The organism is Luteibacter pinisoli, assembly GCF_006385595.1.
Lineage (GTDB): Bacteria > Pseudomonadota > Gammaproteobacteria > Xanthomonadales > Rhodanobacteraceae > Luteibacter > Luteibacter pinisoli.
This window is the reverse complement of record NZ_CP041046.1, coordinates 2731160-3645279: the sequence shown is the minus strand read 5'-3', so window position 1 is coordinate 3645279 and position 914120 is coordinate 2731160. Positions and strand designations below refer to the sequence as shown.

The window sequence follows — 914120 nt, the reverse complement described above, 5'->3', positions numbered from 1 at the left end:
GGACTGGACCTCAAGGCCCACTCGGACGGTGGCGTGCTCCGCGCCACGCTGGCCGACGACGGCGACGGCTCGCTGGCCGTGGACGCACGCGTGGCGGGCTCGCCGCTGGGCTGGCGCCTGGATGGCGCGCTGGTGCCGCGGATCCGCGACACGGCCCTTACCCACCTGATCGCCCGTTTCGGCCCCGTGCGGCCCGACGGTTCTGTTTCGCTCGCCCGCAAGGTCGGGCTCGCACCGGCAGCCGCGCCATGACCGATACGCTCGACAAAGCCCTTTCCGCCGCCCGCGATGCCGCGGGTGCCGCGGCGGACATCATCCAGCACTACTGGCGTGCCGGTGTCGACGTGATCACCAAGGGCGATGACACCCCGGTGACCATCGCCGACCGCGAAAGCGAGCTGGCCATCCGCGAGATCCTGGCGCGCGCGCTGCCCGAAGCCGGCATCTACGGCGAGGAATACGGCGCCGACGACACCACGCGCGAATGGCTGTGGCTGGTCGATCCGCTCGACGGCACCAAGAGCTTCGTACGCCGCACGCCGTTCTTTTCCACGCAGATTGCGCTGATGCACCACGGCGAGCTGGTCCTCGGCGTGTCGTCCGCGCCGGTGTATGGCGAGCGGATGTGGGCCGTGAAAGGCCGCGGCGCGTATCTCGATGGCGAGCGCGTGCACGTGGCCGACACCGCCACGCTGGCCCAGGCGTCCATCTCCACCGGTAACGTGAAGACGCTCACCGCGGATGCCCGCTGGAACGTGCTGGGCGAACTGATCCGCGAAAGCAACCGCATCCGCGGCTATGGCGACTTCTGCCATTACCACCTGCTGGCGCGCGGCGGGCTGGACCTGGTGATCGAATCCGATGTCAGCATCCTCGACATCGCCGCGCTGGCCGTGATCGTGCGCGAGGCGGGCGGTGTCTTCACCCAGCTGGATGGCGGCGCGCTGAGCTTGGAGACCCGTAGCGTGCTGGCCGGGACGCCCGGCTTGCATGCCACGGCGCTTGCCCGGCTCCACGGCGCTACAATGGCGTGATGAACAAGCGCCCGACCATCCTCGCTACGCGCGACGCGCCCGACAGCCACCTCCGCAAGGCGGAACAGGTGGACCTGGAGTTCTCCAATGGTGAACGACGCACCTACGAGCGCCTGAAGGGCAGCGGCTTCGGCGCGGTACTCATCGTTGCCATGCGCGATCCGGAGACGGTGTTGCTGGTGCGCGAATACGGCGTCGGCGTGGATCGCTACGAACTCGGCGTGCCGAAAGGCCGCCTGGACCGCGACGAAACCACCGAGCAGGGCGCGGACCGCGAGCTCAAGGAAGAGGTGGGTTTCGGGGCGCGCAAACTGAAGATCCTCGGCACGCTCTCGCTCTCGCCGTCGTACATGACCCACCTGGCCCATGTCGTGCTCGCGGAAGACCTCTACCCCGAGCGCCTGCAGGGCGACGAACCGGAAGAACTCGAAGTGGTGCCCTGGCGCATGGACAAGCTGCACGAGCTGCTCGCCCGTGACGACGTGACGGAAGGACGCTCCATCGCCGCCCTGTTCATGGCCCGCGAGTACCTCGCCGGCCGCTACAAGCCCGCGTGAGCACGCTCCGGCCCGAGGCTTGCCTGGACGAGGTCTGCGCGATCGCGCGCGAGGCGGCCGACGCCATCCTCGCGATCTACGCGCAGGATTTCGAAGTCATCCAGAAGGCCGATTGCTCGCCGGTGACCACCGCCGACCTCGCCGCGCAGGCGGTGATCGCGCACCGGCTGCAGGACATCGCACCCGGCATCCCGGTGATCTCCGAAGAAGCGCTGGCCGCGCCCTGGGCGGAGCGCCGGACGTGGCGCCGCTACTGGCTGGTGGATCCGCTGGACGGCACGCGCGAGTTCATCAAGCGCAACGGCGAGTTCACGGTCAACATCGCCCTCATCGAAAACCATCGCAGCGTGCTCGGCGTGGTGCTGGCGCCGGTCTCCGGCGACCTCTACGCCGCCGTGCACGGGCAGGGCGCCTGGCGCCAGCAGACGCCCGGCAGCCCGCGCGAAACCATCCGCACGCGCGCTGCCGAAGGCGTGCTGCGCGTCACCGGCAGCCGCTCGCACACGGGCATCCGCCCAGCCACCCTGCTGGAGCGCCTGGGCGAACACGAGACGTTTGCGCTCGGCTCGTCGCTGAAGTTCTGTGTCATCGCGCGCGGTGATGCGGACGTCTACCTGCGCCTGGGCGCCACGTCCGAATGGGACACGGCCGCCGCGCAGTGCGTGCTGGAGGAGGCCGGCGGCGCCGTGCTCGACCTGGCCGGCCGCCCGTTCCGATACAACACGCGCGATTCGCTGATCAATCCCGAATTCATTGCCTGCGGCGACCCCAGCGTGGACTGGTCCTCCCGCCTCCTCGACCCGGACAACTGACGCATGGCCCGACCCATCGACGACCTCATCGCGATCATGGCGCGCCTGCGCGATCCGGAGAACGGTTGCCCCTGGGACGTGAAGCAGACCTTCGCCACGATCGCGCCCTACACGATCGAAGAGGCGTACGAGGTGGCCGATGCGATCGACCGCAGCGACATGCACGACCTGCGCGATGAACTGGGCGACCTGCTGCTGCAGGTGGTGTTCCATGCACGCATGGCGGAAGAAGCCGGCGAGTTTGGTTTTGGTGATGTGGTGGAAGCGATCTGCGACAAGATGCGGCGCCGGCATCCCCACGTGTTCGCCGACGTCACGCACGCCAGCGACGCGGCCCGTTCACGCGACTGGGACCGGCTCAAGGCCGAAGAGCGCAAGGCGAAAGGCGGCGACGACGCCAGCGCCCTGGCGGGCATCTCGCGTGGCCTGCCCGAATGGCAGCGCGCGGTGAAACTGCAGAAGCGCGCGGCGAACACCGGTTTCGACTGGCCGGATTACAAGCCCGTGCTGGAAAAGCTCGCCGAGGAACTCGACGAAGTCCGCCATGAGTTCGAGCAGGGTGCCGACGACGAACGGCTGGCGGATGAAATCGGCGACCTGCTGTTCGTCGCCGCCAACCTTGCACGCCATGCGAAGGTGGATGTGTCGCGTGCACTACGGGGCGCGAACCAGAAATTCGAACGGCGTTTCCGCGGCATGGAAGCGCTGGCGGAAAGCGAAGGGCGGACGTTGTCGGCGTATTCGCTTGAGGAGCAGGAGCAGCTCTGGATCCGCGTCAAGCGCACGGAGCCAAAACCGTAGGAGCCCACCCTGTGGGCGACAGCTTTCGCGGGGAAGGAACAGGGCCTGCGGCTCTTTCGCGAAAGATGTCGCGCACAGGGTGCGCTCCTACATTTACCTTATTGCGCGCCTGCGCTACGCGCCTGCATGCGCTGCTTGAACGCCTCCATCTCCTGGTGACGCTTCTGGTCGTTGGCCAGGCTTTCGTCGAGGCTCTTCTTCATCGTGGCGATGGCGGCGTCGACATTGGTCGGGGCCATCTGGGCGCGGGCCAGGTGACGGTAGGCGTAGTCACGCACCATCGGGTTCTGCGACTTGGCCAGCACGTCGTTGTACAGCGCCGGCAGTTCCTTCGCGCGGCCGCTCATGATGTAGAGACGCTCGAGACCACGCAGGTCACCGATGACGCCGCCCATCTCGCGGCCGTGGCCGTGGCCCCACTGGCCGTGTTCACCGCCGCGGCCGCCCGGGCCACCATGGCCCCACTTCGGGCCACCGTCGCGCTGCGGGCCCTGCTGGGCTGACTTGGCCGCGGGGGCGGCCGGGGCCTTGGGGGCGGCATCCTGCGCGTAAGCGAAGGCGGCCGAACCGGCAAGGATGAGGGAGGCGGCGCTGACGAGCAGGGTCTTGCGTGACATGGGTGGTTCTCCGGGTTGGGCTTGCAGGGGGAAAAACGCCGCTGGCCGTTCGCGGTTGACGACCCTGTTGCCGCATAGTCAGTTTCGTGTGAAAACACGAATGCAACCTTCCGCGCCCGGGAGGCATCCATAGCCGGTGTACAGGACTACCAACGGAGGGCACTACCCATGCGTCACCTGATTTTTGCCGCGCTGCTGCTCGCGCCGGCGGCCGCGATGGCCGATGAACCGCAGTGCAAGTTCCACGCGGACCGCAACCTGGACCTCGATCTGTCCGGCGTGCATAGCGTGCGCTTCGTCACGAATTCCCACGACCTGACGGTCGACGGCGCGGCCGGCGGCAAGCCCGGCGTCCATGGCCGTGCCTGCGCGTCCAGCCAGGAAGCGGCGGACAACCTGGTGGTGGAACAGTCGAAGCAGGGCGACACCCTGGTCGTCGAGCTGAAGAACAAGAACGAAGGCAACTGGCACTTCGGCATGGGTAGCAACTACTCGTACCTGAAGGTCTCGGCCAGCGTGCCGGGCAACCTGCCGATCACCGTCAACGTCGGTTCGGGCGACGCGCACGTTCGCAACGTGGCCTCGCTGGACAGCGCCGTGGGTTCGGGTGATCTCGACGTGGACGGCGTGAAGGGCAACGTCAGCAGCACGGTCGGCTCGGGCGATCTCAAGATCCGTCGCAGCGGTTCGGTGAAGATCGACAGCGTCGGCTCCGGCGACCTCGAAGCCAGCGACATCACCGGTGGCGTCCATATCGGCACCGTCGGCTCGGGCGATGCGAAGCTGAAGGACATCACCGGCGACGTCGAGGTGGGCACCATTGGTTCGGGCGATCTCGACGTGGACGGCGTGAAGGGCAATCTCACCGTGCGCACGCTGGGCAGCGGCGACATCGACAAGAAGGGCGTCACCGGCAAGCTCGACCTGCCGAGCAAGGCGGACTAAGCGACGGTTCGACCACATAGGGACCGGATATCATCCGATCGACTGCTGGCTGGATTCGATCGGATGACCTGGTTGCCTGAGTCGCTGCGCCACCTGCGCCGCGATGTGTTTTTCCTTGTGCTCCTTGGCGTGGCCATCGTTTTCGCGGTGGCCATGCCTTCGCGCGTGGCGAGCTGGCCCGCGCTGGTCGACTGGCCGACGATCGCCGCGCTGACCGGCCTGCTCATCCTCACCAAGGCGGTAGAGCAGAGCGGCGCGCTGGCGCATGCCGGCCAATGGCTGATCGACCACACCGCGACGCGACGGCTTGCCGCGCTGGGCCTGGTGGCCGCGACGGCGCTGCTGTCGATGCTGCTGACCAACGATGTCTCGCTGTTCGTCATGGTGCCGCTGACATTGAGCATGTGCCGTATCGCGCGCATGCCGGCCACCCGGCTGGTGGTGTTCGAAGCGCTGGCGGTGAACGCTGGCTCGATGCTCACGCCCATCGGCAATCCGCAGAACCTGTTCCTCTGGCAGCAGTGGGGCGTCAGTTTCGGCGGCTTCGTGTGGGCGATGTTGCCGGTCGTCGCCATCGCGCTGGCGTTGCTGCTGGCGCTCACGGCCTGCGCCTTTCCGTCAACGCCGCTGCAGGTGCATGAAAAGGCCGAGGGTGGCCTCGACAAGCGCCTGCTGGTCATCGCCGCGGTGCTCTACGTGCCGTTCCTGTTCCTGGCCGATGCGCATCACGTGGCGTGGGGCCTGGCCGGTGTCGTGCTGGTGTTCGCGTTTGTACGCCGGACGATCCTGGCGGCGATCGACTGGGGCCTGCTGCTCACCTTCGTGCTGATGTTCATCGACCTGCGCATGCTGGCTGGCCTGGACATCGTGAGGGGCTGGCTGGGCGCGCTGGACCTGCATCAGCCGCTGCACCTGTTCGCCACCGGCGCACTGGCATCGCAGGTGGTGAGCAACGTGCCGGCGGCGATCCTGCTGGCGGAGTACTCGCACGACTGGCGCACGCTGGCGTGGGGCGTCAACGTGGGTGGGTTCGGTTTCATCCTGGGCTCACTGGCCAATCTCATCGCGCTCAGGCTGCTGGGCGAGAAGAAAGCCTGGGGTACCTTCCACCTGTGGTCGGTACCCTTCTTCCTGGTGATGGGCTTCGTTACCTGGCTGCTGCTGTAGATCAGCCCTTGCGGATGCCTTTCTCGCCGGTGTTGCTGTTGCCCTTGTCGTACGCGCGGATGAAGTCACGCACGTCCGGGTAGACCACGTCGCGCCAGCGGCGGCCGCTGAAGATGCCGTAGTGGCCCGCGCCTTCGATGGTGATGTGCTTCTTGCGCTTCTTCGCGATACCTTTGCACAGGCCATGCGCGGCTTCGGTCTGGCCGAGGCCGGAGATATCGTCGAGCTCGCCTTCGATGGTGAGCAGGGCGGTGTCCTTGATCTTCGCCGGCTGCACGCGCTCGCCGTGGACGTCCCACGTGCCCTTCGGCAGGCGGTGCTCCTGGAACACGGTTTCGATCGTATCCAGGTAGTACTCGGCCGGCATGTCGAGCACGGCGTTGTATTCGTCGTAGAACTTGCGATGCTGCTCGGCGTCGTCGAGGTCGCCCTTGCGCAGGTTCTCGTAGAAATCCCAGTGCGACATGACGTGGCGGCTGGGGTTCATGGCGAGGAAGCCCGCGTGCTGCAGGAAACCGGGGTACACGTCGCGGCCGGCGCCGGGGTACTGGTACGGCACCTTATGGATCAGCTGGTTGCGGAACCACGACAGCGGACGCGTGGTGGCCAGGTTATCCACGCTGGTGGGGCTCTTGCGCGTGTCGATCGGGCCGCCCATCAGCGTGAGGGTGGTCGGCGTGGCTTCGCCGCGCGCCGCCATCAGCGACACGGCGGCAAGCACCGGCACGGTCGGCTGGCACACGGAGACCACGTGCGCGCGATGCACGCCCACGTGGCGGATGAAGTCTTCGATGTAGGAGACGTAGTCGGCCAGCGAGAACGAGCCGGCGTCCAGCGGCACCATGCGCGCATCCACCCAGTCGGTGATGTACACCTTGTGGTCGCGCAGCAGCGTGCGCACGGTATCGCGCAGCAGCGTGCTGTGGTGGCCGGAGAGCGGGGCGACGACCAGCACCGCTGGGTCGTGCTTCATCGTGTCGACGGTGGCCGGGTCGTCCGAGAAGCGCTTGAAGCGCTTCAGCGTGCAGAACGGCTTGCTCATCGCCACCTGTTCGACGATGGCCACGTCATGCCCGTGGGCATGGACGGTATGGATATCGAATTCGGGCTTTTCGTACGCCTTGCCGAGCCGGTACATGAGCTCGTAGCCGGCAGCGGCGCGATCGGCCCCGGGCATCCGGGCAAACGGGCTGGCCATGTCGCCAAACATCTTGGCGCCAGCTTCAGCCCAGTAAGACAACGGGCTGAGCATGGAGCGCTGCCATTCGTGCATCAAATAGAGCATGCCGCTTCAATCCGGGGACGGGGAGGGTGGCGCATCATAACCAGTTGCGCCGCGCCATGTGTAAAGCCCCTGTTTTTGCTCGATTTAAGTCCCGGCCTTGCGGCAGACCAGCAGGACTTCGTCCACCCCGGGGGCCGGATCGAAGCCGGGTTTGAAGTCCAGCGGCTTCTGGAAGCGCATGCCCAGCGGCATGAATACCCGGTTGTACCACCACATGGCGCGGGTGCGCTGGTGGGTGAGGAACCACTGGCCCAGGTCCAGCAGCTTCGAGGATTTGGGCTGCATGCCGTAGACGGCGCTGCGTTCGATGGTGAAACCGTGCCGGGCTAGCAGGGCGCGGATGGTCTCCGGCTCATAGCGGCGGTAATGGCCGACGAAGTCATCGAAGGCCGTCCACGCTTCCGGATGCAGCGGCACGGACAGCAGCAGGCTGGCGCCCGGGGCGGCCACGCGGGTCAGCTCGCCCAGCGCGCCCTCGTCATCCACCACGTGCTCGAGGATGTCGAACGCGCAGACGAAATCAAAGCTCGCGTCCTGGAACGGCAGGGCGCCGATCATGGCATTGGCCACGCGGGCCCCGTGGCGGCGCAGCTCGGCCAGGGCCGGGCGCGATAGGTCGACGAACTGCGTGTCCGTCAGCGGCAGCCGCGGGCGCAGGCCCGGGGCCACTTCCAGCCGGCGGGTGGTGCGTGCCGCCAGCTCGGCCACCAGCGGCCAGGTGTTGAAGCGTTCGGGCGGGCACAGGTGGGCGTCAGCCCACAGCGCGTCGTAAAAGCGCTTGTTGCCGGCGATCAGGTCGGCGTCGGTTCGCGTGGCGGGCTGGCCCGAGGTGAACGATGCAGTGGACATGCGGTACCTCGGGGACGGGGACGGGGTGTGGCTTAGCGCAGGCGGGCCAGTTCGCGCAGCAGGGGTAGCCTGCGCACGCGCACCGCGGTGGCCCGGAACACGGCGTTGGCAAGCGCCGGCGCCGCGGACGGCACGCCGATGACGCTGGCACCCGTCGGTTCCACCGTGGAGGGCACGATCACCGTCTCCACCTCATAGGGCATCGGCTGGGTGGCCGCTACCGGGTAATCCTTGAAGCCCACCTGCTGCACCTTACCGTCCTTCACCGTGATGGCCAGGTTGAGGGCGGTGGAAAGCGCATCGAGGGTGGCGCCCTCGAGCTGGGCGGCAAGGCCCAGCGGGTTGATCGCGCGGCCCACGTCCGCCACGCAGACCACGCGCTTGATGTCGATGCCGTCGGCGGTGGGCGCCACCTCGATGGCATGCGCTACATAAGCGCCAAACACGTAGGCACAGGCGATGCCGAGGCCGTTCTCGCTGCGCAGCCAGCGGCTCCAGTCGAGTTTGTCAGCCGCCAGCTTGAGCACGTTGGCCAGCCGCGCCGTGTCGATCGGGCCACCGCGGCCGTTGTACGGCAGCTGGCGGGCGTCGCCGAGCAGCTTGAGGCGGAAATCCAGCGGATTGGCCTTCACCGAGTGGGCGAGTTCGTCGATGAAGCTTTCGCTGGCGAAGGTCGGCGTCACGTGCGGCGAGCCGCGCCATTCACCGCGCGCGAGCAGGGAATCCAGCGGGTAGTAGTCGCTGCGAAAGTTTGGCACCAGGCCCGCCGGCAAGGCATCGGCGACGAGCTCGGACTGCCACAGGCGATCTTGTGGTGTCGCCCGGCCGACGAGGGCCGAGGGGCTGGCCATGCGCTGGTGCCAGCCGACGATGGCCTGCTTGCGGTCCAGCGAGGCGTTGAGGCGATGCACGGCCAGCGGACGGTAAAAGTCGCGGGCCAGGTCGTCGTCGCGGGTCCACAGCACGCGCACGGAGCGGTTCTGGATTTCCTGCGGCTTCTTCGCCATCGCCACGGCGACGGCCTCGGCGATGTAATCCTGCTCCAGGCGGCGACCAAAGCCGCCACCGCCGCGAGGCACCCGAATGTCGATCTGGTCGGGGCGGAATCCCGTCATCCGCTGCACCACGGTGTACGCCTGGCGCGGCGACTGCGAGGCCGCGATGACGGTGATGCGGGTGTCCGGATCCAGCCGGACCAGGCAGTTCGGCGTTTCCGCGGTGGCGTGCGCCATCCACGGCTGTACGTAGGTGGCTTCCAGCGCGCGTGCCGCCTTCTTGCGCGCGGTGGCGATGTCGCCATCGTTGCGCACGGTGGTCGGCGTCGCGGTGTCGTCGTCAAAGAGCGCGAAGGCTTTCTTTTCGAGGTCGCCGTTGTTCGGTTCCGTCGTGGCGCCGGGCTTCCACGTGGCCTTGAGGGCTTCACGGCCTTTCAGGGCGGCCCAGGTATCGGCGGCGATGACGGCGAGCGCGGGCGCCTGCACGGCCATGCCCGCGGCCTGGCCCGTCTCGGGGGTGATATCGACGACGGCGAAGACGCCCTGGACCTTGCTGGCCGCATCGCGGTCGGCGGTGTCCAGCGTGCCGCCCGGATACGGGCAGCGGGCCAGCACGGCCACGACGGGTTCGCCGATCATTTCGTCCGCCGCGTAGCGCAGCGTGCCGGTGACGACCGCGCGTGCGTCGACATCGCCCGCGGGCTGGCCGATCAGCTGGTAGCGCTCGGCCGCCTTCACGGGCGGCGCGCTGGTGGGCGCGTCGATGCTGGCGGCGGCCGTGGCGAGGTCGCCGTAAGGGATGCGGCGGCCATCGGCGGCAATGGCCATGCCGCTTTCGCCGCGCAACTGTTCGGCCGGCACGCCAAGGCGGCGCGCCGCGGCCTGCAGCAGCAGCCAGCGGGCGAGGGCGCCCGCCTGGCGCAGGTCGGCCCACGCGGCGGGAATGCTGGTGGCGTCGCCGCTGCGCTGGCGGCCGTAGATGAATTTCGGTTCGCCGTTGCCGGCTTCGACACCCAGGCCGAGGTTCTCCACCACGACGGTGGCCCAGTCGGCGTCCATTTCCTCGGCGATGATCCGCGCCAGCGACGTGGCGGTACCTTCGCCGTTATCCGGATCGCGCACGCCAATGAAGATGCGGCCGTCCTGCGCCACGCGCAGGTAGGGGCCCACCTGGGACCATGCGTCGCCGAGCAGGCTCAGCGGGACCGGGCGCTCGGCGGCTTCGGCGCTGCCGATGCCAACCATCAGCGCACCCGCCGCGCCCACGGCGTAGGTCAGGAAGCGACGGCGGGAGAGACGGATCTCGCCACTCATGCCTTTTTGTCCTTCATGGTGCCCGCGGCGCGCTTGATCGCCTTGCGGATGCGGCCGTAGCTGCCGCAGCGGCAGAGGTTGCCGATCTTGTCGATGTCGGCATCGGAGGGATTCTTCTGGCGGTTGAGCAGGTCCACCGCGGCCATGATCTGGCCGGGCTGGCAGAAGCCGCACATGATCGCGTCTTCGTCGACCCAGGCCTGCTGCACGGGGTGCAGGGTGCCGTCCTTGTCGGCGAGGCCCTCGACGGTGGTGACGCGCTTGCCCGACATCCCTTCCATCTTCGTCTGGCAGCTGGCGACGGCCTTGCCGTCGACGATGACCGTGCAAAAACCGCAGTCGCCCTGGTCGCACCCGTATTTGGCGCCGGTGAGGCGGAGCACGTCGCGCAGGTACCACAACAACGGCATCGCCGTGTCGCCGGTGTGGCGGAAGCGCTCATTGTTGACGATCAGGTCGATGCCTTCGCGTACGGGCTTGGGCGGGACGTCAGTGGCGCCCTGCTTGGTGGGAACGGGTACGGGAGACGTCGGGCCTTGCTGTGCCATCTGCTTTCCTCAGCTTAACCGGGCCATTGTGGCATCCGGGCCCTCGTTCAGCGAGCCACTTTACTGAACAGGCGTTGCCAGACGGCGTAGACGGGCAGGCCCGCGACCACCACGGCGCAGACCACGCCCGCGCTCAGCGGCTTGGAGAGCGTGTAGGCGATGACCACGCCGATCACCGTGGCCATGAACAGCAGCGGCAGCAGCGGATAGGCCGGGGTGACGAAGCTGGGCCGCTCCTTCACGTGGCGGCGATACCAGAACAAGGTGGCGATGGTGACCGCATAGGCGGCCCAGTCACCGAACGCAGCGAAATCGAGCAGCTGGCCGTAATTGGCCAGCAGCACCAGCACGATGGCCCAGCCCGAGAGCGCCGCCAGCGCGATGTTGGGCGTGCGGTGGCGCGGATGCAGGCGGGCCACGCTGGCGAAGAAAAGCCCGTCCTCGCCCATGACCTGCAGCACGCGGGCACCGGCCACCAGGGTGATATTGCAGAAGCCCAGCGTCGAAATGGCGATGCCGATGGCGATGATCTTCGCGCCCGCGGCGCCGAACACGCGGCTCATCACATCCGCCGCCGGGGCCTGGCTGGCGGCCAGGCCGTCGTGGCCGAGCACCGCCAGGTAGGCGTAGTTGGTGAGCACGTACGCGGCGATGACGATCAGCATGCCGAGCACGAGCGCGCGGGGCAGGGTGCGTTGCGGGTCGCGCACTTCACCGGCCAGGTTGTTGAGGTAGCTGAAGCCGGAGAAGGCGAACAGCACCGGGAGCAGGGCGCCGGCCAGGTCGCCCGTGACGGCGCTGGGGCTGGGCGCCATGGCTGCCGACGTACCGGCGCCGGCGAACGCCAGCCCCGTCACCACCAGCACGGCGATGGCCGCCAGTTTCAGGATCGCGAACACGTTCTGCACCTGCGCACCCAGGCGGATGCCGAACAGGTTGATGCCGGTGACGAAGACCAGCGCGCCCACGGCCAGCGGCTTCACCAGGTCGGGCGGCAGGCCGAACACCGAGGTGGCGTAGCTGCCGAAGATGGTGGCCACCGCGGCGCTGCTGCCGCTGTAGATCACCAGCAGCATCGTCCAGCCGAAGAGGAAGCCGGCGAGCTTGCCGAAGGCCTCGCGCAGGTACACGTAGCTGCCGCCGGCCTGGGGGCGGCGGGCGCCGAGTTCGGCGTAGCACAGGCAGCCGACCAGGGTGAGCAGGCCACCCGCCACCCACAGGGCCAGCAGCATCCAGCCGGAACTCGTGCGCTGGGCGGCGATGCCCGGATTCAGGAAGATGCCGCCGCCGATGATGCCGCCCACCACGATAAGTGCGGCGTCCATGAGATTGATGCGGCGGGCGTATCCGGGATTGTCCATGGGTGGCTCAGGCGACGGGAGGGTTGCAGCGTTGCCTTTTTTCCGTTGCGGCGCAACACTCCGGGGGATTTCCCCACCAACCGCATAAAGAGAACCGTGAGCGAAAACGCAATCGCGCCGTTGCCCGTCAACGCGCCCTGGATCGTCATGAAGTTCGGCGGTACGTCGGTAGCTACCGCCGCCCGCTGGCAAAACATCCTTGAGCTGGCCGCCAGCCGCCGCGCCGAAGGCGCACGCGTGCTGATCGTGGTCTCGGCCCTGTCCGGTATCACCGACGGCCTGAAACAGCTTTGCACGCACACGGAACCCAAACGCCGCTCGGATGCGGCCTCCGCACTGGCCGATCGCCACCACGCCCTCCTCGGTGAGATGTCGCTCTCCTTGCCGGAAACCCTTGGCGAGCGCCTGGCCGACCTGGCCCGCCTGGCCGAGACCGGCGCGGCCGACCTCGGCGAGCTGGCCTGGCAGGCGGCCGTGCAGGCGCACGGCGAGCTGATGTCGAGCGCGCTGGGCGCGGCCTTCCTCAGCGCGAACGGCCTGCCGACGCGCTGGCTGGATGCGCGCGAGTGCCTGCACGCGGTGGCGTTGCCCAACCAGAACGAGCGGACCCGCCTGCTGTCGGCCATGGTCGAGCCGCACCCGGATCCCGCGTTGTCGGCCACCCTGGCCGAGCGCGGCGAGGTGTTCATCACCCAGGGCTTCATCGCCCGCGACGACGCCGGCCGCACGGTGCTGCTTGGCCGTGGTGGTTCGGACACGTCCGCGGCGTACTTCGGTGCGTTGCTCGCGGCATCGCGCGTGGAAATCTGGACGGACGTGGCCGGCATGTTCACGGCCAACCCGCGCCAGGTGGCCGGTGCCCGCCTGCTGCAGCGCCTGGACTACGAAGAAGCCCAGGAAATTGCCTCCACCGGCGCCAAGGTGCTGCACCCGCGCTGCCTCTCGCCGCTGCGCGAGCCGCGTGTGCCGCTGCTGGTGAAGGACACCAACCGTCCGGAACTGGAAGGTACGGTGATCGGCCCCGAAGTGCGCGAACACGCGCCGAGCATCAAGGCGATCAGCGCACGCAAGGGCATCACCCTGGTGTCGATGGAATCGGTGGGCATGTGGCAGCAGGTCGGCTTCCTTGCCGACGTGTTCGACGCGTTCAAGCGCCACGGCCTGTCGGTGGACCTGATCGGCTCGGCGGAAACCAACGTGACGGTGTCGCTCGACCCGACCGAAAACCTGCTCGATTCCGACGCGATCGCCGCACTCGCCGCCGACCTGGCACGCGTGTGCCGGGTCAAGGTCATCGCGCCGTGCGCGGCCATTACCCTGGTCGGCCGCGGCATGCGTTCGATGCTGCACAAACTCTCTGCCGTGCTGGCGGAATTTGGCCAGCTGCGCGTGCACCTCATCTCGCAGTCGTCGAACAACCTCAACCTCACCTTCGTGGTGGACGAGGACGTGGTCGACGAGATGCTGCCGCGCCTGCATGAACTGCTGATCGGCGCCGGTGCGTTGCGCACCGACGACAGCATGGTGTTCGGCCCGGCGTGGCAGACGCTCTACGGCAGCGGTGAAGTCGCGTTGCCGGCGAATGCCTGGTGGCACGCGGAGCGCTCGCGCCTGCTGCAGCTGGCGGAAGAGCGCACGCCGCGTTACGCCTACCACCTGCCGACCGTCCGCGCGCAGGCGCGCAAGGTGAAGGCGCTGCGTGCCGTGGATCGCGCGCATTACGCGGTGAAGGCCAACACCCATCCCGGCATCCTCAAGGTGCTCGCGGAAGAAGGCTTCGCGTTTGAATGCGTGTCGCCCGGCGAGCTCGAAGCCGTTTCGGCGGCGGTGCCCGAGAGCGCGCCGCTGCTGTTCACGCCCAACTTCGCCGCACGCCGCGATTTCGAGGCGGCGCTGAAAACCCGCGCCACCATCACCATCGACGCGCTGCATCCGATCGAGCACTGGGGCGACCTGTTCCGTGGCCGCGACATCGTGCTGCGCGTGGACCTGGGCCGCGGCCTGGGCCACCACCAGAAGGTGAAGACCGGCGGCACCGGCAGCAAGTTCGGCGTGCCGATCGAGCAGGTGGACCGTTTCCTGCGCCTGGCCGACGATGCCGGCGCGCGGGTCATCGGCCTGCATGCCCATCTGGGCTCGGGCATCCTCGATGCGGCGCACTGGGGCGAGGTCTACTCGCAGCTCGCGGCGCTGGCCGAGCGCATCGGCACCATCACCGTCCTGAACATCGGTGGCGGCCTCGGCGTGCCCTCGCACCCGGGCGAAACCGAACTGGACATGCTGGCGCTTGATCGCGTGCTGATGGCCGTGCGCCAGGCCTACCCGCAGTTCCAGGTATGGGTGGAGCCGGGCCGCTTCCTGGTGGCCGATGCGGGCGTGTTGCTGGCCAAGGTCACCCAGGAAAAGGAAAAGGGCAGCCAGGTGCGCTACCTGGGCCTCGATACCGGCATGAACAGCCTGATCCGCCCCGCGCTTTACGATGCGTGGCACGAGATCGCCAACCTGTCGCGCTTTGGCGAGGCGGCCACCACGATGTACCAGGTGGTGGGCCCGATCTGCGAGTCAGGCGATATCCTTGGATCCGACCGTCGGCTGCCCGAATCGTTTGAGGATGACGTGATACTTATTGCACAGGGAGGCGCCTACGGCGCCGTGATGGCGTCGCGCTACAACCTGCGCGACGCAGCCGACGAGGTGCTTTTGCCGTGACCACCGTGCTCGCCGATCCACGCGAAAGCCAGCGCTTTCGTTTCGTTCGCCACGCCTACGCCGATGGCGTTGCCGAGCTGGCGTACGCGTTCGACGACGGCCCGGAACTGGTGGAACGGATCACCTTCCCCGGTGCGCCGGCGATTCCGGCCGGGCGCGAGGCCGCCTTCGCGGCTGCCCTGCGCCTGCTCCACCTGGTCGCGGGTGTCAGCTACTACAAGGCCGGTATTCCGCCGTCCATCGTGGTGGAAGGCGCACCGCTGGACGAGGAGGGCGCGTCGATGTTCGACGCGCTCTACCTGCACGGGCTGGCCGAGTTCGCCTACCGCAACAAGCTGGACCTGCGCAGCCGCATCCGCTTCCCGCACAACGGCGCGGCACCGGGCAAGGCGCCGGCCATCGGCCTGCCGAAGCGCTCGCTGCTGCCGATCGGTGGCGGCAAGGATTCGGTGGTGGCGGTGGAGGCGGTGAAGTCCATCGGCGCCGACGCCACGGCGGTGTGGGTGGGTAATTCGCCGCTGATCGCCGAGTGCGCCGCGCGCACCGGCCTGTCCACGCTGAACATCTCGCGCGAGCTGGCGCCGGGCCTGTTCGAACTGAATCGCCTGGGTGCGTGGAACGGGCACATCCCGGTCACCGCCATCAACTCGGCCATCCTCGTCGTGGCCTCGGTGCTTTACGGCTACGACTCCATCGTGTTTGCCAACGAGCGGTCCGCGTCGGTGGCCACGCTGGAATACGAAGGCCAGGAAGTGAACCATCAGTGGAGCAAGGGCTTCGGTTTTGAGAAGACCTTCCACGATTACGTGCACTCGCACGTCGCCGCCGACCTTGATTACTGCTCGCTGCTGCGCCCGTGGTCCGAGCTGGCTGTGACCAGTGCGTTCGCGCGGCTGGGCGGCGAGTACTTCGGTGTGTTTTCCAGCTGCAACCGCAACTTCCGCATCCTCGGCCCCAAGCCGGCGGACCGCTGGTGCGGCCAGTGCCCGAAGTGCCACTTTGTCTTCCTCGCGCTGGCGCCGTTCATGGCCAAGCCGCGCCTGGTGCAGATCTTCGGCCGCAATCTTCTCGATGACGAAGAGCTGGCCAGTGCGTTCGACGCACTGCTCGAGTTCCACGATCACAAGCCCTTCGAATGCGTCGGCGAAGGTGCCGAGGCGCGTGCGGCCATGTACGCGCTGTCGGGCAAGCCGGATTGGCAGGAAGACGCCCTGGTGGCGCGCTTCCGCCGCGAGATCCTTCCCCAGCTGGATGTGTCCGAACTGGCCCTCGAGCCCTGGCTGAAGCCGGGCGCGTCGCACCTGGTGCCGTCGCGCCTGCTCGGAGCGCTGGATGCTCTGGGCTGATCTTGCCGGCAAGCGCGTCGCGGTCTGGGGTTTTGGCCGCGAAGGCCGCGCTGCGCTCGATGCGCTGGCGCTGAGGCTGCCGGGGCAGGGCGTCGATGTGTACCTCGGCGCGGACGAGGCGGAGTCAGCGCGCGCGGCGTATCCGCATGCCGTCGTCCATGCCGTCGCCCCCGATGCCGTCGCCTTGTCGTCCTACGACATCGTCATCAAGTCGCCTGGTATTTCGGCCTACAAGCCTGAACTGCTCGGCGCGCAGGCCGCAGGTACGCGCTTCACCTCGGGCACGGCATTGTGGTTCGGTGGCCATGCCGGTACGCGTTCGGTCGCCGTGACCGGCACCAAGGGCAAGAGCACGACGTCGGCGCTGATCGCGCACCTCGCCCGTTCGCTGGGCGTGCGCACCGCGCTGGCCGGCAATATCGGCTTGCCGTTGCTTGAACTCGACGACGGTGAAGCGGATCTGTGGGTGATCGAGCTGTCGAGCTTCCAGACCAGCGAGGCGCTCGGCGTCGACCTCGGTGTCGTCACCAGCCTGTATGAAGAACACCTCGACTGGCATGGCTCGCGCGAGCGCTATGTCGACGACAAGCTGAAACTGCTCGCCGCTTCCGCGCGCGTGTTGGTCAACGCGATGCAGCCGGCGCTGCTGGCGCGCGCGGCCGACCATCCGGGCCTGAATACGTTTGATGACGCGGCGGGCTGGCACGTGGCCGATGGCTGGATTCGTCGTGGCCCGGTCGATGTACTGGCCGTGGATCGTGTCAGCGCGCCGGGGCTGCATAACGCGATCAACGCGTGCGCCGCGCTGGCGGCGCTGGAATTGATGGGGCTTGATGCGCTGGCTGCCGCGCCGGCGCTGTCCACGTTCGTGCCGCTGCCGCATCGCCTGCAGCCGCTGGGCGAGCGGGGAGGCCTGCGCTGGATCAACGACTCCATCAGCACCACGCCGCTGGCGAGCCTCGCCGCGCTGGAGAGCGTGCATGACGCGCATGTCGCGCTGATCGTCGGCGGCCATGACCGCGGGCTGGACTGGACGGTGTTCGTCGAGGCCATGCGCGTGCAGGCGCCCGACGCCATCCTCTGCCAGGGCAGGAATGGCCCGCGCATCGCCGATGCACTGGAAGCCGCAGGCGTCGCCAACGTATTCCGCGCCACCGACCTTGCCGCCGCGGTGGGCGTCGCGCGGAATGCGCTGCAGGGCCAGGGCACCGTGGTGCTCTCACCCGGCGCACCCAGCTTCGATCAGTTCAAGGATTACGCAGAACGCGGCAAGCGCTTCGCCGAACTCGCAGGCTTCGAACCCCGAGCCGCCACCATCCAGGGCCTAGGCATTTTGTAGGAGCCCACCCTGTGGGCGACATCTTTCGCCCCACGCCCGCCTAATCGTGCGTAGCGTTAAGCAACGTCCCCACCACCGCCGCCAGCGCCGCATACAACTCCTTCGGCACATCCTCGCGCAGGCGAACCGCCGCCAGCAGCGTGGCGATCTGCGGATCCAGCTGCGGCGCAAGGCCGAGGGCCTGCGCGCGCTCGAGCAAGGCTTTCACACCGTCGGCGTCGATGCGCTGGGTGTTGCCGTTGCTGCTGGGCGTGGCCAGTCGCAGCGTCACGCTGCGCCGGGGATTCGGAAGGGACTGGGTCATGCGCGTGCTTCGAGAAGGACCGAGCTGTAAGCGCTGGTCGGTACCGGCAAGCCATGCATGCAGGCGAAGTGGTCGAGCTGCAGGTTGCTCTTCTCGAGCACGCGGCGCAGCGTATTGAATTCGTTTTCCAGGCGCCCGACGGTTTCGGCGTACTGCGCCCACAGGCGCACCGAGACACGCATGCCACGCAGTTGCACTTCGCCCTGCACGGCGCCCAGCGTCGGCGGATCGATGGCAAAGCCCACGGTCCACATGCCTTCCGGTTCGCCCGGACCGGGCTTGCCTTCCTCGATGCGCAGTTGGAGCACGTCGTAGCCACGCACGCCGGTCAGCGGAATCTCGACCATCCACAGGCCAGCCTGCGGCTGCGATTCCAGCTGGCCGATTTCAACGCGGGCCACGGCGGCGCGCACATCGGTGCGCAGATGCGATACCAGGCCGTCCGCGTCGGCCTCTTCGGCGAGCAGTTCCTCGGCGCGCGGCTGCGCCACGAGGGCACGCTGGGCGAGCGGGGGCGGGGTGTCGGTAAACGGACGCGACGGGGCCTGGATCATGGCCTGGCGCGTCTGCGGAATGTCGGTGAGGGCGCGGCGCAGGTTCAACAGCGCCGCCTTGAAGTCGTCGGTGGCCGGCGTCTCGTGGTGCGGCTCGGCCAGCTGCGCTTCGAGGAACGCGCCACTCTTGGCGATCGCCTGCTTCATGCCGTCCGGCGTGCTCACGTCTTCCGGCTTGCTGATCGATGCTTCCAGCGTGGCCAGGGCCGTACGCAGCGGCTCGGGCAACACCCGGGCCACCGGCCGGCGGGCCAGCGCGGAAAGCACGCTCAAAAGCTGCGAGTAGCCGTTCTGCTGGGGCAGGCGCTCGCGCAGGCCCTGCATGGCGACTTGTTCGGTCTGGTTGCCCAGCATCACTTCCAGCTGGGGCTGCGGCCCCTGGGTCATCACCCGCACCTGGAACTGCTGGGGCAGGGAGGTGCCCGTGGCGTCCGCTTCCACCGGCATGCCGCCGATATCGAGGAGGATCTTCCCCGTGTCCATCTGGCCCAGCAGGCGGGCAGACAGCAACTGCCCCACCGCCCAGGTCTGGGTGGCAGCGGCCGTTACCGTGGTACCCGCGGCCGCACCGGCCCAAAGCTGGGCGGCGAGGCTGGTCGGCTGGATGATCAAGGGCAGGTCCTCCGGGGGCCTGGGCGGCACCCTGCATTGGGTGCGCTCCTGTGATCGTAAGAATCGGCTGACACGGGAAAAGCTTTAGGTGAGGGCCCCTCGGCCAGACGGGTTAGAATGGTTGGATGAGTAACCTCCCTTTCGAACTCCTCGCCACCGATGGCGCGGCGCGGCGCGGGCGCCTGCGCTTCGGCCGTGGCACCGTGGAAACCCCGGCCTTCATGCCGGTGGGCACCTATGGCTCGGTCAAGGCCATGACCCCGCGCGATGTCCTGGACACCGGCGCCGAGATCATCCTTGGCAACACTTTCCATCTCTTCCTGCGTCCCGGCCTGGATATCGTCGGCAAGTTCGGCGGCCTGCATAAGTTCATTGGCTGGAACAAGCCGATCCTTACCGATTCCGGTGGCTTCCAGGTCTTTTCGCTGGCACATAAGCGCAAGATCACCGAAGAAGGCGTCACGTTTGCCTCGCCGGTGGATGGTTCGAAGGTGTTCCTGTCGCCCGAGGTCTCCATGGAGATCCAGACGGTGCTGGATTCGGACGTGGCCATGATCTTCGACGAGTGCACGCCGTATCCGGCCACGGAGAAGGTGGCCTCGGACTCGATGGAGCTCAGCCTGCGCTGGGCCGAGCGTTCGCGCCGGGCGTTCAACGACCTGAAGAACCCGAACAACCTGTTCGGCATCGTCCAGGGCAGCACGTTCGAGAACCTGCGTCGCCGTTCCGTCGAGCAGCTGGTCGATATCGGCTTCGATGGCTACGCCGTGGGTGGCCTGGCCGTCGGCGAGCCCGAGGCCGAGCGCAACCACACGCTGGACTTCACCCTCCCGCTGCTGCCGAAGGACCGCCCGCGCTACCTCATGGGCGTCGGCCGGCCGGAAGACATCGTGGAGGCCGTGCGCCGTGGCATCGACATGTTCGATTGCGTGATGCCGACACGTAACGCGCGCAATGGCTTCCTGTTCACCGACGAAGGCACCTTGCGGATCCGCAATGCGAAGTTCGCCACCGACACCCGGGTGATCGAGGAAGGCTGCGACTGCTACGCCTGCGCCAACGGCTTCAGCCGCGCGTATCTACGCCATCTCGACCGCTGCAATGAAATCCTCGGCAGTCAGCTGGCCACGATGCACAACCTGCGTCACTATCAGCGGCTGATGAGCGGCCTCCGTGGCGCCATCGAGGCCGGCACCCTCGACGATTTCGTGGCAGCGTTCTATGCCGCACGCCGCAAGGCGGAAGTCGACGGGCAGTAAGGCCTTGCAGGGCGCCCACGGCGCCCCCAAAGCCTTGGACGGGTGCGGTACACCGCCGCCGGGGGGCGTGGCATAATCCACGATCTTTTTACGTGAACGGTCGCTTTTCCTAGACCGTTCCATGACTTGCGAGAAATCTGATGAGCCCTGTGACTTACGCCGCCATTGCCCAGGCCGCCCCGGCTGCCGCCCCGCAGGGCGCGTTTGGCCTTTCCCCGCTGATCATGATGGCCGTGCTGTTCGGCATCTTCTATTTCATGATGATCCGCCCGCAGATGAAGCGTCAGAAGGAGCACCGCGCCCTCCTGTCCGCCCTGGCCAAGGGCGACGAGGTGGTGATGAACGGTGGTCTCGCCGGCCGCATCGAGGAAGTGGGCGACGCCTTCGTCAAGGTGGAAATCGCACCGGGCGTGGTCGTCCAGATGCAGAAGGGTGCCGTCACCCAGGTGCTGCCGAAGGGCAGCCTCAAGAAGAACTGAGTTTTGTCTCAGACGCGTCAGCCGCGGCCGCGAGTCGGCCGCACCCATGGAATGTAAGGCATGAGTGATTTTCCACGCTGGAAGTACGCGCTGGTCTTGATCGTGTTGCTCGTCGGCATCGTCTACGCGCTGCCGAACGTCTTCCCGCCCCAGCCGGCGGTGCAGATTTCGGGCAACCGTGGCGCGGCGGTTGACGCGACCCTGAAGAGCAAGGTCGACACCCTGCTGGCCACCGCGAAGGTGCCGGCATCGTCTATCGATGTGAATGAAAAGGATGGCCGCCTGTTGGCGCGCTTCGGCAATATCGATCAGCAGGCCAAGGCATCCGATGCCCTGCGCACGGGCCTGGGCGACGACTACACGGTGGCGCTGAACCTCGCTTCCACCGTGCCGTCGTGGCTGCGTTCGCTCAACGCTAACTCGATGCCGCTGGGCCTCGATCTGCAGGGCGGCGTGCACTTCCTTATGGAAGTGGACCAAAACGCAGTTATCGATACGCAGGAGACTCGCTACACGGACGATATCCGCGCCCTGCTCCATGACAAGGGCGTTCAGTACGATGCCGTCTCGCGTAACGCGCGCGGTCAGGGCGTGAACGTGGTGGCGCGTACCGAGGCCGATCGCCAGAAGGCGGCTGCGCTGATTGGTGCCGACTACCCGGATCTCGTCGTCAACGATGGCGAATCCAGCGGTAATCGTTTCGTGCTGAATGCCGTGGTCAAGCCTGCAAAACTGCGCGATCTAGCGCAGGGGACCATTACCCAGAACGTCACGACGCTGCGCCAGCGCGTGAACCAGTTGGGTGTGTCCGAGCCGCTGATCCAGCAGCAGGGTGCCAACCAGATCATCGTCGAACTCGCCGGCGTGCAGGATACTGCCGAGGCCAAGAAGATCATCGGTGCCACCGCTACGCTGCAGTACCGTGCGGGCTTGTATACCTCGCAGCAGGCGATGGATGCAGCCCGTTCGGGCAGCGTTCCGCCTGATGCCAAGCTGTATTTTGACCAGGACCATATTCCTCGGTTGCTCAGCAAGAAGGTCATCGCAAGTGGCGACGAGTTGGTCACTGCCGTCTCCGGGCGTGATACCCAGAATGGCACGCCAAATGTCCTGGTCACATTGAATTCCGCAGGCGCTCGCAAGATGCAGGAATTCAGCTCGGACAACATCGGAAAGCCGATGGCGGTGCTTTATATCACCCGCACGCTGGAATCGAAGGTTGTTGACGGAAAAGAAATAAAGACGCCCAAGATTAGCGAAGAGGTGATCAGTTACGCGACGATTCAAGGGCCTCTTGGCAAGCAGTTCCAGACCAATGGTCTTCGTTCGGATGCAGAAGCCTCCGAATTGGCGCTGCTCCTGCGAGGCGGCTCACTGGCCGCTCCGGTCGATATCGTCGGTGAAAGCGTCATTGGCCCGAGCCTCGGCGCGGACAACATCGACAAGGGCTTCAAGGCTGTGATGCTGGGCCTGGGTCTTGTGCTCGTCGCGGCCGCCATCTACTACAAACTGTTCGGCATCGTCGCCGACATCGCCCTGTTCCTCAACCTGGTGCTGCTCGTGGCCGTTATGTCGGCTATCGGCGTCACCCTCACCATGCCGGGTATCGCCGGTATCGTGCTGACGTTGGGTATGGCGATCGATGCGAACGTGCTGATCTGCGAACGCATCCGAGAGGAGCTGCGCAACGGCTCGTCGCCGCTGGCGTCCATCCGCACCGGTTACGACAAGGCGTGGGCGACCATTCTTGATGCGAACGTGACCCACCTGCTTGCCGCGCTGGGTCTGATGACCATGGGTTCGGGTCCGATCAAGGGCTTCGGCGTCACCCTGTTTATCGGTATCCTCACCTCGATGTTCACCTCGGTGACCGTCACCCATGCCATCACGGCGCTGATCCACGGCGGCCGCAAGCTCAAGACCCTGTCGGTCTGAGGGGGAATACGCCATGGAAATTTTCAACCACAACGCCAATTTCAACTTCCTCGGCCTGCGCAAGTTCTCGATCGGGCTGGCCGTCCTGCTGATGGTCGCCTCGATCGCGCTGATCGTGACCAAGGGCTTCAACTACGGACAGGATTTCGTGGGCGGCGTCGCCGTCAACGTGGCCTATGCCAACCCCGTCGATACCAACGACGTGCGCCAGACGCTTGAGAAGGCGGGCCTCGAAGGTCCGCTGGTGCAGGCGGTGGGCGGTACGCGCGAAGTCACGGTGCGCATGCAGCCCAAGGATGACGTGGGAGCCGTCGGTACCAAGCTGACGGGCGACGAAGCCGCCACCAAAGTGTCCAACGACATCATGGCGGCGCTCAAGGCCGTGCGCCCCGATGCCACCATGAAGAGCAAGTCCTTCGTCGGCCCGCAGGTCGGTGAAGAACTGCGCTCCGATGGTATCTACGCGGTGATTTTCGTCATCGTTGGTATCATGGGCTACCTGTGGATCCGCTTCGAGAAGCGCTTCGCCATTGCGGCGCTCGCCACCGAGGTGCACGACGTGCTGGTCACCCTGGGAATCTTCGCCCTGACCCAGCGCGAGTTCGACCTCACGGTGCTGGCCTCGGTGCTGGCGGTGGTCGGCTACTCCATCAACGATAAGGTGGTGGTGTTCGATCGCGTCCGCGAGCTTTTCCGCTCCAGCCGCAATGCTGCGCCGGAAGAAGTGCTAAACCGCTCGATCAATAGCACGCTGTCGCGAACCATCATCACCTCGCTGTTCACCGGCATCACGATGGCGGCCCTGTTCTTCATCGGCGGCCCGGTAGTGCATGGCTTCGCCATCACCATGCTGATCGGCATCCTGGTGGGTACGCTGTCCTCGATCTTCGTGGCCAGCCCGATCCTTCTGTGGCTTGGTGTTTCCAAGCAGGACCTGATGCCCCGTTCGAAAGAGGATCCGGCGCTGGAACGCAGGCCGTAAACAGTGCTGGCCGGGAATCCCGGTCGACTCCCTACGATGCTCCATCGGTGCGCGCGCCCGCGCATGCCGGTGGGGCATTTTTTTTGTCTTTCACCCTTTACCGGCGAAGGCGGTTCGGGCCTCCATCTTCGCACTTCGAGGTCGAAGCTGGTATTCATGTCTGTCGGAACGGCTTCGATTTTTGCGAATCAGTTAGGATCCGCCGCTTCGAAAATCGGCCGCACGGATGCGTCCTTCGTCGAGCCACAGGATCTGCCGGGGGGCATCGCGAACGACGCTGGCTTACCGATGACCATTGTGTAAGGCAAGCCGGTTCATCACCAGACGCCGTGAACCGGACATCGCCACCACGTGTTCAGTAAGCAATCGCTCGCACCAGTGCGTCACTCGCCGAACCATGCGCCGGGTCAGCTGTGCGTGGCGGTCCAGTCATGACACGGCCCCAGACCGCTCGGACTTCCGCGAAGCACCGTGTACTTTGAAGTCTCGTGATGAGCCTCAAATCACTCGAATGTACAAAATCGGCGAAATATGAGCTGCCGACTAGAGATATCGAGCGCGGGCATATGCGTATAAAGTTTGATCGTCGTCACAGTTTGACTTCCCGTCGAGCTTCCATGAATGCCCTGGCTCCCCATTTCCCAATACCTGTGGCGGGCGCGTCACCACAACATCGATAATCTCGATATTGACATTGCCTTGGCATTCGCCGAGATTCGGCAACGCCTTCTACGAAATATCTCAATTCGAGATGTCGTTCGTAGCGGATGTTTCCAGACTTGGGCGAATTTATGGATGATGTCGCGGTTCCGGCTCTTGCCCGCTGTGCCAGCGTGGCGCCGATCGAGTACGTATATCAGTTCAATCCCCCGCAGCTTGTTTTCCTCTGCCAATTGCTGGCAGACGTACAAAGCGTCACCGGGAACCTCGTTGAGGTAGGTTGCGCACACGGGCATTCCACCCTGTTCTTCAACCGCTACCTAGATGGCATCCGTTTCATGCGGAAGAAATATTTCGCCATCGATACCTTTGCAGGTTTCGTTGCGGAAGATATCCAGTACGAGGTGGCGCGCAGGCACAAGACCGCAGAGATGTACGATGCGTTCCAAGACAATAGCCTGGATGCCTTTGAGGCATCGATGCGAAAGCACGCTGTGTCGCGTGTCGAGGCAATCCAGTGCGACGTCAACGCGTACGATCTCGAATCGCTCGGCCCGCTGTGTTTTGCCCTCTTGGACGTCGACCTCTACCGTCCCATAAAGAAGGCGTTGCCTGAACTCTATGCTGCGCTGTCCCCAGGAGGCGTCATCGTCGTCGATGACTGCAATCCGATGAATTTTTACTGGGACGGAGCATACCAAGCGTACCGCGAGTTCATGCAGTCGCAGGGTATGACGCCAAAGGTCGTCCACGGCAAGTTGGGGCTAATTACTAAGGCTTGAGACCTGCGTTCAGCTGCCTAACATCTGCTTCGATATCTTGAGTAGCTCGCGAACAAGGACCCCCTCGAGCCTTCCATGCTTGCTGAGTTCCTTCAGCTTGGCATGCGTTGCACGCGACGCGCTCGTAAGGGGAGAGTCGGTGAATTTGATGCTGAGCTGTATACGCACGCCATCTTCATGGAAGCCACGATGGATATCGTTTTGATAGAAAATCGCCGCGTCGCCAACCACGGGTGCGTCGATCGTCTCGACATAAAGATCTCCCCGCAATGCTGCAACGGAATCGCCCGTCGCATGGCGAATGAATACGAAGTCGGCACTGTCAGCCTGCAACTGTTGGAGGACCTCAGGAGCGCGTTCTCTTGTGTATATGCCGAGCGGAAGCCTTGCGTCGCCGAGACAGGCGTAGAGCTCGACGTTTTTCTCGCGCGGTATAACAGCGAGACCCGTGCTCGCCCCGCTGACGTAGAGCGGTATCCAGGTGTTGAAGCAATCAACGCCGTGACCTGCATCGGTGGTGCTTCCATCGATGTGCCAACCATCGCTTGCATCAGACGAGACGGTCTCCATCGTCGTCTCGGTGGCGACGAAAAGAAACGCCTTCCAGTAATACAGGGGGCGTCCCACGGCGCGGGCGGCGATGTCACGCAATTCATCGATGGCGGCATGGTCCATGAGCTCGATATTGGTGCTTTGAGGGTCATATGACGAAAGGGTGTCGTCGATGAGCTTTTCGACGAGGCTGCTATCAAGCTTATGGAGGATTGGTTTCATGTCAGGAAAGCCTCATTCGCTTACAAAAGGACGTGATTCTTGAAGGATTGGAACGTGAAGCGTTACCGGCTTGCTGCATACCTTACAACGGTATTCGTGTTGTCGTTTACCGTCGCAAGCGTCTTTGTGCACACCATGCTAGGTGGTGGGAGCGTGGCTCGGTGGCTTCCCATGTTGCTTGTCAGTGCGATCGCCGCGAGCCACGTTGTGGTTATGGTGGTCAATGCCATCGCCTTACGTCTAGTCGTTCCTCTGCCGATCGCTCGCGCCAGCGATACGGTTCTCTTAATGGAAGCGTCCGTCCTGGTGGTGGTTCCCGTTCTTCTTTTTGCGGATACGGACCTTGATGCGCTGGTCGAGGCACAGTTTGCGCGGTACTCCGCCAACAGGGATGTAAATGCCAGTTACTGCCTACTTGTCGATTTTTCAGACGCGTCCGAGCGCATAAGTGCGGCGGAGTGCCGCGTGCTAGGAGATCTCGCGGCGCTTCTAGTAGATCGAAATCGCATTGCCCCGGTGTTCTCCCTCGTCTTTCGTTCGCGAACGTTCAACGAATATGAAGGCACATGGCAAGGGTGGGAGAGAAAACGAGGGAAGCTTGAGCAACTCAACCAACTAATCATCAGTGGTCGAAGCGATGCGCTAGAGGTCCTTGTGGGCGCGCAAGCGGACATCTGCGCGGCCCGATACATTGTGGTGGCAGATGCCGATACCGGGATGCCCAAAGGGACGGTACGGGCATTGATCGCGATAGTGGCCCGTCCGCTCCGCGATGCGGCATCGACGACACGTCGTGAGTTCGGCATCGTGCAGCCGCGGATGCGTCAGGTAGCAGGCGACGGTCCGATGACGAACTATCAGTGGATCTATGCGAGCGTGCCTATGGGCGGGGCTGCATCGGCACCGACGGCTGATCTCTTTCAGGACGTGTTTGGTGCTGGGTCGTTCTACGGAAAGGGGGTGTACGACGTAGATGCTTTCAGTGCGGCGATGCAGGGACGCATACCTGATGGACTGCTTCTCAGTCACGACCTTATCGAGGGCGAGTTCGTTGGCTGCGCCACTGCCTCGGACGTCGAGATGCACGAAGTTTGCATCGCCTCGCACGAGGCGGAGATGCGTCGTCGCCACAGGTGGATAAGGGGCGACTGGCAATCGTTGCCGTGGCTGCTCGACCATGTACGTGATCAAAAAGGGGCGGTGGTACGCAATAAACTTTCGTCACTGTCCCGCTGGAAGATCTTCGACAACGTCCGTCGGAGCGTGACAACGATTGCCTTGGTCTGCATGCTCGCGAGCGTCTGGCTGGCTGGCAATTGCATCGCCATCCTAAGTCTGGCGATGGTTGGGCTGGTGATGCCGGGAGAGATCGTCGCACTTGCGCAGTCCTTGCGAAAGCGGAGGTGCGGAGATCCGTCTTGCATTTCGAGAGCATGGTGCACTCTGGCATTCAGAGCGTGTTTCTTGCTTGACGAGGCCGTGGTTCATGCATCTGCCGCTGCCACGGCGTCTTACCGGATGCTGGTGACTCACAGGAATTTGCTTGAATGGTCGCCGGCGTCGCTGCGACGGAGCCCGTCGCCGACGAGCCTGTGGAGTCGCACCGTCGGGATGCGTCACAGTCTCGGAGTAATCGTCCTCCTCGGCGTCGCGGTTGCGTGGCTGAGACCGACAGGACTCCTGTTCGCCGCACCATGGTTGTTTTGCTGGTCGTGCGCGCCGTGGCTCTCCGCCTGGAGTGGTCGTACCCGAACATTCTCTCACTCCAAGGAGGCAAGCGATGACACTTCCTCTGTTCAGGCCTGAGGCCGTCCGTGCCTCGCGTACGGCCGACTATCCGTCCATGAGGCTGCCTTTGTCAGGAAGGTTGGATGTGACTATTGCGTTGTTGATAGTTCTTCTCGTGGGCTCTTGCATTTTCCTCTTTGATTGTACTTACGTTGCTGAGCGCGCGTGCAGGGCGACTATCCTCGAAGGCGTGGGCGCATCCGCCGATGGTAGTGTGACGCTGATGTTCCGTGTGCCGGACGATGCGACGGATGCTGCTCAGGCAATGAAAACCGGCGCGCCTCTGGTGCTTCGGACGAAGTCCTCGGAAGGGCTGCGCGAACTACCAGGACGCCTGGTAGCCCTGGGTCGAGAGGCGGGAGGAATGGTAGGCATCGTACGGGCATACAAACCGACGGCGGTAGGCCTGCGCGCAGCTATCCCGGCGGAAGTCTATGTCGTTATCCCGGTAGGAAAGGTGCGCATGGTTGACTGGGTCGCATCGTTCCTTCACGGCAGGCAATCCGCGCCATGAAGGCACGCTTTCGCAGTGGCCGCAGGCGCCTTCCAATGGTCTTTCAGGCGGAAGCCACGGAATGCGGTATGTCTTGCTTGGCAATGGTCGCTGGCTACTACGGCCAGGGAACAGACCTAGTTGGTATGCGCGTCCGCTTCCGCATGCCTTCACAGGGCGTATCCTTGCAACGCATGGTCGAGATTGCCAGGGATCTTGGTCTAAGTGCCGAGGCGGTCCGCCTGGAGCTGGACGACCTTCGTGATGTACCGACGCCGGCGATACTGCATTGGCGCATGTCCCACTATGTCGTGCTCAAGTCGATCAAGCGTGGCGTCGCGACGATCCACGATCCATCGGTAGGCATCCGAAAGGTGCCGCTGTCGGTGGTTTCCGACGGCTTTACTGGCATAGCGCTACTTCTTGAGCCTGGGGCTACCTTCGTTAGACGATCGACTCCGCCACGCATGTCGATTTGCGCGATGCTAGCTTCGGTCAATGGTCTGGGTCGGGCGCTAGGCCAGGTGGCCGTGCTTGCCGTGCTTCTCGAGCTGGCAACGATCGTGGCGCCACTGTTCATCCAGATCGTTACGGATAATGTTGTACAAAAGGGCGACTACGCTTTGTTGGGTGTCGTCGGCGCCGCCTTCGTCGCGCTTAGGTTGTTCCAATCAGTCGTCGCCGCAATACGATCGTGGGCCGTGGTGCGCCTAAGTGCCAATCTTGGGTGGCTTTGGTCGACAAATACCTTTGCCCATCTGATGACATTGCCTGAGGACTTCTTCCAGCGAAGGAAGCTCGGTGAGGTACTTTCGCGATTCGGATCCATTTCGCAAATCCAGCAGACCGTGACGTCACGTTTCGTTGAAACCATCCTTGATGGGATCATGGCCGTGGCGACGACCGTAGTCATGTACCGGTATGAGCCAACGCTTGCAAGCCTCACGCTGCTCGTCGTCATGGCATACGCCGTGCTTCGTTACGCCAGCTATGGCATGTTTCGCGAAGCAGGCCTGTCGCAGTTGGCCGCCGACGCGCACCAGCAATCGGCACTTCTCGAGAGTCTTCGTGGCGCAAGAGCAGTGCGCTTACATAACATGGCCATCGTGCAGGCCATGCGCTTCGCCACCATGGCTTCAGAGTCGATGCGAAAGTTCGTAACCGTGCAGCGTCTCGGAATTGGCTCCACCTTAGTAGGCTCGCTGCTTCTCGGTGCGCAAAGCATAGGGACCTTGTGGATTGGCGCTAAGTACGTGCTCGATGGAAGTCTTACGGTCGGTATGCTCGTCGCGTTTGTCGGTTACAGCAGCCAGTTCACGCAGCGGTGTACGAGTGCTGTCGACTACCTTTCGAACCTGCGGATGCTGAGGATGCACACCGAGCGGCTTGGCGATATCGTTCTCGCCACTCCGGAAGCGGATATGGATGGTGCGGGCATACTCCTGGGGGATGCTCTTGGCATTGAGCTAGTAAATGTTAGCTTTCGTTATTCCGAAGATGAGCCTTGGATTATCAAGGATTGCAATCTTAAGATAGATCCGGGTGAGTCGGTCGCCATCGTCGGTGCGTCTGGTTCGGGGAAGACGACGCTGATGAAAATCATGCTTGGATTGCTCGAGCCACAATCAGGTGAGGTGTTGGTCAACGGCAGCTGCCTTGCCAGGGTTGGCAAAAAAGCTTTTCGCGACCGGCTTGGCGTGGTCATGGAGGATGATGAACTCTTCTCCGGAACACTTGCCCAGAACATCTCATTCTTCGACCCGGCGGCGACGATTCCCACAATCCAGGTGGCTGCAGTTCGAGCGGCGATCCACGAGGACATACGGCGCATGCCGCTAGGTTACGACACCCTGGTCGGTGACATGGGCAACACTCTTTCGGGCGGCCAGCGACAGCGCATCCTTCTCGCGCGCGCTCTGTACCGACAACCCTCCATGCTCTTGCTAGACGAAGCAACAAGCCGACTCGATGCAACGAACGAAAGTCTCGTGAGCGCAGTCATTCGAAAGCTCAATATCACGCGAGTACTGATCGCACACCGAAGGGAGACGATCGATAGCGCCGATCGTCAAATTCATGTCGCAACCGGCGGTGTCGTTTCGTCGGTCAATGCCGAGCCAGTCACCTGATCAAGGAGAAGAAGGTCCATGACGATTCTCGTAATGTCACAGCGTCTCGATTATCACGGTCGTGCGGTTACTTGGGGATTGCATCAGATGGGGTGCAAGGTGCATTGGTGGGACCGGTCCATCTATCCTGGCCAGCAGCAGCTTTCGCTTTCGTTAACCGACGATGGTGGGTGCCATATGGTTTCGGACGGTGGTGATTGGCCCGTGCCGTCCGGAGGGTACGTGGCGATATGGGAGCGGCGCGGAAAGGTTCCCACGCCTTCGCCAGGGTTGTCCGCCGTAGACCGACGCGTTGCAAGTAACGAGTCGAGAAAGTTCCTCTGTGGCCTGGTCAGCATCTTGGAGGTGCAGAACCCAGATGCCCTTGTGACCAATCCGGCCTGGGCGCAAGAGCGGGCGAACGAGAAGGCCTTGCAGCTCCATGTCGCTAAGCAGGTAGGCATGGATATCCCAAGTACGCTGATCTCGAATGAACCTCGGCGTATTCGTGACTTCTATCGGATGCACGGCGGGAAAGTCATAACGAAACAGCATTTTCCGTTTTCTTGGCGCCAGCCCAACGGCGATCTCTTTCTTTCCGGCACGTTCATCGTACCGCCAGAAGCCATGGAATCCGATGCCATGCTCGAGGCGAGCCCGATGATATTCCAGGAGGCGCTCGATATTAGCGGTGAGCTTCGGATCATTGTATTTGGCCGCACCGTCTTCGCTGGCCTGCAACCTCGCGCAGCGGAAGGTATGCCTGGGTTCTCGGACATACGTCTGGAGCCGCGCAACGAACTTAGTGTGATCGACCTGGATCCGGGGCTGAGGGACAAGCTCTTCGCGTTCATGGAGCGTATGGGTCTCAACTATGCAGCCTTTGATATTGCGAGAACCCGCGATGGTCGTGAGCTTTTCCTCGAGGCAAACGAAGCGGGCCAGTTCTTGTCCCTGGAATCACTCGATCCGACATGCCACATGCTCGATGCGTTTTGTCAGTACCTGGCCTCAGGGGACAAGGCATTCGAGTACAAAAATCCCTCGGGGCTTCGCCTGACTTCCTTTGAAGACAGTAGCGATGGTCGTCTATTTCGAGAGGAGTTCGACCATCACATGAAGTTCGAGTACAAGGCGCAGCCATTCGAACTAAGCGAGGCTTAGCCTTGCGAAAGGAGCATGACCGCACAGTTCTGCGGTCAAGCGTTGGGCCGAAGCCTTCGGCTATCTAGTAGTCAACCAAGGAGATGTTTCATGAATAACGAAGCAGCGATTGATTCGGGCGAAGCCCGCGTGCTTTCTCGTTTCCTGGCGCGCAAGCTGTCGGCTGAAGAGCTTGAGATGATCAGTGGCGGCAGTTGTGGCTGGCCGACCGCCTCTACGTGTAGCGCTTCGGACCATAACCCATGCGATCTCGATAACTGCGACATGGGCAACTAAGTACCGGAGATTGGCGGGCCCTGCCTTCGGGCAGGGCCTTTCGGTCGGTTACTACGGAGGATCACATGCAGGTAGAGAAGCACATGTTCCTTGACTGGCTGGCAGAGCGAGGTTCCAGTCTTGCCTGTCCGTATTGTTCCAATGATGAGTGGAATCTTATCATTCATGATCCCGTTGACCTTGCGGACCAACGACTTATCGACTTCACGATGCTGTCAAAAACATTAGCATTCCCAGTCGTTGCCATGTCATGCACGCGATGCTCCACCGTCCGTACGCATGCCACCGCAGCGGTTCTTGGCATCGAGTGAATTGAGGGTGAGGATGTGAAAAGCATTTCAATCGCGGGCGTCGATGCGAAGGATGGCCAGGTGCAGGAGTGGATGAGCTCAGCATTCAAGGCGCTTCCTTGCCCGTACTGTCGGCACGAAGGGTGGAAAGTTCTGGGTGACGACACACTCAATGGTGAGTTATCCGCAGACATTTTCGCGCTAATCTCAGTAACGAGAGCGCATCCCTATGTTGCGTTATGTTGCGAGAACTGCGCATTCATACGGGCCGTTGCGCTACCCGTAGAGAGTGAATCGTGATGATGCACGGTATTAGAGAGCTTGACCGAGAAGAGTCAGCAGATCGTCAGAAGCGGTTTGCGGAGCATCTGGGCAGGATTGTCGTGCTGTACGCGGATAGTGCCGTAAATCACTATCCCATGTTTATGCTCAAACGCTGGCTGTTTCCAGCGCTTGACCAGGGTCAGTATGCGATCTTTGCTGACGAGGACGATCGCGTCGTTGCCATGGTCTCGTGGGCATTCCTTGATGCCCGTCGGTCACGCGATATGGCCGAAGGTGACATCGGCATGCTGCACCCGAGCGAATGGAGCGAAGGTCTTAACCTGTGGGTCGTTGATTTTGTCGCGCCATATGGGCATGCGCGCGCTGTAACACGATATCTACGCGACGTCATATTCCGGGAAAAGAAGCTTTCGTTCGGTGTCAAGCGAAATGCCGAAGGTGAGGTGATACGGACCAGGCAATTCTCCCGCCAATCAGGTGGGCGTGAAGCCGCCGGATTCGTCGGTCGCCTGTAGTCCCATTCAGAGTGGGCACTTAATCGAAGGCCTGGGAGCACCCATTATGATTCTTGGATCGCTTATAGGCAGGGCAGGGAGAGAGCTCAGTGCGCTCGGAAGCCACATAACTGTCCCGTTTGAAGTTCGACGCTTGGCGAAGGCACGCGTTGTATGGATCAATGCGCGATGGTTTGCACGGCACGGGATTGACACTGCTGCTGACGATGCGCGTCGTGAACTTGAGCAAGAGCTTCTTGACGCGTTCGCCGTGAGCGTCCCGCGTGGAAACGAAGGCGACGAATTTTTTGCAACCGACGGTGACTCAACCTTGCGCGCTGATCGCTACGGTTCACCCGGTGGCGCGAATCACGGAGGGAGCGGGCGGTGCGGAATGCGGGGCTTTTTCAACGCGAAAGGGATTGGTCCCACGCCGCTTGCGGCGACGTCGACGGACTGGTATCACCAACATGGCTGCATGTGGCTCGAGGAAGCGATACGCGAGGCAATCCTCGGCGAAGTGGCTAACGCGGAGTTTCCTCACGGTGCCGTTCCCGCTGTTGCGATCATATCCGTTGACGGACGTGTCTCCGATCGACTTGGCATGCGCGTGGAAGATCGCCGCGGCATCCTCGTGAGGCCCAACTTCGTGAGACCGGCGCATCTCGAGAGGGCTTTTCTTTTTGGTCACGGTGGCGACGAGGAGTCGCCGCAGTATCTTGATGCGGTGCGAACTCGGGAAGCCATTGCGTGGTTCGACGAGCATGCGACGATACGAGAATCGGCCCCCGGTCTGGTAAATCTGTGTTCGCGACTTGGTGAGCAGGTCGGCTTTGGGTGGGCGCATCGTCTCTTCCACGGCGCGTATGTATCCGGGAACATGACGATTGACGGTGAGCTCGCGGACTTCGGTTCATTCCGGGCGCTTCCATCCTGGCATGCCGCCAAAGTGGTTGATGGCGCCTATCCATTTGGCAAGGATGTCTACGCGCTGGATACGGTAACGAGGTCGCTCGCGTTCTATCTGCGCAAGTTCTCACTCCGGCAGCATCCGTCGGGAAGCGCTGGTTTTGATATCGCGCTGACGGCTGCAAAATCGGCATTCAGGCGCGAGGCTCTCGCGCTCTTTGGGATCACGGAGGATACGGAAAGTTCCGTCGTGAACAGGGTGGGCGAGGCTATCAATGATTATTTTGTCCGTCAGCAGCGAACCTTCGTCAATTATTTCAAAGGTGATCACCGCGAACGTAGACCGTGGTTGTACGAGGCACTCATCGGCCTTATCCGTGGTGCTTCGGCGGATTCAGACGAGGCAGTGTTGATTGACGTTCTGGCCGCCATGCTTCCGGCTTCGTTCGGTGCGAAGGAGGACGCATCTACCTTGAGTCGATATCGCGCGGCAGCTTTGCGAACGCTCAAACCTCGCCAGCTGTTGTATCGAGAGAACTTGCAGCGCCTTTGTCAGTATGCGACGCGAGATGTGATGGCTGACCAGGCGCAGTTTGGCGAAAGTGTGGAGCGGCTTATTGATGGCGTGGTAGGTCGCACTCGAAGGCTCTGGCCTCAATTGCCCGCTGACTTGTTGATTGTCGGACAAGTCGTCCAGGGGAGCGCAGCGGCTCTCTACTGTCGCACGGAAGGTAATGGCTCAAGCGTGCTGTGGATTGAAGCGCAAGGAGTCGACGGGGTGGTGAACCTCTTCGGGAGTCGGGTCGACGTCGGGGCCATTGCACACCACCAAATATCGATGGCGGAAGGCGGGCTGGGCCGATGGCGACTCGCTGTCGACGATCTTCCGCTGGGAAAATCGTTGGCGCTGACATTGGCCGAAGGCATTGTCGTCTGTTTTCCCCGTGCCCAAATCACGTATCGCACGGTTGCAGCGGTGGGAGCGACACGACGAAACGACGGTGGGTTCATGTCCCGCCGAACCACGCATGATCGGGCAGTTGCCGATCTCGCACGGGGCGAGTTGTCGTCCCGTTCATTCGAAGATGGAGTTGTCACATGAATGATGCAGATTTGGGTACCGTCGGGCAGGAGAGAGTCCTCGCTCGCTTCCTGGCGCGCAAGCTCACCGCGGAAGAGCTGGAAATGGTGAGCGGTGGCGGTTGCGGCGACTCGGGATCGAGTTGCAGTGGATCAGACCATAGTACGTGCGATCTGGACAATTGCGATCTCCACTCCTAAGAACGCAATGAAAAACCAGTCCCACTGAGCGGCACCCCAGAAGTTGGAAACCCGTCCAATTTCTGGGGTGTTTTTCATGGCGAAGTACGACGAGCAAGCGACGCCGGTTTTGCACTTCAAGGGCATTGCCGAGATAACACGACGATGCAGAGTTTATTCGGAATGCTCAAGGCGGAGTTTTTCCATTTCAACCACTTCGCGACCGTTGACGAACTCAGGCGGGGGCTCGACCGTTAGATCCACCCCCACAATCACCATCATCAGGCTCAAACGGAAAGGCCTGAGTCCGGTGAAGTACCGGACTCAGGCCCTTAGTGCCTAGCTCAAACCGTTCAACTTTATGGAGTCAGTTTAAGGGCGATTTTTTCATTCACCGGTGTGTCCCGGCCCTGGGATCAGAAATCTTCGCTGTCCTCGTTGGCACCTTCCGCATCGTTCGCAAGCGTAACGACAACGTAGGCTGAGCCCACGAGCGAACAGCAGAGCCAGGCATAAACCATCTGGATCGCCGTCTTCGGGATGGCGGCCGCGACGCGCGGTGCCAGAGCCAGGCCAATGATGCCGGCCAGTGCGAGTACGGTTGCGACGGTCCACGCCAGGCGCCGCGACGGCGTCGTGGTGGTGATAACGTTCATGATGCTGCTGCCCCTGCTTCCCCTGTTTCGCGGCCGTCGTGAAAACCATGTGAGGCCGCTTGATGTAGGAAATACCCTACAAGATTCGACGAAGCAAGTGCCGGAATCCTGAACGCATTCCTTGACGTGGTGAGGGCTTGCATGCAAGAAGACACCCAAACCCCGGCGTAGGCTAGACTTTCCCGCCCAGCGAAGACCGATGGCCATGGCAGAACGCGAGTTTCCCAATTTCACCCTGCGTACCGGCGCCGCCCGTGAAGGCTCCCGCTTCACGGCGCTGATCGTCTCGCACCCGGCGGACGGCAGCTTCCCCAGCTATTTCGCCGTGTACGAGAACCGTAGCTTCCGCGACGAAGACAGCGCCGCCGCGGCCGCGGAGAAGGCCCTGGGGCTGGTCATGGGGGTGGAAGAGGACGGCGCGCCCGTATTCGCCGAAGGCGAAACCGGCTTTGATGACGACCGCAAGGCCGAGCCGGCGATCGACGAGGCGGACGAGGCCGAGGCGGAATAACCCGCCCGGCGATTCACTGGTGGAACGCGTCACCCACGGCGGTCAGCAACGAGCGGCGGTCGTAGGGCTTGGCCAGGAACTGCGCGAGGTCGCCCAGCCGTTCCGCCGCATGCATGGCGTCACCCGACACCACGACGCAACGGACCGGATTCCCGGACCGGCGCAGCTCGCGCACCAGGTCGATACCGTCCATCGCCCCCGGCATGTTCACATCGGTGAGGACGAGGGCGATTTCAGGATGCCCTGACAGCACGGCCAGGGCTTCGTCGGCGTTGGTGGCCGTCATCACGGCGTAGTCTGCCGACTCCAGCACGTATCGGGTGATGTCGCGGACATCGCGGTCGTCTTCAACGATCAGGACCGGTCGTTTTGCTGGGGCATGGGTCACAAGATGTCCTTCGCTGCATTCGTCCCCACTGTCGGCTCCCGGCCGTGCGTGTCGCGTGACAGATTCGCCTTGACAGGAGCGCCCCGTGCGGTGCGTCATACTGGAGTTCAAGGCCATCCGACCGGCCAGGGGCAGCGGGCGATGAGTGACGGGGAGGGGCGGTACCGACAGTTCGTCGAGGCATCCGCCGACTGCATGAAAGAACTGGACCGTGACGGCGTGATTCGCTTCGTCGCGGGGCTTGGCTGTACCTCACTGGCGCCCGAAGGCATCGAGCGTCTGGTAGGCACGCGCTGGCTGGACCTGTGGCCCCGGGAGGCGCGCGACATGGTGGCGAGGGTGCTCGACCGGGCATCCCAGGGCGAGCGCGTGGAGTTCGTGAGCCCCCGGCAAACGGCCTCAGGCACATCCCGCTGGTGGGAGGTGATGGTGGCGCCCGTGGTGGCCGACGACACCCTGGACCACTTCATCGTCATCAGCCGCGACGTGACCGAGCGCGTGGAGCTGCAGTCGGCTCTGGAAGCGATCAACGAACTCCTGCAGGACCGCCTCAACGAGACAGTCGCCCGGTCCGTGAGTGCCACGACCCAATACGGCACCCTGCTGGAACGTTTCGAGAGCGAGCACGGCGCGCGGCGCGACGCGGAAAGCCAGCTCACCAGCGTGAGCGAGCAGCTCGACATGGCCAGCCGGGCCCGCGAACTGGCCGAGGCCTCCGCCCTGCAGGCGCAGAAGCAGCAGGCCATCGGCCAGCTGGTCAGCGGCATCGCCCACGACTTCAACAACATGCTGCAGACGGTGATCGTGAGCCTGTCGGGCCTGCAGGACGAGGCGGACGAGCTGACCCCGCACCAGCGCCGGATGCTCACCTATGCCGTCGAAGGGTCGAGGCACGCCACGGCGCTCACCCGCCGCCTGCTGGCCTTCGCCCGCAACCAGCCCACCCGGCCCGAGCCGATCGACCTGGGTGACCTGGTGGAGAGCTTTGCCGACTTCGCCCGCCACGGCATGGGTGGCCGGATCGGCATCGAGGTGCTCCGCCAGCCCGGCACCCTGCCCATCTGGGTGGACCGGCACGGCATCGAGCAGGCGCTGATGAACGTTTGCCTCAATGCCCGGGATGCGATGGAGGGGGTGGGGTCCATCGTGATGCAGGTGGGAGACCGGGTGGTCGATGAGGGGTCCGTGGACATGCTGCGCGAGGCCAGCCCCACCCACCAGGTGTTCGTGTGCGTGGGTGACACCGGCGGCGGCATGCCCGATGAGGTCCGCCAGCGCCTGTTCGAGCCCTATTTCACGACCAAGCCCGGGGGCTCCGGCCTGGGCCTTGCCCAGGTGTACGGCACCGTCGCCCAGGCGGGTGGGGGCGTGGAAATCGAGAGTGATGCGGGTATCGGTACGCGAATTCGGCTGGTCTTCCCACGCTATGCGGGGAGCTTTACCAGCGCGGCCTGAATCGTATACAAAATGTGACGAAAGTCCTCAACTTCGCGCCTCGCTGGCCGATAGCTTTTTCGACTGGGAGGAAGTGAAGTCATGTTGGTCATTATCGGTTCGATCATCGTCCTGGTCTCGGTGCTGGGCGGTTACGTGCTCTCGCACGGTTCCATTGGCGCCCTGTGGCAGCCCTATGAATTGCTGATCATCTTTGGCGCGGCCATTGGTGCGTTCATGAGTGCGAACTCCATGGACATCGTGAAGGGCGCTGCCCGCGACATGGCCGGCCTGTTCAAGGGCCCGAAGTACAAGAAACAGGATTACGTGGACCTGCTGTCGCTGCTCTACGACATCTTCGTGAAGATGCGTAAAGACGGCCAGCTGGCCATGGAAGAGCATATTGAAAACCCCGAGAACAGCTCGCTGTTCACGGCGTACCCGCGCCTGGTCGCGGAGCACCACCTCGTCGATTTCATCACCGACTGCCTGCGCCTCATCGTCGGCGGCAGCATGGATCCGCACGAGCTCGAAGCGCTGCTCGACGTGGAGCTGGAAACGCATCACCACGAGGCCCTCGCACCGGCGCTCGCCGTACAGAAGATGGCCGACGCGCTGCCGGGCTTCGGTATCGTCGCCGCGGTGCTTGGTATCGTCATCACGATGAAGTCGATCGACGGCGATGCCGCCGTGATCGGTGAGCACATCGCCGGCGCGCTCGTCGGTACCTTCCTCGGCATCCTGCTCTCGTACGGCTTCATCGGCCCGCTGTCAGCCGCGATGGAAGCGCGCGTGAATGCGGACGGCCGCGCCTTCGAGTGCGTGAAGGTGGGCCTGCTGGCCAACCTGCGCGGTTACAACCCGATGGTGGCGGTGGAGTTCGCCCGCAAGTCGCTCACCTCGTCCAGCCGCCCGAGCTTCCAGGACCTGGAAGGCCACCTCAAGGCCGCCCGGTAAGCGACCATGAGCGACCTCAAGCAAGTCATTGTCATCCGCAAGAAGAAGAAGGGCGGCCACGGGCACCATGGCGGTGCCTGGAAAGTGGCGTACGCCGACTTCGTCACGGCGATGATGGCTTTCTTCCTGGTCATGTGGCTGGTGGGCGCGGGCACCAAGCAGCAGCGCGCCGCCATCTCCGAGTACTTCAAGAACCCCAGCATGACCCAGGGCCAGTCCACTATGGCGCCCTCGGGCAAGATGGGCCCGGGTGGTGCGAGCACCAGCATGATCAAGCTCGGTGGCGCGATGGACCTGCCGAAGGGCCCGGGCGACCAGCAGGCGTTTGCCAAGCCGACCACCGCCGCCGACGCGGAAAAGCAGGCCAAGGCCGAAGAGAAACGCCGCCTCGAGCAGCTGATGAAGGACCTGAAGGACGCCATTGCCAGCAGCCCGGCGATGGCCCCCTACAAGGACCAGCTGCTCATCGACATCACCTCGGAAGGCCTGCGCATCCAGATCGTGGACAAGCAGAACCGCCCGATGTTCGACACCGGCAGCGGGGCGCTCAAGCCGTACACCGTGCAGATCCTCCACGAGCTGGCGGGCTTCATTAACCAGGTGCCGAACCAGATCAGCATCTCCGGCCATACCGACAGCGCGCCGTACATCCGCGCCGACAGCCAGTACGGTAACTGGGAGCTATCCGCCGACCGCGCCAATGCCGCTCGCCGCACGCTTACCGACGGTGGCATGCAGGCGGACAAGGTCGCGCGCGTGGTGGGGCTGGCTGCCTCGGTGCCGTTCGACAAGGCTGATCCGTCCTCGGCGATCAACCGCCGCATCAGCATCGTCGTGATGACCCACGACGCCGCGAAGGCCGTGCTATCCAACGAAGTCGCCATGACCGGTGCCGCCAACTAACGGCTTCACGTGCTTTTCCATCCCGATGCTTGACATTTGTCATCCGGAAATGGAAATCACTTGAAAGAGTCACGAACCCCGGTCAGTATCGAAGTATCCCAGGGGGGAGGAAAAGTTGGTGGAAAATCACAGCAAGTTCCGGGTTGTCGCTCGCGCGGTCAAACATAACGGCGTCGCGGGTGAGCAGTTCTACCGGTCGAGTTATCGGATCCTTGATCACATTGGTGAAGAGATCGAGGCGGGCAACGGCACCATCGATTTCATCGACGTGACCAGCGCCTACAACGAAGCCTTCGCCCTCGGGCGCGAACGCCTCCGCGAAATCGCCTCCGAAACCATCCAATAACAATCCGGCATCGCCGCTCACGTATACATCCGCGCTCCATGTAGGAGCGCACCCTGTGCGCGAAAAGCCAACAGAGCGGCGAAGCTGTACCTACCCAACCTCCCCGCGCAACGCCTCCAGCTGCGCGGCGTTCCCAACGTTTCGCCAAAAACCGTCATAACGCTCACCGGATAGCTTCCGCTGTGCGATCGCCCGCCGATACATCGGTGCGAGCTTGAATTTCCCTGGCGCTTCGCCAGCGACGATCTCCGGCCGATAAATCCCCACGTTGCCGAACGTCAGCCGTTCTGCGGGCGCCGGCGCATCCTCGTCGTAAAGCTGTCCATCCAGCAGCGCGAAATCGCCTTTGGGATGGAAGTCGGGATTGGGCACCATCACCAGGTGGGCCACGCCGGCGGGCTGCCAGGGCAGGGCGGCATAGTCGATGTCACTCCAGATATCCGCGCTCACCACGATAAATGGATCGTTACCCAGCAGCGGCAAGGCCTTGAGCATCCCGCCGCCGGTTTCGAGCGGCGTCGGCCCTTCGTACGAATAGCGCAGGCGCACGCCCCAGCGCGACCCATCGCCAAGCACGTCGGGAAACTGATCGGCCAGGTGCGAGGTATTGATGGCGATGTAGTTGACGCCGGCGGCGGCGAGCTTTTCGATGTGATGCACGATCAGCGGCTTGCCGTGTACCTCAAGCAGGGGTTTCGGCGTGGTATCGGTGAGCGGACGCATGCGCTCGCCTAGCCCGGCGGCGAGGATCAGCGCATGCTTCATGCGGCCACCGGCACGCGGATATCCCGGTCGCCGATTTTCGCGACGATGAACTCAGCCAGTGGCGCGGTATCGACATGGCGACGCGCGATATCCAGCACGTACTGCAGCACGCGCGGCAGGTCGTTCAGGTATCCCGCCTTGCCGTCGCGGTAATACAGGCGGCAGAACAGGCCGAGGATCTTGATGTGGCGTTGCAGGCTGGCCATGTCGAACCAGCGGCGGAAGCGGTCGGTGTCGACGGTTTCGTCGAGCAGCCGTGCATCGAGCAGGCGAAGGCGATACGCCTCCACCCAGCCTTCCACGCGCTCGTTATCCCACACCACGTACGCGTCGCGCAGCAGTGAGGCGAGGTCGTACGTGATCGGGCCGGACATCGCCCCCTGGAAGTCGATGACGCCGGGCGAACGCTCGGTGGTGATCAACAGGTTCCGGCTGTGGTAGTCGCGGTGCATGAAGGCACGCGGCTGTTCGGCAATGGCATGGAGGATGACGCTGAACGCGCCCTCGACGATGTCCCACTGCTCGCACTCGACGAAAACGCCAAGGTGCTTCTGCAGGAACCATGTCGGCATGATCTCCATCTCCATTACCTGCCACTCGCGGTTGAACGCGGGCAGGCCGGAAGGATCCACATGCATCTGCATGCGCAGCAGCGCGTCCAGGGCGTCGCCATAAAGCGCATCGGCCGTGGCGTCATTGAGCTCGGGCAGGTAGGTGCGCGTGCCCAGATCCTCGATGAGCAGGAAGCCTTGCGCCAGGTCGGCCAGCATGACGGTGGGCGTGTGCAGGCCGGCGTCGTGCAGGCGCTTGCCGATCTCCACCCAGGGCGCTGGATTCTCCTTGTCGGGCGGCGAGTCCATGATGATGACGGGCTGGCCGTCGACATACCCGCGCCAGTAGCTGCGGAAGCTGGCGTCGGCGGAGGCGGATTCGAGCGCCAGGTCGGGCTGGCCGGTGGCGTGGCGGGCCCAGGCAAGGCGGGCGTCGGCGCGGTCGGAAGGAGAGGTCATGCAGGGATTCGCGTGGATCGGTTCGAACCAGCTTAGCACCAGCCCGGTGCAGGCCAGACGGCATGTTGTTGTGCGCTGCAACGTGTGGTTACTCTGTGCCATCGGGGCAGCTAAGGGGCAGTGGCATGGGGAGCGAGTCCGTACCGGCGTCGATCAGTCGACGGGATCTTCTACGCATGATCGGCGTGGCCGGTGGCAGCGCACTGATGTACCAGGCGATGTCCAACCTCGGCTTTGCCGCGGAGTCCACGTACCGACGACCGCCACCTCTGCAAGGCACGGGCAAGGGCACCGTCCTGATCCTCGGCGCGGGGCTGGCCGGCCTCGTTGCGGCATACGAGCTGGGCAAGGCGGGCTACAAGGTGCAGGTGCTCGAGTACAACGCCCGCGCCGGCGGCCGTAACTGGACCCTGCGCGGCGGCGATACCTACACCGAGCTTGGCGGGCATACCCAGCACTGCGAGTTCGACAAGGGCCTGTATTTCAATCCCGGCCCCTGGCGCATTCCCTACCACCACACCGGCGTGATCGATTACTGTCACCAGTTCGGCGTGCAGCTCGAGCCGTTCGTACAGGTAAACCACAACGCTTACATGCACAGCCCCGATGCGTTCGGTGGCAAGCCGCAGCGACTGCGCGCGGTGCAGGCTGACTGGCATGGTGGCATCGCCGAACTGCTGGCAAAGGCCACCGGCAAGGGCGGCCTCGACGACACGGTGAGCAAGGAAGATCGCGAGATCCTGCTGGAATCGCTGCGCCAGTTCGGTGGCCTCAATAAGGATTTTCGCTACACGACCGGGCGCGAGAGCAGTGAACACCGCGGTTACGCGAAAGAGCCCGGCGGTGGTCCGGACGGCAAGCCGGGGCTTTCCCAGCCCGTCGGCATCTCGGAAATCCTGAAGTCCGGCCTGTGGAAGCAGCTTGGCGTCAGCGAACTCTACGAATACCAGACGACGCTGATGCAGCCCATCGGCGGCATGGACGCGATCGGCAAGGCCTTCGTCCGCGAGCTTGGCCCGCAGGTGATCCGCTACAACAGCAAGGTCACCGCCATCGCGCAGGATGATCGCGGAGTCACCGTGACCTACGAGGACACCGGCAAGCCAGGCGTTGCACAGCAGGCCAAGGCTGACTGGTGTGTCTGTACGATTCCGCTGTCGATCCTTAGCCAGATTCCGATCCAGGTCTCTGCTGAGAAGAGCGCCGCGATCTCGGCCGTGCCTTACCTGTCGTCGGCGAAGGTGGGCCTGCAGTTCAAGCGACGCTTCTGGGAAGAGGATGACCGCATCTACGGGGGCATCAGCACCACGGACACGCCTATCGGCATGATCGGCTACCCAAGCCACGGCATCGGTTCAAAGAAGGGCGTGTTGCTGGGTGCCTACGCCTTCTTCATGGAGGCCTACGAGTTCACCTCGCTCGATCCGGCCACGCGCATCGCGAAGGCGGTGGAATTCGGCAGCCTCATCCATCCGCAGTACAAAACCGAGTACGAGAACGGCATGACGGTGGCGTGGCATCGCGTGCCTTCCACCATGGGCTGCTTTGGCTGGTGGACGGACGAGGCGCGCGAGCAGCACTACGCCAACCTGTGTTCCATGGACGGGCGCATCGTGCTCGCCGGCGAGCACGCGTCGTACCTTCCGGCCTGGCAGGAGGGTGCGATCACGTCCTCGCTCGCCGCCATTGACCAGCTGCATCGCAGGGCGGTGGCAGGGGGTGCGGCATGAAGGCGCTTCTATCTGCCATGGTGGCGTTATCGATGGCCTCAGCGGCCGCCGCGCAGTCCAGTGACACGGCGTTCCTCCAGGCGAAAGACGCTGCGCACGTGACCGGCGAGCAGATCTTCACGCACATCTGCCAGGGCTGCCACATGCCCGATGCGAAAGGCGCCGTAGGGGCGGGCCATTACCCGGCGCTGGCGTCGAACCCCAAGCTGGCGTCCTCGGCCTATCCGGTGGTGATGCTGATGCACGGCCGCGGCGGCATGCCATCGTTCGCCTTCCCGCTGACCGACCAGCAGATCGCCGACGTGGTGAACTATGTGCGCACGCATTTTGGTAACCACTACACCGACGCGCTCACCGCCGAGCAGGTGAAAGCGTTCCGTCCGCCCCCGCCGAAACCCGAGGATGCCCGATGAAGACGTTTCGCCACAGCCTTGCCCTGGCCGCCATCGCCGCCTTCCCCCTGGTGACGCCGGCGTTCGCCGCCGACGTCGTCCGCCACAAGATCCCGAACAGCACCTTCCCGATCGCCGCGGCCGTCGAAGTGCCGGCCGGAAAGACCCTGGTGTTCCTCAGCGGCGCGGTGCCCCCGGTGGCCGACGCCAATGCGCCGAAGGACACGCCCCAGGCCTACGGCGATACAAAGACCCAGACCGTCGGCGTGCTCACCTCGATCGACAAACAGCTCAAGGGCCTCGGCCTGACGATGGGCGACGTGGTGAAGATGCAGGTCTTCCTCGTCGGCGACCCCGCCAAGGGCGGCAAGATGGACTTCGCGGGCTTCATGGCGGGCTATACGCAGTTCTTCGGCACGAAGGAGCAGCCGAACCTGCCGTCGCGTTCGGCGATGCAGGTGGCGGCGCTGGCGAGCCCCAACTTCCTCGTCGAGATCGAAGTCACCGCTGTCCGCCCCTAAGGCATAAAAAAACCCGGCTTGCACACCGGGTCGAGAACACCTCGAAAGAGGGGAGGTGCGCCGCGCGGTGGGAGGGCCACGCGGCGCTATTTGCGATTACAGGTCGTAGCGAACCGAGAAACGGAAGTAGCGCGGATCGCTGTACGAATTGGCACGCTTATAGGTAGCTACCGGAACGCCGACGGCGTTTTCGCCGACTTCGATGACGCTGGTTTCGCGCTGCTGGCTGAAGACGTTGAACACGTCCACGTTGAAGCCCAGCTTGTGGCTGGCGAACGCGGGACGCCATTCGGCACCGATATTCAGCTGCTCCGTCCACGGCAGGCGTCCACGCGAACCGCGCTTGGAGAGCTTCCCGTCGCAGTAAAAGTACGCCGCGCCGTACTGGATCGGGTCGCCAGGGGCCATGCCGATGCAGTTCACCGGCCGCCCCGAGGCGACGACCAGGTTGGCGCTGAACAGCCACTCCGGGGTCATCTGGTAGAACCCGTACGCCTTGAACTGGTGCTTGCGGTCATTCGGTAGGGGGCCATTGCCGCCCACCATGATTTCGGGCGCATCCCAGTCCTGCGTGACCGACGGGTCACGCTGGCCGATATCCGACTTCAGCATGCCCTCGGAATTGCCGTAGCTACGCGAGAATACGTAGTCGAACTTGGCGTACCACTTCGTATCGAACTGCTTTTCGGCATACAGGTTAAGGGCGTAGTACTTGCGCTTGAGATCCGGAAAGCCGATGCCGTTGTTGGTGAAGTCGGCCTTGGTCAGCGTCACGTCACGGAAGCTGCCCTTGCCGTCCATGTCCACCTGAAAGGTGTTGTTCTTGCCCGGGTTGAACAGGTAGCAGCCCGAGATGACGGCGTTGCTCATGTCCACGCCGTTGCGTTCACCCCAGTTGCTGAAGGCGCGCGAGTCGCAGAAGTCGTCGATCGAGCTCTTGAGCTTGCGATGCGTGGCCTTGGCACCCACCACCCACTCACTGCCCAGCTGCTTGTCGAAGCCAAGGATGTACTCGTCCTGGTAGTACGCATCCATGCCCTTGGCGGCGATGGTGCGCGAATCCGGGTTGCTGCCGTCGTGCCCGTTGGACGCGTACTCGCGGCCGTTCGGCACGAAGCCCACCGGGATGCCGGTGACCGGGTCGATGCTGTCGAAGGTGCCGAACTGGCGCAGGAAGTACGAACCCGAGGCGGCGCGCACGGCCACGTTGGAGGGGATGGCCAGGTGATAGCGGCCGGCATTGCCGTACACCTTGAGGGACGAATCACCGAACACGTCCCACGTGAGGCCCAGGCGGGGTGCCAGCTGGTGGCGCTGCTTCACGTAGACGTCGCCGGCGCCATTGATGTTCTTGAACTGCTCATTGCGCAGGCCGAGGTAAGCCAGCCAGCGATCATTGACCTGCCAGTGGTCTTCGATGAACTGGGCTTCCTGGATGGTTTTCACGCTGGAGGCAGCGTAGTAGTACACGCGCTGCGCATAGCGGCCACCGGGCGGGAGGGCCACGTCGGGGAAGCCATTGACCTTGCCGTCCTTCGACGCGTCGCCGTACACCCAGTAGTAGGAACCGCCATTGGCGCGGCCCGAATCCGGGCCTTCGTACGCGTTGCCCGAGAACGATGCCAGGGTCTGGTTATCCAGGCCGGCACGCAGGTCGTGGTCGCCGAGGCGGTACTCGACATCCAGGCGCCAGCCGTGGGTCTTGTCCTGGGCACCGGGGGCGAGCAGCTGGCCCTGCAGGTAGCAGTTGGGCGGGAACGTCGCCTTGCCGTTCTCAAGGAAGCTGCCGGAGACGAGCGGGCATTCGCCACCCGCCGAGTCCACCGTTTGCGCGTGTCGCGTCACGCTGTTGCCATACAGGGCATTCACCGTCAGGTCGTCGGTGAGGTAGCCGGTGTACTTGCCGATGTACACGTCGCCGCCGGGCGTGGCACCCGCCGTGCCGTAGTTCTTCGTGTAGAGCGAGCCGCGATAGGCGCCGCGCGTGCCCGTTGCGTAGTCGTAGCCGTAGATGTCGTTCTGCTCGGTGGTCTTGTCGCTGAAGCCGGTGAGTTCGAGCAGGTGGTTATCGCTGATGTTCCAGTCGATCTTCGCCAGGTAGCGGTTGGTCTTGTTCGTGTAGTTGGCGTCGGTGGCGTTCGACGTGTTGCCGCGCGTGAAGCCCTCGGTGCGGATGAAGTCACCCGTGGCGTAGAGGAACAGCTTGTCCTTGATCAGCGGGCCGCTGATGTAGGCCGAGTACTCGGTCGTCCAGCTCTTGTTCTTGTGGCGGTCGCGGAAGATCTGGCCGTTGGTCAGGTAGATGTCGCGGGGCGAATCGCGCAGGGCCTCGGGCGTGTAAATCACCTGGCCACCGGCCTTCCAGGTGTTGCCGCCGCGCTTGGTGATCATGTTGACCACGCCACCGGTGGATCGGCCGTATTCCGCGCCGTAGCCGCCAGTGAAGATCTGCTGCTGCTCGATGGCGTCGTACGGGAGGCTGATCAGGCCGAGGCCAGTCAGTGCGTTCGTCACCGAATAGCCGTTGATGTAGTACTGGTTCTCGGCGGCCGAGGCACCACCGAACGAAGCGACATTGCCGTAGCGCGAATCACCGCCCACCGCGCCCGGCGCAAGCAGGGCGGCCGACGTGACGTCTCGCGCGATGGGCAGCTTCTGCAGCTGCTCCGCCGTGAGCACGGTGCGCGAGTCCACCGACGACACGTCGATGGCGGGCAGGGTGTTGCCCGTGACCTGGATGCCTTCGAGCGTGGCCGCGTTGGCCGCCGTCGCCGCGTCCGTCACGAAGGAGACGTCGGTGCCGGTACCGACCTGCACGGACACGCTCTCGCGTGTGCTGACGGTGGCGCCGTCGCGCATCAGCGAGACCGTGTAGCGGCCGACGGGAAGCGACGCGGCGCGATAACGGCCTTCCGCGTCAACGGCGATATCGCGGCTCAGGCCGGTATCGACGTTCTGAAGGTGGACGGTGCTGCCCTGGCCGGCGGAGACGCGACCAAAGACGACGCCGGAGGCATTCGATTGCGCCTGGACACTGCCGGCGGCAGCAAGGCCCAGGGCGAGCGCGAGTGCCGTGGGACGCAGGAACAGACGGGCGGAGTGATTTTTCGACATGCAAAGCCCCTACCGGGCCCTTGTGGGAGGGCCCCTTGGTGGATGACGGGTTGTGCGAATTCGTGGGGAGAACTCGCGTAGATCGCCCGGCGCGCGGCCCTTTCGCCATTCCCCTGCGAAGGTCCGCCCGGTGGCGGGCGAGCCCCGGTTCTAAGGCGGCGACTTTCGGGAGTCAAAGCTGGCGTGACCGCGAGCCGCTCGTGCCGTGCTCAGTTAATCCCGTTACATCAGCGGCTTAGATGACAGTTTCGCGTCGTGAAAAAAAATCGTCGGGAGGCCGTGCGCCGGACACCGTCCCTCGCTGCGGCATGAAGAAATTCGCAAGCCAAAAACAAAGAGCCCGACCTGGGTCGGGCTCTTTGTCCGTCACGATGTGATCAACCTCAAGAAAGGTTGTAGCCGCGCTCCTCGTGCAGCGCGAGATCCAGGCCCACCTGTTCCTGCTCTTCATCCACGCGCAGGCCCATGGTCACGGCGATGCCCTTGAAGATGGCGTAGCTGAGCACCGCGCTATATACGACGGTGAAGCCCACGCCCTTGAACTGGATCCACAACTGCAGGCCAAGATCCGTCACCGTGCCGAAGCCACCGAGCATCGGTGCGGCGAACGGGCCGGTAAGCAGCGCACCAAGAATGCCGGCCACGGCGTGCACGCCGAACACGTCCAGTGAGTCGTCGTAGCCGAGCTTGCGCTTCAGGCGCGTGGCGCAGAAGAAGCACACGATGCCGGCGGCGAGGCCGATCACCAGCGCGCCGCCCGGTCCACACGTGCCCGCGGCTGGCGTGATGGCCACCAGGCCGGCGACCGCGCCCGACGCGATGCCCAGCACGCTCGGCCGGCGGTGGGTCAGCCACTCCACGGCCGTCCAGCCGATGGCGGCCGCGGCGGTCGCGATCTGCGTCACCAGCATGGCCATGCCCGCACTGCCGTTGGCGGCGACCGCCGAGCCGGCATTGAAGCCGAACCAGCCCAGCCAGAGCATGCTCGCGCCGACCAGGGTGTAGCCGAGGTTGTGCGGGGGCATCGGGGTGTTGGGATACCCGCGGCGCTTGCCGATGACCAGGCAGCCGACAAGGCCCGCGATGCCCGCGTTGATGTGGACGACGGTGCCGCCCGCGAAGTCGAGCACGCCCAGGTCGCCGAGGAACGAACCAGGGCCGCCCCACACCATGTGCGCCATCGGCAGGTACACGACGGTGAACCACAGCGCGGTGAAGACCAGCAGCGCTGAAAACTTCATGCGCTCGGCGATGGCGCCGACGATGAGCGCAGGCGTGATGATCGCGAAGGTCATCTGGAACATCACGAACACGGCTTCGGGGACGGTGTTGTAGAGGCTGCCCGGGGTGAGGCCCGCCAGCATCGCGTGGCCGAAGCCACCGACGAACGAATGCCACCCGGTGGTACCGGCAGCCATGCCCTGCGTATCGAAGGCCATGGAGTAGCCGAAGACCACCCACAGGATGGTCACCAGTGCGGTGATGGCGAAACACTGCATGAGGACCGAGAGCAGGTTCTTCGCCCGGACCATGCCGCCGTAGAACAGTGCCAGGCCGGGAATCGTCATCAGCAGCACCAGCATGGTCGCGGTGAGCATCCAGGCGGTGTCGCCACTGTCGAGTTTGGCCGGTGCGGCTTGCGCGAAGGCGAGGGCAGGCGAGGCGGCCACGAGGGCCGCGAAGGCACGGAGCGGCTTAGAGCGCATCGCCGTCCACCTCCTGCGTGCGGATACGGATGGCCTGTTCCAGGTCGATCACGAAGATCTTGCCGTCGCCGATCTTCCCGGTGCGTGCCGCGGTGCTGATCGCTTCGATCGCCCGCTCCAGTTGCTCGTCGGTGACCGCGATCTCGATCTTCAGCTTGGGCAGGAAATCCACCACGTATTCCGCCCCGCGATACAGCTCGGTGTGGCCGTGCTGGCGGCCGAAGCCTTTCACCTCGGTGACGGTCATCCCCTGGACGCCTACCTCGGCCAGGGCTTCGCGGACATCGTCCAGCGTGAACGGCTTAATGATCGCGTTGATCCACTTCATGTGCCGTGCGTCCCCATCTGGTTGGATAGGGGGATAAGGCACGATGCGTGCCACGGGCATCGAGGCGTCCGAAGGCCATGCGGCACAAGGGCCTGGCGGTCACGCGGTCAACAGGACGCCCGGCAGATTGCACCACAATGGAGCGAGCTGCCGTCCATCATGGTGCCTTTTCCGCATCCTCACTTGTCCGGCGAGGTCAGGTGCGCATCGGCGGCGTCCACGATGAAGACGGCCAGCAGCTTCGCCGGCTCGGTCGCGCTGCCATTGCGGCTGACCTGGTGGTGCGAGCCCGGGTTCTCATAGAAGCTCTCACCGGCCTTGTAGGTGCGCTCGCCGCCGCCGTCGACCTCGCTGACGATGCTGCCCGACACGACGTAGGCATAGATGAAGGCGGATCCGGCATGGCGATGGGCTGCCGAGGCCGCGCCCGGCGGATACACCACTTCGACTGCCGTGAGCTTCTTGCCGGGTACGTTCGGCAGGTCGCGGGAGAAGTTCACGCTCACGGTTTCACCGGGAGCGTGGGGTGCGGAAGGCGGCATGGCCGCGCAGGCCAGGGGCAGGGCGAGGGCGAGCAGGGCACTGAGGCGAAGGTTCATGGCGTGGCTCCAGAAAGGAGATGCCAGCATGCGCCGTTGTTGGACCAGCCTACAGCACCAGGAATCGGCGCTTTCGCTATACCAAGCGCTGGAATTGCAAAATCGGCCTCGAAACAGTACCATTTTGGTCCGGTTTCCCAAGTCCCCCTCCCGCCGATGCTTCGCGTCAGCCGACTCACCGACTACGCCACCGTGGTGATGACCGTCATCGCCACGCACCCCGCCGACGTTCTGAGCACCGCCCAGATCGCCGATGAGGCGCGCCTGGAACTTCCCACGGTGAGCAAGCTGTTGAAGCTGCTGGGCCACGCTGGCCTGGTGGAGTCGTTTCGTGGCGTCAATGGCGGTTATCGCCTGGCCCGTCCCGCCGAGGCCATCAGCCTCGCGGACATCGTCGAAGCGCTGGAGGGCCCCATCGGCCTGACCGAATGCAGCATTGCCCAGGGCCATTGCGAGCGGCAGTCCCAGTGCGGCGTCAGCGGCAGCTGGCGGTCCGTTTCCGGGGCCATCGATGGCGTGCTGCGCGGGATGACCCTGGCACAGATGCTCGCCGCGCGCCCCTCGGCGCCGGCTTCAGGCGCGGCTAACCCCGCGCAGGCAAACGCATGAACGAGAGCGAAAACATGACACGCGACGTGGCAGACCCCGTGCGCGACAACGCTGAAGTCGTGGAGGCGCTCAACCGCCGCTACGAAGCCGGCTTCGTCACCGACATCGAATCCACCAGCCTCCCGCCGGGCCTCAGCGAGGACATCGTCCGCCAGCTGTCGGCCATCAAGGCTGAGCCGGAGTGGATGACCGAGTGGCGCCTGGCCGCCTATCGTCATTGGCTGACCATGCCGGAGCCGGACTGGGCCAAGCTCGACATCGCGCCCATCGACTACCAGGCGCTCAGCTATTACTCGGCGCCCAAGGCGGGTCCGAAGTCGCTGGACGAAGTGGATCCCAAGCTGCTCGAAACCTACGAGAAGCTCGGCGTGCCCCTGCACGAGCGCGCGAAACTCGCGGGCGTTGCCGTGGACGCGGTGTTCGACTCCGTCTCCGTCGGCACCACGTTCCGCAAGGAGCTGGCCGAGGCCGGCGTCATCTTCTGCTCTATGTCCGAGGCCATCCGCGAGCACGGCGACCTGGTGCGCGCGTACCTCGGCAGCGTGGTGCCGGTGGGCGACAACTACTTCGCCGCGCTGAATTCGGCGGTGTTCTCGGACGGCAGCTTCGTGTTCATCCCCAAGGGCGTGCGTTGCCCGATGGAGCTGTCCACCTACTTCCGCATCAACGCGATCAACACCGGGCAGTTCGAGCGCACGCTGATCGTGGCCGAGGACGACAGCTACGTGTCGTACCTGGAAGGCTGCACCGCGCCGATGCGCGACGAGAATCAGCTGCACGCCGCGGTGGTTGAACTGGTGGCGCTCGACCGCGCACAGATCAAGTACTCCACCGTGCAGAACTGGTACCCGGGCGACGAGAACGGCGTCGGCGGCATCTACAACTTCGTGACCAAGCGTGGCGATTGCCGCGGCGTCTCCTCGAAGATCAGCTGGACGCAGGTGGAAACCGGCTCGGCGATCACCTGGAAGTACCCCAGCTGCGTGCTGCGCGGGGACCACTCGGTGGGCGAGTTTTATTCGGTGGCGCTCACGCACCATCGCCAGCAGGCCGACACCGGCACCAAGATGATCCACATCGGCATGGGTACCAAGTCGAAGATCGTGGCCAAGGGCATCAGCGCCGGCCGCAGCTCGAACAGCTACCGTGGCCTGGTGAAGATCGAGAAGGGTGCCGACGGCGCGCGCAACTACACCCAGTGCGATTCGCTGCTGATCGGCAAGAAGTGCGGCGCGCACACCTTCCCGTACATGGAAGTGAAGAACCCGGGCGCTATCGTCGAGCACGAGGCCACCACCTCGAAGATTTCCGATGACCAGCTGTTCTACTGCCTCTCGCGCGGCATCGGCGAAGAAGACGCCGTGTCGATGATCGTGGACGGCTTCTGCAAGCAGGTGTTCCGCGAGCTGCCCATGGAGTTCGCCGTGGAAGCCAAGAAGCTGCTGGAAGTCTCGCTCGAAGGGGCGGTGGGCTAAGCCGTGGGTATCGTTGGTTCCGCTCCGGGCCTGGCCGACCTGCGCGCCTTGCTGGCTGCGCTGGATCCGGACCTGGACCCGGTGCCGAAGCGCTTCATCCACGTCTCGCACGAGCGCGCCCGCGAGCGCATGCTCGACGCGCTGATGATGTTCCGTGAAGCCGAAGGCACCACCCTGATCGTCGATGTGAACGAAGACGATGCCAGCGGTGACCGCATGCTGTGGGCACGGATCACGCTTCGCGTGCAGTCCAGCCTCACCGCGGTGGGCCTGATGGCTGCCGTTTCCGCCGCGCTCGCGAAGCGCGGCATTCCCTGCAACCCCGTATCCGCGTTCCTGCACGATCACCTGTTCGTGCCGTGGGACCGACGCGACGAAGCACTCGATGCGCTCTCGCACCTGACACCTTGATGGACAGCACCGCCATGCACATGCTCAAAGTCGAAAACCTCCACGCCCGCGTCGAAGGCAAGGAGATCCTGAAAGTCCTCTCGCTGACGGTTAATCCGGGCGAAGTGCACGCCATCATGGGTCCCAACGGTGCCGGCAAATCCACGCTCGGCAACGTCCTCTCCGGGCGTGACGGCTACGAAGTCACCGAAGGCAGCGTCACCTTCGACGGCCGCGACCTGTTCTCGCTGGAGCCGGAAGAGCGCGCCGCGGTGGGCCTGTTCCTCGCCTTCCAGTACCCGGTGGAAATCCCCGGCGTGAACAACACCTACTTCCTGCGTGCCGCGCTCAACGCGCAGCGGAAGTTCCGTGGCGAGGAAGAGCTCGATTCCATGCGCTTCCTCAAGCTGGTGCGCGAAAAGCTGAAGATCATGCAGATCTCCGACGAGCTGCTGCATCGCGCCGTCAACGAAGGCTTCTCGGGCGGCGAGAAGAAGCGCAACGAAATTTTCCAGATGGCCGTGCTCGAGCCGAAACTCGCCATCCTCGACGAAACCGATTCGGGCCTCGACATCGATGCGCTGAAGCAGGTGGCCGAAGGCGTGAATGCCCTGCGTTCGCCGGATCGTTCCTTCATCGTCGTTACCCATTACCAGCGCCTGCTCGACTACATCGAGCCGGACTTCGTGCACGTGCTGGCCGGTGGCCGCATCGTGGAGAGCGGCGACAAGTCGCTGGCGCTCAAGCTCGAAGCCGAAGGCTATGCCTGGCTGGCCGACAAGCACCCGCACCTGCGCAAGGCCGACCTGGCCGGAGTGCCGGCATGACCACCGCGCCGTCCCCGTTCGTGCGGGCGGCACTGGATGCCGCCTCGGGCGTACCCGCCTCGGGCATCGCGTGGCTTGACGCCGCGCGCGGTGAGAACCTCGATGCCTTCGCTGCCACCGGCCTTCCGGAAGGTCGCAACGAGGCGTGGAAATACACCCCGCTGCGCGCTCTTTCCCAGCGTGCGCTTGCCCTGGCCGACACGGCCACCGCCGCCGGCGCCGACGTTCCGGCGTCGCTGTTCGCGCTGCCGGGTGTCGATGGTCCGCGCGTGGTCCTCGTCGATGGCGTGTATCGCGCGGATCTCTCCGTGCCCGACGCCGGCCATGGGGTAACGCTCGCGCCGCTCAGTGCCGCGCTGGCCAGCGAGCCGGAGCCGCTGCGCTTCGCGCTGGCCAACCGCTACCGCCGCGGCGCCGCTGATGCCTTCGCCCATCTGAACGCCGCGCTCGCCAGCGAAGGCGTGGTGCTGCGCGTGGCCGATGGCGTGCAGGTGGCAAAGCCGCTTCATATCGTCCATGTCACCAGCGGCATCCAGCCGGACACGGCGTGGCATGTCCGCGTCCTGGTGGAAGTAGGGAAGGGCGCGACGCTGGATGTCGTCGAGCACTTCGTCGCCGGCGGCGATGCGCCGCAGCTCGGCACCGTGGTCGCCGATTACGTGGCCCGCGACGCGTCCACGCTCGGTGTGGTCATCCTCCAGGATGCCTCGTCCGGCACGACGCTGATCCGCCGCGGCCACGTTCGCCTGGATACCGAAGCCAACGTCACCGTCCATGCGGTGGAGCTGGGCGGCGCCCTCGTGCGCCATGAGCTCACCGCCGACGTCGTCGGCGACCGGGCGCGCTTCAATACCCGCGGCGTGTTCGCGCTGGCCGGCCGCCAGCACGTAGACACCCAGCTGGAAGTGCAGCACAAGGCACGCGACACGGCGTCCGAAGCGCTGTGGCGCGGTATCGCCGACGGCCGTTCGCGTGGCGTCTTCCGCGGCGCCATCGTCGTGGCCGAGGGTGCCGACGGCACCGACGCCTCGCTGAGCAACAAAAACCTGCTGCTGTCCGCCTCGGCCGAGATCGACACCAAGCCGGAACTGGAAATCTACGCTGACGAAGTGAAGGCCGCGCACGGCGCGACCATCGGCCAGCTCGACGAACGCTCGCTGTTCTACCTGCGCTCGCGTGGCATCCCGCTGGTGGAAGCACGCAACCTGCTCACCCTGGCCTTCTGCCGCGCCGCGCTCGAATCGCTGCCGAACGAAGCCCTGCGCGAACACCTGGGTGACCTGCTGGTGGCACACCTGCCGACCAGCGTGACCACCGACTAAGTCCGGAGCCAAGCCATGAACGCCAGGGCCGAGACCGCCCCCCTTCCGCTCGACGTCGAACGCATCCGCGCCGACTTCCCGTTGCTGTCGCGCACGGTGCACGGCAAGCCGCTGATCTACTTCGACAGCGCCAACACCAGCCAGAAGCCGGCGTCGGTGATCGAGGCGGTGGACCGCCACTATCGCGAGCACAATGCGAACGTGGCCCGCGCGGTGCATACGCTGGGCGAAGAGGCGACGGCGGCCTATGAAGGCGCGCGCGATGCACTGGCCCGCTTCATCAACGCGCCGTCGCGCGACGAAGTGATCCTTACCTCGGGCACCACCCAGGCCATCAACATGGTGGCCTATAGCTACGCGCTGCCGCGCCTGAAGCAGGGCGACGCCATCGTCACCACGATGATGGAGCACCACGCCAACATCGTGCCGTGGCAGCTCGTGGCCGAGCGCACCGGCGCCACCGTCAAGGCGGCACCGATCGATGCGAACGGTGAGCTGATCCTCGAGGAATACTTCAAGCTGCTCACCCCCGAGGTGAAGCTCGCTTGTGTCACCCACGTCTCCAACGTCCTCGGCACGGTAAACCCGGTGCGCGAGATTGCCCGTGAGTGCCGCAAGCGCGGGATCCCGCTGCTGGTCGACGGCTCGCAGGCCGCGCCGCATCGCAAGGTGGACGTGCAGGCCCTGGGCTGCGACTTCTACGCCATCACCGGCCACAAGATGCTCGCGCCCACGGGCACCGGCGCCCTGTGGGCGAAGCGCGAGCACCTGATGGCCATGCCGCCGTTCTTCGGCGGTGGCGAGATGATCCGCGAGGTGCGCTTCGAAGGCACTGTGTTCGCCGATCCGCCGCATCGCTTCGAGGCCGGTACGCCGAACATCGCCGGCTTCGCGGGCATGTCGGCGGCCATCGACTACCTTGAAGGGCTGGGCGCCGACCGCGTCAAGGCCCACGAGCAGGACCTGCTGGCCTACCTGACCCAGGGCATCGAGAGCCTGCCGGGCGTGCGGATCTTCGGAACGGCCCGGGAGAAGGAGCCGGTGGTGTCCTTCCTGCTCGAAGGCGCTCATGCCAACGACATGGCGACCCTGCTCGACCTGCAGGGCGTGGCCGTGCGCTCCGGCCACCACTGCGCCCACCCGCTGATGCAGTGCTTTGGCGTCCCGGCCACCCTCCGTGCCTCCCTGGCGTTCTACAACACGAAGGCCGAAATCGACGCATTCATCGAGGCCGTCGGCAGGGTCCGCAAGCTGCTGCTTTGATCTTACAATCCGGGCCATGACGCCCAAACATACCTTCCGCGCCGCTACCCAGGCCGATGCCGCCGTCATCGCCTCGCTCGTCGAATCCGCCTACCGTGGCGATGCCAGCCGCGCCGGCTGGACCACGGAGGCGGACTTCCTGCATGGCCGCCGCACCGACATTACCGAGATCGAAGAGCTGCTGACCGGCCCGAACGGCCGTTTCGTGCTGTTCGAACGGGATGGCCTGGTGGCCGCCTCGTGCTACATCGAGCACCAGGGCGCGGTCTGCTACTTCGGCATGTTCTCGGTCCATCCCCCGTTCCAGGGCACCGGCATCGGCCGCCTCGTCATCGAGGAAGTCGAGCGCATTGCCCGCGAGGAATGGCAGTGCGAGCGCGTTGAGATGACGGTGATCGACATCCGTGACGAACTGATCGCCTGGTACGAGCGTCGTGGCTATAGCCGGACGGGCCGGACCAAGCCGTTCCCCTATGGCGACGAGCGCTTCGGCCTGCCGCAGCGGGACGACCTGCGCTTCGAATACCTGGTCAAGGCACTCGGCGCGTGAACGGCTGGGTGAAGGTCGGCACGCGCGGTGAGTTGCTTCCGGGCGAGTACCGCGTGGCCTGGGACGGCGATACCGCCATCGCCGTCTACAACATCGATGGGCAGCTGTATGCCATCGAAGACGTCTGTACCCATGATGGTGGGGAACTCGCCGGTGGCCCCGTCGTGGGCTTCGAGGTGGAATGCGTGCGCCATGGCGCGCGATTCGACCTGCGGTCCGGCGAGGTCACCTGCCCGCCGGCCTATGAGCCGGTCACCGTCTTTCCCGTGCGCGAAGCCGATGGCTTCATCTGGACGCGCGACGACCGCTGAAGGCGGTGGTTTGAGGCATCTCTGAGGCTGTCGTTGCCAGGCACTGCGTGTCAGGCAATTGCCCTGCGCACGTAAGGCAAAGTCCTACATAGGGTTGCGAATAACCCTATTGAATCACACCCCATGCGTGGCAAAAACTTCCGGCTCGTTCTCGCCGGATGGAGTGTCATGCGTACAGGGAAGTGGTTGGCCGGTTGGGCCATCGCGTTGGGTGTCATTACGTCGGCGCCGTGGCTGTCGGCGTACCTCACGGGCGTCCTGCTGCAGATCGAGATGCCGCTGCCGTGGTGGCGCGCGTGGTGGGCCTACTACCAGCACATCCACGATCCGCTGTATGCGCCCTACGCCTGGCGGATCTGGCTGGCAGGAGGGCTTGGCGCTGGCGTGCCCCTGCTCGCAGGCGCCATGGCGCTGGGGTTGCTCGTCCGGGCGCCGGCAAAGACCCTCCACGGCAGCGCCCGCTTTGCGTCGAATCGCGACCTGGCGCGCCAGGGCATGTTCAGGCGTTCGCCCACGGCGCTGGTCATCGGCCGTCGTGGCCGCCGCCTTGTCCACATGTCGGGCCAGCAGTTCGCGATCCTTGCGGCGCCCACGCGCAGCGGCAAGGGCGTCGGCATCGTCGTGCCCAACCTGCTGAGCTACGAAGGCTCGGTGGTGGTCCTCGACATCAAGCAGGAGAACTTCGACCTCACCAGCGGCTGGCGCAAAGCGCAGGGGCAGGACGTCTACCTGTTCAACCCATTCGCCGAGGACCTGCGCACCGCGCGGTGGAACCCGCTGCACTACGTGTCGGATGGCGTCTTCCGTATCTCGGACATCATGGCGCTCGCTGAGACGCTATACCCGGACGGCGCGGGCGAGCAGGGCTTCTGGGTGAGCCAGGCACGCAATGCGTTCGTGGCCTTCACGATGTTCCTGTTCGAGCGGGATGACGCCCAGGCGGGCGGTAGCCGACTCCAGTCGTCCCGCGAGCCCACCCTGGGCGAAGTGTTCCGCATCTCGACGGGCGACGGTGATGACCTGAAGGCGTACCTGCAAGGCCTCGCCGCCCAACCTTTCCTTTCCGGGATCACGCAGAACGCGTTCGCCAACCTGCTGTCCCAGGCCGAGGACACCTTCGCATCGATCATGGGGACGTTCCGCGAGCCGCTGAACATGTTCCTCAACCCGGTGCTTGATGCGGCGACCAGCGGCAACGACTTCCTGCTCACCGATGTCCGCAAGAAGAAGATGACCATCTACATCGGCATCCAGCCCAACAAGCTGGCCGAGAGCCGGATCATCATCAACATGTTCTTCAGCCAGCTGGTGAAACTCAACACGCGCGAACTGCCCGCGCAGAACACGGCACTCAGGCACCAGTGCCTGCTGCTGATGGACGAGTTCACGGCCATGGGCCGCGTCGACATCCTCGCCAGCGCGGTGTCGTTCATCGCCGGATACAACCTGCGCCTGCTGCCCATTATCCAGAGCCTCTCCCAACTTGATGCGGTCTACGGCCCCGACACCGCGCGCAGCTTCGTCACCAACCACGCCCTGCAGATCGTCTACACGCCGCGCGAACAGCGCGACGCCAACGACTACTCCGAGATGCTCGGATACACCACGGTTCGCCAGAAAAACGTGACGCGCGGCCAGGGTGTAAGCGTCAGCCACAGCGACGAACGCCGCGCGCTCATGCTGCCGCAGGAACTCAAGGCCATGAGCCCGGACAAGGAGGTCTTCCTCTACGAAGGCATCCCCCACCCGGTGATGGCGGACAAGATTCGCTATTACCAGGACAGGTACTTCACCCGGAGGCTTTTGCCGAAGGTTGAGGTGCCGAAGATTGCAATCAGACATGCCCGCGGCGAGCAGAAGAAAGCTCGCTCAATTCACATGGAGGAAAGGAGATGACTTCAAAGCGAAGTATTAGTGGTGACGTATTTTCGGCAGTGGCTCTGCGCCGCCTATCTCTGGTCTCTACGTAATGGCGAGAGTCCAATTGCCCGCAACGATGATGTGCTTTCTTCTTGCGTCCTGCTCGGCTGTTCCAGCAGAAAACGGGGCGCGCAACGCCGTGCATTTCAGTAGTCATTCGATTTCGACGGCGTGCGCGGGCACGTTTGGATGCAAGATTTCTTACGCCAATCGGATACAGCGGAGGGAAGATGATCGAACGAAGAGTCCTCCGCTGCGTCACGACCTACTGTCGGCCTCGATGAGTGGGCAGATTGGAATTTCGAACTTTCCAGCGCCGGCGGAAATCACGTGGAGATCATCCGGCGGCCAGCCGCTTAGGGCTTCCGTGGACATCGCATCCATATTCAAGAGGCAAGTTTTTTTTCACTCGGTACCGGAGTCCGACATATTTCGGATAGAGCCGTCACCAGAGATCCTCATCGTCGTTGACGACAGGACGGTGCGTGTCTACATCAAGACGTTCATACATTTGAACTACGAGCGGGAGCCTGGGAATAAGTACAGCGATTACCGTGTGGATGCCTTGCTTGCCTACGAAAAGAAATACTAAATGAGGAAATCATGTGACTTACTGTCTTAATTGCTTTCATAGGTTTGCGGCGACGTGATGTCGTGGTCTCTTGGATTAACGAAGTGCGTGGTCGCAGCGCTTTTTTTCATGATGGCCGGGTGTGTGCAATCGGTAAGTAAGCCCGCTGTAGAGCGACGTGGCGTTCGATTCGATGCAGCCCACTTCAAGTGGCACGCGTTCTATTCTGAATGTGGACAGACGCTCGGATGCACTGTTCTCTACGCCAATAGAGTGCAGCGTAGGGACGATGACAAGGTTATGACTGGTCGACTTAGAGAGGATGTTCTCACGCGAACGCCGTCTGTCGAGATTGGAATTCGAAATTTTCCCGATCCGGCAGTCGTTACATGGACTTCCAAGGACGGCACGAATCATCGTGAAGTGGTCGATATCAGGCAAATCTTCAGGGACGAGGTCGTCATGCACCGCGTCCCATCCAGCGACGTAGACGGTGTCACGGAAAGTCCGGTCATCCTCCTCATCGTGGATGACCGAACGATACGCATATACATGAAGGTCAGGGTGCGCCTGAAGTACGAAGAGGTTGTTGGAAACCCATATAGCAAGTATCGCGACGAGCTTACGCTTGCGTTTCAGAAGACGTATTAACAAGGAGGAAGTAGAGTGAAGGAGAATCACAAGAGGGACGGGAACGGTCGATATCTCGACGGCGTCGACACGGTTTTCACTGGAAGCAATGTTTTACGATCGTTCGATGTGGCGCGTGGTCAGTTGGGCGCCTTTTCAGCCCCATCATTGCTTGAAGTTGGCGCCGAAAGACAGAGGCTGTTCGTCGCCAACTTCGATGGGACGGGTAATCACGCTGGCACAGATACAGATCACATCACGAACATCGGGCGCATCGCTGGAGCGATCGCGGGGAGTGGTGATTCGCGAGTCGCCCAGGCCTATGTAAATGGGCCTGGAACCGATGGTTCAGCGCCTAAGAGACTCGCCGACAACGCGTGGGGGATCTCACATGACGAACGCGTCCGTCGCATGTACGAAATGTTTGCAGAGAAAGCCGAAGAATGGCTGCGTAGTGATCCAAAAGCCGACATTCGCGTCTTGGTGACGGGCTTCAGTCGAGGCGCGGAGGAGGCCGCAAGCTTTACGCGCATGCTTCACGAGCGTGGCGTTGAGATTGAAACAGATTCGGGAAGACTGCGACTCCGGGAGGGTGGTTCGATTCCCCAGGCTGTAGTCCTGTACGACCCAGTGGGAACAGGGCATCCACGTGCACACGATCGGCGGCTCCCTCCATCCGTTGTGTCTGGGATACAGATCGTTGCCGCCGATGAGCGCCGCACTCAGTTTCCGTCGTCGACGATTATCCGGCGAGGCATTTCCCGCGACGGCCGTTTCCTTGGCGTGACGGTTCCTGGGTCGCATTCGGATGTTGGTGGCAGTTATCACACGGACGGTTTGGCCCGGGCTACGGAGGCGCTGGTCTCGGACTACATCAACTCACTGACCGAAGATGGATTCGTAAGCCGCCCTGAGCTGTCGCGGTTAGTCGCCGACTACGATATGCACAAGTCCGAACAACACCAGCCGTTCTACACCACCGGCGCCTTCGAACGCCTGGGAACGCGCGACACCCGAGGTGCCGAAGCCCATCCCAGCCATTGTCGCCTCGTTGACGACTGCGCTCCTCCCGAACCCGCTGACGTGGCCTTGCTTGAGCGCATGGGTCCAACGCATCCGGCAAGGTGGGTCAAACACCGCTCGACGCTATCGGTCGCGAAGTCGCCATCGAGCCGGCGCCGTTACCCGCGCATGTCCACTATGAGCAGGCGCAGCAAGCCGCTCGCGCCGAGGCGACGCGTGCTGACATCGGGCGTCGCCAGCTGGATCCGGAGGCATCGTGGGCGGACCACTATCAGTCCCTCCGTCCGTCGGCTGAAGAGCGCGACCACAAAATCGATTTTTCGAAGTTCCCACCCCTCGGGGTCGAAGGGGATCCCACCAGCCCCTCCCACCCCCACCACCGCGACAACGCCCTCTACCAATCCGTCCACGACCAGCTCAACGCCATCCACGCCGAGGAGGGCATCACCCTGACTGACGAGCAGATGGAGCGCCTGGCGCATTGCTCGGTGGCGCAGGCGAAGCGTTGCGGAATGACCGAGGTCACGCACATGGCGCTGGGCCAGGATCGGCAGGGGAACCTGGAGCCGGAGGTGCACCTGTACCAGGCGTTCCGCGACAACCTTGACGACCCGCGGACGAAGTGGGGGAAGGTCGATGCGCTGGAGGCGTTCCAGACACCTGTCGTAGCAGCTTCCCAGGATCTGCAGGCGGCGAACCAGCAATGGGACCAGATGCAGCAGGATCGCCAGGTGCAACTGGCCCAGCAGCCGGAGCCGGGGATCTCGATGTCGCGCTGAATTTGCCGGCTGACCTATGGCGCGCAACGGCTTCCGGCCCTAAGCTTGGCCCCGCGCCATCCTTACCGGGGAATTCATGCCTGCTGTCGACCGCAAGCGCGTCGTCATCGCGTTCGTTGTGCTGTGTGCCCTCTACAACCTGGGAGAGGGCATCGGCGGGCATGTGTTCCACAGCCTGGCCATCGTCGGCGCGTGTCTCGTCGCCATGCTGGCCGCCGCGTGGCCGCTGGGTCGCTGGCTGGGCTTCAAGGGCTACGACGCCTATGCGCTGGAGTGGCGGCGGAGCACGTTCCTGCTGCTTTCCGGCGGCCTGGTGATGGCCTTGCTGCTGAAGTACACGGCGGTTTGCGTCGGCATGGCGCTCGGCGTGTACACGGCTCGGCCGCCGGAGACCGCCGCCGCGGCCGCCATGTCGTTTGCGTCATCACTGCCCTGGGCCCTGGTCGTCACCTTCGTACCCTCGATGGCCGAGGACCTGCTCACCCGCGGCTTTCTCTACCGCGCCATGCGGGTCCAGTGGGTCTCCTGGGTCTTCGTCGTGGTCAGTGCCGTGTTCTACATGGTCAACCACGTCTATCGCATGAGCGCCGGGGTCGGTGAGTGGCTGATGCTGTTCTGCTTCGGCCTGGCTTACGCCACGGCCGTCGTCCGTGCGGGAACGCTCTGGCTGGCCGTCGGCCTGCATTGGGGCTGGAACCTGGCCAACCAGCTGATCGATACCGTGCTGCCGTATGACATCGCGCTGCCGGCGTGGTCGCCGATCCTGTCGGCGGCGGCGCACGTGGTGATGCTGGGCGTGCTCTTCGCGGTGCCTACGAATCTCGAAGGCGACGACCTCCACGCCGACCCGGCCTGAGCCGGGGTCAGAAGTGGACGACGAAGGCCAGGGTGGTGGTGACCTGGCGGCGCGAACCGAAGTCACGCACCAGCGGGCTGTCCGACGCATTGCCGTACAGACGCCCATAGTTGAGCGCCACGGCGAAGCCGGTATGCACTGACGTCGGTACGAAGGCGTCGTATTCGAGGCTGGCTGAGTGCCAGCCGGCACCCGGCTGGTAGGGCGCGGTCCCGATGGCCTGCGCTTCGGTGGGCGTCACGCCATAGAACCGCCGCATCCCGGCGCCATTCATGCCTTCCACCTGGAGTTCCAGCGAGTGCTGGATATACCAGACGTCCGGCAGCTGCCAGTCCCCATACAGTGCGGCATAGGCACCGGCGCCGCTCGTGTCATGCGCCACATGCGTGCCGACGCTGAGGCGTTTGGTGAAGGCGTATTCCAGGTAGCCGCCGCCCTGCCAGCGCGGTGACAGCGATGCCACCTTGCCGCCGAGCTGGGGGCCCAGCTCGTTGTGCGTGCGGCCCCACAGCCAGTTGCCGTAGAGGCCACCGTGCCAGTGCTCGCCATGGATGAGGTCGATGGTGAGGCCGTCGGTGGTCGAAAGTTCTCCCACGCCCGGAAGCTCAATGTCGATATACGGCACCGGCTGGTTGCGGGTGTCTTTCGAACCCTGCCATGCAGGCATGCGTTGCACGCCAGCGCCAAAGGCGTAGGTTGGTGCGTCGTCATCGGCGTGCGCGGCAGCACATGCAGCTAGCGCTATGAGCGGGGCGAGGCACGTACGGCGCATGCGGGAAAGGGTTTTGTAAGGAGGGCCGATGGTGCCACAAAGTCCTTACGATCCGCTTTCAGCACGGGAAAGGGCCTCGAAAGGATTTGCCCCTAGCCTTCGCAGCATCTCGGAAACCGGCTGCCTGGCTCGTGCTTACATCGCCCGAATGGAACATCCTCTGCGACTTCGACGGCACCATCGCCGTGGAAGACGTCATCGATTCGCTGCTCGATCGCTACGGCCGCCCGGGTTGGGAAGTGCTTGAGCGTGACTGGCGCGAAGGTCGCATCGGTTCCGCCGTCTGCATGGCCGGGCAGGTGGGCTTGCTCGACATGAGCCACGATGAACTCACCGCGCATCTCGGTGGCCTGCACATCGACCATGGTTTCGCCGCGTTCGTGCAGGCGACCATCGATGGCGGTATCCCGCTGGAGATCGTGAGCGACGGCCTGGATCATGCGATCCACGCCATCCTCGCCAACCACGGTATCGACAGCCTGCCGACCGTGGCGAACAAGCTTCGCCAGGTCGCGCCGCGTGCGTGGAACCTCACCTCGCCGTTCAGCGCCGACGGCTGCCGCAGCGGCACGTGCAAATGCGCGCGTGTTGAGGTCGCCCGCCAGCGCGGCGGCAAGACCTTGCTGATCGGCGACGGCGCATCGGATTTCTGCGCAGCCGATCGCGTCGACTTCGTCTTCGCCAAGAACCGCCTGATCGAACATTGCCGCGCCGCGGGCATCCCGTACGCGCCCATCGCCAGCTTCGACGAAGCCCTGGAACTGCTCCCCGCTCTTCTCGACGGCCGCCTGCCGCCGAAAACCGTGCTGCCCACCTCCGTGCCGAACACTGTGGAACTGCCTGTATGAATATCCTTTCCCGTACCCCCGATATCGTGATCGACGACGCGGACCTGCTCGCCGACGAAGCGAAGTACTGCTCCTTTGGCGACACCGTGCACTACGTCGATCCGCCGAAGATCTTCCGTCATGCGGAAGGCAGCTACATCTACGACAGCGAGAACATCCCGTTCCTCGACCTGCAGATGTGGTACTCGGCCGTGAACTTCGGTTACGGCAACAAGCGCCTCAACGATCGCCTGAAGTCGCAGATCGACCTCCTGCCGCAGGTGGCTAGCCAGTACCTGCACCAGGGCAAGATCGAGCTCGCCAAGACCATCGCGGTGGATGCGAAGCAGAAGTTCGGCATCGATGGCCGCTGCCATTTCAATGTGGGTGGCGCGCAGGCGGTGGAAGATTCGCTCAAGCTCGTGCGCAACGCGCGCGGCGGCAAGAGCCTGATGTTCGCCTTCGAAGGCGGTTACCACGGCCGTACGCTCGGTGCTTCGTCCATCACCTCGAGCTACCGCTACCGTCGCCGCTTTGGCCACTTCGGCGAGCGCGCGCAGTTCATCCCGTTCCCGTACCCGTTCCGCCGCCCGAAGGGCATGACCCCGGAAGAGTATTCCGACGCGTGCGTGCGCCAGTTCGAGCGCCTGTTCGAAACCGAATACAACGGCGTGTGGGATCCGAAGGTAGGCGAGGCCGAATACGCCGCGTTCTACGTCGAGCCGATCCAGGGCACGGGCGGCTACGTCATCCCGCCGAAGAACTTCTTCATCGACCTGAAGAAGGTGCTCGACAAGTACGGCATCCTGATGGTGGTCGACGAAATCCAGATGGGCTTCTGGCGCACCGGCAAGCTGTGGTCGATCGAGCACTTCGGCGTCACGCCGGACGTCCTTGTCTTCGGCAAGGCGCTGACCAACGGCCTGAACCCGCTGTCGGGCATCTGGGCGCGCGAAGAGCTGATCAATCCGACGATCTTCCCGCCGGGCTCCACCCACTCCACGTTCAACTCCAACCCGCTGGGCACCGCGCTCGGCCTGGAAGTCATCCAGATGGGTTACGAGCTGGACTACGAGACCAAGGTGGCGGAGAAAGGCAAGCACTTCCTGGACGGCCTGCGCGACCTGCAGAAGCGCCACAAGGAAATCGGCGATGTCGACGGCCTCGGCCTCGCCCTCCGCGCCGAAATCTGCACGGACGATGGCTTCACGCCGAACAAGGCGCTGCTCGACCGCATGGTCGACATCGGTCTGGCCGGCGGTCTCACTCACGAGGGCAAGAAGATCGGGCTCGTGCTGGACGTGGGCGGCTGGTACAAGAACGTGATTACGTTCGCGCCGTCGCTCGACATCAGCCACGACGAAATCGACCTCGCCATCGCGTTGCTCGACCAGCTGCTAACGCTGGCCAAGCGCGGCTGACATTCCGGGTTGGTCTGCCGGTGGCACTCGTGAACCAGCTCGAGCCGGATGCGCTGCTCGGGCACTTCGAGCGCCATCCACCCCACGGGTTCACCCCGTTCCGTGCGGTGGATGGTGCTCCACTTTTCTCCACGAGTTTCGACCTGCTGACCACGGCGGATGACGCGACGCGCCACGGCGTGTCGCGCCTGCCGTTGCAGGGACTCATCAAACGCCTGCTCACCGTGCGGACGTGCTTCGTCGGCACCACGGTTTCCGAGTACGCCCTGTTCCACGCCACGAATCCGGTGACCCTCGCGGCGGACTGGGCCGAGCGTTATGGCCGGACGCATCCGCTGCTGATCGTGAAGGACCTGGCGGTGGATTCCCCGCTCACGTCTGCGAGCGAGCGGTGCTGGACGTCGCGGTTCATCGATGCGGCCCGTGATCGTGGCTACCTCATTCTCGAAGGACAGGCGCTCGCCTATGTGCCGATCGACTTTGCGTCGGTCGACGAGTACCTCTCCCGTTTATCCTCATCGCGCCGCAAGAACCTCCGCCGCAAGCTGCGTTCGCGTGAGGCGATGGACATCACCTGCGAGGTGACGGGCGATGCGTTCGCGGATGACGCGGTAGTGGATGCCTACTATGCGCTTTTCGAGAACGTCTACGCGCAGAGCGAAGTCCACTTCGACAAGCTGTCCCGTGCGTTCTTCGCATCCGCGTTCCGCGGGCAGGGCGGTGTGGTCTTCTCGTATCGCCACAAGGGCGAACTCATTGGCTGGAACCTGTGCTACGAGCATCGGGGGAAGCTTCTCGACAAGTACGTCGGGTTTTCGTATCCGGCGGCGCGCGAGCTGAACCTGTATTTCGTCAGCTGGTTCGTCAATCTTGAATACGCGATGTCGCGCAAGCTGACGCATTACGTGGCCGGCTGGACGGATCCCGCCGTGAAGGCTGAGCTCGGGGCCCGATTCCACATGACCCGGCACGCCATCTACATCCGTAATCCGGTGCTGCGTGCGGTGGCGGCCCGGCTTTCCCATCATTTTGAATCCGATAGCCAGTGGGCCACCGATGACACCGCGACCGATCGTCCTTGACCTCGACGGCTCCGTCGGCGAGCTGCCCGAAGGGCTCGTCCTTCCCCTGCGTGGGTACGAAGAGGGTGTGCGCTTCGGCTGTTCGCAGGGACGGCTGCGCCGGCTCGGGGCGATCCTCGATGCCTCGCTGCCCGAGGTGCATGGCACCGTGTTCATGGGCAGTGGTGACTTCCACCACCTGACCTGGCCGCTGGTCACCCGCGTGCCAGGTCACCAGGCCTTCCAGGTGGTGGTGCTCGACAATCACCCGGACAACATGCGCTTCCCCTTCGGCGTGCATTGCGGCTCATGGGTGCGCCGCGTGGCGATGCTTCCGCGGGTGAGCCATGTCCACGTGATTGGCATCACCTCGCAGGACATCGGCAAAGGCCATGCGTGGGAGAACTACCTCGGGCCCCTGAAGGCCGGGAAGCTCACTTACTGGTCGAATGGCGTGGATACGGGATGGGCCGGCAAGCTCGGCCTCGGCAATGCGTTCCGATCGTTTGCCGATGCAAGCGCGATGGTGGATGCCTTCGTCGCCGGCCAGACGCGCGCCGGCCTGCCTACGTACCTGTCCATTGACAAGGATGCGTACGCGCCCGACGTGGCGATGACCAACTGGGACCAGGGCAGCCTGAGCGAGGCGGGCGGTGAAGCGATCATCCGCAGCCTCCGGGGCCGCATTATCGCCAGCGACGTCACCGGTGACATCTCCCGCTACACCTACAAAACGTGGTGGAAGCGCCGCCTCAGCGCCATGGACGAACAGCCCGACATCGACCCGCTGCGCCTGCGCTCGTGGCAGCAACAGCAGCACGCGTTGAACCTGCGTTTACTAGACGTTATCCACGGATAGCCGTTGGCCGGCAACGCCCAGGAGGGCCTCAGTCTCCGCAATGCAGGTTGAGGCGACTTCAGCGCTGATGGGGTCGCCGGAGTAGTCGCTCAGGTTTCGTTGCTTTCTGAGTGCGTCGAGGGTGATCAGGGTTTCCTTGGGCACACCCATCGACCAACCAAGGCACTGGATTGCCGTCTGATGGTGTCCCGGCTGATTCTGCGATGTTCGGAAACCCTTCGCAGCGAGGCTGGCCATGGCGATGCGATGGATGCACTTATAGGCAAGGTCGAAGCGGGTGTCGGGACCGATGCCGCTGGTCTCGACTTCGGCCAAGCTACGCCTCGCCGCCATGGTGAGCCGCGTGATGAACTCACGATCAATCGGTGTTCGCTGCAGCCGTCCGATGGACACGAGGTTGTCTAAGGTCATCATCGCTTCCCAGCACGAAGAGCTTCGGTTGAGCGATGACCTCCTGGAGGAACGTATCGCCGACCGCCAGCTTCGTCTGGAACTCACGTACACCGTAGAGGCACGGATTGATTTCTCGTGTCAGCGTCGTCTGAACGTCATGAAGGGCGGCGACGACACTGCGAAATCCAACGTCGCCGATGATGCAAACGTCGATGTCGCTGTGCGCGTGCTCGGTTCCACGCGCGAATGATCCGTACACAAAGGCGGCATGGATATCAGCGGCTAGCGGTTCGAGAGCGCTGCGCAACGTGGTATGGACACCGGCGGTCTTGCGGAAAAGCGATGCGAGCTCGGGGAATACCGGGCAGTCGGGGTTGGCGCGGTATCTGACCTGATTGCCGTGCACGATTCGGCTCAAAAGACCGGATGCAGCAAGCTTTGCAAGTTCGCGATGTAACGATCCCGCGTGGGCGCCGGTCTCGCGCGCAATCTCCCGTACGTGCACGCTTTGCTCGGGGCGGAGGTAAAGGAACGCTAAAGCAGTCTGGCGCCGACCACCGAACAGGGCATCGAGAATGTCACTCATGTAGCCGATTTTGCTACAACCGTAACAATTCTGGCTACATTTGCGATGGGCGCGCAGCGCAAGCACCGCGTTCAGCCCGCCGAAGGCGAGGGAGTTTGACAGAGCGGCATGGATGGCAAGCGAACGCGCGGAGCCGGTGACGATGTCGAGGTCGCACGCAGGGTCGTGATCCAGCAAGTTGGCGGTGGGTGGGACGATGCCATCGCGCATCGCCGCCAGTGTGGCGACAAGTTCGAGGGCGCCCGCTGCGCCGAGTGCGTGGCCGTGAACGGCCTTGGTTGATGTGATGGCGATCCGGTCGGCGTGCGCGCCGAAGGCATCGCGGATGGCACGGGTTTCCGTCACGTCGTTCGCCGCGGTGCCGGTGCCGTGCGCATTGATGTGGTCGATATCCGACGGTTCCATGCCCGCATCGGCCAGCGCGGCGGACGCGCCTTCTGAAGAAGGCGCAACGATGTCACCCGCATCCGACGTCATGCCGACGCCGGCAAGCTCGGCGATCACGGTAGCCCCGCGAGCATGGGCATGGGCGCGCGACTCAAGGACGAACATCCCTGCACCTTCGCCCAGGACGAGACCCCGGCGCTGTCGGCAGAAGGGGCGGCAGGTGTCGTCGGCCAGTACACGCATGGCCTCCCACGCGCGAAGCACGCCATAGCTGAGGCAGGCTTCGGCACCGCCAGCCAAGGCGATGTCGGCCATGCCTGATCGGATCAGCAGCGCGGCTTGGGCGATGGCGTGGTTGGTCGAGGCACATGCGCTGCTCACGGCAAACACGGTGCCGGTGGCGCCGAACGCTCTCGCCACGTGGCTCGCCGGCGCACTGGCCATGCTGCGCACGATGCTGAAAGGATGGACGCGCTCGGCCTTCTCGGCATACAGCCGGCGGCATTCCTCATCGCGGCTTGTTTCGCCGCCGGTACCGGTGCCGATGATCACGGCGATGCGTGGCCCGGGCGTGGACGAAGGTATCCAGCCCGATTCGGCCACGGCCTCTCGCGCAGCGACGACGGCAAACTGCGAGACGCGATCCAGCAGGCCCATGCTGCGTTCGTCGAAATGCCGGGCAGCGTCGAAGTCGCGTACCTGTGCCGCGACGCGCACGCGCAGGTCGGCGGCGCGGGGATGCTGCAGCGGCGCGATGCCGGAGCGCCCGGCTTTCACGGCGTCCCAGAACGATGGCGCATCGTGCCCGACGGCACTTATCACGCCCATGCCGGTGATGACGACCGCCTGGTCAGGCGCGCGCGCCATGGTGTTCAACTATGTGCCTCGTGCGATCAGGCCGCCGGTGCCGCGCTGGCGTTCTGCGCGAGCGCCGCTTCCACGGCGTCGACCAGATGCTGCAGGGAATCCGTGCCCGGCTTGGCATCGTCGTCGGCGAGCTGCACGCCAAAGGCTTCCTCGATTTCGAAAACAATTTCGATCGCTTCGAGGGAATCGACCTGCAGGTCCTGCAGGGTACTTTCGACGGTTACCGTGGCGCGGTCGCGTCCGCTTTGTTCCGCAACGATATCCAGTACGCGTGTTTCGATAGCTGCATTCATGGCGATCTCCGGGTCACGCGGCACCAGGCCCCGATGTGGGGCCCGCGGTTCCGGTAGCGATCAATCTAGACCGCTCGCCTTTGCGGTGGCTTTCGTCGAAACGCGCTTACCAGCGGCCGATCAGGTGCTGTACCAGCAGGCTCGTGAGTGCGACGGCGGCCCACGTACCGAGACCGAGAAGAATGGGGCGGGGGCCGGTTTTTGCCATGCGGCGAAGGTCGGCCGACAGGCCGATAGCGGTGAGCGCGACGATGATCAGGCACTCGGCGATGAAGTGGATCGTCGGCAGGATGGCTTCCGGGACGAGGCCCGCCGTGCGCACGGCGGACGCGACGAGGAACCACAGGATGAACCAGGGAAAGATCTTCGCGAGGCTGAAGTCGCTTGCACCGCCGCGCTTCTGCCGCCACGCGACGATGAACGCGATGGCGAGGCTGATCGGAATGATCAGCGTCGCGCGGGTGAGCTTGACGATGGTCGCGTAATTGCCCGCGGCGTGGCTGTAGCTGTAGCCGGCCGCGACGACCGACGAGGTGTCGTTGATCGCCGTGCCGGCCCACAGGCCGAAGCCCAGATCGGAGAGGCCCATGGCATGGCCAAGCAGGGGGAACAGCAACACGGCGACGAGGTTGAACAGGAAGATGGTGCTGATCGCGAACGCGGTGTCGTGGTCGTCGGGCTTGATGATGGGCACGACGGCCGCGATGGCCGAGCCGCCGCAAATGGCGGTACCGATGCCGATCAGCACCTGCAGCTTGTCGTGCACGCGCAATACGCGGCCGAGAAGCCACGCCGTGAGGCCCGCGGCGGCGACGGTGGCCAGCGTCACGGACAACGATTCGAGGCCCGTCTTCGCGACCTGGTTAAGGCTGAGGCCGAAGCCCAGGGCGATGATCGACCACTGCAGGATCTGCTTGCCGGCAAAGCGAATGCCGGGTTGGAAGCGTGCCGACGGCGCGGCGAAGTGTCGGACAAGGATGCCGAGGACGATGCCGCAGACCGCGCCACCCACCAGTGGCATCAGCCGGCCGAGCCCGAACGCCACGGCAGCGACGGCCAGTGCCAGCAGGACGCCGGGAAGGCGCGAGGATTCAGCGGGCGGGGTGGTGGTGATGGCGGACACGGGCGGAGCCTCTGGCGCTGGGACATGCGTATTGTCCCTGCTCCTTGCCTATAAGCACATTGAAAATACCTGATCGCAGTAATAAGGTTTGCTTATGCATGCGATCAGCCCCCGCCAGCTCGACGTCTTCGTGGAGATCGCGACCACCGGCAGCGTGCGCGCCGCCAGCGAGCGGCTGTTCCTCAGCCAGCCGGCCGCCTCCATGGCCCTGGCCGAGCTGGAACGGCAAATCGGTGAGCCGCTGTTCGACCGCGAGCGTGGACGCCTGCGCCTGAACGACCGTGGACGCGACCTGTTGCCCCTGGCGCGCGAACTGGTGGAGCGGCATGCCGAGTTCGGCCGCCGCGCAACGGGAGCGGTGACGGCGCTCTCCGGCGAACTGCGCGTCGGCGCGAGCAACACCGTCGGCAATTACCTCGTGGGTGATCTCGTCGGCCCGTTCGTCGATGCGTTCCCTTCCGTGTCGCTTCGACTGAGCGTGGCCAACACCGACCGCATCGCGCAGGGCGTGCTCGACCACGATGTCGATATCGGCTGCGTGGAAGGTCCTGTCGCGCATGCTGCCATCGAGGCGCGGCCATGGCGCGAGGATCGGCTGGTGGTCTGTGCGCGGCCCGGGCATCCGCTCACCGCGCGTAAGCGCCTCAGGCGAACGGACTTCGCCGGCGAAGGCTGGGTCCTTCGTGAGCGCGGTTCGGCGACGCGCGCGCTGAGCGAACGGGCCCTGGCGGAATTGCCTGAGGGTCGCACGGTGCTGGAACTGGATCAGTCGGAGGCGATCAAGCAGGCGGTGATCGCCGGGCTGGGTATCGCCTGCCTGCCCGAGGTAGCGGTCGCCGATGCGGTCGCGACGGGGCGGCTGGCGGTGTTGCCTACGCCGTTCCTGGACCTGCGTCGTACACTCTCGGTCTTGCTGCATCGGCAGAGGTACCGCGGGGCGGTACTGGACGCATTCCTGGCGACGCTTGACGCCGCGATGTAACGACAACGAGGTGCATGGATTGATTCGTCCTATCTCACGCGCGCGTTGGCTGGGTCCCCTGGCCGTCGCGATGCTCTGGGCTCCCCCGGTGCTGGCCGCGCTTTTGCTCCTCATGCCGAACGCCGGCCTGTCGTTCGGTGATGCGATGGGCGTGGCCACGATGCTGTTCGTCGTGGCCGCCGCGCTGCTCGCGGCCGGCGTGGTCCTTTTCGCAATCTACGCGGCCTTCGCGAGGCCGCGGCGCCCCGGCTACCTGTGGCTCGGCGGCGTGGCGCTGTTGCTACAGGTGCTCGCGGGCATCGTTCTCTCGATGTGACGCTACCTGAGGACGCAACGGTTCTTGCCCCCACGCTTCGCCTCGTACATCGCCTCGTCCGCCGTCGACACCAGGCGGTCGTAGACGTCGCCCGGCTGGTACATCGTCACGCCGATGCTTGCGCCGATCTTCGCGGGGATGCGCAGGTCGGCGACCGTGAGTGTGTACGGCTCGGCGATCGCGTCGCAGAGTGCCTGGCAGCGGACCAGTGCGGCGGGGCCATCGGTGGCGTCGTGCATCAGCACCGCGAACTCGTCGCCGCCGAGGCGGGCGACGGTGTCGCTGCCGCGCGTGCGAGCATCGACGCGCGCGGCGATCGCCTTCAGCAGCTCGTCGCCCGCGGCATGGCCGTGGCCATCGTTCACGCCCTTGAACCCGTCGATGTCGATGTAGGCGAGGGCGAATGACGCACCGCCCGCGTTACCGGCCGCCAGGGCGGCTTCCAGCCGCTCGCGGAACAGGACGCGGTTGGGCAGCCCGGTGAGCGCGTCGTGCGTGGCCTGGTGGCGCACCAGCTGCTCCATGCGCGTGCGCTCGGCCACTTCCGTGGTGAGCTGCTGGTTGCGCACGGAGAGTTCGTCCAGTGCGTGCTGGAGTAGGGCGCGTGCCCGGTAGAGCTCGAGGAAGATGCGCACCTTCGATTGCAGGATCGCATCGTTGATCGGCTTGGCGATGTAATCCACCGCGCCGGCCGAGTAGCCCTTCATCCGGTTGAGGTCATCGGCATAGGCGGCCGTGACGAAGATGATGGGGGTCTCGCGCAGGTGCTCGCTTTCACCGATGAGTTCAGCCACCTCGAAGCCATCCATGCCGGGCATGTTGACGTCGAGGAGGATCAGCGCGAACTGATGGTCCAGGCACAGCGCGAGCGCGTCGTTGCCGCTGGAGGCTTCGAAAATGTCAGCGTCCGCGCGTGCCAGCAGGCGCCGCATGGCGACGAGGTTGGCGGGCGTATCGTCGACGACGAGGATCTTGGGGCGAATCGGTGTCATGGTCTGCAAAGTTCGTTAAGTCGTAAGGCAATCTGGTCGAGCGAGAGGCACGCGTCGGCACCGGCGATGGCCAGGCCGGCGCGCGGCATCACGTCGGAATCCGCCGTGGCGGGATCCTGCACGATGGCGAAGCCGCCGGCGTGGCGCACGGCCTTCAGGCCTTCGGCACCGTCGGAGTTGGCGCCGGTCATCAGCACGGCGACGAGTCCATCGCGCCACGCATCCGCGGCACTCTCGAAAAGCACATCGATGGACGGGCGGGCGTAGGTGACCCGTGCGTCCACGCTGAGCGAAAAATGGGCATTGGCCTCGACCAGCAGGTGATAGCCGCTGGGCGCCACGTGGACCACGCCCGGGTCCGCGGGTGCGCGCTCGGCCGCCTCGACCACCGGCAGGGCCGATACGCGGGCGAGCAGCTCCACCAGTAGGGAGACGTCGGAGGATCCGGTGTGGCAGCAGACCACCACGGGCACGGCCAGTTGCCGGTCCAGCGCGGGCAGGATGCGCAGCAGGGCGGCCAGGCCGCCTGCGCTGCATCCCATCGCGATGGCCGTGCGCGGGCTCATCGTGCCAGCGGCCTGCCGGCGGTGGCGCCGGCCTGGTAGATGCGCAGGGCGTTGTCGACGTCGCCGAAGGTGGCCGCCGACGGGGAGAAGTCCACGTTCTCACGGGTGCCCAGGCAGAGGAAGCCACCGCGCACCAGGCTGTCGCGGAACAGGCCGAGCGTGCGGTCCTGCAGCGCGTTGTTGAAGTAGATGAGGACGTTGCGGCAGAGGATCAGGTGCGCCTCGCAGAACACCTCGTCCGTCACCAGGTTGTGGTTGAAGAAGGTGACGTTGCGGCGCAGGCGCTGATCCAGCTTGATGAACTCGTAGCGCGCGCTGTAGTAGTCGCTGAACGAGTGCAGGCCGCCGGCCTCCAGGTAATTGCGCGACCAGTCGCGCGCATCGCGCGTGGCGTAGATGCCTTCGGAGGCCATCTGCAACGCGGCGTCGTTGAAGTCGGTGGCGTAGATGCGCGTGCGGTCGTACAGGCCGGCTTCTTCGAGGAGGATGGCCAGCGAATAGACTTCCTGGCCATGGGCGCAGCCGGCCTGCCAGATGTTGATCTCGGGATACGAGGCCAGCACCGGCAACACCTTGTCGCGCAGGGCGCGGAACACCAGCGGGTCGCGGAACATCTCCGATACCGGCACGGAGAGGCCTTCGATCACGCGCGTGACGAAGCCCTCCTCATGCAGCACGCGACGGTTCAGTTCGCTGATCGTGCCCGTGGCGTGGGAGCGCACCAGCTGCTGCACGCGGCGCTTCAACGATGCCGGCGCGTACTCGCTGAAGTCGTAGCCGTGGCGCAGCTGCATGGCGCGTACGAACAGCTGGATTTCAATGTCCTCGACGTCCACCTCAGGTCCTGGCCGGCAGCCACACGCGGATCATCGACAGCAGGCGGTCGACGTCAATCGGTTTGGAAAGATAGTCGTTGGCACCGGCTTCCAGGCACTTTTCGCGATCGCCACGCATCGCCTTGGCGGTGAGCGCGATGATCGGCACGTTGGCCACGGCGGGCTTGGCGCGGATGGCACGCATCGTGTCGTAGCCGTCCATCACCGGCATCATGATGTCCATCAGTACCAGTTCGAGCGCGGGGTCGCGGTCCAGCGTGTCCAGCGCTTTCTGGCCATCCTGCGCCATCACCACGTCGATGCCCTTGCCACGCAGCACCTTGGAGAGGGCGAACAGGTTGCGCATGTCGTCGTCCACCAGCAGCACGCGACGGCCGCGCAGGCTCGCCTCGTCCATGCCGCTGGCGGCGGTGGGACGCTCGGCGGAGGCCGCGGCACCGCCGTGGCGGATCGAATGCAGGAACAGGCTGACTTCGTCGAGCAGGCGGTCGGGCGAGCGGGCGCCCTTCACCACGATGCTGTCCGTGTACTGGCGGATCTTCATGCTCTCCTCGCGGGAGAGGTCGCGGCCCGAGTACACCACCACCGGTGGCGTGTGCCCGGACTGCGACAGCAGCTCAAGGAACTCGAGCCCCGAGATGCCGGGCAAGCCCAGGTCGAGGACGATGCAGTCGTAGGCTACCTCGCGGGTCTTCTCCAGCGCCTGTTCGCCCGAGGCGGCATCGTCGATCACGACGTTGTCGTCCTTCAGCAGCGTGCGTACCGCGGCGCGCGCGCTCGCGTCGTCGTCCACGACCAGCAGGTGGCGCGTGCGGCCCTCGGCGAAGTGCAGCAGGCGATCGAAGGCGGTGGCGATGGACTCGCGGCTCACCGGCTTGGTGAGGAAGCCCACGGCGCCCAGCTCCATGCCGCGGCTGGCGTCGTCGGTAGCCGAGATGAAGTGCACCGGGATGTGCCGCGTGGCCGCGTCGTGCTTGAGGCGGTCGATCACGGTCCAGCCATCCATGCCCGGCAGCATCACGTCGAGCAGGATGCCCGTGGGGCGGAACTGGCGGGCGAGGGCGAGGCCCGTCTCACCGTCGGCTGCCGCGAGCACGCGATGGCCCTTGCGGTGGACCATGTCGGCAAGGATGCGCGCGAAGGCCGGGTCGTCTTCCACCACGAGGATGATGGTGTCGCCGGGCGCGAGCAGGGCGCGGTCGTCGTCGATGGCATCGGCGATGAGTGCCGGCGAGAGCGGCAGCGTGGCCTCGGCGGCAGCGCGCTCGCGCGGCATCGGTTCCGCGGCATCGCCTGCATGCGCCGGCGCTTCCTCGGGCAGGAGGATGGTGAAGGTGCTGCCCTTGCCCACTTCGCTATCGAGGGTGATGTCGCCGCCGAGCAGCATGGCGATGCGCCGGGAGATGGCGAGGCCAAGCCCGGTGCCGCCGTACTGCCGGCTGGTGCTCGCGTCCACCTGCTCGAAGGCGTGGAACACCCGCTGGAATTTCTCCGGCGGGATGCCGATGCCCGAATCGGTGACGGCGATGCACAGCGCGTGCGCGGCCTCGAGGCCGGCAGGCAACGTGGCATCCGCCGCCGGGCGGCTGATGTGGACGCGGACGCTGCCCGCGGCGGTGAACTTGAAGGCGTTGCTCAGCAGGTTGTTGACCACCTGTTCGAGCTTGCCGCCGTCGGTGCGGATACTCGCCGGCAGGCCCGGGTCGAGCTTCACCTCGAAGGCCACCTTCTTTTCCTGGGCCACGTGGTTGAACGTGCGGCCCAGCGTGCGGGCCAGGTCGGCCAGGGGCACGGTGTCGACCATCAGCTCCATCTTGCCGGCCTCCACCTTGGAGAGGTCGAGGATGTCGTTGATCAGGCGCAGCAGGTTGGAGCCGGCATCGTGGATGATGCGCGCGGATTCGACCTGTTCGCCGCTGAGGTTTTCTTCGTCGTTGTCGGCCAGGCTGCGCGACAGGATGAGCAGGCTGTTCAGCGGCGTGCGCAGCTCGTGCGACATGTTGGCCAGGAACTCGGACTTGTACTGGCTGGCGCGGGCCAGTTCCTCGGCCTTCTCGTGGGTTTCCTTCTGCAGCGCTTCGAGCGAGTCCTTCTGCTGGTTGAGCGTGAGGCTCTTCTCGCGCAGTTCTTCGTTGGACGCGTGCAGTTCTTCGGTCTGCACGCGCAGCTCTTCTTCCGATGCGATCAGGCGCTGCGACTGTTCCTGCAGTTCCGCCGTCTTGGTATGCAGTTCGCTGTTGGTGGCCTGCAGGGCGTCCTGCTGGCGGCGCAGCGCCTCTTCGGAGGCGCGCAGCTCGTCGGCCTGGCTCTGGGTCTGCTCCAGCAATTCAAGCGCACGCAGCTCGCGGGCGAGGTTTTCGAGCGACAGGGCGACGATCGGCATCAGTTCGTCGATCAGGCGTTCTTGCAGCGCGGTGAGGTGCTCGAAGCTGGCGATCTCGACGACGCCCAGCAGGACGTCGCGGGAGAGCAGCGGCACGACCACCACGCTGCGCGGTGCGGCTTCGCCTGTACCGGAGTGGATCCGCGTGTAGTCGTCCGGGACGTCCTGCAGCACGATGGTCTGGCGGTTGGCGGCGGCCTGGCCGACCAGTCCCTCGCCCACGGCGTAGTCCGTGGTGACGTGGCGGCGCTGGCGGAAGCCGTGGCTGCCCGCCAGTTCGAGGCGCTGGCTGTCTTCGCGGTAGAGGTAGAACACGCCCACGCCGGCCTTCAGCGTGGTGACCAGTTCGGTCACCAGCGTGTCGGCGAATTCGCGGTACGTGGTGGTTTCCTGCAGGCGGTTGGACACGGCGGTGACGCCGGACTTCAGCCAGGTCTGGCCGGCCGTCTCGATGGCCATTTCCTTGAACACGTGCAGGGCGCGGGCGATCTCGCCGATTTCGTCGCGGCGGGCCAGCTGGCGCACCTCGATGCTGTGGTCGTGGTTGGCCAGGCGGGTCATCAGCTCGGTCATGCGCACCAGGGGGCGCGTGATCAGGCGGAAGGTCATGGCGATGACGACGCCACCCATCAGCAGGCAAAGCACCAGCGAGAGGATGTCGATGGTCCGCGTGGTCGAAAGGGTCTTGTCGAGCGCCGCGTTGCGCTGCTCCAGCAGGCTATGCTCGGTGGCTGCCATGTCATCCACCAGCTTGCGGACGTCGGTCATCAGCACGGTGCGCCGGGCGAAGTAGTCGCGGCGGATGCCATCGCGCGCCTGCGCGCCTTCGGGGGTCACGGCGTTGCCGATCGCACGCATCGGCTCCAGGCCATTCTTCAGCGCCTCGACCCTCCAGCGATCCAGCATGTCCTGCAGGCGGTCGATGCGGCCCTGCTGGAGGGGGTTGTCGGCGGTGAGGCGGCGCAGGTCGGTCACGCTCCGGCCCAGGTCGCGGTCGGCGGCCTCGAAATCCGCGTACTCGCTATCGGCCTGGTTCAGCATGAAGCCGCGGGCGGCCACCTGTCGTTGCTGAGCATCCGCGCCCACGGTGTCCAGGGTGAGCAACACCACGTAGGTGTGCTCGGACCACGCCCGTGTGTCGTTTTCCCGCCCCAGCGACACCAGGTTGGCGATGCATGCCGCCACGAACAGGGCCAGCAGGGCCCCGATGGCGATGATGATCTTGCGCTGCAGGGGCTGGTCAGCCAGCCAGTGATGCTGCTTATCGGTGGAGGACATGCGTTAACCGGTAGTGGCGGGGATGGGGCGGCCTTCCATGGGTTTACAACGAATCGGTGCCGGGCTTCCATGGCCCCGGGCACATTATCGGCAGGCTTATGCCGTGGCCTTAGCCGCGCGACGGCGCCAGAACGGCGGCACCAGGCTGCCTCGCCGGACCGCCACGGCGAGTAATACGGCGGTTAGGGTCGAACAGATGCAAAGGGCGACCACGGAGGCCTCGGCGCCGAACTCGCCACCGGTGAGCCAGTCCGGCCCCTGCATGTGCGAGGCCAGCCAGCCCTTCTGTTCGAAGCCGGAGACGGGGATGCCATAGAACGGGCCCTGGGCCACGTTCCAGGCCGCGTGCACGCCCATACACAGCCACAGCGAGCGGGTGACGTGGTAGATCAGGCCGAACAGCAGGCCAGCCTCGAGGGCGATGGCCAGGGCGCTCCACGTGGTGGCGTGCGGGTTCCAGATGTGCGCGCAGCCGAAGAAGGCCGCCGAAATGAGCAGGGAGATCCACGTGCCCAGGCCCTCCTCGACGATGCGGAAGAGCACGCCGCGGCTCACGATCTCCTCGCCGACGCCGGCCCCCACGCCCAGCACCAGCACCAGGCCGAGCCAGGGCACGCCGGTGTTGGTGCCGTCGACGACATAGGCACCCAGTGCGGCGAGGCAGCCCACCACCAGGGAAAACAGCACGAAGCCCGCGACCAGGCCGAGCAGCACATGGGGGACGAGCTTGCGCGCGGCCAGTTCATCCACGTGGCGGCGCTCGATGAAACGCACCAGTAACCAGTAGGCCAGCACAATGGGCAGCAGGCGGAACAGTTCGATCAGCGGCGTGACCTCGCCAAAGGGAATGGCGCCGTGCGGCAGCCCGAGGGCCTTGTACGCCTGGGTGCAGCCCATCCCGATGAGCCAGGCCATGACGGCAAAGGCCACGATGCGCCCCACGGGCGAGCGCAACAGGCGAAGGGGCAGGGCGGGGCGCGGGACGGCAACATCGTTGCTGGACATGGGCTCAAGGGCTCGCTGTGGATGCGGGGTGCAGTCTACGCAGGCATGATGGTGCTCCGATACAAGATCGTCGCTGGGCCTCCGGGTATCGTCCTCGCCCGGGGGCGCACACAGGCCCGAAACCACCGGAACGAACGATGTCGATCCCGCAAAACAACGATCCGTCGAGCCCGATGAACCGCACGGCGCAGACCTTTCCCCGTCTTGATGACGAGATGGCGGCGCGACTGGTCCATTACGGGGTGGAGGAGTTCGTGCCCAAGGGCACGGTCCTGTTCCAGCGCGGCCAGCGCCGGGTGGATTACTTCTTCGTCCTGGAGGGGTCGATCGAGGTGTACGACGTGGGCAGCGACGGCACGCAGAACATCGTGGTGACCCACGGGCGCCACCAGTTCACGGGTGAAGTGGACCTCTTCAGCGGCCGCGAAACCATGGTCAATGGCCGCGCCGGCAGCGATTCGCGCATCGTCCGCGTGGCCCCCGCGCAGTTCCGCCGGCTGGTCGCGGGCGAGCCGGATATCGGCGAGATCATCATGCGGGCCTTCATCCTGCGCCGGGTGGGCCTGATCCAGAGCGGCCAGGGTGGCGTGTGGCTGGCCGGCTCCGCGCATGCGGCGGATACGGTGCGCCTGCGCAGCTTCCTGATCCGCAATGGCTACCCGCACAAGCTGCTCGACACCGATATCGACGAGGACGCCCGTCATCTGATCGAAGGCTTTGGCCTCCAGCCCGACGAATGCCCGGTGGTGATCCTGCCGGACCGTCGCGTGCTGCGTTGCCCGACCACCACCGAACTGGCCGACGAGCTGGGCATCACCATCGAGCTGGACAGCGAGCACGTGTACGACGTGGCCGTCATCGGCGCCGGCCCCGCCGGGCTCGCCGCCGCCGTGTACGCGGCCTCGGAAGGCCTGGATACCGTGGTGCTCGAGGCGCTGGCGCCCGGCGGCCAGGCGGGCACCAGTTCGAAGATCGAAAATTACCTGGGCTTCCCTACCGGTATTTCCGGGCAGGCGCTGGCCGGACGGGCGCAGGTACAGGCGATGAAGTTTGGCGCGCACATGGCCATCGCGCGCGAAGTGAAGACCATGGATTGCGGCAGCCATCCGTACCGGCTGCACCTGGACAACGGCACGCAGGTGACGGCCCGTTCCGTGGTGATCGCCACGGGCGCCCGCTACCGCAAGCTGGCCCAGGTGGATTACGAGCGCTTCGAAGGGCAGGGCATCCAGTACGCCGCCACGGCGATGGAGGCCACGCTGTGTGCGGGCGAGGAAGTGGTCGTGGTGGGTGGCGGCAACAGCGCCGGCCAGGCCGCGGTGTTCCTGGCGCGCACGGCCTCGCATGTGCACATCCTCGTGCGTGGCGAAGGCCTTGCCGCGACGATGTCCGATTACCTCGTGCAGCGCATCGCGCAGTCGCCGCGGATCACGCTGCATCCGTACTGCGAGATCGACCACCTGGACGGTGACGCCTACCTGCGCGAAGTGGGCTGGTACTGCGTGAAAACCGAGAAGCAGGAGCGCGTGAAGGTGGCCAGTCTGTTCGTGATGATCGGCGCAGAGCCGAACACCGCCTGGCTGCAGGGCTGCCTCGATCTCGACAAGAAGGGCTTCGTGCTCACCGGCCGCGATGCGGACGGTTACGCCACGCCGTCACCGTATGCGACGACCCTGCGTGGCGTGTTCGCCGTGGGCGATGTGCGCTCCGGTTCGGTGAAGCGCGTCGCCGCCGGCGTGGGTGAGGGCTCGGTGGTGGTGCATGCCATCCACCGCTTCCTGCACCCGTCGCCGGTGTAAGGGCTTACACCTCGACCGAGGCCGCGTGCTCGCGCGTGGCCGAGAATCGCACCTGCGGCCAGCGCTCGATGGCCAGCTGCAGGTTCACGCGGGTGGGGGCGAGGTAGACGAGCTCGCCCGCCGCGTCGATGGCGAGGTTGGATGCGTTCTTTTCCTTGAACTCTTCCAGCTTCTTCGCGTCGTCGCAGTGCACCCAGCGCGCGGTGGCCACGCCGACCTGCTCGAACGACGAATCGACGTTGTATTCGTCCTTCAGGCGGTACGCCACCACGTCGAACTGCAGCACGCCGACCGCGCCGAGGATCAGGTCGTTCGACATCAGCGGGCGGAAGAACTGCGTGGCACCTTCTTCGGAAAGCTGCGCCAGGCCTTTCTGGAGCGCCTTCATCTTCATCGGGTCGCGCAGCCGCGCACGACGGAACAGTTCCGGTGCGAAGTTGGGGATGCCGGTGAACGACAGGCCTTCGCCTTCGGTGAAGGTATCGCCGATGGTGATGGTGCCGTGGTTGTGCAGGCCGATGACGTCGCCCGGATAGGCGCGCTCGACGATTTCGCGATCGCTCGCCATGAACGTGAGCGCATTGGCGATGCGCACTTCCTTGCCCGTGCGCGTCTGCTGCATCTTCATGCCGGCGGTATACGTGCCGGAACAGATGCGCATGAAGGCCACGCGGTCGCGGTGCGCCGGATCCATGTTCGCCTGGATCTTGAACACGAAGCCGGTGAGCTTCTCCTCGGCCGGCAGCACTTCACGCGTGAGCGTGTTGCGCGAACGCGGCGAGGGCGCGTGTTCGACGAAGAACTCCAGCAGCAGTTCGACGCCGAAGTTGTTCACGGCCGAGCCGAAAAACACCGGCGTCTGCTTGCCTTCGAGGTACGCGTCGATATCGAACGGATTGGACGCGCCGAGCACGAGTTCAAGCTCGTCGCGCACCTCGGCCAGGGCTTCCGCACCGATGCGCGCGAGCAGGTCGGGATTATCCAGGCCCTTGAAGATCGTCGAGTCCTGGCGGGTGAAGTTCTTGCCCTGCTCGAAGATGTGCACTTCGTCGAGCAGTACGTGGTACACGCCCTTCAGGCGCGAGCCCATGCCGATCGGCCAGGTGACTGGCGCGCAGGCGATGCCCAGCACCGATTCCACTTCGTCGAGCAGTTCGATCGGCGAACGGCCTTCGCGGTCGAGCTTGTTGATGAAGGTCATGATCGGCGTGGCGCGCAGGCGGCACACTTCCATGAGCTTGATGGTGCGCTCTTCCACGCCCTTCGCGCAGTCGATGACCATCAGGGCCGAATCCACCGCGGTAAGCACGCGGTAGGTGTCCTCGGAGAAGTCCGCGTGGCCCGGGGTGTCCAGCAGGTTAACGATGGCGTCGTTGTACGGGAACTGCATCACCGACGACGTCACCGAAATACCGCGCTCCTTTTCCAGCGCCATCCAGTCGGATGTCGCGTGGCGGGCGGCCTTGCGGCTCTTCACCGAGCCGGCCATCTGGATGGCGCCGCCGAACAGCAGGAGCTTTTCGGTCAGGGTGGTCTTGCCGGCGTCGGGGTGGCTGACGATGGCGAAGCTGCGCCGGCGCTGGGTTTCGCTGAGGTGCGAGGACATGGAATGGGGTCGCGTCGAAGGGCTAACCCCGTATTCTAGCGCGGATTTACCAGCGCTGATTTACCCGGGGAAGGCCGCTGCCAGCCAGTCCGGCACGGGGATCCCCTTCTCGCGCAGGAAGGCCGGGTTGAACAGCTTGGCCTGGTAGCGCATGCCGCTGTCGCACAGGACGGTGACCACCGTGTGGCCGGGCCCCAGGTGGCGGGCCAGGCGGATGGCCCCGGCGATATTCACGCCGCTGGACAGGCCGACGCAGTAGCCCTCGTCCCGCAGCAGGCGGTGGATTTCGGGGATGGACTCGGCATCCGGGATGGACCAGGCCATGTCGATCGGCGCGTCCAGGAAGTTCGCCGTGAGCCGGCCGTTGCCGATGCCCTCGGTGATCGAGTTGCCCTCGGCCTTCAGTTCCCCGGTGAGCACGTGGCTGGCCAGGGCCGAGCCGGCCGGGTCGGCGAGGGCAATGGCGATGCCGGGGCGGCGGGCCTTCAGGGCCCGCCCCACGCCGGCGATGGTGCCGCCCGTGCCCGAGGCGCAGGCGAACCCGTCGACGTCGCCACCGGTCTGCTCCCAGATCTCCACCCCGGTGGTGGCCTCATGCCAGTCGCGGTTGGCCAGGTTGTCGAACTGGTTGGCGAACCAGGCGCTGCCGGGCTCGCTGGCGTTCATCTCGGCGGCCAGGCGGCGGGCCGTGGCGGCGTAGTGGTTCGGGTCGGTCCAGGGGCCGGCCGGCACGAGGCGGACGTCCGCGCCGGCGGCGCGCAGGGCGTCGATCTTCTCGCGGCTCTGGGTATCCGGCATGACGATGAGGCTGCGGTAGCCCCGGCTGTTGCCCAGCAGGGCCAGGCCGATGCCGGTATTGCCGGCCGTGCCCTCCACCAGGGTGGCACCCGGGCGGAGCAGCCCCTGGCGCTCGGCGTCTTCCAGCAGGCCCAGGGCGGTCCGGTCCTTCACCGAGCCGCCCGGGTTCAGGAACTCGGCCTTGGCCAGGATCTCGCAGCCGGTGGCCTCCGAGGCGCCGCGCAGGCGCAGGAGGGGCGTGCCGCCGATGCCGGCGCTGAGGGTGGGGTAGGTAGCCATGGGGCCAGATGTTAACCCGGACGGCACGGGGCCGCTAAACACGCGATACGGGTCACGGTTTCGCAAGGTTTTGGAGGTTTAGACGTCTAGACGGCTGTTGACACACCATGGATCGGCGCGTATCGTCGATTCCACTCATCGAGACCGGCTGAGGGACAGGCCCTTTGAAGCCGGGGCAACCTGCGGATTTCCGCGACGGTGCCAACTCCTGCGGTGCGTGGTTCGCCACGCAACCCGATAGATGGGAATGTCCGGTCCGGGCGCGCTTCCAGCGCACCGCGCCCTGGCAGTCCGGCTACAGGTATCCGCAGGGCTCGATCCCGACAGGAACCCGGACATGCCAGCAGAGCCACTCACCGTGATCCCCCTCTCCGAAGCAGCTGTCGCCGCCGCGCCGCGTGGCGCCGCCGATCTCACCGAACAGCGTGGAACCCGCCGCGTGTCCTTCCTGCCCAAGTACGGCAGCGAGGCGGTCACGGTGGACGTCCATTACCTGTGGTGCGGCGCGGCCCATGCGCCCACGGTGATCGTGCAGGGTGGCATCTCGGCCAGCCGTGACGTCTGCGCCGGGCGCGATCGCCAGGGCTGGTGGCAGGAGCTGGTGGGCCACGGCGCGGCCGTCGACCTCACCCATTGCCGCGTACTCTCGATCGACTGGCTGGTGCCGGGCGACATCGAGGGCGTGGAGTCGGTGTCCAGCGAAGACCAGGCCGCCGCGCTGGCCGCGCTGGTGGATGAGCTCGGCATCGGCCGCGTCCAGGCCTTCATCGGCTCGTCCTACGGTGCCATGGCCGGGCTCGCCTTCGCCGCCAACCACGCAGACAAGGTCGCCTCGCTGATCCTGCTGGCAGGCGCGCATCGCCCACATCCGCTGTCGACCGCGCAGCGCTCCGTGCAGCGCGGCATCGTCCGCCTCGGCATCGAGTCGGGCCGCACGGACGAAGCGCTGGCCCTGGCCCGCCAGCTGGCGATGACCACCTACCGTGGCAGCGAGGAATTCTCCCGCCGCTTCGCCGCCGGCCCGGAGCTGCGCGATGGCCGCTTCTACTTCCCCGTGGAAGATTACCTGGAACACGCCGGCCGTCGTTTCGTCGAACGCTTCGACCCGGTGCGCTTCCTCGCCCTCTCCGAGTCGATCGACCTGCACGACATCGCGCCGGAACGCGTGCATGCGCCGACGACGCTGGTGGGCTTCCCTTCCGACCGCCTCGTGCCGCTGTCCGACCTGTGCGAACTGCAGCGTCGCATCGGTGGCACCGCCACCCTCGAAGTCGTGGATTCGCCGTATGGCCACGACGCCTTCCTCAAAGAAACCGTGCAGCTCGCCCCCGTGCTGCGTCACGCACTCAACGACTGTTACGGAGCTCGTTAACCATGACTCGTGAAACCCGCCTGTGTACCCGCGCCGTCCGCGCCGGCATTGAATCCGACACCCAGCACGGCGCCGTCGTGCCGCCGCTGCACCTGTCCACGAACTACGCGTTCGAAGGCTTTGGTCGCAAGCGTGCGTATGATTATTCGCGCAGCGGCAACCCCACGCGCGACCTGCTGGCGGAAGCCCTCACCGACCTGGAAGAAGGCGCGGGCGCGGTCGTGACCAACACGGGCATGTCCGCCGTGGCGCTGGCGCTTGAGCTGGTGCCGGCCGGTGGCCTCGTCCTCGCCGCGCATGATTGCTACGGCGGCACGTGGCGCCTGCTGGATGCATGGGCGAAGAAGGGGCGCTTCAGCGTGCGCTTCGTCGACTTCACCGACCCCACCGCGCTGGCCGATGGCCTGGCTGCGAAGCCGGGCCTGGTGTGGATCGAAACGCCGTCGAACCCGCTGCTGCGCATCACCGATGTGCGCCACGTGGCGCAGGCCGCGCATGCGGTGGGTGCGCTTGTCGTGGTCGACAACACGTTCCTGTCGCCGGCGTTGCAGCAGCCGCTGAAGCTTGGCGCCGACGTCGTGCTGCATTCCACCACCAAGTACATCAACGGCCACAGCGACGTCGTCGGCGGCGCGGTGATCGCGGCGGATCCCGCCGTGGCGGAAACGCTCAAGTGGTGGGGTAACTGCAACGGCCAGACCGGCTCGCCGTTCGACAGCTTCCTCACCCTGCGTGGCGTGCGCACGCTGGCGGTGCGCCTGCGCGCCCATGAAGAGAATGCCCGTCGCGTCGCCGAGCGCCTCGAGGCGAACGAAGCGGTGTCGCGCATCTACTACCCGGGCCTCGCATCCCATCCGGGCCACGCGCTCGCGCAGCGTCAGCAGAAGGGCTTCGGCGCGATGCTCAGCTTCGAGCTCGCTGGCGGTGACGAAGCCATCGAGGCCTTCGTCGAAGGCCTGCACTACTTCTCGCTGGCCGAGTCGCTCGGTGGCGTGGAAAGCCTCGTGGCGCATCCGGCCACCATGACCCATGCCGCCATGGCCCCGGAAGCCCGCCGTACGGCCGGCATTGCCGACAACCTGCTGCGCCTGTCCATCGGCATCGAGGACGGCGACGACCTCATCAGCGACCTTGAAGCCGGCCTGGCGCGTGCCGCTGCCGTCGCCCGCGGTGCATCGAAACGCAAGGTCGGCGCATGAGCGCGGTGGTGGCTCCCCTGGCGCCAGAGGCGCCGCACACCGCCGTGGTGTTGCTCGGGACGGGTGTGGTGGGCCGCGCCCTGCTGACGCTGCTGGGCACGCCCTCGGCGAGCACGCTGCGCCTGGTGGGCGCGGCCAACTCGCGTCGCCAGCATGTGCTGGCCGATGGCCTGCGTCCGGCGGATGTCGCGGATGCGCTGGCGAAGGCGCGCGACGGCCGCGACAACGGCCCGCTGCTGGCCGCGCTGGACGCCACGGGGGCGGCCCGCAAGGTGCTGATCGACGCCACGGCCTGTGCCAACGAGGCGAGCCGCCATGCGGAATACCTCTCGCGCGGCTACCACGTGGTCACCGCGAACAAGGCGCTTGCGGGTGGCCACCTGCAGGGCTGGCGCGCGCTGCAGGCGGCAACGGCCGGCACGTCGGTGTATGGCGATGCGGCCACCGTCGGCGCGGGCTTGCCCGTGCTCTCCACGCTGCGCCGGCTGCGTCGCTGTGGCGACAGCCTGCTCACCCTCGAGGGCGTCTTCTCCGGCTCGCTCTCGTGGCTGTTCAACCAGTACGACGGCTCACGCCCGTTCTCGGCCTTGCTCGCCGACGCACGCCGCCTCGGGTTTACCGAGCCTGATCCGCGCTCCGACCTCTCGGGCGAAGACGTGGCGCGCAAGCTGCTGATCATCGCGCGCCATGCGGGCTTTGCCCTCGGCAGCGATGAAGTCGAAATCGAGAGCCTTGTCCCCGAGGCCCTGCGTGGGGTCGATACCAAGGCCTTCCTCGAACGGCTGGAGGAACTCGATGCGCCGCTCGCCCAGCGCCATGCCGAAGCGAAGGCCAAGGGCAAGGTGCTGCGCTACCTCGCGCGCCTGAACCAGCGCGGCCGGGCACGCGTCGGCCTGGTCGAGGTCGGCCCGGAGCACCCGGCCTCGCGGCTGTCCGGCACCGATAACCAGTTCGCCCTGACCACCACGCGCTACCACTCGACACCGCTGGTGATCCAGGGGCCCGGCGCCGGGCCGGAGATCACCGCGCAGGCACTCCTCGGGGACGTGCTCTCGCTGTAAAAAATAAGGCGCCCGAGGGGCGCCTTATTCGTTTAGCGGTGGCCGGTGGCGGCCTTGGCTTCGTCCGCGCTGGGCGGCACCACCGGTTCGCCCGGCTCATCATCGTGATGGAAGCGCGCGGCCTCCACCATCGGCGTGCGCCAGCCCGAGGCCACGCCCCAGAAGTAGAACACCGCACCGATGACGGCGACGACCGCCAGATCCCAGCCGTACGGGATGTAGTCGTGGCCACCGAAGGTCTTGCTGCCACCCCACGAGACGGCCGCGATCACCGGCAGGTAGACGACCAGCCACCAGGCGCCCTTCATGTGGCGGGCGAAGTCTTCCCAGCCCGTCTTTGCCGTGTAGTAGAAGTACAGCGGCAGCGCGACGACCATCAGCAGGATGATCTCGCCGGTGAGCGGCCACTTCGCCCAGTACAGCAGTTCGGTGGCGAAGATGAAGGCGAGGGCGGCGAGCACCGGCAGGCCGGGGATGCGCAGCGGACGCTTCATTTCCGGCGCCGTGCGGCGCAGGGTCATGACGCTGACCGGGCCCGTGAGGTAGGAGATGATCGTCGACACCGAGATCACCGCCGCCAGCGTGCCCCAGCCGCGGAAGAAGAACAGGAAGATGAAGCTCACCACCAGGTTCAGCCACATGGCCGGACGCGGGATGCCGAAGCGCGGGTGGATGGAGCCAAAGATCTTCGGCAGCTGGCCGTTGCGCTCCATGGCGTAGATCATGCGCGCCGTGGTCGCGGTGTACGTGGCGCCGGTGCCGCTGGGGCTGACGAAGGCATCCGCGTAAAGCAGGATGGCCAGCCAGTTGATGAACAGGGCGGTGGCGAGCTGGGCGAAGGGCGAGGCGTATTCCAGCGCGGCCCAGCCGTTGGCCAGCTGGTCCGGCGGCACGGCGCCGATGAAGGCGACCTGCAGCAGCACGTAAACCACCGTGGCCAGCAGGATCGAGCCGATGACGGCCACCGGCACGCTGCGGCCCGGGTTACGCGCCTCACCGGCCAGGTTCACCGGGCTCTGGAAGCCGTTGAAGCTGAAGACGATGCCCGAGATGGCCACCGCGGTGAGGATCGACGAGATGTCGATGGCATGCGTGCCGCCGTGGGCGCCGATGTGGAAATTGCCGCGGTTGAAGCTGGTGTACATCAGGGCGATGGCGGTAGCCGCCGGCACCACGAGCTTGAACACCGTGATCGCCGTGTTGCTCTTGGCGAACAGCTTCACGCTCCAGAAGTTCAGGAAGAAGTACACGAAGACCAGCACCACCGCGATGGCCAGGCCGGGCGGGGTGAGCTCGCCGTGGCCGGCGGTGACGACGTAGAGGCTCTTGGTCCACTGCGCCCATTCCCAGGGCCACGAGGCCATGTACTGCACCGATGCCTCGGCTTCCACCGGGATCACCGAGACGATGGCGATCCAGTTGGCCCAGCCGGCGATGAAGCCCACCAGCGAACCGTGCGAGTAGTGGCCGTAGCGCACCATGCCGCCGGATTCGGGGAACATGGCGCCGAGCTCGGCGTAGGTCAGGGCGATGAACAGGATGATGACGGCGCCGATGATCCAGGCGTAGATCGCACCGGGGCCGGCGAGCTGGGCGGCGTGCCAGGCGCCGAACAGCCAGCCAGAGCCGATAATCGAGCCCAGGCCGGTCAGCATCAGGGCAAAAGCGCCGACATCGCGACGAATATGGTGGTGGGACATGGGAACTCCGGTCGGACGGGCCGGAAATTCCGGGCCCAGGGCGGCACAAGGGCCGGATGATGACAGCCCCGGGCCCCCCTGTCAGCCAGCGCCCCCCTACGCAAATGATGGGCACATCGATATACACTGACCGATGCGGTAAGGAAGAAGGGGTTCGGATGCGATCGAAGGTAGTCGTCAACGGCATATGGCTTGTCGCCATGTCGGCATGCGGCATTGCCGCAGCCGAGACGCCGTGGAGCGACAAGGGCCGGCTGATCGATTCGGAGTCATATGATCGTACCGCCAAGGGTTTTTACTTCACCCTGTACCCCGGCGAAGACCCGGTCGAATCGGTGCGGCGCTGCGCCATAACCATGCGCGAGCTGGGCCACCTGGCCTCGGTTTCGTGCTTTGCGTACACCAGCAAGCAGCGTTTCGACACCCGCAAGGGCAAGCTGCGGATCTGCTACACGGCCGTCGCCAACTGGTGGGGACAGGACGAACCGGTGCGCGTTGAGACGGTCGAGCGCCTCCCGCGCACCTGTCCTACCAGATAATCAGCACTCGATCACGTTGACGGCCAGGCCGCCGCGCGAGGTTTCCTTGTACTTGTCCTTCATGTCGCGGCCGGTGTCGCGCATGGTGGCGATGACCTTGTCGAGCGAGACGTGGTGCTTGCCGTCGCTCTTGAGGGCCATGCGGCTGGCATTGATCGCCTTCACCGCGCCCATCGCGTTGCGCTCGATGCAGGGGATCTGCACCAGGCCGCCGATCGGGTCGCAGGTGAGGCCCAGGTTGTGTTCCATGCCGATCTCGGCCGCGTTCTCCACCTGGGTGACGGTACCGCCCAGCGCGGCGGCCAGGCCGCCGGCCGCCATGGAGCAGGCCACGCCGACTTCGCCCTGGCAGCCGACTTCGGCGCCGGAGATCGAGGCGTTTTCCTTGTAGAGGATGCCGATGGCCGCCGCGGTCAGCATGAAGGTGATGACGCCTTCTTCCGAGGCACCCGGACAGAAGTGGCGGTAATAGTGCAGCACGGCCGGCACGATGCCTGCGGCACCGTTGGTGGGCGCCGTGACGACGCGGCCGCCGGCGGCGTTCTCTTCGTTCACCGCCAGGGCGTACAGGTTGACCCAGTCAAGGATGGTGAGCGGGTCGCGCAGCGCGGCTTCGGGCTGGGCGCGCAGTTCGGCGGCCATGGCCGGCGCACGGCGGTTCACCTTCAGGCCACCCGGCAGGACGCCGGGCGAGCGCAGGCCACGGGCCACGCAATCCTGCATCGCCTGCCAGATCGTCAGCAGCCCGGCGCGGGTCTCGGCCTCCGGTCGCCAGATGCTCTCGTTGCGCATCATCAGCTGGGCGATGGTGAGATTGTTCTCAGCGCAGAGGGCCAGCATCTGGTCGCCGGTGGAGAATGCGAACGGCTGTTCGCTGGTATCGGCCACGATGCGGTCTTCCGCCGCCTCGTCGGGATTCACCACGAAACCGCCGCCCACCGAGTAGTAATCGCGGGTGGCGAGCTCGTTGCCTTCGGCGTCGTAGGCGGAGAAGCGCATGCCGTTGGTGTGGAACGGAAGCTTCTGGCGCTTGTTGAAGACCAGGTCGGCCTTTTCGTCGAACGCGATCTCGTGGCGGCCGAGGATGCGGATGCGCTTGCTGGCGCGGATGCGCTCCAGGGTGGCCGGGATGGCGTCCGGGTCGACGCGGTCGGGCCATTCGCCTTCGAAGCCCAGCAGCACGGCTTTGTCGGTGCCATGGCCGCGGCCGGTCATGGCCAGCGAGCCGAACAGCTCGCAGCGCACGCGGGCCACGCGATGGAGCACGCCCTTTTCTTCGAGCCAGTGCTCGGCGAAGCGGGCGCCGGCGCGCATGGGACCCACGGTGTGCGAAGAAGACGGGCCGATGCCGATCTTGAAAAGGTCGAAAACGCTGACTGCCATGGCTGGACGTGGGGTTGGCTATGGGGAATAGCCGGCTATTCTACGCCCCACGGCCCGCTACCCCATACACCCCCGCATGTATGCATTCACCTTGTACCAGCGCGACGACTGCCACCTTTGCGACCAGGCGCTGGATCTGCTGGCGAGCGTGCGTTTTCCGGACTTTTCATCGGTGTGGATCGACGATGACGATGCCCTGGAAGCGCGCTACGGCGCCCGTGTGCCCGTGCTGCAACGCAGCGACGGCGTCGAACTGGACTGGCCCTTCGACGCGGCGGCGCTGGCGCTTATTTGCGCAGCCGCCTGAGGATCTCTTCGCGCGCTTCGCGCAGGATGGAGTCGCGATCGAGCGAGGCGACGATGTCGGCGACGGCACGCTTGGCCCCGTGCTCGCCCCATGACTTGCCCGAAACGAGGTAACGCTCGGCGGCGCGGCCAATCAGCACGGTGGCGTACCAGCCGAGCGCGCCCTGTGCCGCGGCGGTGACGACGACCGACAAGCCGCCGCTCAGGCCTTTCAGTGCCGACGCCACCAGCTGCACGCCCCATACCGCGCCCATCAGGGCCGCCAGCTGGGTACTGATCACGACCACCAGCCGTCCGGATTCGGCACGCGTCAGCGGCAAACCGTAGACGCGGCTGAGCTGCACCACCATCGCCGCATCCAAGCCGCCGGCGAGCAGCAGGTCGGCGACCGGTACGGGATTCAGCGCGACCGCCACGGATTTCGCGATGCAGTACTGGCGGATGACGCCCGAGGCGACGTCGCGCCGCGCCCCCGCGATGCGCGCGTTGACCTGGTCGGTGAGCTTGCCCGCGAACAGGCCGGCATGGATCGCGGCAAGCGCCTTGCCCTCGCGTTCGGCGATGGCGATCAGGCGCGCCTTCAAGGCCGCGACATCGGCGGGCCGTGGTTCGCTTGTACGGTGTTCGACGCCGCGCGCGTCGCTTTCGATGACCACGCGTGGCGCAGGGCGGGCCGCCACGGCGAGGACGTCTTCACGGCGTACCAGGCCCGCGGCGTGTTCGCGCAGCCGTTCGAGCAGGCCATCGCGCTCGTCGTCGTTGTAGCGGTCGGATTTGTTCAGCACCAGCAGCAGCGGCCGCGCGGTCGCCGCCAGTGTGCGCAGGGCGTCGCGCTCGTCACGGGTGAGGTCACCATCGGCCACGAAGACGATGAGGTCGCTGACTTCAGCGACGTCGAACGCGAGTTTTTCGCGCGCCTCGCCGCCGAGTTCGTTGATCCCCGGTGTATCGATCAGCACCAGGCCGGCATGCGCGGCTTCGTCGAGGCGTACGGCGTCGGCTTCCGTCGTCGTGCCATGGAGCACGCCCATGGCGAACGCATCGCGGCCGAGCAGGGCGTTGCCCAGCGCCGATTTGCCTGCGGAGACACGACCGAACACCGCGACGTGCAGTTCTTCGTGTTCGATGCGCTCGAGCATCGTTTCCACGCGGCGAAAGTCCGAGGCCATCGCCGCGCGGACATCCGCCGGGATGGCCGGATCGTCGAGCAGGCCGCGCAGGCTGGCGCCCACCGCCCCGCCCCTCGTGTCCACCGCCGCTGCGTCGGGCGCAGCACGGTGGAAACGACGGGTCAGGCCGCGCAGGCGGTCACGCCAGCCGTCGGTCACGGCTTACTTCGGCAGCAGGTTCAGCGTGCCGTTGACCAGCACGTCGTCGGCGATGGTGCTCGTGTCCTTGTACTGGCCGCTGCCCACGCCGAAGTCCAGGCGCTTCAGGCTGCCGGTGACCGAGAGGCGTGCACCGCCAGCCGCCGGGTTGAAGACGACCTTGAGCTGCACCGGCTTGGTGATGCCGTGCAGGGTGAGGTTGCCATTGGCGACGATGTCGCCCTTCGCATTCTTCGCAAAGCCCGTGGTGACGTAGTGCGCTTTCGGGAATTTCGAGGCGTCAAAGAAATCGGCGGTCGGCAGGGCACCGTCGCGGTCGCCGTCGCCGGTTTTCGCCGTGGCGACATCCACGGTCACGTCGAACTTCGCCGTGGCCAGGTTGGCCGGGTCGTAGCTGATGGCCGCGTCGAACTTGCCGAAGGAGCCGTCGAACTGCTGGCCCTGGAACTTGCCGCTGAAGCCCAGCGTGCTACCCGGGCCGACCTTGTAATCCGCCGCGGAGGCAGCGAAGGGCAGGGCAAGGGCGAGTGCCAGCGCGGAAAGGCGGCGGGTGGACAAGGTCATGGCGTGTCTCCGGGAGAGGTGGGGGCATTCCGCCGTGCGCGTCCAAACGGGAGCATGCGGCGGAGGGTGTCGTCGCGATCAATGAAATGGTGCTTCAGCGCGCCACCCACGTGGGCGACGAGCACGAACAGCAGAAACCAGAACAGATACACGTGCACGGTGCCAAGCGTATTGGAAAGATCTTCGTTCTTTTCCACCAGTGCCGGCAGGTTGAACTGCTTGAAATACTGCAGGGGGAAGCCGTGGGCGGAGTTGAACGCCCAGCCGCTGAGCGGGATGGCGACGATAAGCAGGTAGAGCAGCCCGTGCACGGCATGCGCGGCGACCTTCTGCCAGCGCGGCGCGGGCACGTCCGGCGGACGCCTGTCGGCCATGCGCCACGCCAGGCGCAGCACGAACAGCGCCAGCACGGTCAGGCCGATCGACTTGTGCAGCGCGAACATGTTGATCTTGTTCAACGAGGGCTTAAGGCCGTCCATCCAGAAGGCGAACAGGCCGTTGCCGAGGATCAGCAGCGCCATGAGCCAGTGGAAGGTCTTGGCAACGGTGCTCCAGCGGGTGGGTTCACTGCGCACGGGCATCGGGGGTTTCCTTGTCAGCAGCGGCAGGGCCGTCGCCCGTGCGGATCGCTTCGATTTCCAGCCATACCGACACCTGGGTGCCGATCGAGCCGGTGTTGGAGGTCATGCCGAACTTCGTCCGGTCGAGGACGAGGTTGGCGGAGAAGCCGGCCGTCGTATGCAGGCCGTAAATCGTCTTGCCGACGCGGTTCACCCGGAACGGGATGTTCACCGGCAGGGTGACGCCGCGCAGCGTGAGCTTGCCGTGCAGCACGCCCTCGTCGTCGTTGCGCTTCTCCACCGAGTCACTGGCGAAGTGCGCGGTGTGTTCGTGGTCCGCGTCGAGCAGGCTGCTGCCGCGCACGGCCTTGTCCCACTCGGCGTCGCCCATGCTGACCGACGCGAGGTCGATGGTGGCGTCCACCGACGAGGCCGGCCAGTTGGCGGGATCGAAGCGAAGGGTGCCGTCGGTGATGCGCAGGCGGCCGAACGAGCGGGAGAAACCGTTGTGGTCGACGTTGAACACCACCGTGCTGTGCACGGGGTCGATCCGCCAGGCCTGGGGTGCCGCGTGGGCGGCGCCCGCCGCGGTGAAGGCCAGGGCGAGGATGCCGGGAAGGAGGACGCGTCGCATCAGGGGAGGTGCTCCATCACGGGCCGCGCGAGCAGCCGATGGGAAAGAGTGTGGCCGACGGCGCCGGCCTTGTCAGCCCGTGCGCCGCGAACGGATTGTTCACTCAGCGATCCCGCAGGGCATCGCTGGTGAGTTCCGCCAGGTGGCGCAACCGGTTGCCCCGGGTGTCTTCCAGCAGGCTGCGCATGCGCTCGCCCGCCTCGGCGTGGTCCAGCTGCTGGCGCTCGGCCAGGGTAGTGGCCAGGGCCTTGCCGAAGCTGTCGAACACCAGCGCGTAGGCGAAGGCGTGGAGGACGCCGCCGCCCAGCGTGCCCAGGCCGGGGAAAGCCTTAAGCGCGTTGCCGGCGACGGCCAGGACCACCGAGGTGCCCGTTCGCAAGGTCATGCGCACCTGGCGCAGCAGCGCTTCGATCTCCACCTCGGACACCTTCACGCCGTAGAGTCCGGCCAGGGCCCGGACCAGGCCGGCGGCCAGCGCGCCCTGGATCACCAGGTCGGTGCCGGGCGCGACCGCGGCCATGGCACCCACGATGGCGCGCCGGGCGTAGCGCGCCACGATCCGCTCGGCCTCGGCCGCGCGCTGGGTTGTTTCCAGCAGCGAGGTCCGCTCGTGGAGGCCAGCGAGCACGGCGTTTTCGCGGGCGGGCTCAAGGGCACCGGCGCCGGGCGCCGTAAGGCGGCGCAGGGCGGTGGTGAGCTCATCGATGTCTGGCTTGCGCTGGCGGCGCACCTCTTCGCTGCTGCCATCGGCGAGGCGTCGGGTGAACTGCTCTTCGCCGCCGGCGCTGATCAGCACCACCGCATCGGGCAGGCCTTCGGTACTGGCGCGCAGGCGCTGCGCGATGTGCGCGCGTTCGCCGGCGTCCCACTGGTCGGCCTTGTTCACGGCGAGTACGAGCGGCTTGCCAAAATCGCCCAGCCAGCGCACTTCGTTCGCCTGCGCGCGGGTGAGGTCACCCGCGCATACGTACACCACGGCATGCGCACGCAGGGCTTCCTCGCGGGCCATGCGTTCGCGTGCATCGCCGTCGGCCTCCGCCGTGCCCGGCACATCCGCCACGATCCACGTCGTGCCATGGGCGTCGCGGCCTTCGTAGTGCGTCACCTCGCGCGTGGTGCCGCCGCGTGCATCACGCGCCACGACGGTGCCCGGCACGAGCGCGGCAATCAGCGTGGATTTGCCGGTGGAGATTTCCCCGAACACGGCGACGTGTACCTGGCCGCTGTCACGGCGGCGGTCAAGTTCGCTGAGTTCGCTACGGAGTTCCTCAACGTCGGCATCGGAATCACGCAATGCCGCCACCCGCGTTTCCAGCGATGGACGGTCGGGAGCCTGAACGGGCGCACGCGGTTTTCGCGGGCGCAGCCACCACACGCCGATGGCGAGGCCCGCGGCGAGGACGGCGACAAGCAGCAGGCCCACCAGCCAGCGCAACCCTTCGGGCAGGCTCATGAAGCGCTGGGCCAGTGCCAGGCCACGCTCAAGCGTGGCTAGCAGCAACCAGGCGAGGGCGGCGATACCGATGGCCGCGATCAGCAAGCGAAGTCGGCGTGACATGCCGGGCATTCTACGGGCAAGCGGGTCAGGCTTGTCCTACATGAACACGTGGCGCCCACCCAGTCGGCGCGCGCTTGCCTGCGTGGCATCATCGCGCCGAACTAGGAACCCGGCGTATGCAACGTCCATGCACGGCGAGATGGATTCTCGCGGCGGCGGCCTTGGCCACCGTCTTTGTCACTTTCCCCACGCGTGCCGGCATGCCGCCCGTGCCCACGCCGCAGTTTCGCAGCTACGGCCTGCACGAGGGCCTGCCCAGCAGCAAGGTCCACGCGGTGGTGCAGGATCCCCAGGGTTTCGTCTGGGTCGGCACGGCGTCCGGCCTGTCCCGATTCGACGGTGTGTCGTTCAGTACGCCCTCGCTTGGCCCGGATCGCACGCATCCGCTGCCGGCCATGGCAGTGACCGCCCTGCTGGTGGATCGCGACGGGCGCATCTGGATGGGCGGCGCCGAGCTTGGCCTGGCTCGCTACGACCCGACGACGGGCGGCTTCGTGCACTGGCGCGACGGCCTGGTGAACGGCGACGTGCGCGCGCTCGCGCAGGCAGCCGATGGCTCCCTCTGGGTGGGCACCGCCGATGGGCTGGATCGCATCCGGGCGGATGGCAGCCAGCCGGAACACGTGGGCGCCGGGCCGTACAGCCTGTCGTCCACCGCCATCCATGCGCTGCGCGCCGATGACGCGGGCCGGGTCTGGGTCGGCACCGATCGCGGCATCGACATCGTGCAGGCCGACGGCAGCATCGTGCATGCGCCCTTTGAAGACACCGAGGCGCCGCGTGTCCTCGGCATCGATGTCCTCGGCAACCACATCACGGCGGCCACGATGCGCGGCCTCTACCGGCGCGCCGCCGACGGCACGTTCCGACGCGACCGGCGTGTGCAGCCGATGCCGGTCTACGGCGTCCTCGGCGATAGCCACGGCACCACCTGGATCGCCAGCCTCGACGGCCTGCTGATGCTGGATCGCCACGGCCGCGTGCATGCGGTGGCTGGCGCCTGGACGGCCCAGGGCGGCCTTCCCGGACGGTCGGTGCGCGGGCTGATGGAAGACGGCGAACACGGATTGTGGTTCGCACTGAACGATGGCGGCCTGGGCTACCTTGGCCCGAGCTGGGAGGACTTCACCCGCTTCGCGCACGTGGCGACGGATCCCCTCAGCCTGCCGGGGCGCACGGTTACCGCCGTTTCCGAACACGGCGATGGGCAGCTGTGGGTCGGCGGCCTTCGCGGCTGGGTACGCTCGTTCGACCCGTCCACCGGCCGCACGGGGCGTGCGTACGAGTTCGGTAGCGCGCGCATCCAGTCGTTGCTGGAAACGCAGGCGGGCGACCTGCTGGCCGGTACCGTGGATGGCCTGACCCGCGTACACGCGGGCCGTGCGTCGCCGTGGTTGCGCGACGCGATCCGGCGGCCGGTGACGACGATGACGCAGGCGCCCGATGGCACGGTCTACGTGGCCGCGGTGGGTGAAGGCGTCTTCGCGCTGGATGAACGCCTGCGCCGTGCCGTGTCGCTACCGTTCGATGAGCTTCGCCGGGGCGTCTACGACACGCGGCAGATCGAGATCGTCGGTGGCGACCTCTGGCAGGCCAGCGTCGCTGGCCTGGCGCGTCGCCGCCGGAAAGACGGAACGATGGCGTTCATCGACGGCGTGGCGCCCGGACGGGTGAACGCCTTCGAACCCGACGACGACGGTTTCTGGCTGGTGCGGCCTGGGCTCCTCGAGCACTACACGTGGGATGGCGAGCGTGCGGTGCTCGACCGCTCGCTCGGTGGAAGCCAGGGATTCCCTGCGGCCGACGTGCTGAACATCCGCCGCGATGCCACCGGCCGCCTGTGGCTGTATGGGCAGACGGGCGTGTGGCGATTCGATCCGCGCGACGCCACCTTCCGCCCCTTCGGCCTTGCCGATGGGCTGGCGAACGGCGAGTTCACCCATGCGACGACCGTTCGCCTCGCTGACGGGACCACGTACGGTGCCACCCTCGGCGGACTGGTCGGCTTTCGCCCGGACCGGCAGCGCGATCACTCACGTAAACCCGGCGTTGCGCTGCTCGGTGCCAGCGTGCTGCGCGGCGGTGTTCGCACCGCGTTGCCGATCCGCGACGGGACGCTACACCTGGCGTGGGATGACCGCGAACTGATGGTGCGTGCGCGTGCCCTCTCTTACGTCAATCCGGACCGGAACACGCTGCAGTTCACGCTCGGCCGGGGCGAGGCGACCACCGTGGTGCGCACGGGGAAGGAGGGCGAGGGGCAGTTCGCCGCGTTGTCGCCGGGGCGTTACGCACTGGTGATCCGCGGGCGTGGTCGCGACGGCGTCGACGGTGAATTGATCGAGCCGCTCGTGATCGACGTGCAGTCGCCGCCGTGGCTGCGCTGGTGGGCATGGCTCGGCTACGTGCTGGCCGCCATCGCGCTGGCGGCGGCGGCCTTGCATGCCGCGCGCTCGCAGGTGCGCCAGTCCATGCGCATGCAGCTTGCCGAGCAGCAGCGCCGCCTTGCCGAAGAGGCGAATGCGGCGAAAACCGAATTCATGGCGACGCTGGGCCACGAGATCCGCACGCCGATGACCGGCGTGCTCGGCATGGCCGAGCTCATCGCGCGCACCCCGCTGGACGAACTCCAGCGCTCCTACGTCGAGGCCGTGCGCCATTCCGGCGCGATGTTGCTGCGCCTGGTCAACGATGCCCTCGACCTCACCCGCATCGAAGCGCGCCGGTTGCCGCTCGAGCCCGAATGCGTCTCGCCGCGTGCCATCGCCACCGCTGCCGTCGAACTGGCCTCGGCGGCAGCTCGGGAGAAAGCCCTGTCGGTGTCACTCGTGATCGATCCGGGCGTGCCGCGTGCCGTGCGCGCGGACCCGGTGCGCCTGCGCCAGATCGTGCAGAACCTCGTGAGCAATGCGGTGAAGTTCACGGAGCGCGGCGGGGTCACCGTCGAGGTGCAGCCTGCGCAGGGTGGCCTCGTGATCGTCGTACGTGACACCGGGCCCGGGATGGATGACGCGCTGATGGGGCGCCTGTTCGAGCGCTTTGAACAAGGCGGCACGCGACAGCGCGGCGAAGGATCCGGCCTCGGCCTGGCGATCTGCCATGAACTGTGCACGTTGATGGGCGGCGCCATCGCCGTGGCCAGCGAGCCCGGCCAGGGCAGTGCGTTCACCGTGACCTTGCCGCTGCCCGCGTGCGATTGCCCGGGCAGCGTGTGCGCGGCCGGCGTCGAGTCGACGGTGCATGGCGCCGGCCGTCGCGTGCTGCTGGTCGAAGATGACGCCGTCGTCGCCGATGTCATCGCCGGGCTGCTGCGCCAGCGCGGTCACGACGTGGAGGTGGTGGGCGACGGGCTGCTCGCCCTGGCCGAGCTCGTACGGCGGCCGTTTGACGTGATGCTGCTCGACCTGGACCTGCCGGTGATGGACGGCTTCCAGGTGGCGCGGATGGCAAGACGCATCGAGCGCGCGGCCGGCATGCCGATGGTGGCGGTGACCGCCCGATCGGCCGGCGACGAAGGCGAGGCGGTGAGGGCGGCGGGCATGGACGCGCTGCTGCGCAAGCCGCTCACCGGCGATAGCCTGGCCGCCGTGCTCGATAGCGTGGCGGCCCGCCCTGGTTCGCTAGCCGAATCGTCGGAAGTAGGCGAGGGCGCCCGCCACCAGCAAGGTGGTGGGTAGCAGGTTGGCCAGCAGCGGCGGCAGGCCGTACACGGTGCCGAAGTTCACCATGGCGCCCTGCAGGAAGTACCAGCCGATGGCGAGGATGATGCCGATGAACAGCCGCTTGCCGAAGCCGCCCGAACGCAGCGAGCCGAAGGCGAAGGGCATGGCGCACAGCACCAGCACCAGCACGTTGATCGGGAAGATGGCGCGGCCCCAGAACGCCACCGCATAGGCCCCGGGATTCTGGCCGTTGTTCTGCAGGTAGCGCATGTTCCGGCGCAGGTCGGACATGGACAGGTATTCGGGATGGATGATCGACTGTTCCAGCACGTGCGGGTTCAGTCGCGACGCCCATGTCTGGGTGGGCGCGGTGATGCTGTGGATGCCGGCGTCGTCGCGCGTGCTGGTGCGCACGTTGGTCATCACCCACTGGTTGCCGTCGTGGACGGCGCTGTCGCCGTGCGAGAACTCCGCCACCTGGCCGTCCGGCGTGAAGGTGAACACGCGCACGTCCACCAGCTTCACGGTGGTGAGGTCGCCTTCCTGGATCGCGATGGCCGACTTGGCGTTGATGATCTTGCCCGCGTCGCGCGCCCACAGGCCGCTGCTGGTCGAGCCCAGGTTGCTTGAGCGCATGCGCACCTGGATGGCCTGGGCGTGCTGGTCACCGTAGGGGCCAGCGGTTTCGCCCATGATCACCACCAGTACGGTGAGAACCGCGATGACACCCGCCGCCGACATGGCGATGCGCAGCTTGGACATGCCCGCGGCACGTAGCGCCGTGAGCTCGCCGGTGGCTGCCAGGCCACCCAGGCCGAGCAGGCCGCCGATCAGGGCCGCGTTGCTGAACATCTGGTACAGGCGGCGCGGCACCGTCAGCATGATGTAGGCGATCGCGTCGTACAGCGTGAAGCCGTTCTTGCCGATATTGCCGAGCTGGCGGACGAACTGGGTGAGGGCGTCGAAGCCGGTGAGCACCAGCCACACCAGCAGCAGGGTGCCCAGGACGCTGGCGCCGATGAGGCGGTCGGCACGCTTGATCGTCAGCGAGGCCATCAGCGGGCCACCTTCATGCGGCGGGCGGTGTTCTGTCGCCAGAAGAACCAGGCGGCCACGGCGAACACGATGATGTGCAGTACCCAGATCGGCGCCGAGGTATGCAGGTTGCCCTTGATGATCTGGGCGCGGGCGATCAGCTGCCACACCACGTAGAGGAAGTAGCTGAGCACGGCCACGAGCAGGCGGCCGTAGCGCGCGTCGCGCGGTGCCTGGCGGGACATCGGCAGCACCATCATCATCAGCACCAGGGTGGAGACGGGGGCGGCAAAGCGTGACACCAGCTCACCGAGCGCGTCGGCCGTGCCTGCCTTGAACAGCTGCGTGGTGGTCGATTCGTGGGCCGGATCGCTGTCGTCATCGTCATCGCTGATGTTGGACAGCGAGACATCGTTGCGCACGTACTTCATGCGCCGCCAGTTATCGCCACCCAGGGGGATTTCGAACTGCCAGCCGTCGTAGAGGGCCAGGAAGCGGTCCGACCCATTGCTCTCCTGGTACATCTGGCCGTGCTTCGCATTCACGACGCGGACCTGGGGGTTGCCATCGGAATCCACCCGGTCGGTGGCCAGGAAGGTCTTGCCCAGCACCGTGCCATCGCGGCTGAGGGTGTCCACGAAGATGATGCCGCCCTTGCCCGGCAGCTCGGTGAAGCGGCCGGCGTCGAGGCCGGCGGCGATCACGGACTTGTTGGCCGTGGCGATCACCTGGTCCGCCGTGCGCGAGGACCACGGCCCCAGCCACAACGACAGCGCTCCCACCAGCACCGTCGAGACCACCGTCAGCAGGACCACCGGGCGCAGCATGCCGCGCGGGCCCATGCCCGAGGAGGCCAGGACGTGCATCTCGCTCTCGCGGTACATCCGGCCCAGGGCGATCAGGGTGCCCAGGAAAGCGGCCATGGGCAGCAGGGTGGAGAGCAGGTCCAGCATCTGCAGGCCGAGCACCTCGAACATGATGCTGGGCTGGATGCTGCCGTTGGCGACCTTCTGCAGGACCCCTGCAAACGCGCCGCCAGCGAAGATGACCAGCAGCACAATGGCCGTCGCCAGGATGCCGTAGGCAAGTTCGCGCAGGAAGTAACGGTCGAGGATGCTGAGCATTTGGTAGAATTCGCGGTTGGAGCCGCGTCAGTCCCGGCCGGCAAACCTTAAGTCTAGCCTGTCCGCGCCCCGGACGGCTTTCGCAGGACAGTAAGTCATGACGGTTCAGTTCAGCCTTGGTTCCAACGCTCCCGACGCCAGCGCCACCCCCGTGGCCGTGGTCGGTGTCTATGAGAATGGTGTCCTGACCAGCGCCGCGGCCCGGATCGACACGGCCGCCGGCGGCGTGATCAAGCGCCTGGTCGAGGCCGGCGACATCACCGGCAAGGTCGGCACGGTGGTCACCCTGCTGCAGCCGGCCGGCATCGCCGCCGCCCGCGTGCTGGTGGTGGGCCTGGGTGCCCAGAAGACCTTCGACGCCGCCCGCTACCAGCGGGTGAACCTGGAAGCCGCCCGCGCCATCGGCCGCCTGCCGGTCACCGAGGCCGCCAGCTGGCTCACCGAAGTGGACGTGCCGGGCCGCGACGCCGCCTGGAAGCTCCGCGTGGCCGCCCTGGCCACGGACCACGCCGCCTACCGCTATACCGCCACCGTGAAGCCGCGCGACAAGGCCCAGCCGGACCTGGCCGCCATCACCTTCGCCGGTCCGGCCGACGGTGAGGCCGGCCTGGCCCAGGCCCGCGCCATCGCCGACGGTGTCCGCTTCGCCCGCGAGCTGGGCAACCTGCCGCCGAACATCTGCAACCCGAACTACATTGCCGAGCAGGCCCGTGCCTTCGCCGATGCCCACGAGGGTGTCTCCTTCGAGGCCCTGGACCGGGCCGACATGGAGCGCGAAGGCTTCGGTTCCCTGCTGGCCGTGGCCCGCGGCTCGGCCAACGAGCCGCGCCTGGTCATCCTGCAGTGGAACGGCGGCAAGGCGGGTGACCGCCCGTATGCCTTCGTCGGCAAGGGCATCACCTTCGACACCGGCGGCATCAGCATCAAGCCGGGCCCGGGCATGGAAGAGATGAAGTTCGACATGGGTGGCGCCGCAGGCGTCCTCGGCGCCTTTGTGGCCGCCGTGGAGATGAAGCTGCCGGTGAATCTGGTCTGCGTCGTCCCGGCCGTGGAAAACATGCCGGACGGCAATGCCTACCGCCCGGGTGACGTCCTGACCAGCCTGGCGGGCATCACCATCGAGGTGCTGAACACCGACGCGGAAGGCCGCCTGATCCTCTGCGACGCGCTGACCTACACCGGCAAGCGCTTCGACCCGCACACCATGATCGACGCCGCCACGCTGACCGGCGCCTGCGTCGTCGCCCTGGGCAAGCACGCCTCCGGCCTGATGACCAAGGACGAATCGCTGTCGGCCGAGCTGCTGGCCGCGGGCGAGGACACCCTCGACCGCGCCTGGCGCCTGCCGCTGTGGGACGACTACCAGTCCCAGCTGGAATCGGGCTTCGCGGACGTGGCGAACATCGGCGGCAAGTACGCCGGTGCCATCACGGCCGGCTGCTTCCTGGCGCGCTTCACCGAAGGCCGTCGCTGGGCGCACCTGGACATCGCCGGCACCGCCTGGGACGAAGGCCGCAAGGGCATGGCGACGGGCCGTCCGGTACCGCTGCTGGCGCAGTGGCTGCTCGACCGCGTGGCTGGCTGATCCGACGCCGATGCCGCGCGCCGACTTCTACCTGATCGACAAGCCGCGCTTTCGCGAGGATCCCCTGCTGCTGGTCTGCGAGCTCACCCGCCGGGCGCACGCGGCCCAGCAGCCGACCCTGATCCTCACCCGTGATTTCGAACAGGCCGAGATGCTCGACGAGTACCTGTGGTCGTTCGATGCGGATGCCTTCATCCCCCACCAGCTGGCCGGGGATGACGACGACGAGAACACGGCCGTGCTTATCGTGCCGCCTGGCGTGGAAACCGCGGACCGGCCGATGGTGATCAACCTGCGGGACGTCTGCGCCCCGGGCCAGTTCGACCGGGTACTGGAAGTGGTGGCGGCCGATCCGGCCGAGCGCGAAGGCTCACGCACGCGCTGGGCCGAATACAAACGCGGCGGCTTCGACGTCACCAAGCACGACATGTAAAAAAAAGCCCCGCGATGAGCGGGGCTTTTTTCATGCCGCCACGAACGCTTACGCGCCGAGCTTGAGGGCCTGCTCGCGCATGGCATCGGCTTGGCGCGTCCAGTCGGTGATGCGCTGGCGTTCCTGGTCCACCACCTCGGCCGGTGCGTTGGCGACGAAGTTGGCGTTGCCGAGCTTGGCTTCGCACTTGCGGATCTCACCCTCGACGCGGGCGATTTCCTTGGCCAGGCGCGTCTTCTCCGCACCGACGTCGATCAGGCCTTCCAGCGGGATCAGCGCACGCATGCCGCCGATGACCGCCACCGCGGCGGCCGGCTCCTCGCCGTTCACCCACACCGGCGTCTCGACGCGGCCGAGGAAGGCCACCTGCGCGGCGAACTTCGTGGCGCGCGAGCGATCCGCGGCGTCGCCGTCGGCGAGGAGCAGGGGAATGACCTTGCCCGGGGCGATGTTCATTTCCGCACGGATGCGGCGCACGCCGGTGAGCAGGTCCTTCACCCATTCGATCTCCGCCGTGGCGGTGGCATCGCCGGTGATCTCGTCGGCCTCGGGGTAGGGGCGCAGCATGATCGTCTCGCCCTCGATGCCGAGCACCGGGCGCACGTTCTGCCAGATTTCCTCGGTGACGAACGGGATCAGCGGATGCAGCGCGCGCAGTAGCGTTTCCAGCACGTGCACCAGCGTGTAGCGGGTGGACGCGATGGCCGCCTCGTCCGTGCCATTGAGCGCCGGCTTCGACAGCTCCAGGAACCAGTCGCAGAACTCGTTCCAGGTGAACTCGTACAGCGCCTGCGAGGCGAGGTCGAAGCGGTAGAGCGCCAGCTGTTCCTTCACCGTGACCAGCGTGTGCTGCAGGCGGGTGAGGATCCAGCGCTCGGCTTCGGTCGACGGGGCCACCTTGTGCACCGGGCCCTCGCCCAGGTTCATCAGCACGAAGCGCGAGGCGTTCCACAGCTTGTTGACGAAGGCCTTGTAGCCCGCGGCGCGCTCGAGGTCGAACTTGATGTCACGGCCGTGCGTGGCCAGCGAGGCAAACGTGAAGCGCAGCGCATCGGCGCCGAAGGCGGGGATGCCCTCGGCGAACTCCTTGCGCGTGGACTTCTCGATCTTCTCGGCCATCTTCGGCTGCATGAGGCCGCGGGTGCGCTTCTCCAGCAGCTCGTCGAGGGTGATGCCGTCGATCAGGTCCAGCGGATCGAGCACGTTGCCCTTCGACTTCGACATCTTCTGGCCATCCTTGTCGCGGATGAGGCCGGTGACGTAAACGTCCTTGAAGGGCACTTCGCCGGTGAAGTGGTCGGTCATCATGATCATCCGGGCCACCCAGAAGAAAATGATGTCGAAGCCGGTCACCAGCACGTTGGTCGGCAGGTAGCGGTCGAAGCCGCGCTCGGCCTGCGCCTGCGGGTCGGGCCAGCCCAGCGTGGAGTGGCTCCACAGCGACGACGAGAACCAGGTTTCCAGCACGTCGGCATCGCGGCGCAGCGCGCCGGTATAGCCCTGCGCGGCAGCGAGCTTCGCGGCACCGGCTTCGTCGTGGGCGACGATGACCTGGCCGTTGTCCATGTACCACGCCGGGATCTGGTGGCCCCAGGTGAGCTGGCGGCTGATGCACCAGTCCTGGATGTTGCCCAGCCAGTGGCGGTACGTGTTGATCCAGTTTTCCGGCACGAACTTCACATGGCCCTGTTCCACCAGTTCCATGCCGCGCGCGGCCAGTGTGTCCATCTTCACGAACCACTGCCACGTGAGGTACGGCTCAATGACCTGGCCGGTGCGGTCGCCACGCGGCACCTGCAGCTTGTGCTTCTTCGTCTCGACCAGCAGCTCCTGCGCTTCGAGGTCGGCGAGCACGGCCTTGCGTGCGACGTAGCGGTCCATGCCGCGGTACTTCGCCGGCGCCGCGTCGTTGATCGCCGCGTCGTCGGTGAGGATGTTGATCATCGGCAGGTTGTGGCGCTGGCCGATGGCGTAGTCGTTGAAGTCGTGCGCGGGCGTGATCTTCACGCAGCCGGTGCCGAAATCCTTCTCGACGTACTCGTCGGCGATGATCGGGATCTGCCGGTCGGACAGCGGCAAGGCCAGCATGCTGCCGATGAGGTGCGCGTAGCGCTCGTCTTCCGGATGCACGGCCACGGCGACGTCGCCCAGCATGGTTTCCGGGCGCGTCGTCGCCACCACCAGCTCACCCGAGCCGTCGGCCAGCGGGTAGCGGATGGACCACAGCGAACCGTCTTCTTCTTCGCTCACCACTTCCAGGTCGGAGATGGCGGTCTTCAGCACCGGGTCCCAGTTCACCAGCTTCTGGCCGCGGTAGATCAGGCCTTCCTCGTGCAGGCGCACGAAGGTTTCGACGACGGCCTTCGACGGGCCTTCGTCCATGGTGAACACTTCGCGGCTCCAGTCACCCGACACGCCCATGCGGCGCATCTGGCGGCCGATGGTGCCGCCGGATTCCTTCTTCCACTCCCACACGCGTTCGATGAACGCATCGCGGTCGAAATCGGCGCGCTGCTTGCCTTCGGCATTGAGCTGGCGGGTCACCACCATCTCGGTGGCGATGCCGGCGTGGTCGGTGCCGAGCTGCCACAGGGTGTCGTAGCCACGCATGCGGTGGTAGCGCACCAGCGTGTCCATGATGGTGTGCTGGAACGCATGGCCCATGTGCAGCGTGCCCGTGACATTGGGCGGCGGCAGCATGATCGTGTAGGGCGTGCCCTTGCCGGACGGCTTGAAGTAGCCGTTGGCTTCCCACTGGGCGTACCACTTCGACTCGATCTGGCTGGGCTCGAAACTCTTGTCCATGCGTAGGTTCCCGGCGCGCACCCTGTAGGCGCGCGGATTGACAGGCGAAAAGAGGGTCATTGTAGGCGATACTGGCCACATGACTGAACACGATGTGGCCGCGATCCTGGGCGCGGAGGGCGCGTTTGCCCGTGAAGTACCGGGTTTCGCGCCCCGCGAGGCCCAGCAGATCATGGCCGGCGCGGTGGCGCGGGCCATCGACGAGCGCGACGTGCTTATCGCCGAGGCCGGTACCGGCACGGGCAAAACCTTCGCTTACCTCGTACCGGCCCTGGAATCGGGCCGCAAGGTCATCGTATCCACGGGTACCAAGGCCCTGCAGGACCAGCTGTTCTTCCGCGACCTGCCGCGCGTCCACCACGTGCTGGGCAGCCGGGCCAGGGTTAGCTTGCTGAAGGGCCGTTCCAATTACCTGTGCCTCTACCGCCTGGACCAGTCCGTGCGCGAGGGCAACCCGGACCGGCAGCTGGCCACCCAGCTCTCGGCCATTCGTGCCTGGTCCGCCCGCACCCGCCGCGGCGACCGCATGGAAATGGCTGATATCCCGGAGGATTCCCCGGTCTGGCCGCGGGTCACCTCCACGCCGGAGAACTGCCTGGGCAGCGAGTGCCGGTTTTTCGAGGACTGCCACGTGGTCAAGGCCCGGCGCGAGGCCATGGAAGCCGACCTGGTGGTGGTGAACCATCACCTGCTGATGGCCGACCTGGCGCTGAAGCAGGAGGGGTTTGGCGAGATCCTGCCTGGCGCGGATGCGTTCATCCTCGACGAGGCCCACCAGATTCCGGAGCTGGCTGGCCAGTTCTTCTCGCAGAGCGTCGGCTCGCGCCAGCTGGTGGACCTGGGCCAGGATGCACTGGCCGAAGCGCAGGGCGTCACGGGCGCCACCAGCCAGCTGCTGGAGCCCGTGGAAGCGGTGCAGGACCTGGTGAAGCGCCTGCGCCTGGCGATGGAGCCGATGCCGGCCAGGGGGCCGTTTGGCGCCCTGGAGCGCGATGGCACCGCGCGCGACCTGCTCAGCGAGCTTCGCGACGTGGTCGCTGCAATGTCCGACCTGCTGGCCGGGCTGGCCGAGCGCTCGCGCGGCTTGGCCAACGTGCATGAGCGGGCACAGATGCTCAGCCTGCGCCTGGACCGCATTGCCGAGGAACACTCGGCCGCCGACGTGCGCTGGTATGAAACCTGGCCGCGCGGGTTCGCCCTGCACGCCACGCCGCTCGACCTGGCGTCGCCGCTGCGCGCCATGCGCATGGCCACCGACGCCGCGTGGATCCACACCTCGGCGACGCTGTCCATCGCCGGCGACTTCCAGCACTTCGCCCGCCAGCTGGGCATCGAAGACCCGCGCACGCTGCAGGTGGAAAGCCCGTTCGATTACGGGCGCCAGGCGCTGGCCTACCTGCCGAAGGATCTCCCGGACCCGTCCGCGCGTGACCACACGGACAAGGTGGTCGCGGCGATCCTGCCCGTGCTCGAAGCCTCGGACGGACGTGCGTTCCTGCTGTTTACCTCCCACCGCGCCCTGCGCCGCGCGGCGGAACTGCTCGAGGGGCGGGTGCCATGGCCGCTGTTCGTGCAGGGCACGGCGCCGCGCCATCGCCTCCTCGAGGAGTTCCGCGCGAGTGGCCGCGGCGTGCTGCTCGGCGCGGCCAGTTTCTGGGAAGGCGTGGACGTGGCCGGCGAGGCGCTCAGCGTCGTCGTCATCGACAAGCTGCCCTTTGCCATGCCGGATGATCCGGTGCTGCAGGCGCGGCTCGAGGCGCTCGAGGAATCCGGGATCAACCCGTTCATGGGCTGGCAGGTGCCGACGGCGGTCATCGCGCTGAAGCAGGGCGCGGGCCGGCTCATCCGTGACGTCCATGACCGCGGCGTCCTGGTGCTGTGCGATCCGCGCCTGACGACCAAGGGCTACGGCCGGCTGTTCCTGGCCAGCCTGCCGCCGATGCCGCGCACGCGTGAGCTGGCCGATGTGAGCGCCTTCTTCGCGGCCTGAGCCCGGCCCGCTCCCCCGGCTTGCCCGCAAACACCTGCGAACGGGCCGATCCCGTGCCGCGCACGCGCCGCAGCGGGGGCAACGATCAGTCTGCCTATCCCGGGTTTACGCCATACTGTTCAACAGCCAGACGGAAACGCCATGAACTTCCTTGCCATCGAAACCTCCACCGAAGCCTGTTCCGTCGCACTGGTCCACGGCGACGAGGTGATCGAACGCAGCGAAATCGCACCGCGTCGCCATGCCGAACTGGTGCTGCCGATGGCCGACGCGTTGCTGGCCGAGGCGGGCCTCTCGCGTGCTGCCTTGCAGGGCATCGCCGTTGGCCGTGGCCCGGGTGCCTTCACCGGCGTGCGCCTCGGCGTGTCGCTGGCCCAGGGCATGGCCATGGCGCTCGATATCCCCGTGGTCACCGTCTCGTCGCTTGAAGCGCTGGCGCTGGAAGCACCGGAAGACGACGCAGCGATCCTCTCCGTCATCGACGCGCGCATGGGCGAGATCTACGTTGCCGCGTGGCGTCGCGAAGACGATGGCAGCGTCAGCCTGATCGATCGCGAGCGCGTGGATACGGCGGCCGCGTTGCTGCTGCCCGAGGTCTCGGCCTGGCATGTCGTTGGCACGGGCTGGACCACGTACGAGAACGTGCTGCGCGAACGCATCCACGCGCCGATCCGTTCGGCCGAGGGCGCGCGTTATCCGCAGGCGCGGCACGTGGCGGAGGTGGCCGCGCGGCGCTTCCGCCATGGCGACGCCGTGGCGCCCGAACTCGCGCTACCCGTGTACCTGCGCGACAAGGTGGCACTCACGCTCGTCGAGCAGGGCCGGGCCTAACGCGAAACGACCGTGGCTTCGATCACGGCGCAGACGTGTTCGAACGACGCATCGTCGAGCCACGGGCTATTGGTGACGGTAAGCGTGCGCGCGGCGAAATCCCGCGCGTGCGGCACGTTCTCACCACCGGCCATCGTGCCGAGGTAGGGGTAATCCGGCAGGGCGTGCACGAACATGCGCGCCACGCCGTGCCGCGATGCCCACAAGCGATGCAGGACGGCATCGCGCGTGGCTTCGTCAGGCAGGCGCAGCATCAGGTAAGGCCACGTACCGCCTTCGTCAGAGAACACGTGCACACCCGGAATCGAGGCAAGGGCGGGCAGGCGCGCGCGTGCCTGCGCCGTCGTCCGGCTGATGAAGTCGGGAAGGCGATGGAAGGCTCGCGCACCCACCGCACGCCGCCAGCGCCCGACGCGATGCAGCGGAAAATCGGCATCGAAATATTCGCCGGCGGCGCCCAGCATGTCGCCCCGGCGTAGCGCGCGACGCAACGGATGGCCATAGGCCATGCCCAGCCCGCGCGGCCGGTACAACGCGGCATAGCCGGCCAGCTCCAGCGTCCGGCGCAGCTCCCAGCCGGGTTGCCAGCGCGCGATGCGCCGTGCGGTGCGGCGCAGGCTGTCGCGGAGCACCGGGTCGCCCGCCACCAGCAGGCCGCCTTCGAAGATGGACAGGCCCTTGCCGGCGGCGAGGCTGAAAAAACCGACGTCGCCATGGGTCCCGGCGGCGCGGTCGTCGATGCGCGCGCCCAGCGCCTGCGCGGCGTCTTCGACCACGTACGCGCCGACGGAGCGCGCCACGGCCGAGGCCATCGCGACATTGGCGGTACGCCCGCCCAGGTGCGTGGGCACCACGGCGAGCGTGCGCTCACTGCAGGCCTCGGCCAGCCGGTCGGGATCCATGTCGAAATGGCCGGCGCGCAGGTCGACCAGGCGTGGCTCTAGTCCCGCGCGGCGGATCGCCAGAGGCACCAGGGGGCAGGTGAACGCAGGTATCGCTACTTCGCGGCGGGTGCGCGCGTGGCCGGCCAGCGCGGTCAGCGCGACGGTGAGCGCCGCGGTGCCGGAGCATTCCAGCTGCGCCTCGTCCATGCCCAGCCACTGCGCGGCCAGCGCCGTGAGGGGCGCAGGCACGGCGCCGCCGAGGTCGGCGAGGCCCAGGGGCAGGCCCGCGGTGGGCGGTGCTTCACGCTCAGGCCGGAACCACATCGCCCGTACCCTCGTCACCCTCGGCGAAAGCCAGGCAGACGATACCCGCCACGATGGCGAGGGCACCGATCACCTGCGTCGGTGTCACCGGTTCGTTGAACACCCAGTACGACAACGCCATCACGCTGACCACCTCGAGGTGGGAGGCGGCGAAGGCCGGCCCGATCGGCGCGTGCTTGAGCAGGCTCATCCAGCTGACGAAGGCACCGATGTAACCGGCGATGGCACCGTAGATCCACGGCGAGGACAACACGCGCGCGAGCCATGCCGCACTCATTTCCACGGGCAGCGCATGCGTGCCCGCCAGCTTGAAACAGACCAGGTTCAGCGTGTCGAAGCCAAGCAGCAGCGCAAAACCAATGACGTAGAAGCGCTTCATCCACCGGCTCCGACAATGGCCACGCCCACGGCCACCAGCAGGATGCCGGTGACGCGCATGGGGCTGAGGCGGTCGTGGAACAGGAAGCGCCCGGCAATCATGATGGCGACGATGTTGATCGAGCCCAGCAGCACGCCTTCGGAAAGCGGTACGAGGGACAGGAATGCCACCCAGACCACGAACTCCACGACGTAGCAGCAGATGCCCGCCCAGATCCACGGGCGGCGCAGCATGTATTTCCAGCGGGCGATGCCATCGCCGGCGCGTTCATCGCTGGCCGCCGCCTTGAAGGCGAGCTGGCCGCCGGTGTCCAGCAGCAGGTTGGCCAGCCACAGCGTGAAAACGAGGCCGTTCATGCTCAGGCCGCCATGCGCGCCGGCCGCGCCTCGCGCGCGACGCGGGCGAAGAAATCCGCGCTGCGCTCGATCAGCGTGCGCCGTTCGCGGTCAATCGTAATCATGTGGTAGCTGTCTTCGAGCAACAGCATCTCCACCGGGCCACGCACCCCGCGGGCCACGAGGTCGGCGTTCGCGGTGCTGGCCACGTCATCGTCGGACGCGTGCGCGATAAAACACGGCGCGACGACATCGGGGAGGCGGCGGCGTACGTCGCGGGACAGCCAGACCATCTCGGCCAGCGCGTGCCACGGGTTGCCGGGCAGGCCGGCCGCGCCGCTGTCGCCGGAGAACATCGCCGCGCTGATCTGTGCGCGCAGGCGTTCGTCGCGGATGCCGTAGGGCGGCTGCTCGATGAAGCTGCGGGTGCGGCCGATGCCCAGCCGCTTGAAGATCGGCAGAAGGAACGACAGGTGGCGGCCGGTCCAGGGAATGGACCAGCCGTCGTACTGGAAGGTGGCGCCAAAGACGCCCACGCCGTCGACCCACTCCGGGCGTACGGCGGCCAGGCGCAGGGCGAGCACCGCGCCCATGGAGAGGCCGGCAACGAACAGGCGGTCCACCTTGCCGCGCAGCTGCTCGGCGGCGGCTTCCACGCTGGCGTACCAGTCCTGCCAACGGGTGGCGAGCAGGTCGTCCTCGCTGCCGCAGTGCCCGGCCAGGCGCACGCCCACCACGGTGAAACCGGCCCGGTTAAGGCCCTTGCCCAGCATGCGCATTTCGGTGGGCGTGCCGGTAAGTCCGTGGATCAGCAGCACGCCGTCGCGCCCGCCTTCGAACTGGAATTCGGTTGCGTCGCTCACGCCATGGCCTCGCGCTTTTGCTGTCTCATGGCGGCCATGCTCGCGCCTCGTGGTTTCAGCGGGCTTTCCGCCGCTAAGTTCCTGCGATCTGGGGCAGCCTGAGCTCCACCCGCAGGCCGCCCAGGGCGGAGCGCCCGAAGCCCACCCGCGCCGCGTGGCGCTCGGCGATGCTTTCGACGATGGCCAGGCCCAGGCCGGTGCCGTCCTCGTCCACCCCGGGCACGCGGAAGAAGCGCTCGCCCAGCTGGTCGAGGAAGGCCTCCTCCACGCCGGGGCCATCGTCGTCGACGGCCAGGACGGCGTCGTCGCCCTCGCAGCTGACCGAGACGGTGACGGTGTGGCCGCGGCCGGCGTAGTGGAAGGCGTTGTCCACGAGGTTGTCGATCACCTCCTGCACCTGCAGCGCGTCACCGCGGACCAGGCATGGCGTCTCGCCACCTTCGTAGCCCAGGTCCACGCCCAGGGCCAGGGCCTGGTGCACGCGCATGCTGACGGCCTCGGGCACCACCTGAGACAGGTCGATCACCGCCATGCCGTCGTGGTCGGGCAGGTCCGGCGACTGCGTGCGGGTGAGGGCGAGCAGCTGCGCCGAGGTGCGCGCGGCGCGCATCGCCAGGCGCTGGATGTGTGCCACGGCGTCCGCCTGCTGGGCGGGGTCCGCCGTGTTGCCCACGCGCTCCACATGCAGCTGGATGCCGGCCAGCGGCGTGCGCAGCTGGTGCGCCGCGTCGGCGATGAAACGTTCCTGCAGGCCAAGCATGTTGCGCATGCGGGCGAACAGGTCGTCGATGGTGCGGGTGAGCGGCAGGATCTCGACCGGCACGTCTTCCTCGCCGATCGGGCCCAGGTCGTGCCCACGGCGGCCCAGACGGGCGGTCAGCGGCTCGAGCACGCCAAGCCCATGGCTGACCCCGAACCACACCAGCGACAACACCGCGATGATCAGGAGGGCCTGCATGGGCAGCGTCAGCAGGAGGATCTCGCGGGCGCGCTGGTGGCGATCGCGCAGGCTCTCGGCCACCTTGATCGTGAGGGTGTCGCCGTCGTCGTGGCGGTTGGCCACGCGCATCACGGCACCGCGCAGGGGCTTGTGGCCGAGCTCCGTGTCGTACAGCCGCGGCGCCGCGTCGACGTCGACCGGGCGGCTGTCGGGCAGGGCCAGTTCCGCGTTACCGATGAGGCGGCCGTGGCGGTCGCTGATCACTTCGTAATAGTTGCGGCCGTCCGGGTCGTACTCGAGCAGGAAGCGGGCCTGCGCGGTGAGTTCGCCGCGCAGGGCGTCGCTGCCGATCATCTCGGCCAGGGTCAGCGCCGTGTCGGAGAGGTCGGCATCGTGGACGCGGTTGGAATACGCCAGCGCGACGAAGTAGCCAACCACGGCGTCGACCACGAGCACGCCGAGCACGGGCACGAGCAGGAAGGTGAGGAGCCGCCGGCGCAGGCTGGGTCGCGCCGGCCGGCGCGCCGCATGGCGGCGTTCAGGCATCGGCCGTTTCTTCGAGCAGGTAACCCAGGCCGCGGATCGTGCGCACGTTGGTGCCCGAGCCCTGGAGCTTCTTGCGCAGGCGGTGCAGGGCGATGTCCAGGCCGTTGTCGGTCAGGTCCTCGTCCCAGTTGCACAGCGCTTCGACGAGCTGCGCGCGGCTGGTGACCTTGTCCGCGCGCGTGGCCAGCGCCTCGATCAGGCCAAACTCGCGGGCGGTCAGGTCCAGCGGCGATTCGCCGATCCATGCCCGATGGCCGGGGATGTCCAGGCGCAGGCGGCCGATGCGGAATTCCGGGGCGCCATGGCTGGCGCGCCGGCGGAGCAGGGCGCGCACGCGCGCTTCGAACTCGGCCAGGGCGAAGGGTTTCAGCAGGTAATCGTCGGCGCCCAGGTCGAGCACGCGCACGCGTTCTTTCAGGCCTTCGCGCGCGGTCACCACCAGCACGGGAAGGTTGGCACCGCGCTTGCGTGCGCGGCTCAGGACCTCGCTGCCGTCGATCTGGGGCAAGCCCAGGTCGAGCACCAGCAGGTCGTAGTCGTGGTCGCGCAGGGCGTTATCGGCACTGGCGCCATCGGTCACGTGATCAACGGCGTGCCCGCCCTGCTGGAGGGCGGAGCGAACCGCGGCGGCGATGGAAGCGTCGTCTTCGGCTAGGAGTATGCGCATGGGGGGCAAGCATACGCTCGGTCGTGGGGTGGTCGCATGCTGTCGCGGCAGGCTTTCGGATCCCTTTCTTCCAATTGCGAACGATTCGCATTGAGGTTAAGATCGCCGGGCTACCGGAATAAAACAGGGCCAGGACAACGCATGCGCGATACCGTCGACCGGACACGCCGTGCGTTCTGGCTGAAACACCTGCACCGCTGGCACTGGATCAGTTCGGCGGTGTCGCTGGTGGTGCTGGCGATGTTTTCCATCACCGGCTTCACCCTGAACCACGCCGCGCAGATCGAGGCGACGCCGCGCGTTGCCCGGCACGCCGCCACGCTGCCTGCCGCCCTGCTCAGGCAGCTGGCCGATCCGGGGCGCAAAGCGGCGCCCGTCGATCCCGCCGTCGCCCGTTTCGTGCACGAGAAAACCGGCGCGGAGATCAGCGGCCGCGACGGTGACTGGAGTGATGACGAAGTGCTCGTCTCACTGCCCCGGCCCGGCGGCGACGCGTGGGTGAGCATCGACCGCGAGACGGGCGAGGTGCAGTACGAGACCACCGATCGCGGCTGGCTCGCCTGGTTCAACGACCTGCATAAAGGCCGCAACACCGGCGCCGCCTGGCGCTGGTTCATCGACCTGTTCGCCCTGGCCTGCGTGGTGTTCGCGGCCACGGGCTTGCTCCTTCTCAAGATGCATGCCGGCCAGCGCGGCATGACCTGGCCACTGGTCGCGCTGGGTTTCGTGCTGCCGCTGGTACTTGCCCTGCTTTTCATCCACTGACCCAAAGGACTGCCATGCGCCGGACCCTGCCGCTCGCGCTCTGCTTCCTCGCTGCTCCCGTCGCGGCCGCGGACATGAACCTCACCGTGGAAATTCCCACGTTGAAGGTGGCCGAATACCACCGCCCGTACGTGGCCGTCTGGATCGAGCGCGAAGACCACAGCGTCGCCGCCAACCTCGCCGTCTGGTACGACGTGAAAAAGGCCAGCGGCGAAGGCACCAAGTGGCTGAAGGACATGCGCCAGTGGTGGCGCCGCAGCGGACGTGACCAGACCATGCCTATCGACGGCGTCTCCGGCGCGACGCGCCCGGCCGGCCAGCACCAGCTGCGCTTCACCGATGGCAAGGCGCCGCTGGGCACGCTGGCCCCGGGGCATTACGAACTGATCGTCGAGGCCGCCCGTGAAGTCGGTGGCCACGAGACCCAGCGCATCGCGTTCGACTGGCCCGTGAAGGCACCCGCGCACCTCGCGGCCCAGGGCACCGACGAACTCGGCCAGATCACCCTTGACCTCAATCCCTGAAGGGAGTCTTCCATGAAGCACCTGTTTGTTCGCGCTGCCCTCGTCGCCGCGCTGGTTCTCCCGTTCGGCGCCCAGGCGCACAAGATGTGGATCGTTCCGTCGTCCACCGTGGTCTCCAGTGACGATGCCTGGGTGACCGTCGACGCTGCCGTCTCCAACGACCTCTACTACCCCGACCACTTCCCGGCGCAGCTCGACCAGCTCGCCATCACCGCACCCGATGGGACGCAGGTGAAGCCGGAGAACCCGTGGACGGGCAAGTACCGCAGCGCCTTCGACCTGCCGGTGCCGCAGAAGGGCACCTACCGCATCGCGCTGGTGAACCAGGGCCTGTTTGCGAACTACGAGCTGGACGGCCAGAAGAAGCGCTGGCGTGGCAAGGCCGATGAACTGAAGACGGCCATTCCCGCCAACGCGAAGAACGTGCAGGTAAGCGAGATGGCCTCGCGCGTGGAAACCTTCGTGACCCAGGGCAAGCCGGGCGGTAACGCGCTGAAGCCGACGGGCAAGGGCCTGGAGCTCGCCGCGGTCACCCAGCCGAACGATCTGGTCACCGGCGAAAAGGCGACGTTCCAGCTGCTGCTCGACGGCAAGCCGGCGGCCAACCTGAAGGTCACCGCCATCCAGGGGGCGACGCGCTACCGCAACGCGCAGGATGAGCAGGATACGCAGACCGACAAGGACGGCCGCTTCAGCTTCACCTTCAACAACCCGGGCATGTACTGGGTGAATGCCTCCACCGAAGACGACAAGACCTCGGTGAAGGAAGCGAAGCAGCGCCGCCTGGCTTACACCGCCACGCTGGAAGTGCTGCCGCAGTGACGGCACGGCACCTGCTCGCGCTGTGCCTGTGCGTCGTCGCCACGTCGGTCGCCGCGACCGACGTGCGCCGGTTCGAAGGCGAGACGATGGGCACGACGTGGTCGGTGAACGCGGTGCTTCCGCCGAAGGCCGACGATGCCGCCGTGGAGCGGGGCATCCAGGCACAGGTGGATACCGTGGTCGCGCAGATGAGCACGTATGAAACGAACTCGGACCTGAGCCGTTTCAACCGCGCGGCCGCAGGCACGTGGCAGGTCTTGCCTGCCGAATTCTACGGCGTGCTCCGCTATGCGCTGTCGCTGGCAAAGGATTCCGGCGGCGCGTACGACCCCACCGTCGGCCCGCTGGTGAACCTGTGGGGCTTCGGGCCGGACAAGCGTCCGCACGATGCACCCGACGCGGCCGCTCTCGCCGCCGCGAAGGCCCGTGTCGGCTGGCAGCGGATCCAGCTGGACGATGCAGGGCACCGCGCCCTGCAGCCGGGCGGTGTGTACGTGGACCTGTCGTCGGTGGCCAAGGGCTTCGGCGTCGACCAGGTGGCCCGCTTCCTCGATCGCCAGGGCGTGCACGACTACCTCGTGGAAGTGGGCGGTGAATTGCGCGCCCACGGCAGCAAGCCGGATGGCACGCCCTGGCATGTCGGTATCGAGCGCCCGGGCGCGGCCTCGGGTGCCGTCGACAACGTCGACGAGGTTGGCCGGATCGTCTCGCTTCACGACAAGGCGATCGCCACCTCCGGCGACTACCGCCACTTCTTCGAAACGGGTGGCCGCTTCTATTCACACCACATCGACCCGCGCACCGGTTACCCGGTGGCGCACAAGGTCGCGTCGGTGAGCATCCTCGCCGACGATTGCATGCATGCGGATTCGCTCGGCACGACGATGACGGTGCTTGGTCCCGACGAGGGCATGGCCTACGCGAAGCAGCACGACGTGGCCGTGCTGTTCGTCCTGTACAAGGACGATGGGACCTTCGAGGAACGCATGTCGCCGGCGTTTGCGAAGGCCGTGCGTTGAAAGCGATGGCGGGCCAGCTCGGGATCGGTGCACTGCTCGTGCTTGCCGCCGTCCTGTTCGCCCGTTGGCAGGATTTCTCGGGCACCCACCTGGGTTCGCCCACCCACGCAGCGATGGCTGGCGCTGCCCTTGCCGCGTGGACCGGCTGGGTGGTGGTGGCAGCATGGCCACGCCGGCCAGCAGTGCCACCGCGCGATGCGGGCGCCATCCTCGTGGTGCACGCGTCGCAGACGGGCTTTGCTATCGAGCTCGCCGAACGCACGGCGGCACTCCTTCGCGACGGCGGTGCGGAGGTCGACCTCCGCCAGGTCAGCACGCTCACCGCCGGCGATCTCGTTTCCGCGCGGCGTGCGCTGTTCATCGCCAGCACGACCGGCGAGGGCGATGCACCCGATATCGCTACCGGCTTCCAGCGCGAGGTGATGCGCGCCGGCGCCGACCTGCACGCCTTGCGCTACGCCGTGCTGGCGCTGGGAGATCGCGACTACGACGACTTCTGCGCCTTCGGCCGTGACCTGGACCGCTGGCTGCGCACGCACGGCGCCATACCCTGGTTCGACCGCGTGGACGTGGACAACGGCGACGAGGGCGCGCTGCGTCACTGGCAGCACCAGGTGGCCCAGGCGATCGGCGCGGCGGACCAGGCGGACTGGTCGAGGCCGGCATACCAGCCCTGGCGGCTGCACGAACGGGCCTTGCTCAACGAAGGGAGCGTGGGCGGCCCGTGCTTCCACGTCGCACTGGTACCGGAGGACGACGCGCACCTGGCCTGGCATGCCGGCGACGTCGTCGAGATCGGCCCCCGTCGCGCGCGCGGGCACGACGAGCGCCTCCCGCATCGCGAATACTCGATTGCCTCCGTGCCCGCGGACGGGGCGCTCCACCTGGTCGTCCGCCAGCAGCGCCATGCCGATGGGACGCTGGGTAGCGGCTCGGGCTGGCTCACGGCGCTGGCGCAGCCGGGCGATACGATCGACCTGCGCGTGCGCCGCAACCCGGGCTTCCACGCACCGGCCGATGACCGTCCCGTGTTGCTGGTGGGCAATGGCACCGGTATCGCCGGGCTGCGCGCGCTGTTGAAGACGCGCCTGGCGCGCGGGCATCACCGCAACTGGCTGCTGTTCGGCGAGCGCCACGCCCAGGCCGATCGCCTGCACGTGGATGAGCTGGAGCACTGGCACGGGGCCGGGATGCTCGAGCGGCTCGACCTGGTCTGGTCACGGGAGTCGCCCGGGCCGCGTTACGTGCAGGATCGCCTGCGGACGGCGTCCGAGACCGTGCGGCGTTTCGTGGCGGAAGGCGCAAGCATCTACGTCTGCGGCAGCCTCGCCGGCATGGCGCCGGGCGTTGACACGGCGCTGCGCGAGATCCTCGGCGACAGCGCGATAGAGCAACTCGCCGCGGCGGGCCGGTACCGCCGCGACGTGTACTAGCGCGGCTGGCGCGGGCGGCGGAGGCGCCGCATCAACAGCCACGTGGCCGCGACGGGGCCGGATAGCGCGTAGGCCACCAGGTACGCATACACGGACCACGGCGACAGCCAGATCGAGCCCACGACGAAGATCGCGCCGATCACCACCGTGGTCGCGTTCAGGCGCAGCTTCAGCGATTTGCTGCTCAGGTAGCGGAACGGGCTGATCATGGATGCGGCCAGCACGAACAGCATGACGTTGATCACCATCTGCATGGTCGCCGGGGGCCAGTCCACCCCGCTGTAGCGGCCGATGACGATCAGCAGCACCACGAGCGACGCCGCCGACGGCGTATTCAGGCCCAGGAAGATCGATTTGTCCTTCTGCACGTTGAACAGCGCCAGGCGTACCACGGCGCAGGCGCAGAAGGCGATCTGCGCGGGCAGGAAGGCGCTGGCGCCGATCGAACGCAGGTAAGTGTCAGCGACCACCACCGGGACGACGCCGAAGGCGATGGCGTCCGAAAGGCTGTCCAGCTGCGTGCCGAGATCGCTGGACTTGCCGGTCTTGCGAGCAACAAAGCCGTCCGCGCCGTCACACACCAGGCAGGCGATGAACAGCGTGCCCAGGTACGCGAGTTCGGCGGAGAGCGCGCGGCTGATGATCAGGATCGCGCAGGTGAGCGACGACAGGGTGATGACGTTCGCTGCCGTCAGCAGGTTTTCGTAGGGCGCGCGGAGCTTCATGCCGCGACCACGCGCAAGCGCACCTTGCCCTCATGCAGGCCATCGAAACGCAACGCGGTGAGGTCACTGATGCGTTCCACGCCGTCGGGTACCTCGTGCGAATGCGCATCGGCGATGGCGATGACCCGTGCCCCGGCGGCGCGTCCGGCGTCGATGCCGGCCTTCGCGTCTTCGAACACCAGGCAGTCGGACGCCGGTGCGCCGAGGCGGCGCGCGCCCAGCAGGTAGCCTTCGGGATGGGGCTTGCCGTCCGTGACGATCTCGCCGGTAACCATGAGTGGCGGGGGCACGATGCCGGCCGCGCCGAGGCGTGCTTTCGCCAGTACCGTGTCGGCCGACGTGACGATGGTCCAGCGGTCGGGCGGCAGCGTGGCCAGCAGTTCAAGCGCGCCCGGGATCGGCACGATGCCGTCGACGTCTTCGACTTCTTCGCGGTAGAGGCGCTGGTAGACGGCGTCGACATCCATGCCCTTGGGCGTGAACATCTTCACCGAGTCGTACATGCGCACGCCGTGCAGGCGGGGCAGGACATAGTCCCAGTCGAGGCCGACTTCGTCGCACCAGCGTTTCCAGATCTTCTCGACGACGACGCGCGAATCGATCAGCGTGCCGTCCATGTCGAAGAGCAGGGCCTGGGCGTCGATGGCCAGGCCGGGTTCGAGCTGCATGTTGCCTCCGGGGAATTCGCAAGGGGCACCGCGTGGCGCGGTAAGCCCCTCACGATACCGGAGCGCGACGCCTGCGTCAGTCGACGCGGGCTAGCGCATGGTTGCGGCGTGCCTCGGCGATCACCGCTTCCACCTTCTCGTTGGCACGGCGCGCGGCTTCCGCCTGCTGCTGGCCCCACTCCGCCTGGTGGCGGCCCTGCTCGGCGCGCACCTGGCCAATCGCCGCCATCTGCCGGCCGATCTCGGCCTGCTCGCGGCTGATGGCGGCTTGCCCCGCCGAGTAGGCGGCGCGGTCCGTGGCACGCTGCGGATCCGAAGCTTGCGCGGCGAGTGCGACCTGGCGTTCGGCGAGCTTGTGCATCTGGTCGTTCAGCGCGCTCTGCTGGCGGTCCAGGTCTTCTTCACGCTTGCGGTCCATGCCGCGCGGCTCGGCCGGCACCGCCTTGAACGCTTCCTTGTAGATGGCGTGGATGCGATTGACGTAGGCGGGGTCACGCAGCTCCCAGCGGCCGTCTTCATTGGCGATGGTGATGTAGCCGGTCTTGTCTTCGATGTTCTGGAAACGCGACGGGCCGTGGTCGTCGATGGTCGTGTACGTCGTGCGGCTGTGGCTGAGCGACGGGGCGGGCGGCGCAGGCGGCACGGCGGGCGGGGCCGGTGCGACGAGTGCGGCGGGCGCTGCCGGCGCCGCCGGCGTGGCAGGCGTTGCCGGGGTGGGCGGCGTGGGCGGTGTCGGCGGTGTTGCAGGGGGCGACGGCATCGACTGCTTGTCGACGATCATGGCGACGGCAGGTGCGGCGGCGGGAGCCGGTCGTGCGGCGGGTGCCGGCGCGGGCGTGTCGGCGGGCGCCGCCGAAGGCAGCGGTGCCGTGTTCATCTGCTGGTCGGCAGCGACCACGCGCCAGTGCAGCGCGGCGGCGAGGGCAAGTGAAGCGACGAGGAGCGTGGTGATGACGCGCGGACGCGCGTCCTGCGACTGGCCAAGCATGTCGAGTCTCCGTTTCAGGATGCGGAAGGTGGGTGATGCGCCGGGCAGGGCGTGGTGCGGATGCGGGGCCACGCCGAGACGCAGCAGCAGCCGTCCGTACGTGCCCGGTGCCAGGCGGCCGCGATCGACGGCCAGGGCATCGCAGGCGGCCTCGCGGCACAGCGCGTATTCACGCACCGCGACGTGGGCCACGGGATGGAAGAAAAACAGGGTGCGGGCGAGGGCCGGGACACCGCCGAGCAGAAGGTCGCCACGACGCACGTGGGCAAGTTCGTGCATCAGCGCCATCTCCCGCTCCTCGTCACCGAAGGTGTCGTCGAGCGGCAGCAGGATGGTCGGGCGCAACAGGCCGACGACCTGCGGTGAATCCACTTCGGCCGAGACGGCCAGGCGCGGCGAACGGCGCAGGCCGAGTGCATGGGCACGCCGGGCGCACAGCGTTTCAAGGCGCACGTCGTCATGCGGAAGCGCGCGCGACACGACGCCGGCCAGGCGGCGCCAGCGGACGAGGCCGATGGCCACCTGCACGCTGACGAGGACGGCCCAGGCGGCGAGCAGGAGGCCGGTCCATGACCATGACCACGCGACGGTCGCCGCACTCGCCGGCACGTCGACAAAGGTGACGGCTGCCGACGGGGCGGCGGTCGCCGCCACGGCCGGGGCAGGCGCGGGCAGCAACGGCAGGTCGATGCTGCCGGGGATGCACAGGCCCAGCACCATCTGCGCGCCGACCAGCCACCACATCCACGAGCGCGTCGCTGCGCTCAGCGACGGCATCAGGCGGCACAGTGCCCAGATAAAGGCGGCGAAGAGCACGGTTTGCAGGGAGGCCGCGGCCAGCCGGGAGAGCAGTGTTTCGATGACGGTATCCATGCTCAACGTCCCTTCCGTTTGGATTGCAGCTGGCCGACGAGGACCTCGAGTTCGGCCAGTTCGGTATCGCTCACCTGGCCGCGTTCAGCCATCCAGGCGACAAACGGCGAGACCGATCCCTGCAGCGTGCGTTCGACAAAGCGGGAGACGGCGCCGCTCATGACGTCACCGGATTCACTGGTGACGCTGTAGCGGAACGCGCCGTCGGCTTTCCGACGCGTGAGGTAACCCTTGGCGCGGAGGCGTTCCATCATGGTCAGCACCGTGGAGCGGGCCAGGCCGCGCGCTTCGCCATATGCGGCACACACCTCGGCGACCGAGCTCTTCGGCGCTTCCTCGATGTGTTGCAGCAAGGCGAGTTCCTGGTCGCCGATGGATTTCTTTGCCATGCCACGCTCCTGACTACAGATGTAGGCAAGACTGCGCCTGACGACAACTGTAGTCAAGTGCCTCGCGGCATAAAAAAAGCCCCCGCACGGGGCGGGGGCTTTTGGGTACCTCGTCGATCCGCAGCGGCTTACGCCACCGCGAAAGATCAGGCGGCCGCGTCCTTGAGCTTCTTGAGCGGACGAACCTTGACCTTGACCGAGGCGGGCTTGGCAGCGAACCAGCGCTCTTCACCCGTGAACGGATCCTTGCCCTTGCGCTTCGGCTTGGCGGCCACGGCAACGGAGGTGATCTTCAGCAGGCCCGGCAGCGTGAACGTGCCAGCGCCCTTCTTGTGGACCGAAGCGCTGATCGCGCCTTCGAGCGAGGCCAGGACGGCCTTCACGCTCTTCGAGTCCACGCCGCTCTGCTCGACGATGTGCGAGACGAGCGACGACTTCGACAGCGGATCCTTGATCGGCTTGAGCGCGGCAGGCGCCTTCGCAGCCTTGGCAGCAGCCTTGGCGGGAGCCTTGGCAGGAGCCTTCTTCGCCGCCGTTTTGGTGGTCTTGGCCATGATATTCCTTGTCACATTGATCGAATGAGGCGGCCCTGGAGAGCCGGTGCCCAGCGGGCGACTCACTCTAGCGTTGCTTTGGTCCGCTGAAAATAGGGTCCGCGAAGATTTTTTGCATCCGGGGCACCTTTTTTTCAGTGTCCGCGTGATGCGCTGCGGAAAAACAGCTCATCCAAGGCGCCCTCACGTGAACTCTGGCAGGATGTGCGCATGTCCCCACTCATCGACAGCCACGGCCGTACCAAGCGCAAGTTGCGGATCTCGCTGACGGATCGCTGTAACTTTCGCTGTACGTATTGCATGCCGGAACACCCGGACTGGCTGCCCCGCGCGAGCCTGCTCGACGGGGGCGAAATCGTGCGGCTGGCCGGCCTGTTCGTGGACCAGGGCATCGACCAGATCCGCCTGACCGGCGGCGAACCCTTGCTGCGCCGCGACCTCGTGGCCTGCGTCAGGGCGATCAACGGGCTGCGCGAGCGCGGCCTGCGCCGGCTGTCCATGACGACCAACGCGTCGCGGATCGCGCCGCTGGCGGCGACGCTGGTGGACGCCGGCATCGACGACTTCAACGTCAGCCTGGACGCTGTCGACCCGGCCGTCTTCCAGAAGATGACCAAGCGCGAGGTAGCCCCGGTACTGGATGGCATCCACGCCCTGATGGACGCTGGCGCGTCCGTAAAGCTCAATGCCGTCGTGGTGCGCGGCGACAACGAGGGCGAGGTGGTGCCGCTACTGGATTGGGCCATGGCGCGCGGCCTGCCACTGCGCTTCATCGAATACATGCCGCTGGATGCGCCCGGCCACTGGCGCCGCGATGCCGTGGTCAGCGAAGCGGAGATGCTGGCGGCCATCGGCGAGAGGCATGCGCTGGAAACGCTGCCGCGTGGCAGCGACCCGGCGTCACCGTATCGGGTGGACGGCCATTACCCGCTGGGCATCATTTCCACGGTGTCACATCCCTTCTGCGCCAGCTGCGACCGCCTGCGCCTGACCGCGACGGGCGAGCTGTTCACCTGCCTGTTCTCGCCCGTGGGCACGCCCCTGGGCACGCGGCTTCGCGAAGGCGTTGACGATGAGACGCTCACGGCCACGGTGCGCCGCGCGGTGTGGCTGAAGGACGCCGGCTACGCGTCACGTCCCGGCCCGGTGGAGCGGACGATTACCATGCACGCGATGGGCGGCTGAACCGCCCGAGAGAGCCCATGATCCCGATCGTTTTTGAACTCTATGCCAACCTGGCGCGGCTGGCCGGCACGGCGGAATACCGACTTGAGGTGGCCGACGGCGCGCGCACCGTGGGCGATGCCGTGGCACTGCTGGGGCAGGCGCGACCGGAACTGGCGTCGTCGCTCGACCGCTGCGCCTGCGTGTCCGGCGACAGCATCGTGCGCCGGGCGGACGCGCTGCCGGCCGATGGGCGCATCGCCCTGCTGCCGCCCGTGGCGGGGGGCTGAACATGGACCATCCCGTGCTCTCCCATGAGCCGGTGGCCGTCGAGCCGCTGCTGGAGCTGCAGTCGCATCCGGAATGCGGCGGCCTCGCGCTCTTCGTCGGTACCGTGCGCGACCATCACGAAGGCCAGTCGGTGAAGCACCTCGCGTACACGGCGCACGAGCCGATGGCGGCGAAAGTCATTCGCGCGGTGGAAGCCGACACGCGCGAGCGCTTCGGCGTGCCCTATGTACGCATCGTGCATCGCCTGGGCGACCTGGCGATCGGCGATATCGCCATCGTCTGCGTGGTGCGCGCGCCCCACCGCGCCGAGGCCTTCGAGGCGTGCCGTTACGCGGTGGACGCCGTGAAGCACGGCGCGCCGATCTGGAAGGAAGAGTTCTATACGGACGGCAGCAGTGCCTTCGTCGAAGGCTGTTGCATCCGCGACGACCTGGACGAGTCTGCATCGCCGCGGCCGCACCGCCACCACTCGCACACGAGCCACGGATGAAAGACGTCAGCCAGAAGCCGGATTCCAAACGCGTCGCCCGCGCCACCGCCACCCTGCACGCCCCCGCGCACTGCATCGCGCTGCTGCGCAGTGGTGAAACGGAGAAGGGTGACGCCCTGAAGACGGCGCGCGTCGCCGGCATCCTGGCGGCCAAGCGCACCGATGAACTGATTCCGCTGTGCCACCCGCTGCCGATCCACCGCGCGGATGTCACCTACGAACTGGGCGAGACGTCGGTGCGCGTCATCGCCGAGGTCGAGACCATCGGCCCCACCGGCGTGGAAATGGAGGCGCTGACGGCGGCCAGCCTGGCGGCCCTCACGCTCTACGACATGCTCAAGCCCTACGCCGAGCCGGACGAGCTGCACATCGACGACTGCCGACTGGAGCGCAAGCTGGGGGGCAAGTCGCATTACCGCCGCACGTTGGCACGGCCGCGCAGCGCGGCGGTCCTGGTGTTGTCCGACACCGTCGCCAGCGGTGCCAAGCCCGACACCGCGGGCGTCCTGGTCCGCGACGCGCTCGAGGCTGCCGGTTTTGCGCCGGTGGAATACACCATCCTGCCGGATGATGCGCCCGTGCTCGGCGGCGTGCTGCGCGCGCTGCGCGAGCGCAAGGTGGAGCTGGTGATCACCGTCGGTGGCACCGGCCTTGGCCCCCGCGATATCACGGTGGATACGGTGCGCCCCATGCTCGACGTGGAAATCCCCGGGATCATGGAAACCGCGCGTGCCTTTGGCCAGCAGCGGATGCCCTTTGCGATGCTCTCACGGGGCGTGGCGGGCTACGCAGGCGATACGCTCATGCTCACCTTCCCGGGCAGCCGCGGCGGCGCTGGTGACTCCCTGGCGGCCACGCTGCCGGGTCTGATCCACCTCATCGAGACAGGCCGCACCGGTGGGCGTCATCCGGGCGGTTACGGGGAGGCGGGCTGACATGGCCTTGCTGCCGCTCGCGGAGGCGTTCGCGCGTTACAAAACCTCGCTGGAGCCGCTGGGCACGCAGCGGGTGCCGCTCGAACTGGCGCTCGGCGCGGTATTGGCCGAGGCCCCGCGCGCCCGGATCGCGCTGCCGCGTTTCACCCAGAGCGCACTGGACGGGTACGCCGTGCGTAGCTGCGACGGGCAGGCGCCGCGCCGCGTGGTGGGCCTGTCGGCGGCGGGCGAGCCGTCGACGGCATCGATCGGCGCGGGCCAGGCCATCCGTATTTTTACCGGCGGCTTGCTGCCCGATGGCGCGGACAGCGTGGCCCGGCAGGAGATCGTCGACCGGATCGACGACGAGATCACGCTGAATGACGTCGTGGCGGCAGGCGAAGGCGTGCGCTACGAAGGGGAAGAGCTCAGCGAAGGCACGGCGATCGCCGAGGTGGGCCAGCGGATCAGCGCCGGCATGCTCGCGGCGATGGCGATGGCCGGCGTGGATAGCGTGGTGGTGCGCCGCCGCCCGCGCGTGGCCGTGCTGGTCACGGGCGACGAAGTGGTCCGGGTGGGCGACCCGTTGCCCCCGGCCAAGGTCTACGACGCCAATGGCCCCCTGCTGCGTGCCTGGTTCGTGGAAAACGGCTATGGCGAGCCGATGGTGGCTTACGTGCGGGACGATGAAGCCGCCCTGGAGGAGGCCATGAGCGCGGCGCTGGACAGTGCCGACCTGGTGGTGACCAGCGGTGGCGTGTCAGTGGGTGATCGCGATTTCGTGCCCGTGGTGGCCGACCGGCTGGGCGTGCACAAGGTCTTCTGGAAAGTGGCGCAGAAGCCCGGCAAGCCGCTGTGGTTTGGCGTGCGCGAAGGCAAGGCCTTGCTCGGGATGCCCGGTAACCCGGCCGCGGTGCTGGTGTGCCTGGCGGTACACGCACGGGCGGTGCTTGGCCATCTGGAAGGCGAGACGTCCGTTCAGCCGGCGTGGCGGCAGGGCGTTCTGGAGGGGGCGGTGGAGGCCGACGGCGAGCGCGACCGGCTGGTGCGGATGCGCCTGGACATGGGCGATGCGATGGCGCGGCTGTCGCTACTCCCGAGGCAGGAATCGCACATGCTCAGCAACCTGGCGTCAGCGCATGCTCTGGTCTGGCTGCCCTCGCGCGACCGCGCGTTCGATGCTGGCGAGAAAGTCGCCTGGATCGCCATCTGAACGAACACGCGGCGGGCACCGTTCGGGTGCCCGCCGCGCTTTAGCGTCTTACCAGGCCTTCACGTCGGAAACGACGACGGTGTAGTCCTGCATGTCCGGGGTGTAGCGGAACAGGCGGCCGAGGTCGAAATCGACGCTCTTGCCCGGTTCGATGTTCGAGGTGCCGGCCGGCCAGCCCTGCTTGCTGGCGATGACCTTGCCCGTGGAATCCTTCGCGTCGATGCGCACCTGCGCGGCGGCGGCTTCGCCGCACTTGTTCACGAGGTTGCCCTTCATGCTGAAACGCGGCTGGCCGGAGCCCTGCTGCAGTTTCACGGCAAAGCCGTCGATGGAGAAATCCTTGGCGGCGCACGCGGCCTGCGCGGACAGCGGGGCGGCGAGCATCAGCACGGCGGCGATGGCGATCTTCTTCATGGTGGTCCCTGTTTCGATGACTAAGGCAGACACCCGGGGAGGGGCGTTACCAGAGCTATCGGCCGTGCCGACAGAGACTTTAGGGATTCAGCCGACGACCGCGAACAGATCGCCGATAGGCGCCTCGGCGGCCTCGGGCTCGAACCAGCGCTTCACCGGGGCGAAGCTGCGCCGGTGGGCGTCGCAGGGCCCCAGCCGGCCCAGGGCATCCAGGTGCTCGGGGACGCCGTAACCCTTGTGCTTCGCGAACCCATAGCCCGGATGCAGCAGGTCGAGCGCCTTCATGTGCCGGTCGCGGCTGACCTTGGCCAGGATGGAAGCGGCACTGATGGCCGGCTCGGTGGCATCGCCGCCGATGACGGCCTGGGCCGTGCAGGGCAGGGTGCGCGGCAGCCGGTTGCCGTCCACCAGTGCCATGGTGGGGGCGAGCGACAGGCCCATCAGGGCACGGGTCATGCCGACCATGGTGGCTTGGAAGATATTGATGGCATCGATCTCTTCGCGCTCGACGAAGACGATGCTGTAGGCCCGCGCCCGTTCGATGATCCGCGCGTACAGCTTCTCGCGCGTGCCTTCGTCCAGCTGCTTGGAGTCGTTCAGGCCGCGGATGACGCGCGCCGGATCGAGGATGACGGCGGCCACGACCACCGGCCCGGCCAGCGGGCCGCGGCCCGCCTCGTCCACTCCGGCGACCACGAGGTCCGGGCTGAGCTGGCGGGTGATGTTCGGCTTGCGGGGCATGCGCGGTTACGCCTTCGGCGCCTTCACGAAATCGGCGATCGCGTCGGCCGCGTGGTCCGCCGCGTGGCCCTCGAGGCCGCCGCGCAGCGCGTCATGCAGGAACTCGAAAGCCGCGACGATGCGGCCGCGGCGCTCGTTGTCGGCCAGCAGGGCCTGCGTGGCCGCGACGAGGTTCTCCGCGGTGCAGTCGTCCTGCATGAACTCCGGCACCAGGCGCTCCTGGCCCAGGCCGCAGGCCCGCGCCAGGATGTTCGGAAGGCTATACACATCGGTTTTCAGCATGCGCATCAGCTTCGCGATGCGATAGCTGGTGGGCGATACGCGATAGCCGACCACCATCGGCCGCTTGGCCAGCATGGCTTCCAGCGTCGCCGTGCCCGAAGCAAGCAGGACCACGTCGGCCGCCAGCATCGCCTCGTGCGAGTGCCCGTCGGTGAGCAGCGGCGGGGTGCCCGGGAAGCCCGCGAGCAAGGCCGCCAGGCGCGCGTGCACCCGCTCGTTGGCCGCAGGCACCACGATCCGCAGGGTCGGCATGGCGCCGGCCAGCTGCCGGGCGGCCTCGATGAAGATCGCACCGAACCGCTCAATCTCGCTCGGCCGGCTGCCTGGCAGCACCGCGAGCACGGGGGCATCGTGGGGCAGGCCCAGTGCGTCGCGGGCACCCGTGCGGTCGGAGACCATGGGGAAGGTGTCGGCCAGCGGGTGGCCGACGAAGCGCGCGTCCACGCCGTGCTTCGCGTAAATCGGCGGTTCCATCGGGAACAGGCACAGCACGCGGTCGGCGGACTGGCCGATCTTCTCCGCGCGCTTCTCGCGCCAGGCCCACACGGATGGGCTCACGTAGTGCACGGTGGCGAGGCCAGCGGCCTTCAGCCGGCGTTCCACGCCCAGGTTGAAGTCGGGGGCGTCGATGCCGATGGTGACATCGGGGCGCGTCTCGAGCAGGCGGCGCATCAGCGCCTTGCGCAGCTTCAACAGGCGCGGCAGGTGCTTCACCACCTCGGCAAAGCCCATGACGGAAAGCTCGCGGATGTCGAACCAGGATTCGAAACCGCGGGCCATCATGCGGCGCCCGCCGATGCCGACGAAACGGGCGCCCGGGTAACGGGCGCGCAGCGCGTCGAGCAGGTCGGCACCCAACTGGTCGCCGGAATCTTCGCCGGCGATGAGCGCGATGGTGGGTGGGTTGGACACGGGCGTCAGCGGGCGAGCGAGCGCTCGCTGTGGTCCAGGAATTCAAGCATCTGGCGCACGTCGTCGCTGGTTTCGGCCAGCCCAACGAGCTGCTCGCGCGCTTCGGCCAGCGGCAGGCCGGCCATGTACAGCGTGCGGTACGCGCGCTTGATGGCGGCGATGCGGCTGGTGTCGAAACCGCGGCGCTTCAGGCCTTCGCTGTTGATGCCGCGCGGGCGGCCGCGCGTTTCGTTGGCCATCATCACGAACGGCGGGACGTCCGAGCCGACGAGGCAGCCCATGCCGATGAATGCATGCACGCCCACCTTGCAGAACTGGTGCACGCCGGAATAGCCGGACATGATCGTCCAGTCGCCGATTTCGGCGTGGCCGGCCAGCGCCGAATAATTCGAAAACACCACGTGGTTGCCGACCTGGCAGTCGTGCGCGATGTGCACGTAGGCCAGCAGCCAGTTGTCGTTGCCCACGCGGGTGAAGCCGCCACCTTCGCCGGTGCCGCGATTGATCGTGACGAACTCGCGGATGAGGTTGCGGTCGCCAATGACGACCTCGGTGCGCTCACCCTGCCACTTCTTGTCCTGCGGCGGGCCGCCGATGGAGGCGAACTGCAGGATGCGATTGTCGCGGCCGATGGTCGTCGGCCCCTCGATCACCACATGCGGGCCAATGCTCGTGCCTTCGCCGATGACCACGTCCGCACCGATGATGCTGTAGGCACCGATGCTGACGTTGTCTGCGATCCGCGCGGACGGATCGATCTGCGCGGTCGGGTGAATCATTTGTCGCTCCTGGCGGCGCACATCAGCTCGCAGCAGGCCACGACCTTGCCGTCCACCATGGCGGTGGCTTCAAACAGGCCCATGCCGCGGATGAGGCGCTTCAGCGAGACCTTCATCACCAGCTGGTCGCCCGGGGCGACGACGGCGGAGAAGCGCGCGTTGTCCACCTTCACCAGGTAGAACAGCGGGCTGCCGGCGGCGCCATCCACCTGGCTGGTGATCTGGGTAAGCAGGCCGGCGGTCTGTGCCATGGCTTCGACAATGAGGACGCCCGGCATCACCGGGTGGCCGGGGAAATGACCCTGGAAGAACGGCTCGTTGATCGTGACGTTCTTGATCGCCGTGATGGTCTTGCCCGGGTCGATCTCCGTCACCCGGTCCACCAGCAGGAACGGGTAACGGTGCGGCAGCAGCCGCTGGATCTGTTCCACGTCCACCGGCAGCGTCACGGCAGCTTTCATTTCGGTCATTGCCTTTTGTCCTTTTCCAGCGCCGACAGACGGCGCGCAAACTCGTCAAGGTGCTTCATACGCGCCGCATTGCGCCGCCACTGGCGGTTTTCCTGCAGCGGGGAGCCAGACGAGTACTCGCCCGGTTCCCGGATGGATGCCGTTACCAGGCTTTTCGCCGTGATGGTAACCCGGTCGGCCAGTTCAAGGTGGCCGAGGATGCCCGCGTTGCCGCCAATCAGGCAGTAACGGCCGATTTTCGCGCTGCCGGCGACCGCCGAGCAGCCCGCCATGGCCGTATGCGCGCCAATGTGCACGTTATGGGCAATCTGGATCTGGTTATCGAGGCGAACATCCTCCTCGAGCACCGTGTCTTCAAGGGCGCCACGGTCAATCGTCGTATTGGCGCCAATTTCGCAGTCGTCGCCGATGCGGACGCCGCCCAGCTGGGGCAGTTTCACCCAGTGGTCCCGGTCAAAAGCGAGGCCGAAGCCGTCCGAGCCGATCACGGCGCCGGGGTGGACCAGGACGCGCTTGCCCAGGGTCACCCGGATCACCAGGGTGACGCGGGCGACCAGGCGGGAGCCGGCGCCGACCACGCAGCCGGGGCCGATCGTGCAGTGCGGGCCAAGGATCGCGCCCTCGTCGACCACGGCGCCATCTTCGATGACGCAGCAGGGGCCGATGCTGGCCGTGGGGTGGATGCGGGCGGACGGCGCCACCACGGCGCTGGCGTGGATGCCGCGCGGGGCGTCCGGCACGCGCTCGAACAGCGCGGCGATCTTCGCGTAGGCGACGTAGGGGTCTTTCGCCACCAGGGCGGCGCCGTTGCGCAGGGGCAGGGCATCCGCGTTCAGCACCACGATGCCGGCGTGGCTATCCGCCAGCTGCGAGGTGTACTTCGAGTTCGACAGGAAGGTGAACTGGGTGGCCGTCGCCGTGGCCAGGGTGCCGACGCCATCCACGCGGGTGGCCGGGTCGCCATGGGCTTCGAGGCCGAAGCGCTCGGCGAGCTCGGCCAGGGTGTACTGGGGGTTGCCGCTCACGGGGGGGGGACTCCCAAAAAGAAAAGGGGCGGCCAGGCTGAGCCAGGCCGCCCCGGGATTGTACAAACGATTCTTAGAACTGGTTACCGAACGTGAACTGGATGCGCTCAACGAAGCGGTTGTCGCCGTCCTGCTTACGGAACGGCACCGCGAAGTTGATGATCAGCGGGCCGATCGGCGCCTGCCACTGCAGGGACAGACCGGTCGAGGCACGCAGTTCGCTGGCCTTGAACGAGCCGAAGTCCTGGTACACGTTGCCGACGTCCATGAACCACGACACGCGGGCGGTGTTCACGTCCTTCAGGAACGGCAGCGGCAGGAAGACCTGCGCCGTACCGAGGGTCTTGAACGCGCCACCGACCGGCTGGCCGTAGCTGTAGTAGCCGCCCGAGCACTGGTTCTTCTTGTCCGGGACGGAGCTGACGCTGCCGCCGTCGCAAAGGCGGGGACCCAGGGTGTTGTCCTGGAAGCCACGGACGTCACGCACACCGCCGGCGTAGTAGTTCTCCCAGAACGGGAACGCCACCTTGTCGCCCTTGCTGTAGATCTTGACCGGGTTGCCGTTCGAATCCACGCGGATCTGGCCCGTGCTCGGGTCGATGTCGTAGCCGTTGTTGTCGTACGTCTGGCCGTAGGTCTTGCCGTAGCCCACCTGGCCATCGAGATAGAGCACGAAGCCCTTGCCGATCGGCCAGTAGTGGTTGGCTTCGCCGAAGATCTTGTAGTACTGCACCGTGGAGCCGGGCAGGGCGCCCGAGATCGACAGCGACAGCTGGCCGCCGCGGGTCGGTGCCCAGTAGCTGTTGCGGGTGTCGTGGGTGTAGCCCAGGCTCGACGTCCACGAGTGGATCGTCTTGTTGCCCAGCGCATCCTGGTAGGCCACCAGCTGGCGCGGGGTGTAGAACGAGCTGTTGATCAGGTTCGAGCTGATGCCCAGGCTGGTCGAGAGCGAGTCGAAGTCCGTGATCGGGAACGACAGCGTGGTCTCGAACGACTTGGTGCTGTAGGTGTAGTTCGCGAGGTCGGTATCGCCGTAATCGAGCTTGCTGTAGCCGAGGTTGTAGCCCAGCGAGATGCCCGAGTCGGTGAGGTACGGATTGACGTAGCTCGCGTTGACGCGCTTGTAGTACGTGCTGGTTTCCGCGCCGATGGAGAAGCGGTCACCCGTACCCATGAAGTTGTTCTGCGACACGGACGCCGACAGGATGATGCCGGAGTACTGCGAGTAGCCCACGCCGAACATCAGCGAACCGGCGGACTGTTCTTCCACCTTCGCGGTCAGGTCCACCTGGTCGACCGTGCCCGGGACCAGCTGCTTGTCGATGTCCACGGTCTTGAAGTAGCCAAGGCGCTGCAGACGGGTCTTCGAACGGTCGATGGCGCCCTGCGAGTACCACGCGCCTTCGAGCTGGCGCATTTCGCGACGCAGCACCTCGTCTTCCGTGCGGGTATTGCCCTGGAACACCACGCGGCGCACGTAAACGCGCTTGCCCGGCTCGATGAACAGGGTGAGGTCGGCGGTGCGCTTGTCCTTGTCCAGCTTCGGCACCGGGGTGACCTTGGCGAAGGCGTAGCCGATGTTGGCCAGGATGGCCTTGATCGAATCGCTCGAGGCCTCGATGGCGCCGCGGTTGAAGGTGTCGCCCTTGTGGATGTAGACCAGCTTGCGCAGGGTCTCTTCCGGCAGGATCAGCTCACCGAGCAGCTTCACGTCGGAGACGGTGTAGACCTCGCCTTCCTTGACGCTGGCGTCCACGTACATGGCGCGCTTGTCCGGGCTGATGGCCACCTGCGTGGAATCAATACCGAAGTCGGCGTAGCCGCGGTTCATGTAGTAGTTGCTGAGCTTTTCCAGGTCGCCCGAGAGCTTCTCGCGCGAGTACTGGTCGTCCTTGGAGTACCAGGACAGCCAGTTGGTCGTGTTCGATTCGAAGCCGTCGCGGATCTGCTTGTCCGTGAACGCCTTGTTGCCGACGACGTTGATTTCCTTGATCTTGGCAGCCTTGCCTTCGCGGATTTCGATGTCGATGGCGACGCGGTTGCGGTCCAGCTGGGTGACGTGCGGATCGACCGACACGTTGTACTTGCCGCGGTTGTAGTACTGGCGGATGAGTTCCTGCTGCACGCGGTCCAGCGAGAGGCGGTCGAAGGTTTCACCTTCGGACAGGCCGATCTCCTTCAGGCCCTTGCGCAGGTCGTCTTCCTTGATGTCCTTGTTGCCACGCAGGGTGAGCTTGGCGATAGCCGGACGCTCGACGACCTTGATCACCAGGATGTCGCCCTGGCGGTCGATTTCAACATCGCTGAAGAACTTGGTCTGGTACAGGGCACGAATGGCGGCCTGTGCCTTGTCGTCGCTGACGGTATCGCCCTTCTCGATCGGCAGGTAGCTGAGCACCGTGCCCTGCGCGATGCGGGTCAGACCATCGATACGAATATCGGAAACGACAAACGGCTCGAAGGCAAGCGCATTGGCGGACAGGGAGGCGAGCAGGATCAGGGCGGCGATACGCTTCATCGTCGATTCCAATGGGTTAAGTCCAGTCGCAGGCGGACGAGGCCGGCGACCGAAGAGGAGCACGTGCCGGGCTCATGCCCGGCATCGTTTTGCCCGTCACGAGACGAGCATGCGCTGGATGTCGTTGAAAAAAGCCAACCCCATGAGGGTGAACAGCAAGGCGAGGCCGACGTACTGGCCAGCGATCATGGTGCGTTCGCTGACCGGGCTGCCTTTGATCAACTCAATAAGGTAATACAGCAGGTGTCCCCCGTCCAAGACAGGGATGGGGAGCAGGTTCAAGATGGCCAGGCTCAGCGAGACCAGGCCGAGGAAGTTCAGGAACCACCCCAGGCCCTGGTTGGCCGCGCTGTTGGCCACCTGTGCGATGCCGATGACGCCGGAGATATTCTTCGCCGAGGCCTGGCCCGAAAGCATCTTGCCGATCATGCCCAGGGTGGACGTGGTGCCCGTCCAGGTGGCCTTGAGCGACTCGGTGAACGCGCGCACGGGGCCGAAACGCAGGGTGGCGGCTTCCAGCGGCTGGTTGGCGATGCCGACCAGCCAGCGGGTCGGCTGGCCCTGCTCGGATTTCATGCGGGCGGTGACGGCAACGGTGCTGGCCTGGCCACCGCGCTGGATGCCGATGGCAAGCTGCGGGGCCTTGGCCGCCTGCACCTGCACGAGCTTGGTGAAGCTGGCGAAATCGTCCACCTTCTCACCGTTGACGCTGGTGATCTTGTCCCCTGCACGCAGGCCCGCGAGCGCGGCCGGATCGCCCGGGACCACCTCGTTGACGACGGCGGGGGGCGATTGCAGGTCGAGGCCAAGCTCGTGGAAGCGCTTGCCGGCATCGCCGAAGGCGAGGCCCTGCACCGGCAGCACCACGTTGCGCTCGGTACCGTTGGTGCCACGCACGTGCACGGGGACGGGCTCGTTGCCGAGCAGGCCGTTGAAGAGGACGTCGGTGGCGTCGCTCCAGGTGCTGACGGCCGTGCCGTCGACAGCGAGGAGGCGGTCGCCCGGCTGGATGCCGGCTACCGCGGCGGGCGTACCCGGCGCGGCGGTGATGATCGGGGCCACGTCAGGGCGGCCCACCATGTACATGGCCCAGAACGCCACGATGGTGAAGACCAGGTTGAACACCGGGCCGGCGGCGACGATGGCGATGCGCTGCCACACCGGCTTGCCGGTGAATTCGACGCTGCGCTCGCTCTCGGACACGTCGCCTTCGCGGGCGTCCAGCATCTTCACGTAGCCACCCAGCGGGATGGCGGCAATCTGGTATTCGGTACCGTCCTTCGCGACACGGCGCCATAGCGGCCGGCCGAAGCCCACCGAAAAACGCAGCACGCGCACGCCACAGCGGCGCGCGACCCAGTAGTGGCCAAATTCGTGGAAGGTCACCAGGACGCCAAGCGTCACCAGCAGCCAGAACACGGAACCGAGGAATGGGCTCATCAGGGGAGGCGGGTCTCGAAAAAACGTTTGGGTTGAACGAGTTTAGCAGTAAGCGCGATGGAGAACGCCCCGGGCCGCCCGCCGGGCTTCAGCGTCGCGCCCCACAAGCGTCTGGACATCGACCACCGGAATCGGCGGCAGTTCCTCAAGAACGCGTTCAACCACCTCGGCAATCGCGAGGAAGGGCAGGCTGCCGGCCAGGAAGGCGTCCACGGCCACCTCGTTGGCGGCGTTCAGGATCGCCGTGGCGTCGCCCCCGGCGCGCAGGGCGGCAAAGGCCAGCGCCAGGCAGCGGAAGGTGTCCAGGTCGGGCTTCTCGAAGTCCAGGCGGGCATGGGCCGCCAGGTCGAGGGGTGCCACGCCGGCCTCGATCCGCTCCGGCCAGGCCAGGGCGCAGGCGATGGCGGTGCGCATGTCCGGGTTGCCGAGCTGGGCCAGCACCGAGCCATCCACGTAATCGACCATGGAATGGACGAGGCTTTGCGGGTGGACGACCACGTCGATGACATCCGCCGGGGCGCCGAACAGGTGGTGGGCCTCGATGACTTCAAGGCCCTTGTTCATCAGCGTGGCCGAGTCCACCGAGATTTTCCGGCCCATCGACCACTTGGGATGGGCACAGGCTTCGTCCGGGGTGATGGCGCCGAGCTGGGCGCGCGTGCGGCCACGGAACGGGCCGCCGCTGGCGGTGAGGATGAGCCGGCGCACGCCGCTGGGGCCCAGCGCAGGGCGGCCCCCGGGCAGGCACTGGAAAATGGCGTTGTGCTCGGAATCCACCGGGATCAGGTCGCCGCCGCCTTCGCGCAGCGCCTGGAGCAGCAGCTCGCCGCCCATCACGATGGACTCCTTGTTCGCCAGCAGCAGGCGCTTGCCGGCGCGCGCGGCGGCCAGGGTGGAATCCAGCCCCGCGGCGCCGACGATGGCGGCGACCACCGTGTCGCAGAGCGGGCCCGCGGCGGCCGCGGTGACCGCGTCGGCGCCGGAGGCAATGTCGCAGGTGACGCCGGCCGCCGCCAGGCGACGGGCGAGGTCGGCTTCCATGGCGGGGTCGGCGACGATGGCGAGGTCGGGGCGGAAGCGCTCGCAGAGCTTCGCCAGCGCTTCGGTGCCGCGGTTGGCGACGAGCACGCTGGCGCGGAAGCGATCAGGGTGGCGGGCGATGACGTCGAGCGTGCTGGTCCCGATCGACCCGGTCGCCCCCAGGACCCCTACCTGGCGAATGGCCATGGCTTAGAGACCCAGCAGGAGCTTGCCGGCCGCAAAGACCGGCAGGGCGGCGAAAACGCTGTCGAGGCGATCGAGCAGGCCGCCGTGGCCCGGGAACAGGTTGCCCGAATCCTTGACCGTCGCGTGGCGCTTCATCAGGCTTTCGAACAGGTCGCCGACCACGGCCACCGCCACGGTGACCACGCCCAGGATGACCAGGCCGATGAGCCTGGCGCCGCTTTCCACGCCGAGCAGCAAGCCGCCCACCCAGGCCACGAGGGCGCCGGCGACCAGGGCGCCGTACACGCCAGCCCAGGTCTTCCCTGGGGAAATCCGCGGGGCGAGCTTGCGGCGGCCGAAGAAGCGGCCGCTGAAGTAGGCACCCGTGTCGGCGGCCCACACGATGACCAGGGCCAGCAGCACCCACCAGTGGCCGCGATCACTCGCGTGCATGTCGGTGGCGGCGGCCAGTGCCGGCACGATCACCAGCAGGCCGGCGCCGAGCTTGAGCATGCGGTTTTCGCTGCTGGGGGCGGCGGCAAACGTGAAATGGCGAAGCCAGAAGCAGCAACCGACCCACCAGGCCACGCCGGCGAAAGTCAGGGCGGCGAGCAGGCCGTGCGTACGCACCAGCAACAGGACGGCGAAGATGACCACGGCGGCGGCCGTGACGATGCCGCGCCCCACCGGCGTGCGGTAGCCGGCCAGCAGGGCCCATTCCCACGCCGCGCCGGCAAAGGCCACGGCGACCAGCGACGCGAAGAAGCCCGTCGGCGGCAGCAGGATGAGGGCGAGTACGAGCGGGATCAGGACCGCTGCGGTGATGATGCGTTGCTTCAGCATGGGGGTCCGGCGTTAGCCCGTGGCTACCTGGTCGCCGGTGCGGCCGTAACGGCGCTCGCGGCGGGCGTAGTCGTCCAGCGCCCCGGCCAGGCAAGCCTGGTCGACGTCCGGCCAAAGGGTGTCGGTGAAAAAGAGCTCGGCGTAGGCAAGCTGCCAGAGCAGGAAGTTGCTTACCCGGTGTTCGCCACCGGTGCGGATGAACAGGTCGACCGGCGGCTGGTCCGCCAGGCAGGTGTAGCCGTGCAGGCGCTTTTCGTCGAGGTCGGCCAGGGCGAACTCACCCCGCGCCGCCGCTTCGGCCGCCAGGCGGGCTGCGTTGGCGATATCCCAGCGGCCGCCGTAATTCACGGCCACGTTCATGGCCAGGGCGGTGTTGCCGGCCGTGCGCTCCATGGCCCCGAGCATGCGCTTGCGGAGTTCCGGGGCAAACCCGTCGAGGTCGCCCACGAAGCGGATGCGCACGCCGTTGCCGTGCAGCTCGTCCACCTCGCGGTCGATCGCCTTCAGGAACAGCTCCATGAGCGCGGAGACCTCGCCCTCGGGGCGGGCCCAGTTCTCGCTGGAGAAGGCAAACAGGGTCAGCGAACTGACACCCGCCCGCAGGCAGAACTCAACGGCCTCACGCACGGCCTTCTGGCCGGCGTGGTGGCCGAACGTCCGCGGGCGAAGACGCTTCTTCGCCCAGCGGCCGTTACCATCCATGACGATGGCGATGTGGCGGGGAACCCGGGCATCGGGTGTCGCGGCCATGGGCGCGGACCGATGGCGCGTCAGAGCGCCATCAGCTCCTTTTCCTTGTCCTTGACCACGTCATCCACGTCCTTGACGAACTTGTCCGTCAGCTTCTGGATGTCGTCGTCCGCACGCTTCTTGTCGTCTTCCGTGATCGTCTTGTCCTTGAGCAGCTTGTCGATGTGCTGGATGGCATCACGACGGACGTTGCGCACGGCGATCTTCGCCTGCTCGCCTTCCTTCGCCACGCTCTTGGCGAGCTCCTTGCGGCGCTCTTCGGTCGGCGGCGGGAAGTTCAGGCGGATATCCATGCCCATGGTGGTCGGCGTGATGCCGAGATCGGACGCCATGATGGCCTTCTCGATCGGGCCGACCATGGCCTTGTCGAACGGCTTGACCGCCAGCGAGCGGGCGTCCGGCGTGGTCACGTTGGCGACCTGGGCCAGCGGGGTCGGCGTGCCGTAATAGGGCACGACGATGTTGTCGAGGATCGACGGGTTGGCGCGACCGGTGCGGATGGACTTCAGGTCGTGCTTGAGCGATTCGATGCTCTTGCCCATGCGGGTCTCAGCATCTTTCTTGATGTCATTGATCATGGGCGTATTTCCGGTGAATCTGGTCAGCAGGCGAGTATAGCAGGGCGGCCGGAGGGCGGTTCAGCCGGCGTCGACGAGGGTGCCCACGGGTTCGCCGTGCATGATTTTCATCAGGCTGCCCGGCTGGGTCATGTCGTAGATGCGCAGCGGCAGCTTGTTCTCGCGGCACAGGGCAATGGCTGCCGTGTCCATCACTTCGAGGCGGCGCTCGATCACCTGGTTGTAGGTGAGGTGCTCGTAGCGGGTCGCATCGGGCACGCGCTTCGGGTCGGCGCTGTACACACCGTCCACCTTGGTGGCTTTCAGCAGCAGGTCGGCGCCCACTTCCACGGCGCGCAGCGCAGCGGCCGAGTCGGTGGTGAAGAACGGGTTGCCGATGCCGGCGGCGAACAGCGCGACGCGGCCTTTTTCCAGGTGACGGATGGCGCGGCGGCGGATGAAGTCTTCGCAGACCTCGTTGATCTTGATGGCGCTCATGGTGCGGGCTTCGCCGCCGAGCTTTTCGATGGCGTCCTGCATGGCCAGCGCGTTCATTACGGTGGCGAGCATGCCCATGTGGTCGCCGGTGACCCGGTCCATGCCGGACGCGGCCAGGCCGGCGCCACGGAAGATGTTGCCGCCGCCGATAACGACGCCGACCTGGACACCGGCGTCATGGACTTCGAGGATTTCCTTGGCGAGGCGGCCGATGACCTTGGGATCGATGCCGTAGTCTTCGGTGCCCATCAGGGCTTCACCGGAGAGCTTGAGCAGGATTCGGCGGTGTTTCAGCGGGGTGCTCATGGGGATTCTCCGAATTGTGTGGGGCAAAACGCGCGCATTGTAGCGCGCGATCTTTATGACAGGCAGATTAAAAACGTCGCGGGCGGTAAAAGTCGAGCCGTCAGCCTGTTGTCGGCGCAAAAAAAAGGCCGCGATTGCTCGCGGCCTTTTTCGTCAGCGGGGTGGGGTGGCTTACGCCAGGCCCGCCTGCTTCATCACTTCGGCGGCGAAATCGTCCACCACCTTCTCGATGCCTTCGCCAACCGCCAGGCGCTGCACGGAAACGATCTCCGCGCCGGCCTTCTTGAGGGCTTCAGCCACCGTGACGTCACCGTCCAGCACGTACGGCTGGCCGACCAGGGTCACGTCGGCAAGGATCTTGTTCACCTTGCCCGAGACGATCTTCTCGAGGATCTCGGCCGGCTTCTGCTTTTCCTTGTCCGACATCTTCGACAGCTCGATTTCCTTTTCCTTCTCGAGGAAATCGGCCGGGACGTCTTCGGCCTTGATGAACTTGGGATTCATCGCTGCCACGTGCATGGCGATGCCCTTGGCCAGCTCTTCCGAGCCACCCTTGAGGGCCACCAGCACGCCGATGCGGCCGCTGTGCGAGTACGCGCCGATCGGGCCGGCGTTCTCCACCTGGGCCATGCGGCGGACTTCGAACTTCTCGCCGATGGTGAGGGTCAGCGACTTGGCGGTGTCTTCCACGGTGGAGTCGCCGAGCTTGGCGGCCTTCAGCGTGTCGATATCCTTGGCGCCGGTCTCGAGGGCAACCTTGGCGACATCCTTGGTGAACTGGATGAACTGCTCGTTGCGCGAGGAGAAGTCGGTTTCGCTGTTGACTTCGACCAGGACGGCCTTGTCGGCGTTGCTGGCGACGGCGATGAGGCCTTCGGCGGCAACGCGGTCGGCCTTCTTGTCAGCCTTGGCGGCACCGCTCTTGCGCAGCGCTTCCATTGCCGCTTCGATATCGCCGTTGTTTTCGACGAGTGCCTTCTTGCACTCCATCATGCCGACGCCAGAGCGCTCGCGCAGGTCCTTGACGAGGCTTGCGGTGATCTCAGCCATGGTAGTTCCTCAATGGTTTTGGAGGGCGCCGCGGCGGTGATGCCGCGGCGCCGGATGAAACAGAAGAGCAGGTTACGGGGGTGGGGCGCTTACGCGCGGCCACGACCACCGTCACGGCCGCCTTCGCGACGCGGGGCACCCTTCTTGGCCGGGGCGCCACGACGGTCGCCGCGCGGGGCGTCGTCCTTGGCGACCGGGTTGCCTTCCTCGTTCAGCTCCACGAACTCGTTGGCATCGCCACGGGCGGCGTGCTGCGGAGCGGCGGCCTTGCCTTCCAGGATGGAATCGGCAGCGGCGCGGGCATAGAGCTGGATGGCACGGATGGCGTCGTCGTTACCCGGGATGGCGTAGTCGACGAGGGCCGGGTCGTAGTTGGTATCGACAACGGCGACGACCGGGATGCCGAGCTTGCGGGCTTCCTGGACGGCGATGTCTTCGTGGCCGATGTCCACGATGAACAGGGCGTCCGGCAGGCGGTTCATGTCCTTGATGCCGCCCAGCGAGTTCTGCAGCTTGTCGCGCTCGCGACGACGGGCCAGCACTTCGTGCTTGACCAGGCGGTCGAACGAACCGTCGGTTTCGGCGGCTTCCAGTTCCTTCAGGCGGGCAACCGACTGCTTCACGGTGCGGAAGTTGGTCAGCATGCCGCCGAGCCAGCGGGCGGTGACGAACGGCTGGTTGGCGCGGCCGGCTTCTTCAGCCAGGGCTTCGCGGGCCGAACGCTTGGTGCCGACGAACAGGATGGTGCCGCCCTTCTGGGCCAGGCCCGAGAGGAAGTTCATCGCGTCGTTGAAGAGCGGAAGGGTCTTCTCGAGGTTGATGATGTGGATCTTGCCGCGGGCGCCGAAGATGTACGGAGCCATCTTGGGGTTCCAGTAGCGGGTCTGGTGGCCGAAATGGACGCCGGCTTCCAGCATCTCGCGCATGGTGACTTGTGCCATGGAATTACTCCTGGGCGAACCGCACGAGGCGGTTCTATGGGGGTTGGGACCTCCACGCATCCCCGGCTTCGACCCTGGCCTTGCCGCGGAGCCTTTCGCTCGTCGACGGCTGGCAGGGCACCCCGAAGGCGGTGCCGATGCGTGTGTGGCGTTAAATGCGATGGCCTCGCGCCGGGCCCATAGTGGCCCCGAGCGGTTACAATCGCGCTTCGATTTACCGCCGTGGCCACGCAAACGTGGCTTCGCCGGACAGCAAAACTCGCTAATTGTAGCCTCCGGGTACCGCCCTCCGCAAGACAAGGGTGGAATTCCGGCAGGGCCGCCGCCACGTCCGTGGTAGGCCCCATCCCCCTGGGGGCAAAGGAAAAAGAGAGAACCCACCATGGCAGTCGTACCGAAGACCCCCGAAGAGATCCAGTCCATGCGCGAGGCCGGCCGCCTGGCCGCCGAGGTGCTGGCCATGCTGGTGCCCCACGTGAAGCCGGGCGTCAGCACCGAGCAGCTCGACCGCCTCGCCCACGACCATATCGTGAACGTGCAGAAGGCGATCCCGGCCAACGTCGGCTACCGGGGCTTCCCGAAAACCGTGTGCACTTCGGTCAACCATGTGATTTGCCACGGTATTCCGACCGAGACCAAGATCCTGAAGGACGGCGACATCGTCAATATCGACGTCACCGTCATCAAGGATGGCTGGCACGGCGACACCAGCCGCATGTATTTCGTCGGCACCCCGAGCGTCCTGGCCAAGCGCCTGGTCGATACCACCTTCGAAGCCATGATGAAGGGCATCGAGGCGGTCAAGCCGGGCGCCACCCTGGGTGACGTCGGCGCCGCGATCCAGAAGCACGCCGAAGCGGCGGGTTTCTCGGTGGTCCGCGAGTACTGCGGCCATGGCATCGGCAAGGTCTACCACGACGAACCGCAGGTGCTGCATTACGGCCGCAACGGCACGGGCCTGGAGCTCAAGCCGGGCATGACCTTCACCGTCGAGCCGATGATCAACGCCGGCAAGCCGCAGACCAAGTCGCTGCCCGATGGCTGGACGGTGGTCACCAAGGACCATTCGCTTTCCGCCCAGTGGGAGCACACCGTGGCCGTGACGGAAGACGGTTTCGAGATCCTCACTCCGTGGCCGGACGCTGCCTGACGCTCTGACGATCCACCACGCGCCAAGGGGCCCTGACGTGACGCTTCCCCCGCTACCACGCCTGCCCGCCGTCGTTCCCCGTTCGGGCGTCTCGCCCGAGGCACGGCGTTCACTGCGCCAGCTGCTCGGCGACGCCGACCGCGCGCTGGATACGGCCTTCCGCGACGGCGAGGACGCCTCGGCCCTGGCCCGGCGCCGGGCGGAGATCGTCGAACGCGTGGTGGTGCATGCCTGGGGCGCCTGCCTGGGCGATATCGCCGCCGCCGCGCTGTTTGCCGTCGGCGGCTTCGGCCGCGGCATGCTCTTTCCCAGTTCGGACGTGGACCTGCTGGCGATGGTCGGCGAGGCCTCGCCGCCGTTATCCAGGGCGCTGGAGAACTTCTTTTCCTGCCTTTGGGACATCGGCCTGAAGCCGGGCCACGCGGTACGCACCGTGGAGCAGTGCCGTGAGCTGGCCGCCCGCGACGCCAGCGTGTTCACCAGCCTGCTGGATGGCCGCCGCCTTGCCGGCTGGCCCATCCTGGCCGAGCAGCTGCGCGGCATCCTCGATGACCCGGCGCTGTGGCCGCCCCGCGAGTACCTCGCCGCCCGCCTGGCCGAGCGCGACGCCCGCCACGCGCGTTACGACGACACCGCGCAGAACCTCGAGCCGAACCTGAAGGATGGCCCTGGCGGCCTGCGTACGCTCGATGCCCTGCGCTGGCTGGGCCGGCGCCTCGCCCATGCGCCCGATTTCGACGCCATGGTGGCCGAAGGCCTGCTTGAACCCGTGGAGGCCGCCAAGCTCGGCCGCGCGGAAGCGACCCTGCGCCGCTATCGCTACGCGCTGCACCTGGAAGCCGGGCGTGCGGAAGAGCGCCTGCTGTTCGACTACCAGCGTGCGCTGGCCACGCGGCTGGGCTTCGAAGACGAGCACGCGAAGAACCTGGGTGTCGAGCAGTTCATGCAGGGCTACTACCGGGCCGCCACGCAGATCGAGCGCTCGGGTACCCAGCTGGTGGAGCGTTTCGAGGAGATGCTCGATCCGTCGGCGGAACCACAGCCGGTGGGCAGTGATTACCTGCGCTACGGGTCCCGGATCGCCATGCGCAACCCGCACTTGTTCGCGCGCCGGCCGGCCGCCCTCGTTGAGATTTTCATCGCCCGCCTCGACGAGCCGGGCATCACCGGCTTCACCGCCGAAACCATGCGGCGCATCCAGCATGCGGTGTCGTTGCATGGCGAGGGGCTGGCCGATGACCAGGCCGTGCTCGACGCCTTCCTTGCGCTCCTGCGCCGGGGTGCGCCGGCCGTCGACGCCCTTTGGCGGATGAACCGCCACGGCCTGCTCGCCGCGATCCTGCCGGCGTTCGGCAAGGTGGTCGGGCGCATGCAGTACGACCTGTTCCACGTGTATACCGTGGACGAGCACACCTTGCGCGTGCTGCGGAACGTCGCGCGCTTCGCCGATCCCGCCGCGCGTCGCGAGTTCCCGCTCGGCTGCGAGATCTGGCCGCATATCGAGCGGCCGGAGCTGATGCTGCTGGCCGCGCTGTTCCACGATATCGCCAAGGGCCGCGGTGGTGACCACTCCGCCCTCGGCGAGGAAGACGCGCTGGCCTTCTGCCGGCGCCTGGGCCTTCCCGAAGAGCAGGTGCTGCTTGTGGCCTGGCTGGTTCGCCAGCACCTGCTGATGAGCACGACGGCGCAGCGCCAGGACATCACCGACCCCGACGTGGTGCATCGCTTCGCCGCCGTGGTGGGCGACTGGGAGCACCTCGATCATCTCTACCTGCTGACCATCGCCGATATCATCGGGACCAGTCCGAAGCTGTGGAACGCCTGGAAGGACCGGCTGCTGTCCGACCTGTACACGGCGACGCGCTTTGCCCTGCGCAGCGACGTCAGCCACGCCACCATCGTGGGCTCGCGTGTGCGCGAGTGTCGCGAGCGTGCCCAGGGCATGCTGGTGGCCGAGCGCTTCGCGGTCAGCGATATCGAAAAAGTGTGGGCGGACTTTCCCGACCTGAGCTTCCTCCGCCACCGCTCCGAGCAGATCGCGTGGCAGACCGCGGCCATCTTGCGCGCGCGCGGCGCGACGCCCCTGGTCGAGGTCCACCCGTTCTCGGTGCGTGGCAGTACCGAGCTGTTTGTGTACGCGCCGGATCGCGACGGCCTGTTCGCCACCGTGACCGCCGTGCTCGATCGCCTGCGTTTTTCGGTGGTCGAAGCCCGCATCCTCGTGTCGAACACCGGCATGGCGCTGGACACCTTCCTCCTGCTTGAATCGGAAACACAGGCGCCGGCCTCGTCGCAGCGCGCGGAAGAACTGCGCCTGCGCCTGGTCCGCGCGCTGGACCACCCCGAAGGCCACAGCGCGCCCAAGCGCGGCATTTCGCGCCACCTGCGCCACTTCCAGATGACGCCGCGGATCGCGTTCAATGCCATCGGCGAACGCACGCAGCTGTCGCTGGTATGCACGGACCGCCCCGGCCTGCTTGCCGCCGTGTCGCAGGCGCTGGCCGAAGCGGAGGTGCGCGTGCATGATGCGCGTATCGCGACGTTCGGCGAGCGCGTTGAAGACTTCTTCCAGCTCACCGACCGCAATAACGCGGCGCTGTCCCCGGCGCGCCAGGAGATCCTGCGCGAATGCCTTCTGCGCCACATCGGTTTTGAATCCCCCAGGAATGCCCTGAATGCAAATGCAAACGCTTGAATCCGTGATCGATGACGCCTTCGAGCGTCGTGCGGACCTGAACCAGAACGAGATCGAGGGTGGCCTGCGCGATACCGTCGACCAGGTGCTGGACCTGCTTGAATCGGGTGAGCGCCGCGTGGCCGAACCCGATGGCAAGGGCGGCTGGGTGGTGCATGCGTGGCTCAAGAAAGCCGTGCTGCTGTACTTCCGCATGAACGGCAACCGCGTGATGGACGGTGGCCCGTCCAGCGCCTTCGACAAGGTGCCGCTGCGCTTCACCGACGGCGACGCCACCGAGTACGCGAACCTTGGCGCCCGTGTCGTGCCTGGCGCCCTGGTGCGTCGTGGCGCGCACATCGCGAAGGATGCGGTGCTGATGCCCAGCTACACCAACATTGGCGCCTACGTGGGCGCCGGCACGATGGTCGACACCTGGGCCACGGTAGGTTCCTGCGCGCAGGTTGGCGCCGGCGTGCATCTCTCCGGCGGCGTCGGCATCGGTGGCGTGCTCGAGCCGCTGCAGGCCAACCCCACGATCATCGAAGACAACTGCTTCATTGGCGCGCGCTCGGAAGTCGTCGAGGGTGTGATCGTGGAGAAGGGTTCGGTCATCGGCATGGGCGTGTTCCTCGGCCAGTCCACGCGCATTTACAACCGCGCCACGGGCGAAGTCAGCTACGGCCGCGTGCCGGCGGGCAGCGTCGTCGTCGCCGGCAGCCTGCCGTCGAAGGACGGCAGCCATAGCCTGTATGCCGCCATTATCGTGAAGCAGGTGGACGAGAAAACGCGCTCCAAGACTGGCATCAACGAACTGCTGCGCAGCGGTGAGTGAGCCCATGGCGCTGACGGTCTACGGCTTGCCCAACTGCGATACCTGCAAGAAGGCGCGCAAGTGGCTTGATCGCTTCGGGGTCGCCTACAGCTTCGTCGATTACCGTGCCAACCCGGTGCCCCCAGCCACGCTCAAGGCGTGGTCGCAGGCGCTCGGTGGCTGGGAGAAGCTGGTCAACAAGGCGTCCACCACGTGGCGCACCTTGCTGCCGCAGCGCAAGGACCCGCGCACCGACCCGGAGTGGACGCTCCTGCTGAAGGAATACCCGGCGCTGATCAAGCGGCCGGTGGTGGTGGAGGGCGACGATGTGTCGGTCGGCTTCACCGATAACGCCTTCAAGAAACGCTTCGGTAAATAACATGTCGGCCGTCCTCGAACTTACCCGCGACCTGATGGCCCGCCGCTCGGTCACGCCGGATGACGCGGGCTGCCTGCCATCGATTGCCGCGCGCCTCCAGCGCGTTGGCTTCCGCATCGATCACCTGCGATTCGGTGACGTCGACAACCTGTGGGCCACGCATGGCGGCGAAGGCCCCGTGCTGGCGTTCCTCGGGCACACCGACGTCGTGCCCAGCGGCCCGGAAGAGCACTGGACCACGCCACCCTTCGAACCCACCGAGCGCGACGGCATGCTTTACGGTCGCGGTGCCGCGGACATGAAGGGTTCGGTCGCGGCGATGGTCGTGGCGCTTGAGCGGTTTGTCACGGCGCATCCGTCCCACGCAGGCACCGTGGGCTTGCTGCTTACGTCCGACGAGGAAGGCGTGGCGCTGCATGGCGTGCGCGAAGTCGTGGATTACTTTGCTGCCGTCGGCCAGCGCATCGACTACTGCGTGGTGGGCGAGCCCTCGGCGAAGGAGCGCCTCGGCGACCTTATCCGTGTCGGGCGGCGTGGCTCGCTGTCCGGCACGCTGACCGTGCACGGCGTGCAGGGCCATGTGGCCTACCCGGAGAAGGCGAAGAATCCGATCCACGCGTTCGCACCGGCGCTGGCGGCACTGGCGGCGGAGCGCTGGGATGAAGGCAACGCGGACTTCCCGCCCACGTCGTTCCAGGTCTCCAACATCAACGCGGGTACGGGCGCGAACAATGTCATCCCGGGTGAGCTCGTCGCCCTGGTGAACTTCCGGTTTTCGACGGCCAGCACCGCGGACGGGCTTCGCGAGCGCGCGGAAGCCATCCTGCGCGCCCATGGCGTCGATTTTGCGATCGACTGGCATCTGTCGGGGCATCCGTTTCTCGCAACCCCTGGCGGGCGTCTTCGCGAGGTGGTCGCCGGCGTGTGTCGCGACCTGTGTGGCATCGACCCGGAGCAGAGCACCGGCGGCGGTACCAGCGATGGCCGCTTCATCGCGCCGATGGGTGCGGAAGTGATCGAGCTCGGCCCCGTAAACGCGACGATCCACAAGGTGGACGAGTGCGTCTCCCTTGCCGATCTGGATGCGTTGCCTGGCCTCTACGAGGCGATCTGCCAGCGCATGCTGGCCTGACGTTTACCGTCGGGTTAATGCGGCGCGGTCTGGGGCTCGATGGTCAGCGTGTGTTTCGACGCTCCCGGCAGTAGCGGTGTCAGGTGGCCCTGGGCCCACTGCTCATGCCCCGCGCCGTGGAACGGCGACAACGGATGGCCACTCTGGCCGCCGGGCATCTCCAGGTAACTCTCGTCTTCATGCCCAGGCGAGATGGCGAAGCGTTCGGAGGCACCGAACGCGGGCGCCTGGACCCGCGGCATGTCGGTATCGCCCGCAAGCGGTTCGGCCGGCATGTCGAGAAAACGCGACAGCCAGCGGGGCAGGGCGGACGAGAGCGGATGCATGATGTGCGCGGTGTTGAGTTCGCCCCAGGTGCGTGCCTCGATGCCACCCGCGCCTGCGTTGAGCTCATCGGAGGTCTTGCGTGCGGCCGTGGCCAGCAAGTCATCCCAGCTGGCGTAGGCGGGGTCGAGCAGGTTCATCGGGCGCAGGGTCAGCATCTGCCACACCGCGCCTTCTGCCGTCGTGCCACGCGGCCAGCTGAAGTCGGGGAAACGGGCCTTCGCCCTTGCGATGAACGGAGCGAGGACAAGGTCGCGTACGTGCTGTCGGAAGGTGCGCACGGCACGGTAGTCCACGCTGTCCACCGCGGCGTGGCCGGCCCATGTCGCGGTGGCCTGGCGCAGCGGATCCAGCGTCGCATCCTTCGTGCGCGACAGCGTGGCCTGGAGCAGATCGTTCCAGCGCGAAAGAAACAGCGCGCGGTCGTCGAGCTGGATGGAGAGCATGTCGCCCGGGACGAAGTGCTCGCGGGCCTGGAGGTCGTCGCGAATCTGCTGGGCGCGTGCGCCCAGGTCATGGCCGCCATTGCCGAGCAGGGCCAGCGCGTCACCGCCGACGGTGCGATTGTTCGCCGTCCACAGGCGGCTGCCGGCCGGGTCGGCGATGCGCGGGTAACGCGAGGCGTCGGCGAAACCCGTCCAGCCGGGGACGCCGGGCTGGCGCAGCGGCACGGCATTGCCGATCAGGGTCCACGCGATATGGCCGGCGCGATCGCCCACCAGCAGGTTCTGCGGCGGCATACCGGCATGCGGCGCGACGTCGAGGGCGGCGCCCACGTCGTTCGCGCGTTCCAGGCCCATGATGCCGAGGTTGAAGGCGTCGGGACGGTGTGCGATCCAGGCCAGCGCCAGCGGCGTGCCGTCCGCGTCGGTGGCCGCCAGCGGACCCCACTGCGTGTCTTCCACGCGCAGGTGGCGTGCTTCGCCGCGCGCGACCTCGACCACCTCGTCGTGCACATCGAACGCCGCACTGCCATCGGGCGTTACGTAGCGCGACGGGTTGGCGTGGTCGCGGGTCACGCGTACCCAGTCCATCCAGTCGCCGTAGCTGTTGGTGAACGCCCATGCCACCTGGCCGTTGGAGCCGGCGACGAGCGCGGGCGTGCCGGGCAGGGTCACGCCGTTGAGGTCACGCGTGCCACCAGGCGCCGTGGCATCGGGAAAACGCAGGCGCGCGCGGAACCAGATATCGGGTACGCGCAGTCCAAGGTGCATGTCGTCGGCCACGAGGGCCGCGCCGTTATCGGTCAGCGCGCCACCCACGGCGAAGCTGTTGCTGCCCGGCAGTGCGTCGACGGGAACGCGCGTCGGTGCCGAGGCCACCCTGGGCTGGCTGCGCAGGTCGAACACGTCGGCGCCGGGCAGGATCACCTCCGGCGAACGCGAGCCATCCAGCGGCGCTTCCCAGGTGGGGTCCGGCGCGGTCAGCGCGTCGGCCACGGGGGCCGGTAGCGTCGCGCGAAGGCGCGCCAGGCCCAGGTCACGCCCGTTCGTGCCGTCTTCGTTGAGGTCCAGGTACATCGCACCCAGCACCAGCAGGCTGTCTTCGCCCTGCCAGGGTTGCGGCGTCTGGCGAAGCAGCAGGTACTCCCATGGCCTTACCCGAAGCTGGCCGAGGCCGGCGTTCACGCCATCGCGGTACGCATCGACGAGGGTGCGCTGGTCCGGCGGCAGGAAGGCGTAAGCCGCCTCGGCCACGGCGCGCAGGCGGTGTACGCGGTGGCGCATGTCCACATCCACCGCGGCCTCGCCGACCAGCGCGGCGAGTTCGCCGGCCGCCACGCGACGCAGCAGGTCCATCTGGAAGAAACGATCCTGGCCATGCGCGAAGCCGAGCGCCCACGCCGCATCACGGCGATTGGCCGCCTGCACCGTCAGCGTGCCCAGCGCATCACGCTGGAGCGTCACCGCTGCGGATGGGCCGTGCAGGGCAAGCGAGCCGTCCAGCCGGGCGAGGCTGCCTGACAAGGCGAGGTATCCCACCGCGAGCACGAGCACGATCAGCAATAGCAGAGCGGCAAGCAGGCGGCGGGCGAGGCGCATCCGTGGTCAGCGCCGCTTGGGGAAGACAGCGACCATACCCGCGTAGGGCTTGGTCATGAAGGCCGGCGCGCCGGCGTAGCCATCGCCCGGCGTCCAGGCCTGCGAGATGGTGCCGTCGAGGAACAGGGCGTCGCGGCAGCCGAGGTTGTCACGGAACAGGCGCGCGAAGGCATGGAAATTCACCGGCGCGCGGCTGACCACGAAGACCACATCGTGCGCGGTCTTGGCGCAGACACCGCTGCGCCACTTCATGCTGTCGGAGCCGTTGTCGAACTGCGTGTTCACTTCGCCGTCCACGACCAGCATGGGTCCGGACTGCGTCGCCCAACGCGGCTTGCGCGCCGACGCACGGAAGGCATCCGTGCTGCGGACCTCGGCGGTACCGTCGTCGTACACGGCGAAGACGCCGTTGGGCAGCAGCGAGAAATTGCCGGATCGCGGGTTGCCGTGGGCCAGGTTCAGCGGAACGATGGCTTTGCCATCTTCGACATACAGCCCCAGCGGGCGGAAATCACGATCGTAGATGCCGGCGTTGGTGGCGAACGCGAGGGTGCGGCCCTTGCTGGCCGTCCACGCCTTCAGCGATTCGATGGTGGCGAAGGGTTCGCTGGTGTCCGGGTTGCGCCAGAACAACTCGATGTCTTCGCGGCGGGTATCCACCGTGACCACGAAATACGACTGGCTGTCGAACACGACCTCACGGCCATCAACGGCATCGGCAGGCTCGGCGCAGCCGATGGACAGGCCCGCGAGGCCAGCCAGGGCGAGGGTGCGGAGAAGGAAGCGGGTGGCCATGGGGCGGAAACGGCGGTGGGGCATCCACCGATGTTCGCCGGGCAGGCGGGGTGGGTGCAAGGGCTGGTGCAGGGCGTAAACTCCGTGGTTTACCTTATCCCCTCCACGCCATGCCCTATACGCCTATCGTCGCCACCCTCGGCTACGTGCTCTCGCCCGATGGCCAGCGCGTGCTGATGATCCACCGCAATGCCCGCGAAGACGACCAGCACCTGGGCAAGTACAACGGCCTGGGCGGAAAAATGGAGCCGGGCGAGGACATCGCCGCCTGCATGCGCCGGGAAATCCGCGAAGAGGCCGGCATCGAATGCACCCGCATGAGCCTGCGCGGCACCCTGAACTGGCCGGGCTTCGGCAAGCAGGGTGAAGACTGGCTCGGCTTCATCTTCGTCATTACCGCCTTCGAGGGCGAGGCGTTCACGTCCAACCCCGAGGGCACCCTGGAGTGGGTGTCCGTCGAGGATCTGGATGCGCTGCCGATGTGGGAGGGCGACCGCCACTTCCTGCCGCTGGTCTTCGACCAGGACCCGCGGCCCTTCCACGGCGTGATGCCTTACAAGGACGGCCGGATGGTGTCCTGGGACGTCACCCGGCTCTGAGCTCAGCCGCTGGTTTCGATGCGTTCGACGCGGCGCAGGCCGCGCGGCAGCACGCCGCCACGCGTGGCGCGGCTGCCGCCGTACTCCACGAGGTCGGCCCACTTTAGCGTGAGCTTGCGGGCACCGGCGTACATCGTGACCTCGCCCTTGCCCTCGGTGACGACGGCCACGCCGACCACGCGCTCTTCGCCGGAAGCCAGCTTGGCCTTCGGGATCTCGATGAGCTTGTTGCCCTTGCCCTTGTCCAGTTCCGGCAGCTCGGCCACCGAGAACATCAGCAGGTGGCCCTCGCTGGTGACGACCACGATGCGGTCGCGTGACGGATCCGGCGTGATGGCCGGGGCCAGCACATGGGCGCCATCGCTGAGCGAGATGATCTGCTTGCCCGCCTTCTGGCGGCCGGTCAGCGCCTCGAAGCGCGTCACGAAGCCGTAGCCGAAGTCCGTGGCCAGGATGATCCGGGTGTCGTTCTCCGCGGCCACCAGCGCGTCAAAGCGCGCGCCCGCCGGCGGGCTGAAGCGCCCCGTGAGCGGCTCGCCGTTGCCGCGTGCCGAGGGCAGCGTATGCGCCGGCGTGGCGTAGGCGCGCCCGGTCGAATCGATGAAGGCAACCTGCTGCGTGGTACGTGCGCGGGCGATGCCCTGCAGGCTGTCGCCTTCGCGGTACGACAGCGCCTCGCCGTCCACGTCGTGGCCCTTGCCGGCGCGCACCCAGCCCTTCTGCGAGAGCACCACGGTGACCGGCTCGGACGCCACCAGGGCGCTTTCGTCCAGCGCCTGGGCGACGCTGCGCTCGATCAGCGGTGAACGGCGCTCGTCGCCGAACTTTTCGGCGTCGGCGCGCAGTTCTTCCTTGATCAGGCCCTTCAGCTTGGCCGGCGACTTCAGCAGCACGTTGATCCGGGCGCGCTCTTCCTCGAGCTTGTCGCGCTCTTCGGTGATCTTCATTTCCTCAAGGCGCGCCAGCTGGCGCAGCTTGGTCTCGAGGATGTAATCGGCCTGCTCCTCGTCGAGGCGGAAACGGGCGATCAGCACCGGCTTCGGCTCGTCTTCGGTACGGACGATGCGGATCACCTCATCCAGGTTGAGGTAGGCGATGCGCAACGCCTCAAGCAGGTGCAGGCGGCGCTCGACGCGGCCGAGGCGGTGGTTCAGGCGACGGGTGACGGTATCGGTGCGGAAACGCAGCCACTCCGACAGCACCGTCTTCAGGTCCTTCACCTGCGGACGGCCATCCAGGCCGATCATGTTCATGTTGATGCGGAAGCTCTTCTCCAGGTCCGTCGTGGCGAAGAGGTGCTGCATCATTTCGTCGCCGTCCACGCGGTTGGAGCGCGGCACGATGACGAGGCGGATGGGGTTTTCGTGGTCGGACTCGTCGCGCAGGTCTTCGATCATCGGCAGCTTCTTCGCGCGCATCTGCGCGGCGATCTGCTCAAGGATCTTCGACGGCGACACCTGGTGGGGCAGGGCCGTGATCACGATGTTGCCGTCGTCGCGCTCATAGATCGCGCGGGCACGGACCGAGCCGGTACCGGTGTGGTACATCGCCACCATCTCGCGGCGCGGCGTGATGATCTCGGCGGCGGTGGGGTAATCCGGGCCCAGCACGTGCTCGCACAGGTCGGCGATGGTGGCTTCCGGGTCGTCGAGCAGGCGGATGCAGGCGCTGGCCACCTCGCGCAGGTTGTGCGGCGGGATATCCGTGGCCATGCCCACCGCGATGCCCATGCCACCGTTCAGCAGCACATGGGGGACGCGCGCCGGCAGCCAGGTGGGCTCGTCCATCGTGCCGTCGAAGTTCGGCGACCAGTCGGTGGTGCCGTGGCCCAGCTCGGAGAGCAGTACCTCGGCAATCGGCGTCAGGCGCGATTCCGTGTAGCGCATGGCCGCAAAGCTCTTCGGGTCGTCCGAGGAGCCGAAGTTGCCGTGGCCGTCCACCAGCGGGTAGCGGTACGAAAACGGCTGGGCCATCAGCACCATGGCTTCATAGCAGGCCGAGTCGCCGTGGGGGTGGAACTTGCCGATCACGTCGCCGATGGTGCGAGCGGACTTTTTCGGCTTGGCCTGGGCGCCCAGGCTCAGTTCGCTCATGGCGTAGATGATGCGGCGCTGGACCGGCTTCAGGCCGTCGCCGATGAACGGCAGGGCGCGGTCCAGCACCACGTACATGGAGTAGTCGAGGTAGGCGCGCTCGGCGTAGTCCTTGAGCGGAATCTGTTCGTAATTGGCTTGCAAATTCATGAATTTAGCGATCCGGCAGCGCGCCACGGCGCGACATTAACCGGACGATGTTGCCAGAAAGACGTCTCAGGAGCGAAGACTGGCGTCAGTGCCTGCCGGCGTCGGTGTCCTTCAGGAACTTGATCAGGCCAGTGAAGTACGTCTGCTGGTCGTCATACATGGCCAGGTGCGCGCCCTTGGGGCAGAGCAGGAAGTGGCCGTCGGGCAGCTTCTTCGACATGGCTTCCATGTATTTCGGATCCATCGTGTCGTACGTGGCGCCGATGACCAGGGTCGGTACCGTGATCTTCGACAGGTCCTTGCTCCGGTCCCAGTTCAGCAGCTTGCCGCTGGCACCCAGTTCGCTCGGGCCCTGCATGGACACGTAAATCTGCTCGTTGATGTGGCCGAACGATCGATTGACCGGCTCCGGCCACTGGTCGGCGGGCATGCGCAGCACGTGCTGCTGGTAGTGCATGGGTACGAGGATGGCCATGTAGGCCGGGTCATCGGTCTTTTTCTCGCGTTCCATGCGCTGGACTTCGGCGAGCTTTTTCTGGTCCATGGCCGGCATCAGCACGTTCTTCGCGTACGCGTTGTACGCCGGGATGCTGTCGACCATGTTGGAGATGATGAGGCCTTTCAGGTGCTGCTGGTACTTCAGCGCGTACTCGATCGCCAGGACGCCGCCCCACGAATGCCCCAGGAGGTAGAAGTTGTCCTTGTCCAGGTGCAGCGCCTGGCGCACCTGCTCCACTTCCTCGACGAAGCGCGGGATCTCCCACAGCGATTCGTCCGTCGGCTTGTCGCTGAACGCGGAGCCCAGCTGGTCGTAGTAGTAGTACTCGATGCTGGCGCCGGGGAAGTAGCTGTCAAAGGCTTCTAAGTACTCGTGCGTCGCCCCGGGGCCGCCGTGGAGCAGCAGCACCTTGATGGTGGGGTTGTTGCCGACGCGCTTGGTCCAGACCCGGAATTTTCCCTTCGGCGTGTCGATGGTGATCATCTTCACGCCGCCGGAGAGGACGTCGTCGTGGCCGGCGTGGTCAAAATAGGTCGACGCCGGCGGCGAGGGCGGCGGCGCCGCCTGGGCTACGAGGGCCGTGAAGGCCAGCAGCAACAACGTATACAGACGGCGCATGGCGTGAACCCCTGGAGACAGTACGCGGACTATCGCGTCCTCCGGCCCGGCCCGCAAGCGGGGCCGGAGGCGCGTGGGTCAAAGCGTGAAGTCGGCCTGCACCGGGAAGTGGTCGGACGGGTAGTGGCCGTCCTTCGACACGGTGATGGTGCGCATGCTCTGCACCGTCACCCCGCGGTAGAGGATCCAGTCAATCCGCTTGGTCGGCTTGCCGGTGAAGCCGTGGAAGGTCTCCTCCGGGCCGTCCTTGACCGGTGCGGTGCTCCACGCATCCTTGAACGAGGCCGTGAGCGCCTTGTGCGATTCGCTTTCCGGCCCGGTGTTGAAATCCCCCGTGATGATGACCGGCACGTTGGACGGCAACTTCGCCGTCCATGCCGCCATCTCGCGGGCCGAACGCGACCGCGCGTCTTCATCGGTATCGCGGTAGGGGAAATGCGTGTCCAGTAGGTAGAACTGCTTGTGGTCCGAAAGCCGCTCGAAGAGTGCCCAGTTCACCATGCGCGGGAAGATGTTGCCCCACGTAATGCTCGCCACCTTGTCGGGCGTGTCCGACAGCCAGAAGTCCCCGGACTTCACCAGCTTCAGCCGATCCTTACGGTAGAAGATGCCCATGTGTTCGTCCTTGTGGCCGCCGAAGCGGTCGCGGCCGAACCAGGTGAACTTCGGCAGGCGGGCCACCGTATCGTCGCCCTGCTGTTGCCCCAGCTCCTGCGTGCCGATCACGTCGGGATCCATCTGGCGAATAGTGTCAGCGAAGAGATCCTTGCGCATGTCCCAGCGATCCGGGCCATCGGGTCCGGTGATGGTGCGGACATTGAAGGACATCACCTTCAGGTCTTCGGCGGCGACGGGACCGGCGAGGACCGCGGTCATCGCAGCGAGGAGGGCGAGGTTGCGCAGAGGGGTCATGCGAGTCGGCTTCCCTGGGAGAAGCGTTCGACTATAGCGACGTAACGTGGCGGGCGCGTGTTACGTGGGTCGCGTTACGGGTGGTGGGGCATATCGTCGCGAAGGCCGGCAAGGTGCCGTGCGATCCCCCCGGCTGGGGCACAATGGCGGCCTGAGCCCTTGCAGGAGCCCGTCGATGGCGGAGCAGACCCCGAATGCGCGCCCGGCCGGCAACGGCAGGCGTACCGTGATAGCCGTCGTCGGCATCGCCTTCCTCGCCTCGGTGACCACGCTGATCCTGGCGCTCTCCGCGTCCCATGGCGCACGGCAGCGTGACGCCGCGGCGATCGCTGCGGACAGCAATGATCTGCACGGCGTCGTCAACGACTGGCAAGCCCAGGTCCGGACGGCCCAGCAGGCATCGGCGCAGCAGCGCGACGCGTCGCTGGCACTACTCCGGACGCGGGCTGACGCGGCCAGCGCATGGAAGCCGCGCACGCCGTGCGGACAGGAAGCCCGGGATCGTCTTCGTGCGGCCATGGACACGCGGATTACAAGCCTGACGCGCAATACGCCCGGCACGGTCCAGGACGAAACGGCCATCGTGGATGAGGCGCTCCGCACGTGCGCCGCGCAGGCGGGCCAGGACGTGCAAGGCTGACCAGGGCGCTATCTAGCCGAGCCACCGGGCCAGTGCTTTCGCACCACCTTGCCCGAGCCAGCCCACCAAGCCGCCCGTGGCGGTTCCGGTGGCAGCCGCAACGACGCCAAGCGATTTCCACGTCGGCAACACGCATACGTGCTTGTCGAGCACATTGAGCTGCTGCTCGACGCGGGTGACCCGCGTGCCTAGCTCTTCGGTGGTTGCGGAAAGCGTTTCCACTTTCGCATCGACGACGGCAATCGCGACGTTCATAGTCCCCAGCTTTGCGTCGACGGCATCGAGCCGGGCGTCGGACGCCGCTGCCTTTGCATGAAGGTACTCCAGCGACTTGTTGATGCCGGACAGGTCCGCGCTCAGGCGTTTATCCATGTCGTGCGCGTGGCGTTCCATGCCTTGCATGCGGGTCTCCATGCCTTGCATGCGGGTCTCCATGCCCTGCATGCGGGTCTCCATGCCCTGCATCCGTTCCCCCAGCTCCTTCATCTGGTCACTCATCGTTCGCAACATTAATTCGATCATGGAGTCGGTCTCTGTAGTGTCTTGATCGCCGCCCGGGGCGTAGAGGCTCGCCGACGGCGACGTCATGAGAGCGTGGGACATCACGGTATGGTTTCCGTCGTTCATGGGTTGCCTTCCCGATGAGGTCAGCCGCCGAGTCGCGACGCGAGCGCATCGATATAGGGCTTCGCCAGGTATTGGATAGCCACCCACATGACGCCGATCACGGCGGCCGAGGCCACGGCGAACGTTCGCCAGAGGTCGGCTTTGGTAGGCATGTGGGCCACCTTCTCTTCGATGGCCGAGACCTTTGTAGCGATAGCGCCGAGATCGATCTCGAGGCGTCCGACCCGGACGGCCAGGTCGCGCAGGAATTCACCGGTCATGCGTGGAGCTCCGTGTCTGGTGTGTTGGCGTGAAAATGTGCCATGCCACCAGGGAGCATGTATGTAGGCGCGCACCGCTGCATTCGTGGGAGTGCACGCACAAAAACAAAGCCCACCGCGAGGGTGGGCTTTGTTAGGAATAGTGGTGGCTCGGGACGGAATCGAACCGCCGACACGGGGATTTTCAATCCCCTGCTCTACCAACTGAGCTACCGAGCCACGAGTGCCTGCAAGCGAACTTGCGGCCAGTGGAGCCGCGTATTAAATCGGGTGACGCGCCCGGCGTCAAGCCCTTTCATCCGGGGGCACGTAGCCGACGGGCTGTACGACCTCTCCGCCGAAGAAATACTTCTCCATCTCGCCGGAGAGGAAGCTGCGGGTCTTCGGATCCAGCGGCGACAGGCGCATCTCATTGATCAGCATGGTCTGGTGCGCCAGCCACTGGGCCCAGGCCTCCTTGGAGACGTGCTCATAGATGCGCTTGCCAAGCTCGCCGGGCCAGGGTGCGAAGTCGAGGCCTTCGGCGTCGCGACCGAGTTTTACGCAGGAAACCATGCGCGTCATGGGAGGATCTCCGGAAGATTGTCGAGCAACGTGCGTACCGGTGCCGGCAGGCCAAGGGTGGCCAGGTCGCCGGGGGCGCACCAGCGCCGGTCGGCGCGGTCGGACACGCGGTTGAGCGGGGCCGCATGGTCGAACAGGATGGGCGAAACGTCCAGCCGGTAATGGCTGAACACATGGGTAAAGGCCGGCAGGGCGTCGGGCTTGCCTACGCGGGCGAGGCCCGCCGCCGCCGCCGGCGCGCTATCGGCATCGCTCGCCTCGGGCAGGCTCCACAAGCCCGACCAGACGCCCACCGGGCCGCGCCGTTCGAGCAGGATGCGGCCCCTGGCGTCACGCAGCAACAGCATGGCCAGCGAACGCGTGGGAATTTTCTTTCCCGGCTTCGCGGTGGGCAGGGTCGCGGTCAAGCCATCGCGATGGGCAATGCAGGAAGCCGCCTGGGGGCAGAGCGTGCAGGCCGGCTTGCTACGCACGCACACCGTCGCGCCGAGGTCCATGATCGCCTGCGTGTAGTCCGCCGTGCGTTTCGCGGGCGTGTGCTCGTCGGCATGCACCCACAACCGCTTCTCGATCGCGCTCTCGCCCGGGAAGCCGGCGATCCCGTGATAGCGGGTCAGCACGCGCTTCACATTGCCGTCGAGAATCGGGAAACGCATGCCATGCGCCTGCGCAAGGATCGCCCCCGCCGTCGAACGGCCGATGCCGGGTAGCGCGGCCAGCGCATCGAGGTCGCGCGGAAGATTGCCCCCGTGGTGTTCCACGCACAGTTGCGCAGCACGATGGAGGAAGCGCGCCCTGCGGTAGTAGCCAAGCCCCGACCACAGGGCAAGCACCGTGTCTTCGTCAGCGTCGGCAAGTGCGCGCAGCGTCGGCAGGCGCTCGACGAAGCGCTGGAAGTAGCCGATGACGGTAACCACCTGCGTCTGCTGCAGCATGATTTCCGACAGCCACACGCGGTAAGCATCGCGCGGGTGCTGCCACGGGAGGTCCTTGCGCCCGTGGTGGTCAAACCAGCGGAGCAGTTCGTCGGCGAAACGGTTCACGGCGAAGCGCCAGCTGCGGAGGCCGCCGACGAGGGGACCGCCACGTTGGGCGTCGCCCGTACGCGCAGGCCCTTCACCTGCACGCCGCCGATATCCAGTGCCTGCACATCCGCGCTGCCAAGCAGCGGCGGCAATGTCGGCGCACCGCTGGCCTGCAGGGCAGCCCACCAGTCGGCAAGGGCGATCGGCGGCACGCGAAGGTCCGCGTGCCCGGCATCGCCGTCCAGCTTGAGCCCGATGTAGAGCGGGTCGTCCTGGTTGGCCGGGGTCACGTTAAGCACCATGTCGAACGGCGGCGACGCGGGGCGGTTGAGCTTGCCTGCCAGCGAGGCACCCATGTCGGCGGCACCGCGCCAGGTGGCGTTGCCGCGCAGGCTCGCGTCGAAGTGCGCGTCGGAGGCGACATCCAGGGAGACGTCCTCCAGGGTGAGCACGCCATCGCGCAGCGTCGGCAGCGTGGCGAGGACGATCTGATAGGGGCTACCGTCCGCGGTATTCGCAGCGAGCGAGAGCGAGAAGCGCCGCCCGCTGGCGAGGCGGCCCGCGTCCACTTCGACGTCCGAGAGGATCAGGCGGTTGCCGCGCAGCAGCGTGCCACGGGTGATGCGGAAGCCCGCGTCGATCGTGGGCAGCGTGGCCCCCTCGGTGGTCGAGCGCCGGGGCAGGGTATCGAGGTACGCGGAGACCGCATCCACGTCGATGCGCGCGCCTTCCACTTCCAGTCGGGAGATGCTGGTGTCACGGCCCATCAGGGTGCGCCACGGCAGCACGAGCTTGCCTCGCGCGGCGACGATCAGTGGCGTTCCACCATGGGGGCCGCGCACCGTCACCCCTTCCAGTTCCAGCCCCGGTTTGGGCCAGATCGTCGGCGTGGCGGGGCTGGCCAGCGAAAGCGACAGGCCGGCCGCACGGGCCTGCGCCTGCAGGAGCGAAGTAAAGCGGTCGGGCTGGAGGATGACGTACGTGGCGATGACCAGCGCGATGACCAGCGCGGTCACGAAGCCTCCGGCGGCCAGCAGGAAGGTGCGCCAACGTAACTTCATCGTGCCGGCGGCCGTCGCCGTCAGCCGCCGAGCGCGGCCGGCAGCAAGCCGTCCACGAACGCTTCGGCGTCGAAGACGCGAAGGTCGGTGGCGGTCTCGCCGAGGCCGACGTAGCGAATGGGGAGGCCAAACTCACGCGCCAGCGCAAACATCACGCCGCCCTTGGCCGTGCCATCCAGCTTCGTCACCACCAGCCCGGTCACGCCGGCCGTGTCACGGAACTGGCGCAGCTGGCTGATGGCGTTCTGGCCCGTGGTGCCGTCGATCACCATGAGCACCTCATGCGGCGCACCGGCATCGAGCTTCTTCATCACACGGCCGATCTTGCCCAGTTCGTCCATGAGGCCGCCCTGGGTGTGCAGGCGTCCGGCGGTGTCGGCAATCAGTACCTTCGTGCCGCGCGAGCGTGCCGCCTGCAGCGCATCGAAAATGACGCTGGCCGCGTCCGCGTCCTGGCCCTGGGACACCACGGGGACCTTGTTGCGATCGCCCCAGGTCTTGAGCTGCTCGACGGCCGCCGCACGGAAGGTATCGCCGGCCGCCAGCATGACGCTGCGGCCTTCGTCGCTGTAGCGGCGGGCCAGTTTGCCGATGGTCGTGGTCTTGCCCACGCCGTTGATACCCACGGTAAGGATGACAAACGGTGTCTGGGTGCTGACGTCGAGGGGTTTCTCCACCGGCTTCAGCAAGTCGATCAGTTCCTGGCGCAGTGCGGCCAGCAGGGCGCCCGCATCCGCGAACTCGCGTTTGTGCATGCGCTTGCGCAGGGCTTCCACGAGCTTCGTGCTGGCTTCCACGCCCACGTCGGCCGTGATCAGCGCGGTTTCCAGTTCGTCGAGCAGGTCGTCGTCCAGGCGCGCGTTGCGCACGAACAGCGAGGTGAGGCTCTTGGCGAAACCGCTGCCGGACAGGCGTTCGCGCCAGCTGCGCTTCACCGGCACCGCGGCCTGGGCCTCGGCGGCGATGGCGGCTTCCTCGGCCTCCGGCTCAACCTCGGGCAGGGCGGGCTCGGGCGCAGCGGTTTCGGCCAGGGCCTCGGCAAGGGCCGGCGTGCTATCGAGCGCGACCGGGTCCGCTACCGGTTCCACGCGCTCGTCGGCGGGCGGCGCGGCCGGGGTCGCCGCGGGTTCGGCAGGCTTCTTCTTCCAGAACTTGAGCATTGCGCAGGGGATTCAAAGACAATAGGCGAATGCTAGCACCCCCGCCCCCTCTGGCCGCTGAGCGATGAGCTCCACCGGCCATATCCGCATCATTGGCGGCTCCCTGCGCCAGTCACGCCTGGATGTCCCCGACATGCCGGGCCTCCGTCCCACGCCCGATCGCGTGCGCGAAACCCTGTTCAACTGGCTGCAGCCGGTGATCGGGGGTGCGCGTTGCCTGGATCTGTACGCTGGCACCGGGGCCCTTGGCATCGAGGCCCTGTCGCGTGGCGCGGCGGTGGTGACCTTCGTCGAGCGCGACCCGAAGCTTGGCGCCGCGCTGAAGGCGAACCTGGCCCGGCTGAAGGTCCAGGCCGCAGTGGTGGGCGATGATGCCGCGCGCTGGCTGAAGGCCGGCGGCAAGCCGTTCGACGTGGTGTTCATGGACCCGCCGTTCGCCGATCACCTGTGGGATGCCGCGGCGGCTGCGCTCGAGGCGCACGGCTGGCTGGCGCCCTCCGCGTGGATCTATGTGGAGGCACCGACGGGCGTGACGCCGGAGCTGCCGGAGGCATGGCAGTTGCATCGCCAGGGCCACGCCGGGGGGGTGACCTACACCCTCTATCGCCGCATCCCGGTTGATCCGCTAAGCTAGCCCGCGTTTTCCCCGACCCGTGCATCCATGACTCCTCCGCCGGTCAATCCGCGCCTCGCCGTCTACCCGGGTACCTTCGACCCGATTACGAACGGCCATGCCGACCTCGTCTCACGGGCGGCGCCGCTGTTCGACCGTATCGTCGTCGCGGTGGCCGAGAGCCGTAACAAAGGCCCGGGCTTCAGCCTGGGCGAGCGCATTGCGCTGGCGCGGCTGGCCCTGGCCGACCTGCCCAACGTGGAAGTGCGCGGCTTCGACAGCCTGCTGGCCAATTTCGTCACCGAAATCGGCGCGGGCGTCATCCTGCGTGGCTTGCGCGCCGTGTCGGATTTCGAATACGAATTCCAGCTGGCCAGCATGAACCGCCATCTCATCCCCGGGGTTGAGACGCTGTTCCTGACCCCGGCTGAGCAGTACAGCTTTATCTCCTCGTCGCTCGTGCGTGAAATCGGTCGCCTGGGTGGCGATATCTCCGGCTTCGTGCATCCCGCGGTGCAGCAGGCCATGCGCCAGCGCTGGCGCAATTCTTAAACCAAAGGTGATCATCATGCGTAAGTTCGTCCTCGCCGCGTCCGTGGCCCTGACCGCCGCCCTGGCCCTGTCCGCCTGCAACAAGTCCGAGGATGCCGACCAGGCCGCCTCGACCCAGGAAGCCACGGTGGCCAAGCCGACCAACCCGACCGACACCAAGGCGTGGAGCCAGTACTTCGGCCAGATCGTGCGGAAGAACATGCAGGGCATGACGGCTGACCGTCCGTTCCCGTACTTCGTGCCGGCTGGCGACGACCAGGCGGGCCAGGACGGCCGCGCGCGCCAGCTTGAAAACGTGCAGGGCACCGTTGCTCGCGGCGTTACCCCGGGCAATATGCTGGTGTTCGGCGGCCCCGAGTCCGCCAAGACGGCCGACCTGATGGTTGAGGCCTTCAAGGGCGCCAACGCCGGCTCGTTCAAGAACGTGATCATCCTGTTCATCGGCGACCAGGCCGACCAGCAGCGCGTGGGCGATGCCCTGGCCCCGACCGGTGCGACCTACCGCTTCGTGGCCATGTAATACCCACCGGCTACCGCTGGTACAGGAAAGGGCGCCGCGAGGCGCCCTTTCCGTATGCGCCGGCTCGAAACAGGCTAAAATCGGCGCATGTCCCTCCTGATCATCGATACCTGCGTCAACTGCGACGTCTGCGAGCCCGTGTGCCCGAACAAGGCCATCTCCCTGGGCGAGCAGTACTACGTCATCGATCCGGACCTGTGCACCGAGTGCGTGGGCCATTTCGATAACCCGCAGTGCGTCGAGGTGTGCCCGGTGGAATGCATCCCGCACGACCCCGACCACGTCGAGACCCACGACCAGCTCATGCGCAAGTACGAGCACCTGATGGCCAAGGCCGCCTCGTAAGACCTCGGCGCCCCGATCGGGTAACCTCATGGGTTGAGATCATCCCCATGAAGTGAGACCCCCATGGTCCATGTCCCATCGTGGCGCGTGCTCGCCGCGAGCCTGTTCCTTGTCGCCGGTTCCGGTGTGGTCGCTGCCGACCAGCGCCCGCTGCCCACCTCCCAGGCCGGCACCGTGCGTGGCCCCGGCCACGCGGCCATCGCCAGCGCCAACTACCTGGCGACGAACGCGGGCCTCGAAGTGCTGGCGAAGGGCGGTAACGCCTTCGACGCCGCGATCGCGGTGTCGTCCACGCTGGCGGTGGTCGAGCAGCAGAGCTCGGGCCTTGGCGGCGGCTTCATGGCCATGCTCCATGTGGCGAAGGACAACCGCGACGTCTTCATCGACGCGCGCGAAACCGCGCCGAAGGCCGTTGACATGAAGGTCTACCTCGGCAAGGACGGCAAGCCCAATCGCGACGTCTCCACGCACGGGCCGCTATCGGCCGGCATCCCGGGCGAGCCCGCCGGCCTGGCCTGGCTCGCGTCGCACTACGGCAAGCTGCCGCTGGCGCAGTCGCTCGCCCCGGCCATCCGCGTCGCCAGCGAGGGCTACCAGCCCGACGCCCGCTTCATCGGCACCATCGCCGAGAACCAGGACGTCCTGTCGCGCTACCCGTCGTCCGCCGCGGTGCTGCTGCCCGGCGGCAAGGTGCCCGCCCAGGGCTGGACGCTGAAGCAGCCGGACCTCGCAAAGACGCTGCAGCGCCTTGCCGGGAAGGGCGCCGAGGGCTTCTACAAGGGCGACACCGCGAAACTCCTCGTCGACGCCTCGCGCAAGGCCGGCGGTAACTGGAGCCAGGCCGACCTCGATGCCTACAAGGTGAAAGAGCGCGAGCCCCTGCGCATCGACTACAAGGGCTATCGCATCGTCACCGCGCCGCCGCCGTCATCCGGTGGCGTCGCGATTGCCGAAGTGCTCAACATCCTCGCTGGCTACGACCTGGGCAAGCTGGACGTCGCGCATGCCACGCATCTCACCATCGAGGCCATGCGCCGCGCGTTTCGCGACCACAACGAATACCTGGGCGACCCGGACTTCGTGAAGATGCCGCTGGACATGCTGCTCTCGCGCCACTACGCCGATGGCCTGCGTGCCACGATCTCGCCCGACAAGGCCACGCCGTCCGATCTTCTTCCCGCCGCCATGGCGTCGGAGCCGGGCATGCACACCACGCATTTCTCGGTGATCGATGCGGACGGCAACATGGTCGCCTCCACGCTTACCGTGAACCTCGAGTTCGGCTCGGGCTTCATCGCCGACGGCACCGGTGTGTTCCTCAATGATGAAATGGACGACTTCGCGCTCGTCCCGGGCCAGCCCAATGCGTTCGGCCTGCGTGGCGCCGAGGCCAACAAGCCGGAGCCGGGCAAGCGCATGCTGTCGTCCATGTCGCCGAGCTTCGTGTTCGGCGCCGACCGCACGGCGGTGATTGGTTCGCCGGGCGGCTCGACCATCATCACCCAGGTGCTCGAGGGCATCCTGGCCTTTATCGACGGCAAGGGCGCCAGCGCGATCACCGCGCAGAAGCGCTACCACCACCAGTACCTCCCGGACCGTGTCGATGTGGAGGACGGTGTGTTCGATGCCGCCACGACGAAGACGCTGACCGACATGGGTTACGCGCTGCATCCGCGCTCGCCGTGGGGCTTCATGAACGTCGTCACCTGGGATCACCGCAGCAACACGCTCGAGGCGGCCAGCGATCCGCGCCGGCCTTCGGGCCTCGGCAAGGTGCAGTAAGGTAACCGGCATGAAACTCTGGTCGCTCATCGGTAATTCGCAGAAGCTCGACGGCGGGGCCATGTTTGGCAATGCGCCCCGTGCGCTGTGGTCCCGCTGGATCCAGCCGGACGACGAGAACCGCATCCCCTTGGCGTGCCGCTGCCTGCTCGCCACGGACCTCGACGGCCGCAACGTGCTGTTCGAGACGGGTATCGGCGCGTTCTTCGATCCGGCGATGCGCGAGCGCTACGGCGTCGTCGAAGACCGCCATGTGCTCCTCGACTCGCTGGCCGAGGCGGGGCTCTCGCATGAAGACATCGATGCCGTCGTCCTCTCGCACCTGCATTTCGATCACGCCGGGGGCCTGCTGGCGCCGTGGGAAGAAGGCCAGCCCGCGCGGCTGCTGTTTCCCAACGCGCGCTTCCTCGTGGGCCGCGAGCACTACGAGCGCGCCCGCCATCCGCACCCGCGCGATCGCGCGTCGTTCATCCCGGAGATCATGGCGCTGCTCGACGCATCCGGCCGGCTTGAACTGATAGAACCGGGCAAGCCGTCGTCGCTCGGCGATGCGGTGCGCTTCGAGTTTTCGGAAGGCCATACGCCTGGCCTGATGCTGGCGGAAGTCGGCGGCGTCGCGTTCTGCGCGGACCTGATCCCGGGGCGTGCCTGGGTGCACCTGCCGGTCACGATGGGCTACGACCGCTGGCCGGAGAAGCTGATCGACGAGAAGAAGGCCTTCCTCGACGACAAGCTGGCGCGTGGCGTACGGCTGTTTTTCACGCACGACCACGATTGCGCCATGGCGTCGGTGGCTCAGGACGATAAAGGCCGCTACCACGCGGCCGATACCCATGCGACGCTGGTCGGGTGGGCACAGGGGGCTTGATGAGGTCGACGAAGACAAACGAGGGCAGTCGCCTGGCGCAGGGCGCAAAGCTGGCTGGCGCCGTGCTGCTGCTGTGCGGGCTGGGCCTGATTGCCTGGAACGAACGCCGGGTGATGGATTACACGGCCGCCCTGGCGCGCCACGGTGCGCCGGTGCTGGATCTCGGTGCCGCGGGGCGGCCGGGCGCCGGCCAGTACGGTTCGGTCACGCGCGTGAGCGGGATGCCGCAGGTGGTCGACGCACCGCACGACAACGAGTTCAACGTGCGCAGCGATTCCCCCGTGCTGATTCGCCACGTCGAGATGTTCCAGTGGCGCGAAATCACCGTAGGTGGCAATACCCACTACGAAATGGACTGGGTGGATCGACCGATCGACGCCACGAGCTTTGCCAAGCCGGCCGGCCACGTGAATCCGGGCGCCTTCCCCGTGCAGGGGCGGCAGTTCGAGGCGGGCGAAGTGAAGCTGGGTAACTTCCGGCTGTCCACGGAGATCGTGCGTGACTTCCCGGGCCGCGTGGCGGTGGCGGTGGACGGCAAGACGCTGCCGCCTAACCTGGCGGCCACCTTCACGGCACACGATGGCGTCCTGTTCACCAGCAGCAAGCCCGAGCGCCCGCGCCTGGGCGACCTGCGCGTGAGCTGGGAGGCCGTGCCCTTGCAGGACATGACCGTGCTGGCGCGGATCGACGGCGACGCCCTCGTCCCGGGCAAGCCGGCCCGGCCGGGCGATACGGGTTTTGACGTCCAGGTAGGCGAGCGCAGCCTCCTCGATGTACTACCCGCGCTGCCCGAGCCGCCGATGGCGCCGGTGGCCGTGCGCGCGGCGGCATATGTGCTGGCCATCCTGGGGGCGTTGCTGCTTGCCGCCGGCGGCCGCTTCGGCCGGGATATCCTCTTCGGCATCGGCATGGGCGTCGTCGCGGTGTCCGCGGTGGCTGGCGCCATGTGGCTGGCTGGCGACGCGATGGCCGCGAGCGTATGGTTGCTTTTCGCCGTCCTCGGGGGCGGTTTGGCCATCTGGCGCGTGCAGCAGCACGCCGCGCGCGCCTCCCACTGACACGCCAGGATTTCCCATGCGCATCACCGGCATTTACGCCGCCTTGCTTGCCCTGCTGATGATCGGACTCGCCGTCCGGGTGATGCTCTTGCGCAGGAACACAAGCATTGGCCTGGGTGACGGTGGCAACCGTGTGCTCGCCTGTGCGGTGCGCGCCCATGGCAACGCCATCGAGTACGTGCCGCTTGGCCTGATCCTGTTGCTCGTGCTTGAGCTCAACCAGACGCTGCCGCTGCTGTTGCACGTGTTCGGCATCGTGCTGGTCGTGGGCCGCATCGCCCACGCGCTGGGCCTGTCGTCCACGCCGGGCATGTCAGCCGGCCGCGCGGTAGGCGCGGCACTGACGCTGGTGGTCCTGGTGGCGATGGCGCTGATGTTGATCTGGCAATACGTGGTGATCCACGTCATTGCCCCCACGCTCACCTGACTTACGCGGCGGCGCTGCCGTCGGCGAAGGCGTAGACGTGATCGGCCCAGATGGTGGCTTCCAGGTAGAGCGCCGCCAGCTGGTGCACGTGCTCTTCGCGGAGGGCCGCATCGCTTTCCAGTTCGCCCTGTTCCCAGTGGCGCACCTGGTCGAGGATGGGGGCGAACGGGCCGGTGCCGTCCAGCAAGGCCTCGCGGATCTCGATGGCCAGCGGAAGGTGTTCCAGCACATAGGCCATCGACACGTTCATCAGCGCGTCGAGCAGTGAGAACAGGCCGGCCGTGAAGGCCATTTCCTGCAGCTCCGGCTTGATCCGGCGCGCGAGTTTTTCGCACATGTGTGCGCGAATCAGCGCCTGGCGCAGCAGCTCCGGCGGACGCTCATCCATGCCCGACATGGCCATGGTGAAGATCCAGTTGCGCATGCGGTTGACGCCGAAGAACACCGCCGCCTGTTCCACGGATTTCAGCTGGCGGGGCAGGGCGAAATACGCCGAGTTCACGCAGCCGAGCAGCTTGTAGCTGAGGATGGCGTCGTCGCGCACGATCTTGCCCAGTTCGACCGGGCCATTCTCCGGATCCTGGAGGGCACCCATCAGGCGCAGCACGCCCAGCTTGCTCGGCGAAAGGCGCGGCATGTCCACGCGCTCGGGGCGCAGCAGGTACTTGCCCTGGAAGCCGTCCACGTCCTGGTCGGCGTAGTCGGCAAAGACTTCGTGCGTATCGATGCCGGTCACGATGACCTTGACGCCGAACGCGTGGACGTAATCCATGTGCGCGCGTGCCGCGACCGGGTGGCGATGGCTCACCGCGACCTTGGCGAATTGCACGATGCGCAGCAGCGCGTCGACGCCGGCGCGGTGCGCGGGGTCGGCGGGCAGGTTGAAGTCTTCGAGCATCAGCAGGCAGCCGTGGCTCTTCAGCTCACGGAGCTTTTCCAGCAGTTGTTCGTCGCCGCCGATGTCGGCGCTGATGCTGGCGCCCAGGCGCGCGTTATGGCGCAGGATGTCCGCGTGCTCGAGCAGAAGTTCGCGGGACATGTGCAGGAAGGCGCGGTTATCGCGTACCAGGCGCTTCAGGCTGCCATCGGCGATGGCGCTCAGCGTGGCCTGGGTATGGGCCGTGGCGGCCGTGTCCACATCCACGCCCGCCTGGCGGGGAAAGAGCAGCTCGTAGGCGAACAGCGCCTGCTTCCGGTCAAGGACGGGAACACGGACGATCGGAAGGATGCCGTCGTCGTTCACCGCTGCCGCCTGGGGGGTCACTGCCATTGCTGTTCTTCTTGGGCTAAACGAGGGCGGGGAGGGTGTCTTGGTGGGTCAGACCTGCGCGAGTATGCCCGAGCGTAGCCTGACCTGGGTGCTGCCCCGCGGCCCGTACGTAGCGGCCGCGCCGCCGGTGGAATCGCCCGAAATCAACGCCAGTGCCTGGCGCACGTGGCCGATCCGCTGGCTGACGATGCGGCCGTTGGTTTCGTTGATCTGGCGGCACTCACCGATGCGCGAAAACGTCGGTGCCCAGCGTGGGTCGTTGGCGCTGTCGATATTGCCCGCGGCGCCCAGCTGGCGACGTTCGCTGTCCAGCCGGTCGATGCGGTCCAGCAGGCTGCCCTTGCTGCGGGTGATGGTCTGCAGCGCATCGCTGTTGGCCTGGTCGAGCGCCATGCGCTCGTCAATCAGGCAGGCGTGCAGCGCATCGACCTCACGGGCGAGGTCGCCCATCACGGCGCTGAGGGCGCTGTCGAAGTCGCGGCTGCCCGCATTCATGCCTTGCCACCCATCTGGGCTTCCATGGCCGCGAACTTGCTGGCGATGGCCTGGGCGTCCGGCTTGTAGGTGCCGTCGGCCAGCTTGGCGCGGATTTCATCCACGCGCTTGCTGTCGATGCCGTCCGAACGGCTGGCGGCGTCGAGCGCCTTGGCCGAATCGGTGATGTTTACGCTGTCGTCGGTCGTGCGCACGCTGGCAGCGCCACCGGCCTTGGCGGAACCGCCCGTGGCCTGGCTTTGCGAACGCAGCTGGACTGGCGGCTGCTGGGGCTGGATGCCCGGTTTGATCGTCGTCGTCATGGGTATATCCCTCGGAACGTGTGTCCCTCGAAGCCTGTATCGGCCTTCGGGGGCCAAACTTTAACTGCCCTTATCCGGCAAAGTGTGACCGGATGCATAGTTCTTTCATGGCAGGACGGCGACAGATCCCGGCCCGCTGACGACAGCGTCCAGGATCTTCCCTGAGGACGCATTGCGAACCTTGACCCTGGCACCGGTATCGCCGGCACCCATCGCCACGCCATCGGCGTGGATCACCACGCCGTCCACACTGGCCTCCATGCTGACGGCATCGCCCACGCGGACGGCCTGCCGGCCCGCGAGCATGCCCGGCGTCAGCACCGTGCCGGCATTGATCGGCCGCGCCAGGGCACGGCCGCCTACCTGGTCCAGCGCCGCCACGTAACCGTAGGCGAGGCTGGCGACGTCACGCTCCTCGAGGCGGACATCCGCCGCCCCGAGGCCGTCGCCGCGCGCCAGTGGCCGCGTGGTGACGAGGACATTCATGAACATTTTTACCCGCACGGGCACGCGGGCGGTCCAGCCACCCGGCACCGGGCAGTGGACCACCACGCTGACCCGCGCGCTGACCGGACGGTTGCCCGGCAACGAAACCTCGAGGGGTGCCGTGCACTCGGTCAGCCGCAGGCGGCTGTCCAGGGGATCGGCCTCGGCGACCATGCGCGCGTCGGGCAAGGTGCGGTGTTGCTCGAGCCAGCTCACCGCCGACGTGCGGATGGCCGCCAGCGACTGCTCCGCCGCCGCGGCGAGCGGGCAGGCGGCCAGGCTGGCCATCACGGCGGCAGTGGCAAGGCGACGGATCAAGCGGCGTGTACCGACAGGGCGACCGAAAGCCCCTGGGTGATCGTATCGATCTCTTTCAGCAGGCCCGCCACCATGTGGCTGGCGTCCGCGTGGCGGCCTTCGCCGAGCGTGATGGCGTACTGCGAGGCCTGCGTGGAGAAGCGCTCCGCGGCGGCCTGCACGGCATCCGCCGAGCCATCGGCGCGGCGCACGCGCAGCTGCGCGATGCAGCGCATGAGCGGGGTGGTATCCAGCCAGCGGCGGTCCAGCCCGGCCGGATCACGCGCTGCCAGTTCCACGGCAAAGCGCAGGCCCTGGCAGGCTTCGCGAATCATCTGGCTGAGGGTGGCCGCGTCGAGCGCGCCTTCGGTTTCGAGCTTGGCCAGGCCAAGGCGGTGCGCAAGCACGGTGGCGCGGGCGGCGGCGTCCGCCTGGCGGCGGGTTTCGTTGGCCACCCGGGCAAGCGATGCCTGGCCCGACTGCACGGTGGCAACCCGGCCCTGGAAGGCGGCGAGGCCCTGGCGGGCGGCATCGAGGCTGCCGCGCGCGCCGCGCACGGCGTCGTCGATGCGGCCCATGGCGGCCTGCATGCCAGCCACGCCGGCCTGGGTGGTATCGAGCCGGCGCAGGCTGCCCTGCACGGCTTCGTCGAGCTGGTGCGAGAACTCGCCAACGGTGTGGGTCACCTGGTCGATCTCGGCGGTGGCCTGGGTGGTCTTCTCGGCCAGCTGCTTGACCTCGTCGGCCACCACGGCGAAGCCACGCCCGGCTTCACCTGCGCGGGCGGCTTCGATCGCGGCGTTCAGGGCTACGAGGTTGGTCTGGTGGGCGATGTCCTGCACGGCCGCCGTCAGCTTGCGGATGGCGGTGAAATAGTCGGCGAACTGAGCGTGGTTCTTGCTCATCCCGCCCAGTGCGCTGCGCAACAGGCGCAGCTGGCCGTCGAGGTCGCCCGCGGTGGCGACACCCTGCGTGCCTACGTCGCCCATGGAGGCGACGCCGGTATGTGCCCGGTCCACCGCCGTCGAAATTCCGGCGCTGGCTTCCGTCAATCGACTGGCGGCTTCACGGCCGGCGTCGACGGTGGTGCCCAGTTCCTGCAGCGTGGCGCCCAGCGCCTGGGCGCTGGTCAGCGCCATGCCCTGCTGCTCGATCGCCTGGATGGTCGTGGCCGTCGCGGTACGCGGCTCGGCCTTGGGCGGCGTGAGCAGGGCGCCCAACGCGCTGGCGGCGGCCGGGTACTGTGCCGAAAGGGCGCGCACACGCGCCGCATCACCGCTAGCGGCGGCGTGGGCGAGGAGGCGGACGTGCTGGCTCCAGAGCAAGGTCATGTCGTGCGTACGCTCATCAATAAGGGTTGCCCCCACTACATCGGTCAGGGGCCTCGGGACTTGAGCCAAGCAATCGCCGTGCCATGGCCGAAGGTAAAGAACCGGGCCGGGCCGCCGATACCCGGGAAGACCCCACACGCAGTCCTTCGCACCATGGCCCGTCCGCTCCTCGATACCGTGGAAAGCTTTACCCGCCTGGCGGGCCACAACCGCGTGGCCATGCTGCTGTTCCGCCTGGGCGACAGGCAGGCCTTCGGCATCAACGTGTTCAAAGTGCGCGAGGTGCTGCGCCGCCCGCGCCTCGAGCGGATGCCGAGCATGCACGAGCTGGTCTCGGGCAGCTTCGACTACCGCGGGCAGACCATTCCGGTGGTCGACCTCGCTGCGGCCATGGGCTATCCGCCGCTGGCCAGCGTGGACACCGCGCACCTGATCGTCACCGAGTTCAGCCGCTCCGTGCAGGCCTTCCTGGTGTCCGACGTGGACCGCATCGTCCATGTGGATGGCGGGCAGATGGCCGCGCCGCCGCCGGCACTGGGCTACGGCGCCCGGGTGAACGCCGTGACCCGCCTGGACGGCGACCTCATGGCGGTGGTGGACGTGGAGCAGGTGCTGGCGTCGATCAATCCGCAGCAGGTGGAAATTTCCGACAAGCTCCAGCAGGCCGCCCACGGCCAGCACGGCGGCACTCGCCGCGTGCTCGTGGTCGACGATTCGCTGGTGGCCCGCACCCAGCTGGCCGACCTGTTCCGCAAGCTGGACCTGGAATGCCTGCTGGCAAAGGACGGCGCCGAGGGCCTGGAACTGCTGCAGAAGCTGGCCAGCGGCCCGGCTGCCGAGCGGGTGAACCTGGTGGTGTCCGATATCGAAATGCCCTCCATGGATGGCTACGCCCTGACCCGTGCGATCCGTGAAGACGCCCAGCTGCGCGGCCTGCGGGTGCTCTTGCACAGCTCGCTCAGCGGCGTGTTCAACGAAGCGATGGTGGCCCGCGTCGGCGCCGACCGCTTTATCGCCAAGTTCCAGCCGGAAGTGCTGGCCACGGCGGTGCTGGAGCTGCTTCCCGCCTGACGGCCAGCGCCGGTGTAACGTCGCCCTGGCACCCCGGGGCGGCGTCGGAAAACCGGCACCGCGCAACGCGGCCTCGGGAAAATACTCAACAAACGGCGCTGCGGCGCCGTTTCGCGTTTCAGGGCAGGGCGTGGCACGCCTCTTGCTGATCCCTTCGGGCCAAGACCCACGAGGGGGCCACGCCCATGATCGACAAACCGGATCCGCTGCTCGGCATGCACCCGCAGGCACTCAGCCTGTGGCAGCGCCGTGCGGAAATCATTTCGTCGAACCTTGCCAATGCGGACACCCCGGGCTTCCTCGCCCGGGACGTCGACTTCCGCAAGACGCTCACCGCCGCCACCGGCGCGGTGGACGGCGACCACCTGGCCATGGCCGCGACCGAGTCCGGCCATATCGGCGGCAACCCGGCGTACGCCCTGGCCGATGCCGACAAGCTCGCCTATCGCGTCGCCACCCAGCCGTCGATGGACGGCAACACGGTCGATACGCAGATCGAGCAGGCCCAGTTCGCCAGCAACGCCATCCACTACCAGGCGTCGCTGAGCTTCATCACCGCGCAGATCCACATGATGCGCACCGCCATCACCGGAGGCAGTTCATGAGCCTGCTCAGCATCTTCGACGTCGCCGGCTCCGGCATGGCGGCGCAGTCCGCACGACTCAATACCACCGCCAGCAACATGGCCAACGCCGACAGCGTGGCCAACAGCGAAGCGGGGGCGTACCGCGCCAAGCAGCCGATGTTCGCGTCGGTGCAGTCGCAGGTGAACGGCCAGATGGAAAACCAGGGTGTTCGCGCCCTCGGTGTCACGGAGAGCCAGGCCCCCGTGCAGTCGCGCTACGAGCCGGCCAATCCCATGGCCGACGCCGACGGCAACGTGTGGCAAAGCAACGTCAACCCGGTCGACGAGCTGGTCAACATGATCTCCGCGTCGCGCTCCTACCAGAACAACGTCGAAGTCATGAACAGCGCAAGGCAGCTCATGCAGAAGACGCTCGACCTCGGCAAATAAGGCCACGCCATGACCACCGTCAGCGGTACCAGCAGCACCAGCAATACGTCCGGCACGTCGACCGCCTCGCAGCTGCAGTCGCAGACGCTGGACCAGTCGGACTTCCTGAAACTCATGGTCACCCAGATGACCAACCAGGACCCGACCAAGCCGATGGACGCCAACGACATGGTGGCCCAGATGGCGCAGTTCTCCCAGGTGGCTGCCACGCAGCAGCTGCAGACCTCGTTCGACACGCTGTCGTCCAACCTCACCGGCGACCAGTTCGTCCGCGCGGCCTCGCTGGTCGGCACCGACGTGCTGATCCCGTCGTCCGCCGTGAAGCTGGCTGATGGTGGCAGTGTCGACGGCGCGGTGAACGTCCCGCAGTCCGGCACGTACGTCAACGTGACGGTGAAGGACAGCGCGGGCAACGTGGTTCGCACCATTCCCATGGGCCAGCCCGACGCCGGCCTCCAGCAGTTTTCCTGGGACGGCAAGTCCGACGACGGCACGCCGCTCGCCGCCGGCGTCTACCAGATCTCCGCCACCTCCGGAACGACGGCAGCAGACACGTTCGTGAAGGGCAAGGTGGAAGGCGTCGGTTCTTCCGGAACCGACGGTACGTACGTGCAGGTGGCCGGTTACGGCGGTGCCCTGCTCAGCCAGATCGCACAAATCCTGTAATCCCACCGAGGACACGCCTCCATGCCTTTCGATATCGCACTCAGCGGCATTAATGCCGCTTCCACGGACCTGGAAGTCACCGCCAATAACATCGCCAACACCAGCACGGTGGGCTTCAAGGGCTCGCGCGCCGAGTTCTCGCAGGTGTATTCGGTGGCCGGCCAGAACCTTTCCGCCACGGCCGCCGGCAGCGGCGTGCGCGTCACCAACATCGCCCAGCAGTTCAGCGACGGCAACACCACGCAGACCGGCAATTCGTACGACATGGCCATCAGCGGCACGGGGTTCTTCACCCTGCGCGACGGCTCGGGCTATTCGTACACCCGCGCGGGCAACTTTCATCCGGACGACAACAGCTTCATCGTGAACTCGACCGGCCAGCACCTCCAGGTGTATCCGCCGACCGCGTCGGGCGGCTACGACCAGAGCGCGCTGCAGGATCTCCAGCTCACCTCGGGCACCTCGGCCGCCAAGGCCAGCTCGGCCATCGGCATCACGGCCAACCTCTCGGCCAGTGCGGCGGCGCCGGCCAACGCCACGTTCGATCCGAAGGACGACACCTCGTACAACTCGATGTCCACGTTCCAGGCCTACGATTCCTTGGGCGCGGCGCATACCGTCAACGTTTACTACGCGAAGGACGCCACCGGTTCCAACACCTGGAACGCCTACATGACCGTGGACGGTACCCAGGTCGGTGGCGCCCAGCCGATGGCCTTCAGCAGCGGCGGCGCGATCACCACGCCCGCCAATACCAAGCTGAACTTCGGCGCGGTGTCGCCCAACCCGGGCGCCAATCCGATCAACCTCACGCTGGACATGAGCAAGGTCACCCAGTTTGGCGATGCCTCCTCGACCACGGCCACCACGAACGACGGCTACGCGGCCGGCAAGTTCTCGGCCATCGACGTCTCGTCCGAAGGCGTGGTATCGGCCAAGTACACCAACGGCGTGTCGATGCCGCTGGGCCAGGTGGCGCTGGCGACGTTCGCCAACCCGCAGGGCCTGCGCCAGCTGAATGACACCAACTGGGCCGCCTCGGCGGATTCGGGCCAGCCCGTGCGCGGCTCAGCCGGCTCCGGCGACATGGGTTCGATCCAGTCAGGCCAGCTCGAGGCCTCGAACACGGCCGACCTGACCGCCCAGCTGGTGAACATGATCAAGGCGCAGCGCAACTACCAGGCGAACGCCCAGGTCATCTCGACCGACAACCAGCTCACCCAGACGATCATCCAGATCCGCAACTAAGCGCCTGAAGGAAAGTCGCCATGGACCGTTCCGTATACATCGCCATGACCGGCGCCACGCAGACGATGCGGGCGCAGGCCGAAGTCGCGCACAACCTGGCCAACGCCAACACCACCGGCTTCAAGGCCGAGCTGTCGGCGTTCCAGAGCCTGCCCGTGCAAGGCGATGGTTTGCAGACGCGGATCAATGGCGTGGCCCAGGGCATCGGCTTCGATGCCACCCAGGGTAACCAGATGGCCACCGGCAACGATCTGGACATTGCCGTGCAAGGCAATGGCTGGATCGCCGTGCAGACGCCGGACGGCGCCGAAGGGTACACCCGCGCCGGCAACCTGCGCATCGACGCCGACGGTCTTTTGACGGACGCGCGCGGGAATGCCGTCATGGGTGGCGGCGGCCCGATCACGGTGCCGCAGGCATCCAGCGTGAAGATTGGCGGGGACGGCACCATTTCGGTGGTGCCGCTCGGCCAGGCGCCGAATACGCTCACCACCACCGACCGCATCAAGCTGGTGAACCCGGACAGCGACCAGCTGCAGGCGGGCAGCGACGGCCTGATGCACATGAAGGACGGCAGCCAGCCCGAAGCGGATGCCAACGTCCGCGTCGTCTCCGGCACGCTGGAATCCAGCAACGTCAACCCTTCCGACGTGCTCGTGAAGATGATTTCGCTCTCCCGCGAATACGAAATGCAGGTCCGATCGATCAAGTCGGCCGACGAAAACGCCCAGTCGGCATCGAAATTGCTACAGGTGGGGTAACCACCGCCGCGCGACGCAAAACCGTCGCGGCATAGCAGGCGCCAAGCGCGCAGGAGTCACAGATGTTCACGTCCCTCTGGATCGCCAAGACCGGCCTCGATGCGCAGCAGACGCGCATGGATGTCGTCTCGAACAACCTGGCCAACACGAACACCACGGGCTTCAAGCGCGCCCGCGCCGAGTTCGAAGACCTTGCCTACCAGAACCGCGGGCAGGCTGGCGCCCAGACCACCGAGCAGACCACCTCGCCGACCGGCCTGATGATCGGTACCGGTGTGCGCGTGGTCGGCACCCAGAAGATGTTCGAGCAGGGCGGTTCGCAGCAGACCGACAACCCGCTGGACGTCCGCATCGATGGCCGCGGCTTCCTCCAGGTCACCATGCCGGACGGTACCGTCGGCTACACGCGCGACGGTTCGCTCAAGCGCGACCAGGACGGCCAGGTCGTCACCAATGACGGTTACCCGATCGAACCGGCGATCAACATCCCGGCGAACGCCACGGCCGTCACCATCGGCACCGACGGCACGGTCAGCGTCACGACCCAGGGCTCGGCCGTCTCGCAGACGGTCGGCCAGATCCAGCTTGCCGACTTCGTCAATCCCGCGGGCCTGGAGCCGCGCGGCGACAACATGTACCTGGAGACCACCGCCAGCGGTACGCCGCAGACCGGCACGGCCGGCCTCAATGGCCTTGGCACGCTCCAGCAAAACGCCCTCGAATCGTCGAACGTCAACGTAGTCGAGGAAATGGTGAACATGATCGAAACCCAGCGCGCTTACGAGATGAACTCGAAAGCCGTCTCGGCCGCCGATCAGATGCTCCAGTTCATCACCCAGAAGACCTGAGACACGTCGTCATGAAGCATCCGTTTATCCGCCTTGCGCTTGCCGCGCTGCCGATCGCCACCCTCGCCGGTTGCGCCATCGTGCCGCCCACGCCGAAGCCCATGTACACCGCCACGCTGCCGGTGGCGCCGCCGTCGCAGCCGCAGGCCACCGGTTCCATCTACGCCGACCAGCAGTCGATGGAACTGTTTGCCGACCCGCGCGCGCATCGCGTCGGTGACATCCTCACCATCACGCTGGTGGAGAGCACGCAGGCCACCAAGAAGGCCGCGACCAGCACCAGCAAGAAGAACGGCAACAACATCACCGCGCCGTCGATCCTTGGCCATGGCCTGAAAGTGGGCGGCAACGTCGCCGATACCAGCCTTGCCAGCAACAACTCGTTCGCCGGTGACGGTTCCTCCAGCCAGAGCAATGCGCTCACCGGCGAGATCACGGTCACCGTGGCGCAGCGCCTCACCAACGGCGCGCTCATCGTGCAGGGCGAGAAGTGGCTGACGATCAACCAGGGTGAAGAACTGGTACGCATCTCCGGCATCGTCCGCCCGCAGGACATCGGCAACGACAACATCGTGCTGTCCAGCCGCGTGGCTGATGCGAAGATCGAATACGTCGGCAAGGGCACCCTGGCCGATTCGAACACGCGTGGCTGGCTGTCGCGCTTCTTCGATTCGAAGTGGATGCCGTTCTGATGAAGACCATCCTCCGCACCGCCGCCGCCGTGCTTGCGCTGTTCGCGCTCCTGCCGGCGCATGCCGACAAGATCCGCGACCTGGCCCAGGTCGGCGGCGTGCGCAGCAACCAGCTGGTGGGCTACGGCCTCGTCGTCGGCCTGGATGGCAGCGGCGACCAGACCAGCCAGGCCCCGTTCACCACGCAGAGCCTGGAAAACATGCTCCAGCAGTTCGGCGTGAACGTTCCCGCCAACGTGCGCCCGCAGCTGAAGAACGCTGCGGCCGTCACCATCACCGCCGAAATCCCGCCGTTCGCCAAGCCGGGCCAGCGCATCGACGTGACCGTGGCCTCGATCGGCAACGCCAAGAGCATCCGCGGTGGCGAACTGCTGATGTCGCCGCTGAAGGGTGCCGACGGCCAGATCTACGCCATTGCCCAGGGCAGCGTCATCGTCGGTGGCGTCAGCGCCCAGGGCAAGAGCGGTTCCAGCGTGCAGGTGAACATCTCTGCCAGCGGCCGCATCCCCGGTGGTGCCAGCATCGAGCGCAGCGTGAACACGTCCTTCGACAAGGGCGGCGACATCATGCTCAACCTCAACACCGCCGATTTCATGACGGCCAACCGCGTGGCCCAGGCCGTCAACCAGAACTTTGGCGCGGGTACGGCCAACGCCATCGATTCGGGCTCCATCGCCGTGCGCGCGCCGCTGGATCCCTCGCAGCGCGTGTCCTGGCTGGCGACTATCCAGGCCCTCGATGTCACCCCGGGGGACGCACCGGCCCGCGTCATCGTCAATTCGCGCACGGGCACCGTGGTGATCGGCTCCGACGTCAAGGTCGGCACCGCCGCCGTGGCCCACGGTTCCATCCAGGTCACCATCAGCGAGCAGCCGCAGGTGAGCCAGCCGGGTGCGTTCAGCCGTGGCCAGACGGCCGTCGTGCCGAGCAGCCAGGTGGCGGTCAGCGAGAACGGCGGCCACATGTTCAAGTTTGGCCCGGGCACCAGCCTCGATTCCATCGTGCGCGCGGTGAACCAGGTGGGCGCCTCGCCCAGCGACCTCATCTCCATTCTCCAGGCCCTGAAGGAATCCGGCGCGCTGCGCGCGGAACTGGTGGTGATCTGACATGGCTACCGCGGTCGACAACCAGCGCCTTGGCACTTACACGGATATGTCCGCGTTTGCCGGCCTGCGTACGGCCGCGCAAAAGGATTCCAAGTCGGCCCTGCCGGCGGTCGCCAAGCAGTTCGAATCCATCTTCACCCAGATGATGCTGAAGTCCATGCGCGACGCCAGCGCCGCGATGGGTGGCGACGATCTCATGGGCTCCACCGGCGCCAACTCGTACCGCGACATGCTCGACCACCAGCTCTCGGTCACCCTCTCGCAGGGCAAGGGCATCGGTATCGCCGACATGCTGATTCGCCAGCTGGGCGGCACCACGGGCACGACCAACGATGCCGCGGGCAATGGCCTGTTCACCGGCGTCACGGGCTCGGCATCCACCTCGGATGCGGTGTCCTCGCCGTCGGATGCCAGCAGCGGCCTGATGAATTCGCTCGAGCACATGCTCAGCAGCGCTGGCCGCGCCGTGGGGCAGGGCGCGACGGCCGTGGCCGACGCCGTGGGTTCCATCGGCAGCCCGCAGGAATTCGTCGAGAAGTTCGCACCGCACGCCATCGAGGCCGCCAAGAAGCTGGGCGTGTCCGTACGTGCGCTGCTCGCCCAGGCCGCGCTGGAAACCGGCTGGGGCAAGCACATGCCCGCGCAGGGCAGCACGGCCAGCAACAACATGTTCGGCATCAAGGCCGGCAGCAGCTGGGACGGCAAGCGCGTGAACGTGCCGACCCTGGAATACGAAAACGGCGTGGCCGTGCGCAAGCGGGATAGCTTCCGCGCCTACGACTCGCCGTCGCAGTCGTTCAGTGATTACGCCGACATGGTCGCCAGCAGCCCGCGTTACGCGCAGGCGATCGGCCGCGGCGACGATATCGCCGGCTTTGCCCATGCGCTCACCCAGGGCGGTTACGCCACGGACCCGAGCTATGCGCAGAAGCTGACCGATATCGCCAATGGCCCGGTGATGAAGCAGGCGCTTGCCGCCCTGAAGACCGTCGCGGCAGAACTGTAAAAAGGAATCGAGATGGCTGACCTGCTTTCCACCGGTATCTCTGGCCTGCTTGCATCGCAGGTAGGCCTGTCCACCGTTGGCAACAACATCAGTAACGTGAACACCGTCGGCTACAGCCGGCAGACGACCACGTTCAACGCGCGCGCACCGCAGTTCCAGGGCGGCTACTACGTCGGCCAGGGTGCGGACGCCGTCAGCGTGCAGCGCGCGTACAGCCAGTTCCTGACGCAGCAGGTGTGGTCGGCGAACTCCGGGCAGAGCCGCGCGCAGCAGTACGCCAGCCTCACCGCGTCGGTGAACAACGTGGTCAGCGGTTCCACCAACCTGCAGAGCTCGCTCGACAGCTTCTTCGGCGCCCTCAGCGACGTGGCCAACGCGCCCGTGGACACCGCCAGCCGCCAGGCCCTGATCGGCCAGATGACCTCGCTGGTCTCCACGTTCAAGTCGCTGTCCACGCAGTTCCAGTCGCTGGACACGCAGACGAACCAGCAGATCAGCAGCGCGGTCGACAACATCAACACGCTGGCGAAGAACATCGCCGACCTCAACGGCCAGATCCAGAAGGGCTACGCCAACGGCGCCGAGCCCAGCGAACTGCTCGACCAGCGCGACCAGGCAGTGGCCCAGCTCTCGCAGATCGTCGGCGTGAGTGTCACGCAGACCAGCGACCACATGTACACGGTGAGCGTCGGCAACGGCCTGCCGCTGGTCAACGGCACGAGTTCCACCAAGCTCGCCACGGTCACGAACCAGTACGACTCGTCGCGGCTGGAGGTGGTGGACCCGCAGGGCACCGTGATCTCGAACCAGCTGGGTTCGGGTTCGCTCGGCGCCACGTTCGATTTCCGCACCAATGTCCTGGACCCGGCGCGCAACCAGCTCGGCCGCGCCGCCATTGCGCTGACCAGCGCAGTGAACAAGCAGAGCGCGCAAGGTATCGACCTGAACGGTGATGCCGGCGGCAACATGTTCAACATCGCCGACCCCGCGGTGTTCAACAGCACGAAGAACACGGGCACGGGCACGGTCTCGGCGGTCGTCTCGGATGTCTCCAAGCTTGGCAGCTCCGATTACGTCATGCGCTTCGACGGCGTGAACTGGTCGGCGACGACGACGGCCGGTGTTACCGTGCCGATGACCGGTGCCGGCACGGCCGCCTCGCCGTTCGTGGTCGGTGGCATGCAGGTCACCGTCACCCCGGGCGCCGCGGCGGGTGATTCGTTCCAGATCCAGCCGACGCGCAACGCCGCGTCGTCCATCAGCGTGGCCGTCAGCGACACCAACAAGATTGCCGCCTCCGGCCCGCTGGCCGCGAGCAAGGCCTCGACCAATACCGGCAGCGGCGTGCTCGGTGGCCTGACGGTGACCGATGCGACCAACGCCAACTTCAAGACGCCGGTCAATATCGTTTTCACATCGGCGAACACCTACAGCGTCAACGGTGGGCCGGACCAGAACTACACCTCCGGCGACACGATCACCGGCAACGGCTGGTCACTGAAGCTCACCGGCAAGCCGGCGATCAACGACACCTTCAGCGTCAAGCCGGCCTCGAGCGCAAGCGGTGACAACGGCAACGCGCTGGCCATGGCCAACGTCGCCAACGTGGGCGTGCTCGATGGTGGCGTGACCAGCGTCGGCAAGGCCTACAGCCAGCTCGTCGCCCAGGTGGGTACGGCCGGTGCCTCGGCCAACACGGCACTGAGCGCGCAGCAGAGCATCCTCGACCAGGCCACCGCCTCACAGCAAAGCGTCGCTGGCGTGAACCTCGACGAGGAGGCCGCCAACCTCCTTAAGTTCCAGCAGGCCTATTCGGCGTCCGCCCAGGTGATCACCACGGCGAACTCCATCTTCCAGTCCCTCCTTTCCGCCGTGCAGAGCTGATCATGCGCATCTCCACTACCTGGCAGCAGCAACAGTCCGTCAACCAGATGCTGAACCGGCAGTACGAGCTGTCGCAGACCCAGCTCGCGCTCGGCAACGGCAAGGCCATGCAGTCGCCGTCGGACAATCCCGCCGCCGCGGCGCGTGCCGTCGACGTCAATTCGGCCAGCGCGCAGAACGATCAGTACACGCGCAACATCAACATGGCCAACACGCGCCTGTCGGTGGAAGAGCAGTCGCTTAACAGCGCCTCCGATGTGCTGGATCGTATTCGCACGCTTGCGCTGGAAGGCAGCAACGGCACGCAGACCGACGAATCGCGCAAGTCCATCGCTGCCGAGATGCGCCAGAACCTGCAGCAGCTCGTCGCGATCGCGAACACGAAGGACGGGCAGGGCGAGTACGTGTTTGCCGGCAGCCGCACGTCGTCGCAGCCGTTCACGCAGTCGGACCTTGGCGTCACCTATTCCGGTGACCAGGGCCAGCGCATGGTCGCGGCCGGCGCCGGCATCCAGGTGGCCACCGGTGACAGTGGCGATGACGTGTTCATGGCCATCCGTGGCGGCAACGGTACGTTCCAGACCGCCGCTGCCACGACGAACACCGGTACCGGTGTCGTTGGCGCCACCTCGGTCACGGATGCGTCGGCATGGACGGGTGGCAGCTACACCATCACCTTTACCGATGCGTCGAATTACGAGATCCATGACGCCGCGAATCCGACCGGCGCACCGATCAGCACCGGTACCTATACCGGCACGTCGGGCGTCATCAATTTCAACGGCGCGCAGATCAACCTGACCGGTGCGCCGGCCGCGGGTGATTCGTTCTCCGTCACGCCGTCATCGTCACAGGATGTGTTCTCCGCCGTCGCGGGGCTCATCACCGCCTTTGAAACGCCCGGCGGCGGTGCGCCGATGAACAACGCGGTGAACGCCCAGTTGCAGAACATCGACCAGGCCGCAGGCAGCTTCCTCAATACGCGCACGCAGATCGGCGCGCGCATGAATACGCTCGACCAGCAGGCCAGCCTGGGTTCCGACATGAAGCTGCAGTACGACAGCACGCTGTCCGATCTGCAGGACCTGGACTACGCCAGCGCCGCCAGCAAGTTTTCCCAGCAGCAGTCGGCCCTGGATGCCGCGCAGCAGGCGTACGTGAAGATGCAGAACCTTTCGCTCTTCAACTACCTGAAGTAATCCGTTTTCAAGCAAGGCAGGGTTGCCGGCAAGGGGGCAGGGCCGGATTTCCTCACACGGAGGTGAAAAATGATCCTAAACCCCGGCGCGCCCGTGCCGATACCTACCTCGACAGCGGCTGGGCAGGGCCTCTTTCCCCGCTCCGTCAAAAAATAACTGTTGACAGGTAGAAAAAGTTCTCAAGTTTCCTCCCGGCGTGCCGTAAACCTCCTTGAGGCGGACGGCTTTCCTAAACGGAACCCCGCCGGAATACGCCGCAACTACTCCGGCAATCGGTTCCGCTACCAAAGGATTAATACGATGTCTCTGACCATCAACACCAACATCATGTCGCTGAATGCCCAGCGCAACCTGACCACCTCGCAGACCAAGCTGTCCTCGGCCATCGAGCGTCTGTCGTCGGGTAACCGCATCAACAGCGCCAAGGACGACGCCGCGGGCATGGCGATCTCCACCCGCATGACCACCCAGATCAACGGCCTGAACCGCGCTGTGCAGAACGCCAACGACGGTATCTCGCTGGCCCAGACCACCGAATCGGCCCTGGACGAAGTCACGAACAACCTGCAGCGCATCCGCGAGCTGGCCGTGCAGTCGACCAATGCCTCGAACTCGCCGAGCGACCGCCAGGCCCTCGACGCCGAAGTGCAGCAGCGTCTGTCGGAAGTCACGCGTATCGCCACGCAGACCAACTTCAACGGCATGAAGGTCCTCGACGGTTCGGCCAAGAACCTCAGCTTCCAGGTCGGTGCCAACGTCGGTGAAGTCATCACCGTCGGCCTGAACCAGGGCATGAAGGCCAACCAGGTGGGCGAGCTCGCCACCGGTGCGGTCGACCTGTCGTCGCAGTTCAAGAGCGCGGGTGGCCTCACCCTCGCCGCTGGCGACCTGAAGGTCACCAACGTCACCACGGGCGTTGCCACCAACGTCGCCGCCGGTAACTACACGGACGCCGCCGCCCTTGCCTCGGCCATCAACACCGCCGCTGGCGGCACGATCGCCGCCAAGAACGCCACCACCGGCGAACTGGACCTGACCAACGCCAGCACGACGAACGACGCCGTGTTCAGCGGTTCGGCTGCATCGACGCTCGGTCTGGGCACGGTCGCCAAGAACAACGGCACCGTCAACGGCACCGGCGTGTCCACCGGCGTCAAGACCGCTGTCACGGCTCCGGCTGGCTCCCCGCAGAGCCTCACCCTGGGCGCTGGCGACCTGACCGTCCAGGTCGGTTCGGGCACCGCGATCAAGATCGAAGGCACCTTCAAGTCCACCCAGGACGTCGCTGACGCCATCAATGCTCATTCGAGCGAAGGTGTGACGGCTTACGTGGGTACGGACGGCAAGCTCAACATGTCGTCGGCCCAGGCCCTGACGGTGGGCGGCACGAAGGCGACGACGCTTGGTTTCGCGGCCAGCTACACGGTTGACAGCACGAAGACCCTGGCTGATTCCAGCGTCTCCACGGTTGACGCCGCCAACGACACGATCAACCGCATCGATGCCGCCCTGCAGTCGGTTTCCGACCTGCGCTCGGACCTCGGCGCCGTGCAGAACCGCTTCGATTCGACCATCTCCAACCTGTCGAACATCTCGCAGAACCTGACCTCGTCGAAGTCGGCCATCACCGACGCCGACTTCGCCCAGGAAACGGCGAACATGTCCTCGGCGCAGATCCTGCAGCAGGCCGGTGTCTCGGTGCTCGCCACCGCGAACTCCTCGCAGCAGATCGTCACCAAGCTCCTCGGCTAATAACCGCGGGACACCGCCAGCCCCGGGCGTTACCGGGGTTGGCAGGGTAATTGCTTAAGTTGTCACGGGTGGCCCTGCATGCACGGCCACCCGTCGACAAATTGGCGCCCAGGGCAGTGGAGCGTCTTCAAGGAGAGCTTCATGACGACCAATCCGGTGACCCTCGGTTCCAGCTCGATCGACGTCGCGTCGATCGTTTCCAACCTTGTGGCGAACAAGCGCGCGGCGAAAGACAAGCAGCTTTCCGACGCCAGCACTGCCAACACCACCCAGATTTCAGCGATCGGCAATTTCTCGTCGTCGCTCACCAGCCTGCAGAGCGCCATCAAGGCGCTGACCGACGGTTCCGCATTCACGACGCAGAAGACCTCGGTAGGCGATTCCACGATTCTTTCGGCCTCCGCCGATAGTACGGCCGTTCCGGGCAGCTACAACCTCGTGGTGAGTAAGCTCGCCGCCGCCCAGAAAACCACGTCTACCGCCATTTCGAGCTCCACCGCGGCTGTCGGCACCGGCACCCTGACCATTGCGGTGGGTGGCAAGTCGATGAGCCTGGATATCGACTCGTCGGCGAACTCGTTGCAGGACATCCGCGACAAGATCAACAAGGCTTCGGATAACCCCGGCGTCTCCGCCAGCATCGTGACGGGCACGGATGGCGCACACCTTGTGCTGAATTCCACCTCCACGGGCGCAGCCAATGCGTTCACGGTCACTGCTAGTGGCGGCGATGGCGGCCTTTCCCAGCTGGCATTCGATCCTGCGACCGGCACGCCGACCACCAAGGCCCAGGACGCCGAGTTCACCATTGACGGCACGGCGGCGACCAGCCCGACTAACACCGTGGCCTCCGCCCTTGATGGCGTGACCCTGACGCTGACCAAGGAAGGCAGCAGCAGCGTCAACATCACCACCGATACGTCGGCGGTATCCACGGCCATGCAGAGCCTGGTCACGGCTTACAACTCGTTTGTCTCCACCTACCAGACCCTCACCAAGTACGACTCGACCAACAACCAGGTCGGCGCCCTGATCGGCGACGCCACGGTCATGTCGCTCAAGAGCCAGGTCACCAACCTGCTCGGTTCGCAGGGGGTGTCGTCGAATGGAGGCCCGAGCTCGCTCAGCGATCTTGGCGTCTCGTTCCAGGTCGATGGCACGCTGAAATTCGATTCCACCAAGCTCACCAAGTTCATGGCCTCCAATCCCAAGGAGACCCAGAACCTGCTCAGCGGCGACAACGGCATCGCACCGAAGCTGGACAAGCTGATCACGAGCTGGACCTCGAGCTCCGGCATCCTGACCCAGCGCACGAACAACCTGAACCAGAAAGCCAAGGACATCACCCAGCAGCAGTCGGACTACGACGTGCAGATGCAGGATTACACCAAGCGTCTGACCACGCAGTACACCGCGCTGGACACCATGATGACCAAGCTCAGCAGCACGAGCAGCTACCTTCAGCAGCAGTTCGACTCGCTGAACAACTCGAATAAGTAAGCCCGGCAGGAACGATAAGACATGGCACTGGGATACTCCCGTGGCGCAGGCGCCTACCAGCAGATCCGCACCGGCGGTGGCATCGAATCCGCCGACGCGCACGGCCTGATCACCCTCCTGATGGATGGCGCCCTGGAGCGCATCCGCCTGGCGGTGGCGTGCATTGCCACCGGCAACGTTGCGTCCCGCGGCGAGGCCATTTCCAAGGCCATCGAAATCATTGGCGGCCTGCAGGCCGCGCTGAACCACGACGTCCAGACCACGCTGGTCGAGCGCCTCGATGCGCTGTACGACTACATGAGCCGCCGCCTGTTGTTCGCCAACATGCATGCTGACACGCTGGCGCTGGACGAGGTCGCGACCCTGCTCGGCCAGGTCCGTGACAGCTGGGTGGCCATCCCGGCGGAAGATCGCCAGGTGGCGGGGGCCGGGGCATGAACGCGGCGGCTTTCTGCGACCTTGACCGCGTGCTGACCCTGACCGAAGCCATGCACCACGCGGCCTCGGAAGGGCGCTGGGATGACCTGACCGAACTCGAGGCCGAGCGTGACCCGGTGCTGCGCGCCGGCACCATGCGCCCGGCGCCGGAAACGCTCGAATCGCTTAAGTCCATCATGCTTATGGATAATCTGATCAAGGATCTGGTTTCCGCCGCCCGCGATGAGACGGCCCTGGCGCTGGATTCGTCGCGCCGGGTCCGCCGCGCCGTCGCTGCGTATACTTCGTTCTGATCTTCTTCCCAACGGTGGCAGGCCCATGAGCGAAGACACGTGGAACGCCTTTTCCGAGCGCGTCACCTGGGATGCCCGTTTCCACGCCACCTGTGAAACCGGCGAGCGCCTGGCCCCGGCCGCGCTGGCCTCGGTCAACGACCGCAACGCCAACGTCCTGGTGGCCGTCGCCGCCCTGATGGACCGCCGGGTGGACACGGGCGAGGACGACAACGCCCTCAGCCAGGAAGTGGCCCGGCTCGACGCCAAGCTCAATGTCCTCATGGAAATCGTCAACCGGCTGCTGCTGCCGCAGTCGTCGCTGCCGCCCCGCATGTCCTTGCGCTTTAACGCCCTCGGCGCCGTCCTGCCGTGGGACTGCCTGCCGCCCGTCGGCCAGCCGGTGCTGCTGAAGCTGCACTTTGACGTCTGCCGGGCCTTGCCCCTGGAACTGCCGGGCACGCGCCAGGCCGGGCCCACCGATGGCAAGGGTTTCGTGGCGTTCGACGGCGTTTCCGAGCCGGTCCGCGACGAAATCGAGCGGCTGGTTTTTCGCCAGCACCGCCGTCAGGTGGCCGAGGCCAGGGCCCACGCCGCCCAGGGGTGACCTTTTACGTCACGTGACGTAAGAACGTCGCGTGGCATCTTGCGTCACATTCGTGACGCGTGTCGTCAGGATTGACGCTGACGCTCACCTTCACGTTTTAACCACTTGCCGAAAACGTTTCCCTTACACGGCGACGAGCCGTTCACTGACGCGGTTTTCAGATTTCTTCCGCCAGTTTTCCGGCGTTGGCACGCTCCTTGATTGATACCTTGCAACGAAGGCGACGGGATTCCAGCACGGACCCGCCGAGGGGCCTTCGATCCCGTTGCCATGCGAGGTATTTCCGGTGAAGTCGTCCAACTTTCTCGTCGTCGAATCCGACCCGACCCGCGCTGATGCCATTGGCTCGGCACTCGCCTTCCTGGGCTATCGCCCGGTGCTGGCCAGCCGCATGCACTCGGCCGACGCGGGCGAGGGCTGGCGTGGTGCCTACGTCGGCACCGTCGATGACGAGGGCGAGCTGGAGAGCTACCTGGCACCGCTCGGCCGTCAGGGCCGCGACCTGCCGATGCTGGTGGCCGCCGATTCGCCGATCGCCACCGCGCTGATCGCGGACGACTCCGCCCAGAACGTCGAACTGATCGACATGCCGCTGCGCTACGAGCGCCTCTCCGAGGCCCTGCGCAGCCTGCAGTCGCGCATCCAGCCCGCCCAGTCCAGCAACCTGCGTTTCGTCGGCCAGTCCGGCCCGATGCAGCGCGTGAACTCGCTGATCCGCCAGGTGGCCCCGTTTGATTCCAGCGTGCTGGTGCTCGGCGAATCCGGCAGCGGCAAGGAGCTGGTCGCTCGCACCATCCATGACTGCTCGCCGCGCCGCGACAAGCCGTTCGTTGCCATCAACTGCGGCGCCATCCCGGCCGAGCTGCTCGAAAGCGAGCTGTTTGGCCACGAGAAGGGTGCCTTCACCGGCGCCATCAGCTCGCGCAAGGGTCGTTTCGAGCTGGCCGAGGGCGGCACGCTGTTCCTCGACGAAATCGGCGACATGAGTCTGCCGATGCAGGTGAAGCTGCTGCGCGTGCTGCAGGAGCGCGTGTTCGAGCGCGTCGGCGGCAGCCGGGCCCAGCGTTGCGACGTGCGCATCATCGCCGCCACCCACCGTGACCTGGAAGGCTCGATCGAGCGCGGCACGTTCCGTGAAGATCTCTTCTATCGCCTCTCCGTGTTCCCGCTGGAAATGCCGCCGCTGCGCCAGCGCCTGGAAGACCTGCCGGCGCTCATCGCCGAATTCAACCAGCGCCTGGTCCAGCGTGGCCTGTCGTCCATCCGCTTCACCCCGAGCGCCATGAATGCGTTGTGCCAGCATCCGTGGCCGGGCAACGTGCGCGAGCTCTCCAACCTGGTCGAGCGCATGGCCATCCTGATGCCGCAGGGCGACGTCCGCGCGGCGGACCTGCCCGAGAAGTACCGCGGCGCCACCCCGGTGGAAGAAGTCAGCGGCGCCGCGCTCATCGCCATGATGGAAGCCGAGCCGGAAATCACCGAGACCTTCCGCTACGGCGGTGAAGGCGATCCGTCGGTGCTGCCGCAGGGCGGCCTGGACCTGAAGGATCACCTCGCCGGCATCGAGATTGGCCTGATCCGCCAGGCCCTCGACTCCGCCAACGGCGTGGTGGCCCACGCAGCCAAGCTGCTCCGCGTCCAGCGCACCACGCTGGTTGAGAAGTTGCGCAAGTACGGCTTGTCCGAGGCGGCGCAGGCGGGCTGAACCTGCTGATCGTTGGCATGGGTCGTGCTTGAAGTGTCGGTAAGACGAATACGCGTTGGAAAACCGTCATGACCACGATCGACGTCAACAGCCTCTTGCTCCAGATGCGCCGCATCAGCGCGCAGACCGAGATGCCCGCCATGCGCGGCGTGGGCGAAGCCGCCCCGGCCCAGAAGGGCGCCTTCGGTGACCTGCTCAAGCAATCGATCAACAGCGTCAACGAGACACAGCAGAAGGCGGGTCAACTTTCCGCCGCCTTCGAACGCGGCGACCCGGGCATCGATCTTGCCCAGGTGATGATCCAGGGCCAGAAAGCCGATCTCGCGTTCCGCGGCATGACCGAAGTGCGCAACAAGATGGTCGATGCCTACAAAGAAATCATGAACATGTCGGTCTGACCGGCGTGACACGACCCACAGGACTGAATTCTCCCCATGGCTGATAACGGCGTCGCTACCACGGACAGCAGCACCGCATCGCGCATGCACTCGCTGAAGTCGCTCTCGCAGACGCCTGCGGCGCGCCAGCTGATGATGCTTGCGGGTATCGCGGGTGCCGTCGCCATCGGCATTGCCGCGGTGATGTGGTCGCGTGCACCGAACTACGGCCTGCTTTACGGCGGCCTTGAGCAGAAAGACGCGGCCGCCGTGACCCAGGCGCTGCAGACCCAGAACGAGCCGTACACCCTTAGCACCGACGGCAGCTCCATCTTCGTGCCGGTGGCCGACGTCGCCGCCGTGCGCCTGAAGCTCGCCGGCCAGGGCCTGCCGCAGGGCAGCGCCAGTGCGCAGCCGGCAACGGATTCGCCGTTCGGCATGAGCGACATGGCCGAGCGCTCGCATTTCCAGTCCGCCCTCGAAGCCGACCTGGGCAACACCATCGCCGGCCTGCAGTCGGTCCGCGCCGCGCGTGTCCACCTCGCCCTGCCGAAGCCTTCCGCCTTCATCCGCGACAACAAGCCGGCCAGCGCGTCGGTGGTCGTCACCCTGTATTCGGGCCGTCAGCTCGACGCCGGCCAGGTGGCCGCGATCGTCCATCTCATTGCCGCCAGCGTGCCGGAACTCGACGCTCGCAACGTCTCGGTCATCGACCAGGGCGGCAACCTGCTTACCCAGAACGATCCGGACAGCCCGGCGGCCATCGGCGACAACCGCCTGCGCCTGTCCAACCGCATCGAAGCCACCTACACGCAGCGCGTGGAAGACCTGCTGTCCCCGCTGGTCGGCGCCGGCAAGGTGCGTGCGCAGGTGTTCGCCGACCTCGACTTCTCGTCCACCGAGAAGGCCAGCGAAACCTTCAACCACGACAACCCGGCGCTGCGCAGCGAGCAGACCAGCAGCGACACGCGTACGGATCCGGCCACCAATGGCGGTGTCCCGGGTGCGCTGAGCAACCAGCCGCCGAACACGGGTGGCAACGCGACCGCCGCCAACCCGGCCGCGGGCAAGCCGGCCACGCCGGGCCAGTCCGCCGCCACCCAGACCGCACAGAATCCCTCGCAGCAGACGCAGAGCGCCACGCGTAACTATGAGCTGGACCGCACCGTCAGCCACGTGACCGATCCGGCCGGAAAGGTCGCGCGCCTCACCGTCGCCGTCGTGGTCGATAACAAGACCGTGGCGGACAAGGACGGCAAGACCAAGAGCGTGCCGTTCACCCCGGAAGAACTGCAGCGCCTCACCGAACTGACCAAGAACGCGGTGGGTTTCAGCACCGCGCGCGGCGACAGCGTCAGCGTGATCAACGAAGCGTTCCACGGCATCACGGCCGACGATGCGCCGCAGAGCCCCGCCTTCTGGGAACGCCCTGGCATGCTCGACCTGATCAAGCAGGGCCTGGGCGTGATGGTGGCACTCATTGTCGGCTTCTTCGTGCTGCGCCCGATGCTCAAGGGCCTGCTGAAGCCGGCGCCGATGATGGAGCAGGGGATGGCACTGGCCGGCCCGATGCCGACGGTGTCGGTGATGGTCGACGACGATGACATGACCCCGGATCGCGTCCAGGTGAACCCGAAGGCCCAGCTTGGCGCACCCGCGCTGCTGGCCTATGAACAGAAGGTGGGTCTTGCCAAGCGCATGGCCGCCGACAATCCGAAACAGGTGGCGCAGGTCGTGAAGAGCTGGGTATCCGACGATGGCGGCTGAGTCGAAAGAAGCCCTGACGGGCGCGCAGAAAGCCGCGATTCTTCTGCTCACGCTGGGTGAGGAGGACGCCGCGTCCATCCTCAAGCACCTGGGTGCACGCGATGTGCAGGCCGTGGGTACGGCGATGGCGCAGCTGAAGAACGTCTCGAAGGAGCAGGTTGAGCTGGTGCTCAACAAGCTGCAGGAAGACGTGGGCCAGCACACGGCGATTGGCGTGGGCACGGAAGACTATATCCGCCGCATCCTGGTCAACGCCCTGGGCGAAAACAAGGCCGGCGGCCTGATCGATCGCATCCTCCTGGGCCGCAGCAGCAAGGGCCTGGAGTCGCTCAAGTGGATGGAGAGCCGCGCCATCGGCGAGATGATCGGCCAGGAACACCCGCAGATCATCGCGCTGGTGCTGGCCCATCTGGAGCCGGACCAGGCCGCCGAAGTCATCGGTTACCTGGCCGCGCGTACCCGCAGCGACGTCATCATGCGCATCGCCACGCTGGACGGCGTGCAGCCGCATGCGCTGAACGAACTCGATGAAATCATGGAGCGCCAGTTCTCGGGCAACTCCAACAAGCTGAAGTCGGCCACGGTGGGCGGCCTCAAGGCGGCAGCCGACATCCTCAACGCGATGGAAACCTCGCGCGAAGCCGAGTTGATGGGTGCCATCCGCGGCATCGATACCGGCCTGGGCGATCGCATCGAAGAACTCATGTTCGTGTTCGACGACCTCGCCGAACTCGACGACCGCAGCATGCAGGTGCTGCTGCGCGAAGTGCCGTCCGCTCGCCTGATCACCGCGCTGAAGGGCGCCGATGCGGCGATTCGCGAGAAGATCTTCGCCAACATGTCCAAGCGTGCGGCCGACATGCTGCGCGACGACCTGGAAGTGAAGGGTCCCGTCCGCCTGTCCGAAGTGGATGCGGCGCAGAAAGAAGTGCTGGCTACCGCGCGCCGCCTGGCTGACGCCGGCCAGATCAATCTCGCCGGTGGCGGGGAAGAATTCGTCTGATGAGCCTTACCTCGATCCTCTCGCGCGAACGCATCGACCAGTTCGAGCGCTGGGAGTTGCCGATCGTCGGCGGTTCCGACGTGCAGCATGCCGCGGACGCGGAAGAGGACGACACCCCGCATCGGCCCACCGTGGCCGAGATCGAGGCGATCGAGCGGCAGGCACGCGAAGAAGGTTTCAATGCCGGCCTGAACGAAGGCCGGGCCATGGCCAGGCGTGAACTCGCGGCGCAGGTCGCGCGCCTGGATGCGCTGTTCGCCGCCGTGGAGCGGCCGTTTGCCGAGCTCGATAGCGACGTGGCGGGCGACCTCGCGGTGCTGGCCACCGTGATCGCCGAGCGCGTGCTCGGCTACGAGATCGCCACGCGCCCGGAAAAAATCCTCGACGTGGTCCACCAGGCCATCGATGCGCTGCCGTCGGCATCGCGCCATATCAAGATCCACCTGAATCCTGCCGACGCGGCGCTCGTACGCGAGCACCGTGCGTCCACCGACCACGAAGGCACGGTCGTCGACGACGCCGCGCTTGAGCGCGGTGACGTCCGCCTGGAAAGCGAGCAGTCGCGCCTCGATGCGCGCGTACGTACGCGCCTCGCGTCCGTGATCGACAGCGTGCTGGACGGCCAGGCGAGCGACGAAGACGTCGCTGGCGACGAGTCGGTCGAGTCGTGAGCACCGATAACCACAAGGCCACGCGCACCGCGCACTGGCGCGAGGCCCTTGCGGTGCAGCGCGCCAATGTCGAGCGCGTGCGCCCGCTGCAGGCCGAAGGCAAGCTGCGCCGCGTGGTCGGCCTCACCCTCGAGGCCGTCGGCTGCGAGGCACCCGTCGGCTCGCGCTGCATGGTGGCCGGCGCCGATGGCAAGCAGCTGGAAACCGAAGTGGTCGGCTTCTCCGATGGCCGCCTGCTATTGATGCCTACCGGCGAGATGCATGGCGTGCTGCCCAATGCGCGCGTCACGCCGGTCGCTTCCATCTCCGGCGTACCCGTGGGCGATTCGCTGCTGGGCCGCGTGATCGGCCCGGACGGCGTGCCGCTGGATGGCATGGGCCCGCTGCTGGCGCGTGATCGCGCGCCGCTGCGCCGTGGCCCGATCAACCCGATGTTGCGCCAGCCGATCGACACCCCGCTCGACACGGGCGTGCGCGCCATCAACGCGCTGCTGACGGTCGGGCGCGGCCAGCGCATCGGCCTGTTCGCCGGTTCCGGCGTGGGCAAATCCACGCTGCTGGGCATGATGACCCGCTTCACCAACGCCGACGTGGTCGTGGTGGGCCTGATCGGTGAGCGTGGTCGCGAAGTCAAGGAATTCGTCGATCACACGCTGGGCGAAGAAGGGCGTCGCCGTGCCGTGGTCGTTGCCGCGCCGGCGGACGCACCGCCGTTGTCGCGCCTGCGCGGTGCGCAGGTGGCAACGGCCATCGCCGAGCACTTCCGTGATGAAGGCAAGCGCGTGCTGTTGCTGATGGATTCGCTCACCCGCTATGCCCAGGCCCAGCGCGAAATCGCCCTGGCCATCGGTGAGCCCCCGGCGACGAAGGGCTACCCGCCGTCGGTGTTCGCCATGTTGCCGGCCCTGGTGGAGCGCGCCGGCAACGACGCGGAAGGCCGCGGTTCGATCACGGCGTTCTACACCGTGCTTACCGAAGGCGACGACTACCGTCATGACCCGATCGCCGACTCCGCGCGCGCCATCCTCGATGGCCACATCGTGCTCTCGCGCGACCTGGCCGAAGCAGGCCATTATCCCGCCATCGATATCGAGGCCTCGATCAGCCGCGTGATGCCGGCGGTGGTCAGCAAGGACCATATGCGCGCCGCGCAACGCTTCCGCCAGGTCTACTCGGCGTACCGCCAGCAGCGCGACCTGATTGCCGTGGGCGCCTACCAGAAGGGCAGCGATCCGCGTACGGACGAAGCCATCGCGCTTTATCCCACCCTGTCGGCGTTCCTCCAGCAGGAAACCGACACGCCTGTTTACCTCGACGAGGCCGAATCCGGCCTCGTCGATGCGGCGAAGGCTAACTGATGCCCTCGCGCGCAGACCGCCTGCAACCCGTGGTGGACCTCGCGGCCGACAAGGCCGAGGACGCCACGCGCGCACTCGCCACGCAGCAACGCGCGGTGGCCGACGCGGAGCACCAGCTCGCCGAGCTGCGCCGCTATCGCAACGAATACGCCGAGATGCCCTCGGGTATCGGCGTCGCCGAGCTCCTGAACCGGCAGCAGTTCCTGCAGAAAATCGACATGGCCATCGTCCAGCAGCTTGGCGAGGTGCAGCGCCGCGAGCGCGCCCTCGAGCGTGCGCGCGTGGATTGGGCGGAAGCCCGCGGCCGTGCGAAGGCCCTGGATTCCGTCACCGCGAAATACCGCGAGCAGGAGCGTAAGTCGCAGGACCGCCGCGAGCAGGAACAAGCCGACGAACGCTCCCAGTACCGCCGAACGACCTCATCGAGCCCCACCCATGAATAACGCCTCGCTGCTTCTCAACGCCGCTCGCCCGACGCCGCCGGCGCCCAAGCCGTCGACCTCGCCGTCGCCTGCGTCGCCCGACGAAGCGGCGCCGTCGGCATCGCACGGCTTCGACCATGCGATGTCGGCCGCCCACGCGAGTGCCAGCAAGCCGGCCAGCAGCCAGCACGGCCACGACACGACGGGTGCATCGAAGGCCGCCGACAAGGCGCCGGCCAACAAGGCACCCGACGCGAAGGCCGCGGGCCAGAAAGACGCCGGCAAGAAAGCCGATGCGCAAAAAGACAAAGACACAGCGAAGGACGATGACGACAAGACGACGGACGACACGTCCATCGCCGCGTCGATGCTCGCCCTCATCGGCGTCCCCGTGCAGGCCACCCAGGTGGCCATGAAGGCGCTCGGCGCCGCGAAGGACGTGGCCACGGGTAATCCGGCCGGCGCGCTTGCCGCCCTGACGGGCACGGGCGACGCCGCTGCGGCGACGAAGGACGCCGGGCTCAACGCGGTGGGCCTCGCCACGGCCGCGGCTGCCGACGGCAGCGCCGCCGTCGCGACGCCGGCAGTCGCCCCGTTTGCCGCGCTGCTCGCCAAAGAGGCAGGCGTCGCCGACGCAGGCAAGGACGACAAGGACGGCGTCGACCCGGCGTCGCTCGGCAGCATGCCGTTCGCGCATGCGCAGGCGGCCGGCCACCTCGATGGGCCCATGCAGCTGCAGGCCACCCAGCCGGTGACCTCGCCGCAGTTCTCGCAGGATCTCGGCGAGCAGATCGCCTGGATGAGCTCGGCCGCGGGCAACGTCAAGGAAGCGCGGATCAAGCTGCATCCGGAAGAACTTGGCAGCATGGATGTGCGCGTGAGCATGGACGGCGGCAAGGTCAACGTGGCCATCATGGCCCAGCACCCGGCAGCCGTGCATGCCGTGCAGCAGACGCTGTCCAACCTGGACGCCATGCTCGCCCACCACGGGCTGTCGCTGGGCCAGGCCGAGGTCAACCAGGGCGGCGCACAGCAGAACCAGGGTGGCCAGGACCAGGGGCAGGGCGGGTCGTCCGCCCAGGCCGATGGCGCGGGTGACGCCATGGTCAGCGCGGCTACGTCGCGCGTGTCGCGCGGCCTGGTCGACGAAGTCGCCTGACGCCACGCGCGACGTCATACCGTCGCGCGTCAATTTTCCGGCTCAGTCGCCCGCGGGCCCATCTGGCCGAAAACCCCTTTAAATGCGGCTTCCGCTGGTGCACCGCCTGCTGTGCGAGATGGCACGCCGCTTGCAACAATACACAGCATCCGCATCAACGAGGTTTCACCGGCATGGCCACGGCAAAGAAAGAAGGCGAAGAAGGCACGAAGAAGAAGGGCAAGGGCAAGCTCCTTGCGATCCTGGCCATCGTCGTGCTCGCTGCGGGCGGCGGTGGCGCGTTCTTCATGCTGAAGGGCGGCCACCCGAAGAGCGCCGAACAGGCTGCCGTCGAGGCCGCCAAGGCCAAGCCGGCGGTTTACCTGCAGCTGGACCCGGCCTTCGTGGTCAATTTCCAGGACGACACGGCCCTGCGCTTCCTGCAGGTGGGCGTGAACGTCATGTCGCACGATCCCGAGGCGATCAATGCCGCCAAGGAATCGGATCCGGAAATCCGCAACGCCCTGCTGATGCTGTTCTCCGCGCAGGACGTGAAGACCCTCTCCGACGTGAAGGGCAAGCAGAAGCTGCAGGCCGCGGCGCTGGCCGAAGTGCAGCGCGTGCTGAAGGAAAAGATCGGCCGCCCGGGCGTCGACGCCCTGTATTTCACCAGCTTCATCATGCAGTGACGGGCGTCCAGCCATGAGCGACATCCTCACCCAGGAAGAAATCGATGCGCTCCTGGCGGGCGTGGAGGGCGGCGCCGTCGAGACGGAGCTCGAGCCGCCACCGCCGCCGGGCTCGATCCTCGATTACGACTTCACCCAGCAGGACCGTATCGTCCGCGGCCGCCTGCCGACGCTGGAAATGGTCAACGACCGTTTCGCCCGCTACTTCCGCGCCAACCTGTTCAACGTGCTGCGCAAGTCGTGCGAAGTGTCGGTGCTGGGCGTGAAGATGACCAAGTTCAACGAGTACGTCCACTCGCTGGCCGTACCGAGCAACCTCAACCTCGTCCGCATCAAGCCGTTGCGCGGCACCGCGCTGATGATCTTCGAGCCGCGCCTCGTGTTCACGGTGATCGACAACTTCTTCGGTGGTGACGGCCGTTTCCATGCCCGCATCGAAGGCCGCGACTTCACGCCGACGGAAAACCGAGTGATCCAGATCGTCCTGGCCGAGGCGTTCAGCGCCATGGCCGAGGCCTGGGCGCCGGTGCTGAAGATGCAGTTCGAATTCCTGAACTCGGAGATCAACCCGCAGTTCGCCAATATCGTGAGCCCCACCGAAACCGTGGTGGTCTCCCGCTTCCACGTGGAGCTGGATGGCGGCGGTGGCGAAATCCACCTGACCCTGCCGTACTCCATGGTGGAGCCGATCCGCGAGCTGCTGGATGCGGGCGTGCAGAGCGACCGGGCCGAGCGTGACGACCGCTGGATCCAGAACCTCCACGAGGAGATCCTGGATGCCGAGGTGGAGGTCACCTCCATGCTGGCCGAAGCGCGCCTCACCATTGGCGACTTCCTGCACCTGCGCAAGGGCGATGTCATCCCCATCAGCATGCCGGACCTGGCCACGGTATTTGCCGAAGACGTGCCGATTTTCCGTGGCCGCATGGCAAACGCGGCCGGCAACAAGGCTGTGCAGTTCGAATCGCACATGCGCCGGCCGTCCATGAAGACGCACCGCCCGACCAGCGCCGAACCGGTCTGAGTTACGGCGTCAACTGACCGACACGGTGACTAACTGCCGTCGAGCGTCAGCTTTCCGGCAGGCAGGGTGGGTGGCCGAATAAGGGCCTTGGGTAAGTGGCTGAAAGTTCGCAATAAATCGCACTTTCAGCCCGCGTCGGATCCATGGCACGCCGTTTGCATTCACGGTGATGTCATCCCAGCAACGCACGGATCCACGGCCATGAACGAACCCACCATCCTCGAACCTGTTGACGGCGCCGCCGACCTGACCAAGAACATGGGCCTGGGTAGCGACGTCAACCTCGACGTCATCCTCGACGTCCCGGTCACCATGGCCATGGAAGTCGGCCGTACCAAGATCAGCATCCGCAACCTGCTCCAGCTCAACCAGGGCTCGGTGGTCGAACTCGACCGCGCCGCCGGTGAGCCGCTCGATGTCTTCGTTAACGGCACGCTCGTCGCCCACGGCGAAGTGGTGGTGATCAACGAAAAGTTCGGCATCCGCCTGACCGACGTGATCAGCCCCGCCGAACGCGTCCGCAAGCTCCGCTGAGGGCATCCCATGCGCCGTAGCCTTGCTGCCCTCGCGGGCGGTCTCCTTCCCTGTGCCCTGATGGCGGCCCCGGTGGCCACCGCCCCGGCGGTGGACTCGGGCGCGGAAATGATCCGCGTCCTCGTCAGCCTGCTGGGCGTGGTCGCGCTCATCTTCTTCGTCGGCTGGCTCAGCCGCCGCGCGCAGGCCCGGGTCAGCCCGGGTGGCCGGAAGATCCGCGTCATCGAATCCATGCCGGTGGGTATCAAGGAAAAGGTGATGCTGCTCGAAGTCGGCGGCACCCAGTTGCTGGTGGGTGCCTCGCCGACGGGCGGCCTGCGCACCCTGCATGTGCTCGATACCCCCGTCAACGTCGATGCGCCGCCGTCCGACCCCACGGCGATCCGCGGTTTCCGCGACATCCTCTCCCAGTGGAAGCGTCCATGAAGTACGTGAAGTGGGGCCTGTTGCTGCTCCTCCTCATCGCCCCGTTTGCCGCGTTCGCGGCCGAACCCCCGGGCATCCCGCTGGTGAACGTCCAGCCGGGCGCCAATGGCGGCCAGCAGTGGTCGCTGTCGATCCAGATGCTCGCGCTGATGACGGCGCTGACGGTCCTCCCGGCGATCCTGCTGATGATGACCTCGTTCACCCGCATCATCATCGTGCTGGGCTTCCTCCGCCAGGCGCTGGGCACCAACAGCACGCCGCCGAACCAGGTGATCCTGGGGCTGTCGCTGTTCCTCACCCTGTTCGTGATGTCGCCGGTGCTGAACAAGGCCTACGACGCGGGCCTCAAGCCGTACATGGATGGCCAGATGAGCGTGCAGGACGCGCTGCCGGCTGCCGCCGCGCCGTTCAAGCATTTCATGCTGGACCAGACCCGCGAGCCGGACCTCCAGCTGTTCACCAAGCTGGCCGGTGAGCAGCCGTATGCCGACAAGGAAGCGGTGCCTTACCGCGTGGCGCTGCCGGCCTTCGTAACCAGCGAGCTGAAGACCGCGTTCCAGATGGGCTTCCTGCTCTTCATCCCGTTCCTGATCATCGACATGGTCGTCGCCTCCGTGCTCATGTCCATGGGCATGATGATGCTCTCGCCGATGATCATCTCGCTGCCCTTCAAGATCATGCTCTTCGTGCTGGTCGATGGGTGGACACTGTTGCTTGGCACCCTGGCCGGGAGCTTCTACCAATGACGCCCGAATCGGTCATCGGCTTCGGCCAGCAGGCCCTGCACATCGCCATGCTGATTGGCGCGCCGCTGCTGCTCACCGCGCTGGCGGTGGGCCTCATCATCGGCATGGTGCAGGCCGCCACGCAGATCAACGAACAGACCCTCAGCTTCATCCCCAAGCTCATCTGCATGGCCCTGGTGGCGATCATCACCGGCCCGTGGATGCTGCGCACCATGGTGGATTTCACCCGCAACCTCATCGAAACCCTGCCCCAGGCGGTGCGTTGATGCCGCTGGAGCTCAGCCAGCTTGAAGGGTGGGTGGGCAGCGCATGCTGGGCGATGGCGCGCATCTCCGGCCTGGTGATCATGTCGCCCGTGCTGGGTTCGAACATGATCCCGCAGCGCATCCGCCTGGGCCTCATCGTGATGCTCACGGTGGTGCTCACGCCGCTGGCCCCGCTGGACATCCGCCCGCTGTCCGCCGCGGGCGTCGCCACGCTGGCGCAGCAGCTGCTGATCGGCGCCGCGCTCGGCTTCGTGCTGAAGCTGGTGTTCGAGGCGGTGTCGTTTGCCGGCCAGTTCGTGTCGCAGGCCATGAGCCTGGGCTTCGCCGAAGTGGTGAATCCCGGCGTCGGCGGCACCACGCCGGTGATCAGCCAGTTCTACACCATGCTCGTCACCCTGCTGTTCCTGGTGATGAACGGCCACCTGCAGCTCATCGACCTGCTGGCCGAAAGCTTCCGCAGCATGCCGGTTGGGCAGGCGGGCATGGGCACCGACGGCCTCTGGGCGGTGCTGACCTTCGCCACGCACCTGTTTGCCGGCGCCGTCCGCGTCGCCTTGCCTGCGCTCACCGCGCTGCTCGTGGTCAACCTCGGCTTTGGCGCCATCAGCCGTTCGGCGCCGTCCATGAACCTGTTTGCCGTCGGTTTCCCGATCACCATCTGCCTTGGCCTGGTCGCGGTGTGGCTCGCCCTGCGCGGCCTGCCCAGCGCCTTCGATTCGCTCACCACCGACGCATGGGGAACCATGCGCCAGCTCATCGGGAGGTAGGCCATGAGCGAGGGTGCGGATAAGGAAGACAAAACCGAAAGTCCAAGTGACAAACGCCTTCGCGAAGCCCGTGAAAAGGGCGAGCTGCCGCGCTCGCGCGACCTGTCGACGGCCATCGTGGTGTTCTCCGGCGTGGCCATGCTCATTGCCTCGCACGAGCAGATGGCCATCCACGCCGCGAACATCATGCACGTCGGCCTGCGCTATGGCCGCGAAGACCTGTTTGCCGCCAACGGCCTCAATCGGGCCCTGATGACGGCGGTGATGGAGGCCCTGCGCATGCTCGGCCCGCTGTTCGCCGTGCTGATGGCCGCCTCGGTGGCCGCCCCGGCGGTGATGGGCGGCCTCAATTTCTCGCTGGAAGCCCTGGTACCCAAGTTCGACCGGCTGAACCCGATCCAGGGGTTCTCCCGCCTGGTGTCCAAGAACGGCCTTGTGGAGCTGGGCAAATCCCTGCTCAAGCTGCTGCTGATCGGCGGTGCGCTGGCCTGGTACCTGCGCAAGAGCACCTCGGAAATGTATGCCGTCGGCACCGGCCAGGTGAACGAGGGCATCGCCCATGCCTTCGGCGTGTTCGGCAGCGCCTCGCTCATCTTCGCCCTGGCCCTGGGTGGCATCGCCCTGGTCGACGCGCCGTGGCAGAAGTACAGCTTCACCACGAAGATGAAGATGACCAAGCAGGAAGTGAAGGACGAGCACAAGGAAAACGAGGGCTCGCCGGAACTGAAGTCAAAAATCCGCCAGATGCAGCACCAGATGGCGCGGCGCCGGATGATGGAAGACGTGCCCACGGCCGACGTCATCGTGGCCAACCCGAGCCACTTCTCGGTGGCCCTGAAATACGACGAAAACCGCATGGGAGCGCCACGCGTGGTGGCCAAGGGCATGGATGTAATGGCCCTGCAGATCCGGCAAGTCGGCACCGATGCGAAGGTTCCGGTGGTGGAAGCGGCTCCGTTGGCACGAGCCTTGTATCACACGACGGAGATCGGACGCGAAATCCCCTCGGCCCTGTACGTGGCCGTGGCCCAGATCCTGGCCTACGTGTTCCGTTTGAAGCAGGCGATCGCCGTTGGCGACGTCCCGCCTGACATGCCCCAGCAGGATATCGATCCGGAGCTGATGGGCCCTTACCGCATGGACAAGTGAGACACATGGCAGCTTCCACCAACCTGATGGGCACCTTCCGGCAGATCGGCCGCCGTGGCGTCGCCGCACCGGTCGCCATGCTGATCATGCTCGGCATGATGATGCTGCCGCTGCCGCCGTTCATGCTGGACCTGCTGTTCACCTTCAACATCGCGCTGTCGCTGGTGATCCTGCTGGCCACCATGTACGTGATGCGGCCGCTGGAGCTGGCCTCGTTCCCGACGGTGGTCCTGTTCGCCACGTTGCTGCGCCTGGCCCTGAATATCGCCTCCACCCGCGTGGTGCTGCTGCACGGCCATAACGGCCCGGGCGCGGCCGGCAAGGTGATCGAGGCCTTCGCCGAGTTCGTCATCGGCGGCAACTTCGCCGTCGGCTTCGTGGTCTTCGCCATCCTCACCATCATCAACTTCGTGGTGGTGACCAAGGGCGCCACCCGCGTGTCCGAAGTGACCGCCCGCTTTACCCTCGACGCCATGCCCGGCAAGCAGATGGCAATCGACGCCGACCTCAACGCCGGCCTGCTCACCCAGGAACAGGCGCGCGAGCGCCGCCAGGAAGTCCGCGAGGAAGCCGACTTCTACGGCTCGATGGACGGTGCCTCGAAGTTCGTCCGCGGCGACGCCACCGCCGGCATGCTCATCCTCGCGATCAACATGCTGGGTGGCTTCTTCATCGGCATGTTCCAGCATGGCCTGTCGGCTAGCGAAGCGGCCCGTACCTACACGCTGCTGACCATCGGTGACGGCCTCGTCGCCCAGGTGCCCGGCCTGATGCTCTCCATCGCCACGGCGGTGATCGTCACCCGCGTGTCCAAGTCGCAGGAGATGGGCAAGCAGGTGTTCGGCCAGCTGTTTGCGCAGCCGAAGGCGCTGGGCGTGGCCGCGGCGGTGCTCGGCGTCATGGGCCTGATCCCGGGCATGCCGAATATTCCGTTCCTCCTGCTGGCGGGCATCGCCGGCTTCGCCGCGTTCAAGCTGCACCAGGGCAAGCAGGCGCCAGCGACCGGCACGCCGGGCGCGCCGGGCACCGAGCTTGCCGCGCTGGAGGCCGCGCCGCCGGCCGAGCGCCTCGAACTGTCGTGGGAAGACGTGGCCCAGGTGGACACCATCGGCCTCGAAGTCGGCTACCGCCTGATCCCGCTGGTGGACAAGGCGCAGGGCGGCGAACTCATGGCCCGCATCAAGTCCGTGCGGCGCAAGCTGTCCCAGGAGCTGGGCTTCCTGGTGCCGTCCGTGCACATCCGCGACAACCTCGACCTGGCACCGCATGGCTACCGCATCTCCCTGATGGGCGTGCCCATGGGCGAGGCCGAGATCCATACCGAGCGCATGCTCGCGATCGACCCGGGCCGGGTGCACGGCACCATCAACGGTATCGCCACGCGCGACCCGGCCTTTGGCCTGGACGCGGTGTGGATCGAGCCGGGCATGCGCGAACACGCGCAGACGCTGGGCTACACCGTGGTCGACCCGGCCACCGTCATCGCGACGCACCTGTCGCACATCCTGCAAAACCACGCCCACGAACTCATTGGCCACCAGGACGTCCAGCAGCTGCTCGACCGCCTGGCCCAGCAGACCCCTAAGCTGGTGGAAGACCTGGTACCCAAGCGCCTGTCGCTTGGCGCCGTGGTCAAGGTGCTGCAGAACCTGCTGGCCGAGCGCGTGCCCATCCGCAACTTCCGCGGCATCGTCGAATCGCTGGCGGAGCATGCGGGGCAGAGCCAGGATCCGGGCGTGCTCGCCGCCGCGGTGCGCGTCACCCTCGGTCGCCAGATCGTCCAGGAAATCGCCGGCCTGGGTTCGGAAGTGCCTGTCATTACTTTGGCGCCGGAGCTCGAACAGATCCTGCTGCAATCCCTGCAGGGTGGTGGCCCCGCCGGCGCGGCCGTCGAGCCGGGCCTGGCCGATCGCCTGCAGAAGAACGTCGCCGAAGCCGCGCGTCGGCAGGAAGCGGCGGGTGAACCGGCCGTGCTGCTGGTCTCGCCGGCCCTTCGTCCCTGGTTGTCGCGCTTTACGCGCCATGTGGCCCAAAACCTGCATGTACTTGCCTACAACGAGGTTCCGGATAACCGCCGCGTCAAGTTGGTGACGGCACTGGGACGCTAGACATGACGTACCGCGCGACAAGAACAGGATCGATCGCATGAAAATCAAACGATTCGTTGCTTCCGATATGCGCCAGGCCATGCGCCAGGTGCGTGACGAGCAGGGTCCGGACGCCGTGATCCTCTCCACGCGGCGCATGGACGACGGCATCGAGATCATCGCTGCGCTCGACTACGACGAGGCCCTGGTCCGCGAGGCCGGCTTTGCGTTCGACGAGCCGCAGGCGGAAGAGAAGCCCGGCATCATGCGTGCGGTGCGCGATACCCGCGAAGCCGAGCGCCTGGCCCGCGTCGACCAGGCCCGCGCCGCCACGGCCGCCGCCGTCGAGCGTGCCGCGAAGGCCGCGCCGGCCAACCCGAACGCGCCGCAGCGCCAGTCGTCCTCCGCGCTCGCCGCCAGCGTCGCCGACGTGGTGCGCGCCGCCACCGTCAGCGCGCCGCAGAACGACACCGCGGTGAACGGCATGCGCGCCGAAATCAACAACCTGCGCGAGATGCTGGAAGTGCAGCTCTCCGCGCTGGCCTGGAACCAGATGGACCGCGAGCAGCCGCTGCGCGCCCGTGTCCTTCGCGAGATGACCCGCCTCGGTATCGACGGCGACGTGGCCCGCGCCCTGTGCGCCGAACTGCCCGCGGACATGACCGTCGAGCAGGCCCGTTACCTGCCGCTGGGCATCCTCTCGCGCAACATCCGCACCAGCGGCCGCAACTTCGACACCGTCGGGGGTGGCATCACCGCCTTCGTCGGCACCACCGGCGTCGGCAAGACCACCACCATCGCCAAGCTTGCCGCCCGCGCGGTGCTGCGCCACGGGGCTTCCAACGTCGCGCTGATCAGCGCCGACCAGTACCGCATCGGTGCTGGCGCGCAGCTGGAACACTATGGGCGCCTTCTGGGCGTGCGTGTGTATAACGCCCACGACGCCGCCAGCCTGCGCACGGTGCTGCTGCAGCTGCGTGGCAAGCACACCGTACTGATCGACACCGCTGGCCTGGCCGGCAACGACCCGAAGCTGCAGCAGCAGTTCGAGACGCTGCGTGCGATGGCCGACGTCCGCGTGTGCCTGGTGCTCGCCGCCAACGCCCAGGCCCAGGCCATCGACAACGCGGTGCGCGCCTATGCGCCGCTGAAGCCGCAGAGCGCCATTCTTACCAAGCTCGACGAAACCCCGCTCCTGGGTGGCGCGCTGTCGGCGGTGATCCGCCACGGCATGCCGCTCGACTACACCACGGATGGCCAGCGCGTTCCCGAAGACATCGCCACTGCTGACGCACGCAAGCTGGTCTGCCTCGCCGCCCAGATGCTCAAGCAGCGCAACGACGAACCGGATGACGCCATACTTGCCGACCGCTTCGGCTTCGCGTCTTCACCGGCCCTGGCCTGATCGCAGATTCTGACGAACGTGACCCCGGCAACCGCATCCGCAACCTCTTTCACGGCAGTGAACTCCTTCATGACCACACACGTCGACAATTCCCAGGCCGCCACGCTTAACTGGCTAGCCGACCGCCGCCCCACGCGGAGCATCGCGATCGCGGGCGGCAAGGGCGGCGTGGGCAAGACCACGGTGGCCGTGAACCTCGGCATGGCCCTGGCCATGGGCGGGCGTGACGTCCTCCTGCTGGACGCCGACCTCGGCATGGCCAATATCGACGTGCTGCTCGGTCTGCAGCCCACGCGCCATCTCGGTCACATGCTCGAAGGCGCCTGCGCCATCGAAGACCTGGTGCTGGAAGCGCCGCATGGCCTGAAGGTGATCCCGGCCACCTCCGGTACCCGCCGCATGGCCCAGCTGCCGAACATCGAGCATGCCGCCGTCATCCGCGCCTTCGACGAATACCCGCTGGCGCCGGAGTACCTGATTGTCGACACCGCCGCGGGCATCTCCGATAGCGTGTCGATGTTTGCCGCCGCCTCCGACGAGGTCGTGGTGGTGGTCTGCGACGAGCCGGCCTCGCTCACCGACGCCTACGCACTCATCAAGGTGCTGTCGCGCGAATTCGCGGTGAACCGCTTCCGCATCGTGGCCAACATGGTTCGCCACGCGCAGGAAGGCCGCCAGCTGTTCGAAAAGCTCTCCCGGGTGACCAATCGGTTCCTCGATGTGTCCCTGGATTTCATGGGCATGGTTCCGCACGACGAGTACCTGCGCCAGGCCATCCGCCGCCAGTCGGCGGTGGTCGAAGCCTGGCCCAGCAGCCGTTCGGCGGTGGGATTCAAGAATATGGCCAGGTCGGTCGATACATGGGGTGAACCCGAACCCCGTGGTCAGGGTCGGATCGGCTTTTTTGCCGGCCGCGAGCACGTGGGGGGAGGGCTGCCGTTGTGAGCGTCGCGAGCGAATACCTTGAAATCACTAAGGTTCCGGCCGATCAACTGGTAAAAACGCACGCGCCGCTGGTGCGCCGGATTGCCTATCACCTGATGGGCCGCCTGCCGCCCAGCGTCGATGCGAACGACCTCATGCAAGCCGGGATGATCGGCCTGCTTGAGGCGGCAAGGAACTATTCGCCGACTCGCGCGGCCAGCTTCGAAACCTATGCGGGCATCCGCATTCGTGGCGCCATGCTGGACGAACTGCGCAAGACGGACTGGACCCCGCGCTCCGTGCACCGAAAGTTGCGCGAAGTGGCGGAAGTCACCAGGCAGATCGAGAACGAAACCGGCGGCGACGCCAACGACGTGGAAGTGATGAAGCGTCTTGGCATCGATGCCATGGAGTACAACCAGATCCTGGCCGACGCGGCGAGTGCGCGGTTGCTGAGCCTGACGGCGCCGGAAGGCGACGAAGGTTTCGCGATCGACGTGGCCGACCCGGACGCCGCGGGCCCGGACGGCCTGTTCGAAAAAGACGGCCTGCGCCATGCGCTCGCCGACTCGATCGACGGGCTTCCCGAGCGCGAAAAGCTGGTGATGTCGCTGTACTACGATGAAGAACTCAACCTGAAGGAAATCGGTGCGGTGTTGGGAGTGAGCGAATCGCGCGTGTGCCAGATCCATGGCCAGGCCCTGATCCGACTCCGTGCACGCATGTCAGGTTGGAAAGACAAACACTAAGAACGACGCGGCAGTAAGGCGGAGAACGTTTTGGACAAGAACATGAAAATCCTCGTGGTGGACGATTTCTCCACCATGCGGCGCATCGTCCGTAACCTGCTGGTGGAGCTGGGTTTCACCAACACGCTCATCCAGGAAGCGGAAGACGGCAACGCGGCGCTGGCGCTGCTGCGCTCGCAGCCCATCGACCTGGTGGTCACCGACTGGAACATGCCGAACATGACCGGCATCGACCTGTTGCGTGCCATTCGTGCCGACGCCGCGCTGAAGAAGCTGCCGGTGCTGATGGTCACGGCCGAGAACAACCGCGACCAGATCATCGCAGCCGCGCAGAGCGGCGTGAATGGTTACGTCGTGAAGCCGTTCACGGCCGTCACGCTGAAGGAAAAGCTCGACAAGATCTTCGAACGACTCGCTGCGGCCGCGGGCTAAGGGACTGACCATGAACACGATGATTTCCGCTGGCCAGGACGTGGCCCCCGAACTGCGCGAGCTGCTCGACGCCGACGATAGCGTGGCTTTTGAAAAGGCGCTCGACAGCCTTATCCGCAGCCGCGAGCAGCACCTGTTCATGGCGCTGGGCCACCTGGCGCGCGACCTCCACGAATCCGCCCGCCGCCTTGCCGCCGATATCTCCAGCGAAGGCATCCCGGGCACGATGAGTGACGCGCGCAAGCACCTGCGTGACGTGCTCGAAATGAGTTCGCAGGCGGCCCACCGCACGCTGGATTTCAGCGACAAGTTGCGCCCGCAGGCGCAGGCCCTGGCGAAAGAGGCCGACGAGCTGCTCGTGCTCGACCAGGCCGACCCCGTCTTCAACGTCAACGCGACGGCCCTGGCCGTGCGCGTGGGCGATTTCGCGCAGAGCTGCGACATCGGCTTCGGCGAAATGGTCGAAGCGCAGTCCTGGCAGGATCTGTCCGGCCAGCGCGTCGCCCAGGTCGAAGCCTTCATGGCCAAGGTCGAGTCCTCGCTGATCGAGCTGGTGCGCCTCACCGGTTCGCTCGCGGGTGGCAACACGCCGGCCGCGGACAAGGTCAGCCAGGACGAAGTGGATCGCCTCCTCAGCGAATTCGGGTTCTGAGCCCGGCATGAGCGTGGAGCTGGACAACGAGCTGCTCAACGTCTTCCTGATCGAGGCGCGCGAACTGCTCGAGACCCTGGGCGAACAGCTCGTGGACCTCGAGGCCTCGCCGGAAGACAGCGAGCTCCTGAACGCGGTATTCCGTGCGTTCCATACCGTAAAGGGCGGTGCGGGCTTCCTTGGCCTGAACGCCATGGTGGAACTGTGCCACCGCGCGGAAGACCTGCTCAACGAGGCGCGTAACGGCGCCATCGTCCTCAACGCCGGCCTGATGGACGCGTTGCTGGAGTCGCTCGACCTGCTCAACGACATGATGCGCGCGGCCGACGCCGGTGTACCCGCCGAGCCCGCGCCGCGTTCACTGCTTGATCGCCTGGTGATCCCGGGTCGTGCCGCTTCTGCCGCGCCGGTGGCCCTGGCGGTGCCAATCAGCGCCCCACGCCAGCCGGCGCCCGCCGCGGCGCCGGCGAAGCCTTACGATCCGATCGAAGACGAATTCGAGGCCCTGCTCGACGCCGCGCGCGCCGACCGGGCGCCCGCGCCGGCATCCACCGGCACCATTTCCGACGACGAATTCGAATCGCTGCTGGATTCGCTTTACGGCACGGCCGCTCCCGGCGCGTCCATCGACGCCGATGTGCCCAGCGCATCGGTTGCCGATGCGCCCGCGGCGGCCGACAGCAACGCCATCAGCGATGACGAGTTCGAAGCCCTGCTGGACCAGCTCTACGGTACGGCTGCGCCGGGTGACGCCGAACTGCCGACGCAGGCCGCTCCCGTCGCCGTTGCTGTTGCCGAGCCAGTCGCGCCGGCCGTGGCACCGATTGCCGCGCCGGTGGCTGAAAAGCCCAAAGCGGCTAGCGCGCCGAGCGAAAAGCGCCAGCCGGCCGCTGCCGCCGATACCACCGTGCGCGTTGATACCCATCGCCTCGACAGCCTTGTCGACGCCGCGGGTGAGCTCGTGCTGGTGCGTAATCGCCTGACCAATCTCGCACCCCGCGGCACCAACGACCCGATGGAACGCGCCATCGGTGAGCTGGAGCGCGTGGCGGAAGACCTGCAGAACGCCGTGCTGCGCATGCGCATGCAGCCGGTGGGCAAGCTGTTCTCGCGGTTCCCGCGCATCGTGCGCGACCTGGCCCGCCAGCTCGGCAAAGAGATTGAGCTCGTCACCGAAGGCGAAGACACCGATATCGACCGCACCGTGGTGGAGGCCCTGGCCGATCCCCTGGTGCATCTGCTGCGCAACGCCGTGGACCACGGCATCGAAATGCCTGACGTCCGCGAAGACGCGGGCAAGTCGCGTTCCGGCACCGTGCGCCTCGCGGCCGGCCAGTACGGCGACCGCATCGTCATCACCGTCACCGATGACGGCAAGGGGATGGACCCGGAAGTCCTGCGCCGCAAGGCGGTCGAGAAGGGCCTGATGGATGAAGAGCAGGCCGCTCGCCTCGACGAGCGCGAATGCTACGAAATCGTCTTCCGCCCCGGGTTCTCCACCGCCAGCCAGGTCTCGGATATTTCCGGCCGCGGCGTCGGCATGGACGTGGTGAAGACAAAAATCGTTGAACTTGGCGGTACCCTGTCGATTGATTCGCGGGTGGGCCATGGCAGCACGGTGCGCCTCTCGGTGCCGCTGACGCTCGCGATCCTGCGCGTGCTGATGGTGCGCGTGGGCAACCGCCTGCTGAGCCTGCCGATGTCCAACGTCGCCGAAGTGTTCGAGCTCGCCGAAGGCCAGGTCCAGGAACTGGACGGCCGCGTGGTGGCCGCGCACCGCAACCGCGCGCTGCCGCTGGCCGACCTCGGCAACTGGGCGGGCGCGCAGGGCAGGGGTGGACACGTCGTCGTGGTGCAGATCGGCCACCAGACGCTGGGTTGCCTCGTCGACGAAGTGCTGGGCCGTGAAGATGTGATGGCCAAGCCGCTCGGTCCCTTCCTGAAGGGCGTGCCCGGCGTGGCCGGTGCTACGATCACCGGCGATGGACGTATCTCACTCGTACTTGACCTCGCGGGCCTGGCCGATGACAGCGGCCAGGTGCTGCCCAGCCTGAGGATGGCTGTCTGATATGGATATCGTGAGCGTTGTCGGCACGATCCTGGCCTTCCTGGTCATCATCGTGGGGACCATCCTCAAGGGCTCGAGCCTCGACGCCCTGTGGAATCCTGCCGCCTTCGTCATCGTCTTCCTCGGCACCTTCGCCGCGCTGCTGGTGCAGACCCCGGGCCCCGTGCTCAAGCGCGCCTGGGCCATGCTGCCGTGGGTGTACCGGCCACCCGATATCGAATCCGAGAATCTCGTCACCCGCATCGTCGGGTGGAGCGAGATCTCACGACGCACGGGCCTGCTGGGCCTGGAGCCCGCCATCGAGCGCGAACAGGACCCCTTCATCCGCAAGGGGCTTCAGCTTTTGGTGGATGGCACGGAGCCGGACGCCATGCGTTCCGTGCTCGAGGTGGAAGTGTTCACCCGCGAACACATCGACATCGAAGCGGCCAAGGTGTTCGAGAACGCCGGCGCGTATTCGCCGACCATGGGCATCATCGGCGCCGTCATGGGCCTGATGGCCGTGATGCAGAACCTCGCCGATCCCAGCAAGCTGGGCCATGGCATCGCCGCCGCTTTCGTCGCCACGATCTACGGTATCGGCCTGGCCAACCTGCTGGCGCTGCCGATGGCGGCGCGCCTGAAAGGCCTGGCCCGCGCGCGCTCGCAGATGCGCGAAATCCTCGTCGAAGGCCTCGTCTCGATTGCCCAGGGCGATAACCCGCGGCACATCGAGAGCAAGCTGCAGGGGTTCCTGCAGTGAAGCGCCGCCATCACGAGGAACACATCAACCACGAGCGTTGGGCCATCCCCTATGGTGACCTGATCACGTTGTTGCTGGCGCTCTTCGTGGTGATGTACGCCGTGTCCGCCGTGAACGAAACCAAGTTCCGGGTGATGGCGCAATCCATCAATGAAGCCTTCAACGGCACCGGCAAGGTGATCGAGCCCACCCGCGACAGCACGCCTGCGGTGCAGGTGCCGCTGCCGAACCAGTCGCGTGCGCCGGCGGCCAGCCCGATCGCGAAGATCGACGTGCCGATTCCGCCGCGCAACCTGCCGCTGCCGGGCCACGAAGGCGCGGCCGCCGAGCGCCAGCCCGGCGAGAAGCGCCAGACGGCGCCGGCCGACAATGCCTCCGTGGGCAAGGTCGAGCAGCCCAGCCTCAGCCAGATTTCCGACGAAGTGCAGCGCGCGATGAAGCCGCTGATCGACAAGAGCCTCGTGAGCGTGCGGCAGACGCCGGACTGGCTTGAAATCGAAGTGCGCACCGACATCCTGTTCCCGGTGGGCGTGGCGAAGCTGCAGCCGGCCGCGCAGGACGTGCTGCGCAAGCTAGCCGGCATCCTCGCGCCGTTCCCCAACACCATGCGTGTCGAGGGCTACACCGACAACACGCCGATCGCGACGTCCACGTTCCCGTCCAACTGGGAGCTGTCGGCAGCGCGTGCGGCCACCGTGGCCCGCCTGCTCACCGAGCAGGGCGTGGACCCGCACCACGTCGGCATCATGGGCTTCGGCGAATTTCGTCCCACGGTATCCAACGCGACCGACGAAGGGCGCAACCGTAACCGCCGCGTGCTCATCGTCGTGATGGGCGACAAGGTGGAGAACACCCACGTGATCAGCGATGCCGACCGGGTCTCCGCCGCGGCAGCCGCCAGCGCACCGACGACGGGGGCACGCTGATGCAGGTCTGGGCGATATCCAACCAGAAGGGCGGCGTGGGCAAGACCACCACGGCGATGTCGCTGGGCAGCATGCTGGCCGCCGATGGCAAGCGCACGCTCCTGGTCGACATGGATCCGCATGCCTCGCTTTCGGGCTACATCGGTGTCGAGGGCGGGGCGCATGGGAGCGTCTACGACCTGTTCGGCGTCTCCAGCCTGCCGTTGCCGGTAGGCACCCTCGTGCATGCCACGCAGTGGGATCGCCTCAGCGTGCTGCCAGCGTCCGCCGCGATGATCACGCTCGATCGTCACCTCGGTACGAAGCCGGGCATGGGCCTCGTGCTCAGCCAGGCCCTCGCCGAACTGGCGCCGGATTTCGACCACGTACTGCTGGATTGCCCGCCGACCCTTGGCGTCCTGATGGTGAACGCACTGGCGGCGAGCGATCGCCTGCTCGTGCCCACGCAGACCGAGGCACTGGCCCTGGCAGGCCTGGAGCGCATGCTGCGCAGCCTCTCCATGATCGAACGGTCGCGGGGCAAGCCCATGCCGCGGACCATCGTGCCGACGCTGTACGACGCGCGCACGCATGCATCGCGCGCGTGCCTGGCCCAGTTGCGCGAAAAATACGAGGGGATCGTCAGCGAGGCGGTCATCCCCACCGATACACAGATTCGGGAAGCCAGCGCGGCGGGCGTGCCGCTCGCCTCGTGGCCGGCGTCCCGTCGCGGCGGCCAGGCCTATCGCCAGCTGCTGGCGGAACTGCTGGCGATGTCCTCGTCGTCCGTGACGGACGCCGCCGCATGATCGGCAACATGAGCGACGCCGAGCAGATCGTCGCCGGCTACCTGGCCGAACTGCTGACGCCCGCGCCTGTCACCGCGGACGCCTCACCCGCGCAGGTGACCGTCGTCGCCATCGAATCCTGGCGGAACACGGCAGCGCAGCCTGCGCCTGAAACGCCGACGGTGCCGCCGCGTTACCTGCTGTGCGTCGCCGCCGGCGTCCGCGTCGCCGTGTCGATGGCGGATGTCACGCACATGCTGCCGATGCCGCCGTTGACGCCGCCACGTAACGCGAGCCCGATTTGCCTGGGCCGCTGGCGCCATCCGAGTGGCGAGGCCCGTGTCGCCGATCTCGCGGCGATCCTTTCGCCCGACATGGCGGGCGCGCCCGCGCCGACGCTGGTGCTGCTCGGCGACCGCCGCTGGGCGCTCGCGTGCGAAGTCACCGACGAACCCGTCGAGATCGACGCGGCCCACGTGCAGTGGCGTGATGGCGCGACCACGCGCCCGTGGCTGGCGGGCATGTCCAAAGAACCGCGCTGTGGTGTCATCGGCACCGCGGCATTGATTGCATGGCTGGAACAGGAACTTGGCCCGTGAGTGATAGCAAACGCGAAGGCCGCGACCTCTGGCTCGGCTTCTCCCTCAAAGGGCAGCGCTACGCGGTGTCCCTGGCCGCCGTGCGCGAAGTGATCCGCCCCGGCGACATCACGCCGGTGCCGGGTGCGCCGACCGACGTCCTGGGTATCGTCAACCTGCGCGGGCAGATCGTGCCGGTGCTGGACGGCCGCCGTCGCTTCGGCCTCGATGGCCAGGTGGCGGTGGAGGAACTCGACGCGCAGCGCGTCATCGTGTTCGACGATTCCGGCACCACCGTCGGCCTGCGCATCGACGTCATCGGTGACATGCTCCAGTTCGACCCCGCGGAAGTCAGCCCGCCGCCGCCCGGCCGCGCCGAGCGCCGCGACGATCCCGTCAGTGGCGTCATTGCCCGCGATGATGGGTTCATCGCCCTGGTCGATGTGCCGCGTCTCTGCCGGGCCTGATGGGCTAGATTTAGATAAACAGAAGCTGAATAAAACCGTCGCGAAAAACCATCTTCCGACAAATCAGCTGTAGGCTGCTGTCCAACAAAGAGTTTTCACTCGACCTCTTGCGACAGACAGGGCCATCATGTCCGCCATTACTGATGCGCTGAACCGCCGGGGCGCGCTGCCCGCGGCCGACCTGTATCGCCAGGTCGCGGAGGACGTTGGCACGGAGCGCAGCTTCCAGCGCGCCATCAAAGCCGAGCCCCGGGTAGTCGCCCTCGGGCAAACCAGCCGCCGAGCCTACGCGCTCTCGCGCCCCGAGATCGCTCCCGTCCCCATTTTGCTCCGGGATGAAAAGGGAGTAGACCACGAGGTCGCCCGGCTCGTGGCCCTCGTCGCGGGGCAATGGTGGGTCCAGCCATCCGCCGCCGCGCCGGCCTGGATGCGCCTTGGCGAACGCGAGGGTACCCCCGGCGTGTTCCAGGGCCTTCCCTGGTTCCTGGAAGCCTTCCGACCAGCCGGATTCCTCGGGCGCGCCTGGGTGCGCGAACACGCCCACGCCCACGGCTGGACCTTCGACGTCAATGCCTGGACGGAGGACCAGGTGATCACCGCAGCCCTCCAGCAACCGTGGGACTGGCGAGGCAACCTTGGCCTCGCGCGTCTGGTCGACGGCGACGGCGAGCCGTTGATCGCCGACGGCCGCAGGGCGATCTACGCAGAACGTGCCGCACAGGTGCTCGATGGCGTCATGGTGGGGGCTTCCGCCGATGGCGAGCAGCCGAAGTTCACGGCCGTGGTCAACGATGGCGTCGGCTATCCGCCGCGGGCTGTGTTGGTGAAGTTTTCTCCGCCACTCACGAACGACCCCGCTGCGCAGCGGTGGGGTGACATCATGATTACCGAAGGGATTGCAGCGCAGGTAATGATGGCCCATGGCGTCCACGCGGCGCCGACACAGGTCTGGAAGCATGACGACCGCATCTGGCTGGAGACCGACCGCTTTGATCGTATCGGCGACCATGGCCATAGAGGCATGGCGTCCTTGCGTTCGCTCGCGCAGACGTTTGGCTACATGGGGCCGCAAAACGGCTGGGTCGGCGCGGTCGAGCATCTTGAGCGCCGTGGTGCCGTCGACGAACAGCAGCTGGCCAGGGCGCGCCAGCTCGCCTCGATTGGCCATCTGCTCGCCAATACCGACATGCACATGGGTAACCTTTCGTTCCTTCTTTCGGACGATCGCGAACCGTTGCTTACGGTCGCGCCTGCCTACGACATGACGCCCATGCGCTGGGTACCGGCTCCCAACGGCAACGTTCCCGTGCTGGTGTCCGAGCCACTGCCGCGTGTGGATGATCCAGGCGCACATGCGATCGCTCGCGACATCTGGGACGAGACGGCACGCCACGAACTGGTCAGTGCGGCGTGGGCGGAGTGGGCGGCGCACCGGGCAACCCAACTGGCAGCGCATACCCCATAAGCCTGTCCCTGTGGGCCATCCCTAGTGCGCCACACCCCGATGCGCTACCGTACTTCCGCTACCCCGGAGCCTCGCCCGCATGAACGCTGCCATCATCGGCTACGTACTGATCGCCTTAGCCGTCCTGAACCTCATCGGCCTGCTGCTGCTTTTCCGCCGTCTGGCGGGCACGCCGGCGGCGCCCGCCGCGGTGGCAGCGCAACCGGTGGTCATCGACGAATCGCCGGAGCCTGACCTGGCCCCGGTGACGCCGGCCATCGAGCCGGACCAGCTGGCCAGCATGCTGCGCCGCCTGGAAAACCGCCTTGGCGACATCGAAGACCAGGTGCGCCGCACGCCCACGGTGTCTGTCGCCTCCGAACCCGGCGCCACCACCGATCGCGCCCTGGCACTCGCCCAGCGTCTCGCGCGCCAGGGGGCCACGCCGCAGGATATCGCCGATACCTGCGGCATCTCGCTCACGGAAGCCGAGCTCCTGCACCGGCTCCACGCCGCACGCTAGCCCGCGCGCGTTGACGTCATCAGGCGTCGGCATCGAGCACAGCGACAGCTAGCGCAAACATCCCGTGGATGAGGGCGATGGCAACCCCCAGGGCAATCACTAGCGCCGAAAAAATGTAGTCCTCGCTGAGATACGCGGCAGCGCCCAGCGCCGTGTATCCGAGCAGCCAGACGACAGGCGTAAGCCATCTCGTAGACCAGTGCCTGCGCCGACAGGCGCTCTCATCACGGTGTGGTTGCGCGTCCTTGGCCGCCATGCGCTATCTCCTCGGTGTGCGAGGAGATAGGGTGTCGTCCGCGACGCATGACGTCTGTAGGTGAAGGCTGACGCTCTCGTGAGCCGATGCCGAAAAACCGATGCCTAATCGACCGTCAGCGTTCGAGGCGGTAGTTGAGACTCGCACGGCTAAAGTCCGTCGCGTTCTGCGCTTCGAAATTCCAGCGGTGGCTGAAGAGGTAACGCAGCGTGATCACCTGGCCGGGGTCGAACAGGCCGACGCCGTAGCTGAGGTAGAGGCGCGGCGAGAGGTACTTGCCGACGGTGAACGCGGAGGTCCCACCCAGGGCGTCGTTGTTGCTGACGCCGATGTCGTCCACGCCGATCTTCGAGCCCACGCTCTTGGCCAGCAGGTCACCCGCGGCGGAGCCGAGTGCCTGCGCGGCCGCGCCGACCATGTTGCCTTCGCCGCCCTTTACCTGCGACAGCGGCTTGCCGGTGACAAGGTAGGAGAGGGCGTCGGACTGTTCCATCACCGGATTCGAGAACACGGTGAGGATCGGGCGGCGAGCGGTGCCGGAGACGTACAGGCCGACCTTCTGGCCATCGTCGATCGTCGCGTTCGGATTCAACGTGCGGGCTGCGCGGATATTCAGGCCCGGGTTGTCGATGGGCGTGGTGGCGAACAGCAACTGGCCCTGTTCGATGCGCAGGTCCTGGCCGTAGGCCTTGTAAGTACCGTCGACGGTGACCTGGCCCTGGCCGGTGGTCGCGCGACCGGGGCGCTCGCGCACATCCAGCGTGCCGGTGATCCGGCCGTCGATACCGAAGCCGACCAGGTGCAGTTTCTGGCCGAGGTCGACGCGGATGTCAGCGCTGATCGGCGACGCTTCCGCGGCCGCTTCCTGCGCTTTGTCGTCAACCACCACGACGTCGGCGGAGGCCTTGGTCGCCCCCGAGCCGGGCAAGCGTTCCACGTTGACGTCGGCCAGGTCGATGCCGACCTTGCCGGTGACGTTCATGCCCTTGGCGTCCTGCACGATCGTCAGGTCCGGCGACACGATCGCCTTGGCCGCTGGGATATCCACGGCGGTGAACTTCGAGCCCTGGATGCCCAGGCGCACCTGCGCGCCCGCGCCCAGCGCGGCGGTGCCCTTGATGCCGAGCGTGCCGTCACCGGAGCGGATCGTGCCGTCGACGCTGTAGTTAGTGGCGTCCGTCGTGCTGACGCTGATGCGGCCATCGTGCAGTTTCAGGCCCGCACTCGGCACTTCGGCAGCAAAGCCGCCGAGCAGGGCCTGGCCGGTGATGGCCGGTGCCGCCACGGTGCCACCAAGGTTGAAGTTCGCATCGAGCGCGCCCTTCACCGCATCGACTTCGGTGGTGAACAGTTCGATGACCGAGAGGTTCTTCAGGTGCAGCGCGACGTTGCCGCCAAGCGCCTGTTGCGCACCGGTGAGCGAGACATTGCCAGCGAGCGTGCCGCCATCGTTCAACGTGGCGTTGACGGTGACGCGCTGGTTATCGGGCGCCAGCTGCGCGTTGATCGCCAGGTTGTTGTACACCAGCAACGGCTGGTCACTGCGGTCGGGGTAGACGATGGAGCCGTGCGGCGACGTGATGTTGGCCTGGCCGCTGAGCGCACCCGCGGCGGTGCGCCGGATACTTCCGTCGCCCTCGAGCGTACCGTCGGCGCGCATGGGCGTATTGCCGGCTTCCGCCGCCGTCATGATCAATGCGAGCGGCACCTGGCGCAGGCGATAGCTTGCGTCGAGGTTGCCTGCCTTGTCCTGCTTGCCGTTGACGCAGAGCAGGGGATCCCCGGCCGTCAGGCACAGGTCGCTCATGCTCATCGCGCCGTCCTTGAACGCGAGTTGGCTGGCGTTCTGCAGGCGGAAGCGCGGCAGGCCCTGGAAATCAATGTTCAACGCGGACAGCGTGCCGTTCCATGCGTTGTCCTTGTACGCGCCCGACAACTGCAGGTTCGTGGTGAGCGGCTTGCCGTGCGCGTCGATCGACAGCTGATGACGCTCCTGCGTGCCGTTGGCGTTCACCGCGATGCGATCGAATGCCAGGCCGCCGGTGTTCGCACCGGTGGCGACCACGTCCACCTTGCCGCCTGGCGCGCTGATGTCGGGGACATCGGCGTTGATCGACAGCGCGTCGACCTTCTGCCCCGCGTAGACGATGGCATTGCCGCGGATATCGGCCTTGACGGCCAGTTTCGGCACGGTGCCCTTCGCATTGATCGTGCCCTGCACGCGGCCGCCGGCATCCGGCAGCCAATCGCCCAGCGAGGCAATGGCAAGCTTCAGCTGCGCGTCGTTGGCGGTATCGCCCTTCGCATCCAGGGAGATGGTGCTGCCCCCCGAGGCGAGGTCGAGCTTGCCGTTGACGACTTCGTGCGGTTTCAGCTCGAGCTTGCCGCTGCCGCGCAGCGGGCGCTGACGCAGGGTGCCGTCCAGCTTGCGCAGTTCCAGCGTGCCAAGCGGCTCGTCGTTGACCAGGCGGCCTTCCGTCGAGAGGTCGAGGTTGAGGGCGCCGGCCCATTCGGCCAGCAGCTGGCCGGGATCGAACTGGTCGCCCTTGACGTCGAGTTTCCACGCGATGCCCGGCTTCAGGGTGACGCTACCGCTGGCGGCCAGGTCGCCCTTCGGCTGCTTGAGTTCCAGCGTGTGGATCGTGATGACATCGGGCTTGCCGTTCACGTCCAGCGTGAACTTGCCGACGTGGTCCGGCGGGCCGATATCGACGTCGCCGAGGGCGTGGTAATCCTCCGCGCCGCCTTCGAAGGTGAGCTTGCCCGTGCTGGCCAGCACTTGGCCGGCCACGTTCTCGGGCACCAGCACGTCCTTCCATTGCAGCGAGAGGTTGGCCGTGAGGGGTGTCGCGGCGATCTCGACGGTGCCCTTCGCGGTCAGGGCGCCCTTGACCTGCGGCGAGCCGACGGTGAGTTCGTTGAGGGTGAGGCGCTTGTACTCGTGGTCGAACGACGCGTCGATGGGCGCGAGGTGCACCGCGTAGGCGTTGAGGTCGACGTCACCTGTCAGTTTCGCGCTGTAACGGTCGCCCGAGCCGCGCAGGGCGAGGCCCAGTGACTCAAGGCTGCTGTCGCCGAGAAGCGGCTTCGGATTGAAGCGCGGCGCGTCGATGGAGGCCGTCCAGGCGAAATCGCCGCTTTGCACCAGGTTGGCATCGACCTGGGCGACGAACGGCAGGCGCAGCTTGATGAGGGTGTGCGCCTTCGCCCCGTCGCTATGCGCTTCGAGGTCGCCGGCGTACTCGACATCGCCGACCTTCCACTGGAAGCCGGCCTTGCCGTCGCCCATGTAGCCCTTGCCGACGGCAAGGTTGCCGGCGAGGTCGGCGTGGCCGTCCGGTGCACGCAGGGCGAGGCGGCTGACGGCAATGCCTTTGCCTGTCCACGACCCGGCGAGGTCCAGCGAGTTGGATTCGAAGACAGGCTGGCCGGCCTGGGTGATCTTCACGTGGCCGACCTTCACGTTGTCCAGGACGACATCGAGCGGCGGCTTCAGCGTGAGGGGTTCGCTTGGCTCGTTGGTGTCCGGCGCAGGCGGCGCCAGGGCGACATCCACGCCATCCACCGTAAGCGTGTAAACGTGCGCTTGCTTGCGCAACAGCGCGCCAAACGAGAAATCGACATGCGCTTTGGCCACGCGCACGTCCAGGCCTTTTCCGTCGACATAGCGCACGCCAGCCAGGTCCAGCGGGCCGGCGAGCCGTCCTTCGGCGGAGGCCACGGTCAGCGCGTTGTCGGTGGCGCTCGTCGCGCGAGCCAGGGCGAAGCGCAAACCCGACGCCGTGCCGACCAGCCACCACACACCCAGTGCCACCACGACGAGAAGCACGCCAAGCGCGATGCCGATGCGGATGAACCATTTCATGCCCGCGCTCCTCACAGGTCCGGCCCGATCACGACATGCAGGTGGATGCCGTGTTCGTTCTTGTCATGCACGGGCACGGCCACGTCGAAGCGGATCATGCCCACGGGCGACAGCCAGCGCACACCCAGGCCCGTGCCGACGCGCGGTCGGTAGTCGGTGCCCGTGAAGGCGTTGCCGGCGTCGACGAAGGCGGCCATGCCCCAGTTGCGCGTGAAGTAATGCTCCACTTCGGTGCTGCCCACCAGCAGGCTCTCGCCACCGATGACGCGATCGTAGGCGTTGCGCGGGCCGATGCTCTCGAAATCGTAGCCGCGCACGCTGCGGTCACCACCGGCGAAGAAGCGCAGCTGTGGCGGCAGGGCACTGAAATCGTTGGTCCAGGTCTTGCCGGCGCTGCCGCGCAGGATCAGGCGATTGCGGCCCCAGAACGACTGGATCCACTTTGCATCACCCATGATGGTGGAGAAGCTGGCATCGGAGGCCAGCGTGCCGACGGTGCTGCGCGCGGTCAGGGTCAGCGACCAGCCGCTGCGCACGAAGGTGGGGTTGTCGCCCTTCTTCTTGCTCAGGCTCACTTCCGGGTAGAGCAGGGTGCTTTGCCCGTGCTCGAGGCCTTCGGCGTTATCTCCTTCGCCACCGCGCTTGCCGACGGTGAACGTGCCGGTGAGCACGTTCACGCCGACGGTGCGTGTCCACCCGTGCCACAGCCGTGTTTCGTTGGCCACCAGCTGCAAGGTGCGCGATTTGGAGGTCACCGTGTTCGCATCGCGGTAGTTGGCGCCGAAGTTGAAGCTGCGCTGGTTCGGGCCGGGCATGGGAATCTGGTACAGCGTCGACAACGTCTTCAGCCGTTGCGCCACCACCAGTTCGTTCTTCCACTTGTGCCCGCGGTCGTTGATCCAGCGCTTCTCGATGCCGCCGCGCAGGCCGGCGCCGGTATCGGTGCCGAAGAACGGGCCGCCCGTGTACACCGTGCGCTTGGCCGGGGCCAGCTCCACGTTCACGTCGACGGTGCCGTCCTTCGCGTTGTCGGTATCGGGAATGACGTTGACCACGGCGAAGTAGTCAGCCCCATTCAATGCCTGCTGAAGCTGCAGCAGCTGGTCCTGCGCGAAATAGTCGCCGCTCTTGAACGGCAGGTAGCGGTCGAGGAAACCGTCACGGAATTGTGAATTCTTGAAGTTCACATGGCCGTAGCGGTAGCGCTGGCCGGCCTCCCATTTGAGGTCCACTTTCGCGGTGTGCTCGGCGCGGTTCACTTCCACGCGGTGGGTGACCAGGCGCGCATCGAGGAAGCCGGTAGCGGTAAGCGCGCCGCTGACCGCATCACGGGCGGCATCGTACTGCCCGTCGTTCATCGGCTTGTCTTTCAGGTTGTCGAGGCCGCGCATCGCCCTGCGCACGGCGGGCACCTTGGACGCGGTGTCGTCGATCACCGCGCTCACCGTCGTCACCTTCACCGGCGTGCCGGGCACCACGTGCAGGGTCACCTGCCAGTTGTTGCCCACCTGCTTGAGGTCACCCGTGGCGGTGGCTTCGTAATAACCATAGGGCCGCAGGGCGGCCTGCACCTGGTCGGGGGCATTGGCATAGAGGCGGCGGATCTGCGCGTCGGTGACATCGCGCGCGGTGTACTGGCTCAGTTCCACGCCAGCGACCACGGCGTTCTTCAGCGTATCGTCCACGCCGTCCACGGTCACGACGACGCCCGCATGGGCGACCGCAGGCAGGAGGAACCACGGCAGAAGCAGCAGTCCATGGCGTCTGGTTAGGCGCATGAGCGTCCTTCCGAATCCGGCGTTCCCAGGTATTGCCGTAACTTACCGCGCGTTGGCGATCAGGTCGATAGAGGGGTCGTGACGAAGCTGAACAGCTTGCTTCGTCACGACGCCTGGTCAGCCTGCTTCGTCGCCCGACTGGTGCGCGATCCAGGCGCCGACCATGGCTGACACGTAAGGAATGGATTGCGCGGCGAGGATGAAAATCCACAGCGTGCTTTCGATGTACTGCGTGCCGTAGTGCAGTGCCATGCCGACGATCGCAAGTGCCAGCGCGACCGCCATGAGGACTTCCTCACGCACGGGCGCGAACGCCGCAAATCCGCTGCCACCCATGCGCCGGCTCTTCGCCGTGACAACGAAGGCCGTTTTCTCGCGCGTGAGGCCGTGCAGGATGCCGCGTGCGATGGCATGCGACAGGCCCATGCTCGCCACCGACGCCATGATGGTGTCGTACCAGCTGCATGGGACGCGCGCGCGGTACAGCACCACGCCGAAGATGGCCTTGGCGAAGAAGAAGCCGATGACCGGGATGAGGAACAGCTGCATGGGCAGGTTGAAGTAGTCCGGCGCGGCGATCATGCCGGCGGTCCACAACAGGCCCATCATGGTGAAGATGTAATGCAGCGCATCGGCGAACCAGCTGAACCAGCCCGTGAGGAAGTGGAAACGCTGGCCGGCGGTCAGCGGGCCCTTGCCCGTCATCCAGTGCCAGCGACCCTTGAGGATCTGCATCGCGCCGAACGCCCAGCGATAGCGCTGGCTCTTGTATGCCTTGAAGTCGGCCGGGGTGAGGCCCTTGCCCATCAGTTCATCGACGTACACCAGCTCGTAGCCGGCGTGCATCAGGCGCAGGCCAAGCTCGGCATCCTCGCAGATCGTCCATTCCGACCAGCCGCCCGTGCCTTCCAGCGCGGACCGACGGACCATGGTCATGGTGCCGTGCTGGATGATGGCGTTGCGCTCGTTGCGATGGTGCATGCCGATGCGGAAGAAGCCGTCGTATTCCCACGCCGTCATGCGGCGGAAGCGGTTCTTCTCGAACTCACGGTGCGCCTGCGGGCACTGCACCACGGCCACCTTCGGATCGTGGAAGTAGCCGGTCAGCGTGGACAGCCAGTCTTCGCGCACTTCGTAATCGGCATCGATGACGGCGACGACATCCGCGCGCTCGTCCGTGGCCGTCAGGCCGAAGTTGAGCGCGCCGGCCTTGTAGCCGGGCCACGGTTCCAGGTGGAAGAAGCGGAACTTCGGGCCGAGCTGCTCGCAGTACGCCTCGACCGGCTTCCATACCGCCGGATCCTTGGTGTTGTTATCCAGCACCAGGACTTCGAAGTTCTCGTACTGCAGCCGTGCCAGCGAATCCAGGGTGATCTGGACCATCTCCGGCGGCTCGTTGTGGCAGGCCAGGTGGATGGATACGAACGGCTGGCGCTCCACCGGGTCGGGCGGCAGCATGCCGGCGTAGCGCACCCACTTGCGGCGCCACAGCACCTCGGTGAACTCGAAGCCGTTGATCAGCAGGATGCCGAGGATGGCCAGCTGCGCCGGGAACAGCAGGATCAGCATCGCCCAGTCGAACGGGCCGAGGTAGAAATTGAAGGGCAGGGTGGCCGACCACACGATCAGGCCGCAGGCCAGCTGCACCAGGGCCATGAAGAACAGCAGGCCGGCCAGCTTGAAGCGGCGGAAGGCGATGCCGAACCACAGCATGGGGATGAAGGCGAGCGCCGAGGCGGCAATGGCCTTCCACGGCCAGTGGATGTCTTCGGTGACCGGGCCCTTGAAGGGGAACTTCAGCTGGCGGTCGGCGTTGAACATGCCCCAGTACGCGCCGGTGCGACCTTCGCCCAGGTTTTCCTTCCACGGCTGGTCGATGGCTTCGAGGACGTAGTAGTCGTCGATACCGTTGGCCTTGGCGTCGTTGAAGAACGTACGCAGGAAGATCGCTTCGTTGGAGACGCTCGGGTCGGCGCGCTTGAAGCGGTCGCCGTTGGACGGCCAGCCGATTTCGCCAATGGTGATGTGCTTGCCCGGGAACTGGGCCACCAGGGCCTTGTAGCTCGCGATGGCATCGCCCACGCCGTCACGGGCCGTGATGCCGTTCCAGTAGGGAAACAGATGGACGGTGATGAAGTCGACGTGGTTGGCCAGCTCGGGGTTCTGCAGCCAGATGTGGAACGGCTCGGCGATGGACACCGGTTGCTTCACGGCGGCGCGGACGCGGTCGAGGTAGCCCATGACCTGCTCGGGCTTGAGGTCGCCGCGGAACAGCACCTCGTTGCCGACGATGACGCGGGTGATCGTCTTCGGGTAACGGCGGGCCTGGGCGATCAGCGCGTCGATCTCGCGCTCGTTGTTTTCCAGGCGGGTGTCGATCAGGGCGCCGGCCATCAGGTCCAGGCCTTCCTTGTCGGCAAGCCGGGCCACCTGCGGGTTCTCCAGCACCGAGTAGGTACGAATGCGCGGCGAGTACCGCTTGATCAGGCGCAGGTCGCTGTCGATTTCGGGGTCGGTCGAGACGTCGCCCTTCATCGGGTTCTGGTACCGCTGGTAGGCGGTGAACGCAAAACCGGGGACTGGAGCGTCCCAGTCCTTGGGGCCGTTGGGCAGGTTGGCGACAAGCCACAGGCCGATATTCAGCGCGGCCACGAGGATCGCGAGGATCACCGCGACGAGGATGGGGTGGTTCCGGTCGGTCGTGCTGGTAGCGCTCAAAACATTCCCCGGACCGGTCGGCCCCCAAGTGGCATCAGTGAGGTAACCCGGGGAGCTTAACGAACGGTGGGGGATGGCTCAATGTGAGACTGAACGGCCGGTCAGGCTGAACTCAGTCAGTGACCGGCCTCCAGGGGGCTCGAACCCGCTTATTTCAGCAGCGAGCGGAGCATCCAGGCGGTCTTCTCGTGGTCCTTCAGGCGGCCGGTCACCATGTCGGCGCTGCCTTCGTCACCGGCGGCTTCGGCGGCCCGGATCACCTCGCGCGAGGTGGCCGCTGCGATTTCATGGCCTTCCACCAGCTGGGCCACCATCTCCTTCCACTCCGGCACGCCCGCCTCTTCCTTGATCGAGGTCAGCTTGCCGAACTGGCCGTAGGAGCCCGGGGCGAAGACGTCGAGGATGCGGATGCGCTCGGCGATCTCGTCCGCCGCCAGCCACAGGGCGTTGTACTGCACCTCGAACATGGCATGCAGGCTGTTGAACTGGGGGCCGGTCACGTTCCAGTGGAAGCTGTGGGTCTTCAGGTAGAGCGAATAGGTGTCGGCCAGGAGCTTCGAGAGCTCCGCGGCGACCGCTTCGCGGTCCTTCTTGGCAATGCCGATATCAATGGCCATGTTCCGACTCTCCGTGGTTTCCAGTGGTATGGGCGAAATGTTAACGACTGCGGCCACGGCCGTGAAATGAAACGTTCTGATCCCCTTGATAGACGCACGCTATCATTAGCGTTCCCATGAGTACCCCAACGACCCCCTCGCGCCATCCGCCCGCCGATCCGCGCCTGACCGAGCTGCGCGACGCGCTCCAGCGTGTCTCCAGCCGTGATTTCGGCCGCCTGATGGGCCGCTGGCGTGGGCTGTCGCGCAAGCCGGACAGCGCGCGCATCGATCAGCTGGCCCAGGACATCGCCACGTCGATGGCCCGCCGTGCCGCCCGTGCCGCCTCGAAGCCGCCCATCAACGTCGACGAATCGCTGCCTATCGCGGCGCGCGCCGACGACATCATCACGCTGATCCGCGAGCACCAGGTGGTGGTGATCGCCGGCGAGACGGGCTCGGGCAAGACCACCCAGCTGCCGAAGCTGTGCCTGGCCGCCGGCCGGGGCGAGGCCGGGCTGATCGGCTGCACCCAGCCGCGCCGCCTGGCCGCTCGCTCCGTGGCTACCCGCGTGGCCGAGGAGCTGCAGACGCCGCTGGGCGACAAGGTGGGCTTCCAGGTGCGCTTCACCGAGAAGGTGTCCGACCAGGCGCTGGTCAAGTTCATGACCGACGGCATCCTGCTGGCCGAGACCCAGGGCGATCCCTGGCTGTCGGCGTACGACACCATCATCATCGACGAGGCCCACGAGCGCAGCCTCAACATCGATTTCCTGCTGGGCTACCTGAAGCGCCTGTGCGAGCGCCGGCCGGACCTCAAGGTGATCGTTACCTCGGCCACCATCGACACCGGGCGCTTCGCCGAGCACTTCGGCAACGCCCCCGTCATCGAGGTGGAAGGCCGGACCTACCCGGTGGAAGTGCGTTACCGGCCGCCCGGCGAGAAGGGCGAGGGCAATGTCGCCCAGCAGATTGCCGATGCCATGGACCAGATCACCCGCGAGGATCCGCGCGGCGACGTGCTGGTGTTCCTGCCGGGCGAGCGCGAAATCCGTGACACCCACCTGCTGCTCTCGCGCCGGCAGTACCGCGAAACGGAAGTGCTGGCCCTGTACGCGCGCCTCTCCGCCAACGAGCAGGATCGCGTCTTCCGCCCCGGCACCAAGCGGCGCATCGTGCTGGCCACCAACGTGGCGGAAACCTCGCTGACGGTGCCGCGCATCCGCTACGTGGTCGATCCGGGCACGGCGCGGGTCAAGCGCTACAGCCAGCGCGGGCAGATCGAGCGCCTGCACATCGAGCCGATTTCGCAGGCCGCCGCCAACCAGCGCAAGGGCCGCTGCGGCCGCGTCGGCCCGGGCATCTGCTATCGCCTGTACGACGAGCAGGAATTCCTCCTGCGCCCCGAATTCACCGACCCGGAACTGCTCCGCTCGTCGCTGGCCAACGTCATCCTGCGCATGCTGGCGCTGGACCTGGGTGGGGTCGAGGATTTCCCGTTCCTGGAAGCGCCGGACCCGCGCGTGGTGGCCGACGGCTACCGTCGCCTCGCCGAGATCGGCGCCATTGGCGACGACCGCCGGCTGACCGAGATCGGCCGTACCGTGGCCCGCCTGCCGATCGACGTGCAGCTGGCGCGCATGCTCGTCGAGGCGCGCCGCCTCGGCAGCCTCGCCGACCTGATGACCATCGTGGCCTTCCTGTCCATCCAGGATCCGCGCGAGCGCCCGCCGGAAGCCCGTGGCCAGGCGGACGCCGCCCATGCGCAGTTTGCGGACCCCAAGTCCGATTTCGTTGGCGTCGTGAACCTGTGGAAGGCGTATCTCACCGCCGCCGAGGACCTCACCTCGTCGAAGCTGCGCGACTGGTGCTCCCGCCACTTCCTCAGCTTCATGCGCATGCGCGAATGGCGCGAACTGCACCGCCAGCTGGCCCTGGTCACGCGCGACCTGGGCTGGGACAAGGCCGCACCGGCCCAGGGCACGGGCCGCAAGGCCACGGTGGGGACGCTCGAAGGCGAGGCCCTGTTCGAAGCCATGCATCGCAGCCTGCTCGCCGGCCTGCCCACCCAGGTGGGCCACAAGGACGACAAGGGCGTGTTCCGCGGCCCGCGCGAGCGGCGTTTCCAGGTGTTCCCGGGCTCCGCGCTGGCGAAGACGCCGCCGGCCTGGATCTTTGCGGCGCAGATCCTCGATATCGGCGGCCGCGTGTGGGCCATGATGAATGCCCGAGTGGATCCGGCCTGGATCGAACAGCAGGCCAGTCATCTCGTGCGCGCCACCGCGCGCGATGCGCACTGGTCGCGCAAGCGCGGCACCGTGGTGGCCTATGAGCAGGTGACCCTGTTCGGCCTGGTGCTGGTCGAACGCCGCCCGGTCACGTTCCACAAGCAGGATCCGCGGCTCGCGCATGAGATCTTCGTGCGTGAAGCGCTGGTGCGCGCGGACATCGACAGCCGCGCCGACTTCGTGCGCGCCAACCAGCGCGTGCTGGAGCAGGCGCATGACATCGAAGCCAAGCAGCGCCGTGCCGGCCTGTTGCGCGCCGAAGACCAGCTCGAGGCGTTCTTCGACGGCAAGCTGCCCGAGTCCATCGCGGACACCCGTGCGCTCGATGCGTGGTATCGCAAGGCCTCCCCCGGTGAACAGGCTGCGCTGCGCTGGACCCTCGCCGACGTGATGGACACTGGGGCGGGCCTGGACCCGAAGGCCTTCCCGGCATCGCTGGACATCGGCCAGCAGCGTTATCGCCTCGAATACCGCTTCGTCCCCGGCGACCCCGCCGATGGCGTGACCTTGAACGTGCCCCTGGCCTTCCTCAACGCCGTGCCCTCCGCGCGCGGCGAATGGCTCGTGGGCGGCCTGCTCGCCGACAAGGTGGCGGAGCTGATCCGCGGCCTGCCGAAGGCCCTGCGCCGCAACTTCGTCCCGGCGCCCGATTTCGCCCGCGCCTTCACGGAAGCCGAAGCGCCGCGTGACGAGCCGTTGGCGAAAGCGCTGGCGGCGTTCCTCAAACGCACCACCGGCGTGGACATCGACGCGGCCGCCTTCGCCGATGCGGAGATCCCGCCGCACCTGCTCATGCGCTACCGCGTGCACGACGACAACGGCCGCACCGTCGCCGACAGCCGCGACCTGGCCGCCATCCGCGCGCAATGGGAAGGCCAGGCCCGCGAAGCGTTCTCGCGCAAGACGGACATCGAACTCACCCGCGAGGACATCCTCACCTGGGACTTCGAGTCGATCCCGGCCGAAGTGCGCTCCGAGGCAGGCCTGAAGGCCTATCCGGCCCTGGTGGACCTGGGTGAGGCGGTAGCCCTGCGTGTGTTCGAACGTGCCGACGAAGCGGCCGAGGCGCATGTCGGCGGCGTCGAGCGTTTGTTGCGCGGCGCTCTGGCCCCCGAGTTCAAGCGTGCGCGGCGCCAGTTGCCCATCAGCAACCCGCTGTCACTGAAATACGCGCCGCTCGGCAGCGTCGATGGCTTGCGCGACGACCTCGTCGAGGGCGGCTTCGCCGACCTGCTGGCCGATGCGACGCTCAACGTGCGGACGCTCGCCGATTTTGAACACCTCAAGAACGAGTTCGGGCGGGCGCTGTTCGGCGCGGCGATGGCGCGGCAAAAGCTCGCCGAACCCATCATCGAGGCCCAGGCCGAGCTGAAGCCGTGGATGGAGCCGCCGCTGATGGGCTTCGCCAAGGCCAGCTACGACGACCTGCGCGAACAGCTCACGGCGTTGCTCCAGCCCGGTTCGTTGCGTGAACTGCCCACGGCGCGGCTTGCGCACCTGCCGCGTTATCTCAAGGCCATGCGCCTGCGTGGCGAACGCCTGCGCCAGGACCCGCAGCGCGACCAGTCGCGTATGCTGCAGGTACTGCCGTACTGGCGGGCCCTCCTCAATGCAGGTGGCACCGCGCTGGACGCGGAGGCCTGGGCGGAGTTGCGCTGGCTGATTGAAGAGTGGCGCGTATCGCTGTTTGCCCAGGAACTGAAAACCGCCGAACCCGTTTCGGCCAAACGCCTGGCCAAGGCGCTGGAAGCCGCACAGGCCCGTACCGCATGAAGAGTTCGCCGCCCAACGCAGGATCGGACACCGCGCCCGAGGCGCCCACCGGGGCGTCGCGGCAGCCGTTGACCGAGCGCGCGCGCGACGCCAGCGCCGTGTTGCCGGTGGCCGCGCGGGCCGAAGCGGAAACGATTATCGAAGTGCTCCGCCTGCTCGGCTGCGATGACGAAACCTGCGCCGCGGCGCTGTGGTATTCGCTGATGCGCGGCATGCCCGGCGCGGCGGATGCCGATGCCGCCACGTGGCCGGCATCGCTCAGGCGCCTGGTCGATGGCCAGGGCGAAGCCGAAAAAGTGTGGGCGCTGCATGCGCAGCGCGGGCCGGTCACCGGCTCGGAAGGGCTGCGCCGCCTGCTGCTGGCGATCATCCGCGACCTGCGCGTGGTCTTCGTGTTGCTGGCGCGGCAGCTGGCGGCCATGCGCACGGCCATGTCACTGCCCGATGCCGAACGCCGCGAACTGGCCCAGCTCACCGCCGACATCCATGCGCCGCTGGCCAACCGCCTGGGTATCTGGCAGCTCAAGTGGGAGCTGGAAGACCTGGCCTTCCGCTACCTGGAACCGGATACCTACCGTCGCATCGCCCGCCTGCTCGACGAGCGCCGGGCCGATCGCGAGCGCTTCATCACCGAAAGCCTGGCCGAACTGGGCACGGTGCTCGGCGAGGCCGGCATCGACGCCGAGCTGGCCGGCCGTCCGAAGCACATCTTCTCCATCTGGAAGAAGATGAAGAAGAAGGGCCTGGAGTTTTCCGACCTCTACGACATCCGCGCGGTGCGCATCCTGGTGGGCTCGGTGGCCGATTGCTACGCGGCGCTGGGCCTGGTGCACAGCCTGTGGCCGCACCTGCCGGGCGAGTTCGACGACTACGTCGCTCGCCCCAAGGGCAACGGTTACCGCTCGCTGCATACCGCGGTGATCGGCCCGGAAGGCAAGACGCTGGAAGTGCAGATCCGCACGCACGAGATGCATCGCGCCAACGAACTGGGCGTGGCGGCGCACTGGCGCTACAAGGAAGGCGGTGGTGCCGACGCCGAGTTCGAGGCGAAGATCGCGTGGATGCGCAAGCTCCTCGAGCCGCGCGGCGAAGAGGATGCGGAGCTGGCGGCCGGGTTCGCCACCGAACTGATGGAAGACCGCGTGTACGTGCTGTCGCCCAAGGGCGAAGTCATCGACATGCCGCGCGGTGCCACGGTGCTGGATTTCGCGTACCACATCCATACCGACGTCGGGCATCGCTGCCGTGGTGCGAAGGTCAACGGACGCATCGTCCCGCTGACCACGCAGCCGCGCAGCGGCGATCGCGTCGAGATCCTCACCACGAAAACCTCCGTGCCCAGCCGCGACTGGCTGTCGGCGCACCATGGCTACCTGGCCACGTCGCGCGCGAAGGAGAAGGTGCGCGCGTGGTTCCGCCGCGAAGCGCACGAAGCCAACATCGGCGCCGGCAAGATCACGCTGGAAAAGGAACTGCGCCGGCTGGCGCTGGATAACGTCGACCTCGCGGCCGTCGCTGCGCATTTCCGCCTGAAAAGCGTGGAAGACCTCTACGTCACCGTTGCCCTGGGTGAAGTGTCGTTGGGGCAGATCGCCCGGCACCTGCAGGAGCCGACCGAGCCTGCCTTCACCCAGTCGGCCGCGCCGGTGGTCGCACGCGGCGCGCAGCACGATCGCGGCGCGCTTTCCATCGAAGGCATCGGCAACCTGCTGACGACGCTGGCGCGGTGCTGCCAGCCGCTCCCGGGCGATCCGGTGCGCGGCTTCATCACCCGCGGCCGCGGCGTGTCGGTGCATCGCGCCGATTGCGCGTCGCTGGCGCGCCTGGCCCGCAAGGATCCGGACCGCGTCATCGAGGTGAGCTGGGGCAGGGTGGAGGTGCAGAACTACGAGGTGGACATCGAACTGCGTGGCTACGATCGCAAGGGCCTGCAGAAAGACGTCGCCACCACCATCAGCAACATCGGGCCGCATATCGTGGCTTCGTCCAGCCGGGTGAACACCCGCACTAGCGAAGTGGACATGCGCTTTACCCTGCGCGTGCGTGATTACGAGCAGCTGTCGATGCTGCTGGGCAGGCTATCCGCCCTGCCCAACGTCACCGACGCACGCCGCCTCGGCAGCCACTAGCCGCTTACATGCCCATCAGCAGGCGGCCGCCGAGATCCTGCAGCGGTTGCGCCACGAGGATCCGGGCCAGGAACAGGCCAAGGAGGACCACGGTGGGCGAGAAATCCAGGCCGCCGATGGTCATGCGGCCACGCAGCGGGCGCACCAGCGGCTCGGCCACGGCGGTGACGAAGCGCGCGACCGGGTGGTAGCGGTCGGTCGAGAGCATGCTCATCAGCGACCAGACGAACACCACGACGATCCAGGTCAGCAGGAAGAAGTCGAGCATCTCGGCCAGGCCCATCACCAGCAGGCCGACCACGCCCACCGGCAGGCCGGCCAGCAGGACCACCAGCAGCACCTTCACGCACTCCAGCACGAACACCACCAGCAGCGCGGCGAGGTTGATCCGCCGCACGCTCGGCAGCAGCTTGCGCAGGGGCGACACCACCGGGTTGGTGAAGCGGTACAGGAACTGGCAGATCGGATTGTTGAAATCCGCGCGGTTCGCTTCGGCCAGCACGCGCAGGACAAACAGGGCGATGAGCGCCCCAAAGACGACATTGAGCAGCAGGCCGCCCGCGTTGGTCAGGTAATTCACGAGTTCGATTCCATCTGTTCAGAGAGTTCCGCGCCGCGACGGCGGGCGGCATCCACCGCGCGCGCCACGATGGCGGGGAAGTGGTCGGCCTTGAAGCTATCCAGCGCGGCCTGGGTGGTGCCGTGGGGCGAGGTCACCTTCTGGCGCAGGGTAGCCGCGCTTTCATTGCCCTCCACCAGCATGCGCCCGGCGCCGAGGGCCGTCTGTTCGGCCAGCGCCCGCGCGGTTTCACGCGAGAGACCCTGGGCAAAAGCGGCGTTTTCGAGCGCTTCGACCAGCAAAAAGAAATAAGCCGGGCCGGAGCCGGAAAGGGCGGTGACGATGTCGAGCTGGTCTTCCTCGGGCACCCACACGGTAAGGCCGGCGGCATCCAGCACGTGCTGGGCCTCGGCCCGCTGCGGGGCACTGACCCGGCCATTGGCGTAGAGGCCGGTGGCACCGGCGCCAAACATGGCCGGGGTATTGGGCATGCAGCGGACGACGGGCAGGGCGGCGTCCAGCCAGCGTTCCAGCTGGGCGATGCGGATGCCGGCGGCGATCGAGACCACCATGGGCCGGTATTGCTGGACCACGGCACGCAGCCCGCGGCAGACCTCGGCCATCATCTGCGGCTTCACCGCCAGGACCAGCAGGGAGGCGCCCTCGGCGGCCGCGGCGTTGTCGGTATAGGTAGCCACGCCGTACTGGCGCGAGAGCTCCTGGAGGGCCTCGGCGCGCGGCTCGGCCACGGCGATACCGCCGGGCGGGGCGCCATGGCGGACCATCCCCGCGATCAGGGCCGTGGCCATGTTGCCGCCACCGATGAAGGCGATCCGGTTCATGCGGTTGTTTGCTCCATTCGAGACGACTTTCACAGACCCACAAAGCATATATGGTGCGCCGCCTTGCGCCGACCCCTTGGGGTGGTTACCTTTGGCCCACAAAGAAAGGGGACCCCAATGGATATCGCCGAACTCCTTGCCTTCTCAGTGAAGAACAAGGCCTCCGACCTGCACCTTTCCGCAGGCCTTCCGCCCATGATCCGCGTGGACGGTGACGTTCGGCGCATCAACATCCCGGCGCTGGAACACAAGCAGGTCCATTCGCTGATCTACGACATCATGTCGGACAAGCAGCGGCGCGACTATGAGGAATTCCTTGAAGTCGACTTCTCCTTCGAGATTCCCGGCCTGGCCCGCTTCCGCGTCAACGCCTTCAACCACAACCGTGGCGCGGGCGGCGTGTTCCGTACCATTCCGTCCGAAGTGCTCACCCTGGAAGACCTCGGCGCGCCGAAGATCTTCCGCGAGCTGATCGAGCAGCCGCAGGGGCTGATCCTGGTCACCGGCCCCACGGGTTCGGGTAAGTCGACCACCCTGGCGGCCATGGTCGACCACATCAACAAGAACGAATACGGCCACCTGCTGACGGTGGAAGACCCCATCGAATTCGTCCACACCTCGCAGAAGTGCCTGGTCAACCAGCGCGAAGTCCACCGCGACACCCACGGCTTCAACGAGGCGCTGCGTTCGGCGCTGCGCGAAGATCCCGACTACATCCTGGTGGGCGAGCTTCGCGACCTGGAAACCATCCGCCTGGCCCTGACCGCCGCGGAAACCGGCCATCTGGTGTTCGGCACCCTGCACACCTCGTCCGCCGCCAAGACCATCGACCGAATCATCGACGTGTTCCCCGCCGGCGAGAAGCCGATGGTGCGCTCGATGCTCTCCGAGTCGCTGCGTGCCGTTATCTCGCAGTCCCTGCTGAAGAAGGTGGGCGGTGGCCGTATCGCGGCCCACGAGATCATGGTGGGCATCCCGGCCATCCGTAACCTGATCCGCGAGGACAAGGTGGCCCAGATGTACTCGGCCATCCAGACCGGCCAGCAGCACGGCATGCAGACCCTGGACCAGAACCTGTCCGACCTGATCAAGCGGGGCCTCATCACCCGCCAGGAAGGCCTGATGTACGCCAAAAACAAGGAAGGCTTCCGCTAAGGGACCGTGAAGGGCGTCGCTACGCCCTTCATGTCGCAGGTATATGATCGGCCCAAGGGATGCCGGCCCATTCCGGCAGCGGGGATCCAGGCCATGAGCGAGTTCGATTTCACCTCCTTCCTTAAGCTGATGGTGCACAAACAGGCGTCCGACCTGTTTATCACCGCCGGCGTCGCGCCTTCCATGAAGGTGCAGGGCCGTATCGTGCCCATCACCCAGAGCCCCCTGTCGGCGCAGCAGTCGCGCGACATGGTGCTCAACGTGATGACGCCCACCCAGCGCGAGGAATTTGAAAAGACCCACGAATGCCAGTTCGCGATCAGCGCGTCGGGCGTGGGCCGTTTCCGCGTGTCGTGTTTCTACCAGCGCAACTGCGTTGGCATGGTCCTGCGCCGCATCGAATCGAAGATCCCCACGCCGGAAGAGCTGAACCTGCCGCCGATCATCAAGCAGCTGGCGATGACCAAGCGCGGCATCATCATCTTCGTCGGCGGTACCGGTACGGGTAAGTCCACCTCGCTCGCGTCGATGGTCGGCTACCGCAACCAGAACTCCACCGGCCACATCATCACGATCGAAGACCCGATCGAATACGTGCACCGCCACGAGGGCTGCATCATCACCCAGCGCGAGCTGGGCATCGATACCGACAGCTGGGACAACGCGCTGAAGAACACCCTGCGCCAGGCGCCCGACGTCATCATGATCGGCGAAGTGCGTACCCGCGAAACGATGGAACACGCCATCAACTTCTCGGAAACCGGCCACCTCTGCCTGTGCACCCTGCATGCGAACAACGCCAACCAGGCACTGGACCGCATCCTGCACTTCTTCCCGGAAGACCGCCGCTCGCAGCTGCTGATGGATCTGTCGCTGAACCTGAAGGGCATCGTCGCCCAGCAGCTGATCCCCACGCCCGATGGCAAGGCCCGTCGCGTTGCGGTCGAAGTTCTGCTCGGCACGCCGCTGGCCCAGGATTACATCCGCCAGGGCGACGTACACAAGCTCAAGGAGCTGATGCGCGACTCCAACCAGCTGGGCATGCGCACGTTCGACCAGAGCCTGGTGGAGCTGTACCACGCCGGCGAGATCTCGTACGAAGACGCCCTGCGCCACGCCGACAGCTCGAACGAAGTGCGCCTGCGCATCAAGCTCGCGCAGGGCGGCGACGCACACACCCTGTCGCAGGGCCTGGAAGGCGTCGAGATCGACAAGGCCAACGACAAGAGCACATTCGGCGGCATGCTTAGCCGATAAAAAAAAGGGAGCCCTTCGGCTCCCTTTTTCGTTACCCGCTGTAAGCAGGATTACTTGGCGGCGGCAGACACGGTCAGGCCGCTGGCGTCGACGCTCTTCACGCCCTTGACGGCCTTGGCGATCTTCTCGGCGCTGCTCTTTTCCTTCGCGGTCGACACGGTGCCGGTCAGGGCAACGACGCCTTCCGTGGTGGTCACCGAGATATCGGTGCCCTTCACGCTCTTCTTGGTGGCGAACTCGGACTTCACCTTGGTGGTGATCCACGTATCGTCGGCCTTGCCTGCGACAGTCTGGTTGTCAGCCTTGGCGGCGGCCGGCGTGGAGTCCTGGGCATACGCCGAGGCAAACGGGGCCGTGCCGAGACCGGCGACGAGGGCGGCAGCGAACAGGGCCTTGCGGATGTTGGCGTTGTTCATGGGGAACTCCTTATCTGGCATCTGTTGTGGGGCGACGACCGGCGCCACGCGCTGTGGGCTGCCTTGGTCGCGGGGCCAATATCACCAGCGCTTCCGTGAATGATTTGTGCCCGGAAAATCGCTTGGTTCAGCTTTGCCGAATACGTCTTCACATGGCGTCTGACGTTGAAAGCGATTGCAAAAGTTGAGGTCATTCGCTGTCGCAAATGCGTGTCTTGTGCGGCTTGCGCCGCCTAGCTTTGGTATGTGTTCGCAAAGGAGCCCTGGGCGCCCACCCTCGCTGCTCAGACCACGCTCTGCGTTCGAAAGGGAGAGCCGCTACGCGGCCGTAGGCCAAATTGAAAAACCGGCCGCGTAGCGGCCCACCTTTTCGAACGCTGGAGTCGATGTCTGAGCAGCGAGGGTGGGCGCCGAGGGCTCTAGCTCGACAAGCCACAAGAGCTGAGCGGCGTAAGCCGCACAAGACACGCATTCGCGCCAGCGAATGAACCGATAAAAAAAGGGACGCCGAAGCGTCCCCTTTTTCTATCGCGATTCAGAGCTGCTTACTTGTATTCAACAGCACCCGAAATCACCAGGCCCTTCTCATCCATGTGAGCTTCACCGCCCACCTGGACCACGCGTGCAGCCTGCGCCTTCATCGCATCAAACTGCGCCTTCGAACGCTGCGCCGCCGCCGTATCCGACGCCTGGTCAGCCGGCGCGCCATCCGCCGTCGCGGCCTCAGCCATCGCCGAAGCGTACGCCTGCGCCTTCTCCGACATCACATCCACCCACGTGCGATACATATCGCCGTTGAGGTGCAGGCGGCTCAGGCGGCCAGCGTCGCCCGTGCTACCCATCAGCACGTCGTCCAGCTTGCTGTCTTCACCCGCGCCCAGGCCGATGGCAATCGCCTGGCCATTCATTGCCGCCCAGCCGGGCATGCCCAGCGACTGCGTCAGGTTGGCCGGCAGTGCTGCCGGCTTGCCGTCCGCTGCGAGCTTGAACTCGCCGCCCAGCACCGCCTGGCTCATCGCCAGCAGGCCGGCCGGGTTGCGCGTCGCGAGCACGATGCGGCCGGTGATCTGCGGGATGACGGCGCCCGGGGCACCCGGCTTGTACGAATCCACCACGATGCGCACGCCACGGATGTCGCCGAACGGCGGGATCGCCGCCTGTTGCATCGTGGAGCCCATCTTGGCGAAGCTGTCGTTGAGGCTGGCGAAGGCGGGGCAGGTGAACGGCTTGGCGGCCACGGCTTCCGACTGGGTCGTGAAGAACGTGCGCAGCTGTTCCACCGGCAGCGCGATGCTGGCGTCGAACGGGCCCGTGGCATCGCTGCCGAGGCCCGGCAGTTCCACCTTCAGGCCCGAGAAGGCGCTGGTGATGTCGCTGGCCATGGCCACGTCCACGCGCTGTTCGACGTGGTGCAGGTCGAGCTTGGTGTAGCCGAAGCTGAAGGACGGCACGCGTGCGGCGACGCGGCTGGCTTCTTCCTGGCAGCTGGCCGGGATCTGCGGGGCAGGCTCGCCGGTCTTCTGCGACTGGTGCTTGAGGAAGCTGGCGAACAGCGGATCCTTGCCGGCGGCCACGAGCGGCAGCAGGCGGGCGAGGTCCACCTGGCCAACCACGTAATCCTTGTAACCCTTGTCCTTGGCGAGGTCGGCGAGGCGACCGTCGTCCTGGAGGTTCTTCTCCGGGCGATCCACGCCGAGCGTCTGGCGGACCAGCGGCTGGGCGGCATCGGCCGGGAGCAGGGCGGCGACGGCATTCTTGCCGACGGTGGCGATGATCAGCTGGGTGCCGCTGTCGCCAAGGGTGACGTGGCGATAGGCCTGGCCACCGGCATCGGCGGTGTCGAGCTTCTTGCCGTAGGCGGTTTCAAGGCGGCCGACGAAGGCGTCCCATGCTGCCGGGTCGGCCAGCGCGGCGCGCGCGACGGGGCTGAGGCCCACGCCGTAGATCGCCGAGCCGGTCTTGAGGTCCACGCCGACGTTCTTGAGCACGGTTTCAGCGTTCTTGCCGTCCAGCTCGGTGACCAGCGCGCGGATCAGGCGGGCGGCATCGGCGTTGCCCTTGGCGTCGAACTCCTGGGCGTACGACTTCAGCTGGGCCACCTGGCCCGGGGCTTCGTTATTGAGCTGGGCGAGGACCGCCTGGTACGTATCGTCGTCCAGCTTGTCGAGGCTGGCGACAACGTACGGCGTATCGGCCGGCACGAAAGCCAGCGGGGCATCCTTGTCCTTGTGGCCGCAGGCCGCCAGCAGCACGCTGGCGACGCCGAGCGCGAGAAGTCGCTTCGTCGGTCGCATTCTGTATCCCGTTGATTGATCCCTTGGAACCGCCATTATGCCGGAACGCGCGCCGTGGCGCGGCCCCGCATGGTCTTCACCGGCCCATCACTTCACACAGGACGGCCATGCGCACGAACACGCCGTTGCCGACCTGCTCCAGGATGCGCGACTGCGCCCCGTCGGCCACGTCCGAGGCAATTTCGATGCCGCGGTTGATCGGGCCGGGGTGCATCACCAGGGCACCCTTGGCGGCGCGGGCGAGGCGCTTGGTGTCCAGGCCGTAGCGTTCGAAGTAGGCGGCTTCGTCCTGCAGGTCGGTCGATGCCATGCGCTCTTTCTGAAGGCGCAGCATGATCACGACGTCGACGCCTTCGATGGCTTCGTCGAAATTCTCGTGCAGGGTGACGCCTTGCAGCTCGCCTTCGGCGGGGAGCAGGCGCGCCGGGCCCACCACGCGCACATCCTTTGCGCCCAGGGCGGTGAGGACGTGCACGTCGGAGCGGGCCACGCGCGAGTGGCGCACATCGCCGCAGATGGCGACCTTCAGCTTACGAAAATCCGGATGGTGGTTGCGGATGGTGAGTGCATCGAGCAGGCCCTGAGTCGGGTGCGCACGGTTGCCGTCACCGGCGTTCACCACGGCCACGCCACTCATCGCATGCCTGACCAGTTCTTCCGGCGTACCCGACACCTTGTGGCGGACGATGATCGCGTCCAGGTGCATCGCTTCGAGCGTATGCAGGGTGTCGAAGAGCTCTTCGCCCTTGCTGGTCGAGGACAGCCCGATATCGAAATTGATGACGTCCGCGCCCATGCGGCGTGCCGCCAGTTCGAACGACGTGCGGGTACGCGTGGAGGGCTCGAAGAACAGGTTGAGCACGGTACGGCCAGCGAGGATGTCGAGCTTGCGCGTGCCGTGCGCGGACGCGTCGCGCAGGGTAATCGCCTTGTCGAGCAGGCGCTCGATCGTTTCGCGCGGCATGTTCTCGAGGGTGGTCAGATGGCGCAGGCGGTTTGACATGACATCCTCAAGCTAACGGTGGATAGTTTTCGGTTACGACTGCAGGAGATACGACTCGAGGATGACGGCGGCGGCCTCGGCATCGATGGATTTGGCATCCGATCGCTTGCGCGTGCCCGCGGCCCGGCCGGCGGCGAAACGCCGGGCGGCTTCCTGCGAACTCATGCGTTCATCGGCAAACGCCACGGCGATGCCGTAGCGCTCGGTGAGTTTCTGGGCAAAACGGCGCGCGGTGCGCGTCATCGGTTGCTCCTGGCCCTCGTTGTCCAGCGGCAGGCCGACCACCAGTTCCGCGGGCAGCCAGTCGCGACGCAGCTGGTCCAGCGCCTGCCAGTCGGGCGCGCCGTCGCGCACGGGCAGGGCAGCCAGCGCGCGGGCCGTGCCGGTCAGGCGGTTGCCGACGGCGACGCCGACCACCTTGGTGCCGACGTCAAATCCAAACAGGCAACTCATGGATCAGGCGTGGCCGGCGTAGCCAGCGAGCTGGGAGGGGTCGCTCACCCCCAGCTTGCGCGTGGCGGCCACCCAGCGTTCGTCGATGGGGGTGTCGAAGACGATGTGCTCATCGGCGCGGGTGGTGAGCCACGCGTTCTCCATCACTTCCTGTTCGAGCTGGCCGGCTTCCCAGCCGGCATAGCCGAGGGTGACCATCGCGCGGCGCGGGCCTTCGCCGTGGGCCATGGCCACGAGGATGTCGCGCGAGGTGGTCACGGACCAGTCGTCGTTGATCCGGTAGCTTGAATCCCAGTGGCCGTGTTCGCGATGGAGCACGAAGCCGCGCTCCTGCTGCACCGGGCCGCCGATCAGCACGGGGTAATCGGCGATCTCGATGTCTTCGCAGGGCAGCTTCATCTGCGCCAGGACATCGCCAAGCCGGTATTCGGAAATCTGGTTGATGAGCAGGCCGACGGCGCCGTCCTCGCCATGCTGGCAAAGGAAGGCAACACCACGCGCGAAAGGCGGCTCCGCGAGGGAGGGCATCGCGATGAGGAACTGGCCGGCGAAGGTGTTGGCGATACTCATGGCTTTATTGTAGCCGCAGCCGATGAAGGGCGTGCGGAATTGTTCAGTCCGGCACGCGTACCTTGTGCGCCGGTTCACATGGAGGCAAGTCATGCCGAAGATGATGTTTGTTAAGGGTTTTGTGGGGGCTTCCGTGGTCTTCGGCGCGTTCGCCGCGCACGCATCCGCACCCTCTGCCTGGAAGGACTATGACCAACGGGTGACCAGCGCGTGCCTCGCGGCCAGCGGCCTGAAGGATGTGAAGCCCGTCGGCGGCCTCGTGACGTACGACGACCGCGTGCCGGTCACGGCGCTGGTGCTGGCGGGGCGCTACCCGCAGAAGCACATGAAAAATGCGCCGGGCCGTGAGCTGTGCGTGTGGGATCGCAAGGCAGAAAAGGCCTACGTCAGCGAAGCCGACCAGCTCCTGCCGAAGGCGCCTCAATAATTCCGCAACACATTCCCCGGCAAGAACTGCCACGTCCGCGTGATGTAAAGCTCATCCACCTTCTCCTTGCTGTCGCGCGGCAGCGTGGGGAAGGGGGCGGCAAGGCGCACGATGCGCTGGGCCGCGTCATCGAGCAGCTTGTGCCCGGAGCTCTTGATCACGTCGATGCTCTTGATCGAGCCATCGCGGTTCAGCCCCACGGTGAGCACCAGCTCGCCGTAGACGCCCTGGCGGCGTGCCTCGTCGGGGTAGTTGAGGTTGCCCACGCGCTCGACGCGGTTCACCCAGCCCTTCATGTAGGCGGCGTAGGCGTACTCGCGGGTGTTCGACGAGATGTACTTCTTTTTCGGGCGCTTGGCGTAGGCCTCGGACTCGTCACGCACTTCGGCCGCCAGCTTGGCCATCTCCAGCTTGCGCTGCACGTCCTTTTCCGAAGGCGGCAGCGGGCGATCCTTCTGTTCGGTCTGCGCCTGGGTGGTGTCGACATGGAAGCCTGTCTGGCCGGCCGTGGTCAGCACCTGGTCGGGCGTGGCCTCGCGCGGCGAGGGCGCCTGGGCCTCCTCCACCTCCGGGGCCTGGCCCTGGTTACGCGTGGGCAGCGGCCCGCTCACCGGTTCGGACGGGCGCGAGGCCTTGTCGCGGTCGCCGCCACCGGCATTGCTTGCCTGGGCGAGGAAGTCCGCCTTGTCCGGCTGCTCCTGGTTGGCGACGTCCACGAGCGTGACATCCAGCGTGGGAACGCTGGGGGCGGGTTTTTCGGCCTGGAACGTGACGCCAAGGATGACGACACCGTGCAACAGCAGCGAAAACAGCAAGGTCGCGCCGATCAGGTCGGCGCCGGTGGTACGGGTCGTCATCGGGCCTCGAGAGCGTCGAACAGCAGCCCCGCGATGTTAATGCCGAACTGGGCATCCAGCTCGCGGATGCACGTCGGAGATGTGACGTTGATCTCGGTCAGGTAGTCACCGATGACGTCCAGGCCGACGAAGCGCAGGCCGCGGCGGACCAGTTCCGGCCCCACCTGCGCGGCAATCCAGCGGTCGCGGTCGGAGAGGGGGACGCCCACCCCGCGGCCACCGGCGGCCAGGTTGCCGCGGAACTCGTCACCCTGCGGGATGCGGGCCAGCGCGTAGGGCACCGGCTCGCCGTCCACGAGGAGGATCCGCTTATCGCCCGCGGTGATCTCGGGGATGTACTTCTGGGCGATGGTGAACTGGTGGCCGCCGTCGAGCAGGGTCTCCAGCATCGAATTGAGGTTGCTGTCGCCAGCCTTCACCCGGAAGATCCCGCGCCCGCCCATGCCGTCCAGCGGCTTCAGCACCGCCTCGCCGTGCTCGGCCACGAAGGCCTTGAGCTGGTTGCGGTCGCGCGAGACAAGGGTAGGGGAGGTGCACTGCGGGAACTGCAGGGTGAACAGCTTCTCGTTGCAGTCGCGCAGGCTGCGCGGGTCGTTCACCACCCGGCAGCCGGCTTTCTGGGCGGCTTCCAGCACCATGGTGTCGTAGATGAACTGGGCGTCCACCGGCGGATCCTTGCGGGCCAGCACGATGTCCACCTCGGCCAGGGGGCGCCATGCGGCCTCGCCCAGGGTAAACCAGCCGCTTGGGTCGTCCTTCACGGTGAGCGGCTTCAGGCGGGCCCAGGCCTCGCCGCCGCGCAGTTCCAGGTCGCCTTCTTCCATGTAAAACAGGGCGTGGCCCCGGCGCTGGGCTTCCAGCAGCATGGCGAAGGTGGAATCCTTGGCGATCTTGATGGCACGGATCGGGTCCATCAGGACGGCGACGGAGAGCGACATGGCGGGGGCCTTGGCGAGCTGGAAAGGTGTCAAGTTTAGTGGAGCGTTGCCGATGATTTCACAAGGCATTGTCCCTTTAGGAACAATTCATCTTGACGGGACACCCGGCCACCCATTAAACAGCGGGGCATGGGCCGCCGAAGAGCGGTGACCGGCACCGGGGGTGCCGGGCTTTACGACCTGGCGCACGGATACCCTGGCGTGATCGGGCTATCCTGTTGGCAGGACTTGCAGTTTTTTCGTGTGACGGGGGCTCAGTGAACGACAACGGACGCGGTACGGACCTGGCCGGCTTGCGGGTCATGGTCATCGACGACTCGAAAACCATCCGCCGTACGGCAGAGACCCTGTTGAAAAAAGAAGGCTGCGACGTGCTGACCGCCGTCGACGGCTTCGAGGCTTTGGCCAAGATCTCCGACCAGAAGCCGAACATCATCTTCGTCGACATCATGATGCCGCGCCTGGATGGTTATCAGACCTGCGCGCTGATCAAGAACAATGCCCAGTTCCGTGGCACGCCCGTGATCATGCTGTCCTCCAAGGACGGCCTGTTCGACAAGGCGCGCGGTCGCATCGTGGGCGCCGAGCAATACCTCACCAAGCCGTTCACCCGCGACGAACTCCTCGGCGCGATCCATCGCTATGCGACGGCCGGCTGACTAACCGTTTTAGCAGCGTCCAGGGGGACGTGTGGCAAATATCCTCATCATTGACGACTCGCCCACCGATGTCCGCGTGTTCACCACGCTGCTCGAGAAGGCGGGGTTCTCTGTATCCAGCGTCGATAACGCCGAGGCTGGCCTCGACCGTATCCGCGCAAGCAAGCCGGACCTGGTGATCATGGACGTGATCATGCCGGGCATGAATGGCTTCCAGGCCACGCGCACGCTGAGCCGCGACCCGGCCACGGCGGACGTGCCGGTGGTGATGATCACCACCAAATCGATGGAAACCGACCGCGTGTGGGGCCTGCGCCAGGGTGCGAAGGCCTTCATCACCAAGCCGGTGAACGAGAAGGAACTGCTCTCGACCATCGCCGACCTTTTGCCGAAGCAGAACTAAGAGGGGCATGCCATGAGCGAGAACGCGGCACTGACCCCCTTTGAACTGCTCGCCCATTACGAACGCGCCTGCCTGGCGCACTCGGCGGGAACGCCCGAGCGCGTCGCCAACCTCGGCCTCTGGCGCGGGATCGGCTTCCGCGTGGGCCGTCGCGCCTTCGTGAGCGGCATCGACGAGATCAACGAACTGATGGCCGTGCCGGCGCTCACCAACGTCCCGGGCACCCAGCCCTGGCTGATGGGCGTGGCGAACGTGCGCGGCAACCTGGTGCCTGCGATCGACCTGGGCCGGTTTCTTTTCGACGAACGTACACCGTCGTCCGAGCGTACGCGTTTGCTCCTGGTACGCCAGCACGGCGGCACCGTGGGCCTGCTGGTGGACGAAGTGTTCGGCCAGCGCACCATGGACGAAGACCAGCGTGGTGAAGGCCATGACGAACTGGACCCGCGCCTGGCCCGCTTCGTCACGGAGAACATCCAGCTCGGCGAGCAGGCGTTTGGGTTGTTCAGCATGAACCGCCTGGTTCGTGCGCCAGATTTTCGGCAGGCGGCGCTGTAAGGCGCCCAGCAAGGGGGACGGGACGGCCGGATGGCCCTCCCGCACAGGATAAGCGGGGCCGGCCAGCCGGTGCCGCAACGGGAATGAGGGGGTGGCCTTGTTGGGCCACTCGTCTGCCGGGGGCTGCCAGAAGCCTCGGTCACCAGGTTTTGTTTGGGTGAGGTGGATATGAGCACGACTACAGGGGGCGCAGGCCGTGAAGGTGGCTACACGATGGTTATCGTGTTCCTGCTGCTATCCATTGGCCTGGCGTCGGTCGACTTCTGGCTGCTGAACAGCAAGAACGGCGAAGACCGCGAAGCGATCGCACTGACGACGCAGGTACAGGTGCTTTCGCAGCAGACGGCGAAGTACGCGCTTGAAGCCTCGGACGGCAACCGCGATTCCTTCCGCGAGCTGTCGGCCACGCGCAACACCATCGATTCGGCGGTGCAGCGCCTGGTGGCCGGTGACGACAAGACCGGCATGCCGGCCTACGCGCAGCAGGCAGGCGGCACCGGCCGCGCCATCGCCGCGCTGGCCAACGCCTGGCACCAGCTCGACGCGGACATCGGCAAGATCCTGTCGAACAAGGAACTCGTGCTCTCCTCCGGTGAGCGCGCCGACCTCTTCGGCAAGCAGATGCCGCTGCTGAACGCCCGCACGGACGAAGTGCTCAACATCGTCCAGCAGAAAAACGCCTCGGTGGAGCAGACCTTCACCCTCGCGCGCTGGATGCTCATGTCTGACCGCATGATCCGCCGCGTGCAGGAGATCCTGCAGGGTGGTGACGCCGCCCAGTCCGCCGCCGACGGCCTCTCCCGCGACGCCCAGCTGTACGGCTCGGTGCTGAAGGGTCTGGTGGAAGGCAACCCGGATGGTGGTGTCCGCGCCATCTCCGATGCCAACGCGCACAAGATCCTGCTCGAAATGCAGACCTCGTGGGGCGACCTCGTGGATCCCGTGGGCCAGCTGGTCACCGCCTCGCCGAACCTGCAGGACGTGAAGCGCGCCGGTAACCAGGCGTCGCTGGATTCGCAGACCGTGCTGCTGCGCGCGAACGAGTCCGCCGACCAGATCGCCAAGCTACCGCTGACCCGCCTGTTCCCGAACGTGTGGGCCGGCCTGCTCGGCGCCATCGCCACGGTGGCTTTCGCCCTGGTCCTCGTCTTCAGCCTGGTCCGCGACCAGCGCCGCCGCCTGGAAACCACCAGCGAACTGAACCAGCGTAACCAGACCGCGATTATGCGGTTGCTGGACGAAATGGGTACGCTGGCCGAAGGCGACCTGACCATCAAGGCCACGGTGACCGAAGACATCACGGGGGCCATCGCGGACGCGATGAACTCCGCGGTGGACGAGATGCGCAACCTCGTCACCACGATTAACGAGACCGCCGTGCGCGTCTCCGCCGCGGCACAGGAAACCCAGGCCACCGCCATGCACCTGGCCGACGCGGCCGAGCAGCAGGCGCAGCAGATCACCTCCGCGACCTCCGCGATTAACCAGATCGCGACCTCGATGGATACCGTGTCGAAGGACTCGGCCGAATCCGCCGACGTGGCGCAGCGCTCGGTGCAGATCGCATCGCACGGTGCGGAAGTGGTGCGCGAAACCATCCAGGGCATGGACTCCATCCGTGACCAGATCCAGGAAACCTCCAAGCGCATCAAACGCCTGGGTGAGTCCTCGCAGGAAATCGGTTCCATCGTGGAACTGATTAACGACATTGCCGAACAGACCAACATCCTCGCGTTGAACGCGGCCATCCAGGCGGCCTCCGCCGGTGAAGCCGGCCGCGGTTTCGCGGTGGTGGCGGACGAAGTGCAGCGCCTCGCAGAACGTTCCGCCAGCGCGACCAAGCGAATCGAAACGCTGGTGCAGGCGATTCAGTCCGATACCAACGAAGCGGTGAGCTCGATGGAACAGACCACCGCGGAAGTGGTGGCCGGTGCCCGCCTGGCCGAAGACGCCGGTACGGCACTGGGTGACATCGAACGCGTGTCGAACGATCTGTCGGCGCTGATTCAGAACATCTCGGCCGCAGCCCGCCAGCAGTCCGCTGCAGCAACGGATACCTCGGCCACGATGAACGTCATCCAGGAGATCACTTCGCAGACGTCGCTCGGCGCGAGCCAGACGGCCGAGTCGATCGGTAACCTGGCCCAGCTCGCGAACGACCTGCGCCTGTCCGTCGCGAACTTCAAGCTGCCGGGCTGATGCAGTGAGACTTCAAGACCATACTGATTTCACCACGCTGCACTGGGTCAAGGCGGAGCTCGACGACGCCCTGTCCAAGGCACGCCAGGCGCTTGAGTCGTACGTCGAGGATTCCCGCGACGCCTACGTCATGCACACCTGCGCCGCGGACCTGCACCAGGTGCACGGCACGCTGCGCATGGTGGAGCTCTACGGCGCCGCCATGGTGGTGGGCGAGATGGAGCAACTGGTCGCGGCGCTGATCAGCGACCGCGTGGCCAACCGCGACGAAGCCTATGCGGCGCTGATGCGCGGCATGATGCAGATGCCCGATTACCTCGAGCGCCTGCAGAGCGGCCACCGCGATGTACCCATCGTGCTGTTGCCGCTGCTCAACGACCTGCGCGCCAGCCGTGGCGAGCAGTCGCTGGACGAGTCCGCGCTGTTCACCCCCAACCTGGACACCCCGCTGCCGCAGGGCGCCCCGGGCGCTGCCGATCCGGCGGCTGCCGAGGCCCAGCGTGGCGAACTGCCCGAACTGCGCGCCCGTTTCCAGCAACAGCTCCTGGCATGGTTCCGCGGGCAGGGTAGCGATCGCCAGCTGCTCGGCATGCGCGCCACGCTCGATAGCATTGCCACCCGTTGCTACACCATCGCCGGCCGTCGCCTGTGGTGGATTGCGGCCGGCGTCCTCGAAGGCCTGGAACGCGGCGTGCTGCGTTCGCATGAAAAGGAAGTGCGCCAGCTGATCGGCCGCGTCGACCGTTCCATCCGCGAACTGGTGGACGGCGGCGAAGAGGCGATGCTCACCGGTGATTCGGACGAGCTCGCCCGCAAGCTTCTGTATTACGTGGCCCAGGCCAAGCCGGGTAGCGAGCGCATCGACGAGCTGCGCGAGGCCTATCGCCTCGAGGGCCTCCTGCCGCGCGCCTCGGAAGTCGAACATGCCCGTGGCTCCATGTCGGGCCACAACCGCGCGCTCCTCGATACGGTCTCGGCCGCCATCAAGGAAGACCTGCTGCGCGTGAAGGAATCGCTCGACCTGTTCCTGCGTCGCCCCGATGGCGACCCGGGCCAGCTCGGGGCCCAGGCCGACGTGCTCGACCGCGTCGGTGACACCCTCGGCATGCTGGCGCTGGGCGTCCCGCGCCGCGTCGTTGGCGAACAGCGCCGGATCCTCGGCGAGATCGCCGCGGGCACGCGTGCACCGGACGAAGAATCCCTGCTGGACGTGGCCGGCGCGCTGCTCTACGTGGAAGCGTCCCTGGACGACCACATCGAGCGCCTCGGTGCCGAAGGCGAAACGCCGATCTCCGAAAGCGGCCCCTCGCCGCTGCCGCGTAGCGAAGCACGCCATATCCTGACCGCGCTGATGCGCGAAGCCACCGCGAACACCTCGAAGGTGAAGGACGCGATCGTCGCCTTCGTCGAGTCGCAGTGGGAACACGAACAGCTGGCGGGCACGCCGGAACTGATGGCCGAGATCGGCGGTGCCATGCGCATGCTGGGCGCGCCGCGCCCGGGCGAGCTGGCCGACGGCATTGGCCTGTTCATCCACCGTGAACTGCTCGGCGACCGCCGCGTGCCGAACGGCGCGCAGATGGACCGCCTGGCCGACGCCGTGGCCGCACTCGAGTACTACCTCGAGGCGGCGCGCGAGCACCGCGGTGGCCTGGACCACATCCTTGATGTCACCCAGCAGAGCCTGGCCGAACTCGGCTACTGGCCCGTGCCGGTGGACGAAAGCAACGAGGCGCTGGGTGCGGAAGCGCTCGGCGACATCGAAGCCGAGGCCGTCGAACACATCGCCGTGCCGTCGAGCAGCGTGGATGCGGATGAAACCGTCTCCTTCGCCGACAGCTTCGACCTCGTCGACGAACCGCCCACCGACGAGGAACTCGCCGCGCCGGTCGCGAACGTCGCCGCTCCGGCGCCGATCCATCCCAGCGAAGACTGGGTCGAGATCGAGGAAGAGATCGAACAGGAAGTCGGCGGTGATTCCGGCGTCTCCGAGTTCGCCGGCTTCCAGATCACCGTGGACGGCATCGACGACGAGATCCGCGAGATCTTCCTGGAAGAGACCCAGGAAGAGATCGACAACCTCCGCGCCTCCGTGGCGCAGTGGCTGGCGGATCCGGAGCGCAGCGAGTCGCTTACCCCGATCCGTCGCTCCTTCCACACCTTGAAGGGCTCCGGCCGCCTGGTCGGCGCGCGCCTCCTGGGCGAGTTCGCCTGGAAGGTGGAAAACATGCTCAACCGCGTGCTGGACGGCTCGATCGCCCCGCACGAAGGCGTGCAGGCGCTCGTCCGCCACGCCGTGGATGCCCTGCCGCAGCTCAAGTCCGCGCTGGAAGGCGATACCCATGTGACGGCGCCGCTTGCCGCGATCATGGAAACCGCCGACCGCCTGGCGATGGGCGACATGGCGTTCGTCGAAGAAGTGGCACGCAACGCGACGCAGAAGGTACGCACGAAGGTGAAGCGTCGCGTCTTGCGCGACACCATCGCCGCCGTGCCGACCGCCGCGTTCGCCAGCTACGGCCAGGCCGCGCCGGCCGAGCCGACGCCGGTGCCGGCCGAGGAGCCGGTGTACGTGGCGCCGCCGCTGCCGCCGGTGGATGCCGTGCTGCTCGACATCCTGCGCACCGAAGTGGCGCAGTACCTCAACATCATCCGCGCCAACCTGGCCCGCGCCGGCGACGGCGAGCTGCCGGTGGACGATGGCCTGCTGCGTGCCGTGCATACCCTGCACGGCGCCATCGGCATGGTCGACATCCCGGTGCTGATCCAGGTGCTGGCACCGCTGGAAGGCCTGATCAAGCGCGTGCGCGCCTCCGGCGTGCCGTTGCGTCCGCTGGGCGTCGATGCACTCACGGATGCGGCCGACCTCGTCGACCACGTCATGGACCTCTTCGACACTGAAGATCCGCGCGTGCCCGATGTGTCCGCGCTTGCCGCGCAGATCATCGCCCTGCGCGACGAACAGCCGGAAGCCACGGTCGCACACATCCTGTACGAGCCGGATCCGCTGCCGCTGGACGACGAGCCGGCGGTTCACGCCGAGCCCGTCGTGGACGAGCTGCCGGTGGTTGAACCGGTGGCCGAGACGCCCGTGGCCGAGACCCCAACCGTCGAGTCGCTTTCGGAACTCGACGAAGCCGAACTCGAAGCGTTCATCAACGAAGAAGCCCACTTCGACGAAGAAGTGCGCGAAGCCGAGGCCCACCTGGCGGCAGATGCGGCCAGCGAAGCCGCGCACGACCACGAGCATGCCCACGACAGCCTCGTCCACGACGCGGCGGTACAGGCATCGCTCGAGGCCGAACTGGAAGCCATGCTGGACGGCGAACTCGCCGAGCTCGAGGCCGCCGCACCGGTGCACGCGGAAACGCCGGCCGCCGAGCCGGTGGTGGCCCCGCCGGCCGACGACTACGAGGAAGCCCTGGCCGACGAGGCCGCGGCGCCGGAGATCGAGCACACGCCGATGGCGTTCACCGAAAGCGAGCCTCTCGAAAGCGATCTCGTCGAGAGCGAGCCCGTCGCTAGCGAGCCCGCCCAGGTTGAAGCCGCGCACGTCGAGTCCGCGCTGCCGCCGATCGAACTGGCCGACAGCGAACACGACCTGACGGCCGAACTGCTGGCCTCGCTGGAAGGGTTCACCGTCGAGCCGGCGAAGATCGACGTCCAGCCGATCGCGCAGTACGACGTCAACGAAGAAGCCGCCTGGCGCACCCTCGTCAGCGAAGCCGAGGCGGAAGGCGCGCCTGCCGTCGCCGACGAAGCCCCGGCAGACGTCGAAGCCGAGCTCCCGCAGCCGATGTCCCACGATGGCGACGTCCTGCACACCGACGACGGCATCCTCGCCGAAGAGCCGGTGGCCGACCTCGTTGCCTTCGAGGCGGAAGAGGAAACGGAAGCCGAAGACGAAGTCGAAGCCGAAGCCCCGGTCGTCATCGAAGACCAGGCGCACGAGCCCGTCGCCGAGCCGGTGCACACCCCGGTGGAAGACGTCGCCCCGGCCCTCGTGCCGGAGCTCTCGCCGTACGCCGACATCGACCCCGACCTGCTCGAAGTCTTCGTCGAAGAAGGCCGCGAGATCCTCGACCAGGCCGATGCCTCGCTGGCCGCATGGCGCGCCGACCCGCAGCAGGGTGAGCACGTCGCCGCCCTCCAGCGCGACCTGCATACCCTCAAGGGCAGTGCACGCATGGCCGGCCTGCCGCCGGTGGGCGATTTCGCCCATGCGATGGAAGCCGTGCTCGACGCCGTGGCCGGCGGCCAGCGCGACAGCGACAGCGCCGCGATCGAAGCGATGGAGAACGGTTTCGACCGACTGCATCGCATGATCCTGGCCATCGCCAAGCACCAGCCGATCAGCCTCAGCGAAGCCGACATCGAGCCGTTCGCCCGCCTCGCGGGTGCACCGATCGCGCCGGACACGCTGACGGCCGAGAGCTACCGCGAAGAGCGCGAAGCTGCGACCCAGCCGGAGGCCTATGCGCCGCCGGCACCGCAGCCCGAGCCGATCCCGGTCCTCGACCGCGCCTTGCCCGACCTGCTCCCGGAAATGGAGGAGGAAGAGCTCCAGCGCGCCTCGCAGGAACAGATCCGTGTCCGCGCAGACATGCTCGACACGCTGGTCAACCACGCCGGCGAAGTGTCGATCTACCGTTCGCGCCTGGAACAGCAGACCGCCAGCTTCCGTTCGGCGCTGACCGAACACGAACAGACGGTGAGCCGCCTGCGCAGCCAGCTGCGCATGCTGGAAATCGAAACCGAAACGCAGATCATCGCGCGTTACCACCAGGAGCATCGCGACACCGCGGGCACGTTCGATCCGCTCGAACTCGACCGCTTCTCGCAGCTCCAGCAGTACTCGCGTGCGCTGGCCGAGTCGGTCTCGGATCTTGTCTCCCTGCAGACCATGCTGGACGACCTGACCCGCCAGACCGAAACGCTGCTGCTCCAGCAGCAGAAGGTCAACGCGGAGCTGCAGGAAGGCCTCATGCAGACGCGCATGTTGCCGTTCGATGCGATGGTGCCGAACCTTCGCCGCACGCTGCGCCAGGCCGCCTCCGACGTGGGCAAGCGCGCCCAGCTGGTGGTGGAGGGTGCCAACGGCGAAATGGACCGCAACATGCTCGACCGCATCAAGGCGCCGTTCGAGCACATGCTGCGCAACGCGGTGGCCCACGGTATCGAAGCGCCGGGCACCCGCGAAGCCGCCGGCAAGAACCCGGAAGGCACGGTGCGCATCCAGGTGGCTCGCGAAGCCACCGAAGTGGTGGTGCGCCTCTCCGACGACGGTGCCGGCATGGACCGCGACGCCATCCGCGAGAAGGCGATCGAGCGCGGCCTGCTGCGCCCCGATGCCCGTGTCTCCGACGACCAGATCTACCAGCTCACCCAGGTACCGGGCTTCTCCACCGCGGAGAAGGTCACCCAGGTGGCCGGCCGTGGCGTCGGCATGGACGTGGTCGCCAACGAGATCAAGCAGCTCGGCGGCACGCTGGGCATTGAATCGCAGCGCGGCCAGGGCACCACCTTCGTGATGCGCCTGCCGTTCACGCTGGCCGTCACCCAGGCGCTGATCGTCCGTATCGGTGAAACCAACTTCGCCATCCCGATGACGTCGGTGCACGGCGTGGCCAAGGTCGAGCCCAACGAACTGGCCCATCGCATGGCCGACACCGACGCGCAGTTTGAGTACGCCGGTGAGGACTACGCGATCCACGACCTCCCGCAGCTGCTCGGCGTGCATGTCATCGCCTCGCCGGACGAAGGGGATATCCCGCTGCTGCTGGCCCGTTCGGGCGACCTGCGTGCCGCCATCCGCGTGGATGCGGTGCTGGGCTCGCGCGAAATCGTGGTCAAGCCGGTCGGCCCGCAGGTCAGCTCGGTGCCGGGTATCCTCGGCGCGACGATCATGGGCGACGGTTCCGTGCTGATGATTCTCGACCTCGCGCCGCTGGTCCGCCACGGCGTCGCCCGCACCGCGTTCGAAGCCGAAGCGGCGATCCCGCAGGCCCCGCGCAAGCAGGACGAAGTGCGCGTGAAGCCGCTGGTGATGGTGGTCGACGATTCGATCACCATGCGCAAGGTGACTGGCCGCGTGCTGGAACGCCACGAGTTCGAAGTGATGACGGCGAAGGACGGCGTGGACGCCCTCGAGAAGCTCAACGAGCGCGTGCCCGACCTGATGCTGCTCGATATCGAGATGCCGCGCATGGACGGCTACGAGCTCGCCACGGCCATGAAGGCCGACGAGCGACTGGCAGGCGTGCCGATCATCATGATCACCTCGCGTACCGGCGATAAGCATCGCCAGCGCGCCTTCGACATCGGCGTGGACCGCTATATCGGCAAGCCGTACCAGGAAAACGACCTGGTCGCGCAGATCAACGGTGTGCTCGGAGTAACCCATGGTTGAACACGAGCCGGCCGTCGCGCTGCTCTTTGACGACGCGAGCCTGTCGGCCCACCTGCGCGACGCCCTTGTCGCGCACGGTGCGCGGATCGTCTACGAGTCGGACCTGAGGGCGTTCGCTCCCGCGGAACTCGTCGGCTCTTCTGCCGACGTGGTGGTGGTGGACCTCGACGACCCGAGCGATGGCGACCTGGACCGCCTCTACGAAACCGTGGAGGGCGGCCATCCGCGCCTGGTGTTCAACGACGCCGACGCCAGCCGTAACCTGGCAGGCTGGGATCGCGCCCGCTGGGCCCGCCACCTGGCCGCCAAGCTGGTGGGCACCTCGCCGCTCGATCCGCCGCGTCCCGACGATGCGCGCGTGATCGAACCGCGGCTGGCTGCGCTGGCCAGCGAGCCGGCACCCGCCGAAGAAACGCTGGACGAGCCGATCACCGACGAGCTGTCGATCACCGGCGTGCATGGTTATGCCGACACGCCGATGCCGGCCGCCGATACGGACGCTGATCCGGTAACCGAGGCGGACACGGTCGACGAGCTGGCCTTCTCGACCACCCTCGTCGATTTTGACGACGAAGGGCAGGGCGCGGCTCCTGAAGACCTGGCCGCCGAACTCGAAGCCGTGCTGGCTGAATCCGGCGCCGCCAACCTGCAGGGCAGCGATGGCATCGACGACCTGCCGTCCATGCCGCTCGAACTGACCGACCTGGCCTCGCTCGATCTCTCCGGGTTCGAAGTGGTCGATGACGAACCGCTGCCCACCGCCCAGGTGGAAAGCGAATTCGACGCCAGCCAGTTCAGCCTCGCGCCCGTTGACGAAAACATCCCCACCCCGCCGCCGCTCGAGATCACCTCGCGCGCGACGGAGTACGCGCCGCCGCCGGCGCCCGAATGGGACCTGATCGACCACGACACCATCGTGGCCGAGGCGACGCCGCGTGATAACGCCGCTGACTTCGGCATCGAGACCATCAGCGCGGTGGAATACCTTGCGCACGACGTGGTGGACGACGGCAGCGTCGCGATCGAGTCGGGCCTCAAGCTGGAACTTGTTTCCCTGGAAGAGGCCATTGCGCCCGATACCACGGGCAAGTTCAGCCACGAAATGATCCTGGGCACCGCCACCCGCGCGGTGCGCCGCGTGGTGGCGCTGGCCGGCACGGCCGACAGCGAAGACGCCATCCGCCTGTTCCTGGCCGCCATGCCGGGCCGCTTGCCCGCCACGATCCTGGTTGCCGCCCACCATAGCGGCGACACCGCGGCGTTCGTCCAGCGCCTTGGCCGTGGCCGCGTGGCCGCTGACGGTGTACCGGCGAGCCATGGCGACGTGCTCGTCGTACCGCGTGGCGCCCACGTACAGATTCGTCGCGACGGCAGCGTGGCCGTGCGTGACGACGGCAGCGCCGTGACCTCGTCGGGTCCGTCCATCGACGGCATCCTCAGCACCCTCGCCGGTGGCTTTGGCGCCGACGCGCTGGCCATCGTCTTCGCTGGCCGCGGCAACGATGCCGTGGCAGGCGCGCAGGCCGTGTATGACGGCGGTGGCCGCGTCTGGGTGCAGTCGGTCCCGCCCGAGGACGAAGCCGGGCATATGGTCACCGGCGTCCGCGAAGAACGCGTCGCAGGCTATGCGGGCGACGTCGCCGCGCTGGCGAAGAAATTGAACGAGGAATTCCCATGAGCGAGCCGTTACCGCGCGAAATCCGCTGCGTCCTGATTCCCAGCGGCGGTATCCGCCTCCTGCTGCCCAACGCCTCGGTCGCTGAAGTGATTACCCTGGCCGGCGTCGAGCCGATCGCCGACGCCCCTGAATGGCTTGCCGGCCGCATCGAGTGGCGTGGCTGGCAGATTCCGCTGGTGAGCTTTGACCACGTGGCGAAGCTGGCCGAGGACACCGCACCGCAGGCCGCGCGCGTGGCCGTGCTCAAGGCCATCGGCAACCGCACCGACATGCCTTACATCGCCGTGCTCACCCACGGCTTCCCGCGCCTGACCACGCTCAACGCGGAGCTCCTGCTGCCCACGCACGACGGCAACGAGCTGCCGTTCGGCGTCCGCGCCCGGGTGCTGGTGCGCGACGATACGGCCGTGATTCCGGACCTGGAGGGCATCGAAGCCGCCCTCGTCGGCATGGCCGAAGCCGCCTGATACGGCATCTGTCAGCCCTATGCCGGAAATAGGGCTTGACGCGTAATTGAGAATCATTATCATCAACTCCGCACCCTCACTTGCGGAGCGTTAGCCATGTTGATGAGAAGCCTTCCGATGAACGACACCGCTCGCCGCGACACGGTCGTTCCCCTGCGCGCCGCCATGGCGGCCCCCGCGCGCCGCGTTGAAAGCAAGAACCTCCTCGACGGTTCGCGCGAGCTCGTCATCGAGCACCAGGGCGCCGAGTACCACCTGCGCCTGACCCGCAACGACAAGCTCATCCTCACCAAGTAAGCCGGTTCCCTCTCCCCGACGCCAAGCCACGCGGGTCTCCCCTCGCCGCCAGCCAGGCATCCCTTCCCACGGCCGTCACCGGGAGACGCCCTCATGTTCGGTTGGCTCGCATCCTTTGGCGTGCAGTCGCGCGCCCGCACCGGTTCCACCACCCGCTGGCTCGCGGTGTCCCCGCGCACGCTGGTGGAAGGCCTTGGCCAGCTCGGCGGGGTGCTTTATCTCGCGCCGCGTCCGACGTCCTGCCCGGCCAACGTGCTGCCGCCGGCGGGTTGCCTGGTCGAGAACGCCGACCTCGCCCCGTTGCTGTCCACCGCCTGCGTCGGCCTCACCTGCGCCATCACGGCGGAGGGCCCGCGCGAATGGCTGGACTGCGTCAGCAGGGAAGGGGACACGCTCGCGCGCATCTACCTCCTGCCCGACACCGACTACCTCGCGTGGGACGGCCTGTTCGCCGACGCCATCGCCATCGAGGCGCCGGATCGCCGCGCGCCGGATCGCGAATGGCTGCGCGCCAGCCGCGCCCGCGTGCTCAGCTTCCAGCGCCGCCGCCTCGTCGGCTTCGACGTGCTTGGCGCGCGAGAGGTGCTGATTTCCACGCTCGGCCGTGGCGTCGCCCGCGACATCGCGGTGTCCGAATCGGTGGCCATCACGTCCTGAACGGCCACGGCCACTGTCCGGACGGATGTCCGCGGACACGTAAGCCTGGTCGCTGAGACGACGTAAGTGGCGGAAAAACCTAAGCTTCCCTGATTGGCACGCGCCTTGCTGAAGTCATCAGCAAGTTCTTCAGGGAAGCCATCATGATTCGAGATACCTCCGCCCAGGATCGCCTTGTCGCGGTCGCCCCGAACCGCAAGCGCAAGCTGATCCTCGCCGGCGCCGCGGTGGCCGTGCTGGTCGCCATCGGTTTCTCCGTACCGAAAATCGCCACGATGTTCTCCGCCGACACCTCGGTGAGTGCATCGCGGCTCACCTTCGCCACCGTCACCCGTGGCCCCTTCGTGCGTGACATCGCCGCCGAAGGCAAAGTGGTCGCCGCCGTGAGCCCGACGCTCTACGCCCCGTACGGTGGCGCCGTCGTCATGCAGGTGCATGCTGGCGACGTGGTGAAGAAGGGCCAGGTGCTCGCCATCGTCACGAGCCCCGAGCTGACCAACAAGCTTGCGCAGGAGCAGTCTGCCGCGGATGCCATGCAGGTCGAATACCTGCGCGCCCAGGTGGATGCCAAGAAGAAGCGCTCTGAGCTGCAGAAGGCCTTTGACAACGCCGTGGTCGACCAGACCGCCTCCGAGCGCGACCTGAAGCGTTACCAGGGTGCGTTCGAGAAGGGCGCCGTGCCGGTAGCCGATGTCGACAAGGCCAAGTCCGCCCTCGACAAGGCCGCCATTACGCAGAAGCACGCGCAGAGCGACCTCACCGTCGACAACGACAGCCTCACCTTCGATATCCAGGCCAAGAAGCTGGCGCACGACCGCCAGGTGTTGCTGGTGAAGGACCTCCAGCGCCAGGTCGAAGACCTCAACGTGAAGTCGCCGGTGGATGGCCAGGTCGGCCAGCTGTTCATCGCCGAACGCGCCACGGTGGCGAAGGACGCGCAGCTCGTCAGCGTCATCGACCTCACCGCGCTCGAGGTCGAAATGAAGGTGCCGGAAAGCTTCGCTCGTGACCTCGCCATCGGCATGCCCGGCGAGATCACCGGCAACGGCAAGGAATGGAAGGGCAAGGTCAGCGCCATCTCGCCGGAAGTGGTCAATGGTGAAGTGGCCGCCCGCCTGCGCTTCGATGGCCAGTCCCCGAGCCAGCTGCGCCAGAGCCAGCGTCTCTCCGTGCGTATCCTGCTCGACAGCCGCGCCAACGTGCTCACCGTGCAGCGTGGCTCGTTCGTCGACGAAAGCGCCGGCCGCTACGCCTATGTCGTTAACGATGGCATGGCTGATCGCCGTGACATCCGCGTCGGTGCCAGCAGCATCGACAAGGTAGAAATCCTGGACGGCCTGAAGGAAGGCGACTCGATCGTCGTCTCCGGTGCCGACACCTTCGGCGACGCCAAACACGTCGCTATCGCCCGCTGACCGCCCAACCACTTTCCAACGAGGGATCCGCCATGTTGAAGATGAACCACCTCGCCAAGGTCTACCGCACGGAAGTCGTCGAGACCTACGCGCTCCGCGATTTCAATATTGATGTGAAGGAAGGCGAGTTCGTCGCCGTCACCGGCCCCTCGGGCTCGGGCAAGACCACCTTCCTGACCATCGCCGGCCTGCTCGAAACCTTTACCGGTGGCGAATACCATCTGGACGGTATCGAAGTGAGCCAGCTCAACGACAACGCCCGCTCGAAGATCCGCAACGAGAAGATCGGCTTCATCTTCCAGGCGTTCAACCTGATTCCCGACCTCAACGTGTACGACAACGTGGAAGTGCCGCTGCGCTATCGCGGCATGAAGGGCCCGGAGCGCAAGCAGCGCATCATGGATGCCCTCGAGCGCGTCGGTCTGGCCTCGCGTGCGCGCCACTACCCGGCGGAACTCTCCGGCGGCCAGCAGCAGCGCGTCGCCATTGCCCGTGCGCTGGCCGGCTCGCCGCGCCTGCTCCTGGCCGATGAGCCCACGGGTAACCTGGATACGCAGATGGCCCGCGGCGTCATGGAACTCCTCGAGGAGATCCACCGCGAAGGCGCGACCATCGTCATGGTCACGCATGACCCGGAACTGGCCGCGCGCGCCCAGCGCAACGTCCACGTGATCGATGGCCAGGTGGTGGATCTCTCCGAAGAGCCGCGCTTCCACGCGCATCCGCACCACGCCGTCCGTTCCTGACCCCACGCCAAGACACGGTGACGTCCATGTTCGCCTACTACCTCCAGCTTGGCCTGCGCAGCCTGCGCAAGAACCCGATGCTCACCGCCCTGATGGTGATGGCCATCGGGTTCGGCGTGGCCGCCTCGATGACGACCTATGCGGTCTACCGCGCGACATCGCGCGATCCGATCCCGCAGAAATCCAGCGTGCTGTTCAACACGCAGATCGATGCCTTCGGCCCGGAAAACCTCGAGAACGGCGAGCCGCCGCCGGCACTGAGCTACACCGACGCCACCGCGATCCTGCGCGCGCACAAGGCGACGCACCAGGCCATCGTCTATCCGGTCAACGTCTCGGTGATCCCGGAGGATCCCTCGCACCTGCCGATGCGCCAGACGGCGTACGCCAACGGCGCCGACATGTTCGGCATGTTCGACATGCCGTTCATCCAGGGCCGGGCGTGGACGCGCGACGACGACGAGAAGCACGCCAGCGTCGCCGTCATCACCCGCGACCTCAACGACAAGGTGTTCAATGGCGGGCAGAGCGTCGGCAAGCAGCTCAACCTCGATGGCCGGCTGTTCACCATCGTGGGTGTCATGGACAACTGGAACCCGCAACCGCTGTTCTTCGACGCGCCCAACACGGGCGGCTTCGTCGATGAAGGCGCGACGGTGTACATCCCGTTCACCCGCGCCATCGACCTGCAGCTCGGGACCAACGGCAACAACAACTGCGTGAAGGAACCCGAGCAGGGCTGGGACGGCTACCTGCGCTCGGAGTGCATCTGGCTGGCCCTGTGGACGCAACTGGATAGCAAGAGCGAGGTGGACGCCTACCGCAGCTACCTCAATGGCTACGCTGCCGAGCAGCAGCGCGCCGGCCGCTGGAGCTGGGCGCCGAACGTGAAGGTGCGCAACGTCGTCGACTGGCTGGACGTGCAGAAGGTGGTCCCGAAGGAATCGACCATCTCGCTGGTCGTGTCGCTGGGCTTCCTGGCCATCTGCCTGGTCAACACCGTCGGCCTGCTGCTGGCCAAGTTCATGCGCCGCGCACAGGAGATCGGCGTACGTCGCGCCCTGGGCGCCTCGCGGGCCACGATCTATGCGCAGTTCCTGATCGAAGCCGGCGCCGTCGGTATCGCAGGCGGTGTGCTCGGGCTGATCCTGACGGGGCTGGGCATGCTGGGCACCTCGCTGGTGTTCCCGTCGGATATCGCGCACCTGGCGACGCTGGATCCCACGCTGATCTTCCTCACGCTGCTGGTGTCCATCGCCGCCACCGTGATCGCCGCTTTCTATCCCACGTGGCGCGCCGCTCAGGTGCAGCCGGCGTGGCAGCTGAAGTCCAACTAAGGGCACGCTGGCATGAATCTCCAGATCAAACCCATCCTCTCCGCCCTGCGCCGGCACAAGGCAGGCACCATCCTCATCGCGCTGCAGATCGCGCTGACCCTGGCCATCGTGTGCAACGCCCTGTTCATCGTCCACCAGCGTATCGAGCGGTCCAACCGCACGACGGGCATGGATGAGAGCAATGTCATCGCGGTGCAGAACCGCTACGTCGGCAAGCCCGAGACGTTCATCCCGCTGATGCAGACCGATCTCGCAGCGATCCGCAACGTGCCCGGCGTGGAATCGGCCTACATCACCAACGCGTTCCCGTTGCGTCGGGGTGGCTGGTCCACCGGCATGCAGATCGACCCGAACAAGACCAAGGACAGCCTGCCGAGCGCGTTGTACTTCGTGGACGACCAGGCGCTGAAGACGCTTGGCGTCAAGCTCATCGCTGGCCGTAACTTCACCCCGTCCGAAGTCGTCAACCTGCCGCCGCAGAGCACGCCGGCGCCGGCACAGGTGATCATCACCAAAGCGATTGCCGACAAGCTGTTCCCGAAGGGCGATGCGCTGGGCAAGACGATCTATTACGCGAAGAACAAGCCGTCCACGGTCATCGGTATCATCGAGAAGCTCACGGTGCCCTGGATCGAGTTCGACCACATGGACAACGTCACGCTGATGCCGGTGCGCTTCGACAGCAGCTACCAGCACTTCCTCGTCCGCACGCGGCCGGGACAGCAGGATGCCGTGTTCAAGGCCATTCCGACGGCGCTCTACAAGGTGAGCCGCATGCGCGTGCTGCCCGAGAAGTACGGCCTGCGTACGTTCGAGACGGTGCGTGCCAACGCCTACGAGGCGGACCGCGGCATGGCGATCCTGATGACGGTGGTCTGCGCCGTGCTGCTGGCGATCACGGCGGCGGGCATCGTCGGCCTGTCGAGCTTCTGGGTGGGCCAGCGTCGCAAGCAGATCGGCGTGCGCCGCGCGCTGGGTGCCCGTCGCTCGGACATCCTCAGCTACTTCATGACGGAAAACTTCCTGATCGCGCTGGGCGGCGTCATCGTCGGCACGGGGCTGGCCCTGGGCCTGAGCCAGTGGATGCTGAAGTACTTCGAGATGCCCCGTGTTTCGCCCACGTACGTCGGTGTCGGCATCGTCCTGTTGCTGGCGCTCGGCCAGGCGGCCGTGTTCGCCCCGGCGCTGCGCGCCTCGAAAGTTTCGCCGGTGGAAGCGACGCGCAGCGTCTGATTCGTCACGGAAGGAGTGGTCATGTTTGGTTATTTCCTTGAGCTGGCCTTGCGTAGCCTGAAACGCAGCAAGGCCCTCACGGCGCTCATGGTGCTGGCGGTGGCCATGGGCATTGGCGCCTGCATGACCACGCTCACCGTCCTCCACGTGGTGTCGGGTGACCCGATCCCCGGGAAGAGCCAGAAGCTGTTCTACCCGCAGATCGAACCGCGCGACGAAGACAACGGCTTCTACACGAAGGGCGAGCCGCCCGAGCAGCTGTCGTGGCGCGATGCCATGGCGCTGCTCAAGGCCGGCCGGGCCGATCGCCAGGCCGTGATGACCGGCGGCATGGCCCCGGTGCAACAGGCCGATACCACGCAGGACCCGTTCTTCGTCCGTGCCCGTTACACCACCGCTGATTTCTTTGCCCTGTTCGACGTGCCGCTGAAGTACGGCCATGCGTGGTCGGCCACGGAAGACGACCGGCGCGAGCGCATCGCTGTCATCAGCAGCAGTCTCAACGACAAGCTGTTCCACGGCGAGGACAGCATCGGCCGCACCGTGCGCTTTAACGGCGCGGACCTGCGCGTCGTCGGCGTCATCGAAACCTGGCGTCCGCATCCGCACTTCTACGACCTCAACGCCGGCAACTATGCCGAGGGTGAGGACGTGTTCCTGCCGTTGGGTACCTCCCGCGACATCCACGCGCCGCGTTCCGGCTCGCGCGATTGCTGGGGGAAGGGCCACCAGGTGGAGGAAAATACGCTGGAGACGGCGGATTGCGTCTGGGTCCAGCTGTGGGTGGAGCTCGACACGCCCGCACGCGTTGCCGATTACAAGGCCTTCCTCGTGCACTACTCCGAGGAGCAGCTGGCGGCTGGCCGGTTCCACCTGCCGGTGAACGTACGCCTGCGCAACGTCATGGCATGGCTCGATTCGCAGAAGGTGGTACCGAAGGACGTGCATCTGCAGGTCTGGCTGGCCCTCGGCTTCTTCGTGGTCTGCCTGGTGAACACCGTGGGCCTCATGCTCGCGAAGTTCATGCGCCGATCCGCCGAAGTGGGCGTGCGTCGCGCGCTGGGTGCCTCGCGCGGCGCCGTGTTCGCCCAGCTGGTGACCGAGGCCGGCATGGTGGGCCTTGCGGGTGGCGTCGCCGGCCTCCTGTTCGCCGTGCTCGGCCTTTGGCTGGTTCGTAAGCAGCCCGATCAGTACGCCTCGCTCGCGCACCTGGACCTGCCCATGCTGGCGGCCACGTTCGGCATGGCCATCGGGGCCACCGTCGTGGCAGGCCTGCTTCCGGCCTGGCGTGCCTGCCAGATCACCCCCGCCCTGCAGCTGAAGAGTCAGTGATGCTCGATATCCGACCCATTCTCTCGACCCTGCACCGGCACAAAGTGACGGCGGTGCTGCTCGTGCTGGAAATCGCACTCACCTGCGCCATCGTCTGCAATGCCGTCTTCCTGGTACGCCAGCGGCTGGACTGGATGCAGATGTCGTCGGGTGTCGACGAAGCCCACGTCGTGGATGTACGCCCGGTCGCCATGGGCGGCACGCTGGAGTCGCACGGGCGCATCGAGGAAACCCTCGCGAGCCTGCGCAACATCCCCGGGGTGGAGCAGGTCAGCCTGATGAACCAGATCCCGCTCGGCAAGGAGTCGTGGAACGCGGGCATCAAGCTGGACCCCAACGTGGTCGCGCCCGCCATGCATGTGGCTAACTACTATGGCGACAACGCCATCCCGACGCTGGGTGGCCAGATCGAAGAAGGGCGTGATTTCCGCCCCGACGAATACGCCTGGCTCGACGACATCACCAGCGGCCGCACCGATGTGGTGATCCCGCACGTGGTGATCGTCACTCGCTTCGTCGCGGACCAGCTCTTCCACGGCCACGCGCTGGGAAAGGTGCTGTACCTCGATGACATCCCCATGCGCATCATCGGCGTCACCCGCAACATCGTTCGCCCCAACGTGTTTGATCGCGCCACCACCTACGGCAGCATCTTCCTGCCGGTGCACATGACCGAAGGCCTCGGCGCTACTTACGTGATGCGCACGAAGCCGGGGCAGGGCGACAGCGTGATCAAGGCCGCGGCGGCGAAGCTGCGCGAGCTGGATCCCAATCGCGTGATCCTCTCCAAGCGACACTTCAGCGAGGTGCGCGATGCCTTTTTCGCCAGCGATCGCGCCATGGCCAACCTGCTGGTCGGCGTCTGCGTCGCGCTGCTGGTCATTACCGCGCTGGGCATCGTGGGCCTGGCGAGTTTCTGGGTGTCGCAGCGTCGCCGGCAGATCGGCGTGCGCCGCGCGCTGGGCGCCACCCGGCGCGACGTGCTCCGCTACTTCCAGACCGAGAACTTCCTGTTGGCCACCATGGGCATCGCCCTGGGCATGGTGATGGCCTATGGCATCAATATCGTGTTGATGGTGCACTACGAACTTCCCCGCCTCCCGGCCGCGTACCTCCCGATGGGCGCGATCGTCCTCTGGGCGCTGGGCCAGATTGCCGTCTGGGCACCCGCCCACCGCGCTTCGAATGTGCCACCTGTTGAGGCCACCCGTGGGAATTGAGTTCGGTTATCACCTGGAAATGGCGGTACGCAGCCTGCGCCGCAACCCGATGCTCACCACCCTGATGATCGTCGCCGTGGCGCTCGGCATCGGTGCCTGCATGACGACGCTCACGGCCCTGCACGTGCTCAGCGGCGACCCATTGCCCGGGCGCAGCCAGCAGCTATACATGCCGCGCCTCGAGCCGCGTTCGAAGGATAGTGGCGAAGAGGTGCTGCCTTACCAGCTCACCTGGACGGACGGCATGGCGCTGTTGCATGCGGCACGCGGCACCCACCAGGCGCTGATGCTTGGCGGCTCGGCCACGATCTATCCGGACGACCCTGCGTCGGATGCGTTCATTGCCCCGGCACGCTACACCAGTGCGGACTTCTTCCCGATGTTCGACGTGCCCCTGCAGTTCGGGCAGGGCTGGGCGGCCGCCGATGATGAGAACCGCGCGCATGTCGCGGTGATCAGCGACGCGCTCAACCAACGGCTCTTCGCGGGCGAAAACAGCGTCGGCCGATCGATCAAGGTGAACGAGACCTCGTTCCGCGTCATCGGCGTGATGTTGCCGTGGCGGCCAATTCCGCACTTCTACGACCTGAGCGTGGGCGACTATGCCAAGGCCGAAGACATCTACCTGCCGCTGACGTCCGCGCGCACTGCCCACCTGCCGCGCGACGGCGGTATCGAGTGCTGGTCGGGTGGCAGTGGCGATGAAGAGAACATGGAAGCCGCACCGTGCGTGTGGCTGCAATTCTGGGTACAGCTCGATGACGCCGCCGCCGTCGCGGCGTACCGCACCTTCCTCGATGGCTATGTGCGGGAACAGCACGCGGCGGGACGCTACGAGCAGCTGGTGCCGACAGCCCTGACCGGCGTGCGCGGGCTGCTGGACGAACGCAAGGTGGTGCCGGGTGACGTGCGCCTGCAGTTCTGGCTGGCCGCCGCGTTCTTCGTGGTCTGCCTGGTGAATACCGTCGGCCTGATGCTGGCGAAGTTCATGCGCCGCGCGGGCGAGCTTGGCGTGCGTCGTGCCCTTGGCGCATCCCGTAGGGACATCTTTGCGCAGCTGGTCGTCGAGGCAGGCATCATCGGGCTCGCCGGCGGCGTGCTCGGCCTGGGCCTGGCCTGGGTGGGCCTGCTGCTCGTGCGGATCAACCCCGACCGCAGCGCGCAACTCGCCCATCTCGACGTCCCCATGCTGGTCACCACCTTTGTCCTGTCGATCCTGGCGTCGATGCTCGCGGGCTTGTTCCCCGCGTGGCGCGCATGCCAGGTACCGCCCGGCCTGCACCTGAAGAGCCAGTGACATGCGCATGGACATAGCCCCCATCCTCGCCGCCCTGCGTCGGCACCGGGTCACCTCGGTACTGCTGGTGCTGCAGATCGCGCTCACCTGCGCCATCGTCTGCAACGCGGTGTTCCTGGTGAACGATCGCCTGCGCTGGATCCATACGCCCAGCGGCATCGACGAAGATCGCATAGCCGCGCTGGACACCTCGTCACCCGGCAAGGGCGTGGACATCCACGCGCGCACGGCGGCAGACCTTGCCGCGCTGCGCGCGGTGCCGGGTGTCGAGGCGGCCTCGGTCATCAATTCGCTGCCCTTCGGCAGTCGCTCCTGGAGCAGCGGCATACGCCTCAGCCTCGAGGAGAAGGTGCCACGTGCCAGTATCGCGATGTACTACGGCGAAGCCGTCGGCGAGACGCTGGGTGCCCAGTTGCAGGAAGGCCGCTGGATGCGCCCCGATGAGTACCAGTGGGTCGACGACGTGCAGCTTAAGCGCGTCGCCTCTGCGCATGTGATCGTGGTCACCGCGCCGGTCGCGGAACGGCTGTTCCCGGGGCAAGGCGCGCTGGGCAAGACCCTCTACATCGGCGATGAGCCCTACCAGATCGTCGGCATCATTCGCTGGCTGGCGCGCGCCGCCGGTGGCCGGGGAAGCATCGGTGAGGCCATCCTCGTACCGTGGCGCATGGTGCCCACGTACGGCGCAGGCTTCATCATCCGCACGGGGCCGGGCCAGGCCGGCGCCGTGCTGGATGCGGCCGCCGAAGCCTTGAAGAAGGTCGATCCGCGCCGGGTCATCACCGACAAGTCCACCTTCAAGGACGTCCGCTCCGACTTCTTCTCCGGCGACCGCGCGCTATCCGCCATGCTGGTGGGCGCCTGCGTGGTGCTGCTGGCCATCACCGCCCTGGGCATCGTCGGCCTGGCCAGCTTCTGGGTGGCCCAGCGGCGCCGCCAGATCGGCGTGCGCCGGGCCCTGGGGGCCACCCGTCGCGACGTGCTGCTGTACTTCCAGACGGAAAATTTCCTGCTGGCGAGCATGGGCATCGCGCTGGGGATGGTGCTGGCCTATGCCATGAACATCGTCCTGATGGTCCATTACGAGATCCCCCGCCTGCCCTGGGGTTACCTGCCGGCGGGCGCGCTCACGCTGTGGCTGCTTGGGCAGCTGGCCGTGCTGGCGCCGGCCCTCCGCGCCGCGTCGGTTCCCCCGGTGGAGGCCACCCGTGGCTAGAATGGGCATTGCAACCTTTTTCGGGGGAGGGGCATCCATGACGGCATGCGAAGGAACACGATGCGCTGCGTATTGATCATTGACGACAACCCCGCCGTGGGCGAGGCGTTGTCGCTTGCACTGAGCCTGCACGATATCCGCCCGCTGGTGGCGCTCACCCCGGAAGAGGGGCTGGCCACGCTGGCGCGCGAGCGCGTGGATGTCGTCATCCAGGACATGAACTTCACCGCCGACACCACGTCGGGCGAGGAGGGCGCCGAGCTCTTCAAGGCCATCCGCGCCCGGCATACCGACCTGCCGGTGATCCTGCTGACCGCCTGGACCCACCTGGAGACCGCGGTGGAGCTGGTGAAGGCGGGCGCCTCGGACTATCTCGCCAAGCCGTGGGACGACACCAAGCTGCTGGCGACGGTGGAAAACCTGCTCGAGCTTTCCGAGACCACGCGCGAAGTGACCCGGGCGCGCAACGAGCGCCGCCGCCGTCGCGAGGCGCTTGAGAGCAAATACGACCTGGACGGCCTGGTGTTCAGCTCCGAAGCCATGAGCCGCACCGTGGAACTGGCCTGCCAGGTCGCGCGTTCCGACGTGCCGGTGCTGATCACCGGCCCCAACGGCGCAGGCAAGGAGCGCATCGCCGCGATCGTGCACGCCAATTCGCCGGTGCGTCGCGGCGCGTTTATCGCCGTGAACTGCGGCGCGCTGCCGGGTGAACTGATCGAGGCCGAACTGTTTGGTGCCGATGCCGGTGCGTACACGGGTGCCAACAAGGCGCGCGAAGGCCGCTTCGAAATGGCCGACGGCGGCACGCTCTTCCTCGACGAGATCGGCAACCTGCCGCTGCCCGGCCAGATGAAACTGCTGCGCGTGCTGGAAACCGGCCAGTTCGAGCGGCTGGGTTCGGGGCGCACGCGGCAGGTGAAGGTGCGCGTCATCAGCGCAACCAACGCGGACCTCAAGGCGATGATCGCCGCGGGCACGTTCCGCGAAGACCTGTACTACCGCCTCAACGTCATCGACGTGAACCTGCCGCCCTTGTCCGAGCGCAGTGACGACATCCTGCCGCTGGCGGAGTTCTTCCTCGACGGAAAGGCCCACCTCAGTGAGGATGCGCGCGAGGCCCTGCTGGCGCATGCCTGGCCGGGTAACGTGCGTGAACTAAAGAACGCCATGGCGCGCGCGGCACTGCTCGCCGCGGACGGCCGTATCGAGCCCGTGCACCTGAACCTGCCGGTGCCGCAGGCCAGCACCACCCGCAACCTGGACGAGCCCAGTCGCGAATCCGTCGAAGCGGCGCTGGCTACGGCAGGCGGCGTGGTCAGCCGTGCGGCGAGCACCCTGGGCCTGTCGCGCCAGGCGCTGTACCGGCGGATGGAACGCTACGGCCTGGCCGTCTGAGGCGTTTGCCGCCATGAAGCGCTTCTCGCTTGAGGGCCGGATGGCCATCGTCGTCGGTGTGTCGGCGATCATTGGCGCGCTGGTGTTCGCCGGCGTCGCCATCTGGCCGTTTCCGCAAGCGATGGCGTGGCTGAACGAACTGTCGAAGCATCCCGGCCAGCCCGTCGTCGCGGGCCCGCCGGAACCGGTGGATACACGCACCGCGCTGATCATCTGCCTGCTGTTGCTCGTGCCGCTCTCGGCGTGGATGGCGCACGTGCTGGTGGAGCCGATCCGGCGCCTGATACGTGCGCTGGAAAGCGCGGTGGCCAGCTATCGCGACGGCGACTACAGCATGTCGATCGGCACCGATCGCATGGACGAGCTGGGCGACCTGATCCGCATGCATAACCAGCTCGGCAGCATCCTGCGCGAGCAACGCCAGCACCTGGCCCAGCGCGAACTGCTGCTGGATACCGTGGTCCAGAACACGCCCGTGGCGCTCGTCCTCACGGACGGGCAGGGCAAGGTCACCTACGCGAATATCGCCGCGCGTCATCTGTTCAACGAAGGCCGTGCGCTGGCGGGGCTGGATTTTTCCTCGGTGCTGGAGGTGATGCCCGAGAACCTCCGTGCCGCCGCCGCTGCTGGCGAGGACGCGTTGTTTACCGTCGAAATGGAAGGCAGCGAAGAAACCTTCCATCTTTCCCAGCGCGGCTTCCGCCTGCAGGGGCGCCCGCACCGGCTGCAGCTGTACCGGCGCATGACCCGCGAGCTTTCGCGCCAGGAAGTGCATACCTGGAAGCGCGTGATCCGCGTGATCAGCCACGAACTCAACAACTCGCTGGCGCCGATTTCGTCCCTGTCGCATTCCGGTGCGGAACTGGCCCGGCGTGGCGACCTGGCGCGGCTACCGGGCGTGTTCGCTTCCATCGGTGACCGCGCGAAGCACCTGCACGGCTTTATTTCCGGCTACGCGAGCTTCGCCAAGCTGCCCACGCCGCAAGCCCGCGAGATCGCGTGGGGCCCGTTCCTCGATGCGCTGGCCTTGCACGCCCGCTTCCGCCTCAGCGCGCTCCCGCCGGAGCATCCCGGCTGGTTCGATCCCACCCAGATCGAGCAGGTGCTGATCAACCTGATCAAGAACGCCCATGAGGCGGGTGGCGACGAGGAAGAGGTGACGCTCGGCGTCCACCTGGTCGGGCGCGATTGCCTGATTGACGTCTCCGATCGCGGCCCCGGCATGAGCGAAACCGTGCTGGCGCAGGCGCTGCTGCCGTTCTACTCCACCAAACGCTCGGGTACGGGCCTCGGGCTGGCGCTGGCTCGCGAAATATCTGAGGCCCACGGCGGCCGTATCGCGCTGTCCAACCGCGATGGCGGTGGCCTGCGCGTCACCCTGGTGCTCCCTGCGGGCCCGCACTAAGGCGCTTCGCCTATACTCCCGGTCAATCAAGCCAAAGGGAGTAAGGCACCATGGGTAGCATCGTCGCACTGGTCGTGATCATCGTCGCGATCACCGTCCTCGCCAAACTGATCCGCATCGTGCCGCAGGGCTACGAGTGGACGGTGGAAATGTTCGGCAAGTACACCGGCACGCTGTCGCCCGGGCTGCATTTCCTCATCCCGTTCGTCTATAGCATCGGCCGCAAGATGAACATGATGGAGCAGGTGCTCGACGTCCCCTCCCAGGACGTGATCACCAAGGACAACGCGGTGGTCCGCGTGGACGGCGTGGTGTTCTACCAGGTGCTGGACGCGGCCAAGGCCGCCTACGAGGTGGCCAATCTGGAGATGGCCGCGCTCGCCCTGATCATGACCAACATCCGTACCGTGCTCGGCTCCATGGACCTGGACGAGAGCCTGAGCCAGCGTGATGCGATCAACGCCAAGCTGCTCACCGTCATCGACGAAGCGACCCACCCGTGGGGCGTCAAGGTCACCCGCATCGAAATCAAGGACATCTCCCCGCCGCGCGACCTCGTCGACGCCATGGCCCGGCAGATGAAGGCCGAGCGCGAAAAGCGCGCCAACATCCTCGACGCCGAGGGCTTCCGCCAGGCCGCCATCCTGAAGGCGGACGGCGAGAAGCAGTCCGCGATCCTCGAGGCGGAAGGCAAGAAGGAAGCCGCGTTCCGCGAGGCCGAAGCCCGCGAGCGCCTCGCCGAAGCGGAAGCCAAGGCCACAACCATGGTCTCGCAGGCTATCGCCGGCGGTGACGTCAACGCGCTCAATTACTTCATCGCCACGAAGTACGTGGACTCGCTGAAGGAAATGGCCAAGAGCCCGAACCAGAAGACCCTGCTGCTGCCGATGGAATCGGTCGGCATCCTCGGTTCGCTGGCCGGCATCGCCGAGCTGGCCAAGGATTCGCTCACCAGCCAGCGCGCGAAAGAGCAGCCCGCGCCGCAGCCGCCGCGCACGCCGCCGCTGGCGCGCTGACCGGTGATCGGGGACATGGCCATGCATTACATCTGGTGGATCGTGGCGCTGCTGCTGATCGGCGGTGAAGTGCTGATGCCGGGATACTTCATGTTGTGGATCGGCATCGCCGCTGCCGCCATGGGCATCGTGATGTTTGCGCTGCCCGACCTGGGGCCGTTGGCGCAGGCGGTGCTCTTCGCACTGTTCACCTTCGTCTCGTGCTTCGTGTACTGGAAGTTCGTCCGGCCGCGCCTGGCGCGCGTGCCGTCGGGCAACGAGCGCCTCAACCGCCGTGGCGAACAGCTCATCGGCCAGCGCTTCACCCTGTGCGACGCGATCATCAACGGACGCGGCAAGGCACGCGTGGGCGACGGCATGTGGCTGGTGACCGGCCCGGACCTGCCCGTGGGCGCCACGGTGGAAGTCACCGGCATCGATGGCACCATCCTGCGCGTGAAGGCGGTGGAGGTTGGCTGAGGTCCTGCCGCAGGCGGTGCCGGTCCCGGTGAGCTTTGCCACCACGGCGATCAACACCCGTATCGCCTTCCTTACCGAGCTGGCCCGCCGCCTGCACCAGTACGGCACCACGGCGCCGCGCCTGGAAACCGCCATCGCCAAGTCGGCCCAGCGCCTGGGCCTGTCGGCCGAGGTGTGGTCCAGCCCGACCGCGATCATCGTTTCCTTCGCGGATCTGGGGCAGGGCGAGGATGGCGTGGCCCAGGTCACGCAGGTGATGCGCCTGCCGCCGGGCGACGTGAACCTGGCGCGCCTGGTCGAGGCCGACCGCATCGCCGATATCGTCATCGACGGCCAGATGGAGCTGCGCGAAGGCTTCCACCTCCTGCGCAAGCTCGGTGCACCCGAAACCTTCCGCGCCGAGCTGGGCGTCATCGCCAGCTACGGCCTGTGCGCCGCCAGCGTCGTCGCCCTGCTGCTGCACAGCGCGTGGCCCGACCTGATCACCGCCGGCATCATCGGTATCGTCATCGGCTGCATCACCGTCGCCTCGGGCAGCCGCCCGCGCCTGGCGGCCGCCAGCGAGGCGATCAGCGCGATGGTGGCCACCATCATCGCTACCGTCGTCGCGGCGTACATCGTGCCGCTGGCGTTGAAGTCCGTGATCCTCGGCAGCCTTATCGTGTTGCTGCCCGGCATGGCCCTCACGACCGCCGTGCGCGAGATCTCCAGCCAGCACCTGGTGGCAGGCGTCGCGCGCATGGGCGGTGCCGTGGCCACGCTGCTCAAGCTCACCTTCGGCACCGTGGCGGCGACGCAGCTATGCGAGGCGCTGGGCATCATCCCGCACGATTACGCGCTGCCACCGCTGCCGTCCTGGGCGGACTGGCCGTCGCTGGTGCTGGGCGCGTTCTCGTTCGCCATCCTGTTCCGTGCGGCGCGGCGGGACTGGCTGGTGGTGATGGGCTCGGTGGTACTGGGTTACCTGGCCACGCGCTGGGGCGGGCAGGTCTCGGGGTCGATTCCCGGTGCGCCGTTCGGCGTGTTCATCGGCGGCGTGCTGCTGGGCTCGCTCAGCAATGTCTACGCGCGCTACGCACAGCAGCCGGGAGCGGTGGTCCGCGAGCCCGGCATCATCCTGCTGGTGCCGGGCTCGGTGAGCTTCCGCAGCGTGTCCTACCTGCTTGACCGGGACACGTCGCTGGGCATGGACACCGGCTTGCTCGGTGTCACGCTGCTGGTGTCCCTGGTGGCGGGCCTGCTGTTTGGCGACCTGATCGTCGCGCCACGCCGCTCGCTGTAGCAGACGCTTCAGGCGTAGGGCATCTCGCCGTTGCCGAAGGACCAGTTCTCCTTCTTGACCTCGACCAGGTTGATCAGCACGTCGCCGGGCTTCACGCCGGGCGACTTGCCCATGTTCTCGACGATGGCCTTGTACAGCTGCCGCTTCTGATCCTGCGTGCGGGTGTCGTTGAAGGTGATCTGCACGAAGACGATGTCGTCGGTGCGATGGATGCCGAGGTAACCCGGGTCGTACACGAGGCCTTCGGAGTCGTACTCGGCAATCACCTGGAAGCGGTCGTCCTTCGGTGCGCCAATGGCGACGAGGGCGTCATGCACCGCCTGTCCCAGCGCGGTGCGATAAGCGGCATCTTTGCCGCGACGGACGTCAATGCGAACGAGTGGCATGGGCATGGCCTGGTGGGTGGAATGCCCACCATCATAAACCCGGATAAAGCGGTGGAGCTTTTATCAGGCCAGCATGTCTTTTTCTTTGACGCCGGTTTTCAGCGCATCGTTGAACCAGCGCGGGCGCTTGCCGCGACCGGACCAGGTCTGCTCGGGATCGGTGGGGTTGCGGTATTTGGCGGCGACGCTGACACCGGCGCGCTTGGAGCGCGGGGGACGCTGGCCGAAGACGTCGTCAAACGTGAGGCCTTCGGCTTTGATGAGGGCGTTGATCTTGTCGCGCAGCTCGGTGACCTTGGCTTTCTGCAGCTCGGTCTGGCGAGTCTGCGCCTTGGCGATCAGCTCGGTGAGCTGGTTATGGTTGAGGTTTTTGATGTCGACGGCCATGGCGTCCTCCCGATGGTTGGTTTGCGACGGGCCATTACGCGGGCGGGGGTACCGGCTTTGCTAATGGCGATTTTTGGCCATTGTGGCGCAATTAAATGCCCATGGGGAGGGATTTGATTATCTTTGTCTTAATATCAGAAAAACCCTACAAGGGGTCGGGGTAATCCCCGTCATTGATTATCGGGGTTTTCTCAAATATCCCCGGGTGGGCTCGGCTTTGCCTTCGCCGGGGGGTGCTCGCCTTCGGCGTCGCAGCGGCGCTCGGACGTGGCCGCAGTGGAGCCCTGGGTGCCCACCCTCGCTGCTCAGACAACGCTCTGCGTTCGAAAAGGAGGCCGCTACGCGGCTGTTTACCTATGGGCCTACGGCCGCGAACCGGTGGCTGGGCGGGGGTTTTCGACACGACATTCCCTGTCGTGGCGAAAACGGTGGGCCCTCCATGGCCCACCCCCTGCGGGCCTGATCCTTCCAGCCCCCTCGCGACACTAAACTCGCCTCGAGGGTGGGCACCCAGGACTCCCGTCATCACAGAGGCGCCTTGGTGGAAGGCCAGCGCCCGCAACGTGCGAGTCGTCGGGGACACTGGGCCGCATAAAAAAGGCCGCGATTGCTCGCGGCCTTTTCTGACACAGGAAGTGGAGGGCTTAGCCCTTCAGCATCGCCAGCAGTTCCTCGCGGGTGACGTTGCGGGCTTCGGCGTCGGTGCGGGCGCGGTATTCGAAGGTGCCGGCTTCGAGACCGCGGCCGCTGACGACCACGCGGTGGGGGATGCCGATCAGTTCCATGTCCGCGAACATCGGGCCCGGGCGCAGGCCGCGGTCGTCGAGGACGGTGTCGATGCCGGCCTGGGTCAGTTCCTGGTAGAGCGAGTCGGCCGCTTCCGCCACGGCCACGTCGTTCTTCGGGTTGATGATGCAGACCGCCACGCGCCAGGGGGCCATGGCGTCCGGCCAGATCATGCCGGCGTCGTCGTGGCGCTGTTCGATGGCGGCGGCGACGATGCGGCTGACGCCGACGCCGTAGCAGCCCATGAACATGGTGCGCATCTTGCCCTGGTCGTCGAGCACGCCGGCGCCCATGGCTTCGGCGTATTTCTGGCCGAGCTGGAAGATGTGGCCGACTTCGATGCCGCGGGCGAGGCGCAGGGTGCCCTTGCCGTCCGGCGAGGCGTCGCCGTCGACGACCTTGCGGATGTCTTCGACGCGGGTGACGCGTGCGTCGCGGTCCCAGTTGGCGCCGGTGTAGTGGGTACCGTCCTGGTTGCCGCCGCAGACGAAGTCCGCCAGCACGGCCGCGCTGCGGTCGACGATGACGGGGATGTTGTCCGGCAGGCCGACCGGGCCGATGAAGCCGGGGCGGGTGCCGGTGGCGGCGAGGATCTGCTCTTCGCTGGCCAGCTCCGGCTCGTCGCCGAGTTCGGCCAGGTGGGAGACCTTCACCTCGTTGATTTCGTGGTCACCGCGCAGGCACAGGGCGACGAGGCCCTCGGCGCCGCGGACCAGGATGGTCTTCACCGTCTGCGTGGCCGGCACGCCCAGGAACGCGCTGACCTCGGCAATGGTGCGCTGGGTGGGGGTGTCCACGCGCTGCAGCGCGGCCGACGGGGCAGGGCGTTCGGTGGTCGGGGCAAGGGCCTCGGCCTTCTCGATGTTGGCCGCGTACGGCGAGGCATCGGAGAAGGCGATGTGGTCTTCGCCCGAATCGGCGAGCACCTGGAACTCATGGCTGGCGCTGCCGCCGATGGCGCCGGTGTCGGCGTCCACCGCACGGAACTCCAGGCCCAGGCGGGTGAAGATGCGGCTGTACGCGTCGTACATCACCTTGTAGGTCTCGCCGAGCGATTCCGGGGTGAGGTGGAACGAGTAGGCGTCCTTCATCAGGAACTCGCGCGCACGCATCACGCCGAAGCGCGGGCGGATTTCGTCGCGGAACTTGGTCTGGATCTGGAAGAAGTTGAGCGGCAGCTGCTTGTAGCTCTTCAGCTCGTTGCGCGCGAAGTCGGTGATGACTTCCTCGTGCGTCGGGCCGTAGCAGAACTCCTGCTCCTTGCGATCCTGGATCTTCAGGAGCTGGCCGCCGAACTTCTCCCAGCGGCCGGTTTCTTCCCACAGCTCGCGCGGCTGCACCGACGGCATCAGCACCTCGATGGCGCCGGCACGGACCATTTCCTCGCGGACGGCGGCTTCCACCTTGCGCAGGACGCGCAGGCCCAGCGGTGCCCACGTGTACAGGCCCGACGCCAGCTTGCGGATCATGCCCGCGCGGAGCATCAGCTGATGGCTGGAGATTTCCGCGTCAGCGGGCACTTCCTTGACGGTGGCGAGGTGGAACTGGCTAAGGCGCATCAGGCGATATCGTCGGGGAAAAGCGGAATTATAGGGCGGTTACGACTTGCAGTAGAGGGTCATCTGCGCCTGGTTGGTTTCCACCTGGCGTGCGCGGCCGGCATCGTCGAGCTGGGTCTGGCCGCCCTTGCCATCGTCCATGGACACCACTTTCTCCTTCTGGAGGACGTCCATGTTCTTCTTCAGCTGGTCGCACAGCTTCGCCCGGTTGGCCGGGTTATCGGCCACGGCGGTGCCCGGCGGCGGGGCGGCGGTCGCCGCTTTGGCCGGCGCGGCGGGGGTGGCCGAGGCCGGTGCGTTGACGCCACCCTTCATCGTGATGGTCTCCACCTTGGCGCTGTTGGCCGGGGGCGGGGTATCGGAAAGGTGGGTCACGCCCTGGGCGTCCTTCCACCGATAGGCCTGGGCGAGGGCCAGGGGACAGACGGCGACGAGCAGGAGGAGGGCGATGCAACGGCGCATGCGGCGGTTCCCAGGCATAGGGTGAATGAGGCGAACACATCTATCACCCGCCTCGAGGGCACGCAAGCGACCTGCGTCCCGCTTTGTGCCGGGAATGCGCGGACTGACGGTTCACGGCGGCTAGGCTAAACTGGAATCCCAAGTGACGACTGAGCCCATGAGCGATCCGATCCAAGCCCGGGGGCCGCGCCATCGCGGTATCTACCTCCTGCCGAACCTGTTCACGACGGGCGCGATGTTCGCCGGTTTCTACGCGATCGTGTCCGCGATCCATGGGAATTACGCCACGGCCGCCCTGGCGGTCTTCGTCGCCGGCATCCTGGATGGCATGGACGGTCGCATCGCCCGCCTGACGAATACCCAGAGCGAGTTCGGCGTGCAGTTCGACTCGCTGTCGGATCTGGTGAGCTTCGGCCTTGCCCCGGCGCTGGTCATGTACACGTGGTCGCTCTCGTCGCTGGCCGACTATGGCCGCACGTGGGGCAAGATCGGCTGGGCCGCGGCGTTCATCTATGCCGTATGCGCCGCGCTGCGCCTGGCCCGCTTCAACACCCAGGTGGGCGTGGCCGACAAGCGCTACTTCCAGGGGCTGGCCAGCCCGGCGGCTGCCGCGCTGTGCATGTCCTTTGTCTGGACGATGACCAAGTTCGACATCCCCGGCCCGGACGTGGCGTTTTTTGCCATGCCGCTGGCCGTGATCGCCGGCCTGCTGATGGTCAGCAACGTACGCTACTACAGCTTCAAGGCGTGGCCGAAGGGTGATCGCGTGCCCTTCATCATGCTGATCGTGGCCGTGCTCATCGTGGTGCTTTTGCTGATCGATCCGGCCCGCGTGCTGTTCGCCGGGACGATGATCTACACGATCTCCGGTCCGATCATGACCCTGTGGGGTCGCGCCGCCCATCGTCGCCGCGTGCGTCGCCACGCGAAGCCGGCGGAATAAGCCATGCCTGCCGTCTCGCCCGATCGTCGCGAACGCCTGCTCAAGGTCATGGGGGTCACCCCGTGGCGCCTGCGCAGCGCGGATGCCTCATCGGCGGCGATGGCAGGCGCGGTGAACGATGCGGTGCCGGGCGAGGGCGTGGCCTGCGTGGTCGTGTTACCCGCCGGTGCCAGCGAGCGCGAGCTTGACCTGGTCGGCCGCGCGCTGCGTGCGTTTGGTCCGGTCACCGGCCGCGCGGCGCGGCTGGAAGCGGGTGAGCGTGGCCTCGGCCACGTGCCCGTCGCGGCGAACTACCTGGTGTTTGGTGAAGCGCAGGCGCGCGCCCTGGGCCATGAATTGCCGGCCGCGGTGATGAGCGCCGCGCAGATCGTGCTGGTGGACACTCCGTCGGCGCTGTTGGCCGATGCGGCCGCCAAGCGTCGCCTGTGGAACGGCCTGCGTGCCCTGGGCCGGTCTTTCGGCAGGAGCTGATCCGATGGTCGCCGTCGCCCGCCCCTCCACCGAAGTGCGCGCCATGCGCCGCGAGGATATCGACACGGTGGTGGCCATCGAGCACGCCTCGTACGAATTCCCGTGGAGTGCGGGCATCTTCCGTGACTGCCTGCAGGCCGGGCATAACTGCTGGGTCATCGCCCACGACGGCGAGATCGCGGGCTACGGCATCCTTTCCGTCGCTGCCGGCGAAGCCCATGTGCTCAACGTCTGCATCGGCGATGCCCATCGCGGCCTCGGTTACGGCCGCCGCATGATGCGCCGCCTCGTGGACCTTGCCCGCTGGTACGGCGCCGAGCGCATCTTCCTCGAAGTGCGCCCGTCCAACCCGGTCGCGCATGCCCTGTACGAATCCATGGGCTTCACCGAGATCGGCCGCCGCCCTGCCTACTACCCGGCAAAGAACGGCCGGGAAGAGGCGATCGTGATGGCGCTGGAAATGCACATCTCGGATTAGCCTTCGCGCAGCAACGCCATCGGCGAGGTGCGCAGCACGCGACGCGTGCCGAGCAAACCGATAAGCATCACGACGAAGGCGGCGAGGGCGGCGGCACCAAACAGCGGCCACAGGGGCGGGATGAAATCCTCGAGGCGGAATACCGCCTTGCCCAGCCAGAAACCAGCGCCGGCCGCGCCTATCGCCGCGGTGAGGCCGGCGACGAGCCCAAGCAACGCGAACTCGCAGGCGGCCGCCGCGCGCAGCTGTGCCCGCGTGGCGCCCAGCGTGCGTAGCAGTGCGGCTTCCTTGCGTCGTTCCTGGGCACTGGCAGCGAGGGCCGCGGTGAGCACCAGCGCACCCGCAAGCAGGCTGAAGCCGAGCACCCAGCGCACGGCGCCACCGACCCGGTCGACGATGTCACGCACGCGGTCGAGCAGCGCATCGACATCGATGAGGCTGAGGTTGCCGTAATCGCGCGAGAGTTTCGCCAGCTGGTCGCCGTGGCCACGCGGGAGGTAGAAGCTCGTGAGCCAGGTGTGCGGGATATCGCCCGCGTGCGCCGGATCGACCATGAGGAAGAAGTTCACGCGGAACGACGTCCAGTCCACCTTGCGCACGCTGGTCACCTTCGCATCCAGCGTGCCTTCGCCCACTTCGAAGCGCAGGGTGTCACCGAGCTTCAGGTGGAAGCGATCGCGCCAAGAGGTATCCACCGATACCTCGGCTTGCGCAGGCGATGCGCCCGGCCACTGGCCGGCCACCACTTCATTCGAAGGCGGCAGACCGGCCGTCCACGACAGGCGCAGCTGGCGGTCGGCGGCGTCGCGTGCTTCGTCGTTTTCAAGGAACGGCAGCTTGTCGACGGGCGTGCCATTGATCTGCGTGAGCTTGCCCACGGCCAGCGGCATCATGTTGGTTTTCGTGGCGCCGATGCGCTGCAGCTGCGCGTTGAAGGCGTCGCGCTGGTCGTCCTGCAGGTTCAGCGCAAACCAGTTCGGCGTGTCGGCCGGCAGCTCGCGACGCCAGCCTTCGAGCAGCGACGGGGCGATGACGGCGAGCAGCAACAGCGCGCACAGGCCCAGCGATAACGCGGTGGCTTGCACCAGCGACAACCCACGACGACGGGCGAGGGCGGCCAGGCCCAGGCGAAGCGCAGGGTGCGCCCCCGGGGCGACGCGCCGCGCGACGACGAGAAGAAGCGCCGCCAGGCCCGCGGCGATCGCGGCGACGCCGCCCAGGCTTACCGCGAGGATCCCGGCCAGTTTCGCCGAGTCGCTTTGCAGCCAGAGCAGGCCGATCGCCGTGGCCAGCGGCACCAGGTACAGCACGTCGAAGCGGCGCAGGCGGCGCTGCATGGATTCGCGGAAGACGGCCACCGGCGGCACTTCGGCCAGGCGCACCAGCGGCGGCAGGGCGAAGCCGGCGAGAACGGCAAGGCCCATCGCGGCCGCGGCGAACGCCGGCCCGAAGGGGAGGGTGGTGGGGATGTTGTCGAACAGCTGGCGCGCGAAATACCACGCGCCTTCGGTGAGGCCCAGGGCGATGACGATGCCGACGGCGGCGGCCGGCAAGGCGAGCGCGGCCAGGGTCATCACCAGCAACGAGGCCACCTTGCGGCGCGGCGTGCCGAGCGCGCGCAGCAGGGCCACTTCGCCCGCCTTGCGCCGCGCATAGCGCGCGGAGGCCAGCGCGATGGCCACGCCGGAGAGCAACGCCGAGAGCAGTGCGGTGAGGCGCAGGAACGCGCTGGCGCGGTCGAACGCGCTGCGCATGCGTTCCTGCATCTTTTCCGGCGTGATCAGGTCCGCGCCGGCGGGCAGGCTGCCGCCTTCCACCGATTCGCGCCAGCGCGCGACGGCCGAGGGGGCGCCCGATACCAGCAGGCGATGCCGCGCACGGCTGCCGACGCCCAGCAGGCCGGCGGCGTTGGCATCGTCGAGATTCATCACGGCGCGCGGCGCGAGCGCGAACAGCTCGCCGCCGTCGGGCTGGCGCACCAGCTCCGCCGACGCGACGAGGTCCTGTCCGCCAATCTGCACGCGCTGGCCGGGTCGGATGCCCAGGCCCACCATGGCGCGATGGTCGAGGAACACTTCGCCCCGCGGTGGCCCGTGCGATACATGGCTGCGTGCGTCGGCACCGCTCACTTCCAGCGTGCCGCGCAGCGGATAGGCGTTGTCCGTGGCCAGCACGTCGAGCAACTGGCTGTGCTCACCGACGAAGGCCACGCTGCGGAACTGCGCGCCACGGGTCATCGCCAGGCCGTCCTCGCGGGCCGAGGCCGCCATGGCCTCGGGCAAGGGCGCCGGCGCGGAGACGCCGATGTCGCCGCCGATCAGCTCGGCCGCGCTGGCCAGGATGCCGCGCTCGATGCGGGTGGAAAGGGTGGCGACGACGCCGAGGGCCACCACCGCCAGCACCAGCGACGCCGCCAGCGTGCGCAGCTCCACCAGGTGCCACTCGCGACGCAGCGTGCGCAGGGCCAGCCGCGTCACATTCATGCGGGCACCCCGAGGCGGCCTTCGCGCAGCTCGGCCTGGCGGGCGCAGCGCGCGGCCAGGCGCGGGTCGTGCGTGACCAGGATCAGCGTGGTCTGGTACTGGCGATTCATCTCAAACAACAGATCGCCCACGTGCTCGCCGGTGTGCTGGTCGAGATTGCCCGTGGGCTCGTCGGCGAAGAGGATGCGCGGCCGATGGACGAAGGCGCGGGCCAGGGCCACGCGCTGCTGTTCGCCGCCGGAGAGCTGGGCCGGGTAGTGGCGGCGGCGGGCAGCAAGGCCCACGGCGTCCAGCGCGGCGTGCGCCCGGGCGCGGGCGTTGTCGTCGCCCTCCAGTTCCAGCGGGAGCATCACGTTCTCTTCGGCCGTCAGGGCGGGCAGCAGGTGGAACGACTGGAAGACGAAGCCGACCAGGCGACGACGCACCGCGGCCCGGGCTTCCTCGTCCAGCGCCTCCAGGGCCTGGCCGTCCATCCGGATCGAGCCGGACGTGGCGACGTCCAGCCCGGCCAGGAGGCCGAGGAGGGTGGTCTTGCCCGAGCCCGAGGCGCCGACGATGGCAAAGCTTTCGCCCGCCGCCACCGCCAGGTTCACGCCGGACAGGATATCCAGCTGGCCCTCCGGTCCGAAAACCGACTTGCTAACATCCGCCACTTCAAGAAGAACTCGGGAAGAATCGCTCATGCGTCGTAGCCTGGTCCTGTTGCTGCTTATGGTTTGCTGCGCCATCGCCCACGCGGCGGGTGCGCCGCGCAAGGTACTGGTGCTCGGGGACTCGTTGTCGGCGGCGCACAACATCCCGGTGGAAGCCGGGTGGGTGAGGCTGCTGGATGCTCGCACTTCGAACATGGCGACGCCGTGGACGATGGTCAATGCCAGCATCAGCGGTGAAACCTCGCTCAGCGGCCGCAACCGCCTGCCCGCGCTATTGAGCAAGGAAAAACCGGGCGTCGTGGTGATCGAACTGGGCGCAAACGATGGCCTGCAGGGACTTCCGCTGGGCAAGCTGGCCGAGAACCTCGAGGCGATGGTCACCGCCGCCAAGGCCGCCGGGGCCAAGGTGCTGCTGCTTGGCATCGAGCTGCCCGTGAACTACGGCCCGCAATACCGGGACGGCCTGCGCAAGGTGTACGCGGACATCGCGGCCCGCCAGGGCACGGCCCTGCTGCCCTTCCTGCTCGATGGCGTAGCCCTCGACCCCGCATTGATGCAAGATGACGGCCTTCATCCTACGGCGAAGGGTGAACCGCGGGTGGCAGAGAATGTGTGGAAAACGCTTTCGCCCCTGCTGAAGTAATCGACGGCACGTCGACATTGGCCTAACCAAAATGAATGCTTGTTTTCGGTCTTCACAGTGTTCTCACCGGCGCGGCCGTTAACTCTTCACATTTGTGAATCACAGAAAGGAGAGTGGAGCGATGAGCAACCGCGACGAACAAGCTGGCCTGATCCTCCTCGTTGAGGACAACCGTCAAATTGCCGAGATGGTGGGCGAGTTCCTTGAACGCCGGGGCTACTCCGTCGACTACGCTGCCGACGGCGTGAGTGGTCTCCACCTTGCGGTTTCCAACAGCTACGACGTCATCGTGCTCGACCTGATGCTTCCGGGCATGGACGGCCTCGATGTGTGCCGCAAGCTGCGCAAGGACGGCAAGAAGTCCACCCCGGTGCTGATGCTGACCGCCCGCGACACGCTGGAAGACAAGCTTGTCGGCCTCGAAGCTGGCGCCGACGACTACCTCGTCAAGCCCTTCGAAGTGCGTGAACTGGAAGCCCGCCTGCGTGCACTGATCCGCCGTGACCGCCGCCAGGTGTCCTCGGAAGTGCTCAACGTGGGCGACATGACCCTCGACACCGCCACCCTGCGCCTCACCCGTGGCGGCCAGGAACTCACCGTGTCGCCGATCGGCCTGAAGCTGCTGGCCATCCTGATGCGTGAGTCGCCGCGCGTGGTAAGCCGCCGCGATATCGAACGCGAGATCTGGGGCGATACGCTGCCCGATTCGGACACCCTGCGTTCGCACCTGTACAACCTGCGCCGCGTCATCGACAAGCCGTTCGACCGGCCGCTGCTGCACACCATCCATTCGGCGGGTTATCGCCTCGCTGACCTCGATTCCGAGGTTGCCGCCTCCCAGACGGCCTGAGCAGGTGTGTAGCGGACGTAACTGATGGAAGGCAGCACATCGCAGGGGACTCGGCGAGGCGGGCGCGGAACATTCGGCGCCCGCATCGCCGTTATCTTCGGACTCCAGATGCTGGTCGTGGTCATCGCCTCGTTGATGACCGCGTACAACGTCGCGCCCCTGGGGGCGACGCTGGCCATCATGCTTTGCTCCGGCGCGCTGGCGTGGCTGGCGGTGTCGCGTGCGTGGGCGCCCATCGCCGCGCTCGCCAAGCTGCTCAACGGCTGGGATCCGGACCACCCCGACATGCAGGGCCTGGAGGCCGAAGGCGGCAAGCGTTCGAACGCGGATGTGTCGTCGCTGATCCGCGGACTGCATGGCCTGGCCTCGCGCATCGAGGGGTTTGGCGATCGCGAACGCAACTTCACGCGCGACGCCAGCCATGAACTGCGCAGCCCGCTCACCGTCATCAAGATGTCCTCGGACATGCTGGCGGACGAGACGGACCTGTCCGAGTTCGGCCATCGCTCGCTGGAACGCATCCGTCGCTCCACGCGTGAGCTGGAATCGCTGGTGGAAGCGTTCCTCATCCTGTCCCGCGAATCCGACCAGGGGCTGGCCGAGGAAGACTTCATCGTCAACAAGGTGCTGCGCCAGGAAGTGGATTACGCCCGCGAGCTCATCGCCGGGCGCCCGGTGGAGCTGATCCTGGATGAGCCGGCGGCGTTTGCGCTGCACGCGTCACCGCGTGTGTTCGCCGTGCTCTGCGGGCAGCTCATCCGACATGCGCTCCAGCAGACGGACCAGGGCACCATCGTGGTTACCGTGATGCCTGGCAGCGTGAGCGTGATCAATCCCGCGGTGGATTCGCCGGAGCCCGGCAGCCGTCGGCACGCGGCGGTGGACCGGCATGGCTTCGACCTCGCCATTGCCCGTCGCCTGTCCGATCGTTTCCAGTGGCCGCTGGAACTGCGTGCGTTGCCCGGCGCCTCGCGCGTGGCGAGCGTGCGCTTCCCCAACCCCCAGCCGGTCGAAGCCTAGAGCAGGTCGGCGACGCGTGCGGGCGTGAGCGCGCCGCTGACGGCCTTGCGCGACCCGTCCGCATGGATCACCAGTGTGCGCGGTGTCTCCCCGCCCCACGATGGGTCGATCATGAAGTTCAGTCGATCCGGCGTGGCATCGGCGTACGCGCGTGAGGTCACGTCGTCCACCCCGGCCCGCTTCAGCCGGGCCTCCAGTGCGTCGCGCTGGTAAGCCGGATCCGTCGCGACATAGATGAGTTCCACGTCCGGATGCTGGCGCTGGTACGCGCGCAGCGCCGTGAGGTTCTCCTCGCAATACGCGCAATCCAGCGACCACAGCGCGAGCACCTTGATGCCCTTCGCGGGTGGCGCCACCAGCGCTTTGACATCGGCGGACGCCAGCGGCTGCGGTGGTGCGGCGATGGCGGATGTGGCGACGGCCATCAGGCCGGCCAGCAGGTAGCGTTTCATCGCAGGGCCTCGATCGGCACCAGGCGGAACTGCCCACCCGGATTCCACGCCACGAAGGCCCGGTGGTCATGAAGCACCAGCTTGGGCCAGCCGGAGGGGCCATCGGTATGGGCGATGGCGCGCGGTTCGTCGAAGGTGGTGCCGCCGTCGGTGGACTCGCGCAGCATCAGCTGGAGGCCGTTCGCGGTCATCTGGTGCCAGGCGATCCACACGTGCTTGCCGTCCACGGCGAGGTCCGCGTGGGACGCACCGTTGCCGGCCACGGTGAACTTGTGCAGGGGCGGCTTGCCTGGCTGCAGCTGGCCGTAGCTGATCATCGGCTTGCCGTCCGCCGCGCTGAACCACACCGCGTGGCGCGTTCCCGCGGCATCGATCGCCAGCGAGGGCCCATGGTGCGGGCAGCCTTCGATATGCCATTGCGTGAACGTGGCGCGCGACACCAAAGGCGCGCTGCCGCCGGCCGGCAAGGTGGCATAGGCGTGGTCGCGGATGTTGTCGCCATAGATGGCGCGGAAGAACGCATCGATGGTGCCATCGGGCGCGCGGGCCAGCGCGATGCGGCAGCACTCGCAGCTCTGGTCGACGATCTTGCGCTCTGGCGCAAACGTCGCGCCGCGGTCCGTGGACCAGCTGTAATAGGTAGCGGCACCGAGGTAGGGGGTGTGCGCCTTCGTCGCGGCCTCGAGGTCGCGCTTGTCGATCCAGGCCACGATGAGGTTGCCCTTGCCGTCCACCGCGAGGGAGTCGAAGCGATGGGTGATCTCGGCGCGGTCGGTGTGCACCGTCTTCGGTGCATCGAAGTGCGCGCCGCCGTCGAGCGAGCGGGAGAAGCGCACGAAGCCGGTCCACGGCGCCTTGCGGGGCTGCGACCAGGTGACGTACAGCTCACCCTTCGGCCCCAGCGCGATCTTCGGCCGGTTTTCGCCTTCGGCGTAGATCGGTTCGCCCGTGGGGTTGACGATGGTCGACAGCGCGAACTCCCGGCCCATGTCGTCGGAGCGACGCACGCGCACGTGCTCGCCCACGGTATCCACCACCCAGAGGTGGCCGCCGCCATCCATGGCCGCATCGAATCCGAGCGGGGCTTCGTGGCCCATGGCCATGCCGTGCATGTCGTCGGCATGGACGGCCGTGGCGCCCATCAGCAGGGCAAGGGCAAGGACAGCGCGCATATCAGTTCTCGTCAGGGCGCTCGCGCACGGGGTGTTTGCTCAGCTTGCGCTGCAGGGTGCGGCGATGCATGCCGAGGCGGCGGGCCGTCTCGGAGATGTTGCCTTCGCATTCGGTCAGCACGCGCTGGATGTGTTCCCACTCCAGGCGGCGCAACGGCAGCGGGGCGTCGGGTGCGTCGGCGAAATCGTCGCCATCGGCCGGGCCGGCGTCGCCATCGAGTAGCGCGCGCACCACGGCATCGGCATCCACCGGCTTGGCCAGGTAATCGTGCGCGCCGCGCTTGATCGCTTCCACGGCGGTGGCGATCGAGGCGTAACCCGTCAGCAGCAGCACGCGGATGTCGGGTACCAGCGACTGCAGCTCGGGAATCAGGCGCAGGCCGTTCTCGTCGCCCAGCTTCAGGTCCAGCACGCAGTAGCGCGGCTGGTGGCGGCGGGTGAGGGCGCGCGCATCGTCCGCGTTGTCGGTGCTGATCACCTCGAAGCCGCGCGAGCTCAGCGCGCGGCCCAGCACGCGGGCAAACGTGGCGTCGTCATCGACGATGAGCAGCGGACGGCCGCCAGGCGGGACAAGATCGTTCATGCGTGGTCTCCAATGACCGAAAGAGGCAGGCGCAGGCGCATCTGCGCCCCATGCCCGGTGTTGCTGGCGGCCAGTTCGCCATCAAGGCGTTCCGCGGTGGCCTCCGCGAGGGCCAGGCCGATGCCCAGGCCGGTCGCCTTCTGCGACAGGCCAAGCGTGCCCAGTTCATCCACTTCGTCGAAGCCGGGGCCTTCGTCGGTGACGGTCAGCACCAGCCAGGGGCCATCGACGCGGATATCGAAGCCGACGAACGCACTGTCGTTCATCGACGACGCATCCACGGCATTGTTCAGCAGGTTGATCAGCGCATGGCGCAGGCCGGGCGGCGAACGCAGGGCGAGGCGCTCCGCACCGGGCTCCACGCTCAGCGCCACGTCGGCTTCCGGGCGCAGCAGCTGGAAACGCTCCATGCACACGTGCACGAACTGGCCCACGCTCAGCCGCTCGGGCTCCTGCGACAGCTGCGCCTGGCCGAAGGCCACCATCTCGCGCAGGATGGTCCGGCAGCGTTCCACCTGGCCATCGAGCAGGTCCAGGTCGTCGCCCAGCGCGTTGTCGCCCGCGTGTTCGCGGCGGATCTCCGGCAGCAGCGTGCGCATGGTGGAGAGCGGGGTGTTCAGCTCGTGCGCGGCACCGGCGGCCTGCGTGGCAATGGCCAGGATGCCTTCATCGCGCAGCGCACGTTCGCGCACGCGCTGCACTTCGTCCTGTTGCACGCGGATGGCCTTGGCGAGGTTGCTGATGAACACGCCCAGCAGGATCGCCATGATCACGAAGTTGACGCCGAGCCCCGCCACGTAAAGGTCGAAGTCGAGGCTCTTGTTGCCCAGCGTGGGCAGCGGCAGGTGGTACGGCACCAGCAGCACGTAGGCCACGCCGGTGAGCACCGCCACCAGGGCCACGCCCACGATGGAGAGCGCCGCCGCGGACAGCGCGATGGGCACGAGGAGCAGGGTGACGAAGGGGTTGGAGGCGCCGCCGGTGAAATACAGGAGGTAGCCGAGCACCAGCGTGTCGAAGGCGATGTGCACGATGGCCTCGCCCTCGGTGATCTTCCACGGCATGCCGAGGCGGAACGAGGCGGAGGCGGCGAACACCGCCAGCACGCACACGCCGATCATCAGCGGCAGCAGCGGTACGTCGAGCTTGAGCAGGGTGACGCAGGAGAGGATCGCGACGCTCTGGCCGGCAATGGCGCAAAGGCGCAGCCAGGCGAGGGTACGTGCCAGGACAAACGGACCGGAGCGTGACTTGGGGCTGTGAAGATGGTCGCTCATGGTCTCTATGAAGGCGAAGGGCCGCCCCGCGAGGGGCGGCCCCGGCCGCGTTTACAGGTCTTCGTTATGAACCGGCGGTACCGGCTGGACATCGGCCAGTGCGTGATCAAGCGAGAGCTTGCGCATCAGCGGCAGCATGGCCACGGCCAGCACCGTGCAGCCGATGCCGACGAAACCGAGCTTGTTGAACAGGCTGGTGTAGATCGGCAGGGACTGCAGCGGGTCGGTGATATCGCTGGGGATCGCGGCGTAGTTCGCGACCACGCTACCCAGGTACTGGGAAACGCCGACCGCCACGTAGTAGGCGCCCATCATGAAGCCACCCATGCGCGCCGGCACGTAGCGGGCGATCATCGCCAGGCCCAGGCCGCTCACCAGGATCTCGCCCAGCGAGTACAGGCCGTAGCCCCACACCATGTACCAGGAGGAGATCTTGCCGTCGACGGCGGTATGCGCGCCCAGGCCGTACATGAAGAAGCCCGCGGCCACGGCGACGAAGCCCAGGGCGAACTTGGCGGCGACCGGGAAATCCTTGCCGTGCTTGCCCAGCGCGTTGTACATCCAGACAAGGATCGGCGAGAGGATCACGATCCAGATGGCGTTGAGCGACTGGAACTGCTCGGGGATCCAGCGGAAGATCTCGAAGCCGAAGAGGCCGAACGAGAGATCGACGTTGCGCTGCGCGAACAGGTTCAGCGACGTCGACATCTGCTGGTAGAAGATGAAGAAGAAGATCGTCTGGATGGTGAGCACCAGCGCGGCGATCAGCCCGGCGCGCTCGCTCTGCTCCACCGAGCGGATGAGGTGGGCAAAGATGAACAGGATCAGCACGCCAGCGGCGTAAACGCACATCTTGGCGATGGTCTGGTTCTGCAGGATGGCGGCCGACACACCGATGATGACGAGGCCGCCGACGATCACGCCGACGACGTTCTTCATCGGCGGACGGGTTTCGTCCGGCACCGAACCGATGTGCGCCAGGGTGTGGCGCATGAAGTAGTAGTTGACCAGGCCAAGGATGAGGCCGATCGAGCAGACGCCGAAGGCGGTGTGCCAGCCCAGCGCATCACCGTAGTGCTCGCCGACGTAGTCACGGATCCACGGGGTGAGCAGCATCGAGATCGTCGAGCCGACGTTCACCGCCATGTAGTAGATGGTGAATGCGCTGTCGATCTTGACCGCGTCACCTTCGTAGATCTTGCGCACGAGGTTGCCGGCGTTCGGCTTGAACAGGCCGTTGCCGAGGACGATGACGCCCAGGGCGACATACAGGAACAGCGCGTTGTCGGTGGGTACCCACAGCAGGGCATAACCGATCATCAACACGACGGCACCGCTGAGCATCGTGCGGCGGGTACCGAGGAACTTGTCGCCGATCCAGCCGCCGATGGCGGGAGTGGCGTAGATCAGGGCCGCGGCGGCGCCCCAGACCAGGTTGGAGTCGGATTCGGCGAAGCCGAGCTTCTTGACCATGTAGGTGACCATCAACACCTGCATGCCGTAGAAGCCGAAGCGCTCCCACATCTCGATAAGGAAGACCGTGCTGAACGACTTGGTCTGTGAAACGGGCGGGTTCTGAATTGCCATCTAGATTCCGGAAACTTGGGATACAGCGAACGGCCACGAAGGGCTCGTTCCCGCGCCACGACCCTGAACGAGTCATAACCTTCCAAGGTTAATACAAATGGTCCGCCGGGTTGTGCTGCAGCGCCAGAGGGGCGCGGCGATACGCCACAAGGAGGCCCCTAAGCCCGCCCGAAGGCCGCCTGTGGCATCATAAGCGGCTCATCCATACCCTCCGGCCCGCGTCCATGCCGCAGCGCACCCACATCCTGAGCTCCGTGGCCCCGCGCCCGGCCGCCACCCGGCAGGGCTGACCGCCATGGCATCCAACGTTCGCCGCGGCCCGCGGCAGATCTACGCGGCCTTCCAGTGGTCCATGAAGGGCCTGAAGGCCTGCTACCAGTTCGAGGCCTCGTTCCGGGCCGAAGTGTCCCTGGCCATCGTCGTGGTCCCGCTGGGCCTGTGGCTGGGTCAGGGCGCCATCGAAAAGATCATCCTCATCACCTTCCCGGTGCTCACACTGGCCACCGAGCTGCTCAACTCGGCCATCGAGGCCGTGGTGGACAAGGTGAGCCCCGAGTTCCACGAGCTGGCCGGCCGGGCCAAGGACATGGGTTCCGCCTCGGTTTTCCTCATGATGATGATGTTCCTGCTCACCTGGGGCCTGATCCTCATTCCCCGGCTGTTCTGACCTCCGATTCTTCTGAGCGCCGGACGGTGCGGCTTTGGGGTAACGTGTGCCTCGCACACCCTCCAAGGACTCGCTGCCATGAAGACATTCCTCCGCGCCTTTGCCCTCGTCGTGTTCGCCGGTTTCCTCTCCGGTTGCGGCTATAACGCCATCCAGCGTGAGGACGAGGCGGTGAAGGCCTCCTGGTCCGAGGTGCTGAACCAGTACCAGCGCCGCGCCGACCTGGTGCCCAACCTGGTCAACACCGTGAAGGGCTACGCCCAGCACGAAGAACGCGTGCTCACCGAAGTCACCGCCGCCCGCGCCAAGGTGGGCCAGGTGCAGCTCTCGCCCGAGCAGGCCAACGATCCGGAAGCCCTGGCCAAGTTCCAGGCCGCCCAGGGCCAGCTCTCCGGCGCGCTCTCCCGCCTGCTCGTGGTCAGTGAGAACTACCCGCAGCTGAAGGCCGACGGCTCCTTCCGCGACCTGCAGGCCCAGCTGGAAGGCACCGAAAACCGCATCACCGTGGCCCGCAAGCGCTACGTCGATGCCGTGCAGTCCTACAACACGCTGATCCGCAGCTTCCCCAATAACCTCACGGCCAAGGTCATGGGCTACCAGGTGAAGCCGAACTTCAGCGTCGAGAACGAGAAGGCCATCTCCACGGCGCCCACGGTCGACTTCAACAGCGCCCCGGCGCCGGCTGCCTCGGCCGCCCACTGATGCGCCGGTTCGCGGCGCGGCTGCTGCTTGCGCTGGCCCTGCTGGCACCGCCCCTGGCGGTGCTGGCGGACGACGCCGCGGTGCCGAAGCTCACCCGTCACGTCACCGACCTGACGGGGACGCTCACGGCCGACCAGGTCAACCAGCTGGATGCCCGGCTGGTGGATCTGGAAAAGACCAAGGGCGCCCAGGTCGTGGTGCTGATGGTGCCCACGACCGAGCCGGAAGACCTCGAGAGCTATTCGCTCGCCGTGGCCGAGGCCAACAAGGTGGGCCGCAAGGGCTCCGACGACGGCGTGTTCCTGCTGCTGGCGAAGAACGATCGCCACGTGCGCATCGAGGTGGGTTACGGCCTGGAAGGGGCGCTGCCGGATGCCATCGCCGCGCGGATCATCCGCGAGTACATGGCGCCGAAGCTGCGCACCAGCGATTACTACGGCGGTATCACCGAAGCCCTCAACGCCATCACCCAGATCGTGCAGGGCGAAACCCTGCCGCCCCCGGTGAACCCGGACGACGCGCACGAGCGCCGCGGTAACGGGGGAGGGCACTTCCTCATCCCGCTGCTGTTCGGCGTGCTGTTCCTGCGCGGTGTCCTCGGCCGTGCGCCGCTGGGCGTGCGCGCGCCCATTGGCGGCCTGATCGCCGGCGGGCTTGGCTGGCTGCTGCTCAACTCCCTGTTCTTCGGCGTGCTCGGCCTGGTCGGCGGCGCGCTGCTCATGGCCATCCCCATGGGCGCTGGCCGCTCCATCGGTGGTGGCGGCTGGGGCGGCTGGGGTGGTTTCGGCGGCGGTGGCGGGTTTGGCGGTGGCGGCTTCGGGGGCGGCGGCGGAGGCGGTGGCTTCAGCGGCGGTGGCGGCAGTTTTGGTGGCGGCGGTTCGTCGGGGAGCTGGTGATGGAGATGCAACGGATCACCACCAACCTCTTCGGCGCCTGGTTCCAGATCGGCAAGCAGTTCCCGAAGAGCGCCCTCGACGCCATTGCCGCCAGCGTCGCGGCCGGCGAAAAGACGCACCGTGGCGAACTTCGCGTGGCGGTGGAATCGCGGCTGCCCTTCGCCGCCGTCACCGATGGCGTCACGGCGCGCGACCGTGCGGCGGACCTGTTCGCCCACCTGCGTGTGTGGGACACCGAGGAAAACTGCGGCGTGCTGCTTTACGTCCTGCTGGCCGAGCACCGCATCGAGATCGTCGCCGACCGCGGCATTGCCCGGAAGGTGAGTGCCGCCGAGTGGGAAGCGATCACATCGCACATGCGCGACGAGTTTGCGAAGGGGCACTACCGCGAAGCGGTGGTCACCGGCGTGGATGAAGCCGGGGCGTTGCTGGCCCGGCACTTTCCGGCCGACGGCACGCCACGAACCAACGAACTTCCCGACCAACCCCTTCTGCTCTGACTAACCGTAGCGTCGGCTGCCACATCCAGCCGTTTAGTCGGTTCATTCGCGTTCGCGAATGCTTGCTTTCAGCGGCTTGCGCCGCCCGGCGCTGGTAGGGCGGCGTCGTCGGCAGCGGCCAGGCCCTTGGGGCCGACATAAGCGGAGGGCCGCTAAGAGCATCGATGTTCGACGTGAGGGCGCCTACGGCCCGGTCCGAAGGTCCGCGTCTGGCGGCCCCAAGGGCTTTCCCGTCCCCGACATCGATACCGTTCACGGCTATCCAGCGACCGCGAAGGCAAAGCCGAGCCCTCTCGAAACGGACACAAAAAAAAGGGCCGCCCAAACGGGCGACCCTCTCATGTCCAGCTTGCGATGAATTACAGGCTGAAGTCGTACTGGACCATCAGGCGCAGGTAACGCGGCGTCTGGTAGTAGGTCGGCACACGGTAGGTCGTACCGTAGTAGTTCGAATCCGAACCGTTCTCGCCGATCTCGTTGATGGCCGTCTTCTTGTCGTTGTTGAACAGGTTCAGCACATCCAGCTGCACCGTCACGCCCTTGGCGTAAGCCGGGGTGTAGACGACGTTCGGGCTGAGCGACCAGTTCCACGGCAGGCGCTTGGCCGTGCCGCGCGGCGAGATCTTGCCGTCGCAGTAGAAGAACTCCGAGTTGTAGCTCGGGATGCCGCCCACGGTCTCGTCGCCGCCGCCGAAGCAGCTGGTCGGACGACCGGACTCAAGCAGGCCATTCACGCCAACCTGCCATTCCGGGGTGATGCGCCAGCCGCCGTACACCTTGAAGCTGTGGCGACGATCGTTGGGCAGGTAGCCGGTCGCGCCGACCATCAGTTCCGGGTAATCGAACGCGCTGGTCGTGCCGGTGTCGTCCTGGCCGTTATCCGACTTCACGAGGCCTTCCGTGTTGCCACGGTTCTTCGACCAGGTGTACGACGCATTGACGTACCAGTTGTCCGTGGCCTTCTCGGCCGACAGGGTGACGGCTTCGTACGTGCGCTTGGCCTTCTCGCCGAACGCCTTGCCCGGGATGGTGACGTTGCGCAGCACGCCGCTGCCATCGAGGTCGACGTCGACGGAAACCTTGCTGCCCGGGTTGTAGATGAAGCAGCCCGGCATCGAGGACGGCGGGGTGAACTGGTCGCCGTTGGCGTCCATGTCCAGGCCGATCGACTTGCCGTACGCGTAGAACGGACGCCAGTCGCAGGTGTCGTCGATCGCGTTGTTGAGCTTGCGGTAGGTTGCCTTGGCGCCGACCACCCAGTCGTTCAGGAAGTCGTTGTCGCTGGTGACGCGGTGCTGGATACCGAGGATGAACTCATCCTGCGAGTACGGCTTCAGGTCCTTCGTGGCGACCGAGCGCGGATCCGGGGTGGAACCGTTCTCGCCGTTCACGATCGACTTGTCGGTCAGCGGGGCGCCGAGGGTCGGCACGCCGGTCACCGGGTCGATGGCCGAGTACGAGAAGTTCTGGATCGTGTAGTACGAGGCCGTGGCGGCGCGCAGGGCGACGTTCGCGGCGATCGGCAGCGAGTAGCGGCCGGCGGTACCGAAGACCTTGGTCGACGAATCGCCGAACACATCCCACGAGAAGCCCAGGCGCGGCTGCCAGATGTTGCCCTGGCGGACGAAGTTCTGGCCGGCACCGTTCTGGTTGTTGAACGAGTCGTTGCGCACGCCGATGTAGGCGAGGACCTTATCGGTCACCTGCCAGTTGTCCTGCAGGTACCAGGACTTCTGGTCGATCGCGACCGAACCACCGGTGCGGTAGTTGTACTCGGACACGTAGTCCTGGCCCGCACCGTTCGTGCGGTAGTAGTACAGCGCGCCGCCGGCGTAGCTCTGGCCCGAATCCGACTTCCACTTCTCGCGCGAGAAACCGCCCGACAGGTCGTGGTCGCCCACCTTCCAGTCGAGGTCCACGCGATACGCCGTGCGCTGGTCTTCGCCGTTGAAGCGGTCGATGGTGCTGGCCAGGTAGCACGAATGGACCGGATCGGTCAGGCCGCTCTGCGTGCTGCTGCGGCGATCGATCACGTACGGGCAGCCCTGGTTCGGGCTGTTGATGTTGCCGTCGTACTTGGTGACGGTGCCATCGGCCGAGGTGTAGTCCGAGGAGTTCTTGGACTTCATCTTGCCCCACTGCGCGGTGGCAGTCAGGTCGTCGGTGATGTAGCTGGTGTACTTGAACACGTTGACCGCGCCGCCCGTCTTGACGTGGCGGTCACCCAGGTAATCGGTGGTGGACGGCTTGCCGTCGGTGCCGATTTCCTGGTTGTAGTACTGGTTGGTCGTGTGCTTGGTGTTGTTCATCCCCGTCCATTCGAGGATGTTCGAGTCGTTGATGTTCCAGTCCATCTTGATGAGATAGAACGGATCACTGTACTCGTTGCGCTCAGCCGGAGCCGACGACGTCGCGCCCTGATAGGCGGTCTGCGATTCCTTGTGCGACTGGAAGATGCCGTAGAAGAACAGCTTGTCCTTGATCAGCGCGCCACCCAGCCAGGCCGAGTACACGTTGTCGTTGTCGCTGTTCTTCTGGTACGTGCGGTACAGCGCGCCATCCTTGGTGTAGGTGGTCGGCTGCTGCTCGCGGCCCCATGCCGGGGTGTAAACCCACGACGCGCCGCCCTTCCATTCGTTGGTGCCACGCTTGGTGATCACCGAGGTCACGCCGCCGGTCGAGAAACCGTACTGCGCGCCGTAGCCACCGGTCTGCACGTCGAGCTGCTGGATGGCCTGGAACGGCACTTCCGAGAACGACAGGTTGTTGTACAGGTTGGTGACGTTGAAGCCGTTGACGTAGTAGCTGTTCTCGGCGACCGAGGCGCCACCGAACGACGGCAGGTTGCCGAACGCGGAGTCACCCTTGACGGTGCCCGGGGTCAGTGCGGCGACGTCGACGACGTTGCGCGGCACCGGCAGCTTGTCGAGCTTGTCGGCGGTGAAGCTGGTGCGCGACTCCACCGAGGCGACGTCGATGGCGGTGAGGGCGTTGGCCGACACGGTGACGGTGTCGAGGGCCTGCGCGCTGCTGCTGCCACCGGCGGCCGAAGCGAAGTTCAGCTGGGCGGACTGGCCGGCGACAACGTTGATGTCGCGGGTCGACACGGTCTGGCCGTTCTCCACCACGTTGACGCGGTAGCTGCCAATCGGCAGCGAGGAGGCGCGGTAGTGGCCGTCCTGGTCGGCGGCGACGGTGCGCGTGGTGCCCGAACCCAGGTTCTGGATCTGGATGGTCTGCGAGGCAGCAGCGGTACCGTAGATGTCGCCAACGGTGCTCTGGGCGAATGCGGTACCGGCCAGCAGGCAGGCGCCGAGCGCAGAGACGAGCGCAGTGCGCTTCAGCACGCGCGAACGCGTGAGCAGGGTGGTGCTTGTCATGAGGTCAAAAACTCCCTGGCCCTGCATTTTCAGCAAGGCTGAACAGCTTGTAGTAGCGCCGCGGGACGGCACTCGTTTGTGGGTGTGTGAGGCATGCGGTGTGGGGACACCGACGTCGCGCCCACCTCAGGGCGAATGGCGACGTAACACGAACATAACGCCGTCGTCATATGACTGCAAGCGTTTACTGGGTATCGCAGACTGCTGCGACTGAGCGTAAATGCGAGCGGTTCTCAGAACCGCTGCTGATAGCCGATATAGAAATAACGGTCGATATCGAAGGCCGGGTTATACGGCGGGCTGCCGCCACCGGCGCTGGAAACGTTGTAGTACAACGGCCCCTTGCGGGCGAAAACATTGTTGATGCCGACGCGGATACTGCCGTCCCACGGCGTCATCCAGCGGAACTGCGCATCGTTGAAAGCGACGCCGCCCTTGCGGCTCACGCCGGTGACGCCGCTGATGACATTCAGCGTATCCGGCTCGTTGCATTCCTCGGTCGAGGACCAGCAGGAGTCCTTCAAACCCGAGTAATAACGCACGGTCCAGGTCGCACCAAATCGCCGCCAGCTCCAGTCGAGCGACAGATTGGAGCGCACGCGATAAAGCCCCTGCACGCCATTCATGTAACCGGCGAGCTGACGCGGTTCCGCGCTGGCGCTGCTGCGCTGGGTGTAGTCCTTGAGATAGGTGCTATCGGACAACAGCGCGAACTCGCCGAAACGGGTTTGCGGGAAACGGTAATGCAGGCCGAGGTCGTAACCTTCGGTGCGCAATGAGCCGAGGTTCACCAGGCTTTCGTCCAGCGAGGTGATGCGGCCATCGGCCGCACGGGTAAAGCGGCCGCAATAGGTTGGATCGTTGCGGACGTAACAGAAATTGAGAATATCCCCAGCGAGAATCGGGGTAATGACGTCGTGGATATCGACCTTGTAGTAATCCAGCGTGATGTCCATCCCGTCCAGGTACATCGGGCTGTACACCAGGCCCGCCGTGCGGGTGATCGACGATTCCGGTTTCAGGCGCGGATTGGCGCCGGTGCGGAACGCCGACGGATTCTGGCCACCGGTATTCGAACTGATCTGCGCGCCGGACTGATCGACCTGGCGATAATTCGCCGGCACGCCCGCAGCGGCGCAACGCGAACGCACGGCGGCGTCCGTGGCCGACGCGCCAAAGGCGCTGTCGCAGGGATCGAGGAAGCTCTCGAAGCTTTCCGACGAGCCGGCGTAAAGATCCGCCACCGTCGGCGCGCGGAACCCCTGCGCGTACGTACCCCGCAGCAGCAGGTCGTCCAGCGGCTTCCAGCGGAAGCTGTACTTGTTATTGGTGCGGCCACCAAACGCGCTGTAATGCGAATAACGCGAGGAGGCATTGACCGCCAGCTCGCGCGCGAACGGCAGGTCGTTCAGTAGCGGGATGTCGAACTCGAGGTAGGCCTCGTTGACGTCGTAACCGCCACGGGTCGGGTCGCTCGCCAGCTGCGTGGTCAGGCCGGCGGAGTCGGCCGCGTCCGGCACGTAGCGGCCATCCTCGCTGCGGTGTTCCAGCCCGCCCGCCACCTTCAGCGTGCCGGCCGGCAGGTCGACGAGGCCGCCGGTGAGGTTCGCCATGACGTCATTGGTGCGCGTGGTTTCGTGCGCCGTCGTGGTCGAGGCCACGTAGTTCCACACCGCATCCGGCGTGCCGCCGGGGCCGGCCAGGATATTCCAGGGCACGCACCCGTCGGCCCGGTCCTCGGCATTGGCGCAGGCCAGCTGGCCGTTGATCGTGGTCGTCGGGCCGAGTGCCTTGCGTGCGTTCACCAGGTTGATGTTGCCGCTGGTGGTGCGGCTGGCCCGGTCCTCGGAGTACGCGTAGGTGACGTCCCAGTTCCACGCGTGGTTGATCCACTCGAACGTGCCCTCGGCGCCGACGTCGGCGTGGAACACCTTCGACTTCGCCCAGTCCATGCGCGGCAGTTCCACGGTGCGGCGGAAGAAGGACGTGCTCTCGCCGGGGAACGGGTTGTAGGCGTTGGCCGGGTCGATATACAGGCCATCCGCACGGCCCGTGGCGCTCTGCAACGGGTAGCCGGAGGCCTGGCTGCGCGTGTCGCGCACGCCGTAGTTGGCCATCCCGCGCAGGGTGATGTCGTCGGTGAGGTTGTAGCGGCCCGTCGCAAACAGGTTGCGCAGCTTGCTGCCCGCGCGGAAGCTCATGTCGCGCTGGGTGTTGTACTTGTCAGCGATGCTGTTGGGATCGTACAGGTGGTAGTTGGCGAGGTCGGCGGTATTGCCCACGCCGCCCGCGCCACGGTTCACCACGTACGCGGTACCGGGCGCGTTCGGATCCACCACGCCGCCGTACGGGCCCATGTTGTAGCCATCCAGCGGATGGCGCGGGCCGTAGGCCGTGGAGGTCAGCGAGCGCTTGGCGTCGTCCAGCGTGTCGCCGTCTTCGTAGCTGGCGCCAAGGATCACTGACGAGCGTTCGGTGCTGCGCCCCCAGGTAAACGTACCGTTCTTCTGCGCGCCGTCGCCCTTGCCGTTGACGCCGTAGAGCACATCGGCCGAGGCGCCTTCGAAGCGGTCGGTGGTGATGATGTTGACCACGCCGCCGATGGCGTCGGAGCCGTAAAGGGAGGAGGCGCCGTCCTTGAGCACCTCGATGCGTTCGACGATCGACACCGGGATGGTGGAGAGGTCGGTGAGGCCGCCGAGGCTGGTGGTCCAGCGGCGTCCGTTGACCAGGACTAGGGTACGCACGGCGCCGAGGTTGCGCAGGTTGACGTAGCGCCCGCCCGCGTCGTTGCTGGAGGAGAGGGTGTCCTGCGGGGTGACCTCGGGCGTGCCCGCCGAGGGCATGCGCGCCACGATATCGCCCAGGCTGGTGAGGCCCGTGGCGCGGATGGCGGCACGGTCCATGGTGAAAACGGGCTGGGCGGTTTCGACGTCGATTCCGCGGATGCGCGAGCCGGTGACGGTGACATTGACCGGGGCCAGCATTTCCGCCGGCGCCGTGCTGTCCTGGGCGAGCAGGGGGCCGGACGCAAGGCAGCCGAGCAGGGCGACGGCAAGCACCGCCCGCCGCGCCGCGACGTGGCGCTTCTGCCCACTACTGACGACCATACCCCGCAAACCTCCCGATCCCCGCCAGGCACCACCCGGGCCCGACGATCACGCGAACATAACGCTTGCGGCCGCAAGGGGCAACCGCCACCCGTCACAGGTGGCGGTTGCGTGCCCTCAGGGGGCCGCTGACTTGCTGCTTGCGCCGTCGCCGATATTACGGTCCAGGAAGGCGGCGAGCTTGTCGAAGAGCTCCTCCACGTTGGCCGGTTTGACGAAGCCATGCTTCTCGTCCGGCTTGGTCAGGGTCTCGTACGGCTTGTGCGCCGCGTCCAGCGCGGCCTTCATGGCCTTGAACTGGGCGAACGGGGCGCGCTCGTCGTCTTCGCCGTGCACCAGCATGATCGGCAGGTTCAGCTTGTCGGCCATGCGGTCCGGGGAGTTGGCCACGAGCATGGCCGGGTCGGTGCCCAGGGTCATTTCCAGTTCGCTCTTCAGGCGCTTGTTCTGCTGGATATCACCCTTCTCGTACATCATCGGCAGGTCGTAGATGCCGGCGTAGCCCACCGCGCACTTGAACATGCCCGGCTCGCGGATCGGCGCCATCATGGCGGAGTAGCCGCCGAAGCTGCCGCCGAACACGCAGACGCGCGAGGCATCGGCGAAGTTCTGGCCGATCGCCCACTTCACGCCATCGATCAGGTCGTTCTGCAGCAGGCCGCCCCACTCGTGGTAACCGGACGTGATGAAGTGCTTGCCGCGGCCATCGGAGCCACGGAAGTTCACCTGCAGCACCAGGTAGCCACGGCTGGCGAGGAACTGCGAGGTCTCGTCATACGCCCACGTGTCCTTTTCCTCGAACGGGCCGCCGTGGGGCATCAGCACCATGGGCAGCTTCGATTCCGGCTTGCCCTTCGGGAAGGTGAGGATCGCCTCAAGCTCTTCGCCATCGCGCGCCTTGAAGTGCAGCGAGCGGCGCTCGGCCATCTTCGACGGGTCGATCCACGGCGCCAGGGTGAACAGCGGCGTGACCTTGTAGGTTTTCGTATTGATCAGCATCACGCGGCCCGGGTCGCGGTCGCTCCAGATGCTGAACATCAATTCGCTGCCGTCCTCGCTGAAGGAATTGAAATCCAGGGCATAGCCCGGGAATTTCTGCGAGATCGCCATGTGCAGCTTGGCGGTGGGGTCCTGCGGATCGACGTAGGTGACGGTCGGCAGGCCGGTTTCGGCGCGGGTGGCGAAGGGACGGTAGGGCTGCGCCGTCCACAGGCCGGTCGACGACACCTGGCTGAAGGAATCCTTGCGGATGACGCGCACATTGCCGCCGGTGTCATCCTGTTCCACGAGCGCGCCGCCCACGCCATCCGGACTGTACTCGGCGTAGATGCGCGTGCTGCCGGCCACCTGGGCGATCGGCGAGAAGCGCTGGTGCTCGCGGTCCATCTCGACCTTGGCCCAGCCGCCGTTCGCGTCGCGGCGGAATACCACCCACTTGTGCTCGTTGTTCACGCCGTAGGTAAAACGCGGCACGCCCTGCGGGTCCACCATGAACACCATGTAGCCGATGCCGATATCGGCCATCTGCCGGCGCGCGCTGGTCTGTGCGTCCACGTCGTACAGCGTGCTGCGGTCCTGGTCTTCCCAGGAGACGCTGCGCATGTAGAAATGGCCATTGGCGACCGGCGGCTTGCCGTCGATGAAACCCCAGCCGCGGTCGAGGGCGCGCGTGGCAACGCGCTTGCCCACGGCCTCGAAGCCGTACAGGTAATCGGGCTTCTTGCCATCGATATCCACGGCCATCAGCTCGCCGGTGGTGGTTTCGCGGCCGATGGAGCCGTCCACCTTGCCGCGGGCCACGACCAGGCGCGTGTTGCTCGTCCACATGATGTCGGCGGGCATCTCATACGGCGGCATGCGGATCAGCGTGATCGGCTTGGTCATGTCGCTGATGCTGAAGATGGCCAGGCCGTGGGTCTTGCCGTCGGGGTCGTGGTAGGCCACGGAGACGTGCTGGCCGTCGGGCGAGAGCAGCGGGTTGGTCAGCGGCGCGTGGCGGGCGAAGTCGGCCGTCGGGATCAGGTCGGCGGCGGTGGCACCGGTGGTGCACGCGGCCAGGCAGAGCGCGGCCAGCAGCGGCCGGGCAAGGCGTAAGGTCATGCGGTTTCTCCCCTGTGTAGCATCCATGTCCGCCATCTCCCCAGACGGCGTTCCGGCAGGCTCTATAGCGTATCCGGCAGGGGTTCCACAAGGCGGCGTGCGGCAAGCGGGGGCGGTACACTGGGGAATCGCCCCCGCCCTGTGCTTTTCCATGGCCACTCCGTTCGTCGTTCAGTTCGATCCCGTCGCGTTCCACCTCGGCCCTGTGCTGGTCCACTGGTACGGCCTGATGTACCTGGGCGGGTTCCTCGGCGGCTGGGGGCTGGGCGAATACCGCCGCCGCCAGGGCCGCCTTCCGGTGAACGCCGACCGCTTCAGCGACCTGATGTTCTACGCCATGATGGGCGTGGTGGTGGGTGGCCGGGTGGGCTACATGCTGTTCTACACGGCCATCAACTGGATCTGGACCGACCCGCTGGCGCTGTTCCGGGTCTGGGACGGCGGCATGAGCTTCCACGGCGGCCTGCTCGGCGTCCTGGCTGCCGGCCTGTGGTGGTCGCGGCGCAACCACGTAAAATTCTTCGATGCGGTGGATTTCGTCGCCCCGCTGGTGCCCGTGGGCCTCGGCCTCGGCCGCCTGGGCAACTTCATCAACGGCGAGCTGTGGGGCAAGCCGACCGACCTGCCCATCGGCATGATCTTCCCGCACGCCCCGGACGCGCTGCCGCGCCACCCGAACCCCCTGTACGAATTCGCGCTGGAAGGCGTCGTGATGTTCATCGTGCTGTGGGTGTTCTCGATGAAGCCGCGGCCGCGCTATGCCGTCTCGGGCCTGTTCGCCCTGATGTACGGCGTGTTCCGCTTCATCATCGAGTTCGTCCGCGTGCCGGATGCCCAGCTGGGCTACCTGGCGTTCGGCTGGCTCACCATGGGCCAGATCCTGTCGCTGCCGCTGATCGCGGTGGGCATCCTGTTGCTGGCGATGTCGCGCCGGGCGCCGTACGCACCCGTGGCCGCGCCCGCGGCCGCCACCGCCTCCTGATAACGTAGACCGACCATGCAGCCCTACCTCGAACTGCTCCGCCACGTCCTCGACCACGGCGCCGAGAAGGCCGACCGTACCGGCACCGGCACGCGCAGCGTGTTCGGCTGGCAGATGCGTTACGACCTGGGCAAGGGCTTCCCGCTGGTCACCACGAAGAAGCTGCACCTGCGCTCGATCATCCACGAGCTGATCTGGTTCCTGCAGGGCGATACGAACATCGCGTACCTGAAGGAAAACGGCGTCAGCATCTGGGACGAGTGGGCCGATGACAACGGCGACCTCGGCCCGGTGTACGGCCGCCAGTGGCGCGCATGGCCCACGGCCGACGGCAAGGTGGTCGACCAGATCGCCTGGGTGGTCGACGAGATCAAGCGCAACCCGGACTCGCGCCGCCTGATCGTATCCGCATGGAACGTGGGCGAGCTGCCGAAGATGGCGCTGATGCCGTGCCACACGATGTTCCAGTTCTACGTGGCCAACGGCAAACTCTCCTGCCAGCTGTACCAGCGTTCGGGCGATATCTTCCTCGGCATCCCATTCAACATCGCCAGCTACGCGCTGCTCACCCACATGATCGCCCAGGTGACCGGCCTGGAAGTGGGCGACTTCGTGCACACGCTGGGCGATGCGCACCTGTACTCCAACCACATCGAGCAGGCGCAGAAGCAGCTGTCGCGCGAGCCGCGTGCGCTGCCGAAGCTGGTGCTGAATCCGGAAGTGAAGAACATCTTCGACTTCCGCTTCGAGGATGTGTCGATCGTTGATTACGATCCGTATCCGGCGATCAAGGCACCCGTGGCGGTTTGATCCAGGCACCGTGCTGCAAAGCGGTCGATTTCTTCCCGGAAGCGCTCGGGCGCTTCCAGGGGAAGCAGGTGGCCCGAATCTGCAATCACGCTTGAGCTGACGATGGCGGAGCGTACCGGCTCGGCGAGGAGCCGTTTGTGCGGAGAGCGGGCACCGAAGATCAGCCCGGTAGGCGTCTGACGCATGACCTTGCTCACGGCGAGCTCGTAGTTGGGCGTGACGGTTTCCAGCAAGATCGAGCGTGCCATCTGATGCAACGCGGCAGCGTCCTGATAGCGGAGCCAGTCCCCCATGCGGGTGAGGTTCACTTCGGTAATGGGCACGCCGTCCGCCCGCAGTAACCGTGCGGGGTCGTTGCGCATGCGGCCGAGCCAGTCCTGGACATCGGGCAATGACATCGGGCCTAACCTGGCCGCCAGGAACGCGTCGCTGGCCGCGAGATTGCCCTCGGCAATCAGCAGCGCGGCGATGCGCGACGGATGCAGTTGCGCGAGTCGGATGGCGATCGTCGCCCCGGCCGAGTGAGCGACCACGAGAACCCGTGCGTTCCCCATCGCCCGATCGATCTGATCCATCACGTGGTCGACCTGCGCACCCACGTTGATAGCCGAGGCGGGGTAGTCGCGGAACCTGCCGTAGCCGAGAAGGTCCGGCGCGAACAGACCGGTGTCCCCATGCCGGCCCACGGACTGCAGATGGCCGATGAAGCCATGAACCAGGACGATGGGTAGGGCGGACGGTTGAACGGTCATATCCCGGTATCGGCCGCGACGCACCCGTCTTGAGCGGGTCAGGATCCATCTTCACGCGCGGCCCGAACCGTTACGTCGCGTTCGGTCAACCTTCACGCCCCGCACCACCGATGCGGGCCCATCCTCGGGGAAACCCCAAACGAGGATGGCGCCATGACCGACCGCACACTGCAGGATCTCGCCAAGGCCATGGCCGATATCGACTTCGCCATGCTGCAGACCCATACCGCCCGCGGCGAAATTGCCGGCCGGCCGATGAGCAACAACGGCGACGTGGACTACGATGGCGATAGCTGGTTCTTCGGCGATGACAAAGCGCACTTCGTGGCCGAGATCGAAGCCAACCCGGCGGTAGCGCTCTCCTTCACGGGCGCAAAGTCACTTTTTGGCAAGCCGCCGCTGTTTGTGGCCGTCGAGGGTCGCGGCGAACTGATACGCGACAAGGCCCTGATGCAGGCGCACTGGCACAAGGCGCTGGATCGCTGGTTTGAGCAGGGTGTCGACACGCCGGGCATCGTGATGCTGAAAGTGCAAGCCACGCGCATCACCTGGTGGGACGGGATGGAGGAAGGTGAAATCGTGCCCTGACCGTTCCGGCGTCCCCTATGGCCGGTTACACTCGCCGGTCAAGGGGGAACACCATGCTGATGGACATCGAGCCAACTGAGCCTCGGAAAACCGGGCACCACAAGCTAGACCTCATTCTGGCTGGGTCAGCCGTCTTTCTTTCGCTTGTATCGCTGGGCGTCGCTGTCCTCCACGGACATACGATGGAACGCATGGCGGAGGCGAACGCCCAGCTTGTGCAGGCGAACTCGTGGCCTTTCCTTCAGACCGACTCGGGTAACCAGTCCGGGTCTGGCGAGCAGAAGATCACGCTGTCCGTTTCGAACAGCGGTGTCGGTCCGGCGAAGATCTACGCGGCCCGCGTGCTCTACAAGGGGAAGACGGTCCAGAACTGGGACACGTTCCTCGCGGACTGCTGCTCTGCCCCAGGCGAAGCTGCGTTGCCTTACTCCGCCGCGATTGCGAGCCCCGTGGTTCTGAGGGCCGGCGACAGCGTGAACCTGCTTAGCGTGCCGCATCCGGGCGGTGGCTCCCAGGCGTGGGACAAACTCAATATCGAACGGGGCAATATCTCGTTCGAGTTCTGCTATTGCTCGGTGTTCGACGACTGCTGGCAAACCGACGGTCGAAGCCTCCAGCCGCGACCGGTGGATAGCTGCCCTGGCGCCTCGGAGGTTGTATCCAAGCGGCGGTGAGGTAGCTGCAATCCTTCACGCCTGTGCAGGTGGGTTCACCGCTTGCGGACATACCCCTTCCAGCCATCCGGCCATGGTGACGGTTCACTCGCTCGAGGGAATCGTCATGAAAGCACTCGTCTACAACGGTCCAAAGGATGTCGTCGTCAAGACGGTGCCCGATGCTCGCATTGAAAAGCCTACGGATGTGCTCGTACGCATCACCACGACGAACATCTGCGGCTCAGACCTTCACATGTACGAAGGGCGCACGGACGTTGAGCAAGGGAAGATCCTTGGCCACGAGAACATGGGCGAAGTCATCGAGGTGGGTCCCGCCGTCGACAGGGTGAAGGTCGGCGATCGGGTCGTCCTGCCATTCAACATCGGCTGTGGCTTTTGCCGGAATTGCGAGGCGGGGCTGACTGGCTTCTGCCTCACGACCAACCCCGGAAGCGCAGGCGCTGCCTATGGCTTTGCGGGCATGGGGCCCTACAGCGGAGGGCAGGCTGAACTGCTCCGCGTGCCTTATGCCGACTTCAACTGCCTGGTTCTGCCGGAGGATGCGCAGGAGAAGGAGCTCGACTACGTGCTCCTCTCGGACATTTTTCCCACCGGATGGCACGCCACGGAGCTTGCCGGCCTGCAGCCCGGCGAGAGCATCGTTATCTACGGCGCGGGCCCGGTGGGTCTGATGGCCGCACTCTCCGCCTGCGTGAAGGGCGCGGCGCAGGTCATCGTCGTCGATAGACACCCCGACCGGCTGAAGCTGGCGCGGAATTTCGGCGCCACGACCGTTGACGATTCGAAGGGTGACCACGTCGCCCAGATTCTCGAACTGACCAAGGGCGGGGCCGACCGAGGCTGCGAATGCGTCGGCTACCAGTGCCACGATCATCACGGTCACGAGCGTCCGAATGCCACCATGAATGACCTTGTCGCTTCCGTGCGTCCCACGGGTGGCCTTGGCGTTGTCGGTGTCTTCGTTCCCAAGGACCCCGGCGCTGAGGATGCCCTCGCCAAGGAAGGCAAGATTGCCTTCGACATGGGCACGTTCTGGTTCAAGGGACAGTTCATGCGCACCGGCCAGGCCAACGTGAAGCACTACAACCGCCGGCTACGTGAGTTGATTCATCGCGGCAAGGCCGCACCGTCGGAAATCATTTCCCACCAGCTCTCACTCGATGAGGCGCCCGAGGCTTACCGCAACTTTGACGACAGGAAGGACGGCTGGACGAAGGTGGTTCTGCATCCGGGTAAGTGAGCAATCACCTTGACTCGACGCGGCCGCCTGCATCGTTTCGCGCTGTGAATTCGTTGAAGTCTGTTGAGGCACCGATGGCGTTGATCCGCATTTTCGTCATGTACCCCGCTGGCACCACCTCCACGTGGCACGTCTCCGTGGATGGTGCCGACGGTAGTTCCCACAGCGACGGCCTGCTAGCCATCCAGGCGGCGGTGGAACGCGCGCAGGCCCTGGAACAGCTCGGCCACGAGGTCATCGTCAAGCAGGAAGGCGCTGACGGCAGCTGGCAGATCCTTCGGGAGTGAGAAATCCCGCAGTCGGTGTGTGGTCAGTCGACCTCTGAAAAGTGCAGTGCATGCGTCGATTCGCGTTTGCGGCTCTGTGCTCCCAGCCCCTACAGACAACGCAAAACGCATTTGCTAGGGTTCATCTGTCGCCTCGCCAGTCACGAACTCCGAGGCGACCACCGCTAAGGCGGTGAGACGCGAGCCAGGTGTGGTGGAACACACCTGACCCGCTAACCGCAACCAACTTATCGAGAGTTGATTATGGCTACCCTTGATCATACGGCACCCGCTCGCCCGCCGAATCCCCCCGGCGACACCTCACCGGTCCACGGGCCGCCTGCATAAGCCGCAGGCACGGTTGAAGAACTGCGGCGAAGCCGTTTTTTTGAGGCAATTCTTGATCGGATGAGGCAGGCGTTACGCCTGGTGCGCCTCTTCGACGGTTGTCGTCGCATCCACTTCGTCAATCAAGCCACCCGGCGTCCGGTCACGGGCAGCCGGTGAACCCGCGATCCTATGGTCCGTGGCACGGCAGGCGTGTGTTTGTCTGTCGTGCCACGTCAGGAAAGCGGGCTGACAAGGAGCGAAAACAATGAATGCAATGGATGAGAAAACCGCGTGCCCGTCCGCAGGCACTCCCGTGGACGACGAACCGTCGATTCATGACCTGCTCAATGAGGCGAGGCTGTGGTTGCAGTACGCGCACGGCGTCACGACCACATTGGCAGACTTGGTACACGAGTCGGACGAACTTGATCCCAAGCAGCTCAGCTTGTCCCTGGAAGCGATAGCGGCCATGACGCAAGCCGGGTTGGAGCGCATGGGCGAGGCGCACGTGCAGTGGGCGTGGCGCGGCGAGCCGTGACCTCGGGTGCCTTCCGCGATACATTGCGGGCACGCGGGTTCGCCCGAGGGGCGGTTTGGGTCACTGACGACAGGACGGGGGCATCACTGATGGCCGGGTTTCTCTCATTCGACTTCACGCCGTTCCAGGCACTGATGATCGCCTGTGCGGTGATCGAAGCGGGGCTCATTTTTGCCCAGTTGCGCTACGTGCCAAAAACCCCGCAAACGCGCCGCCTTCAGACGGCCGCCCTGGGCGTTGGCTTCGTCGTCATCATCGGCGCGGCGCTGTTCAAGCTTCGGCTGGTCGCCTGACGATTCAACCCGGGCGCCCGGGCCCCTGGATGACCCAGCGCTCACCGGCGATAGGCAAAGCGGCAGGGCCATCCTCAACCGGAAACGCGATCAGCCGTGTTGGCGCAACACGCAGTGCCGCCCCTGGCGCGAGGTCGTAACGCGCGAGGTCCTCGCTGGCGATATCGACCTCCAGCGTCTGGTCTATGTCGGGCACGTGGATATCCAGGTGGGCCACGCTGCCTGCCAGGTAGACGTGCCGCAGGCGCGCGTCCCATGCGGGTTCGTCGTCGGGCACGGAGAGGGAGAGGTGTTCCGGCCTGACGTAGGCCACGGCTGAGCGGTGCGAGCTGCCTGGCGGGCCTGCTTCTGTCGACCAGCTGCCGGCACGCCACGCGTCATCGGCACGCTGGAGCACGATCCGATTCGTCCGCCCCACAAACTCGCAGACGAACGGCGTAGCGGGGTCGTGGTAGATCGCATGCGGCGGGCCGACCTGCTCGATGCGCCCCTTGTTCATCACCGCGACGCGATCGGCGAGCTCAAGCGCCTCTTCCTGGTCGTGGGTGACGAACACCGTGGTCAGGCCGAGTTCTTCGTGCAGCTCGCGCAGCCAGCGACGCAATGCCGTGCGCACCTGCGCATCGAGGGCGCCGAAGGGTTCATCGAGCAGGAGCACATCCGGTTCCACCGCGAGCGCCCGCGCCAGGGCGACACGCTGGCGCTGGCCGCCGGAAAGCTGGCTGGGGTAGCGTCCGCCGAGGTCACCCAGCTGCACGCGTTTCAGCAGGGTATCGACGCGGGTGCGGATCTCTTCGCGCGATGGCCGGCGCTTGCGCGGCCGTACCCGCAGGCCGAACGCCACGTTCTCGCGTACCGTCAGGTGCCGGAACAATGCGTAATGCTGGAAGACGAGGCCGACGTTACGCTCGCGCGCACTCGCCGCCAGGAAGTCCTCGCCGTCCTGGGTGACGCCGCCCTTATCCGGATAATCGAGGCCGGCCAAGATGCGCAGTAGCGTGGTTTTCCCCGATCCCGACGGCCCGACCAGGGCGAGGAATTCGCCCGGCGCGATATCGATGCTCACGTCGTCGAGCGCGGCGAGGCCGGCGAACTGACGCGATAGCCTTTGCACGGCAAGTGTCATCGGTGGCCCTCGGCGGCGTTGTGGTAGCGCCATTCCAGGGCCGCTTTCACGGCGAGGGTCAGCAAGGCCAGCAGGGCGAGCAGTGAGGCGATGGCGAAGGCTCCGACGTAGTTGTATTCGTTGTAGCGCATCTCGACTTCCAGCGGCATGGTGGTGGTGAGCCCGCGGATATGGCCGGAGACCACCGACACGGCACCGAACTCGCCCATGGCGCGCGCGTTGCAGAGCAGGACGCCGTAAAGGAGCGCCCAGCGGATATTGGGCAGCGTCACCCGGAAGAACATCTGCAGCCCGCTGGCGCCGAGCACACGTGCCACTTCTTCTTCTTCACTGCCTTGCGCCTGCATCAGCGGAATCAGTTCGCGTGCGACAAACGGCAGCGTGATGAAAATCGTGGCGAGGACGAGGCCGGGCACGGCGAAGATGATCTTGATGTCGTGCGCCGCCAGCCACGGGCCGAACCAGCCCTGCGCGCCGAACATCAGCACGTACAGCAGGCCGGACACCACCGGTGACACGGAGAGCGGCAGATCGATAAGCGCACCCAGCAGGGCCTTGCCGCGGAAGGTGAAGCGGGTCATCGCCCACGCGGCCGCCACGCCGAACACCACGTTGAGCGGCACGGTGATCGCCGCGACGAGCAGCGTCAGCAGGATGGCGGCCATGGCTTCGGGCTGGTCCAGGCTTTCGACAAACGCGTGGGTGCCCTGGCGGAAGGCCTCGACGAACACCGCCGCCAACGGCACCAGCAGGAACACGCACAGGAACACGCACGCGACGACGATCAGCGCCAGCCGGCCGAGCTGTCGCCCGGTGCCGACGCGGCGGCGGGGGGCGTGCGCCGTCATCGCGGCACCTCTGCCCAGCGTCGGGTCCAGCGCTGCAGCGCCGACACCAGCACCAGCAGCACGAGGGAGAACGCCAGCATCACCACGCCCAATGCCGCCGCCGTGGCGTAGTCGAACTCCTCGAGCCGCTGCACGATGAGCAGCGGCGCGATCTCCGAGCGCATCGGGATATTGCCGGCGATGAAGATCACCGAGCCGTATTCGCCCACCGCACGGGCGAGGGCCAGGGCGAAGCCGGTGAGCAGGGTCGGCACCAGGGTGGGGAGGATCACCCGCAGGAAGGTCTGCAGCCCCGTCGCCCCGAGGCTTTCGGCGGCGTCTTCCACGTCCTGTTCGAGCGACTGCAACACGGGTTGCAGCGTGCGCACCACGAAGGGGAAACCCACGAACACCATGGCCAGCAGTACGCCGAGCGGCGTGTAGGCGAACGAGATGCCCAGCGGCACCAGCCACCGGCCCAGCCAGCCATTGGGCGCATAGACGGCCGTCAGCGCGATGCCGGCCACGGCGGTGGGCAGGGCGAAGGGCAGGTCGATGAAGGCGTCGAGCACGCGGCGCCCGGGGAAGCGATAGCGAACCAGGGCCCAGGTCACCAGCAGGCCGATGAAGACATTCACCGTCGCGGCGAGCAGGGCGCCGCCGAAGCTGAGCTTCAGCGCGGCCAGCGTGCGCGGCGATGACAGCAGGCGCAACAGGCCCGCAAATCCGACATCGGAGGCCTTCCACGCCAGGGCCGCCAGCGGCAGCAGGACGATGAGGCCCAGGTACGTGACCGTGTAGCCAAGGCTCAGGCCGAAGCCGGGCAGCACCCGCCGACGCATGCCTAGTTGCCCGGGCCGATCTGGTCGAAGAGGGCGCCCTCGGCAAAGAACTTCGCCTGGGCCTTGCGCCAGTCGCCGAACACCTCGGCGAGGGTAAAGGTTGCAACCTTCGGGAACTGCGCGGCGTACTTCGCGGCCACCTCGGGAGAGCGCGGGCGATAGAAATTCCGTGCCTCGATGTCCTGCGCCTGGGGCGAATAAAGGAACTTCAGGTAAGCGTCGGCGACCTCACGCGTGCCGTGTGCGGCCGCGTTCCTGTCGACGACGGCGACCGGCGGCTCGGCCAGGATGGTGATGGACGGCACGACGATGTCGAACTGGTCGCCGCCGGGTTCTTTCTTCGCCAGCAGCGCTTCGTTCTCCCAGGCGATGAGGACATCGCCGATGCCGCGCTGGGTGAAGGTATTCGTCGCGCCACGCGCACCGGTATCGAGGACGGGCACATGCTGGAACAGCGTCTTGACGAAGGCCTTCGCCTTATCGTCGTTGCCGCCGGGCAGCTTCAGTGCGTAACCCCACGCGGCGAGGAAATTCCAGCGCGCGCCGCCGGAGGTCTTCGGGTTTGGTGTGACCACCTGCACGCCGGTCTTGACCAGGTCGCCCCAGTCGCGGATGCCCTTCGGGTTGCCCTTGCGCACCAGGAACACGATGGTGGAGGTGTAGGGCGATGCGTTCTCGGGCAGGCGCGTCTGCCAGTCCTTCGCCAGCAGGCCGCGGTCGGCGATGGCGTCGATGTCGTAGGCCAGTGCGAGGGTCACGACGTCGGCGGGCAAGCCGTCGACGACGGCGCGCGCTTGCTTGCCCGAGCCGCCGTGGGACATCTGGATGGTCACGGTGTCGCCGTGTTTGGCCTTCCAGTCGGCGATGAAGGCGGTGTTCACGGCCTTGTAGAGCTCACGGGTGGGGTCGTACGACACGTTAAGCAGCGTGACGTCCTTGCCCACCGCAGGGAGGGCAAGGGCGGTGGCCGCAAAGGCCCATAGCAGGGGACGAAGCTTCATCGAGCCGCTCCTTCAACAGGGCGAAAGGGGATGCGTTGATGAAGCTGGTCAGGATGTCGTCGTAACGTGAAACGCGAGGGTTTTCCCTGCCCGTTTACGCGCGCATCGGCGCGTAGCGTTCCAGCCAGTGGGCGTACGACGGCGGCAGGGTCCACGATGCGCGCGGCACGCCCAGGGCCATGGCCGCCTTGTACGGCCAGTGCGGGTCGGAGAGGTGCGCGCGGCCGACCATCACCAGGTCCATCTGTCCCTCGGTGACGACGCGGTTGGCGGCGAGCGGATCGTCGATGCCCCAGGCCGCGGCGACCGGCAGGCCGGCCTCGCGACGGACGCGTTCGGCGATGGGGCCGAGGAAGGCCGAGCCCCACGGAATCTTCGTTTCCGCAATGGTGAAGCCGACGCTGACGTTGAGCAGGTCCAGCCCGCCTTCGCGCATCTTGCGCACGAGGTCGATGGATTCGGCGAGGGTCTCGTCGTCGCGGCCGTCGTATTCGAGCACGCCGAAACGGGCGGTGAGCGGCAGGTGCTCCGGCCACACCTCGCGCACGGCGGCGAGGGTTTCCAGCAGGAAGCGGCCACGGTTTTCGGCGTTGCCGCCGTAGCGGTCGTCGCGCTGGTTCGAATGCGCGGAGAAGAAGCTCTGGGCGAGGTAGCCGTGCGCGAAGTGCAGCTCCAGCCACTCGAAGCCGGCGGCCAGCGCACGCTTCGCGGCGGCAACGAAGTCCGCCTTAACGCGGGCGATGTCGTCCAGGGTCATGGCGCGTGGCGTGCGGGGCAGGCCGTGGCCGTAGGCGATAGCCGAGGGGCCGATGGTCTCCCAGCTACGCGGGTCCGCGGCGTCGATGTGGTCGTCGCCGTCCCACGGGCGCTCGGCGCTGGCCTTGCGGCCGGCGTGGGCAATCTGGATGCCCGGCACGGCGCCCGCGCTCTTGATCGAGGCGGCGATGCGGGAAAGACCGTCCACGTGGGCGTCGTCCCAGATACCCAGACAGGCCGGGGTGATGCGGCCGTCGGCCGAGACGCCGGTGGCTTCCACGATGACCAGGCCAGCACCGCCGCGGGCGATGGCGGCGTAGTGCACCTGGTGCCAGTCGTTGGTGAAGCCGTCGTCGGCGCGGTACTGGCACATCGGCGGGATGGCGATGCGGTTGCGGAGGGTGACGTCCTTCAGGGTGAAGGGGGTGAACAAAGCGGACATCGAGGAGCCTTAAGGAAAATCGTATGCCAGCAAAGATAGGGGTCTGGACCTATAATAAGAAGAGCACATTCCTAATCGTTTTTATAAGAATTCGTTATGGTCAATCCCGCCTGGCTTCGTTCCTTCCGTGCCCTCGCCGCCGAGGGCACCTTCACCCGCGCCGCGGAATCGCTGGAGCTGACCCAGGCCGCGGTCAGCCAGCACATCCGCCAGCTGGAATTGCAGTACGGGCCGCTGCTGATCCGCCGCCCGCGCCGCGTGGAGCTCACGCCGGCCGGTGAGGCGTTGCTGGCCTACTGCGATGAGGTGGAGCGCGCCGGACGCTGCCTGGCCTCGCGCCTGGCTGACGCCGACGCGCTGCAGGGCGCGGTGTCCATCGTCACGCCCGGCAGCGTCGGCCTGTCGATCTACCCGAAGCTGCTTGAAATCCAGCGCCGCACGCCCGGCCTGGTCATCCGCCACCGCTTCGCTCCCGACGAGGAAGTGCTCGCCGCGGTGCTGGATAACCGCTACGAGATGGGTGTGGTCTCGCGCCGGCCGGATGACGAACGCATCGCCGTGCAGCCGTTCTGCGAGGAAGCGCTCGAGCTCGTGGTGCCCGCCGGTGCCGCGGTGAACGGGTGGGAGGATCTGGTCCGCCTCGGCTTCATCGACCACCCGGATGGCCAGGCCATGGCGACGCGCCTGATGTCACGCTGGTACCCGGGCAAGCGCAGCATGGCCGACGTACCGGTCACCGGATTCACCAACCAGATCGGGCTGATCCTCGAGCCCGTGTCGCGGGGCCTCGGCTTCAGCGTGGTACCGCGGCATGCGCGCCAGGCCTTCCTGCGCCCGGAGAGCATCCGCGTGCTGGAGGAGTGCACGCCGGTGGTGGATGCCCTGTGGCTGATCCATCGCGCCGAGTGGGCGCTCTCGCGGCGTGCCCAGTACGTCATCGATGAACTGCACCGCGACCTCGTCAAACCCTGATTCGCTGCACGGGCGGGGGCTTGCGTAGCGCAGGCCGGTTTCGCGCCATGCCTTCACACTCGTCCGCTTGCGCGCCCTCCGGCGGCAGGGGAGAGTGGGCCTGACCGCCAGGACGGGCCGGTCCGGGGAGGTGGCATGGATAGGCGTTGCATGGGTTGGATCGTGCTTGGCTGTGTATCCGCCGCGTATGCCGGCGATGCCGACGTGCCCGCCCCGCGCAGCGTGGCGTCGGTACTGGAAGACACGCATGCCGCGGCGCTGGAGATCATCCGCAACGCGGGCGGCGGGTTCAGCATCGGTGCGTTTGTCGCGCGGCAGAACGCGGAATTGCTGGTGCCCGAACTGGCGGCGATGGCGGCCGCCACCGAAGGCAAGGCGGTGGGCGACCTCAACGACGTGCAGCAGTCATTCCTCGGCGGCACCTTGAACGCGGCGGACGACATGCGCCGCAGCGAGCGTTATCCCCGGCGCAAATCCGCCGCCATGCTCGCCCAGGCGGATGCCCTGCTCAGCACGTTGTCGGCGACGTACCGTTTTCCTCGCGTGCTGGATTTCAGCCCGCGTTACGTGGTCGCGCCGGCCACGCCGACGGCGGTTGACGTGGTCATCAACGGACACGCGCTCGATGCGCACACGCCGGCGCTATCGCTGCAAGGCAAAGCATGCGAGGCACGCGGTGGCAATGCGGAGCAGCTGCACTTCCATTGCATGTTGCCGGCGGCCACGGCCGCGCCCACGCTGAGTTACCTCACCTTGTCTCTGGCGACGTATCCGCCACGCCCCTGGTGGGCGTTCGCCGTCGACTGGCTGCGCGATGACCCCGAGCCCGTGCGTTACACGCTGGCGCTGGCGGAACTGCCGCGCACCGTCGGCGGCTTCGACGCCACGGCGCGAGTCAGCACCAGCGATCCCGGTTCCGAAGCCAGCGTGACCCTGCCGGTGGGCGAGGTCGCCTGGGGTGGTACGCGCGACATCGCCTTGCCCAATGGCGCCATCTTCGTCACCCTGCGCGGCCGCCAGGCCGACGGCCGCGTGTTTGAAGACACCAGCAGCGCGGCCAGCGCGCATCCCTGGTACGCCACGACGATCGACCTCAAAGCGAGGCGCATGGTGATCCGGGCAAGGGGACTCGACGAGGCTTTGGCCCAGCCCTGAGCGCGTGAGCCGGGCAGGCATCGCCATCTTCAAACGCCTGTTTTGTTCCACCATCACATTCCTAGGACTACTATCTGCATCGCACGGGCCGCTTTGCGCCCGGATCCTCAAGAAATCGCGAAAGGAAGTTCCATGGCCGTCCATCTGGTTGCCGCGCTCGACGAAAACTTTGCCATCGGCAAGCAGGGCGGATTGCCCTGGCACCTTCCCGACGACCTTAGTTATTTCAAGGCCCTGACCACCGACAAGTCCGTGCTGATGGGCCGCAAGACGGCCGAATCCATTGGCCGAGCCCTGCCGAACCGGACCAATTACGTGCTCACCCGCAAGGGCGAGGCGCCGTATGAAGGGCAGATCACCGTGCGTTCGATTGCCGAAGCGCAGGCCAGCTGCAGCCACACCGGCCTGATGGTGATCGGTGGCGGCGAAGTGTTCCGCGAAGCGCTGCCGTACGCCCGGACGCTGTACCTGACCTGGGTCTACGCCGCCGTCGACGGCGCCGACGTGTTCTTCCCGGGCATCGATTTCAAGGAATGGACCGAGGTCTCCCGCGTGCACCACAAGGCGGACAAGACCCACGCGCATCCGTTCGACATGGTCGAATACGTCCGCAACGTATGATGCATGTGCTGGCCGGCGTCCTCGTCGATGGCGCCGGGCGCATCCTCATCGCACAGCGTCCGCCGGGCAAGCACCTGGCGGGCATGTGGGAGTTCCCGGGTGGCAAGGTGGAGCCGGGCGAGGCGCCGATGGCCGCGCTGGAGCGCGAGCTGGACGAAGAACTCGGCATCGCGGTGGATCCGCTCTCCTTCGAAGACCTGATCCGCGTCCCGTGGAACTACGGCGAGCGCAGCATGCTGCTCGAAGCCGTGGTGGTGCGTGCCTGGACCGGCGAGCCGCAGGCGCTGGAGGCCGCCGCCATCGACTGGCGGCTGCCGCGCGATATCGACCCGGCGATGCTGGCCCCTGCCGATCGCCCCATCCTGGCCGCCATCTGGCTGCCCGAGCATTACCCGATCACCCCTGCCGATGCCTCCGTGGCGCATGCGTCCACGCTGGTGCGCGCGGCGCTGGCGCGCGGTGAGCGGCTGTTGCAGTGGCGCCTGCCTGGCGTGCCGGTGGACGAGGTGCGTGCGGGCGCCGCCGCACTGCTGCCGGAGGTCCGTCGGTTTGGCGCGCACCTGCTGTTGAGCCGCGATATCGAAGGTGCCCGCGCACTGGGCGTGGGTGTCCATCTCTCATCCGCCCAGGTGCGCGAGCTTGGCGAGCGGCCGCTACCGTTGGGTTCGCTGGTGGGGGCGTCGTGCCACGATCCGGACGAGCTGGCGCTGGCGTCGGCGCTGGGCTGCGACTTCGCCACGCTGTCGCCGGTGGAACCGACCCAGAGCCACCCGGATACGCCGCCATTGGGATGGCCGCGCTTTGCGAAGTGGGCCGAGAACGCATCGCTGCCGGTGTACGCCCTGGGTGGGCTGGCGCCCGCCGAGGTGCCGATGGCCCGCATGCATGCAGGCCAGGGTATCGCCGGGATCCGCGGCTTCTGGAACAACGCCACGGATCCCGCCTGATCGATCCCGCGTAAGCCTCAGGCCTTCGCCTTGAGGCGGGCCACCAGGGCGTGCAGCACTTGCTGGGTTTCGTCGGCGAAGAAGTCGTCGATGAAGCCCGGGTCGAGCAGGTTCGTCGTGTCACCCCACACGGCCAGCAGGTCGGCGCGGGCGATGGCGCGGGTGCGCAGCATGGCCTTCGGCGGCGCCTTCAGTAGTTCCGTCAGCCACTGCACCGAGCGCTGTACCACCTGTTCCACGGTGGCGAGTTCATCGACCAGGCCCAGCGCATGGGCGGTATCTGCATCCACCATGGTGCCGGCGACCAGCAGCCGCTCCGCGCGGTAGTTGCCGACGATGCGACGCATGGCGAACTGGATGGGCTCGGGGACCGAGAGGCCCACCTGCACTTCGTTCAGGCCGATCTTGTACATGCCGTGCGCCATGACGCGGTAGTCGGCAAACAGCGACATCACGGCACCGCCGGCCGGGCTATGCCCGGTGACAGCGGCGACGACAGGCACCGGCGACGACGCGATGACGCCGCACAGGGCGAAGAAATCGTTCCAGTACCCCTGCACGCCGGCACGATCCAGCTGAAGCAGGGCAGGGACGTCGACGCCCGCCGAGAATAGGCCCTGGGCGCCCGACAGCACGATGCCGCGCGCGCCGTTTTTCGGTGCATCCGCCAGCGCATCGCGCAGCGCATGCACCAGGGCGGTATTGAGCGCGTTGACCGGCGGCCGCGCCATGCGGATTTCGACGATGTCGCCGTCGTGGGGAAGAATGTCCAGCATAGGTGTGCCTCGGGTCAGGGTCAGCGGGGGCCGATCTCGGCGTCGGTCCAGGTATAGCGTACGGCGAAGTCGAGGTTGGTGCTGCCGTGGGCGGGCACCTCTACCTTGAACTCCAGCTGCTCGGAAGTGCTCTTCGTCGGCTTCACCGACGAGGACACCAGCGACCACACGCGCCAGCGGCTCGGGTTCTCGCGCACGGTGATCACGCGGCTGCTGTCACCGGCGTTGGTCAGGGTGATCCGCGTGCCTTCGTCGATCTGGTGCGGGGCGGCGGTGAACGACGTCTGCTCGCGCTTCGCACGCAGGTCGAAGGCGTTGCCGAGCTGGAGGATGGCATCTTCGTTCTTCGCCGTGTCGTTGAGGCGGCCTTCGGCCAGCAGCTCGGCGTTGCCGTCGCGGTCGGCCAGCATCACGCGGACGTAGCCGGCGGGCAGGCTGTCGAACGCCTTGAACTTCATGCTGGTGCTGACAGGGATGCCATCGGGCGGGAACAGGTTCATGTTCCGCTCGACATTCGGCGCATTGCCGTAGAAACGCGCGCCGGTCTCGTAGGTGGCCTCGCGCTCGCAGGCCAGCGTGCGGCTGTCGTAGAGCGGGGTCTGGGTGACGCTGCCGTCGGGCAGGTCCACCGGCGTGCGCAGCGTGTAGGTGCGCAGGTCGCCCAGCGTGGCGGGCGTGGGGTTGCTGGACGCCTCCGAGAATCCCATCGCCGCCGGTGCGGGTGCCGCCAGTGCCATGCGCCGCGGGGCGGGCGCGGACTTCGCGCGGCGGGCGTCGCCGGCGACGAGCTTCAGTGATACATCCTTCCAGTCACGGCCGCTGCGGTTGGCGATGCTCGCATTGGCGTCGAACGCCATGCTGCAGCCGTTACCCGCTGCCAGGGTGGCGACGTAGGCACCGCGCCAGCCGAGGCCGGAGGTCGGGTAGTCGAGCTGGGCCGTGCTGTTGCCGGCGGAGCCGCCATCCACGCGCACCTGCAGCGTCGAACCACGCGCCACGGTGTCCACGCCGGTGACGCGCAGGGCGGCGTACTCGCGGACGATGGTCAGCGCACCGGTCTTGTCACGCAGCACCATCGGGTTGCCGCCTTGTACCAGGGTGCCCCAGGCCAGATCCTGGCCGCCGGGGCCGACCACCTGGACGGTCTGGCCGACGAGGCCAGCCACGGCACCGTCAAAGCCCTGGCCGAGCAGGAGACGCTGCGACACCACTCGGGTGCCCTTGCCGGGGAAACGGAGGGTGAGTGCTTCGCTGTCCAGTGCGGCGGGCAGTCCGCCGATGGAAAGATCCTGCGTGCCGCCCTTCAGGTCGAACGCGCGGCGCTCGTGGACCACGGCGTAGCCGTCGGGCGATACCGCGTCGCCATCGGTCTGGAACAGCTGGTCGCTGTCGGCGCGGTAAAGGGTAAGCGCCGTGCGCTCATCTGCCGCGAAGGCGGGCAGGGCGACGGCGCAGGCAATGGCCAGTACGAGGGTGCGGCGCATGGGTCTCTCTCCGTGTAGATCGCAGCCGGATCATACCGGGACGACCTGAACGAGAAACCTGACGCGACCCCCGTACCGGGCTTGCTTAAGGCAGGGCGTCGCGGATGGACTGCGGCAGGGGCACCGGGCGACCGGTCTTGGTGTTCACCCAGACCATCGTGACGCTGCCGTCCGCGTGGATGCGGGTGGCGTCGTCGCTGTCCACGATGCGGTGGCCGACCGTCATCGAGCTGGTACCGATGCGGTTGGCATACAGCTCGATCTGGATGTCCGCCGGCCATTCGATCGGCAGGCGGTAGTTGATCTCGCTGTGCGCCATCACCGGCGCCGCTTCCGGCGTGTACCACTCGCCCGGCAGGGTGAGCAGCCACTTCAGGCGCGCTTCCTGCAGGTACACCAGGTAGTTCGAGTTGTTGACGTGGTTGTACGCGTCCAGGTCCTGCCAGCGCACGTCCATCGGCGTGATGAACAGGGGCTCGGGAGCGCGAGTCGGCGAGGCGTCGGTGATCATGCGGTCTTTTTCTTCTTTGCGGTGCTGGTGGTTTTCGCCGGGGCCTTCGCCGCGGCTTTCTTGGTGGCAGGCTTTGCCTTCAGGTGCGGCAGCAGGAAGCGCCCGGTGTGCGAGGCCTTGGTGTTGGCCACGGTTTCCGGCGTGCCGCTGACCAGGATGCGACCACCGCCGGCTCCGCCTTCGGGGCCGAGGTCGACCAGCCAGTCGGCGGTCTTGATCACATCGAGGTTGTGCTCGATCACGACCACCGTGTTGCCGTGTTCGACGAGCGTGTGCAGTACGTCCAGCAGCTGTTCGATATCGTGGAAGTGCAGGCCGGTGGTCGGCTCATCCAGGATGTACAGCGTGTTGCCCGTGTCGCGCTTGGAGAGTTCCTTCGACAGCTTGACGCGCTGCGCCTCACCGCCGGAAAGCGTCGTCGCGCTCTGGCCCAGCTTGATGTAATCCAGGCCCACCGCGCGCAGCGTTTCCAGCTTGCGGGCGATTACCGGCACGTTCTCGAACAGCTTGAACGCGTCTTCCACCGTCATGTCGAGCACGTCGGCGATGGTGTGGCCCTTGTAGAGCACTTCCAGTGTTTCGCGGTTGTAGCGCTTGCCGTGGCAGACATCGCAAGGCACGTACACGTCCGGAAGGAAGTGCATCTCCACCTTGATCATGCCGTCGCCTTCGCAGGCCTCGCAGCGGCCGCCGCGGACGTTGAAGCTGAAACGGCCCGGCGAATAGCCGCGCGAACGCGATTCCGGCACCTGCGAGTAAAGGTCGCGCAGGGGCGTGAACAGGCCGGTGTACGTGGCCGGGTTCGAGCGCGGCGTGCGGCCGATCGGCGACTGGTCGATATCCACGACCTTGTCGAACAGGTTCAGGCCTTCGATGGATTCGTACGGGGCCGGCTGCTCGCCCGCGCCATTCAGTTCCATCGCGGCGATGCGATAGAAGGTGTCGTTGACCAGGGTGGACTTGCCCGAGCCGGACACGCCGGTGACGCAGGTGAACGTGCCCACGGGGATACGCAGGTCCACGTCCTTCAGGTTGTTGCCGGTGGCGCCCTTCAGCTCCACCCACTGGCCATCCAGCGCTTCGCGGCGGGTCTCGGGCACCTTGATGCCGCGTTCGCCGCTGAGGTACTTCGCCGTCACCGAGGTGGGCGACGCCATCACCTGGGCCAGCGTGCCTTCGCCGACGATCTGGCCGCCATGCACGCCGGCACCCGGGCCGATGTCGAGCACGTGGTCAGCCGCGCGGATGGCGTCCTCGTCATGCTCCACCACGATCACGGTGTTGCCGAGATCGCGCAGGCGGGTCAGCGTGCCGAGCAGGCGCTCGTTGTCGCGCTGGTGCAGGCCGATGGACGGCTCGTCGAGCACGTACATCACGCCCACGAGGCCCGCACCAATCTGGCTGGCCAGGCGGATGCGCTGGGCTTCGCCACCCGAAAGCGAATCGGCCTGGCGGTCCAGCGTGAGGTAATTGAGGCCGACATCGTTGAGGAAGGTCAGGCGCTCGCGGATTTCCTTGATGATCTTGACCGCGATTTCCCCGCGCCAGCCGCTGAGCTTCAGCGTGGCGAAGAAATCCAGCGCGTGGTCGATCGCCAGCCCGGTGATTTCCGGGATGGCCTTGTCGGCGACGAACACGTTGCGCGCGGACGGATTCAGGCGCTGGCCACCGCAATCGGGGCACGGGTGGTCCGCGATGTAGCGCTGCATCTCCTCGCGCACGGCCGCCGATTCGGTCTCGCGGTAGCGGCGCTCGAGGTTGTTCAGGATGCCCTCGAACTTGTGCTCGCGGGTGACCTTGCCGCCACGGTCCGTGATGTAACGGAACGGGATGAGTTCCTTGCCCGAGCCGTAAAGCACGGCAGTCTGCTGCGCCTTGGTCAGGTCGCGCCATGACGTCTCCGGGTCGAAGCCGTAATGCTTCGCCAGGGAGATGATCATCTGGAAGTAATACGCGTTGCGACGGTCCCAGCCACGGATCGCGCCACCGGCCAGGCTCAGTTCCGGGTGGCCGACCACGCGCGCGGGATCGAACACCTGGGTGACACCCAGGCCGTCGCAGGTGGGGCAGGCGCCCACGGGGGAATTGAACGAGAACAGGCGCGGCTCGAGTTCCGGCAGCGAGTAGTCGCACATCGGGCAGGAGAAGCGCGAGGAGAACAGCTGCTCGTCGGCCTTGGCGTCGTCCATGTCCACCAGGATGACGATGCCGTCGCCCAGGCGCAGTGCCGTTTCAAACGACTCGGCCAGGCGCTGCTTGATGTCGTCACGCGGGCGGAAACGGTCGATCACCGCCTCGATGGTGTGCTTCTGGCGCAGGGTGAGCGGCGGCACGGCGTCGAGGTCGTACACCTCGCCGTCCACGCGGGCACGCACGAAACCCTGGGCACGCAGCTGCTCGAACACCTGCACGTGCTCACCCTTGCGCTCGCGGATCACCGGGGCCAGCAGCATCCAGCGCTTGTCGGCATCCAGGGCCAGGGCGGAATCCACCATCTGGCTCACGGTCTGCGCTTCCAGCGGAATGCCGTGGTTCGGGCACCGAGGCGTACCCACGCGTGCATAAAGCAGGCGCAGGTAGTCGTACACCTCGGTAATCGTGCCGACGGTGGAGCGGGGGTTATGCGACGTCGACTTCTGCTCGATCGAGATGGCCGGCGAGAGGCCTTCGATGGTGTCCACGTCCGGCTTTTCCATCATCGAGAGGAACTGCCGGGCGTAAGCCGACAGGGACTCGACGTAGCGACGCTGGCCTTCGGCGTAAATGGTGTCGAAAGCCAGGGACGATTTACCGGAACCGGACAGCCCCGTAATGACAATCAGCTTGTCACGGGGCAGGTCGAGGTCGATGTTCTTGAGATTGTGCGTGCGGGCGCCGCGGATGCGAATGCTGTCCATGTGCCAACAGAAATGGGGGAAGAAGGGGACTATACCAAGGGCGTCAAGCCTTCATTCCGCCTCCACTTGTGACGGTTCATCACAGGCCTTGTGTCCGGACGGACGCCACCCGGCTACCATGGCCGGGCCCCCTGGGCGGGGGTCGGTTATTCCCACTGTGAAGAGGACTTATGCATGCGTAACTGGAAAGGGATCGCCGCCGGCCTCGTGCTGGCGACATGTGCAGGGCAGGCCATGGCCGCGCCGCCGAGCGAGGCTCAGGTACGGCAGCTGATGGACGCGGTGGGAATGGGCCGGATGCTGAGCCAGATGAACAGCCAGATGGCCGGGGTGATGGCCAGCGCGCTGCCGTGCGTGCCGGCCAGCTACTGGCAGGGCTTCGTGGACGCCAACGCCACCAACCAGCTGATCGGCCGGATGGTGCCGGTGTACCAGAAGCACTTCACGGCCGAGGATATCGACGGCCTGCTGAAGTTCTACAAGTCGCCGCTGGGCCAGAAGGTGATCACCCAGATGCCGGCCACCATGGCCGAGGGCATGCAGGTGGGCAAGCAGTGGGGCCAGGAACGCGGCCAGCAGATGATTTCGCAGCTGCAGGGGCAGGGCACCCTGAACGCCCAGGGCCAGTGCCCGGCGACGGCCGCGCCCAAACCGCCGGCCCCGGCGCCGGCGCCGGCTCCTGCCAAGAAGAAATAACGATTGAGGCTAAGTCGTTGATTTTACCGGGAACGGCTTTCGCAGCCGTTCCCGGTCGCGGTGTTAACCAACTGATTGACCTTGGCTTTTCGGCTCCGCTATAATTCGCGGTTCGTAACACCCGCAACACCCTAAAAAGAACTACATAACCAGTAACAGGAATAACCATGAGCTACGCAGTCATTAAGACCGGTGGCAAGCAGTACCGCGTTATGCAGGGCGAAGTCCTGCGCGTCGAGCTGCTCCCCGCCGAAGTCGATGCGACCTTCACGTTCGAGGAAGTGCTCCTCGTCGGCGAAGGCGAATCCATCACCGTGGGTGCCCCGCTGGTCGCCGGTGCCACCGTTAGCGCGAAGATCCGCGCCCACGGCCGCGCCGACAAGATCCGCATCATCAAGTTCCGTCGTCGTAAGCACTACAAGCGTACGCAGGGACACCGTCAGCATTACACCGAAATCGAGATCACGGGCATCAACGCCTGAGTCGCCGGAGGATATTGAGTCATGGCACATAAAAAAGGCGTAGGTTCCAGCCGTAACGGTCGCGATTCGAACCCGAAGTATCTCGGTGTGAAGATCTACGGCGGCCAGGCTGTTGAAGCCGGTAACATCATCGTTCGTCAGCGTGGCACCAAGTTCCACGCTGGCGTGGGCGTCGGCCTCGGCCGCGACCACACCCTGTTCGCGCTCGTTGATGGCACCGTTGCCTTCAAGGTTCGCGGCGACAAGGGTCGCAAGTTCGTCGACGTCGTCCAGGCGTAATCCGCCGCGACGTGACAGCGAAGGCCCCGCCCAACGGCGGGGCTTTTCGTTTGTAAGGCCCCCTATTCTTATTCCCAGGTTGCTCCATGAAATTCGTCGACGAAGCGCAGATTCGAGTCACGGCCGGTAGCGGCGGCAACGGCTGCGCCAGCTTCCGCCGCGAAAAATTCATCCCCTTCGGCGGCCCTGATGGCGGCGACGGCGGCGATGGCGGTTCCGTGTGGTTTGTTGCCGACGAAGGCATCAACACCCTCGTGGACTTCCGCCACATGCGCCAGTTCAAGGCCCACCGCGGCCAGAACGGCATGGGCAGCCAGATGTACGGCAAGGGTGGCGAAGATATCGACATCCGCGTCCCCGTCGGCACCGTGGTGACCAACGTCGACACCGACGAAGTCATCGGTGACCTCACCGCCCACGGCCAGCGCCTGAAGGTGGCTGAAGGTGGTCGTGGCGGCCTGGGCAATATCCACTTCAAGAGCTCGGTGAACCGCGCGCCGCGCAAGGCCACGCCGGGTACCCCGGGTGAAGTGCGCGATCTCAAGCTTGAGCTGCGCCTGCTGGCGGACGTGGGCCTGCTGGGCTTCCCGAACGCCGGCAAGAGCACCTTCATCCGTGCCGTGTCGGCCGCGACCCCGCGCGTGGCGGACTACCCGTTCACCACGCTGCACCCGAACCTGGGTGTCGTGCGCATCGGTACCGACCAGAGCTTCGTCATCGCGGACATCCCCGGCATCATCGAGGGTGCGGCGGAAGGCGCCGGCCTCGGCATCCAGTTCCTGCGCCACGTCTCGCGCACCAGCCTCCTGCTGCACGTGGTCGACATCCGCCCCATCGACGGGTCCGACCCGGTGGAGCAGGTGCAGACGATCGAGCGCGAACTGGCCAACTTCGATGCCGAGCTGGTCGAGCGCCCGCGCTGGCTGGTGATCAACAAGATGGACGTGTTCGACGACGAAGACGAACTCGAAGCCGCGGCCAACGACATCGTCGCACGCCTCGGCTGGACGGCCCCGTCCTTCCTCGTCTCCGCCGCAGGCCAGCAAGGCACTCGCGAAGTCTGCCTCCAGGTCCAGCAGTTCTTCGACGCCGAGCGCGCCGCCCGCAAGACGGAGACGGAAGTCTCCGACGACGTGCGTATGCGCACGGAGTAACGGGCCTCGCCTGTTGCAGGAGTCCGCATACCGGGCTTCTGCAACAGAACGTCAGGACAACAAAAAAGCCGGCTTGCGCCGGCTTTTTCGTGAACAGCGATGTCGCGCAGGCGTTAAGCCAGGTCGCGGATCTTCGCGTTCAGGCGGCTCTTGTGACGAGCAGCCTTGTTCTTGTGGATCAGGCCGCGGGCGGCGTAGCGGTCCATGACCGGCACGGCGACGGCGTAAGCCGTGGCAGCAGCTGCCTTATCCTTGGCGTCGATCGCCTTGACGACCTTCTTCAGTGCGGAACGCACCATGGAACGCGCGCTGACGTTGCGCAGCCGGCGCTGCTCCGACTGACGCGCACGCTTCTTCGCGGACTTGATGTTGGCCAAGGTAAAGCTCCAGTGATTCGGTGGGTTTTAAGAAAGACGCCCATTTTGCGGCCAAACTGGGGCTGCGTCAATAGGTTAGCCCCCGCACGGGAGCCGGGCGGGTAGGGACGGCCCGGGCTGCCCGGGAAAATCCAGAAAGAGAACTGTCCGCTGCCTGCCAGCCTTTGTCAAACTAGGGGTTTACCGGTAACCCCAGGCACGGATGAAAACCCCCAGTCTCCTCCGCGGCGTGCTGTCCTTCAGCGGCATGACCATGGTTTCCCGCGTGCTCGGCCTGGTCCGTGACATGGCCATCAACCACTCGTTCGGCGCCAATGCGGCCACCGACGCCTTCTGGGTGGCCTTCCGTATCCCGAACTTCATGCGCCGCCTGTTTGCCGAGGGCTCGTTCTCCACGGCCTTCGTCCCGGTGTTCACCGAGGTCAAGGAAACCCGCCCCCACGCGGACCTGAAGAACCTGATGGCGCGCACCGCGGGCACCCTGGGCGGGGTGCTCCTGGTGGTGACGGCAATCGGCGTGATCTTCGCCCCCCAGGTCACGGCGCTGTTTTCGCCGGGCGCGGTGGAATCGCCGGACAAGTTCAGCCTCACGGTAAACCTGCTGCGGCTGACCTTCCCGTTCCTGCTGTTTGTGTCGCTAACGGCCCTGTGTGGCGGGGCGCTCAACAGCTTCCATCGCTTCGGCCTGCCGGCGCTGACGCCGGTGATCCTCAACCTGTGCATGATCGCTGGCGCGCTCTGGCTGGCGCCGAAGCTGCACACGCCGATCATGGCCATGGGCTGGGCCATCCTGGTGGCGGGCATCCTCCAGCTAATGTTCCAGCTGCCCACGCTGCGCCAGCTCGACCTGCTGGCCCTGCCGCGCTGGGGCTGGAACTCGCCGGACGTGCGCCGGATCATGCGGCTGATGGTGCCGACGCTGTTCGGTTCTTCCGTCGCGCAGATCAACCTGCTGCTGGACACGATCATCGCCTCGCTGCTGATCGCCGGCTCGCAGAGCTGGCTGTCCCAGGCGGATCGCTTCCTCGAACTGCCGCTGGGCGTGTTCGGCGTGGCGCTGGGTACCGTGATCCTGCCGTCGCTTTCGCGCCACCACGTGGCCACGGACCACGATGGCTTCTCGAAGGCGCTGGACTGGGGCCTGCGAATCACCCTGCTGATCGCCGTGCCGGCGATGTTCGCGCTGATGATCCTGTCGTTCCCGCTGGTGGCGACGATTTTCCAGAACGGCGCGTTCACCGCGTTCGACACGAAGATGGCCTCCATGTCGATTTCGGCGCTGAGCTTCGGCCTGCCGGCGTTCGCCCTGGTCAAGGTGGTGCTGCCGGCGTTCTATGCCCGCAAGGACACCAAGACCCCGGTGCGCGCGGGCGTGGCCTCGCTGGTCTCGAACATGGTGCTGAACGTGCTGTTCCTGGCGCTGCTGTTCTTCCTCTGGGCCTCGCCGGCGCAGAAGGCCGGCTCCTGGATGGAGGGCATCGCCCACATCCCGGGCCTGCACATGGCGCTGGGCATGGCCAGCGCGCTGGCCAGCTACATCAACCTCGGCCTGCTCTGGCGCTGGCTGGGCAAGGCGGGCGTGTACGAGGCCCAGCCGGGCTGGGCGCGGCACCTGGTTCGCCTCGCCGTGGCCTGCGCGGTCATGAGCGCGGTGCTGCTGGGCGGCCTGTACCTCTGGCCGGAGTGGAGTGACGTCAACCACGGGTTGCGCGTGGTGCGGCTGGCGGTGCTGGTGTGTGCCGGTGGCGGCGCCTACCTGGCGGCCCTGTTCGCCATGGGCTTCCGTCCTTCGGATCTGCGCGCCCGTTAAGGGCGCGCCGCATTGTGCGGCGCAATGGGCCCGTTATACTGGCCCGATGGCTTTTCTTCCCCATCGACCCCAAGGCGGCCGCGCATGACGCTGCGACTCCATCGCGACGTGGATGGACCCTGCCTCGCGCCCGAGGGTAGCGTGGTGGCGATCGGCGCCTTCGACGGCCTGCACCTGGGCCACCAGGCGATCCTGTCCGAGGTGCGCCAGCGCGCCGAGGCGAAGGGCCTGGCCGCTGCCGTGATCAGTTTCGACCCGCTACCCCGCGCCTTCTTCTCGAAGGAGCCGGTGCCGCGCCTGTCCGGCGTGCGCGAGAAGGCCGAGGGCATGACCGCCGCCGGCATCCGCGAACTGCTGTCGCTGCGCTTTGATGAAGCGCTGACGTGCATGTCCGCGGAGGACTTCGTCCGCCAGGTGATCGTTGGCCGGCTCGCCGCCCGCGAAGTCTGGGTGGGCGAGGATTTCCGTTTCGGTCACCGCCGCGGTGGCGATTTCGCCCTGTTGCAGTCAATGGGTGCCGAGCTGGGCTTCACCGCCCACGCCGTGGCGCCCGTGCTGGTGGACGGCGAGCGCGTCTCTTCGTCGAAGGTGCGCACGCTGCTCGCCGAAAGCCGCTTCGCGGATGCGGCGGTGCTGCTCGGCCGCCCGTTCGTCATCGACGGCCACGTCGAGCACGGCAAGCAGCTGGGCCGCGAGCTGGGCTATCCCACGGCCAACGTGCACCTGCGCGACCGCGTCAGCCCCATCCAGGGCATCTTCGCGGTACGCATCGGCATGGGCGATGGCCCGTGCAGCTGGCCCGGGGTGGCCAGCCTGGGCTTCCGGCCCACGGTGAACGAGGTGCGCGAGCCGCTGCTCGAAGCCCATCTGTTTGATTTCTCCGGCGACCTCTACGGCCAGCGCATCGGCGTGGAGTTCGTCCGCAAGCTCAGGGACGAGGAAAAATTCGACGGCCTGGACGCCCTGACCGCGCAGATGCGCCAGGACGAACGGGACGCCCGGCAGGCACTTGGGATGAATCCCATCCTTGCCGATGCATGACACACCACGGTTGCCAGCGATGACCCAGGACTACAAGAACACGATCAACCTGCCGCAGACGGAATTCCCGATGCGCGGCGACCTGCCCAAGCGCGAGCCCACGTGGCTGGCCGGCTGGGAGCGCATTGGCCGCTACCAGCAGATCCAGGAGCAGACCGCCGGCCGCGACAAGGTCTTCGTGCTGCACGATGGCCCGCCGTACGCCAACGGCGCGATCCATCTTGGCCATGCGGTCAACAAGGTGCTGAAGGACGTCATCGTCAAGTCCAAGCTGATCGCCGGCTACCGTGCGCCGTACGTGCCGGGGTGGGATTGCCACGGCCTGCCGATCGAAATCGCCATCGAGAAGAAGTTCGGCAAGGCGGGCGACAAGCTCGACGCCGCGGCGTTCCGCCAGAAGTGCCGTGAATACGCGCTGGCGCAGATCGACCTGCAGCGCACGGATTTCAAGCGCCTCGGTGTCCTGGGCGATTGGGAAAAGCCGTACCGCACGCTCGATTTCACCTACGAAGCCGACATGATCCGCGCGCTGGCGCGCATCGTGGATAACGGCCACGTGGTGCGTGGCGCCAAACCGGTGTACTGGTGCTTTGATTGCGGCTCGGCCCTGGCCGAGGCGGAAATCGAATACGCCGACAAGACCTCGCCCGCGGTGGACGTGGCGTACGACGCTGTCTATCCGAAGGAAATGGGTGCCGAGTTCGGCGTCGAGGTGGGTGACGCCATCGTGGCCGTGCCGATCTGGACGACCACGCCGTGGACGCTGCCGTCCAGCCAGGCCGTGTCGCTGGGTGGCGAGCTTGAATACGCCCTCGTCGAAGGCCCGTCGCGTGACGGCAAGCGCGTGCTGCTCGTCATCGCCTCGGCCCTGGTCGAGAAGGCGCTGGCGCGTTACGGCGTGGAGGGCGTCACCGTCCTCGGCCGCGTGCAGGGCGCCGCGCTGGAAAACCAGCAGCTGAAGCACCCGTTCTACGACAAGCACGTGCCCATCATCCTCGGCGACCACGTCTCCGACGAAGACGGTACCGGTGCCGTGCACACCGCGCCCGACCACGGCGCGGAAGATTTCGCCGTGGGCCAGCATTACGGCATCGGCACGCTCAATTATGTGGACGGCCGCGGCGTGTATCGCAGCGACCTGCCGCTGGCCGGCGACACCACCTTCGCCGGCATGCACATCTGGAAGGCCAACGACGCCATCGTCGACCTGCTGCGCTTCCGTGGCGTGCTTCTTGCCTCGGCGAAGCTCTCGCACAGCTACCCGCATTGCTGGCGCCACAAGACGCCGGTGATCTTCCGCGCCACGCCGCAGTGGTTCATCGGCATGGAGCAGGCCGGCCTGCGCGATACCGCGCTGACCTCGATCAAGTCCGTGCGCTGGGTGCCGGGCTGGGGTGAAGAGCGCATCCGCGGCATGGTCGATGGCCGCCCGGACTGGTGCATCTCGCGCCAGCGGACCTGGGGCGTACCGATCACCCTGTTCGTGCACAAGGACACCCACGAGCCGCACCCCGATACCGTCCCGCTGATGGAGAAGGTGGCGCAGAAGGTCGCGCGCGAAGGCATCGACAGCTGGTTCACGCTGGATGCCCGCGAGCTGATCGGCGACGACGCGGACACCTATGAAAAGGTGACCGACGTCCTCGACGTGTGGTTCGACTCCGGCGTCAGCCACTTCGCGGTGGTGGGCCAGCGTCCCGAGCTGCAGGCCGGCGGCGCCAGCGAGTACAAGGTGATGTACCTGGAAGGTTCCGACCAGCATCGCGGCTGGTTCCAGTCCTCGCTGCTCACCTCGGCCGCCATCCACGGCCGCGCGCCTTACGACCACGTGCTCACCCATGGCTTCACCGTGGATGCGCAGGGCCGCAAGATGTCGAAGTCGCTGGGCAACGGCATCGAGCCCCAGGAAATCATGAAGACCCTGGGCGCGGACATCCTGCGCCTGTGGATCTGCTCCACCGACTACCGCAACGAAATGGCGTTGTCGGACGAGATCCTGAAGCGCGTCTCGGATACGTATCGCCGTATCCGCAATACCGCGCGCTTCCTGCTCGGCAACCTCGACGGCTTCGACCCGGCGAAGGACCTGCTGGCGACCGACGCATGCCTGCCGCTGGACCAGTGGGCCGTGCAGCAGGCGGCCGATGCGCAGGCCGCCATCGTCGCCGCGTACGAGCGTTACGACTTCCCGGAAATCGTCCAGCGGGTGCAGAACTTCTGCACCACGGAACTGGGTGCGCTGTACCTGGACGTGACCAAGGATCGCCTGTACACGATGCCGACGGAAAGCCTGGCCCGTCGCAGCGCGCAGAGCGCGATGTACCGGATCGCCGAGGCGATGGTGCGCTGGATCGCGCCGATGCTGAGCTTCACCGCCGAAGAGATCTGGCAGCACCTGCCGGGCACGCGCAGCGAATCCGTGTTGTTCGAGACGTTCTACGACGGCCTCGAGGTACGCCAGGATGCCGAGACGCGCGCATGGTGGGGCAAGCTGCTCGCCATCCGCGAAACGGCGTCGCGCGTGCTCGAAGGCATGCGCAAGGCGGGCCAGATCGGCGCGTCGCTGGATGCCACCCTCACGCTGCACGCTGACATCGCCACGCAGTCCGCCCTGGCGGCATCCGCCGGCGAGCTGCGCTTCTTCTTCATCACCTCGGACGTGGCCCTGGCCCCGCTCGACGGCCGCCCGGAGACGGCGGAGAAGGTGGAGCTGGACGAGGGCGAGGTGTATGTCTCGGCCGCCGTCACGGACTGGGCCAAGTGCATCCGTTGCTGGCAGCACCGCCCGGACGTGGGCCACGACCCGGCCCATCCCGAGATCTGCGCCCGTTGCGTGGAGAACGTCGCTGGCCCGGGCGAGGACCGCCGCTGGTTCTGACCCGCGTGCCCCGAAGTTAAGGATTGATCCAACGCATGACTGCACGCCCACGCCCCAACGCCCTGGCCTGGCTCTGGCTTACCGCCGGCCTGATCGCGCTCGACCAGCTCACCAAGTGGTGGGCCCTGGTCGGGCTGCAGCCGGCGGAAACGCCGCACCCGGTGATCCCGGGTGTCCTGAACTGGACGCTCACCTTCAACACCGGCGCGGCGTTCAGCTTCCTGGCGGACAGCGCCGGCTGGCAGCGCTGGTTCTTCGCCTTGCTGGCGGTGGGCATCAGCACCATCCTCGGCGTGTGGCTCTCGCGCACGCCGCGCCGTGACTGGCGCACGGCCGTGCCGCTGGCCATGATCATCGCCGGTGCGCTGGGCAATCTCATCGACCGCGTATACGCCGCCAAGGTCACGGACTTCATCCAGGTGTTCATCGGCAGCTACCCGTTCCCGGTGTTCAACGTGGCTGATTGCGCCATCAGTGTCGGCGCCGCCGGCCTCATCGTGTTCAGCCTGTTCCAGCCGACCCCCAAAAAAGCCTGAGCCCAGCCGTGCGATAATCGGCGGGTATCCCCACCAGCGGCCTCATGGCCGCCACGAGGCCATTCTTGGACATCCTCCTCGCCAATCCCCGCGGCTTCTGTGCCGGCGTCGACCGGGCCATCGCCATCGTCGAACGCGCGCTTGAGTCGTACGGCGCACCGATCTACGTGCGCCACGAAGTCGTCCACAACCGCTACGTGGTGGAGCGCCTGCGCGCCGACGGCGCGGTGTTCGTGGAAGAACTGGACGAGGTACCGGACAACTCCACGGTCATCTTCAGCGCCCATGGCGTGCCGAAGGCCGTGCGCGAGGAGGCGGACCGCCGCAGCCTGCGCGTGTTCGACGCCACGTGCCCGCTGGTCACCAAGGTGCATATGGAAGTGGCCCGTCTGGGTCGCGCCGGCCACGACGTGGTGCTGATCGGCCATGCCGGGCACCCGGAAGTGGAAGGCACCATGGGCCAGTGGAACAGCGCCAACAGCGGCAGCATCTACCTGGTGGAATCGGTAGAGGACGTCGAGGCACTCGTGCCGACGCAGCCGGACAAGCTGGCGTTCGTCACCCAGACCACGCTCTCGGTAGACGACACCATCGCCATCATCAACGCGCTGCGCGCGAAGTTCACGGCCATCCATGGCCCGCGCAAGGACGACATCTGCTACGCCACGCAGAACCGCCAGGATGCCGTGCGCCGCCTCGCCGATGCCGTGGATCTCGTGCTCGTCGTCGGCTCGGTGAACAGCTCCAACTCCAATCGCCTGCGCGAGCTGGCGGAGAAGCAGGGCGTGCCGTCGTTCCTCATCGACGGTGCCGAGCACATCGAAAAGAGCTGGATCGAAGGCAAGGCGCGGATCGGCGTCACCGCCGGTGCGTCGGCCCCCGAGAAGCTGGTGAAGGAAGTGATCGCCCGCCTGCAGTCGTGGGGCGCCGGCTCGGTGCGTGAGCTGGATGGCGAAGCCGAAAGCATCACGTTTGCGCTGCCCAAGGAGCTGCGCATGGCCTCCTGAGGCCTTGCGCGAGGGGCTCGTGTCCCCTAGAATTCGCCGTCTCGCCGGGATAGCTCAGTTGGTAGAGCGCGTCATTCGTAATGATGAGGTCGTAGGTTCGATTCCTATTTCCGGCACCACATACTTCCCCGTTTGCCGTGGCGCGTTCGTGGAAGCACTGGAAAAACCCGCCAAGGCGGGTTTTTTTTTGCGCCACTCCCGCGCCACATGGGGAAACGCATGAATGCCACCCAGGACATGGGCATCGAGACGGCGCGCCTGCGCCTGGACCGGCTCGACCCCGCCGATGCGCCCGCGCTGTTTGCCTACCGCGGCGACGAGGCCGTGGCCCGCTACCAGGGCTGGAAGCCGGCGGACGTCGCCGACGCCGAGGCCTTCATTGCCGGGCAGATGGCTTTGCCCTTCGGCACCAAGGACGCCTGGTGCCAGCTGGCCGTGCGCGACCGTGCCACGGGCGAACTGGTGGGCGACCTCGGTATCCACTTCCCTGGCTCGACCCTCGATGCGATCGAGTTTGGCGTTTCCTTCCGGCCGGAAAAGCAGGGCAGGGGCTACGCCCGCGAGGCCGTGGGGGCAGTGCTGGACCTGGCGTTCGGGGAGTGGGGCTACCGCCGTGCCGTGGGCTCGGTGGACCCGCGTAACGTGGCCAGCGTCGCGCTGCTGCGTTCACTCGGCTTCCGGCAGGAGGCACACCACGTCGAAAGCTATTTCTTCCGTGGTGAATGGGCCGATGACGTTATCTTTGCGCTGCTTGCACGCGAATGGGACCCTCGAGCCTGAACGGCAGGTGGTGCCCGATCGGGAAAGTGAGCACGAATTCGGCAGGGATATACGTTTTCTTCATGTAGTGACGACGCTTATGCGGAAGAACCGGCGCGGACAGGCAGCGTCCCGGTCCTGAATCCCCGCATGGAACCGTCATGGACCACCCAGTACACCGTTATCGGGATCACGAAATCCTGTGCAGTCCGTCGGGTTACACCGTCCTGCATCGCGGGGTGGAAGTGCTCGTGGTCGGGACGTCGGACGCCGGCTCACCGCTGGCGGACTGTGAGCACATCGACCATATGCTTGAGCACGCCGAGCGGGCGATCGATCGCCTGATCGCCGATCAGGTCAGCTGAGCTCAGGCCGCTGTCGCGAGCCGTGCCATGGTGGCCGCCGTGGGCGGGGCCAGGTGGGCGAGGGCGGCGGCCGGCAGGAAGCGCCAGTCGACCAGGCGGCGCGGCAACCGGGCCAGGGGCTGGCTGTCGCGCAGGCTGCGCACGGCCTCGTCGGCCGTGTCGAACCGGCCGATTTCCTGCTGATCGCGTAGCGCACGCCAGCGGTGTCCGTGGCTGACGATGCGGTAGAGCGCCTCGGACGCGGTGTGGACGTATTGGGCTTGCACGGGGAGCCACTCCTTGGGGACCTTCGTATTGTCCCGGTCGGGTCGTGACCGCCGTGTTATCCCATGACTACGAGTCTGTGTCGGGCTTCCCGTCCCACCGCTCGTCGGCACATTCCGACCGTACGTCGGGTGTCGCTTGCCCCCCTTCCAGCGCCCGCCCATCCTGATCATGGGTAGGTGGACTGTGGTTCCCAGGGGGAAAAAGTGGCTCAACTCATGTCACGGCGCGCCGCGGCCGGCGTCTCGCTTATCGAGGTCATGGTGGCGATCCTCGTGTTCAGCATCGGCATGCTGGGCCTCGCGCTGCTGCAGATCAAAGGCGCGCAATACACCCGTGAGTCCAGCTCACGCAGTACGGCCGTCGGTCTGGCACGGAGCCTGGCGGAATCCATGCGCGCGAATCCGGATGGCGCCCTGCCAAAGAGCGGTACCAGCGCCTACATCTATGACGGCTCTACCACCTACACGACCACCCAGTGCAACGCCACGGACCTGAGTTCGCCCGCCAAGATCGCCACGCGTGACCTGGCGTGCTGGTCGCTGTCCCTTGCCAAGTCGCTGCCCCCGCCGCCCTCCGGCGGCACGCTTGCCACGGTCACGCAGGACACGTCGCTGGGGACACTGGTGATCACCGTCTCCTGGGCCGGCGTGGCGAACGGCGGCCCGAACGCCGACAGTCAGTCTTACAGCTTCACCTACCTGCAATGAGAACTGCCTCCATGGCTCACCTCAAAAGGCGCCAGCTGGGCGTCTCCCTCGTGGAACTGATGATTGCGCTGCTGATTGGTCTCGTCGTGACCGGCGGCCTCGTCGCCGTGCTGACGGCGACGCGCCAGGCGTTCACCATCCAGCAGGGAAATAACGCGAATCAGGAAAGCAGTCGCTTTGCCAACGCGCGCCTTGCGTGGTCGTTGCGCATGGCCGATTTCTGGGGCGGCATCAAGCCGACCGCCATCACCACGACCACCAGCGTGACGGGGTTGGGTGGTTCGGGTGACTGCACGGGGGCGTGGGTCGTCAGCGTCGGCCCCACGGGGCAAAACGGATTACGCGGGTACAAGGGCGGCTCGGATTTTCCGATTACCAACTGTGTCGACCCGGCGAACTACGTCAAGAATTCGGATGTCGTCGTGGTTCGCTATGCCGACACGCGCGGCTACGATCCGGCCAAGGCGTCATCGGCGCTGCCTGCGTTTGACTCGACGACGCCTGGCGCGGTGCCGAATCGCACCAGCGTGTTCATCCTTGCGGCGATCGAGCAAACGGGGACCATCTTCCGGCAGGGAGCGTCGGTGCCTTCAAATCCGTTGGGCTCGACGGCAGGCCGCTACGTTTATCCGTTCCAGTTCGAGATGTACTACCTGCGTCCCTGCGCCGACCCTGGCGCGGACGGCGTGTGTGGTACCACCGACGATGGCGATGACAAAGCCAATCCACAGCCCTCGCTCGTTCGCATGCGCATGGATACGAGCGGCGCGCTGGTCTCCGAAACCGTCATCGAAGGCATTGAGCAGATGCAGCTTGAATATGCCCCGCCCGCCGGTGCCTTCCAGGCGGCTGACAAGGTCAGCAGCTTCGATGCCATCACGCAGGTGCGCGTGGGCCTCGTGACGCGCGCCCAGGCCCGCGACGTCTCCCAGCCCCATCCGGGTGACTTTACCGTGCTCGGCCACTGCGTTTACTCGGTGAGCACTGCCGGCGCCATCACGTATGGCACCGCGAGCAGCGGCACGAATCAGTGCAGCGGCTCACCGGCAGCCAACTATGGCGACAAGCCACAACAGTTCACCCGCCTGGTCTCAACCCAGGTCGTCGTGTTGCGTAACCGGGTGAGGGGATGAGCATGCATAACCGTCGCTTACCGGCCAGCCAGCGCGGTATCGCGCTGTTCCTGGGCTTGGTCTTCCTGGTGGTCCTGTCGGTGGTTGCCGTGATGGCCATGCGCGGGACGCTTGTCGAGATGCGCATGACAACCAACGTCGCACGTCACGAGTCGGCCTTCGAGGCATCCGAGACGATGCGTGCCGTGCCGGTGAACATGTTCGACCAGCATGTCTTCGAGCGCGGTTGGCCCACCTCGTTCGGCGGAGCGGTGCCTGACAGCCTGTTTACGTACAGCCAGGATTTCACGCCGACGATGCTGACCAAGATCAAGTCGTCCATCCAGAACGACTGTGCGGGTAACAAAGTCCTTCTTTACGGCAGTCTCCAGGCGGCATGCGGGACGGTGCCTGCGGAGACGCTTTTCGATGTTTCCACGTGGCGCCCGGACGTCGTGCTGGCCATGTGCGACACATCGAGCGCGTCGTGCTCCGCCAACGTGAGCGCCAACGTGGCGGTGGTGCCCGATGGCTCGGTGCTGGCCGAAGGGGCGGGTGGCGCGCAGTCCGCCGGCTACCGTGGGCTGGGCATTGGCGCCGCGGGCGGCGGCGCAGATCTCCTCTTTGAAGTACGCAGCGTATCGGCTGCACCGGGCGGTGGCGTCGCGACGACGCAGACGCAATATCACCAGCAGATCCGCAACTGACAGCGACAAGGAACCTTCGATGAAGCGCTTTCATTTCCATCGTACCGGGGCCCTGTTCGGCTTGCTGGTCGCCGCCGTGGCCGGTACGTTCGGCGCGCCGCTGGACGTGCAGGCGGCTGCGCTCTCCACGCAGACCGCAGCCAACTTCCAGATCGATCCGCCGCTGGGCGTGGCGGGTGCCGCGCCGTTGGTGATGCTCAATCTTTCTCGAGATCACCAGCTGTTCTACAAGGCCTATAACGACTTCACGGACATCAACAACGATGGTGTCCTCGACACAACTTACACCAACGATCCGTTGCTGCATCCCTACGTCGGGTATTTTGATCCGACGAAGTGCTACGCCTACGATTCGGGTGCGTTCGTGCCGCAGGGAAGCCTTGACGCAACCAATTACTGCACCGCCCAGTGGTCGGGAAATTTCCTGAACTGGGCGACGATGACGCGCATGGACGAGGTGCGCAAGATCCTTTACGGCGGTATGCGTTCAACGGACACCAAGAAGAAAACGATTCTTGAGCGCGCGTACCTGCCGACGGATGCCCACTCGTTCGCGAAGTTTTACAACGGGAGCGATATCGCCAAGCTGACGCCTTTCAGCTATGGCAACACGCGGCCGACGGCCACCGGTACGCCCGCCGCTGTGGTGTATGACCAGCAGGGCTACAACGACAACGGCAGCAACAACAGCCCCTATGTGCTGCTGCGCCTGCAGTACATTCCGAACTCCCTGGGCGTGCAGTTGGGCGACCAGATCCAGATCGTCGCCAATAACAGCACCAGCGCACCAGCAACGCTGACGGCGCCTGTCCGTTACCTCAACTCGGGCGGGTACGGCAATGATGGCATGAACAACCGGGTGGAGCTGCGTGTGCAGGCGGGCATGTTCGCGAACATGCCGGGCTGCGGTACGGTGGATCAGTGCGTTACGCAGTTCCGCAGCTACGCGCAGTGGACGGCGACCAACCTCACGCGTACGGGTATCACGCTGTGCAATACCACGATGCAGGCTGGCTCGGATCAGCTCTCGCAGAACAATACGGCAGCGCCGAAGATCCGCGTGGTTCCCGGCGACTATGCCCTGTGGGCCGCGAACGAGAAGCTGCAGTGCCAGTGGTATAGCGAGCAGAATACGCTGCAGAGCGGCTTCATTGATGGCTTCATGAGTAACGGCAATCGTGCTGCGTTCTCAGGACTGGGGTCGTCAGGCGAGAACCCGTCAAGCAGCCTGGGCAATGAGTACATTGCCCGCGTACAGGTCTGCGTCAGTAAAGCGCTCCTCGGCACCGAGAACTGCAAGCAGTACCCGGACGACAAGACGGCCAGCAACCCTTACAAGCCGATCGGCCTGCTTCAGAAATATGGTGAAACGGGCAATATCAAGTTCGGCCTGGTCACCCCCACGTTTGACCACAACGCCTCAGGCGGCGTGCTGCGTGCTGCGCTGCCGGGCCCCGGTACGAACGACGGCGACTTTGTCAGCAACGAGATCAACTCGTCCACGGGCCAGTTCATTACCGGCGCGGCGGGCGCGGGCATCATCAGCAACATCAATGCGCTTCGCATTTACGGCTACAAGTACGAGGCCGGCAACAACTACGGCGATGGCAACGGGTGCAGCTACCAGCAGACCGGCATCACAACGGGTAAGGCCGGCGGAACCCTGGTGAGCGAAGGCAATTGCTCATCGTGGGGCAATCCGATGGCCGAAAGTTACATCGAAACCCTCCGGTACCTCGCGGGCCAGACGCCGACGTCGTCCTTCGCGTCCGGTACGGAAGATGCGGCCCTTGGCATGAGCGTGGTCGCTACCTGGAATGACCCGATCAGCCCGGCCAACTTCTGCGCGGCGCTGAACGTCATCAATTTCAACGCCAGCTCGCTCAGCTATGACACCGACGCGGTTTCCGGCTTCGACGACCTGAACACGGGGCGTACCGTGTCGGCGTGGACGGATCTTGTCGGCACCGGCGAGGGGATCCCGGGTAAGAGCTGGTTCGTGGGTAATTCGAGCAGCACGTATGCGGACACGGACAAAGACCTGTGCTCGGCCAAGTCCGTGGCGAACTTCTCCGATCTGCAGGGCATTTGCCCCGAGTCGCCGGCTCTCAAGGGCGGCTACCTGATGGCGGGCGCCGCTTACGGCGCGCACGTGAAGCGCATTCGTGACCTCGGCCTGGATACCAGCAACAATCCGGTGGTCGCGACCTCGGACAAGACCTCGCTGAAGGTCAATACCTTCGGTGTGCAGCTCGCCACCAATACACCGCAGATCCGCGTCGCCGTGCCGGGCTCGACGAACAAGTTCGTCACCATCATCCCGGCCTATCGCCTCGTGCTCGACAGCGGCGTGGGCGGTGGTGCGCTCGTGGACTTCAAGGTGCTCTCGCAGACCGTGTCTGGCGGGACGGCCACGGGCTCCTTCTACGCATCGTGGGAGGACAGCTTCGCTGGCGGTGACTACGACCAGGACATGTGGGGCATCATCAGCTATGAGATCACGGCGACCAAGGTCAAGGTCACCACTCGTCCCGTCGCCGCCTCGACGAGCAACGGACAGGGCTTCGGTTACATCGTCAACGGCACCACGAAGGACGGCCCGCATTTCCATTCGGGCATCTATGGCTTCAAGTATACGGATGCCACCAACCCCGATATCTACAACACGGCGGGCACGCGCATCAATAACAGTGGCACCACGAACGCCAGCGGCGGCTGCAATGGCTGCACGGTGAGCGACGGCGCGACGACGGCAATCTATGATGTTGGCGCATCGAATGCGGGCACCTTGCAGGATCCGCTCCTGTACGCGTCGAAATGGGGCGGCTTCCGCGTTGATACGACCAAGCCGGACGGTACCGACACCCCGGTGAACGATGCGAATCCCGCCGACAACAGCAAGTGGGCTTCGTCCACGCGCGGGGCCACGCCGGATAATTACTTCCTGGTGACCGACCCGGGTGCCCTGGAGGCTTCCCTCGACGCATTGTTCCGGAAGATCCTGGCGAAGACGGCGTCCGGTACGGCCGCGGCCACCGTGGCGACCAGCGCGAACGGCGTGGGCGTGACGTACCAGGCCCTGTACGAGGCCGAGCGCACGGACAACTCCGGTGACCGCGCCACCTGGATCGGTTCCATGAGCTCGCTCTGGACCGACAAGTACGGCTACCTGCGCGAAGATGGCAATCACAACAACCAGCTGGACGACTACGCCACCGACCCGGTGATCAAGTTCGAGTACCAGGCGAGCAACCAGCGCACGGTGGCGATGCGTTACACCACCACGAGTTCCGATCCGACGATCTTCACCCAGGGTGCGGGCGTGCCGGTTGAGCTGACGGACATCAATAGCATCTGGAATGCACGTCAAGGCCTCTGGGATCCCACGCTCAAGACGGATAGCGCCAGCCAGCGCACGTATACGTCGGCGTTCAGCAATGCGAATGGCCGCTACATCTTCACGTGGATCGATGCCAATAACGACGGCAAGGTGGATACGGGTGAAATGCAGCCGTTCATCTACGACACGACCGGCACGACGGGTTTCAACTCGACCAACTATCGTCGCCTGAACACCGACAGCACCACCGAGGCGGCGAACATCGTCAACTGGATTCGCGGTAGCGAGATCACGGGGTTGCGCAGCCGCACCGTGGACTACGGGACCACGACCGCCCTGGTGGGGCGTGTCACGCGACTCGGCGATATCGTCAACTCGACCCCGCTGGCGCTGAGCGCGCCCGCTGAGTCGTATGACCTTCTGTATAACGACCAGACCTACGCCGCGTTCCGTACGAAGTACCGCGACCGTCGCCAGGTCGTGTACGTGGGTGCGAACGACGGCATGATCCATGCGTTTAACGCGGGCTTCTACAACGCAAGCTGCCAGCGATTCACGACCCAGCCCAACAACGCGACCTGCACGGCGACGACGCCCAACGCGACGGGAACGGCGAGCAGCACCCCCACGGCGCATCCGCTCGGCGCGGAGTTGTGGGCCTACGTGCCGAAGAACCTCCAGGCGCATCTGCGTTGGCTGACGGATCCGAACTACCGTCACATCTACTACGTGGACGGAAGTCCTATCGCTGTCGACGCGAAGATCTTCACCGCCGACACCGATCATCCGAATGGCTGGGGCACCGTGCTCGTGGTGCCGTTCCGCCTTGGCGGTGGTCCGATCAGCGTGAACATCGCCAACAGCGGCACGGCCTCGAACCAGGGCTCCGATTCGGCCTACGTGATCATGGACGTCACCAATCCCGAGGTGGCGCCGAAGGTCATGGGTGAGGTCACGCTGCCCAACACCTGGACGACGTCCGTGCCTGCGGGTGTGATGGTGCGCGACGCCACCACGGGTTCGCCCAGCAAGTTCTTCCTGGCATTCGGCTCTGGCCCGACCGACCAGAAGAAAGTGGCTTCCACGGCCAACCTCAAGGTCAGGGTGTACGACCTCGCCGATTTCGTCGGGGCGAGCGCGGCGCCGACGCCGGTCACCTTCGACCTGGGCACCGGCACGCAGGGCAGCTACGGCAAGAACAGCTTCGCCGGCGACCTCATCGCATCGGACTTCAACCTTGATGGCAAGTCGGAAGCCCTCTACTTCGGTAGCGTGACCGGTGATGGCACCTCCGCCGAGTTCGGCGGGAACTTCTACCGGATCTTCGTCAACGGCAATCCCGATCCGAACCAGTGGGACGCATCGAAGCCGGTCATGCTGGCGTTGAACACGACAGCCATGCCCAACGGTATGCCGGTGACGATCCGGCCCACGCTCGGTCGTAACCTGCGTGGTGCCCCCCTGGTCTACTTCGGTACCGGCCGCCTGTTTACCACCGCCGACAAAGCCACGTCGGGTCAGCAGCGGATCTTCGGCCTGATCGATACCGCCCTGTTGCCTTCCACCGACGCGCAGTACTCCACCTCGATCACGCAGAGCAAGCTGATTAACGTGACGGGTATCGACGTTGCCACGGACGCGACACAGGCTGTCAGCGGCTTGCCTTCCGGGGTGACCGCGCTCAATGGCGTCACCAACTTCCCGGGGCTCACCGCGGCATTCAACGCCGCTGGCGTGGCGGGCTGGTATCGCGACCTCTCGACGAAGACGAACAATCCGTCGGAGCGCGTGGTCAGCTCTCAGACGCTGCTGGGCGCGTTGCTGCTCACCGCGGCCTACACGCCGGGCACGGCGATCTGCACGGGGTTGGGTACGTCACAGCTGTACGGGCAAAACTACGCGACCGGTACGGGCGACCCCTCGGGCTTCTTCGGCTCGTCGGGCGGCAAGGCGGTGGTTACCAGTGACCTGGGATCGGGCCTGCCTGCGCCGCCGGCCATGCATGTCGGCGACGGAAGCAGCCTGCCCGGTGGTGGCAAGACCGTGACGGCGTGCACGCAGACATCGACCGGCGCCATCGTCTGCAAGGATGTCGCCACGCTCAAGCCTGTGACCAGTGGCGAGTCGTCCTGGCGCGAACCCCTGGGGAACTGACGCATGCATGCCAAGATGAAACGATCGTCCGGCTTCACCCTGATCGAGTTGATGGTGGTCGCCGCCATCATCGCGATCCTGATGGCCATCGCCATCCCGTCGTACCGGCGCTACGTGGTGCGCGCCAACCGGACGGATGCCCAGCGGGCCCTGATGGATCTTTCAGCACGACAGGAGCGCGCCTTCTACTCGAACAGCAAGTACGTGGACCTGGCGACGCTTGGCGCCAATTCGTCGGTAGCGGGGGCCAACTACACCATGTCGGTCGTGGCCTCCTCATCGTCGAGCGCGTACACGCTGACGGCGGCGGCCATCGGGACCCAGAAAACCAGCGACAAGCAGTGCCAGACCTTGACCGTCACCAATACCGGGGCGCAGGGATCGACCGGCACGACCGCTAACGATCCAGCCTGCTGGAGCAAATGATGACCACGCGCCTGTTTGCCTGCTTCGTGCTCGCCGCCCTTTCCATGGGCGCTCACGCGCAGTCCGCTACGTACTATCGCTGGAAGGATGCGAGTGGTGCGACCCACTACGGCGATGCGCCTCCTGCTGGCAGCAAGGCAGAGGCCGTCAGCGTCAAGACGGGGCAGGGCGTATCTCGGCCGGCGGCGCCGCCGGCCGATCCGGCCACGCATGCGTCGAATGCGGCAACGGGCGCGCTGGCGGCAGCGGATGTCGCAGCCAAGGCACGCAATTGCGACGCGGCGAAGCACAACCTCGCCATCGTCGGCTCGGGTGGCATGTTGGTTGATAGTTCGGACCCGGCGAACGCGAAGCGGTTATCGGCGGAGCAGGTAGAACGTGCGCGCCGGTCAGCGCAGGACGACGTCACTGCCTACTGCAGCGGAGGTGCAAACTGATGCCCATGAGAACTGCACGTGGCTTTACCCTGATCGAGCTCATGGTCACCGTAGGCGTCCTGGCGATCCTCGCCGCGATCGCTGCACCGGTGATGAGTGATTTCATTCGTCGCGGCAACGTCACGGCACAGACGAACGAGCTGATCGGAACGTTTCGGTTCGCCCGCTCAACGGCCGTGACCCGTTCTGTCATCGTATCCATCTGCCCCTCCACCAATGCGACGACCACGTCGCCCTCGTGTGCGTCGGGTAATGTGTTCAATACAGGCTGGCTGGTGTACACGGCCAAGGCGTCGAACACAGCCTATGATTCGGCCAAGGGCGAGGTGCTGAGGGCTGAAACGGACCTGCCCAATGTGTCGATCCAGGCGCCTACGGGCATGTCCATCGTATCGTTCGACGGCCGCGGTTCGTCCATGTCGGGCGCCATGGCGTTCCTGCTGTGCGCCAAGGCCGCTGGAGACACCGTGGGGAAAAGCTCGCCCCGGTCCCCCGGTCAGCTGATCACCCTTCAGGCAGGGGGCCGTGCGGGCGCGTCGGCATTGGCTACGGCCACGGACAGCTCGACCGCCACCGCCAAATGCAAGCCGGCGACCTAGCCTCAGGCGGGCAGCCTGCGGGGGGTTGTTGACTGAGGGCGGGAGGGTCCTTAGAATGCACGGCTCGATGGGCGGTTAGCTCAGCGGTAGAGCACTGCCTTCACACGGCAGGAGTCACAAGTTCGATCCTTGTACCGCCCACCATCGAATGCTTTTAAAAACCCGGCCATGCGCCGGGTTTTTTTTTCCTTGCCTTCCCGTAAGGCACCCGCAACGCGGTACGCCTTAGAATCGGCGGACGCACGCCAAGGACCCCGCCATGCACGAAGCCCTTACCGAGCTCCACCTGATCACCCTGACGCCATGGAAGATCATCGGCCTGCTGGGCACCTTGCTCTTCACGGCGCGCTGGTTCGTCCAGTTCTACGCCACGAAGAAGAACAAGCGGGTGACCGTGCCGATGTCGTTCTGGTACCTGTCGGTGTCCGGCAGCATCCTGACCCTCGCTTACTTCATCTGGGGCAAGAACGACTCGGTGGGCATCATCCAGACGGCCTTCCCGATGCTGGTGTCGTTCTACAACGTGTTCGCCCACCTGAAGAACCGGGACCACAACGAGACCGTGAAGCCCGGCGGTCCCGAAGAGACCTGAGACCGGGTCAGTCCGGGTCGTAGTCGAGGTTGGTGGCCAGCCAGCGCTCCGCGTCCTGGCGGCTCCAGCCCTTGCGCTTCGCGTAGTCGTCCACCTGCTCGCGGGAAAGGCGGCCGACCACGAAGTACTGGCTGTCCGGATGCGAGAAGTACCAGCCCGAGACGGCGGCCGTGGGATACATGGCCATGCCCTCGGTCAGCTCCACGGTGGTGTGCTTCGTGGCATCAAGCAGCGCGAACAGCGTGCGTTTTTCGGTGTGCTCCGGGCACGCCGGGTAGCCCGGGGCAGGGCGGATGCCACGGTAGGCCTCGGCGATCAGTGACTCGTTATCCAGCGCTTCCTCGGGCTCGTAGCCCCAGTATTCCTTGCGTACGCGCTCGTGCATGCGTTCGGCGAAGGCTTCCGCCAGGCGATCGGCCAGGGCCTTCAGGATGATCGCGGAGTAGTCGTCGTGCGCGGCTTCGAAACGCGCGACGTGCGTGTCGATGCCGATGCCGGCGGTCACGGCGAAGCCGCCCACCCAGTCCCGTACGCCGCTGTCCTTGGGCGCGACGAAGTCGGAGAGGCAGAAGTCCGGTCGTTCCACCGGCTTGTCCACCTGCTGGCGGAGGTGGTGGAGCACGGCCAGCGGCTTGCCCTTATCCGCGGCATCGTCGTCATACACCTCGATATCGTCACCGACCTGTGCGGCCGGCCAGAAGCCGATCACGCCCTTGGCGGTGAGCCATTTCTCAGCGATGACGGTGTCGAGCATGGCCTGCGCGTCGTTGAACAGTTCAGTCGCCTGCGTGCCGACAATCTCGTCGCTGAGGATGGCCGGGTATTTGCCCGCCAGCTCCCAGGCGTTGAAGAACGGCGACCAGTCGATGTACCGGCGCAGCTCGGCGAGGTCGTAATCCTCGAACACGGTGATGCCCGGCGTGCGCGGGGCCGGCGGCGTGTAGGCCTCCCAGTCGCCCTTGAAGCGCTGCTCGCGGGCCTTGCCCAGCGATACCAGGGTCTTGCCCGTGCCGCGGCCACGGTGGCGCTCGCGGACCTCGGCGTAATCGGCGCGGACCTTGGCCATGAAGTCGTCGACGAGGTCCTTGCTGACCAGCGACTGCGCCACGCCGACGGCGCGCGAGGCGTCCTTCACCCACACCGTGGGTGACTTGTAATGCGGCTCGATGCGCAGCGCGGTATGCGCGCGCGAGGTGGTGGCGCCGCCAATCAGCAACGGCACGTGGAAATCCTGGCGCTGCATCTCACGCGCCACCTGGCTCATTTCTTCCAGTGACGGCGTGATCAGCCCGGAGAGGCCGATGATGTCCGCCTGCTCGGACTTCGCGATATCCAGGATCTTCTGTGTCGGCACCATCACGCCGAGGTCGATCACCTCGAAGTTGTTGCACTGGAGCACGACGCCGACGATGTTCTTGCCGATGTCGTGGACGTCGCCCTTCACGGTGGCCAGCACGATCTTGCCGTTGCTGCGCACGGCCTCGCCGGAGCGGAGCTTCTCTTCCTCGATAAAGGGGATGAGGTGCGCCACGGCCTTTTTCATCACGCGGGCGGATTTGACCACCTGCGGCAGGAACATCTTGCCGGCGCCGAACAGGTCGCCGACGACGTTCATGCCCGACATCAGCGGACCTTCGATCACATCCAGCGGGCGCGTCGATTGCTGGCGCGCTTCTTCGGTGTCTTCCACCACGAACTGGTCGATGCCGTGGACCAGTGCGTGGCTGAGGCGGTCCTGTACATTCTTGTCGCGCCACGCGGCGGATTCCACCGCGACGGCGCCCTTGCCACCCTTGTACTTGTCGGCGATGTCGAGCAGGCGCTCGGTGGCATCGCTACGACGGTTCAGCACCACGTCTTCGACGCGCTCGCGCAGTTCATCCGGCAGGTCGTCGTAGATCGACAGGGCGCCGGCGTTGACGATGCCCATGTCCATGCCCGCCGCGATGGCGTAGTACAGGAACACGGAGTGGATCGCTTCGCGCACCGGGTTGTTGCCGCGGAACGAGAACGAGACGTTCGAGACGCCGCCGGAGATATGCGACGCGGGGAAGCGCTTCTTGAGCTCACGGGTGGCCTCGATGAAGTCCACGGCGTAGTTGTTGTGCTCTTCGATGCCGGTGCCGATGGCAAAGATGTTGGGATCGAAGATGATGTCTTCCGGCGGGAAGCCGATGCCGTCCACCAGCAGCTCGTAGGCGCGCGAGCAGATCTCGACCTTGCGTTCCTTGGTATCCGCCTGGCCCTGTTCGTCGAAGGCCATCACGACCACGGCGGCGCCGTACTGGCGTACCTTGCGCGCGTGTTCGAGGAACAGTGCCTCGCCTTCCTTCATGGAGATGGAATTGACGATGCCCTTGCCCTGCAGGCAGCGCAGGCCGGCCTCGATGACGCTCCACTTGGAGGAATCGACCATGACCGGCACGCGGGCGATATCCGGCTCGGACGAGATCAGGTTCACGAAGCGCGTCATCGCGGCTTCGGAATCGATCAGGCCTTCGTCCATGTTGATGTCGATGATCTGCGCGCCGCTTTCCACCTGCTGGCGGGCGACCTCCACGGCCTCTTCGTAGCGGCCTTCCTTGATCAGCTTGCGGAACTGCGCCGACCCGGTGACGTTGGTGCGCTCACCGACGTTGATGAAGTTCAGGTCCGGCGTGAGGACCAGCGGCTCGAGGCCGGAAAGGCGGGTATAGCGAATGCTCATGCGGCTTCGGCGGTGCTCTTGGGGGCGCGCGGCGCGTAGGGGGCCACGGCCGCGGCGATGGCGGCAATGTGCGCGGGCGTGGTGCCACAACAGCCGCCGACGATGTTGATCAGGCCGTCGGCCGCGAAATCGCGAATCGTCGCGGCCATGCTCTCGGGGCTCTCGTCGTATTCGCCAAACGCGTTCGGCAGGCCGGCATTGGGATGCGTGCTGACGGCGGCATTGGCGATGCGGGCGAGCATGGCCACGTGCGGGCGCAGGTCTTCCGCGCCCAGGGCGCAGTTCAGGCCGACGGACAGCGGCTGGATATGTTCGACCGAGTAGAAGAAGGCTTCGGCCGTCTGTCCCGACAGCGTGCGGCCGGAACGATCGGTGATGGTGCCGGAGATCATCACCGGCACGCGTGCGCCCAGTTCGTCGAACAGCTCGGACAGGGCGAACAGCGCCGCCTTGGCGTTGAGCGTGTCAAAGATGGTCTCGACCATGATGGTGTCCGCGCCACCTTCGATCAGGGCGCGGGCGGCTTCAACGTAGTTGGCCTTGAGCTCTTCGAAACTGATGTTGCGAAAGCCCGGGTCGTTCACGTCGGGCGAGATCGATGCCGTGCGGCTGGTGGGGCCGAGCACGCCGATGACGAAACGCGGCTTTTCCGGGGTCTTCAGCGTCATCGCATCGCAGACTTCACGGGCGAGGCGGGCGCCTTCGCGATTCAGCTCCGGCACCAGGTGTTCGAGGTGGTAGTCGGCCTGGCTGACGCGCGTGGCGTTGAACGTGTTGGTTTCGATGAAGTCGGCACCGGCCTCGAGGTATGCCTGGTGCACGCCCTGGATGATCTCCGGCTGGGAGATCAGCAGCAGGTCGTTATTGCCCTTCAGGTCGCATTCGCCGGGATGATCGTGGCCGTGGTCGTGCGTGCTGTCGTTGCCACCGGCAAAGCGCTCGCCGCGGTAGCCGCTCTCATCCAGCTTATGGTTCTGCAGCATGGTGCCCATGCCGCCGTCGAGGATCATGATCCGCTTGGCGAGGCCCTTCTGGATGAGGGCTACGCGCTCGGGGTGAAGCCAGGGAAGGTTGCTCATGGTGTGTCTCCTCAGGCCTTGCGGGCGAGCAGGCTGATGACTTCGAAATGCGGGGCGCGCCGCTCGCGGCTCAGGCGGTCGCAGCTGACCACGTCCAGGCCGGCACCACGCGCCATCGCCGTGAGGCTGTCGCAGCTGAAGCCGAGGTTGCGGTGGTCGAACGGCTCGACGACGGCGCGATGGTCGTGCTGGCCCAGGGTGACCGCGAGGACGCGGCCGCCTGGCTTGAGCACGCTGGCGACCTGGTTGAACACTTCCGCGGGATGTTCCGCGTAGGTGAGGGCGTGCATCATCAGGACAAGGTCGAAGCGGCGCTCGCCCAGGTCCAGGCGGTGCATGTCACCCTGGCGGACTTCCACGTTGCGGAAGGTGGATACGCGCTGGCGGGCGGCTTCCACCACGCGCTCGGAGCTGTCGATGCAGAGGATGGACCGCGCGTGGGGTGCGAGCAGCTCGGCGGTGACACCGTCGCCCGAGGCGATATCCAGCACGTCACCGGTCTCCAGCAGCTGGAGCAGCGAGCGCGCGAGGGTTTCCCAGGTGCGTCCGGGCGAGTAATGGCGCTCCATGTCGCCGGCCACGGTGTCGGCCCAGCCTTCGGTGCTGGCACGCTGGGCGAGCACGGCGGGCAGGCGCTCGAAATCCTCGCGGAGCAGGGCGTCGCTCAGGGTGTCGCGCAGCGTGGCCACCAGCGCCACCAGCGTGGGATCGGCTTCGGCATTGGCCCGGTAATAAGCCGAGACGCCGGCGCGGCGGTCGCGGACTAGCTCGGCCTCCTTGAGCTTGGCCAGATGCGTGGACACGCGTGGCTGTGCCAGGTGGAGGACGGCGGCCAGCTCGGCCACGGTCAGTTCCTCACGGTCGAGCAGGGCGAGCAGGCGGACGCGCGTGGGGTCGGCCAACAGCCGCAACACGGTCGAGGCGGTCGACAGATCCATCCCACATCCTTATATCGCGATACAGAGATACTAAGGATGCGGCCCAACGGCCCCAAGGTCAAGGGCGCATGTTGCGGTGCAGGGCGGCAAAGCCTCGAACGACCGTTAGAATGGGGAGATTGCTTTCCCTCCCCAAAGACTAGCCGAGCCGCCTGTCGGCCCGAGGTATGACCCATGGATTTCCGCTTTACCGACGACCAGCTGTCGATCCAGTCCATCGCCCGTGACTTTGCCCAGAAGCGCATCGCGCCCGTGGCCGCCGAGTTCGATGCGAAGGGCGAGTTTCCGCTCGAGAACATCCAGGAGATGGGCCAGCTGGGCCTGATGGGTATCGAGGTACCGGAAGAGTACGGTGGCGCGGGCATGGACCCGGTGGCCTACGTGCTGGCCATGGTCGAGATCGCCGCGGCCGATGTCGCCACCTCCACGATCATGTCGGTGAATAACTCCCTGTTCTGCAACGGTATCCTCAAGAGCGGCACCGAAGAGCAGAAGCAGAAGTACGTCCGCGCCATCGCCTCGGGCGAGGCCATTGGCGCCTACGCGCTTACCGAGCCGCAGTCGGGTTCGGACGCCTCTAACATGCACACCCGCGCCATCAAGAATGCCGACGGCGACTGGGTCATCAACGGCAAGAAGAGCTGGATCACCTCCGGCCCGGTGGCGCGCTACATCGTGCTGTTCGCCGTGACCACGCCGGGGATCGGTGCCAAGGGCGTCTCGGCCTTCATCATCGACACCAAGCGCCCCGGCTTCCTCGCCGGCAAGACCGAGCCGAAGCTGGGCATCCGCGCCTCGGCCACCTGCGAGATCGAATTCCACGACTACGTGTGCCCGAAGGAAGACCTCCTCGGTGCGGAAGGCAAGGGCTTCGGTATCGCCATGGGCGTGCTGGACGCTGGCCGCATCGGCATCGCCTCGCAGGCCGTGGGCGTCGCCCGCGCGGCGTACGAGGCCACGCTGCAGTGGTCGCGTGACCGCAAGGCCTTCGGTACCCCGATCGGCACCTTCCAGATGACGCAGTCCAAGATCGCCGACATGAAGTGCAAGCTGGACTCGGCCCTGCTGCTGACCCTGCGCGCCGCATGGACGAAGGGCCAGGTCGAAAGGACCGGCGGCCGTTTCGGCACCGAAGCGTCGATGGCCAAGCTCGTTGCCTCCGAATCCGCCATGTGGATCACCCACCAGGCCGTGCAGATCCACGGTGGCATGGGTTACTCGAAGGAAATGCCGCTGGAGCGTTACTTCCGCGATGCCAAGATCACCGAGATCTATGAGGGCACGAGCGAGATCCAGCGCATGGTGATTGCGCGCGCCGAGACGGGGTTGCGCTAACCGAGCCCGCTGCTGCGACGACGGAAAGCCCCGGCGGAAGCTGGGGCTTTTTTGCGCCTGGGGATCGGGAAGATTGATCGACGCCTTTGTGCAAAGTGAGGCTTAGGGCGCGTTGTTCGACGGCGCAAGCAACGTGCGTCCCAGTAAAGGGATGCCCTCGTCAAACGCGCAGAGCATTCGCTCAATAGCCGGGTCACCGCGACCGGAAGCTACGAGCTGCCTCGCGCGCTCAATCGCCCACGTTGGCCGGTACCATGTTTCATCGGAGATCCGTTCTGGCTCATCGCTAAAGTCGATGGGGCGGTCGTCGAGGGCATTGAGCTCCGCGATGGCCTCTTCGCTTATCGGCGCATCGAGATCAAGCGTGTAATAGACGGTTATTCCAGTATCTGGTGAATTCATGTCGAGCAGCCTTTCGGGCTGAGATCAGGCGGATGGACTCGCCGCGAGGTGTAAACACAACAAACAGCGTTTGTCGGTTCGCAACCCCGATGGCGATGTGACGATGCTCGCTGTAGTCGCGATCATCAGGTTCCTCTAACACCCAGGCATCTTTGAACACCTCGGCTGCACTCGTGAACGTGATTCCGTGCTTGGACAGGTTCTTCCGGGCTTTCTCATCGTCCCACTCGAAACGCGGACCCGTCACGGTATGCAGCGACACATGTAGACATACACGCGGTCGCGAAGCAAACCACAACGAGTTGTTCCAAGCATGAGCGGGCGCCTCGAAGACGGAATGCCATCGTCTTTGAAGCGCCTTCTTAGCTATGCAGGCGTGTTACTCGATCGAACGTAGGCATCGCCCACGCGCTTTTGTGAGATGCGCTAAGGGGTGCGAATGTACTCAAGTCGGAAGGGTGGGAGGCGTCCAATTACCACCGATAAGCGACCCGCGTATACAGATACCGCCCGCTATACCCAAACGGCGAATAGTCCGGATATGGCCACGTGCCACCCACCGCCCCATCGCTGCCGGCCTTGTACTTCTGCGGGTACACGTTGGTGAGGTTGTCGACGCCCGCGGTGAACGTCCATCCATCGACGGCGTAGCTGGTGGAGAGGTCGAGCAGCCAGCGCGCGGGGAACCACTGGTCGTAGCCAGGGTTGCTTACGGGATCCTGGTTCTGCAGGAACGTGCCGTAGCGGGTCAGCGTGCCGTGTGCGCTCCAGTTGCCCCATGTGTAGTCCGTGCCGAGGGCGATCTTGTCGCGCGGCGCGCCATTGGTGATGTAGCCCTGGGCAATGTGGCCCACGCGCACGAGTTCAAGGCCGTTCTGGGCGAGTGCCGGAGGGTTTGGCGCCACGGAAAGGATGGTCGTGTGGTTGCGGTTGTACGCCGCGGTGAACTGCAGCAGCCCGGCGTCGCCGAGGTTAAGCCGATAGCCGCTGCTGAAGTCGACGCCGCGCGTGCGTGTCTTAAGCGCATTGGTGAAGTAGCTGCCACCCTGGATGTTCGCGTAGCCCTGGCTGGTCAGGTACGCGCGCACATCATCGCCCACCAGGTTCTCTGACGGCACGACGCGATCGCCGATGGTGATCTGGTAGACGTCGAGCGAAAACGTCCAGTCGCCGGGCAGGTAGGTCGCGCCGAGGGTGTAGTTGTGCGACTTCTCGGCCTTCAGCGGTTCCGCGCCCAGCGCACGCGCTACCGGATCGCTCACGGAGAAATTGCGGATCTGCGTCGGGATGCCTCCAATGACGTTCGTGGAGGTCGTGGTGTAGAACTGCTGCGCCAGTGACGGTGCGCGGAAGCCGGTGCCTGCCGTGCCGCGCAGGGCGAAGGTATCGGTGAAGTCGTACCGGCCTGACAGGGTGCCGGAGGTCGTGTTGCCGAAGTCCGTATAGTCCTCATGGCGCACCGCGAGCGAGCCGCTCAGCTTGTCGGTGATCTGGTTCTCGAGGCTGATGTATTCGGCGACATCGTGGCGCGAGTGGTAACCCGAGTCGCCCGGCGTGAAGCCGGGAAAGCCCTGCGATCCCGTCCCGAAGTACGACGCCGGATCACCCGCTTCGATCCCGTAGCGCTGATAGAGGTACTCGACCCCGAACGCCAGCGTCACCGGATTCTGCAGCCAGCCGACCGACAGGTCCTTCGCGATGTCGACGTCGAACGCCTTTTGCGTGGACACCAGCCTTCCCGCATTGAAGCGGGTGGGGCTGGCGGCGCCCAGGTCGACGTTCAACGTGTGGATCGGGTCGATGCTGACGTGGTCGCGGCCGTAGTTGCCGCTGATGTCCCAACGCCATCCGCTGGTCGTCGTGCCGCGCACACCGGCCACCAGGGCGCTGTCGATCGACCGCACATCGTTGAGCGGGAGAAAGCCTTCGGGATAAATCGACGGCACGTTGCGCGTGCTGTTGTAGGCGCGGAACAGGGCGGGCGACGTGCCTTCGCGGCTGCTCGTGCTGCCAAAGGCATAGAAATCGGCATGCGCTGCCAGCGCGTACTGCACATTCAGCAGGGCCTGGTGCGTGCTGATATCCGGCTCACCAATGCGCTGCGTGCGCTGGCCGTACACCGGCGAGGTCGGGTCACGGTAGTCGAGGCCGCCACGGTTCGTCGCATCCGCATGCCCCTGCACCACGCTCAGGCGCGCCCAGCCCTTGTCACCGCCGAGCGGTACGCCGAGGCTGGCCTCGCCCTGCCATTGCTTGCCGTCGCCGGCGCTGTATCGGCCGGCGGTGATCGACGCTTCATTGCTGCCCGGCTTCGCCGCCCCCTTGAGCACGATGTTGATCACGCCCGCGATGGCGTCGGAGCCGTATTGCGCCGACGCACCATCGCGCAGCACTTCGATGTGATCAATCGCGGAGATGGGAATCGAATTGAGGTCGGCTGGCGCCGAGCCGCGGCCGAGGGCGCCCTGCAGGTTCAACAGCGCGCTGGTGTGCCAGCGCTTGCCGTTGACGAGCACCAGGGTCTGATCGGGCGACAGGCCGCGCAGGGCGGCGGGACGCACGATGCCTGAGCCATCGTTCCCGGGCGCGCGGGGGAAGTTCAGCGATGGCACGAGGCGCGATAGCACGGCGCCCAGCTGGGTGTCGCCCGCCGTCTGGAGATCTTTCGCGGTCACGATGTCGATGGGCGAAAGCGAGCTTTCCTGGCTGCGGTTGACCGAGCGCGTACCGGTGACGACCACCTGTTCGAGCTGGGTAGGTGGCTTGCCCTGGGCATCGGGGGGCGTCTCCTGCGCGCTTGCGACAGGCATGCCGAGGCTGGCGGCGATCATGGCGGGGAGGGCAAGGCGACGGAACGGAGCGTGCAGCATGGGGTGCGATCCTCATGGGGGAGCGATGGATAAGCGACGCCATTCGCAAAAACGCACGCGAACGACGCTAGCTCGCCATTGGGGCGATGGCTTGGATAAATGGGAGGGGGATTGGCGGAACGGGAGGCGCGCCTAAGGGAGGCGCGCGGGCGAGATCAGCCCATACAGCGGCAACAACACGCCGCGACCATCAGGGTGGTCGGCAGGGAGAGCGTGTTGATGGGGTGCTGCGCGGTCGGGATCACGGATGCCTCTTGATGGTGGCCCGGTGAGACGTCTGGACGGCCAGATCGTTTTTTCATGCTGTGGCATGCCGCCAGGGATGTCAACCGCACAAAAAAAGAGCCCGGCGTTAGCCGGGCTCTTTCGTCTTACGTCCGATCGGTGCCCCGTCGGGGGTCCGAGTCGAAGGCGTGCACGTCGCCGATGTTCGGTGCGTGCGGCGCCACGTTCACGGCCGGGCTGCCACCGCCGCTGCCGTGCGGGTCGCTGCCGCCGCCGTGCGGGCCGTCATGGCCGCCGTCGTGATCATCGCCGTGGTGGCGAATGGTCTTCGAGGCTTCGTCCAGCTTGTCACCCAGCATGCGACGCACCACCACGTAGAACACCGGGATGAGCAGCAGGCCGAGGAACGTAGCGAACAGCATGCCGCCGATCACGCCGGTACCGATCGCGTGGCGGGAATTCGCACCCGCACCCGTGGAGATCGCCAGCGGCAACACGCCGAGGATGAACGCCAGCGAGGTCATCAGGATGGGGCGCAGTCGCAGGCGAGCGGCTTCCACCACCGAATCCTTGAGCGTCTTGCCCGCACCCTGCTGTTCCACCGCGAACTCGACAATCAGGATCGCGTTCTTCGCGGCCAGGCCGATCACGGTGATCAGGCCGATCTTGAAGAAGATGTCGTTCGGCAGGCCGCGCAGCATCGAGAACACCACCGTGCCGAGCAGGCCCAGCGGCACCACCAGCAGCACCGCCACCGGGATCGACCAGCTTTCGTACAGGGCGGCCAGGCAGAGGAACACGATGACGATGGAGAGCAACAGCAACATCGTGGACGAGTTGCCCGCCAGGATTTCTTGGTAGGACTGGCCGGTCCAGTCGTAGCCGAAGCCCTTGGGCAGCTTGTCGTTCACCATGCCTTCGACGATGCCCATGGCCTGGCCGGTGGAATAACCCGGGGCCTGGTTACCGACGATTTCCACGGCCGAGTAGCCGTTGTAGCGGGTGAGGCTGGGCGACGCGTTGATCCACTTGGAGTGGACCACCGTCGACAGCGGGATCATGTTGCTGTCGGTCGACGTCGTCGCGCTGCTGACGCTGCTCGTGGAACTCGAGCTGGTCGAGGCCGAGCTGAGCGTGCTCGGGGTAAAGATGTGGTCGAACGCATCCGTACCCATGCGGTACGGGGCGTCGGCCTGCAACATCACGCGCTTCACGCGGCCGCCGTACTGGAAGTCGTTGATGTACACCGGCGCCAGCGTGAGCTGGATGGCGGTGTAGATATCGCTGACCGACAGGCCCATGGTCTGCGCCTGGGTACGGTCGACGTCCAGCTGCAGGGTGGGCGCATCTTCCAGCGTGTTCGGACGGATACCCACCAGGCGCTTGTCCTGTGCGGCCGCGCCGAGCAGCTGATTGCGAGCCTGGGTCAGTTCGTCACGCGACTGGCCGGCACGTGCCTGCAGGTACATGTCGATACCGCCGAACTGCGACAGGCCGCGGATGGTCGGCAGGTTCACCACGAAGATCGTGGCGTTGGTCACCGACTGCAGCTTGCCGTTCATCGCACCGATGAACTGGGTGGCCGTCACGTCACGGTCCGACCAGTCCTTCAGGCGGATGAAGTCCATGCCGACGTTTTCACCCTGGCCCAGGAAGCTGAAGCCGGAGATCTGGAACACGCCGTCCACGGCCGCATCCTTGAGGATGACGGCGCGGATGTCTTCCTGCGCCTTCTGCGTGCGCTCCAGGCTGGCGCCCGGCGGCAGCTGCACGATGGCCAGCGCGTAGCCCTGGTCTTCGTCGGGGACGAAGCTGGTGGGCAGGCGGGTGAACAGGAAGCCGCAGAGCACCGTGATCAGCACGAACACGATCATCCAGCGCGGCGCATGGCGCACCGCCGAGGTGATGTGGCCGGCGTAGGTGTGCGTCGTCCAGTCGAAGACCTCGTTGAACTTGCGGTAGACGATGTTCTTCTTGCCCTGGCCGTGGTCGTGCTTGAGGATCGTGGCGCACAGGGCAGGGGTGAACGACAGCGCGAGGAAGGCCGAGAAGCCCATCGACACGGCGATGGTCAGCGCGAACTGCTTGTAGATGATGCCCGAGGCACCCGGCTGCAGCGCCGAGGGCACGAACACCGCCGCCAGCACCACGGTGATCGCCACGATGGCGCCGGTGATCTGGCCCATGGCCTTGCGCGTCGCCTCCTTCGGCGTCGCGTTTTCCTCGGACATGATGCGTTCGACGTTTTCGATAACGACGATCGCGTCATCCACCACGATACCGATGGCCAGCACCATGCCGAACAGGGTCAGCTGGTTGATGGTGAAGCCCAGCGGCGACAGGCCCAGGAAGGTGCCCAGCAGGGCCACCGGGATCACCAGGGTGGGGATGATCGTGGCGCGGAAGTTCTGCAGGAACAGCAGCATCACGAGGAAGACCAGGATGATCGCCTCGACGAGGGTGTGCACCACTTCCTCGATGGAGATCACCACGAACTTCGTCGTGTCGTACGGGGCGAACCAGGTCACGCCATCCGGGAAGCTCTTGGCCAGGTCGGCCATCTTCGCGCGCACGGCGTTGGCCACGTCCAGGGCGTTGGCGCCCGGCAGCAGCTGCACACCGAAGGCGCCCGTGGGCGTACCGTTCCATTCCGTGGCAAAGCCGTAGCTCTGCGGGCCCAGTTCCACGCGGGCGACGTCCTTCAGCTTCACCACGGTGCCGTCGTTATTGGCACGCAGGATGATGTTGGAGAACTGTTCCGCGGTGGTGAAGCGGCCTTCGGCCGACACGGTGGCGCTGAAGCCCTGGCCATTGCTGGCCGGGTCGGTACCGATCGAGCCGGCGGCGAACTGCACGTTCTGGGTCGACAGGGCCGACTGCAGGTCGGTCGCCGAGAGGCCGTAGCCACGCAGCTTGTCCGGGTTCAGCCACACGCGCATGCCGTATTCGGCACCGAGCTGGCGGGTGCTGCCGACGCCGGGGATGCGCGCCACCTGGTCGAGCACCTGCGACGACACGATATCCATCAGGCGATGGCTGTCGATGGCCGGGTTGGTCGAGGTGAGGGCGACGAACATCAGGAAGTCGGGGTTGGACTTGGCCACCACGACGCCCTGCTGGGTCACTTCCGACGGGAGGCGCGGCGTGGCCAGCGAGACCTTGTTCTGCACCTGCACCTGCGCGATGTCAGGATCGGTACCGGTTTCGAAGGTCAGCGTGACCGTGGCCTGGCCCGACGAGCTGGACGAGGAGCTGAAGTACAACAGGTGATCGATACCGGTCAGCTGCTGCTCGATCACCTGCGTCACGGTCTTTTCGGTCGTATCCGCACTCGCACCCGGGTAGGTCGCCGTAACGACGACCTGCGGGGGCGCGATGTTCGGGTACGACTCGATGCCCATGTTCAGCAGGGAGATCGTGCCGCAAAGGCTGATCAGGATCGCCACGACCCACGCGAAGATGGGGCGGTCGATGAAGAAACTCGGCATGACGGAACTCCCTTACTGCTTGCCGGCGGGGGCGGCAGCGGTGCCTGCCTTCGCCGGGGCCGCGCCAGCGGCGTCCGGCTGCTTCGCCGGCTGCGCGTTGACCGGCGCGTTGTCCTTCGCCTTGGGCACGCCCTCGACGATCACCTTGTCACCCGGGTTCAGGCCGCTGGTCACCACCCAGTTCGTGCCGCTGAGGCGGTCCGTCTGGATCTGGTGGCGGACGGCAGCCGACTCGATGGTCTTCTCCTCGCCCGACTGCGGGTCCTTCATCTTGGCGGTGCCGACGACCATGACGTAGGCCGAGTTGGCGTCGCGGAGCACGGCGGGCTGCGGCACCAGGTACACGTTGTGCAGGTCACCCAGGGTGGCCTTCACGGTGACGAACTGGCCCGGCAGCAGGCGCTGGTTGGTGTTCGGCAGCAGGGCGCGCAGGTCGGTGGTGCCGGTCTGCGGGTTCACGGTGGCCGACGAGAAGTCGAGCTGGCCGGTCTCGCCGAAGTCCGAACCGTCCGGCATCTGGATGCGGACCTGCGACTGGTCGGTGGCGGACAGCGTGGCCGAGCCCTTGGCGGCGGCCGTGCGCATCGTGTCCAGGTCGGAGACCGACATGCTGAAGTTGATGTAGACCTTGTCCAGTTCGTCCACCTGGGTGAGCAGGGTGGTATCGCCCTGGCCCACCAGGGCGCCCTCGGTGACCTGCTGCTTGCCGGCGCGGCCGGAGATCGGCGAGCGGACATCGGTGAAGCCCAGGTTGATGCGCGCCGACTGCACGGCGGCCTCGGCCTGCTTCACGGCGGCGTTGGAGGTGCGCTCGGTGGCCTCGGCGGTGTCGAGGTCGGCACGCGAGACGTAGTTCTTGCCGATGAGGCCGCGGGCGCGATCGGCCTGGGCCTTGCTGTTCACGGCCGTGGCCTTCGCGGACGCCAGGTTGGCCACCTGCGCGTCAAGTTCGGCCTGCAGCGGCGCCGGGTCGATCTTGAACAGCGACTGGCCTTCCTTCACGTCCGTACCTTCCGTGTACAGGCGGTGCAGGAGGATGCCGGGCACGCGGGCGCGCACATCGGCGGTGCGGAACGCGGAAACGCGCCCGACCTGGTCCTGGACGAGCGGAACGTCCTGCGGCTGGACGGTGATGACACCCACCTGCGGCGGGGGCGGCTGCTGGGGGGCTTCCTGCTTGTGGCAGGCGGCCAGCGCGACGATAAGGCCGGCCGACAGCAGGGTGGTGCGCAGGGGCAGGGGATTCATGAGAACTCCGTTCCTTTTCCAGGTTTCTTGTTTGTTCGCGTCCGGCCATCCGGGAGGATGTCGTACGCATGCATAAATACTGTTACCGCATGCCGGGCCCAGTCGTCCTGTGCCTTGGGCCCCCGGGCACGCAGGCCAAACAGGCGGCGGTCCCCTTCCAGCCCATGCAACATGGACAGGAACAGTTCCGCCGCCACGGCCGGGTCTTCCCGGCGCATATCGCCGTTGTCCATCGCCTCGGCCATGCAGCTGGATAACCGCACGGCCACCGTTTCGATGGCCGTGCGGAAAAAAGTCCGCGCCGCCGCCGGAAAGCGGGGCGCCTCGGCGATCAACATTCGCCCGAGGGCGACGTTTTCGTGATCCATCACGTGGGTCTGGTGCGCCTGCGCCAATGCGAGCAAGGTGGCTGCCAGGCCGCGGCGCTCCGGGGACAGGCTCGCGTGGAGCGGCAGGACAAGTTGTTCGACGGCAGCGTGGAAAAGGTTGTCCTTGTTCTCGAAATGCGCGTAAACGGTTTGCTTGGACACCCCGGCCTCGCGAGCCACGGCGCCCATGCTGACGCGGTAACCATCGCGCAGGAACAGGGCACAGGCCGCCTGGAGCACCCGCTGCTGCCGATCTGACGCGGGGCGGCTCTCCAGGTGAGACATACCTATACCTGCTGGACTATACCGTCCAGTTTAGAATCTCCCCGTCGCCAGCGTCAACGGTCATGACGCCCATTCGCACGCGAATTGTTGCGACGCACATGTCGTGCCAATCCACCCTGCGTGCCCAGTGCGTCTTTACTAACGGATGAATTGCCGCGCTGCGGTGAAAATCACTTGAATCGCATATGCGATCGGTGTGGCTCTATGACACGTACGAGAGCTATGCTTTTACGGTTTTCCCAACTATCCCCACATCGATATCTGCCCATGAATGCGATTCGCGCGGCCGAAAACGGCCAGTTCCAGACGCTCGTTTTCGATGAACTGAAGAAAATCGACTTCCCGACCGGCCGCCTCAATGAGGCGCGCTTCTTCATCGAGGCCTTCTTTGAACGCATGGCGCAGGCGGACCATGCCCTGCACACCCCGGACCGCTGGGCGGCGCTGATCGCCGACCTGCTCGACTTCGCGCGGGAGCGCCAGCCGGGCAAGGCCAAGGTGCGGGTGTACAACCCGGGCGTCTCCGGTACCCGTGCGGTGATCGAGGTGGTCACCGACGACATGCCCTTCCTCGTGGACACCGTTTCCATGGTGGCTGCGGCCCATGCCGACATCCACGCCATCATCCACCCGGTGGTGCCGGTGACGCGTTCGGCCGCCGGCCAGATGGAAGCCATGGGCACCGGCGACCACGCCGAGTCGATCATGCGCTTCGAGATCGACCGCATCGACGACACCGAGCTGGACACGGTCAAGGCCAACCTCGAGACCGCGCTGGCCGACGTGCGCGAAGCCGTCACCGACTGGAAGGCGATGCGCGCGAAGATGCAGGAGGTCGCCGCCGACCTCGGCAAGCGCTCCCTGCCGTACACCGGCGAGGAAGTCCACGAGGCCGCCGAATTCCTGAACTGGGTGGCGGATAACCACTTCACCTTCATGGGTTACCGCGAATACGAAGTCGCCGCCGACGCAGGCGACGAAGTGCTGCGCACGGTGGAAGGCTCGGGCCTGGGCATCCTGCGCACGGCCGAGCGCTCGCTCGCGCCGCGTTCGCTGCGCACGCTGGCCGCCAGCGAGCTGCCGCGCTCCGGTGCCACCGACGCGATCATCCTGACCAAGACCAACGCCCGCTCGCCGATCCACCGCGCGGGCTACATGGATTACATCGGCGTCCTGCGCTTCGACGGCAACGGCCGCCCGGTGGCCGAGCAGCGCTTCCTGGGCCTGTTCTCGTCCAACGCCTACATGGCTCACCCGCAGCACGTGCCGCTGGTCCGCGACAAGTGCGAGGCCGTGATGGCGCGCTCGGGCCTGAAGCGCGATTCGCACTCGGGCAAGGCGCTGCAGCACATCCTCGACACGCTGCCGCGCGATGAGCTGTTCCAGTGCAGCACCGATGAGCTCTTCGCGCTGGCCTCCGGCCTGCTCGAGCTGGCCCAGCGTACGCGCACCCGCCTGTTCATCCGCCGCGACAGCTACGGCCGGTTCTTCTCCTGCCTGGTGTTCATCCCGCGCGATCGCTTCAACACCACCGTGCGCGAGCGCGTCGAAGCCGTGCTTCGCGAAGCGTTCCATGGCGAGCACGTGGATTCCGCGGTGCTGATGGGTGAAGCCGCCCTGGTGCGCCTGCATGTCGTCGTGCGTCCGCGCATCGGCGACCATCCGGTGTACGACGCCGCGGAGATCGAGGCCAAGATCACCTCGATCGCCCGCAACTGGTATGACGAATTGCGCGACCAGCTGGTGGAAACCGCCGGTGAGCAGCAGGGCATCATCCTGGCCAACCGCTATGGCAAGTCGCTGCCGGCCGGCTACGTGGACGAAGTGTCCCCGGCTGTCGCCGCGGCCGACGTCCGTTCGCTGGCGGGCCTCGATGGCCCCGATGCGATCAGCATGTCGTTCTACCACCCGCCGCACCGTCCGGAAGAGCTGCGCTTCAAGGTCTACCGTTCGGGATCGGACATCGCGCTCTCCGAAGTGCTGCCGCAGCTGGAGAACCTCGGCCTGCGCGTGCTCACCGAGCACATGTACGAAGTGAAGGTGGGCGAAGGCTCGCTGTACATCCAGGATTTCGAAGTGCAGCCGGTGGGTCGCCTGGCGTTCGACGTCTCGCAGGTGGGCACCATCTTCGAAGACGCCTTCGAGCAGATCTGGCGCGGCAACGCGGAGAACGACGGCTTCAACCGCCTCGTCCTCGGCGCCAAGCTCAACTGGCGCCAGGTGGCCGTCCTGCGCGGCTACTGCAAGTACCTGCTGCAGACCGGCGTCGCGTTCTCCCAGGCGTACATGGAAGACGCCCTGAACCGCTACCCGGCCATCGCCGGGCTGATCATCGAAATGTTCAACGCGCGCTTCGATCCACGCCGCGAGAACATGAATGAGAAGGAGCGCGCTTACGCCGAGGGCATGCTCTCGCACGAGATGCACGCCCTGATCGACCAGGACACGCTGGCGACGCATCCGGCGCTGATCGGCAATCTCATTGCCGCTCTCGCCCTGCCGCGCGACCAGCAGGCCGCGGCCGTCGAGGAGGCGATCAACGCGCTGCTCGACAACGTCTCCAGCCTCGACGAAGACCGCATCCTGCGCAGCTTCATCTCGCTGGTGCATGCCACCCTGCGCACCAGCTTCTTCCAGGCCTTTGACGGTGCATACCGCGCCTATATCGCCTTCAAGTTCGACAGCCACCAGGTGCCCGAGCTGGCCAAGCCGGTGCCGTACCGCGAGATCTTCGTGTACGCCCCGCGCGTGGAAGGCATCCACCTGCGCTTCGGTTCCGTCGCGCGCGGCGGCCTGCGCTGGTCGGATCGCCGCGAGGATTTCCGTACGGAAGTGCTTGGCCTGGTGAAGGCGCAGATGGTGAAAAACACCGTCATCGTGCCGGTGGGTTCGAAGGGCGGCTTCTTCGTGAAGCGTCCGCCGGTGGGCGGCGATCGTGACGCGCAGCTGGCCGAGGGCATCGCGTGCTATCGCATGTTCATCAACGGCCTGCTCGACATCACCGATAACCTGGTCGAAGGCAAGGTCGTCCCGCCGCACGACGTGGTCCGCCACGACAACGACGATCCGTACCTGGTCGTCGCCGCGGACAAGGGCACGGCGACGTTCTCCGATATCGCCAACGCGATCTCCACCGAGCACGGCTTCTGGCTGGACGACGCGTTCGCATCGGGCGGCTCGAACGGTTACGACCACAAGGGCATGGGCATCACCGCCAAGGGCGCGTGGGAGTCGGTCAAGCGCCACTTCCGTGCCATGGGCCGGGATAGCCAGACCCAGGACTTCACGACCGTGGGCGTGGGTGATATGTCCGGCGACGTGTTCGGCAACGGCATGCTGCTCTCCGAGCACATCCGCCTGCTGGCCGCGTTCGACCACCGCCACATCTTCCTCGACCCGAATCCGGATGCGGCGAAGAGCTTTGTCGAGCGCCAGCGCATGTTCGCGCTGCCGCGTTCGTCGTGGGAGGACTACGACAAGTCGCTGATCTCCGCGGGCGGTGGCGTGTACCCGCGCAGCGCCAAGTCCATTCCGGTGTCGGCCGAGGTGAAGGCGGTGCTGGGCATCCGTGCCGACGCCACCCACATGGCGCCGAACGACCTGCTCTCGGCCATCCTCAAGGCGCCGGTGGACCTCCTGTGGAACGGCGGCATCGGCACCTACGTGAAGGCCACCAGCGAAACCCATGCCGAGGTCGGCGACCGCGCGAACAACGCGCTGCGCGTCAACGGCAATGAGCTGCGCTGCAAGGTGATCGGCGAAGGCGGCAACCTGGGCATGACCCAGAAGGGCCGCATCGAGGCCGCGCAGGCCGGCGTGTTGATGAATACGGACTTCATCGACAACTCCGCGGGCGTGGACACCTCCGATCACGAGGTGAACATCAAGATCCTGCTGAACGACGCCGTGCAGCGTGGTGAGCTCACCTTCGAAGGCCGCAACAAGCAGCTGGCCGAGATGACGGACGAAGTGGGCCGCCTCGTGCTCTGGGATAACTACCGCCAGAACCAGGCCATCACCGTCATGGAGCACCAGTCGGTGCGCCGCCTGGGCTCGATGGCGCACTTCATCAGCACGCTGGAGGCCGAAGGGCTGCTCGACCGTGCCGTGGAGTCGCTGCCCACCGCCGCGGAGCTTGCCGAGCGCAAGCAGCGTGCCCAGGGCATGACCCGTCCGGAACTGTCGGTGCTGCTCTCGTACGACAAGATCCGCCTGTTCCAGCAGCTGCTGGATTCGGACGTGCCGGAAGATCCGTACCTGTCGCGCGAGCTGGTGCGTTACTTCCCCGTGCCGCTGCACGAGAAGTACGCCGAGCACATGCAGCGCCATCGCCTGAAGCGCGAGATCATCGCCACGGCGGTGACCAACTCGACGATCAACCGCATGGGCGCCACGTTCATGATGCGCATGCAGGAAGACACGGGCCACGGCCCGGCGTCCATTGCCAAGGCGTACACGGCGGCGCGCGAAATCCTCGATGCCCGCGATCTCTGGGCTGAGCTGGAGGCGCTGGATGGCAAGGTGGCCGAAGACACGCAGATCGACGCGATCCTGCAGATCTGGTCGCTGCTGCGCCACCTGACCCGCTGGCTGCTCAACCGTCCGGGCGGTTCGCTGGATATCGCGGCCAACGTCGACCGTTACGCGGCCGGGGTAACCACCCTGCGCAAGGCCCTGCCGGACGCGCTCACCGACACCGGTCGTGGCGATTTCGAAGCCAGCCAGGAAAAGTGGGAAGGCTTCGGCATCCCCACCGAACTGGCCGTGCGCCTGGCCCGGGTTCCGGTGCTGCGTGCGGCACTCGACATGGTCGAAGTGTCGAAGCAGAGCGGCAAGGACATCGCCACGGTGGCCAAGGTGTTCTATGAACTGGGCGAAGCCCTGGACCTGGAATGGCTGCGCGGTCAGATCGAGGCGTTGCCGGTGGAAGGGGCGTGGCACGCCCAGGCCCGCGGTTCGCTGCTGGACGAGCTCAATGCCCAGCATCGCGCCCTGGCCCTGCAGGTGCTCTCCATCGCCGGTGACCGCACCGACGTGAGCCCGGTGAAGGCCTGGCTGGAACGCGACGATGCCACGCTGAAGTACACCCGCAGCATGCTCGCCGAGATCCTCACCCAGAACGCCGACTACCCGATCGCTTCGGTCGCCGTCCGCCGCCTGGCCCAGCTGGCGCAGATCCCGGTGTAACGAACAGGGGCCCCGCTTCGGCGGGGCCTCTTGCTGCTAAGCTCCGGCTTGGTCCTTTACGCAGCCCGCCATGCGCCTAGCCTTTGTTGCCAGCGAAACCGATGTCGCCCAGCGCGCCCGCGTGGTGCTCGACAAGCGCTACGGCGGTGTTGAGCCCGCCGATGCCGAGATCATCGTCTCGCTCGGTGGCGACGGCTTCATGCTGCGCACCCTGCATGCCCACCGCGCCCTCGGCATTCCGTTCTACGGGATGAAGCTGGGCCGGCTTGGCTTCCTGATGAACAAGCACGAGCCTGAAGGCCTGGTCGAGCGTATCGAGCGGGCGCATCCGGCCGTCCTGCACCCGCTGGAGATGCATTGCATCTGCTGCGATGGCGTGGAGCACCGCGCGCTTGCCTTCAACGAAGTGGCCCTGCTGCGCCAGAGCAACCAGGCCGCCCATCTGCAGGTGCGCCTGAACGGCGAGGTGAAGCTGGACGAACTGGTGTGCGACGGCATCCTTGTCGCCACGCCGGCCGGGTCCACCGCCTACAACCTGTCGGCCCACGGCCCGATCCTGCCGCTGGACGCCAACGTGCTGGCGCTCACGCCAATCAGCCCGTTCCGTCCGCGACGCTGGCGCGGCGCCATCCTGCCGCACGCGGCCAAGGTGGGCTTTGACACGAAAGACCCGAACAAGCGGCCGATCAGCGCCACCGCCGATTTCCACGAAGTGCGTGACGTGCGCACGGTGGACATCCGCCAGAGTCGCCGCCACGGCGTACGGCTGCTGTTCGACCCGGAACACAACCTGCAGCAGCGCATCCTCGATGAGCAGTTCGCGCTGTAGCCGATACCCACGGACCGCCACGCCATGAACGCCCCCGACGAAACCCAGCCCAGTAGCGCCCACGCCGAATCATCCGTCGGCGATAACCGCCTCGTGGTGGCGATTTCGTCGCGCGCGCTGTTCGACATGGGGAGCAGCCATGAGCTGTTCGAGCGCGACGGCCTGGATGCGTACCGCACGTACCAGATCGAGCACGAAGACGAGCTGCTCAAGCCCGGCGTCGCGTTCCCGCTCGTGCAGAAGCTGCTGGGCCTGAACAAGCTCTCGGGCGACCTGCCCGCGGTGGAAGTGATCCTGCTTTCGCGCAATTCCGGTGATACCGGCCTGCGCATCTTCAACGCCATCCAGCATTACGGCCTGGGCATCTCGCGTGCGGCCTTCACCAGCGGCGCGCCGACCTCCGATTACATCGCTCCGTTCAAGGCCGACCTGTTCCTGTCGGCCAACGCCGAGGACGTGGGCCGCGCGCTGCGCGCCGGCGTCGCGGCGGCGACGATCCTGCCCTCCATCGCGCCGCCCCGGTCCACCGAGCAGCTGCGCATCGCCTTCGACGGTGACGCGGTGATCTTCGGCGACGAGGGCGAACGGGTGTCGCAGGAGCAGGGCCTGGATGCGTTCCACCGCAACGAGACCGAACTCTGGGCCGAGCCGCTCTCCGGCGGCCCGTTCCGTGGCTTTCTCTCGGCGTTGCATCGCCTCCAGGCGGCGTTCCCCGCCGAGACCTCGCCGATCCGCACGGCCCTGGTTACGGCACGCTCCGCGCCCGCCCACAAGCGCGTGATCCTCACGCTGCGCCGCTGGGGCGTCCGCATCGACGAAGCGCTGTTCCTCGGTGGTCGCGACAAGGGTCCGTTCCTCGACGCCTTCGGCGCCGACATCTTCTTCGACGATAGCCCCGCCAATGTGGAATCCGCCCGCCGTGTCGTGGCCACGGGCCACGTGCCGCACGGCGTCAGCAATTCATAGGCATACTCGCAGAAAATAATGCGTAAACCCTTGATTTGAGGCGATTCGTATTGACGGTATGGCGTTACGGGGCTAAAGTACGCGGCAGACGCCAAAGCCGGATGGCCAAAAGCCAGCGTCGCCTGCCACCCAGTGGCTCCGCCCGGTGCGGACGCAAGAGGTTTTCGGACTAAGAAGCCCCGCTATGCGGGGCTTCGCTTTTTCTAGCGTGGTGGATGAGGTTGTGTCCCACGAAGGGCGTGGCCCAGGAGGGCGTTGAACGCAATTCGCCCAGTGGTTGGCATGCCCTTTCCCTGCTCAAGGGGATAAGCGCTTTGGACAACGAGCAGTAGTGCCGATGGACCCTCCCGGTGCCAACGCCTGACGTTGAAGAAGACCGCATATCTGCTCGCCTCTTCGTTGGCCGCGTTAGCGAGATCCACCGTCACATAGTTGTCGTGTCTGCCGAAGGCGCATGGCCGCTCGTGGAGCGTCGTGACGATGCCTGGAAGCCGCGTCGACAACCGGTACCGTTCGGGATCGAACTCACGCGTTTCGCGTTTGTCGCGATACGTATCGACCCGTTCGGTCGTTGGGCTGCACTTACGGGTGAAGCAGTGGAGACCGAAGCCTACGTGGACTGTGACAATCGCCTCGGGTCGGTTGTTTGTTGCCTTCAAGGCGTGGACGAATCGGATCGGGTGAAGATGATCCAGCGTATGACGTTCTCCCATCGGGTCGACATGCGGTCGCCACCGCATGAGCCCGGCGTTCCAGTGAGTCCCCATGATGTGCGCGTCGTTTCAGGAGCTGCGCGGCAGTGGGGAGGAAGACGTCGGTGTGGCGCGCATGGTCGGCTCCAAATAGGGAGCCGACATAGTTTCGAATACGGTAAGGGCAACGAATCAGGGATTGCTGACTCTTGCGTGGGCGATTCTCGTGACACACGTCGGATTCGCTCACGCACACACCGTCAACCATCGGATCCCGTGATTCCTTTTTTGCGAAGGCCCGCGTTGAGGGGATTCGGATTGACTCACGTCGCAATATGGGTAGCGTTCGTCCCAGGCGTCAAAGTCGGATGGCCACAAGCCAGCGTCGCCTGCCACCCAGTGGCTCCGCCCGATGCGGACGCAAGAGGTTTTCGGACTACGGAGCCCCGCACTGCGGGGCTTTCGCTTTTATTAGTTCAACGAACCGACGCCGCTTTGAACCGCGACACGAGCAAGGTCATCGTCGTGTCGCCGCCTTCGATGGTGAGCAGTGCGCGTTCGCCCATGCCGCCACGGCGTGTCGGCGCGCGCCTTCAATCGACGGCGTGCATCAGACGATATTCGTCCAGCGCCACCAGTCGGTTTTCTTTTCTTCGCGGACGAAGGTGAACAGGCCGGCGCCGAGGATGAGCACGATGCCGATGAGCATCGGCCAGTCCAGGTGGTCGTGGAAAATGAGGTAGCCGAACAGGATGGCCCACAACATCTGGCTGTACTGCGTGGGCGCCACGCGGTTGGCCGGGGCGTTCTGCGTCGCAAGCATCAGCAGCACGGCACCGGCCGCGGCAAAGAGACCGTAGCCGAGCACCAGGAACCACTGGTGCGCATCGGGCCAGACGAAGTGCGGCAGCATCATGATGAAGCCGGCGATCATCGGGCCGATGACGCCGGCGCCATACAGCGTGATGCGCTTTTCGGTGGCGCCCGCCATGCGCAGGGCGATGATCGACAGGGCGCCGGTGATGCCGCAGATGATCGCCGCGACGTGGCCGGTGCCCAGGTGGCGGAAACCCGGGCGAAGGACGACGAGCACGCCGAGGAAGCCCACCAGCACCGCCGACCAGCGCCGCCAGCCCACGTGCTCGCGCAGGAAGATCACCGAGAGGATGGTGACGAAGATCGGTAGCAGGAAGATGAGGCAGAACGCCTCGGCCATGGGCAGGGCGGTGAACGCCATGACGGCGGTGACGTTGCCGATGGCGCCGGCCATGGCGCGCAGCAGCCACAGGCCGGGCAGCTTCGAGATGACGATCTCGCTCCAGCGGTCTTCCTTTTTCTTCAGGAAGGGCAGGGCCGCCAGGGCCAGCACCGCGCCGAAGAAGACGGCCTCATACGCGGGCAGGGTGCCTTCCAGCGACTTCACGAAGGCATCGCTCCACGCGTAGGCCGCGTAGCAGGCAAAGCCCAGGATCACACCTTTGAACATGGACATAGCGCGGGAGCCCGGCGTCAAAGGCCTAATGTAGTCCAAGGGCCGCCCCACCGGGCGGCTCGAAGGCCCTCCCAGCCGCACCATGGGGTTTGCTGCGCCCCGGCATGACCCGGTCTTCACACGGGTCTACAATCAGGGGCTTTCCGGTCCCCGCCCACGAGTATCCGCATGGCCCACCGTCTCGACCCGCTCGATCTCTATGACGTCCGTTCGCTGCTGACGGATGAAGAACGCATGGTGCAGGATGCCGTCGGCCGCTTTGTCGACGAAAAGGTGCTGCCGATCATCGGCGACGCCTTTGACCAGGCCCGCTTCCCGTCGGAACTCGTGCCCGAGATTGCCGCCCTGGGGCTGCTCGGGGCGACCCTGCCCGAGGAATACGGCTGCGCCGGCATGAACGGTGTCAGCTACGGCCTGATCTGCCAGGAACTCGAGCGCGGCGATTCCGGCCTGCGCAGCTTCGCCTCGGTGCAGAGCTCGCTGTGCATGTACCCGATCTTCGCCTACGGCTCGGAAGAGCAGAAGCGCGAATACCTGCCGCGCATGGCGGCAGGTGAAGTCATCGGCTGCTTCGGCCTGACCGAGCCGCACGGTGGTTCGGATCCGGCGAACATGAAGACCCTGGCGCGCCGCGATGGCGACGACTGGGTCATCAACGGCGCCAAGATGTGGATCACCAACGGCAACCTCGCGCACATCGCCATCGTGTGGGCGCAGACGGACGACGGCATCCAGGGTTTCATCGTGCCGACCGATACCAAGGGCTTCGCCGCCCAGGTGGTGCACAAGAAGATGAGCCTGCGCGCCTCGGTGACCTCGGCGCTGTTCTTCGACGACGTGCGCGTGCCCGACAGCGCGCGCCTGCCCAAGGTGAAGGGCCTGAAGGGCCCGCTCGGCTGCCTTACCCAGGCCCGCTACGGCATCACCTGGGGCCCGATCGGTGCCGCCCAGGCCTGCCTGAAGGAAGTGCTCGACTACTCGTCCCAGCGCATCCTGTTCGGCCGCCCGCTGGCCGCCAACCAGGCCGTGCAGGTGCGCCTGGCCGACATGGCCCGCCGCATTACCGCCGCGCAGCTGATCTCGCTGCAGCTGGGCCGCCTGAAGGATGCAGGTCGCCTGCAGCCCACCCAGGTGTCGCTGGCGAAGTGGAACAACGTGCGCATGGCCCTGGATATCGCCCGTGATTGCCGCGACATCCTCGGTGGTGCCGGTATCACCACGGAGCATTCCGCGATCCGCCACGCGCTGAACCTGGAATCGGTCATCACCTACGAAGGCACGGAAACCGTGCACCAGCTGGTGGTCGGCCGCGAGCTCACCGGCATCAACGCGTTCTGATCCGGGCCATGCACGGACCGCGCATCGAGACCGACCGGCTGATCCTTCGACCCACGGCGGCGGAGGATTTCGACGCGTGGGCCGCCTGCATGGCCGACCCGGAAGTTAATCGCTTCCTGGGCGGGCCGCAGCCGCGCGCCGTGGCCTGGCGCAACTTCATGACCATGGCGGGCTCGTGGAGCATCCTCGGCTTCGGCATGTTCTCGGTGATCGAGCGCGCCTCGGGTCGCTGGGTCGGTCGCCTCGGGCCCTGGCATCCGGAAGGCTGGCCGGGGGATGAGATTGGCTGGGGCCTGCTGCGTGAGACCTGGGGCAAGGGCTACGCCACCGAAGGCGCGGCAGCGTCCATGGACTGGGCGTTCGACACGCTGGGCTGGACCAGGTGATCCATTCGATCAACCCGGACAACGTCGCCTCCATCAATCAGCGTGGCGAAGAAGCTGGGGTCCACCTTGCTGGGCCCAGGCACGCTGCCGGCACCGTTCGAGGGCGACGTCGTCGACCTGTGGGGGCAGACGCGTGAGCAATGGTTCGCGCGTCGCCGCTGATCCTTCTTCGCCGGAGTACATCGTGAGCCAGAGCACACCTTCGATTCCCACCGTGTACGGCCTGCGCTCGTCGGGCAACTGTTACAAGGTGCAGCTCCTCCTGGAACTGCTCGGGCAGCCTTACCGCTGGGTGGACACCGACAGTACGCAGGGCGCGACGCGCACACCCGAATACCTCGCCCTTAACCCGAACGGAAAGGTGCCCCTGCTGGTGCTCGACGACGGGCGGCGGCTTGCGGAGTCGAACGCGATCCTCTGCTATCTCGCGGAGGGCACGCCTTACCTGCCGGCGGATGCGTGGGATCGCGCGCGCACGCTGCAATGGCTGTTCTTCGAGCAGTACAGCCATGAGCCGTACATCGCCGTGGCGCGGTTCGTCCGCCGCTGGCTGCCAGGCGACCATGCACGGCAGGCCGAGGTGCCGCGCCTGATCGAGCGCGGCGCACAGGCGCTGGACGTCATGGAGCAGCACATCGGAAGCGAATCCTTTTTCAGTGGCGGCGCCTTTGGCGTCGCCGACATGGCGTTGTTCGCCTATACGCATTGCGCCGCCGATGGCGGCTTCGACCTGTCCCGATGGCCCCGTGTCACCGCCTGGCTGGAGCGCGTGCGCTCACAGCCGCGCTTCTCGGCAATGGCCGCCTGACCTTTTTTCGCAGAGCACATCATGTCCGTCCCGCATTCCATCGCCGCCCGCCACAAGGGCTTCAACCGCGCCGAGATCGTTGACCAGAACTTCGTTGAATTCGTGCAGTTCTGGCGCGGCGACGTGGCCACGCCGCCGCGCGACGACGAGCCGGTACTCCCGGGCAGCACGCTGGATGCGCGCGGCTTTCGTGAACTGCTCGAATCGCAGCTGATCAGCCGCCACCTCGACCTGATGGCACGCGTCCTGCGCGTGCAGAACAAGGTGTTCTACACCATCGGTTCGTCCGGCCATGAAGGCAACGCGATGGTGGCCCGCGCCACGCGGCACACCGATCCGGCGTTCCTGCATTACCGAAGCGGCGGCTTCATGGCCGAGCGCTTCCGCAAGCTGCCCGGCATGGATCCGGTGATGGATTCCGCGCTGTCGTTCGCCGCCAGCAGCGAAGACCCGGCCTCGGGTGGCCGTCACAAGGTGTGGGGGAGCAAGCCGTTGTGGGTGCTTCCGCAGACATCCACCATCGCCTCGCACCTTCCGAAGGCGTTGGGTACGGCGATCGCCATTGAACAGGGCAAGCGTATCCGCCATGCGCTGCCGATCCCGGACGATTCGATCACCATCTGCTCGTTCGGTGATGCCTCGTCGAACCATGCCACCGCCCAGACGGCCTTCAATGCCGCTGCCTGGACGGCTTACCAGAAGCTGCCCGCACCCGTGCTGTTCGTCTGCGAAGACAACGGCATCGGCATTTCGGTGAAGACGCCGTCGGGCTGGGTGGCCAGCAACTTCGAGCGTCGCTCCAACCTCGATTATTTCTATGCGGATGGCCTCGACCTCGCCGGCGGCTACGCTGGCGTGCAGCGTGCCGTCGAGCATTGCCGGACGACGCGACGTCCCACGTTCCTGCACCTGAACACCACGCGTGTGATGGGCCATGCGGGCACCGATTTCGAGATCGAATGGCGCTCGGTGGAAGAACTCGTGGCACTGGAGGCCACCGACCCGTTGCTGCGTAGCGCCACCATCGCGCTCGCCTCGGGCCTGTACGATCGTGAAAGCCTGCTCGGCCTGTACGACAGCATCCGCAAGCGCTGCTTCGAAGCCGCCGAAGATGCCGACCGCCGTCCGCGGCTGACCCGCCTCGACGATGTGATGAAGCCGCTGGCGCCCTACACGCCGGATGCGGTGCGTGCGGAAGCCCAGCGTGCCGGTGATGCGGCCGAGCGCGAGCGCGTCTTCGGTGGTGCGGAGAAGCTCCCGGAGAAGCAGGCACCGCGTCATCTCGCCATCCAGATTGGCATGGCGCTGCACGACCTCATGGCGAAGTATCCGGAGAGCCTTCTGTTCGGTGAAGACGTTGCCCAGAAGGGCGGCGTGTACACGGTGACGAAGGGCCTGCACAAAGCCTTCCGCAACACCCGCGTGTTCAACACGCTGCTGGATGAAACGATGATCTTGGGCCTCGCCCAGGGTTACGCCAACATGGGCATGCTGCCGCTGCCCGAGATCCAGTACCTGGCGTACTTCCACAACGCCTGTGACCAGATCCGCGGTGAAGCGGCCTCGCTGCAGTTCTTCTCCAACGACCAGTACCGCAATCCGATGGTGATGCGTGTGGCCTCGCTGGGTTACCAGCGTGGTTTCGGCGGCCACTTCCATAACGACAATTCGATCACCGCGTTGCGCGACATTCCCGGCCTGGTCGTGGGCTGCCCCAGCCGCGGCGACGACGCGGCGATGATGCTGCGTACCCTCGCGGCACTGGCCAAGGTCGACGGACGCGTTACCGCATTCCTCGAGCCCATCGCGCTGTACATGACGAAGGACCTGTACGAGGCCGGCGATGGCCAGTGGCAGTTCGCCTACCCGGCCCCGGGGGAGGCGCTCGCCCTGGGCGGAGGGCGTGTCTATAACGACGGCGCGGACGACCTGGTGATCTTCACCTTCGGCAACGGCGTGCCGATGAGCCTGCGTGCGGCGCGGCGCATCGAAACCGAGCGCGGCTGGAAGGTCCGGGTGATCGACCTGCGCTGGCTCGTGCCGCTCAACGACGCGTTCATCGCGGCCCAGGCGAAGGGCGCGAAGCGCATCCTCGTGGTGGATGAAGGCCGCAAGAGTGCCGGCGTGGGCGAAGGCGTGATCACGGCGATCGTCGAAGCCGGGCTCGGTGCCGTGCCGCTCCGCCGCGTCGTGGGCGCGGATACGTTCACCCCGCTGGCGGGGGCCGCGTTCCTGGTGTTGCCGGGCGACGACGACGTGGTCGCCGCGGCCAGCGAACTGGCCTGATTCCCGCCTACTTGGTGGGGACGGCCTTGCTGCGGACCAGGGTAGGGGCCGTGGGGCCGGAGCAGACGACGCGGTTACGGCCGCCCAGTTTGGCCGCGTACATGGCCTGGTCGGCGCGCTCGATCAGTGACTGCACGGTATCCGCCGGCGTGCGCATGGCAATGCCGATGGATACCGTGAGCATCTCGTTGCCACCCACGTGCACGTCGAGCCGGCTCACGCGACGGCACAGGCGCGTCGCGATCTGCACGGCGTGCTCGCGCTCTGCGCCGCGGAGCAGTGCCACGAATTCCTCGCCGCCATAACGGCCCAGCAGGTCGCTCGGGCGCAGTTCGTGGCGCAGCGCACCCGCCATCGCCACCAGGGCGCGGTCGCCGGCGGCGTGGCCATGGCGGTCGTTCAGTGACTTGAAGTGATCCAGGTCGAGGAACAGCAGCGCCACGGGGCGTCCCATGCCTTCCTCCAGCGTGGCGAGCGCGGCGTCGGTCCATGCGCGGCGGTTCAGCACGCCGGTGAGCGGATCGGCATCGGCGAGCTGGCGCGCCTTGTCACGATCATGGCGAATCGTCAGCGCGCGATCGGAAAGGCCGATGGACAACACGATGGCCTCGAACGCGCCCATCGCGATGGCCGCGTCGGGAAGCCACGGAGCCCCGGCAAACATGCCTTGCAACTGCGCGCCGCACAGCGCGGTCAGCAACAGCAGGGGCGTCCAGCCGACGAGGAAGAACCACGCATGGCGGGAGCCGCGCGCCGCGGCGATCGCGCCGGCCACGAGCAGGAGCACCGCGCCGAGAAGGAGCAGGGGCTGCAGCAGCAGGTGCGCGGTACTCACAAGGATCGACACGCCCGTCATCTGCAGGGTGGCGATCACCGGCATGCCCAGGGCGAAGGCGAGCACGGGCGTGCGTAGCAGCGGTACGTAATCGTCCGCTTTGCAGAACCGCAGCATGAACAGGGCCGCGAAGGACACCGACAACGCCGTGGCCGCGGTGCCCAGCGAATCGCCGAGCCCAGCCAGCATCTGCAGTTCCAGCGGATGGAAAACAAACCCGGACTTCAGGCCCTGGATCAGCGCGTAGCAGACCAGGTACGCGGCATACCAGCCGAATGTCATGTCGCGCAGGATCAGGGCAAAGCACAACGCCATCAGTGCCATGGTGAGCATGATGGCGAAACACGCCGTGGCGAAGACCAGCCAGGTCGCATCGTCGCCCAGGTAATCCGGCCAGCTATCCACGCTGATGGTGACGGCGCCGGGGGCCTTGTCGCTGGGCTCGAACTTCAGCAGCAGCGGGCGTGAGTCGGGGATGGAAGCGGGGATGGCGAAGGCCACGCGACCGTGGCCATGCAAGGGTGGGCCGAAGTCGTCCAGCGCCGTGGTCACCCTGTCATCGGGCGCGTAGTAAAGGCTCACCTTGCCCGCGCCCGGGTTGTGGATGCTGAGCACGCGCTCGCCGGTGGTCCACGGCGGCAGGGCGCGCACGATGACCCATGTACCGGCGCCGCTGGTGGGGAATAGCTGCATCCGCGCGGGATCAAAGGCGGGCAGGGGGGCTGTCCAGGCTTCGGCGAGCACCTTGGCGGGCTCGTCACCGGGGTGCACGTCCCGGTAGTTGCCGCTCAGCGTGGGAGCCGCATGGGCGATGCCCGCCACGGCAAAAAGGACGCAGCAAGCCACCGCCCCCAAAAGGCGGAAAGCCCAAGAACGCTGCCCCTGCTCAACCATGCCCGAATCCTGCGAAGACACCGCGGCGCGCCCATGGCGCGCGGCCTGGATCCGATGCAATCAGATGATGCGCCGTCTCCCCTCAACAGCACCTACATTGTGCACTGCTGCCGAAAGTGTGTCTGCTCTGCCGTTCGGGCTAGGTGAAGGCCCTAGGGCCGCACGGGTGGCAGGACGGTGAGCCCCCCGAAGCGTTCCAGCAACTGGGCCTGGGCGTCGCGCACCGGGGCCCCCGGGGACGGCTGCGGTAGAACGTATGTCCCATCCGGCTGTTGCATCCAGGCCGAGTGGTTGTCCGCCAGGTAGAGATCCAGCTCCTTGCGAACGCGCTGGCGCAGCTTCTTCCCCTCGATCGGGAAGCAGGTCTCGACGCGGCGGTCCAGGTTGCGCTCCATCATGTCCGCGCTGGCCAGGTACAACGCCGGCTCGCCGTCGTTGTGGAACCAGTAGACGCGGCTGTGCTCCAGGAAGCGGCCCACTACCGAACGCACGCGGATATTGTCCGACACGCCCGGCACGCCGCCGCGCAGACAGCACATGCCGCGCACGATCAGGTCAATCTTTACGCCGGCCTGGCTGGCGCGGTACAGCGCACGGATGATCTTCGGGTCGGTGATGGCGTTGAGCTTGCACACGATCTCAGCCTTCTTGCCCGCCAGCGCGTTGGTGGCTTCGCGTGCAATGAGGTCGAGCAGGGTCTTTTTCAGCGTGAACGGCGCATACAGCATGCGCTTCATCTTCAGTGCCTTGCCCATGCCGGTGAGCAGGCGGAACAGCTTGTGCACGTCATCGCACAGGGCTTCGTCCGACGTGAGCAGGCTGTAGTCGGTGTAAAGGCGCGCATTGCCCGAGTGGTAATTGCCCGTGCCCAGGTGCGCGTAGCTCACCAGCTTGCCGTTCTCGCGGCGCTGCACGTAGGCGAGCTTGGCGTGCGTCTTCACGCCGACCACGCCATAGGTCACCACCGCGCCGGCCTGCTGGAGGCGCGAGGCGAGGCTCAGGTTGGATTCTTCGTCGAAGCGGGCACGCAGTTCCACCACCGCGGTCACTTCCTTGCCCGCGCGCGCCGCTTCCACCAGGGCGTCGACGATCTCGGAATTCGCGCCGCTGCGGTACAGCGTCTGCTTGATGGTGAGCACCTGCGGGTCTTTCGCCGCCTGGCGCAGGAAATCGACCACCGGGGAGAAGGACTCGAACGGGTGGTAAAGCAGGATGTCCTGCTTGCCAATCACCGAGAACATGTCCTCGGCATCGGCCAGCGCCTTGGGCAGCGCCGGCACGAACGGCGGGTACTGCAGCCGCGCGTACTCCGGCTTCAGCGTCATCTCGAACAGGCGCGCGAGGTTCACCGGGCCATTCACTTCGTAGAGTGAATCGGCGTCCAGCGCGTACTGCTTCAGCAGGTAATCGACCAGCGGCTTGGGGCAGTTGTCGGCCACTTCCAGGCGCACCGCATCGCCGTAGCGCCGCGAGAAGAGTTCGCCGCGCAGCGTGCGCGCAAGATCCTCGACGTCTTCCGGGTCGATGGAAAGATCCGCGTTGCGGGTCAGGCGGAACTGGTACGAACCCAGCACGCGCATGCCGGGGAACAGATCGTCGGCGTGGGCGTGGATGATCGACGACAGCAGCACGTAGTTGTCGCCGTCTTCGCACACCTCGTTCGGCAGGCGGATGATGCGCGGCAGGATGCGCGGCGCCGGCACGATGGCCAGGCCGGAATCGCGGCCGAAAGCATCCGTGCCTTCCAGCTGCACGATGAAGTTGAGGCTCTTGTTGACCAGGCGCGGGAACGGGTGCGTCGGGTCCAGGCCGATCGGGGTGATCAGCGGCGCGACTTCATGGCGGAAATAGCGGCGCACCCACATTTTCTGCTTCGTCGACCACTGGTTGCGGCGGACGATGCGGATGCCCTGGTCGGCCAGCGCGGGAAGAATTTTCTCATTGAGGATCGCGTACTGCCGCTCAATCTGGCGATGCGCAATCTCAGAAATTTCTGTAAGGACGCGACGCGGCGGGATGCCGTCAGCGCCGATGACTTCGTGGTCAAAGGCAATCTGCTGCTTGAGGCCGGCAACGCGGATCTCGAAGAACTCGTCCATGTTCGACGAGAAGATCAGCAGGAACTTCAGCCGCTCGATGAGCGGTTTGGATTCATCCAGGGCCTGGTCGAGCACGCGGATGTTGAACTGCAGCTGCGCCAGCTCGCGATGGATGTACAGCGACGGGTCGTTCAGGTCGATCGCCGGGACGTCCGGTGCCGCCGGTGGGACCTTGGCGGGAGGCGTCTTCGCAGGTGCGGTCGATTCGGGGGCGGTCGTCATCGTGTCCAAGCATCAGTCCTCGTCGCGGCGCGCGACGCCCTCGATGGTACGCCGCCCGGGGAGGTTATGACCGTGCTTTTACAGGGTCGTGACATCCCAGCCGGGCCATCAGACGATGAGCGGCTCCGGTTCTAGCGTGATGCCGTACTTCGCCTGCACACCGGCGATCACCTTCTGCGCAAAGGCCCACAGCTGCGGGCCCGTGGCCTTTCCGTGGTTCACCAGTACCAGGGCGTGGCGGTGGGACATCCCCGCGTCGCCGTCACGTTCGCCCTTGAAACCGGCGCCTTCAATCAGCCAGCCCGCGGAAATCTTCGCGGTGTTGCCCGCGTGCGGCCACACCGGCAGGCCCGGGTGGGCGAGGGCGAGCGCCTCGGCCTGGGCCTGGCCGATGACGGGGTTCTTGAAAAAGCTGCCCGCGTTGCCGATCACCGCCGGATCCGGCAGTTTGCGCGAACGCAGCCTTACCACCGCCTCCGCGACGTGGTACGGCGTGGGCCGGGCCACGCCCATTTTTTCCACTTCCTCGCGGATCCCCGCATAGTCCAGCGAGAGCGGGCGCTCGCGCGGCAACGCGAAGGTCACGGCCACGACGATCCAGCGGCCGGCCTGCTGCTTGAAGCTGGAATCGCGATACGAGAAAGCACACGCGGCCTTGTCGAGCACCACGAATTCACCCGCGTGCGTGTCGTACGCTTCCACGGTGTCGATAAACTCGGCCACTTCGACGCCGTACGCACCGATATTCTGGATGGGCGCGGCGCCCACGGTCCCGGGGATCAGGATCAGGTTTTCCAGGCCGGCGTAGCCGTTGCCGAGCGACCAGCGCACGAAATCATCCCAGCGTTCGCCGGCCGCCACGCGGATCAGCACGCGGTCGTCGCGCTCGAACGTCTCCACGCCGGCATTGGCCATGGCCAGCACGGTGGCATCGACATCGCCCTTGATCAGCATGTTGCTGCCTTCGCCCAGCACCAGCACCTTGCCGGCCTTCACGGCCGGGTAGGCGAGGATCTCGGGGATCTTCATCGGGTCGTGCACCTCGGCCAGCAGCTTCGCGCGCGCATCCACGCGCAGCGTATTGCGGCCGCCCAGCGGGGCATCCGAGGCCAGGGTGAAGCCGCCCATATCGACGGGCGCGTTGTTCAGGGTCATGCGAGGATTCCACGGCGACGGATTTCCGCGACCGCTTCGTTGATCAGTTGGGGGCCGCGGTACACGAGGCCGGAATACACCTGCACGAGCGAGGCGCCCGCTTCCATCTTGGTCGCCGCGGTGTCGCCGTCGAGGATGCCGCCGACGCCGATGATCGGCAGGCGGCCGTTGAGCCGCCGGGCCATGCCGCGCAACACGGCGGTGGATTTCTCGAAGAGCGGCTTGCCGGACAGGCCGCCGGTCTCGCTCGCAAAGCGGTGGCCGGCCACGCTTTCGCGGTCGATCGTGGTGTTGGTGCAGACGACGCCGTCGATGCCGGAGGCCAGCAAGACCTCGGCGATAGCGTCCAGCTCGGTCTCGGACAGATCCGGGGCGATCTTCAGCAGCATGGGCTTGCGCTGGCCGTGCTGGCTGGCCAGGCGCTCCTGGGCATCGCGCAGCGTGCCGATGAAGCGGCGCAGCGTTTCCTCTTCCTGCAGGTCACGCAGGCCCTGCGTGTTCGGCGAGGAGATGTTCACGGTGATGTAGCTGGCCAGCGGATACGCGCGCTCAAGGCACAGCAGGTAGTCGTCGGTGGCACGCTCGTTCGGCGTGTCCTTGTTCTTGCCGATGTTGATGCCGAGCACGCCGCGGAAGCTGGCTTTCTCCACGTTGCGTACCAGTGCATCGATGCCGCCGTTGTTGAAGCCGAGGCGATTGATGACGGCTTCATGCTCGGGCAGGCGGAACATGCGCGGACGCTCGTTGCCCGCCTGCGGGCGCGGCGTGACGGTACCGATTTCGACGAAGCCGAAGCCAAGCGCGGCCACGCCGTCGAGGTGTTCACCGTTCTTGTCCAGGCCGGCCGCGAGGCCCACCGGATTGGGGAAGGTGATGCCGAACACGGTGGCCGGCAGGTCGGCCGGCGGCTTGTTGACCAGGCTGGAAAAGCCGCTGCGCTGGGCTACGTCGGAGGCATACAGCGTAAGGCCGTGCGCCGTTTCGGCGTCCAGCTTGAAGAGCAGGGGGCGGATCAGGTCGTACATCAGGCGTCCGGACGGCCCGCGAAGACGCGGGTGTCGTAGTCAAAATCGATGGTGCCGTCGTCCTGGGTCGCCTCGAATAGCGAACGCAGGGCCTTCAGCATGGGCTCGTGGTTGGTGTGGCCGGGCTTCGGGGCGTACGAGGACGACATCAGCCGGCCGAGCAGCGCGTCGTAGTCCAGCTTCTGGCCGTGCGGGAACGAGGCCATGCCGCGATAGCCGTGGCCGAACCAGCGGGCCATGGCGTCGTCGTCCGCGTAGCGCTCGGCCACGCTGACATAGTCCACGCCATAGTCGTGCAGGAGGCGCTCGTAGCCTTCCAGGAACGGCGTGCCGACGAGGCGGCGGGTATTCCAGAACACGGCCACGAGGCCGCGGGCGGAAAGGATCCGCCGCGCTTCCGCGCGCATCGCCGCCTGGTCGAACCAGTGGAAGGCCTGGGCCGCCGTGACCAGGTCCACTGAGCCATCGGCCAGGCCGGTCACCTCGGCGGTGCCGTCCACGGCATGGAACCGGCCCTCGGCGCCCAGCCAGTGGCTGGCCGCCTCACGCATGGCCTGGTTGGGCTCCACGGCGGTGACGCGGTGGCCGGCATCCAGGAACAGCTTGCTGGAAATGCCGGTGCCCGCGCCGATGTCCGCCACGGCCCAGTCGGGTTTCACGCCCAGGCCGTGCAGCCAGTCGACCAGCGCCCGCGGGTAGTCGGGCCGGTAGCGGACATAGTCCTCTACGCGGTCAGAGAAACGTTCCGTGGAGCGCAGGTCGGCCATGGCGTTGCCTTGTCAGCTCAGAACTCGAACTTGATGCCCTGGGCCAGCGGCAGCGCGTCCGAGTAGTTGATGGTGTTGGTCTGGCGGCGCATATACACCTTCCAGGCATCCGAGCCGGACTCGCGACCGCCGCCGGTTTCCTTCTCGCCACCGAAGGCGCCGCCGATTTCCGCGCCGGAGGTACCGATATTGACGTTGGCGATGCCGCAATCCGAACCCGCCGCGGAAAGATACTGCTCTGCCGCCTTCAGGTCCTGCGTGAAGATGGCTGACGACAGGCCCTGCGGCACGGCGTTCTGCATGGCCACGGCGTCGTCCAGCGTATCGAACGGCATCACGTAGAGGATCGGCGCGAACGTTTCGGTCTGTACCACCTCATCGTCATTGCTCAGGCCGGTGACGATGGTGGGCAGCACGAAGTTGCCCTTGCGGTCAGCCAGCGCCTTGCCGCCGGTGCGCACGGTGCCGCCGGCCGCCTTGGCTTTCTCGATGGCGGCGAGGAAGGCCTCGACGGCTTCCGGACTGTTTAGTGGGCCCATCAGGGTGGTCGCCAGGGTCGGATCGCCGATCTTGTGCTCCACCTGGCCGTAGGCCTTCACCAGCGTATCGACCACGGCATCGTGGATCGACGAGTGCACGAGGACGCGGCGGGTGGAGGTGCAGCGCTGGCCCGCGGTGCCGACGGCGCCGAAGACGATGGCCGGGATGGCCAGCTTCAGGTCGGCTGACTTGTCCAGGATGATGGCGTTGTTGCCGCCCAGCTCAAGCAGGCTGCGGCCCATGCGGCGCGCGACGCGCTCGCCGACCATGCGGCCCACCTTGGTCGAGCCGGTGAAGCTGATGAGCGGGATGCGCTTGTCGTCGACAAACGTCTGCGCCAGCTCGGTGCCCGCATCGTTGAACAGGAAGAAGATATCCGGGAAGCCGGCTTCCTTCAGGGCTTCGTTGCAGATCTTCATCGTCGCGATGGCCGAGAGCGGCGTCTTCGGCGAGGGCTTCCAGATGCAGATATCGCCGCAGATGGCGGCCAGGAAGGCGTTCCAGGCCCACACGGCCACCGGGAAGTTGAAGGCGCTGACGATGCCGACCAGGCCCACCGGGTGCCACTGCTCGTACATGCGGTGGCCGGGGCGCTCCGAATGCATGGTGTAGCCATAGAGCATGCGGCTCTGGCCCACCGCGAAATCGGCAATGTCGATCATCTCCTGCACTTCGCCGTCACCCTCGGGCTTGATCTTGCCCATCTCGAGGGCGACCAGCGAACCGAGGGCATCCTTGTGCTTGCGCAAGGCTTCGCCGCACAGGCGAACGGCCTCACCGCGGCGCGGGGCCGGGGTGGTGCGCCAGATGGCGAAGGCTTCCTGGGCGCGCTGGACGATCGTCTCGTAATCCGCTGCGCTGGAGGCGTTCACCGTCGCGAGCACCTCGCCCGTGGCCGGGTTGGTCGGCGAGACGGTACCGGCGTCGGTGGTGGCGGCCCACTCGCCGCGGCCGAGGTAGGTGCCGGACTCGGTCGCGTTGAGGCCGAGCGCTTGCAGGATCTTGGCGGACATGAGGAATTCCTATGGCAGGGGCGGACACGGCGTCCACGGCCCGGGTGAAAACCGGGATTCTAGCAAACACCCCCTTCACCTCTTGTTGTGCGCCGCGGGACGGACGTCACGATGCCGTGGACGCCGTATGCTCTTGCGGGGACGGTGCGACGACAGCCGCAAGTGCATGGTCAGGCTGTGTTTGTCGAAAAAAGTGGAGTTTGACCATGGCACACGTCTACGAGGTCCCGTATTTCCCTGAGGATGATCTGGGCTGGCCAGTGCGCATGGGCGGGCGGATCGTGACGCGCTGTGAGTCGCGGATCGACGCCCTGGCGGCCGCCGTGACCCGGGCCGCGGCCGAGGGCGGCGGTGCCAGCATCGGCATCGAGGGCGCGGATGGCGTGTGGCGGCCGTTCGGCAGCGACGCCAAGCGCCCCAGCCTGATTCCGGCCTTGCCTCCCCGGCGCTTCTCCGTAGTGCGGTAGAGGGCCCCGCCGCCCACGCAGCCCGGTGTCGTCAAGCGCCGGGCGAGCGGTTAATCTGACGCCCTTTGCTTCCAGCCGTGGGCCCGGGCGTGGCTAATGAATAACGTGAAAATCGCCGTGGTAGGCCTTGGCTATGTGGGCCTGCCCCTCGCGGTGGAGTTCGGGAAGATCCTTCCCACCCTTGGCTACGACATCGATGCCGCGCGCATCGCCGCCCTCCGTGAGGGCCGGGACCACACCCAGGAGACGTCGGCCGAAGAGATCCGGGCCGCGTCGCAGCTTGAGGTGACGGCGGACCTCGCCGCCATCGCCGCTGCCAACGTCTATGTGGTGACCGTTCCCACCCCCGTGGACGAGCACAAGCGCCCTGACTTCGGCCCGCTGATCCGGGCCAGCGAGGCCATCGGCACCGTGCTGAAGCGCGGCGATACCGTGATCTACGAATCCACGGTGTATCCCGGCGCCACGGAGGAGATCTGCGTCCCCGCGCTGGTGCGGACCTCGGGGCTGGCCTTCAACGTGGATTTCCACGTGGGCTACAGCCCTGAACGCATCAATCCGGGTGATCGCGAGCGCCGTCTGACGACGATTCCCAAGATCACCTCCGGGTCGACCCCGGAAACCGCCGATTTCGTCGATGCCCTGTACCAGCGAATCATCGTCGCCGGCACGCACAAGGCGCCGTCACTGAAAGTGGCCGAAGCGGCCAAAGTCATCGAGAACACCCAGCGTGATGCGAATATCGCGCTCATCAACGAGTTTGCGCTGATCTTCCACCGTTTGGGCATCGACACCACCGACGTGCTCGCCGCGGCGGGCACGAAGTGGAACTTCCTGCCGTTCAAGCCCGGCCTGGTCGGTGGCCACTGCATTGGCGTGGATCCGTACTACCTGATCCAGAAAGCCCAGGCAGTAGGGTATTTCCCCGACATCCTGCTGGCCTGTCGGCGCATCAACGATGCGATGGGCAGCCACGTGGCCAGCGAGGTCATCAAGCTGATGATCGGCAAGGGCCATGCGATCCGGGATAGCCGCATCCTCGTCCTCGGCCTGACCTTCAAGGAAAACTGCCCGGACCTGCGCAACACCCGCGTGGTCGATCTGGTCCGTGAGTTCGAAGGCTACAGCGCGCGCGTCGACGTATACGACCCATGGGCCAACGCGGAGGAGTGCAAGGTCGAGTACGGCCTTTCCCTGCTGGCCGAGGTGCCCGGTGCCGGCGAGTACGATGCGATCGTCGTGGCGGTGGCCCATGATGAATTCCGCCAGATGGGCGGGGCCGGCATCCGCGCCCTGGCCAATGGCCGCGCGGTGGTCTATGACATCAAAGGCATATTACCTAAGGAAGCCATCGACGGCCGGCTGTGAATGCTAAGGTAATTATTTAAGGGCGTTTTCCCATGAAAGTACTGGTTACGGGCACGGCCGGGTTCATCGGCTCGCATGTCGCCATGAAGCTGCTCGCGCGCGGTGACGATGTCATCGGCTTCGACAGCATGAATGATTACTACGACGTGACGCTGAAGCAGGCCCGCCTCGCGCGCTTCATCGACCACCCGCGCTACACGCACGTCCAGGGTGACCTGGCCGATCGCGATGCGGTGGAGCGACTGTTCGCCGAACACAAGCCGGAACGTGTCATCCACCTGGCGGCACAGGCCGGCGTGCGCTATGCCGCGCAGAACCCGCACGTGTACGTGGCGAGCAATGTCACCGGCTTCCTGCATATCCTGGAAGGTTGCCGCCACCACGGTGTGCAGCACCTGGTTTTCGCGTCCACCAGTTCGGTCTACGGCGCCAATCGCGCGATGCCATTCTCGGAGCACCGCTCGACGGAACATCCGCTCACGCTGTACGCGGCGACGAAGAAAGCCAACGAGCAGATGGCGCATAGCTACGCCCACCTCTATGGCGTGCCGTGCACGGGCCTGCGCTTCTTTACCGTGTATGGCCCGTGGGGCCGTCCGGACATGGCGCTGTTCCTGTTCACGAAGAACATCATCGACGGCAAGCCGATCGACGTGTTCAACCACGGCCACCACAAGCGCAGCTTCACGTACATCGATGACATCGTCGAAGGCGTGGTCCTGGCGATGGACAGCCCGGCCGTTGTTGATGTGGCGTGGGATGCGATGCAGCCCGACCCGGCCACCAGCGGGGTTGCGCCGTACCGGATCTTCAATATCGGCAACGAGCATCCGGTGGAGCTGCTGACGTACATCAAAACGCTTGAGAAATCGCTCGGTCGCGAGGCCGTGATGAACCTGCTGCCGCTCCAGGCCGGTGACGTACCCGATACCGAGGCCGACGTCACCGATCTGCGTGAGCAGCTGGGCTATGAGCCCAAGGTGGCGGTGGAAGAGGGCGTCGCCAACTTCGTCGAGTGGTACCGCGCCTATTACAAGGTTTAAGCGCAGACGGTATCCTTAGCGCCCATTGCCCCGTAGCTCAGCTGGATAGAGCGTCCCCCTCCTGAAGCCTCACGACATCGTTCGCGCCGGCGACCACCCGTGACGAGCACCTCCATCTGGCTGTGGCTGCCTGATGCCTTTATCTGCGAATCCATGATGAGAGGATAGTGTCATGCGCATGGGGAATTGGCCGGGAAAGATGCTCGGGGCCGTTTTGCTGCAGCTGTCGCTTTGCGCTGGCGCCGTCGCCGGATCAGTCGACACACCGCCCGACGATTACGTCGCGATCTGGAAGACGCTTTGTCCGGTGGCCGGTTACCGGCATGGCTTCGTTGGATTCGACGACCTCCCAGGGCTGATCGATGTGCATGCCGATCGTCCCATATCGATCGATCCATGGACCCGGATATGGACCCGTACTTTCGACGGGCAGGGGCGCTTCACCGTTCGGCTCGAGGTTTCGCGTTTCGACCAGGGCAGGACGTCCGGTTGGATCGCCCAGGTTCCGCTCGACAAGCGGATGGCGTTCCGTTCTGACCTGCGTATTGACCTGCTGCCGTTCCGGCGCCAGCTGGCGCTGGCCTCGGTTGTGACCGATCTGAACCTGCTGGGCTACGAGGAGGTCGGCACCCGTTCTCCCAAGGGCGGCGGTATCGGGGAGAAGACCTATCTTCGAAGGATGTTCGGTGACGAGGTACGTGTGCGATACACCGAGGGTGTGGAATCCGCGCCGAGCGTTGCCGGTATCACCGTGATCGGCTATCGCTTCGACGGACAGGCGGTCGTGGCTGGGGTGGCGCGCGCCTGTCGATGACGTTGGAAGCGTGGACTTTGTCGGTTCGCTGTCTCGGGCCCTACGCGTCACGTGACCAGCGCGTAGGGCGAAGCCTTCTGTCCGCCCGGGCTGGTAGGGTATCCTTCCCAGTCGCAGGCCCCGTAGCTCAGCTGGATAGAGCGTCCCCCTCCTAAGGGGAAGGTCGCCCGTTCGAATCGGGCCGGGGTCACCATTCAAGCGCCCCTCACGCCTCAGTGCGTGTACTTCGCGGCCGTAAACGCGAGCGTGGCGAAGACCAGGGCGGTGCCGACGAACCACTTGATGAGTTCGGACCGGATCGCTTCTGCGCGGATGCCCTGGGTGCTTATCTCATGCTTGAGCTCCGCCAGCACACGCGCTAGTTCGCTGGTGGTGCCAGCTATGTGCTCCACCGTCGTCTCAATCCGCGTGAGACGTTCGCGGATATCGCTGACGTTGTGTTCCAACGCCCCGACGCGCACGTCAATGTTCCTTTCACCGGCCGCGCAAAGGCGCGTGCTCCCGTGGTTCGCGTAGGCCCGCTGATTCATCGAAGATCCTTTCGTGCGTTGGGTATGGGTGACGATAATGGGCTGTCAGTCCGGGTGGTATCGGCGAATGCCGCGTCGCTCAGCTGTCTTGCGACTACAACGCGTAGGCCGCGCTGGAGAGGTTCGCTGCAAGCCAATCGTGGCGGCACGTTGTATTCAAGCTAATCACCTCATCATGGCCCCATCCGACAGGAGTGCCCCATGTCCCGTTCGTTCGACGCCATCATCGTAGGAGCGGGCCAGGCAGGGCCGGCGCTTGCCGGCCGACTCACCGCGGCGGGCAAGACCGTCGCGATCATCGAGCGGCACCTTGTCGGCGGTACCTGCGTCAATACGGGGTGCAAGCCCACCAAGACGCTCGTGGCCAGTGCCTACGCAGCGCGTGTCGCGCAACGCGGCGGCGAATATGGCGTGCAGTACGCGGCCGACCCGGGGCCCATCCGTTTCCATCTTCCGACGGCGGCGGCGCGGGCGCAGAAAGTCATCCTGAACTCGCGCAAGGGCAACGAAGACTGGCTGGCCTCGATGCCGAACCTCACGCTGATCCGGGGCCATGCGCGCTTTACCGGGCCGCGGCAGATCGAGGTCAACGGCGAAACGATCGAGGCGCCGCAGGTTTTCCTGAATGTCGGTGGTCGCGCGAATGTCCCCGATTTTCCGGGGCTCGTCGACGTGGACTACCTCACCAACAGCACGATCATTCCGCTGGAGGTGCTGCCCGACCACCTCATCGTGGTGGGGGGGAGCTACATCGGTCTGGAGTTCGCGCAGATGTACCGCCGCTTCGGGGCGAAGGTCACCGTGGTGGAGCAGGGGCCCCGGCTCGTCGGCAAGGAAGACGAGGACGTTTCTGCCGAGATCCGTACGTTTCTCGAGGCCGAGGGTATCGAGGTGCGAACCCACGCCTGCTGCATTCGCCTGGGCAAGCGGGGTGACCAGGTGATGGTCGGCGTGGATTGCGACGAAGGCGCGCCGGAAGTCACCGGATCGCACGTTCTGCTGGCGGTAGGGCGTCGGCCGAATACGGACGACCTTGGGCTTGAGCTGGCGGGCGTCGCCGTCGACGAGCGTGGGTACATCACCGTGGATGACCACCTCAAGACCACGGCGGAAGGGGTCTGGGCCATGGGCGACTGCAATGGCAAGGGCGCCTTTACGCACACGGCGTGGAACGACTACGAGATTGTCGCCGCCAACCTGCTCGACGGCGCGGATCGCAAGGTGAGCGAGCGCATCCTTGGCTACGCGCTATACGTGGACCCGCCGCTTGGCCGCGTGGGCATGACCGAAGCGCAGGCGCGACGCAGCGGCCGTCCGTTGCTCGTGGCGAAGCGGCCGATGACCCGGGTGGGCCGGGCGGTGGAGAAGGGCGAAACGTGGGGTTTCATGACCATGGTGGCCGATGCCGAAACCCGCAAGGTCCTCGGCGCCGCGGTGCTGGGCACCGGCGGCGACGAAGTGATCCACGGCGTGCTCGACATGATGAACGCGGGCGCGACGATCGATACCTATCAATGGGCGGTGCCGATCCATCCCACGGTGTCCGAACTGATTCCTACCCTGATCGGCAGCCTGCAGCCCGCGGCGTGATCCGCGGGCTAGACGTCGCGCATCACCATCAGGCGGATCTCGCTCATGTCCTCGATGGCGTAACGAACCCCTTCGCGGCCGATGCCGGATGATTTCGCGCCACCGTAGGGCATGTTGTCCACGCGGAAGCTCGGTACGTCATTGATGATGACGCCGCCTTGTTCCAGGGTGTCCCATGCGTGCATGGCATGGCGCAGGTCGTTGGTGAACACGCCCGCCTGCAGGCCGAAGTCGGAATCGTTGACGGTGGCCAGTGCTTCGTCGAACGTCATGAAGCGATCAAGGATGGCCACAGGGCCGAAGGCTTCCAGACGCTGCAGTTTGGCGTCACGAGGCACCTTCTCAAGAAGCGTCGCCTGCAGCATCGCGCCCTTGCGCCCGCCGCCGCACAACAGGCGCGCGCCGGCCCTGGTCGCTTCGCCTGTCCACCCCTCGAGGCGTTGCGCGGCGGCCTCGTCGATCATCGGCCCGAGGAACGTGCTTTTCTTCTTCGGGTCGCCGGCTTTCAGCGTCTTGACCCTGGCGACAAGCTTGCGCTTGAGCGCGTCGTAAACATCGTCATGGGCGAGGATGCGCTGCACGCTGATGCAGCTCTGGCCTGACTGGTAAAACGCGCCGAAGACCAGCCGCTCAACCACCGCGTCGAGGTGATCGGCCTGGTCGGCATCCACGATGCAGGCCGCGTTGCCGCCGAGTTCCAGCGTCACCTTCTTGTGCCCGGCCTGTGCCTTGAGATCCCAGCCGATGATCCCGCCGGTAAACGACAGCAGCTTCAGGCGCGGGTCGGTGACCAGGGGCGAGGCAGATTTGCCGTCCAGGGGAAGGATGGAGAACGCGCCCTTCGGAAGGTCCGTCTCGGCGAGGATATCGCCAATGATCAGCGCACCCAGCGGCGTGCGCTCGGACGGCTTCAGGACGAACGGGCAGCCTGCGGCGATAGCTGGCGCCACCTTGTGGGCGACGAGATTCAGCGGGAAATTGAACGGCGTGATGAAGGCGACGGGGCCCACCGGCACCTTGCGGGTAAAGCCCTGGTAGCCGTTGGCCCGTTCGGAAATCTCCAGGTTGATGGTTTCGCCATTGATGCGTACCGCTTCTTCGGCGGCGATCTTGAACGTCTCGATCAGGCGGGTGACTTCGCCATGTGCATCATTGATGGGCTTGCCGGCCTCGACGCAGAGCGCGTAGGCCAGTTCATCCTTGCGCTCGCGAAAGCGCGCCACGCAGTGTTCCAGCACGGCCTGGCGTTGCCAGGGCCGGAACGCCTTCATCGCACCGGCGGCCGCCGTGGCGGCGGCGATCGCCTTCTCCAGTGCGTCGGCGTCCGGCAGGGCCACGCGGGTGGCCACCTTGCCGGTGTACTTGTCGATCACATCGAGTTTCGCCCTGGCCTTCACGGCCTTGTTGGCGAGGTAGTAGGGGTAGCTCTTCTCGAGCATGGCCATCGGGCTCCTCAGCGGGCATGCCGCCCATGATCCGGCGGCAGGCGTTCAGTGGTCGTGAGGCTAGTCGTCGCGCTTCAGGCGCAACTCGCCCTCGCCAAGCATGACGCGGACGCGCTCGCCCACGGCCACGTCAGCCGCACGGCGCACGATGCCGTCGCGCTGGTCGAAGACGATGGCGTAGCCGCGCTCAAGCGTTGCCAGCGGGCTCACGGCGTGGAGCGTGCGGCCTTGCTGCTGCACGCGCAGGCGGTCGCGTTCGATGCGGCGCTCCATGCTTCGCGCCATGCGCTGGCGCAGTTCGCCAATGCGCAGGCGAATCGGGGTAAGGCGCAGGCGCGGATGCTGCGCGGCAAGCCGGGCCTGCAGGCGATCGAGCCGGGCGCGGCGAAGGGCGTTGGACTGCGTGGCCGCGGTGTGCAGCCGCCGGCGCAGGGCCTCCAGGCGCTGCGCGTCACGCGCGAGGCGAGCCTGGGGCCGTTGGGCGTTCAGGCGCGCGTGCAGGTGATCGGCGCGCTGGGCGGACGACTGCAGGCGGCGCGTCACCAGGGTGGCCATGCGCTGGCGCAGGCGCTCCAGCTGGCGGGCCAGGTCGGCGCCGTCCGGTACGAGCAGCTCGGCGGCCGCCGACGGGGTGGCCGCGCGCAGGTCGGCCACGAAATCGGCAATCGTGAAGTCCACTTCGTGGCCGACGGCGGACACGACGGGTACCGCGCTTGCGTAGATCGCGCGGGCCACCTGTTCGTCGTTGAACGCCCAGAGATCCTCGAGCGAGCCACCCCCGCGCGTGACCAGCAGCACGTCGTAGCGGCCGCTTGCCGAGGCCCGCTGCAGCATGGCCGCGATGGCCGGCGGCGCTTCACGGCCCTGCACGGGTACGGGAAGCACCTCGACCTCGGCCAGGCCCAGGCGCCTGCCCAGCACGCTGAGCACATCGCGGACGGCGGCGCCGGAGGGTGACGTGATGACACCGATGCGACGCGGTAGCGCGGGCAGCGGACGCTTGTGGTCCTGGTCGAACAGCCCTTCGGCGCCAAGGCGTGCCTTCAGCTGCTCGAACTCGCGCTGCAGCGCGCCTTCGCCGGCGGGCTCCATGTGGTCGGCGACGAGCTGGAACTCGCCGCGGGCTTCATACAGGCCCACCTTGGCCCGCATCAGGACATGCATGCCGTCCGTCGGGCGAAAGCGCAGGCGTGAGGCCGCCATGCGGAACATGGCGCAGCGCACCTGGGCGCTCGCGTCTTTCAGCGTGAAGTAGATATGCCCCGATGCCGGGCGCGAGACGTTGGAGAGCTCGCCCTCGATCCAGACACCGACCGGCAGGGCATCTTCCAGCAGATCGCGCACCAGTCGGTTCAGGCCGGAGGGCGTGAAGATCTCGGGAGCCGCGCGGTCGAAGGTATCGGACATGGACCGGCGAGATTATCACGCCGGTCGCCAATGTCGATTTCCCGTTACATCCGGAAGACGCCGAACCGTCCCTGTTCGATGGGCGCGTTCAGCGACGCCGACAGGGCGAGGCCCAGGACGCGGCGGGTATCGGCCGGGTCGATGATGCCGTCGTCCCACAGGCGCGCGCTGGCGTAATACGGATGGCCCTGGCGTTCGTACTGGTCGCGCACCGGTGCCTTGAAGGCTTCCTCGTCCTCCGCGCTCCATGTGCCGCCGCCGGCCTCGATGCCGTCGCGGCGGACGGTCGCCAGCACCGAGGCGGCCTGCTCGCCGCCCATGACGCTGATGCGCGCGTTCGGCCACATCCACAGGAAGCGGGCGCCATAGGCCCGGCCGCACATGGCGTAGTTGCCGGCGCCGAACGAACCGCCAATCACCACGGTGAACTTGGGCACGTGCGAACAGGCGACGGCGGTCACCATCTTCGCGCCGTCCTTCGCGATGCCGGCGTTTTCGTATTTGCGGCCGACCATGAAGCCGGTGATGTTCTGCAGGAACACCAGCGGTACGTTGCGCTGGTTGCACAGCTCGATGAAATGCGCGCCCTTCTGCGCACTTTCGCCGAAGAGGATGCCGTTGTTCGCCACGATGCCCACGGGATAGCCGTGGATGTGCGCAAACCCAGTGACCAGGGTCTTGCCGTATCGCGCCTTGAACTCGTGGAACTCGGAATCGTCGACGATGCGCGCGATGACCTCGCGGATATCGAACGGCCGGCGGGTGTCTTCCGGGATCACGCCATAGAGCTCTTCGGCGGCGAAGCGCGGTTCAAGCGGCGGGCGAACCGCCAGCGGCATCTTCTTCATGCGGTTGAGCGAGCCGACGATATCGCGCGCGATCGACAGCGCGTGGGCATCGTTCTCGGCGAAATGATCGGCCACGCCGGATACGGACGTGTGTACGTCCGCGCCACCCAAGGCCTCGGCATCCACCACCTCGCCCGTCGCCGCCTTCACCAGCGGCGGGCCACCGAGGAAGATGGTGCCCTGTTCGCGCACGATGATCGTCTCGTCGCTCATCGCCGGCACGTAGGCGCCGCCGGCGGTGCACGAACCCATCACCACGGCAATCTGCGGAATGCCCTGCGCACTCATGCGCGCCTGGTTGTAGAAGATGCGGCCGAAGTGCTCGCGATCCGGGAACACCTCGTCCTGCAAGGGGAGGAAGGCGCCGCCGGAGTCCACCAGGTAGATGCAGGGAAGGCGGTTTTCCATCGCCACTTCCTGCGCACGCAGGTGCTTCTTCACCGTCATCGGGAAGTACGTGCCACCCTTCACCGTGGCGTCGTTGGCCAGCACCACGACCTCCTGGCCCATCACCCGGCCGATGCCGGCGATAACGCCTGCGGCGGGCGCGGCATCGTCGTACATGCCATGGGCGGCAAGCGGCGCGAGCTCGAGGAACGGCGAGCCGGGGTCGAGCAGGGCGCGGATACGTTCGCGCGGCAGGAGTTTGCCGCGTGCCACGTGCTTTTCGCGGGCCTTCGCACCACCGCCCTCGGCGGTGCGCCTGAGCGTTTCGCGGAGGTCGTCGGTCAGCGCGCGAAGGCGCAGACTGGCCGCCTGGAATTCGGGGGAGCGGGTATCGAGCTGTGACGTGAGGATAGGCATCGGACCATGATAGCCGTGTGCCGCGATGGGAAAACGCTGCGCTGCCGCAGGCGGCAGGCAAAAAAACGGCCACCCGGGGGTGGCCGTTTTCCAGAAGCCATCCGAAGCGGATTACTTCTTGGTGGAGTCGTCCTTGGCATCCTTGGCGTTGGACGCAGCGTCCTTGGCCTGGTCAGCGGACTTGTCAGCCTGGTCAGCAGCGTTGGACGCAGCGTCCTTCGCGGCTTCCGGCGTGCCACCGGCGGTCGAGGCCGAAGCGGCGTTCTGGGCCTGGGCGGCAGCGTCCTTGGCCTGGTCAGCCGACTGCTGGGCCTGGTCGGCGGCCTGCGTGGTCGCGGCATTCTGCGACTGGTCCGCAGCCTGCTGGGCCTTGTCGGCCTGCTGCTGGGCGTCAGAAGCGGACTTCTGTGCGTCCTGCGCCGAATCCTGCGCGCCGTTGCTGCAAGCTGCCAGAAGCGCGACGAGCCCGGAGGCGAGTAGGGTGCGCGTAAAATTCATTGTGGTTCTCCTTAGCCGTGGAATGCCGTTAGGCGGGCACATTAATAGCTCAGATATCCAGGCACCGCCACCGAACGCGTGCTTTCGCTTCAGGGGGCATTAAACCCCATGTATTCCGCGTGACGATGGCGCTAAATGCGCCCGATCCTTCGACGTTAGCTTCACACCAGTTCGATGGCGATCGCCGTTGCCTCGCCGCCACCAATGCAAAGCGAGGCGACGCCCCTTTTTGCCCCACGCACCGTCAACGCATTGAGAAGAGTCACCACGATGCGCGCGCCGCTGGCACCGATCGGATGGCCCAGGGCGCAGGCGCCACCGTTGACGTTGAGCTTGTCGTGCGCCACGCCCAGCTCGCGCATGACGGCCATCGGCACCACGGCGAATGCCTCGTTCACCTCGAACAGGTCCACGTCGTCCACCGTCCAGCCGGCCTTTTCCAGCACCTTGTGGATCGCGCCCAGCGGCGCGGTGGTGAACCACTCCGGCTCCTGCGAATGCGTGGCATGGGCCACGATGCGGGCCAGCGGCGTCGCGCCCTTCGCCTTCGCGTCATCGGCCGACATCACCACCAGCGCCGCGGCGCCGTCGGAGATGCTCGACGAGCTGGCCGCCGTGATCGTGCCGTTTTCCTTGCGGAACGCGGCGCGCAGGGTCGGGATCTTGGCGGTGTCGGAGCGGCCGGGCTGCTCGTCTTCGATGAAATCCTGCGGGCCCTTGCGGCCCTGCACCGTCACCGGGACGATTTCGTTGGCGAACGCGCCGGCGGCCTGCGCGGCCTTTGCGCGGTCCACCGAGGCGATGGCGTAGGCATCCTGCTCTTCGCGGGTGAAGTGGTACTTGTCCGCGCACTTCTCGCCGAAGACGCCCATGGACTGGCCGTCGTACGGATTGGTCAGGCCGTCCCACGCCATGTGGTCCACCAGCTGGCCATCGCCGTAGCGGATGCCGGTACGCGCATTGACCATGTGCGGCGCGTTCGTCATGGATTCCATGCCGCCGGCGACCACCACGGACGCCGAGCCCGCCTTGATCAGGTCGTGGGCCAGCATGAGGGCCTTCATGCCGGAACCGCACACCTTGTTGATGGTGGTGCAGCCCGCGCTGATCGGCAGGCCGGCTTCCAGGGACGCCTGGCGAGCCGGTGCCTGGCCCAGGTTCGCGGGCAGCACGCAGCCCATGATCACTTCGCTCACGTCAGCCGCGGCGACGCCCGACTGCTCCAGGGCCGCCTTGATGGCGATCGAGCCGAGCTTCGGCGTGGGCACGCCGGTGAACTGGCCGAGGAAGGAACCAATGGCGGTGCGCTTGGCACCCGTGATGACGATGTCGGACATGGGAACTCCGTGCTACTTCAGATGGCCGGCCCCGGGGGGACGGAAACCTGCGGAGTATCGCAGTGGCTCCCCGGCCCGGGCAATGCGCACTGCGGCAACGCCGGTGAAGGGTGCCTAGGCAGGAAATGCCGATTCGGTACGAGATTTTCCGCACGTTCGTGTGGCAACATGCCTCCAGCGCCACCGGATGTGGCGCGCAAGACATTGATGTCAAAGACCTTGGGGGAACAATCTGTGAACGGCACGAATCTGCTTGGCCAGCGCAAGGTTGCGCTGGCGGTGTGCGTCAGCCTTGCCCTGGCCGCCTGTGGCGGCGGTGGTGGCAGGTCCAGCAACGTGGGCACGGGAGGCGGTGGCGGAGGCGGCGTGATCATTCCGCCGACCAATCCCACGCAGCCGACCCAACCGACCCAGCCGGCACAGCCCCCGATCGATGCGCAGCTTGGCCTGACCAATGTCCGCGCCGCCCAGTCCGCCGGTTTCAACGGCCAGGGCGAGACCATCGGCATCATCGACACCGGCGTGACCCGCCTGCACCCGGCGCTGTCCGGTCGCGTCACGGCGAATCTCAATTACGTCGATCCGTCCACGAATAACCTGGCCATTGACGACGTCGTGGGCCACGGCACCGCCGTCGCCGAGATCGCGGCGGGCGTACCGTTTGGCAGCTTCGTCGGTGGCGTGGCGCCGCAGGCGAACATCGTCTCCGCGCGCATCATCAACGACAAGGCACCCACGGACGACGGTTCGGGGCAGGGCAACCAGGCCACCACGGCCGACCCGCTCGGTACCGTCAACGCCGACGTGGCCGCGCGCGGCGCGCACGTCTTCAACAACTCGTGGGGCGGCATCTACTGGTCCGCCACCGATGCAGCCGCCACGAAGAGCTTCCATGACGCGTATGCGCCGCTGGCAGCGGATGGTTCGCACCTGTTCGTGTTCGCCGCCGGCAACGATGGCAAGGCGGATCCTTCCGATATCGCCGCGTTGCCGAACCGTGCACCGGATGTCGAAGCGGGCTGGCTGACCGTCGTCGCGCTGGACAGCAACAATCCGTCGCAGATCGCGTCGTATTCGAACCGCTGTGGCATCGCCAAGGACTATTGCCTGGCGGCACCCGGCGACGTCGTCGTGGCGTCCGCCGGTTCGACGACCACGGCCAATGCCACGTACCAGATCTGGGAAGGCACCTCGCTGGCCGCGCCGCAGGTGTCGGGTGCCGCGGCGGTGGTGCACAGCGCGTTCCCCACGCTGAATTACGACGCCGTGCGCCAGATCATCCTGGGTACGGCCGACGATCTCGGCGACCCGGGCCCGGACGCGATCTACGGCTACGGCCGCCTGAACGTCGGCCGCGCGGTGATGGGTCCGTCGCGGTTCGACTGGGGCGATTTCCATGCCGATACCGGCGGCAGCGTGGTGACCTTCAGCAATGACATCAGTGGCGCCGGCGGCCTGCAGGTCAATGGTTCGGGCCAGCTGATACTTACCGGCACCAATACGTATACCGGCGCGACGACGGTGATGGGCGGCACGCTGAATGCGATGCATGACATCCCCGGCGAACTGATCGTCAACCCGACAGCCCTGGCTGTTCTCCACGGGAATGTGGACGGCTCGCTGACCGCCGCTGGCGTGGTGGCAACCGATGTCACCTCGGTGCACGTCAAGGGCAACCTGGTGATGCCGGCTGGCGGCGGCCTGTTCCAGGTACTCGGCGCACCGCTGATCGTGACCGGAACCGCGCAGGTTGCCGGCCAGTTCCGCATCCTCGGCGCCGTGCCGAATTACACGACGACGCTTCACCAGCAGGTGCTCACCGCGTCGAGCGTGTCGGGACACTTCAGCGACTTCACCAGGGCCAACGGCGTTTTCCTGACCTCCATGCTGCAGTACGGCCCCACGGAAATCTGGCTCGATACCACCTCGCTCAGCATCACCCAGGTGGCGGGTACGAGCATGTCGCAGTCCCTCGCCGCGCAGTCGTCCGCGCAGCGCGTGGACGGTGCCATGACGCAGATCAGCAGCAGCCTGGCGCCGGGCGCCACGTCTGTCCAGCCCGTCAACACCGCCATGATCATCGCGGCTGGCCAGATCCAGCAGGCGGGTTCCACGCGTACGGCGCAGGCCTCGCTCGAATCACTTTCCGGCCAGCTGTACGCCGCGGGCACCGCCGTGACCCTCGCCGGCATCGATGCCGGCAACGACGCGCTGATGCAGCACCTCGATGCGATGGGCAAGGGCGGTGCCTGGATGCAGTCGCTGGATGCGCAGGGTGGCCTGAATCGCAGCGGCTTCGGCAATGTCGGATTCAACATCGGCGGCAGCATGATCGGCAACGACGTGCGCCTGGGTAACAACGGCTTTGCCGGCCTGGCCGTGGCGCAGATGCGCAGCAGCGGGCAGCTCTCTGGCAACTTCGACCGCCAGCGTAACCGGGCCACCGAAGGCTCGCTGTACGCGGGTACGCAGGGAGCGAACTGGTACAGCGTGGGCCGCTTCGGCTTCGGCAGCTATCGCGGCGACACGCAGCGCCTGCTGCGCTTCGGTGACGAAGGTGGCGCCTTCACCGGCGGTGACGTCAGCGGCCGCTATAACGTGGCCTATGGCGAAGTGGGCTACCGCACGCACGCCGGTGCATTCGATTTCACCCCGTATGCCGATGTGCAGTACGCCAGCATCCGCCGTGACGGCTTCCAGGAGCTCGGTGGTGACGGCTTCGGCCTTGCCGCGGATGGCCACACCACCTCGCGCTGGCAGGCGGGCCTCGGCCTTCGTGCGGGCAGTTCGTGGCTCACCACGTATGGCAAGTTCCGCATGGACATGAAACTGGGCTGGCAGAACGCGTTCGCCACGCGCGGCGAAGTGTTTTCCGCGCGCTACACCGGGCTGTCGCAGTGGGCGCCGGTGGAAGGCATCGGCCTGTCGAAGCAGGCGGCGACGCTGGGCCTGAACGCGGGGATGGATCTCGGTTCGCGTACCCAGCTGGCCTTCGGCGTCGACCAGCGATTTGCCAGCCGCGATCATTCGCGGTCGGCGACGGCGAGCGTGAAGATCGCCTGGTAACCGGGTATCACCGTAGGAGCGCACCCTGTGAGCTCCTACGGTTGGTTTACGTGGTTACGACTTGCCGTGGAACAGCTCGCGGCCGATGAGCATGCGGCGGATCTCGTTGGTGCCTGCGCCGATCTCATAAAGCTTGGCATCGCGAAGCAGGCGGCCCGCCGGGAACTCATTGATGTAGCCGTTGCCGCCCAGCGCCTGGATGGCTTCCAGCGCCACCTTCACCGCGTTCGTCGAGGCATTGAGCAGGCACGCGGCCGGATCGATGCGCGACTTCACGCCGTTGTCGAACTGCTCGGCCACCATGTACGCGTAGCCACGCGAGGACTGCAGCGCGGTGTACATGTCGGCCACCTTGCCCTGCATCAGGCCAAACGTGCCGATGGGCGCATTGAACTGCTTGCGCTCGCGCACATACGGCAGCACGAGATCCACGGCGGCCTGCATGATGCCGATGGGGCCGCCGGAGAGCACGAGGCGCTCCGTATCGAGGCCGCTCATCAGCACGCGCACGCCTTCGTTCACCTCGCCCACGATGTTCTTGGCCGGGATCTCGCAGTTCTCGAAGACCAGCTCGCAGGTGTTGGAGCCGCGCATGCCCAGCTTGTCCAGCTTCTGCGCGGTGGAGAAGCCCGGCATGCCCTTTTCGATGATGAACGCGGTCATGCAGCGGCTGCCGGCGGCGCGCGGCGCGGTGCGCATGTACACCAACAGCACGTCGGCATCCGGGCCGTTGGTGATCCACATCTTCGTGCCGTTGGCCACCCAGGTGTCGCCGACGAGCTCCGCGCGGCAATTCATCGAGCCGACGACGTCCGAGCCGGCACCGGGTTCGCTCATCGCCAGCGCACCGATCCATTCGCCGCTGGCGAGCTTGGGCAGGTAGGTGCGGCGCTGTTCGTCGGTACCGTTGTGGTAGATGTTCTGCACGCAAAGGTTCGAGTGCGCGCCGTAGGAGAGGCCCACCGACGCCGAGGCGCGCGAGATTTCTTCCATGGCCACCATGTGCGCCAGGAAGCCCATGTCCGAGCCGCCGTATTCACCCGGGATGGTGATGCCGAGCAGGCCCATTTCACCGAGCTTGGCCCAGAGATCTTCCGGGAAGTGGTTTTCGCGGTCGATGCGATCGGCACGCGGGGCGATCTCCTTCTCGGCGAACGCGCGGACGGTATCGCGCAGGAGGTCGAGGTCTTCGCCAAGGGAAAACGGACGCATGGGTGCAACTCCGGGGAAAAAGGCGGGGAAATCACCGCCATGCTAGCGTTTTCGCGTCGCCGAGCCACGGCGCGTCGCAGCAATCAGCCCTGCGCGATGGCCGCGATGCGGTCGTGCACCCGCATCAGCAGCAGGCATTGGCGATCGACCAGGCGCCGCGTCTCACCACCGGGAAGGCTCCGTAGCGAGGTTTCCACCGTCACGGCTGGCGTGCTCAGCATGGGCGCGGGCGTGCCCGCGCGAAGGTGCTCGGCAAGGGCATCGAAGCCGTACGCCACCCGATGAGCCGTGGCATCCACCGCGGCCGCGTCCTCGCCCGCCAGTGCCTGGCGGTGCGTGCCCAGCGTGGAAAGGTGGGAGAGCGCGGCCTGCAGGGCGGTCAGCAGGCGCAGGGCCCGCTCGCCCTGGCCCGGTGCGTGGCCCGGTTCGCCAAGCAGTTCGGCGACGTTGCCCGCGACGACCGCCTGGGCCGCGTGTGCGTCACGCCGGGCGATGCGGTAGCCCAGGTCGTCCTCGCGGCCGGCGCTGTACTGCGCGGCGATACGCACGAGGTAACGGCCGTAGGCCAGCAGCGCGTCCGCGACCAGGTCGTCCAGGCGGCGCACCCGCCAGTCGGGCAACACGTAGCGAATGACCAGCGCCGCGGCGGCGGCGCCCAGCAAGGTGTCGAGTAGGCGCGGGCCAATGGCGTCGTAGCCGGCGCCGACACGGTCGAAGCAGAGCAGCACGAACAGCGTGATGGCGCCCGTGGCCAGCGCATAGCGGCGCAGCCGGAAGGCGAAGAACGCCGCCCCGGAGGCCACCAGCACGGGCAACCGCCAGTCGCCGCCTGGCAGGGCGCGTAGCAGTGCCCAGCCCACCACCAGCCCGGCGGTGGTACCGACGATGCGCTGGACGAATCGTCGTCGCGTGGCGCCGTAGCCCGGCTGGCAGACGAACAGCGTCGTCAGCAGGATCCAGTAACCATGTAGGGGGTGCAGCGCGAGCATCACCAGGTACCCGCCCAGCATGCCGATCGCCAGGCGCATGGCATGGCGGAAATGCATCGAACGCCGGTTCAGGCGAAGCCGGACGCGGCGCAGCGCGTCGCCCATGGACGACGGCTCGTTGCCCTGCAGCGCGATGTCGCTGTCGTCACGCAGGCTGCCCTCGTCTTCGATGAGCAACTGCAGGCTCTCCATGTTCCTGAGCAACGCGGCCAGTGCATCGGCCAGCGCATCCTCCGGCGGCTGTGTGCGAAGATGGAAGGCCATGGCCTCGCGCAGGTCGTCGAGGGCCGCGTGCGGCAAGGCGATGGAGTGCAGCGGCTCAACGCGGCGGATGGCATCGGCGCGTTCCCGGCAGGCCTGCGCCTGCAGGCGCAGAAGGCGTCCGAATCGGAACATGAGGTCGCTGTGATACAGCGCGCTCGCCAGTTCGTCGTACGGATAGTGCGATGAGGTAATCCGCTCGTGGATGTCCTGCGCCACGAAGAACATGGCCAGGCGCGAGGCGGCGCGCCCTCTCGGCTGGCGTCGGCCAATGCGGTCAATCAGCGCCACGCGCGCATCGGTCAGGGCCTGCACCGTGCGCTGGTTGCGGCGTGAAAAGTCCAGCGCCAGCGCATCGTGGTCGAGGCCCCGCACCGGTTCGAACTGCGCGGCCTTGGCGTCGATCAGCGCGGCCAGGGATTCGAACAGGCGGGCAAGGGCATGCCGCACGGCGCGCTGCGGGGCCAGCGCGCTCCACAGCAGCGAGAGCACCCCGTACCACGCCGCACCGCCGACGAGGGCCAGCGTGCCGGCCGTGCCACGGCCGCCCGCGGCGTCCGAGGCGATCATGGTGTACACGGCGAGGATCAAGGTGGCGGTGGCGATCGTGGCGTAACGACCACTGGCGGCGCCAAGCATCACGAGCAGGAACGTGCCGACCGGAAGGAGCAGGGCGAAGCCCTGCGGCGTGCCGATGGTGGCCCTGACCGCCGTCGCGGCGAGGGCGAAGCAGAGCAGGGTGACGAGGAGCCCACGGAGGCGGCCACGCCAGGCGTCATCCGTTTCGGCCAGCGCGCAGGCGATGGCGCCAAGCAGGGCGGGGACGATGGCATCGGCGGGGCCGTAGAGCGTGCACCACGCGGTGATCCCGGCAAGCGCGAGGAACACGCGCAGGACGTCCGCGAAGCGGTCGGATTCGGCGAGATGGCGCAAGGACATCATTCGCCCAGTCTACCTGTGGCGTGTCAGCAGAGGCCGCCGTTCACCGCCAGCACCTGGCGGGTGATGTAGCTCGCTTCCGGGCTGACCAGAAAGCGCACGGCTGCCGCGACTTCTTCCGGCGTACCGCTGCGCTCCATCGGGATCACCTTGAGGATCTGCTCCACGGGCACTTCCGGCTCGAGCATGTCGGTATCGACCAGGCCCGGCGCCACGCAATTCACGGTGATCTTGCGCTTGGCCAGTTCCACGGCCAGCGCCTTCGCCGCACCGATGACACCCGCCTTCGATGCGCTGTAATTCACCTGCCCGCGGTTGCCGATAAGCCCCGATACCGACGTGATGCAGACAATGCGACCGGCAGCACGACGACGAATCATCGGCATCACCAGCGGGTGCAGCACGTTGTAGAAGCCGTCGAGGTTGGTGCGCAGTACCTGGTCCCAGTCCTCGGAGGTGAGGCCGGGGAACGCACCATCGCGCGTGAGGCCTGCATTGCACACCACGCCGTAGTAAGCGCCGTGAGCGGCCACATCCGCTTCAAGGGCGGTGGCGGTGGCAGCGCGGTCGGCGATATCGAACTGCAGCACGCGTGCGTGCCGGCCCTTCGCGACGATCTCGGCCTGCACGGCCTCGGCGTCGTCGCGGCGCGAACGGCAATGCACCACCACATCGTAGCCGGCGTCCGCCAGGTTCAGCGCGATGGCGCGGCCGATGCCGCGGCTGGAGCCGGTAACGAGGATGGTGTCGGTCATGGTGCGTGTCCCGTGGGGTCGAGGCTGGTGCGTGGATCAAGGAAAGGGGTGGGGTCGGGCGGGCTGAACACCGTGAGGCGCGCTTCCGCCTGGAGCGTTCCCGCGCTGATGCGGCAGGCGAACGAGGCCATGCCTTCTTCGTCGTGGAACGTCCGCGTCGCTTCCACAAGCAGGCTGCTGCCTACCGGGAAGGCGTCGACGTCCGTGCGGTAAGCGCGCGTTCCGAGCAGGAAGCCCGGCCGCACGGTGCCGCCGGCGGAGAGCACCTGGCAACCGTTCCACGCGGCGATGGCCTGCGCCATCAGCTCGATGCCGGCCCACGACGGGAGCCCTTCCGCGGTGACTTCCAGGTCGCCCTGGCGCACGGCGCGCGCGCACACGATGTGTTCCTCATCCCACTCCACCACGCGGTCGAGCCACACCATGCGCCCGGCGTGGGGCAGCAGTTGTTCGATGGGCCAGAGGATCATGGCGTCGTGTCGTCCTGCGCCAGGCGGCGCTCGACGTCGGCCAGGAACACGGCGGGCGAGACCAGCTGCATCTCGCCATCGGCGACGCGCACGGCGACCTGGATGGTGCTGGCGCGGGTGAGGCGCTCGCCGGTGGCGGCATCGCTGACGGTGTAGTGGATCTTCAGCCGGTTTTCCCACTCCACCAGCTCCGCGCGCACGCGCAGCGCCTGGCCGAACCGCGCGGCTCGGGCGTAGCGCAGCTGGAGATCGATGATGGGCCACGCGAAGCCCGTGGCCTTCATGCGCACGTAGTTGTGGCCGAGGTCGTCGAGCAGTGCACAACGGGCGATTTCCAGGTATTTCACGTAGTGGCCGTGCCACACGATCTCGAGCGAATCCACGTCGAAGAACGGCACCAGCACATCGATCTCGGCGGCGAGCACACCCTTACTGCGCATGGATCGTCCCCGGTACGGTACCGACGCGAAGATGCGCCGATGAGCACGTGGCGTCGCCCACGCGGTAGGCGAAGTGCAGGCGGCCGGCGGCGGCGTCGTAGCGCAGCGTGAGCTGCACCTGGTCGCCCGGGCGCAGCAGGCGCTGGAACTTTAGCTGGTCCATGCCGCGGCAGGTGGTGCTGGTGCCGAAGCGCGGCGCGGCAAAGGCCAGCGCCCAGGCAATCTGCAGCACGCCGGGCAGCACGGGCGCTTCCGGGAAATGCTCGGCGAAGCAGGCCAGGTCCAGCGGCAGCTCAAGCGAGAGTACGTACGTGTCGTTCTCGAGGCGCTCGGAAAGCACCGTTGCCGTGGTCGGCAGCGGTGCCTGCAGAAGGAGGTCGATACGCGCCGCTTCCGGCATCGCGTCGACAAAACGCCAGCCCAGTGGCGTGGCGAGCGCGTCATCGCCCGCGGCGTGCTGGCCGAGTTCGCTCACCAGCCCGGCGCGTCCGTGCCGGAGCAGCGCTATGCGCCCGGACGCGGTGAGGGCCACGACCATGCCCGGAGCCGGTGCGCCAGCGTGGCTGCCCACGGCGGCCGCGACCCACGGGTGCGAGTTGAGGCGCTGTGCGGCGGCGTGCATCGGCGCCCGGCGGATGCGCCGGCGCATCCTCTGGCGGAACAGCCATTCCACGGCGAACAGCGTGCCCATGGCGGCATAGGCGATCACGCCGTTGTAGAAGGTCCACCACGAGAGCGGGCCCCAGCCGGCCAGCACCGCCGAACACGTGCCGTTGATGGCGAAGAAGGCGACCCACACCCAGGTGACCTTTCGCGTGTAGGCAATGGCGGCAGGCGGCAGGTCGGGCTCGAGCAGGCGCGCGAACCGTTCGATCATCGGCGGGCCAAAACGCAGGCTCAGCGCAAACGCCATGAACAGCACCGCGCAGATGATGCTCGGGTACCAGCGCAGCAGCTTGTCGTGGCCGCCCATCGCCAGCACGGCGCAGTAGGCGAGGGCGATGCCCAGCATCCAGCGGCCGCCCGGCTGCTGGATGAGGGCGGGCGCACGCACCAGCCACAGGGCGCCGAGGATCAGGCCAAAGACCGGCGCGGGGATGGCGTCGCCGCCGAGGTAAACGATGAACGGGTACAGCACGCCGACGACCACCAGCAGGAGGTTGGCCAGCTTGCGCGAGGGCTTGTCGTTGCCATGCCCGATCACGCGTGCAGCTCCGCGGCGTACAACTGGTGCAGGTGCTCGTTGAGTCGGCGCGACGCGATCGGCGCTGGCGCGGCATCGCGGAACGAGGCTACGTCGATGTCCTCACCCACGCGAAATACCATGTGCACGCGGCGATGGGGCACGCGATACCACGGTTCGGCCTTGGTCAGCGTGGTCGGCACCACCGTGATGAACACGGGCGTCACGATCTCCGCCCCGCGGATGGCGATGGCCGCGCCGCCACGATGGAAGACGGGCGCGTGCCCAGGCGTTGTCCGGGTGCCTTCGGGGAAAACGATAAGCGTCTGCCCCTCGCGCAAGACCCCGGCGGCGCGATCGAGCATGTCGGCACTGCCGTCATTGCTGATGTATTGCGCGGCGCGCACCGGGCCACGCATGAACGGGTTTTCCCACAGGCTGTGCTTCACCACGCAATTCGCGTCGGGCACGTGGCCGATCAGGAACACCACGTCGATCAGCGACGGGTGGTTGGCGACGATCATCTGCCCCGGCCGGCCAAGCCGTTCCAGCCCTTCGAACCGGTAGTCGATGACGCCGGTGCGGTACATGAATTGCGAGTGCAGCCAGAACGCCTTGCCCACCGTGCGCCGCGCACGGCGCCGGCGTACGGCGATCGGCGCTGGCCAGTTCAGCACCACCGGCAGCACGAGGCCGCGCAGCACCAGGCCGCCAAGGCCGAAGAAGCCGAAGGAGAGGGCGGTGAACACGAAGCGCCAGGCCCAGGCGTCGGCGCGGCGATTCGTCGTGTCGGCTACGAGATGCATGCGGGCGGTCAGGGCTGGGCCGGGTCGGGTTGATGGTAACGCCGGATCACCAGCGCCGCGCAGCTTCCGCCGAAGCCGAAGCTGTTGGAAAGGATGGCGTCCACCTCGGCCGCGCGTTCGCTGTCGAGCAGCGGCGCGTCGGCAAACGCGTCGTCCCGGTGCCGGGGCGGGCTACCGGCCAGCAGCAGGCCGTGCTCGATCATGCTGATGGCGGCGATGGCATCCAGCGCGCCGGCCGCAGCGGGTGCGTGGCCGATGAGCCCCTTGATCGAGGACATCCAGGGCACGGCATGGCCGCGCTCGCCAAACACCCGGCGCAGCGCTTCCCACTCGGCAAGGTCGCCCTGCACCGTGGCGCAGGCATGGGTATTCACGTAATCGGGTAGCACGCCCGCCAGGTCGATGGCCTGGTGCATCGCTTCCGCCATGCCATCGGCGTTGGGGCTCACCATGCCCTGGGGGTCGGAGGCGGCGCCGTAGCCCGCGATCTCGGCCAGGATGGTGGCCCCGCGGGCCAGCGCATGGTCCAGCGATTCAAGCACGAGCACGCCGGCGCCGCCGGCCAGCACGATGCCGTCGCGGTCCGCTTCATACGGCGTGGAGACGCGCTCACCCGCCGTGCTCGTCGTGGTCAGGGCGTTCATCACGTCGAAGCACATGGAGGCTTTGTCGTGCAGTTCTTCGGCACCGCCGCAGATCACGATCTCCTGGCGGCCCAGCTGGATCAGCTCCATGGCCTGGCCGATGGCATGCGTGGCGCTGGTGCAGGCCGAGCCCACGGTGAACGCGCGGCCGCCGAAGCCAAACGCATGGACCAGCGTGGCGGCGATCGCGCTGCCCATGCTGCGCGGGACGATGAACGGCGACAGCCGCCCGTAGCCCTTGGCCTGGAACACGTCCAGGCCCGCCTCGTATTCCGACAGGGCGGTCGCGCCACCCATGAGGATGCCGACATCGCGCTCGCGTACGCGCGTCTCGTCGAGGCCGGCTTCGGCCAGTGCTTCGCGGGTCGCGTGCCACGCGTATTCCGCGGCCTGCGGGAAATAGCGGCGCAGCTTGCGCGGCGGCGGTTCCAGCGTGCCCATGTCCACCGGGGCGGCCGTCCGGCAACGCATGCCAAGCGCGGCGTAGCCGGGCATGTCACGGAAGCCCGCGCGACCCGCGCGCAGGCCGTCAAACAACGCGGCGCGCCCCGGCCCCAGGCAGGAGACCGCGCCCATGCCGGTGACAACGACGCGACGCATCACTCGTGCGCCTTGAAGATCAGCGAGGTGTTGATGCCGCCGAATGCAAAGTTGTTATTCATCACGTAGCGCGTGCGGATGTCACGGCCCTCACCCGCCACGTAATCCAGCGGGGCGCATTCAGGGTCTGGCGTTTCGAGGTTCATGGTCGGCGCGAACCAGCCGCCGCGCATCATCTCGATGATCCACCACGATTCCAGCGCGCCGCAGGCGCCCAGCGTGTGGCCGACATAGCTCTTCATGGAGCTGATCGGCACGTTGCCGCCGAGCACATCGTGCGTGGCGTGGCTCTCGGCGACGTCGCCACGGTCCGTGGCCGTGCCGTGAGCGCTCACGTAGCCGATGGCGGCCGGTTCCAGCCCGGCATCGGCAAGCGCCAGGCGCATGGCGGCCGCCATGGTTTCCCGCGTGGGCTGGGTGATGTGCGCGCCGTCGGAATTGGTGCCGTAGCCGACCACTTCGGCATAGATGCGCGCGCCGCGCGCCACGGCGTGTTCGTATTCCTCGAGCACCAGGGTCACGGCGCCTTCGCCGACTACCAGGCCGTCGCGCTTGCCGTCGAAGGGCCGCGGGGTCAGCTCAGGCGTGTCGTTGCGCGTGCTGGTGGCAAACAGCGTGTCAAACACCGCGGCGCCCGGGCCGGACAGCTCCTCGGCGCCACCGCAGAGCATCAGCTGCTGCTTGCCCTGCTGGATCGCTTCGTAGCCGTAGCCAATGGCCTGGCTGCCCGAGGTGCACGCGCTGGAGGTGGTGATCACCCGGCCCTTCAGGCCGAAGAACACGCCGACGTTCACCGCGGTCGTGTGCGCCATCATCTGGATGTAGCTGGTGGCCGTCACGCCTTGCATGGAACCGGTTTCAAGCATGCGGCCCACGGTGCGCGCCGGCTCGATGCTGCCGCCGGAGGAGCCGTAGGCCACGCCCATGCGGCCATCGCGGATGGATTCGTCGTGCAGCAGGCCCGCGTCGTCGAGCGCGCGTTCGCTGGCGGCGGTGGCCAGCAAAGCGACGCGGCCCATCGAACGCATCTGCTTGCGCGACCAGTGCGCCGGCGGCGTGAAGTCATCCACGGGCGCGCCGAGGCGTCCGTTCAAGGCGTCGAAGTAATCCCATTCACGCATGCGGCGCACGGCATTGCGGCGCTCGCGCAGGCGGGCCTCGATCGTGGCCCAGTCATGGCCCAGCGGCGTGATGCCGCCGAAGCCGGTAACGACAACGCGTTTCATCGCGCGATCTCCCGTGGTGCAGGGGCGCTCACCGGCGCGAGGAGGGCGGTAAAGCCGATCCCCAGCAACAGGGTGAGCCCAAAATGTTGCAGGGCGGGCATGCTGCTCAGGGCAAGCAGGCCAAAAGAGAGCAGGGCGGTCACTGCCGAAAGCAGCACGCCCGCGTACGCCGCGCCGGGCGTGTGCGCGGAGTGCGGCTCGCCTTCCCGCAGGAACACGGCGTAATTGGCGCCCACGCCCAGCACGAGCATGAGCGCCATGAGATGGAACAGCGTCAGCGGCTGGCCGAGATACCCCAGCGCCGCCACGCAGAAGACGATGCCGGCGAGCGGCGGCATGAGGACGCGCAGCGCGCCACGCAGGCCATAGCGCCAGGCGAATGCCAGGCCCACGAGGACCATGGCGGCACCCAGCCACAGGCTGGCGAAACCGCGGTACTCGCCAAACAGCGTGGAGATGCTCGCCGGCTTGTCGATCACCGACACCCCCGGCAGGCCGGCGGCGAGCGCACGCATGCGCGCCACGTCCACGTCGCCCTGGGGCACCACGATGCTGCCCTTGTCCATCCACAGGTACTGGAACGGCATGTACGCCGGCACGGCTTTCCAGTCGGCCAGCGTGAACGGCTTGCCCGGAAACGCGGTGGCGTAGGCATCGGCCGTGGCCGGCTTGAAGCCGGCCGCGACCATGTCGTCGCGCAACGGGCCCAGCGCCTTCATGGCCGCGAGGTTTTCCGCCTGGCGCTTCTGCGACGGCAGCATCGCGGTCATGCCCGTCCAGGCGACGTGGTCGTGCTGGAGGCGATCGGTGAGGGCTTCTTCGTGCTGCAGCACGGCTTCCGCGTCGGCGCCTTCCACCAGCCAGAACTGGCTTCCGCCCCCAAAGCCGGCGATGTCGCGGATGGCGTTGGTCTGCGCTTCCAGCGACGCCGGCGGCGAGATCAGCAGGTGGATGTCGTCGTCGTGGCCCAGCTTCAGCCACCCCGGGATGGCGGCGAGGACGAGGACGCCGATCACCACCAGCGCACGGCGGCCAGAGGCGACCCGCTGCCAGGCCAGTGCGACGAGGACGAAGGGCTTTGCCAGCGGCGCATGCGCGGGGCCGCGCAGCAGGGCAGGCAACAGCCAGAACACGCTCACGCACGCCACTGCCATGCCGGCGATGGCAAACACGGCCATCTGGCGCAGCGCGGGGAAGGGAACCAGGGCCAGCAGCGCGTAGCCGAGCAGCGACGTCGCCAGGGCCAGCAGGAGCGCCGGACGGACCTGGCGCACGCCGCGCATCGGTTCCCACGCCGGGCCGGCATTGGCACGGGCGCACAGGTACTGGATGGAATAGTCCACCGCCTCGCCTAGCAGCGCCGCGCCGAACACCAGGGTCAGCAGATGCAGCTGGCCGAAGACCAGGATTGTCGCGACGGTGGCACCCACCACGCCGAGCGCGGTGGAAAGAAAGGCGATGAGCAGGGGGCGCATCGAGCGGAACACGAACAGCAACAGGATCGCGATGCCCACGGTGGAAGCGATGCCGACCACATGAGTATCGCGCTCGGCCCCGGCGCGCGCCGCGGCAGCGTAGAAGATGGCGCCGGTGCGCAATACACGCGTGCCGGGGTAGGCCGCCAGGACCTCGCGCTCGGCGGCGTCCAGCGTACTGATCGCGCGGCGCTGCACGCCGTCGTCGTACGAGGAGCCCTGTAGCGTCGCCACGACGAGCACATAGCTGCCGTCATCGCGATGCGCGGTGAGCATGTCGTCTTCCGGCACCAGGGTCGCGCGGTTCCACGGCTGCCCGTCCAGCCAGTGCTGCAGCACGCCAAACGGATCGTCGCCCAGCTTCGGCCCCACCGTGGCGCCGAACGGCTCGTTGAGGCGGCGCTTCAGCGCATCGGACGCACTGAAGCCCGGGGCCTGCAGCGCGAGGCGGTCGTCGTTGGTCAGCAGGTGGAAGCGGTACGGCAGGAACGGCGTCACCAGCTGGTCGAGATCGAACGGCGGAAGCTCGGCCAGCACATGGGCGAAGACCTTGTCCTTGCCCAGCGCGGCGCCCAGCTCACGTGCCGCGTCCTTCGCCGCGCCATCGTCCTTGTTAGCCACGAGGAGGATCATGCGATCGCCGCTGGCGCGCGCCAGGCGCTCGACGGCATCTTCGGCCACGGCGTTTCGTTCGGTGGCCGGCAGCATCGCGAGCAGGTCGGTCTGCAACGGCGAGGTGCCCCGGCCAAACAGCAGCCACGCACCCAGCGCGCAGACCAGCAGCGACACCGCGGCGAACACGGCCGCGCGGAGCGTGGTCGGCGACGGCTTCATTTGACGCCGAGGACCCGGGCTTCCACCGGCGTCAGTTCGCCCGCGTCATGGGTGTTGGCGAAGGTGATGGCCGTGCGCTCACCGCTGGCCAGGTTCACGTCGATCGATTGCAGGAACGCGTCACCCTTCAGCGTGATGCCGGCGAGCACCTTGGCCACGCGCGCCTGCTTGGGCACGAAACGCAGCGTCCACTGGTCCACCGTGCCGTCGGCCGTGATCGTGAACTGGCGGGCGGCTTCATCCGTCTTGCCGGCGAGCAGGCCCTGCAGCATCCCGGACACCTGGCTGACGCCGCGGTTGCCGTCACGCACACGCTCGAGCTGGCCCTGTGCGTTGAGGCGGCGGGCATCGCCGGAGGTCAGCACCAGCGTGTCGTCGAACGGCTCGCGCGTATGCCACACCATGCCCTTGCCGACGACGAACAGGAGGTCGCCCTTGCTTACCTGCGGTTCGGCGAGGTCCGGGTTCTCACGGCTCTGGGTGAAATCGGCGCGCACCTGCTGGTGCTTGCCCAGGTGGGCCAGCACGTCGTCGACGAGCGAGGGCGACTGGGCCTGCGCCAGCGGGGCGCAACACAGCAGGGCAAGCAGGGCGATCAATTGGCGCATCAGTCTTTTTTCCGGGTGAGCTTGCGGAGGATCAGGCGCGGTGCGCGCGGCAGCATGCCCAGCAGGAGGCGGGTATGCATGGCCGTGATGCGCGCGTTGTCGCGCCACATGCGGAAATGGGAGAGGCCGTCTTCCGGGTAGATCACCCGGGTGGGCACGTTGCGCACGGGCACGCCACGCCAGTACAGGCGCACCGCCACTTCGGTGTCGAAGTCCATGCGCGGTGGGAAAGGCTTGCGGTCCATCTCCTCGCAGGTCGCGGCCAGCGGATACAGGCGGTAGCCCAGCATCGAGTCCCGGATGTCGAAGGAGAGTGTTTGCAGCCAGACACAGGCGTGGGTGAGATAGCGCCCATAGAGGCGCGCCTTCGGGATCGACTCGTCGTACACCGGGCAGCCGCAGATCATGGCCTCCGGGGCGGCCTCGGCCTCGGCGAGGAAGCGCGGCACATCGGCAGTATCGTGCTGGCCGTCGGCGTCAATCTGCAGCACATGGGTGTAACCCGCGGCGTGCGCGGCGCGGAAGCCGGCGGAGAGCGCCACGCCCTTGCCGCCGTTGCGCGGCTGGCGGATCAGGCGCAGGTCGTCGCGCCCGGCGACCAGGTCGTCGAGGATGCGTCGGGTGTCGTCACTGGAGCCATCGTCCACGATCAGCACGGGCAGGCCGTGCGCCGCGAGGGCATTGGCCGTGGCCGCGATGGTGCGGCCATGGTTGTAGATGGGCACGACCGCGCAGGGTGCGAAGGTGCGTTCCGCAGCTTCGCGCGGTCCGGTCGGGCCCACCATGCCGCGTCAGCGCGCGACCAGCTGCTGCACGGTGGCGACCACGTCGCCCACGGTGCGCACGCTCTTGAAGTCCTCGGGCTTGATCCGGGTGCCGGTCATGTCCTGCACCTGGATGGCCAGGTCGATCGCGTCGATGCTGTCCAGCTCGAGGTCGGTGAACAGGTTGGCGTCCGGGGTCACTTTCGCCGGATCGATCTCGAAGGTCTCGTGCAGGACGGACTTCAGGCGAGCCAGGATGTCAGCGTCGGTGAGGGTGTCAGCAGGGATCGCGCTCATAACTCGGTAAGTCCATTTCATCCCCGACAAGCGTGCCGCACCGTCCACCGAGGACAAGAGCTGGGCAACGCCGCCAGGGCGACGAAGGTCGTGATCTTGAATTGGGTGTCCGCCCATGCGGCGGTGGATCCCCTTGCACCCAAAAGCTTCGTGTAGGCAAAGCCTTACAGGAGGCTTGGGCGGGGAAAGTGTAACAGATCAGGGCCTCCGGCAAAGGGCGTCGGCAAATTCCTGCGCGGAATCCGGGTGCATCCGCCCCGGTGGCCGCCCAAGCCGCGCCGCAGAGCCATTTCACATCTTCTGGCGGGCACAAAAAAGGCCACCGGATCGCTCCGGTGGCCTTTTTTGTGAACGAGCAACGAGCGCGGGTTTACTGACCGCGCATGCGGCCCTGGAAGCGCGGGGCGCTGTTGCCCATGTGCGGCAGGCGGATCTTGCCGATGGCGCTGATGCGCTCTTCCGCCATGCGGTCCGCGGCCTTGTAGGTCGGGATGTTGTCACGGCCGGAGATTTCGAAGATGCGACCGACGTTGTAGTAGATCGTGCGCATCATGCGCATGGCGCGCTCGCGGTTGTAACCGTCGATTTCCAGCGACACGTTCATGACGCCGCCGGCGTTCACGGCGTAATCCGGCGCGTACAGCACGCCACGGCGGGCCAGTTCGTCACCGATGGCGTCGGTGGCCAGCTGGTTGTTCGCCGCGCCGCAGATGATCTTCGCCTTGATGCGGTCGATCGTCTGCTCGTTGACCGTGCCACCCAGGGCGCACGGGCTGTAGACGTCGGCGTCGACGTCATAGATTTCGTCGAGGCCGACGGCTTCGCAACCCAGCTCGTCGACGCAGCGCTGTACCGCATCCTTGTTGATGTCGGTGACGAACACCTTGGCGCCCTGCTCGCGCAGCAGCTTGATGAACTCGCTGCCGACGTGGCCGCAGCCCTGCACGGCGTAGCTGTACTTGCCCACGTCTTCGTTGCCGTGCTTGGCCTGCAGCGCGGCCATCAGGCCCTGCAGCGTGCCGAACGCGGTGAACGGCGACGGGTCGCCCGAACCACCGTGCACCTGGTGCACGCCGGTGACGAATTCGGTTTCGCGGTAGACATATTCCATGTCGTTCACGTCGATACCCACGTCTTCCGCCGTGATGTAGCGGCCGTTGAGCGAGTTGACGAAGCGGCCGAAGGCGCGGAACAGCGCTTCGGACTTGTCCTTGGAGGGGTCGCCGATGATCACGGCCTTGCCGCCGCCGAGGTTCAGGCCGGCCACCGCGTTCTTGTACGTCATGCCGCGCGAGAGGCGCAGCACGTCGTTCACGGCGTCCTGCTCGGTCTTGTACGGCCACATGCGCAGGCCGCCCAGCGACGGGCCGAGCACCGTGTTGTGGATCGCGATGATGGCCTTCAGGCCCGCGTCCTTGTTATGGCAGAACACGACTTCTTCGTGGCCCGTGTTGGCGATGGTTTCGAAAATCATCGAACGCAAACTCCAGTTTTCATGATTAGCAGCCCGCCCCCCTGTGGGGCGAACCGGCAGCCGGGGCCACCGGTGGGGGAAATGACCTTCCAAAAAAATCGCCCCAGCCTTCGAGGCGGGGGCGAGATGTCGTGTCAGCTGCCTAGTTTAAACCGTTATTCGCGAGTTGGTAGATGCGCCGCAACACGCAAATGTTAAAAAATCAGCGGTGCCAGTGCGGGTCGCGCACCCAGGTCTCGCGTTCATAGTGGTAACCGCCGCGATACGGGCGCCAGCCGGGGCCGCGGTAGACGTAACCCGGGCGACCCGCGGCCCACCGGCCACCGACCCAGACGTAGCGGCCGCCGTACCAGTTCCAGTAGCCAGGCGCCCACACATAGCCGACGCGGGGCGGCGGCACGCGCTCAAAGCGCGGCGGCGGCGGGGCGGTGCGGATCACGACGACTTCCCGCGCGGCGGCCGGCGGGGTGTAGCTGGCGGCGCCAGCGGCCATGCCCAGGGCGGCCACGGCGGCGAGAGTGCGGGTAAGGTGGCGCATACGCTGTCTCCTTGGCATCCGCGTAAGTGCGGACTCGTGAGGAAAAACGGAGACGCTGTCATCGGGTTGACCCTGCCTCCGTGAGATGTTCAGCTTCGTGAAAGCTATCGCACAGGGAACCTTGGCAGCATGAGGCGGCTCAAAGACCCGATGCAAAACCGGAAAACCCGCGCCATCGCCATGAAACCCGCCCGTCGCTTCGGCGCCCGCACCGTCGCCACCCTGCTCGGTATCCGTTTCGCCTATCGCTTCGGCAGCCGGCTGGCGCCCGGGCGCACGGTGGCGCACGCCGCGCGGGTCTTCCAGACGCCCTTGCCGAGCAGCCGCGAGCGCGCCGCGCAGGCGCTGGCGACCACGACGGCCCGGCGCGAGACCATCAACGTGGGCGGCGAACAGATCGCCACCTACGTGTGGGGCGACCCGACCACCCAGCCCTACATCCTGCTGGCCCACGGCTGGTCCAGCATGGGCCTGCGCTGGCAGAGCTGGGCGGCGCAACTTCTTGCGCGGGGCTGGGCGGCGGTCGCGTTCGACCAGCCAGCCCATGGCCACAGTGGCGGCACCCTCTGTACCTTGCCCGACTTCGTCCGCACGGTGACGGCCGTGGGCCGTCACTATGGCGATGCGGAAGGGGTGGTCGCCCATTCGCTGGGCGGCGCGGCCGTCACGCTTGCCCTGGGCGATGGCTGGACCGCGAAGCGTGTGGTGCTGATTGCGCCCGCGGCGGATCCCGAGGCCGCCACCTCGCGCTTTGCCCGCTTCGTCCGGCTCGCCTCCCACCTGCGCGGCCCGTTGCACGACACTTTGTCCCGCCGCACCGGCGTGGCGATCGGCGACCTGCACATCCGCCACCACGCGCCGAACCGCACGCAGCCGGCCATGATCATCCACGACTTCTTCGACCGCGACGTGCCGGTGGAGGAGGGCGAGCTCTACGCCAACCTGTGGCCAAACAGCATCCTGCTGAGGACCCGCCGCCTCGGCCACCGCCGGATCGTCGACGACGAGGCCGTGCAGACCGCGGCCCTGACCTTCCTGTCGGGCGTCGATTTCGGCTGAACCACCGGCTTCGCTGCACCGCGTCAGAGGCCGCGCGAGGCCCGGCGGTAGAATCAGCGGGTTCCCCACCCGCATTGGTTCTACCCCCGGAGTTTCCATGAGCTCGCAGCCCAAGCACATCCCCGCCAGCAGCACCGACGTGGAGGCCACGCCGCTGCGCTTCGTCACGGCGGCGAGCCTGTTCGATGGCCACGACGCGGCCATCAACATCATGCGTCGCATCATCCAGAGCCAGGGCGCCGAGGTGATCCACCTGGGCCACAACCGCTCGGTGGAAGACGTGGTGCGCGCGGCGCTGCAGGAAGACGCCGACGCCATCGCGCTGTCGTCCTACCAGGGCGGCCACGTGGAGTACTTCAAGTACATGGTGGACATGCTGCGCGAGCGCGGCGCCTCCCATGTGCGCGTGTTCGGCGGCGGTGGCGGCACGATCACCCCGGAAGAAATCCGCGAGCTGCAGGCCTACGGCGTCGAGCGCATCTACCATCCGAACGACGGCATGAAGCTCGGCCTCGTCGAGATGATCGAAGACGTGATGACGCGTACCCGCAACGCGCAGAAGGCGCGTGCCGAGGCGGTACCGGCGGTCGCCACGATCGAGGACGAAATCTCCATCGGCGGCATGCTTTCGGCCATCGAGGAAGACACGATCCCGGCCGTCGAGCTGGAGCGCCTGCGCAAGGAATGGAAGCTGGCTGGCGGCAAGACTCCCGTGCTCGGCCTCACCGGCACCGGCGGCGCCGGCAAGTCGTCCGTGGTGGACGAACTGCTGCTGCGTTTCCTGCACGCCTTCCCCGAGATGCGCATCGCCGTGCTCGCGGTGGACCCGACCCGTCGCCGTAGCGGCGGTGCGCTGTTGGGCGACCGCATCCGCATGAACTCGCTGCGCAGCCATCGCGTCTACATGCGCTCCATGGCCACGCGTCGCCAGCACGCGGCCACGTCGATCGTGCTGCACGACTGCATCGATTTCCTGAAGGCGCAGGCGTACGACCTGGTCATCGTCGAAACCGCGGGCATCGGCCAGAGCGACTCGGAAATCGTGGATCTCGTCGACTTCCCGGTCTACGTGATGACCAGCGAATACGGCGCCGCCAGCCAGCTCGAAAAAATCGACATGCTCGATTTCGCCGAGCTCGTGGTACTCAACAAGTTCGACAAGCGCGGCGCCGAAGACGCCCTGCGCGACGTGCGCAAGCAGTGGAAGCGCAACCGCACCGCCTTCAGCCTGGCCGACGACAAGGTGCCGGTGTATCCCACCATCGCCAGCCAGTTCAACGATCCGGGTGTCACCTGGATGTTCGACAACCTGTGCCGCCTGATGCGCGAGAAGCTCTCGCTGCCCGGCACGGGCTGGACGCCGGACCTCGACACCAGCCTGCGCGAGCCGCGTGCCACCGTGCTCATCCCGGGCAGCCGCGTGCGCTACCTGGCCGAAATCGCCGAGCAGGGGCGTGGCGTCAACGCCTCCATCGCGAAGCAGGCGGAAGCCGCGGCGAAAGCACAGCATTACTACGAGTCCCTCAAGGACATCGGCGACGCATCCCTGCCGCGCGCGTTCGACCTGTACGACCACGCCCAGCTCACCGTGGACGGCGACCGCTCGCTGGCCACGCTGCGCCAGCGCTACAACGAAACCGTGCGCGAGCTCTCCAGCGAAGCGATCCACCTGCTGCGCGAATGGCCCGTGCGTTTCGCCTCGGTCACCGCCGAGTACAACGAGTACACGGTGCGCGACAAGGTGATCCGCGTGGAGAACTACCGCGAATCGCTCAGCCACCAGAAGATCCCGAAGGTGTCGCCACCGAAGACGAAGGACTGGGGTGAACAGCTTTCGTTCCTGATGCGCGAGAACCTCCCGGGCTACTACCCGTACACCGGCGGTGTGTTCCCGTATCGCCGTGCCGGCGAAGACCCGACCCGCATGTTCGCGGGCGAGGGCACGCCCGAGCGCACCAATCGCCGCTTCCATTACCTCTCGCTGGGCGGTGCCGCCGCGCGCCTGTCCACCGCGTTCGATTCCGTGACGCTGTACGGCGAAGACCCGGCGCCGCGCCCGGACATCTACGGCAAGATCGGTAACTCCGGCGTCTCCATCGCCACGCTGGACGACATGAAGAAGCTGTACTCCGGCTTCGACCTGTCGGCGCCCAGCACGTCGGTGTCAATGACGATCAATGGCCCGGCGCCGATCATCCTCGCCATGTTCATGAACACGGCGATCGACCAGAACATCGAGAAGTACCTCAACGAAGAGCCGGCGCGCTGGGAGACGGTGAACGCCCGCATCGCCGAGCTCTATCCGGACGGCAATCGCCCGGCGTATACCGGCGAGCTGCCGGCGGGCAACAATGGGCTGGGCCTCGGCCTGCTCGGCGTGTCCGGTGAGGAAGTGGTCGACGATGCCACGTATGCGCGGATCAAGGCCTACACGCTGGCCACCGTGCGCGGCACCGTCCAGGCCGACATCCTCAAGGAAGACCAGGCGCAGAACACCTGCATCTTCAGCACGGAGTTCGCCCTGCGCATGATGGGCGACATCCAGCAGTACTTCGTGGATCACAAGGTCCGCAATTTCTACTCGGTGTCGATCTCGGGTTACCACATCGCCGAAGCCGGCGCGAATCCGATCAGCCAGCTGGCCTTCACGCTGTCCAACGGCTTCACCATCGTGGAGTACTACCTGGCCCGCGGCATGAAGGTGGATGACTTCGCGCCCAACCTGTCGTTCTTCTTCTCCAACGGCATGGACCCGGAATACACGGTGATTGGCCGCGTCGCCCGCCGCATCTGGGCCCGCGCCATGCGCGAGCGCTACGGTGCCAGCGCGCGCAGCCAGATGCTGAAGTACCACATCCAGACCTCCGGCCGTTCGCTGCACGCGCAGGAGATCCAGTTCAACGACATCCGCACCACGCTGCAGGCGCTGTACGCGCTGTTCGACAACTGCAACAGCCTGCACACCAATGCGTACGACGAAGCGATCACCACGCCGACCGAAGAAAGCGTGCGCCGCGCGGTGGCCATCCAGCTGATCATCAACCGCGAGCTCGGCCTGAACTTCAACGAGAACCCGTGGCAGGGCAGCTTCATCGTCGACGAGCTGACCGACCTGGTCGAGGAAGCGGTGTACAAGGAGTTCGAGGCCATCAGCGAGCGCGGTGGCGTGCTCGGCGCCATGGACACGATGTACCAGCGCGGCAAGATCCAGGAAGAGTCGATGTACTACGAGCACAAGAAGCACGACGGCTCGCTTCCGCTCATCGGCGTCAACACCTTCCTGCCCAAGGACCACGGTGGCGAAATCGCCACCGAGATCGAGCTCATCCGCTCCACGCCGGAAGAAAAGGGCCAGCAGATCGACAACGTGCAGCTCTATGGCAAGGCCCGTAACGGCCTGGCCCCGGACAGCCTGCGCATCCTGCAGAACACCGCCCGTGACCGCCGCAACGTCTTCGAGCAGCTGATGGAGGCCGTGAACCACAACAGCCTCGGCCAGATCAGCCATGCGCTGTACGACGTGGGTGGGGAGTACCGGCGCAATATGTAAGCTGCCAGACCCGCCCGCTTGCGGGCTTTGCGGCTTTCCTCTATTGCCCCGCTTCCACAACGCGGGACCGTGCGTCACCGTCCTGCCCCCGGCGGCATCCTGCGGCGGCAGGGCGCCGCTGAATTCACCACGGCTCGAGCTAGGGAGGCGCCTGTCTGCTCGATTGCAAGTGCAGTAGCATCAAGCTGCACACCCGCCGACGGACGAGGTGAGCATGCAAGGTGTCGGTCTAGTAAGCGTAAGAAGCGGCTTAATCCTTGCCAGGGTGGCGCTCCCCGGTTGAAATTACGACGGATGGCTGGTAGATAGCTTCAGGCCGCACTGGCCTCGTCTTTGAACAGGGGTGTTCATGATTTCTGAGCAGGAGCTGGACAATCTTTTGTCCTCGACCGATAAGCTTTTCTCAAACATCTACGCGTTCTCGCTGGATCCGTGTGATTTCGGTGGAAAGTCCCATTCCGGATGCGCTATCGCGCACCAGGATCTCCTAGAAAGGCGTGTAGATTTTCTTCGAGAGCTAAGAAATACCATGTCCGCGTGGGTGTACTCGAAGAACAAGTTCGCGGCCTTATTCAACGAAGCTCTTGCCAATCGAAACTTAGACCTACAGAACGCCACTGCTCAGCTGAATGAGCTCGTTAGGTCGAAGTTTCGCCGAGGGTATCCCGCAGGGCAGTTCGGCGAGCTTCTCTTGTTCAATCTGCTGCAACGCTTCTATAAAGCACCCCCAATTCTTCGGAAGATGCCCTTAACCACTAATCCTAAGATTGAGCGTCACGGAGCCGATGCGATTCATTATCGCCGATCCGGCAATCTGAACATTGTGTACTTGGGCGAGGCGAAAACATACTCCTCGAAAAACTCATTCAGCAAGGCCGTTGGCGACGCAATCGAAAGTACGTACGGCTCGTATCTTGGGTTCCAGAACGAGCTCAATCTCTACGTCTATGACGATCTAGTGGCAGATGAACTTCTTCCTGTAGCGAAAGCTGTCAAGGAAAATGCGCTTGACGACTTTGTTCTCGAGGCCGTCTGCATTATTTCCTATGACGAACAAACTCAGAAGGTCGGAGAGACTGAGGCCGATCTTCATGATTGTATCGAGGCGCTCGTTGCGAAGCGTCTTGCGGCGCTTAAGACAAAGCACGGCGATGGGGTCAATGGTCCTATCTTCCGCCGAATGCACTTCTACTTCCTTCCATTCTGGGGCCTTAAAAATCTTCTTGAGGAGTTCGATAAGTGATGGCCGAGGGACCGCTCCAATTCGGCAAGGTCGTCGCAGAGTTATACGCCTTGGAACATCGTCAGTTTGCGCGGCGCCTCGGTTTGCTTGGTGGTACGCAAGAGTTCGTAACGGACGAGGTGCTGAGGGGCGCTATCACAGTACTTGATGATCTGACAATGTCTCGCGAGGGCGTGGACGCGGTTTCGGCGATTGTGGCTCTTCTCTGGGAGTACGCGTCGTCCGATCAGCGACTACTTATTCGTTCATTCTTAGTTCTCGCGCTCACCAGAGTTGGTCTCAGTCCTTCGACTTTCCTAGTCGACGGGCAAATAGTTGACGATGCTGGCGAGGATCGGCGCGTTTATAGCGAAGCCTCGTTGCGGGAAGAGATTGCGATCACGTTACTGCAGGCCGACTCGGAAATTCGCGTTGGAAGCGAGACCTTTCTCCTGTCTTCGTTTCAGAAGCGTCTGCTGGCTACGATCGAAGTCGCCCCGTTGGTGTGTGTGTCAGCGCCAACGTCAGCGGGCAAGTCGTTCGCGTTAAATCTAGGTATTGCTCGCTACGCACACGCAGCGCAGTTACCGGTTGTCTACGTTGTTCCGACAATTAGCCTCGTGAACCAGGTAACTGCCGATATCCGTGCGGTGATGCGTAAGCAAGGACTGGTTGATTGGAAGGTTTCGACGTCGGGCCAGAATATTGAGAATCGGCACATCTACGTGCTCACCCAAGAGCGCGCAATAGGGATCTTCGCCGAAGGTGGTTATTCGGGGCGTATCGGGATGTTGTTGATTGACGAAGTGCAAAATTTAGAGCGCGTCGGTCATGAAGGTGAGCTCAGGTCAAAGATACTATTCGACTTCATGCGCGATGCGCGTTCATATGCAGACAAGATCGTCATATGCGGGCCGCGGCTAGACGAAATTGGAATGACGGGTGAGTCGGTGTTTGATATTGAAGCCGTCGAGCTCGACACCAGGGTTTCGCCCGTCGCTAACATTACTTACTCAGTCAATCGTCGTGGTGGTGTCGCCTTTCTTACTCAGTACCGCTCGATTCTTCGAGACGAGGTGTCGCTGAGACTGTCCGACGCAAGTATCGTTCAAGGACAGGGGCAGTCCCGGTACACGGATGCGTTCTTCAGCTATCTGGGTCATCTGATCGAAAGCCTTGGTGATGAGTCGCGGAACATAATCTTTTCTCCGACCTCAGACCAAGCGAGAAAGACGGCAAATGCTCTCGCCGGATTTAGTTCACCCGGAGATGGTGCCGGGGCGCGATCAGCGTTGGCCAAGTTCTTGGGTGAGTACGTACATCCCGAGTACGAATTGGTGTCGTGTGTGGCGCGTGGCGTTGCATTTCACAGCGGCAAGGTTCCACCGCATGCACGCCTTGCTATTGAACAGGCGTTCACGGCCGGCCATTTGAAGGATGTAGCTTGCACCACGACATTGATGCAGGGCGTAAATCTACCGGCAACGGTCGTTCTTATTCGAAATCCGCGGCTAGCTATCAATCAGCGTTCGGGTTCGGAGGGGGCTGCCGCTTTGTCGGCGTACGATTTTGCAAATCTGCGTGGACGTGCCGGCCGTCTGTCGAAGGACTTTATCGGTCGCACGGTCGCCTTGGATGAGGAATCCTTCGTCACTACCGTGCAGGAGGATCTCTTTTCAGATGGGCGGAAGTCCCTCAGGCCAGGTTACGGAGAACTGTTCGGGAGCGTCCGCGAGCGCGTCATTTCAGAGCTTGGTAGTCCTCAGTCTGGTTCGACAGGTACTGAAAAGTTTCTTGCTGGTTACATTAGACAGGCAATTGTTCGTCACGGAGGGGATGCCGGGGCGCATCTGGCATCGATAGGTATTTCGCTTTCTCTGGGCGAGCTGTCTGAGGCAAGAGCGGTCGTGGAGGATATCCGGCTTGATCGCGGCATCTTAATGGCACATCGGTATTGGGATCCGGTCGACCTTCAGTACTTGTCGGACACATTCTACGCTTCGTCTATAAAGTTGCCGACCGAAGTGTGGGGCCGAAGGCTGGCCGAAGACTTAGCTGACGCGCTGAATTTTATGGCTACGACGATGCCGTACTACTACGAGCGTCATCTGGGCGACCGAAGTTCGGGTGCGGCGATTTCGTCGCTAGCAAGGGCTGCTCAAGGGTGGTGTCGGGAAATATCCCTCCGTAGCATGATCGACGCGAGTCATTTTTCTCGCGACGAGGCTGGGCAGAAGATCAATGACAAAATGGGATTGATCTTCAAAGAGGTGTCGTTCGGTCTTCCAGCGCTACTTCGACCGCTTTATTCTGTTGCTGACATCAATGGCGGCTTCCTCACTTCTATCGAAGCGGGCGCATACAATCCCGTAACGTTTTGGCTGATGTCGTTGGGTTTGTATCGTGAAATAGCTGTTTCGATGCGATTGATGTTTGCTCCAGAGATATATGATCTCAACGAGTCCGCAAAGCTAGAGATATTGTCGCGGATCGCTAGAGGTTCTTCATCGCTAAACACGTGGCTGCGTATGCAGGTTGCGCCGATTTTCGAACATTTGGAGGTTTGAGTATGGGGCGGTCCATCCCGGTGCAAATTGGCGACACCTTATTCGGCTCAAAGAAAGCTGCCAAGGATCACTTTAAGGCGATGCTCGGGCGGTACGATATCGGCGACCGGGTGTCGGAAGATGATGCGAAGCAGCTACGCGAGCTTCTCAAGCGTCACGGTGAGTACGGAACGAAGAAAGGTGTCGGGGTTGCCCACTTTGAAGTATTGGGTGCGGATTACGGCTCCCGTTGCTTTCATGTGGTGCGGATTGACGGAAGTTTCGAGGACTTTTCGTATCCATACTGTGTGGATCAGCGTTAGATTCTTTCTTCTTAGCCTCCGGCTGTTGAGTTCCTCGTGATATTGGCCAATGGCTTATGAGACCTTCTCGTAGGTAAAGCAGTCATCCACACGGTGTTTTCCACATCTATTACCGGAACACGTATCAGGTGCCTGGCAAGCTACGCGCGTTCATTGACCATGTTCGCGCCGCCAACTGGCAGGTGCCCGGTTGACTGACACACACGGAGGTACACCGTGCGCCACTGGTTCGTTATGTTGCTCTTTCTGATGCTATCCGCCACCGCATATGCCGCCGACTCGTCCCGGCGCATCCTGTTCATCGGCAACAGCCTCACCTACGTCAACAACCTTCCGTCGGCTACTGCATCACTGGCCCCGCCCGATGTCGTCGTGGACGCATTCGCGATTCCTGGTGCCTCACTCGTGGACGATGCGCCGAAGCCCCGCGTTAGCGAATTGCTGGCCTACGGGCCACTACACGGATGTCGTTTTCCAGGAGCGCGGCGGTGACGCCGTGTGCATGGGGCAGGGCTGTTTCGATGGGGACGAGTTCAGGGCGACCGAGCGTGCGAGCAAAGCGCTGGCCGAAAAGGCAAAAGCCGGCGGAGCGCGCGTCTTCTACCTCGGCACGTACCAGCCGAACCCGGCGATCGCTCCTGTGCTTGTCGCAGGAGAGCGGCGCATCGCCACGCTCATGGGTGCCCGCGATATCGAGATCGGCCAGACATGGAGTGGCCTCCGCCAGGCCGACCCCAAGACAGCCTGGCTACATAGCGATGGCCAGCACCCCGGCCACGCCACCACGGCCCTGATGGCCATCCGCGTCTGGCAGGCCGTGTCAGGTGAGCGGGTGAGCAAGGCACCGTGCGTTGGCGGTGAGCTTTACTACCACGCGCCCAGCGAGGACGGCTTCTTTCATGTCGACCGGCAGGCGACGCCCGTGACATGCCTCGTAGCCCCCTCGGTCGCGGAAGGCTTCGCGAAGCTGCCCTGACAGGCAGGTGCTAGTCGGACGCGAAATCGACGCCGGTGACGCCGTGGGCCCTGGCTAACGCCAGCACGCGGGCGACGTCTTCGTACGACGCCTCGTCGCGTGCATGGAGTTCGACGTGCGGTATGCGCGTGGCGTCATCGCGGCCCCGGGCGGACGCGACGTCCAGCTGCGTGGCTAGCGTGGCATCGCTCACCAGTGTGCCGTTGAGGAACACCATGCCGCCCGGGTCCACCGTGATCCGCAACGGATCGGGGCGCCTGGCCTCCGAGGCGGACGGGGAGGGCAGGTCGATGCGGTTCTTATGCGCAATGACCGGTGCCGAGATCATGAAGATGATGAGCAACACCAGCAGCACGTCGACGAGTGGGGTGACGTTGATGCCGGCGAACGGGGACGACTCGACCTTTGCAGAGAAAGCCATACTTCCTCCCGACGGTTTCGATGTGGGAATGCCCTGATGCCGGGGCAATGGGGGATCCCCGGCGGCCCGACTATGCCGTGACCAGGGGGACTTCCCGCAAGACCCGGCGTGGGTGCATCATCGGCGGATCAGAGGGAGCGGCATGGATACCGAATTTGAGAAGGAGGCGGTGGTGGTGACGCCAGCCCCGCTGGCTGCCATGTGGCGGCGCTACGTAGCGTTTCTTGCAGACTGGATCATCCTCTCGCTCGGCGGCTACATCGTCGGCATGTTGCTGTTTGATCCCCTCGTTCGCCTGGGCCTGTGGACCCGCGTCATTGGCGTCGTGATCGCCACGGTCTATTTCGGCATCTTCGATAGCGGCTGGGGTGGTGCGAGCTCGCCCGGCAAGAAGATGCTCGGCATCCGCGTCGTCGATGACGGCGGCCGCGTCCTCGGACCGATCCGGTCCGTCGTTCGCGCCGCGCTGATCTGCGCGCCGTTCATGCTGACCAACCTGTTCCCGATGGAAGGCGAGCGCCCCTGGGGCGCACTGGCGCTCAACGGCCTGATCGGCGGCTGGATGTCCGCCACGCTTTACCTGCTCGCCTTCAATCGCGGCACCAGGCAGGGCCTGCACGACCTGGCGACGCGTAGCTTCGTCGTCCACGGCCGGGCAACGCGCCAGGGCCTCGCAACCTACACCTTCTGGCAGCCGCACATCGTTATTGCAGTCGCCTTTGTCGCGCTATCGGTACCGGCCGGCATGGCCGGGCTCCCGATGTACATGCACTTCGCGCCTGGCTCGGTCAGCCCGGTCACGTCGACGACGACGGTGCCCGATACCGGCCCCGTGCAGGTGCTGGGCTCCCGCCTGACGTGGAAGCTGAAAACGGCCCACGACAAGAACCCGCCGGAGTGCCTGACCGCCTGGTTCCACCTGGCGGGCACCGGCGTCGACGACGAATCCGTGGCGAGATCCCTCGCCATGCGGATGGTTGCGCATTACCACTGCCGGGTCGTGACGAACCTGACCGTGCGCATGCAATACGGCTTCGATCTGGGTTTTTCCAGCGGTACGCGCTTCCGCGATTTCGTCATCGATGAAGCGGACCTGACCCGGTCGCCTTGAACCAACCCGGCGATTCGTAGTCCCATGGGGGCTGGTTTCACCGGAGTTGAGTACGTTGAGCAGTCAGTCGTCGGGTTCGAAGTGGTTGGCAGGCGTGTTGGTCGTCGCCATCGTGGGCTTGGGTGGAGTGTTTCTCTACCGCGAGAAACAGGCGCGGGATGCCGCGCAGCCGCCGCAGCCTGTCGCGGCCGCCTCGGCAGCGTTGCCATCGACGGCCGTGCACGACACCGCCCTGCCTCAGCATCCGATCGGCCCGGCTGGCGCCTCCACCGCGGCGCTGCCAGCGCTGGACCAGAGCGATGACGCCATCCTCGCCGGCTTGCTGGCGCTCACCAGCGATGGTGCCCTGAAGACCTTGCTGCGCCCCGAAGCCATTGTGCCGCGCATGGTGGCCACCATCGATGCGCTGCCGAAGGCCAACGTCGGCATGAACGTGTTGCCGCTGCGCACGCCCACGGGCCGCTTCCAGGTCCAGTCGGACGACGGCATGTTCGTCGAGTCGAAGAAGAACCTCGACCGCTACGACACCTACATGTACGTGGCCGACCACGTGAACCCCAAGGCCGCCGCGGCCTGGTACAAGCGCAACTATCCGCTCTTCCAGCAGGCTTACCGGGACCTGGGCACGAGCGGCTATTTCAACGACAGGTTGATCGAGGTCATCGACCACCTGTTGGCGGCGCCGGAACCCAAGGGCACGCTACAGCTGATTCCTGCCAAGGTCGGCTACATCTACGCCAACGACACCTACGAGCAGCTATCGGCCGGCCAGAAATTCATGATCCGTGTCGGCGCGGAGAACGAGGCAAACCTGAAGGGTAAGCTGAGAGCGCTACGCGAGGCGGTCGTCTCGGATAGGTCTGCAGAGGACAAGTGATAGGACTGGCGGGGAACGGTGTAGCGGTGGGCGTACGCTCGCTCAATAACGCCTCAGTTCCATGTTGACGACTTCACCTTCCTTGATACCGGCGCTCGTGACGCTGATGGTGTCGTCATATTCGTCTCCGCCAATCGCATCGGTCAACATCATCCTGGCCACATCGAAACGGGGGTCCATCTGGGAGATCCTTGCCTTTATGAGCTGCATGGTATCGGCGCCGTCGACGTCGAGGCTGATCACATTCGATAAACCGTTGACGGTCATATTTACGTCGATCTTCATGTCCATCTCCATTAAGCGTCTTGGTGGTGTCCTTTGGTATATCGCGCGCGCGCCGATGCCCGCTGAATGGCTTCGTCGTGGCGGCAACTGAGTGCCTCACGGCTGATTCGGTTGGAGTTTTTCCGGTTTTCAGGCTGCATGAAAAAAGAAGGGCCACCCTGTTAAATGGCCCTCATGCCTTAGCGATTCGCCTGTCGTGAGGATCGCTCGCGGGCGCGCTCCAACGAGATTTGTTACTTCTTCGACGGATCTCGCACCGGCACGCTGATATTGCACAGGTCGATCTTCCCCGCCGGGCGGGTGTAGAAGTCGTCCCTGCGATTGCGCTTGGCATCGACCACGGCCGCGAAGGTCTTGCTGTCCGTGCGCAGCACCTGGATCGGCGTGCGTTCGGCTTCCGGCACATCGGCCGCGATGCGCACGCTCTTGATCGTCACGCGCTGCTCGGGCTTGTCGTAGAAGCCCATCGGCTCGCCGCCGCGCGGGTAGGCCGAGAGGAACTCCATCCCCTTGATGACCTTGCCGGCCACGGCCAGGTTGCGGTCGAGGTTGCGCGGGGCCTGGCCGATGATCGCGTACAGCGAGCTGCCATTGCCGGTTTCCGCGCCAGTGTCGCGGGCCACGCCCACGGTGCCGTAGCAATGCGCGATCCAGGCTTCGCCGGCCTTCGGGTCACGCGCCACCGGGAAGCCGTCGGAGAAGCCGACTTCCGGCGCATAGACGTCGCCATCGTCGAGCTTTGTGAACGGGTAGGCCTTGCCGCCCTTGCGGGTGAACTCCGGCGTCAGCGTCTCTTTCGCCGTGCCGATGCTCTTGGCCTTCTTCTTGTCGTCGCCGTCGGCATCGCCCCACTGGGTGACGAAGTTGTCCTGCACGCGGATCACCTGCGTGCCATCGAAGTAATGCTCACGTATCAGGGTGCGGATGTTCGCGGCATGCGCCGGCGTCCAGTCCTGGGCCAGCTCGATGATGACGCGGCCCTGCGGCAGGTCCATGTACACCAGGTTCTGCGGATCCGGCGTGCGCCACTCGGTGGGAGCGGCCTTGGCCAGCAGCTCCTTCGGCGTGGGCGACTTCTTCGCGTCGTCGGCGAGGGCGGGCAGGGCCACCGCGGCGGCAAGGGCGAGCGCGAGGCAGGTACGTGCGAGCATGGGATCCCCAGGGTTGGTATGGCCCCCGAAAAATAGCATGCCCGCACCGTGCCGTAGATCAGAGGCCAATGATCGCCTTCGGCTCCAGGTAAGGCTCCAGCCCCAGCACACCGTTCTCACGCCCCAGGCCTGACTGCTTGAAACCGCCGAACGGTGCCTTCGGCTCGTGGGTCAGCGTGTTGACCATCACGCGGCCCGAATCGATGCGTGCGGCAACGCGGGCACCGCGGGCCAGGTCCGTCGTGGCGATGTACGCCGAGAGGCCGTACGGCGTGTCATTGGCGATGGCGATGGCCTCCTCTTCGTCGTCGTACGCGATGATGGCCATCACCGGCCCGAAGATCTCGTCGCGGGCGATCACCATGTCGTTGCGCACATCGGTGAAGAGGGTAGGCCGCACCAGCCAGCCACGGGTGTTGCCTTCCGGGCGTCCTTCGCCGCCAGCGAGCAGCCGTGCGCCTTCGGCGATGCCGGTGCGGATGTAGCCCTGCACGCGGTCCCACTGCTTCTGGCTGACCATCGGGCCAATCGTCGTTTCCGCACGGGACGGATCGCCCGACACACACGCGTTCACCGCCGCCGTCGCCAGCGTTTCGAACTCGGCGAGGCGCGAGCGCGGCACGAGCAGGCGCGTACCGGCGATGCATGCCTGCCCGCTGTTCATGAAGCCGGCCTGGATCGCCATGGGCACGGCGGTGGTGAAGTCGGCATCGTCCAGGATGATCGTCGGCGACTTGCCGCCCAGTTCCAGCGTCACGCGCTTCACGTCGTCCGCCGCTGCGCGGAGGATGCTCTTGCCCACGGCGGTGGAGCCGGTGAAGGAGATCTTGCGGATGTCCGGGCTTGCCGTCATGGCCACGCCGACGACATCGCCGCGGCCGGTCACGATATTGAACACGCCGGCCGGTGCGCCCGCCTCATGCAGGGCTTCCATCACGACGCGCGTCTGCAGGGCGCTCATCTCGCTGGGCTTGATCACCGCCGTGCAACCCGCGGCCAGTGCCGACGCCAGCTTGCCGGTGATGAAGCTCGCGTTGCTGTTCCACGGGGTGATGAGGCCGACGACACCCACGGGCTGCATGACGACGTGAGCGATGCCCATGTCGCGCTCGAACTCAAAATGCTCCATGGCATCGATCGCGCCGAGGAACACCTGCGCGGCGTACTGGGCCATCCACCGCGTGCGCGAGACCGGCGCGCCGTACTCCTCGGTAATGGCGGCGCACAGGGCATCCTCGCGCGCGGCGATCGCGTCGTGCATGCGGCGAAGCAGGGCGGCACGTTCCGCCAGGCTCGTCCGCGACCAGGCCGGCAGCGCGCGCTTTGCGGCGGCGATGGCCAGGCGGGCGTCCTCGGCGTCGGCCAGCTGCACGGTGCCGATAACGGCCTCCGTGGCCGGGTTGAAGAGGTCGAAGCGCTCGTCGCCATGCGGGGTGACGAAGGCGCCGTCGATGTAAATCTGGTTGAGGTCGTACATGGCGAATCTCCAGCGGGGAAAGGGGGCTTGCTCCCCACCAAGGATGTGGCCGGAACACTGGCCTGATAAGCTGGACAAATCCGAATGCGGTATGAAGCAGGAGCGGACAATGCGCAGTGGCCTGACCGAACTCGAAGCCGTGCTGGCCGTGGCCCGGCACGGCAGCTTCCGCGCCGCGGCGGCGGAGCTGGAAATGTCCACCTCGGCCTTGAGCCAGTCCGTGGCCGCGCTGGAGGCCCGCATCGGCACCCGGTTGTTCCATCGCACCACCCGGAGCGTCCGCCTGACCGACGCCGGCATGCGCTTCGCGGACGACGTGGGCCCCGCCGTCTCGGGGATCCGCGACGCCATGGCCCGGGCTGGCGAGGCCAGCGACGAGCTGGTCGGGAGCTTGCGCCTGAATACGTCCGCCGGGGCCGCGCGCCGCCTGATGCAGCCGCTGCTCGTCCCCTACATGCAGCGCTACCCGCGCGTGCAGGTGGAACTGGTGACCGAGGCCAAAATGATCGACATCGTCCGCGACGGGTACGACGCGGGCTTTCGCACCACCGATATCGTCCCGGGCGACATGGTGGCCGTGCCGCTGGGTCCGCACATCCGCCACCTCGTGGTTGGATCGCCGTCGTATTTTGCGAGACATGGCCGTCCGGACAACCCGGGCGACCTGGCCCGCCACGTCTCGGTGCGCGCACGGATGGCCTCGGGCCATATCTACCACTGGGAGTTCGAGCGCCACGGCGAGGCGCTCAGCGTGGACGTGCCCGGCGTGGTCACCCTCGACGAACCGCACCTGCTGCGCGAGGCGGCGCTGGCGGGGCTGGGCCTGGTCTACCTCAGCGAGTACGACGTCGAAGCCGACATCGCCGCGGGGCGGCTGGAAAGCGTGCTCGGCGAGTGGACCCCGCCCTTCGAGCGGCTTGCCCTGTATTACCCCGGGCGCCGCCACGTGCCCGCCACATTGCGGGCTTTGGTCGACCTCATCAGGGAGCGAGCCTAGGCGCCTGTGCCACCGGTCATGGCAAACCTTTGCGATCCGGCAGGCATCCTAGGCGCAGGAATTCACGAATGGACCCCGCATGCGCTGTCGCTTCGCCCTCTTTCTGGCGGCCCTGGCCCTCGCCCCGATCGCCAGCCATGCGGAGACCGCCACGTCCGGGCAGGTGGTGATCGATGGCCACATCGACCCGGCCGAGTGGGCCGGCGCCCGGCGCATCACGGATTTCAGGGACACGCAGCCGCGCACCGGCAAGCCTGGTAGCCAGCCGACGGAAGCGTGGGTGCTGTCCACCCCGAAAGGCCTGGCGGTCGCCATCCGCGTCACCCAGTCGCCGGATATCCCGCGCTCGCGCCAGGCCACGCGGCGTGACGAAGACGCCCTGGTCGATCGCATCAACGTCATGGTCGATTTCGACGGCGACGGCCGCACCGGCTTCGATTTCGAGGTGAAGTCCACCGGCGGCATCGCGGACGAAGTGATCACCAACGAATCCGATTTCAGCTACGACTGGGACGGCATCTGGGAACACGCGGTTTCCGAGGACGCCGAGGGCTACAGCGTCGAAGTGCTGATCCCCTGGTACGTGGCGCAGATGCGCAAGCCCGAGGGCGATACGCGCACCATCGGCCTGTACATCGACCGTGTCATCGCCAGCACCGGCGAGCGCATGGCATGGCCTGCGGTGAGCTTCGACCAGGGCCGCTTCCTGTCGATGTTCCAGAAGGTGCAGCTTCCCGCGTACGAGCAATCCCTGTTTGCGGTGACGCCGTATGTCGTCGGCAAGGTGGAGCACGGCCACGGCGGCGCGGCGTTTGAACAGGGCGCCGATATCCTGTGGAAGCCGAACGGGCAGACCCAGCTGACCGCGACGATCAACCCCGATTTTGGCCAGGTGGAAAGCGACGACCTGGTCGTGAACTTCTCCCCGGAAGAAACCTTCTTCACCGACAAGCGCCCGTTCTTCACCGAGAACCAGGGCATCTTCGATTTCAGCCTGCTCGATGACTACACGCAGCTGGTGTACACGCGCCGCGTCGGTGGTGAATCGGACGACGGCCACGGCCCGGCGGATATTTCAGCCGCCGTGAAGGTCAACGGCAGCGTGGGGCAGACCAGCTACGGCATCCTTACGGCGCAGGAAAAGGGCGACGCCGGGCGCAGCTTCGGCGCCCTGCGCCTGCTGCGCACCGTGGATACGCAGAGCTTTGGCATGCTCGCCACGCGGGTGAATCATCCCTACGAAGACCGCGACGCCAACGTGCTTGGCTTCGACCATCGCTGGCAGCCGAACGAGGCGTTCAACATCACCAGTAACGTGGTGGGCAGCAAGATCGACCAGCCGCAGGCGAACAGCACCGGCATGGGGGCCACGTCCATCGCGTACTGGCAGATGAACGATACGTGGGCGCAGCAGTGGCTGGGGATGTACTTCGGCAAGCGCCTGGACATCAACGATTTTGGCTACCTACCGCGCAATGACATGGCGTACTTCCACTACGAAGTGCGCCAGCGCGTGACGGGTATGGCGGCGGACTCGACGTATAGCTCGCTGCTGTGGCGCTATCGCATCTCCGAGCTCAACAACACCGAAGGGCTGCGGATCAGCCGCCGCTTCCGCGTGCAGCTCAACGGCAACCGCCGGGATGGCAGCAACGAGCAATGGCGCCTCGACGGCTTCACTGCCTCGTACGACGACCTGCTCACGCGTGGTGGCAACCCCGTGCGCAACCCGCCGACGGCGAAGCTGCAGTATGAGCGGACGCGCCCGCGCATCGGCCGCTGGAGCTGGGAGGCGGAAGGCTATGTGAGCGGCAACGAGCTCACCGGCTTCCATCGCCTGGGGTACTACTTCAAGTTCGTGCCCACGTACTTCATCACCGACGCGTTCAGCGTGTTCGCCGGTGCCAGCTACGAGTGGGACCCGAACTGGCTGATCTGGCAGCACGACAACCTGGTCGGCTCCTACGATGGCCGCACCGTCGGCATCGACAGCGGCGTGAACTGGAACTTTGGCAGCCGCCAGGAACTGCGCGTGAAGCTGCAGACCCTCGCCGTGGGGGCGACGCTGCGTGGCGCCTACGAGATCGACCGCAACGGCCGCGCCGTGCCCAGCAACGAGCCCGTCGATGGCCTGGGCGTCGCCAACCTCGGCTTCCAGGTGCGCTACCGTTACGAGATCGCGCCGCTCTCCAACCTCTACATCGTGTACAACCGCGGCGGTTACGAGCAGGACACCAACGACGAAGTCGACTCCCAGTTCCGCCACGGCTTCTCGCTGAAGGACGTGAACGAGGGGCTGGTCAAGGTCGCTTACCGCCTGGAGTTCTGAGCGACCTTCGCGCGTCAGGCCAGTTCGAAGATGTCTTCGACGGCGACGCCGAGGGCGCGTGCCAGCTTCAGGGCAAGCAGGGTCGACGGCACCATGCGGCTGGCCTCGATGGCGTTGATCGACTTGCGCGTGGTGGCGACCAGGTCCGCCAGGTCGGCCTGGGTGAGGTTGCGTTCCGCGCGCAGTACCTTGAGCCGGTTGGTGAGGGCGGGATCGCTCACGGCGCACGGTCCATGACGAGGAACGTGACCAGGAACGTCGCCGCACCTATGACGACGAACAGGGCCAGCAGCACGGCGACGGGGCCGGGAAATGGCAGCGCCTGGGAAAGCAGCGCGTACGCGGCCATGGGAGCGAGCGTGGCCACCAGCGCGTAGCGGCACGCGCGGTCGATCGCGGACTGCCGCCCTTCGTCGCGGCGCACGGCCTCCCGCTTCGCGACGAAATCCCTGCGTCCCCACAGGGTACGGCCCACGGACCACGCGATGGTCAACGGTATCGCCAGTGCCGCGCCGAAGAAGAACGGTGCGGTAGCGCGTATGGGCGCCTGCATCCACACCATCGCGGCGCCGATAAGCAGCACAAGCATGAGCAAGAGCGCGCCGGTGATCCCACGGCGCTCGCGGCGAATCAGCAGGTCGGTCGTATCGAGCGGTTCCTTCATCGCGGCACCCTGTTCCGTTTGATGTGGTGGCGGGAGCGTATAACGCATCGGTGTCTTTATGCAACCTATCGGTTACATGCTGCTGTTCTGCAGGCCCGGGCCATTCCGCTTCCTCTTCACACCGGCCGTGTCATTGGTTGCGCATCACGAGTACCGGAGTACGTGCGTGCCACATCAAGCGAATCCGGTCCCCGGCCGGACGATCGGCGAGCACGGCATCGTCGGTGACCTCGACACCGCGGCGCTGGTGGCCACCGACGGTACGGTGGATTTCATGTGCTGGCCGCATATGGATAGTCCCACCATCTTTGCCGCCTTGCTGGATCCGGTGCAGGGCGGCGAATTCAGCGTCGAGCCGGCGCTGGACGATCCGCGCCGCATGCAGCTCTACGTGCCCGAGACCAACGTGCTGATGACCCGCTGGATGTCCGAGGCGGGCAGCGTGGAACTGACCGATTTCATGCCGCACCCGGAGGCGGGCGTGCGCGTACCGCGTGCGCTGCTGCGCTGTGTCCGCGTGCTGCGGGGCAGGGTGGATATTCGCGTCGGTTGCCGGCCGCGCTTCGATTACGCGCGCGACGTGCCTGATGTCGAGGCGTACGGTGACAGTGCGGTGTTTCACGCAGGCAAGCACTCGCTGCGCCTTGCCGCGACCGTGCCCCTGACGATCGGCGACGGCGAAGCCGAGGCGCGCTTTACGCTCGGTGCGGGCGAGCACGCATGGTTCATGCTTGGCGACGAATCGCACGATCCGCTCACCCCGGAAGAGTGCGAGGCTGCCTACACCGCGACAGCGGAGGCATGGCGCCGCTGGACCCGCCGCTCCACGTACCGGGGCCGCTGGCGCGAACGGGTTGATCGTTCCGCCCTCGTGCTCAAGCTGCTTACCTCGCATAAGCACGGCTCCGTCGCTGCTGCCGCGACGTTTGGCCTGCCTGAGGCGACGGGTGCCGGGCGTAACTGGGACTACCGCGCGACGTGGATGCGCGACGCGTCGTTCACCGTCTACGCCTTCATGCGCCTCGGCTTCGTCCAGGAGGCCGAACACTTCCGCCAGTGGACCGAGGACCGCCTTGCCGCGCTGGATAAGCACGATGCGTTGCGCATCATGTATTCGCTGGACGGCAGCGAGGCGCGCGCGGAATCCACGCTGGACCACCTCGCCGGCTATGCGCAGTCACAGCCCGTGCGCATCGGCAATGCCGCGCGCACGCAGACCCAGCTCGATATCTACGGCGAGCTGATGGATAGCCTGTACCTGGCCAACAAGTACGGCACCGCGTCGAGCCACGCCGGCTGGCGCCATGTGCGACACATGGTGGACCACGTGTCGCGCCACTGGAGCGATGCCGACGAAGGCATCTGGGAGATCCGCGACAAGCCGCGGCATTTCCTGCACTCGCGGCTGATGTGCTGGGTGGCGCTGGATCGCGCGATTCGGCTGGCGGGCAAGCGCTCGCTGCCGGGCCCGATCGTCGAATGGGCGGCGGAGCGCGACCGCATCGCCGAAGACATCTGGGCGAACTTCCGCCATCCGGAAAAAGGCCACTTCGTACAGACCGAGGGCGGCACCGACCTCGACGCGTCGCTGCTGATGATGCCGCTGGTCCGCTTTGTATCGGCGACCGATCCCGTGTGGCTGGCCACGCTGGATGCGATCCGCGACGAGCTGACGGACGATGGGCTGGTCTTTCGCTACCGCAACGCGGACGGCCTGGAAGGCGGCGAGGGCGCGTTCACCACCTGCACGTTCTGGTACGTGGAGTGCCTCGCCCGCGCGGGGCGCCTGCACGAGGCGCGCGAGATCATGGCGCGCGGCGTGTTGTATTCGAATCACCTGGGGCTGTTCTCCGAGGAGCTCAGCCTGCGTGGCGATCCGCTCGGTAATTTCCCGCAGGCGCTGGCCCACCTGGCCTTTATCAGCGCGGCGTTTTACCTCGACCGCCAGCTGTCGCATCCCGGCGGCCAGACCTGGCAGCCCTGATCCTCGGGGCTGCGATCACACCAGCTGCAGGTCACGCGGTTTCGCCGCCGGGAACACCGTGCCCAGGTCGCTGGCGGAGAGGCCATACATGCGCTGCATCAGGCCGCCGAGCACGTCACGGTAGTTGTTGAGCACGGGGTAGTCGCGGTTCTGCAGCAGGCTGCCGGCGTTGATCGCCACCTGGTTACCGGCCACCCGGCCGCCGTGTACCTTGCCGCCGAGCACCCAGTACGTCGTGCCGTGACCGTGGTCCGTGCCCTTGTTGCCGTTCTCGCGAAAGGTGCGGCCAAACTCGGAGACGACCACCACCACGGTGTTGTTCCATTCGGCATCGCCCAGGCCGTCGGCAAACGCCGCGAGGCCCTGCGAGAGGTTGTCGAGGTTGTTGGCCAGCTGCCCATCGGCGCCGCCCTGGTTCACATGGGTATCCCAGCCGCCGACGTCGACGAAACCGAGGCGGAAGCGATCCTTCATCAGCGTGGCCATGCGTTGGCCCTGCTGCGCGAAACCGCGTGCGTTCACCGCGCCGCGGCTCGCGGCGACCATTTCGCTTTGCAGGTCCTGGGCCACCTGCTGGCGCAGTTCCAGGCCATCGGTGGCCGCGGCCTGCAGTGGCGTGCCCTCGTACATGCTGGCCAGGATCTTCGACTGGCGATCGTCGAACACCGCCTTGCTGCCGCCCTTGAGCGAAATGTTCGGGACATCGCCGGTGCCGTGGAAAGAAAGCGGGAGGGCATCGGTGAACGCGATCGGCGGCACGCCGCGCAGCACGCCGCTCAGGCGGCCCATGAAGCCCGAGGCATAGCTGCGCGCGTCGCCCGCTTCGCCGGACTCGATGTTGTCCTGCGTTTCGAAATGGCTGCGCGAGAGGTCATCGGTACCGGCGAACGGGATGAAGGCGAGCTGCTTCTTGTCCCATAGCGGGCCCATCGTCTGCGCCACCGCAGGCGCCAGCCCCCAGTTCGCATCCAGCGCTCGAACGGACTTCGGATCACCGGGCGTCGGCCTGGCCAGCGCCAGCGTCGGCCGTGACTCGTAGTAGAAGTCGCTGCCGTAGGGCACCAGCAGGTTATTGGCGTCGTAGCCGCCGCGCAGGAAGACGAGCAGGAAGCGCGGCGATGTCGCTGGCGCGGCGAACACCTTGCCGCCCAGGGTGAGGGCGGGCACGGTGGCGGCAAGGGTGAGCAGGAACTGGCGGCGGTCCATGGCGGAACCTCAGCGATAGTTGAATTCGGGCGAGGCGAGCAGGAAGGTGTTCCATTCCTGCTGCGACGTCGCTTGCGAGAGTGCGTTGCGGGTCTTCGGGCCCAGTGACGGTTCGATCGTCGCGTAGTAGGTCGGCGTGGTGAGTTGCGGGAAGCCACCCACGGAACGCGTGCCGTCGTCGTCCAGGTCGAACAGATGGTTGGCGCCGCTGCCGATCGCGCGCGCGATCTCGAAGCGCTTGGCGACCTGCCCCGAACTGGACCATTCCGAATCCGTGCTCGGCCATCCATCCGGCGTGATCCGCCCGAACGGCGCCTGGCCGAGCTGGTTGATCCAGTTCACCAGCGGACGCGGATTCTGCACGGGCTTGCCGTCGTAGGCCAGGCGCATCGTCGAGACGAGGAACTGCGTGGGATCCTTGTAACGCTTGCCCAGCGACGCGGTGAACTCCTTCGACGTGAGCATCGTTTCCATCACCGCGGCGATATCGCCGTCCGTGTGGCGGAAGGTCTTCGCCATGGCCGCGATGAGCGACGGCGGCGGATTGTCGGCGACAAAGTATTTTGCCAGCGAGGTGGAGACGAAGGTCGCGCACGCCGGCTGGCGCACGATCAGGTCCACCGCCTTTTCCACTTCGTCGAAGCCGCCGCCCTTGATCGTCGTGCCGAGCAGCACCTTGTCGCCGAAGTCGTGGCGGTTCGGGTTGAACTCGAACACGCCTTCCTGCAGGTAGTACGGCTGCATGTCCGGGCGCAGCCTGCGCGGCTGGCCATCGAAATTCACACCCACGCCGGTGAGCACGCGGGCCAGGTTCTGCACATCGCCCTGGCTGTAACCGCTGTTCACGCCAAGGGTGTGCAGCTCCATGAGTTCGCGGGCGTAGTTCTCGTTCACCTTGTCGCGCGCGTTCTGCGCGTTGTCGAGGTACTCGAGCATGGCCGGGCTTTTCAGCGTCGCCATCACCAGGTCGCGGAACTTGCCCAGCGCATGGGGGCGAATCGTGTTCTGTGCGTAGTCGCCCACCAGCCAGCGCACGCGCCCCTTGTTCTGGAACACGCTGAAGTGGTTCAGCCAGAACCACACCATCTGTTCGCGAAGCTGGTTCTCGTCGTAGATGGCGCGCAGGAGTTCGGCGGCCTGGGCTTGCTGGGCATACTGGTTGCCCTGCTTTTGCATAGCCTTGCGCGCCTCCTGCTTGGCGTCGCCGTCGGGCATGTCCTTGATGTCGCGGTACTGGTCGCGCATCTGCGCCAGCAAGGTGGCGGTCGGCGTCTTCATGGCATCGAAGCCGGCGATCTGTGCCTGGATCGCCTGCGGCAAGCCATCCGTGCGCGGATGCAGCTGCGCTTCGAGAAAGCGGCGCCTACCCAGGTCGCGGTAGCTGGCCACCGTGGCGCTGTCCACGCCAAAGGTGACCCGATCCAGCCAGGCGGCGTCTTCGGGCGTCAGCGGCTTGTCCGCGGCGCTGGCCGCGGCGGGAAGGCAGAGCAGGGCGGCCAGGCAGGCCACGTGGGCTGAACGCATCGGGGTCTCCGTTCGAAGCGCGATAACCTTCAAACGGAGCAGCATGGAAGGCGGTTTACCGCCGGGGTTTGCGGCGGTTCACATTTCCGCACCCGTTCAGATCTCGTTTTCGTCCGGATACACGAATTCGATGGCTGCTTCGCGCGTGCCGGCGGTTTCTTCGGCCACTTCACGCACCCGCTCGCCGACCTTGTCGTTGGGCACTTCGATCTCGACCGTATACGTCCGTGAAGCGACGTCGTCGGACAGGTCCAGGGAGCTGGAATCGTCACGGATATCGCTGCCGAAATCGTCGATCTCTTCCACGTATTCGATCCGGTCCAGGCCGTGGATCGCGTTGATCACGTCATCAAACACGTCGCGGTCGCCGGTGATGCGAAGCTGGATGCGGGGCATGGGACTCTCCTGTTGCGATGGGTCAACGATGCGTCGGCGGGCGTGTGCTGAAGGTGTACGCCCGCTACCATGGGCGTTTCCGGTGGGACGCGCGCCATGCCCAAGACTTACGACCAGGCCTACTTCGACAAGTGGTACCGCAGTGCGGGCCATGCCGTGCGCTCCCCTGCGGAACTCACCCGCAAGGTCGCCATGGTGCTGGGCCAGGCCGAGTTCTATCTTGGACGCCCCGTCCGCAACGTGCTCGACATCGGCTGTGGCGAGGCCCCCTGGCGGGCCGTGCTGCGCCGGCTGCGCCCCGGCATCGAATACCGTGGCCTCGAGGCCAGCGAATACGCGGTGATGCGCTATGGGCGCTCGCGCAACATCGGTTACGCCCGGTTCGGCCAGCTGGCCGAGCTGCGCTTCGACACCCGCTTCGACCTGATCGTCTGCACCGACGTGCTGCACTACCTGAAGCCCGCCGAGATCCGTGCCGGGCTGACCGGGATCGGCGAGATGGCCGAGGGCCTGGCGTTCCTCGAGGTGTACACCCGCGAGGACGACCCCGGCGGCGACCGCGAGGGCTTCTTCAATCGCTCCGCCAGCTGGTACCGCAGCCAGTTCGACGAGGTGGGGCTGATTCCGGTCGGCTCGCAGTGTTACGCCAGCCCCCGGCTGGCGCGCAGCGTGGCCTCGCTGGAGCGCCTCTAGCTAAACCAGGCCAGCGTCGCCAGCGAATTGTTGGCGGCGTGGCAGACAAAGCCGGGCCAGAGGGAGCGGGTGCGTACGCGCAGCCACGCGCAGAAGGCGCCAACCAGGATCAGGTTTGGCACGGCGTACCAGACCCCGCCCAGGTCCGGCAGGTGGATCACCCCGAAGATGACGGCGGAGATGGCGATGCCCCAGCCGTCGCCCAGCCGGGTGCGCAGCACCGCGAGCAGGGCGCCACGGAACAGCACCTCCTCGACCAGCGGGCCGACCAGCACGGCGACGGGCAGCAGGGCGATGCGCATGGCGATGTGGGCGTTGTCGGCCAGCTCGCTGACGGACTGGCTCACGGGGTGGTCCCCGGCCAGCATCTGGGTCAGCAGCCCGCCGGCGACGGGTGCCACGATGCCCATCAGCGCGCCGAACAGGATCTGGCCGCCGGTGGGCTCGGTGAAGCCGATGCCACCCGGGCCGCCGTCGCGGAGCAGGGGCCCCCAGCGTTTGGCCACCAGGGCCAGGGTGATGGCGGCCGCGCCGGCCAGGGTCAGGATCACCACCGCCACCAGCCGGTCCGCCGCGCCCGGCACCACGTCCGGGAACGCCTTCGCCAGCGTCTGCGAGAGCAGCGCCAGCGCACCGCCCAGGGCGAACTGAAGCGCGAAATACGCGACCAGTATGAGAATTGTCTCGCCCCAGCCCGGGCCGGGGCGTCGGGACGGGCCGGCAGGCAGGCTATGGGCGGGGAGGGGCGGAAGGGCGTGTTCGTCGGGCATGCACCACCGTAGCGGAGGGGGTTCCACCGGCGCAACGCGGCTTCCGGCACAGGCTTTCACAAAGGGCCTGTATAGTTACCCGTCCCTGACAGGAGGAAAGGTGGCGCCCCCGGCGCCGACCCATGTTCGCATTCGACTGGCTAGCCGACCCTTCGGCCTGGGCGGGTCTTCTCACGCTGATCGTGCTGGAGATCGTCCTCGGTATCGACAACCTGGTGTTTGTCGCGATCCTCGCCGACAAACTGCCCGCCCGGCAGCGCGACCACGCGCGGCTGATGGGCCTTGGCCTCGCGCTGGTGATGCGCCTGTGCCTGCTGGCCGCCATGTCCTGGCTGGTCACGCTGACCCAGCCGCTGTTCCAGTGGAACGGGTTCGCCCTGTCCTGGCGCGACATCATCCTGCTGGTCGGCGGTGCCTTCCTGTTGTTCAAGGCCACGCTGGAGCTGCACGAGCGGCTCGAGGCGGGCGACGAGCATGACGGCAAGGCGCAGCGCCGGGTCAGTTTCTGGCTCACCGTGGCGCAGATCGTCATCCTCGATGCGGTGTTCTCGCTCGATTCGGTGATCACGGCCGTCGGCATGGTCGACCACCTGTCGATCATGATGGTCGGCGTGGTCGTCGCCATGGCCCTGATGATCACCGCGAGCAAGCCGCTCACCGCGTTCGTCAACGCGCGGCCGACGGTGATCATCCTGTGCCTGTCCTTCCTGCTGATGATCGGCTTCAGCCTCATCGCCGAAGGCTTCGGCTTCCACATCCCCAAGGGTTACCTGTACGCCGCGATCGGCTTCTCGATCATGATCGAGGTGTTCAACCAGACGATGCGCCGCAACCGCCGCCGCTCGTTGCTGCTGGGCGGCCGGATCATGCGCGACCGCACCGCGAAGGCCGTGCTGCGCCTGCTTGGCGGCACGGTGGACGAGGAAGGCGAGGGCAAGAAGGCGCCCGATACCACTCCCACCGATCCCGCCGTGTTCGGCCGCGACGAGCTGGAAATGGTCCAGGGCGTGCTCGACCTGTCGCAGCGCCCGGTCCGCTCGATCATGACCCCGCGCACCGAGATCGTCTGGGTCGATCCGTCGGACGACTTGCCGAACCTGCTTAGCGAAGCGCGCGAGTCATCGCATCACTGGATGCTGGTGGCCAACGGCGACCTTGATGAGCTGATCGGCGTCACCTCGTCCCGCGACCTCCTGGCCAGCCTCACCGAGCACGGCCGCCTGGTCACCGAAACCGCGGTGCGCAAGCCGATCACGGTGCTGGCGTCGCTCAGCGTCCTGCGCCTGATCGACGAATTCCGCCGTGCGCCGCTGCAGGTGGCCCTGGTGGTCGATGAGTACGGCAGCATCCTCGGCCTGGTCACGCCGGCCGACGTGCTGGAAGCCATCGCCGGTGAATTCCCGCACGAGAGCGGGGAGGGTGACCCGTCGGCGGTCAGCGAGCCGGACGGCGCGTGGCTGCTGGACGCCAGCCTGGACGTGCGCCGGGTGGAACACCTGCTCGGCCACCGCCTGCCCGGCGCCAGCGATGGCAACTTCGCCACCCTGGCCGGCTTCGTGCTGCAGCGGCTGGGCCGTCTGCCTGGCGTGGGCGACACGTTCGAGAGCGAGCGCCTGGCCTTTGAGGTCACCGCGATGGACGGCGCCCGGATCCAGCGCGTGCGCGTGGCCGAGCTCCCGCCCGAAGAGGATTAACCCTGCTGCGCGGCGTCCTCCGCGGGCGCCGCGTTGTTCTCCATGATGGCCATGCCGATCCCGCCGGCGGCCATCAGCATCAGCACGCCCCAGGCCAGCATCGATACCAGGTAGCCCGGGCCGCGGCGCGAGGCATCGCGCAGGTAGGAGACGGCGTACCAGATGCGGCCAGCGAGCCAGACCAGGCCGGCGATACCCGCCCACAGCGGATCCACGTACTGGGCCGCCAGCCACAGGGCCGGGATGAACATCACGGCGTTCTCCAGCGTGTTCATCTGCACCCGCCAGGCCCGCTCGAAGGCCGGATCGCCGGAAATGGCCGGCGCCTTGATGCCGTAGCGGCTCCGGGCCCGACCCACGCTGTAAACCGTGAAAAACATCAGGAGCAGGGTGAGCAGGGTGACGACGGCGGGGAGCTGACTATTCATGAAACGATCCGGGGGACGACGCAAACCCCGGAGTTTACCGGCAACCGTCCGTGCGATCATGCCGACGGTGTCTCGGCCGGGACACGCGGGAAGGGAAAGGAGGGCGCCATGCTCTGGGACAAAGGCCGTAGAAGCGACAACGTGGAAGACGCCGGCGACAGCGGCGGCGGTGGCGGCCCCTCGTTTGGTGGCGGCCGGGGACTGGGTATCGGCGGCATCATCCTGCTCGCGATCCTGGGCCTGGTGTTCTACAAGGACCCGACGGCCCTGCTGAGCCAGGATGGGGCCGGCGCGCCACCCCAGGCGCAACAGCGACAGACACAGCCCGCGCGGCCCGCCGCGGCCAACGACCCGCAGGTGGACTTCGTCCGCGCCATCCTCGGCGAGACGGAAGACACCTGGGGCGAGATCTTCGCGGCCAATGGCCAGGAATACACCCAGCCCAAGCTGGTGCTGTTCCGCAACGGCGTGCGCACGGCCTGCGGTTCGGCCTCGTCGGCGGTGGGCCCGTTCTATTGCCCGGGCGACCAGCGCGTCTACCTGGATCTCGGCTTCTTCCAGCAGATGCAGCAACAGTTCCACGAATCCGGTGACTTCGCCCGCGCCTATGTGATCGCGCACGAAGTGGGCCACCACGTGCAGAACCTCGTCGGCGTGTTCGCCAAGGTCAACGAGGCGCGCCGGCGTGGTGCGCGCATGGAAGGCGCGAACGGCCTTTCGGTGCGCCAGGAGCTGCAGGCCGATTGCTTCGCCGGCGTGTGGGCCAACCACTCGCAGCAGCGGCAGCACTGGTTGCAGGCCGGCGATATCGAGTCGGCGATGAATGCGGCGACGGCGATTGGCGACGACGCATTGCAGGAGCAGGCGCAGGGCCGCGTGGTGCCGGATTCGTTTACCCACGGCACGTCCGCGCAGCGCGTGCATTGGTTCAAGGCCGGCTTCGACTCCGGTGACATTGGCAAGTGCAACACTTTTTCAGGTTCGATCTGACGTATGACACACCCTTGCCTGCGCTGCGGCGCATGCTGCGCGACGTTCCGCGTCGCCTTTCACTGGCTGGAAACCGATGTGGCCGGCGGGATCACGCCGGCCGCGTTGACCGAACACCTGGATCCACACCGGGTGAACATGCACGGCACGAACGCTTACCAGCCGCGCTGTAAGTCGCTGGTGGGTGAGGTGGGCGTGGCCGCGCATTGCGGCGTGTATGAGGTTCGCCCGTCGCCGTGCCATGAACTGAAGCCTGCGTGGGAAGACGGCACGCCCAGCCCGCAGTGCGACAAGGCGCGGGTGAAGCATGGGATGCAGCCGCTGACACCGGCGGACTTCGCCTGACATGAAGCCGGGCCCTTCGAACAGGCCCGGCTTCGCTTCCATCACGGCGCGATAAAGCCGCCCAACACGGTGAGGTTGGCGAAATCCTGCACGCTCACCACGCGCACGTACCAGGTGCCCGCCGTGGGCACGGCCTGGACGACGGTTTCGCTATTGCCCGGCTTCACCGAACGGAAGTCGGCATCGCTGCCATCCGCGGCAGGTACCGCGCCGCGCTTCACGAACAGGCTGACATCCCCCGTGCCGCCGTAGCTGCGCAGGCTGAGGCCACGCGCACCCGCCGGGACATCGATCGCAAACAGCAGGCTGTCGCCGGCATAGCCGACGAGGCCCGGCACGGCCGTGCCGTTGATCAGCTGCTCGGCGGTGACGGTGCCGGTGGCCGGATCCATCGCCTTCACCACGGCGGCGTAGGCGTCGAGGATGCCGCCGCCGATCGGCTGGTCGGGCTTGCCCGGGAAAGCGCGGGCGGTGCTGACGAGGACGCTGCGCACCTGCTGCGGTTTCAGCGCGGGAAGGGCGAGGGCCTGGCGCGCGGAGGCGATGAGCGCCACCGTGCCGGCGACGTGCGGCGTGGCCTGCGAGGTGCCGGCCATGCCGATGTAGCCTTCGCCCTCGGGCTCATGCGCACCCAGGTTGCCGGCCGACCACACCACGCCGGCGTACACCTGCTGGCCGTAGGAGGCATCGTCGGCAAACACGCCGCCACCCGGTGCCGCGATGCTCACGCCACTGCCGTAATTCGAGTAGAACGCCCGCTTGCCAGAGATGCCGTTCGCGCCCACGGCGATGACACCCGGGCAGCTGGCCGGCGTGACGTTGGCGACGGGCTGGTTTTCATTGCCCGCCGCGACCACGACGGTGACGCCACGCGACAGCGCGCCCGCGATGGCCTGCCCCGTGACATCGGTGGCGGCACATGCGCCCTGTCCGCCGAGGCTCATGCTGATGACCTGCACGGGCGTGGCATTGTCGGGCACGCCATCCACGTGGCCGCCGGAGGCCCAGGTGATGCCGTCGGCGATATCGGAGGTATAGCCGCCGCAGTGGCCCAGCACGCGAACCGGAAGGACGCGTGCGTTGTGTGCCACGCCGGCCGTGCCGATGCCGTTGTTGGTCAGCTCGGCGATCGTGCCGGACACATGCGTGCCGTGCCAGCTGCTGTCTTCCGCCGCGGAGGGGTCGACGCAGCCGGTCGACGGGTCGGTGTACTTCGCGTCCGTCGTCCAGTCCCCCAGGTCCCAGCCGCCCGACACTCGGCCGTCCGTGCTGCGACCGGAAACGAACGCATCGGTGATGAAGTCGTAGCCGAGGTCGGCGAGGCTCAGGTCGAGGTCGGAGTGGTGGGTGATGCCGGTATCGAGCACGGCAACCGTCACGCCCTGGCCATCGGCCAGGTTCCACGCGCGGGCCACGTTGGCCCCGCCGAGGTTGGCATAGGCCGTGGTGTCGTTGCCGATGGTTTCATATGTGCCATCGCCATCGCGCATGTCCCACTGCCAGGTGGCGAACTTCGGATCGTTCGGTATCACCGGGTCGTCGACGAAGGGATGCATCAGGACGTCCGGCTCGACGCGCAGCACGGCCGGGTTGGCGGCGAGCTGGTTCATCAGCGTGGTCGCCTCGCTGGCGCTGAGCTTGCGCGAGACGCGGACGAGATCCGCGCCGATGCCGAGCTTGCGCTGGTAAGTCGTGGCCAGCGCGGCGCCACGCGTCTTGCCGTTGAGGCCGGCACGCGTCACCGCTGACGCGACGCCGTTCACGGCGGCCGTGGCGTTGCTGCGCTCCGCGCTGCCCGCACGGTAGGTGATGATGAAGCGATCCGCGCGCGTGTCCGCTTTCAGCGTGGTCGCGTTGACCTTCGCCGAGAGGGCATCCGCGGCGTGGGCCGCGGGCAGGGCGAGGAGCAGCGCGGCAGCAAGGGCCGCGCGGGAGAAACGGGTGGTCATGCGTAGGTTCCTCGAAGGAAGGGATGCGTGGATCACCAGCCGAAGCTGACGCCGACGGTGCCGCTGGATTCACCGCCACCGGCCAGTGAGCCGCCGACGAGCAGGCTGCTGGTGTCGGACAGACGCGTGGTGTAGCCGACGGCGACAGCACCCTGGCCGTGGTATCCACCGACAGCGGCGCTCACGCGGTTCGGTGTCCCGGCGGCGCCAGCGATGGCACCGGCCATGCCCGCCATCGCCGTGCCCATGGCGCCGACACGATCCAGTCGCGTGTTCACCGCATGGAACTGGTCGTTGACCTGGCTGCGGTAGGCGTCGAAGTCCGTGCGCGACACGGCATTCGCGAGCTTCGCGTCGGCATAGGCCTTGGCGTCACCCAGCGTCTTCACGTCGCCCGCGTCGGCGTAGTTCTGTGCCGTGACCACGGCGTCGTGCAGCTGGCCCACGTTCGCGGCATCGGTATCCGCCGTGCCCGCGGCCACGTTGGTCACCTGGCGCTCGTTGCCGGCGCTGCCGACGGAAACGGTATTCGCGCGGTTGGCGACGGAACCGTCGCCCAGGGCGACGCTGTTGGCGGCGCCGACATGCGCACCGTTGCCCACGGCCGTGTCGTTGCTATCGGTCGCCACGCTCCCTGAGCCAATCGCGAGACCGTTGCCGCTGCCCGTCGTGACGTTGCCGACGGCCATGCCTTCCACGCGGTTGGACAAGCCGGTGAGTGCACCATCGAGCGCACCGAACGCGTCGGCAACGGTACCGTAGTTACTGCCCTGCACCTGGAACACCGGCGCGACGAAGCCGGATGGGCCGAAGCCGGCGCCGCCGCCGAGCACCGCGGCCATGGCACCACCCATGTCGCCGCTGCCGGCGATGACGGCATCGAGCTGGGCCTTGTTCACCGCGTCGGTGGCTTCGGTGCCTGCCGCGACGTTGGTGATCTGCCGTGAAATAGCGTCGTGCACCGTGCCGGCGGAGTCGGTCCACGCGGCGGAAGCACCCACGGACACGGCATCTGCGCGGTCCGCATACGAGCCGCTGCCGAGCGCGACGCTGTTGGTGGCGTCCTTGGTCGACCACGCGTTGGAGCCCAGCACCGTGGTGTTGGTGGCCTGCGCGTAGCTGTTGTAGCCGAGTACGCTGGCGCCGTCTTCCGTCGCCCACGCTTCGGAACCGATGGCGGTGGTGTACATGCCCGTGGTGACGCTGCTCGTATCCGTGCCGGCCAGCGAGTTCATGCCAAAGGCGCTGGCATTGACACCGCCACCATAGGCGCTCGCGCCCACCGCCGTGCTGTGATCGCCGTACGCGCTCGCGCCACCACCGAAGAAACCACCGACGCTGCCGACGGCGACGCCACCCTGGCCGGCGGCGCTGGATTCCGCGCCGACCGCGACGGCGTAGCCGCCCGTCGCCGATGCGCTCGCGCCCACGGCGGTGCTTTCCCATGCCTTGGCGTAGGAACCGGTGCCGACGGCGGTGGCCTGCCAGGCGCCCGCGAGGGAGAAGCCGCCGAGCGCCACCGAGAAGGGGCCGTCGGTCTGCGCCGCGCTGCCTACGGCGGTGCTGAGGGCACCGTTCGCCGTGGCGTTGGCACCCACCGCCACGCCGTTCGAGGCGTTGCTGACGGCGTTGATGCCGACGGCGGTGGCTCCACCGTTCGCCATGCTGCCCGCGCCCACGGCGGTGCCGCTCTGGTCGGCCCAGGCCAGGTCGCCCACCGCGACGGCCTCATCGCCCACGGCCTGGGCATTCACGCCGTAGGCCGTACTATTCGCGCCCTGGGCGAGGGCGGCGTAACCGGTGGCCGTGCTGTAGGTGCCCACCGCGCCCGCGCCATTGCCGAGCGCCGTGGCGCCGTCAGCCAGCGCGAAGCTGCTGCCACCGAAGGCGCTGGCGTATTCACCCATGGCGTACGCCTGGTCACCCGCCGCCGTGGCTTGCGTGCCATAGGCGCCGCTGTTGGTACCCACCGCGATCGCGCCGTCACCGTCGCTGTCGCCGGTATCCACGTCGGCGGCCAGGGCCTGCATCCAGGGCACCGGCGTCAGGTAAGCCGTGGTGGCGCTCGCGGCATGCGGCGTGGCCGCGAGGGCCAGGAGGACGGCGGCGCTGAGGCCGCGGCGGGCAATAACCATCCGCTGGAGCGCGTGGCTCCAGTTCTTGCTGTGGCTCATGTTTAAACACTCCCCGATGGTGGAACGGCGCGGCCGGGCGGCACCTGGCCCGCGCAAGCGTGTGTTTCCCCAGCCACGGCCCCTGCCCGGGTGCGGCGCATTTGGACGTCCATCTGTCCGGTCGATGATGTCGACCCGCCAAGGATTCGCCTTGCGTGGGGTGGAAGTCACGCACGGTTGCTTGCGCGTCCTTGCGAAAGTTGCGTAATCTTTCGAAAGCTCACGGGGGAGGGATGGCCCACGTGCGTGGCATATCAACGCGCCCGGGGAGATCCGCGTGGTGAAGCGGTTGTGGTTGAAAATTCGGGCCTGGCTCGAAGGGGTTCCCGTTGCCGATCCGGTGGAGCGTCGCAACGCGCCCCTGGTCCAGGCCATCCTGCTGGCGATGGGCGTGCTGATGCCGCTCAACAAGATCGTGCATCTGTATTTCGCGTCGTTCCGCGCGAGTCTCTCGGCGCCGGGTCTTGTCGCCGACATGATCACCGACGTGGTGATGACGGCAGCGGCATGGGCAGGCTTGATCCTCATCCGGCGCGGCCAGTTTCGTCGCGGCGTGATTCTCTATCTCGGCGTGATGCTTGGTTGCGCAGCCTTCGCGTACGCCAGCATCGGCCTCGAGCGCCTCTCCAACGATCCGTTCCCGCTGCTGATGCTTGGCATGGGCGGCCTGATGCTCGGCCGTCGTTCGCTGTGGACGATCTATGCCGCCTTGATGGGCGTGTTCTGCCTCGGCACGCTGGGCGATGTCCTCCAGCAATGGCCGCACGGCGCGATCGACTGGCAGGTGGGGCGCAAGGTATCGATGGCGATGAGTTACGCCGTGGTCGCCATCGTCCTTGACCGCACCATCGCCGCGCTGCGCGACAGCCTCGCCGAATCCAACGCGCGCGGTGCGGAACTCGCCCGCAGCAATACCTTGTTGCAGGCCGAAATGGCCGAGCGGGAACGCGCGCAGTCGCAGCTTGTGCACGCGCAGAAGATGGAAGCCGCGGGGCACCTTGCGTCAGGCGTGGCGCACGATTTCGACAACGTGCTGAACGTGGTGCTCGGCTACGCAAAACGCCGCGAGCGCGATGCGGACAAGGGCACCGATGCCTTGCTCGCGTCGATGGAAGGCGTCGAGGTTGCCGCGCGGCGCGCGCTGTCGATCAGCCGGAAACTGCTGGATTTCTCGGGAAAACGCGTGATCCAGTGCGAGCACTTCGACGCCGGCGACGCGCTGCGCGATGTCGCGCCGATGCTTCGGCAGATCTTCGACGGCACGGTGCGCGTGCGCATCGACGCCCAGGGATGCCCCGCCACGGTAGCCATGGACCGTGCGCAGTTCGAACTGATGCTGTTGAACGTGGCAGCCAATGCGCGCGATGCCATGCCCACCGGTGGCGCGTTCGACGTGGTGCTGCGCTGCCGTGGTGACGAGGTCGAGCTGTGCATGGTCGACGACGGTTGCGGCATGGCAACGGACGTACGCGACCGCGCGTTCGATCCCTTCTTCACCACCAAGCCCGCTGGCCGTGGCACCGGCCTTGGGCTTGCGACGCTGCGCGACACCGTCGTCGCCGCGGGTGGTTCGGTGTGGGTCGACAGCGCGCCCGGCAACGGCACGCGCATCGGCGTGCGTTTGCCGATGGTGTCAGGACAGCCCCAATCAGGCGTTAGCGAAAAGGTAGCCTGACCCGCGCGAGGTCAGCAGGGGCAGGGTGCCCGCCCCGGCATCCGTCGCCTTCCGGCGCAGGCGATGCACCAGCATGTCCAGCCGATGCGGATCAAACGCATAGACGTCCGTGCACAACGCAGCGATCAGCGTCTCCCGGCTCACCGGCTGACCCTGCGCATCCACTAGCGTCTGCACCAGGGCCCGCTCCGGTGCCGTCAATGCCAGCACCGTCCCGTTCGGCGCCATCAGGCACCAGCCCTCCGCATCCAGCCGCCAGTTGATCGCCGCCGCCTCGGCAGGCACCGGCCCCTGTCGCAGGCGGCGGCCCAGCGCGTGCAGCGTGCCCGCCAGGATATCGACGTCCACCGGCTTGGCCAGGAAGGCATCCGCACCCAGCTGAAGCGCATCCAGGTGGTTACGGCGCGCATTGGAGCCGGTGAGCATCACGATGCCCATGTCGCCCATCTGGCGTAGGTGCCGGGCGACGGTGAGCCCGTCTTCGTCCGGCAGCCCGATGTCGAGGACGGCGATGTCGAAGGCATGGTGGATCATCCCCCGGTACAGCTCGGCGGCACTGCCGGCCGTGAACACATCAAAGCCAAAATCCCTGAGCCCGGCGGCAATCACCTCTTCACGGAGCGTGGCGTCGTCTTCAAGCACGGCGATCCGCCGGCCAGGAGTCGCCTGTGGCGCGCGATGGGTTGCGTTCATAGGGGCGCTCCACGGTTCATATGCCCATGAACATAGCAAAAGCTGGCGTTCGTGGGTGTCGCGGCGGGGCGGGGGCGGCAAGGCCCCTGGGGCCGTCGGACGCAATCCTTGCGGAGCGGGCCGTAGTTCCCGTATCGCGAAACGCGAATGCTTGGCGGCCCTCTGCTTACGTCGGCCCCAGGGGCCTTGCCGCCCCCGCAACCACCCATCCAGCGGATTGCCGCACAAGCCACCGCAGCACTGTAGGGGCGCACCTTGTGCGTTTACGCCCTTCAGGGTGCGACATCTTTCGCACAAACGCCACAGGGCCCGAGCTCTGGTGGTGGCTTTCCTTCACGGCCCCTCAGTGCTGAAGAGAGCCCTCGGTGCCCACCCTCGAGGCGAGTTTAGTGTCGCGAGGGGGCTGGAAGGATCAGGCCCGCAGGGGGTGGGCCATGGATGGCCCGCCGTTTTCGCCACGACAGGGAATGACGTGTCGAAAACCCCCGCCCAGCCACCGGTTCGCGGCCGTAGGCCAATAGATAAACCAGCCGCGTAGCGGCTCTCCTTTTCGAACGCAGAGCGTTGTCTGAGCAGCGAGGGTGGGCACCGAGGGCTCTCCCACGGCTCCGTCGCCAGAGCGAGGCGGCGTCAGCCGCACAAGACATGCATTCGCTTCAGCGAATGAACCGCAAAAAAAACCCGGCGCGATGGCCGGGTTTTTCGTCGATCAGAACTCGCGCTTGCGGCGCGGCGGCTTGCCGCCACCGGGGCCACCCGAACCACCCGGACGACCACCCTGCGGGCGGAAGTTACCGCGCGGACGCGACGCACCCGGGCCGGGGCCCGAACCGCTCTGCGGCTTCTCCGTGCCATCCCACTCGCTGATCTTCAGCTGCTGCTGGGCCACCCACACCTTCTTCAGGTGCACGAAGGTCTCAGCCGGCATGCCGTCCGGCAGGTCGATCAGGCTGTAGTCGTCACGGATGCTCACCCGGCCGATGAACTTGGCTTCCACGCCACCCTCGTTCGCAATGGCGCCCACGATGTTGCCCGGCTTCACGCCGTGCTCGTGGCCCACTTCGATGCGATAGGTGCGCTTGCCCGCTTCCGTCGCGTGCGGACGCGGCTGGCGCATGCCCTCGCGTACCGGGCGACGATCGTTGAAATCGCCACCCTCGCGCGGGCCGCGGTCGCGGTCGAAGTCGCGCTGCGGGCGCTCGCGATCGAACTCACGCGGCGGACGCTCGGTGTACTCACGCTTGGCCGGCGGCTCAAGCAGCAGCGGCTGGTCGCCCTGGGCGATCTTGGCCAGTGCAGCGGCAATCTCGATCGCCGGCACGTTCTGCTCCTGCTCGAACTTCTCCACCAGCTGCTGGAACAGGCCCAGGTCGCCGGAGGCCAGCGTATCGGTGATGCGCTGGTTGAACTTGTTCACGCGCGTGTCGTTCACCGCCTCGATGGTCGGCAGCTGCATCTGCTCGATCGGCTGGCGCGTCGCGCGCTCGATCTGGCGGAGCAGGTTCTTCTCGCGCGGGGTGACGAACAGGATCGCCTCGCCGTTGCGGCCCGCGCGGCCGGTGCGGCCGATGCGGTGCACGTACGACTCGGTGTCGTGCGGGATGTCGTAGTTCAGCACGTGGCTGATGCGCTCCACGTCGAGGCCGCGGGCGGCCACGTCGGTGGCGATCAGGATGTCGAGCTTGCCGTTCTTCAGCTGCTCGATCACGCGCTCACGCTGGGCCTGCGCCATGTCGCCGTTGATGGCGGCGGCGGCGAAGCCACGTGCCTGCAGCTTGCTGGCCAGTTCTTCGGTGGCCGACTTGGTGCGCGCGAACACGATCATCGCATCGAAGCTTTCGGCTTCGAGGATGCGGGTGAGGGCATCGAGCTTGTGCACGCCGCTGACCCACCAGTAACGCTGGCGGATGTTCGCCGCGGTGGTGGTCTTGTTCTTGATCGTGATCTCGACCGGGTCTTTCAGGTACGTCTGGGCGATGCGGCGGATCGGCGCCGGCATGGTGGCCGAGAACAGCGCGACCTGGCGGCCTTCCGGCGTGGCCTGCAGCAGCTTCTCGACGTCGTCGATGAAGCCCATGCGCAGCATTTCGTCGGCTTCGTCGAGCACCACGAACTTCAGGGCGGAGAGATCGAGCGTGCCCTTGTCCAGGTGGTCGATGATGCGGCCGGGGGTACCGACCACGATCTGCGCGCCGCGCTTCAGGCCCTGCAGCTGCGGACCGTAGCTCTGGCCGCCGTAGATCGGCAGCACCTGGAAGCCCGGGAGGTACGTGGCGTACTTCTGGAAGGCTTCAGCCACCTGGATGGCCAGCTCACGGGTGGGTGCAAGCACCAGCGCCTGCGGCTTGCCGGGGCGCACGTCGATGCGCGACAGGACCGGCAGCGCGAACGCCGCGGTCTTGCCGGTGCCGGTCTGGGCCTGGCCAATCACGTCGCGGCCTTCGAGCAGCGGCGGGATGGTGGCGGCCTGGATGGGCGAAGGGGTCTCGTAGCCTACGTCGATCAGGGCGCGGACGACTTTTTCGTCGAGCGCGAGCGCGCTGAAACCGGGCAGGGCCGGAGCGTTATCAGTATCGGGGGATGTCATGGCAGCCTCGGGGAGGGGCGCGACGGCGCAAGTTGGCGCCGGGCAGTAACAGTATTGTAGCAGCGATCAGCAGCTTACGTCGTGGGTCGTGGCTGTTTGTCACGTCGGCGTTACACTCCTTAGTCAGCTTCCAGAGGGATAACGGGCATGTCGGCGATCGAGACAGTATCGGAGCAGCGCTGCTTCGGCGGTACCCAGGGCTTTTATACCCACGTATCGGAGGCTTGCGGCGGCCCGATGAAATTTGCCGTTTACCTGCCTCCTGCCGCGGAAAACGGCCCCGTACCGGTGCTCTGGTACCTGGCGGGCCTGACCTGCACGGCGGAAACCTTCACCATCAAGGCCGGGGCCCAGCGCGTGGCCTCGGAGCTTGGCCTGGCCCTGGTCATGCCCGATACCAGCCCGCGGGATACCGGCATCGCCGGCGCCACGGGTGACTGGGAGTTCGGCGAGGGCGCCGGATTCTACCTCGATGCCACGGAAGCGCCGTGGGACCAGCGCTTCCGCATGTACAGCTATGTCGTGGACGAGCTGCCCCGTCTTGTACAGGAACGCTTCCCATTCGACATGGGGCGGCAGGGCATCTGCGGCCACTCGATGGGTGGCCACGGTGCGCTGACGCTGGCGCTGCGCAACCCGGGCCGTTACCGCTCGCTGTCGGCCTTCGCGCCCATCGTCGCGCCGACCAACGTGCCGTGGGGCCAGAAGGCCTTTCCGCGTTACCTCGGCGACGACAAGAAGGCATGGCGCAAGCACGATGCCACGGCGCTCGTCGCCGATGGCGCGCGCTTCAACGGCAGCATCCTCATCGACCAGGGCGAGGCCGACAACTTCCTGGTGAACCAACTGCAGCCGCAGCGCTTCGAAACCGCCTGCGAAGACGCGGGGCAGGCCCTCGAGCTGCGCATGCATCCGGGTTACGACCACAGCTATTACTTCATCCAGTCCTTCATCGAAGACCACCTCCGCCACCACGCGAAAGCCCTTGCCGCATGAGTGAACCGGTACGGATGCGCACGCCGCGCCTGCTCATCCGCCTCCTGGATAGCGAGGAGGCGGAGCTGCTGTTGCGCTACCGCCTGGATAACCGCGACCACCTGCGCCCGTGGGAGCCGCTGCGCAACACCACGCACTACACGCTGGAAGGCTGCCGGCAGACCATCGAAGCCGGGCTCGAAGCCTCCCGCTCCGATCGCGGTTTCCCGTTCGTGATGCTGACGCCGGACGCGAGCGAAGTGGTGGGGACCTTCACCTTCGCCAACGTGGTGCGTGGCGTGTTCCAGGCCTGCCACCTCGGTTACGGCATTGGCCGCCGGCACGAAGGGCAGGGCCTGATGTTCGAAGCCTTGGACGCCGCCGTGCGCTATGCGTTTGGACCGCTGGACTTCCATCGGGTGATGGCGAACTACATGCCGCGCAACGATCGCAGTGGCCGCCTTCTCGAACGACTGGGCTTCGAGAAAGAAGGGTATGCGAAGCGCTACCTGAAGATCGACGGCCTGTGGGAAGACCACGTGCTCACGGCGAAGATCAGATCGCAGGGCTGAACGGCGTGCGGCCGCGTTTCGGCGGGTTATTGGCGTCCGCAGCGAACAGCGTGGCCCACGTGGCGCGCTCTTCCCACGCCAGCCAGAGATAGATGCCGAGCACGAGCACGTGCGGGCCAAAGGCCTCGCCTTCCGTGACGAAGTGGTAACCGAAGATCACGACGACAGGCGCGGCCAGCAGGAGCAGGGCCAGCGCGGCCATGCGGTGGGCGATAAGCGCCACGCCCGCGTAGGTGAACAGCACGCCGAGCAGCGGCATGATGAAACCGCTGCCATCCAGGCCGGCGATGAGCGCGCGGCCCGCCGCGGTGTGCGGCGCGGGCGGCTGCCAGAACGCAAAGATATGGTTGAGGCCGGAGAAAACGAAAAACGCACCGAAAACGGTGCGCAGGACGTGGGACGTGTAGCGATGGAAACGGGTCATGCGGGGTGGTACCTACATCAGTGAGCCTGCCAGGCCCCGCATGATCCCGTGTGCCGGATGGGCGCACCACTGCCCATCCGGCTAGGCCATCAGGCCTTGTTGGTGGCCGGGCCGCGACGCTGGCGGCGGCGCTTGTGGTTACCCGTGTTCTCACCGGTGCCGGCGGCCGAATGGCCGTGCGGGCGGTGCGAACGACCTTCACCACCGGAACGCGGGCCCTGGCCGCCACCGGCGGAGCGCTGGCCACCCTGGCCCTGGCGCTGGCCGCCACCGCCCTGCCCACCGGCCGAGCGCTGCTGCTGCTTCGGGCGCGGCGCACCGGCATCCAGGCGCAGCGGGGTGGTCGGCTCGAAGCCGGCCACGTTCACCAGCTCGAGGTCCGACTTCAGCAGGCGGCGGATGTCGCGCAGCAGGCCGGATTCGTCATGGCTCACCAGCGACACGGCCTGGCCTTCGGCGCCCGCGCGGCCGGTACGGCCGATACGGTGCACGTAGTCTTCCGCCACCATCGGCAGGTCGAAGTTGATCACGACCGGCAGCTGGTCGATATCGATGCCGCGAGCCGCGATATCGGTGGCGACGAGCACGGTGGTGCGGTTGGTCTTGAAGTCCGACAGCGCGCGCGTACGGGCGTTCTGGCTCTTGTTGCCGTGGATGGCGGCCGCGCGGATGCCGGCGCCTTCCAGGTAACGGACGAGCTTGTCGGCACCGTGCTTGGTGCGGCTGAACACCAGCGTCTGCCGGCGGCTGTCTTCGGCGAGCAGGTGCAGCAACAGGTCGCGCTTCTTCGCCGCGTCCACCGGGTGCACGCGGTGCGTCACGGTGTTGGCCACGGTGTTGGCCGGCGCCGTCGACACTTCACGCGGCTCACGCATGAACTGCTGGGCAAGTGCCTTGATTTCCGGGGCGAACGTGGCCGAGAACAGCAGCGTCTGGCGCTTCTGCGGCACGGCCGAGAGGATGCGCTTGAGTGCCGGCAGGAAGCCCATGTCGAGCATGCGGTCGGCTTCGTCGAGCACCAGCACTTCGACCTTCGAGAGGTCGACCGAGCGCTGCATCATGTGGTCGATGAGGCGGCCCGGGGTGGCGACCACGACTTCGACGCCGCGACGCAGGGCGTGCAGCTGGTTACCCATGCCGACGCCGCCGAAGATCACCGTGCTGCTGACGCGCACGTGCTTGGCGTAGTCGGTGAGGTTGTCCTGCACCTGCGCGGCGAGCTCGCGGGTCGGGGTGAGGATCAGCACGCGGACGGGGCGACGGCCTTCCATCATCGGCGTGTTCACCAGGCGGTGCAGCACGGGGAGCAGGAAGGCGGCGGTCTTGCCCGTACCCGTCTGCGCGGCGGCCATCAGGTCGCGGCCGGCGAGGACTTCGGGGATGGCTGCGGCCTGGATCGGGGTCGGCTTCTCGTAGCCGGCTTCTTTAAGCGCGCGCAGCAACGCGGGCGCAAGGCCCAGCGAATCAAAGGACATTTGGGGTGACTCCTGTGTGCCCGAGCGTTCCCTGGAACCGCGCTGCGGACGATGAATTCGGCGGCCGCGCGTGCCAAGAAGGGCTACGGGCTGGCCGGTGTCGTGCGCGCTGTTCGGGGGTGGGGGAGAGGCGGGGTCCTGGCTTCAGGACCCGCGCCCGAGCTCCGCAAGGGAGTCGATAGCGACGGCACGACTCGCCGATTCTAGCACGTTTTGCGGCGCAACATGCGCCGCGGGCAAATCAGCGGCTTTTGGCCATGTAAGCCCGGTATTCCTGCTCGTCCACGTGGCCGTCGCCGTTCACGTCGGCCTCCTTGAAGTGCAGGCGCAGGCTGGCCAGGGTCTTGTCGTCCTTGGGGACATCGCTGCGGTCGAGGTAACCGGGGTGCTTCTTCACGATATCGACGAAGGCCGGGGCGTCGGTGCCGCGCAGTTCCGGGCTGTTGGTCTGGGCGCGGGCCGGTGGCGCCCAGCTCGCGCCGGTGTGCTGGGCAAACGCGCTACCGGCAAACAGCACGCCGGCGGCGGACAGAACGATAAAGCGCGTGCACTTCATGTGGTTCTCCCCTGTGGTGGTTACCTGCCGCGGCAGTTATACCGCCTCACGCGGCCTGGCGCGAGGCGGTCATCAGCCAGCTGTTATAGGGGGTGCGGCCGAACAGGGGGCGGAAGCGGACGTGGATGCCGCGGGGTTCGAGCACCCGGCGGATGTCACCTTCGGTGGGGAAGTACTGGGCGCCGGCCGGGATCCAGCCAATGGCCTTGATGAACTTCTCCTCAAGCACCGTGGCCCGAAAACGCCAGGAGCCGTCGCGGATGACGCTGCGCAGGATCAGCACGCCATCGTCGGCCAGGTGGTCCACGGCGTGGGCGAGCAGCTCGGACTGGCGGTCCTCGGGGAGGTAATGCAGCACGTCGAGCAGGGCGACATGCCCACGCACGCCCGGCGGCGCGGTGGCGTCGGATTCGCGCAAGGTCAGCGCCGAGGCCAGGCCGGCGCGTTCGGCGGCCTCGCGGGCCATGGCGATCTTGCGTGGGTCGTTGTCGAGGCCGACGTAGCCATCCAGCGCGTTGCATGCGTGCAGGTAATGGCCGAGCAGCCCCAGGCCACAGCCGATGTCGAGCAGCGGAAGGTGCGTGCCTGCGATGGCATGCACGCAGGCCGCATACACCGGATCGGTGGCCAGCTTGCCGTGGATGTAGATGCGGTCGCCGCGCCCGCTGAAGCGGGAGGCAATGCGTTTCCGCACGTGTCGGTCGGGAATCATCGGGTGGTCACCATCCGTGGAGGGGCGGGGCAACGAGCATGCCCCGCCACCGGCGTATCAGTCACTGCTCTTCGCGGCGCCCTTGCTGACGTAGGCGTTGTACTCGGAGGCGTCGACGCGGCCGTTGTGGTCCTGGTCCGCTTCGTTGAAATGCGCGCGAAGCGGCTTCAGCTCCTCGTTGTCTTTCGGCACGTCGCTGCGCTGGATGTAGCCCTTGCCCGCCTTGTCCAGCTCGGAGAACGCGGGGGCGCCCGTAGGCGTGCCCGCGGCCTCGCCGGAGGCGCCAGGCGTTGAGGTGTGCGCGCTCTGGCCACTGGACTCGACTTGCGGGTGCGCCGCCGGATGGGCGGCGGGCTGCGACGCAGACTGGGCAAACGCGGTGCCCGCGGCGAGCGTGCCGGCAAGGGCGAGTGAAACGATCAAGCGTGGGTACGGCATGGCGTCCTCCGTTGTCGTGATGGCACGAACCAGTGTAACGGCGCGGTGTCGTCGGCTCGTGAGCCACATGTTGCGGTTTCGCCCTGTGCTAGCCTCTGCCGCGACCTGTCTTGAGGAATTTCTGATGCCGTTACCCGCCGCGCTGCGCGAACTGAATCACACCCAGCGGCACACGGTCATCGCCAGCTTCCTCGGCTGGACCCTCGACGCCTTCGACTACTTCCTCCTCACCTTCGTGATCCTCGCCGTCGCGCACGAGTTCAACGTGCCGAAGACGGAGGTCACCTATGGCCTGTTCCTGACGCTGGCGGCGCGGCCGATCGGCGCGCTCATCTTCGGCCGGCTCGCCGACCGCTACGGGCGCAGGCCGGTACTGATGTTCGACATCGTGCTGTTCTCGGTACTCGAGGTGGCGTGCGCATTCGCGCCAAGCCTGGCCATCCTGCTGGGCCTGCGTTTCCTGTTTGGCGTGGCCATGGGCGGCGAGTGGGGTATTGGCGCATCGCTGGCGATGGAGTCCATCCCGGCCAAATCGCGCGGCTTCGTCTCCGGGCTGCTGCAAAGCGGCTACCCCTGCGGTTTCTTCCTGGCGGCGCTGGCAAACTGGCTGCTGGTGGATCACATCGGCTGGCGCGGCCTATTTATCGTCGGCGCCCTGCCGGCGCTGCTGGTGCTGTACATCCGCCGCAAGGTGCCGGAATCGCCGGTGTGGGAGCAGCGCAAGGCGCAGCCGCGCGAAGGCCTGCTGGCCTCGATGCGCGGGCACTGGAAGCTCTTCATCTACCTGATGCTGCTGATGGCCGCGTTCAACATGTTCAGCCACGGCTCGCAGGACATGTACCCGACCTTCGTGCAGGAGACGCTGAAGATCCCGGCGGGCTCGGCGACCGCCTTCATGCTGACCGCGTTGCTGAACCTCGGTGCCCTGGCCGGTGGCCTCACCTTTGGCTCGCTGTCGGAGCGGATCGGCCGCCGCAAGGCCATCATCATCGCGGCGCTGCTCGCCATCCCGGTGATTCCGCTGTGGATGTACGGCGGCTCGCTGCTCTTCCTGGGCATCGGCGCGTTCTTCATCCAGGTGATGGTCCAGGGCGCCTGGGGCGTGGTGCCCACCCATCTCAACGAACTCTCGCCGGATGCCGTCCGCGGCACCCTGCCGGGCTTTGCCTACCAGATGGGCAACCTGCTCGCGGCCATCACGGCCACGGCGCAGACCTGGCTGGCCGACCAGCGCGGGGGCGATTTTGCCTTCGCCATGTCGGCCTGGATCGCCGCGGTGGCCGTGCTCCTGGCCGTCCTCACCTGGCTGGGGCCCGAGGCCCGGGGCCGGGGCTTTGGGCGGGACCGCGAGGCGGCGTGACGGCAGGGCCCGCGCCAGCTAAAATGTGACGTTTTCATCCGGTAGAAACCATCATGCAGGCTGGCAAGGGCAAGGTCATCTCGTTCCATTACACCCTCAGCGTCGACGGCCAGAAGGTCGAATCGTCGCTCGAAGGCGGCGACCCGTTGTGGATCCTGCTCGGCCACGGCCAGCTGATCCCGGGCATGGAAGCGGGCCTGGAAGGCAAGTCGGCCGGTGACAAGTTCGACCTGGAAATCACCCCGGACCAGGGTTACGGCGAGCGTCGCGAGGGTGCGACCCAGCGCGTGCCGAAGAAGTACTTCCCGAACCAGGGCAAGGGCCTGAAGGCCGGCGATACCACCGTGCTCAGCCTGAAGGAAGGCGGCAACCAGGCCGTGGTCGTGCAGAAGGTCGGTTCCAGCGTGGTCGACATCGACACCAACCACCCGATGGCCGGCAAGACCCTGACCTTCAACATCGACGTGCAGTCGGTGCGCGATGCGTCGGAAGAAGAGATCTCCCACGGCCACGCCCATCCGAACGGCGACGGCGCGCACTGATCCTTCAGTGACGTGGAAACAAAAAAGGCCGCGAGTGATCGCGGCCTTTTTTATGGGCTTATCGATGTGGTCTTGCATTTTCAGCCGACCTTCGGCCACCGCCAGGCGGTCACCACCGTGGCCAGGCTTAGCGCCACTTCAATCACGCCCAGTGTGAGATAGAAGGTGGGGGCGCCAGGCATCGTGAGCACCATGATCGCCGCATAGGCCAGGCCCAGCACCACGTTCGCCCATTTGCTGGCCGCCGCCGGCAAGGCCATCGAGCCGAACACCATCAACGCCGGCACGGCCATCATCAGGCTTACGCCGACAAGGACGCCAGCTGTCGTCGGCCCGAGCGGACCGAAGCTGCCATCCATCATCTCCTGCAGTTTGCCCTTGCCGTAAAGGCCGAAGTAGTCGCCGTACACGTAGCAGAACATCAGCGACGTCCACAGCCCTGCAAGGCGCAGGCGAACCGGAACCTTTATGTCTTGAAGCGCGGCCATTACGCGATCTCCTTGCTGCGGAAGCCGGGGCGTGCGCCGAAGGCGAGCAGCCAGAAGGCGAAGACGATCTCGCCGAACTGGATGGGGGCGCAGACCGAAGAAAGAGTGGGTGCGATGGACGGCCATCCGAACCCGACCACGCACTGCGCGATGTAGGCGAAGCCGTTGATAAGCAGCCATGCGCCGAGAAGCCGGGGCAGGAAGCCGGCGTGCCACACCAGCATCGCCAGCGGCAGCAGCCAGAGTCCCCAGAACAGCTCGGCGGCGACGACCATGCGGCCATGCAAGGCCAGGAAGAGTTCGCTGAGTCCGAAGCGCTGGGCTTCCGTAAAGGCATCCAGGAACGGCGCGCCACGGGCAAGGAGGATGGCGGCGGCATCGTTGCCGACGTTCACGACATACAGGGCGGCGGGAAGGATGCCGCCAAGGATTACCAGCGTATTCGCCATGTCGCGATGCACGCCGATCAGCAGGCGGCGCAGGGCGAAGGTCAGGAACAGCATCGCCACGCCCGACAGGAGGTCGGTGAGGATGCCGATGCGGAAGAGCAACAGGTGGTCGAGTACGTCCTGGGCCGACCCGTCGGGAACGACGACAAGCCGCACGGGGGCGGCGAGGATCACGTTCAGAAACCAAAGCCCGGCGATGCGGGCCTGCTTGCCCAACGGTGTCATGCCCCATCCCCGTACGGTGGCGATGGCGCACTGTGCACGTCGGCGGCGGACATTCCCTGTGCCGGAAGAGGGGGGCGGCGAGGCGCCCCCCTCCGGTCAGACCTTACGCAACAGCCTTGCCGTTGACGGTGATCTCGACATCGATATTGCCGCGGGTAGCGTGCGAGTACGGGCAGACCTGCTCGTGGGCGGTCTTCACGATGTCATGCGCGGTCGCGTCGTCGACGCCCGGCAGGGACACCTCGAGCTTGGCATTGATGGCGAAGCCGGAGCCTTCACGCGGGCCGATGCCCACCGAGCTCTTCACCGAGGCGCCGTCGACCTTGACCTTCTTCTGGCCGGCGACGAAGCGCACCGCGCCTTCAAAGCAGGCGGCGTAGCCGATCGCGAAGAGCTGTTCCGGGTTCGTGCCACCACCGTTGCCGCCCATTTCCTTCGGCAGGCGGAGGTCCACCTTGACCTGGCCATCGCTGGTTTCGCCATGACCTTCGCGGCCACCGGCGACTTCGGCGTGGGCGGTGTAGAGGACCTTTTCGATTTTCGACACGTTGCTCATGGGGGCTTTCCTTTCTGCTGAGAGGGGAGGAAGCGCCGGGGTCATCCCGGGCCGTGGAGCTAGTAGAGCACGCAATTAAATAGCGCGCAATCTAATTCATCGACGAACGCGATCATGTTGCCATCCATTCAGTTTAGGACGCGTCGACCGTAGACGAAATTTTCCTTCCAGTACGCCCCGTCGAGCTCGTCCAGGCGAACGGTGCCGCCGGAGTTGGGCGCATGGACGAAGCGGCCTTTGCCGACATAGACGCCGACATGGCTGACATGGCCACGGCCGAAGAACACGAGGTCGCCACTGGCCAGGTCGGACTCGCTGATCCGCGGCTTATCGAGCGCTGCCATCTCCGTGGAGGTGCGCGGGAGGCGCAGGCCGGTGGAGGTCAGGTAGATGTAGTTGACCAGGCCGCTGCAATCGAAACCGCCGGCCGGCGTATTGCCACCCCAGCGGTACGGGGTGCCGACCAGGCCGATGGCGCGGAACAGCACATCGTTGGCCGCATCGGCCGGCGGCGCCGCGGCGGGCTTGGTCGACCAGTTGAGGTTCTTCGCCAGCGGCACGGCGGATGCCGGGTTATTGCGCTGGGACGAGGAGGGGCGGCGCGGACTGCTCCCACAGGCCGCCAGCAGGGCCAGCACGGCGGCCAGCGCCACGATGCCAGTGGCACGAAGCGGGCGATGAGGCGAAGCGGTGTGGTGCATCGGGCGTTTCCCCTGTCAGGAGCGGCACAGGGAGGTTATCAAATCAATAGGTTGCGTGGAATACCTCGAACCTGCTCGAATTTATCGCCCGGACAGCCGTTCCGCCGCGTTTTGCCCGGTTAGAATGGCCGGATGGAACGATCCCGAAGTGACGTGCTGATCATGGGCGGGGGCGTGATCGGGCTGTCCTGTGCGCTCTATCTGTTGAAAGCGGGCGCCAGCGTGCGGGTCCTGGAGCAGGACACGCCGGGCAGCGGTAGCTCGCATGGCAACTGCGGCACCATCACCCCCAGCCACGCCGGCCCGCTGACCATGCCGGGCATGGTGGGCACCGCCCTGCGCTCGATGCTGCGCAAGGACGCCCCGCTTTACGTGAACCCCCGGCCGGACCCGGAACGGGCCCGCTGGCTGCTGGGCTTCGCCCGCCACTGCACCTGGCGCGACTACCAGCTTGCGGGCGAGGCGCGCGGCGCGATCCTGGCCCGTTCCCGCTCACTGATTGGCGAACTGGTTGCCAGCGACGAGCTGGACTGCGAATTCGAGGACGTCGGCGAGCTGTACGTCTATCGCGACGAGCGCACCCTGCAACGCGACCGTCCCCATGTGGAACTGCTGCATCGGCTGGGCATGGAGGTTCGCGTCCTGCTCGGCGACGACGTGCTGGCGCTCGAGCCGGCGCTGCGCGAAGGCGTCGTTGGCGGCTTGCTGCATCCCGGTGACGCACGCCTGCGTCCTGACCGCTACGTGGCCGAGCTGGCGCGCCGCGTGCGTGAGCTGGGCGGCGCCATCGAAACCGGCGCGCGCGTCGACTCGTTCGTGACCGACGGCGCGCGCATCACCCACGTGCGCACCACCGGCGGCGTCTTCAGCGGCGAACGCGTGGTGATGGCGCTCGGCGCCTGGTCGCCGCTGGTCAGCAAGCTGCTCGACATCCGCCTGCCGATGCAGCCGGGCAAGGGTTATTCGCTCACCTGGACGCAGCCGCCGGTGAATGCGCCGACGCACTCGCTGGTCTTGCGCGAGGCCGCCGTCTGCGTCACGCCATGGACCTCCGGTTATCGCCTTGGCAGCACCATGGAATTCTCCGGCTTTGCCGAAGGGCTGAACGATGTGCGCCTGCAGGCGCTGCGTCGCGGCGCGGCGGCGTACCTGCACGAGCCCGAAGGGCAGGGCGAGGTCACGCCGTGGTGGGGCTGGCGGCCGATGAGCGTGGACGAACTGCCGATCATCGGGCCCAGTGCCCGCTGGTCCAACCTGGTGTACGCCACGGCGCATGGCATGCTCGGCATCAGCATGTCGGCGGCGACGGGCGAACTTGTCGCCAGCCTGCTTGCCGGCCCCGCGCCGACGCTCGACGCGGCGCCGTACACACCCGCGCGCTTCGCCCTCTAGCCGCGCGACGTATTCACACGCACGGGCGTGGCGACTTTGCTACGGTGTCGCCACCCTTGTTCTTGCTGGAGCTGCGCATGTCCGATGAAGCCTTCGACCTGATCGTCATCGGTGGAGGCTCTGGCGGCCTGGCATCGGCGATCCGCGCGGCGAAGCACGGCGCGCGCGTGGTCCTGATCGAACCCAGCGACCTTGGTGGCCTCTGCGTCAACCACGGCTGCGTGCCGAAGAAGGCCATGTGGTACGCGGCGCAGATGGCGGAAGCCCAGTACATCGCCCACGACTATGGCTTCACCGACAAACCCGGCAGCCTCAACTGGCCCGCGTTCATCGATCGTCGGAATGCGTACATCGAGCGCATCCACGGCAGCTACCAGCAGCAGCTGGACAAGGTGAACGTGACGCTCGTCCACGAGACGGCTCGCTTCCTCGAGCCGCACCGCATCGCCGCGGGCGACCGCGTGCTGACGGCGCCGCACGTGGTCATCGCGACCGGCTCGGCGCCGAACCGGCTGGACAAGCCCGGCTTCGACCTGGGGGTGTCGTCCGATGGTTTCTTCGACCTGCGCGAATGCCCGAAACGCACGGCCATCGTCGGTGGCGGCTACGTGGCCGTGGAACTGGCTGGCGTCCTGCGCGCGCTGGGCAGCGAGGTGGACATGTACGTGCGCGATCGCCTCATGGGTGGCTTCGATGAAGAGATGGCCTACCAGCTCGGCGACGAGATGAAGAAGCACGGCATCACGATCAACTACGCATGCCAGATCGAAGCCGCGCACAAGGAAGGCGATCTGATCCGCCTGGATTGCGACAAGGGCCTGACGCCCGGTCCCTACGACATCCTGATCTGGGCGGTGGGCCGGCACGGCAACACGGCGTCGCTCGGCCTGGATTCCATCGGCCTGGGCACCAATGCCGAGGGGCAGATCGAGGTCGACGATTACCAGGAAACCGGCGTGCCGGGCGTGTATGCGGTGGGCGACGTGACACAGCGCCTGGCGCTGACGCCGGTGGCGGTCAATGCGGGCCGCAAGCTGGCCGATCGCCTGTTTGGAAAGAAGCCCGGCGCGAAGATGGACTACCACAACATCCCCAGCGTGGTGTTCTCGCACCCGCCGCTCGGGACCATCGGCATGAGCGAACGGGAGGCGCGCGATGCCTATGGCGACGACGTGCACCTGTACAAGCAGACCTTCGTGCCCATGCAGCTGGCGCTGGCGCACCGGCCCATGTTCGTGCGTTTCAAACTGATCTGCGTGGGCGAGGATTCGCGGATCGTCGGCATGCAGATGCTGGGGCCGGGCGTGGACGAGATCCTGCAGGGCTTCGCGGTGGCCATCAAGATGGGCGCCACGAAGGGTCATTTCGACGACACCATGGCCATCCACCCGACCTCCGCCGAGGAAATGGTGACCATGGGCGATCGCGTCCCCGGTTGAGCGTTACACTTCCCCCATGACCCCGTATAGCCTGCATCGCGGCACCGCGCCGCTCCTGATCAGCCTGCCGCACAACGGCAGCGTCATCCCCGATGAGATCGCCGCACGCATGAAGCGGCCGGCACGCCGCTCGCCCGATACGGACTGGCACGTGGGCGAGCTCTACGACTTTGCCAAGGGCATGGGCGCCAGCATCATCCGGCCCGTGGTCTCGCGCTACGTCGTCGACCTGAACCGCCCCTCGGACGGCCACGCGCTGTACCCGGGCAAGAAGGAAACCGGGCTGGTCCCGACCATCATGTTCGACGGCCACGACATCTACCGTGGCGGCGCGGAGCCGGACGGCGCGGAAGTGCTCGACCGGGTAAAGCACTGGTGGAAGCCCTACCACCGCGCCCTGGCGGAAGAGCTGGCGCGGCTGAAGGCGCAGCACGGCCATGCGGTGCTGTGGGACGGCCATTCCATCCGCAGCCACGTGCCCATGCTCTTCGAGGGCAAGCTGCCGGATTTCAACCTGGGCACCGCGGACGGCGTCAGCTGTTCCACCGAGTTGCAGGCGAAGGTGGCTGCCATCCTGGCATCGCAGAGCGACTACTCGTTCGCGGTGAACGGCCGCTTCAAGGGCGGTTACATCACGCGGAACTACGGCCGCCCGGAAGACGGCATCGACGCCATCCAGCTCGAGCTGTCGCAGATTACCTACATGGACGAAGACAGCTTCGAGTACCTGCCCAAGCACGCCGCGCGCGTGCAGGTGCTGATCAGCGACATGCTCAACGCCTGCCTCACCGCGCGCTCATGAAAGCTGCGCGGTGCACTTGAGTTCAATGGCGATCGGCGTGGGCAGCGCGGTGATGCCGACCGTCGTCCGGCAGGCGTCCACGCCAGCGAAGGCTTCGGCGTAAAGCCGGTTGTACGTGGCAAAATCGCGGGCCATGTCGGTGAGGAAGACGGTGACGTCCACCAGGTCTTCCCAGTGCGCGCCGCTGGCTTCAAGCACGGCGCGCACGTTGGCGAAAACCTGCCGGCACTGCGCCTCGATGTCGTAGGCGACGAGCGCGCCATCCGGCCCCATCACGTTGCCCGGCACGCTGTTCGTACCCGGCGTGCGCGGGCCGACGCCCGACAGGAACAGCAGGTTGCCCACGCGACGCGCATGGGGATAGGCACCCACCGGCGCGGGTGCGCTGTCGGTGCGGACGATGTCAGAGTCCGTGGTCAATGCAGACATTCCTGGCTTCGGTGAAGAAACGCATGGCGTCGACGCCGCCTTCGCGGCCCACGCCCGATTGCTTGCTGCCGCCGAACGGCGTGCGCAGGTCGCGCAGCATCCAGCAGTTGATCCAGACGATGCCGAAATCCAGCTTCGCAGCCATGCGGTGGGCGCGCGAGATGTCGCGCGTCCACAGCGAGGCGGCCAGGCCGTAGGGCGTGCCGTTGGCGATCGCCAGGGCTTCGTCCTCGGTATCGAACGGGATAAGCGTCACCACCGGGCCGAAGATCTCTTCCTGGTTGGTGGCGGCGTCGAACGGCAGGCCCTCGATGACGGTGGGCGCGACGAACCAGCCGGCTGCACAGCGGCCGTCGACCTGTACCTGCTCGCCGCCGACGAGCACCTTGCCGCCTTCGGTGCGGGCGCGGTCGATGCAGCCCATCACCTTGTCGAAGTGCGCCTTCGACACCAGTGCGCCTAAATCGCTGGAGGCGTCCTCGGGGTCGCCCACGCGCAGGGCGCGCACGCGTTCAAGGTAGGCCTCGCGGAAGCGTTCGTAGATGCCTCGCTGCACGAGCAGGCGCGAGCCGCACAGGCAGATCTCGCCCTGGTTGGCGAAGCCCGAGCGGACGATGGTGGCCATCGTGCGGTCGTTGAACTCAAAGTCGTCGAACACGATGGCGGGATTCTTGCCGCCGAGCTCCAGCGAGACTTTCTTCAGCCGCGGCGCGGCGGCCGAGGCGATGGCCACGCCGGTGCGCGTGCTGCCGGTGAACGAAATGGCCTTCACCGCGTCATGGGTCACGATGGCCTCGCCCACCGCGGGCCCGGTGCCGTGGACGATGTTGAAGATGCCGTCCGGGAAGCCCGCCTCGCGGACCAGCGTGCCGAGCAGCCACGCCGTATGCGGGGTGATTTCCGAAGGCTTTGCCACCACGGCGTTCCCTGCGGCGAGGGCCGGGGCCACCTTCCACGTGAACAGGTACAGCGGCAGGTTCCACGGACTGATGCAGCCCACCACGCCGAGCGGCAGGCGCAGGGTGTAATTGATGGCCCCGTGTTCCATGGCATGCGATTCGCCCGCGAACTGCGTGGCTGCGCCAGCGAAGAAGCGCAGGTTGGCGATCGCGCGCGGGATGTCGAGCGAGCGCGCCAGGGCCAGCGGTTTGCCGCTGTCGCGCGATTCCGCCGCGGCAAACTCTTCCAGCCGCGCTTCGATCAGGTCGGCCAGCCGGTGCAGGCAGCGGGCGCGCGCGTCGGCCGTGAACGTGGACCAGCGGAGCAGGGCGCGTGAGGCGGCATCCACGGCATCGGCGACGTCGTCCGCGCCCGAATCCGGGCAGCGCGCGTAAGGCTGGCCCACGGCTGGATCGATCACATCGAGATAGCGGCCACCGCGCGGCGCGCGTGGCTCGCCATCAATCAGGTTGCTCAGCGTCAGCATGGGTGGCCCTTAGTTGAGGCTGCGCGTGCGGCCGCCGTCCACCGCCAGGCTCACGCCGTTGATGTAGCCGGCGGCCGGGCTGGCCAGGAACGCGATGACCGCGCCGACTTCCGCCGGGTCACCAAAGCGTGCCGCCGGGACGCTGGCCAGCAGGCCGCGCTCCACTTCGTCGCGGCCACGGCCCGCCTTGACGCTGGATTCCACCAGCGCATCCAGGCGCGGCGTGCGGGTGTAGCCCGGCAGCACGTTGTTCACGGTAATGCCGTCGTGGGCCACTTCGGCGGAAAGGGTCTTCGCCCAGCCGGCCATGGCGGCGCGCACGGTGTTGGACACGCCCAGGTTCGGGATGGGTTCCTTCACCGAGGTGGAGATGACATTGACGATGCGGCCGTAGTGGCCGGCGCGCATGCCAGGCAGGCAGGCCTGGGCCAGCACCTGGGCGCTGATGATGTGCTGGCGGTAGGCGGTGAGGAAGGCCTCGGGATCGGCCGCGTGGATTGGGCCGGGCGGTGGGCCACCGCTGTTGTTGACCAGGATATGCACGGCGTGGTCTTTCACCACGCCACCCACCGCGGCCGCGAGGGCGTCGGTGTCGAGCATGTCCACGGCGAGGTAGTCGTGCTTCTGCCCGGCATGGGTCGCGGGCAGTTCCGCGGCCAGGGCTTTCAGGGCATCGGCGGAGCGGGAGAGCAGGGTGACGCTGGCGCCCAGTTCGGCCAGCTCAAACGCCGTGGCCCGTCCAATCCCTTGCGAGGCGCCGCAAACCAGGGCGTGACGTCCGGTGAGGCGAAGATCCATGCGGCGCTCCTTTGGTGGGGGTGGGCGGTCAGCCCTGTTTCATCGCCCACCACTGTATCGCCATCGCGGCAAACCAGCACGGCCAGGCCAGCCATGGGGCAAACCGCCAGCAGCGCTGCCAGCGGGTGAGGCTGGCATCGTTGAACAGCGCCGGGGCGTCCGAGCGGAGCACCCGGCGGATCCGCAGCCAGTTGGCCATGCCATTGGGCCGACCGGTGTCGGCCTCGGTAATGGTCTGCCAGTGCTGCGGATAACGCTTCTTCAGCAGGGTGGAGAAGCGCCACTGCGCCACGATGTGCAGCACGAAAAACACGACGGCGCCGAGCAGCAGCAGGAGGTAGACGTAAACCGCGGTGACCATGGTGCTTAGCTACCCTTTTCCTTCTTCTGCACGTCCTTGCCGAGCAGGTCGGTGCTGACGACATCCTTCAGGGTGTTGATCACACCGTTGCCGGGCGCCGCCTTGGAGCACACCGCATTGCTGAGGGCCTTGCGGTAGGTGTCGTTCTGGATGCCGACGAAGAGCACGCCGTCCGGCCCGTGCGCCACCTTGAAGTTACCCGCGGAGTTCATCTTGATCGGCGCTTCGGCGGAGAACGTGGTGGGCGACTGTTCCCAGTACGTCTGGCTCTGCTGCTGCTTGGCCGAGGAGTACACCACCACGTAGCGGGCGCGGTCGTCTTCCACGTTGAACTTGCCGAATGCCCCCGTCGTCTCGCTGGTCCAGCCGATGTACTCGCACAGCTGGATGTCTTCGGCGTGCAGCGGCTGGAAGGCGTCGTCCAGGATCACCACGGTGGGCGCGAACAGGTAGCTGGAGCTGAGCCAGCGGCCGTTCAACTCCGCTTTCATGGCGATGGTGTAGGGCGTGCTGGCGCCCTGCGGCAGGCGGAAGGCCAGGAAGTAGCTGCGGTCGCCGTTGAGGTTGGCGACCGGCGTGTCCTTGGTCAGCTCAAAGCGCTTCGGCTGCCAGGGCAGCATGTCCTGGTAGGACAGGTCGGCGAAGCTGCCGCAGCAGGGCTCGGCGGCGTCCAGCGCCTTGCGGGCGAGGTCCACGGTAACCGAGGGATTGTCCGGCGGCCGGAAGTTCGGCGGCACGATCGTCTTGCAGGCGCCCAGGGTGACCAGGGCGACGGCAAGAGGAAACAGGCGGGTAAGTATCGGGGACATGGTCTCTGGGGGTGGGATTAAAACTCGGCGCTCCCTGCGGCGCGGGGGTAGGGGATGGCATCGCGGATGTTGCCCAGGCCGCAGACGTACACCAGCAGGCGCTCGAAACCGAGGCCAAAGCCGGCGTGCGGCACGGTGCCGTAGCGGCGCAGGTCGCGATACCAGTTGTAGGTATCCTTATCCAGCTTGAACTGGTCCATGCGGCGGTCCAGGTAGTCAAGGCGCTCTTCGCGCTGGGCACCACCGATGATCTCGCCGATGCCCGGGGCCAGCACGTCCATCGCCGCCACGGTCCTGCCATCGTCGTTCAGGCGCATGTAGAAAGCCTTGATCTCTTCCGGGTAGTTCATCACGACCACGGGACGGCCCACATGTTCCTCGGCGAGGAAGCGTTCGTGCTCGGTCTGCAGGTCCACGCCCCAGGCCACCGGGTGCTCGAATTTCTTGCCGGACTTCTGGAGGATGGTGATCGCGTCCGTGTAATCAATGCGCTCGAAGGGTTTTGCGATGAAGTCTTCGAGGCGCTTCACGGCCCCCGGCATCACGCGCTCGTCGAAGAACGCCATGTCGTCGGCGCGCTCGTCCAGCACGGCCTTGAAGATGCCCTTGAGGAACACTTCCGCCAGGTCGGCGATGTCGGAGAGGGTGGCGAAGGCCACTTCCGGCTCGACCATCCAGAACTCCGCCAGGTGGCGGGTGGTGTTGGAGTTTTCGGCGCGGAAGGTGGGCCCGAAGGTGTACACCTTGCTCATCGCCATGGCATAGCCTTCGACGTTGAGCTGGCCGGACACGGTGAGGAAGGCTTCGCGGCCGAAGAAATCCTTCTTCCAGTCGATGCCGCCCTTGTCGTCGCGGGGCAGGTTGGCCAGGTCCAGCGTGGACAGGCGGAACATGTCACCGGCGCCTTCGGCGTCCGAGGTGGTGATGATCGGGGTGTTGATCCAGAAGAAGCCCTGTTCCGTGAGGATGCGGTGGATCGCCATCATCATGGTGTGGCGTACGCGGGTGACGGCGCCGAACAGGTTGGTGCGCGGGCGCAGGTGCGCCACTTCGCGCAGGAACTCCATGGAGTGCTGCTTGGGCTGGATCGGGTAGGTGAGCGGGTTCTCGACGAAACCGGTGACCTCGATCTTCGAGGCCTGTATCTCGAAGGCCTGGCCCTTGCCCTGCGAGGGCACCAGCTTGCCGGTGGCGATGACGCCCGCGCCGGCCGAGAGGTGCTTTACTTCCGTCTCGTAGTTGGTGAGATCGGCGGTGGCCACGACCTGGATGGGAGCGAAGCACGAGCCGTCGCTTACGTTAACGAAGGAAAGGCCGCCCTTGGACTCGCGCAGGGTGCGCACCCAGCCACGTACCGTGACTTCCTGATCCGCCGCGGCCGTGCCGCCGGCGAGGGCCTGCTTGACGCTTACCACCGTCATCGATTGAAACTCCAGAAAGGGCGCCGCATATCGGGCGCGTAGGAACGCGACCCTGCATGATAATGTAAGGGTCGCGTGAACGGCACCGTTCATGGGTATACCACGGCCAGAAAACGTTTTTATGAGCATCCAGATCACTCCCGCCGCCTCCGACCGCATGCGCGCCTTTCTCGCGAAGGCCCCTGATGCGGCGGGCGTCCGCTTTGCCGTCAAGCGCATGGGCTGCTCTGGCTTCGGCTATGTCGTGGACCTCGCCGGCGCCGTGGGCCCGGACGACCAGGTGCTCGATATCGACGGGATCCGCGTCGTCGTCGACCCGAAGAGCCTGCTGCTGGTCGATGGCACGGTCATCGACTTCCAGCGCCAGGGCCTGAATGCCTCGTTCGTGTTCCATAACCCCAATGCCACCGGGGAATGCGGATGCGGCGAGTCGTTCACCGTGTCTTGACCTAACTCCCTCTTTCTCCTTAAAATGCGCGGCTACCTCTCCGTCCGGAGGGGTTTCTTGCCTCACCGGTACGCCCGGGAGGCTGCCATCCCCGCAAGGGGTGCATCCACAAGGAGCCACCATGCGTCATTATGAAGTCGTGTTCCTGGTCCACCCGGACCAGAGCGAACAGGTGCCGGCCATGATCGAGCGTTACAAGGCGCTGATCGAAGGCGACAACGGCAAGATCCACCGTCTCGAAGACTGGGGCCGCCGCCAGCTGGCGTACCCGATCGAAAACCTCGCCAAGGCTCACTACGTGATGCTGAACATCGAGGTTTCCCAGAGCGCCCTGAACGAGCTCGAGACGGGTTTCCGTTTCAACGATGCCGTCCTGCGTCACCTGGTGATCCGTCGTGACGAAGCCGACGCCGAGCCGTCGTTCATCCTGAAGAGCAAGGAAAAGGATGAGCAGAAGGGTTCGCGTCGCCGTGACGACGACAACGACGACCGTGGCGCTCGCGACAGCGACAGCGACCGCGACAGCGACGACTAATCGGGGAATATAGCCATGTCCAAGTTCTTCCGCCGCCGTAAGTTCTGCCGTTTCACCGCTGAAGGCGTGAAAGAGATCGATTACAAGGATCTCAACACCCTCCGCCAGTACATCACTGAGAACGGCAAGATCGTCCCGAGCCGCATCACCGGCACGAAGGCCCGCTACCAGCGTCAGCTGGCGACCGCTATCAAGCGCGCCCGCTTCCTGTCGCTGCTGCCGTACACCGACAACCACGACGTCTGATCGGCTGGCGCCTTACCCTGACGGGCAGGGCGCCGGTTTCAGGCAACATTTCGGACAACCGTCCTGGCTGCGCGGGCCACACCCGTGCTAACGAAAGGAATACCCCATGGAACTCATTCTTCTTGAGAAGGTGAAGAACCTCGGTAACCTCGGCGACAAGGTCAACGTCAAGCCGGGTTACGGTCGTAACTTCCTCCTCCCGACCGGCAAGGCCGCTCGCGCCACCGCCGCCAACCTGGAAGCGTTCGAAGCGCGTCGCGCCGAGTACGAAGCCAAGGCGAAGGAACAGCTGTCGGGCGCCGAAGGCCGTGCTGCCAAGCTCGAGAACGCCGAAGTCACCATCGAAGTGAACGCTTCGCCGGAAGGCAAGCTGTTCGGCTCGGTCACCCCGCGTGACGTGGCCGAAGCGCTCACCGCGAAGGGCCTCGACGTCGACAAGAGCGAAGTCATCCAGGCCGAAGGCCCGTTCCGCAACACCGGCGAGTACGAAGTCACTGTCGTCCTCCACGCCGATGTGCAGCAGACGGTCAAGGTCAAGGTCGTCGGCGCGTAAGCTCCGCACTACCTGCTGTATCTGGAAACGGGCGCCCCATGGGCGCCCGTTTTCTTTTTGCGCCCGACCACTCCTACATTTCTCAGGTCCTCGCGTGCGTGTGACGCATTGCCTGCCGCTTGCAGGCCGCGCCACACAAGGGCTGCCCTCCCGTTGCCTTGGCGCGCCGGCGCTCATCTGCCTACATTCGCCGGTGACGCAGGCAGGATCGATGGGCAATGAAACAATGGTGGTGGCGGTCGTGCATGGGCATGGCCGGAAGTTCGATGGCGGGGATGTCCGCCTTTGCGGCCGAAGGGCCCCCGGAAAGCGCGCCGTACATCGAGACGCGCTACCGCTATAGCAACCTGCATTCGGATGGGAAGCCGCGGCGCGGCCACGCGAACACCCAGCGACTCCAGCTCGGCTACCTGTGGCGCATCAATGAGCAGTGGAGCGCTTACGGCGAGGGCATCCGCACCTGGTCCCTGTTCGGGCAGCAGTACGACGACGGCTCCGCCCGCATCACGCCGTATCCGACCGAGGCGGACCCGGCGTCCACGGGCATCACAAACGCATGGGTCCAGTACGGCCAGGGCGATGTCGCCGTGCGCGCCGGCCGCCAGTACGTGCGGCTGGATAACGGGCGCTTCTTCAGCAACAACCCGTGGCGGCAGAACCTGCAGTCATTCGATGGCATCCACATGGCGTGGAAAGCCTGGCAGGGCGCGATGCTGGACTACTACTGGCTAGGCCGGGTCAATCGCACGGTGGGCGCCGATTTCCGCGATCGCGACCAGCGCCGCTGGCAGCTCGACGCCCACCTGCTGCACGCCGACCAGCAGCTGCCGGTCGGTACGCTCACCGCCTACGGCTACTTCGTCCGCAACGAGACGGTGTCGGCCAACTCCGTGAAAACGCTTGGCATGCGCTATACGGGCACGCAGTCCCTCGGAAGCGAGGGTTTCGCCGTTAGCTGGACCGCCGAGGCGGCGCGGCAATACGACTACGCCAACAATCCCGGCCGCTTCAGCCTCGGTTACCACCTGCTTGATGCGACCATCGGCTACAGAGCGCTTTCAGCGCGCGTGGGTGAGGAAAAGCTCGATGGTGACGGCCGCCACGCCGTGAACGTCGCCTACGGCGCGGCGCGCGCGTTCAACGGCTGGGTGGTGGCTTTCCGTATTCCCAACAGTGGCTTGCGCGAGCGCTACGTCGGCTTGCTGGGCCGCGTGGACGTGGGCCGGCCGGTGAACTGGCAGGTGACCTACCGGCATTTCCGGCCCGTGCAGGGACGCGCCATGCTGGGTGACGAAGTGGATGTGGGCGCCCTGGTCGATCTGGGGCGTGGGTTTACGCTGGAGCTGCAATACGGTGATTTCCGCGCCCATCGTCACGGCGTGGATGAGCGGAAACTGTGGCTGATCGGCGAATATCGGTACGGCAAGGCCCCGAAATAGGCTGGCCGCGGCGTTTCCCACAAGTTATCCACAGACTTATCCTCTCAACGCGTGCGACCCCTGCGCGTATCATGCCCATACGGCGACCCGGACCCGGGTAAGCGCCGCCTGCATGACGAGGTAATCCATGTCCTTCAATCCCGAGCGCGGCAACCGCGGCGAACGCGGTGAGCGCGGCGAACGCCGCCGCCGCGAGCCTTCCGCCTTTGACGCCCTGCGCGTTCCACCGAACTCCATTGAAGCGGAGCAGGCGGTGCTGGGCGGCCTGATGCTCTCGCCGGATGCGCTGGACAAGGTGGCCGACAAGCTCAACGACGAGGATTTCTACCGCAAGGACCATCGGATGATCTGGCGGGCCATCAACGAGCTGGCCGGCAAGGGCATGCCCTGCGACGCCATCACGCTCGGCGAATGGTTCCAGTCCAACGGCATGGACGAAATGATGGGCGGCCCGGCCTACCTGCTGGAGCTGGCCAACTCGACGCCGAGCGCGGCCAACATCGCCGCCTATGGCGACATCGTTCGCGAGAAATCCGTGCTGCGCAAGCTGATCGACGCCGGCACGGCCATTACCGAAGATGGTTTTCGCCCCGAGGGCAAGAGCGTCCAGGAAGTGATGGAGCTGGCCGAGCAGCGCGTGTTCCGTATCGCGGAATCCGGTGCGCGCGGCAAGAAGGACATCGTCTCCATGCGTGAGGCCGTCAGCGATGCGTTCCGCATGCTGACCGAGCGTTACGAAAATCGCGGCCAGCTCACCGGCCTTTCCACCGGCTTTACCGACCTCGACGAACTGACGGCGGGCCTGCAGCCCTCCGACCTGATCATCGTCGCGGCGCGTCCGTCGATGGGTAAGACCGCGTTCGCGCTGAACCTTGCCGAAGCCGCGGCCATGCGCAGCAAGAAGGCCGTCGCGGTGTTCTCGATGGAAATGTCCGCCTCGCAGCTGGCCTTCCGCCTGATCTCCTCGCTGGGCCGCATCCATGCGCAGCACCTGCGTAACGGCGACCTCGCCGAGGAAGACTGGCCGCGTGTCACCTCGGCAATCACCATGCTTTCCGAGGCCAAGATCTTCATCGATGACACGCCGGCGATGTCGCCGGTGGAAATGCGTTCGCGTTCGCGTCGCCTGCAGCGTGAGCACGGCCTCGGCCTGATCGTCATCGACTACCTGCAGCTGATGCAGGTGCCGGGCAACAGCGAAAACCGCGCGACGGAAATCTCGGAGATCTCCCGTGGCCTGAAGGCCCTGGCGAAGGAACTGAACGTGCCGGTGATCGCGCTTTCCCAGCTGAACCGCTCGCTGGAGCAGCGTGCCGACAAGCGCCCGATGATGTCCGACCTTCGCGAGTCGGGCGCTATCGAGCAGGATGCGGACGTCATCATGTTCATCTACCGCGACGACTACTACAACAAGGAGTCGCCGGATAAGGGCCTGGCCGAAATCATCATCGGCAAGCAGCGTAACGGCCCCACCGACACCGTGAAGCTGGCCTTCCTCGGCCACTACACCAAGTTCGAAAACTGGACCCCCGACTCCTACGTGGGCAGCTTCGACTGATCGGCGTAACCTCCGTCATGGCGACGGGGGTTGCGCATGAGCACCGAGCACTTCGATGTCCTGATCATCGGCGCCGGCCTGTCCGGCGTCGGCATGGCGTGCCGACTGGCCATCGTCTGCCCGGGGAAGCGCGTCGGCATCCTCGAGCGGCGCCAGGCCATCGGCGGCACCTGGGACCTGTTCCGCTACCCCGGGGTACGGTCCGATTCCGACATGTTCACGTTTGGCTTCGGCTTCCGGCCGTGGCATGACCTGAAGGTGCTGGCGGACGGGCCGTCGATTCGTGATTACGTCGTGGCCACCGCCCGCGAATACGCGATCGAAGAACGCATCCGCTTTGGCGTGCAGGTGGTCCATGCGGCCTGGTCCTCCGCGGCGGCCATGTGGACGGTGGACGCGCGTGACGATGCCGGGGCCGTGCACCGGTTCAGTGCCAGCTTCGTGGTCGGCTGCACGGGGTACTACGCCTACGACCAGGGCTACGTGCCCGACTTCCCGCAACGCGAGCGCTACGAAGGGCGCTTCGTCCATCCCCAGCACTGGCCGGCCGACCTTGACTGGCGCGGCAAGCACGTCGTGGTCATCGGCAGCGGTGCCACCGCGATCACCCTGGTACCCGCACTGGCACGGGAGGCGGCGCACGTCACCATGGTGCAGCGCTCGCCGGGGTACGTCATGTCGGTGCCGTCGCGCGATGCCATCTCGGCGGCGTTGCTGCATGTGCTGCCGAAGCGCTGGGTGTACGCCATGGCGCGCTGGCGCAATATCAAGCTGCAGCGCCTGCTCTATCGCGCGGCCATGCGCTGGCCGGCGCGCGTGCGCGCGTTGCTCCTTGCCGGCGTCCGCCGTGGCCTGCGCGGCGAGACATCGATGGCGGACTTTTCGCCCGGCTACGATCCATGGACACAGCGACTCTGCGTCGTTCCCGACCATGACCTGTTCGAGGCGCTGCGCGAGGGCAGGGCATCGGTGCGCACGGACACGGTGGCGGGCTTCGAGGCGGGCGGCGTGCGCCTGGCGTCGGGTGCGACGATCGACGCTGACATCGTCATCGCCGCCACCGGCTTCCAGCTCCAGGTACTCGGCGGCATGACGCTCGACATCGATGGCGTGCCCTGCGAGCCGGGCCGCCTGTTGACGTACAAGGGCGTGCTGCTGGAGGGCGTGCCGAACATGGCCGTGCTGTTCGGCTACATCAACGCCTCATGGACGCTGAAGGTGGACCTCGCCGCGCAGTACGTCTGCCGCCTGCTGCAGCGGATGGACGAGCACGGTGCGCGCGTGGCCGTGCCCCGTGCGCCGGCCGCGGAGGCACTGGCGACGTGCATCATGGATGCCCTGCATGCCGGCTACGTGCTGCGCGGCGAGGCCCAGCTGCCCCGGCAGGGCCGCGAGGGGCCGTGGCGGGTCACCCACCAGTACGAGACGGACCGCCGTGTCCTGGTCACAGAACCGATCGACGATCCCGCGCTAGACTTCCGCTGACATCCCACAGGAGCACTACCGTATGCCGCGTCAGTGGATCATGGTCCTGGTTCTCGTCTTCATGGGTGGTTCGGCACTGGCGTCGGAACGCCAGACCGTCCCGGAGCACCTCACCCCCGACCAGCGCGCCGATATCGAAAAGCACCTCAATGACTGGCCGCAGCTAGGGCGTTATGCGAAGGACGACGAAGCCGTGCCGCCGCTGAAAGCCGGCGAGAAGCGCGTGGTGTTCTACGGTGATTCGATCACCGACAACTGGGGCCGTTCCACCGGCGAGTTCTTCCCCGGCAAGGGCTATATCAACCGCGGCATCAGTGGACAGACCACGCCGCAGATGCTGGTGCGTTTCCGCGCCGACGTCATCGACCTGAAGCCTGCGGTGGTCGTCATCCTGGCGGGAACGAATGACATTGCCGGCAACACCGGTCCGTCGACGCTGGCGATGATCGAGAACAATCTCATGTCGATGGCCGAGCTGGCCCGCGCCCACGGCATTCGCGTGGTGATCGCCAGCCTGCTGCCGATCAGCAACTACACCGACGCGACGTCCAGCGAGCGCCGGCCGCCGGCGACGATCCTGGCCTTGAATGCGTGGATCAAGGACTACACCACGCGCGAGAAGCTCGGTTATATCGATTACTTCAGCGCGACCGTCGACAGCACGGGCAGCTTGCGTGCGGACCTTAGTGGTGATGGCCTGCATCCGAACGCAGCGGGCTACACGATCATGGCACCGCTCGCGCAGAAGGCCATCGATGCGGCGCTCGCTGAAAAGCCGGCGACGAATGTCAGCATGCGCTGACGCGTCGCACTGGCTAATTCGCACGCACTTTTAGGAGTAGTCCTAGCCCAGTCCTTGCGTGATGACCGATAGCATTTCCCGGTCTCACGACAGCCTGTCCGCCCTGGCGCCCACACCTCGGGCAGGTTCTTTTTTTCGGGCGCGCAAGGACAGGGATTACTCATGGAACGCTTCAACAAAACCGCCGCGATCGTCGCGGCGGCTATCAGCGCCTCGTTCGCGCTGTCGGCGTGCAACGCCACGAACCCGCTGGTCACCAAGCAGCAGCGCGAGCACGAGGCGAAGGTTCAGGCCATTCCGAAGTGCGGCAAGAAGCTCGGCAGTATTTCCGTCGTCGAACCCGAAGGCAATGTGCACTGGTGGACGGAACAGCAGCTGCCTTCGCCCACCCGGCTCATCAAGGTGTTCGTGCAGAAATCCGGCTGCTTCACGCTGGTGGATCGCGGCATGGGCATGGGTGCCGCGATGCGCGAGCGTGAGCTGGCTGCCGGTGGCGATCTGCGTGGCGGCTCCAATCTCGGCAAGGGCCAGATCAAGGCGGCCGATTACGTGATGGTGCCGGACCTCGTGGCGAGCAACCGCGACGCGGGTGGCGCCGCTGTCGGCGCGCTGGTCGGCGGTCTTATCGGTGGGTCCGCTGGCCGCCTCGCCAGCAGCATCACGCTGAATTCGAAGACGGCCGACGTGGTGCTTACCGTCACTGACGTGCGGTCCTCCGAGCAGGTGGCCATGGTCGAAGGGCACGGCGAGAAGAACGATATCGGCTTCGGTGGTGGTGGCGGACTGTGGGGTTCGGCTGCGGGTGGAAGTGCGGCGGTCGGCGCCTACGCCAGCACCACCCAGGGCCAGGTCATCACCGCAGCCTATCTCGACGCGTACACGAAGCTCGTCGACGAACTGGGTGGCCTGCCGTCGAACGCGGCAGCGGCGAATACGCGCCAGACGGGCACCGTAAGCCGGGCGACGGCCATGCGCACGACCACCCAGCCGACATCGAAGATCGTTCGCTCCCTGGAGCCCGGTATGACGGTGTACCCCACCGGCCAGAAGAGCGGCCTCCTCTGGGAGGTGGAAGACGAGCACGGCAATCGCGGCTGGCTCTCGTCCGAGCACTTCAACCTGGCGAAGTAATGCCACGGGCAGGCGACGCGCCGTCGCCTGCCTCTTTCGCGCCATGCGGGTGCCCGGGCTGAGCGGCTATCCTAGGCGTTCGTGATATCGAAGTGCTGTTGCCCATGAGCCGTACCACCGTTGCCACCATCCACCTCGGTGCCCTGCGCCATAACCTGGCGCGCGTGCGCGCCCTGGCGTCCGGCGCGCGCGTGATGGCCGTGGTGAAGGCTGATGCCTACGGCCACGGCCTGGAGCGTGTGGCACGGGCGCTGGATAGCGAGGCCGAGGCGTTCGCCGTCGCCGCGATCGCCGACGGCCTGCGCCTTCGTGCCGCCGGGCATCGCCAGCGGATCGTCGTGCTGTCGGGGCCGGATACGCCGGCGGATATCGCCGAGATGCAGCGCCTGAAGCTCGAAGCCCTGATCCACCACGATGCGCAGCTTCCGTGGCTGGCCCGGGCCGATGCCGCGCGGGGCGCGCTTACGGTCTGGATCAAGGTGGATACCGGGATGCACCGGTTGGGCTTCGCGCCGGCCCGTGCCCGCGAGGTGCACGCCCTGCTCACGGCCATGCCCGCCATCGCACCGGAGGTGGGCCTGATGACCCATTTCGCGTCGTCGGAGGAATTCGAGGGGCGCGATACCGCGTTGCAGATCCAGCGATTCCGCGAGGCCACCGACGGGCTCGAGGGCCCGCGTGCCCTGTCCAATTCCGCGGCCGTCCTCGGCTGGCCGGATGCGCGCGGTGACTGGGTGCGCACGGGCGGCCTGCTCTACGGTCTCTCGGTGGTGGAGGGCCGCAGTGGCGCCGATTTCGGTTTCCGTCCCGCGATGACGCTCACCACGCGCCTGGTGGCCATCAACCAGCTGGCCAGGGGCGAGCGTGTCGGCTACAACGGCACGTACACCTGCCCCGAAGACATGGCCGTGGGCGTGGCCGCGATCGGCTACGGCGATGGCTACCCGCGCAGCGCCGTGCAGGGAACGCCTGTCCTGGTGAACGGGCAGCTGGCGCCGCTGGTCGGGCGCGTATCGATGGATCTGATTACCCTCGACCTGCGTGGCGTCCCCGATGCCCGCGTGGGCGACCGGGTCACGCTGTGGGGTGCCGGCCTGCCGGTGGAGACCGTGGCCGCCGCCGCGGGGACAATTTCGTACGACCTCACCTGTGGCATGACCCGCCGCGTGCTCTTCGTCGACGACGAAGGCTGATCCGCCGGCTGGTATCGTGGCGTGCGACGCACCTGCGCTATACCTTCCGCCAGCTCCCCATCGAACACGGATACCCATGGCCAAGGCCAAGACCGCCTACGTCTGCACCCAGTGCGGCGCCGAACACAGCAAGTGGCAGGGCCAGTGCGCCGAATGCGCCGAGTGGAACGTGCTCACCGAATTCGTCCTGCAGCCGGCCAAGCCGAACGCCGTGGCCACGCCGGGTGCGCGTCGGGGCGGCTACGCGGGCGCCGCGGCAGGCGCACCGCAGATCACGCCGCTGACCGAAGTGCTGCTGACCGCGGAAGCGCGCACGAACACCGGCATCGGTGAGCTCGACCGCGTGCTCGGCGGTGGCCTCGTCGACGGATCCGTCGTCCTCATCGGCGGCGACCCGGGCATCGGCAAGTCCACCCTGCTGCTGCAGATGCTGGGCACGTTGGGCGCCGTGTTGCCGAGCCTGTATGTCACCGGCGAGGAATCACTGGCCCAGGTCGCCGGCCGCGCCCAGCGCCTCGATTTGCCGCTGGCGCCGCTGCATGCCCTGGCGGAAACCTGCATTGAGCGGATTCTTGAACAGGCCGCGTCGGCGCGTCCGCGCGTGCTGGTCATCGATTCCATCCAGACCATCTGGACGGAGATGCTCACCGCCGCCCCGGGCTCGGTGAGCCAGGTGCGCGAATCCGCGGCCAAGCTCACGCGCTTCGCGAAGGAAACCGGTACGTCCGTGTTCCTCGTGGGCCACGTCACCAAGGAGGGCGGCATCGCCGGCCCGCGCGTGCTCGAGCACATGGTCGACGCGGTGCTGTATTTCGAAGGCGAGTCCGGCAGCCGCTTCCGCGTGCTGCGCGCCTTCAAGAACCGCTTCGGCGCGGTGAACGAACTCGGTGTGTTCGCGATGTCCGAAAAGGGCCTGCGCGAAGTGCCCAACCCATCGGCGATCTTCCTTTCCTCCCATGCGGGCCCGACGCCGGGCAGTGCGGTCATGGTCACCCGCGAAGGCACGCGGCCGCTGCTGGTGGAGGTACAGGCGCTGGTCGATCAGTCCTCGCTCAGTAATCCGCGCCGCGTGGTGCTGGGCCTGGAGCAGAATCGCCTGGCGATGCTGCTGGCCGTCCTGCACCGCCACGGCGGTGTCGCGGCGTACGACCAGGACGTGTTCGTCAACGTGGTCGGCGGCATTCGTGTGCAGGAAACGGCCTCCGACGTGCCGGTGCTGATGGCCGTGCTGTCCAGCCTGCGCGACCGGCCGTTGCCGGAGAAAACCATCGCCTTCGGCGAAGTGGGCCTGTCGGGTGAAATTCGCCCGGTGCCCAACGGCGAAGAGCGCCTGAAGGAAGCGGCGACGCACGGTTTCCGTCGCGCCGTGGTGCCGGCGGCCAATGCGCCCAAGCGCGGTCGCGTCGGCGACATGGAAGTGATTGCGGTGGACCGGCTGTCCCAGGCGATCGACGCGAGCCGCGAATAAGCCGTCAGGCGGTGCGGTGCAGGATCAATTCCAGCACCAGCTTGGTGCCGAAGAACGCCAGCAGCAGGATGCCCATGCCGGTGAGCGTGAGATTCACCGCGCGGATGCCGCGCCAGCCGTGGCGCCAGCGGCCCCACAGCAGCACGCCGAACACCACCCAGGCGACGATCGAGAGCACCGTCTTGTGCACGAGGTGCTGGCTGAACAGGTCGCCGACGAACAGTGCGCCGGTGACCAGGGTGAGGGTGAGCAGGATGAACCCGGCGCCGATCAGGCGGAACAGCAGCACTTCGGTCAGCGTCAGCGGGGGCAGGGCGCGCAGCCAGTGGCCGAAACGGCTGCGCCGCAGGGCCCGCTCCTGAATCGCCAGGAGGATGGCCAGCGCGGCGGCAATCGACAGCAGGCCGAACGCGAACACCGCGATCGTCACGTGCATCTCGATCTGCCAGGTCATCGCCATGGGCGCGGTGCGCGGGGCGAGGAACGCGTCGACCGCCACGAAGGCGGCCGTGAGCGGGAAGATCAGGATGCCCAGCCCGGCCACCGGGCGCGAGAGGTTCACCAGCAGGGTGAGGGCCGACGCGATCCACGCCACCAGGGACAGCGCCGCAAAGAAGTGCAGGTCCAGCGTCCCGCGATGGGCACCGAGCAGGACGGCGGCATGGGCCAGGGCGGCGACGCCCGCCAGCGCCATGCCCACCCGCCGCAACGGCTGCCCGCCCGTGGCCAGCGGCCGGGCGAGGACGCCGGCAGCGGACAGGTACAGGACGATGGCGGCCAGCGAAAGGGAGACGATCATGGGCGCGCAGTGTGGCATAGCGGGGCAGGGGAGCGGAATGCGACACAGTGGCATTTGTGCCCGGCTCTCTTATGCGACGGTAACCAGCTATAATTCGTCGTTTACGGCATCCCCGACGGCTCTCGCCATGTTTGAATCGCTCAGCCAACGCCTATCCGACACCGTTAACCGCCTGCGTGGTCGCGGCCGGCTGACCGAAGAAAACATCCGCGAGACCCTGCGCGAAGTCCGCATCGCCCTGCTCGAGGCCGACGTGGCCCTGCCGGTGGTGAAGGCGCTGGTCGAGCGCGTGAAGGTCCGCGCTGTCGGCCAGGACGTGCTCAAGAGCCTGTCCCCGGGCCAGGCGCTGGTGAAGGTCGTCAGCGACGAGCTCACCGCCGTCATGGGCGCCGCCAACAGCGAGCTGAACCTCGCCGCCCAGCCGCCCGCCGTGGTCCTCATGGCCGGCCTGCAGGGTGCGGGTAAAACCACCACCGTCGCCAAGCTCGCCCGCTTCCTGAAGGAGCGCAAGAAGAAGCGCGTGATGGTCGTCAGCTGCGACGTCTACCGTCCGGCGGCGATCGAACAGCTGCGCACGCTCGCGTCCCAGGTCGAGGTGTCGTTCTTCCCGTCCGAAGCGGGCCAGAATCCGGTGGACATCGCGAAGGCCGCCGTGGCCGCCGCCCGCCGCGAAGTGATCGACGTGCTGCTGGTGGATACCGCCGGCCGCCTGCACGTCGACGCCGCGATGATGGACGAGATCAAGGCCCTCCACGGCGCCCTGGATCCGATTGAAACCCTGTTCGTCGTCGATTCAATGACCGGCCAGGATGCCGCCAACGTCGCCAAGGCGTTCGCGGACGCGCTGCCGCTCACCGGCGTCGTGCTGACCAAGACCGACGGCGATGCCCGTGGCGGTGCCGCCCTGTCGGTCCGCTATGTCACCGGCCGCCCCATCAAGTTCCTGGGCGCCGGCGAGAAGACCGACGCGCTGGAGCCGTTCCATCCGGACCGCGTCGCGCAGCGCATCCTCGGCATGGGCGACGTCCTGTCGCTGGTCGAAGAGGTCGAGCGCAAGGTCGATCACGAGAAAGCCCAGAAGCTGGCCGAGAAGGTCATGAAGGGCAAGCGCTTCGATCTCAACGACATGCGCGACCAGCTCGAGCAGATGAACAACATGGGCGGCCTGGCCGGCCTGATGGACAAGCTACCCGGCGTCTCCAGCCTGCCTGAGAACGTCAAGTCGAAGGTCAACGACGGTGAGCTGAACAAGATGGTCGCCATCATCGGCTCGATGACCAAGAAGGAGCGCCGTCACCCGGATCTCCTGAACGGCTCGCGCAAGGCCCGTGTCGCACGCGGCTCGGGTACCCAGCCGGCGGACGTCAACCGCCTGCTCAAGCAGTTCATGCAGATGGAAAAGATGATGTCCAAGCTGTCCAAGGGTGGCAGCAAGGGCCTGATGCGCCAGATGCGTGGCGCGATGAAAGGCATGGGCGGCATGGGCGGGATGATGCCGCCCCGCTAAATCGGCCGTAAGGCCACGGAAGTGCCCGCAGGTACTTCCATTTCTGAAAACTTTAGCTAAAATGTCCGGCTTTACCGCGCCCGCTTCTCGCGCGCGCTTTGCCGGCATCCGGCACTCTGGAGCACGTAACTTATGGTCAAGATTCGTCTTTCGCGCGGTGGCGCCAAGGGCCGTCCGTTTTATCACATCGTTGTGACCGACCAGCGCAGCCCGCGCGACGGTCGTAACATCGAGCGTGTTGGCTACTACAACCCGGTCGCTTCGGGCGCTGATAAGCGTCTCGAGCTCGACGTCGCCAAGGTCAACGCCTGGGTGGCCAAGGGCGCTCAGCTGACCGATAAGGTCCGCGCGCTCGTCAAGGAAGCCGGCAAGCTGGCTGCCTGATGTCGACTGAGCCTGGCAGGCGCGTCCGCGTAGGGCGCATCGTTGGGCTCCATGGTGTGCAGGGCCAGGTCAAGCTTGAAAGCTGGACCGAGCCCCGCCTCCAGATCTTCCGGTACCAGCCCTGGCTGCTGACCGCGCCGGGCGTGGAACGGGAGATGAGCGGGATCCGCGGTAACGCGCAGGGCAAGGGCATGGTTGCCTCCCTGCCAGGTATCGAGGATCGCGACCAGGCGGCCACGCTGGTCGGTTGCGAAATCACGGTTTCGCGCGATCTGCTGCCGCCGCCCGCCCCGGGCGAGTTCTACTGGGTCGATCTCGAAGGTCTTGAGGTCGTCACCACGGAATCCGTCCTGCTCGGCCGGGTAAGCCATCTGTTTTCCACCGGCGCCAACGACGTCATGGTGGTCAAGGATGGTGAGAGGGAGCGTCTGGTTCCGTTCGTCCAGGGCCCCTACGTGCAGTCCGTCGATTTCGACGCTGGCCGCATCGTGGTGGACTGGGACCCCGAGTTTTAAGCAGCGGTAGCCGGGTCATGCGCATCGACGTGGTTACTCTGTTTCCTGATTTCGTCCGCCAGTCGGCCGGTATCGGGGTGGTGGGAAGGGCGCAGCAGCGCGAGCTGCTCCAGGTGGAAACCTGGAATCCGCGCGACTTCGCCACCGACAATTACCGCACCGTGGACGGCCGCCCGTTTGGCGGTGGGCCGGGCATGGTGATGCTGATCGATCCGTTGCGGGCCGCGCTCGCAGCCATTCGTGAGGCGGCACCGGAGCCGGTGCACGTGATTTACCTCAGCCCGCAAGGCGCGCGGCTGACGCAGAAACGGGTGGAAGCGCTGGCAAACATGCCGCGAATTGCCCTGATCTGCGGACGTTATGAAGGTGTGGACGAACGCCTGGTCCAGCACGAGGTCGACGAAGAGCTCTCAATCGGCGATTATGTGCTGTCTGGCGGAGAGCTCGGCGCAGCGGTGGTTATCGATGCGGTGGGTCGTCTGCAGGACGGTGCGTTGAACGATGCACAGTCCCACCAGCAGGATTCGTTCTCGGACGGCTTGCTGGATTGCCCGCACTACACCCGTCCCGTGCAGCACGATGCATGGGGTGGCGTGCCGGAGGTGCTGCTCTCTGGTGACCACGCGGCCATTCGCCGCTGGCGCAGGAAGCAGTCGCTAGGTCGAACCTGGCTGCGCCGGCCGGATTTGCTAACGCAGCTGGTCCTGGATGATGAATCCCGGGCTTTGCTGGATGAGTTCCGCCGTGACTATGCACGGCCAAACGCCGCGGCCGGCGACGACCGCCGTAACAAAAATTAACAGGTGTGTGCCATGAACAAACTTCTCCAACAGTTCGAAGCCGAGCAGATCACCCGCCAGCTGCCGGATTTCGGCCCTGGCGACACCGTGGTCGTTAACGTCAAGGTCAAGGAAGGCAACCGCGAGCGCGTCCAGGCGTTCGAAGGTGTCGTCATTGCCAAGCGCAGCCGCGGTCTGCATTCCGCCTTCACCGTGCGCAAGATCTCGCACGGCACCGGCGTCGAGCGCGTGTTCCAGTCGCACAGCCAGGCCATCGACTCGGTCGAAGTGAAGCGTAAGGGCAAGGTTCGTGGCGCCAAGCTGTACTTCCTGCGTGGCCTGGAAGGCAAGGCTGCCCGCATCAAGGAAGACGTGGCTGCCGCCGCTGCCGCCAAGGTTGCGAAGAAGGCTGCTGCCGCCGCTGCTGCCGCCGAGTAATCGGCTGCTGCAAGGCACACAAAAAAGCCCGCGAGCGATCGCGGGCTTTTTTGTGGGTGACGTTCCTGCCGGCGATAGTTCAGACCGGCAGGTATTCCTCGGCGAGCACCTTGGCCGGCTCCTGCAGGAAATTGCCCTGCACGAAGTCCACGCCGCAGGCGAACAGCAACGAGGTGCTCACGGCATCCTCCACCCATTCGGCGACCGTCTGCTTGCCGGTGGTATGGCCTTCCTTGCAAATCTCGGAAATGCGCTTCTGGTTTTCCGGATGCTGCGGCAGGTCGATCATGTAGCTGCGGTCGATCTTCAGGAAGTCCGCTTCCACGTGGGTCAGCATCTGGAACGAGTTCAGGCCCGAGCCGAACTGCTCGATGGCGAACTTGCCGCCCGACTGGCGCCAGCCTGCCGAGAACTCCTGCGCCTTGCGCAGCATGGAAAGCACCTTCGATTCCGGCATCTCGATGACGAGCGTGCTGCGGCGAAGCTTTGCCGTTTCCAGGCGACGCTTCAGCCACGGCAGCAGGTCCGGATCTTCCAGCGACTGCGCCGTGATCTTCACGAAGTAGGTGGTGGTCAGGCCGTCGTTCTCGCGGTGGGCGAGGGCGTCGATGGCATGGCCCAGCACCCAGCGGTCAATCGCCGGCAGGAGGCCGTTACGCTCGGCCACCGGGAAGAAGTAGGAGGGCAGCACGTCGCCCTTCGGGCCGCGCATGCGCACCAGGATTTCGTAGAACTCGCCGGCGGCGTCCTGCAGGCTGATGATCTGCTGGTGGTAGAGGCGCAGGCCGTCCTGGGCGAGGGCTTCGCGGACGAGGTCCAGCCAGTACTGCTCGCGCTCGGCGTCGGCCTTCTCGCGGGCCGCCGGATCGTGCAGCTCCACGCGGTTGCCGCCCTGGTTCTGGGCGTTGCGCAGGGCCGCGCTGGCCTGGTCGAGCACCGTTTCGGCGTTGGCGTTCTTCTCGGCCAGCAGCGTGCCGCCCACCGTCACGGTGACCGTGAACGAGCGGGTGCCCGCATCGACGATGGCTTCCGCGATGGTCGAGCGCAGGCGCTCGGTGAGGGCGGCATGCTCCAGGTCGCCACGCGGCGAGAGCACGATGCCGAAGGTGTGGTCGCCCAGCACGCCGGGGACGTCTTCCTCGTCCAGCGTCTCCTTGATGCGCTGGGCGAGCGTGGCCAGCACCTGGTCGGCGTTGGCGATGCCGGCGGTGGCCACCAGCTCCTTCCAGTTGTCCGGCTCGATCAGGACCACCGCCTGGCCGGAACGGCCGGCGGCAGCAGCCGCCACGGCTTCGTCGATGTGCTCGAGCGTGCGGGCGCGGTTGAACAGGCCGGTGACCGGGTCCTGGTAGAGCTGCGCCACCAGCGCCGCGTCCACGGTCTGTTGGCGGAACACGATCTGCAGGCAGGCTTCGCCTTCAAAGGTGGCCTGGGCGAATTCCACCAGCGCCTTGAAGGTGCTGCTGTCGTCGCGGCGGGCCAGCAGCTCCATCGGCGGCGGCGATTTCTCGCCCTTGGACACCCCACGCAGCGCGGTCTTGAAGTCGTCGGCGTGCGTACCCGAGATCAGGTCAAGAATCGGCAGGCCGATGATGTCGTCGTATTCCTGGAAGCCGAACGCCTCCAGGTAAGCCTGGTTCACGCGGACATGCATGCCCTCGTGAACGTAGGCGATGGCGTCGCGCGAGGAATCCAGCAGCGAGTCGCAGCGGCGCTCGGTTTCGCGCAGGGCCGTTTCCAGCCGGCGCACCTGGCGCCGCGTGGACAGGGCCTGGAATTCGCGATGCACCGTGGCCAGGATCTGGTCATGGCGCTTGCGCAGGGCCACGCCGTTGGCGCCGCCGGACAGCAGGTCCGAGACGGCGTCGTCGTCGAGGTGGTCCAGCACGGCGATGGCGGCCAGGTCGCGGCCGCTGGCATCGAGCTGGCGCAGCACGCGCACCGCATCGAGGCCGGGCACGTCGGGATTCATCAGCACCAGGTCCGGCGCCTGGTCGTCCAGGCAGGCCTGGATTTCCTCGGCCGTGGTCGCGCGCGTCGCACGCACGGCGATACCGCCGTTGCGCAGGACATTGATCAAGAGCTCCGCCTCTTCCACCGAGGATTCGATGAAAAGGACGCGAATGACGTTGTCGTGTTTCATGTTTTAACTTTGATGACCGCAGTTCCCACCCGGTGCACCGGATACCGGCGCACTCCCCCTTCTCGCGGTCCCACCGGCCAGGGGTCGGCGGGATGTGCCCATACTAGCGCGCGAAATCGGCAATAGGACGCTTTGAAGGGTCGCCGGGCAGCTCGCGAACGAGTTTTGGGACGAGGTACCCGGGTAAACGTGCGCGCAGCGCCTCCACCAGCGCAAGGGCCTCGGCGTCGGCAACTTCAAAATGTGCGGCCCCCGTCACCTTGTCCAGCTGGTGCAGGTAATAAGGCAGCACGCCCGCGGCAAAGGAGCGCTCGCACAGGGCCGCCAGGGCGTCCGCGTCGTCGTTCACCCCGCGCAGGAGCACGGACTGGTTGAGCAGGGTGGCGCCCGCCTCGCGCAGGCAGGCACAGGCCGCGTCCACGGAGGCGTCAAACTCGTTGGCGTGGTTGGCGTGCAGCACCACCACCTTTTGCAGGGGCAGGGCGGCCAGCCACGCGGTAAAGGCGTCGTCCACGCGCTCCGGCAGCACCACCGGCAGGCGCGTATGGATGCGCAGGCGGATGACGTGGGGCATGGCGGCCAGGCCGCGGGTGAGCTCCTCGAGCTTGTGGGTGGCCAGGGACAGCGGATCACCACCGGAGAGGATCAGCTCGCGGATCGAGGTATCGGCCGCGACGTGGGCCAGCGCCTCGCGCCAGCCGGCCGCCGCCGCGATCTCCTCCCCGTAGGGAAAATGCCGGCGGAAGCAGTAGCGGCAGTTGACCGCGCAGGAGCCGCTGGCGATCAGCAGGGCGCGCCCGTCGTACTTGTGCAGCAGGCCGTGGCCGGCCTTGGCGGCCATGTCGCCCACGGCATCCACGCTGTAGCCGGGCGCCTCGGCGTGCTCCGCCTGCTGCGGCAGCACCTGCAGGAGCAGCGGGTCGCGCGCGTCGCCCTGGCGCATCCGCGCCACGAAGCCGCGCGGCACGCGCAGGGGGAAGCCCGCGTCGTCGGCCGGCAGGAGGTCCGGCCGGTCCGCCAGGCCCACCGCCGCGAGCAGTTCGCGGGGGTCGGTAATGGCGTCGCGCCAGGCCTCGCGCCAGCCGGTGGCGGGCGTCAGTAGGCGGGAAGTGGGGCTTGCGGTTATCATGGTGGGCCTTGGGGCGGGCCCTGCGGCCCGTAACAGACCCCTATTTTAGCCGCCCGGCGGGCGGATTCACCTCTGGAGCATGCAACACATGGCGACCCTTGGCCTCAATGACGTCAAAACGGGCAAGAAGATCATCCACAACGGCGATCCCTGGATCATCACCGAAGCGGATTTCGTCAAGCCGGGTAAGGGCCAGGCGTTCACGCGCATCCGCATCCGCAACCTGAAGGACGGCCGCACCACCGAGCAGACGCTGAAGTCCAGCGACTCCTACGAAGAAGCCGATGCCGTCGACACCGACGCCAACTTCTCGTACATCGAGGGCACCGGCGCCGACCGCGAGTGGATCTTCATGCACACGGAGACCTTCGAGCAGCACCGCGCCAACCTGGCCGCCATGGGCGACGCCTGGAAGTGGCTGAAGGGTGACGAGGAATGCGTCATCACCCTGTTCAACGGCAACATCATTGCCGTGCAGGCGCCGAAGTTCGTGGAACTGAAGATCGTCGAAACCGATCCGGGAGTCCGTGGCGACACCTCGGGCGGCGGCGGCAAGCCGGCCACGCTGGAAACCGGCGCGGTCGTGCGCGTGCCGCTCTTCGTCAACCAGGACGAAGTCATCAAGGTCGATACCCGCACCGGCGAGTACGACAGCCGCGTCAAGTAAGGCGGCTTCGCTCGACGCACGCAACGGCACGGCCGCCCTTCGGCGCCGTGCCGTTCGCTTATCAGGCGCAAGGAAAACGATATGGGCTCCAGCGAAACCAAAGCGATCGACCTCCTCATCGAAGCCCGTTGGGTGGTTCCCGTGGAACCGCACGGCGTGGTGCTCGACGATCACGCGGTGGCGATCCACGATGGCGAAATCATCGCGATCCTCCCGGCCGACGAAGCGCGCACGCACTACGCACCGCGCGAGCGCATCTCGCTGGGCGAGCACGCGCTGATCCCCGGCCTGGTCAATGCGCATACGCATAACCCGATGACGTTGCTGCGTGGCCTGGCCGACGACCTGCCGCTGATGACCTGGCTGCAGGAACACATCTGGCCGGCCGAAGGCCGCGTGATGGGCCCGGATTTCATTCGCGACGGCGTCGAACTGGCCGTGGCCGAAATGATCCGCGGCGGCACCACCTGCGCCAACGAGAACTACTTCTTCCCCGACGTGATCGCGGCCACCTATCGGCAGATGGGCTTCCGCGCCGTCATCGGCCTGCCGGTGATCGATTTCCCGACGCCGTGGGCGAAAACGTCGGACGAATACTTCGAGCGCGCCGTGGAAGTCCACGACAGCCTCATGGGCGAGCCGCTGCTGAGCACCGCCTTCGCGCCGCACGCGCCGTACACCGTCTCCGACGAGAACTTCGAGCGCATCCGCGTGCTGTCCGAACAGCTGGATATTCCCGTGCACCTGCACACGCACGAGACCGCGCAGGAAGTGGAAGAGGGCAAGGTGAAGGACGGCGTGCGTCCGTTCCAGCGCCTGCAGAAGCTCGGGCTGGTGAACGAGCGCCTCATCGCCGTGCACATGACCCAGCTCACCGACGGCGAAATCGCCGCATGCGCCGCGGCCGGCGTGTCGGTGGTGCACTGCCCGGAATCCAACATGAAGCTCGCTTCCGGGTTCTGCCCGGCGGAAAAGCTGCGTGCCGCGGGCGTCAACCTGTGCATCGGCACCGATGGCTGCGCGTCCAACAACGACCTGGACATGTTCGGCGAGATGCGCACCGCCGCGCTGCTGGCCAAGGCCGTCGCGGGCGATGCCGCGGCCTTCGATGCGGCCAGCGCGCTGCGCGCCGCCACGCTCAACGGCGCGAAGGCGATTGGCCTGGGCGAGAAGATCGGCTCCATCGAGCCGGGCAAGCGCGCGGACCTCGTGGCCGTGCGTCTCGACGACCTGGAAACCCAGCCGCTCTACCATGTGGCTTCCCAGCTGGTGTATGCCACCGGCCGCCACCAGGTCAGCGACGTGTGGATCGACGGCAAGCGCAAGCTCGCCAACAAGGCTTTGATCGGCGTCGACGTCGAGGCCATCCGTGACAAGGCGCGCCGCTGGCGCGAACAGATCGCCGCGGGCGACGCCCAGTGAACGAGGTTAGTGCGATGCAAGCCAACACCAATGTCAGCGCGGAAGAAATCGCGCGCTTCGAAAAGCTCGCCGCGCGCTGGTGGGATCCCGATGGCGAATCCCGCCCGCTGCACGACCTGAATCCGGTGCGCTCGGCGTACATCGCCGGCCGCGCCAACCTGCGGGGTGCGAAGGTGGTCGATGTCGGCTGCGGCGGCGGCCTGCTGAGCGAAGCGCTGGCGCGCGCCGGTGCGAACGTCACCGCCATCGACCTTGGCGCCAAGCTCATCGAGATCGCGAAGCTGCACCTGTTCGAATCGAACCTGCAGGTGGACTATCGCGTCCAGTCTTCTGAGCAGCTTGCCGCGGCCGAGCCGGCGTCGTTCGACGTCGTCTGCTGCATGGAGATGATCGAGCACGTGCCCGATCCGCTGGTGCTGATCCGCGACCTGGCGGCCATGCTCAAGCCGGGCGGCCAGCTGTTCCTCTCCACGCTCAATCGCACGCCCGCCGCGTTCGGTGCCGCGATCGTCGGTGCGGAGTACCTGATGCGCCTGCTGCCGCGCGGCACGCACCATTACGCGCAGTTCCTCAAGCCCTCGGAAGTGGCCGGCATGCTGCGCCAGTTCGGCCTGGAGCTCGAGGACATTTCGGGCCTGGCCTACAACCCGCTGACCCGCAATGCCCGCCTCGCGTCGAACACCGCCGTGAACTACGTGCTGGCCGCAAGGAAGCCGGCGTGAGCACCTTGCCGTTCAAGCCCGAGGGCGTCTTTTTCGACCTCGACGGCACGCTGCTGGACAGCGGCCTGGATCTCCACCACGCGCTGGTGCTGCTGTGCGCGGAAGAGGGCGTACCGCCGCCGGCGTATGACGATGTGCGCCCGGTGGTGTCGCGCGGGTCGCGCGCCATCATCAGCGTGGGCTTCCCCGAGCGCGACGACACCGGCGTGCTGCATCTCGTGCCGCGTTACCTCGCCCTGTACGAAGCCAACATGGCCGCGCACACGGTGCCCTTCGAAGGCATCGAGCCGATGCTGGCCGGGCTGGACGCGGCGGGTATCCGCTGGGGCATCGTCACCAACAAGCCGGGCTTCCTTACCGACGGCTTGCTGCCGCAGGCCGTGCCGCACTGGCATCCGGCCGCGGTGGTTTCCGGCGACACCTTGCCGGTGAAAAAGCCCGACCCCGCACCCGTGCGCCTGGCCTGCGACACGGCCGGCTGCGCGCCGAAGCGCTCGGTGTTCGTTGGCGACGATCGCCGCGACATCATCGCCGGCCACGCCGCCGGCCTGTTCACCGTCGCCGTGCGCTGGGGCTATCTCGATGGCGGCGACCCGGATACCTGGGGCGCCGACGCCGTGGTCGATCACCCGAACGACCTGGCGGCGCTGCTCGGCGTGGGCGAGGTGGCTGCATGACGGACGGCGCCATCCAGAGCTATGTCGACAAGTGGCTGGCCGTGCAGCCGCAGCAGCGCGTGGCGCTGGGCTTCGTTGACCCGGCCGTGCGCGATGAGCGCGTGGCCCTGGCGGCGCTCGAGCAGGAACTGATTGCCTCGGCCTACGGCATCCGTGAGCCGCAGGTGGCCGCGGCCAAGCTGCAGTGGTGGGCCGAGGAACTCTCCGGTGCCGCCGCCAGCGGTGGCCGGCATCCGTTGACCAAGGCCCTGTTCTCACGCGAGCGCGCGCGGTCGATCCCTTCGCCGCTGTGGCTTGCCCCCGTGCTGGCGGCGATGGCCCAACTGGAGCAGGGCACGCCGTCGGACTTCGCTGCGCAGGTCACCGCTTCGCGGAACATGCATGGCGCCCTGGCCGCGCTGGAGACCGCGTGGTGGTTCGGCGCCGACGCGCCCAGCGACGCCGCGGCGCGCATCGCCACGCTGTCGCACCTGGTCTTCGCGCTGTCGCGGCTGGAGCTGGATGCGGATCGCGAGCGCCTGGCGCTGCCCATGTCGCGCCTGGCCCGCCACGGCCTCAGCCGCGGTCAGCTCAAGGACGATTCGCCGGCCCGCCGGGAAGCGCTCAAGGCGCAGCTGGGCGACCTGGCAGGCGGCCTGCGCGAGGCCCTGGCCCTGGGCCAGCCGCTATCCACCTTCCGCGGCCTCGAGGGCCGTACGGCGCTGTCCACGGCGCGTGGTGCCGCCCGCGCCGCCGAGCCCTTCGCCGAATTGCACAAGCGCCAGTCCCGCACCGGCCCGGCCACCGCCTTCCGCGCCTGGCGCGCGGCGCGGCAGGCTGTGCCGTTGGGCTGAACGCAGCGTTTCCGGGCACTCACCATTGAGCCATGGGCCGTGGCCCCCATCTCGTGGCGAACGGCCGGAAACGACCCCCGTCCCAAGGAACCCCTGATGTACATCCAAGATTCCCCGACCCGCCTGCTGCCCGACGTTGCGTCGCAGGAGCACGCCCTGTCCATTGGCACGCTCGACTGGGTCGGCATGGATGGCATGGAAATGCCCGTGGCGTTCGATGCCGGCGACGGCGACGTGCGTTCCACCGGCGCCCGGGTGGGCGCGTTCGTGAACCTCACGCAGCCGGAGAAGCGCGGCATCCACATGTCGCGCCTGTACCTGCTGGTGTCCGAGGCGCTGTCGGCCGGCCCGCTGACCATCGGCGGCATCCGTGCGCTGCTGGGTGAGTTCCTGTCCTCGCATGAGGGCCTCTCCGACCACGCGCGCATCACAATCGGCTTCGAGCACCTCGTGCGTCGTCGCGCCCTGCGCAGCGACAACAGCGGCTGGCGCGCTTACCCGATCACCATCGACGCGACGCTGCGTGGCAACCAGTTCCACCTGGAGGTCACCACGGACGTGGTGTATTCCTCCACGTGCCCGGCGTCCGCGGCGCTTTCGCGCCAGCTCATCCAGGACAACTTCGCCAAGTCGTTCCCGGCGGAGCAGGCGCTGGATCGCGAAACGATCCTTGCCTGGCTGGGCACGGAGCAGGGCATCATCGCGACGCCGCACGCCCAGCGCAGCACGGCAACGATCCGGGTGGCGCCGAAGGGCGACCAGGTGTTCGACCTGATCGGCATGATCGACCGCGTGGAAGCCGCGCTGGGCACGCCCGTGCAGACGGCGGTAAAGCGTGCCGACGAGCAGGCCTTCGCGCTGGCCAATGGCAGCAACCTCATGTTCTGCGAGGACGCGGCCCGCCGCATCCAGAAGACCCTTGAGGCCGAGCCGGCCGTGGCCGACTTCCATGTCCGCGTGGCCCATCACGAAAGCCTGCACCCGCACGACGCGGTGGCCTTCGCCAGCAAGGCGCGCTAACGCGCCTTGCCGTGCTTACTGGATGCCCGGCAAGAGCAGGGGATCCAGGCGCATGCCAAACCAGTTGAAGCCCCAGTGCACATGGGGTCCGGTCGCGCGCCCGGTCTTGCCGGCCGCGCCGATCACCTGGCCCTGGCGCACGTGCTCGCCCACCTTCACGTCGATGCGTGACAGGTGCAGGAAGTTGGACGACAGGCCGAAGCCGTGGTCCAGGAGCACCGTGCCGCCGGTGAGGTAAAGGTCGGGCGCCGCGAAGGTGATGATCCCGTCGGCCGGTGCCTTCACCGGCGTGCCTTCCGGCACCGCGATGTCCATGCCCGAATGCGGGGCCTTCGGGTCGCCGTTGTAGATGCGCTGGTTGCCGAAGCGGCCGCTGATCCGCCCGGTCACCGGCCAGATGAAGCCATGGTTGAAGTCTTCGCGGCTGTCGTCGCGGTTACGTGCCGTCACGACGAGGGCCTGCTCGCGCTGGATGCGTGCGGCGATCTCCGGCGGCGGGTTCACGGTCTTCGGCGGCACGCCTTCCACGCGCTCGATGGGCCAGTCCCGGGGTGTCACGGCCACGCGGAACGCGCGGCCACCGATTTCCACGGCGACCGGCCCGGTGTCGTCACGCCCGGCGCCGAAGACGAACACGCCATCGGCCCCGACATGCACCGGCTTGCCGCTCACGCGAACGGCGGCACCGGGTGGGGCGTGCGCGATGACCAGGGCGCCCTGCGACATGGTCGACGGCAGGTCGGGCGCAGCGGCAGGGGCGACGCCGGCAAACGCCAGCGCCGCGCCCAGCAGGATCGGGCGCACGCGCGCCTCTACGAAATTACTCATCGATCAAAGGTCAGCCGTTCGCCACGGTTGGACTTGTCCACCGTCTTGCCATCCCACACGCGCTTGCCGTTGACGAAGGTGGCCGCGATGCTGCTGCTGAAGGTGGTGCCCTCGAACGGCGACCAGCCGCACTTGGACAGCACTTCCTCGCGGGTCACGGTGTGCTTCTTGTTCGGGTCGACGAGGACAAGGTCCGCCGAATAGCCTTCGCGCAGGAAGCCGCGATGCTCCACGCTGAACAGCTTCGCCGGGTTGTGGCACACGGTTTCCACCACGCGCTCCAGGGTGAGCTTGCCTTCCGTCACGCGCTCCAGCGCCGCCTGCAGGGCGAACTGCACGAGCGGCAGGCCCGACGGCGCCTTGTCGTACTTCTGCGCCTTCTCTTCGAGCAGGTGCGGTGCGTGGTCGGTGGCCAGGACATCGAGGCGGCCTTCGGCCAGCGCCTTCGTGATGGCGTCACGGTCCGCCTCGTCCTTGATCGCCGGGTTGCACTTGATCAGGAAGCCCTTCTCGTCGTAATCCGCCTTGCCGCCGAAATGCAGGAAGTGCACGCAGGTTTCCGCGGTGATGCGCTTCCCTTCGATCGGGCCCGGCTCGAACAGGGCGAGTTCGTCGGCGGTGGAGATATGCAGGACATGCAGGCGGGTGTTGTGCTTCTTCGCCAGCGAAATGGCCAGGCGCGTGGACTTGATGCAGGCCTCGCGCGAGCGGATGTGCGGGTGCTCCCACGCGGGGATGTCCTCGCCGTACTTCTCGTGGGCCTTTGCCAGGTTGGCGTCGATCATCGGCGTGTCTTCGCAGTGCGTGATGATCGGCACCGGCGTGTCGCGGAAGATGCCGTCGAGCGTTTCCGGATTGTCCACCAGCATGTTGCCGGTGGAGGCACCCATGAACACCTTGACGCCCGGCGCCGCCTTGGGATCCAGGCTACGGATTGCCTCAAGGTTGTCGTTGCTGGCGCCCATGTAGAACGCGTAATTGACCACCGATGAGCCGGCGGCGATGGTGTATTTGTTCTCGAGCGACTCACGGTCGAGCGCCGGCGGCTTGGTGTTCGGCATTTCCATGAAGCTGGTGATACCGCCCGCGGCGCAGGCCGCCGATTCATGGGCGATGTCCGCCTTCTGGGTGAGGCCGGGCTCACGGAAATGCACCTGGTCGTCGATCATGCCGGGCAGCAGCAGGAGGCCGCTCGCATCGATCACTTCTTCATCACGCTCTTTTACCAGTCCCTGCGCGATGGTCGCGATTTTTCCGTCGCGGATACGGACGTCGGCCTTCCACCGCTTGTTTTCGTTTACCAGTTCGGCGTTCTTGATCAGCCAGGCGTCAGTCATGGGTATGGACTCCTTGGGCGCCGCATCGGCGCAGGACAAATTGGTCGGGGACGGGGTCGTGGCCACCTTCGCACAGGGGCTGGCAACGCAGGATGCGCCAGCCGCCAAGCAGGCTGCCTTTGAGCGGGCCAAAGCGGGCTATGGCAATCCGCGTGTAATCGGAACAGGATGGATGGAACCGGCAACGGGCCCCTAGCAGAGGGCTAAGCCACCGCTTGTAGAGGGACAGCAGGAAGAGGAGGAAGCGTGTCACGTTCTCGAAAAGCCAGGTCGTTTCAGGCATCGGGCATTTGACAGTATCCCAGAAGATAGGTTGCTGGGGTAACGCATCTGGGCTATAACACCCCGCCGCCACGGCCACCGAGGTGAAGGAAATGGCGAAAAACGCTCGTAGTTCCACCGTTGCCAAGGCAGCCGCCAAGAAGGGCGGGGCAGGTGACGCGACGAAGACCAGGACGGTTGCGGCCGGGGGCAAGGCGCCGGCGAAGACGGCAGTGCGCGCGGCGGCCAAACCCGCTGCGAAAACCGCGAAGCCCGCCGCCAAGGCGGCTCCGGTGAAAGCCGCGGCGCCCGTGAAGAAGGCAGCCGCGAAGACAGTGGCGAAACCTGCCGCCGTCGCGAAGAAGACACCCGCCAAGGCGGCGCCCGTGACCAAGGCGGCGGCCCCCAAGGCACCCGCGAAGGCCGCGGCGAAGGCAGCAGCTCCCAAGGCCGCGCCCGCGCCGGCCAAGAAAACAGCCCCGGTGGTGGAACCTTCCGCCGCCAAGGCCGCTCCCAAGCAGCAGGTGAAGGCATCGCCGGCACCTGCGCCGGCGCCGGCGGCGAAAGCTGCCAGCCCCGCTGTCGGACGCAAGGCGTCCGCAGTGGGCGGCGCTACCCCATCCAGAAACGAGAAGTCCGCGCAAGCCAGCATGAACAGCACCACACTTGAAAACGGAATCACGCGCGAAGACGGCAAGTACGCCCTGCCGGCTTCTACCATCATCGACCTGCCGAAGGGCTACAAGCCCGGCAAGGACGAGGAGTACATGAATCCTCGTCACCTGGCCTACTTCCGCAACAAGCTGAAGGATTGGCGCGACCAGCTGGTGGAAGAATCCCGCCAGACCATGGACAACCTCCGCGAGGAAGTCCGCGACGTGGGCGACGAAGCCGAGCGCGCCACGCGTGAAACGGAAAACTCGCTGGAACTGCGTACCCGCGATCGCTACCGCAAGCTCATCTCCAAGATCGACAAGGCCCTGCGCCGGATCGAGGAAGGCCGCTACGGTTTCTGCGAAGAGACCGACGAGGAAATCGGTGTGGATCGCCTTGACGCGCGCCCCATCGCTACCCTGTCGCTCGACGCGCAGGAGCGCCGCGAGCACCTGCAGAAGCAGATGGGCGACTAAACCCTCCCGTCATGCGCTTCGACGAAAGCCCCGCCCATGGCGGGGCTTTTTGTTGGGAGGCGTACACTGGCCGGCGCCAAGGAGACCGCATGTTCCCGCACCTGCAGAACCTCATCCTCAATACCGACAGCTACAAGGCGAGCCACTGGTTGCAGTACCCGCCGGGCACGGACGCCACGTTCTTCTACGTGGAATCCCGTGGCGGCCTGTACGACCGCACGGTGTTCTTCGGCCTGCAGGCCATCCTGAAGGGATGGCTGGCCCATCCGGTGACCCACGCCGACGTCGACGAGGCCCGCGAGTTCTTCGCCGCCCACGGCGAGCCGTTCAACGAGGCAGGCTGGCGCCATGTCGTCGACGTGCACGGCGGCCGCCTGCCGATGCGCATCCGCGCCGTTGCCGAGGGCAGCGTCGTGCCGACGCACCAGGCCCTGGTCACCATCGAATCCACCGACCCGCGCGCCGCGTGGGTGCCCAGCTATGTCGAGACCCTGTTGCTGCGCCTGTGGTACCCGGTGACGGTGGCGACGCTGAGCTGGCAGGTGAAGCGCTGCATCGCCACGTTCCTCGACAAGACCAGCGACGACCCGGCCGGGCAACTGCCGTTCAAGCTCCACGACTTCGGCGCGCGTGGCGTTTCCAGCGCCGAGTCGGCCGCCCTCGGTGGCATGGCTCACCTGGTGAACTTCCGTGGCACGGACACGGTGCAGGGCGTGCTCGCGGCACAGGCCTTCTACGGCGAGCCAATGGCCGGCTATTCCATCCCCGCCGCCGAGCACAGCACCATCACCAGCTGGGGCCGCGAGGGCGAGGCGGAGGCGTACCGCAACATGCTGCGCCAGTTCGCCAGTCCCGGCTCGCTGGTCGCGGTGGTCTCGGACAGCTACGACATCTTCCACGCGATCCGCGAGCACTGGGGCAAGACCCTGCGCGACGAGGTCATCGCCTCGGGCGCCACGCTGGTCGTGCGCCCCGATTCGGGCGATCCGGTCGAGGTGGTGCACCAGTGCGTCACCTTGCTGGACGAGGCCTTCGGGCACACGGTGAACCGCAAGCGCTACAAGGTGCTGAACCACGTGCGCGTCATCCAGGGCGACGGCGTGAATCCGCAGAGTATCCGGGCGATCCTGGAGCGCATCACCGGCGCCGGGTACGCGGCCGACAACATCGCCTTCGGCATGGGCGGGGCGCTGTTGCAGAAGGTCGACCGGGATACGCAGAAGTTCGCGTTGAAGTGTTCCGCCGCGCGCATCGATGGCCGCTGGGTGGAGGTGTTCAAGGCGCCGGTGACCGACGCCGGCAAGTTCTCCCAGCGCGGCCGGCTCACGCTCACCCGCCATCGCGAGTACGGCACGTGGAAAACGGTATCGATTCCCGATGGCGTGGCGCGCGCCGAGGACATGACGCTCGACGCCGGGTGGGAGCACGCGATGGAGACCGTCTGGGAAGACGGCCGGCTGCTGAAGGACCAGGCCTTCGCCGACGTCCGGGCGCGCGCCGACCTGTAGCGGCGGTTACTCGGCCAGGGTGGCCGCGGCGAAGGCCTTGATGCGGTTGAGCATGGCGACGAGGCCATTGGAGCGGGTGGGCGAGAGGTGCTTGGCCAGGCCGATCTCCTGGATGTAGGTCGGCTCGGTATCGACGATCTCGCGCGCCGAGCGGTCCGAGTACACCCGCAGCAGCAGGGCGATCAGGCCCGAGACGATGGCCGAATCGCTGGTGGCCTCGAAGTGCAGGCGCGAGGCATCCCCGGAGGGGATCAGCCAGACCATGGACTGGCAGCCATGGACCCGGTTTTCCTCGTTCTTCTCGGCATCCGGGAACGGCGGCAACTGCCGGCCCAGGTCGATCAGGTACTGATAGCGCTCGGTCCAGTCACCGAAGAACGCGAATTCCTCGGCAATGGCGGCCTGCGCCTCGGCGGCGGTGGGTTCCTGCGGTTCAACGAGTTCGTTCATGCCTTCACTACGCTCCAGCGCGTGCCCTGCGCGCTGTCTTCAATGGTGACGCCCAGGGCCTTGAGCTGGTCGCGGATGGCATCGGACCGGGCGAAATCCTTCCCCGCGCGGGCGGCGCGGCGTTCTTCGAGCAGGGCCTCCACCATGGCGGCGTCCACTTCCTCGCCGGGATTGCCCTGGCGGAACCAGGCTTCCGGATCCTGCTGGAGCAGGCCGAGCAGGGCGCCGCCGCCGACCAGGGCGGCCTTGGCGGCGATGCGGTCGTCGCCAGTGGCACGGCGCGCCGCATCGGCCAGCTGGGAGAGTTCGGCCAGCGCCTGCGGCGTGTTCAGGTCGTCGCACAGGGCGGCTTCCACGGCCGCCGGTACCACCGGTGCGCTCGCCGAGACGTCGGCCAGGTCGCGGAGCACCCCATACCAGCCGTCCAGGGTGCGCACGGCCTGGGTCAGCGCGGCGTCGGACCAGTCCAGCGGCTGGCGGTAGTGGCCGCGCAGCAGCAGCAGGCGCAGGGCCTCGCCGGGGTGCTTCTTCAGCAGTTCGTGCAGCTGGAGCACGTTACCCAGTGACTTCGACATCTTACGGCCGTCGAAGGTGAGCATGCCGTTGTGCAGCCAGAATCGGGCGAAGGGCTTGCCGCCGTGGGCGCACACGCTCTGGGCAATCTCGTTTTCGTGGTGCGGGAACGTCAGGTCCACGCCGCCGGCGTGGATGTCGATGGTGTCGCCCAGGTGGGCCTCGCTCATGGCCGAGCACTCGATGTGCCAGCCGGGGCGGCCACGGCCCCATGGGCTGTCCCAGCCCGGCAGGGTCTCGTCGGAGGGCTTCCACAGGACGAAGTCCCCGGCGTCCTTCTTGTACGGGGCCACCTCGACGCGGGCGCCGGCGATGAGCTCGTCCGGGTCGCGGCCGGAAAGGGCGCCGTAGGCGGGGTAGGAGGCGACGTGGAAGAGGACGTGGCCCTCCGCCTCGTAGGCGTGCTTCGAGGCGATCAGGCGCTGGATCATGGTGATGATCTCGGCGATATGCGCCGTGGCGTGGGGCTCCACGTCCGGCGGTGCCACGCCCAGTTTGGCCACGTCGTCCCGGTAGGCCTGGGCGAAGCGGCCGGTGATCTCGGTGATCGGCACGCCGGCGGCCGCGGCGGCGTTGTTGATCTTGTCGTCCACGTCGGTGATGTTCCGGGCGTAGACCAGGTTCGGGTAATGCCGGCGCAGCAGGCTGGCCAGGACGTCGAACACCACCGGTGGCCGGGCGTTGCCGATATGGATGTAGTTGTAGACCGTGGGGCCGCAGACATACATGGTGACCCGGCTCGGATCGAGCGGGACGAACGCTTCCGTGCGGCGCGACAAGGTGTTGTAGAGCGAAATCGTCATCGTGTGTCCGTGGGCGGGCCGGCGGCCGGGGCCGGTCTGAAATAGTAGCAAGGCCGGGGTGTCCCCGGTGCACGCGCGAGAAGGGGAACGGTTGACAGCGGGCCGTGAATTTCTTGAGAGAACACCTAAGCGTGGATTCAGCGTGATCTTGATGAAATGGCCACCACTAGGCGCGCTCGTGCGCCTGGCCGGAGGTTCTCCTACATGTCTCGCCTGCTTATCCCCGCGCTGATCCTCGCGGTTTTCGCTACCAGTGCCAGCGCCCAGGACCGTTATGGGCCCCCGCCCCCGCCGCCGCAGTCGGCCGGGCCGGATGACAATACCCATTTTGGCTGGGCCGACGTGCTGCGCGTCGACCCGGTGTACGGCGTGTCCCGCGTGGAAACCCCGCGCCAGGAGTGCTACGACCAGCAGGTGGTGACCCGCCAGCAGGGTAGCGGCAGCGCGGCCGGGACGATCCTGGGTGCCGTGGTCGGCGGCGTGCTCGGCAATACCGTGGGCAAGGGCGACGGCCGCAAGGCCGCGACCGTGGCCGGCGCGGTGGCCGGTGGCGTGGTCGGCAACAACGTCTCCCGTAGTGGCGACCAGGTCTACCAGGGCACGGAAACCCGCTGCCGCGACGTCAGCTCGGTGACCGAGCAGCGCCGCATCGCGGGCTACGACGTGGAATACCGCTACCGCGGCGAGGTCTACGTCTCGCGCCTGAACTACGACCCGGGCGAGCGCCTGCGCGTCCGCGTGAGCGTCTCCCCGGCGGACTGACCGATTCCGGCAAGGCAGACAGGAGGGGCCGCGAGCGATCGCGGCCCTTTCTTTTTGCGACCCCCTCCCGGGCAGTTGCGCACCGCACCAATCCACGGCATTATCGACGCTTCACCTAAAAAGACCCCACCGTGTCCCACGCCGACTACACCGCCACCGTCTATACCAGCGCCCGCATGGCCGCAGGGATGACGTCGCGTGCTCGTCGACCGTACATCGGATATTCGGCCGGGTAGGCTGTCGCGCGCGTTTCATACGTACCGACTAAAAAAACCCGGCCCTGTGCCGGGTTTTTTCGTTTCGGATTTCCCTTTCTTCCCACGGCCCCGACAGGCCACCGACCGTTCTGGACCGCCATGACCGTTCGCCACTTCCTCAACACCACCGATTACAGCCGCGCCGAGATCGACGCCCTGCTGGCGCAGGCCGCCGAATTCAAACGCTCGCCGCAGGGCAGGCAGCTGGCCGGCAAGTCCATCGCGCTGATGTTCTTCAACCCCTCGATGCGTACCCGCACCAGCTTCGAGCTGGGCGCGTTCCACCTGGGTGGCCATGCGGTGGTGTTGTCGCCGGGCAAGGACGCGTGGCCCATCGAGTTCGATATCGGCACCGTGATGGACGGCGATACGGAAGAGCACATTGCCGAAGTGGCCCGGGTGCTGTCCCGCTACGTGGACCTGATCGGCGTGCGCGCCTTCCCGAAGTTCCAGGACTGGCAGGTGGATCGCCAGGACAAGGTGCTGAAGGCCTTTGCCCAATACGCCACCGTGCCGGTCATCAACATGGAAACCATCACCCACCCCTGCCAGGAGCTGGCCCACGCGCTGGCCCTGAAGGAACACCTGGGTGACCTGCAGAACAAGAAGTACGTGCTGACCTGGACGTACCACCCGAAGCCGCTGAACACCGCCGTGGCCAACTCGGCGCTGCTTATCGCGACGAAGATGGGCATGGACGTGACCCTGCTGTGCCCGACCCCGGAGTACGTGCTCGACGAGCGCTACATGGAGTTCGGCCGGCAGAACGCGAAGGAGAACGGTGGCTCGCTGCAGGTGTCGCATGACATCGAAGCCGCCTACAGCGGCGCGCACGTCATCTACGCGAAGAGCTGGGGCGCGCTGCCGTACTTTGGTCGCTGGGAGCAAGAAAAGGCTATCCGCGACGCGAAGAAGCACTTTATTGTCGACGAGGCCAAGATGGCGCTCACCGACAATGGCCTCTTCAGCCACTGCCTGCCGCTCCGCCGCAACATCAAGGCGACGGACGCGGTGATGGATTCCGCGGCCTGCATCGCCATCGACGAGGCGGAGAACCGCCTGCATGTGCAGAAGGCCGTGATGGCCTCGCTCATGGCTTCTTCCTGATTCGCACGACTTCCCAGACCTTCCTTATTTCCGGAGCCAGCATGTCCAGCAAAGATATCGTCCTCGCCTTCTCGGGTGGTCTCGACACCAGCTTCTGCGTCCCCTACCTGATGGAGCGCGGCTACGCCGTGCATACCGTGTTCGTCGACACGGGCGGCGTCTCGGCCGAAGAGCGTGAGTACATCGAGCAGCGCGCGCATGAACTCGGCGCGGCCTCGCACCGCACCGTCGATGCCTCGCAGGCGATCTGGGACAGCTTCGTCACCCCGCTGATCTGGGCCGGCGAGTTCTACCAGGGCCAGTACCCGCTGCTGGTCTCGGACCGCTACCTCATCGTGCAGGCCTCGCTGGAGCGCTGCGACGAGCTCGGCACCAAGCTGTTCGCGCATGGCTGCACCGGCATGGGCAACGACCAGGTCCGTTTCGACCTGACCGTGAAGGCCCTTGGCGACTACACCATCGTGGCGCCGATCCGCGAGATCCAGCGCGAGCACACCCAGGTGCGCGCCTACGAGCAGAAGTACCTCGAAGACAAGGGCTTCGAAGTCCGCGCCAAGACCAAGCACTACACCATCAACGAGAACGTGCTCGGCGTGACCATCTCCGGCGGCGAGATCGATGCGTGGGAGATCCCGGAAGAGGGCGCCGTGGCCTGGTGCGCACCGCGCGCCGAATGGCCGTCCGAACCGCTGCGCATCGAGCTCGGCTTCGAGAAGGGCACCGCCACCTCGCTGAACGGCAAGGCGGCCAGCGGCCCGGAAATCCTCGCCTTCCTCAATCGTGAGCTGGCGAAGTACGGCGTCGGCCGCAGCCTGTACACCGGCGACACCAACATCGGCCTGAAGGGCCGCATCGTGTTCGAGGCACCGGCCCTGACCGCGCTGCTCACCGCGCACCGTGCGCTGGAAGAAACCGTGCTCTCGAAGCAGCAGAACCGCTTCAAGCCGGAAATCGGCCGCAAGTGGACGGAAGTGGCCTACGAAGGCTTCTTCAACGACCCGATCAAGGCCGACCTGGAAGCCTACCTGGTGAGCACGCAGCGCAAGGTGGACGGCAAGGTCATCATCGAAACCCGCGGCGGTACGGTGTACGCGGTGAAGGTGGAATCGAAGAACCTGCTGCACTCGAAGAAGGCGACCTACGCACAGGCCGCGGACTGGGGCGTCGCCGAAGCCGAGGGCTTCATCAAGCTCTACGGCATGAGCTCGACGATCTGGGCCGAAGTCGACCGAGCCAACGGCGGGAAGTGATCGAGACCCCATGGAAACCCTTCTGAAGGACACCCTCGATCACCTGCGCGCGCTCGTGTCGTTCGACACGCGCAATCCCCCGCGCGAGATCAGCACCGGCGGCATCTTCGATTACCTGCGCGCGAACCTCCCGGGGTTCGACGTGCAGGTCACCGATTTCGGTGCTGGCGCGGTGAACCTCTACGCCGTGCGCGGCACGCCGAAGGTGCTGTTCAACGTGCACCTGGATACCGTGCCGGACAGCCCGCACTGGACCGCCAGCCCGCATGAGCTGCGGGTGACGGAAGACCGTGCGATCGGCCTGGGCGCCTGTGACATCAAGGGCGCCGCGGCCGCGCTGGTCGCCGTGGCCAATGCCTCGCAGGGCGACATGGCCTTGCTGCTCTCCACCGATGAAGAAGCCAACGATGCGCGCTGCATCGAGGGCTTCCTCAAGGACAAGCCGGCCTACGACGCCATCATCGTCGCCGAGCCCACCAGGGGCGAGGCGGTGCTGGCGCATCGCGGCATCCACTCGGTGCAGATGCGCTTCCAGGGCCGTGCCGGCCATGCCTCGGGCGAGCAGAAGCCCTCCGACAGCGCGTTGCACCAGGCGATCCGCTGGGGCGCCGCCGCGCTGGACCACGTGCAGGCGCTGTCGCACGAGCGCTTTGGCGGCCTGACCGGCCTGCGCTTCAACATCGGCAAGGTCGAGGGCGGCATCAAGGCCAACGTGATCGCACCGACCGGCGATGTACGCTTTGGCTTCCGTCCGCTGCCGTCGATGGACGCGGACGCGCTGCTGGAAACGTTCCGCACGCTGGTCGAGCCCACGCCCGTGGAATACGGTGAAACCTTCCGCGGCGATTCGCTGCCGGCCGGCGACACCGCCACGGCCGAGGCACGCCGCCTCGCCGCGCGCGACCTCGCCGACGAACTGGACATCCCGGTGGGCAACGCCGTGGATTTCTGGACCGAAGCGGCGCTGTTCTCCAAGGCCGGCTACATCTCCTTCGTCTATGGCCCTGGCGACATCGCGCAGGCCCACACCGCCGACGAATGGGTTGCCCTCGACCAACTGGGCCAGTACGCCCAGACCATCCTCCGGATCGTCGAACGTGGAATCTAACAAGCACACCCGCAAGACCATCGTCCGCCTGCTCTCCGCCATGGGCAGCGCGCGCGAGATCCAGCAGTACCTGAAGCGCTTCTCCCAGCTCGACGCCGCGCGGTTCGCGGTGGTGAAGGTGGGCGGCGCCGTGCTGCGCGACGAACTGGCCGACCTCACCTCGTCGCTGTCCTTCCTGCAGCAGGTGGGCCTCACGCCCATCGTCCTGCACGGTGCCGGCCCGCAGCTGGATGAAGAGCTTGCCGCCGCCGGTATCGAGAAGAAGACCGTCAATGGCCTGCGCGTCACCTCGCCGGAAGCCCTGGCCATCGTTCGCCGCGTGTTCCAGGCGCAGAACCTGCGCCTGGTCGAGGCCTTGCAGGAAGTCGACACGCGCGCCACCTCGGTGCCGTCGGGCGTGTTCACCGCCGACTTCCTCGATCCGGACCAGCTCGGCCTGGTCGGCAAGGTGCGCGCGATCAACCTCGCACCGATCGAGGCCAGCCTGCGCGCGGGTTCCATCCCGGTGATCGCCAGCCTGGGCGAAACCGACTCCGGGCAGATCCTCAACATCAACGCCGATTTCGCCGCCAACGAACTCGTGCGCACGCTGCAGCCGTACAAGATCGTGTTCCTCACCGGCACCGGCGGCCTGCTCGACGGCGATGGCCACATCATCGATTCGATCAATCTCTCCACCGAGTACGACCAGCTGCTCCAGCAGCCGTGGCTGCATTCGGGCATGCGCCTGAAGATCGAACAGATCAAGGACCTGCTCGACGACCTGCCGCTGACCACCTCGGTGTCGATCACCCGCCCGGCGGACCTTGCGAAGGAACTGTTCACGCACAAAGGCTCGGGCACGCTGCTGCGCCGGGGCGAGCGCGTGCTGCGGTTTGATTCGTGGGAAGGCGTGGACCTGCCGCGCATGCGCACGCTGATCGAATCGAGCTTCGGTCGTGGCCTCGTCGACGATTACTTCGCGCGGACGGACGTCTACCGCCTGTACGTCTCGGAGAACTACCGCGCGGCCATGGTCCTGACCATGGAAGACGGTTTCGCGTACCTCGACAAGTTCGCCGTCCTCGACGAAGCGCAGGGCGAAGGCCTTGGCCGCGCCGTGTGGCAGGTGATGCGCGACGAGAACCCGAAGCTGTTCTGGCGCTCGCGCCATGGCAACGCGATCAACCATTTCTACTACGCCGAGTCGGACGGCTGCTTCAAGCAGGCCCGCTGGAAGGTGTTCTGGTACGGCCTGGACAACTTCGCCGACATCGAGCGTTGCGTGGCGCATTGCGCCACGCGCCAACCCACCTTGCAGGACTGAATACGCCCATGGCCAGCAAAACCATCGGTATCGTCGGCGCGCGCGGCCACACGGGCGCCGAGCTGATCCGCCTGATCGCACGGCATCCGTCGCTGGAGCTCGCGTTCGTCTCGTCGCGCGAGCTCGACGGCCAGCGCCTCGCGGACCACAACGACGTGTACAAGGGCGACCTTGCCTACACCAGCCTCGACCCGGCCGCCGTGGCGGCGCAGGGCGCGGACGTGGTGATCCTGGCCCTGCCCAACGGCAAGGCGGCGCCGTACGTCGAGGCTATCGACCAGGCGGGTGGCGACACCGTCATCGTCGATCTCTCGGCGGATTACCGCTTCGACGAGCGCTGGTACTACGGCTTGCCCGAGCTGTACCGAGATCGCTGGCGCGGCGAAAAGCGCATCAGCAACCCGGGGTGCTATGCCACCGCCATCCAGTGCTCGATCGCCCCGATCAAGGACCTGCTCGCCGCGCCGCCCGTGTCCTTCGGCGTGTCGGGTTACTCGGGCGCCGGCACCACGCCGTCCGACCGCAACGATCCGGACAAGCTGCGCGACAACCTCATGCCGTACTCGCTGACCGGGCACATGCATGAGAAAGAGGCGAGCCGCCACCTGGGCCTGCCGGTGGAATTCATGCCGCACGTGGCACCGCATTTCCGTGGCCTCACCGTCACCACCAACCTGTACCTGGCCAAGCAGGCCAAGCGCGAAGACATCGTGCGCCGCTACGAGGCACGCTTCGACGGCGAAAAGCTCATCCATGTCGTGGACGAAGCGCCGTGGGTGAGCCACGTCGCCCACAAGCACCATCTGGAGGTGGGTGGTTTCGCGATGTCCAACGACGGCCGCCGCGTCGTCGTGGTGGCGACGCTGGACAACCTCCTGAAGGGCGCGGCCACCCAGGCCATGCAGAACGTCAACCGCGCGCTGGGCTTCGACGAGCTCACCGCCATTCCGCTCTGAGCGACAAGGACACTGAATCATGACCCAGCCGCTCTGGCAGAAATCGGACACCCAGGTCGACGCGAAGATCATGCGTTTCCTCGCCGGCAACGACGTGGTGCTCGACCGCGAGTTCTTCCTCCATGACATCACCGCCAGCAAGGCGCACGTGGAAGGCCTGGCCAACATCGGCGTGGTCTCCGCGGATGAACGCGATGCGCTGAAGCGCGAGCTCGATGCACTGGCGGCGGATTTCTCCGCCGGCGCCTTCGTCCTGGACGACCGCTTCGAAGACGGCCACTCGGCCATCGAAGCCCGCCTCACCGAGCGCCTGGGCGATGCGGGCCGCCGCGTGCACACCGGCCGCAGCCGCAACGACCAGATCCTGGTGGCGACGCGCCTGTGGCTGAAGGAGAAGCTGGCGACGCTGGAAGCGCTGTGCCGCCGCATCGCCGAGGTCTGCCTCGAGCGTGCCGCGGGTGATGCGCTGCCGATGCCGGGATATACGCACATCCAGCGTGCCGTCGTCTCGTCCACGGGCATGTGGTTCGCCGCCTTTGCCGAAGCCTTCATCGACAACACGCTGCGCGCCCGCCAGGCGCGCGTGCTGATCGATGCCAACCCGCTGGGCACCGCGGCCGGCTACGGCGTGAACGTGGGCCTGGACCGTGCGCACACCACGCAGGCGCTTGGCTTTGCGCGCATGCAGGTCTCGCCGATCTACGCCCAGCTCTCGCGCGGCAAGTTCGAGATGGCCGCGCTCGACGCCGTCGGCACGGCGCTCCTCGACACACGCCGCCTCGCGTGGGACCTGTCGCTGTTCACCACGGCCGAGTTCGATTTCGTAAAGCTGCCGTCGGAGTACACCACCGGCTCGTCGATCATGCCGAACAAACGCAACCCGGACGTCGTGGAGCTGCTGCGTGCCAGTTACGCCTCGGTGGCCGCCGCGCGTACGGAGATCGAACAGCTGCTGTCGCTGCCGTCGGGCTACCAGCGCGACCTGCAGTTCTCCAAGGGTTCCCTGTTCCATGGCTTCTCCATGGGCCTTGGTGCGCTGGAACTGTTGCCGGACATGCTGGCCCGCTTCGAGTGGAAGGCCGACAGGATGCGCGCCGCGATCGAGCCGGCGATGTATGCCACGGACGTGGCCATCGAGCAGGCGGTCGCCGGCGTGCCGTTCCGCGACGCCTACCGGGCCGCGGCCGAAACCGCGGCGTCCGCCGGCGAAGGTCGTTCGCCCGAATCCAGCCTCGCCGCCCGCACGTCACCCGGTGCAGGCCACGACCTGATGCTGGATACGCTGCGCGAGCGTCTCGCCAACATGGCCTGACGTTCCACGCGAGCCGAGGGAGGTGCGATGGCAGCGGGCTTCACCGAACAACCCCTACCCACGTGGCGCCGTGCGGTGCTTAAGGTCGGCAGCAGCCTGCTGACGACCCCGGACGGCGCGCTGACCGGCCGGCACGCCGATGCGCTCGCGGCATTTGTCGCCGCGAGCCGCCGGGCGGGCAGGGAAGTGGTCATCGTGTCCTCCGGCGCCGTCGCCGCCGGCCGGGGCCTGGCGACGCCGGAACGTGGCGCGGGGCTCACGGGCCGCCAGGCGCTTGCCGCCCTCGGCCAGACCCGTCTTATCGCCCTGTGGCAAACCTTCTTCGATGCCCCCGTGGCCCAGGTACTGCTCACCCACGACGACCTGCGCAACCGGCGGCGCTACCTCAACGCGCGCAGCACCCTGCGCGAGCTGCTGGCGATCGGCGCCATCCCGGTCATCAACGAAAACGACACCGTGGCCGTCGACGAGCTGAAGCTCGGCGACAACGACAACCTCGCGGCGATCGTGGCCGCGCTGGTGGATGCGGACGTGCTCTTCATTGCCTCCGACATCGCCGGCCTTTACACCGCCAATCCGCGTACCGATCCCGATGCCGCCCCCGTGATGGAGGTGGCCGAGGTCACGCCCGAACACCTCGCCAGCGCGGGCGGGGCCGGCACCGTCGCAGGCACCGGAGGCATGCGCACGAAGCTCGACGCCGCGATCAAGGCGGCCGCGGCGGGCATCGAGACGGTGCTGTTCGATGGCCGCGATGCGGCCTGCCTGGGGCGTCTGGCCGACGGCGCCCTCGTCGGTACCCGCCTGCGTGCGCCACGCTCACGCCTGGCGGCCCGCAAGTACTGGCTACGCCACGCGCCGTCGGCAGGGCGCGTGACGGTGGACCCAGGCGCCGTGGACGCCCTGCGTGGGCGCGGCGCCTCCCTGCTCCCCGGTGGGGTCGTCGACGCCGTGGGCGACTTCGCCCGCGGCGATGTCGTCGAGATCCTCGCGGGCGGTGAGCCGTTCGCCCGCGGTATCGCCCAGTACGGGGCGACGGACGTTCGTCGCATCGCCAGGCGCCACACCCGTGACATCGAGGCCGTGCTGGGCTACAGCTATGGCGAGACCATCGTCCACCGCGACGACCTGGTCGTCCTCCCCGACGCCGCGAGGTTGCCGTGACCCTTCTGCGAGACCAGGCGCTGGCCTGCCGCGACGCCGCACCGGCGATCGCCGCGCTCGATACCGCCGCGAAGCAGCGCCTGCTTCATCGCATGGCAGATGCGTTGCTCGCCGATACGGCGCTGGTGCTGGCGGCCAACGCGATCGACATGGCCGCCGCGCAGCAGAACGGCACCAGCACCGCGATGCTCGACCGCCTGCGCCTCGACGCGGGCCGGCTCACGGCGGTGGCCGAGGCGATGCGCCATGTCGCCGGACTGCCGGATCCCGTTGGCCTCGTCACCCGCCGCGAAACTCGCCCGAATGGCATCACCGTCGAGCGCGTGCGCATCCCGCTGGGGGTGATCGCGATGATCTACGAGGCACGCCCCAACGTCACCGCCGACGCGGCCGCGCTGTGCCTGATGGCCGGCAACGCGGCGATCCTGCGCGGCGGTTCCGACGCCATGCATTCCAATCTCGCCATCGCCGCCGCGTTGCGCCGGGCCCTGCGCGAGGAGGGACTGCCCGAGGCCGTCGTCACCGTCATCGATGACCCGGGCCGGGATGCGATGGTGGAACTGCTGCAGCTCACCGATATTGTCGACCTCGCCATACCGCGCGGCGGCGAAGGCCTGATTCGCTTTGTCGCCGAACATGCGCGCGTGCCCGTGATCAAGCACTACAAGGGTGTGTGCCACCTCTACGTCGACAGGGATGCCGACGAGACGCTGGCCCTCGACCTGCTCATCGATGGCAAGACCAGCCGCCCCGGCGTGTGCAACGCGCTAGAGACGCTACTCGTCCACCACGACATCGCGGCGTCGTTCATCCCCAAGGCCGTCGCCGCGCTGCACGCGCGCGGCGTGGAGGTGCGCGGTGACGACGCCACGCGCATCCTCGCCCCTGAGGTCCGCGTTGCGACCGATGACGACTACGCCGCCGAGTTCCTCGATCTCGTCATCGCCATGCGCGTGGTGCCGGATATCGACGACGCCATCACCCACATCCGCCGCTTCGGTTCGGATCACACCGAAGTCATCGCCACCTGCGACAGCGCCGCCGCCGATCGCTTCGTGAAAGCGCTGCGTTCGGCCGTGGTCATGGTCAACGCCTCATCGCGCTTCAGCGATGGCGGCGAGCTGGGCCTGGGCGCGGAAATCGGCATTTCCACCACACGCCTGCACGCCTACGGGCCGATGGGCGCCGAGTCGCTGACCGTGGAGCGGTTTGTCGTGCGCGGGGAAGGGCAGACGCGACATCCCGTGTAACGCGTTCGGCGTTCGCCTACACACCCAGGCGACATCCCCTGATGCCGGGCCTCGTCCGCTGACGTCACCATGGCGCCTGCGAAGGATGCACGGATGAACCGAAGTGATGTACGCAAGGCTGCTCGTAGCCGCGGTGGCGCTCACGGCCACGCCGTCGATGGCGCGCGGCGTCGACCTGCTTGACGTGTACCGCCTCGCGCTGGCGAGCGATCCCGTGGTCGCCCAGGCCAGGGCCGATCATAGGGCTGCGTTAGAGCGTGCGAGGCAAGGCTCGGGATTGTTCGCGCCGCAGCTTTCCTTGCAGATGTCATGGCAGCAGAAGCAGCCTTACCCTTCGCCTGTGCACGGGCGGGCCACGGGGCTCTATCGCCAACGTTCCCTTGCGTTGACGCTCAACCAAAGGATCATCGATAGGCCAGCACAATGGGATGGCGCGGCAACACGCGAGGAGGCGGCCGCCGCAGCGGTGCAGCTGGAGGCGGAGACGCAGAAACTGAGGCTAAGGGTCGCCGAAGCGTACTTCGCCGTCCTGGCCACCGAGGACGCACTGCGGCTGACGGAAGCGAAGGCTCGCGTGATGAAGGATCAGGTCGATCTCGCGGCGCGGCGCGTTGACGTGGGTCTGGCGGCGGTGACTGAATCCTACGAGGCAGGCACCGTTTACGCCGCGGCCGCCGTCGACGTGACGAACGCGAGGATCGCCGCGGCGGATTCGCGCGAGGCCCTGATCCAACTCACGGGAAAGGATGTGGGTGCCTTGAAGGTGCTGGGACCCCACGACCCTGCCGACGAGCGCATGGTTTCGGTGCCCGTTGCGCGCTCACCACGCGTCGCAGCGGCGGAGCATCGCGTTGCCGCTGCACAGCATCGTTTGGCCGGTGCGCGCGCGGGCCGGCTACCAACACTGGGCTTTCAGGCCAGCTACGGTGGGACAACCGCCTGGGCGGTCCATGCACCGCTCGCGGCGCTGCCTCGCCACAACGGCCGTCGGGCCCTGACGGTGCGCCTCACGCTGAAGGTGCCGCTGTTCGGCGGAACAGCCGACGCATCGCGTGTGAGCCGTGCCATCCATCAACACGATGTCGCACAGAGCGCCCTGGAATCGATGCGACGCGACGTGCTGCGTGGCACCCGTAGCAGCCTTCGCGCCGTGGATGTCGGCCGCCTGCGCGTCGACGCCCTCGCGGCAGCTGTCGCCTCCGCCGAAACGGCTTGCGAGGTGACCCGCGCCGGGCTTGCCGTGGGTACCCGGAATTTCGCGGATGTACTCGCGGCAGAGACACGCCTCGCGGCGGCGAGGATGACGTACTCAAAAGCGCGGCATGCTTCGGCGGCGGACACGTTGCGCGCGGCCTACGAACAGGGCTCTCTCACGGACCTCATGCTTGCCGACGCGTCGCGGTAACGTCGCGTGGGCTTAAGCCAGCGTCCCCAGCCCCGCAAGCAACCGACCCGACACATCACGCATCACGGCCCACGACTGCTTCAACGCGTCCAAGAACTGGCTTCGATCCAGTGCCAACGTCTCCAGTCGCCCACCTTCCTCCGGCGCAAACTCCACCAGCAACCGCTCGCCGTCGATCCACGACTGCGTGCCGACGAAGAACTCGGGGTCGTCGTACTTCGATGCCCCTACGCCGCGAGGCATGGCAAACGCCGTCCGTCCCTCGCGCGGTGCGTGGGTCAGAAGGTCCACGGCGACCTCGTACGAGCCATCACCCGGGTCGAGGTCCAGGGGGACGCGGTCGAGCTCACGGCCGAGGAAGAGTTCGATGCTCCCGTGGATGGCGACGTGCTTCGCGTGGTCATCCATGCGCGCGGCCTTGTTCGCCAGGACGCTCCGAAGATTGGCGGCGTACTGATCGGTGATCCCGGGGTGGTCCTGCAGCCAGCGGCTACTGACGTCGACCAGCGCGACGCGGTGGCCTGCGTTCGTCGCCTCGATGCCGGGGTGGCGGACGCCGTCGGGGAGGTCAGGCAGCTGGACGGGCAGGCCGCCGGCCTGGATGCCGAACAGCGTGCGCCCGGGCACGAGGCGCAACCAATGGGTCGTCGCCTGCATGGCAAAGCCGTCGCCGCGTTCGACGTAGGGCGGTGCGTAAAGGTCGCCGGCGCTCATGCCTGGCTCGCGCGCCAGGCCTCGATGGCTTCCACGGCGCCGAGGCAATCGGCATAGCGGTTGTACAACGGCGTGGGCGAGAGGCGGATGACATCGGGTTCGCGCCAGTCGCCGATGACGCCGTTCTGCTCGAGGTAGGTGAACAGCGCACGCCCGGCGTCACGGCCGGCACGCACGCGCACGGAAAGCTGCGCGCCGCGCTGGGCGGGATCATTCGGCGTGACGATATCCAGCGTGTCGTCCAGCCGCGTGCGGATCAGCCAGTCGAGGTAGGCGGTGAGGCGCCGGCTCTTTTCCACCAGGCGCGGCATGCCGGCGCGGGTGAACACATCCAGCGACGCGCGCAGCGGCGCGAGCGCCAGGATCGGCGGGTTGGAGAGCTGCCAGCCGTCGGCGCCCGGCGTGGGCACGAACTGAGGGCCCATCTGGAAACGCGTGGACTTGTCGTGGCCCCACCAGCCGGCGAAGCGCGGCACGTCCGCCTGGGCATGGCGCTCGTGGACGAAGGCGCCGGCGACCGCGCCCGGGCCCGCGTTGAGGTACTTGTACGTGCACCACACGGCGAAGTCGGCGCCGGTGTCGTGCAGGGTGAGCGGCAGGTTGCCGGCGGCATGCGCCAGGTCAAACCCGACCATGCAGCCCGCCGCGTGGCCGAGCTCGACAATGCGGTTCAGGTCGAAGACCTGGCCGGTGCGGTACTGGATGCCCGGCAGCAGGATCAGCGCCACGCGCGAGCCGTGCTCCGCGATGGCCGCTTCGATGGCGTCCATCGACAACGTGCCGCCCGGGCCATCCGGCTGCAGTTCGATCAGGTCGGTGGCGGGGTCGAAGCCGTGGAAACGCACCTGCGATTCGAGGGCGTAGCGGTCGGTCGGGAACGCACCGGCTTCCATCAGGATGGCGGGGCGCCCCTTTGTCGGCCGGTAGAAGCTGACCATCATAAGGTGCAGGTTCACGCCCAGCGTGTTCATCGCGACCACTTCGAGCGGCTTCGCGCCGACCACCTCAGCCATCGCGTCGCGCACGTACTCGTGGTAGTGCATCCACGGCGAGCGGCCGCGGAAATGGGCTTCGACGGCCAGCTCCGACCAGTCATGCAGTTCGGCTTCGATCGCCGCGCGTACACCCTTCGGCTGGAGCCCCAGCGAGTTGCCGCAGAAGTACAGCGTGTCCGCGCCGTGGTGCGGCGGAATGTGGAACTCGTCGCGGAAGCGGCGGAGCGGGTCGGCGGCGTCCTGGGCATCGGCCCAGGCGCGGGTGGCTTCAAAACCGTTCATTGCGGTACAACCTGGCGCTTTTAGTTAGGCAAGGAGCTGGCGACGTCCGCACAACCCTTGTCGAAGGTAGCACTGAACTTCGCATCGCCGTCGGGGCGGATGCAGCGCACCTGGATGGCATAGCCGTTGGTGAAGAGATAGCGCTCGTAGTAAGCGAGCTTCGTCGTGCCTTCCTTCGCGGAATAGATGTTTTCCGTCGGCGACTTCGGCGTGCCCGGCGCGTAATCCTTCAGGCTGGTGGCGCGGCTGCGCATGTCACCGGAGAACTGCTGGAAGGCGCGCAGGTCGGGCACTTTCTTCAGCGTCACCGTGACGCGCGACAGGGTGGCGTCGGCATGGCTGGAGCCCGGCACCTGGAATACCTGCGATTCGGTCTCGCCGCTGGACTGCATGATCATGGTCCAGCTTTCCGGCACGCTGAAATGGATCACGCCATCGGCCATGGCCACGTCGGTAGCGCCGGCGGCGGGCGCCGCCAGGACGAGCGCAAACGGAAGAGCACGCAGCAACTTGCGAAGCATCGGTCGGTATCCCCCTGGAAGTCTTGCCATTTTGGCATATCGGCCGTGACCCGGCCGCGACGGCGGTGTGCGCCGCGTCACGCCACGGCAGCAACAGGCTGGAATCGGCTGAGCGGAACGCCCAGCCACTCCAGCGCCGTGCCGTGGAACAGGCGGGCGCGGGTGGCGTCGTCCAGGCCGAGGGCCTCGATGCCGCTGCCGGGCTCCTGCTCGCCCAGGGGGAAGGGGTAGTCGGTGCCCAGCATCACGCGTTCGCTGCCCACCGTATCGAGCAGGAAGCGCAGCGCCGCGTCGTCGTGCACGCAGGAGTCGAAGAACAGCCGGCTGAAGTAGTCGCGCGGGTTGCGTGCGTTGTCCGTGGCGACCAGGTCCGGGCGCATGCGGAAGCCGTGTTCGATGCGGCCGATGGAGTAGGGGAAGCTGCCGCCACCATGGGCGAGCATCACCTTCAGGTCCGGCAGGCGTTCAAGCACGCCGCCGAAGATCAGCGAGCAGGCCGCGCGCGACTGCTCCGCCGGCATGCCCACCAGCCATGGCAGCCAGTACTTGGGCATGGTGTCGGTGCCCATCATGTCCCACGGGTGCACCAGGACGGCGGCGCCCAGGTCGGCAGCGGCCTCGAAGAACGGGAAGAGCTCCGGCGCGTCCAGGTTCCAGTCGTTGCAATGCGAACCGATCTGCACGCCCTGCAGGCCCAGTTCGCCGATGCAGCGCTCCATCTCACGGATGGCGAGGTCGGGCGATTGCAGCGGGACGGTGCCGATGCCCGCGTAGTGGCGCGGTCGCGCTTCGCAGGCGGCGGCCATGTCGTCGTTGAGGTGGGTGTGCAGCTCCAGCGCCTGGTAGCCCTTGGCCCAGTACGAGAACATCACCGGCACCGTCGACACCACCTGGACGCCGACGCCGAAGCGGGCGTAGTCCGCGATCCGGTGGTCGATGTCGAAGGCGGATTCCCAGACTTCGCGGAAGAATTTGCCGCCGCGATAGATGCGGTGGTGGCCGCCGCTGTGCGTCATGACCGGAAAGCGGTCGTCGCCGAAGCGAGAGGCCAGATCGGGCCAGTCGCGGGGCAGGATGTGCGCGTGGGTATCGATCTTCAGCATGGCCCGAGTGTAGGGCTGGCCGGGGCGGGACGCCTCTGGCAGTGCAGCAACTCAGGCCGGGGCGGTGCTGCGGCGGGTGACCACGTGGGCGATGGTGTCGACGTTGTCGGTGAGCCGGTCGGTGAGGCGGGCGACGGCGTCGGCCAGCGCGCGGTCGGGCGTGCGCGCCAGGGCGTCCACCAGGGCGCGCTGGTGCTCGCGCAGGCCGGGCGGCGTGGTCACCGGCTCGGCGTGGGTCAGCGCCTGGCCCTGGCGGCGCAGTTCCTGTGACGCCTCCCTGATGAAGGGGCCGACATGCTCCCACTCCGGCGGCGTCTCCCCGGATTCGATCAGCGCTTCGAGGGTCATGCCGGTACGGGCCACGCGGTTGCCGTTGGCGTAGAGGGTCTCGGCCAGTTCCTGCAGCACGGCCGGCGTGCCCGGTTCGGCACGCATGCGGTCCACCGACGCCTGGGCATTGGTGCGTGCGGTGCGCGTGGCGCTGCGTACTTCCTGGCGTCGGCGCGGATCGGCCGGCGCGACGAGGGCGTCGAGGTAGTCGGCATAAGCGCACAGCATTTCCGACAGGGCCGTGCGTGCGCGGTGCCGTTCCCACGAGGGCCACAGCACGTAGGCGAGCAAGGCCATCGCGCTGCCGAGTGCCGTATTCAGCACGCGGTCGCTCATCGCATTGAACGGGTCCACGCCTTCGAAGGAGAGCAGCACGACGACGGTGCCGGTCAGTGCCGCGACGGCGATCCCGTAGTGCGCCCCGGCCAGGTAGCGGAACGCGACGCAAAGCAGGGTCATCACCGTGAGATGGGCCCAGACCACGTCAGGCGTCAGCCGCAGGAGGAAGGTGGTGAGCATCAGGCCCAGCACGGTGCCGACGACACGCAGCAGGCCGAAGTTGAACGTGGCAGCGAAGTCCGGGCGCAGCACGATGGCGGCCGTCATTGGCAGCCAGTAGCCGTGCGGCAAGGCGAAGTACCGCGAGACGACAACGGCGAGGGTGAGCACCACCGCGCAGCGCACGGCATGCCGGAAGGCCACCGAATGCGGCGTCAGGTTGGCGCGGATCGTCGCCAGCGGCGAGGTACTGCGCAGTGTTTCCGGCAGGATGGTTTCTTCGCGTTGCGCGCGTTCTTCGCCGCGGCTGCCGGCCCAGTTGGTGTTACGCACCACGGCGGCGAGCTGGCCGGAGAGCGCCTGGATGTGGGCGGTGAGGCCCATGCCGGTGGCGCCGGCGGAGAGCAGGGCGCGCTCGCTGGCCTGCAGGGTCGCCAGCGCACGCTGCGCGCGCTCCGGCGGCTCGGCGGCATCCAGCGCGGCGGCGGTGGCGCGGAGCACCCGCGCGGCATCGGTGCGGAACATCTCGCCCATGCCGTCGCGCCGGGTTTCCAGTTCGGCCATGGCAACGAGTTCGAGGCGCACGCGCTCGGCCAGTTCCAGCAACACGCGGAACGCTTCCATCGCGCGGCCGCGTGCGTGGTGCCGGCCGAGCAGGGTGGTCTGCAGGTCGTTCATCGCCTCGGTGAGTACGGGCGCTTCGCCTTCCTTCAGCGGCTGGGCCGCCAGGTCGGCCAGGCCGCGATAGACGCTGGCCAGGGCCCGGCGCTCGGGCAGGTAGCGTTGCAGGGGCCACGCGGCGATGGAGAACACGGCCAGCAACATGCCGCCGGCAAAAATCGAGGCGAACCCGCCGAGGGCGCCACGCCAGTCCGTGGGGACGGCGGCGCAGATGACGAGCAGCAGCATGCTGGTCATGCCGACGCGCGCGAGGTCCGGCCCGAACACGACGAGCAGGCCGCCGAAGAAGCCGCACACGATGCAGGCGAAGGCCATGGGCACGACGTGGCTGCCGATGAGGAAGCCCACCAGGCCGGCGACGCCCGCCGAAAGTGCCGCGAGGAACAGCCGGCTCAGCCGCTGCTGGTACGGGCCGGGCTGGTCGGAAAACATGGTGTCGAGCGCACCGGCGGCGATGCCGATGCCGGCCTGCGGGTAGCCCGCATAGATGCCGATGGCGAGCGGCAGGATCACCGCCGCGGTGTTGCGCAAGGCCACGCGCACGGGGACATCGGGACGCTTCGTCCGGATCAGCGTATCGATGACGCTGGCGCGAAGCGAATAACCGTTACTCATGATGGCGTGGGCTTGCCTTCCTCACAACGCGGGGCGGAAGGCATGACGCATTCCGCCCCGCGGCGATCACGAGGCGCGGCCCGAGAATTCACCGGTGAGGGTGTTCACCGTCACCTTCTCGCCGTTGGTGATGTACTCCGGCACCTGGATCTCGATGCCGGTGTTGAGCCTGGCCGGCTTGTTGCGCTTGGTGGCGCTGGAGCCCTTCATTTCCGGCGCGGTGTCGACCACCACCAGCACGACGCTGCTGGGTACCTGCAGGCCCACCGGTGCATCGTCGATGACCTGGATGTAGTAGCCCTCGGCATCTTCGACCACGTAGCCGGAGTTGTCGCCGACGACGGCGGCGTCCAGCGTGTACTGGGTGTAGTCCTCGTCGTCCATGAAGACGAAGGCCTCGCCATCCATGTACGAGAACTTCGCGGCGCGGCGGAGCAGGTCGACTTCCTTCAGTTCATCGTCGGCACGGATGCTGAGGTCGAACTTGCGGTTGCCCGGGACACTGTAGAGCGTGAAGCGGTAGGTGATGTTGCCGCCGCGCGCGCTGGGCGAGCTGCGTTCGATATCACGCACCTGGTACACGGTGCCGTCGTTCTCGACGACATTTCCCTTCTTTACGTCGGATGCTTTCATGGCTTCGATGCTGTTTTTTTTTGAGGAGATTATTTCGGGGCGAGACGCACGGCGCCATCGAGGCGGATGGTTTCGCCGTTGATATAGCGGCTGGTGACGAGGAAGGCCACCGTGTCGGCGAACTCTTCCGGCTTGCCCAGGCGCGACGGGAACGGAATGGAGGCGGAGAGCGACTCCTGCACCTGCGGCGGCATGCCGTCGACCATCGGGGTCCAGAAGATGCCCGGGGCGATGGTGTTCACGCGGATGCCGAAGCGCGACAGCTCGCGCGCCATCGGCAGGGTCATGCCGACGACACCACCCTTGGAGGCGGAGTAGGCGGCCTGGCCGATCTGGCCTTCGTACGCGGCGACCGACGCGGTGTTGATGATCACGCCGCGCTCGCCGTCGTCACCGGCGGCGTTCGCCTGCATCAGCTGCGCCGCGGCCTTGGCCACGTTGAAGCTGCCGACGAGGTTCACCATGACGGTGGTGGCGAACGTGGACAACGGCATCGGGCCTTCCTTGCCGAGCACGCGGCCGGCACCGAGGATGCCCGCGCAGTTCACCACGACGTTGAGGCCACCCATGGCCTGCGCCGCGGCGGCGACATTGGCGGCGACGCCTTCTTCGGAGGTGACGTCGGTGCGCTGGAAGGTGGCGTGTGCACCGAGGGCGGCGGCAGCGGCCTGGCCCTTCTCCTCGTTGACGTCGAAGAGGGCGACCTTGCCGCCGGCGGCGACGAGGCGCTGGGCAACGGCATGGCCGAGACCGGATGCGCCGCCGGTGATGACGGCCCTGACCTGTTCGAGCTGCATGAAAACTCCGGGGATGACGGGGTAAAGGCGCTCAGTTTAGCGGAGCGGCCGGGCAGGGCGCTGCCGCAGTGCCGCAAAACAGCGCGCTTATCCGTGGCGGCCGAGGAGATCGGCGAGGCCACCTTGTTCGGCGAGGCCGGCAAAGGGCACGACCGGCGTCGGCGGCACCGCCGGTTCGCTCATGAACTTGCTCCACACGCCCACGTCCCACCAGCGGCCGAGTTTGTAGCCGGCCTTGGGCCAGACGCCCGCGGGGGCGAAGCCCATGGCCTCGTGCATGGCCACGCTGGTATCGCCGGGGAGGGTGATGACGCCCACGGCCTGGTTGATGCCCTGGCGATGCATGGCCTCGAGCAGTACGCCGTAAAGCGTGCGCGCGATGCCGCGGCGACGGGCTTTTTCGTGCACGTAGATCGAGGTCTCGGCGATCCAGTCGTAGGCGGAGCGCTCGCGGAAGCGGCCGGCGTAGGCGTAAGCCACGACCTCGCCCTGCTCCTCCCACACCAGCCACGGATGGTTCTGCAGGCGCGCGCGGATGCGTTCGCGCATCGCGGCTTCGCCGGGCAGTTCGGTTTCGAAGGTGATGACGCTGGATTCCACCACCGGTGCGTAGATGGCGTGGCAGGCGGCGGCGTCGGCGTCGGTGGCAATGCGGATCACAGGGGTTTTTCCATGAAGATGCTTCCGGGGTGCGCGCGATGATCGCCGAAGGGCGGGCAGCGCCGATAGCCCGAACGCTCATAAAGCTCGATCGATTCCAGCTGCGCCGTGCCGGTTTCCAGCCGCACGAGGCGGCCGCCGGCGCTGCGCACCTGTTTCTCCAGCGCTTCCAGCATCTGCTTGCCCAGGCCCATGCCGCGGCAGGCCGGCAGCACGTACATGTATTTCAGTTCCACGTAGTCGCCCAGGTCCAGTCCTGCGCCGCAGGCGAGCGCGGTGCCGTCCACGCGGGCGGTCATGAAGGTGACGTGCGGGCGCTGCAGGCTTTCCACGGTGACCGACGGCGGCACGGGCTGGCGGTCGAGGTCGGAAAGGTAGCCGTGGAACTGCTCGATCAGCGGCAGCACGTCGGCGCGCGCCGGGTCGTCGATGGCGAACGCGAGCGAGGGTGGCTTGGGCGCCACGATCAGGTCGCCATCATTGAGGCTGCGCAGGTAGAAGCGATCGCAGCTGAAATGGCCGGTACCGCCCATGGGCGCGTCGATGCGGGTGAATCCATGGCGCAGGTACACGGCCTGCGCCGCGTCCATGCCGGTCAGCGTTTCCAGGTAGCAGCGGGTGAAGCCTTCGCGACGCGCGGCGTCCAGGCACAGCCGCATCAGGCGCGAGGCGGCCCCGGTGCCACGTGCCTGCGGCAGGAAGTACATCTTGCGCAGCTCGCAGGTTTCCGCGTCGCCGCCTTCCAGCGGTGCGATACCCGCGCCGCCGACGACACGGCCGTCGAGCTCCACTACGAAATAGGCCTTGCGCCCGCCCGCGTACGCGGCGGACATGGCGTCGACTTCCGGATCGTGGATGGCGAAGCCAGGGCCGTCGGCGCCGAACTCAGGCATGACGGCGCGGATGACCGCGGCGACCTGGGCGTCGTCACGCGGTTCGATGGGGCGGAGGAGGGGTTCGTTAGCCATGCCGCTGATGCTGCCACGGCGAAGGGCGGGACGGAACCTCAGGCTGCGGCGGTGCGGGCCCGCGTGACGCGGCTGGCCGTTTCCTTGCCCAGCTGGGTGGCGAGCCACGCACCGGTGGCGACCAGGCGATCGAGGTCCACGCCGGTGGACATGCCCATGCCGTGCAGCATGTACACCACGTCTTCGCTGGCGACGTTACCGGTGGCGCCTTTCGCGTACGGGCAGCCGCCGGTGCCGGAGACGGCGCTGTCGACCACGCGCACGCCTTCCTCGAGGCAGGCCAGGATGTTGGCCAGGGCCTGGCCATAGGTGTCGTGGAAATGCACGGCCAGCGCGGCCATCGGCACCTCCGAAGCGACGGCGCGCAGCATGGCGCGCGCCTTTGCGGGCGTGCCGACGCCGATGGTGTCGCCCAGCGAGATTTCGTGGCAGCCGAGCTCATGCAGGCGCCGGGCTACGCGCACCACGTCGTCTACCGGCACCTCGCCCTGGTAAGGGCAGCCCAGCACCGTGGATACATAGCCGCGCACGGCGACGCCATCGGCGCGCGCGCGCTCCATCACCGGGACGAAACGGTCGATGGATTCGTCAATGGACGCGTTGATGTTCTTGCGGTTGAAGGCCTCGGAGGCCGCCGTGAACACGGCCACTTCGGTGGCGCCCACCTCGCGTGCGCGCTCGTAGCCCTGGAGGTTGGGCACGAGCACGGGATACACCACGCCCGGCGCCTTGCGGATGGCGGTGAACACCTCCGCGGCGTCGGCGAGCTGGGGCACCCATTTGGGACTGACGAAGCTGGTGGCTTCGATGGTGGCCAGGCCGGTGTCCGACAGGCGGTTGATCAGCTCGATCTTCACCGCGGCGGCGAGCATGGCCTTTTCATTCTGCAGGCCATCGCGCGGGCCGACTTCAACGATGCGAACGTGATTCGAGGTGTTCATGGTGGGGTCCTTCAGGCCGTCTCGGCAAAACGCACGAGGACGCTGTCGGCGTCCACGAACTCGCCCTGCACGGCCGAGATGGACTCGATGCGGCCGGCGCGGGGCGCCTTCAAGGCCAGCTCCATCTTCATCGCTTCCATCACCAGCAGCTCCTGGCCCTCCTCAACCGTATCCCCTACCGCGGCGCGCACCAGCACGATGCGGCCCGGCATCGGCGCCACGACGTGGCGGGCTGTGTCGCCGGCGGCACCGGCCCAGGCAAAGGCCGGGGCGCGCTCGAAGACCCAGCGCGCGCCTTCGGCGTCGTGCACCGTCGCACGCGTGCCGGCCAGGGTCAGCGGGACGCGTCGGGCATGGTCGTCGAAGCGGGCGGACAGCACGCCGTCGGCAAGGCGCGCACCCGCGACCGTGCAGGTCACGTCGCCCTGGTGCAGCACGTAATGCCCGGCGTGGCCGTGCGCATCGATCTCGTGCCGCGTGTCCCCCTCCATCAACGCCACCACGCGCTTGCCCGGATGGCCCAGGCGCCACGCATCCGCGCCACCCCACGGGGAGTGCGGGTCGTGCGGCGGGTTGGCGTGCCGTGCCTCGTCGGCCATCAGCACCGCGACGGCGGCGGCAAAGCGCTCCGTGTTGCCTGCTTTCGCCGTACCGGCGAGGAACTGGTCCAGGTGACGGTCGAGGTAGCCGGTGTCGATGCGCCCTTCGACCACCACGGGATGGCGGATGAGTCTTTCGAGGAAGGCGACATTGGACTTCGGGCCGACGATGTCGGTGTGTGCGAGGGCATCGCGCAGGCGTTCCAGCGCGTCCGCGCGGTCGTCGCCATAGACGATGAGCTTGGCGATCATCGGGTCGTAGAAGATGGTGACCGTGTCGCCGGCGACCACGCCGCCGTCCAGGCGCACGTGCCGCGATGGCGTGGGCAGGGTCAGGGCCAGGAGCTTGCCGGAGCCGGGGAGGAAGTGGGCTTCCGGGTCCTCGGCGTACAGGCGCACTTCCATCGCATGGCCGTGGGCCTTCACCTCAGCCTGCGCCAGCGGGAGGGTTTCACCGGCGGCGACGCGCAGCTGCCATTCGACGAGGTCCAGCCCCAGCGTTTCCTCGGTGACCGGGTGCTCGACCTGCAGGCGCGTGTTCATCTCCATGAAGAAGAACTCGCCGTCCTGGGCCACGATGAACTCGACCGTGCCGGCGCCGACGTAATTCACGGCGCGCGCGGCGGCCACCGCGGCGGCACCCATGCGGGCGCGGCGCTCGGCATCCAGGAAGGGCGAGGGGGTTTCTTCCAGCACCTTCTGGTACCGGCGCTGCGCGGAGCATTCGCGCTCGTTCAGGTGGATCAGGTTGCCGTGGGTGTCGCCGAACACCTGGAATTCGATGTGTCGCGGGTGCTCGACGTAGCGTTCCAGGATGACCCGGGTGTCGCCGAAGGCGTTGGCCGCCTCGCGCTGGGCCGAGGCCAGGGCGTCGGCAAAGGCGCCGGCATCGCGGACGATGCGCATGCCCTTGCCGCCGCCACCGGAGGCGGCCTTGATCATCAGCGGGAACCCGGTGCGCGCGGCTTCCGCGGCCAGGTGGGCCGGGTCCTGGTTGTCGCCGTGGTAGCCGGGGACGAGCGGCACCGCGTGGGTTTCCATCAGCGCCTTGGCCGCGGCCTTCGAGCCCATGGCGTCGATGCTTTCCGGGCGGGGGCCGATGAAGGCGATGCCGGCGGCCGCGCAGGCGCGGGCAAAATCAGTATTTTCTGAGAGAAAGCCATAGCCCGGGTGGATCGCCTGGGCCCCGGCCTTCAGCGCCACCTCGATGATCGCGTCGCCACGCAGGTACGACTCCGCGGGGCGCGGGCCGCCGATGGGCCAGGCCTCGTCAGCGAGGCGCACGTGCTGCGCGTCAGCGTCGGCACTGGAGTACACGGCCACGGTACGGATGCCCATGCGGCGGCAGGTCCGGATCACGCGGCAGGCAATTTCACCGCGATTGGCGATCAGAATGCAGTCGAACATGGGGCTCCCGGTGACGCGACGAGGGGGTGGGGGAAAAGCGGGGAAATTAGCAGATCACGGCGTCTTGGCGGGTTGCGGCGCACCATCCCGAGGCGTCCGGATTTGCACCAAGGGGGTCTCTCCCCTAGCCTTGCAGGGCGTCGAAGACGCCCCATGTCTTCCATCCCCACTGTCAGAGCGAGAATTTCATGCAGATTGGCCACAATAGCGTCGTTTCCTTCCACTACACGTTGACCGATGACCAGGGCAACGTCATCGACAGCTCGGACGGCCGCGAGCCGCTGGCTTACATCCATGGCGAAGGCCACATCGTCCCGGGCCTCGAGAAGGCGCTGGAAGGCCGCCAGGCGGGTGACCAGTTCAAGGTCGACGTGGTGCCGGAAGAAGGCTACGGCGTGCGCCACGACGAGCTGATCCAGGTCGTGCCGCGCGAGGCCTTCCAGGGCGTGGAAGACCTGCAGCCGGGCATGCAGTTCCAGGGTCGCAACGACCAGGGCAGCATCAACGTCACCGTGTCGAAGATCGAAGGCGACAATGTCACCGTCGACGGCAACCATCCGCTCGCCGGCCAGACCCTGCACTTCGCCGTGGAAATCACCAGCGTGCGCGAAGCCAGCGAAGAAGAGCTGTCGCACGGCCACGTGCACGGTGAAGGCGGCCACCACCACTAAGGTGGTGCGTTGCTGATGCGCTGGCAGGGCGGGCTCCTGGTGAGCTCGCCCTGCCAGCGTCACGTGGATCAATACCAGTCGAGCAGCGACACACCCACGCCCAGGTACGTGGCCCGGTGGTTGTAGTCGATCATGCTCTCGCCGTACCCGTTGAAGACTTCCAGGTACCCGCGCAGGTTGTTCACCACGGGGAAGCTCCAGGTCCCGCGCAGGGAACCATGCGAGCGGTCGCCGGTGCGGAACGAATGGCGCGCGGTCAGGCCGAACTCGTTGCGGCCTACTTCATGCACCACCTGGATCTCGCCGCGGCCCATGTAATCCTCGATATCCGGATTATCGTCGTCCTTGCGGGCTTCGGGGATGCGCCACCACGGGCGCAGCATCACCGTCCATCCTTCCCTCTCGAAACCCACGTCGGCGACGACGCGGTTCCAGCTGCGCGATAGCGGATCCGCGCGGCCGTTTGACTGATGGTTGATGCCGATGTCGGCCAGGCGACCCGACCAGCCGAGGATGTCGTAGTGCGTCGCGAAGACGAGCAGGGCCTCCGGCTCGTAGTTGGTTTCGCGGAACGGGCGTGAATTGTCCTTGTTGTAAACCTGCCAGCGCGAGGACTGGGTATAGCCGACCCAGAGGTCGCCGTTGTCGCCGAACAGGTTCTCGAACGCCTTGGTCTTCAGGCTGATCTGGAACTTGGCCTCGACGTTATCCAGCTCCTGCGGAGTGGACACCGTGTGGTCCGGCGCGGGGCTGTGCGGCGTGTCGTTCTGGTTCGTCGTGCCGAAGAAGGGAAGCACGTACGTCGGCTTGTAGCCGCGCAGGTTCAGCGTGCCCAGCTTCGATTCCGGCGAGAGCTCCCAGCGGCTGTCCAGGAGCGACAGCGGGCGGGCGACGTTGCCGGAGTCGCGCGTGGCGAGGTCAACACTGATCGAATGCCCCTTGGCATCTTCTTTCTTCACCGCCTGCGGCATCTGCGTGCGGCCGGTGGCCTTGTCGTAGCACAGCAGGCGCTGGGCGTCGGTTTCGATGGCCGCGCAGGCGCGGATGTCCATCGGGCTGGGATTCTGCGCGAGGGCCTGGGCGGCGTGCAGGCAGGCAAGCGCGCCAAGCGCGCCCACGGTGTGGAGACGTTTCATGCGGTGATACTCCTTGGCCGACGACCCTGACGGCGAACGGGGAGTGTATCTGCCGCAAATGTGTGAAGAACGTGCAAACCTGCGCACGTTCAGCAAGAAAACATGGAAGGCTGGGAAGCGTCCCCGCTTCCCAGCCTTCCCAAGCGTGCCTACGGCTTACGGCGTACCCGCACCCGAGTGGGCCACCCACTTGGTGTACTCGGCCTTGCTGATCTTCCCATCGCGGTTGCTATCGGCGTACTGGAAGTCGTTGGCCAGCAGCGGATAGGCCGAGGCCTGGGTCGGCGTGATCGAACCCTTGCCACCGGAAAGCGTGGCGAAGTCCGGGGCCGGGCCCGCGGGTTTCGGCGCGGCCGGGCCGCTATTGACCTGCACCTGGCCCTGCGGCGTCGGCATGGACGTGCCGCTGGTCATGCCGGCGGTACCGCTGTCACCCGGGGGCGGCGGAGGCGGCGGCATCGGGGCGCCCGGCGGGGCGGCGGGGGGCGGGGAGGCGGCGCATTGCCGGCCGGCGGCGGCATGCCAGGCTGGGCCTGCGCCGGCATCGTCGCCGGATCCGCCGGAGGCGGAGGCGGGGTCGCTTCGCCCGGAGGAGCGGGTGGCACGGCAGGGGTGACCGGAGCCGGCGGCGGAGGCGGCAGCGCCGGATCGGACTGGGCCGACTGGGCAAGTGCCCCGCCTGCCAGTAGCAGTGATGCGCCGAAGGCAACGGCGCGAACGTGCATCTTCATCGGTAGCCTCCTCTTACGTTGCGTGGTGGGTATCGCAGCAGCAGGCCACGACCTCATTGCCCACGCTAGCAAGGGACGATTTAATGGTGGCCCAACTGCGGAAAGGCCTCCACCGTGCCATCACGCGTATCCGACGAGACCTCCACGAACGACGTGCTCCGGCTCTCGCACCGCTCGGCGCAGCTCCTTCACCTCGCCGCGCAAGGCCTCCTGAAAGGCGCGACGCGCAAGGCACGAAAGGCCGACGTGGGCAGCACGATCGCGCGCATGGGTATCCTGCAGATCGACACCATCAACGTGGTCGCGCGTAGCCCTTACATGGTGTTGTTCTCGCGCATGGGAAGCTACCGCAACGAATGGCTGGACGACGCGCTGGCCGACGGCCACCTCGCCGAAGCATGGGCGCACGAAGCGTCCTTCGTTCCCGCCAGCGAGTTCCATTACCACCGCGATTATCGCCTTGGCCGTGCCGGCCACTGGGCGCAGAAAATGGCCGAGCGCACGCATGCGGACGCACGCGCCGACATGGATGCGCTGCTTGAACGCATTCGCAGCGAAGGCCCGTTGCGTGCCATCGATTTCGAGCGCGATGCGCCGGCGAGCAAGGGGTGGTGGGGATGGAAGCCCGAGAAGAAATGGCTCGAAGCATGGTTTGCGCTCGGCAAGCTGATGGTGCTTCGTCGCGAGCGCTTCCAGCGCGTGTACGACCTGGCGGAGCGTGTCGTCGCGCGTTGGCCGGAACCGCCGCCGGCCGGTGTGCTCGATGAGGCGTCCGTGCGCGAACACTTCATCGTGCGCAGCGTGCAGGCCCTCGGCATCGCGCGTGCTCGCTGGATCGCCGACTATTACCGGCTCAAGCCACGCGTGACCGATGCCGAACTGGAACCGCTCGTTGCGCGCGGCGTGTTGCGACGCGTCGAGGTGGATGGCTGGGATGATCCGGGCTACGTCCACGCCGACCATGGCGAGCTGCTGGCCCAGGCCGCATCGAGCACGCTACGCGCCACCCGCACGACGCTGCTCTCGCCCTTCGATCCGGTGGTGTGGGACCGCGCACGCGCGCAGGACCTGTTCAACTTCGAATACACCCTGGAGTGCTACACGCCCGCGGCGAAGCGCCGCTTTGGTTACTACGCGCTGCCGATCCTGCATCGGGGGCGCCTGGTCGGGCGCGTGGACGCAAAGGCGCAGCGGAGCGCGGGCCTATTCCAGGTACTGGGCGTGTGGCTGGAGGAGGACGTGGTGCTGACACCCGCCCTCGTCGAGGGGATCGCACTGGCGCTGTGCGAATGCGCGGCGTGGCATGGCACGCCGCGGGTCGCCATCGAGGGCGCCAGCCCGAAGGGGCTGGCGGCCCAGCTCAACAAGGCCTGCCGTGGCTGATCAGCGCGTGGAGGCGGGCGCCGGCGTATCGGCGCACGACTTGCCGTGCAACGCATCCTTCAGCTGGCTGGCCAGCGAAGTGCAGCGATTGGGCAGCTGGTCGCGCATGTCAGGGTCCTGCGACTGGCGCAGCAGGCTCTCGCGCATCATTTCGTAGCGCGGCTCGATCTGGTCGCGGGAGAACACCCCGGCGGCCAGGTGGCAGCTCTTGTAGCTGGCCAGGTATTCATCGCAAGCCGCGATGCCCGTGCTGGTCGGCAGCGGACCCGACTTGGCGGCGGCCGCGGCGGTGCTGGTGCCTGCCTTCTTGCCGGCCGGGACACTGGTGACGCTGGTGGTATCCGTGCGCGACGTCGAGCTGGTGGTCGGGCTGGCCGTGACCGTCTGGGTGGTCGTCGGTTTCGGCTTGTGGTCCGAACAGGCGGCGAGGGCGATGGCGCACAGGGCCAGCGGGGCGAGGCGGTGGAAGCGGGTTTTCATGATGGTCGTCCCCCTTGCGGAGCGTGGATCGGTGGTGGAGTCAAATCGCACAGGGAGTGCGACGCGACAACGATTTGCACGATTGTGGGTGAATGCCGCGTTAGCGAAAACCGATCCATCGCTATTTTCCGCTGGGGCGGGTATGATTCGCCCGCTGTGTTTGCCGGGGTCATAGAGTTCCGTTGACCCGATGCCGCTGATCACGGATCTGCCACATCGCTTCGCTCCTCGCGTTTCCTTGCACACCAGTAAGCCGTAATTTCATAAGAAATTGCTGGTTATTCAATTAGTTATTACGTTTGGAGTGTTACATATGTCGGATCGTGAAATCGGCACCGTTAAGTGGTTCAACGACGCGAAGGGCTTCGGCTTCATCTCGCGTGAGAACGGTCCGGACGTCTTCGTCCATTTCCGCGCTATCCAGGGCAACGGCTTCAAGTCGCTGGCCGAAGGCGAAAAGGTTTCCTTCAAGGTCGTGAACGGCCAGAAGGGTCTGCAGGCTGAGGAAGTCAACAAGGCCTAAGCCTTTTTGATCACTCGCTGCAGGAAAGAGCCCGGCATTCGCCGGGCTTTTTTTTTGCCCATGAAAACGGGTGTTTTCCTAGGAAATGGCCTGATTTCTCATTTCCTTCACGCCTGCATGCGTGATCGGCGTCAAATAAACGTCCTATGTAGGCATTCCCCTACAGAATCTTCTCCGAATATGGTTATGATCCACCCTACTGTGTCTGCGCGGTCACGCGAGTGGCCCGATGTGCGCGCGTTCGATGATCACGCTCCGTCGCCTCACCCGGTCCTGCATTCATAGTAAGTCGCCGGCTGCGAGCCGGGTTTTCGAGTGCTGGTATAGAGGTGTGTGTGATGGCAACAGGTACGGTCAAGTGGTTCAACGATGCGAAGGGCTTCGGCTTCATCACTCAGGATGAGGGTGGCCCGGACGTTTTCGTGCATTTCCGCTCCATCCAGGGCAATGGCTTCAAGTCCCTGCAGGAAGGCCAGAAGGTCGAGTACACCGTGACCCAGGGCCAGAAGGGCCCGCAGGCCGACAACGTCGTGCCGAAGTAAGGCTTTTGCGGCTGGCACGTCCGGCCGCTTTGCAAGAACCTTGGCTCCTCCGGCCCCTGTCGCCGGGGGAGCCTTTTGCCATATGGGCCCCGAAAACGCATGAGTGATCCCCTCCTGGACGCAGTGCGGGCGGTGATGCCGCTGCGCATGGCCGATGGCGCCCGCGCCGACCTCTTGTTGTTCCGCCCCGCCGGCACGCCTCGTGCCGCCTTGCTGTGGGTACCCGCCCTGGGCGTTGCTGCCCGCCACTACGAACGCTTCGCCCTGGCCCTGGCCGGGCTGGGTATTGCCGTGGGCGTGCACGAATGGCGCGGCCACGGGTCCAGTGACCAGCGGGCCAGCCGGCGGAACAGCTGGGGCTACAAGGCCCTCCTTGGGGATGACCTCCCGGCCAGCGCCGCGGCGCTCGCCAGCGCGTTCCCGGGTACGCGGCTGTGCGTCGGCGGCCATAGCCTCGGCGGCCAGCTCTCCACCTTGCTCGCCGCCACCACGAGCCAGCCCGTCGCGGGCGTGGTGCTGGTGGCCAGTGGCGCGCCGTACTGGCGGCGCTTTCGCCCGTGGGTGGCCCTGGCCTACGTGGGTGCGCCGCTGCTGGCGAGCCTGGTAGGCCGCTTGCCCGGTCGTCGCATCGGGTTCGGCGGGAACGAGGCGCGTGGTGTCATCAGCGACTGGTCACGCAGCGGCCGTACCGGCCGTTATGCCGCCCGCGGCATGCCCGTGGACTTCGAGGCCGCGTTGCGCACGCAGCGCGCACCGGTGCTGGCGCTGCGGCTGCGCGATGACTGGCTCGGTCCCGCATCGTCGGTGGCGTTCCTGTTGGACAAGATGCCGGACGCGCCGCGCACCCTCGGCGTCATCACTCCGGACGATCTTGGCGGCGAGCCGGCCGACCATTTCGCCTGGATGAAGATGCCCGCGACCCTTGCGGCGCGCATCAGTGACTGGCTACGTTGACACCCACGGAGTAACCCCATGACCACCGACTTCATCGACGGCAAGCAGAAAGACCTTGGCGATGGCTTCAAGGTGCGCCGCATGTTGCCGCACCTGAAGGCGCGCCACGTGGGCCCCTTCGTCTTCTTCGACCAGATGGGCCCGGCCGATTTCGCCGGCGATACCGGCATGGACGTGCGTCCGCATCCGCACATCGGCCTGGCCACGGTCACCTGGCTTTTCGATGGCGCCATTCGCCATCGCGACAGCCTGGGCAGCAACGTCGACATCCATCCCGGTGACGTGAACTGGATGACCGCGGGACGCGGCATCGTCCATTCCGAACGGACACCGCCCACCGAGCGCCACGACGGCCAGAAGCTGCACGGTATCCAGGTGTGGGTGACGTTGCCGAAGTCGCATGAAGAGATCGCGCCCGAGTTCCACCACCACGCGGCCACCGAACTGCCAAAGGTGGACGTGCCCGGCGGGCGCCTCGTTGTCATTGCAGGTGATGCGTTTGGCGCGGTGTCGCCCGTGCGCGTCTTCGCGCCGATGTTCTTCGTCGAGGCCCGCCTGGAAAAAGGCGCGCGCATCCCGATGCCGGCGCAGCACGCGGAATGGGGTGCGTATGTGGTGGAAGGCGCCGCGCGCTTTGGCGGGCTCGACCTGAAGGCACTGGACATGGCCGTCGCCCACGATGGCGAGCCGCCGACGCTCGAAGCGCTTGAGCGGTCGCTGGTGATGCTGTTCGGCGGCGCGCCGCTCGATGGCGAGCGCCACCTGTGGTGGAACTTCGTGGCAAGCTCGAAGGAGCTGATCGAAGCGGCCAAAGCCGACTGGTCCGCGCAGGCGGGCCGTTTCCCGGTGGTGCCCGGCGATGAGCACGAGCGTATTCCCCTGCCCACGTACTGACGCGGAGCTTCCATGGCCAGCTTTGCCACCTTTCGCGAGTTCTATCCGTTCTACCTCGGCGAGCATGCGGACGTGCGCTGCCGGCGCCTGCATTTTGCCGGCAGCCTGCTCGTCCTTGTCGCGATTGTCCTGGCGGTATCCACGGGGCATCTGGCGTGGTTGTGGCTTGCGCCGGTGGGCGGGTACGGCTTTGCATGGATCGGCCACTTCGTCTTCGAGAAGAACCGTCCCGCCACGTTCCAGCATCCGCTTTACAGCCTGATGGGCGACTGGGTGATGTTCTGGGACATCCTGCGCGGGCGCGTCACGCTGCGCTGAGCGCAACGGACGCGCACCGCGCATCCTCAGGCCACTTCGCTCGCCGCGCTGCGAGCCTCCTCGCGGCGCAGCCGGCGGCTGGCGCTCCACTCCGGCAGGGACAGCTCGGCGCGTGCCGTGCGGCAGGCGTCCAGCAGGTGCTGCACGGCGCCGTCGTCCATACCCGCGTTCAACGTCAGGCGCAGCAGCGAGCGGTTCACCGTGGTGGCCGGTGCGCTGAACACGGAGCCGAACACGCCATGCTTCTCCATCACATCGCGCACGGTGCCGGTAAGGATTTCCTGGCCCGCTTCAAACGCGATGATCTGCTCGGTGCCGTCACCAATCGGGAAGCCCATCGCCGTCAGTTCCCGGCGCACGTGGCGGGTCACCTCGCGCAAACGCTGGCGGCGCCAGGTTTCGGTCTGGATCACCCGGTGCGATGCCGAGAGCCCGGCCAGCTCGTGGGGCAATAGCGAGGAGCTGAAGATGGCCGGCAGCGCTTCGCAACCGAAGTAGTCCTTGAACCGCGTGGTGCACGCGATGAATCCCGCACGCGAGCAGTACGCCTTGGCGAGGCTGGCGGTGATGAAGTGCACGCGGTCGTTCAGGCCGAGGCTGGCGACGAGACCTTCGCCGCGTGCGCCGTGCGTGCCGAGTGAGTGCGATTCGTCGACGACCAGCACGCAGCCATGTTCAGCAGCGAGGTCCGCGATCGGGCGAAGAGGGGCCAGGCTGCCGTTCGTGCTGTACACGCTATCCACCACGATGACGCCGGGCCCGTTGCGCAGCAGCTGCTTTTCCAGGTGCTGCACGTCGTTGTGGAGGATGGACACGGCCTTGGCACCGGCGCTGCGGATGCCTTCCCACAGCGATGCGTGCGCCAGCATGTCGACGTAGACCGGGACACGTTCCCCGGCGATGGACTGGATAAGGCCCACGTTGGCGGCGAAGCCGGACTGGGCGAGGATGCCATCCTGCGTGCCGACGGCGCGGGCCAGCTCGGCTTCCACGCGGTGCAGCGGCTGGTCGGCGTCCTGCTGGAACAGGGCGGACATCATCATGCCCAGGCCACCGCTGGCGAGTGCGCTGCGCTGGGCTTCGACGATCGCAGGGTGCCCGGCGATGGCGAGGTAATCGTTGCTCTGCAGCATCAGGTCGCCCGCGACTGGCTTGCGGCCGCGCAAAATGTGACGACCGCCCCAGTCGATGGCAACGCGTTCGAGGTGAAATCGTTCCACCCTGCGCTGGACGAAGTCGGGCAGGGCCGGCGCCTTGGCGATGGGGTGCAGATGGCTGAGGTTTTCCATGGGTTCTCTCTCTCTCTCTCTCTCGGTGGTGAGGGATGGGCGATGTCCACGGCGCCGTCCACGGGACGACGCGCGCACGCCTGCCTCGCCCGGGCAAGCGAAAAACGAGAGAGGCAATCCCCCTGGTCGATGTGACGCCAGGCGCGGGCCCTGCCTAACCTGGAGAGAGGTCGCGCGGAAAACGTGCTCGCAGCGACGGCATGCCGAGCATACGACCACGGGCGCCCCACGACGCCGGGGATTCCGGCATTCGCAGGGGCCTAAGCCAGTGGGTCAGCGTTGGGTCAGATAAAGCGCGGGCGGCTATCGGCGGACAGGCTCAGGTCCTGTTCGCGCAGCCAGCTGCGGTACGACTTGACGTGCTGGAGGCGGAAGCGCTCGACGTCGTCGATGAGGGCGTAGTAGTACCACTGCTCGCCGGAGACCGCCGTGGCGGGGTACATATGCCCCTCCGGGTTCTCCACGCCCTTGTGGTAGAAGCCGTCGCGGGAGTTGAACCAGGGCAGGGCTTCGCCGCTGCGCAGGGCTTCGAGCACGCCGGCGGGCGCACCCAGGTCCGAGGCGATCTCGTAATGCGTGCGCAGGTCTTCGTCGGTCTGCACCAGCAGGAAGCGGCCGATGCCCCACGCGTCCACCAGGAGCAGGCCGGTCGGGTTGCAGTGGACGTAACACTCCACCGGCTGGAAGGTGGCCGTCACGCTCTGCAGCACGTCGCGGAACGCCGGGTCGCGCAGGAAACGGAAGTTGCCCAGGGCCAGGGTTTCCGCCACGAAGGCGCTGGCGCGTTCGAAATAGCGGCGCTGCAGCTCGACGATGGCCGTTTGCAGCTTTTCGATGGCCAGGGGGTCGTTCTTGCGGATGAAGCGGTCGATCACGCCCGAATTGAAGGCGTCGATGGCCGTGGCGTCGTCCGCCCGGCCGGTCAGCAGGATCTTGCCGATATGCGGATTCGGCAAGCGCTTGCAAAACGTAATGCCGTCCATTTCCGGCATGGCCTGGTCCACGACGACCACCGAGATCTCGGCGAAGCGCTCCGGGTCGTACACCACGCGATGGATGGAATCGATATCCAGCGCCACGAGCTCCTGGGTCTCGGAGGGGCGGTCCTTCCAGCGATAGAGCCAGCCGCCACCCGGCACCGGGCGGCTGCCGTTGTTGCCCAGCGTGGCCAGCGCGCTGCGCGGCGAGCTGAACGTGCGCACCCGGACCATGGGGTCGAGCAGCAACGGGACGACGTCGAGGTATTCCTCGTGGTCATCCACGAGCACCGTGGTCGTCGGAAAATGAAAGGGCTGGATATCGCCCTGCGAGTTCAGAGTCATCACTGCCGGACCCCGGCCTCCGTAATCGGGAAGGTGAGGGTGAACTCTGTGAATTCACCCAGATTGGTACGGCACATGATGCCTCCGCCCATATGCTCCATCGCCGCGCGACAAAAAGCGAGACCTATCCCCAGGCCGGTGATGTTGCCGGTACCCGCGCTGTCGCTCGAATACGAGTAAAAACGATTGAAAATACGGGGAAGTACGTCCGGTGGTATGCCCGGGCCCGTATCGTGGACCCGGATGTGATTGCCGTTTTCGCCTGCTTCTATATACACCCGGATCTCCCCCTTGCCCGCCCGGTCGGTATGAAACAGGGCGTTACGCAGGAGATTGAACAGGATATGGACCACCAGGGTCTCCTCCCCGAGCAGGGGGAAGTCGCCGGTGGGCGACAGGGTGATCCGCTCGCGTTCGGCCCGTGACCCATAGGGGAAGCGGCGCAGGGCCTGCTCCACGCAGTCGCGGGCACCCAGGGTGGTGAGCGGCACTTCGCCGATGGCCCGCGCGGAGAGCAGCAGCATGTCGATGATGGTATTGGCGTACGTGACCTCGCGCTCCATCACGCCGATGCTCCGCTCCAGGGCATGCAGGTTCTGCGTGCGCATCTCCGGCACCGCCAGGCCCTCGCTCTCGGCCAGGCGGTGGCTGCGGATCAGGTCGGGCATATAGCGGGCCACGGCCCGGGCGGCAATGCGCAGGGAACCGAGCGGGGTGCGCAGCTCGTGGGCAATGTTGTTCGAGGCGGCCGTCAGGGCGTCGATCCGGCTTTGCTCGGCCATCGTGGACGACACCGTACAGGTGGCCCCGCCGACGATCCCGAACAGGAGCAGGGGGACGTATTCCAGCATGGTCTGGCCGTGCAGCACCGCCCCGGGCGACAGCGCGAAGGCGACCCCGGCCAGGAGGCTGCCCGTGGTGAACACCAGCAGGAAGCTGGCGATGTCGAACAGCATCATCAGCAGCATCACGCAGGCCATGTGGGTCATCAGCCACGGTGGCGTCGCGTTGCGCAGGGTCATGTAGCCGACGAAGAAGGGCATCGCCACGGTCATGGCGAAGTACCAGTACGTCGGCAGGTAGGCCCTCAACCGGCGCGGCCACCAGGGCAGCAGGGCCAGCGGGATGAAGGTGGCGCTACACGCCAGCCGCATCGGCAGGTTTTCGTAGGGCTGCGGGAACAGGTAGGCCCACACCGGGTAGTACACCGCCAGCGAAAAGCTGCCCACGACACCGATGGCCACCATCTTCGGCTGCGAGTAGCGGGTGCGCAGCCACATGGTGGTTTCGAACCGGGCCAGCGCACGCAGCAACAGCCACAGCTGCAGCCGCAGGTAGGGCTGGCGCGGGGTGGGTTCGTCGTCGGGGGCGGGCATGGTCATGGCAGGCGCGTGGTTCAGCGGTACTGCTGGTGGCAGGCCGAGCAGGCCTCTCCGACCGGCTTCAGCGCCGCGGCGAGGGCCTCGCACGTGGCGGGTGCGGCGGCTACCGCGCCATCGAGTGCGCTGGTGAGCTTGCCGGCGGCCTGGTCAAAGCCCACCTCCATGCCCGTGAAGGCCTCGCCGATGTCCCCTGACGCCTGGCGCAGGCGCACGAGGTGGCTGGCGGACGCCTTGGCATCGCAATGCTTCGCCCGCACGTTAGCGCGTAGCACGCCGATGTGGTGCTGCATCACTGCCATCACGCCATCATGGAAGGGCGTGGCCTGGCGCAGGGCCGACATCGCGGAGATGGCGCCCATGGCGCCTATCGCAAGGCCAAGGACGATGAGAAGCAGCGCGCGCATCGGTTTTCCATGGCTTAGCGTGGCGGTCAGCATAGCCGACAGGCCTCCCGATTCAATATGTGATAATGCACACCCAAATTCCCACCGAGTCCCACGTGAGCACGGCCCAGGCCGAACGTTTCGCCGGCATCGAGCGGCTGTATGGCCGCGGCACCCTGGACCGCCTCGCCCACGCGCACGTCTGCGTCATCGGCATTGGCGGCGTTGGCTCGTGGGCGGCTGAGGCCCTCGCGCGCAGCGGCATCGGCCGGCTGACCCTGATCGACGGCGACGACGTCTGCCTGTCGAACACCAATCGCCAGCTGCATGCCCTTGAGGGGCAGTACGGCAGGCCGAAGGTGGGCGTCATCGCCGAGCGCGCGCACGCCATCAACCCGACCATCCGCCTCGAGGCCATGGAGCGCTTCCTCACGCCCTCGACGCTGGACGAGCTGCTCGACCGCAACTACGACGTCGTCATCGACGCGTGCGATGCGATGAAGGTGAAGCTCGAGACCATCGTCTGGTGCCGGCGCCGCAAGGTGCCGCTGGTGACCGTGGGCGCCGCCGGCGGCCGTACCGACCCGACCCAGATCCGCGTGCGGGACCTCTCGCGCACGGAGCACGACGCCATGCTCAGCATGATCCGCAAGCGGCTCCGCCAGGAGTACAACTTCCCGCGCAACCCGGATCGCTTCTTTGGCGTGTCCGCGGTGTATTCCATGCAGAACGTGCAGTACCCGCAGGCCGATGGCAGCGTGTGTGGCGTGCGCCCGGCGGGTAGTGATCCGCTGAAACTGGACTGCGGCGGTGGGCTGGGTGCAGCAACGCACGTCACGGGCGCCTTCGCGTTCGCGGCGGTGGGCAAGGCGCTGGAAAAGCTGACCCAGGCGAAGAAGGCCTAAAGCACGCTGGCCAGCGTGGCCAGCGCCTGCTCAAGCCGCACCGGGCCTTCCTCGGCGCCCAGGCACACCCGCAGGCCACGGCCCGGGCCACCCTCGGCATTGAAGGGCACGGGTGGCGTCACCAGCACACCGGCGTTCCGCGCGCGTTCGTACACCGCGTCCGCGTCGTCGCGCGGCAGCCATGCGTGCATGCCGCCGCCCGTGCGCAGCGCCTCGCCGAGGATCTGCCGGGCGAGCACGTTCCGGTCGCGCATGGACACCGCCAGCGTATCGAGCAGGCCGTCCGCGGTGCCGTCGGCCATCCAGCCGCCCACGATCGCGGGCAACAGGGGTGGCAGGCCGTCGGTCGCCAGCGTGAGGGATTCGGTGATCCGCTGATGGCTCGCATCGTCCGGTGCCAGCAGCCAGCCCATCCGCAGGCCAGGCCCCAGTACCTTGCCCATGCCGCCGGCATGCAGCACATGCCCGGGGGCCAGGTCGGCCAGGGCCGGCAGCGGGTCGTCGTCCTGCCAGCGGAGCGCGGAGTAAACATCGCCCTCGATCAACGTCAGCCCGTGCTGGCGCGCCACGACGACGATAGCCTCGCGGCGGCCCAGCGACATGGTCGCCGTCGTCGGGTTGTGCAGGGTGGGCTGCACATACACCACGCGCGCGCCGGTGCGACGCACCGCTTCGTCCAGGGCATCGGGCCGCATGCCCTCGTCATCCACGGCCACCGCGGCGGGCCGTACGCCATGGGCGAGCACGCCAAGGCGGAAGCCATGGAAGGTGGTCTCTTCCATCAGCAGGGTGTCGCCCGGGGCGCAGGCGTCCTCCAGCGCAAGCACCAGCCCGTGCCGCGCGCCCACGGTAAGCAGTAGTCGCCGGGGGTCCACGGCCATGAAGCCGTTGTGCCGTCGCATCCAGCCGGCGATGGCTTCGCGAACGGCCATGCCGCCCTCGGGGGCGGGGTAGCCCAGCAGGCCATCGTCCAGCGGGAAGCTGGCCAGGGCTTCGCGCAGCCGGGCGGTCGGCGCGGCGCGCAGCGGCAGGTTCACGGCGAGGTCGTAGCTCATGGGGGCATTATGCTGTGTCCATGTGGTACGTCTATCTCATCGAATGCCGTAACGGCTGCTGGTACGCTGGCATCACCAACGACGTGGAAGCGCGCTACGCGGCGCACGCGGCCGGGAAGGGCGCGCGCTACACCCGCGCCAACCCGCCCGTGAAGCTGCTGGGCGCCCGGCCCTTCGAGGACCGCTCCGCGGCTTCCCGCGCCGAGTACGCGCTGAAGCGGCTGGCCCGGGCGAAAAAGTTGGCCTGGCTGCTGGATGGCCCGGCGCCATGCACAATGGAGCCATGCAGACCCGACGACACACCAAGGTAACGCCCGACTGGCACCGCTGGATCGGCGAGGCGCTGGCCAATGGCAGCGCGCCTGCCGAGCTGCTTGCCACGATGAAAGAGCACCAGTTCGACGAGCGCGTGGCGCGCGAGGCCATCGCCGATAGCGTTTTCGGCGGCGTGGCGCCACCGCCCAGCGGCGACGCACAGGCCAGCGACTTCGTAAGCCGCCTGCCCGCGGGCCACGTCATCCACACGCCCGATCGCGACATCCGCGTGCTCGTGCGCGTGGCCCGGCCGGTGATCGCGGTGCTCGACAACGTGCTCGATGCGGCCGAATGCGACGGCATGATCGCGCTGGCCCGCTCGCGGCTGGCGCGCTCGGCGGTGGTCGCGCCCGATTCGGGCAGCAACACGGTGATGGATATCCGCACCAGCGAGGGGGCCTACTTCCATCGCGCCGAGAGCGAGCTGGTCCAGCGCATCGATGCGCGCACGGCGGCGATCATGCAGCTGCCCGAGGAGCACGGCGAAGGCCTGCAGGTGATGCGTTACGGCGTGGGCGGCGAATACATGCCGCACTACGACTACTTCGCGCCGGACCAGAAAGGCAGTGCGCCGCACATCGCCAGCGGCGGACAGCGGGTCTCCACGCTGATCATGTACCTGGACGACGCGCAGGCCGGCGGCGAGACGATCTTCCCGCGCATCGATTTCAGCTACGTGCCGCGCAAGGGGCAGGGCCTGTACTTCGAATATGCCGCGGCCGACGGCTCGCTCGATCCGCTCTCGCTGCACGGCGGCGCGCCGGTCGTGGCCGGCGAGAAATGGATCGTCACCAAGTGGATGCGCGAACGCGCCTTCGCCGGTTGAAAGCTTGACTAACACCCGTGACCTCTGGCCTATATCGGGTCCGTGACACGTCCAGCAATCTCGCTGGATTACAGGGGAGGGTGGAACATGCGCCGCGAGGCAGCCAGGGTTGTACGTCTTGTCATCGCGGGCGCCATGTCGTGTGCCACTGCCGCGTGGGCCCAGAGCCCGCCGGCCTCCGCGCCACCACCGGCCAGGCCCGTCGCCACCGCGCCGGCGGCCAGCGCACCGTCCGCCATGGCGCCGGCAGGCGCAAGCAGCGTGGCCGCGCCGGTCGTGCCCGTCGAGATTCCGTTCGCCTCGGCCCATGCCGGGCTGATCCGCACGCCGAGTGCGCCGACCGCCTGGGGTGGCCCGCGCACCGGCAGCGAAGCGACCTTGTCGGATCGCGTGGTGTCCTACCGCATCCAGGCCACGCTCGATCCGGAGAAACATACGGTCGATGGCCAGCAGCAGCTCACCTGGCGCAACCGCAGCGACCGCCCCGTGTCGGCGGTGTTCTTCCACCTGTACCTCAATGCGTTCGAAAGCGAGGGCAGCACGTTCTTCACCGAGCGCAACGTGCTGGCGCCCGAAGGCGGTTCGCGCGGCCTGGGCAAGGTGAAGAAGGGTGAGTGGGGCTATATCGACCTCGGCCACATCGACCAGGACGGCGCCCCACTGAAGTGGCGCTACGTGCATCCCGACGGCGGCCCGGCCACCGACCACACCGTCATACGCGTCGACCTGGCCCAGCCCGTGCCCGCCGGCGGCAGCGTCACCCTTGACATGGCCTTCCACAGCCAGCTGCCGCGGGTGATCGAGCGCACCGGCTACGTGGGCAAATTCCACCTCGTCGGCCAGTGGTTCCCGAAGATCGGCGTGCTGGAGCTCCCGGGCGAACGGGGTGCCACCGAGCCGCGCTGGAACGTGCACGAGTTCCACTTCAACAGCGAATTCTTCGCCGACTTCGGCGAGTTCGACGTCCGCATGACCGTGCCCAAGGCCTACACCGTGGCGGCCGTCGGCGAGCAGCAGGGCGATCCGGTGCCCGAGGGCAACGACCTCATCTGGCACTTTATCCAGGCCGACGTGCACGACTTCGCCTGGATGGCGGCGCCGGACTTCAAGACCGTCGAGACGACCTGGCAGGGGCCGGGCAGCCCCACCGTGAAGGTAAAGGTGCTTTACCCGCCGGAATACGAGGCCGACGCCCAGCCGGTGCTGAAGGCCACCACCGACTCGCTGACCTACTTCTCCAACACCCTCGGCCCGTACCCGTACAAGACGATCACCGGCATCGTGCCGCCGTTCAACGCCAGCGAGGCGGGCGGCATGGAGTACCCGACGTTCTTCACGTCGGACAACGCCAAAAAGGTGAAGCCGAAGACGTTCTCGGAATGGTTCATCGATTTCGTGACCATCCACGAGTTCGGCCATGGCTATTTCTACGGCCTGCTGGCGTCGAACGAGTTTGAAGAGCCCATGCTGGACGAGGGCATGAATGAGTACTGGGATGACCGCATGCTGCGTGAGCGCAAGCAGGACATCTGGCTCACCACGCCGCTGTGGCAGTTCTTCGGCGTCGAGCCGCCGCTGAGCGTGTTCGGGTTCGAGCGCATGACGGCGATCCTCAGCCACCCGTCCGATCCGCTCGGGCAGAACTCGTGGGACCGCCTCTCCAGCTCGCAGTACGGCACCGTCTATTCGCGCACGGCCACGGCCATGCACGACCTTGAAGAGCGCCTGGGCAAGGACGTCACCGAGAAGGCCTTCCGCCAGTACTACGCCACGTGGCATTTCCGCCACCCGTCGCTCGCCGACCTGCAGGCCACGCTTTCGGAAGTGTCGGGTAAGCCGGAGGTCGTCGCCGATGTATTCGACCATTACATGTACGGCACGGACCGCATGGACGACTCGGTGAGCGCCATCACCAGCGACGAAGTCCTCCCGCAGGCGGGCGTGTCGATCAAGGACGGCAAGCGCGTCGAGCTGTCCAGCGACGACAACGACGAGGCGATCGAAAAGCAGCGCGACGCGTGGGAAAAGGCCCACCCGGATGCGAAGCCGGGCACCGGCCCGTTCCCGTTCAAGACGACAGTGACGGTCTGGCGCGATGGCATTGCCACGCCGCAGGTGCTCAAGGTGACCTTCGCTGACGAGTCGGTGGAGACGGTGCACTGGAATGACCAGCGCCGCTGGGCACGCTTCGTGTTCACCAAGCCGGTGAAGGCCACGTCGGCCGAGCTCGATCCTGAGCAGAAGATCTACCTCGACAGCAACAAGCTCAACGACAGCCGCACGGTGGAAGCGAACCATGCCGCCACGCGTCGCTGGACGTCGGATTTCGCCGCCCTGGTCCAGGGCATCTACAGCATGCTGGTGACGCTATGAACGGCCAAGTGAAACGTTCCGCCCTTGCCGCGCTTGGCGCGGGCGCCATCGGCGGCCTGCAGTGGCGGGTGATGCTGCTGTGGGTCCTGGTCACGCTGCTGCCGACGATGGTCGTGGCGCTGCCGCTGTGGTCACTGCTCGACGACATGCTCGGCCACAACGTGCGTGCCGACTACTACGCCGCGCACTTCGACGCCCTGCTGCTCTCGGACGTGATGAGCGGCCTGCAACGTAACCACGGCACGGGGATGGCCTTCGCGGCCGGCCTCCTGCTGACGCTGGCGATCTCACCGTTCCTCACCGGGATGATCGTCGCCGGCGGCCGTGCGGGCCGCGCGCTGAGCTTCGGTGGCCTGCTCCAGGGCGGCGCCACCGAATACGGTCGCATGCTGCGCCTGCTGATCCTGTCGCTGATCCCGTACGCGCTCTTCGCCATGGCCATGAAGGGCCTGTCGGCGTTTGGCGACGACAAGGTGGACGCCGCCTTCCTTGAGTCGACCGCGGACCTCTGGCAGCACGTGGCGCTCGGCCTGACGTTACTGGTGTTCGTGATCGTCCAGTGCATCGTCGAGTCGGCGCGTGCGGCGTATATCGCCGATATCACGCTGCGCTCGGCGTTCCGCGCCCTGGGTCGTGGTTTCATGGAGTTCCTGCGCCGTCCGTTCGCGACGCTGCTGGTGTACATCGTGATCACCGCGGTGGGCGCGGTGCTTGCCGTGTTGATCGCGTCGTGGCGTGGCCACACCACCGCGGTGGGTGGCGGCACGCTGGTGGCGTTCCTGATCGTGCAGCTGGGCGTCGTCGTGGTGGCGTGGATGCGCACGGCGCGCTTGCTGGCGCTGGCGCGATTGTCCAATGCGAATCCACATCGTCGTCGCCGGACGGATTTCGCACCGGCGCTCTGACATAAAAAAAGCCGCGACACGTCGCGGCTTTTTTCTTCGCTGTCGGCCGTGGCGCGCTCAGCTCGCCCGGCGGACTTCGCGGTGGGGCGGGTAATACGCGAACAGGTGCGTCGCGCCGCCGAGGAAGTCGATGTTGTCGATGTGCTCGCCACCCAGGCGCTCGGCCACGTGGTCGGAGGCTTCGTTGCCGATGCGCACCAGGCTGATCACGCGCTGTGCGTGCATCTGGTGCCAGGCGAAATCGAGGATGGCCGAGCCCGCTTCCGTGGCATACCCGTGGTGGCGGTGCTCCGGCTTCAGCATCCAGCCGAGCTCGAGGTCCGGCCAGCCTTCCGGCTTCATCAGGCCAGCACGGCCGATGAACTCGCCGGTGTCCTTCAGCTCGATGGCCCACATGCCGCAGCCGCGCAGGGCCCAGTGGCCAAGCAGCATGGCCATGGAACGCCACGCGTTCATGCGGTCGAGGGGCTGGCCGTCACCCACCCAGCGCGTGCTTTCGGCGTCAGCCAGCATGCTGGCGTAATCGTCGAAATGGCGTTCGGTCAGGGCGGTGAGCCGCAGGCGCGGCGTTTCCAGAACGGGAATATCTGCAGTTGCCATCGATGTGACCAGAGGTTTCAACCGAGCAGGGCAGCGAGAGCACGTGTGCTCAGCCGGAGGCTGTCCTGCCAGGACAAGCCGGTTATTTTCTCACCACTTTGGGCATCGGCAAAGTCCTCTTCCTGGCCGGGCGCCAGAAGATGCCGATAATCTACTGTGATTTCAGTGCCTTGCGGTAAGTCGTTCAAGGCAAAAATAAATCCGAGATGCCACAGGCCGGTCGGCTGGAAGCTGTGGTTGACGTAGCACTCGTCGGGCCAGTCGGGCGAAAGCGTGTAGCGATCGGCGAACCAGCGGGCCGCGGCATGCATCTGCCCGGAGGCCTGGACCTCGGCCCAGGCGTACGTCTTGTCGATCTCATCGGGCGCGGTGACGATGCGGCCGGCGGCGACGAATTCGTCGACGAACAGCCCTTTGCCGGCCCCCTTGATGGTCGACTCGGCGATGCGGTAACGCGGAAGGATCATTGGATCTTCTTTGCCCCAGGTCCGATACCTGGCCCCCCGGCCCGGCATGGGGCGGGAGTGTAGCGCGTCCATCGGAGAGTGGAAGAGGCCGCCGCCGGGGACGGCCCCGCGATCAGCCCCGCGATCAGCCCTCGTCGTCCGCCGGCGCGCCCTTCCTGGGCTTGGCGGCCTTGGCCGGGCGCGCTTTCGCGGCCGCCTTGCCCGCGTCGAACTGAATGGCATCGCGGTTGCGGTCGACCAGCGCGGGCCCGATGCCCTTCACTTCAGTGAGTTGGTCCGCGGAGGTGAACGGGCCATTGGCCTCGCGCCAGGCGACGATGGCCTGCGCCTTGGCAAGGCCCACGCCATCCAGGGACTGGGCAAGCGTGCCGGCGTCGGCGGTGTTGATGTTGACGGCCGTGGAGGCGAAGGCGGGTGCCGCCAGCAGTGCGGCGACGAAGACGAGATGGCGAAGAGACATGGTTTGATTCCTTGGCATAGGCGCCGGATGGCGCACGGGCACTGTGCCCCGTGGCGGCCCGCCCGCTAAGCGGCGGCATGGAGCGCAGGGGGTGGGCCTGTGCGCCCGCGCGGCGTGGGCGTTCGCTGACACGCCAGAGCCGCCAGGCAGGCGCTGTTACAATCGCCCTTTGACTCGACGACCAAGGCTCGCCATGGACACCTCTCGCATTACTTCCTTCGTCAGCGGCCTGTGGGACCAGGAAATCGTCCCGCAACTCATGGACTACATCCGCATCCCGAACAAATCGCCGATGTTCGATGCGCAGTGGCGCGAGCACGGTTACATGGAGCAGGCGGTGACCCTGATGGAAACCTGGGCACGCTCGAAGCTGCCCGCGTTCCAGGGCGCCACGCTGGAGGTGGTGCGCCTTGAAGGCCGCACGCCGCTGATCTACATCGACGTGCCGGCGCAGGGCGTCAACGGCAGCGGCACGGATGAAACCGTCGTGCTCTACGGCCACCTCGACAAGCAGCCGGAGATGACCGGCTGGGCGGACGATCTCGGCCCGTGGACCCCGGTGCTGAAGGGCGACAAGCTCTACGGCCGCGGCGGCGCGGACGACGGTTACGCCATCTTCGGTTCGCTGGCGGCGCTGCTCGCGCTGCGCGACCAGGGCGTGCCGCATGCGCGCTGCGTCATCATGATCGAGGCCTGCGAGGAATCCGGCAGCTACGACCTGCCGTACTACGTGGACCACCTTGCCGAGCGCATCGGCAACCCCGCGCTGGTGGTGTGCCTGGATTCCGGCTGCGGCAACTACGACCAGCTGTGGCTGACCACCTCGCTGCGCGGCATGACCGGCGGCAACCTCACCGTCCAGGTGCTGGAAGAGGGCGTGCATTCCGGTGACGCCTCGGGCGTAGTCCCGTCGAGCTTCCGCATCCTGCGTGACCTGCTCAGCCGCCTGGAAGACGAAGAGACCGGCAAGATCCTTCCGAAGGAGCTGTACGTCGATATCCCGGCGCAGCGCGTGGAGCAGGCCCGCAAGTCGGCGGACGTCCTGGGCACGGCCGTGTACGACAAGTTCCCGTTCGTGGAAGGCATGCAGCCCGCCGCGGACGACCTCACGGAGCTGGTGCTCAACCGCACCTGGCGTCCGCAGCTGTCGGTGACCGGTGTCGGCGGCATGCCGGCCCTGGAGAGCGCGGGTAACGTCCTGCGCCCGAAGACCTCGGTGAAGCTGAGCCTGCGCGTGCCGCCTACCCTGAACGGCGCCGAGGCAGGCAAGTTCCTCAAGCAGCTGCTCGAGAAGGATCCGCCGTACGGCGCGAAGGTCACCTTCGCCCTGGAGAAGGACGGCAGCGGCTGGAACGCCCCGGCCCTGTCGCCGTGGCTGGAAGAGACCGTGGCCGAGGCCTCGCAGGCTTATTACGGCCAGCCGGCGGCTTACATGGGCGAGGGTGGCAGCATCCCCTTCATGGGCATGCTGGGTGAGAAATTCCCGAAGGCGCAGTTCCTGATCACCGGCGTGCTTGGCCCGCATTCCAACGCGCACGGCCCGAACGAGTTCCTGCACATCCCCACCGGCAAGCGCGTGAGCATGGTGGTGGCCAACGTCGTGGCCCGGCACTTCCAGGAAGCCGCCAGGGCATGACGGACGACCTCGCCACGCTGGCAGGCCGCCTCGCCGCCGCGCGGGCGGGCATCGACGCGGCCTGCCATGCGACGGGCCGCGATCCGTCCGGGGTAGCCCTGCTGCCGGTGAGCAAGACCTTCGGTGCCGACGTGGTGGCCGAGGCGGCCGGCCTGGGCCTGCGCCGCTTCGGTGAGAACAAGGTGCAGGAAATCCAGGCCAAGGCCGCCGAGCTGGCCCCCCTCGGCCTGGACTGGGTGGTGATCGGCCACTTGCAGACGAACAAGGCGAAGGCCGTGGCGGCCCTCGCCTCCGAGGTGCAGTCGCTGGACCGCCTCGACCTCGCCGTGGCCCTGGACAAGGCCCTGCAGGCGCAGGGCAGGGCCATCGACGTGCTGGTGCAGCTGAAAACCTCGCACGAGGACAGCAAGACCGGCCTGCCGCCCGACCAGTTGCTCAGCTTCCTGGGCGAGCTGCGGGCGTTCCACTCCCTGCGGGTGCGCGGCCTTATGACCATCGCCGAGCACAGCGAGGATGAGGCCGTGGTCCGGGCCAACTTCCGGCACGTGTATCAGTGCCGTAACAGCGCCCGCGACGCGGGCTTCGAGGTCGAGCGGCTGTCCATGGGGATGAGCGGCGATTACGCCCTGGCCATCGCCGAAGGCAGCACGGAAGTGCGCATCGGCAGCGCCATTTTCGGTGCACGGAATTACAAGCACTAATCAGTTCAGTTAATGCAATTCGGCAAGCAGGCGCCGGTGACGGCCCCTTTTCCTGCTCACATACGTGAAGCAAGTGCCTAAATCTGTTCAGTATTGTGATTGGATCCGCGTTATTTATTGCGGATTCTCTGAATATTTCCTAGGAATGGCCGTTTTTAACTTTATGCCAACAACAGGGCTAATGGGGTTTGCTAACTTCACCACTCGTTCACGGTCGTCTCACCTTCACGGCGGCTTAACCCAACACGGAACAGGCCTTCTCGCTCATGCATTTCAAGCGACTGACCGCTCTCGCGTTTGCTAGCTGCTGTATCGCCGCTGTAACACCTGCCATCGCCGACACCGTCCAGGCTCCACAAGGCCTTGACCAGTCCGCGACGCTCCTTCTTACCGACCTGCCGGTGTTTGCCCCGGCCTCGGGCCTGGCCCAGTCCATCATCCCGGACAGTGCCACGCTCATCGCCCCGAAGGCCGCCGTGGCCTCCGTGCAGGACACCCAGGAAGCTGACGCGCTCGACGCCGACGACGAAGACGACAGCCTCGTCGCCGCCGCCACGGCCCGCCTCGCTGGCCATGTTGACGGCCACGCCCGCGAAGCCCTGCTCTCGTTCGCCATGAAGCTCCGCGACATCCGTTACCACCGCGGCGGCCGCACGCCGACCGCCGGCTTCGACTGCAGCGGCTTCGTCCGCTACGTCTTCGCCAAGAGCATCGGCCTGGACCTGCCGACCAACTCGGCCAGCCAGTTCCTCGCGGGGCTGTCGGTCAAGCGCACCGAAATGAAGACGGGCGACCTGGTGTTCTTCCGCACCCGCGGCAAGGCCATCTCGCACGTCGGCATCTACATCGACAACGGCCAGTTCATCCACTCCCCGTCGGCTGGCAAGACGGTGCGCGTGGATAGCCTCAACGAGGCGTACTGGTCCAAGCACTTCGCAGGCGCCAAGCGTCCCGAAGGTATCGCCAAGATCTGACGGGTCCCTTCAACGACTTTTCCGAAACGGCATGCCTCGGCATGCCGTTTTTTTTTGGCTGCGCGCCTTACTTCGGGAGCAGGCCGCGGCCGACCAGCCACTGCTCCAGCAGCGCCGGCCACACCCGCAGCGCCGGGTACGTCGCGCCCAGTCCCGTGCCGTGCGGCCCCTTCTCGAAGACGTGCAGCTCGGCGGGCACGCCAGCGCGCTTCAGCGCCTGGAAGTACGCGACGCTGCCTTCGACGGGAATCGTTTCGTCTTCCGCCGTGTGGAAGATGAAGGTCGGCGGCGTGTTTGCCGTGACATGCCGCACGGGCTGGTAGCGCTCGAGGTAGGCGGGAGTGCAGGTCGACGGTGGCACCTTCAGCGTCACGCAGTAGGCCAGCGCGCTGCGCTGGTCGCTGTCGAACATGGAAAACGCGGGATAGCCGAGCACGACGAAGTCGGGGCGCGGGTCGGTCCGGCCGATCGCGTCGTCGGCGCCGCCGGCGACCACGCCCGCCTGGGTCTCCAGCGTAGCGGCGAGGTGGCCGCCCGCGGAGAAGCCCATGAAGCCCACCTTGCGTGGATCGATCCCGTAATCCGCCGCGTGCGCACGGACCACCTGCACGGCGCGCTGCGCGTCCATGAGCGGCACCGGCAGCGGGTAGCGTTCGCCCAGGCGGTATCGAAACACGAAGGCGACCACGCCGCGGCTGGCGAACCAGTCGGCGACTTCGCGGCCCTCCAGGTCGCCGGCGAGGCCGCGGTACGACCCGCCTGGCGCGATGATCACCGCGGTGCCGTTGGGCGTGCCGATGGGCGGAAAGACGGTGAGGCCTGGCGTGTCGTCGAGCCCGTGGCCCTTCGCACCGGGCACGGTGTCGTAGAGCGGCATCGTGCCGAGGTGGAGCATCGGGTCCCCAAGGCTTGCCTGCGCCTGCGCATGGAGAAGCGGGCTGGCGGCGAGCGTGCACAGGGCGAAGAGCGCGGCTTTCACGTGGGTGCGTCCTTACGGGTGGGCCAAGGGGAAGTAGAGCACGTTATCCTTTGCGGATGCCCGCTCGCCCTCGTACCCCCACGTTTGGTCTCGCACGCGTCTTGTCCAAGCGCGGCATCTGTTCGCGCAGCCAGGGCGAGAAGCTCGCCCGCGAGGGCAGGGTGCGCGTGGATGGGCGCGTCGTCCGCGACCCGGAGTTCCCGATCCGTGGTACGGAGCGCATTGAGGTCGACGGCGGGGGCGCCACGGAAGCGGCACCGGTCTACCTTGCGATGAACAAGCCGCGCGGCATCGTCGTCACGGCCGCCGACGAGCGCGGGCGCGATACGGTGTATTCGTTGCTCGAAGGCGCGGGCTTGCCGTGGCTGGGGCCCGTGGGGCGCCTGGACAAGGCGAGCGAAGGCCTGCTGTTGCTCAGCAACGACACCGTGTGGGCGGCGGGCATCACCGATCCGGCCACGCACGTGCCGAAGACCTATCACGTGCAGGTGGCAGGGCATCCGGACGCATCGACGCTGCAGGCGATGCTCGCGGGTATCGTCGACGAGGGCGAACAGCTGAAGGCGGCCGCCGCGTCCCTGTTGCGCCAGGGCGAGAAGAACGCGTGGCTGGAAGTGACGCTGGACGAAGGCCGCAACCGGCATATCCGCCGGCTGATGCAGGTGCTCGGATTTGATGTGCAGCGGCTGGTGCGCGTCGCGATCGGCGAGCTGCCCCTCGGCACGTTGCCGAAGGGCGCCTGGCGGCATCTGAGCGATAGCGAAGTCGCCGCACTAAGGCGGCGCTGACATCAGGCCTTGAGGACGCCGAGCTTTTTGGCCACCTTGGTGAACGCGGCAATCGCCTTGTCCAGGTGCTCGCGGGTATGTGCGGCGCTCATTTGCGTGCGGATGCGCGCCTTGCCCTGCGGCACCACCGGGAAGAAGAAGCCGGTGACGTAGATGCCTTCGTCCAGCAGTTCCGTCGCCATGGCCTGCGCCTGCTTCGCGTCGTAGATCATCACCGGCACGATCGGGTGCTGGCCCGGGCGGATGTCAAAGCCGGCCTCGGTCATCTTTTCGCGGAAGTAACGGGTGTTCTCCTTCACCTTCTCACGCAGGTCGCCGGCCGCGTCGAGCATGTCGAACACCTTGCTGCCCGCGGCGACCACGTGCGGCGGCAGCGAGTTCGAGAACAGGTACGGGCGCGAGCGCTGGCGCAGCATCTCGATCACTTCCTTGCGCCCGCTGGTGAAGCCACCCAGCGCGCCGCCGAGGGCCTTGCCGAGGGTGCCGGTGAAGATGTCGATCTTGTCCAGCACGCCGTGGAACTCGGCCGAGCCGCGGCCGGTATCACCCAGGAAGCCGGTGCAATGGCATTCGTCGATGTGCACCAGGGCGTTGTACTTCTTCGCCAGCGCGGTGATCTCATCCAGCGGCGCGATGAAGCCGTCCATCGAGAACGCGCCGTCGGTGGTGATCAGCTTGGTGCGCGCGCCGGCGGCATCGGCGGCCTGCAACTGCGCTTCCAGGTCGGCCATGTCGCAGTTGTTGTAGCGGAAGCGCTTGGCCTTGCACAGGCGGATGCCGTCGATGATCGAGGCGTGGTTGAGCGCGTCGGAAATGATGGCGTCCTCTTCGCCGAGCAGCGGCTCGAACAGGCCGCCGTTGGCGTCGAAGCAGGCCGCGTAGAGGATGGTGTCCTCGGTGCCGAAGAAGCGCGAGATCTTCGCCTCGAGTTCCTTGTGCAGGTCCTGCGTGCCGCAGATGAAGCGCACGCTGGCCATGCCGAATCCGTGGGTGTCCAGCGCATCCTTCGCCGCCTGGATCACCTCGGGATGGTCGGCCAGGCCCAGGTAGTTGTTCGCGCAGAAGTTGAGCACCTTGCGGCCGCCTTCGAGCTCGATCTCGGCGGACTGCGGCGACACGATGATGCGCTCGGCCTTGAACAGGCCCTGCTCGCGGATGGAAGCGAGTTCGGCGGCGAGGCGGTCCTGGGCGGGATAAGACATGGGGCGGCTTCCGGGGACGGGAAAACCCCGATTCTAACGCGCCGTTCAATGCAACCCAAAGTCCACCCGCGTGGTCTTGCCGCCGTCGTCGATGCCCTTGGGGTCGAGCCTGGGCGCCAGGACAAACACCCGTTTGTCGTCCACCTTGCCCTGCAGCCACTGGCGTACCGCGTTGGCACGGCGCTCCGCGAGGTGGCGCAGCGCGTCCGCATCCACGGGCATGTTGGTTTCCATCAGGGTGCGCATCTCGTCCGGTGGCTGCGACTTGGTCAGGCCGATCATGTTTTTCGGCTTGGGGAACGAGGCATGGCGGTAGGCGCGCTCCAGGTATTTGTCCTGCTGCTCCTGGGTGGGTGGCGTGGTGTCGTCGCCCTTGTCGTTCACCTGCTCCTGGTGGACCAGGTCGTCCACCATCACTTTGCGCAGCCCGCTTTCGTCCTTGCTGGTGTCGATGCGGCCGATGATGTCCAGGCTGATGGAGGGTTTGTTCGTAAGCACCTTCACCAGTTCGCCCAGCTTCGTCTCCGCGGCCGGATCGAGTACGGCGGAGCCTGGAGCGAACTCGACGTAGCCGAGATCCTCGCGGCCGCCGCCCGCCGACGCCAGCAGGCGGAACGGCGACGTCACCGCCTTGACGATGAGGTTGCCGATGGCGCGCCATACCAGGCCGCCAACGCTGAAGTGCGGATCGTCGAGCGAGCCGGTGACCGGCACGTGCACGTCGATGCGCCCATCGCTGTCACGCAGCAGTGCCACGGCGAGCTTCACCGGGAGGTGGCTGATGCCTGGCCCTTCGATGCGGTCGCCGAAGGTGAGCTGGTCGATGAAGATGTGGTTGTCCGCGTTGAGCTTGCGCTGGTCCAGCGTGTAGTGCACATCCACGTTGAGGCGGCCGCGGGTAATCGGATAGCCCGCGTATTTGCCCGAGTAGGGCGACAGGTTGGTCAACTGGATGCCTTCTGCCTTCGCCGTGATATCGAGGAAGGCCACCGGCGCCAGCGGGTTGATCGTGCCTTCGATATCCACCGGCGCGTTGCCGTCGAGCTGGCCCTGCAGCGTGATCGGTGCCGGCGGCGCACCGGCGACGGTACCGAAGCCACCGATCTTGCCGGTGAGGTCCATGACGTCGGCGGTGTAGTTCGGCTTGATGAAGTTATCGGTGTAGTTGAGCCGCCCCTTGGTGAGCGTGACCTGGCCAATGCGGATATCGGCGTCCGGTCCCGCCGCTGCCGGTACGGGGACGGGCTCGTCGGCTGGTTTAGGCGCGGGGTTGGCTTGTGCCTGCGTCACCGAGACGGCACCCGGCGCTTCCGGGCTGGCGACGACGTCCTGCAGGTTGAGGCGGCCGGTCGCGTTGACGATGACGCGGGCGTAGAAGTCGTCGAGCGCGAGGCCACCGATGTCGACCCGTGGCACGCCGTCACCCAGCGCAAGCGCCATGTTCGTTGCGCTCAGGGAGTTCCAGCGCAGGAAGTCGTCGTTGGTCACCTTGTCCTGCACGCGCACGCGGCCAAGCGTGGCCTTGCCGCGATAGCCGATGCGCGCGGCATCCTTCCCGCGATCCGTGTAACGCGCCTGCCCGTCGAGGCTGAGCAGGCCGCTGGCCACCGTGACGTTCAGCGGTACGGTGACGAGGGTCTGCAGCGGCGCGATATCCAGTCGCGTGGCCTGCAGCGTCAGGTCCGCGTCGAGCGGCGTGGGCCGGACCTTGCCGGTGACGGCGAACGTCCCGTCACCCAGCGCACCTTTCAGGTCCAGCGTGATGGGCTTGCGCAGGTCGTCGGAAAGGCCGTCTATCCCGAACGCGCTGGCGGTGAGGTTGATGCCGTTGCGCTTGCCCGGTGCCTTCGCATCGCGCAGCGTCAGCTTGCTGTCGCTCAGCCCGACATGGCCGACACTCCAGTGCCAGTCATGGCCCGCGGGATGCGCCGCACTCGCGTTGGCGGGGAGCAGGCTGAGGACATCGAGGTTGCCGTTGGCGAGCCGCTTCACGTCGAGTGCGAGCCCTTCAAGCAGTAGCGTATCGATGCGCGCTTCACTCGTGGCCATGTCCACCGTGGCGATGGTGGCCGTGAGCGACTTCCACGTGATGGGCGAGGCCCGGCCGCCATGCGGCACCAGGTTGAAGCCCTCGAGCCGGGCCTTCGCCCGTTCCAGGCGCACCGTGGCCGCCTCGTGCCAGTCGGCCTTCAATGCGCCATCGGCCGTAAAGCTGCCGCCGGTGATATCGGCGTCGAGCATGGGCGGCGTGAGCGGCATCAGCGGTGCCAGCGACACCTGCCGGATCTCCAGCTTGCCGTCGTAGCGGCTTGCGGCCAGGTCAAACGCGCCGGTGGTCGACAGCGAGCCACCGGCCAGGTTGGCGGAGACGTTGAGTGCGGCCGGCGGCGCTTTCACGGTGCTCAACCCGCGCAAGGTACCCGCGAGGTTCTCAAGGGTGAGGTGTGCCGGCGCAGGCGCGGCCAGGTCGGCGTAATCGATGCGCGTGCTTGCCAGCGTCAGCGTGTCGATCCGCACGTCCGTCGGCACGGCCTTGGGATCGGGTTTCTCCGCGCCACCCATCAGCGCGTCGAAGTTGCTCTTGCCGCCAGGCAGGCGCGCGTAGCGCAGGGCGGCATCCTTGATCGTGACCGCGCCGAGGCGATAGCGCGAGGTGATCGGGTCCAGCACGGCAAGTTCCGCCTCGCCATGGCCGATCGCGAGCAGTGCGCCGCCATCCTTGCCGGTGACCTTGAGCCCATCCAGCCCCAGCCGGCCCTTGATGCGCACCGTCGGCTGCTTCTCGCCCATGGCGAAATCCACCATGAGCACGCCGGACAACTTGCCCTCGGGGACGCTGACCGGCAACGGCGTGGGGATGAAGCCGATGTAGCGGGGCAGGTCGAGCTGGTCGAGGTGGAAGGTGATGGTCGATTCGCGGCTGCTGGCGAAGGGCTTGGTCTGGCCCTGCGCCCTGAACGGGCTGCCGTCGATAGTCATGGCCAGCAGCGGCTGGACGAAAATATCGGTGTCGCTGGGGAGGCTGGCGATGAACGGAATGCCGAGTTCAAGGTGATCCACGCGGTGCTTCGCATCGAGCACCCGATCATCGAAATCGATTTGCCCGCCGTGGATGGCGATGTTGGACAGCGCGAAGCGGGCAGGGCCGGTGTCGGGCGCGGCCGGCTGGCTCTTGAAGCGCTGGAGGATGTCGGTGAAGTTGAACTGCTGCGGCGCGCTGCGCTGCAGGTGCACCTGCGGGTTGTCGATCCGCAGCTCGTCGAGGATCGGCGCCGCGCGGAACAGTGACGCCCACGACGCGTCCGCGATGATCCGCCCCACATCGACGAAAGCCGTCTTGCCGTCCGCTTCGGCCACGTGCACGCGGTCGAGGGTGAGGCGCAGGGTAAACGGGTTGAAGCTTGCATCGCCCACGGTGACCGGCCGGCCCAGGGCGGCGCTGGCGCGCGTAGCGATCTGGGAACGGATGATCGAGGGGGCGGCGAGGAAGCCGAGCAGTGCGAAAAGGACCAGGGCGATGCCCAGGCCGAGGGCGATGCGCCGGGCCCGGCGCGACCGGTAGGTAGCGAGGGCGCGGTCGCGCGCGTCCCGCCAGGGGAGGCTCCGCCAGCTTTTGCGAGTGTCCATACCAACGACCCCTTTCGACGCGTTACCCCCGGCGGAAAGTGTACTCGTCGGGGGCGCGCAGGGAAGGTGGCGAAGTCTTAAAAACGACGACGGGAGCCCACGCCGTGGGCTCCCGTCCGGTGACTCAGGTCCAGCTGCAGACGACCTTGCCGCAGACGCCCGCGTCCATCAGGTCGAAGCCCTTCTGGAAATCGTCGATGGCGATCTGGTGCGTCAGCACCTTCTGCAGCGGGAAGCCGGTGAGCACCATCTGGGTCATCTTGTACCAGGTCTCGTACATCTTCCGGCCGTAGATGCCCTGCAGGGTCAGGCCCTTGAAGATCACCTTGTCCCAGTCGATGCCGGCGCCGCGCGGCATGATGCCGAGCATGGCCACCTTGCCGCCGTGGTACATGCACTCGAGCATGTCGTTGAAGGCGCGCGGGTTGCCGCTCATCTCCAGGCCGACGTCGAAGCCTTCGATGTGCAGGTCCTTCACCACGTCCTTGAGCGACTGGTTGGCGACGTTCACCACGCGGGTGGCGCCCATGTCGGCGGCCAGCTTGAGGCGGTAATCGTTGACGTCAGTGACCACGACGTTGCGCGCGCCCACGTGCTTGGCGATACCGGCGGCGATGATGCCGATGGGGCCGGCGCCGGTGATTAGCACGTCTTCGCCGATCAGGTCGAACTCAAGCGCGCAATGCGCCGCGTTGCCGTAGGGGTCGAAGAAGGCGGCCAGCTCGGATGGGATCTGGTCCGGGATCGGCCACAGGTTCGAGGCCGGCATGGTCATGTATTCAGCGAACGCGCCATTGCGGTTCACGCCAATGCCCACGGTGTTCGGGCACAGGTGCTGGCGGCCGGCGCGGCAGTTGCGGCAGTGGCCGCACACGATGTGGCCTTCGGCCGACACGCGGTCGCCCACCTTGTAGCCGGTGACGCCCGGGCCGATCTCGGCAATGCGGCCCACGAACTCGTGGCCGATCGTGAGACCGGGCTGGATCGTGCGCTGGGACCATTCGTCCCACTTGTAGATGTGCAGGTCGGTACCGCAGATGGCGGTTTTCTCAACCTTGATCAGCACCTCGTTGGGGCCAACCTGCGGCACCGGCACTTCTTCCATCCAGATGCCCTGTTCCGGCTTGCGCTTTACCAGCGCCTTCATCGTCTGCTGCATGGTCTTCGGGGATTCTCGTGGGGAGGGGCCGCGTGGGCGGGCCAAACCACCATTATAAGCCGTGGCAGGTAGCTTGGCTTGTGCGCCGCGACATTGCCAAGGGCGGTCGGCGGCCTCTAGGGTGGGTCAGCTTTGGAACCCATAGGGGCAAGTGAGACGATGCGTATCCGTACGGTCATGTTGGGAGCCGCCATGGCATTGGCGCTGGAGGCGAAGGCGGACGAGGGGATGTGGCTTCCCTCCCAGCTGCCTTCGATTGCGAAAAACCTCAAGGCGGCGGGCTTCCATGGCGACGCCGCGGCCCTGGCGGACCTGACCCGGGCGCCCCTGAACGCCGTGGTCCGCGTCGGTGGCGGCACCGGCTCCTTCGTCTCGGCCGACGGCCTGCTGGTGACCAACCACCACGTGGCATTCGGCGTCATCCAGTACAACTCAAAGCCGGACCGCGACCTGATCACGAACGGCTACGTCGCGGCCGACCGCGCCGGCGAGCTTCCGGCCAACCCGGACTACCGGGCCCGGGTCACCGTGGGTTTCGACAAGGTCACCGACCGCATCCTCGGCCAGGCCAGGGGCGAGACGGGCAGGGCGTACTACGACGCCGTGGACGCCGCCAGCAAGGCGCTGGTCGCCGAGTGCGAAAAGGCCGACGGCCTCAAGTGCAGCGTGGCCACGATGTTCTACGGCCGCGACTTCTACCTGGTGAAGCAGCTGGAACTGCGCGACCTGCGCCTGGTCTACGCGCCGCCGCGCGCCATCGGCAATTACGGCGACGAGACCGACAACTTCATGTGGCCGCGTCACGCCGGCGACTTCACCATCCTGCGTGCCTATGTCGGCCCGGACGGCAAACCGGCCGACTATTCGCCGGATAACAAGCCCTACCACCCGCCGTCACACCTGCAGATCGCGACCGATGGCGTGGCCGAGGGTGATTTCGTGATGCTGGCCGGCTATCCGGGCATCACCTACCGCCACCGCACCGCGGCGGAATTCGCCGACCAGGTGCAGTGGCGCCTGCCTACGTCCGTGGCCGTGCTGAAGGGCTTGCAGGATGTGATCGAAGCCCAGGGCCATGCTTCGCAGGACGCCGCCATCCGTTACGCCTCGCAGCTGCAGTCGCTGAAGAACGGCATCAAGCGCTTCAGTGGCGAACTCGAAGGGTTGCAGCGCAGCGACGCCGTCGTCGGCCGGCGCGAGGACGAGGCGGCGATGCTCGCCTGGCTTGCCACGCAGCCCGAAGCGAAAACGCTGAAGCCCGACATCGACCAGGCCATGGCGCTGATTGCGCAGGGCAAGGACGTGCGTGAGCGCGACCTGCTGCTCGGCCTGCTGTCGAGCCAGACCCAGCTGATGCGTGGCGCGCTGAACGTGGATCGCCTCGCGGTCGAGCGGCCGAAGCCGGACGCCGCGCGCGAAACGGGATACCAGGCGCGCGATGAGGAGCTCATCCAGGGCCAGTTGAAGCAGATCCAGCGCCGCTACGATCCGAAGGTGGAGAAGGCACTCGTCACGTCACTGATGACGCGCTACCAGCAACTCCCGCCGGCGCAGCACCTGGCTGAGGTCGACAAGGTGTTCGGCACGACGCCTGCCGCGCTGGCCAAGGCGCTCGACGCCATCTACGGCGCGACGAAGTTCGGCGACGAAGCCGAGCGCAACCGTTTGTTTGCAGCATCGCCGGCCGACGTGGAAAAGAGCACCGATGCCATCCTCGTGGCGGCCCGCACACTGCGCCCCGCGTTGCTGCGCATCGAGGATGAGAAAAAGGGACGCGACGGCGACCTCCTGCGCCTGCGCCCGGCCTACATGCAGGCCTTGATCGGTTACCGCGAGAAGCAGGGCAGTGCGGTCTACCCGGACGCGAACTCGACCTTGCGCGTCAGCTACGGCAAGGTCACCCCGCTGCTCGCCCGCGATGCGGTGACGTATGCGCCGCTCACCACCGTGCAGGGCATCGTCGAGAAGAACACCGGCAAGGTGCCGTTCGACGCGCCGCAGCCGCTGCTGGACGCGATCCACAAGGGTGACTTCACCGGCTACGCCGACCCGAAGACCGGCGCGATGCCCGTCGACTTCCTCTCCAACCTCGACACCACGGGCGGCAACTCCGGCTCGCCGGTGCTGAATGCGAAGGGTGAGCTGGTCGGTCTTAACTTCGACAGCAACTGGGAAGCCGTCAGCGCGAGCTGGAAGTACGATCCGCGTTACAAGCGCGCCATCCACGTCGACATGCGCTACATGCGCTGGTTGATGGACAAGGTGTATCCGTCGCCGGCGCTGCTGAAGGAGCTGGGCGTGCCCGCGCGATAAGCGGGCGGGCTCCTGCTGCGTTACGCTTGCGAACGTTTCGACGTTTGCCTAGTGATGACCAGCGATACCCGCCCCTTAGCCGTTTTCCTCATGGGCCCGACCGCATCGGGCAAGACCGCGCTTGCCTGTGAATTGTCCGATCGGTTCCCGCTGGGCCTGATCAGCGTCGATTCCGCGCTGGTCTACCGTGGCCTGGATATCGGCTCGGCGAAGCCCGACGCGGCGACGCTGGCGCGCTATCCGCATGAGCTGATCGATATCCGCGACCCCGCGGACCCGTATTCGGCGGCGGATTTTGCGGCGGACGCGACGGCGGCCATGGCGCGTGTGGCCGCGCGTGGCCAGGTGCCGCTGCTGGTCGGTGGCACCGGCCTGTATTTCCGCGCCCTGCAGCGCGGCCTCTCGGAACTGCCTGAAGCCGACCCCGCGGTGCGCGAACGGATTGGCGCCGAGGCGGCCGAGCTCGGTTGGGCGGCCCTGCATGCCCGCATGGCGGCGGCCGACCCGCCGGCAGGCATCCGCATCCGGCCGGGCGACGCCCAGCGAATCCAGCGCGCCCTCGAAGTGATGGAGCTCACCGGGCGTCCGATCACTGAGTTGCAGAATGCGCCGCGCAAGCCGTTCCCCTGGCGCGTGCTGAAACTGGCGCTGCTGCCCGACAGCCGCACCGCGCTGCACGAGCGCATCGCGCGGCGCTTCGACGCCATGCTGGCCGACGGCTTCCTGGACGAAGTGCGCGGTCTCAAGGCCCGCGGCGACCTGCACGCGGACCTGCCGGCCATCCGCGCCGTGGGCTACCGACAGGCGTGGGAATTCCTTGATGGACAAGGAGATGCCCAGAACTTCCGAGACCGTGGTATCTATGCGACGCGGCAACTCGCAAAACGCCAGATCACCTGGCTGCGGAGCGAGCTCGACGCACGGACGTTCGACCCGGATCAGGGGGATCCGTTGCCGGAAGCGTGCATGGCAGTCAGGCAGTTCCTCGGAATGCCGGATTCGTCACGCTGTACGCTTCCAGCCGGCGTTTAAAAGCAGTTAAGATTCAAAGCACTTGGGCCGGGGCGCCGTCTGGCGTTTTTTTACCCGGACCCGTACGAGAGGCGTAGGGGAGAAGAAGAAATGTCCAAAGGGCAATCGTTGCAAGATCCGTTTCTGAATGCGTTGCGTCGTGAACGCGTACCCGTCGCCATTTACCTGGTGAACGGCATCAAGCTGCAGGGCACGATCGAGTCGTTCGACCAGTTCGTGGTGCTGCTGCGCAACCAGGTGAGCCAGATGGTGTACAAGCACGCCATCTCCACCGTCGTGCCGAGCCGGAATGTCCGGGTCGGTGGGCATGAAAGCCACACGGATGGAACAAGCGGCGACGTCGAGGGTTGAGGGGCCCGCGACGGCACCCATATCGGTAAGGACAAGGTCGGGCAGGCCAGCGATGGCCTGCCCGTCCCTTTCTCCATCCATGAGGTGACACCCCTAAGTGTTCGATAGGCAAAAGAAAGGCGACCGGGCCATCCTGGTGCTTCCGCATTCGCGGGGCGAGGGCGACGCGGTGCGCCGCGGCGAGGAATTCGCCGAACTGGTGGCTTCGGCAGGCGCCGAGGTCCTCACCAGCATCACGGCGCGCGTCGCCACGCCCAATCCCCGTTTCTATATCGGTACCGGCAAGGCCGACGAGGTCGCCGAGGCCGTGCGCGCCCTGGAGGCGGACCTGGTCCTGGTGGACCACGAACTCACGCCGGTGCAGGAGCGCAACCTCGAAAAGCACCTGAAGACCCGCGTGGTCGACCGCGCCGGCCTGATCCTGGACATCTTTGCCCAACGCGCCCGTTCGCACGAAGGCAAGCTGGAAGTGGAGCTGGCGCAGCTCAAGCACCTGGCAACCCGCCTGGTCCGTGGCTGGACCCATCTGGACGCCCAGCGCGGCGGTGCCATCGGCAACCGCGGCCCGGGTGAAACCCAGTTGGAGACCGACCGCCGCCTGCTTGCCGAGCGCGTGAAGATGCTGAGCAAGCGCCTCGAGAAGGTGAAGGTCCAGCGCGACCAGCAACGCCGCGCGCGGCTGCGTAATACCGTGCCCCGCGTGGCCCTGGTCGGCTATACCAACGCCGGCAAGTCCACGCTGTTCAATGCGCTGACCACCGGCGGCGTCTACGCGGCCGACCAGCTGTTCGCCACGCTGGACCCGACGGTCCGCAAGATCGACAACCTGTCCTGCGGCCCGGCCGTGGTCGCGGATACCGTCGGCTTCATCCGTGAACTGCCCCATGACCTCGTGGCCGCCTTCCGGGCGACGCTGGCCGAGGCACGCGATGCCGACCTTCTCCTGCACGTCAGCGACGCGGCGGACGAGGAGCGCGAGCTTCTCGGCCGGGTGGTGAATGCGGTCCTCGAGGAGATCGGCGCCGGGGATGTCCCCCAGCTGATGGTCATGAATAAGATTGATCTCATCGAGGACGCGCTGCCCCGGGTGGATCGGGGCGACGACGGCAAGCCGCGCCAGGTGTGGTTGTCGGCCCATTCCGGTGCCGGCGTCGACGGCCTGCGCGAGGCCCTCGGTGAGCTGCTCGGTGGTGAGCGCATCCGCGCCGGCGTACGCCTGCCACTCAGCGCGGGCCGGCTGCACGCCCGGCTGAAGGCCGCCGGTGCCATCGCAGGGGAGGCCGTCGATGAACATGGCTGGCAGCTCGATATCGATGCCCCGCGCTCCGTCCTGGCCCCGCTCGTGGGCGACGATATCCATGGTTCGCCCCTGCGCGAACTGATCGATCCGCCTCACGCCGAGCACTGAGCGATCGTCCTCTGGTAGAATTAACGGCGTTTGCGCGCCCATTTGGGCGCGCCTGAAGGCTTTCCAGCCGCCCACCCTCCGGTCCCCCAAGGAGACTGTCGACCATGCCCTGGAACGAACCCGGCAACGGCCAGAAGGACCCCTGGAACCGCAACCGGCAGGGTCAGCGCAAGTTCGACCTCGACGGCCTGCTCAAGCAGTTCACCTCGCGGTTCGGCCGCTTTGGTGCTGGCAGCGGCGGTTTGCTGGCCATCCTCCTGGTGTTCATCGTCGCCTGGCTGCTGGTCTCCAGCTTCACGGTGATCGACGCCCGCCAGGTCGGCGTGGTGCTGCGCTTCGGCCAGTTCTCCCGCGTGCTGCCCCCGGGCATGCACCTGAAGGCCCCGAACCCGATTGAGACCGTGACCAAGGTGGAAACCACCCAGGTGCGCACGGTCTCCGACACGGTGTCGATGCTCACCCGCGACGAGAACATCATCGCCATCGACTTCAACGTGCAGTACCAGGTCTCGGACGCGCGCAAGTTCCTGTTTTCCAATGCGGATAACGCTGAAAACATGCTGAAGAACGCCGCCGAGGCGGCGGTGCGCTCGGTCGTGGGCGCCAACGCCATGGACAACATCCTGACCACGCCGGGCGCCGATGCCCCGGCGGACCCGTCCGCGGCCGCCGACGCCAGCCCCGAAGCCAAGGCGAGCCTGCAGCAGCAGACCCGCGACATCCTCCAGTCCACCCTGGACATGTATGACGCCGGCATCGCGGTCACCGGGGTGAGCTTCCAGAGCGTGTCGCCGCCGCGCGAGGTCAAGGACGCCTTCGACGACGTGAACGCCGCCCGTGAAGACCGCCAGCGCGCCGAGAACGAAGCCCTGGCCTACCAGAGCAAGATCCTCCCCGAGGCGCGTGGCGAAGCCGCCCGCATCGCCGGCTCGGCCGAGGCCGACCGCGTGGAGCGCATCGCCGTCGCCACAGGCGACGCCGACCGCTTCAACCTGCTGCTGAAGGAATACCGCGGCGCGCCCGATGTCACCCGGCGCCGCCTGTGGCTGGAAACCGTCGAGGACGTGATGAGCCATAACCCGAAGGTCGTGGACGGCACGAACGGCAAGAACCTCATCCAGCTGCCGGTGGAAGCCGGCAACACCAGCGTGCGCAACGTGCCCGGCGTGGGCACCGTCGTCCAGTCCGCCACCACCGATGCCGCACCGGCCACGCAGGGAGGCAACCCGTGAAGATCATTTCCGGTCTTGTCGCCGTCGCCCTGGTCCTGCTGGGCTTCAACAGCGTCTTCGTGGTGAAGGAAGGCCAGAACGCGCTGCTGCTGCAGTTCGGCCGCATCGTGCGTTCGGATTACCAGCCGGGCCTGCATTTCAAGGTACCGCTGGCCCAGCAGGCCGTGTTGTTCGACGACCGCATCCTCGGCCTGGACGCGCCGCCGGAGCGTTACTTCACCAAGGAAAAGAAGACGGTCGCCGTCGATTTCTACGTGAAGTGGCGTATCGCGGATAACGCGGCGTACTACCGCGCCACGGCCGGTGATCCCACCGCCGCGATCGGCCGCCTCACCCCCGTGGTGAAGGACGCCCTGCGCGACGAGTTCAACTCGCGCACGCTCGAAGACCTGATCAGCGGTGGCCGCAAGGACATCACTGGCCATGTGCGCCAGCGCACCGACGATATCGCGCGCAAGACGCTCGGCATCAGCGTGGTCGACGTGCGCATCAAGCGCATCGACCTGCCCGAAGAGGTGAGCGGTTCGGTGTACAAGCGCATGCGCACCGAGCGCACGCGCCTGGCCAACGAGCTGCGTTCCACGGGCCAGGAAAACGCCCAGAAGATCCATGCCGAGGCCGACCGCCAGCGCGCCGTGATCCTGGCTGACGCCAACCGCGACGCGACCTCGGTGCGCGGCGATGGCGACGCCAAGGCGGCGGCGATCTATGCTTCCGCGTACGGGCAGGACCCCGAGTTCTTCGCGTTTTATCGCAGCATGGCGGCGTACCGTAAGGCGTTCGCCGATGGTAAATCCACGCTCGTGCTCAAGCCCGATTCCGAATTCCTGCGCTACCTCAACGACGGCCCCGGCCGCCAGCGCTAACCCAGCCTCCACATCGCCCCCGCGGGCACAAGCAACCTAAGAGAACCACCATCATGGGTAAGTCAGTCGTTATTCTCGGCGCGCAATGGGGCGACGAAGGCAAGGGCAAGATCGTCGATCTGCTCACCGAACGCGTCGGTGCCGTCGCTCGCTTCCAGGGCGGCCACAATGCCGGCCATACGCTGGTGATCAAGGGCAAGAAGACCGTCCTGCACCTGATCCCCTCGGGCATCCTGCGTGACGACGCGCTCTGCCTGATCGGCAACGGCGTGGTGCTGTCGCCGGCCGCACTGATGAGCGAAATCGCCGAGCTCGAAGCCCAGGGCGTCGACGTGCGTCCGCGCCTGAAGATCTCGCCGGCCACCCCGCTGATCATGCCGTACCACATCGCTGTGGATAAGGCCCGCGAAGTGGCGTCCGGCGCAAAGGCCATCGGCACCACCGGCCGCGGTATCGGCCCGGCGTACGAAGACAAGGTGGCGCGCCGCTCCATCCGCGTCGCCGACCTGATGTACCCGCACGAGCTGCCGGAGAAGGTGCAGGCTGCCGTCGAGTACCACAACTTCGTGCTCACCCAGTGGCTGAAGGCCGAGCCGGTCGACTACCAGACCGTCCTGGACGAAGCGCTGACCTGGGGCGAGTACCTGCGTCCGATGGTCGACGACGTCGCCACCATCCTGCATGACGTGCGTCGCGAAGGCGGCAACATCCTGTTCGAGGGTGCGCAGGGCGCGCTGCTCGACATCGACCACGGCACCTACCCGTACGTCACCTCGTCGAACACCACCGTTGGCGGCGCACTGGCCGGCACCGGCGTGGGCGCGCGCGATATCGACTACGTGCTGGGCATCTGCAAGGCCTACGCCACGCGCGTTGGCGGCGGTCCGTTCCCGACGGAACTGAACGACGAGATGGGCGAGCTGCTGCGCAAGAAGGGCAACGAGTTCGGCGCCAGCACCGGCCGTCCGCGTCGCTGCGGCTGGATCGACCTGGTGGCGCTGAAGCGTGCCGTGCAGATCAACGGCATCGACGGCCTGGCCATCACCAAGCTCGACGTGCTCGATGGCCTGGAAAGCATCAAGGTCTGCATCGCGTACGAATACCGTGGCAAGCGCCGCGAACTGGCCCCGCTCGATGCGGACGGCTGGGCCGAGTGCAAGCCGGTGTACCTGGAGTTCCCGGGTTGGGAAGAGTCCACCGCGGGCATCCGCGACTGGAACAAGCTGCCCCCGGCGGCTCGCGCCTACCTGCGCGCCGTGGAAGAACTCTCCGGCTGCAAGCTGGCCCTCGTGGCCACCGGTGCGGACCGCGACGACACGATCATCCTGGACGACCCGTTCGGCGGTTCGGACTGCTGATCGCGGTTTGTGACGAGACGAAAAAGCCAGCCTAAGGGCTGGCTTTTTCGTGCAGCGCATGCAAATCGATATCCGCAACGGGTATCGGTCGGTAATCCTCGGTAAACGCTACTTCGCCAGGGCGCCAGCCGGCCTTGCATGTCACCGCGCCCCAGAAGCGTCGGAAGGCCGCCCAGTGCAATCCGGCCAATCCCTTTTCATTATCCGCATCGACCATCGGGTCGCCTACGCCGGTCGGCCGGATCGGTTCACCGTGCAAGGCCGTGCCGAACAGCGAGTCCCATAGCGAGAAGACCTGGCCGAAGTTGCAGTTGTGCAGGGCAGGGCGATCAGGGTCGACCACCATGTGATGCAAACGGTGGAACGTGGGTGAGACGAGCAACCGGTCGCCAACCGGCCCGAAGCGAATGCGCACATTGGCGTGCGAGAAGTTCTGTACCAGCTCGCCGAGCAGTACCAGCCAGGCAAAATCCGTCGGCGCCACGCCAATGACGACACCCACGCCCGCCAGCACCATCGACTGCAGGAAGCCGTCGACCAGGCTGCCGCGATCGTTGGTCCAACAACTCATCTGCCGGGTGCTGTGATGCATGCTGTGCAGCGCCCACCACCATGGCAGGGCGTGCTGGAGCCGATGCATCCAGTAATAGACCAGGTCGTAAATGACGTAGTAGATGACGAACAGGATCACCGGGTGGGATGCCAGCGCGGGTACCCAGTGCACGATGCCGAGCAGCGATGCGTCACCCGGCCCGGTGTCGGCGCCACCGAAGTAGTTGCTGATCGGTGTAAGGACGAGGTAGCTGAAGACGGGAAAGATACCCAGCAGCATCATCAGGGTGTACTGCAGGTCCACGCGGGTGAGCTTGCGGTGTTCCCAGCGCTCCGCTGGCCATATCGACTCCATCGGGCGGAAGATGAAGGCGATGATGCCCACCTGGCAGAGCGAGATGAGGATCGCCTCGGCGATCTCTCGCGGGTCGCCGGCCAGGTTGCCGAGGTGCAGCCAGGCAAGGAGTGGGGCGATGGCATGGACGCTTGTCCACTCCACCAGAAAGGACCATGGCGCGAACATGACGGGCCTCTGACGACGCGTACGCCCGGCGCACGTGCGCGCAGGCGGCCCGGATATTAAGCTTCACCGCTCTTTCGTTGAGCTTTCCGTCATGCCGGACACCCCTCCCGCCCGCGTCAGTCGCACTCTCGATGAGTGGCTGGCTTACCAGGAAACCACGAACGTGCGCGATATCGAGCTTGGCCTCGATCGCGTCCGTGCCGTGTGGGAAGCGATGGGCGCGCCACGACCGGCACCCATCGTGATCACGGTGGGCGGCACCAATGGCAAGGGCTCCACCGTTGCCCTGCTCGAAGGGATGCTCCGTGCGGCCGGGTACCGCACGGGCACCTACACCTCGCCGCACCTTCTTCGTTACAACGAGCGCGTGCGCATCGACGGCGCGGACGCCGCCGATGCGGATCTCGTCGCTTCCTTCGAGCGCATCGAATCTGCGCGGGGTGCCATCCCGCAGACCTATTTTGAGTTCGGCACGCTGGCCGCCATCGACGTCATGGCGCGCGCCGGCGTGGATGTCGCCATCCTTGAGGTGGGACTCGGCGGCCGGCTCGACGCCGTGAATATCATCGATGCCGACGGGGTGGTGATCACGACGATCGACCTGGATCATCAGGCATGGCTCGGCGACGACCGCGACAGCATCGGGCGTGAGAAGGCGGGGATCGCCCGGGCGGCGCGGCCGGCCGTGGTCGGTGAACTCGATCCGCCCGAAGGCCTGCTGGAAGCGCTTCGCGGCGTGGGTGCCATGATCGAGCGCGCCGGCTCGTCGTACTGGTGGGAAACCGGCACGGCGCCGACGTGGCGCTGGCTGCACACCGACGGCGCGTCGCTCGAGCTGCCCCGGCCGGCGCTCGCGGCACCCGTGCAGTTCGCCAATGCCTCGGCGGCCATCGCCGCCCTGCATGCGCTACGCCCGGTCTTGACCGTGCCGCTGGCCGCGATCGCGTCGGCGCTGGCCCAGGTCCGTGTCGGCGGCCGCCTGCAGCGGATCGGCGAGCGGCCGCTCACGGTGGTGGACGTCGGCCATAACCCGCAGGCCGCCCGTGCGCTGGCCGAGTGGCTGGATGCGCAGCCGCGGGCAGGCCGGGTGTTCGCCGTGTATGGCGCGCTGGCCGACAAGGATGTGGCGGGCGTGGTCGCCGCCGTCGGTCGCCGCGTGGACCGCTGGTTCCTGGCGGGGCTCGACCAGGACACGCCTCGCGGGCTGCCCGCCGCGGTACTGGATGCCGCCGTCGCCGCGGCGTTGCCCGAGGCGGAGCGCGCGGCATTCCCCGGCGTCGCCCCGGCCTGGCAAGCCGCTCGCGAGGCGGCGGGCGAGGACGACACCGTGCTGCTTTTCGGCTCGTTCTTCGTGGCGGGCGCCGCGCTCACCACGCGGGTGTGAACGACGACACGGGGAGGGCACCGGGCCCTGCCCATTGCCGGTTATAATCGCGCTGATCCGCACTGCGTCGGTCGAATGGAGCCTTCCTTGAAAACACGCCTGCTGGGTGCCGCCGTCCTCATTGCCCTGCTTGTCCTGATCGTGCCGATGCTGTTCTCCAGCACGCCGCCGAAAAGTGACACCGACCAGACGGTCAGCCTTGAGATTCCGCCGGCACCGGATCGCGAACTGCAGTCGCGCACGCTGGATGTCTCCCCGAACGGCACGGCGACGCCCGCCGCCGCGCAAGCCCCGGCCACGCAGGCGCCTGCCGCCGCGCCTGGCGCGCCCGCCGGCCAGCCGGCCCAGGCGCCGTCCGCCGCCCCGGCCGCCCCTGCCGGCCGCTGTTACCCCGGCCCCTGGCACGGGCAGCCGCCTTGCGTCGGTGGATATCGCCTCACGCAAGCCGCCGGAAGCCCTTCCGGAAGATTTCGCCACGCCAGCCGCCACGCCAGCCAAGCCCTCGAAGCCCGCGCAGGCTCCTGCGCTCGCCACGCCTGCACCGGCGCCGGCCGCCGCCGTGCCCGTCGGTACCGCGGCGCGCGGCAGCTTCACGATCAACCTCAGCGCTTACGCCGATCGCAGCAAGGCCGACGCGGTCGTGCAGAAGGTGCGCGCCCTCGGTTACCCGGTGGCGACGGCCAGCCTGAACCAGGCCGGCAAGGCGCTGACCCGCGTCACCGCGGGCCCGTTCGAAACCCGTGCCGCGGCGGAAGCCGCGCGCCTGAAGATCACGGCCGCCGTGCCGGGCGCGCCCGCTTCGCTGTCGTCAAAGCCGGAGGCCCAGTCGGCCGATGTGCCGGCGCCGCCCAAGGTCGCCGCGCCCGCCGCCCCGCCGGCCCAGGCGGCTGCCGTGCCGGCCGCCGCGCCGCGCGCCGGTGGCTTCGCCGTCCAGGTGGCTGCGGTGAGCAGCGAGGCCGAGGCGACCCGCCTGCGCGACAAGCTGCGCGCCGCCGGCATCGCCGGCTATGTCGACAGCATCGCTTCCAGCAGCGGCGCGAAGCTCTGGCGCGTCCGCGCCGGGCCGCAGACGCAGCGTGACGACGCGGTACGCCTGAAAGACCAGATCAAGGCCAAGGTCGGCCTCGATGGCGTCGTGGTGTCGGCCCCGTAAGGGCGCCGGGCCACGCGACATCGCCACATGGGGAGCAGCGCAGTGAATTGGGCCGATTACGTCATCCTTGCGGTGTTGTTCATCTCGGTCTTGATCGGCCTGGCGCGCGGCCTCATTTCAGAGGTCTTGTCGCTGGTGATCTGGGTGGCCGCGTTCTGGGTTGCCTGGGCCGTCGGTCCGCAGCTGGCGCATTACTTCGAAGGCACGGTGTCGAATGCCACCGCCCGCGTGGGTATTGGCTACACGCTGGCGTTCGTGGCCGTGCTGGTGGTGGGCGGCGTCATCCGGTTCCTGGTGTCGCGCCTGGTGGCGAGCACGGGGCTGGGCGGCACGGATCGCCTGTTCGGCATGCTTTTCGGCCTGGCGCGGGGCGTGCTCCTCGTCAGCCTCGTGGTGTTCATCCTCGGCTTCACGCCGTTGCCGAACGACCCCTGGTGGCGTGAATCCACCATGATCCAGCAGTTCCAGGCACCGGCCGCATGGATTGGCCAGCAGATTCCGGCCAATGTGCGCGATTACATGCATCCGCCGGAAGCGTTGAAGAACATCAAAATGCCCGACGTCACGCTCCCCAGCAAAGACGATCTCATGAAACTGCGCGACCTGCCGATCCCTGGGCAAACGCGCGACAATAGCCAGGCTCACCCTGCTGCCCCCTCCACGGCAGCCTCTTCGTAGAAGGCAACACCATGTGCGGACTTATCGGCATCGTCGGTACCACGGAAGTGGCATCGGCCCTGTATGACGGCCTGACCGTCCTGCAACATCGCGGACAGGATGCCGCCGGTATCGCTACCGTGGATGGCGCACGCCTGCGCCTGCACAAGGGCAACGGGCTGGTGCGCGACGTCTTCAACTCGGCGGGCGTCGGCAAGCTGCGCGGCCGCATCGGCATCGGCCACTGCCGCTATCCCACGGCCGGTTCGGAGGGGACGGAAGAGGCCCAGCCCTTCTACGTGAACTCGCCCTACGGCATCGCCTTCGCGCATAACGGCAACCTCGTGAACACCGAGGAGCTGCGCAAGGAAATGTTCGAGGACGACCGTCGCCACATCGACACCGACTCCGATTCCGAAGTGCTGCTCAACGTGCTCGCGCACGAGCTGCAGATGGAAGACCGCGGCGACCTGACCCCGGAACACGTGTTCCAGGCGGTGTCGCGCGTGCACGCCCGTGCGCGTGGCGGTTATGCCTGCATCGCGCTGGTGCTGGGCTATGGCCTCATCGCCTTCCGTGACCCGAACGGCATTCGCCCGCTGGTGCTGGGCGAGCGTACGTCGCCGGAAGGCCACGAGTACGCCGTCGCGTCCGAGTCGGTGGCACTCGACGTGCTCGGCTTCAAGCGCGTGCGCGATATCGCGCCGGGCGAAGCCGTGATCATCACCGAAGGTGGCCAGCTCTTCTCGCAGCTCTGCGCCGAAGGCGCGGTGCATGCGCCGTGCATCTTTGAATACGTGTACCTCGCCCGTCCGGACTCGATGATCGAGGACGTCTCGGTGTACAAGGCGCGCCTGCGCATGGGCGAGAAGCTCGCCGAGAAGATCCTGCGTGAGCGCGGCCCGGACCACGGCATCGACGCCGTCATCCCCATTCCCGACACCTCGCGCACGGCGGCCAGCTCGCTGGCGCAGGCGCTGGGCGTGCCGATGCGCGAAGGCCTGGTCAAGAACCGCTACATCGGCCGTACCTTCATCATGCCGGGGCAGGGCGAGCGCGTGAAATCCGTGCGCCGCAAGCTCAACGCCATCGACCTGGAATTCCGCAAGAAGAACGTGCTGCTGGTGGACGATTCGATCGTCCGCGGCACCACGTCCAAGCAGATCATCCAGATGGCGCGGGACGCCGGCGCGAAGAACGTTTACTTCGCCTCGGCCGCGCCGCCGGTGCGCTACCCCAACGTGTACGGCATCGACATGCCGGCCGCGAATGAACTGATCGCCGCGGGCCGCACGGTCGAGGAAGTCGAGAAGCTGCTCGGCGCCGACTGGCTGATCTACCAGGACCTGGACGATCTGGTCTGGGCCGTGAGCGACGGCAACGAAGACCTGACGCATTTCGATACCTCGTGCTTCTCCGGCGAGTACGTCACCGGCGTGGACTCGGCGTTCCTCGAGCAGCAGGAAGCCCTGCGTTCGGACAACGCCAAGACCGAGCGCCGCACGGCCTGATGGCCCGCGCGGCACGCCCGGCGTGCCGCGCCCCTTGCGATGCAGGATCTCCACGCCGCCGCCCGCCGCTGCCTTGATGCGGCGGACCCCGCTGAAAAGGTCAGGCTGACCTTCGACACCTTCGCTCGCCTCACCGCGGGCGAGCTTGCGCCGGACGCCGCTTCGGCGCCTGCCGGGCTCATTGCCTTGCCCGGCCGTCCCGCGCGGCCGCGCCTGGTGTCGACCCGCCAGCTCTCACAGCGTGGCCTCGGCACCGCGGAAGGTCGCGCGGCCCTGGTCCGCGCCATCGCCCATATCGAATTCAACGCCATGGACCTCGCCTGGGATGCGGTGTATCGCTTCCGCGGCATGCCCGAGGCGTATTACCGTGACTGGGCCTCCTGCGCGAACGACGAAGCCCGGCACTTCATGATGCTGCAGGGCCGCCTCGGCGAACTCGGCTACACGTACGGCGATTTCGACGCCCACAACGGCCTGTGGGAGATGGCGGAAAAAACCGCCCACAGCGATACCGCGCGCATGGCCCTCGTTCCCCGCGTGCTCGAAGCGCGCGGCCTGGATGTCACGCCGGGCATGATCGGCCGCCTGCGCCACCAGAACGACGATCGCACGATCGCCATCCTCGAAGTGATCCTGAGCGAAGAAGTGGCCCACGTCGCCGCGGGCACGCGCTGGTTCCACTGGTGTTGCGCGCGCGACGGGATCGAGCCGGAAGCCACGTTCGCGCAGCTGCTCAACGACTACATGAATGGGTCGCTGCGTGGGCCGTTCAACCTCGAGGCGCGGCGTGAGGCAGGCTTTTCCGAGTCGGAACTGGCCTGGCTCGTCACCCTTTGACGTCAGGGCAGCTTAAGCCCGCGTAGCGCGACGCCATCCGTCTCGATGCGCAGCACCGAGCCATGGTCGTACCAGTCACCCAGCACGATGCGCTGGGCGTGGGTTTCGTCGAGGTCAAAGTCGTGGATCGCCGGGCGGTGCGTATGCCCATGCACCAGGCGGGTGACGCCCGCGTTCCGCATGGCCGCTTCGACGGCGCCCTGGTTCACATCCATGATCGTCTCGTCGATGCGGCCGGTGCGTGACTTGCTGTCGCTGCGGGCCTTCGCGGCAAACGCGCGGCGCGCTTCCAGCGGCATCGACAGGATCTGCTGCTTCCATGCGTCCGTGCGCACCTGGGCGCGCACGGCCTGGTATTCGGTGTCATCCGTGCACAGCACGTCGCCGTGCATGAGCAGGGTCGGCACGCCTTCGATGGTGTGCACCGTGCCATCGTCCAGCAGCGTCATGCCCGCGCGCGCGGCAAAGGCCTCGCCCAGCAGGAAGTCGCGGTTGCCGACCATGAAATACACGGGCACACCGGCATCGCTCAGGCCCTTGGTGGCCGCGGCGATACGCGAGGGCAGTTCGGCATCGTCGTCGTCGCCGATCCACGCTTCCACCAGGTCGCCCAGGATGTAGAACGCCTTCGCGCTGCGCGCCTCGTCCGACGCCAGGTACTGCTCGAAGAGGGTGGTGATCTCGGGGCGGGCGTCGTCGAGGTGGAGGTCGGCGATGAACAGCGTGGTCATGGCGTGGTCTTGGCAGCCGGCTTCTTGTCGGTCTTCTTCGGCGCGGCGGCCGGCGCGGGCGCCGGTGCCGCCGCCGCGGGCTTCGCCGCGGTGGACGACGCGGCCGGCACGGCCTTCTCTTCACCCACGACCTGGGCGGAGTTGATGATCACCAGCGGGTTCGGCACGTCGCCCACGAAGGGGCCCTGCGCCTTGGTCGGCAGCTTGGCGATCTTGTCGATGGTATCCATGCCCTGGGCCACCTTCGCAAACACGGCGAAGCCCCAGGTGAGGCCGCTCTGGTTGCTCACGTAATCCAGGCGACGGTTGTCGACCAGGTTCACGAAGAACTGCGAGGTGCCCGAATTGGCATCGGCGCCACGCGCCACGGAGACCGTGCCACGCAGGTTGGAGAGGCCGTTGTCGGCCTCGCTGGCGATCGGTGCGCGCGTGCGGCGCTGGGTGAGGTCGCGGCTGTAGAGGCCGCCCTGCACCATATAGCCGTCGACCACGCGGTGGAATACGGTGCCGTCGTAGAAACCGTCGCGCACGTACTGCAGGAAGTTGGCCACGCTCTTTGGCGCCTTCTCCGGGAACAGCTCCAGCGTGAAGTCGCCCTGGGTGGTGTGCATCACCACGCGGGGGTGGTCCACGGGGCCGGGCGCAGGGGCCGCCGGCTTGGCCTGCTGGGCCAGGGCGGCCACGGGCAGGGCGAGGAGGAGGCTGGCGAGGGCGGCTTTGAGCATGGGCAACCGGTTCGTGCGAAAGGACAACCCGACCATGATACCCCCTTGGCGGGGGTGGTCACGGTTATTCCGTAACGATCTCAAGCTCGAGGCCCAGATCGGCCAGCGGCTCGCGCTCCTGCTCCAGGTCCGCCTCGGTGAGCGGGTGCTGGTCGAGCCAGTCCGCCGGAAGGGTGAGGCGCAGGCGCTGGCGCGTGGCGTTCACGCGGATGCGTGGCAGCGATTCCGCACGGCGGGCACGGCGGAACAGCACCGCCAGGCGCAGGATCGCGGTGATGTGCCGGGCAAGCGGGCGATAGCGCACGGGCAGGGCGTTGATCACCGGCTTTTCGGGCTTGCGCCGGTGCGATTCGACGATGGCGGCCAGCAGCTGCTGTTCCTGGCGGGAGAAGCCGGCCATGTCGGCGTGGCGCAGGATGTACGCGCCATGCCGCTGGTGCTGGCTGTGGGCGATCGCCAGGCCCACTTCATGGACGCGGGTCGCCCAGGACAGCCATTCGCGCGAGTCCTCGTCCAGCTTCCATGCCTTGGCCAGCTGGTCGAACAGCGACAGCGCGGTGGTTTCGACGCGGCGGGCCTGGGCCCGGTCCACGCCGTAGCGGGTGGCCAGGGCCTCGATGGTGGCCATGCGCGGGTCGGTACCCGCGGAACGGCCGATCAGGTCCCACAGCACGCCTTCGCGCATGGAGCTTTCGGACACACCGAGGCGCTCGATGCCCAGCGCCTCGAAGGCGGCCTCGAAAATGGCTACGCCACCGGCGAACACCTCGGCGCGATCCTCCGCCAGCCCCGGCAGCTTCAGCGGCGCACCGGTGGCTCCCTGTTCGATCAGGGCCTCGCGCACGGCGGCCAGGGCATCGGGCGTGATGCCATCGTCGGAGAGCTTCATGGCGCGTACCACCGAGCCAATGGCCTTGGCGGTGCCCGAGGAACCGTACGCGTCGGCCCAGCCGGCCTCGCGATAATCCTCGGAGAACTGCTGCAGGAGGACGCCGATTTCGCGCCGCGCCTTCTGCCAGCGCTTGCGGGTGATCTTGCCGCCGGGGAAGAAGCGCAGCGTCGAGGCGATGCAGCCCACCTGCACGCTCTCGGTCAGCAGCGGCGACGTGCCACGGCCGATGATGAATTCCGTACTGCCGCCGCCGATGTCGATCACCAGGCGGTGATCGCGCGAGGCGGGCAGGTCGTGCGCGGCGCCGAGGAAGATCAGGCGGCCTTCTTCACGGCCCGAGACGATTTCCACCGGATGGCCCAGCGCGGCCTCGGCGGCCGACAGGAAGGCGTGCGGCGAGGCCAGGCGACGGACGGTGTTGGTGGCCACGGCGCGCACGTGCAGGGCGGGGATGCCCGCGATGCGCTGGCCGAAGCGCGCGAGGCTGCCCAGCGCCGCGGCGCGATGGGCCGCGTCGAGCGTGCCATCCGGGCGCAGGCCCACGGCCATGCGTACCGAATCGCGCAGGCGGTCGATCACGCGCGGCTCGCCGTGTTCGTAGCGCGCGACCACCATGTGGAAGCTGTTGGAGCCGAGGTCAACGGCAGCGAGGAATTCGCCGTCGTTGATCTGCGATTTACCTGATGTGGCCAAGGGTGATGTCCGCAGCGGCGTATCGGGGAATTTTGTCACGCATTTACGTCTTAGGGGAAATGGTCGCGCGCGATTTCGGCATCGCCGACAGGGCAAACAGCAGGATGCACAGGAAGCCGAACACCCAGTAATCCGTAGGCGCAGGCCCCCACCAATGGCGGTGCCACGGCACGTTTTCCGGGGTGAACCGCGCCAGGCCGAAGGCCGGGTTCAGGATGAACCACAGGCCGTCCTCGGCCACCCAGAACAGCATGACGCAGGCGATGACACGAACCTGTGCACGCCAGCTCCAGTAGCCCTGGAACACCATGGGAAAGTGGAAGAACAGGGCGATGAACGGGAACACCCAGGCGTGGTACCCGGTCATCGGCCGGCCGCCCCAGAGCAGGTCGAGCAGCCAGTGGTTTTCGATCCGCCACGTCGGCAGGCTGGTGGCCCAACCGTGCGGTCCTTCGATTTCCACCTCGACGTGGGCGAAGAAGAAGGCCAGCAGGAAGGCGAAAGCGGCGGTGGTAAACGCGGCGATGACACGGCGCCGTGGCGAATGACTCATCCGTGGCCCAACTGCGCGAGAACGATGTCGAGCACATCGCGCGCGGCGTGCGGCCGGCCGATGGCGCGTGCGCGTGCAGCCATGCCGGCGAGGTGCGCGGGGTCGTCCTGCAGCGCATTCACGCGCCAGGCGAGTGCGACGCCGTCGATGGCTTTCCACGCCGCACCCTGTTCCAGCAGGTAGTCGGCATTGCGTTCTTCCTGGCCGGGGATCGGTGCGTTCACGATCATCGGCAGGCCCATCGCCAGGCACTCGGAGGTGGTGAGGCCGCCCGGCTTGGTGATCGCCAGGTCGCAGCAGGCCATCAGCTGCTCCACGTGTTGCGTATAGCCCTGCGGGAACAGCCGGCCGGCATGTTTATCGCGTGCCAGCCGCTGCAGCCGTGCCAGCATCTCCGCGTTGCGGCCGGCCAGGACCACGAGCTGGAAATCACCGCCCGCGCTGAGCAGCGTATCGGCCAGTTCATCCAGCGCGCCGACGCCGGCGCCGCCGCCCATCACCAGGTAGGCCGGACGGGCAGGATCCATGCCGAAGCCGCGTGCAAGTACCTCGCGCTGCAGCGGCTGCGCAAAGGCGGGCATCACCGGGATGCCGGTGGTGTGCACGCGCGCGGGCGGCAGGCCCACCGCGTGCATGCGGTGGGCGATTTCCGGGCTGGCGGCGAAATAGCCGCTCATGCCCGGGATGACCCACATGCGGTGCAGGTCGAAATCGGTGACCTGCAGGTACACGGGCACCGTGACACGACCCTTGCGAATCTGCCGGGCCAGCATCTCCGCCGGCAGGAAGTGCGTGCAGATGATGGCGTCGGGAGCGAACTCGGCGATCGCCGCGCGCAGGCGCCGCGTGTTCACGCGTTCGATGGTGCGTCGCATGCGCTGGGTGACGGCGTCCGGGTGCGCGTCGCCGGTGATGCGGTAGAGCATTCCCCACAAGCGCGGGTAACGCGTGATCAGGCTGAGGTAGAAATCGGCGTAGATCCGCCGGAAGCTCGACGGCACGTAGTCCATCGCGTCGAGGTGGCGGGCCTCGACGGCGCCGCCATCCGCCGCGAGGGCGGCCACGGTGGCCTCAAGCGCATCCGCGGCACGCACGTGCCCCGCGCCTGCGGACACCGACAGGAGCAGGATGCGCCGCTTCACCCGCAGTACTTGGATAGCAGCGCCTGCTGCGCCGAGTGGGGTGCTTCGCCCGCCGCGGGGTGCCGGCGCGTATAGCGTCCGTCCGCGCCGAGCATCCAGGCCTGGGTGTTGTCGCTCAAGTAATTCTCCAGCGTCTCTTCGTAAACGCGGCGGCAAAGGGCCGGTTCGAGGATAGGCACGCCCACCTCGATACGGCGCATGAGGTTGCGTTCCATCCAGTCGGCGCTCGCGCAGTACAGCTCCGGGTCGCCGTCGTTACCGAACCAGTACACGCGGCTGTGTTCGAGGAAGCGGCCGATGATGGAGCGCACGCGGATGTTGTCCGACACGCCCTTGATGCCCGGGCGCAGCGTGCACGCGCCGCGGATGATGAGGTCGATCTGGACACCGGCTTGCGAGGCGCGGTACAGCGCTTCCACCACGTGGGCTTCGTTGAGCGCGTTGAGCTTGGCGACGATCCGTCCGGGCCGGCCATTCTGCGCATGCGCGATCTCGCGTTCGATCTTGCCCATCACGCTGCTGTAGAGCGTAAACGGCGAGTGCAGCAGCCGCTTGAGCTGGATCATCGGACCGAGCCCGGAGAGCTGCTGGAACACCTTGTGGATGTCCTCGCCGATTTCCGCGTTCGACGTCATCAGGCCGATATCGGTATACCCGCGGCTATTGCCCTGGTGATAGTTGCCCGTGGAGAGGTGCACGTAGCGGCGCAGGCCACTGCCTTCGCGGCGCACGATGAGCAGCATCTTCGCGTGGGTCTTGTAGCCGACCACGCCATAGACGACCTGTACGCCCGCTTCCTGCAGGCGATTCGCGAGGCCGATATTGGCTTCCTCGTCAAACCGCGCGCGCAACTCGATCACCACCGTGACATCCTTGCCGTTGCGGGCGGCCTCCACCAGCAGGTCCACGAGCGGCGAGTCCTTGCCGGCGCGGTACAGCGTCTGCTTGATCGCCAGCACGCCCGGGTCCTGCGAGGCACGGCGCAGCAGTTCCACCACTGACGCGAACGACTCGTAGGGGTGGTGCAGCAGGACGTCGCGCTCGCCGAGCACGTCGAATTCGTTCACGCCCTTGGCGAAGGCCGGCGACAGGCGCGGCGTGAAATGCGGGAACTTCAGTTCCGGGCGGTCGAGCTGGTCGTAGATCACCCCGGCGCGGATGATGTTCACCGGGCCGTCGCAACGGTAGATGTCGGCGTCTTCCAGCTGGAAGTTGGCCATCAGCATGTCGGTGATGGCACGCGGGCAATCGGCGCCCACCTCAAGGCGAACCGGGCGGGCGTAACCGCGGCCGGCCAGCTCTTCGCTGAGCGCACGCGCAAGGTTTTCCACCTCGGCCTCTTCCACCACCAGTTCGCTGTTGCGAGTCACCCGGAACTGGTACGCCGCGCACACCTGGAAGCCCGGGAAGATCTCGTCCGCGAAGCTTTGCAGCACCTCGGCAAGGAAGACGAAGTCGCCGTCGCTGTCCGACACGGCGGCGGGGATGTGGATGATCCGCGGCAGCGAACGCGGCGCGCGAACGAGGGCCATGTGCCCCTCGCGGCCAAACGCATCGCGGCCCTTGAGCACCACGGCCAGGTTCAGCGTCTTGTTGAGGATGCGCGGAAACGGGTGCGCCGGATCGAGGCCCAGCGGCGACAGCACCGGCATGATCTCGTTCTGGAAGTAGCCCTGCAGCCAGCGGCGCTGCTTCTCCGACCACTTGTCGCGGGTGACGAAACGGATGCCGTCGGCGTTCAGCGCGGGGCCGAGTTCGTCGTGCCAGATGCGGTAGATCTCGCCCACCAGCTCCAGCGTGCGTTCGCGGATGCGGGCCAGGATCTCGGCCGACGACAGGCCATCCGCACCGGGCGTGGCGGCACCCAGGGCATGCTTGTGCTTGAGCACGGCCACGCGCACCTCGAAGAACTCATCGAGGTTGTTGCTGACGATGGTCAGGTAGCGAAGGCGTTCCAGCACCGGCACGTCCGGATCGCTGGCCTGGGCCAGCACGCGGAAGTTGAATTCCAGCGCGGCCAGTTCCCGGTTGATGTACAGCTCGGGAGCGCCCAGGTCGACCTTCGCGCTCTTGCGTTCGGTGGTTCGTTTCATAGCCGCCGATGTTGGACCATCGCCGGCCACCGCGGAAAGGGGCAGCGCAGCACCTTGTCGGCCACGGGCTGCCATGTGTTCAGGCGGGCGCGCCGGCCACGTCGTGCAGGCGGCTGCCGTCGAGCAGGCGGTCGCTGCCGAACACGCAGGCGAACGTGGAGCCCTTGCCCGGCTCGCTCTCGATGGCGAGGCGGGCCTGGTGCAGGTTCAGCACGTGCTTGACGATGGACAGGCCCAGGCCCGTGCCGCCGGAATCGCGCGAGCGGCTGGACGAGACACGGTAGAAACGTTCGGTCAGGCGGGCGATATGCGCCGCCGGGATGCCGAAGCCGGAATCCTGCACCGAGAAGCGCGCGCCGCCGTCGAACGGTGCCCAGCGAATGGCGATCTTGCCGCCGGTCGGGGTATAGCGCACGGCGTTGCTGACGAGGTTGCCGAAGGCGCTGTGCAGGTCCTTGATCGAGCCGAGCAGGTCGGCGCTGGTGGCGACATCCAGCGACACCGTGTGCCGACCCTGGCTCAGGGCTTCGGCTTCCTTGCGCAGCGAGGCCAGCAGCGGTGCCATCGGCACGTGCTCTTCCACCAGGTGGTCCTGGGTCTCCAGGCGCGAGAGGGTCAGCAGGTCTTCGACGATCTGGCCCATGCGCTTGGACTGCGCGCGCATTTCGTCCAGTACCGGCGCCAGCTCAGGGACATCTTCCGGGTCAAGCAGCTCGAGGTAACCGTGGATGACCGTCAGCGGCGTGCGCAGCTCGTGCGACACGTTGGCCACGAAGTCGCGGCGGATCTGTTCCAGCCGCGTCAGGTGGCTGGTGTCGCGCGCCAGCAGCAGGCGCTGGCGGCTGCCAAAGGGAAGCAGGGTGGCGGTGATGTGCCGGTTCGGATGGCCCGGGGCGGCGGCATCGGTGAGTGGCTCACGCGCACCTTCTTCCAGCCATCCCGCCAGCTCGCTGTTCTTCAGGGCTTCGCTCAGGAAACGACCGCGGTCGCGCGGACCCTTCAGGCCGAGCAGTTCCTCCGCCGCATGGTTGAACCAGCGGATGTGCTGCGAATGGTCCAGCAGGACGACGCCATCGGGGAGTGAGCCGGCCGCGCTGCGCAGGTCACGCAGGCGGGAGGCAATTCGGCGGGTGCGGGTCATGAGACGGTCATATTCTGGGTGGGGTGTTGCAGGCGTTTGCAACATTGGCCCGGACTTGTGACGGAACAGCGACAGCAGTACGACGATTTCGACCAGCGAGACAACGGTGACGCCGGCCAGCGTCGAACCTGCAAGCGCGCCCGCTGCGCCACCCGCGATGAGCAGGGCGGCACAGGTCACGGGCATTCGCCAGGAAGTCAGGAAACGGGGTGGCATAGCGGGTTAGCCGGCGGTCTGGTGGAGGGCACCATAACGCGACGAGCCCGCGTTAGCCTAGGTGTTGGCGGAGAAGCGGTAGCCCGCGCCGCGCACGGTCTGCACCATGTCGTCGAGCTTCCACGGCTCCAGCGTCTTGCGCAGGCGGCGGATATGCACGTCCACCGTGCGTTCTTCGACGTACACGCTGCCGCCCCATACATGGTCCAGCAACTGGGCACGCGAGTAGACGCGCTCCGGATGGGTCATGAAGAAGAACAGCAGGCGGTATTCCGTGGGGCCGATGGGCACCGCGTCGTCGCCGGCGAACACGCGATGGGCGGGGCCATCGATGCGCAGGCCACCCAGCTCCACCACGCCCGAACCGTCGTCACCCTGGCTGCGGCGGAGCACCGCCTTGATCCGGGCGATGAGCTCGCGGGTGGAGAAGGGCTTGATGACGTAATCGTCCACGCCGGCCTCCAGGCCGTTCACCCGGTCCATCTCCTCGCCGCGGGCGGTGAGCATGATGATGGGGATTTCGCGGGACAACTCCTCGCGACGCAGGCGGCGGGCCAGTTCCAGGCCGCTGGTGCCCGGGAGCATCCAGTCGAGCAGGATCAGGTCCGGTACGCGCTCGGAGATAGCCATTTGTGCGGCGCGGGCGTCAGCGGCGTGTGCCGCGTCCATGCCCGCCTTGCGAAGCGCGAAAGCGACCATGTCGCGAATCGAAGCTTCGTCTTCCACGATAAGAATGCGTTTGTGCACGCTTGGGGCCGCTCGTTGGCTGTGACCGTCATATTGCAGCCGTCGCGTGTTACAGGGCAATGACAACGGTCACATTCGCGGGAGGCTACTGCTGGGTGCGGCCGTCCGGATTGTCATCCGTGGCGACCCGGCGCTTGCGCAATTCCAGCAACAATGGCGTCAAATCGGCAATCCGGGACTGGATCCGTGAGCGCTGGTAATAATCCAGGTCGTCGCGCTTGAGCAGGCGGCGCAGCTGCTCCATGGCGTCGAACGGCCGGCCCGCGAGGTACGCACTGTCCGCGTAGGCCTCGGCGGAGCGGACGCTGTCGCCCGCGCGCTCGGTGGCCTGGGCGTAGGTCCGGTAGATCTCCGGGTCGTCGCTGTTGTCGAGCATCGGCTTCAGCAGCGCGGCGGCCTGCTGGGCGCTCCCCCGGTTGCCGGTGCCGGCCAGCGCCTTGGCGTAGCCCAGGGCCACGGCCACGTTGCGCGGCGAGTTCTCGTGCAGTGCCTTGTAGATGGCCATGGCGTCGCCGGAGCGGCCGGCGTCCATGTACGCATCGGCCATGGCCAGGCGCAGCACCACGCTGGCGGGCTGGGTGGCGAGCAGCGGCTGGATCTGGTCGACGGCCTGGGCGCCGTGGTTGGTACGGATCAGCGCCACGGCATAGCCGTAGCGATTGGCGGCCGTGTCGAAGTCTTTCCGCTTGAGGTTGGTGGCGTAGTACGACGCCAGCTTGCCCGCGTCGCCCGAGAGCACGCGTACCCGCTCGCGCATCAGCGCGTAGGTGTCACCCGCACTGTCCTTCGCGACGGCCTGGCCGGTGCTCACCAGCGTCGTCGGGTCCTTGACATAGATGACCGGCGCGGTGCTTTTTTCCCAGTTGGCCTTGTCCAGCGTGGGTAGCTTGGGCCGGTTCTTCATGCTGGCTTCCAGCGTGCGCGCCCGGGCGCGGGCTTCGCTGATGCGGTCCAGGGTGACCGGATGCGTCTGCAGCAGCGCGGGCAGGGCGTCTTCGCCTTCGCCCACGCGCAGGGTGTCCTGCATGCGGCCGAAGAAATCGGCCATGGCCTCCGGGTCGAACCCGGCGTTGGACAGGGTCTGGATGCCGACGCGGTCGGCTTCGATTTCATCCTTGCGGGTGAAGTTGATCTGCCGCTGCAGCAACAGGCCCTGGCCACCCAGCAGCACGCCCGCGGCGGCATCACCGCCGGCGCCGCCCGCACCCGCGGCGATGGCACCCAGCAGCACGAGGGCCAGCAGCGGCGCATCCTTCTTCGATGCCTCGAACGCGCGGTACAGGTGGTTCTGGGTGATATGGCCAATTTCGTGGGCGATCACGCCGGCCAGTTCGCTTTCGTTCTGGGTGATGTTGATCAGGCCGGCATTCACGCCGATGTAGCCGCCGGGGGCGGCGAAGGCGTTGATCTGCGTATCGCGGACGATGAAGAACTGGAAGTGGTCCTTCGGCCGGTCGCTCCACGCCACCAGCCGGTAGCCGAGGTCGTTGATGTACTGGTCGAGCAGGGCATCGTCCAGGGTCAGGTCCAGGGCGTGCATCTGCCGCAGCATCTGGGCGCCGTAATCGTCGGCCTCCCGGGGGCTGATCAGGGCGTTGGCCGAGCTGCCCAGGTCGGGCAGGCGGACGGCGTCCTGGGCGCCTGCCACGAAGGTGACGGCGGCCATGGCGGCGACGAGCGAGAGGCGGGGAAAGGGCAGGCGCATAAGTGTGAAGACGATACCATCACGGGGCCGGGCAGGGCTTGGACCACGGGGCCCGGCGGGGGTTCGCGGGGTTGTAGAATAGGCGCAAGGCCGCCATATCGCGGTCATCAAGTCTTTGGAGACACGGTTCCATGAGCACCCCCGACATCACCATCTATTCGACCGCGGTATGCCCGTACTGCGTGGCCGCCAAGAACCTGCTCAAGGCCAAGGGCCTGGCATGGAACGAGGTGCGCATCGACATGGATCCGGCCCAGCGTGATGCCATGCTCGAAAAGAGCGGGGGGCGCCGCACGGTGCCGCAGATCTTCATCAACGGCACCCACGTGGGTGGCTTCGACGACCTGGCCGCTGCGGACCGTAGCGGCCGCCTGGCCGAGATCCTCGAGGCGGCGCACTGATGGCCACCGACAAGACCCGCGTCGAGGAATTCACCGCCTTCCGCAAGCGCATGAACGAGCGGATCCTGGGTGAAGACAACCAGGTGGTGCGCCGCTTCTTCGCCCTGGACACCCAGACGTACCGCGAGGGCGCGCTGGATGTGAAGACCAAGGAGATGCTGGGCCTGGTCGCGTCCATGGTCCTGCGCTGCGACGACTGCATCAGCTACCACGTGGCCCAGTGCAAGGAAGCCGGCGTGAACCGCGACGAGTTCTTCGAGGTGTTCAGCGTGGGCCTGGTGGTCGGTGGCTCCATCGTTATCCCCCACCTGCGCCGCGCCGTGGACTTCCTGGACTCGCTGGAAGGTGAGACCGAGGCCGATGCGGCCGCCTGCGCGGACCACGCCAACGCCTGAGTGGCCGCCGCCTCGCGCGGCATCCTTGATGGAAGCGGGCGAAATCGCCGATAATTGGGCGATTTTTCTTCCCCAGCGCACGTTTTGAGTGCGTCTTCGACCCGCTTCCTTCCAGGAGTTACCCCCCATGAGCAAAACCATTGCCGTGATCCCCGGCGACGGCATCGGCCCCGAGATCATGGACGCGACCATCCGCGTCCTCGACGCCCTGGACTGCGGCCTGGCCTACGACTACGTGGACGCCGGCATGGTCGCCCTCGAGAAGCACGGCGACCTGCTGCCGCAGGCCACGATCGATGCGATTGCCAAGCACACCGTCGCACTCAAGGGTCCGCTCACCACCCCGATCGGCGGTGGCTTCACCTCGATCAACGTGACCCTGCGCCGCAAGTTCGACCTGTACGCGAACGTGCGCCCGGCGATCAGCTTCCCGGGCACCAAGGCGCGCTACGAGAACATCGACATCATCACGGTGCGTGAAAACACCATGGGCGCGTACATGGCCGAAGGCCAGACCCGCGAAGGCAGCGGTGCGGAAGAAGTGGCCGTCTCGGTCATCCGCAACACCCGCCCGGGCATGGAGCGCATCTGCCGCTACGGCTTCGAAATGGCCCGCACGAAGGGTCGCAAGAAGGTCACGGCCGTGCACAAGGCCAACATCATGAAGACCTCGTCGGGCCTGTTCCTGGACGTGGCGCGTGAAGTGGCGAAGGATTTCCCGGACCTCGAGTTCCAGGAAATGATCGTCGACAACGCCTGCATGCAGCTGGTGATGAACCCGTACCAGTTCGACGTGATCGTGACCACCAACCTGTTCGGCGACATCCTGTCGGATCTGTGCGCCGGCCTCGTCGGCGGCCTGGGCCTGGCCCCGGGTGCGAACATCGGCAAGGACGCGGCGATCTTCGAAGCCGTGCACGGTTCGGCCCCGGATATCGCGGGCCAGAAGAAGGCTAACCCGTGCGCACTGCTGCTGGCCGCCGCGGACATGCTGGACCATCTGGAGATGGTGTCGAAGGCGACCCGCCTGCGCAAGGCGATCAGCGACGTGATGAACGCGCGCGACCGCACCACGCCGGACGTGGGTGGCACCGGCACGACCGATACCTTCGGCGACGCGATTGTCGAGCGGATCAAGGCCACGGCGTAATCGCTTTGGTTTCAGCGTTGGCGAAAAAGCCCGGCACATGCCGGGCTTTTTTTATGCCAATGGCGAACCGGTCCTTACCTGGCGTCGGCCACTTGCGGCCCCGCGCCATGGCCGATGTCGCTGTTCTGCAGTGCGCTCTGGCAAACCGCAGCCTGCGCCGGGTAACGATCCACGCAGTAGGCCACCCACTTACGCGTGCTCTTCGCCCGCTGTGACGGCAACAAGTGGCCTGTGAGAGGCGCGCGCGAGTAACCCGTCAGTTCCTTCAGCACGGCCAGCAGGCCGTCGTGGACATACCACGGGTGATACTGCGTGTCAGAGCGGCCGGTAGGGGCCTGCACCCAGATCGATTGTTCCGCCAGTTTGCGGCTGTCACCCAGGTGGGCGATGACGTAAGGCACGGCGGGCCTGCCGAGGCCCATCAACAACCGGAAGGCGCGTGCCTGGCTGACGGAGTCCTTCGTGGTGTCGTCCACGAGGCGGGCAACCAGCGGCCCCAGGTCCGGCGGCGGTGGTGGCGTTGCGGCCATGCCCGCCGTGGGAAGCAGTAAAGCGACTAACCGGCCATACCTTTTCATGCCCTTCTCTCCGTCCAGGCTCACCCCGGCTGGAGTATGGTCCTGTCCGGGCCCGGCACGTGTGAAAGCTTTTTTAACCCCGGAAGAAGGGGTAGGGCGCCAGGAACACCAGCCAGACCATCAGGACGATGCCGATGTACTTGAGCACCCGGAACAGTTTCGGGTTGGCCTTCTTGAACTTGCGCGTGCGGGCGCGGCCGCGCTGGTTCAGGGCGAACATGCGATTGACGAAGCCCACCTGCTCGTTGCCGTTGTCGTCGTTCGGCGACGCCGTGATCGAGCCCATGAAGGCGCCGACCCGCTTGTTGATCGCTGTCATCAGGCCGGACTTCAGGGGGCGTTCCACGTCGGCGAACAGGATGACGCGGGTTTCGTTGGTCCGGTTTTCCGCCCAGTGCACGTAGGTTTCGTCGAACACGACGTCCTTGCCGTCGCGCCACGCGTGCATTTCACCGTCGACGAAGATGCGGCAGTCGTCGGAGTTCGGGGTAATCAGGCCAAGGTGGTAACGCAGCGAGCCGGCAAACGGATCGCGGTGCGGGTTAAGCCGGCTGCCCGGCGGCAGCAGCGCGAACATGGCCGCCTTCACGCTGGGGATCGAGTTGAGCAGCTTGACCGTTTCCGGGCACAGCGCTTCGGCGGAGGCGAGCGGCTCGCCGTACCACTTCAGGTAAAAGCGCTTCCAGCCCTGCTTGAAGAACGAGTTGAACGACGCGTCGTTGTGCTTCTCCGCCGAACGGATAAAGCCCTCGTCGAACAGGTGCATCGCTTCTTCGCGGATCTTTTGCCAGTTGTTCTGCAGCAGGTCGAGCTGCGGGAAGCCGCTGCGGTCGAGGATCGGGCGGGCCGGTACGGCCGAAAAGGCGTACATCAGCAGGTTGTACGGCGCGAAGATCGCCGAGTGGTCGACCAGCTGGCGGTCAAAGCGCAGGCGCGAGCGGCCGCGCAGGTGCACCAGCAACACGCACAGCGTGAAGAGGATCAGCACGTACAGGACGATGAAGCGGGGCCCGAGGAGATTCATTGGGTTGGACTCGAATGGACGGGCGATACATGAGGCCCGCCGGGGCCTGTATCAACGCGCATAGGATACTCCGGCGTCAGTGCGCCAGCACGTGCACGGCCCCGCCGCCGGGCCGCCAGGCACCGCGGAACGCCTTGTCCAGCCACGAAATGGCCGCGCGGACCGCCGCATGCGGCGATTTGCCCCGTGCCAGCTGCGCGGTCACCGCCGAGGCGAGGGTGCAGCCGCTGCCATGGCCCTCGAACGGCAGCCGGGGGTGGCGAAACGCCAGCACGCCATGGGCATCGTAGTAGCGATCGACGATCTCGCGTCCGCCTGCGTGGCCGCCTTTCAGCAGGACGCCACGCGCGCCGAGTGCGAGCAGGTCCGCACCGGCCTCGTCGAACGCCTTGCCGATGCGCCGGCCCAGCAAGGCTTCGGCCTCGGGAAGGTTGGGCGTGAGGATGTCGGCGAGCGGAATGAGGCGGGTGGTCAGCGCGTCCAGTGCGTTCTCGTCCAGCAGGCGCGCGCCGCTGGTGGCGATCATCACCGGATCGACGACCAGCCAGGCAGGCTGTCGCGCGGCCAGCTCCTTCGCCACCAGGCGCGTGATGGCGGCGCTGCCGAGCATGCCGGTCTTCACGCCGGCCACGGGGAAATCCGCGAAGACCGCTTCGATCTGGCTGCGCACATGGGCCAAAGGCACGGTGTGCACGGCCGTGACGCCGCGGGTGTTCTGAGAGGTCACCGCCGTGATCGCGCTGAGCCCATGCGTGCCCAGCGCGCGGAAGGTTTTCAGGTCGGCCTGGATCCCCGCACCACCGCCGGAATCGGATCCGGCGATGGTGAGGGTGTTGGGTTTCGCCTTCGTCACAAGGCTTCGGAGGCGAAATCGGCCAGTCGCGAGCGCTCGCCACGCTTCAGCGTGATGTGGCCGGAATGGGCCCACATCTTGAAGCGGTCCACGGCGTAGGTAAGGCCCGAGGTGGTCTCCGTGAGGTACGGCGTATCGATCTGCTCCACGTTACCCAGGCACACGATCTTCGTGCCGGGGCCGGCACGGGTGATCAGCGTCTTCATCTGCTTCGGCGTGAGGTTCTGCGCCTCGTCGATGATGAGGTAACGGCTGAGGAAGGTGCGGCCGCGCATGAAATTCAGCGAGCGGATCTTCACGCGGGAGGCGAGCAGGTCGTTGGTGGCCTGCCGGCCCCACGATCCGCCTTCCTCGGGATTGGCGAGCACTTCCAGGTTATCGGTGAGCGCGCCCATCCACGGCGTCATCTTTTCCTCTTCCGTACCGGGGAGGAAGCCGATGTCTTCGCCCACCGATACCGTCGCGCGGGTCATGATGATTTCGCGGTAACGCTGCTGGTCCATGACCTGGGCCAGGCCGGCGGCCAGCGCGAGCAGGGTCTTGCCGGTGCCCGCCGTGCCCAGCAACGTGACGAAATCCACGTCCGGGTCCATGAGCAGGTTCATGGCGAAGTTCTGTTCGCGATTGCGCGCGGCGATGCCCCATACGCCATGCGCGGCGTGGGTGTGGTCATCAAGCAGCACGAGCTTTGCCCGCTGTGCGTCTTCCGGGCCGGTCAGCTCGAGGACGCGGAGCTCCACGTCGTTCTCGCCCGGCATGTACAGGCATTCGTTCGGATACCAGTGCTCGTCCTCGCGCACGTCCACTTCATAGAAGGTGCGGCCGCGTTCGTTCCACGAGCGGATCTCCGGATGGCGTGTCCAGAAATCCTCCGGCAGCTCGTCCGAGCCGGTGAACAGCAGGGCGAAATCATCGAGCGCGCGGTCGTTCTCGTAGTCTTCCGCGGTGATGCCGTAAATCGAACCCTTGATGCGGAGGTTGATGTCCTTCGTGACCAGGATGACCGGGCGGTCCGGGAACTGGTCGCGCAGGTCGATCACCGATGACAGGATCTGGTTGTCGGCCTTGCCATTGCCATGGCTGGCGCGTTGCTGGAAGTACAGGCGGCCCACCGCGCCGCGCTTGAGCTTGACGCCCTGGGGGTTGACCAGTTCCAGCCCTTGCTTCAATCCATCGACGCCGCCGCGTTCGATCAGCTCGTTGATGAAGCGGCTTACCTGGCGGGCATTGCGCGAAACTTCGGACCCGCCTTTCTTCTTGTCGTCCAGTTCCTCCAGCACCGTCATCGGTATGAAGACATCGTGTTCCTCGAAGCGGAACAACGAGGTCGGATCGTGCAGCAGCACGTTGGTGTCGAGGGCGTAGATGCGCTTGCTTCCGGTCATGCGGAAGTGACCTCATGCGGAGGTGGCAAAACCCGGCTACGCGGCCGTGGCCGGGGGAAGGAGCCGCGTGGCGCGGTGTCCGTCACGCGGTGGGAACACTCTCAAGGACAGCCTGCGCATGGCCCGGGATTTTCACCCCGCGCCATTCCGCGAACAGCTTGCCGTCCGGGTCGATCAGGAAAGTACTGCGCACGACACCCATGTAGCGCTTGCCGTACAGCACTTTCTCGTGGATGACGTCGAAGGCCTGGCACCAGGCTTCGTCGGCGTCAGAAACGAGGGGGAAGGGGAGTTCGTGCTTCGCCGCATAGTTCGCGTGCGAGCGCACGGAGTCGCGAGAGACGCCGATGACTTCGGCGTTATGGGCCTGGAACTGTGCGTAATGGTCGCGAAAATCTTTCGCTTCGTTGGTGCATCCCGGCGTGTTGTCCTTCGGGTAGAAGAACACCACCACCCACTTGCCGGAGAGGGAGGCCAGCGCCAGCGTCGAACCATCGCCGAGCGTGCCCGTGAGTTTCGGAATCTTCTTACCCTTACCGATCATGCGATGTGCTTTTTTCCTGGGTCAGAATTTCACGGGGTCCATGATGGCATCGAGATTAAGCCCATCGCACAGTTCAAGGAAGTCGTCCCGCAACGCGGCGATGTGCGTCTCGGCCGGAATGCCGATGGTGATCTGTGCCTGGAACATTTCAGCACCCGTCTGCATGGCCTGGTAGCGCATGGACGAGAGCTGTTCCACGCTGATGTCGCGGCGTGAAAAGAATTCGATGATCTTGACCAGGATGCCCGGACGGTCGGCGGCAATCACTTCCACCAGGTATGGCAGGAGGTGCGCGGTCGGCTCGCGCGGCGTCGTGCGGTAATGCACGATCTGCAGTTCCTCGTCGCGCGACAGCTTGCCCAGCGCCGTTTCCAGCTTGGCGACGGCATCCCACGAGCCCGAGGCCAGCAGCATCACGGAGGTGTCGTTGCCGATGGTGGAGACCCGGGCATCGGCCAGGTTGCAACCGGAATCGGCGATGCGCTTGGCCAGGGCGAGGATAGGGGCGCGGTGCGCCGGCGACAGCGTCGAGATGAGCAACTGGTTATCGGTGGCGCCGTTGCGTGCTACAGAACGGTTCAAGGCCTTCACTACCCATGGCGCGACCCGCGGGGCGCGGGGCGTCGCTGTTGGCCCGAGCTTAGCGGGCGCCGTCGGACACTAGCAAGACACCACGAAGCGCCCTGGCCGGCGAATGGACTCCCCGGAAACGCCCCGGTAACATGCGAAGGGCTGGTTCCTTATTGGGTTTCACCTTGGATATCTCCGGAAGCATCACCGCATTGGCGACGCCGTTCGCCGCCGACGGTTCCCTGGATCTCAACGCCTTCGGCCGCCTGCTCGACCAGCAGCTGGCTGGCGGCACGCAGGCCGTGGTGGTCGCAGGCTCCACGGGCGAGTCGCACTTCCTCGAGCACGACGAATTCAAGCGCCTGCTTGCCTTCGCGGTGAAACACATCGACAAACGCATCCCGGTCATCGCGGGCACCGGTGAGGCGGGCACGGCGAAAACCATTGCCACCACCCGCCTGGCGAAGGAGCTGGGTGCGGATGCCGCCCTCGTGGTGGCGCCGTTCTATGTGCGCCCCACCCAGGAAGGCATGCGCCGCCATTTTCTTGCGGTGGCGGACGAGGGCGGCCTGCCGGTCATCCTTTACAACGTGCCCCCGCGCACCGGCAGCGACATCGCCGTGGAGACCGTGGCGGCCCTTCGCGACCACCCCGGCATCATTGGCATCAAGGAAGCCCGCGGCGACGCGGAGCGGATCCAGGCCCTTGCGGAACTTATCCGCCCGGATTTCGTCTACCTCAGCGGCGACGACGGTTCGGCCCACCAGGCCATGCTGGCCGGCGCTGCGGGCACCATCTCGGTGGTGGCCAACCTCGTGCCGGGGCCTTTCCGTGAACTGTGCGACGCCGCCCGCTCGGGCAGCGCCGAACGCACGGCCAGTGCCACGGCGCGGCTGGCCCCCCTGATCGACGCGCTGAACTGCGCGCCGAACCCGATCCCCGTGAAGGCCGGACTGGCCTTGCTGGGGCTGGGCTCGGCGGCGCCGCGGCTGCCGCTGGTCGAGCTGGAACCCGGCCCGGCGCTGGCAAAAGTGCGCGAAACGCTCTCGGCTCTGGCACCATTGGCGACTGCCGCCTGACGCCCACCCATTCAACGGATCCAAACGGAACCTTAGTTCATGAAGAAAACCTCGTACGCGCTGGTCGTCCCGGCACTGCTCCTTTCCGTCCTGGTCGTTTCCGGCTGCGGCGCGTTCCGCTCCACGAAGCAGTGGGAAAAGGCGAAGCAGGAAGCCCCGCTTGAGATTCCGCCGGGCCTCGACACCCCGTCGACCAGTGCTGCCCTGGTGATCCCGGACGCCGGCTCCGGCGCGGACAACGCCTCGGGCACCGCTCCGGCGGCCGCCCCGGTCTCGGATGGCTTCATCCTGGGCGATGCCCCCGACGCCGCCTACAAGCGCATCGGCGAGGTGCTCGCGGTGGGTGATGTCGGCACCGTCACGGCGCATGACGACGATACCCATACCTTCCAGATCGCCGCGACCTCCGGCGCGCCGGAGCAGAAGCGTGGCTTCTTCAAGCGCATGTTCGGCGGCGGCGACAAGAATGCCGACGCGGCCATCGAGGGCGGCCCGCAGGCGACGCAGGGCGGCAACAAGCACCCGGTGGTGCTCACGGTGAATGCCAGCGGCGCCGGTTCGGAAGTGCGCGCCCAGGGCGGCGCCGGCGGCGTGCGCCGCGTGATCGACGCGCTGAAGGCTCGCCTCGGCGTCAAGTAAGCCCGCAAGCCGGGAGACAAAAACGCCGCCCTCGGGCGGCGTTTTTTTTGCCCTCTATCCGTGGCAGGGGCGAAAAAAAACGACCTTCCGGTCGTTTTTCTCGAGATCAGCGCTGGATAAGCTCGATCTTGTTGGGCTTGCCTTCCCACTCTTTCGCGTCGGGGAGGCCGTCCTTCCGTTCGGTGATGACCGGCCAGTCCTTCGAGAGATCGGCGTTCAGTGCCACGAAGGCCTCCTGCCCGGCGGGGACGTCGTCCTCGGGGTAGATGGCATTGATCGGGCATTCCGGCTCGCAAAGGGTGCAGTCGATGCACTCGTCCGGATTGATCACCAGGAAGTTCGGGCCTTCATGGAAGGCATCGACCGGGCAGACCTCGACGCAGTCCGTATATTTGCACTTGATGCAGTTGTCGGTAACGACAAAGGTCATGCGGACGGTTCGGCGCCGAGAAGGAAAAGTGGTGCTCCCTACGAGGTTCGAACTCGTGTTCCAGCCTTGAGAGGGCCGTGTCCTAGACCACTAGACGAAGGGAGCGGGTCGTACGGAGAGTACGAAGCGCGCTAGTATAGCCGAATTCGGCTGGCTGGCAACGCCTTGGGCCCCTGCTCGTCGGATGCCATCTAATTCGTTACATTTGGCCCGTTCATCCCGACACCGGCTATCGGTGGGGGCAGCCACTTGACCGGACGCGAGCGCGCCCGCCAGGACACAGACCGCTTGAATTCTGAAACGAGGAGCGATGCTCCGCACGGCATGCGTGTCATTCCGCGCGAACAGCACTCCATCTCCCGCAAGAACATCAGCAAAGCCGCGCTACGCGTGCTTTACCGACTGCATGACGCCGGGTTTGCCGCCTACCTGGTGGGTGGCGCCGTGCGCGACCTTCTCCTGGGCGGCCATCCCAAGGACTTTGACGTGGCCACCGACGCCACGCCGGAAGAGGTGAAAGGCCTGTTCCGCAACTGCCGCCTCATCGGTCGTCGCTTCCGCCTGGCGCACGTGGTGTTCGGCCCCGAGATCATCGAGGTCGCGACCTTCCGTGGCACCGGCGAAGTGGGTGTCGAGAACGACGGCGACCGCCACATCGTCGACGGCCGCATCGTCCGCGACAACATCTGGGGCACGATCGAGGAAGACGCGGTGCGCCGCGATTTCCGGGTCAACGCCCTGTATTACGACATCGCCGATTTCAGCGTCCGCGATTATGTCGGCGGCATGCAGGACCTGACCGACCGGACGATGCGCCTTATCGGCGATCCGGAACTGCGTTACCGCGAAGACCCGGTGCGCATGCTGCGTGCCGCGCGCCTTGCCGCGAAACTCGGTTTCACCATCGATGCGTCCGCCGCGGCGCCCTTCAAGAAGCTCGGTCACCTGCTGACCGAAGCCTCGCCGGCCCGCCTGTTCGACGAGTCGCTGAAGCTGTTCCTGGCCGGCCACGGCCTGAAGAGCTTCAAGATGCTCGAAGCCTGCGGCCTGCTGGAATTCCTGTTCCCGGCCACCGCCCGCGCCCTCGAGCGTGGCGACAATGCGCTGCGTGCATTGGTCGAGCAGGGCCTGGCCAACACCGACGCCCGCATTTCCGAAGGCAAGTCGGTGACCCCGGCCTTCCTTTACGCCGTGCTGCTATGGGGCGAGGTGCGCGACCAGGCGCACGGCTGGATGGCGCAGGGCTTTGAAATGAACGAGGCATGGCAGCGTGCTGCCGTGCACGTGGTGGGCGAGCAGTGCCAGCGGGTGGCGATCCCGCGGCGCTTCACCTTCACCATGGAAGAGATCTGGTCGCTGCAGCCGCGCTTCGAGCAGATCCACCGCAAGCGCGTGTTCCGGCTGATGGCGCACCCACGCTTCCGCGCGGCCTTCGATTTCCTGCTGCTGCGTGCCCACGAGTCGCAGGGCATGCGGGAACTGGGTGAGTGGTGGGCGCATGCCCAGCTGCTGCCGCCGGAAATGCTCGCGGCCGCCCTGGGCGGCGGTGGCGTGCCCGCGCACGAAGCGCCGACGGCGTCGGCCTCCGCGCCGGTCCGCAAGCGCCGGCGTCGGCGCAAGCCTACCCGCGGCAAGGGCGATTCGGGCGGGGCGTGAGCGTCACCGCCTTGATCGGCCTGGGCGGCAACCTGGGTGACGTCCGGCCGCGGCTCGACGCCGCGATCGACGCGCTGGGTGCCCTGCCGGGCGTTCGGGTGCTGGCGCGGTCGCGCTTCTACCGGACCCCGCCGTGGGGCAACGTGGACCAGCCCGACTTCGTCAACGCGGCCATCGCCGTGGAGACCTCGCTCCCGGCCCATGGGCTGCTTGACGCCATGCTGGCCACGGAGCGCGCGTTTGGCCGGCTACGCGATGGTGAGCGCTGGGGCCCGCGTACGCTGGACCTGGACCTGCTGGCCTACGGCGACGCAGTGATCGATGACGCCCGGCTGACGGTGCCGCACCCGCGGATCGCCGAGCGCGCCTTCGTCCTGCTGCCCCTGGCCGATATCGCCGCCGACACGGTCCTTCCCGGACTCGGGCGCGTGGCCGATCTGCTGGCCGCCATCGACGCGGCTGAATGCATCCCGCTGGCGTGACCCGGGTTCCTTGAGCCCCGGGCCAATCAGGCGGACAATTCCGGTTTCACCCAACGAGGCGACCTGAGCGTGTACGTGGAAAAAACGAGTGCACCGGCGCGCAAGCCGGTGACCGTGCCGGGCCTGAAGGCGATGAAAGCCGACGGCCGGAAGATCGTGATGCTCACCGCCTACGACGCGAGTTTCGCCGCACAACTGGAATCCGCCGGGATCGACGTGGCGCTGGTTGGCGATTCGCTGGGCATGGTGGTGCAGGGCAGGGCGAGTACGCTGCCTGTCACGGTTGACGACATGGTCTATCACACCGCTGCCGTGGCTCGCGGGCTTTCCGCGACGTTGCTGGTGGCCGACCTGCCTTTCATGAGTGATCGCGACGTGCCTTCGGCCATGGAAGCCGCCACGCGGCTCGTGGCACAGGGCGGTGCGGCCATGGTCAAGATCGAGGGCGCGGGACGGATCTGCGAGGTGATCACCGCGCTGGCCGAACGCGACATCCCCGTATGCAGCCACCTGGGCCTGACGCCGCAGTCGGTGAACAAGTTCGGTGGCTACAAGGTGCAGGGCAAGACCGACGCCGCTGCCGACAAGCTGTTCGCCGACGCCCAGGCAGTCGAGGCCGCCGGCGCGGACCTGCTGGTGCTGGAGTGCGTGCCGTCGGCCCTGGCCGAGCGCATCACCCGTGCCCTCAGCATTCCGGTCATCGGCATCGGCGCAGGTGTCGCGTGCGACGGCCAGGTGCTGGTGGTCTACGACATGATCGGCCTGACCCCCGGCAAGCGGCCGAAGTTTTCCAAGGATTTCCTCGCGGGACGCGACTCCATCCCGGCGGCAATCCAGGCCTACGCCGACGACGTCAGGGCAGGGACCTTCCCCGGCCCGGAACACAGCTTCAGCTAACGAGCACCCCATGCAGACCGTAACCGACGCCGCCGCCCTCCGCGCCACCATCCGTGGCTGGCGCACCTCTGGCCAGACCGTGGGCTTCGTCCCAACCATGGGCAACCTCCACGAGGGCCACCATTCCCTGTTGAAGCTGGCCCGTGCCCGCGCCGACCGGGTGGTCGCGTCCGTGTTCGTCAACCCGACCCAGTTTGGCCCGGGTGAGGACTTCGAGCGCTACCCGCGCACGCTCGTCCAGGACCAGGTCGGCCTGGCCGAGGCCGGCTGCGACGTGCTGTTCGCCCCCGAAGTGGCCACGCTGTATCCGTTCGGGCCGGCGGGCAGCGTGAGCATCCACGTGCCGGGCGTGACCGAAACCCTCGAGGGCGACCATCGCCCCGGCCATTTCGATGGCGTGGCGACGGTGGTGTCGAAGCTCTTCCACCTCGTGCAGCCGGATTTCGCGGTGTTTGGCCAGAAGGATTTCCAGCAGCTGAAGGTCATCGAGCGGATGGTTCGCGACCTGTCGCTGCCGGTGAAGATCATGGCCGGGCCCACGCTGCGCGACGAGGACGGCCTGGCCAAGAGCTCGCGCAACCAGTACCTGTCGCCGGCCGAGCGCCAGCGCGCCCCGCAGATCTACGCCACGCTGACCCAGATGCGCACCCTGTTTGCCGAGGGCCACGCCTGGCAGGCGCTGGAACAGGCCGCGAAGGCCCGCCTGGAGCGGGCCGGTTTCGTCCCGGACTACGTCGCCATCCGCCGTGCCGAGGACCTGGCCGAGCCGGCGCCGGACGAGCGGGAAGGCCTGGTGGCGCTGGTGGCGGCGCGGCTGGGTGCCACCCGCCTGATCGACAACCTGCCTTTCGACTGAAAGCCTTCACGAACGGGCACTTGCGTTTCCCGCCCGGCTCCCCCATAAAGCGCCTCGAACCGAGGAAGCCCCTTCGAGACGGTATGGGCCACCCTCCGCTAGAATGGGCGTTTTTGTAACCGCCAGACCCCAGAGACCGCCATGCACCTCAACATGCTCAAGTGCAAGATCCACCGCGCCACGGTGACTCACGCCGAGCTGAACTACGAAGGTTCGATCGCCATTGATGGCAACCTGCTCGATGCCGCCGGTATGCGCGAGTACGAACAGATCCATGCCTGGAACATCAGCAACGGCGAACGCTTCGTCACGTACGCGCTGCGTGCGGAAGAGGGCTCGGGCATCATCTCCGTGAACGGCAGCGCCGCCCGCCGCGTGTCCACCGGCGACCTGCTCATCATTGCCGCGTTCGCTGGCCTGTCCGAAGCCGAGCTGGCCAAGTACCAGCCGGATCTGGTGTATGTCGATGCCGATAACCGCATCACGCACACCAACCATTCGATTCCGAAGCAGGCTGCGTAAGCTCATGCGGGCGTCGGCCCAGGCCGGCGCCCACACGTGCATACAATCCACCTACGCTGCAGTGCGGTAATATGAGGGCTTCCCTCCGTCGCACCCAAGTGGAAGCCATGGATTCAAAGCACGCCCCCCTGCCTTCGTTCGAAGAGCACGCTCGCCGCCTCGCCGGCACCAATCTCCGCGCCCTGGTTAACGACGCCTCTCGTGGCGACCGTTTCCGTCGCCGGATGGGCCCGATCCTCCTCGACATCACCCGGCAGAAGCTGGACGTTGCCGCGCTGGATGCCGTGGGCCAGTACATCGATGGCACCGGCTGGAAGGCCGCGCGCGATGCGATGTTCGAAGGCAAGCACATCAATACGTCGGAAGACCGCGCCGTGCTGCATACCGCCCTGCGTGGTGGTGCGTCGCGTCACCCGGCGGCACCGGCCGATGTCCGCAAGGAAGTCGCCGAAGCGCTCGACCAGATGGAAAAGCTGGTTAATGCCGTGCACAAGGGCGAAGGTGAGTCGGTCGGCCTGATCGGCCGCGTCACGGATGTCGTCAACATCGGCATCGGTGGTTCCGACCTCGGCCCGCGCCTCGCGGTGCACGCGCTGGAGCAGTTCCACGTCAAGGGCATCAAGAGCCACTTCCTCACCAACGTGGACGGCCAGGCCGCCTACGACCTGATGAACTCGCTGGATCCCGCGCACACGCTGGTGATCCTGGTCTCGAAGAGCTTCAACACCCAGGAAACGTTGCTCAACGGCGGCGTCTTCCGTGACTGGATCCTCAAGTTCAACAAGGGCGACACGGCGAAGACGGCGAAGCATTTCATTGCCGTGAGCTCGAACGTCGATGCCGTGAACAAGTGGGGCGCCGCGCAGGTGCTGCCCATGTGGGATTACGTCGGCGGTCGCTTCTCGCTGTGGTCCGCCGTGGGCGCGTCCATCGCCTTCGCGATCGGCATGAACGGTTTCCGCGACCTGCTGGCGGGTGCCGCCGAGGCGGATGACCATTTCCGCACCACCGAGTGGAAGGACAACCTGCCGGTCCTGCTGGCCGCTGCCGAGCTGTGGAACCGTAACATCCTCGGTACCACCAGTCGTGCGGTGATTCCGTACGTGGATTACCTGGCCGACCTGCCGTCGTACCTGCAGCAGCTCGAGATGGAATCGCTGGGCAAGCACGTGCATCCGACCACCGGCAAGGAAGTCACCGGTTCAACCGTTCCCGTGGTCTGGGGCAGCATCGGCACCAATGCGCAGCACGCGTATTTCCAGGCCCTGCACCAGGGTACGGATGTCGTCCCGCTGGAGTTCATCGGCCTGGTGAAGCCGGCGCACCCGCTGCGCGAGAACCAGGATGTGCTGACCTCGAACCTGCTGGCGCAGGCCGCGGCGCTGTCGCTGGGCAAGACGTTTGAAGAAGCGCTTGCCGAAGCGAAGACCGGTACCGAGGAAGAGCGCCGCGCACTCGCCGCGCAGCGGACGTTCAAGGGCAACCGCCCGAGCACCGTGTTCATGCTCGATTCGCTCACCCCGCATTCGCTGGGCGCGCTTATCGCGCTGTACGAGCACAAGGTGTTCATGCTCGGCCACCTGTGGGGCATCAATGCCTTCGACCAGTGGGGCGTGGAGCTGGGAAAGGTGATCGCCAAGCAGATCTACCCGTCGCTGGCCAACGACAAGGATGCCGGCGACATCGCGCAGTTCGACGCGGCGACGCGCGGCCTGATCGAAGCGATCCGCGAACGTCGCTAAACACGACGCACGTGTGCATGAATGAAAAAACCCGGCCTTGGGCCGGGTTTTTTCTGGGTCAGACTTCGAGGGTGGCCAGGTCGCCCTTGTCCTCGAGCCATTGCTTGCGATCGCCTGCGCGCTTCTTTGCCAGCAGCATGTCCATGAGCTTCGTCGTGCCGTCATCCGTTTCCACGGTGAGCTGCACGAGGCGGCGCGTATCCGGATGGACCGTGGATTCGCGCAGCTGCGCCGGGTTCATCTCGCCCAGGCCCTTGAAGCGGGTGACCGAGACGGCGCCCTTCATCTTCTCGCGCTCGACCTTCTCCAGCATCAGGCGCTTTTCTTCCTCGTCCAGGCAGTAGAACACCTGCTTGCCCACGTCCACGCGGAACAGCGGCGGCATGGCCACGAACACATGGCCCTCGCGCACCAGCGACGGGAAGTGGCGCAGGAACAGCGCCGAGAGCAGGGTGGCGATATGGAGGCCGTCGGAATCCGCATCGGCCAGGATCACCACCTTGCCGTAACGCAGGCCGGAGAGGTCATCCTTGCCCGGATCGCAGCCAATGGCCACGGCCAGGTCGTGCACTTCCTGCGAGGCGAGCACGGCGGTGGATTCCACTTCCCACGTATTCAGGATCTTGCCGCGCAACGGCATGATCGCCTGGAAATCCTTGTCGCGTGCCTGCTTGGCCGAGCCGCCGGCCGAGTCACCTTCCACCAGGAAGATCTCGGTGCGGGTCAGGTCGGTGGAGGCGCAGTCGGCGAGCTTGCCGGGCAGCGCCGGGCCCGCGGTGATCTTCTTGCGGACCACCTGCTTGGCCGCCTTCAGGCGCGCGCTCGCGCGCTCGATGGCGAGCTGGGCGATCTTCTCGCCAAGATCCACGTGCTGGTTCAGCCACAGGCTGAAGGCATCGTGCACCACGCCTTCGACGACGCCGGCGGCGTTGCGCGAGGAGAGGCGTTCCTTGGTCTGGCCGGCGAACTGGGCGTCCTGCAGCTTCACGCTCAACACGAAGGCCAGGCGTTCCCAGACATCTTCCGGGGCAAGCTTCACGCCGCGTGGCAGCAGGTTGCGCAGGTCGCAGAACTCGCGGATCGCATTGGTGAGGCCCGAACGCAGGCCGTTCACATGCGTGCCGCCCTGGGCGGTGGGAATCAGGTTGACGTAGCTTTCCTGCACCAGGTCGCCTTCCGGCAGCCAGCACAGCGCGACATCCACGGTATCGGTTTCGCGCGCGAAGTGCTTGACGAAGAGGTCAGCCGGGAGTGCTTCCGCCCCCTGGAGCTCGGCGCGCAGGTAGTCCTGCAGGCCGTCTTCGAAATACCACTCGGTGGTTTCGCCGGCGGCTTCGTCGTGCAGGCGCACGGTGAGGCCCGCGCAGAGCACGGCCTTGGCGCGTAGCAGGTGTTTCAGCTTCGACACCAGGATGCGCGGCGAATCGAAGTACTTTGGATCGGGCCAGAAGCGCAGCGTGGTGCCGGTCTTCTTTTTCGGCACGGTGCCGATCACTTCGAGCTCGCTGGCGCGATCGCCGTTCGCGAAGCTCATGCGGAATTCCTGGCCCTCGCGGCGGATGGTGACATCCACGCGGGTGGACAGCGCATTCACCACGGAGACGCCCACGCCGTGGAGGCCGCCGGAGAATGCGTAATTCTTGTTCGAGAACTTACCGCCCGCATGCAGGCGGGTAAGGATCAGCTCGATACCCGGCACTTTCTCTTCCGGGTGGATGTCCACGGGCATGCCGCGGCCATCGTCGGTGACTTCCACCGAGCCGTCGTTGAAGACGGTGACGTCGATCGACTTCGCGTGCCCGGCGAGGGCTTCGTCGACGGAGTTGTCGATGACTTCCTGGGCCAGGTGGTTCGGCCGCGAGGTGTCGGTGTACATGCCTGGCCGACGCTTGACCGGGTCAAGGCCGCTGAGGACTTCGATGTCTGAGGCGTTGTAACGGGTATTCATCAGGCGGGTCGGTTTCTCGGTAGCCGGGCAGAATGGGTGAGGCGGGCAGGCCGGTCAAGCGTGGCAGGTGCCCGTATCACGCGGCGAGACATCAGCCTCGGGTTACAGCGGGGCGCAGTGCCATTCGAGCCAGGCGCGGTCGTCGCCGTCGAGCAGCGGCCACAGGGCCGCCCGCACCGTGGCGTGGTAATCGTCCAGCCAGGCCCGCTCGGAGGGCTCCAGCAGGCGTGGCTCCAGGCCGCGGCGATCGAACGGGCACAGCGTCAGGGTTTCGAAGGCGTAGAACTCGCCGAACTCGGTCTCGTCGGCCTGGGTCACCACCGCGAGGTTCTCGTGGCGGATGCCGTAGCGGCCGGCCTTGTAGAGGCCCGGTTCGATCGACGTGATCATGCCCGGCTCCAGCGGGACCAGCGCGCCACCGGCGACCGGCGGCCGGATGCCATGCGGGCCCTCGTGGACATTGAGGAAGTAACCCACGCCGTGGCCGGTGCCGTGGCCGAAATCCATGCCGGCCGCCCACAGCGGCGCGCGCGCCAGGGCGTCGAGCTGCGGGCCGCTGGCCCCCTTCGGGAAGCGGGCGCGGGACAGCGCGATCATGCCCTTCAGCACCAGGGTGGAGTCGCGGCGCTGCTCATCGGTCACCGGGCCAAGGGCCAGCACGCGGGTGATGTCCGTGGTGCCGCCGAGGTACTGGCCACCGGAATCCACCAGCAGCAGCCCTTTCGCGGCCAGCGGGCTGAAGCCCGCCTCGGTGGCGCGGTAATGGGGCAGGGCGCCATTGGCCTGGTAGCCGGCGATGGTGGAGAAGCTTTCACCGACGAAGCCGTCCTGCGCGGCGCGGGCCTCGCGAACGATGGTATCCACGTCCAGCTCGGTCAGCGGCTCCCCCGCGGCCACGCCGGTCTCGATCCGGCGGAACGCGCGGGCGAGCGCGGCGCCGTCGCGACGCATGGCATGGCGGATGTGTTCCAGCTCTTCCGGGGTCTTGCGCGCCTTGGCCGCGGTGGACGGGGCAGGGCCGTGGATCTGCCTGACGCCTTCCGGCAGGCCTTCAAAAATGGCGACCACGACGCGGGCCGGGTCGAGCAGCAGGGTGGCACCGTCCGGCAGGGCGGCCAGGGCCGCCACGGCGGTGGCGTAGTCGGCCACCGAGACGCCATCGGCGGCCAGGGCGGCCTTGACCGGCGCTGGCAGCTTGGCAGCGTCGACGAAAAGGGTGGCCCGGCTGTCTTCGATCAGCAGGTGGGCGAGGAACACCGGGTTGTAGTCCACGTCGGCGCCGCGCAGGTTGGTGAGCCAGGCGATGTCGTCAAGGCTCGATACCAGGTGGTGCGAGGCCCCCGCGCGGCGCATGGCGGTGCGCACATGCTGCAGCTTGTCCGCGCGGCTGACGGGGGCATACGCCCCCTCGTGGGCGAAGACCGGGGCCGTCGGCCGGGCCGGCCGGTCGGCCCAGGCGGCGCCCGGCAGGTCCAGGTCGGTGCGCAGGGTGGCGCCGCTGGCGCCGAGGCGCCGGGCCAGGCTCTCCGCGCCGGCGACGGACACGCTGTCGCCCGCGACGGCGACGGCATCGCCCTCGCCGAGCTGGCCGGCTAGCCAGGCCACGTGCTCGGGGGTGTGCGCCACGTTAAGCTTCATCAGCGGCAGGCCGCTGCCGGCCAGTTCGGCCTCGGCCTGGGAGAAATAGCGCGAATCGGTCCACAGGCCGCCACCCTTCGCGGTCACCACCAGGGTGCCCGCCGAGCCGGTAAAGCCGGAAAACCACTCCCGGGCCTGCCATCGCAGCGGCAGGTATTCGGACAGGTGGGGGTCGGCCGTGGGGACGACGACGGCGGCGACGCCTTCGCGGGCCATGGCGGCGCGAAGGGCTTCAAGGCGGGTGGCGATGGGGGATGTGCTCATGCCCTCCATGTTAAGCGTTCATCCTGCCCCTCGCGAGCGGCCCGACACTCGGGTAAAATACAAATTTCCAGCACTGGCTGCTCGCATGACTCCCCTCATTTTCGTCACCGGCGGTGTGGTGTCTTCCCTTGGGAAAGGCATCGCAGCGGCGTCGCTTGCGTCCATCCTCGAGGCGCGTGGCCTTTCCGTGACCATGATGAAGCTCGATCCGTACATCAACGTGGATCCGGGCACCATGAGTCCGTTCCAGCACGGTGAGGTCTACGTCACCGACGACGGCGCCGAGACCGACCTGGACCTGGGCCACTACGAACGCTTCGTGCGTACGCGCCTCACCGGCAAGAACTCGATCACCGCCGGCAAGATCTACGAATCGGTGATCCGCAAGGAACGCCGCGGCGATTACCTCGGTGCCACCGTGCAGGTCATCCCGCACATCACCGACGAGATCAAGCACTCCATCCACGAAGCGACCCGCGGTTACGACGTGGCGCTGGTGGAAGTGGGTGGCACCGTGGGCGATATCGAATCGCTGCCCTTCCTCGAGGCCATCCGCCAGCTGCGCATCGAGCACGGCGCCGAGAAGTGCATGTTCGTGCACCTCACCCTCGTGCCGTACATCAAGGCCGCCGGCGAGATCAAAACCAAGCCGACCCAGCATTCGGTGAAGGAGCTGCGCTCCATCGGTATCCAGGCCGACGTGCTGCTGTGCCGCGCCGAAGAGCCGCTGCCGGACGCCGAGCGCCACAAGATCGCGCTGTTCACCAACGTGCCGAAGAACGCCGTCATCAGCACCATCGACGTGGACGTCATCTACAAGCTGCCGATGTGGCTGCACGAGCAGGGCCTCGACGACCTGGTGATCAAGCGCCTCGGCCTCGACGCCGGCCCGGCCGACCTGTCCAGCTGGGTGCGCACGGTGGAAGCCGTCGAGCACCCGCGCGACGAAGTCACCGTGGCCATCGTCGGCAAGTACGTCGAACACAAGGATGCCTACAAGTCGCTGGCCGAAGCGCTGCGCCATGGCGGCATCAAGCAGTCCACCCGCGTCACGCTGGACTGGATCGACTCCGAAGACGTGGAAGCCCGCGGCGCCCGCGCCGTGCTCGGCCACGCCGACGCCATCCTGGTGCCGGGCGGCTTCGGCAAGCGTGGCTTCGAGGGCAAGATCCTTGCCGCGCAGTTTGCCCGCGAAACGGGCATTCCTTACTTCGGCATCTGCTACGGCATGCACGCCGCCGTGGTGGAATTCGCCCGCAACACCGCGGGCCTGAAGCAGGCGGATTCGAGCGAGAACGACCGCAATACGCCGGATCCGGTCATCGCCCTGATCACCGAGTGGACCACGGCCGCTGGCGAAACCGAGCAGCGCAGCGAGCGCTCGGACCTCGGCGGCACCATGCGCCTGGGCGCGCAGGAATGCCGCCTCAAGGCCGGTACCCTCGCGCGTGAACTGTACGGCGAAGACGTGGTGCGCGAGCGCCACCGCCACCGCTACGAGTTCAACAACCGCTACCGCCAGTCGTTCGAAGACCTCGGCATGGTCATCTCGGGCAAGTCCATGGACGACCTGTTGGTGGAAGTGGTGGAGCTGCCGCGCACCGTGCACCCGTGGTACCTGGGTTGCCAGGCGCACCCGGAGTTCACCTCCACCCCGCGCGAAGGCCATCCGCTGTTCATCGGCTTTGTCCGCGGCGCGCGCGAATACAAGGCGGTGCGTGATGGCGAGAAGCTCGCCAGCCGCTCCGCGGAGTCCGCCGCGTGACGCATCGCCAGGCGACCGGCTTCCGGACTCCTGCCCTTTTCATCCTGCCTGGTACCGGGGCCGCAAGGCCGACCGGTACCGTGCTCCGTCATTCCAACTCGTAACGGGAAGCGCATGACCACTTCGATCACCAAGATCCACGCCCGCGAAATCCTCGACTCGCGCGGTAACCCCACCCTCGAAGCCGAAGTCACCCTGGCCGACGGTTCGTTCGGCCGCGCGGCCGTGCCCAGCGGCGCGTCTACCGGCGTCCGCGAAGCCGTGGAGCTGCGCGACGGCGACAAGAGCCGCTACGGCGGCAAGGGCGTGACCAAGGCCGTCGGCAACGTCAACACCACCATCGCCAAGGCGCTGGCCGGTTACGACGCCGCGGACCAGAAGGGCCTGGATGCCAAGCTGATCGCCCTCGACGGGACGGACAACAAGAGCAACCTCGGTGCCAACGCGCTGCTGGCCGTGTCGATGGCTGCTGCGCATGCCGTCGCCGCCTCGAAGAAGCAGCCGCTGTGGCAGTACCTGATGGTGGACGGTGGTGGCTCGCTGCCGGTGCCGATGATGAACATCATCAACGGTGGCGCGCATGCCGATAACAACGTCGACGTGCAGGAATTCATGGTGCTGCCGGTCGGCGCACCCACCTTCGCCGAAGCGCTGCGCCACGGCGCGGAAATCTTCCACGCGCTGAAGTCGGTGCTGAAGGGCCGCGGCCTCAATACCTCGGTGGGCGACGAGGGCGGCTTCGCGCCGAACCTGAAGTCGAACGTCGAAGCGCTGGACACGATCCTGGAAGCGGTCAACAAGGCCGGCTTCAAGGTCGGCAGCGACATCCTGCTCGGCCTCGACGTCGCCAGCTCGGAGTTCTTCAAGAACGGCAAGTACGACCTCGAAGGCGAAGGCAAGGTCTTCACCCCGGAACAGTGGGTGGACACGCTGGCCTCGTGGGCGAAGCAGTACCCGATCGTCACCATCGAAGACGGCATGGCCGAAGGCGACTGGGACGGCTGGGCGCACCTGACCAAGGTCGTGGACGGCGCGATCCAGCTGGTCGGCGACGATCTGTTCGTCACCAACCCGAAGATCTTCCAGGAAGGCATCGACAAGAAGATTGCCAACGCCATCCTGATCAAGGTCAACCAGATCGGCACGCTGTCCGAAACGCTCGAAGCCATCGCCATGGCCGACCGCGCGAAGTACGCCGCCATCGTGTCGCACCGCTCGGGCGAAACCGAAGACACCACGATTTCGGACATCGCCGTGGCGACCACCGCGACCCAGATCAAGACCGGTTCGCTGTGCCGTACCGACCGCGTGGCCAAGTACAACCAGCTGCTGCGGATCGAGGAAGCGCTGGGCGCGAAGGCGAAGTACGCCGGCCGCCACGCGTTCCCGAACCTGACCAAGCTGCCGGGCTAACGGGGCACCGTGAGCAACGCGGCAATCCTGCGCTGGGTCGGCCTGATCCTCGTCGTCATCCTCATCGCGCTGCAGCTGAAGCTGTGGGTCGGCGGTGGGGGGATGGCCGAGGTGGATTCACTGCGGGCGGCGGTCAAGACCCAGACCGAGGAAAACGCCACGTTGCAAAAGCGCAACGAAGCCCTCGCGGCTGACGTGGAAGACCTGAAGCATGGCGAGCAGGCCACCGAGGCCCGTGCTCGCCAGGAACTGGGCCTGATCAAGCAGGGTGAGACGTTCTACCAGGTGGTGGAGCCGGGGGCCGCGACCAGCGCGCCGCCGACCCCGCCGCCCGTGACCGCTGGCGACCAGTAATGGACGCCCTCTGGTGCGTGATTCCGGCGGCCGGCAAGGGCGTCCGGGCCGGTGGTGACCGGCCCAAGCAATACCAGCACGTGGCCGGAAGGCCACTGCTGGACCACACACTGGAGCGCCTTGCGGCACATCCGCTGATCGCCGGCCTGATGGTGGTGATCGCCGCGGATGACCTGCATTTCGCCGCCGTGGATCACGTGCACGGCAAGCCGTTGCTCACCACGGTGGGCGGCAGCGAACGCAGCCATTCCGTGCTGGCCGGCCTCGACGCGTTGCCATCCTCCGTGGCCGACGACGCCCTGGTGCTGGTGCACGATGCGGCGCGGCCGTGCGTGCGTGCCGACGACATCACCCGTCTCGTGACGCTGGCCGGGCAGGGTGCGGGTGGCCTCCTGGGCGCACCGCTGCGCGATACGCTCAAACGCGCGGATGGCGAGGGCCACAGCGCCGGTACGGAACCGCGCGAGGGCCGCTGGCGCGCCTTTACCCCACAGATGTTTCGCCGCGCCGAACTGGCGCGTGCACTTCGCCTTGCCGCCGATGCCGGTATCGTGGTCAGCGACGAGGCCATGGCGATGGAGCGCGCAGGCGCCACACCGTTGCTGGTCGAAGGATCGGAAGACAATATCAAGGTGACCACGCCGGCGGACTTCGCGCTGGCGGAGTTCCTGCTCGGGAGAACAAGATGATCCGCATCGGACAGGGATTCGACGTGCATGCCTTCGGCGAAGGCGACCACGTGATGCTCGGCGGCGTCCGCGTGCCGCACAAGCAGGGCGTGCTGGCGCATTCCGATGGCGACGTGGTCCTCCATGCCCTGTGCGATGCCTTGCTCGGCGCGCTGGCGCTGGGTGACATCGGCAAGCATTTCCCGCCCTCGGACGACAAGTGGCGCGGCGCGGATAGCCGTACCTTCGTGCGCGCCGTGCGCGAACTGGTGCGCGAGCGCGGCTACGTGCTCGGCAATGCCGACATGACCGTGATCTGCGAGGCGCCCAAGGTGCTGCCGCACGCCGAGGCCATGCGCGCGAACATCGCCGAGGATCTCGGCGTGGACGTCGATCGCATCAGCATCAAGGCCACCACCACGGAAACCCTCGGGTTCACCGGTCGCCGCGAAGGCATCGCCGCGCTGGCGAGCGTGCTGGTCCAGCCCGCGTGAGCGAACTCGACGCCCGCACGTCGACACCACGCCTGCAGGATCGCCTGGAGGCGGTCAATGACCTGCTGCGCCGGCGCGAGGCGCTGGTGGCGCTGGCGGCGACGACGCCCGCCGGCGATGCCGACGCACTGGAGGCGGTCGACGCGGCGTTGCAGGCCAGGCTCGACGACATCCATCCGGCAGACCTGGCCGACGTGCTGGAATCCCTGCCGCTGGCCGATCGCCTTGCCGTGTGGCAGCGCGTGCGCAGCGACCGCGATGGCGAAATCCTGCTCGAGGTGTCGGATTCCGTCCGCGAATCGCTGATCGCGGACATGGACGACCGCGAGATCCTCGCTGCCGTCGAACCGCTCGATGCAGACGAACTCGCCGACCTGGTCGACGACCTGCCCACCGAGGTGCTGCCGGAACTGATGGCCAGCCTCGACGCGCAGGAGCGCGAGCGCGTCCAGGCCGCCATGTCCTACGACGACGACAAGGTCGGCGCGTTGATGGACTTCGACATGGTCACCATCCGCGAAGACATCAGTCTCGAGGTGGTGCTGCGTTACCTGCGCCGCTTCGACGAGCTGCCGGCGCAGACGGACAAGCTGTTCGTCGTCAACGCCGACCATGTGCTCACCGGCGTGCTGCCGCTGCACTGGCTGCTGGTGAATTCGCCGGACAAGATGGTGCATCAGATCATGGCGCCGGACGTGAACACGTTTCGCCCCGAAGATGACGCCTATGACGTGGCCCAGGCCTTCGAGCGCTACGACCTGGTGACGGCGCCGGTGGTTGACGCCCACATGCGCCTGATCGGCCGCATCGCCGTGGACGCCATGATCGACCTGATCCGCGAAGAGGGCGAGGCGGAAGCGCTGTCGCGCGGTGGCCTGCGCGAAGAGGAGGACATCTTCGCCTCGGTGTGGAAGTCCGTGCGCAATCGCTGGGCCTGGCTGGCGACCAACCTGGTCACCGCCTTCATCGCCTCGCGCGTCATCGGCCTGTTCGAGCACTCGATCGAGCGCCTGGTGGCGTTGGCCGCGCTGATGCCCATCGTCGCCGGTATCGGCGGTAACTCGGGCAACCAGACCATCACCATGATCGTCCGCGCCATGGCGCTGGAGCAGGTGAGCGTGGCGCAAGCGGGTCGCCTGTGGCGCAAGGAGCTGTGCGTCGCGCTGATCAACGGCCTCGTCTGGGGTGGCGTGATTGGCGTCGTCGCCTGGCTGCTCTACGACAGCATCTCGCTGGGCATGGTGATGACGGCGGCGATGACGCTGAACCTCTTGCTGGCCGCCTTCATGGGCGTGGGGATTCCCATGCTGATGACGAAACTCGGCCGCGACCCTGCGCTGGGCTCCAGCGTGCTGATCACGGCCATGACCGACAGCGGCGGCTTTTTTATCTTCCTTGGCCTGGCCACGTTGTTCCTGATGTAAAGGCGTTACCCCATGAGTGAGTACGAACTGCCCTTCGCCTTCGGCGCCCCGCCGCTGCGCGCACGCCTGCGAGCCCAGCCTGAGGATTTCTTCGTGGAAGAGATCCTCGGTTACGAGCCCGATGGCGCGGGCGAGCACGCGTTCGTGCTGGTGGAAAAGCGTGGCCAGAACACCGACTGGGTGGCCCGTGAAGTCGCGAAGTTCGCCGGCATCGCGCCGATGAACGTGGGCTACGCAGGCATGAAGGACCGCCACGCGGTCACCCGTCAGGTCTTCACCGTGCAGCTGCCCGGCAAGGCGGACCCGGACTGGGCGGCGTTTCCGCACGCGGACGTGACGCTCACGGCGCTGGGGCGGCATTCGCGCAAGATCAAGCGCGGCGCCTTGCGCGGTAATCGTTTCGTGCTGGTGCTGCGCGACGTCGAAGGCGAGCGTGCGGAAGCCGAGGGTCGCCTGGCGGCGATCGCGGCGCGCGGCGTGCCCAATTATTTCGGCGAGCAGCGCTTCGGTCTCGGTGGCAACAACGTCGAGCAGGCCCGCGCCATGTTCAAGGGCCGGCGCGTGGATCGCGACAAGCGCTCCATCCTGCTCTCCGCGGCGCGCTCGCACATCTTCAATGGCGTCCTGGCCGAACGCGTGGCGTCCGGCACGTGGGATTCGGCGATGGACGGCGAGATCTGGGGCCTGGACGGCTCGCGCTCGTGGTTCGGCCCGGAGGCCTTCAACGACACGCTCGCCGAGCGCCTGGGCCGGTTCGACATCCACCCGACCGGTCCGCTGTGGGGCAGTGGCGACACGCCCGCGGGTGGCGAGGTCGCTGCGCTCGAGAACCGCATCGCCGAACGGGATGGCGACCTGGCCGCCGGCCTTATTGGCGCGCGGATGGATCAGGAGCGCCGGGCGCTTCGTCTCAAACCGGCTGATTTCGCCTGGCGCTGGCTCGACGACGGTGCGTTGGAAGTGACGTTCTCGCTACCGGCCGGCGCGTACGCCACCACGGTCGTCCGCGAGATCGCGGTGACGGGGTAAGTCAGCCCTTCAGCAGCACGATGACCGCACCGGTGCCGCCCTGCATGGGGCGGGCCGAGGCGAAGGCGACCACGTCGTCGCGTCGCCGCAGCAAGCGGTCGGTCAGTCCCTTCAGCACCGGGCCGGCGGCCTTCGAGCGCAGGCCCTTGCCGTGGATGATCCGCACGCAACGGATGCCGTCGCGCCGGCATTCGGCCAGGAAGTCCGCAATGGTGAGCTGGGCGGCTGCCGCGTTCATCTGGTGCAGGTCGACCTCGGCCTGGATGCTGAACTGGCCACGCTTGAGCTGTTTCAACAGTTTGGGCGGGTAGCCGTCGCGCAGATACGATAATTCTTCGCCCACTTCCAGTTCGGCGGGGTCGTAATCGAACAGTAACGAGTCCGCCGGCACAGCCGCCTCGTCCGCGTCGCGCATGAACGGCACGGGCTCGGGGCGCGGGCGCTCTGGCGCCGTTTCTGCCACGACCACGGGGCGAACGTCGCCGATCGCCTCGCGAAACAGGCGGCTGTCGTCGTCATGCACCGCGGGGCTGCGTCGCTTCATGGCGTTCATCCTAGCCGGTTCCGGTGAATCCCGCGTCCCGCTCCGGTAGACTTGGGCAGTCGCGCGATCCCTCCACAGATGGGGTCGCCAGCCCGGTTTTTCGATCTGGATCAGCATGCAAGTTCTGGTTAGCAACGACGACGGCGTAGAGGCTCCGGGTATCCGGGTCCTGGCCGAGCGTCTTGCCGGTTTTGGCACGGTGACGGTGGTCGCACCCGACCGTGACCGTTCCGGCGCGAGCAACTCGCTCACCCTTGATGCGCCCATCCGCGTGCATCGCCTGGATGACGGCCGTTACCGTGTCGCCGGCACGCCGACGGACTGCGTGCACCTGGCGCTGTCGGGCCTGCTGGACCACGAGATCGACATCGTCGTTTCGGGCATCAACAACTGCGCCAACCTTGGCGACGACGTGATTTATTCGGGCACCGTCTCGGCCGCGATGGAAGGGCGCTTCCTCGGCCTGCCCGCCATCGCCGTGTCCCTGGTGACGAAGGAAGGCTCCGGCCACCACTTCGAGTCCGCCGCCAACGCGGTGCTGATGCTGGTGCGCCGCCTCGTGGTCGACCCGCTGCCCGCCGACACCATCCTCAACGTGAACGTGCCCGACCTGCCGTGGGATGAGATCCGTGGCTTCGAGGTCACCCGCCTGGGCAAGCGCCACCGCTCGGCGCCGGCCATCCGCAGCGAGGACCCGCGTGGCCGCACGATGTGGTGGATCGGCCCGCCGGGAAAGATCGACGACGCCGGCCCCGGCACCGATTTCAACGCCGTCAGCCGTGGCTACGTTTCCGTTTCGCCGATCCATACCGACCTCACGCGCTTCCAGGCGCTGGAGAAGGTGAGTAGCTGGATGCTCTCGCTGTCCTCGTCGATGGATAACGAGGAGGCGGCGTAACGTGGTGAACTTGCACGCCCTGCCGCCATCCGCGTTGCGCGGCGAAGGCATGACCTCCCAGCGCGCGCGCGACCGCCTGGTGGCGAAGCTGGTCGAGGAAGGCATTCGCGACGAGCGCGTGCTCGAGGTGATCCGCCACCTGCCTCGCCATCATTTCATCGACCAGGCGCTGCACTCGCGCGCTTACGAGAACACCGCGTTACCCATCGGGCATGGGCAGACCATCTCCCAGCCGTGGATCGTGGCGCGCATGACGGAGGCGCTGATCGAGCGCGGCGTGCCCGAGCGTGTGCTCGAAATCGGCACGGGTTCGGGTTACCAGGCGGCCGTCCTGGCCGGCATCGTGCCCACCGTCTATACGGTGGAACGTATCGAGGAGCTGCTGCGCCAGGCGCGCCGCCGCTTCCGCCAGCTCGGCATCGAAAACCTGCGTTCGCGCCACGACGACGGCAAGCTCGGCTGGCCGTCCGACGCACCGTTCGACGGCATCATCCTCACCGCCGCGGGTGACCGCATTCCCGTGCAGCTGCTCGACCAGCTCAAGCCGGGCGGCGTGCTGGTTGCTCCCGTGGGCAGCCCCAGCCAGCAGGTGCTGGTACGGTTGTCCAAGGACGACAAGGGCGACGTCATCCGCGAAGAACTTGGCGCGGTCAGCTTTGTTCCGCTTCTGGGCGGCATCGGTTGATGCGCCTTCCACACAGGGGAGCCCGCTGAATGCGGCTGTTCGGATCGCTTTACGAGCGTGCCATCACCTGGGCACGCCACCGCCACGCGGTGCGCTATCTCGCAGGGCTTTCGTTCGCCGAAGCCTTTATTTTCCCGATCATGCCCGAGGTGATGCTCGCGCCGATGATGCTGGCCGAGCCGCGCAAGGCATTCCGCTTCGCGAACTGGAGCCTGCTGTTTTCGCTGCTGGGTTCGCTGGTGGGTTACGCGTTGGGCCACTACGCCTACGAGGCGCTGAAGCCGCTGCTGGCCTCCCTGCACCTGCTGTCGCACATCGAGGAAGGCGTGGGCAGCCTGCGCCAGGATATGCAGGCGCACGCGCTCGGCCTCTACATCGTCCTGGCGATGGCGGCCCTGCAGCCCGTGGTGCCCATGAAGTTCGTCACCTGGGCATCGGGCATCGTCGGCGTGCCGCTGCTGCCGTTCCTCATCTGCATGCTGATCGGTCGCGGCAAGCGGGTCTGGCTGCTGGCGATCCTCGTCCGGCTGTTCGGTGAACGGGCCGAGCAGGCGCTGCGCAAACACATTGAGTGGATAGGCTGGGCTGTTATCGTAGTGATCATCCTCCTGGCTGCCTGGTGGTTCCTGCTGCGATGAGCGCCCGAGAACGGAAACCCGCGATGCGTCCGCTTCGCCCACTGGCCTGGGCTGCGCTTACCGGCGTGGCGCTGGTCGTGGCCGCTTGCGGCAATCTCGATCCCAGCCGGCATTCCGTCGTGGTCACGCGGCCCGCGGGGTACCAGCCGGCGTCGGCCGCGCCGCATGGTGCGCCATCCACGCCGCCCCCGCCGGGTGGGTCGTACCACGTCGTGAAGGGCGACACCCTTTACAGCATCGCTTTCCGCAACAAGGTCGATTTCCGCGACCTGGCGAAGTGGAACAACGTCGACTCCTCGTACACCATCTGGCCGGGGCAGGAGCTGCGCCTGTCGCCGCCGGGCCCGGCGCCTGCACCGACGCCCCCGGCGACGCACGCTGCGCCGGTTGTCGCGGCGGTGCCCCCGCCGGCCGCTCATCCGTCCACGCCGCCTCCGCCGCCGACGGGTGCGCCGCAACCCGGGTTCCAGGCCGTGAGCGACGCCGACGTCGCGCCGGCACCGGCGACCACCACGAACACGCCGGTCGTGGTTGCTGGCAAGCCCGCCGAGTCCGTTGTCCCGCCACCGGCGCCGCCGGCTGCGGCACCGGCGACCACGCCGCCACCGGTAGAAAATCCGCCGGCGTCCACGCCGATCGTGACCAGTGGCGCCACGCGCAACGCGGGTGGCATCAGCTGGCGCTGGCCGGCCGATGGTTCGCTGATCAAGCGGTTCGCGTCAGGTGATGCGATTCCCGGTATCGAGATCGCCGGCAAGTCGGGTGACCCGGTTCGCGCGGCCGCCGATGGCGTGGTGGTGTACAGCGGCAATGGCCTGGTCGGCTATGGCGAGCTCGTCATCATCAAGCACAGCGACAGCTTCCTTTCCGCCTACGGCCACAACCGCAAGCGCCTGGTGAAGGAAGGCGAAAAGGTGAAGGGCGGCCAGGCCGTCGCCGAAATGGGTTCGTCGGGCGCGACGCGTGATGAGCTGCAGTTCCAGATCCGCCGCGACGGCAACCCGGTCGATCCGCTGCAGTACCTGCCGCCGAAGTAAGGCTCAGCCCTCTCGCGCCTTGCGGGCTTCAAAGGCCTGCAGGTGCGCCCAGGCGGTCTCGAGCATCGGTGCCCTGACACCGCGTGCATGGGCGCGAACCAGCATGTCGCCGACGATATGCGCCCCTTCAATCTTCTGGCCCGATTCCAGGTCGCGCAGCATCGACGCGGTCAGCGGCGAGCCTTCCTGGGTCAACACCTTCCACGCCATGGAGCGGGCCTGGTCCGGCACCGCCTGGTCCGACTCGCGCGCCACCGCCAGGCACTCGTTGTAGAGCTGCTCGATGAGCTGGCGGCCGTCGTCGGTGCCCACGATGTCGCCAATGCTGGCGCGGAACAGGCAGGTGGCGCCGGCGAGCGTCGTGAGGAAGGTGAACTTCGCCCACAGGTCGCGCGTGATGTCGGTCGAATGGACGTGGTCGATCTTCGCCTGGGTCAGCGCCGCGGCCAGGGCGTCGCAGCGGCCGCCGCGCGCCACGCCATCGCGCTCGCCAAAGGTGATCGAGGCGCCGTTGCCGAAATGGATGACTTCCCCATCAGGCCCTTTCCCGGCGCTGATAATGCACATGCCACCGATGACCTGCCCGGCGCCGAAGCGCGCATCCAGCAGCGGGTAGTGCGCCAGGCCATTGAGGATGGGGAGCACGGCGGTGTCCGGGCCGACCGCCGGATCGATGGCCTCGATCGCCGAGTGCAGGTCGTAGGCCTTGCAGGACAGCAATACCAGGTCGAACGCACCGGCGTCGCCAACGGTCTCCGCCCTGACGTGCTTCACGGCGAGGGTCGCGTCGCCGAAAGGGCTGCGGATCACCAGGCCCCTGGCGTCCAGCACCGCGGCGCGGGCAGGGCGGACGAGGAAGGTGACATCGATGGCGGCCTGGGCAAGCCGACCGCCGAAGTAGCCGCCGGTCCCGCCGGCGCCGAGGACCAGGATACGCATGGGCGTTTAGCCTTGCTTGGGCAGGATGAAGGCGGCCAGCACTTTCCGGCCTTCGCCGGACAGCAGGCTGTAGGTGCGCGCGGCCGAGCCGCTGGTCATCGCCTCGACGCCAATGCCCCGGCGCAGGAAGCCGGCCATGACCTCGGCGGGCGGGAACACCTGCCGTTCGCCGGTGCCGATGATGACGAGTTCGGGGTTGAGTGCAGCCATCGTCTCGACGTCGCTGAGACTCATCTGCGTCGCGTCGGTGACGGCCCAGTCTTCCACCACCTTTTCAGGGGTTACCAGCAGGCTGGTGTGGAAGTCGCGGTCGACCACCGTGACGGTGGTCGGGCCGACCCGGCGTATGAAGAGGTATTCACCGGGGCGATCGAGCGAGAGATCCATAGGGCTTACCGGGGCAGGGCGAGCTTCGGATCCTGTTCGTTGCGACGGAACAGGACCACGACGTGGCCGATTTCCTGGACGGCTTCGGCGCCGGTTTGCCCACTGAGGAAGGCAATCTGGGCCTGGCGCTCTTCCTTGTCACCGCCGGACAGCTTCACCTTCACCAGCTCGTGCTGGTCGAGGGCGTTGCCCAGTTCCTTGGCCACCGCCTCGGTGGCGCCCTTGTTGCCAAGCAGGATCACCGGGGAGAGGTCGTGCGCCAGGCTGCGGAGGTAGCGGCGCTGCGTAGGGGAGAGCGACATTGCGTTCAGGTTCGATTCGCGGGGGAGAGGGGGCAAAGGGTATCATGCACGACCCCTCTCTTCTTTATCTGGCGGATTCCCCGGCCGATGGCACGCAGTAAAAGCAGCTCCCGCTGGCTCAAGGAGCACTTCGACGATCCTTATGTAAAGCGGGCCCAGGCCGAGGGGATGCGCTCGCGCGCCGTGTTCAAGCTGGAAGAGGTGCTTGAGAAAGATCGCCTGATCAAGCCGGGCATGACCATCATCGACCTGGGCGCGGCCCCAGGCGGCTGGTCGCAGCTGGCGCGCAAGCGCCTGGGCGACTCCGGCAAGGTCATCGCCCTGGACATCCTCCCGATGGTGGGCCTGGCCGGCGTGGACTTCATGCAGGGCGATTTTCGTGAAGAAAGCGTGCTGCGCGAGCTGGAAGCCATGCTCGATGGCAAGAAGGTGGATCTTGTCCTGTCGGACATGGCCCCCAATATGTCCGGTGTGGCCCTGGCGGATCAGATTCGCGCCATGGACCTTTGCGACCTTGCCCGGCAGTTTGCGCTTGACTGGCTGACGCCAAACGGGTCGTTCCTGGTGAAGTTGTTCCAGGGGCCCGGTTTCGACGAGTATCTAAAGAGCTTGCGCGCTGACTTCAGTCGCGTGACGATGCGTAAACCGAAGGCCTCCCGTGCGCGTTCGCGAGAGGTCTATGCGCTGGCGACCGGCCTCAAGGCCGCGTCCCGGCAACCTGGCGAGAACCGCGCATGAATGAGATGGCTAAAAATCTGTTGCTCTGGCTGATCATCGCGGTGGTCTTGCTTACGGTGTTCCAGACATTCAACCCGCACAGCGGGTCGTCGCAGGACATGTCCTACACGGCCTTTGCCCAGCAGGTGGATAACGGTAACGTCGCCAGCGGCACCATCACTTCGTCGGCCCCGCCGACGATCACCGGCAAGCTCAAGGACGGCGGCAGCTATCGCACCGTGGTCCCGGTGGTGGGTCTTTCGACGAGCGACCTGGTCAAGCAGATGCGCGACAAGGGCGTCGAGCTTCGCCAGGAGCCTGCCGACAACGGCTTCTCCCTGATCGGCCTGCTGTTCAACTGGCTGCCCATCATCATCTTCGTCGCCGTGCTGATCTGGTTCATGCGCCAGATGCAGGCAGGCTCGGGTGGCCGTGGCGCCATGAGCTTCGGGCGTTCGCGCGCCAAGCTGCAGGGCGAGGACCAGGTCAAGGTCAACTTCACCGACGTGGCAGGCTGTGACGAGGCCAAGGAAGAGGTCGGCGAACTGGTCGAGTTCCTCCGCGACCCCGGCAAGTTCCAGAAGCTGGGCGGCAAGATCCCGCGCGGCGTGCTGATGGTGGGTCCGCCGGGTACCGGCAAGACGCTGCTCGCCAAGGCGATCGCCGGCGAAGCCAAAGTGCCGTTCTTCTCCATCTCCGGTTCCGACTTCGTCGAAATGTTCGTCGGCGTCGGCGCCAGCCGCGTGCGCGACATGTTCGAGCAGGCCAAGAAGCACGCGCCCTGCATCATCTTCATCGACGAAATCGATGCCGTTGGCCGCCATCGTGGCGCCGGCATGGGTGGTGGTCACGACGAGCGCGAGCAGACGCTGAACCAGCTGCTCGTCGAAATGGATGGCTTCGAGGGTACGGAAGGCATCATCGTCATCGCGGCGACCAACCGCCCCGACGTGCTGGATCCGGCGCTCCTGCGTCCGGGCCGTTTCGACCGCCAGGTCGTCGTGGGCCTGCCGGACGTCAAGGGCCGCGACCAGATCCTCAAGGTGCACATGCGCAAGGTGCCCACCGCGGCCGACGTCGACGCCATGACGATCGCGCGCGGCACGCCGGGCTTCTCCGGCGCGGACCTGGCCAACCTCGTCAACGAGGCGGCCCTGTTCGCGGCGCGCGAGAACGCGCGGGAAGTGCGCATGAGCCATATGGACCGTGCACGCGACAAGATCCTGATGGGTGCCGAGCGTCGCTCCATGGCGATGAACGACGAAGAGAAGAAGCTGACGGCGTACCACGAGGCCGGCCACGCCATCATCGGCCGCCTGGTGCCGGAGCACGACCCGGTCTACAAGGTCACCATCATTCCGCGTGGCCGCGCCCTGGGCGTCACCATGTACCTGCCGGAAGGCGATCGATACAGCATGAACAAGGTGGCGATCGAATCGCAGCTGGCCTCGCTGTACGGCGGCCGCGTCGCGGAAGAGATCATCTTCGGCGCCGACAAGATCACCACGGGTGCGTCCAACGACATCGAGCGCGCCACCAAGATGGCTCGCAACATGGCCACGAAGTGGGGCCTGTCCGACGAGCTGGGCCCGGTGATGTACGGCGAAGAGGAAGACGAGGTCTTCATCGGCCGCTCCGTGACGCAGCACAAGAGCGTCTCTAACGAGACCGCGCGCAAGATCGACGAAGTGGTGCGCACCATCCTTGATCGCGCTTACGCGCGCAGCAAGGAGCTCCTGACGTCGAATATCGACAAGCTGCACGTGATGGCCGAGACCCTGCTGCAGTACGAGACCATCGACGCGCGGCAGATCGACGACATCATGAACGGCCGTGAGCCGGGTCCGCCGGCGGACTGGCAGAAGCCGGGTTCCCCGCCGCCGCCGCCGCCGCGTGGTGACGCTGGCCCGGCGCCGGATAAGGTTGGCAAGCCGGCAACGCAGCTGTAAGAGGGAAGGGCGGCCATGGCCGCCCTTTTCTTATGTGACAACCATTTAGCCGTCCATTCGACCCAACTGTTACCGTTGCGCGAAAAAAAGTTTCAGAAAAGTGTTGACGCACACCCCGGATATCTGAATAATTCCGCTTCTCGGCACGGCGGTAACGCTTCACAGCGGTCTCCACCGGGTCTACCGTTTTAAGTGTGCGCCCGTAGCTCAGTTGGATAGAGTACCAGGCTACGAACTTGGTGGTCGGGAGTTCGAATCTCTCCGGGCGCACCATTTTTTAATCCATCGAAGCGTAAGTGGTTCGGTGGCGATAGTTGAAAGTGTGGTGTGTTCATACGGATTGACGGGCTTGGCTTTGACCCGTAGCATCTGAAAGCTTCACCAGCGGTATCGGTGTAGTTTAAGGTTTCGGGGTATAGCTCAGTCTGGTAGAGCGCCAGCTTTGGGAGCTGGATGTCGGGGGTTCGAATCCCTCTGCCCCGACCATTGGTGCTCTACGTACAGTGCCTGCGCCTGTAGCTCAACCGGATAGAGCATCGGCCTTCTAAGCCGACGGTTGCAGGTTCGATTCCTGTCGGGCGCGCCAGTTCAGGTTTATGGTGGGCGTAGCTCAGTTGGTTAGAGTCCCGGATTGTGATTCCGGATGTCGTGGGTTCGAGTCCCATCGCTCACCCCATTTAGAAGTTTTAACAATTTAAGTTTTACGGGCCGTTAGCTCAGTTGGTAGAGCAGTTGACTCTTAATCAATTGGTCGTAAGTTCGAATCTTACACGGCCCACCAATTTGAATAAGGCACTTAGAGAAATCTAAGTGCCTTTTTCTTTGCCCCGATTTCGTCCAAGGCGCCGTGATGGCCCCGGTTGGCACACTATGATCATCCAGGATTACGCGGCCGCGCGCCGCTTCAAGCGTGGCATCCCGGCCTGGTTGCTGGGCGCCCTCGTGGCCGTCTACATCCTCGCGGTGCTCAACCGCAGCCTCTGGTCGGAGTTCCATGCGGCGCTGGGCGCCTCGAAGGGAATGGCAGGGTTCTGGGTGCTGAGCGCCGCGGTCACCTGCCGCCTCATCGGCAACCTCGTGCTCACCCTTGCGCTGGTGACGTGGCCGCGCATCGGCAAGGCGCTGCTCGCCATCCTCATCCTCGTGTCGGCGGCCAGTGCGTACTACACGCAGACCTTCGGCGTGCGCCTGAATGAGGAAATCATCCAGAGCATCTTCGAGACGACGCGCGCCGAGGCCATGGGCCTGATCACGACGGACTCCGTCACGTGGATCGGCCTGTTCGGCATCCTTCCGGCCGTGCTTGTCCTGATCGCGCCGGTACGCTTCCGGCCGCTCTGGGCGAGCCTGCGCCTGCGTGCCGCCATCGTCGTGGGTGCCGCCATCCTGCTGCTGGTCCCGCCGCTGTTCGCCGGCCGGGCTTACGTGTACTTCGAGCGCAATCACCGCGGCATGTACGACGTGTACCACCCTTACGCGGCGCTCAGCGGCACGTTCCATTACCTCCAGCGCGACGTCTTCCGCAAGAAGAAGACCATGACGCCGATCGGCACGGACGCCACGCTCGCGCCCAATGCCGCCCTGGCAGCGCGCAAGCGGGTGGTGGTGCTGGTCGTCGGCGAGACGGCCCGCGCGGAGAACCAGTCCCTGCAGGGTTACGCGCGCGAGACGAATCCCGAGATGAAGCGGGCCGGGGCCATCTACTTCAGTGATGCCTGGTCGTGCGGCACCGCCACCACCGTGTCGGTGCCGTGCATGTTCTCGGATATGACGCGCGAGAAATTCGTCAAGGCCGTGGCCAAGGCGCATTGGAATGCCCTGGACGTGCTCCAGCACGCAGGCGTGGACGTGTACTGGCGCGATAACGACGAGGGCTGCAAGGACGTCTGCGCGCGCGTGCCGAACGATGACCTGACCGACGCGAAGATCGCCGGCCTGTGCGATGCCAGTGGCTGCGTCGACGAAGTGCTGGTGGCGGATCTTCCCCAGCGCCTCGCACAGATGAAATCGCCGGCGTTGCTCGTGCTGCATATCAAGGGCAGCCATGGCCCCGCGTACTTCCAGCGCTACCCGGCCGCCTTCAACGTGTTCAAGCCAGGCTGCGATACCGCGGAAGTACAGACCTGCATGTACGACCAGACCGTGGCCAGCTACGACAACACCATCCTCTACACCGACCACATCCTCGGTCGCGTCGTCGATGCGTTGAAGGCCGACCCCGAGGTCGACAGCGCGATGATGTACCTCTCCGACCATGGCGAATCGCTGGGCGAGAAGGACGTCTACCTGCACGGCGCGGATTGGGCGACGGCACCCACCCAGCAGAAGCACATCCCGATGCTGATGTGGCTCTCCCCGGGCTGGATCCGCGACAGTGGCTTGCGCCTCGACTGCATGGCCCAGCGGCGCACGCAGGCGGCAAGCCAGGACAATGTCTTCCACACCTTGCTTGGGTTCTTCGATACCCGCACCACGGTGTACAAGCCGGAGCTCGATTTGCTCTCCGGTTGCCGGGGATAACCCGGTGCTGGACCCTGACCGGGCCGGCTTCTAGAATGCAGGTTATGCGAGAGTGGCGGAATTGGTAGACGCACCAGATTTAGGTTCTGGCGGGTAACACCGTGTGGGTTCGAGTCCCACCTTTCGCACCAGAAAAAGAAAAGCCCCGGACCATCATGGCCCGGGGCTTTTTCTTTGTGCGCGATCAGCGCTGCGTTGGCGCGTTGGTCCGGCGCGCTACCGCATTCGCAAGCCAGGCCAGCGTGGCCGTGATCGCAAAGTTCGCGCCGAACGCCATGGTCTGCGACACGTTGAGCAATGCCGCAAAAAGCGATCCGCCGATGGCGAGTGTCGCGGCGACCGCGAGCGACTCGCATAGCTGCAGCGCCGACGCGTTCGTGCCTTGCTCGTGCTCGGCCGACATCGACAAGGCAAGCGTCGACACGGTGCCGTACACCATGCCGATGCCGAGCCCGGTCACCAGCCAGCCAAGCACGGCGACCGGTACGGGCACGGCGGCAAACGTCGCGAGACCCGTGACCACGGTGCCGATGGCCATCAGCCCGGTGCCGCGATTGAGCAGCGCCTGGCGGGAGATCCTTGCCAGGTGGCCCTGGTACCACGAGCCGGAGAACCAGCCGACCGCGCCCACGCTGATAGCGACGCCGGACCACATCGGTGACAGGCCGTGCTGGCGGGAGAAGGCGAGCGGAAGGAAGGCCTCGGCGCCGAAAAAGGCTGACGCGACGAGTCCGCGCAGGCCGATCACGGCCGGCAGGCCGCGGGCGGCCCGCAGGGTGCCGGGTGGCAGCAGGCGCCGGCCGCAGCTGATCAGGGCGCCCACGGCGGGAATCAGCAGTACCGCCCCTCGCCACCCGTGTTCCTGGCCGGCGAAAAATAGCGTGCAGGCGCCGATCGACGCGCCGATCGCGTTGAGCATGCGACCCGGCTGGTCGCTGACGTGCCCGGCCGGCGGATCGAGGGCGCGCAGGGCGCCGCGCACGCCAAGCGCGGCGGGCACGGCGAGCAGCGGGACGCCAAGGAACACCCAACGCCAGCCGAGGTATTCGACGATCAGGCCGCTCACCGCGGGGCCGACCAGCGCCGGCACGACCCAGGCCGCGGAAAACGAGGCAAACACCTTCGGCCGCAGGCGATCCGGATAAAGGCGGCCGACAATCACGTAAAGCGCCGGCGAGAGCAGGCCGGCGCCCAGGCCCTGGATCAGGCGCCCGGCCAGCAGCATGGGCATGGCATGGGCGAATCCGGCGACCAGCAGGCCGATGACGAACCCGGCCAGGCCGGTCCACATGGCCGGCGCCGGCCCGCGGCGATCGCTCCAGCGTCCGGAGATCACCATGCCGATGACGCTGGTCGCGAGCACCCCGCCAAAGGCCAGGGCGTAGAGGCGCAGGCCATCGAGCTCGCGGGCCACCGTCGGCATGGCCGTGGTGACCGCAAGGGCCTCGAAGGCGAGCAGCGATATCAGCGCCACCATGCCCAGGGTGGCGGCACGGTAGCGGGGAGCGAGGATGCCGTCGGCGGGGGAAGCCGTGGCATCGAGGAGCTTGGGGTCAGACATACCCACGTTCATGGTCAATCCTTGGGGGAGGGGAGTGTCGCACGCTTGCGTGGCCAGCCCGGAGACGGCAGGATCGGACCTAAACCGTGGTTGAGGTCAAGCAATGCGTGAACTGAGCGTGGGCGAGGTGGCGCGACGGTCCGGCGTGGCGGTGTCGGCGCTGCATTTCTATGAGCGGAAAGGGCTGATCCACAGCCTGCGCACCGCGGGCAACCAGCGGCGGTACGCCGGGGACGTCCTGCGCCGCATCGCCGTGATCCGGGTGGCCCAGCGGGTGGGCATTCCCCTCGACGCCGTGCGCGACGCCCTGGCAAGCCTCCCCGAGGGCCGCACGCCCAGCCCGGACGACTGGGCCGAGCTGTCTGGCCGGTGGCGCGAGGACCTCGACCAGCGCATCGCGCAGCTCACCAGCCTGCGAGACCGGCTGGGCGACTGCATCGGTTGCGGCTGCCTGTCGATATCCGCCTGTGCCCTGGCCAACCCGGGCGACGCGCTGGCCTCGCAGGGGCCCGGTGCCCGCCGCTGGATCGGCCCATAAGCCCTGTTGCGGCCGTGGGACGGCAAAACGTAGAATGGGCAGTCATTTGCGGGGTATTTCGCCAGGGCCGGCATGGCCGGGTGGGGCCAGACGCTCGCGATGTATCCCTTAGTTTTTCGGTCAAGGCGGCGGATGCTGCCATCGCGCCGCGTCGGCGGCGGTTTCAGGAGAGGTCATGCAGGTTTCGGTTGAGAATGTTGGCAAGCTCGGGCGCAAGCTCACGGTGAAGTTCCCGGCCGAGCGCCTGGAGACGCAGGTCACCGAGCGCATTGCGGAAATGGGCCGTACGGTGCGCCTCAAGGGCTTCCGTCCCGGCAAGGTGCCCACCAACGTGATCAAGCAGCGCTTTGGCGCGCAGGTCCGTGGCGAAGCCCTCTCGGAGCTCATCGGCAGCACCCTGCGTGAAGCCGTGAACCAGGAAAAGCTCCAGCCGATCGCCAACCCGTCGGTCGACACCACGGGCAATGCGGAAGACGGCGAGATCGCCTACACCGCAACGTTCGAAATCATGCCGGAATTCCCGGTCGTCGACGTGGCTGCCCTCGAGATCGCCCGGCCGAAGGCCGAGGTGAAGGACGAGGACATCGACAAGATGATCGAAACCCTCCGCACGCAGCGCCGCAGCTTCGACGACGTGTCGCGCGCGTCGAAGGAAGGCGATTTCGTGATGTTCGAATACGCCGCCGAAGCCGGCGACTACCGCTTCCCGGCCGAAGGCCTGGAGCGCGCGGGCAGCGTCATCGGCTCGGGCACCCTGTTCAAGGCCCTGGACGAGGCCCTGACCGGTCGCAGCGCCGGTGACGACCTGGTCCAGGACGTGGCCTTCCCGGAAGACTTCCGCAACCCGGAACTCGCCGGCAAGACCGCCAAGGTCACCTTCAAGATCGTGAAGGTGCAGGAGCCGAACCTCCCGGCCGTGGACGCTGACTTCATCCAGCTGTTCGGCGTGGTCGACGGCAACATCGACACCTTCCGCAAGGAAGTGCGGGCGAACCTCGAGCGCGAGCTCAAGGCCACCCTGATGGCCCGCCTGAAGTCGGAAGTGGCTGAGAAGCTGGCCGGCGCCTACCCGGACCTGGACGTGCCCGACCTGATGGCCAATGCCGAGGCGCAGAGCCTGGCGGCCGGCAACCTCCCGCGCGGCCAGCAGCCGTCGCCGGAAATGGTGGCCCAGGCCCTGCCGTTCGCGAAGAAGCGCGTCATCGCCGCCCTGCTGATGGGCGAGATCGCCCGCAAGAACGAGCTGCGCCTGGACCGCTCGCGCATGGGCGAGATGCTCACCGCCATTGCCTCTACCTATGAAGAGCCGGAAAAGGTCATTGAACTGTATAACAGTGACCCCCAACTGATGCAGGGACTGCAGAACCGCGTGATGGAAGACCAGGTGGCCGAATGGGTGGCGAACAACGCCAAATCCACCGACCAGGAACTGAGCTTCGACGAGGTTATGCGACCGATCGGCGCCTGAGGTGCCGGTCTACTGGCAACAACCGGGCCCCACACGAAGGAGAGACCCCATGTCCATGGCTCCGATCCAGAATCTCAACCTGGTGCCCATCGTCGTCGAACAGACCTCGCGCGGCGAGCGTTCGTACGATATTTACTCGCGCCTCCTGAAGGAGCGCGTGATCTTTGCGGTTGGCCCGGTCGACGACTACATGGCCAACGTGATCGTCGCGCAGCTCCTGTTCCTTGAATCGGAAAACCCGGACAAGGACATCAACCTGTACATCAACAGCCCGGGCGGCTCCGTCACCGCGGGCATGGCGATCTACGACACCATGCAGTTCGTCAAGCCGGATGTGAGCACCATGTGCATCGGCCAGGCGGCTTCCATGGGCGCGCTGCTCCTGGCGGCCGGTGCGGCGGGCAAGCGTTACTCGCTGCCGCACTCGCGGATCATGATCCACCAGCCCTGGGCTGGCGGCATCTCCGGCCAGGCCACCGACATCGAGATTCACGCCCGTGAGATTCTCACGATGCGTGAGCGCCTCAATGCCATCCTGGCCAACCACAGCGGCAAGACGGTCGAGGAAATCGCCCGTGACACCGAGCGCGACCGCTTCATGAGCGGCGCGGAAGCCCAGGCCTATGGCCTGATCGACTCGGTGCTCGACAAGCGTGCGGTCGACTCCGTTAAATCCGCTTGATTGATACTTTCGCTTGTGAAATCCAGCACTTCGCCCCGGCTTCCCGGGGCGGGGTGCTGTGCTATTCTCAAAGCGCATCTGGATTCTCAGTAGGGCCCAAAGCATGAGCGACGAGCGGCAAGGCCGTTCCAACGACGGCAAGATTCTGTACTGCTCCTTCTGCGGCAAGAGCCAGCATGAAGTGCGCAAGCTGATCGCCGGCCCCAGCGTGTTCATCTGCGACGAATGCGTTGAGCTGTGCAACGACATCATTCGCGAGGAATTGGAAGAGAAGGCGGCCTCGGGCCGTACCCAGCTTCCGAAGCCGCGCGAGATCATGGAAGCCCTCGACCAGTACGTGGTGGGCCAGACGCGCGCCAAGAAGGCGCTGTCCGTCGCCGTCTACAACCACTACAAGCGCATGGAATCGCGCCAGAAGAACGACGAAGTCGAGCTCGGCAAGTCGAACATCCTCCTGATCGGTCCGACCGGTTCGGGCAAGACGCTGCTGGCGGAAACGCTGGCCCGCCTGCTCAATGTGCCGTTCACCATCGCGGATGCGACGACGCTGACCGAAGCCGGTTACGTCGGTGAAGATGTCGAAAACATCATTCAGAAGCTTCTGCAGAAGTGCGACTACGACGTTGAAAAGGCTCAGAGCGGCATCGTCTACATCGATGAAATCGACAAGATCTCGCGCAAGAGCGAGAACCCGTCGATCACCCGCGACGTGTCCGGCGAAGGCGTCCAGCAGGCACTGCTAAAGCTGATCGAAGGCACGCTGGCTTCCGTGCCGCCGCAGGGCGGTCGCAAGCATCCGCAGCAGGAGTTCCTGCAGGTCGACACGCGCAACATCCTCTTTATCTGCGGCGGCGCGTTTGCCGGCCTGGAGAAGGTGATCCAGCAGCGTTCCGAGACCACGGGTATCGGCTTCGGCGCCGAAGTCCGCTCCAAGGAGCGCACGGAAAACGTCGGCAAGATGCTTTCGGAAGTCGAACCGGCCGATCTCGTGCGGTTTGGCCTCATTCCGGAGTTTGTCGGCCGCCTGCCGGTGGTTGCCACGCTTGACGAGCTCGACGAGGCTGCCCTGGTGCAGATCCTCACCGAGCCGAAGAATGCGGTGACCAAGCAGTTCCGCAAGCTGTTCGACATGGAAGGCGCCGAGCTGGAATTCCGCCCGGAGGCCCTGTCCGCCATCGCCCGTCGCGCGCTGAAGCGCAAGACAGGCGCACGTGGCCTGCGCACCATCCTGGAGCAGGTGCTCCTGGACACCATGTTCGAGCTGCCGTCGCTGGAGCACGTAAGCAAGGTGGTCGTGGATGACGCGGTCATCGACGGCCAGGCCGAGCCTTACCTGATCTATCGCGGCAACTTGCAGCAGCGTGTTGCGGGAGAGGGTGGCGACGCCGCCTGATCCACGCCTGCGTGACATCGAACGGCCCCGGCGCCCATAAGCGCCGGGGCCGTTTTTGTATGTAGGCCGGGGCCTTGATGCGCTCTTCGCGAACCTCCACTTGACTACCATGGTGGCTCCGGCGCAGTGTCGGGGCGAACCCCACATTCTTTGAGGGAAATCCCAGACACATGGCGAAGAATCGCAGCCAAACCACGAGCGGAGCCGCGCTGGACCCGTTGCCGGTCCTCCCCCTGCGCGATGTCGTCGTCTATCCGCACATGGTCATCCCGCTTTTCGTCGGGCGCGACAAATCCATGCGCGCGCTCGAGCAGGCGATGGAAGGTGAGCGGCAGATCCTCCTCGTTGCCCAGAAGAGCCCGGACATCGACGATCCTTCGGTGAACGACCTGCATCAGGTCGGCACGCTGGCGGGCGTCCTGCAGCTGCTCAAGCTCCCGGACGGCACCGTGAAGGTGCTGGTCGAGGGCCAGTCACGCGTCCAGATCGAATCGTTCGAGGACGACGCCGGCATGATGAGCGGCCGCGCCCGCGTCATCGAGCCGCTGTACACCGGCAGCGAGCGCGAGCTCGACGTCGTGTCGCGTTCGCTGGTGTCGTTGTTCGAGCAGCTGGTCAAGCAGAGCCGCAAGCTCCCGCCGGAAATCCTGGCGACGCTCTCCGGCATCGACGATCCGTCGCGCCTGGCTGATTCCATTGCCGCGCATCTTTCCGTGCGCATGGCCGACAAGCAGAAGGTGCTCGAGACGTCCGACGTCGGCCAGCGCCTCGAACTGCTGATCGGCCTCGTCGACGGCGAGATGGACCTGCAGCAGGTGGAAAAGCGCATCCGCGGCCGCGTCAAGTCGCAGATGGAAAAGAGCCAGCGCGAGTACTACCTCAACGAGCAGATGAAGGCCATCCAGAAGGAGCTGGGTGAAGGCGAGGACGGTACCAACGAGATCGAAGAGCTCCAGAAGAAGATCGACAACGCCGGCATGCCGAAGGCGGTGCTCGCGAAGGCGCGCCAGGAGTTCAACAAGCTCAAGCAGATGTCGCCGATGTCGGCCGAAGCCACGGTCGTGCGCAACTACCTCGACTGGGTGGTTGGCGTGCCGTGGAAGAAGCGCAGCAAGGTCCGCAAGGATCTGGCACTGGCCCAGGAAACGCTCGATGCCGATCACTTCGGCCTGGAGAAGGTCAAGGAGCGCATCCTTGAATACCTGGCGGTGCAGCAGCGCGTGAACACCATGAAGGGCCCGATCCTGTGCCTCGTCGGCCCGCCCGGCGTCGGCAAGACCTCGCTCGGCCAATCCATCGCCAAGGCCACGAACCGCAAGTTCGTTCGCATGAGCCTGGGTGGCGTGCGCGACGAAGCCGAAATCCGCGGCCATCGCCGTACCTATATCGGTTCGATGCCGGGCCGCATCGTGCAGAACCTCAACAAGGTGGGCACGAAGAATCCGCTGTTCGTGCTGGATGAGATCGACAAGATGTCGATGGACTTCCGCGGCGACCCGTCGTCCGCGCTGCTCGAGGTGCTGGATCCGGAGCAGAACAACGCGTTCAACGATCACTACCTCGAAGTGGATCTCGACCTGTCGGAAGTGATGTGGGTTGCCACGGCGAACTCGCTCAATATTCCGGGGCCGCTGCTCGACCGCATGGAGGTGATTCGCATCCCGGGTTACACCGAGGATGAGAAGCTCAACATTGCACAGAAGTACCTGCTGTCGAAGCAGCTGAAGGCGAACGGCCTGAAGGATGGCGAACTCACCATCGCGGAAGACGCGCTGCGCGACATCGTCCGTTACTACACGCGTGAGTCCGGCGTGCGTAACCTCGAGCGCGAAATCTCCAAGATCTGCCGCAAGGTGGTGAAGGAGCTCGCCCTGGGCACCGTGCCGGCCAGCGCGAAGGCCAAGGTGACCAAGGCGGCCGGGAAGGGCGCGAAGGGCAAGGCGCTCGCGCCGGGCCAGGTGCGCGTGGACGGTGCCAACCTCGACCATTACCTGGGCGTGCGTCGCTTCGACTTCGGCCGCGCCGAGCAGCAGAACGAAGTGGGCCTGGTGACCGGCCTCGCCTGGACCCAGGTGGGTGGCGACCTGCTTAGCATCGAGGCCTCCGTGGTCCCGGGCAAGGGCCGCCTGGTGCATACCGGCCAGCTGGGCGATGTCATGAAGGAATCGATCCAGGCGGCGCTCAGCGTGGTTCGTGCCCGTGCGGCCAACCTGGGTATCGAGCCGGACTTCCACGAGAAGTACGACATCCATATCCACGTGCCCGAAGGTGCCACGCCGAAGGACGGCCCGAGTGCAGGCATTGCCATGTGCACGGCGCTCGTCTCGGCACTGACCAAGGTGCCGGTACGATCCGAAGTCGCGATGACCGGCGAGATCACCCTGCGTGGTCGCGTGCTGCCCATCGGCGGCCTGAAGGAGAAGCTCCTCGCGGCGCATCGCGGTGGCATCACCACCGTGATCATTCCGGAGGAAAACCGTAAAGACCTGATCGACCTGCCGGAGAACATCACCAGCTCGCTGGATATCCATCCGGTGAAGTGGATTGATGAGGTGCTCGATCTCGCGCTTGAGCGGCCGATCGGGCCGGTGAAGGCGGGTGATGACGGCAAGGGCGTTGAGGTAACGCGCAAATCGGGCAAGGGCGGCAAGGGGAAGAACTCTCCCTCGCTCACGCATTGATTTGATGTAACGCACCGTTACTACGGAAAAAAAGGGCGCATCCCGGTGCGCCCTTTTCTTTTTCTCTGTCCTGTCATTAATGGCCCGCGATAATCGTTTTTTCGTTCCAACGCAAGCCTCCGCGAATGATGCATATGCGCTGAAAACGTTGGTATTGCTCGTGTTGCGGCGGGGGGAGGGCGCTGGTATAAAGGCCACACCGCCATCGCCCGCGCCGCAAGGGCGCCATGCATCGCGGGGTCATCGACCATGCCTCTGGCAGTTCCGTTGACCTGACGTATTTTCGTCCGGGATCGCCGTCCGGCGTTCCAAATTACCTTTAGGGAGTCACGTAATGAACAAATCCGATCTCATCGCCGCCATCGCTGAGGAAAGCTCGCTGTCGAAGATCGACGCGACCAAGGCGCTCGACGCCCTGACCAAGGTCATCAGCGAGACGCTGAAGAAGGGCGAAGACGTTGCCCTCGTCGGCTTCGGCACGTTCAAGCTGCGCAGCCGCGCCGCCCGCACGGGCCGCAACCCGCGCACCAACGAAGAGATCAAGATCCCGGCGTCGAAGGTCCCGGCCTTCACCGCTGGCAAGGCGCTCAAGGATCACGTAAACTAAACAGCTTGCCGTTGCGGGTGCTTAGCTCAGCGGTAGAGCGTCGCCTTTACACGGCGCTGGTCGGGGGTTCGATCCCCTCAGCACCCACCAACGGAAAGTGGAGTGGTAGTTCAGTCGGTTAGAATGCTGGCCTGTCACGCCGGAGGTCGCGGGTTCGAGTCCCGTCCACTCCGCCAATAGTCCGCAAAGGCGCCCGTGTGGCGCCTTTGCTTTATCTACCGTCGGCAAGGGTTTGCCGGCACCACCTGTGCGAGTTGCATCATGCTGCAAGCCCTGCGTAACAAGATCCATGGTTGGCCGGCTGCCGTCGTGCTGGGCGTCTCGGTCTTCGCTGTCGCCTTCTTCGGCATCGAGTCGTACTTCGTCTCGCGCGTCGACACCTTCGTGGCGAAGGTGGACGACCATGAGATCTCGCAGCAGGACTGGCAGAGTCGCATGACCGAACTGCGCCAGCAGATCGCCGCGACGCCGAACTCGCCGTACACGGTGGCTGACCTCGAGAAGCCCGAGCTCAAGCAGCAGATCCTGGATGGCATGATCAACCAGGTGCTCCTGCAGAAAGCCAACACGGACCTCGGCCTGGCCGTGTCCGACATGGCCGTGCGCGACACCATCGGTGGCGACCAGGGCTTCCAGGTGGACGGCCGCTTTGACCCGGGTACGTACCGTGCGGTGCTCGCCTCGCAGGGCATGACGCCGGCGATGTACGAAGCGAAGGTGCGTTCGGGCCTCGCGACCCAGATGCTGCCGGAGGCGATTTCCGCCACCACGCTGGTGAGCGACGCCGACGTCGACAACTTCTTCCGCCTGCACGGCCAGCAGCGCGACCTGCGCTTCGTGGACCTGCCGCGTCCGTCGCTCACTGACGCGAACGTGGCCGACAGCGAGATCGACGCGTTCTACCAGGCCCACGTGGCCGACTACACCACGCCGGAACAGGTGTCGGTGCAGTACCTCGAAGTGAAGCAGTCCGAGCTGAAGGTCGGCGAACCCACGGACGAGCAGCTCCACCAGTACTACGACAAGTTCAAGCAGCGCTATGCGCAGCCAGAGCAGCGCCTGGCCTCGCACATCCTGGTCAACGTCCCGAAGAACGCCACGCCGGACCAGCAGAAGGCTGCGCTTGAGAAGGCGAAGAAGCTGGCCGCCGAAGCGACGCCGGAAAACTTCGCCAAGCTCGCCGCCGACAACTCGGACGATCTGGGTTCGAAGCGTTCGGGCGGTGACCTGGGCTGGCTGGAAAAGGGTGTGACCACCCCGGCCTTCGATGCGGCGCTGTTTGCCCTGAAGAAGGGTGACGTCAGCAAGGAGCCGATCCTCTCGCCGGACGAGGGCTACCACATCATCTGGCTGCGCGATGCCCGCGAGGGTGACGCCAAGCCGTTCGCCGAAGTGCGCGGCCAGCTGGCCGGTGACTGGGCCAAGGCCGAAGGCGAGCGTCTCTACAACGAGAAGGCCGGTCAGCTGGCCGACCTGGCCGAGCGCAACCCGGGTTCGCTCGATGCGGCGGCGAAGGAGCTGGGCCTCGAGATCAAGACCAGCCCGCTGTTCGGTCGCAACGGTGGCGAGGGCATCCCCTCCGATCCCAAGTTCATCCAGGCCGCCTTCGGTGACGACGTCGTTACCCAGGGCAACAATTCGTCGCTGGTGCAGGTCGGGCAGGGCGATGCCATCGTCCTCCACCTGGCGAAGCACAACGCGGCGGCGGCGCAACCGCTCGCCGCGGTGAAGGATGCCGTTCGCCAGCGCATCCTGGACCAGCGCGTCGACGCGCTGGCCAAGAAGCAGGCGGATGACCTGATCGCGCAGCTGGCCAAGGGTGGCGACGTGGCCGCGCTCGCCAAGGCGCCGGTCCAGACGGCTGCCGGCCTCACCCGCAACAAGCTGGGCGATGCCAAGGACGTGCCGCCGGCCGTCCTGCGCGAAGCCTTCTCCCTGCCGCGCCCGACCCCGGGCAAGGCCGCCTGGTCGGCCGTGCGCATCGACAACGGCAACTATGCCGTGGTCTCGGTGGACAAGGTCACCGACGGCGACCCGGCCAAGGTCGACAAGGCCACCCGTGACGGTCTTCGCGGCCAGATGATGGACGCGATGGCTCGCGCGGTGACCATGGAATACGTGAACGCCCTGCGCGCCAAGGCGAAGATCACGGTGGCCAACGACCGCATGTAAGCCGGCCCACCCGGCTTGCCATGAGAGACCCTGCTTCGGCAGGGTCTTTTTTTTGCCTGGCAACATGCGGCAGCGCATGGACCGCGTCCCGATTTAGAATGGCGGTCTTACCGCGTCAAAGGACAACCCGTGATCATTCAACCCAAGGTTCGTGGCTTCATCTGCACCACCGCCCACCCGGTCGGCTGCGCGAAGAACGTCGAAGAGCAGATTGCCATCACCAGGGCCAGCGGCACGTTTGCGCCAGGCCCGAAGAAGGTGCTGGTCATTGGCTCATCCACCGGCTATGGCCTCGCCTCGCGGATCACGGCGGCGTTCGGCCAGGGCGCCGACACCCTGGGCGTGTTCTTTGAAAAGCCGTCGAGCGATGCCAAGACCGGCACCGCCGGCTGGTACAACGCGGCCGCCTTCGACAAGCTCGCTCGCGAAGCCGGCCTGTTCTCGAAGTCGATCAACGCCGATGCGTTTGCCAACGAAACCCGCGCGAAGGTAATTGAGATCATCAAGAACGAGATGGGCGGCAAGGTCGATCTCGTCGTCTACTCGCTCGCTTCGCCGGTGCGCAAGTTGCCGGAAGGCACGGCGATGGGCGAGCCGGGCACCGTCGTGCGCTCGGCGCTGAAGACGGTCGGTTCGCCTTTCACGGCGTCCTCGGTCGACACCAACAAGAACGAAGTGGTGCAGGCGACGGTGGAGCCGGCCACCGAGCAGGAAAAGAAGGACACGGTCACCGTCATGGGTGGCGAGGACTGGGCGCTGTGGATCGACGCGCTGGCGGAGGCGGGCGTCCTTTCGGACCACGCCACCACCGTCGCTTACAGCTACATCGGCACGGAGCTCACGTGGCCGATGTATCGCCACGGCACGCTCGGCCTGGCCAAGGAGCATCTGGAGAGCACGGCCCACGAGCTGGCCAAGCGCCATGCCGGCCTCCACCTGCGCTCGTACGTAGGCGTGCTGAAGTCCGTGGTCACGCAGGCCAGCTCGGCCATTCCCGTGATCCCGCTCTACGTGTCGATGGTCTTCAAGATCATGAAGGCCAAGGGCATCCACGAGGGTTGCATCGAGCAGATCAACCGCCTGTTCCACGATCGCCTCTATCGCGCTGACGGCCAGCCGGCCGCCACCGACGACAAGGGCCGCGTGCGCCTGGATGACTGGGAACTGCGCGACGACGTGCAGAGCGAGTGCAAGGCCCTGTGGGACGTGGTGACCACCGCCAACCTGTGGGACGACACGGACTACGCCGGCTACAAGCACGAGTTCATCAAGCTCTTCGGCTTTGAAGTGGCGGGCGTGGATTACGACGCCGATGTCAGCGCCGACGTGCAGTGGGATGTCGTGCAGAACTGACCGGCGTAACTCTCCCGCGGAAGCGCACGCTGTGCGCTCCTGCGGGAGTTAGCGCGATTAGCGCGACGCGGTGAGCTTGAGTACCTGGCCGGGTTTCACCGACGCCGTATCCAGGTCGTTCCACTTCATCAGCTGCTCGACGCTCACCTGGTGGCGGCGCGCGATCGACCACAGCGATTCGCCGTTGTTGACCTTGTAGACGATGTACTTTGCATCGCCCTTCGACGCCGGCTTCGCCGTCGCCTTGGCGACGCTGCGCGAGGTCTTCGTGGCCTTTCCAGCCTTCGACGTTTTCGAGGCCCTGGTCGACTTCGCCTCGGCGACATCCGCGGCGTCGCTGTCGTCGTTGTCGGCGGGCACGTCCGCAACCGGATCCACGGGGCCGAGCTTGTACTGATCGGCAGCGGTCTTCGGCAGCAGCAGCGACGACGTGACCGTGCCCTTGGTGGTGCGGTAGGCGGGATTGAAATCGCGCAGGTCGTTCATCGACAGGCCCGACTGCTTTGCTGCCTGGGCGAGCGACTGCGGGTTGTCCACCTTCACTACCTGCAGGGCTTCTTCGCGATCCTGCCTAGGCAGCTGCACGTTGAAGCGGGCCGGGTCGCGCACGATGCACGCCATCGCCATGAGCTTCACCAAATGTTCCCTGGTGTTTGCCTTCATCGGGACATCCGGCAGGCCGTCATCGGCTGACGGGCCACCGTGTTTGTCGATCGTCTTCTTGAGGCCGAACTCGCCCGCGTTGTATGCCACGTCGACGAGGCGCCAGTCGCCCAGGTCGTCGTAGTAACGGCGCATCATCGTCATCACCGACTCGGTGGACTTGGTGATGTCGAGGCGTTCGTCGTAATTCTTCTCAACGCGCAGGCCCAGCGTATGGGCGGTCTGCGGCATGATCTGCCACATGCCGGCGGGGCGATTCTTCGCGCCCGGTACGTGGCGATACTGGCTTTCCACCCAGGGCAGCAAGGCGAATTCGCCGGCCACGCTGTGCTTCATCGCGGACTTGTGCGCGTACACGATGAGCGGGAGCACTTCGTTCACCTGCTGCTCGAAGCGGTTCGGCATCTTCGTGTAGGTGCGTGCCCAGGCCAGCACCTGCGGATCGGCCTCGCAGCCCGGCATGCTGAAGCTGTCACGCATGTCGGCCCAGAAATCCGCCGGCGGAGCAGGGCGTGCCAGCTTCGGCGAAGGCGAGACATCCTGCACGGTATCCACCGGCGCCGCTGCGACGGGGGCGACGGCGGCCACCGGGCGGGGCGTGCTGCCGGCGCAGGCGGTAAGCGCCAACGGAATGAGGGTCGGCAGCAGCCGGCGTATCAATACATTCATGCGGTGAAGGTGTCCTTGGCCCGGCGCAGCGCGGCGAAGCGCTCGGCCCGCGTGGCGTGTTCCTTGCCATGGGCCTCGGACCAGCGGGCGATCGCCTCGCTGTCCACGCGCAGGAAGGGGTTGGTGGCGAGCTCATCGGCGAGGCGGCTGGGCACGCTGGGGCGGCCCTCCTCGCGCAGGCGCGCCACCTCGTCCCGACGGCGGCGCAGCGGGCCATTGTCCGGATCCACGCTGAGCGCGAAGCGGATATTGGCCGCGGTGTATTCATGCGCGCAGCAGACCAGGGTCTCCGGCGGCAGGTGGGCAAACTTGTCCAGCGAGGCCAGCATCTGCTCCGGCGTACCCTCGAACAGGCGGCCGCAGCCGACACTGAACAGGGTGTCGCCGCAGAACAGGAAACCTTCGCCGGCGTAGGCGATGTGCGAGGTCGTGTGGCCCGGTACTTCGAGCACCTGGAAGGTGGCGCGTGGCGCGTCCAGCTGCACTATGTCGCCATCGCCCACGATCTGCGTCTTGTAGTGGATGCGCGGATCCAGCGGCGCGAACACCTCGATATCGTGATCACGCACGAGGTCGAACACGCCGCCGATGTGGTCGTTGTGATGGTGGGTGAGCAGGATCGCGCGCAGCGTCCATCCCCGCGCTTTAAGCGCGGCTTCCACGGGGGCGGCTTCACCGGGATCTACGACGAAAGCGTTGCCTTCGTCATCGGCGACCAGCCAGATGTAGTTGTCGCTCAAAGCCGCGACGGGAACCCATTGCATCGGGCGAACTCCGCTACGTCGATAGGGCGCGAACACCCAGGATGTGGCCGTCGTCCCGCCAGGCCTGGCGGGTAGGGGCGGCCGGACTATATCAGCCGGGTATTTCCTGCTCGTTAGCGAGTTGTTAACCCGTGCGGCGGCTGTTCAACCTCACTACACTCGTCACACATGCCCACTCTCGTCTCCGACATCTATGCGACGCCCCACGTGCGCAAGCTGCTTGCGGAAGAGAACCGCGTGCTGACCCCGTTGCTCCAGCGTTGCACCGGCGACCACGGCCTGCACCTGACGGCTGCCACGGGCGCCGAGCCGCCGGCTATCCCCCTGCTGGGCCACTGGGCCAGCGTGCGGGTGGCCGGGGCGCACCTGGCGGGTGATGTCGTGGCAAGCGGCCTGGAGCCGCTCCCGTTCATGGATGAGGCGTTTGGGGTGGTCCTGCTGCGGCACGCCCTGGAAACCACCGCCCGCCAGGACAATCTCCTCGACGAAGCGATTCGCGTCCTGGAGCCGGGTGGGATGATCGCCATCACCGGTATCCACCCGCTTGGGCTGTGGTCGCCCTGGGTGGCCCGGCAGAGCGGGCGGGCCCGTCCTCGCCTCACCTGGCCGTGGTGGTGGAGCCAGCGCCTCGTGCGCGACGACTTCGAGCTTTCCATGCCGCGCCGGCTGGGCAGCGCCTGGCCCCGCGCGGGTGGCGCGGCGGTGGGCGAGTCGCTCATTGGCGGCGGCTATCTGCTGGTGGCGCGCAAAAAGCGCCCCGCGGCTGTACCCTTGCGCCCCCGCGCCGCGGTGGTGCCCACCCCGGTGCCCGGCACGTTCGCCTCCGGCGCACGGCGCCACGCCCGTGAACCTATTCCCTGAAGAGTGGCATGACTGATCTTGTTGAAGCCTTTACCGATGGCGCCTGCCTCGGCAATCCCGGCCCCGGTGGCTGGGCCGCCCTGCTGCGGACCAAGGGCATCGAAAAGATGCTCTCCGGCGGCGAGCCGGATACCACGAACAACCGCATGGAACTGATGGGCGCGATCTCCGCGCTGGAGGCCCTTACCCGGCCGTGCAAGGTGCACCTGATGACGGACTCGAAGTACGTCATGCAGGGCTTGCAGGAATGGGTGCCGAAGTGGCGCCGCAATGGCTGGCTCACCTCCGACAAGAAGCCCGTGAAAAACCAGGACCTGTGGGTGCGCCTCGATGCCGCCACGCAGCCGCATACCGTGACCTGGGAATGGGTCAAGGGCCATGCCGGCCACGAAGAGAATGAGCGCGTCGACGTCGCTGCCCGCGACCAGGCCATCATCTACAAGGCAAAGGGGAGCGTCGCGTGAGGCAGATTGTCCTCGATACCGAAACCACCGGCCTTGAGGCGCACCTCGGCCACCGCCTGATCGAAATCGGCGCGGTGGAGCTGGTCGGCCGTCGCCCCAGTGGCAACCACTTTCATACGTACCTCAATCCCGAGCGCGCGATTGACGAGGGTGCGCGTGAAGTCACCGGCATCCAGGACGTCTTCCTGCTCGACAAGCCGTACTTCCGCGACAAGGTCGACGAGTTCCTGGCGTACATCAAGGGTGCCGAGCTCATCATCCACAACGCGGCGTTCGACGTGGGCTTCATTAACGCCGAACTGGCGCGCCTGGGTCCGCAGTACGGCACCATCGACGACCATGCGACGGTCCTCGACACGCTGAAGCTCGCGCGCACGATGTACCCGGGGCAGCGCAACAGCCTCGACGCCCTGTGCAAGCGCCTGGGCGTGGACAATCGCCACCGCGATCTCCACGGCGGCCTGCTCGATGCGCAGTTGCTGGCGGACGTCTATATCGCGATGACGTCGGGCCAGGTGGGCCTGGACTTCGCCTTCGACGCCGCTACCGAGAACTCAGCCGTGAATGCGCTGGGCGATATCGTGATCAGCCGTCGCCCGATCGTGCTGCATGCCACGGAAGAAGAGCTGGCGATGCATGCGAAGCGCCTCGACGGACTCGACAAGGCGGCGGGTGGGCAAAGCATCTGGCGCAAGCTCGATGCCGAGCAAGCGGAAACGGTGCACTAACGTCGCGGTCAGGCCGCGGCGCGAACGAGGATCGCGGTGATGTTGTCGCGCCCGGTTCCCGCCAGCGCCTCCAGCACCAGGTGATCCACGCACTCCTGCGCGGCGATGTCTGCGCGGGAGATGATCTCGCCGATCCTGGGATCGGCCACTTCGTCGGTCAGGCCGTCCGTGCAGAGCAGGAGGCGAGCCCCCGCCGACAGGTGACCGCGAGCGAGTCCGATATGCAGCTGGTCAGGCGCGGTGATGCCCAGCGCCTGGGTCAGCACGCTGCGCTGCGGGTGCTGTTGCGCCTGCGCCTCGGTCATCTCGCCGGCCTCGACCAGCGCCTCGACGATGGAATGGTCGTGGGACAGGCGGTCGAGCGTACCGTCGGCCCAGCGGTAGATCCGGCTGTCGCCGACCCATGCGGCTTCATACGCACGGCCGGAGACGCGAATGGCGGCGATCGTCGTCCCCATGGGCCGCGATACACGCTGGCCGCTTGAGCGAGCAATCAGCGCCTCGTTCACCCGCTGGATGGCGTCCACAAGGGACTGGCCGGCCGTTACCTGGGCGACCACGCCGTCGCGGGCCATGGCCGCGGCCACCTCGCCGTGCTGATGCCCGCCCATGCCGTCCACCACCAGGAACAGACCCAGGCTGGCATCGGCGTAGTAGCTATCCTCATTACGCAGGCGGCGAAGGCCGGTATGCGTGCCGTGTCCGAACTCGATCATGATGGCCTTGGGGAGCGGGAAAAGGGTCGCAATGGCACCGGGATGCCTTGGGAGCATGCCGCATCAAAAGCCTGTTGTCACGGCACGGAAGACCCACTATCATTGCCGACTCGGTTGGCCCACAAGCCTTCCGTCGACCCTTCCGGAGAGGTGGCAGAGTGGTCGAATGTACCTGACTCGAAATCAGGCGTACGTGTAAGCGTACCGAGGGTTCGAATCCCTCCCTCTCCGCCAGTTTCAGAACAAAGGCCTCGCAGCAATGCGGGGCCTTTGTTTTTGCGCGGTTCCCTCGGTGTGACGTTACCGCCCTCGGTTGAATCAACGAGTGCCCAGGGCGGCAAGGATAGGGGCCAGATACTGCTGGGCAATCCAGGCGAAAGCGCTAAGGATCGTCACGAGAACGGCAATCGCGCCCGCCATCACCCAGGTTTTCGTGGGAACGCTTTCCATTCGGGTCTCGATCTTCGCGATCGATATCTTGATGGTTGTGACGTCATCGTTGATACGGTCGACGACGCGTTCAAGTCGATCAACGCGGGCGTTCACGCCGTCATGATGGGAAGGCAAGCTTCTGCCCTCAGTGATTCCCTCGTCCGCGTTGCTCCACGACCTGCATGTGACTGTCATGTTTTAGTTCCTTATGCGCTGTCATGCAGCCAGTGTGCTGATGACGTAGAGGCCGCGTGCCCCTGGTTGGGAAAGTTGACCATAGTCCTGGCGCCAAATATGTAGGCGTAGCCTTCTTTGGTGTGGCGCTTGTATGGGCTCGTGTAGTCCACGTCCGTCAACGGCGAGCGGACCTCCCGACGCAACGCTGACGCGAGGTCGGTATCAACCCACGACTGTTGATGCTGTAGTCCTACGCCACTTTCAGCGACTCGCTCGGCCATGTCGTCCGATGTCGCACCTAGTCTGAACGCGACTTCCGTGACGAACGAGGTGTGTCGTGAAACGACTGGCAATGGGGTGTTTCGTAGGCTGTCTTTTTCTGGCGGGCGGTGCGAGGGCTCAGAGCGTGCACCCGGAAATCGTTAGCTTTCAGAGTAGGGAACGCATTACCCATCTCGCCCCGGGCGGCCCGAATGCTGCTCGCGAAATCGAGGTTGAAGTGGGGCTGTTCGACGAAGCCGGCCGCATGGTTGCCCTTCCTGGTTACGCAGTGAGCCTCGTCGCCTTCGACGGCGACCCGCAACAACGCTATGGCATCGGCACATTGAAGGGTATGACGGACAGCGCGGGCCGCTTCAAGGGAAAGGTTTTGCTATCCGATTGCAGGACGCCCGCGATTCTTGGCCCGACAAGAGTGCACCGTATCTCTAATCGGCCGGAGTACTGGGACGTGACTTACACGACGGCTCGCGTAGTGGCGAACGACAACGGTAAGGGTCAGGCGCGGTTTGTCCACGTTTGCAAAGAGATCTATCGAGGGACACGGCCATGATCGTTGGCGCGCCCGGTACTCTGCATTGGTCGCCGCAAGTGCCGACGACGGCAAGCAGTGCGACTGGGCCAGAGCGCACCGGCCAGCGCGCCTCAACGTCCTGGGAGGAAAATTTCTTTACCAAGGAAACGGAGCGCGGCCAGGATCGTACGAGGATGGCGCATACGTTAAAGGCATTTGCCGAAAGACTCGACAGTCTGTCGTCGAAGCTGCGTTCGATTCGACCCGATATCGCGGACGCCGACTACGACCTGAAGCTTGAGGGGAAGCAACTCGTCGTTATCGATGATCAGCTCGATGAGCGATCACGAACGTGGCTTGAGGTGTCGCTCAATGGCGATCGCTAGTTGGTGCGCCTTGCAAGGTCGTTCAATGACGAGGCGGTTCTGGCTTTTGATACACACAACACCGGTCCGAAGGTGTATCCGGACAATCGCCGATCGTATGATCATCTCGATACAACGATCGACCGAAGCACACGGTTTGTTTCGCTTTTAAAGGAAATTTCGAAAACGGTAACCGTGCCTACACAGCAGCGAGCGTCGCACTTTTTCGGATCGAACCCCTTTGAGCGCGCCGCGGCGCTCGTCGAGAAGCAGATCATTGGTGATACCTATGCCTACCAGGCAAAAGGGGGTGCGCTCGAGCTCATGCGCGATTTGTCGGATGCTTCGTTTTTCGGTTGGTCGGAGGACGTTTGATCTGCCGCGGAGCCTAAGCCTCCAGCGGATCATCCTCATGCAACTCGTCCATCCATCCACGGCGGCGGTGCAGCACCCATTCCACGTGTTCTGAGAACAGCACGTCGATGGGGCCGCCCTGGTCCATGGAGGCGAGCTTGCCGGGCGTGACGTTGCCGAGGTGCTCGGCCTGGTCGGCGTATCCCTCGATGCCTTCACGCTCGAGCTGGACGAGCACCTTGCGCAGGTTCTGGTGGCGGGCGTGCTGGACCGGCATCGGGTTGATTCCTGGAGTATGCAAAAGGGCATCGGCGGAGACCGCGCAGGCTTTAGGGTGCCCGGCCATTCCGTGCCGGAAACGGACGTGAAGCACATTTCCGGCAATCACGGGTGGACCTGATGACGCGAACGACGCGCTCGATCACCTCTGGCGGGCGCTGGCCAGCCGGTTTCGTGATGTCCGCGTGGGTAGTGTGGGCTGCGTGGCCCTGTTCAGCGCGAAGGCGCCGTCGGCGTAAGGCTTAGGCGGCGTCCTGCGATGCCCTGGTCTCGGTCCAGCCGGGCAGGGCGGCATTCACCTCATTGAGCAGCGCGTTCAGGTCGTGGGCTTTCAGGGCCAGGGCCTGGGCGCGTTCCACCTCCCGGCGCTGCTCCTCGGCCTCGTCGCGCCCCGCCGCCTGGACGGATTCGACGACCAGGCGGGCGTATTCAGGCACGAGGTCTTCCGAGGGCACCCGGAACCAGATGGACCCCTCCACCCAACGGATATCCGGCGAGGTGTGGCGGACGAAGGCCTCCTCGCAGCGGGCCGCGAAATGGGCGAGCCAGCGTTCCTGCGGCTGCGTGTCGAGCTCGGCCTGCACGCAGAAGCCGATGTCGTCCTGGTGGGCGGCAGCGAACCCGGTGATGCGGGGGATGTGGCGGGTAATCGTGGTCATGGCGCCTCCGGGAACCGCTGAGATATAAGCCGCCCCGCGTGGATGCTTTGCGAAGCCCGCGTGGCCGCCTGGGCGGTTTCTACGCGGCCTGCACGCTGGGCGGTCTGTAATGAAAGTGAACGCGATGTGCGTACACGCAGGCGGCCGGGTGAGAGAAGAAGTCAGGCAGGCGCGCGATGCCAGGGTGATGCAGGACGTATTGCACGGCCGCCGCCGGGGGCTGGCCGCGCTCGCACCGTTCGCCGGGCCGGCCGTGGTCGTGTCCGTCGCCTATATCGACCCGGGCAATTTCGCCACCAACATCCAGGCCGGCGCGCGCTACGGCTACGCCCTGCTGTGGGTGGTGCTGCTGGCCAACCTGGTGGCCATGCTGTTCCAGAGCCTGTCGGCGCGCATTGGCATCGTCACCGGGCGCAACCTGGCGCAGCTCTGCCGCGACCACCTTCCGCGCCCGCTGGTGTGGGTGATGTGGGTGGTGAGCGAACTGGCCGCGATGGCTACCGACCTGGCTGAATTCCTGGGTGGCGCGATCGGCCTTTCCCTGCTTTTCCACATGCCCTTGCTCGCCGGCATGGTGATCACCGGAATCGTCACCTACGTGCTTCTGTTGCTGGAAGGGCGGGGTGCCAGGCGCCTCGAGATGACCATCGGCGCCCTGGTGGGCGTGGTCGGCCTTTGCTATCTGGTGGAGGTATTTATCGCCCCGGTGGACTGGGCAGCGGTGGGACTTCACGCGTTCAAACCGGATCTTCCGGATGGCATGGCCGTGGCCCTTGCCGTGGGCATCATCGGTGCCACCGTGATGCCGCATGCCCTGTTCCTTCATTCGGGGCTGACCCGGCGGCGGGTCCAGCCAGGTACGGACGTGGAGCGGAAGCGGATTATCCGCCTGTCGAACGTGGAGGTCGTGCTGGCACTGGCGGTGGCGGGCCTGATCAACCTGGCGATGGTCATCATGGCGGCCAGTGCCTTCCATGGCAGCCACCCGGATGTGGCGAAGATCGAGACGGCCTACCAGACCCTGGTGCCGTTGCTCGGCGGTGCCGCCGCGCTGATTTTCCTCATCTCGCTGATCGCCTCGGGCTTTTCCAGTTCGGTGGTGGGAACGATGGCCGGGCAGATGATCATGCAGGGCTTCGTCGATTTCCGGATTCCACTGTGGGTACGCCGTGCGGTCACCATGGTGCCGAGCTTTGCCGTCGTCATCGCCGGCGTGGATGCGACACGGGCGCTCGTGCTGAGCCAGGTGGCCCTGAGTATCGCCTTGCCGTTCCCCATGATTGCGCTGGTGTGGTTCTCGGCGCAGCGGCGGATCATGGGCGTGTTCGCTATCCGGCCCGCCGTCACCGCCCTGGCCGTGCTGGCCGCCCTGGTGGTGCTGTCACTCAATGTCGTGCTGCTGCTGGACGCCTTCGGCCTGATCGCGCTTTAGGCGGGGCTAAGCCGGGCGCGCGGCAAAACTGCTAACCTCCCGCGCCTGACCTGACGGAGCACTTCCCATGAGCCTGATCCAGACCCCGGTGTCCTACGGCGAGCTGATCGACAAGATGACCATCCTCGAGATCAAGCTCCAGCAGATGACGGACCCGGCCAAGCTGGCCAACGTGCGCAATGAGCTGGAACTGCTCGATGCGACGTGGAAGAACGACAAGGCATCGGAGACCGACATCCAGGATGAGCGCAATCGCCTGCTCGCCGTGAACCAGCGCCTGTGGGTCATCGAAGACGACATCCGCGTCAAGGAAAAGGCGCAGGAGTTCGATAACGACTTCATCCAGCTCGCCCGCCGCGTTTACTTTGAAAACGATGAGCGCGCCGCGGTGAAGCGCGAGATCAACCTCAAACTCGGCTCCACCCTGGTGGAAGAGAAGTCGTACAAGGATTACGGCGCCAAGCCGCAGTTCTGATCAGGCGCGCAGCGGCAGCTTAAGGAAGTCCGCACACGCTTCGAAGCGCCCGATCATGTCGGGCACTTCCACCAGGTCCATCACGCCTTCCTTCTCGATCTTGGTGCCCCACGGAATCTCCGATGCGGGCTTGCCGAAGAACTTGCGCGAGGCGGCGTCGTATCGGTCGACACACCAGCGGCGGTCCGAATAGGGGCCGGAACGATGCGGGTTGCTCGCCGCATGGAGGCCAAGCACCTTGGTGCCGGCGGCGTTGGCCATGTGCATCGGGCCGGAGTCGGGCGTGAGGATCATGCTTGAGCGGCCCAGCAGGGCCATGAAGCGCTTCAACGTATCCTTGCCGGTCAGGTCCATCGGCGTGTGCGTCACCGCAGCGAGGATCTGGTCTGCCAGCTCACGCTCGGCCGGCGACGGGCCGCCGACCAGGGCGACACGCATGCCGCGCGCGGCCGCGTGGTCGATCAGCGCCGCATAGCGATCGACGCGCCAGTTGCGCACCGTGTGACTGGACATCGGGCTGACGAGCAGGGTGGGGGTGTCGCCCGGCAGCTGCTCGGCGGCCCACGCATGCGCATCGTCGGGCACCGGGATATCCCAGCGCACCTCCGTCTGCTTCAGCCCCAGCGGCTCGATGAAGCTGGCCATGGCGTCGAGTACATGCTCGCCCGTGCGCGCGGCAATGCGCTCGTTGACGAACAGGCCGTGCAGGTCTTTCGAGCGGGCGTGGTCGTAGCCGATGCGGCGGTCGGCCTTCACCGCGAGGCTGAGCAGGTTGGAGCGCAGCGCCACCTGCATGTGCAGCAAGGCATCAAAGCGGCGTCCGGCAAGCGCCTGGCGCACCTCGCGCATGCCTTCCCGGCCCTTGCCCTTGTCGAAGGTGATGAATTCCACGCCGGGCAGGTCCCCCACCAGCTTGCGCTCCAGCTTGCCGACGAGCCACGTCAACGCCGTACCCGGTGCCTGGGCCTGCAGTGTGCGGATGAGCGGCACGACGTGAGTGACGTCACCGATCGCGGAGGTGCGCAGGATACAAAGGCTGGAATCTCCCGGCGGGAGGGTGTGGCTTGCTAGACTGGGCACGATCGGGTTACCGGACAGGTGGCCGCCAGGCAGGCGGCCCTTCAGATGACAGACCAACGAGTAACGGAGGCCGCGGGCGGTTCGATTTTGTTCGACGCAGCCCGCGCAGCTCAAGTCGACGCTGAATGGTTCTCGCCCGACGCGTGGGCCAGCCAGGGTGCACTTCGCTCCCAGGCCGGTGGCCGCGGCGGCGTTGCCATTATTGATACGCCGGCGGGCGAGGCCGTGCTACGCCACTACCGTCGCGGCGGCATGGTGGCCGCGCTGCTGGGTGACAGCTACCTTTTTACAGGAAACGAGCGGACCCGCAGCAGCCGCGAGTTCCGTCTGCTCGCCGAACTGGCGCAGCGTGGCCTGCCGGTGCCGCCGCCCGTTGCGGCGCGGCATGTGCGCAAGGGGCTCAGTTACCGGGCCGACCTGATTACGCTGCGCATCCCCGATGCCCGCACGCTTGCCGAACGCGTGGCCGACGGCGCCTTCAACGAGGCGCTGGCGCGCCGTGTCGGCGAGCTGGTGGCGCGTTTTCATCGCGAAGGGGCATGGCACGCGGATCTCAACGCCCACAATATCCTGGTCAACGGCGAGGGCCTTTACCTGATCGATTTCGACCGGGGCCGCCTGCGCCGCCCGTCGGCTGGGTGGCGCCGGGCGAACCTGGCACGCCTGAAGCGCTCACTGGTCAAGATCGGTGCGCGCGAGGGGGGCGACATGTTCGACGAAGTGCTCTGGCCGGCCCTGGTGCAGGCCTACGACGAGGCGTTCCGCGCATGACTTACGGGCTTCGATTCCTTGGCACCGGCGCCGCGCATGCGGTGGAGCTCGGCTCGTCCGCCGTGGTGCTGGAGCGCGACGGCCAGCCCCTGCTGCTGGTCGATTGCGGCCCCGACACCCTGGATCGCTACGTGGCGACCTACGGCGCGCCGCCGTCGGCCCTGTATATCACCCACACCCACATGGACCACGTGGCAGGGATGGAGCGGCTGTTTTTCCGCCTCTGGTTCGATGAAAGCCTTCGCGGCCGCACCAAGGTGTTCCTGCATGCCGGGCTGTTGCCGTGGCTGCAGGGTAGGGTGGCCGACTACCCCGGCGCACTGGCCGAGGGCGGGGTGAACTACTGGGAAGCCTTCCACCTGGTGCCGTGTACCCGCGGCTTCTGGCACGAGGGCCTGTGGTTCGACGTGTTTCCCACCCGGCACCATGTGCAGGGCACCTCGTTCGGGCTGGCGCTTCGGGGCAGTTTCGTCTTCACGGGCGATACCCGGCCGGTTCCCGAAGCCCTGGCGCTGCACGGGGCAGCGGGGGAACTAATCGCCCACGACTGCGGCGTGCTCGGCAACCCGTCGCACACGGGCGTCGACGACCTCGAGCGGGAATATCCCGAGGCGGTGCGGGCACGCATGGCCCTGTACCACTACGGCAGTGTCGCCGACGGCGAGACGCTGCAGGCCAGGGGTTACCGCGTGGTGCGCCCTGGCGAGTGCCTGGCGCTGGCCGAGCCGCCGCCGGCACGCCCGACGGCCGGCTAGACGCTTGTGCCAGCCGCGCCGTGCGGCTATCCTTCCGCTTCTTTGTTGGGACGGAAACCGCAAAGAAGGATAGACCCGTGCGGAGAGGTGTCCGAGTGGTTTAAGGAGCACGCCTGGAAAGTGTGTATACGTTAATAGCGTATCGCGGGTTCGAATCCCGCCCTCTCCGCCAGATTTTGTAAGTCCCTATGGTGGCCCTGTCGGTCCCCCCGCGACGATAGTTCGTAAACCCCGCCAGGTCCGGAAGGAAGCAACGGTAGCGGATGATTCGGGTGCCGGGGTGTGGCTGGCAGGGTCATCGCCTTTTCGGACCCGCGCTTTCGCCGGCCACGTCTCCTTGGCACAATCGACTGTCGCCCCAAGGTAGATCGCATGTCCTATCAGGTCCTCGCACGCAAGTGGCGCCCGCGGAAGTTCGCCGAACTCGTCGGGCAGGAGCACGTTGTCCGCGCGCTCACCAATGCGCTCGACAGCGGGCGCATGCACCACGCCTATCTCTTCACCGGCACCCGTGGCGTCGGCAAGACCACCATCGCCCGCATCTTCGCCAAGTCGCTGAACTGCGAGCGGGGCGAATCGGCGGATCCGTGTGGCGAGTGCGCCGTGTGCACCGCCGTGGATGCCGGCCGATTCGTTGACCTCCTCGAAATCGATGCCGCCAGCAACACGGGCGTCGACGATGTGCGCGAGGTCATCGAGAACGCGCAGTACGCACCGTCGCGGGGGCGCTTCAAGGTGTACCTGGTCGACGAGGTGCACATGCTCTCCAAGCCGGCGTTCAACGCGCTGCTGAAAACCCTGGAAGAGCCGCCGCCGCACGTGAAGTTCCTGCTCGCGACGACGGACCCGCAGAAGCTGCCGGTCACCGTCCTGTCGCGTTGCCTGAAGTTCAACCTCAAGCGCCTGCTGCCCGAACAGATCTCGGGCCAGATGAAACACATCCTCGGCGCCGAGGCCATTGAGTACGACGAAGAAGCCATCACCGAGCTCGCGCATGGCGCGGATGGCTCGTTGCGTGACGGCCTGTCGTTGCTCGACCAGGCCATCGCCTACGGCGGCGGCGTGCTGCGCGCGGGCGACGTGCGCACCATGCTCGGTAGCGTGGAGCGTGGCCAGGTGCTCGGCGTGCTCGAGGCGCTTGCCGCGGGCGATGGTGCGGCCTTGATGGCCGAGGCCGATCGCATCGCGTCGTTCTCGCCGGATTTCGGCGGCGTCCTCGACGACCTTTCCACCGTGCTGCACCGTGTGCAGCTGCTGCAGCTCGTGCCGGGCTATCGCGCGGATGACACCGATGGCGCGCTGGATGCCCTGGCCGAGCGCGTGGCACCGGAAGACGTGCAGCTGTATTACCAGATCGCCACGAACGGTCGCCGCGAATTGCCGATGGCGCCGGATGCGCGGATTGGCTTTGAAATGGTGCTGCTGCGCATGCACGCGTTCCGGCCCGGCGAGGTCAGCCACGCGCCGTCCGCGCCGCGTCCCACCGCCGCGCCTGCGCCGCAGGCCTCGCGCCAGGCACCGTCGCCGGCACCGGCTGCGCCGCCGCCCGGCGGCACCTGAGCCCGCCGCGCGCGCTCCGGCGCCTGCGCCGGCCGCTCCTGCACCGGCCCCTGCCGCTCCGCCGCGTCCCGTTGCCACCGGTGCCAACGGCCTGCCGGACTGGCACGACATCGTCGAGCGCGCGCACCTGCGCGGCCCGATCGGCCAGCTGGCGCAGAACTGCACCCTGCGTGGCATGGATGGCGAGGCCATGGTGATGGCGCTGCAGCCGCAGCACATGCACCTGGCCGTCGAGCCGCTGACCAGCCAGATGGAAGAAAAGGTTTCAAACGCCCTGGGCCGTCGCGTGCGTTTCCGCTTCGTACCCGAAGGCGGCAGCCTCGGCACGCCCGCCGACCGTCGCGCACAGGCGGCGAGTGATGCGCAGGCCAATGCGGAAGCCTCCATGGAGGCGGACCCGCTCGTCCAGGCGCTCAAGCGCGACTTCGGTGCGCGCGTTATTCCCCAATCGATCAAACCCGTGGAGCCAGGAACATGAAAGGTCAAATCGGTCAGCTGATGCAGCAGGCCCAGCGCATGCAGGACGAGATGAAGCGCGCGCAGGACGAACTGGCGAAGACGGAAGTCACCGGTAGCGCCGGTGGCGGCCTCGTGACGGTCACGATGTCCGGCGGCCACGAAGTGCGCGGCGTGCATATCGATCGCCAGACCTTTGCCGACGATCCGGAAATGGCAGAAGACCTTGTCGCTGCCGCCGTGAACGATGCGGTGAACAAGATCGCGGAGCTCAGCCGCTCGCGCCTGGGTGGCGTCACCGCCGGGCTGAACCTTCCGCCCGGCTTCAAGATGCCGTTCTAAGGCGGCGCCGGTAAACCATGAGCAACGGTTCCCGCCTGCTGGGCGAACTGATCGACGCCCTGCGCTGCCTGCCGGGCGTGGGTGCCAAGAGCGCGCAGCGCATGGCCTTCCACCTGCTCGAGCGTGAGCGGCAGGGCGGTATCCGCCTTGCCTCCGCGCTGGATTCGGCCATGCGCGACGTGGGCAACTGCACGCGCTGCCGCAACTTCAGCGAGACCGACGTATGCACGCTGTGCGCCAGCGCGACGCGCGACCGCCACGTGCTGTGCGTGGTGGAATCGCCCTCGGATCTCGCTGCCATCGAGCAGGCCACCGGCTTCCGTGGCCACTACTTCGTGCTGCTGGGCCGGCTGTCGCCGCTGGATGGACTGGGCCCGGAAGAGCTGGGCCTGCCGTTGCTGGTTGAGCGCCTGGGCGAGGGTGAGGTCGAGGAAATGATCATCGCCACCAACCCGACGGTGGAAGGCGAGGCGACGGCGCATTACATCGGGCAGCTCGCCAAGGCCGCTGGCATCCGCGCCACGCGCCTGGCCCACGGTGTGCCCCTTGGCGGCGAGCTCGAATTCGTCGACCGCGGCACACTGGCCCATGCGTTCGGCAGCCGGCAATCGCTGGGCTGAACCCCCTTTAGGAGACTGCAGTGACCGACACCATCTTCGCCAAGATCATCCGCCGCGAAATCCCTGCGGATATCGTCTATGAAGACGACGACGTGCTGGGCTTCCGTGACCTGAATGCGCAGGCGCCGGTGCACGTGCTGTTTATTCCCAAGCGCCCCCTGGCCACGCTGGACGACGCGACGCCCGCCGACGCCGAGTTGCTGGGCAAGCTGTTGCTGTCCGCCGCGGCGTATGCGCGCACCGAGGGCTTCGCGAAGGAAGGCTATCGCACGGTGATCAATACCAACACCCATGGCGGGCAGACGGTGTTCCACATCCATGTCCACTTGCTGGCCGGGCGGCAGATGCACTGGCCACCGGGCTAAAAAAAAGCCGGCGTGAGCCGGCTTTTTTTGTTTACTTGTGCGGGCGCGGCGGCGGTGCCGGGCGAACGATCACGGTGCGCGGGCGGTACCAGTACGGATCGCCCCAGGGGCCATAACCGTACGGGCCGAAGCCCGGACCCCAGCCACCGTACCCCGGGCCCCAGAACGGGTCGTAGAAGCCGGCCGGATAACGGTTGACCGGCACGCGCTTCGGCCAGAGGTAAACCACGTCGGCCTCGACGCGCGGGTAGGCGTAGTCGAAGTCGCCGACCTTCTGCGAGACGGCGCCGTGCAGCGTACCGGTGACGGTGATCTCGCGACCGCGGGTAAACACTTCCGGATCGTAGAAACCGTCGCGGCAAGCGACGAAGCGGCCCTGGCTCTCCGAGCGCGACGCCGTCGGGCGCGCTTCGTCGTCCAGCGGCTGCGACAGCACGTAGAAGCACGTCTGCTGCGGGCCCGGTTCGGTCTTGATGATCTCACCGCCCCAGCGCACCTTGGCTCCCGGCGCGCCACCCTGCTGGGCGTTCACGGTGGTCACTTCGTTGAACTGGCCCTGCAGCGGCTGCGGTACCGTGGCGCACGCGCCCAGTGCAAGGGTGGCAGCGGCGACGGCCAACGGTTTATACATGGACATGTCACTCTCCTGGGGGCGACGGGCACAGCCGCCGCCATGGCCTATTTGACCACGCCACGCGCTCGGAATTCCCTCACCGCTTGCCGAAACTGTTTGACCAGTTCAGGTGGCGGTTCGTCGTGCGCGTAACGTGAACGCAAGTAAAGCTCGCTCAACCTTTCCAGGGCATTTCGATGCGCAGGCAGTGAGCGCGCAGCCCTTGCCATGAAATGCCTTGGGCCTTCGCCCGTACGGCGCGCCACGCCGGCCCGCGCAAGTTTGCGCTGCAGCCGGTGCATCCACGCGTCCAACGCATCGCCCTGTCGTCGCTGGAACAGGGCCCAGCCGAGGGCGGTGGCCACCAGTAGCGAGCAACCGACCGCGAGGATCAGCGCGAGGTCGCCCACGTCGGTGCGCCGGATGCCAAACGGCTGCAGCATGCCGCGCTGGCGCAGTGCGTCAAAGCCGTTAACGCCCCGGTTCCACCATTGGTTGACGACATCCCAGCGGTCGCGCACCGAGCGCAGCCACTGGCCATCAAGGAACGAAACGCCGTCGTTACCCGCCAACGCGGCCGACGCGGCACCCAGACTGACGCGCTCGGGGCGCACCGCGCCCGTGGGGTCAAAGCGCACCCACCCGCGTCCCGCTATCCACACCTCAGCCCACGCATGGGCGTCCGATCGGCGGACCAGCAGGTACGAGCCCAGCCGGTTCCAGTACCCACCCTGGTAACCGGTGACAACACGTGCAGGTATCCCTGCCGCGCGCATAAGGAACGTGAAGCTTGAGGCGTAGTATTCGCAAAACCCTTCACGCGTGTTGAACAGGAAGTCGTCGATGCGATCCGAGCCCAGCGGGGCGGGCGCCAGGGTGTAGCGGAACCCGCCGTCGCGAAACATACCTAGTGCCGCGCGCGCGATGGCGAGGCTGTCGTGGTTGAACTGTCCGGCCCAGCCTTCGGCCAGCTCGCGGGCGCGCGGCCCCACGGCGGCAGGCAACTGCAGGGCGGCACGGCGCAGCGAGGGGTCGAGCGTCACGTCGAGTGGGGCATCCATCGTGGCCGCGGCGTCATACGTCGTCGTTGCCTGGACGCGCTGGTTTGCCACGACGGTGCGATCGTAGCGAAGGGTGGCGTCCGCCGGCGCGGCCGTGGGCATGTCCAGCATGGGCAGGATGCGCTGCTGGGTGGGTTCGATCGACACGTGGTAGGTGAAGCGGGGCGAGACCGCCGGCTGTGTCTCGCCGGCCGGGAAGCGATCCGTGCGAGACGACCATTCGTGGCCGTCGAAATACAGCATGGTGTAGGCGCGGAAGTACCGCGCCTCGGCAATAGGAACCGCCCCGTCGAACGACACGCGCAGGGCAGGCGTGTCGTCAACCAGTAGCTCCCCCATGTCACCCGGTGACATGGAAGAGGAGAGCCCCGTCACGGCACGGCCGGCGTTGGGCGCACCCCACAACGGCGATTCAAGCCGGGGGATGAACACGAAGGCGAACGCGGCGAGGGGCAGGGATGCCGCCAGCATGATCAGGGCGGGTGCGAGCTCGGCCCGCCAGGCGTCGCGGGGCGGGTTGATCTCCTCGATGGCCCGCAGCGTGCCCAGGGCCGGCACGAGGCCGAGCGCGACCACCACCGTGGCAAGCAGCGATTGATCGAACAGCAGCGCGCTCATCAGCGCGAAGCCGCCGAAGGCGATGCCGACGCGCGCGTCGCGGCGATGCTCGGTCTCGAGGGTTTTCAGCACGAGCAAGCCGACGGCAAAGGCGCTGCCGGGCTCGCGGCCGAAGAGCGTGCCGTAGGTGGCGATGACCACCGCGAGCAGCAGGCCCACGATGGGTAGCTTGATCCACATCGAGACGGGGTGTCCGCCCTGGCGACGGTGCCACCAGCGCCATGCCAGCATGGCTGCCATCCCCGCCGTGAACCACCAGGGGAGGTGCAGCGCGTGCGTCACGAGGACAAACGCCATGCTCAGGCAAAGCAGGTTGAACGGCCGCTCCGCCAGCCGCGGTTCGGTATCCAGGCGAGGGGTGAGCGACAACCGGAAGCCGGTCATGGCCGAAGCGCCAGGGCAGTCAGGCAGCGGTGATAGTGTTCGTCGCCCTGGGCGATGTCGAAATAGCCGTCCGGCAAGCGAAGGCTCCAGCGCCTGCCGCCGTTACGGGCTTCATCCACCCAGCGCGCCAGTCGCGCGATGCGCGCCTCGTCGTCCAGTCCGCGCACGCTGTCCCAGTCCAGGCGCCAATCCTCCTGTGGCGCCGGCTGCTCCAGGTCTTTCACCAGCAGGTCGTGATGGCGGGCGCTGAGCTTCCACGCGATCTGCCGGCGGGGATCGCCGGGGCGATAGTCGCGCAGTGATGCCACTTCATCGCCCACGCGCGGCCGACCACGGTCCGCGTCGCCCTGCGGTTCAAACGGCGAAGGTCCCATGGCTTCGGGCATGGGATAGACGAGCACGGTGCTGTCCGGGTGGATCCAGCTCCACGCGCGGAACAGGCCAAGTGGCCAACGGGTATGGATCCGGATGCGAGGCAAGGGGAGCCAGCCGCGGCGCTCGGCATCCAGCGCGAATTCCACGGTGGCGCTGCCACCCGCGGGGACGCTCACCGCGTACTCGGTGCCCGCGATATCCATGCGCACCGCGCTGCGTTCGCGCTCGTGGGCGGAGAGGTCCAGCGAGACGCGGATGCGTTCACCCACGCGGGCGGTATCGGCGCGCAGCGTGCCGATGGTCAATCCGTTCAACACGCGGAACGCCACCAGCATGCTGCCGGCCGTCGCCGCGCCCAGCAGGCAGGTGAGCATCAGGGCGGCGTTGTTGGCGTAGTTGAGCGCGCCGACCAGCATCACGCCAAGGAGTGTCGCGAAGCCCAGCCCGAAGCCCGTGGGCACGATATAGATCCGCCGGCGATGCAGGACGATGGGCAAGGCTTCCTGCGGGCGCAGGCGCGTGAGGGCCGGCAAGCGCCGCTCGGCCCACGCCAGCACGCGCTGCGCGGCGCCGTCCATCACGGCACCGCGGTATCGGCGAGGATCGCCCGGGCAATGGCTTCGCGATGGCTGCCCCGGCCGGGGACCAAACGATGCGCGGCGGCGGGGACGAAGACGGTTTGCACGTCTTCCGGAATCACGTGATCGCGCCCGCTGATGAGGGCCCAGGCACGCGACGCGGCAAGGATGGCGAGGCCGGCACGCGGCGACAGGCCCACGCGGACGTCGTTGTGCTTCCGGCTTGCCGCCAGCAAGGCCTGCAGGTAGTCGAGGAGCGCCCCGGTGGCCTTGACGCGCTGCGCCGCCCCGCGCAGATGCGCGATGGCTTCGGCGTCCAGGCGCGGGCGCAGGGTGGCCACCACGTCGCGCCGGTCTTCACCAATCAACAGCGCGCGCTCGGCGGCGGGGTCGGGGTAGTCGAGGGAGAGGCGAAGCATGAAGCGATCGAGCTGCGAGTCCGGCAGGGGGAAGGTGCCGGCCAGGTCGAGCGGGTTCTGCGTCGCCACCACGAAGAAGGGCTTGGGCAGCTCATACGTCGTGCCGTCGACCGTGGCCTGACCTTCGGCCATGGCCTCGAGGAGCGCGCTCTGGGATTTCGGCGTCGCCCGGTTGATCTCATCGGCCAGTAGCAGGCTGGTGAAGATGGGGCCGGGATGGAAGCGGAATTCGCTGGTCTCGCGCTCATACACGCTGACCCCGATAATGTCCGACGGCAGCAGGTCGCTGGTGAACTGGATGCGCTGGAAGGCGAGGTCAAAGGTAGCGGCGAGCGCCTGCGCGAGCGTGGTCTTGCCAACACCGGGCACGTCTTCGAGCAGGAGGTGGCCGCCGGCGACCAGGCAGGCGAAGGCCAGCTTGACCTGGCGGGGCTTGCCCAGCAGCACGCCGTTAACCTGGGCGAGCGCCGCATCGAGCCGGTGCCGCAACATTTCGTCAGTGAGTGGTGTAATGGCAGACATGATGGATGCGCGTGCCCCCCGGCTTTGCCATGATGGTTGAGCCGTCGAGTTTAGCGGTGCGCACGCGACGCTGGCGAGGCGTGTTCCTCGTCCTGTTCGTGCTGGCGCTGGTGTGCAAGGTTGTCATAGCGGCCACCCTGTCGCCCTTTGGTGACGAAGCCTTCTACTGGCAGGAGAGCCTGCACCCCGACTGGGGTTATAGCGACCTGCCGCCGCTCACCGCGTGGCTCATTGCCGCGTCGGAGGCCGTTTTCGGGCACGGCCTGCTGGCCATGCGGTTTCCCTTCCTCGTCCTGGGTGCCCTCGTCCCGTGGCAGGTGGCGGCGCTGGCGACCCGGGTGAGTGGGGGAGCCGCCCCGTTCCAGGCCGCTACGTTCGCCCTGTTGCTTCCGCTGGTCGGCAGCCTCGGCGTGCTTGCTCTGCCCGATGTGCCACTGACCGTGGGCATCCTGCTGGCCGCCCAGGGGTTGGTGGCGGCACTTGAGACAAATCGTAAGCGCGATTGGCTGGTGCTCGGACTTGGCCTCGCAATGGCCTGGGCAACGCACTACCGGGCCGCCATGGCGATGCTGGCCGGGCTGGTGTTCGTGGTGGGCATGCCGCGTGGGCGGGCAGCATTGCGCGGTGCCGGCTTCTGGATCGCCATGGCGGTCGCATCGCTGGGCCTCGTGCCCATCGTGCTCTACAACGTCGCGTCGCGTGGTGCCGGCGTGGCGTTCCAGCTGGTGGAGCGCAATCCCTGGCAGTTCCACGCGGATGCGCTCGTCCAGCCGGCGGAGCAGGCGCTGGCCTGCACGCCGCTGATTTATGGACTGCTGCTGTGGGCGCTGTGGCGGGCATGGCGGCGCCGCGTCGAACATGGCTATGACGTCGTCGCCGCGCTGGCAGGCACGTTTGTCATCGCTTACTTCGTGCTCGGGTTGTTCGCCGACGACGTCCGCTTTCGCGCGCATTGGCCGCTGCCAGGTTATGCCTTGCTGTGTGCGGTGCTCCCTGCGCTGCTTGATGGGGCATCGGTGCGCATCCGTTACTTTGCGATGCTGGCGCTTGGTGTTGCCGGCGCCGGCCTGCTCATGGGGTTTGCCTACCTCGGGCTGGCCGCGTCGCCTCGCGGCGCCGTGCTGCTCGCTGGTGCCAAAGCCTTCCCGTCGAACTTCACGGGCTGGCGCGAGGTAACGGCCGCCTTGCCGCCGCACCCGAACGGCACGCTGCTGGTGGCCGACAATTTCATGCTCGCCGCCGAGCTTCGCTTCCAGCTGGGTGCGCAGGCCACGGTGTACTCCCTCGACAGCCCACTCAACGCCAAGCACGGCCGCACCGCGCAGTTGCGCACGTGGCAACGCGACGAAGCCGCGCTTGCCCTGCATGCCGGTGCGCCGGTGCTGCTTGTCGTGGATGAAACCGCGTTGCGCGAGCGGGAAACCCGCGACTGGCTCGGCTCGATCTGCACACGCGTGGATCGCCTCCGTCCACTGGGGCGCGTCGATGCGCTGGATGGGCGCCGTCGTTTTGCGTACTACGCCGCGCAGGTGCGCGTGGCGCGTGGCGTGCCTGCGGATCCCGACCAGTGCATGGTCTGGATGAATGCGTACGTCGCGTCAGGGCAGGGTGAGGCCCGCGGCACGCAGAAGCCGTGAGGTGGCGATCAGCGGCAAGCCCACCAGTGCGGTGGGATCCTCATTGCGGATGCGTTCGAACAGGGTGATGCCCAGTCCTTCGCATTTGAAACTCCCCGCACAATCCAGGGGGCGTTCGCGTTCGACGTAACGAACGATGTCGTCGTGCGCCAGTGTGCGGAAGACGACGCGTGTTTCGTCCACATGTGCGTGTGCGTTTCCCTGCGCATCGATGACGCACACCGCGGTATGGAAGACCACCTCGTTACCCGAGCTCGCTTCGAGCTGGCGGTGGGCTTCCGTCACGGTGCCGGGCTTGTCGAGCACCGTGCCGTTGAGGTCGGCCACCTGGTCCGAGCCGATGACGACGCTCCCGGCGTGGAGGGCGGCGACGGCGCGAGCCTTGGCTTCGGCGAGGCGTGCCGCCCGGGCGTGCGGCGATTCACCGGGCAGGGCGTCTTCGTCCGTACCCGGCGCGGCCTGGGTGAACGTGTCCAGCAGGCGGCGGAGCAGGGCGGCGCGGTAGGCCGACGTCGAGGCGAGGATGACCTGGGCTGGGGCTGGGGCAAGGCTTAGCGATCCGGCTGGAAGTGCTCGCGCACGGCGGTATCAAGGGCAGTCTGGGCGTCGTCGAGCGCCTGCAGCCGCGGCTCAAGCTGGTGGCGTGCGCGGACGAGGGCATTCACCGCTTCATCCAGCTCACGCTGGGTGGCGCTGGGCGCCCGGTCGCGGATCCACAGGCGTTGCTGGAGCAGGGCGCGAAGCCCCGAATCCACGGCCTGCTGGGCTTCGACTTCGCCGACCGCGGGCTGGTCCGGGCTGAACTGCATCACGGCGTGGGCGCGCTGGAGACGGTCGCGGCAGTCCTTCAGGTCGGTCTCCAGGCGGTCGGCCTGGTCCATCAGGTCCTGGAGGGCACTGTGGCGCCGACGGCGGCGCTGGTGGGCAAGCGTCCAGGCGCAGAGCCCGGCGACGATGACGAGCATGGCGGCAAGTGCATAATATGCAAAGGAAAACACGCTGACACTTCCCCCTCATGGGCGTGCTGAGGCAAACTCAGCGCTGTCGGCGAGTCTGCCCGAAACACGGCCCGGATCGCAAAAATACCCCGAGGCGCCGCCGGATGCATCTAACCGGTTGACTTCAAGGGTGTTGATGCCTACCATTTCCCGATTATGTCCGTGACTTTGCCATCGTCCGTGGACGCTTGGCGCGAAGTTCGTGCGCGGCGTTCGTTCCAGGGTCAGCTCCCGCTGTCGGCGTTCAAGCGCCTTTGCGAGGTGCTGGCATCGCCCGAGGGTGATGTCGCCTACGAACTGGACTTCGGCAAAGACGATATCCTGGGTATCTCCTACGTGGCAGTTCGCGCGAAGGTGTCGCCCACGCTGATTTGTCAGCGATCCCTGGAGCCTTTCCAGCTCCCGGTGGAGGTCGATACCCGTCTCGGACTGATCGTCGATGAGCGTGAAGAAGCCTCCCTTCCGGAGGGCTACGAAGCGCTTCTGCTCGAGCAGGACGGCAAGATGGATTTGCTGGCCGCGATCGAGGACGAACTGCTGTTGGCGCTGCCCCTGGTTCCGGTCAACCCGGACTATGAGCTGCCCGAAGAGATCACCGGCTCCGACGAAGAAGACGTTCCTTCCTCGCCCGAAGCATCCGATAACCCGTTCGCGGCTCTCCGCGGACTCATAAAGTAAGCAATTTCGCTGGAGATTCGCCATGGCCGTTGCCAAGAGCCGCAAGACCCCGTCCACCCGCGGCATGCGCCGTTCGCACGACGCCCTCAAGGGTGTGCAGCTGTCGACCGACCCGACCAGCGGTGAAGTGCACCTGCGTCACCACGTGACGAAGGATGGCTTCTACCGTGGCAAGAAGGTCATCGACACCCGCGGTGCGGTTGAAGTCGAAGACTAAGCCGGATCCGGCAGGTCTTACCCGAAAACGGCGCAGAAATGCGCCGTTTTTTCGTTCCAAACCCTCGCGAATGGTGCATTCGCCCATGGGTTGCTGGCACCATGCGCGGTTTGAACGCCCGGAAACGCCCCGCATGACCTCGAACAGCGCCTCGCTCGCCATCGTCTTCCCCGGCCAGGGCTCCCAGTCCGTCGGCATGCTTGCCGACCTCGCCGCCGCTCATCCCGAAGTGAAAGCCACCTTCGACGAAGCGTCCGAAGGCGCGGGCGTGGATCTTTGGGACATCAGCCAGAACGGCCCGGAAGAAAAGCTCAACAGCACCGAGAACACGCAGCCGGTGCTGCTGGCCGCCAGCGTGGCGGTGTGGCGCGTGTATCTGAAGCAGGGTGGTGCCCTGCCGGCCTACCTTTCGGGTCATAGCCTCGGTGAATACAGCGCGCTGGTGGCCGCGGGCGCCCTCTCGCTCAAGGATGCCGCCGGCCTCGTGGCCGAGCGTGGCCGCCTGATGCAGGCGGCGGTGCCGCCCGGCGTGGGCGCCATGGCGGCCATCCTCGGTGGCGACGATGCGCAGATCGCCCAGGTATGTGCAGAAGTGGCCGAAGGGCAGGTGGTGGCACCGGCGAACTTCAACTCGCCCGGCCAGCTGGTTATCGCCGGCAACGCCGAAGCCGTGGATCGCGCCCTGGCCCGCCTCGCCGAGCTGGGTGTGAAGAAGGCCGTGAAGCTGGCCGTTTCCGTGCCCTCGCATTGCATGCTGATGCGCGATGCGGCCGACAAGCTGGGCGAGAAGATGGCGGCGCTGGCATGGCGCGAGCCGTCGATCCCCGTGGTGCAGAACGCCGATGCCGCCGTCCACGCCTCGCTGGACGATATCCGTGGCGCCCTGCAGCGCCAGCTCTACCTGCCGGTGCGCTGGACCGAATGCGTCCAGGCCCTTGCCGCCCATGGCGTCACCCTGGTGCTCGAATGCGGCCCGGGCAAGGTGCTGGCGGGACTCATCAAGCGCATCGACAAGGCCGTGGTCGCCACGGCCATCGGCACCCCGGCCGAGCTCGATGCGGCCGTGGCCGCCCAGGCCTGACCCTCATTCCCCTCTCGCAGGACCGATAACCATGACCCATTCCCTTAAGGGCGAGATCGCCCTGGTGACCGGCGCCAGCCGCGGCATTGGCGCCGCCATCGCCGACCTGCTGGCCGCGCAGGGCGCGACCGTTTACGGCACCGCCACCAGCGAAAGCGGCGCCAAGGCCATTGGCGAGCGGCTTGCCGCGCACGGCGGCCACGGCCGCGTCCTCGACGTCACCCAGCCTGAAGCCATCGACGCCCTGGTCGACGAGATCGGCAAGGCGGCCGGCGCGGTGTCCATCCTGGTGAACAATGCCGGGATCACCCGCGACCAGCTGCTCATGCGCATGAAGGAAGACGACTGGAGCGCGATCATCGACACGAACCTGACGTCGGTGTTCCGTACGTCCAAGGCGGTGATGCGCGGGATGATGAAGGCACGCAAGGGCCGGATCATCAGCATCGCTTCCGTGGTGGGCGTCACCGGCAACCCCGGCCAGGCCAACTACGCGGCGGCCAAGGCCGGCATCATCGCCTTTTCGAAGTCGCTGGCTCGTGAGATTGGCTCGCGCGGCATCACGGTGAACGTGGTGGCCCCGGGCTTCATCGATACGGACATGACCCGGGCACTGCCGGAAGACCAGCGCCAGGCCCTGCTGGGCGGGATCGCCCTTGGCCACCTGGGTGAAAGCCAGGACATCGCCGAAGCGGTGGCCTTCCTGGCCTCGCCGGCCGCCAAGTACATCACCGGCGAGACGCTTCACGTTAACGGCGGCATGTACATGCCCTGATGGCACCCGGCCCGGGGGCAGTCGCCACCGGGCCGATTTTGAGAGACAATCACCCTTTCGCGCCCGGGTTCGCCCGGACGCTATCTACGTCACGGCAACGTGCTGGCGGGTATGGACCTTAGCCACTACAATTCGCCGGATTTTTTTCCCTCGGGAGGTTATAGCGACATGAGCACCATCGAAGAACGCGTCAAGAAGATCGTCGTCGAACAGCTGGGCGTCAAGGAAGATGAAGTGACCACGAACGCCTCGTTCGTGGACGATCTGGGCGCTGATTCGCTGGATACCGTCGAACTCGTGATGGCTCTTGAAGAAGAGTTCGAGTGCGAGATCCCGGACGAAGAAGCCGAGAAGATCACGACGGTTCAGCAGGCTGTCGACTACGTCAAGGCCCACGTCAAAGCCTGATAGCCGACAGGTCGTCGAGAGAGGCATCGCCTCCCTTTGATTTCCGAGCGACATGGAAGCTGCGCCGTTATGGCGCAGTTTTCGTTTCCGCCTTTTGTAACCTGCGCCTGCGTATGGTTAACACGGGCACAGTGAAGGAACAAACGCATGAGTAAGCGACGTGTGGTAGTGACCGGCATGGGGATCATCTCGCCGGTCGGTAACGATATCGCCACCGCCTGGAAGAACGTTGTCGAAGGGAATTCGGGCATCGGCCCGGTCACCGAGTTCGACGCCAGCGCATACACCACCCGCATTGCCGGTGAAGTGCCGGGGTTTGATGCCGTGGACGCGTACTTCGCCGGCACCGACACGCCGGACGACGAGCGCCGTTCCATCGCGAAAGACTTCAAGCGGATGGACCCGTTCATCCACTTCGGCATCGTCGCTGGCACGCATGCGTTTCGTCAGTCGGGCCTCGTCATCACCGACGAGAATGCCGGCCGTGTCGGCGTCGCCGCCGGCGCAGGCATCGGCGGCCTGCACACCATTGAAGGGACGGCGCTCGAGCTGGCCGAAAAGGGCCCGCGCAAGGTGTCGCCGTTCTACGTGCCCAGCTCCATCATCAACATGGTGGCGGGCAACCTGTCGATCTACCACGGCCTGAAGGGCCCGAACATCGCCCTGGTGTCGGCCTGCACGACGGCCGCGCACAACATCGGCATGGCCATGCGCCTCATCCAGTACGGCGACGCCGATGCGATGCTGGCGGGTGGCTCGGAGTTCGCGACCACGCCGACGGCGATGGCGGGTTTCTGCTCGGCCAAGGCCATGTCCACGCGCAACGACGACCCGAAGCACGCCAGCCGTCCGTGGGACGTCGACCGTGATGGTTTCCTGCTCTCCAACGGCGCGGGCATGCTCATGCTCGAGGAATACGAATTCGCCAAGGCGCGCGGTGCGACGATCCTGGCCGAGCTCGTCGGCTTCGGCATGAGTGGCGATGCGTACCACATCACCTCGCCGAGCGGCGATGGCGCTGAACTGGCCATGCGCAACGCGCTGCACGATGCCGGCCTCAAGGCGGAAGACGTCCAGTACGTCAACGCGCATGGCACGTCCACGCCCGTGGGTGACCTGGGCGAAGCCAAGGCCATCCGCAGCGTGTTCGGCGAGCACGCCACGAAGAAGGGCAAGTTCGCCGTCAGCTCCACCAAGTCGGTCACCGGTCACCTGCTGGGTGCCGCCGGTGGTGTCGAGGCGATCTTCTCCATCATGGCGCTGCGCGACGGCATCATGCCGCCGACCATGAACCTCGAGAACCTGGACCCAGAAGTTGCTGCACTGGGCATGGACCTCGTGCCGAACAAGGCGGAAAAGGCCGACCTCACCGTCGCCATGTCCAATTCGTTCGGTTTCGGTGGCACCAACGGTACGCTCGTCTTCCGTCGCGTCTGACCCCGCGTTGGCTTTCACCACGCGAACCCTCGCCGGCCGGCGCGATCTCCTCGCGCCGGCCGCGTTGTATCCGGACCGCTATCCGGCCCTGCTGGCGTCGGCCGTCACGGGCACGGCGCAGTCCCGTTTCGACATCCTCTTCGCGGGCGGCGACGCCTCACTGACGCTGGACGCGCATGGCGTGTTGCGCGATAAGAAGGGCGCGGTCGTCGACAGCACGTTCCTTGATGCATTCGACCTTGCATGGTCGGCGCATCGCCGTGCCCGTGTCGATGACGGCTTGCCGTTTCACGGCGGCTGGGTGGTTTACCTCGGCTATGAAGTGGCGGGGCAGGTCGAACCGTCACTGCACCTGCCGGTAGCGCGTGGCATTGCACCGGTGGCTTTTGCGCTGCGTTCGCCGGCCGCCGCCATCGTCGATCACGTGGAAGGCCGCACGATCCTCGTGGCGGAAGAGGGTGCCGGGCATTGGCTCGACACGCTGGCCGCCGACCTCGATAGCGTCTTGCCCGAGCTGGCCCTGGCCGCGCCGGAACGCGTCGACGAAGACGAGCCGCAGCGCTTCCTGGATGGCGTGGTCCGTATCCACGAACACCTGCGGGCCGGTGACACCTTCCAGGTGAACCTGTCGCGCCGCTGGTGCGCGCATTTCACCGATGCGCCGCGTCCGGCCGCGCTGATGCAGGCGCTACGCCGGGCCAATCCCGCGCCGTTCGCCGGCCTCCTGCAGGGTGATGGCTGGGCCGTCGTCAGCTCCTCGCCCGAGCGCCTCGTCGAATCGCGCGACGGCGTGCTGCAGACGCGCCCCATCGCCGGCACGCGTCCGCGGCTTCCCGGTGATGACGATGCGGCACGTATCCTTGAACTGACCACGCATCCCAAGGAGCGCGCCGAGCACGTGATGCTTATCGACCTGGAACGCAACGACCTCGGCCGCGTCTGCGTGCCGGGTAGCGTGAAGGTGGATGAGCTCATGGTGGTGGAGAGCTACGCGCATGTGCATCACATCGTTTCCAATGTCCGTGGCCGCGCTCGCGAGGGCGTGACGCCGGGCGAGGTCATCGCCGCGACCTTCCCGGGTGGCACGATCACCGGCTGTCCGAAGGTGCGCTGCATGCAGATCATCGGCGACATCGAGCAGGAGCCACGCGGTGCGTATACCGGCGCGCTCGGCTACGTCGATGACAGCGGCGACATGGACCTCAACATCCTCATCCGCACCCTGATGGCCGAAGGGCGCGAGGTATCGTTGCGCGCCGGGGCGGGCATCGTCACCGATTCCGTGCCGGAGAAAGAGCTGGAAGAAACCCGGGCCAAGGCACGTGGCCTGCTGCGGATCTTTGGCGCCGCATGACGACGCGCGTCTCCGTGGACTTTCGCGACGGCGTCGTCGTTTCCGCGGCGGACCGCGGCTTTACTTACGGCGATGGCCTGTTTGAAACGGTGCGCGTCGTGGCGGGGCGGGTGCCCTTGTGGCCGCGCCATCGCGCGCGCCTCGGCGAAGGATGCCAACGGCTGCGCCTGCCCGCGCCCGCGATGGACGCGATCCATGACGAAGTGCTCAGGCTGTCCGCCGGCTGGGATGATGCGGTGGTACGCGTGACCCTTAGCCGAGGTGTCGGCGAACGAGGGTACGCCTTGCCGCAGCATCCGCGGCCCACCCTGGTCGTGTCGGCGTCGCCGCTCACGCTGGACGCGCAGGCGGCGGAGCAGGGGGTGGCGGTGCGCCTGTGCGACACGCGAATGGCCGCGCAGCCGCTGCTGGCTGGCCTGAAGCATCTCAACCGCCTGGAGCAGGTGCTGGCGCGTGCCGAGTGGACGGACCCGGCCTTCGCGGAAGGCCTGATGTGCGATAGCGACGGGCACGTGGTCTGCGCCACGGCGGCCAACCTGTTTGCCGTCTTCGGCGACGAGCTGGTCACGCCCCCGGTGGACCAGTGCGGTGTCGCAGGCGTGGCTCGCGCCGAAGTGATGGCCGTGCAGCCCGTTGCGGTGCGGCGGATGAGCCCGTCGCAACTGGGTGATGCGGATGAGGTCTTCCTCACATCGGCCGTTCGGGGCATCCTCCCTGTCCGGGCGCTCGATGCCCGCACGTGGCGACCCGGCCCCGTGACCCGTGCGCTGCAGGCGCACTGGTCTAGCCTGGGCTTGCCGTTGCCGAACCGTGCCAAGGATCGTGATTGATGAATGTGCGTGGCGCTGCCCGTTGGCGCGTTGTCTTGCTGGTGCTGCTGCTCGCCGCCATGGCCGCCGGTGCCTGGCTCTGGTTCGACTGGGCCCGCTTTGCCCGCACGCCGCTGTCACTCCCGGTGGCAGGGCAGAGCATCGATGTCGCCCGTGGTTCGTCGTTCAGGGACATCGTCCGCGAACTGGGCGATCGCGGCGTCACCCGGGCATCGCCGCTGTACTGGCGCGTGCTCGCCATGGAAATGCACGCGTCGGGCCGCCTCCACGCGGGCGAGTTCGCGCTGCGCCCGGGCATGACCCCGCGCGACCTCATCGCGGACATGGCCGCCGGCAAGGTCATGCAGCGCAATTTCACCATCGTGGATGGCTGGACGTTTGCCGACCTTCGCCGCGCGCTCGGCACCGTCGATACGCTCACGCACGACACGGCGGGCCTGGACGACGCGGCGATCATGCAGCGCCTGGGTGCGCCGGGCGATAACCCCGAGGGTCGTTTCCTGCCGGAAACCTACGCCTACGTGAAGGGTGACACCGATAGCAGTGTCCTCAAGCGCGCCTACGGCGCGATGAGCAAGACGCTCGACTCGGCGTGGCCCGGCCGGGCGAAGGACCTGCCGCTGGCCAGTCCGTACGAGGCGTTGATCCTCGCCTCGATCGTGGAGAAGGAAACCGGCAAGGCGGACGAGCGGCCGCGCATCGCGGGTGTGTTCGTGCGCCGGCTGGAACAGCACATCCTGCTGCAGACGGACCCGACGGTGATCTACGGCATGGGCGCGGCGTATGCCGGCAACATCCACAAGAGCGACCTGACCACCGACACCCCCTACAATACGTACACGCGTGCCGGCCTGCCGCCGACGCCCATCGCCCTCCCGGGGCGTGCAGCGATCGAGGCGGCCCTGCACCCGGCCGAAGGCAAGGAGCTGTACTTCGTCGCGCGCGGCGATGGCAGCCATGTGTTTTCGGCCACCCTCGAAGAACACAACAAGGCCGTGGCCTGTTACCAGTTGAAGCGATGCCCATGACGACCCCAGGACGCCCCGCATGACCGCCCGCCCGTGGCTGGCAGAGGCGTGGGCACGCCTGCAGGCGCGTCGTGAGCGCGGGGCATTGCCCCATGCGTTGTTGCTGGCCGGCCCTGCCGGGCTGGGCAAGCGTGAGTTCCTTGACGCCTTCGTGAAGGGCTTGCTCTGCCAGCAGCCGGTGGATGGCGTCGCCTGCGGGGTCTGCCGCAGCTGCCATCTGGTGGCAGCCGGGACGCATCCGGACATCGTGTCGCTCAGCTTCGGCGTGCGCAAGGACGGCGGCGCGCGCACGGAAATCGTGGTGGACCAGGTGCGCGAGCTGTCCCAGCGCCTGGCCATGGCCAGCCAGTTCGGCGGCTGGCAGGTGGCCACCATCGACCCGGCGGACGCGATGAACGCGGCGGCCGCGAACGCCCTGTTGAAAACCCTGGAAGAGCCGACCGCCTCGACCATCCTTATCCTTGTGGCCGACCAGCCGGCGCGCCTGCCGGCGACGATCCGCAGCCGCTGCCAGCGCGTGGACTTCATGGTCCCGTCGAACGAGGTGGCCCTGGACTGGCTGCGCGCCGAAGGGGTGGCCGACGCCGCCGCGGCGCTTGAGGCCGCCGGGGGCAATCCCGGGCTGGCCCGCGAGTGGGCTACCGACGGAGCGCTCAAGCAGCGGTCTGAAGTGCGCAACGACCTCAAGGGCCTCGCCGCCGGGCGTGGCGACCCCATGGAGGTCGTGAAGCGCTGGCAGGCGACCGACCCGGCGCGCTACGTGTGGTTTGCCGCCCAGGCGGCGACCGATGAGCTGCGCGCCCGTGCCGCGGGGCGCCCGCTGCCGCTGGACAGCCAGCTCGACGACGAATCGCTGGATGCCTGGTATGGCCGGGCAAACCGGGCGCGCGACGCCCTGCGCGGCCCCCTGCGCACCGACCTGCTGCTGCTGGAACTCATCGCCGCCTGGCGTTGACGTGGCCTTTTCGCCGAATCCGCCCTAATCCAGGCTCAGACGCACCCCCGGTAACGCCGTGCCCCACGCCCCCACCATCGATGCGTCCACACGTCTCCTGGTCGTCGCTCCGCACCCGGACGACGAGTCGCTGGCGGCCGGCATGCTGATCCAGCGCTGCCTGGCCCTGGGTGGCCGGGTGGACGTGGCGCTGCTCACCGATGGCGACGACAACCCATGGCCGCAGCGCTGGATGGAAAAGCGCGTGTTCATCGGTGCGGCCGGACGCAGGCGCTGGGGTGAGCGCCGCCGGGGCGAAGTGGCTGCCGCGCTGGGCCGGCTCGGCGTCGGCCCGGATCACCTCCACGCCATGGGCTGGCACGACATGCAGGTGACCGCCCAGTTGCGCGGGCGCTACGAGGCATCCGTGGGCAGGTTGCGCGCCGTCATCGAGCGCGTGCGTCCCACGCTGGTCGTCATTCCCGACCTGGGCGACCGCCATCCCGACCATGGGGCCGCCCACGTCCTTGCCCGGCTGGCCCTGCATGCCGCAGGTTCCGCCGCCGACGTCCTGACGTACATGGTGCATGGCACCGAGGCGAGCGCGCCGGAGGACCTGATCGTTCCCGACGCCGACCCCGAGCGCCAGGCGACGAAGATCGCCGCCGTGCTGGAGCACGCCACGCAGATGGCACTGAGCCGCGAACGGATGCTGGGTATCGCTTCCCGCCCTGAACGCTTCGACCGGCCGCAGCCCTCGGTCTCCGGCGACCTGCTGCGCTTGCCGTGGCGTCCGGGTTCGTTTGCCCGTTCGCGCCTGCGGGTGTTGCTGGCGGACGGGCAGGGCACGCGGCACTGGGCATGGCGCGCGGCGCCGCTGGAGCGCGAAGGCGACGACTGGCTCCTGGCCCTGCGACCCGTGCCCGGCCCGGCCTTCGTCAAGCTCACCGCCGACCTCTCCACCCCGTGGATCTACGACCGTTACGGCTGGGTGTGCCAGGACCCGGAGCCGGTCGGGCTTGTGGCCCGGCCTGTCGCCTAGCTAGGATGGCCGGCATCCAAGGGAATCCAACGCTGCCATGAACGCCACCAGCCCGTCGCCGCGCCAGGGCATCCTGTCGCTGAAGATCAAGGACGTGAATTCCCTGTACATCTCGTACATGCCGTTCCTGAAGACCGGCGGCCTGTTCGCGCCCACGGCCCAGCGCTACAACCTCGGTGACGAGGTGGCCCTGCTGGTCACCCTGATCGACGATAACGAGCGCCTGTCGGTCGCCGGCAAAGTCGTCTGGATCACGCCCGTCGGTGCCCAGGGCAACCGCACCGCCGGGGTCGGCATCCAGTTCAACGAGTCCCCCGAGAGCGAGGCGGCCCGGCAGCGAATCGAGGCCATCCTGGCCGGTACCCTCAATTCCGAGCGGCCAACCCAGACGATGTAACGGGTTTTTCCTTCATTAAGACTTGTCCCGATACCTGCACGCACTGGTACAATAGATCGGTTCCCCAACGTGAGATTGTGGATCTCCGGAGTCGTTGGTGCGCCTGGCGTGCCCGCACGGATCGGTCCGTTTGGATCGATTCGAAAAAAGCTTCGGCGCCCCTAGCCGGACCGCTCGTCCCCGTCGACGGTCACTGATGCGCCCAGCGAGGCGCGGAGGTACGCAGCATCGTGCTTGCCCAATATTGGCCCGTCCTGTTGTTCATTGCCGTGGCCGTAGGCCTAGGCCTCGTCCTGATGGTGCTCGGCATGCTTGCCGGTCCGCGCCGTCCCGATGCGGAAAAGCTCTCGCCTTATGAGTGCGGCTTCGAGGCCTTCGAGGACGCACGCATGAAGTTCGATGTGCGCTATTACCTCATCGCCATCCTCTTCATTATTTTCGATCTGGAAATTGCCTTCCTTTTCCCCTGGGCCGTGGTGTTCGACAAGATCGGACTCATCGCACTGGTTGAAATGGCGCTGTTCCTCGCGCTGCTCGTGGTCGGTTTCGGTTATGTCTGGAAGAAGGGAGCGCTCGAATGGGAGTGATGACCACCATCGACCGGGTGATGCACAACCCGGAGCCGCTCAACCTCGTTGACGACATCATCCGCCCGAACGGCGACGCCCCGCTGCCGCAGCGCGGCTTCGGCGTCACCAGCGTCGACGCCCTGATGAACTGGGCGCGCACCGGCTCGATGTGGCCGATGACGTTCGGCCTGGCCTGCTGCGCGGTGGAAATGATGCACGCCGGTGCGGCGCGCCTGGATCTCGATCGCTTCGGCGTCGTGTTCCGTCCCAGCCCGCGCCAGTCCGACGTGATGATCGTCGCCGGCACCCTGGTCAACAAGATGGCCCCGGCCCTGCGCAAGGTCTACGACCAGATGCCGGAGCCGAAGTGGGTGATCTCCATGGGCTCGTGCGCCAACGGCGGCGGCTACTACCACTATTCGTATTCGGTCGTGCGTGGCTGCGATCGCATCGTGCCGGTCGACATCTACGTGCCGGGCTGCCCGCCGACGGCCGAAGCGCTGATCCACGGCATCCTGCAGCTGCAGAAGAAGATCCGCCGCACCCACACGATCGCGCGCTAACAGGGCCTGCACATGAGCGTTAATAACGAGACCTCGCTGGTCGAACGCCTCGCCGCACGCTTCGGCGACATGCTGTCGGTGAAGGTCGAGCGCAACGAAGTCACGGCCGAGGTCGCCCCGCGCGACCTGATCGCCGTGGCCACCGCGCTGCGTGACGAGGCGGGTTTCCGCTTCACCGTCTTCATCGACATCTGTGGCGTGGATTACCTGAGCTACGGCAAGACCGAATGGGACACCGACACGGCGCAGGGCGAAAGCTTCTCGCGCGGCGTCGAAGGCCAGGCGGTCGGCCGCTTCACCTGGGCCGAGCGCCCGCGTCCGGCAGAACTGCCGCGCCGCTTCGCTGCCGTGTACCACCTGCTGTCGATCGAAGATAACCAGCGCATTCGCCTGCGCGCGTTCTGCGAAGACGACAACTTCCCGGTGGTGCCGTCGGTGACGGGCCTGTGGCCGGGCGCCGACTGGTTCGAGCGCGAAGCATTCGACCTGTTTGGCATCATTTTCGATGGCCACCCCGACCTGCGCCGCATCCTTACCGATTACGGCTTCGTGGGCCATCCGTTCCGCAAGGACTTCCCGCTGATTGGCAACGTCGAAGTTCGCTACGACGCCGAGCAGAAGCGTGTCGTCTACGAACCGGTTTCGATCGAGCCGCGCGTGCTTGTGCCGCGCACGATCCGCAACGATGCCGACCTCGATCAGGCCAGGGCGGAAGCCGCCGACCGCTGGCGGGAGAATTAAGCCGTGGAAGAGATCCGCAATTACACGATGAACTTCGGTCCGCAGCATCCCGCTGCGCACGGCGTGCTGCGCCTGGTGCTGGAGATGGACGGCGAGACCATCGTCCGTGCCGATCCGCACATCGGCCTGCTGCACCGTGGTACCGAGAAGCTCGCCGAGTCCAAGCCGTTCAACCAGTCCATCGGTTACATGGACCGCCTCGACTACGTGTCGATGATGTGCAACGAGCACGCCTACGTGCGCGCCATCGAAAACCTCATGGGGATCGAGGCGCCGGTTCGCGCGCAGTACATCCGCACGATGTTCGACGAGATCACCCGCATCCTGAACCACCTGATGTGGGTCGGTTCCAACGCGCTCGACCTGGGCGCGATGGCCGTGTTCCTGTACGCCTTCCGTGAGCGCGAAGAGCTCATGGACGTGTACGAGGCTGTTTCCGGCGCGCGCATGCACGCCACGTACTACCGCCCGGGCGGCGTGTACCGCGACCTGCCGGAGCAGATGCCGCAGTACCGCGAATCGCCGTGGCACAAGGGTGGCGACCTCAAGCGCCTGAACAACTGGCGCGAAGGTTCGATGCTGGACTACCTCACGGAGTTCACCAACGACTTCCCGGCGCGCGTGGATGAGTACGAATTGCTGCTCACCAACAACCGTATCTGGAAGCAGCGTACCGTCGGCATCGGCATCGTCTCGCCCGAGAAGGCCCAGGCCTGGGGCATGACCGGCGCCATGCTGCGTGGTTCGGGCATCGCGTGGGATCTTCGCAAGAAGCAGCCGTACGCCGCCTACGAGCACATGGATTTCGACGTTCCCGTCGGCGTCAACGGCGACTGCTACGACCGTTACCTGGTTCGCGTGGAAGAAATGCGCCAGTCCAACCGCATCATTCGCCAGTGCGTGGATTGGCTCAAGGCCAACCCGGGCCCGGTGATGGTGCAGAACTACAAGGTCGCCCCGCCCAGCCGTGTCGAAATGAAAAACGACATGGAAGCGCTGATCCACCACTTCAAGCTCTTCACCGAGGGCTATGGCGTCCCGGCCGGCGAAACCTATGCCGCCGTGGAAGCACCGAAGGGTGAATTTGGCTGCTACCTCGTTTCCGACGGTGCCAACAAGCCGTTCCGCGTGCACCTGCGCGCGCCCGGCTTCGCCCACCTGTCTTCGATGGACGCCTTCGTGCGGGGCCACATGCTCGCCGACGTCGTCGCGATGATCGGCACCTACGATCTCGTCTTCGGCGAAGTCGACCGCTAAGTCGACGGAGTATAAGAATCATGAAAGCCACCGGTCATTTCGAGCAGGTAAAGGACGTTGATCCGTTCGCCGTGCTCAACGATCACACCCGCGAACATATCGACCACTGGGTGTCCAAGTTCCCGCCGGATCGCAAGCGCTCGGCGCTGATCCAGTCGCTGATGGCGGCCCAGGAACAGAACGTCGGTTACCTCACCGATGAACTGATCACGGCGGTCGCGAAGTACCTCGACCTGCCGCCGATCTGGGCGTACGAAGTCGCGAGCTTCTACTCGATGTTCGAGACCACGCCCGTGGGCCGCAACAACGTCGCCATCTGCACCAACATCTCGTGCTGGCTCAACGGTGCCGAAGGCATCGTGCGCCATTGCGAGAAGAAGCTGGGCATCAAGACCGGCGAGAGCACCGCCGACGGCCGCATCTACCTCAAGCAGGAAGAGGAGTGCCTGGCCGCGTGCGCTGGCGCGCCGATGATGGTGGTCAACGGTCATTACCACGAGAAGCTGACGACCGAATCGGTCGACGCGCTGCTCGACGGCCTTAAGTGAGGAACGGCAATGGCTAGCACCACTGGTCCGGTCGGACCCGCACCCCAGGAACACCAGGTCGTCTACACGACCCTGCATTTTGAAAAGCCGTGGTCGCTCGAGAGCTACGAGAAAGTCGACGGCTGGAAGGCGTGGCGCAGGATCCTGGCTGAAAAGCCGGATCCGGCGGCGCTGATCGAAGAGATCAAGAAGAGCTCGCTGCGCGGCCGTGGCGGCGCCGGCTTCCCGACAGGCCTGAAGTGGTCGTTCATGCCGCGCAACGCGCCGGGCCAGAAGTACATCCTTTGCAACTCGGATGAATCCGAGCCGGGTACCTGCAAGGATCGCGACATCCTGCGCTTCAACCCGCATTCGGTACTCGAAGGCCTGGCGATCGCGTGCTACTGCACCGGTTCCACCGTGGCCTACAACTACCTGCGCGGTGAGTTCCACCACGAGCCGTTCGAGCACATCGAAGAGGCGCTGGCGGAAGCCTACGCCGCGGGCCTGCTCGGCAAGAACATCGATGGCACCGGTATCGACGTCGATATCTACAACGCCCTCGGCGCCGGCGCGTACATCTGCGGCGAAGAAACCGCGCTGATGGAATCGCTGGAAGGCAAGAAGGGCCAGCCGCGCTTCAAGCCGCCGTTCCCGGCCGGCTTTGGCCTGTATGGCCGTCCGACGACGATCAACAACACCGAGACCTATGCCTCGGTGCCGGCCATCCTGCGCAACGGCGCGGAGTGGTTCCTCAACATCGGCAAGCCGAACAACGGCGGCCCGAAGATCTTCTCGGTCTCCGGCCACGTGAACAACCCGGGCAACTTCGAGATCAAGCTGGGCACGCCGTTCGCCGACCTGCTGGCCATGGCCGGCGGCGTCCGCACCGGTAACAAGCTGAAGGCGGTCATCCCCGGCGGCTCCTCGATGAAGGTGTTGCCGGCCGAGAAGATGATGGAATGCACCATGGACTACGACTCGCTGCAGAAGGCGGGTTCGGGCCTGGGTTCGGGTGCCGTCATCGTGATGGACGACAAGACCTGCATGGTCCGCGCCTGCCACCGCATCTCGCGCTTCTACATGGCCGAATCGTGCGGCCAGTGCACCCCGTGCCGCGAAGGCACCGGCTGGATGCATCGCGTGCTGTCGCGCATCGTGGAAGGCAAGGGCACGCAGGATGACCTGCATCGCCTGAAGGCCGTCGCGGGCCAGATCGAAGGCCACACCATCTGCGCCTTCGGTGAAGCCGCCGCGTGGCCGGTGCAGGGCTTCCTGTACCACTTCTGGCACGAATTCGAATACTACGTGCAGCATGGCCGTTCCATCGTGGACGGCCCGGCTGGCACGGCCACCACTGGAGTCGCTGCATGAGTGCGCAGCCCGTAGCCAACGCCGCGCCGGACCTCGTCAATATCGAGATTGACGGCGTCCCCGTGCAGGTAGCCAAGGGAGCGATGATTATCCAGGCGGCCGATGCCGTCGGTATCGCCATCCCGCGCTTCTGCTACCACCGCAAGCTCCCGATCGCCGCCAACTGCCGCATGTGCCTGGTGGAGATCGAGAAGATGCCGAAGCCGGCACCGGCCTGCGCCACGCCGGTAGGCGAGGGCATGAAGGTGTTCACGCGTTCGGACAAGGCACTGAAGTCACAGCGCAACGTGATGGAGTTCCTGCTGATCAACCATCCGCTGGACTGCCCGATCTGCGACCAGGGCGGCGAATGCGAACTGCAGGACGTCTCGCTCGGCTACGGCCGTTCTGTGTCCCGCTATGTCGAGCGCAAGCGTACGGTGGCCGACGAGAACCTCGGCCCGCTGATCGCCACCGAGATGACCCGCTGCATCCAGTGCACGCGCTGCGTCCGCTTCACGAGCGAGATCGCGGGCACGTACGAGCTGGGTGGCATGAGCCGCGGTGAAAACCTCGAGATCGGCACCTACATCGGCAAGACCATCGAGAGCGAACTGTCGGGCAACATCATCGACGTTTGCCCGGTGGGCGCGCTGACCAACAAGCCGTTCCAGTTCCAGGCCCGCGCCTGGGAGCTGGTGGCTCGCCCGTCCGTGGCGTATCACGACGCGCTCGGCTCCAACCTGTGGCTGCACACGCGCCGCGGCGAAGTGCTGCGCACGGTGCCGCGCGATAACGAATCGATCAACGAGTGCTGGCTGTCCGACCGTGACCGCTACAGCCACCAGGGCCTGTACGCGGCGGATCGCGTCAAGGCGCCGATGGTCAAGCGTAACGGCCAGTGGGCGACCACTACGTGGGACGACGCGCTGTCGGTGGCCCGCGAAGCGCTGAAGAGCGTCTCGGGTGCCGACCTCGGCATCCTAGTGAACCCGGCAACGACGAACGAGGAGGGCGAGCTGCTCGTCCGCCTGGCGCGTGGCCTGGGCAGCGCCCACGTCGATCACCGCCTGCGTCAGCTCGACTTCGCCGACAACGCGTTCGCCAAGCCGTTTGCCTCGGCCGTGGCTTCGCTCGACAAGGTGAAGAGCGCGCTGCTGGTCGGTTCGGACCTGCGCAACGAAGTGCCGCTGCTCAACCACCGCATCCGCCAGGCCGCCAAGAAGGGCGCCATGGTGTTTGCCGTCAACCCGGCGCATTTCAACTTCAACTATCCGCTGGCCGGTGAAGCCGTGGCGGCACCGCACGAGCTCGTCGCCGAGCTGCTGCAGTTCGCCAAGGTGGCTGCCGAGTCCGGTGCGGCCGTGCCGGAATCGATCGCCAGCGTGGTGAACGCGGCGACGACGACCGACGAGCACCGCGCTGCCTACAAGGCGTTCGCCGTGGAAGGCGCCGTGGTGATCTTCGGCCACGCCGCCGCCAACCATCCGGAAGCCTCCTGGCTGCGTGCCATCGCGCGGTTCATCGCGCAGGCTGCCGGTGCGGCGTACAACGAAATCCCGACCGGCGCCAACGCCATCGGCCTGTCTGCCGTCGGCGTGCTGCCGACGGCGGGTGGCCTCGATGCGCGCGCCATGCTGGCCCAGCCGCGCAAGGGCTACGTGCTCTACAACGTGGAGCCGCCGCACGATTTCGCCGACGGCGCACTGGCCCAGCAGGCCATGCATTCGGCGCAGACCGTGGTCGCCTTCGCGGCCTACGCTTCGGATGCGCTCAAGGATTCGGCCGACGTGATCCTCCCGATCGCGCTGACGCCGGAACTGGAAGGCACCCTGGTCAATGCCGAAGGCACCGCCCAGACCGTGCTCGCCGGTGCCAAGGCGCCGGGCGAAGCGCGCGAAGGCTGGAAGGTGCTGCGCGCCCTTGGCGGCATGCTCGGTGTGTCCGGTTTCGAGTTCGATGACCTCGCCGGCCTGCGCGACGGCATGCTGGAGCGCCCGACGGACGTTCGTCCGGTGCTCGCCCAGCGCGTTTCGGGCGTCTCGTTCTCGCGCCTGGCCACGGTGCCCATCTACCGCGGTGACGCTGTCCTGCGCCGCGCGGGTGCCCTGAACGCGCATCCGCTGAACCGTCCGGCCGCCATCCGCATCAACGCGGACGACGCCGGCACGCTCGGCCTGGCCGATGGCGGCAGCGCGCGCGTCGGTGACAGCGTGCTCCCGGTGGTTGTCGATGCGTCGGTGCCGAAGGGCGCCGCGTGGATCGAGGCCGCGCTTTCCGAAACCGCGATGCTGCCGCCGTACGGCGCTGCCATCACCCTGAGCAAGGCGTAACCCATGGCCGATCAACTCTTCGACCACCTCTTGCTGCCGGTGCTGTTCATCCTGGCGATCGTGCTGCCGCTGGTTATCGGCGTCGCGCTTTACGTCTGGTGGGAGCGCAAGGTGCTGGGCTGGATGCACGTCCGCATGGGGCCCAACAAAGTGGGCCCCGCCGGCCTGCTGCAGGCGTTCGCGGACGTGGTCAAGCTGCTTCTGAAGGAAGTGGTGCTGCCGACCAACGCGAACAAGTTCCTGTACTACCTCGCACCGATGCTGGCCCTCGTGCCCGCCCTGTGCGCGTGGGCGGTGGTTCCGTTTGCCCCGGGCGTGGTGCTCGCCAACGTCAACGCTGGCGTGCTGTACCTGCTGGCGATGACCTCGATGGGCGTGTACGGCATCATCCTCGCCGGCTGGGCCTCCAACTCGCGTTACGCGATGCTTGGCGCCATGCGCGCCGCGGCGCAGGTCATCTCCTACGAGCTGGCGATGGGCATGTCCATCGTCTGCGTGCTGGTGCTGACCGGTAGCCTGAACCTGACGGCCATCGTCGACGCACAGGCCGGCGGCGCACTGAGCTGGTACTGGATTCCGCTGCTGCCGGTGTTCGTCATCTACTTCGTCTCGGGCGTGGCGGAAACCAACCGCGCACCGTTCGACGTGGCGGAAGGCGAATCGGAAATCGTCGCTGGCTTCCACGTTGAGTACTCCGGCTCGCCGTTCGCGCTGTTCTTCCTGGCTGAATACGCCAACATGATCCTGGTGAGCTTCCTCTCCTCGATCCTGTTCGTGGGCGGCTGGCTGTCGCCGTTCCCCGAATCGTGGGGCTTCATCGGCCATGCCAGCATCCTCTGGCTGTTCCTGAAGGTCTTCATCTTTGCCTTCCTGTTCCTGTGGTTCCGCGCCAGCTTCCCGCGCTACCGCTACGACCAGATCATGCGTCTCGGCTGGAAGGTCTTCATTCCCATCACCATCGTCTGGGTCCTCGTCGCCGGCTGCATGAAGTATTTCGGCTGGGTCCACATCGGCACGGGAGCCTAAAGAGCCATGTCCCGCGTAACCCACTATTTCAAGAGCCTCCTGCTGCTCGAGCTGTTCAAGGGCATGGGCCTGACCATGCGTTACATGTTCAGCCCGAAGTACACGATGCGCTATCCGTTCGAGCACATTCCCAAGTCGAACCGCTTCCGTGGCCTGCACGCCCTGCGCCGTTACGCCAACGGTGAAGAGCGCTGCATCGCGTGCAAGCTGTGCGAGGCGGTGTGCCCGGCCCTGGCGATCACCATCGACTCGGCCCCGCGCCCGGAAGATGGCCAGCGCCGCACCACCCGTTACGACATCGACCTGTTCAAGTGCATCTTCTGCGGCTTCTGCGAAGAGAGCTGCCCGGTTGATTCCATCGTGGAGACCCACGTGCACGAGTACCACATGGAACATCGCGGCGAGAACGTGGTGACCAAGGCCCAGCTGCTGGCCATCGGTGACCGCTTCGAGCAGGACATCGCTGCCGCCCGCGCCCAGGACGCGGCTTACCGCTAAGGGGCCCGGGACATACGATGAATACCGATCTGCTTCAACTCATCTGTTTTTACCTCTTTGCCGGCGTTGCCGTCCTTGCAGGGCTCATGGTCATCACCGTGCGCAACTCGGTGCATGCCGTGCTGTCGCTCGTGCTGACCTTCTTCAGCATGGCCTGCGTGTGGCTCCTTGCCGAAGCGGAGTTCCTGGCCATCGCCCTCGTCGTCGTCTACGTCGGCGCGGTGATGGTGCTGTTCCTGTTCGTGGTCATGATGCTGGACATCAAGCAGGAGGTCGTCCGCGAGGGCTTCATCCGCTACCTGCCGGTGGGCATCATCGTCGCCGTGGTCATGCTGGTTGAAATGCTGGCGATGATCGGCGTGAAGGCCATGCACGCCCACACGCTCGGCCCGAACCCGGCCGGCAGCTCGAACGTCGCGTGGCTGGGCCAGGCCCTGTACACCGACTTCCTGCTGCCGTTCGAAATCGCCGCCCTGATCCTGACCGTGGGTGTCGTCGCCGCCGTGGCCCTGACCCTGCGCGAGCGCCTCGGCGTGCGTCACCAGTCGGCCGCCCAGCAGGTGTCCGTGCAGGCAACCGACCGCGTGCGCGTGGTGAAGATGGCCCCGAGCCAGGTGGCATCCGTGCTGCCGCCGCCGGCGCCCCCGGCCGCCGATCCGACGCAGGAGAACGCCAAGTGATCACGCTTTCCCATTACATCGTGCTCGGCGCGATCCTGTTCTGCATCGCCGTCGCCGGCATGTTCATCAACCGCAAGAACGTGATCGTGCTGCTCATGGCGATCGAGCTGATGCTCCTCGCGGTGAACACCAACTTCGTGGCCTTCTCGCGCTTCTTCGGCGATGTCTCCGGCCAGGTGTTCGTGTTCTTCATCCTCACCGTGGCCGCGGCGGAATCCGCTATCGGCCTGGCGATCCTGGTGCTGCTGTTCCGTAACCGCCGCACCATCAATGTCGCCGAAATCGACAGCATGAAGGGTTGATCCGATGAGTCTCTCGCTTTCAATCCTGCTGACGATCGCACTGGCCCCGCTGGCCGGTGCGATCCTGGCCGGCCTCTTTGGCAAGCTCATCGGCCGGGCAGGGGCGCACAGCGCCACCATCCTCGGCGTGGCTATCGCCTGCGGCCTGTCGTTCTACGTGCTCTACCAGCTGGTGTGGGGTGGGGCGGACAACTTCAACCAGGATGTCTACACCTGGTTCGAGATCGGCCGCTTCCACGCCTCGGTCGGCTTCATGATCGACCGCCTCACCGCCATGATGATGGTGGTGGTCACCTTCGTGTCGCTGCTGGTGCATCTGTACACCATCGGCTACATGGCGGAAGACCCGGGCTACCAGCGCTTCTTCAGCTACATCTCCCTGTTCACCTTCTCGATGTTGATGCTCGTCATGAGCAACAACTTCATGCAGCTGTTCTTCGGCTGGGAAGCGGTGGGCCTGGTGTCGTACCTGCTGATCGGCTTCTGGTACAAGCGCCCGACGGCGATCTTCGCCAACCTGAAGGCCTTCCTGGTCAACCGCGTGGGTGACTTCGGTTTCCTGCTCGGCATCTCGGCGATCCTGTACTTCCTCGGCACGCTGGACTACCAGACCGCCTTCGACCACGCCCCCGAGCTGGTCGGCAAGACCCTGCAGATCACGCAGAACCACGCGTGGGACGCGGCCACGGTGATCGGCATCCTGCTCTTCATCGGTGCCATGGGTAAGTCGGCTCAGGTGCCGCTGCACGTGTGGCTGCCCGATTCGATGGAAGGCCCGACCCCCATCTCGGCGCTGATCCATGCGGCCACGATGGTGACCGCGGGTATCTTCATGGTCGCGCGCATGTCGCCGATCTTCGAGCTGTCCGACGCGGCGCTGTCGTTCATCCTCGTGATCGGTTCGACCACGGCGTTCTTCACCGGCCTGATCGGCATCGTCCAGAACGACATCAAGCGCGTCATCGCGTACTCCACGCTCTCGCAGCTGGGCTACATGACCGTGGCGCTGGGCGTCTCCGCTTACAGCGGCGCCGTGTTCCACCTGATGACCCACGCCTTCTTCAAGGCGCTGCTGTTCCTTGGCGCCGGCTCGGTCATCATGGGCATGCACCATGAGCAGGACATGCGCTACATGGGCGGCCTGCGCAAGTACATGCCGGTGACCTGGATCACGATGTGGATCGGCTCGCTGGCCCTCGCCGGCACGCCGTTCTTCTCGGGCTTCTACTCGAAGGACGCCATCATCGAGGCCGTGGGTGAGTCGCATCGCTGGGGTGCCAGCTACGCGTACTTCTGCGTGCTGGGCGGCGTGTTCGTCACTTCGCTCTACAGCTTCCGCCTCCTGTACATGACCTTCCATGGCAAGGAGCGCTTCACGGTGGAGCACAAGGCGCATGGCCACCACGGCCACGATGCCCACGCCGACCATCACGACGACGCCCACCATGACGACGATCATGGTCACGGTACGCCGGGCGTGCTCGAGCACGCGCCGCATGAGTCGCCGTGGGTGGTGACGGTGCCGCTGGTGCTGCTGGCGATTCCTTCGATCTTCGTGGGCCTGTTCACCGTCAAGCCCATGCTGTTCGACGGCTGGTTCGGCAAGGCCATCCAGGTGAAGGAAGAGAACAACGTGCTTGGCGAACTCGCGCATGAGTTCCATGGCGCGCTGGCGGCTGGCCTGCATGGCTTTGCCCAGCCTCCGTTCTGGATCGCGCTCGCTGGCTTCGTCGTTGCGACGTATGTCTACCTGTTCAACCCGTCCGTCGCCGACAAGGCGAAGAACGCGCTGAAGCCGGTGTACAACCTGCTCAACAATAAGTACTGGATCGACGAACTGTACTTCGCGGTGTTCGCGAAGGGCGGCGTGAAGCTGGGCGAAGGCCTGTCGAAGGTGGGCGACCAGGCCCTCATCGACGGCGCCATCGTCAACGGCTCGGCTGGCCTCGTGCAGCGCATCGCAAGCGGCACCCGCCGCCTGCAGTCCGGATTCCTCTTCCATTACGCGTTCGCCATGATCCTCGGCCTTATCCTGCTCCTGGGCGGATACTGGCTGATCGGGCAATAAGGGAAACGAGCTCTATGTCGAATCACTTGCTCAGCCTGCTGATCTGGCTCCCGATCATCGGCGCCATCCCGGTGCTGCTGGCCGGCTCCGGTCGCCCAGGCGTCGCCCGTTGGCTCGCGCTGCTGGTAGCGGTTGCTACCTTCGCCGCCAGCCTGGCCCTCCTGCCTGCCTATGACGCCAGCACCGGTACGATGCAGCTGACGGAAACGTTCAGCTGGATCCCGTCGCTCGGCATCAACTACTCGCTGGCGGTCGACGGTATCTCCGTCGCCCTGATCCTGCTCACCAGCTTTGTCCAGATCCTGGTGATCGTGGGCGCCTGGGAAGTGGTGCAGAACCGCCCGCACCAGTACATGGCCGCCATGCTTGTCCTCGAAGGCTGCATGATCGGCGTGTTCTGCGCGACGGACGCGTTGCTGTTCTACGTGTTCTTCGAAGCGATGCTGATCCCGATGTTCGTGATCATCGGTATCTGGGGCGGCCCGCGCCGCGTCTACGCCACGCTGAAGTTCTTCATCTACACGTTCTTCGGCTCGATCTTCATGTTGATCGGCCTGATTTACCTGTATCACAAGACCGGTGGCAGCTTCGCCATGGCCGACATGGCCAAGGTGTCGCTCACGATGACCGAGCAGAGCTGGCTGTTCTTCGCCTTCCTGCTGGGCTTCGCGATCAAGGTGCCGATGGTGCCGGTGCATACCTGGCTGCCGGACGCCCACGTCGAGGCGCCCACCGGTGGTTCGGTGGTGCTGGCGGCGGTGATGCTGAAGATCGGTGGCTACGGCTTCCTGCGCTTCTCGCTGCCGATGGTGCCGGACGCGTCCGAGCACTTCGCGTGGCTGATCATCGTGCTGTCGCTGATCGCGGTCTGCTACATCGGCTACGTGGCCCTCGTCCAGGGCGACATGAAGAAGCTGGTGGCGTACTCGTCCATCGCGCACATGGGTTTTGTCACCCTGGGTATCTTCATCGCCTTCATGCTGGTGCGCGAAGCGCATAACCCGGACGCGGCGCGCCTGGGCATGCAGGGTGCGATGGTGCAGATGATTTCGCACGGCTTCATCTCCGGCGCGATGTTCAGCTGCATCGGCGTGCTCTACGACCGCCTGCACTCGCGCCAGATCAAGGACTACGGCGGCGTCATCAACGTCATGCCGATCTTCGCGCCGTTCTATGTGCTGTTCGCCATGGCCAACAGCGGCCTGCCAGGTACCAGCGGTTTCGTCGGTGAGTTCATGGTCATCCTGGCCGCGTTCAGCGCGAACCCGTGGATTGCCCTGTTTGCCGCCTTCACCCTGATCATCGGCGCCGCATACACGCTGTGGATGGTGAAGCGCGTGCTGTGGGGTGACATCACCAACCCGCACGTGAAGGAACTGACCGACGTCAACGGCCGCGAGATCTTCATGCTCTCCGCGTTTGCCGCCGGCGTGCTGGTCTTCGGTATCTGGCCGGAACCTCTGGTCCACCTCATGGATGCGTCGGTGGCTCGCCTTGTCGAGCAGCTGGCCATTACGAAAGTCTGAGCGGGAATTAGTCCATGCCTGGTATCAATGACATCCTTATCCTGCTCCCCGAGGTTTACCTCACGGTCGCGGCCTGCGTCCTCCTCCTGGTGGATGCCTTCCTGAAGCCGGACCAGAAGGGCGCGGTGCACTGGCTTTCGGTGCTCGTGCTCGTGGTCGGTGCCTACCTGGTCGTGAGTGGCCAGCCGGATGGCAGCGTCACCGCCTTCAGCGGCATGTTCGTCCGCGACGGCGTGGCCGAAGTACTGAAGGTGTTCTCGCTGCTCATCACGGCGGTCATCTTCGTCTACGCCCGTCCGTACCTGAAGGAGCGGGCCATTCCGTTCGGTGAGTTCTATACGCTCACCATCTTCGCCACGCTCGGCATCATGTTCCTGGTCTCGGCCGGCAGCCTGGTCACGGTGTACCTCGGCCTCGAGCTGCTGACCCTCTCGTCGTATGCGCTGGTGGCACTGAACCGCGATTCGCGCCTGTCGTCGGAAGCGGCGATCAAGTACTTCGTCCTCGGCGCGCTGGCGTCGGGCATGCTGCTCTATGGCATGTCGATGGTGTACGGCGCCACCCACAGCCTCGACCTGCATGCTATCCATGCGGCCATCGTGGGTACGGAGTGGCACACGCTGCTGCTGTTCGGCCTGGTCTTCATGATCGTCGGCATCGGCTTCAAGCTGGGCGCCGCGCCGTTCCACATGTGGATCCCGGACGTGTACCAGGGTTCGCCGACGGCCGTGACCATCTTCATCGGTTCCGCCCAGAAGCTCGCCGCCTTCGGCATGGCCTACCGCCTGCTCTCCACCGGCATGGGCGACATCGCCGGTGGCGCCTCGGGCCTCGCCGCGCAGTGGCAGCTGATGCTGGCCGTGCTGGCGGTGCTCTCGCTGGCCATCGGTAACCTCGTCGCCATCGTGCAGACCAACCTGAAGCGCCTGCTGGCCTATTCGACCATCTCGCACATGGGCTACCTGCTGCTTGGCCTGGTTAATGCCGGTCCGGAAGGGTATTCGGCGTCGATGTTCTATGCGATCAGCTACGCGCTGACCAGCGCCGCGGCCTTCGGCATGATCCTGGTGCTGTCGCGCAACGGCTTTGAGTGCGAAGAGATCGACGACCTGAAGGGCCTGAACCAGCGCTCGCCGTGGTTCGCCTTCATGATGCTGCTGGTGATGTTCTCGCTGGCTGGCGTGCCGCCGCTGTTTGGCTTCTTCGGCAAGCTGCTCGTGCTGAAGGCTGCCATGGACGCCGGCTACATGTGGCTCGCGCTGGCGGGTGCCGTGTTCGCCATCATCGGTTTGTACTACTACCTGCGCGTGGTCAAGGTCATGTACTTCGACCAGCCGAACGAAGGCACCGAAGTGCGCGCGACGTCGGACGTCTCGTCGCGTTGGGTGCTGTCGATCAACGCGATTGCGCTGCTCGTGCTGGGCTTTGCATGGTCGCCGCTGTTCGCGTGGTGCCAGAAGGCATTCGGCGGTTAAGGCAGGGCATCTGCACCCCTTTCTTTCACAAAGATGTAAGAAAGGGGTTGCAAGAATCTGGCCATATCGCTAAACTTCTTTTCTCTGATGCGGGGTGGAGCAGTCTGGCAGCTCGTCGGGCTCATAACCCGAAGGTCGCAGGTTCGAATCCTGCCCCCGCTACCAGGAATTTTGAAAGGCGCTGACTTCGGTCAGCGCCTTTTTCTTTTTCCCCTACACGAATGCTCGTGTGCGGATGACATACGTGTTGAGTGCGGCTGGATACCTTGGCTTTCCCGCCATCGATGGATCGCTGCACCATGTGTGTTCTCACTCCCACGCCTTCCGCCCCTGCGCAGGTCAGTGTCGACTTGCTGCTGGGCCTCACGTCGTCGCTTGCGAAGCTTGATGCGAAGTTCGATGCAAAGCTCGAGGCCATCGAAACATCGATCGAGGAAATCAAGGTAGACGTCGGCACGCTGAAAGCCGATGTCCGCGAGCTCAGGGTCGACGTCGCCGTATTGAAGGCTGACGTCACCGGCCTGAAGTCCGGTGCGGCTGTCATGGCCGCCGATATACGGAAGCTGCAGGACTGGAAACAGCGGCTGTGGGGGATGGTGCTTCTCATCAGCCTTGTGACCGCCGTAGCGCCGTCGGCCTGGCGGGAAGTGGCGCAGCGCGTGTCGTTGCCGTCCGCTCCAAGGTAGACGTCGATATGCTTGACTCGTCGCCGCCCTATGCCGTTTATAGGGCATCCCGACGGCGTAAGGGTTCCTGTGCGGATCGCGCGTGCTGTAGTGGTTGGCTGGCTCTGCCTTGCACCGGCTTACGCAGCGGCGCAAGACCTGTGGATGACCGTCATGCTCGACGGGCAGAAGGTCGGCAGGTTTCACGCCACTCGCGACGTGCAGAACGGCCAGGTCCTGACCGCACAGACGCTTGACCTGCGGCTCAATCGGGTAAAGACGCCCATGGTCATTCATACGGCCCTGGGGGCGACGGAATCGACGACCGGCGTGCCGCTTGGCTTTTCATCGCAGAGCGGCGAGGTATCGGGAAGCGGGCAGGTGAGTGCCCAACGGCGCGACGACGGTGCCTTTCAGGTGGACCGGATCCTTCATGGGCAGGCGACGGTTGGTCTCATGGCGTGGCCAGAGGGCGCGCTACTCCCTGAGGGCCAACGGCTGGCCACCGTAAGCCATGGGTTCAAGCCAGGCACATCCTATGCCTTGCGCGTGTTCGAGCCATCCAGGCAGCAGGTCGGCAACCTCAGGGTCACGGTGGTCGGTGATGAATGGGTTGATCTGCCGGGCGGGAAGGAGCGATTGCATCACCTTCAGCAGCGCCTGGATGGGAGCGGCGACGCGCAGTTGACGGAAACGTGGGTGGACGACGAGGGCATCGTCCGTCGCTCCCTTGCGCCACTCATGGCATTTCGGATCGACATGGCGGCTTGCGACGCGTCGTGCGCGAATGCTCCCGATCAGGATGTCGACATTCTCCGCGCGGCGATGGTCGCATCGCCACGTGAACTGCCGGGTGCCCAGCGCACGGTGCCCATGCGGTACACGGTGTCCGTGCGTGGACAGCGGCCGAATCCGTTGGTGAATACCGACGAGCAGCGCGTCACTGATCTGGGTGGCGGCAACTATCAGGTCGACATCGGCTTCGCTCCGGATCTCGGCCCCGGCGGCGAGCCGGGACCGACCATTGAAGATACGGCGGCGAACCCGTGGGTCCAGTCGAGCACGCCCGAGATTCGTGCCATGGCGTTGAAGATCGTCGGCGATGCAAAGAGCGATGCACAGCGCATGCGTCGCTTGCGTTCGTATCTCACGTACTACATCAACAAGACCGCCCTGGATGTCGGCTATGGCTCGGCGCTCGACACGCTGGCGAGCCGCCGCGGCGATTGCACGGAGCACGCGGTGCTCTTCGCCGCGCTCGCACGTTCGTTGGGCATTCCGACGCGCGTAGTATCGGGCCTGGTCTACAACGACCGCTTCGGCGGGGCCAACCGGGTATTCGTGCCGCACGCGTGGGTGCAGGCCTGGCTCGATGGCTACTGGGTGAGCTTCGATTCCGCCCAGGGCATCTTCGACACCACCCATATCGCCCTCGCCGTGGGCGACGGTGATCCGTGGCGATTTTTTGCATCGACGACGGCCCTGGGCTCTATCCATGTCGAGAGGGCTGAGCCGCTGGAAGCGGCGATGAACGTCACGCTGCCAGGCGTCTTGCGACCCGACCTCGTCCGCAAGGCGCTCGATGCGCTCTTCTGGTCGCCTGGCGGGAGTGGCACGCGCTGAGAGATGCAGCAAGATCGGTCATGCGTGACCGAGGCATGGACAGTAACCTTGAGCCATGACCAAAGACCGCTTTCGCCATGTGCTCGGATATATCGACCGCCACCTCGACGGGGACCTTTCGCTCCGCCGCCTGGCTGCCGAGGCGGCGTATTCGCCTTACCACTTCCATCGGCGGTTCGCCGCGGTGGTTGGGATGGGGGTGCACCGTTACGTGCAGCTCTCCCGTCTCAAACGGGCAGCCTTCCAGGCGGCGTTTCGGCCGGATGTATCGGTGAGTGACATGGCGTTCGACGCCGGTTACGAGAGCGCGGAGGGCTTCTCTCGCGCCTTCCGCCAACAGATGGACCAATCGCCGTCGGCGTGTCGGGAAGGCCCGGACTGGGAACGCCTGGCGCGAGCCTGGGAGGATCACGAGCAGGTGAGGAGGATTCATATGGCTGTTGAGCACGCGCATGGCGATGTAGGCATCGTTGCGTTTCCGGAGACCGCCGTGGCGTGCCTGTCGCACATAGGTCCTCCGGAGCGCATCGGCGACACCGTTCGCCGTTTTATCGCATGGCGCAAAGCACATGCCCTGCCGCCCGGCAAGGCAGCCACGTGGAACCTGGTCTACGACGACCCCGATGACGTCGCGCCCGAGGCTTACCGTATGGACATCTGTTGTACGTGTGCCAACGTGCTGCCGAACGACCATGGCGTGGTGGCGGCGCAGATTACCGGCGGACGGTGTGCCGTCCTGAGGCACGTGGGTTCTGACGCACAGCTGGCCGATAGCGTTCGCTTTCTCTATCGCGAATGGCTTGATGCCAGCGAGGAGTCACCGCGTGATGCGCCGCTTTTCTTCCAGCGTGTGGCGATGTTTCCCGATGTGCCCGAGCATGAAGCCATCACGGACATCTACCTGCCATTGGCAAGCAGGGACGACGCCCCAGTGTGCGCTCCGCCCTTGACATAGCAGGACCCGGCTCCGTAAATGGGTAATCCGCCAACGAAAGGATTCCCATGCGCGTACCGCATGCTGTTGTGGCCGGCTTGCTCTGCTTCACACCCGTAGCGGCTTTCGCCAGCGATACGTGGATGACCGTGATGCTCGACGGTCAGAAGGTGGGCAAGGTGCATGTCCATCGGGAGGTGCAAGGTGGGCAGGTGGTGACGACGCAATCGCTCGACATGCGGTTGAGTCGTTTCAAGACGCCGATGGTGACGCACACCGAAGCGCGGCTGGTCGAGACCGCCGCGGGCACACCCGTCGCATTCTCCACGAAGTCGGGGCAGGGCACCGAAACCAGCGAAGTCGACGCCCAGCCCCATGCGCCGCAGGTGTTCCAGTTGGCCACGACGCTCGCCGGGCAGACCAAGGTGAGCCTGCTGCAGTGGCCGGAAGGTGCCACCCTTGCCGAGGGGCAGCGCGTCGCCACGACAGCGCATGGGTTCCAGCCGGGTACGACGTACCCCCTGCGCGTTTTCCAGCCAGAGCGTCAGCAGGTAGCGAACGTCGACGTCACCGTCGTTGGCGACGAGATCGTGGACCTGCCCGGTGGCAAGGAACGCCTGCACCACCTGAAGCAGGAGCTCAAGGGATCGAACGGCTCGCAGTGGACCGATACGTGGGTAGACGATAACGGCATCATTCGCCGGTCGATCGCCCCGATGCTCGCGTACCACATCGAAATGGCGGCCTGCGATGAGGCGTGCGCGTCGGCGCCCGACCAGGACGTGGACGTGCTTCGTACCGCAATGTCACCGTCGCCACGCCTCGTACCGGGTGCACTGCGTATCGCGCCGATCCGCTACCGCATCTCCGTGACGGGCACCCATCCCCAGCCGTTCGTTGAAACCGATGAGCAGCACGTCAGCAGCGTGACGGCCGGCGTCTACCAGCTCGATGTGGGACGGCCCTTGCCGCACGGGGACGAGCCCGGACCCACCAGCGAAGACACCGAGGCCAACCCGTGGGTGCAATCCGACGCGCCGGCCATTCGCGATGCCGCGCGCGACATCGTGGGTGATGCCTCGTCGGACATGGCGCGCATGCGACGGCTGCGCAGCTACCTGACCAAGGCCATCGACACCAAAGGCATGGATATCGGGTACGCCTCGGCGCTGGACACGCTGCAGAGCCTCAAGGGCGACTGTACGGAGCATGCGGTGCTGCTCACCGCGCTGGCCCGTTCCCTCGGCATTCCCGCGCGCGTCGTCACCGGTCTCGTCTACGTCGACCGGTTCGCCGGGGCGAGCCGCGTGTTCATTCCGCATGCGTGGACGCAGGCATGGCTGGGGGACCGCTGGGTGAGTTTTGATTCCGCGCAGGGCCGCTACGACTCAACCCATATCGCCCTTGGCGTAGGTGACGGCGCCCCCTGGCGATTCTTCCAGGCGATGGCGTCTCTCGGCTCCATCCATATCGAAAGCGTGACCCCCACGGCGCAGATGATGGACATGCCGCCCGAGTCGGCGCGCCCCGACAGCATGCCGGAACGTTACACGATGCCGGTCACGCCTCCGCCTGCCAGTCACTAGCCAAATGCAGTCCGCATAAACCTGCGAATCCGTCAGTACGTACGGATATTGACGGGTGCGCGCTTTCTTGCCGAATTCACTGAACCTGCACGCTCTTCGTCACAAGACCGGGCCCATCGTCAACCGAGAGGCCTCGCGGGAAAGGTTCGCGAAAGATCCGTAGCCGCCTGCTCGTTCGACAGGGGGAAAGACGGCGGAAGGGCCGGGGATTCGCAAATTCCTGCGCCACGACGCCAGCAGTGACATCGCCGCCACGCAATGTGAGCGGCATTCCTACGGGCAAACGAAGGAACACAACGCAATGAAGATCGATGCTTTTCGCGTTACACGGAAGACGGCATTGACGGTCGCGATCACCCTCGCGATGACCTCCATGGGGAGCCACGCGGCGGACGCGTGGGTGACGACGAACACCAAGGCCGCGCTGTTGCCGGCGGCCACATCGCAGGTTTCCACCGCGAGCACCACGGCGACCACCGCCGTCGCCGCGGGTTACAAGCTCAACATGACGGGGCAGCCGTCGATCGAAGGCACGGCCGTGACCGCGCTTGCTGCCGACCATCCGCTGCACGTCGTCATCGGCATGAAGCTGCGCAACCCTGACCAGCTGCAGACGTTCCTTCGCAACGTCACCACGCCGGGTAATGCGGCGTTTGGCAAGTTCCTGACGCCTGACCAGTTCAAAGCGCAGTTTGGCCCGACCCAGGCGCAGGTGGATGCGGTTGTCGCCCATCTCCAGCAGTCGGGCTTCACCAACATCGAAGTGGCCCCGAACAACCTGCTCATTTCGGCTGACGGTAACGCCGGCGCGGCAACGAACGGCTTCCACACGTCCATCAAGCGTTTCGAATCCGGCGGCCGCGAGTTCTTCGCCAACGATGCGCCGGCCCTGGTGCCTGCCTCGCTGGGTGAGTCGGTGAATGCCGTGCTCGGCCTGCAGAACGTCAGCGTGAAGCACACGTTGCATCACGTGTACCACCCGGAGAACGTGACGGTACCGGGTCCGGCGTCGAGCACGCAGGCGGCCGCCGCGGTCGCCGCGCACCACCCGCAGGACTTCGCCGCGATCTACGGTGGCAGCAGCGTGCCGGCCGCGACGAACACCGCGGTAGGCATCATCACGTGGGGTTCGATCACCCAGACCGTCACCGACCTCAATAGCTTCACGTCCGGCGCGGGCCTGGCCACGGTCAACAGCACGATCACCAAGGTCGGTAGCGGCACGTTTGCCAACGATCCGGAGTCCAACGGCGAATGGTCCCTGGATAGCCAGGACATCGTCGGTATCGCCGGCGGCGTGAAGCAGCTGATCTTCTACACCTCGGCCAACGGCAACTCGAGCTCGTCGGGCATCACCGACGCGGGCATCACGGCCACGTATAACAAGGCCGTCACCGATAACATCGCCAAGCTGATCAACGTGTCCCTCGGCGAAGACGAAACGGCTGCCGAGGAATCCGGTACGCAGGCGGCCGATGATGCGATCTTCCAGCAGGCGGTGGCCCAGGGCCAGATCTTCTCCATCGCTTCGGGCGATGCGGGCGTGTATCAGTGGTCGACGGATCCGACCTCGGGCTCGCCCGGCTATGTGGCGAATTCCGCGGGCACCGTCAAGATCGACCTGACCCATTACTCGGTCAGCGAGCCGGCCAGCTCGCCGTACGTCATCCAGGTGGGTGGCACCCAGCTCTCCACCAGCGGCACGACGTGGTCGGGTGAAACGGTGTGGAACGAAGGCCTCTCCGCCATCGCGCCCAGCCAGGGCGACAACAACCAGCGCCTGTGGGCCACGGGCGGCGGCACCAGCTTGTACGAAGCCGCGCCGTCGTGGCAGTCCGCCGTATCCAGCAGCAAGCGCGTGGGCCCGGACCTGGCCTTCGATGCGGCCTCGTCGTCAGGTGCGCTGATCATCGTCAACGGCTCGACGGAGCAGGTGGGCGGCACGTCGCTGGCATCGCCGCTGTTTGTCGGCGCCTTTGCACGTATCGAATCGGCGGCTGCCAATGCCATCGGCTTCCCGGCATCGAAGTTCTACGCCGCGTTCCCGACGCAGACCTCGCTGCTGCATGACGTCACCTCGGGCAATAACGGTTACCAGAACCACGGCTACACCGCGGCGACCGGCTTTGATGAAGCCACCGGCTTCGGCAGCTTCGATATCGGCAAGCTCAACACCTACGCGCAGGCCAACTGGGTGAGCGGCGGTGGCGGTGGCACCAACGTGCCGCCGGTGGCGAATTTCAGCTTCACCACCAGCGGGCTGACGGCGACGTTCACCGACAGCTCCACCGACAGTGACGGCAGCATCGCCGCCCACGCCTGGAACTTCGGCGATGGTTCGACCTCGACCGCGACCAGCCCGAGCCACACGTACACGGCCGCGGGCACGTACAGCGTGACCGAAACGGTGACCGACAATGCCGGCGCCACCAACGCCAAGACGTCCTCGGTGACGGTGACGTCGACCGGTGGCGGTGGTGGCAACGTCCTGCAGAATGGCGTGGCGGTGTCGGGCCTGTCCGCGGCGAAGAACGCCAAGCTCAACTACACGGTGGCGATCCCTTCGGGCGCGAAGAACCTGAAGATCGCGATCTCGGGTGGCTCGGGTGATGCCGACCTGTACGTGAAGTTTGGTTCGGCACCGACCACGTCGAGCTACGACTGCCGCCCGTATGTCACGGGGAATACCGAGACCTGCTCGGTGACCTCGCCGCAGACGGGTACCTACTACGTGATGCTCAACGGCTACGCCGCGTTTTCGGGCGTGACGCTGAAGGCGACCTGGACTAACTAAGCACAAAGGGAAGGTAACCCCCGCCCGCCCGGGTAACCGGGCGGGCGTTTTCATGCGTGGCGTGAAATGTCCGGCCGGCGTCCCGGCAGGGGCTGTCCGCTGGCCGGCAAGCGGCGCAGACTGCGTCCATCACGGCCACCAGCGGAAGACCGACATGCCCTCCGATACCGCGCTTCTTGTCATCGATGTCCAGGAATCCTTTCGTCACCGCCCCTACTTCCGCGAAGACGAGGTGGCGGCCTTCATCGAACGCCAGCAGGCGCTCATCGATGGCGCGCAGGCGCGCGGCATGCCGGTGGTCCGGATATTCCACGTGGAGGACGAAGGCGTGTTCTCCGAGGCCTCGGGCTTCGTGACGACGCTCGCCCCGTTGCGCATCCATCCCACCGTGACGTTCCGCAAGCGCCGGCATAGCGCCCTGGTCGGCTCGGGGCTGGATGTGTGGCTTACCGAGCACGGCATCCGGCGCGTCATCGTTTCAGGCATCCGCACGGAACAGTGCTGCGAGACCACCACCCGGCATGCGTCCGACCTGGGTTACACGGTGGATTACGTGGGCGAGGCGACGTTGACCTTCCCGATGACGGACGTGACGGGGCGCGAATGGAGCGCCGCCGAGATTCGCGCGCGGACCGAGCTGGTGCTGGCCGACCGGTTTGCACGTATCGCTACCGTGGAGCAGGCGCTCGGCGCCGGCCTCGACAAGGCGGCGTGATGGCCACCGTGCTGCCCGTCTTTGTCGTCGTGCCACCCCGGGTCCTCCTGCTCGACCTGGCAGGGCCGGTGGAGGTGCTGCGCAAGACGAACCTCCTCCAGGCCGACGTGTGTTTCGAGGTCACCTTCGTGGGCCCGCGTCGCAAGGTCGGCAGTTCCATCGGCCTGGGTATCGACGGTATCGGCGCCTTCCCGGCGCGCCTTCCCGACGGTGCGATGGTCGTGGTGCCTGGGCATGCCGATGTGCCGCTGGGCGAGCCCCGGGCGACGCCGGCTGACGATGCCGCGGCCGAAGAATCCATCGTCGACTGGCTGGCGAAAGTGGTGCGTCCAGGTATCCGCGTGATGTCGATCTGTTCCGGGGCGATGCTGGTAGGTCGCGCCGGTCTGCTCGATGGCTATGAGTGCACGACGCACCATGCGGATACCGAGACGCTGGCGCAGGCCGTCCCGGGCGCAACGGTCCGCGAGAACCGGCTCTACGTCGAGGATGGCGAGCGCCTGAGCAGTGCCGGCATCACCTCGGGCATCGACCTGATGCTCCACGTGGTGGCGGACACGGTCGGGCCGGCCATCGCCGTGGCCGTCGCCCGCTACCTCGTCGTGTACCTGCGCCGGGCCGGTGGTGACCCGCAACTATCGCCGTGGCTGGAAGGCCGCAACCACATGCATCCGGCGATCCACCGCGCACAGGACGCGGTGGCCGCCAATCCCGCACGGGCGTGGTCCGTCGATGCCCTGGCCCATGTGGCCGCCGCCAGTCCGCGCCACCTGTCCCGCCTGTTCAACGAACACGCGGGCATGAGCGTCAGCGAGTACGTGAGCCGCATGCGCCTCGCCCTCGCGCGCGAGCTGCTGGCCGAATCCCGGCTCGACATGGAGGCGGTTGCCGAGCGCTCGGGCTTCGGGTCGTCGCGGCAGCTGCGCCGGGCGTGGTCGCGCGATCACGCGCTGCCGCCCAGTCGATTCCGGGCAGGCCCCGGCCAGGGCTGACGGGCATCCGACGCAAAGGTGCTGAGCCAGACGACCATCGAAGGGCAGGGTATGCTCGACGAGCCGCCGTGGCATTGGCTGGAAGAGCGTTGAGGGAAACGATCCATGCAGATTCACGGTGCGTGCCATTGCGGCAACATCACGTTCGACCTGCGATGGCCTGATGGCGTGCCCGTGCAGCCTCGCGCTTGCGGCTGCACGTTCTGCCAGAAGCACGGTGCGGCGTGGACGGCGCATCCGGACGCCGCGTTGCGGGTGCGCATCGGCGACGCGGCTCACGCTGCGCGGCATCGCTTCGGGACGAATACGGCCGACTTCCACGTGTGCACGGTCTGCGGCGTCGTCCCCGTGTGCACCAGCGAGGTCGACGACCGTCTTCATGCCGTGGTTAACACGCGGACGTTTGAAGGCCTTGGCGCATTCCCCGAGCCCGTCGCCGTGGATTTCGACGGTGAAGAAACGTCCTCACGCCTCGAGCGCCGTGCGCGGCACTGGATAGGCCACGTGGTGATCGAGCCGGCATGATCGAAAGTGTCCGCTGCGATGTCCGCGGACAGCTTGCATGACGCTGCGACGCGCTTCCGCGAACGGCATGCCTCTTGCACCGTGCTTCGCACACTCAAGCAAGGGAAGCGCGTCATGAAGCAATGGGCAGGGTTGTGGTTCGCGGTGCTGGCATCGACGGCGATGGCCCATGCGCCGGGCCATTTCGAAGAACGCGCCGCGAAGGTCGAGGGCGTCGACTATCGCTACCAGGTGTTCATTCCGGGTGGGCTCACGCCATCGAGTCGTCCGCCCATCGTTTTGTTCCTGCACGGCAGTGGCGAGAAGGGCGAAGACAACCGCGCGCAGATGACCCAGGGCTTGCCGCCCTGGCTGAAGACGCATCTCGACTTCCCCGCGGTCGTCGTGATGCCGCAGGCCCATCTGCAGCAGAGCTGGCGCGATAACACCGCGGCGGCCGCCGCGCTGGCGACGTTGCGCATGTCCGTGAGCGAATTCCACGCCGACCCGAAGCAGGCCTACGTGACGGGCCTGTCCGATGGCGGGTTCGGCAGCTGGAAACTCGGCGCCGAGCATCCCGGCGAATTCGCGGGCCTGGTGATCATTTGCGGCGCGGTGTTCTCCACCTGGGACGGCAAGCCCTGGAGCGGGATCTGGGGCGCACCGGTCCAGGATGGGCCGCAGGCGGTCTTCGACTGGGTGGCAGGCAAGGTCCGCGGCACGCCCGTCCTGCTCTTCCACGGAAGCGACGACCAGGCGGTGCCGCCGGAGCAATCCCGCCAGATGGCCGCGGCACTGAAACGCATCGGCTCGCCCGTCCGGTACACCGAATACCCCGGCGTCGGCCACGGCTCCTGGCAACAGGCCTACGCGACGCCAGGGCTCTGGCCGTTCTACGCCGCGAACTAACCCGGCTCAAAGGTAAGCGTTCCCCGATACCGATCACTCGCCGTGCCTGACATGATCACTTATCGACAATCGATAAGTGATATGGCATGATTCTCTCATTCGCGAATAAGGACACGGAGCGGCTCTTTCTCGGCTACCGCGTCGCGCGATGGTCGAGCATCACGCCCATCGCTCGTCGCAAGCTGACCCAGCTGAACGCAGCCGCCTCGTTATCGTTTCTGTGCTGTCCACCCGGCAATCGGCTGGAGCTTCTTCGGGGAAGTCGTGCCGGCCAGTACAGCATCCGCATCAACGACCAGTACCGAGTGTGCTTCCGTTGGAAAGATGGCGACGTCCACGCCGTCGAAATCGTCGATTACCACTAGAGGTGCGCTTGTGACCGAACGACTGCCGCCCATTCATCCAGGGGAAATTCTCCGAGAGGATTACATGCGCCCCATGGGCCTCTCCGCGAACGCTCTTGCGCTAGCCATCGGCGTCACGGCGGCGCGGGTCAATGAGCTGGTTAATGGAAAGCGTGGCCTGACGGCGGATACGGCCCTGCGCCTCGCGCGCTATTTCGGCACCGATCCACGAAGCTGGATGAACCTCCAGCTCAACTACGAACTGGAACTGGCCGAACGGCGCATCGGCGACGCTCTCGAGAACATCCGTCCCCGCGCAGCCTGACGGTCACGTTGCGAGCCCCGCCGCCGCCTCAGCCAGCGGCGAGGTCTCCTCACTGGCACCTTCGGAGACCATGGCCTCGACCCGGTCGCGGCCGGTCCGCTTGGCCTGGTAGAGCGCGGCGTCGGCGGTGTCGATGAGACGCTGGATGTGTACCCCGGTGCCGGTGGCCACGCCCACGCTGGTCGTGAAGGCGATGGGTTCGCCGGCGTAGAGGGCGGGCGAGCGCTCGACCAGGGCGCGCAGCGATTCCGCCAGGGTGACCGCCACGTTCGGGCTGGTGCAGGGGGCGAGGAGCATGAATTCCTCGCCGCCGTAGCGGGAGAGGAGGGCGCGGGCCGGTACGCCGCCGTCGCGCAGCAGGCGGGCGAAGTGCTGCAGCACCGCGTCCCCGCCGGCGTGGCCCCAGCGGTCGTTCACGGCCTTGAAATGGTCCAGGTCGAACAGGAGCACGGCGTGTGAGTGGCCGCGGTTGGCCAGCAGCACCGGGTTGGCGGCCTTGAGCAGGGCCGTGCGGTTCAGCAAGCCGGTCAGGCCATCCACCTCGGCCGCCTGGCGCAGGTCGTGGACCAGCCGCTGGGACAGCATCAGGGTGAACCCGGTACTGAGCAGGAAGGTGGCCAGGATGCCGAACAGGTAATTGGACGTGGTGAGCAGGGAGGCCAGCTCAGGGGAGTCCAGCTCGGGGTGCAGGGCGATCAGGCCCCGCGCCACGTAGAAGAGGCTATCGACCACGAAGACCATGGCCGTGAACCGGCTGCCCGCCCTGAGCTCGCGCGGGGCGCGGAACAGCAGCAGGAACACCATCCAGCTGTCCCAGAGGATGCTTTTCAGGCCGAAAACGGCGCTTTCGACCGGCTGGCTGGGCGGCCAGGCCATGAAAACCACCTGGATGAGGAGGAAAACGGCGACGACGGCCGCGGGGACGCGCCAGCGCAGGGGGTGGCCCAGGTGCATGGCGATACCCACCAGCATGGCCGCATTGGCCAGGGCGATCAGGACGCTGCCGATGATGACGGACAGGAAGCTGCCATTCTCGTCATAGCCCTGGGCGGCGCCGGCAAACGTCAGCAGCCAGAAGGCGGCAGCCCAGACGTGAAGCGCCGCCATGCCCCTGAGCACCAGGCTCAGCAGCGAGAAGCTCAGTGCGATCGCGATTCCCACCGCCAGGCCGATCATGCCGAGCGTGTGGACATCCAGCCCCGTCACCCCATCCATTTGCCTGAAATCCCCCCGGTCGGTCGGCGGCTTCATTCTAGGGCCTTTAACGCACGGGATGGCGCGGGGTTACACTGGGCGGCGTGATGGGGCCGAACTTGCGCGAAGCCGGGCATTTACGCTAGAATTATTGAATCTTAAGTGCCAATGGCCATCGATGACACATTGATGACCGGTGCCACTTCAGGACCTTTCTTTTCACAAGAAAGCCTCCTCGTGAGGCTTTTTTGTTGGGCGCAGGGAGCGCGTCCCGCGACACTCGTGAGCGCCGCCAAGGCTTCGCGCAGGGCGCTGGAGAGGGGTGTCGGGATACATCGGCGACGAAAGGAATGGGCCGTTCGAGCCCTTTTTTTGTTTCTGGCGACCAGAAAACCGCAGGTAACGTGGACAACAACGCAATCACCCAACGCTTTTCCGAGATCGTGGCCGAACTGGGCCTCGAAGTGCTCGGCCTCGAATTCCTGCCTTCGGGCGGGCAGAGCACGCTGCGCGTGTACCTGGACATCCCGGAAGCGTTGCGCGAAGGCCGCGAGTCGCCGGAGGTCACGGTGGAGGACTGCGAAGCCGCCAGCCGCGAGTTCTCCGCCTGGCTGGACGTTGAAGATCCGATCCCCGGCAACTATGTACTGGAGGTCTCCTCACCCGGCATCGACCGCCCCTTGTTCAGCGCGGCGCAGTTTGCGCGCGTCTCCGGGCAGGAAGTGAAGGTGCTGCTGAAGGCCCCCATCGAGGGTCGCCGCCGGCTCAAGGGCAACGTCGTTGAAGTCAACGGCGAGCATATTGTCGTTGAAGGCGAAGCGGGCCGGTTCGAATTCGAGTACGCGGACGTTGAAAGCGCCCGCGTCGTGCCCGATTGGGTGGCTCTCGGCTACGCGCCGCAGCCTAAGCCCCATCCGGGTCCCAAGAAGTCATCCAAATAACGAAACGACAGGATGCCGCGGGGCATCCTCAAGGGAGTAGCGGCAATGAGCAAAGAACTTTTGCTGGTAGTCGACGCGGTCGCCAATGAAAAGGGCGTGCCGCGCGAAGTGATTTTTGAAGCCATGGAAGCGGCGCTCGCCTCGGCCGCCAAGAAGCGCTACCCCGATGAGGATCCGGACATCCGTGTCGAGATCGACCGTGACACGGGCGATTACGAGACGTTCCGCCGCTGGGAAATCATCGCCGATGACGGCGAGATGGAAGATCCGTCGTTCCAGATCCGCCTGATGGATGCCCTGGACGAAGCCGAAGAGGCGTCGGCATCCACGGCCCCGGAAATCGGTGGCTCGGTGGAGCACCAGGTTGAGAACGCCGAATTCGGTCGTATCGCCGCGCAGGCCGCCAAGCAGGTCATCGTGCAGCGCGTCCGCGAGGCTGAGCGCCAGCAGGTGGTCGATGCCTTCGTCGACCGCGTGGGCGAGCTCGTCACCGGTATCGTCAAGCGCGTCGAGCGCGGCAATGTCTACCTCGACCTGGGCAGCAATGCGGAGGCGTTCATCCCGCGCGACAAGACGATTCCCCGCGAATCGCACCGCGTGGGCGACCGCGTCCGCGGTTACCTGTACGAAGTGAAGTCGGAAGTCCGTGGGCCGCAGCTGTTCGTGTCGCGCAGCGCCCCGGAATTCATGATGGAGCTGTTCAAGCTCGAAGTGCCGGAAGTGGGCCAGGGCCTCGTCGAGATCAAGGGTTGCGCCCGTGATCCGGGCGACCGCGCGAAGATCGCCGTCGTTGCCCACGACACCCGCACCGATCCCATCGGCGCGTGCATCGGCATGCGCGGTTCGCGCGTGCAGGCCGTGTCCAACGAGCTCAATGGCGAGCGCGTCGACATCATCCTGTGGCACGACAACCAGGCGCAGTACGTCATCAATGCGATGGCGCCGGCCGAAGTGCAGTCCATCATCATGGACGAAGAGAAGCACTCCATGGATATCGCGGTGGCCGAGGACAAGCTGTCCCAGGCCATCGGCCGCGGTGGCCAGAACGTGCGACTCGCCAGCAAGCTCACCGGCTGGCAGCTCAACGTCATGACCCAGGACCAGGTCACCGCCAAGAGTGAAGCGGAGCAGCAGGCCGCCCTGGCGCTGTTCCAGGACAAGCTCGAAGTGGACGAGGAAATCGCAGGCATCCTGGTGCAGGAAGGCTTCTCGTCGGTGGAAGAAATTGCTTACGTTCCGAGCGCCGAACTGCTCGCCGTGGAAGGCTTCGACGAAGACATCGTCGAGGAACTCCGCGCCCGTGCACGCGACGCGCTGCTTACCGAGGCGCTGGCCGCCGAGGAAGGCGAAGAAGATTCAAGCCAGCCGTCGCAGGAGCTCCTCGAGCTCGACGGCATGGACGAGGCCACGGCATACGCCCTGGCCGAGCGCAACGTGCGCACGCTGGACGACCTGGGTGACCTGGCCGTCGACGAACTCATCGATATTGAAGGCATGACCGAGGAGCGTGCTTCGCAGCTGATCATGGCTGCGCGCGCACCGATGATCGCCCGACTGGAGAAGGGCGGCTAAGCGCGGGACCGGAAGCGCCCCGGAGGGGCGCACCGACGGGAGCCACGCGGCTTCTGACCAGGGACGGAGGCAGTCGGCGATAGCATCAATGGCATGGGTAACGCGCGGGAACGGCGGAGAATATAGAACGATGTCGGACGTCACGATCAAACAACTCGCCCAGGTACTGGGTATGCCGGTCGACAAGCTGCTTTCGCAGCTTGGCGAGGCCGGAATGAATTTCTCCACGGCGGAGCAGGTCATCAGCAGCACTGAAAAGGTGAAGCTGCTTGGCTTCCTGCGCCGTACGCACGGCAAGAACGAAACCGCCCCCGAAGCGGACGACAGCGCACCGCGCCAGATCACCCTCAAGCGCCGCACCATGGGCGAGCTGAAGGTCAGCGCCGGCTCCGGCCGTGGCGCGGGCCCGGCCAAGACGGTGAACGTGGAAGTGCGCGCCAAGCGTACCTACGTGAAGCGCGGCACCATCGGCGAAGACGCCGCGGTGGCGGGTGAGCAGGACGAGGCAGCCCGCAAGTTGGCCGAATCGCACGCCCAGCGCGAGCACGAAGAAAACGAGCGCCGCGAAGAAGCCGAGCGTCGCGAGCAGGCCGAAGTGGCCCGCCGCGAAGCCGAGGCGGAAGCGCGTCGCCAGGAAGAAGCTGCCGCCGAAGCACGCCGCCATGCGGAAGCCGAAGCTGCGGCCGAGCGTGCACGCGCCGAAGAAGCCTCGCGCGCGGCCGCATCGGCTGGCCAGGCGGCTGCCGTCGAAGCACCGGCTGCCCCGACGGCGGCTCAGGCCGCTGCCGGCACCGACGAACTCGGCCACCAGACGGCCAAGCTCGACACGCGCTCGCTCGGCATGATCCTGCCGCGCATCCATGAGCCGCGTAAGCGTGAGCGCATTGTTTCCAAGCCGACCCCGCCGCCTCCGCCGCCGGCACCCGCTCCGGCACCTGCGCCCGTCGCAGCGCGCCCGGCAGCGCCCGCTGGCCGTCCGGCCCCGTCGGCACCGGCTGCTGGTGCGCGTCCCGCACCGGGCGCCGTCGCCGCTGCCAATGACACGCGTGGCAACGCGCGTCCGAAGCATGGCGGTGGTGGTGCAGGCGCAGGCAACGGTCGCGGTGGCGATCGTGATTCCGGTGGCAAGCGTTTCGCCGGTGGCGAAATGCACCTCTCCGACGCCGACCGCGCACGCCGTTCCAGCGGTAAGGGTGGTCGTGGCAAGCCGGGTCGTGGTGGTCGTTCCGAACCGGCACGTGGCTCGTCCGCGCCGTCCGGTCCGCACGGCTTCACGCGTCCGACGGCTGCCGTCGTCCGCGACGTGGTGATTGGTGACAACAACCTTGTCGCCGACCTCGCCCAGAAGATGGCCGTGAAGGGCGCCGAGGTGGTGAAGGCGCTGTTCAAGATGGGCGTCATGGCCACGATCAACCAGACGATCGACTTTGACACCGCCGCCCTCGTGATCGAAGAGCTGGGCCACAACCCGGTCAAGATCACCGAGAACGACGCCGAAACGGCGCTGGCTTCGCACACGAGTGCCGCGGAGCTGGAAGGCGACAAGGTCACCCGTCCGCCGGTCGTCACGATCATGGGCCACGTCGACCACGGCAAGACCTCGCTGCTCGATTACATCCGCCGCACCAAGGTCGCCTCGGGCGAAGCCGGTGGCATCACGCAGCACATCGGCGCATACCACGTCGAAACCAGTCGCGGCGTCATCACGTTCCTCGATACCCCGGGCCATGCGGCGTTTACCGCTATGCGTGCCCGTGGCGCCCAGTCCACGGATATCGTGGTGCTGGTGGTGGCCGGTGACGACGGTGTCATGCCGCAGACGGTGGAAGCCGTGAAGCATGCCCGCGCCGCCAAGGTGCCGCTGATCGTCGCGCTGACCAAGATGGACAAGTCCGACACCAACGTGGACCACGTCAAGCAGGGCCTCGGCAACCTGGAAGTCATCCCGGAAGAGTGGGGTGGTGACACCCCGTTCGTGCCGGTGTCGGCCAAGACCGGCATGGGCATCGACGACCTGCTCGACGCGATCTCGATCCAGGCGGAAGTCATGGAACTCAAGGCCGTGGCCGATGGCCTCGCTTCGGGTGTCGTGATCGAATCCAGCCTCGACCGCGGCCGCGGCCCGGTCGCCACGGTGCTGGTCCAGCAGGGCACGCTGAAGAAGGGCGACTTTGTCGTCTGCGGTATCGAATACGGCCGCATGCGCGCCCTGATCGACGAAACCGGCAAGCAGGTGAACGAAGCCGGCCCGTCGATCCCCGTGCAGGTGCTCGGCCTGTCCGGCGTGCCGGAATCGGGTGACGACTTCGTCGCCGTCGCCGACGAGCGCCTGGCACGCCAGGTGGCCGCCGAGCGTCAGCAGAAGCGTCGCGAAACGCGCCTGGTGACCAAGTCGAACCGCCTGGAAGACATCATGGCCCAGATGGGCCAGGGCGAAGGCCAGCAGACCCTCAACATCCTGGTCAAGGCCGATGTGCAGGGTTCGGTCGAAGCGCTGCGCGATTCGCTCACCCAGATCGGCAACGAGCGGGTGAAGGTCAACGTCATTTCCTCGGGCGTCGGCGGCATCACCGAGTCGGAAGCCCAGCTCGCCGCGGCCTCCAAGGCCCTGGTGATCGGCTTCAACGTCCGCGCCGACGCATCGGCGCGCAAGGTGATCGACACGGCGGGCCTCGACGTCCGTTACTTCTCGATCATCTACGACGTCATCGACCAGGTGAAGCAGGCGGCTTCGGGCCTCCTCGGCATGGAAGTGCGCGAAGAGATCATCGGTATCGCCCAGGTCCGCGACGTGTTCCGCTCGTCGAAGTTCGGCGCGGTGGCTGGTTGCATGATCATCGAAGGCATCGTCAAGCGCTCCAAGCCGATCCGCGTCCTGCGCGACAACGTGGTGGTGTTCCAGGGTGAACTGGAATCGCTGCGCCGCTTCAAGGAGCTGGTGGACGAAGTCCGCAACGGCACCGAATGCGGTATCGCGGTGAAGCAGTACAACGACGTCAAGGTCGGTGACCAGATCGAGTGCTTCGAGCGTATCGAAGTCGCCCGCACGCTGTAATTGGAAGACCCCGCCTCCCCGGTTCGCCGGGGAGGCTTTTCTCGTTTATAGGAGGCGGATATGCCGTCCCGTGATTTCAAGCGTACCGACCGCGTCTCCGCCGAACTGCGCCGCGAAATCGGCCTGCTCGTGCATGCCGCCGTGCGCGACCACGCGCTGCCGTCGGTGAGCGTGTCCGACGTGGAAGTAACCAAGGATCTCGACTGGGCCACGGTGTGGGTGACCGCGCTGATGCCCGAGAAGTCGGCCGAGGCCGTCAAGGGCCTGAAGGAACTCGCCCCGGAATTCCGCCGCCTGCTGTCGCGCTCCATGCGGCTGCGTCGCGTGCCAGAGCTGAAGTTCAAGTACGACGAATCGGTGGATACCGGCGAACGCATCGAGCGCCTGCTCCGCGAAAACCCGACGCCTCCTGCCGACGAGCAGCCCGAATAACCCGTCCAGGCACTATGAGTCGCCGCACTTTCCACGACATCCACGGCATCCTGCTGCTCGACAAACCGCTGGGCCTGAGCTCCAACCAGGCCCTGCAGACCGCCCGCCGGCTTGTCGGCGCGGCAAAGGGCGGCCACACCGGCAGCCTGGATCCGCTCGCCACCGGCCTGCTGCCGCTCTGCTTCGGCGAGGCCACCAAGATAGCCGGCTGGCTGCTCGGCTCGCGCAAGGCCTACGAGGCCGAAGTGAAGCTGGGTGCCACGACCACCACGGCCGACCTCGAGGGTGACATCGTCGAGACCCGGCCGGTCCCCGAACTGGACGATGCGCTCATCGAGGCGGCCCTGGCGCCGCTGCGTGGCCGCATCACCCAGGTGCCGCCGGCGTATTCCGCGATCAAGCAGGACGGCGTCCCGCTTTATGTCCGCGCGCGCCGCGGCGAAGCCGTGGACGTTCCCTCCCGCGAGGTGGATGTCTACCGCCTTGAGGTGATCGGGCGGGCAGGGGACACCCTTCGCCTGCACGTGGAGTGCGGTTCAGGCACCTACGTGCGCAGCCTGGCCGTCGACCTGGGTGCGAACCTTGGTTGCGGCGCCCATCTCACCGGGCTGCGCCGCCTCTGGGTGGAACCGTTCATGGCCCCGGCCATGGTCACGCTGGACGACCTCCGTGCGGCCGCCGAAACGGGGCCGGATCCGCTCGAGGCCTGCGTCCTGCCGATCGATGCCGGACTTGCCCATATTCCCCGGGTGCAACTCGATGCCGCCCAGACGCGGGTGCTCGGCTTCGGCCAGCCCGTGCCGCTGGGCGCCGGCGCGGCGCCGGGTCGATGCGGTGTCTGGGGCGACGATGGCCGTCTCATGGCCCTCGGAGAGGTCGGTCCGGAAGGTATTCTCCGCGTCCTGAGGGGTTTCAACCTGCCGGCGCCCTGACCGGGCTTGTTGCCGCTACGCGCAGGACGTTACAATTACGTGCTCGTTTAACGCTTTTCATCAAGCGAGGCTTGCGCAACTTCATCGGGACCCGTTGAGGTTGCGCAAGTCTCGCATCCGCTTTTTAAGGAATCGATACACATGTCGCTTACCGTCGAACAGACCAGCCAGATCATCAAGGACTACGGTCGCAAGGACAACGACACCGGCTCGACCGAAGTCCAGGTCGCGCTGCTGTCCGCCAACATCACCGCGCTGCAGGACCATTTCCAGGCGCACAAGCAGGACCACCACTCGCGTCGCGGTCTGCTGAAGATGGTCAACAAGCGCAAGACGCTGCTGGCCTACCTCAAGAAGAGCGACCTCGCTCGCTACCAGACCCTTATCGAACGCCTCGGCCTGCGCCGCTAAATCACCGGAACAGGACGAGGAGAGATCGAAGTGGCGAAAGTAACCAAGTCATTCCAGTACGGTTCTCACGAAGTCACACTGGAGACGGGCGAAATCGCCCGGCAGGCCTCCGGTGCGGTCATGGTCAGCATGGGCGGCACCGTCGTCCTGGTGACGGTCGTCGCGGCCCCCAAGGCTCGCGAAGGCCAGGACTTCTTCCCCCTCACGGTCGACTACATGGAGAAGTTCTACTCCGCGGGTCGCATCCCGGGTGGCTTCTTCAAGCGTGAAGGCCGCCCGACGGAGAAGGAGACGCTGACTTCGCGCCTCATCGATCGTCCGCTGCGTCCGCTCTTCCCGGAAGAGTTCCGCAACGAAATCCAGGTCATCGCGCAGGTTGTCTCGCTGAACCCCGAAGTGGACGGTGACATCCCGGCCCTGATCGGTGCCTCGGCTGCCATGTCGCTCGCCGGCGTGCCCTTCAAGGGCCCGATCGGTGCCGCGCGCGTCGGCTATGCCAACGGCCAGTACATCCTCAACCCGACCGCTTCGCAGCTGAAGACCTCCGACCTCGACCTCGTCGTGGCCGGTACGTCCAGCGCCGTGATGATGGTGGAGTCGGAAGCCAAGCTGCTCAGCGAAGACGTGATGCTCGGTTCGGTCGTGTTCGGCCACCAGCAGATGCAGGTCGCGATCGACACGATCAACGCCTTCGTCGCCGAAGCCGGCGCCAAGTCGTTCAAGTGGGAAGCCCCGGCTGCCAAGACGGCGCTGTACGACGCGGTCAAGGCCGCTGTCGGCAACCGTTTTGCCGAAGCCTTCCAGATCCGCGACAAGCTGGCTCGCCGTGACGTCATCAGCGCGCTGAAGAGCGACGTGAAGACGGCCATCGCCGCCGACGCCGAAGCCAATGGCTGGACCGATGGCGACATCGGCAACGCCTTCGGTGAAGTCGAGTACCGCACCCTGCGCGACGGCGTGCTCAGCACGAAGGTCCGCATCGACGGTCGCCAGCTGGACGACGTCCGCCCGATCACCGTCCGCGTCGGCGTCCTGCCGCGCACGCACGGCTCGGCACTGTTCACCCGCGGTGAAACCCAGGCGCTGGTCGTTGCCACGCTCGGCACCACGCGTGACTCGCAGATCATCGACGCGCCGGAAGGCGAGTGGAAGGACACGTTCCTGTTCCACTACAACTTCCCTCCGTTCTCGGTGGGTGAGACCGGTCGCGTCGGTAGCCCGAAGCGTCGCGAAGTCGGCCACGGCCGCCTCGCCAAGCGCGGCGTGCAGGCCGTCAAGCCGACGATCGAAGAGTTCCCGTACGTCGTCCGCGTCGTCTCGGAAATCACCGAGTCGAACGGTTCGTCGTCGATGGCGTCGGTCTGCGGTTCGTCGCTGGCCATGATGGACGCGGGCGTTCCGCTGAAGTCGCCGGTCGCCGGTATCGCCATGGGCCTGGTGAAGGAAGGCAACGACTTCGTCGTTCTCTCCGACATCCTGGGTGATGAAGATCACCTCGGCGACATGGACTTCAAGGTGGCCGGTACCGCTGATGGCGTGTCCGCGCTGCAGATGGACATCAAGGTCGACGGCATCACCGAAGAGATCATGCGTACGGCGTTGGCCCAGGCCAAGCGCGGCCGTCTGCACATCCTCGGCGAAATGGCCAAGTGCATCACGGAAGCCCGCTCGGAAATGAGCGAGTTCGCCCCGCGCCTGCTCACGATCAAGATCCACCCGGACAAGATCCGCGAAGTCATCGGCAAGGGCGGCGCCACCATCCGCTCGATCACCGAAGAGACCGGCACCACCATCGACATCACGGACGACGGCAACGTCGTGATCGCCTCGGTCAACCGTGAAGCCGCCGAAGCCGCGCGCAAGCGCATCGAACAGATCGTCTCGGACGTTGAGCCGGGCCGCATCTACGAAGGCAAGGTCGCGAAGCTGATGGACTTTGGCGCATTCGTCACCATCATGCCGGGCAAGGACGGCCTCGTGCACGTCTCGCAGATCTCAAGCGAGCGCGTCGAGAAGGTCTCCGACAAGCTGAAGGAAGGCGACATCGTCAAGGTCAAGGTCCTGGAAGTCGACAAGCAGGGCCGCATCCGCCTGTCGATGAAGGCCGTCACCGAAGAAGAGAACGCCGCGGGCTGATCCATCGCCTCGGTGTAAGAAAAAAGCCGGCACCGCGAGGTGCCGGCTTTTTTTGTGGCGATGTAAACGTTTCGCTGCCACGCTCGCTCCGTTGCCCGTCCCCACGCGCACCTTCCGGAGATTCGATGAGCGCTGTCCGTACCGCCTGCCTGCGTCGCCGCCCGTTGTTCCTCGCTGCCGTGCTCGCCCTGGCTGGCCCCGTCGCCGCCGAGTCGCAGTCGTCCGTGACGCCGCCCAACGCGCAGCTCGCCTCACCGGCGATCGAGGCCAGGGTGAATGCGTTGCTGGCGCGCATGACGCTTGAGGAGAAGGTGGGGCAGCTCGTGCAGTACGCCGCGCATGGCGCGTCGTCGGATGGCGGCGACGCCTTCGCGCCGAATCCGGAAACACGCACGAAGGTCGACAGCATGGCGCTGGCGCGCAAGGGCGAGCTGGGCTCCGTGCTCAACCTCGTCGGCGCGGACACGACGCGCCCGTTCCAGGAAGCCGCGCTGAAAAGCCGCCTCGGCATCCCGCTGCTGTTCGGCGCCGACATCATCCACGGCTACCAGACCATTTACCCCATCCCGCTTGCCCTCTCGGCGACATGGGATCCGCAGCTGGTCCAGGATCTCTCGCACATGGCGGCGCTGGAGGCGACGCGCGGTGGCGTGAAGTGGGTGTTCTCGCCCATGGTCGACATCTCCCGCGATGCCCGTTGGGGCCGCTCGGCCGAGGGAGCGGGTGAAGACCCCTACCTCGGCTCGGCCATCGCGCGCGCCTATATCCACGGTTACCAGGGCACGGACCTGGCGGACCCGCAAAACGTCGCTGCCTCGGTGAAGCACTTCGCCGCCTACGGCGCCGCCGAAGCAGGGCGCGAATACAACACCACGGATATGTCCGATGTGCGCCTGCGCCAGGTGTACCTGCCGCCGTATCGCGCGGCGGTGGAAGCGGGCGCGGCCACCATGATGAGCGCGTTCAATGCGCTCAACGGCGTGCCGGCCACGGCCAACCCGTACCTGATGACCGACATCCTGCGCAAGGAATGGGGCTTCGATGGTTTCGTCGTCAGCGACTACACCGCCGTGATGGAACTCACCCACCACGGCATTGCGCTGGACGCTGCGGCCGCGACGCAAAAGGCCCTTCAGGCCGGCGTGGAAGTGGACATGATGAGCCACTACTACGACACGCAGATTCCCGCGTTGCTGAAGGACGGCAGGCTGTCGATGGCCACCGTCGACGAGGCCGTGCGTCGCGTGCTGCGGGTGAAGTTCGCGCTGGGTGTCTTCGAACATCCGTATGCGCGCGCTGCGCGGGCCGGTGAATCGGCGGCGGCCAACCATGCGCTGGCGCGCAAGGCGGCGGAGGAGTCCTTCGTGCTGCTGAAGAATGCCGACACGCAGGGCGCGGCGGTGCTGCCGCTGGATACGCATGTAAAAACCGTGGCACTGATCGGCCCGCTGGCCGATACGGCCAGTGAGATGCAGGGGCCGTGGGGCGGGGCGCGTCACTTCGATGACTTCACCACCGTACGCAAGGGCCTCGAAGCACGCATGCACGCCAGTGGCGGCACGCTGGTTTACGCCAGGGGCACGGACATCGCCTCGGACTCGCAGGCCGGCTTCGCCGAGGCGCTGAAAGCGGCGTCGCGGGCCGATGTCGTGGTGATGGCGCTCGGCGAAGCCGCCGGCATGAGCGGCGAAGCGGCCGCCCGTGCGCACCTGGGTCTCCCCGGCAACCAGCAGCAGCTGCTGGAGCAGGTGGTGGCCAGCGGCAAGCCCGTGGTGTTGCTGGTGTTCTCCGGCCGCCCCCTCGTTCTCGACTGGGCTGACAAGCACGTGGCGGCGATCATGGCCGTGTGGTTCCCCGGTGCGGAGGCGGGCAACGCCATCGCACGCGTGGTATTCGGCGATGTGGCGCCCAGCGGCAAGCTGACCATGAGCTTCCCGTACACCGAGGGCCAGGAGCCGCTTTACTACAGCACGTTCCCCACGGGCCGGCCGGCCGGCGATGCCGACACGCGCCTGCCGCCGTCCCACGATTCGACCTACGTGTCGCGTTACATCGACGCACCGAATGACGCGCTGTACCCGTTCGGCCACGGCCTGTCGTACACGACGTTCGGCTACTCAGGCGTGCATGTCTCGCGGGCCACCGTGCCACTGGCTGAGGCTAACCGCGCTGACGCCCGGAACCTTGTCACGGTGACAGCGACGGTGACGAACACCGGAAAGCGCGCGGGTACCGAGGTGGTGCAGCTCTACGTGCGTAACCTCGGTGCCAGCCTGTCCCAGCCGGTGCGCAGCCTGCAGGGCTTCCAGCGGGTGGCCCTCCAGGCCGGTGAATCGAAGCAGGTGACCTTCGCGCTCGGCTTCCCGGAGCTCTCGTTCTGGAACGCGAAAAGCGAGCAGGTCGTCGAGCCGACGCAGTACACCGTGTGGGTCGGCGGCAGCTCGCAGGCCGTCCAGAAGGCCGCGTTCACGATCAGCCCCTGATCCGCGGGGGCAGGCGTGCGCCGGGTGCCGTACCATACGCGCATGGCAGACAAACCGACTGATTTCATCGAGCAGTACCAGGCCTTCGTCCGCCAGGGCGTCGAGGCCTGGGCAAAGCAGTTTGACCCGAAAAATGAACAGGCGGAGGCACCGCCCGCCGACATCATGGGCCGCCTGTTCGCCGGCCTGGGTGGCTACGGCGACTGGATGAAGTCGTTCACCTCCGGTGAGCCGCCGGCATCCCCGTTTGCGCACGGCACGCCGCCCTTCGGCCAGCCCGGCATGGCCGGTGGCATGCCGCCGTTTGGCTACGGCCCGCCGCCCGGGGCCCAGCCCGGTACCGACGGGTTTGACGAATGGGCCCGCGGCGCGCGTGAAGCGCTGTCGATGCCCGCCCTCGGCCTCACCCGTGAACAACAGGAAGAGCAGCAGGCCCTGCTGCTGGCGTGGATCGATTACGCCCAGCATTACGCGCGCTACCAGGCGCTGCTCCAGGGTGTGCAGGGCCGCGCCGGGGAAACCCTCCGTGCCCAGGGCATGCCGGCGGACGCCGATAGCCTTCGCGCCGTGTACGACCGCTGGGTGAATATCTCCGAAGAGGGTTACGCGGAAGCCGCGATGTCGGCGGAATTCCGCGAGGTATATGCGTCGCTGGTCAATGCGCAGATGCACCTGAAGGTGTTGCAGCAGCGCCAGGTGGAGCGTTTCGCCATTCAGGCCGGCATGCCGACGCGTCGCGACGTGGATAGCCTCGGCGAGCGCCTCCAGGCCGTGCGCCGCGAATTGCGCCACATGCAGGGGCTGGCGGCGGAAGTCGAGGCCCTCCGTGCTGAGGTCGCGGCGTTGCGCGGCGCCAAGGCACCGAAAAAGGCCGCGACAAAGAAAGCGGCCGCCAAAAAGGCCGCGCCCAAGGGCCGCGCGCGATGACCACGAACCCGTTCCACTTCGATCCCGAGCGCGCCCGCGCCGAAGTCGAGGCGTTCCGCCGCAAGGTGGAAGCGGGTGTGGAAACGCTGAAAAACGTCGGCCCGATCGAGATGGGCACCACGCCTCGCGAGGCGGTGTACAGCGAAGACAAGCTCACGCTCTGGCACTTCAAGGGCGAGAAAAAGCCGACGGCGAAAACGCCGCTGCTGATCTGCTACGCGCTGGTCAATACGCCGTGGATGGTCGACCTCCAGGAAGACCGTTCCATGGTGCGTAACCTCCTGGCGCAGGGCGAGGACGTCTACCTGATCGACTGGGGCTATCCCGATGGTGCGGATCGCTGGCTCACGCTGGAGGATTACATCGACGGCTACCTCGACCGTTGCGTGGATGTCGTCCGCAAGCGCCACGCGCTCGACGCGATCAACCTGCTCGGCATCTGCCAGGGCGGCGTGTTCTCGCTTTGCTACACGGCGCTGCACGGCGACAAGGTGAAGAACCTGATCACCATGGTGACGCCGGTGGATTTCCACACGCCCGACAACATGCTCTCGCACTGGGCGCGCAACGTGGATATCGACCTGTTCGTCGACACCATCGGCAACGTGCCCGCCGACCTGATGAACTTCGCCTACCTGACGCTGAAGCCGTTGCGGCTGAACCAGCAGAAATACGTCGCCATGGTCGACATCCTGGATAACCCGAAGGAAGTGAAAAACTTCCTTCGCATGGAAAAGTGGATCTTCGATTCGCCCGACCAGGCGGGCGAAACGTTCCGCCAGTTCACGCGCGACTTCTTCCAGAAGAACCTGCTGATCCAGGGCAAGGCCACCATCGGCGGCCGCACCATCGACCTGGGCACGATCACCCAGCCGGTGCTGAACATCTACGCCGAGCAGGACCACCTCGTTCCGCCGGCCGCCTCGATCCCGCTGAAAAACGCGGTGGGCAGCAAGGACTACACGGCGCTCCCGTTCCCCGGCGGCCACATCGGCATCTACGTCTCCGGCCGCGCCCAGAAGCTGGTGCCACCCGCGATCCACGACTGGCTCGCCAGGCGCTGAACCGCGCCGCCGGGCAACAGCGTTTTGACCGTGGGGATGCGATAATCGCGCGATGAACACGCACACTTCCCACGACTCCATCCGCGCCGTGCAGTGGCTCGGCGACCGCCTCCGCCTGCTCGACCAGCGCCGCCTGCCGGCCGAGGAAATCTGGTTCGACAGCGTGAACTCGGACGACGTCACCCGGGCCATCCGCGACCTGGCCGTGCGCGGCGCGCCGGCCATCGGCATCGCCGCGGCCTGGGGTGTCGTGCTTGCCGCGAAGGGTGGGGAAGACCTCGCCAGCGCCATGGCCACGCTGCGTGCGGCGCGGCCCACGGCGGTGAACCTGATGTGGGCCCTGGATCGCATGAAATCGCGTGTCGATGCGGGCGCCGACGCGGCCGCGCTGGAGCGCGAAGCCCAGGCCATCCAGGACGAAGACCTCGCCGCCAACCGCCACATGGGCGAACTGGGTGCCTCGCTGATCGAGTCCGGCTCGCACGTGATGACCCACTGCAACACCGGCTCGCTGGCCACCGCCGGTTACGGCACGGCGCTGGGCGTGATCCGCGCGGGCGTGGAAGCCGGCCGCATCGACCAGGTCTATGCCGGTGAAACGCGCCCCTGGCAGCAGGGCGCACGCCTCACCATGTGGGAACTGGTCCGCGACGGCATCCCGGCCAAACTCATCGCCGATTCCGCCGCCTCGCACCTCATGAAGGACGGCAAGGTGAAGTGGGTCATCGTGGGCGCCGACCGCATCGCGGCCAATGGCGACACCGCCAACAAGATCGGCACCTACCAGCTGGCCATCGCCGCGCGCCACCACGGCGTGAAATTCATGGTGGTGGCACCGTCCACCACGGTGGACATGGCCACCGCCAGCGGTGACGACATCGAGATCGAACTGCGCGACGCCACCGAGCTGCTTTCGGTCAGCGGTACGCGCACCGTCATCGAGGGCGCCGAGGCCTGGAACCCGGTCTTCGACGTGACTCCGGCCGAGCTGATCGACGCGATCGTGACCGAGCGCGGCGTGATCCTGAAGCCGGATGAAGAACAGATGCGGATCATGTTTCCATGACCGCCAAAACCCTCCCGTAACCTATTGAATTGACGGCATTTTTTGCTGTCATTTCGACACCCGTTGTGTTATGCTCGACGGGTTGAGCCGACCGTGCCACCTGATGGGTGAACTGCATGGCCGGCGGGGGCACACCACGGACACCCAGGAAGCCGATTGATGGCAGAACTCGCCAAAGAAGTCATCCGCGTCAACATCGAAGACGAGATGCGCCAAAGCTATCTCGACTACGCGATGAGCGTCATCGTCGGGCGCGCACTGCCTGACGTACGCGATGGCCTGAAGCCGGTGCACCGGCGCGTACTGTTCGCGATGAACGAACTGGGCAACTCGTGGAACAAGGCCTATAAAAAGTCCGCGCGTGTCGTCGGTGACGTGATCGGTAAATACCATCCGCACGGTGATGCGTCGGTTTACGACACCATCGTCCGCATGGCGCAGCCGTTCTCGCTGCGCTACATGCTGGTCGACGGCCAGGGCAACTTTGGTTCGGTGGACGGCGACAACGCCGCTGCCATGCGATACACCGAAGTGCGCATGGCCCGCCTCACCCACGAGCTGCTCGCCGACATCGACAAGGAAACCGTCGATTTCGGGCCGAACTACGACGAAAGCGAGAGCGAGCCGCTGGTGCTTCCCACCCGCGTCCCGAACCTGCTGGTCAATGGTTCGGCCGGTATCGCGGTGGGCATGGCGACGAACATCCCGCCGCACAACATGACCGAAGTGGTCAATGCCGTGCTGGCCCTCATCGAAGAGCCGTCGCTCGGCGTCGATGAACTGATGACGTACATCCCCGGCCCGGATTTCCCGACCGCCGGCATCATCAACGGCTCGTCCGGCATCGTCGAGGCCTACCGCACCGGCCGCGGCCGCATCCTGGTGCGCGCGCGCACCTCGATCGAAACCGAAGCCAACGGCCGCGAGACGATCCTCGTCCACGAGCTGCCGTACCAGGTGAACAAGGCTCGCCTGATCGAAAAGATCGCCGAGCTGGTCAAGGAAAAGAAGCTCGAAGGCATCAGCGAGCTGCGCGACGAGTCCGACAAGGACGGCATGCGCGTGGTCATCGAGATCCGCCGTGACGCCATGGCCGACGTCGTGCTGAACAACCTGTTCCAGCAGACCCAGCTGCAGGTCACCTTCGGCATCAACATGGTGGCCCTGCTCGACGGCCAGCCGAAGCTGCTGAACCTCAAGGACATCCTTGAGGCGTTCATCCGCCACCGCCGCGAAGTCGTCACCCGCCGCACGATCTTCGAACTGCGCAAGGCCCGTTCGCGTGCGCATATCCTCGAAGGCCTGACCGTCGCGCTCGCCAACATCGACGAGATGATCGAGCTGATCCGTACCTCCAGCTCGTCGCAGGAAGCCCGTGAGCGCATGGTCGCCCGCAAGTGGGAGGCGGGCATGGTCCGCTCCCTGCTGGCTGCCGCCGGTGCGGAAGCCTCGCGTCCGGAAGACATGGATCCGCGTGACGGCCTGCGTGACGACGGCTACCAGCTCTCCGAAGCCCAGGCCACCGAAATCCTGCAGATGCGCCTGCATCGCCTGACCGGCCTGGAGCAGGACAAGCTCAGCGACGAATACCGCGCCATCCTCGAAACCATCCGTGGGCTCATCGAGATCCTGGAGAACCCGGCGCGCCTGCTCGAGGTCATCCGCGAGGAACTCGAAGCCATCCGCAACGAGTATGGCGACACGCGTCGCACGGAAATCCAGCATTCGCAGGAAGACCTGAACGTCCTCGACCTGATCACGCCGGAAGACGTGGTGCTCACGCTGTCGCATACCGGTTACGTGAAGCGCCAGGCCGCCAGCCTGTATCGCGCGCAGAAGCGCGGTGGCAAGGGCCGTTCGGCGTCCGCGCTGAAGGACGAAGACGTCGTGCAGCAGCTGTGGGTGGTCAATACCCATGACACGCTGCTGACGTTCACCAGCACCGGTCGCGTGTACTGGCTGAAGGTGTACCAGATGCCGGAAGCCGGCCCGGGTGCGCGTGGCAAGCCCATCGTGAACCTGCTGCCGCTGGGTGAGGGCGAGAAGGTCCAGGCCGTGCTGCCGATCCGCGACTACGATCCGAACTGCTTCGTGTTCTTCGCCACCCGCAAGGGCACGGTGAAGAAGACGCCGCTCACCGAGTTCGCGTTCCAGCTGCAGAAGGGCAAGGCCGCCATCAACCTCGACGACGGCGATGCGCTGGTCGACGTGGCGATGACCGACGGCGAGAGCGACGTGCTGCTGTTCGCTTCGAACGGCAAGGTCGTGCGCTTCGACGAGAACAAGGTGCGTTCCATGGGCCGCACCGCTACGGGCGTCCGCGGCATGCTGCTGGCGGAAGACACCACGGTGGTCTCGCTGATCGTGGCGCGTGGCGACGGTGACATCCTCACCGCCACGGAGCGTGGCTTCGGCAAGCGCACCCCGCTCACCGAGTTCCCGAAGAAGGGCCGCGGTACGCAGGGCGTCATCGGCATCCAGTGCTCGGAGCGCAACGGCAACCTCGTTGCGGCCATCCAGGCCACCGAGAGCCAGCAGCTCATGCTGATCTCCGACCAGGGCACGCTGGTACGCACCCGCGTCGCGGAAGTGGCCCAGGTCGGCCGTAACACGCAGGGCGTCACCCTGATCAAGCTGCCGAAGGACGAAACCCTCATCGGTGTCGTCCGTCTCGAAGCCGAGGAAGAACTCGACGTCGAAGGCGAGGGCGAGGCGATCAACGGCGAGACGACCAGCGGCGACGTGCCGGGTACGGAAGCGGCGGCAGACCTGCCGCCGGTGGAATCCGGGCCGGTCGACGGCGAAAGCGAGTAAGACGAGAAACCCGCCGAAAGGCGGGTTTTTTTTGGCTATCGTTTCGAACGCGTCGGCGCCTGGGATATCAGGCACGCGACCCACAGCTGCTGAAGGAAGGCGCGAAGGCGCGCCACACCGCTCATGGCAGTGCTCCGATCAGGTAGGGGATGTCGTAGACCACCTGGCCCTCGCGGAAGGGGGGCGGATCCTGCCAGAACGTCGTCCTCACCGATTCCCAGCGGCTCAGGTCCGCACCCACCAGGACATTGGCGTCGGCACGCACGGTGCCGCCGTTCCCGTCGAACACGGCCGGCACGGGCAGGGCGGAACGTTCCTGCGTGGCGAAGCGCGGTGCGCCGGTCGTCGCGGACCGGGCGATGCGAATCGGCGCGAACACCGAGAACGTTGGCTTTCCGTATCGGGCGACCACGCGCGTGAACGCCTCGGAGGCCAGGAACGCGCGCATCGATGCATCGGTATCCCACACATAGATCGGCGCATACGTGGCGGGTGTGGAGGCCACGAGGAACGCCTTCATCCGTAGGCCCGCGAGCCCCTCGAAAGATGGCCCGATGTCACGTGCCCGGGCGCGCACGGCTTCCGGATCGACTGACGGCACGAGGTCAAAGCTGTACTGCATCGCGAGCATGAGGGTGGCCCTGCGTTAACGGGATGCACTCATGGTCGGGCTGCGACGGGTGCTATAAAAGCGATGGTTTCCAAACCCACGCGTGAGCCACGCTTAAGCATGATCCTCGACCTCGCCACACTGCGTACCCTCGTGACCGCCGTTGACCTCGGTGGATTCGGGCGTGCCGCCGAGAAACTGCACCTGTCGCCCTCGGCGGTGAGCCTGCAGCTGCGTGCCCTGGAGGACCGGCTGGGCACGGCGATCTTCCAGCGGGTGGGGCGCAAGCAGGAACTCACGCAAGCGGGTGAGCGGCTGCTGGGCTATGCGCGGCACATGCTCGAATTGAACGCGGACGCGGTGGGTGCGGTACGTGGCGAGCGGCTGGAGGGCCGCGTGCATCTGGGCGTGCCACACGACTTCGCCGAAGCGTGGCTGCCATCCACGCTGGCCGCGTTCGCCGCCGCGCATCCGGAAACGAGCCTGGAATTGAGCGTCGACCAGAGCGCGCCGCTCGTGGAGGGCGTGCGCGAGGGCACCATCGACCTGGCGCTTGCGTTCGACAGCGATGGCGGCCTCGGCGGCAGCCTGCTGGGGACGTTTCCCGTGTACTGGTTCGCCGCGGAAGGTGTCGCGGGGCCGGGCGGGGCACCGTTGCCCTTGCTCACGCTGGAGGCGCCCTGCGTGTTTCGTCGACGCATGATCGCGGCGCTGGATGCGGCGCACATCCCCTGGCGGATCGCGGTGACGGCGCGCAGCGTGTCTGCGTTGTGGGCCGCGGCACGTGCCGGCCTTGGCTGGGTCGCCCGGCCGGCTATCCATGTGCCTGCCGCCTTGCGCCGCATCGACACAGGCGAGGGCCTGCCTGGCCTGGGCGACGCCTCGCTGTTCCTCGTGCGGGCCGAGCGAGCCAACCCTGCCGCGGATGCGCTGGCAGGGCTGCTGCGTAATGGCGTGGCGCTTAGCTGATCGCTTCGAGCATGGCCTCGGCCGACGACACCCGGAATTCGCCCGGCGCTTCGATATTCAGCACTTTCACCACGCCGTCTTCGATATACATGGCGAAGCGCTTGGCGCGGATGCCCATGCCGTTCTTCGTGCCGTCCAGTTCCAAGCCCAGGGCCTTGGTAAAGGCCGCATTGCCATCGGCAAGCAGGTGCAAGTTGGCCGGAATGCCGCGTTCCTTGCCCCAGGCGTCCATGACGAAGGCATCGTTCACGGACACGCAGAACACCTTCACGCCGCGCGCGGCGAAGTCTTCGATGTGCTTGATATAACCGGGCAGGTGCTTATTCGAGCAGGTGGGCGTAAATGCGCCGGGGACGGCGAAAAGCACCACCTTGCCGGTGCCCATCAGGTCCAGGGTGGAGGCGGTCTGGATGCCGTCCTCGAAGTAGGTGACGGTGGATTCGGGAATACGGTCGCCGACAGCGATGGTCATGGGGCCAGCCTCGTTGGGGAAAGATGCCCCGAGTGTAAATGGAGGAGCGCGCTTGCGCGCGACAGGGTCCTGTTCCAATAGGCCCCTTGAATCGGCCCGGGGCGATCATATGTTTGATCCCAGACGGCCACGGGGCCGATAAATCTTATTGGAGTCAAACAGATGAACCAGCTTCGTCATGTTGCGTTTCGCCGTGCGCCGGTGCTTGGAAATGAACTGCGCCATGTGTTCGACCAGTTCTTCGCCGGCGATATCGCCGCGCCGGTCGCCGCCGTGGAAAACGCCTGGGCGCCGCGCGTCGATATCCGTGAGGAGGCCGGCCGCTTCCTGATCCTCGCCGATGTCCCGGGCGTGGCCCTGGATAGCATCGAGATCCAGATGGACAAGAACGTCCTGTCGATCAAGGGTGAGCGCCCGGCGTACACCAGCGAAACCGAAGGCAAGTACGCCCGGGTGGAGCGCGTGGCTGGCGCCTTCAAGCGCAGCTTTACGCTTCCGGAGAGCGCCGACGCGGAGGGCATTACCGCCTCCGGCCGCGATGGCGTGCTCGAAATCGCCATTCCCAAAAAGGCAGAAAATGCCCCGCGTCGCATCACGATCAACGCCGCGGGCTGATTCGGTCTAAGCTTGGCAATCAGGCCCGCGGTAGATTGGTCTACCGCGGGCCTTTAACTTTTTTATTTTCGACACAAGCCCGGCGGGAGAGCCTGTGGAGTTCAAGGATTACTACGAGATTCTCGGGGTAAAACCCGAAGCGACGGACGCCGAAATCAAGACGGCGTACCGCAAGCTGGCGCGCAAATACCACCCGGACAAGAACAAGGAATCGGGTGCGGAAGAGAAGTTCAAGGCGATCAACGAGGCGAATGAAGCCCTGAAGGACCCGGAAAAGCGCCGGCAGTACGACCAGTTCCGCGCGGGCGGCTATCGCCAGGGCGAGCAGTTCCGGCCGCCGCCGGGCTGGGGCCAGGGCGGCGGGTTCGACTACGGCGACATGGGCGGGGCAGGCCGCGGCGACTTCAGCGACTTCTTCGAAAGCCTGTTCGGCGGCGGCGGTGGCCGTCGCTCGCAGCAGACCCAGGCGCGCCGCGGGCGCGACATCAACGCCAAGATCGAAACCGACTTGCAGACCGCCTACAACGGCGGCAAGACCCGTGTCGTGCTCAACGATGCCTCGGGCGGCGAGCGCGTCCTCGAGGTGAAGATCCCGGCGGGCATCGCGTCCGGCCAGACGATCCGGCTGGGCGGCCAGGGCCATCCGGGCTCGGGCGGTGGGCCGTCGGGCGACCTGCTCCTGGAAATCACCCTGCGCGACGATGCGCGGTTCCGGCTTGAGGGCCGCACCGTGACGCATACGTTGCCTATTTCGCCGTGGGAAGCCGCCCTGGGCGCCACGGTGGCCGTGCCGACGCTGGGTGGCCATGTGGACCTGCGCATCCCGGCGGGATCGCAGTCCGGGCGCAAGCTGCGCCTGAAGGGCCGGGGGCTGCCGGGCTCCGAGCCGGGCGACCAGATCGTGGTGCTGGAAATCCGCGTGCCGGTGCCGGAAACCCATGAGGAACAAGCGGCTTACGCCGAATTCCAGGACGCTTTCAAGGACTTTGACCCGCGCCGGTGACCCGGCGCGGCAGCGCGCTCAGACCGGCAGGTGGGTCTTGAGCGCCTTGACCAGTTCGTCTTCCTTGATCGGCTTGACGACGTAATCCTTCGCGCCCTGGCGCAGGCCCCACACCTTGTCGGTGTCCTGGTCCTTCGTGGTCACCAGGATGATCGGGATGTGCTTGGTGGTCTCTTCCTTGCTGATGGTGCGCGTGGCCTGGAACCCGTTGAGGTTCGGCATGACGACGTCCATCAGGATGAGGTCGGGTAGCTCGCGCTTGGCGGCTTCCACGCCGGCGGCGCCGTCCTCGGCCGTGAGTGCCTCATGGCCCAGCTTTTCGACGATGCGCTTGATGCCCAGAAGCTGCGACGGCGAATCGTCGACGATCAGGATACGAGCCATTCACTTTCCCCCGGGCGCTGCCCGATTGTTAATCCGTTACTTCCGCGACGATAAACCGTCGCGTGTTGCGCCTTTGGCGACGCCCATTCTACCGACCCACCAGCGTGTATCAATGGTGTTACGCGCGAAACCTGCCAGGGCAGGCACTTAGCCGCCGATCCGAACCACCGTGCGGCCGAACGATCCGCCCGCAAGCATGGTGTCGAAGACGCTGGCGACGTCCCCAAGTGCCACTTCCTTCGTGCAGATGGCGTCCAGATGGCGTGGTTTCCATTCGCCGCCCAGCCGCGCCCACACCTCGTCGCGGATCTCCCGCGCCGTGCCCGCGGAGGCGACGCCGAGCACGCTCACGCCGCGGATGATGAAGGGCATGACCGTCGTGGGGAGCTCAGGGCTACCTGCCAGGCCGCAGATGGCGGCGTTGCCGTACGGTGCGATGGCCGGCAGAAACCCGGCCAGCATGGCGCCGCCGACGTTATCGAGCATGCCGCCGTACTTCGCCGATTCCATCGGCTTGCCGCTAAACGCAAGCTGGTGGCGGTCGATGCATTCCACCGCGCCGATCTGGCGCAGGAAGTCGAAGTGCGCCGGCTTGCCGCTCACGGCATGCACCTGGAAACCCGCGCGGGTGAAGATATCCACGCCAAGCATGCCCACGCCGCCGGTAGCGCCCGTGATGGCGATCGGTCCCATGTCGGGGCGCTGGCGGTTGTCCAGCATGCGCAGCAGGGCCAGCGCGGCGGTGAAGCCGGCGGTGCCCAGGATCATGGCGTCGCGCGTGCTGAGAGAAGCGGGCAGGGGGATGGTGAGGGCGGCCGGTAGTTTTACGTACTCGCCATAGCCGCCGTCGCGCGTCTCCGAGAGGCCGCTGCCGGTGGCTAGCACCTTGTCACCTTCGCGGAATGCCGGGTCGCTGGACGCGACGACGATGCCCGCCACGTCGATGCCGCCGTTGAGGGGGTACTGGCGAAGGATCTTGCCCTTGCCGGTACCCGCGAGGGCGTCCTTGTAGTTCACCGACGACCATTCGGCCTTGACCAGCACCTCGCCGGCCGAGAGGGCGTCGGTATCCATCGTTTCGATGGCGCCGCGGTAGCCGTTGTCGTCGTTGTGGATACGGAAGGCCTGCATGGACGTCATACCGATTCCTTGGTGATCCACTTGGGGGTGTAGGTGGATTCGTAGGTTTTCATCCAGTCGAACACCGCGTCGATGCTATCGCCGAACCATACCTGCTCGCGCTGCACCTGCTTGACGAAGCCTTCGGCCACCATGTGGTCCATGCTGGCGGCCAGGCCCTTGTAGAAGCCCAGCACGTCGAGGAAGGCGCACGGGTAGGTATGCAGGCCGAGCTGGGCCCAGGTGAGCATCTCGAACATTTCATCCATGGTGCCGAAGCCGCCCGGCAGGGCGACGAAGGCATCGGAGAGTTCGTACATGCGGGTCTTGCGCTCGTGCATGGTCTCGACCACATGCAGCTCGGAAAGGCCGGTGTGGGCCACTTCCTTTTCCACGAGCTGGCGCGGGATCACGCCGATGACGCGGCCGCCGGCGGCGACGACGGCATCGGCGACCGTGCCCATCAGGCCGACCTTGCCGCCGCCGTAGACCAGGGCGATGTTTTCCTTCGCCAGGCGGGTGCCGAAGGCCTTGGCGACTTCGGTGTATTCGGGCCGCGCGCCGCTGCTGGAGCCGCAGTAGACGCAGAGAGCTTTGATGTCACGCATGGTCGATCCTTCCAGAAACGAAAAAGCCCGCCCATGCTACTCGCAGGGGCGGGCTTTGTTCACGCGGGCTTAGTTGCCCTTGTGGATGGCGCGCTTGTCGACCGAGAGGGCCGCTTCATGCACCACTTCGGACAGCGCCGGGTGGGCGTGGACGATGCGGGCGAGGTCTTCCGACGAGCCCTTGAACTCCATCGCCACGACGCACTCGTGGATCAGCTCGGAAACCACCGGGCCGACCATGTGCACACCGAGGATGCGATCGGTTTCGGCGTGGGCGATCATCTTCACCTGGCCGATGCCTTCGTTCATCGCGACAGCGCGGCCGTTGGCAGCGAACGGGAAGGCGCCGGTCTTGTACGGGATGCCTTCTTCCTTCAGCTGCTCTTCGGTCTTGCCGACCCAGGCGATTTCCGGCTCGGTGTAGATGACCCACGGCACGGTGTCGAGGTTGACGTGGCCCGGCTTGCCGGCGATGAGCTCGGCCACCATGACGCCTTCCTCGGAGCCCTTGTGCGCGAGCATCGGGCCGCGCACGGCGTCACCGATAGCCCACACGCCGTCGACGCCGGTGTGGTTGTGCTCGTCCACGACGATGCGGCCACGCTCGTCCAGCTTCACGCCGGTGTCGTCAGCCAGCAGGCCGGCGGTGTAGGCGCGACGGCCCACGGCCACCAGCAGCTTGTCGACGACGAGCGACTGCGCGGCGCCGTCCTTGTCGGTGTAGCCGATATGGACTTCGTCGCCCTTCACTTCGGCCGAGGTGACCTTGGCGTTGACCTTGATGTCCAGGCCCTGCTTGGCGAACTCGCGGGCGGCCATCTTGGCGATGTCCTGGTCGGCCACGGCAAGGAACTTCGGCAGCGCTTCGAGCACGGTGACGTCGGCGCCGAGGCGCTTCCACACGCTGCCCAGCTCCAGGCCGATGACGCCGGCGCCGATCACGCCCATGCGCTTCGGCACGGCGGTGAGGTCGAGCGCACCGGCGTTGTCGATGATGTGCGTGCCGTCGAACTTGGCGAACGGCAGCTCGATGGGCACCGAGCCCGAGGCGAGGATGACGTTGGTCGCGGAGATCTTCGACACCGTGCCGTCGTTGCCGGTGACTTCGACTTCGTTGCCCTTGAGCAGCTTGCCCTTGCCGAAGAACGAGGTGACCTTGTTCGCCTTGAACAGCATGGTCACGCCGCCGGTGAACTGCTTGACGATCTTGTCCTTGCGGCCAATGAACGTGCCGATGTCGATCTGCGGATTCTCGGCGGTGATGCCGTGATCCTTGAAGTTGTGCGTCAGGTTGTGGAACTGCTTGGACGAATCCAGCAGCGCCTTCGACGGGATGCAACCGACGTTGAGGCAGGTGCCGCCCAGGGCGGCCTTGCCGTCCTTGCCGACGAAGGCGTCGACCACGGCGGTCTTCAGGCCCAGCTGCGCGGCGCGGATCGCGGCCACATAGCCCGCGGGGCCGGCACCGATGACGATGACGTCGAACTTGTCGCTCATAGCTCTTGCTCCGGATGGTTCTGCGGTAGATGCCTACCGCCCAATATGGGGTCGGAACATGAAAACGGGAGTCTTTCGACTCCCGCCTTCACATTTAACGTTTAACCGACCTGCGTTCAGTCTTTTCTTACAGGCCGAGCAGCATCCGCTGCGGGTTTTCCAGCTGGTTCTTGATGTCGACCAGGAACAGCACCGCGTCCTTGCCATCGATGATCCGATGGTCGTAGGAGAGGGCGATGTACATCATCGGGGCGGCGATCACCTGGCCGTTCTCGACGATCGGGCGCTCCTTGATGGTGTGCATGCCCAGGATCGCGCTCTGCGGCGGGTTCACGATCGGGGTGGAGAGCAGCGAGCCGAAGGTGCCACCGTTGGTGATGGTGAAGGTGCCGCCCTGGAGGTCGTCCAGGCCGAGCTTGCCGTCACGCGCCTTCTTGGCGTAGCCGATGATGCCCTTCTCGACGTCGGCAAAGGACATGTCCTGGACGTCGCGGAGCACCGGCGTCACCAGGCCCTTCTCGGTCGACACGGCGATCGAGATGTCCTGGTAGCCGTGGTAGATGATGTCCGAACCGTCCACCGAGGCATTGATCACCGGGTAGCGCTTCAGCGCTTCGGTGGCGGCCTTCACGAAGAAGCTCATGAAGCCCAGCTTCACGCCGTTGGCCTTTTCGAACTGCTCGCCCAGGCTCTTGCGCAGCTTCACCACCTCGGCGAGATTCACTTCGTTGAACGAGGTGAGCATCGCGATCGAGTTCTTCGACTGCATCAGGCGCTCGGCGATGCGGGTGCGGATGCGGGTCATCGGCACACGCTCTTCCGGACGCGAACCCGGAGTGGGCTTGGCCGCCGGGGCCGGAGCGGCGGCGGCAGGCGCCGGGGCGCTGCCACCCTTGGCGGCGTTGACCAGGTCTTCCTTGGTCACGCGGCCATCGCGGCCGGTGCCGGCGACCTTGGACGGGTCGATGTTGTCTTCCACGGCGACGCGGCGGCCGGCCGGGGAGAGTTCGTCCACGCCCTTCGGCGCTTCGCTCTTCTCAGCCTTGGGCGCTTCGGCGGCGGCCGGCGCGGCAGCCGGGGCAGGGGCCGCAGCGGCGGCGCCTTCCTCGATCACGGCGATGACCTGGCTCGAGGTGACGGTGGAGCCTTCCTCGAACTTGATCTCCTTCAGTACGCCGTCGACGGGCGACGGGACTTCCAGCACGACCTTGTCGGTCTCCAGGTCCAGCAGGTTTTCGTCGCGCTTGACGGCGTCGCCGGCCTTCTTGTGCCAGGTGGCGATGAGCGCGTCGGAGACCGACTCCGGCAGGACCGGGACTTTGACTTCGATGGACATGCTTGTCTTACTCCGCTGCGTGATCGGTGCCGACCGGCGCGACGAGCGCTTGCTCGACGAGGGCCGCCTGTTCGGCGAGATAGGTATTGAGATGGCCCGGGGCCGGCGACGGCGAGCGCGAGCGTCCTGCGTAGGACAGGCTCTGCTTCGACCCGATGCAGGCCTGCAGGTGGTGACGGATCTGGAACCACGCACCCTGGTTCATCGGCTCTTCCTGGCACCAGATCACTTCCTTGGCGGAAGCGAACTTCTCCAGTTCCACCGAGACTTCCGGACGCGGGAACGGATAGAGCTGCTCGACGCGGACGAGGGCCACGTCGGTGATGCCCTTCTTGTCGGCCTCTTCGAGCAGGTCGTAATAGACCTTGCCCGAGCACAGCACCACGCGCTTGACCTTCTTGGCCGGCAGGTCGCGGTGTTCGCCGATCACCAGCTGGAACTTGCCGTTGGCCAGCTCGTCCAGCGAGGACACCGCCAGCTTGTGGCGCAGCAGCGACTTCGGCGTCATCACGATCAGCGGCTTGCGCACCGGGCGCACCTGCTGGCGGCGGATCATGTGGAAGGCCTGTGCCGGGGTGGTCGGCACGCACACCTGCATGTTGTCCAGCGCGCACAGCTGGAGGAAACGCTCCAGGCGGGCGGACGAATGCTCGGGGCCGGCGCCTTCCTGGCCGTGCGGCAGGAGCAGGGTGAGGCCGCAGAGGCGGTCCCACTTCGCTTCACCGGAGCTGATGAACTGGTCGATCACGACCTGGGCGCCGTTGGCGAAATCGCCGAACTGGCCTTCCCAGATGGTGAGCTGGTCCGGCGAGGTGGTGGCTTCGCCGTACTCGAAGGCCATGACGGCTTCTTCGGAGAGCAGCGAATCGATCACGTCGACGCGGGCGTCCTCGCGCACCTTGGACAGCGGCATGTAGGTGTCGTCGCTGTTCTGGTCGTGCAGCACCGCGTGGCGATGGAAGAACGTACCGCGGCCGGCATCCTGGCCGACGATGCGCAGGTCGTTGCCTTCGGCGATCAGCGTGCCGTAGGCGAGGTTCTCGGCAAAGCCCCAGTCAGCCGGGAGCTCGCCGGCGGCCATCTTGCGGCGATCGTCGTAGATCTTGGCGACGCGGGCGTGCAGGGTGACGCCGGCCGGCAGGGTGAGGATGGTATCGAGCACCTTGGCCATCTGCTGGCGCGGCACGCCCGTGTCCACTTCCATCGACAGGCTGGTCTTCTGGAAACGAGTCCAGTCCACCGGGATGTCGCGGGTCGGGTTCGGTTCGATCGCGATCAGCGGCTCGCCCTTCTCGAGGCGGGCGCGGTAATCGTCGAGCATCTTCTGGCCATCGTCGGCGCCGACGATGGACTGCTTCACGAGGGCCTGCGCGTAGAGGTCACGCGTGGTCGGGCGCTTGCGGATGATCTGGTACATCAGCGGCTGCGTGGCCGCCGGCTCGTCGGCCTCGTTGTGGCCGTGGCGGCGGTAGCAGACGAGGTCGATCACCACGTCCTTCTTGAACTGCTTGCGGAACTCGTAGGCCAGGCGGGTGACCTGGATGACGGCTTCCGGATCGTCGCCATTCACGTGGAACACCGGCGCGTTGACCATCTTGGCCAGGTCGGTGCAGTACAGCGTGGAACGGGCGTCTTCGCGCTTGGAGGTGGTGAAGCCCACCTGGTTGTTCACCACCATGTGCAGCGTGCCGCCGATGGCGAAGCCACGGGCCTGCGACATCTGCATCAGTTCCATGTTGACGCCCTGGCCGGCAAAGGCGGCGTCACCATGGATGAGGACGGCGATGGACTTCTCGCGCGCGGTGTCGCGGCGACGGCCCTGGCGCGCATGCACCGAGCCGGCGACCACCGGGTTCACGATTTCCAGGTGCGACGGGTTGAAGGCCAGCGCCACGTGCACGCCGCCCTTCGGGGTTTTGACATCCGCCGAGAAGCCCAGGTGGTACTTCACGTCACCGGTGTGCATCGGGCTGTCGTCGTGCTCGAACTTGCCTTCGAACTCGTTGAACAGCTGCGACGGTGCCTTGCCGAGGATGTTCACCAGCACGTTCAGGCGGCCGCGGTGGGCCATGCCGATGATGACTTCCTTGACGCCGTTGTCGCCGGCGGCGCGGACGACGTCATCCATCATCGGGATGAGGCTGTCGCCGCCTTCCAGCGAGAAGCGCTTCTGGCCGACGTACTTGGTGTGCAGGTAGCGCTCGAGGCCTTCGGCCGCGGTCAGCGCTTCGAGGACGCGAACCTTCTCGCCCTTCTGCAGGTCCGGGTTGCCGGCGGCCTTTTCCAGGCGCGAGTGGATCCATGCGCGCTGGTCGTGGTCGGCGATGTACATGAACTCGGCGCCGACGGTGCCGGTGTAGATGGCCTTGAGCTTCGTCCACAGGGCGCGCAGCGTCATGCGCTGCCCGCCGCCGGCGAAGGAGCCGCCATCGAATTCGGTGTCGAGATCGGCCTCGGAGAGACCGTGGAAGGCGAGGCCAAGATCCGGTGCGTCAACGTCCGGGGTGGTCAGGCCGAGGGGGTCGAGCTTGGCGGCGAGGTGGCCGCGCGAGCGGTACGCCGTCAGCAGGCGGAGCACGCCGGCCTGTTTCTGCGCGTAGGCGTTGTCAGCGGGAGCGGCGACCGTAGCGGCACCATTGCCGCGGCGCTGCTTCTGGGCTGCCTCGATACGGGCGATGGCGCCCGAATGCGGGACGTCGCCGGCCTCGCGGCCCTTGAAGGATTTGAAATAGGCGTCCCATTCGGCCGGGACAGAGCCGGCATCGGCTAGCCAGACTTCGTAGATTTGCTCTACGTAGTCGGCGTTTCCGCCGGCGAGTTGGGAAGATTCGGAAAACTCGCGGATCAGATTTGCGCTCACGTCACCACCGGCACACACGGAAAGGGCGGGCTGTCGCGGGTGGTAATGGGGACGCGCCCGCGGCAAAGAATCCGATAATTATAGCCCCGTCATGTTGCGCAGCGCCAACCGTTTTCACACTTTTTGAATGGATCAGATCCCAAGTGGTCTTATCTCCCACGCCGGCTCCGCCCGCTCCCACACTTCGTCGAAATACGCCATGAATCGAGAGGTCTCACCGGGAGCGTCCAGGGAGCCCTCGGCATCGAACCGCTGGGCCACGGGCCTGAACAGAAACGCACTGACGTCGTCGACGGTGAAGGCCGAGCCGTAGCGCAGGTGGGTTTCGTCGGTGGGAACGCGGATGGAAACGGCCGTGGGCAGGCGCTGGGAGAGGGCGACCAGACGGTGGCCCTCACGGTGGCCCCGGTTGGCGTCATGGGTAAGGATGCGCACCCGGGCCTGGCGGCCGCTGGTCGCCAGGCGGCGCAGCTCGCTGAGGACGGCGTCGCTCTCGAGGACGCCCGGGTCCATCGTCGGCAGGTAGATCGACGCCCGGTAGCGGGCGCCGGCGAGCAGGCGGACATGGGCGGCGTCCAGACCGGCCCGGTCCAGCGCCACAAGGGCCATGTCCGCCTTGTCGGTCACCGGCGGCGGCCCTTGCGGATGCCCAGGTGCCCTTCGTTAAGCAGCGACAGCAGCACGGTTTTTTCGGCCGCGGACACCTTCTTGTCGAAGCTCAGCTCGCGCTCGCCGGACAGCCGCTCGGCCAGGTCCGTCGGGCATTCGTAGGCGTTGCCGCTGACGAAGAGCACTGCGTCCTTCTTCCCACGGACCCACGCCAGGCGGGCAAACGGGTGGCGGACGAAGGTGGCGCCGCTGTCCAGCGCCTTGTCCAGCGCGGCCGGCGTCGTCGCCTTCGGCGGCGCGGCGGCCACCTGGGCACTGCGGTAGCGGGTGATGAAGCGGCCGAACCAGTCCGCCAGCAGGTCGCGGTCCAGCGCTGCCGCGAAGGGCAGGGCCTGGCGGAGGCGGTTCAGCGCCGCCGTGTCGATCTCGCCCGCGCGCTTGGCCGGGGTGAGGTCCGGATCGGTGTAACGGAGTTCTTCCGGCATCCGCTCGGCCAGGAAATCGGCCAGGTCACCGGTGAGCTCGGCCTGCGACGGGGCGCGCATGCCCACCGAGAGGGTCATGCAGTTGCCCAGCGCCACGCCGTCGTGGGGGACGCCCGGCGGCAGGTAGAGCATGTCGCCCGGATCCAGCAGCCACTCATTCGTCGGTTCAAACGTCTCCAGCTGCTTCAGCTCGACGTCCTTGCGGAAATCCAGCGGCGCGTCGGGATCGGTACTGATCGCCCAGTGGCGCTGGCCGAGGCCCTGGATCAGGAAGACATCGTACTGGTCGACATGGGCGCCCACGCCGCCGCCGTCCTCGGCGTACGAAATCATGATGTCGTCCACCCGCCAGCTCGGCAGGAACGCGAACGACTCGAGGAGGGAGGCCACGTCGGCATCCCACTTGTCCACGTCCTGCACGAGCAGGGTCCAGTCGCGCTTCGGGGTCTTGCCGAATTCGGCTTCCTCGAACGGGCCGGTCTTCACCGTCCAGCGGTCGCGCTTCTCGTCGTGGATGATCAGGCGGGCCAGCACCCCTTCCTCGCAGGCCAGGCCGGCAAGGTCGTTCGGCTCGATCGGCGCCTCGAAATCGGGGAAAGCATTGCGGATAAGTAGCGGCCGCTTCTGCCAATAGTCGCGCAGGAACTGCGTGGTGCTCATGCCGAGCGGCTGCGACGCCGTACCGCGGACTTCGAGGGGGAGCGGCTTATGGGTGGGGGTCTTGATCGTCATGGGTGGGATTGTAATAGGAGCCGGGGGAGCCGCGTGGCACTCGATGCCACATAGCGCTGACCCACGGCCCCCGACTCCTGGTTCTCGCCGGCCTAACGGTGCATAGCCGGCTGATGCACCGGAGCTTCCTGCGTCTGGGCCTGCGTTTGCTGTTGCTGGACAGCGGTTCGGTCCGCCTGCTGCTGAGCCGCCTGCACGAAAGCGGCGCCACTTTGCTCAAGGGGAGTGTTGACGGATTGGGCAACGTCTACGTTGGCGTGCACCTTGAAGGGCGAATTCAGGTCGCCCTGTACCGCGTACGCACGCGCGCCGTCGTCGCTCATGACAACATGATCGATGCGATGCATTCCGTGGGAGCAGGCCGCGACAGCGAGAGACCCGGCCAGATTGCAGCTAGCCTGGTCGGTGGACCGGCCACGCTGCTGATCAATTCCCCGAACGCCGCCTAGCGCCTGCTCGTAGAGAGAGACGCCCGGATGGCGGCTGTCGCTGAGGCTCATGCGCGAGGCGTCGCGTAGACGCTCAACCTCATGCAAGACAGCAGCCTGCGTTTCAGGCCCGGCGACACCGTCGACCGTCATCGCATGAGATCGCTGGAAATTCTCGACTGCGTTGCGCGTGGCGGGACCGAAATGACCGTCTGGCGTCAACGCTCGGCCATGGGTATCCGCCGCTCCGAGTTCATTAAGGTGAGTCTGCAGGCCGCGAATTGCGTCACCGGACATGCCTGCGCGCAAGCTGGGCGTCCCTTGGACATTGTGGGCTCTCCCAGTCTGCCCAATCGCTGCAAGAGCCGCGCGTATGTCGGGGTCGGATGTTTGCGTGGATGGGTCGAAATTACTGCTGGCGACCTTGGTCTGCGCCCTTTCGAGCGCCGTTGCCACCTCAGGGTTCGCGAATGCAGACTTGTACTGAGCTGCGACATCGGCGGCTTCCGGTCCGGCGTAGGAGCGATGACGTGATTTGATGTCCAGTGCGGTATCCATCACGTCCTCAAACGTCCCTCCGTTCGCCATCACGTTCTTGAATTGATTGAGCTGTGTTGGATATTGGTTCGCTGTTTTTGTCAGGATGGCGATCGTCTCGAGCCTGTGGTCGTCCGAGATGTTCTTTCCGACACTGTCGACCATACGTGTCGCCGTTTCGGTAGCATTCTTGACTTGGGGATAGTCGACGTTTGTGTGAACCCATTTCTTGCCGGTTTCAGACGCCGCCCAGTCGTTTATGAATGTCCGTGTTCCAGCGTCGATGAACGAGATCGTCGAACGCCCACGCTCCCCGTTTCCGTGAGTCAGCAAGTCAGAGCGAAGCGCCGCCTTATCGGTTGGGAAAGGCAGGCCGTGCGCGCTCGAGTAGGCAGATGATTGGTCGATGATGGAGTCGACGTAGGTGGCCTGCGTTGAACTTGGCGTACCGTCGATCGAGCCAAGCGGCCAGGTCCCTCGCTGTCCCAGATCGACCTGAATGGTGCCGATGGAATAGCCGCTGTTGTCAGCGACGTGCGAGGCGTCTCCCCACGTTTTATCCGTTACGCCGGCGACGCTCAGCCGATACGACGCCGCACCGCCCTCTGTGCCACGTCCAACGATAAAAAACATAGCGCCAGCGAGCGCCTCAGGGTCCCGCGTATTTGGACCAGACATTTTTATTCCTCCTTGAAGTTAAGCGAAAGCCTATTTGCCGATAGATGAAACGTAATCTTCCAGCACGTTCGCTCGCTCGCAGTAGCGAAAAAGCTCCGCCTGTGAGACATCGATATTAGTGACTTCGTTGGCACCGCCGATGGCGGTTTCGGCGGCAACGGTCTTGGTGTTGAAATCGAGCCAGGCACGTTCAGCAAGCCGCACGGCTTCTTTGGATCGGGGATCTAGGGTGCTCATCAGCACCGCGTATGCCTTGTTCAGGCGCACGTCTTGCCCCCGCCGCTCGGTCGCGATACATCCGCTCATTCGTGCCTGATCCAGACCCGCTGCATTGATGCATGAGAAGAACGTTTCGGTCAGGCCCTTGGGTGCTCCGTGCCGCATGGCCTGCGTCGTCCTGCTCTCCTGTGCCTGCACGATGGTCGAGGTGCTGAGCAGAAGCGCTGCGGCCACCCATGACATCTTTGCCCTCATCCTTCACTCCCTTTGTTTAACCGATGGCGCTTTCGCGGCCAGCTAAAGACGCTACCCGATGCGTGTGCGCGGGTCTATGGACGAATTCTGAAAATCACTAACAAAAAGCCCGGCGTGGCCGGGCTTTGTTGTTTGGGACAGGGGCGATTGTGCTTAGATCGCCTTGGCCAGCTTATCAGCCAGGCCGATGTAGCTGGCCGGGGTCAGTTCGGCGAGGGCCTTCTTCGCATCGGCGGGCAGGTCGAGGCCGTCGATGAAGACGCGCATCGAATCCTTGGTGATGCCCTGGCCGCGGGTGAGGGCCTTGAGCTGCTCGTACGGTTCCGGCAGGCCGTAACGGCGCATGACGGTCTGCACGGCTTCGGCCAGCACCTCCCAGCTGTTGTCGAGGTCGGCCGCGATGCGCTCGGCGTTGACGTTGAGCTTGCCCAGGCCCTTGAGCAGCGACTCCAGGGCGACGAGCGAATGGCCGAACGCGGTGCCGAGGGCACGCAGCACGGTGGAGTCGGTGAGGTCGCGCTGCCAGCGGCTGATCGGCAGCTTCTCGGCGAAGTGGCCGAGCAGCGCGTTGGCGAGGCCGAAGTTGCCTTCGGCATTCTCGAAGTCAATCGGGTTGACCTTGTGCGGCATCGTCGACGAACCGACTTCGCCGGCCTTCAGGGCCTGGCGGAAGTAGCCCAGCGAGATGTAGCCCCAGATGTCACGGGCCAGGTCGATCAGGATGATGTTGATCCGGCGCAGCACGTCGGCGAACTCGGCAATGCCGTCGTGCGGTTCGATCTGCGTGGTGTACGGGTTGAACGTGAGGCCGAGGCCTTCGACGAAACCCGAGGCCAGTGCCGGCCATTCCACGTCCGGATACGAGATGACGTGGGCGTTGTAGTTGCCCACCGCGCCGTTGATCTTGCCCGGCACTTCGATGGCCACCAGCTGCTTGCGCTGGCGCTCCAGGCGCGCGACCACGTTGGCCAGTTCCTTGCCCATGGTGGTGGGCGAGGCGGTCTGGCCGTGCGTGCGGGCGAGCAGCGACAGGCCGGCGTAATCATGGGCCATGCTGCGCAGCGAACCGATCACCTGGTCGATGGCAGGCAGCAGCACGGCTTCGCGCGCGTCGCGCAGCATCAGCGAGTAGGCGAGGTTGTTGATGTCCTCGCTGGTGCAGGCGAAATGCACGAATTCCTTGGCCTGGGCCAGCGCGGGATCGTTGCCGATCTTTTCCTTGATGAAGTACTCCACGGCCTTCACGTCGTGGTTGGTCGTCGCTTCAATCGCCTTGATGCGCTCGCCGTCGTCCACGGAGAAGTCGTTGGCGATCGTTTCCAGGCGGGCCACGGCGTCGGCCGGGAAGGCCGGCAGTTCCACGATGCCCGGATGGCGGGCCAGGGCCAGCAGCCAGTGGATCTCCACGTGCACGCGGCGGTGCATGAGGCCGAACTCGCTGAAGATGGGGCGCAGGGGGCCCGATTTGGAGGCGTAGCGGCCATCCAGCGGCGAAAGGGCGGTCAGCGTGGCGTGGGACATGCGGGGGGTCCTGGAAGCGAGAAACGGGGCAGCCGCCGATTATACCCGGCCGCACCGGCCCTCGCCCCGCGGGGCTGACGGGCGGGGGGCGATGGGCTTATCGTGCGCAGGTCCCCTACAACCTGGATCCCCCGCAATGACCCGTTTTCGTACCGAACGCGACAGCATGGGCGAACTGAAGGTGCCCGCCAAAGCCCTCTACGGGGCCCAGACCCAGCGGGCCGTGGATAACTTCCCCGTCTCCGGCCTGGCCATGCCGCGCGAGTTCATTCGCGCCCTGGGCCTGGTGAAGGCCGCCGCGGCCGAAGCCAACGTCAAGCTCGGCCAGCTCGACAAGGCCACCGCCAAGGCCATCCGCGCCGCCGCCGACAAGGTGGCCGCCGGCGAGGTGGACGAGCACTTCCCGATCGATGTCTTCCAGACCGGTTCGGGCACCAGCTCCAACATGAATGCCAACGAGGTAATCGCCCACCTCGCCGAGGCCGCCGGCGCCAAGGTCCATCCCAACGACCACGTCAATGCCGGGCAGAGCTCGAACGACGTGATCCCCACCGCCATCCTGGTCAGCGCCACCCTGGCCACGACCGAAAAGCTCCTCCCGGCCCTGAAGCACCTGCGCAAGACCATCGATGGCCGCGCGAAGGAACTGAAGAAGGTGGTGAAGACCGGCCGCACCCATCTGATGGATGCCATGCCCATCACCTTCGGCCAGGAACTCTCCGGCTGGTCGGCGCAGATCCGCGATGCCGAAGAGCGCCTGGGCGATACGCTCAAGCGCACCCGTCGCCTGCCGCAGGGTGGCAGTGCCGTGGGCACCGGCATCAATGCCGATCCGAAGTTCGGCCCGGCCGTGGCCGTGGAGCTGGGCAAGCTCACCGGCGTGAAGTTCGAATCCTCGGACAACTACTTCTCGGGGATGGCCGCGCAGGACGCGCCGGTGGAACTCTCCGGCCAGCTGCGCACGCTCGCGGTGGCCGTGATGAAGATCGCCAACGACCTGCGCTGGATGAATTCCGGCCCGCTCGCCGGCCTCGGTGAAATCGAGCTGCCCGCCTTGCAGCCGGGCTCGTCGATCATGCCGGGCAAGGTCAATCCGGTGATCCCGGAAGCGGCGGCCATGGTCGCCGCGCAGGTGATCGGCAACGATGCCACCATCACCATCGCCGGCCAGTCGGGCAACTTCCAGCTCAACGTGATGCTGCCGGTCATCGCCTACAACCTGCTGCAGTCGATCGAGATCCTCGCCAACGTCACCGTGCTGCTCGCCGACAAGGCCATCGCCGGATTCAAGGTGAATGAGGAGCACGTGCGTGAGGCGCTGGACAAGAATCCGATCCTGGTCACCGCGCTCAATCCGGTGATCGGCTACGAGAAGGGTGCCGCCACGGCCAAGCAGGCTTACAAGGAAAAGCGCCCGATCATGGAAGTCGCGCTGGAAACCACCGGCCTGTCGAAGGCCGAGCTCGCCAAACTGCTGGACCCCGCCGCGCTGACCAAGGGCGGGATCCATGGCGGCGGTGGCGGCGGCGGTTAACGCCGCCGCGGCAACCAGAGCTCCAGCACCGTGGCCTTGCCCGCCCCCGGCGGCAGGGCCACGGCGCGCGCCTTGACGGTGGCCAGCTGAGGCAACGTCGCGTTAGCCCATGCCACCAGCGCGTTCGCACACGACGCCCCGCTGGACGCATACAGCACCGTCGGCGCACGCCACTCGAACGGCGCGCGCGTGCCGCTGCGCGACGCCGTCGTGCTGACGTTCTCGATGCCCGGTACCACCAGCCCCATCGCCTGCACCCGCGCCAATACATCGCGGGCCATCGTGCGGCTCGCCTCGTCGTAGACCTGCGTGTAGAGCGTGTATGGCTGGCTGGGCTGGCCGCAGGCATTGGTCACCTGTGCCTGGAGTTCCTGTGTCGAGGCTAGGGCCGGCGGCGGCATCGGCGGTGCCATGGCTACGACCACCGGTGCAGGCGGCGGAGGCGGAGGCGGTGGCGGTTCGGCCATGGGCGGTGGTGCGGCCATCGGTGGTGGCGCGGCAGCGGGTGCCTCGGCGCCCGTGGAGGCGAGGCTCTCGTCGACGGCTTGCTTCGGGTCTCGCCAGCGGTCGTAATCACGCATGGCGGTGTCCCACGCCGAGGGTGGCACGCTGGTACGCGACGACAACACGTTGGCGTAGTACTCGCAGGTCGCCTGCTGCTGCGCATCGGTCGTCGATTCACACACGGTGGAGAGTGGCTCGACGAGTCCCGCGATACGCTCGCGCAAGCGGTCGGGCATCTGCACCGCGGCGAGGTCGCGCAGCAGGTCGGCAATCTTTCCGCGCAGGCTTTCGTCGAATTCGGTGCCGGGCTGCAAGCCGCCACCGATGCTGATCGCCTTCGCCGTGATGTCCTGGGTCTTCTGCAGGGTGGCCGCCTGCAACGCGGCATCCTGTTTGCGCGCGGCATCGATGCTCTGCCAGCCCGCGATAGCCGCGGTGAAAATCGCGCCCAGGCCGATCGAGGTGCCCACGGTCGTCGCCATCTGCCGGAAGCGACTGGGCGGCGCCGTCGCGGGCGTCAGCGCGGTGGCCTGTGTGCCGACGACCCCGCTCTCCCACGCCCAGGTGGGGGCGTTATCCAGCATGTCGGCCGTCACCGAACTGCCCAGGCACACGCCCAGCTGGCAGTAGCTTTCCCACTGCGATTCGTTGAAGAACTGCTGCGAGGTGCTTTGCTGCGGGAAGGTCGGTTCGCGGTCGGCGTAGCCGGCGACATCCAGCGGAAGGCCTTCAGGCAGCCGCGGCTTCACCACCAGCAGGGTGCCTTGCGCACCGCTGGCGTAAGCAATGCGTGCGAGCAACAGGTGCGCCGGGCCAGGGTCCGACGTCATCGTGTCGGGCGTGCCGAACAGCGATGCCGTCGTCCCCGCCACGGTGGCTAGCTGCAGGGGATCGACGAAGGCGATATACGCGTCGTAATCGATGCGCGCCTTGCGCACGAGGTTTTCCACATCGGCAAAGCGGTAATCCGGGTCGGCTCCGCAATCCACGAGCACGATCAGCTTCAGTTCGCGCTTCAGCAGCGCATACACGCCGGTGTTATCGAAGTGGCCGCCGTCGCTCAGGTACCAGTCCGCATCCCGCAGGCCAGGGAAGCGCGCGAGCATCTCGCGCAGCAGGGCCTGGTATTTCGCCACGATGCCGCGTTTCGGCGGCGGTTCGCTGGCGAGGTTGCGCTGCCAGTAACCCAGACGAAGCCCGCTGAGGAAGAGCAGGGCCGCCGTGCCCGATTGCGTCAGCGAGCCCATGCCCGAGCCCACCGCGGCGCCGGAAATGGCCACCCATTCGGCCAGCGTCGTGCGTGCCAGCGCCGGCAGGATCGCGGTGTCCGGCCCGTGCGTACCGGTCTCCACGCCCAACGCGCTCACCGACAGGCTCACGCCCTTGCGGTCCGCGTTGTACGTGCCCGTGCGGTCGTCGACGGTCTGGTTGATGCAGCAGTTCACCAGATGGATCGGGCCGCCAAAAAGGTGCGGTGCGTAGTCGGTAAGCGCGACATCGTCACCCGGCAGCAGCTCGGTCACCTTGACGATGTTCTGCGTGGTGTCACGTGTCGTCGGCGTCAGCAGTGGTGCTGGAAAGCGCGTCTGCGCCGTGTTGCCGGGGACCGGTGCGTTGCCCACGGCGACATACGTACGGGCCAGCCGCGAGCGGTAGAACAGATGCAGGGACGACTGGTTCAGCTGGCTCAATGACCGGCCATTCATCAGCAGGTAGATGATCACCACCAGCGCCGCGGCGATCCAGCGCACCCACGCATGCTGGAAGATGCCCGTGCCGCCCTGGTCGGGCGGAAACACAAGGAACTGGAAGATCGTGGTCCAGAACAGCACGACGAGGGCGAGCGTGATCAGCCCGAAGATCTGCGCGATGGTTCCCGCGGAAAGCGTCGTCCCGCCCTTGCTGCCACTGGCCGCCAGCGGCATCACGGCACGGACGACGGCGAGGAGCACGGTGGCGACGCCCGCGCCGGTGAACAGGCCAACGCCGGCATGCAGGCTGCCCAGCCGCGAGCGGACATACCAGCTGAGCATGTCCACGGCACCGAGCAGGGCTACCAACCCGACCAGGCCGAGGCAGCGCGTGAAGCCGTAGGCGTAACGCACCCGGTTGGCGCCTTCGCTGCGCACGGCCGAGCTGATCCGCGCAGCGATCCAGGCCAGCGGCGAGGGGCCAAAAAAGATCGCGCAGGTGGTCCACAAGGCGCGCTCGATCGGATCCTGCGCAAGTGACGCGCGCACGGCCAGCGCCACGCAGGCGAAGCCCGCGGCGACGGCGGTAACGAATCCGCCGATCGTCACGCGCCCGAGGAACCAGTACCCATAGCAGGCGATGGCGGCCATGGCGGCGGGAAGCGGCAACAGCCACCACCACAGGCTGACGACGACCGGTAGCGACCAGCCGTCCTCGGGCAGCGCGGTGTACGCGAGATGGGGCAGGGTAATCAGGCAGGCCAGCACGATCGCGAGCACCGCCACCTCCACCTGGGTGGCGATGAAGCCGCGCAGCTGCGTGCTCCAGGTCTGGAACAGATCGCTCGCGCCTGCCGGTGCGAGGAAGCGGCCGTTGTTGCGCAGCCACCACAGGAAAGACGTGTCGTCGCGGGCGAGGCCTTCTTCCACGGCATCGGCGCCGCCGTCGTCTCCCGCATGGAACAGGCGGCCAAACGCGGATCCGGTATAGCCTCCGCCCGAGACGGTGGAAAGGTAGTCGAAGCGACGAAGCAGCCGGTGCCTGGCCAGTGCGCGCAGCACGCCAAGGCAGAAGGTGGCACTGCGGATCCCGCCGCCCGAAAAGGCCAGTCCCGTGGCGGGATCGCCTTCCGCCAGCCCCGCCTTGCGGCGTCGCTCGCCCAGCGCATCACGCTCGTGCGGCGCAACCGTGGGCCGCGCGGCATCCCCTGCTGTACCGGTCATGGTGGATCTCCCCGCCGATGATCATCGGATTCCCCCGATTCGCGGCATCCCGCCACGAAGGCTCGGTTGTACGGGGCGGGGGAGCCGCCCGCAATTGGCCAAACGGTCTAGCCGTCGCCTCGCGGGCAGGCCGGATGCGCGTTCGGCACGACGGGCTGGTTCTTCATCCCGGGCTGGTCATACGGCACGTACCCCTCCCAATACCACGGGAAACAGGTCTTCCCCAGCGTGTTGGCGATCAGCGCAGGGAAGATCGATTCCGCATGCGATGAGTTGCTCATGATCAATACGCAGTCCCGGGACTTTTCCAGGCACACGAAGACGTTGTTGGTACCGTCATCGTGGCCTCCCTTGAAGAACGCTGGGCCGCGCGGTGAATTGAACGTCCCCACGCCCATGGCGTAGCCCAGCGAAATCGAATCGTTGTCGGTGCTGTCCGGCGTTCCCATGGTCGGGAACTGCTGCACCGAGCGGATGCGCACCACGGGCTTGAGCCACGTGGCGTACGCCGTCCTTGAGAGGCCCTCGCCGCGCACCATGGCCGCCAGCAGGTTGGCGTAGTCGTGGATCGTCGTGTCCATGGAGCCCGCGGCGCGCGCGGTCTCGCGACGCTTGTGCGGGATGGCCTTGCCGTCCGGGCCGTAACCGACGGTGTTGTTGTCGGCAAAGTCGTCGCGCCAGGTCATGCCGGTGCGGGTCATGCCGAAGGGCTTGAACAGGCGCTGCTGCATCAGGGTGTCCACGTCGACGCCCTTGCCGTTCTCGATCACGAACTGCAGCAGGTTGATGCCTTCGCCGGAGTAGCCATAGGTCGCGCCCGGTTCCTGGTAGAAGGCCAGCTTCGCGTCGGCGTCGTAATCCTTGCCGGGCGGCCAGAAGCGGAAGTTGGGGAAGCCGGAGCGATGGCTCAACAGCAGGGCGGGGGTCAGTTTTTTCCAGCGCTCGTCGCCGGCCAGGTCGCTGTACTTCGGATACTCGGGAAGCGGCTTCGGCAGGTCGTTCGCGATACTTGCATCGAGGGCGAGCCGCTTGTCGTCCACCAGGCCCATCACCGCGTAGGCAAAGGCCGCCTTGGTCAGCGAGGCCGCGTACATCACCGTGTCGGTGGTCAGCGGCAGCTTCTTTTCGGTATCGCGGTAACCGTATGCCTTTACCGAGGTGACCTTGCCGTTGCGGATCACCGCGATGGCAAGGCCTGGTACGTCAGCGGCTTTCATGAGGCCTGGCACCGGGTCATCGGCGGCCAGGGCGGGAAATGCGGTGATCATCGTTGCGGCAAGGAGCATCGGACGCAGCATCACACCCTCCTTGAAGCGACGGCCTCCGAAGAGGCCGTCGCGTTGGCTCGAGTCGTGGATTTGATCAGGAATCGTCGCGCCAGCGGCGGAACCAGATGGCACCGGCGATCATCGCGATACCCGCCACTGCACCTACCCAGGTCGACGGATTGGCCAGGGCGCTGTAGTGGTACGCCAGGTCCAGGCTCTGCAGCAGCGCGGCCGGGTCGTCATGGTGCGGCAGTACGATCAGCTCGTTGTTCTGGCCCACCCAGCCACCCGGGATCAGGCTGCCGAGCATGCGGCCGACCACGTTGGTCCAGAACCAGCCGCTACCGCGGTTGAAGAAGCCCATCAGGCCGAACCAGCTGACGATGATGCCGGCGCCGACGGGGATGGCCAGTGCCCAGAGGATAGGCTTGCTGCGAGCCCAGGCGGAGCAGAGCATCAGCCAGCCCAGGGTGGGCAGCGCCCAGATCGCATACAGCGGCAGCAGGAGCAGCAGGGTGAACACGACGCGGAACGGGTGGGCTTCGATCAGCAGGCGCCATGCCGGGATGCCGTGGAACGTGGCGACGATGGCCAGGACGATCATCAGCAGCAGGCCAGCGATGACACCGGTGATGACGGCGATGGCCGGGGCAACGAACACCGCGCTCACGGCCTTGGACAACACCGTGTTGCTGTCGGACAGCGGCAGCGACTTCCAGAACAGGATGCTGCGGTCGCGGCGGTCGTCGTACAGCGAGCCAAGGCAGTAGAAGAACACCACGATGGCCATCACGCCGAGGATCAGGAAGGTGACGCCGTAGAGCGTCATGTCCAGGACCGCACCGGCCTGCACCAGGTTGGAGTTGTCGAAGGCCCGGTCAAAGTTGCTGTGGAAGTGGGTATCCGTACCCGCCCAGCGGCGGCCCATCACTTCGGCGGCCACGATCATCATGATGTTGAGCACCAGCGCGACGATGCCGGCCACGATGGGCGCGGTGAAGAAGCCGCCCTTGTGTTCCCAGAATTCGCGCTTCACCAGCCAGTAGAAGCTTTTCATGCGTAGGTACCCTTCATGGTGGCGACGAAGAGGTCGCCGATCGACGGGCGCCGCACCTCACCGAGGCTTTCCAGCTGCGGGCGGCTGACGTTGTCGAAGAGGAAAATGCTCTTGCCAAACACCTGGCGCTCATCCAGCGGATTCAGCTGGCGGGCGGCCGCGGCGAGTTCGGCATTGACCAGCACTTCGGAGAAGCGCTCGCCCAGGCTATCCATGTCCGTATCCAGCACGATCTTGCCGTCGCGGATGAACATCAGGTCGGTGAGGATGTGTTCGATCTCCTCGACCTGGTGGGTCGTGACGATGATGGTCTTCTCCTCATCGAAATAGTCTTCCAGCAGGGACTGGTAGAACTGCTTGCGGTAGAGGATGTCCAGGCCCAGCGTCGGTTCGTCCAGCACCAGCAGCTTCGCGTCGATCGACATCACCAGCGCCAGGTGCAGCTGCACGATCATGCCCTTGGACAGCTGCTTCACCTTCTGCCCCGGCTGCAGCTTGGTGCGGGCCAGGAAGGCCTCGCACTTCGCCCGATCGAAGCGGGGGTGGGTGTGGGCGACGAAATCCACCGCCTCGCGCACCTTCAGCCAGCGCGGCAGCACCGCCACATCGGCGATGAAGCACACCTGTTCCATCAGCTTGTCGCGCTCCTTGCGCGGATCCATGCCCAGCACGCTGAGGTGGCCGTCGAAGGTGGTCAGGCCCAGGATCGCCTTAAGCGCCGTGGTCTTGCCCGCCCCGTTGGGGCCGATCAGGCCCACGATGCGGCCGGATTCGATCTGGAAGGTGGCGCCGTCCAGCGCTACCTGGTTCTTGAAGCGCTTGGTCAGGCCGTTGGCAGTGACGACCGCGGTCATGACAGGTCCTCTGTGGAGCCAGGGGCTTCACGCATCAGGGTTTTGAGATCGAGGCCCATGCGCTGCAGGCGGGCAAACAGCGCCGGCCATTCCTCGCGCAAGAAGCGCTCCCTTTCACTTTTGAGCAGCGCTTCGCGCGCTCCATCGATCACGAACATGCCAAGACCCCTCCGTTTCTCAACCAGTTGTTCGTCGACCAGCTCCTGGTACGCCTTGGATACGGTCAGCGGGTTGATCTGAAAATCCCCCGCGACCTGGCGAACCGACGGCAGCGGATCGCCTTCGCTCAAGGCGCCATCCAGGATCATCGCCACCACGCGTTCGCGGAGCTGGCGGTAAATCGGGACGCTGTCGTTCCAGGTGATGGACATGTAATTCATTCCTTGGCCGTGTGGCTCAATGCATTGCCAAACGAATAGTAAGGCATGGCGAGCTGTGCACTGATGAGGGCGGCGGCGCGGTCTTCCGCGCTACGACGCAGCGCATCAGCTGCAGATTCAAGGGTGGCGTTGCCCAGCAGGGCGGCCGCGCGGACATCCGCGTCGGTGGGCCGCACTTCGAGGGCCGGCAGGTCGACGACACGGATGCCGTTGACGAAGTGCGGTGCGGCGACCATCTGCGCAGCGCGGTCATCGAAGGAGCGCAGGGCGAACACGCTGGTGCCGGCGATCAGGATTGAGGCGGTCAGTGCGATAAGGTTCGGCGCTTTCATGGGAAGACTCCAACTCCGATGACGTGCTGCGTAGTTCCAGGGTTACAGGGAGGCCAGGCTCTGGTCGGCGTCGGCGTAGACGACGATCGGGGCGAGGTTGGTGACGTGCGTGCCGTTGATCTCAGCCAGCGGTGCGACTTCGTACGAGGCGGTGTGGAAGACACCGAGGGCGGCGGCGGCGATCGCGAAGGAGGCGGCCAGGGCAGCGAGGTTCAGGTTGTTGGTGGCAGTTTTCATGTGCTCTCTCCAGTAGTGGTCTGGGTGACCGGTGTTGTAGTGAACTATAACACCAGATTTTGAGTCGTCAAGAAGAATCTCGTGGATTTCTATATGACTTATGGCCTATGCCGGGCTCAGGGGTGCGCTAGTGCGGTAGCGAGCCGGGCACCACATCGGATGCAGGCATCTGTGAAAAGGTTGCAGTTGGGTGCTTCAGGGCTGGTGGGGTGCCGGGGTCGGTGGCGGGCAGGCCCTTGGGGCCGCCAGACGCGGACCTCCGGACCGGGCCGTAGGCGCCTTCGTCGCGAAACGCGAAGCGCCAGGCGGCCCTCCGCTTATGTCGGCCCCAAGGGCCTGCCCGCCACCGAGTCCACACGTCCCGCTAGCGTGCGACAAAAGCCAATCGGTCGACGTTCGTTATCTTCAGGAGCGCGGTCGCGCGCGACACACGTTAGTAGGGGTGTGTGAAATTCGCGGCATAAAAAAAAGGCCGCGATAAGTCGCGGCCTTTCTTGCCCGCTTCATCATCGAAGCCTGGCCTTGATGGGAGGCGCGCCTGGAATGAGCGGGGAAGTGCGAAGCTGGCCGATGTCATGAGCTCGACCGAATTGCTCTCGACGAGCTCCTGGTCGCCAATCGGCAAAGCCGATCGTTTTGCCCTGCCAAGGTTGTCCGTAGGATGCACCGCCCCGGAAGCGACGTACTTGACGCGATACCTGTGGGATGCCTCAAGTTGATAGTCGTTCGCAGGGTCGTAGTTGACTTGGATGCGTTCACCTGGCGCAAGCACGGTGAACGCATCCTCCTGAAATGTCTTCTGGTGGATCAGGAAGCCCGTGTAGCTCACCGCGCGCTCAGAAATCGAATCAGCATCGCGGACATCAAACAGATTGCTCGGTAAGTTCCTTCCGTTGATAAGTACGGTCGGGACCTGCTCTTTTAGCATCGCGATTGGCGCGTCGCCATCGTTCGATACAGTCAGAAGCAAAGCCGTCTCCGAGCCTTTGCCTGCGCGCTCAAGTGACGCGGACAGGTGTCCCTTGGCCATGCCTTCAGTGGCAACAACCAGCGATAAAGCCGCGAGGGCGCTTTTGAAAACTTTGCTCACCAATAATCCTCCGTGTCCCGACATGGGGGCGCGAACGTTACCGGTGACAGAGTCTCATGTCTGTCAGGGCGGGCCTACACGTTGCCGGCGCATTCTGATCCACATCACATTCTTCTCAATCTTCCGGACAAAAAAAGGCCGCGATTGCTCGCGGCCTTTTTCATGTAGCAACTACTAAGCCTTACAGCTCGGCGCGGAACTCAACACCGATCACGCGCGGGTCGTTCACGAACGCGGTGCGGTTGTTGAAATCGATGCCGCCGGTGATCACCTTCTTGTTCGTGATGTTGCGGCCGTACAGGGCCACCTCACGCTTGCCGAAGTCCCAGTTGTAGCCAACGCGCATGCCGCCTTCCAGGAACGGCTTGCTCTTGAACTCTTCCGAGTCGTACAGGAAGAAGTTCACTTCGCTGCGGTAGTTCCAGTCCGTATAGACGAAGAACTCGCCGCTTTCGCCGTACGGGATGCCGTAGCGTGCCGTCCAGGTGCCGATCCACTTCGGTGCGTTCGGCAGCGGGTTGCCGTTGATCAGCGCATTGCCGCCCGCGTTCAGCGGGTCGATCACCGTGCAGCCACCGCCGCAGGGGGCCACGGCCAGGTCGCTGTCCTTCAGCTCGGTGTGGTTATAGCTGCCACCGGCGGTCATGTAGAAGTTCGGGGTGAGGTACGCCTCGAGGTCGAACTCGGCGCCGTAGCCTTCCGTCTTCTTCGCATTGATCAGCTGGGTGACGTTGGTCGCGCCGCCCACGGCCGTCAGCTGCTGGTTGTGCATGTTGTACTTGTACACATCCGCGTTGAAACGCAGCTTGTTGTCGTCCGAGGTCGACTTGTAGCCGATTTCATACGAGGTGATCGTCTCCGGCTTCGCCGTGGAGATGCTGTTGGCGAAGTTGATGCGGCCCTGCACGCTGGGGGCGCGGAAGCCGTTGGCGATGCGACCGTAGACGTTAGAGTTGTTGCTGAGCTGCCAGGTGCCGGTCAGGTCGCCGCTCCAGCGGGAGTCCGTCGGGTTCGAGGTGAGTGGGCCCACCGGGCCGGTGAAGCCGAGGAAGCGCTCCGCCTTGAAGTCACGCTTGTCGTGCGACCAGCGCGCGGCGGCGCGGACGTCGAAGGTATCGGTGACGTTGTAGTCGGCCGAACCGAACAGCGCGTACGCCTTCGTGCGCTGGCTCTGGTCCACCCAGCCGTTGAGCACGTGGTTGTTGAGCGTGTCGTACGAGAAGTTCGTGATCGCGATGTCTTCGTCGAAGTAGTACGTGCCCACCTGCCACTTCAGGCGTTCGGCCGTGTCGTTCGACAGGCGGAATTCCTGGGTGATCTGGCGATCCTTCGGCAGCGCGTCGGCGGTCTCCGAGTAGAACGGCGTGGTGCGATCGGTGTAGCTCGGCTTGGCCGGCGTCTCGGAGGCATCGTAGCCGCCGTCGACATCGCCCAGGCTGTACGTGGTGGCGCGCTCCAGGCCCGTGATGGACGTGAAGTTGAGGTCGCCGAAGTGCCAGTTCAGGTGCAGGTTGCTGCCCCAGGTGAACAGGTGCTGCTTGTTGTTGCCATCCTGCGAGACCGAATTGCGGTCGAAGCCCGGCACGAACTGGTTGCCGCCCAGGGTGATCGAATCCGCGCGGTTGACCATGGCGCTGCCGTCGAGCCAGCGGGCGTGCACGTTGATCAGGGCATCGAAGCCGTCGGTGGCCTTGTACAGGGCCTGCAGGCGCACGGCGCGGTCGTTGTAACCGCCCAGGTCGTCCTTCTTGCCCTTGTAGTCATTGTCGATCCAGCCGTCGCGGTGCTGGGCGAGGGCGGACACGCGGCCCGACCAGTTGCTGGCCAGCTTGCCGCCGATCGCGGCTTCCGCATTGGCGGTGCCGTACGAGCCATAGGAGACGCGCGCGTAGCCTTCGGTTTCCTGGGTGGGCTTGCGCGATTCGAACTTGATCACGCCCGCGGGCGAGTTACGGCCGAACAGGGTGCCCTGCGGGCCGCGCAGCACTTCCACCTGCTCGAGGTCGAACAGCGGGAAGCCCTTTAGGATCGGGTTTTCCTGGACGATGTCGTCGTAAACCATCGACACCGGCTGTGATGCGTTGAGGTCGAAATCGCTGTTGCCGAGGCCGCGGATGTAGAAGCGCGGGAACTCACGGCCGTACGAGGTTTCTGCGTAGACGCTGGGTGCGCGCGAAGCGAGCTGGAGCACGCCGTCGCCCGCCTGGCCAAAGGCTTCGAGCTTTTCGCTCGTGAGCACCGTCATCGAGATCGGCACCTTCTGCAGGTCTTCCGTGCGCTTTTCAGCGGTCACGGTGACGGTTTCGAGCGTGGCCGTCTTGGCCTTGCTGGCGGGCTGCGGGGTCGGCGCGCTGTCCTGGGCGAACACCGAACCGGCCGCGAGGACGGTGGTGATGCTCAGGGCAATGGCGAGACGACGCGGCATGCGGCGCGTGCGTGCGATGGACATGGTGATGATTTCCGCCTGGGTGGGGGTACTGGGATGGAAACCGAGCCTCACCAACGTACGAACCGACGTACGGTGCCAAATCCCCTGGCGAGGCCCGAGCTTCGCAAATTATCCCCGTGACGCCCTCATGACGGAAGGGTTACTTGCGCGTAACACCCTCGGAATCTTTCGGGGCCTGGGCCTGTCACGGAAGTGAAACGAGGGCTGGCTAACGTGCCGCCCCAATCGGCGAAATCACACGATGCCGACAGATAGCGTCGGTATCGCCGACGTTTGAGTATTTTCTCAAGCCATTCGGAGCAGCCTCCCCATGAAACGACTTCCCCTGGCCGCCGCCTTCTGGACCATGTGCGGCACCGCGGCCGCGGAGGGCGCGCCCCAGGCCGCGATCGAGCTCTACGTTGATACGGCCACCCGGCAGATCTTTGCGGAGCCGGGCCCGGGCCGGCAGCGGCTCGGCAAGTTCGTACAGGCCTCGGACGAGGCGGCGGCCAGCCAGACGGCGCCCGTGGCCGGTGTGGCAGCGCCCACGGCGGTCGCGGCGGGCTCCGTCGCGCCCCCGGCGGCCACCGTCGCCAGCACCAAGCCATCATCCTCGTCGTCCGCCAAGGCCTGGTACGAGAAGCTCGCCATCCGTGGCTACGTGCAGATGCGCTACAACCAGGGCCTGGATGACGGCGCGAAAGACCTGAAGTCGCCGGGTGACCGCTTCATCGGCCGCGACCAGGGTTTCGGCATCCGCCGCGCCCGCGTGGTGATCAGCGGCGATGTCTCCGACCGGATGTCGATCTACATCCAGCCGGACCTCGCCAGCACGCCCAGTGGGTCCAGCACCACCAACTTCGCCCAGCTGCGCGACGCCTATGCGGACCTGTGGCTGGACAAGGAAAAGACCTGGCGCATCCGCGCGGGCCAGTCGAAGATCCCCTACGGCTGGGAAGACCTGCAGTCCAGCCAGAACCGCGTGGCCCTGGACCGTGCCGACGCACTGAACTCCGGCGTGCGCGACGAACGCGACCTCGGTGTCTTCGCCTACTGGTCGCCTTCCGTGGCGAAGGAGCGCTTCAGCTACCTGCAGAAGTCGGGCCTGAAGGGCTCGGGCGACTACGGCATGTTGGGTATCGGCGTGTACAACGGGCAGGGCGCGAATCGCCCGGACCGCAACGACCAGCTGCACACCGTGGTGCACTTCTCGTATCCCTTCAAGTTCGCCAACGGGCAGTACCTGGAAGTGGGCGCCGATGCCTACACCGGCCGCTACGTGGTCACGACCGGCTCGGCCACGATCAACGGCGCGACCTTTACGCCACGCGTGGATGCGCCGGAAGAGGGCTCCACGGATCGCCGTATCGCCGCGCACGTGGTGTACTTTCCGCAGCCGTTCGGCTTCCAGGCGGAGTGGACGGTGGGCAAGGGGCCGGAGCTGGACGTGGCACGGCGCATCATCCGCACGAAGGCCTTGCGTGGTGGCTATGCGCAGCTGATGTACAAATTCGACGGTGGCTACGGCTCGATGATGCCGTACGCGAAATGGCAGACCTACCGCGGTGCGTCCAAGTTCGACACCAATGCGCCGAAGATGGAAGTGGACGAGCTGGAGGCGGGCGTCGAGTGGCAGCCGAACAGCGCCGTGGAACTGGCGGTGGCGTTCGCGAACATGCGTCGCACGGATGTCAGTGCGGCGCCGTACAAGCGCATCGACGGCAAGCTGGTCCGCGTCCAGCTGCAAGTCAACTATTAAGGGTCATTTCTTCTTGTTGCCGGCGGCGAGGGATTTTTCACGGATGGCCTTGAACTCGCTGCCGTCTTTCCAGGTGGGCCACTCGTCGCTGTTGGCGAGCTTGTCGCCTACCTGGTAGTACGCCTGCACGTTCTGCATCACGCCGGTGAAATCCCAGCGCATGTCGTAGACGTCGGTGGGCTGGTGGTAGCGGTTCTTCGTGTAGTCGTCGGCCGCGGCCTGGCCGGCCGCCTTGCCACCCGTGACCATGTCGATGCCGCCACCGGCCGCGAGCGCCGGCACGCCGGCCTTGGCGAAGTTGAAGTGATCCGAGCGGAAATAGTGGCCCTTCTCCGGCGAGGCATCGCCGCTGATCACGCGGCCGTCGGCCTTCAGTACCTCGGCCAGGGTGTCTTCCAGCGTGCCCTGGCCCATGCCGGTCACTTCCATGTCCTTCGTGGGCCCGATGATCGGCAGCGCATCCATGTTGATGTCGGCGACGGTCTTGTTGAGCGGGAAGGGCGGGTGCGCCACGTAGTACTTCGAGCCGAGCAGGCCGGATTCTTCCATCGTCACGGCGGCGAACACCACGGTGCGCTTCGGCTTCTCCTGGGCGAACTTGCCGGCGATTTCCAGCAGCGCGGCGATGCCCGTACCGTTATCGACGGCACCGTTGTAGATCTGGTGGCCCTTCAGGGCCGGGTCGTGGCCGAGGTGGTCCCAGTGTGCGGTGTACACCACCGCTTCGTCGGGCTTCTCGCTTCCCTTCACCATGCCGATGACGTTGTTGCTCAGCGAATGGGTGATGTTGCTGTGCAGCTGGATGTTGGCTTTCGCATCCAGCGGTACGGCCTTGAAGCCGCGCACGTCGGCCTGTTTGGCCAGATCGTCGAAGTTCTTGCCGGCCTTGGCGAACAGGCGCTGCGCGGCTTCATGCGACAGCCAGCCGGCGACGGGCAGGCGCGGTGCCGGGTCTTCGCTCTCGGGCAGGTCCAGGCGCGGCGTGGTCCAGCCACTGCGCACCACGTTCCAGCCGTAAGCCGCCGGTTCGGTCTGGTGGACGATAAACACGGCCGCGGCGCCCTGGCGGGCGGCCTCTTCGTACTTGTAGGTCCAGCGGCCGTAGTAGGTCATCTCGCGGCCCTTGAACAGGGTCGGGTCGTTGCCGTTCCAGCCCGGGTCGTTGACCAGCACCACGAGGGTCTTGCCCTTCACGTCGAGGCCGTCGAAGTCGTTCCATTGGGCTTCCGGGGCGTTCACCCCGTATCCGGCGAAGACGATGTCCGAATCCTTCAGCTCCACGTCGGATTTCGCCTGCAGCGTGCCGACGACCATATCCGTGCCAAACGCGAAGGCTTCGGTGCCGCCGCCTTCGCTGACATCGAGCTTCAGGCTGTCCTGGCCAGTCAGTTCGGTCGACACGGCGGGCACGGTCTGCACCCAGTCGCCCTTGTTGCCGGGCGACAGGCCCATCCGCTTGAACTGCTCGATGATGTAATTCGTGGTCAGGCGCTCGCCCAGGGTGCCCGGCTTGCGGCCGTCGTATTCGTCCGACGAGATGACCCGCAGGTGTGCCGCGAAATCACCCGCCGTGATATCCGGGGTGAAGTCGTGTTTTTCGTTGGCCACGGCCGGCAGCGGCGGGGGCGGGGCGGTGGAAGGCCGGGCGGGTGCCGTCGAGGCGGCGGCGGGCGCGGCCTTGTCTTCGTCGTGGGAGTGGCAGGCAGCCAGGGCCAGGGCGGACAGGCAGGCGAGGGCGATTCGGCGCATGGGTCGGGGTTCCCGGGGCGTCAGTGGCACGAAGCCCGAGTGTAGCCGCATCCGTCCCGCTGTCGCCTGATACCCGGGCCGGTCATAATGGGCGGTTCCCCTGAACGAAAAAGGCCCCCCTTCCATGCGCATCGGCATCGACTTCGGTACCAGCTACTCCGCCGCCGCGGCCGTGGTGGACGGCGAGCTGCAACTGGTGCGCTTCGGCGAGGAGCGCCAGTTCCGCACGGCGGTGTTCTTCCCCGAGGTGGTGCCGGACTTCGACGACTTCGTGCTCACCCCGGTGCTGGAGGCGCAGGTCGACACGATCGTTCGCGCGACCCGGTCGGACGAGCGCCGCACCGGCCGCACGGCCCGTTCCGACCGCGACGTGCGACGTGACGCCATCCGCGTCGTGCGCCGGCAGTGGATGGAAGAGCGCATGCGCGAGGCCGCGTCATCGTCGGTGGCGAGCTTCCAGGACGCGCTGTTCGGCGAGGCGGCCGTGGAGGCCTATCTGGAAGAGGGCACCGGCAACCTCATCGAATCGCCCAAGTCGATGTTTGGCTACAAGCTGGATCCGCGGGTGCGCAAGACCATCGTCAGCATCGCCGCCCACATCCTGGAGCACGTGCGCCTCGTCGCCACGCGCCAGTTCGGCGTGCCGGTGCGCGAGGCCGTGATTGGCCGCCCGGTGGAGTTCCGCAGCTCGATGGGCCCGGCCGGCGGCGAGCAGGCGCTGGGGATCCTGCGCGAGGCGGCCGGGATCGCCGGTTTCGATGCCGTCTCGTTCCTCGAGGAGCCAGCGGCTGCCGCCATGCACTACCACCTGTCGCTGCCCGAGCGGCAGCGCGCGCTCATCGTGGATATCGGCGGCGGTACTACCGACGTCGCTTACGCCGAACTGGGCGCCGGCGAGACGCCGGTGATGCACCGCAGCTGGGGCCTGCCGCGCGGTGGTACCGACCTCGACGTGGGCATGAGTCTGCATAGCCTCATGCCGCTGTTTGGCAAGGATATTTCCGGCGTGCCCGTGCACCATTTCGTGGAAGCGGCCAGCGTGCACAACCTGCCCAAGCAGCGCGAGTTCCGTAAGCAGGACTACCGGCAGGTGGACGAGCCGTTCGCCTCGCGCCTGCGTGCCCTGCAGGGCACCGGCGCCACCACGCGCCTGAACCAGCAGGCCGAGCGCATGAAGATCGAGCTCTCCGGCGCTGACCAGGCGGCCGCCGTGCTGGACTTCATCGAGCCTGGCCTGGCCAGCCATGCCGCGGGCAGCGATTTCCGGGTGGCGTCGGAGGATTTCCTCGACCGCATGGCCCGTTTGCTGGACGAGGCGCGCGGGAACATCGCCGACGCACCGGCCAGCATTTTCCTGACGGGCGGCACCTCCCGATCCCCGCAGGTTCGTGATCGCGTGGCGGCCAGCTTCCCGGGTATCCCGGTGGTCCACGGTGATCCGTCCCTCGGCGTGGTCTCGGGCCTGGCTCAGGCGGCACTTTTGCCAGATTCATCAAATGTTTCTGGCGCCGCGTAAGCGAATTCGGCAGATTCACAATTCACTGGCATTTCCTCGCATACACGGTTAGTTATATCGCCGGGCACTCTTCTTTTTCCGGGGTGGTTGCGGTGTCCACGGAGTAGCTTGCAGGCGTCGGGCCTGCCTGGATCAACGCGGGGGTGCGTATGGGACAGTGGAATGGGTCTTTCGGAGCCGGTGGCATGAGGGGTGCCACTCACATCAACACAACATCGCAGGAGGGGCAGGCATGACGCGCCCCATGGACGTACAAGGTCTAGAGGACTTTGACCTCGTGACGCTCGGTGCCGCGCTCGGCATCTGTGAGGTCGATCTGCTGACGCTGAGCCCCGCGCGACCGCGCGCCGCGCTCGCGTCCCGCACGCACGATGGGGTGACGTACCTCACGGCGCATCTGGACTTCGATGTGCGCGGTGCGCTCACGGTGCCTGATGACTCCTGCATGCTCATCTACATGCACGAAGCCGGTGAACGCAGCTGGTGCCAGGGCGTCGGTGTCGAGTCGGAAATGGCGGTGACGCTCCTGCGTGGCACGCCCACCGACTTCATGTTCGAACGCGGTACGCGGTTCACCCTCGTGGTGGCACCGTATGCGCGGTTCCGATCGCGTTTCATGGCGTCCGACCATGCGGATGTGGACATGGCCGCCCAGCGGCTACGCCTGTTTGCCGTGAACTCCGAACCGCTCAAACGTGCGTGGCGGCAGATCCGCGACCGCGTGCGTGCCGGTGAGGACGACGGCTTCGCACCGATCGAAGACCTGCTCGACGAACACATCCGGATGGCGCTGTCGTCGTCGTCCGAAGACCGTCCGGTGGCCTCGCGTGGCCGTCGTGCGCACTACCAGGTCATGCGTCGGGCGGAGCGCTTCATGCGCGCCAACCTGCGTCGCGATATCTATTCGCAGGAGCTCTGCCAGGCGGCAGGCGCCAGCGAACGCGGCCTGCGCTATGCGTTCGACGATCTGCTGGGGATCCCGCCCAACCGCTACCTGGCCATGCTTCGCCTGTGCACGGCCCATCGCAGCCTCGTTACCGCGGAAGCGGGCCGTCGCTCGGTGAAGTCGGTGGCACTGAGTTGCGGCATGTGGGACCTGTCGCGTTTTGCCGAAAAGTACCGCAGCGTGTTCGGGGAGCAGCCGCGCGAAACCCTGACCCGCAGCGTGCCGGATGACCTTCTCGTCGAAGAAATGGACGACATGTGATCCGAAACGGCACGAATTGCCGTTTCGGCTTAGCAAGATGCCGCATTTGATCAGTGAAGGCATGACGGTCCACCTCTAATCGACCCAGGCACGCAGCGTGCGTGTCAGGGGCCAGGGGGTGGTACCGTGAAACAGCTAGTGGTTTCCTCGTTTTTGCGCGCCGTGCAAACGGCGCGCTTTTCTTTTAGGCGTCTGCACAGCCTGCGCCGCTACGCTTCCTTCCGGGCCGCCTGCATGGCGGCCCTTGTTTTCCTGACCGGCGGCCTGGCGGCCCAGGACGCCCGACAAACGGCCCCTGCGCCAAGCCCCGGCGCGACGGTGGCGGCCGAACCGGCCCCTGCTGTCGTCGCTGCCACGGTGGCGGTGCCGACGAAAAAGAAAACGAGCACCGCTACGGACGACAGCACGGACGACGACGAGACCGCGAGCACATCGACATCGACGGAATCGACGAGCGCGACGAGCGGCACCTCGACGCTGGCGACCTTCAGCTCGCTGGGCGCGACGGTATCGACGCGGGCCGCCTTTACGTCCACGCCCTTCCTGGCGGCCGCAGCACCGGCATCGCTGTCCGTGCAGCCCATGCTGATCGCCCCGGGCGATCCGCGCTATCCGCTGCCGGCCGAGCCCAACCGCGCCGGATTGATCCTTGGCACCGGCGGGCTGGTGGGCAGCGTGGGCGGGGCCCTGTCACCCACGCTCACTTCGCTGCTCAATCCGAACAGCAACTACCTGTCCAGCGGTGCGCTTAACCTTGCCAGCGTCAATGTCACCGGTACCTTCTCCAGTCTCGGCATTGGCGGGCTGAACCTGGTCAACCTGACGCCGCTGACGACCACCATCAACGGCACGGTGCTGGGCCAGAACAACCACCTCACCCTGCTCGGCGGCGTCACCTCCGACAGCTACATCACCAATATCAACCGCGGCACGGACGGCTTCGCCTCCAACGGCCTCGGCGGCATCCTGCTGCCGGGTGGCTCGCCAGCGTGGTCGAACGATTGCGCGTCGCTGCTCGGCATTCCGCTGGCGCATTGCTGGGCGGTGAATCCCGCGCAGGACAACCAGGTGCTGGTCGGCGACAAGGCCACGGCGAATGGTTCGCAGGAAGTGGTGATCGGTCGCGGTGCCAGCCACACGTTGCCGGCGGAAGATGCGAACACCGTGTTCCCGGGATCCGGTCGCAACGATCCGAACAATCCCTCGGGCGTGCCGACGAACAACTACGCCACGCGCAAAGGCAATTCGGTGGTGGTGGGCGATAGCGCCTCGGGCACGGCGAACGCGCAGACCATCGTCGGTGCGAATGCCACGTCGAACCAGGTGAACTCGGTGGTGCTGGGCAACGGGTCCGTGGGCGATCGCGCCGGTGCCGCCGGGTACGTGCCGTTCGGCCTCGCGGCCGCGCAGAATTCGGTCGGCGCGGTGTCCGTCGGTGGCACGGGCGCCGAGCGGCAGATCACCCACGTCGCCGCGGGCTCGGATAACTACGACGCCGTCAACGTCCTCCAGCTGAAGGGCGCCACGGCGCAGCTCAGCGCGCTGAGCCTGCTGTCCGTCACCTACGATGCGGACGGCAACGGCCTGCCGACCAACTCGCTGACGCTGCGTGGCGCGGGCGTGGGGACGGGTTCGGTGGGCCTGCACAATCTCGGCGCCGGTTCGCTGGCCGCCGGCAGCCTCGACGCGGTGAACGGTACGCAGCTGAACACCACGAACCAGGCCGTCGCTGCGTACTTCGGTGGCACCACGACGGTGAGCGCCGCCGGTGTCTTCACCGCGCCGACGTTCAATGCACCGGCGATCAGCAGCGCAGGCGTCGTCACGCCGGGCACCGTCAACAATGCGAGCGCGGCGTTCACCACGCTGGGCACGTCAGTGACCAACCTCAACACGCGCATCGATACGCTGGGTACGACGGGCCTGGCCTACCTCAAGGTGAACTCCACCGGCGCCGCCAGCGTCGCCACCGGCGTGGACGCCGTGGCGCTCGGTGCGGGCGCCGTGGCATCCCACGGCAACAGCGTGGCCCTGGGCGCGGGCTCGGTGACCAGCGTCGGTGCGCAGACAGGCTATACCGCTATCGGCGTGGCCGCGCCGCAGACGTCGTTGGGCGAAGTGGCCGTGGGCACGCGCAAGATCACAGGCCTGGCCGCTGGCAGCGCGCCGGCGGATGCCGTGAACGTGGCGCAGCTGACCGGCGTGAACAACAGTGTCACCGCGCTGGGCCGCCTCGCCGTGCAATACGACGCGGATGGCTCGGGCAACCGGACGAACCACGTCACCCTGGGTACGGTCGGGACGGGCACCGTGGGCCTGGGTAACCTCGCCGCGGGCACGGTCACGGCCGGCAGCGCCGATGCCATCAACGGCGCGCAGCTCAGCCGCACGAACCAGGCCGTGGCCGCGTACTTCGGCGGCGGCGTGGTGGCCGATGCCACCGGTACCTTCACCGGTCCCACCTTCAACACGCCGCTGATCGATACCGCCGGCAATGTCAGCGTCGGTGCCGCGGTGAATGTCGCCGGTGCCTTCACCAACGTGGGCACCTCGCTTACCAGCATCAACACAAGGATCAACTCGCTCGGCACCACGGGCCTGCCGTACCTCAAGATCAACTCGACAGGTGCCGCCAGCAGCGCGACGGGCCTCGATGCCATTGCCCTCGGTGCGGGCGCGTCCGCGACGAATGCCAACAGCATCGCGCTGGGCGCAGGCTCGGTAACGAGTGTCGGTGCACAGGCCGGCTACACCGCGATCGGCGTGGCCGGTGCGCAGACTTCTACCGGCGAAATCGCCGTGGGCACGCGCAAGATCACTGGGCTCGCCGCCGGCAGCGCCGCAGGCGATGCGGTGAACGTGGCGCAGCTGACGGGCGTGAGCAGCAGCGTGGGCGCCCTCGGCCGGCTGGCCGTGCAGTACGACAACGATGGTGCCGGCAATCCGCTCGGCCATGTCACCCTGGGCGGCACCGGCAGTCCTGCGGTGGGCCTCGGTAACGTCGCCGCGGGTGCCACGACCGCGGGCAGCCTGGATGCGATCAATGGCAGCCAGCTGTTCACCAGCAACGCGTCGCTGGCAGCGATGCTTGGCGCGGGTGCCAGCTTCAACGGCACGGTGTTCCGGCCGCCGCAGTACCTGCTCAACGCAGTGAACGTTGGTGGCAGCACCAGCCCGGTGCTGGCGACCGACGTCGGTGCCGCCTTCGTTTCCGTCGATACCTCACTCGGCAACCTCAACGCGCGCGTCAACGCGTTGAACCTCGGCAATACCTTCCTGGCGGTGAACTCCGCGGGCGCACCGGCGGTGGCCGGGGGCGCGGAAAGCGTGGCACTGGGCAGCGGCGCGTCGGCGCCCAACGCCAACAGCGTGGCCCTGGGGGCGGGATCGACCACGGCCGTGGGTGCGCGCACCGGCTACACGCCGTACGGCCTGGCGGGCACGCGCTCGTCGGTGGGCGAAGTGAACGTCGGCAATCGCACCGTGGCCGGCGTGGCCGCAGGCGTTGCGGCGAATGAAGCGGTTAACGTGGAGCAGCTCGCGACGGTGAACGCGGCCGTCGGCGGTACGCTGGCCGCCTGGTCGGGTGGCGGGGCGGTATACAACCCCGCCACCGGCACGGTCACGGCGCCCACGTATTCGCTGGTCAGCGTGAGCGCATCGGGCACCACGCCGGGCACCGACTACCACAGTGCGGCCGATGCCTTCGCCTCGCTCAACGGTTCGCTGGTGAACATCAACAATCGTCTCGCCGCGGTAGGCGTGGGCTCCGCGTACGTGGCGGTGAACTCCACCGGTGCGGGCGCCAATGCCGGCGGTGCCGAGTCGGTCGCGGTGGGCGGCGGCAGTGTCGCCGCTGGCAACAACTCGGTCGCGCTAGGCAGCGGGGCAAGCGCCCCGGCGGCCAACAGCGTCGCGCTGGGCAACGGCTCGGTGGCCGCCACGGGTGCCCAGGTGGGCTATGCCGCGTATGGCCTCGCCGCACCACAAACGTCCAGTGGCGAGGTCAACGTCGGCAACCGCACGCTGAGCGGCGTGGCCGCCGGCGCTGCCGACAACGACGCCGTGAACGTGCAGCAGCTGCGCACCGTCAGCGGCGACGTGGGCTCGCTCGGCCAGATCGCCGTGCGCTACGACGACGCGGGCAACGGCCTGCCGACCAACAGCATCACCCTTACCGGCGCGGGAACGGGCCGCGTGGGTATCCACAACATGGCAGACGGGTCGCTCGCCTCGGCCAGTTCGGACGCGGTGACGGGTGGCCAGCTCAACACGGCGTACACCGCGCTCGCGTCCAGCCTGGGCGGCGGCGCCGCGTTCAACGGCACGGCGTTTGTCGCGCCGACCTACGCCTTGAGTACGGTTGATGCGAGCGGCACCGTGGGTGCCGCGACGTTTACCGATGCCGGTTCGGCCGCGGGCTCGAACAACGCGTCGATCCTCAATGTGAATGCGCGGCTCAGTGCGATCGCCGCGAGCGGCACGAACTACGTCAAGGTGAATTCCACGGGCGCGGCGGCGAGCGCCACCGGCGCCGACAGCGTCGCGATCGGCCCAGGTGCCGTGTCGTCGTTCGACAACAGCGTGGCCATCGGTGCAGGCGCCGCGACCACCGTGGGTGCGGAAGCCAGCTACACCGGCTACGGCCTGGCCGCGCCGCAGACCTCGGCCGGCGAAGTGAACCTCGGCAACCGCAAAGTCACTGGCGTGGCCGCGGGCACGCTGGATACCGACGCCGCCAACATCGAGCAGTTGCGCGCGGTGTCGGGGGATGTCGGTTCCATCGGCCGCGTGGCCGTGCGTTACGACGTGGACGGTGCAGGCAACCCGCTGAATCGCGTCAGCCTCGTCGGTGACGGCCTGGGCGGCCCCGTGGCGATGACCAACGTGGCCGCGGGCAGCACGGCGGCCGGCAGCCTGGACGCGGTGAATGGCGGCCAGGTGGCGCAGGCCAATCAGGCGGTGGCCAGTGCGCTCGGTGGTGGCGCGGGCATCGACGCCGTAGGTCACCTCGTGGCGCCTTCCTACACGCTGCCGACCGTGGCGGCCGATGGCACGGCCGGCGTCTCGACCTCGGGTGATGTCGGCACGGCGCTGGCCAGCCTGGGTGGCTCGGTCAACAACGTGAATACGCAGGTGTCGAACCTCTACACCACCGGCTCGAAGTACTTCCAGGCGAATTCCTCCGGTGCGGCAGCGACGGTGGGGGCAGGGGATGCGGTAGCGATCGGCCCCGGTGCCAGCGCCATCCACGCCAACAGCGTGGCGCTGGGTGCGAACTCGACGACCACGGTAGGTGCGCGCGCGAACTATGCCGCGATCGGTCTCGTGCCCACGCAGAACTCGCTGGGTGAAGTGAACATCGGCTCGCGCCAACTCACCGGCGTCGCCGCCGGTAGCCAGGACGCGGACGCCGTCAACGTGGCGCAGCTGCGCGGTGTCAGCCAGAGCGTGGGCCAGCTGGGCGCGCTGTCCGTGCGCTACGACGACGCCGGTGACGGCACGCCGTTGAACAGCGTCACGCTGGCCGGCGCAGGCGGCGGCCCGGTGGCGATCCACAACCTCGCTACGGGAAGCATCTCGCTCACCAGCACGGATGCGGTGAACGGCGGACAGATCTTCGCCACGCGCGCTGCGACCGCGCAGGTACTCGGCGGTGGCGCGTCCGTGGATCCGACGACCGGTGCGCTCAACGCACCGACGTATGCGATCACCCAGGTGGCCGTGGATGGCAGCACCAGCCAGTCGAACCAGAACACCGTCGGCGCGGCATTTACGGCCGCCGATAACTCCCTCAGCAACCTCAACACGCGCGTGCAGGGCATCTACGACACGGGCGTGAAGTACGTCCGCATCAACTCCACGGGCCCGCAGAGTTCCGCCGCGGGCGCGGACAGCGTCGCCCTGGGCAGCAGCGCTGATGCGTCGGCCAATAACAGCGTGGCACTGGGCGCGAACTCGGTCGCCGCACTGGGCAGCCAGGCGAATTACGCGGCCTACGGCCTTGCCACGCCGCAGAACTCGGATGGCGAAGTGAACGTCGGCAATCGTCAGGTAACCGGGGTGGCCGCAGGTAGCGCGGACCACGACGCCGTAAACGTCTCGCAGCTGCGTGCCGTCGACCAGGCCGTGCGCGATACCGCCTCCGGCGCCGTCGCGTACGACACGGATGCGGGTGGCAATCGCCTCGCGCATGTCACGCTGGGCGGCGTCGGTGCCGGCACGGCCGTGGGCATCGGCAACCTTGCCAATGGCGTGCTCTCCGCCGGCAGCCGCGATGCGGTGGCTGGCGGACAGCTCTACAGCGCCGGCGTTTCCGTCGCCAGCCTGTTCGGTGGCGGCGTGGTTTTTGATCCGCTCACCGCCACGTTCACCGCGCCGAGCTTCGCGCTGCGCACGGTGCAGGCCGATGGCACGGTGACGTTGCCGGGCTCGTACGGCGATGCGGGCACGGCGATGGCCTCGCTCGATACCTCCATCGTCAACCTCAACCAGCGCGTTTCGGCGCTGGGCGCCGGCTTCATCAGCCCGTACATGGATGTGGACTCCACCGCGGCGGCCGCGCAGGCTACGGGCAGCGATTCAACCGCGATGGGTGGGGCCGCCGAGGCCACCGGTGAGGGTGCCTCGGCGATTGGCGGCAGCGCGCGTGCGCTGGCCGTGCGTGCGCTTGCCATGGGTAACGGCAGCCTGGCCACCACGGACGGCGCCGTCGCCATCGGTTCGAATGCGGTGGCCGATCGCACCGGCACGGGCACCGAAGCGTTCACCGGCCTGGCCGTGCCCGCGCAGGGCGTGGTCTCGGTGGGCAGCAGCGGCAACGAGCGGCAGATCACCAACGTCGCTGGTGGCACGGAAGACACCGATGCCGTGAACCTCCGCCAGCTGCGTGCCGTGAGCACCCAGGTTGGTGATCTTGGCGCGTCCGCGGTGACCTACGATGACCCGACCCATCGCGTGGCCACGCTCAATCGCAATGGCGTCTCGGTGCGCATGGCCAACCTGGCCGCGGGCGCGGTGGCGCAGGCGAGCACGGACGCGATCAACGGCGGCCAGATGTGGGCCTGGACGCAGGACGCCAGCAACAGCTACAGCAATCTCGCGCTGTACAACGCCGTGCAGGCGTTGCAGGCCGGTGGTGGCGGCACGGGTAACAACGCGGCGCTGGCGGTGAACAACACCAACAACGCCCCGGCGGCCGTGGCCGCGGGCAATAACACCCTGGCCACGGGCGTGGGTTCCTCGGCGAGTGGCACCAACAGCACGGCGCTCGGCAACGGGGCCCAGGCGACCGCCGACAACGCGGTGGCGGTGGGCAGCGGGTCGGTGGCCGATCGCGCCAACACGGTATCGGTGGGCGCGACGGGCGCGGAACGCCAGGTCACCAACGTCGCCGCGGGTACGCGGGATACCGACGCGGCCAACGTGAGCCAGGTGAACGCGGTGCGCGCGTCCAGCGTGCAGTACGCCACGCTGGCCGATGGCAGCCCGGACTACAGCAACCTCACCGTGGGCGCTGCGGGCACCCCGGCGACGATCCACAACGTGTCGGCGGGCGTCGCGACGACCGATGCGGCCAACGTGGGACAGCTGAACCAGGTGGCCGACTGGTCGCGCAGTTACACGGACGCCAAGGTCAACGCGGTAAGCCGGGAGATCCAGCAGAGCACCAACCGGGCAAGCGCGGGCGTCGCCTCGGCGATGGCGATGGCCGGTTTGCCGCAGGCCACGACGCCGGGCCGCAACATGGCGGCGGTGGCGGGTGGCACCTTCCGGGGTGAGTCCAGCATCGCCGTCGGCATCTCCACGGTGACCGACAGCGGAGGCTGGATCTACAAGGCCAGCGGCACCGCCAATTCGCGTGGTGACGCGGGCTTCAGCGTGGGGGCTGGCATGGAATGGTAAGGCTCAGGGTGGCCGAGACGAGACAGGCAACCAACTTCGGGTTGCCTTTCTCCGGGCGTAGCGGTATTGGTAAGGCAAGTCCCAGCTTGCATCACATGCCTAAACGTCTTGATATCAGGCTTCTTGCCCCGTCCGGTTACGCGGAGGACCGCGCCGCCTGCCAACGCGCCATTGAACGACTTGTCGCCGCCGGGCATACGGTGCGTGGCAGTGAGGTCGTGGATCGCGTCGCGCTCCGCTTTGCCGGTAGCGATGAGCAGCGCGCCGCGGACATCAACCAGCTCGCCAGCCCCGATCATCCGTTGCCCGACGTCGCCATGGCGATCTGCGGCGGCTACGGCGCCATCGCGCTGCTGGATAAGCTCGATTACGAGGGGCTGAAGGCGCGCTTCGCGGAAGGACGCTGCGTGCTGGTGGGCCATGGCGATTTCACGGTGATCCAGTGCGCCATGCTGGCGCGCTGTGGCATCGGCAGCCTGCACGGGCCGATGCTGGTGCAGGACTTCGGCGCGGGCTATCTGCGCGAAGGCACCTGGCGGCACTTCTGGCAGACCCTCGAAGGCCCGTCCATGGATGTCAGCTGGGCCGTGCCCGAGGGCATCCCGGCGGGCCGGGTGGAGGGCACGCTATGGGGTGGCAACCTTTCTGCGTTGTGCAGTCTCGTTGGCACGCCGTATATGCCGGTGGTCGACGACGGCATCCTCTACATCGAGGAGACCGGCGAACAGGCGTTCCGCATCGAGCGCATGCTCTACGAGTTGCTGCTCGGAGGCGTGCTGAAGAACCAGCGCGCGATCCTGCTGGGCGGCCTGGGCGGCCAGCGCGTCAGCGAGTACGACAACGGCTACGACATCGACCATGCACTGGAGCGCTTCAGCCACGCCTGTGGCCTGCCGATGCTGCGCGGGCTGGCCTTCGGCCACGGCCAGGACAAGTGGACGCTGCCCTTCGGTGCGAAGGGCGTGGTCGAGCTAAGCAACGGTCATGCGGTGCTCTCGTCGCACCGCTACAGCCACGTGGGAGTCACCGCCGGCGCCTGAGCCGGCGGCTTTCCTGTCAGGCAGTCATCTGGGTGGCGCCGATGACGCCGATAAAGACGATGGAGAGCATCCAGAAGCGCGCAGGATCGCGCCACACGCACACACCCAGGCAGACGATGCCCAGCGTGCACGAGACGATGCCGGCGGCCGTGAGGCCGAGTGCGGCGAGCGACGGGTCGCCGCCCGAGGCGATAAGCATGGGACGGAAGATGGCGTACCAGGCCAGGATCAGGCAGGCACCACCGACGATGCCCAGTAGCCAGTTGGATGGATGGTTCTTTGGCAGGAGCTGGATGCCGAGATAGATAGCAAGAACGACGACAGCGAAAACGATGAGCAGCAAAGCCATGCATTGACCCCTTTGTCGTGGCTCGCGGTCCCCACCGCTAAAGCCGTCCGCCGAGCATGGACCATGGGGGAGCTGAGGTCATGCTGCGCCGCGCAAGGGGAAAAAGCCGCGAGACGGCCCGTTTCGTCGGCGCTCGTGGCGTTTCGTCGGCTAATCCCGCCGGGGGCCGGATGGCCGTCGTATGCTCGCCGCCATCGTCAAGGGAGCGCCTCGCATGGCCAGCATTCGATTTATCGCCCGCCTTATCGCCGCATGGATCGCCGCGTTGTGCGTCGTGGTGGTGATGTGGCAATCGCTGGACTGGACGCACGATTTCCCATGGTTCTTTACCCTGGCCTGGTGCGTCGGCCTCCTGCTGGCGCTCGCCCGCGGCGTCACCCATCTTTACCGCGTGCGCACGATCGCCGGCCGCATCGATCAGGAAACGGTGGCCAACCGCCAGCGCCGCCGCGTTGAAGTGCCCTACAGCGTGGACGAAGCACTCGACCTGGTCGAAGGCGTGGTGCGCGCGTTGCCCGACATCCAGGACGTGACCGCGGCGCGCGGCGGACTGCAGGTACGCGGCATGATCCGGCACGCCGTCGCCGAGCCGCAGTCGCTGCCCCTGCGCAAGCGCCGTCCGCACGACCCCTTCCAGCGCGATACGCGCGTCAACGCCTCCGTGGTGCCGGGCGAGGGCGCATGCACCGTGCTCTTCGTCTGCGAGCCCGACAGCGGCGCATGGACCGACTGGTTCAATCCGGACGGCGGCGTCTCGCTGGAGCTGGCCGAAACGCTGGTTCGCGCGCTTACCCAGCGCATTACCGAGCGGCGCAACCGCGAGCGTGCCGATGCCCGCCAGACGGTGATGGAAAAGGAGCTCACCGCCGCGCAGCTGAACCTGCTGCAGGCCCAGGTGGAACCGCACTTCCTCTACAACACCCTGGCCAGCGCGCAGGAACTGGTGCGTACCGATCCGGTGCGCGCGGACAAGATGCTCGGTCATCTCATCGACTACCTGCGCCGCTCGCTGCCGCGTACCGACGGGTCGCTGTCCACGGTGGGCCAGGAGCTCGAACGTAGCACGTCGTGGCTGGAGATCATGCGGCTGCGCATGGGCGAGCGCCTTGCCGTGCACGTCGATGTACCGGCCTCGTGCATGGCCTATGCGATGCCGTCGATGATGCTGCAGACGCTGGTCGAGAACGCGATCAAGCATGGCCTTGAGCCGAAGCCCGGTGGTGGTGGCATCTGGATCCGCGCCGCCTGTGATCCCGTCGGCCTGTCACTCACCGTCGCCGACGATGGCATGGGCCTGCGCAGCGATGGCAGCGGAAGCGGCATTGGCCTGAAGAACCTGCGTGAACGCCTGCGCCTCACGTACGGCGGTAGCGCCACCTTCACCATCGGCAATAACTTCCCCAGCGGCGTCGCCGCCACCATCACGCTGCCGGTGACGGAGGCGACCCATGCCTAAGTGCATCATCGCCGAAGACGAAAAGCTGCTGTCGGCGGCCTTGCAGCGCGAGCTGGCGAAAGCCTGGCCCGACCTGCAGGTGGTGGCGGTGGCGGAGGACGGTGGCGAAGCGCTGGACGCGATCGTCGAACACCAGCCCGAGATCGCCTTCCTCGACATCCGCATGCCCGGCCTCACCGGCATGGAAGTCGCGGCGGCCGCGGCCGACGCCAGCCCGCGCACCCTGGTGGTGTTCATCACCGCGTACGACCAGTACGCCGTCGATGCCTTTGAGCGCGGCGCCGTGGATTACCTGCTGAAGCCCGTCTCGGCGGATCGCCTGGCCCAGACCGTGGAGCGCCTGCGCAGCCGGCTCGCCGACGCGGAGAAGCACGTCACGCGCACCGGCCGCCTGGCGCGGGACATGCGCGATCAGTTCGAGGCGACCCCGGATGAGCCGCTGACGTGGATCACGGCGAGCACCGGCCGGGCGACGCGCCTGATCATGGTCGAGGACGTGATTTATTTTCGCGCGGACAACAAGTACACGCTGGTGGCCACAGCCGACGGCGATGCGCTGCTGAGCCGGCCGATCCGTGAATTGCTGGCGCTGCTGGATCCACGCACGTTCCGGCAGATCCACCGTTCCACCATCGTCAACCTGCGTCAGGTCGCTTCGGTAGAGCGCGACGACGGAGGACGCGGCTGCCTGCACCTGCGCGGCCGCCCGGAAACCCTCACCGTGAGCCAGCCGTTCATGGCCATCTTCCGCGCCATGTGACGAAGGAGTCTTCCATGCGCCTCGTACTCGCCATCGTTTACTGCTTTGCCAACCTGTTTGGATACGTCAGTGCCGATAGCCGCGGCCTGGTGGTGATGACCCACGACATGGCCTGCGTCTCGTCGCCTGTCCCGGGCGGTTCCCCGGGACAGGCCAACGTCAAGGGTTACTGGCGCGGCACCACCGTGAAGGTGATCTTCGACGGATGTTCCGCATCGTGGTGCACCGCGTTGTGCGCGATCACGCCCTTGGTTTCGTCGTAGTTGTTGCCACCGGTATTGAGGTTGCGGTCGAAGCGCGGGAAGTTGCTGCTCGACACCGCCACGCGCAGCTTGTGGCCCGGGAAGTAGAAGTTGCTGGTGTCGATGGGCTGGAACGTCACCTTGTACACATCGCCTTCCTTCATCCACACCGGCGGCTTGTCATAACCCTCGCGGTAGCGCATGCGCTGGATGTTCTCGGTGAGGTTAAAGGCACGCCCATCCGGGTACACGTCCATCACCTTGAAGGTGAAGTCGGTGTCCTTCGCATCCGACGACACATACAGCGTCACCGTGATCGGCCCGGAGACTTCCGTCCCTTCCTTGAACGGCTCGGAGTCGTAGACGAGGATGTCGTTGCGGGTGAGTTGGGTGTTCTGGTCGAACGAGCCGAACTTCACCGCATTGCCCTGGCAGCAGCCACCGCCGCCGAAGGTGGTGACCGGGTTCATCGGGTCGTAGATGAAGGTGTCGGGGTGGTCGGTACCACCGGCCGCGTCGACCAGCTTGCCGTCGCCGTACAAGGTATTGGCCTTGCCACCGCTGGTGAAGTACAGGTCGTGGGTCACCGCGCCCACCGGCGGCCAGGTCTGCGTGTTATGCCACTTGTTCTCGCCCATCACGTAGTACATCACCTTCGCCTGTTTATCGACGACGGGGCTGTCCACGCCCTTGAGCCACTTGTCGAACCAGCCGTACACCAGGCTGTCGTAATCGAAGCGTGCGTCGCCCACGTCGAGGTCGCCGATCATGGTGTGCTCGGTGGCGCGGGTATAGGCACAGTGCAGGGCGGGCGCGATCACGGCGTACTGCTGGTCGGCCACGTCCTTCGGCGCGGTGGCGCGCACGTGGTTGTACGCGGCCAGGTTGGGCGACACGGAAACGTCGAACCAGCTCATGAACCACAGGCCGGGCTTGGTGATCTTCATGTTGTCGTGCCACAGGCCGCCCTTGTTCCAGGCGGCGCTGTTCGGCGTGCGCGCGATCATGTTGCCGCCGGTGGGGATGTCCATGGGGTCGGCGAAGAAGCCCTTCGGGCCGCCGGCCTTCTTCATGATGTCCTTCTCGGGAAGCGTCCAGAACGCCTTGTCCCAGTCGACTTCCGTCGGCTGCGAATCGAGGTCGAAGAGTTTCGACGCGGCGATGAGGTCCGCCTGCGAGGTGTTGGCCGGGAACATCGGCCGCACCTGGTTCTGCTCCTTGTTGAGCCAGGCGATGAAGAGCATCTGCACCGCGCCGCCGCGGTACCAGTTGCCCTGCTCGTAGTACGGGCCCACGCGGCCGACGCCGGCGCCAAAGCCCTGCACGTTGAACGTGGCGAGCCCCGGGGTGTCCTGGGCCACCACGGCCATCTGCCATTCGGCCGTCGACGAACAGCCCGTGGTGCCGACCTTGCCATTGGACCAGGGCTGCGAGGTGATCCACTTCACTTCGTCCACGCCGTCGGAGAGCGGGGCGCCGAGGATTTCGTAGTTGCCCTCGGAGAAGTAATGGCCACGCTCGTTCATGTCGATGTACGCGTAACCGCGCTTCACCGCCTCGAGCTGGCGGGTCATGTCGCGGGGAGCTCCCAGCTTCACATCCCAAAAATTGAAGTTGTAAGGCGTGCGCACAAAGATCGTCGGCACCTTGCCGGAGGCGTTCTTCGGACGGTACACGTCAGCGGCCATGCGCTTGCCGTCGCGCATCTTCACCATCACCTTGCGGTCGATGACGGCGATGTCCTCGAGCTTCTGCTCGGTATCGATGCGCTTGGCGATCGTCTGTTTCTGTTCGGGCGTAAGCACCGCCTGGGCGGCCACCGGGGCGGCAAGCATGGCTAGGGCAGTGGCACCCAGGGCAACCGACAGAGCGGTCCTGGCGAAGTGGAGGGCAGGGCGCGTCGATCGCATGGCATGGCCTTTGGGCTCGGGACGATCGTCCGAGTCTGGCAAACGCGCCATGGCAGGTAAATCGTGACTTCCGGCAGGGTCAGGCTTCGGGGACGGGAATACCGTAGCGCGCGAGCATGGCCGAGATCTCCGAACTCACCCAGTCAAAGTGCTCCGGGCCGGCGGCTTCGAGCACCGTGTTGGAGAGCGTGGCGAAGGTCGGCCAGAACGCATCCGGGTCCGGATTGTCGCGCAGCCCCGTGCCCACCTCGGTATCGAGGCGGCCCAGCATGCCTTGCAGGTCATCGCGATGGCTCATGGCCCAAGCGTACTGCGCGGATGTGTCCGCAAGTCGTGTAGGTTCGTGCTTGACCTCAACGTTGGTTGAGGAATTCGGCGAGCGTGGCGGTCACCAGCGTGTGATCGTCGATGGACGGCATGCCCGATACCGTGATGGCGCCGATGACGCCCAGGCCGCGCAGGCGCAGGGGAAAGCCGCCGCCGTCGCTGGCGTGGTCGGCGGGCGAGAGGCCGTAGCGGTCTTCGAGTGACTGGCCTGCCTTGGCCAGCTTCAGGCCGACGGCCAGCGTGCTGGTGCCGAGGGCGAGCACGGTGTTTCGCTTTCGGCGGACCCAGCTGGCGTGCGAGACATCCGTGCCGGGCAGTGCCACATGGAACAGCGGGCGATTGCGCAGGCTGATGTCGATGGCAACGGCGGCGCCGCGCTGCAACGCCGCGGTGCGCAGTGCATCGCCAAGCGCCCACGCCTGTTCCAGCGTGAAGCGTTCGAACTGCAGCGCCTGCTCTTCCGCAGCGAGGGATTCGAGTGTGATGTCGGTCATGGGCGCATTGTAAGACGGTATGCTTGCCCGCATCGTCCCCCCGGTTTCATGCCATGTCTTCGACCACGACATTCGAGTTCGTCCTCATCTTGCTCGTGGCCATCGTCGCGCTGGAATTGATTGCAAGAAAACTCCGTCTGCCGACGGCCGCCGCGCTCCTGGCAGGCGGCGCGGGCATCGCGTTCCTGCCGGGTGTGCCGGCGGTGAGTTTCGATCCGGAGCTGGTGCTGATCGTCTTCCTGCCACCGCTGCTCATGGATGGTGCGTATTACACCGTGTGGTCGGATTTCCGCCGGTATCTCGGCGGCATCCTCTGGCTGGCCGTGGGCGCGGTGATCTTCACCACGTTGGTGGTGGGTGCCACGGTGCACTGGATCGTGCCTTCGTTGCCGTGGGCGGCCTGCTTTGCGCTGGGCGCCGTGGTGTCGCCGCCGGATGCCGTCGCGGCGAAGGCCGTGCTCGGCAAGGTGCGCCTGCCGCGCCGGCTGATGGTGCTGTTGGAAGGCGAGAGCCTGCTTAACGATGCGACCGGCCTGGTGCTGTTCCGTTTCGCGGTGGCGGCAGCGCTCACGGGCGCGTTCAGTGCGAGTGGCGCGCTGATGAGCTTCGCCGGGCTTGCACTGGGCGGCATTCTCGTCGGTGCCGTGGTGGGTGCCTTGGTGGTGATGGTGCTGCGCCGGATCGATGACGTGTTCCTCGCCATTACGGCCTCGTGCCTGTCGCCGTGGGCGGCGTATATCGGCGGCGAAGCGTTCCACGTCTCCGGCGTCATGGCGGTGGTGAGCACCGGCATCATCTTTGGCTGGTTCCAGCACGAGGTGTTTTCCGCCAATGCGCGCGTGCGCGGCGGCTCGTTCTGGGCCGTGATGATCTTCCTGCTCGAGGCACTGGTATTCATCCTCATCGGCTTCTCGCTGCGCGGCGTGGTGGAGCGCCTGGGCGGCATCGGCAATACGTTCGAGCTGCTGGGCGTGCCTATCCTCGGCGTGCTGGCCGCCGTCGTGGTGTCGCGTTTCCTCTGGGTCTACGCCACGGATTACCTGCGTGTACCGGTGCTGCGCGCCCTTGGCCGCAAACCGTCGCCGCCGTCACCGAAGTCCACGTTCCTGCTCGGCTGGGCGGGCATGCGTGGCGTGGTAACCCTGGCCATCGCGCTGTCGCTGCCGGAGAACATGCCAGGTCGCGACCTCACCCTGGCCGCCGCCTTCGCGACCATCCTGGTGACGGTGGTGGTGCAGGGCGGCACCATGGGTCCGATGATTCGCTGGCTCGGCCTCGACCGGAATATCCATAACGAAGGCGATCATCTCAGCGAGATGCAGGCCTACGTGCATATCGACAAGGCACAGCTCGAAGCGGTCAAGGCGCATGCGTACGATGCCAGCGGCAAGCTGGTGCATCCGCGCCTGCTGGAGCAGTACACCTACCGCGTGACTATCGCATCGCGCGTGGTTGATGAGTCGCTCACCATCACCGGGGATCGCGAAGCCCATTACGATGTGGTGCTTGCCGCGCTGGCGGCCGGGCGCGCGGAACTGCTGCGCCTGCATCGCAGCGGGCGCATCCACGACGAACTGCTCCATTACCTGGAGCGGGATCTGGATTATCAGCAGATCGCGGCCGAAAACGACCGCAAGGGCGCTGGCGACGAAGAGGCCTAGGCCACCTTGTTCGGGCCGCGCACGGGCGGCTCCTGGAGCGACTCGACGAATTGCGCGGCGCGGCCCAGGGCGTTCGCCATCAGTTGAAGGCGGCCCAGCGGCACCGACACCACGGCCAGCTCTTCGCGCTGCGGATGGATCTGCGGTTCGGCACGGGCCCAGGCGAACTCGAACTCATTCGGCGCCGGCGACCGCGTAGGCACGTCGTCGTGGGTAATGCGCTGCGTTTCGCGGAAAAAATGCAGGTGGACGAAGCCGTCGTCCGTTGGTCCGGTGATGGCAATGCCGGTGGCTACGCCCGCGGTGAAGTTGGGCGGCCTGACATGCAGGATGTTCTTCTTTTTCTCTTCCATGGATCCCCCTTGGCCGGGAGCATACCCGTGCCCACCGGGCCGGTCTATCAGCCGGGTGTGACAAACGACCGGTTTGTGCGCCGGTCGAGCAATTGGGGCTGGCGGTCAGTCCGCGTCCAGCGGCGCCAGTTCGTAACCCGTGCTGCGGCCGCCGCCCTCGGTACGGCGAAGCATGCCGATGGCCAGCAGCTCGTTGATGTCGCGCAGGGCGGTATCGGTGGACGACTTCGCGATCGTTGCCCATTTGCCCGAGGTGAGTTTGCCTTCGAAACCGTCGAGCAGGCGATTCACCAGCTTCACCTGCCGGGCGTTCATCGCCGTGCTGCCCCAGTGTCGCCAGAATCGCGCTTTGTGGAGCACGCTATCGAGTGATGCGTGTGCCGCGGCGACCGCATCACGCAATGTCGCGAGGAACCACGCCAGCCATTCGTCGACGTCGAGCGACCCTTTCTGCGTTCGTTCCAGCACGTCGTAGTAGGCCGAGCGATGCCGTTGAATCTCGGCGGAAAGGCTGTAAAAGCGCTGCGGGCTACCATCCGCGCGCGTCAGGAACAGATCACCCACGGCGCGCGCGATGCGTCCGTTGCCGTCATCGAACGGGTGCAGTGTCACGAACCACAGATGGGCCAGGGCGGCCTTGATCAGGAGAGGTTCGCCTGTGCTCGCGTTGGCCCAGTCGAAAAAGCGCGACATCGCATCGTCGAGCTGCGCCGCGGGCGGTGCTTCGAAGTGCACCGTGTGCCGATGCATGGGGCCGGACACGACCTGCATGGGGCCTTTGGCATCGTCGCGCCACGCGCCAACGCGTACACGCGTCAGGTTGCTGTAGCCGGTGGGAAACAGCGCGGCATGCCAGGCCTGCACACGGTCGGCCGATAGCGGTGTGTCCGCGCCCAAGGTGGCGTCCAGCACCATCTCGACCACGCCTTCGACATGACGATCGGTGGGCGCCAGGCCGCCGACGTCAACGCCGAGGTGGCGCGCCACCGAGGAGCGGACCGAGGCGACGTCCAGCCGCTCGCCCTCGATGGCGCTCGTTTTCACGACGTCGTCGGTGAGGGCGGCCAGACTCGCCTCGCCGCGCAGGAGCATGCCGACGTCGGCCATACGCCCCAGAAGCCGGCCCTGGGCCTGGCTAACGTCGGCCAGCGGCGCGGCTAGTCGGGCGAGGTCGTAACGCCAGTTCGGCCAGTCGGACGCTTGCCAGATGTAAGTGTATTCGCCGCCTTCCATGCGGCGAATATCGCTCCTAATCGCCGCATGGTCAAATATTCACCGCATTGTATGCAGTGAATACGGCGCCTAATCGCCGCATGGGCGTGAAGTGACGATTATTCCGGCGCCTTAGCCGGGACAAACGGCGAGACCGGGTCGCTGGCGGGGAAGGTCTCTTCCAGCGCCTGGTCCTGGTTGTCGCTAGCGTGGTCCTTGCGCTCCTTCTTCTCGGCCGGCGTTTCCCGCTTGTCCGGCGCTTTGTGGTCCGGGTGGTTAACGTCCTGGCGATCGTGGTTCATGGCGGCCCTCCCGCAGTGAGTACGCCGCCACTGTTGGCCCCCTGTCGTGAACGTCAGGTCAGGCGCGCGTCACGCCATGACGGGAAGCGTGCACGCCGCTTGAACTATTTGAGAATCTATTCACATAAGCGTCAAATGAACGCATATCTCATTGAATGAAAGGAATATAGACAAAAAGAATCTATTCAAGTATCTATTCATGCATGGCAAACGACGACCCCCGAATCGCTCCCCTGGTCGATCTCCTCCGGCAACGGGGGGCGATGACGGCGGCAGAACTGGCAACGGCACTGGGCACCAGCCAGCCCAGCATCTCGCGCGCCCTGCGCGGGGCCGAGCCCCAGGTGGCCCGCATCGGCCGGGCCCGGCGGGCGAGGTACGCGGCGCGTCGTGATGTCAGGGGCCTTGGCACCACCTGGCCGCTCTTTCGGATCGATGCGCAAGGAAGGCCCGAAGCATTCGGCGATCTGACGGCGTTATACGGCGGGGGGAGCCTGGTCGAGGCAAGACCCTCGCCTGACTGGTTCCAGGGTGAGTTCGTGGATGGCGTCTTCCCGGGCATCCCCTGGTTTCTCGACGATCAGCGGCCGCAAGGCTTCCTCGGGCGGCAGTTCGCCCAGCAGTGGGCGAAGGACCTGGGTTTGCCTGCGGACATCCTCCGCTGGAGCGACGACGCAGTGCTCGCGGCCCTGGTCCTGCACGGCGATGACGGCCCGGGCAACTTCGTCGTCGGTGCGGATGGGCTGGATCGGGCCTTGCAGCAGCCGCCACCGACGCTCGGTGACGATGCGCGTTCAGCCGCCTACGGGCAGCTCGCCGAATCGGCGATGGCCGGCGAACCGGTCGGATCGTCCGCAGCCGGCGAGCAGCCCAAGTTCACCACGCGCGTGGCGGGCGCCGACGGCAGCGTCCGCCACGTCATCGTGAAGTTCAGCGAACCCGTATCGAATCCCACCGGCCGCCGCTGGGCGGACCTGCTCGTCTGCGAGCATCTTGCCGGCGAGCTGCTGGCCGAACAGGGGCATGCCAGCGCCCGTAATGAGTTGATCTGGTCGAACGAACGCCTGTGCCTTGAGGTGACCCGATTCGATCGCATTGGCGCACATGGCCGGCGTGGCTTTGTCACGTTGGCAGCGTGGAGTGATGCACACGACGGCGAGCGCGACGACTGGGCGCGCGCTACCGCGCGCATGCACGAGAGCGGCTGGGTGGACGCCGCAGGCGAAGCCGAGGTCCGCCAGCGCTGGTGGTTCGGCCGGATGATCGCGAACGCCGACATGCATTTCGGCAATCTCGGTTTCTTCCTTGATGACCGGTTGCCACTCGCCGTAGCGCCCAGCTACGACATGCTGCCGATGCTCTATCGGCCCGCGGCAAACGGTGCGTTGCCGCCGCGGACCTTCGAGCCGCCCACGCCGACGCCGGCTGACCAGGCGTACTGGCAGCGCGCTGCCGAATGGGGTGAGGCCTTCTGGCGGCGGGTGGCGCGCCACGAGGCCATCAGTGATGCGTTCCGTGGCATGGCCCAGGCCAACGGGGATGCGATAGCAGCGGTGCGACAGCGCTTCGACATCTCCCGCTGAGTCCTTAGCGCAGCGCGTTGAGCGTCTGCCGGACGCCCTCGGCATACGAGGTCTTGTGGACAGGGCCGATCAGCCGCTGCAACGCCGAGTCGTCCATGAGGAGAGGGTCGGTCATCAGGTAATTCATCTCGACCATCTCGCGCATCATCGGATTAAACAGGCCGAAGAGCCGCAGCATCGTCTTGCCGGCGACACGTCGCTTGAGCTTCCTGCCGGTCTGGCGTTCCATCTCCGCCACGATATCGCGCTGCGTCGTGGCGCCTGCGCCGGCGAGATGCCAGATCCTGCCGAAAGCGGCAGGCGTATCGATGAGCTTGATGACCACCGGCCCGACATCGGGCACGAAGACAAACTCATGGGGGCGATCGAGCGGACCCAGCATGTCAGCGGTGCCGCCTTTCACCGCGGCCTTTGCCGCGCCGTGCAGCAGGCTGGCCTCGACGCCAGGGCCATAGAAATCGGGCAGGCGAAGCACAGTGGCGCGGATGCGGCCGTCCGCATGCGCCTGCATGAGGATGTCTTCCTGCGCCTTGCGCATGCGCCCTTTGAACGTATGCGGTTCGCGGGGATGATCTTCGCGTACGGGGTTCGCAACGGCGCGGCCGTACGGGTAAACGGTGCCAATCAGGACGATGTGCTTCACGCCGGCGGCGACGGCGCCTTCGAGCGTCTTTCGCATCAGTTCGGGGTGCAGTTCGAACTGCCAGTAGTTCACGCCCACCATATACACCAGCGTATCGACGCCCTCAGCGGCCGCGCGGACCGAGGCCGGGTCATTCGGGTCCCAGCCGACGATCTCGGCGAGGGGATCGGCGCCGAAACCTGCCCGCAGGTTCGCCACGTTCCGGCCCACCACGCGGTAGGGCTGGCCGCTGGCGGCGAGGGCGGCGGCGACGCTCTTGCCGATGGCGCCGGCGGCGCCGAACAGTGCGACGTTGGGCATGGTGTTCTCCTGGACTCGGTGGGATGGGCGTAGTCTGCGGTTCGACGTGGCGAAACAAAATTGCCTAGAATCGGTTAGAAGCTAAAGGAAAATGCATACCGTGGCCGACAGCGAACCGAAGTGGGAGTGGTACCGGAGCTTTCTGCAGGTGCTCGAAAGCGGCTCACTCTCGGCGGCTGGCCGGGCGCTCGGGCTCACGCAGCCCACGCTGGGCCGGCACATTGACAGCCTGGAAGCCTCGCTCGGGCTGAAGCTGTTCATTCGCTCGTTTGATGGCTTCGCCCCCACGGACGCTGCGATGGACCTGAAGCCCTACGCCGCCGGTATTGCCGCGACGGCTGCTGCCCTGCGCCGCGCCGCTAGTGGCCACGGGTCAGGTGTTCGCGGCACGGTGCGGCTGACGGCAAGCGAGGTCATCGGCGTGGAAGTCCTCCCGCCCATTCTCGCTGCGCTTCACGCTGAGCACCCGGAGCTGGTCATCGAACTGGTGTTGTCGAACCGTGCGGATGATCTGCTCCATCGCGAAGCCGACATCGCCGTGCGCATGTTCCGTCCCGTGCAGGAGGCGCTCGTGATCAAGCGCGTCGGCGGTATCGAGGTAGGTCTGCACGCGCACGAGCGCTACCTCGCTGCACGCGGCGTACCGACATCCATGGATGAACTGGCCGGGCATGCGGTGATCGGATTCGACCAGGAGAACGACTTTATCCGTCGGTTTCAGGAAAAGGTGCCCGCGTTCTCACGCGATCGCTTCGCGTTCCGTGCCAACAGCGACCTGGCTCAGCTCGGTGCCATCCGCGCGGGATTCGGCATCGGTATCTGCCAATCCGCGCTGGCCGCGCGCGACACGCATCTGGTGCGTGTCCTGCCGCGGCACTTCTCGCTGACCATGGATACGTGGGTGGCGATGCACGAAGACCTGCGGGCCAGCGAACGCTGCGCGGTGACGTTCGCAGCGCTCGCCGCAGGCCTCGCGGCTTACATAAAGAGCGCCTAGGGCGCTCCCTTCGGCTCCGCGCGCAAGGCGGAGCGGTAGTTGCCCTGGACCACCAGCGACACCTCGCCCAGGCCCCCATCCTGCGCCGTGCTCCATGCCGCGATCGCGATGGTGTTGTCGCCGTGGGGATTCAGCAGGCCAGCCGGCAGTTCAAAGTCCGTCTGTGGGCCCACGTCGCTGATGTAGCGCCCGATCTGCCAGCCGTTGATGAAAATGATGGCGCGGTAGTGATGGGGCGCCGCATCGTGGATGCGCAGTGCGATCGGCACGTCCTGTCCCGCCGGCAGGTCCAGCGTGAAGTGCGTGCGGTACCAGTCGACGCCGGGTTTGTCCGTCGCATGGGGCAGGGTGGTGGTGGCCCAGCGGGTGTCCTTGAACGCGGGCAGGTGCCAGCCGTTGCGCTCACCGTAGAGGCCGCCCGCATTGAAGGGGCCGCGCATCGGGTCGGGGAGGTCTTCCCCACCGAGGTTGCCCTGGACCTTCCAGCGAATCGGTGCCTGTGAGCCCACCAGCGTGGCGGCCGTAAGGCCGCGTGGCTCGCGGAACGTGCCCGTGTGCTCTTCCTGCAGATGGCCGTGGTTATCGACGAGCACGGCGACGACGTTGTCGCCATCCTTCTTCAGCCAGCTCGGGTCGATCGGAAACTGCTGTGCACCGCTCGGGTTGTTGCCGAGGAAGTGGCCGTTGAGCCACGCGGTGAAGATGCCGTGGTTGCCCAGGTGGACGCCAAGGCTGGCGGAAAGACGGATCGCCGTTTCGTTGCCCGTGGCCTTGAAGTGCCCGCGATACCACACGTTGCCGTGGTGGAAGCCGTAGCTGTCGCTGTCCAGGATTGGCAGGGTGTGATTCCAGTACGGGTTAGGTGTGCTGGTGCGATCGGTCGATTGCCACGCGTGATCGTCAAAAGCCGTGGCCAGCTCCGGTGCGCCGTCGGCGACGTGCCAGTCGTGCAGTACCGGCAGGGTGACCGGGGCGGGCCCATCGACGTGGCCAAGAAGACTGGCCGATGCCGTCGCGCGCGTTGCCAGCGGTGCACCGTTCCAGGCGACGGTTCGGACGGCCGAAGGCGCGAATACCTCGATGTCACCCGCGCGGTCCGTGTCGCCGCTGAGGGTGAGCTGGTCCGTCGTCTGTTCGCCGGTGCGCGCCAGGTACGGTCCGCGAACCAGGACCGGGCCATTCTTCGTGTCGAGCTGCCAGAACGTCACGGCCGCGGCGTTGTCAGCCAGAAGCAGGAGGAGGGGCGTGCCGTTCTGGGTAATCGCCACGCGCGCCAGGCCATCGTGGCGATAGTTGAGGCGCAGCGTGTGTGAGGCGGCATCCCAGTGCGTCGCGACGTCGCCTTCGATCACGCGGACATCGGGCTTCGCCGCGTAACGCAGCACGGTCTCGCCGTCTTCGCCGTGTCGCCCGTAGAGCACGGCCACGTCGCGCTCGCCCACCCGCACCTGCGTCATCAGTTCGGAGGTGGAATACGCGAGGTTCTGCCCACCGAAATGGTAATTGGCGAGCAAGACCTTTGAATCCCGTCCGTTGATGTGGATCGCGGTGCCGGGTGCCTGCGGAATCGTGGTGTCGCCTTCCTTGCCCAGGGTGATCTTCAGGTGCGTGGCGTCGTCCGTCGTGTCCTGGGCTTCGGCGTGGCGCAGGATATAGAAGCGCGTGCCGTCCTCGGGATTGCGGCGCGCCGTCACGCGCAGGCGGCGGTTGTCCGGCACGGCGCTGCCGACGGCATCGGTCCGCGCCAGCGGGGCCACGGCGCGGGTCATGTAGCCGAGGAGCTTCTGCTGGTCGTACTTCGGCGTCAGCTGGCGGCTGGCGGTGATCGCCGCGCCGTAGTCGTACGAGGTGTACACACCGGGCGACGAGAGCCAGCCCCAGTTGATGCCACCGTAAGTCATGTAGAAGTTCTGCATCGTCGAGCCAGAGGCCATGGTGGCCTCGTAGAACACGCGCTCGAAATCCGGCCCCGTGAGCTTGCGGCAGGCCTCGTAGCCCGGGCCGCCCCAGACGTCAAAGGCGCCGCCCTGGTATTCCGGGAAGAACAGTGGGGTTTTCGTCAGCGCCTGGCGCTCGCTGGCGAAGTCGTAAATACCGTTCCAGCGCTCTGGCCGCGTGCAGTCGAAATCCGCCGGGTACGAGTCGTAGCCGGGCATCTCCGTCGCGCCGACGCCGGTGATGAAGTTGGTGTTGTGATTGCCCGTGAGCGGCACGGTGATGCCATCCGCGCGCGCCTTGTCTTCCAGCGCCTGCATGTACTTCTTGCCATCGTCCGAGTCGTTGTAGAACTCGTTTTCGACCTGGCACAGCAGGACGGTGCCGCGGCCGTCCGTCACCTGGTGACGGGCGAGGATGCGGTCGATCTCGGTCATCCAATCCGTGTACGCGGCCGTGTAGTCAGGCGCGGTGGAGCGCGGCGTGCCACCCGTGGTGGTCAGCCAGCCCGGGAAGCCACCGGCATCGGTTTCGGCATTGATGTAGGGGCCGGGCCGGGCGATGACATAGATACCCACCTCGCGGGCGATATCGAGCAGGTGGTCCACGTCGCGGATACCGGTGAAGTCGTACACACCGCGCTTGGGTGAGTGATAACCCCAGTCGAAGTAGATCTCCACGGCGTTGAAGCCGGCGGACTTCATCTTCTGCAGCACGTCCTTCCACAGGTCCGGACTCGGCAATCGCCAGTAATGGAACGAGCCAGACCACAGGTAGGTGGGCTTGCCGTCGATGATCAGCGAGTGGCGGTCGAAGGTGACGGTATGGCGCGCTGCCGGCGCAGGCGCCTCGGCACCGTGGGCGCTGGTGGCCGCGAGCGCCACCAGGGCGAGGCCCGCCGCCCGGGCGATATGACGGCCCTGCGGCCCCTTGGAACGCAACATCCCCACCTCCGGTCAACACCTGGCCTGTCGGGCAGGCTATCGCCGAAGCGTGGGGCAAGTTGGGGACTTTTGCAAATATGGGTTTTTTATTTCAGATGAAATGATCAGTGCTGAAGTAGCTGATAGTGCGACTCGTACCAGGCCACCACGTCATCCGGCAGGAAGCCCCTCGCTCGGATGCCGACAGCCTCGTAACGCTCGATCGTCTGCGCCAGCGCGGCTTCGGCTCGCTCTGGGCGCGCGCCGTACGCGTGGGCCTCGGCGATCGCTTCGTAAAGGCGTGCCGCCCAGTCGTAGGCGCGGTCGGCGTTTTCTTCCAGGCGTTTGCCGAGCCAGTTTCGCAGGGGTGCGATGACCTCATGGCCGCCTTCCGCGGCGAGTGCCTCGGCTTCGCGCGTTACCTGTGGATCGATGCCCGCGTACCACTCGGTTTTGCCGGCAGCGACCTCACGCACCTCGAGTGGCGCGTTGGCGCGCGCGTCGGTAAACCGGGTGAGTAGCGTGCGTTCGATAGCCCGGGCCTGCGCCACGGTATCCACGGCCACCAGAAGACCCCGGTCGAGGTCAAAGAAGGCGTGAAAGCGCCGATGCAGGTCCATGAAGCGCTTCAACGGGTCGCGCGCAAAGCCCACCTTCACCAGGTCGCGGTCGCGGCAGGGCAGTACATAGACGAACGCCTTTCCGCGCGAGGCGAAGCGCGGGATCGGCGCGTCAAACTCGTCGTCGGATGACGGCGTGCTCAATGGTCCTTGGGCGCCGGCTTGTATGGGATGAAGGGTCCGAGAACGGCGAAGCCGCGCAGCCCGCCGCCGTAGCGGTCCACCATGCGCACGGAGTCCAGTTCACAGAGCTGCGAGCCGAACGTCTTGGTGACCATCACGTCGTCCGAGTTCAGTGCCTCGGCGCCGGACCGAAGTTGGCTGACGTAATACGTGGAGCCAATCCGGTACGCGATCGTGGTCTTGTCGATCACCTGGGTGTTGAACACCTGCGGCAGGCTGATGCAGCGCTGCGGGGTGCCAGCGATGCGGCCTTCCTTGATTTTGGCCAGTTCGGTGGCCGGGTCGTCGTGCCGGGCCAGGGCGGGGCCGGCCATCGTGGCGGCCACCGCCAGGGCGAGGAGGATGCGGGCGGACGGTGTCATGGCGGCCTCCGGGGTCGTTCGAACAGGACCAGTGTATGCCGATGTGTACCGTCCGGGGTGCGCTCAGGTTGCCCTGTTTTCGGGTTGGGCCGTAGAGGCTCTGCCAGGCCATGCCAAGGCCGGCGGACGCTCAACTGCGCAGAGGGCGGCGCTTGTATGCGCCCCCTCCTGCATTGCCGGGTCAGCTGACACCCTCGTTGCGCACGACTTCCGTAAGCTCGCCTGTATCCGTGTTGTAGAAGAGGCCAAGAATCGTGGCTTCTTTCGGCACGCCCGGGCTGGAGCGAAGCAGCTTCGTGTCGTAGGTCAGCGAGGCCTCGAAGTCCGTGATGCAGACGCTGCCGGCGTCGTAGGCATGTGAGATGTCGGTGCCGTGCTCGTGGTGGAACGATTCGATCATGCCTTCGGCGCTGTACGACGTGCCACCGCAATTGGAATGGTGCACGACGACGATGTTCCGGACGCCGAACAGATGCTCCAGGACGGAGACGGAGCGGATGGCATCGACGGCACGGCCCGCGGCAACGGCCACAGCGGTCAAGGTGGTTGTGGAGCCGACGCGCGAGCCGCTTTCGTTGATGATCACTTCGCCGGGGTACGTCTCGTCGCCGAGATAGGCTGCGACGGCCTGCGGAATCTCCGTCACGCGCGGATCAAGGCAGTAGATCACCACGGTCTTCAGTGGCACGGCCTGCGCGAAGGCTTCGCGCATCGCAGGCTCGTTGAATCCCTCATGCGCGCTGAGGACATATTCCTGGAACTTGCCGGTCGGGATGCTCATGGTGTCTCCTCGGGTGCGGGAGAAGTGAGTATTTGCCGATGGGCGAGGCCCAGCAATTACGCGGTGGGTAATAGCGAAGCCGCTGTGGTGCTTTCGACGAAGGCCTTGATCAGGCGCGCGGCTTGCACGGGCGCTTCCAGCGGTACGAGGTGTCCGACGCCCGGCAACACGTGCATGCGTGCCGTCGTGATGCGCGGAAGAAGCTCGACCCGCAGGGTGTCGGTGGTATCCACCTTGTCAGCATCGCCCGAGATCACCAGCACGGGCACGTCGATCGCTCGTACGGCGGTCGTAATGTCTTCCTGGCTCAACACGTCGGGCCACGCTGCCTTGGCTTCCTTCGAGCCGCCCAGGCTGTCCGTGACCACCTGTTCGCGCAGCGCGTCAGGCAGCGGCGTAGCCGTCAGCATGTGGGCGAGGGCGCCCTCGATGCTTTCGCGGGTGTCGTACACCGTCTGCATGCCCGCCAGCGCTTCCGGCGGAAACACCAGCGGCGTGGGCGGGGAAGGCGCCACCAGGACGACGCCACGCAGGCCCTTCGGCCGGCGTGAAGCGATGACTTGGGCGATCTTGCCGCCCATGGAGTGGCCGACAAGCACGTAGTCAGCGATGCCCTTGCCGGTCAGCAGGGCTTCGATGTCATCCGCGTAGGCATTGAGGGTGTACCCCGTGAGCGGACGTTCGGACTGCCCCCAGCCGCGAAGGTCCGGCGCGATGGTCCGGATGTTGGCGGGCAGCGCATCAATCACCGCCTGCCATGTGCGGGAGGTGCCGCCGAAGTAATGCAGGAACACCAATGCCGGACCGCGCGTGCCGTGATCGCGGATGAAGAGCTGGGGGCGGGTGAGGGAAGAGAGGGTCATGGGGCCACCTGTCTGTGCGGGAAGGATGGGCCTATCCTAGGGACGCGTCTCAGCACTGATTAGCCACCACAAACGACCGACAGTCGGTCAAAAGGGGATCGAATGGACCGACTGACCTGCATGGGTGTGTTTGAAGCCACGGTACGTACCGGGAGCATCGCCGGGGCCGCGCGCCTCTTCGGCATGCCGCCGTCGCGAGCGAGCAAATACCTGGCAGCGCTTGAGGCCGAACTCGGCGTGCTCCTGCTTCGGCGCAGTACGCGCCAGCTGGCGTTGACGCCGGAAGGTGAGGCTTACCTGGTTCGCTGTCAGCGCATCCTGGCCGAGGTCCGCGAAGCCGACGATGAGGCACGCTCGCAGACCGGCGATATCGCCGGCACCTTGCGGGTCACGGCGCCCGTCACGTTCGGGGCCTTGCATCTCGGGCCGGTGGTGGCCGGGTTTCTGGCGCGCCATCCCGGCGTCTCCCTTCAACTGCAGGTGGACGACCGCTACCAGGACCTTCGTAGCGATGCGGTCGATGTCGCCATTCGCATCGGCAAGCTGGCCAACTCGTCGCTGGTGGCCCGTCGCCTGGGCGCGTGCCGCATGGTGCTTTGCGGTTCTCCTCAATTTGCGGCAGCGCACGAGGGCCTGACACATCCCTCCGACCTCGCCGGTGCACCGATGCTGGCGTTCAGCGACGCGGTGTCGCCCGCCGACTGGACACTGCGTGGCAGCGACGGTGCGCTGCACCGCCTGGAAGGCACGCCGCGTGTGGTGGCGAAAAACGTGCAGATGCTGGCTGCCGCTGCCGTTGCCGGCGCAGGCATGGTGTTTGGGCCTACGTTTATTCTCGGTCCGCACCTGCAGCGCGGCGAGCTGGTGCGCCTGTTGCCCGACTACGACGCCGAGCCCCTCGACATCAGTGTCGTCTACGCCACGCGCGCGTATCTGCCGCGCGTGGTGCGTGCGTTCGTCGACTACCTTGCGGAATCGCTGGCTGAACCCTTCGCATGGGATGCGGGTTACGAGCCCGCCAGGGGTTTCTCGGCGCGTTAGCCGTCCCGGGCGCATGGCCGTACCATAGGCGTTCCGTACCGCTCGCAATCCCAGGTCGTCCCATGAAAGCCCTCCTTTTCAACGCATTCGGCAGCGCCGATGTCCTGCAGTGGGACGAGATCGCCGATCCCGTGCCCGCGCCCGGCCAGGTGCTGGTGCGCACCCGTGCCGCCGGCCTGAACTTCGCCGATGTCTACCGTCGCAATGGCACGTATCACCTCGCGGGTGCGGCGCCGTGGATCCTCGGGTACGAGGGCGCTGGGGACATCGTGTCAGACGGCGGCCCGTTTCCGAAGGGCGCGCGGGTGGGCTTTGCGGACATGCCGTTTGCTAACGCCGAACTCGTTGCCGTGGATGCGGCAAAGCTCATTCCGCTGCCGGATGACATCGCCTACGAAACGGCTGCCGCCGTGCTGCTCCAGGGCCTTACGGCGCAGTACCTCGTTACCGATAGCTCGCAGCCGAGGGCAGGGCAGGTGGCGCTGGTGCATGCCGCCGCGGGCGGCGTGGGCCTGCTCCTGGTGCAAATGCTGCGTGCGAAGGGTGTGCGTGTAATCGGCATCGCCTCTTCGGAGTCAAAACGCGAGGCGGCCCGCCAGGCGGGTGCCGACGTGGTCCTCGGCTACGACGATCTCGTCAGTAACGTGCTTGAAGCCACCGGCGGCGAAGGCGTCCACGTGACCTACGACTCGGTCGGCCGCACGCTGGGTGACAGCCTGGCGGCAACGCGAACCGGTGGCACCGTGGTGTTCTACGGCATGGCCGCGGGCGATCCGGATTTCGTTGACCCGCGTCTGCTGATGGACCGCTCGCTGACGCTGACCGGCGGCGATCTGTGGAACGTGCTCACGAGTGCGGAGATTCGCAGGGAGCGGGCGGCGGAACTCTTTGCCCAGATTCGTAACGGGACCCTGAAGCCGACGATCGCCGCGACGTATGACCTGCGCGATGGAGCGAAGGCTCATGCGTTTCTGGAAAGCCGTGGGGCGGTTGGGAAGGTTGTGATGACGGTCTGCTGAGGTTGGGTATTGGCGAGGGTGTTGACACCTGAGTCGCTCGGGCTAATATACAAATATCTGTATATCTGAGAGTGTCTCATGGCTCAGGGCGCGTACGACAATGTGTTCGAAGCAATTACCCAGGGCAAGCATGCCAGCAGGGAAGCAGCGGATCTGACATTTCGCGCGGACATGATGCTGGTGGTGCGCAGCATGCTCGAAGAGAAGGCGTTGACGCAACGCGCGATTGGCGAGCTTCTGGGCGTGCCCCAGTCGCGTGTGAGCGAGCTGATGTGCGGCAAGCTCCACAAGCTATCGGCGGATGTTCTGCTCGGATACCTCTCGTCGCTTGGATACCGGATCCAACCAACGTTCACGAAGGCAGTGGGTCGTAAGCGCGGTGCCGTAAGAGTGGCACTTTTACATCACGTTGCGAGCCCCTGATTTTTTTCGCGAAGGATTGCTTCTGTCGAGGCTTGCGCGTTATTTCGACGAGATGCGCTTGCCTACCTTCTGCTTCCTGGCTTCCTCGGCATTGAGACTTGCAAGTATTTTGTAGCGCATGGCCGCCGTTGCCATAGCCTGTCGGTCGACACCGTTGGTCGTTTTGGCAAACGCATGAAGAATGTAGACGGTGTTCAGATACCTGGCGCAGTAGATGGCGCGGTACGCGGGACTTCCATTTTCCTTCAGTTCGAATGCGCCCTTTCCGACGCTGGATGAGACATCCTCACAGTCAGAAAAGCAGCGCTGGTTATGCTGGATTGCATAGATATCAGCGCCGAACTGAGTTCGGATGGCGGCGGGTAGCCCCATGAAAGCCTTTTGAGCTGCCTTGTTCACAAAGTTGAATCGTTTCATTGCTCTCCCACGGTTCAGTGGGCGAGCGTATCCACGCTGTGATACGGCTGTTATCCGGTATTGCCGACAGCGGTCGTAGGACTTTGGCGCGAGCTCACGTAGTACCTCGCAGGCTTGAGGCAAGCGGATCTGCCTATGGAATGGAGTGGCTGGCGGATGCTAGGCGAAAGATGGCAGAGGACGCGCGTTTCGCCTACAGACGCGCCTTTTTGCTCGGTCTAAAGTCTCTACGGGCACGGAACCGAGACGATGTATGAGCACTCACGCGTTAAAGGGAACATCGCGAGATCACGATTTTGAGCAACGCAACGACATACTTGCCGAGATCCTCCGCTCGCTTGCGCGTCAAGATCAGAAGTTGGATGTGTTGCAGAGTGCATTCATCGGGCTAAACGAGAAGGTAGACGGCCTCGGGGCTCAGGTCCACCGACTCGATGAAAGGATGGGTCGCCTCGAAGTCAGGATGGATCGCCTCGAAGTCAGGATGGATCGCCTCGAAGTCAAGGTGGACGCGCTCGATGCCAGGATCGATCGCCTTGAAGTCAGAGTGGGCGCGCTCGAAAAGAAAATGGATCGCCTCGAAGCCAAGGTGGACGTGCTCGACAAAAGGGTCACCGTCCTTGACGCGCGGGTCACTACCTTGGACACGAAGGTCAACGCCCTCGACTCGAAGGTCAGCGCCCTCGACACGAAGGTCAGCGCCCTTGACTCGAAGGTTACAGAGCTCGATGTCAAGGTGACAGGGCTTGATATTCGGGTTTCTGGACTTGAGCTGACGGCCACTGGCTTGAGTTCAAACGTTCGGACGCTTGTGAGCTGGAAGGATCGCGTTTGGGGCATGGCTATTTTGTTCGGCTGCCTGGCTGCTGCTGCCGCGAGCATCTGGGATATGGTCGGTAGCCACATCAGCTGGAAGACCCCCTGATTCACGGCTGCTCAATTGGCGATGAACCATCAAAGAAAAGGCCTCGACTGTTGCAGTCGAGGCCTTTTCACGATCAGACCGCTTTGCTCGTCTTGCTTAGCGAATATCGAGCGGCTCAAAGCCCTTGACCAGATCGTCGATCGCCTTGATCTGGCCCAGGAATTTCTCCAGCGCTTCCAGCGGAAGCGCACTCGGGCCATCGCAACGCGCGTGGTCCGGATCGGCGTGGGCTTCCAGGAATAGGCCAGCGATACCAACGGCCATGCCCGCGCGGGCGAGTTCGACCACCTGGCGACGGCGGCCGCCGCTGGCTTCGCTGCCGGCGTCACGGCGCTGGAGGCTGTGGGTCACATCGAAGATGGCGGGGTAGCCGCCCGTGGACTCCACCATCTCGCGGAAGCCAAGCATGTCGACCACGAGGTTGTCGTAGCCGAACTGCGCGCCGCGCTCGCAGAGGATGATGCGGTTGTTGCCCGCTTCCTCAATCTTGCTGGTGACGTGCTTCATCTGCGTGGGGCTCATGAACTGCGGCTTCTTGATGTTCACGGCACGGCCGGTTTTGGCGATGGCCACCACCAGGTCGGTCTGGCGCGCGAGGAAGGCCGGGATCTGCAGCACATCCACGACCTCAGCGACCACGGCGGCCTGCGGCACCTCGTGCACGTCGGTAATCACCGGGATGCCGAACTCGCTCTTCACCCGCTCGAAGATTCGCAGGCCTTCTTCGAGGCCCACGCCACGGTAGGAATGGATCGACGACCGGTTGGCCTTATCGAAGCTGCCCTTGAAAACATACGGGATGCCCAGCTTCCGGGTCACGTCCACGTAGTGCGCCGCCGCGTGCAGGGTGGAGTCGAGGTCCTCCAGCACGTTGATGCCGCCGAACAGGACGAAAGGCAGGCGGTTACCAACTTCTACGCCGGGGGCGATGGAAACGTTCATGGGGACTCCGAAAGGGGGTAGGCCAGACCGCCCATGATACCTCCGGGAGCCGCCGTTCGGCGGAAACTGAACGGAACACAATCTTTACAAAGTCGGCCGTCAACACGGCTAATCCTCGGTCGTTATACGGTCTGCACAGCGCATGGGCCATCAGTGAGTCGGGAGGGATGATGGATCCCTGGGACGGAAACCGCTCGGTGCGTGCACCTAAGTCGCTCTCTTCCCTACCAAAGGAAAACCATGTCCATGAACGCTACGTCGAAGGTCGCCCTGTTTGCCCTCGTCCTTGGTGCTGCCGCGGTGTCCGGCCAGTCCATGGCCCAGGCCGCGCCCCAGACGGATGTGCCGGGCCATCCGCGAGTCAACGAGGTGAATAACCGCCTTGATAACCAGCAGAACCGTATCGACAAGGGCGTCGCGAACGGCACGATGACGCAGAAGCAGGCTGCCCGCGACGAAACGCACGATGCGAATATTGCCCGCCGTGAAAGCGTGGATGAGGCGAAGCACAACGGCCATTTGACCAAGGCCGAGCAGAAGAACCTCAACCGCTCCGAGAATCGGAACAGCGGGCACATTTACAAGCAGAAGCACTGATGCCGTAGCAACATATGCCCCGGTGGTTACCGCCGGGGTATTTTCAATGCGTTACTTTCCGATCGCCGTCTCGACCACCTCGGCAGCAAGAGGATGGCCATTGGCCCGGAGGAGAAGGGCGATGATTGCGATCGCAACCACCAGGAAGGCGGAGATGAAGCCGGCCGCCCAACGTGCAAGCTGCAGTTTGGTCGGGAATTGATTCATAGTCTCGATCACGCGATCGATCTTGCTGTTGAGCTTGATTTCAAGGTTGTCGAATTTGGACTCGAACTTTGAGTCCATACTGGCAAGCCTGGCCTCAAACTTCGCTTCGAGGCTATCGAATTTCGCCTCGACCTTCGCTTCGAGGCTGTCGATCCTGGCATCGAACTTCTTGTCCAGGCTCTCGGCCTTTGCGTCAACCTTCTTGTCCAGGCTCTCGAGTTTTCCTCCAAGATCGACCAATGTGCAGTCGATCCCGGCGATGCTTCGCTTGATGTCGTGCACGTCCGACTGAACGACGCACAGGTCCCGACGGATACAGCAAACATCGGCTTCGAGTTTGGTCACTCGTGTGTCGAGGCGTCCTTCATGAGCTGGTCCGCTGGTTAAGGCGAGCTCGGTCACAGGCGCGTGCGCCGACGATTGACGGTTGGAATCGCGAAGTTTTGTAGCCATCCGTGTGCCCTGTGCAATGGACGATAGGGGCACTCATGGTATGGCGGATGATTCGGAGCGTTGCCCGCGTCCTTGCGTAGGCTCGTGCCTACACGATCCACGCCATCAGGCCGGAGGCGTGACCGTTACCGAGCCACCCGGCTGAAGCGTCACGGCATGCGTCCACTTACCGAGCTTCAACTGCGTCTGCTCGCCACCTACGCTTCGCACCGTTACCGACGTGACCTTGCCGTGCTTCCAAGACAGATCCACCTGAAAGCCGCCGCGCGCACCAATGCCCGTCACGTTGCCCGATGCCGCCCATGCTTCAGGCAACGCGGGCAATAGCTCGATCACTCCCGGCCGCGATGACATCAGCATCTCAAGCATGGCCGTCGGGGTGCCGAAGTTGGCGTCGATCTGGAAGGCGTCGCTGGTGGCATCGAGCTGGTACATGTCGAACAGGTTTTGCGCCGTGCCGTTACTTCGGTTCTTTGACGGCGAAAAGTTGGTAAGGATGAGCTGGTAGGCCTTCTTCGCGTTGCCCAGACGTGCCCAGCACATCGCGCGCCAGGCAGCGGCCCAGCCGTACCCGCCGGTGCCTCGGGCTTCGAGCAATTTGGTCACGCCTGCGATCAGGGCCGGCGCACTGTCACCCACGCGGATCCGGTCGCCGGGAAAGAAGCCCACCAGCGGGGACAGGTGACGGTGCTCGGTCTCGCCGAGGTCGTCCGGCGTCATCCACTCCTCGAGCCAGCCGGTCTTGATGCTGACCTGGGGGAGATACAGCTTCGCCTGCAGCGCGCCGATCGTCGCTGCGTACCCGGTATCCCTGGCCAGCACGGCGCTTGCCCGACGGTAGTTCTCGAACAGATCCCAGACCCACTCCTGCGAGTACGTGTTGCCCCTGGCGTCGGTGGGGCCCTGTTCGGGCGACCAGTCCGCGTCATCGATCAGCACGTTGCGCATCTGGCCCGTGGCCGAGTCCTTCACGCTCATGGTGAGCAGGCGTGCTTCCCAGAACTCGCAAGCGCCCTTCAGTAGGGGGTAGATGCGCGCGAGGTAGGCGCGGTCTGGCTGGTACTGGTAGTGCTGCCACAGGTTGTTGCACAGCCACGCGTTACCCGCCGGATGCCAGCGCCAGCCGCCGGCGCCGTAGATGTTGGTGGAGATGCCGACGGTCCAGCCGGCGACCTTGCCCGAGCGATTGCGGTAGCTGTTGCGCGGGTCGTTGAAATGCTCGCGGGTCGCAGCGGTCCAGTCATCCAGCTGGCTGAGGCAGTAGCGGGTGAAGGGTTCGAAGCAGGCGGGCAGGCCGGCCCGGTCGGGCAGCCAGTAGTTCATCTGGATGTTGATGTCGTTGTGGTAGTCGGCCATCCACGGCGAGACGTTGCTGTCGAGCCAGAGGCCCTGCAGGCCGGTCGGCAGGCTGTCGCGGGAGCCGGCAATCGTCAGGTAGCGGCCGTACTGCAGATAGGTCGCCTCGAACTCAGGATCGGCCGCTGAGCCGGCCGCGGCCCGGGCCTGCAGGCGCGTCCACGTATCCATGCCGCGCTGTGCCTTCGTCGAGGTGCCCAGATCCACCTGCATGGCATCGAACAGGCCGCGGTAGTCGGCAATGTGGGTGTGCAACAGCGCAGTGGGCGTCTGCAGGGCGGCAGCACGGGTCTTCTTCGTTGCCAGCGCCAGGGGATCGAGCGAGCCGTCCATGTAGTTGCTGGCGACGTCCGGCGTGTAATTGGTGCCGCCGCAGACGATGATCGAAAGTGTGCGGCAGTTGGCAAAACGGATGCCCCGGCCATCGGCGCTCACCGTGCCGGCGTCGGACACCGCCATGACGTTCGTAGCGTAACGGAGCCCATTCGCCAGCACGCCCTCGAAATGGCATGTGGCGCCCGCTGGCCCGCCATGAAGCGCTTCCGAGTGCGTGGTATCGCCATGCATCGTCTGCAGCGCGACGGTGCCGCTGACGCTGCCACCGCCCGTCTGCGAGAGCTGGATGGCAATCAGGTCGTCCGGGTGGCTGGCGAAGATGTCCCACGCATAGCCGACGCCGTCCTTGCGATACGACACGCGCAGATAGCCCTGGCCAAGGTCCAGCTCGCGGCGGTAGTCGGTGACGTGGGCCGCGTCGTGCCCCTCGATCGACAGGTAGAGCTTGGCCAGCATCACCAGGCTGCCGAAGTGCTCCGTGGTGTAATCGAACTGGCCGTCGTCGCCCAGGACTATGTCGCGCTTGCCCAGCCACATCGAGGCGTCCGTGAGGTACAGGCACGTGGAGGCCGGGTCGCCGCCGACCAGGGCCCCGAGCCGGCCATTGCCAATGGGCAGGCCTTCTCGCAGCACGTTCGATTCCGGCGCGGGCGTGTCGTACCACAGCACGTGCTTGCCCGAGGGCGCAGGCATGGGGCCGACCGGGCGCTGCACCGGGGCGCCTTCGGCGAAGCGGGGCAGGGCAAGCCAGGGGAGCAGGGCCGCCATGGTGCCGGTCAGCCTGAGGAACTGGCGCCTGTCCAACCCGTCCGAGCGCGCTTCGTGCCCTTCCGTGTGCCGTTCTGCGTCGCTCGTCATTGGCGCTGCCAGCCCCTGAAGAATTGATTTGTAAGACAAATAAATCTAAACCGCCCCGGTCGGCCTTGTCATGCTGCGCCGCAGCTTGTTGGGGACGCCGAATATGGGCAACGATTAATAAGTACTACAAATGCACAGTGCCTGCTGACTGCTCTGTCAGACGTTTGGGGTGACGGGGAAAAACGAAGGGTTGCAACACCGTCTGAGGGAGCGGTGTGAGCAAACCTCGCGCGGCAAGCCGAGTGTGCTCATCGGGCTAGTCCACAGTGTTGGGGAGGGTAACCATGCAGCTTACGAAATTGGCGGTCGCCGTGCGGCGGTCACTGGTAGCAACGGGTGTCGCCTGGATGGTCGGTTACGGCGCGCCAGGTTTTGCGCAGACGGCGCCAGCGGCGGATGCGGCGCCTGCCGCAGCGCCAGCTTCCACACAGGCGGCCAAGCCCGCCAAGCCGGCTAAGCCGGCCAAGCCCGCGACCGATCCGGCCGATGCGGGCGACGACAAGAAGATCACCGACCTGGGCGGCGTGGCCGTCACCGGTCAGCTGGCGGCGCTGCAGCGCGCGCAGGCCATCAAGCAGGACTCGGTCAACGTCGTTGACTCCATCTCCGCCGAAGAGGCGGGCAAGTTCCCCGATGCCAACGTGGCCGACGCGCTTCAGCGCGTCCCCGGCGTGTCGGTGAACCGTAGTGGCGGTGAATCCAGCCAGATCGCCGTGCGCGGCTTCGGTCCCGAGTTCGTGGCCGTCACCGTCAATGGCCGGCCCATGGCCACGGCCTCCGGCTCGCGCGCCTTCAACTTCGACGTACTCCCTTCGGAAATCATCAGCGTCGCCCAGGTCAACAAGACCTCGTCGGCAGACATCACCGAGGTCGACATCGGTGGCGTGGTGGATATCCAGACCGCGCGGCCGCTGGACTTCAGCGGCTACCACGGGGCGTGGAGCGGGGCAGGCGTCAACAGCAACCTGACCGGCGACTGGAAGGGCAAGACCACGCCGAAGGCCTCGGGCCTGTTCGGCTGGACCAACGCAGACCACACCTTCGGCTGGACGGCCTCGGCGCAGTACTACAAGCGCAAGGACACCCAGCTCAATACCCAGGCCAACTCGTGGTACGCCGGCCAGGACATCAAGGTGGACCCGGCCCAGACCACGCCGACGTACACCAACGTCGCGGTGCCGGAAACCCTGGCCACCAACGTGCTGGACGAAACGCGCACCCGCAAGGGCGTGAGCGGCGCCATCGACTGGAAGCCGATCGACCAGCTGACGGTGCAGTTCGATACCCTGTTCTCCAGCTACAAGGTGGATGGCCTTGAGCATGAGTTCGGCGAATACGGCAACACCGGCGATATCCAGTCGCTGACCGTCGACCCGAACAACACGGCGCTCAACTTCGTGCGCAAGAGCTCGGGCCCGAACGTCATGGCGAACGACTACGTCATGTCGTACGCGCCCAGCTACGAAAAGAGCTATCAGAACGGCCTGAACCTCGGTTTCGACATCGACCAGGACACCAAGCTGAGCCTGGACGTTTCCAGCTCCAAGGCCTGGAACAAAGAGAGCCCGAACGGCTACTTCCTGGTGATCGGTGCCAAGAACTTCGGCACCAACCCCACCTGGACCAACGGTGGCAACAGCGAGCCGCCCAGCTATTCCAACATCCTGTCGACCACCGACATGTCCAACCTGGCGGCCCACTGCTGTAACGCAGGTTCGGGCAACAACGTGACCAACAAGGTCAACAACTACCAGCTCAAGCTGGACAAGGCCTTCCACGACCAGGTGCTTACGCGGCTGGAAGCGGGCGTGCAGTACACCAAGCAGTGGGTGAAGTCGGACAGCTGGGGCACGCCGAACGGCATCCTCTGCAACGCGTACTGCGGCTATTCGCTGAACGTGCCGCCGGAGGCCGTCGGGGCCTACGTCTACGATGCGCCGTCGAAGATCCATGGCGTGTCCTCGCCGGGCGCTCCGTCGCAGTGGATCCAGTACGACCCGCGCGCCTACCTGTCCTGGCTGGCGTCGCCGGCCGCCTACAACCAGCTTCCGGATGACAAGCGCAACGCCTTGCTGGCCGGCCTGGCGGCTAACGGTGGCACCCTCGATGCCGCGCCTAACCCCGGTAGCTACAACAACGTGGGCGAGAACGAGAAGGCGGCCTTCGCCAAGGCCGTGTTCGAAGACACCGTGTGGAACATGCCCTGGGCACTCGACGTGGGCGTCCGGTACCTCAATATCGTCTCGACCTCCACGGCGGTGAACCAGCCGCCGGTCACGTACTACGTGGACCCGAACGACACCAGCAATGCCCAGGTGACGTACGGCCCGCTGGCGCCGCAGTCGGCGAAGGGCGGCTACCACAAGTGGCTGCCGTCGATGAACTTCAAGCTGAACCTGCTGGACAACCTGATCTACCGCTTCTCGCTGTCCAAGACCCTGACGCCGCCGCAGCTGAGCAACCTGTACTACAACACCAGCTATGGCGTGCGCCCGAACTCGCTGACCATCTCGCGTGGCAACCCGCAGCTCCAGCCGTATTCCTCGCGGAACTACGACATGGGCCTGGAGTGGTACATCAACGATGCCAGCTATATCGCGGTGGAAGGCTTCTACAAGAAGGTCAGCAACTTCAGCACGCTGGTGAGCTCGCCGGTGCAGTTCCTGACCGAGCAGAACAGCGGCCAGCCGCTGACCTGGTCGCTCACCCAGCCGGTGAACCTGAACTCGTCGAACATCTACGGCGAAGAAGTCACCTTCAACTATCAGTTCAAGAACCTCCTGCCTGATCCGTTCGACGGCCTTGGCATGGCGCTGAACTACACGCACGTGAAGAGCAGCACCAACCTGAGCCCCGGCCTCATCTCGACGTCGGGCAAGTTCGCGGTGCCGGGTATCGGTGATTCGGCCAACGCCAGCCTGTACTACGAGAAGGGCCCGGTGCAGGTCCGCGCCGCGTACAACTGGCGTGGCAAGTACCTGGAGAGCATTTCCTACGGCGGCGGCGCCCAGCCGGCCACGCGTAGCGCCTACGGCCAGGTGGACCTGAGCGCGAGCTATGCGATCAACAAGCATCTCTCGGCGTTTGTTTCCGGCACCAACCTGACCCACGAGCACCTGTACGACTACTCGGTCTACCGCAACCGCTTCCTGTACGCCGAGGCGGATGGCACGATCTACACGGTCGGCCTGCGGGGCACTTTCTGATGGAGCGAATGATGCGGAATCACCTGGCAACCACTCTTCGCAGTGCGATCGTTGGCACCCTCATGTGCGCGGCGGGCATCGCCACCGCGCCCGTGCAGGCGGCCGACACCGCGGACCTGCTGCCGCAGATGGGCTTCAATAACTGGAACTCGACGCATTGCCGCGCCGAGTTCGACGAAGCCATGATCCGCGGCATCGCCGACAAGTTCGAGACCCTCGGCCTGAAGGACGCTGGCTACCGCTACGTGAACGTGGACGACTGCTGGGCGAACTGGCAGCGCGACAAGGACGGCCATCTCGTGCCGAACCCGAAGCGCTTCCCGAGCGGCATTGCGGCGCTGGCGGACTACATCCACCAGCGTGGCCTGAAGTTCGGCCTGTACTCCAGCGCCGGCACGTCCACCTGCGAGCCGCTGCAGGAAGACCGCGGCTTCCCGGGTGGCCTGGGCCACGAGAAGGACGATGCGAAGACCTTTGCGTCCTGGAAGGTCGACTACCTGAAGTACGACAACTGCAATAACCAGAAGATCGATGCGCACAAGCGCTATACCGACATGGCGGAAGCCCTGCGCAGCAGCGGCCGGTCGATCTTCTTCAGCATGTGCGAGTGGGGCGAGAACAAGCCCTGGCTGTGGGCGAGCAAGCCGCCGGTGAACGCCGGTTCGTGGCGCACCACCGGTGACATCAGCGACAACTACGCCTCGATGCTGAAGATCTTCAAGGAGAACGTGGTTCTCGATAAGTACGCGCACCTCGGCCACTGGAACGATCCCGACATGCTCGAGGTCGGCAACGGCGGCATGACGGACGTCGAGTACCGCAGTCACTTCAGCCTGTGGTCGATCATGGCCTCGCCGCTGCTCATCGGCACCGACCTGCGCACGATCAAGCCGGAAGCGCTGAAGATCCTGCTCAACAAGGATGTCATCGCCATCGACCAGGATCCGCTGGGCGTGCAGGGTCACCAGGTCCGCGATGCCGACGGCATCCACGTGATCGTCAAGCCGCTGAAGGATGGCGGGCGCGCCGTAGCCGTCTTCAACGAGGGCGATGCGGCGAAGGACGTGACCGTTGCGGCTACCGAGATCGGGCTGAAAGCGGGTGGTTCGTACACCATGCGCGACCTTTGGGCCCATACGGACGCCAAGGGTGATGGCTCGATCAAGACGAAGCTCGATCCGCATGCGACGGTGATGTACCGCATCAAGTGATGTCACGACATCGACCGGGCCAGACGGCCCGGTCGATGTAAAAAAAGCTCCTAAACGCTAATGACGTTCCACGACGTCTTTTTTGAAATCAGCCTATCCATCGCTTTGCATACCTGCTATCAAAGCGCAGGTTCTTTCGGTGCGGGTACGTTGGCTGCATGGTGAATCGACGGGTGGATGCCGGGGCAGGGGAGGCCCTGGACGAAGAGGGGATTCCTCACATCGTCGTCGTGGAAGACGATGACGTATTACGCGACAAGCTGGTGGCGCCGAGCCTTCGGGATTTCGGTTTCCGCGTGTCGGCCGTTGGCACGGCGCGCGAGCTGGATGGCGTGTTGGACCGTGACGAGCCTGACATCGTCGTGCTCGACGTGGGGCTTCCGGATGGCGATGGGTTTTCCATCGCGGAGCGGCTGTACGCGCAGTCCCGCATTGGCATCGTGATTCTTTCGGGGCGCCACACCCAGGCAGATCGCCTGCGTGGCTTATCCAACGGTGCGGACGCCTATCTGGCCAAACCGGTCGTGATGCACGAGCTCGCGGCCACCCTTCGGAACCTGATGCGTCGGCTTCGGCCGCCGTCGCGGCCGGGACCGTCTGTTCCATCCGCCGCGCCCACATGGCGCCTGGATAACCAGGGATGGTGCCTGGTGGCGCCCAGCGGCGTTTCCGTCGCGCTGAAGGCACATGAGCGCGCCATGCTCCGTGCGCTGCTCCATGCGCCCGGCGAGCCCGTGAGCCGCGAGACCCTGATCACTGCCATGGGCGGTGACGAGCAGTTCGATCCCCACCGCATCGAAGTGCTCGTCTACCGGCTGCGCAGCAAGGTGGCCCGGCATGTGGGCCTCGTGCTGCCATTAAGTGCGGTGCGCGGCAGTGGCTACGTCTTCACCATGTAGGGCGCCTCGCCGCGAGCTATCCAGCAGGCGTCCGGCTTCGGCCACCAGCATGTCCGGCGAGCACGGCTTGTGCAGGATGCCCACCGCATGCGCCTGGTAGATCGAAGGCGGGAAGTGCGAGGAGACGACCAGCAGCGGTACGTCCGGCAGGCTAACGCGGAGATCCTCGACCCAGGACGCCGGCTCGTTATCGCCGAGGCGCAGGTCGGTGATGACGAGGTTGAGGTTATGCGCGAGCTCCGAGGCCAGGCGTAGCGCCGTGGCTGCGCTGCCAGCCTCGACCACAAGATGGCCTTCCGCTTCCAGCCGCTTGCGCCACATTTCGCGCAGCACGTCCTCGTCTTCCACCAGCAGCGTGTGCACCAGCGGCCCCGCAAGGAGGTCCGAACCCGCCGGCATGGTCACGGCCGGGAGTTCGATGAAGATGGTGGTGCCGTACCCCTCCTGGCTTTCTACCGCGATCGAGCCATCACAGCCGCGGACGAGGTCGTGCACTACCGCCAGGCCCAGGCCGCTACCGGAGTGCGCGGGCTTGGTGGTGAAGAAGGGTTCGAAGACCTCGCGGCGTACGCTCTCGGGCATGCCGTGCCCATTGTCGCGGAAGGCCATGCGCACGCGGCCGCCAGAGGCGGGCGTGACGCGGATATCGAAGCTGCCGTCGGGCTGCATCGCATCGCGCGCGTTGGCGGCGATGTTCAGGATCATCAGCTCCAGCTGCTCGGGGTCGAAGCGGATGTAGCGGGCATCTTCGGAAACCTCCACGCCCAGCGTGGTCGAATGGCTGAACAACTGGCGCAGCACGTGCTTCACGTCGCGCAGGTTGCGTTTCAGGTCGATCACTTCCACGCGGGCCACGTCGCGCCGCCCGAAGCTCAGCAGCTTGCGGCTGATGGCGGCACCGCGCCGCGCCGCGGCCGCTACGCCGTACAGGGCCGAACGCAGGACGGCGGGGTCATCGCTATCCTCCCGGGCCTCGGCATAGCCCTCGATGACGCTGAGGATGTTGTTGAAGTCGTGGGCCACGCCGCCCGCGAGCCGGCCGACGGCTTCCACCTTCTGCGCGTGGATCAGCTGCTCGCGGGACTTCTGGTGGGCCGCGATCTCCGCTTCGAGCACGCGGTTGGTCTCGGCCAGGCGGATGCCGCGCTGTTCGGCGCTCCGAATGCTACCGCGCAGCGTCGAGACGCACTGGTCGAGCACCAGGGTGATCGCCAGATAGCTGAGCGCCAGGGGAAGCACGTTCACCGCGCCCATCATCGGGTGCTCCGCACCGCGCGCGGCGAAGCGCATCACATCCACGCTAGCCGCGGCAGAGAACAGCAGGATCACCGTGCCGTACAGCCGCCACAGCGCCTGTCGGCCCAGGATCAGGCCGCCCAGCACGATCGACAGCACCACGTACGTCTGGTCGAGCATGGAGCTGATTAGCCCGCGCTCCAGGTACGTGGTGACCAGCGACAGCAGCATGGCGGCGATGAAGAGGCGCGTCGCGCCTTGCACGAAGCCGCGACGAATGCGCGCCACGCCGATCCACGCCGCCAGCACCACCATCGTATCGGTGGCCAGGTCCAGCCAGTCCGCCTGCGTTAGCGGGTTGGTGAGGGCGGCGATGCGGTAGGGCCAGATCAGCGGCAGCGTCACGCCGATCATGATCATCAGCAGCTGTAGCGCCACGCCGTTGCCGCGGGCGGTGTCGTCGTTACCAGGGATCGCGCGCAGCCAGCGGACGGCCGGCCGAAGGATGGGTGTCGTCACGCGCTCTCCAACGCAAAAAAGATTCGAAGGTGCAGTTATAGGGCGGAACGCCTCGCGACTCACGCACCAAAACTGTCAACGCCGATGGTGGCATGGCGTGCGACATCCCATCGGTGAGTTTTCGACAGTTTCCGACAGTGACGGTGCGTGATCGTGCCATCGGTTTGTCATACGTTCGCCAACGCGCTGCAAGACACACGGACGACGGGTTGGGGGACCACGGGCAGGCAAGGAGCAAACGCGGCGCCACTTCAACCATATCGGGGAGATCACCGCACCATGCATTGCCTACGCTTGCGCCTGATCGGCGCACTTGCCCTCGCGACATCGCTGCCGGCCTTCGCCGCGCAGCCGTCCGCTCTTCCGCAGCGCCTCATCGGGGCGGCTACCGCGCCGCAGGCGTCCTTCGACCGCTTCATCGTCACCTACCGCGACGGCACCGCCGCGCAGGGTAGTGCACAGTCCGCGGCACAGGTCGCCGCTGTCGCCCTTGGCAAGATGAGCTTTACGACGGCCAGCGGTGCCCGTGCCGCGGCGCCGGTCGCCACGCACATGCGCAAGCTGGGTATCGGCGCGAGCCTGATCAAGCTCTCGCGCAAGCTCGACGCGACCCAGACGGCCTCGTTCCTGGCGCGCATGGCCGCGGATCCGTCGGTGAAGTCGATCGTGCCGGATCGCATGCGGCACGCGGTGAAGGACCTGCGCGCGGACGATGCCTTCGTCCCTGACGACACCTACTACCTGAAGGACCAGTGGCACCTGCGCGCGCCGGACGGCACCGCCGACACCGATGACGCCGTGCCGAACTTCGGCGGCTCGAACGTCGCGGGCGCGTGGTCGCTGGCCGATGGCAGCGGCATCACCGTCGCCGTCGTCGATACCGGCATCACCGCACACCCGGACCTCGATACCTCGCTGGCGGACGCCGGGTACGACTTCATCACCGATCCGTTCGTCTCCGGCCGTGCCGATGAGGGCCGCGTCCCCGGCGGCTGGGATACGGGTGACTGGACCACCGAGGAACCGTGGTCGGACAACTGCCTGATGGAACCCAGCTCCTGGCATGGCACGCATGTGGCCGGCACCGTCGCCGAGCTGACCAACAATGCGCTGGGCATGGCCGGCGTCGCGTACCACGCCAAGGTCTTGCCGGTGCGCGTGCTGGGCCATTGCGGTGGCTACGACAGCGACATCGCCGACGGCATCCTCTGGGCCGCCGGTGGCCATGTCGACGGCGTGCCGGATAACACGCATCCCGCCCAGGTGATCAACATGAGCCTGGGTGGCCAGGGCCAGTGCAGCGCCGACGACCCGATGGGCCAGGCGATCGCCGGCGCGAACGCGCTGGGCGCCGTGGTTGTCGTGGCCGCGGGTAACTCCGGTGACGATGCGACGTACTACTCGCCGGCCAGCTGCCCGGGTGCGATTACCGTGGCCTCGGTCGGCATCAGCAGCCGCCTCGCGTTCTATTCGAACTTCGGCAAGCCTGTCGCGGTGGCGGCGCCGGGTGGCGGTGTCTACGTCAACGATGCCAGCAGTGGCCTCAGGGCGTCCTCCGGTTTCGTGTACCAGGCGCTTAATGCAGGCGAGACGGTAGTCGGTGATCCGACCTACGGCGGTTACGCGGGTACCTCGCAGGCCACGCCGCACGTCAGTGGCACCGTGGCACTGATGCAGAGCGCGCGCCTTGCCTCCAGCCAGCCGCTGCTGAGCCCGGCCCAGGTCCTCGCCGTGCTGAAGCAGACCGCGCACAAGCCGAAGATCGCGGTACCTGCGGCGACGCCGGCCGGTGCAGGCATCGTCGATGCGGGCGCCGCCGTGCAGATGGCGGTACTGGGTGACAGCTATACGCCGCAGCTGAGCAACGGCGCGTTGCTGACCGGCGTCAGCAGCTTCGCCGGCGTGTCCACGTACTACAAGATCGACGTCCCCGCGGGCGCACGCAGCCTGGTGATCCGCACCTTTGGCGGATCGGGTGACGTCACGCTGCAGGTGAAGGTGGGCGATCGCCCGGCCGATGCCAGCTACGACTACGTCTCCGCCCATGCCGGCAATGCCGAATCGGTCGTGCTCGCGCGCCCGGCGGCGGGCACGTATTTCCTCCGCGTCCTCGGCGTCAAGGATGCCCAGAACCTCAGCGTGCAGGCGAGCTTCATCGCCCCCTGATCCCTTCTACTACGGAGTTTTCGATGAACCGCATTTCGACTTCCCGCGTGCGCCCCGTGCTGGGCGCCCGGCGCACGCTTGTTGCCGCTGTTGTGCTCGCCCTGGCCTGCGGCAGCGTGCAGGCTGCCGCACCCCTGACCACCGCACCGCGTCTGGGCCCCTCACAGCGCGTGCTTTCCGCCGCCGATGTCACGACCTCGGGTTACTTCGCCTCCAACGGCGCAGGCGATGGTAGTGATGACGCCTACGCAGACGGTTACCACAGCGTGGCGGTGGGCGCGAACGCGCTGGCCAGTAGCGACGACGCCACGGCGATCGGTTCGGGCGCGGTGGCGTTCGACACCGGTAGCACGGCTGTGGGCACCGGCGCCATTGCGCAGGGTGCGGGTAGCCTCGCGCTCGGTCAGTCCGCGAACACCGCCGGTGACTATGCCAGCGCCATCGGTTTCGGCGCTTCGGCGTCGGGCACCAATGCGATGGCCATGGGCACGGGCGCCACGGCGGGTAACGCCGGCACCATCGCCATCGGCGGCGTGGCCGTGGATAGCGGCGGTACGCCGATCAGCGACCAGGTGACCACGGCCGCGGGTAACCTCGCGATGGCGTTTGGCGCGAGCGCCCAGGCCCAGGGCGACGAAGCCGTGGCGATTGGCGCGTTGTCCGGCAGCTATGGCTTCGGTTCGCTCTCGGTGGGTAGTGAAGCCGCCGCCATGGCGGACAACGCGACCGCGATCGGCACGGCGGCGAGCGCCACGGGCGAAAGCTCCACCGCCATCGGTGGTCCGTCGCAGATCTTCCCGGGCCTGTATGACCTCACCCAGGCCACCGGTTTTGAATCGACGGCGATTGGTGCGGCGGCCATGGCCCTGAACGACGGCGCCACGGCAATCGGCGGCCATTCGCGTGCGGAAGGCAACGCGAGTATTGCCATCGGTACCTACTCGTACGCACAGGAAGCGAACAATACGGCGATCGGCTACAACGCCGCCGCCACGGGTGTGAACTCCATCGCGATTGGTGGTGATGACCGTTCGTCGACCTGGGCTTACGGCACCAACAGCGTCGCCATCGGTGACCTGGCCATGGCCAAGGGCGATGAATCCGTCGCGCTCGGCCACTTCGCCAGCGTGGGCTTCGATGGCGCCAACAGCGTCGCGCTGGGCATGAACTCGGCCACGGACGAAGTCGGCGTGGTGACGGTGGGTAGCGACGGCACGATGACCAATCGCTATGGCGAGAAGATCCCGGCCTTTACCCGTCGCATCACCAACGTGGGTGCGGGCGTCGGCGCGACCGATGCCGTGAACGTCGGCCAGCTCGAAGCGGCGATCGGCCAGGTGAGTGTGGGGGATTCGGCGGTGAACGCGGCCTTCGCCAGCGCCTTCGGTGGTGGTGCGCAGATGGGCCTTACCGGCTTCGTGCCGCCTGCGTACGCGATCCAGGGGACGAGCTACAGCAACGCGGGCGATGCGTTTGCTGCCGTGGATGGCGTGCTCGACAGTGCACTGCGCGGGATCGCGGATATCCGCAACCAGATGGGCAGCCTGCCGGGCGGCGGCTCGCCGGGCTCGGGCCCGCAGGTGCCCTCGGGCAGCGGTAACGGCCTTGCGGTGGGCGATAACAGCATGGCCACGGATCCCCGCGACACGGCTGTGGGTCACCACGCGACGATCGGCGCTGACGGCAGCGTCGCGGTGGGCAGTAATGCCACGGTGTCCGCTGCCGCCACCAATGCGGTGGCCGTCGGTGCGGATACTTCCGTGACCGCTGCCTCGGCCACGGCGATCGGGCAGGGCGCATCGGCGACGGCACAGAACAGCGTCGCGCTCGGCGCCGGCTCCGTCGCCGACCAGGCGAACACGGTGTCGGTGGGTGCCGCCGGCAACCAGCGCCGGGTGGTAAACGTCGCCGCGGGCACGGCGCCGACCGATGCGGCCAATGTCAGCCAGGTGGACCAGGCGCTGGCTACGGCCAAGTCGTACGCCGATACCGGTGATCAGCAGACCCTGGCGCGGGCCAACGCGTACACCGACAGCAAGATCACCAACGGCGTCAGCCGGGCCGACTTCGACACCTTCCGCAGCCATGTCGACGACCAGTTCCACCAGGTGAACCAACGCCTCGACCGCGTCGGCGCCATGGGCACGGCGCTGTCGCAGATGAGCATGAATACGTCGGGGCTTTCCGGCGAGAACCGCGTCGGCGTGGGTGCCGGGAACTACGGCGGGCAGTCAGCCGTGGCCGTGGGGTACCAGCGGGCGTTCCATCAGAACCGGGCTAGCGTTTCGATTGGGGCGTCGAGCTCTGGGTCGGAGAGTACGGTGGGGGTGGGTGCGGGTATTAGCTGGTGATGCGCTCGAAGCAGCGGCCCTCATGGGTCGCTGCTTCAGTAGCGGAAACGTTTCTATTCAAGTCAGCTTGGCAGCAGCGATCTTCACCGTGACATCAATGGGTGAAGCTGCCCGAGCCAGGCCCTTGGTCCCCACCTTGAGCTGGACGTCGCTTCCGAGCTTGGCCTTCATAGTGGGCTCGGCACGGAGCGTCCACTCGCCATGGGCCTGGTCGAAGACCATCAAGTGGATGTCGACGACACCCTTGTCGGGGGTAGGGGCAACGGAAACTACCAGGCGAACAGCGGCCTCTGCCGGAGAGCCGGGAGGCGTGATGGTCAAATCCGCGTTTAGATCGGCCTTGACCTGGATGCTGGGCTGGCCAATGACGATGCCGCCACGTGATACGGATAGGTCGACCTTGAAGCCGTCGGCCGCCTCAGCCCCGAAGGATGCGACGCTCGCGACGAGGGCAGCGCAGGCGATGAGCTTTCTCAGCATGATGAAACTCCCTAGGTTGGTCCCCCGCCCGTGAGAGGGCTGAACGATCGTCCGCTGACTTATGCGGAAGGTCAACCACAAATGGATGACGTCTTATGGCCCTGGAGTCTAAGCGCCGGAGCCGCTGGATCGGAATTTAGGAAGGTGACTGTCGACATGTTCCCGCAGTACGCTCGTAACTCGATGAGCCCGAGCTCGCTGATCCTCAGATATACCGTGGACGGAAAGCCGCGGCTTCAGCTTCAAATGTGCGATCGATTCACAAAGCGATGAGGAATCATGGCAACAGTCGAGCAGTACTATCAGGAGATGGGCGGCGCCGCCCGTGCATTGGCTCAGAATGCGAGTGGGCGGATTGCGTTGCTCGCTCACGCTGAGGACGGGTTCATTACGGTCACTCTGTTCTATATCGAGAGGGGGAATCCTCAGATTCGCTGTGTTTTCCCGCCCGAACCCGTAGTGAAGAATGTCTACGATTTTTGGGAAGAATGGGGTCGTAGCGAAGGCGATAAGCCTTGGATGATGATGTGCCTTATCATTGACAATGACGACTTCACCATCGACTTCCTTTATCCCGACGAATTCGAGGATGGTTTTCCGGGTCCTGATGACGAGGCTCGGTTGCTAACGCGCTATTTCGGAAGTGACGATGTGGACAGATCGAATCCGGATGTCGAGATATGACGGTGTGTGTATTTGGCAGCGTTGATAGAGCACATCCTCGTTGATGCGTTGCCGAGAAACCTGCGCACCGGCCAATAGCTCAAGTGGCTTTTGGCATGTGTCGTAGATGCGCCGTACTCTGGGGGATCAATGAAATTGATGATCGAAAAGGCTGACATCCGTCTCGACGATGAGATGATCGCAGCGGTGCAGTCCTCGCTATCGGTTCAATTTGCGCGGGCCTTTGTCATGTTCGTCAAGGACCACGACGGCGTCGTGCCACCGAACAACTCATTTCGCATTTCCAGCAAAAATCATTCGGGGGTTACCCAGTTCATCGCCTTAAGCGACATATCTAGACAAGCCGAGTTCCTGTCGCCGAGCGTCACAAGAGCGTTCTTCCCTTTTGCGTTCGCGGAGGGCGGAAATTTTGTTTGTATGGCGCGGTCAGATGATGCCGCCGTCTATTTCTATGATCATGAAATAGACGGGATGGCTGCTCTCACTAGGATCGCCAAGTCTTTTGAGGAGTTCATGGGCGCACTGGAGCTGTTTGACGTCGCGTCGGTTGTACTCGCGCCAGGGCAGGTCATATCGGTTTGGATTGATCCGGACTTCCTGAGCGACCTTAAGTCTTAGATGGTGCCCCGACACCGGCCAGCTTGGCCTTCATGGTGGATTCGTTACGGAGCGTCCACTCGCCATTGGCCTGGTCGAAGACCATCATGTGGACGTCGACGACACGCTTGTCGGGGGTAGGGTCAAAGGAAACCACCAGGGCAGATCCAAACAACACGGTTAATGCACAGTTCCAGCGAGTTTTCTATGAAGGCAACTACACGACGCGTCCGAATGAAATTCAGGTGATACGTAGCGTGAATGGACAGGCTCCAGTGACGACGATCCTCCTCAATCAACCGGGTGGTTACAGATGTTTAGTGACGCGATCGAGTGCTACGAGGCAATGGGGAAGGCTTTGACTTCAAGCGCACGTCCCCCTTGGACTCGTATCTTGGTTGATGCGAGCCTTGAAGGGAGTCGTGTAGACGCCGTTGTTTCTTATTGGAATGGCCAGACTGATAAGCCAGCGGGATATTTGACCGGCGTACCGATGCTGGCTCGTTACGTTTACGAGCTCGCCCGACTCGTCCGCGACGAAGAGAAGGGGTTCTTTAAAAAGTGTCATTTCGACCTTCGTAGCGATGGGAAATTTAATGTTGAATTTGAGTACTGAGTCCAGCGCCTTTTGAGAGAAGCGCCCGCGTTGCGCGGGCGCTTCTTTTTGTGATGATCTTGGGTTCACCGGCGGAGTGGCTGTTTGGCGAACGTTCTACGGAAAGCAGGAACGGCCATCTCAGTTCCACATGCACGTAGACCGTTGCGCCATGTCCTTCGAGTCCGTGGGCGTCCGGCCCGACGGCGTGCGGACTGATACGCCTTCCGCGCTAGCAATCGTCGATGGGCAGGCATCGCCCACAAAAAAGCCGCCGAAGTGAGCTGAACACTCAGGCGGCCGGATTGGCGGAGATGGCGGGAGTCGAACCCGCGGCTACGCTCAAAGAATCAAAAGTTTGCGTCGTGCTCGGACGAAAAACGGACTGTTCAGGGGATGCTGAAGCGGACTTCTTTCGGGCTTGCACCTAGCAGGTTTCCAACGGCGAACCATTCGGACCCGTCCGGCCGATCTGAGCCAAAGAGCCATAGTTCGCCTATGTTGAGGTCAGACAGGTCGAGCTCGTTTAGGACCAGCTCGACTCGGCGATTGATGTGCACACCGACGACCAGGTCGCGGGACGACCGGTACTTCGCCTTGAGTTTATCGAGCTCGGCTTGCAGGGTCGCCTGGCCGTTCAGATGGCTCGGGACCAGTTCCTTCATTTGCAGTGGGACGTAGTGGATCGTGCCGTCGATCCGATAGCCGGCCACGAAGTCATAGTCGTCGGCTTCTGATTGAGCAAGGTGGACGGGAACGTCGAGCACCTGAGCCACGCCATAGCATAGGATTGCCGCCTGGCGCAGCTCGAGGAGCGGTTTCAGGTCCCTTGTTCGAAGGTTTCGCACCTTCGCCGGCAATTGCTGTAGCTGAGGATGTCGCTCGACGTCGGCGTAACCCGTCAGGATTGCGGCCGCGTCTCGAAACTGCAGCGTTTGCCACCCGCGTAGGCGGATCTCATGGTTGGCCAACCCCATTCTCCGGAGCCTCAGTTGCCGCCCATGGTGCCGCAACCTTGTTCCCCGCGTCAGGGGCGATCGAGGGGATCCAGCGGCCGTACACCTTGATGATCATGGCCCAGTCTTTGTGGCCCATCATTGTTGCCACCCAAACCGGGTTCTCGTCGGCAGATAGTAGTGTCGACGCGAACATGTGTCGGGTCTGGTATGGGAACCCCCTAAAATTTCCGCGCGGACACCCGGGTTCTTCCGGGTATCACGAAAGGGTGTTCCCTAAAAAAAGAGGATAAAACGGCGCTGCAAAGCCCTTGTTCACCTGACTCGAAATCTGCACGGCTCCGTACTCCGAATCGCTACGAACCGCTCGAGCTGAACTCGATAAGTTTTTGAGCGAGCTCATCGAGCGACGCCTTCATGCGCATCGCTACGGACCCTAATGCCAATCGTCGGCCGTTGTTTTTCTTCTCTGTGAGCACGCCTTCGGAGTGCATCTTCTGAAGGATTTCCAACTGCTGCCGGAACTGGCGCTGGAGCAGCATGAACTCCGCTAAGGAGGCCGCTATATGCGGTGGAAACTGTCCAGCCTGGAGGCCAGCAGCGCGCACCAGCGGAGTTGGATCTTCCGGAAGAGACGAGTAGGTAATGGTGTCCCAGTTGTGTTCCTGGTCGTGCTCCTGCGCGGCATCGACTTGCTGGTCGAAGAGCATCCGCGAAGCCACAAGTTCTGCCGCGGCAGCACCGGCGAGATTTCTTAACGTCTCTCGCGCCTTTATGCGGTCCATGTAGCGCGAGGTCCAGAGGGCAATCACTGCACCCGTCAGCGTCGCGCCAATGGTCTTTAGAAAATCGAGCCACGGCGTCCAAGCGCTAGAGGCATCGGAAACTAGCTTTACGACCAGGTCTGGATTGACCATTTTCCCTCCGAAAAAATGGACCAAAAACGGACCAACCGTACCCCATCCACCCCTTTCCAGCCCCATCAACAAAAAAGGCCTGCAAGCGATTCAATCACTTGCAGGCCTGCATTGGTGGAGATGGCGGGAGTCGAACCCGCGTCCGAAGGCGTTTAATCTCCAGATCTACATGCTTAGCTCACCGTTAAGTCTCGTCCGCCGACAGCACGGCGTGCTAAGCGCACCGGCGGACATACCTGATTGATCTAGCGTCAGACCCACAGGCGGAGGGTCTTTCAGCGGTCTCATGATAGTGACCCTACACCGGCGAGCATGAGCACAAGACCGGTTCGGGGGTTTGGCCTTTTTTAGGGGCCGGACAGCTTAGGCGGCGAGAGCCACCGAGTTGTCACCGTAGTAGTTGTCATTGGCAACTATATGTTTTGCGGCTGGTTTAACGAGGAAAGCTGCCCCCTCGGCATGCACCAGTAGATCGCACTACCCCCGTCGAAACCAGGACATCCCCGGGGAAAACGTTGTGTGACTACGTGTAACAGTATATGGCCGGGGCAGGGCACCCACAATGGGCGTCCCTCCCGCCGGTGTGCAGGCGTTAACCCATGCGGTTATGGCTACGCATCACCCGCTGCTTATCGATAGCCCACTCGCGCTCCTTGTCGGAGTTGCGCTTGTCGTGTTCCTGCTTGCCCTTGGCCAGGCCGATCTCGCACTTCACCTTGTTCGCCTTCCAGTAGAGGGCGGTGGGGACGAGGGTGTAGCCCTTGCGCTCGACGGCGCCGATGAGGCGGTCGATCTCTTCGCGGTGCAGGAGCAGCTTGCGGGTGCGGCGGTCGTTGGCCACCACGTGGGTGGAGGCGCTGATCAGCGGCGGGATCTGGGTGCCTACAAGAAACACCTCACCGTGCTGGATGATCGCGTAGCTGCCTTCGCCGAAGTTGACGCGGCCGGCGCGCAGGGCTTTCAGCTCCCAGCCTTCCAGGGCCATGCCGCACTCGAAGCGCTGGTCAATGTGGTATTCGTGGCGCGCGCGCTTGTTCAGCGCGATGGTGCCGCCGCCTTCCTTTTCCGTGTCCTTTGCCTTCGCTTTTGCCATGTCCGCTAAAATCGCCTGAATCGGTCCCTGATACGAGGCCGGCGGGTCCGTGAGCCGGCAAAACTAAGACGAGGTCTATCCAGTGATTGAAATCCGCCGCAGTGCGATCGTGCCTTTCACGCCCGCGCAGATGTTCGACCTGGTCAATGACGTTGAAGCATACCCAAAGCGCTTCGGCTGGTGTGCCGCCGCCTCGATCATCGAGCGCGAAGGCGATGTGCTCGTGGCCCGGCTGGACCTGAAGTTCGCCGGGATGAAGCAGGACTTCACCACCCGCAACACCATGGAGCGCCCCGAGCGGCTCACCATGAACTTCGTCGAAGGCCCGTTCCGCTCGCTGGACGGCGTCTTTACCTTCCAGGCCCTGGGCGATGTCGGCTGCAAGATCGCCCTGGCCCTGGATTTCGACTACGCCGGCCTTGGCGGCTCGGTGCTGAAGATGGGTTTCCAGCAGCTCGCAAACAAGATGGTGGACGACTTCTGCGACGAGGCGCGCCGCCAGTATGGCTGAGCTGTCCGTCGAGGTGGCGTATGCCGGGCCGGAGGGCCAGGCCGTGGTCGCGCTGGCCGTGCGCCAGGGGACGACGGCGTGGCAGGCCGTGGAGCTGGCGATGCCGCGGCTGCCGGCGGGCCTTCAGGCCACCCCGCTGCGCGTGGGCATCTTTGGGAAGAAGGTCGAGCCCGGCCACGTGCTGGGGCAGGGCGACCGGGTGGAGCTTTACCGCCCCCTGACGCTGGATCCGATGGAAGCCAGGCGCCGGAGGGCAGGTAAGTAGGCTGCCTTACTTCTTGTCGTCGTCCGACGAGCCGCCGCCGAAGATGCCACCGTCGTCCTTCTTGTCGTTGGCGCTGGTGTTCTTGTCACCCTTGGCGTCTTCAATCGGGTTGGACTTGTACTTCTTCGAGTCTTCCAGCAGCTGCTGGGCATCCTGCTTGAAGAAGTCGCCCTCGGTGCGGACCAGGGTGTCGTTATTGAAGGAAAGCGTCAGGGTGCGCGTGGTCATCGGCTTGCCACGATGCGAGAACGTCGAGACATAGTCCCAGCGGTCGTTATCGAAGGGCGAGATGACCGAGGGCGTACCCAACAGGACCAGGACCTGACGCTTCGTCATGCCGGGCTGCAGCTGGTCGACGTTCTTCTTGTCGAGCAGGTTGCCCTGCTGCACGTCGGGGGTATAGACGAGGGCACAGCCGGAGACGGCCGTTGCCAGAAGGACCAAACCCAGCGTGCGGATGAGCTGCTTTTGCATGCGTTGAAGCGTCCAGATCGTGAAGCCAGCGATGATACACTAAGCGCCTGACGGCACCGCGAGAAGAGGTCTGACATGGACCAGGAAACCCAAGAGCTCCGCAAAGCGGGCCTTAAAGTCACCCATCCGCGCATGCGGATCCTGCAGGTCTTCGAGGAGGCGGAAGAGCGCCACCTCACGGCCGAAGACATCTACAAGCGCCTGCTAGCGCACCAGGAAGACATTGGGCTTGCCACCGTGTATCGGGTGCTGACCCAGTTCGAGGCGGCCGGCATCGTGATGAAGCACAACTTCGAAGGCGGGCAGGCCGTCTACGAGCTGGACCGTGGCAAGCATCATGACCACATGATCGACGTTGACAGCGGAAAGGTCATCGAGTTCATAAGTGAGGAGATCGAGCGCCTCCAGCACGAGATCGCCGAGCGGCATGGCTACGTCATCGAGGACCATAGCCTGGTCCTGTATGTGCGGCCCAAGAAGAAAGGGCGCTAAGCCCCTGCGCTGACAAGAAAAAGGCCCCTCGAGAGGGGCCTTTTTTTGTTGCCTGTCTGGTGGCTTCCGGTGTGCCGGGGCCCCAAATAAAAACGCCACCGGTGGACTCCTGTCCACCGGTGGCTTATCCGGATGCCGGGTAGTTCGTGGACCGCGAGTTGCTCGCAAATCCCGGTTCGCTACCCGACGCCGGCGAGGCTGACATCCTGTCGCCTCTTCGAGCCGATCGTCCCCACGATCGACTCGGGCTCACCGTCTCTCGACGGCGGCTCCCCCACATCGATGGAAGAATCGTAACGAAGTGTTCACGAACCCGGTATCGGAAAATTTCCTATGCTAGTTCCGATACTTGTGCTGCGAAGCAGCACGCGCAGGTGCAGTCCGATGGGCTCCGGAACGATCCGGAACAGGCCGCCCAGGGCGGTGATCCGGTCGCTCATCCCCTGCAGGCCCCGGCCACCACCGTCGGTGCGGACCGGGCGCGGGGTGGAGGGCAGGCCATGGCCGTCGTCACGAATGTCCAGGACAGCCACCGGGCCGCTATCGCGGATGCCGATGCGCAGGCGCAGTCGCAATTCCTTGGCGCCGGAGTGGCGGACCACGTTGGTCGCACTTTCCTGCACCACGCGATAGATGGCCGTCAGGGTGTCATCGTCCAGCAGGCGGGGCTCGCCGCGCAGGTCGGTCACGTAGTGGATGCCGGCGGCCGTGAGCATGTCCCGGATCGGGCCCTCGTCCAGGGCGCGCAGCAGGCCGAATTCGTCCAGCACCGAGGGGCGCAGGCTGTCCAGCATCTTATGCAGGGCCCGGCGCATGTGGCCGAGGATGCCGTTCACGGCGCTGCCGATGTCGTCCAGGCCGGCGTCTCCCAGGCGGTTCTGGGCCAGCTTCAGGTGGGTCTGGATGGCGGTGAGGTTCTGGCCCAGCTCGTCGTGGAGCTCGGCGGCCATGTGTCGGCGCAGGTTTTCTTCGGCCTGGAGGTTGCCGCGGGCGGCGTCGCGCAGCTGCCGGGCCAACTGGTCCAGGCGCTGGTTGGCGGCGGCCAGGTGGGTGTTCTGCTGGGCCACCCGTTCGCTGCTGCGGCGCAGGGCGTCGGTGGCCGCGCCCAGCATCAGCGTGCCGGTACCGGCCACGGCGAGGAACAGGTGGGCGGCCGCCGTGGGCGCGCCGCGGCCGATCATGTCCTCGGTGACGTTCAGGCCCACGCTGGTGATCAGCATGGCCAGGCCGGCGCCACGCCAGCCGTGGCGGAAGGCGAAGAACAGCACCGGGGCCAGCGAGAGCACGCGGGCGAACTGCGGCTGGGGCGAATACTCGGCCAGGGTCACCAGGATGGCCAGCGACGGCAGCATCACCAGCAGGCCGTCCAGCAGCAGTTCGGCCAGTGCGGTCTGCGTCGGTCGCTCGCGAAACACCAGCACCATCACCGGGACGACGAGCAGCACGCCGAGGTAATTGCCGAGCAGGTCGCTGCCGAAGGTTGTGCCGAGCATCTCCACCGGGGCGGCTGGATGCAGCGAGGCCATCATCGCGGCGTTGCCCGCGGTGGCCACCGTGGCGGTGACCATGGCCGAGAGCAGCAGGCGGGCGACGTCTTCGGGGGTATTCAGGCTGGCGTGGAGGTGCGCCCGGCGCAGCAACCACAGGCAGGCGCCGACCATCAGCGGCTCGGGGGTATCGCCCAGGACGAAGCCGGCGCCCCCGATCGGCAGGCCGCTGCGCCATTCGCAGAACGCGCTGGCGGCGATTTCACCACCGAGGATCCAGAACCAGTCGCGGGTACGGGTCAGCAGCAGCGCGCCAAAACGCAGGCCGAACGGGAGCACCCAGTAGGGTTGCTCGGTCGGCCAGAGCAGCACCCACGCCAGCGCATAGGCAATGGCAATCAGGGGTCCGGCGAAGCGGAAGAGGGAGCGAAGGCGCATAGACGGTGAATGTTACACGGCGGATGTGGCGCGCTGACGCGGAATCCGGGCATGGGCGCACATTCGTGCCAGTACTGTTACATTCTGCCCCATGCCAAGAATCGTCCTAGTAGATGACCACGCCATCGTCCGTGAAGGGTTCAAGCGGCTGATCCAGCTGGAACCTGATCTGGACGTGGTCGCCGAAGCCCGCAATGCCGATGAAGCCGTGGACGCTGTCACGCAGCACCGCCCGGACCTGGTCGCGGTGGATCTTTCGTTGCCGGACGGCAGCGGCCTTCCGCTGATCGAGCACCTGGGCAGCATCGAGCCGAACATGCGGATCGTCGTGCTGAGCATGCACGACGGCGAGCCCTACGTTTCCGAAGCCATGCGCCGCGGTGCCCGCGGTTACGTGACCAAGGGCGTGGCGCCGGAAGAGCTGGTGGCGGCCTTGCGTGCCGTGCTGGCCGGTGACCAGTACCTGAGTTCGGACCTGCGCGAGCGGCGTTCGAGCCGGTCGTCGCAGGACCTGGATCCCTTCAGCCGCCTGACCGCGCGCGAGCGCGAGGTGTTCCTGTTGCTGGCGGCCGGCCGCGCACCGAAGCAGGTGGCGGCGGAGCTGGGGATTGGGCAGAAGACGATTTACATCCACCGGGCGGCGGTGATGAACAAGCTTAATGCCGGGTCGGAGCTGGACCTTTATCGGATGGCGCAGGAGCGGGGGTTGATCCGCACCTAGCCCTGGGCGCGGTCGAGCATCTTCTTGGCGTGGGCGCGGGTTTCCTTGGTGATCTCCACGCCACCGAGCATGCGCGAGATTTCTTCGCGACGGCCGCTGGCGTCGAGGGCCTGGATGCGGGTGCGGGTGGATTCGCCGTCGCTTTCCTTCGCCACGCGCAGGTGGTTGTGACCCTGCGCCGCCACCTGGGGCAGGTGGGTCACGCACATCACCTGCACGCGCTCGCCGAGGGCGCGCAGCTTCTGTCCGACCACTTCGGCCACGGCGCCGCCGATGCCGGTGTCCACTTCGTCGAAGATCATGCAGCCGATGTTGTCGTTGCCCAGCGTGGCCACTTCAATGGCCAGGCTGATGCGTGCCAGTTCGCCGCCTGAGGCCACCTTGCGCAGCGGGCGCGGCGGCTGGCCGGGGTTGGCGCTGACCAGCAGTTCGCAACGCTCGCGACCCTGCGGATCCGGGTCGTCGCCGTCGGCAGGTTCGAGGGATACCTCAAGGCGGCCGCCGGCCATGCCCAGCTCGCCCATTAGCGTCGCGACGGACGAGCCGAGGCGTGCGGCGGCTTCCGCGCGTGCCTTCGAAAGCGCCGCGGCGGCGGTGTCGTAATCGCCGCGCAGGCGGTCGCGTTCGCGGCCGAGGCGCTCCAGCGCATCGCCGGCACCTTCCAGTTCGGTGAGGCGCTCGCGCAGTTCCTCGGCCTTCGCGGTGAGCTCGCCGATCGGCAGGCGGTAACGGCGGGAGAGGTCGTGCAGGTGGGTCAGGTGGGTGTCCACCTCGGCCAGGCGTTCCGGGTCGAGCTCCACGTCCTGCGCGTAGCGGCTGAGGCCGTCGACGGCTTCGCCGACCTGGATCTGCGCGCTGTCGAGCAGTTCCAGCGTGGGGGTGAGCGTGGCGTCCAGCTCGGCCAGGCGGGAAAGCTCGGCGTGGGCGCGGAGCAAGGCGCGGCCGATGGCGAATTCGCTTTCGCCATCCAGCAGCTCGACAACGCCGTTGGCGCCTTCGGCCAGCCGGCCGGCGTTGGCGAGGCGACGATGCTGGGCCTCGAGGTCGTCCAGCGCGGCCGGGGCGAGGGCCCAGCGGTCCAGTTCTTCCAGCTCGTGGGCGAGCAGCTCGATCTGGCGCTCGCGGTCGTCACCGCCGGACAGCGTGCGAATCTTCGCCACCGCGTCGCGCCAGGCTTTCGCCAGGTCGCGAACACGGGCCTGGGCCTCCTCGTTGCCGGCGAAGGCGTCGAGCAGGGCCATCTGGTGCTGGCGGGAAAGCAGGGCCTGGTGCTCGTGCTGGCCGTGGATCTCCACGATCAGCGCGGCCAGCGCGGACATCTGCGCCAGGGAGGCCGGGCGGCCGTTGATCCAGCCACGCGAGCTGCCCTCGGCGCGGATCACCCGGCGCAGCTGGCAGGTCTCGCCGTCGTCCAGGGCTTCTTCACGCAGCCAGCCCAGGGCTTCGGGCAGGCCGGCCAGGTCGAATTCGGCGGCCAGCTCGGCGCGGTCGCTGCCGGCGCGGACCATGCCGCTATCGGCACGTGCGCCGGCCAGGAGCATTAAAGCGTCCACCAGCAGGGACTTGCCCGCGCCGGTTTCGCCACTGACCACGGTCAGCCCGGGGCCAAAGGCCACCTCGGCTTCTTCAACGACGGCAAACTGGCGGACGTAGAGCGAGGTGAGCATGGGCACCGGAGTGGCGAAAAAGGAATCTCGCCGATTGTAGCGGGAGCGGCGTCGCAGGAACCGAGACTTGCAAGCCAGGGCCGCAGACCTTATTGATAGCGCCTGATACCCGACCCAGCCCACTCTCGCGCATGAATCCGTTTTCTGGCCAAGACATTGATGCTCGCGCGCGCCGGCTGTTGCGTACCCTGATTTCCCAGTACCTGTCAGACGGCGAGCCCGTCGGCTCACGCACCCTGGCGAAGTCCTCTGGCCTGGAAGTCAGCCCGGCGACCATCCGCAACATCATGGCCGACCTCGAAGAGGCGGGCCTGGTGGCGTCCCCCCACACCTCGGCGGGGCGTATCCCGACGCCGCGAGGGCTGCGCCTGTTCGTGGACAGCCTGCTCGAGCTGAAGCCGTTGCCGCGCGACGACATGGCGCGCCTGCAGGGCGGCCTGCCGCCGCACCAGACGACCACGCGCGACCTGCTGGGCAATGTCTCGAACCTGCTCTCGGCCATGACCCACTTCGCCGGCGTGGTCAGCGTCCCGCGCCAGGGCGACTTCCCCCTGCGCCATATCGATTTCGTGAACCTGCCGGATGCCCGGGTCCTCGTCATCCTGGTGTTCTCGGATAACCAGGTGCAGAACCGCGTGGTCCAGCTGTCCCGGCCCATCGAGGGCCGCGACCTTGAGCAGGCCGCCAATTACCTGAATGCCCATTTCGCCGGGTTCCGCCTGGCGGATATCCGTGCCCACCTGGCCGCGGAACTGCGCGAAGCCGGCGGTGAACTGAACCGCCTGCTCGCCAGCGCCGTGGAGCTGGCCACCGCCTCCTTCGGTGACGAAGGGACGGACGATGTCCTGGTCAGCGGCCAGACCAACCTGATGGGCTATTCCGAGCTCGCCGATATCGACCGCCTGCGCGACCTGTTCGACGCCTTCCAGCAGAAGCGCGAGCTTCTCCAGCTGATGGAAAACTGCGTCAAGGCACCGGGCGTGCGCCTGTTTATCGGCGAGGAATCGGGCTTTTCGGCCCTGGACGGTTGCAGCATCGTCACGGCCACCTACGGCACCAGCGGGCGGATGCTCGGCGCGATCGGAGTTATTGGACCGACGCGTATGGCATATGAACGGGTCATCCCCGTGGTACAAGCCACGGCCGGATTGCTCAGCGATGCCTTGAATCGCGCCGTAGCGACCTCATAAACCGCCACGGGAGGCGGGTTTAGTATTTCCCGCGAATGTTCGGTCCCCTCGCGGGGGCCGTAAGCTCACATTTGGAGTAACCATGCAGAACAACGATCCCCACGCGACGGATCCGGCGCAGGACAGCGCCGCTGATAACAGCGTCAATGCGGACCTTGACGCGCTGACCGCCAGGCTGGCGGCCCTCGAATCCGAGCTGTCCAGTGCGCGCGATACCGTGCTGCGCGAGCGGGCGGAGATCGAAAACCAGCGTCGCCGCCTCCAGCGTGACCTGGACCAGGCCCGCCGCTTCGCCAACGAGAAGCTGCTGGGCGACCTGCTGCCGGTGTACGACGGCCTGGCCCTGGGCCTGTCCAACGAGAACGCCGACGCCAAGACGTTGCGCGAAGGCCTCGCGATCACCCTCAAGCAGCTGGAAAAGGTCACCTCGTCCAACGGGCTGGTGCTGGTCGATCCGCTGCACCAGCCGTTCAACCCGGACCACCACCAGGCGATCAGCGCGGTGGACTCGGCCGAACACGCACCGAACACCGTCGTGGCCGTGGTCCAGAAGGGCTTCGTACTGAACGACCGTCTGCTGCGACCGGCGCTCGTCGCCGTCGTCAAGGACAACTGAACAAAGCCCCGCCTGGCGCCGTTTGTGCGCCGGCAGGGTGTCTCACCAGGCATTGAATCAGGGCCCTCCGGCCCCACCTTCAAACACAGTCGCGGCCGCGGGGGCCGCATTGAAATTCGGAGCATTTCATCATGGGCAAGATCATCGGCATCGACCTCGGTACCACCAACAGCTGCGTCGCTGTCATGGAGGGTTCCACGGCTCGCGTCATCGAAAACGCCGAGGGCGATCGGACCACGCCGTCCATCGTGGCGTTCACCAAGGACAACGAAGTCATCGTTGGCGCGCCGGCCAAGCGCCAGGCTGTCACCAACCCCAAGAACACCTTCTACGCGGTGAAGCGCCTTATCGGCCGCAAGTTCACCGACGCTGAAGTGCAGAAAGACATCAAGCTCGTCCCGTACGGCATTGTCGCCCACGACAACGGCGACGCCTGGGTCGAGACCGCTGACGGCAAGAAGATGGCCCCGCAGGAAGTCTCCGCGAAGGTCCTCATGAAGATGAAGAAGACCGCCGAGGATTTCCTGGGCGAGTCCGTCACCGAGGCCGTGATCACGGTGCCGGCGTACTTCAACGACAGCCAGCGCCAGGCCACCAAGGACGCCGGCAAGATCGCGGGCCTGGACGTGAAGCGCATCATCAACGAGCCGACCGCGGCCGCGCTGGCCTATGGCCTCGACAAGACCTCGACGGCTGACCGCAAGATTGCCGTGTACGATCTCGGCGGCGGTACGTTCGACGTCTCGATCATCGAGATCGCCAACGTCGACGGCGAGAAGCAGTTCGAAGTGCTCGCCACCAACGGCAACACCTTCCTGGGCGGCGAAGATTTCGACAACCGCGTCATCGACTACCTCGTGGAAGAGTTCAAGAAAGAGCAGGGCATCGACCTGAAGCAGGACCAGCTGGCCCTGCAGCGCCTGAAGGACGCCGCCGAGCGCGCGAAGATCGAGCTCTCCTCGGCGCACCAGACCGATGTGAACCTGCCGTACGTCACCGCTGACGCCTCGGGCCCGAAGCACCTGAACATCAAGCTGACCCGCGCGAAGCTGGAGTCGCTGGTGGAAGACCTGGTGAAGGGCACGATCGACCCGTGCCGCACCGCGCTGAACGATGCCGGCCTGAAGATCTCGGACATCAACGAAGTGATCCTCGTTGGCGGCCAGACCCGCATGCCCAAGGTCCAGGAAGCCGTGAAGGACTTCTTCGGCAAGGAAGCGCGCAAGGACGTCAACCCGGATGAAGCCGTCGCCGTCGGCGCCGCGATCCAGGGCGGCGTGCTGGGCGGTACCGTCAAGGACGTGCTGCTGCTCGACGTCACCCCGCTGTCGCTCGGTATCGAGACGATGGGTGGCGTGATGACCAAGCTGATCGAGAAGAACACCACGGTGCCGACCAAGGCCTCGCAGACCTTCTCCACGGCTGACGACAACCAGACCGCCGTCACCGTGCACGTCCTGCAGGGCGAGCGCGAGCGTGCGAACGCCAACAAGTCGCTCGGCAAGTTCGACCTGTCGGGTATCCGTTCGGCCCCGCGTGGCACGCCGCAGATCGAAGTCACTTTCGACATCGATGCCAACGGCATCCTGCACGTGTCGGCGAAGGACAAGGACACCGGCAAGGAACAGAAGATCGAAATCAAGGCGGGCTCGGGCCTGTCCGAGGACGAGATCCAGCGCATGGTGGCCGATGCCGAAGCGAACCGCGAAGAGGACAAGAAGTTCCACGACCTCGTCCAGGTGCGCAACAAGGCCGACCAGCTCGTGCACCAGACGCGTACCCAGCTGAAGGAGCACGGTGGCAAGATCCCGGCCGAGCAGCTGGCCAGCATCGACGGCGCCGTGTCCGAGCTTGAGAAGGCCAAGGACGGTGACGACCAGTCGGCTATCGAAGCGAAGATCGCCAACCTCGAGCAGGTCGCCCAGTCGCTGTACGCGGCGGCCCAGGGTGGTTCGGCCGATACCTCGCAGCAGTCGGCACCGGGCGGTGGTTCGGCCCAGCCGGATGATGTGGTCGACGCCGAGTTCACCGAAGTCAAGGACGACAAGAAGTAATCGGCCTTACGGTGGGGATGCATGGTACGGAACGGGTTCCGTGCCATGTATCTGATGTCATCATGACGCGACCGCGCCGGGGTGAAAGCCTTCGGCGCGTTTGTCCGTCCAGGGAACGCAACACGCAACATGAGCAAACGCGACTACTACGAGATCCTTGGTGTGGAACGCACCGTCACCGAGGGTGATCTGAAAAAGACCTTTCGTCGCGTCGCGATGAAGTACCACCCTGACCGCAATCCGGACGATCCGGAAGCGATCGACAAATTCAAGGAAGCCAAGGAGGCCTACGACGTCCTCGCTGATGCGCAGAAGCGCGCGGCGTACGACCAGTACGGCCATGCCGCCTTCGAGGGCGGTGGCTTCGGTCGTGGCGGTGGCGCCGGTTTCGGCGACGTCGGCGACATCTTCGGCGATATCTTTGGCGACATCTTCGGTGGCGGCGGTGGCGGTGGACGCCAGCGCGCACGCCGTGGCGCGGACCTGCGCTACATCATGGAACTCGATCTCGAAGAAGCCGTGTTCGGCATCGAGAAGAAGATCGAAGTGCCCACGCAGGTCAATTGCCACCACTGCAACGGCACGGGCTCGGAAGACGGCAAGGTCTCCACCTGTTCCACCTGCGCCGGCCACGGCCGCGTGCGCATGCAGAACGGCATCTTCTCCATCCAGCAGGCCTGCCCGACCTGCCACGGCTCCGGCCAGAAGATCGACAAGCCGTGCAAGAAGTGCCGTGGCGAAGGCCGTCTCGAGGAAGAGCGCACGCTATCCGTGCGTATCCCGGCCGGCGTCGACAACGGCGACCGCATCCGCCTCACGGGGCAGGGCGAAGCCGGCCCGGCCGGTGCGCCGGCGGGCGACCTCTACGTGGAAGTGCGGGTGCGCGAGCACGCGATCTTCCAGCGCGATGGTGTGGACCTCTACTGCGAAGTGCCGATTCGCTTTGCCCAGGCGGCGCTTGGTACCGAGTTGATGGTGCCGACGCTGGAAGGCGAAGTGGCGGTGAACATCGCGCCGGAAACGCAGACCGGCCAGCAGGTTCGCCTGCGCGGGCGTGGCGTGAAGTCGGTGCGCGGTGGCGGCACGGGTGACCTCATCTGCACCGTGGTGGTGGAAACCCCGGTCCGCCTCACCAAGGAACAGCGCGAACTCCTGCAACAGCTGGAAGCGACGTTCGTGGGCGAAGAAGCCTCCAAGCACACGCCGCGCTCCAACAGCTTCATGGACGGCGTCAAAGACTTCTGGTCCAAGGTCACCTCCTGACATTAGGATGGCGCTCTTCGTTTTGTTGAGGCCATCGCCATGACCCGCCCCGTTCGTCTCGCCATCAGCGGCGCCTCCGGCCGCATGGGCCTCGCACTGCTCAACCTCGTGCGTGATGACGAACGCTTCGAGCTGGTCCGTGCCGTGGTCTCCGCGCAGTCGGCCCGCCTCGGCAAGGCCGCTTACAACGACGTCTCCGCGCTGCGCTTCACCGGCTGGGAAGACACCGCTGGCATCGATGTCGTCATCGACTTCAGCGGCCCGGAAGGTCTCGGCGCCGCGCTCGACGTGTGCGAGGCGACCGGCGCCGCGCTGGTGACCGGCACCACGGGCCTCGACGCCGCCATGGAAGAGCGCTTGAGCCACGCCGCCGAGCGCATCGCCATCCTGCGTGCCGCCAACTTCAGCCTGGGCGTGGCCGTGCTCACGCGGCTGCTCCGCGAAGCCGCGGCGGCGCTGCCGGGCTGGGATATCGACATCGTCGAAGCCCACCACAACAGGAAGGAAGACGCGCCCTCCGGCACCGCGCTGGCCCTGGGCCATGCGGCCGCGGCCGGCCGCGGGGCGTGCCTCGACGACCTGGCGGTGTACGCCCGCGAAGGCCGCCCGGGGGCGCGCGAGGCCGGCACCATTGGCTTTGCCGTGGTCCGCGGCGGTGACATCGTCGGCGAGCACCAGGCGCTGATCATGGGGCAGGGCGAGCGCATCGAACTCGGCCACCGGGCCACCGATCGCAGCATCTTCGCCCGCGGTGCCCTCGAGGCCGCCGCCTGGATGGCCGGCCGCGCGCCCGGCACCTGGACGATCGAGGACGTCATCGCCGCGAAGGTGTAAGCCGGGAAACCGTGTTAACATTTCGCCTGATGTCATTGGGGAGTAGCCATCCTCGTTCCCCCTGAGGAGTTCGCGTCAACAGACTTGGTGGTCTCCGGACCCCATGGCGCGAACGGCAGTAGCGTGTGGAGAGCACGCTGCCGGCCCGGCGAGACCTTTGGCCATCGACATGCTCACCCGGCCGGGCGAGCGGTGTCGTTGTGCCATGGTTCTCGTGCGCTCGCCCGGCCTGATGCTATCTATGCTGCTGACCCTGTTCCTTTTCCTGGTTTCCGCCGGGGCTATCTATTTCGCCTGCGAGTACTTCGTCAACGGTGTCGAATGGTTTGGGCGCAAGCTCAACCTCGGCGCGACCGCGACGGGTACGGTGCTGGCCGCCTTCGGTACGGCCCTGCCTGAAAGCGCGGTGACGTTCGTCGCCGTGATGTTCGGCAAGACGCCGGAAGCCCGCGATATCGGTGTCGGCGCCGCCCTCGGCGGCCCGCTGGTGCTGGCGACCATCGCCTACGCCGTCGTAGGTTTTGCTTTATATGCCGGCCGTAAGCGCCTGAATCGCCCCGACACCCGGGTGCGCGTCGACAACCAGCGGCTGGCCCGCGACCAGTCGTGGTTCCTCGCCATCTTCGTCGTGAAGGTGGGCCTGGGCCTGGTCGCTTTTGCCTGGAAGCCGTGGCTGGGCGTGCTCTTCCTGCTGGCCTACGTGGCCTACGTCTGGCGCGAGATGCGTGACGACACGACCGCCCCGGAGGAGGAAACCCTCGAGGCGCTGACCTTCCGCCCCCACGACGAGAACCCCGCCATGCGCTGGGTGCTGGCGCAGACCGGCCTGGCGCTGCTGGTCATCGCCGTCGCGTCGCGTGTCTTCGTCTGGCAGCTGGAGGCGTTCGGGGAGTTCTTCCACCTCTCGCCGCACCTGGTGGCCCTGGTGCTGAGCCCGGTGGCCACGGAGTTGCCCGAGACGGTGAACGCGCTGATCTGGGTGCGCCAGGGCAAGGAGCGCCTCGCGCTGGCCAATATCTCCGGCGCGATGATGATCCAGGCAACCATCCCCAGCTCCCTGGCGCTGTTCGCCACGCCGTGGCTGTTCGATACGCCGCTGATCGTGGCCGGCGTGATCACCGCCGTGGCCGTCGTGGTCCTGTGGGCCATGTTCCGCCGCGGGTCGGTCGAGGCGCGCTGGCTGATGCCGATCGGTGCGCTCTACGGCGTGTTCGCCCTGTTCGTCGGCTGGTACTTCGGCGCCCGTTAGTCGCGATGGCTGGCGCTGCGGTCGCGGTCGGCGCCGACCTTGCGGTCCAGCTTGCCGAAGATCTTCTTGAAGGCCCGTGAGAACTTGCCGCGCTTGGTCTTGCGGGCCTTTTCCTCTTCCGAGGTGAGCCAGGCCACCTGGATCACCCGGCGCTCGCCCTCATAGGGCAGGTGGCCGTGGAAGGAGTTTTCGGAGCGGCGAAACACGGCAAATTCGCCGTACAGCGGCTTCAGCTCCGGCGCCACGACGTCGTCGATGTTGTCGATGGAGGCCAGGAAGCGCAGGCAGCCGTCGCTGGTGTCCGGCCACATCGGATTCAGGTAGATCAGCGCGGTGGCGATCTTGGACTTGCTGTCCGTGTGGATGGTGCCGTGCCGGCGGTTGAGGTTGCGGCACAGCGTCACCAGGGTCGGGTAGGTTTCCAGGCCGTCGATGCCCAGGTGGCGCCCGATGGCGGCCGAAAACTGGCGCGACGTCATCTGGCCGACCAGTTCGTTCACCGACGGGCCGCAGTCGGCGGCGTCGTAGGGGAAGAAGCCGGCGCTGGAGTACTGGGGGAAATCCCGGTCCAGGTCGCCGCGCGATTCGTCCGGCAGCTGCCCGTGGGCGATCATGAACGAGAACGGCTCGTGCCGGATGTCGGTATCAGGACGGTCCAGGCGGGCAGGGTCGAGCAGCATGCGGGCGATTCTCGGTCAGGTACCACTGGGAGCGATTATATCGTGCCAGAGTGGGTATCCGGCACGTAATCCTACGTAAGTCGTCATGCTAAGCCCGTGGACAAAAGGGCTCTTCGGCCCTATCATTCTTACCCGCCCAAACGATCCCATCCCCAAGGCCCACGAGCTCGCTTTTACGCCGGCTTGCGGGCTTTGCTGCACCCGAAGGCGGCCATCCCATGCGTACTCCTGCTCTGCTTGCTCTCGAAGACGGCAGCGTTTTTCACGGCCACGCGGTCGGTGCCCGCGGTGAGACCGTTGGTGAAGTGGTGTTCAACACCGCCATGACCGGTTATCAGGAAATCCTGACCGACCCGTCGTACAACCAGCAGATCGTCACCCTCACGTACCCGCACATTGGCAACACCGGCACCAACGACGTCGACGTCGAAGCCGACCGCGTCCACGCGGCTGGCCTGATCGTCCGCGACGTCCCGCGCCTGGCCAGCAACTGGCGTAGCCAGGAACCGCTGCCGCAGTACCTCGAGCGCCACAACGTCGTGGCCATCGCCGGCATCGATACCCGCCGCCTTACGCGCATCCTGCGCGAGAAGGGCGCCCTGAACGGCTGCATCGTGGCGGGTGACGCCATCGACGCCGACGCCGCCGTGGCGAAGGCGAAAGCCTTCCCGGGCCTCAACGGCATGGACCTGGCCAAGGTGGTCAGCACCACGAAGGCCTACCAGTGGAACGAGGGCGTGTACGACCTCGACAAGCAGGCCTTCTACAACGCGCCCAAGAAATTCCGCGTGGTGGCCTACGACTACGGCGTGAAGCAGAACATCCTGCGCCTGCTCGCCGGCCGCGGCGTCGACATCACCGTGGTCCCGGCGCAGACGCCGGCGGCCGAGGTGCTGGCGATGAACCCGGATGGCATCTTCCTCGCCAACGGCCCGGGCGACCCGGCCGCGTGCGACTACGCCATCGAGTCGACGAAGCAGATCCTCGACACGAAGATCCCGGTGTTCGGCATCTGCCTCGGCCACCAGATCATGGCCCTCGCGATCGGCGCGAAGACGCTGAAGATGAAGTTTGGCCACCATGGCGCGAACCACCCGGTGAAGGACCACGACACCGGCCGCGTGCTGATCAGCTCGCAGAACCACGGCTTCGCGGTGGATCCGGCGACGCTGCCGGCCAACGTGCGCATCACGCATACCTCGCTGTTCGACGGCTCGCTGCAGGGCTTTGCCCTGACCGACCGCCCGGCGTTCTGCTTCCAGGGCCACCCGGAAGCCAGCCCGGGCCCGGAAGACGTCGGCTACCTGTTCGATACGTTCCTTGCCGCGATGGAAGCGCACAAGGCGAAGCAGGCGTCCTGACGCCTGCCGCACGCCACCTTCCATCCGCCTTCGATTCGCGAGAGAAACCATGCCCAAGCGCACAGACATCAAGACCATCCTCGTCATCGGTGCTGGCCCGATCGTTATCGGCCAGGCCTGTGAGTTCGACTATTCCGGCGCCCAGGCCTGCAAGGCGCTGAAGGAAGAGGGTTACCGCGTCGTCCTGGTCAATTCGAACCCGGCGACGATCATGACCGACCCGGAAACGGCCCACGCCGTCTACATCGAGCCGATCAACTGGCAGACGGTGGAGCGCATCATCGCCAAGGAGCGCCCCGACGCGATCCTGCCGACGATGGGCGGCCAGACCGGCCTCAACTGCGCCCTGGACCTCGCCGACAACGGCGTGCTCGAGCGCTACGGCGTCGAGCTGATCGGTGCCTCGCGCGAAGCCATCCGCATGGCCGAAGACCGCAACCTGTTCCGCATCGCCATGGCCGAGATCGGCCTGGAATGCCCGAAGGCCGAAGTGGCCCGCTCGATGGAACAGGCGCTGGAAATCCAGGCCACCGTCGGCTTCCCGACCATCATCCGCCCCAGCTTCACCCTGGGCGGCTCGGGCGGCGGCATCGCGTACAACAAGGAAGAATTCGTCGAGATCGTCGGCCGCGGCCTCGAGCTCTCCCCGGTGCACGAAGTGCTGGTGGAAGAGTCCGTGCTGGGCTGGAAAGAGTTCGAGATGGAAGTGGTCCGCGACAAGGCGGACAACTGCATCATCGTCTGCTCGATCGAAAACTTCGACCCGATGGGCGTGCACACGGGCGACTCCATCACGGTGGCGCCGGCGCAGACCCTGACGGACAAGGAATACCAGCGCCTGCGTAACGCCTCCATCGCGGTGCTGCGCAAGATCGGCGTGGACACCGGCGGCTCCAACGTGCAGTTCGGCATCAACGCCGAAGACGGCCGCGTGGTCGTCATCGAAATGAACCCGCGCGTGTCGCGTTCGTCGGCGCTGGCCTCCAAGGCCACCGGCTTCCCGATCGCCAAGGTGGCCGCCAAGCTCGCCGTGGGCTACACGCTGGACGAACTGCGCAACGACATCACCGGTGGCCTCACCCCGGCGTCGTTCGAGCCGTCCATCGACTACGTCGTCACCAAGATCCCGCGCTTCGCGTTCGAGAAGTTCCCGGCGGCCGACGCCCGCCTCACCACCCAGATGAAGTCGGTGGGTGAAGTGATGGCGATGGGTCGCACCTTCCACGAATCGATGCAGAAGGCGCTGCGTGGCCTCGAGATCGGCAAGACCGGCCTCAACCCGACCGGCCTGGACATCGGCAGCGAAGAAGGCTTCCTGACGCTGAAGCGCGAACTGCGCGAGCCGCGCCCGGACCGCGTCTTCCACGTGGCTGACGCCTTCCGCGCCGGCCTGTCGCTGGAAGAAGTGCACGACCTGACCCGCATCGATCCGTGGTTCCTCGCCGCGTTCGAAGACATCGTGATGACCGAAGGCGAAGTGCAGCGCCAGGGCCTCACCGCGCTGGACGAGCCGCGCATGCGCGAACTCAAGCGCATGGGCTTTGCCGACGCGCGCCTGGCCGAGCTGGTGGGCACCGACGAAAACGCGCTGCGCCACCTGCGCAAGACGCTGGGCGTGCGCCCGGTGTACAAGCGCGTGGACTCCTGCGCCGCCGAGTTCGCCACCACCACCGCGTACATGTATTCCACGTACGAGGAAGAGTGCGAGGCCAACCCGACGAACAAGGACAAGATCATCGTCCTGGGCGGTGGCCCGAACCGCATTGGCCAGGGTATCGAGTTCGACTACTGCTGCGTGCACGCCGCGCTCGCCCTGCGCGAGGATGGTTTTGAAACCATCATGGTCAACTGCAACCCGGAAACCGTCTCCACCGATTACGACACCTCCGACCGTCTCTACTTCGAGCCGCTCACCCTGGAAGACGTGCTGGAAATCGTCGACCTCGAGAAGCCGAAGGGCGTCATCGTGCAGTACGGCGGCCAGACCCCGCTGAAGCTGGCGCGTGCGCTGGAAGCCGCCGGCGTGCCGGTCATCGGAACCAGTGCCGACTCGATCGACCTGGCGGAAGACCGCGAGCGCTTCCAGAAGATGATCCAGAAGCTGGACCTGAAGCAGCCGCCGAACCGCACCGCGCGCAACGCCGACGAGGCGCTGGCGCTGGCGCGCGAGATTGGTTACCCGCTGGTGGTGCGCCCGAGCTACGTGCTCGGCGGCCGCGCCATGGAAATCGTCCACGCCGATTCGGATCTCTCGCGCTACATGCGTGAAGCCGTGCAGGTATCGAACGATTCGCCGGTGCTGCTGGATCGCTTCCTCGACCATGCCGTGGAAGTGGACGTCGATATCGTCGCGGATGCCGATGGCAACGTGCTGATCGGCGGCATCATGGAGCATATCGAAGAGGCCGGCGTGCATTCGGGCGATTCCTCGTGCTCGCTGCCGGCGTACTCGCTGAGCGCCGAAGTGCAGGATGAAATGCGCCGCCAGGTGAAGCTGATGGCGAAGGAACTGAAGGTCGTCGGCCTGATGAACACCCAGTTCGCCATCCAGGGCGACGACGTGTTCATCCTCGAGGTGAACCCGCGTGCCTCGCGCACCGTGCCGTTCGTCTGCAAGGCCACCGGCGTGTCGCTGGCGAAGATCGCCGCGCGTGCGATGGCCGGCCGCACGCTGACCGAGCAGGGCGCCACGAAGGAAGTGATCCCGACGTACTACTCGGTGAAGGAAGCGATCTTCCCGTTCCTGAAGTTCCAGAACGTGGATCCGATCCTCGGCCCCGAGATGCGCTCCACCGGTGAAGTGATGGGCGTGGGCCGTACCTTCGGCGCCGCGTTCGCACGTGGCCACGAAGCCGCCGGCATCAAGGCACCGCCGAAGGGCAAGGTGTTCATGTCGGTGCGTGATGCCGATAAGGACCGCCTGCTGCCGATCGCGAAGGACGTGGCCGAGCGTGGCTATGTCATCGTCGCCACCTCGGGTACCTCGAAGTTCCTGCAGGACAACGGCGTGCCGTGCGAGCGCATCAACAAGGTGCTCGAGGGCCGTCCGCACATCGTCGACCTGATCAAGAACGGCGAAGTGGTCTATATCGTGAACACGACGGAAGGCAAGCAGGCCATCTCCGATTCGTTCTCCATCCGCCGCGAAGCGCTGCAGCAGCGCGTCACGTATTCCACCACCGTCGCTGGTGCGCGTGCCCTGGTGCACTCGCTCGACTTCCATGCCGATCCGGAAGTGAACAGCCTGCAGGAACTGCACAAGGAGCTGAACGCATGAGTGCTACCCGTCCCCCCTTGACTGCGGTAGGTGCCGACCGCCTGCGCGATGAGCTGGAATACCTGAAGCGCGTGAAGCGACCGGAGATCGTCGCGGCCGTGGCCGAGGCCCGTGCGCATGGCGACCTGAAGGAAAACGCCGAGTACCACGCGGCTCGCGAGATGCATGGCTTCAACGAAGGCCGCATCAACGAGCTGGAGGCTGCGCTTTCCAATGCCGAGATCATCGATACCGAGCGACTGTCGGTAGGCAAGCGCATCGTGTTCGGCGCCATCGTCGACCTGGTCGACCTCGATAGCGAGGCGGAAGTGACGTACCAGATCGTTGGCGACCTGGAAGCCGACATCAAGAAGAACCTGATCGCGGTGAGTTCCCCCATCGCCCGTGCGCTGATCGGCAAGAACGAAGGCGACGAATTCGACTTCAACGCGCCCAACGGCACGAAGACGTACGAAATCAAGGGCGTCCGCTACAAGTAATGCGTTACAGGTGAGACGAAAAACCCCGCTTCGGCGGGGTTTTTTTTGGTTCATTGCGCATTACCGGGGCCGCCGCACGTTTTTCGCGCCCAGTGGGGCATCGGCGTCGGGAGCGGGAAGGCCCTTGGGTCCGCCAGACGCGGACCTCCGGACCGGGCCGTAGGTGCCCGTGTCAAAGATCATTGCGTTACGCGGCCCTCCGCTTATGTCGGCCCCAAGGGCCTGACCATCCGCCGCTTCCTGAACCTATCGAGCGTGAGGCGGCGAAGCCGCATGAGACACGCATTCGCCATGCGAATGAACATGTTCTATTGCCCGGTCCCCGATATCTGGGCAAATCCTGCCTTACGAGCGACAAAACGGGTGAGTTTCTCGGGGTTGCGCTGCACGTGGATGGCCGCGATACGGCCGTCCTCGATGGCAAACGTCTGCACGGATTCCAGGGCGCCGCCGAAGAAGCGCAGCAGGGCGGGTTCGCCGTTGACCCGGGTGATCTCGATGCGCATGCCCCGATCGTTGCGGATGCTCGGCGCGTACAGCAACTGCGCAATCCGCACGCCACCTTCCATCGGCTTGGGGAAGCTGCTGACGTGGCCGCCGCCATCGCCCATGAGCACGGCGTCGGGTGCGAGCAGCTCGCGCATGGAACGGAAATCGCCCGTGCTCATGGCACTGGCAAAGCGTTGCACGAGGCTGGCATGCATGGCGCGGTTCACTTCGAAGCGCGGGCGCTCATCGCGCAACTGATCTTTCGCCCGATGCACGAGCTGGCGGCAGGCGGCCTCGGATTTGCCCAGCACGCGGGCGATCTCCGGGTAATCTTCATCGAACACTTCGCGCAGCAGGAACGCCGCGCGTGCCTCGGGCGCCAGGCGCTCGAGCAGGGCGAGAAAGGCCACGGAGACGTTGCTGGCGAGCTCCTGCAGGTCTTCCGGCGTGGCGCTGTCGTCAGTGAGCACGGGCTCGGGCAGCCAGATGCCGAAGTACTGCTCGCGGCGGGTACGCGCGGCACGCAGCTGGTCGATGGCACGCCGCGTCGTCGCGGCCACCAGCCAGGCTTCGGGGTTCTCGATGCTTTGCTCGTCGGCCCCGTGCCAGCGCAGCCACACGTCCTGCACCACATCCTCGGCTTCGGGGACCGAGCCGAGCATGCGGTAGGCGATCCCGTGGAGGCGGGGCCGCAGGGCAGTGAAAGTGGCGGTAGCGGCGCTCATGTCATCTCAGACGTTTCAGGCCGTCGAGTTGTGACACGCGCCGCCACCCCCGTCCAGCACGTTCCTGCGGTTCTTGGCTAATGGCCGCCTTCCGCCACCGGGATCACGACGGGCTTGTTCTTGTCCTTGACGATGAAGACCAGGAACTTCGCCGGCTCGGTCTTACTGGCGTTGCGGCCCACCGTATGGACGTCGTTCGGGCCTTCGTAGAAGGTGTCACCGGCTTTCAGGTGCTGGTCCGGCTGTCCCTTCACGCCCTCGATGATGTTGCCTTCGAGCACGTAGACGATGGCGTTGGCGTCGTGCCGGTGCACGTGTTCGACCACGCCGGGCGGGTAATCGACGGTGATGACGACGATTTCCTTGCCCGGGGCGTCAGGCATGTCCTTCTGGGTCACGGGGGTGACCCTGGGCTGCACGGCGGTCGGCGCCTCGCCACCGTGGGCGAACGACCCGCCGGACACGGCGAGCAAGCCAAACGCGGCAAGTTTATAGATGGATGTCATATGCACGTCCTCTGGTGGGTGGGTGCGCTTAGCCGACGACGACCTTGTCCAGGCCGTAGGCCTTGTCCAGCGAGCCCGGCACGGTGTGGAAGGCCACGTTGACGCGATTCCATGCGTTGATCGTCATGATGGCGAAGGTCAGGTCGGACAGTTCCTTTTCCGAGAACTGCTCGCGCACTGTCTTGTAAAGCTCGTCCGAAATGCCCTCGGCCTTGATGTGCGTGAGTGCCTCGGTGTACGCCAGCAGGGCGCGCTCGCGCGGCGTGAACTGGTCCGACTCGCGCCAGATGGCCACGTGGTGCAGGCGTAGCTGCCGCTCGCCGCTGGCGATGGCTTCCTTCACGTGCATGTCCACGCAGAAGCCGCAGCCGTTCATCTGCGAGGCGCGCAGCTCAAGCAGGTGCTTCAGGCTCACTTCGATGCTGCTGTCCTTGCGCTGTGCCATGGAAAGCTCGACGAGCTTTTTGGTGAATTCCGGCGACTGCAGCTGGTAATCGAGGCGCTTTGCCATCGTTGGATCCTCAGGGATAGGGAGGGGGCCCGGCGTTCCGGGACGCCTGTAAAGCTAGGCGCGCGGCTACCGGTCCGGTAGCCACGAAGGCGTCTTCACCGTGTTGCGCGACGCGCACCAATCCCGATGTCACAGGCGCGAGGCCTATCTCGTCTGTTCTGCATGGAGACCCACGACCGCGTCTGGATCGAGTTCCTGGCCGCACTGGAGCAATTACCGCCCCTGGCGCGGCTGGCCTTTCTGTTGAACGACGTCCTGGGTCAATCCCCTGACGACATCGCCGCCTTGCTCGGCCACGACGCCGCCACCTGCCGCCAGCTGGTTGACGACGCCCGATCGCGCCTGCGTGCCCTGCATGCCGGCGGCCACGGAGACACCGCATGAACGTTACGCCTTTCCCGACACTTGCCCGCAGCGCGGGCGTCGACGCGCTCACGTCCAGTTTTTCCGCCAGTTACGCCGGCGTCATTGCCTTCATCGCGGTGGTGAACGAGGGCAGCTTCGCCCGCGCGGCGGATCGCCTCGGGATTGGCCGGAGCGCGGTGAGCCGCAGCGTGCAGAAGCTGGAGCAGCAGGTGGGCGCGCGGCTGTTCTCGCGCACCACGCGCAGCACCTCGCTAACGCCCGAGGGCGCGCTGTTCTTTGAAAACTGCCAGCCCGGCGTGGAGCGCATTGCGCAGGCGCTCGAAGACATGCGCGAGCTGCGCGAGGGGCCGCCGCGCGGCCGCCTGCGCATCAGTGCGGCCGTCGGCTTCGGACGCAAGGTGGTCGCGCCCCTGCTGCATGGCTTCCGCGCGGCTTACCCGGATGTCGCGGTGGAACTGCTGCTGGATGATCGCCAGGCCGATTTCATCACGGACCACGTCGACGTCGCTTTCCGCAACGGCCGCATGGAAGACAGCCAGGTCATCGCCCGGCAGATCGTGCCGATGCGGCTGTTCCTGTGCGCCTCGCCGGGTTACCTCGAGGCGCATCCGGCACCGGCGTCGCTCGACGACATCGCCGGGATGGAGTGCCTGGGCTATCGGCTGGCCAACGGCCGAACCTTTGACTGGGAATTCCGCGTGGACGGCCGTGACCGCAAGGTGCGCCCGGCGTCGATGCTCTCGTTCAACGACGCCGACCTGGTGCTGCAAGCCGCGCTGGACGGCGAAGGGCTGGCCCAGCTGGCGGGCTACCAGGTGTGCGACCACCTGAAGGCCGGGCGGCTGGTGTCGTGCCTGCCGCAGCACGCCCCGGAGGATCGCGGGCACTACGTCTGCTACCTCAGCCGCCAGCAGATGCCGTCACGCATCCGCGTGTTCGTGGATTACATGGTCTCGGCCATTCGCGCGCTGGATTTCGACTGCGGCGACGACAACCGGATTGGTGCCCTGGCGGCAACACGGTAAGGCCCGGGGCAGGGCTACCGGGTGCGTTTGGCCACGCCTACGCTTTCACCTTGCGTCATAACGTTGGAGACAATCATGAAAATCCTCGTCATCGGTGGTACCGGCCTCATTGGCAGCAAGGTGGTGTCGCGCCTCCGCAGCCATGGCCACGATGTGGTGGCGGCGTCGCCGTCCAGTGGCGTCAACACGCTGACCGGCGAAGGGCTGGATGCCGCGATGGTCGGCGTCAACACGGTGGTGGATGTGGCGAACTCGCCGTCGTTCGCCGCGGACGATGTCATGCACTTTTTCACCACGGCAGGGCGCAACCTCGCCGAAGCGGAGCGCAAGGCGGGCGTATGGCACCACGTCGCCCTGTCCATCGTCGGTTGCGACCGTCCGCCGGGTAACGCGTACTTCGCCGCCAAGGTGGCCCAGGAAGCGTTGATCCGTGATTCGAGCATTCCTTACACCATCGTCCGTGCCACCCAGTTCCTCGAGTTCACGGGCGGTATCGCCAGCGAGGCGGGCGCATCTCTCACCCTCTCCACGGGCGGCATCCAGCCGATCGCCGCGGAAGAGGTCGCCGATGCCGTGGCTGAGGCGGCCATGGCGGATCCTCTCAACGGCTGTCGCGAGATTGCCGGCCCGGAGGCGTTCCCGATGGACGAACTGGTCCGCCGCTACCTGCGCGCCATCGGTGACACGCGCGAGGTGAAGGGCGACCCGGCCGCGCCGTACTTTGGCGCGCCCATCGCGTGGGAGTCCCTGTTGCCGGGCCCCGGCGCCCATCTCGGCACCATCACCCTCGATGCGTGGCTGCGAGATCACGCACCTGGCCTGCGTGCCAAGGGTTAAGGCGAGCCGTCGCCATGGCGCCGAAGGCACCGCCTCTCTCGTTCCTGGATCGTTACCACGGTGACGTCTTCCAGCCCCTGTACACCGCCGACGTGACGGTGACCGGTGGTGTCGCGCGCCATGCCCGTGCCTCGGGCGTGGCGCGTTCCACGGACGGCGAACTGGACGTCCAGCTGCGCCTGCCGCCCGCGCTGGGCGGGCCCGGCGGCGGCACCAATCCGGAGCAATTATTTGCGGCGGGCTTCGCGGCGTGCTTCCACGGCGCCCTGAGCCTGCTGGCCGAACGCTCGGCCATCACCATTCCCGACGCGGCCGTGAAGGCGAAGGTCACCTTCGGTCGCGACCCGATGGACGGCCAGTTCACGCTGGTGGCGGACGTCCGTATCGCGCTGCCCGGGGTGGAGCGCGCGCTCGCCGAGGCCCTGGTGCGCCACACGGAGCGGTTGTGCCCTTACGCCAAGATGGCGCGGCAAGGCATCGAGTGCACGGTGGCGCTGGAGCCGTGACGGCCATCTCGTCCCTTTAGACCCAGCCGGCTGGCCTACTACTGCGCTGTGCCGCGTAGAGGTATCATCGGCCCCATGATTCGGCCTCGCGGGGAGGCGAACCGAACGGGCCGGGAGCAGGCCTTCCGAGCCCAGGGATTAGGTGCTATGGGGAACCTCATGGAGTTTCTCGCCCGCGTCGGGCAGGACGCGGCGCTGCGATACGGCCCTCCGGCCGATCGCGAGGCGCTGCTCTCCACGCTGGATATCCACGACGAAGCGACGCGGCACGCCCTGGTGGCGGGCGGCGCCGACGAACTGCGCGCGCTCTTGGGCGGCGTGCAGTTCATCGCCTCGCAGATGCCCGGCCCCGATGAGGAGAAGGCGCCGCCTGCCGACGACGATGAAGACACCGACGAAGACGGCAATCCGCCGATGAAGAAGAAAGCCCCGGGCGGCGTCCCGACCACCCCGCAGAAGGTGCATTGACTACCGTGCGCCGCTGGGTCCGCCAGGCTTGCTTGCTGATGGCCACGGCCATGCTCGCCGTGGGCGTGGCCCATGCCGGCGGCGCCGCAGCGTCGGCCGCGGCGGCGAAGGGCAGCGAGATGATCGATCGCGCCGACCGGATCAAGCTGTCCGACTTCGACGGGTTTAGCCGTCTGTTGCAGGAAGTCGAGCCCATGCGCGGGCAGCTCGATAACGGCAGCGCCGCGAAGCTCTCCTTCCTGGAAGGCTGGCGCGCCACGTGGGTGGGTGAATACGACAAGGCGCGCGGCCTGCTGGAAAGCGTCGCGGATACGGCGCCGGATGCGGCGCTGCGCGTGCGCTCGCTGGCCACGCTGATTAACCTGTTCGGCGTATCGCATCGCTACGAAGACGCGTTCCGCCGCCTCAACCAGATGCAGGAACTGCTGCCGACGGTGCGCGATAGTCGTGCACGCTTCGCGGCGCTGGGCGAAGCCTCGCAATTGCTCAGTTCGGCCGGCCAGTTCGATGCCGCCGAAGCGTATGCGAAGCAGATGATTGAAGACGCACCGCCTGGCGAGAGCGAGTGCAAGGGCATGCAGCACCTGCTGCGTGCGCGCCGCGAAGCCAACCGGCTGACGGCGATCGATCCGATGTACCTGCACGCCGTGGCCGTGTGCGACGAGACCGGCGACAAGGTGTTCGCCGCGACGATGCGCGCCGACATCGGCGCCTTCTACCTGGAACACAAGCAGCCGCAGTCGGCGATCGATGCACTGGCGCCGTTCCGCGACGGCCTGCGCGACATGAATTACGCCACGCTGCTCTCCGAGTTCGACGCCACCCTGGCCAGTGCATACCTGGCCCAGGATGACCTCGCCAGTGCACGCCGCTTCGCGTTGTCCGCGGTGGCCGGTTCGGTGCGTGATGAGTTCACCGATCCTCGGCGCATAGGCTACAAGGTGCTGTATGAAGTGGAGCAGCGCGTCGGCAACGCGCAGGCAGCGCTGAATTACCACGAGCAGTACATGGCCGCCGACAAGGCCTACCTCGATGACATCAGCGCGCGCAGTCTCGCCTTCCAGCTCGTTGACCAGCAGGTGGTCGCGCGCAAGGCGGAAGTCGATACGCTGAACAAGAAGAACGAGATCCTGCGCCTTTCCAACGCACTGGATCGCAAGGAAGTCGAAACCGGCCGGCTGTGGATCTTCGTGCTTGGCCTGAGCCTCGTTGGCATCGTCGCCCTGGTGCTGCGCCTGCGCCGTTCGCAATTGCGCTTCATGCGCATGGCGCGTCGCGACGGTCTCACCGGTATCTGCAACCGCGAGCATTTCGTCGAGCAGTCCGAACGCGTCCTGGCCTACGGCGCACGCTCCGATCGTGGCGCCTGCCTCATCCTGTTTGACCTCGACCACTTCAAGAACGTCAACGACACCTGGGGCCATGCGGTGGGTGACGAGGTGCTCAAGCGAGCCGTGGATGTCTGCCGCCGCGCGCTGCACGCATGCGATGTGTTCGGCCGCCTGGGCGGTGAAGAGTTCGCCGTGCTGCTGCCCGATTGCAGCCCGGCGCAGGCGAGGGCGCGTGCCGAGCAGTTGCGCCTGTCCATCTCGGCAACGTCGGCGACGCCTTCGCGACCAGAGCTGGTGGTGACGGCGAGCTTTGGCGTGGCGTCCACGCTGCAGTGTGGCTTTGAGCTGCACCGCCTGCTGGTGGTGGCCGATGGCGCGCTGTATCGCGCGAAGCGCTCGGGCCGCAACTGCGTGTTCATGGGCGACAGCGGGGACATCCCGGATTCGCCGTATCCGGTGGCGGCGTCAGGCTGATCCGCCCGGCACGCCGAACGACGCGCACAAAAAAGGCCGCTTACGCGGCCTTTTAAGTAGAACCCATCGCGGCTGATTAGCGCTGACGGGCCTTGAAACGCGGGTTCGACTTGCAGATCACGAACACTTTGCCGCGGCGGCGCACGACTTTGCAGTCACGGTGACGCGACTTCGCGGACTTCAAAGAGGAAAGCACCTTCACGGCCAGCTCCTGATACAAATGAGATACGGGAAAAACGGGATTCTAACCATCTCGTTGGCCTTACGCAAGCACTGGAATCAACTCGCGTTTCAGCCAAGGCCCAGCTTTGCGCGGGCCTCTCGGACCGTGCGCAGGAAGCTATCCAGCACGGGGGATGTATTGTCCACGCGACTGGCCACCGCGAGCAACAGGCAGGCCTCGGGGTCGTCAATGTTCACGAAGGCGACCTTATCCAGGCTCACCGCGCGCAGCGAGGCAGGCACCAGCGCCACGCCCATGCCCGCGGCCACCAGGGGCAGCAGCGAGGGAATCTGCTGGGCTTCCTGGCGGATGTTCAGGCGGAACTTGGCCTTGCCGGCCAGCAGGTTCAGCCGGTCGATCAGGGTGGCGGCCGAGCTGCGTGGCGGCGCCACGAAGCGTTCCCTGGCCAGCTCGGCCATCGTCACCGAGTCGCGCGTGGCCAGCCGGTGGCCGGAGGGCAGGGCGACGACGAGGGGCTCCTCGTCGATCACTTCCACGTTCAGCTGGCGGGCATTGGCGATGCCCTCGGGCGGCGCGCGGAGCAGGCCGACGTCGATCTGGCCGCTGAGGATGGCGTCATACTGGGCCCCGGTGGGCATTTCCACCAGGTGCAGGCTCACCCCGGGTGCCGCATGTGAGAAGCGCAGCAGGGTTTCCGGAAGCGCTCTATGGAATGATACGGAGACGGCGTAGGCCAGCCGCAGCTGTCCGGTGAAGCCGGCGGCAGCCTCGGCCACGACCGTGCGCGCACTTTCCGCCCGGGCCAGGATGGCCTTCGCTTCGATCAGGAAGATGCGGCCGGGCTCAGTCAGCGCCACGCGGCGGCGGTTACGGTCGAGCAGGCGCACGCCCAGGTCGGCCTCAAGGGCCTGAATCTGCTGGGAAAGCGGCGGCTGGGAGATATGCAGGCGTTGCGCGGCCTGGGTGAAGCTCAGGGTTTCGGCGACTTCGACGAAGTAGCGCAGCTGGCGCAGGTCAAACATAGTCGAATTTCATATAAGTGATCGCTGAAAGATATATTGGCGAACATTTCCTAGGAAATCCATAATCCTCCTCGCCCTACCACCAACCCCTCCCCCTGGGTCGGTAGTGGCCCTCGCTCCGTACTGGCGCTATACCCGGTGTCTGGCCTACCTCCCCCCCCGAGGCCCACACTGAGGCGCCCTCTGCGGAGCGACTTTCTTTTCAAGGCCCCGGTCTCGCGACCGGGGCTTTTTTTCTGCTCAGAGCGCCGTGGTGAAGCGGCAGCCGGTCGCGGTGCGCAGGGATTCGACATCCACCTCCGGGGCCAGCTCGATCAGCGCGAGGCCGTCCGGGGTGACGTCGAACACGCCCAGCTCGGTGATGATGCGATCGACGACGCCCTTGCCGGTGAGCGGCAGGGTGCAATGCTCGAGGATCTTGTGGCCGCCATCCTTCGCGGTGTGCTCCATGACCACCACGACGCGTTTCACGCCTGCCACCAGGTCCATGGCGCCGCCCATGCCCTTGACCATCTTGCCGGGCACCATCCAGTTGGCGATGTCGCCCTGGTCCGTCACCTGCATGGCGCCGAGGATCGAGATATCGATGTGGCCGCCGCGGATCATCGCGAACGAATCCGCGCTGGAGAAAAACGCCGCGCCGTCGCGCGCCGTCACCGTCTGCTTGCCGGCGTTGATCAGGTCGGCATCCACTTCGTCATCAGAGGGGAAGGGGCCGATGCCGAGCAGGCCGTTCTCGGATTGCAGCCACACATCCACGCCCTCGGGCAGGTGGTTGGCCACCAGCGTCGGCAAGCCGATGCCGAGGTTGACGTAATCGCCGTCGGAGAGCTCCCTGGCGGCGCGCTGCGCCATCTGTTCACGGGTCCAGGCCATGGTGTTCTCCTTCAGGCGCGCACGGTGCGCTGTTCGATGCGCTTGGACGGCGCGGGGTTATGCACGATGCGGTCGACGTAGATGCCGGGCGTGTGGATCTGGTCCGGGTCGAGCTCGCCGACCTCCACCATGATCTCGACCTCGGCCACGCAGACCTTGCCCGCGGTGGCGACCATCGGGTTGAAGTTGCGGGCCGTCTTGCGGAACACGAGGTTGCCCGAGGGGTCGGCCTTCCACGCCTTCACCAGCGCCACGTCGGCGACGATGGAGCGCTCCATCACGTACATCTGCCCGTCGAACTCGCGGGTCTCCTTGCCCTCGGCCACCTGGGTGCCGTAGCCGGTACGGGTGAAGAACGCAGGGATGCCGGCGCCGCCGGCGCGCAGCTTCTCGGCCAGGGTGCCCTGCGGGGTGAACTCCACCTCCAGCTCACCGGCCAGGAACTGCCGTTCGAATTCCTTGTTCTCGCCCACGTAGGACGACACCATCTTGCGGATCTGCCGGGTCGCCAGCAGCAGGCCCAGGCCCACGCCATCGATGCCGGCATTGTTGGAAACCGCGGTGAGCTGCTTCACGCCGGAATCGCGCAGCGCTTCAATCAGCAGTTCGGGGATGCCACAGAGGCCGAAACCACCGACGGCGATGATCTGCCCATCGGCCACCAGACCGGCCAGCGCCTCATGGGCGGAGGCCACACGCTTGTCGCGCTTGTGCGACGTCACCTGGTTCATGCGTACCTGCTTCCTTCATGGCGGGCCAGCCGCCGGTTCGCCGGCCATCATAGCCGACCGCCGTCACGTTCCGTCGCCGTTTTGCGCGGCATCCTTGGCCGATGTGATGCTGCATTGCGGCGAATCTCGCGTGAATTTCGCCAAGCGCGGTGGCATCGCGCTGACTATCCTCAACCCTTTCCACACGCTTCGCTGGAGTCCCTCGTGAGCAAGCAGAAGATTGGCGTGATCGGCATGGCCGTGATGGGCCGCAACCTGGCCTGGAATATCGAAAGCCGCGGCCACGCGGTATCCATCTATAACCGCACCAAATCCCGCACCGACGAGGTGATGGAGGAGAGCAAGGGCAAAAAGCTCGTGCCCACCGATTCACTGGAAGCGTTTGTGGATTCGCTGGAGAAGCCCCGCCGCATCCTGCTGATGGTGCAGGCCGGCAAGGGTACGGATGCGGTGATTGAAGAACTGCGGCCCCTGCTGGATAAGGGCGATATCGTCATTGATGGCGGCAATACGTATTACAAGGACACCGTGCGCCGCGGCGAGGAGCTGGCCAAGGACGGCCTGCATTTCATCGGTACCGGCGTTTCCGGTGGTGAAGAAGGGGCCCTGAAAGGCCCGTCGATCATGCCGGGCGGCCCGCGCGATGCGTATGACCTGGTCGCGCCGATTCTTACGGAAATCGCCGCGAAAGCGCCCGATGGGGAGCCCTGCGTCACCTATATCGGCCCAGGCGGCGCGGGCCACTACGTCAAGATGGTGCACAACGGCATCGAGTACGGCGACATGCAGCTCATTGCCGAAAGCTACGCCGTGCTGAAACACGTCGTGGGCCTCTCCAATGAGGAGCTGGCCGATGTCTATGATGAATGGAACAAGGGCGAGCTCGACAGTTTCCTGATCGAGATCACGGCGCGGATCTTCCGTCGCAAGGACGAGAAGACCGGCAAGATGCTCGTCGACGTGATCCTGGACCGGGCCGCGCAAAAGGGTACCGGCAAGTGGACAAGCCAGAGCGCTCTGGACCTTGGCGTGCCACTTACCCTCATTACCGAGTCCGTTTTCGCCCGCGTGCTGTCATCCATGAAGGACGAGCGCGTCGAGGCCAGCAAGCATCTGAAGGGCCCGGAAGCAGGCAAGTTCAGCGGCGATCGCAAGGCCTTTATCGAGGCCGTGCGCAAGGCGCTTTACATGAGCAAGCTCATTTCGTACGCCCAGGGCTTCGCCCAGCTGCGTGCCGCCTCTGAAGAAAACCAGTGGGACCTGCATTACGGCGATATCGCCAAGATCTTCCGCGCGGGCTGCATTATCCGCGCCCGCTTCCTGCAGAAGATCATGGATGCGTATAAGACGGACCCGAAGCTGAAGAACCTCCTGCTGGATCCGTATTTCCGCGATATCGTCCAGGGTTACCAGGGCGCATTGCGCGAGGTGGTGGCCGAGGCCGTGCGCATTGGCGTGCCGGTGCCGGGGTTCTCGGCGGCCATCGCCTATTACGACAGTTACCGGGCGGACGTGCTGCCGGCCAACCTGATCCAGGCCCAGCGCGATTTCTTCGGCGCACATACCTTCGAACGCGTGGACGAAAAGGGCAGTTTCCACGCGGAATGGGCCCAGGGCTGAAGCTGAACGCGCCGGGCCATTAAATGCACATCGGGCGCCGGCCCGGTGTGCCGATTATGTGCGTGGGTCGCGTTGTTACAAATGCACGCTAGCGCTGGTAGGGAAGCTCCCTATAGAGTTGGGCAAATCGGCTGGTCACCCCAAGGGGCCAGTGGCCGGCAGATCCAACTTAGGGAGTAGGTTGTTCCATGCTTAGAAGTTCCCTGATCGGCGCTACGGCGCTGGCGGTAGCGCTTGCCGGATGCACGACGCTGCCGCAACCCAAAGACGATGGCGCACTGCAGCGTGAGGCGCTGGCGGGGACTGAAAAGCCCGCCCCGCGCCCGCTCATCGCGCCCCCGGCGGGCCCGCAGGGGGCCACCGTCGCCCCGGCCCAGATCACCACGGGCACCGGCGAGTTCGTCAAGCCCGTGGGCCTGGCCCAGCCGAAGCCCGTGGCCGAGGGGCAGGGCACGGTCACCTTCAATTTCGAAAACCAGCCGGTCGAGTCCGTGGTGAAAGCCATCCTGGGCGACCTGCTGCACGAGAACTATTCCATCGTCCCCGGCGTGCAGGGCAACGTCTCGTTCTCCACCTCGCAACCGGTGACGGCCGAGCAGGCGCTGCCGATCCTGGAAACCCTGCTGTCGTGGACGGGCAACGCCCTGGTCCGCACCAATGGCCGCTACGTGGTCATGCCGTCGAAGGACGCCGTGCCGGGCAACGTCGTGCCCAGCATCGGTGCCACGGCGCCCCCGGGTGGCCTGCAGGCCCGCCTGTTCCCGCTGCACTTCATCTCGGCCACCGAGATGCAGAAGCTGATCAAGCCGTTCGCACGCGCGGATGCGACGCTGCTGGCCGATCCCACCCGAAACGTGATTGTCATGGCCGGCACGGCCAGCGAGCTCGACAACTACGCCCGCACGGTGAAGACCTTTGACGTCGACTGGCTGCGTGGCATGTCCGTGGGCGTGTTCAGCCTGCAGCGGGCGGAAGTGAAGGACCTGACGCCGAAGCTCGATTCGATCTTCGGCGACAAGGGCAACACGCCCATGGCCGGCATGCTGCGCTTCATCCCCATCGAGCGGACGAACTCGCTGGTGGTGATCAGCCCCAACGCCACCTACCTTGAAGAAGTGAAGAGCTGGATCGACCGCATCGACCGCGGCGGCGGCAACGAGCCGCAGCTGTTCGTGTACGACGTGCGCAACGTCCAGGCCTCCGACCTGGCCGACTATCTCTCCGATATCTATGGCGGCGGCTCGGGCGGCAGCGGCTCGGGCGATCGTGGCGGCCGCGTCGGCCCGGGCCTCAGCTCCGGCACCCTCGGCAGCAGCAGCGACAGCGACCTCGGCAATCGCGGCGGCTCCGGTATGGGCAGCACCACGGGCGCCTTCGGCAACAGCAGCTCGTCGGGCAGCGGTTACCTCAACACCACGAATAATTCCGGTACGTTCGGTTCGAACGGCACCAGCGGCAGCAGCACCGGCTCGTCGTTCGGTAGCGGTTCGTCCTCCTCCGGCGGTGGCCTCGACGACGATTCGTCCTCGCGCCGCCAGCACAGCGGTGGCATCACCACCGACGATGGCGTGCGCATCACCTCGGTCGACACGAACAACCAGCTGATGATTCGCTGCCGTCCTTCGCAGTGGGCGGAAATCGAGCAGGCGATCAAGCGCCTGGATGCCGTGCCGCTGCAGGTGCAGATCGAGACGCGCATTCTTGAAGTGAACCTGACGGGCGAATTCCGCTTCGGCGTCCAGTGGTACCTGGAAGGGCTCGTGGGCGGCACGAATGGGTCGGTCGGCCAGCCCGGCAACAATCAGCAGTGGGCCATCGGCAACATAGGCAACGTCTACACGCCGTCGACGGATGCGTTCTTCTACTCCTTCGTCAATAACAACCTGTCGGTGGCGCTGCACGCCCTCGAACAGAACGGCAACACGAAAACCCTGTCGGCACCGTCGCTCGTCGTGCTGAACAACCAGAAGGCACACATCCAGGTCGGCGACCAGATTCCCATCACCCAGACCTACGTCAACACCGGTGCCAACACCGACAACACGATTGGCCAGGTGGAATACAAAGACACCGGCGTGATTCTGAACGTGCGTCCGCGCGTGAATCCGGGTGGCCTGGTGTACATGAACATCAACCAGGTGGTGAGCTCGCCGGGTACCAAGGATCCGACGACCGGCAACTTCCCGATCCAGCAGCGTGAAGTGGCCACCCAGGTCGCCGTGCAGAGCGGCCAGACGGTGCTGCTCGGCGGTTTGATTCGCCAAATCGATGGCACGACGGACACCGGTATTCCGGGCTTGAACCGTATCCCGGTCTTCGGTCGCCTGTTCGGCAGCACGGATCGCACGAAGAATCGCACCGAGCTGATCGTGCTGATTACCCCGAAGGTGATCACCAGCGGCGATGAAGCCAAGCAGGTGACGGACGAGTACCAGCAGAAGTTCGAGTCGCTGCGTCCGTTCACGGGCAAGCCCGTAGGGACGACGCGTACGGCAACGAGTGAGCCGACGATCACAGTGCCCCTCAAGTAAGAAGGACGGATCGCGCTTGCGTGCAAGCGCGATCCTCGCGACTCATAGACAACGTCCAAGAACTTAGGCGAGCCTACACGCGCGAGGCCATGCCTTACCCGTCGCCGCGAACCTCGCTTACGCAAATACGAGCCATCGTTTGCTTCGCTGGCTCGTACGGCAGGCCATCCTGATCGCGACCCAATCGGGTCATAAAACGCGAAGATCAGGAGAGGTCACATGAAGATCGTTAGTAGGGTTGCAGCCACCGCTGCGCTGACCGTCGGAGCGGCATTTCCCGCTATCGCGGGTGCCCCATGATGCGAATTCGCGCGGAACCGTGAGGACAGTGCGGGCGGCACATCAAATCGTCACTTGCGATTACAAGAGCATCACTGGCTACTTTCTCGTAGGAATGATGGGGTCACTTGGTTGTCGTCTGGCATATATGTTGGAAAGCCATTTCGATAAACCTGCGGGTACGGTGATGCGGATCTGCCCAAATCAGGCACTGCCCGACGGCTGGCATATCATCAACATCGTCGGGATACCCAAGGGATGTCCTACCGATAGCAATATGAAGGGCTCCTACTGGGAAGTCCGTCGCGACGCTTGATTGAACGGCGGCCGGGCTTGCGACTGGTGGGCGATGGTCGCAAGCTCGGTGAATTGAATAGCGTCACGAGAGCCGCTATTTCGCCGTCCTGACAGGCGAGGGGTAAACCGGCGCCGGCGGCCGGTACGGCTGCACGCTTTGCCCCAGATTCGTGCCCATGCGCTGGCCGAGGGCGGCGGCGTTGTAGAGGCCCAGCCGGTTTGACGACACCTTCCTTACGTCGTTCGTGTCCAACGGCGAAGGCATGCCGGCCGGCACAACAAGGGCCTGGATGAGGCAGGCGTAGGAGAGGGCGGCGCTGCCCGTGTGCGCGGGTTCGATACACGTCGTGTTCGCCTGCGCGTGGACGCCGGGAAGGTCCACCACGGATTGCGCATGCACGCCCGTCGCGGCTAACCATCCGACAAACAAAAGACAATACTGCCGAATACGCATAGCCGTTTCCCGTAGGCATCCGCGCGTTGGATAACACGTCGTGCCACGCAGGGGGAAGCGCGTCACGTCTGTCACGGTGGTGTCATCAACCTTGTCACCAAACCGGCGCCTTTGTGTCATGCGCGCTGCCTAGCCTTGCGCCGATTACCCCGTCATGCATTGGCACGCGAGGAACTTCCGTGACACGTGGTGTCCTCGCACTGCTGGCCTGCGTGCTGTGCTTTGGCACGGCGCAGGCGGCACCACGGGGAGGGGATGCTCCGCCAGGGACTACGCATGGACCGACGCGCTTTGACATCGACGCCCAGCCACTGGCCGGCGCGTTGCGTGCGTTTAGCGAGGCCACGGGCGTGGCCGTGCTGGTCGACGACGCGCTGGTCGCTGGCCGCGATTCGCCCGGGCTGCATGGTGAAGCGCCGCCGCGTGACGGCCTGCGCATCCTCCTGGTCGGTACCGGCCTCAGCGCGCACTTCAGCTCGATGAACGCCTTTACCGTCAACACGACGCCAGCGGACGCCAGTGAGGCGGCCAGCGGCACCTCGTCGCCTGCGCCAGCGGCGCTCGCCGACGCCGATGCGGTCGAGCTGCAGCGCGCCGTGGAGAAGGTGCTCTGTGTCCGTGGGGATACCCGGCCCGGGACGTTCCGTCTTGCGATGCAAATTTGGATCGATGCGAATGGCGGTGTCGCCGATGTGCTGGCGCTCGCGCCATCGGGTGACGACGCACGCGATGCCCGCGTCGTCGCCGCGGTGCGCCGGGCGCGCGTACCGCCACGGCTGGCGGCCGGTAGCCCGTTCACCGTGCTGCTGGCGCCGTCGCAGCGCGACGCGTGCGGTGTCGCATGAGTACCGATGCGTCCCTGCTAGGTCTTTTCCTCGCGAACTACGACGACTTCCGCCGTCGCCTGCGTCGCCGCCTGCGCTCCGACGACCTTGCCGATGACGTGATGCAGGAAACCTACCTGCGCGTGGAAAAGCTGGCGATGCCGGAAGGGCACGCCACGCATCCCACCAGCTATCTGTTCCGCATGGCCCTGAACATGGCCGCCGACCACCACCGTAGCCAGGGCCGGCTGCTCACGGGGGACGAGGTGGACGAACTGCTTCACTCGGTCGACAACGTGATCGAGCCCTCGACGGTGCTGGCCTCGCAGCAGGACATCGCGGCACTCAGCGTGGCCCTGGACGGGTTGACCCGCCGCCAGCGCGAGATCCTCCTCGCCGCCCGCGTCGACGAGCTGCCGCAGGCCGATATCGCCGCCCGCCATGGCATCTCGGTGCGCATGGTGGGCAAGGAACTGAAGAAGGCACTTGAGACCTGTGCCACGAAAACGGGCCGTCGTTCGTACCAGCGGTTCGGTCCCGGGGCGCGGGAAACGTCTTGAGCGTTATGGAACCCTTACACCGCCATGACAGCGACAGCCAGGCGCATGCCTGGCTGGTCCACCTCACCTCCGGCACGGCCACGCGCTCGGACGGCGAGGCGTTCCGCCTGTGGTGCACGGCCCGTCCGGAAAACGCGGAAGCCTTCGCGCGTGCCCGGGCCCTGTGGGAGGTCCTGGGTCCCGCCGCGGCCTTGCGTGCCCACGAGCGCGGCGCACGTGAGCAGGCGAGGGCGCGGCACGCGGTGCGCGTGTCACGCCGCGCCTTTCTGGGTGGCGCTGTCGCGGCTTCCATCGCGGGCCTGCTGATGGTCCGCAGCGACGTCTTCACGCGGGGATCCACGCCGGATGGTCGCGGCCTGCGCACGCGCGTGGGCGAACAGAAGCGCATCACCGTCGCACCCGGCGTCGACCTGGAAATGAATACCGACACCGACATCGCCGTGCGCGAGCGCGGTGGGGTGGTCACTGGCATGCACCTGCGCCAGGGCGAAGCTGTCGTCCGCATCGATGCGGGACGGAAGGATCCCTTCGTGGTGGAAGTGGCCGATGGCCGGCTGTTCTCGGCACCGGGTGCATCGTTCGCGGTGCGCTGCGCGGACGATGCCGCCACGGTGACCTGCCTGGGCGGCCAGGCCGTGATCAACCGCGCGGGCACCAACGTGCCGGTGAAGCCGTCGCAGCAGGTCGCGTTTGACGCCAATGGCATCGGTGCCGCCATGGCGGTGAATCTCGATACCGCACTGGCCTGGCGCGAGCGCGTGCTCATCTACGACAACCAGCCGCTCGCCGATGTCGTCGCCGATATCAATCGCTATCGACCCGGCCGCATCGTCATTACCGACCATGCGTTGGGCGAGCGCCGCGTCCATGCGCGTTTCACGCTCGACCAGATGGGCGAAGTGGCCACGCTGATCCAGGACGCCTACGGCGCGCACGCCACGCATTTGCCGGGTGGTTGGGTGTTGCTCAGCTGAGACCCGCATGAATTTTTCGTGACACCGGTTCAGTGCCACCCCGGCCCACGCGTCTAAAGGGCAAACGGAATACAGGGGAAAGTCCGCGTGGGTACACGAGCACTACGGGTGAACGCATGAAGCGTGCCGCGAACCCACTGGCGAAGGCTCTGGTCATCGCCATCGCGCTGGGCATCACGGCCCAAGCCGCCGCGCAGGATGCGCCGCAAGCGTTCGACGTGAACGAGTACGTCGTCGACGGCAACACGACGCTGCAGCCGGTGGATATCGAAACCGCGGTGTACCCGTTCCTGGGCCCCGGCAAGTCCATGAATGACGTGAGTGGTGCCCGGGATGCCCTGCAGAAGGTGTACCAGGCGCATGGCTACCAGTCCGTCGTAGTGGACATCCCGCCGCAGCAGGTGAAGGAAGGCGTGATCCGCCTGCAGGTGACCGAGAACACCATCGGCCACGTGCGCGTGGAAGGCGCGACCTACCGTTCGCCGAAGGACATCCGTGAGGGCGTGCCTGCGCTGGCCGAAGGCGGTGTGCCTGACTTCAGCGCGGCCCAGCAGCAGCTCACCGACGTGAACCGTCGCGCGGGCGCCCAGGTGGTGCCGGTGCTCACGCCCGGCAAGCTGCCGAACACGATGGACGTGACGCTGAAGGTCAACGACAACAAGCCGCTCACCACCAGCCTTGAAGTCAACAACGACCACAGCGTGAACACGCCCGAGCTGCGCACCGTGGCCAGCGTGCGCGACGACAACCTGTTCCAGAAGGGCCAGGCCGCCTCGCTCACCTACATCGTCGCACCGCAGGATCGTCATAGCTCCGAAGTCTGGGCGGGCTCGTACCTCATCCCGTTCAACGGCGACTGGAGCATGCTGGCCTCCGGTTACAAATCCAACAGCAACGCCAATGCCGTCGGCGGCACCACGGTGCTGGGCAAGGGCAATGCGTTCGGCTTCACGTTCGTGCGGACGCTGCCGACCCATGGCGAGTACTCGCAGTCGCTGTCGCTCGGGGTGAACCGCAAGCATTTCGACCAGAACCTGGTACTGGGCGAGGAGACCTCGAAGTCGCCGATCACCTATATCCCGGTGAGCGTCACTTACCAGGGCCAGCGCATGGGCGAGAAGTCCATGAGCACGGTGTCGCTCGGCGGCGTGGCCGGTTTCCGTGCCGGTGGCAGCAGCGCGGCCGAGTTTGATAACCAGCGCTACCAGGCGAAGCAGAACTTCTTCTACGTGAAGGCCGAAGGCGGCCACACGCGCAACTTCGACAACGGCTGGAGCCTGGTCGGTCGCCTCGCGCTGCAGCTTTCCACCTCGTCGCTGGTCTCGAGCGAGCAGTTCGCCGCGGGTGGCGAGAGCACCGTGCGTGGTTACCTCGAGGCCGAGGAAACCGCCGATCACGGTGCCATCGGGTCCGTGGAACTGCGCACGCCGTCGCTCGCCGCGCACGTCGGTAGTTGGGTGAACGACTGGCGTTTCCTCGCCTTCGCGGACGGTGCGCACCTGCAGCTGATGAACGCGCTGCCGCAGCTGATCGACGCCGCCAACCCGGATTCGGGCAGCCGCACGGTGAAGAGCTACGACCTCTCCAGCGTCGGTCTCGGCACGCGCTTCCAGCTGTTCAACATCGCCACCGGCGCCTTCGAGATCGCTTACCCGTTCAACGACGGGCAGGCCACGAAGGCCCACGACACACGCATCCATTTTTCTCTCAAGGCCGAGCTCTGACATGAAACGACTTCTGTTCCTTGCCTCCATGCTGGTCGGCCTTGCGCCGGTAGCCCATGCCGCCGATGCGTCGTGGTGGAACCAGGATTTCGCCTATCGCAAGGCCATCACCCTCGACACCACGGCGAAGGGCGGCAACGTCACCACCGCCGCGGGCCGCGTGCCGATGCTGATCCGCCTGCACTCGGGCAACTTCACTTTCGACGGCGTCCGCGAGTCCGGCGCGGATATCCGCTTCGTGGCCGCCGACGACACGACGCCGCTGAATTACCAGGTGGAAAGCTTCGACCCGGTGCTCGGTGTCGCGCTGGTCTGGGTGGACGTGCCGCAGCTGGGCGCCGAGGCACAGCAGCAGGTGTGGATGTATTACGGCAACCCGAAGGCGCAGGGCGCCGACAAGGGCGCCGCCACGTTTGATGCCGACTATGCGGCGGTGTACCACTTCGAAGACGCCGCCGGCACGCCGCCGCGCGATGCCACCGCCTACGCCAACAACGCCGCCGGCAGCGTGGCCACGGTGGACGGCATCATCGGCAAGGCCGCCCGCTTCGACGGCAGCCATGGCATGAAGCTGCCGGGCAGCGTCTCCACCGCCGTGGCGCAGGGCGGTGCCTTCACCCTCAGCGCGTGGCTGAAGCCGGACGCGATCCAGCAGGGTAAGGTTACGCTGTATGCCCGCCACCAGGGCACGCAGGCCCTCATCGTCGGCCTGCAGAACGGCGCGCCGTTCGTGCAGGTGGGTGAGGGCGACGCCGCCCCCGCCAGCACGCCGGGTGAGCCGCTGAAGGCCGCCACGTGGGCGCACCTCGCGGTAACCGCCGCGGACGGCAAGGTGCAGCTCTATGTGGACGGCAAGCCGTACGCCTCGCTGGACGCCGCGCTGCCGGCCATGAACACCGAAGCCTCGCTCGGCAGCGATGCCGCCGACGCGACGAACGCCGGCGCGGCCTTCGCCGGCCTCATGGACGAAGTGCGCCTCTCGCGCATTGCCCGCCCCGCCGCGCTGATCGCGGTGGACGCCCAGGCCCAGGGCGCTGAATCGAAGCTGGTGGCCTACGGCACCGACGAGAAGCAGGCGGGTGTCGGCTTCGGCTACTTCGGCATCATCGTGAAATCCGTGACGCTCGACGCCTGGGTGGTCATCGGCATCCTGATGATCATGGCCGTTATCTCCTGGGTGGTGATGTGGCAGCGTGCCACGTACGTCAACCGGGTCAGCCGCGCCAACGAAGACTTCCTCGAAGCCTTCCGCAAGCAGGGCCGGAACATCCTGGCCCTGTCGCGCGACCCGACGGCGGTGCGCCTTGCCGATGCCTCGCTGTATCGCCTGTACAAGGTGGGTGCGGGCGAAGTGTGGAACCGCCGAGACGCGGATGGCCACGACCATATCGCCCCGGAATCCATCGAAGCCATCCGCGCCACCATGGATTCCACGATGGTGCGCGAGAACCAGCGCCTGGCCAAATCGATGGTGATGCTCACCATCGCCATCTCCGGCGGCCCCTTCCTCGGCCTGCTTGGCACCGTGGTCGGCGTGATGATCACCTTCGCGGCCATCGCCGCGGCGGGCGACGTCAACGTCAACGCCATCGCCCCGGGCATCGCCGCCGCGCTGCTGGCCACCATCGCCGGCCTGTTCGTCGCGATCCCCGCGCTGTTTGGCTACAACTACCTGCTCATCCGCAACAAGAACGTCACCGCGAACATGCAGGTGTTCGTCGATGAGTTCGTGACCCGCCTGGCCGAACAGCAGCGCACCGTGGCCCCGGCCGCGGTCGCCGCCTGAGGCGCCCGACATGCGCGCGCAGGACGACGACAAGCCGTATGACGACATCAACATCACGCCGATGCTCGACCTGGCGTACGTGCTGCTCGTCATCTTCATCATCATGACCACCGCCTCGGTGCAGGGCATCAAGGTGAACCTGCCCAAGGCCTCGGCCGCGGTAAGCATGGCCAAGCCACAGACCAAGGCGATCACCATCTCGGATACCGGCCAGGTCTACCTGGACGCCTACCCGGTGACGCTGGCCGAACTGGAACAGCGCCTGCGCTCGCTCAAGGCACTCACGCCGGATTTCCCGGTGGTGGTGAAGGGCGATTCCACCGTGCAGTACCAGAAGGTGATGGACATCCTCGACCTGCTGCGCCGGGTGGACCTGCCGCAGGTTGGCCTGGTCACCGGCAAGGCGCCGAAGGGCTGATGGCGTGGACGCATTCGAACCACGCCGTCGCCCCCCACGCCGCTGGCTCGGCCCGGCTATCGCCGTGGCGGTGTTGCTTGGCGTGCTCGCCCTGGTCTGGCACTTCGCCTTCAGCACCGTGGGCGTGCGCCGCGAGGCGCCGCGCATAGCGACGATCACGCCGCTGCCGCCGCCCCCGCCGCCTAAGGAAAAGCCGCCGGAGCCGGCCAAGCCGGAAGAGAAGATCAAGCCGGTGGACGAGAAGCCGCTGGACCAGCCGCAGAAGCCGGTGGATGCGCCGAAGCCGAGCAACGACGTGGCGAAGCAGGTGACGATGAACACCGATGCCCAGGCCGGCAGCGACAGCTTCAACATCGGCGCAGGCGCCGGTGGCGGCATGGTCGGCGCCGGTGGCGGCAACGGCACGGGCACCGGCAGCTACGACCAGTACCTGGGTTACGCCATCCAGCAGGCGGTGCAGCGCAACGACAAGGTCAACCGCCTGTCGTTCGAGGTGCGCGCGGATGTGTGGCTGGACGCCGACGGCCGCCTCGTGCGCGCCGACATCGCCCAGTCCAGCGGCAACCCGCAAACCGACGAGGCACTGATCGAGGCGCTGCGCGCGATGCCGCGCATCGATGTCGCGCCGCCGTCGTCGCTGCATTTCCCCCTTCGCGTGTCCATCCGCGGGAAACGTCCCGCATGAACCACGCCACCCCATCCAAGCCCCTTGTTTCCCGGAGATTTCGCATGACCATCGGAAAGGCACGCCAGCGACCCGCGCGCGCCCTGCTGGCCGCCGCCATCGGCCTGGCGATGTGCGCCGGAAGCGTACACGCGCAGGCCGCCGCGTCGGAGAACGCCACCATCAACCTCGTGCGCCTGCTGGTGAAGCGTGGCGTGCTGACCCAGGCCGACGCCGATGGCCTCATCGCCCAGGCCAATGCGGATGCCGCGCAGGCGCAGAAGCTGGCGGGCACCGCCAACGCCGCGCCGGCCACGCCGGGGCAGGTCCGGGTCACCTACGTGCCGGAAGTGGTGCGCAACCAGATCAAGGACGAACTGCGCCAGGAAGTGGTGGCGCAGGCGAAGGACGAGCACTGGGCCGAGCCGGGCAAGTTGCCCGAGTGGCTGGATCGCATCAGCTGGACCGGCGACATGCGCGTGCGTGACGAGTTCCACTACTACGACAAGGGCAATGCCCCGCAGGTGGTGGATTTCGCTGCGCTGAACCGCACCGGCCCGTACGATCTCAACGGCGCCACGCCGCCGCCCCAGCTCAATACGCTGGAAAACCGCACCAACTCGCTGCGCATCCGTGCCCGCCTCGGCGTGAACGTGGACCTGGGCGACGGCGTCACCGCCGGCATCCGCCTGGGCACCGGCAACGACAACAACCCGGTCTCCACCACGCAGAACCTTGGCGGCGGGCTGGGCAAGAAGAACGTGTGGCTCGACCAGGCCTGGATCGCCTGGCGCCCGACGGACTGGGTGAAGGTCACCGGCGGCCGCATGCCGAACCCGTTCCTCAGCACCAACCTCGTGTATGCCGACGACCTCAACTTCGACGGCATCGCCAGCCACTTCGACGTGCCCGCCACGGACGACGTCAACACCTTCGCCACGGTCGGCATGTTCCCGATCGAGTACCAGTCCGACGACTTCCCGTCGCAGGCCGGCACCAAGAACGCCAGCCGCGACAAGTGGATGACCGGCGCGCAGCTCGGCGCGTCGTGGAAGTTTGCCGACGACGCGGAATGGAAGTTCGCGCTGGCGTACTACCGCTTCGACAACATGCGCGGCCAGCTGTCCGATCCGTGCCCGATCTACCTGGGCGTGACCTACTGCAGCACGGACGCCACGCGCCCGACCTTCATGCAGAAGGGCAACTCGCTGTTCCTGATTCGCGACATCATCCCGGACCCGAACTCGCCCAGCAGCTACGCGCAGCCGCAGTTCGTCGGCCTGGTGTACGACTACCACGTGGCCAACGCCACCACGCGCCTGGACATGAAGGTGGCGGATACACCGCTGCGCCTGGAAGGCGATTACATCCGCAACATGGCGTACCACCGCCGGGACGCCTTCGCCGACGACATCGGCATCAACCGCCTGGTCAACAACTTCGGTGCGGGTGATGTCTCCGCGGCCACGTACAAGAGCGGCCCGGTGGGCTGGATGTTCCGCGCCACGCTGGGTGACCCCGACCCGCATGCGGCGGGCGACTGGAACGCGAGCCTTGCCTACAAGTACCTGCAGCCGGACGCCACGCTGGATGGCCTGAACGATCCGGACTTCCACCTGGGTGGCACCAACGCCAAGGGCTTCATCCTGGGCGGCAGCTACGGCATCTCGAAGTACTCGTGGCTGAGCCTGCGTTACTTCAACGCGAAGCAGGTGTTTGGCCCGCCGCTTTCCATCGATGTCTTCCAGCTTGAAATGAATGCCCGGTTCTAAGGAGGCGACATGAAACGCTCGCTCATCGCCATCGCTTTGATCGCCTCGGCCCCTGCGGCCTTCGCGCAGCAGGCCAGCCTGGAAAGCCGCATCCGCGACCAGCTGCGTGATACGCGCACGCAGCTGCAGGATCTCCAGGCACAGCAAGCCAGCTGGGCGGCGGAAAAGGCCCAGCTGGAGAAGGAACGCGACGCCGCGAAAGCGGACGCTGAAGCCGCTCGGGCGGGGGCGAAGAAGGCCCCGGCGGTGTCACCGGAGACGACGCGTGCACTGGCGGTGGAAACCCAGCGTCGCGAGGCCGCGGAAGCCAGCGCACAAAAGGGCAGGGCGGAGGCGGATTCCGCCGCCGTGGCGTTGCGCACGGCGGAAGCCGAGCGCACGCGCCTGGCCAAGGCACTGGAGGCGGCCACCGGCCAGGTGGATGCATGCACCGCGCGCAACGTGCAGATGTACCGGGTGGGCCAGGAAGTGATCTCGGCCTACGAAAACCTGGACATGGGCGATGTGCTGTCGTCGCGCCAGCCGTTCGCGGCGAAGTCGCGGGTGAAGCTGGAAACCGCCGCGCAATCGTTCAGCGACCGGCTCTACGACCAGCGCTTCGATCCGCGCGCCGGCCAGGCGTCCGCCAGCCCATGATCAAGGACTCCGCACGCGTGAGCAGCCTGCACGGCCTTGCCGAGATGTTGCGCCAGCTCTACACGGCGCGGCAGGCCAAGGCGGCCGACATCCTGCTTGAGCGCGTGCCGCGCGCCGACCTGGAGCAGTTGCTGGGCGAATCCTCCGCGTTCCTCGGCGCGCGCGTGCGCTATGCCATCGAAGACGCGCTGCGCCACCGCAAGGCCGCTGCGGATGACAACGCACAGGGCACGCTGCGTGCCATCGCGGCCGTGCTCAACGCATGGCTGCACGATGGCCGGCGCCTTGCCATACGCGCCGTACTGCGCGAACTCAGCGCGGATGAGCTCGCCGAGCTTGCCGCGCTACCCGACATCCATGACGAAGTGGCGTCGATGACCAGCGATTTCACGGGCGGCATCGCTCCGTAACCGACGCCCCAGACATAACCCGTTTCACGAGGCCTGCCATGATCGTTCGCCACCAGCCTGCCACCACCCGCCGCCCGGTTCCGACGCCGCGGCCGACCCTTCGCCGCCGGGCCGTGTGCCAGTTCATCGCCATGGCCCTGTTCGGTGGCAGTGTCGCGCATGCGGCCACGCCACCGGCCTTCAGCCCGGCTTGGTTCGCCCAGAAGCAGCAGCAGGCCGCCACGGCGCCGTCGCAGCCGGCGGGTGGCAACGGCAACACGGTGAGCTATACGCCCGGCAGCGCGCTGCTACAGCAGCGGGTGCAGCAGTCGATCACCAACCTCAATAACGCGGCTGCCTCGCTGGCCGCGCAGATGCAGCAGCAGAAGGATGCGCAGGCCGCCGCCGCGCAGCTGGTATCGAACGTACCCAACGGCCTGGCCCAGGGCGGCCTGCAGCCGGCCGCCGGGATCAGCACGGATCCGTCGCTGTGGCAGAACGCCAACGCACCGACGGATACCGTCGCGGGCACGAAGCACACGGTGGAAGTGAAGCAGACGGCGAAGAAGGCCATCCTCACGTGGGATAGCTTCAACGTCGGCAAGGACACCACGCTGTATTTCAACCAGAGCGCGGGCAACCAGGCCGGCGGGGCCAACGACTGGATCGCGCTGAACCGGGTCAACGATCCCAGCAGCAAACCCAGCCAGATCCTCGGCCAGATGAAGGCCGAGGGCACGGTGTACCTGCTCAACCGCAACGGCGTGGTGTTTGGCGCCGGCTCGCAGGTAAATACGCATTCGCTTATCGCGAGCTCGCTTAGCCTCTTCAGCGAGGATGTGCAGGCGAGCAACCAGGTGTTCCTGTCGCAAGGCCTCAACCGGCCGGGTGCCGACCTGCTGGTCGCGTCCTTCACTGACGATGCCAGGCACGCCGTCGTAGTCGAGAAGGGGGCATCGATCTCGTCCGGAACAGAGGGCTTCGTGCTGCTGGCCGCGCCGGATGTGACCAATGCCGGCTCGATCATCGCGGATGACGGACAGGCGATCCTCGCGGCGACCACGCGGCTTGGAAATGCGAGTCTCAATGCGCCGCTGTCCGTATATGATCCGGACCAGTCGTCATCCGACGTACGCAACACGCTGGTGAATACCGGTCTCGTGCAGGCGCGGCGCGGCACGATCGAGCTGCACGGCACCGATGTCTCCCAGGCGGGTGTGCTCGTGGCATCCACGAGCATTGCGCACCCTGGGCAGATCTCCATTTTTGCGGGCCGGGGACAAGCCGGACGCGACGGTACCCAGTTCCAGATCGCAGGGAAGGCCTCATTCGCCCCGGGCTCCGTGACAGCCATCCTTCCGGAGAAGGATGGCACCACGACATCATCGAGCGCGGCAGCCGATGCGGCCTTCACCACGGGCTCGGTCAACGTGCTTGGCGGGAAGGTGGTGCTTTCGGGCGGTGCCCTCATCGAAGCCCCGGGTGGCAACGTCACGCTGAGGGCGGTCCGTCCTGGTTTGGCGGCGACGTCAGAGGACGGCCGCGTCTATATCGATAGCGGCGCCACCATCGATGTTTCCGGCCTGGCCAATGTCGAACTTCCGATGTCGGCCTTGCTCGTGACCATTCCGCGCGTGGGACAGAACGAGCTGGCAAACTCGCCGCTGCTGCGCAACAGTGCGCTGTATACGCAGAAGAACCTTGTCGTCGACAGCAGCATATCGGGCACGCGCGCCGATGGCCTCGACTGGATCGGGAGCCCAATCCTGAACGTGGCAGGCTACGTCGAAAATGTGCCGCGCGATATTTCGCAGCTGCTCACGCAAGGCGGCAGCATTACGCTCGACGGCACCCAGGTCATCGCGAGGGATGGCTCGCGGCTGGCGCTTGATGGCGGCTATCTTGCCTATCAGGCGGGCTGGGTGACCACGCCGAACCTGCTGGGCGCGGATGGGCTGATCCACAACATCTCGTCGGCGGACCCCGATGTTGCCTATGTCGGTTTCGCAGGCCAGTTCACCGCCGACCACGCGCGCTGGGGCGTGAGCCAGACCTACCACTCGCCGATCATGGCCGGTACCCGCCGCTGGAGCGAGGAGTTCGTGCAGGGTGCCGATGCCGGTGCGCTCACCGTCAAGGCGTCCGACGCGGTGGCACTGGATGGCGATATCTCGGCCCAGGCGACCACGGGCGTTCGCCAGGCAGCCAATGGCTCCCAACCCGATGGCGGCCGGTTCATCTTCAGCGATATTCCCTCCGCGCTCACGGTTGGCGCGCGCCGCAAGGGCCTGAGCGTGCAATCGACGTCCCTGGTCCTGGGAAACGGGGTCGACGAAGACACGACCTGGGATGACGTCGAGGACGCCGTGGCAGGCGTCGTTGGCCCGGTCGGTAATCCGCGCGACTGGCTGGTCCTGTCGAGCGCCTTGCTCGGCCAGGCAGGCTTTGCCAACGTCTCGCTCAGCTCATCGTCCGCAGTGGTGGTCGGTAGCGACAGCACGCTGGCAGTTCAGCCTGGGGGAAGCGTCACCATCGCCGGCGCGCGCATCGATGTCGACGGCAAGATCAGTGCGCCTGCGGGCTCGATAAGCCTGTCCACGAGCAAACCGGTGGTCGCGCCGGGGCAGGCCACGGATGCGGACGGTTACTCGCCCGCCGATATCACGGTCGCCGACGGGGCCGTGCTCAGCACCCGCGGCCTCTGGGTGAACGATGCCGGACGGAGCGGCGATACATTGCAGGGTGACCGCTACATCAATGGCGGGTTGATATCCCTGGCGACGAAGCAGGCCTACCTGGGCGACGAAGCCAACAGGCAGGATGGCACCGGCTCCATCGTCCTCCAGTCCGGCTCCCTGCTGGATGTCTCCGGCGGTGGCTACGTTGATACCAAGGGCCATGTCGCTTTGGATCATGGCGTGCCGGTGGGGCACGGTGGCGATGTATCGATCAAGACCTACGCCACGCCTGGCGCGAACGATGCCATTGGTTTTGGCAGCGCTATCCCGCCGTTGGCCTTGACGGAGGGCCGGGTACTGCTCGGCGGCACGATCGCCGGTGATGGGTTCGCGGGGGGTGGAACGCTTGCCCTCCAGGCCGCGGAGATCCGCATCGGTGGATCGCCCGACGACCTGGTGAACGCCAATGGCCTCTGGCTCGATCCGGGTTTCTTCGCCGGCAAGGGCTTCGACAACTACCAGCTCAACGCGATCACGGATGGCACGGTCACCGCAGCGACGCATGTCACCGTGCAGCGCGACAACATCATTGCGGATATCGACGCCCTCCGGTCGCTGGCGTCCAACGGCGATATCTACACCGCGGGGCAGAGTCATGTCGGGACACTCGATGCTTACCAGCGCTGGGCGACGCGTGATACGAGCGCTGGCCATGGCCCCGGCTTTGCCCTGACGTCGGGTGATTTCCTTTCGTGGCGACTGAACGTGCAGCATCCTGAACAGGGTGCGCCGAGCTACGACGGTGTCACCGGCACCGTGAGCGTCGGCCCCGGTGCTTCTGTCGTCGTGGACGCAGGCGGCACCGTGTTGCTCCAGGGTACCCAGGCGACCCTCGTCGATGGCATGGTAGAAGCCCACGGCGGTGCCATCACGGTAGGGACCCGCAATCTCAATGGTGGTACGCCGCAACCCACCATCACACCGTATGTCTCGCTAGGCGCCGATGCCACCCTGGATGCCAGCGGGATCGCTCTCATCAACGCGCTTGCCACGCCGGTCACGGGTGACGCCGGAGCGGTGGGCGAACGTATCGTGCCGCGCACGGGCACCGTTCTTGATGGCGGCCAGGTCAACCTGACGTCGAACGCGGGCTACGTGGTGGCCGGGACAGGCGCGCTGCTCGATGTTTCGGGCGCTGCGGATACGTTCGACCTCCCCGTCGCCGGGACGGGCTTGCGCGCTTCGACGACGGCCTACACGCCATCGCCGGTCTGGAGCAACGGCGGCAGCATCAACATGAGCGCCGCGGCGGGCTTGTTCAGCGATGCCACCGTGGATGCGCACGCGGGAAGTGCCAACGGCGATGGCGGTAGCCTGGCCGTCTGGGGCGAAGGCATTGACAGCCCACTCCAGCCCTTTCCGCTTGCCACCCGCATCGTTGTCGAAGCAGGTGCTACGACACCGGATCTTACGGTACCGAACGGCGTCTTGCACGTGGGCAAGGATCGCCTTGCCAACGCGGGGCTCGCCGACATCACGCTGGGTTCGGTGTCCGATGACGTTACGCAGTCACAGTCGACGCCCGTCGTATTCGCCGGCGATGTGGAACTCGCGGCAACGCGCTCCGTGACACTGCAGGTGTTGTCGATCGATTCCGACGGAGGCCGTGCGTATATCAAGGCGCCGTACGTCAGGCTGCTCGGCCTGGGCGCGGCCCCCGCGCTTGTGGGTGAAGGTCGCCTCGTTGTCGATGCCAACACGATCGATATGGGCGGTGACCTCACCCTGCGTGGCTGGGCCAACGCGGCATTCAACGCCACCGGCGATATCCGTTTCGTCGCGCCGTCGGCACAGGCTTACGATGCGACTGGCAAGCCGGTCACCGGCGTACTGTCGACGACCGGAAACCTGGATTTCCAGGCCGGCCAGCTCTACCCGGTCACCAACTACACGTTCGCCGTGGTCGCCAACGCGCTCGGCGCCATCGATGCCGATGGCAAGCCGATCGAGACGTCGATCACGGTGCATCCGGGCGGCGCATCGCAGACCCCCTTGTCCGCGGGTGGGTCGCTCTTGCTGGATGCCGACCATATCGAGCAGGGCGGCACGATCCGTGTGCCGTCGGGTGAGCTCGTGCTCGGTGTCAGCGACACCGCCGGACAGGCGGCCGAGTTCAACATCGATGCCGGCCTCCATCCGCTGGTGGCCACGCAATCGGTACACCTGGCCAGCGGCAGCGTGACGTCGGTGTCGCTCGACGGCCTTATCGTCCCCTACGGCACGACGATCGATGGTACCGAATGGCGCTACAACGGCCGGGCGGGTGTGGCGACACCCGACCTCGTCGCGCCGCCGGCCAAGGAGATCGGCTTGCACGGGCAGAACCTTGCCCTCGATGCGGGTGCGACGGTGGACGTCTCCGGCGGCGGTTCGCTGCAGGCCGGTGAATGGGTGCCTGGCGTCGGCGGTTCGCGCGACGTGCTTGCCCAGTACGCCGCCAAGGACGGTTCGGCCACATCGGGCAAGGCGCAGTATGCGGACGGCCGTGCGGTGTACGCGATCCTGCCAGGGAAGCAGTCCAGCGTTGCTGCCTACGACGCAGCCTTTGCCGCGCAGGGCGGTGACGCACCCGCCGTCGGCCAACAGGTGTACCTGTCCGGCATGCCGGGGCTACCGGCCGGCTATTACACACTGTTGCCGGCACGCTACGCCGAGGTGCCAGGCGCGTACCGTGTGGTGCAGGATACCTCCGCGGTGGATAGCACCCTGGGCCGCGCATCGCGCCAGGCGGATGGCGGCTACGCGGTCAGTGGTTACTTCGGCAACGCGCTCAGCGGTTCGCGCGATGCACGCAATACCACCTTTATCGTGCAGTCGCGCGATACGTGGGGGCAGTACTCGCAATACACCTATACCGATGCCGATACGTTCTTTGACGCGCAGGCAAGCAAGGCGGGCAAGGTGGCGCCGCGCGTTGCCGCCGATGCCGGTCGGCTTACCCTCGATGCCGGCGCAAGCCTCGCGCTCGGCCTCGCGTTGACAGGTGAGCCAGCCAAGGGCGGGCGAAATTCACAGGTGGATATCGCTGCCGAGGCGATCCAGGTGCTCGGTGGCGACACGACGGTGAAGGACGGCTATCTCGGCGTTTCAGCCGACCAGCTGACGAAACTGGGCGCGGGTAGCCTGCTGCTCGGCGGTACGCGGACGACGACGGGCGAAGGGGACCGGGTTTCCATTCAGGCGAACAGCGTGCTGCTGGGCAATGATGCCGCGCATCCGCTCTCCGGCCAGGAAATCATGCTGGTCGCCCGCGGTGACCAGGCCGGCGAAAATGGCATCGTGCTCGCACCTGGCAGCGCGTTGCTGGCGTCGGGCGCGACGAACCCCGTGGGCAGCCAGCCGCTGGTCTTCGGTGCCGATGCCGGCGTCGATACCAATGGCCAGGCCACGCCGGCCGTGTCGGGCGATGGCGCGCTACTGCGTATTTCGCAGAACGGCACCGCTGCGGTGATCCGCCACGACGTCACCGGCTTCGATGGCCCGGCGGGAACCCCGACGGGAGCCTTGTCGATCGGCGCGGGTGCCAACGTGCAGGGCGGAAGCGCCCTGACGCTGGACGCCACCGGCCGCATGAGCGTCAGTGAGGATGCACAGCTTGGCGGAACCGCGATCAATGCGAGCGCCAACCGTATCGCGTTCGTCGGCGCGGGCGTCGATGGTGGCGATGATGGCCTGGTCCTTGGCCCTCGCACGCTCGATCTGTTCCGCGGCGCTAACGAAGTCACGCTGCGCAGCCGCGGCGAGATGGATTTCCTTGGTGATGTCGCTGTATCCCTTGCCCATGCGTTGACGCTCGATGCGGGCGCCTTCGTCGGTGATGGAAGCGATGTGACCGTGCAGGCAGCGACGCTCGGTTTCGGCAACGCGCTGGGCGCTTCCCAGGGCGAGGCCACGACCCCAGGGGGCGGCGTGTTCCGCGTCGCCGCGGACGAAGTGGACTTCGGCGCGGGTAGCAGCTCGCTACGCGGCTTCTCCGCGTTCAGCGGGACCGCTACCTCGGGGTTCGCCGGGCAGGGTGCCGGTGGCATGGATTTCGGCGGCGCTACCGTCGAACTCACCGCACCCCAGTTCCTCGCCGATAGCGGCGCATCCACAAAACTTCTGACAACAGGCGCGATGCGCCTTGAGAACGCTGCAGGCACCGGCCTGACGCGGGATACGCTGGGGGGAGCGCTGACCCTGCAGGGCGGCTCCATCGACGCAGGCATGGCCATGAAGGCGAGCGCCGGCGGTCTCGTGCTGCGCGCCACGGATGGCGATGTCCACGTGGATGCGGGAAGCACGCTCGACGTTGCCGGCGTCAATCGCACATTCTTCGATACCCAGGCTTATGCGCCAGGTGGCAACCTGTCCATCAGCTCCGCCACGGGCGCGGTCACCATTGATAGCGGTGCGACGCTGCTATTCGGTGGTGGCAAGGCGGGTGGCGACGCGGGCAGCCTCACGCTTTCGGCGGCCGGCCCTGTCGCTTTGAATGGTGCGATCGATGGCCACGCGGCCAGCGGGTATCGCGGCGCGTACTTTACCTACGCCACCGGCAGCTCGGTGGATCTTGATGCGCTGAACCAGCGGGCATCCGCAGCCGGTGCGACCGGCATGCTCAACATCAGCAGCGGCAGTGGCGACCTCGCGCTTTCCTCGGGTCAGACGCTGACGGCGGGGAAGGTGTACCTCAGCGCTAACGGTGGCACCACACGCATCGATGGCACGGTGGATGCCTCCGGGCCGGTGGGTGGCCATGTCGAGCTGTATGGTAAGAACGGTGTCGATATCGAGGGCAGTGTGCTGGCACGCAGCAGCATCGCCGCACAGCGTGGTGGCGATGTCATTATCGGGACCACCGGGCAGGGTAGCCTGGATAACCTGGATCCCACGTACGGCTACGAGCTGGTGCAGCGCGCAGACGCCGGCGTCATCCATGTCGGCGCGAACGCGCTGATCGATGTATCGGGTGGTTCCACCGCGCCCATCGCTGGCGGGCGCATCAGCTTCCGCGCGCCACTGCTCGCCGATGGCGACGTGCCGGTGCAGGTGGACAACGCACGCTCGCTGGTCGGTGCGCGTGATGTCACCATTGAACCGTACGCGGTATGGAGCACGGCGGACCACGGCACGAACGCCGCCCAGCATTTCGACGGCATCATCGATCCGGCCGGCTGGTATACGCGTGATGCCGATGGCAAGCCGGTACTGGTCGCGGGCACCTGGACGGATGCCACGGGCAAGGTGCTCGCCGCACCGGCCGACGATGCGCAGTTGAAGGACTACCTCACCAGGAACTACTTCACCCCGACGACGGCGAACGCCGACCATACCGGCTTCTATGGCTATGCCGGCGCCGATGCGGCAAGCGGCCCGGGCACGCTCATGGGCTTCATCGAGCAGCCTGGTTTCGCCTTCGGGGGGCGCTACTCCGCCATTGCCAATATCCATGTGCGGCCCGGCGTCGAGTTGTCTAACCCGGCGGACGGCTCCGGCGTGGACGCCGGCACCATTCATATCCTTACCAACTGGAACCTGGGTGCGGGGACCACAGCGCCTGATGGCACGATCGATCTCGCCTATCGGTACGGTGCCGATGCCCCGGTGTTCACCTTCCGCGCAGGCGGTGATGTCGATATCCGGGCCAGCATCAGCGACGGCTTCTACCAGCGGAACACCGGTGCTGTGCTGGCTGATCCGGTTTCGCCCACGGATCCGGGTGATCCCGGCAATCCCGGCGATCCCGGCGATCCCGGCAATCCGCCCCCGACGGGCGACAACGGTTACGGCGACGCGTTGCTGGCGTATCAGGAAAGCCAGGCCTACATGGACCAGATTGCTATCTGGGACAACGGTACGGTGAACCTGAAGATTGGCAGCGAAGCCGCCGCCGGCAATCCGGATGGCAATATCAACCTTACCCAGGATCCGAACTGGCAGGCGCTGCAGGCGCCGCTCACGAACCAATCGGCCAATTACTACGCGAACTACGATCGCTACATCGACGAGATTGGCAACGGCACTAACCAGAAATGGGCGTATGCGCTTAACGACGTTAACACCAACAGCCAGGGCTTCCTGACCTACGCGCCCAATGGCGCGGGCGCGCCGGATCCGGCGGCGTATCCGGTGTATGCGGACTATGCGACAGCCTACGAAACATGGCTGGAAGGGAATTTCTACAATATCCGTGGTTCGCGCGAGACCACGCCGACGCCGTTGATGCAGCCGATCGATGCGAACTACAACGCGTATTCGGCGAACTATGGCGTTTACATCGACGGCCACAACACGTACTTTAACTACGTCTACAACAACGTCGGCAGCCCCTTCGGTTTCGGTACGCAGATTTTCTACGCGCCCTTCGCCCCGCGCTCCGATGCCGCGAGCACGGGCGGCAATCCCGCCTACGACTCGGCGCTGGCCGCCTACCAGTCGTCGGAAAGTTACCTGGATAACGCGGGTATCTGGAACAACGGCAAGGTCAACCTGAAGATCGGCAGTGAAGCAGCGGCGGGTAACCCCGACAGCAACATCGATCTGACCCAGGATCCCAACTGGCAAGCGCTGCAGGCACCGCTCACCGGCCAGTCGGCCAACTACTACACCAACTACGGCCGTTACATCGACGAAGTGGGCGATGGCACGAACCAGAAGTGGGCCTACGCGCTTAACGACGTCAACACCAACAGCCAGGGCTTCCTGACTTACGCACCCAATGGCGCGGGCGCGCCGGATCCGGCGGCGTACCCGGTGTACGCGGACTATGCGGCAGCCTACGAAACGTGGCTGGAGGGGAATTTCTACAATATCCGTGGCTCGCGCGAGACCACGCCGACGCCGTTGATGCAGCCGCTGGATGCGGACTACACGGCCTACACCACGGACTACGCGACCTACATTACCGGCCACAACACGTACTTTAACTACGTCTACAACAACGTCGGCAGCCCCTTCGGTTTCGGTACGCAGATTTTCTACGCACCATTTGCACCGCGGTCCGATGCCGCGAGCACGGGCGGCAATCCCGCGTACGACTCGGCGCTGGCCGCGTACCAGTCGTCGGAAAGTTACCTGGATACCGCGGGTATCTGGAACAACGGCAAGGTCAACCTGAAGGTCGGTAGTGAAGCAGCGGCGGGCAACCCCGATAGCAACATCGACCTCACCCAAGATCCCAACTGGCAAGCGCTGGAGGCACCGCTCACCGGCCAGTCGGCCAACTACTACACCAACTACGGCCGTTACATCGACGAAGTGGGCGATGGCACGAACCAGAAGTGGGCCTACGCGCTTAACGACGTCAACACCAACAGCCAGGGCTTCCTGACTTACGCACCCAATGGCGCAGGCGCCCCGGATCCGGCGGCGTACCCGGTGTACGCGGACTATGCGGCAGCCTACGAAACGTGGCTGGAGGGGAATTTCTACAATATCCGTGGCTCGCGCGAGACCACGCCGACGCCGTTGATGCAGCCGCTGGATGCGGACTACACGGCCTACACCACGGACTACGCGACCTATATCACCGGCCACAACACGTACTTTAACTACGTCTACAACAACATCGGCAGCCCCTTCGGTTTCGGTACGCAGATTTTCTACGCGCCCTTCGCCCCGCGCTCCGACGTGGCGTCGGGAGGCGGTGGTGACAACGGCGGTGGTGGCACCACGGTACCGATCCCTGTGGCGGCCGCCAACAATAGCCCGTCGAACATGCCCAGCCTGGGCAATCCCGTGTCGTTCGCATCGGCCACGCTCCTGTCCGGGCCCAGTTCCTCGTTCCGGATTATTGCCGGCGCCGACCTTGCCTCGGCCGATCCGCTGGCCGTGCAGGCGGGCAGTAGCGGCAATGTGACCCTCGATGGTCACTTCGCAGTGAAGGACACGCTGACGGATCCCACGGTGGTCGATCCGAAAAGCCCCCTGGCAGGCAAGACGCTGTTGTTCCCGACCACGATCCGCACGGGAACGGGTTCGATCGACGTGGTGTCCGCGGGCGACATCCGCTGGCAGGACGCCGCCGCGCCGGCGGCGATATACACGGCTGGCCAGCCTTCGGAAGGCACCACCGCCGACACGGGCGTCGCGGTGAATCGTCCGGCGACATCCGGTACGTTCACCTACGCGGATCTGCCCGACATGCTGGTCTCCGGTGTGGTCAACCCCGATGGCGCGGGTGACATCCAGCTTCACGCCGGCGGGAGCATCGCCGCACTGCAGAATCCGGTGGATACCGACGGTAGCGTGACCAAGGACAAGGCGGGGTCGAGCATCGCCCAGTACTGGTGGCAGTGGATGCAGACCGGAAACGCCGCTGACGGCTCGCGTTCGTCGATCAACTTCAGCAACTTTGCGCAGGGCGTGATGAGCGTCGGTGGTAACGTGTCTGTCGAGGCCGGCGGCGACATCAAGCAGCTCGCCGTGTCGCTCCCGACCACCTGGTACCTCAATGCCGATGGCAAGACCTTCACCACGGTGGGCGGAGGCAACCTTGATGTGCACGCTGGCGGTGAAGTGCTGAGCGGCGCGTACTTCGTTTCGCGCGGAATCGCACGGATTGACGCCGATGGCGCCATCGGCGCCGACCCGTCGCTGACCGCCGTGCCGACAGGCTACACGGGCGGAAATAGCGGGCCTGCGGCGACGCCGGTTTCCACGCTTATCGCGCTTCAGGATGCGCAGGTGGGTGTGAATGCCAGGGAGGGCGTGGACCTCGGCGGCGTCTACAACCCCTCGTACTACCGAGGGAGCTCATTCCAGTTCATCCTTCCGGCTGGGCACGCCGACTACCAGTCCTACAGCAGTGCCTCATCGCTCGCGATCACCTCGACCCTTGGCGACATCACTTTCGGCAGCCTCCTCACGCCGGGGGCGATCTTCGGCAACGGCGGCCAGGCTGGCCCGTTCCTGCCGGCCACGGTTTCGATGGCGGCACTTGATGGCGGCATCAATGTACTGACGGACGGCGTCCTATATCCGTCCGCGCAGGGCAATCTTTCCATGTTGGCTACCGGTGATATCGCGTTTTCACGCCAGACGGCGAACGACAGCACGGGTACCGTCTTTGGGCTTTCGGATAAAACAGAAGCCGTCGATTCGAGGCTCGGTGCCACCCTTCCCATTGCGCCAACGACGGACGAGGGTGCGTCATCGGCGTTTTCGCACGACGAGGTTCCGCTCCACGGAGCCGACGATGAACCCGTGCGCATCTACTCGCTCAACGGGGATATTACCGACGGCACGACGGCACCTAACGGCTTCAACTATCTCTCGCTCACCATCATCCCCTCGAAGCAGGCACTGATCTACGCAGGCCGTGACATCGTCAACCTCTCGTTCCTGGGACAGCACGTCCACGACGCCGATATCACGCGCATTGCCGCGGGCCGGGATATCTACGACACATCGTTCGCTCCGAACGCTGGATATGACCTGTACAATCCCAATGGGTATGCGCTCGCCGGCCGCCTGCTGCTCGGCGGCCCGGGCAGTTTCCTCGTGGAAGCGGGCCGTGACATTGGCCCACTCACTTCACAGTTGGAAGTGGCACAAGACGTCAACCAGGCAAAATCGCCCACGGGTATCCAGTCGGTAGGCAACCTTTACAATGTTTACCTCCCGCACGAAGGCGCGGATGTCAACGTCGCGTTCGGTGTCGGCCCGGGCGTGACCACCGAGGCCTTCCTGTCGCGTTACCTCGATACCCCTGATACGGCGGACGCATTCGGGAGCTTCGATGCGGATCTCGTCGCCTTCATGCAGCGTCGTGTCGAGGGCACGGTCGTCGACACGGGGTATGTGCAGGACAAGCCGAGTATCTCGCTGACGGTGGAGCAGGCCTGTGCGCTGCTGGCGAAGGAGCCTGAGTACGTCCAGCGACAGTTCGCCGAGCACATGCTGTTCCACATGCTGGCGGACGTGGGGCGCGACTATAACGACCCGGCGAGCCCGTTCAGTGGCCAGTACAAGCGCGGCTACGCGGCGCTCGATGCCCTGTTCCCGGCCTCGCTTGGATACACCTCGAACGGTGCGGGTGATGGCGGCCTCAATGGCAGTCAGTCACCCATCACTACGGGCAACCTCGATATCCGCGGCACGACGATCCAGACCCAGCAGGGCGGCGACGTCACCATCGTCGGCCCCGGTGGCCAGGCGCTCATCGGCAGCACCTCGGCGCCTGCCCAGGTGACCGACAGCAACGGTACGGTGCTGGCGGGCCCCAACACCATGGGCGTGCTGACGCTGGAACAGGGCACGATCAACATGTTTACCGACCGCAGCGTACTGCTCGCGCAGAGCCGTATTTTCACGGAGCAGGGCGGTGACGTCACCATCTGGAGTTCCAACGGCGATATCAACGCGGGCCAGGGTGCCAAGACCACGGCGGAAATCCCGCCGCCGGTTTATATATGCGATAACGATGCCTGGTGCCGCCTGGACGCAAGAGGCCAGGTCAGTGGCGCCGGTATCGCCACGCTGCAGACGATCCAGGGCGCACCGGGTGGCACCGTGTCGCTCATCGCGCCGCGCGGAACCGTGGATGCGGGCGATGCAGGTATCCGCGTGCAGGGCGGCGACCTCATCATCGCGGCGGCACGTGTTGCCAACGCCGATAACATCCAGGTGAGCGGCGATACGATCGGCATCCCGGTTACCGCGGCGGTGAACGTTGGCGCGCTCAATGCGGCAAGTGCCGCAGCCACGGCGGCGACCCAGGCCGCGGAAGACGTCGTGCGCAAGCAGCAGTCAGATGCGCGTGATCGCGTGCCATCGATCATCTCGGTGGACGTTCTTCGTGACGGCAATAACGGTGCGAGCATCCTGCGTCCGGAAGCGGCCAGCCCGGTGCAGGTGCTCGGGAGCGGTCGTCTCAACAGCGCGAGCGAAGCCGCGTTGACTGCAGAGGAGCGTCGTAACTTGCGCTGAGGATCTTGGCTGTGTGTGCGTGACTTTCGGGAGGGCATTGCCCTCCCGTTTCTTTTGTCTTTGCCGGATACGCGCGTTGTGATGACACGCATTGTTACGCGAGGCACACGAGCGAGAACTGTACGTTACGCATGATTTAACCGCGTCATCAAACAGGCATGTTTGCCGACACCGCAACGCCATGCTCGCGTCACCGCACAAGCAGATGCTTCACGGGCCCCCACTTGGGGGGCTTCTATGCAAGGGGATACACCATGCGTCATGCATCCGGAAATACCCGCATGAAGTTTATCGCGGGCGCTGTGCTGCTCTGCCTGGCTTCGGCCGGTGCCCACGCTGCCACCGTCGTTGCGGGCGGTGCCACGTTGCCGGCGGTGGGTTACGCTGGCTTCGGTACGTCCAGCCGTCTGATGACCCCGAGCGCCACGTCGTACCTCGGCGTGTACTCGGCTGCCCACAGCAGCGTCTCCATCTCGTACTGCCAGACCGGCAGCGGCGCGGGCAAGAACGTGCTTGCCAACTTCAACGGTAACAACGTGGCGATCGCGTGCGTTGTGCCGAGCCCGTCGACCAACCCGGTCGGCTTCGGCGGCACGGGTCTCACCCAGCCGCACTTCGTGGGTTCGGATTCGCCGCTCTCGACGGGTGATTACAACAACTACCAGAATGGTCGCACCGATACCGGCCATCAGCCGGTGCAGGTGCCGGCCGTGTCCGGCGCGATTTCCATCGCCTACAACCAGCCGAACATCACCGCCCTGAAGCTCAACGAAGACCAGCTGTGCCGTATCTTCTCGGGTGATATCAAGACCTGGAACGATTCGCGCCTGACCTCGGCCATCACGCTGAAGAGCGGCACCACCGTTCCGACCACCGGCATCAATGTCGTCTATCGCGCCGACGGTAGCGGCACGTCGTTCTCGCTGTCCAACCACCTTACCGCCAAGTGCGGTACGGCGTCGGTCGTCGACCCGACCGGTGCGAACGGCTTCCATGCCAATGGCGCTGCGCCGAACTTCAAGACGGACCAGGCGTTCGCCACCGCTGCCGCCGCGTATATCGCCAACTACTCGTCGAGCACGGCTGCCTCGGGCAACCAGGGCGTCGTCGACGCGGTGGTCGGTACGACCGGCACGATCGGTTATGCGGAAGCTGCCAACTCGGTGAATTCGGGTGCGCAGATCGCCTCGCTGAAGAACGACGTCGATAGCAGCCAGACCAGCCCGGCCACCTACGGCGGCACGAAGCTGCCGGTCGCCACCACCGATGACATGGTCATCAGCGCCACGCTCGGTGCGGGCGGTCGTGCCCTGCTGACCGGTCTGCCGAGCACGCCGGTCGTTGCGGGTTGCGTGAAGGTTGTCGACCCGGCCAAGTACGCCACCCCGGCGGCTGGCTACCCGATCGTGGCCGTGTCCTACCTGCTCGGCAACCGCACCGGCAATGGCACTCAGCTCGCCAATGTCAAGGGCATCCTGCTCGGCGTGTATGACGCCACCCCCACCACGGGGCTGCAGGCCAAGACCAAGACGATCGGCACCAACACGGGCCTGTCGTTCCTCTCGGTCTCGCCGGCGATCTCGAGCCTGGATACCTGCGTCGTCAACTAAGGAAGCGGGACGTCGAAGGGAAGCGACAGGAGGGAGGGGCGCCAGCCCCTCCCTTTTCCGCGTGCAAAACGTCGAAAAGTAAGAACCGGAGGCAAGGGTGCGGCGTCAACGTGGCTTCAGCCTGTTGGAAACCATCGCGGCCATGCTGCTGCTGGCGATCGTGTTCGGTACGCTCATGAAGATTTCGAGTGGCTCGCTGCATGCAACGTCGATGGTGCGGACGCGTGACCAGGCAGCGATGTGGGTCGATAGCAAGCTCGAGGCCCTCGGCCACACCGAACCGCTCGCGGAGGGCTCGACCAGCGGTCGCTTCGAGGGTGGCTACGACTGGCGGATGGGTATCGAGCGTTTGCCCGGCGGCCCCGACGAGTTGCGCCTTTACAGGGTGAGGCTCGATGTATCTTGGCAAGAGGCGGCGCGACCGGCACGCCTGTCGTTCACGACCTTGAAGCTCGAGACGGCGATCCCTGCGCCTGCCGCGACAACAGGCGAACCGGAATGACGCGGCACGCGGGCTTCAGCTTGCTGGAAGTGCTTGCCGCGCTGGCCCTGCTGGCGACTCTTCTGCTCGGGGTCTATGCCGGCGTCAGCAGTAGCTCCATGGCGGTGCGCCGCGGTACGGCAGTCATTGACCGCCTCGATGCGGTGCGCGGTGCACGCGAGTTCCTGCGGCGTGAACTATCCGAAGCGGCGGCGCTGCCGTGGGTCCTGGACAAGAACGAGGTGCCCGTTGTGTTCGACGGATCACCGGACCGGCTGCGCTTCGTCGCGCCGTTACCGGGCTACCTGGGCAAGCAAGGCATGCAGGTCATCACGGTGAAGATCGTGGTTGGCAAAGAGGGCGACCAACGGGTCGAGGTGATGTTCGCGCCCTTGCCAACCTCTGCCGGCGCGCTGCCATCCATGGATCCCGAGCCCCTCGTCGAGGGCATGCATGGCCTTTCGTTCCGGTTCGTGGATAAGGACGGCGCGCGCATGGAGCACTGGCGCGAACGTTCGCAGCTGCCTGCGTTGATCGAGATCCGCGCTGAAGGCAAGGACGAGGCCGCGTGGCCGGTCCTGGCCGTCTCGCCACGGCAGAGCCCTTGGGCGCTTGAGCCCGGCGCGATCGGTCGCGTGCTCGGCAAGGAAGACCCCAATGAACCGTGAGCGCGGTATTGCCCTGCTGGTGGTGTTGTGGGCCTGCACGTTGCTCGCCATCCTGGTCGGCGGCCTTGCTTCCCTGGCGCATCTCGAAAGCGAACAGGGGCGTTACGCCATGGCCGCGCAGAAGGCACGGTACGCGGCGGAGGCGGGGGTGATGAAGGCCATCCACGACGTCTACGAGCAGCGCCGCGAGGCACGTGAGCCGTTGGAGGGCGTGCGTTGGATAGGCGATGGCCAGCCGTTCGAGTTTGCGCTGGACGGCGCGCGCGTGACGGTCGTCGTCGAGGATGAGATCGGCAAGGTTGACCTGAACCGGGCGGACCCCACGATACTGGCTGCGCTCTTCGCCCAGGCTGGCGATGATCCTGCGAAAGCCGTGGACCTCGCCGCCGAAGTGGTCGCATGGCGAAGTGAAACCGGTGTGCCCGATGCCGAGAGCATGGCACGCTACCGTGCGGCGGGCCGCGCGTACGTGCCACGGCAGGCGCCGTTTCCCAGCATTGATGAACTGCAGTCGGTGTTGGGTATGGACGATAGACTGTTTGCCCGGGTGCAGCCGGTATTAACGATCTGGTCGGGGCGTACCAAGCCGGCGCCGTTCTATGCTTCGCCGTTGGTCCGTGCTACACTGGCGGGCCAGGCGCAGGGCGATGCGGTCGCTGAGTGGGTGCCAGGTTCTCCTACCATCACGATCGTGTCGAAGGGCGTCGCGGAGGGCATGTCCGTGACCCTTCGTGCCACCGTACGCCTCAGCCAGCTTACGGGCACGCCGAACCCCCGTCTGCCGCTCTACACGGTGTTGCGCTGGCAGGACGTGCCCCGCGGTTGACCCTCGCTTGCCGAAATCACCGGATTGCCATGTTCGCCGACACGCCACCGGCATCACCGGGTCATGTGGGCGAGCGATGTCGGAAGGGCCTTCTGCCCGGAGGCATGCCTGCGAGGACATCCCCATGGTTCGCGTCAAAACGATCGCGTGCGTCGTGCTCGCACTCACTGTACCTGCCGTCGCCGCCCAGGTGCTGCGTGGTGGCGGGGCAACGGCACCGTTGCTGGCATACACGGGCGATACGTCGCTCGTGCTGCAAACCCCTGGCACGGGGTCGCTGCTTGGCGCCTACACCGCCGCGGGGAACCCCGCGTCGACCTACTGCCCGACGGGCACCGGGACAGGCAAGCAGATCCTCGAGGGTGACCCTTCCCATCCGGTCAACAATCCCTGTCTTGGCACACCCTCTGGCTTCGGCAGCACCGGCTTGACGCAACCGCATTTCGTGGCGTCCGACCTCCCGTTGACGACGACGGATTACGCCACGTACCAGGCAAATCGCGGAGGGACGAAATCGCCAGTGCAGTTTCCTTCGTTGGTGACCTCCATCGCGATCTCGTTCAACCAGCCACATGTGACTTCCCTGCGGCTCACGGAAGTTCAGGTGTGCCGCATCTTTTCCGGCCAGATCAACCAATGGACGGACCCGCAGCTCGCCTCGGCGCTGACCATCATGCCGGGGATGGCGCCGCCGACGGGTCCAATCACCATCGTGTACCGTTCGGAAGCCAACGGTACGTCCTACAACTTCACGAACCACCTTTCCGCGATGTGCGGCGCGCAGCACCTCAACGTCGCCAACCAGTTCAAGACCGACGCGGCTTTTGCTACCGCGGCCGCGTCATACTTTCCCAGCTACGGGCGATCGGTCGGCGTGGCGGGGGATGCGAACGCCGTCAACTACATCCTGGGCAATGTCGGTGCGCTGGGCTTCACGGATGCCACCGACAGTGTCCTCGCCGGCGCGGATGTCGCCAAGGTAGTCAACGTAAGCAATGGTGTCGCCTACGATCCGATGGACGTGGGCAATCCGATGCCGGTGAACATCACATGGGATGTTGTGATGGGGACGTCGGGCTGGGTCCCTGTGGTCCCGGCCACCGGCTGTATCGGCGTGGTCGATCCGACGACCTACGCGACCCCCGCCAGCGGTTACCCCATTCTTGGGGTGTCCTACCTGACCGGTAGCGGCCAGGACAACGGTGCCGTTGCACTCAACGGGGTGCGGACCTTGCTCTACGCGCCATGGAACCCGGCGATCCGGGCCGCCACGGCGACCGTCGGGCCGGGCACGGGCTCGGCATTCCTGGTATCGACGGCGATGACCATGACCCGGATGGACACCTGCGTGAATTGAGCTTGCCGACTTCGTGCATTCGCGCCTCCCCGACGCGCAGATAAACGGCCATGCATACACCCACGTCACGACGTGGGTCGCAGATTGGCCTATATCGGAAACCGTGGGGGCGCGCGTGATCCAGGATCTGGCCGGGTGGTCGAAAGTGCTTGAGCTGATGCCGACCGCCATGTTCGTGCGGGACGCGTCGCATCGGTGGGTGTTCGTCAACCGCATCGGTTGCGAGTATTTCGGGGTGACGCCGGACGATGTCCTGGGCAAGACCGACGCCGACCTGTTTCCGCCCGAGCAGGCGGAGCGCTTCGCCCACGGCGACGATGCGGCCCTGCGCGGCCACGAAGTCATCGAAACCGAAGAGGCCGTGCACGACCGTCTCGGGCGGGCCCGCACCTTGCTCACCCGCAAGACCTGCATCGAACTCGACGGCAAGCCGCATGTGCTGGCCTCGGTGACCGACATCAGCGAACTGCGCGAAACCGAGGCCCATGTGCGCTGGCTGGCCTGCCACGACGCCCTCACCGGGCTGTCCAATCGCACCGCCTTGTTCAGCCGCCTGGACGCCGCCGTGGCGCGCGCGGCGGAGGGGACGGCGCGCTCGGCGTTGTTCTACCTCGACCTGGACGGCTTCAAGAAGGTGAACGACACCTACGGCCACCTCGCGGGCGACGAGCTCCTGACCCAGTTCGGCCAGCGCCTGCGCGGCGCCGTCGGTTTGAACGACGTGGTCGCCCGCATTGGTGGCGATGAATTCGCGGTGCTGCTGGAAGACAGTGGCGACCTGGACGTGGACGGCATGGCGGAAACGATTCTTTCGCTGGCCGCCACGCCGTTCGACGTGCTGGCCGCCAAGGCCTTCGTCGGCACCTCGATCGGCGTGGTGACGCTGGGTCGGGAGGCCGTGGCCTCCGGCGAGATGGCGCGCAAGGCGGATAGCGCGCTGTACGAGGCGAAGAAGCGGCGCAACCGTTACACCATCTATACCGACGCGCTGGACGCCTCGCTGGCCCACCGCCGCGAAGTGGAAACCGCGCTGGAACACGCGCTGGATAGCGGTGAAGGCCTGAGCCTGCACTACCAGCCGCTGGTCCGTGCGGTGGACGGCACCGTGATAGGCCTGGAAGCGCTGGCCCGCTGGCGTCACCCGACGCTGGGCGTCGTGCCGCCGGTGCAGTTCGTGGCCGTGGCCGAGGAAACCGGCCTCATCGGCCGCCTGGGCGAGTGGGTGTTGCGCACGGCCTGCGCGCGCATGCGTGGCGTGGACGACCTGTTCATCGCAGTAAATGTCAGCGCCGTGCAGCTGCGCGACGACCGCTTCGCCGATACGGTGATGGGCATCCTGGCCGAGACGCGCCTGCCGGCGCGGCGGCTTGAGCTCGAGATTACCGAGACGGCCATCGTCAACGCGGATGGCGGGGCGGTGCGGCTGTTGAAGCGCCTGCGCAAGGCGGGCGTGCGGATTTCCCTCGACGACTTCGGCACCGGCTACTCCAGCCTGACGCTGCTCAAAGACCTGGACGTGGACAAGGTCAAGATCGACCGATCCTTCGTGCAGATGGCCCCGCTGGCGGAAGACTCGGCGGCCATCGTCCGCGCGGTATCCAACCTTGGCGCGGCGCTGGGCTTGTGCGTCGTGGCGGAAGGCGTGGAAACCGAAGCCCAGCGGCAATTTTTGCGCGACGCCGGCTGCGACGAACTCCAGGGTTACCTGTTCTCGGCGGCCGTGCCGGAAGACCGGATCGAGCGCGTCACCGGGTTACTGCCGCCCGTGCCCGCGCTTCACTCAGCCGGGTAAGCGCCGGCCGGCATCGGCCAGGTGCGGCGCAGGTCGGGCATGCCGGGCATCGAGGTCGGCTGAGGCAGGGGCAGGGGCAACTGCACGCCCGCCAGGCCACCCGTCGCATCGCCGACGATGGCGATGACGCAACCACCGCTTTCCTGCGAGGTGCCGAAGGAGAGCCGGCCCCAGGGCATCTGCATCATCATGTAGCGGTTCGGCAGCATCGACGGTGCGGTCGGCAGGTTGGTTTCCGAGCTGGCCACGTGGAAGTGCTCGGTGATGTCCTGGCGGGTGAAGCAGGGCCGCTGCTCGAGCTGGATGGAGGTGAAGCGCGCCATCGGCACGTCGCCGCCTTCGTTGAAGCCGCGCACTTCCAGGGCCGACACGCGGAACCCGTCGCGGGTGACGAAGGGCATGCTGCGGACGATCTGCGAGGGCGCATCCGGGGTGGCGTGCAGGCCGCCCGGCACCTTCGCCGCCAGCTGGTCCACCGCGTTGGGCAGGGTGGCCATGGTGCCTTCGATCAGCTCCACCAGCGTCTTGTCGCTGCGCGGGGGCACCGCCGCGGCGGCCGGCAGGGCGGCAAACGCGGAGAGCAGGGCGGCAGTGGCAAGGAACAGGCGCATGCGGGCGGCTGGCAGGGAATCAGGGGCGCTAGTGTGCACGGTTTCGAATCATCGCGGGGCCCACCTTGTTCCCCTCAGGGTTCGCCCGGATATCCATGGGAACGCCCCAGCTGCCTGCCCGATGACATCTCCCCGTTTCGACAACGCCTTCGTCCATCAGTTGCCTGCCGACCCCGACACGCACCTGGCGCCCCGCCAGGTGACCGGTGCTGCGTTTTCGTGGGTGGAACCGACCCCCGTGGCCGCCCCGCGGACCGTGGCCGTGGCTGCCGACGTGGCCGCCATGCTCGGGATCGACCCGGCCCGCCCGGACTTTGCCGAGATCTTCGCCGGCAACGCCACGCTGCCGGGCATGACCGGCTACGCCATGGCCTACGGTGGCCACCAGTTCGGCCAGTGGGCCGGCCAGCTGGGCGACGGCCGGGCCATTGGCCTGGGCGAGATCCTGACCGCGCACGACGGCCGCCAGGAAATCCAGCTCAAGGGCGCCGGCCGCACCCCGTACTCCCGCGGCGCCGACGGCCGCGCGGTGCTGCGTTCGTCCATTCGTGAGTTCTTGTGCAGCGAGGCCATGCACCACCTGGGCGTGCCGACGACGCGAGCCCTCTCGGTCGTTGCCACCGGTGACGCCGTGGTCCGCGACGTGATGTACGACGGCCACCCGGCACCCGAGCCAGGCGCCATCGTCTGTCGTGTGGCGCCCACCTTCCTGCGCTTCGGCAATTACCAGCTGCCTTCGGCGCGGGGTGATACCGGGCTGCTGCGCCAGCTGGTCGACTTCACCATCCACACGCATTTCCCGGTGGTTGCCGCGCTGCCGGACGGCGAACGCCATGCCGCGTTCTTCCGCGAGGTGTGCGCGCGTACCGCGCGGCTCATGGCCGAATGGATGCGCGTGGGCTTCGTCCATGGCGTGATGAACACCGACAACATGTCGATCCTCGGCCTCACCATCGATTACGGCCCCTACGGCTGGGTGGACGACTTCGACCCCGACTGGACGCCGAACACCACCGACCGCATGCATCGCCGCTACCGTTTCGGCCACCAGCCGCGGATCGGTTACTGGAACCTGCAGGCCCTGGCCCAGGCGTTGTCGCCATTGTTCGACGGTGCGGAGGCGTTGCAGGCGGGGCTCGACCACTACGTCGAGGTGTTCGAAGCGACCGATGCCGCGTATGGCGCCGCAAAACTCGGCCTGATGCACGGGCGCGAAGGCGACGAAGCCCTGCTGGGCGACCTGCGTGGCGTGCTCACCGCGGGCGGCATGGACATGACGATCTTCTATCGCGACCTGGCCTTGCTGGACGTGGCGGCACCGCACGCGGGCGTGGTCGGCGCGGCGTTCTATAGCGACGCGCAACGCGTGGCCGTGGCGGACTCGCTCGAGGCCTGGCTGGTCCGCTATGCGGCGCGCGTGCGTGAGGATGAAACGGGCGAGAGCGAACGGCTGGCGCTGATGCACGCGAGCAACCCGCGTTACGTGCTGCGCAACTACCTCGCCCAGCAGGCGATCGACAAGGCGGAGCAGGGCGATAACAGCGGCGTGCTCGAGCTGCTCGACACGCTGCGTGATCCGTACGACGAACAGCCTGGCCGAGAGCACCTGGCCGCGCGCCGGCCTGAATGGGCGCGCGACCGGGTGGGGTGTTCGATGCTTTCCTGCAGCAGCTAAAGGCTTACCCGCGGGCGAAGGCGAGCAGGTCGGCGTTGAACTCGTCCTGCCGCGTGGTCACCAGGCCGTGCGGTGCGCCGGGGTACTCCTTCAGCGTGCCGTTCTTCAGGCGCTTCACGCCCTGCCGGGCGGCTGCGTCGATGGGCACGATCTGGTCGTCCGTGCCGTGGATCAGCAGCACCGGCACGTCGATCTTGTCCAGGTCCGGGCCGTAATCCACTTCGGAGAACTCGCGGATGCAGTCGTACTGGCCCTTCAGGCCGCCAAGCATGCCTTGCAGCCAGAACGATTCGCGCACGCCTTCAGAGACCTTCGCGCCTTCGCGGTTGTAGCCATAGAAGGGCAGGCTGAGGTCGCGGTAGAACTGCGAGCGGTCGTCCCACACGCCGTCACGGATGCCGTCAAACACGGCTTTCGGCAGGCCCAGCGGGTTGTTCTCGGTCTTGAGCATCAACGGCGGCACCGCGCCGACCAGCACCGCGCGCGCGACGCGGCTTGTGCCATGGCGGCCCATGTAGTGCGCGACTTCACCACCACCGGTGGAGTGGCCAACGAGGATGATGTCCTTGAGGTTCAGTGCCTCGATCACCGCGTGCAGGTCGTCGGCGTAGGTATCCATGTCGTTGCCGTCAAACGTCTGCGTGGACCGGCCATGGCTGCGGCGGTCGTGCGCGACGGTGCGAAAGCCGTTGTTCGACATGAACATCATCGGGGCATCCCACGCGTCCGCACTGAGCGGCCATCCGTGGGAGAACACGACCGGCTGGCCGTTGCCAAAGTCCTTGTAGAAAATCTCGGTGCCGTCTTTGACGCGTACGTAAGGCATGGGATGGCTCTCCAGCGGGGGGGCGATGTCGGGAATCCCGAGTCTCGCCGCTGGGCGCGCGCCGTTATTGGACAAAAACTGCCCATGGCGTACAAACGGTAGAATAGGCGGTTCCAGGCCCTCCCGAGATCCCCGCCGTGTCCGCCGGTACCGCTTCCGACGCCGCGCTTGAAGCGCTCTTCGTTCCCTTCGCCATCGGCGACCTCCGCCTGCCGGCCGAGGGCGGCGTGCTGATGCTGCGCGCCCGCGAAGGCTTTGCGTTGCGCGAACACAGCCGCGCCGGCTGGGTGCTCCAGCAGTCCTTCAAGCCCGCGGCGGATGCCCTTGCCCGCTACCGTTACACGGTGATTCCCGCGCCGCCCGCGGACCCTGGCACGTTCGAGCGGATCCTCGTGTTGCCTACACGCCAGCGTGAAGAAACGCGCGCGTTGTTCGCCCACGCGATGCGCCTGCGTTCACCGCAGGGCATCGTCGTCGCCAGCGTGCCCAACGCGGAAGGGGCGAAGACCGCCGAGTCCGATCTGGCGTTGCTGGCCGGTGGCGTCACCCAGGTGTCCAAGCATAAATGCCGCGTCTTCTGGACCCGGCCAGACGCCACGGCGGATGAAACCCTGCTCGCGGACTGGCTTGCCCTGGATGCGCCGCTGCCCATCGCCGATGGTCGTTTCGTCAGCCGTCGCGGGCTGTTCGCATGGGATCGCGTCGACGTCGCCTCCGCCTTGCTGGCCAGCGTGTTGCCTGCGGATCTGCACGGACGCGTGGCCGACCTCGGCGCGGGCTTCGGATACCTCGCCTGCGAAGTGATCGACCGCTGCGCCGGTGTCACCGAGGTGGCGCTGTTCGAAGCCGAGGGCAGGGCGCTCGATGCGGCGCGCCTCAATATCGAAGCCGCCGTGGCGCGCAGTGGCCGTGCCATCGCCACGCGCGTCGCCTGGCATGACGTCACCCAGGGGATCGACGGCCGCTACGACGTCATCGTCTCCAACCCGCCTTTCCACCAGGGCCGCGCCGACCAGCCTGAACTCGGCCGCGCCTTCATCGTTACCGCTGCCCGCGCGCTGGCGCCGAGTGGCCGCTTCTGGATGGTCGCCAACCGCCACCTCGCGTACGAAGCCACGCTGGAGGCCTGCTTCGCGCAGGTCCGCACCGTGGTCGATCGCGATGGGTTCAAGGTGATCGAAGCCAGGGAACCCCGCTCATGAAACTGGTAAGACTCCTCGCCAACCTCGGCTACGGCAGCCGCAAGCAGGTGGCCCAGCTGTTCCGCGAAGGCGCCGTCACGGATGCCGCGGGTGACGTGCTCTACGCCGACGACAAGGTGGAACACGCCGATGTGCGCTTCGAAGGCGAGCCGCTGGATCCCCCGCAGGGCATGATCCTGATGCTCAACAAGCCCACCGGTTACACCTGCTCGCGCAAGGACGTCGGGCGTCTCGTCTACGACCTGCTGCCGCCGCGCTTCGGCGTGCGCAATCCAGTGCTGTCCACCGTGGGCCGGCTGGATCGCGATACCTCCGGCGTGCTGCTGTTCACGGACGACGGCCCGCTGCTGCACAGGATCATCTCGCCGAAGAGCGCGCTGGCGAAGGTGTACGAAGCCACGCTGGCGGAAGACCTGCGCGGTGACGAGGGTGAGCTGTTCGCCGCAGGCACGTTGATGCTGGAAGGCGAGAAGGATCCGCTGGAACCCGCTGGCCTGGAGGTGCTCGGCACGCGCCACGTGCGGCTGACGCTGACCGAAGGCCGTTACCACCAGGTGCGCCGGATGTTCGCCGCCGTCGGCAACCACGTCGTCACCCTTGAGCGCATGGCCGTGGGTGGCCTCACCCTGGGCGGCCTTGAGCCCGGCACCTGGCGCCTGCTCACCCCGGAAGACGTCCGCACGCTGTTCGGCGGGTAGTTGTGGACGCGCCCTGCACGCGGGGTGCAGTATCCCAAGTCACCTTTGTCTGACTGGGGAGTGAGAGATGAGAAAGATCGCAATCGTGGCCGCAGGGCTGCTCGTGTGCGGCGCGGCGCAGGCCGCGGATACCAGCGTCACCGTCCCGATGACCATGGTCTCGACCGATGGCACCGGTACCTCGGTGGGTAGCGTCACCGTCAGCGAGAGCACCGGCGGCCTCGTCTTCACGCCCAACCTGAAGGGCCTGCCGCCGGGCGAGCACGGCTTCCACCTCCATGAGAAGCCGAGCTGCGCGCCGGGCGAGAAGGACGGCAAGAAGGACGGCAAGAAGGGCGCGGCCCTCGCGGCCGGCGGCCATTTCGATCCGGAACACACCGGCAAGCACGAGGGCCCGGATTCGGCCGCGGGGCATGAAGGCGACCTGCCGAAGATCACCGTGGGCGCGGATGGCACCGATACGACGGCCGTGACGGCGCCGCGGCTGAAGAGCCTGGCGACGTTGAAGGGGCATGCGTTGATGATCCATGCGGGTGGCGACAACTACGCTGATCAGCCGAAGCCGCTGGGCGGTGGTGGGGATCGGATTGCCTGCGGCGTAGTCAAATAACCGCTCGCGCTCCTACAACGCGGCGGTTGTAGGAGCGCACCCTGTGCGCGATCTTTTAGAAGAGGTCGATGCTACCGAGCGCCACCGGCGCCCCCAGCTCACCGCGTGCCGTGAGCTTCTCAAAGCCCTGCACGCTGTTGCGCCCGTTCTGCTTGGCGAAATACAGCGCCTTGTCCGCGCGATCCAGCACGATCTCCGGATAGTCGTTCTCGCTGATCAGCGCGTAGCCGATGCTTACCGTCACGTGGCCTACCTGGGGGAACGCCCAATTCGCCACGTGCTCGCGGAAACGCTCCAGCGCACCGGCCGCCGCCGCCTCGTCTTCGGAGGCGATGAGCATCACGAATTCCTCGCCACCAAAACGGAACAGCACGTCGTTCTGGCGGAAGCAGGCGCGCATCTGCTGCGCCAGCATCAGGATCACCTCGTCGCCGTACACATGGCCCCAGGTGTCGTTGATGCGCTTGAAATGGTCGATGTCGAGGATGGCGAGGTAGATCTGCGCCACGTCCTCGATATGCGTGCGCCGCTCTTCGTCACGGCGCGCAGCACGCGCACGCTGGCGCTGCAGCTTCAGCAGGCGCTGCAGGCGCTGCTCGAAGCTGCGGCGGTTGTACAGGCCGGTGAGCTTGTCGCGCTCGCTCTCATTGAGCAGGGCAATGTAGTTCGCGTAGATGCGGGCGAAGCCTTCCACCATGGTGCGCACGCTGTCGAGCGTGTCCTCGGCTTCGAGCATCACCGCGCCGATAGCGGCGTGTTCGCGGATGATCGGCACCACGAGGCGGCATAGCCCCTCGTCGGTCACATCGGTGATCACTTCCAGCGTTTCCATGGCGCACACCATGGTTTCCACCGGGTCGCCATCGCGCATCGGCTCCACGGCTTCGACCACGCAGTGGCCATCGCTGTTGCGCAGGCAGACGGTGAGGGATTCCACCGGGTGCTGCAGCGTGTCGCCGCGCTTGCACAGGGTGACGCTCTTCACCGCCACCAGTTCGGCCATGGACAGCACGAGGCTGTGGTCCAGGGCGTCGATGTCGCGGTGATGGGTGAACTCGGCCACGGAGGCGAGCAGGCGGGATTCCGGCATGCCGCCGGCAAGCGAATGCCAGGGCGTCCTCACGGCCGCACCGAACCAGCGGCCTGAGGGCCGCGGATGAAGCTACGAAATGCCACCGAACGCATCCTCCCCCGAGAAGGGCCCCCTGTATGAGCCCGATGATCGCGGTACGCGGGATACCAACCCACGTCCCCTTGCACTCTATAGCGACCGTGAAGCCGCGAACTTTAGAGCAATTTCTCGCGGAGTGGCGAGATTTGTGAAGAGGGTCTCAAAAAACGGCGTTAGATCGTGGCAACGCCCGCGGGCCAATGGCTGAGCAAACCGCGGTCCACACCCACCCGTCGGCACGAGCGCGTCGCCACGCCATCGGTGAGCGCGGCGCGGAACAACGGCGCCATGCCGCGCAGGGTGGCCGTGGCCACGCGGCCCTTCATCTGGTCGGCGGCGCTGCGCCGGAGCAGGTCGCTGGCCCAGGGCGGGAGCAGGGCGGCACCGGCATGCAGGAAGATGTCGCGCGACAGCCCGGCCAGCGGCACGGGCAGGTCCAGGTCGGCCAGCACCTCGAGCACCACGCGGGTGCGCTCGGTGTAAGCCAGGGTCGGGATGATGTCGCGCACGTAGTCATCCAGCGCCGCCACCGAGCCCGGCACGTCGCGGGCGCCCAGGGCTTCGGCCACGCGGCGGGTTTCGTCCAGGTAGGCATCGGCGGCGGCGGCCGGTACGTCCATCGGGCCGTAGGCGCGGAAGCCGGCCAGGAAGCTGGCCATCTCGCTCACGTGCACCCAGGTCAGCAGGTCCGGGTCGTCGGCCGAGTAGGGCTGTCCGGCTTCGTCCAGGCCGCGCACGTTGGCGTGGATGCTGCGCACGCGGGCGATCATCGCGTGCGCCTCGGCGGTGGGCGCGTAGGTCGTCCCGCCGACGAAGGCCGTGGTCCGGCGCAGGCGCCCGACCAGATCCTCGCGGAAGTTCGAGTGGTCCCACACGCCCGCCAGCGCGCGCGGATGCAGCGTCTGCAGGTACAGCGCGCACAGGCCGCCGGCGAGCATCCCGCAGAAGTCGTTATGGATGCGCCAGGTGACCGAGTTCGGCCCGAACAGGCCGGGGTCGCCCGCGGGGTGCTCGTAGTCGATGCCGCCGGTGGGCGGCTTGGGGAAGGCCGTCATCACCCAGCGCCGGATCGGCGCGGTGGCGGGGCGAAGCAGGGTGCGCAGCATCGCTCAGTCCCCCGACCACCAGCCGCGCCACTTAAAGAACCACACCGGCAGGATCATGCTCACGACGATGATCAGCAGGGCGACGGGGTAACCCCAGTGCCAGTCCAGCTCCGGCATGTACTTGAAGTTCATGCCCCAGATGCCGGCCAGGATCACCGGCGGGATCGTGGCCACCGAGGTCACCGTCAGCACCTTCATCACGTGGTTCTGGTCGGTGCTGATGAAGCCCAGCGTGGCATCGAGCAGGAACTGCAGCTTGTTGGTCAGCTGGTCGTCGAACTCATCCAGCGTGCGCAGGTCGTGTTCGACCACGCGCAGGCGCACCTCCACCGCATCGCCCATCCAGTCCGGTTTCTTCGCACGGACGAAGGACACGATGCGCTGTACGCCGAGCATCGAGGAACGGTTGCGCGACTGCAGCCCTTCCAGGCGGCCGACTTCCAGCATGCAATCGCGCAGGATCGGCGTACCCAGCCGCTCGGGCGTGAACACCCGGTCGGAGAGCTTCTTCAGTTCGGCGGAGACGTCTTCCATCCGCTGCGCGGCCAGGTTCACGATGGCCTCGATCAGGGTGGCCAGCACGTCCGCGCTGGAATCCCAGTGCTGGTGCGCGCAGCTTTCGTTGGCCAGGTCGAACGCTGGCGACGAGGTGAAGCGCAAGGTCATCAGGACATGGTTGGTCACCACCAGGCCGACCGGCTGCGGCGCGTGGCCGTTGTCGGTATCGGCGAAGTAGGGGATCGACAGGTACATCGCATCGTCGTCGGTGCGGATGCGGCTGGACAGCGCCAGGTTGACGATGTCGGAGCGCTCGGGAACGCGCAGGCCGGTGATCTCGGCGGCGCAGCGGCGCTCGTCCTCGGTGGGTTCGAGCAGGTCGATCCAGATCGGCGCCTTGGGGCGGCCCATCCCGGGCATCCAGATCGTGGGGCGTTCGTGTTGGCCGTGTTCGTGGACTATCAGCACGTGCGTTGGGTATCCCAGGCTACCAAAGACGCGCCGCCGGGCTGGCCGGCGGCGCGGGGCAGTTTACGCCTCCAGAGTGGCGTCGAGCGTGATCTCGGCCCGGAGCACCTTCGATACCGGGCAGCCTTCCTTTGCCTGCTTCGCGATCTCGGCGAACTTGGCCTGGTCGGTGCCGGGGATCTTGGCCTTGGTGGTGAGGTGCACCTTGGTGATGGAGAAGCCTTCCCCGTCCTTGGCCAGGGTGACGTCGGCCCGGGTCTCGATCCGGTCGGCCGTGAGGTTGTTGTTGCCCAGCATCAGCGACAGCGCCATGGTGAAGCACGCCGCGTGCGCCGCGCCGAGCAACTCCTCCGGGTTGCTGCCCGGGCCATCCTCGAAGCGCGAGGCAAACCCGTAGGGGGCGTCCTTGAGTACCCCGGTCTGGCTCGAGATGAGCCCCTGGCCTTCCTTGATGTTTCCGGTCCAGACAGCCTTACCCCATTTCTGCATGATCTCTCTCCTGTGGGTGATGGATTGTGCTCGTGAAGGCGCGCATGATTTGATCTTCGACAACGCTAGCGCCCGGTCCATCGAGAGAATGCGAAAGAGCGCTCCGGATAGCTTGGAGAGAACGACGATGAGTGCGACGGCAAAACCGCTGGACATCAAGCACGACCGGGCCAACGCGGTGTTCCAGGTAGAGGTGGACGGCCAGGAATGCGTGCTGGAGTACCGCCTGGAAGGCAAGACCATGGTGATTACCCACACCGGCGTGCCCAGCCCGGTGGCGGGGCGCGGCATCGCCAACCTGCTCACCCGCAAGGCGGTGCAGTGCGCGGAAGCCTCCGGCTGGAAGGTGCATCCCGCCTGTTCCTACGCCGACACCTGGTTCAAGCGGAACACGGAGTTCGCCAACCTGCTGGTGTGACCCGGCAAAGGCACCGGGTGTGCTAGGTTTCACCGCACCTACACACCCGAGCCCACCCGATGCGTACAACCTGGATCGCCGCCGCCGTAGCGCTTGCCTGTGCCACCGCTGCCCAGGCCGAACCCGCCCCGAAAGCTGACGATCCGCGCATCGCCGCCATCCTGGACGGCCTGGCCAAGGTCCGCACCGTGGAATCGGTGGCGCTCTCGCCCGATGGCAAGCACCTGGCCTGGGCCGTGAAGACCGACGGCAAGCCGGTGCTGGAAGTGGCCGACGCCGATGGCCACAACGCCCGCCGCGTGACGGCCACCAAGGGCTGCAGCGAAACCAGCGTCGCCTGGGCCCCCGATTCGAAGCACCTGGCCTTCCTTTCCGACTGCGCCGGCAAGACCGCGGGCGTGGAAGAGGGCAAGCAGAACGACATCAACGTCGTCGACATCACCAGCAAGGCCGCGCCGAAGCGGCTCACCCACCTCACCGGCTACGTCGACGGCCTGTCCTGGTCGGCCGACGGCAAGCAGCTCGGCTTCCTCTACGTGCCCAACGCCACCCGCCGGGCCAGCGCCACCGCCGCGGCCAAGCCGCAGCTGGGCGAGGTAGGCGTGGAAGGCATCGAGGTGCAGCAGGTGGCCACGGTGGACGCCGCCGGCGGCGCCGTCCACGTGCTCTCCCCGGCGGGCCTGCATGTCTACGAGTACGCACTTTCGGCCGACGGCAAGCGCATCGCCTACGTGGCCGCGCAGCCGCCCGGCGACAACAACTGGTGGGTGGCCAAGCTCTACGTGCAGCCGGCCACCGCCGGTGCGAAGAACGAGGTGGTGGTGGATACCAGCACCTTGCAGGGCGGCCTGAAGGACCTGCAGATGGCCGTGCCGCGCTTCTCGCCGGACGGCTCGCGCATCGCCTTCATCGGCGGCCTGATGAGCGACCAGGGTTCCACCGGTGGCGATATCTGGACGGTGCCGGCCAGCGGCGGCACGCCCACCGATATCACCCCGAACACCCACACCACGCCGGTGTGGCTCTCCTGGGCCGCCGACGATCGCCTGATCGTCTCCGAGCAGGTGGCCGGTTCGAGCCGGGTCTCCAGCTACGCCGTGCCGGCGCAGGGCGCCGCCACGCCGACCACGCTGTTCGACCTGCCGATGTCGCTGGGCGATGGCCGCCTGTCGATGTCGCTGTCACTCAGCCAGGACAACAGCCACGCCGCGTTCATCGCCAGCGCGTTCGACAAGCCGTTTGAAGTGCACGTGGCCGACCTGGCGGGCAAGGCCGCCCCGGTGGCCGTCACCGCGTTCAACGCCGGCCTCAAGCCCTCCTGGGGCAAGGCCGAGTCCATCACCTGGAAGAACGAAGGCCATGACGTGCAGGGCTGGCTGCTGTACCCGGCCAACTACAACCCGTCGAAGCGCTACGGCATGATCGTCTCGATCCACGGCGGCCCCGCCGCGGCCGTGCTGCCGCGCTGGCCGGGGCAGGGCTACGGCCCGGCGCCGCTCTCGGCCCTCGGCTACTTCGTGTTCATGCCCAACCCGCGCGGCAGCTACGGCCAGGGCGAGGCGTTCGTCCAGGCCAACCGCAAGGATTTCGGCTACGGCGACCTGCGCGATGCGCTGGCCGGCGTGGACACCATCGAGAAGAGCCACCCGGTGGACGATCACCGCCTCGGCCTCACCGGCTGGAGCTACGGCGGCTTCATGACCATGTTCGCCGTGACCCAGACCGACCGCTTCAAGGCGGCCGTGGCCGGGGCCGGCATCTCCAACTGGCAGAGCTATTACGGCCAGAACCTGATCGACCAGTGGATGAAGCCGTACTTCGGGGCCTCGGTGTATGACGACCCGGGCGTCTACGGCAAGAGCTCGGCCATCAATTACATCAAGAACGTGAAGACGCCCACCCTGGTGGTGGTCGGCGAACGCGACGCCGAAACCCCGGCACCGCAGTCGTTCGAGTTCTGGCACGCCCTGCGGGCCCAGAACGTGCCCACGTCGCTGGTCGTTTACCCCGGTGAAGGCCACGGTTTTGCCCGTGAATCCAGCCGCCGGGACGTCCTGGCCCGGGCCCTGGCCTGGTTCGACACCTACCTGCGCGAGCCGGCCAAGGGCAAGTGATTGCGTTTTTCCGCCGAGCCAGCATCATGCGTCCGGCGGAACATTAAAGTAAGGAAGCCCCGTGGCCGATAAGCAGGGGATGATTGGATGGTCCCAGCGCCTGGCTAAGCCGGGTCGGAGCAAGGCGTGCTGACAACCAGCGTCGACAGCGGCATGCACCATGCCGCCTCGCATTGCGCGCGCTGGCCCTTTATCGGGCCGGGCGATGTCAGCTGCTCGGGATTCAGCACCAGCGGCGCCGGCCTCGGCTGGCTGGTCTCGCTGGTGGTGGTCTGTGCCGTGGCCTCGGTGGTCATCGGCATGCTCATGGCCCAGCGCCGCAAGCTCAACGCCCGCCTGAAGGATCCGCGCGAGGAAACCCGCCGGGCCCTGGCCTTCCATGCCTACCACGACACCCTGACCGGCCTGCCCAACCGCGCCTTCCTGATGCACGAACTGGAAGAGGCGCTGAAGGAGCCGCTGGACGGCATGCTCGCGGTGATGTTCATCGACCTCGACGGCTTCAAGTCGATCAACGACACGCTCGGCCACGAGGCCGGCGACACCTTCCTGCGCGCCGTGGCCACCTCGCTGCGCAGCAGCGTGCGTGAACGCGACACCGTGTCGCGCTTCGGCGGCGACGAGTTCGTCGTGGTGGTCAAGTCGTACGGCGGCCTGGAGAACCTGGTGCGGGTGTGCCGCAAGGTGCTCGACCTGGTCTCGCAGCCGGTCAACGTGGCGGGCCAGCTGGTGGCGGTGAGCCCCAGCATCGGCGTCGCCATCGCACCGAAGGACGGCCACGTCGCCGAGGCACTCATCCGCAATGCCGATGCCGCGATGTATGCGGTGAAGGAAACCGGCAAGGCCGACTTCCGTTTCTACGAAGAAGGCATGCTCGAGGCCGCGCGCGAGCGCCTGGCCCTCACCGTGGAACTGCGCGAAGCCCTGCAGCGCGGCGAACTCGACGTGGAATACCAGCCCAAGCGCAACCTGCGCGACGGCACCCTCGCCGGCGTGGAAGCGCTGGCGCGCTGGCACCATCCGGTGCGCGGCGATGTCCCGCCCACGCTGTTTGTCGCGGTGGCCGAGCGCTCCGGGCTCATCCACGCGCTGGGTGAATACGTGCTGCGCTCGGTGCTGGCGCAGCTGCAGGCCTGGGATGCCGCCGACCGCCATGTGGATTACGTGGCAATCAACCTTTCCATGCACGAGCTCAGCCGGCCGGCCTTTGTCGAGACGCTGCACCGCGTGGTCCGCTCGTTCGGCGTGGATCCGACGCGCATCCGCTTCGAGCTCACCGAATCCACCGCCATGCGCGAGCCGGAAGAAACGCTGCGCCAGCTGGTGAAGCTGCGTTCGCACGGCTTCGACCTGCTGATCGACGACTTCGGCGCCGGCTACTGGAACCTCAGCCACCTGCGCGAACTGCCGGTGGGCACCATCAAGATCGACCAGAGCTTCGTCCGCGGCAGCGACCTGAACCTGGCCGACCGCGAGATCACCGAGGCCATCGTCGGCCTGGCCAAGAAGCTCAACATGCGCACCATCGCCGAAGGCGTGGAAACCGAAGCGCAGGCGGACTGGCTACGCAACCTGGGCTGCGATATCGGCCAGGGGTATTTCTTCGCACGCCCCATGACGGCGGATGCGTTCAGCCGTTACCTCGATCCATCGATGGCTTATGCAGGCTGAGCGTCCGCACCGGCCGCTCCGCTTTCCGCTGTTGCGCGCCCTCCTGCTTGCCTTGCTGGCCTGCGTTTTCGCGGGCGGTGCCCTCGCACAGGTGGCACCGAAGGTGGGCGTCGATCCCTGGGCCGCGTATGAAACCGCGTGGTTCGACACCGTCGGCGTTGCCGACGGCCTGCCGCATTCCACCACCACGGCCATCGTCCAGGACAAGGCCGGGCTGATCTGGATCGGCACCTTCGGCGGCCTGGCTCGCTACGACGGTTACCGCATGCAGGTGTTCGGCCAGGAGCCGGATTCCTACGGTGGCGCCGTGTTGCCCGACGCCTACGTGCGCGCCCTGATGCCGCTGGACGACGGTGGCCTGCTGGTCGGCACCAATGCCGGTGGCTTGCTGCGCTTCGACCCCAACACGGTGCGTTTCCATCTTTATCCGGTGGGCAAGGGCGGTACCTCGCACGGCAAGATCTTCGCCATCGCGCGCTCGCGCGAGCCGGGCATTTTCTGGATTGCCACCGAAGGCGGCCTGGACCGGCTGGATATCACCACCGGCAAGATCACCCACGCGTCCGGGCTGCCGGGTGACGATACGTCGATGGTGCCGCGTACCTTCGCGGTCACTGAAGACCGCGCCGGCAACGTCTGGGTCGGCCTGGACAATGGCGTGTTCGTGCGCCGGCCCGGTGGCCACTTCACGCGCGTGGTGTCGGCGGATCCGGAGATCGATCCCATCCTGCACGACCAGGCATGGGCTGTGTACGAAGACAGCAAGGACCGCATGTGGATCGGCACCGGCCAGTCCGGCGCGGTGTACATCACGCCCGACGGCCACGCCCACGCCGTACCCGGGTATTCCGGCAAGACCGGCCTGGCGCGCCGCCGCACCATCCGTGCGTTCCGCGAAACGCCCGAGCACGTGCTCTGGGCCGCCACCGATGGCGCCGGCGTGGTCACCTACGATTTCAACACCGGCCAGCTGCGGGCGCTGTCCCACGATGCGGCGATGGGTTCGTCGTTGCCCGGTGATATTACCCGCGACATCCTGCAGGACCGGGCCGGCAATATCTGGGTGGCGACCGAGCTGGGCGCCGCGCATTACGACCCGAACGGCCGCAAGGTGTTTTCCGTGCTGCCGTCGCCGCTGCAGTCGCACACGCTGTCGAACGCGAACGTGCACGCCGTGTTCGTCGACCCGCGCGGCCGCGTGTGGCTGGGCCTGGGCATGGGCCGCATCGACGTGCTGGATCTCGGCAGTGGCGGCATGCGCCACCTGCAGCTAGGCGGCGAGCAGGCCGAGCGCGACGTGCAGGCGTTCGTGGTCGCGCCGGACGGCTCGATCTGGGCGGGCGCGCAGGGCATCTCGCGCATCGACTCCAATACCTTCGCGCTGACGAGTTCGCTGATTCCCAGCCTCGATGGCCGGCTGATCCTTTCGATGCAGCGCGACGGCAACGACCTGCTCATCGGCACCTATGACGGCCTGTTCCGTTACAACACGCTCACCGGTGCGCTGCGCCAGATGCGCCACGACGAGAAGGATCCGCGCAGCCTCGTCGGCGACCAGGTGCGCCACATCGTGCGCATGGCCAACTCGTGGTGGTTCGCCACCATCAGCGGCATCAGCATCGCTTACGACGGCGAACCGGGCTTCACGAATATCCACCACGACCCGGCCGACCCGAAAAGCCTACCGCAGGATTACACCGGCTCGATGGCCTTTGATTCACACCATCGGCTGTGGCTGGGCACCTTTGGCGGCATTGCCTACCTGGATGATTTCCGCGAGCGCGGGCCCTTCCAGTTCGGTGTCATCGGTGCCCGCGAGGGCCTGGTGAACACCAAGATCAACGCCTTGCTGGTGGACCACGACGACCGTGTGTGGGCGTCGATGGCCAATGGCGTGGCGATGGTCGACGCCGCCAGCCACCGGGTGTTTGACCTCGGCATCCGCGATGGCCTGCGCATCCCCAGTTACATTCACCGTTCGGCGGCCGAGGCGCCGGGTGGCGAGCTGATGTTCGGCGGTCTGGGCGGCCTCACCGTGGTGCGGCCGTACTGGGTGGCCCCGCAGATGGCGACGCCGCGCCTGACGGTGACGCATATCGCCATGAACGATAAGTCCGTGCCGCTGGCGGAATTGCCGGGCGAGGGCGGGCGTATTCGGGTGAGCGGTGACGGCCGTAACCTGCGCGTGGATTTCGCCCTGCTGGATTACCGCGCCCCGCAGGAAACGCATTACGCGTATCGCATGGATGACGCGGATACCGCGTGGAATGAAGTGGCGCGTGGGATCCCGCCGAGTGCGATCTACACGAACCTTTCCAGTGGGACCTACACGCTGCGCCTGCGCGCGACGATGCGCGGGCTGGATGCGCGCACGATCGAGACATCCGTGCGCGTGGAGGTGGTGCCGCGCTGGTATGAGAGCCCGTGGACGCTGCTGTTGGGCGTGGCCTTGGCCGTGGCGGCGTTCTTTGGCCTGGTGTACCTGCGCACGCTGTTCCTGCGTCGCCGCGCCGAGCTGTTGCAGGCGCAGGTGGAGGCACGCACGCGTGACCTGAAGGCGGCGAATGAGCGGCTGGATCACCTGGCGGGTACGGACGAGCTCACCGGCTCGCTGAATCGCCGTCGTTTCCTTGAGCAGGCGGAGCGCGTGCGCCAGGGGGCGGCGAAGGATGGGATTCCGTTTAGCGTGGTGTTGCTGGATATCGATGACTTCAAGTCGGTGAACGATACGTTCGGCCATCTGGCGGGCGATACGGTGATCCGCGAGACGATGCGGGTGATTTCGTCGATGTGCCGGGCGGATGACCTGGCGGGGCGCTTTGGCGGCGAGGAGTTTATTCTTTGCTTGCCGGGGGCGTTGGCGGAGCATGCGCTGGATATCACGGAGCGGGTGCGCCATGCGCTGGCGTCGCAGGTGATCGTGCATGGGGATTACCGGATCCGGATTACGGTGAGCGCGGGCGTGGCGATGTGGCGTGCGCCGGAGTCGTTGAATTCGCTGTTGGGTCGGGCGGATGAGGCGTTGTATGAGGCGAAGAACGACGGGCGTAATCGGAGTCGGATTGCCAGCCTTTAAAGGTTTGGCTTTGGCCTGACGCTTCTGAATCGGATCATTCGCTGGCGCGAATGCATGTTCTTAGCGGCTGACGCCGCACCAGCCTCTGGGGGTCGAGGCGCAGAGCCCTCGGTGCCCACCCTCGCTGCTCAGACAACGCTCTGCGTTCGAAAGGGAGAGCCGCTACGCGGCTGGTTTGTCTATTGGCCTACGGCCGCGAACCGGTGGCTGGGCGGGGGTTTTCGACACGACATTCCCTGTCGTGGCGAAAACGGCGGGCCATCCATGGCCCACCCCCTGCGGGCCTGATCCTTCCAGCCCCCTCGCTCCACTAAACTCGCCTCGAGGGTGGGCACCGAGGGCTCTCTTCATCGGTGAGGTGTCGTGGCGGAGGGCCGAAGCGGAAGGCCGAGGCGTACGGTTGATAGCTGCGGTGCTGGAAACAGTCGCCCCAAAGAAGATGTGAATGGGTTCTGCAACGGCCACTGTCTGGGTCGGGGGGATGAAGCTCGCGCGTTCTGCCGCTGAGACGACCAGTGGCTCGGGTTCGCGAGTCAGGTCCATCTCGTAGCCGATGGTGTAGATGCTGTTGGGCTTGAAGTCGTATTCGGACGCCAGATCGATTTCTTTGGTGAGCACCTCGCCGGGAGCGATGAGCTGGAAGGCCTGCATCTTCAGGCCGCCGAAGTTCACCCAGGAACCCAGGTAGCGCACCTTGTTGCCTTCGGCGTCTGTGACGGTGAATAGCGACCGGGCCAGCCGTCCGCCGGACGGCGGGAACGGCGTGTCCCACTTCATGATGTGAACCGGTGAGTTGCCGGTGTTGGTCACGGTCACGATGACTTTCGCGCCTGGCTCGTCTGGATGGGCGGCTTTCAGCGAGACCTTGATGTGTCCTTCTGCGCTCGCGAGGCTCGGTGCCATGGCGACCAGGGCGAGTACGCAGAGAATCATGTGCCGGAACATTGTTGCTCTTCTAACCATTCGTGTCTCCCCAAAGTCACGCCGAGGTGGCGTGGATCAGGGGAATTTATGGATAGCTGGCGCGCTGGAGAATGAGACCAGTCTGAAAAATACGGAAATCATGTCAGACGTTTCGCAGAGGGGTTCGAGACACTGAACTTCGGCGAGGGATAGAGCCCATATGTTCAGTTGTTCAGATAGTTACATTCTGGCTGCCCGAATGGCGCATCGATAGCCAGCGCGCATACCTGTTGCCGATATGAGTGTCGGCGTAGGTTGGTTATGCGGGGGTGCTGGAACGAGGACGTGTCATGAGCGAGAGCGAGAAGACGGGAACCGTGAAGTGGTTTAACGATGCGAAGGGATTTGGCTTCATCACTCAGGACGAGGGTGGGCCTGACGTTTTCGTTCACTTCAGGTCCATCCAGGGGAATGGATTCAAGACGCTTCAGGAGGGGCAGAAGGTGGCGTACGAGGTGACACAGGGTCAGAAAGGACCTCAGGCTGACAACGTGAGGGCCCTCTGAGGGCGGATCGTTTCGCAACGCTGGAGGATGGAGCCATGCATCCACGGGACGGGGACGGGTGGCCGGAGGGGGAGATGTTGCCGGCGCGAATGATGCGGCGATTTGCGCGTGAGGCGAAGATCGAATCGGCCGAGCGCCGGGTCATGCCGGCGGATGCGCTTTTGCTGCGGCCGGAGCAGCGGGTGGAGTTTGATGTGTGTCGGTCGCCGGAGGGGATCCTCTATGCGACGAATGTTCGGCTTATCGGTGGTGCGGACACGGAGGTGAAACGCGGCTGATGCCGCGCTTCCCTGTGCTGCCTGATCAGTCGCGGAAGTTTTCGAACTGCAGCGGCAGTTCGAAGTCGGTTTTGCGGAGCAGGGCGATGGCGTCCTGGAGGTCGTCGCGCTTTTTGCCGGTGACTTTCACTTTCTCGCCGTTGATCTGGGATTCGACCTTGAGCTTGGCTTCCTTGATCTTGGCGATGATCTTCTTCGCGACGGGCTGTTCGATGCCCTGCTTCACGGTGACCTTGCGGCGGGCTTCGGCGAGATTGGATTCGATCTTGCCGACGTCGAGAGCGCGCAGGTCGATCTGGCGGGCGGCGAGGCGGGCGCGCAGGATGTCGTGCATCTGCTCGATCTGGAAGTCGCTCGGTGCCTTCTCCGTGATGACGTTATCTTCCAGCTCGAAGGTGGCGCCGGTGCCCTTCAGGTCGAACCGCGTGGATACCTCGCGGACAGCCTGGTTCACGGCGTTGGCCAGTTCGTGCTTGTCGACTTCCGAAACGATGTCAAAGGAAGGCATGGGGCGGGTCCTCGGGTTAAGTGTGACAGCCGACAATTCTACGCGACGGCAGTACCATATGCGTTTGCACGCGCAGGCAGGCCCCCACCCATGGAATACGATGCCATTGTCATCGGTGCAGGCGCCGCGGGCCTGATGACAGCCATCGTCGCTGGCCAGCGCGGCCGGCGGGTACTGGTGGTGGATCACGCCAACAAGGCGGGCAAGAAGATCCTGATGTCTGGCGGCGGCCGGTGCAACTTCACCAATACGAACACCACCCCGGCCAACTTCCTCTCCGCCAATCCGCATTTCTGCAAATCGGCCCTGGCCCGGTATACGCCCTGGCACTTCATCGACATGGTCGAGAAGCACCGGATCAAGTACCACGAGAAAAGCCCCGGCCAGCTGTTCTGCGATGAGTCCTCCAAGCTGATCGTCCGCATGCTGCTGGACGAATGCGCGGCGGCTGGCGTCCAGGTGGAGCTGAACACCCCGGTGCGGCGGATCAAGGCGGGCGAGGGCGGTTTCGGCTGCGACACGCCGCTGGGCCACGTGCGGGCGCCGGCCCTGGTGGTCGCCACCGGTGGCCTTTCGATCCCCAGCCTCGGTGCCAGCGGGTTTGGCTATGACGTGGCGAAACAGTTTGGCCACCAGGTGCTGCCGGTGCGTGCCGGGCTGGTGCCGCTGACCCTCAGCGGCAAGCACCAGGAGCGCTATGACGGGCTGGCGGGCGTGGCGCTACCCATCGCGGCCAGCGCGGGCGACGCCTCGTTCCGCGACGCCATGCTGTTCACCCATCGCGGGATCAGCGGGCCGGCCATCCTGCAGATCTCGTCTTACTGGGAGCCCGGCGTGGACCTGCGCCTTGACCTGCTGCCGGGCGTGGATGCCTACGAGGCGCTGGTCGCCGGGCGCAACGAGCGTCCCGCCGCGGAATTCCGCACGGTGTTGTCGGGCCTGCTGCCGCGCCGCCTGGCCGAGCGCCTGTGCGAGGTGTGGCTGCCGAGCAAGCCGATGCGCCAGTACCGTGACGCGGAGTTGAAGGACATCGCGGCAAAGTTACAGGACTGGCCGCTCGTGGCCAGCGGCACCGAGGGCTACCGGACGGCCGAGGTGACCCTCGGCGGCGTCGATACCGACGAGGTGTCGTCGTCCACCCTCATGTCCAAGCGTCAGCCCGGGCTGTATTTCGTCGGCGAAGTGCTGGACGTCACCGGCCACCTGGGCGGCTACAACTTCCAATGGGCCTGGGCGTCGGGACATGCCGCCGGCCAGGCCCTCTGACAGGAGCATCCGTTATGCGTATCGGTTTTATCGGTCTGGGCAGCATGGGCGCGGGCATGGCCGCGAACCTCATCAAGGGCGGCCACGAGGTGGTGGTGTGGAACCGCACGGCCTCCGTGGCGAAGCCGCTGGAAGCGCTGGGTGCGACGGTGGCCGCCACGGCGGCGGAGGCGGCGAAGGGCGCGGATGTAGTCCACAACATGCTCGCCAACGACGCGGCGGTGCGCGAGGTCATCCTCGGCAGCGTGCTGGAGGCGCTGCCCAGGGGCGCGATCCACGTGAACCACGCGACCATCTCGGTGGCGCTGGCGGAAGACCTGGCCTCGACCCACGAGGCCAGGGGCATCGGCTTCGTCTCGGCGCCGGTGTTCGGCCGCCCCGAGGTCGCGGCGGCGGGCAACCTCAACATGGTGGTATCGGGCAAGCCGGAGGCCGTGGCGAAGGTGCAGCCGCTGCTGGAGCTGCTGGCCGCGAAGGTCTGGCCGATGGGCGACGACCCGGTGCGTGCCGTCATCGTCAAGATCGGCGGCAACTTCCTGATTGGCGCGGCGATCGAGAGCATGGCGGAGGCGTCCGCGCTGACGCGTGCCCACGGCGTGGAGGCGAAGGACTTCCTCGAGGTGATGCAGAACACCTTGTTCGCCTCGCCGGTCTACAAGATCTACGGCGGCATGATTGCCGAGAATCGCTACGAGCCGGTCGGCTTCAAGCTCAGCCTGGGCTTCAAGGACGTCGGCCTGGCCCGTTCGGCGGCCGACGCCAAGCGGGTGCCGATGCCGGTGGCCAGCGTGTTGCACGACGCCATGCTGGAGTCGCTGGGGCGGGGCGATGCGGACATCGACTGGGCCGGACTGGCCCGGGTGGCGGCTGCCCGGGCCCAGCTGAAGGACTAGGGCCTTACGGCGATTTACGCACGTCTTCACAATCACTACCCCGCCTGATTGGCCACAATCGGGCGGCACGATGTTGTGCGGCTTCCCAGGCGACAGATATGACCGTGAGCTGGAAAACGGTGTACGAGGGCCAGCACGAGGGCCGTGGCGTCACCGTACGCGAGTCCAATGACGGCACCTTCAAGGTGCTGACCAGGCAGAACTTCCACGACGAAGGCATCGCCTACCAGGATGGCCACCGGTTTGTGCACGTCACGCCAGCCAGCGTGGGCGAGCAGGTGGAAAGCGAGGTCAACTCGCGTGACTCCCTCGAAGAAGCGCTGAAGGAACTGCACTTCTCCTCGGATTCGGTCGCCGGCATCCTGAAAGGCGTGGGTTGACGCCCCACCGCGGCGTTCTGCCATGATGGGGGCACGTTCCCCCATCAAGGCGTGCTTCGTCCATGGCAGAAACGACCCCGACCTTCGAGCGCACGGTGCCTCGCATCCTGATGTGCGCCCCTACGTACTTTGAGGTCAGTTACGTCATCAATCCCTGGATGACGGGCCATGTCCACGACACCACCGCCGAACGTTCCCACCGCCAGTGGGATGCGCTGCGCGAAACCGTCCAGCGCCATGCGGACGTGGTGATCCAGCCACCGGCCGAAGGCCAGCCGGACATGGTCTTCGCGGCCAACGCCGGCCTCGTTTTCGGCAACACCTTCGTCCCCAGTCGCTTCCGCTATGACGAGCGCAAGGGCGAGGAACCCCACAACCGCGCGTGGTTTACCCATCACGGGTTCGACATCGCGGACCTGCCCGAGGGCGTCTTCTTCGAAGGCGCGGGCGATGGCCTGTTCGATCGCGGCACCAGCCGCCGCCTGTGGATGGGCCACGGCCACCGGTCCGACCTCGACGCCGCCCCGGCGCTGGGCCGCCTGCTGGATGTCGACGTCCTGCCACTGAAGCTCGCCGACCCGCGCTTCTACCACCTCGATACCTGTTTCTGTCCGCTCACGGACGGCTACACGCTGTATTTCCCGGGAGCGTTCGACGCGGCCTCGCTCGCCCTGATCGAGCAGCACGTGGCACCGGCCGAGCGCATCATCGTCGACGAACACGACGCGGCGGCGTTTGCCTGCAACGCGGTGAACCTGGGCCGGGTGGTGATCCTCAACCGTGCAAGCGCGGACCTGCGCGCACGGCTGGAGGGGGCGGGCTTCATGGTCATCGAGGTGGCCCTCGATGAGTACATGAAATCCGGCGGCGCAGCGAAATGCCTGACGCTGCGCCTGGATGAAGCCGTAGGCGCGTAGCCGCTTACGCGTCGCGCCAGTCGACCACGCCGTCGATGATGGTGTTGGTGCGGCCACCCACCCAGACGTGCTCGCCCTGGATGCGGATGATGATCCGTGCATCGTGGCCCACTTCGCGGCCCTGGCTGACGACATAACCCGTCGCCAGCGGGCCGTTGGCCTCGTGGGTGGCGATGTACGCGGCGATCAGGCCATTCGCGGCGCCCGATGCCGGGTCTTCCACGATGCCGACGCCGGCCGGAAACGCGCGGACGGCCAGGCCTTCCGGGGTGCGCGCGAAGATGCACATGCCGAGGGTGTCTGTGGCCAAGGCCAGGGCGCGGATGGCCGCGTGGTCCGGGCGCCAGGCGCGCAGCGTGGCTTCATCGGCAAACTCCGTGACCCACCAGCGGCGGCCACCTTCCACGCAGGCGGGCTTGAGCGCACCCAGCTTCACGCCATAGAGGACGCCGGAGAGGCATTCGCCACCGCGCGACGCATCGCCGACGACACGGGCCTTCGGCGACTGCACGAACAGCTCGCGCGCCACGCCCGTGCCTTCCACGAGGATGGGCAGCACGCCCGCCCCGCATTCCTGCCAGACCACGCCGGCGGCATCCGGGGTGATGAGGCCCGCATCCAGGGCGGCGTGCGCGCTGCCGATGGTGGGATGGCCGGCGAAGGGGATTTCCTTGCTCGGGGTGAAGATCCGTGCGCGGTAATCCGCGCCTTCGGCCCGGGCGGGAAGCAGGAAGGTGGTCTCGACCAGGTTGGTCCAGTGGGCGAAGCGCTGCATGCGCTCGTCGGACCAGCCCTGCGCGTCGATCACCACGCCAAGGGGGTTGCCACCGCCGTGGCGGGCGGCGAAGACGTCGAGCTGCTTGTATCGAATAGGGGACATCGGTGGGGGCAGGCGAGGGGGGAAGTCGTGAATGATAGCCCCCATCAGGCGGGGCGCGGGGTTCCCAAGGCGCCGTGATGCCGCCAAGATGCGCGTTGGTTCGCCGTTTACTGGACGCAATACCCGCGCATGATCACTACGATCCTCATCATCCTCGTGACCTGTGTGGTCTCGTTCATCGCCCTGCAGAACCGTCGTCTCATGGACGACCTGGTGCTCTGGCCCCCCGCGATCACCCGCAGCCGCGAGTACTACCGGCTGGTCAGCTATGGCCTGGTGCACGCGGACTTCGGCCACCTGTTCTTCAACATGCTCACCCTGTTCTTCTTCGGCCGGGTGATGGAGACGCTGTACACCGTCTCGATGGGCCCCCTGGGCTTCGTCACCTTCTACATCGGCGCGCTGCTCTGCTCGATCCTGCCCACCTACATCAAGAACCGTAAGAACGCCGGCTACACCAGCCTGGGCGCATCGGGGGCGGTCTCGGCCGTGCTGTTCGCGTATGTCCTGCTGGCGCCGTGGTCGAAAATCCTGGTGTTTATCATCCCGATGCCGGCCATTCTTTACGCCATTCTTTTCGTGGTCTATTCCATCTACATGGACCGTCGCGGCGGCGATAACGTGAACCACGGCGCGCACCTGTGGGGCGCTGCCTACGGTGTGATTTTCACCATCGTCCTGCGCCCCGATATCGTGCCGCACTTCCTCAATGTGATCTCACAGCCCGGCGCTTTCTGATTCGGAACTGAACTTTTCCTACAAATTGATGTGACTTCCGCCGACAGCTGTTAGATCATGCGGCTTACCGGATCCCAACTGATCGACGTCGATCATCCGGCATGCACGCGGGTTTCCCCGGTGGGGGGCGGTTCGCGTCGGCTTACCCCGCAGGAGGAATGAGCGCATGGCAACGACCCGTAAGTCTGCCGCGAAGAAGTCCACGGCGAAGAAATCCGCCGCGAAGAAGTCTGCCGTAAAGAAAGCCGTCGTAAAGAAAGCTGCCGCGCCGAAGAAGGCAGCGGTGAAGAAGGCAGCGCCGAAGAAGGCCGCTGCCAGGAAGGCCGCTCCGAAGAAGGCCGCCGTAAAGAAGGCCGCGCCGAAGAAAGCCGCCGTGAAGAAAGCTGCGCCAAAGAAGGCCGCCGCGAAGAAAACCGCGCGCAAGGTCGCCCGTCCGGCGGCGAAGAAAGCCGTAAAGAAGGCGCCGGCCCGCAAGGTCGCCGCGAAGAAGGCCGCGCCGCGCAAGGCCGCCGCCAAACCCGTGGTAGCGAAGAAGGCCAGCGCGAAGAAGGCACCGGCGAAGAAGACCGTCGCCCGGAAGCCGGTTGCGAAGAAGGCCGCCCCGACGAAGGCAGCGCCGAAGAAGACGGTAGCGAAGAAGGCCAGCACCACGAAGGTCGTGGCACGCAAGGCCGCGGCACCGAAGGCCGCGCCGAAGAAGGTCGTCGCAAAGAAAGCCAGCGCGCCGACGGCACCGGTCACGAAGGCGCCGCGCACCGCGCCGCGTCCGCGTCCGGCACCGAAGCCCGCCGCACCGGCCGACGAGCCGATCCAGCACATCACCCAGGAAGAAGCGGTAGCGCACATCCAGGCGCTGCTCGATGCCAAGAAGGAACGCGATCGCCAGCCGCCGTCGTGGCCGTCGGGCGATCGTAATGGCAATCCGGGGGCCCAGGCCGGCAACGAGACGGACGCCCCCAAGGTGCCGTCGCCGGAAGCCAGCTACGCCAACGCCTCGCACGAGCGCGGTGACCAGCAGAAGAACAAGGGCTGATCCACCGCCTGAACGAAGAGGAAGGGTCGCTTTCGCGGCCCTTTCTTTTTTTAGCGCGCGTTCAACCAACCCGGCGCAGTGTGGGAATCACTCACCTATGAGGCTCGTCATGCGCCGATGGTCGTTGTCCCTGCTGGCCCTGCCGGCCTGCCTTGCGCTCTCCGGGTGTTACTACGACCCGGGCTACGGTTACGTGCGCAATAGCAGCGGAGGCGATGCGTATTACGGCACGCAGACGACCACCACGGTGGTCGGGGGCGATGTCGGTTACTACGACTATCCGGCTTACGGATACGGCGGCTACGGCGCCGGGTGCTGCTATGGCGGCACGACGGTGCTGTATCGCGGCGGTGGTTACGATCGTCGCTACTACGACCGCCGCCGCTACGACGATCGCCGTTATGGCGATCGCGGCCACGACGGTGATCACGGCCACGATGGCGATCACGACGGTCACGGCCGTCCGCCGCCGCCCGGCGGGTGGAACAACAACCGTCCGCCGCCGCGTCCTGGTTTCGACGGCGACGGGCACGGCCGGCCGCCGCCGGGTGGCTGGGGTTCGCGCGGTGATGACCATGGCTCCCCGCAGGGTCGGCCGAATCCGCCGCCGGGAGGCTGGCGTGGCTACAACCGTTCCCCCACGAGTAACGGCGGCGCGATCCAGCGGCCCTCGCAGGGGCAGGGTGGCGGTAACCGTGACCGTGGCCGTTCGCGGAACCAGACGGACTAATCCGACAGCTTAGGCTGACGCCTCGCCGCGGCGCGCGCTGACACGTCGCGTCGGGCCATTGCCTGAGGGTGGCGACCTACGCTGGCGAACCTTCTCGCCAGCGTCGTCGTTGTGGCCTTCCGCGCGCCTCCTTTCACTCTTTGCACGTTTGCCCTGGCCGCACTGGCGGGCTGTGCGCTCGTGCAGGCGTTCCCGTCGCTTCCGTCGTGGCCGGTGCTGGGGGCGGTTGCCCTTGGTGCGTCGCTATGCCTCCTCATGCGCCGTTGGCCGGGCCTGCGCCTGCCGTGCGTCCTGCTTCTGTTCGCATGCTGGGCCGCCGCACATGCCATCCACCGCATGGAAGCGAGGCTGCCGCGCGCGTGGGAAGGCAAGGATCTCGTCCTTACCGGGCGCATCGTCGACCTGCCGCGGCGCAGGGGCGCGGACATCGCGTTCGTGTTCCAGCCGCTGCCGCGCGCCGGTGAACCGTCCATCGGTGGTCCGCTGCGGCTCACGTGGTTTCGCGCGCCGGAGCCGCTGCTGGCCTGCGAATCGTGGCGCCTGGTCGTTCGCCTGCGGCGCCCGCGCGGCGTGGTGAATCCGGGCGGCAACGATGCCGAGCGCGCCGCGTTGATGAAGGGGATCGCCGCGACGGGCTACGTCCGCGCATCGCCGACCAACGCGCGCCTGGCGCAAGGTCGTTGCGTGGACGGCTGGCGCGACGCCATCGGCCAGCGCATGGATGCGTTGCTCGGCCCTCGTAGCGCGCGCGTGCTGAAAGCGCTGGCGGTCGGCGATACACGCGGCCTCGATGCCGCGGACTGGGACGTGGCGCGGGCGACCGGTACCTCGCACCTCATCGCCATCTCGGGTTTTCACGTGGGCGTGGCCGCGGGTGGTGGCGTGCTCGCGGCGCGCGGCCTTTACCTGTTGCTGCCCTGGCTGGCCACGGTGATGCCGCGGCGCGTGGCCCAGGCGCTGCTCGGCATGGGTGTCGCCATGGGCTATGGCCTCCTTGCGGGGATGAGCCTGCCTACCGTGCGTACCTTGCTGATGGTGGCCGTACTCGTGTTGGCGGCCGTGTTGCGCCGGCGTGCGGGCGGTCTTTCCCTGTTGTCCTTTGCCTTGCTGGCGGTGCTGGTGTTCGATCCGCTCGCCGTGCTGTCCGCCGGCTTCTGGCTCTCGTTCGCGGGCGTCGCGTTCCTCATGGCGTGCGTGGCGCCGGCGGGAGACGGGTGGCGAGGGCGAGTCATCGCCATGCTGCGCACGCAGGCGGTGATGAGCGTCGCCTTGTTGCCGGTGTCGTGGTGGCTGTTCGGCAGCGCGTCGTTGCTGTCGTTCGCGGCCAACCTCGTGGCGGCTCCGCTGGTGAGTTTCGCCGTCATCCCGCTCACGCTGGGCGGCTGCGCCAGCCTGCCGTTCGGCCCCGTGGCCTCGCCGCTCCTGCAGGCTGCCGCGGCACTCATGGGCGGGCTGTGGCGCGTCCTCACGCCGATGGCGAGCTGGCCCGGGGCGCAGGTCTCCGTGCCCGATGCGGGCTTGTGTGCGGTCGGGTTGGCCACCGCCGGCGCGGCGTGGGTCTTCGCCCCGCGGGGGATGCCGCTACGTGGGTTCGCATTGTTGTGCTTCATGCCGTTGCTCTGGCCCGCGCGAGAAAGCCTGCCGCATGGGGCGTTTCGTGCATGGGTGCTCGACGTGGGGCAAGGGCTGGCGGTACTCGTGCGCACGCGGTCGCACACGCTGGTCTATGACGCGGGCCCCGACTACGCCGGCGGCCATGACGCGGGCGCGGGCATCGTCTTGCCCGCAGTCACGGCCCTGGGTATCGCGCCGGTCGACACGCTGGTGGTGAGCCATGGCGATAACGATCACGCGGGCGGTGCGGCGTCGGTGCAGCGCCGCTATCCCGGCGCCGTCGTGTGGTCGGGCGAGCCGCGGCGCCTGCGTTTCGATGCCGTGCCCTGCGCGGGCGCCACCCCATGGGCCTGGGATGGCGTCACCTTCCGCTTCGTCGATGTGCCGTTGCCGCCCACCGGGAAGGTGAAGGCCAATGATCGCTCGTGCGTGCTGGCGGTGGAGGGGCCGACCGGTCGCCTGCTGCTCACCGGCGACATTGGCACCGCGGCGGAGGCGCGCATGGCCACGGCCGACCTGGCATCACCGCTGCCGACGGTGACCACCATCGCCCATCACGGCAGCCGGCATGCCTCCACGGCCGGCTGGTTGCGCAAGGTGCATCCGCGACTCGCCATCGCCTCCAGCGGTTGGCGCAACCGCTTCGGTCACCCGCACCCGTCGGTGGTTGATCGGCATGCGGCCGTGGGCGCCGAGGTGTACGACACCGCGCGCAGCGGCGCGGTGCGCGTTGACGTCCCCGCACAGGGTGAGCCGAGCGTCTCCCGTGAGTGGCGCAGGCCCGCGGATCGCTACTGGCGGGAATAGCCCGGTGGGGTGAGGCGAGTGATTTTGTGCTGCACTGCGATTTGACATTGTCGATTTAGAACGATTTAAATGCCCAGTCCATTACTAAGGGGAACAGCGCGTGGCTGAAACGAAGCTGGGTTGGAGCAGGGCGGCACTCGCCCTGGCGATCGCGTCGATCATGGTGCCGGCTGGCGTGCTAGCCGCCACGCCGCCGGGGTTCCACAGCTCGTTTGAAGCCGGCGATCCCGCGCTTTCCTCCGCGCCGTTTGGCGGCCTGGACGTCCAGATTGCCGGCGGCCCGCCGAAGGAAGCGGTGCTCACCGCCAAGGCGGATGTCGGGTTCACCGGCACGCACTCGCTGCACTACGCAGGCACCTCGACCGGCTCGCCGCTTACCGCGCGCTTGTTCGATGCCAGCGTCCCGGTCGTTGATAACACGACACTTTCCTGGCTGGTGTTCCCGCGCTCCAACAAGGGTGACCTGGCCAATCCGGCGAACTACGTCAGCGTCGACGTCGTCTTCGACGATGGCTCGAAGCTCTCGACCAAGGGCGCCGTGGACCAGCACCGCGTGCCTGTCACGGCGAAAGGCCAGGGCGCAGGCCGCGTGCTCTACCCCGACCAGTGGAACTACGTCAGCGTGGATCTGGGCGCCGTGGCCAAGGGCCGCAAGGTCAAGTCCATCGAGCTGAGCGCCGACGCGCCGGCCGGCAAGGCCTTCGAAGGCTGGGTGGACGACATCCGCATCGGCGTGCAGCCGGCCTTCACCAGCACGCACCCCACCGACTACGTCGACACCCGCCGCGGTTCCAACGCCAATCCGAATTTCTCGCGCGGCAATAACTTCCCGGCCGTCGCCACGCCGCACGGCTTCAATTTCTGGACGCCGGTCACCCAGGCGGGCTCGAACTGGCTGTACCAGTACCAGGAAAACAACGGCGACGATAACCGCCCGCGCATCCAGGCATTCAGCCTCTCGCACGAGCCCAGCCCGTGGATGGGTGAGCGCCAGACCTTCCAGGTGATGCCCGCGCAGGTGGAGAGCGGTGCGCCGGCGCTGAAGCGCGAAACGCGCGCGCTGTCGTTCACCCATGACGAAGAGACGGCCCATCCGGATTACTACGGCGTCCACTTCGACAACGGCATCCGCACCGAAATCACCCCGACCGACCATGCGGCCGTGTTCCGCTTCACCTTCACCGGCAAGCGCGCCCAGCTGGTGTTCGACAACCTCAACGACAAGGCGTCGGTGACGCTCGACCCGGCCGGCCGCAGCATCCAGGGCTGGTCCGACGTGAAGAGTGGCCTGTCCACCGGTGCCACGCGCCTGTTCTTCTACGCCGAGTTCGACAAGCCGGTCGCCGAAAGCGGTCGCCTCACCGGCGAGAAGCGTGACGCCGCGTCGGCGTGGTTCGGGTTCGATACGACGAAGAAGGGCGGCAAGCAGGTGACGATGCGCATCGCCACCTCGCTCATCGGCGTCGACCAGGCCAAGGCCAACCTCAGCCAGGAAGTCGCGGCGAACGACACGTTCGACAGCGTGCGCGAGCGGGCCCGCAAGGCCTGGGACGACCGTCTCGGCCGCTTCCAGGTGGAAGGCGCCAGCCGCGACGAGAAGACCATCCTCTACTCCAACCTGTATCGCCTGTTCCTGTATCCGAACAAGGCCTACGAAAACACTGGCACCAAGGACGCGCCGAAGTGGCAGTACGCCAGCCCGTTCTCGGCCGCGACGGGCGAGAACACGGACACGCACACCGGTGCGCGCATCGTGGACGGCAAGCCGTACGTCAATAACGGCCTGTGGGACACCTACCGCACGGCATGGCCGGCCTACACGCTGTTCACCCCGACGGAAGCCGGCGAGATGGTGGACGGCTTCGTGCAGCAGTACCGCGACGGTGGCTGGATCGCACGCTGGACCTCGCCGGGCTACGCCGACCTGATGGTCGGCACCAGCTCCGACGTCGCCTTCGCCGATGCCTGGCTGAAGGGCGTGCGTAACTTCGACGTCGCCAACTTCTACCTCTCGGCCATTCGCAACGCTTCCACGGTCAGCACGGACGTGAAGGGCGCCGGCCGCAAGGGTATCGAGCGCTCGCTGTTCAATGGCTACACCGATGACGGCGTGAAGGAAGGCCTGTCGTGGTCGACCGCCGGTTACATCAACGACTTCGGCATCGCCAATCTCGCCGAGGCGCTGGCCAAGGACAGCGCGCACGGCGGCGGTTACAAGAACTACGCCGATGACGCGGCGTGGTACCGCGCCCGCGCCGTCGGTTACGCCAACCTGTTCGAACCGGAAGTCGGCTTCTTCGTGGCCCGTGACAAGGCCGGCAAGTGGCGCTGGACGGCGAAGGACTTCAGCCCGATCCGCTGGGGTGGCGACTACACCGAAACCAACGCCTGGAACATGACCTTCGATGCGCCGCAGGACGGCGCCGGCCTGGCCGGCCTGTACGGTGGCCGCGAGAAACTCGGTGAAAAGCTCGATGCGTTCTTCAGCGCCCCGGGCAACTACGACGTCGGCGACTACGGCGGCGAGATCCACGAAATGCTGGAAGCGCGCGACGTGCGCATGGGCCAGTACGGCCATTCCAACCAGCCGTCGCACCACATCATCTGGATGTACGACGAGGCCGGCCAGCCGTGGAAGACCCAGGACAAGCAGCGCGATGCCATGTCGCGCCTGTATGTCGGCAGCGAGATCGGCCAGGGCTACCCCGGTGACGAAGACAACGGCGAGATGTCGGCGTGGTGGATCTTCGGCGCCACGGGCTTCTACCCGCTGCGCATGGGTACGCCGGAATACGTCATCGGCGCGCCGTACTTCCCGCACATGACCATCCGCCTCGAAAGCGGCGCGACCATCGACATCCGCGCGCCGGGCGTCAGCGACACCAACCGCTTCGTCCAGTCGCTCAAGGTCAACGGCCAGCCGTGGAACAAGCTGACCCTGCCGCATGAGCTGCTGGCCAAGGGTGCGACGCTGGAGTTCACGATGGGCCCGGCGCCGTCGAACTGGGGCACCGGCGCCGACGCGCTGCCGGCGTCGATCACGGCTGAGGGCGCCAAGCCGGCACCGCTGCACGACGTGATGAAGGCCGCCGACCTCACCCTGGACGGCAAGAAGGCCAGCACGCTGGCCGCGGCCGTGGATAACGACTCGGGTACCGAGCTGGCCCTGCCCACCGGCAAGGCCGTGGTGGTCGACCGTCTCGCCGCGCCGGCGACGGTGTCGATGTACACGATCACCTCCGGCGCCAGCGCCGCGGCGCCGACCGGCTGGAAGCTGGAAGGCTCCGCTGACGGCAAGCGCTGGCAGGTGCTGGACGAGCGCCACGACGAGACCTTCCCTTGGCACCGCCAGACCCGTGGCTTCGCCATCGCCACACCGGGCAGCTACGCGCACTACCGTCTCACGCTGGATGGCAGCGGCCCCACGGCCGTCGCCGAGCTGGAACTGCTGGCGAAGTAATCCTTCGCTGACCGGGGGCAGGGACGCCCCCTACGTTCAGCCAGTGTGAAGGCCGACTCAGTCCCCCGCCCGGGCCCTGCTATCATGCCGCCTTGACTGATTAGTACCCCCGGGGTTCACGTGCTCGAGATTCTTCTTGCCGGCGGCTGGGCGCTCGCGCCCATCCTGATCTGCTCCTTTGCCGCCCTTGCCATCGTGCTGGAACGCTTCTGGGCGCTGCGCCGCGCGGCGGTACTGCCGCCGGGCCTCGGCGCGGAAGTCCGCGAATGGGCGCGCTCGGCCAAGCTGGATGCGTCCCACCTGGCCACGCTGGAGAAGGGCTCGCCGCTGGGCGAACTGTTCGCCGGCGCGCTCGCCGTGCGCGATCGCCCCCGCGACATCATCAAGGAGCGCATCGAGGACACCGGTCGCCATGTGGTCCACCGCATGGAGCGGTACCTGAATACCCTGGGTACCATCGCCCTGATCGGCCCGCTGCTCGGCCTGCTCGGCACGGTCATCGGCCTCATCCGCATGTTCATGAACGTCATGGCCGGCGGCATCGGTGACCCGACCAAGATGGCCGGCGGCATCGGCGAAGCGCTGATCTGCACCGCCTTCGGTCTCATCGTCTCCATTCCCGCTTATGTGCTGCACCGCTACTTCCGTTCGAAGGTGAGCGGCTACGTCGTGCAGATGGAGAAGGAAGCCACCGCGCTGCTCGACGATCTCTCGGCGCGTTCGCCGGCACCGCGTCGTCGCGCCACCGACGTCCAGGCCCCGGCCCAGCAGGTCGGCTGATCCATGCGTATCGGTGCCCGTCGCGAGGACGACTTCGAGATCAACGTGATCTCGCTGATCGACGTCCTGCTTACCCTGCTCATGTTCTTCGTGCTCAGCACCACCTTCGTCGAGCACTCGCGGCTGAAGGTGAACCTGCCCAAGGCCGACGCCGAAGCCCGTGACTCCACGGACAACGCGCTCACCGTCGTGGTCGACCGCGATGGCCATTACTCCGTCGGCAGCGACGAAGTGATGGGCGAAGGCCTCGAGCCGCTGAAGAGCGCGATCGAGCGCGTGGGTGGTGACAACCACGATCGCCTCGTCGTCATCCGTGCCGACGCCATGACCCCGCACCAGAACGTGGTGCGCGCCATGGACGCCCTCGGCCAGGCCGGCTTCACCCGCTTGTCCATCGCCACCACCCCCACCGAGACGGCGGGCGGCAAGTGAGCGACAAGCCCAAGAAAGTGTCGGTCTGGGATGCCCGGACCTGGCAGACGTACAAGCGCTTGCTGAGCTACACCCGGCGCTTCCGCAGCGCCGGTTACATCGCCATCATCGGCATGATCGTCGACCCGATCTGCCTGTCGGTGTTCACCGGCTCGCTGAAGCCGATGATCGACAACCTGTTCGTCGACAAGAACCCGAGCACCATTTTCTGGATGCCCATCTGGATCGTCGGCATCTTCCTGGTGCGCGGCGTCGCGTCCTACGTCACCGATTACGGTATCGCCTACGTCGGCCGTAACGTCGTGCAGGCCATGCGCATCGATGTGTTTGCGGCCTACCTGCGCCTGCCGTCCACGTTCTTCGCGCGTGAGCCCTCCGGCCAGCAGATTTCGCGCATCACCTACACCAGCGAGCAGGTGGCCTCGGCGTCGGCTGACTCGCTGAAGGTGGCGATCACCGAAGGCTTCACGGTCATCGGCATGCTCGCCGTCATGCTTTATTACAGCCCGTACCTGACCATGGCGCTGCTGGTGCTGGTGCCCTGCGTGGTGGTGATCGTCACGATCATCAGCCGCCGCTACCGCAAGATCAGCAAGCGCATCCAGGGCAACATGGGTACGGTCACCAGTGCCGTGGAAGAAGCCGTCGCGGCGAATCGCGAAGTGCGCATCTACGGTGGCCAGCAGCGTGAAGCCGAGCGCTTCGGTGAAGTGGCCGAGCGCCAGCGCCACCTGAACCTCAAGGTCTCCGCCACCAGTGCCGCCTCCAGCGCGACGATCCAGACCGTGGGCGCCATGGCACTGGCGATGCTGGTCTTCCTCGCCACGCGGCCGGCCATCCTCAACACCATTTCCCCCGGTATCTTCACCGCCGTGCTTACGGCCATGGGCGCGATGATGCCCTCGCTAAAGCGCCTGGCCGGCATCCAGGCCAGCCTGCAGAAGGGCGTCACGGCGGCCGAAGACCTGTTCGAGATCATGGACCAGCCGCCGGAAATCGATACCGGCACGGATGTCCTCGAGCGCACGAAGGGCGATATCCGCTTCGAAGACATCCACCTGGTGTACGAGCGCAACGACCACGTCGCGCTGCGCGGTGTCACGCTGGCCTGCGCGCCCGGCACCGTCACCGCGCTGGTCGGCCGCTCCGGTAGCGGCAAGTCCAGCCTGGTCAGCCTGCTGCCGCGCTTCTACCAGCCGACCAGCGGCCACATCCTGATCGATGGCCGCGACTACACGCAGTACACGCTGCCGTCGCTGCGCAAGCAGATCGCCTGGGTGGGCCAGCACGTGGTGCTGTTCGACGACACCGTGGCCGCGAACATCGCCTACGGCGAAATGGCGGGCGCCTCCGAGGCGGAGATCGTCGCGGCGGCCCAGGCCGCCAATGCGATGGAGTTCATCGAGCGCCTGCCGGAAGGCCTGAACACGCGGATCGGGCAGGGCGGCAATTCGCTGTCCGGCGGCCAGCGCCAGCGCCTCGCGATCGCCCGCGCGATCCTGAAGAACGCGCCGATCCTGGTGCTGGACGAAGCCACCAGCGCGCTCGATACCGAATCCGAACGCCTGATCCAGGACGCGCTGACCCGCCTCATGCGCGACCGCACCACGCTGGTCATCGCCCACCGCCTGTCCACCATCGAGCACGCCGACCAGATCGCGGTGCTTGACCAGGGCAGGGTAGTGGAGCTCGGTACGCATCGTGAACTGCTCGATATGGGTGGCCAGTACGCGGCCCTGCATCGCATGCAGTTCCACGAGCAGGTCACGGCGAGCTAAGCATGGCCCTCGGCGCGTCGTTGCAGCGACGTTGGTACGGCGTGGGCCACCCGCCCTGGTGGACGCGCCCGCTCGAAGCGCTATACGCCCGCGTGATCCGCCGCCGCGCCGAGGATTTCCGCGCGGACCCGTCGAAGGTCGTGCGGCTGCCCGTCCCTGTCGTGGTGGTGGGCAACATCACCCTCGGCGGCACCGGCAAGACCCCGCTCATCGTGGCGCTGGCCCAGGCCATGGCCGAGCGCGGCTTCCGGCCCGGCATCGTCAGCCGGGGCTACGGCGGCAGCGAGCGCGGCCCGTACCTGCTCAAGGACGATGACGATCCGGCGGTGGTCGGTGACGAGCCCGCCTTGATCCGCCAGGGCGGTTTTCCCGTGGCCATCGGTCGCGAACGCCCCGAAGCCGCAAACCGCCTCATCGATGCCGGCTGCGACCTCATCCTTGCCGACGACGGCCTGCAGCATCATCGCCTCGGCCGCGACGTGGAAATCTGCGTCATCGATGGCGAGCGCCGCCTCGGCAACGGCCACCTGTTGCCTGCGGGTCCACTGCGCGAGCCGGCGACGCGGCTGGCCGAGGTCGACTTCATCGTCGTCAACGGCGGCACGCCGCAGCCCAACGAAATCCCGATGCGGCTGGAAGGCGGCACCGCGGTGAACATGGACGACCCCACGCTGAGCGCGCCGCTAAGCGACTTCGCGGGCCGTCCAGCGCATGCCGTCGCCGGCATCGGCAATCCGTCACGGTTCTTCGCCAGCCTCGCCAGCCACGGCATCGCCGTCGACGGCCATCCCTTTGCCGACCACCACGCGTTCACCCGCGACGACTTCCTGTTCGCCGACGGCTGCCCGGTGCTGATGACCGACAAGGACGCCGTGAAATGCCGGGCGTTCGCTCGCGCGAACTGGTGGCGCGTGCCGGTACGCGCGGTGTTGCCTGAGTCCTTCTGGGACGCGGTCGCCGCGATGGTGCGTGCTGCGCGTTAATCGGTTCATTCGCTTGCGCGAATGCATGTGACTAGCGGCTGACGCCGCCTTGCCTTTGTGGCTTTCGCGGGGCGGGGACGGCAAGGGCCCTGGTGCCGCCGGACGCAGTCCTTGCGGAGCGGGCCGTAGTTCCGCCATCGCTAAACCCGATAACTGAGCGGCCCTCTGCTTACGTCGGCCCCAGGGCTCCATGCCGTCAACGTCAGAGCGCTAGAGCGTTGTCCGCCCCGGACAACAATATGTCCGCGGACAGCATGCCTTCACGCTGCGACGCCCTCGACCGCATGGCATGATCCCTGCACGATTCCGTTCCAACGTCGCGGCGGGGGCTGCGGCGAAGGAACCAGGGGAGAGACGGATGCTCGGCGGATATTACGTGCGGCTCGCGATGACGAGCATGCGGCACAAGCCTGTGCTGGTTGCCATGATGGTGCTGGCGCTCGCCTTCGGCGTGGCGATGAGCATGTCGGCGTTTACCATCCTGCATACGATGGCGCGGGATCCCATTCCCGAAAAATCATCCCAGCTCTATGCGGTGCAGATCGACAACGGTGGCCCGCGCAGCCGCAAGCCCGGTGACAACGAACCGCCCGCGCAGGTGACCTGGCGCGACGCGTCCGCGTGGCTGTCGATGCATCGCGCCACCCGAGAGGCGGCGATGCTCCAGGTCGGCCTGACCCTGAAGGCCGACGGGGAAGCAGGGAAGGGCACGCATGTCGCCGGCCGCGCCACATCGGCCCCGTTCTTTACGATGTTCGACGTGCCGTTGCGCTACGGCCGCGGCTGGACAGACGCCGAAGAAGGCGACCGTGCCCGCGTCGCGGTGATCTCGTCCGCGCTCAACGACCGCGTCTTCGGCGGCGAAAACAGCGTGGGCCGTACGCTCCTCCTCAACGGCGATGCGTGGCGCGTGATCGGCGTTGCCGGCCCGTGGGATCCCCGGCCGCGCTTCTTCGACGTGGCCGGCGGCCAGGCGTTCGACGAAGGCGAGGATGTGTACCTCCCGCTGCAGACCGCCGTCAGCCTGGAAATGGAAACGATGGGCTACGAATACTGCGACGCCGGCCCGCGCGGTGATACCTACGCGGATCTCCTGGCATCGGAGTGCGTCTGGCTGCAGTACTGGGCCGAGTTGCCCTCGACGGCAGACGCCCGGCATTACGCGGAAGGGCTGACGACGTATGCCGAGGGTCAGCGCGCCGCCGGCCGCTTCGGCTGGCCCGCCAACATCCGCCTGAGCAACGTCCGCGACTGGCTGGTCGCGCGCAAGGTCGTCAGCGATGACGCGCGGCTTTCGGTCATCGTCGCCTTCGGCTTCCTCGCCATCTGCATCGTCTGCGCGCTCGCGCTGATGCTGGCCCGTTCACTCGAACGCTCCGGCGAATACAGCCTGCGTCGCGCCCTTGGCGCCAGCCGCCGCACTGTTTTCCTGCAGGCCGCGACCGAAGCCGGACTGATCGGCAGCGCAGCGGGCGTGCTCGGCATCGCCTTCACCCTCGGCGCGCTGGGCCTGATGCGCGACCTGTTCCCCGGCGACCTGGCGCGTATCGCCGTGATCGATGGCCCACTCCTCGCGGGCACCGTCGCACTCGCCGCCGCCTCCGCGGTGCTGGCCGGCATCTACCCCGCGTGGCTGGCCATGCGCACGGCGCCGGGCATCCAGCTCAAGGGAGGCCTGTGATGTTCAACGATATCGCTCCCATCCTCGCCGCCCTCAAGCGCGGCCGCCTCGGCGCCGGCCTGCTGGTGCTGCAGATCGCGCTGACGCTCGCCATCGTCGGCAACATCGTCTTCCTCATCGGCACGCACACCGCCCATCTGTCGCGGCCCACCGGCGTGGACGAGCCGGACCTGTTTGCCCTCGGCTATCTCCTCGACAACCCCGGCAGTGCGCACGGCCAGCGCGAGGCCGATCTTGCCGCACTGCGCCGCCTGCCTGCCGTCACCGACGCGGTCGCCACCAACAGCTACCCGCTGCGCGGCAGTGGATGGGTCGAAGGCATCAGCCTGCACCCCGGCGCACGCGACATCCAGGCCCAGCAAGGCAACGTCGACCTCTACACCTTCGACGAGCGTGGCGTCGCCACGCTGGGCCTGCGGCTCATCGAAGGCCGCGACTTCCGCCAGGACGACATCACCGACGGCAGCTACAACCGCGCGCCACTACCCCCGGTCGTCCTCATCACGCGCTCCATCGCCGAACGCCTGTTCCCCGGCCGCTCGGCGCTCGGGCAGACCATCTATCTCACACCCGAACCCGACCATCCGTTGCGCGTCGTCGGCATCCTCGACCGCCTGCAAACCCACGACGCGGCAAACACCACCGACACCGCCACTGCCGAAGACTCCGTCGTCCTGCCTCTGCGCGACCACGGCCCGCGCGGCCTCTACCTCGTCCGCGCCAAACCCGGCCAGCTCGCCGCCGCCATGACCGCCGCCGGCGCCGCGTTACGCGAAGCCAACCCCCAACGCACCTTCGGCAAGCTGCGCCCCCTCAGCGAAATACGCGCCACCGCCTACGAACGCGACCGCGCCATGGCCATCAGCCTGACAATCATCTGCGCCATCCTCGTCTTCGTCACCGCACTAGACATCGTCGGCCTCACCGGCTTCTGGGTCGAACGCCGCAAACGCCAGATCGGCATCCGCCGCGCCCTCGGCGCCACCCGCACCGGCGTCATCCGCTACTTCCTCATCGAAAACGCCATGCTCTGCGGCGCAGGCGTCATCGTCGGCGCCGCCGCAGCATGGGCCCTCAACTACGCCCTAGGCCTGCGCTACGGCGTACCACCGCTCCCGCTATGGATGATCGCCGCAAGCGCCATCGCCATCCTCACCCTAGGCCAGGCCTCCGCCTCCTTCCCCTCAACCCGAGCAGCTCGTATCGATCCCGCCAAAGCCATTCGCGCCTGTTGAGTTGCGCCACAGGGCCCAAGCTCTTGCGGTGGCTTTCCGTCACGAAACCTCTGCAATGACGGGAGTCCTGGGTGCCCACCCTCGAGGCGAGTTTAGTGTCGCGAGGGGGCTGGAAGGATCAGGCCCGCAGGGGGTGGGCCATGGAGGGCCCACCGTTTTCGCCACGACAGGGAATGTCGTGTCGAAAACCCCCGCCCAGCCACCGGTTCGCGGCCGTAGGCCAATAGGAAAACCAGCCGCGTAGCGGCTCTCCTTTTCGAACGCAGAGCGTTGTCTGAGCAGCGAGGGTGGGCACCCAGGGCTCCTCTGCGACCACGTCAGAGCGCTACCGCGAAGGCGAAGCCGAGCCCTATCGGAAGCCCAAAAAGAAAAAGGCCGGGACATGCCCGGCCTCTCCAAAGTAATCCGCGCCGCCGCAATTACTGCACGCGCTGCACATTACCTTTCTCATCGACGACCACAATATCGCCCTGACGAATCGACGAAGCATCCGCCACCGTCACATTCGTATAACCACCCGTACCCATCTTCAAGCGCAGCGTATAGCTCTCACCGCCGCCGCCCTTACCAATCGCATTACCCGCAAAACCACCGCCCACGGCACCCGCCACCGTCGCCACCTTGCGGCCATTACCGCGGCCCACCTGGTTGCCCAGCACGCCACCCGCGATCGCGCCAATCACCGCGCCCGCCGTGCCGTGGTCACGGCCCTGGGTAATATTCGTTTCAATACTCTGCACCACGCCACACTGGTCGCAACGCACGTAAATGCCATCAGGGCGCGTCAGCGTGGCGGCAGCGGCCGGCATCGCAACCGCCGAGGCGAGCAGGGCGGCCACGGGGATGGCGAGGATGGTCTTGATGTTCATGGAGATCTCCTATTCGCGGGGCCGGACAGGGAAGGGGACCGCGCGTACGCACAGTCTAAGCATTCCAACTGAACGGATTTAGATCGGCATTCGCATTTCACGCACACGGTGGATACTACGCCGATGACTACCGCCATCGTCTGGTTCCGCCGGGACCTCCGTCTTGCAGATAATCCCGCCCTCGTCGCCGCCACCCAGGGCTACGACCGGGTCATCCCCCTCTACATCCACGCCCCGCACGAAGAGGGCGAATGGGCGCCGGGGGCCGCCAGCCGCTGGTGGCTGCACCATTCCCTGGCCTCCCTGGATACCGGGCTGAAGCACCATCGGGGCGCCTTGCAGGTGGTGGCGGCCTCGACGTCCGCACCCGCCGACGGCGGCGGCAGCCTCGGGGCCCTGCGTGCGGCGATCAAGGCCACCGGCGCCACCGCGGTCTACTTCAACCTGCTCTACGACCCGCTGATCCGCAAGCGCGACGAGAAGGTGCGCAAGGCGCTCGAGGCCGACGGCCTCGACGTCGCGTCGTTCAACGCCAGCCTGTGGTGCAACCCCTGGGAAACGTCCACGAAGGAAGGCGAGCCCTACCGCGTCTTCACCCCGTTCTGGCGCAACCTGCGGACCCGCATCGACGAGCAGGGCCCACTCGACACGCCGGCGCCGCTGCACCTGGGCACCGTGCCGAAGTCCGATGACCTCGACAGCCTCGCCCTGCTGCCCACCCTCGACTGGGCCAAAGGGTTCGACGAATGGACGCCCGGCGAAGAGGGCGCACAGGAGATGCTCAGCCTGTTCGCCGACGACGCCGTCGGCCACTACGACACCGGCCGCGACCTGCCGGCCCGGCATGGCACCTCGCGGCTGTCGCCGCACCTGCACTTCGGCGAGATCTCGCCGCGCCAGGTGGCGGATCGCCTGCGTGCGCACTTCGCCCGCCGCAAGAACGCCCCCGACCTTGAGCCTTACCTGCGCCAGCTCGGGTGGCGCGAGTTCGGGCACCATCTGCTGTGGCACTTCCCGGACACGCCGAAGAAGAACTTCAACAAGAAGTTCGATGCGTTCCGCTGGGCGAAACGCGACGCCCACGCGCTGCGTCGCTGGAAGCAGGGCAAGACCGGCATCCCCATCGTCGACGCCGGGATGCGCGAGCTGTGGGCCACCGGCTGGATGCACAACCGCGTGCGCATGCTGGTCGCCAGCCTGCTCACCAAGAACCTGCGCCAGCACTGGGTGCTGGGCGAGAAGTGGTTCTGGGACACCCTGGTGGACGCCGACCTGGCCAACAATGCCATGGGCTGGCAGTGGGTCGCGGGCAGTGGTGCGGATGCGTCGCCGTACTTTCGCATCTTCAACCCGGTGACCCAGTCGGAGAAGTTCGACGCCGAGGGCGCCTACATCCGCCGCTGGGTGCCCGAGCTGCGCGACGCCCCCGGCCGGCTGGTGCACGCGCCGTGGGAAGACGCCGCGTTCCTCAAGCGCTCCGGCTACCCGTCGCCCATCGTCGACCTGAAAAGCAGCCGCGAGGACGCGCTTACGGCGTACCAGAAGGCGCGCGGGGCTCCCGCAGGAGCAACGCGAGAATAGGCGGCGTCACCATCGCGGTGAGCAGCGACATCGCCACGATCACCGCGTAGATCGTCTCGTCGAACACGCCCGCGGCAAGCCCGAGGCTGGCGATCACCACGCCCACCTCGCCACGCGGGACCATGCCAAAGCCGACGATGGCCGCGCCGCGACGGCCGAGCTTGAGCGCGCCGAGGAAGCCGCCGGCGAGCTTGGAGACGATGGCGATGACGGTGACAACCAGCAGCGCCCACAGCGCACTCGCGTTGCCCAGGGCAGCCAGGTTCACTTTCGCACCCGTCACCACGAAGAAGAACGGGGTGAGGAAGGCGAGCAGGGGCGCGGTCTGTTCCTCCAGCTGATGCCGCTGGCGGGTTTCCGAGGCAATCATGCCGGCGAGGAAGGCACCGATGATCGCGGCAAGGTGGAAGCGCATCGACAGGTAGGCCAGGCCCAGGCAAAGGGCCAGGACGATGGCCAGCGGTGACATCGGATGGCTGGGCTTGTCGAGCCAGCCGGAGCCGCGGCGCATCACCCGCGTGCCGCCCCAGCCGATCACCGCCACAAAACCGATCGCGCCGACCAGCGTGCCGACGAGGCTGCCCACGTCGACGTTGCCGCCGCCCTGCAGGGACGACACGACGCCGAGCAGGAGCATGGCGAGGATGTCATCGATGACGGCGGCGCCGAGGATGATCCGCGCCTCCTGGCGCTGCAGCACGCCGAGCTCCTGCAGCACGCGCGCGGTGATGCCGGCCGAGGTGGCGACGAAGGCCGCGGCGACGAACATGGAGCGGATCCAGTCGAAGCCCGAGCCGTGCGCCCACAGTGCGCCGAGCACGAACGGGATGAACACGCCAAGCACGCCGACGAGGAAGGCGCTGGCGCCGACCTTCTTCAGGTCGTCGAGCCGCGTTTCCAGTCCCACTGAGAAAAGGAGCAGGATGACGCCGATTTCGGCGAGCACATCCAGCGGCGTGCCGATGGCGATATCCGGCAGGGACACCCAGCCGAGGGCACTGGGGCCGATGGCACAGCCGGCGGCGATTTCGCCCACCACGGCCGGTAATTTAAGGCGTTGCGCGATCTCGCCACCGATCTGCGCGGCGACGAAAATAGCGAAAAGGGTAAGCAGGATGCCTGCCGAGTCGTGCATGGTGATCGTTCCTGATCCGACGCCGCCAAAAGGCGCGGCACCCCGAGCGTAGCCGCTAACCGGCCGCGCTGGCGACCTTCGGTTCACGCGTGTCGCGCAGGCGGCTGAAGATCCAGCTGGCCGCCAGGGTAATCAGGCCCATGGTGATCACCGACCAGCGGAACGCCCACACGTACGGGTGCTTGTCCGAGGTGCCCAGGAAGCCGGCCATCAGCAGGGTGGCCAGCGCGATGCCAAAACTCATCGACAGGTACTGCGCGGTCGAGGCCATGGACGAGGCCATCGAGGCCTGCTTCACGTCCACGTCCACATAGGCCAGCGTGTTCATTGAGGTGTACTGCACCGACATCACCGCGCCGTAGACGTAGACGAACAAGGCGATGATCCACGTCGGCGTATCGGTATCCAGCAGCGCGAACGAGCAGAGCACGCCGCTGACGAGGATGGTGTTGCCGAGCAGCAGCCGGCGATAGCCGAAGTGGGCGAGCAGGCGGTGGATGAACGGCTTGACCGAGATCGAGCCCAGCGCCTGCGGCACCATCATCATGCCGGCCACCAGCGGCGACCAGCCACAGCCGATCTGCAGGAACAGCACCAGCAGCAGGTACATGCCAGAGACGCCCAGGCGGGTGAACAGGTTGCCGGCCAGGGCCACCCATACGCTGCGGATCTTCAGCAGCGACAGGTCGCTCACGGGGTACGCCACCCGGCGGCTATGCCGCACGTAAAGCGCGCCCAGCGCCAGGGCGCCCACCGCGCATGCGGCGATCCACAGCGGCTGGCCGTGGCCGCCCAGCGTTTCGGCCATCAGCAGCGCCAGGGCGGAGGTGCCGGCGAACAGCACGAAGCCGAGGGTATCGAAGGGATTGGCGCGGTCGGGCCGGAAGTCGGGCATCTCGCGCTTGTTCAGCCACAGGCCGACCAGGCTCACGGGCACGTTGAGCAGGAAGATCAGCCGCCAGTGGGTGTATTCCACGATGGCACCGCCGAGTAGCGGCCCGAACACGGAGCCGAGCAGGCCGAAGGTGGCCACGGTGCTCATCGAGCTGACGAAGTCGCGGCGGTCGATGCTGCGCACCAGCACGTAGCGGCCCACCGGCATCAGCGCGGCGCCGCCCAGGCCCTGCACGATGCGCGAGGCCACCAGCTGCGGCAGCGTCTGTGCGATACCGCACAACAGCGAGCCCAGCGCGAACACCAGGATGGCGCCGCCATACACCTTGCGCGTGCCGAAGCGGTCGCACAGCCACGGGCTCATCGGGATGAAGATCGCCAGGGTCAGCACGTAGCTGGTCAGCGCCGTGCGCATGCTCAGCGGGGTCACGTCCAGCGCGTTGGCGATGGACGGCACGGCCGTGTTGACGATGGTGGAATCCAGCGCCTGCATGAAGAAGCCGGCCGCCACCAGCCAGATCAGGCCGCGATAGCGGGCCTTGCTCGAGGGCTGGGCGGGGGCCAGGGCCGGGGTGTCGGTGGGGAGCGGGTGGACGTCAGGGACGGTGGGCTGGGTAATGACGTCATCGGCGGGCATGGCCTGCGGATTATAACGGAAGCCGGATGTTGCTTTTGACGCGTCTTCGGCCGACCCTTTAGGGTCGCGTCAGTTCCGCGCTTCATCACAGGCCTTGCACATGTCCCCAGCCATCGCCCCCGTCGACGCCGTCGCGCGTGCCACCGAGCTGCGCCAGCGCATCGAAGACGCGAATTACCGCTACCACGTCCTCGACAACCCGACGATCCCGGACGCCGACTACGACAAGCTCATGCGTGAGCTGGAGGCGCTGGAAGCGCAGTACGCGGAGCTCGCCACGGCCGATTCGCCGACCCGTCGCGTGGGCGCCCGCGCGCACGGCGGTTTCGCTGAAGTCACCCATGCGGTGCCGATGCTCTCGCTGGGCAACGCGTTCGAGACTGAAGGCGACAGCGACCGCGAGAAGTACCGCGAGGTGGCCGATTTCGAGCGCCGGATCGAGCAGACCCTCGGACGCCGCGAGCCGGTGTTCTCGGTGGAGCCGAAGCTCGATGGCCTCGCGATCAGCCTGCGCTACGAAAACGGCGTGTTCGTGCAGGGCGCGACGCGTGGCGATGGCGCGGTGGGCGAGGACGTTACCGCCAACCTGCGCACCGTCAAGGCGATTCCGCTGCGCCTGCGCGGCGAAGGCTGGCCGCGGGTGCTGGAGGTGCGTGGCGAAGTGATCATGCCGCGCGCCGGCTTCGAGGCCTTCAACGAACGCGCCCGCGCCACCGGCGACAAGCCGCTGGCCAACCCGCGCAATGGCGCCGCGGGCTCGCTGCGCCAGCTGGATCCGGCGATTACCGCGAAGCGCCCGCTGGCCTTCTTCGCCTACGCCGTGGGCCGCGTCGAGGAGGGCGAACTGCCGGACACGCATTCCGCCACGCTGCAGAAGCTGCGCGAGTGGGGTTTCCCGGTATCGCCGGAAGTTTCGACGGCGAAGGGCTTCGAGGGCCTCATCGCGTACTTCCGCAAGATCGGCGCGAAGCGTGACAGCCTGCCGTATGACATCGATGGCGTGGTCTACAAGCTCGACGACTACGCCGGCCAGCAGGAAATGGGCTTCGTCTCGCGCGCGCCGCGCTGGGCCATCGCGCACAAATACCCCGCGCAGGAACAGACGACGACGGTGGAGGCGATCGAGATCCAGATCGGCCGCACCGGTGCCGCCACGCCCGTGGCACGGCTCACGCCCGTGCAGGTCGGCGGTGTTACCGTCACCAACGCCACGCTGCATAACGCCGACCAGGTGGCGCGTCTCGACGTGCGCGTGGGCGACACCGTGATCGTGCGTCGCGCCGGCGATGTCATCCCGGAAGTGGCCCGCGTGGTGGAAGACCAGCGCCCCGCACACACCGTGCCCTGGCAGATGCCGGCCACCTGTCCGGTGTGCAACTCGGAAATCATCCGTGAGGAAGGCGCGGCGGCGTATCGCTGCTCGGGTGGCCTGATCTGCGCCGCGCAGCGCAAGGAGGCGATCATTCATTTCGCGTCCCGCCGTGCCATGGATATCGACGGCCTGGGCGATCGTTTCGTCGACGCGCTGGTCGAGTTCGACATGGTCAAGACGCCGGCCGACCTTTACGGGCTCACCGTGGAGCGCTTCATCGACATGAAGCGCCGCGCCGACGAGCGCGACGGCAGCACGCCGGAGACGGTGAAGCAGGGCAAGGTCGCGACCAAGTGGGCGGAGAACCTCGTCGAGTCGATCGAGGCAAGCAAGAACTCGACGCTGCCGCGCTTCCTGTTCGGCCTGGGCATCATGCACATCGGCGAGAGCACGGCGAAGACGCTGGCCCTGTGGCTGGGCTCGCTGTCCTATGTACGCAGCACGCCGGCGCCGGTGCTGCGCGTCCTGCCGGATATCGGCGACGAGGTGGCCACGTCCATCGCGGCGTTCTTCGCGCAGGAAGGCAATGAGAAGGTGGTCGATGCGCTGCTGGCGGCCGGCATTACATTCGCCGACGAGGGCGCGCCGTCGCCCAAGCTTCGCGACCGCCTCGGCCTCGACGTGCTGCTGGATTCGGCCAAGATCAGCAAGCTCGGCCCGAAGAGCACGGCGCTGCTGGGCAAGCAGTACGCCTCGCTGGAAGCGCTGGTGACGGCCAGCGAGCACCAGTGGATCGTGGCGGGCGTGCCGCAGGCCGCCGCCTCCAACCTCACCGCCTACCTGGCGAATGAACGCCAGGCCGCCGAGCTCGCCCGCAGCGACTGGGCCATGCGCGCCTTGCTGGATGCCTTGCCGGCGAAGTCGGCGGCAGCGTTGCCGCTGGAAGGCCACACCTACGTCATCACCGGCACCATGGACACGCTCAAGCGCGATGACGCCACCGAGCGCCTCGAATCGCTCGGCGCCAAGGTGGCCGGTTCGGTCTCGAAGAAAACCACGGGCGTGTTCGCGGGCGAAGCGGCCGGTTCAAAGCTGGACAAGGCCAACGAGCTCGGCGTGCCGGTACACACCGAGGCCGACCTCATCGCCTTGCTCGCGCAACATGGCGTCGCGCCATGAGCAAGGACATGAAGCAGCTCCACCTGCGTGCGCAGACCTATGCGCGGATCCGCACGTTCTTCGCCGGGCGCAAAGTGCTGGAAGTGGAAACGCCCATGCTCTCGGCGGCCGGCAATACGGACCCGAACATCCAGAGTTTCCACACCCGCTTCAGCGGCCACGTGGATGCCGGCGCCCCGCAGCGCTGGCTGCGTACGTCGCCGGAGTTCCCGCTCAAGCGCCTGCTAGCCGCAGGCGTGGGTGACTGCTACGAGCTGGGTCGCGTATTCCGCGACGGCGAGGCCGGCGGCCGGCACAACCCCGAATTCACCATGCTTGAGTGGTACCGGGTGGGCTGGGATGAAAGCCAGCTGGCGCGCGAGGTGCTCGACCTGCTGGAGCAACTGATGCTGCAGGCCGGCCGCAACTTCAACATCGTGGAGACCACCTACCGTGGCCTGTTCCACGACGCCCTGGGCGTGGATGCGCTCACCGACCCGGTGGAGCGTCTGCAGGCCGCCCTGGGCGACGTGGGCCTCAACGGCGAAGGCCTCACCCGCGACGACTGGCTCGACCTGCTGATGACCCATCGCATCCAGCCGACCTTCACCCGCGATCGCATCACCGTGGTCTCGGACTTCCCGGCCTCGCAATGCGCGCTGGCGCGCATCCGCCACGAGGATCCGCCGGTGGCCGAACGCTTCGAGGTGTACGTCGGCCCGTATGAAGTGGCCAACGGGTACCACGAGCTCAACGATCCGAAGGAACAGCGCGCGCGGTTCGAACGCGATAACGCGGTACGTCGCGAACGCGGCGCGGTGGAAGTGCCCATCGACGAGAAGCTGCTCGCCGTGCTCGGCAAGATGCCCGACTGCGCGGGCGTGGCCCTGGGCGTGGAGCGCCTGCTGATGGTGCTGGCCGATACCGACCGCATTGCCGACGTGCTCGCGTTCCCGTTCGACGAGGCCTGAGCATGCTGAAGGCCATCCACCATGTCGCCATCATCTGCTCGGACTATCCGCGGTCGAAGGCGTTCTACACCGAGGTGCTCGGATTGAGCGTGGTCCACGAGGTGTACCGCGCGGCGCGCGATTCGTGGAAGCTGGACCTGGAAGTGTCACCCGGCGTGCAGATCGAGCTGTTTTCGTTTCCTTCGCCGCCGCCGCGCGTGTCGCGGCCGGAAGCCCAGGGCCTCCGGCATATCGCGTTCGCCGTGGACGATATCGACGCGGCCGTGGCGCGGGTGAGTTCGCACGGCGTGGCCTGCGAACCCATCCGCGTCGACGAATACACCAGCAAGCGCTTCACCTTCTTCGCCGACCCGGACGACCAGCCCATCGAGCTCTACGAAACCTGAGCGGCGAGGGTGCCTAGAACTCGAGTTCCTGCGCCGCGCACAGGTAATCCACCATCGGCGCAAGGCGCTTGAAGGTGTCGACGACGAACGGCAGCAGTTCCGTGGAGCACGCCAGGGCCTCGTCGAAGTTTTGCCCGGCGGCGAAGTTCTTCCGCTTCAGGTCTTCGATCAGCTCGTGGGTCGGATCGAACCCGCGCGGCGGCCGCACCAGGCTTTCGCCCCACCACGAAAAGCGCTCGGTGAACGCCTTCGTATGCGTGGCACGCTTCCACGAATCCGGATTGTCGGCGAGGAAGTCGCGCAGCTTTTTCAGTACCGGCGGTTCCGGGTGCCACATGCCACCGCCGGCGAAGCAGTCGCCCGGCTGGATGTGCAGGTAGAAGCCCGGCGCCTGGATCTCGTGCCGGCGCTCGTGGAAGAAGCGCGAGCCCTGCCAGTTCTTGTACGGCTGCTTGTCGTTGGCGAAGCGCGTATCGCGATGGATGCGGTACAGCGAGCCGCCGACCTTGCGCGGGTCGGCGCGGTAATGCGTGCTGATCTTCGCCAGCGGCGCCTGCAGGTCGGTGATCAGCTGCGTGAACGGCTCGCGCACGTGGCGCTCGTAGTCGGCCTTGTGGTCCTGGAACCACTCGCGGCTGTTGTTGCGGGCCAGCGCCTTGAAGAACTTGAAGGTGGCGGGCGTGAAATAGGCGGTATGCGGCATCGGTCGGTGGACTCTAGAGCAGGGTTTCGCCCCAGGCCTCCAGCTCGTCGAGCAGGGGCAGGGGCGCGCCGGGCAACAGGCGCAGGGTAGCCAGTTCGGTGGTGTAGTCGGCCAGGGTCAGCGTGGTCAGCGGGCCGTGGCGGGTGAGGCGGTCGACGCGGAAGGCTTCCCAGCGTTCGTATTCGTCCACGCTCAGGGTGTCGGGCCAGTTGCGGGCACGGTAGCGGAACAGCAGCTCGGCGTAGCGCGGGTCGCGGAAGGTGAAGCGGCCGCTGCCCAACTGGGCCGGCGGCGTCGCGCGCACTTCGGCAAGCAGGCGGCGGTCGGCATCGGGCAGGAAACCGCCGTACAGGGCCAGCTCCGGATCGCCGGCCGGCGGCATGTCCGCGGCCTGGCCGTAGACCCGGCGCAGCTTTTCCGCCAGGCCAGGGGCGGCCTGCAGCATCGCCAGGTGCTTCTCCACCAGGGCCATGTCCAGGCCCAGCCGTGCGTGGTCCGCGCCCTTCAGCACGGACAGCGGCGCCAGCGCCGGCGCGTGGTTGGCGCGCACGGTGCGCAGGGCGATCCGCTCCACGCCCTCGGGCAGGTCGGCCCGGGAGGTGAACACGCGGTCGGCGATGTCGCCGTCGTCCAGGCTGAGCAGGTCGGTCGGGTCGGCGCTGAGGTCGTACACAATCACCTCGCCGGAGCGCGAGGGGTGCGCCGAGAGCGGCACCACCACGGTGAGGCATTGCCGGCTGGCCGGGTAGCGGGACGAGACGTGGACCACGGGCGTCATCGCCGCCACGTCCAGCAGTTCGAACACGCGCTGCTTGCGGCGCAGGGCGAAGTACCAGTCCCACAGCTTGGGCTGGTGCGTGCGGATCAGCCGGGCCAGCCCGATCAGGGCCTCCACGTCGGACAGCGCATCGTGGGCGCGGTCCTGCTTGAGGTGGTTGGCCGTGGCCAGGTGCTCCAGCTTGAAGCTGGGCGTGCCGTCCTCGCGGGTGGGCCAGGTGATGCCTTCCGGGCGCAGGGCCTGGCACAGGCGGACCAGGTCGATCAGGTCCCAGCGCGAGTTGCCGTTCTCGTATTCACGGGCGTACGGCTCGTAGAAATTGCGATACAGGATGTGCCGGGTGAACTCGTCGTCGAAGCGCAGCGAGTTGTAGCCCACGCCGCAGGTGCCCGGCATGGCCAGCTGCTCATGCACCACGGCGGCAAATTCCGCCTCGGAGAGGCCTTCACGCTCGGCCTTCTGCGGGGCGATGCCGGTGATCAGGCAGGCCGCCGGCTGCGGCGGCATGTCCCGCGGCGGCTTACAGTAGACCATCACCGGCTCGCCGATGATCTCGAGGTTGGCATCGGTACGGATGCCGGCGAACTGGCTGGGGCGGTCCCGTCGCGGGTCGGCGCCAAAGGTTTCGTAGTCGTGCCAGAAGAAGGTCGGTTCGGCCATCACGCGATCATCGCATGCAGGGGGAGGGGACGGCGAGGTAGACTGGCTAATACAAAGGAGCTCCCATGACGCCAGCGCACGACGACAACCTCATCTGGATTGACCTGGAAATGACCGGGTTGGACACGGATAACGATTCCATCCTGGAGATCGCCACCGTGGTGACGGACAAGGATCTGAACGTGCTTGCCGAAGGGCCGGTGTTCGCCATCAGCCACGCGGATGCGCGCCTGCAGCAGATGGACGCGTGGAACCGCAACCAGCACATGCGCTCGGGCCTGTGGGGCCGCGCGGTGGAGTCGGATGCCACGCCGGAAGAGGCCGAGGCCGCCACCATCGCCTTCCTGCAGAAGTGGGTGCCCGCGGGCAAGTCGCCGATGTGCGGCAACTCCATCTGCCAGGACCGCCGCTTCATGCATCGCGAGATGCCGAAGCTGGAGCGCTATTTCCACTACCGCAACCTCGACGTGTCGACGCTGAAAGAGCTGTCGCGCCGCTGGTCGCCGGAGATCGCCAAGGGCTTCGCGAAGGATTCGGCGCACACCGCGCTGTCCGACATCCGCGACTCCATCGACGAGCTGCGCTACTACCGCCGTTTCCTCGGCCCCCTGGCCGGCCCGAACCCGGGCTGAGGGCACCGCCATGGATCTCTTCGCCACCTCCCTGGACTGCAACGGCCGCGCGCTCGTGCTGGATCGCCCGCGGGTGGCAGGCATCGTCAACGTCACGCCGGATTCGTTCTCCGACGGTGGCCAGCACGCCTCGCTGGAAGCGGCTTACGCCCATGCGATGCGCCTGGCGGAAGAGGGGGCGGACATGCTCGACGTGGGGGGCGAGTCCACCCGCCCGGGCGCGGACGATGTCTCCGCCGAGGAAGAAATCCGCCGCGTGGTGCCGTTGATCGAACGGCTGGCCGCGGAGACGACCCTGCCGATTTCCGTGGACACCTCCAAGCCCGAGGTGATGCGCGCGGCCGTGGCCGCGGGCGCGGGCCTGATCAACGACGTGTTCGCCCTGCGCCGCGAAGGCGCGCTGGACACCGCGGCGGAGCTGCGCGTGCCGGTATGCCTCATGCATATGCAGGGCGAGCCGCGCGGCATGCAGGACGACCCCCGGTACGACGACGTCGTGGGTGAAGTCCATCGTTTCCTTACCGATCGCCTGTTCGCCTGCGAGCTGGCCGGCATCGACCGCCGCCGCGTGCTGGTGGACCCGGGCTTCGGATTCGGCAAGAACCTCGAGCACAACCTGGCCCTGCTGCGGGCGACCGCCCGCTTCGCGGAGCTGGGCGCGGGGGTGTTCGTCGGCCTGTCGCGCAAGAGCATGATCGGCCAGCTCACCGGCCGCAGCGAGCCCGCTGCCCGGGCCGCCGGCTCCGTGGCCGGGGCACTGATCGCCGTGCAGCGCGGCGCCGTCATCGTGCGCGTCCATGACGTGGCCGCCACCGTCGACGCCCTGGCCGTGTGGCACGCCGTGAAGGCGGGCGACACCGCGCCCCGCGTGGACAAGCCCGCCATGCCGCGCTGGCCGGACGACGAGTAGCCGTCTGGCGGATTAGCACGGGCGGTTGGGCGGGGTATCATTCGCCGTCCCAGGAAGGAGTTAGCACCATGAGCGAACGTAAATACTTCGGTACCGACGGTATCCGGGGGCAGGTCGGCAGCTACCCGATCAGCGCCGATTTCATTCTCCGCCTGGGCCGCGCCGCCGGTGCCGTGCTGGCGCGCCGCCGCGCCGCCGACAAACGCCCGGTGGGTAGCGGTACCGACCGTCGTGACCCGTCGCGCAAGGTCCTGGTGGTGATCGGCAAGGACACGCGAGTGTCCGGTTACATGTTCGAATCCGCCCTGGAGGCCGGTCTTGTCGCTTCCGGCGCCGACGTCCGCCTGCTCGGCCCGATGCCCACCCCGGGCGTGGCCTACCTCACCCGTTCCCTGCGCGCCGATGCCGGCATCGTCATCAGCGCCTCGCATAACCCGCACCAGGACAACGGCATCAAGTTCTTCTCCGGTCACGGCGAGAAGCTCGACGACGCGCTCGAGGCTGAAATCGAGGCGGAGCTCGAGGCCGATTTCGCCACGGTGGCCTCCGAGGCGCTGGGCAAGGCCAAGCGCGTGGACGACGCGGTGACCCGCTACGCGGAGTTCTGCAAGTCCACGGTGGCCGACGATTTCTCGCTGGCGGGCATGAGCATCGTGCTCGATTGCGCCCACGGCGCCACCTACCAGGTCGCCCCCATGGTGTTCCGCGACCTGGGCGCGGACGTCACCACCATCGGCGCCGAGCCGGATGGCCTGAACATCAACCGCGGCGTCGGTTCCACGGCCCCGGAAGCGCTGGCCCGCGCCGTGGTCGAGCGGGGTGCGGACCTCGGCATCGCTTTCGATGGCGACGGCGACCGTGTCCGCATCGTCGACAGGGACGGCACGGTGACCGACGGTGACGACATGCTTTACGTCATCGCCCGGCACTGGAAGCAGAAAGCCGCGCTGCCGGGCCCGGTGGTCGGCACCCTGATGAGTAACTACGGGCTGCAGCGCGCGCTCAAGCAGCTGGAGATTCCCTTCGTCCGCGCCAACGTGGGCGACCGCTACGTGCTCCAGCAGCTGAAGGAGCACGGTGGCCTGCTCGGTGGCGAAACCTCCGGCCACGTGCTGTGCCTGGATCGCTTCACCACCGGTGACGGCATCGTCGCCGCCCTGGCCCTGCTTGAATCGCTCGCCGAAACCGGCGAAACCTTTGGCGCCGCCCGCGCCGGGCTGGTCAAGTTGCCGCAGACGATGGTCAACGTCCGCGTCGAGGGCGCCAAGGCCGCCCTGGGCACGGCCACCGTCCGGCAGGCCCTGGCCGAGGTGGAGGCCGCGCTGGAGGGCCGTGGCCGCGTGGTGCTGCGCGCGTCCGGCACCGAGCCGCTGGTGCGGGTGACCATCGAGGCGGCCGACGCCGCGGAAGTGGAACGGCTGGCGGGACACCTCGCCGAGGCGGTAAAATCTGCAGCCCAGGCCACCGCCTGAGCCCAAATGACGCCTCCGGCCGGCGCGGTCACCCCGCGCCGGCTTTTTCATGCCCGCAAGCAGGTAACACCATGAAGAAGGTCCCCACCCTCGATATCCGCCGCTACGACACCGATCGCGACGCCTTCGTCGCCGAACTCGGCGCCGCGTATCGTGAATTCGGTTTCTGCTGCATCAGCGGCCACGGCATTCCCAAGGACGCCATCGATGGCGCGTACGACGTGTTCAAGGCGTTCTTCGCGCTGCCCGACGACGTCAAGCGCAAGTACCACATCGCCGGCAGCGGTGGCGCCCGCGGCTACACCCCGTTCAAGGTGGAAACGGCGAAGGATTCGAAGTTCGCCGACCTGAAGGAGTTCTGGCACGTCGGCCGCGAGATCCCGCGCGATTCGAAGTTCGCCGACGTGATGCCGCCCAACGTGTGGCCGACGGAAGTGCCGGGTTTCAAGGAGAAGGGCTACGGCATCTACGAAGCGCTGGACCAGCTCGGCGCCCGCGTGCTGCGCGCCCTGGCCCTGCACATCGACCTGCCGGAGCATTTCTTCGACGACAAGATCAACGTCGGCAACTCCATCCTGCGCCCGATCCACTACCCGCCGATCGAGCAGGCCGACGTGCCCAACGTGCGTGCGGGCGCGCACGAGGACATCAACTTCATCACCCTGCTGGTGGGCGCGAGCGCGGCCGGCCTGGAAGTGCTCACGCGTGAAGGCGACTGGCTGCCGATCACCTCCGAAGGCGACGCCATCGTGGTGAACATCGGCGACATGCTGCAGCGCCTGACCAACCACGTGTACCCGTCCACCACCCACAGGGTGACCAACCCGCAGGGTGACGGCGCGCGCAAGCCGCGCTATTCGGTGCCGTTCTTCCTGCACCCGAACCCGGACGTGGTGCTGGACGTGCTGCCCTCGTGCATCACCCCGGAGAACCCGAAGCGTTATCCGGAGCCGATCACGGCCCATGAGTACCTCATGGAACGCCTGCGCGAAATCAAATTGATCTGACATCCGCTTAGCGGGTTTTTCACCGGGAGGGCCGCACAGTCGAACCTCCCGGCCGTTGTTCCCCCGGAGACACCCGCCATGACTTCCAGCCCGCGTCCGCAGGCCAAGCGTTCCTATTCCCGCAAGAAAGGTGCCGTGCGCTCGCTGGCCCAGCGTGCCCGCCGCGCCCGCACCGTGCGCGCCCGCGGCAAGGCCTAGGGCGCCACCAGGTCCGATGGATCGACCTGCTCACCCCGGTGCAGCCAGGGGTGGGCGAACACCGCCGCCAGGATGACGGCCACCCCCAGGTAAAACGCCCAGCCCAGTTCCCGCTGCTCGCCGAGCAGCGGAATCGCCAGGACGATCGCGTACACCGGCTCCAGGTTGGTCACCATCTGCGTGGCGAACGCCGAGAGGTGCCGCAGCGCCGAGAGCGCCAGGGCGAAGGGGAGCAGGGTGCAGCCAAAGGCCAGCACCACCATCAGCACGGCATCGTGCGCATCGGGCAGGACGAACGACGGCCCGGCCATGAACGGCGCGGCCAGGGTCAGGAACACGGTGCCCGCGCCCAGCTCCACGAAGGTGACCGTCAGCGAGTCCGCGTGTTCGATGTAGCGCTTGTTCAACGCGCCGAAGAACGCCACGAACAGCGCGGAGAGCACGCCCACCGCCAGGCCCAGCCGCATGTCGCCCGGCAAGCCGCCCGCCACCAGGGCCACGCCCGGGACGACGGCAGCGCCGAGCATCAGCTCGCGCGGATCAAACGGCCGCTTCGCGATCCATGGTTCCACCACGGCGAGGAAGGCCGGGCACAGCGCGATGCATGTCGCCGCGACCGAGGCGTTGGCCAGCTTGATCGCCCCGTAGAAGGTGAGCCAGTGCAGCGCCACGACCACGCCGATGCCCGCGTAAATGGCCAGCATCTTCCGCGGCGTGGCGCGTAGCCCGCGCCACACGCGGGGGACGCAGAGCAGGGCGGCGGACACCAGCAGCATGCGCCACCACACCAGCGGCAACGCCGCCAGCGTGATCAGCTTGCCGAGGATGGCGGTAAAGCCCCACAGCAGGACGCAGAAGTGGATCTGGAAGTGGGCTTTGCGAGTCGGCGACATGCGCAAAGCTTACCGGTTTTACCCTCGCGATCACTTCGTCGGCGGCATGGTCTTCCCCGGCGGCGGTGCCTTCGGCGGGGCGCTCTTCAGGTCGTCGAGCAGCGGCTGGCAGGTGACGGCGTTGGCCTTGCCGCTCTCCGGTACCATCAGCGGGGCCAGCGCGGCGATCGGCGCGGCGAAGAACAGCGCCACGGCGCCACCACCCCGCAGGATCAGCGGGCCGGCGTGCACGCCCGGGGACGGATTGGCGAAGGTGCCATGCACGTACAGCGGCGAGCGCAGTGAGAACACGCGGAAGCCCTTGGTGTGCGGGACGATATCGAGGTTGAGCTTCTCGTCCTTGAAGTTGATGTCGCCGTTGACGTTGATCAGCGCCTTCTCGGTATCCAGCGCAAACACCTTCGACTCCATGTCGCCGTCAGTCGCGACCAGGTCCGCCGCCATGCAATTGATCTTCACCACGTCATCGCCGAAGAAACGGCTGACCACGTAGCTGCCGACGTTAAGGCCGGCCAGTTCCAGCAGGGAGGAACTCACGGCGCCGTCGTTGATCAGCAGCTTCAGCTCGCCATTGGAGCTGCCGAGCAGGGCGGCCGGTGAGTTGCCGACGGCGGTAAACGAGGCATCGCCGTTCATCTCACCGAAGCTGGTCTGCATCGGGGCGAAGGTGGGGAACAGCTCTTTCAGCTTGAGGTGGCGGGCGCCGAGGTTGAGGCGGCCCTTCAGCGGCTCGGACGAACCATCCAGGCGGATATTGCTGCCCACCGTGCCTCCGGCCACGCCGAACTTCAGCGGATCGAGGGTGAGTACGGCATCCTTCATGATCAGATGCGTTTCCACGTTCTGGATCGGCAGGCGCTCGCCGTGCACGATCTTCGCGCCGGTGAAGTGCACGTCCGCGTCCATGGCGTTCCAGCGGTCCGTCTTGAACGGCTCCACCGGCAACACCTTGCCCGCCGGCTGTTTCGTCACATCCCCGCGCTCGGCCTTCTCCGCGTCCGAACCGCCGCCGACCAGCGGCGCCAGGTCACTGAAGAGCAGCTGGTTCGACTTCAGCGTGCCATTGAGGCTGGGGCGCGTGCCGCCGGTCTTGAAGGTGAGCGTGCCGCCCAGGTCGCTGCCACCCACCTTGCCGGTGAAGTTCTCGTAGGTGAACGTGCTGTCGTTCTTCTTCAGGTTGGCCTTGAGGTGGCCTTCCGTCGCGAACGGCGGTGTATCGGGCAGGGTCACGCCGGTCAGGTCGTAGAGGTGCGACATGCTGGTGCCGGAGAACCACAGGCGGATATCCAGCGCGCCGACGTTCAGCGGATCGGTCAGCGTGCCGACGAAGGCGATGTGGGTATCACCGAAACGCGCGTCCGCCGCCACGGGGAAGGGGCGATTGGCGTCGCGCAGGGCGAAGACGCCGCCGGTCTTGGCGGTCGCGGCTACGGTCGATTGCTTGTAGGTGCCCTTGGCATCCCACGAGAACTCGTACACCTGTTTGCGCTTGGTGTCGTCCTTCTTGTCCTTCTCATCCGCATCGCTCTTCGCCATGGCTTTGGCGCTGGCGCCGGTGGTCTTGTTGGCCTGCGCGCGGGAATCCTTCTCCTGCTGCGCCATGATCTCGTCAAACGGAATGCCCTTGCCCAGCGGCGTTACGTCGATGCCCATCTTCA

General features: G+C 66.3%; 823 protein-coding genes, 16 tRNA genes, 2 other RNA genes, 7 pseudogenes and 2 riboswitches (2 of these 850 running past the window's edge). Of the genes and pseudogenes, 510 read left to right on the top strand and 338 right to left on the bottom strand.

All coding sequences use genetic code 11. From position 1 onward, the window contains the following. The 5 genes in view from gspN to mazG are tightly spaced (at most 3 nt apart) and all read left to right on the top strand, a layout consistent with a single transcriptional unit that may run on beyond the window. Positions 1-252, top strand: the 3' portion of a protein-coding gene (gspN, locus tag FIV34_RS16640) for a type II secretion system protein N (protein WP_139984643.1). 522 nt of this gene lie to the left of the window's left edge; the window shows 252 of its 774 coding nt (coding positions 523-774); the start codon falls outside the window, past its left edge; its stop codon occupies positions 250-252. Next, entirely contained in the window at positions 249-1034 is a 786-nt protein-coding gene (locus FIV34_RS16635; protein ID WP_139984642.1) for an inositol monophosphatase family protein, read from the top strand. The genes gspN and FIV34_RS16635 overlap by 4 nt, the downstream gene beginning before the upstream one ends. After that, positions 1034-1591 carry an ADP compounds hydrolase NudE gene (gene nudE, locus FIV34_RS16630; RefSeq protein ID WP_139984641.1) on the top strand — a complete coding sequence of 186 codons (558 nt, stop codon included), beginning with the start codon at positions 1034-1036 and terminating at the stop codon, positions 1589-1591. Before FIV34_RS16635 ends, nudE begins: the two co-directional genes overlap by 1 nt. Then, positions 1588-2403, top strand: a complete 816-nt coding sequence (cysQ, locus tag FIV34_RS16625; RefSeq protein WP_139984640.1) for a 3'(2'),5'-bisphosphate nucleotidase CysQ — start codon at positions 1588-1590, stop codon at positions 2401-2403. Before nudE ends, cysQ begins: the two co-directional genes overlap by 4 nt. 3 nt (positions 2404-2406) lie before the next feature. Beyond that, positions 2407-3204, top strand: a complete 798-nt coding sequence (gene mazG / locus FIV34_RS16620; protein WP_139984639.1) for a nucleoside triphosphate pyrophosphohydrolase — start codon at positions 2407-2409, stop codon at positions 3202-3204. Between the two features lie 98 nt (positions 3205-3302). On the opposite strand, the gene FIV34_RS16615 is transcribed toward mazG, so the two are convergent. After that, entirely contained in the window at positions 3303-3821 is a 519-nt protein-coding gene (locus tag FIV34_RS16615; protein ID WP_139984638.1) for a hypothetical protein, read from the bottom strand. Between the two features lie 168 nt (positions 3822-3989). Here FIV34_RS16615 and FIV34_RS16610 point away from each other — a divergent pair, with 168 nt between their 5' ends. Together FIV34_RS16610 and FIV34_RS16605 are read left to right on the top strand one after the other, a co-directional pair. Further along, positions 3990-4766 carry a DUF4097 family beta strand repeat-containing protein gene (locus FIV34_RS16610; protein ID WP_139984637.1) on the top strand — a complete coding sequence of 259 codons (777 nt, stop codon included), beginning with the start codon at positions 3990-3992 and terminating at the stop codon, positions 4764-4766. A gap of 63 nt (positions 4767-4829) precedes the next feature. After that, positions 4830-5933, top strand: a complete 1104-nt coding sequence (locus FIV34_RS16605) for an SLC13 family permease (protein ID WP_139984636.1) — start codon at positions 4830-4832, stop codon at positions 5931-5933. A 1-nt stretch (position 5934) separates the two neighbouring features. Here FIV34_RS16605 and FIV34_RS16600 read toward each other — a convergent pair whose 3' ends face one another. The 5 genes from FIV34_RS16600 to FIV34_RS16580 form a co-directional block, all read right to left on the bottom strand. After that, the gene (locus FIV34_RS16600; RefSeq protein WP_139984635.1) at positions 5935-7218 is read right to left on the bottom strand and encodes a polyhydroxyalkanoate depolymerase; all 1284 of its coding nucleotides are present in this window, start codon (positions 7216-7218) and stop codon (positions 5935-5937) included. 84 nt (positions 7219-7302) lie between these two features. Continuing rightward, positions 7303-8067, bottom strand: coding sequence for a class I SAM-dependent methyltransferase (locus tag FIV34_RS16595; protein ID WP_139984634.1), 765 nt, complete (start codon positions 8065-8067; stop codon positions 7303-7305). Between the two features lie 32 nt (positions 8068-8099). Continuing rightward, entirely contained in the window at positions 8100-10376 is a 2277-nt protein-coding gene (locus tag FIV34_RS16590; protein WP_139984633.1) for a xanthine dehydrogenase family protein molybdopterin-binding subunit, read from the bottom strand. Beyond that, on the bottom strand, positions 10373-10924 hold the full coding sequence (locus FIV34_RS16585; RefSeq protein WP_139984632.1) for a (2Fe-2S)-binding protein: 552 nt from the start codon (positions 10922-10924) through the stop codon (positions 10373-10375). Before FIV34_RS16585 ends, FIV34_RS16590 begins: the two co-directional genes overlap by 4 nt. Positions 10925-10971: 47 nt before the next feature. Then, positions 10972-12285, bottom strand: a complete 1314-nt coding sequence (locus FIV34_RS16580; RefSeq protein ID WP_139984631.1) for an APC family permease — start codon at positions 12283-12285, stop codon at positions 10972-10974. A gap of 147 nt (positions 12286-12432) precedes the next feature. Between FIV34_RS16580 and FIV34_RS16575 the strand changes: the two genes are divergently transcribed. Genes FIV34_RS16575 through murD form a run of 3 tightly spaced genes read left to right on the top strand, consistent with a single transcriptional unit; the run spans position 12433 to position 17679 of the window. Next, positions 12433-14994, top strand: a complete 2562-nt coding sequence (locus tag FIV34_RS16575; RefSeq protein WP_139986034.1) for a bifunctional aspartate kinase/diaminopimelate decarboxylase — start codon at positions 12433-12435, stop codon at positions 14992-14994. 5 nt (positions 14995-14999) lie between these two features. Then, positions 15000-16340 (top strand): UDP-N-acetyl-alpha-D-muramoyl-L-alanyl-L-glutamate epimerase, encoded by a 1341-nt coding sequence (murL, locus tag FIV34_RS16570; protein ID WP_139986031.1) that lies wholly within the window; start codon positions 15000-15002, stop codon positions 16338-16340. Next, a complete protein-coding gene (gene murD / locus FIV34_RS16565) occupies positions 16327-17679 on the top strand; it encodes a UDP-N-acetylmuramoyl-L-alanine--D-glutamate ligase (protein ID WP_139984630.1) in 1353 nt (450 codons plus the stop codon). Before murL ends, murD begins: the two co-directional genes overlap by 14 nt. Before the next feature lie 40 nt (positions 17680-17719). Here murD and FIV34_RS16560 read toward each other — a convergent pair whose 3' ends face one another. Next, a complete protein-coding gene (locus tag FIV34_RS16560; protein WP_139984629.1) occupies positions 17720-17983 on the bottom strand; it encodes a flagellar biosynthesis protein in 264 nt (87 codons plus the stop codon). Beyond that, entirely contained in the window at positions 17980-19149 is a 1170-nt protein-coding gene (gene fliK / locus FIV34_RS16555; protein WP_139984628.1) for a flagellar hook-length control protein FliK, read from the bottom strand. Before fliK ends, FIV34_RS16560 begins: the two co-directional genes overlap by 4 nt. 125 nt (positions 19150-19274) lie before the next feature. Between fliK and tgt the strand changes: the two genes are divergently transcribed. The 5 genes from tgt to FIV34_RS16530 all read left to right on the top strand — a co-directional run bounded on the left by tgt (position 19275) and on the right by FIV34_RS16530 (position 25246). Further along, positions 19275-20408: a tRNA guanosine(34) transglycosylase Tgt gene (gene tgt, locus FIV34_RS16550; protein WP_139984627.1), complete on the top strand. Its 1134-nt coding sequence runs from the start codon at positions 19275-19277 to the stop codon at positions 20406-20408. Positions 20409-20548: 140 nt separating this feature from the next. Next, positions 20549-20887, top strand: a complete 339-nt coding sequence (gene yajC, locus FIV34_RS16545; RefSeq protein ID WP_139984626.1) for a preprotein translocase subunit YajC — start codon at positions 20549-20551, stop codon at positions 20885-20887. A 60-nt stretch (positions 20888-20947) separates the two neighbouring features. After that, on the top strand, positions 20948-22822 hold the full coding sequence (gene secD / locus FIV34_RS16540) for a protein translocase subunit SecD (RefSeq protein ID WP_139984625.1): 1875 nt from the start codon (positions 20948-20950) through the stop codon (positions 22820-22822). Positions 22823-22835: 13 nt separating this feature from the next. After that, the gene (gene secF / locus FIV34_RS16535; RefSeq protein ID WP_139984624.1) at positions 22836-23804 is read left to right on the top strand and encodes a protein translocase subunit SecF; all 969 of its coding nucleotides are present in this window, start codon (positions 22836-22838) and stop codon (positions 23802-23804) included. 791 nt (positions 23805-24595) lie between these two features. After that, complete coding sequence (locus tag FIV34_RS16530) at positions 24596-25246, top strand: TylF/MycF/NovP-related O-methyltransferase (RefSeq protein WP_170207645.1); 651 nt, start codon at positions 24596-24598, stop codon at positions 25244-25246. A gap of 9 nt (positions 25247-25255) precedes the next feature. Here FIV34_RS16530 and FIV34_RS16525 read toward each other — a convergent pair whose 3' ends face one another. After that, positions 25256-26020: a hypothetical protein gene (locus FIV34_RS16525; RefSeq protein WP_139984622.1), complete on the bottom strand. Its 765-nt coding sequence runs from the start codon at positions 26018-26020 to the stop codon at positions 25256-25258. Positions 26021-26191: 171 nt separating this feature from the next. Between FIV34_RS16525 and FIV34_RS16520 the strand changes: the two genes are divergently transcribed. The 7 genes from FIV34_RS16520 to FIV34_RS16485 all read left to right on the top strand — a co-directional run bounded on the left by FIV34_RS16520 (position 26192) and on the right by FIV34_RS16485 (position 34929). Beyond that, entirely contained in the window at positions 26192-27826 is a 1635-nt protein-coding gene (locus FIV34_RS16520) for a glycosyltransferase family protein (protein ID WP_139984621.1), read from the top strand. Between the two features lie 492 nt (positions 27827-28318). Next, a complete protein-coding gene (locus FIV34_RS16510) occupies positions 28319-30430 on the top strand; it encodes a peptidase domain-containing ABC transporter (RefSeq protein ID WP_139984619.1) in 2112 nt (703 codons plus the stop codon). Positions 30431-30448: 18 nt separating this feature from the next. After that, positions 30449-31573, top strand: coding sequence for an MvdC/MvdD family ATP grasp protein (locus tag FIV34_RS16505; RefSeq protein WP_139984618.1), 1125 nt, complete (start codon positions 30449-30451; stop codon positions 31571-31573). A gap of 90 nt (positions 31574-31663) precedes the next feature. Continuing rightward, on the top strand, positions 31664-31849 hold the full coding sequence (locus tag FIV34_RS16500) for a hypothetical protein (RefSeq protein WP_139984617.1): 186 nt from the start codon (positions 31664-31666) through the stop codon (positions 31847-31849). A 65-nt stretch (positions 31850-31914) separates the two neighbouring features. Further along, positions 31915-32160: a hypothetical protein gene (locus FIV34_RS16495; RefSeq protein ID WP_139984616.1), complete on the top strand. Its 246-nt coding sequence runs from the start codon at positions 31915-31917 to the stop codon at positions 32158-32160. Between the two features lie 278 nt (positions 32161-32438). After that, positions 32439-32939 carry a toxin-activating lysine-acyltransferase gene (locus FIV34_RS16490; RefSeq protein ID WP_139984615.1) on the top strand — a complete coding sequence of 167 codons (501 nt, stop codon included), beginning with the start codon at positions 32439-32441 and terminating at the stop codon, positions 32937-32939. A gap of 133 nt (positions 32940-33072) precedes the next feature. Next, positions 33073-34929 carry a hypothetical protein gene (locus FIV34_RS16485; protein WP_139984614.1) on the top strand — a complete coding sequence of 619 codons (1857 nt, stop codon included), beginning with the start codon at positions 33073-33075 and terminating at the stop codon, positions 34927-34929. A gap of 574 nt (positions 34930-35503) precedes the next feature. On the opposite strand, the gene FIV34_RS16480 is transcribed toward FIV34_RS16485, so the two are convergent. Beyond that, complete coding sequence (locus tag FIV34_RS16480) at positions 35504-35743, bottom strand: hypothetical protein (protein WP_139984613.1); 240 nt, start codon at positions 35741-35743, stop codon at positions 35504-35506. 199 nt (positions 35744-35942) lie between these two features. Between FIV34_RS16480 and FIV34_RS16475 the strand changes: the two genes are divergently transcribed. Continuing rightward, the gene (locus FIV34_RS16475) at positions 35943-36254 is read left to right on the top strand and encodes a hypothetical protein (RefSeq protein WP_246058655.1); all 312 of its coding nucleotides are present in this window, start codon (positions 35943-35945) and stop codon (positions 36252-36254) included. Between the two features lie 13 nt (positions 36255-36267). Here FIV34_RS16475 and FIV34_RS16470 read toward each other — a convergent pair whose 3' ends face one another. Further along, entirely contained in the window at positions 36268-36642 is a 375-nt protein-coding gene (locus FIV34_RS16470) for a response regulator (protein WP_170207644.1), read from the bottom strand. Positions 36643-36837: 195 nt separating this feature from the next. Between FIV34_RS16470 and FIV34_RS16465 the strand changes: the two genes are divergently transcribed. From FIV34_RS16465 to FIV34_RS16450, 4 genes and pseudogenes are all read left to right on the top strand, one after another. After that, the gene (locus tag FIV34_RS16465; RefSeq protein WP_246058654.1) at positions 36838-38097 is read left to right on the top strand and encodes a two-component system sensor histidine kinase NtrB; all 1260 of its coding nucleotides are present in this window, start codon (positions 36838-36840) and stop codon (positions 38095-38097) included. 81 nt (positions 38098-38178) lie between these two features. Then, positions 38179-39033 (top strand): flagellar motor stator protein MotA, encoded by an 855-nt coding sequence (motA, locus tag FIV34_RS16460; RefSeq protein ID WP_139984610.1) that lies wholly within the window; start codon positions 38179-38181, stop codon positions 39031-39033. 6 nt (positions 39034-39039) lie between these two features. Further along, positions 39040-39903: pseudogene (motB, locus tag FIV34_RS16455) on the top strand (flagellar motor protein MotB); the annotation flags it as partial. A gap of 151 nt (positions 39904-40054) precedes the next feature. Then, a complete protein-coding gene (locus tag FIV34_RS16450; protein WP_139984608.1) occupies positions 40055-40282 on the top strand; it encodes a hypothetical protein in 228 nt (75 codons plus the stop codon). A 90-nt stretch (positions 40283-40372) separates the two neighbouring features. Here FIV34_RS16450 and murU read toward each other — a convergent pair whose 3' ends face one another. Both murU and FIV34_RS16440 read right to left on the bottom strand, forming a co-directional pair. Next, on the bottom strand, positions 40373-41047 hold the full coding sequence (murU, locus tag FIV34_RS16445; protein ID WP_139984607.1) for an N-acetylmuramate alpha-1-phosphate uridylyltransferase MurU: 675 nt from the start codon (positions 41045-41047) through the stop codon (positions 40373-40375). Continuing rightward, positions 41044-42057 carry an aminoglycoside phosphotransferase family protein gene (locus FIV34_RS16440; RefSeq protein ID WP_139984606.1) on the bottom strand — a complete coding sequence of 338 codons (1014 nt, stop codon included), beginning with the start codon at positions 42055-42057 and terminating at the stop codon, positions 41044-41046. Before FIV34_RS16440 ends, murU begins: the two co-directional genes overlap by 4 nt. Before the next feature lie 125 nt (positions 42058-42182). On the opposite strand from FIV34_RS16440, the gene FIV34_RS16435 reads away from it, so the two are divergent. Genes FIV34_RS16435 through FIV34_RS16425 form a run of 3 tightly spaced genes read left to right on the top strand, consistent with a single transcriptional unit; the run spans position 42183 to position 44700 of the window. After that, positions 42183-43787, top strand: coding sequence for a flavin monoamine oxidase family protein (locus FIV34_RS16435; RefSeq protein ID WP_139984605.1), 1605 nt, complete (start codon positions 42183-42185; stop codon positions 43785-43787). Beyond that, on the top strand, positions 43784-44200 hold the full coding sequence (locus FIV34_RS16430; protein ID WP_139984604.1) for a c-type cytochrome: 417 nt from the start codon (positions 43784-43786) through the stop codon (positions 44198-44200). The genes FIV34_RS16435 and FIV34_RS16430 overlap by 4 nt, the downstream gene beginning before the upstream one ends. Further along, on the top strand, positions 44197-44700 hold the full coding sequence (locus FIV34_RS16425; protein WP_139984603.1) for a RidA family protein: 504 nt from the start codon (positions 44197-44199) through the stop codon (positions 44698-44700). The genes FIV34_RS16430 and FIV34_RS16425 overlap by 4 nt, the downstream gene beginning before the upstream one ends. 96 nt (positions 44701-44796) lie before the next feature. On the opposite strand, the gene FIV34_RS16420 is transcribed toward FIV34_RS16425, so the two are convergent. From FIV34_RS16420 to FIV34_RS16405, 4 genes are all read right to left on the bottom strand, one after another. Then, positions 44797-47814 (bottom strand): TonB-dependent receptor, encoded by a 3018-nt coding sequence (locus tag FIV34_RS16420; protein WP_139984602.1) that lies wholly within the window; start codon positions 47812-47814, stop codon positions 44797-44799. 383 nt (positions 47815-48197) lie between these two features. After that, positions 48198-49520, bottom strand: coding sequence for an ammonium transporter (locus tag FIV34_RS16415; protein ID WP_139984601.1), 1323 nt, complete (start codon positions 49518-49520; stop codon positions 48198-48200). Then, complete coding sequence (locus FIV34_RS16410) at positions 49510-49848, bottom strand: P-II family nitrogen regulator (RefSeq protein ID WP_139984600.1); 339 nt, start codon at positions 49846-49848, stop codon at positions 49510-49512. Before FIV34_RS16410 ends, FIV34_RS16415 begins: the two co-directional genes overlap by 11 nt. 179 nt (positions 49849-50027) lie before the next feature. After that, entirely contained in the window at positions 50028-50447 is a 420-nt protein-coding gene (locus FIV34_RS16405; RefSeq protein WP_139984599.1) for a cupin domain-containing protein, read from the bottom strand. Positions 50448-50603: 156 nt separating this feature from the next. Here FIV34_RS16405 and FIV34_RS16400 point away from each other — a divergent pair, with 156 nt between their 5' ends. The 13 genes and pseudogenes from FIV34_RS16400 (at position 50604) to FIV34_RS16340 (ending at position 62973) form a co-directional block, all read left to right on the top strand. Next, on the top strand, positions 50604-51056 hold the full coding sequence (locus FIV34_RS16400; protein WP_139984598.1) for an SUF system Fe-S cluster assembly regulator: 453 nt from the start codon (positions 50604-50606) through the stop codon (positions 51054-51056). Between the two features lie 14 nt (positions 51057-51070). Next, positions 51071-52531, top strand: coding sequence for a Fe-S cluster assembly protein SufB (gene sufB, locus FIV34_RS16395; protein WP_139986027.1), 1461 nt, complete (start codon positions 51071-51073; stop codon positions 52529-52531). Between the two features lie 3 nt (positions 52532-52534). Then, positions 52535-52942, top strand: a complete 408-nt coding sequence (locus tag FIV34_RS16390; RefSeq protein ID WP_139984597.1) for an ACT domain-containing protein — start codon at positions 52535-52537, stop codon at positions 52940-52942. Positions 52943-52962: 20 nt separating this feature from the next. Next, the gene (gene sufC, locus FIV34_RS16385) at positions 52963-53748 is read left to right on the top strand and encodes a Fe-S cluster assembly ATPase SufC (protein ID WP_139986024.1); all 786 of its coding nucleotides are present in this window, start codon (positions 52963-52965) and stop codon (positions 53746-53748) included. Then, complete coding sequence (gene sufD / locus FIV34_RS16380) at positions 53745-55070, top strand: Fe-S cluster assembly protein SufD (RefSeq protein ID WP_139984596.1); 1326 nt, start codon at positions 53745-53747, stop codon at positions 55068-55070. The genes sufC and sufD overlap by 4 nt, the downstream gene beginning before the upstream one ends. A gap of 15 nt (positions 55071-55085) precedes the next feature. Continuing rightward, positions 55086-56333: an aminotransferase class V-fold PLP-dependent enzyme gene (locus tag FIV34_RS16375; protein ID WP_139984595.1), complete on the top strand. Its 1248-nt coding sequence runs from the start codon at positions 55086-55088 to the stop codon at positions 56331-56333. A gap of 16 nt (positions 56334-56349) precedes the next feature. Beyond that, entirely contained in the window at positions 56350-56883 is a 534-nt protein-coding gene (locus FIV34_RS16370; RefSeq protein WP_139984594.1) for a GNAT family N-acetyltransferase, read from the top strand. Then, a complete protein-coding gene (locus FIV34_RS16365; RefSeq protein ID WP_139984593.1) occupies positions 56880-57194 on the top strand; it encodes a non-heme iron oxygenase ferredoxin subunit in 315 nt (104 codons plus the stop codon). The genes FIV34_RS16370 and FIV34_RS16365 overlap by 4 nt, the downstream gene beginning before the upstream one ends. A 168-nt stretch (positions 57195-57362) precedes the next feature. Continuing rightward, positions 57363-59090, top strand: a complete 1728-nt coding sequence (locus FIV34_RS16360; RefSeq protein ID WP_139984592.1) for a type IV secretory system conjugative DNA transfer family protein — start codon at positions 57363-57365, stop codon at positions 59088-59090. Positions 59091-59793: 703 nt separating this feature from the next. After that, positions 59794-60336, top strand: a complete 543-nt coding sequence (locus FIV34_RS16355; RefSeq protein WP_139984591.1) for a hypothetical protein — start codon at positions 59794-59796, stop codon at positions 60334-60336. Between the two features lie 15 nt (positions 60337-60351). Further along, positions 60352-60807, top strand: a pseudogene (locus tag FIV34_RS21535) (phospholipase effector Tle1 domain-containing protein); the annotation flags it as partial. Positions 60808-61439: 632 nt separating this feature from the next. After that, positions 61440-62117 (top strand): XVIPCD domain-containing protein, encoded by a 678-nt coding sequence (locus tag FIV34_RS21280; RefSeq protein WP_246058653.1) that lies wholly within the window; start codon positions 61440-61442, stop codon positions 62115-62117. 76 nt (positions 62118-62193) lie between these two features. Next, the gene (locus FIV34_RS16340) at positions 62194-62973 is read left to right on the top strand and encodes a type II CAAX endopeptidase family protein (protein ID WP_139984588.1); all 780 of its coding nucleotides are present in this window, start codon (positions 62194-62196) and stop codon (positions 62971-62973) included. 7 nt (positions 62974-62980) lie between these two features. Here FIV34_RS16340 and FIV34_RS16335 read toward each other — a convergent pair whose 3' ends face one another. After that, a complete protein-coding gene (locus FIV34_RS16335; RefSeq protein ID WP_246058652.1) occupies positions 62981-63640 on the bottom strand; it encodes a MipA/OmpV family protein in 660 nt (219 codons plus the stop codon). A gap of 236 nt (positions 63641-63876) precedes the next feature. Between FIV34_RS16335 and FIV34_RS16330 the strand changes: the two genes are divergently transcribed. Genes FIV34_RS16330 through FIV34_RS16315 form a run of 4 tightly spaced genes read left to right on the top strand, consistent with a single transcriptional unit; the run spans position 63877 to position 67913 of the window. Then, complete coding sequence (locus FIV34_RS16330; RefSeq protein WP_139984586.1) at positions 63877-64593, top strand: MtnX-like HAD-IB family phosphatase; 717 nt, start codon at positions 63877-63879, stop codon at positions 64591-64593. Beyond that, positions 64590-65993: an aspartate aminotransferase family protein gene (locus FIV34_RS16325; protein ID WP_139984585.1), complete on the top strand. Its 1404-nt coding sequence runs from the start codon at positions 64590-64592 to the stop codon at positions 65991-65993. Before FIV34_RS16330 ends, FIV34_RS16325 begins: the two co-directional genes overlap by 4 nt. A 20-nt stretch (positions 65994-66013) precedes the next feature. Further along, complete coding sequence (locus FIV34_RS16320; RefSeq protein ID WP_139984584.1) at positions 66014-67075, top strand: GNAT family N-acetyltransferase; 1062 nt, start codon at positions 66014-66016, stop codon at positions 67073-67075. Beyond that, on the top strand, positions 67050-67913 hold the full coding sequence (locus FIV34_RS16315) for a hypothetical protein (protein WP_139984583.1): 864 nt from the start codon (positions 67050-67052) through the stop codon (positions 67911-67913). The genes FIV34_RS16320 and FIV34_RS16315 overlap by 26 nt, the downstream gene beginning before the upstream one ends. On the opposite strand, the gene FIV34_RS16310 is transcribed toward FIV34_RS16315, so the two are convergent. The 5 genes and pseudogenes from FIV34_RS16310 to FIV34_RS16295 all read right to left on the bottom strand — a co-directional run bounded on the left by FIV34_RS16310 (position 67893) and on the right by FIV34_RS16295 (position 71562). Next, positions 67893-68327, bottom strand: a complete 435-nt coding sequence (locus FIV34_RS16310; RefSeq protein WP_211352649.1) for a DNA-binding protein — start codon at positions 68325-68327, stop codon at positions 67893-67895. The genes FIV34_RS16315 and FIV34_RS16310 overlap by 21 nt on opposite strands. After that, complete coding sequence (locus tag FIV34_RS21275) at positions 68272-68892, bottom strand: nucleotidyltransferase domain-containing protein (RefSeq protein ID WP_170207691.1); 621 nt, start codon at positions 68890-68892, stop codon at positions 68272-68274. Before FIV34_RS21275 ends, FIV34_RS16310 begins: the two co-directional genes overlap by 56 nt. 51 nt (positions 68893-68943) lie before the next feature. Further along, positions 68944-70146: pseudogene (locus tag FIV34_RS21270) on the bottom strand (beta-ketoacyl-[acyl-carrier-protein] synthase family protein); the annotation flags it as partial. 26 nt (positions 70147-70172) lie between these two features. After that, complete coding sequence (locus FIV34_RS16300; RefSeq protein WP_139984580.1) at positions 70173-70439, bottom strand: phosphopantetheine-binding protein; 267 nt, start codon at positions 70437-70439, stop codon at positions 70173-70175. Between the two features lie 106 nt (positions 70440-70545). Further along, a complete protein-coding gene (locus FIV34_RS16295) occupies positions 70546-71562 on the bottom strand; it encodes a YeiH family protein (RefSeq protein WP_139984579.1) in 1017 nt (338 codons plus the stop codon). A gap of 94 nt (positions 71563-71656) precedes the next feature. Between FIV34_RS16295 and FIV34_RS16290 the strand changes: the two genes are divergently transcribed. Together FIV34_RS16290 and FIV34_RS16285 are read left to right on the top strand one after the other, a co-directional pair. Beyond that, complete coding sequence (locus tag FIV34_RS16290) at positions 71657-72544, top strand: LysR substrate-binding domain-containing protein (protein WP_139984578.1); 888 nt, start codon at positions 71657-71659, stop codon at positions 72542-72544. Between the two features lie 70 nt (positions 72545-72614). Continuing rightward, positions 72615-72860 (top strand): hypothetical protein, encoded by a 246-nt coding sequence (locus FIV34_RS16285; protein WP_139984577.1) that lies wholly within the window; start codon positions 72615-72617, stop codon positions 72858-72860. Between the two features lie 2 nt (positions 72861-72862). Here the strand turns inward: FIV34_RS16285 and FIV34_RS16280 are convergent, their stop codons facing one another. The 5 genes from FIV34_RS16280 to FIV34_RS16260 form a co-directional block, all read right to left on the bottom strand. Next, entirely contained in the window at positions 72863-73852 is a 990-nt protein-coding gene (locus FIV34_RS16280) for a diguanylate cyclase domain-containing protein (RefSeq protein ID WP_211352648.1), read from the bottom strand. Continuing rightward, on the bottom strand, positions 73849-74418 hold the full coding sequence (locus FIV34_RS16275; protein WP_139984576.1) for a chemotaxis protein CheB: 570 nt from the start codon (positions 74416-74418) through the stop codon (positions 73849-73851). The genes FIV34_RS16280 and FIV34_RS16275 overlap by 4 nt, the downstream gene beginning before the upstream one ends. Continuing rightward, positions 74415-75254 carry a CheR family methyltransferase gene (locus FIV34_RS16270; protein WP_246058651.1) on the bottom strand — a complete coding sequence of 280 codons (840 nt, stop codon included), beginning with the start codon at positions 75252-75254 and terminating at the stop codon, positions 74415-74417. The genes FIV34_RS16275 and FIV34_RS16270 overlap by 4 nt, the downstream gene beginning before the upstream one ends. A 1-nt stretch (position 75255) precedes the next feature. Then, positions 75256-78915 (bottom strand): response regulator, encoded by a 3660-nt coding sequence (locus tag FIV34_RS16265; protein WP_139984575.1) that lies wholly within the window; start codon positions 78913-78915, stop codon positions 75256-75258. Between the two features lie 96 nt (positions 78916-79011). Further along, positions 79012-79920 carry a CPBP family intramembrane glutamic endopeptidase gene (locus FIV34_RS16260; protein WP_139984574.1) on the bottom strand — a complete coding sequence of 303 codons (909 nt, stop codon included), beginning with the start codon at positions 79918-79920 and terminating at the stop codon, positions 79012-79014. A 137-nt stretch (positions 79921-80057) separates the two neighbouring features. Between FIV34_RS16260 and FIV34_RS16255 the strand changes: the two genes are divergently transcribed. Beyond that, the gene (locus FIV34_RS16255; protein ID WP_139984573.1) at positions 80058-81719 is read left to right on the top strand and encodes an FAD-dependent oxidoreductase; all 1662 of its coding nucleotides are present in this window, start codon (positions 80058-80060) and stop codon (positions 81717-81719) included. Positions 81720-81723: 4 nt separating this feature from the next. Here FIV34_RS16255 and FIV34_RS16250 read toward each other — a convergent pair whose 3' ends face one another. Further along, positions 81724-83325, bottom strand: a complete 1602-nt coding sequence (locus tag FIV34_RS16250) for a peptide chain release factor 3 (RefSeq protein ID WP_139984572.1) — start codon at positions 83323-83325, stop codon at positions 81724-81726. Positions 83326-83385: 60 nt separating this feature from the next. Next, positions 83386-84402, bottom strand: a complete 1017-nt coding sequence (locus tag FIV34_RS16245; protein WP_139984571.1) for a cysteine synthase A — start codon at positions 84400-84402, stop codon at positions 83386-83388. Positions 84403-84534: 132 nt separating this feature from the next. Then, positions 84535-84650: riboswitch (SAM riboswitch) on the top strand. An 89-nt stretch (positions 84651-84739) separates the two neighbouring features. Here FIV34_RS16245 and metX point away from each other — a divergent pair. Genes metX through FIV34_RS16230 form a run of 3 tightly spaced genes read left to right on the top strand, consistent with a single transcriptional unit; the run spans position 84740 to position 88034 of the window. Continuing rightward, positions 84740-85774, top strand: a complete 1035-nt coding sequence (gene metX / locus FIV34_RS16240; protein ID WP_139984570.1) for a homoserine O-succinyltransferase MetX — start codon at positions 84740-84742, stop codon at positions 85772-85774. Positions 85775-85776: 2 nt separating this feature from the next. After that, positions 85777-86973: a cystathionine gamma-synthase gene (gene metB, locus FIV34_RS16235; RefSeq protein ID WP_139984569.1), complete on the top strand. Its 1197-nt coding sequence runs from the start codon at positions 85777-85779 to the stop codon at positions 86971-86973. Next, positions 86970-88034, top strand: coding sequence for a homoserine dehydrogenase family protein (locus FIV34_RS16230; RefSeq protein WP_139984568.1), 1065 nt, complete (start codon positions 86970-86972; stop codon positions 88032-88034). The genes metB and FIV34_RS16230 overlap by 4 nt, the downstream gene beginning before the upstream one ends. A gap of 32 nt (positions 88035-88066) precedes the next feature. On the opposite strand, the gene FIV34_RS16225 is transcribed toward FIV34_RS16230, so the two are convergent. After that, entirely contained in the window at positions 88067-89734 is a 1668-nt protein-coding gene (locus FIV34_RS16225; RefSeq protein ID WP_139984567.1) for an APC family permease, read from the bottom strand. 158 nt (positions 89735-89892) lie between these two features. Here FIV34_RS16225 and FIV34_RS16220 point away from each other — a divergent pair, with 158 nt between their 5' ends. Next, a complete protein-coding gene (locus FIV34_RS16220; protein ID WP_139984566.1) occupies positions 89893-90273 on the top strand; it encodes a hypothetical protein in 381 nt (126 codons plus the stop codon). Here the strand turns inward: FIV34_RS16220 and FIV34_RS16215 are convergent, their stop codons facing one another. Continuing rightward, the gene (locus FIV34_RS16215) at positions 90274-91656 is read right to left on the bottom strand and encodes an L-serine ammonia-lyase (protein WP_139984565.1); all 1383 of its coding nucleotides are present in this window, start codon (positions 91654-91656) and stop codon (positions 90274-90276) included. Between the two features lie 76 nt (positions 91657-91732). On the opposite strand from FIV34_RS16215, the gene FIV34_RS16210 reads away from it, so the two are divergent. Continuing rightward, positions 91733-91963 carry a glutaredoxin family protein gene (locus tag FIV34_RS16210; RefSeq protein ID WP_139984564.1) on the top strand — a complete coding sequence of 77 codons (231 nt, stop codon included), beginning with the start codon at positions 91733-91735 and terminating at the stop codon, positions 91961-91963. On the opposite strand, the gene FIV34_RS16205 is transcribed toward FIV34_RS16210, so the two are convergent. The 5 genes from FIV34_RS16205 to FIV34_RS16185 form a co-directional block, all read right to left on the bottom strand. Next, positions 91944-93290 (bottom strand): GTP-binding protein, encoded by a 1347-nt coding sequence (locus FIV34_RS16205; protein WP_246058650.1) that lies wholly within the window; start codon positions 93288-93290, stop codon positions 91944-91946. The genes FIV34_RS16210 and FIV34_RS16205 overlap by 20 nt on opposite strands. A 3-nt stretch (positions 93291-93293) precedes the next feature. Continuing rightward, a complete protein-coding gene (locus tag FIV34_RS16200; RefSeq protein WP_139984563.1) occupies positions 93294-93854 on the bottom strand; it encodes a YceI family protein in 561 nt (186 codons plus the stop codon). Beyond that, positions 93851-94435 (bottom strand): cytochrome b, encoded by a 585-nt coding sequence (locus FIV34_RS16195; protein WP_139984562.1) that lies wholly within the window; start codon positions 94433-94435, stop codon positions 93851-93853. The genes FIV34_RS16200 and FIV34_RS16195 overlap by 4 nt, the downstream gene beginning before the upstream one ends. Continuing rightward, positions 94419-95048, bottom strand: coding sequence for a YceI family protein (locus tag FIV34_RS16190; RefSeq protein ID WP_139984561.1), 630 nt, complete (start codon positions 95046-95048; stop codon positions 94419-94421). Before FIV34_RS16190 ends, FIV34_RS16195 begins: the two co-directional genes overlap by 17 nt. A gap of 103 nt (positions 95049-95151) precedes the next feature. Further along, complete coding sequence (locus tag FIV34_RS16185; protein ID WP_139984560.1) at positions 95152-96606, bottom strand: GTPase; 1455 nt, start codon at positions 96604-96606, stop codon at positions 95152-95154. A gap of 161 nt (positions 96607-96767) precedes the next feature. On the opposite strand from FIV34_RS16185, the gene FIV34_RS16180 reads away from it, so the two are divergent. After that, on the top strand, positions 96768-100283 hold the full coding sequence (locus FIV34_RS16180) for a hybrid sensor histidine kinase/response regulator (protein WP_170207642.1): 3516 nt from the start codon (positions 96768-96770) through the stop codon (positions 100281-100283). Here FIV34_RS16180 and lptG read toward each other — a convergent pair. Beyond that, positions 100227-101324 carry an LPS export ABC transporter permease LptG gene (gene lptG / locus FIV34_RS16175; RefSeq protein WP_139984558.1) on the bottom strand — a complete coding sequence of 366 codons (1098 nt, stop codon included), beginning with the start codon at positions 101322-101324 and terminating at the stop codon, positions 100227-100229. The genes FIV34_RS16180 and lptG overlap by 57 nt on opposite strands. Next, positions 101324-102427, bottom strand: a complete 1104-nt coding sequence (gene lptF / locus FIV34_RS16170) for an LPS export ABC transporter permease LptF (RefSeq protein ID WP_139984557.1) — start codon at positions 102425-102427, stop codon at positions 101324-101326. Before lptF ends, lptG begins: the two co-directional genes overlap by 1 nt. Before the next feature lie 97 nt (positions 102428-102524). On the opposite strand from lptF, the gene FIV34_RS16165 reads away from it, so the two are divergent. Together FIV34_RS16165 and FIV34_RS16160 are read left to right on the top strand one after the other, a co-directional pair. Then, entirely contained in the window at positions 102525-104012 is a 1488-nt protein-coding gene (locus FIV34_RS16165; RefSeq protein WP_139984556.1) for a leucyl aminopeptidase, read from the top strand. A gap of 10 nt (positions 104013-104022) precedes the next feature. Beyond that, positions 104023-104445 carry a DNA polymerase III subunit chi gene (locus FIV34_RS16160; protein WP_139984555.1) on the top strand — a complete coding sequence of 141 codons (423 nt, stop codon included), beginning with the start codon at positions 104023-104025 and terminating at the stop codon, positions 104443-104445. Between the two features lie 48 nt (positions 104446-104493). Here the strand turns inward: FIV34_RS16160 and FIV34_RS16155 are convergent, their stop codons facing one another. Further along, on the bottom strand, positions 104494-107250 hold the full coding sequence (locus FIV34_RS16155) for a valine--tRNA ligase (protein ID WP_139984554.1): 2757 nt from the start codon (positions 107248-107250) through the stop codon (positions 104494-104496). Positions 107251-107329: 79 nt separating this feature from the next. Between FIV34_RS16155 and yoaA the strand changes: the two genes are divergently transcribed. Continuing rightward, positions 107330-109240, top strand: coding sequence for a DNA repair helicase YoaA (yoaA, locus tag FIV34_RS16150; RefSeq protein ID WP_139984553.1), 1911 nt, complete (start codon positions 107330-107332; stop codon positions 109238-109240). A gap of 141 nt (positions 109241-109381) precedes the next feature. Further along, positions 109382-110071, top strand: coding sequence for a tRNA (adenosine(37)-N6)-threonylcarbamoyltransferase complex dimerization subunit type 1 TsaB (gene tsaB / locus FIV34_RS16145; RefSeq protein ID WP_139984552.1), 690 nt, complete (start codon positions 109382-109384; stop codon positions 110069-110071). On the opposite strand, the gene FIV34_RS16140 is transcribed toward tsaB, so the two are convergent. The 6 genes from FIV34_RS16140 to FIV34_RS16115 form a co-directional block, all read right to left on the bottom strand. Next, entirely contained in the window at positions 110068-111279 is a 1212-nt protein-coding gene (locus FIV34_RS16140) for a DegT/DnrJ/EryC1/StrS family aminotransferase (RefSeq protein WP_139984551.1), read from the bottom strand. The two genes, tsaB and FIV34_RS16140, sit on opposite strands and share 4 nt — an antisense overlap. Beyond that, positions 111263-111658: a DMT family transporter gene (locus FIV34_RS16135; protein ID WP_139984550.1), complete on the bottom strand. Its 396-nt coding sequence runs from the start codon at positions 111656-111658 to the stop codon at positions 111263-111265. The genes FIV34_RS16140 and FIV34_RS16135 overlap by 17 nt, the downstream gene beginning before the upstream one ends. Next, complete coding sequence (locus FIV34_RS16130) at positions 111655-112014, bottom strand: EamA family transporter (RefSeq protein ID WP_139984549.1); 360 nt, start codon at positions 112012-112014, stop codon at positions 111655-111657. The genes FIV34_RS16135 and FIV34_RS16130 overlap by 4 nt, the downstream gene beginning before the upstream one ends. A 2-nt stretch (positions 112015-112016) precedes the next feature. Further along, the gene (locus FIV34_RS16125) at positions 112017-112856 is read right to left on the bottom strand and encodes an alpha/beta hydrolase (RefSeq protein ID WP_139984548.1); all 840 of its coding nucleotides are present in this window, start codon (positions 112854-112856) and stop codon (positions 112017-112019) included. A 73-nt stretch (positions 112857-112929) separates the two neighbouring features. Next, positions 112930-114342, bottom strand: a complete 1413-nt coding sequence (locus FIV34_RS16120; protein WP_139984547.1) for a sensor histidine kinase — start codon at positions 114340-114342, stop codon at positions 112930-112932. After that, entirely contained in the window at positions 114335-115009 is a 675-nt protein-coding gene (locus tag FIV34_RS16115) for a response regulator (RefSeq protein ID WP_139984546.1), read from the bottom strand. The genes FIV34_RS16120 and FIV34_RS16115 overlap by 8 nt, the downstream gene beginning before the upstream one ends. A gap of 141 nt (positions 115010-115150) precedes the next feature. Here FIV34_RS16115 and FIV34_RS16110 point away from each other — a divergent pair, with 141 nt between their 5' ends. From FIV34_RS16110 to FIV34_RS16090, 5 genes are all read left to right on the top strand, one after another. After that, a complete protein-coding gene (locus FIV34_RS16110; RefSeq protein ID WP_139984545.1) occupies positions 115151-115774 on the top strand; it encodes a PepSY-associated TM helix domain-containing protein in 624 nt (207 codons plus the stop codon). A 14-nt stretch (positions 115775-115788) separates the two neighbouring features. Further along, complete coding sequence (locus tag FIV34_RS16105) at positions 115789-116298, top strand: DUF2271 domain-containing protein (RefSeq protein WP_139984543.1); 510 nt, start codon at positions 115789-115791, stop codon at positions 116296-116298. Between the two features lie 12 nt (positions 116299-116310). Continuing rightward, on the top strand, positions 116311-117120 hold the full coding sequence (locus tag FIV34_RS16100; protein WP_139984540.1) for a DUF4198 domain-containing protein: 810 nt from the start codon (positions 116311-116313) through the stop codon (positions 117118-117120). Between the two features lie 86 nt (positions 117121-117206). Next, the gene (locus tag FIV34_RS16095; protein WP_139986016.1) at positions 117207-118139 is read left to right on the top strand and encodes an FAD:protein FMN transferase; all 933 of its coding nucleotides are present in this window, start codon (positions 117207-117209) and stop codon (positions 118137-118139) included. A gap of 5 nt (positions 118140-118144) precedes the next feature. Further along, on the top strand, positions 118145-119572 hold the full coding sequence (locus FIV34_RS16090; RefSeq protein WP_139986014.1) for a sulfite reductase subunit alpha: 1428 nt from the start codon (positions 118145-118147) through the stop codon (positions 119570-119572). On the opposite strand, the gene FIV34_RS16085 is transcribed toward FIV34_RS16090, so the two are convergent. The 5 genes from FIV34_RS16085 to FIV34_RS16065 form a co-directional block, all read right to left on the bottom strand. After that, complete coding sequence (locus FIV34_RS16085; RefSeq protein ID WP_139984538.1) at positions 119569-120297, bottom strand: CDP-alcohol phosphatidyltransferase family protein; 729 nt, start codon at positions 120295-120297, stop codon at positions 119569-119571. The genes FIV34_RS16090 and FIV34_RS16085 overlap by 4 nt on opposite strands. Beyond that, a complete protein-coding gene (locus FIV34_RS16080) occupies positions 120294-120965 on the bottom strand; it encodes an HAD-IA family hydrolase (RefSeq protein WP_139984535.1) in 672 nt (223 codons plus the stop codon). Before FIV34_RS16080 ends, FIV34_RS16085 begins: the two co-directional genes overlap by 4 nt. Positions 120966-121041: 76 nt before the next feature. Continuing rightward, on the bottom strand, positions 121042-122826 hold the full coding sequence (locus FIV34_RS16075) for a M56 family metallopeptidase (RefSeq protein ID WP_139984533.1): 1785 nt from the start codon (positions 122824-122826) through the stop codon (positions 121042-121044). 2 nt (positions 122827-122828) lie between these two features. Beyond that, entirely contained in the window at positions 122829-123215 is a 387-nt protein-coding gene (locus FIV34_RS16070; RefSeq protein WP_139984531.1) for a BlaI/MecI/CopY family transcriptional regulator, read from the bottom strand. Positions 123216-123361: 146 nt separating this feature from the next. After that, positions 123362-123769, bottom strand: coding sequence for an HU family DNA-binding protein (locus FIV34_RS16065; RefSeq protein ID WP_139984528.1), 408 nt, complete (start codon positions 123767-123769; stop codon positions 123362-123364). 210 nt (positions 123770-123979) lie between these two features. Here FIV34_RS16065 and moaA point away from each other — a divergent pair, with 210 nt between their 5' ends. From moaA to FIV34_RS16040, 5 genes are read left to right on the top strand one after another with little or no spacing between them, the layout of a single operon-like run. Beyond that, entirely contained in the window at positions 123980-124954 is a 975-nt protein-coding gene (gene moaA / locus FIV34_RS16060) for a GTP 3',8-cyclase MoaA (protein ID WP_139984526.1), read from the top strand. Positions 124955-124971: 17 nt separating this feature from the next. Then, complete coding sequence (locus FIV34_RS16055) at positions 124972-125223, top strand: MoaD/ThiS family protein (protein WP_139984524.1); 252 nt, start codon at positions 124972-124974, stop codon at positions 125221-125223. A gap of 2 nt (positions 125224-125225) precedes the next feature. Continuing rightward, positions 125226-125714 carry a molybdenum cofactor biosynthesis protein MoaE gene (locus FIV34_RS16050; protein ID WP_139984522.1) on the top strand — a complete coding sequence of 163 codons (489 nt, stop codon included), beginning with the start codon at positions 125226-125228 and terminating at the stop codon, positions 125712-125714. After that, positions 125711-126649, top strand: coding sequence for a bifunctional molybdenum cofactor biosynthesis protein MoaC/MoaB (gene moaCB, locus FIV34_RS16045; protein ID WP_139984520.1), 939 nt, complete (start codon positions 125711-125713; stop codon positions 126647-126649). Before FIV34_RS16050 ends, moaCB begins: the two co-directional genes overlap by 4 nt. A gap of 1 nt (position 126650) precedes the next feature. Beyond that, positions 126651-127841 carry a molybdopterin molybdotransferase MoeA gene (locus FIV34_RS16040; RefSeq protein WP_139984517.1) on the top strand — a complete coding sequence of 397 codons (1191 nt, stop codon included), beginning with the start codon at positions 126651-126653 and terminating at the stop codon, positions 127839-127841. Positions 127842-127889: 48 nt separating this feature from the next. Here the strand turns inward: FIV34_RS16040 and FIV34_RS16035 are convergent, their stop codons facing one another. From FIV34_RS16035 to rpsB, 15 genes are all read right to left on the bottom strand, one after another. Continuing rightward, positions 127890-128255: a hypothetical protein gene (locus FIV34_RS16035; RefSeq protein WP_139984515.1), complete on the bottom strand. Its 366-nt coding sequence runs from the start codon at positions 128253-128255 to the stop codon at positions 127890-127892. Positions 128256-128342: 87 nt separating this feature from the next. After that, entirely contained in the window at positions 128343-128996 is a 654-nt protein-coding gene (gene rnhB, locus FIV34_RS16030) for a ribonuclease HII (protein WP_139984512.1), read from the bottom strand. A gap of 6 nt (positions 128997-129002) precedes the next feature. After that, positions 129003-130190, bottom strand: a complete 1188-nt coding sequence (lpxB, locus tag FIV34_RS16025; protein WP_425462896.1) for a lipid-A-disaccharide synthase — start codon at positions 130188-130190, stop codon at positions 129003-129005. Between the two features lie 5 nt (positions 130191-130195). Continuing rightward, a complete protein-coding gene (gene lpxA, locus FIV34_RS16020) occupies positions 130196-130969 on the bottom strand; it encodes an acyl-ACP--UDP-N-acetylglucosamine O-acyltransferase (protein WP_139984508.1) in 774 nt (257 codons plus the stop codon). Beyond that, a complete protein-coding gene (gene fabZ / locus FIV34_RS16015) occupies positions 130966-131430 on the bottom strand; it encodes a 3-hydroxyacyl-ACP dehydratase FabZ (protein WP_139986012.1) in 465 nt (154 codons plus the stop codon). The genes lpxA and fabZ overlap by 4 nt, the downstream gene beginning before the upstream one ends. 5 nt (positions 131431-131435) lie before the next feature. Further along, a complete protein-coding gene (gene lpxD / locus FIV34_RS16010) occupies positions 131436-132464 on the bottom strand; it encodes a UDP-3-O-(3-hydroxymyristoyl)glucosamine N-acyltransferase (protein WP_139984506.1) in 1029 nt (342 codons plus the stop codon). Positions 132465-132537: 73 nt separating this feature from the next. Continuing rightward, positions 132538-134982: an outer membrane protein assembly factor BamA gene (bamA, locus tag FIV34_RS16005; protein ID WP_139984504.1), complete on the bottom strand. Its 2445-nt coding sequence runs from the start codon at positions 134980-134982 to the stop codon at positions 132538-132540. Positions 134983-135078: 96 nt separating this feature from the next. Further along, positions 135079-136422 carry an RIP metalloprotease RseP gene (gene rseP, locus FIV34_RS16000; RefSeq protein ID WP_139984502.1) on the bottom strand — a complete coding sequence of 448 codons (1344 nt, stop codon included), beginning with the start codon at positions 136420-136422 and terminating at the stop codon, positions 135079-135081. Between the two features lie 42 nt (positions 136423-136464). Then, complete coding sequence (locus FIV34_RS15995) at positions 136465-137643, bottom strand: 1-deoxy-D-xylulose-5-phosphate reductoisomerase (protein ID WP_139986010.1); 1179 nt, start codon at positions 137641-137643, stop codon at positions 136465-136467. 9 nt (positions 137644-137652) lie between these two features. After that, positions 137653-138471, bottom strand: coding sequence for a phosphatidate cytidylyltransferase (locus FIV34_RS15990; RefSeq protein WP_139984500.1), 819 nt, complete (start codon positions 138469-138471; stop codon positions 137653-137655). A gap of 12 nt (positions 138472-138483) precedes the next feature. Further along, a complete protein-coding gene (gene uppS / locus FIV34_RS15985; RefSeq protein ID WP_139984498.1) occupies positions 138484-139221 on the bottom strand; it encodes a polyprenyl diphosphate synthase in 738 nt (245 codons plus the stop codon). 20 nt (positions 139222-139241) lie between these two features. Continuing rightward, positions 139242-139799, bottom strand: coding sequence for a ribosome recycling factor (gene frr, locus FIV34_RS15980; RefSeq protein ID WP_139984496.1), 558 nt, complete (start codon positions 139797-139799; stop codon positions 139242-139244). 60 nt (positions 139800-139859) lie between these two features. After that, complete coding sequence (gene pyrH / locus FIV34_RS15975; RefSeq protein ID WP_139984494.1) at positions 139860-140582, bottom strand: UMP kinase; 723 nt, start codon at positions 140580-140582, stop codon at positions 139860-139862. A 171-nt stretch (positions 140583-140753) separates the two neighbouring features. Next, a complete protein-coding gene (tsf, locus tag FIV34_RS15970; protein ID WP_139984492.1) occupies positions 140754-141632 on the bottom strand; it encodes a translation elongation factor Ts in 879 nt (292 codons plus the stop codon). A gap of 89 nt (positions 141633-141721) precedes the next feature. Then, complete coding sequence (rpsB, locus tag FIV34_RS15965; RefSeq protein WP_139984490.1) at positions 141722-142573, bottom strand: 30S ribosomal protein S2; 852 nt, start codon at positions 142571-142573, stop codon at positions 141722-141724. Between the two features lie 382 nt (positions 142574-142955). Between rpsB and map the strand changes: the two genes are divergently transcribed. Genes map through dapE form a run of 5 tightly spaced genes read left to right on the top strand, consistent with a single transcriptional unit; the run spans position 142956 to position 148722 of the window. Next, complete coding sequence (gene map, locus FIV34_RS15960) at positions 142956-143723, top strand: type I methionyl aminopeptidase (protein ID WP_139984488.1); 768 nt, start codon at positions 142956-142958, stop codon at positions 143721-143723. A 37-nt stretch (positions 143724-143760) separates the two neighbouring features. Continuing rightward, positions 143761-146418, top strand: coding sequence for a [protein-PII] uridylyltransferase (gene glnD / locus FIV34_RS15955; RefSeq protein ID WP_246058649.1), 2658 nt, complete (start codon positions 143761-143763; stop codon positions 146416-146418). Beyond that, on the top strand, positions 146405-147232 hold the full coding sequence (dapD, locus tag FIV34_RS15950) for a 2,3,4,5-tetrahydropyridine-2,6-dicarboxylate N-succinyltransferase (RefSeq protein WP_139986006.1): 828 nt from the start codon (positions 146405-146407) through the stop codon (positions 147230-147232). Before glnD ends, dapD begins: the two co-directional genes overlap by 14 nt. 4 nt (positions 147233-147236) lie before the next feature. Then, positions 147237-147590 (top strand): arsenate reductase, encoded by a 354-nt coding sequence (locus FIV34_RS15945; RefSeq protein ID WP_139984486.1) that lies wholly within the window; start codon positions 147237-147239, stop codon positions 147588-147590. Between the two features lies 1 nt (position 147591). Then, positions 147592-148722, top strand: a complete 1131-nt coding sequence (dapE, locus tag FIV34_RS15940) for a succinyl-diaminopimelate desuccinylase (protein WP_139984484.1) — start codon at positions 147592-147594, stop codon at positions 148720-148722. 14 nt (positions 148723-148736) lie between these two features. Here the strand turns inward: dapE and FIV34_RS15935 are convergent, their stop codons facing one another. Beyond that, positions 148737-151088, bottom strand: a complete 2352-nt coding sequence (locus FIV34_RS15935; RefSeq protein ID WP_139984482.1) for a penicillin acylase family protein — start codon at positions 151086-151088, stop codon at positions 148737-148739. Positions 151089-151094: 6 nt separating this feature from the next. Then, the gene (locus FIV34_RS15930; RefSeq protein WP_246058648.1) at positions 151095-151907 is read right to left on the bottom strand and encodes a phosphodiester glycosidase family protein; all 813 of its coding nucleotides are present in this window, start codon (positions 151905-151907) and stop codon (positions 151095-151097) included. 86 nt (positions 151908-151993) lie between these two features. On the opposite strand from FIV34_RS15930, the gene FIV34_RS15925 reads away from it, so the two are divergent. Continuing rightward, positions 151994-152482 (top strand): NUDIX hydrolase, encoded by a 489-nt coding sequence (locus FIV34_RS15925; protein WP_139984480.1) that lies wholly within the window; start codon positions 151994-151996, stop codon positions 152480-152482. A gap of 2 nt (positions 152483-152484) precedes the next feature. On the opposite strand, the gene parC is transcribed toward FIV34_RS15925, so the two are convergent. The 3 genes from parC to FIV34_RS15910 all read right to left on the bottom strand — a co-directional run bounded on the left by parC (position 152485) and on the right by FIV34_RS15910 (position 156754). Beyond that, positions 152485-154725 carry a DNA topoisomerase IV subunit A gene (parC, locus tag FIV34_RS15920; RefSeq protein ID WP_139984477.1) on the bottom strand — a complete coding sequence of 747 codons (2241 nt, stop codon included), beginning with the start codon at positions 154723-154725 and terminating at the stop codon, positions 152485-152487. Between the two features lie 85 nt (positions 154726-154810). Continuing rightward, the gene (locus FIV34_RS15915) at positions 154811-155842 is read right to left on the bottom strand and encodes a proline iminopeptidase-family hydrolase (protein ID WP_139984474.1); all 1032 of its coding nucleotides are present in this window, start codon (positions 155840-155842) and stop codon (positions 154811-154813) included. A 78-nt stretch (positions 155843-155920) separates the two neighbouring features. Continuing rightward, the gene (locus FIV34_RS15910) at positions 155921-156754 is read right to left on the bottom strand and encodes an endonuclease/exonuclease/phosphatase family protein (RefSeq protein ID WP_139984472.1); all 834 of its coding nucleotides are present in this window, start codon (positions 156752-156754) and stop codon (positions 155921-155923) included. Between the two features lie 175 nt (positions 156755-156929). Between FIV34_RS15910 and FIV34_RS15905 the strand changes: the two genes are divergently transcribed. Continuing rightward, positions 156930-157394: a hypothetical protein gene (locus tag FIV34_RS15905; RefSeq protein WP_139984469.1), complete on the top strand. Its 465-nt coding sequence runs from the start codon at positions 156930-156932 to the stop codon at positions 157392-157394. Between the two features lie 12 nt (positions 157395-157406). On the opposite strand, the gene FIV34_RS15900 is transcribed toward FIV34_RS15905, so the two are convergent. The 7 genes from FIV34_RS15900 to ftsY form a co-directional block, all read right to left on the bottom strand. After that, complete coding sequence (locus FIV34_RS15900; protein ID WP_139984467.1) at positions 157407-158021, bottom strand: hypothetical protein; 615 nt, start codon at positions 158019-158021, stop codon at positions 157407-157409. Between the two features lie 20 nt (positions 158022-158041). Continuing rightward, positions 158042-158281 carry a hypothetical protein gene (locus tag FIV34_RS15895; RefSeq protein WP_139984464.1) on the bottom strand — a complete coding sequence of 80 codons (240 nt, stop codon included), beginning with the start codon at positions 158279-158281 and terminating at the stop codon, positions 158042-158044. Between the two features lie 143 nt (positions 158282-158424). Continuing rightward, a tRNA-Phe gene (locus FIV34_RS15890) sits at positions 158425-158500 on the bottom strand. Positions 158501-158566: 66 nt separating this feature from the next. Further along, positions 158567-158845 carry an oxidative damage protection protein gene (locus FIV34_RS15885; protein ID WP_139984462.1) on the bottom strand — a complete coding sequence of 93 codons (279 nt, stop codon included), beginning with the start codon at positions 158843-158845 and terminating at the stop codon, positions 158567-158569. Further along, the gene (mutY, locus tag FIV34_RS15880; RefSeq protein ID WP_139984459.1) at positions 158842-159888 is read right to left on the bottom strand and encodes an A/G-specific adenine glycosylase; all 1047 of its coding nucleotides are present in this window, start codon (positions 159886-159888) and stop codon (positions 158842-158844) included. The genes FIV34_RS15885 and mutY overlap by 4 nt, the downstream gene beginning before the upstream one ends. Next, positions 159885-160931, bottom strand: a complete 1047-nt coding sequence (locus FIV34_RS15875) for an AsmA family protein (protein WP_139984457.1) — start codon at positions 160929-160931, stop codon at positions 159885-159887. Before FIV34_RS15875 ends, mutY begins: the two co-directional genes overlap by 4 nt. A gap of 20 nt (positions 160932-160951) precedes the next feature. Beyond that, entirely contained in the window at positions 160952-162091 is a 1140-nt protein-coding gene (gene ftsY, locus FIV34_RS15870; RefSeq protein WP_139984455.1) for a signal recognition particle-docking protein FtsY, read from the bottom strand. 64 nt (positions 162092-162155) lie between these two features. On the opposite strand from ftsY, the gene rsmD reads away from it, so the two are divergent. From rsmD to FIV34_RS15830, 8 genes are all read left to right on the top strand, one after another. Further along, on the top strand, positions 162156-162725 hold the full coding sequence (gene rsmD / locus FIV34_RS15865; protein ID WP_139984453.1) for a 16S rRNA (guanine(966)-N(2))-methyltransferase RsmD: 570 nt from the start codon (positions 162156-162158) through the stop codon (positions 162723-162725). A 27-nt stretch (positions 162726-162752) separates the two neighbouring features. After that, complete coding sequence (gene coaD / locus FIV34_RS15860; protein WP_139984451.1) at positions 162753-163256, top strand: pantetheine-phosphate adenylyltransferase; 504 nt, start codon at positions 162753-162755, stop codon at positions 163254-163256. Between the two features lie 16 nt (positions 163257-163272). Next, entirely contained in the window at positions 163273-163776 is a 504-nt protein-coding gene (locus FIV34_RS15855; protein ID WP_139984449.1) for a hypothetical protein, read from the top strand. An 87-nt stretch (positions 163777-163863) separates the two neighbouring features. Beyond that, positions 163864-164121 (top strand): YfhL family 4Fe-4S dicluster ferredoxin, encoded by a 258-nt coding sequence (locus FIV34_RS15850; RefSeq protein ID WP_139984447.1) that lies wholly within the window; start codon positions 163864-163866, stop codon positions 164119-164121. 63 nt (positions 164122-164184) lie between these two features. After that, on the top strand, positions 164185-165903 hold the full coding sequence (gene ggt / locus FIV34_RS15845; protein ID WP_139984444.1) for a gamma-glutamyltransferase: 1719 nt from the start codon (positions 164185-164187) through the stop codon (positions 165901-165903). A 10-nt stretch (positions 165904-165913) separates the two neighbouring features. Further along, entirely contained in the window at positions 165914-166771 is an 858-nt protein-coding gene (locus FIV34_RS15840; protein ID WP_139984443.1) for an MBL fold metallo-hydrolase, read from the top strand. After that, the gene (locus FIV34_RS15835; protein WP_139984441.1) at positions 166771-167829 is read left to right on the top strand and encodes a TMEM43 family protein; all 1059 of its coding nucleotides are present in this window, start codon (positions 166771-166773) and stop codon (positions 167827-167829) included. The genes FIV34_RS15840 and FIV34_RS15835 overlap by 1 nt, the downstream gene beginning before the upstream one ends. 16 nt (positions 167830-167845) lie before the next feature. Beyond that, a complete protein-coding gene (locus tag FIV34_RS15830) occupies positions 167846-168256 on the top strand; it encodes an MAPEG family protein (RefSeq protein WP_139984439.1) in 411 nt (136 codons plus the stop codon). A 1-nt stretch (position 168257) separates the two neighbouring features. On the opposite strand, the gene FIV34_RS15825 is transcribed toward FIV34_RS15830, so the two are convergent. The 5 genes from FIV34_RS15825 to FIV34_RS21560 all read right to left on the bottom strand — a co-directional run bounded on the left by FIV34_RS15825 (position 168258) and on the right by FIV34_RS21560 (position 172437). Further along, positions 168258-169526, bottom strand: coding sequence for an EAL and HDOD domain-containing protein (locus tag FIV34_RS15825; RefSeq protein ID WP_139984437.1), 1269 nt, complete (start codon positions 169524-169526; stop codon positions 168258-168260). 48 nt (positions 169527-169574) lie between these two features. Then, the gene (locus tag FIV34_RS15820) at positions 169575-170021 is read right to left on the bottom strand and encodes a flagella synthesis protein FlgN (RefSeq protein WP_139984435.1); all 447 of its coding nucleotides are present in this window, start codon (positions 170019-170021) and stop codon (positions 169575-169577) included. After that, positions 170018-170323, bottom strand: coding sequence for a flagellar biosynthesis anti-sigma factor FlgM (gene flgM / locus FIV34_RS15815; RefSeq protein ID WP_139984432.1), 306 nt, complete (start codon positions 170321-170323; stop codon positions 170018-170020). The genes FIV34_RS15820 and flgM overlap by 4 nt, the downstream gene beginning before the upstream one ends. A gap of 105 nt (positions 170324-170428) precedes the next feature. Further along, the gene (flgA, locus tag FIV34_RS15810) at positions 170429-171127 is read right to left on the bottom strand and encodes a flagellar basal body P-ring formation chaperone FlgA (protein WP_246058647.1); all 699 of its coding nucleotides are present in this window, start codon (positions 171125-171127) and stop codon (positions 170429-170431) included. After that, complete coding sequence (locus tag FIV34_RS21560; RefSeq protein ID WP_211352646.1) at positions 171124-172437, bottom strand: methyl-accepting chemotaxis protein; 1314 nt, start codon at positions 172435-172437, stop codon at positions 171124-171126. Before FIV34_RS21560 ends, flgA begins: the two co-directional genes overlap by 4 nt. Positions 172438-172590: 153 nt before the next feature. On the opposite strand from FIV34_RS21560, the gene FIV34_RS15800 reads away from it, so the two are divergent. The 47 genes from FIV34_RS15800 to FIV34_RS15570 all read left to right on the top strand — a co-directional run bounded on the left by FIV34_RS15800 (position 172591) and on the right by FIV34_RS15570 (position 216308). Further along, entirely contained in the window at positions 172591-173508 is a 918-nt protein-coding gene (locus tag FIV34_RS15800; RefSeq protein WP_139984428.1) for a chemotaxis protein, read from the top strand. Positions 173509-173693: 185 nt separating this feature from the next. Further along, positions 173694-174113: a flagellar basal body rod protein FlgB gene (flgB, locus tag FIV34_RS15795; RefSeq protein WP_139984426.1), complete on the top strand. Its 420-nt coding sequence runs from the start codon at positions 173694-173696 to the stop codon at positions 174111-174113. Beyond that, a complete protein-coding gene (gene flgC, locus FIV34_RS15790; RefSeq protein ID WP_139984424.1) occupies positions 174110-174523 on the top strand; it encodes a flagellar basal body rod protein FlgC in 414 nt (137 codons plus the stop codon). The genes flgB and flgC overlap by 4 nt, the downstream gene beginning before the upstream one ends. A 9-nt stretch (positions 174524-174532) precedes the next feature. Beyond that, a complete protein-coding gene (locus tag FIV34_RS15785; RefSeq protein WP_139984422.1) occupies positions 174533-175189 on the top strand; it encodes a flagellar hook assembly protein FlgD in 657 nt (218 codons plus the stop codon). 21 nt (positions 175190-175210) lie between these two features. Then, on the top strand, positions 175211-176437 hold the full coding sequence (flgE, locus tag FIV34_RS15780; protein WP_139984419.1) for a flagellar hook protein FlgE: 1227 nt from the start codon (positions 175211-175213) through the stop codon (positions 176435-176437). A 20-nt stretch (positions 176438-176457) separates the two neighbouring features. Then, positions 176458-177198, top strand: a complete 741-nt coding sequence (gene flgF / locus FIV34_RS15775) for a flagellar basal-body rod protein FlgF (protein WP_139984417.1) — start codon at positions 176458-176460, stop codon at positions 177196-177198. A 62-nt stretch (positions 177199-177260) separates the two neighbouring features. Continuing rightward, entirely contained in the window at positions 177261-178046 is a 786-nt protein-coding gene (flgG, locus tag FIV34_RS15770; RefSeq protein WP_139984415.1) for a flagellar basal-body rod protein FlgG, read from the top strand. An 11-nt stretch (positions 178047-178057) separates the two neighbouring features. Further along, positions 178058-178738: a flagellar basal body L-ring protein FlgH gene (flgH, locus tag FIV34_RS15765; protein WP_139984413.1), complete on the top strand. Its 681-nt coding sequence runs from the start codon at positions 178058-178060 to the stop codon at positions 178736-178738. Then, positions 178738-179844: a flagellar basal body P-ring protein FlgI gene (locus FIV34_RS15760; RefSeq protein WP_139984411.1), complete on the top strand. Its 1107-nt coding sequence runs from the start codon at positions 178738-178740 to the stop codon at positions 179842-179844. The genes flgH and FIV34_RS15760 overlap by 1 nt, the downstream gene beginning before the upstream one ends. A 1-nt stretch (position 179845) precedes the next feature. Further along, the gene (flgJ, locus tag FIV34_RS15755; protein WP_139984409.1) at positions 179846-180850 is read left to right on the top strand and encodes a flagellar assembly peptidoglycan hydrolase FlgJ; all 1005 of its coding nucleotides are present in this window, start codon (positions 179846-179848) and stop codon (positions 180848-180850) included. A 12-nt stretch (positions 180851-180862) separates the two neighbouring features. Further along, complete coding sequence (gene flgK, locus FIV34_RS15750) at positions 180863-182734, top strand: flagellar hook-associated protein FlgK (RefSeq protein WP_139984407.1); 1872 nt, start codon at positions 180863-180865, stop codon at positions 182732-182734. 2 nt (positions 182735-182736) lie between these two features. Further along, a complete protein-coding gene (flgL, locus tag FIV34_RS15745; RefSeq protein WP_139984404.1) occupies positions 182737-183933 on the top strand; it encodes a flagellar hook-associated protein FlgL in 1197 nt (398 codons plus the stop codon). A 300-nt stretch (positions 183934-184233) separates the two neighbouring features. Continuing rightward, the gene (locus tag FIV34_RS15740; RefSeq protein ID WP_139984402.1) at positions 184234-185685 is read left to right on the top strand and encodes a flagellin N-terminal helical domain-containing protein; all 1452 of its coding nucleotides are present in this window, start codon (positions 184234-184236) and stop codon (positions 185683-185685) included. 141 nt (positions 185686-185826) lie between these two features. Continuing rightward, on the top strand, positions 185827-187185 hold the full coding sequence (fliD, locus tag FIV34_RS15735; RefSeq protein WP_139984399.1) for a flagellar filament capping protein FliD: 1359 nt from the start codon (positions 185827-185829) through the stop codon (positions 187183-187185). A 21-nt stretch (positions 187186-187206) separates the two neighbouring features. Then, entirely contained in the window at positions 187207-187623 is a 417-nt protein-coding gene (gene fliS, locus FIV34_RS15730) for a flagellar export chaperone FliS (protein ID WP_246058646.1), read from the top strand. Continuing rightward, positions 187620-187916, top strand: a complete 297-nt coding sequence (locus FIV34_RS15725) for a flagellar protein FliT (protein WP_139984397.1) — start codon at positions 187620-187622, stop codon at positions 187914-187916. Before fliS ends, FIV34_RS15725 begins: the two co-directional genes overlap by 4 nt. Positions 187917-187941: 25 nt before the next feature. Then, complete coding sequence (locus FIV34_RS15720) at positions 187942-188502, top strand: PilZ domain-containing protein (RefSeq protein ID WP_139984395.1); 561 nt, start codon at positions 187942-187944, stop codon at positions 188500-188502. 286 nt (positions 188503-188788) lie between these two features. Beyond that, on the top strand, positions 188789-190207 hold the full coding sequence (locus FIV34_RS15715) for a sigma-54 dependent transcriptional regulator (protein WP_139984393.1): 1419 nt from the start codon (positions 188789-188791) through the stop codon (positions 190205-190207). Between the two features lie 68 nt (positions 190208-190275). Next, positions 190276-190605, top strand: a complete 330-nt coding sequence (fliE, locus tag FIV34_RS15710) for a flagellar hook-basal body complex protein FliE (protein WP_139984391.1) — start codon at positions 190276-190278, stop codon at positions 190603-190605. A 36-nt stretch (positions 190606-190641) separates the two neighbouring features. Next, on the top strand, positions 190642-192351 hold the full coding sequence (gene fliF, locus FIV34_RS15705) for a flagellar basal-body MS-ring/collar protein FliF (RefSeq protein ID WP_139984389.1): 1710 nt from the start codon (positions 190642-190644) through the stop codon (positions 192349-192351). A 13-nt stretch (positions 192352-192364) separates the two neighbouring features. Beyond that, positions 192365-193354 (top strand): flagellar motor switch protein FliG, encoded by a 990-nt coding sequence (fliG, locus tag FIV34_RS15700; RefSeq protein WP_246058834.1) that lies wholly within the window; start codon positions 192365-192367, stop codon positions 193352-193354. Next, a complete protein-coding gene (locus FIV34_RS15695) occupies positions 193354-194025 on the top strand; it encodes a flagellar assembly protein FliH (protein WP_139984384.1) in 672 nt (223 codons plus the stop codon). Before fliG ends, FIV34_RS15695 begins: the two co-directional genes overlap by 1 nt. Further along, complete coding sequence (fliI, locus tag FIV34_RS15690) at positions 194022-195383, top strand: flagellar protein export ATPase FliI (RefSeq protein ID WP_139984382.1); 1362 nt, start codon at positions 194022-194024, stop codon at positions 195381-195383. Before FIV34_RS15695 ends, fliI begins: the two co-directional genes overlap by 4 nt. Continuing rightward, the gene (fliJ, locus tag FIV34_RS15685; RefSeq protein ID WP_139984380.1) at positions 195383-195826 is read left to right on the top strand and encodes a flagellar export protein FliJ; all 444 of its coding nucleotides are present in this window, start codon (positions 195383-195385) and stop codon (positions 195824-195826) included. The genes fliI and fliJ overlap by 1 nt, the downstream gene beginning before the upstream one ends. Then, complete coding sequence (locus FIV34_RS15680; RefSeq protein ID WP_139984377.1) at positions 195819-196964, top strand: flagellar hook-length control protein FliK; 1146 nt, start codon at positions 195819-195821, stop codon at positions 196962-196964. The genes fliJ and FIV34_RS15680 overlap by 8 nt, the downstream gene beginning before the upstream one ends. Before the next feature lie 173 nt (positions 196965-197137). Further along, positions 197138-197632 carry a flagellar basal body-associated FliL family protein gene (locus tag FIV34_RS15675; RefSeq protein ID WP_139984375.1) on the top strand — a complete coding sequence of 165 codons (495 nt, stop codon included), beginning with the start codon at positions 197138-197140 and terminating at the stop codon, positions 197630-197632. A gap of 13 nt (positions 197633-197645) precedes the next feature. Continuing rightward, the gene (gene fliM, locus FIV34_RS15670; RefSeq protein ID WP_139984373.1) at positions 197646-198656 is read left to right on the top strand and encodes a flagellar motor switch protein FliM; all 1011 of its coding nucleotides are present in this window, start codon (positions 197646-197648) and stop codon (positions 198654-198656) included. 258 nt (positions 198657-198914) lie between these two features. Then, entirely contained in the window at positions 198915-199190 is a 276-nt protein-coding gene (fliN, locus tag FIV34_RS15665) for a flagellar motor switch protein FliN (protein WP_211352790.1), read from the top strand. 9 nt (positions 199191-199199) lie between these two features. After that, entirely contained in the window at positions 199200-199616 is a 417-nt protein-coding gene (fliO, locus tag FIV34_RS15660; protein WP_246058645.1) for a flagellar biosynthetic protein FliO, read from the top strand. Next, positions 199613-200362: a flagellar type III secretion system pore protein FliP gene (fliP, locus tag FIV34_RS15655; RefSeq protein ID WP_139984371.1), complete on the top strand. Its 750-nt coding sequence runs from the start codon at positions 199613-199615 to the stop codon at positions 200360-200362. The genes fliO and fliP overlap by 4 nt, the downstream gene beginning before the upstream one ends. Then, positions 200359-200628: a flagellar biosynthesis protein FliQ gene (fliQ, locus tag FIV34_RS15650; RefSeq protein WP_139984369.1), complete on the top strand. Its 270-nt coding sequence runs from the start codon at positions 200359-200361 to the stop codon at positions 200626-200628. The genes fliP and fliQ overlap by 4 nt, the downstream gene beginning before the upstream one ends. Continuing rightward, entirely contained in the window at positions 200628-201395 is a 768-nt protein-coding gene (gene fliR, locus FIV34_RS15645) for a flagellar biosynthetic protein FliR (RefSeq protein ID WP_246058644.1), read from the top strand. Before fliQ ends, fliR begins: the two co-directional genes overlap by 1 nt. A 3-nt stretch (positions 201396-201398) precedes the next feature. Continuing rightward, complete coding sequence (gene flhB, locus FIV34_RS15640; RefSeq protein WP_139984365.1) at positions 201399-202544, top strand: flagellar biosynthesis protein FlhB; 1146 nt, start codon at positions 201399-201401, stop codon at positions 202542-202544. A 5-nt stretch (positions 202545-202549) separates the two neighbouring features. Then, entirely contained in the window at positions 202550-204652 is a 2103-nt protein-coding gene (gene flhA / locus FIV34_RS15635) for a flagellar biosynthesis protein FlhA (protein ID WP_139984363.1), read from the top strand. A gap of 37 nt (positions 204653-204689) precedes the next feature. Continuing rightward, complete coding sequence (flhF, locus tag FIV34_RS15630) at positions 204690-206036, top strand: flagellar biosynthesis GTPase FlhF (protein WP_139984361.1); 1347 nt, start codon at positions 204690-204692, stop codon at positions 206034-206036. Positions 206037-206105: 69 nt separating this feature from the next. Then, complete coding sequence (locus FIV34_RS15625; protein ID WP_139984359.1) at positions 206106-206981, top strand: MinD/ParA family protein; 876 nt, start codon at positions 206106-206108, stop codon at positions 206979-206981. Beyond that, positions 206978-207709: an RNA polymerase sigma factor FliA gene (locus FIV34_RS15620; protein ID WP_139984357.1), complete on the top strand. Its 732-nt coding sequence runs from the start codon at positions 206978-206980 to the stop codon at positions 207707-207709. Before FIV34_RS15625 ends, FIV34_RS15620 begins: the two co-directional genes overlap by 4 nt. 30 nt (positions 207710-207739) lie before the next feature. After that, positions 207740-208141 (top strand): chemotaxis response regulator CheY, encoded by a 402-nt coding sequence (gene cheY / locus FIV34_RS15615; protein ID WP_045828557.1) that lies wholly within the window; start codon positions 207740-207742, stop codon positions 208139-208141. A gap of 10 nt (positions 208142-208151) precedes the next feature. Continuing rightward, positions 208152-208793: a protein phosphatase CheZ gene (locus tag FIV34_RS15610; RefSeq protein ID WP_211352645.1), complete on the top strand. Its 642-nt coding sequence runs from the start codon at positions 208152-208154 to the stop codon at positions 208791-208793. A 7-nt stretch (positions 208794-208800) separates the two neighbouring features. Continuing rightward, positions 208801-210861, top strand: coding sequence for a chemotaxis protein CheA (locus FIV34_RS15605; RefSeq protein WP_139984353.1), 2061 nt, complete (start codon positions 208801-208803; stop codon positions 210859-210861). A gap of 1 nt (position 210862) precedes the next feature. Continuing rightward, positions 210863-211603, top strand: a complete 741-nt coding sequence (locus FIV34_RS15600) for a flagellar motor protein (protein WP_139984351.1) — start codon at positions 210863-210865, stop codon at positions 211601-211603. Beyond that, positions 211600-212529, top strand: a complete 930-nt coding sequence (motD, locus tag FIV34_RS15595) for a flagellar motor protein MotD (protein WP_139984348.1) — start codon at positions 211600-211602, stop codon at positions 212527-212529. The genes FIV34_RS15600 and motD overlap by 4 nt, the downstream gene beginning before the upstream one ends. Next, the gene (locus FIV34_RS15590; RefSeq protein ID WP_139984346.1) at positions 212529-213317 is read left to right on the top strand and encodes a ParA family protein; all 789 of its coding nucleotides are present in this window, start codon (positions 212529-212531) and stop codon (positions 213315-213317) included. Before motD ends, FIV34_RS15590 begins: the two co-directional genes overlap by 1 nt. Next, the gene (locus FIV34_RS15585) at positions 213314-213895 is read left to right on the top strand and encodes a hypothetical protein (RefSeq protein WP_139984344.1); all 582 of its coding nucleotides are present in this window, start codon (positions 213314-213316) and stop codon (positions 213893-213895) included. Before FIV34_RS15590 ends, FIV34_RS15585 begins: the two co-directional genes overlap by 4 nt. Continuing rightward, positions 213892-214341 (top strand): chemotaxis protein CheW, encoded by a 450-nt coding sequence (locus FIV34_RS15580; protein ID WP_246058643.1) that lies wholly within the window; start codon positions 213892-213894, stop codon positions 214339-214341. The genes FIV34_RS15585 and FIV34_RS15580 overlap by 4 nt, the downstream gene beginning before the upstream one ends. 127 nt (positions 214342-214468) lie before the next feature. After that, complete coding sequence (locus FIV34_RS15575; protein WP_139984340.1) at positions 214469-215806, top strand: HipA domain-containing protein; 1338 nt, start codon at positions 214469-214471, stop codon at positions 215804-215806. Positions 215807-215885: 79 nt separating this feature from the next. After that, complete coding sequence (locus FIV34_RS15570) at positions 215886-216308, top strand: DUF2802 domain-containing protein (protein ID WP_139984337.1); 423 nt, start codon at positions 215886-215888, stop codon at positions 216306-216308. 19 nt (positions 216309-216327) lie between these two features. Here FIV34_RS15570 and FIV34_RS15565 read toward each other — a convergent pair whose 3' ends face one another. From FIV34_RS15565 to FIV34_RS15545, 5 genes are all read right to left on the bottom strand, one after another. Then, positions 216328-216564: a hypothetical protein gene (locus FIV34_RS15565; protein ID WP_139984335.1), complete on the bottom strand. Its 237-nt coding sequence runs from the start codon at positions 216562-216564 to the stop codon at positions 216328-216330. 115 nt (positions 216565-216679) lie between these two features. Next, positions 216680-220429 (bottom strand): translocation/assembly module TamB domain-containing protein, encoded by a 3750-nt coding sequence (locus FIV34_RS15560; RefSeq protein WP_139984333.1) that lies wholly within the window; start codon positions 220427-220429, stop codon positions 216680-216682. A gap of 11 nt (positions 220430-220440) precedes the next feature. Further along, entirely contained in the window at positions 220441-222207 is a 1767-nt protein-coding gene (locus FIV34_RS15555; RefSeq protein WP_139984331.1) for an autotransporter assembly complex protein TamA, read from the bottom strand. Positions 222208-222324: 117 nt separating this feature from the next. Beyond that, positions 222325-224925, bottom strand: coding sequence for a glycosyltransferase (locus tag FIV34_RS15550; protein ID WP_139984328.1), 2601 nt, complete (start codon positions 224923-224925; stop codon positions 222325-222327). 149 nt (positions 224926-225074) lie between these two features. Next, the gene (locus FIV34_RS15545; protein ID WP_139984326.1) at positions 225075-225542 is read right to left on the bottom strand and encodes a Dps family protein; all 468 of its coding nucleotides are present in this window, start codon (positions 225540-225542) and stop codon (positions 225075-225077) included. A gap of 116 nt (positions 225543-225658) precedes the next feature. Between FIV34_RS15545 and hrpA the strand changes: the two genes are divergently transcribed. Together hrpA and FIV34_RS15535 are read left to right on the top strand one after the other, a co-directional pair. Next, positions 225659-229582 (top strand): ATP-dependent RNA helicase HrpA, encoded by a 3924-nt coding sequence (gene hrpA / locus FIV34_RS15540; protein WP_139984324.1) that lies wholly within the window; start codon positions 225659-225661, stop codon positions 229580-229582. Further along, positions 229579-231711 (top strand): bifunctional (p)ppGpp synthetase/guanosine-3',5'-bis(diphosphate) 3'-pyrophosphohydrolase, encoded by a 2133-nt coding sequence (locus FIV34_RS15535; RefSeq protein ID WP_139984322.1) that lies wholly within the window; start codon positions 229579-229581, stop codon positions 231709-231711. The genes hrpA and FIV34_RS15535 overlap by 4 nt, the downstream gene beginning before the upstream one ends. Before the next feature lie 4 nt (positions 231712-231715). On the opposite strand, the gene FIV34_RS15530 is transcribed toward FIV34_RS15535, so the two are convergent. Continuing rightward, a complete protein-coding gene (locus FIV34_RS15530) occupies positions 231716-232291 on the bottom strand; it encodes a YggT family protein (protein WP_139984320.1) in 576 nt (191 codons plus the stop codon). Next, positions 232288-233112, bottom strand: coding sequence for a pyrroline-5-carboxylate reductase (gene proC, locus FIV34_RS15525; RefSeq protein ID WP_139984318.1), 825 nt, complete (start codon positions 233110-233112; stop codon positions 232288-232290). The genes FIV34_RS15530 and proC overlap by 4 nt, the downstream gene beginning before the upstream one ends. A gap of 117 nt (positions 233113-233229) precedes the next feature. On the opposite strand from proC, the gene FIV34_RS15520 reads away from it, so the two are divergent. Next, positions 233230-234267, top strand: coding sequence for a type IV pilus twitching motility protein PilT (locus tag FIV34_RS15520; protein WP_139984316.1), 1038 nt, complete (start codon positions 233230-233232; stop codon positions 234265-234267). A 93-nt stretch (positions 234268-234360) separates the two neighbouring features. Continuing rightward, complete coding sequence (locus FIV34_RS15515) at positions 234361-235524, top strand: PilT/PilU family type 4a pilus ATPase (protein ID WP_139984314.1); 1164 nt, start codon at positions 234361-234363, stop codon at positions 235522-235524. A gap of 50 nt (positions 235525-235574) precedes the next feature. Here FIV34_RS15515 and FIV34_RS15510 read toward each other — a convergent pair whose 3' ends face one another. From FIV34_RS15510 to FIV34_RS15490, 5 genes are all read right to left on the bottom strand, one after another. Beyond that, positions 235575-235940: a BON domain-containing protein gene (locus FIV34_RS15510; protein WP_139984312.1), complete on the bottom strand. Its 366-nt coding sequence runs from the start codon at positions 235938-235940 to the stop codon at positions 235575-235577. A 545-nt stretch (positions 235941-236485) separates the two neighbouring features. Continuing rightward, positions 236486-238234, bottom strand: coding sequence for a hypothetical protein (locus FIV34_RS15505; RefSeq protein WP_139984310.1), 1749 nt, complete (start codon positions 238232-238234; stop codon positions 236486-236488). Positions 238235-238310: 76 nt separating this feature from the next. After that, complete coding sequence (locus tag FIV34_RS15500) at positions 238311-239237, bottom strand: aspartate carbamoyltransferase catalytic subunit (RefSeq protein ID WP_139984307.1); 927 nt, start codon at positions 239235-239237, stop codon at positions 238311-238313. A 33-nt stretch (positions 239238-239270) separates the two neighbouring features. After that, the gene (gene ruvX / locus FIV34_RS15495; protein WP_139984305.1) at positions 239271-239690 is read right to left on the bottom strand and encodes a Holliday junction resolvase RuvX; all 420 of its coding nucleotides are present in this window, start codon (positions 239688-239690) and stop codon (positions 239271-239273) included. 3 nt (positions 239691-239693) lie between these two features. Next, positions 239694-240260: a YqgE/AlgH family protein gene (locus FIV34_RS15490; RefSeq protein ID WP_139984302.1), complete on the bottom strand. Its 567-nt coding sequence runs from the start codon at positions 240258-240260 to the stop codon at positions 239694-239696. A gap of 91 nt (positions 240261-240351) precedes the next feature. Between FIV34_RS15490 and FIV34_RS15485 the strand changes: the two genes are divergently transcribed. Continuing rightward, positions 240352-240687, top strand: coding sequence for a hypothetical protein (locus FIV34_RS15485; protein WP_211352644.1), 336 nt, complete (start codon positions 240352-240354; stop codon positions 240685-240687). Here the strand turns inward: FIV34_RS15485 and FIV34_RS15480 are convergent. Next, positions 240681-241544, bottom strand: coding sequence for an energy transducer TonB (locus FIV34_RS15480; protein ID WP_139984300.1), 864 nt, complete (start codon positions 241542-241544; stop codon positions 240681-240683). The two genes, FIV34_RS15485 and FIV34_RS15480, sit on opposite strands and share 7 nt — an antisense overlap. Continuing rightward, positions 241541-242482: a glutathione synthase gene (gene gshB, locus FIV34_RS15475; RefSeq protein WP_139984298.1), complete on the bottom strand. Its 942-nt coding sequence runs from the start codon at positions 242480-242482 to the stop codon at positions 241541-241543. Before gshB ends, FIV34_RS15480 begins: the two co-directional genes overlap by 4 nt. A 302-nt stretch (positions 242483-242784) precedes the next feature. Between gshB and pilG the strand changes: the two genes are divergently transcribed. The 22 genes from pilG to FIV34_RS15365 all read left to right on the top strand — a co-directional run bounded on the left by pilG (position 242785) and on the right by FIV34_RS15365 (position 271162). Then, positions 242785-243141 carry a twitching motility response regulator PilG gene (gene pilG / locus FIV34_RS15470; protein ID WP_045831092.1) on the top strand — a complete coding sequence of 119 codons (357 nt, stop codon included), beginning with the start codon at positions 242785-242787 and terminating at the stop codon, positions 243139-243141. Between the two features lie 31 nt (positions 243142-243172). After that, on the top strand, positions 243173-243544 hold the full coding sequence (locus tag FIV34_RS15465) for a response regulator (RefSeq protein WP_139984296.1): 372 nt from the start codon (positions 243173-243175) through the stop codon (positions 243542-243544). 12 nt (positions 243545-243556) lie between these two features. Then, complete coding sequence (locus FIV34_RS15460) at positions 243557-244102, top strand: chemotaxis protein CheW (protein ID WP_139984294.1); 546 nt, start codon at positions 243557-243559, stop codon at positions 244100-244102. 168 nt (positions 244103-244270) lie between these two features. Next, positions 244271-246301, top strand: a complete 2031-nt coding sequence (locus FIV34_RS15455; protein ID WP_139984292.1) for a methyl-accepting chemotaxis protein — start codon at positions 244271-244273, stop codon at positions 246299-246301. Between the two features lie 4 nt (positions 246302-246305). Continuing rightward, a complete protein-coding gene (locus tag FIV34_RS15450; protein ID WP_139984290.1) occupies positions 246306-252710 on the top strand; it encodes an Hpt domain-containing protein in 6405 nt (2134 codons plus the stop codon). Further along, entirely contained in the window at positions 252703-254388 is a 1686-nt protein-coding gene (locus tag FIV34_RS15445) for a chemotaxis protein CheB (RefSeq protein ID WP_139984288.1), read from the top strand. The genes FIV34_RS15450 and FIV34_RS15445 overlap by 8 nt, the downstream gene beginning before the upstream one ends. Next, on the top strand, positions 254385-254855 hold the full coding sequence (locus FIV34_RS15440) for a chemotaxis protein CheW (RefSeq protein WP_139984286.1): 471 nt from the start codon (positions 254385-254387) through the stop codon (positions 254853-254855). Before FIV34_RS15445 ends, FIV34_RS15440 begins: the two co-directional genes overlap by 4 nt. 117 nt (positions 254856-254972) lie before the next feature. Further along, on the top strand, positions 254973-255152 hold the full coding sequence (hemP, locus tag FIV34_RS15435; protein ID WP_246058641.1) for a hemin uptake protein HemP: 180 nt from the start codon (positions 254973-254975) through the stop codon (positions 255150-255152). A 93-nt stretch (positions 255153-255245) separates the two neighbouring features. Then, positions 255246-255809, top strand: coding sequence for a hypothetical protein (locus FIV34_RS15430; protein WP_139984282.1), 564 nt, complete (start codon positions 255246-255248; stop codon positions 255807-255809). A gap of 143 nt (positions 255810-255952) precedes the next feature. After that, the gene (locus FIV34_RS15425; protein ID WP_139984280.1) at positions 255953-257224 is read left to right on the top strand and encodes an efflux RND transporter periplasmic adaptor subunit; all 1272 of its coding nucleotides are present in this window, start codon (positions 255953-255955) and stop codon (positions 257222-257224) included. A 32-nt stretch (positions 257225-257256) separates the two neighbouring features. Beyond that, complete coding sequence (locus FIV34_RS15420) at positions 257257-257970, top strand: ABC transporter ATP-binding protein (RefSeq protein WP_139984278.1); 714 nt, start codon at positions 257257-257259, stop codon at positions 257968-257970. 26 nt (positions 257971-257996) lie between these two features. Continuing rightward, positions 257997-259307 (top strand): ABC transporter permease, encoded by a 1311-nt coding sequence (locus FIV34_RS15415; protein WP_139984276.1) that lies wholly within the window; start codon positions 257997-257999, stop codon positions 259305-259307. A 12-nt stretch (positions 259308-259319) separates the two neighbouring features. After that, a complete protein-coding gene (locus FIV34_RS15410) occupies positions 259320-260540 on the top strand; it encodes an ABC transporter permease (protein WP_139984274.1) in 1221 nt (406 codons plus the stop codon). A 21-nt stretch (positions 260541-260561) separates the two neighbouring features. Further along, positions 260562-261872, top strand: a complete 1311-nt coding sequence (locus FIV34_RS15405) for an ABC transporter permease (protein WP_139984272.1) — start codon at positions 260562-260564, stop codon at positions 261870-261872. Continuing rightward, on the top strand, positions 261872-263092 hold the full coding sequence (locus tag FIV34_RS15400) for an ABC transporter permease (RefSeq protein ID WP_139984270.1): 1221 nt from the start codon (positions 261872-261874) through the stop codon (positions 263090-263092). The genes FIV34_RS15405 and FIV34_RS15400 overlap by 1 nt, the downstream gene beginning before the upstream one ends. Continuing rightward, positions 263082-264389 carry an ABC transporter permease gene (locus FIV34_RS15395; protein WP_246058640.1) on the top strand — a complete coding sequence of 436 codons (1308 nt, stop codon included), beginning with the start codon at positions 263082-263084 and terminating at the stop codon, positions 264387-264389. The genes FIV34_RS15400 and FIV34_RS15395 overlap by 11 nt, the downstream gene beginning before the upstream one ends. A gap of 7 nt (positions 264390-264396) precedes the next feature. Next, a complete protein-coding gene (locus FIV34_RS15390; RefSeq protein WP_139984266.1) occupies positions 264397-265605 on the top strand; it encodes an ABC transporter permease in 1209 nt (402 codons plus the stop codon). A gap of 60 nt (positions 265606-265665) precedes the next feature. Continuing rightward, positions 265666-267000: a sigma-54-dependent transcriptional regulator gene (locus tag FIV34_RS15385; RefSeq protein ID WP_139984264.1), complete on the top strand. Its 1335-nt coding sequence runs from the start codon at positions 265666-265668 to the stop codon at positions 266998-267000. Between the two features lie 13 nt (positions 267001-267013). After that, a complete protein-coding gene (locus FIV34_RS15380) occupies positions 267014-268405 on the top strand; it encodes a sensor histidine kinase (RefSeq protein ID WP_139984261.1) in 1392 nt (463 codons plus the stop codon). Positions 268406-268455: 50 nt separating this feature from the next. Beyond that, on the top strand, positions 268456-269421 hold the full coding sequence (locus FIV34_RS15375) for an SPFH domain-containing protein (protein WP_139984259.1): 966 nt from the start codon (positions 268456-268458) through the stop codon (positions 269419-269421). A 21-nt stretch (positions 269422-269442) separates the two neighbouring features. After that, complete coding sequence (locus FIV34_RS15370) at positions 269443-269880, top strand: NfeD family protein (protein WP_211352643.1); 438 nt, start codon at positions 269443-269445, stop codon at positions 269878-269880. After that, positions 269873-271162: a threonine/serine exporter family protein gene (locus FIV34_RS15365; protein ID WP_246058639.1), complete on the top strand. Its 1290-nt coding sequence runs from the start codon at positions 269873-269875 to the stop codon at positions 271160-271162. The genes FIV34_RS15370 and FIV34_RS15365 overlap by 8 nt, the downstream gene beginning before the upstream one ends. An 8-nt stretch (positions 271163-271170) precedes the next feature. On the opposite strand, the gene FIV34_RS15360 is transcribed toward FIV34_RS15365, so the two are convergent. The 4 genes from FIV34_RS15360 to FIV34_RS15345 all read right to left on the bottom strand — a co-directional run bounded on the left by FIV34_RS15360 (position 271171) and on the right by FIV34_RS15345 (position 274742). Next, positions 271171-271548, bottom strand: a complete 378-nt coding sequence (locus FIV34_RS15360) for a tautomerase family protein (RefSeq protein WP_139984257.1) — start codon at positions 271546-271548, stop codon at positions 271171-271173. A 63-nt stretch (positions 271549-271611) separates the two neighbouring features. Further along, on the bottom strand, positions 271612-271935 hold the full coding sequence (locus FIV34_RS15355; protein ID WP_139984255.1) for an H-NS histone family protein: 324 nt from the start codon (positions 271933-271935) through the stop codon (positions 271612-271614). Between the two features lie 644 nt (positions 271936-272579). After that, positions 272580-274280 carry a proline--tRNA ligase gene (locus FIV34_RS15350; RefSeq protein ID WP_139984253.1) on the bottom strand — a complete coding sequence of 567 codons (1701 nt, stop codon included), beginning with the start codon at positions 274278-274280 and terminating at the stop codon, positions 272580-272582. 39 nt (positions 274281-274319) lie between these two features. Then, positions 274320-274742 carry a DUF4124 domain-containing protein gene (locus tag FIV34_RS15345; RefSeq protein WP_139984250.1) on the bottom strand — a complete coding sequence of 141 codons (423 nt, stop codon included), beginning with the start codon at positions 274740-274742 and terminating at the stop codon, positions 274320-274322. A 157-nt stretch (positions 274743-274899) separates the two neighbouring features. On the opposite strand from FIV34_RS15345, the gene pssA reads away from it, so the two are divergent. Genes pssA through rimI form a run of 3 tightly spaced genes read left to right on the top strand, consistent with a single transcriptional unit; the run spans position 274900 to position 276634 of the window. Further along, positions 274900-275685, top strand: a complete 786-nt coding sequence (pssA, locus tag FIV34_RS15340) for a CDP-diacylglycerol--serine O-phosphatidyltransferase (protein ID WP_139984248.1) — start codon at positions 274900-274902, stop codon at positions 275683-275685. A 3-nt stretch (positions 275686-275688) separates the two neighbouring features. Continuing rightward, positions 275689-276156, top strand: coding sequence for a hypothetical protein (locus FIV34_RS15335; protein ID WP_139984246.1), 468 nt, complete (start codon positions 275689-275691; stop codon positions 276154-276156). Positions 276157-276160: 4 nt separating this feature from the next. After that, on the top strand, positions 276161-276634 hold the full coding sequence (gene rimI, locus FIV34_RS15330; protein ID WP_139984244.1) for a ribosomal protein S18-alanine N-acetyltransferase: 474 nt from the start codon (positions 276161-276163) through the stop codon (positions 276632-276634). Here rimI and FIV34_RS15325 read toward each other — a convergent pair. Beyond that, positions 276631-279117, bottom strand: a complete 2487-nt coding sequence (locus FIV34_RS15325) for an ABC transporter permease (protein WP_139984242.1) — start codon at positions 279115-279117, stop codon at positions 276631-276633. The two genes, rimI and FIV34_RS15325, sit on opposite strands and share 4 nt — an antisense overlap. After that, positions 279114-279800, bottom strand: a complete 687-nt coding sequence (locus tag FIV34_RS15320; protein WP_139984240.1) for an ABC transporter ATP-binding protein — start codon at positions 279798-279800, stop codon at positions 279114-279116. Before FIV34_RS15320 ends, FIV34_RS15325 begins: the two co-directional genes overlap by 4 nt. Between FIV34_RS15320 and FIV34_RS15315 the strand changes: the two genes are divergently transcribed. The 3 genes from FIV34_RS15315 to FIV34_RS15305 all read left to right on the top strand — a co-directional run bounded on the left by FIV34_RS15315 (position 279799) and on the right by FIV34_RS15305 (position 282283). Further along, positions 279799-280413 (top strand): arylesterase, encoded by a 615-nt coding sequence (locus FIV34_RS15315; protein ID WP_139984238.1) that lies wholly within the window; start codon positions 279799-279801, stop codon positions 280411-280413. The genes FIV34_RS15320 and FIV34_RS15315 overlap by 2 nt on opposite strands. A 121-nt stretch (positions 280414-280534) precedes the next feature. Then, entirely contained in the window at positions 280535-281263 is a 729-nt protein-coding gene (locus FIV34_RS15310; protein ID WP_036111366.1) for a response regulator transcription factor, read from the top strand. A gap of 108 nt (positions 281264-281371) precedes the next feature. Then, complete coding sequence (locus FIV34_RS15305; protein ID WP_246058638.1) at positions 281372-282283, top strand: sensor histidine kinase; 912 nt, start codon at positions 281372-281374, stop codon at positions 282281-282283. Here the strand turns inward: FIV34_RS15305 and FIV34_RS15300 are convergent. From FIV34_RS15300 to FIV34_RS15280, 5 genes are read right to left on the bottom strand one after another with little or no spacing between them, the layout of a single operon-like run. Then, positions 282280-282735: a TlpA family protein disulfide reductase gene (locus tag FIV34_RS15300; RefSeq protein WP_139984235.1), complete on the bottom strand. Its 456-nt coding sequence runs from the start codon at positions 282733-282735 to the stop codon at positions 282280-282282. The genes FIV34_RS15305 and FIV34_RS15300 overlap by 4 nt on opposite strands. Continuing rightward, on the bottom strand, positions 282732-283907 hold the full coding sequence (locus FIV34_RS15295) for an NHL repeat-containing protein (RefSeq protein ID WP_139984233.1): 1176 nt from the start codon (positions 283905-283907) through the stop codon (positions 282732-282734). Before FIV34_RS15295 ends, FIV34_RS15300 begins: the two co-directional genes overlap by 4 nt. A gap of 1 nt (position 283908) precedes the next feature. Then, positions 283909-284490, bottom strand: a complete 582-nt coding sequence (locus FIV34_RS15290; protein WP_139984231.1) for a response regulator transcription factor — start codon at positions 284488-284490, stop codon at positions 283909-283911. Then, positions 284487-285767, bottom strand: coding sequence for an ATP-binding protein (locus FIV34_RS15285; RefSeq protein ID WP_139984229.1), 1281 nt, complete (start codon positions 285765-285767; stop codon positions 284487-284489). Before FIV34_RS15285 ends, FIV34_RS15290 begins: the two co-directional genes overlap by 4 nt. A gap of 51 nt (positions 285768-285818) precedes the next feature. Next, the gene (locus FIV34_RS15280; protein WP_139984227.1) at positions 285819-287354 is read right to left on the bottom strand and encodes a peptide MFS transporter; all 1536 of its coding nucleotides are present in this window, start codon (positions 287352-287354) and stop codon (positions 285819-285821) included. Positions 287355-287640: 286 nt separating this feature from the next. Between FIV34_RS15280 and FIV34_RS15275 the strand changes: the two genes are divergently transcribed. From FIV34_RS15275 to FIV34_RS15260, 4 genes are all read left to right on the top strand, one after another. Further along, positions 287641-288021 (top strand): diacylglycerol kinase, encoded by a 381-nt coding sequence (locus FIV34_RS15275; RefSeq protein WP_425462925.1) that lies wholly within the window; start codon positions 287641-287643, stop codon positions 288019-288021. A 78-nt stretch (positions 288022-288099) separates the two neighbouring features. After that, positions 288100-288723 carry a LemA family protein gene (locus FIV34_RS15270; protein ID WP_139984223.1) on the top strand — a complete coding sequence of 208 codons (624 nt, stop codon included), beginning with the start codon at positions 288100-288102 and terminating at the stop codon, positions 288721-288723. Continuing rightward, the gene (locus FIV34_RS15265) at positions 288723-289619 is read left to right on the top strand and encodes a TPM domain-containing protein (protein WP_139984221.1); all 897 of its coding nucleotides are present in this window, start codon (positions 288723-288725) and stop codon (positions 289617-289619) included. The genes FIV34_RS15270 and FIV34_RS15265 overlap by 1 nt, the downstream gene beginning before the upstream one ends. Beyond that, a complete protein-coding gene (locus tag FIV34_RS15260; RefSeq protein WP_246058637.1) occupies positions 289619-290119 on the top strand; it encodes a TPM domain-containing protein in 501 nt (166 codons plus the stop codon). Before FIV34_RS15265 ends, FIV34_RS15260 begins: the two co-directional genes overlap by 1 nt. A gap of 359 nt (positions 290120-290478) precedes the next feature. On the opposite strand, the gene FIV34_RS15255 is transcribed toward FIV34_RS15260, so the two are convergent. The 3 genes from FIV34_RS15255 to FIV34_RS15245 all read right to left on the bottom strand — a co-directional run bounded on the left by FIV34_RS15255 (position 290479) and on the right by FIV34_RS15245 (position 298709). Next, positions 290479-293499, bottom strand: coding sequence for a TonB-dependent receptor (locus FIV34_RS15255; protein ID WP_139984217.1), 3021 nt, complete (start codon positions 293497-293499; stop codon positions 290479-290481). A gap of 233 nt (positions 293500-293732) precedes the next feature. Next, on the bottom strand, positions 293733-296609 hold the full coding sequence (locus FIV34_RS21375; RefSeq protein WP_139984215.1) for a TonB-dependent receptor plug domain-containing protein: 2877 nt from the start codon (positions 296607-296609) through the stop codon (positions 293733-293735). Positions 296610-296726: 117 nt separating this feature from the next. Next, the gene (locus FIV34_RS15245; RefSeq protein ID WP_139984213.1) at positions 296727-298709 is read right to left on the bottom strand and encodes an alpha/beta hydrolase family protein; all 1983 of its coding nucleotides are present in this window, start codon (positions 298707-298709) and stop codon (positions 296727-296729) included. A gap of 151 nt (positions 298710-298860) precedes the next feature. Between FIV34_RS15245 and lgt the strand changes: the two genes are divergently transcribed. Both lgt and FIV34_RS21135 read left to right on the top strand, forming a co-directional pair. Beyond that, entirely contained in the window at positions 298861-299691 is an 831-nt protein-coding gene (gene lgt, locus FIV34_RS21140; protein ID WP_139984211.1) for a prolipoprotein diacylglyceryl transferase, read from the top strand. 15 nt (positions 299692-299706) lie between these two features. Then, positions 299707-300501 (top strand): thymidylate synthase, encoded by a 795-nt coding sequence (locus FIV34_RS21135; protein ID WP_139984208.1) that lies wholly within the window; start codon positions 299707-299709, stop codon positions 300499-300501. Here the strand turns inward: FIV34_RS21135 and FIV34_RS15230 are convergent. Continuing rightward, positions 300459-301253, bottom strand: coding sequence for an alpha/beta fold hydrolase (locus FIV34_RS15230; RefSeq protein ID WP_139984206.1), 795 nt, complete (start codon positions 301251-301253; stop codon positions 300459-300461). The two genes, FIV34_RS21135 and FIV34_RS15230, sit on opposite strands and share 43 nt — an antisense overlap. Positions 301254-301406: 153 nt before the next feature. Between FIV34_RS15230 and FIV34_RS15225 the strand changes: the two genes are divergently transcribed. From FIV34_RS15225 to FIV34_RS15200, 6 genes and pseudogenes are all read left to right on the top strand, one after another. Then, positions 301407-301841: a pyridoxamine 5'-phosphate oxidase family protein gene (locus FIV34_RS15225; RefSeq protein ID WP_139984204.1), complete on the top strand. Its 435-nt coding sequence runs from the start codon at positions 301407-301409 to the stop codon at positions 301839-301841. A 53-nt stretch (positions 301842-301894) separates the two neighbouring features. Further along, positions 301895-302515 (top strand): hypothetical protein, encoded by a 621-nt coding sequence (locus FIV34_RS15220; protein ID WP_139984202.1) that lies wholly within the window; start codon positions 301895-301897, stop codon positions 302513-302515. A gap of 73 nt (positions 302516-302588) precedes the next feature. Then, positions 302589-303431: pseudogene (locus tag FIV34_RS15215) on the top strand (glutathione-independent formaldehyde dehydrogenase); the annotation flags it as partial. A gap of 401 nt (positions 303432-303832) precedes the next feature. Then, a complete protein-coding gene (locus FIV34_RS15210; RefSeq protein ID WP_139984198.1) occupies positions 303833-304045 on the top strand; it encodes a hypothetical protein in 213 nt (70 codons plus the stop codon). A 574-nt stretch (positions 304046-304619) separates the two neighbouring features. Then, positions 304620-304892 carry a hypothetical protein gene (locus FIV34_RS15205; protein ID WP_139984196.1) on the top strand — a complete coding sequence of 91 codons (273 nt, stop codon included), beginning with the start codon at positions 304620-304622 and terminating at the stop codon, positions 304890-304892. Next, positions 304889-305185: a hypothetical protein gene (locus FIV34_RS15200; RefSeq protein ID WP_139984194.1), complete on the top strand. Its 297-nt coding sequence runs from the start codon at positions 304889-304891 to the stop codon at positions 305183-305185. The genes FIV34_RS15205 and FIV34_RS15200 overlap by 4 nt, the downstream gene beginning before the upstream one ends. A gap of 4 nt (positions 305186-305189) precedes the next feature. On the opposite strand, the gene FIV34_RS15195 is transcribed toward FIV34_RS15200, so the two are convergent. The 5 genes from FIV34_RS15195 to FIV34_RS15175 all read right to left on the bottom strand — a co-directional run bounded on the left by FIV34_RS15195 (position 305190) and on the right by FIV34_RS15175 (position 310179). Beyond that, positions 305190-306311, bottom strand: coding sequence for a sulfate/molybdate ABC transporter ATP-binding protein (locus tag FIV34_RS15195; protein ID WP_139984192.1), 1122 nt, complete (start codon positions 306309-306311; stop codon positions 305190-305192). Beyond that, positions 306308-307159 (bottom strand): sulfate ABC transporter permease subunit CysW, encoded by an 852-nt coding sequence (gene cysW, locus FIV34_RS15190; protein ID WP_139984189.1) that lies wholly within the window; start codon positions 307157-307159, stop codon positions 306308-306310. The genes FIV34_RS15195 and cysW overlap by 4 nt, the downstream gene beginning before the upstream one ends. Further along, positions 307156-307980 carry a sulfate ABC transporter permease subunit CysT gene (gene cysT / locus FIV34_RS15185; RefSeq protein WP_139984187.1) on the bottom strand — a complete coding sequence of 275 codons (825 nt, stop codon included), beginning with the start codon at positions 307978-307980 and terminating at the stop codon, positions 307156-307158. The genes cysW and cysT overlap by 4 nt, the downstream gene beginning before the upstream one ends. A gap of 2 nt (positions 307981-307982) precedes the next feature. Then, a complete protein-coding gene (locus FIV34_RS15180) occupies positions 307983-308981 on the bottom strand; it encodes a sulfate ABC transporter substrate-binding protein (protein WP_139984185.1) in 999 nt (332 codons plus the stop codon). Positions 308982-309075: 94 nt separating this feature from the next. Then, positions 309076-310179: an NADH:flavin oxidoreductase/NADH oxidase gene (locus FIV34_RS15175; protein WP_139984183.1), complete on the bottom strand. Its 1104-nt coding sequence runs from the start codon at positions 310177-310179 to the stop codon at positions 309076-309078. Between the two features lie 96 nt (positions 310180-310275). On the opposite strand from FIV34_RS15175, the gene FIV34_RS15170 reads away from it, so the two are divergent. The 4 genes from FIV34_RS15170 to FIV34_RS15155 all read left to right on the top strand — a co-directional run bounded on the left by FIV34_RS15170 (position 310276) and on the right by FIV34_RS15155 (position 313874). Next, complete coding sequence (locus tag FIV34_RS15170; protein ID WP_139984181.1) at positions 310276-311151, top strand: LysR family transcriptional regulator; 876 nt, start codon at positions 310276-310278, stop codon at positions 311149-311151. 150 nt (positions 311152-311301) lie between these two features. Continuing rightward, a complete protein-coding gene (locus tag FIV34_RS15165; protein WP_139984179.1) occupies positions 311302-312306 on the top strand; it encodes a hypothetical protein in 1005 nt (334 codons plus the stop codon). 132 nt (positions 312307-312438) lie between these two features. Beyond that, positions 312439-312927: a dihydrofolate reductase gene (locus FIV34_RS15160; RefSeq protein ID WP_139984177.1), complete on the top strand. Its 489-nt coding sequence runs from the start codon at positions 312439-312441 to the stop codon at positions 312925-312927. Continuing rightward, positions 312924-313874: a Nudix family hydrolase gene (locus tag FIV34_RS15155; protein ID WP_246058636.1), complete on the top strand. Its 951-nt coding sequence runs from the start codon at positions 312924-312926 to the stop codon at positions 313872-313874. The genes FIV34_RS15160 and FIV34_RS15155 overlap by 4 nt, the downstream gene beginning before the upstream one ends. A gap of 17 nt (positions 313875-313891) precedes the next feature. Here FIV34_RS15155 and FIV34_RS15150 read toward each other — a convergent pair whose 3' ends face one another. The 4 genes from FIV34_RS15150 to uvrA form a co-directional block, all read right to left on the bottom strand. Continuing rightward, entirely contained in the window at positions 313892-314650 is a 759-nt protein-coding gene (locus FIV34_RS15150) for an enoyl-CoA hydratase/isomerase family protein (RefSeq protein WP_139984175.1), read from the bottom strand. A 20-nt stretch (positions 314651-314670) separates the two neighbouring features. After that, complete coding sequence (locus FIV34_RS15145; protein ID WP_139984173.1) at positions 314671-316134, bottom strand: DUF4139 domain-containing protein; 1464 nt, start codon at positions 316132-316134, stop codon at positions 314671-314673. 85 nt (positions 316135-316219) lie between these two features. Beyond that, a complete protein-coding gene (locus tag FIV34_RS15140) occupies positions 316220-316645 on the bottom strand; it encodes an acyl-CoA thioesterase (protein ID WP_139984171.1) in 426 nt (141 codons plus the stop codon). After that, positions 316642-319542: an excinuclease ABC subunit UvrA gene (gene uvrA, locus FIV34_RS15135; RefSeq protein WP_139984169.1), complete on the bottom strand. Its 2901-nt coding sequence runs from the start codon at positions 319540-319542 to the stop codon at positions 316642-316644. The genes FIV34_RS15140 and uvrA overlap by 4 nt, the downstream gene beginning before the upstream one ends. Before the next feature lie 174 nt (positions 319543-319716). On the opposite strand from uvrA, the gene FIV34_RS15130 reads away from it, so the two are divergent. The 4 genes from FIV34_RS15130 to cgtA all read left to right on the top strand — a co-directional run bounded on the left by FIV34_RS15130 (position 319717) and on the right by cgtA (position 322153). After that, positions 319717-320238: a DUF2059 domain-containing protein gene (locus tag FIV34_RS15130; RefSeq protein WP_139984166.1), complete on the top strand. Its 522-nt coding sequence runs from the start codon at positions 319717-319719 to the stop codon at positions 320236-320238. A gap of 167 nt (positions 320239-320405) precedes the next feature. Beyond that, the gene (gene rplU / locus FIV34_RS15125) at positions 320406-320720 is read left to right on the top strand and encodes a 50S ribosomal protein L21 (RefSeq protein WP_139984164.1); all 315 of its coding nucleotides are present in this window, start codon (positions 320406-320408) and stop codon (positions 320718-320720) included. 21 nt (positions 320721-320741) lie between these two features. Continuing rightward, on the top strand, positions 320742-320999 hold the full coding sequence (rpmA, locus tag FIV34_RS15120; protein ID WP_139984162.1) for a 50S ribosomal protein L27: 258 nt from the start codon (positions 320742-320744) through the stop codon (positions 320997-320999). A gap of 86 nt (positions 321000-321085) precedes the next feature. Next, on the top strand, positions 321086-322153 hold the full coding sequence (cgtA, locus tag FIV34_RS15115) for an Obg family GTPase CgtA (RefSeq protein WP_139984159.1): 1068 nt from the start codon (positions 321086-321088) through the stop codon (positions 322151-322153). 113 nt (positions 322154-322266) lie between these two features. Here the strand turns inward: cgtA and rpsT are convergent, their stop codons facing one another. After that, positions 322267-322530, bottom strand: a complete 264-nt coding sequence (gene rpsT / locus FIV34_RS15110; RefSeq protein ID WP_139984157.1) for a 30S ribosomal protein S20 — start codon at positions 322528-322530, stop codon at positions 322267-322269. 202 nt (positions 322531-322732) lie between these two features. Between rpsT and murJ the strand changes: the two genes are divergently transcribed. The 8 genes from murJ to FIV34_RS15070 all read left to right on the top strand — a co-directional run bounded on the left by murJ (position 322733) and on the right by FIV34_RS15070 (position 330926). After that, positions 322733-324340: a murein biosynthesis integral membrane protein MurJ gene (murJ, locus tag FIV34_RS15105; protein ID WP_139984155.1), complete on the top strand. Its 1608-nt coding sequence runs from the start codon at positions 322733-322735 to the stop codon at positions 324338-324340. Between the two features lie 84 nt (positions 324341-324424). Next, positions 324425-325381, top strand: coding sequence for a bifunctional riboflavin kinase/FAD synthetase (locus FIV34_RS15100; protein WP_139984153.1), 957 nt, complete (start codon positions 324425-324427; stop codon positions 325379-325381). Between the two features lie 19 nt (positions 325382-325400). Then, positions 325401-328259 (top strand): isoleucine--tRNA ligase, encoded by a 2859-nt coding sequence (ileS, locus tag FIV34_RS15095; protein ID WP_139984151.1) that lies wholly within the window; start codon positions 325401-325403, stop codon positions 328257-328259. Positions 328260-328294: 35 nt separating this feature from the next. Then, positions 328295-328795 carry a signal peptidase II gene (lspA, locus tag FIV34_RS15090; RefSeq protein WP_139984149.1) on the top strand — a complete coding sequence of 167 codons (501 nt, stop codon included), beginning with the start codon at positions 328295-328297 and terminating at the stop codon, positions 328793-328795. A gap of 65 nt (positions 328796-328860) precedes the next feature. Then, complete coding sequence (gene ispH / locus FIV34_RS15085) at positions 328861-329802, top strand: 4-hydroxy-3-methylbut-2-enyl diphosphate reductase (RefSeq protein ID WP_139984147.1); 942 nt, start codon at positions 328861-328863, stop codon at positions 329800-329802. Positions 329803-329845: 43 nt separating this feature from the next. Then, positions 329846-329921 (top strand) — tRNA-Thr (locus tag FIV34_RS15080). Between the two features lie 100 nt (positions 329922-330021). After that, positions 330022-330582: a GNAT family N-acetyltransferase gene (locus FIV34_RS15075; protein WP_246058635.1), complete on the top strand. Its 561-nt coding sequence runs from the start codon at positions 330022-330024 to the stop codon at positions 330580-330582. Positions 330583-330722: 140 nt separating this feature from the next. Continuing rightward, a complete protein-coding gene (locus tag FIV34_RS15070; RefSeq protein WP_139984144.1) occupies positions 330723-330926 on the top strand; it encodes a hypothetical protein in 204 nt (67 codons plus the stop codon). A 2-nt stretch (positions 330927-330928) separates the two neighbouring features. Here the strand turns inward: FIV34_RS15070 and FIV34_RS15065 are convergent, their stop codons facing one another. Then, complete coding sequence (locus tag FIV34_RS15065) at positions 330929-331192, bottom strand: hypothetical protein (RefSeq protein ID WP_139984142.1); 264 nt, start codon at positions 331190-331192, stop codon at positions 330929-330931. Positions 331193-331408: 216 nt separating this feature from the next. Here FIV34_RS15065 and pilV point away from each other — a divergent pair, with 216 nt between their 5' ends. From pilV to FIV34_RS15020, 9 genes are all read left to right on the top strand, one after another. Beyond that, complete coding sequence (pilV, locus tag FIV34_RS15060; protein WP_139984140.1) at positions 331409-331900, top strand: type IV pilus modification protein PilV; 492 nt, start codon at positions 331409-331411, stop codon at positions 331898-331900. Between the two features lie 59 nt (positions 331901-331959). Beyond that, complete coding sequence (locus FIV34_RS15055) at positions 331960-333033, top strand: PilW family protein (RefSeq protein ID WP_211352642.1); 1074 nt, start codon at positions 331960-331962, stop codon at positions 333031-333033. Between the two features lie 2 nt (positions 333034-333035). Next, positions 333036-333719, top strand: coding sequence for a PilX N-terminal domain-containing pilus assembly protein (locus FIV34_RS15050; protein ID WP_170207639.1), 684 nt, complete (start codon positions 333036-333038; stop codon positions 333717-333719). A gap of 19 nt (positions 333720-333738) precedes the next feature. Continuing rightward, complete coding sequence (locus tag FIV34_RS15045; protein WP_139984134.1) at positions 333739-339213, top strand: pilus assembly protein; 5475 nt, start codon at positions 333739-333741, stop codon at positions 339211-339213. A gap of 3 nt (positions 339214-339216) precedes the next feature. After that, the gene (locus FIV34_RS21370) at positions 339217-339639 is read left to right on the top strand and encodes a type IV pilin protein (protein WP_139984132.1); all 423 of its coding nucleotides are present in this window, start codon (positions 339217-339219) and stop codon (positions 339637-339639) included. Continuing rightward, on the top strand, positions 339636-340076 hold the full coding sequence (locus FIV34_RS15035; protein ID WP_139984130.1) for a DUF4124 domain-containing protein: 441 nt from the start codon (positions 339636-339638) through the stop codon (positions 340074-340076). Before FIV34_RS21370 ends, FIV34_RS15035 begins: the two co-directional genes overlap by 4 nt. Positions 340077-340117: 41 nt before the next feature. Then, positions 340118-340675, top strand: a complete 558-nt coding sequence (locus FIV34_RS15030) for a GspH/FimT family pseudopilin (RefSeq protein ID WP_170207638.1) — start codon at positions 340118-340120, stop codon at positions 340673-340675. Between the two features lie 69 nt (positions 340676-340744). Next, positions 340745-340819: transfer RNA gene (locus FIV34_RS15025), tRNA-Val, on the top strand. 115 nt (positions 340820-340934) lie between these two features. After that, complete coding sequence (locus FIV34_RS15020; protein ID WP_139984126.1) at positions 340935-341267, top strand: lipid-A-disaccharide synthase N-terminal domain-containing protein; 333 nt, start codon at positions 340935-340937, stop codon at positions 341265-341267. A 7-nt stretch (positions 341268-341274) separates the two neighbouring features. Here FIV34_RS15020 and metH read toward each other — a convergent pair whose 3' ends face one another. Genes metH through FIV34_RS15005 form a run of 3 tightly spaced genes read right to left on the bottom strand, consistent with a single transcriptional unit; the run spans position 341275 to position 345991 of the window. Beyond that, positions 341275-343974: a methionine synthase gene (gene metH / locus FIV34_RS15015; RefSeq protein ID WP_139984124.1), complete on the bottom strand. Its 2700-nt coding sequence runs from the start codon at positions 343972-343974 to the stop codon at positions 341275-341277. Next, positions 343971-345053 carry a homocysteine S-methyltransferase family protein gene (locus FIV34_RS15010; RefSeq protein ID WP_139984121.1) on the bottom strand — a complete coding sequence of 361 codons (1083 nt, stop codon included), beginning with the start codon at positions 345051-345053 and terminating at the stop codon, positions 343971-343973. Before FIV34_RS15010 ends, metH begins: the two co-directional genes overlap by 4 nt. Before the next feature lie 11 nt (positions 345054-345064). Then, positions 345065-345991: an ArsR/SmtB family transcription factor gene (locus FIV34_RS15005; protein ID WP_139984119.1), complete on the bottom strand. Its 927-nt coding sequence runs from the start codon at positions 345989-345991 to the stop codon at positions 345065-345067. 174 nt (positions 345992-346165) lie between these two features. Between FIV34_RS15005 and FIV34_RS15000 the strand changes: the two genes are divergently transcribed. Continuing rightward, entirely contained in the window at positions 346166-347326 is a 1161-nt protein-coding gene (locus tag FIV34_RS15000; protein ID WP_139984117.1) for an acyl-CoA dehydrogenase family protein, read from the top strand. 102 nt (positions 347327-347428) lie between these two features. Here FIV34_RS15000 and FIV34_RS14995 read toward each other — a convergent pair whose 3' ends face one another. The 6 genes from FIV34_RS14995 to FIV34_RS14970 all read right to left on the bottom strand — a co-directional run bounded on the left by FIV34_RS14995 (position 347429) and on the right by FIV34_RS14970 (position 356116). Beyond that, positions 347429-347728 (bottom strand): hypothetical protein, encoded by a 300-nt coding sequence (locus FIV34_RS14995; protein ID WP_139984115.1) that lies wholly within the window; start codon positions 347726-347728, stop codon positions 347429-347431. Then, positions 347685-347975 (bottom strand): BrnT family toxin, encoded by a 291-nt coding sequence (locus FIV34_RS14990; RefSeq protein ID WP_139985986.1) that lies wholly within the window; start codon positions 347973-347975, stop codon positions 347685-347687. The genes FIV34_RS14995 and FIV34_RS14990 overlap by 44 nt, the downstream gene beginning before the upstream one ends. Positions 347976-348201: 226 nt before the next feature. Then, the gene (locus tag FIV34_RS14985; protein ID WP_139984113.1) at positions 348202-350598 is read right to left on the bottom strand and encodes a TonB-dependent receptor plug domain-containing protein; all 2397 of its coding nucleotides are present in this window, start codon (positions 350596-350598) and stop codon (positions 348202-348204) included. Positions 350599-350969: 371 nt separating this feature from the next. Continuing rightward, on the bottom strand, positions 350970-354311 hold the full coding sequence (locus FIV34_RS14980; protein ID WP_139984111.1) for a multidrug efflux RND transporter permease subunit: 3342 nt from the start codon (positions 354309-354311) through the stop codon (positions 350970-350972). Positions 354312-354323: 12 nt separating this feature from the next. Continuing rightward, entirely contained in the window at positions 354324-355559 is a 1236-nt protein-coding gene (locus FIV34_RS14975) for an efflux RND transporter periplasmic adaptor subunit (protein ID WP_139984109.1), read from the bottom strand. Further along, complete coding sequence (locus FIV34_RS14970; RefSeq protein ID WP_246058634.1) at positions 355556-356116, bottom strand: TetR/AcrR family transcriptional regulator; 561 nt, start codon at positions 356114-356116, stop codon at positions 355556-355558. The genes FIV34_RS14975 and FIV34_RS14970 overlap by 4 nt, the downstream gene beginning before the upstream one ends. Positions 356117-356479: 363 nt before the next feature. Between FIV34_RS14970 and FIV34_RS14965 the strand changes: the two genes are divergently transcribed. From FIV34_RS14965 to FIV34_RS14955, 3 genes are all read left to right on the top strand, one after another. After that, the gene (locus FIV34_RS14965) at positions 356480-361399 is read left to right on the top strand and encodes an NAD-glutamate dehydrogenase (RefSeq protein ID WP_139984105.1); all 4920 of its coding nucleotides are present in this window, start codon (positions 356480-356482) and stop codon (positions 361397-361399) included. Between the two features lie 70 nt (positions 361400-361469). After that, positions 361470-362228 (top strand): NAD kinase, encoded by a 759-nt coding sequence (locus tag FIV34_RS14960; protein WP_139984103.1) that lies wholly within the window; start codon positions 361470-361472, stop codon positions 362226-362228. Positions 362229-362252: 24 nt separating this feature from the next. Then, on the top strand, positions 362253-363194 hold the full coding sequence (locus FIV34_RS14955) for a 5'-nucleotidase (protein ID WP_139984101.1): 942 nt from the start codon (positions 362253-362255) through the stop codon (positions 363192-363194). Between the two features lie 1302 nt (positions 363195-364496). Here the strand turns inward: FIV34_RS14955 and FIV34_RS14950 are convergent. Then, the gene (locus FIV34_RS14950) at positions 364497-365372 is read right to left on the bottom strand and encodes a DMT family transporter (RefSeq protein WP_139985984.1); all 876 of its coding nucleotides are present in this window, start codon (positions 365370-365372) and stop codon (positions 364497-364499) included. Between the two features lie 174 nt (positions 365373-365546). Here FIV34_RS14950 and FIV34_RS14945 point away from each other — a divergent pair, with 174 nt between their 5' ends. The 4 genes and pseudogenes from FIV34_RS14945 (at position 365547) to FIV34_RS14930 (ending at position 370196) form a co-directional block, all read left to right on the top strand. Continuing rightward, positions 365547-366716: an acyl-CoA dehydrogenase family protein gene (locus FIV34_RS14945; RefSeq protein ID WP_139984099.1), complete on the top strand. Its 1170-nt coding sequence runs from the start codon at positions 365547-365549 to the stop codon at positions 366714-366716. 8 nt (positions 366717-366724) lie between these two features. Next, positions 366725-367264 (top strand): annotated as a pseudogene (locus tag FIV34_RS14940) (GNAT family N-acetyltransferase). Positions 367265-367286: 22 nt separating this feature from the next. Continuing rightward, complete coding sequence (locus FIV34_RS14935; protein ID WP_211352641.1) at positions 367287-367910, top strand: glutathione S-transferase family protein; 624 nt, start codon at positions 367287-367289, stop codon at positions 367908-367910. A gap of 21 nt (positions 367911-367931) precedes the next feature. After that, positions 367932-370196 (top strand): thiamine pyrophosphate-dependent enzyme, encoded by a 2265-nt coding sequence (locus tag FIV34_RS14930; protein ID WP_139984097.1) that lies wholly within the window; start codon positions 367932-367934, stop codon positions 370194-370196. A gap of 7 nt (positions 370197-370203) precedes the next feature. On the opposite strand, the gene FIV34_RS14925 is transcribed toward FIV34_RS14930, so the two are convergent. The 6 genes from FIV34_RS14925 to amaB form a co-directional block, all read right to left on the bottom strand. Then, complete coding sequence (locus FIV34_RS14925) at positions 370204-371925, bottom strand: sensor domain-containing diguanylate cyclase (RefSeq protein ID WP_139984095.1); 1722 nt, start codon at positions 371923-371925, stop codon at positions 370204-370206. Between the two features lie 152 nt (positions 371926-372077). After that, the gene (ppk1, locus tag FIV34_RS14920) at positions 372078-374246 is read right to left on the bottom strand and encodes a polyphosphate kinase 1 (RefSeq protein WP_139984092.1); all 2169 of its coding nucleotides are present in this window, start codon (positions 374244-374246) and stop codon (positions 372078-372080) included. Between the two features lie 108 nt (positions 374247-374354). Then, positions 374355-375374, bottom strand: a complete 1020-nt coding sequence (murB, locus tag FIV34_RS14915) for a UDP-N-acetylmuramate dehydrogenase (protein ID WP_139985980.1) — start codon at positions 375372-375374, stop codon at positions 374355-374357. A 23-nt stretch (positions 375375-375397) separates the two neighbouring features. Then, positions 375398-376426 carry a quinone-dependent dihydroorotate dehydrogenase gene (locus FIV34_RS14910; RefSeq protein WP_139984090.1) on the bottom strand — a complete coding sequence of 343 codons (1029 nt, stop codon included), beginning with the start codon at positions 376424-376426 and terminating at the stop codon, positions 375398-375400. Continuing rightward, positions 376426-377193 carry a class I SAM-dependent methyltransferase gene (locus FIV34_RS14905; protein WP_139984088.1) on the bottom strand — a complete coding sequence of 256 codons (768 nt, stop codon included), beginning with the start codon at positions 377191-377193 and terminating at the stop codon, positions 376426-376428. Before FIV34_RS14905 ends, FIV34_RS14910 begins: the two co-directional genes overlap by 1 nt. 17 nt (positions 377194-377210) lie before the next feature. Beyond that, entirely contained in the window at positions 377211-378746 is a 1536-nt protein-coding gene (gene amaB / locus FIV34_RS14900) for an L-piperidine-6-carboxylate dehydrogenase (RefSeq protein WP_139984086.1), read from the bottom strand. Positions 378747-378952: 206 nt separating this feature from the next. On the opposite strand from amaB, the gene FIV34_RS21015 reads away from it, so the two are divergent. From FIV34_RS21015 to FIV34_RS14875, 5 genes are all read left to right on the top strand, one after another. Further along, positions 378953-379213, top strand: a complete 261-nt coding sequence (locus FIV34_RS21015; RefSeq protein WP_170207637.1) for a DUF2188 domain-containing protein — start codon at positions 378953-378955, stop codon at positions 379211-379213. A gap of 96 nt (positions 379214-379309) precedes the next feature. Next, positions 379310-380581: a Vi polysaccharide biosynthesis UDP-N-acetylglucosamine C-6 dehydrogenase TviB gene (tviB, locus tag FIV34_RS14890; RefSeq protein WP_139984082.1), complete on the top strand. Its 1272-nt coding sequence runs from the start codon at positions 379310-379312 to the stop codon at positions 380579-380581. A gap of 32 nt (positions 380582-380613) precedes the next feature. After that, positions 380614-381624: an NAD-dependent epimerase gene (locus FIV34_RS14885; RefSeq protein WP_139984080.1), complete on the top strand. Its 1011-nt coding sequence runs from the start codon at positions 380614-380616 to the stop codon at positions 381622-381624. A gap of 172 nt (positions 381625-381796) precedes the next feature. Further along, positions 381797-382438 carry a hypothetical protein gene (locus FIV34_RS14880; protein WP_139984078.1) on the top strand — a complete coding sequence of 214 codons (642 nt, stop codon included), beginning with the start codon at positions 381797-381799 and terminating at the stop codon, positions 382436-382438. 116 nt (positions 382439-382554) lie between these two features. Next, a tRNA-Arg gene (locus FIV34_RS14875) sits at positions 382555-382631 on the top strand. Between the two features lie 19 nt (positions 382632-382650). On the opposite strand, the gene FIV34_RS14870 is transcribed toward FIV34_RS14875, so the two are convergent. Continuing rightward, on the bottom strand, positions 382651-382968 hold the full coding sequence (locus FIV34_RS14870; RefSeq protein WP_139984075.1) for a hypothetical protein: 318 nt from the start codon (positions 382966-382968) through the stop codon (positions 382651-382653). Positions 382969-383169: 201 nt separating this feature from the next. On the opposite strand from FIV34_RS14870, the gene FIV34_RS14865 reads away from it, so the two are divergent. After that, positions 383170-384558, top strand: coding sequence for an FAD-containing oxidoreductase (locus tag FIV34_RS14865; RefSeq protein ID WP_139984073.1), 1389 nt, complete (start codon positions 383170-383172; stop codon positions 384556-384558). An 8-nt stretch (positions 384559-384566) separates the two neighbouring features. On the opposite strand, the gene FIV34_RS14860 is transcribed toward FIV34_RS14865, so the two are convergent. The 5 genes from FIV34_RS14860 to FIV34_RS14840 form a co-directional block, all read right to left on the bottom strand. Next, positions 384567-385997, bottom strand: coding sequence for an aldehyde dehydrogenase family protein (locus FIV34_RS14860; protein ID WP_139985978.1), 1431 nt, complete (start codon positions 385995-385997; stop codon positions 384567-384569). A 66-nt stretch (positions 385998-386063) separates the two neighbouring features. Beyond that, positions 386064-387410 (bottom strand): exodeoxyribonuclease VII large subunit, encoded by a 1347-nt coding sequence (xseA, locus tag FIV34_RS14855; protein ID WP_139984071.1) that lies wholly within the window; start codon positions 387408-387410, stop codon positions 386064-386066. A gap of 44 nt (positions 387411-387454) precedes the next feature. Then, positions 387455-389062, bottom strand: coding sequence for a carboxyl transferase domain-containing protein (locus FIV34_RS14850; protein WP_139984069.1), 1608 nt, complete (start codon positions 389060-389062; stop codon positions 387455-387457). 111 nt (positions 389063-389173) lie between these two features. Beyond that, the gene (locus FIV34_RS14845; protein ID WP_139984067.1) at positions 389174-389560 is read right to left on the bottom strand and encodes a hypothetical protein; all 387 of its coding nucleotides are present in this window, start codon (positions 389558-389560) and stop codon (positions 389174-389176) included. A gap of 161 nt (positions 389561-389721) precedes the next feature. After that, a complete protein-coding gene (locus FIV34_RS14840; RefSeq protein ID WP_139984065.1) occupies positions 389722-390897 on the bottom strand; it encodes a thiolase family protein in 1176 nt (391 codons plus the stop codon). Positions 390898-391131: 234 nt separating this feature from the next. Between FIV34_RS14840 and FIV34_RS14835 the strand changes: the two genes are divergently transcribed. Further along, the gene (locus tag FIV34_RS14835) at positions 391132-393963 is read left to right on the top strand and encodes an autotransporter serine protease (protein WP_170207636.1); all 2832 of its coding nucleotides are present in this window, start codon (positions 391132-391134) and stop codon (positions 393961-393963) included. 54 nt (positions 393964-394017) lie between these two features. Here the strand turns inward: FIV34_RS14835 and FIV34_RS14830 are convergent, their stop codons facing one another. The 15 genes from FIV34_RS14830 to FIV34_RS14755 form a co-directional block, all read right to left on the bottom strand. Then, positions 394018-395175, bottom strand: a complete 1158-nt coding sequence (locus FIV34_RS14830; protein WP_139984061.1) for an isovaleryl-CoA dehydrogenase — start codon at positions 395173-395175, stop codon at positions 394018-394020. 83 nt (positions 395176-395258) lie between these two features. After that, on the bottom strand, positions 395259-397358 hold the full coding sequence (gene yccS, locus FIV34_RS14825; protein WP_170207635.1) for a YccS family putative transporter: 2100 nt from the start codon (positions 397356-397358) through the stop codon (positions 395259-395261). A 32-nt stretch (positions 397359-397390) separates the two neighbouring features. Then, positions 397391-398119 carry a 3-oxoacyl-ACP reductase FabG gene (gene fabG / locus FIV34_RS14820; protein WP_139984056.1) on the bottom strand — a complete coding sequence of 243 codons (729 nt, stop codon included), beginning with the start codon at positions 398117-398119 and terminating at the stop codon, positions 397391-397393. Continuing rightward, a complete protein-coding gene (locus FIV34_RS14815; protein WP_139984054.1) occupies positions 398116-398589 on the bottom strand; it encodes a hotdog family protein in 474 nt (157 codons plus the stop codon). Before FIV34_RS14815 ends, fabG (FIV34_RS14820) begins: the two co-directional genes overlap by 4 nt. Then, entirely contained in the window at positions 398586-399029 is a 444-nt protein-coding gene (locus FIV34_RS14810; protein ID WP_139984052.1) for an acyl-CoA thioesterase, read from the bottom strand. The genes FIV34_RS14815 and FIV34_RS14810 overlap by 4 nt, the downstream gene beginning before the upstream one ends. Beyond that, positions 399019-400233 (bottom strand): ApeI family dehydratase, encoded by a 1215-nt coding sequence (locus tag FIV34_RS21250; RefSeq protein WP_246058633.1) that lies wholly within the window; start codon positions 400231-400233, stop codon positions 399019-399021. The genes FIV34_RS14810 and FIV34_RS21250 overlap by 11 nt, the downstream gene beginning before the upstream one ends. Next, the gene (locus FIV34_RS14795; RefSeq protein WP_139984050.1) at positions 400230-401018 is read right to left on the bottom strand and encodes a lysophospholipid acyltransferase family protein; all 789 of its coding nucleotides are present in this window, start codon (positions 401016-401018) and stop codon (positions 400230-400232) included. The genes FIV34_RS21250 and FIV34_RS14795 overlap by 4 nt, the downstream gene beginning before the upstream one ends. 8 nt (positions 401019-401026) lie before the next feature. Further along, on the bottom strand, positions 401027-402262 hold the full coding sequence (locus FIV34_RS14790) for a beta-ketoacyl-[acyl-carrier-protein] synthase family protein (protein WP_139984048.1): 1236 nt from the start codon (positions 402260-402262) through the stop codon (positions 401027-401029). Continuing rightward, positions 402262-403488 carry a beta-ketoacyl-ACP synthase gene (locus tag FIV34_RS14785; RefSeq protein ID WP_139984046.1) on the bottom strand — a complete coding sequence of 409 codons (1227 nt, stop codon included), beginning with the start codon at positions 403486-403488 and terminating at the stop codon, positions 402262-402264. Before FIV34_RS14785 ends, FIV34_RS14790 begins: the two co-directional genes overlap by 1 nt. Next, on the bottom strand, positions 403485-405797 hold the full coding sequence (locus tag FIV34_RS14780; RefSeq protein WP_139984044.1) for an MMPL family transporter: 2313 nt from the start codon (positions 405795-405797) through the stop codon (positions 403485-403487). The genes FIV34_RS14785 and FIV34_RS14780 overlap by 4 nt, the downstream gene beginning before the upstream one ends. After that, positions 405794-406405, bottom strand: coding sequence for a LolA family protein (locus tag FIV34_RS14775; RefSeq protein ID WP_139984041.1), 612 nt, complete (start codon positions 406403-406405; stop codon positions 405794-405796). The genes FIV34_RS14780 and FIV34_RS14775 overlap by 4 nt, the downstream gene beginning before the upstream one ends. Continuing rightward, a complete protein-coding gene (locus tag FIV34_RS14770; RefSeq protein WP_139984039.1) occupies positions 406405-407190 on the bottom strand; it encodes a glycosyltransferase family 2 protein in 786 nt (261 codons plus the stop codon). The genes FIV34_RS14775 and FIV34_RS14770 overlap by 1 nt, the downstream gene beginning before the upstream one ends. A 6-nt stretch (positions 407191-407196) precedes the next feature. After that, on the bottom strand, positions 407197-407466 hold the full coding sequence (locus FIV34_RS14765) for an acyl carrier protein (RefSeq protein ID WP_139984037.1): 270 nt from the start codon (positions 407464-407466) through the stop codon (positions 407197-407199). 370 nt (positions 407467-407836) lie between these two features. Beyond that, complete coding sequence (locus FIV34_RS14760; protein WP_139984035.1) at positions 407837-408940, bottom strand: Glu/Leu/Phe/Val dehydrogenase dimerization domain-containing protein; 1104 nt, start codon at positions 408938-408940, stop codon at positions 407837-407839. 202 nt (positions 408941-409142) lie between these two features. Beyond that, positions 409143-409478: a YXWGXW repeat-containing protein gene (locus tag FIV34_RS14755; protein ID WP_139984033.1), complete on the bottom strand. Its 336-nt coding sequence runs from the start codon at positions 409476-409478 to the stop codon at positions 409143-409145. A gap of 129 nt (positions 409479-409607) precedes the next feature. Between FIV34_RS14755 and FIV34_RS14750 the strand changes: the two genes are divergently transcribed. The 7 genes from FIV34_RS14750 (at position 409608) to FIV34_RS14720 (ending at position 419154) form a co-directional block, all read left to right on the top strand. Then, complete coding sequence (locus FIV34_RS14750) at positions 409608-410537, top strand: alpha/beta hydrolase (RefSeq protein WP_246058632.1); 930 nt, start codon at positions 409608-409610, stop codon at positions 410535-410537. Positions 410538-410634: 97 nt separating this feature from the next. Beyond that, positions 410635-414087, top strand: coding sequence for a methylmalonyl-CoA mutase family protein (locus FIV34_RS14745; protein WP_139984031.1), 3453 nt, complete (start codon positions 410635-410637; stop codon positions 414085-414087). 349 nt (positions 414088-414436) lie between these two features. Next, complete coding sequence (locus FIV34_RS14740) at positions 414437-415330, top strand: HamA C-terminal domain-containing protein (RefSeq protein WP_139984029.1); 894 nt, start codon at positions 414437-414439, stop codon at positions 415328-415330. Further along, positions 415330-417876, top strand: a complete 2547-nt coding sequence (locus tag FIV34_RS14735) for a DEAD/DEAH box helicase (protein ID WP_139984026.1) — start codon at positions 415330-415332, stop codon at positions 417874-417876. The genes FIV34_RS14740 and FIV34_RS14735 overlap by 1 nt, the downstream gene beginning before the upstream one ends. Positions 417877-417878: 2 nt before the next feature. After that, positions 417879-418178 carry a DCL family protein gene (locus FIV34_RS14730; protein ID WP_139984024.1) on the top strand — a complete coding sequence of 100 codons (300 nt, stop codon included), beginning with the start codon at positions 417879-417881 and terminating at the stop codon, positions 418176-418178. A gap of 216 nt (positions 418179-418394) precedes the next feature. After that, entirely contained in the window at positions 418395-418670 is a 276-nt protein-coding gene (locus FIV34_RS14725; protein ID WP_139984021.1) for a hypothetical protein, read from the top strand. 10 nt (positions 418671-418680) lie between these two features. Then, a complete protein-coding gene (locus tag FIV34_RS14720; protein WP_139984019.1) occupies positions 418681-419154 on the top strand; it encodes a hypothetical protein in 474 nt (157 codons plus the stop codon). 10 nt (positions 419155-419164) lie between these two features. On the opposite strand, the gene FIV34_RS14715 is transcribed toward FIV34_RS14720, so the two are convergent. Beyond that, entirely contained in the window at positions 419165-419575 is a 411-nt protein-coding gene (locus FIV34_RS14715; protein WP_139984017.1) for an ExbD/TolR family protein, read from the bottom strand. 142 nt (positions 419576-419717) lie between these two features. On the opposite strand from FIV34_RS14715, the gene FIV34_RS14710 reads away from it, so the two are divergent. Next, on the top strand, positions 419718-420686 hold the full coding sequence (locus FIV34_RS14710; RefSeq protein WP_139984015.1) for an RDD family protein: 969 nt from the start codon (positions 419718-419720) through the stop codon (positions 420684-420686). Positions 420687-420741: 55 nt separating this feature from the next. After that, complete coding sequence (locus FIV34_RS14705) at positions 420742-421563, top strand: DUF3014 domain-containing protein (protein WP_139984013.1); 822 nt, start codon at positions 420742-420744, stop codon at positions 421561-421563. 42 nt (positions 421564-421605) lie between these two features. On the opposite strand, the gene FIV34_RS14700 is transcribed toward FIV34_RS14705, so the two are convergent. From FIV34_RS14700 to FIV34_RS14690, 3 genes are all read right to left on the bottom strand, one after another. Continuing rightward, the gene (locus tag FIV34_RS14700; RefSeq protein ID WP_139984011.1) at positions 421606-421848 is read right to left on the bottom strand and encodes a hypothetical protein; all 243 of its coding nucleotides are present in this window, start codon (positions 421846-421848) and stop codon (positions 421606-421608) included. A gap of 233 nt (positions 421849-422081) precedes the next feature. Beyond that, complete coding sequence (locus FIV34_RS14695; RefSeq protein ID WP_139984008.1) at positions 422082-422999, bottom strand: peptidylprolyl isomerase; 918 nt, start codon at positions 422997-422999, stop codon at positions 422082-422084. A 58-nt stretch (positions 423000-423057) separates the two neighbouring features. Beyond that, the gene (locus tag FIV34_RS14690) at positions 423058-424476 is read right to left on the bottom strand and encodes an aldehyde dehydrogenase family protein (protein ID WP_139984006.1); all 1419 of its coding nucleotides are present in this window, start codon (positions 424474-424476) and stop codon (positions 423058-423060) included. A 109-nt stretch (positions 424477-424585) separates the two neighbouring features. Between FIV34_RS14690 and FIV34_RS14685 the strand changes: the two genes are divergently transcribed. Both FIV34_RS14685 and FIV34_RS14680 read left to right on the top strand, forming a co-directional pair. Then, positions 424586-425473: a LysR family transcriptional regulator gene (locus FIV34_RS14685; protein WP_139984004.1), complete on the top strand. Its 888-nt coding sequence runs from the start codon at positions 424586-424588 to the stop codon at positions 425471-425473. 79 nt (positions 425474-425552) lie between these two features. Beyond that, positions 425553-427802, top strand: a complete 2250-nt coding sequence (locus FIV34_RS14680; RefSeq protein ID WP_246058631.1) for a DUF5916 domain-containing protein — start codon at positions 425553-425555, stop codon at positions 427800-427802. A gap of 14 nt (positions 427803-427816) precedes the next feature. On the opposite strand, the gene FIV34_RS14675 is transcribed toward FIV34_RS14680, so the two are convergent. Then, positions 427817-428023 carry a helix-turn-helix transcriptional regulator gene (locus FIV34_RS14675; protein WP_139984001.1) on the bottom strand — a complete coding sequence of 69 codons (207 nt, stop codon included), beginning with the start codon at positions 428021-428023 and terminating at the stop codon, positions 427817-427819. Continuing rightward, a complete protein-coding gene (locus FIV34_RS14670; RefSeq protein WP_139983999.1) occupies positions 428020-428466 on the bottom strand; it encodes a hypothetical protein in 447 nt (148 codons plus the stop codon). The genes FIV34_RS14675 and FIV34_RS14670 overlap by 4 nt, the downstream gene beginning before the upstream one ends. A gap of 166 nt (positions 428467-428632) precedes the next feature. Here FIV34_RS14670 and FIV34_RS14665 point away from each other — a divergent pair, with 166 nt between their 5' ends. Beyond that, positions 428633-430450: a glycoside hydrolase family 15 protein gene (locus tag FIV34_RS14665; protein WP_211352640.1), complete on the top strand. Its 1818-nt coding sequence runs from the start codon at positions 428633-428635 to the stop codon at positions 430448-430450. Between the two features lie 15 nt (positions 430451-430465). On the opposite strand, the gene FIV34_RS14660 is transcribed toward FIV34_RS14665, so the two are convergent. From FIV34_RS14660 to FIV34_RS14650, 3 genes are all read right to left on the bottom strand, one after another. Further along, positions 430466-431656, bottom strand: coding sequence for a DUF1501 domain-containing protein (locus FIV34_RS14660; protein WP_139983997.1), 1191 nt, complete (start codon positions 431654-431656; stop codon positions 430466-430468). Positions 431657-431665: 9 nt separating this feature from the next. Further along, positions 431666-433180, bottom strand: a complete 1515-nt coding sequence (locus tag FIV34_RS14655; protein ID WP_139983995.1) for a DUF1800 domain-containing protein — start codon at positions 433178-433180, stop codon at positions 431666-431668. 96 nt (positions 433181-433276) lie between these two features. After that, positions 433277-433576 (bottom strand): hypothetical protein, encoded by a 300-nt coding sequence (locus FIV34_RS14650; RefSeq protein WP_139983993.1) that lies wholly within the window; start codon positions 433574-433576, stop codon positions 433277-433279. A gap of 96 nt (positions 433577-433672) precedes the next feature. Between FIV34_RS14650 and FIV34_RS14645 the strand changes: the two genes are divergently transcribed. Further along, a complete protein-coding gene (locus tag FIV34_RS14645; protein WP_139983991.1) occupies positions 433673-434269 on the top strand; it encodes a class I SAM-dependent DNA methyltransferase in 597 nt (198 codons plus the stop codon). Here the strand turns inward: FIV34_RS14645 and FIV34_RS14640 are convergent. After that, positions 434266-435039 carry a CPBP family intramembrane glutamic endopeptidase gene (locus FIV34_RS14640; RefSeq protein WP_139983985.1) on the bottom strand — a complete coding sequence of 258 codons (774 nt, stop codon included), beginning with the start codon at positions 435037-435039 and terminating at the stop codon, positions 434266-434268. The two genes, FIV34_RS14645 and FIV34_RS14640, sit on opposite strands and share 4 nt — an antisense overlap. Before the next feature lie 122 nt (positions 435040-435161). On the opposite strand from FIV34_RS14640, the gene FIV34_RS14635 reads away from it, so the two are divergent. After that, positions 435162-436733, top strand: coding sequence for a hemolysin family protein (locus tag FIV34_RS14635; protein WP_139983983.1), 1572 nt, complete (start codon positions 435162-435164; stop codon positions 436731-436733). Here the strand turns inward: FIV34_RS14635 and FIV34_RS14630 are convergent. Beyond that, positions 436730-437161, bottom strand: coding sequence for an MAPEG family protein (locus FIV34_RS14630; RefSeq protein ID WP_139983981.1), 432 nt, complete (start codon positions 437159-437161; stop codon positions 436730-436732). The genes FIV34_RS14635 and FIV34_RS14630 overlap by 4 nt on opposite strands. A gap of 108 nt (positions 437162-437269) precedes the next feature. Between FIV34_RS14630 and ypfJ the strand changes: the two genes are divergently transcribed. Both ypfJ and FIV34_RS14620 read left to right on the top strand, forming a co-directional pair. Next, a complete protein-coding gene (ypfJ, locus tag FIV34_RS14625) occupies positions 437270-438151 on the top strand; it encodes a KPN_02809 family neutral zinc metallopeptidase (RefSeq protein ID WP_139983979.1) in 882 nt (293 codons plus the stop codon). Between the two features lie 3 nt (positions 438152-438154). Next, positions 438155-438496, top strand: a complete 342-nt coding sequence (locus tag FIV34_RS14620; protein WP_139983977.1) for a YkgJ family cysteine cluster protein — start codon at positions 438155-438157, stop codon at positions 438494-438496. A gap of 41 nt (positions 438497-438537) precedes the next feature. On the opposite strand, the gene FIV34_RS14615 is transcribed toward FIV34_RS14620, so the two are convergent. Beyond that, the gene (locus FIV34_RS14615; protein ID WP_139983975.1) at positions 438538-440445 is read right to left on the bottom strand and encodes a S8 family serine peptidase; all 1908 of its coding nucleotides are present in this window, start codon (positions 440443-440445) and stop codon (positions 438538-438540) included. Positions 440446-440477: 32 nt separating this feature from the next. Beyond that, a complete protein-coding gene (locus tag FIV34_RS14610; RefSeq protein ID WP_170207633.1) occupies positions 440478-442619 on the bottom strand; it encodes a YadA family autotransporter adhesin in 2142 nt (713 codons plus the stop codon). A gap of 277 nt (positions 442620-442896) precedes the next feature. Here FIV34_RS14610 and FIV34_RS14605 point away from each other — a divergent pair, with 277 nt between their 5' ends. Further along, positions 442897-444294, top strand: a complete 1398-nt coding sequence (locus FIV34_RS14605; protein ID WP_211352639.1) for a sensor histidine kinase — start codon at positions 442897-442899, stop codon at positions 444292-444294. On the opposite strand, the gene FIV34_RS14600 is transcribed toward FIV34_RS14605, so the two are convergent. Together FIV34_RS14600 and FIV34_RS14595 are read right to left on the bottom strand one after the other, a co-directional pair. After that, complete coding sequence (locus FIV34_RS14600) at positions 444268-444987, bottom strand: response regulator transcription factor (protein ID WP_139983968.1); 720 nt, start codon at positions 444985-444987, stop codon at positions 444268-444270. The two genes, FIV34_RS14605 and FIV34_RS14600, sit on opposite strands and share 27 nt — an antisense overlap. 709 nt (positions 444988-445696) lie before the next feature. Next, the gene (locus FIV34_RS14595) at positions 445697-447574 is read right to left on the bottom strand and encodes a DEAD/DEAH box helicase (protein ID WP_139983966.1); all 1878 of its coding nucleotides are present in this window, start codon (positions 447572-447574) and stop codon (positions 445697-445699) included. A 147-nt stretch (positions 447575-447721) separates the two neighbouring features. Here FIV34_RS14595 and fghA point away from each other — a divergent pair, with 147 nt between their 5' ends. Continuing rightward, positions 447722-448570: an S-formylglutathione hydrolase gene (gene fghA / locus FIV34_RS14590; protein ID WP_139983964.1), complete on the top strand. Its 849-nt coding sequence runs from the start codon at positions 447722-447724 to the stop codon at positions 448568-448570. Beyond that, positions 448567-449121, top strand: coding sequence for a ribosomal protein S5-alanine N-acetyltransferase (gene rimJ, locus FIV34_RS14585; RefSeq protein ID WP_139983962.1), 555 nt, complete (start codon positions 448567-448569; stop codon positions 449119-449121). The genes fghA and rimJ overlap by 4 nt, the downstream gene beginning before the upstream one ends. Here rimJ and FIV34_RS14580 read toward each other — a convergent pair. The 5 genes from FIV34_RS14580 to FIV34_RS14560 all read right to left on the bottom strand — a co-directional run bounded on the left by FIV34_RS14580 (position 449105) and on the right by FIV34_RS14560 (position 452726). After that, positions 449105-449545 carry a hypothetical protein gene (locus tag FIV34_RS14580; protein ID WP_139983960.1) on the bottom strand — a complete coding sequence of 147 codons (441 nt, stop codon included), beginning with the start codon at positions 449543-449545 and terminating at the stop codon, positions 449105-449107. The two genes, rimJ and FIV34_RS14580, sit on opposite strands and share 17 nt — an antisense overlap. Positions 449546-449634: 89 nt before the next feature. Next, positions 449635-451020 (bottom strand): DEAD/DEAH box helicase, encoded by a 1386-nt coding sequence (locus FIV34_RS14575; protein WP_139983958.1) that lies wholly within the window; start codon positions 451018-451020, stop codon positions 449635-449637. A gap of 241 nt (positions 451021-451261) precedes the next feature. Next, on the bottom strand, positions 451262-451576 hold the full coding sequence (locus tag FIV34_RS14570) for an EF-hand domain-containing protein (protein WP_139983956.1): 315 nt from the start codon (positions 451574-451576) through the stop codon (positions 451262-451264). Between the two features lie 46 nt (positions 451577-451622). Continuing rightward, positions 451623-452288, bottom strand: coding sequence for a methyltransferase (locus FIV34_RS14565; protein WP_139983954.1), 666 nt, complete (start codon positions 452286-452288; stop codon positions 451623-451625). Between the two features lie 57 nt (positions 452289-452345). Continuing rightward, complete coding sequence (locus FIV34_RS14560) at positions 452346-452726, bottom strand: EF-hand domain-containing protein (protein ID WP_139983952.1); 381 nt, start codon at positions 452724-452726, stop codon at positions 452346-452348. Between the two features lie 124 nt (positions 452727-452850). Here FIV34_RS14560 and FIV34_RS14555 point away from each other — a divergent pair, with 124 nt between their 5' ends. After that, positions 452851-454086 carry an MFS transporter gene (locus FIV34_RS14555; protein ID WP_139983950.1) on the top strand — a complete coding sequence of 412 codons (1236 nt, stop codon included), beginning with the start codon at positions 452851-452853 and terminating at the stop codon, positions 454084-454086. A 53-nt stretch (positions 454087-454139) separates the two neighbouring features. Then, positions 454140-454628 (top strand): FKBP-type peptidyl-prolyl cis-trans isomerase, encoded by a 489-nt coding sequence (locus tag FIV34_RS14550; protein ID WP_139983948.1) that lies wholly within the window; start codon positions 454140-454142, stop codon positions 454626-454628. An 80-nt stretch (positions 454629-454708) separates the two neighbouring features. Here the strand turns inward: FIV34_RS14550 and FIV34_RS14545 are convergent, their stop codons facing one another. The 4 genes from FIV34_RS14545 to FIV34_RS14530 all read right to left on the bottom strand — a co-directional run bounded on the left by FIV34_RS14545 (position 454709) and on the right by FIV34_RS14530 (position 457047). Beyond that, positions 454709-455116, bottom strand: a complete 408-nt coding sequence (locus FIV34_RS14545; protein WP_139983946.1) for a DUF6326 family protein — start codon at positions 455114-455116, stop codon at positions 454709-454711. After that, positions 455116-455790, bottom strand: a complete 675-nt coding sequence (locus tag FIV34_RS14540) for a DUF4386 domain-containing protein (RefSeq protein ID WP_139983944.1) — start codon at positions 455788-455790, stop codon at positions 455116-455118. The genes FIV34_RS14545 and FIV34_RS14540 overlap by 1 nt, the downstream gene beginning before the upstream one ends. A 103-nt stretch (positions 455791-455893) precedes the next feature. Then, a complete protein-coding gene (locus tag FIV34_RS14535; RefSeq protein ID WP_139983942.1) occupies positions 455894-456346 on the bottom strand; it encodes an organic hydroperoxide resistance protein in 453 nt (150 codons plus the stop codon). A 128-nt stretch (positions 456347-456474) separates the two neighbouring features. Continuing rightward, positions 456475-457047, bottom strand: coding sequence for a C40 family peptidase (locus FIV34_RS14530; protein ID WP_139983940.1), 573 nt, complete (start codon positions 457045-457047; stop codon positions 456475-456477). Positions 457048-457179: 132 nt separating this feature from the next. On the opposite strand from FIV34_RS14530, the gene FIV34_RS14525 reads away from it, so the two are divergent. The 3 genes from FIV34_RS14525 (at position 457180) to hutG (ending at position 460680) form a co-directional block, all read left to right on the top strand. Beyond that, complete coding sequence (locus FIV34_RS14525; RefSeq protein WP_139983938.1) at positions 457180-458439, top strand: NAD(P)/FAD-dependent oxidoreductase; 1260 nt, start codon at positions 457180-457182, stop codon at positions 458437-458439. A gap of 77 nt (positions 458440-458516) precedes the next feature. Next, positions 458517-459878 carry a glutathione-disulfide reductase gene (gene gorA, locus FIV34_RS14520; RefSeq protein WP_139983936.1) on the top strand — a complete coding sequence of 454 codons (1362 nt, stop codon included), beginning with the start codon at positions 458517-458519 and terminating at the stop codon, positions 459876-459878. A 16-nt stretch (positions 459879-459894) separates the two neighbouring features. Continuing rightward, entirely contained in the window at positions 459895-460680 is a 786-nt protein-coding gene (gene hutG, locus FIV34_RS14515; protein ID WP_139983934.1) for an N-formylglutamate deformylase, read from the top strand. Here the strand turns inward: hutG and FIV34_RS14510 are convergent. From FIV34_RS14510 to asnS, 6 genes are read right to left on the bottom strand one after another with little or no spacing between them, the layout of a single operon-like run. Continuing rightward, positions 460675-461100, bottom strand: a complete 426-nt coding sequence (locus tag FIV34_RS14510; protein WP_246058630.1) for a RidA family protein — start codon at positions 461098-461100, stop codon at positions 460675-460677. The two genes, hutG and FIV34_RS14510, sit on opposite strands and share 6 nt — an antisense overlap. Next, positions 461084-462535: an aldehyde dehydrogenase gene (locus FIV34_RS14505; protein WP_139983930.1), complete on the bottom strand. Its 1452-nt coding sequence runs from the start codon at positions 462533-462535 to the stop codon at positions 461084-461086. Before FIV34_RS14505 ends, FIV34_RS14510 begins: the two co-directional genes overlap by 17 nt. A 9-nt stretch (positions 462536-462544) precedes the next feature. Next, a complete protein-coding gene (locus FIV34_RS14500; protein WP_139983928.1) occupies positions 462545-463333 on the bottom strand; it encodes an SDR family oxidoreductase in 789 nt (262 codons plus the stop codon). 28 nt (positions 463334-463361) lie between these two features. Next, positions 463362-463694: a hypothetical protein gene (locus FIV34_RS14495; protein WP_139983926.1), complete on the bottom strand. Its 333-nt coding sequence runs from the start codon at positions 463692-463694 to the stop codon at positions 463362-463364. Between the two features lie 5 nt (positions 463695-463699). Beyond that, on the bottom strand, positions 463700-464503 hold the full coding sequence (locus FIV34_RS14490; protein WP_139983924.1) for a MalM family protein: 804 nt from the start codon (positions 464501-464503) through the stop codon (positions 463700-463702). 17 nt (positions 464504-464520) lie between these two features. Next, on the bottom strand, positions 464521-465924 hold the full coding sequence (asnS, locus tag FIV34_RS14485) for an asparagine--tRNA ligase (RefSeq protein WP_139983922.1): 1404 nt from the start codon (positions 465922-465924) through the stop codon (positions 464521-464523). A 121-nt stretch (positions 465925-466045) separates the two neighbouring features. Here asnS and FIV34_RS14480 point away from each other — a divergent pair, with 121 nt between their 5' ends. The 11 genes from FIV34_RS14480 to radA all read left to right on the top strand — a co-directional run bounded on the left by FIV34_RS14480 (position 466046) and on the right by radA (position 476782). Next, complete coding sequence (locus FIV34_RS14480; RefSeq protein ID WP_139983920.1) at positions 466046-466372, top strand: HesB/IscA family protein; 327 nt, start codon at positions 466046-466048, stop codon at positions 466370-466372. Between the two features lie 121 nt (positions 466373-466493). After that, positions 466494-466907, top strand: a complete 414-nt coding sequence (rpsF, locus tag FIV34_RS14475; protein ID WP_139983918.1) for a 30S ribosomal protein S6 — start codon at positions 466494-466496, stop codon at positions 466905-466907. A gap of 15 nt (positions 466908-466922) precedes the next feature. Beyond that, a complete protein-coding gene (rpsR, locus tag FIV34_RS14470; protein WP_045830959.1) occupies positions 466923-467153 on the top strand; it encodes a 30S ribosomal protein S18 in 231 nt (76 codons plus the stop codon). 106 nt (positions 467154-467259) lie between these two features. Next, on the top strand, positions 467260-467706 hold the full coding sequence (gene rplI, locus FIV34_RS14465) for a 50S ribosomal protein L9 (RefSeq protein ID WP_139983916.1): 447 nt from the start codon (positions 467260-467262) through the stop codon (positions 467704-467706). A 266-nt stretch (positions 467707-467972) separates the two neighbouring features. Continuing rightward, positions 467973-469145, top strand: coding sequence for an alginate export family protein (locus FIV34_RS14460; protein ID WP_170207632.1), 1173 nt, complete (start codon positions 467973-467975; stop codon positions 469143-469145). 127 nt (positions 469146-469272) lie between these two features. Then, positions 469273-470703: a replicative DNA helicase gene (locus FIV34_RS14455; protein ID WP_139983912.1), complete on the top strand. Its 1431-nt coding sequence runs from the start codon at positions 469273-469275 to the stop codon at positions 470701-470703. A 36-nt stretch (positions 470704-470739) separates the two neighbouring features. Next, complete coding sequence (locus tag FIV34_RS14450; RefSeq protein WP_139983910.1) at positions 470740-472188, top strand: flavin-containing monooxygenase; 1449 nt, start codon at positions 470740-470742, stop codon at positions 472186-472188. Between the two features lie 22 nt (positions 472189-472210). Continuing rightward, the gene (locus FIV34_RS14445) at positions 472211-472990 is read left to right on the top strand and encodes an SGNH/GDSL hydrolase family protein (protein WP_139983908.1); all 780 of its coding nucleotides are present in this window, start codon (positions 472211-472213) and stop codon (positions 472988-472990) included. Positions 472991-473152: 162 nt separating this feature from the next. Next, entirely contained in the window at positions 473153-474121 is a 969-nt protein-coding gene (locus tag FIV34_RS14440) for a CsgG/HfaB family protein (protein ID WP_139983907.1), read from the top strand. A gap of 104 nt (positions 474122-474225) precedes the next feature. Next, entirely contained in the window at positions 474226-475314 is a 1089-nt protein-coding gene (gene alr / locus FIV34_RS14435; protein ID WP_139983905.1) for an alanine racemase, read from the top strand. Positions 475315-475390: 76 nt separating this feature from the next. Continuing rightward, positions 475391-476782, top strand: coding sequence for a DNA repair protein RadA (gene radA / locus FIV34_RS14430; protein ID WP_139983903.1), 1392 nt, complete (start codon positions 475391-475393; stop codon positions 476780-476782). A gap of 4 nt (positions 476783-476786) precedes the next feature. On the opposite strand, the gene FIV34_RS14425 is transcribed toward radA, so the two are convergent. Beyond that, complete coding sequence (locus FIV34_RS14425; protein WP_139983901.1) at positions 476787-477581, bottom strand: cytochrome C assembly family protein; 795 nt, start codon at positions 477579-477581, stop codon at positions 476787-476789. A 127-nt stretch (positions 477582-477708) separates the two neighbouring features. On the opposite strand from FIV34_RS14425, the gene ffh reads away from it, so the two are divergent. The 5 genes from ffh to rplS all read left to right on the top strand — a co-directional run bounded on the left by ffh (position 477709) and on the right by rplS (position 481204). Further along, entirely contained in the window at positions 477709-479088 is a 1380-nt protein-coding gene (ffh, locus tag FIV34_RS14420; protein WP_139983899.1) for a signal recognition particle protein, read from the top strand. Between the two features lie 132 nt (positions 479089-479220). Next, positions 479221-479472, top strand: coding sequence for a 30S ribosomal protein S16 (gene rpsP, locus FIV34_RS14415; protein ID WP_139983897.1), 252 nt, complete (start codon positions 479221-479223; stop codon positions 479470-479472). Next, positions 479472-479987 carry a ribosome maturation factor RimM gene (gene rimM, locus FIV34_RS14410; RefSeq protein WP_139983895.1) on the top strand — a complete coding sequence of 172 codons (516 nt, stop codon included), beginning with the start codon at positions 479472-479474 and terminating at the stop codon, positions 479985-479987. The genes rpsP and rimM overlap by 1 nt, the downstream gene beginning before the upstream one ends. A 17-nt stretch (positions 479988-480004) precedes the next feature. Next, the gene (trmD, locus tag FIV34_RS14405; RefSeq protein WP_139983893.1) at positions 480005-480787 is read left to right on the top strand and encodes a tRNA (guanosine(37)-N1)-methyltransferase TrmD; all 783 of its coding nucleotides are present in this window, start codon (positions 480005-480007) and stop codon (positions 480785-480787) included. 12 nt (positions 480788-480799) lie between these two features. Next, a complete protein-coding gene (gene rplS, locus FIV34_RS14400) occupies positions 480800-481204 on the top strand; it encodes a 50S ribosomal protein L19 (protein WP_139983891.1) in 405 nt (134 codons plus the stop codon). A 79-nt stretch (positions 481205-481283) separates the two neighbouring features. On the opposite strand, the gene FIV34_RS14395 is transcribed toward rplS, so the two are convergent. Beyond that, positions 481284-483347, bottom strand: a complete 2064-nt coding sequence (locus FIV34_RS14395; protein WP_139983889.1) for an EAL domain-containing response regulator — start codon at positions 483345-483347, stop codon at positions 481284-481286. 103 nt (positions 483348-483450) lie between these two features. After that, positions 483451-484476, bottom strand: a complete 1026-nt coding sequence (gene epmB, locus FIV34_RS14390) for an EF-P beta-lysylation protein EpmB (protein WP_139983887.1) — start codon at positions 484474-484476, stop codon at positions 483451-483453. An 88-nt stretch (positions 484477-484564) separates the two neighbouring features. Here epmB and efp point away from each other — a divergent pair, with 88 nt between their 5' ends. The 6 genes from efp to folE2 all read left to right on the top strand — a co-directional run bounded on the left by efp (position 484565) and on the right by folE2 (position 489817). Continuing rightward, the gene (gene efp, locus FIV34_RS14385) at positions 484565-485143 is read left to right on the top strand and encodes an elongation factor P (protein ID WP_139983885.1); all 579 of its coding nucleotides are present in this window, start codon (positions 484565-484567) and stop codon (positions 485141-485143) included. Between the two features lie 81 nt (positions 485144-485224). After that, the gene (locus FIV34_RS14380) at positions 485225-486565 is read left to right on the top strand and encodes a TRZ/ATZ family hydrolase (RefSeq protein ID WP_139983883.1); all 1341 of its coding nucleotides are present in this window, start codon (positions 485225-485227) and stop codon (positions 486563-486565) included. Between the two features lie 14 nt (positions 486566-486579). Then, positions 486580-487287 (top strand): bifunctional 2-polyprenyl-6-hydroxyphenol methylase/3-demethylubiquinol 3-O-methyltransferase UbiG, encoded by a 708-nt coding sequence (gene ubiG / locus FIV34_RS14375; RefSeq protein WP_139983881.1) that lies wholly within the window; start codon positions 486580-486582, stop codon positions 487285-487287. Further along, positions 487284-487964: an HAD family hydrolase gene (locus FIV34_RS14370; RefSeq protein WP_139983879.1), complete on the top strand. Its 681-nt coding sequence runs from the start codon at positions 487284-487286 to the stop codon at positions 487962-487964. The genes ubiG and FIV34_RS14370 overlap by 4 nt, the downstream gene beginning before the upstream one ends. Then, complete coding sequence (locus FIV34_RS14365) at positions 487961-488797, top strand: squalene/phytoene synthase family protein (RefSeq protein WP_139983877.1); 837 nt, start codon at positions 487961-487963, stop codon at positions 488795-488797. Before FIV34_RS14370 ends, FIV34_RS14365 begins: the two co-directional genes overlap by 4 nt. Positions 488798-488893: 96 nt before the next feature. After that, positions 488894-489817: a GTP cyclohydrolase FolE2 gene (gene folE2 / locus FIV34_RS14360; RefSeq protein ID WP_139983874.1), complete on the top strand. Its 924-nt coding sequence runs from the start codon at positions 488894-488896 to the stop codon at positions 489815-489817. A gap of 15 nt (positions 489818-489832) precedes the next feature. Here the strand turns inward: folE2 and FIV34_RS14355 are convergent, their stop codons facing one another. The 3 genes from FIV34_RS14355 to yidD are packed head-to-tail and all read right to left on the bottom strand — an operon-like array spanning position 489833 to position 492265. After that, positions 489833-490645 (bottom strand): M23 family metallopeptidase, encoded by an 813-nt coding sequence (locus FIV34_RS14355; RefSeq protein WP_139983872.1) that lies wholly within the window; start codon positions 490643-490645, stop codon positions 489833-489835. Beyond that, positions 490642-491982: a dihydroorotase gene (locus FIV34_RS14350; protein WP_139983870.1), complete on the bottom strand. Its 1341-nt coding sequence runs from the start codon at positions 491980-491982 to the stop codon at positions 490642-490644. The genes FIV34_RS14355 and FIV34_RS14350 overlap by 4 nt, the downstream gene beginning before the upstream one ends. Beyond that, positions 491975-492265 carry a membrane protein insertion efficiency factor YidD gene (gene yidD, locus FIV34_RS14345; RefSeq protein WP_211352638.1) on the bottom strand — a complete coding sequence of 97 codons (291 nt, stop codon included), beginning with the start codon at positions 492263-492265 and terminating at the stop codon, positions 491975-491977. Before yidD ends, FIV34_RS14350 begins: the two co-directional genes overlap by 8 nt. Positions 492266-492356: 91 nt before the next feature. On the opposite strand from yidD, the gene dksA reads away from it, so the two are divergent. Both dksA and FIV34_RS14335 read left to right on the top strand, forming a co-directional pair. Beyond that, positions 492357-493373 carry an RNA polymerase-binding protein DksA gene (gene dksA / locus FIV34_RS21245; RefSeq protein WP_246058828.1) on the top strand — a complete coding sequence of 339 codons (1017 nt, stop codon included), beginning with the start codon at positions 492357-492359 and terminating at the stop codon, positions 493371-493373. 89 nt (positions 493374-493462) lie between these two features. Further along, positions 493463-494881: a nicotinate phosphoribosyltransferase gene (locus tag FIV34_RS14335; protein WP_139983868.1), complete on the top strand. Its 1419-nt coding sequence runs from the start codon at positions 493463-493465 to the stop codon at positions 494879-494881. A 6-nt stretch (positions 494882-494887) separates the two neighbouring features. Here FIV34_RS14335 and FIV34_RS14330 read toward each other — a convergent pair whose 3' ends face one another. Both FIV34_RS14330 and cysS read right to left on the bottom strand, forming a co-directional pair. Then, entirely contained in the window at positions 494888-495331 is a 444-nt protein-coding gene (locus FIV34_RS14330; protein ID WP_139983866.1) for a SufE family protein, read from the bottom strand. Further along, entirely contained in the window at positions 495328-496707 is a 1380-nt protein-coding gene (cysS, locus tag FIV34_RS14325) for a cysteine--tRNA ligase (RefSeq protein ID WP_139983863.1), read from the bottom strand. Before cysS ends, FIV34_RS14330 begins: the two co-directional genes overlap by 4 nt. 204 nt (positions 496708-496911) lie before the next feature. Between cysS and FIV34_RS14320 the strand changes: the two genes are divergently transcribed. The 10 genes from FIV34_RS14320 (at position 496912) to FIV34_RS14275 (ending at position 508584) form a co-directional block, all read left to right on the top strand. Further along, entirely contained in the window at positions 496912-497469 is a 558-nt protein-coding gene (locus FIV34_RS14320) for a glycine zipper 2TM domain-containing protein (RefSeq protein ID WP_139983861.1), read from the top strand. 356 nt (positions 497470-497825) lie between these two features. Continuing rightward, positions 497826-498833, top strand: coding sequence for an N-acetylornithine carbamoyltransferase (locus FIV34_RS14315; RefSeq protein ID WP_139983859.1), 1008 nt, complete (start codon positions 497826-497828; stop codon positions 498831-498833). A 41-nt stretch (positions 498834-498874) separates the two neighbouring features. Further along, positions 498875-500083 (top strand): argininosuccinate synthase, encoded by a 1209-nt coding sequence (locus FIV34_RS14310; RefSeq protein ID WP_139983857.1) that lies wholly within the window; start codon positions 498875-498877, stop codon positions 500081-500083. Positions 500084-500093: 10 nt separating this feature from the next. After that, positions 500094-501191 carry an acetylornithine deacetylase gene (locus FIV34_RS14305; RefSeq protein WP_139983855.1) on the top strand — a complete coding sequence of 366 codons (1098 nt, stop codon included), beginning with the start codon at positions 500094-500096 and terminating at the stop codon, positions 501189-501191. Positions 501192-501231: 40 nt separating this feature from the next. Next, positions 501232-502497, top strand: coding sequence for an acetylglutamate kinase (locus tag FIV34_RS14300; RefSeq protein ID WP_425462924.1), 1266 nt, complete (start codon positions 501232-501234; stop codon positions 502495-502497). An 8-nt stretch (positions 502498-502505) separates the two neighbouring features. Then, positions 502506-503453 carry an N-acetyl-gamma-glutamyl-phosphate reductase gene (gene argC, locus FIV34_RS14295; RefSeq protein ID WP_139983851.1) on the top strand — a complete coding sequence of 316 codons (948 nt, stop codon included), beginning with the start codon at positions 502506-502508 and terminating at the stop codon, positions 503451-503453. A gap of 19 nt (positions 503454-503472) precedes the next feature. Continuing rightward, complete coding sequence (locus FIV34_RS14290) at positions 503473-504765, top strand: argininosuccinate lyase (protein WP_139983849.1); 1293 nt, start codon at positions 503473-503475, stop codon at positions 504763-504765. Between the two features lie 27 nt (positions 504766-504792). Beyond that, a complete protein-coding gene (gene proB / locus FIV34_RS14285; RefSeq protein ID WP_139983847.1) occupies positions 504793-505929 on the top strand; it encodes a glutamate 5-kinase in 1137 nt (378 codons plus the stop codon). Further along, complete coding sequence (locus FIV34_RS14280) at positions 505926-507179, top strand: glutamate-5-semialdehyde dehydrogenase (RefSeq protein ID WP_139983845.1); 1254 nt, start codon at positions 505926-505928, stop codon at positions 507177-507179. The genes proB and FIV34_RS14280 overlap by 4 nt, the downstream gene beginning before the upstream one ends. Before the next feature lie 106 nt (positions 507180-507285). Further along, complete coding sequence (locus FIV34_RS14275) at positions 507286-508584, top strand: TolC family outer membrane protein (RefSeq protein ID WP_139983843.1); 1299 nt, start codon at positions 507286-507288, stop codon at positions 508582-508584. Positions 508585-508596: 12 nt separating this feature from the next. Here the strand turns inward: FIV34_RS14275 and FIV34_RS14270 are convergent, their stop codons facing one another. From FIV34_RS14270 to FIV34_RS14220, 12 genes and pseudogenes are all read right to left on the bottom strand, one after another. Next, positions 508597-509298 (bottom strand): hypothetical protein, encoded by a 702-nt coding sequence (locus FIV34_RS14270; protein ID WP_139983841.1) that lies wholly within the window; start codon positions 509296-509298, stop codon positions 508597-508599. Beyond that, positions 509295-510575 (bottom strand): kynureninase, encoded by a 1281-nt coding sequence (kynU, locus tag FIV34_RS14265; protein WP_139983839.1) that lies wholly within the window; start codon positions 510573-510575, stop codon positions 509295-509297. The genes FIV34_RS14270 and kynU overlap by 4 nt, the downstream gene beginning before the upstream one ends. Before the next feature lie 20 nt (positions 510576-510595). Next, the gene (locus FIV34_RS14260; protein WP_139983837.1) at positions 510596-511096 is read right to left on the bottom strand and encodes a hypothetical protein; all 501 of its coding nucleotides are present in this window, start codon (positions 511094-511096) and stop codon (positions 510596-510598) included. A 77-nt stretch (positions 511097-511173) separates the two neighbouring features. Continuing rightward, entirely contained in the window at positions 511174-512199 is a 1026-nt protein-coding gene (locus FIV34_RS14255; protein WP_139983835.1) for an amidohydrolase family protein, read from the bottom strand. Between the two features lie 51 nt (positions 512200-512250). Then, the gene (locus FIV34_RS14250; protein ID WP_139983833.1) at positions 512251-514326 is read right to left on the bottom strand and encodes an FUSC family protein; all 2076 of its coding nucleotides are present in this window, start codon (positions 514324-514326) and stop codon (positions 512251-512253) included. 63 nt (positions 514327-514389) lie between these two features. Further along, positions 514390-514956 carry an elongation factor P-like protein EfpL gene (efpL, locus tag FIV34_RS14245; protein WP_139983831.1) on the bottom strand — a complete coding sequence of 189 codons (567 nt, stop codon included), beginning with the start codon at positions 514954-514956 and terminating at the stop codon, positions 514390-514392. Positions 514957-514985: 29 nt separating this feature from the next. Continuing rightward, the gene (locus FIV34_RS14240; RefSeq protein WP_139983829.1) at positions 514986-515753 is read right to left on the bottom strand and encodes an SDR family oxidoreductase; all 768 of its coding nucleotides are present in this window, start codon (positions 515751-515753) and stop codon (positions 514986-514988) included. A gap of 87 nt (positions 515754-515840) precedes the next feature. Then, positions 515841-516413 carry a GNAT family N-acetyltransferase gene (locus FIV34_RS14235; protein WP_139983827.1) on the bottom strand — a complete coding sequence of 191 codons (573 nt, stop codon included), beginning with the start codon at positions 516411-516413 and terminating at the stop codon, positions 515841-515843. Beyond that, on the bottom strand, positions 516410-516712 hold the full coding sequence (locus FIV34_RS21240) for a GNAT family N-acetyltransferase (protein ID WP_246058827.1): 303 nt from the start codon (positions 516710-516712) through the stop codon (positions 516410-516412). Before FIV34_RS21240 ends, FIV34_RS14235 begins: the two co-directional genes overlap by 4 nt. 183 nt (positions 516713-516895) lie before the next feature. Continuing rightward, a pseudogene (locus tag FIV34_RS21235) lies at positions 516896-517381 on the bottom strand (GNAT family N-acetyltransferase); the annotation flags it as partial. 38 nt (positions 517382-517419) lie between these two features. Further along, a complete protein-coding gene (locus FIV34_RS14225) occupies positions 517420-518322 on the bottom strand; it encodes a hydroxymethylglutaryl-CoA lyase (protein ID WP_139983825.1) in 903 nt (300 codons plus the stop codon). Positions 518323-518333: 11 nt separating this feature from the next. Beyond that, entirely contained in the window at positions 518334-520328 is a 1995-nt protein-coding gene (locus FIV34_RS14220; protein ID WP_139983823.1) for an acetyl/propionyl/methylcrotonyl-CoA carboxylase subunit alpha, read from the bottom strand. A 188-nt stretch (positions 520329-520516) separates the two neighbouring features. On the opposite strand from FIV34_RS14220, the gene FIV34_RS14215 reads away from it, so the two are divergent. Continuing rightward, positions 520517-520999 (top strand): FKBP-type peptidyl-prolyl cis-trans isomerase, encoded by a 483-nt coding sequence (locus FIV34_RS14215; protein WP_139983821.1) that lies wholly within the window; start codon positions 520517-520519, stop codon positions 520997-520999. Between the two features lie 68 nt (positions 521000-521067). Here FIV34_RS14215 and FIV34_RS14210 read toward each other — a convergent pair whose 3' ends face one another. Together FIV34_RS14210 and FIV34_RS21010 are read right to left on the bottom strand one after the other, a co-directional pair. Beyond that, positions 521068-522135 carry a phospholipase A gene (locus tag FIV34_RS14210; RefSeq protein WP_139983819.1) on the bottom strand — a complete coding sequence of 356 codons (1068 nt, stop codon included), beginning with the start codon at positions 522133-522135 and terminating at the stop codon, positions 521068-521070. Between the two features lie 156 nt (positions 522136-522291). Further along, complete coding sequence (locus FIV34_RS21010; protein ID WP_170207631.1) at positions 522292-522594, bottom strand: EF-hand domain-containing protein; 303 nt, start codon at positions 522592-522594, stop codon at positions 522292-522294. A gap of 386 nt (positions 522595-522980) precedes the next feature. Here FIV34_RS21010 and FIV34_RS14205 point away from each other — a divergent pair, with 386 nt between their 5' ends. Further along, entirely contained in the window at positions 522981-524249 is a 1269-nt protein-coding gene (locus tag FIV34_RS14205) for a winged helix-turn-helix domain-containing protein (protein ID WP_246058629.1), read from the top strand. Here FIV34_RS14205 and FIV34_RS14200 read toward each other — a convergent pair whose 3' ends face one another. Continuing rightward, positions 524250-524729, bottom strand: coding sequence for a hypothetical protein (locus FIV34_RS14200; protein ID WP_139983817.1), 480 nt, complete (start codon positions 524727-524729; stop codon positions 524250-524252). Between the two features lie 313 nt (positions 524730-525042). On the opposite strand from FIV34_RS14200, the gene FIV34_RS14195 reads away from it, so the two are divergent. From FIV34_RS14195 to FIV34_RS14175, 5 genes are all read left to right on the top strand, one after another. After that, complete coding sequence (locus tag FIV34_RS14195; RefSeq protein WP_046967385.1) at positions 525043-525252, top strand: cold-shock protein; 210 nt, start codon at positions 525043-525045, stop codon at positions 525250-525252. Between the two features lie 338 nt (positions 525253-525590). Next, complete coding sequence (cspE, locus tag FIV34_RS14190; protein WP_089973954.1) at positions 525591-525794, top strand: transcription antiterminator/RNA stability regulator CspE; 204 nt, start codon at positions 525591-525593, stop codon at positions 525792-525794. Positions 525795-525893: 99 nt separating this feature from the next. Then, positions 525894-526748, top strand: coding sequence for an alpha/beta hydrolase family protein (locus FIV34_RS14185; protein WP_139983815.1), 855 nt, complete (start codon positions 525894-525896; stop codon positions 526746-526748). An 18-nt stretch (positions 526749-526766) separates the two neighbouring features. Next, positions 526767-527642, top strand: coding sequence for a pirin family protein (locus FIV34_RS14180; protein WP_139983813.1), 876 nt, complete (start codon positions 526767-526769; stop codon positions 527640-527642). A gap of 12 nt (positions 527643-527654) precedes the next feature. After that, complete coding sequence (locus FIV34_RS14175; RefSeq protein ID WP_139983811.1) at positions 527655-527960, top strand: Mpo1-like protein; 306 nt, start codon at positions 527655-527657, stop codon at positions 527958-527960. A gap of 26 nt (positions 527961-527986) precedes the next feature. Here FIV34_RS14175 and cqsA read toward each other — a convergent pair whose 3' ends face one another. From cqsA to FIV34_RS14155, 4 genes are all read right to left on the bottom strand, one after another. Next, on the bottom strand, positions 527987-529249 hold the full coding sequence (cqsA, locus tag FIV34_RS14170) for an alpha-hydroxyketone-type quorum-sensing autoinducer synthase (RefSeq protein WP_139983809.1): 1263 nt from the start codon (positions 529247-529249) through the stop codon (positions 527987-527989). Positions 529250-529533: 284 nt separating this feature from the next. After that, a complete protein-coding gene (locus FIV34_RS14165) occupies positions 529534-530571 on the bottom strand; it encodes a response regulator (RefSeq protein ID WP_139983807.1) in 1038 nt (345 codons plus the stop codon). After that, positions 530571-531953, bottom strand: coding sequence for a sensor histidine kinase (locus FIV34_RS14160; protein ID WP_139983805.1), 1383 nt, complete (start codon positions 531951-531953; stop codon positions 530571-530573). The genes FIV34_RS14165 and FIV34_RS14160 overlap by 1 nt, the downstream gene beginning before the upstream one ends. A 14-nt stretch (positions 531954-531967) precedes the next feature. After that, positions 531968-532357 (bottom strand): cytochrome c, encoded by a 390-nt coding sequence (locus tag FIV34_RS14155; protein ID WP_139983803.1) that lies wholly within the window; start codon positions 532355-532357, stop codon positions 531968-531970. Positions 532358-532422: 65 nt separating this feature from the next. On the opposite strand from FIV34_RS14155, the gene tcdA reads away from it, so the two are divergent. After that, positions 532423-533241 (top strand): tRNA cyclic N6-threonylcarbamoyladenosine(37) synthase TcdA, encoded by an 819-nt coding sequence (tcdA, locus tag FIV34_RS14150; protein WP_139983802.1) that lies wholly within the window; start codon positions 532423-532425, stop codon positions 533239-533241. Here tcdA and FIV34_RS14145 read toward each other — a convergent pair. Then, positions 533238-534296 carry an aminotransferase-like domain-containing protein gene (locus FIV34_RS14145; RefSeq protein WP_139983801.1) on the bottom strand — a complete coding sequence of 353 codons (1059 nt, stop codon included), beginning with the start codon at positions 534294-534296 and terminating at the stop codon, positions 533238-533240. The two genes, tcdA and FIV34_RS14145, sit on opposite strands and share 4 nt — an antisense overlap. A gap of 20 nt (positions 534297-534316) precedes the next feature. Between FIV34_RS14145 and FIV34_RS14140 the strand changes: the two genes are divergently transcribed. The 4 genes from FIV34_RS14140 (at position 534317) to FIV34_RS14125 (ending at position 538715) form a co-directional block, all read left to right on the top strand. Then, complete coding sequence (locus tag FIV34_RS14140) at positions 534317-534607, top strand: GIY-YIG nuclease family protein (protein WP_139983800.1); 291 nt, start codon at positions 534317-534319, stop codon at positions 534605-534607. Further along, positions 534580-535437, top strand: coding sequence for a 2OG-Fe(II) oxygenase (locus FIV34_RS14135; protein ID WP_139983799.1), 858 nt, complete (start codon positions 534580-534582; stop codon positions 535435-535437). The genes FIV34_RS14140 and FIV34_RS14135 overlap by 28 nt, the downstream gene beginning before the upstream one ends. 87 nt (positions 535438-535524) lie before the next feature. Continuing rightward, complete coding sequence (locus FIV34_RS14130; protein ID WP_246058628.1) at positions 535525-537810, top strand: M1 family metallopeptidase; 2286 nt, start codon at positions 535525-535527, stop codon at positions 537808-537810. Between the two features lie 8 nt (positions 537811-537818). Beyond that, positions 537819-538715, top strand: a complete 897-nt coding sequence (locus FIV34_RS14125) for a hypothetical protein (RefSeq protein WP_139983798.1) — start codon at positions 537819-537821, stop codon at positions 538713-538715. Between the two features lie 57 nt (positions 538716-538772). Here the strand turns inward: FIV34_RS14125 and FIV34_RS14120 are convergent, their stop codons facing one another. The 3 genes from FIV34_RS14120 to FIV34_RS14110 all read right to left on the bottom strand — a co-directional run bounded on the left by FIV34_RS14120 (position 538773) and on the right by FIV34_RS14110 (position 540242). After that, positions 538773-539315 (bottom strand): GNAT family N-acetyltransferase, encoded by a 543-nt coding sequence (locus FIV34_RS14120; RefSeq protein ID WP_139983797.1) that lies wholly within the window; start codon positions 539313-539315, stop codon positions 538773-538775. A 17-nt stretch (positions 539316-539332) separates the two neighbouring features. Continuing rightward, positions 539333-539782, bottom strand: coding sequence for an SET domain-containing protein (locus FIV34_RS14115; RefSeq protein ID WP_139983796.1), 450 nt, complete (start codon positions 539780-539782; stop codon positions 539333-539335). Between the two features lie 124 nt (positions 539783-539906). Then, positions 539907-540242, bottom strand: a complete 336-nt coding sequence (locus FIV34_RS14110) for a ComEA family DNA-binding protein (protein WP_139983795.1) — start codon at positions 540240-540242, stop codon at positions 539907-539909. Positions 540243-540435: 193 nt separating this feature from the next. Between FIV34_RS14110 and FIV34_RS14105 the strand changes: the two genes are divergently transcribed. From FIV34_RS14105 to FIV34_RS14095, 3 genes are all read left to right on the top strand, one after another. Then, positions 540436-541878 (top strand): M20 family metallopeptidase, encoded by a 1443-nt coding sequence (locus tag FIV34_RS14105; RefSeq protein ID WP_139983794.1) that lies wholly within the window; start codon positions 540436-540438, stop codon positions 541876-541878. Then, positions 541875-542579 (top strand): YggS family pyridoxal phosphate-dependent enzyme, encoded by a 705-nt coding sequence (locus FIV34_RS14100; protein WP_139983793.1) that lies wholly within the window; start codon positions 541875-541877, stop codon positions 542577-542579. Before FIV34_RS14105 ends, FIV34_RS14100 begins: the two co-directional genes overlap by 4 nt. A gap of 266 nt (positions 542580-542845) precedes the next feature. After that, positions 542846-543553, top strand: coding sequence for a C40 family peptidase (locus FIV34_RS14095; RefSeq protein ID WP_139983792.1), 708 nt, complete (start codon positions 542846-542848; stop codon positions 543551-543553). Positions 543554-543620: 67 nt separating this feature from the next. Here the strand turns inward: FIV34_RS14095 and FIV34_RS14090 are convergent, their stop codons facing one another. Continuing rightward, positions 543621-544532 carry an alpha/beta hydrolase gene (locus tag FIV34_RS14090; protein WP_211352637.1) on the bottom strand — a complete coding sequence of 304 codons (912 nt, stop codon included), beginning with the start codon at positions 544530-544532 and terminating at the stop codon, positions 543621-543623. Positions 544533-544588: 56 nt separating this feature from the next. Between FIV34_RS14090 and FIV34_RS14085 the strand changes: the two genes are divergently transcribed. Then, positions 544589-545320, top strand: a complete 732-nt coding sequence (locus tag FIV34_RS14085) for a pseudouridine synthase (protein WP_139983791.1) — start codon at positions 544589-544591, stop codon at positions 545318-545320. A gap of 2 nt (positions 545321-545322) precedes the next feature. Here FIV34_RS14085 and kbl read toward each other — a convergent pair whose 3' ends face one another. From kbl to tdh, 3 genes are all read right to left on the bottom strand, one after another. Next, entirely contained in the window at positions 545323-546522 is a 1200-nt protein-coding gene (gene kbl, locus FIV34_RS14080; protein ID WP_139983790.1) for a glycine C-acetyltransferase, read from the bottom strand. A gap of 45 nt (positions 546523-546567) precedes the next feature. Then, a complete protein-coding gene (locus FIV34_RS14075; protein WP_139983788.1) occupies positions 546568-550149 on the bottom strand; it encodes a DUF748 domain-containing protein in 3582 nt (1193 codons plus the stop codon). Positions 550150-550273: 124 nt separating this feature from the next. Then, a complete protein-coding gene (tdh, locus tag FIV34_RS14070) occupies positions 550274-551308 on the bottom strand; it encodes an L-threonine 3-dehydrogenase (RefSeq protein WP_211352636.1) in 1035 nt (344 codons plus the stop codon). Positions 551309-551500: 192 nt separating this feature from the next. On the opposite strand from tdh, the gene FIV34_RS14065 reads away from it, so the two are divergent. From FIV34_RS14065 to FIV34_RS14035, 7 genes are all read left to right on the top strand, one after another. Continuing rightward, entirely contained in the window at positions 551501-553621 is a 2121-nt protein-coding gene (locus FIV34_RS14065; protein WP_246058627.1) for a S46 family peptidase, read from the top strand. A 54-nt stretch (positions 553622-553675) separates the two neighbouring features. Next, positions 553676-554653 carry a tRNA (adenosine(37)-N6)-dimethylallyltransferase MiaA gene (gene miaA / locus FIV34_RS14060; protein WP_139983784.1) on the top strand — a complete coding sequence of 326 codons (978 nt, stop codon included), beginning with the start codon at positions 553676-553678 and terminating at the stop codon, positions 554651-554653. Between the two features lie 90 nt (positions 554654-554743). Further along, the gene (gene hfq / locus FIV34_RS14055) at positions 554744-555004 is read left to right on the top strand and encodes an RNA chaperone Hfq (protein WP_139983782.1); all 261 of its coding nucleotides are present in this window, start codon (positions 554744-554746) and stop codon (positions 555002-555004) included. A gap of 97 nt (positions 555005-555101) precedes the next feature. After that, positions 555102-556412 carry a ribosome rescue GTPase HflX gene (gene hflX, locus FIV34_RS14050; RefSeq protein WP_139983780.1) on the top strand — a complete coding sequence of 437 codons (1311 nt, stop codon included), beginning with the start codon at positions 555102-555104 and terminating at the stop codon, positions 556410-556412. A gap of 104 nt (positions 556413-556516) precedes the next feature. After that, positions 556517-557644 carry a protease modulator HflK gene (hflK, locus tag FIV34_RS14045; RefSeq protein ID WP_139983778.1) on the top strand — a complete coding sequence of 376 codons (1128 nt, stop codon included), beginning with the start codon at positions 556517-556519 and terminating at the stop codon, positions 557642-557644. Next, positions 557641-558510, top strand: coding sequence for a protease modulator HflC (gene hflC / locus FIV34_RS14040; protein ID WP_139983776.1), 870 nt, complete (start codon positions 557641-557643; stop codon positions 558508-558510). The genes hflK and hflC overlap by 4 nt, the downstream gene beginning before the upstream one ends. A gap of 53 nt (positions 558511-558563) precedes the next feature. Continuing rightward, positions 558564-559868, top strand: coding sequence for an adenylosuccinate synthase (locus FIV34_RS14035; protein ID WP_139983774.1), 1305 nt, complete (start codon positions 558564-558566; stop codon positions 559866-559868). Between the two features lie 31 nt (positions 559869-559899). Here the strand turns inward: FIV34_RS14035 and FIV34_RS14030 are convergent, their stop codons facing one another. Further along, positions 559900-560943: a sterol desaturase family protein gene (locus FIV34_RS14030; protein WP_139983772.1), complete on the bottom strand. Its 1044-nt coding sequence runs from the start codon at positions 560941-560943 to the stop codon at positions 559900-559902. Between the two features lie 91 nt (positions 560944-561034). Here FIV34_RS14030 and folC point away from each other — a divergent pair, with 91 nt between their 5' ends. The 5 genes from folC to FIV34_RS14005 all read left to right on the top strand — a co-directional run bounded on the left by folC (position 561035) and on the right by FIV34_RS14005 (position 566485). Next, a complete protein-coding gene (folC, locus tag FIV34_RS14025) occupies positions 561035-562327 on the top strand; it encodes a bifunctional tetrahydrofolate synthase/dihydrofolate synthase (RefSeq protein ID WP_139983770.1) in 1293 nt (430 codons plus the stop codon). Between the two features lie 424 nt (positions 562328-562751). Continuing rightward, on the top strand, positions 562752-563480 hold the full coding sequence (locus FIV34_RS14020; RefSeq protein ID WP_246058626.1) for an SPOR domain-containing protein: 729 nt from the start codon (positions 562752-562754) through the stop codon (positions 563478-563480). 42 nt (positions 563481-563522) lie between these two features. Beyond that, positions 563523-564158: a CvpA family protein gene (locus FIV34_RS14015; protein WP_139983768.1), complete on the top strand. Its 636-nt coding sequence runs from the start codon at positions 563523-563525 to the stop codon at positions 564156-564158. An 11-nt stretch (positions 564159-564169) separates the two neighbouring features. Further along, positions 564170-565648: an amidophosphoribosyltransferase gene (purF, locus tag FIV34_RS14010; RefSeq protein ID WP_139983766.1), complete on the top strand. Its 1479-nt coding sequence runs from the start codon at positions 564170-564172 to the stop codon at positions 565646-565648. Positions 565649-565687: 39 nt separating this feature from the next. Continuing rightward, positions 565688-566485 carry a ferritin-like domain-containing protein gene (locus FIV34_RS14005; RefSeq protein WP_139983764.1) on the top strand — a complete coding sequence of 266 codons (798 nt, stop codon included), beginning with the start codon at positions 565688-565690 and terminating at the stop codon, positions 566483-566485. Positions 566486-566487: 2 nt separating this feature from the next. On the opposite strand, the gene FIV34_RS14000 is transcribed toward FIV34_RS14005, so the two are convergent. The 9 genes from FIV34_RS14000 to FIV34_RS13960 all read right to left on the bottom strand — a co-directional run bounded on the left by FIV34_RS14000 (position 566488) and on the right by FIV34_RS13960 (position 577123). Beyond that, positions 566488-567216, bottom strand: coding sequence for a UDP-2,3-diacylglucosamine diphosphatase (locus FIV34_RS14000; protein ID WP_139983762.1), 729 nt, complete (start codon positions 567214-567216; stop codon positions 566488-566490). Beyond that, entirely contained in the window at positions 567213-567941 is a 729-nt protein-coding gene (locus FIV34_RS13995; protein WP_139983760.1) for a peptidylprolyl isomerase, read from the bottom strand. The genes FIV34_RS14000 and FIV34_RS13995 overlap by 4 nt, the downstream gene beginning before the upstream one ends. A gap of 64 nt (positions 567942-568005) precedes the next feature. Further along, on the bottom strand, positions 568006-569526 hold the full coding sequence (locus FIV34_RS13990) for a Ppx/GppA phosphatase family protein (protein WP_139983758.1): 1521 nt from the start codon (positions 569524-569526) through the stop codon (positions 568006-568008). 43 nt (positions 569527-569569) lie between these two features. Then, complete coding sequence (locus FIV34_RS13985; RefSeq protein WP_139983756.1) at positions 569570-570079, bottom strand: hypothetical protein; 510 nt, start codon at positions 570077-570079, stop codon at positions 569570-569572. After that, positions 570076-571221 carry an MGDG synthase family glycosyltransferase gene (locus tag FIV34_RS13980; protein ID WP_211352635.1) on the bottom strand — a complete coding sequence of 382 codons (1146 nt, stop codon included), beginning with the start codon at positions 571219-571221 and terminating at the stop codon, positions 570076-570078. The genes FIV34_RS13985 and FIV34_RS13980 overlap by 4 nt, the downstream gene beginning before the upstream one ends. Continuing rightward, on the bottom strand, positions 571218-573314 hold the full coding sequence (gene ppk1, locus FIV34_RS13975) for a polyphosphate kinase 1 (RefSeq protein ID WP_139983754.1): 2097 nt from the start codon (positions 573312-573314) through the stop codon (positions 571218-571220). The genes FIV34_RS13980 and ppk1 (FIV34_RS13975) overlap by 4 nt, the downstream gene beginning before the upstream one ends. Before the next feature lie 79 nt (positions 573315-573393). Continuing rightward, the gene (phoR, locus tag FIV34_RS13970; RefSeq protein ID WP_342777356.1) at positions 573394-574641 is read right to left on the bottom strand and encodes a phosphate regulon sensor histidine kinase PhoR; all 1248 of its coding nucleotides are present in this window, start codon (positions 574639-574641) and stop codon (positions 573394-573396) included. A gap of 87 nt (positions 574642-574728) precedes the next feature. Next, positions 574729-575418 carry a phosphate regulon transcriptional regulator PhoB gene (gene phoB, locus FIV34_RS13965; protein WP_045827901.1) on the bottom strand — a complete coding sequence of 230 codons (690 nt, stop codon included), beginning with the start codon at positions 575416-575418 and terminating at the stop codon, positions 574729-574731. A gap of 85 nt (positions 575419-575503) precedes the next feature. Then, complete coding sequence (locus FIV34_RS13960; RefSeq protein ID WP_139983750.1) at positions 575504-577123, bottom strand: M48 family metalloprotease; 1620 nt, start codon at positions 577121-577123, stop codon at positions 575504-575506. Between the two features lie 131 nt (positions 577124-577254). On the opposite strand from FIV34_RS13960, the gene grxC reads away from it, so the two are divergent. From grxC to FIV34_RS13945, 3 genes are all read left to right on the top strand, one after another. Next, entirely contained in the window at positions 577255-577524 is a 270-nt protein-coding gene (grxC, locus tag FIV34_RS13955; RefSeq protein WP_139983748.1) for a glutaredoxin 3, read from the top strand. After that, a complete protein-coding gene (locus tag FIV34_RS13950) occupies positions 577524-577919 on the top strand; it encodes a carboxymuconolactone decarboxylase family protein (protein ID WP_139983746.1) in 396 nt (131 codons plus the stop codon). The genes grxC and FIV34_RS13950 overlap by 1 nt, the downstream gene beginning before the upstream one ends. Positions 577920-578046: 127 nt before the next feature. Continuing rightward, positions 578047-579069 carry an isocitrate dehydrogenase gene (locus FIV34_RS13945; protein ID WP_139983744.1) on the top strand — a complete coding sequence of 341 codons (1023 nt, stop codon included), beginning with the start codon at positions 578047-578049 and terminating at the stop codon, positions 579067-579069. A gap of 74 nt (positions 579070-579143) precedes the next feature. On the opposite strand, the gene FIV34_RS13940 is transcribed toward FIV34_RS13945, so the two are convergent. The 6 genes from FIV34_RS13940 to FIV34_RS13915 all read right to left on the bottom strand — a co-directional run bounded on the left by FIV34_RS13940 (position 579144) and on the right by FIV34_RS13915 (position 584044). Then, complete coding sequence (locus FIV34_RS13940; protein ID WP_139983742.1) at positions 579144-579647, bottom strand: hypothetical protein; 504 nt, start codon at positions 579645-579647, stop codon at positions 579144-579146. Between the two features lie 73 nt (positions 579648-579720). Beyond that, positions 579721-580647, bottom strand: coding sequence for an aspartyl/asparaginyl beta-hydroxylase domain-containing protein (locus FIV34_RS13935; RefSeq protein WP_281286846.1), 927 nt, complete (start codon positions 580645-580647; stop codon positions 579721-579723). 100 nt (positions 580648-580747) lie between these two features. Next, complete coding sequence (gene thiD, locus FIV34_RS13930; protein WP_139983737.1) at positions 580748-581524, bottom strand: bifunctional hydroxymethylpyrimidine kinase/phosphomethylpyrimidine kinase; 777 nt, start codon at positions 581522-581524, stop codon at positions 580748-580750. Beyond that, entirely contained in the window at positions 581521-582909 is a 1389-nt protein-coding gene (locus tag FIV34_RS13925; protein WP_139983735.1) for a PhoH family protein, read from the bottom strand. Before FIV34_RS13925 ends, thiD begins: the two co-directional genes overlap by 4 nt. An 82-nt stretch (positions 582910-582991) precedes the next feature. Next, complete coding sequence (locus tag FIV34_RS13920) at positions 582992-583453, bottom strand: peroxiredoxin (RefSeq protein WP_139983733.1); 462 nt, start codon at positions 583451-583453, stop codon at positions 582992-582994. Positions 583454-583474: 21 nt separating this feature from the next. After that, entirely contained in the window at positions 583475-584044 is a 570-nt protein-coding gene (locus FIV34_RS13915; protein ID WP_139983731.1) for a glycine cleavage system transcriptional repressor, read from the bottom strand. Positions 584045-584208: 164 nt separating this feature from the next. On the opposite strand from FIV34_RS13915, the gene dapA reads away from it, so the two are divergent. Then, positions 584209-585102, top strand: coding sequence for a 4-hydroxy-tetrahydrodipicolinate synthase (dapA, locus tag FIV34_RS13910; protein WP_139983729.1), 894 nt, complete (start codon positions 584209-584211; stop codon positions 585100-585102). A 39-nt stretch (positions 585103-585141) separates the two neighbouring features. Further along, positions 585142-585741: a hypothetical protein gene (locus tag FIV34_RS13905; RefSeq protein WP_139983727.1), complete on the top strand. Its 600-nt coding sequence runs from the start codon at positions 585142-585144 to the stop codon at positions 585739-585741. Positions 585742-585847: 106 nt separating this feature from the next. On the opposite strand, the gene fdxA is transcribed toward FIV34_RS13905, so the two are convergent. Both fdxA and FIV34_RS13895 read right to left on the bottom strand, forming a co-directional pair. Beyond that, positions 585848-586171, bottom strand: a complete 324-nt coding sequence (gene fdxA, locus FIV34_RS13900; protein WP_139983725.1) for a ferredoxin FdxA — start codon at positions 586169-586171, stop codon at positions 585848-585850. A 29-nt stretch (positions 586172-586200) separates the two neighbouring features. After that, positions 586201-586276 (bottom strand) — tRNA-Glu (locus tag FIV34_RS13895). 219 nt (positions 586277-586495) lie between these two features. Between FIV34_RS13895 and pcnB the strand changes: the two genes are divergently transcribed. The 6 genes from pcnB to pgi all read left to right on the top strand — a co-directional run bounded on the left by pcnB (position 586496) and on the right by pgi (position 592326). Next, positions 586496-587827 carry a polynucleotide adenylyltransferase PcnB gene (pcnB, locus tag FIV34_RS13890; protein WP_246058625.1) on the top strand — a complete coding sequence of 444 codons (1332 nt, stop codon included), beginning with the start codon at positions 586496-586498 and terminating at the stop codon, positions 587825-587827. Beyond that, the gene (gene folK / locus FIV34_RS13885) at positions 587824-588309 is read left to right on the top strand and encodes a 2-amino-4-hydroxy-6-hydroxymethyldihydropteridine diphosphokinase (protein WP_139983721.1); all 486 of its coding nucleotides are present in this window, start codon (positions 587824-587826) and stop codon (positions 588307-588309) included. Before pcnB ends, folK begins: the two co-directional genes overlap by 4 nt. 63 nt (positions 588310-588372) lie before the next feature. Next, entirely contained in the window at positions 588373-589206 is an 834-nt protein-coding gene (gene panB / locus FIV34_RS13880) for a 3-methyl-2-oxobutanoate hydroxymethyltransferase (protein ID WP_425462923.1), read from the top strand. 10 nt (positions 589207-589216) lie between these two features. Next, positions 589217-590062: a pantoate--beta-alanine ligase gene (gene panC / locus FIV34_RS13875; RefSeq protein WP_139983717.1), complete on the top strand. Its 846-nt coding sequence runs from the start codon at positions 589217-589219 to the stop codon at positions 590060-590062. Positions 590063-590203: 141 nt separating this feature from the next. Beyond that, positions 590204-590584, top strand: coding sequence for an aspartate 1-decarboxylase (gene panD, locus FIV34_RS13870; protein ID WP_089979214.1), 381 nt, complete (start codon positions 590204-590206; stop codon positions 590582-590584). 107 nt (positions 590585-590691) lie between these two features. Continuing rightward, on the top strand, positions 590692-592326 hold the full coding sequence (gene pgi, locus FIV34_RS13865; RefSeq protein WP_139983715.1) for a glucose-6-phosphate isomerase: 1635 nt from the start codon (positions 590692-590694) through the stop codon (positions 592324-592326). Positions 592327-592384: 58 nt separating this feature from the next. On the opposite strand, the gene parE is transcribed toward pgi, so the two are convergent. Beyond that, entirely contained in the window at positions 592385-594274 is a 1890-nt protein-coding gene (gene parE / locus FIV34_RS13860) for a DNA topoisomerase IV subunit B (RefSeq protein ID WP_139983713.1), read from the bottom strand. 102 nt (positions 594275-594376) lie between these two features. Continuing rightward, a complete protein-coding gene (locus tag FIV34_RS13855) occupies positions 594377-596176 on the bottom strand; it encodes an aminopeptidase P family protein (protein ID WP_246058624.1) in 1800 nt (599 codons plus the stop codon). Between the two features lie 85 nt (positions 596177-596261). On the opposite strand from FIV34_RS13855, the gene FIV34_RS13850 reads away from it, so the two are divergent. From FIV34_RS13850 to truD, 7 genes are all read left to right on the top strand, one after another. Continuing rightward, entirely contained in the window at positions 596262-597941 is a 1680-nt protein-coding gene (locus FIV34_RS13850; protein WP_139983709.1) for a CTP synthase, read from the top strand. A 114-nt stretch (positions 597942-598055) separates the two neighbouring features. Next, positions 598056-599354: a phosphopyruvate hydratase gene (gene eno, locus FIV34_RS13845; protein ID WP_139983707.1), complete on the top strand. Its 1299-nt coding sequence runs from the start codon at positions 598056-598058 to the stop codon at positions 599352-599354. A 24-nt stretch (positions 599355-599378) separates the two neighbouring features. Next, complete coding sequence (ftsB, locus tag FIV34_RS13840) at positions 599379-599708, top strand: cell division protein FtsB (RefSeq protein WP_139985952.1); 330 nt, start codon at positions 599379-599381, stop codon at positions 599706-599708. After that, positions 599708-600397 carry a 2-C-methyl-D-erythritol 4-phosphate cytidylyltransferase gene (gene ispD, locus FIV34_RS13835; protein WP_139983705.1) on the top strand — a complete coding sequence of 230 codons (690 nt, stop codon included), beginning with the start codon at positions 599708-599710 and terminating at the stop codon, positions 600395-600397. Before ftsB ends, ispD begins: the two co-directional genes overlap by 1 nt. After that, a complete protein-coding gene (ispF, locus tag FIV34_RS13830) occupies positions 600394-600870 on the top strand; it encodes a 2-C-methyl-D-erythritol 2,4-cyclodiphosphate synthase (RefSeq protein WP_139983702.1) in 477 nt (158 codons plus the stop codon). The genes ispD and ispF overlap by 4 nt, the downstream gene beginning before the upstream one ends. Beyond that, complete coding sequence (gene mgtE, locus FIV34_RS13825; RefSeq protein WP_139983700.1) at positions 600867-602294, top strand: magnesium transporter; 1428 nt, start codon at positions 600867-600869, stop codon at positions 602292-602294. Before ispF ends, mgtE begins: the two co-directional genes overlap by 4 nt. 12 nt (positions 602295-602306) lie before the next feature. Further along, positions 602307-603323: a tRNA pseudouridine(13) synthase TruD gene (gene truD / locus FIV34_RS13820; RefSeq protein ID WP_139983698.1), complete on the top strand. Its 1017-nt coding sequence runs from the start codon at positions 602307-602309 to the stop codon at positions 603321-603323. 1 nt (position 603324) lies between these two features. On the opposite strand, the gene FIV34_RS13815 is transcribed toward truD, so the two are convergent. Then, positions 603325-603867 carry a Smr/MutS family protein gene (locus FIV34_RS13815; protein ID WP_139985950.1) on the bottom strand — a complete coding sequence of 181 codons (543 nt, stop codon included), beginning with the start codon at positions 603865-603867 and terminating at the stop codon, positions 603325-603327. Positions 603868-603982: 115 nt separating this feature from the next. On the opposite strand from FIV34_RS13815, the gene surE reads away from it, so the two are divergent. From surE to FIV34_RS13795, 4 genes are read left to right on the top strand one after another with little or no spacing between them, the layout of a single operon-like run. After that, a complete protein-coding gene (gene surE / locus FIV34_RS13810; RefSeq protein WP_139983695.1) occupies positions 603983-604765 on the top strand; it encodes a 5'/3'-nucleotidase SurE in 783 nt (260 codons plus the stop codon). 49 nt (positions 604766-604814) lie between these two features. Further along, positions 604815-605450 carry a protein-L-isoaspartate(D-aspartate) O-methyltransferase gene (locus FIV34_RS13805; RefSeq protein ID WP_139985948.1) on the top strand — a complete coding sequence of 212 codons (636 nt, stop codon included), beginning with the start codon at positions 604815-604817 and terminating at the stop codon, positions 605448-605450. A 29-nt stretch (positions 605451-605479) separates the two neighbouring features. Continuing rightward, positions 605480-606088: a YqaA family protein gene (locus FIV34_RS13800; RefSeq protein WP_139983693.1), complete on the top strand. Its 609-nt coding sequence runs from the start codon at positions 605480-605482 to the stop codon at positions 606086-606088. Positions 606089-606111: 23 nt separating this feature from the next. Next, positions 606112-607125 (top strand): peptidoglycan DD-metalloendopeptidase family protein, encoded by a 1014-nt coding sequence (locus tag FIV34_RS13795; protein WP_139983691.1) that lies wholly within the window; start codon positions 606112-606114, stop codon positions 607123-607125. Positions 607126-607128: 3 nt separating this feature from the next. Here the strand turns inward: FIV34_RS13795 and panE are convergent, their stop codons facing one another. Genes panE through yhbY form a run of 3 tightly spaced genes read right to left on the bottom strand, consistent with a single transcriptional unit; the run spans position 607129 to position 608753 of the window. Continuing rightward, a complete protein-coding gene (gene panE, locus FIV34_RS13790) occupies positions 607129-608064 on the bottom strand; it encodes a 2-dehydropantoate 2-reductase (protein WP_139983689.1) in 936 nt (311 codons plus the stop codon). 6 nt (positions 608065-608070) lie between these two features. Beyond that, the gene (locus FIV34_RS13785) at positions 608071-608451 is read right to left on the bottom strand and encodes an Mth938-like domain-containing protein (RefSeq protein WP_139983687.1); all 381 of its coding nucleotides are present in this window, start codon (positions 608449-608451) and stop codon (positions 608071-608073) included. A 5-nt stretch (positions 608452-608456) separates the two neighbouring features. Continuing rightward, the gene (gene yhbY, locus FIV34_RS13780; RefSeq protein WP_139983685.1) at positions 608457-608753 is read right to left on the bottom strand and encodes a ribosome assembly RNA-binding protein YhbY; all 297 of its coding nucleotides are present in this window, start codon (positions 608751-608753) and stop codon (positions 608457-608459) included. A gap of 87 nt (positions 608754-608840) precedes the next feature. On the opposite strand from yhbY, the gene rlmE reads away from it, so the two are divergent. From rlmE to FIV34_RS13735, 9 genes are all read left to right on the top strand, one after another. Continuing rightward, positions 608841-609491 (top strand): 23S rRNA (uridine(2552)-2'-O)-methyltransferase RlmE, encoded by a 651-nt coding sequence (gene rlmE, locus FIV34_RS13775; RefSeq protein ID WP_139983683.1) that lies wholly within the window; start codon positions 608841-608843, stop codon positions 609489-609491. Next, on the top strand, positions 609488-611419 hold the full coding sequence (gene ftsH / locus FIV34_RS13770) for an ATP-dependent zinc metalloprotease FtsH (protein ID WP_211352634.1): 1932 nt from the start codon (positions 609488-609490) through the stop codon (positions 611417-611419). Before rlmE ends, ftsH begins: the two co-directional genes overlap by 4 nt. A 196-nt stretch (positions 611420-611615) precedes the next feature. Next, positions 611616-611692, top strand: a tRNA-Arg gene (locus FIV34_RS13765). Positions 611693-611828: 136 nt separating this feature from the next. After that, a tRNA-Pro gene (locus FIV34_RS13760) sits at positions 611829-611905 on the top strand. A gap of 23 nt (positions 611906-611928) precedes the next feature. Then, positions 611929-612005: transfer RNA gene (locus tag FIV34_RS13755), tRNA-Arg, on the top strand. Positions 612006-612018: 13 nt separating this feature from the next. Beyond that, positions 612019-612095 (top strand) — tRNA-His (locus FIV34_RS13750). Between the two features lie 29 nt (positions 612096-612124). Beyond that, a tRNA-Lys gene (locus FIV34_RS13745) sits at positions 612125-612200 on the top strand. 89 nt (positions 612201-612289) lie between these two features. Continuing rightward, positions 612290-613939, top strand: coding sequence for a phosphoethanolamine transferase (locus FIV34_RS13740; RefSeq protein WP_139983681.1), 1650 nt, complete (start codon positions 612290-612292; stop codon positions 613937-613939). A gap of 46 nt (positions 613940-613985) precedes the next feature. After that, a tRNA-Leu gene (locus FIV34_RS13735) sits at positions 613986-614070 on the top strand. Between the two features lie 53 nt (positions 614071-614123). Here the strand turns inward: FIV34_RS13735 and FIV34_RS13730 are convergent. Continuing rightward, complete coding sequence (locus FIV34_RS13730) at positions 614124-615512, bottom strand: MFS transporter (protein WP_246058622.1); 1389 nt, start codon at positions 615510-615512, stop codon at positions 614124-614126. Positions 615513-615603: 91 nt separating this feature from the next. On the opposite strand from FIV34_RS13730, the gene soxR reads away from it, so the two are divergent. The 10 genes from soxR to fabV all read left to right on the top strand — a co-directional run bounded on the left by soxR (position 615604) and on the right by fabV (position 626394). After that, the gene (gene soxR, locus FIV34_RS13725) at positions 615604-616038 is read left to right on the top strand and encodes a redox-sensitive transcriptional activator SoxR (protein WP_139983679.1); all 435 of its coding nucleotides are present in this window, start codon (positions 615604-615606) and stop codon (positions 616036-616038) included. A gap of 175 nt (positions 616039-616213) precedes the next feature. Then, positions 616214-617506 carry a trigger factor gene (gene tig, locus FIV34_RS13720; protein WP_139983677.1) on the top strand — a complete coding sequence of 431 codons (1293 nt, stop codon included), beginning with the start codon at positions 616214-616216 and terminating at the stop codon, positions 617504-617506. Between the two features lie 55 nt (positions 617507-617561). Further along, positions 617562-618188, top strand: coding sequence for an ATP-dependent Clp endopeptidase proteolytic subunit ClpP (clpP, locus tag FIV34_RS13715; protein WP_425462922.1), 627 nt, complete (start codon positions 617562-617564; stop codon positions 618186-618188). A 103-nt stretch (positions 618189-618291) separates the two neighbouring features. Further along, entirely contained in the window at positions 618292-619581 is a 1290-nt protein-coding gene (gene clpX / locus FIV34_RS13710; protein ID WP_139983673.1) for an ATP-dependent Clp protease ATP-binding subunit ClpX, read from the top strand. A gap of 170 nt (positions 619582-619751) precedes the next feature. Further along, positions 619752-622262, top strand: coding sequence for an endopeptidase La (gene lon / locus FIV34_RS13705; RefSeq protein WP_139983671.1), 2511 nt, complete (start codon positions 619752-619754; stop codon positions 622260-622262). A gap of 334 nt (positions 622263-622596) precedes the next feature. Next, positions 622597-622869, top strand: a complete 273-nt coding sequence (locus FIV34_RS13700) for an HU family DNA-binding protein (protein WP_139983669.1) — start codon at positions 622597-622599, stop codon at positions 622867-622869. Positions 622870-622884: 15 nt separating this feature from the next. Further along, positions 622885-622959 (top strand) — tRNA-Val (locus tag FIV34_RS13695). Positions 622960-622968: 9 nt separating this feature from the next. Further along, positions 622969-623045 (top strand) — tRNA-Asp (locus tag FIV34_RS13690). A gap of 85 nt (positions 623046-623130) precedes the next feature. After that, positions 623131-625041 carry a SurA N-terminal domain-containing protein gene (locus tag FIV34_RS13685; protein WP_139983667.1) on the top strand — a complete coding sequence of 637 codons (1911 nt, stop codon included), beginning with the start codon at positions 623131-623133 and terminating at the stop codon, positions 625039-625041. A 129-nt stretch (positions 625042-625170) separates the two neighbouring features. Continuing rightward, the gene (gene fabV / locus FIV34_RS13680; protein ID WP_139983665.1) at positions 625171-626394 is read left to right on the top strand and encodes an enoyl-ACP reductase FabV; all 1224 of its coding nucleotides are present in this window, start codon (positions 625171-625173) and stop codon (positions 626392-626394) included. 57 nt (positions 626395-626451) lie between these two features. On the opposite strand, the gene FIV34_RS13675 is transcribed toward fabV, so the two are convergent. Further along, positions 626452-627726: a transglycosylase SLT domain-containing protein gene (locus tag FIV34_RS13675; RefSeq protein WP_139983663.1), complete on the bottom strand. Its 1275-nt coding sequence runs from the start codon at positions 627724-627726 to the stop codon at positions 626452-626454. After that, positions 627723-628490 carry a hydroxyacylglutathione hydrolase gene (gloB, locus tag FIV34_RS13670; RefSeq protein ID WP_139983661.1) on the bottom strand — a complete coding sequence of 256 codons (768 nt, stop codon included), beginning with the start codon at positions 628488-628490 and terminating at the stop codon, positions 627723-627725. The genes FIV34_RS13675 and gloB overlap by 4 nt, the downstream gene beginning before the upstream one ends. A gap of 168 nt (positions 628491-628658) precedes the next feature. On the opposite strand from gloB, the gene FIV34_RS13665 reads away from it, so the two are divergent. From FIV34_RS13665 to dnaQ, 3 genes are read left to right on the top strand one after another with little or no spacing between them, the layout of a single operon-like run. Beyond that, positions 628659-629351 carry a methyltransferase domain-containing protein gene (locus FIV34_RS13665; RefSeq protein WP_139983659.1) on the top strand — a complete coding sequence of 231 codons (693 nt, stop codon included), beginning with the start codon at positions 628659-628661 and terminating at the stop codon, positions 629349-629351. Between the two features lie 8 nt (positions 629352-629359). Next, positions 629360-629815: a ribonuclease HI gene (rnhA, locus tag FIV34_RS13660; RefSeq protein ID WP_139983657.1), complete on the top strand. Its 456-nt coding sequence runs from the start codon at positions 629360-629362 to the stop codon at positions 629813-629815. Next, positions 629812-630543: a DNA polymerase III subunit epsilon gene (gene dnaQ / locus FIV34_RS13655; protein ID WP_139983655.1), complete on the top strand. Its 732-nt coding sequence runs from the start codon at positions 629812-629814 to the stop codon at positions 630541-630543. Before rnhA ends, dnaQ begins: the two co-directional genes overlap by 4 nt. An 8-nt stretch (positions 630544-630551) precedes the next feature. Here the strand turns inward: dnaQ and FIV34_RS13650 are convergent, their stop codons facing one another. Further along, the gene (locus FIV34_RS13650) at positions 630552-631259 is read right to left on the bottom strand and encodes a PP2C family protein-serine/threonine phosphatase (RefSeq protein WP_139983653.1); all 708 of its coding nucleotides are present in this window, start codon (positions 631257-631259) and stop codon (positions 630552-630554) included. 144 nt (positions 631260-631403) lie between these two features. On the opposite strand from FIV34_RS13650, the gene FIV34_RS13645 reads away from it, so the two are divergent. Next, positions 631404-631493: transfer RNA gene (locus tag FIV34_RS13645), tRNA-Ser, on the top strand. An 84-nt stretch (positions 631494-631577) separates the two neighbouring features. On the opposite strand, the gene FIV34_RS13640 is transcribed toward FIV34_RS13645, so the two are convergent. Then, positions 631578-631886, bottom strand: a complete 309-nt coding sequence (locus FIV34_RS13640; protein WP_139983651.1) for a hypothetical protein — start codon at positions 631884-631886, stop codon at positions 631578-631580. Positions 631887-632205: 319 nt separating this feature from the next. Here FIV34_RS13640 and FIV34_RS13635 point away from each other — a divergent pair, with 319 nt between their 5' ends. The 3 genes from FIV34_RS13635 to FIV34_RS13625 are packed head-to-tail and all read left to right on the top strand — an operon-like array spanning position 632206 to position 633401. Beyond that, positions 632206-632700, top strand: a complete 495-nt coding sequence (locus tag FIV34_RS13635) for a hypothetical protein (RefSeq protein ID WP_139983649.1) — start codon at positions 632206-632208, stop codon at positions 632698-632700. Further along, positions 632697-633047, top strand: a complete 351-nt coding sequence (locus FIV34_RS13630) for a hypothetical protein (protein ID WP_139983647.1) — start codon at positions 632697-632699, stop codon at positions 633045-633047. The genes FIV34_RS13635 and FIV34_RS13630 overlap by 4 nt, the downstream gene beginning before the upstream one ends. Then, positions 633048-633401 carry a hypothetical protein gene (locus tag FIV34_RS13625; RefSeq protein WP_139983645.1) on the top strand — a complete coding sequence of 118 codons (354 nt, stop codon included), beginning with the start codon at positions 633048-633050 and terminating at the stop codon, positions 633399-633401. Positions 633402-633414: 13 nt separating this feature from the next. Here FIV34_RS13625 and FIV34_RS13620 read toward each other — a convergent pair whose 3' ends face one another. Further along, positions 633415-633657, bottom strand: coding sequence for a hypothetical protein (locus FIV34_RS13620; RefSeq protein ID WP_139983643.1), 243 nt, complete (start codon positions 633655-633657; stop codon positions 633415-633417). A gap of 244 nt (positions 633658-633901) precedes the next feature. Then, a complete protein-coding gene (locus FIV34_RS13615) occupies positions 633902-634318 on the bottom strand; it encodes a hypothetical protein (RefSeq protein ID WP_139983641.1) in 417 nt (138 codons plus the stop codon). 187 nt (positions 634319-634505) lie between these two features. On the opposite strand from FIV34_RS13615, the gene FIV34_RS13610 reads away from it, so the two are divergent. Together FIV34_RS13610 and FIV34_RS13605 are read left to right on the top strand one after the other, a co-directional pair. Next, positions 634506-635750, top strand: coding sequence for an Nramp family divalent metal transporter (locus FIV34_RS13610; RefSeq protein ID WP_139983639.1), 1245 nt, complete (start codon positions 634506-634508; stop codon positions 635748-635750). Positions 635751-635817: 67 nt separating this feature from the next. Then, positions 635818-636225: a DUF6165 family protein gene (locus tag FIV34_RS13605; RefSeq protein ID WP_139983637.1), complete on the top strand. Its 408-nt coding sequence runs from the start codon at positions 635818-635820 to the stop codon at positions 636223-636225. Here the strand turns inward: FIV34_RS13605 and FIV34_RS13600 are convergent, their stop codons facing one another. After that, positions 636226-637305 carry a glycosyltransferase family 9 protein gene (locus FIV34_RS13600; protein ID WP_246058621.1) on the bottom strand — a complete coding sequence of 360 codons (1080 nt, stop codon included), beginning with the start codon at positions 637303-637305 and terminating at the stop codon, positions 636226-636228. It abuts the gene before it with no gap. Positions 637306-637350: 45 nt separating this feature from the next. On the opposite strand from FIV34_RS13600, the gene FIV34_RS13595 reads away from it, so the two are divergent. The 8 genes and pseudogenes from FIV34_RS13595 to FIV34_RS13560 all read left to right on the top strand — a co-directional run bounded on the left by FIV34_RS13595 (position 637351) and on the right by FIV34_RS13560 (position 642174). Further along, positions 637351-638076, top strand: a complete 726-nt coding sequence (locus FIV34_RS13595) for a 3-deoxy-D-manno-octulosonic acid kinase (protein ID WP_139985940.1) — start codon at positions 637351-637353, stop codon at positions 638074-638076. Further along, positions 638073-638831: an MBL fold metallo-hydrolase gene (locus FIV34_RS13590; protein ID WP_139983635.1), complete on the top strand. Its 759-nt coding sequence runs from the start codon at positions 638073-638075 to the stop codon at positions 638829-638831. The genes FIV34_RS13595 and FIV34_RS13590 overlap by 4 nt, the downstream gene beginning before the upstream one ends. 81 nt (positions 638832-638912) lie before the next feature. Further along, positions 638913-639003 (top strand) — tRNA-Ser (locus FIV34_RS13585). Positions 639004-639029: 26 nt separating this feature from the next. After that, an RNA gene (ffs, locus tag FIV34_RS13580) (signal recognition particle sRNA small type) lies at positions 639030-639126 on the top strand. 77 nt (positions 639127-639203) lie between these two features. Continuing rightward, positions 639204-640869 (top strand): annotated as a pseudogene (dnaX, locus tag FIV34_RS13575) (DNA polymerase III subunit gamma/tau). Next, positions 640866-641189 (top strand): YbaB/EbfC family nucleoid-associated protein, encoded by a 324-nt coding sequence (locus FIV34_RS13570; RefSeq protein ID WP_139983633.1) that lies wholly within the window; start codon positions 640866-640868, stop codon positions 641187-641189. Before dnaX ends, FIV34_RS13570 begins: the two are co-directional and overlap by 4 nt. A 17-nt stretch (positions 641190-641206) precedes the next feature. Beyond that, the gene (gene recR, locus FIV34_RS13565; protein WP_139983632.1) at positions 641207-641809 is read left to right on the top strand and encodes a recombination mediator RecR; all 603 of its coding nucleotides are present in this window, start codon (positions 641207-641209) and stop codon (positions 641807-641809) included. Positions 641810-641829: 20 nt separating this feature from the next. Then, on the top strand, positions 641830-642174 hold the full coding sequence (locus FIV34_RS13560; protein ID WP_139983630.1) for a histidine triad nucleotide-binding protein: 345 nt from the start codon (positions 641830-641832) through the stop codon (positions 642172-642174). 31 nt (positions 642175-642205) lie between these two features. Here the strand turns inward: FIV34_RS13560 and FIV34_RS13555 are convergent, their stop codons facing one another. The 4 genes from FIV34_RS13555 to FIV34_RS13540 are packed head-to-tail and all read right to left on the bottom strand — an operon-like array spanning position 642206 to position 646744. Further along, complete coding sequence (locus FIV34_RS13555; RefSeq protein WP_139983628.1) at positions 642206-642811, bottom strand: Slp family lipoprotein; 606 nt, start codon at positions 642809-642811, stop codon at positions 642206-642208. Between the two features lie 41 nt (positions 642812-642852). Continuing rightward, positions 642853-644850, bottom strand: coding sequence for a transglutaminase TgpA family protein (locus FIV34_RS13550; protein WP_139983626.1), 1998 nt, complete (start codon positions 644848-644850; stop codon positions 642853-642855). Then, a complete protein-coding gene (locus FIV34_RS13545) occupies positions 644847-645803 on the bottom strand; it encodes a DUF58 domain-containing protein (RefSeq protein WP_139983624.1) in 957 nt (318 codons plus the stop codon). The genes FIV34_RS13550 and FIV34_RS13545 overlap by 4 nt, the downstream gene beginning before the upstream one ends. Continuing rightward, entirely contained in the window at positions 645803-646744 is a 942-nt protein-coding gene (locus tag FIV34_RS13540) for an AAA family ATPase (RefSeq protein ID WP_139983622.1), read from the bottom strand. The genes FIV34_RS13545 and FIV34_RS13540 overlap by 1 nt, the downstream gene beginning before the upstream one ends. 5 nt (positions 646745-646749) lie before the next feature. Between FIV34_RS13540 and FIV34_RS13535 the strand changes: the two genes are divergently transcribed. Then, positions 646750-648381 carry an ArnT family glycosyltransferase gene (locus tag FIV34_RS13535; RefSeq protein WP_246058620.1) on the top strand — a complete coding sequence of 544 codons (1632 nt, stop codon included), beginning with the start codon at positions 646750-646752 and terminating at the stop codon, positions 648379-648381. Here the strand turns inward: FIV34_RS13535 and FIV34_RS13530 are convergent. Both FIV34_RS13530 and FIV34_RS13525 read right to left on the bottom strand, forming a co-directional pair. Continuing rightward, complete coding sequence (locus FIV34_RS13530; protein WP_139983620.1) at positions 648343-648906, bottom strand: Maf family protein; 564 nt, start codon at positions 648904-648906, stop codon at positions 648343-648345. The two genes, FIV34_RS13535 and FIV34_RS13530, sit on opposite strands and share 39 nt — an antisense overlap. 26 nt (positions 648907-648932) lie before the next feature. Beyond that, the gene (locus FIV34_RS13525; RefSeq protein ID WP_139983618.1) at positions 648933-649379 is read right to left on the bottom strand and encodes a hypothetical protein; all 447 of its coding nucleotides are present in this window, start codon (positions 649377-649379) and stop codon (positions 648933-648935) included. A 156-nt stretch (positions 649380-649535) separates the two neighbouring features. On the opposite strand from FIV34_RS13525, the gene FIV34_RS13520 reads away from it, so the two are divergent. The 38 genes from FIV34_RS13520 (at position 649536) to FIV34_RS13335 (ending at position 685869) form a co-directional block, all read left to right on the top strand. After that, positions 649536-650057 (top strand): YceD family protein, encoded by a 522-nt coding sequence (locus tag FIV34_RS13520; protein ID WP_139983616.1) that lies wholly within the window; start codon positions 649536-649538, stop codon positions 650055-650057. A 22-nt stretch (positions 650058-650079) separates the two neighbouring features. Beyond that, entirely contained in the window at positions 650080-650274 is a 195-nt protein-coding gene (rpmF, locus tag FIV34_RS13515) for a 50S ribosomal protein L32 (RefSeq protein ID WP_139983614.1), read from the top strand. A 133-nt stretch (positions 650275-650407) separates the two neighbouring features. Further along, positions 650408-651355 (top strand): ACP S-malonyltransferase, encoded by a 948-nt coding sequence (gene fabD / locus FIV34_RS13510; protein WP_139983612.1) that lies wholly within the window; start codon positions 650408-650410, stop codon positions 651353-651355. A gap of 31 nt (positions 651356-651386) precedes the next feature. After that, positions 651387-652130, top strand: a complete 744-nt coding sequence (gene fabG / locus FIV34_RS13505; RefSeq protein ID WP_139983610.1) for a 3-oxoacyl-ACP reductase FabG — start codon at positions 651387-651389, stop codon at positions 652128-652130. A gap of 168 nt (positions 652131-652298) precedes the next feature. Beyond that, positions 652299-652538 (top strand): acyl carrier protein, encoded by a 240-nt coding sequence (gene acpP, locus FIV34_RS13500; RefSeq protein ID WP_029213434.1) that lies wholly within the window; start codon positions 652299-652301, stop codon positions 652536-652538. A 147-nt stretch (positions 652539-652685) separates the two neighbouring features. Beyond that, positions 652686-653975, top strand: a complete 1290-nt coding sequence (gene fabF, locus FIV34_RS13495; protein ID WP_139983608.1) for a beta-ketoacyl-ACP synthase II — start codon at positions 652686-652688, stop codon at positions 653973-653975. 7 nt (positions 653976-653982) lie between these two features. Next, positions 653983-655329: an aminodeoxychorismate synthase component I gene (locus FIV34_RS13490; RefSeq protein WP_139983606.1), complete on the top strand. Its 1347-nt coding sequence runs from the start codon at positions 653983-653985 to the stop codon at positions 655327-655329. Beyond that, positions 655326-656159 carry an aminodeoxychorismate lyase gene (pabC, locus tag FIV34_RS13485; protein ID WP_139983604.1) on the top strand — a complete coding sequence of 278 codons (834 nt, stop codon included), beginning with the start codon at positions 655326-655328 and terminating at the stop codon, positions 656157-656159. The genes FIV34_RS13490 and pabC overlap by 4 nt, the downstream gene beginning before the upstream one ends. Further along, entirely contained in the window at positions 656159-657187 is a 1029-nt protein-coding gene (mltG, locus tag FIV34_RS13480) for an endolytic transglycosylase MltG (RefSeq protein WP_139983602.1), read from the top strand. The genes pabC and mltG overlap by 1 nt, the downstream gene beginning before the upstream one ends. 19 nt (positions 657188-657206) lie before the next feature. Beyond that, positions 657207-658142: a DNA polymerase III subunit delta' gene (holB, locus tag FIV34_RS13475; protein WP_139983600.1), complete on the top strand. Its 936-nt coding sequence runs from the start codon at positions 657207-657209 to the stop codon at positions 658140-658142. Between the two features lie 58 nt (positions 658143-658200). Next, entirely contained in the window at positions 658201-659163 is a 963-nt protein-coding gene (locus tag FIV34_RS13470) for a PIG-L deacetylase family protein (protein ID WP_139983598.1), read from the top strand. Between the two features lie 37 nt (positions 659164-659200). Beyond that, on the top strand, positions 659201-659560 hold the full coding sequence (locus tag FIV34_RS13465; protein ID WP_139983596.1) for a PilZ domain-containing protein: 360 nt from the start codon (positions 659201-659203) through the stop codon (positions 659558-659560). A 230-nt stretch (positions 659561-659790) separates the two neighbouring features. Further along, on the top strand, positions 659791-660147 hold the full coding sequence (locus tag FIV34_RS13460) for an NADH-quinone oxidoreductase subunit A (protein ID WP_139983594.1): 357 nt from the start codon (positions 659791-659793) through the stop codon (positions 660145-660147). Next, entirely contained in the window at positions 660138-660692 is a 555-nt protein-coding gene (locus FIV34_RS13455) for a NuoB/complex I 20 kDa subunit family protein (protein ID WP_139983592.1), read from the top strand. The genes FIV34_RS13460 and FIV34_RS13455 overlap by 10 nt, the downstream gene beginning before the upstream one ends. A 12-nt stretch (positions 660693-660704) precedes the next feature. Further along, positions 660705-661433: an NADH-quinone oxidoreductase subunit C gene (locus tag FIV34_RS13450; protein ID WP_139983590.1), complete on the top strand. Its 729-nt coding sequence runs from the start codon at positions 660705-660707 to the stop codon at positions 661431-661433. A gap of 27 nt (positions 661434-661460) precedes the next feature. After that, positions 661461-662690, top strand: coding sequence for an NADH-quinone oxidoreductase subunit D (locus FIV34_RS13445; protein ID WP_246058824.1), 1230 nt, complete (start codon positions 661461-661463; stop codon positions 662688-662690). 20 nt (positions 662691-662710) lie between these two features. Further along, complete coding sequence (nuoE, locus tag FIV34_RS13440; protein WP_139983586.1) at positions 662711-663238, top strand: NADH-quinone oxidoreductase subunit NuoE; 528 nt, start codon at positions 662711-662713, stop codon at positions 663236-663238. Between the two features lie 9 nt (positions 663239-663247). Next, positions 663248-664591 (top strand): NADH-quinone oxidoreductase subunit NuoF, encoded by a 1344-nt coding sequence (gene nuoF / locus FIV34_RS13435; RefSeq protein WP_139983584.1) that lies wholly within the window; start codon positions 663248-663250, stop codon positions 664589-664591. Beyond that, a complete protein-coding gene (gene nuoG / locus FIV34_RS13430) occupies positions 664588-666903 on the top strand; it encodes an NADH-quinone oxidoreductase subunit NuoG (RefSeq protein WP_139983582.1) in 2316 nt (771 codons plus the stop codon). The genes nuoF and nuoG overlap by 4 nt, the downstream gene beginning before the upstream one ends. Positions 666904-666906: 3 nt before the next feature. Continuing rightward, on the top strand, positions 666907-667929 hold the full coding sequence (nuoH, locus tag FIV34_RS13425; protein WP_139983580.1) for an NADH-quinone oxidoreductase subunit NuoH: 1023 nt from the start codon (positions 666907-666909) through the stop codon (positions 667927-667929). Positions 667930-667935: 6 nt separating this feature from the next. After that, complete coding sequence (nuoI, locus tag FIV34_RS13420; RefSeq protein WP_139983578.1) at positions 667936-668427, top strand: NADH-quinone oxidoreductase subunit NuoI; 492 nt, start codon at positions 667936-667938, stop codon at positions 668425-668427. A gap of 17 nt (positions 668428-668444) precedes the next feature. Continuing rightward, positions 668445-669107, top strand: coding sequence for an NADH-quinone oxidoreductase subunit J (locus FIV34_RS13415; RefSeq protein ID WP_139983577.1), 663 nt, complete (start codon positions 668445-668447; stop codon positions 669105-669107). After that, positions 669104-669409 (top strand): NADH-quinone oxidoreductase subunit NuoK, encoded by a 306-nt coding sequence (gene nuoK / locus FIV34_RS13410; protein ID WP_139983576.1) that lies wholly within the window; start codon positions 669104-669106, stop codon positions 669407-669409. Before FIV34_RS13415 ends, nuoK begins: the two co-directional genes overlap by 4 nt. A 4-nt stretch (positions 669410-669413) precedes the next feature. Further along, positions 669414-671477, top strand: coding sequence for an NADH-quinone oxidoreductase subunit L (gene nuoL, locus FIV34_RS13405; RefSeq protein ID WP_139983575.1), 2064 nt, complete (start codon positions 669414-669416; stop codon positions 671475-671477). Between the two features lie 14 nt (positions 671478-671491). After that, positions 671492-673003 carry an NADH-quinone oxidoreductase subunit M gene (locus FIV34_RS13400; RefSeq protein WP_139983574.1) on the top strand — a complete coding sequence of 504 codons (1512 nt, stop codon included), beginning with the start codon at positions 671492-671494 and terminating at the stop codon, positions 673001-673003. 14 nt (positions 673004-673017) lie between these two features. After that, entirely contained in the window at positions 673018-674478 is a 1461-nt protein-coding gene (gene nuoN / locus FIV34_RS13395; RefSeq protein WP_139983573.1) for an NADH-quinone oxidoreductase subunit NuoN, read from the top strand. A gap of 88 nt (positions 674479-674566) precedes the next feature. After that, positions 674567-674643: transfer RNA gene (locus FIV34_RS13390), tRNA-Met, on the top strand. Between the two features lie 134 nt (positions 674644-674777). Beyond that, positions 674778-675164, top strand: coding sequence for a hypothetical protein (locus FIV34_RS13385; RefSeq protein WP_139983572.1), 387 nt, complete (start codon positions 674778-674780; stop codon positions 675162-675164). Positions 675165-675308: 144 nt separating this feature from the next. Continuing rightward, complete coding sequence (locus tag FIV34_RS13380) at positions 675309-676766, top strand: transglutaminase-like domain-containing protein (protein WP_170207630.1); 1458 nt, start codon at positions 675309-675311, stop codon at positions 676764-676766. A 55-nt stretch (positions 676767-676821) separates the two neighbouring features. After that, positions 676822-677721, top strand: coding sequence for an AraC family transcriptional regulator (locus FIV34_RS13375; protein WP_139983570.1), 900 nt, complete (start codon positions 676822-676824; stop codon positions 677719-677721). Positions 677722-677768: 47 nt separating this feature from the next. Then, complete coding sequence (locus tag FIV34_RS13370; RefSeq protein WP_139983569.1) at positions 677769-679286, top strand: transglutaminase-like domain-containing protein; 1518 nt, start codon at positions 677769-677771, stop codon at positions 679284-679286. A 301-nt stretch (positions 679287-679587) separates the two neighbouring features. Beyond that, entirely contained in the window at positions 679588-682080 is a 2493-nt protein-coding gene (locus tag FIV34_RS13365) for a protease pro-enzyme activation domain-containing protein (RefSeq protein ID WP_170207629.1), read from the top strand. Positions 682081-682234: 154 nt separating this feature from the next. After that, a complete protein-coding gene (locus FIV34_RS13360) occupies positions 682235-682795 on the top strand; it encodes an isochorismatase family protein (protein ID WP_139983568.1) in 561 nt (186 codons plus the stop codon). Next, the gene (locus FIV34_RS13355) at positions 682795-683787 is read left to right on the top strand and encodes a GlxA family transcriptional regulator (protein ID WP_139983566.1); all 993 of its coding nucleotides are present in this window, start codon (positions 682795-682797) and stop codon (positions 683785-683787) included. The genes FIV34_RS13360 and FIV34_RS13355 overlap by 1 nt, the downstream gene beginning before the upstream one ends. A gap of 105 nt (positions 683788-683892) precedes the next feature. Continuing rightward, entirely contained in the window at positions 683893-684312 is a 420-nt protein-coding gene (locus FIV34_RS13350; RefSeq protein ID WP_139983564.1) for a GFA family protein, read from the top strand. Positions 684313-684426: 114 nt separating this feature from the next. Continuing rightward, entirely contained in the window at positions 684427-685200 is a 774-nt protein-coding gene (locus FIV34_RS13345) for a carboxylesterase family protein (RefSeq protein WP_246058619.1), read from the top strand. Between the two features lie 86 nt (positions 685201-685286). Next, positions 685287-685565 (top strand): type II toxin-antitoxin system RelE/ParE family toxin, encoded by a 279-nt coding sequence (locus FIV34_RS13340; RefSeq protein ID WP_139983562.1) that lies wholly within the window; start codon positions 685287-685289, stop codon positions 685563-685565. Positions 685566-685629: 64 nt separating this feature from the next. Continuing rightward, on the top strand, positions 685630-685869 hold the full coding sequence (locus FIV34_RS13335; RefSeq protein ID WP_246058618.1) for a HigA family addiction module antitoxin: 240 nt from the start codon (positions 685630-685632) through the stop codon (positions 685867-685869). Positions 685870-685872: 3 nt separating this feature from the next. Here the strand turns inward: FIV34_RS13335 and FIV34_RS13330 are convergent, their stop codons facing one another. After that, on the bottom strand, positions 685873-687084 hold the full coding sequence (locus FIV34_RS13330) for a GGDEF domain-containing protein (RefSeq protein ID WP_139983557.1): 1212 nt from the start codon (positions 687082-687084) through the stop codon (positions 685873-685875). A gap of 383 nt (positions 687085-687467) precedes the next feature. Between FIV34_RS13330 and FIV34_RS13325 the strand changes: the two genes are divergently transcribed. The 12 genes from FIV34_RS13325 to gyrA all read left to right on the top strand — a co-directional run bounded on the left by FIV34_RS13325 (position 687468) and on the right by gyrA (position 704896). Beyond that, on the top strand, positions 687468-688004 hold the full coding sequence (locus FIV34_RS13325) for a ribosome maturation factor RimP (RefSeq protein ID WP_139985932.1): 537 nt from the start codon (positions 687468-687470) through the stop codon (positions 688002-688004). A gap of 45 nt (positions 688005-688049) precedes the next feature. Beyond that, positions 688050-689576, top strand: coding sequence for a transcription termination factor NusA (nusA, locus tag FIV34_RS13320; protein ID WP_139983555.1), 1527 nt, complete (start codon positions 688050-688052; stop codon positions 689574-689576). Between the two features lie 130 nt (positions 689577-689706). Next, complete coding sequence (infB, locus tag FIV34_RS13315; RefSeq protein ID WP_139983553.1) at positions 689707-692631, top strand: translation initiation factor IF-2; 2925 nt, start codon at positions 689707-689709, stop codon at positions 692629-692631. A 60-nt stretch (positions 692632-692691) separates the two neighbouring features. Continuing rightward, positions 692692-693063: a 30S ribosome-binding factor RbfA gene (rbfA, locus tag FIV34_RS13310; RefSeq protein WP_139983550.1), complete on the top strand. Its 372-nt coding sequence runs from the start codon at positions 692692-692694 to the stop codon at positions 693061-693063. 14 nt (positions 693064-693077) lie between these two features. Next, a complete protein-coding gene (truB, locus tag FIV34_RS13305) occupies positions 693078-693995 on the top strand; it encodes a tRNA pseudouridine(55) synthase TruB (protein ID WP_139983548.1) in 918 nt (305 codons plus the stop codon). A 141-nt stretch (positions 693996-694136) separates the two neighbouring features. Next, entirely contained in the window at positions 694137-694406 is a 270-nt protein-coding gene (rpsO, locus tag FIV34_RS13300; protein ID WP_139983545.1) for a 30S ribosomal protein S15, read from the top strand. Positions 694407-694436: 30 nt separating this feature from the next. Then, complete coding sequence (gene pnp, locus FIV34_RS13295) at positions 694437-696542, top strand: polyribonucleotide nucleotidyltransferase (protein WP_139983542.1); 2106 nt, start codon at positions 694437-694439, stop codon at positions 696540-696542. Positions 696543-696667: 125 nt separating this feature from the next. Next, positions 696668-699025, top strand: coding sequence for a glycoside hydrolase family 3 N-terminal domain-containing protein (locus tag FIV34_RS13290; RefSeq protein WP_139983539.1), 2358 nt, complete (start codon positions 696668-696670; stop codon positions 699023-699025). Positions 699026-699067: 42 nt separating this feature from the next. Beyond that, positions 699068-699952, top strand: a complete 885-nt coding sequence (locus FIV34_RS13285) for a poly(R)-hydroxyalkanoic acid synthase subunit PhaE (protein ID WP_139983536.1) — start codon at positions 699068-699070, stop codon at positions 699950-699952. Further along, positions 699949-701016, top strand: a complete 1068-nt coding sequence (locus FIV34_RS13280; protein WP_139983534.1) for a class III poly(R)-hydroxyalkanoic acid synthase subunit PhaC — start codon at positions 699949-699951, stop codon at positions 701014-701016. The genes FIV34_RS13285 and FIV34_RS13280 overlap by 4 nt, the downstream gene beginning before the upstream one ends. Before the next feature lie 52 nt (positions 701017-701068). Then, positions 701069-702082 carry an S-methyl-5-thioribose-1-phosphate isomerase gene (gene mtnA, locus FIV34_RS13275; protein ID WP_139983531.1) on the top strand — a complete coding sequence of 338 codons (1014 nt, stop codon included), beginning with the start codon at positions 701069-701071 and terminating at the stop codon, positions 702080-702082. Between the two features lie 159 nt (positions 702083-702241). Next, positions 702242-704896, top strand: coding sequence for a DNA gyrase subunit A (gene gyrA, locus FIV34_RS13270; RefSeq protein ID WP_139983529.1), 2655 nt, complete (start codon positions 702242-702244; stop codon positions 704894-704896). Between the two features lie 121 nt (positions 704897-705017). Here gyrA and FIV34_RS13265 read toward each other — a convergent pair whose 3' ends face one another. Further along, the gene (locus tag FIV34_RS13265) at positions 705018-705527 is read right to left on the bottom strand and encodes a DUF4865 family protein (protein WP_139983527.1); all 510 of its coding nucleotides are present in this window, start codon (positions 705525-705527) and stop codon (positions 705018-705020) included. 99 nt (positions 705528-705626) lie between these two features. Here FIV34_RS13265 and FIV34_RS13260 point away from each other — a divergent pair, with 99 nt between their 5' ends. Further along, positions 705627-706475: a LysR substrate-binding domain-containing protein gene (locus FIV34_RS13260; protein WP_170207628.1), complete on the top strand. Its 849-nt coding sequence runs from the start codon at positions 705627-705629 to the stop codon at positions 706473-706475. Here the strand turns inward: FIV34_RS13260 and FIV34_RS13255 are convergent. After that, positions 706468-706947, bottom strand: a complete 480-nt coding sequence (locus tag FIV34_RS13255) for a peroxiredoxin (RefSeq protein WP_139983523.1) — start codon at positions 706945-706947, stop codon at positions 706468-706470. The two genes, FIV34_RS13260 and FIV34_RS13255, sit on opposite strands and share 8 nt — an antisense overlap. A 162-nt stretch (positions 706948-707109) precedes the next feature. Here FIV34_RS13255 and FIV34_RS13250 point away from each other — a divergent pair, with 162 nt between their 5' ends. Then, the gene (locus FIV34_RS13250; protein WP_139983521.1) at positions 707110-707562 is read left to right on the top strand and encodes an Hsp20/alpha crystallin family protein; all 453 of its coding nucleotides are present in this window, start codon (positions 707110-707112) and stop codon (positions 707560-707562) included. 94 nt (positions 707563-707656) lie between these two features. Further along, complete coding sequence (locus FIV34_RS13245) at positions 707657-708565, top strand: DnaJ C-terminal domain-containing protein (protein ID WP_139983519.1); 909 nt, start codon at positions 707657-707659, stop codon at positions 708563-708565. 18 nt (positions 708566-708583) lie between these two features. On the opposite strand, the gene pilH is transcribed toward FIV34_RS13245, so the two are convergent. The 11 genes from pilH to purB all read right to left on the bottom strand — a co-directional run bounded on the left by pilH (position 708584) and on the right by purB (position 721833). After that, positions 708584-708949, bottom strand: a complete 366-nt coding sequence (pilH, locus tag FIV34_RS13240; protein WP_139983517.1) for a twitching motility response regulator PilH — start codon at positions 708947-708949, stop codon at positions 708584-708586. A gap of 147 nt (positions 708950-709096) precedes the next feature. Next, the gene (locus FIV34_RS13235; RefSeq protein WP_139983515.1) at positions 709097-710089 is read right to left on the bottom strand and encodes a YhdH/YhfP family quinone oxidoreductase; all 993 of its coding nucleotides are present in this window, start codon (positions 710087-710089) and stop codon (positions 709097-709099) included. After that, entirely contained in the window at positions 710086-710676 is a 591-nt protein-coding gene (locus FIV34_RS13230; RefSeq protein ID WP_139983513.1) for an LOG family protein, read from the bottom strand. The genes FIV34_RS13235 and FIV34_RS13230 overlap by 4 nt, the downstream gene beginning before the upstream one ends. A 69-nt stretch (positions 710677-710745) precedes the next feature. Next, a complete protein-coding gene (lpdA, locus tag FIV34_RS13225) occupies positions 710746-712173 on the bottom strand; it encodes a dihydrolipoyl dehydrogenase (RefSeq protein WP_139983511.1) in 1428 nt (475 codons plus the stop codon). Between the two features lie 127 nt (positions 712174-712300). Next, positions 712301-713509 (bottom strand): 2-oxoglutarate dehydrogenase complex dihydrolipoyllysine-residue succinyltransferase, encoded by a 1209-nt coding sequence (odhB, locus tag FIV34_RS13220; protein ID WP_139983509.1) that lies wholly within the window; start codon positions 713507-713509, stop codon positions 712301-712303. A gap of 7 nt (positions 713510-713516) precedes the next feature. Next, positions 713517-716369: a 2-oxoglutarate dehydrogenase E1 component gene (locus tag FIV34_RS13215; RefSeq protein ID WP_139983507.1), complete on the bottom strand. Its 2853-nt coding sequence runs from the start codon at positions 716367-716369 to the stop codon at positions 713517-713519. 132 nt (positions 716370-716501) lie between these two features. Continuing rightward, positions 716502-716996 carry a DUF7931 domain-containing protein gene (locus FIV34_RS13210; RefSeq protein ID WP_139983505.1) on the bottom strand — a complete coding sequence of 165 codons (495 nt, stop codon included), beginning with the start codon at positions 716994-716996 and terminating at the stop codon, positions 716502-716504. Beyond that, entirely contained in the window at positions 716993-718195 is a 1203-nt protein-coding gene (locus FIV34_RS13205) for a cupin domain-containing protein (RefSeq protein WP_139983503.1), read from the bottom strand. Before FIV34_RS13205 ends, FIV34_RS13210 begins: the two co-directional genes overlap by 4 nt. 92 nt (positions 718196-718287) lie before the next feature. Next, the gene (locus FIV34_RS13200; protein WP_170207627.1) at positions 718288-719793 is read right to left on the bottom strand and encodes a peptidoglycan-binding domain-containing protein; all 1506 of its coding nucleotides are present in this window, start codon (positions 719791-719793) and stop codon (positions 718288-718290) included. 75 nt (positions 719794-719868) lie between these two features. After that, positions 719869-720312 (bottom strand): lysozyme inhibitor LprI family protein, encoded by a 444-nt coding sequence (locus tag FIV34_RS13195; RefSeq protein WP_139983498.1) that lies wholly within the window; start codon positions 720310-720312, stop codon positions 719869-719871. A gap of 153 nt (positions 720313-720465) precedes the next feature. Then, entirely contained in the window at positions 720466-721833 is a 1368-nt protein-coding gene (purB, locus tag FIV34_RS13190; RefSeq protein ID WP_139983496.1) for an adenylosuccinate lyase, read from the bottom strand. 136 nt (positions 721834-721969) lie between these two features. On the opposite strand from purB, the gene FIV34_RS13185 reads away from it, so the two are divergent. After that, a complete protein-coding gene (locus tag FIV34_RS13185; protein ID WP_139983494.1) occupies positions 721970-723367 on the top strand; it encodes a class II fumarate hydratase in 1398 nt (465 codons plus the stop codon). Here the strand turns inward: FIV34_RS13185 and FIV34_RS21125 are convergent. The 9 genes from FIV34_RS21125 to FIV34_RS13135 all read right to left on the bottom strand — a co-directional run bounded on the left by FIV34_RS21125 (position 723364) and on the right by FIV34_RS13135 (position 734453). Next, positions 723364-726786, bottom strand: coding sequence for a patatin-like phospholipase family protein (locus tag FIV34_RS21125; protein WP_211352633.1), 3423 nt, complete (start codon positions 726784-726786; stop codon positions 723364-723366). The two genes, FIV34_RS13185 and FIV34_RS21125, sit on opposite strands and share 4 nt — an antisense overlap. A gap of 107 nt (positions 726787-726893) precedes the next feature. Then, positions 726894-728084, bottom strand: coding sequence for a serine hydrolase domain-containing protein (locus FIV34_RS13170; RefSeq protein ID WP_246058617.1), 1191 nt, complete (start codon positions 728082-728084; stop codon positions 726894-726896). A 64-nt stretch (positions 728085-728148) separates the two neighbouring features. After that, entirely contained in the window at positions 728149-729111 is a 963-nt protein-coding gene (locus FIV34_RS13165) for a hypothetical protein (RefSeq protein ID WP_139983492.1), read from the bottom strand. Further along, positions 729108-729965 carry an ABC transporter ATP-binding protein gene (locus tag FIV34_RS13160; RefSeq protein WP_139983490.1) on the bottom strand — a complete coding sequence of 286 codons (858 nt, stop codon included), beginning with the start codon at positions 729963-729965 and terminating at the stop codon, positions 729108-729110. Before FIV34_RS13160 ends, FIV34_RS13165 begins: the two co-directional genes overlap by 4 nt. Then, positions 729962-730336 carry a GntR family transcriptional regulator gene (locus FIV34_RS13155; protein WP_139983488.1) on the bottom strand — a complete coding sequence of 125 codons (375 nt, stop codon included), beginning with the start codon at positions 730334-730336 and terminating at the stop codon, positions 729962-729964. The genes FIV34_RS13160 and FIV34_RS13155 overlap by 4 nt, the downstream gene beginning before the upstream one ends. A gap of 5 nt (positions 730337-730341) precedes the next feature. Then, positions 730342-730677: a hypothetical protein gene (locus tag FIV34_RS13150; protein WP_139983486.1), complete on the bottom strand. Its 336-nt coding sequence runs from the start codon at positions 730675-730677 to the stop codon at positions 730342-730344. A 42-nt stretch (positions 730678-730719) separates the two neighbouring features. Then, positions 730720-730914, bottom strand: coding sequence for a hypothetical protein (locus FIV34_RS13145; protein ID WP_139983484.1), 195 nt, complete (start codon positions 730912-730914; stop codon positions 730720-730722). Between the two features lie 433 nt (positions 730915-731347). After that, positions 731348-732004 carry a hypothetical protein gene (locus tag FIV34_RS13140; protein ID WP_139983482.1) on the bottom strand — a complete coding sequence of 219 codons (657 nt, stop codon included), beginning with the start codon at positions 732002-732004 and terminating at the stop codon, positions 731348-731350. Between the two features lie 181 nt (positions 732005-732185). Continuing rightward, positions 732186-734453: a TonB-dependent receptor gene (locus FIV34_RS13135; RefSeq protein WP_139983480.1), complete on the bottom strand. Its 2268-nt coding sequence runs from the start codon at positions 734451-734453 to the stop codon at positions 732186-732188. A 310-nt stretch (positions 734454-734763) separates the two neighbouring features. Here FIV34_RS13135 and FIV34_RS13130 point away from each other — a divergent pair, with 310 nt between their 5' ends. Further along, the gene (locus tag FIV34_RS13130; RefSeq protein WP_139983477.1) at positions 734764-736194 is read left to right on the top strand and encodes a porin; all 1431 of its coding nucleotides are present in this window, start codon (positions 734764-734766) and stop codon (positions 736192-736194) included. Positions 736195-736197: 3 nt separating this feature from the next. Here FIV34_RS13130 and FIV34_RS13125 read toward each other — a convergent pair whose 3' ends face one another. Next, complete coding sequence (locus tag FIV34_RS13125) at positions 736198-737943, bottom strand: M28 family metallopeptidase (RefSeq protein WP_139983475.1); 1746 nt, start codon at positions 737941-737943, stop codon at positions 736198-736200. A gap of 124 nt (positions 737944-738067) precedes the next feature. Here FIV34_RS13125 and FIV34_RS13120 point away from each other — a divergent pair, with 124 nt between their 5' ends. From FIV34_RS13120 to FIV34_RS13105, 4 genes are all read left to right on the top strand, one after another. Next, positions 738068-739459: an Hsp70 family protein gene (locus tag FIV34_RS13120; RefSeq protein WP_139983473.1), complete on the top strand. Its 1392-nt coding sequence runs from the start codon at positions 738068-738070 to the stop codon at positions 739457-739459. Positions 739460-739691: 232 nt separating this feature from the next. After that, a complete protein-coding gene (locus FIV34_RS13115) occupies positions 739692-740666 on the top strand; it encodes a helix-turn-helix domain-containing protein (protein ID WP_139983470.1) in 975 nt (324 codons plus the stop codon). A gap of 234 nt (positions 740667-740900) precedes the next feature. Then, entirely contained in the window at positions 740901-748571 is a 7671-nt protein-coding gene (locus tag FIV34_RS13110; protein WP_139983468.1) for a YadA-like family protein, read from the top strand. Between the two features lie 95 nt (positions 748572-748666). After that, positions 748667-749611, top strand: coding sequence for an LD-carboxypeptidase (locus FIV34_RS13105; protein ID WP_139983466.1), 945 nt, complete (start codon positions 748667-748669; stop codon positions 749609-749611). 16 nt (positions 749612-749627) lie between these two features. Here the strand turns inward: FIV34_RS13105 and FIV34_RS13100 are convergent, their stop codons facing one another. Further along, positions 749628-749960, bottom strand: a complete 333-nt coding sequence (locus FIV34_RS13100) for a hypothetical protein (protein WP_139983464.1) — start codon at positions 749958-749960, stop codon at positions 749628-749630. A gap of 214 nt (positions 749961-750174) precedes the next feature. Here FIV34_RS13100 and FIV34_RS13095 point away from each other — a divergent pair, with 214 nt between their 5' ends. Together FIV34_RS13095 and FIV34_RS13090 are read left to right on the top strand one after the other, a co-directional pair. Then, on the top strand, positions 750175-751416 hold the full coding sequence (locus FIV34_RS13095) for a histidine kinase (protein WP_139983462.1): 1242 nt from the start codon (positions 750175-750177) through the stop codon (positions 751414-751416). Further along, complete coding sequence (locus FIV34_RS13090) at positions 751409-752176, top strand: LytR/AlgR family response regulator transcription factor (protein ID WP_139983460.1); 768 nt, start codon at positions 751409-751411, stop codon at positions 752174-752176. Before FIV34_RS13095 ends, FIV34_RS13090 begins: the two co-directional genes overlap by 8 nt. A gap of 166 nt (positions 752177-752342) precedes the next feature. Here FIV34_RS13090 and FIV34_RS13085 read toward each other — a convergent pair whose 3' ends face one another. The 3 genes from FIV34_RS13085 to FIV34_RS13075 all read right to left on the bottom strand — a co-directional run bounded on the left by FIV34_RS13085 (position 752343) and on the right by FIV34_RS13075 (position 755149). Further along, positions 752343-754328, bottom strand: coding sequence for a CocE/NonD family hydrolase (locus FIV34_RS13085; RefSeq protein WP_211352632.1), 1986 nt, complete (start codon positions 754326-754328; stop codon positions 752343-752345). A 79-nt stretch (positions 754329-754407) separates the two neighbouring features. Further along, positions 754408-754626 carry a hypothetical protein gene (locus FIV34_RS13080; protein WP_139983458.1) on the bottom strand — a complete coding sequence of 73 codons (219 nt, stop codon included), beginning with the start codon at positions 754624-754626 and terminating at the stop codon, positions 754408-754410. Positions 754627-754681: 55 nt separating this feature from the next. Further along, positions 754682-755149 (bottom strand): heme-degrading domain-containing protein, encoded by a 468-nt coding sequence (locus tag FIV34_RS13075; protein ID WP_139983456.1) that lies wholly within the window; start codon positions 755147-755149, stop codon positions 754682-754684. Between the two features lie 53 nt (positions 755150-755202). On the opposite strand from FIV34_RS13075, the gene FIV34_RS13070 reads away from it, so the two are divergent. Beyond that, complete coding sequence (locus FIV34_RS13070) at positions 755203-756810, top strand: Na+/H+ antiporter (protein WP_139983454.1); 1608 nt, start codon at positions 755203-755205, stop codon at positions 756808-756810. Here the strand turns inward: FIV34_RS13070 and FIV34_RS13065 are convergent. From FIV34_RS13065 to FIV34_RS13055, 3 genes are all read right to left on the bottom strand, one after another. Further along, positions 756807-757163 carry a hypothetical protein gene (locus FIV34_RS13065; RefSeq protein ID WP_139983452.1) on the bottom strand — a complete coding sequence of 119 codons (357 nt, stop codon included), beginning with the start codon at positions 757161-757163 and terminating at the stop codon, positions 756807-756809. The genes FIV34_RS13070 and FIV34_RS13065 overlap by 4 nt on opposite strands. Positions 757164-757268: 105 nt before the next feature. Then, the gene (locus tag FIV34_RS13060) at positions 757269-758396 is read right to left on the bottom strand and encodes a Fic family protein (protein WP_139983450.1); all 1128 of its coding nucleotides are present in this window, start codon (positions 758394-758396) and stop codon (positions 757269-757271) included. 98 nt (positions 758397-758494) lie between these two features. Beyond that, positions 758495-758677, bottom strand: coding sequence for a hypothetical protein (locus FIV34_RS13055; RefSeq protein ID WP_139983448.1), 183 nt, complete (start codon positions 758675-758677; stop codon positions 758495-758497). Between the two features lie 263 nt (positions 758678-758940). On the opposite strand from FIV34_RS13055, the gene yjjJ reads away from it, so the two are divergent. Beyond that, positions 758941-760260, top strand: coding sequence for a type II toxin-antitoxin system HipA family toxin YjjJ (gene yjjJ, locus FIV34_RS13050; RefSeq protein WP_246058616.1), 1320 nt, complete (start codon positions 758941-758943; stop codon positions 760258-760260). Between the two features lie 4 nt (positions 760261-760264). Here yjjJ and FIV34_RS13045 read toward each other — a convergent pair whose 3' ends face one another. Beyond that, a complete protein-coding gene (locus FIV34_RS13045; protein ID WP_139983443.1) occupies positions 760265-761203 on the bottom strand; it encodes an NmrA family NAD(P)-binding protein in 939 nt (312 codons plus the stop codon). Positions 761204-761303: 100 nt separating this feature from the next. On the opposite strand from FIV34_RS13045, the gene FIV34_RS13040 reads away from it, so the two are divergent. Next, positions 761304-762200 carry a LysR family transcriptional regulator gene (locus tag FIV34_RS13040; RefSeq protein ID WP_139983441.1) on the top strand — a complete coding sequence of 299 codons (897 nt, stop codon included), beginning with the start codon at positions 761304-761306 and terminating at the stop codon, positions 762198-762200. On the opposite strand, the gene FIV34_RS13035 is transcribed toward FIV34_RS13040, so the two are convergent. From FIV34_RS13035 to FIV34_RS13015, 5 genes are all read right to left on the bottom strand, one after another. Next, positions 762197-765079 (bottom strand): beta-galactosidase, encoded by a 2883-nt coding sequence (locus FIV34_RS13035; protein WP_139983439.1) that lies wholly within the window; start codon positions 765077-765079, stop codon positions 762197-762199. The two genes, FIV34_RS13040 and FIV34_RS13035, sit on opposite strands and share 4 nt — an antisense overlap. Positions 765080-765183: 104 nt before the next feature. After that, the gene (locus FIV34_RS13030) at positions 765184-765822 is read right to left on the bottom strand and encodes a GIY-YIG nuclease family protein (RefSeq protein ID WP_139983437.1); all 639 of its coding nucleotides are present in this window, start codon (positions 765820-765822) and stop codon (positions 765184-765186) included. Next, positions 765819-766223 (bottom strand): hypothetical protein, encoded by a 405-nt coding sequence (locus FIV34_RS13025; RefSeq protein WP_139983435.1) that lies wholly within the window; start codon positions 766221-766223, stop codon positions 765819-765821. The genes FIV34_RS13030 and FIV34_RS13025 overlap by 4 nt, the downstream gene beginning before the upstream one ends. 181 nt (positions 766224-766404) lie before the next feature. Then, a complete protein-coding gene (locus FIV34_RS13020) occupies positions 766405-767004 on the bottom strand; it encodes a carbonic anhydrase (protein WP_139983433.1) in 600 nt (199 codons plus the stop codon). Positions 767005-767060: 56 nt separating this feature from the next. Continuing rightward, positions 767061-767867 (bottom strand): alpha/beta fold hydrolase, encoded by an 807-nt coding sequence (locus FIV34_RS13015; RefSeq protein ID WP_139983431.1) that lies wholly within the window; start codon positions 767865-767867, stop codon positions 767061-767063. A 102-nt stretch (positions 767868-767969) separates the two neighbouring features. On the opposite strand from FIV34_RS13015, the gene FIV34_RS13010 reads away from it, so the two are divergent. From FIV34_RS13010 to FIV34_RS13000, 3 genes are all read left to right on the top strand, one after another. Continuing rightward, on the top strand, positions 767970-768908 hold the full coding sequence (locus FIV34_RS13010) for a LysR family transcriptional regulator (protein ID WP_139983429.1): 939 nt from the start codon (positions 767970-767972) through the stop codon (positions 768906-768908). 62 nt (positions 768909-768970) lie between these two features. Continuing rightward, a complete protein-coding gene (locus tag FIV34_RS13005) occupies positions 768971-769927 on the top strand; it encodes a quinone oxidoreductase family protein (protein ID WP_139983427.1) in 957 nt (318 codons plus the stop codon). Positions 769928-770005: 78 nt separating this feature from the next. After that, positions 770006-770350 (top strand): helix-turn-helix domain-containing protein, encoded by a 345-nt coding sequence (locus FIV34_RS13000; protein ID WP_139983425.1) that lies wholly within the window; start codon positions 770006-770008, stop codon positions 770348-770350. A gap of 39 nt (positions 770351-770389) precedes the next feature. On the opposite strand, the gene FIV34_RS12995 is transcribed toward FIV34_RS13000, so the two are convergent. Beyond that, on the bottom strand, positions 770390-770767 hold the full coding sequence (locus tag FIV34_RS12995) for a type II toxin-antitoxin system RelE/ParE family toxin (RefSeq protein ID WP_139983423.1): 378 nt from the start codon (positions 770765-770767) through the stop codon (positions 770390-770392). Between the two features lie 253 nt (positions 770768-771020). Here FIV34_RS12995 and FIV34_RS12990 point away from each other — a divergent pair, with 253 nt between their 5' ends. Beyond that, positions 771021-771692, top strand: coding sequence for a coiled-coil domain-containing protein (locus tag FIV34_RS12990; RefSeq protein WP_139983421.1), 672 nt, complete (start codon positions 771021-771023; stop codon positions 771690-771692). 96 nt (positions 771693-771788) lie between these two features. Here the strand turns inward: FIV34_RS12990 and kdsA are convergent, their stop codons facing one another. Further along, a complete protein-coding gene (gene kdsA, locus FIV34_RS12985) occupies positions 771789-772634 on the bottom strand; it encodes a 3-deoxy-8-phosphooctulonate synthase (protein WP_139983419.1) in 846 nt (281 codons plus the stop codon). Between the two features lie 246 nt (positions 772635-772880). Between kdsA and FIV34_RS12980 the strand changes: the two genes are divergently transcribed. Beyond that, positions 772881-773231, top strand: coding sequence for a hypothetical protein (locus FIV34_RS12980; protein WP_246058615.1), 351 nt, complete (start codon positions 772881-772883; stop codon positions 773229-773231). Positions 773232-773282: 51 nt separating this feature from the next. Here the strand turns inward: FIV34_RS12980 and FIV34_RS12975 are convergent, their stop codons facing one another. Both FIV34_RS12975 and FIV34_RS12970 read right to left on the bottom strand, forming a co-directional pair. Then, positions 773283-773891 carry a hypothetical protein gene (locus FIV34_RS12975; RefSeq protein ID WP_139983414.1) on the bottom strand — a complete coding sequence of 203 codons (609 nt, stop codon included), beginning with the start codon at positions 773889-773891 and terminating at the stop codon, positions 773283-773285. Positions 773892-773996: 105 nt separating this feature from the next. Beyond that, the gene (locus FIV34_RS12970; protein WP_139983412.1) at positions 773997-776441 is read right to left on the bottom strand and encodes a glycosyl hydrolase family 95 catalytic domain-containing protein; all 2445 of its coding nucleotides are present in this window, start codon (positions 776439-776441) and stop codon (positions 773997-773999) included. A 284-nt stretch (positions 776442-776725) separates the two neighbouring features. Between FIV34_RS12970 and FIV34_RS12965 the strand changes: the two genes are divergently transcribed. The 3 genes from FIV34_RS12965 to FIV34_RS12955 all read left to right on the top strand — a co-directional run bounded on the left by FIV34_RS12965 (position 776726) and on the right by FIV34_RS12955 (position 781757). Then, positions 776726-779647: a TonB-dependent receptor gene (locus FIV34_RS12965; protein WP_139983410.1), complete on the top strand. Its 2922-nt coding sequence runs from the start codon at positions 776726-776728 to the stop codon at positions 779645-779647. An 8-nt stretch (positions 779648-779655) separates the two neighbouring features. Then, positions 779656-780858, top strand: a complete 1203-nt coding sequence (locus FIV34_RS12960; RefSeq protein ID WP_246058614.1) for a glycoside hydrolase family 27 protein — start codon at positions 779656-779658, stop codon at positions 780856-780858. Positions 780859-781031: 173 nt separating this feature from the next. Next, positions 781032-781757, top strand: coding sequence for a response regulator transcription factor (locus FIV34_RS12955; protein WP_246058613.1), 726 nt, complete (start codon positions 781032-781034; stop codon positions 781755-781757). Here the strand turns inward: FIV34_RS12955 and FIV34_RS12950 are convergent. Further along, a complete protein-coding gene (locus FIV34_RS12950) occupies positions 781716-783512 on the bottom strand; it encodes a hybrid sensor histidine kinase/response regulator (RefSeq protein WP_139983406.1) in 1797 nt (598 codons plus the stop codon). The genes FIV34_RS12955 and FIV34_RS12950 overlap by 42 nt on opposite strands. Before the next feature lie 279 nt (positions 783513-783791). Here FIV34_RS12950 and FIV34_RS12945 point away from each other — a divergent pair, with 279 nt between their 5' ends. Continuing rightward, entirely contained in the window at positions 783792-785678 is a 1887-nt protein-coding gene (locus FIV34_RS12945) for a S8 family serine peptidase (RefSeq protein WP_139983404.1), read from the top strand. Positions 785679-785701: 23 nt separating this feature from the next. Further along, positions 785702-788029 carry a YadA family autotransporter adhesin gene (locus FIV34_RS12940; protein ID WP_139983402.1) on the top strand — a complete coding sequence of 776 codons (2328 nt, stop codon included), beginning with the start codon at positions 785702-785704 and terminating at the stop codon, positions 788027-788029. A 57-nt stretch (positions 788030-788086) separates the two neighbouring features. On the opposite strand, the gene FIV34_RS12935 is transcribed toward FIV34_RS12940, so the two are convergent. After that, positions 788087-788509, bottom strand: coding sequence for a hypothetical protein (locus tag FIV34_RS12935; RefSeq protein WP_139983400.1), 423 nt, complete (start codon positions 788507-788509; stop codon positions 788087-788089). A 279-nt stretch (positions 788510-788788) separates the two neighbouring features. On the opposite strand from FIV34_RS12935, the gene FIV34_RS12930 reads away from it, so the two are divergent. The 3 genes from FIV34_RS12930 to FIV34_RS12920 all read left to right on the top strand — a co-directional run bounded on the left by FIV34_RS12930 (position 788789) and on the right by FIV34_RS12920 (position 790406). Next, entirely contained in the window at positions 788789-789193 is a 405-nt protein-coding gene (locus FIV34_RS12930; protein ID WP_139983398.1) for a hypothetical protein, read from the top strand. Positions 789194-789322: 129 nt separating this feature from the next. After that, positions 789323-789811, top strand: a complete 489-nt coding sequence (locus tag FIV34_RS12925; RefSeq protein ID WP_139983396.1) for an SMI1/KNR4 family protein — start codon at positions 789323-789325, stop codon at positions 789809-789811. A 292-nt stretch (positions 789812-790103) separates the two neighbouring features. Next, positions 790104-790406, top strand: coding sequence for a hypothetical protein (locus tag FIV34_RS12920; protein WP_139983394.1), 303 nt, complete (start codon positions 790104-790106; stop codon positions 790404-790406). Between the two features lie 368 nt (positions 790407-790774). On the opposite strand, the gene FIV34_RS12915 is transcribed toward FIV34_RS12920, so the two are convergent. From FIV34_RS12915 to smpB, 4 genes are all read right to left on the bottom strand, one after another. Next, entirely contained in the window at positions 790775-791356 is a 582-nt protein-coding gene (locus FIV34_RS12915; RefSeq protein ID WP_139983391.1) for a hypothetical protein, read from the bottom strand. Positions 791357-791697: 341 nt separating this feature from the next. After that, on the bottom strand, positions 791698-792258 hold the full coding sequence (locus FIV34_RS12905) for a hypothetical protein (protein WP_139983389.1): 561 nt from the start codon (positions 792256-792258) through the stop codon (positions 791698-791700). Between the two features lie 112 nt (positions 792259-792370). Beyond that, positions 792371-792763: a transfer-messenger RNA gene (ssrA, locus tag FIV34_RS12900) on the bottom strand. Between the two features lie 87 nt (positions 792764-792850). After that, positions 792851-793351, bottom strand: a complete 501-nt coding sequence (gene smpB / locus FIV34_RS12895) for an SsrA-binding protein SmpB (protein ID WP_139983387.1) — start codon at positions 793349-793351, stop codon at positions 792851-792853. Positions 793352-793433: 82 nt separating this feature from the next. Here smpB and FIV34_RS12890 point away from each other — a divergent pair, with 82 nt between their 5' ends. Then, entirely contained in the window at positions 793434-793862 is a 429-nt protein-coding gene (locus FIV34_RS12890; protein WP_139983385.1) for a type II toxin-antitoxin system RatA family toxin, read from the top strand. Further along, entirely contained in the window at positions 793855-794127 is a 273-nt protein-coding gene (locus FIV34_RS12885) for an RnfH family protein (RefSeq protein WP_139983383.1), read from the top strand. The genes FIV34_RS12890 and FIV34_RS12885 overlap by 8 nt, the downstream gene beginning before the upstream one ends. Before the next feature lie 6 nt (positions 794128-794133). On the opposite strand, the gene FIV34_RS12880 is transcribed toward FIV34_RS12885, so the two are convergent. Then, the gene (locus FIV34_RS12880; protein ID WP_139983381.1) at positions 794134-794601 is read right to left on the bottom strand and encodes an outer membrane protein assembly factor BamE; all 468 of its coding nucleotides are present in this window, start codon (positions 794599-794601) and stop codon (positions 794134-794136) included. Positions 794602-794676: 75 nt separating this feature from the next. On the opposite strand from FIV34_RS12880, the gene fur reads away from it, so the two are divergent. After that, positions 794677-795093 carry a ferric iron uptake transcriptional regulator gene (gene fur / locus FIV34_RS12875; RefSeq protein WP_139983379.1) on the top strand — a complete coding sequence of 139 codons (417 nt, stop codon included), beginning with the start codon at positions 794677-794679 and terminating at the stop codon, positions 795091-795093. Positions 795094-795398: 305 nt separating this feature from the next. Here the strand turns inward: fur and FIV34_RS12870 are convergent, their stop codons facing one another. After that, the gene (locus FIV34_RS12870; RefSeq protein ID WP_139983377.1) at positions 795399-797018 is read right to left on the bottom strand and encodes an MASE1 domain-containing sensor histidine kinase; all 1620 of its coding nucleotides are present in this window, start codon (positions 797016-797018) and stop codon (positions 795399-795401) included. 91 nt (positions 797019-797109) lie between these two features. Here FIV34_RS12870 and FIV34_RS12865 point away from each other — a divergent pair, with 91 nt between their 5' ends. After that, entirely contained in the window at positions 797110-797739 is a 630-nt protein-coding gene (locus FIV34_RS12865; protein ID WP_139983375.1) for a response regulator transcription factor, read from the top strand. Here the strand turns inward: FIV34_RS12865 and recN are convergent. After that, positions 797736-799406 (bottom strand): DNA repair protein RecN, encoded by a 1671-nt coding sequence (gene recN, locus FIV34_RS12860; protein ID WP_139983372.1) that lies wholly within the window; start codon positions 799404-799406, stop codon positions 797736-797738. The two genes, FIV34_RS12865 and recN, sit on opposite strands and share 4 nt — an antisense overlap. 131 nt (positions 799407-799537) lie before the next feature. Here recN and hrcA point away from each other — a divergent pair, with 131 nt between their 5' ends. From hrcA to FIV34_RS12830, 6 genes are all read left to right on the top strand, one after another. Further along, positions 799538-800596 carry a heat-inducible transcriptional repressor HrcA gene (hrcA, locus tag FIV34_RS12855; protein WP_139983370.1) on the top strand — a complete coding sequence of 353 codons (1059 nt, stop codon included), beginning with the start codon at positions 799538-799540 and terminating at the stop codon, positions 800594-800596. An 82-nt stretch (positions 800597-800678) separates the two neighbouring features. Then, positions 800679-801212 carry a nucleotide exchange factor GrpE gene (gene grpE / locus FIV34_RS12850; RefSeq protein WP_139983368.1) on the top strand — a complete coding sequence of 178 codons (534 nt, stop codon included), beginning with the start codon at positions 800679-800681 and terminating at the stop codon, positions 801210-801212. 131 nt (positions 801213-801343) lie between these two features. Beyond that, the gene (gene dnaK / locus FIV34_RS12845; protein ID WP_139983366.1) at positions 801344-803266 is read left to right on the top strand and encodes a molecular chaperone DnaK; all 1923 of its coding nucleotides are present in this window, start codon (positions 801344-801346) and stop codon (positions 803264-803266) included. Positions 803267-803395: 129 nt separating this feature from the next. After that, positions 803396-804529: a molecular chaperone DnaJ gene (gene dnaJ / locus FIV34_RS12840; RefSeq protein WP_139983364.1), complete on the top strand. Its 1134-nt coding sequence runs from the start codon at positions 803396-803398 to the stop codon at positions 804527-804529. A gap of 39 nt (positions 804530-804568) precedes the next feature. Next, complete coding sequence (gene dapB / locus FIV34_RS12835) at positions 804569-805363, top strand: 4-hydroxy-tetrahydrodipicolinate reductase (protein ID WP_139983362.1); 795 nt, start codon at positions 804569-804571, stop codon at positions 805361-805363. A 25-nt stretch (positions 805364-805388) separates the two neighbouring features. Next, positions 805389-805601: riboswitch (yybP-ykoY riboswitch) on the top strand. After that, positions 805569-806612: a sodium:calcium antiporter gene (locus FIV34_RS12830; RefSeq protein ID WP_246058612.1), complete on the top strand. Its 1044-nt coding sequence runs from the start codon at positions 805569-805571 to the stop codon at positions 806610-806612. It overlaps the preceding riboswitch by 33 nt. Here the strand turns inward: FIV34_RS12830 and FIV34_RS12825 are convergent. Beyond that, a complete protein-coding gene (locus FIV34_RS12825) occupies positions 806609-807292 on the bottom strand; it encodes a 2OG-Fe(II) oxygenase (protein ID WP_139983360.1) in 684 nt (227 codons plus the stop codon). The two genes, FIV34_RS12830 and FIV34_RS12825, sit on opposite strands and share 4 nt — an antisense overlap. Before the next feature lie 218 nt (positions 807293-807510). On the opposite strand from FIV34_RS12825, the gene carA reads away from it, so the two are divergent. Genes carA through greA form a run of 3 tightly spaced genes read left to right on the top strand, consistent with a single transcriptional unit; the run spans position 807511 to position 812409 of the window. Then, the gene (carA, locus tag FIV34_RS12820) at positions 807511-808653 is read left to right on the top strand and encodes a glutamine-hydrolyzing carbamoyl-phosphate synthase small subunit (protein ID WP_139983358.1); all 1143 of its coding nucleotides are present in this window, start codon (positions 807511-807513) and stop codon (positions 808651-808653) included. 49 nt (positions 808654-808702) lie between these two features. After that, on the top strand, positions 808703-811930 hold the full coding sequence (gene carB, locus FIV34_RS12815) for a carbamoyl-phosphate synthase large subunit (RefSeq protein WP_139983356.1): 3228 nt from the start codon (positions 808703-808705) through the stop codon (positions 811928-811930). Beyond that, positions 811927-812409: a transcription elongation factor GreA gene (gene greA / locus FIV34_RS12810; protein WP_139983354.1), complete on the top strand. Its 483-nt coding sequence runs from the start codon at positions 811927-811929 to the stop codon at positions 812407-812409. The genes carB and greA overlap by 4 nt, the downstream gene beginning before the upstream one ends. A gap of 308 nt (positions 812410-812717) precedes the next feature. Here greA and FIV34_RS12805 read toward each other — a convergent pair whose 3' ends face one another. The 3 genes from FIV34_RS12805 to FIV34_RS12795 form a co-directional block, all read right to left on the bottom strand. Further along, positions 812718-813623, bottom strand: a complete 906-nt coding sequence (locus FIV34_RS12805; protein WP_139983351.1) for an RNA polymerase sigma-70 factor — start codon at positions 813621-813623, stop codon at positions 812718-812720. A 77-nt stretch (positions 813624-813700) separates the two neighbouring features. After that, positions 813701-814129 (bottom strand): cupin domain-containing protein, encoded by a 429-nt coding sequence (locus FIV34_RS12800; RefSeq protein WP_139983349.1) that lies wholly within the window; start codon positions 814127-814129, stop codon positions 813701-813703. A gap of 28 nt (positions 814130-814157) precedes the next feature. Continuing rightward, entirely contained in the window at positions 814158-814640 is a 483-nt protein-coding gene (locus FIV34_RS12795; RefSeq protein ID WP_139983347.1) for a carboxymuconolactone decarboxylase family protein, read from the bottom strand. A gap of 126 nt (positions 814641-814766) precedes the next feature. Here FIV34_RS12795 and FIV34_RS12790 point away from each other — a divergent pair, with 126 nt between their 5' ends. The 6 genes from FIV34_RS12790 to FIV34_RS12765 all read left to right on the top strand — a co-directional run bounded on the left by FIV34_RS12790 (position 814767) and on the right by FIV34_RS12765 (position 819647). Continuing rightward, positions 814767-815024 carry a sigma factor-like helix-turn-helix DNA-binding protein gene (locus FIV34_RS12790; protein WP_139983345.1) on the top strand — a complete coding sequence of 86 codons (258 nt, stop codon included), beginning with the start codon at positions 814767-814769 and terminating at the stop codon, positions 815022-815024. Then, positions 815021-816031: a LysR family transcriptional regulator gene (locus tag FIV34_RS12785; protein WP_139983343.1), complete on the top strand. Its 1011-nt coding sequence runs from the start codon at positions 815021-815023 to the stop codon at positions 816029-816031. Before FIV34_RS12790 ends, FIV34_RS12785 begins: the two co-directional genes overlap by 4 nt. Before the next feature lie 75 nt (positions 816032-816106). Further along, complete coding sequence (locus FIV34_RS12780; RefSeq protein WP_139983340.1) at positions 816107-816868, top strand: SDR family oxidoreductase; 762 nt, start codon at positions 816107-816109, stop codon at positions 816866-816868. 14 nt (positions 816869-816882) lie between these two features. After that, positions 816883-817374, top strand: coding sequence for an Ohr family peroxiredoxin (locus tag FIV34_RS12775; RefSeq protein ID WP_139983338.1), 492 nt, complete (start codon positions 816883-816885; stop codon positions 817372-817374). A gap of 159 nt (positions 817375-817533) precedes the next feature. Continuing rightward, a complete protein-coding gene (locus FIV34_RS12770; RefSeq protein WP_139983336.1) occupies positions 817534-817842 on the top strand; it encodes a hypothetical protein in 309 nt (102 codons plus the stop codon). 5 nt (positions 817843-817847) lie between these two features. Further along, a complete protein-coding gene (locus tag FIV34_RS12765; protein WP_139983334.1) occupies positions 817848-819647 on the top strand; it encodes a tetratricopeptide repeat-containing diguanylate cyclase in 1800 nt (599 codons plus the stop codon). A gap of 76 nt (positions 819648-819723) precedes the next feature. Here FIV34_RS12765 and ykgO read toward each other — a convergent pair whose 3' ends face one another. The 4 genes from ykgO to FIV34_RS12745 form a co-directional block, all read right to left on the bottom strand. Then, complete coding sequence (gene ykgO / locus FIV34_RS12760; RefSeq protein WP_029213509.1) at positions 819724-819849, bottom strand: type B 50S ribosomal protein L36; 126 nt, start codon at positions 819847-819849, stop codon at positions 819724-819726. 89 nt (positions 819850-819938) lie between these two features. Further along, positions 819939-820853, bottom strand: coding sequence for a LysR substrate-binding domain-containing protein (locus FIV34_RS12755; RefSeq protein ID WP_139983332.1), 915 nt, complete (start codon positions 820851-820853; stop codon positions 819939-819941). 240 nt (positions 820854-821093) lie between these two features. Beyond that, on the bottom strand, positions 821094-821729 hold the full coding sequence (locus FIV34_RS12750) for a 3-oxoacid CoA-transferase subunit B (protein WP_139983330.1): 636 nt from the start codon (positions 821727-821729) through the stop codon (positions 821094-821096). A gap of 11 nt (positions 821730-821740) precedes the next feature. Next, positions 821741-822460: a CoA transferase subunit A gene (locus FIV34_RS12745; RefSeq protein ID WP_139983328.1), complete on the bottom strand. Its 720-nt coding sequence runs from the start codon at positions 822458-822460 to the stop codon at positions 821741-821743. A gap of 204 nt (positions 822461-822664) precedes the next feature. Between FIV34_RS12745 and gndA the strand changes: the two genes are divergently transcribed. Together gndA and gspD are read left to right on the top strand one after the other, a co-directional pair. Next, positions 822665-824080: an NADP-dependent phosphogluconate dehydrogenase gene (gndA, locus tag FIV34_RS12740; protein ID WP_139983326.1), complete on the top strand. Its 1416-nt coding sequence runs from the start codon at positions 822665-822667 to the stop codon at positions 824078-824080. Positions 824081-824268: 188 nt separating this feature from the next. Next, positions 824269-826611, top strand: a complete 2343-nt coding sequence (gspD, locus tag FIV34_RS12735; RefSeq protein WP_139983324.1) for a type II secretion system secretin GspD — start codon at positions 824269-824271, stop codon at positions 826609-826611. A gap of 670 nt (positions 826612-827281) precedes the next feature. On the opposite strand, the gene FIV34_RS12730 is transcribed toward gspD, so the two are convergent. Beyond that, positions 827282-827587, bottom strand: a complete 306-nt coding sequence (locus tag FIV34_RS12730; RefSeq protein WP_139983322.1) for a hypothetical protein — start codon at positions 827585-827587, stop codon at positions 827282-827284. A gap of 233 nt (positions 827588-827820) precedes the next feature. Here FIV34_RS12730 and FIV34_RS12725 point away from each other — a divergent pair, with 233 nt between their 5' ends. The 17 genes from FIV34_RS12725 (at position 827821) to FIV34_RS12645 (ending at position 857771) form a co-directional block, all read left to right on the top strand. Beyond that, positions 827821-828486: an STN domain-containing protein gene (locus tag FIV34_RS12725; RefSeq protein WP_170207626.1), complete on the top strand. Its 666-nt coding sequence runs from the start codon at positions 827821-827823 to the stop codon at positions 828484-828486. Further along, on the top strand, positions 828483-829025 hold the full coding sequence (locus FIV34_RS12720; RefSeq protein ID WP_139983318.1) for an RNA polymerase sigma factor: 543 nt from the start codon (positions 828483-828485) through the stop codon (positions 829023-829025). Before FIV34_RS12725 ends, FIV34_RS12720 begins: the two co-directional genes overlap by 4 nt. 5 nt (positions 829026-829030) lie before the next feature. Continuing rightward, positions 829031-829999: a FecR family protein gene (locus FIV34_RS12715; RefSeq protein WP_139983316.1), complete on the top strand. Its 969-nt coding sequence runs from the start codon at positions 829031-829033 to the stop codon at positions 829997-829999. A gap of 116 nt (positions 830000-830115) precedes the next feature. Beyond that, entirely contained in the window at positions 830116-831723 is a 1608-nt protein-coding gene (locus tag FIV34_RS12710; RefSeq protein ID WP_139983314.1) for a ShlB/FhaC/HecB family hemolysin secretion/activation protein, read from the top strand. A gap of 1 nt (position 831724) precedes the next feature. Continuing rightward, a complete protein-coding gene (locus FIV34_RS12705) occupies positions 831725-833509 on the top strand; it encodes a DUF2341 domain-containing protein (RefSeq protein ID WP_139983311.1) in 1785 nt (594 codons plus the stop codon). Between the two features lie 10 nt (positions 833510-833519). Beyond that, entirely contained in the window at positions 833520-833927 is a 408-nt protein-coding gene (locus FIV34_RS12700; protein WP_139983309.1) for an ExbD/TolR family protein, read from the top strand. A gap of 4 nt (positions 833928-833931) precedes the next feature. Further along, positions 833932-834612, top strand: coding sequence for an energy transducer TonB family protein (locus FIV34_RS12695; RefSeq protein WP_139983307.1), 681 nt, complete (start codon positions 833932-833934; stop codon positions 834610-834612). A gap of 44 nt (positions 834613-834656) precedes the next feature. Further along, on the top strand, positions 834657-836363 hold the full coding sequence (locus FIV34_RS12690) for a putative porin (protein ID WP_170207625.1): 1707 nt from the start codon (positions 834657-834659) through the stop codon (positions 836361-836363). A gap of 9 nt (positions 836364-836372) precedes the next feature. Then, entirely contained in the window at positions 836373-836999 is a 627-nt protein-coding gene (locus FIV34_RS12685; protein ID WP_139983303.1) for a DNA repair protein, read from the top strand. Next, the gene (locus tag FIV34_RS12680; RefSeq protein ID WP_139983301.1) at positions 836996-837409 is read left to right on the top strand and encodes a hypothetical protein; all 414 of its coding nucleotides are present in this window, start codon (positions 836996-836998) and stop codon (positions 837407-837409) included. The genes FIV34_RS12685 and FIV34_RS12680 overlap by 4 nt, the downstream gene beginning before the upstream one ends. A gap of 38 nt (positions 837410-837447) precedes the next feature. Then, the gene (locus FIV34_RS12675; RefSeq protein WP_139983299.1) at positions 837448-851037 is read left to right on the top strand and encodes a filamentous haemagglutinin family protein; all 13590 of its coding nucleotides are present in this window, start codon (positions 837448-837450) and stop codon (positions 851035-851037) included. 281 nt (positions 851038-851318) lie between these two features. Further along, positions 851319-852647, top strand: a complete 1329-nt coding sequence (locus tag FIV34_RS12670) for a substrate-binding domain-containing protein (protein WP_170207624.1) — start codon at positions 851319-851321, stop codon at positions 852645-852647. Between the two features lie 97 nt (positions 852648-852744). After that, the gene (locus FIV34_RS12665; protein ID WP_139983294.1) at positions 852745-853149 is read left to right on the top strand and encodes a type IV pilus modification PilV family protein; all 405 of its coding nucleotides are present in this window, start codon (positions 852745-852747) and stop codon (positions 853147-853149) included. Further along, positions 853146-853796 carry a prepilin-type N-terminal cleavage/methylation domain-containing protein gene (locus tag FIV34_RS12660; RefSeq protein WP_139983292.1) on the top strand — a complete coding sequence of 217 codons (651 nt, stop codon included), beginning with the start codon at positions 853146-853148 and terminating at the stop codon, positions 853794-853796. Before FIV34_RS12665 ends, FIV34_RS12660 begins: the two co-directional genes overlap by 4 nt. After that, on the top strand, positions 853786-854622 hold the full coding sequence (locus FIV34_RS12655) for a type II secretion system minor pseudopilin (RefSeq protein WP_139983290.1): 837 nt from the start codon (positions 853786-853788) through the stop codon (positions 854620-854622). The genes FIV34_RS12660 and FIV34_RS12655 overlap by 11 nt, the downstream gene beginning before the upstream one ends. 124 nt (positions 854623-854746) lie before the next feature. Continuing rightward, complete coding sequence (locus tag FIV34_RS12650; protein ID WP_170207623.1) at positions 854747-855979, top strand: substrate-binding domain-containing protein; 1233 nt, start codon at positions 854747-854749, stop codon at positions 855977-855979. Positions 855980-856094: 115 nt separating this feature from the next. Continuing rightward, positions 856095-857771, top strand: a complete 1677-nt coding sequence (locus tag FIV34_RS12645) for a putative bifunctional diguanylate cyclase/phosphodiesterase (RefSeq protein WP_139983286.1) — start codon at positions 856095-856097, stop codon at positions 857769-857771. On the opposite strand, the gene FIV34_RS12640 is transcribed toward FIV34_RS12645, so the two are convergent. Next, the gene (locus FIV34_RS12640; RefSeq protein ID WP_139983284.1) at positions 857756-858382 is read right to left on the bottom strand and encodes a hypothetical protein; all 627 of its coding nucleotides are present in this window, start codon (positions 858380-858382) and stop codon (positions 857756-857758) included. The two genes, FIV34_RS12645 and FIV34_RS12640, sit on opposite strands and share 16 nt — an antisense overlap. 121 nt (positions 858383-858503) lie before the next feature. Between FIV34_RS12640 and FIV34_RS12635 the strand changes: the two genes are divergently transcribed. Then, positions 858504-860057: a protein adenylyltransferase SelO gene (locus FIV34_RS12635; protein WP_139983282.1), complete on the top strand. Its 1554-nt coding sequence runs from the start codon at positions 858504-858506 to the stop codon at positions 860055-860057. 4 nt (positions 860058-860061) lie between these two features. Here FIV34_RS12635 and FIV34_RS12630 read toward each other — a convergent pair whose 3' ends face one another. Beyond that, positions 860062-860883, bottom strand: a complete 822-nt coding sequence (locus tag FIV34_RS12630) for an alpha/beta fold hydrolase (RefSeq protein WP_139983280.1) — start codon at positions 860881-860883, stop codon at positions 860062-860064. A gap of 128 nt (positions 860884-861011) precedes the next feature. Between FIV34_RS12630 and FIV34_RS12625 the strand changes: the two genes are divergently transcribed. The 3 genes from FIV34_RS12625 to sodC all read left to right on the top strand — a co-directional run bounded on the left by FIV34_RS12625 (position 861012) and on the right by sodC (position 863393). Beyond that, entirely contained in the window at positions 861012-862085 is a 1074-nt protein-coding gene (locus tag FIV34_RS12625) for a class I SAM-dependent methyltransferase (RefSeq protein ID WP_425462921.1), read from the top strand. After that, positions 862082-862783, top strand: coding sequence for a pseudouridine synthase (locus tag FIV34_RS12620; protein WP_139983278.1), 702 nt, complete (start codon positions 862082-862084; stop codon positions 862781-862783). The genes FIV34_RS12625 and FIV34_RS12620 overlap by 4 nt, the downstream gene beginning before the upstream one ends. Positions 862784-862850: 67 nt before the next feature. Then, positions 862851-863393: a superoxide dismutase family protein gene (sodC, locus tag FIV34_RS12615; protein WP_139983276.1), complete on the top strand. Its 543-nt coding sequence runs from the start codon at positions 862851-862853 to the stop codon at positions 863391-863393. Between the two features lie 55 nt (positions 863394-863448). On the opposite strand, the gene FIV34_RS12610 is transcribed toward sodC, so the two are convergent. From FIV34_RS12610 to FIV34_RS12595, 4 genes are all read right to left on the bottom strand, one after another. Next, on the bottom strand, positions 863449-864516 hold the full coding sequence (locus FIV34_RS12610; protein WP_139983274.1) for a GGDEF domain-containing protein: 1068 nt from the start codon (positions 864514-864516) through the stop codon (positions 863449-863451). A 221-nt stretch (positions 864517-864737) separates the two neighbouring features. Further along, complete coding sequence (locus FIV34_RS12605) at positions 864738-865670, bottom strand: oxygenase MpaB family protein (RefSeq protein WP_139983272.1); 933 nt, start codon at positions 865668-865670, stop codon at positions 864738-864740. 3 nt (positions 865671-865673) lie between these two features. Further along, entirely contained in the window at positions 865674-866579 is a 906-nt protein-coding gene (locus FIV34_RS12600) for a CorA family divalent cation transporter (protein WP_170207622.1), read from the bottom strand. Between the two features lie 120 nt (positions 866580-866699). Then, positions 866700-867125, bottom strand: coding sequence for an OsmC family protein (locus tag FIV34_RS12595; RefSeq protein WP_139983268.1), 426 nt, complete (start codon positions 867123-867125; stop codon positions 866700-866702). A 127-nt stretch (positions 867126-867252) separates the two neighbouring features. On the opposite strand from FIV34_RS12595, the gene FIV34_RS12590 reads away from it, so the two are divergent. The 4 genes from FIV34_RS12590 to FIV34_RS12575 all read left to right on the top strand — a co-directional run bounded on the left by FIV34_RS12590 (position 867253) and on the right by FIV34_RS12575 (position 874404). After that, positions 867253-867543 carry a GNAT family N-acetyltransferase gene (locus tag FIV34_RS12590; RefSeq protein WP_139983266.1) on the top strand — a complete coding sequence of 97 codons (291 nt, stop codon included), beginning with the start codon at positions 867253-867255 and terminating at the stop codon, positions 867541-867543. A gap of 59 nt (positions 867544-867602) precedes the next feature. After that, on the top strand, positions 867603-869657 hold the full coding sequence (locus tag FIV34_RS12585) for a S9 family peptidase (RefSeq protein ID WP_139983264.1): 2055 nt from the start codon (positions 867603-867605) through the stop codon (positions 869655-869657). A gap of 126 nt (positions 869658-869783) precedes the next feature. Next, complete coding sequence (locus FIV34_RS12580) at positions 869784-871328, top strand: putative bifunctional diguanylate cyclase/phosphodiesterase (RefSeq protein WP_139983262.1); 1545 nt, start codon at positions 869784-869786, stop codon at positions 871326-871328. Next, positions 871318-874404, top strand: a complete 3087-nt coding sequence (locus tag FIV34_RS12575; protein ID WP_139983260.1) for a ligand-binding sensor domain-containing protein — start codon at positions 871318-871320, stop codon at positions 874402-874404. The genes FIV34_RS12580 and FIV34_RS12575 overlap by 11 nt, the downstream gene beginning before the upstream one ends. 162 nt (positions 874405-874566) lie before the next feature. On the opposite strand, the gene FIV34_RS12570 is transcribed toward FIV34_RS12575, so the two are convergent. After that, positions 874567-875337, bottom strand: coding sequence for a hypothetical protein (locus tag FIV34_RS12570; protein WP_139983258.1), 771 nt, complete (start codon positions 875335-875337; stop codon positions 874567-874569). Between the two features lie 320 nt (positions 875338-875657). Here FIV34_RS12570 and cspE (FIV34_RS12565) point away from each other — a divergent pair, with 320 nt between their 5' ends. Next, complete coding sequence (gene cspE, locus FIV34_RS12565; RefSeq protein ID WP_139983256.1) at positions 875658-875873, top strand: transcription antiterminator/RNA stability regulator CspE; 216 nt, start codon at positions 875658-875660, stop codon at positions 875871-875873. Between the two features lie 74 nt (positions 875874-875947). Further along, positions 875948-876151 (top strand): hypothetical protein, encoded by a 204-nt coding sequence (locus FIV34_RS12560; RefSeq protein WP_139983254.1) that lies wholly within the window; start codon positions 875948-875950, stop codon positions 876149-876151. A 25-nt stretch (positions 876152-876176) separates the two neighbouring features. Here the strand turns inward: FIV34_RS12560 and FIV34_RS12555 are convergent, their stop codons facing one another. Then, the gene (locus FIV34_RS12555; RefSeq protein WP_139983252.1) at positions 876177-876659 is read right to left on the bottom strand and encodes a YajQ family cyclic di-GMP-binding protein; all 483 of its coding nucleotides are present in this window, start codon (positions 876657-876659) and stop codon (positions 876177-876179) included. 90 nt (positions 876660-876749) lie between these two features. On the opposite strand from FIV34_RS12555, the gene FIV34_RS12550 reads away from it, so the two are divergent. From FIV34_RS12550 to FIV34_RS12535, 4 genes are all read left to right on the top strand, one after another. Continuing rightward, the gene (locus FIV34_RS12550) at positions 876750-877925 is read left to right on the top strand and encodes a BaiN/RdsA family NAD(P)/FAD-dependent oxidoreductase (protein ID WP_139983250.1); all 1176 of its coding nucleotides are present in this window, start codon (positions 876750-876752) and stop codon (positions 877923-877925) included. A gap of 14 nt (positions 877926-877939) precedes the next feature. Continuing rightward, the gene (locus FIV34_RS12545; RefSeq protein WP_139983248.1) at positions 877940-878818 is read left to right on the top strand and encodes an NAD(P)-dependent oxidoreductase; all 879 of its coding nucleotides are present in this window, start codon (positions 877940-877942) and stop codon (positions 878816-878818) included. 104 nt (positions 878819-878922) lie between these two features. Continuing rightward, positions 878923-879198 carry a hypothetical protein gene (locus FIV34_RS12540; protein WP_139983246.1) on the top strand — a complete coding sequence of 92 codons (276 nt, stop codon included), beginning with the start codon at positions 878923-878925 and terminating at the stop codon, positions 879196-879198. A 62-nt stretch (positions 879199-879260) separates the two neighbouring features. After that, positions 879261-880115, top strand: a complete 855-nt coding sequence (locus tag FIV34_RS12535; RefSeq protein ID WP_139983244.1) for a dimethylarginine dimethylaminohydrolase family protein — start codon at positions 879261-879263, stop codon at positions 880113-880115. Positions 880116-880119: 4 nt separating this feature from the next. On the opposite strand, the gene FIV34_RS12530 is transcribed toward FIV34_RS12535, so the two are convergent. Then, positions 880120-880995, bottom strand: coding sequence for a PhzF family phenazine biosynthesis protein (locus tag FIV34_RS12530; protein WP_139983242.1), 876 nt, complete (start codon positions 880993-880995; stop codon positions 880120-880122). A 129-nt stretch (positions 880996-881124) separates the two neighbouring features. Between FIV34_RS12530 and FIV34_RS12525 the strand changes: the two genes are divergently transcribed. The 11 genes from FIV34_RS12525 (at position 881125) to FIV34_RS12475 (ending at position 896266) form a co-directional block, all read left to right on the top strand. Further along, entirely contained in the window at positions 881125-881733 is a 609-nt protein-coding gene (locus FIV34_RS12525) for a rhomboid family intramembrane serine protease (RefSeq protein ID WP_139983240.1), read from the top strand. 166 nt (positions 881734-881899) lie between these two features. After that, positions 881900-882766, top strand: a complete 867-nt coding sequence (locus FIV34_RS12520) for a histone H1-like repetitive region-containing protein (protein WP_139983238.1) — start codon at positions 881900-881902, stop codon at positions 882764-882766. Between the two features lie 109 nt (positions 882767-882875). Beyond that, positions 882876-883496, top strand: a complete 621-nt coding sequence (locus tag FIV34_RS12515) for a hypothetical protein (protein ID WP_139983236.1) — start codon at positions 882876-882878, stop codon at positions 883494-883496. 255 nt (positions 883497-883751) lie between these two features. Continuing rightward, positions 883752-885917 carry a DNA internalization-related competence protein ComEC/Rec2 gene (locus FIV34_RS12510; RefSeq protein WP_342777355.1) on the top strand — a complete coding sequence of 722 codons (2166 nt, stop codon included), beginning with the start codon at positions 883752-883754 and terminating at the stop codon, positions 885915-885917. Between the two features lie 160 nt (positions 885918-886077). Continuing rightward, positions 886078-889377: a GH92 family glycosyl hydrolase gene (locus FIV34_RS12505; protein ID WP_139985917.1), complete on the top strand. Its 3300-nt coding sequence runs from the start codon at positions 886078-886080 to the stop codon at positions 889375-889377. A gap of 120 nt (positions 889378-889497) precedes the next feature. Then, positions 889498-890157, top strand: a complete 660-nt coding sequence (locus FIV34_RS12500; RefSeq protein ID WP_139983234.1) for a MotA/TolQ/ExbB proton channel family protein — start codon at positions 889498-889500, stop codon at positions 890155-890157. A gap of 3 nt (positions 890158-890160) precedes the next feature. Then, on the top strand, positions 890161-890589 hold the full coding sequence (locus FIV34_RS12495) for an ExbD/TolR family protein (protein ID WP_139983232.1): 429 nt from the start codon (positions 890161-890163) through the stop codon (positions 890587-890589). Beyond that, positions 890586-892367, top strand: a complete 1782-nt coding sequence (gene msbA, locus FIV34_RS12490) for a lipid A export permease/ATP-binding protein MsbA (protein ID WP_139983230.1) — start codon at positions 890586-890588, stop codon at positions 892365-892367. Before FIV34_RS12495 ends, msbA begins: the two co-directional genes overlap by 4 nt. Positions 892368-892369: 2 nt before the next feature. Beyond that, positions 892370-893350: a tetraacyldisaccharide 4'-kinase gene (gene lpxK / locus FIV34_RS12485; RefSeq protein ID WP_139983228.1), complete on the top strand. Its 981-nt coding sequence runs from the start codon at positions 892370-892372 to the stop codon at positions 893348-893350. A 397-nt stretch (positions 893351-893747) separates the two neighbouring features. Next, positions 893748-895031 (top strand): ABC transporter permease, encoded by a 1284-nt coding sequence (locus tag FIV34_RS12480; RefSeq protein ID WP_170207621.1) that lies wholly within the window; start codon positions 893748-893750, stop codon positions 895029-895031. Beyond that, positions 895031-896266: an ABC transporter permease gene (locus tag FIV34_RS12475; protein ID WP_139983224.1), complete on the top strand. Its 1236-nt coding sequence runs from the start codon at positions 895031-895033 to the stop codon at positions 896264-896266. Before FIV34_RS12480 ends, FIV34_RS12475 begins: the two co-directional genes overlap by 1 nt. A gap of 419 nt (positions 896267-896685) precedes the next feature. On the opposite strand, the gene FIV34_RS12470 is transcribed toward FIV34_RS12475, so the two are convergent. After that, positions 896686-897135: a glycine zipper 2TM domain-containing protein gene (locus tag FIV34_RS12470; protein WP_139983222.1), complete on the bottom strand. Its 450-nt coding sequence runs from the start codon at positions 897133-897135 to the stop codon at positions 896686-896688. A 123-nt stretch (positions 897136-897258) separates the two neighbouring features. Here FIV34_RS12470 and FIV34_RS12465 point away from each other — a divergent pair, with 123 nt between their 5' ends. Further along, complete coding sequence (locus tag FIV34_RS12465) at positions 897259-898716, top strand: cryptochrome/photolyase family protein (protein WP_139983220.1); 1458 nt, start codon at positions 897259-897261, stop codon at positions 898714-898716. Here FIV34_RS12465 and FIV34_RS12460 read toward each other — a convergent pair. Together FIV34_RS12460 and FIV34_RS12455 are read right to left on the bottom strand one after the other, a co-directional pair. Then, on the bottom strand, positions 898664-899851 hold the full coding sequence (locus tag FIV34_RS12460) for a cation:proton antiporter (protein WP_139983218.1): 1188 nt from the start codon (positions 899849-899851) through the stop codon (positions 898664-898666). The genes FIV34_RS12465 and FIV34_RS12460 overlap by 53 nt on opposite strands. Positions 899852-899906: 55 nt before the next feature. Further along, entirely contained in the window at positions 899907-901382 is a 1476-nt protein-coding gene (locus tag FIV34_RS12455; protein WP_139983216.1) for an MFS transporter, read from the bottom strand. A gap of 100 nt (positions 901383-901482) precedes the next feature. Between FIV34_RS12455 and ligA the strand changes: the two genes are divergently transcribed. Genes ligA through gloA2 form a run of 3 tightly spaced genes read left to right on the top strand, consistent with a single transcriptional unit; the run spans position 901483 to position 905209 of the window. Beyond that, entirely contained in the window at positions 901483-903873 is a 2391-nt protein-coding gene (gene ligA, locus FIV34_RS12450; RefSeq protein WP_139983214.1) for an NAD-dependent DNA ligase LigA, read from the top strand. Then, complete coding sequence (gene epmA / locus FIV34_RS12445; RefSeq protein ID WP_139983212.1) at positions 903870-904823, top strand: EF-P lysine aminoacylase EpmA; 954 nt, start codon at positions 903870-903872, stop codon at positions 904821-904823. Before ligA ends, epmA begins: the two co-directional genes overlap by 4 nt. Before the next feature lie 2 nt (positions 904824-904825). Further along, complete coding sequence (gene gloA2 / locus FIV34_RS12440; RefSeq protein ID WP_139983210.1) at positions 904826-905209, top strand: SMU1112c/YaeR family gloxylase I-like metalloprotein; 384 nt, start codon at positions 904826-904828, stop codon at positions 905207-905209. A gap of 13 nt (positions 905210-905222) precedes the next feature. On the opposite strand, the gene FIV34_RS12435 is transcribed toward gloA2, so the two are convergent. Together FIV34_RS12435 and sbcB are read right to left on the bottom strand one after the other, a co-directional pair. Beyond that, positions 905223-905912 carry a DUF2461 domain-containing protein gene (locus FIV34_RS12435; RefSeq protein WP_139983208.1) on the bottom strand — a complete coding sequence of 230 codons (690 nt, stop codon included), beginning with the start codon at positions 905910-905912 and terminating at the stop codon, positions 905223-905225. A 13-nt stretch (positions 905913-905925) separates the two neighbouring features. Then, a complete protein-coding gene (gene sbcB, locus FIV34_RS12430; RefSeq protein ID WP_139983206.1) occupies positions 905926-907350 on the bottom strand; it encodes an exodeoxyribonuclease I in 1425 nt (474 codons plus the stop codon). Positions 907351-907415: 65 nt separating this feature from the next. On the opposite strand from sbcB, the gene orn reads away from it, so the two are divergent. From orn to FIV34_RS12410, 4 genes are all read left to right on the top strand, one after another. After that, positions 907416-907982: an oligoribonuclease gene (orn, locus tag FIV34_RS12425; RefSeq protein WP_139983204.1), complete on the top strand. Its 567-nt coding sequence runs from the start codon at positions 907416-907418 to the stop codon at positions 907980-907982. 10 nt (positions 907983-907992) lie between these two features. Next, positions 907993-908892 carry a dihydropteroate synthase gene (folP, locus tag FIV34_RS12420; protein ID WP_139983202.1) on the top strand — a complete coding sequence of 300 codons (900 nt, stop codon included), beginning with the start codon at positions 907993-907995 and terminating at the stop codon, positions 908890-908892. Positions 908893-908960: 68 nt separating this feature from the next. Further along, positions 908961-910364 carry a phosphoglucosamine mutase gene (gene glmM / locus FIV34_RS12415; protein WP_139983200.1) on the top strand — a complete coding sequence of 468 codons (1404 nt, stop codon included), beginning with the start codon at positions 908961-908963 and terminating at the stop codon, positions 910362-910364. 71 nt (positions 910365-910435) lie between these two features. Further along, positions 910436-911371 (top strand): isopenicillin N synthase family dioxygenase, encoded by a 936-nt coding sequence (locus tag FIV34_RS12410; RefSeq protein ID WP_139983198.1) that lies wholly within the window; start codon positions 910436-910438, stop codon positions 911369-911371. Between the two features lie 194 nt (positions 911372-911565). Here the strand turns inward: FIV34_RS12410 and FIV34_RS12405 are convergent, their stop codons facing one another. Continuing rightward, entirely contained in the window at positions 911566-912462 is an 897-nt protein-coding gene (locus FIV34_RS12405; protein WP_139983196.1) for a DMT family transporter, read from the bottom strand. Positions 912463-912492: 30 nt separating this feature from the next. Beyond that, on the bottom strand, positions 912493-914120 hold the 3' portion of the coding sequence (locus FIV34_RS12400; RefSeq protein ID WP_246058609.1) for an AsmA family protein. The gene runs 529 nt beyond the window's last position; 1628 of the gene's 2157 nt are visible here — the last part of the coding sequence; its start codon lies off the right edge, out of view; it ends in the stop codon at positions 912493-912495.

Excerpts from the sequence above, each read along its gene's own strand:
- FIV34_RS15935 (WP_139984482.1), bottom strand. The coding sequence starts at position 151,088 with ATGCGCCTCGCCCGCCGCCTGCTTGCCGCTCTGCTATTGCTGATCGTG.
- FIV34_RS12755 (WP_139983332.1), bottom strand. The coding sequence starts at position 820,853 with ATGTTTGACCTGCGCCAGCTGCGCTACTTCGTCGAAGTCGCCGAAACC.
- FIV34_RS14730 (WP_139984024.1), top strand. The coding sequence starts at position 417,879 with ATGGGGCGGTCCATCCCGGTGCAAATTGGCGACACCTTATTCGGCTCA.
- FIV34_RS16400 (WP_139984598.1), top strand. The coding sequence starts at position 50,604 with ATGCTTCGCGTCAGCCGACTCACCGACTACGCCACCGTGGTGATGACC.
- FIV34_RS16230 (WP_139984568.1), top strand. The coding sequence starts at position 86,970 with ATGAGCGCGGTGGTGGCTCCCCTGGCGCCAGAGGCGCCGCACACCGCC.
- FIV34_RS15835 (WP_139984441.1), top strand. The coding sequence starts at position 166,771 with ATGAGGTCGACGAAGACAAACGAGGGCAGTCGCCTGGCGCAGGGCGCA.
- FIV34_RS14765 (WP_139984037.1), bottom strand. The coding sequence starts at position 407,466 with ATGAGCGCGATCCCTGCTGACACCCTCACCGACGCTGACATCCTGGCT.
- greA (WP_139983354.1), top strand. The coding sequence starts at position 811,927 with ATGAGTGCTACCCGTCCCCCCTTGACTGCGGTAGGTGCCGACCGCCTG.
- FIV34_RS13985 (WP_139983756.1), bottom strand. The coding sequence starts at position 570,079 with ATGAGTCATTCGCCACGGCGCCGTGTCATCGCCGCGTTTACCACCGCC.
- FIV34_RS16475 (WP_246058655.1), top strand. The coding sequence starts at position 35,943 with ATGGCCATGGCAGAACGCGAGTTTCCCAATTTCACCCTGCGTACCGGC.
- FIV34_RS15840 (WP_139984443.1), top strand. The coding sequence starts at position 165,914 with ATGAAACTCTGGTCGCTCATCGGTAATTCGCAGAAGCTCGACGGCGGG.
- FIV34_RS13165 (WP_139983492.1), bottom strand. The coding sequence starts at position 729,111 with ATGAAAAGCTTCTACTGGCTGGTGAAGCGCGAATTCTGGGAACACAAG.
- FIV34_RS13340 (WP_139983562.1), top strand. The coding sequence starts at position 685,287 with ATGATTCTCTCATTCGCGAATAAGGACACGGAGCGGCTCTTTCTCGGC.
- FIV34_RS14320 (WP_139983861.1), top strand. The coding sequence starts at position 496,912 with ATGTCTCGCCTGCTTATCCCCGCGCTGATCCTCGCGGTTTTCGCTACC.
- folP (WP_139983202.1), top strand. The coding sequence starts at position 907,993 with ATGGATCTCTTCGCCACCTCCCTGGACTGCAACGGCCGCGCGCTCGTG.
- epmB (WP_139983887.1), bottom strand. The coding sequence starts at position 484,476 with ATGATAACCGCAAGCCCCACTTCCCGCCTACTGACGCCCGCCACCGGC.
- FIV34_RS12865 (WP_139983375.1), top strand. The coding sequence starts at position 797,110 with ATGCCAAGAATCGTCCTAGTAGATGACCACGCCATCGTCCGTGAAGGG.
- metH (WP_139984124.1), bottom strand. The coding sequence starts at position 343,974 with ATGAGCATTCGCTATACCCGCCTTTCCGGCCTCGAGCCGCTGGTCCTC.
- lspA (WP_139984149.1), top strand. The coding sequence starts at position 328,295 with ATGACTGCACGCCCACGCCCCAACGCCCTGGCCTGGCTCTGGCTTACC.
- FIV34_RS13010 (WP_139983429.1), top strand. The coding sequence starts at position 767,970 with ATGGACCGACTGACCTGCATGGGTGTGTTTGAAGCCACGGTACGTACC.
- FIV34_RS14955 (WP_139984101.1), top strand. The coding sequence starts at position 362,253 with ATGAACGCCCCCGACGAAACCCAGCCCAGTAGCGCCCACGCCGAATCA.
- FIV34_RS14850 (WP_139984069.1), bottom strand. The coding sequence starts at position 389,062 with ATGCCTATCCTCACGTCACAGCTCGATACCCGCTCCCCCGAATTCCAG.
- FIV34_RS13700 (WP_139983669.1), top strand. The coding sequence starts at position 622,597 with ATGAACAAATCCGATCTCATCGCCGCCATCGCTGAGGAAAGCTCGCTG.
- flgK (WP_139984407.1), top strand. The coding sequence starts at position 180,863 with ATGGCTGACCTGCTTTCCACCGGTATCTCTGGCCTGCTTGCATCGCAG.
- FIV34_RS16375 (WP_139984595.1), top strand. The coding sequence starts at position 55,086 with ATGAACGCCAGGGCCGAGACCGCCCCCCTTCCGCTCGACGTCGAACGC.
- FIV34_RS13070 (WP_139983454.1), top strand. The coding sequence starts at position 755,203 with ATGTCTTCGACCACGACATTCGAGTTCGTCCTCATCTTGCTCGTGGCC.
- FIV34_RS15375 (WP_139984259.1), top strand. The coding sequence starts at position 268,456 with ATGGGTAGCATCGTCGCACTGGTCGTGATCATCGTCGCGATCACCGTC.
- metB (WP_139984569.1), top strand. The coding sequence starts at position 85,777 with ATGACTCGTGAAACCCGCCTGTGTACCCGCGCCGTCCGCGCCGGCATT.
- FIV34_RS15345 (WP_139984250.1), bottom strand. The coding sequence starts at position 274,742 with ATGCGCCGTTGCATCGCCCTCCTCCTGCTCGTCGCCGTCTGTCCCCTG.
- FIV34_RS13370 (WP_139983569.1), top strand. The coding sequence starts at position 677,769 with ATGCGCGTACCGCATGCTGTTGTGGCCGGCTTGCTCTGCTTCACACCC.
- FIV34_RS15130 (WP_139984166.1), top strand. The coding sequence starts at position 319,717 with ATGCGTAACTGGAAAGGGATCGCCGCCGGCCTCGTGCTGGCGACATGT.
- FIV34_RS21370 (WP_139984132.1), top strand. The coding sequence starts at position 339,217 with ATGCATGCCAAGATGAAACGATCGTCCGGCTTCACCCTGATCGAGTTG.
- FIV34_RS12700 (WP_139983309.1), top strand. The coding sequence starts at position 833,520 with ATGCGCGCGCAGGACGACGACAAGCCGTATGACGACATCAACATCACG.
- FIV34_RS13940 (WP_139983742.1), bottom strand. The coding sequence starts at position 579,647 with ATGAAAAGGTATGGCCGGTTAGTCGCTTTACTGCTTCCCACGGCGGGC.
- FIV34_RS14995 (WP_139984115.1), bottom strand. The coding sequence starts at position 347,728 with ATGAATTCACCAGATACTGGAATAACCGTCTATTACACGCTTGATCTC.
- FIV34_RS12825 (WP_139983360.1), bottom strand. The coding sequence starts at position 807,292 with ATGCTGCTCGACCCTGCCCGCCTGGACCGTCCTGATACCGACATCCGG.
- FIV34_RS12920 (WP_139983394.1), top strand. The coding sequence starts at position 790,104 with ATGTTTAGTGACGCGATCGAGTGCTACGAGGCAATGGGGAAGGCTTTG.
- FIV34_RS14795 (WP_139984050.1), bottom strand. The coding sequence starts at position 401,018 with ATGCATCTCGTAGCCGACACGACGAATCGCCGCGCCGACGCCTGGGCC.
- FIV34_RS13455 (WP_139983592.1), top strand. The coding sequence starts at position 660,138 with ATGGGAGTGATGACCACCATCGACCGGGTGATGCACAACCCGGAGCCG.
- FIV34_RS15510 (WP_139984312.1), bottom strand. The coding sequence starts at position 235,940 with ATGAACAACGCCAACATCCGCAAGGCCCTGTTCGCTGCCGCCCTCGTC.
- FIV34_RS14570 (WP_139983956.1), bottom strand. The coding sequence starts at position 451,576 with ATGAAGTGCACGCGCTTTATCGTTCTGTCCGCCGCCGGCGTGCTGTTT.
- FIV34_RS15005 (WP_139984119.1), bottom strand. The coding sequence starts at position 345,991 with ATGGATCTGTCGACCGCCTCGACCGTGTTGCGGCTGTTGGCCGACCCC.
- FIV34_RS12670 (WP_170207624.1), top strand. The coding sequence starts at position 851,319 with ATGAAGTTTATCGCGGGCGCTGTGCTGCTCTGCCTGGCTTCGGCCGGT.
- FIV34_RS13925 (WP_139983735.1), bottom strand. The coding sequence starts at position 582,909 with ATGACCGGAAGCAAGCGCATCTACGCCCTCGACACCAACGTGCTGCTG.
- FIV34_RS14735 (WP_139984026.1), top strand. The coding sequence starts at position 415,330 with ATGGCCGAGGGACCGCTCCAATTCGGCAAGGTCGTCGCAGAGTTATAC.
- FIV34_RS12435 (WP_139983208.1), bottom strand. The coding sequence starts at position 905,912 with ATGCCGCATACCGCCTATTTCACGCCCGCCACCTTCAAGTTCTTCAAG.
- pyrH (WP_139984494.1), bottom strand. The coding sequence starts at position 140,582 with ATGAGCACCCCGCTGAAACACCGCCGAATCCTGCTCAAGCTCTCCGGT.
- FIV34_RS14530 (WP_139983940.1), bottom strand. The coding sequence starts at position 457,047 with ATGCACCACACCGCTTCGCCTCATCGCCCGCTTCGTGCCACTGGCATC.
- FIV34_RS12965 (WP_139983410.1), top strand. The coding sequence starts at position 776,726 with ATGCAGCTTACGAAATTGGCGGTCGCCGTGCGGCGGTCACTGGTAGCA.
- FIV34_RS15875 (WP_139984457.1), bottom strand. The coding sequence starts at position 160,931 with ATGAAGTTACGTTGGCGCACCTTCCTGCTGGCCGCCGGAGGCTTCGTG.
- gshB (WP_139984298.1), bottom strand. The coding sequence starts at position 242,482 with ATGTCGCTCTCCGTCGCCGTCCTGATGGACCCGATCCGTGCCATCAAG.
- FIV34_RS12620 (WP_139983278.1), top strand. The coding sequence starts at position 862,082 with ATGAAACTGGTAAGACTCCTCGCCAACCTCGGCTACGGCAGCCGCAAG.
- FIV34_RS13445 (WP_246058824.1), top strand. The coding sequence starts at position 661,461 with ATGAACTTCGGTCCGCAGCATCCCGCTGCGCACGGCGTGCTGCGCCTG.
- FIV34_RS14565 (WP_139983954.1), bottom strand. The coding sequence starts at position 452,288 with ATGATTCCCGACCGACACGTGCGGAAACGCATTGCCTCCCGCTTCAGC.
- FIV34_RS14490 (WP_139983924.1), bottom strand. The coding sequence starts at position 464,503 with ATGTCCCCGATACTTACCCGCCTGTTTCCTCTTGCCGTCGCCCTGGTC.
- FIV34_RS13255 (WP_139983523.1), bottom strand. The coding sequence starts at position 706,947 with ATGACCATCGCTGTCGGCGACCGTATTCCCGAATCCACCGTCACCTAC.
- FIV34_RS16635 (WP_139984642.1), top strand. The coding sequence starts at position 249 with ATGACCGATACGCTCGACAAAGCCCTTTCCGCCGCCCGCGATGCCGCG.
- FIV34_RS14305 (WP_139983855.1), top strand. The coding sequence starts at position 500,094 with ATGGAAACCCTTCTGAAGGACACCCTCGATCACCTGCGCGCGCTCGTG.
- yajC (WP_139984626.1), top strand. The coding sequence starts at position 20,549 with ATGAGCCCTGTGACTTACGCCGCCATTGCCCAGGCCGCCCCGGCTGCC.
- FIV34_RS12880 (WP_139983381.1), bottom strand. The coding sequence starts at position 794,601 with ATGCAAAAGCAGCTCATCCGCACGCTGGGTTTGGTCCTTCTGGCAACG.
- xseA (WP_139984071.1), bottom strand. The coding sequence starts at position 387,410 with ATGTCCGATACCTTCGACCGCGCGGCTCCCGAGATCTTCACGCCCTCC.
- FIV34_RS12710 (WP_139983314.1), top strand. The coding sequence starts at position 830,116 with ATGAAGCGTGCCGCGAACCCACTGGCGAAGGCTCTGGTCATCGCCATC.
- FIV34_RS13185 (WP_139983494.1), top strand. The coding sequence starts at position 721,970 with ATGACCCGTTTTCGTACCGAACGCGACAGCATGGGCGAACTGAAGGTG.
- FIV34_RS14650 (WP_139983993.1), bottom strand. The coding sequence starts at position 433,576 with ATGCCCCGCATCCAGCTTCGCATCACCGGCGACCGCGACGTGTTTGAT.
- FIV34_RS16250 (WP_139984572.1), bottom strand. The coding sequence starts at position 83,325 with ATGTCCTCGCACCTCAGCGAAACCCAGCGCCGGCGCAGCTTCGCCATC.
- FIV34_RS14005 (WP_139983764.1), top strand. The coding sequence starts at position 565,688 with ATGCAGGATCTCCACGCCGCCGCCCGCCGCTGCCTTGATGCGGCGGAC.
- dnaK (WP_139983366.1), top strand. The coding sequence starts at position 801,344 with ATGGGCAAGATCATCGGCATCGACCTCGGTACCACCAACAGCTGCGTC.
- cgtA (WP_139984159.1), top strand. The coding sequence starts at position 321,086 with ATGAAATTCGTCGACGAAGCGCAGATTCGAGTCACGGCCGGTAGCGGC.
- murJ (WP_139984155.1), top strand. The coding sequence starts at position 322,733 with ATGAAAACCCCCAGTCTCCTCCGCGGCGTGCTGTCCTTCAGCGGCATG.
- FIV34_RS16510 (WP_139984619.1), top strand. The coding sequence starts at position 28,319 with ATGAAGGCACGCTTTCGCAGTGGCCGCAGGCGCCTTCCAATGGTCTTT.
- FIV34_RS16200 (WP_139984563.1), bottom strand. The coding sequence starts at position 93,854 with ATGACCTTGTCCACCCGCCGCCTTTCCGCGCTGGCACTCGCCCTTGCC.
- FIV34_RS14155 (WP_139983803.1), bottom strand. The coding sequence starts at position 532,357 with ATGCGCGCGCTGCTTCTCATCGTCCTTGGCCTTGCGATAGGCGCCATG.
- FIV34_RS14450 (WP_139983910.1), top strand. The coding sequence starts at position 470,740 with ATGAGCACCGAGCACTTCGATGTCCTGATCATCGGCGCCGGCCTGTCC.
- FIV34_RS16425 (WP_139984603.1), top strand. The coding sequence starts at position 44,197 with ATGAAGACGTTTCGCCACAGCCTTGCCCTGGCCGCCATCGCCGCCTTC.
- purF (WP_139983766.1), top strand. The coding sequence starts at position 564,170 with ATGTGCGGACTTATCGGCATCGTCGGTACCACGGAAGTGGCATCGGCC.
- FIV34_RS15145 (WP_139984173.1), bottom strand. The coding sequence starts at position 316,134 with ATGCGCCGCACCCTCGTACTGGCCATTGCCTGCGCCGTCGCCCTGCCC.
- FIV34_RS16245 (WP_139984571.1), bottom strand. The coding sequence starts at position 84,402 with ATGGCTACCTACCCCACCCTCAGCGCCGGCATCGGCGGCACGCCCCTC.
- FIV34_RS14120 (WP_139983797.1), bottom strand. The coding sequence starts at position 539,315 with ATGGCAACTGCAGATATTCCCGTTCTGGAAACGCCGCGCCTGCGGCTC.
- fliQ (WP_139984369.1), top strand. The coding sequence starts at position 200,359 with ATGACGCCCGAATCGGTCATCGGCTTCGGCCAGCAGGCCCTGCACATC.
- FIV34_RS15245 (WP_139984213.1), bottom strand. The coding sequence starts at position 298,709 with ATGACCTTACGCCTTGCCCGGCCGCTGCTGGCCGCGCTCTGCCTGGCC.
- FIV34_RS15945 (WP_139984486.1), top strand. The coding sequence starts at position 147,237 with ATGGCGCTGACGGTCTACGGCTTGCCCAACTGCGATACCTGCAAGAAG.
- FIV34_RS15915 (WP_139984474.1), bottom strand. The coding sequence starts at position 155,842 with ATGCGCCGTCTGTATACGTTGTTGCTGCTGGCCTTCACGGCCCTCGTA.
- FIV34_RS14645 (WP_139983991.1), top strand. The coding sequence starts at position 433,673 with ATGCCCAAGACTTACGACCAGGCCTACTTCGACAAGTGGTACCGCAGT.
- FIV34_RS16120 (WP_139984547.1), bottom strand. The coding sequence starts at position 114,342 with ATGCCTGAACGCCGCCATGCGGCGCGCCGGCCGGCGCGACCCAGCCTG.
- FIV34_RS14270 (WP_139983841.1), bottom strand. The coding sequence starts at position 509,298 with ATGAGCGCCGGCGACCTTTACGCACCGCCCTACGTCGAACGCGGCGAC.
- FIV34_RS12550 (WP_139983250.1), top strand. The coding sequence starts at position 876,750 with ATGGAATACGATGCCATTGTCATCGGTGCAGGCGCCGCGGGCCTGATG.
- FIV34_RS16135 (WP_139984550.1), bottom strand. The coding sequence starts at position 111,658 with ATGAAGCGCTTCTACGTCATTGGTTTTGCGCTGCTGCTTGGCTTCGAC.
- FIV34_RS14575 (WP_139983958.1), bottom strand. The coding sequence starts at position 451,020 with ATGTCCTTTGATTCGCTGGGCCTTGCGCCCGCGTTGCTGCGCGCGCTT.
- FIV34_RS16190 (WP_139984561.1), bottom strand. The coding sequence starts at position 95,048 with ATGCGACGCGTCCTCCTTCCCGGCATCCTCGCCCTGGCCTTCACCGCG.
- rimI (WP_139984244.1), top strand. The coding sequence starts at position 276,161 with ATGGTCGCCGTCGCCCGCCCCTCCACCGAAGTGCGCGCCATGCGCCGC.
- FIV34_RS16280 (WP_211352648.1), bottom strand. The coding sequence starts at position 73,852 with ATGACACCGATTCGCCCCAAGATCCTCGTCGTCGACGATACGCCCGCC.
- FIV34_RS14220 (WP_139983823.1), bottom strand. The coding sequence starts at position 520,328 with ATGTTCGACTGCATTCTGATCGCCAATCGCGGTGAAATTGCCTGCCGC.
- tgt (WP_139984627.1), top strand. The coding sequence starts at position 19,275 with ATGAGTAACCTCCCTTTCGAACTCCTCGCCACCGATGGCGCGGCGCGG.
- FIV34_RS13130 (WP_139983477.1), top strand. The coding sequence starts at position 734,764 with ATGAAACGACTTCCCCTGGCCGCCGCCTTCTGGACCATGTGCGGCACC.
- FIV34_RS12770 (WP_139983336.1), top strand. The coding sequence starts at position 817,534 with ATGGAGTTTCTCGCCCGCGTCGGGCAGGACGCGGCGCTGCGATACGGC.
- FIV34_RS12660 (WP_139983292.1), top strand. The coding sequence starts at position 853,146 with ATGACGCGGCACGCGGGCTTCAGCTTGCTGGAAGTGCTTGCCGCGCTG.
- FIV34_RS13535 (WP_246058620.1), top strand. The coding sequence starts at position 646,750 with ATGCGCGTGCCCCCCGGCTTTGCCATGATGGTTGAGCCGTCGAGTTTA.
- FIV34_RS15785 (WP_139984422.1), top strand. The coding sequence starts at position 174,533 with ATGACCACCGTCAGCGGTACCAGCAGCACCAGCAATACGTCCGGCACG.
- FIV34_RS15520 (WP_139984316.1), top strand. The coding sequence starts at position 233,230 with ATGGATATCGCCGAACTCCTTGCCTTCTCAGTGAAGAACAAGGCCTCC.
- FIV34_RS15605 (WP_139984353.1), top strand. The coding sequence starts at position 208,801 with ATGAGCGTGGAGCTGGACAACGAGCTGCTCAACGTCTTCCTGATCGAG.
- argC (WP_139983851.1), top strand. The coding sequence starts at position 502,506 with ATGGCCAGCAAAACCATCGGTATCGTCGGCGCGCGCGGCCACACGGGC.
- FIV34_RS15445 (WP_139984288.1), top strand. The coding sequence starts at position 252,703 with ATGGTTGAACACGAGCCGGCCGTCGCGCTGCTCTTTGACGACGCGAGC.
- FIV34_RS13055 (WP_139983448.1), bottom strand. The coding sequence starts at position 758,677 with ATGAACCACGATCGCCAGGACGTTAACCACCCGGACCACAAAGCGCCG.
- recR (WP_139983632.1), top strand. The coding sequence starts at position 641,207 with ATGAGCAACGGTTCCCGCCTGCTGGGCGAACTGATCGACGCCCTGCGC.
- FIV34_RS21275 (WP_170207691.1), bottom strand. The coding sequence starts at position 68,892 with ATGAGTGACATTCTCGATGCCCTGTTCGGTGGTCGGCGCCAGACTGCT.
- FIV34_RS13850 (WP_139983709.1), top strand. The coding sequence starts at position 596,262 with ATGACTCCCCTCATTTTCGTCACCGGCGGTGTGGTGTCTTCCCTTGGG.
- FIV34_RS14100 (WP_139983793.1), top strand. The coding sequence starts at position 541,875 with ATGACGGACGACCTCGCCACGCTGGCAGGCCGCCTCGCCGCCGCGCGG.
- FIV34_RS14870 (WP_139984075.1), bottom strand. The coding sequence starts at position 382,968 with ATGAATCAGCGGGCCTACGCGAACCACGGGAGCACGCGCCTTTGCGCG.
- FIV34_RS14540 (WP_139983944.1), bottom strand. The coding sequence starts at position 455,790 with ATGACACCGTTGGGCAAGCAGGCCCGCATCGCCGGGCTTTGGTTTCTG.
- FIV34_RS16160 (WP_139984555.1), top strand. The coding sequence starts at position 104,023 with ATGCCGCGCGCCGACTTCTACCTGATCGACAAGCCGCGCTTTCGCGAG.
- FIV34_RS14380 (WP_139983883.1), top strand. The coding sequence starts at position 485,225 with ATGGGCTCCAGCGAAACCAAAGCGATCGACCTCCTCATCGAAGCCCGT.
- FIV34_RS15410 (WP_139984274.1), top strand. The coding sequence starts at position 259,320 with ATGAATCTCCAGATCAAACCCATCCTCTCCGCCCTGCGCCGGCACAAG.
- FIV34_RS14860 (WP_139985978.1), bottom strand. The coding sequence starts at position 385,997 with ATGCTCGAGAAGAGCTACCCCTACTACCTCGCCAACAAGGCCGTGAAG.
- FIV34_RS15460 (WP_139984294.1), top strand. The coding sequence starts at position 243,557 with ATGAGCGAGAACGCGGCACTGACCCCCTTTGAACTGCTCGCCCATTAC.
- nuoN (WP_139983573.1), top strand. The coding sequence starts at position 673,018 with ATGCCTGGTATCAATGACATCCTTATCCTGCTCCCCGAGGTTTACCTC.
- tsf (WP_139984492.1), bottom strand. The coding sequence starts at position 141,632 with ATGGCTGAGATCACCGCAAGCCTCGTCAAGGACCTGCGCGAGCGCTCT.
- FIV34_RS16310 (WP_211352649.1), bottom strand. The coding sequence starts at position 68,327 with ATGATGACCTTAGACAACCTCGTGTCCATCGGACGGCTGCAGCGAACA.
- FIV34_RS14885 (WP_139984080.1), top strand. The coding sequence starts at position 380,614 with ATGAAAGTACTGGTTACGGGCACGGCCGGGTTCATCGGCTCGCATGTC.
- FIV34_RS15850 (WP_139984447.1), top strand. The coding sequence starts at position 163,864 with ATGTCCCTCCTGATCATCGATACCTGCGTCAACTGCGACGTCTGCGAG.
- FIV34_RS16340 (WP_139984588.1), top strand. The coding sequence starts at position 62,194 with ATGCCTGCTGTCGACCGCAAGCGCGTCGTCATCGCGTTCGTTGTGCTG.
- FIV34_RS16440 (WP_139984606.1), bottom strand. The coding sequence starts at position 42,057 with ATGACCTCTCCTTCCGACCGCGCCGACGCCCGCCTTGCCTGGGCCCGC.
- pssA (WP_139984248.1), top strand. The coding sequence starts at position 274,900 with ATGAGCGATCCGATCCAAGCCCGGGGGCCGCGCCATCGCGGTATCTAC.
- FIV34_RS12790 (WP_139983345.1), top strand. The coding sequence starts at position 814,767 with ATGTCACAGGCGCGAGGCCTATCTCGTCTGTTCTGCATGGAGACCCAC.
- FIV34_RS14635 (WP_139983983.1), top strand. The coding sequence starts at position 435,162 with ATGTTCGCATTCGACTGGCTAGCCGACCCTTCGGCCTGGGCGGGTCTT.
- FIV34_RS13385 (WP_139983572.1), top strand. The coding sequence starts at position 674,778 with ATGTGTGTTCTCACTCCCACGCCTTCCGCCCCTGCGCAGGTCAGTGTC.
- panC (WP_139983717.1), top strand. The coding sequence starts at position 589,217 with ATGCAGACCGTAACCGACGCCGCCGCCCTCCGCGCCACCATCCGTGGC.
- FIV34_RS14945 (WP_139984099.1), top strand. The coding sequence starts at position 365,547 with ATGGCCCACCGTCTCGACCCGCTCGATCTCTATGACGTCCGTTCGCTG.
- rsmD (WP_139984453.1), top strand. The coding sequence starts at position 162,156 with ATGAGCTCCACCGGCCATATCCGCATCATTGGCGGCTCCCTGCGCCAG.
- FIV34_RS12680 (WP_139983301.1), top strand. The coding sequence starts at position 836,996 with ATGATCAAGGACTCCGCACGCGTGAGCAGCCTGCACGGCCTTGCCGAG.
- nuoI (WP_139983578.1), top strand. The coding sequence starts at position 667,936 with ATGTCCCGCGTAACCCACTATTTCAAGAGCCTCCTGCTGCTCGAGCTG.
- FIV34_RS15195 (WP_139984192.1), bottom strand. The coding sequence starts at position 306,311 with ATGACACTTGCCGTGCAAAGGCTATCGCGTCAGTTCGCCGGCCTCGCC.
- rnhA (WP_139983657.1), top strand. The coding sequence starts at position 629,360 with ATGACTGATCTTGTTGAAGCCTTTACCGATGGCGCCTGCCTCGGCAAT.
- metX (WP_139984570.1), top strand. The coding sequence starts at position 84,740 with ATGCCAGCAGAGCCACTCACCGTGATCCCCCTCTCCGAAGCAGCTGTC.
- radA (WP_139983903.1), top strand. The coding sequence starts at position 475,391 with ATGGCCAAGGCCAAGACCGCCTACGTCTGCACCCAGTGCGGCGCCGAA.
- FIV34_RS14035 (WP_139983774.1), top strand. The coding sequence starts at position 558,564 with ATGGGTAAGTCAGTCGTTATTCTCGGCGCGCAATGGGGCGACGAAGGC.
- FIV34_RS14740 (WP_139984029.1), top strand. The coding sequence starts at position 414,437 with ATGATTTCTGAGCAGGAGCTGGACAATCTTTTGTCCTCGACCGATAAG.
- rplS (WP_139983891.1), top strand. The coding sequence starts at position 480,800 with ATGAACAAACTTCTCCAACAGTTCGAAGCCGAGCAGATCACCCGCCAG.
- FIV34_RS13105 (WP_139983466.1), top strand. The coding sequence starts at position 748,667 with ATGCCTAAACGTCTTGATATCAGGCTTCTTGCCCCGTCCGGTTACGCG.
- trmD (WP_139983893.1), top strand. The coding sequence starts at position 480,005 with ATGCGCATCGACGTGGTTACTCTGTTTCCTGATTTCGTCCGCCAGTCG.
- panE (WP_139983689.1), bottom strand. The coding sequence starts at position 608,064 with ATGCGTATCCTGGTCCTCGGCGCCGGCGGGACCGGCGGCTACTTCGGC.
- hfq (WP_139983782.1), top strand. The coding sequence starts at position 554,744 with ATGTCCAAAGGGCAATCGTTGCAAGATCCGTTTCTGAATGCGTTGCGT.
- FIV34_RS16430 (WP_139984604.1), top strand. The coding sequence starts at position 43,784 with ATGAAGGCGCTTCTATCTGCCATGGTGGCGTTATCGATGGCCTCAGCG.
- ileS (WP_139984151.1), top strand. The coding sequence starts at position 325,401 with ATGACCCAGGACTACAAGAACACGATCAACCTGCCGCAGACGGAATTC.
- hrcA (WP_139983370.1), top strand. The coding sequence starts at position 799,538 with ATGAATCCGTTTTCTGGCCAAGACATTGATGCTCGCGCGCGCCGGCTG.
- FIV34_RS15030 (WP_170207638.1), top strand. The coding sequence starts at position 340,118 with ATGGTCACCGTAGGCGTCCTGGCGATCCTCGCCGCGATCGCTGCACCG.
- sufD (WP_139984596.1), top strand. The coding sequence starts at position 53,745 with ATGACCACCGCGCCGTCCCCGTTCGTGCGGGCGGCACTGGATGCCGCC.
- FIV34_RS15760 (WP_139984411.1), top strand. The coding sequence starts at position 178,738 with ATGAAGACCATCCTCCGCACCGCCGCCGCCGTGCTTGCGCTGTTCGCG.
- FIV34_RS14670 (WP_139983999.1), bottom strand. The coding sequence starts at position 428,466 with ATGAAGGAACCGCTCGATACGACCGACCTGCTGATTCGCCGCGAGCGC.
- FIV34_RS15225 (WP_139984204.1), top strand. The coding sequence starts at position 301,407 with ATGACCGACCGCACACTGCAGGATCTCGCCAAGGCCATGGCCGATATC.
- moaCB (WP_139984520.1), top strand. The coding sequence starts at position 125,711 with ATGAAAGACGTCAGCCAGAAGCCGGATTCCAAACGCGTCGCCCGCGCC.
- flgH (WP_139984413.1), top strand. The coding sequence starts at position 178,058 with ATGAAGCATCCGTTTATCCGCCTTGCGCTTGCCGCGCTGCCGATCGCC.
- FIV34_RS16410 (WP_139984600.1), bottom strand. The coding sequence starts at position 49,848 with ATGAAGTGGATCAACGCGATCATTAAGCCGTTCACGCTGGACGATGTC.
- FIV34_RS12935 (WP_139983400.1), bottom strand. The coding sequence starts at position 788,509 with ATGCTGAGAAAGCTCATCGCCTGCGCTGCCCTCGTCGCGAGCGTCGCA.
- FIV34_RS13630 (WP_139983647.1), top strand. The coding sequence starts at position 632,697 with ATGATCGTTGGCGCGCCCGGTACTCTGCATTGGTCGCCGCAAGTGCCG.
- FIV34_RS12975 (WP_139983414.1), bottom strand. The coding sequence starts at position 773,891 with ATGGCTACAAAACTTCGCGATTCCAACCGTCAATCGTCGGCGCACGCG.
- FIV34_RS13960 (WP_139983750.1), bottom strand. The coding sequence starts at position 577,123 with ATGCGCCTGCCCTTTCCCCGCCTCTCGCTCGTCGCCGCCATGGCCGCC.
- FIV34_RS14975 (WP_139984109.1), bottom strand. The coding sequence starts at position 355,559 with ATGAATCCCCTGCCCCTGCGCACCACCCTGCTGTCGGCCGGCCTTATC.
- FIV34_RS12545 (WP_139983248.1), top strand. The coding sequence starts at position 877,940 with ATGCGTATCGGTTTTATCGGTCTGGGCAGCATGGGCGCGGGCATGGCC.
- FIV34_RS14195 (WP_046967385.1), top strand. The coding sequence starts at position 525,043 with ATGTCGGATCGTGAAATCGGCACCGTTAAGTGGTTCAACGACGCGAAG.
- FIV34_RS12655 (WP_139983290.1), top strand. The coding sequence starts at position 853,786 with ATGAACCGTGAGCGCGGTATTGCCCTGCTGGTGGTGTTGTGGGCCTGC.
- FIV34_RS13035 (WP_139983439.1), bottom strand. The coding sequence starts at position 765,079 with ATGTTGCGTTCCAAGGGGCCGCAGGGCCGTCATATCGCCCGGGCGGCG.
- FIV34_RS16040 (WP_139984517.1), top strand. The coding sequence starts at position 126,651 with ATGGCCTTGCTGCCGCTCGCGGAGGCGTTCGCGCGTTACAAAACCTCG.
- parC (WP_139984477.1), bottom strand. The coding sequence starts at position 154,725 with ATGAATTTGCAAGCCAATTACGAACAGATTCCGCTCAAGGACTACGCC.
- FIV34_RS16225 (WP_139984567.1), bottom strand. The coding sequence starts at position 89,734 with ATGTCCCACCACCATATTCGTCGCGATGTCGGCGCTTTTGCCCTGATG.
- FIV34_RS12590 (WP_139983266.1), top strand. The coding sequence starts at position 867,253 with ATGAGTGCGACGGCAAAACCGCTGGACATCAAGCACGACCGGGCCAAC.
- flgF (WP_139984417.1), top strand. The coding sequence starts at position 176,458 with ATGGACCGTTCCGTATACATCGCCATGACCGGCGCCACGCAGACGATG.
- FIV34_RS13205 (WP_139983503.1), bottom strand. The coding sequence starts at position 718,195 with ATGACGATCAAGACCCCCACCCATAAGCCGCTCCCCCTCGAAGTCCGC.
- nuoG (WP_139983582.1), top strand. The coding sequence starts at position 664,588 with ATGAGTGCGCAGCCCGTAGCCAACGCCGCGCCGGACCTCGTCAATATC.
- FIV34_RS13465 (WP_139983596.1), top strand. The coding sequence starts at position 659,201 with ATGAACGCCACCAGCCCGTCGCCGCGCCAGGGCATCCTGTCGCTGAAG.
- eno (WP_139983707.1), top strand. The coding sequence starts at position 598,056 with ATGACCACTTCGATCACCAAGATCCACGCCCGCGAAATCCTCGACTCG.
- FIV34_RS14310 (WP_139983857.1), top strand. The coding sequence starts at position 498,875 with ATGTCCAGCAAAGATATCGTCCTCGCCTTCTCGGGTGGTCTCGACACC.
- FIV34_RS14865 (WP_139984073.1), top strand. The coding sequence starts at position 383,170 with ATGTCCCGTTCGTTCGACGCCATCATCGTAGGAGCGGGCCAGGCAGGG.
- amaB (WP_139984086.1), bottom strand. The coding sequence starts at position 378,746 with ATGTCCGCCAAGATCCTGCAAGCGCTCGGCCTCAACGCGACCGAGTCC.
- alr (WP_139983905.1), top strand. The coding sequence starts at position 474,226 with ATGAGCCGTACCACCGTTGCCACCATCCACCTCGGTGCCCTGCGCCAT.
- FIV34_RS15555 (WP_139984331.1), bottom strand. The coding sequence starts at position 222,207 with ATGCGCCTAACCAGACGCCATGGACTGCTGCTTCTGCCGTGGTTCCTC.
- FIV34_RS14560 (WP_139983952.1), bottom strand. The coding sequence starts at position 452,726 with ATGCCGTACCCACGCTTGATCGTTTCACTCGCCCTTGCCGGCACGCTC.
- FIV34_RS14460 (WP_170207632.1), top strand. The coding sequence starts at position 467,973 with ATGGCGGGGATGTCCGCCTTTGCGGCCGAAGGGCCCCCGGAAAGCGCG.
- FIV34_RS14355 (WP_139983872.1), bottom strand. The coding sequence starts at position 490,645 with ATGAGTAATTTCGTAGAGGCGCGCGTGCGCCCGATCCTGCTGGGCGCG.
- pilH (WP_139983517.1), bottom strand. The coding sequence starts at position 708,949 with ATGGCTCGTATCCTGATCGTCGACGATTCGCCGTCGCAGCTTCTGGGC.
- rimM (WP_139983895.1), top strand. The coding sequence starts at position 479,472 with ATGTCGACTGAGCCTGGCAGGCGCGTCCGCGTAGGGCGCATCGTTGGG.
- FIV34_RS15155 (WP_246058636.1), top strand. The coding sequence starts at position 312,924 with ATGATGCATGTGCTGGCCGGCGTCCTCGTCGATGGCGCCGGGCGCATC.
- FIV34_RS14290 (WP_139983849.1), top strand. The coding sequence starts at position 503,473 with ATGACCCAGCCGCTCTGGCAGAAATCGGACACCCAGGTCGACGCGAAG.
- FIV34_RS16595 (WP_139984634.1), bottom strand. The coding sequence starts at position 8,067 with ATGTCCACTGCATCGTTCACCTCGGGCCAGCCCGCCACGCGAACCGAC.
- FIV34_RS14350 (WP_139983870.1), bottom strand. The coding sequence starts at position 491,982 with ATGACTGACGCCTGGCTGATCAAGAACGCCGAACTGGTAAACGAAAAC.
- cspE (WP_139983256.1), top strand. The coding sequence starts at position 875,658 with ATGAGCGAGAGCGAGAAGACGGGAACCGTGAAGTGGTTTAACGATGCG.
- pilG (WP_045831092.1), top strand. The coding sequence starts at position 242,785 with ATGGTCATCGACGACTCGAAAACCATCCGCCGTACGGCAGAGACCCTG.
- FIV34_RS14840 (WP_139984065.1), bottom strand. The coding sequence starts at position 390,897 with ATGTCCGACATCGTCATCACGGGTGCCAAGCGCACCGCCATTGGTTCC.
- FIV34_RS16405 (WP_139984599.1), bottom strand. The coding sequence starts at position 50,447 with ATGAACCTTCGCCTCAGTGCCCTGCTCGCCCTCGCCCTGCCCCTGGCC.
- lon (WP_139983671.1), top strand. The coding sequence starts at position 619,752 with ATGGCGAAGAATCGCAGCCAAACCACGAGCGGAGCCGCGCTGGACCCG.
- FIV34_RS12780 (WP_139983340.1), top strand. The coding sequence starts at position 816,107 with ATGAAAATCCTCGTCATCGGTGGTACCGGCCTCATTGGCAGCAAGGTG.
- flgL (WP_139984404.1), top strand. The coding sequence starts at position 182,737 with ATGCGCATCTCCACTACCTGGCAGCAGCAACAGTCCGTCAACCAGATG.
- ppk1 (WP_139984092.1), bottom strand. The coding sequence starts at position 374,246 with ATGACGACCGCCCCCGAATCGACCGCACCTGCGAAGACGCCTCCCGCC.
- FIV34_RS14185 (WP_139983815.1), top strand. The coding sequence starts at position 525,894 with ATGAGTGATCCCCTCCTGGACGCAGTGCGGGCGGTGATGCCGCTGCGC.
- rpsR (WP_045830959.1), top strand. The coding sequence starts at position 466,923 with ATGTCCAAGTTCTTCCGCCGCCGTAAGTTCTGCCGTTTCACCGCTGAA.
- flhB (WP_139984365.1), top strand. The coding sequence starts at position 201,399 with ATGAGCGAGGGTGCGGATAAGGAAGACAAAACCGAAAGTCCAAGTGAC.
- FIV34_RS13100 (WP_139983464.1), bottom strand. The coding sequence starts at position 749,960 with ATGGCTTTGCTGCTCATCGTTTTCGCTGTCGTCGTTCTTGCTATCTAT.
- FIV34_RS12690 (WP_170207625.1), top strand. The coding sequence starts at position 834,657 with ATGACCATCGGAAAGGCACGCCAGCGACCCGCGCGCGCCCTGCTGGCC.
- tig (WP_139983677.1), top strand. The coding sequence starts at position 616,214 with ATGCAGGTTTCGGTTGAGAATGTTGGCAAGCTCGGGCGCAAGCTCACG.
- carB (WP_139983356.1), top strand. The coding sequence starts at position 808,703 with ATGCCCAAGCGCACAGACATCAAGACCATCCTCGTCATCGGTGCTGGC.
- FIV34_RS12795 (WP_139983347.1), bottom strand. The coding sequence starts at position 814,640 with ATGGCAAAGCGCCTCGATTACCAGCTGCAGTCGCCGGAATTCACCAAA.
- gspD (WP_139983324.1), top strand. The coding sequence starts at position 824,269 with ATGCTTAGAAGTTCCCTGATCGGCGCTACGGCGCTGGCGGTAGCGCTT.
- FIV34_RS15255 (WP_139984217.1), bottom strand. The coding sequence starts at position 293,499 with ATGACAAGCACCACCCTGCTCACGCGTTCGCGCGTGCTGAAGCGCACT.
- FIV34_RS15680 (WP_139984377.1), top strand. The coding sequence starts at position 195,819 with ATGAATAACGCCTCGCTGCTTCTCAACGCCGCTCGCCCGACGCCGCCG.
- FIV34_RS14745 (WP_139984031.1), top strand. The coding sequence starts at position 410,635 with ATGAGCTCGCAGCCCAAGCACATCCCCGCCAGCAGCACCGACGTGGAG.
- acpP (WP_029213434.1), top strand. The coding sequence starts at position 652,299 with ATGAGCACCATCGAAGAACGCGTCAAGAAGATCGTCGTCGAACAGCTG.
- truB (WP_139983548.1), top strand. The coding sequence starts at position 693,078 with ATGAGTCGCCGCACTTTCCACGACATCCACGGCATCCTGCTGCTCGAC.
- grpE (WP_139983368.1), top strand. The coding sequence starts at position 800,679 with ATGCAGAACAACGATCCCCACGCGACGGATCCGGCGCAGGACAGCGCC.
- rseP (WP_139984502.1), bottom strand. The coding sequence starts at position 136,422 with ATGAGCCCATTCCTCGGTTCCGTGTTCTGGCTGCTGGTGACGCTTGGC.
- FIV34_RS12930 (WP_139983398.1), top strand. The coding sequence starts at position 788,789 with ATGGCAACAGTCGAGCAGTACTATCAGGAGATGGGCGGCGCCGCCCGT.
- FIV34_RS14960 (WP_139984103.1), top strand. The coding sequence starts at position 361,470 with ATGCGCCTAGCCTTTGTTGCCAGCGAAACCGATGTCGCCCAGCGCGCC.
- truD (WP_139983698.1), top strand. The coding sequence starts at position 602,307 with ATGAGTGAGTACGAACTGCCCTTCGCCTTCGGCGCCCCGCCGCTGCGC.
- FIV34_RS13330 (WP_139983557.1), bottom strand. The coding sequence starts at position 687,084 with ATGGATGGGGTGACGGGGCTGGATGTCCACACGCTCGGCATGATCGGC.
- hrpA (WP_139984324.1), top strand. The coding sequence starts at position 225,659 with ATGAGTACCCCAACGACCCCCTCGCGCCATCCGCCCGCCGATCCGCGC.
- FIV34_RS14225 (WP_139983825.1), bottom strand. The coding sequence starts at position 518,322 with ATGAACACCTCGAATCACGTTCGCATCGTTGAAGTCGGCCCGCGCGAT.
- FIV34_RS13060 (WP_139983450.1), bottom strand. The coding sequence starts at position 758,396 with ATGGAAGGCGGCGAATACACTTACATCTGGCAAGCGTCCGACTGGCCG.
- FIV34_RS12605 (WP_139983272.1), bottom strand. The coding sequence starts at position 865,670 with ATGCTGCGCACCCTGCTTCGCCCCGCCACCGCGCCGATCCGGCGCTGG.
- gloA2 (WP_139983210.1), top strand. The coding sequence starts at position 904,826 with ATGCTGAAGGCCATCCACCATGTCGCCATCATCTGCTCGGACTATCCG.
- FIV34_RS14880 (WP_139984078.1), top strand. The coding sequence starts at position 381,797 with ATGCGCATGGGGAATTGGCCGGGAAAGATGCTCGGGGCCGTTTTGCTG.
- tviB (WP_139984082.1), top strand. The coding sequence starts at position 379,310 with ATGAATAACGTGAAAATCGCCGTGGTAGGCCTTGGCTATGTGGGCCTG.
- FIV34_RS21375 (WP_139984215.1), bottom strand. The coding sequence starts at position 296,609 with ATGGTCGTCAGTAGTGGGCAGAAGCGCCACGTCGCGGCGCGGCGGGCG.
- FIV34_RS16210 (WP_139984564.1), top strand. The coding sequence starts at position 91,733 with ATGTATGCATTCACCTTGTACCAGCGCGACGACTGCCACCTTTGCGAC.
- tdh (WP_211352636.1), bottom strand. The coding sequence starts at position 551,308 with ATGCAGCAGACGATGAAGGCGCTGGTAAAGCGCAAGCCGGAACAGGGC.
- FIV34_RS14030 (WP_139983772.1), bottom strand. The coding sequence starts at position 560,943 with ATGTTCGCGCCATGGTCCTTTCTGGTGGAGTGGACAAGCGTCCATGCC.
- FIV34_RS13555 (WP_139983628.1), bottom strand. The coding sequence starts at position 642,811 with ATGTCCATGTATAAACCGTTGGCCGTCGCCGCTGCCACCCTTGCACTG.
- FIV34_RS12805 (WP_139983351.1), bottom strand. The coding sequence starts at position 813,623 with ATGAGCGCCGCTACCGCCACTTTCACTGCCCTGCGGCCCCGCCTCCAC.
- FIV34_RS15485 (WP_211352644.1), top strand. The coding sequence starts at position 240,352 with ATGCCGAAGATGATGTTTGTTAAGGGTTTTGTGGGGGCTTCCGTGGTC.
- FIV34_RS15930 (WP_246058648.1), bottom strand. The coding sequence starts at position 151,907 with ATGCCCCACCGCCGTTTCCGCCCCATGGCCACCCGCTTCCTTCTCCGC.
- soxR (WP_139983679.1), top strand. The coding sequence starts at position 615,604 with ATGCGTGAACTGAGCGTGGGCGAGGTGGCGCGACGGTCCGGCGTGGCG.
- FIV34_RS13605 (WP_139983637.1), top strand. The coding sequence starts at position 635,818 with ATGAGCCTGATCCAGACCCCGGTGTCCTACGGCGAGCTGATCGACAAG.
- FIV34_RS16505 (WP_139984618.1), top strand. The coding sequence starts at position 30,449 with ATGACGATTCTCGTAATGTCACAGCGTCTCGATTATCACGGTCGTGCG.
- grxC (WP_139983748.1), top strand. The coding sequence starts at position 577,255 with ATGAGCACCCCCGACATCACCATCTATTCGACCGCGGTATGCCCGTAC.
- FIV34_RS14720 (WP_139984019.1), top strand. The coding sequence starts at position 418,681 with ATGGGGCAGGGCTGTTTCGATGGGGACGAGTTCAGGGCGACCGAGCGT.
- FIV34_RS13195 (WP_139983498.1), bottom strand. The coding sequence starts at position 720,312 with ATGAGGGCAAAGATGTCATGGGTGGCCGCAGCGCTTCTGCTCAGCACC.
- FIV34_RS15000 (WP_139984117.1), top strand. The coding sequence starts at position 346,166 with ATGGATTTCCGCTTTACCGACGACCAGCTGTCGATCCAGTCCATCGCC.
- FIV34_RS13045 (WP_139983443.1), bottom strand. The coding sequence starts at position 761,203 with ATGCCCAACGTCGCACTGTTCGGCGCCGCCGGCGCCATCGGCAAGAGC.
- epmA (WP_139983212.1), top strand. The coding sequence starts at position 903,870 with ATGAGCAAGGACATGAAGCAGCTCCACCTGCGTGCGCAGACCTATGCG.
- murB (WP_139985980.1), bottom strand. The coding sequence starts at position 375,374 with ATGGGCGGCTTCACCCTGGCCTCGGATGCCCCGCTGGGCGGCCGCAAT.
- FIV34_RS12520 (WP_139983238.1), top strand. The coding sequence starts at position 881,900 with ATGGCAACGACCCGTAAGTCTGCCGCGAAGAAGTCCACGGCGAAGAAA.
- FIV34_RS12465 (WP_139983220.1), top strand. The coding sequence starts at position 897,259 with ATGACTACCGCCATCGTCTGGTTCCGCCGGGACCTCCGTCTTGCAGAT.
- FIV34_RS12515 (WP_139983236.1), top strand. The coding sequence starts at position 882,876 with ATGCGCCGATGGTCGTTGTCCCTGCTGGCCCTGCCGGCCTGCCTTGCG.
- FIV34_RS15560 (WP_139984333.1), bottom strand. The coding sequence starts at position 220,429 with ATGAAATGGTTCATCCGCATCGGCATCGCGCTTGGCGTGCTTCTCGTC.
- FIV34_RS13640 (WP_139983651.1), bottom strand. The coding sequence starts at position 631,886 with ATGACAGTCACATGCAGGTCGTGGAGCAACGCGGACGAGGGAATCACT.
- FIV34_RS14640 (WP_139983985.1), bottom strand. The coding sequence starts at position 435,039 with ATGCCCGACGAACACGCCCTTCCGCCCCTCCCCGCCCATAGCCTGCCT.
- FIV34_RS14595 (WP_139983966.1), bottom strand. The coding sequence starts at position 447,574 with ATGACATCCCCCGATACTGATAACGCTCCGGCCCTGCCCGGTTTCAGC.
- map (WP_139984488.1), top strand. The coding sequence starts at position 142,956 with ATGGCAGTCGTACCGAAGACCCCCGAAGAGATCCAGTCCATGCGCGAG.
- FIV34_RS15905 (WP_139984469.1), top strand. The coding sequence starts at position 156,930 with ATGGCGGAGCAGACCCCGAATGCGCGCCCGGCCGGCAACGGCAGGCGT.
- yidD (WP_211352638.1), bottom strand. The coding sequence starts at position 492,265 with ATGCCTGAAACGACCTGGCTTTTCGAGAACGTGACACGCTTCCTCCTC.
- FIV34_RS13740 (WP_139983681.1), top strand. The coding sequence starts at position 612,290 with ATGATCATCCAGGATTACGCGGCCGCGCGCCGCTTCAAGCGTGGCATC.
- FIV34_RS14180 (WP_139983813.1), top strand. The coding sequence starts at position 526,767 with ATGACCACCGACTTCATCGACGGCAAGCAGAAAGACCTTGGCGATGGC.
- purB (WP_139983496.1), bottom strand. The coding sequence starts at position 721,833 with ATGTCCCACGCCACGCTGACCGCCCTTTCGCCGCTGGATGGCCGCTAC.
- fliD (WP_139984399.1), top strand. The coding sequence starts at position 185,827 with ATGACGACCAATCCGGTGACCCTCGGTTCCAGCTCGATCGACGTCGCG.
- flgM (WP_139984432.1), bottom strand. The coding sequence starts at position 170,323 with ATGACGACGACGATCAAACCGGGCATCCAGCCCCAGCAGCCGCCAGTC.
- FIV34_RS14845 (WP_139984067.1), bottom strand. The coding sequence starts at position 389,560 with ATGAATTTTACGCGCACCCTACTCGCCTCCGGGCTCGTCGCGCTTCTG.
- FIV34_RS14480 (WP_139983920.1), top strand. The coding sequence starts at position 466,046 with ATGAGCATCCAGATCACTCCCGCCGCCTCCGACCGCATGCGCGCCTTT.
- moaA (WP_139984526.1), top strand. The coding sequence starts at position 123,980 with ATGTCCCCACTCATCGACAGCCACGGCCGTACCAAGCGCAAGTTGCGG.
- FIV34_RS12785 (WP_139983343.1), top strand. The coding sequence starts at position 815,021 with ATGAACGTTACGCCTTTCCCGACACTTGCCCGCAGCGCGGGCGTCGAC.
- ypfJ (WP_139983979.1), top strand. The coding sequence starts at position 437,270 with ATGCTCTGGGACAAAGGCCGTAGAAGCGACAACGTGGAAGACGCCGGC.
- FIV34_RS14655 (WP_139983995.1), bottom strand. The coding sequence starts at position 433,180 with ATGCGTTCAGCCCACGTGGCCTGCCTGGCCGCCCTGCTCTGCCTTCCC.
- lptF (WP_139984557.1), bottom strand. The coding sequence starts at position 102,427 with ATGCTCAGCATCCTCGACCGTTACTTCCTGCGCGAACTTGCCTACGGC.
- FIV34_RS13085 (WP_211352632.1), bottom strand. The coding sequence starts at position 754,328 with ATGCGATCGACGCGCCCTGCCCTCCACTTCGCCAGGACCGCTCTGTCG.
- FIV34_RS13075 (WP_139983456.1), bottom strand. The coding sequence starts at position 755,149 with ATGACCGACATCACACTCGAATCCCTCGCTGCGGAAGAGCAGGCGCTG.
- fabF (WP_139983608.1), top strand. The coding sequence starts at position 652,686 with ATGAGTAAGCGACGTGTGGTAGTGACCGGCATGGGGATCATCTCGCCG.
- FIV34_RS12990 (WP_139983421.1), top strand. The coding sequence starts at position 771,021 with ATGAGCACTCACGCGTTAAAGGGAACATCGCGAGATCACGATTTTGAG.
- FIV34_RS16615 (WP_139984638.1), bottom strand. The coding sequence starts at position 3,821 with ATGTCACGCAAGACCCTGCTCGTCAGCGCCGCCTCCCTCATCCTTGCC.
- FIV34_RS12775 (WP_139983338.1), top strand. The coding sequence starts at position 816,883 with ATGGCGCCGAAGGCACCGCCTCTCTCGTTCCTGGATCGTTACCACGGT.
- FIV34_RS16335 (WP_246058652.1), bottom strand. The coding sequence starts at position 63,640 with ATGCCTGCATGGCAGGGTTCGAAAGACACCCGCAACCAGCCGGTGCCG.
- FIV34_RS15740 (WP_139984402.1), top strand. The coding sequence starts at position 184,234 with ATGTCTCTGACCATCAACACCAACATCATGTCGCTGAATGCCCAGCGC.
- FIV34_RS14500 (WP_139983928.1), bottom strand. The coding sequence starts at position 463,333 with ATGGATCTTCGCCTCACCGGACGTCACGCCCTGGTTTGCGGCGCCTCG.
- pgi (WP_139983715.1), top strand. The coding sequence starts at position 590,692 with ATGGATTCAAAGCACGCCCCCCTGCCTTCGTTCGAAGAGCACGCTCGC.
- FIV34_RS13000 (WP_139983425.1), top strand. The coding sequence starts at position 770,006 with ATGGCTCAGGGCGCGTACGACAATGTGTTCGAAGCAATTACCCAGGGC.
- FIV34_RS14695 (WP_139984008.1), bottom strand. The coding sequence starts at position 422,999 with ATGCTCGCACGTACCTGCCTCGCGCTCGCCCTTGCCGCCGCGGTGGCC.
- FIV34_RS14215 (WP_139983821.1), top strand. The coding sequence starts at position 520,517 with ATGCAGATTGGCCACAATAGCGTCGTTTCCTTCCACTACACGTTGACC.
- FIV34_RS15500 (WP_139984307.1), bottom strand. The coding sequence starts at position 239,237 with ATGTCAAACCGCCTGCGCCATCTGACCACCCTCGAGAACATGCCGCGC.
- FIV34_RS13730 (WP_246058622.1), bottom strand. The coding sequence starts at position 615,512 with ATGAACGTGGGTATGTCTGACCCCAAGCTCCTCGATGCCACGGCTTCC.
- nusA (WP_139983555.1), top strand. The coding sequence starts at position 688,050 with ATGAGCAAAGAACTTTTGCTGGTAGTCGACGCGGTCGCCAATGAAAAG.
- FIV34_RS12555 (WP_139983252.1), bottom strand. The coding sequence starts at position 876,659 with ATGCCTTCCTTTGACATCGTTTCGGAAGTCGACAAGCACGAACTGGCC.
- FIV34_RS13170 (WP_246058617.1), bottom strand. The coding sequence starts at position 728,084 with ATGCTGCGTCCGATGCTCCTTGCCGCAACGATGATCACCGCATTTCCC.
- hemP (WP_246058641.1), top strand. The coding sequence starts at position 254,973 with ATGAACGACACCGCTCGCCGCGACACGGTCGTTCCCCTGCGCGCCGCC.
- FIV34_RS13450 (WP_139983590.1), top strand. The coding sequence starts at position 660,705 with ATGAGCGTTAATAACGAGACCTCGCTGGTCGAACGCCTCGCCGCACGC.
- FIV34_RS14930 (WP_139984097.1), top strand. The coding sequence starts at position 367,932 with ATGTCCGTCCCGCATTCCATCGCCGCCCGCCACAAGGGCTTCAACCGC.
- FIV34_RS16085 (WP_139984538.1), bottom strand. The coding sequence starts at position 120,297 with ATGAAGCTCCGCGCGCCCTACGAAAACCTGCTGACGGCAGCGAACGTC.
- FIV34_RS12525 (WP_139983240.1), top strand. The coding sequence starts at position 881,125 with ATGATCACTACGATCCTCATCATCCTCGTGACCTGTGTGGTCTCGTTC.
- FIV34_RS13230 (WP_139983513.1), bottom strand. The coding sequence starts at position 710,676 with ATGCGTGACATCAAAGCTCTCTGCGTCTACTGCGGCTCCAGCAGCGGC.
- FIV34_RS12750 (WP_139983330.1), bottom strand. The coding sequence starts at position 821,729 with ATGGCCTGGACCCGTGAACAGATGGCGCAGCGCGCCGCCAGGGAGCTC.
- FIV34_RS16590 (WP_139984633.1), bottom strand. The coding sequence starts at position 10,376 with ATGAGTGGCGAGATCCGTCTCTCCCGCCGTCGCTTCCTGACCTACGCC.
- fliJ (WP_139984380.1), top strand. The coding sequence starts at position 195,383 with ATGCCCTCGCGCGCAGACCGCCTGCAACCCGTGGTGGACCTCGCGGCC.
- kbl (WP_139983790.1), bottom strand. The coding sequence starts at position 546,522 with ATGTCTTATCCCGCCCAGGACCGCCTCGCCGCCGAACTCGCTTCCATC.
- FIV34_RS14760 (WP_139984035.1), bottom strand. The coding sequence starts at position 408,940 with ATGATTTTCGAAACCATCGCCAACACGGGCCACGAAGAAGTCGTGTTC.
- FIV34_RS13025 (WP_139983435.1), bottom strand. The coding sequence starts at position 766,223 with ATGACACCGTCCGCCCGCATCCTCCTCGCCCTGGCGGTGGCCGCCACG.
- FIV34_RS16090 (WP_139986014.1), top strand. The coding sequence starts at position 118,145 with ATGGCGGGCCAGCTCGGGATCGGTGCACTGCTCGTGCTTGCCGCCGTC.
- FIV34_RS14830 (WP_139984061.1), bottom strand. The coding sequence starts at position 395,175 with ATGCGTCCGTTTTCCCTTGGCGAAGACCTCGACCTCCTGCGCGATACC.
- FIV34_RS16140 (WP_139984551.1), bottom strand. The coding sequence starts at position 111,279 with ATGTGGTTCCGGCCTGAGCGTGAAGCACCGCCCACCGCGGGCCTGCCC.
- FIV34_RS14075 (WP_139983788.1), bottom strand. The coding sequence starts at position 550,149 with ATGGACACTCGCAAAAGCTGGCGGAGCCTCCCCTGGCGGGACGCGCGC.
- FIV34_RS14330 (WP_139983866.1), bottom strand. The coding sequence starts at position 495,331 with ATGAACGAACTCGTTGAACCGCAGGAACCCACCGCCGCCGAGGCGCAG.
- FIV34_RS12705 (WP_139983311.1), top strand. The coding sequence starts at position 831,725 with ATGAAACGACTTCTGTTCCTTGCCTCCATGCTGGTCGGCCTTGCGCCG.
- FIV34_RS16115 (WP_139984546.1), bottom strand. The coding sequence starts at position 115,009 with ATGCGCATACTCCTAGCCGAAGACGACGCTTCCATCGCCGCCGCGGTT.
- rpsO (WP_139983545.1), top strand. The coding sequence starts at position 694,137 with ATGTCGCTTACCGTCGAACAGACCAGCCAGATCATCAAGGACTACGGT.
- FIV34_RS15350 (WP_139984253.1), bottom strand. The coding sequence starts at position 274,280 with ATGCGCCTTAGCCAGTTCCACCTCGCCACCGTCAAGGAAGTGCCCGCT.
- FIV34_RS14680 (WP_246058631.1), top strand. The coding sequence starts at position 425,553 with ATGCGCTGTCGCTTCGCCCTCTTTCTGGCGGCCCTGGCCCTCGCCCCG.
- FIV34_RS15415 (WP_139984276.1), top strand. The coding sequence starts at position 257,997 with ATGTTCGCCTACTACCTCCAGCTTGGCCTGCGCAGCCTGCGCAAGAAC.
- kynU (WP_139983839.1), bottom strand. The coding sequence starts at position 510,575 with ATGAACGGTTTTGAAGCCACCCGCGCCTGGGCCGATGCCCAGGACGCC.
- FIV34_RS12970 (WP_139983412.1), bottom strand. The coding sequence starts at position 776,441 with ATGACGAGCGACGCAGAACGGCACACGGAAGGGCACGAAGCGCGCTCG.
- FIV34_RS12650 (WP_170207623.1), top strand. The coding sequence starts at position 854,747 with ATGGTTCGCGTCAAAACGATCGCGTGCGTCGTGCTCGCACTCACTGTA.
- FIV34_RS12745 (WP_139983328.1), bottom strand. The coding sequence starts at position 822,460 with ATGAACCAGGTGACGTCGCACAAGCGCGACAAGCGTGTGGCCTCCGCC.
- FIV34_RS16100 (WP_139984540.1), top strand. The coding sequence starts at position 116,311 with ATGAAGCACCTGTTTGTTCGCGCTGCCCTCGTCGCCGCGCTGGTTCTC.
- FIV34_RS15820 (WP_139984435.1), bottom strand. The coding sequence starts at position 170,021 with ATGAATGCGGGCAGCCGCGACTTCGACAGCGCCCTCAGCGCCGTGATG.
- FIV34_RS13595 (WP_139985940.1), top strand. The coding sequence starts at position 637,351 with ATGACAGACCAACGAGTAACGGAGGCCGCGGGCGGTTCGATTTTGTTC.
- FIV34_RS14135 (WP_139983799.1), top strand. The coding sequence starts at position 534,580 with ATGCAGACCCGACGACACACCAAGGTAACGCCCGACTGGCACCGCTGG.
- FIV34_RS15210 (WP_139984198.1), top strand. The coding sequence starts at position 303,833 with ATGGCGTTGATCCGCATTTTCGTCATGTACCCCGCTGGCACCACCTCC.
- FIV34_RS14000 (WP_139983762.1), bottom strand. The coding sequence starts at position 567,216 with ATGACCACGCTGTTCATCGCCGACCTCCACCTCGACGACGCCCGCCCC.
- FIV34_RS14085 (WP_139983791.1), top strand. The coding sequence starts at position 544,589 with ATGCCCGCTCGCCCTCGTACCCCCACGTTTGGTCTCGCACGCGTCTTG.
- rpsF (WP_139983918.1), top strand. The coding sequence starts at position 466,494 with ATGCGTCATTATGAAGTCGTGTTCCTGGTCCACCCGGACCAGAGCGAA.
- FIV34_RS12475 (WP_139983224.1), top strand. The coding sequence starts at position 895,031 with ATGTTCAACGATATCGCTCCCATCCTCGCCGCCCTCAAGCGCGGCCGC.
- FIV34_RS15440 (WP_139984286.1), top strand. The coding sequence starts at position 254,385 with ATGAGCGAGCCGTTACCGCGCGAAATCCGCTGCGTCCTGATTCCCAGC.
- FIV34_RS14905 (WP_139984088.1), bottom strand. The coding sequence starts at position 377,193 with ATGGCCGACCTGCGCTCCACGGAACGTTTCTCTGACCGCGTAGAGGAC.
- fliR (WP_246058644.1), top strand. The coding sequence starts at position 200,628 with ATGCCGCTGGAGCTCAGCCAGCTTGAAGGGTGGGTGGGCAGCGCATGC.
- FIV34_RS14965 (WP_139984105.1), top strand. The coding sequence starts at position 356,480 with ATGAATGCGATTCGCGCGGCCGAAAACGGCCAGTTCCAGACGCTCGTT.
- FIV34_RS15565 (WP_139984335.1), bottom strand. The coding sequence starts at position 216,564 with ATGGCGGCCAAGGACGCGCAACCACACCGTGATGAGAGCGCCTGTCGG.
- FIV34_RS13160 (WP_139983490.1), bottom strand. The coding sequence starts at position 729,965 with ATGACCGCGGTCGTCACTGCCAACGGCCTGACCAAGCGCTTCAAGAAC.
- FIV34_RS13805 (WP_139985948.1), top strand. The coding sequence starts at position 604,815 with ATGACCTCCCAGCGCGCGCGCGACCGCCTGGTGGCGAAGCTGGTCGAG.
- FIV34_RS13280 (WP_139983534.1), top strand. The coding sequence starts at position 699,949 with ATGACCACGAACCCGTTCCACTTCGATCCCGAGCGCGCCCGCGCCGAA.
- fabG (WP_139983610.1), top strand. The coding sequence starts at position 651,387 with ATGACCCATTCCCTTAAGGGCGAGATCGCCCTGGTGACCGGCGCCAGC.
- panD (WP_089979214.1), top strand. The coding sequence starts at position 590,204 with ATGCACCTCAACATGCTCAAGTGCAAGATCCACCGCGCCACGGTGACT.
- FIV34_RS16275 (WP_139984576.1), bottom strand. The coding sequence starts at position 74,418 with ATGAGCCCGCGCACGGCCATCGCGATGGGATGCAGCGCAGGCGGCCTG.
- FIV34_RS15270 (WP_139984223.1), top strand. The coding sequence starts at position 288,100 with ATGAAGACATTCCTCCGCGCCTTTGCCCTCGTCGTGTTCGCCGGTTTC.
- FIV34_RS16255 (WP_139984573.1), top strand. The coding sequence starts at position 80,058 with ATGTCGATCCCGCAAAACAACGATCCGTCGAGCCCGATGAACCGCACG.
- FIV34_RS16435 (WP_139984605.1), top strand. The coding sequence starts at position 42,183 with ATGGGGAGCGAGTCCGTACCGGCGTCGATCAGTCGACGGGATCTTCTA.
- FIV34_RS14455 (WP_139983912.1), top strand. The coding sequence starts at position 469,273 with ATGTCCTTCAATCCCGAGCGCGGCAACCGCGGCGAACGCGGTGAGCGC.
- dapD (WP_139986006.1), top strand. The coding sequence starts at position 146,405 with ATGCAAACGCTTGAATCCGTGATCGATGACGCCTTCGAGCGTCGTGCG.
- FIV34_RS15045 (WP_139984134.1), top strand. The coding sequence starts at position 333,739 with ATGAAGCGCTTTCATTTCCATCGTACCGGGGCCCTGTTCGGCTTGCTG.
- fur (WP_139983379.1), top strand. The coding sequence starts at position 794,677 with ATGGACCAGGAAACCCAAGAGCTCCGCAAAGCGGGCCTTAAAGTCACC.
- mazG (WP_139984639.1), top strand. The coding sequence starts at position 2,407 with ATGGCCCGACCCATCGACGACCTCATCGCGATCATGGCGCGCCTGCGC.
- FIV34_RS12510 (WP_342777355.1), top strand. The coding sequence starts at position 883,752 with ATGCGCCGTTGGCCGGGCCTGCGCCTGCCGTGCGTCCTGCTTCTGTTC.
- nudE (WP_139984641.1), top strand. The coding sequence starts at position 1,034 with ATGAACAAGCGCCCGACCATCCTCGCTACGCGCGACGCGCCCGACAGC.
- FIV34_RS15400 (WP_139984270.1), top strand. The coding sequence starts at position 261,872 with ATGCTCGATATCCGACCCATTCTCTCGACCCTGCACCGGCACAAAGTG.
- FIV34_RS16075 (WP_139984533.1), bottom strand. The coding sequence starts at position 122,826 with ATGGATACCGTCATCGAAACACTGCTCTCCCGGCTGGCCGCGGCCTCC.
- flgB (WP_139984426.1), top strand. The coding sequence starts at position 173,694 with ATGATCGACAAACCGGATCCGCTGCTCGGCATGCACCCGCAGGCACTC.
- secF (WP_139984624.1), top strand. The coding sequence starts at position 22,836 with ATGGAAATTTTCAACCACAACGCCAATTTCAACTTCCTCGGCCTGCGC.
- FIV34_RS16290 (WP_139984578.1), top strand. The coding sequence starts at position 71,657 with ATGCATGCGATCAGCCCCCGCCAGCTCGACGTCTTCGTGGAGATCGCG.
- FIV34_RS15855 (WP_139984449.1), top strand. The coding sequence starts at position 163,273 with ATGCGTAAGTTCGTCCTCGCCGCGTCCGTGGCCCTGACCGCCGCCCTG.
- FIV34_RS15385 (WP_139984264.1), top strand. The coding sequence starts at position 265,666 with ATGCGCTGCGTATTGATCATTGACGACAACCCCGCCGTGGGCGAGGCG.
- FIV34_RS14925 (WP_139984095.1), bottom strand. The coding sequence starts at position 371,925 with ATGGTTGAGCAGGGGCAGCGTTCTTGGGCTTTCCGCCTTTTGGGGGCG.
- FIV34_RS13265 (WP_139983527.1), bottom strand. The coding sequence starts at position 705,527 with ATGCTCGCGATGCAGTACAGCTTTGACCTCGTGCCGTCAGTCGATCCG.
- FIV34_RS12980 (WP_246058615.1), top strand. The coding sequence starts at position 772,881 with ATGAACGCTACGTCGAAGGTCGCCCTGTTTGCCCTCGTCCTTGGTGCT.
- gorA (WP_139983936.1), top strand. The coding sequence starts at position 458,517 with ATGTCCGATGAAGCCTTCGACCTGATCGTCATCGGTGGAGGCTCTGGC.
- sbcB (WP_139983206.1), bottom strand. The coding sequence starts at position 907,350 with ATGGCCGAACCGACCTTCTTCTGGCACGACTACGAAACCTTTGGCGCC.
- FIV34_RS16585 (WP_139984632.1), bottom strand. The coding sequence starts at position 10,924 with ATGGCACAGCAAGGCCCGACGTCTCCCGTACCCGTTCCCACCAAGCAG.
- FIV34_RS15425 (WP_139984280.1), top strand. The coding sequence starts at position 255,953 with ATGATTCGAGATACCTCCGCCCAGGATCGCCTTGTCGCGGTCGCCCCG.
- FIV34_RS16130 (WP_139984549.1), bottom strand. The coding sequence starts at position 112,014 with ATGAACGGCCTCGTTTTCACGCTGTGGCTGGCCAACCTGCTGCTGGAC.
- FIV34_RS12455 (WP_139983216.1), bottom strand. The coding sequence starts at position 901,382 with ATGCCCGCCGATGACGTCATTACCCAGCCCACCGTCCCTGACGTCCAC.
- FIV34_RS13675 (WP_139983663.1), bottom strand. The coding sequence starts at position 627,726 with ATGAATGTATTGATACGCCGGCTGCTGCCGACCCTCATTCCGTTGGCG.
- FIV34_RS12720 (WP_139983318.1), top strand. The coding sequence starts at position 828,483 with ATGAGTACCGATGCGTCCCTGCTAGGTCTTTTCCTCGCGAACTACGAC.
- ppk1 (WP_139983754.1), bottom strand. The coding sequence starts at position 573,314 with ATGAAACGAACCACCGAACGCAAGAGCGCGAAGGTCGACCTGGGCGCT.
- FIV34_RS13020 (WP_139983433.1), bottom strand. The coding sequence starts at position 767,004 with ATGAGCATCCCGACCGGCAAGTTCCAGGAATATGTCCTCAGCGCGCAT.
- rpmF (WP_139983614.1), top strand. The coding sequence starts at position 650,080 with ATGGCCGTTGCCAAGAGCCGCAAGACCCCGTCCACCCGCGGCATGCGC.
- FIV34_RS12410 (WP_139983198.1), top strand. The coding sequence starts at position 910,436 with ATGAAGAAGGTCCCCACCCTCGATATCCGCCGCTACGACACCGATCGC.
- mltG (WP_139983602.1), top strand. The coding sequence starts at position 656,159 with ATGAATGTGCGTGGCGCTGCCCGTTGGCGCGTTGTCTTGCTGGTGCTG.
- bamA (WP_139984504.1), bottom strand. The coding sequence starts at position 134,982 with ATGAAGCGTATCGCCGCCCTGATCCTGCTCGCCTCCCTGTCCGCCAAT.
- ftsH (WP_211352634.1), top strand. The coding sequence starts at position 609,488 with ATGAATGAGATGGCTAAAAATCTGTTGCTCTGGCTGATCATCGCGGTG.
- rplU (WP_139984164.1), top strand. The coding sequence starts at position 320,406 with ATGAGCTACGCAGTCATTAAGACCGGTGGCAAGCAGTACCGCGTTATG.
- FIV34_RS15370 (WP_211352643.1), top strand. The coding sequence starts at position 269,443 with ATGCATTACATCTGGTGGATCGTGGCGCTGCTGCTGATCGGCGGTGAA.
- FIV34_RS14525 (WP_139983938.1), top strand. The coding sequence starts at position 457,180 with ATGGAACGATCCCGAAGTGACGTGCTGATCATGGGCGGGGGCGTGATC.
- FIV34_RS21010 (WP_170207631.1), bottom strand. The coding sequence starts at position 522,594 with ATGCCGCCGCCTCCGCCGCCCCCGGGTGACAGCGGTACCGCCGGCATG.
- FIV34_RS15830 (WP_139984439.1), top strand. The coding sequence starts at position 167,846 with ATGCGCATCACCGGCATTTACGCCGCCTTGCTTGCCCTGCTGATGATC.
- FIV34_RS12495 (WP_139983232.1), top strand. The coding sequence starts at position 890,161 with ATGCGTATCGGTGCCCGTCGCGAGGACGACTTCGAGATCAACGTGATC.
- FIV34_RS16195 (WP_139984562.1), bottom strand. The coding sequence starts at position 94,435 with ATGCCCGTGCGCAGTGAACCCACCCGCTGGAGCACCGTTGCCAAGACC.
- FIV34_RS15895 (WP_139984464.1), bottom strand. The coding sequence starts at position 158,281 with ATGACCGGTGAATTCCTGCGCGACCTGGCCGTCCGGGTCGGACGCCTC.
- FIV34_RS14445 (WP_139983908.1), top strand. The coding sequence starts at position 472,211 with ATGCCGCGTCAGTGGATCATGGTCCTGGTTCTCGTCTTCATGGGTGGT.
- cysT (WP_139984187.1), bottom strand. The coding sequence starts at position 307,980 with ATGCGTCGGCGGGTGCTGCCCGGCTTCGGCCTGAGCCTTGGCTACACG.
- FIV34_RS13540 (WP_139983622.1), bottom strand. The coding sequence starts at position 646,744 with ATGTCTGCCATTACACCACTCACTGACGAAATGTTGCGGCACCGGCTC.
- FIV34_RS16285 (WP_139984577.1), top strand. The coding sequence starts at position 72,615 with ATGCTCTGGGCTCCCCCGGTGCTGGCCGCGCTTTTGCTCCTCATGCCG.
- FIV34_RS12530 (WP_139983242.1), bottom strand. The coding sequence starts at position 880,995 with ATGTCCCCTATTCGATACAAGCAGCTCGACGTCTTCGCCGCCCGCCAC.
- FIV34_RS13615 (WP_139983641.1), bottom strand. The coding sequence starts at position 634,318 with ATGACCACGATTACCCGCCACATCCCCCGCATCACCGGGTTCGCTGCC.
- FIV34_RS16265 (WP_139984575.1), bottom strand. The coding sequence starts at position 78,915 with ATGTCCTCCACCGATAAGCAGCATCACTGGCTGGCTGACCAGCCCCTG.
- FIV34_RS14690 (WP_139984006.1), bottom strand. The coding sequence starts at position 424,476 with ATGTACGACCTCAACCAGATTTACATCGACGGCGCCTTCGTCACCCCG.
- rpsP (WP_139983897.1), top strand. The coding sequence starts at position 479,221 with ATGGTCAAGATTCGTCTTTCGCGCGGTGGCGCCAAGGGCCGTCCGTTT.
- FIV34_RS12460 (WP_139983218.1), bottom strand. The coding sequence starts at position 899,851 with ATGCACGACTCGGCAGGCATCCTGCTTACCCTTTTCGCTATTTTCGTC.
- frr (WP_139984496.1), bottom strand. The coding sequence starts at position 139,799 with ATGATCAATGACATCAAGAAAGATGCTGAGACCCGCATGGGCAAGAGC.
- FIV34_RS13945 (WP_139983744.1), top strand. The coding sequence starts at position 578,047 with ATGAGCAAAACCATTGCCGTGATCCCCGGCGACGGCATCGGCCCCGAG.
- ruvX (WP_139984305.1), bottom strand. The coding sequence starts at position 239,690 with ATGAGTTGCCTGTTTGGATTTGACGTCGGCACCAAGGTGGTCGGCGTC.
- FIV34_RS14130 (WP_246058628.1), top strand. The coding sequence starts at position 535,525 with ATGCGCCGCGAGGCAGCCAGGGTTGTACGTCTTGTCATCGCGGGCGCC.
- pcnB (WP_246058625.1), top strand. The coding sequence starts at position 586,496 with ATGCGTGTCATTCCGCGCGAACAGCACTCCATCTCCCGCAAGAACATC.
- dapE (WP_139984484.1), top strand. The coding sequence starts at position 147,592 with ATGTCGGCCGTCCTCGAACTTACCCGCGACCTGATGGCCCGCCGCTCG.
- murD (WP_139984630.1), top strand. The coding sequence starts at position 16,327 with ATGCTCTGGGCTGATCTTGCCGGCAAGCGCGTCGCGGTCTGGGGTTTT.
- FIV34_RS15625 (WP_139984359.1), top strand. The coding sequence starts at position 206,106 with ATGACCACACACGTCGACAATTCCCAGGCCGCCACGCTTAACTGGCTA.
- FIV34_RS16035 (WP_139984515.1), bottom strand. The coding sequence starts at position 128,255 with ATGAAGAAGATCGCCATCGCCGCCGTGCTGATGCTCGCCGCCCCGCTG.
- FIV34_RS15070 (WP_139984144.1), top strand. The coding sequence starts at position 330,723 with ATGGACCACCCAGTACACCGTTATCGGGATCACGAAATCCTGTGCAGT.
- FIV34_RS13855 (WP_246058624.1), bottom strand. The coding sequence starts at position 596,176 with ATGAGCACATCCCCCATCGCCACCCGCCTTGAAGCCCTTCGCGCCGCC.
- fliP (WP_139984371.1), top strand. The coding sequence starts at position 199,613 with ATGAAGTACGTGAAGTGGGGCCTGTTGCTGCTCCTCCTCATCGCCCCG.
- FIV34_RS15320 (WP_139984240.1), bottom strand. The coding sequence starts at position 279,800 with ATGAGCGATTCTTCCCGAGTTCTTCTTGAAGTGGCGGATGTTAGCAAG.
- FIV34_RS13015 (WP_139983431.1), bottom strand. The coding sequence starts at position 767,867 with ATGACCCTCTCTTCCCTCACCCGCCCCCAGCTCTTCATCCGCGATCAC.
- odhB (WP_139983509.1), bottom strand. The coding sequence starts at position 713,509 with ATGTCCATCGAAGTCAAAGTCCCGGTCCTGCCGGAGTCGGTCTCCGAC.
- FIV34_RS15170 (WP_139984181.1), top strand. The coding sequence starts at position 310,276 with ATGGTCAATCCCGCCTGGCTTCGTTCCTTCCGTGCCCTCGCCGCCGAG.
- FIV34_RS13360 (WP_139983568.1), top strand. The coding sequence starts at position 682,235 with ATGCCCTCCGATACCGCGCTTCTTGTCATCGATGTCCAGGAATCCTTT.
- FIV34_RS15515 (WP_139984314.1), top strand. The coding sequence starts at position 234,361 with ATGAGCGAGTTCGATTTCACCTCCTTCCTTAAGCTGATGGTGCACAAA.
- FIV34_RS15100 (WP_139984153.1), top strand. The coding sequence starts at position 324,425 with ATGACGCTGCGACTCCATCGCGACGTGGATGGACCCTGCCTCGCGCCC.
- FIV34_RS16095 (WP_139986016.1), top strand. The coding sequence starts at position 117,207 with ATGGGCACGACGTGGTCGGTGAACGCGGTGCTTCCGCCGAAGGCCGAC.
- FIV34_RS15265 (WP_139984221.1), top strand. The coding sequence starts at position 288,723 with ATGCGCCGGTTCGCGGCGCGGCTGCTGCTTGCGCTGGCCCTGCTGGCA.
- FIV34_RS12685 (WP_139983303.1), top strand. The coding sequence starts at position 836,373 with ATGAAACGCTCGCTCATCGCCATCGCTTTGATCGCCTCGGCCCCTGCG.
- ffh (WP_139983899.1), top strand. The coding sequence starts at position 477,709 with ATGTTTGAATCGCTCAGCCAACGCCTATCCGACACCGTTAACCGCCTG.
- FIV34_RS16495 (WP_139984616.1), top strand. The coding sequence starts at position 31,915 with ATGCAGGTAGAGAAGCACATGTTCCTTGACTGGCTGGCAGAGCGAGGT.
- FIV34_RS14175 (WP_139983811.1), top strand. The coding sequence starts at position 527,655 with ATGGCCAGCTTTGCCACCTTTCGCGAGTTCTATCCGTTCTACCTCGGC.
- FIV34_RS14140 (WP_139983800.1), top strand. The coding sequence starts at position 534,317 with ATGTGGTACGTCTATCTCATCGAATGCCGTAACGGCTGCTGGTACGCT.
- kdsA (WP_139983419.1), bottom strand. The coding sequence starts at position 772,634 with ATGAACGTTTCCATCGCCCCCGGCGTAGAAGTTGGTAACCGCCTGCCT.
- fdxA (WP_139983725.1), bottom strand. The coding sequence starts at position 586,171 with ATGACCTTTGTCGTTACCGACAACTGCATCAAGTGCAAATATACGGAC.
- FIV34_RS13800 (WP_139983693.1), top strand. The coding sequence starts at position 605,480 with ATGCGGCTGTTCGGATCGCTTTACGAGCGTGCCATCACCTGGGCACGC.
- nuoL (WP_139983575.1), top strand. The coding sequence starts at position 669,414 with ATGAGTCTCTCGCTTTCAATCCTGCTGACGATCGCACTGGCCCCGCTG.
- FIV34_RS14615 (WP_139983975.1), bottom strand. The coding sequence starts at position 440,445 with ATGACCACCCGTTTCTCCCGCGCGGCCCTTGCTGCCGCGCTGCTCCTC.
- flhF (WP_139984361.1), top strand. The coding sequence starts at position 204,690 with ATGAAAATCAAACGATTCGTTGCTTCCGATATGCGCCAGGCCATGCGC.
- FIV34_RS15720 (WP_139984395.1), top strand. The coding sequence starts at position 187,942 with ATGAGCGAAGACACGTGGAACGCCTTTTCCGAGCGCGTCACCTGGGAT.
- FIV34_RS12505 (WP_139985917.1), top strand. The coding sequence starts at position 886,078 with ATGGTGCCGGCTGGCGTGCTAGCCGCCACGCCGCCGGGGTTCCACAGC.
- FIV34_RS13145 (WP_139983484.1), bottom strand. The coding sequence starts at position 730,914 with ATGAAAACTGCCACCAACAACCTGAACCTCGCTGCCCTGGCCGCCTCC.
- FIV34_RS14685 (WP_139984004.1), top strand. The coding sequence starts at position 424,586 with ATGCGCAGTGGCCTGACCGAACTCGAAGCCGTGCTGGCCGTGGCCCGG.
- FIV34_RS15570 (WP_139984337.1), top strand. The coding sequence starts at position 215,886 with ATGAACGCTGCCATCATCGGCTACGTACTGATCGCCTTAGCCGTCCTG.
- FIV34_RS13005 (WP_139983427.1), top strand. The coding sequence starts at position 768,971 with ATGAAAGCCCTCCTTTTCAACGCATTCGGCAGCGCCGATGTCCTGCAG.
- FIV34_RS13080 (WP_139983458.1), bottom strand. The coding sequence starts at position 754,626 with ATGAGCCATCGCGATGACCTGCAAGGCATGCTGGGCCGCCTCGATACC.
- fliS (WP_246058646.1), top strand. The coding sequence starts at position 187,207 with ATGGCACTGGGATACTCCCGTGGCGCAGGCGCCTACCAGCAGATCCGC.
- ubiG (WP_139983881.1), top strand. The coding sequence starts at position 486,580 with ATGCAAGCCAACACCAATGTCAGCGCGGAAGAAATCGCGCGCTTCGAA.
- FIV34_RS14365 (WP_139983877.1), top strand. The coding sequence starts at position 487,961 with ATGACGGACGGCGCCATCCAGAGCTATGTCGACAAGTGGCTGGCCGTG.
- FIV34_RS15430 (WP_139984282.1), top strand. The coding sequence starts at position 255,246 with ATGTTCGGTTGGCTCGCATCCTTTGGCGTGCAGTCGCGCGCCCGCACC.
- FIV34_RS16560 (WP_139984629.1), bottom strand. The coding sequence starts at position 17,983 with ATGACCCAGTCCCTTCCGAATCCCCGGCGCAGCGTGACGCTGCGACTG.
- FIV34_RS16605 (WP_139984636.1), top strand. The coding sequence starts at position 4,830 with ATGACCTGGTTGCCTGAGTCGCTGCGCCACCTGCGCCGCGATGTGTTT.
- FIV34_RS12715 (WP_139983316.1), top strand. The coding sequence starts at position 829,031 with ATGGAACCCTTACACCGCCATGACAGCGACAGCCAGGCGCATGCCTGG.
- FIV34_RS16065 (WP_139984528.1), bottom strand. The coding sequence starts at position 123,769 with ATGGCCAAGACCACCAAAACGGCGGCGAAGAAGGCTCCTGCCAAGGCT.
- FIV34_RS12940 (WP_139983402.1), top strand. The coding sequence starts at position 785,702 with ATGAACCGCATTTCGACTTCCCGCGTGCGCCCCGTGCTGGGCGCCCGG.
- FIV34_RS13350 (WP_139983564.1), top strand. The coding sequence starts at position 683,893 with ATGCAGATTCACGGTGCGTGCCATTGCGGCAACATCACGTTCGACCTG.
- fliO (WP_246058645.1), top strand. The coding sequence starts at position 199,200 with ATGCGCCGTAGCCTTGCTGCCCTCGCGGGCGGTCTCCTTCCCTGTGCC.
- FIV34_RS15175 (WP_139984183.1), bottom strand. The coding sequence starts at position 310,179 with ATGTCCGCTTTGTTCACCCCCTTCACCCTGAAGGACGTCACCCTCCGC.
- FIV34_RS12800 (WP_139983349.1), bottom strand. The coding sequence starts at position 814,129 with ATGACATCCATCTATAAACTTGCCGCGTTTGGCTTGCTCGCCGTGTCC.
- clpP (WP_425462922.1), top strand. The coding sequence starts at position 617,562 with ATGGCTCCGATCCAGAATCTCAACCTGGTGCCCATCGTCGTCGAACAG.
- FIV34_RS14210 (WP_139983819.1), bottom strand. The coding sequence starts at position 522,135 with ATGAAACGTCTCCACACCGTGGGCGCGCTTGGCGCGCTTGCCTGCCTG.
- FIV34_RS21560 (WP_211352646.1), bottom strand. The coding sequence starts at position 172,437 with ATGACCTTGCTCTGGAGCCAGCACGTCCGCCTCCTCGCCCACGCCGCC.
- cysW (WP_139984189.1), bottom strand. The coding sequence starts at position 307,159 with ATGACGGCGCACGCCCCCCGCCGCCGCGTCGGCACCGGGCGACAGCTC.
- ispD (WP_139983705.1), top strand. The coding sequence starts at position 599,708 with ATGGACGCCCTCTGGTGCGTGATTCCGGCGGCCGGCAAGGGCGTCCGG.
- orn (WP_139983204.1), top strand. The coding sequence starts at position 907,416 with ATGACGCCAGCGCACGACGACAACCTCATCTGGATTGACCTGGAAATG.
- FIV34_RS12535 (WP_139983244.1), top strand. The coding sequence starts at position 879,261 with ATGGCAGAAACGACCCCGACCTTCGAGCGCACGGTGCCTCGCATCCTG.
- FIV34_RS13135 (WP_139983480.1), bottom strand. The coding sequence starts at position 734,453 with ATGTCCATCGCACGCACGCGCCGCATGCCGCGTCGTCTCGCCATTGCC.
- FIV34_RS15360 (WP_139984257.1), bottom strand. The coding sequence starts at position 271,548 with ATGCCACTCGTTCGCATTGACGTCCGTCGCGGCAAAGATGCCGCTTAT.
- FIV34_RS15405 (WP_139984272.1), top strand. The coding sequence starts at position 260,562 with ATGTTTGGTTATTTCCTTGAGCTGGCCTTGCGTAGCCTGAAACGCAGC.
- cqsA (WP_139983809.1), bottom strand. The coding sequence starts at position 529,249 with ATGGAAAACCTCAGCCATCTGCACCCCATCGCCAAGGCGCCGGCCCTG.
- flgE (WP_139984419.1), top strand. The coding sequence starts at position 175,211 with ATGCCTTTCGATATCGCACTCAGCGGCATTAATGCCGCTTCCACGGAC.
- efp (WP_139983885.1), top strand. The coding sequence starts at position 484,565 with ATGGCGACCCTTGGCCTCAATGACGTCAAAACGGGCAAGAAGATCATC.
- FIV34_RS15800 (WP_139984428.1), top strand. The coding sequence starts at position 172,591 with ATGGCCCGTCCGCTCCTCGATACCGTGGAAAGCTTTACCCGCCTGGCG.
- dksA (WP_246058828.1), top strand. The coding sequence starts at position 492,357 with ATGGCGAAAAACGCTCGTAGTTCCACCGTTGCCAAGGCAGCCGCCAAG.
- FIV34_RS15075 (WP_246058635.1), top strand. The coding sequence starts at position 330,022 with ATGAATGCCACCCAGGACATGGGCATCGAGACGGCGCGCCTGCGCCTG.
- FIV34_RS15260 (WP_246058637.1), top strand. The coding sequence starts at position 289,619 with ATGGAGATGCAACGGATCACCACCAACCTCTTCGGCGCCTGGTTCCAG.
- fliE (WP_139984391.1), top strand. The coding sequence starts at position 190,276 with ATGACCACGATCGACGTCAACAGCCTCTTGCTCCAGATGCGCCGCATC.
- FIV34_RS13345 (WP_246058619.1), top strand. The coding sequence starts at position 684,427 with ATGAAGCAATGGGCAGGGTTGTGGTTCGCGGTGCTGGCATCGACGGCG.
- FIV34_RS15925 (WP_139984480.1), top strand. The coding sequence starts at position 151,994 with ATGCCCTATACGCCTATCGTCGCCACCCTCGGCTACGTGCTCTCGCCC.
- dapB (WP_139983362.1), top strand. The coding sequence starts at position 804,569 with ATGACCCGCCCCGTTCGTCTCGCCATCAGCGGCGCCTCCGGCCGCATG.
- asnS (WP_139983922.1), bottom strand. The coding sequence starts at position 465,924 with ATGACGGTGGTAAGCGTCAAGCAGGCCCTCGCCGGCGGCACGGCCGCG.
- FIV34_RS13545 (WP_139983624.1), bottom strand. The coding sequence starts at position 645,803 with ATGGACGGCGCCGCGCAGCGCGTGCTGGCGTGGGCCGAGCGGCGCTTG.
- rplI (WP_139983916.1), top strand. The coding sequence starts at position 467,260 with ATGGAACTCATTCTTCTTGAGAAGGTGAAGAACCTCGGTAACCTCGGC.
- FIV34_RS14535 (WP_139983942.1), bottom strand. The coding sequence starts at position 456,346 with ATGAGCAACGTGTCGAAAATCGAAAAGGTCCTCTACACCGCCCACGCC.
- FIV34_RS15050 (WP_170207639.1), top strand. The coding sequence starts at position 333,036 with ATGCATAACCGTCGCTTACCGGCCAGCCAGCGCGGTATCGCGCTGTTC.
- secD (WP_139984625.1), top strand. The coding sequence starts at position 20,948 with ATGAGTGATTTTCCACGCTGGAAGTACGCGCTGGTCTTGATCGTGTTG.
- efpL (WP_139983831.1), bottom strand. The coding sequence starts at position 514,956 with ATGAAAGCATCCGACGTAAAGAAGGGAAATGTCGTCGAGAACGACGGC.
- FIV34_RS15990 (WP_139984500.1), bottom strand. The coding sequence starts at position 138,471 with ATGCTGAAGCAACGCATCATCACCGCAGCGGTCCTGATCCCGCTCGTA.
- FIV34_RS14395 (WP_139983889.1), bottom strand. The coding sequence starts at position 483,347 with ATGAAACACGACAACGTCATTCGCGTCCTTTTCATCGAATCCTCGGTG.
- FIV34_RS16110 (WP_139984545.1), top strand. The coding sequence starts at position 115,151 with ATGCGCGATACCGTCGACCGGACACGCCGTGCGTTCTGGCTGAAACAC.
- FIV34_RS15390 (WP_139984266.1), top strand. The coding sequence starts at position 264,397 with ATGGACATAGCCCCCATCCTCGCCGCCCTGCGTCGGCACCGGGTCACC.
- FIV34_RS15490 (WP_139984302.1), bottom strand. The coding sequence starts at position 240,260 with ATGAGTATCGCCAACACCTTCGCCGGCCAGTTCCTCATCGCGATGCCC.
- FIV34_RS14970 (WP_246058634.1), bottom strand. The coding sequence starts at position 356,116 with ATGGGCGCCGTGGCTCGCGAGGCCGGGGTGTCCAAGCAAACCGTTTAC.
- fliF (WP_139984389.1), top strand. The coding sequence starts at position 190,642 with ATGGCTGATAACGGCGTCGCTACCACGGACAGCAGCACCGCATCGCGC.
- infB (WP_139983553.1), top strand. The coding sequence starts at position 689,707 with ATGTCGGACGTCACGATCAAACAACTCGCCCAGGTACTGGGTATGCCG.
- rimJ (WP_139983962.1), top strand. The coding sequence starts at position 448,567 with ATGAGTGAACCGGTACGGATGCGCACGCCGCGCCTGCTCATCCGCCTC.
- FIV34_RS14255 (WP_139983835.1), bottom strand. The coding sequence starts at position 512,199 with ATGCTGAAGATCGATACCCACGCGCACATCCTGCCCCGCGACTGGCCC.
- flhA (WP_139984363.1), top strand. The coding sequence starts at position 202,550 with ATGGCAGCTTCCACCAACCTGATGGGCACCTTCCGGCAGATCGGCCGC.
- FIV34_RS16465 (WP_246058654.1), top strand. The coding sequence starts at position 36,838 with ATGAAAGAACTGGACCGTGACGGCGTGATTCGCTTCGTCGCGGGGCTT.
- FIV34_RS13285 (WP_139983536.1), top strand. The coding sequence starts at position 699,068 with ATGGCAGACAAACCGACTGATTTCATCGAGCAGTACCAGGCCTTCGTC.
- FIV34_RS14115 (WP_139983796.1), bottom strand. The coding sequence starts at position 539,782 with ATGATCCTTCCGCGTTACCGCATCGCCGAGTCGACCATCAAGGGGGCC.
- FIV34_RS12470 (WP_139983222.1), bottom strand. The coding sequence starts at position 897,135 with ATGAACATCAAGACCATCCTCGCCATCCCCGTGGCCGCCCTGCTCGCC.
- FIV34_RS15335 (WP_139984246.1), top strand. The coding sequence starts at position 275,689 with ATGCCTGCCGTCTCGCCCGATCGTCGCGAACGCCTGCTCAAGGTCATG.
- FIV34_RS15355 (WP_139984255.1), bottom strand. The coding sequence starts at position 271,935 with ATGGCCGTCGACATCAAAAACCTCAACCATAACCAGCTCACCGAGCTG.
- FIV34_RS12630 (WP_139983280.1), bottom strand. The coding sequence starts at position 860,883 with ATGCCTTACGTACGCGTCAAAGACGGCACCGAGATTTTCTACAAGGAC.
- proC (WP_139984318.1), bottom strand. The coding sequence starts at position 233,112 with ATGAACCGGATCGCCTTCATCGGTGGCGGCAACATGGCCACGGCCCTG.
- FIV34_RS13355 (WP_139983566.1), top strand. The coding sequence starts at position 682,795 with ATGGCCACCGTGCTGCCCGTCTTTGTCGTCGTGCCACCCCGGGTCCTC.
- FIV34_RS13095 (WP_139983462.1), top strand. The coding sequence starts at position 750,175 with ATGGCCAGCATTCGATTTATCGCCCGCCTTATCGCCGCATGGATCGCC.
- FIV34_RS16220 (WP_139984566.1), top strand. The coding sequence starts at position 89,893 with ATGCGATCGAAGGTAGTCGTCAACGGCATATGGCTTGTCGCCATGTCG.
- FIV34_RS16185 (WP_139984560.1), bottom strand. The coding sequence starts at position 96,606 with ATGTCACGCCGACTTCGCTTGCTGATCGCGGCCATCGGTATCGCCGCC.
- FIV34_RS14950 (WP_139985984.1), bottom strand. The coding sequence starts at position 365,372 with ATGTTCAAAGGTGTGATCCTGGGCTTTGCCTGCTACGCGGCCTACGCG.
- ligA (WP_139983214.1), top strand. The coding sequence starts at position 901,483 with ATGTCCCCAGCCATCGCCCCCGTCGACGCCGTCGCGCGTGCCACCGAG.
- FIV34_RS15825 (WP_139984437.1), bottom strand. The coding sequence starts at position 169,526 with ATGGCAGTGACCCCCCAGGCGGCAGCGGTGAACGACGACGGCATCCTT.
- cysS (WP_139983863.1), bottom strand. The coding sequence starts at position 496,707 with ATGACGATTTCGCTCTACAACACCTTGTCGCGCCGCACGGAAGCGTTC.
- FIV34_RS15020 (WP_139984126.1), top strand. The coding sequence starts at position 340,935 with ATGCACGAAGCCCTTACCGAGCTCCACCTGATCACCCTGACGCCATGG.
- FIV34_RS13250 (WP_139983521.1), top strand. The coding sequence starts at position 707,110 with ATGAACCAGCTTCGTCATGTTGCGTTTCGCCGTGCGCCGGTGCTTGGA.
- rlmE (WP_139983683.1), top strand. The coding sequence starts at position 608,841 with ATGGCACGCAGTAAAAGCAGCTCCCGCTGGCTCAAGGAGCACTTCGAC.
- FIV34_RS12870 (WP_139983377.1), bottom strand. The coding sequence starts at position 797,018 with ATGCGCCTTCGCTCCCTCTTCCGCTTCGCCGGACCCCTGATTGCCATT.
- FIV34_RS14660 (WP_139983997.1), bottom strand. The coding sequence starts at position 431,656 with ATGGACCGCCGCCAGTTCCTGCTCACCCTTGCCGCCACCGTGCCCGCC.
- fliN (WP_211352790.1), top strand. The coding sequence starts at position 198,915 with ATGGGCCTGGGTAGCGACGTCAACCTCGACGTCATCCTCGACGTCCCG.
- FIV34_RS15600 (WP_139984351.1), top strand. The coding sequence starts at position 210,863 with ATGGATATCGTGAGCGTTGTCGGCACGATCCTGGCCTTCCTGGTCATC.
- FIV34_RS14545 (WP_139983946.1), bottom strand. The coding sequence starts at position 455,116 with ATGGCCGCGCTTCAAGACATAAAGGTTCCGGTTCGCCTGCGCCTTGCA.
- ispF (WP_139983702.1), top strand. The coding sequence starts at position 600,394 with ATGATCCGCATCGGACAGGGATTCGACGTGCATGCCTTCGGCGAAGGC.
- FIV34_RS15380 (WP_139984261.1), top strand. The coding sequence starts at position 267,014 with ATGAAGCGCTTCTCGCTTGAGGGCCGGATGGCCATCGTCGTCGGTGTG.
- glmM (WP_139983200.1), top strand. The coding sequence starts at position 908,961 with ATGAGCGAACGTAAATACTTCGGTACCGACGGTATCCGGGGGCAGGTC.
- FIV34_RS12585 (WP_139983264.1), top strand. The coding sequence starts at position 867,603 with ATGCGTACAACCTGGATCGCCGCCGCCGTAGCGCTTGCCTGTGCCACC.
- FIV34_RS16080 (WP_139984535.1), bottom strand. The coding sequence starts at position 120,965 with ATGCAGCTCGAACCCGGCCTGGCCATCGACGCCCAGGCCCTGCTCTTC.
- FIV34_RS14275 (WP_139983843.1), top strand. The coding sequence starts at position 507,286 with ATGTACGCAAGGCTGCTCGTAGCCGCGGTGGCGCTCACGGCCACGCCG.
- FIV34_RS15205 (WP_139984196.1), top strand. The coding sequence starts at position 304,620 with ATGAATGCAATGGATGAGAAAACCGCGTGCCCGTCCGCAGGCACTCCC.
- FIV34_RS15885 (WP_139984462.1), bottom strand. The coding sequence starts at position 158,845 with ATGACGCGCATGGTTTCCTGCGTAAAACTCGGTCGCGACGCCGAAGGC.
- FIV34_RS12635 (WP_139983282.1), top strand. The coding sequence starts at position 858,504 with ATGACATCTCCCCGTTTCGACAACGCCTTCGTCCATCAGTTGCCTGCC.
- clpX (WP_139983673.1), top strand. The coding sequence starts at position 618,292 with ATGAGCGACGAGCGGCAAGGCCGTTCCAACGACGGCAAGATTCTGTAC.
- fghA (WP_139983964.1), top strand. The coding sequence starts at position 447,722 with ATGTCGGCGATCGAGACAGTATCGGAGCAGCGCTGCTTCGGCGGTACC.
- FIV34_RS12575 (WP_139983260.1), top strand. The coding sequence starts at position 871,318 with ATGCAGGCTGAGCGTCCGCACCGGCCGCTCCGCTTTCCGCTGTTGCGC.
- lgt (WP_139984211.1), top strand. The coding sequence starts at position 298,861 with ATGGCCACTCCGTTCGTCGTTCAGTTCGATCCCGTCGCGTTCCACCTC.
- uvrA (WP_139984169.1), bottom strand. The coding sequence starts at position 319,542 with ATGGACAGCATTCGCATCCGCGGCGCCCGCACGCACAATCTCAAGAAC.
- FIV34_RS13550 (WP_139983626.1), bottom strand. The coding sequence starts at position 644,850 with ATGACCGGCTTCCGGTTGTCGCTCACCCCTCGCCTGGATACCGAACCG.
- FIV34_RS13155 (WP_139983488.1), bottom strand. The coding sequence starts at position 730,336 with ATGTCCATCACCTGGAACGACAGCGTCCCGATTTACCGCCAGCTCCGC.
- FIV34_RS15695 (WP_139984384.1), top strand. The coding sequence starts at position 193,354 with ATGAGCCTTACCTCGATCCTCTCGCGCGAACGCATCGACCAGTTCGAG.
- FIV34_RS13590 (WP_139983635.1), top strand. The coding sequence starts at position 638,073 with ATGACTTACGGGCTTCGATTCCTTGGCACCGGCGCCGCGCATGCGGTG.
- cspE (WP_089973954.1), top strand. The coding sequence starts at position 525,591 with ATGGCAACAGGTACGGTCAAGTGGTTCAACGATGCGAAGGGCTTCGGC.
- yoaA (WP_139984553.1), top strand. The coding sequence starts at position 107,330 with ATGACTGAACACGATGTGGCCGCGATCCTGGGCGCGGAGGGCGCGTTT.
- FIV34_RS16325 (WP_139984585.1), top strand. The coding sequence starts at position 64,590 with ATGAATATCCTTTCCCGTACCCCCGATATCGTGATCGACGACGCGGAC.
- FIV34_RS15230 (WP_139984206.1), bottom strand. The coding sequence starts at position 301,253 with ATGACCGTTCAACCGTCCGCCCTACCCATCGTCCTGGTTCATGGCTTC.
- FIV34_RS14425 (WP_139983901.1), bottom strand. The coding sequence starts at position 477,581 with ATGATCGTCTCCCTTTCGCTGGCCGCCATCGTCCTGTACCTGTCCGCT.
- FIV34_RS15585 (WP_139984344.1), top strand. The coding sequence starts at position 213,314 with ATGATCGGCAACATGAGCGACGCCGAGCAGATCGTCGCCGGCTACCTG.
- FIV34_RS14620 (WP_139983977.1), top strand. The coding sequence starts at position 438,155 with ATGACACACCCTTGCCTGCGCTGCGGCGCATGCTGCGCGACGTTCCGC.
- FIV34_RS16315 (WP_139984583.1), top strand. The coding sequence starts at position 67,050 with ATGACACCGCGACCGATCGTCCTTGACCTCGACGGCTCCGTCGGCGAG.
- lpxK (WP_139983228.1), top strand. The coding sequence starts at position 892,370 with ATGGCCCTCGGCGCGTCGTTGCAGCGACGTTGGTACGGCGTGGGCCAC.
- FIV34_RS14815 (WP_139984054.1), bottom strand. The coding sequence starts at position 398,589 with ATGATCCTCTGGCCCATCGAACAACTGCTGCCCCACGCCGGGCGCATG.
- FIV34_RS14780 (WP_139984044.1), bottom strand. The coding sequence starts at position 405,797 with ATGAAGCCGTCGCCGACCACGCTCCGCGCGGCCGTGTTCGCCGCGGTG.
- FIV34_RS16525 (WP_139984622.1), bottom strand. The coding sequence starts at position 26,020 with ATGAAACCAATCCTCCATAAGCTTGATAGCAGCCTCGTCGAAAAGCTC.
- FIV34_RS14200 (WP_139983817.1), bottom strand. The coding sequence starts at position 524,729 with ATGAAAACCCGCTTCCACCGCCTCGCCCCGCTGGCCCTGTGCGCCATC.
- FIV34_RS13125 (WP_139983475.1), bottom strand. The coding sequence starts at position 737,943 with ATGCGCCGAATCGCCCTCGCCTGCCTGTCCGCCCTGGCCCTGGCTGCC.
- FIV34_RS12905 (WP_139983389.1), bottom strand. The coding sequence starts at position 792,258 with ATGGTCAATCCAGACCTGGTCGTAAAGCTAGTTTCCGATGCCTCTAGC.
- FIV34_RS14775 (WP_139984041.1), bottom strand. The coding sequence starts at position 406,405 with ATGCGCCAATTGATCGCCCTGCTTGCCCTGCTGTGTTGCGCCCCGCTG.
- tcdA (WP_139983802.1), top strand. The coding sequence starts at position 532,423 with ATGCACACCCAAATTCCCACCGAGTCCCACGTGAGCACGGCCCAGGCC.
- fabD (WP_139983612.1), top strand. The coding sequence starts at position 650,408 with ATGACCTCGAACAGCGCCTCGCTCGCCATCGTCTTCCCCGGCCAGGGC.
- FIV34_RS13785 (WP_139983687.1), bottom strand. The coding sequence starts at position 608,451 with ATGGATCTCTCGCTCGATCGCCCCGGTGAATACCTCTTCATACGCCGG.
- FIV34_RS14105 (WP_139983794.1), top strand. The coding sequence starts at position 540,436 with ATGGACACCTCTCGCATTACTTCCTTCGTCAGCGGCCTGTGGGACCAG.
- smpB (WP_139983387.1), bottom strand. The coding sequence starts at position 793,351 with ATGGCAAAAGCGAAGGCAAAGGACACGGAAAAGGAAGGCGGCGGCACC.
- FIV34_RS16600 (WP_139984635.1), bottom strand. The coding sequence starts at position 7,218 with ATGCTCTATTTGATGCACGAATGGCAGCGCTCCATGCTCAGCCCGTTG.
- FIV34_RS14750 (WP_246058632.1), top strand. The coding sequence starts at position 409,608 with ATGAGGCGGCTCAAAGACCCGATGCAAAACCGGAAAACCCGCGCCATC.
- FIV34_RS15455 (WP_139984292.1), top strand. The coding sequence starts at position 244,271 with ATGAGCACGACTACAGGGGGCGCAGGCCGTGAAGGTGGCTACACGATG.
- FIV34_RS15575 (WP_139984340.1), top strand. The coding sequence starts at position 214,469 with ATGTCCGCCATTACTGATGCGCTGAACCGCCGGGGCGCGCTGCCCGCG.
- FIV34_RS14715 (WP_139984017.1), bottom strand. The coding sequence starts at position 419,575 with ATGGCTTTCTCTGCAAAGGTCGAGTCGTCCCCGTTCGCCGGCATCAAC.
- FIV34_RS14065 (WP_246058627.1), top strand. The coding sequence starts at position 551,501 with ATGGCATTGGCGCTGGAGGCGAAGGCGGACGAGGGGATGTGGCTTCCC.
- FIV34_RS14315 (WP_139983859.1), top strand. The coding sequence starts at position 497,826 with ATGACCGTTCGCCACTTCCTCAACACCACCGATTACAGCCGCGCCGAG.
- FIV34_RS13400 (WP_139983574.1), top strand. The coding sequence starts at position 671,492 with ATGTCGAATCACTTGCTCAGCCTGCTGATCTGGCTCCCGATCATCGGC.
- FIV34_RS13570 (WP_139983633.1), top strand. The coding sequence starts at position 640,866 with ATGAAAGGTCAAATCGGTCAGCTGATGCAGCAGGCCCAGCGCATGCAG.
- FIV34_RS15010 (WP_139984121.1), bottom strand. The coding sequence starts at position 345,053 with ATGAGCAACCTTCCCTGGCTTCACCCCGAGCGCGTAGCCCTCATCCAG.
- coaD (WP_139984451.1), top strand. The coding sequence starts at position 162,753 with ATGACTCCTCCGCCGGTCAATCCGCGCCTCGCCGTCTACCCGGGTACC.
- FIV34_RS12925 (WP_139983396.1), top strand. The coding sequence starts at position 789,323 with ATGAAATTGATGATCGAAAAGGCTGACATCCGTCTCGACGATGAGATG.
- FIV34_RS14785 (WP_139984046.1), bottom strand. The coding sequence starts at position 403,488 with ATGAAACGCGTTGTCGTTACCGGCTTCGGCGGCATCACGCCGCTGGGC.
- FIV34_RS16420 (WP_139984602.1), bottom strand. The coding sequence starts at position 47,814 with ATGTCGAAAAATCACTCCGCCCGTCTGTTCCTGCGTCCCACGGCACTC.
- FIV34_RS15290 (WP_139984231.1), bottom strand. The coding sequence starts at position 284,490 with ATGAACGATCTTGTCCCGCCTGGCGGCCGTCCGCTGCTCATCGTCGAT.
- FIV34_RS12405 (WP_139983196.1), bottom strand. The coding sequence starts at position 912,462 with ATGTCGCCGACTCGCAAAGCCCACTTCCAGATCCACTTCTGCGTCCTG.
- FIV34_RS16260 (WP_139984574.1), bottom strand. The coding sequence starts at position 79,920 with ATGTCCAGCAACGATGTTGCCGTCCCGCGCCCCGCCCTGCCCCTTCGC.
- FIV34_RS14700 (WP_139984011.1), bottom strand. The coding sequence starts at position 421,848 with ATGAAGATCGACGTAAATATGACCGTCAACGGTTTATCGAATGTGATC.
- lpdA (WP_139983511.1), bottom strand. The coding sequence starts at position 712,173 with ATGAGCGACAAGTTCGACGTCATCGTCATCGGTGCCGGCCCCGCGGGC.
- yjjJ (WP_246058616.1), top strand. The coding sequence starts at position 758,941 with ATGACGGCGGCAGAACTGGCAACGGCACTGGGCACCAGCCAGCCCAGC.
- phoR (WP_342777356.1), bottom strand. The coding sequence starts at position 574,641 with ATGCCCGTGACCTGTGCCGCCCTGCTCATCGCGGGTGGCGCAGCGGGC.
- FIV34_RS15300 (WP_139984235.1), bottom strand. The coding sequence starts at position 282,735 with ATGAAACGCTACCTGCTGGCCGGCCTGATGGCCGTCGCCACATCCGCC.
- FIV34_RS15165 (WP_139984179.1), top strand. The coding sequence starts at position 311,302 with ATGGGTTGGATCGTGCTTGGCTGTGTATCCGCCGCGTATGCCGGCGAT.
- pabC (WP_139983604.1), top strand. The coding sequence starts at position 655,326 with ATGACGACGCGCGTCTCCGTGGACTTTCGCGACGGCGTCGTCGTTTCC.
- FIV34_RS15055 (WP_211352642.1), top strand. The coding sequence starts at position 331,960 with ATGATTGCGCTGCTGATTGGTCTCGTCGTGACCGGCGGCCTCGTCGCC.
- parE (WP_139983713.1), bottom strand. The coding sequence starts at position 594,274 with ATGAATACCCGTTACAACGCCTCAGACATCGAAGTCCTCAGCGGCCTT.
- FIV34_RS16415 (WP_139984601.1), bottom strand. The coding sequence starts at position 49,520 with ATGCGCTCTAAGCCGCTCCGTGCCTTCGCGGCCCTCGTGGCCGCCTCG.
- FIV34_RS13110 (WP_139983468.1), top strand. The coding sequence starts at position 740,901 with ATGGCGGCCCTTGTTTTCCTGACCGGCGGCCTGGCGGCCCAGGACGCC.
- surE (WP_139983695.1), top strand. The coding sequence starts at position 603,983 with ATGCAAGTTCTGGTTAGCAACGACGACGGCGTAGAGGCTCCGGGTATC.
- FIV34_RS14580 (WP_139983960.1), bottom strand. The coding sequence starts at position 449,545 with ATGACCCGTTTCCATCGCTACACGTCCCACGTCCTGCGCACCGTTTTC.
- FIV34_RS13685 (WP_139983667.1), top strand. The coding sequence starts at position 623,131 with ATGCTGCAAGCCCTGCGTAACAAGATCCATGGTTGGCCGGCTGCCGTC.
- dnaJ (WP_139983364.1), top strand. The coding sequence starts at position 803,396 with ATGAGCAAACGCGACTACTACGAGATCCTTGGTGTGGAACGCACCGTC.
- FIV34_RS14240 (WP_139983829.1), bottom strand. The coding sequence starts at position 515,753 with ATGCAGCTCGAACAGGTCAGGGCCGTCATCACCGGCGGCGCATCCGGT.
- FIV34_RS15220 (WP_139984202.1), top strand. The coding sequence starts at position 301,895 with ATGCTGATGGACATCGAGCCAACTGAGCCTCGGAAAACCGGGCACCAC.
- sufC (WP_139986024.1), top strand. The coding sequence starts at position 52,963 with ATGCTCAAAGTCGAAAACCTCCACGCCCGCGTCGAAGGCAAGGAGATC.
- FIV34_RS14610 (WP_170207633.1), bottom strand. The coding sequence starts at position 442,619 with ATGAGCCACAGCAAGAACTGGAGCCACGCGCTCCAGCGGATGGTTATT.
- FIV34_RS15675 (WP_139984375.1), top strand. The coding sequence starts at position 197,138 with ATGGCCACGGCAAAGAAAGAAGGCGAAGAAGGCACGAAGAAGAAGGGC.
- FIV34_RS14550 (WP_139983948.1), top strand. The coding sequence starts at position 454,140 with ATGCAGGCTGGCAAGGGCAAGGTCATCTCGTTCCATTACACCCTCAGC.
- FIV34_RS15150 (WP_139984175.1), bottom strand. The coding sequence starts at position 314,650 with ATGCTGGACATTCTTCCCCACGACGGCGACATCGTCGAAATCCGCATG.
- FIV34_RS15910 (WP_139984472.1), bottom strand. The coding sequence starts at position 156,754 with ATGACCCCTCTGCGCAACCTCGCCCTCCTCGCTGCGATGACCGCGGTC.
- FIV34_RS12600 (WP_170207622.1), bottom strand. The coding sequence starts at position 866,579 with ATGGGCCGCCCCAAGGCGCCGATCTGGATCGACCTGCTCGAACCCACC.
- FIV34_RS21015 (WP_170207637.1), top strand. The coding sequence starts at position 378,953 with ATGGCACACGTCTACGAGGTCCCGTATTTCCCTGAGGATGATCTGGGC.
- FIV34_RS13380 (WP_170207630.1), top strand. The coding sequence starts at position 675,309 with ATGACCGTCATGCTCGACGGGCAGAAGGTCGGCAGGTTTCACGCCACT.
- FIV34_RS16070 (WP_139984531.1), bottom strand. The coding sequence starts at position 123,215 with ATGGCAAAGAAATCCATCGGCGACCAGGAACTCGCCTTGCTGCAACAC.
- uppS (WP_139984498.1), bottom strand. The coding sequence starts at position 139,221 with ATGGCCGCGACACCCGATGCCCGGGTTCCCCGCCACATCGCCATCGTC.
- FIV34_RS14110 (WP_139983795.1), bottom strand. The coding sequence starts at position 540,242 with ATGTCTCTTCGCCATCTCGTCTTCGTCGCCGCACTGCTGGCGGCACCC.
- nuoF (WP_139983584.1), top strand. The coding sequence starts at position 663,248 with ATGGCTAGCACCACTGGTCCGGTCGGACCCGCACCCCAGGAACACCAG.
- miaA (WP_139983784.1), top strand. The coding sequence starts at position 553,676 with ATGACCAGCGATACCCGCCCCTTAGCCGTTTTCCTCATGGGCCCGACC.
- FIV34_RS12830 (WP_246058612.1), top strand. The coding sequence starts at position 805,569 with ATGGTTCTCGTGCGCTCGCCCGGCCTGATGCTATCTATGCTGCTGACC.
- FIV34_RS12480 (WP_170207621.1), top strand. The coding sequence starts at position 893,748 with ATGCGGCACAAGCCTGTGCTGGTTGCCATGATGGTGCTGGCGCTCGCC.
- folC (WP_139983770.1), top strand. The coding sequence starts at position 561,035 with ATGCCGGACACCCCTCCCGCCCGCGTCAGTCGCACTCTCGATGAGTGG.
- FIV34_RS16520 (WP_139984621.1), top strand. The coding sequence starts at position 26,192 with ATGTTGCTTGTCAGTGCGATCGCCGCGAGCCACGTTGTGGTTATGGTG.
- FIV34_RS21135 (WP_139984208.1), top strand. The coding sequence starts at position 299,707 with ATGCAGCCCTACCTCGAACTGCTCCGCCACGTCCTCGACCACGGCGCC.
- FIV34_RS15280 (WP_139984227.1), bottom strand. The coding sequence starts at position 287,354 with ATGGCAATTCAGAACCCGCCCGTTTCACAGACCAAGTCGTTCAGCACG.
- FIV34_RS12640 (WP_139983284.1), bottom strand. The coding sequence starts at position 858,382 with ATGCGCCTGTTCCTTGCCACTGCCGCCCTGCTCTCCGCGTTTGCCGCC.
- FIV34_RS13815 (WP_139985950.1), bottom strand. The coding sequence starts at position 603,867 with ATGAAGCGACGCAGCCCCGCGGTGCATGACGACGACAGCCGCCTGTTT.
- FIV34_RS13365 (WP_170207629.1), top strand. The coding sequence starts at position 679,588 with ATGAAGATCGATGCTTTTCGCGTTACACGGAAGACGGCATTGACGGTC.
- FIV34_RS13950 (WP_139983746.1), top strand. The coding sequence starts at position 577,524 with ATGGCCACCGACAAGACCCGCGTCGAGGAATTCACCGCCTTCCGCAAG.
- fliM (WP_139984373.1), top strand. The coding sequence starts at position 197,646 with ATGAGCGACATCCTCACCCAGGAAGAAATCGATGCGCTCCTGGCGGGC.
- FIV34_RS12560 (WP_139983254.1), top strand. The coding sequence starts at position 875,948 with ATGTTGCCGGCGCGAATGATGCGGCGATTTGCGCGTGAGGCGAAGATC.
- FIV34_RS16490 (WP_139984615.1), top strand. The coding sequence starts at position 32,439 with ATGATGCACGGTATTAGAGAGCTTGACCGAGAAGAGTCAGCAGATCGT.
- lpxA (WP_139984508.1), bottom strand. The coding sequence starts at position 130,969 with ATGATTCACCCGACCGCGCAGATCGATCCGTCCGCGCGGATCGCAGAC.
- FIV34_RS15160 (WP_139984177.1), top strand. The coding sequence starts at position 312,439 with ATGGCCGTCCATCTGGTTGCCGCGCTCGACGAAAACTTTGCCATCGGC.
- FIV34_RS13375 (WP_139983570.1), top strand. The coding sequence starts at position 676,822 with ATGACCAAAGACCGCTTTCGCCATGTGCTCGGATATATCGACCGCCAC.
- FIV34_RS16055 (WP_139984524.1), top strand. The coding sequence starts at position 124,972 with ATGATCCCGATCGTTTTTGAACTCTATGCCAACCTGGCGCGGCTGGCC.
- FIV34_RS16500 (WP_139984617.1), top strand. The coding sequence starts at position 31,664 with ATGAATAACGAAGCAGCGATTGATTCGGGCGAAGCCCGCGTGCTTTCT.
- FIV34_RS14440 (WP_139983907.1), top strand. The coding sequence starts at position 473,153 with ATGGAACGCTTCAACAAAACCGCCGCGATCGTCGCGGCGGCTATCAGC.
- FIV34_RS13235 (WP_139983515.1), bottom strand. The coding sequence starts at position 710,089 with ATGACGTCCATGCAGGCCTTCCGTATCCACAACGACGACAACGGCTAC.
- FIV34_RS14810 (WP_139984052.1), bottom strand. The coding sequence starts at position 399,029 with ATGCGCAGTAAGGGTGTGCTCGCCGCCGAGATCGATGTGCTGGTGCCG.
- mtnA (WP_139983531.1), top strand. The coding sequence starts at position 701,069 with ATGAACACGCACACTTCCCACGACTCCATCCGCGCCGTGCAGTGGCTC.
- FIV34_RS13065 (WP_139983452.1), bottom strand. The coding sequence starts at position 757,163 with ATGGAAGAGAAAAAGAAGAACATCCTGCATGTCAGGCCGCCCAACTTC.
- tsaB (WP_139984552.1), top strand. The coding sequence starts at position 109,382 with ATGAACTTCCTTGCCATCGAAACCTCCACCGAAGCCTGTTCCGTCGCA.
- FIV34_RS13520 (WP_139983616.1), top strand. The coding sequence starts at position 649,536 with ATGTCCGTGACTTTGCCATCGTCCGTGGACGCTTGGCGCGAAGTTCGT.
- FIV34_RS12570 (WP_139983258.1), bottom strand. The coding sequence starts at position 875,337 with ATGATTCTCTGCGTACTCGCCCTGGTCGCCATGGCACCGAGCCTCGCG.
- FIV34_RS13905 (WP_139983727.1), top strand. The coding sequence starts at position 585,142 with ATGAAGAAAACCTCGTACGCGCTGGTCGTCCCGGCACTGCTCCTTTCC.
- FIV34_RS16105 (WP_139984543.1), top strand. The coding sequence starts at position 115,789 with ATGCGCCGGACCCTGCCGCTCGCGCTCTGCTTCCTCGCTGCTCCCGTC.
- FIV34_RS15315 (WP_139984238.1), top strand. The coding sequence starts at position 279,799 with ATGCGTCGTAGCCTGGTCCTGTTGCTGCTTATGGTTTGCTGCGCCATC.
- FIV34_RS15545 (WP_139984326.1), bottom strand. The coding sequence starts at position 225,542 with ATGGCCATTGATATCGGCATTGCCAAGAAGGACCGCGAAGCGGTCGCC.
- fabG (WP_139984056.1), bottom strand. The coding sequence starts at position 398,119 with ATGACCGACACCATCCTCGTTACCGGCTCCAGCCGCGGCATCGGCCGC.
- FIV34_RS14770 (WP_139984039.1), bottom strand. The coding sequence starts at position 407,190 with ATGGTGGGCCCGACCGGACCGCGCGAAGCTGCGGAACGCACCTTCGCA.
- FIV34_RS14910 (WP_139984090.1), bottom strand. The coding sequence starts at position 376,426 with ATGTACGACCTGATCCGCCCCCTGCTCTTCAAGCTGGACGCCGAAACG.
- hutG (WP_139983934.1), top strand. The coding sequence starts at position 459,895 with ATGACCCCGTATAGCCTGCATCGCGGCACCGCGCCGCTCCTGATCAGC.
- FIV34_RS14980 (WP_139984111.1), bottom strand. The coding sequence starts at position 354,311 with ATGCCGAGTTTCTTCATCGACCGCCCCATCTTCGCGTGGGTCGTGGCG.
- FIV34_RS13795 (WP_139983691.1), top strand. The coding sequence starts at position 606,112 with ATGCGTCCGCTTCGCCCACTGGCCTGGGCTGCGCTTACCGGCGTGGCG.
- murU (WP_139984607.1), bottom strand. The coding sequence starts at position 41,047 with ATGAAGCATGCGCTGATCCTCGCCGCCGGGCTAGGCGAGCGCATGCGT.
- sodC (WP_139983276.1), top strand. The coding sequence starts at position 862,851 with ATGAGAAAGATCGCAATCGTGGCCGCAGGGCTGCTCGTGTGCGGCGCG.
- motA (WP_139984610.1), top strand. The coding sequence starts at position 38,179 with ATGTTGGTCATTATCGGTTCGATCATCGTCCTGGTCTCGGTGCTGGGC.
- FIV34_RS12595 (WP_139983268.1), bottom strand. The coding sequence starts at position 867,125 with ATGCAGAAATGGGGTAAGGCTGTCTGGACCGGAAACATCAAGGAAGGC.
- FIV34_RS14160 (WP_139983805.1), bottom strand. The coding sequence starts at position 531,953 with ATGACCATGCCCGCCCCCGACGACGAACCCACCCCGCGCCAGCCCTAC.
- rnhB (WP_139984512.1), bottom strand. The coding sequence starts at position 128,996 with ATGCCCCGCAAGCCGAACATCACCCGCCAGCTCAGCCCGGACCTCGTG.
- FIV34_RS15140 (WP_139984171.1), bottom strand. The coding sequence starts at position 316,645 with ATGATCACCGACGCCTCGCCGACTCGCGCTCCCGAGCCCCTGTTCATC.
- FIV34_RS14555 (WP_139983950.1), top strand. The coding sequence starts at position 452,851 with ATGCCGTTACCCGCCGCGCTGCGCGAACTGAATCACACCCAGCGGCAC.
- FIV34_RS15505 (WP_139984310.1), bottom strand. The coding sequence starts at position 238,234 with ATGCGACCGACGAAGCGACTTCTCGCGCTCGGCGTCGCCAGCGTGCTG.
- recN (WP_139983372.1), bottom strand. The coding sequence starts at position 799,406 with ATGCTCACCTCGCTCTACGTCCGCCAGTTTGCCGTCGTTGAAGAAGCC.
- FIV34_RS13290 (WP_139983539.1), top strand. The coding sequence starts at position 696,668 with ATGAGCGCTGTCCGTACCGCCTGCCTGCGTCGCCGCCCGTTGTTCCTC.
- FIV34_RS14755 (WP_139984033.1), bottom strand. The coding sequence starts at position 409,478 with ATGCGCCACCTTACCCGCACTCTCGCCGCCGTGGCCGCCCTGGGCATG.
- ftsY (WP_139984455.1), bottom strand. The coding sequence starts at position 162,091 with ATGCTCAAGTTCTGGAAGAAGAAGCCTGCCGAACCCGCGGCGACCCCG.
- FIV34_RS13995 (WP_139983760.1), bottom strand. The coding sequence starts at position 567,941 with ATGCTCAAAGCCGCCCTCGCCAGCCTCCTCCTCGCCCTGCCCGTGGCC.
- FIV34_RS14495 (WP_139983926.1), bottom strand. The coding sequence starts at position 463,694 with ATGGTCACCGCGGTTTACGTCTACCTCCTGCTGCTGCTCGGCGCCGTC.
- FIV34_RS13200 (WP_170207627.1), bottom strand. The coding sequence starts at position 719,793 with ATGTTTTTTATCGTTGGACGTGGCACAGAGGGCGGTGCGGCGTCGTAT.
- holB (WP_139983600.1), top strand. The coding sequence starts at position 657,207 with ATGACCGCCCGCCCGTGGCTGGCAGAGGCGTGGGCACGCCTGCAGGCG.
- FIV34_RS14300 (WP_425462924.1), top strand. The coding sequence starts at position 501,232 with ATGGGCAGCGCGCGCGAGATCCAGCAGTACCTGAAGCGCTTCTCCCAG.
- folE2 (WP_139983874.1), top strand. The coding sequence starts at position 488,894 with ATGTACATCCAAGATTCCCCGACCCGCCTGCTGCCCGACGTTGCGTCG.
- gyrA (WP_139983529.1), top strand. The coding sequence starts at position 702,242 with ATGGCAGAACTCGCCAAAGAAGTCATCCGCGTCAACATCGAAGACGAG.
- FIV34_RS15035 (WP_139984130.1), top strand. The coding sequence starts at position 339,636 with ATGATGACCACGCGCCTGTTTGCCTGCTTCGTGCTCGCCGCCCTTTCC.
- FIV34_RS21125 (WP_211352633.1), bottom strand. The coding sequence starts at position 726,786 with ATGACCGGTACAGCAGGGGATGCCGCGCGGCCCACGGTTGCGCCGCAC.
- FIV34_RS14985 (WP_139984113.1), bottom strand. The coding sequence starts at position 350,598 with ATGCTGCACGCTCCGTTCCGTCGCCTTGCCCTCCCCGCCATGATCGCC.
- FIV34_RS16215 (WP_139984565.1), bottom strand. The coding sequence starts at position 91,656 with ATGGCAGTCAGCGTTTTCGACCTTTTCAAGATCGGCATCGGCCCGTCT.
- FIV34_RS13920 (WP_139983733.1), bottom strand. The coding sequence starts at position 583,453 with ATGATCGGTAAGGGTAAGAAGATTCCGAAACTCACGGGCACGCTCGGC.
- FIV34_RS12995 (WP_139983423.1), bottom strand. The coding sequence starts at position 770,767 with ATGAAACGATTCAACTTTGTGAACAAGGCAGCTCAAAAGGCTTTCATG.
- FIV34_RS16050 (WP_139984522.1), top strand. The coding sequence starts at position 125,226 with ATGGACCATCCCGTGCTCTCCCATGAGCCGGTGGCCGTCGAGCCGCTG.
- FIV34_RS14790 (WP_139984048.1), bottom strand. The coding sequence starts at position 402,262 with ATGCGTCGCGTCGTTGTCACCGGCATGGGCGCGGTCTCCTGCCTGGGG.
- FIV34_RS14710 (WP_139984015.1), top strand. The coding sequence starts at position 419,718 with ATGGATACCGAATTTGAGAAGGAGGCGGTGGTGGTGACGCCAGCCCCG.
- FIV34_RS16610 (WP_139984637.1), top strand. The coding sequence starts at position 3,990 with ATGCGTCACCTGATTTTTGCCGCGCTGCTGCTCGCGCCGGCGGCCGCG.
- ggt (WP_139984444.1), top strand. The coding sequence starts at position 164,185 with ATGGTCCATGTCCCATCGTGGCGCGTGCTCGCCGCGAGCCTGTTCCTT.
- rpmA (WP_139984162.1), top strand. The coding sequence starts at position 320,742 with ATGGCACATAAAAAAGGCGTAGGTTCCAGCCGTAACGGTCGCGATTCG.
- FIV34_RS14505 (WP_139983930.1), bottom strand. The coding sequence starts at position 462,535 with ATGCTGACGCTGAGCAACCTGATTGATGGCGAGCCACGCGCGCCGCGC.
- FIV34_RS13415 (WP_139983577.1), top strand. The coding sequence starts at position 668,445 with ATGAATACCGATCTGCTTCAACTCATCTGTTTTTACCTCTTTGCCGGC.
- FIV34_RS15325 (WP_139984242.1), bottom strand. The coding sequence starts at position 279,117 with ATGAATGTGACGCGGCTGGCCCTGCGCACGCTGCGTCGCGAGTGGCAC.
- FIV34_RS16580 (WP_139984631.1), bottom strand. The coding sequence starts at position 12,285 with ATGGACAATCCCGGATACGCCCGCCGCATCAATCTCATGGACGCCGCA.
- FIV34_RS15590 (WP_139984346.1), top strand. The coding sequence starts at position 212,529 with ATGCAGGTCTGGGCGATATCCAACCAGAAGGGCGGCGTGGGCAAGACC.
- FIV34_RS13150 (WP_139983486.1), bottom strand. The coding sequence starts at position 730,677 with ATGAAAGCGCCGAACCTTATCGCACTGACCGCCTCAATCCTGATCGCC.
- FIV34_RS14335 (WP_139983868.1), top strand. The coding sequence starts at position 493,463 with ATGTTCCCGCACCTGCAGAACCTCATCCTCAATACCGACAGCTACAAG.
- FIV34_RS14165 (WP_139983807.1), bottom strand. The coding sequence starts at position 530,571 with ATGACTCTGAACTCGCAGGGCGATATCCAGCCCTTTCATTTTCCGACG.
- FIV34_RS15295 (WP_139984233.1), bottom strand. The coding sequence starts at position 283,907 with ATGCGCGCTGTCCTTGCCCTTGCCCTGCTGATGGGCGCCACGGCCGTC.
- FIV34_RS13260 (WP_170207628.1), top strand. The coding sequence starts at position 705,627 with ATGATCCTCGACCTCGCCACACTGCGTACCCTCGTGACCGCCGTTGAC.
- FIV34_RS12960 (WP_246058614.1), top strand. The coding sequence starts at position 779,656 with ATGATGCGGAATCACCTGGCAACCACTCTTCGCAGTGCGATCGTTGGC.
- FIV34_RS15725 (WP_139984397.1), top strand. The coding sequence starts at position 187,620 with ATGAACGCGGCGGCTTTCTGCGACCTTGACCGCGTGCTGACCCTGACC.
- nuoH (WP_139983580.1), top strand. The coding sequence starts at position 666,907 with ATGGCCGATCAACTCTTCGACCACCTCTTGCTGCCGGTGCTGTTCATC.
- flgC (WP_139984424.1), top strand. The coding sequence starts at position 174,110 with ATGAGCCTGCTCAGCATCTTCGACGTCGCCGGCTCCGGCATGGCGGCG.
- rpsB (WP_139984490.1), bottom strand. The coding sequence starts at position 142,573 with ATGGCACAAGTCACCATGCGCGAGATGCTGGAAGCCGGCGTCCATTTC.
- FIV34_RS16370 (WP_139984594.1), top strand. The coding sequence starts at position 56,350 with ATGACGCCCAAACATACCTTCCGCGCCGCTACCCAGGCCGATGCCGCC.
- lptG (WP_139984558.1), bottom strand. The coding sequence starts at position 101,324 with ATGGCCTCGCTGACGATCAAGCGTGCCGACCGCCTCATCGGCGCCAGC.
- fabZ (WP_139986012.1), bottom strand. The coding sequence starts at position 131,430 with ATGAAAGCTGCCGTGACGCTGCCGGTGGACGTGGAACAGATCCAGCGG.
- FIV34_RS14095 (WP_139983792.1), top strand. The coding sequence starts at position 542,846 with ATGCATTTCAAGCGACTGACCGCTCTCGCGTTTGCTAGCTGCTGTATC.
- yhbY (WP_139983685.1), bottom strand. The coding sequence starts at position 608,753 with ATGTCGCTCTCCCCTACGCAGCGCCGCTACCTCCGCAGCCTGGCGCAC.
- FIV34_RS13665 (WP_139983659.1), top strand. The coding sequence starts at position 628,659 with ATGCCCACTCTCGTCTCCGACATCTATGCGACGCCCCACGTGCGCAAG.
- FIV34_RS16165 (WP_139984556.1), top strand. The coding sequence starts at position 102,525 with ATGACGGTTCAGTTCAGCCTTGGTTCCAACGCTCCCGACGCCAGCGCC.
- FIV34_RS15535 (WP_139984322.1), top strand. The coding sequence starts at position 229,579 with ATGAAGAGTTCGCCGCCCAACGCAGGATCGGACACCGCGCCCGAGGCG.
- nuoE (WP_139983586.1), top strand. The coding sequence starts at position 662,711 with ATGAAAGCCACCGGTCATTTCGAGCAGGTAAAGGACGTTGATCCGTTC.
- FIV34_RS16480 (WP_139984613.1), bottom strand. The coding sequence starts at position 35,743 with ATGAACGTTATCACCACCACGACGCCGTCGCGGCGCCTGGCGTGGACC.
- pilV (WP_139984140.1), top strand. The coding sequence starts at position 331,409 with ATGTCACGGCGCGCCGCGGCCGGCGTCTCGCTTATCGAGGTCATGGTG.
- flgG (WP_139984415.1), top strand. The coding sequence starts at position 177,261 with ATGTTCACGTCCCTCTGGATCGCCAAGACCGGCCTCGATGCGCAGCAG.
- FIV34_RS16575 (WP_139986034.1), top strand. The coding sequence starts at position 12,433 with ATGAAGTTCGGCGGTACGTCGGTAGCTACCGCCGCCCGCTGGCAAAAC.
- FIV34_RS13620 (WP_139983643.1), bottom strand. The coding sequence starts at position 633,657 with ATGCCGGTCCAGCACGCCCGCCACCAGAACCTGCGCAAGGTGCTCGTC.
- FIV34_RS14630 (WP_139983981.1), bottom strand. The coding sequence starts at position 437,161 with ATGAATAGTCAGCTCCCCGCCGTCGTCACCCTGCTCACCCTGCTCCTG.
- FIV34_RS14145 (WP_139983801.1), bottom strand. The coding sequence starts at position 534,296 with ATGAGCTACGACCTCGCCGTGAACCTGCCGCTGCGCGCCGCGCCGACC.
- FIV34_RS15305 (WP_246058638.1), top strand. The coding sequence starts at position 281,372 with ATGCTGGTCGTGGTCATCGCCTCGTTGATGACCGCGTACAACGTCGCG.
- FIV34_RS16530 (WP_170207645.1), top strand. The coding sequence starts at position 24,596 with ATGGATGATGTCGCGGTTCCGGCTCTTGCCCGCTGTGCCAGCGTGGCG.
- FIV34_RS12675 (WP_139983299.1), top strand. The coding sequence starts at position 837,448 with ATGATCGTTCGCCACCAGCCTGCCACCACCCGCCGCCCGGTTCCGACG.
- FIV34_RS21240 (WP_246058827.1), bottom strand. The coding sequence starts at position 516,712 with ATGACCGCCCGCGTGGACGGCACCGCGCTCGCCTGCGGCGCAGGACTG.
- FIV34_RS14600 (WP_139983968.1), bottom strand. The coding sequence starts at position 444,987 with ATGAACGCAACCCATCGCGCGCCACAGGCGACTCCTGGCCGGCGGATC.
- FIV34_RS15180 (WP_139984185.1), bottom strand. The coding sequence starts at position 308,981 with ATGAAGCTTCGTCCCCTGCTATGGGCCTTTGCGGCCACCGCCCTTGCC.
- FIV34_RS15285 (WP_139984229.1), bottom strand. The coding sequence starts at position 285,767 with ATGAGCGACCATCTTCACAGCCCCAAGTCACGCTCCGGTCCGTTTGTC.
- FIV34_RS15480 (WP_139984300.1), bottom strand. The coding sequence starts at position 241,544 with ATGACGACCCGTACCACCGGCGCCGACCTGATCGGCGCGACCTTGCTG.
- hflK (WP_139983778.1), top strand. The coding sequence starts at position 556,517 with ATGCCCTGGAACGAACCCGGCAACGGCCAGAAGGACCCCTGGAACCGC.
- FIV34_RS16300 (WP_139984580.1), bottom strand. The coding sequence starts at position 70,439 with ATGAATGCAGCTATCGAAACACGCGTACTGGATATCGTTGCGGAACAA.
- flgJ (WP_139984409.1), top strand. The coding sequence starts at position 179,846 with ATGGCTACCGCGGTCGACAACCAGCGCCTTGGCACTTACACGGATATG.
- gloB (WP_139983661.1), bottom strand. The coding sequence starts at position 628,490 with ATGCAATGGGTTCCCGTCGCGGCTTTGAGCGACAACTACATCTGGCTG.
- rbfA (WP_139983550.1), top strand. The coding sequence starts at position 692,692 with ATGCCGTCCCGTGATTTCAAGCGTACCGACCGCGTCTCCGCCGAACTG.
- FIV34_RS15310 (WP_036111366.1), top strand. The coding sequence starts at position 280,535 with ATGAGCAACCGCGACGAACAAGCTGGCCTGATCCTCCTCGTTGAGGAC.
- FIV34_RS14260 (WP_139983837.1), bottom strand. The coding sequence starts at position 511,096 with ATGCTTCGCAAGTTGCTGCGTGCTCTTCCGTTTGCGCTCGTCCTGGCG.
- proB (WP_139983847.1), top strand. The coding sequence starts at position 504,793 with ATGGCAGCGGGCTTCACCGAACAACCCCTACCCACGTGGCGCCGTGCG.
- FIV34_RS15900 (WP_139984467.1), bottom strand. The coding sequence starts at position 158,021 with ATGAACGACGGAAACCATACCGTGATGTCCCACGCTCTCATGACGTCG.
- FIV34_RS15610 (WP_211352645.1), top strand. The coding sequence starts at position 208,152 with ATGAACACGATGATTTCCGCTGGCCAGGACGTGGCCCCCGAACTGCGC.
- FIV34_RS16360 (WP_139984592.1), top strand. The coding sequence starts at position 57,363 with ATGCGTACAGGGAAGTGGTTGGCCGGTTGGGCCATCGCGTTGGGTGTC.
- carA (WP_139983358.1), top strand. The coding sequence starts at position 807,511 with ATGCGTACTCCTGCTCTGCTTGCTCTCGAAGACGGCAGCGTTTTTCAC.
- FIV34_RS15420 (WP_139984278.1), top strand. The coding sequence starts at position 257,257 with ATGTTGAAGATGAACCACCTCGCCAAGGTCTACCGCACGGAAGTCGTC.
- FIV34_RS13115 (WP_139983470.1), top strand. The coding sequence starts at position 739,692 with ATGACGCGCCCCATGGACGTACAAGGTCTAGAGGACTTTGACCTCGTG.
- FIV34_RS13610 (WP_139983639.1), top strand. The coding sequence starts at position 634,506 with ATGCAGGACGTATTGCACGGCCGCCGCCGGGGGCTGGCCGCGCTCGCA.
- FIV34_RS13650 (WP_139983653.1), bottom strand. The coding sequence starts at position 631,259 with ATGATCGAGTTCGGACACGGCACGCATACCGGCCTTCGCCGCCTGCGT.
- sufB (WP_139986027.1), top strand. The coding sequence starts at position 51,071 with ATGACACGCGACGTGGCAGACCCCGTGCGCGACAACGCTGAAGTCGTG.
- FIV34_RS16155 (WP_139984554.1), bottom strand. The coding sequence starts at position 107,250 with ATGGACAAGAGTTTCGAGCCCAGCCAGATCGAGTCGAAGTGGTACGCC.
- FIV34_RS12945 (WP_139983404.1), top strand. The coding sequence starts at position 783,792 with ATGCATTGCCTACGCTTGCGCCTGATCGGCGCACTTGCCCTCGCGACA.
- FIV34_RS13335 (WP_246058618.1), top strand. The coding sequence starts at position 685,630 with ATGCGCCCCATGGGCCTCTCCGCGAACGCTCTTGCGCTAGCCATCGGC.
- FIV34_RS13090 (WP_139983460.1), top strand. The coding sequence starts at position 751,409 with ATGCCTAAGTGCATCATCGCCGAAGACGAAAAGCTGCTGTCGGCGGCC.
- FIV34_RS13120 (WP_139983473.1), top strand. The coding sequence starts at position 738,068 with ATGCGCATCGGCATCGACTTCGGTACCAGCTACTCCGCCGCCGCGGCC.
- FIV34_RS12885 (WP_139983383.1), top strand. The coding sequence starts at position 793,855 with ATGGCTGAGCTGTCCGTCGAGGTGGCGTATGCCGGGCCGGAGGGCCAG.